Source organism: Streptomyces sp. NBC_01304, from assembly GCF_035975855.1.
Classification (GTDB): domain Bacteria; phylum Actinomycetota; class Actinomycetes; order Streptomycetales; family Streptomycetaceae; genus Streptomyces.
Genome location: NZ_CP109055.1, coordinates 4311673 through 5221043, shown reverse-complemented (window position 1 = coordinate 5221043; position 909371 = coordinate 4311673). Strand labels below are relative to the sequence as shown.

Here is a 909371-nt window from a genome sequence, read left to right as displayed (position 1 = left end):
GCTGCCGCTGATCGCGGCCGTGGCGGGCGTGGTGTGGGCGGTGGTCGCCGGACGGCGGGAGCGGAGGGTTCGCCGGAGGCTCGGAGTGATGTTCGGGGTGCGGCGTGCCGGGCGGCGGAAGCCGGTGTGGCGAGTCGGGGGCGGAGGTTGGGCGCCCGTGGTCGGTGTGGCTTGTGCCGGGTTCGTCCTGGTGGGCGGGGCCCTGGGATGCCTGCTGGGGCTGGCCGCGGGGTGCGGCGTGCGGCGGTGGCTGCGGCTCAGGCCGCGGGACCGTCCGTCGGAGGAAGCCGAAGCGGGGCCGCAACTACCGCTTGCCGCTGATCTGTTGGCGGCCTGCATCGCCGCCGGGGCCGGGCCCGTGGAGGCGGCTCGGGCGGTCGGGGATTCGCTGGACGGGCCGGTCGGCGAGCGACTGGCGCGGGCAGCGGCGGAGCTGCGGCTCGGGGGTGAACCGGAGCGGGCCTGGGGGCGGTTGGGTGCGATACCTGGCGCCGGGCAGCTTGCGACCTGCCTGGAGCGGGCCGGCGCCTCGGGGATTCCGGCGGCGGAGCAGATGGCGCAGCTCGCCACCGAGTGCCGCGCGGAGTGGGCGCGTACGTCCAAGGAGAGGGCGCACCGGGCCGGGGTCTTGATGGCCGCACCGCTCGGGCTGTGCCTGCTGCCGGCCTTCCTCGTGGTCGGGGTGGTGCCGGTGGTGATCGGACTGGCGAGCGGGATCTTGAGCGGCGGGTGAGGGGGACGTCGGCCGCCTGGTGTTCAGGTGTGCCTGTGCAGCGGACTGTGCGGGTGAAGACGTGGCGGCCTCGACAGGGCGCCGTCATCGAAAGAGCCGGAAACGGCAGACCAGTTGGGGGTTGAGATGAGGTTCTTCAGGCGGGTACGCAGCCGGATGCGGGCGGACGACGCGGGGATGACGACGTCCGAGTACGCGTTGGGGACTGTCGCGGCATGCGGGTTCGCAGCGGTGCTCTACCGGGTGGTGACGTCTGACGGGGTGAAGGCGGCGCTGCAGTCGGTCATCGGGAGGGCGCTCGGTGTCCAGTTCTGACCGGGGCGGCGACCGTTCCTGTCGCCGGGGTGACGGTGGCTATGTGACGGCGGAGGCGGCCGTGGTGATACCCGCGCTCGTGCTGCTCGGGGTGGCGCTGCTCTGGGCCCTGATGACGGCGTCCGCGCAGATCCGGTGCGTGGACGCGGCCAGAGCGGGGGCGCGCGCGGCGGCGCGGCAGGAGGAGCCCCGTGCGGTGGTGGCGGCGGCCGAGCAGGCGGCGCCGGGCGGGGCACGGGTCGCGGTGCGCCGGGAGGGCGATCTGGTGCGGGTGTCGGTGTCGGCGGGCTCGCCGGGGCCCGGAGGGCTGTCGCTGGACCTCGGGGCCGAGGCGGTGGCGCTGGCGGAGGACAGCGTGGGGGTGGAGCGTTGAGGGTCGGGAGTTGGGTGGTGCCGCCGGCCGGGGGCGGGTGGTGCGCCGGCCTGCGCTGTTTCGGTAGGCGGTGGGTGGGTGCGAGGCGTGCGGGAGGGCGCGGGGATCGCGGGTCCGCGACGGTGTGGGTGGTGGTGATGGCCGCCGCGTTGGGGGCGGTCTTCGGGGCGGTGCTGCTGCTCGGGCAGGCGGTGCTGGTCCGGCATCGGGCCGGTGGCGCCGCGGACTTGGCCGCGTTGGCCGCGGCGGACCGGGCCCTGCAAGGGCGGGAGGTGGCCTGCGGCACTGCGGCGCGGGTGGCCCGGGAGCAGGGCGCCGAGGTGGTGCGGTGCGTGGTGGAGGGGGAGGTCGCCGATGTGACGGTGCGGGCGCGGGCCGGGGCGTTCGGCTCGACGGTGCGCTCCAGGGCGGGGCCTGCGGCGGGGCTCACGGGGTGGCCGGGGTGAGGTGTTCGCGGCCCTGGGTTGCGTCCGAGTCCGAGTCGGAGCAGGGTCCCTCCGAGTCCGAGTCCGAGTCCGAGTCCGAGTCCGAGTCCGAGCCCGATCCCGATCCCGAGTCCGAGTCGGATCCCGAGCCAGATCCCGGGCCCGAGGCTGAGCCGGAGCCGGAGCCGGAGCCAGATCCCGAGCTAGAGGCTGAGCCCGAGCCGGATCCCGAGCGCGCATCGCTCAGCCCCGCCGCGTCCGGCGCGCGCATCGCCCACGCCTGCCGTCCGGTGTCCGCATCGCTCAACCTGCCGTGTCCGGTGCCCCCTTCAGCAACTCCGTGAGCAGCCGGACCGCCCCCCGTTTGTGCAACGGGTCGTTGCCGTTGCCGCACTTGGGGGACTGGATGCAGGACGGGCAGCCCGCCTCGCACTCGCAGGACGCGATGGCCTGGCGGGTGGCGGTCAGCCAGGAGCGGGCCGTGTGGAAGGCGCGCTCCGCGAAGCCCGCGCCGCCCGGGTGGCCGTCGTACACGAAGACCGTCGGCAGCAATGTGTCCGGGTGGAGCGGGATGGAGACCCCGCCGATGTCCCAGCGGTCGCAGGTGGCGAAGAGCGGCAGCATCCCGATGGAGGCGTGCTCGGCGGCGTGCAGGGCGCCGCCGAGGATCTCCGGGTTGATCCGGGCCGCGTCCAGCTGGTCCTCGGTGACCGTCCACCACACCGCGCGGGTGCGCAGCGTACGAGGAGGGAGGTCGAGCTTGGATTCGCCGAGCACTTCGCCGGTGATGAGGCGGCGGCGCAGGAAGGAGACGACCTGGTTGGTGACTTCGACCGAGCCGTAACACAACCTGCCCTGGCCCCAGGGGACTTCGACGTCCGTCTCCAGGACGGAGATGGCCGTGGTGTCCCGGGCGGTCGTGGAGTACGGCGGGTTGGCCTCCTCGACCAGGGCGACCGAGTCGGCCAGGTCCAGGTCCTTCACCAGGTACGTACGGCCCTGGTGGAGGTGGACGGCGCCGGTGTGCACGGCCGTGTGGGCCGAGCCGGCGTCGACCGTGCCGAGCAGCGTGCCGGTGCCGGACTCGACGACCTGGATCGGGCTGCCGCCCTCGCCCCGGATGTCGGCCAGGTCGGCGGCGCGCTCTCGGCGGGTCCAGTGCCAGGCCTTGGTGCGCCGGCGCAGCAGCTTCGCGGCCTCCAGCTGCGGGAGCAGCTCCTCGGCGGCCGGACCGAAGAGCATCATGTCCTCGTCCGTCAAAGGGAGTTCGGCCGCGGCGGCGCACAGGTGCGGGGCCAGGACGTACGGGTTGTCGGGGTCGAGGACGGTCGATTCGACCGGCTGCTGGAACAGGGCCTCGGGGTGGTGGACGAGGAAGGTGTCCAGCGGGTCGTCCCGGGCCACCAGGATCGCGAGGGCGCCCTGCCCGGACCGTCCGGCCCGGCCCGCCTGCTGCCACAGCGAGGCCCGGGTCCCCGGGTAGCCGGCGATGACGACGGCGTCCAGGCCCGAGATGTCGATGCCGAGTTCGAGGGCGGTGGTGGCGGCGAGGCCGAGGAGCTCGCCGGAGTGCAGGGCGCGTTCCAGGGCGCGGCGTTCGCCGGGGAGGTAGCCGCCCCGGTAGGCGGCGACCCGCTTGACCAGCGAGCGGTCGACCTCGGCGAGCCGTTCCTGGGCGATGACCGAGATCAGTTCGGCGCCGCGGCGGGAACGTACGAAGGCGACCGAGCGCACGCCCTGCACGGTCAGGTCGGTGAGCAGGTCGGCGGTCTCGGCGGTGGCCGTGCGACGGACCGGGGCGCCCTTCTCGCCGTGCAGTTCGGTGAGCGGCGGCTCCCAGAGGGCGAAGACCATCTCGCCGCGCGGCGAGGCGTCGTCGGCGACCTCCTTCACCGGGAGGCCCGTCAGCCGGCCGGCCGCGACGGAGGGGTCGGCCGCCGTGGCGGACGCCAGCAGGAACACCGGATCGGAACCGTAGCGCGCGCAGAGGCGGCGCAGGCGGCGGATGATCTGGGCGACGTGCGAGCCGAAGACGCCGCGGTAGGTGTGGCACTCGTCGATGACGACATAGCGCAGGGCGCGCAGGAAGGAGGACCAGCGGGGGTGGGAGGGCAATATCCCGCGGTGCAGCATGTCGGGATTGGTCAGGACGTAGTTGGCGTACTGGCGTACCCACTCGCGTTCCTCGACCGGGGTGTCCCCGTCGTAGACCGCCGGTCTGATGGCGTTTCCGAGCGGCCCGGCGAGGTGCTTCACGGAGCGGCGCTGGTCGGCGGCCAGGGCCTTGGTGGGGGCCAGGTAGAGGGCGGTGGCGCCGCGGCCGTTCGGCGCCTCGGAGCCGTCGAGGAGCGTGGAGAGCACCGGCATCAGATACGCCAGGGACTTCCCGGAGGCCGTGCCGGTGGCCACGACCACGGACTGTCCGTCCAGGGCGTGCTCGGCCGCGAGTGCCTGATGGGCCCAGGGGTGCTCGATTCCGGCATCCTGGACCGCCGCGATCACTTCCGATCGAATTCGATCAGGCCAGACGGCATGACGGCCCTCCCGCGGGGGCAAGTGCTCCGTATGAGTGATGCGCGAAGCCCGGCTCTCCCCTGCGGAAAGCCGGTCCAGGACCATGCGCGGCGACGGGCGGACAGAAGCGGTCGCCGGGGGTCGATCGGATCGGTGATTCTTGGCCATCAACGCCGAGTGTGTCACTGGCAGGACGGACAATGGTCCCAAGGCGTCGTGCACGCCTGCCGGTAAGTGATTGAATGCCATCGCGGCTGGCGGCCGCCCCAGGCCCGAGCGTCTGAAGCTCGGGTGTCCCGGGGGCGACCGCTCGATAGCAAGGTGCTGGAGGATCCGTGGACCTGTCCCTGTCGACTCGTACCGTCGGCGATCGTACGGTCGTCGAGGTCGGTGGCGAAATTGATGTGTATACCGCGCCCAAGCTGCGCGAACAGCTGGTCGAGCTGGTGAATGACGGCAGTTTCCACCTTGTCGTCGACATGGAGGGCGTGGACTTCCTCGACTCCACCGGGCTCGGCGTGCTGGTCGGCGGTCTCAAGCGTGTGCGCGCCCATGAGGGCTCGCTGCGCCTGGTCTGCAACCAGGAGCGCATTCTGAAGATCTTCCGCATCACCGGCCTCACCAAGGTGTTCCCGATCCACACCTCGGTCGAGGAAGCGGTAGCGGCCACCGACTGAGGGCCGGTGCCCCCGGGTCGCGTTGGCCCGGGGGAGCAGGAGCCAGGGCCCGTCTCCCCGATCTTCGCGGGCCCGCGACGCCTGGCACGCACGCTCGACGCACCGACCGAAAGCCCAAGTACGTCCGGTCCATGGACGGGGCCTTCCGGCCGGCACGCCGATCGCACGCACCAGACGCCGCAGGCTGTTCCGCGAAAATCGGGGAGACGGGCCCTGGGGGTACCGGGTCATCGGCTTCACCGCCGGCCGCCCGGCCCCCTGAAAGCACGCTCACACGTCCGAGGGGGATGTATGGCCACCGTTGAACTCCGCTTCAGTGCGCTGCCCGAGCACGTCAGGACCGCCCGTCTGGTGGCGGCCGCAGTGGCGCGCAGGGCCGGAGTGGACGAGGCCGTGCTCGACGAGGTGCGGCTCGCCGTCGGCGAGGCCTGCACCCGTGCCGTCGGGCTGCATCAGACCAATGGCGTCTCGGCGCCGGTGCGCGTGGTCCTCACCGAGGAGGAGAAGCAGTTCTCCATCGAGGTCGGTGACGAGGCGCCGCACAGCGGCACTTCGGAGGGCGCGGTGCCGGGCGTGCGCGGCAGCGCGGACGTCCTGGACGCCGAGGGCGAGGGCGACGAGGACCAGATGGGCCTCGCCGTCATCGGCGGTCTGGTGGACGACGTGGAGGTCACCGCCGACGAGTCCGGGGGCCTCATTCGGATGAGCTGGCCGAAGGCGCCGGAACCGCTGCTTCCCTGACGTCAACTCCGGGCGTATGCGTCCGGTTGCACGGGGAGCGGAACGCGCCCTCCCGTTTCGATCTTCTTCAAGGCCCTGCTGAGCAGGGCCTTTTTCTTTTTCCCCGAGCATTTCCTAGATCGTTGATCAAGCGTCAATGCCTTTGAGGCATTACCACTTTCGGGGCCAATCGAGGAACGCGATCATTTGCTGATGAGCAACTGAAGGCCAATTCCGTTTGCCGCCCACTGTTTTGATCAGGTGGAGCTCCCTACAATCCGTCCACATCTTGAGCTCAGCCCCAGCGTCAAGGAGGACGAATGACGGGGCTTTCTACCCCTCATCAGTTTGACCACCCCACAACCTTCGCAGCCGCAGTACTCACCTCGGACAACCGCCTGATCGTGGTGGCCATCGGGGTCATCGCCCTTGCGGCGCTTGCCCTGGCCGGGGTCCTGGTCCGCCAGGTGCTCGCGGCGGGCGAAGGCACCGAGAAGATGAAGGAGATCGCGTCAGCGGTCCAGGAAGGCGCAAATGCCTATCTGGCCAGGCAGTTGCGCACCCTCGGCGTATTCGCCGTAGCGGTGTTCTTCCTGCTCATGCTGCTGCCCGCGGACGACTGGAACCAGCGCGCCGGACGATCGGTCTTCTTCCTGATCGGAGCGCTCTTCTCGGCCGCCACCGGCTATATCGGCATGTGGCTCGCCGTCCGCAGCAATGTGCGTGTGGCAGCCGCCGCCCGCGAAGCAACACCGGCAGAAGGCGAGCCGGCCAAGGACCTCACCGAGGTCTCCCACAAGGCCATGAAGATCGCTTTCCGTACGGGCGGCGTAGTCGGCATGTTCACGGTGGGGCTCGGTCTGCTGGGCGCCTCCTGTGTGGTGCTCGTGTACGCCGCCGACGCACCGAAGGTCCTCGAGGGCTTCGGTCTCGGTGCCGCACTGATCGCGATGTTCATGCGTGTCGGCGGCGGCATCTTCACCAAGGCCGCCGACGTCGGCGCCGACCTGGTCGGCAAGGTCGAGCAGGGCATTCCGGAGGACGACCCGCGCAATGCCGCGACCATCGCCGACAACGTGGGCGACAACGTCGGCGACTGCGCCGGCATGGCCGCGGACCTCTTCGAGTCGTACGCCGTCACCCTGGTCGCCGCGCTGATCCTCGGCAAGGCGGCCTTCGGTGACGCGGGTCTCGCCTTCCCGCTGATCGTCCCCGCGATCGGTGTGGTCACGGCGATGATCGGCATCTTCGCGGTGGCGCCCCGGCGCTCCGACCGCAGCGGGATGAGCGCGATCAACCGCGGGTTCTTCATCTCCGCGGTCATCTCGCTCGCCCTGGTGGCGGCGGCCGTCTACACCTATCTGCCCGCCACGTACGCCGAGTTGAAGGGCGCGGGCGAGGGAATCGCCGGCCACAGCGGGGACCCGCGGGTCCTCGCCGTCGTCGCGGTCGCCATCGGTATCGTCCTGGCCGCACTGATCCAGCAGCTGACCGGGTACTTCACCGAGACCACCCGGCGTCCCGTCAGGGACATCGGCAAGACCTCGCTGACCGGTCCCGCGACCGTCGTCCTGGCCGGTATCTCCCTCGGTCTGGAATCCGCCGTCTACACCGCGCTGTTGATCGGCCTCGGTGTGTACGGCGCGTTCCTGCTCGGCGGTGCGTCGATCATGCTGGCGCTGTTCGCGGTGGCCCTGGCCGGTACCGGCCTGCTCACCACGGTCGGCGTCATCGTCGCCATGGACACCTTCGGTCCGGTCTCCGACAACGCCCAGGGCATCGCCGAGATGTCGGGCGACGTCGAGGGCGCGGGCGCCCAGGTCCTCACCGACCTGGACGCGGTGGGCAACACCACCAAGGCCATCACCAAGGGCATCGCCATCGCCACGGCCGTACTGGCCGCGGCGGCACTCTTCGGCTCGTATCGCGATGCCATCGCGACCGCGGTCGGGGACATCGACGAGGAACTCGGGGCCGGTGCCCTGATGAACCTCACGATGGACATCTCGCAGCCCAACAACCTGGTGGGCCTGATCCTCGGTGCCGCGGTCGTCTTCCTCTTCTCGGGGCTGGCGATCAACGCGGTGTCGCGGTCGGCCGGAGCCGTGGTCTACGAGGTGCGGCGGCAGTTCCGCGAGCACCCCGGGATCATGGACTACACCGAGAAGCCCGAGTACGGCCGCGTCGTCGACATCTGCACCAAGGACGCGCTGCGCGAGCTGACCACGCCAGGTCTGCTCGCCGTGCTCACGCCGATCGCGGTCGGCTTCACCTTCGGTGTGGGCGCGCTCGGCTCGTTCCTCGCGGGTGCCATCGGCACCGGCACCCTGATGGCGGTCTTCCTCGCCAACTCCGGTGGTGCGTGGGACAACGCCAAGAAGCTCGTCGAGGACGGCCACCACGGCGGCAAGGGCAGCGAGGCCCATGCCGCGACCGTCATCGGCGACACGGTCGGCGACCCGTTCAAGGACACCGCGGGTCCGGCGATCAACCCCCTGCTGAAGGTGATGAACCTGGTGGCGCTGCTCATCGCGCCGGCGGTCGTCCAGTTCAGCTACGGCGACGACGCGAATGCGCCGCTGCGGGCCGGGATCGCGGTCCTGTCCATCCTGGTCATCGTCGGAGCGGTCTACATCTCCAAGCGGCGGGGAATCGCCGTGGGTGACGAAGGCAACTCCGAGCGGGTGGCCAAGGCCGTGGATCCGGCGACGGTTTCCTGACGGCAGCTCAACAGGCGGGCGGGCGGCGCACTTTGATGCGCCGCCCGCCCCTCTTTTGTTTCATGAACCTTGTCTCCCTTGGTGCAAATGGCTGCAATAGGGTCTCAAGCGGGCGCACGACACGCTGGAGTCGCCCACTTGGCGTGTATGTTCCGGGGCCGAGAGCCATGGAAGGGACCAATCCGGTGAACAAGAAGCTTGCAGCCGCACTGTCCGGCGGTGCGGTACTGGTACTGGCGATGTCGACGACAGGGTGCAGCAGCGACGACGGCAACAAGAAGCTCGACGACTGGGCGAAGTCGTTGTGCGGCCAGATCCAGCCGCAGCTCGAGAAGAGCGTCAAGGCACAGCAGACCATCGTCTCGACGGCCGCGGACGGCAAGCCGGAGGAGATCCAGAAGGCGGACTCGGCGGCGTTCCAGGCCATCGCCGACGCCGACAAGGCCATCGCGGGAGCCCTGGAGAAGGCGGGCCCGCCGCCGGTCGACAACGGCAAGAAGATCCAGCAGGACGCCATCAAGGACCTCAACGAGGCCGCCAAGTCGTACGAGGCCCTGAAGAAGACGGTCGACGACCTGGACGCCAAGGACTCCTCGCCCGAGGGTCTGAAGGAGTTCTCGAAGGGTCTGCAGAAGGTCGCGGACGACCTCGGCAAGATCCAGAAGGACGGGGACGGCGCGCTGAAGTCCCTCCTGAACGGCGAGGTCGGCGACGCGATCTCCAAGCAGGACGACTGCAAGGCGGACGCCTCACCGAAGCCGTCGAAGGCCTAGCAGTACAGGCACCGCGAAGGGCCCGGCACGCGCGCGTGCCGGGCCCTTTGGCGTACGCACGTCCGCGGGGGAGGACAATGGACCGCGTGAGTACGACCAGCCTGCCCACGACCGACCGCGCCGGCCTCGCCGCCCGCCTGCGGGAAGCCTTCCTCGCCGCCGACTTCACGGCCGACGGCCTGCTAGACCTGCTCGGCGCCCCCGCCTACGCGGCGCTCGCCCGCAGCGAGACCGTGCCCGCCCTGCGCGCCACGCGCGGCGACGGCCCGCTGGAGGCGCTCGTACGGCTCTTCCTGCTGCAGCAGCCCGTCGCCCACGCGCGCGTGCCGGCCGTTTTGCCGGTCGACGACCTCCTTGCGGACGGTTGGCTGTCCCAGCAGGGTGACGAGCTGCGGGCGACCGTGGACGTACGTCCCTACGGCGGGCCCGACGGCGAGGACTGGTTCATCGTGTCCGACCTGGGCTGCGCGGTCGGCGGCGCGGGCGGCATCGGCAGCAGCGACGAGGGCGTCGTCCTCGGCGTCGGCGGGGCCTCCACGACGCTCGCCGGCATCACCGTGCGTACGCCCGTCGCGAGCGCCCTCGACCTCGGCACCGGATCCGGCATCCAGGCCCTGCACGCCGCCCAGCACGCCACGCGCGTGACCGCGACGGACCTCAACCCGCGCGCGCTGCACATCACCCGTCTCACGCTCGCCCTGTCCGGCGCGCCCGAGGCCGAGCTGCGCGAGGGCTCGCTCTTCGAGCCGGTCGCGGACGAGACGTACGACCTGATCGTCTCCAACCCGCCCTTCGTCATCTCGCCCGGCGCCAGGCTCACTTACCGCGATGGCGGGATGGGCGGGGACGATCTGTGCCGCACGCTCGTTCAGCAGGCGGGGGCACGGCTGAACGACGGGGGATACGCCCAGTTCCTCGCCAACTGGCAGCACGTGGACGGGGAGGAGTGGCAGGACCGGCTGCGCTCCTGGGTGCCGCGCGGCTGTGACGCCTGGATCGTGCAGCGCGAGGTGCAGGACGTCACCCAGTACGCCGAGCTGTGGCTGCGCGACGCGGGGGACCACCGCACCGATCCCGCCGAGTACGCGGCCCGGTACGAGGCCTGGCTGGACGAGTTCGAGGCCCGCAAGACCAAGGCCGTGGGCTTCGGGTGGATCACGCTGCGGAAGTCGGGCGCGGCGGAGCCCTCGATCACCGTCGAGGAGTGGCCGCATCCGGTGGAGCAGCCGCTCGGTGACGCGGTACGCGCGCACTTCGAGCGGCAGGACCACCTGCGGGCGCACGACGACGCGGCGCTCCTCGAAGGCCACTTCAAGCTCGCCGTAGAGGTGGTCCAGGAGCAGGTCGGGCTGCCCGGCGCCGAGGACCCCGAGCACGTCGTCCTGCGCCAGCACCGCGGGATGCGCCGCGCCACCAAGGTGGACACGGTCGGCGCGGGCTTCGCGGGCGTCTGCGACGGCACGCTGAGTGCCGGGCAGATCCTGGACGCCATCGCCCAACTGGTGGGCGAGGACCCGGTGTTGCTGCGCGACCGCTCGCCCGCGCAGATCCGGCTGCTCGTCGAGCAGGGATTCCTCGAGCCGGTTCTCTGAGAGGGCGTCCTGAGGGGCGGGAGCGGCGCCCGCGTCACCTGGGGTTCCTGTGCCCGGTGTGCCCTTAATTGAGCTGTAAAAGGCCTCCTTGGAACCACCCCCGCGCGGCTACCGTCGTTTAGGGCATGCCGCGCAGTCTCGGGGGAGGCGCCATGGCGGGGGAAACTCCGGAACAGGGCGAGGGCAGGATCATCAGCGGCCGCTACCGGCTGCTGCGCAAGCTCGGCTCCGGCGGAATGGGCCGGGTCTGGCTCGCGTACGACAGCGAACTGGCCTGCGAGGTCTCCATGAAGGAGATCATGCTGCCGGACGTGCCCATGGACGCGAGCGAGCCCGCCCAGCGCATCGCGCGCGCCCGCAGCGAGGCCCGGCACGCGGCGCGGCTGCGCGGGCATCCGCACGTCGCGACCGTGCACGACGTGGTGCTGCACGAGGGACTGCCGTGGATCGTCATGGAGTACGTCGCCGAAGCGACCGATCTCCAGCAAATGGTGCGGCGGTCCGGTCCGCTGCCGCCCACCGAGGTCGGCCGGATCGGCCTCGCCGTCCTGGACGCGCTCACCGCGGGCCATCGCATCGGCATCCTGCACCGGGACGTGAAACCGGCCAACATCCTTCTGGCGCCCGAGGCTTCGGGCAATCCGTACGGCCGCGTCCTGCTCACCGACTACGGCATCGCGCTGCAGCCCGAGTCCAACGAGCCCCGGCTCACCGCGACCGCCGGGATCCTCGGCACGCCCGGCTATCTGGCGCCCGAGCGGGCCCGGGGCGAGCCGCCGACGCCGACCGCGGACCTGTTCTCGCTCGGCGCCACGCTCTACTACGCGGTCGAGGGGCACGGCCCGTTCGACCGCAACGACGACTTCGGCACGCTCACCGCGCTGCTCCAGGAGCCGCCGGCCCAGCCGTTACGCGCGGGCGAGCTCTGGCTCGTACTGCAGGGGCTGCTGAACAAGGACCCGGTGCTGCGCTCCTCGCCGGAGACGGCCAAGCAGGGTCTGACGCGGTGGGGGCAGCAGCCGCCCGCCGGGACCTTCGGGCCGCCGCCCGCGGGGGCGCAGGCGGGCGGCGGCGGTACGCCGCAGACGCCGGGCGGGCCCGCAGCGGGGACTCCGCAGACGCCCGGGACGCCGGGGCTGGTGGGCGGCGGGGGGTATGGGGCGTACGGGTCGTACGGGGCGTACGGGAGCACGCCCAACTCGCCCAGTGCACCCGGCACACCCAACACGCCGGGCACGCCGCACACGCCCGGTGGGCCGCAGACCCCGCATCCCGAGCCGACTCCCTGGTCGGCGCCGATGCCCGGTTCCGGGACGCCTTCCGATGGGCCTCGGGCGACGCCCGAGGGAGGCCGCCAGGGCGGTCAGCAGGGCGGGGGCCAGTACGGGTACCCGGCGGGGGCCCAGCAAGGTGGTGGGTCGCCGTACGGGCAGTCTCCGTACGGACAGTGGAACCCGAACCCGAACCCGAACCCGAACCTCAACCTCAACCCCAACCCCAACCCGTACGGCTCGGGCAGTCAGCCGCAGTACGGCGCCCCGACACCGCCCGGCGGTGACGGACGGGGCCGCAAGATGTCCCGCGGCCTGGTCATCGCGCTCGTGATCGCCGTCGTCGTCGCGCTCGGCGGCGCCGGGTGGGGGGCCTGGGCGACGTTCGGGAAGGACGACGGGAAGCCGAAGACGCTGCCCTCGGCGGGCCCGTCCAAGTCGAAGTCCTCCCAGTCGCCCTCGCCGACCGGACCCGTGCTGCCGTACGGCGAACAGGTCGGGCTCGAGAAGCGGTTGGAGGCGGGTGACTGCGTCAACGTGGTCTGGCCCGGCACCGAGTTCAAGTCGGTGCCCAGCGTCGGCACGGTGGGCTGCGACGAGGGACCGGAGGGCCAGGTCATGGCCCTGGAGTCGGCGCAGGACCACGAGGCGGCCCGCAGGGACGGCCCGGCCCGCTGCGAGCAGCAGCTCAAGTCCATCGCCGAGGCCCTGCCGGACGGCGACATCTACGCCGTCGTCCCCAGCAAGGAAGGGTTCACGGCGGCCGGCGGTGCCACCGCCTGTCTGGTGCTCGGCAGGCACGCGGCCATCGGCGGCGAGGTGGGCCGCTTCCGGGACGCCGGGATCAATCTGACCGTCTCCCAGATGATGGTCGGCGACTGCTGGAACTACCTCGAGGACAAGGACAACAAGGACTACTACTACGCACCGATGACCGACTGCACCAACCAGCACGACTACCAAGTGATCGGGGCGGTCGAGGCGCCGAAGGGCATGAAGTACGAGAAGGGCGTCGCGAACTCGCACAAGATCTGCGGCAACAGGTACGAGAGCAGTTGGGCTCCCGGCGCCGAACGGTGGGTGCTCGGCTGGCCCCCCGGCGAAGCGGACTGGGCGAAGGGCATGAACACCGTGGTCTGCACGGTGTCCCGCTCCGACGGCAGCAAGCTGACCGGCAAGATCGACGAGCCCGGCACCTCCTGATGAACCACCCCACGGGCCGCTTCATCGCCGGCCGCTACCGCCTCCTGCGCCGCCTCGGCTCGGGAGGGATGGGGCGGGTGTGGCTCGCGTACGACGAACAGCTGGCCACCGAGGTCGCGGTCAAGGAGATCGCCGTACCGGCCGGCGTGGCCACCGGCGACCTCGCGGGGAGGGTCGAGCGGGCCCGCAGCGAGGCGCGGAACGCGGCGCGGCTGCGCGGGCATCCCCATGTGGTCACCGTCTACGACGTGTTCGAGCTGGACGGACTCCCGTGGATCGTCATGGAGTACGTGCCCGGCGCGCTCGACCTGGAGGCGGTGGTCCGGGCGGAGGGGCCGTTGCCCTCGACTCAGGTCGCCCGGATCGGCCGGGCGGTACTGGACGCGCTCACGGCCGGGCATGCTGCGGGCATCCTGCACCGGGATGTGAAACCGGCCAACATCCTGCTGGCTCCGGGCAGTTCGGGCGATTCGTACGAGAAGATCCTGCTCACCGACTACGGCATCTCGGTACGGCCCGAGGCGGGCGACCCGCGCGTCACGGCGGTCGGCGGGATCGTCGGCACGCCCGGCTATCTGGCCCCGGAGCGATGCCGTGGCGGGGAACCGACGGCCGCCGCCGATCTGTTCTCGCTGGGCGCCACGCTGTACTTCGCCGCTGAGGGCAAGGGTCCGTTCTCCCGCGCCGATGAGTACGGCACGATGGCCGCGCTGCTTTTCGAGGAGCCGCCCACGATGACCCGGGCGTCCTGGCAACTGGCCGAGGTGGTGTTCGGACTGCTGCGCAAGGAACCGGAGCGCCGGCCCACGGCGGCGTCGGCCTTGGCCGACCTTGCCGCGCTGGCCGATTCGGGCCGGTCGCAGGTCCCGCTGCCGCCCGCACCTGGCACGCCCGCACCTGGCATGCCCCCGCCGGCCGACGCGCCCTCGCGTCGGCTGCGGCGGCCCTTCGTCGCCGCGCTGGTGGCGTTCGCCGTGCTGCTTGTCGGGGGCGGCACGTGGCTCGGCGTATGGGGGCCAGGCGACCGAGACAAGGGCAAGACCGGTTCGGGGAGCTGGAGTTCGTCGCCCGTGCGCGACGTGGACGCCGGTTATGCGTACGGCAGGACCGTGTCGCTGACCAGCGAGTTGATCGCCGGACAGTGCGTCACCGCGAACTGGTCCGGCAAGAAGTTCAAAAGTCTGCCCGAACTGGTCGAGTCGACCTGCGAGGAGGACCACGACGCCCAGGTGATGGCTCTGGTCGAGGCCGACAGCCACGAGGAGGCCCGCGAGGCGGGGGCCGGGAAGTGCGCCGGGAAACTCTCGCGGCTGCGTGCGGGACTCCCCAGGGCCACCGTCTATCCGCTGCTGCCCACTCGGGGCACGGTGGAGGCCAACTCGGGCCGGGCCTCCGTCGCGTGCTTGATGTTCATCGACGTCGGTGTGCTGTCCGGGGACCTCGGCGCGTTCCGCAGGGAGGGGGCGGAGCTCGAACTGGGCACTGCCGGTACCGGCGACTGCTTCGACGTGAAGACGGAGGAGGGCAATCCCGATGAGGCCTGGTTCCTGATCGACTGCGACAAGCCGCACATGCAGCAGACCGTCGGCTGGGTGGCGACGCCGAAGGGCATGTCCTACGAGGGCTGGGAGGGCGAGGTCACCCCTCTGTGCCTCAACAGGTTCGGCTCCGCTTGGGTCCGTGACCAGGCACACGAGATCCAGGCCTGGTACGCCTTGGAGGGCGAATTCGACGACGGAGCCCGTTTCGCGCTGTGCGCCCTGAGCCGCGTGGACCAAAAACAGCTCCCGGCCGGCCCCGCCGAACCCGTGACCGGCACCTGACGCGCGACCTGCCCCGGAACCCGATGCGGAACCCGACCCCGGCGTTCACCCGCCATTCGCTCCGCCGACGCCCGTACGTGGGCCGCGGGTGCCAGCCTCCACCGACCGGCCAGTCGGTGGCCGGGAGGACACGTACGACTTGGTACGAGGGGAGCGGTATGGAGAGCGCACCGGCGATCTTCGCGGGCACGGTGTTCGCCCTGTTCGGGGCCGGGCTGCTGCTGTGGACCGGGGCCCGGGTGCTGCACCGCGCGCCGGTGGCCCACGGTGTGAGCCCCGTCGCATCCGCGGCTTTGGGCTCCCTCGCCGGGGTAGGGGCACTGGTGCTCGGGGTGTGGTGCTTCACGCGGATGTGACGCGTGACCCACGCTGAATGTGGGAGGACAGCCTCCGCATAACGCCGAAAGGCCAGGTAGGCACTCCGGGCGGCAGAAATGGCGGTAGTCGGGTTACCGTTCGAGTGGCCGTTGCGGGCTTTTCCCGTTTGACACGGGGGCGGGATGTACCGTCACACTCCGCAGCGTCACCGTATGAACGCATACGGACCCGTCACTGGGGCCACCGCATGAACCGCATGCGGACCCGTCAGCGGCCACCGTATGAACGCATGCGGACCGCAAGAGCCACCGAGCGTCGACCGGAGAGAAGAGCCACGTTGTCCCCGACCAGCGAGACCGCACACGGCGGCCGCCGACTCGTCATCGTCGAGTCGCCTGCCAAGGCGAAGACGATCAAGGGCTACCTCGGCCCTGGGTACGTCGTCGAAGCGAGCGTCGGGCACATCCGCGACCTCCCGAACGGTGCCGCGGAGGTGCCGGAGAAGTACACCGGCGAGGTGCGCCGCCTGGGCGTGGACGTAGAGAACGACTTCCAGCCGATCTACGTCGTCAACGCCGACAAGAAGGCCCAGGTCAAGAAGCTCAAGGACCTCCTGAAGGATTCCGACGAACTCTTCCTCGCCACCGATGAGGACCGCGAGGGCGAAGCCATCGCGTGGCACCTGCAGGAAGTCCTGAAGCCCAAGGTCCCGGTCCACCGGATGGTCTTCCACGAGATCACCAAGGACGCGATCCGCGAGGCCGTCGCCAACCCGCGCGAGCTGAACACGCTGATGGTCGACGCCCAGGAGACCCGCAGGATCCTGGACCGCCTGTACGGCTACGAGGTCTCGCCGGTCCTGTGGAAGAAGGTCATGCCGAAGCTCTCGGCGGGCCGTGTGCAGTCCGTCGCGACCCGCCTCGTCGTCGAGCGGGAGCGCGAGCGCATCGCCTTCCGCTCCGCCGAGTACTGGGACCTGACCGGCACCTTCGGCACCGGCCGCACGGGCGACGCGTCCGACCCCTCGCAGCTGATCGCCCGCCTGAACTCCGTCGACGGCAAGCGCGTCGCGCAGGGCCGCGACTTCAACTCGGTCGGTCAGCTCAAGTCCGACACCCTGCACCTGGACGAGGCGAACGCCCGCTCGCTGGCCGCGGCTCTGGAGAACGCTTCCTTCGCCGTACGGTCCGTCGAGTCGAAGCCGTACCGCCGCTCGCCGTACGCCCCTTTCCGTACGACGACCCTCCAGCAGGAGGCCTCCCGCAAGCTGGGCTTCGGGGCCAAGGCCACCATGCAGGTCGCGCAGAAGCTGTACGAGAACGGCTTCATCACCTATATGCGTACGGACTCCACCACGCTGTCGGACACGGCGATCGGTGCCGCCCGGGCCCAGGTGACGCAGCTGTACGGCGCCAACTACCTGCCGGACAAGCCGCGCACGTACGCCGGGAAGGTCAAGAACGCGCAGGAGGCGCACGAGGCGATCCGCCCCTCCGGCGACCGCTTCCGCACCCCGGCCGAGACCGGTCTGACCGGCGACCAGTTCAGGTTGTACGAGCTGATCTGGAAGCGGACCGTCGCCTCCCAGATGAAGGACGCGACCGGCAACTCGGTCACGGTCAAGATCGGTGGCCGCGCCTCCGACGGCCGGGACGCCGAGTTCAACGCGTCCGGCAAGACCATCACCTTCCACGGGTTCCTGAAGGCGTACGTAGAGGGCGCCGACGACCCGAACGCCGAGCTGGACGACCGCGAGCGCCGGCTGCCGCAGGTCAGCGAGGGCGACGCGCTGTCGGCCGAGGAGATCACGGTCGACGGGCACGCGACCAAGCCGCCGGCCCGCTACACCGAAGCCTCGCTGGTCAAGGAGCTCGAAGAGCGCGAGATCGGCCGTCCGTCGACGTACGCGTCGATCATCGGGACGATCCTCGACCGCGGCTACGTCTTCAAGAAGGGCACGGCGCTCGTCCCGTCCTTCCTGAGCTTCGCCGTGGTGAACCTCCTGGAGAAGCACTTCGGGCGGCTCGTCGACTACGACTTCACCGCCCGCATGGAGGACGACCTCGACCGCATCGCGCGCGGTGAGGCCCAGGCGGTGCCGTGGCTGAAGCGTTTCTACTTCGGCGAGGGCGACGACACGGGTGCGGCCTCCGCCGCCGGGAACGGCGACGGGGACCACCTCGGCGGCCTCAAGGAACTGGTCACCGACCTGGGCGCGATCGACGCCCGGGAGATCTCCTCCTTCCCCGTCGGCGAGGGCATCCTGCTGCGCGTCGGCCGGTACGGCCCGTACATCGAGCGGGGCGAGAAGGGCGAGGAGAACCACCAGCGGGCCGACGTGCCCGACGACATCGCGCCCGACGAGCTCACGGTCGAGTACGCGGAGGAGCTGCTCGCCAAGCCGAGCGGGGACTTCGCGCTGGGTCAGGACCCGGAGTCGGGGCACGAGATCGTCGCCAAGGACGGCCGTTATGGGCCGTACGTGACGGAGATCCTTCCCGAGGGCACGCCGAAGACCGGCAAGAACGCGGTCAAGCCGCGGACGGCGTCCTTGTTCAAGTCGATGACTCTGGACACGGTGACGCTCGCCGACGCGCTCAAGCTGATGTCGCTCCCGCGCGTGGTGGGCGCCGACGCCGAGGGCGTCGAGATCACCGCGCAGAACGGGCGGTACGGGCCCTACCTGAAGAAGGGCACCGACTCCCGGTCGCTGACCGAGGAGGAGCAGCTCTTCACCATCACGCTGGAGGAGGCGCTCGCGATCTACGCGCAGCCCAAGCAGCGTGGCCGGGCCGCGGCGAAGCCGCCGCTGAAGGAGCTGGGCGAGGACCCGGTCTCCGGGAAGCCGGTCGTCGTCAAGGACGGGCGCTTCGGGGCGTACGTCACCGATGGTGAGACCAATGCGACGCTGCGGGCGGCGGATTCGGTCGAGGACATCACTCCTGAGCGGGGCTATGAGCTGCTCGCGGAGAAGCGGGCGAAGGGGCCGGCCAAGAAGGTCGCGAAGAAGGCTCCCGCCAAGAAGGCCGCGAAGAAGGCTCCGGCCAAGAAGACTGCGGCTGCGGCGAAGAAGACCGCGGCCAAGACGACTGCGTCTGCTGCGAAGAAGACTGCAGCCAAGAAGGCTCCGGCGAAGAAGGCGGCTGCGGCGAAGGTTGTGGCTGAGGACTGATTGGTCCCCAACCCGCCCCTTCCCGAAATCCTCCGGAGGCTGGGGGCTGCGCCCCCAGACCCCCCTTGTCCTCAAACGCCGGACGGGCTGACAAAGTCAGCCCGTCCGGCGTTTGAGGACAGTCTTCTGAAGCCGGCGGCAGCCTTACGGGAAGGGGCGGGGAGGGGAAAAGGCCCGCCGCAGGCGCAACGGACCCGCACTTACCGGGCAGGCCGGGCACATGTTCGGGCACCGGCCCAGGGAGCCCCGCCCTCCGGATAGGCTGGCCGGATGACGCGAGCTGACGACGCCGACGACGCCCTGGTCGCCGATTCCCGGGAGCGCGCCGTTCGCGCACTCCTGCGACACCCCCCGCTGAAGCGCCTGTGGAGCGCCCAACTGGTGGGCAGCATCGGCGATGCCCTCGCACTCCTCGTCCTGGTCGCCCTGTCGCTGCAAGCGGCGGTCCAGGAGGACGCGTTCGGGGGCGGATACCGCGGCGCGGCCTTCGCCGTGGCCGCCGTGTTCGGCGCCCGCATCCTCGCCACGCTCCTCTTCGGCGCGGTCCTGCTCGGCCCGCTGACCACGCTCACCTCGGCCGACGGACCGCTCGACCGGCGCTGGACCATGATCGGGTCGGACGGTGTCAGGGCCCTCGCGCTGATCGTCGCCCCGCTGTGGATCGACTGGACCCCGGACAACGCGCTCGCCGCGCTCCTCGTCACCGGCTTCGTCGTCGGCGTCGCCGAACGCCTGTGGACCGTGTCGCGCGAGAGCGCGGCTCCCGCGCTGCTGCCCGCGCCGCCGCTGGAGGGCGCGACCGTACGGCCGTTGCCGGACCACATGGACGCGCTGCGCCGGCTGTCGCTGCGTACGGGATTCATCGCGTTGCCCGTCGCGGCCCTCGCGCTGATCGCGGTCTCGCTGGTCAGCAATCTGCTCGGGGCCGGGGTCGACTGGTTCGAGCTGCACAAGGCGGCGCTCGCCTCCTACGTCGCGGCCGGTCTCTTCGCCGCGTCGCTCTCGGTCGTCTACTTCCTGGAACTGCCCGATACCCGGACGCCGCGCGCCCGTTCGCCGCTCGAGGGCCTGCGCCGCCCGAAGACCGGCTCCGGTGTCGACAAGGGCCGCACGGGCGCCATCCCGCTCCTGGTGCTCGCCTGCGCGGCGGTCGCCGGGGCCATCGCGGCCGCGGTCGCCGTCGCGGTGCTGCACGCCGTGGACCTGAACGGCGGCCCGGTGCTCTACGGCCTGCTCGTGTTCGGCCTCACCGGCGGCACGGTCGTCGGCATCCGTACGGCGCCGTCGGTGCTGCCCGGCCTGTCCCGTCGCCGGCTCCTCGCGCTGGCCATCGCGCTGACCGGGATCGCACTGCTCGGCGCGGGCCTGGTGCCCGACCCGACGACGGTGCTCCTGATCGTCACGCTCGCCGGCGTCTCCGCCGGAGTCGCCGCGAACACCGGACACGACCTCCTGGACCAAGAGGTCGAGGACTTCCGTCGGACGCGTACGACGGAACATCTGCAAGCAGTAGTACGTGTCTCCATCGCCCTCGGTGCCGTCGTCGCTCCCGTGCTCGCGGCGGCGATCGGGCGGCACCGCATGGAGAGCGGCAAGTTCGTGTTCGACCACGGCGGCGCCGCCTTCACGCTGATGCTCGCCGGGGCGCTGCTCCTGCCGGTCGCCGCGCTGGTCCTGGCGAAGGCGGACGACCGCTCCGGCGTACCGCTGCGCCGCGACCTCACCGACGCCCTGCGCGGCGGCGACCCGGCCCAGGCGCCGGCCGCCACCGGCTTCTTCATCGCCCTCGAAGGCGGCGACGGCGCGGGCAAGTCGACGCAGGCCGAGGCGCTCGCGGAGTGGATCAGGGGCAAGGGCCACGAGGTCGTGGTCACGCGCGAGCCGGGGGCGACGCCGGTCGGCAAGCGGCTCCGCTCGATCCTGCTCGACGTGTCTTCCGCCGGTCTCTCGCACCGCGCGGAGGCGCTCCTGTACGCCGCCGACCGCGCGGAGCACGTGGACACGGTCGTACGTCCTGCCCTCGAGCGGGGCGCGATCGTCATCTCCGACCGCTACATCGACTCGTCCGTCGCCTATCAGGGCGCCGGCCGTGACCTCTCGCCGACCGAGGTCGCGCGCATCAACAGGTGGGCGACCGGCGGACTCGTACCGCATCTGACCTGCCTGCTCGACGTCTCGCCGGAGGCCGCGCGCGAGCGCTTCACGGAGGCGCCCGACCGGCTCGAGTCGGAGCCCGCCGAGTTCCACGCGCGCGTGCGCTCCGGTTTCCTCACCCTCGCCGCGGCCGACCCGGGCCGGTACCTGGTCGTCGACGCGGCCCAGGAGCCGGAGGCGGTCACGACCGTGATCCGGCACCGGCTCGATGTGCTCCTGCCGCTCTCCGACGCCGAGGTGAAGGCGCAGGAGGAGGCCCGCAAGGCCGCCGAGGAAGAGGCCCGTCGCAAGGCCGAGGAAGAGGCCGCGCGCAAGGCCGAGGAGGAGCGCCAGGAGCGCGAGCGCCAGGCTCAGCTCGCCCGGCTCCGTGCCGAGGAGGAAGAGCGCAAGCGCCGCGAGCTGGAGGAGGCGCGCCGCCGCGAGGAGGAGCGCCAGGCCGAGGAGGCGCGCGCCCGGGCCGAGGAGGCGCGCCGTCTCGCCGAGGAGGAGCGCGCCCGGCGCGAGGCCGAGGAGAAGGTGCGGGCCGCCGAGGAGGAGCGCAGGCGCCGGCAGGCCGAGGAGGAGTCGCGGCTGCGGGCCGAGGCGGAGGAGCGGCGGGTCGAGAAGCAGCGGAAGGCCGAGGAGGCGTTGGTCCGGGCCGAGGAGGCCCGGCGGGCTGCGGCTGCGGCTTCTGCCGCGACTTCCGCTGCTACTGCTACTGCTGCCGCTGCGGTGCCGGTGCCGGTGCCGGACAACGAGACGACTGTGCCTACGCCGATCGTTGCTCCCCCTGCCGGGGCGGGCGATGAGACGACTGTGCTGCCTGCTGTGTCCGACCCGGACGGGGAAGAGACGGCTGTGGTGCCTCAGCCGCCTGCGCCTTCGCCTGCTGAAGAGACGGCCGTGCTGCCCCCCGTGCGGGATGCGCGGCCCGCGGATGATCCGGCCGACCGGGTGCCGCAGGGGATCTTCCGGGACGACGTCACGCGGGAGCTGCCGCAGGTCGACGAGGCGGGTGTGCCGCGGCGTCGGCCGCCGTCGGACTGGGCCGAGGAGACGCCCCTCGACGATCTGCCCTCGCTGGCGGATGAATTGCTGGGGTCGCGGGACGAGGATGAGGATGGCGGCGGCGGTAAGGGTAAGCGGCGTCGGGGCTGAGGCTTTTTTGGCCCCTCCCCGCCCCTTCCCGACGGTGACACTATGCGGCTCCGCCGCGTGGCTGCCGCCGGCGAAGTCAGCCCGTCCGGCGTTTGAGGACACCGCCCGCAGGGCGGAAGGCTCCGCAGGATTTCGGGAAGGGGCGGGGTGGGGAAGGGCCCGCCGCAGGCGCATCCGGGCCGGACTGTCAGACCCCTGGCCCACAATGGACCCGGCAGAGCAAAGCGCAGCGAAAGGCGGGGCCATGCCCGTATGGGACGACCTGGTGGGCCAGGAGCGGGTGAGCACGCAGCTCGAAGCCGCCGCCCGCGACGCCGACGCGCTCGTGACCGCCCACGCCACAGGCGCGGCAGCCCCCACCGCCTCGAAGATGACCCACGCCTGGCTCTTCACCGGCCCGCCCGGATCGGGCAGATCCACCACGGCCAGAGCCTTCGCCGCCGCCCTGCAGTGCACCAGCCCGGACCGGGCCCTCGGCGGCACCCCGGGGTGCGGGTTCTGCGACGGCTGCCACACCAGCCTGGTCGGCACCCACGCCGACGTGGAAGTGGTCAGGACCGACCTCCTCAGCATCGGCGTGAAGGAGACCCGCGACCTCGTCCGCAGGGCCCAGCTCTCCCCGGCCGTCGGCCGCTGGCAGGTCATCGTCCTGGAGGACGCCGACCGCCTCACCGAAGGCGCGGGCAATGTGCTCCTGAAGGCGGTCGAGGAGCCCGCACCGCGCACGGTGTGGATGCTCTGCGCGCCCTCCATCGAGGACGTCCTGCCCACGATCCGCTCCCGCTGCCGCCACCTGACGCTCCGCACGCCCCCGGTGGACGCCGTGGCCGACATCCTCATCCGGCGCGACGGCATCGAGCCGGAGGCCGCGCACACCGCGGCCCGTGCCACCCAGGGCCACATCGGCCGCGCCCGACGCCTCGCCACCGACCCGCGGGCCCGTGAGCGCCGCGCCGCCGTGCTCAAACTCCCGCTGCGCATCGACGAGATCGGCGGCTGCCTCAAGGCCGCCCAGGAGCTGATCGACGCGGCCGCCGAGGACGCCAAGCAGGTCGCCGAGGAGGTCGACGTCAAGGAGACCGAGGAGATGAAGGCCGCGCTCGGCGGCGGCCAGGGCGGCCGGATGCCGCGCGGCACGGCCGGTGCCATGAAGGAACTCGAAGACAGGCAGAAGCGCCGCAAGACCCGCACCCAGCGCGACAGCCTCGACCTCGCCCTGATCGACCTCACGGGCTTCTACCGCGATGTGCTCGCCCTGCAGTTCGGCTCCCAAGTGGCCATCGCCAACGTCGAGTTGAGCGATCCGCTGGACCGCATCGCCCGCTCCACCTCCCCGGAGCGGACCCTGCGCCGCATCGAGGCCATCGCCGCGTGCCGCACGGCGCTCGACCGCAATGTGGCCCCGCTCCTGGCGGTCGAGGCGATGGCGGTGTCGCTCCGCTCGGGCTGACGGCGGTGCGACGCCGGCGCGTGGTCGCTGCGAGGTCGGCAACGTAAACCCTCCGGAGAACGAAGGGAGTCACTCGTACGGGCAGCCGTCACCACGGAATGTGCACCAGTGCACACCCGAGAGTTACGCTCGCCCGATGGACCTCAGGCGCCACTTCCTCCGGACCGCCGGCACCGTGCTCACCGCCGGTGCGCTGCTGATCTCCGGTTGCTCGTCCGGCAGTTCGCCCTCCAGCGCCGCGGACAGCGCGCTGCCCACGGCCGTGCCGGGGGCGCTGAAGGCGTACTACGGGCAGCAGTTGAGCTGGCGCGAGTGCGGTGTGCCCGGCTTCGAGTGCGCCTCGATGAAGGCGCCGCTCGACTACGACAAGCCGGCGAGCGGCGACATCAAGCTGGCCGTCGCCCGCAAGAAGGCCACCGGGCCCGGCAAGCGGCTCGGCTCGCTCCTGGTGAATCCGGGCGGTCCTGGCGGTTCGGCGATCCAGTATCTGCAGCAGTACGCGGCGCTCGGGTATCCGGCGCCGGTCCGCGCGCAGTACGACATGGTCGCCGTCGACCCGCGCGGCGTCGCCCGCAGCGAGCCCGTCGAATGCCTCGACGGCAAGCGCATGGACGCGTACACGCAGACGGACGTCACCCCCGACGACCAGCAGGAGACCGATCAACTGGTCGCGGCCTTCAAGGAGTTCGCGCAGGGCTGCGAGAAGAAGTCGGGTCAGGTGCTGCCGCATGTGTCCACGGTCGAGGCGGCGCGTGACATGGACGTCCTGCGGGCCGTGCTCGGTGACGAGAAACTGCAGTACGTGGGCGCCTCGTACGGCACCTTCCTCGGCGCGACGTACGCCGGGCTCTACCCGGCGCGCGCGGGCCGCCTGGTCCTCGACGGTGCGATGGACCCGTCGCTGCCCGCCCGCAGCATGAACCTCGACCAGACCGGCGGCTTCGAGACCGCCTTCCAGTCCTTCGCCAAGGACTGCGTGGCCCGCAAGGACTGCCCGCTCGGCACCGCGAGCCCGGACGACGCGGGCCGCCGCCTGAAGGACTTCTTCCGCACGCTGGACGCCAAGCCCGTCCCGACCGGCGACCCCCGCCCGCTCGGCGAGTCCCTCGCCACGACGGGCGTGATCGCCGCGATGTACGACGAGGGGGCCTGGCCCCAGCTGCGGGACGGCATCGCGTCGGCGATGAACGACAACGACGGCTCGGGCCTGCTCTCGCTCGCCGACGCGTACTACGAGCGCGAGCCGGACGGAAAGTTCGCGAACCTGATGTTCGCCAACGCCGCCGTCAACTGCCTTGACCTGCCTGCCGCGTTCAAGTCCCCGGCCGAGGTGAAGGACGAGCTCCCCGACTTCGAGAAGGCGTCCCCCGTCTTCGGCGAGGGCCTCGCCTGGGCCTCCCTGAACTGCGCGTACTGGCCCGTGAAGGCCACCGGCACCCCCCATCGCATCGCCGCGAAGGGCGCGCCCGACACGGTGGTCGTCGGCACGACCCGCGACCCGGCCACGCCCTACAAGTGGGCCAAGTCCCTGGCCGGCCAGCTGGATTCGGGCAGCCTGCTCACGTACGACGGCGACGGGCACACCGCGTACGGCCGGGGCAGCGACTGCATCGACTCGGCGATCAACCGCTACCTCCTGGAGGGCAAGGCCCCGGCCGACGGCAAGAAATGCTGACCCCGGTGGCTAGTGCCCGGCGGTCGCCTTGAAGCCGCGCGGCACCAGCCACACCACGAGCAGCGTGACGGCCGCCACGATCCCGACCGACACCCATGCGGTGGTGGTCAGGGCACTGTCGAAGGCCTGCCGTGCCGCGTCCATCACCCTGGCGCCCGCGTCGCCGCCGAGCTTTTCGGCGACCTCGTGGGCGCCGCCGACGGAATCCTTGGCGTCCTTCGGCTGACCGGCCATGTGGCTCGCGTACACCGCGCCGTGGATCGATCCGAGCATGGCGACGCCAAGACCCACGCCGAGCTCGTAGTTCGTCTCGGACACGGCACCGGCCTGCCCGGCCCGCTCGGCCGGGACCGCCGACACGAGCGTCGCGGCGGACGCGGTGATCGCGAGCCCGTCGCCGAGTCCGAGCGTCACGAAGACGACGGCCACGTACGCGTACGTCGTCGGCTCCGGCGACAACGCGAGCACGAGGAAGCCCACCACGAGCCCGGACAGCCCGAGCGCCATCACGGCCCGCACCCCGAACTGCTCCATCAGGAACGGCGTCAGCAACGCCCCGACCAGCGCCGCGAGGGCCGCCGGCAGGGTCCGCAGGCCCGCCTCGAAGGGCGAATATCCGTGGACGTACTGCAGCCACAACGACATCAGGAACAGCGCCGCACCGATCGCCAGCATCGCAAGCAGGATCGCGAGGGCGGCGGCCGTGAAGGCGCGGTTCTTGAACAGGCGTACGTCGAGGAGCGGGTCCTCGAGTCGCAGCTGGCGCCGCGCGAACAGGGCCAGGATGGCGATCCCCGCGACCAGAATCGCAATGTCTCCGACGGCCGGGCTGCCCTTGGCGACGTGCTTGATGCCCCAGGCCAGGGCCACGATGCCGACCACGGAGAGGCCCGCGCCAGGCCAGTCGAGCCGGCCGTGCCCGGCGTCCTTGACCTCGGGCAGCAGCCAGAGCGCGGCGATCACGGTGACGATCACCACGGGCACATTGACCCAGAACGCCGCCGACCACCCGGACGACTCGACGAGCGCACCGCCGACGAGCGGCCCGATCGCCGCTCCGGCGCCGGCCACGGCGGCCCAGATGCCGATCGCGAGGGCCCGCTCGCGGGCGTCCTCGAAGATGTTCCGGATCAGCGACAGGGTGCTCGGCATCACCATCGCGCCACCGATGCCGAGCAGCACCCGCCCGGCGATCAGCTGCCCGGAGCTGCCCGCGGTGGCGGCCACTACGGAGGCGACGCCGAACAGCAGAAGGCCGATCACGAACAGTCGCTTGCGCCCGTACCGGTCGCCGATCGCGCCGGTCGTGACGAGCAGTCCGCCGAGCACCAGGCCGTAGATGTCGATGATCCACAGCTGTTGCAGGGCACTGGGGCGCATGTCGTCGATGAGCGACGGCAGCGCGACATTGAGAATGGTGGCGTCCAACGCCACGAGCAGAAGGCTGGCACACAGCACAGCGAGCATCGCCCAACGTCCGGCACCGGAGGTCGAGCGGCGTTCCGCGGTGGGGCCCGTGGGGGTCTCGGCTCTGACCACGGGATATCGCGTCCGTTCAAGGTTGTCCAAAGATGTCTCACATGAGACATCTACGTCTCATTGTGCCCTGTCCGGGGCTGGTCAAGGGCACCCCGAACAACCCTGTAGACTTGGCGCCGCTGCTGATGCGAACCTCGTTCTACGCGGAGACCATTTCTGCAGCTTGCCGCCTTAGCTCAGCTGGCCAGAGCAACGCACTCGTAATGCGTAGGTCTCGGGTTCGAATCCCGAAGGCGGCTCGGAATTACCCCAGGACTCACTCGCCGTGACCTGGGGTTTTTTCATGCCTGAAGCGTTCTGGTGCCGAGTGGTGGCGCTTGTGATCGTGCCGACGATTCAAGGGGAGCGCGAGGGGAGCGCGCGAGTGCAAAGAGAGTGCCGGCGGGTGCGCGGAGCGAAGAGCCGCGACGTGGGCCGAACGGACCTTGGCGGTTTCCCGACGGCTGACGGCCACTTTGGTTTTGTGGAGACGCTCCAATCCGCCCTTCCAGGGGTGAGGGCTGTGGCAGAACCGATGGATGCACTCCCCTTCAGGACTCTGGTGGCCCAGACGAGCGCCGTGCTGCTGACGCACGGTGTCGAGGTCGAGCCCATGTCTGTGCACGCGTGGCGGCGCACTGCGCGTTGAGGTCATGGCCGGGCGGGTGGGCGTAGAGCTCGAGGGTGCCGACGCCGTCCATCTGGTCACGCCTGAGGCTGTGGCCGAGGTTCGCACGCGGTGCGGCCGGTGCGTATCGACGACCGTACGGTTGGCGTCCCGGCCGAGGCTGCGGGGCACCTGGTCATGGCCGCTTCCCAAGCCGGCAAGTACGCAGGGCTCAACGACGAAGGAGCAACGTCAGCGCACTTGCCGGACCTTGCCACCGAGATCGGTGCCACGCCGGTGAAGCGTTTCGTCGATGGTGCTGCCGAGATCCAGGTGGGGGTGCTCGATGAGCTGGCCGAGCTGGTGGAGGTGTCAGGTGCGGCGCTAGCCCGGCACGGTTCGATTACCTCTCCACCAGGCACGCGGATACCTCCTCATCAGGCACGCGGAAATCTATTCTGGCCGGACTAGACATTGCGTGGCGGCGTGGTTATGGTTTCTCTTGTAGTCGAGATCAAGAGGGCCTGGCAGAGACGAACTGCCGGGCAGCGGTACCGCAGTTGCAGTGCGCAGGACGGTGCGGTGGTGGAGTTCCGAAGCCAGGGTTGTCGCAGGACGGCGACGGGGCTGACGACCGGACCGGGTGGCCCGCAGTGATCAGGGGCCGCCGCAAGCAGGGCCGCAGTTCACGCAAGTCGCAAGTGCAGTACCAGCAAGTGCAGTTCGCAGTACCCAGTAGTGAAGTCAGTGAGCAGCACCCTCGGTGAAGGCGTCGGCTTCGGGCGCGCGCACCGGGAAGTTCGGCAGTGGGGTTCCAAGCCAGAGCAGACTCAGGACGGGCGACGGGGCTGGCTGCCGAAGAGTGGCGCTGTCGCAGGCCACGGGCAGTTCGCATCACCAGCAGCACGTAGTAGAGCAGTGCCAGCAGTACGCAGTCCCCCTTCGGTAAGTGTTGATCAAGAGGGAAGAACGGAGGAACCGAGCGCCATCAGGATCGCCCGGGCGGAATCGCTGAGCCCGGGTACCGCAGGACATCGATAGTGAGGTGGTCTCCGGTCAAGCAACCGCGATCCCCGCAACCCCGACGCCTTCCAGGTCGGGTCGGCGGAAACAGAAGGCCGGCGCAGGATCAGGGCCGGCAGATGGTGTAGCAGTTCCTTCGGGGCCCGGGTGCCATAAGGCACCCGGGCCCCTCGACGCATTCCACAGAGAGGCCCCATGACAGCAGACGACTCGTTCAACCGGCTTGATGACGACGATTACCCCGCCTACACCATGGGCCGGGCCGCCGAGATGATCGGCACCACGCAGGGCTTCCTGCGCGCCATCGGAGAAGCCCGCCTGATCACCCCGCTGCGCTCCGAGGGCGGACACCGCCGCTACTCCCGCTACCAGCTGCGCATCGCGGCCCGCGCGCGGGAACTCGTCGACCAGGGCACCCCCATCGAGGCCGCCTGCCGCATCATCATCCTCGAAGACCAGCTCGAAGAAGCCCAGCGCATCAACGCCGAATACCGCCGCACCGCCGAATCCGAAACCCCGGCGACCGCGTCCTGAAGAGACCGGATCCCGCGGGCCTTCCCGGCGGGATCAGCCAGGGAGCCGAGGGCTGGTAAACCTGCATGGATCACCCCAACCGGCGATGGACCTTCCTGACCCACCACGCACGGGTGCTGGTTGCCATGGTTAAGGAACAAGCCGATGGACGACTGTCTCGACGAGGGCGCCAACCCCGATGATGTCGCCATCCCGGCGGTCCGGCTGCGTTGACGACCCGGGTGCGGTCGAGGCACAGGGCTCCCATGGTGTCGCCGTGCCCCAAGCCCCCGACGCCAGCGTGTCCCGGACCGGAAAGTCGCAGGTCCGGGGCATTGTCGGCGCATGCAACGGCAACGACTCGCGGGCCGGACCGGGGACTGGTCGGCCGTCGCGCTCGCCTTCGTGATCAGCCTGCCCACCACCTTGATCCGTCCCTGGGCGGACTGGACGCCGCTGTGGAGCTGGCCGGTCCTGGTGTCGGCGACTGGCTCGCTGTGCCTGCTGATGCGCCGCCGATGGCCCGAAGTTCCACTGACGGCCGGGTACGTGGTCATTGTCCTGACCCATTCCGACAGCCTGATGTCCTTCGCCCTGTACGCGATGGGGCGTTACCGCTCGCTGCGCATCACGCTCTGCTGGGTGGCGGGGTCCTTCCTGGTACGTCAGCTCTTCTTCGACTACCTCCACTCCTGCATCGCGCCGTTCGCCGACTGGGAGACGGGGCTGCTGACGATCCGGGCCTCCCTGGTGGCGGTCGTCGCTCCGGCCGCAGCCGGGATCGTCGTACGCAACTACCGGATCAGCGAACTCGTGGCTTCCTTTCAGGCCCAGCTTCGGTACGACGACGTGCGGCGCGAGACCTTGAAGGAGGCCGAGTCCAAGGCGGAGAAGAAGCGCCGGCGCCTCGCCCGGGACGCTCACGACCACATCGGGCATGAGCTGACCCTGATGGCACTCCAGGCGAATCTCCTCGCGGCCAGGGCGACGGACGAGACCATGCGGAACGCGGGCGACGCCCTGGTGGGCCGCGCTCAGGACGCCATCGAACAGCTGCACGCGATCGTTATTGCGCTCAAGGAACCGGGGGAGCACCGGGGCGACGCGCGGCCCGGCAGGAAGATCGAGGACCTCGTCGAGCGGTCACGAAGCCATGGCGTCGACGTCCGGCTGGTGGAGCGCGGCTACTCGAAGCATCTTCCCCTGCCGCCCGCGGTGGCCGAGCTCTGCTACCGGGTCGTACTGGAAGGCCTGACCAACGCCGTCAAACACGCTCCGGGCAGCGCGGTCACGGTGACAGTGCAGAGGAACGAGGCAAGGGTGTGGGTCGGCGTCCGCAACGAGGCTCCCGGTACCGCACCGGCCGCCTCCACGCTGCCCAGCGGCGGGCACGGTCTGGGCGGGCTCGAAGAACTGGTCTCGTATCTGGGCGGGGAACTGGCCCACGGCCGCACCGCCGACGGGGGGTTCGAGCTCCGGGCAAAGCTGCCCCTGGCGTCTTCCTCCGACGGACGCGGAGGTTTGTCCACGGCAGCGCCTGGCGAGCACGGCGACAGCTAGCTGCGGAACTCCGGTCGTGCCCGGGCAAAGACGCATAACCACCACACCCGCCGAAAGTGCACCCCGGCGGAACCCACAGAACACGCCCCTTCGCCCGGGTCGGCAGGCCATCTGGTGGCGGCTCCACCGAACCCCAGGTCACACACCCCGTGACCTGGGGTTTTCTGTTGCTCGCGCAGTGCGAGGTCCCGCCCTGCCCCCGCCCTCTCCGCGGGGCCCTGAACTTGACACTAAAGTGCATGATCGTGCAACCTTTTGGTCACTCATCCCCTCCTGTCCTGTCCGCCTGACGGGGATGCTGTTGCGTGAGCGATCAAATATCTGGAGGTCTGGGCATGGCTGATCCTGTGAAGATCAAGATCTGGTCCGACTACGTCTGCCCCTTCTGCATGCTGGCCGAAGGACCCCTTGAAGAGGCGGTCAACGATGTCGGTGTCGACGTCGAGATCGAGTGGATGCCCTTCGAGCTGCGTCCCCACCCGCAGCCCACCCTGCGGCCGGAGGACGAGTACCTGCCCGCTATCTGGGAGCGAGCCGTTTACCCCATGGCCCGTCGGCTGGGGGTCGACATCACGCTTCCCGAGGTGTCTCCCCAGCCCTACACCGCCCTCGCCTTCGAGGGCTATCAGTACGCGGCTGAGCGGGACTTGGGGACCGCGTACACCCGGCGGATGTTCCGGGCCTTCTTCCAGGAGAATCAGGATCTGGGGCAGATCGACGTCCTCGCCGCGCTGGCCGGCGAGATCGGTTTGGACGAAGCCGGGTTCCGGGCCGCGCTGGTGGACGGCAGCTATCGCGCCAAGCACCAGGACGCCCTGCGTGAGGCGGCGGCCCATCAGGTGCAGGCGGTTCCCACCATCCTCATCGGGGACACCCGGATCGAAGGCGTTCCGCGTGCCGCCCAGTTGCGCAAGGCGCTCCTCGACGCCCAGGCCCAGCAGGGCGAGGATGCCGTTTACGGCGCCGCCTGCGGGATCGATGGGGGCTGCTGAGATGCCTGTATCGACAGAGGTTGTTGAGGTGGCCGGCGCTCATCCCGCCCTCGCCGCCTGCGAGTTCGCGGGGCTCGAGCTGCGCAACAGATTTGCCCTTGCCCCCATGACCCGGGTCTCCGCGACCGAGGACGGCAGAGCCACCCAGGAGATGGCCGAGTATTACGAGGCCTTCGCCGAAGGCGGGTTCGGGCTCCTGATCACCGAAGGGACGTACACCGACACCGCCTTCAGTCAGGGGTATCTGCATCAGCCCGGCATCACGGACGAGGCGCAGGCCGCCGCCTGGCGGCCCGTCGTCGACCGGGCCCATGCCGCCGGGGCGCGCGTCGTCCTGCAGCTGATGCATGCCGGGGCCGTCGCGCAGGGCAATCGGTTCAGCGACCGGGCCGTGGGCCCCTCGGCGGTACGGCCGCTGGGTGAGCAACTGACCAAGTACCGCGGCAGCGGCCGCTGGCCCGTACCGCTGGAGATGACCCGTCGCCAGATCGCCGAGGCCGTCCACGGCTTCGCGGCCGCCGCGGTCCGCGCCCGCGACGCCGGCTTCGACGGCGTGGAGATCCATGCGGCCAACGGCTATCTGCTCGACCAGTTCCTCACCCCGTACACGAATCTGCGCACCGATGGGTACGGAGGGGACGTCGAGGAGCGCTCCCGGCTCGTACGGGAGGTGACGGCCGAGGTCAGAGGCGCGACCGGGCCCGGCTTCGTGGTCGGTGTCCGCTTCTCCCAGGGGAAGATCAACGATCCCTCGTGGCGATGGCCGGGAGGTGACGCCGAGGCGGGCGTTGTCTTCACGGCGGCCGCCTCGGCCGGGGCCGACTACCTGCATCTCGCGGGAAGCGGACGGGATTGGTTCCCGGGCGAGGCCCCGGACGGGCCGAGCCTTCCCTCGCTCGCCCGGAAGGCCACCGGGCTTCCCGTGATCGCCAATGGCGGGCTGCACAGGGACGCGGTGGCGCGGCGCGTCCTGGACGAGCGGCACGCCGACGTCCTGGCGATCGGGACGGGCGCGCTGGCCAATCCCGACCTGCCGCGCAGAGTGGCCGAAGGCGCGGACCGGGCGCCGTTCGATCCTCGGATGCTCGAGCCGCTGGCGACACTGGGCAACGCCCGTGTCAGTACGCACGCGTGACGTCAATACGCACGCTTGACAGTTGTTACTTGCACATGCAAGGTTAATGCCCAGGGCCAAGATCTTGAAGGCGGCTCTGTGAAGGCATTACCTTGCATGTGCAGGCAAATGTAAGGTCAAAAGGGAACTCGGGAGACGGACTGCTCATGCGCACCCAGGAAAGCGAACTGCTCGACTACGCCCAGGAAGCGATCCGGCTCAGCAGTGAGCATGTCGCGCAGGGCGGCATCCCCTTCTCCGGCGTGATCGTGGGCAGCGGACGGATCCTGGGGACCGGCTTCAACCGGGTCCGCGAGGACAAGGACCCGACCGCGCACGCCGAGGTCGTCGCCCTCCGGGAAGCCACCGCCAAGCACGGGATCCACGCCGTGACCGGAGCCACCCTGATCGCCTCCGGCGAACCCTGCGCCCTGTGCTACATGGCGGCGCTGTACGCCGGCATCGGCCACATCGTGCACGCCGCCGACCGCAGGACGGCTGCCCGGTACGGCTTCGACTACACGGGCTCGTACTCCCTCTTCGCCGAGGACCCGGCGAGCTGGCCCCTCGAGGTCACGGCGCTCCAACTCCCCGAAGCGGAGCAGCCGTTCAAGGACTTCCTCACCCTGAGCCGAGCCCGGCGATAGCCGCGAGCTCGGAGCTGATCAGGACTCTCGCCCCGCCGCATCGTCGTACGACGCGCTTCACCCGGTAACCCCCGTAACTCACCCACGCTCACCGCACGGAAGGACCCACCATGCACTGGCTCTACCTCGCGATCGCTGTCGCCTTCGAGACCACGGTCGCCATCGCCGCCGGAAAGGCCGAGGGCTTCAAGAACCGCAAGTGGACCGCCATCACTTTGCTCAGCGGCGCTGCCGCGACCTTCTTCCTCAGCCGGGCGCTGCTGAAGTTCGACGTCGGCGTCGGCTATGCCCTGTGGACGTCCGTCGCCGGCGTCGGCATCACCGTCCTCGGAGCGCTGTTCTTCGGCCAGCGTCTGAACTGGAACAAGGCGATCGGCATCCTCCTCGTCATCGGTGGCGTCGTCGGCCTGCAGCTGAGCGGTTCCGCCTGAGCCCGGCGCTGATCTCCCGGCCTCGCACTCCGTGCACCCCGTAACCACCTGACGACATCCCCACGAGAGGACTCATCTCCCATGTCCAACTCAGCCCCGAGCTCCGCGAACGCCTGGCTCATGCTCCTGCTCGCCGGCGCCTTCGAGATCGGCTACGCGCTGTCCGTCGGCGGCAGTGAAGGCTTCACCCGACTGACCTGGTCCCTGGTCGCCGTGGTGTTCTTCCTGCTGACGCTCTACGCACTGAGCCTCGCCCTGCGCACCATCGACGTGAGCATCGGCTATGCCGTCTGGGCGGGTATCGGCGCGGTCGGCGCCGCGGTGTTCGGCCCGCTCTTCTTCGACGAGACCCTCACCGTGGCCAAGGGCGTCTGGCTGGGTGTCATCATCGTCGGGGTCATCTGGCTCAAGCTCGCCGACCGTACGAAGTCCCCTGAGGCGGCTGCCGATTCGCAGGAGTCCGGGCGCCTCGTGGAGCGGCCCGAAGCTGTTCAGGTCTGACGTTCGTCGCCTGACAGTGCCGGTCATGCTGGCCATGCCGGTGAGTGCCAGTCAGTACGCCACAGGCGCCGCTGCCCTTGTCGGAAAGGGCAGTAGGCGCCTGTGGCGTACTCCGTCACTTCGCGGTTCTGCCGCCGTCCACCGCGAGGGCGGCTCCGGTGGTGAAGGACGAGGCGTCCGAGCAGAGCCAGGCGGCGGCGCGGGCGATCTCGGTCGGATCGGCGAGGCGCTGCTGGATCCCTTTGGTGCCGAAGCGGGAGCGCACGGCGGGGGCGGCTGCGAGGACGCCGTCCATCATTTCCGTGTCGGTGCTGCCCACCACGAGGGCGTTCACGCGGATGCCCTGCTCGCCGTACTCGGCGGCCGCCGCCCTGGTCAGGCCGATGATCGCGTGCTTCGCGGCCACATAGGGAGCCGAGGCGGCGGTGGCGCGTACGCCCGCGACGCTGGAGGTGTTGACGATCGCGCCGGCGCCGGCCGGCAGCATGGCGGGGATCTGGGCGCGCAGACAGTTCCACACGCCGCGCAGATTGACGTCCATGGTGCGGTCGAAGACGTCGTCGGGGAGTTCGTGCAGTACGGTTCCGGCGCTGGCGTAACCGGCGTTGTTGAACGCGCAGTCGAGCCTGCCGAACCGCTCGACCGCCGTGGCGACGGCGCGTTCCATGTCCGCGGAGCGGGTGACGTCACCCGGTACCGCCAGGGCCCGGCCGCCGTCCTTCCTGATGCGTTCGGCGACCTCCTCGACCCGGTCGGCCCTGCGGGCCACGAGTACGACGGAGGCTCCTTCGGCGGCGAAGTGCCGGGCCGCCGCGGCGCCGATTCCGCTGGAGGCGCCGGTGATCAGCGCCACCTTGTCGGGCAGCAGCGGTCCGGCCGGTGTCACGCGCGGCTCCCCTGGACGGCCGTGGACGGGTCGGGGCTCCAGAACGTGTTCGCGCTCATCTCCTGGTCGATCCGGTGCAGCAGGTCGTCGTCGAGCGCGTCGAGGCCGCTGATCACGTGGCGTACGCCCAACTCCCGCATGAGAGCACGCTGGTGGCTGTGGACGAAGGTGGAGGGGTGGCCGACGAAGGCGGTGCCGAGCTCGCGGGCCGTGTCGGCCACCCGGGCGACGTCGTCGACGAAGAGGGCCTGGTCCGGGCGGAGCCCGAAGACGTCCTCGGTGATCTCTTTGAGGCCGGGGCGGATGTCGTTGGTGCAGACGTAGCCGGGCCCGTCGAACAGGTCGGCGTACTGGCCCAGATGACGGTCGAAGTGCTCCTTGCCCAGGCCGCCGTAGCAGACCGTGCGCAGGCCCGCGCCCCGCAGCCGGAGGAGCAGGTCGCGGGTGCCCGGCGTGATCGTCACCGGGTGGCGGTCGACGTACTCGGCGCGCTCCTCGAAGTAGGCGGCGAGCGCTTCTTCGCCCGTCAGGTCGCCGCCCACGGCATCCGCGAGCAACCGGCCCGCGATGTGCTGCGGCTGGGAAAAGATGGAGCGTTCCAGCTCGGCGGTGTACGTACCGCCTCTGCTGACTATGAAGTGATGGATCACCGGGCTGAAGGTGTCGTTGAGCAGGACACCGTCGATGTTCAGGGCGGCCAGGCGCAGGGCGGGCATGCGGCTCCGTAGGGGATCGTTCAGAACTGGCAGTGTGGGTGGAACTGGCGGTGCGGGCAGGGCAGTCGGCCCGGTCAGGGCATCATCGCGGCGCCGCGGGCGGGGCTCGCCTCGGCGCGGGCGATCACGGACGGGACTGCGAGGCCCGGCAGGAGCAGGTTCCACATCTGCTGGGTGCGCTCGGGAAGGTCCTTGCGGCCGCTGACGACGTTGGAATACATCTGCATTCCGGTACATGCGGCGACCACGAACTCCGCGACCACGATCGGGTCGATGCCCGGCTGCAACTCGCCGTGTTCCTGCGCCTCTTTCAGGTAGGCAGCCATGATCCCGCGGAAGCTCTCGTACGGGCTGGCGTCCGAGGAACCCATGGAGGCCTGTTCGTTCGTCAGCCGCACGCCGGCCCGGAGCAGAGGGTCGCGCTGCAGCTGCCACGCCCACACGAGCGTGAGGTCGATGAGCCGCTGCAGACCGCCGGCCGCAAGCAGCGGGACGATGGTCTCCGGCTGGCTGTTCATCACCGCCCTGGCCAGGCCCTCCTTGGAGCCGAAGTGGAAGTAGAGCGCCCCCGCCGTCACGCCGGCGCGCTTGAGGATGCGGGTGATGCTGGCCCCCGCATAGCCGAACTCGTCAAAGACCTCTGCGGCCGCGTGTAGGAGAGCGCGGCGGGTCTGCTCCGCCCGTTCCTGTTTCAGTTGCGCCATACCTCTCACCTTCCCAAAAAGAACGCTCCTTATGTTATCCGAGTCCGCCACGGTCCGAGTGAGTCTGGTTTGAGCGCCTTGATCCGCAGATGGCATCAGATTCCCCCGTAAGCGATCAAGGCATTGCTTCCCCTTGACTTGGCAAAACAAAAGGATCATTATTTTTTGAGCCGGGCACTAGGAGTGCGCATCTCCCACCTCTGTGTACTCGTCCGTAGTAACTACCGATCTTGGGGGCGGAGTTGTCTGTTTCGGTACTGAGCCTTGAGGCGCAGCCGGTCCACCAGTGGCAGGTGCACAAACTTCGAGGTGAGGAAGTCCTGCTCAAGGCGTGGGCCGAGTCGTCCCCGGGGTGCTACGTGCTCACCGCGCGCTGGCCGCGGGGGCATGACTTCTACCGGCCGTCGCAGGGTGCGTACGACCCGATGCTGCTCGCCGAGAGCGTGCGCCAGACGGTGCCGCTGCTGTCGCATGGCGTGCACGGTGTGCCGCGGGAGTACAAGCAGGCGTGGGAACAGTTCAGTTTCACGGTCGAGCCGCTGGCGTCGCTGGTGACCACCGCCGAGGAGGAGGTGCGCCTCGTGGCGTCCTGCTCGGACGTGGTCCGCCGCGGTGGCAGGTTCGCCGGGATGGCGATGGACATCGAAGTCCACCTGGGGGAGCGGCTGTTGGGCACCGCCCACACCCGCTTCAACAACCAGCCAGCGGCCATATATCGGCGGCTGCGCGGGAGTTACGCGGACACCGACGCCGCGCTCGCGCGCTGCCTTCCGACGGGATCACCCGTGGAGCCGCACCGGGTGGACCGGCGCTCCCCGGACGACGTGGTGCTCTCACCGGCTCCGGGCGGGGGGCCCGGGCGGTGGATGCTCCGGGTGGATCCCACGCATCCGGTGTTGTTCGACCACGCCGTCGATCACGTACCCGGGATGCTCCTTCTCGAGGCCGCCCGGCAGGCCGCGCACTCCGTCGGCGACGGTGCTTCGGCCGTCATCGGGATGCGGACGGACTTCGCCCGGTACGTCGAGCTGGACGCCCCCGCCGTGGTCCTGGCCGGCGAACCCGTGCGTGACGGCACGGGTCGGCGCCGCGTGGACGTGTCGATCGAGCAGCATGGCGTCCGCGTGTTCACCGCTGAGGTGACCGTCGGGCCGGCGATCGGCCTGTAGGCCTCTCTTTGAGGACAACGCAGCGCGGCGGGCGGCCCGTATCCCTTCCGAGGGGGATGCGGGCCGCCCGCCGTCGCGTCAGGCCTGCGCCAACTCCGGTATGGGGTACGGGAGTTCCTCGTGCACGATGACGTCCACGTGCACCGAGGCCGGGACCGCGAAGCTGGCCTCGTACCCGGGTGGTGCGAGCAGCTGCCGCACCCGCCAGCCGAGCGGCTGACCGGTGAGATCGAGCCGGTTCATGATGGCGGCCATGCCCTGTCCCGTCGCCTTGGCCATGGCCTCCTTGCGGGTCCACAGGCGGGCGAAGTCGCGGACGAGTTCGTCGTCCGGGCGACCGCCCAGCCACTGCTGTTCCTTCGGGTGCAGGAACGGCAGGTAGTCGGCGACGGATTCCGGTGTCGGCCAGGACTCGATGTCGATGCCGATGGTGGCCTCGGCGACCCCGATGGCCACGTGGTCGCCGCTGTGCGACATCGAGAACTCCACTGCTTCCCGGCCCGGGTCCGGATCGCGGATGGCCGGCCTTCCGTGTGCCCCGCCGCAGCCGGGACACGGCTGCCGCAGGAAGCCGACGCTCCGAGGTGAGCAGTCGAGCGACGAGCCCAGAACGCTCCGCAGCGCCCAGTGGGCGAAGACGTAGGCCTCCCGGCCGGCCGGCTGCGGTATCCCCGCCAGCCGGTTTCGTTCCTTCTCGTCGAGCCAGTCGGGCGGGGCCTCGCCGGCTGCGAGGCTTCCCCAAGCTCTCGGCTTCGCTCGAGCAGGGGATGCCCCATTCCCGGCCGGGGCCCGGACGATCCAGATGCCGACCGGATCGCGGACCTCCCCCGGGGGTGCGTCGGACCACTTGAGGTCGTGTGTCATGTCGATACGGCTCCTGATGTGGCGAGGACCCGGCCGGTCCCCGCCACGGGTCGGATCAGGCGGTGGCTGCGAGCAGCGGCCACGGGCCGGTCGTGGCGTACTGCTCGAGGTCGTCGGACGCGAGATAGCGCCGGAATCCAGGTACTTGCTCCGCCGGGCGCAGCGCCCCGCGGTACAGCACCAGGCCGCGCACACCGGTGCCGTCGTCGTGCCAGCACACGAGTGGCATGCGGTACTCCGGCGTGTCGCACGTCTCCTGTACGGCGGCTTCGTAGCCGAACGCGGACAGCAGGCTCATCGGGCCGCGCCCGCCAACTCACCGATGGCCGCGCCCTGTTCGGCCTCGGGGCGGACGCCGAACAGGGCGCCGTAATCGGTGATCCGCGCGGCCGCCTCCGCCCCGCCGGCGAGGTGCAGCGCATGCCAGAACAGCACCTGGTTCGCGGTGAGCACGGGGAACCCGAGCCGTTCCTCCAGGCCCGCGATGGTGCCCACGGCACGAATGCCGTTGCCGGCGACGAGGACCGCCTGCGGCCGCTGCGGGGCGACGGCGGACTCGATCCACTGCACCAGCGCCTCCGGCGTGATCAGTTTCTGGTTGCTGGGCAGACCGCAGGGCGCGTGGTGGACGACGTCGAAGCCCCGCTCGCCGAAGTACGAGGCACCCAGGGCGGACAACTCGTCGTCGAACCAGGGCGGGTTGACGAGCGCGATCCGCTCGGCGCCCAGGGCGCTGAAGCCGGCCGCGGCCGCGTGGGTGGTGCCGGTGAGCGGGATGCCACGGGTCCGCTCGGCGAGCCGCTCGAACAGCTTCTGCTCGCCGTCGGCGCCCAGGACGTAGGCGGAGCTGGTGAACCCCAGGGCGATGGAGTCCAGCGGGGAAGCGGCGAGCAGCTCGACGGCGTCGTCGATGAAGGGCGGGTCGATGAAGGCACGCACCGGGTCGTGCGGGATCTTCGGGTCCATCTCCCCACCGGGGCGCATCGCCCCGAAGTGGACGCGTGAGCCGTGGACGTAGACGTCACGCGGCGCCATCGCCTGAAGCTCGGACTCGGGCCCGACGTCCGCGTGCGGAACGACGACACCGACGCGCGCGACCGCGCCCCAACCGTCCTCGCGGGCCTGGAACTGCGTCATGGGGTGCTTCTCCTCTGCTGCTGCTGTTCTTCTGCTGTGTCGTTACGGGTATGTCTGTGTCGCTACGGCTACGGCTACGGCTGCGTCTGTGTCGTCACGGATGTGTCGCCGCGCGGCTCAGGCCGCCTCGTCGGCGAGCGAGCCGCCGCTGACGGTGCCGGTGCCGCCCTCGTCCAGGAACTTCGGGTGCTTGCGGCGCATGTTGCCCATCACGAACTCGTACGGGACGTCGTCGAAGTCGCCGTGGTCGGTGAGGAACTCCATGCTCTGGCGCCCCTGCGCGTCGAAGGGGTGGTAGAGGCTGTCGGAGCGGCCGTCGAACTCCAGCGGGGTCATGCCGTACAGCCGGCACAGGAGCTTGTTGAAGACCGGGGTCACCTTCATCCAGCGGCCGTCGAGATACACGGTGGCCAGGCCGTGGAAGAAGACATCGCCGCCGATGTACGAGGTCAGCCGGTCGGAGGCCAGGTGGTTGCGGACGTCGCTGTAGTGCAGCCGGGCGGGGATGCCGACGGCGCGGCAACAGGCGGCGTAGAGCGCGGACTTGTGCAGGCAGAAGCCCTTGCCGCCGGTGATGATGCTGGACGCCGTCAGGCCCTGCGGCGACAGGTCGGCGCCGTAGACCTCGTAGTGGATGCCGTCGCGCACCGCGTAGTAGAGGGTGACGGCGAGGTCGACCGGGTCGGCGGCCTCGCGGTCGATGTCGCCCAGCGCCTTGTCGACGAAGGCCTTGACGGTCTCGTGCTCGTAGTCGAGGAAGTCGGTCGCCGCCGTGAGGCGGGCGCGGTCGTCGGCGGTCAGCTGCTCGGATGCGATCGCCTGCTCGGACGCGGTCGGCTGCGCGGAAGTGGTGTCGGCCAGGGTGTTGGTCATGCGGGTGCCTCTCGTCACAGGCCCATCAGGGCGGCGATGCAGTTGCGCTGGATTTCGTTGGTGCCGGAGTAGATGGAGCCGGCGGCGGCATTGCGCAGCTCGCGCTCGATGCCCGTGTCGGTCAGATAGCCGCGCGCGCCGAAGATCTGGATCGCGTCCTGGGCGGTGCGCTGGTTGGCCTCGCTGACCACGATCTTGGTGGCGGCCACGTCCGTCGAGGCGTCCTTGCCCTGCTCGACCTTGCGCCCGGTGTCGTACAGCCACTTGCGGGCCGTCTCCACGGCGATCTTCATGTCCGCGATCTTGTGGGAGACCGCCTGGTTCTTGCCGATGGCGCTGCCGAACTGCTGCCGGGTGGTGGCGTGTTCGACCACGCGCTTCAGGCGGTGGGTCATCTCGCCGAGGTTCACGGCGAAGGAGAAGAGGACCTCCCGCTTCATCACGTAATCCATGATCAGGAAGCCGGCGCCCTCGCTGCCGAGGCGGTTGCCGACGGGCAGCCGTACGTCCTTCAGCGTGACCTCGCTGATCGGGGAGGTGCGCAGCCCCATCGTCTCCAGCGGCTCGCCGACCGTCAGGCCCGGCGTGCCGCGCTCGGCGAGGAAGGTGCTCAGCCCGAAGGCGCCCGGCTTGCCGGTGCGGACGTACAGCAGGAAGAGGTCGGCGACCGGGGCGTTGGTGATGAACAGCTTGCCGCCGTTCAGTACGTACTCGTCGCCCTCGCGCACGGCCGTGGTCCGGATGTTCATCACGTCCGAGCCGTGGCCCGGTTCGGTGATCGCGTGCGCGGTGATGGACTGCCCGGAGGTGACCTGCGGCAGGTAGCGCTCGCGCAGGTCGTCGGAGCCGAACGCCTGCAGCGGGATGCCGACGCTGACGATCTGCGTGGACGCCGAGAAGTTCAGGCCGGCGTCCCGGCTGGTGTGGCCGAGGCCCTCGAGCGCCGCCATGGTCTCGGTGAGCGTCCGGCCCACGCCGCCGTACTCCGGGGCGAAGGGGAGCGTGAAGAGCCCGGACTGCTGCAGCGGCTTCCACTTGTCGTGCGGGAACTCGGCGGCGCGGTCCCAGCGGGCGACGTCGTCGTTCAGCTCGTCGCCGTAGGGGGCTGTGACGCCGTAGGTGTCTGCGGCCTTCTCTGCTGCCATGTGTGTTCTGCCTTGCCTTTCGCTGGGCGCTGACCGTTGGGCGAGGGGCGCCGGGTGCGGGGCCGCGGCGGCGCGGCCCCGCACCCGGCGTCGCGGATCAGTAGCGGGAGAAGCCGTCCTCGGAGAGCGAGTGCTTCTCGTCGCCACGCAGCGCCGGGCTGAACACGGAGACGAGGAGGAGGTCCTCGTCGTCGGAGGCGATCAGGTGGTGGGCGTCGTTCTTGTCCAGGGCGTAGATGGTCCCGGTCATGATCTTGTGGTGTTCGCCGTCCTTGGTGACGACCTCGCCCGAGCCGCCTATGCAGTAGCAGGCCTCCAGGTGGCCGAGGTACTGCAGCGCACTGGAGGTGCCCTGGCGGACCAGCGTCTCGCAGACGGTGAAGCCCATGCCGTCGGCCTCGGTCAGCAGGCGGTGGCTGGTGCCGCTGCCCCACTCGACCGCGGGGACGTCGGAAAGGGAACGGACGATCATGACGAGACTCCTGTCATCGCTGTGTTCTGGGCGCTGTGTTCTGGGTGGGTGGTGCTGCCTGGGAGGGGACGGTCCGTCAGGCCGCGGCCGGAGCGGCCTGGCTGACGAAGCCCCGGATGTCCGCGAGCGTGCGGTAGACGGCCGGCTCCAGCGGGATGTCGTCGACGGGGATGCTGTACGTCTCGGAGATCCAGGAGATGAGGCGGACCAGACCGAGGCTGTTCACGACGGTGCTCTCGATGAGGTCGAAGTCGTCGGTCAGGTCCTCGGAGTCCTCACCGGCCAGGAACTCCTGGACGATGTAGTCGCGGATCGGGTCGTTGGCGCCGGTGCTCATCAAGAGGCTCCGTTCAGTTGGGTGTTCTTGATCGAATTACGGTCGGGTTTGCCGGTCGGGGTCTTCGGCAGCGGAGCGCCGCCGAGCCCGACCGAGCTGGGCACGGCGTGCCGCGGCAGGTGCTTCGCCGCGTACGCCCGCAGGCCAAGGGAGCTCAGGGAGGCGCTGTCCCGGCGCACCACTTCGGCGTGCAGCCGGGTGCCGGCCTCGGGACAGGGCAGCGCGACGACCGCGGCCTCGACGACGTCCGGATGTGCCTCGAGGACGGTCTCGACCTCCAGGGTGTTGGTGCGCACGCCGCGCACCTTGACCTGGAAGTCGGTACGTCCCTGGAGGAAGTAGCGGCCGTCGGCGTCGCGGTGGACGAGGTCGCCGGTGCGGTAGAACATGGCGCCGCCGCCGCGCGGGTCCGGCATGAACGCCTGCGCGTTGCGGGCCTGTTCGAGATAGCCGCAGGTCTGGAAGGGCGTGTGCACGACGAGTTCGCCGGTGCCGGGACCCCGCAGGACCTCGGTGCCGCCGGCCCCCTCGATCAGCAGCACCGCGTCGGTGCCGTCGATCGGGGTGCCGATGGGCAGCGGGTGCACGTACGCGCCCGGATCGATGTCGTGGAGGAAGCTGTCGTTGGTCTCCGTGCAGCCGAAGACGTTGTGGAAGCGGGCGGCCGGGTACGCGGCGAAGGCGTCCTGCAGTCCCTGCTCGGAGACTGCCTCCCCGGTGAACACGACCGTACGGACTGCCGGGTAGCCGGCGCCGTCCGCGGCCAGCAGCCGGTGCAGCAGCGGCACCCCCTGGACCAGGGTCACCTCGTTGCTCTGCGCGAGGTCCCGCAGATAGCCGGCGTCCCCGCTGGCCCCGGCGTCGGCCAGCACGACCGTGCCGCCGGCCTCGAGCACCGCCCAGACGTCGAGCAGCGCGAGGTCGAAGTTGAGCGGCGAGAAGCTCAGCGAGCTGGTGCCGCCGTCGAGCCCGAACTTGCCGGTGGCCCAGTCGCCGAAGCGGTCGAAGGCCTCGATGCGGACGGGGACGAGCTTGGGCACGCCGGTTGACCCGGAGGTGGTGAGGGTCAGCAGCGACTCCTCGGGGTCGGGGGCGCTGAAGCCGTCCGACAGCGCGGGGTCGGCCTCCTCCCGCGACAGGGTCACGCCGCCGCCGGGGACCGCGACGGCCGACAGCGGGCCGTGCGCCTGGGCGGTGAGCGTGGACAGGGCGGCGGCGCCCAGACCGGGCGACGGGACCAGGGTGTTGATCCCCTGCCGCCATGCCGCAAGGAGCAGCGCGATGGTTTCCGGCGACTTGTGGGCCGGGACGCACAGGCCGCGTACGGAGCCGAAGTCGGCGCCGTCGAGGTCCGCGGTGGCAGTGCGGATCAGCTGGTCCAGGCCCGCGTAGGTGACCCGCTGGCCGGCGCTGACGAGCGCGGTCCTTTCGGGCTGGTCCCGCACGTGCCGGCTGAGTGCCTGCAACAGGCGAGGCGAAGGCATCGGTCCCCCCTCGTGGATCGGTGATCTTGGCTACGAGAGAGAACCTACGGGGTTTTATATGTATGGTCAAGCAAGTAAATCTCGGGATCGAGTGATCCAGGTCACCGGGCCGCGCATCGGGATAGAAGCCCGAACATGCAAAAGACGGCGGGAGGCCCGGTTACCCCGGGAGCCTCCCGCCGTCTGTCGTGATCGAGCCGGCGATCCAGTCGGTGATCGAGTCAGGCGGCACTGCGCAGCGCTTGCACCGCGCGGGCGAACTGGTCGTCCGCGCTCGCGGTGTTGAGGGCCGAGCTGAGGACGTCGGCGTACGTGGCACGGGCATCCTGGTAGCGCTTGCGGCCTTCTTCGGTGATGACGGCGAAGACGCCGCGCTTGTCGTCGGCGCAGTTGTCCTTGTAGGCGTAACCGGCGCTGTCCAGGCGCCCCACCAGGCGGGTGACCGAGCTCTGGCCCAGACCGATGTGGTCCGCGAGCTCCTGCATGCGCGATTCGCCCTTCTCGGCCTGGGAGAGGACCTCCAGGGCCCGGTACTCGGACAGGCCGACGCCGTGGCGGCGCTGCAGGGTGTGCGCGAGCTGACGCTCCACGAAGGCGTGCAGGCCGAGGACGGCCTCCCACATGGCCTGATCGGAGGCGGCGCGAGGCTGCTGGTGGATCGTCATGGAACGGCTCCCCTTCTTGACTGCTCTTGGCAACAAGATACATGCCCATGCAATCATCTGGGGAGTGCCGGTGCCCGTAAAGCTGGGCTCCACCCGCTATTCACTTGTAGACGCAAGCAATGGATCGGCGTTCGCTGCCGACCAGAGGTCGGCGTGCGACGCCCCCGGAGTTCAGCGTTCCATGCCCTCCAGAGTGCCGCAGGCGTAGGCGGCGGAGACGAGCGTCATGTGCCGGTGCCAGCCGGGGAAGGAGCGGCCCTCGAAGTCGAGGAGGCCGAAGTCCTCGCCCATGCGGTGGATCGCGGCCTGCGCCCCCTGCGGCGAACGGGCCAGTTCGAGGAGTTCGGCCGGGTGGCGGTCGGTGATGTTCGTCAGCCAGATCCGGCCCGGGCGCCCGCTGCTCGCGTCCCACTCGGCAAGGAGCCGGCCCGCCCCGCGACTGGGCTCGCCGTCCGGGTGCAGCCCGCGCAGCGGTGTGTCGTACGAGACGACCTGCCGGCCCGCGCCCGCCGGGTGCCGTACGCCCCGGCGCAGCAGCAGGCCGCGCGCCGACTCCCGTTCGCCGGGCGGCAGTTCCGGCTCGGCGAGGGTGGTCTGGCCCGGGATGGCGAGGACGAAGGGGTGCCCGCTGCCGTGCAGCCGCTGCGCCAACGGCGCGACGTCGCACAGGGCCGTCAGGTCGGCCACCACCGGCGCCGTCCGCCCGTTCGACCATGACGTCATCTCCTGGACCAGGCGCAGGGCCGAGGCCCACAGCGGCTGGGCCCGGGTCGTCGCGGGGATCTTCGCCCGGTCGCGTACCGCATCGTCGTGGGTGAACCGGGGCGGCAGGAAGAGCCGCCAGTCGACCGGGACGTGCGTCTGGCCCGAGTCCAGGAACAGGCCCAGTCCCAGCTGGCAGTTGACGGTGCGCCCGGACTCCGGCAGGAAGCGCTGGTGCACGCCGGCCGAGTAGTTGCCGCGCTTGGGCAGCACCGCCGGCGCCAGCGTCCAGGACCGTACCGGCAGTGACTGGGCGGCCCAGCGGGCCAGTTCGCCGCGCGCCGGGGCCCACTCCCACGGGCTGGCGTTGACGAACTGGTGCAGCGACGCCGACGCCGCCTCCGAGCCGGTCACGACGGCCGCCATGCGGCGCACGGTCTTCTTCCCGTGCGTCCGCAGCAGCCCCTGCAGATAGACGTGCCCCCAACGCTGCTGGTCGGAGCGCTGCAAATGGCCGAACAGGCGCCGGGGCAGGTCGCCCGGCGGCCGGCCCGCCGTCATGTCGGGCGTCTCGTACGTCGTCGTCACTGCAGGTCCCTCCCAGGTGAGCGGTCGTTGCACACTAACAAACATAGAGAACGTTCGTTATATTTTTTGTCGAGGGTACGACTACTTGCCAAAGTCTGAGGAGAAGGCGCATGCAGGAACGGGCGGCCAGAACGCGCCAGGCCTTGTTGGAAGCGGCCGCCGCCGAGTTCGCCGAGCGCGGCTACGAAGGTGCTTCCTTCCAGGGGGTGGTCGGGCGGGCGAAGACCTCGATCGGCTCCCTGACCTTCCACTTCGGGACGAAGACCATCCTGGCCGAGGAGGTGCGCACGGCCGGGCGGGCCCGGTTCGGGCGCTGTCTGGAAGGCCTCGCGGTGGCCGCCGACCCGTTGCGGGAACTGCGCACGCTGATCGGCTGTCTGGCCCGCCTTGCGCGCGAGGACCCCTTCGTACGCGCCGCGCGCCGCCTGGAGGCCGACTGCCCCGGGGGCGAGCCGCCGTTGGCCGAGGCCTGGCTTCCCGTGCTCCGGAGCCTGCTCGACCGGGCCGGCGGTGCGCACCGGCTGCGTCCCGGGGTCTCTCCCGAGGATGCCGTGGCCCTCCTCGCGCAGCTCGCGGAGGGCGCCATGGTCGCTCTCGATGCGACCCGGGACCCGGTCTGGGACTCGGTCTGGGACATCGTCCTGCACGGCCTCGCCGCCGACCGGACGGGCCGGGCGGGCGCGATGTGGTGCGGGTCGGAGCCCACCTGAAGCGGGTCGGAACCCCCGGAAGCAGGTCGGAACCCACCTGGGACGGGTTCCGACCCGCCCGTCGCGGCCGGGACTCAAGCGCCCCGCAGTGCCCTCGCCACCTCGTCCAGGACCCCCGCGCCGGGCCCCGTCGTCAGCCGGCTGCAGACCCAGGCGGCCCCGGCCCTTGCCTGCGGCCAGGCCTGGTAGGAGACGCCGCCGGGGCCCTGGTGGCCGAAGGCGCCGGAGCAGACGGCCGGGTGGAGGCCCTCGTCGAGGAGTTGCAGGCCGCCCTCGCCGTACGCGCTGATCCCGCCGAGCAGCGGATCCAGGCCCTCGACCCAGAAGTTCCGCGCCTGGTCGAGCGTGCGGCGCGACAGCAGCAGCGGCTCCTCGCCCGGGGCCCGTACGGCGTCCGCGGCCAGGATGCCCTGGAGCCGGGCGAGACCACGGGCCGACGCGTACACCCCCAGCGAGGGGATGACCGCCTGGCGCCGCCGGCTCTCGCTCCACACCTCGGGGTCCGCGGGGAACGGTGACGGGTTGTTCCACACCCGCTCGAAGAGGTCCGCCTCGCTGTCGTCCGCGCCGCCGTCCAGCGGGACACGGGCGGAGAAGCCCGGATCGTACGAGATCCGTGCGGCGTGCGGCAGTTGGTCGGGGACGAGGCCGAAGTGGATGTCGAGGCCCAGCGGGCCCGCGATCTCCTCCAGGAAGAACAGGTCGAGAGCGCGGCCGTCGACCCGCCGCACCACCTCGGCGGCGATCCACCCGGCGGTCCACGGCCCGTGCAGCACGCCGCCGGCCCGGGGGTCGTCCTCCGGGCTGTGCAGTTCGAGCAGCGCGGCCATCATGCGCGGGTTCTCGACGTCCCGCTGGTCGAGGCCCGCCGCCATGCCCGGGAGGCGGGCCGTGAACGTCAGCACGTCCCGCAGGGTCACCGCGCCCTTGCCGCGGATCGCGAACTCCGGCCAGTAGTCGGCGACGGGCCGGTCCAGCGCGAGCGCGCCCATGTCGGCGAGCAGCAGGACCGCCGTGGCCAGGATGCCGTGCGAGCCCGTCAGCGCCGGCTGGAGGGTGTCGCCGGTCCACGGCGCCGCGGTGACCGGGTCGGCGGTGCCGTGCCACAGGTCGACGACCAGCTCACCGTCCTGTACGACCGCAAGGGCGGCGCCCTGGGAACCGGGCGGACCCGCGTCCCGGCAGGCCCGTTCGAAGGAGTGGCGCACGGAGACGAAGCCGGGCGCGGTGGTTCCGTAAACGCCGGTCGTCGCCGTAGCCGTAGCCGTAGCCGTAGCCGTCGCTGTCGCGACCGGCGGCCGCTGCCGCGGGAGGACCTGGCGTACCAGAGAGGTCGTCATGGGAAGAACTCCAGAAGTGGTGGGGAGTCAGGGGCAGTGGCGTGAGCCGGGTGCTGCTCATGCCTCGGGGGCACCTGCCGGGTAGGGGAGGAACTCCAGGTCGGTCAGGTCCTGTTCGGTCAGGCGGACCCGGTCGCCGGCGAGGTTCTCCGCGAGGTGGTCCGGCGCCCTCGTGCCGGGCAGCGGCACCACGTGCTCGCCGAGCCGGAGCAGCCATGCCAGGGCGACCTGCGCGGGAGTGACCTCGTGCCGGGCGGCCACGTGCGCGACGGCCTGGGTGAGCGCGAAGTTGTGCCGGATCGCGCGCGGGGCGAAGCGGGGCTGGGTGCGCCGCCAGTCGTCCAGGGGCAGATCGTCGAACCGGGACAGCGCACCGGTCAGCAGACCGCGGCCGAGCGGGGCGCCGGCCAGGAGCGCGATCCGGCGCTCCACGGCGTACGGCACGACGTCGTCGAGACCGCAGCGCGTGAACAGCGACACCTCGGCGGCCATCGCCGCCGCCTCGTGCACGGCCTCGGCGGCGCGGGCCTCCTCCACGGTGACGACGGGCAGCCCCAACATGCGGATCTTGCCCGCCCAGACCTGCTCGGCCAGCGCACCCCAGCTCTCCTCCAGCGGTACGTCGGGATCGACGCGGCGCAGCAGGTAGAGGTCGATGTGGTCGACGTGCAGCCGGCGCAGGCTCTCGTCGACCGCGGCCCGCAGCGCCTGCGGGCCGCCCGCGGGCCGCAGCACGCCGTCCGCGTCGCCGAGCAGGCCGCCGCCGGTGCACAGCACGACCTCGTCCCGGCGTCCGCGGATGGCCTCACCGATCAGCCGCTCGTTGTCCCCGGCCGCGTAGGCGCCGGCCGTCTCGACGAGGTTGACCCCGAGGTCCACCGCCTGCCGGATCAGCGATACGGCCTTGTTCTTGTCTCTCAGGGCCGGGGCGTAGCGGTACGAAAGGCCCATCGCCCCCAGTCCCAGCCGGCCGACGACCGGCCCGTCCCTGCCCAGTGTTGTGGTCCGCATCCTGCGAGAACTCCCTTCTCCACGGAGGAAAGCGACCACTTCATGGCAACAGCCCACGAGGGCGAAAAACAGCAACCCGCGCCTACTTGCCGATCTTGTGCGACTTCGGGAAGTCGGTCCTCAACTCCGCAGCCCTGCTGAGGGGTTCGAATCGGACTTAGTGCGCGATTGGTTCTTGTAGAAGTCTACGAAGACCCGTCTCAGTCAGTGGATCTCTTCATGTCTTCCACCCCTGGCTGGCCCCGCTCGGCCCACTGTCTACTTCCTCAGGCAAGGTGCAACGAAGTAAAGGGGAAAACCTTGACTGAGAACGCCGGTCGCCTTATAGAGATCGCCTGGCCCGACCTGGGCATCACCGTCACCGCGGAACTCGACGGTCGCAACCCCGAGTTGGCCGATGTGCTGTGGGACTCGTTGCCCTACCAGAGTCTGCAGGGGCACGCGCTGGTGGCGGGCGAGCACCTGTATCACCACGTGCCGATCCCCAAGCTGCTGCACACGCACGCGTCCGAGAAGATCGCCGACCGGCGTGACGCGCCCAACGGCACGGTGTTCTGCTCCGCGCTGCAGCATCTGGGCATCAAGTACGGCGAGTTGACCGAGCCGATGCCGGCCGCGCCCGTGGGCCAGATCCGGGACGCGGACATCCCGGCCCTGCTCGAGGCCGGGCAGGCCGTGTGGGACGCGGTCTACTCGACGAAGAAGGAGATCCTGGTCGAGGTCCGCAAGGCAGGCACCCAGGGCGGGCACAGCATTCCCCGGCTGACCGCCACCGACTCCGCGGCGGACCAGCTGATCCAGGACATCTACCGCGAGACCGAGCGGCACTGGCTGACCGCGCCGCCCGAGCTCGCCGACATGCACCAGGGGTGGATCCCCTCCGCGGCCGGTACCCACGACACGGTGCTGCCCACCCTGCTGTTCGTCAACGGCGAGACCCGTCCGCTCGGTTACGCCAGCTACGGCGGCCTGATCCGGGCCGCGGTCGCGGACATGCCGATGGAATCCCTGCACCAGATGACCCGCATCCTGGTCGGCGTACCGGCCGAATTCCTGGGCTACTGCGGCCTGGAGAAGCTCTGGGGCTTCACCCAGCGCTTCCTGGACTGCCTCGACGGCCTCGACCGCGACGACTTCCTGGCCGTGACGAGTCAAATGGCCCTCTACATCAACCTGTTGGGCGCCTGGAACCTGCACCTGTTCCCCTGGGACGCCACCGACGGGCTGCGCCAGCAGCGCACCGCCGCGGCGAGCGCGCAGGCATGAGTGGTCTGCCCGAACACGCACAAGCCGTAGTCATCGGCGGGGGAGTGATCGGCACCTCCGCCGCCCATCACCTCGCCGAAGCCGGCGTGGACACCGTGCTGCTCGAACGCGGGGGCCTCGGCGGCGGGGCGTCCGCGCACACCGCGGGCATGGTCCGCAGCTACTTCCCCGGCAACCCCGACACCGGGCAACGGGCCGTGCGCAGCCTGAACGCGTACCACGAGTTCGCCCGTGACACCGGAGCCTCCCTCGGCCTGAAGCGGCTCGGGTTCATGGCGCTGTTCACCGAGGAACAGCAGATCGCCGACTTCGAGGCAGACCGGCAGGGCCAGCAGGCCGCCGGCGTCGAGGTCGGTCTGATCAGTGCCCGCGAGGCGGTCGAGCTCAACCCGCTGATCGACGAGCGCGCCGTCCTGGCCGCCGCCTGGTCCCCCGAGGCGTACCACGTGGACGGCCTCGACATCGTGCGCGGTTACGCGGCCGGCGCCCGCAATCACGGCGCCCGGCTGTTCACGCACACACCCGTCACGGGCATCGACGACGACAACACCGTGCACACCCCGCAGGGCAGCATCAAGGCGGACAGCGTCGTCTGCACGGCCGGGCCCTGGTCCGGCGAGGTGGCCTCGATGGCGTCGGTCGAACTGCCGCTGACGCCGCACGCGATGGAGATGCTGTTCACCGACGCCCTGCCGTCCCCGCAGCCCGAGCTGCCGATGACGATGCACGCCGCGTCGGGCCTCCGGATCCGCTCGTGGCGGGACCGCATCCTGCTCGCCATGGGCGCGCCCAAGGCCGGTGAGACACGCGAGGCCTGGCTCGGACGCATCTCCGGCCATCTGGGCACCCTGTTCCCCGCCTTGGACGGCATCGGCCTGCATCGCGCGTGGAGCGGCGACTTCGACGCCAGTCCCAGCAACGCCGCGTTCATCGGCGCACACCCCACCCGCCGCTTCCTGTACGCGGCCGGATTCACCGGCGCCGGTCTGTGCCAGGCGCCCGCGGCCGGGGCGCAGCTCCGCGACCTGCTGATCGTCAAGTAGCCCCAGAACAGGAAAGAAAGCCGTGATTGTTCTCGGATGTAATGGTTTCAGTCGGGTGTCGGAGTTCTTCTCCGAACGCCTCGGCGCGACCGGCATCAACAAGCATTACCTCTTGGGCCACGACGCCGCCGCCGCACTCCTGGTGGACGGCCGGCTGGTCGCCGCGGTGGAGGAGGAGCGCCTCAACCGGGAGAAGAAGACCACCGACTTCCCCACGCACGCGATCGACTGGTGCCTGGAGGAAGCCGGGATCACGTTCGACGACGTGGACCTGTTCGCCTTCCCGTGGAACTGGTCGCCGCAGATTCTGGGCGAGATCCAGGACGGCATCCGCATGTCGCCGCTGGCGGAGGACGCGAAGAGTCAACTCATCGACGACATGGCCGACTTGTTCGGTCAGGTCGTCAGCCACGAGGCGATGCTCGCGGACTTCGAGGCCCGCACCGGGTACCGCCCGGACCCGGCCAAGGTCCGCTTCGTCCCGCACCACTTGGCGCACGCCACGACCGGCTACTACCTCGCCGGCATGAAGGACGCGGCCTTCCTCGTCAGCGACGGCCGCGCCGAATTCTTCTCGACCCTGACGGGCGAGATCCGTGACGGCCGGATCACCGTCTTCGATGACACCGCCACCGGCGCCCGGTACTCCATGGGCACCCTGTTCTCCTCCATCACCCGCTTCCTCGGATTCGTCCCCAACAACGACGAGTACAAGGTGATGGGCCTGGCGGGATACGCCGACCCGCCGACGCCGAACCCGTTCCTCGACAACCTTCTGGTGCTGCACGACGACGGTCGCTACACCTTCACCAAGCCGCTGCAGACCGACAACCTGCGCAGCCACGACGCCCTGTTCGAGGAGTACTTCGGGCCCTTCGAGGACACCCTCGAATACACCTCCCGCGTCTCCGCCGCCGCGCAGGAAATGCTGAACGTCGCCACCGCCCACCAGGTCCGGCACCTGGAGAAGCGGACGGACCTCGACCGGCTGCTGTTCGAGGGAGGCGTCGCCCTGAACTGCCTCAACAACACCCCGCTGTTCGAGGGCTCCCGCTTCGAGGACATGCAGGTCAGCTTCGGTGCCTCGGACACCGGCATCACCATCGGGGCCGCGGCCCACGCCTGGCTGGGCGACCCAGGCACCGAGCCCGAGGACATCCGCGCCGCGTCCGCACCCGTCAGCCCCTATCTGGGCCCGGCCTACGACGAGGCCGCGATCGAGGAGGCCCTCGAAGGCTTCACCGGCCGGGTCACCGCCACGCGCCTGGACGACGACGAGGTCGTCGAGCACCTGGCGAAGCTGCTGACGGAGAAGGTCGTCATCGGCTACTTCGAGGGCCGCGTCGAGCACGGGCCGCGTGCGCTCGGACATCGCAGCATCATCGCCAACCCCGGCTTCGACGACATCAAGGACATCATCAACACCCGGGTCAAGCACCGCGAACCCTTCCGCCCGTTCGCTCCCCTCGTCCTGGAGGAGCAGGCGCCGAAGATCTTCGAGATGGGGCGCAAGACCAGCTCCCCGTACATGACGTTCGTCTTCCCCGTGCGCGACGAGTACAAGGACCGCATCCCCGGCGCCGTGCACGTGGACGGCACCTCGCGCATCCAGACCCTGACGGACGAGGGAACGCCCCGACTCACGGCGCTGCTGCGGAAGTTCATCGAACTCACCGACACGCCCTGCCTGATCAACACGTCGTTCAACGTCGCCGGCGAACCCATCGTCTGCAGTCCCACCGACGCCCTGAACTGCTTCCTGGGGACCGAGATCGACTACCTGGTGCTCGGAAACCACCTCGTCACCAAGACCGCCAACTGACCAGAAGAACTACCGGAAAGGGCACCCCGTGCCGACTCAGATCCAGCGCAAGCACACCATGTACCACTCGACCATCCTCGACGCCGACCCGGACACCGTGTGGCCGGTCATCCGCGACGCCATGCAGATCCTGGAGATGGTGTCCCCGGGCGACCTGGACGTCCACCGCGACGTCACGTGGGTGGACGGAGCCTCGGTCGAGACGGTCCCGGCCCGCTACGACTTCAAGCTCACGCTCAGCGGCAAGGTCGTCGCGCAGGAGATCGCCGCGCGCGACGAGATCAACCGGACCCAGTCCTACCGGGCCGTCGCCCCCACCAGCGGGGTCAAGAGCTACGAGGCGACCATCCGGCTGTTCCCCATCACCAACGACCCGGCCCGCAGCTTCTTCGACTGGTCGCGCACCCTGGAGATCGCCGAGGACGCCGACCTGAACGTGGTCGAGGGCATCATCGACATCATGGAGAAGCAGACCGACGCCGTACGGGACCACTTCGCGCAGACCTCGAAGTGAGTGACGTGACGACGCTCGTGCTGCTGCGGCACGGCGAGACCCTGCTCACCCCGGAGCGGCGGCTCTCCGGCAGCGGCGGATCCAACCCGGGACTCTCCCCGGTCGGACGCCGCCAGGCCGAGGCGGCGGCAGCGGCCCTCGCCCACCGCGGCGGCATCGAGGCGGTCGTCACCTCACCGATGCGGCGCTGTCAGGAGACCGCTCAGGCCGTGGCCGCGCGCCTCGGCCTGAGCGTCCAGGCCGACGCGGAACTGCGGGAAGCGGACTTCGGCGCCTGGGAGGGCCTGACCTTCGGCGAAGTCCGCGAACGGTACCCGGACGACCTGAGCGCATGGCGTGCCTCGCCCGAGAGCGCCCCCACGGGCGCGGGCGAGACCATGCAGCAGGTCATCCGCCGGGTCGCCGCCGTACGGGACGGCCTGCTTGCCCGGTACGCGGGCGGCACGGTGCTTGTCGTCTCGCACGTCGTACCGGTCAGGACCCTGCTCCGGCTCGCCCTGCAGGCTCCGCCGCACACCTTGTTCCGCATGGAGGTCGCGGCGGCCTCCCTGTCGACGGTGACGTACGACGCGGACCGCACCGCCACGGTGCAGGCCCTCAACGACATCCATCACCTGAGCTGAACCGCACGCCGCATTCGCACGCCGCATTCGCACGCCGAGGGGCCCGGCACACGTCACGTGTGCCGGGCCCCTCGGCGTGGTCGCTCCCGGTCGCCCCTCGTCGCTCCCGGTGACTGTGACGAAAGGGCTGTGACGAAGGACACTTGTTGGTGGGTGGTGAAGCGGGACGTGGGCGGCGCAGGGCGCCACGAGGCCGTTCGGGCCGTACGAAGGGTCGGCCCCGGCGTTCGCGCCTTGAGCCCGCCGCCGGCCCGCGCCGGAAGTTGCGCACGGAAACCCGCGGGGTTACTGAGCGCCATCTTTCGGACGAATCTACAAGCTGGGCCTGGTGACCAGCCAAGTCCTTCATGGTTTCGGTGACTGACCGGGACCAAGGACCTGCAGGTGTACTGACGCTATTCCGCGTTAACAGGACGTGAACGCGTCGCGGAAGGGACCTCGGTCCTCCGACTTGAAACGAACGACCCGTACGACGACCCGATACGAATGAGAAGAGCCGTCATGGACTTCCTTCGACCCGCCAGCCGGGAGGAGGCGCCGGCCGTCGAGGCCACGCGTCCGACCGCTGTGCCGATCGTGGTCGCCCCGCGCAATGCGACGGGCCTCGATCTGACCCACACCCCGGTCTTGCCACAACACTTCGTCGGCCACTAGCCACCGACATCCCGTGGGTGCCGCCGGCCGAGCCGATCTTGTGCCACCACCCACAGCCACCACCCATTGCCCGCCTCCGAAGGAGTCACCGTGACCGCGCAGACCGAAGAGAAGACCGTCCAGGAGCTCGAGGCGGGCTGGCTGGACGAGGCGATCCAGCGTGCCACCACCAGCGTGCACAACGGCGGCGGCCCGTTCGGCGCCCTGATCGCCAAGGACGGCGTGGTCGTCGCGATCGAGAACAACCACGTAACGGAGAACCTGGACCCGACGGCGCACGCCGAGGTCAGCGCGATCCGTGCCGCCTGCAAGGCGCTGGGCACCTTCTCCCTCGAGGGCTGCGTCCTGGTCACCTCGTGCGAGCCGTGCCCGATGTGTCTGACCTCCGCCCTGTGGGCGCGCGTCGACCGCGTCATCTTCGGCGCCGACCGTGACGACGCCGCGGTGGCCGGGTTCGACGACCGCCGCTTCTACGACCTGCTCGAGAAGAAGTCGCCGGAGCTGTGGCCGATGTCGGTCGAGCGCATCGAGATGGCGAACCGTACGGCGCCGTTCGACGCGTGGCTGGCGAAGACGGACCGCATCGACTACTGAACCGACTGCTGAGAGTCGGCTTCCGCTCCGCGAAAACCCCAGGTCACGTGGTTGGTGACCTGGGGTTTTGGCTGTTCTGGCGTACGTTGCCGACGGGTGCTCAGCGGACCACTACGGTCAGCGTCTTCGTCAGGGAGAACTTCTTGCTCTCGGCGGACGTGGGCTCGCTGTCGTAGCCGCAGCGGTAGCAGCCGAAGAGCTTGACGGTGGTGGTGCCCTTCGCGCGAGCGGTGAAGCCGTACCAGTCCTTGCGGTCGGCCGCCGGGCTGCCACCGACACGTGGGTTCGCGTCGGGATACAGGCCCACGACGGTGTCGTCCGGCTTCTCGGCGATCTTCCAGGTGTAGCCCGGCTGGTTGTCGTAGCTGTTGGCGACGCGGAACTCCTCGCCGCGGCGCACGGTCACCGTGCCGTCGAAGTCCCGGTCGAGCTTGCGGAACTTCAGGGGATCGTCCGCCTCGGGGTAGTACTCCTCGGGGTCCTCCGCCACGGAGGTCCCCCCGATCGACTCCTTCACCTCGATCGGGTACGTCATCGTGCGGTCGCCGTCGACTTCCCTCAGCACCACGCGTGCCGTACCGGTCTTCAGCGCCCGGAACTTGAAGTAGCGCGTGCCCTTGACCGTCTTCACGCCCTTGGCCCGCAGGACGTTCCCCGACTCGCCCGTTTCGGCGAGCTCCCATTCCGCTTTGCCGCCCGGCCGCAGATGGAGGGAGAAGTCATGGTCGACGGGCACCTTGGTCTCCACCGACTGAGAGGCGACGTCGATCTCCCCGTCGGGCCCGCGGGGTACGCCGTACAGGGGTGGGGGCAGCGCGCAGCACACCTCGTCGTCGTCGGCGATCTCGGACTCGTACACCACGAAGCCCCCGCCGCCGAGGACCAGTACGGCGGCGGCACTCACGCCCCAAAGGGCCTTCTTCTCACGCAGCTTCGGCAGCTTCGGCATCAGCGCCTCACTTCGGGAGATGGACGCCGGTGGCGTCGGGAAGCCTGCCGTCGGACGCCTTGTCCATGTGGCCGTCCACGAAGTCGGACTCGCTGACCCAGACCGTGTGCCCCCACGGGTTGTGGACCTGCAGCATGTCGCCCTCCTGCCCGACGATCACGAGGGCGTGCGCCGAGTCCGGTCCGTCCACCCTGATGGGCACGGGCTTGCCCTCCGCGACGGCCTTCTCGATCTCCGGGAGCGCGCCTCTGCGGTCGTCCGGGCTGTCCAGGCTCTGGCGCTCGTAGTCCGCGCCGGTGGGCGAGTTGAGCTCGTTGTCGGCCACTTCGGACCAGCCGTCGTTGTCCATTCCGTCGGGGGCGTCGTTGTCGTCCCAGTCGCCGTCGCCGTCTTCATGGACGCGGTGCTGTTCGTCCACGAGGCGGTCGCGGAAGGCCGACGGCGAGTCCTCCTGGCCGTCCGGCCCGCCGGTCAGTCCCAAGGCGTAGACCGGGTCGACCACGGCCCGGGCGTTGATGGTGGAGGAGGCCACGCAGCTGCCCTCGCTGCCGTCGCCGCCCTGGGCCCACTGCTGGCCGCGGAACGTGTTGTCCCGCTTGGCGGGGTCGACGTTCCCCGCGGCGTCCGCGCCGCTGACCACCGGGGAGAGGTGCCGGCGCAGCCACGCCTCGTCCTTGCCCGCGATCTTCTCGCTGAAGTCGCGCATGCTGTTCATGTCGTGCCCGGCGGCGAGGCCCTTCATCAGGTACGCCCGCTCCTCCGGCGAACCGGCCCCGTCCAACATCTTCTGGAACTCGGCGCGTTCGGCCGGGCTCATCTTGTCGAGCCGGTCGCTGGAGCGCTTCAGGTCGTTCGTGGAGAGGATCTCGTTGTACTCGCGCTCGGCGCTGTCCTCGCCGACGTTCGAGGTGTCGGCCAGCATCATCCGGTCGACGGCGCTCAGCCCCTTGCCGTCCAGATGCCCGGAACGGGCCTCCGCCGCTAGCTTGTTGAGATCGCGGGCCGCCGCGCGAGCGGCGTCGTCGGCACTCTCCGCCGCCTTGTGCCGGGCTTTGACGCCGGCGCGGGCTATTTCGCGGGCCCGCTCCTTCTCCTCCTCCTCGGCGTCCTTCTCCACCCAGGAGTCGAAGAAGCCGTCCTCGCCGCCGAGCATGTCGCGCGCCCGGCGCAGTTCCGTACGGCCGGGACCGTCCTCGCTCTGGGCGGTGCGTACGCCGTCAGCGAGGCGTTCCAGGGCCTTCTGCCCCGCCTCGAACGCCTCGCTCATCTGCTCGGCGGTGCGCGCGGCCGCGGCGACGACCATCTGTGCCGTCACGCTCGCCATGCCCTCCCAGGCCTGCGGGAGGTCCTTCGTCGCGACCTGCTCGACCCGCTCCTCGACCTCGTGCTTGCACTGGCCGGCGGCCTTCTTGTAGGCCTTGGCCGCCGACTCGATGGTGTCCGGGCTACCCATGGGCGCGACGACGGCCAGGGCTCTGTCGATTGCCGAGATGAGGTCGTTCTTCGAGTCCGCGCCGTCGATGTCCGAGGCTGCGGCGGCGAGTTCGGCCCGCCGGGTGGTCGTGTCCTCGCCCGCCATCAGCGCTGCCCCCCGTTGCGGCCGGCCGACAGCTCGCGTACGGCCATGATCTCCGCGACGGCCGACAGCCAGCGCGCCAGCGTCTCGTCGTCCTCGACCGTGCGTCCCACGGCCGCCCCGGACTCCAGCCAGCCGCGGACCGTGCCCGCGGCCCCGCCCGGAACGGGCTCCTCAAGTCCGGCCGCGTACGCGGCGCCGCCGCTGTGCACGATCTTCGCGAGGAAGGCCACGGCGCGCGGATACACCCCCGCCCGGCCCAGGACCACGGCCGCTCCCACGGCGCCGTCGCCGAAGAGGGCCGTACGCATCCGGCTCCCCTCGCCCAGGCCGAACCGCAGCAGCGTCGCGATGTCGAGCTGCGCCAGCTCGTCGTCGCTCTTCACGGCGTTCGCAGCGCTCACGCTCTGTCCCCGTATCCCCGGAAAATCCGGAATGTGCTTGTGTCGTACGTCGGTTGAGGCCGTACGGCGGCTTTGAAGGCGTACGTCAGTTGAAGTCGGACAGGCCCGCGGCCTGGCCGGGCGCGGCCTGGCGCAGGGCGCCCTCGGCGCCGTGCTCCGCCGTCACGTAGTTGTTCGAGGTGGTGTTCAGCTTGCCGGAGATCTCCCGCAACGCGTCCCGCAGGACTGTCGCCTCCCGCTGCCAGGCCCCGGCGAAGGCGTCATAGGCGGGCGTGGCCTCCTCGCCGCCGAACACCTCGGGGACGGTGCACTGCTCCTGCGGAATGGTCGACTTGACCGAATCGAGCTCGTCGGCCGCCTTGTCCAATTTGCCCGCAGAAGTGTCAACCTCTCCGGCACGTACCGCATACCCCGTCGAACTGCTCATGCGCGTCTCCCCCGACATGCGTACATCAATAGGCCAGAAAGGCTACTGGATGACTACGACAGCGAGAACGCGCATTCGGTTCCGTCGGGGGTGCGCCGAGTGGAGGATTCCGGTTCGGCAGGGACCGTGGCGCCAACTGGCAAGTTGGGTACGGTGGTTGACCCTGACGGCGCATGCCGTACTTCCAGCTGAAGGGGTGCCAATGCAGGCAGAGGGGCAATCGGGGGAGACATCGGGCGGTGTCCCCTCCCCGCCGACGAAACCGACGAACATTCCCTTTCAGGGAGATTCCGCTTACCCGTCGAACGCCGCCTACCCGGATGTCGCGCCCCCGCAAGGGCTGATGCGAGGGAGCAGTATCGACTTCAAGGTCAGCAAGCGACTGCTGTGGGTCGGCGAGGCCGCGTACCCGCTGCAGAACATCACGCGGGTCTACACGCTGACGCTCCACCCGCGGCGCAAGGAGGCGACGGCGCTCTTCCTCAAGCGGCTGCTCATCACGGCGGCCGTGGTGGTCGGGCTGCTGCTGGTCGTCGCGCTGCCCGCCGCACTGGCGAGCGGTGAGGACAGCGGGCCGGGCTGGACCGTGTTCATCGTCCTCGGCGGTGTGGCGGCGGTGATCTACTCGATCGTGGAACTGCTCGCCGTGCTGGGGGCGCCGCCCTGCTTCGTGCTGTCCGTCGAGACGAACGGGCCGTCCACCGCGGTGGTGACCAGCGAGAACCCGGATCAGCTGAGGCAGCTCGTCCATCAGCTCGTGTACGCGATCGAGCACCCGGACGCTGAGTTCGCGGTGAAGGTGGAGAGCCTCACGGTCAGCCCCAAGCACTACTACTTCGGCGACAACGTCAACATGTACGGCGGCAACGGCAACGTGGGGATGACGAGCGCATGAGCGGCGGCGGCACGCACAACTACTACGGCGACAACGTCAACATGCACGGCGGCACGGGCAACGTCGGCATGGTCAAGAACCAGTCCGCGCCCGCCCAGGCCGTACCCGACGGCCTGGAGCAGGCGGTCCGTGAACTGGTGCTGCTGATCCAGGAGTTGCGGGGCCAGGTGCCGGAGGCGAGCGCGCAGGCCATCGACGACTCGCTGCCGGCCATCACTGCCGACGGCAGCGCGCAGCCGCAGCAGCGGCACGGCGCGCTGATGGCCGTCGCGGGCATCGCGGCGACCGTCGGTGCGGTCGGCCAGCCGGTGCTCGAGGCGGTCAACAGGGTGCTTGAGCTGCTCGGGGTGAAGTAGGCGCCTCCGCGAGGCCCTGCAGAGGCGGTCAGGCGTGCGGCTTCCAGTCCGTCTGCGTTGCCCAGGGCTCCGCCACCGTGATGATCAGGTCGACCACCGGGTCCTTGATGTCCGCGTACGTTCCCGTGTCGTCGAGGGCCGCCGCCAGTACGCCCTTGAAGCGGGCGTACGCGTCGATCGCCTCCGGGTGGGCGCGGAACCAGTCGCGGAAGAGGAGGGCGAGGCGTTCGTTGGGGGCGTCGAGGGGGCGTACGTGCAGGTTGATGTCCTCGCCGAGGCCGCCGGAGTGGCCGCGTCGGGTCCACAGGCGCTTCAGCCAGAGCGACTGGTCGTCGTCCGACCAGGCCGGCACATGGTCCTCCTGGTACGGCGACCGTACGAACCCCCGCTCGGCCAGCGGCTCTTCGAAGGCGGCCGCCGCCTGAGCCAGGTCGGGCACCGAGACCTGCAGGTCGTAGAGCGGTTTCGCCGCCATGCCGGGGATGGAGGTGGAGCCGATGTGGTCGACGTACGCGGCGTGCGGGGCCAGCGCCGTGTGCAGGTCGGCGGCCAGTTCCAGGCCGCGGGTGTGCCAGGCGGGGGTGTACGGGACGACGACGGGGTGGACGGATTCGGTCATGGGGGCACGGTACGTTTCGGACATGGTCGTCGCCCGGTCCTTGCTTCTTTTCGTCGTCGCCGCGCTCTTCGAGATCGGGGGCGCGTGGCTCGTCTGGCAGGGGATCAGGGAGCACAAGGGGTGGGTGTGGGTCGGCGCGGGCATCCTCGCGCTCGGGCTCTACGGAGTCGTCGCGACCTGGCAGAGCGATGCGCACTTCGGGCGGATCCTGGCCGCGTACGGCGGGATCTTCGTGGCCGGGTCGATCGCCTGGGGCATGGTCGCCGACGGGTACCGGCCCGACCGGTTCGACGTCGTCGGGGCGCTGGTCTGTCTCCTGGGGATGGCCCTCATCATGTACGCGCCGCGCGGCTCCTAGGAGGGCGGGCGCCGGTGGGTCACCACCCGCGTGCCGTGTGCCGGTACGAGGGTGACGTGGCGCAGCCGGGGGAGTTCGGCGGCGGCTTCGGGGGCCGTGAGGTCGAGCCGGGTGAGGATCTCCCGGGTGATCACCCGCATTTCCAGCAGGGCGAGTTGAGCGCCCACGCAGTAGCGGCGGCCCCCGCCGAACGGCATCCAGCCCTTCTGCGCGCGGGCCGCGTCGTCGCCGAGGAAGCGTTCGGGGCGGAAGGCCTCCGGGTCGGGGTAGACCTCCGGGTCGCGGTGGATCAGGGAGATCAAGGGGCCCGCCCGCCAGCCGGCCGGGACCTCGTGGCGGCCGAGCTTGAGCGGTGCGTCGAGCAGGCGGGGGGCGTTGTAGACCACCGGGCGGGAGCGCAGGGCCTCCTTGGTGACGGCCTCCAAGTAGCGCTCGGACGTGCCCTGTTTGAGCTCCTTGCGGAGTGCGGCGAGGACTTCCGGTGTGCGCAGGAGGCGTTCGAAGGCCCAGGCCAGGGCGGTGGCGGTGGTTTCGTGGCCCGCCTCCAGGAGAGTGATCAGCTCGTCCCGCAGCTCCTCGTCGCTCAGCGGGGTGCCGTCCTCGTCCTGGGCTTCGAGGAGCCGGGACAGGACATCCGTGGCGCCCTCCACAGGGTGTGCGCGGTGATGCGATATCTCGGCGTACAGGAGCTGGTCCACGGCTTCCTTGAGGCGCAGGAAGCGGGTGGTCGGCAGGAACGTCAGGCGCTTGGCGAGCGGTGAGCGCTGGGTCCAGGCGCTGATCCGGGGTGGCGTGAGGAGCAGCGCGGGCGAGCCGCCGACCGCGATCAACTCCGGGATGAGGCGTCGGAGTCGGGCGAGGCGGGCGGTGTCCTGGATGCCGAAGACGAGGCGCAGGATGACGTCGAGGGTGATGTTCTGCAGGCCGTCCCGCAGGGCGAAGGGGGTGCCCTGCGGCCAGCGGGCGATCTCGGCCGCGGCTATCTTCGCGATGTCCTCGCCGTAGCGGGCGATGGCCTTGCCGTGCAGTGGCGGGCTGAGCAGCTTGCGGTGCCGCCACCACGGGTCGCCGTCCAGGCTGAGCAGGGAGTGCCGGCCGACGAGCGGTTCCAGGAACTGGCGGCGGACCTCGCCCGCGCGGGCACCTCCGGCGTCGAGGGCGTAGATCTTCTCCGCCAACTCCGCCGTGGTGACCATGACTTCGGGTGGGAAGCCGAGGAACCTCACGGCGAAGGCGGGGCCGTATCGCCTGCGGGCGCGCCGCGAGGCCCTGCCGGGTGCGGCGAGGAAGAGGGCTGTCTGCAACAGGGCGGGCAGGCGCGAGCCTGGGGGTAATGCTGCGCGGGCGGGGCGGGGGGAAGCGGTGGTCATGGAGCACGCTCCTTGTCCGGGGGCGTGGGCCGGGGTCTGCTTGGTTGTACTCCGCACGGGTCGAAGGCGCCAGAGTGCGTGTACTCCGGGGGAGGAGGACCGTGTTCGACCGCGGGTCCGTCGTGGCTGGTCGCGCAGTTCCCCGCGCCCCTTACGGGGCGGGTGCGTGTTCGGGTGCGGGTCCGCTGTGGCTGGTTGCGCAGTTCCCCGCGCCCCTAAAGGGGCGCGACCCATGGGGCGCGACTACTTCTTGCCCGGTGCAATCGGGCGCTCGAAGAACGTCTCCAAGGACACCGTCGCCTGCGTGCCGCTGACTCCCTCGATGGCGTACAGCCTGCGCAGCACCTCCTGGAGCTGTTCCGTCGTCGCCGTGCGGACCTTGACCAGGACCGATGCGCTGCCCGCGATGATGTGGGCCTCCTGGAGTTCGGGGATCGCGGCGAAGGCGGCGGCCGAATCGCCCATCCAGGCCGAGGAGTCGACCATCACGAAGGCGAGCACGCCGCGGCCGAGTGCGGCGGGGTCCACGTCGATGGTGGTGCGCCGGATGACTCCGCGCTCGCGGAGTTTGCGTACCCGCTCATGGGCCGAGCCCGCCGAGAGGCCGACGGCCTTGCCGAGGGCGGCGTACGACCGGGTGGCGTCCTGCTGGAGCAGGGTGAGCAACTCGCGGTCGATGTCGTCCAGTTCGGTGCCTGCCATGTTCGCCGTCCATCCGTCTGGCTGTTCGTTTCGGGGTTGCGTTGACCATATCTCATCTGGCAATACTTAACCCAAGCCGAACAAGCTTCGGTAGACAGTGGACTAGGGGAGACCATGTCATCCAGCACGGACACCGGCATCTACGAGATCCTTGACGAGCGCTTCCGCACCGGACGCTGCGCCAACGGGGACGACAGCCTGGAGAAGCTGTACGGGGGCTGCCGCTGGGCCGAGGGCCCGCTGTACCTGCCGGCCTGGCGCCAGCTGATCTGGAGCGACATCCCCAACGACCGCATGCTGCGCTGGGACGAACAGACCGGCGCCGTCTCGCTGTTCCGCTCCCCGGCGGGCCACGTCAACGGCAACACCCTTGACCGGGAAGGCCGGTTGATCAGCTGTGAGCAGGGCAATCGCCGGGTCACCCGCACCGAGCACGACGGCTCGCTCACCGTCATCGCCGACCGCTGGCAGGGCAAGCGGCTCAACAGCCCCAATGACGCCGTCGTACGGTCCGACGGCTCGATCTGGTTCTCCGACCCGGACTTCGGCATCACCAGCGACTACGAGGGCTTCCGCGCCGAGAGCGAGATCGGGTCCTGCAACGTCTACCGGGTCGACCCGACGAGTGGTGAAGTGCGGCTCGTCGCAGACTGTTTCGGCGCGCCCAACGGGCTCGTCTTCTCCCTGGACGAGCGGCAGTTGTACGTCTCCGACACCCGTGGCGGCAAGCTCTGGGTCTTCGAGGTGAGCGACGACGGTACGCAGCTGTCGGCCGGCAAGGCGTTCGCCGAGGCACCCGCGGGCGGCCAGGCACGGTTCGACAACATCCGCTTCGACGACGGCGGGCGCCTGTGGGCCGCGGCCATCGGCGGCGGCGTGCACTGCTACGACCCGGACGGCACCCTCATCGGCCGGCTCCGGGTCCCCGAGCCCGTCTCCAACATCACCTTCGGCGGACCCAAGAACAACCGCCTGTTCATCACGGCGACCACGGGTCTCTACTCGTTGGTGATGGCGGTGACCGGGGTGCCACGGGTGGTGGGCCGGGCGGCCTGAAAGCGGAGGGGACGGGCCGGGCCTGCCGGCCGCTGAGGCGGCCCGTCTGCCGGGCGGCCGACTTGAACGGAATCTTTGCCTCCGGCCGTGGCTCTTTGCCTGGAAACTCGGCCACTTTGCCTGTTGAGGCCGGACTCTTTGCCTCCTGCCTCACGATCCGGCCCTTTGTTGCACCCGCCTCTCGGGCCGATCTACCGTCCGGTCACAGAAGCTGTCCATGGCGTGCACAAGGGGGAACCATGGTGCTCACGGGGCGCGAGGCATTCTGTGACGAACTGGCCAAAGCCGGCGCGCAGGACGAACGCGTGGTGTGTCTGGAGACTCTGTGGGGAGGGACCGGCCACCCTTTTGAGGCGGCTCATCCGGAGCGGTTCTTCGCCCTGTATGCGGCGGAGGCCGCGATGGTCCAGATGGCCCGTGGTCTCGCCGTCGCCGGATTCAGGCCCTTCGCCACGCTGGTGGCGCCCGAGGCCACGGTGGGCGCGAAGGAGAATCTCCGGCTCACCCTGGACTACCTCGAGGCCGGTGCCAGCGTGCTGGCGCCTTACGGCCGGCCGCCCGAGGACCTGCTCGCCCTGCGCGCGCTGGCCGGGGTGACCGTCGCGGCACCCTACGGCGAGGCCGAGATGCGGGCGGTGGTCCGGGCCGCGGCACGCTCGGGGCGGCCGCACTACATCCAGACGGGCCGGGACACGCGATATGCCTCGCCGGGCTGGCCCGGTCCCGAACTGCCCTTGCTCAACTGGGTGGTGGCGGGCGAGCCGGACGTGCCCTGTCTGCTGTCCGTCGGCGAGCCGGGGGCGGAGCTGGCCTTGCGGGCGGGGGAGGAGGTGCCCGGGACGGCGCATGCGCGCCTGGTCTATGTGGACGACGCACACCTGGCCGCCGCCGCGGCCGAACTCGCCCTGCGGCACCGGGTGTTCGTCGTCGTCGGGGACATGGGCCCCGGAGGTGTGGCGCAGGCGCTCGCCCCGCTGCTCGCCGGGTGCGTGGTCACCGGGGTACGGGTGGAGGAGGGCATGGCCGGCGTCCTTGCGGCGGCCGGCGTCGACCGCGTGGGGGGCTAGCCCAGACCCCGGCTTCGTCGCCGGGGCCTTGCGGGGCAGACGGGGTCAGGCCGGGGAGGCGGGGTCCTCGGGGATGCCGTCGAGGAGGTCCGATTTCGCCAGCAGGTAGGCGAGATGGGCCCTGCTGCGGCCGCCGACGAGGTCGGATGCCTTCTTGATGTGGCTGGACACGGTGCGGGCGCTGATGCCGAGACGGGAGCCGATCGCCGCGTCGGTGTGGCCCTCCACCATCAGGCTCAGCACATTGCGCCGGGTCTCATCGGTCATCAGCGGCGGGCGCTGCTGGTCCTGGCCCAGGGTGACGGGCTCGGCGCGCTGCCAGGCGTGGTTGAAGACCTTGATCAGGTACTGGACGATCGCCGGATGCTCGATCGCGAGGGCGGCGTCGTCCTGTTCGTAGCGTGAGTCGGGGATGAACGCCACCGTGCGGTCGTAGATGATCAGGCGGTCGAAGAGCTCGTTGAGCGTGCGGACTTGGGCCCCGGCGGACGTGATCTGCTCGATGAACGCCAGGGTCGGGCCATGGGTGCGGATCGAGTGCTGATAGAGCGTGCGCCGCTTGACGCCGCGCTTGATCAGCTCGCGTTCGTGGGGCAGCGTCCTGGCGAGCGTCTCCGGGGGCCGGGAGCCGCCCGGCTGGGCGGTCAGCGCCTCCTGCCGGCATTGGGCCCTGCCCTGGTCAAGCGCGGACCTGATGACTTCCACCCCGTGCAGTACGCGCACCGGGAAGGTCGACTCCCGGTGCTCCTTGCGGTAGATCACTTCCGCTTCGGAGATCATCTCGTGCACGGCCGCGATGGTGTGCTGCTGAACCAGTACGGCCCGCTCCATGGGGTGGACGAGTTCGCTTGCCGCGATGTCCGGAGGGACAGCGGCGTACTGCCCGGGGTTTTCAGCCAGCGGGCGCAGCAGGCCCAATTCGAGGAGGCAATCCGGCACTTCATGAGAAATCGGACCAACTGCCAGTGCGGCACGGTACCTTTCGAGCCCCCATTCGCAGGGCCGCACGATGTTAGGTTGCGGGCTAATGTCCGGATTTCTGCACATCTGCCACCCCTTCCGGTTCCTACATTGCGTGATCGCGATGCTACCTAACAACGAATCTCGGACTTGAGTCCGGCATGATTCTCGTGGCGGAAGACGCAAAGGTCTTTCGGCCAACGGAGGGGAAACATGAATTTCACGCGTAGGACTATCAAGGGTTTTGTCGGAGTGCTGGCGCTGGCGCTGGCTCTCGGATTCGGGGGGCATGCGGTGGCGGCATCCGGGACCGGTATTTCCACGGCCGGCCAGGCGCAGGGGGACGACCTGGGCTGGCCGTCCCCGCCGAAGCCGGCGCCCGCACTGCAGTAGTTGAGCGGCGCACTATCTCTGATGACCGGTCAGGGATTGGACGAATTGCAAAATAGCTCAACTCGCAGGGGGGCGTGGTGAGTACGAACCAAGAGCAGGAGACCGTGGGCATCATCCTCGCCGGGGGGCGGGGAGAGCGGGCGAAGCCCATCACTCTCAAGTCCGCGGACTACATCCGCAGCAAGGCGATGATCCCGTTCGTGGGCCGCCGGCTCATCGAGTGGGTGCTCGAGTCCTGTCGAGAGCAGGGCATCCGGCGCTTCTACGTCGTGACGCACGGGCTGGAGAACCGGAACCAGATCAAGCTGCTGCTGGGCCACGGCGAGCGCTTCGGGGTGGACATCACCTACTCCCGCTCTCGGTTCGACCGCTACAACGTCGGTTCGGCGGGCGCCACTTTGCACAATCTGGAGCAGTGGGACCTCATGGGCCGCGCTCTGGTCCTGCCGGTCGACTCGCTCTTCGACTTCGATCTGAAGTCGATGCAGGCCGCCCACGCGGCACGCGATGCCCTGGTCACGGTGGCCGCGGTGCCGCGTACGGCGCAGGAGATCGCCGGCAAGTACGGGGTCATGCGCACCGATGCGCTGGATTACGTCCAGGGCTTCGTGGAGAAGCCCGGGCCCCAGCTGCTCGGCGAACTGTTCCCGCAGACGGTGGGGGACGCGGGGGCGACCCTGCCCACCAATGCGGGGATGTACTTGGTGGACTGTGCCCGGCTGCGGTTGCTCGCCCGCGACCCGGAGCTCTTCAGGCAGTCCCACCAACGGCTCGACTGGGGCGGCGACCTGCTGCCCTGGCTGGTCTCCCGGGGCCACCCGGTGGCGAGTCACGCCATCGGCAGGCTCGGTGACCTGGGCAATGTCCCGGACTACCTGGAGACCGTGCAACTCGTCCTGGATGGCGGGTACCAGCAGATGAACCGCCTGATGGACCCGCCGGACCGGCAGCACCCGAGGTACTGGATCCATGAGTCCAGCCTGCACATGAAGGACGACCTCACCGGCACCACCCTCGCCGACAAGATCGAGGAGGGCTCGGTCGTCATCGGCGCGGGGGTCCGGATAGGCCAGGACGTCGAGATCGGACCCGGGGTGCGCCTCGACCACGCGGACATCGGCGACGGGGCCGAGATCCGCGAGGGGGCCACCCTGGTCCGGTCCGCCTGCGGGGAGTCGGCGGTGATCGGTCCGTACGCCGAGATATCGGACTCGTACGTCGGTCCGATGGCGGAGATCAATTCGGAGCGCGGCCGTCCGCTGCGGCTCGAGGGCCATGCGGCGATCGGCGACGGTGCCGTGCTCTGGCCGGGAACGCGATTTTGCGGGGTCACCGTGTACCCGCGGCTGAGGGTGCCCGCACTGGTGGGGGTGCCCGCTGAAACCGAACTCAGGAGCGCCGACGACATCCTGCGCTGGGTGTGACGGCGAGCCCCGTAGAAGTTCAGGAGGGGAAGACCATGGACAGCCCCGTAGTGGTGATCGGTGGGGCCGGCAGGCTGGGCAGCCTCGTGACCCGCAGGCTGCTCGACGACGGAAGCAAAGTACGGGTGGTGAGCCGCAATGCGCAGCGTGGACGGCTCCCGCTCGGAGTGGAACTGCACCGCGCGGACGTGCGGTACGCGGACACCCTGATCCCCGCGCTCAGCGGCTGTGCGGCCGTGGTCTTCAGCGTGGAACCGGGTACGGCCGAGACCGGCCCCGACGCCCCGGAATCGACGGTCTACGACGGGGTGCGCAATGCTCTTGCCGCAGCCGCCCAGTTCGCCGAGCAGCCGCACTTCGTGCTGGTCAGCCAGATATTCGTGACGCGTCGTGAGCACCCGATGAACGCCTACGGCCGGCTGCTCGACTGGCGGCTGCGGGGTGAGGACGCGGTACGTGAATCGGGCCTGCCCTACACCGTGATACGCCCCAGCTGGCTCACCGACGACCGCACGGCGGGCGACCGGGTGCGGCTCGAACAGGACGACCGGGGCGACGGCTGGGTGTCGCGGTCGGCGGTGGCGGAGGCCGTGGTGCAGTCGCTGCGCGGCCGGGCCGCCGTCGGGCGGACCTTCGAGCTGTACAACGAGCCCGGGCAGCCCCCGGCCGACTGGGGCCAGCTGCTCGGCCGGCTCAAGCCCGACCCGGTGCTCGCGCACTGGGGCTCCTGAGGCGCCCGACTGCGGCGGCTCCGGACGCGGCCGGCGGCGCCTGACGCGTCCGGGCCGCGGAGCACAAGAATCGTCCGGGCTCCCGAGCTCGTAGACCACGGGGTGGGTCAACCGTTCGCCCGCCCCGGCACAGCCCCGCCGGCCATTCCCCCGCGCCGGCGGGCCCGGGGCCGGCGCCGGCCCGGAGGGTGCTCTGCACCTGCCGCCGCCGGCCCCGGATTCATTTCCTGGCGCAGAGGTTGAGGGAAACACAACAGCCGAATTCCGTGGCACCGCGGAACGCCCGGCCGATACCTCCTGCCCTGAAACCCGAACCCGAATCCGGAATTTGACATTCCTGGATTGCTGCGGAGAGGACCGAAGCAATGACCGTGGAGAGTGCGATGAGTGTGCCCACGGAAACAAAGATGCCCGGGGAAGCGGTGTCGGAGTTTCTTTCCGAGACCCTCCGTTCCATTCCGCGCAGCGACCAGCGGCGCTGGGGCGAACTTTATGTACGCGCCCTCATGGAGGCCGAGGGCAAGAAGACCATGCGGGCCCTGGCGAAAGGTGCCGGGCCCGGCGTAGAGCAAAGCCTTTACCAATTCATCAGTAAGTCGCCCTGGGATGCGCTTCCGGTGCGCCGCGAACTCGCCCGGCTCTTCCAGGAGGTGGCCCAGCCGCGCGCCTGGGTGGTCCAGCCCTTGGTGATCACCAAGGTGGGGGAGCACTCGGTCGGGGTGGAGCGGCAGTTCGTGCCCGAGCTCGGCCGCGTCGTCAACTGCCAGCAGGGCATGGGCATCTGGCTGGCCTCCGACCGGATGAGCGCCCCCGTGGACTGGCGGCTGGCGCTCCCCGAGTGCTGGACCGAGGAGCCGGATGCGCGCAAGCGGGCCTCGATCCCCGAGGGCGTGGGCGCCTGCCCGCCCGAGAAGTGTGCGACCGACTCCATCGCCAGGATGGCCGGCGAGTGGGGCCTCAAGGCCAGGCCCGTCGTGATGGATCTGCGCGAGACCGACCCCGCGCCGGTCTGCGCGGCCCTGATGGAACACCAGATCCCGTTCGTGCTGCGCATCGACCCCACCGCCGCACACACCCCGCTCGAACTGCGCCGCCCCCGCACCGACCGGGTGAGCGAGGGCGAGGGCCTGGTCACCGCGCTGAGCCGGCACTGCATGCCGGTGGAGTGGTGCGACCACACCACCGGTGCGGTCCGCGCCACCATCGTGGGCGCCACCCGGGTCCGGCTGCGCCGGGCCCAAGGCCGCCCCGACTTCCAGGAGTTGATGCTCCTCGGTGCCTGGTCCGAGCCCGGCGCCCGCCGCCCTGGCGAGTACTGGCTGTCCAACCTCTCCGGGCCGCGCCTCGGCACCGTCTACCGCACCGCGATGCTCGGCCGCCGCGTCGAGCGAGACCTCGCGCAGGTCAGCGACAAGGTGGGGATACGTGACTTCGAGGGCCGCTCGTTCCGTGGCTGGCACCACCACATGACCATGGTCTCGCTCGCGCATGCGCTGACCGTCATGACCGAGGACGGCGAGGCCGAACCGGTGCCGATCGACCCACGGACGACCCTTGCGGGGCCGCGTACGCAGCAGGTGGATGCCGCATGACGGAGCCCCGCACGGAACTCGATGTCGCCGCCGAACTGCGCCGGCTGTTGCCCGCCTGGCTCGGCACCCGCCGCTGGTTCGCCGACAAGGGCGCGGAGGCGCCCACCGTGGAACCGGTCCTCGTCGAGGTGCTCGCCGAGGGGGATCCGGCGCTGCTGCTCGCCGTGGTGCACACCGGGCACGACGAGTGGTACCAGTTGCTGATCGGCGTACGCTCCCCGGGCAGCCCGCTGCCGGAGGCGCTCGCCGCCGCGCGCATCGGCCGTACGGCGGACGGCGCGATCCTCTACGAGGCCCTTGCCGACCCGGAGTTGGCGGGCCGGCTGCTCGACCGGATCGCCGAGGGGGGCCCGGTGGGCGCCGTGCGATTCCACCGCACACCGGGTGCCGAGATCCCGACGGGGCTGCCCGCCGCGCTGGTCACCGCCGAGCAGTCCAACAGCTCGCTCGCGTACGGCGACCGCATGATGCTGAAGGTGCTCCGCCTCCTGGTGCCGGGCCCCAACCCCGAGCTGGAGATGCTCGCCGCCCTGGAGCGGGCCGGCGACGTGCCGAGCGCCGCGCCGCTCGGGTGGATCCAGACCTCGCCCGACCTGCCGGGTGGCGAGACCACCCTGGGCATCCTCCAGGAGTTCGTGCCCAACCGGGGCGACGGCTGGGCCATCGCCGTGGAGGAGGCACGGGCCTGCATCGTGGGCGAGTGCGAGTCGATCGCGCCGGTCGGCGGGTTCACCGAGGAGGCGTACGCCCTCGGGCGGGCCACCGCACAGGTGCACGCGGCGCTCGCGCGGCAGCTGGACACCCGGACGCTGACCGCCGCGCAGGCGGACGAGCTGGTCGCCACACTCACCGAGCGGCTGGACCACGCGCTGGACGAAGTGCCCGAACTCCTGCCGCACGGCCGGGCGTTGCGGGGTGCCTACCGGGACCTCGGCGAGGTCGTCCGGCGCGGCCATCCCCTGCACGTCCAACGCGTGCACGGGGATCTCCACCTGGGCCAGGTGCTCCGCGGCAAGGAAGGCTGGGTGCTCATCGACTTCGAGGGCGAGCCCGGGCACTCCGTGGCCGAGCGGCGCCGACTGCAGCCCGCGCTGCGCGATGTCGCCGCGATGCTGCGGTCCTTCGACTACGCCGCCCATCATGCGCTCGCCGGAGTGCTCGGCCTGCCGCCGGGCGAGCAGTCCCCCAAGGACCTGCGGGGCACCCGGCTGGCCCGACGGGCATCCGCGTGGGCGGTGCACAACCGCCGTGCCTACTCGGCGGGTTACAGCGAGGCAGGCGGTGCCGACCCGCGGACCGAACCGGTGCTGCTGCGGGCCTTCGAGGCGGACAAGGCGGTGTACGAGGCGCTGTACGAGACCCACAACCGGCCACAGTGGCTGGCGATTCCGCTGGCCGCGGTCCGCAGGCTCGCGGCCGCACGCCGGGTGGCGGGCTGAGCCGGAGGGCTCCGAGACCGGCTTCCCGCCGTGCCCCGTCCAGCTCCGCCCGGCCCCACCACCATCCGACGACGAAGGGTCACCATGACCAACTCGCCCCAGCAGCAGGCCATTTCGGGAGAGCCGGGCACGGGCCCGGTCCCAGCCCCGCACGAAGTGGAGCGCATCCCCGTCGACTTCTGGTTCGACCCGGTCTGTCCCTGGTCGTGGCTGACCTCGCGCTGGCTGCTCGAGGTGGTGAAGGTGCGCCCGGTGGAGCCGCGCTGGCGAGTGATGAGCCTGGCCATCCTGCAGGCCAACGGGCGGCTGCCCCGGGAGTACCGCGCGATGCTGAGCGAGGCGCGCGGGCCCGCCCGGGTCTGCGTCGCGGTCGCGGCCGAGCACGGGGACCGGGCCGTACCTGCCCTCTACACGGCCCTCGGCCGCCGCTTTCACGAGCAGGGCCTGCCGCAGACGCGCGAGGTTGTCGAGGACGCGCTGCACGAGGCCGGGCTGCCGGCCGGGCCGGCCGAGGCACTGCACTCCCGGACGTACGACGCCGCCCTGGAGGCCTCGCACAAGGCTGCGGTGGATCTGGCGGGTGACGACATCGGCACTCCGGTGCTCGGGTTCGGCGGGTTGCGGGAGGGCGGCGGCGGCCGTCGGGCCGGCTTCTTCGGGCCCGTGGTGAACCCGGTTCCGCGCGGCGAGGAAGCGGCACGGCTCTGGGACGGAGTCGCCCTCCTCGCCGCCACCCCCGGCTTCTACGAACTCAAGCGGAGCCGGCCCTGACCGGGTCCACGACCCTTGCGAGAGAGAGCGAGTCATGAGCGGCAACACGACATCCGCCGTGAGGAGAAGGACGGAAGAGGCGGGGGCGGGGACCGTCGACGCCGCAGTCGTCGGCGGCGGCCCGGCCGGGCTGTCCGCCGCCGTCTACCTCGCCAGGTACGGCCGGGAGGTCCTGGTCTTCGACACCGGGCACGGCCGGTCGACCCACCACCAGGTCAACCACAACTACCTCGGCTTTCCCGACGGCATCGCCACGGTCGACCTGCGCAAGCTCGCCACCGAGCAACTGGGCCGCTACCCGGAGGCACGCGTGGTCCACCACCAGATCACCGGGATCGAGGGCAGCGCCGGTGACGGCTTCACCCTGCGCGCCCAGGGGCACAGCTGGCGGGCGCGCACTGTGCTGCTCGCGACCGGGGTCCTGGACCACTTCCCGCACTTCCCGCACTGGGAGTCGTATGTGGGGCGTTCGATGTTCTGGTGCATCACCTGCGACGGGTACGAGAACCGCGGGCGCAGCATCCTGGTGGTGGGGCACACGGATGCTGCGGCGGGCGAGGCGATGCAGCTGCACAGTCTCACCGACCGGGTCCGGCTCCTGACCAACAGCCGGAGCGACGAGATCAGTCCCGAGTTCCGGCGCCGGCTCGACTCCGCGGGCATCGAGGTGGTGCACGACCGCATCCAGGAAGCGCAGGGAGCCGACGGTGTGCTGGAGGCGATCGTCACGCGCGGTGGCCGGCGGCTGGCACTGGATGCGCTGTTCTCGATCCAGGGGGCGACGCCCGAGACCTTGCTGGCCGGCCAACTCGGCGTCCGGCTCGCGGAGTCGGGGTACATCGCGGTGGACTCGGAACAGAAGACCTCGGTGGCGGGGGTGTACGCGGCCGGAGACGTGACCGCTCTGCACTCCCACCAGGTGACCACCGCGGTGCACGAGGGTGCCCAGGCGGCGTCGGCGGCCAACTACTTCCTGTACCCGCCGGAGCTGAAGGCCGACTGAGCACGGCGGCGCAAGGGGAACAAGAGGAAGGGGACCGCCCGCTGGGCGGTCCCCTTCCTCTTGCGCGTGCGAGTCCGGGGCCGGGCCCCTGATCCGCTCAGCGGCGGGTGCCGGAGACCTCCGCCGCGAAGGCGTCGAGCCGCGTCAACTCCTCCTCGGTGAGCCTGACATCGGCTGCCGCGGCGTTCTGCTCCAGGTACGCGATCCGCTTGGTGCCGGGGATCGGGACGACGTCGTCGCCCTGGGCGTGTACCCAGGCGAGGGCGATCTGGCCGGGCAGCACGCCCTTGCCCTCGGCGATCTCCTTGACGACCGTCACGAGCTTGAGGTTGGCGTCGAGGTTCTCCTGCTGGAAGCGCGGCATGTTGCGCCGCATGTCGTTCGAGTCGAACCCGTCGCGGGAGGTCACGGCGCCGGTCAGGAAGCCGCGGCCGAGCGGCGAGAACGGCACCAGGCCGATGCCGAGGCGGCGTGCCGTCGGCAGGACGGCGTCCTCGATGCCGCGGGTCCACAGCGAGTACTCGCTCTGCACGGCGCTGACCGGGTGCACGGCGTGTGCGCGCTCCAGCTCCTCGGCGGAGACCTCGGAGACACCGACGTAACGGATCTTGCCGGCGGCGACGAGCTCGGCCATCGCCCCGATGGACTCCTCGATGGGGGTCTTGGGGTCGACGCGGTGCAGGTAGTACAGGTCGATGTGGTCGACACCCAGCCGGGTCAGGGACTCGTCGCACGAGCGGCGGACGTAGTCCGGGTCGGCCTGCAGCACCATTCCGGTGCCGGGCCTGACGTCCACGATGCCGCACTTGGAGGCGAGGACGGCCTCGTCGCGGCGGTCCTTGAGGGCATGGCCGAGGAGCTTCTCGTTCGCACCGACGCCGTACAGGCCGGTGGCGCCGTACACGTTCGCGGTGTCGATGAGGGTCACGCCGAGGTCCAGGGCGCGGTGGACGGTGGCGATCGACTCGATGTCGTTGCCGACGCCGTAGGACTGGCTCATGCCCATGCAGCCGAGGCCCTGTGCGGAGACTTCGAGGCCCTGGCTGCCCAGAGTGATCTGATGCATTGTCACTTCCCTTGGTGGTGAATCCTGTTGTGGTGGTCACCGGTCCTGTGAAGGCCGTAGTGGTGACGGTCGTGGTCCTTGTGACTGTCGTGATGATGGAACCAGTGCGCGAGGCGGCCCACGGCATGGCCGCCGGTCAGCAGATAGAAGGCGTGTGAGAGGCCGGTGCGCCGGCCGTGCCGCAGCCACAGGAAGTGGTGGTGCCGTTGGCCGCCGTGGGCTCCGGGCAGCAGGGCCACCAGAAGCAGCGAGAGCACGGTCAGGGCGACCATGACCAGGAGTGCGGTCCGGAAGGCGGCCAGATAGCGCGCGGTGTCTGCGCCCGCCCCCGGACTCGCCCCCATGACGGAGAAAATGGTACCGATCCCGGCCACTCCGAGGGCCTGCCCCACCTGGAAGGCGGTGGTCAGCGCGCCGGAGGCCGAGCCCTTGTCGTCGGGCCGGATGCCGGTGAGCACGATGCCGATCAGCGGGGACATGGTGAAGCCCTGACCGGCGCCGACAAGGAGCAGCGGGGCGGCAAGCGCGGCCGCGGTCAGCCCGCTGCCCTGGACCCGCACGGTGTACCAGGTGGCCACCAGGCCGACCGTGAGCAACGCATAGCCGAAGGTCAGGACGGACCGGCCGAGCCGGGGCACCAGCTGGGGCACCACCAGGGAGGCGCCGAAGAAGGCGACGCCGACCGGGGCGAAGGCCAGGCCCGCCCGCAGCGGGTCGAGTCCGAGGCCGGCCTGCAGGGTCAACGAGGCGTAGACGGCGAGGCCGACCGTGCTGATGAAGAAGACCAGGCCGATCGACATGCCCACGGAGAAGGCCCGTTGGCGGAAGAGCTCGGGGCGCAGCAGGGGTGTGCGTGCCGCGCGGACGAGGCGCTGCTCATGGCGCATGAAGAGCGCGAGGACGGGCGGGGCCGCGCCGAGCATGGCCCAGGTCCACCAGGCCCAGCCGGTCCCGGGGCCGATGAGCAGGGGCAGCGTGAGGAAGAGCAGTGCCGTGCCCAGCAGGCCGGTGCCGATGTGGTCGATGTGAGCCGTGCCCGGGGGCCGGTCCGGCGCCATCACCCGCCGGCCGGCGAGCAGCGCCGCGGCCCCGATCGGCACCAGGACCAGGAACGCGGGGCGCCAGCCGAGCCCGGCCAGGTCGAGCTGGATCAGGGCGCCGCCGATGAGCTGGCCCGCGACGAGGGCGACGCCGATGGTCGCCCCGAACAAGCCGAGGGCGAAGTTCCGTTCCCGGCCCTCGAAGGTGTCCTGGATGATCGACAGGATCTGTGGATAGACCAGCGCGGCACCGAAGCCCTGCACGAGCCTGGCCCCGATGAGCACCGGGGCGTTCGGCGCGATCCCGCAGACGGCGACCGCGAGGGTGAACAGGGCGAGCCCGGTCAGCAGGACCCGCTTGCGGCCGAGCACGTCGCCGAGGCGGCCGCCGGTGATGAGGAAGATCGCGTAGACCAGTCCGTACCCGGCGATCACGAACTGTGCGGTTCCGAAGCCGACTTGGAGGCTCCGCTGCAGGGACGGCATCGCCAGATTGACCACGGAGACCCCGCCGATGACGAGGAAGGCGCAGACCAGCCCCACGCCGAGCACGACCCAGCGCCCCTGGCCGGTGGCAGGTGCGGCGGGCGGGCCGACCGTGTCCGGGGCCCGCGCAACGCTGCCCGCCGGACCGGCGGCCGGCGCGGGTCCGATGGCCGGTGCGGGCTCCGCGGTCGCGTCGGCCGCCGCGGAGCCGGCAGCCTGCTCCTCGGTGCGCGGACCCGTGGGGTGCAGGGTCACGCGCCGGCCAGTACGCGGACGACCGCCTCGGCGGTCTGTACCGCCGAGGCCGGGTTCTGCCCGGTGACCAGACGGCCGTCCACCACGGCATGTGCCGTGAAGTTCTCCGCGGCCTCGTGCTTGGCGCCGCGCTGTTCGAGCGTCGTCTGCAGCGGGAACGGCACGATGTCGGTGAGGCCGACCGCGGCCTCCTCGTCATTGGTGAAGGCTGCCAGGCGCTTGCCGTCGACGAGGTGACTGCCGTCGGACAGCACGATGTCGACCAGCCCCGCCGGGCCGTGGCAGAGCGCGGCGACCACACCGCCGGCCTCGTAGACGTCCCGGCCGAGGCCGGCCAGTTGTGTGTTGCCCGCGAAGTCCCACATGCTGCCGTGCCCGCCCGCGTAGAAGATCGCGTCGTACTGTGCCGCGTCGATGTCCTCGGGCCGGGGGGTGTTCCTGAGCTTGGCGCTCATCTCGGGGTCGGCGAGGAACGCCTGCTGGTCCGGGTCGGTGGGGTCGATCCCGGAGACGGGCGGCTCACCGCCCTGTATGGAGACCAGGTCGGTGCGGTGGCCGGCCTCGCTGAACACCTTCCAGGGCAGGGCGACTTCCGGCAGGTAGTAGCCGGTGGGACGGCCGGTGCTGCCGAGCTCGCCATGGCTGGTGAGCACGATGAGGATCCGCTTGGCAGGGGGCATGGTTGCTCTCCAAGAGGCACTGCCCGGCCAAGTCCGGCCGTGGCAGCGCGGGTTGATGTGTCAGGCCACGGGGCGGGCGTTGAGGTTGCGGAACCGCGGGCCGTAGAACACCGGCTGGTCGAGGTCGGTGTAGGTGTGCAGGAAGCCGTACTCGGCCGGGTAGAGGCGCGGCAGGTCGTCGATGAGGTGCCGCGGGATCTCGCGCTGCATGAACGTGAAGCAGGAGAAGACCCGCAGCTTCATCATGTGGTGCACGGCCTCGCCGAAGGTGGGCCACTGGGTGTCGGGGTTGCCGTTCCACATGGTGTCGAGGTTGGCCAGCATCTCCGAGTAGTCCTGGTCGAAGACCAGCATCTCCGCGGAGATCTCGGCCCCGTCCGGATCCTCGGCGAGCAGCTTCTCGTAGCCGTCCGCGGGCACCGCGAGCGTGTTGACCACGGACGGCCAGCTGATCTTCGGGCCCTGGAAGTGCACGGCCTCGGTCTCCGGGGTCAGCTCGATCGCCGGCTCGGGCGCCCGGTAGGTGCGGCCGTACCAGAGCTCGGCGAACTTCCCGTAGTGGGACTCCTCGTGCTGGTAGGCGGCGCCGGCCTGGATGGTGCCGCTGGTCGCGCCCTCGCCCTGCTCGAGGATCTCGTCGATCCCCTCGATGAGCTGGTCGAGCGGGTCGATGCCGGGGGTCGGCACGATGGTCTTGAAGCCGATGTTGTCGCCGACCTGGTTGGCGATCCCGCCGCCGCGCACCGCCACCCGGAGCTCATCGGCGTTCTGCAGGATCGCTTCCTTGATCTCCGCGTACAGCTTGCCGATGGTCGGGAAGTCCTCGTGCGAGTACTGCTCGGGCAGCAGGAAGAGCGGTGACTCCAGGCGCATGAAGTTGTGCAGCTGCGGCTTGGACAGTTTGGCGAGCCCGATGTGCAGATCGGGCTCGACACCGCCGGGCAGGCCGTGCGACGGGAACTTCGGGTCGAGGTCCTTGATGCGCGGGCGGCCGCCGATCGCCGCGAGCATGTTGGCGGCGATGGACATGTGCACCATCTCCTCCATCAGCACGCTGCGGATGGTGTTGTAGCTGGTGTAGTTCTGCGTCTCGAGCGAGAGCATCGCCGCGGTGTAGATCGGGAGCGTGGAGTGCTCCAGCTCGATCGCCGTCTGCAGCGCCTCACGGATCCATCCGACGGAGCGCCGCTCCGGGGCCCGGACGGCCTCCTCCTGTGCGGTGGCCATGGTGGTGTTCCTTTCGTTGGCTTTACGGTCGTACGTCGACGATCTCCGCACGAGGTGTGGAACTGGGCTGTGGCGCCCGTCAGTTGGCGGCGAGGGCCTGGCTGCGGGACCGGCCGAGCAGTACGAGGACCACGAGGAGCGCCCCGGCCGCGAACAGCGCGACGCCGAGGCCGATCTGGTGCATGGAGGCCAAGGTGCCGAGGACCGCGACGCCGAGCGCCGAACCGGCCTGCCGGGAGGCGTTGAGGGCGCCCTGCGCGGTGGCCGCGTACTCGGTGGGGGCGGCCATGGCCATGTCGGCGGTGGAGGCCGGGATCGCAGTGGTCGAGCCGAGCGCCAGCATCAGCTGTGCGGCGACGAGCAGCGCGAAGGGGGTCTCGGTGCCGGAGAACGCCAGGATGACGCCGGACAGCACCCCGCAGGTCAGGCCGAACAGGATCAGCGGCCGGGTGCCGATGCGGGACACCAGCCGGCCGGTGAACAGCGGCAGCACAGCGAGCGGCAGTGTCATCGGCAGGAAGGCGAGCCCGGTCTCCAGGGGCGACATGGAGCGCTCGTTCACCATCCACTGGGTCATCGCGAACAGCAGCCCGTAGAAGACGAACGAGGCCGCGGTGCCGGTGATCATGTCGGCCTGCACCCTGGCCTTGACCAGGAGAGCGGGCGGCAGCACCGGGTGCGGGGACTTCCGCTCGACCAGGCCGAGCGCGATGAACGCGGCGACGGCGGCCACGACTGCGATCACCGGCACCAGGTGGCCCCAGCCGTTGGTGCCGCCCTCGACGAGCCCGAAGGTGAGCGCGCTCAGCCCCACGATGGACAGCACCAGACCGGCCACGTCGACCGGGCGGTGCGGACGGTCCCCGTCGGCGGCGAAACCGCGTGCTGCCAGCCAAGTGACCAGGGCGATGGGCGGGTTGACGAGGAAGACCAGCTCCCAGCCGCCGAGCGAGACCAGCGCGCCGCCGAGCACGGGACCCGACACCAGGCCGAGCGAGCTGACCGCGGCCCAGGCACCGACCGCCCGCGCCTTCTTGGCCGGGTCGGGGTAGAGCCCGCCGAGCAGTGCCAGCGAGGCCGGGACCAGTCCGGCGGCGGCCACGCCGAGCAGGGCGCGGCCCGCGATGAGCAGCCCGGCCGAGGCCGCCAGGGCGCACAGCAGCGACACGGCACCGAACGCGATCAGCGACGTACGGTAGACCCGGCGCGGTCCCCAGCGGTCCGCGAAGGACCCGGACGCCAGCATCAGACCGGCGAAGACGACGGTGTACGCGTCGACGGTCCAGGCCAGGGCGCCGGTCGAGGCGTCCAGGCTGCTCTGCAGATCGGGCAGGGCGACATTCAGGATGGACGCGTCCATCAGGACGAGGAAGTTGCCGACCGCGATACCGAGGAATCGGCCGGCGGTGCGCGGCTTCGCGGCAGGCTGCCCGCCCCCGGCGGGCGCCTCAGAAGTGACGTCGATGCTCTCGGTTGTCATGCCCCGCAGGGTCCTGCACGGGCGAGCGGGCGGCCAAGGCAGCCGTGGAGACTTCATGACCTCAGCGGGCTGGCCAGTGGGCGCTGCGGAGGTCAGGAAGTACGTCTGAGTGATGGGGAGTTGGTATTCGGCGGCTGCTAGCTTCCGGCTACTCGCCGAAATGCGCGCCCTGCCGGGCGCCTTCGGAATCCCGACGCCGGAATCCCCGCAGTGGATTCTCTGGAGGCTTCAGAAATGGCCGAGATCAAAACCGTGGCCGTTCTCGGTTACGAGAGCTGCAGCGAGCAGGACACCATCACCCCGCTCGAAATCTTCAAGGGCACCGCAATGGTGCTCGCCCACCAGATCGCACCGTGGCCGCTCGCGGAGGAGCCGCGCGAACTCGACGTCAAGTTCGTGTCGCTCGACCCGGGCAATGTCGTCATGCAGATGGGCACCCAGGTGGTGCCGGACGCCGTGCTCGAGGAGGGTCAGCTCTTCGACATCCTCTACGTTCCCGGCGGTGTCGGCTCCGGGAAGATGACCCAGGACGGCCGCATTCTCGACGCGATCCGTCACCACCACGTGAACGGGAAGGTCATCGCCGGCAACTGCTCCGGCATCGGCATCCTCTCCCGCTCCGGAATCCTCGGCGACACCCCGGTGACCTGCGTCGCAGCAGTGGCCCGTGGGTTGCGTGCCGAGGGCACCAACGTCCCCTCGCCGCGCCACATGTGGCTGCACGACGAGGCCAAGAAGATCTGGACCACCACCGGTTCGTACGGAGTGAACGGATCCACCGTCGCGCTGGTCGCCAACTACTTCGGCAAGGAGGTCGGCACCGTCGTCTCGATGATGTTCGACACCTTCGGCGGAATCGGTGACCAGATCTTCCAGCAGACCGGTCCGGAGTTCTACCAGCACCCCGAACTCGAGGAGAAGTTCACCGACTTCTTCGAGCCGATGCTCCTTCCGGGCCGCGGTGGTCAGGCATGATCACCGTCACCGCAAAGCAGATCGTCAAGGCGGGAAAGGAGGCCGAGCTGGAAATCCTCATGTCCGCCCTGGCCGCCAAGATCCGCGCCAATGAGCCTGGTTGTGTCGGCTTCGACTATGTGCGCCCGGAGGAGGGCGGTAATACCCGCCTCGTCGTGGAGCGCTACCGGGACTACGCCGCCCTGGAATTCCACAAGTCGACCGACTACCTCCGCGACTTCATTCCGAATCTTCTGGAATGCCTTGAGGAGTTCCCGGAGGTGACCGTCCACCGCGACGTCACACCGGGCCCGCAGCTGCCCGACTCGTTCTTCCACGTGGGCATCGTGGTCCCGGACCTGGAGGCGGCGATCGCCCGCTACTCCGAGGTGTTCGGCATCGAGTTCACCGAGCCCGCCACCTTCAAGGTGCCGCGCCTGGAGGACCCCGAGCCGCACCCCTTCGAGCTGGTCTGCGCGTTCTCCAAGACGGGCGCGCCGTACTACGAGCTGATCCAGGCCGACGGGGACGGGATCGTCTCGGCGAAGAACGCCGGGCAGATCCTGTACTACGGCGTCTGGGAGGACGACATGGCCGGGCGGCTCGAACTCCTCGAGAAGCAGGGCGTGGGCGTCGATGCGGCCTTCCGCAAGGATGCCGACTCCACTCCGTTCGCCGTGATCACTGCGCCCGATCTGATGGGCGCGCGCATCGAGTACGTGGACACCGGCGACCGCGGCCCCATCGACGAGTGGGTGCGCACCGGCGTGTACCCCGGTGGCCTCGAGTCCGAGTAGCCGCCGGGTCCGAGGAGGCGGCTGGTCCGGCCGGGCCGCCTCCTCGGACCAACAGCCACCACTGCCCGGGTCCGTTCCCGGGCGTGACCCATCAGTGAACCCGGAAGGGAACTCTTCCATGCGTTACGACCACATAGTCGTGGGTGCCGGCTCCTCCGGCGCCGTCCTCGCCAGCAGGCTCACCGAGAACTCCGGCGTCAGCGTCCTGCTCCTGGAGGCCGGCCCGGACTGGGCCGACAACTCCGCCATCCCCGCCGACCTCACCAACGCCCGGACCGTGTCCGTCGAGGACCACGACTGGGGCTACACCGCCGAGGCGGTCCCCGGCCGTTCGCTGACGTACGCCCGTGGCAAGGTGGCCGGTGGCTGCTCCGCGGTCAACGGCGCCATCGCGCTGCGCGGCATCCCGGCGGACTACGACGAGTGGGCCCAGCTGGGCAACGACGAGTGGGCGTGGAGCTCACTGCTGCCGTACTTCCGCCGAATCGAGGACGACCAGGACTTCGACGGCCCGTTCCACGGCAAGGGCGGTCCGACCCCGGTCGTCCGCGCCACCCGTGACGAGCTGGTGCCGTTCCAGGCCGCCTATCTGGAGGCCTGCCTCGACCAGGGCTTCGGCTACGTCGAGGACCACAACGACCCCCAGTCCACGGGTGTCGGCCCGATCCCGATGAACCGCAGGGGCGACCTGCGGATCTCGACCGCGATCGCCTACCTCACCGAGGCCCGCAAGCGGAAGAACCTCACCATCAAGGCGGGTGCCACCGTGCACCGGGTGCTCTTCGAGGGCACCAGGGCCGTCGGCGTGGAGGTGGAAACCGGCGGCACGCTGGAGAAGGTCTACGGCGACCAGATCACGCTGTCCGCCGGCGCCCTCAACTCGCCCGCCATCCTGCTGCGTTCGGGCATCGGCCCGAAGGACGAGCTGCGCGAGCTCGGCATCGACGTCGTGCTCGACCAGCCGAACGTCGGCGCCAACCTGATCGAGCACCAGCAGATCACGGTCGGCCTGCTGCCCAAGGAGGGCGTCACCGACCCGAACGACCCGGACGTCCAGGTCCTGGTGCGCTACACCAACCCGGGCTCCGAGCAGTTCAACGACATGCAGCTGTACTTCGTCAGCCGCTATGTACCGGTCACCCACCGCCCCATCAGCGTGATGAGCGTGCTGCAGAAGCCCGAGTGCCGGGGCCGGGTCTCGCTGCGCAGCGCCGACCCGGCGGTGCAGCCCGAGATCGTCCTCAACTCGTACGGCACCGCGGCGGACCAGAAGATCGCCATGGACGGCGTACGACTGTCCTGGGAGATCGCCAACTCCAAGCAGATCCAGGACCTGTCGTCCGGTCTCTCGGACAAGCTCACCCAGCGCCAGGTCGACGACGACGCCCTGCTGCTCGACTACATCCGGGAGAACTCCGCCACCCTGTGGCACCCGGTCGGCACCGCCAAGATGGGCGCGGCCGGCGACCCGACCGCGGTGGTCGACCAGCGGCTGCGGGTGCACGGAGTGCAGAACCTGAATGTGGTCGACGCATCGGTGATGCCGACCCACGTCAGCGCCAACCCCAATCTGACCTGCTACGTCATCGGCGAGCGCGCTGCCGAATGGTTCCTGCAGGACGCCTGATCCCAGCCACTCACTCGCGAAGGAGGGTCCCATGGCCGACGAGGGGACCAAGCTTGTCCACACGTACTACGAGGAGTTCCTGACCGCTCCCGGCGATCTGCAGATTGCCGACAAGATCATGGCGCCCGATGTGGTGTTCAACAACCCGATCTCACCGAACGGCATCCACGGCCTGCCCGCGTACAAGGAGTTCGCGCTGCGCTGGTACGGCGGCTTCCCGGACCGTGTCTTCACCATCGACGACCTCCTGGAACAGGACGACAAGGTCGCCGCCTCGTTCACCATCACCGGCACCCACCGGGGTGTCTTCATGGGCGCGGCCCCGACCGGCGAGCACATCGAGGTGCGGGGGATGAACATCTTCCGGATCGAGGACGGCCTGATCAAGGAGGTCACCGCCTTCTTCGATCCCGGCCAGCTGCTCAAGCCGCTCGGTCTCGGGGCCTGACGCCGTGGCGGAGGCCAAGGGCAGGATCGCCGTCCTCATCGAGGACCACTTCGACCAGACCGAATACCGGGCGTTCAACGCGTACTTCCCGGCCCACGGCTACGAGGTGGAGTACGTCTCCCACCTGTGGGACCAGCCGTCGCTGACCTTCGGCAGCAACCCGGACAACGGGACCGTCGAGGACCACGTCACGGTGACCACCGAGCTCACCGCCATCGACCCCGCCGACTACGTGGGTGTCATCCTGATCGGCGCGTACGCCATGGACCGGCTGCGCTACCAGGTCGAGATCCCCGGTCCGGGCAGCCGCAACAAGGCACCGGCCGTGGAGTTCCTGCGGTCCGCCGCGGCCGTGGACGGGCTGAAGATCGGCACGATCTGCCATTCGCTGTGGCTGCTCTGCGCCGACCGGGAGCTGCTCGCCGGGCGCCGGGTGACCTGCGCGCACAACATCGTCTGCGATGTGGAGAACGCCGGCGCCGAGGTCGTCTACGAGGGCTCGGGCACCGCGGAGCTCGTCGTCGACGGGGACCTGATCACCGCCAAGCACCCCGAGGTGACCGAGCGGTTCATGGACACGTTCGTCCGCGAGATCGAAACAAGCTCTAAGTAAGGGAGTTGGGGAGCAGTCATGCCGACTGAAGCGCAGATACGCGAGGCCGTCGAGGGATACGTCGACAGCTTCAACAAGCAGGACCGGGAGAAGTTCGCCGGCCTGTTCGCCGAGAACGTCGTGCACTACGAGCCGGTGGGCTCGACGCCCAACCGGGGCCGGGACGCGGTCCTCGGCTTCTTCGACGGTCTCTTCGACGTCATCGACCGGGTGGAGTTCGAGCTCAAGGACCTGATCGTCACCGGTGACGAGGCGGCCTTCGTCTTCGGCATCACTGCGTACAAGAAGGACGGCGGCGTGGTCCGCGAGACCGGCATCGACACCTTCAAGGTGGACGACGCCGGCCTGGTCACCGAGGCCAAGGGCTACCACGACGCCGCGCACACCCAGGTCACCGAGGCCTGACGATGGCTGTCCTGGATTCACCGGATGCGGCCGAGGACGACAGTCCCCGGCTGCGGATCGGCGCGCTGCGGCCGCGCCGGGGCCAGCTGAAGTTCCGGATCGACGAGGAGGAGCAGGACCGCCGGGTCAGCCCGCTGGAGCTCCTCTTCGACCTGGTCTTCGTCGTAGCCGTCGCCGGGCTCGTCGAGTTTCTGCGGCACGTACCGTCCTGGTCGGGCGGGCTGCAGTACGTGGCGCTGTTCGCGGCCATCTGGTGGACCTGGGTCACCTACACCTTCTACGGGGACCGGTTCGACAACGACGACCGGCTGCACCGCCTGATGATGCTCGGGGCGATGCTCGCCGTCCTGGTGATGGCGGTGTCGATCTACGAGGCGTTCAGCTCCCGGCAGGGGGCCGTCGGGTTCGCCGTCGGCTATGTGGCCGGGCGGCTCCTGCTGGTGGGGCTCTATGCCCGGGCGCACTACCACATCCCCAAGGCCCGCCCGCTGACCCGCCGCTACATGACGGGCTTCGCGGCCGGCGCCGCCATCTGGACCGCGGCGGTGTTCGTGCCGCAGCCGTACTGCTATCTGCTGTGGGTGACCGGGCTTGCGGCCGAGTTCCTGGTGCCGTTCCTGTCTGCCGGGGTGATCGCGCAGGTCCCGTTCGATCTGGAGCACATCCCGGAGCGGTTCGGGATGTTCACCATCATCGCGCTCGGCGAGGTCATCGCCCTCAACGCGATCGGGCTCGACGAGAGCGACCTGCGGCCCAAGGCCCTCGCGGTGGTGGCCGGGACCTTCTTCCTCGCCGCGGCCCAGTGGTGGCTCGTCTTCGACCATGTGGACTCGGCACAGCTGCGCAGCTGGCGCCTCGGCGGCCAGGGCTATGTGTACGGGCATCTGGCCGTCTGCTGCGGCATCGGGATGACCGGTGTCGGCGGGCTGCTCGCGGCGGACGCCCTCAAGGGCGGGGGACACGGGGCCAATTGGGGTCCGGTGCTGTGCACCGGCGTTGCCGTGTTCCTGCTCGCCATCGGGCTGATCCATCTGCTCAACAGCGGCCACCGCGGGGACCTGCGGGGCTGGACGCGGATCGGCCTGGGCCTGGCCTGCCTGGTCCTCGCGGCCGTCGACCCGGCCCTCGACCCGGTGCTCTACGAGGCCGTCCTGATCGCCGGCCTGAGCGGCCAGATCCTCATCGAGACCCGGACCGCAGGTCCCACCGAACCCGCACCTGGGAGACTGACATGACCAATGAAGTGAACTTCACGTTCTCCGACACCATCGCGGGCCGGGTCACCGGCTTCGACCGCGCCGCCCGCCTCTTCACGGTGGCCGGCGCGGACGGCCGCAGCTTCGAGATATCCCTCGACGGCGGCCCCAGCGCGGAGCTCCTGCACAACCTGGGCGAGCCGTACCAGGACGCCTCCGGCCACATCGACGAACTCCTGACGGAGGGCGCCTTCGTCTTCGCGTACGGGATCTTCTATCCGAAGGGCCCGGCCACGAGGGACCCGGCCGCGGGCGGACTGCGCTTCGAGGCCAAGCGGCTGGTCTTCGTCGGCCGCGACGCCACCGACTTCCGGTTCGAGGAGTCGCTCTGGTGGGTCAAGCAGATCGAGGAGATCGCCGACTTCTACCGCAAGGCCCAGTTCGGCGAAGGACCCATTGACTTCAAGCAGTACCGCACCGAGATCCGGCTCAGCGGTGAGAAGACCGGCAGCCACGTCCAGGAGACGGACACCATCTCGCGGCTCGTCTACGGCATGGCCTCGGCCTTCCAACTCACCGGCAACGACGAGTACTTGGAGGTCGCCGAGCGCGGCACCGAGTATCTGCGCGAGCACATGCGCTTCGTCGACACCGACGAGAACGTCACGTACTGGTACCACGGCCTCAAGGTCGACGGCGACGTCGAGACGAAGCTGTTCACCTCGGAGTTCGACGACGACTACGACGCGCTGCCCGCGTACGAGCAGATCTACGCCCTCGCCGGCCCCGTCCAGACCTTCCGCGTCACCGGCGACCCCCGGATCAAGGCCGACGCCGACGCCACCATCCGGCTCTTCGACCGCTTCTACCTCGACCCCGAGCAGGGCGGCTACTTCTCGCACATCGACCCGATCCTGCTCAGCCCCGAGCACGACTCGCTCGGCCCCAACAAGGCCCGCAAGAACTGGAATTCGGTCGGTGACCACGCACCCGCGTACCTGATCAACCTCTATCTGGCGACCGGCGAGCAGAGTTACGCCGACATGCTGGAGTACACCTTCGACACCATCGTCGAGCGCTTCCCGGACACCAAGAACAGCCCCTTCGTGCAGGAGCGCTTCCACAAGGACTGGTCGGCCGACACCACGCACGGCTGGCAGCAGGACCGGGCGGTCGTCGGGCACAACCTGAAGATCGCCTGGAACCTGATGCGCATGCACTCGCTGCGCGCCAAGGACGCCTACCTCGACACGGCCGCCGCCATCGGCGAGACCATGCCCGAGGTCGGCGGCGACCGGCAGCGCGGTGGCTGGTACGACGTCGTCGAGCGGCTCAAGGTCGACGGCGAGGACCGCTTCCGCTTCACCTGGCACGACCGCAAGGCCTGGTGGCAGCAGGAGCAGGCGATCCTGGCCTACCTGATCCTGCACGGGATCACCGGGCGCGAGGAGTTCCGCACCGAGGCGCGCGACGCCCAGTCGTTCTACAACGCCTTCTTCCTCGACCACGACGAGGGCGCCGTCTACTTCAACGTCCTCGCGAGCGGCCTGCCGTACCTGCTCGGCGTCGAGCGCCACAAGGGCAGCCACTCGATGTCGATGTACCACTCGGCGGAGCTGTGCTTCCTCGCCGCGGTCTACAACAACCTGCTGATCAGCGGGAAGCCGATGGACTTCTGGTTCAAGCCCGACCCCGCCCTGGTCGAGGACCGCACGCTGCGGGTGGCGCCGGATCTGCTGCCGGCCGGTTCGGTGCGCATCGACTCCGTCGAGATCGAGGGCGAGCCGTACGCCGACTTCGACGCGGACGCGCTGACCGTGCGCCTTCCGGAGACCTCGGGCCGCGTGAAGATCAAGGTGCGGCTCGCCCCCAACTCCTCTACTGGCAAGGCAGAGGTGACCGGATGACCGTCAAGGTGACCTCGCGCGCCGAGGGCGACACCTCGGTCGTCGTCCTGGAGGGGGAGATCAACTCCACCACCTCGGGCGGCCTGCAGGCCCAGCTGCTGCCCTTCGTGCGGCCGGGCAGCGCCGTCCTCATCGATCTGACCGGAGTCTCGTACGTCTCCAGCGCAGGCCTGCGCACCCTGCTGATCGTGCACCGCCGCGCCCAGCAGGTGGACGCGGAGATCACCCTGGTCGGCCTGTCGGAGGAGGTCCGGTTCGTGATGAACGCGACCGGGTTCCTGGACTTCTTCCGGATCGGCGAGGACGTCGGCTCCGAGCTGGCGCGGGCAGGCCGATGAGCATCCAGGACCTGAGCGCGGCGGCGCGCGTCGACGAGTTCCCGACCCACCGGATCGGTGACTACCGGGTGCGCGCCGGACGCCCGTACCCGTACGGCGCCCACCCGGTGCCCGGCGGTGTCAGCTTCTCGGTCTACTCGGACCGCGCCACCTCGATGAGCCTCGTGCTCTTCGAGAAGGGCGCGCCCGAGCCGACCGCGGAGCTGGTGTTCCCGCCGGAGTTCCGCACCGGCAGCGTGTACGCGATGACGGTCTTCGGGCTCGACCTGGAGAACCTCGAGTACGGCTTCCGCGCCGACGGTCCCTTCGACCCGGCGGCCGGCGACCGCTTCGACCGCCGCAAGGTGCTCAGCGACCCGTACGCACGTCTGATCGCGGGCCGCGACGTCTGGGGCGTGGAACCGGACTGGGACGACGTCTACCCGTACCGCTCGCAGGTCGTGAACGACGACTTCGACTGGGGCGACGACACCCAACTGGGCATCCCCAGCGAGGATCTCGTGATCTACGAGACCCACGTACGCGGCTTCACCCGGCACCCTTCGTCGAAGACCGAGGCGCCCGGCACCTACGCCGGGCTGCGCGAGAAGATCCCGTACCTCAAGGAGCTCGGCGTCAACGCGGTCGAGCTGCTGCCGATCTTCGAGTTCGACGAGCTGGACAACCCGCGCACCGACCCGGCCACGGGCGAGCGGCTGCACAACTACTGGGGCTACAACACCGTCTCGTTCTTCGCCCCCAAGGCGGGGTACGCGGCGACCGGGCGCTTCGGGATGCAGGCCGACGAATTCAAGTCCCTGGTCAAGGAGTTGCACAAGGCCGGCATCGAGGTGATCCTCGACGTCGTCTTCAACCACACCGCCGAGGGCAACGAGCAGGGCCCGACGATCTCGTTCCGGGGTCTCGACAACGCCACGTACTACATGCTCACGCCGCAGGGGGAGTACTACAACTTCAGCGGCACCGGCAACACGGTCAACTGCAACCACCCGGTCGTCCGCGACTTCGTGCTCTCCTGCCTGCGGTACTGGGTGTCCGAGTACCACATCGACGGCTTCCGCTTCGACCTCGCGTCCATCCTGGACCGGGCCCCGGACGGCAGCCCGCTGCCCAACCCGCCGCTCCTCGAACAGCTCGCGTACGACCCGATCCTGCGCCACACCAAGCTGATCGCCGAGGCCTGGGACGCGGCCGGCCTCTACCAGGTCGGCAACTTCCCCAACTACGGGCGCTGGTCCGAGTGGAACGGCCAATACCGGGACACCGTAAGGAAGTTCATCAAGGGTGAGCCGGGGCTCGTGGGCGAGCTGGCGACCCGCCTGGCCGGGTCCCCGGACCTCTATCAGGGGCGTACGGCGACGGCCTCGGTCAACTTCATCACCGCGCACGACGGATTCACCCTGGCCGACCTGGTCTCGTACAACGACAAGCACAACGAGGCCAACGGCGAGCACAACAACGACGGCGCGAACGACAACCACAGCTGGAACTGCGGCGAGGAGGGCCCCAGCGCCTCCGCGCACATCCGCGAGCTGCGCCTGCGCCAGATGAAGAACCTGCTGGCGCTGCTCCTCACCAGCCAGGGCATCCCGATGCTCCTGTCCGGCGACGAGGTGGGCCGCACCCAGCTCGGCAATAACAACACCTACTGCCAGGACAACGAACTGTCCTGGTTCGACTGGGGACTTGTCGGGGCCGACGACGGGCTTCTGGACTTCACCCGCGCCCTGATCGCCTTCCGGCACGCCCACCCCGTGCTGCGCGGCGTCGAGCACCCGCACGGCACCGACCGCGCAGGCGGCGGCCTGCCCGACGTCAGCTGGCACGGGGTGCGGGCCTGGGAGCCGGACTGGTCCGAGCACAGCCGGGTGCTCGGCATGCTGCGCTCAGGCCCGGACGACGTGGTCTACCTGGCGGTCAACGCCCATTGGGAGGACCACGACCTGGAGCTGCCCGAGCTGCCCGACGACCAGGTCTGGCACCTGTTCGCCGACACGGGCGCGCCCGGAGCGCCGGCCCCGATCGGGGCCGAGCCGCCGCTGGAATGTCCGGGCCGCTACCGGCTCGGGGCGCACAGCGTGGTCGTGCTCGTCGGCCGGCCCGTCCCCGAGACCAAGTAATCAACTCTGCTTCTACGCAAGGGACTCCCATGTCTTTCGACGTACGGCTCAGGATCAACGACAAGGTCGCCAGCATCGAGCTCAAGGGCGAGCTGGACGCCTCCACGGCGGGCCGCTTCCACGACGTGATCGACGAGGCGGCGCAGCTCGGCGCGATCGAGCTGGTGATCAGGGCGGAGAACCTGACCTATCTGGCCTCCGCCGGACTGCGCTCCCTGGTCGTGGCCCGCCAGAAGATGGGCGACGAGGTGCGCATCGCCGTGGTCGGCGCGGCCGAGCCGGTGGCGCGGACCATCAGGCTGGCCGGGTTCGACCACAGCATCGATCTAGTCGACGCCTGAGGGGGACCGGGGAGATGGCTTTCGATTCCGTTTCCGCGTCCGAGGGTGGCGTCCGGGCCGTCTCCGGCCCGGCGGGCCGCGTACGGTCCGAGGCCTGTGTCCGGTACGAGCCCGAGTGGCCCCCGCTCACGGTCGCGACCGCGACCGCGATCACCGTGCCTGCCGAGCTCGCCGAGCTCGACAGGGTGGCCGAGTTCGTGCTGCGGCTCGGCGGGCAGGCCGGGCTCGCCGACAGTGCCCTGTACCGGCTGCGGCTCGCCGCCGACGAGCTGGCGACCAACATCGTCATGCACGGCTACCGGGACATCCCGGGCGGCCGGGTCTCGGTGGCCGGCGGGATCGAGGCAGACCGGGTCTGGGTCCGGTTCGTGGACGACGCCCCCGCCTTCGACCCGCGGCAGGGCATGCGGGCCCCGGACCGGGACATGCCGCTGGAGCAGCGGGAGATCGGGGGGCTCGGCGTCTACCTCGCCTTCACCTCGGTGGACACCTTCGACTACGAGCTGGTGGCGGGCCGCAACGTCAGCACCCTCACCATGCGGCGGTCCTCGGCGGCCGGGGTCCAGGACTCGGCCCCGGCCCAGGAACAGCGGAGACGAACACCATGAAAGTGCTGCTCCTCGACGAACACCGCCATGCGCCCCCGGCGCTGGCCGAGGCCCTTCAGACCGTGGGCGCGGACGTACGGGTCCGCACCCCCGGCGACGTACTGACCATGCCGACCGGCGAACTGCCCGACACCCAGGTGCTCCTCGCGCACGCGGGCCTGTCCCCGCACAGCGTGCGCGCGGTCGCCCGGCGCCTCGACGACGAGGGGCAGCAGCCGACCGTCGTGGCCTTCGCGGAGCACGATCTGCATCTGCTCGGCGGCCATGTGAACGCGGGCTCCGAGTATCTGGTGCCGCCCTTCCACCCCGAGCTGGTGCGGGCCCGGCTGCGCAGCTGCCATGAGCGCCTGGAGATCAGCCGGACCATCGAGGACGTCGCCGCCACCGCCGAACTGCTCGGCTACGAGCGGGAGTTGGAGATCGGCCGGGAGATCCAGCTGGGCTTCCTGCCCGACTCGCTGCCCGAGCCCGACGACTGGGAGATCAGCGTCCGCTTCCGTCCCGCGCGGACCGTCGCCGGGGACTTCTACGACGTGTTCGAGCTGGCCAACCGGCGCCGGCTCGCGCTCGTCGTGGCCGACGTCTGCGACAAGGGCGTCGGGGCCGCGCTGTTCATGGCCCTGATCCGCAGCCTGCTGCGGCACACCGCCGAGCAGTCCGGGCTGCAGAGCCTGATCGCCGCCGATCTGCTCGGCGAGGAGACGGCGGGGGTCTGGCAGGAGCAGAGCCGGGCCATCCCCGTGGTCGGCGCGACCCCGCTGCTCAACGCCGTGGTCGGCACCAACAACTACCTCACCCGCAACCACATCCGGCAGGGCTACTTCGCCACCATGTTCTTCGGCGTACTCGACCCGCTCACCGGCAACCTCGTCTACATCAACGGCGGCCACAACCCGCCGGTCCTGGTCAGCGCCTCCGGCGGCGAACCGGTGCTCCTCGAACCCACCGGACCGGCCGTCGGAGTGATCCCCGACGTCAGCTTCTCCCTCGGGTACGCGCAGGTCAGCCCCGGCGACACGCTGTTCGTCTACACGGACGGCGTGACCGAGGCGCGCTCGCCGTCGGGCCGGTTCTTCGGCGAGGACCAGATGCTCAAGCACCTGACGGCGGCCGCGGTGCGCGGCGAGGAACTGCTCGACCACATGGACGGGGCGCTCGGCGAGTTCGTCGGCCCGGCGGAACAGTCCGACGACATCACCATGCTCGCCGTGCACTGGCGACCCCCTGCCACCGACCCGGCCTCCGACTGACCGGCTCGCCTCTCTCTTCTCTCACTCAGGGACACCATGTCGCAGATCATCACCATGCACTCCTACCGAGGAGGAACGGGCAAATCCAGCACGGCCGCCAACCTCGCGCTGCTGCTCGCCTCGGCGGGCCGCCGGGTCGCCCTGGTGGACACGGACATCCAGACGCCGTGCCTGGACGTGATGTTCGGCCCCGCGGGGGCCCCGGTGCGCCGCTCGCTCACCGACTACCTGATGGGCCGCTGCGAGATCGAGGACGCCGCCGCCCCGGCGCGGGCGGACGCGGGGCACGACGGGCTGTTCCTGGTGCCGGCCCGCAGCCGGGCCGCGGGCGTCAACGAGATCATGGGGCGCGGCTACGACGTGGGCCTGCTGCGCGAGGGCTTCGACCGGCTCATCGACTCGCTCGCCCTGGACGTCCTGATCCTGGACACCCACGCGGGCTTCAACAACGAGACGGTCACCGCGATGGCCAGCGCCGACGCCCTGGTCATCATGACCCGCGCCGACCGCCTCGACCTCGCGGGCGCCCGCGAGACCATGGCGCTCGCCCGCCGCCTCGGCTGTCACCGCCTCAGCGTCACCGTGAACATGGTGCCGGACGGGGGGATCGGCGAGCGGCTGCGCGGCGAGGTCGAGTCCGCCTATGACACCCGCCTCACGGCGGTCCTGCCGTACGCCCCCGAGATGTCGGTGCTCGCGGGGGAGCGGCTGTTCAGCACGGCGTATCCGCAGCATCCGCTGGTGACGGGCTATCGCCGGATCATCTCCGCAGTGAGCAACGGGACTTCAGGGATACGTCGATGAGCGCGCCGGGAACTTCAACAGGAGGCAAGACCATGCAAGGCACGCCCGCCGCCCACCGTTTCGGCGCGACCGTCGGCCGCATCCCCATCGTGGACGTACGCCCCCAGGTGGACGCGGGCCGCCGCCCCGCCCGGGCCGTGCCGGGGGAGACCTTCGAGGTGTCGGCGACCGTGTTCCGCGAGGGGCACGACGCGGTGGGCGCCAATGTCGTGCTCACCGGCCCGGACGGGGTGGCGGTGGACGACTGGACCCCGATGCGGCTCCTCGCCCCCGGCACCGACCGCTATGCCGCGCAGATCCGCGCCGGCCGCGAGGGCGACTGGACGTACCGGGTGGAGGCCTGGACCGACCCCGTCGCCACCTGGCGGCACACCGCCGAGGTGAAGATACCGGCCGGCCTCGACACCGAACTGGTGCTCACCGAAGGTGCGTTGCTCCTGGAGCGCGCCCTGGACGAGGCCGAGACCGCGGGCGCCGTATCGGTCCTGAAGCGCGCCCTCGACCTCATCGGCGACGAACACCTCACCCCCGACGAGCGCCTGGCCGCCGCCCTCACCCCCGTGGTCACCGCCCATCTGGCGGCCCGCCCGCTGCGCGACCTGGTGACGCGCTCGCCCGAACTGCCGCTGCGGGTCGACCGCGAGCGGGCCCTGTACGGCGCCTGGTACGAGTTCTTCCCGCGCTCCGAGGGCGCCCTGCCCGCGACCCGGGACGCCGACGGCGTGCTCGGCGCCCCGCGCTCGGGTACCTTCCGCACGGCCGCCGAACGGCTGCCCGCCGTAGCGGACATGGGCTTCGATGTCGTCTACCTCCCGCCCGTCCACCCGATCGGCACCACCCACCGCAAGGGCGCGGGCAACACCCTCACTCCCGGCCGGCACGACCCGGGCTCGCCCTGGGCGATCGGCTCGGCCGACGGCGGCCACGACGCGATCCACCCCGACCTGGGAACGATCGAGGACTTCGACGCATTCGTCGCCCACGCAGGCGAGTTGGGCCTGGAGATCGCCCTCGACTTCGCCCTGCAGTGCTCGCCCGACCACCCCTGGGTCGAGGCGCACCCCGAGTGGTTCAAGCACCGCGTGGACGGCACCATCGCCTACGCGGAGAACCCGCCGAAGAAGTACCAGGACATCTACCCCATCGACTTCGACACCGACCCGGACGGCCTGCACGACGAATGCCTGCGCGTCCTCCGCCACTGGATGGATCACGGCGTACGCATCTTCCGCGTCGACAACCCCCACACCAAGCCGGTCGCCTTCTGGGAGCGCCTCATCGAGGCCGTGCACACGACCGACCCCGATGTCCTTTTCCTGGCCGAGGCGTTCACCCGCCCCGCGATGATGCACGCCCTCGCCCGGACCGGCTTCCACCAGTCCTATACGTACTTCACCTGGCGGAACTCGAAGGACGAGGTCGAGTCGTACCTGAGCGAACTGGCGGGCCTGGGCGGCGAGGACAGCGCGGCCTATCTGCGACCCAACCTCTTCGTGAACACCCCGGACATCCTCAACGCCTACCTCCAGTACGGGGGCCGTCCCGCCTTCGCGGTCCGGGCTGTGCTCGCCGCCATGGCGGCGCCGACCTGGGGGGTGTACGCGGGCTACGAGCTGTACGAGAACGTGCCGGCCGGGCCCGGCAGCGAGGAGTACCTGGACTCGGAGAAGTTCCAGTACCGGCCCAGGGACTGGGAGTCGGCCGAGGCGGAGGGCCGCTCACTGGCCCCGCTCCTGCGCACCTTGAACGAACTGCGCCGCGCCCACCCGGCCCTGCACCAGCTGCGCAACCTGCGCTTCCACCGGACGGACAACGACGCGGTGGTCGCCTTCTCCAAGCGTTCCGTGACCGAGGACGGCGACGACTGGGTCCTGGTCGTCCTCAGCCTCGACCCGCACAGCGTCCGCGAGGCCACCGTCTCCCTCGACCTGCCGGCCCTCGGCCTCGACCGCGCCGACACCTTCGACGCCCACGACGCACTCACCGGCGAGACGTACCACTGGGCCCGCGACAACTACGTACGCCTCGATCCACAGCAGCAGGTGGCCCACATCTTCACGTCGACCACGGACAGGAACTCCCAGTCGTGACCCTCACCGACCCCTCCGCTCCCCGCGCTGTGGGCAGTCGTTCCGCTACCGCTACCGCTACCGCCACCGCTGTGGGCAATCGTTCCGCAGGGCGGAACGGGTGGGCACAGCACGAAGGCGCCGAGTGCGCTGAACGCATGGCAAGCCCCACCCCGGCGCCGCTCGCCCTGAAAGCCCCGCCGCTGGCCCCCACAGACCTCAAGCGCCTCACCACCGGCGAGGTCAGCGACCCGCACGCCCTGCTGGGCCCCCACCCGGGCCCCACCGGGGTGACCGTCCGCGTCCTACGCCCCCTCGCGGACGCAGTCCAGCTGATGACCCCCGAGGGCGAGCCCTTGGCCGAGCTGACGCACGAGGCCGGAGGCGTCTTCACCGGCCTGCTCCCCACCACCGAGATACCCGACTACCGCGTCGCCGCCCGCTACGGCGAAGACCTCTTCGTCCACGACGACCCCTACCGCTTCCCACCCTCCCTCGGAGAACTGGACCTGCACCTGATCCGAGAGGGCCGCCACGAGCAGCTCTGGCAGGTCCTCGGCGCCAACACCGGGCAAGTGACGGCAGGTTGGGCCCCGGTGACCGGAACGACCTTCGCCGTCTGGGCCCCGAACGCCCGCGCCGTCCGCCTGATCGGCGACTTCAACCACTGGCACGGCGCCGCCCACCCGATGCGCTCCCTCGGCGCGAGCGGCATCTGGGAGCTGTTCGTCCCGGGCGTCGGCGACGGCACCCGCTACAAGTACGAGCTGCTCACCCGCGACGGCGACTGGATCCAGAAGGCCGACCCCCTCGCTCGCGCGGCCGAGTCCGCCCCCGGCACAGCGTCGATCGTGGAGACCTCGCACTACGAGTGGCAGGACGCGGACTGGCTGGCGGCGCGCGGCGCACGTCCGGTCGAGCAGGCGCCGATGAGTGTGTACGAGATGCACCTCGGGTCGTGGCGCCCGGGCCTCGGCTACCGCGATCTCGCCCTCGAACTCCCGGCGTACATCAAGGCGTTGGGCTTCACCCACGTCGAGTTCCTGCCGGTCGCCGAGCACCCCTTCGGCGGCTCCTGGGGCTACCAGGTCACCTCCTACTTCGCCCCCATGGCGGCCCTCGGCAGCCCGGACGACTTCCGCCACCTCGTCGACGCCCTGCACAGGGCCGGCATCGGCGTCATCGTCGACTGGGTGCCCGCGCACTTCCCGCGCGACGACTGGGCCCTGGCCCGCTTCGACGGCACCCCGCTCTACGAACACCCCGACCCGCGCCGCGGCGAACACCCCGACTGGGGAACGTACGTCTTCGACTTCGGCCGCACCGAAGTCCGTAACTTCCTTGTCGCCAACGCCACTTACTGGTGCGAGGAGTTCCACATCGACGGCCTGCGCGTGGACGCCGTCGCCTCCATGCTCTACCTCGACTACTCGCGCGCCGACGGCCAATGGCTGCCGAACGAGTACGGCGGCCGGGAGAACCTGGACGCGGTGGAGTTCCTGCAGGAGATGAACGCCACCGTCTACCGCCGCTCGCCCGGCGCCCTCACCATCGCCGAGGAGTCCACCGCATGGGACGGCGTGACCCGCCGCACCGACCACGGCGGCCTCGGCTTCGGCCTGAAGTGGAACATGGGCTGGATGCACGACTCGCTGTCCTACATGGCCGAGGACCCCGTGCACCGCCAGTTCCACCACCACGCGATGACCTTCCCGATGGTGTACGCGTACGCCGAGAACTACATGTTGCCGATCAGCCACGACGAGGTCGTGCACGGCAAGGGCTCCCTACTGGGGAAGATGCCCGGCGACCGTTGGCAGCAGTTCGCCGGCCTGCGCGCCTATCTGGCCTTCATGTGGTCCTTCCCGGGCAAGCAACTCCTCTTCATGGGCCAGGAGTTCGCGCAGGACAGCGAGTGGTCGCACGAGGCGGGCGTGGACTGGGGCGTCTCCCGGTACGCGCCCCACGAGGCCGTGCGCGACCTCGTGCGCGACCTGAACCGCCGCTATCTGGAGCTGCCCGCCCTGTGGGAGCGGGACGCGAGCCCGGACGGTTTCACGTGGATCGACGCCGACGCCGCTCAGGACAACGTGTACTCGTTCGTCCGGTACGACGCCGCAGGCTGCCCGCTGGTCTGCGTCTTCAACTTCCAGCCGGGCGTACGCCACCACTACCGCGTCGGCCTCCCGGCGGGCGGCGACTGGACCGAGGTGCTGAGCACGGATGCGGTGGCGTACGGCGGCGGCGGGGCCCTCAACTCCGGGCGGATCGCCGCTCAGGACGTGCCGTGGCAGGGGCTCGCGCGGAGTGCGGAGCTGACCCTGCCGCCGCTGGGGGCGGTGTGGCTGCGGCCTGCTTGACCTCCGTTCCGGCGGGCCCGGCGGGTATGTGGCGGTCGAGGAGCCGCAGCCCCGGGCCCGCCATCCCGGTCGTGAGGAGCGCGACCAGGGTGAGGGCGATGAGGAGCGTGCGGTCGATGAGCCCGGCGTCGTAGCCCACCGAGAGCACCACGATCTCGGTGAGGCCGCGCGAGTTCATCAGCACCGCGAGCCGCAGCCACTCCGGCCTCGGCAGTCCGCGCAGGACCCCGGCGACGGCGCAGCTCACGGACTTGACCGCCACGGCGATCAGGAGCAGCACGAGGACCAGGCGCAGGAATCCGCCGCTCCACTCCACCGCGCGCAGGTCCAGCTTCTGCCCGAAGCCCAGGAAGAAGCAGGGCAGCAGCACCTTGGCGCCCAAGGGGGCGATGCGGTCCAGGGGGTCGTCGGCCTGCTCCTGCCCCTGCCCCTTCGCCTGGCCCTGCTCCTGCTCCTGCTCCTGCCTCTGCCCCTGTTCCTGCCCCTTCGCCTGGCCCTGCTTGTGCTGCGGTCGGCCGCGCTGCCACACGTACCCGAAGAGCAGCGCCCCGAGCAGCTGGTGCAGCCCGGCCGCCGAGGAGGCCCCGGCGGCGAGCAGCGCCCCGGCGACCAGGACGGCCAGGTCGAGCGTGCCCGATCCCCGGGTACGGCGGGACCGGTGCCACCGCAGGAGGACCGCCACGAGGACCACCCCCGCCGCGGCCGGCAGCAGCCGCACCGCGGACACCGACCCGGCCACGACCAGCGCCGCGGTCAGCACGCACCAGGCCGCCGCGTCGCCGACGGCCGCCGCGGCCAGGGATATCCGCCCGGCCGGAGTGTGGGTGAGCCCCTCGTCCTGCAGCAGCCGGGCCAGGACGGGCAGCGCGGTGATGCTCAGCGCGCAGCCCAGGAAGAGCGCCCGGCCGAGGGGCGAGTCCACCGGGCCGGGGTGTCCGCCGGTCAGGGCGGGGGCGAGTGCCGCGCCGACGGCGAGCGGCACCAGGAACGAGAAGGCGCTCACGGTCGCGACCGTGGCCCCCGCCCGCGCCACACCCGCCACCGGGGCCACGAGCAGCCGCCCTATCTGCAAGGCGAGCAGTACGAGCCCGAGTTGGGCCAGCCCGTCGAGCAGCGGCAACACCTCAGGCCCGAACAGCAGCTCGTGCGCTCCCGGTGCCAGCTCGCCGAGGAAGGCCGGCCCGAGCAGCACCCCCGCCGCAAGCTCGGCGAGGATCGCGGGCTGCCCGACCCGACGGGCCAGCCGGCCCGCCGCGTGCGTGAGCAGCAGGAGGCAGGCGAGGCCCAGGAGGAAGCGGGTGGTGGCGTCGAGGCCGAGCGAATCGGGGCTCACGGGGCGCCCACCACCTGAGGTGCGCCTAGTGGGGGGAAAGGGGCCCAATCCCGCCCGGTATGTCCGCTATCGCGGCCCGTTTTCCCCCACAAGCCCCACGTCATACCTCGCCCCCCAGCGCCGAGCGGTAGATGGCGTGCGTCTTCTGCGCCGCCCGGTCCCATCCGAAGTGCTCCTCGGCCCGGACCCGGCCCGCCTTGCCCAGCGCCTCGGCGCGGGCGGGCTCGGCAAGCAGGGCGTTCACCGCGGCCGCGAAGTCGGTGGCGAAGCGCTTCTCGTCCAGCGGGGTGCCCGTCCCGTCCTGCTCCTGCTCGACGGGGACGAGCAGCCCCGTCTCCCCGTCGGCCACCACCTCCGGGATGCCGCCCGTGGCCGTGGCCACGACCGCCGTGCCGCAGGCCATCGCCTCCAGGTTGACGATGCCCATGGGCTCGTACAGGGAAGGGCAGACGAACACCGTGGCGTGCGTGAGCAGCTGGCGCAGGGAGACCTGGTCGAGCATGCCGTCGATGCGTACGACACCGCTCCTGACCCGGCTCAGCTCCTCGACCAGGCCCGCCGTTTCGGCCGCGATCTCCGGGGTGTCGGGCTGGCCGCAGCAGAGCACCAGCTGGGCGTCGGCGTCCAGCTCGAAGGCGGCCCGGAGCAGCTGGGGCAGGCCCTTCTGGCGGGTGACGCGGCCGACGAAGAGGACGATCGGCCGGTCCGGGTCGATGCCGTGCCGCTCCAGGGCGGCCGTGCCGTGATCGGGGCGGTGCGCGTCCGTGTCGATGCCGTTGTGCACGACGTGCACGCGGGCCGGGTCGACGTCCGGGTAGACCCGCAGGATGTCGTCCCGCATCCCGCGCGAGACGGCTATGAGCGCGTCGGCGTGCTCAAGGGCGCCGCGTTCCACCAGCGAGGACAGCGCGTACCCGCCGCCCAACTGCTCTGCCTTCCAGGGCCGTAGCGGCTCCAGGCTGTGCGTCGTCACCACGTGCGGAATGCCGTACAACGTCTGCGCGAGCCGGCCCGCCGCGTTCGCGTACCAGGTGTGGCTGTGCACCAGGTCCGCGCCCGCGCAGGCGGCCGCCATCTCCACATTGGCGCCGAGCGTGCGCAGCGCCGGGTTGGCGCCGTCCGCGAGATGCGGTTCGCGGTACGCGAGGACGCCCGGTTCGGGACGCGGTTCGCCGAAGCAGCGCACCCGGAGGTCAACCAGTCCGCGCAACTCCTTTGACAATTCGGCGACATGAACTCCGGCGCCCCCGTAAACCTCGGGGGGAAACTCTTTGGTGAGCAGATCGACGCGTGGTGCATTCGGCGCTGCGGTCATGAGTACTTCCTGAGGTCGAGTTCCTGCGATTCCCTTCACCGGCCCCGCCCTGTGCGGGCTGGCCTGGTGTGATGGGGCCCTCCGCCCGCGTGGCAGCGGGGAATTGAGTGCGGCCGGAGGGCCCTTGGAATTACGTTAGCGAGAAGGCGCGTCGGCGAGATTGCCGAAATGGCTGCAGTGGGCTGAGAGTTGGCCGGACGCCTAGTTCACTTCACTTCGCATCGGCGTAGCACCGCACCACTGCCGTGGTGAAGGGAAAGCGGACCGGTGTGTCCCCGAAGGCGATCCGCCCCGCCAGCTCCGCCGCCTCGCGTATCGCCAGGGCCACGGCGTCCGCCTCCTGTTCGGGGCAGTGCACGATCACCTCGTCGTGCTGGAAGAAGACCAGCTCGGCCGACCGGTCCCAGAGCGACTGCCGCAGCGCGGCGAGCATCAGCAGGGCCCAGTCCGAGGCGCTGCCCTGCACGACGAAGTTCCGCGTGAACCGCCCGCGTGCCCGGCCGGGCGGCGAGGCGTACCCGGGCAGCCACTCCTCCGACTCCCGGTCGACGGACCCTGCCGGATTCGCGGCCTCCTCCTGCGGGATTCCCGCCTCCTCCTGGGCGCCCGCACCCGGCGCCGGCGGGCAGGTGCGGCCGAGCCAGGTCCGCACCAGCCGCCCCTCCTCGCCCGCACGGGCCGCGTCGTCCACGTACGCCACCGCGCGCGGGAAGCGGCGTCGCAGCAGGGCGAGGTTCTTCAGGCCGTCCCCCGACGTCTGCCCGTACACCGCCCCGAGCACCGCGAGCTTGGCCATGTCCCGGTCGCCGGAGAACGCCCGGTCGGAGACCTCCTGATAGAGGTCCGTCGGCCGGCCCGCGACCTCCATCAGGCCCGGATCGCGGGAGATCGCGGCAAGCACCCGCGGCTCCATCTGGTCGGCGTCCGCCACCACGAGCCGCCAGCCCGGGTCGGCGACCACCGCGCGGCGGATCACCTTGGGGATCTGCAGGCCCCCGCCGCCATTGGTCGTCCAGCGACCGGTCACGGTGCCGCCCGCCTGGAACTCGGGCCGGAACCGCCCCTCGCGCACCCAGTCCTGCAGCCACGACCAGCCGTGCGCCACCCAGATCCGGTACAGCTTCTTGTACTCGATCAAGGGCTTCACCGCCGGGTGGTCGATTTCCTCGATCTCCCAGCGCCGGGTCGACTTGATCCTGATCCCGGCCCCCGCGAAGGCCTTGATCACTTCGGCGGGCAGGTCCGGCCGCACCCTGCGTCCGAAGGCGGCCGACACCTCGTCCGCCAGCTCGGCGAGGCGGCGCGGCTCGCCCCCGCCCGAGTTCCGACCCCCGCCCGCGTACCGCTCGCCGAGCAGTTCGCGCAGGAGCTCGCGGTGGACCTCGGCGCTCCACGGCAGTCCCGACCGGTTCATCTCGGCGGCGACCAGCATCCCCGCCGACTCGGCCGCCGTGAGCAGCCGCATCCGGGCCGGGTCGGCCGCCGCGTCGTGCCGCCGCAGCTGGTCCGCGTACACCTCTAGCAGCGCCTCCACGGGCAGCGGCACGGCCTTCGGCTCGAACAGCGAGGACTGCGAGCCGGGCTCGGCCGCGCGCTGCGGGGGATCAGGGGGTACGGCCTGCCGGTGCAGCCGGGCCCAGGCCGCGGCGGCCGAACGGGGTTCGCCGAGCCGTCCCTCGTGGCCGAGAAGCAGCAGCTCCGCGTCCTCGATGTCGTAACACCGCTCGACCCGCACGCCCGCCCGCAGCAGCCGGGGGTACACCTCGGCGGTCGACCGCCACACCCACCGCACCACCTCGGGCCGCGCCCGGACGGCCGCCACGAGATCCGGCTCCTCGACGGCAGCACCGACCGGCTGCCCGGCCCCGTCCACGGGGACGAGCAGCGCTCCGTCGCCCTCCTCCGCGGGGGCCAGCAGCATGCGTCCGCTCACGTTTGCGAGTGTGGCAGGGGGGTCTGACATCGACCCGCTGGCCAGGCGGCGGAAGCATTTCCGATTCGCATGAAACATTTCGGCGCGGTCATCGCGTCAATGAGGTGTAAGCGGTCGTGCGGCGGGTCCGGACGGCCGGTCGGGGGGCGGGGGGGACGGGGACGCATATGAGACAGGCCAGCACGGAGGCCTACCTGGAGTTCGCCGCGGCGCGCTCCGGGCACCTCTTCCGCTCGGCATGCCTGCTCACGGGCGGGGACACACACTTCGCCGAGGATCTCGTGCAGGAGACCCTCGGGCGGATGTATGTCACCTGGACGCGCATCGACCGGATCGACAACCCGGCGGGCTATGCCCAGACCGTTCTCATACGTACGTTCCTGACGCAGCGCCGCAGACACAGCAGCGCCGAGGCCCCGACCGGTGAACTTCCGGATGCCGGACCGGAGTTCGGCGTGTCCGGCGACCCCGCGCTGCGGCTGACCCTGATCGAGGCGCTGCGGCAGCTGTCCCCCAAGGACCGCGCGGTGGTGGTCCTGCGGTACTGGGAGGACCGCTCCATCGAGGCGACCGCGGACGCCCTGCACACGAGCTCGGCCGCCGTGCGCACCCGCTCCACCAGGGCGCTGGCCCAGCTGCGCGCACTGCTCGGCGACAGCATCGGCGAGCTCGCCAGGCCCTGACACCCCGGCTGCCGCCACCGCACGCCCCACTCGACTTCCTGTGCAACGCCCTGCCGGCCCTGCCTGCCCTGACCCCTCAACTCCTCTGCCCGAAACGGTGGTTCAAATGTCCGTGGACGACGACTCCCGCACCCCTCTTGAGCAGCACCTCGCCGAAGCCCTGCGCGAGACCGGCGACACCTTCAGGCCCGACACCCTCGCCCTGACCCAGGCGGGCCATACCCGCGGTCGGCGGCTCAGGTACCGCCGTCGGGCCGCCATCACCGGTGGCGTCGCGGCGATCGCCGCGGTGGGCGTGGGCGGCGCGCTGCTCGTCCCGGGCGCGCTCGACGGCGGCGACCGGAGCCCGGCGGCAGGCCCGGCGGCGAGCTCGCGCTCCGCCGCGACGGCGAAGACGCCCGCGCCCGGCGCCCGCGAGGTGGCCAAGGTCTTCAAGTCCCTGCTTCCGCAAGGGAAGTTCAAGCTGGAGTCGGCCCGTGGCTCCGCGGACGAGCTGGGCCCGATGGCGTCCGGCGTCTTCGACGACGGGCACGGCAAGGCGGCCATGGGCATCAGCTTCAGCCGCATCGACCCGGACAGCGAGCAGGCCCGGGAGATGACCGAGTGCCCGGACAACACGCTGGTGGAGTACGACTTCTGCTCCAGCAAGACGCTGCCCGACGGCTCGCAGCTCATGCTCTTCAAGGGCTATGAGTACCCGGACCGCCGCGTGGACACCAAGAACTGGCGCGCCACGCTGGTCAGGGACGACGGCTATCTGATCGACATGAGCGAGTGGAACGCGGCGGCGGAGAAGGACTCCCCGATCACCCGCCCCAACCCGCCGCTCTCCGTCGCCCAACTGCAGTCCGTGGTCACCGCGAAGGAGTGGCAGCGCACGCTGCAGGCCATACCCAAGGACCCCAAGGGGATGAAGCCGGGCGGCACCCCCGGCCAGACGGAGGCGCCGCCCGCAGCGGACAACGCCAAGATCTCGGCGACCCTCGCGGGCCTGCTCCCCAAGGGCTTCAAGGTCACCGACCGGGGCGGCGACGGCGAGTGGGCGTATCTCGTGGTCGACGACGGCGACGGCAAGAGCTACGTCCAGGTCAATGTGCAGCCCGGCATGGACGACGTGGCGGGCGAGCTCTTCAAGGACGCGGAGACGACCCCGGACGGCACCACGCTGTTCACCACCCGGCAGGGCCCCGGCGACAAGGGCATCGAGGGCGTGCAGATGTGGACCGCCGACACCCTGCGCCAGGACGGCCTGCGGGTGGTGGTGAGCGCGTTCAACGCGGCGGACCAGAAGTCGGCCCCGTCCCGGGAGACCCCGGCGCTCAACCTGAGGGCGCTCGTCGAGATAGCCACCAGCAAGGCATGGCTGAAGGTGGGCGCGTAAGAGCCTGTCTTTGAACCCCCGCTGGCACGCACGCTCGCCGCAAGAGCCGCCCCGCCGGGGCTTGCGTTGAAGTGCACGCGAGCATCCAGACTCCCCTCAAGGCCCGCGGAAACCGGGCCACTTGAGGGGAGTTCGGATGAAATACCGCACCATCGGTGGAGCCGGCACCACCCGCCGCGAGGTCAGCGTCCTGAGCCTCGGCGCCATGCTGTTCGGGACGCTCACCGACGAGGAGACGTCGTACGCGATCCTCGACCGGTACGTCGAAGCCGGCGGCACCTTCATCGACACGTCCGACAACTACGCGTTCTGGATCAACAGCACCCAGGGCGGCGAGAGCGAGAAGCTGCTCGGCCGCTGGCGCCGCAGCCGCGGCATCGGCGACGAGATCTTCATCGCCACCAAGCTGGGAGCACGCCCGCTCGCCCCCGGCACCGGATACATCGACAACCCCGAGGGCCTGTCCGCGAAGGTCATCAGGGAGTCCGCGGAGCGCAGCCGCGAGCAGCTCGGCGTGGAGAAGCTGGACCTGCTCTACGCGCACATCGACGACTACACCACCCCCCAGCAGGAGACCGTCGAAGCCTTCGGCGAGCTCGTGGGGGAGGGCACCGTCGGCCTCCTGGGCGTCAGCAACCAGTGGGCCTGGCGCATCGAGCGGGCCCGCAATCTGGCCGCCGCGGCCGGGGTGCCCGGCTATGAGGTGCTGCAGTACCACCACACCTACCTGCGCCGCCGGATGGATTTGCCCAGCGAGCTGAGCCCCGACGGCGCCCCGGGTGCGACGGGCGGCGACCTGCTCAGCTACGTACGCGAGGAGCCGGGCCTCGCCCTGGTGGCGTACTCGCCGCTGCTCGGGGGCGCGTACGTCCGCACGGACAAGACGCTGGGCCACGAGCTGGAGCACCCCGGCACGCACACCCGTCTCAAGGCCCTCCACATGGTCGCCAAGGAGACGGGCGCGACGGTCAACCAGGTGGTCCTGGCCTGGCTGATCGGCGCCGAGGTCCCGTGCTTCCCGCTGGTCGGCGCCTCTTCGGTGGCCCAGCTGAACGAGAGCCTGGCGGCGGTCGACCTGGAGCTGACGGCGGAGCAGCGCGCCAAGCTGGACGAGGCGGGCTGAGCGAGGGCCGGGAGAGGGTCGGGAGAGGACTGAGCGAGGGCCGGGAGAGGGTCGGGAGAGGACTGAACGAGGGCTGGGACAGGCAGGGGCTGACATACTGGACGAACCCCAGCACATCAGCCTGAACTGCACGAAGGAGAGCCTGGATGCGCGTCGCGCTTGCGCAGACCGACTGTGAACTCGGCGAGGTCGACAAGAACCTCGAAACCGCCAGGGAGCAGATCGAGCAGGCCGTCGCGCAGGGCTCCGACCTGGTGGTCTTCCCGGAGCTGAGCCTGCACGGCTACCACTTGGGCGGTCTGAAGAAGGACACGTCCATCGAGGCCAAGGACCCGCGTCTGCTTGAGCTCTCGACGCTGGGGGCCGACGTCATCGTCGGCCTCCACGAGCACACCAGCCTGCGGGCGTACAACACCTCGGCGTACTACGCGAACGGCGAGCTGCTGCACCCGCACCGCAAGCTCTACCTGCCCAACTACCTGGCCTGGGAGGAGCGCAAGCACGTCAGCCCCGGCCAGGCGATGCGCGCGTACGACCTGCCGGGCGGGCACGGCCGGGCCGCGACCCTGGTGTGCAACGACGCCTGGCAGCCGGTGCTGCCCTGGCTGGCGGTGCAGGACGGCGCCGAGGTCATCATCGTCCCGACGAACAGCGCGGCCAGCCTCGACCCGGAGGCGATGGGCACGGGCCTGTACTGGGACACGCTCCTGTCGTACACGGCCCGGATGCTCCAGTGCTGGGTCGTCTTCGTGAACCGCGTAGGCAATGAGAACGGCGCGTCCTTCTGGGGCGGCTCCCGAGTCGTCGACCCACGCGGCACGGTCGTCGCCCAGGCCCCCAAGTGGGAGCCGGGCCTGGTCACGGTAGACATCGACGTCCACGAGGCCCGCCGCCAGCGTCGCGCGGTCCCGCTGGTGGCGGAGGCCCGCCTGGGCATGGTGGACAGAGAGGTCCGCCGCCTGATCGACGAGGGCGGCGACAGCTGACAAGGGGCGCGGGGAACAGCCGATAAGGGGCGCGGGGAACTGCGCGAACGGGGTCCGGGGCGGGCCCCGAGTCTTTGGTCTTCAAGGGGCGCGGGGAACTGCGCGAACGGGGTCCGGGGCGGAGCCCCGAGTCTTTGACGGAAGCCGACAAGGACGGTCAGCCGACAAGGACGGTCAACCGACCGGGACGGTCAACCGACCGGGACGGTCAACCACCCTGCACATGGGCCCGGTCGGCAGCCGCCACGCCATGCTCCCAACCCGCCAGATCGGAGACCCCCCGAACCCGCGTGCTCCGCGTCTGCGGAAACATCTCCTCGGCCCGCGACGAAACCGCGACCTCCCGCGCCGCAAGCACGGGAAGCCGCTCACCCGCCTCGGCCGCAACGGCCTCCGAGGAGGTCCGGGCAAGCCGATGCCCGATCCGATCCGCATACGCCATCAAGAACGCCTGCCGGAAGGCCTTCGTCCGCTTCCGCCCCCCGGCCCGCTGCCCCGCCTCCGCCTTGGTCATGGCGGCCGTCCCCTGCACAAGCAGCGACGTGTACAGCAGCTCGACCGAGTCCAGATCCGACTCGAACCCGACCACCGTCGAGAACCCGAGCGCCTGATCCCACACCGCACGGCACCGGTTCGCGCCCGCCACCGCGTCGAGCAGGATCGCCTTCGCCGTCTCGTACGGGGCGTCCACCCCGATCCGGCAGGCGGTCGGCACGTCCTTCGCCCCCGCCCGATGCGCGAGCAGCGCCTCGTCGACGCTGTGCCGCGCCATCAGCTCCTGCGCCTTCGCCGACAGCGCCTCCGCCTCCTGAGGGAAGCCGGTCGCCTCGGCCTTGGCGAGCAGCGCCCGGATCCGGGCCAGCATCTTCGGTTCCCCATGAACGGACGCCGGTACGTGGACGGGGGAGCCGGGCACCGGCCCGACCGCCTCGATCGCGGGCAGCCGAAGCAGCAGCCGGTACAGCTCAAGGAGCGCCGTCGCGCGCAGGAACCGGTCGGCCGGCCCCGGCCCGGGCGCGAGGTCGCCGAGCTGACCGGCCCAGCGGGGCGGCAGCTTCTCGCCGTACCGCCCGGTCTCGCGGACGATCAGCATGGCGGCGAGATCGACATGCGTCTCGTCGAGCTCGCGCGCGACCAGACGTACGACATCGGCAGGAGCCCAGCCCCGCTCCCACGCCCGCCGTACGAACTCCTCGCCGCGACGCAGCAGTTCGGCCTCGGTCGCCGGGTCGGCGGCGGCTATCAGCGAGGCACCCGTGTCCAGACCGTCGTCGCCGTCCGCGTAGAGCGCGGCGGCGAAGGCCCGGTCGACGGCATCACTCACGCGGACCCGGCCTTCGCCTCGTCCTGGACCTCGTCGTACGCGCGCCGCGCCTCGGCGATCACCGGACGGTGTTCGATCGACCAGTCCGCGAGGGCCTTCACCAGGTGGGTCATGCTGCGGCCCAGCTCGGTCAGCTCGTACTCGACCTGCGGCGGCACCGTCGGATACACGGTCCGCTTGACCAGCCCGTCGCGCTCCAGCCTGCGCACGGTCAGGGTCAGCATGCGCTGCGAGATGTCCCCGTGGATCCGGCGCTGCAACTCCTTGAAGCGCAGCTTCCCGCTCGACAGCTCGACCACCACGTACACCGACCACTTGTCGCCGAGCCGGTCCAGGACGTCGCGTACGCCGCACTCGTCCTGCGGCGTCTCACAGACGATGACCTCGCCCGTGACCTCGCCCGTGACCTGGGCGGGGGCGGTTACCGCGGTGTGCCCTGCTGACATGGAAGTGCCTCCTTATGCGATCGAGCCGCGCCGTCAAGGATAGGAGCACGCCCCGGACACACCTCGGGCACAACCTGCGGCAACCCTCGGAAGGGGCTTCCATGCTTCTCGTCACCGGCGCCACGGGCGCACTCGGCACCCTCGTTGCCAAGGAGCTGGCCGGCCGCGACGACGTCGTGTTCGGCACCCGCACCCCGCGCTCCGCGGTCGAGCGGCGCGTCGACTTCGACGCCCCGGACTCCCTCGACCTGACCGGCGTGGACACGCTGCTCCTGATCTCGGCGGGGGAGGGCGAGGACGACGTCGTACAGGCCCGGCACGAGGCGGCGATATCGGCGGCCGAGAAGGCGGGCGTACGCCACGTCGTCTACACCAGCCTCAGCGGCGACGGCGACCACCTCACCTACGCCCTCGCCCACCGCTGGACCGAGCGCCGCCTGCGCGAGTCGCCGCTCGCGTGGACGGTGCTGCGCAACGGCCTGTACGCGGAGTTCCTCGCGGTGATCGCCGCCCCCGGCCCCGACGGCACGATCGCGGCCCCGCTCGGCGAGGGCCGGCTCGCGGCGGTGGCCCGCGCGGACCTCGCGGAGGCGGCCGCACGAGTGGCCCTCGACCCGGCCGCGCACGCGGGCCAGGTCTATGAGCTGGTGGGTGAAGTGGCGTTGGGCGGCGCCGAGCTGGCGGCGGCGGTCGACGGTTCGTACGAGCCGTCGACCCTCGCCGAGGCCCGCGCCGCGCTGTCCGCCTCGGGCGCGCTCAAGGACTTCCAGGTCCCGATGATCGTCGGCACCTACTCGGCGATAGCCGCTGGCTTCATGGACGGCACAGCAATCGAGGGCAACGGGATCGAGGACAACGCCCTGCGCACCCTCCTCGGCCGCGAGCCCCGCCCCGCGCTGGACGCCTACCTGGAAGCCGTCCGCTAGCAACTCCGGTTGCCCAACTGGCCGAGCAGCCCGGTCTGTTCGGGCCCGACCTTCGCCGCCCCGAGGGCGACGGTGACCTTCTTGCCGTCGCCGGACGCACTGATCGGCAGATCGTCGTGCACCAGCGTGGTGAGCCCGGTCACCTGCTCGGCCGCCGTGGGCCCGGCGTGCAGCAGCTTCAGTGCAGCCCCTTGGTCACCCCGGTCGCGGCCTCCCCCGCGGCGCTCGCAGTTCCTGATGGAATCACTGCTCCTGTCCGCACTGGGCGGCGCGGCGGGCGCACTCCTCGGCACCGCGGCCACCTTCGCCTTCGCCCGGGCCCAGGCCTGGACCACGGTGATCCCGCCCTGGTCCTTGGCGGCGGCCCTGACGGCCACCCTCACGATCGGCGCGCTGGCGGGCCTGTACCCGGCGATCCGGGCGTCCCGCCTGGACCCGACGGTGGCGCTGAGCACGTGACTGCTCGCGTGGCCCCATCCAGCTCGCGCCGGCCCTCATCCAGCGCGCGCCGGCCCTCATTCAGCCCGCCCGCCTGTCCTTCAGCCCGTCCGGCTGTTCTTCAGCCCGTCCGGCGTTTGAGGACATCTTTGACGGACGGATTCCCACCCACCCCCACCCTCGAAAGCCGGCGGCAGTCTTACGGGAAGGGGCGGGTAGGGGACCCAGCCCGCCGCAGGCGCAACGAACCCGCACCCACCTCACACCCGCACCCACCTCACACCCGCACCCACCTCACACCCGCACCCACCTCACACCCGCACCCACCCCGGCCCGCACCCACCCACCCACACCCCCCAAACCATGACCAACCCCACAACCCACGTAAACTCACACACGTGAGCTGGCGCAACGCACTAAAGGAGACCGCCCGCTCAGGGCTGAAGGTCGAGCGCCGCCGCCTCGAACCCCTCATCGCGATCAGAGCCACCGCAGGCCTCGCCCTGGTCGTAGGCCTGAGCCTCTACTTCTTCGACCCCGCGGTAGCGGCAAGCTCCGCCTTCGGCGCCTTCCAGGCAGCCATCGCCACCTTCCAGCGCAGCTGGCGCCCCCGCCCCGTCCTGGCCCTGGCCTCCGGCGTCAGCCTCGGCATCAGCACCTTCCTCGGCTACCTCACCGGCGCGAACCTGATCCTCTTCCTCGCCCTGCTCGCCCTGTGGACCTTCCTCGCGGGCCTGAGCTGGTCCGTCGGCCCGACGGTCGGCATCATCGCGTCCTCGAACGTCGCGATGATGCTGGTGACCATCACGCTCCCCACCACGATCGCCCAGGCGGCGGGCCACGCCGCGATGATCGCGGTCGGCGGCCTCGTACAGGCGGCACTGATCGTCGCCTTCCCGGTACGCAGATGGGGAGCCCAGCGGGACGCCCTGGCCGACGCCCTGGCCGGCGAGGCCGACTACGCCCGCAGGCTGCGCCACGACCCGGTCGCCGCCTTCGACCCCGCGCCCCTGATGAACGCCCGCAGCGCGGCCGCGGTCACCCCCCGCCAGGCCCGCACCCGCCCCGCCGAACTGCACGGAGCCCGAGGCCTCGCGGAACGCATCCGCCCCGTCCTCGCCTCCCTCGCCGACCCGGCGGTGGGCGTCCCCGAGGAGGGCGTCGAGCGGGACAGGGTGCGCGAGCTCCTGGCCGCGGCAGGCCAGATCCTGGACGCGGCGGCCCGCGCGATCCGCCACGGCGAGGCGGTGAAGCTCCCCCCGGCCGCGATCGCCACCTTCAAGACCCCCGACACGGGCGCGATCCTGAGCGGCCCGGCCCACCGCGCCGCCACCCGCCTCGGCAAACTCCTCCACGACGTGGTGGAAACAGCCGACCCCAAATCCACCGCCCCCGAAGCCCCGCCCCCCGACGGCACCCGGCCACCACAACCAGAACCGGCACCAGAGCCGGCACCCACCCCACCGGACCAGTCCGACACCCGCCCCATCCCCCTGATCCGCCCCACCCTCCCGGCCCTCGCCCCCGTCGCGGCCCGAGCGATGCGCAAGGAACTGACCCACAAGTCCGCGATCCTGCGCCACGCGATCCGCGTCACCGCGGTCGCCGTCACGGGCTACCTCATCGGCCACGCCCTCAACGTCCACCTGGGCTTCGGCCACGGCTACTGGGCCCCCATGGCCTCCGTCATGGTGATGCGCCCCGACTTCTCCCAGACGTACGGCCGCGCGGTGGCCCGCTTCGGCGGCACCCTGATCGGCGTGGCCCTGGCGACCGGCGTCGTCCAACTCGCCCACCCCGGCGCGTACTTCTCGGGCGTTCTCGCGGTGGCCGCCGCCGGCCTGACGTACCTCTTCATGCGCACGGGCTATGTGACGGTCCAGGTGATGGTGTCCGCGTACGTCGTGTTCCTGCTCGGCATGGGCGGCATCGAGTGGAGCCAGACGGTCCGCGAGCGCGTGCTCCTCACCCTGATCGGCGGCCTCCTCGCGATGCTGTCGTACGCCGTCTACCCGGCCTGGGAGACCCCCCGTCTGCGCACCCGCCTCGCCGACTGGCTGGTCGCCGACGGCCGTTATGCGGCGGCGGTCGTACGTCACTACGCCGAGCCCGCCGGCAAGGTCTGCCCGGACGTCCGCGAGGCCCTGCTCGAGGCCCGCAACGCCCGTATCGCCTGGCAGGACGCGGCCGCCCGCGCCCAGAACGAGCCGGTCCGCCACCGAGGCCTCTCCCGCGCCGCGGCCGACGACGCCGAGCACGCGCTCGCCCAGATCGCCCGCGTCGCGATGCTGATGGAGGCCCACCTCCCGGACCGCGGCACCACCCCCGTCCCGGCCGCGGCCCAACTGGCCACCGTCCTGCGGGAGTCCACCGAACAGGCCGCGAAGGCGGTACGCGAACGCCGCGTCCCCACCTGGGAACCGGTCCGCGCCGCCCTGGCCGAGTGGGACGGCGAGGGCGTCCCGGACCGTGTCGTGCGCAGGGGCACGCGCCTGCTCCTGGAGTCCCTGGACGAACTCTCCGAGGCCCTCGGCACGACCCCGCCCCCGATGACCGTGGACGGCAACGGGCCGCGAACCCCCAAGGAGTCCGCGGCCCGCTGAAAGCCGTGCAGTTGTGTCGGCAGGTCCCTGTCGGCAGCTCAGCCCTCGGGGATCTCGAAGTCCGACGGCAGGTCGAGATCCGTGGGGAGGTCGGTGGGCAGCCCGGGCATCTCCTTCCCGTCGGACTTCTTGAACTCGTCCGTGCCCACTCCGTCCCACGCGACCTTCAGCGTCGAGGAGTCCACGGACTCGATCGTGCCCTTCGTGCGCTTGCCGCCGCCCTGGCAGGTCAGCGTGATGGTCTTCGAGGCGGCCGTCCCGGTGCAGGTGGCCCCGGCGTCCCCGCCGAGTTCCACGAGCGAGACCATCTTGCCGCCGTCGGCGACGGTGAGCCCGACGACGGCGGAGCCGTCCGTCTTGACCCAGGTCCCGTCGATGTCACCGGTGGCGCCCGAACCTCCCGTGCCACCGCCGGTCGCCTCCTGCCCGCCCGACGACGAGCCGCCCTTCTTGCCTCCGTCGCCGTCGCTGCTGCATCCGGTCAGGGCGAGCGCGGCCACGACGGTCGCGGCGGCGGCGCAGGTACGTACGTACTTGAACACGGTGAAGTCCCCCAAAGCCAAAGATCGGTCGATCCGAAAAGCGCCGCCAAGCTACCAGGACGACCTCGCGCTTTCAGCCCGTCCGGCGTTTGAGGACAGTCTTCGAGGCCGTCCGCAGGACTTTCGGGAAGGCGCGGGTCCGGAACCGTGCGGGGGATCACGTTCGTTACGACAGACGAACACCAGGCCCAGGACCTGGAGCCGGAAGGGCGCGGCACGCGTCTCTTCCTAGTGAACGAGGGGTTCGATCCGGACGGTCCGGCGCAGGGGGCGGCCCATCGGATCGTGGGCGGAGGCCGGCGTTCCCCCGTCATCGACGCGTGGGAAAACGTACTCGCGGACCTGTAACCGCAGGACAACAGCGCGTGCACGTGCATCTGCGCATGCATCTTCCCATGCACGCCGTCCCTGAACACGGCTATGATCCGGGGCAGTTGACTGTCGTCGATGCGCCGTCCACCACCGAATCACCACCGAATCATCGCTGAACGGCGCATCAGTAACCGCTGGAAGAACGAGTCACGGCACCACCGGGGAGCGACTGTGCACCACGCGTACAACGGCATGGCGGCCACAGATCTTGACGGTGTGGCCTGGCAGAAGAGCCGGCACAGCAACTCGCAGGGCTCCTGTGTGGAGTTCGCGAGGCTGGCGGACGGCAGCGTCGCGGTGCGCAATTCGCGCTTCCCGGACGGCCCCGCGCTCGTCTATACGCGCGCCGAGATAGAGGCGATGCTCCTCGGCATAAAGGACGGGGAGTTCGACCACCTGATAGCGGGCGCCTAGGGCGTGTCCGGGCGCCCCTTCGTTCAAGAAGGTGCCGGTTCGCTCAAGAAGGTTCCGGCTGCAGCCGGAACAGTGCCCATACGACCTTGCCGCTGAGCGCGCCCGCGAGTGGATGCCACCCCCAGCTGTCGCTGAACGAGTCCACCAGGAACAGCCCGCGCCCCGACTCCGCGGAGAAGTCGGCGAGTTCGTCGGTGTCCCGGGTGATGGGGCTCTGCGCACTGGGGTCGCGTACCGCACACACCAGCCGTGAGGTCCAGCGCATCAGATGCAGCCGGACCGGCGGGTCCTCGTCGCGCACCGTGTCGGCCGGCAGGGCATGGCGCAGCGCGTTGGTGACGAGTTCGGAGACGACCAGGGCGATGTCGTCGAAGCGGTCCTCAAGATTCCACTCGCGTAGCGTCCGCTGAGTGAACTTCCGTGCTCCGCGCACCGCTTCATAGCGGGCCGGCAGCGCGCAGGATGCTGCGCTCGACACGGCTGAGGGGTCGATGGGGGGAAGCCCCTGCCGTAACGGCTCGAGCATGGTCGATCCATTCGTCCCCATGCGAGGCACTCCCCGATTTCGCGGCCGGTCAGCCTGTAGCGATGTTGCGGTGGTGCGCGCCGCCCATGGTTCCGAATGCGATGAGCGGATGCAAGGGCAGATGCACGTGCACGCGCCGGAGTTGGACGTTCCCGTACCGGTTCTTGCTCATTTCTTCCTACGTTCGATTTCGTAGCTGTTCTGTGAGGGGACTGTTTCTGTAACCGAATGAGTACGCGGTGGAGCGTTTAATGGCAGACTGCGGGGCCTGAAGTCTGGGGAGGGTCGACCAAGGTGAGTGCAGGAGAGTCGAGCGGATCGGTGGTGCGGCGCATCCTGCTGGGTTCCCAGCTGCGGCGCCTGCGGGAGTCCCGCGGCATCACGCGCGAGCAGGCCGGCTACTCGATCCGTGCTTCCGAGTCGAAGATCAGCCGCATGGAGTTGGGACGGGTGAGCTTCAAGGCGAGGGACGTGGAGGACCTCCTCACGCTGTACGGCGTGACGGACGAGGCCGAGCGAGGCCCCCTGCTCGACCTGGCCAAGGAGGCCAACGTCGCTGGTTGGTGGCACAGTTACTCGGACGTTCTGCCGGGTTGGTTCCAGACGTACGTCGGTCTGGAGGGCGCCGCCTCGCTCATCCGGGTCTATGAAGTCCAGTTCGTGCACGGCCTGTTGCAGACCGAGGCGTACGCGCACGCGGTCGTCACGCGCGGCGCCGGCAAGCTGAGCCGGGCCGAGGTCGAGCGCCGGGTCGCGCTGCGCCTGGAGCGCCAGAAGCTGCTCGTGTCGGAGCGCGGGCCGCGCTTCCACTGCGTACTCGACGAGGCGGCCCTGCGCAGGCCGTACGGCGACCGGGCAGTGATGCGGGGGCAGTTGGAGCATCTCATCGAGATCTCCGAGCGCGCGAACGTCACGCTGCAGGTGATGCCGTTCAGCTTCGGCGGCCACTCCGGCGAGTCCGGATCCTTCGCCCTCCTCCGCTTTCCCGAGTCGGACCTCTCGGACGTCGTCTATCTGGAGCAGCTGACCAGCGCGCTCTATCTGGACAAGCGCGAAGAGGTCACGCAGTACGAGAAGGCCATGGAACGGCTCCAGAAGGACAGCCCGAGCCCGGCCCAGACCCGCGATCTTCTGCGTGGTCTACTCCAACTGTCCTGATGAACCCCTTCAACTGGCTTGAAACACAAGTACGATGACGAGTCATCAGGGTGCAGTACCAGGGAGCAGTAACGGCATCGACGGCGTAGACCACGCCCGCGGAACGGGGTCGCATGTCCTTCTTCACCGACCTGGCCCAGCAGTACATCGACGGCGAGTGGCGGTCCGGCAGCGGCTCGTGGGACATCATCGACTTCAACCCGTACAACGGCGAGAAGCTGGCCTCCCTGACCGTCGCCACGCGCTACGAGGTCGATGAGGCCTATCGCGCGGCCGAGCGCACCCAGAAGGCCTGGGCCAAGGAGAACCCGTACGTCAGACGGGCCGTCATCGAGCGCGCCCTGCGCCTGACGGAGGACCGCGAGGCCGACATCGTCGAGGCCATCATCGACGAACTCGGCGGCACCCGGCTCAAGGCACAGTACGAGGTCCACCTCGCCAAGGAGTTCCTGCGCGAGGCGATCGCCCTCGCGCTGCGCCCCGAGGGCCGGATCTTCCCCTCGCCGATCGACGGCAAGGAGAACCGCGTCTACCGCCTGCCGGTCGGCGTGATCGGTGTGATCAGCCCCTTCAACTTCCCGTTCCTGGTGACGCTCAAGTCGGTGGCCCCCGCGCTCGCCCTCGGCAACGGCGTGGTGATCAAGCCCAACCAGAACACCCCGGTCGTGGGCGGCGGCCTCATAGCCAAGATCTTCGAGGACGCGGGCCTGCCGCCCGGCCTGCTCAACGTCGTCGTCACGGACATAGCCGAGATCGGCGACGCTCTGATCGAGCACCCCGTCCCGAAGGTCATCTCCTTCGCCGGCTCGGACCGCGTGGGCCGCCATGTCGGCGCGGTCACCGCGAGCCACTTCAAGAAGGCCATCCTGGAGCTGAGCGGCAACAGCGCGCTGGTCGTGCTCGAGGACGCGGACGTGGACTACGCGGTGGACGCGGCCGTCTTCAGCCGCTTCGTCTACCAGGGCCAGGTCTGCATGGCCGCCAACCGCATCCTGGTGGACCGCTCGGTGCTCACCGAGTTCACCGACAAGTTCGTGGCCCGCGTACGGTCCCTGAAGACCGGCGACCCGCGTGACCCGGACATCCAGATCGGCCCGGTCATCAACGCCTTCCAGGCCGACGCCCTGACCACCCTGGTCGACCAGGCCCTCGCGGAGGGCGCGACCGCGCTGGTCCGCGGCACCACGGTCGGCAATCTCGTCGAGCCCACCGTCCTCACCGGCCTCCCGGACGACTCCCCGATCCTGCGCCAGGAGATCTTCGGCCCGGTCGCGCTGCTCGTCCCCTTCGACGGCGAGGACCAGGCGGTACGTCTCGTCAACGACTCCCCGTACGGACTGAGCGGCGCCGTCCACACCGCCAACGTGGAGCGCGGTGTGGACTTCGCGCGCCGCATCGAGACCGGGATGATGCACATCAACGACGGCACGGTGCACGACGAGCCGTTCGTCGCCTTCGGCGGCGAGAAGCTCTCGGGGCTCGGGCGGCTCAACGGGGACGCGTCGGTCGACGCGTTCACCACGCAGAAGTGGATCTCGGTGCAGCACGGGCGCAGCGAATTCCCGCTGTAGTCGCGCGGGTTTCCGCCCTTGAGGTCATTGCGGACAGAACCTGACCGCAAGGGTCCGTAACTTAGGTGTTGTCGGCAAGGGCACAGGGCCCCCGGCGCCCCGGAAGGCGGACTTCTCATGGTTGCTCACGTTCCCGCAGAGGCCCACGGCGATGAGATCGGCGCGCTGCTCGGCTTCCTCGACGAGGCCCGCGGCGGCATCCGCCGCTCCCTCCTCGGGCTGACCGACGAGCAGGCCGCCACCAAGCCCAGCGCGAGCGAGCTCTCGCTCTCCGGGTTGGTCAAGCATGTCGCCGAGGTCGAGCAGAGCTGGATCGCCCGCGCCAAGGGCGAGGCTCCGGCGGTGCAGCGGACCGAGGACACCTGGCACGAGTGCTTCGAGCTCGTCCGCGAGGAGACGGTCGCCTCCCAGCTCGCGTACTGGGAGCAAGTCGCCGCGCAGACCGAGGAGTTCATCCGCTCCGCCCCCAGCCTGAACGAGACCTTCGCCCTCCCGGACGAGCCCTGGTTCCCCAAGGAGAACGTGTCGCTGCGCTGGGTGCTGCTCCGCCTGATCAGCGAGATGGACCGGCACGCCGGGCACGCGGACATCGTCCGCGAGTCCCTCGACGGCAAGACCGCCTTCGAGCTCGTCGCCGAGGAGAGCGGCGGCGGGTACTGGGGCTAGGGCGTGTCTGGAGGGACCCGCTACTCTAGTCAAAGTTGAATAGGAAGTAGGGTCCCTCCATGTCCGCCATCCGCCTGCTCGTCCTCGGCGCCGTCCGCCAGCACGGCCGCGCGCACGGTTACCAAGTGCGCAACGACCTGGAGTACTGGGGCGCGCACGAGTGGTCGAACGCGAAGCCCGGCTCGATCTACCACGCGCTCAAGCAGATGGCGAAGCAAGGCCTGCTGGTGGCCCACGAGATCGCGCCGTCCACGGCGGGCGGACCGCCGCGCACGGAGTACGAGATCACCGAGCAGGGCACCGAGGAATTCCTCTCCCTGCTCCGCGAGGCCCTCGTCTCCTACGACCAGAAGATGGACGTCGTCTCGGCCGGCATCGGCTTCATCGTCCACCTGCCGCGCGAGGAGGCGGTGGCGCTCCTGAAGCAGCGGATCGAGGGCATCGAGGCCTGGCGCAAGAGCGTCACCGAGTACTACACGCCCGAGGACGGGCCCGAACAGCTCGGCCACATCGGCGAGATCATGCACCTGTGGGTGCACACGGCCGACGCGGGCGCGGAGTGGACCCGGGGCCTGATCGCGCGCATCGAAGGCGGCGCGTACAGCTTCGAGGGCGAGGGCGAGCCGTTCGTCGGCGTACTCGGCGAGGGCGAGGAGAACCCGTTCGCGTCGGGCGAGACGCACGCGGGGGACCGGGATTAGCTCCCGGCCCCCCTTCTTGCGATGCGCCGGGCGATGCGCCGGCCCGCCTGCTAGCTGGTGAAGATGAAGTACTTCCAGGAGCCGTGGGTCGTGCTGTTCACGTTGTCGCCGGAGCTGCCGTTGACGTACGACGACCGCGCCCGGAGCCGGATGCCGGTCTGCGGCTCACCGGTCAGCGTGACGGCGGACTTCCCGCTGGTGCCCAGCTCGAAGTACTGCGAGTCGGCGTCGCGCCAGCGGCCCTGGTAGTACACCTCGAACTGCAGCCGCTGCTTGCGGCCCTTGTAGTAGCTCATCGTCGTGGTGAAGACCGGGTCGGTCCGCTTGTGGACGTAGTGGTACGTCGTCGAGCCGATCTTGCCCGTCTTGTAGTGCTTGGACACGGCCGTGGACACCTTCACCTTGGCGTACGCCGTGACCTTGGCGGTCTTCGGCGCATTGCGGGCGTCGCCCGCGAACACGGCGGTGACCGTGGTGTCCCGCTTCATGTCGAGGGCGACCCAGAGATTGCCGCTGGAGTTCACCTTGCCCGTCTTCACCAGGGTCTTGGGCTTGTCGGAGCCATAGGGGTCGGCCCAGATCTCGACGGTGCGGTTCTTGTACGTCGACCCGAGGTGCGCGGCGAAGTCGACGTCCTTGCCGTAGCTGTAGACCTTGCCGTTGTTGTTGAGGGTGAGGCTGGTCGCGGTGCGGGAGACGGTGACCGAGGCGGAGGCGGATGCCGCGCTGTGCGTGGCGTCGCCGGCGTACGCCACCTCATAGGTGACCTTGCCGCCGGCCGGCGGGGTGTCCGAGAACGAGAACGCCCCGTTCGCCCCGAGCTCCTTGGTGCCGAGCGACTTGCCGTCCGGCGACTCGAGGTCCGTCCGCGTGACGGTCAGCGGGGTGCCGGCGGGCAGCGGGAGCGCCGTGGTCAGCGTGCCCTTGACGGTGAGCGGCCGGGCGCGGGTGGCGGTGGCCGGGGCGGTGACCTTCAAGTTGCCGACGTACTTGCGGGGTTCGTCCAGGGTGTGGAACTTGGTGCTGTCGTTGGACCCGCTCAGCACGAAGAGCTGTGCGCCGTCGGCCGACCAGTTCATCGAGTGCCCGAACCAGGGCATCCAGGTGTGGGACAGGTTGCGGACGCTGGCGGGCTCGTCGGGGCCGCCGGAGAAGACATAGGTGTCGCCGACGTCCTCGGTGTCGAGGACGGTGGCCGCGACGGTGCCGTCCGGAGCGACACTGACCGTCTCCGGTTCGTCGGGCACGGGGTAGGTGCGTACCTTCTGCAGATCGGAGAGCCGGAACTCCGTGAGCGCCCGGTTTCCGGGCCCGGCCACGACGACCGACCGGCCGTCCGGGGTGAGCGCCGCGTCGTTGCCCGCGACGCCTTCGGCAGAGACGCGGATGACCGGAGTGCCGGAGGTGACGTCGTAGACGACGGCCGGGGCGTTGCTGATGCCCTCGTCGAGGGCGAGCAGCGTGCCCGGGTTGTCGGGGTCGGCGTGCAGCGCGGGCGGGTGCGACCAGTCATGGCCTGCCGCCAGGTCGAGCGTCACGGCCGGCGTCTCCGCGGTCAGATCGACCACGCCGAGCCCGGAGTCCCACTGGTCGCCGTACCCGAACCACAACTTGCCCTCGGTGTACGCGAGCCGTGACGGGATGGTCTTCTCGCCGGTCGGGTACTCGGCGGTCTGCGTCAGTGTCGCGGTGTCAATGGCGACGATCTTGTCGGCGCCCTGGACCGCCGCGTACAGCGTGCCGCCGTCCGGGCTCAGTTCGAGGTCCCGGACCTGGGGCAGCCCGGCCAGGGTGGTGACCACGTTGCCGGTGTTGTCGGTGACGACGATCTCGTTCTGGTACCGGGCGCTGAGATACACCCGCTGGTGGGCGCCGTCGACGACCAAGTCGTCCGCGTCCGAGACCGGGATGGGTCTGGTGGTGTCGCCGTATGCCGGTGCGGCAGCGACCAACGCCACCGAACTGAAGAGAACCGCGAACGCCGTCGCGGTAGAAAGCATGCGCTTGCGCACGATGAGAGATCCCCCCACGGAATCAGATCCGGCCCGCCCTACGGGCACGGAGATCGCAGATTAAGCCATCCCACCGACAGCCGAACCGCGCCCCCGGCGAGAAGTCCCGCACCGGCCACGCTGATCAAGTTTGACTAGCCAGGAATTCTGGCGTACCTTCTGGCGTTCGAGAGTGTAGTCAAGTTTGACTACAAGCGATCTCGTGAGCCCAAAAGGAGGCGCATGACCGACGCGAACGCCATCACCGTCGAAGGCGTAAAGAAGTCGTACGGCGAGAAGAAGGCCCTGGACGGCCTGGACCTGACCGTCGCCCGCGGCACCGTGCACGGCGTGCTCGGCCCGAACGGCGCGGGCAAGACCACCATCGTGCGCATCATGGCGACCCTGCTGCGGCTCGACGAGGGCCGAGTCGTCGTCGCAGGTCACGACGTACGCACCCACGCGGACGAGGTCCGGCGCCGGATCGGCCTGCTCGGCCAGCACGCCGCGGTGGACGAGGACCTCAGCGGCCGGCAGAACCTGGAGATGTTCGGCCGGCTCTACCACCTCGGCGGACGGCGCGCGGGCGCGCGGGCCGACGAGCTCCTGGAGCGGTTCGGGCTCGCGGACACCGGGCGCAAGGCGGTCAAGCAGTTCAGCGGCGGCATGCGGCGCAGGCTGGACCTCGCCGCGTCGCTGATCACCGACCCCGAGGTGCTGTTCCTCGACGAGCCCACGACCGGTCTCGACCCGCGCGGGCGCGCGGAGGTGTGGAGCGCGGTCCGCTCCCTGGTCGGCGCCGGTACGACGGTGCTCCTGACGACGCAGTACCTGGAGGAGGCCGACCAACTGGCCGACCGCATCTCGGTGATCGACACCGGCCGGGTCATCGCCGACGGCACGGCGGACGAGCTGAAGGCCAAGACGGGCGGCGACCGGATCGACGTGGTCCTGCACGACGCGGCCCAACTGGCCCTCGCGGCCGACCTGTTGCCGGGCGAGGTGACGGTGGACGAGGACCGCCGCATGGTCAGCGCGCCGGTCGCGGACCGGATGGCGGCGCTCACCCATGTCGTACGGGCGCTGCAGGACGCCGGGATCGAGGCGGAGGACATCGCGCTGAGGCGGCCGACCCTCGACGAGGTCTTCCTGGACCTGACCGGCAGGCAGCCCACAGCAGAAGCAGTGAAGGCAGTGAAGGCAGTGAAGGCAGCGAAGGAGAACGCGTGAGTACGTCGATGACCTGGGCGGTCGCCGATTCCTGGACCATGACCCGGCGTGAACTCGCCCACTGGGCGCGGCAGCCGGTGCAGGTCGTGGTGGGCCTTGCCTTCCCGGTGATGCTGCTGCTGATGTTCGGCTACCTGATGGGCGGCGGCCTCGGCATCGAGGGCGACTACCGCGAGTACCTGGTGCCGGGCATGTTCGCCCTGACCATGGCCTTCGGCCTGGACGCCACGATGGTGGCGGTCACCCAGGACCTCAACAAGGGCGTGATCGACAGGTTCCGCTCGATGCCGATGATCAACGGCGCGGTCCTGGTGGGCCGTTCGGCGGCAGACATGCTGCAGTCGCTGCTCTCCCTGGTGGTGCTGATGGGAGTCGGGCTCGCGGTGGGCTGGCGCTGGCACGGCTCGTTCGGAGCGGTCCTCGCCGCGATGGGACTGCTGCTGCTCCTGCGCTTCGCGATGCTGTGGATGGGCATCCACCTGGCGATGGTCGCGGGCAAGCCGGAGCTGGTGATGGCGGTGCAGATCCTCGTCTGGCCGGTGAGCTTCTTCTCCAACGCCTTCGCCACGCCCGAGTCCATGCCGGGCTGGCTGGGCGCGACGGTCGAGTGGAACCCGATGTCGGCGACGGCCACGGCGGTGCGCGACCTGTTCGGCAACGAGGGCGGGGTCGAGGCGACTTCGTGGGCCTCGCAGCATGCGGGGCTGCTCGCGGTGGTGTGGCCGGTGGTCCTGGTGGCGGTGTTCTTCCCGCTGGCGGTACGCAGGTTCGCGCGGCTGAGCAAGTGAGGCTCGGCAAGTGAGCTGAGCGCCTGGAGAGTTCGGGGAACCGAACGTGGAAATTCGGGGCGCCGAAAGGGGAACCCGGATCCGGTCCGCGGTGTATCAGAGGCAGTTGCTGTGCACCGCGGACCGGGGGCTCTCATGAAACGACGGACGTACGCGTATGTGTGGTGGGCGCTGCTGAGCGCGGTGGCGCTGCTCCTGGCCGCCTGCTCGGGCGGCGACGGTCCCGGGCGGGCGGGGCAGCGGCCCACCGGAGCCGCGCCCACCGATGCGGGGTCCTCCTCCGCACCCCGCATACCGTCGGGCACCGGCCTGCCCGGCTGGTCCCACTCCGTGGGCTTCGCCGCCGACGGCTCGGGCTTCACGCTGCTCGCGACCTGTCCCGAGGACGACGCCCGGCCGGAAGAGGGCTGCACACAGGACGTCGCCGTCCTGGACAAGGGCGCATCGTCCTGGCGCCTGGCCGCCGAGTCGCCGATACCCGGCACCCGCCCGCCGGACGGAGTCACCGCAGGGCTGATCGTGCTGGGGCCCGGGCGGGCGCTGATCACCGAGGGGCTGCGCTCCGAGGGGGACCGCACCTGGTTCACCCGCGACGGCGGCCGCACCTGGAAGGAGGGCAGGGCCGAGCCGGCCGGCACGATCGCGTCCGTGCCCAAGGGCGCGCCCCTGCTCGACGACTGCGTGCGGATGGACCGGGAGGGGAACGGCTGCGAGCGCAGCCGCCTCGTCACCGTCCTGCCCGACACCGGGCAGTACCGCGCACTGGCCCACCAGCCCGCGCTCAAGGGCTGGCGGCGGCCTGCGGGGGAGCCGGCCGAGAACATGCTGTGTGCCTCGGGCACCGACCCCAAGTCCGGCCTGCCCACCCTCGCGACCAGCGAGGATCGGGGCCGCACCTGGCATGTGGGGCACATGACGGGCCCGGCGAAGGACGGCTGGGGGTTCTCCGTGGTCGCCGGACGCGGGGGCACGTACGCCGTCCAGTCGGGCGGGCTGCCCCTTGCGGAGAAGGTGAAGAACGGTCTGCTCGCCATCCACGCCAGCAGCGACGGCGGGTACACCTGGACCCGGGTCTGGGAGTACCGCAAGGGAGTTGAGCCGCTGTCCGTACTGGGCGCGCCGGTCGCCGCTCTCGACCACAGCCTCACGGTGTACGGCGAGCACGGTGTGTGGCGCAGCACCGACGGGGCCCGTGGCTTCACCCGGGTCGAGGGCACGGAAGGCCCGTCGGGCAGCGTCGAGCCGACCCCGATCGGATACCTGTGGAGCAGCAGCTTCGGCCAGGGCAGCTATCGCATATCGGCGGACGGAACCCACTGGCACGCCTTCGAACTGGGCGGGCCCTCCTGACCTGCCTGACCTGCCTGACCGGGAGCGTCCTGGGGGAGTCACCCTCAGCGAAGAGGTGCGCCGTCCTCCTGAAGCTGCATCTGCGGTCGCCCGGTGACGAGGAGCCAGGCGGGCAACGTGGCCACGCACAACAGCGGAAGCACCCCCGGGTCGGCCACCAGCACGGCCGCGGTGAACAGCGACAGCCAGCCCTGCCGGGTCACCGCGAGCAGCACGCCGAGCACCCCGCACACCACGGCGAGCGTGGGGTGCACCCCCGGCACCAGGGCGTGGGCGCACAGCCCGAGCGCCACTCCGGCGAAGACCGCGGGGAAGATCCGCCCGCCCCGGAAGCCGCACGCCGAGGCGAGGGTCAGCGCGGCGAGCTTCACCACGGTCATCAGCGCCAGCTGCCCGGCCGAGTGCCCGGCGGGGTCGGCGGTCAGCGTCTTCACCTCGTCCAGGCCCTTGAAGAGCGTCAGATATCCGCCGAGCGCACCGAGGAGGCCCAGCAGTAGTCCGCCACAAGTGCCCATCAGGACCGGGTGCTTGAGGCGCCGGAAGGCGGCATGGACGTACGGGAACGCGTACACGGCGGCCATCGCGAGCAACGCACCCACCGAGGAGATGACCAGAGCAGCCAGCACATCGCCCCAGCCCGGCCCCGGATAGGCGGGCAGGGCGATGTCGAAGGTGGGGTGGGCGATCAGCATCGTGGTCAGCGCGCCCGCACCGGCCGCGACCAGCGGCCCGAAGAGCTTGTCCCACAGCCGCCCGGGACCCGGCCGCCCGGTCAGGGTTTCGGAGAGGATCAGCGCGGCCGCGACCGGCGTGCCGAACAGCGCCCCGATGGTGCCCGCCGCCGCGAGCGACAGCCACAGCGCGCCCGGCACCCCGGGCAGCGCCCGGCGCCCGAGCCAGTAGGCGAACGCGATATTGGCGGCAGTGATCGGGTTCTCCGGCCCGAGGCTCACCCCGCCGGCCAGGCCGAGGACCGTGGCGAGCAGCAGTCCCGGCACCACCCCGGCCGGCACCGGCGGATCGACCAGTCCGGTGGTGGCAGGGTCCGGCCCCGCGTGCCCAGGGACCCGCCACACGACAAGGCCTACCGCACACCCGGTGGCGGTCAGCATGGCGATCATCCAGAGCGAGGAGTGCGCCCCGACCCCGAGAGCGTCCGGCAGCGTCTCCCAGAGCACGTCCTGCAACCGCTCGGCCAGCGCACTCACCCCGAGCAGGACCAGGGCGGCGGCCACCCCGACGAGCAGCGAGGGAACGATCAGCGGAAGCAGCGCGCGGGCCGTGACGGCGGGTGGCGCGGCAAGAGCGGGTGAGGCGTCCTGGGGAGCGTCGGTGGCCACGCGCCTCACCATAACGGGATAAACCAGGCGTAACCCTCCGAGCGGCAATCGGGCTTGCACCTCACGTGGCGTGAGGGCTCAGGCTGATCCGCGTACCGAGAAACACCGGTACGCGACACAGAGAAGGGAGCGGCGATGAGCTACTCCGTGGGGCAGGTCGCGAAGTTCGCGGGCGTCACGGTGCGCGCGCTGCACCACTACGACGAGATCGGGCTGCTCTGCCCGAGCGGCCGCAGCCACGCGGGCCACCGGCGTTATGAGGACGCCGACCTGGACCGGCTGCAGCAGATCCTGTTCTACCGGGAGCTCGGCTTCCCGCTCGACGAGGTCGCGGCCCTGCTCGACGACCCGGACGCGGATCCGCAGGCCCACCTGCGCCGCCAGCACGAGCTGCTGACCAGCCGGATCGAGCAACTGCAGAAGATGGCCGAGGCCGTCGAAACCGCCATGGAGGCAAAGAAGATGGGCATCAATCTCACGCCCGAGGAGAAGTTCGAGGTCTTCGGTGACCACGACCCCGACCAGTACGCCGAGGAGGCCGAGGAGCGCTGGGGCAACACCGACGCCTGGGCCGAGTCGCAGCGAAAGACGGCCTCGTACACCAAGGAGGACTGGCTGCGGATCCAGGAGGAGCAGGCGGACTGGAACCGGCGGATGATCGCCGTGATGGAGTCCGGCGCCGAGCCGGAGTCCGAGGCGGCGATGGACCTCGCCGAGGAGCACCGCCGGCAGATCCGCCGCTTCTACTACGACTGCACCTACGAGATCCACACGGGTCTGGCCGAGATGTACATCGCCGACGAGCGCTTCACGCGCAACATCGACAAGGACAAGCCCGGCCTGGCCGTGTATCTGCGTGAGGCGATTCTGGCCAACGCCATCCGCCATGCGTAACCAGCACAGCCGGTAAGGGGCGCCCGCCACTGCGGTCGCCCCTTACCGCGCTGCACAGGCGCCGCACACGCGGCGCTCAGCCCGTGCGGGCGATCACCACCGCCGTGCCGTACGCACACACCTCCGCGGCCCCGTCCAACGCCTCGGTCACATCGAAGCGGAACATGAGGACCGCATTCGCCCCGCGCGCCCGTGCCTGCTCGACAAGCCGCTCCATGGCCTGGTTCCGGGTCTCCACGAGGGTCTTCGTCAGCCCCTTGAGCTCACCGCCGATCATGGACTTCAGCCCCGCACCGATCTGGCTGCCCAGATGCCGCGACCGCACGGTGAGCCCGAAGACCTCGCCGATCACCTGCTGCACCTGGAAGCCGGGCACGTCGTTCGTGGTCACGACCAGTACGTCGGACTGCGGCGCCTGACCGCCGCCGAAATCCTCGATCCCCATGACTTCCACCTTTCTCAGCCTGCTGCGCCTGCCCTGACTGCTCTACCTGCACAGCTTTGTCCTGATATGGACTAGGTGCATTCTGGGGAGGGCGGTGGAACCTGGTCCCGTCTCCTCGCGTTGATAACTTTGAGCGGCCGCACTTCGCCGTTTCCGCTTCACCGACACCCCTCAGGAGCCCGGACCCATGACGACGCTTGCGCTCGGACCAAGCTGGCTGGATCCGGATTACCTCCTGAACCAGTTCGGGCTCTGGGGCCTGCTGCTGATCGTCTTCGCCGAGTCGGGTCTGCTCATCGGCTTCTTCCTGCCGGGCGACTCGCTGCTGTTCACGACCGGTCTGCTGGTCACGACGCACAAGCTGGACTACCCGCTGTGGCTCGTCTGCACCCTGATCTGCATCGCGGCCGTCCTCGGTGACCAGGCGGGCTATCTCTTCGGCCGCAAGGTCGGCCCCTCGCTCTTCAACCGGCCGGACTCCAAGCTGTTCAAGCAGGAGAACGTGGTCAAGGCCCACGAGTTCTTCGAGAAGTACGGCCCGAAGTCCCTGGTCCTGGCCCGCTTCGTGCCGATCGTGCGGACGTTCACGCCGATCATCGCCGGCGTCAGCAAGATGAACTACCGCTCGTTCATCACGTTCAACGTCATCGGCGGCGTCCTCTGGGGCGCCGGGGTCACCCTGCTCGGCGCCGCGCTCGGCAACGTCAAGTTCGTGCACGAGCACATCGAGATGATCCTGATCGCCATCGTGCTGATCTCGGTCGTCCCGATCGCCATCGAGTTCCTGCGGGCCCGCAGCAAGTCCAAGAAGGCCGCCACCACGGGTGTCCCCGAGGCCGGCGCCCCGGCGGCGCCCACCCAGCCCCAGCGCGGCCGCCACGCCAAGCGCTGACGCCCGGCTGCGCACCCGTAACGGCTGACCCGGCGACGTAGGAAGAAGCCGCTAGAACCCGCGTGTCCGCTTGGCCGCGCGGCGTCCGGCGCCTTCCTCCGTGCTCGGCGCCCGGAGGAACAGCCGGGCCATCTCGCCCCCGAGGTTCACCCCGATCGCGATGGCGAGCGCGAGCGTCGCGGCCTTGGACAGGGAGGCGAGCCCCGCGTTCAGGTCCTCCTGCGCGATCTCCAGCAGCCCGAAGTACGTGGCGCTACCCGGAAGCAGCGGCCCGATCGCGGCCGTCACGAAGGGCAGCGCGGACGCGAACCGGTAGCGCGAGAGCAACTGCCCGAAGAGCCCCACGAGCCCCGCCGCGATCGCCGTGGCCGCCACCGGCGACATATGGGCGCTGACCGAGAGCGCCCCGAAGACGACCCAGGCGACCCCGCCGTTGAGCGTCACCCACATCACCGTGTGCCGCTCCTGCTGCAGCAGGACCGCGAAGGCGCCGCTCAGCGCCATCGCGGCCATGGTCTGCACGCCCGGCCTGCTGCTGCTGTGGATCGCGGTCTCCGGGTTGAGACCCGCGTCGATCGTCACTCCGAGATAGAGCACGAAGAGCACGCCGATGACGATGCCCACGATCAGATACGCGACCTCGAGCAGCCGGGCCGCCGCGGTGATGTAGTACCCGGTCAGCCCGTCCTGCACGGCGGCCACCAGCATCCGCCCGGGGATCAGCGCGAACAGCCCACCGGTGATCACCGCCGACGCCCGCACATCGGGCAGGTCGAGCAGCGAGATCGCCACGCCCACCGCGGCCGGCGGCATCGCGGCGGCCACGAACTGGTAGAACTCCGGCAGCCCGCGCCCCGCACACAGCCAGGCGAGCCGGTCACCCAGCATCGCGCCGATGGCGGCGGCGATGAACACCACCACACTGCCGCCGACCAGCGTGGAAGCCGCACCCGCGAGCACCCCGCTGGCGGCCGTGAGCGCCCAGCCGGGGTACGGGTGGCGGTTACGCCGGATCTCAGCGAGGCGCCGGTAGCCCTCCTCCAGGGAGATCTCGATGTCCTCGGAGCTGATGTCGGCGACAAGGCCGTAGACGGCCTGGAGCCGCGTGTAGTCCGTGCCCCGGCGGCGTACCGTACGGGCCGCCGTGACCGGGTCGTCCACCAGGGACGGCTGGTGGGTGATCGACAGCTGGGTGAAGGTGACGTTCGGCTCGCAGCGGTCCAGACCGTAGGAGCGGGTCACGGCGAACATCGCCGCCTCCACGTCCTCGGCGCCCTCACCACCGGCGAGCAGTAGCTCCCCGATACGCAGCGTCATGTCGAGCACGCGCGGGACGGCGGGCCCCACCTCGTCCTCGTGCCGCTGCGTCGCCTCGGGCGCGGGACGGTCGGCCACCGGGGTGCGCAGCATGGTGCGCATCCGGTCCTGCCAGGGCGCGTCCTTGGTGAGCCGCACCTTGGGAAACCCCTCGGCGGGCGTGAAGCCGTTGGCATGGCGCGCGTCGTACGAGGGCGGCGGAGCGAACGCCGATTTCGGTTCCTGGTCCTCGGGCGCGGGCGGAATCCGCAGGCCCTGCGGGATCGTGAACTCCGAAGTCGGCTGGTCGTCCTCGACGGCCACCGACGCCTCCGCACCCCCGACCGGGGAAAAGGCACTACGGGCCTCGTCGGACTGCGGCTTGCGGTCCTCCACATCCGGCTCAGACACCAGACACCAGCGCTCCTCTTACGCACCTCCAGTAAGCCCAGTATGCGTACTGATACGCGAACGGGCCGCGCGACCCCCGTTCAAGGGATCACACGGCCCGTTCGTCGGCGTGCCGGGGGCAGGTCAGTGACCGCCCTGCGCCTCCAGGCGCTTGTACGAGGCCTCGATCTCGAGCTCGGCCTCGGTGCGGCCGACCCAGTTGGCGCCCTCGACGGACTTGCCGGGCTCCAGGTCCTTGTAGACCTCGAAGAAGTGCTGGATCTCCAGGCGGTCGAACTCGGAGACGTGGTGGATGTCCCGCAGGTGCTCCACACGCGGGTCGGAGGCCGGCACGCAGAGCAGCTTGTCGTCGCCGCCCGCCTCGTCGGTCATCCGGAACATGCCGATCGCGCGGCACTTGATGAGGCAGCCCGGGAAGGTCGGCTCGTCCAGGATGACCAGGGCGTCCAGCGGGTCGCCGTCCTCGCCGAGGGTGTTCTCGACGAAGCCGTAGTCGGCCGGGTAGCTGGTCGAGGTGAACAGGCGGCGGTCCAGACGGATACGACCGGTCTCGTGGTCCACCTCGTACTTGTTCCGCGAACCCTTCGGAATCTCGATCGTGACGTCGAACTCCACCGGTGGCTCCTCCATGATCAACACAAACTTTGGGCGATGTTTGCGTCCTCCCGGGCGATGACGCCCCCTGCCTTCTGCTGATTCGATCAGCTCTGGCACCTGGGTTGTCATACTTCGGCATTACGCAGTGATTAAGTGTCCCTCACGCAGGTGTGTGATCGCGAAAGGGGCTGGTCCGAGGTGCCCGAGCTCAAGGTTCGGCAGCAGATCCGGCAGCTTCCCAAACTGAAGCTTCCGAAGCTCCCGAAACCGTCGCGGCTGCCGCGGTCCGTCAGGCTCCACAAGCTCAAGACCTGGCAGTACACGGCCGGCGCGGCCACGGTCGGCCTGGCACTGGCCGTCGGCACGGTGACCGCGGCCGGTCCCTGGGACTCAGGCCAGCGTACGGCGGAGCGGGACCTGGCCGCTTCCCGGGACCGGGACGGTGGCGCAGATCACGGCCGCGCCGGTGCCCCCGCCGACGCGGAACCCGCTCCCGCCCCCAGCGCACCCGGCGTACTCGCCGCCCTCGGGGCGCCCGCGGGCTCCGCGCCCGCCCCCACCGGGCAGGCGCTCGCCGACGTCCTCGACCCACTGCTCCGCGACCCCTCGCTCGGCGCCCGGCGCACGGCGTCCGTCGTGGATGTGGCCACCGGCAAGCAGGTGTACGCGGCCGGGGCGGGCGACGCCGTGACCCCGGCCTCGACCACCAAGATCGCCACCGCCGCGGCGGCGCTCAAGGCGCTCGGGCCCGACCACCGCCTGGTCACCAAGGCCGTGGCGGAGCCGGACTCGAAGGAGGTCGCCCTGGTCGGCGCGGGCGACCCGACCCTGACGGCGCGCAAGGACGCGAACGGCGACGCGAGCCTGCGCGCGCTCGCGGCGGACACGGCCAAGGCGCTGAAGGAGCGGGGCACGGAGGACGGCATCCGCCTCACCTACGACACCTCGCTCTACTCGGGCCCGGACCTGCACCCCATCGGCCGGGACGAGAACCTCGCGCCGGTCAGCGCCCTGATGGCCGACGAGGCCCGCCTGGACGACTCGCGGCACGGCACGGCCTGGCGCAGCACCGACCCGGCGGGGGACGCGGCCCGCAAATTCGCGGACCTGCTCCGCGACCAGGGCGTCAAGATCGAGGGCGAGCCCGGCCCGACCAAGGCGGGCGACCACGCCGACACCCTCGCCAAGACCGAGTCGGCCCCGCTCTCGGCCCTGGTCGAGCGAATGCTGACGCACAGCGACAACGACATCGCCGAGGCCCTGGCCCGCCAGGCCGCACTCGCCTCAGGCGAACCGGCGAGCTTCGACGGGGCGGAGCGGGCCGTCGCCGCCCAGCTCAAGAAGCTCCAACTCCCTTTGAGCGGGACCCGGTTCGCGGACGGCAGCGGCCTGAACCGCGCCGACCGGCTCACCGCGGAACTCCTCACCGCCCTCCTCGCCCGCGCCGCCGACCCCGCGCACCCCGAACTTCGCCCGATCCTGACGGGCCTCCCGATCGCCGGCTTCACGGGCACCCTCCAAAACCGCTACCCCTCGAGCTCCCCCGGCACCGGCCTGGTCCGCGCCAAGACGGGCACCCTGACAGGCGTGAACACCCTGGCCGGCACGGTCGTGGACGCTGACGGCCGCCTGCTGGCTTTCGCCTTCACCGCCATGGACACGACCAACCGCTACACGGCCCAGGCGACGCTGGACCGGATGGCCTCGACGCTGGCGAACTGCGGCTGCAGGGAGACCTGATTCTTCTGCGGGTCAGCCCGTCCGGCGTTTGAGGACATCAGGGACAGCTGTTGAAGCCGGCGGCAGCCTTACGGGAAGGGGCGGGGAGGGGAAAAGATCCGGGGGCCGGGGGCGGGGCGGAGCCCCCAGACCTCAACCCCGGCAGGGCATGCCGGGCCCGGCCCGGAAAACACGGGCCCCGCCCCAACCCTCACCGCCGCCGGACACGACAACGTACGGTTGACCGTATGACGAGCATCGGTGGTGCCGAGATGGTCGACTGGAACCTCGCTGTCGCAACCGCGACCCGGCTCATGCGGCCGGGTCCAGAAGTGAGCCGGGACGAGGCGCGCGCCGTCGTCACGGAGCTGCGCCGACATGCCAAGTCGTCGGAGGCGCACGTCCGTTCCTTCACGCAGATGGGCACGGACGCCCTGCACGACACCCCCGTCCTCGTCGTCGACCGCCCCGGCTGGGTGCGGGCGAACGTCGCGGGATTCCGGGAAATCCTCAAGCCCCTCCTGGAGAAGATGCAGGAGCGCCGCCCCGGCGGCCCCGGCGGCGCCGTGCTCGGCGCGGTCGGCGGCAAGGTCACCGGAGTGGAGCTGGGCATGCTCCTGTCCTTCCTGGCCTCCCGCGTACTGGGCCAGTACGAGACCTTCGCACCCCCGACCCGCGACCTCCCCGCCGGAGCGAACGGCGGCGGACGGCTGCTCCTGGTCGCGCCCAACATCGTCCAGGTGGAGCGCGAACTCGACGTGGACCCGCACGACTTCAGGCTCTGGGTCTGCCTGCACGAGGAGACCCACCGCACCCAGTTCACCGCCGTGCCCTGGCTGCGCGACCACCTCGAGGGCGAAATCCAGTCATTCCTCGGCGAGACCGAGGTCGACCCCATGACCGTCCTTGAGCGCCTGCGCGAGGCCGCCGCCTCGCTCGCCGGCAAGAACCAGGGCGAGGCGGACGCCGAGGCCGAGGGCGGCCGCTCCCTCGTCGAGATCGTCCAGACCCCCGCCCAGCGCGAGATCCTGGGCCGTCTCACCGCCGTGATGTCCCTCCTGGAGGGCCACGCGGACTACGTGATGGACGGCGTCGGCCCGGCCGTCGTGCCGTCCGTCGGCGAGATCCGGGAGAAGTTCAAGGAGCGCCGGGCCAAGGGCGCGTCCCGGCTGGATCTGGCCCTGCGCAAGCTGCTCGGCCTCGACGCCAAGCTGCGCCAGTACCGCGACGGCGAACGTTTCGTACGTGCGGTCGTTGACGAGGTGGGCATGGACGGCTTCAACCGCGTCTGGACGTCGCCCAACACGCTCCCCACCAAGACCGAGATCGCCAAACCGGCGGACTGGGTCGCGAGGGTGCACCGTAAGGGAGAGTGAGCGGCGCCATGCCGCCGTCGGCAGAACGAAGCCTTCGTAATCACCCTTCCGAGGGACCGTGAGCGATGGGTAGGCGTGCAATGCTCGGGGAACGGCTCGTCTCTGTCACCATCTAGGCACTCTGAGTGACTGATCTCGATCCGCAGACGTCCAGCCGACAGATCCCGATCTCAGCTCCAGACGGCACAGCCTCCCGAACTTCACGAAGGGAACCGGGCAATGGGTCCCCACCCCGCGGTCGCAGCGATACGCCTGGCGGTCCGCCGCGCACTTCACCGCGTACTCGATGACGTACTGACCGACTCTGCGGCCCGCGACGCGCGTGATCTCGCGACGCACACCGCACACACAGCCCCCGGCGCGCCCCCCGCACCCCGCGCCAACTCCTCGTACGAACCGGGCCAGTCCCCGGTTCGCCCCCTCGTCCTGGTGGCCTGCTCCGGCGGGGCCGACTCCATGGCGCTCGCCTCGGCCCTCGCCTTCGAAGCCCCCAAGCTGGGCATCCGCGCGGGTGGCATCACCGTCGACCACGGCCTGCAGGAAGGCTCCGCCCTCCGCGCCGCCGAAGTGGTCGCCCGCCTCACCGCCCTGCAGCTCGACCCGGTCGAGGCCATCGCCGTGTCCGTCGGGCGCGAGGGCGGACCGGAAGCCGCCGCCCGCGATGCGCGGTACGCCGCCCTTGACGCCGCCGCCGAGCGGTACGGCGCCGACGCGATCCTGCTCGGCCACACCCGCGACGACCAGGCAGAGACGGTACTGCTCGGCCTCGCCCGCGGCTCCGGCATCCGCTCGCTCTCCGGCATGGCCGAGGTCTCCGGCGGCCCGGGGGCCGCCGGCCGCTATCGCCGTCCCTTCCTGCACCTGGACCGGCAGACCGCCCGCAAGGCCTGCCTGGTCCAGTCGCTGCCCGTCTGGGACGACCCGCACAACGCCGACCCGGCGTACACCCGCTCCCGGCTGCGCCACGAGGGCCTGCCCGCGCTGGAGAAGGCGCTCGGCAAGGGCGTCGTCGAGGCCCTGGCCCGCACGGCCCAGCTCTCCCGGGACGACGCCGACGCACTCGACAGCTGGGCCGCCCAGGCGGATCCGTCCGTACGGGACGAGGCCGGGCAGCTCGAATGCGCCAAGCTCTTCGCTCTGCCGCCCGCCGTACGCCGTCGGATTCTGCGCCGCTCGGCCATCGAGGCGGGCTCGCCCGCGGGCTCCCTCTTCGCCCGGCACATCGAGGAGATCGACCGTTTGATCACGGGTTGGCGCGGTCAGGGGGCCATCAACCTCCCCGGCCGGGTGGAGGCGCAGCGGCAGGGTGGCAGACTTGTCATCCGGCAAGGCTGACTGACGCCGACTCTCTGCACGGAGTCGGATCGGCCGGCGCCTCGGGACGATCGAAAGTGATGCGGGTGGACGCGAAAGACATGGGCACCGACCTTCAGTCGGTGCTCATCACCAAGGAAGAGATCGACGCGAAGCTGGCCGAGCTGGCCGCGAAGATCGACGCGGAGTACGCGGGCAAGGACCTGCTCATCGTCGGTGTGCTCAAGGGCGCCGTGATGGTGATGGCCGACCTGGCGCGTGCGTTGTCCACCCCGGTCACGATGGACTGGATGGCGGTGTCGTCGTACGGCGCCGGGACCCAGTCCTCCGGCGTGGTCCGGATCCTCAAGGACCTCGACACCGACATCAAGGGCAAGCACGTCCTGATCGTCGAGGACATCATCGACTCCGGCCTGACCCTGTCCTGGCTGATCTCCAACCTCGGCTCCCGCGAGCCCGAGTCCCTGAAGATCTGCACCCTCCTGCGCAAGCCCGAGGCGGCCAAGGTCTCCATCGACGTCGAGTGGGTCGGCTTCGACATCCCCAACGAGTTCGTCGTGGGATACGGCCTGGACTTCGCCGAGAAGTACCGGAACCTCCCGTTTGTCGGAACGCTCGCGCCGCACGTCTACGGCGGCTGAGTCCCCCCGACCAGCACAGTCCGGCTCCCGGGAACCCACACCCGATTCCCGCCGTTGGAGCAGGGGAAGACGGGATTGCCCGCCGTCCCCTGCGGCTTCGGGTGACAATGCTGGGGTACCGTCCGAAGAACAGTCTTTTTCAGTAACTCATCAGCCTTATCAAACTCACTGTGGCAGGAGGGACGGGGCGTTCTCGCTCCGTATGGATGGACGTGAAGCGATACTTCCGTGGGCCGGTCATGTGGATCGTGCTGGCCGTCCTCGCCGTGGTCGTGTTGATGCAGGTCGTCGGCTCGTCCGGCGGCTACAAGACGGTGGACACCGGCCAGGTCTACAAGGCGATCACTGACAAGCAGGTGCAGTCCGCCAAGCTGACCACCGGCGACGAGCAGATCATCAAGGTCGATCTGAAGGACGGCGCCGACAAGGACAAGTACGGCGGCAGCACCAAGATCCAGGCCAGCTACATCGGCGATCAGGGTGTCCAGATCGCCGGCAAGCTGCAGGAGAACTACAACAACGGCGACATCAAGGACGGCTACACCGTCTCGCCGACGAAGCAGAACATGTTCGTCGGGGTGCTGCTGTCGCTGCTGCCCTTCGTCCTCATCGTTGTCGTGTTCCTGTTCCTGATGAATCAGATGCAGGGCGGCGGCTCCCGAGTCATGAACTTCGGGAAGTCCAAGGCCAAGCTGATCACCAAGGACACCCCGAAGACGACGTTCGCCGATGTGGCGGGTTCGGACGAGGCGGTCGAGGAACTCCACGAGATCAAGGAGTTCCTGCAGGAGCCGGCGAAGTTCCAGGCAGTCGGCGCCAAGATCCCCAAGGGTGTGCTGCTCTACGGCCCGCCCGGTACCGGTAAGACGCTGCTCGCGCGCGCCGTCGCCGGTGAGGCGGGGGTCCCCTTCTACTCGATCTCCGGTTCCGACTTCGTCGAGATGTTCGTCGGTGTCGGTGCCTCCCGTGTCCGCGACCTCTTCGAGCAGGCCAAGGCGAACGCCCCGGCGATCGTCTTCGTCGACGAGATCGACGCGGTCGGCCGCCACCGCGGCGCCGGCCTCGGCGGTGGTCACGACGAGCGCGAGCAGACGCTGAACCAGCTGCTCGTCGAGATGGACGGCTTCGACGTGAAGGGCGGCGTCATCCTGATCGCCGCCACGAACCGGCCCGACATCCTGGACCCGGCGCTCCTTCGCCCCGGCCGTTTCGACCGGCAGATCGCGGTCGACCGTCCGGACATGCTGGGCCGCCTGGAGATCCTCAAGGTCCACCAGAAGGGCAAGCCCGTTGCCCCGGACGTCGACCTGGGCGCGGTTGCCCGGCGTACGCCCGGCTTCACGGGCGCGGACCTGTCGAACGTGCTGAACGAAGCGGCGCTCCTGACGGCGCGCAGCGACAAGAAGCTGATCGACAATCACTCCCTGGACGAGGCGATCGACCGCGTCGTGGCGGGCCCGCAGAAGCGGACCCGGATCATGTCGGACAAGGAAAAGAAGATCACCGCGTACCACGAGGGCGGCCACGCCCTGGTCGCGGCGGCTTCGCCCAACTCCGACCCGGTCCACAAGATCACGATCCTGTCCCGTGGGCGTGCCCTCGGATACACGATGGTGCTCCCGGACGAGGACAAGTACTCGACCACGCGCAATGAAATGCTCGACCAGCTGGCATACATGCTGGGCGGGCGCGCGGCCGAGGAACTCGTCTTCCACGACCCGACGACGGGCGCGGCGAACGACATCGAGAAGGCCACGGCCACGGCGCGAGCCATGGTCACGCAGTACGGCATGACCGAGCGGCTCGGCGCGATCAAGTTCGGTGGCGACAACACCGAGCCGTTCCTGGGCCGCGAGATGTCGCACCCGCGGGACTACTCGGAAGAGGTCGCGGCGCTGGTCGACGAAGAGGTCAAGAAGCTCATCGAGACCGCGCACAACGAAGCGTGGGAGATTCTCGTCGAGAACCGCGACGTCCTCGACGCCCTGGTTCTCGAGCTCCTCGAGAAGGAGACGCTCAGCAAGGAGCAGATCGCTGAGGTCTTCGCGCCGATCGTGAAGCGTCCGGCCCGTCCGGCGTGGACCGGTTCCTCGCGGCGTACGCCGTCCACCCGTCCGCCGGTGCTCTCCCCCCGGGAGCTGGCACTGACGAACGGCGCGAACGGTGCGACGCCGGCCGTGACGGCCTCCGCCACCGAGCAGGCCGCCGCACCGGAGCTCACCAAGGCCCCGGCGCCGGAGGACAGCCCGGAGAGCTGAGCCACGGCTCAGCGGCCCCACGGGGCCCGGAATGGATGCCGCGCCCCCCAGGTTCTAGCCTGGGGGGCGCGGCACTTTTCGTGCCTGGACGCAGACGAAACAGGAGCGAGGCACTGATGACCGACCCGGTGACGCTTGAGGGCGAGGGCTCGATCGGCGAGTTCGACGAGAAGCGGGCCGAGAACGCCGTGCGCGAGCTCCTGATCGCCGTGGGCGAGGACCCGGACCGGGAGGGCCTGCGGGCCACGCCGGGGCGGGTGGCACGCGCGTACAAGGAGATATTCGCGGGCCTGTGGCAGAAGCCCGAGGACGTCCTGACGACGACCTTCGACCTCGGTCACGACGAGATGGTCCTGGTGAAGGACATCGAGGTCATGAGCTCCTGCGAGCACCACCTGGTGCCGTTCCACGGGGTCGCCCACGTCGGCTACATCCCGTCCACCGACGGCAAGATCACGGGGCTGTCCAAGCTGGCCCGCCTGGTCGACGTGTTCGCCCGCCGCCCGCAGGTGCAGGAGCGGCTGACCACGCAGATCGCGGACTCCCTGATGGAGATCCTGGAGCCGCGCGGCGTGATCGTGGTCGTGGAGTGCGAGCACATGTGCATGACGATGCGGGGCGTGCGTAAGCCTGGCGCGAAGACCATCACGTCGGCCGTGCGGGGGCAGTTGCGGGATCCGGCGACCCGCAATGAGGCCATGAGCCTGATCATGGCTCGCTAGACGATCGGAGCAGGCTCGCGGGCGGCCGGTATCAGGCCGCCGCACCCTCGGTCTCGTCGTCCTCCGGAAGCTTGCACACGCGTTCCAGGAAGATCGCCGCAGCGATCACGGCCGCGCCGGCGAGGACCGAGAAGCCCGCGTAGAACGCCTGGTCCCGGCGGGCCGGCAGGTCGAGCTTGGTGAGCAGGAAGACGCCCGTGCCGCCGTACATCCCGGCGACCAGGGACGCGACCAATGCGCTGGCCTGCCCGAAGACCACCGCGCGGGCCGCCATCAGGGGCTCCACGCCCTTGGCGCCCGGCCGGCGCTCGCGCTGGGCGCGCAGCCGGGACCGCAGGGACAGGGCGGTGGCCACCAGGACCACGGCGATCACCGCGAGGACGATCGGGGCGGCCAGCGGGACGCTCGGCAGATTGCCGAGTGAGTCCCACATCCTGGCGCCCGCCCAGGACAGCACCCCGGCCACGAGGAACAGGCCGATCAGCGTCCTGATGCGCAGCTGCTTCACGATCGGCCTTCCTCGTCGGCGTGACGACCCACTGTCGTACGAACCCGCTAGACCCTAACGACTACTCGGGCAGCCGAAGTTCCAGGTCCACGCGCGGGGCCACGCCCTCGCGGGTGACCTGCGAGAGGAGCTGGGCGACCGGGCCGCGGCCGGGGACGACCGCCTCCGGGTCGACGTCGTGCCAGGGGGCGAGGACGAAGGCGCGCTCGTGGGCGCGCGGGTGCGGCAGGGTCAGCACCGGGTCGTCCGAGACGACGTCCTGGTACGCCACGATGTCGACGTCGATGGTGCGCGGGCCCCAGCGCTCGTCACGTACGCGATGGAACGCTTCTTCCACCGCGTGCGCCCGCTCCAGGAGCGAGGACGGGGGCAGGGTCGTCTTGATGATCACGACCGCGTTGAAGTACGAGGGCTGGGTGCCCGGCTCGACGCCCCACGGCTCCGTCTCGTACACCGGGGACACGGCCTTCACCCGCAGGCCGGGGGTGTCCTCCAGGGCGTCCACGGCGCCCTGCAGCGTCTCCAGGCGGTTGCCCAGATTGCTGCCGAGGGCGACCACGGCGAATTTGGGGTTGCTGAGGGTGGTGTCGGCGGCGTCCACCCGCTCCACGACGGAGGCGGGCACCGGCTGTACGGTCGGGTCGCTCTGACCGGTCGTAGAAAACGCAGTCATACTCGGCTCCGGGTGATGGTGATGGTCACGTCGTCGAACGGCACGGTGATCGGCGCCTCGGGTTTGTGCACGACGACCTCGACCTGCTGGACGGCGTCGTACTTGAGGCACTGCTGAGCGATCCGCTCGGCGAGGGTCTCGATCAGGTCGACGGGTTCGCCCTCGACCACGGCCACGACCTCCTCGGCCACCACGCCGTAGTGAACGGTCTTCGTCAGGTCGTCGCCGGCAGCGGCCGCCCTGGTGTCCAGGCTCAGGACCAGGTCGACGATGAAGGTCTGGCCCTCCTCGCGTTCGTGGGCGAAGACACCGTGGTGCCCACGGGCCTTGAGGCCGCGCAGCGCGACACGATCCACGCGAATCACTCCTGCAATCAGTCGGTTCTTTGGGCTCGTGTCGAGTGCGGTCGGCACACCAGCCCCATTCGAATCTACCTGCGAGCACCGACAGCGCTTGCCCATGGGGGCTATGGACAAGCAGGCCGACGGCTGGTAGCCGCCCATACCCAGGGGCCCGGTTTTCAATCACCAAAGGGGCCCCTACCCACTCAGGCGGGGGACTCTCCGCCTGCGGCGTTGTTGTCGTCGCCGCTGTCGCCGTCCTCTTCGTCGTCTGCATCGGAAAGGACCGGGGAGGCGTGGTGGGACCACATCTTCCAGCCGTCGGGTGTGCGCCTAAACACATTCGTGGCGACGACGAGCTGGCCGACGAGCGGGCCGAGCTCGCCGCCCTCCTCGGCCGGGCCGCCGCTGAGGATGTTCTCGGTGCAGGTGACCAGGGCGGTGTCGCCGCTGACGCCGATGCGCAGGTCGGTGAGGAAGAACTGGATGTACTCGGTGTTCGCCATGATCAGGGCGTACGACCTGAGGACTTCGCCGCGGCCGCTGAGCACGGGCCAGCCGGGGTGGATGCAGGACACCCCGTCGCCCTCGTCGCCGGTCAGCCAGAGGTCGGAGAGCTCCTCGAAGTCGCCGCGCTCCATGGCCTCGTAGAAGGCGGTGTTGGCGTCTTCGACGGCTTCCTCGTCCGTACGTTCCGCGTGCTCCGTCACTGGGCTCCCTCGACCGCGCGGGCGACGCGCACGGCGTCCGCCGTGGCCCGTACCTCGTGCACGCGGACCGCCCAGGCGCCCTCGTGGGCGGCGATCGCGGAGACCGCGGCGGTGGCGGCGTCCCGCTCCCGCGCGGGCGGTGGGGCGGCGTCCGGGCCGGCCGCGAGGACCCGGCCGAGGAACCGCTTGCGGGAGGCGGCGACCAGGATCGGGTGGCCCAGGGTGTGCAGCTGTTGCATGTGGGCGACCAGGGCCAGGTCGTGCTCGGCGTTCTTGGCGAAGCCGAGGCCCGGGTCGACGATGACGCGCTCCGGGGCGATGCCGCCCTCGATGACGGCCTCCACGCGCGCGTGGAGCTCGTCGACGACCTCCTTGACGACATCGGCGTACACCGCGCGGCTGTTCATGTCCTGGCTGAAGCCGCGCCAGTGCATGACGACGAACGGGGCCTCGGCGGCCGCGACGACCGGGATCATCGCGGGGTCGGCGAGGCCGCCGCTGACGTCGTTGACGAGGCGGGCACCGGCGGCGAGTGCCTGCTCGGCGACCGTGGCGCGCATGGTGTCCACGGAGACCGTGACGCCCTCGGAGACCAGGCCCCGCACGACCGGGACGACCCGGCGCAGCTCCTCGCCCTCGTCCACGCGGGAGGCGCCGGGGCGGGTCGACTCACCGCCGACGTCCACCAGGTCGGCACCCTCCGCGACCAGGTCGAGGCCGTGCTTCACGGCGGCCGTGGTGTCGAACCAGCGGCCGCCGTCGGAGAAGGAGTCGGGCGTCACATTGACGACTCCCATGACCGCACAGCGGTCCCACTCGGGCAGGCCCTCGACCCGGCCGCGGCCTTGGCGGCGCAACGTACTCATGTCACCAGCCTAGGCCGCACCGGAGGTCCTTCACGCCGTCTGGACCTCGCGCTCCTGCCGCTCCAGCGGAGCTATGTGCGGGCAGGGGCGCTGGACCTTGCGGGCGGGGCGGATGAAGCGGGGCATCGCCAGGTTCACGAAGCCCTCGGCCTGCATCGCGGCGAAGCCGATGCGGGGCAGGTCGCGGGTGCTGCGGAAGACGACGAAGCGGGGCTCCCAGCGGGGGCGGAACTTCGCGTTGAACTTGTACAGCGACTCGATCTGGAACCAGCGGGACAGGAAGACGAGCAGTCCGCGCCAGAAGCGGAGCACCGGCCCCGCGCCGAGCTTCTCGCCGCGGGCGAGGGCCGAGCGGAACATCGCGAAGTTCAGCGAGACGTGCTTGATGCCCAGCTGCGGGGCGGCCTGCAGAGAGGCCACGATCAGCAGCTCGTTCATGCCCGGGTCGGCCGAGCGGTCACGGCGCATCAGCTCCAGCGAGGCGCCGTCCTTGCCCCACGGCACGAAGTGGATGACGGCCTTCAAGTCGCCGTACGGACCCAGGACTTCGTCCTTCTTGTGCGCGGTGGCGATGAGACAGTCCAGGTCGCCGGGGTCGCCGATGCGGCCGAGCGCCATGGAGAAGCCGCGCTCGGTGTCGGTGCCGCGCCAGTCGGTGGCGGCGCGCTGGACGGCCTCCAGCTCCTGCGGGGTGAGATCACGAACGCGCCGTACGCGGGTTTCGTAGCCATTGCGCTCGATGCGCTTGACCATCTGGCGCACGTTTCGCATCGCGCGCCCGGTGAGGGAGAAATCCGCGACATCCACCACCGCCTCGTCGCCCAGCTCGAGGGCGTCGAGCCCGGTCTCGCGGGTCCAGACCTGGCCGCCGGTCTCGGAGCAGCCCATGACGGCGGGGGTCCAGGAGTGGGCCTTCGCCTCGTCCATGAAGCGCTCGATGGCGCCGGGCCAGGCCTCGACATCGCCGATCGGGTCGCCGCTCGCGAGCATCACGCCGGAGACGACGCGGTAGGTGACGGCGGCCTTGCCGCTGGGCGAGAAGACGACGCCCTTGTCGCGGCGGAGCGCGAAGTGGCCGAGGGAGTCGCGGGCGCCGTGCTTGTCGAGGAGCTCGCGCAGCTGCTTCTCCTCGTCGTCGGTAAGCCGTGCTGCCGGGTGCTCGGGGCGGAAGGCCAGGTAGATCGTGGTGATCGCGGTCAGCAGGCCGAGCGCGCCGAGGGAGTAGCCGACGGTCCAGGACGTACGTCCCGTGTAGTCGATGGGGCCCTCGAAGCCGAACAGGCCGTAGACGACGTGGGTCAGGTAGTCGGCGAGGCTGGGGTCCCCGATGACGTTGTGCGGGTGGGTGCCGACGACGACCGTGCCGAGGCCGAGTGAGAAGGTGCCCATCAGGAAGAAATTGGTGAGCGCCCGCCAGCGGCTGCGGGGATCCGGAAGGGCGTCGAATTCACTCCGATGGCGCAACAGGAGCGCGAGAAGCACGCCCGCGATCACTACGCCGATGATCGAGTGCCGGTACACGAACTGGGCCACGGCCCCCGCGGGCAGCAGCACCACCGCGGCCCGCCAGGCGCGCCGCTTGTGGCGTCGCAGGCCGTGGGCCAGGTACAGCAGCAGGACGCCCGCGCTGAGCGCCAGAGCGGCCGCGAAGGGCCCCAGCGCCCCCGGCAGCACTTCGGCGAGCGTGTGGATCCGGCTGTGCCGGAACCGCGGGAAGACGCCGGCTGCGATGTCCAGCAGGCCTACCAGCGTGCAGGCGGTGGCGACCAGGGCAGGGACGCGCTCCGGGCTGGGGCCCCGCAGTATGCGGCGTACCCGGCTCGGAACCACGCCCGACATTTCCCCATCTATCCTGACAGACATCGCATCCCGTAGTTCTGCGAGAGAGCTGGAGCCCGGCCAAGGATTTACTGCCGGACAAATTGCGCCCTCTAGGACGGCGCGATCGGGAGATGGGTTCACTCTCCGCTCAGGAATTTCGGCATCAACCTCGAAGCCCCGTCGCCGAGTCGGGCAGAAAGCGCAGGCAGGAACACCCCATGGGACTAAAGAGCAACCTGGTCCTTGCGTTGGCCGTACTGCTGGCCGTGCTGCTGTTCATCGGCACGGTCTGGCTCTGGCCGAAGCTCGCAGGGCGCAGCTGGAAGGCCGTGCTCGGCCGCATCGGCCTGCTCGCGGCGACGCAGATCATGGTCTTCAGCTCGGTCGGCCTGGCCGCCAACCGGTCCTTCGAGTTCTACGCCTCCTGGGGCGACCTCTTCGGCCAGGAGCAGGAGCTGGGCGTCGTACAGGACCACGACAAGGCGGGCGGCACCGAGGGCCGGGTCAAGGTCGTCGGCAAGCAGGCAGTGAAGAACGTGCCCGGCGGCGGCAAGCCCAAGGTGGGCGGCCAGATCCAGAAGATCGAGGTGCTCGGCAAGGAGTCCGACATAGCCACCCAGGCCTATGTCTACCTGCCGCCCGAGTACTTCAAGGACAAGGACCGCAAGTTCCCGGTGGCCACGGTGATCACCGGCTACCCCGGCACCGCGGAGAACCTGCTCAACGGACTGCGCTACCCGGCGACCGCCCACAGTGAGGCGGCCAAGGGCAAGATGATGCCGATGGTCCTGGTCATGCTGCGGCCCACGGTGGCGCCCCCGCGGGACACCGAATGCGTGGACATACCCGGCGGTCCCAAGACCGAGACGTTCTTCGGCAAGGACCTTCCCGACGCGATCGCCGATCACTACCGCGTCGGCACCAAGCCCGAGAACTGGGGCGTCATCGGCAACTCCACCGGTGGCTACTGCGCCCTGAAGATCGCGATGAAGCACTCCGAACGCTACGGCGCAGGGGCGGGCCTCTCCGCCAACTACAGGGCGCCCATCGACGACACCACCGGCGACCTCTTCCACGGCGACAAGGACCTGGAGAACCGGGCCGACCTGCTGTGGCTCCAGAAGAACGCGCCCGCGCCGAAGGTCTCGCTCCTGACGACCAGCAGCAAGCAGGGCGAGAGCAACTACGACGACACCATGAAGTTCATCGAGGACTTCAAGCCGCCCACGCGCATGTCGTCGATCATCCTCGACAGCGGCGGCCACAACTTCAACACCTGGCGGCGCGAGATCCCGCCGGCCCTGGTGTGGCTCAGCAGCAGGCTGACCGCGCCCCAGTAGATCGTCCGGATCGGCGGATCAGTGGATCGGCCGGAACGGCCGAGGGGCAACTGAGGGCGGGGAGTGGATAGTTGCGGAGTAAACCTTATGGGGGCTTCGTAACCACAAGGGAACAGATTGCCGAGCGGGGCTCCGCCCCTTGCGTACGCGCGGTAAGTTTCTGGCCATGCCACGTGGACGTCACCGCCATTCGCCACCCCTGCACAGGGTGCTTCCTCCCTCGACGGTCGCCGGCGTCTCCGTGGTGTGCGCCGCCGCGGCCTGGATCGTGGCGGAACCCCTGGTCATCCGCTCGCTGGCCGGCGCCGCCGCGGCCGCGGCGGTCGTGGGTGCGATCGTCATGCGCCGCTGGGACCGGCACGCGGGCAAGCGCGTCGCCGAGCTCACCCGCGCCCGGGCGAGCGACCAGTGGAAGCACGAAGAACACATAGCCGAGCTGGAGTCGGACCTCGACGAGTCCCGCGAGCTGCGCGGCAAGCTCGAGGCCAAGGTCCGCTCCAAGCGCGCCGAACTCGCGGCGCTGCGCACCGAGCACGCGGCCCTGCTGCGCCGGTACGCCACCGCCGAGACCGAGCGGGCCAGCGCGCTCGAAGGCCGCAGGCAGCTCGCGATCGAGGCGGCCGCACCGGCGAAGGCGCTGCCGCCCGCCGGGGGCGAGGCACGGCGTGGGGCGCCGACTCCCGCGCTGTATCTGCGGGCCGACGCGGCCCTGATGAAGCTCGCGCGCAAGGCGGGCGAGGTGCCGGCTCAGCGCGACGTGGACCAGAGCGAGACAGCGCAGAGCAAGGCGGATCAGAGCAAGGCAGATCAGAGCAAGGAAGAGGCGGGCGCCCCGCAGGGGAAGCCCGTGGCGGCCGACGCTCACGCGCACCAGCGTGCGGCCGCCCCCGCGCCGACCTCGCGGCACTACGCGGTGCCGGCCGCCGCAGCCGTGGTGCCGCACGCCCCGGTGCGGCGCAGTGCCGTGGGCGGTTTCGACTTCTTCGGGACGAAGGCGGGGCAGAGCCCGGCCGCGCTCGAAGCGGTGCAGAACGAGGACCTGGCCGACGTGGTCGGTGCGGAGGCCCTCGCGGTCCACAAGGCCGACGCCGAGGCGGGGTTCAAGCCGGCGGGGCCCGCCGAGCGGGCCGTCGGCCAGGTCATCGACCTCACCGCGCACGACGAGACCGAGCAGCTCGATGTGGCGGAGCTTCGCACCGCGATTTCCTGAAGCTCCTTCGTACGACCGTTTCCTGACCGTTCGTACGCCACTGTCCTTGCGGCAGTTTCCTGACCGAGGGCCCGCACCGGCCCCCGGTCCGACTCACTCGGCAGGCGCGGCCATCCACCGGTCAGGCCGGGCCGTCCGCCGCCCCGTGCGCGACCGGTCCGCCTGCGCCTGCAGCAGCTCCGCCGCCTCGCCTGCATCCCGCAGCCGGGCCGCCACCGTCGTGTTGGCGCCCGTCTCCACATGTACGTCGGCGACGCCCCACAGCCGCTCCCACGGCCCCTGCGTCAGCCGTACGCTCTGCACCTTGGCGTGCGGCACCAGCGACAGCGTGCGCGAGACCACGCCCGAACCCGCCGCGAACACCTGGTCCGTGACCGCGAACCCATAACCGCGCCACCACACCGGCACACACCACCACGACCGCTTCGGCGGCCGCACCAGCTCGGCCGCCGCCGGCACCCGCACCCCCGGCAGGATCCGGGCGATCACCGACTCGGCCAACTCCCGCGGCGCCACCGGCACAAGCACGCTGTTGGACGAGCCCGCGACCGCCAGCTCCACCCGCACCCAGCCCCGCCTGCGCCACAGCAGCGGCTCCACGATGCGCACGGTCTGCACCCGCCCCGGCGGCACCGTCTCATGGGCCTTGTCGAGCAGCCCGTGGTCGATGCGCAGCCCGTCCGGCGACTCGCCCACCGTCCAGTCGTACTCCTTCACGAACCGCCCCACCGTGCTCGCCCCGGCCCCGCCGAGCAGCGGGATGCCGGTGCCGAGCAGCAGCCCCCAGCTGTGCGTCGCGAACCAGAGGAGCGGCGGCACCACCAGCGCGGCAAGGAGCAGCGCCCAGGTGGAGGCGGAGAGCACCATCGCCACCGCGAGCCGGCCCGGCGCCACGTGCAGCAGCCCCTCCACCGGCGCCTCGCCCACCTCGTGCGCCGTCTCGGGCGCGAACCCGGCCGCGCGGGCGAGCAGTTCGGCCCGCAGCGCCCGCGCGTCCCGCTCGCCCAGATAGGCCAGCTCGTCCTTGGAGTCCGTCCCGATGACGTCCATCTTCAGCTTGACCACGCCCAAGAAGCGGGCGAACAGCGGCTGGTTGATGTCGACGGCCTGGAGCCGGTCGAGGCGGATGTGCGCGGTGCGCCGGAAGATCAGCCCGGTCCGCACCCGCAGTTCGGTCTCCGTGACGGCGAAGTGCGTGAACCACCAGCTCAGGAAGCCGTAGAGCGCCCCGCACACCAGCAGTCCGAAGGCCCCGAGCAGCAGGTACGCCGGCCCCAGGTCGGAGACCCGCCGCTGCGCCTCGCCCACGTCGTGCACGGCCCACCCGGTGATCACCGCGAAGGGCGCCCAGGCCCGCCGCAGCGGGGTGACGGGGTGCAGTCGCCGCTCCTGCACGTCCTGTGAAGACTGCTTTGTCGTGGGTTCGTCGCCGCTCACAGCCCCGCCGATCGTGCCTCGCCCAGCTCCGTCAGCCGGTCCCGCAGTCGCTCGGCCTCCGCCGGGTCGAGCCCGGGGATCGTCGCGTCGGTCGCCGCGGCCGCCGTGTGCAGCTGCAGGCTCGCGAGCCCGAACTTCCGCTGCAGCGGCCCCGATTCCACCTCGACCAGCTGCATCCGGCCGTACGGCACCACCGTCTCCTCGCGCCACAGCACCCCGCGCTGGATCAGCAGGTCGTCGGCCCGCTCGGCATACCGCCACGACCGCCAGTTGCGTCCCAGCATCGGCCAGCCCCACACCAGAAGCCCGGCCGGAATCAGCGCGAACGCCGCCCACACCGGCCCCGCGGTCAGCCAGAGCAGCAGCGCGAGCCCGACCGCGAGCGGACCGAGCCACACCACGAGCAGCAGCCTGCGCATCGTCAGCATCGCCTGCGGCAGCCCGGTCCACACCGGTTCCAGCGCCTTCGCGGCCTCTGTCCCCGGGGCGGCACCCGGCGGTTCGGCCTTCGGGCCGCCGTCGCCCGTCATCCCCTGCATCCCCGTTTCCATGAACCCACCCTACGTACGAGAGACTGTTCGCCATGAGTACCCAGACGGGTCCCAACACGGTGACCGAGACGGAGCGCGAGACGACGACGGTCGGCATCGGCGGCGCCGCGGAGAGCACCGACATGGTGCTCAACATCGGCCCCCAGCACCCGTCCACGCACGGCGTGCTGCGCCTGCGCATCGTCCTCGACGGCGAGCGCATCCAGCACGCGGAGCCGGTCATCGGCTATATGCACCGCGGCGCCGAGAAGCTCTTCGAGGCGCGCGACTACCGGCAGATCGTCATGCTGGCCAACCGGCACGACTGGCTCTCCGCGTTCTCGAACGAGCTCGGTGTGGTCATGGGCGTGGAGCGGATGCTCGGCATGGAGGTCCCCGAGCGCGCCGTGTGGACGCGCACGCTGCTCGCCGAGCTCAACCGCACGCTCAACCACCTGATGTTCCTGGGTTCGTACCCGCTCGAACTGGGCGGAATCACCCCGGTGTTCCACGCCTTCCGTGAGCGCGAGGAACTCCAGGCCGTCATGGAGGAAGTCTCCGGCGGCCGCATGCACTACATGTTCAACCGCGTCGGCGGCCTCAAGGAGGACCTGCCGCTCGGCTGGACCACGCGCGTGCGCGCCGCGATCGCCTCGGTGCGTTCGCGGATGGACGTGTACGACCGTCTCGTGCTCGGCAACGAGATCTTCCGCGGCCGTACCCGGAACGTCGGCGTGCTGTCCCCGGAGGCGGTGCACGCGTACGGCGTGAGCGGTCCGATCGCCCGTGCCTCGGGCGTCGACTTCGACCTGCGCCGCGACGAGCCGTACCTGGCCTACGGCGAACTGCAGGACACGCTCAAGGTGGTGACCCGCCAGGAGGGCGACTGCCTGGCCCGCTTCGAGGTGCTCCTGGAGCAGACCCACAACGCCCTCGACCTCGCCGACGCCTGCCTCGACCGCATCGCCGACCTGCCGCCGGGCCCGATCAACCAGCGCCTCCCGAAGGTCCTCAAGGCTCCCGAGGGCCATACGTACGCCTGGACCGAGAATCCCCTCGGCATCAACGGCTACTACCTCGTCAGCAAGGGCGAGAAGACCCCGTACCGGCTGAAGCTGCGCTCGGCGTCGTACAACAACATCCAGGCGCTCGCGGTGCTGCTGCCGGGGACGCTGGTCGCGGACATGGTGGCGATTCTCGGGTCACTGTTCTTCGTGGTCGGGGACATCGACAAGTAGGGCGTCATTTTCGCCATCGACGACAAGTAGGTCGTCAAACAGCTCTTCCAGCCGTACGCCGACGGGCTGCAGCAGCCACCCGAAGTCGCCGAGCCCGCCCTTCGCGGTGAGTTCGGCGGCCTCTCCCGCGCCGGCGAGCGCGCGGACGTACGCCGCCGGATCGCCGGCCGCGAGGGCGAGTGGGGGCCTGCCGCCGCTCACGCCGAGGGCGTGCAGGGCCTCCCGCTGGGTGGTCAGGCGGTACGTCCCCCCGGCGGGCCCGGAGTCCGCGGCGGCCTGCGCGCAGGCGTCGAGGGCGACGTGAGCGGTGATGTCGCAGGACCCGTCCGGCGCGGGCCGGCACTCCTTGCCCTCGCGGAAGCCGGTGAGCGTGCCGAACGGAGGGCGGGAATCCTGCCCGTGGGCATAGTCGACGGCCGCGGCGAGGCCGCGCTCCAGGGACCCGACAGCCTTGGCCCAGGCCGCATCGCGAGGCCGGCCGATCTCCGCCCGAAGGCCGGGCCCGGCATCGTCGTCGGCATCGGCGAACGGCCACCACTGCCGCAGCCACGCGGCGTCGGCCTCGCCGGGCTCGGCCCCCAGGGATTCCGCGCCGTCCGCACGGACCAGAACCAGCCGGGCCACCCCGTCCTCGTCCACCTCGACCACATCAAGCGGCACATTGTCGAGCCACTCGTTCGCGAACAGCAGCCCCGTCAGCCCCACCGGCACCTCGGCGGTCCACTCGATCCGGGGATCGTCGAGCCCTTCCGGCCGCGCGGCCAGCTCCACCGCATGGGCACGCGCGCGTGCCGCCACTTCTGCGGGCAGCGCCGCGAGCACGCCCGCCGAGAGCTCCCCGCGCCCCGCCCCGACGTCCACGAAAGCCAGCTCGGGCGGCCGGCCCAGGGCCTCGTCCACGCGTACAAGGAGCCGGGCCACAGCGGCCGCGTACAGCGGTGACGCATGCACTGACGTGCGGAAATGACCGGCCGGGCCCTCGGGGCGCAGATAGAAGCCGCCGGGTCCGTAGAGCGCTTCGGCGGCCGCCTCGCGCCACCCGCGCCACCCGTGTCCCGTGCCCGTCTCGTCCGTCGCGTCGCCGTTCTTCACAGACCGCAGGCTATGGGGACCTCCACCTTGGGGAGTAGGCGCCCGGTCCACGGATCGAACCTGCGGTTGACCCCCGCACGTGTGGCACGTACCTACGCTGGGTTACGTGCAGCGCCTCTACGACTTCCTCCGCAGACACCCGACCGGTGTCGACAGCTTCTGGGCTGTCGTCCTGTTCCTGGTGTCGCTCGTGGGGCTGTTCGCCATGGGGAACGGCCCGCAGGACGTGGACGAGGCCGCCCGGGGCATCCAGCGCTATGCCGACTGGCAGCTCGGCGTCGGGGTGCTGATCGTCGTGACGCAGTGCGTGGTCGTGGCGCTGCGCCGCCGCGCCCCCGAGAAGATGCTGCTGCTCTCGGCCTTCATGGGCGTCGTCCAGGTGATCGTCGACATCGGTGTGATGCCGACCGACTTCGCGATGCTGGTGATCATCTACACCGTGGCCGCGGAGGGCGCCGTGTGGGCCCGCAGGTTCGCGCTGATCGGCGGCGTGCTCGCGGCGCCGATCGCGCAGCTGCGCTGGCCCGACGAGAACACCGGCTCGTGGGGCAACATCCTCTTCGCCGGGTTCTCGATGCTGCCCTTCGTGCTCGCCTGGGTGCTCGGCGACTCGATCCGCACCCGGCGCGCCTACTTCGCCCAGCTCGAGGAGCGCAACACCCGCCTGGAGCAGGAGCGCGAGGCCCAGGCCAAGGTCGCGGTCGCGGCCGAGCGGGCCCGGATCGCCCGCGAGCTGCACGACGTCGTCGCGCACAACGTGTCGGTGATGGTCGTGCAGGCCGACGGCGCCGCGTACGTCATGGACAACGCGCCCGACCAGGCCAAGAAGGCCCTGGAGACCATCTCCGGAACCGGCCGGCAGGCCCTCGCCGAGATGCGCCGGCTGCTCGGCGTGCTGCGCACCGGGGAGCCGCGCGAGGGCGGCGAATACGTCCCGCAGCCCGATGTCGAGCAGATCGACGACCTCATCGAGCAGGTGCGCTCCTCGGGCCTCACCGTCGACTTCAAGATCGAGGGCACCGCGCGCCCGCTGCCCAGCGGCGTCGAGCTCACGGCCTACCGCATCGTGCAGGAGGCCCTCACCAACACCCGTAAGCACGGCGGTGAGAACGCCGGGGCGAGCGTGCGCATCGTCTACTTCGACGACGGGCTCGGCCTGCTCGTCGAGGACGACGGCAAGGGCGCCCCGCACGAGCTGTACGAGGACGGCGGCGCCGACGGCCGCGGCCACGGCCTGATCGGCATGCGCGAGCGCGTCGGTATGGTCGGCGGCACGCTCGACGCGGGGCCCCGGCCCGGCGGCGGGTTCCGCATCAGCGCACTGTTGCCGCTCAAGCCCGCCCACTGACACCTGTCAGTACTTGCCCCGCTTTATGACCTTGGAGGAATGCCGGACATGGCGATCCGCGTAATGCTCGTCGACGACCAGGCGCTCCTGCGTACCGGCTTCCGCATGGTGCTCGCCGCACAGCCGGACATGGAGGTCGTCGCGGAGGCGGGCGACGGGGCCGAGGCCCTGGAGGTCCTCAAGTCCACGCCGGTGGACGTGGTGTTGATGGACGTACGCATGCCGAGGCTGGACGGCGTCGAGGCGACCGGCCGGATCTGCGCGCAGCCCGACCCGCCCAAGGTGCTGATCCTGACCACCTTCGACCTCGACGAGTACGCCTTCTCGGGGCTGAAGGCGGGTGCCTCCGGCTTCATGCTCAAGGACGTGCCGCCGGCCGAACTCCTCGCCGCCATCCGGTCCGTGCACAGCGGTGACGCGGTCGTCGCGCCCACCACCACGCGCCGCCTCCTGGACCGTTTCGCGCCGATGCTGCCCGACAGCGGCAAGGGCAACCAGCACAAGGAGCTGGAGCGCCTCACGGACCGCGAGCGCGAGGTCATGATCCTGGTGGCGCAGGGCCTGTCGAACGGCGAGATCGCGGGCCGCCTCGTCCTGTCCGAGGCCACGGTGAAGACCCACGTGGGCCGCATCCTCACCAAGCTGGGCCTGCGCGACCGCGTCCAGGTCGTGGTCCTCGCCTATGAGACGGGCCTGGTGCGCGCCGGCGGAGGCGCCTGAGCGATGCCGATGCTGCTCTGGATCAACGGCCCCTTCGGCGGGGGCAAGACACAGACCGCGTACGAACTGCACCGACGCCTTCCCGGGAGCGTGGTCTGCGACCCGGAGCGGGTGGGCTTCGGCCTGCACCGCATGATGCCGCCCGCGCTGCGCGGAGACTTCCAGGACCTGCCCGCCTGGCGCCAGGGCGTCTTCGAGGTCCTCGACCTCACCCTGACCAAGCACCCGGGCACGGTGATCGCCCCGATGACCCTGGTGAACACCGACTATTACGCCGAGATCCTCGGCCGGCTGCGCGAACAGGGCCACGACGTCCGCCACTTCGCCCTGCTCGCCGACCGGGAGACGGTCCTGAACCGGCTGCGCGAACGGAACTTCGGACACGTGGTGAAGTACGTCGCCGGCCAGGACGCTCCACTGCGTCGCGAGAGCTTCGCGGTACGCAAGCTGGACCACTGCCTGGAGCAGCTGGCCAAGCCGGAGTTCGCGGAACACCTGCGAACGGACCGCACCCCGGTCCCGGCTGTCGCGGACCGGATCGCCGCTTCAGCGGGCCTTACGCTGCTGCCGAATGCGGACGGCCGGGTGAAGGGGCGGCTCCGGCGGGCCTGGACGGGTGTGAAGCACATCCGCTTCGACTAGCGGCCTCTCTCGTGTGCCTTCGGCTGCCTCCGCTCTTCAGCCCATCCGGCCTCACATCCAGCCCGTCCGGCGTTTGAGGACACCGCCCGAAGGGCGGAAGGCGTCGCAGACTTACGGGAAGGGGCGGGGAGGGGAAAAATCCCGTCCCTACCGCAGCACACCCTCAATGAAGTCACTGCCGAGGCGGGACACCGCACTCAGATCCAGCTGATGCTGCACATAGCGCCCACGGCGCTGAGCCGTGATCAGCCCGGCCTTCTTCAGCACCCCCAGGTGCCGAGATATCTCCGGCGCAGTCATCCCATGCGCATCCGCCAACTCGCTGGTGGTGTACGCGGCCCGCGCAAGATGCCGACACAGCCGCATACGCGCAGGATGCGCAAGCGCGGCCATGCGCCGGGTGAGCTGCTCGACGGAGGTGGGCGCGGCGGGGCCGGGCGCCCTGACCGGGTACATGATCGAGGGCTGCCAGCCGAAGCGGTGCAGCACCAGGATGTGCGGCCAGCCGATGCTGGTGGGGACGAGGGCGAGGCCGCCGTCCCCGGTCCTGGTGCGGCCCACGGACATCTTGTCGACGGTGATCCGCGCGGCCTGCACGTCCAGGGAGGCCGCCGCCGACGCCGCGCTCAGGGCCTCGCCGAGACCCTTGTGGCGAAGGAGCTCCGTCTTGTGCCGGGCGTCCGCGGCGAGCTCAGGGCTGATCCGGGCCCAGAGGTCCGCGAAGAACGCCTTCTCGCAGTCCTCCACGAGCCGCCGGAACCAGGCCCGCACGGCCGGTGGGTCATCGAGCAGCCGCTGGGTGAAGCGCAGTTGGGGCACGCCACGGGTGGCGGCCAGCTCCACGGCCCGCTGTCGGCTCGCGGGGTCGGTCAGGACGTCCGGGCTCTGGATGTCGTACTCCACCTGGCAGGTGAACTCCAGGGCGGCATCGACGAATTGGCGGTCGGTGAGCTTGTCGAGCAGGTCCAGCTCGTCGGCGAGCGTGGCGCCGGGGATGCCGCGGTTGCCCGGGACGGCGGCGAACGGTGCGAAGACGTCCGAGAACGTCGTGCGCCACAGGAAGTCCGCCTCGCACAGCCGGTCGGCGAGGCAGGAGTCGAGCGACGAGCACACGGCGGTGGCCCACCCGTGCAGATGCGGATGGTGGGCGGGCTCGGCCAGCGCGTGCAGCGCGGCACCCAGCTCGGCGAGGGGCGACGGCACGACGGAGATGCGCTCCGGTGCCAGTCCCGCGATGTCGATCGTGACGCTCATGTCCCCATGGTGCACCCCGCCACCGACAGCCCGACCGTCGATTGACGGCTCTGGTCAATCGACGTGACCGGACCCGGACGACAGGCGGAATCTGAATCTCGTCCGGAGCGAACGGCTCGGGACGGACCCTCCCCGGACCAGCGGCTTCGCCATGTCCGGCAACCGAAAGGACAGCTCTGTCATGAGCATCACAGCCCAGTACTCGCTCGACCTCTACCGCGCCGCCCAGCACGGCGACCCGCACCCGCCGGCCCCCGGCCGCCACGACTGGCGCGTCATCGCCGAACTCAGGGACGCCGCCCGGGCATCGGGCGCTCCGGCCGGGCGACGCCCTCGCGGTCTCCTGGCCAGGCTGAGGGGCCGGGCATCCGGTTCGTCCGACTCCTCATCCAGCCATTCATCCAGCCCGTCCGGCGTTTGAGGACACTGCCCGCAGGGCGGAAGGCGTCGCAGACTTACGGGAAGGGGCGGGTCGGGGAAAACATCCCCCGCCCACCTACCCCGGCAACCGCCCCACAAAGTCCCGCACAGCACCCCGCACATCCTCCGCCGACCACTCCAGCCCCGCCGCCCCCACCGACACCTCGGTCTGCGAAACCCCGGGCGGCCCACCCGCAGCCGACCACCACACCCTGAACAGCCCGACCCCCGTCTCCTCCGTCTGCCGCACCGAAGCCTCATCAAGGACCTCCGGCGGATAAGGCAGCCACACCTGGAACTCATGGGTGTGCGGCACCTCCGGATGCACCCGCGCCCACGCGACCCCCGCCTGAGCGAACCCCTCGCGCAGCGCCTCGGCGACCACGCGCGCGTGGGCGACGTACGAGGGAAGCCGGGGCAGCTCCCGATCGAGCCCGATGAGCGCCGAGAGCGCCGTCGGATACTGCTGCCAGACCTGGCCGCCGTACCGGTGCCGCCAGGTCCTCGCCTCGTCCACAAAGCTCTGCGGCCCGGCGATCACCGCCCCGCCGAGCCCGCCGAGCGACTTGTAGAACGACACGTACACGGTGTCCGCGAGGTCCGCGATCTCGTCCAGCGGCCGCCCGAAGTGCGGTGCGCACTCCCACAGCCGGGCCCCGTCGAAGTGCACCACGGCGTCCCGTTCCCGCGCGGCCGCGACGACCGCCGTCAGCTCCTCCCAGGTGGGCAGCACGAAACCGGCGTCCCTGAGCGGCAGTTCGAGCATCAGCGTCCCGAAGGGCTCGTCGAAGTCCCGTATCTCCTCGGCCGTGGGCAGCCGCGGTTCGCTCGTGGGGTGGACCGTGCGCAGGCCGCTGACCGCGCCGAACGCGCCCCGCTCGTGCTGCTCGGGGTGCGCGAGCGGATGCAGCGCGACCGTCGAGTCCCCGGTACGTCCCGCCCAGCAGCGCAGCGCGACCTGCTGGGCCATGGTGCCGGTGGGGAAGAACGCGCCGGCCTCCTTGCCGAGCAGCGCGGCGACGCGTTCCTCCAGGGCGGCCACGATCCCGTCCCCGTAGAAGTCGACCGGCCCGTCCAGGTCGTACGCCTCCGGGGAGGCATCCGTCAGCCGGGCCAGCCCTTCGGCGAGCGTGAACTCCGCCCCGCCCCGGGCCAGGACCCGCTTGGCCGCGCGCCGGGCCGCGAAGCGCCGCTTGCGCGCGTCCGGCGCCACCGCATCGAGGTCGTCCTCGTCCCGCACGCCCTGCTCGTCCCGCACGCCCCGCTGCTCGTCGCTCATCCACAGATCCTCTCGCACACCCATCCGGAAGCGCACAGCCTGTGGATAACTTTCGAAGGGCTTCGGAAGCCTGTGGAGAGACCCGCAAGCCTGTGGACAGTGCCGGGCCCGCCCCGAACACCTCGCGTTAACATGACGAGAAATCGTCCGGTACCCCGAGCGGACTGGAACGGAAGGCCGTCGTCGCGTGAACGTAACCCAGCAGCAGGAGCCGAAGGACCGCCCGGCCCGGCTCACCGTAGGGGTCGTCGGCGCGGGCCGGGTCGGCCCCGCGCTCGCCGCCTCGCTGGAACTCGCGGGGCACCGCCCCGTCGCCGCGTCCGGCGTCTCCGAGGCCTCGGTGCGCCGGGCCGCCGAGCTGCTGCCCGACGTTCCCCTGGTGACGCCGGCCGAAGTCCTCGAGCGGTCCGAACTGGTGCTCCTGACCGTGCCGGACGACGCCCTGCCCGGCCTGGTCCAGGGCCTCGCCGAGACCGGCGCCGTACGCCCCGGCCAACTGGTCGTGCACACCTCTGGGCGGTACGGCGTCAAGGTCCTCGACCCCGTCCTCAGGGCCGGCGGACTGCCGCTCGCGCTGCACCCCGCGATGACGTTCACCGGCTCTCCCGTCGACGTACACCGCCTGGCCGGCTGTTCCTTCGGCGTGACCGCGCCCGAGGAGCTGCGGCTGGCCGCCGAGGCCCTCGTCATCGAGATGGGCGGCGAGCCCGAGTGGGTCGAGGAAGCGGCCCGCCCGCTCTACCACGCGGCCCTCGCGCTCGGCGCGAACCACCTGGTCACGCTGGTCGCCGAGGCGATGGAGCTGCTCCGGCAGGCGGGCGTCGGTGCCCCCGACCGGATGCTCGGCCCGCTGCTCGGCGCCGCCCTGGACAACGCGCTCAGGTCGGGCGACGCCGCGCTCACCGGCCCCGTCGCGCGCGGTGACGCCGGCACGGTCGCCGCCCATGTCGCGGAGTTGCGCAAGCACGCGCCGGGGACCGTCGCCGGCTATCTGGCGATGGCCCGCGCGACCGCCGACCGCGCGCTCGCGCACGGCATGCTCAAGCCCGAACTCGCCGAGGACCTGCTCGGCGTGCTGGCCAACGGGACTCATTCGGGGCCCGGCGCCGAGGGGGGCGCGCGATGACCAAACTGCTGCACACCGCCGACGAACTCCGCGCGCTCCCGCACGAGGGCCCGCGCGCCGTCGTCATGACGATGGGCGCCCTGCACGAGGGCCACGCGACCCTGATCCGCGCCGCACGCGAACTCGCGGGCGAGCGCGGCCAGGTCGTCGTCACGGTCTTCGTCAACCCGCTGCAGTTCGGCGCGGGCGAGGACCTGGACCGCTACCCGCGCACCCTCGACGCCGACCGGCAGATCGCCGAACAGTCCGGTGCGGACGTGGTGTTCGCGCCGTCCGCCGACGAGGTCTACCCGGGCGGCGAACCCCAGGTCCGCATCGCCGCCGGCCCCATGGGGGAGCGCCTCGAAGGCGCCTCGCGCCCCGGCCACTTCGACGGCATGCTCACCGTCGTCGCCAAGCTGCTGCACCTCACGGCGCCCGACGTCGCCCTGTACGGACAGAAGGACGCCCAGCAACTCGCCCTGATCCGCCGCATGGTGCGCGACCTGAACTACAGGGTCGAGATCGTCGGCGTACCGACCGTGCGCGAGGCCGACGGCCTGGCCCTGTCCAGCCGCAACCGCTACCTGTCGGCCGCCGAGCGGCAGACCGCGCTCGCCCTGTCCGGCGCGCTCTTCGCGGGCCGCGACCGCCTCGCCGCCCAAATCGCCCTCCACGCGCGTGCCGAGGCGCTGCCCGCCACGCGTGCGCGCGTCGACGCCCTGACCGCCCTCGGCGAGGCCCGCGCCGCCGCCGACACCCATGCGGTGGCCCAGGCGGCGAGCGGCGGCCCCACCGCGGTCCGCATGGCCGCACGCGCCGTACTGGACGATGCCGCCCGGGCCCAACCCCCGCTCGCGCTGGACTACTTGGCCCTGGTCGACCCGGCCGACTTCACCGAGATCGGCGACGGCTTCACGGGCGAGGCGATCCTCGCGGTCGCCGCGCGCGTGGGCGCCACCCGACTGATCGACAACCTTCCGCTGACCTTCGGAGCAGGAGCAGGAGCCGCCGTATGACCACCGAAGGAACCCCCCTGACAGGCACCGGTACCGGAATACGGCTGCACGCCCCGGCCCCCGGCTGGTCCATCGACGCGGACGTGGTCGTCGTCGGCTCCGGCGTAGCGGGCCTCACGGCGGCCCTGCGCTGCGCGGCCACGGGTCTGCGTACGGTCGTCGTCACCAAGGCCCGCCTGGACGACGGCTCCACCCGCTGGGCCCAGGGCGGCATCGCCGCGGCCCTCGGCGAGGGCGACACCCCCGAACAGCACCTGGACGACACCCTGGTGGCCGGCGCGGGCCTGTGCGACGAGGAAGCGGTCCGCATCCTCGTCACCGAAGGACCCGACGCCGTACGCCGCCTCATCGCGACCGGCGCCCACTTCGACACCTCGGCGGCCGGCGAGATCGAGCTGACCCGCGAGGGCGGCCACCACCGCCGCCGCATCGCGCACGCGGGCGGCGACGCGACCGGCGCGGAGATCTCGCGCGCCCTGGTGGACGCGGTCAAGTACGCCACGGATGCCGAGCCCTCGGCCGGCACCATCCGTACGATCGAGAACGCCCTGGTCCTGGACCTGTTGACGGACGCCGAAGGCCACACCGCGGGCGTCACCCTGCACGTCATGGGCGAGGGCCAGCACGACGGCGTCGGCGCGGTGCACGCGCGCGCCGTGGTGCTCGCGACCGGCGGCATGGGCCAGGTCTTCTCGGCCACCACCAACCCGTCCGTCTCGACCGGCGACGGCGTGGCCCTCGCGCTGCGCGCGGGCGCCGAGGTCAGCGACCTCGAATTCGTCCAGTTCCACCCCACCGTGCTGTTCCTGGGCGCGGGTGCGGAAGGCCAGCAGCCCCTGGTCTCCGAGGCGGTACGCGGCGAGGGAGGACATCTCGTCGACGCGGACGGCACCCGCTTCATGCTCGGCCAGCACGAGCTCGCCGAGCTCGCGCCCCGCGACATCGTCGCCAAGGGCATCACGCGCCGCATGGCCGAACAGGGCGCCGAGCACATGTACTTGGACGCCCGGCACTTCGGCGCCGAGATGTGGGAGAACCGCTTCCCGACCATCCTGGCGGCCTGCCGCGCGCACGGCATCGACCCGGTGACCGAGCCCATCCCGATCGCCCCCGCCGCCCACTACGCCTCCGGCGGCATCCGTACGGACAGCCGCGGCCGCACCACCGTCGCGGGCCTGTACGCCTGCGGCGAGGTCGCCTGCACGGGCGTGCACGGCGCCAACCGCCTGGCCTCCAACTCCCTCCTGGAGGGCCTGGTCTACGCGGAGCGCATCGCCGAGGACATCGCCGCACACACCCCGCCGGCCCGTGAACCCGCCCCGGTCGTGCACCCCGAGACCCCGGCCCACCCGCTCCTGCCGCCCGAGGCCCGGCTCACCATCCAGCGCATCATGTCGGCGGGTGCCGGAGTCCTGCGTTCCGCCGCGTCCCTGGAGCGGGCCGGCACCGAGCTCGGCGCGATCCACGCCGCCGCCCGCGAGACGCTCACCGAGCACGGCAAGACCGCCGAGCCGGGCGTCGACAGCTGGGAGGCGACCAACCTGCTGTGCGTCGCGCGCGTGCTCGTCGCCGCCGCGCAGCGCCGCGAGGAGACCCGCGGCTGCCACTGGCGCGAGGACCACGCGGAGCGCGACGACACCGACTGGCGACGCCACATCGTCGTACGACTGAATCCCGACCGGACCCTCGCCGTGCACACGACAGACACGGCAGACTTCCCCCCGACCCGGCCGACCCAGGCCTCTCTCCAGGAGCAGTGACCGACGTGAGCAGCACCCCTGAGGACCTCCCCCTCGTCCAGAACAGCGGCGGCTGCGGCGACGGCTGCGGCTGCGCGGCGGACGACGGAGGGGACTTCGCCGACGTGATGGAGTGCGGCCTCGACCCGGCCCTCGCCCAGCTCCTCGCCGAAGCGGGCCTCGACCCCGTCCTGGTCGAGGACATCGCGCACATGGCGATCGCCGAGGACCTGGACGGCGGCGTGGACGTCACCACGGTCGCCACGATCCCCGAAGAGGCCGTCGCCACCGCCGACTTCACGGCCCGCGAGGACGGCGTCGTGGCCGGCCTGCGCATCGCCGAGGCGATCCTCTCCGTGGTCTGCACGGACGAGTTCGAGGTCGAGCGGCACGTCGAGGACGGCGACCGCGTGCGGGCCGGCCAGAAGCTGATCTCGGTCACCACCCGCACCCGCGACCTGCTCACCGGCGAGCGCAGCGCGCTGAACATCCTGTGCCGCCTCTCCGGCATCGCGACGGCCACGCGCGCGTGGGCGGACGTCCTTGACGGTACGAAGGCCAAGGTCCGCGACACCCGCAAGACGACGCCGGGCCTCCGCGCGCTGGAGAAGTACGCGGTCCGCTGCGGCGGCGGCGTCAACCACCGCATGTCCCTGTCGGACGCGGCGCTCGTCAAGGACAACCACGTGGTGGCGGCCGGCGGCGTCGCGCAGGCCTTCAAGGCCGTACGCGACGAGTTCCCGGGCCTGGCGATCGAGGTCGAGGTCGACACCCTGGACCAGCTGGCCGAAGTCCTGGACGCGGGCGCCGACTTGATCCTCCTGGACAACTTCACGCCGCAGGAGACCGAGCAAGCGGTGAAGCTCACCGGCGGCCGCGCGCTCCTCGAATCCTCCGGCCGCCTCACCCTCGACACCGCCCGCGCGTACGCCGAGACGGGCGTCGACTACCTCGCGGTCGGCGGCCTGACCCACTCCTCGCCCATCCTCGACATCGGCCTGGACCTGCGCGAGGCGAACGCCTGATGCTGCTCACGATCGACGTAGGAAACACCCACACGGTCCTCGGCCTGTTCGACGGCGAGGAGATCGTCGAGCACTGGCGCATCTCCACCGACGCCCGCCGCACCGCCGACGAGCTGGCCGTCCTGCTCAACGGCCTGATGGGCATGCACCCGCTGCTCGGCGAAGAGCTCGGCGACGGCATCGACGGCATCGCGATCTGCGCCACCGTCCCGTCGGTCCTGCACGAGCTGCGCGAGGTCACCCGCCGCTACTACGGCGACGTACCGGCGGTCCTGGTGGAGCCCGGCATCAAGACCGGCGTCCCGATCCTCACCGACAACCCCAAGGAGGTCGGCGCCGACCGCATCATCAACGCGGTCGCGGCCGTCGAGCTCTACGGCGGCCCGGCGATCGTCGTCGACTTCGGCACGGCCACCACCTTCGACGCGGTCTCCGCGCGCGGCGAGTACACGGGCGGCGCGATCGCCCCCGGCATCGAGATCTCGGTCGACGCGCTCGGCGTCCGCGGCGCCCAGCTCCGCAAGATCGAGCTGACCCGCCCGCGCAGCGTCATCGGCAAGAACACCGTCGAGGCCATGCAGTCCGGCATCCTCTACGGCTTCGCGGGACAGGTCGACGGCCTGGTCAACCGCATGGCCCGCGAACTGGCCGGCCCCGCCGGAGACCCCGACGACGTCACGGTCATCGCGACCGGCGGCCTCGCGCCCATGGTCCTCGGCGAGTCCACGGTGATCGACGAACACGAGCCGTGGCTCACGCTGATCGGGCTCCGCCTGGTCTACGAGCGCAACGTGTCCCGCAGCTGACACGTCCGGCACGTCCAGCACGTCCCTTGGGGGGAACAGCACTTGAGTCTCATACGTCGCGGGGGTGCGCTCGTCGCCCTCCTGCTCGGCGCCCTGCTCGCGTCCATGGCACCGGCCCAAGCTGCCGGCCCGGCCGTCGAGTTGAGCCTCCCGGACACGTCGTACCTCCCCAAGCGCGGGGTGAGCCCCACCGGCGGCATCCGGCTGTGGCTCAACCCGCAGCCGGGGGCGGGCCGCCCGGCGCAGTCCGACGTGACGATGACGGTAGACGCCTCCGACCTGGAGGGCACGGTCCAGCTCCGCACCCGCCGCGAGTGCGGCGACCACGCCTTCGGTGACACCTTCACCGTCACCTGCAAACTGGGCACGCTCACCCGCGGCAAGTTCAACGCCCCGGACGCGGTGTACATCGAGGCGGTGCACGGCGTGCCCCGCGGCAGCCACGGCACGCTCCGCGTCACGTTCAGCGCGCCGGGCGCCGAGGACGTGACATACGAGAGCGACGTATGGGTCGAGGGCCCGGACCTGCGGCCCCGGGTGGAGAAGATCCGCAGGGGCGACACCGCGGGCAAGAGCTTCGGCTTCAAGCCCCAGGTGCGCAACGCGGGCAAGTTCCCCGCCGAGGGCTTCGCCGTGAAGTTCGACAGCGCGCACCTCAATTTCCCCGCGAAATACAGCAATTGCGAGTACGCCCTCGCCCGCTGGGCGACCTGCTGGTTCGACCAGACCCTCGAACCGGGCCAGGCCTACGAGTTCGCCGATCCCATCGACGTCGGCGTACCGACGTCGATGGTGAACGGCAGTTTCACCTACTCCCCGTATCTGCCGGGCCTGACCGGCGACGCGGAGGACGAGACGGGCGAGACCGCCGACGAGGACGGCATGACGCGCGGCACGGGCCCGGAGCTGAGGGTGCGCCCGGTCGAGGGCGAGGCCAAGGACTTCATGCAGAAGTACAGGGCCGGTGAAGTGGAGCTCCGGACCTCGCAGACGTCCGACCTGCAGGCGACCGCGGGCGTCATCCGGGGCAGGACCGGCGAGACCGTCGACGTGACAGTCGGGGTGCAGAACGCGGGCCCCGGCCGCATCTCGAAGACCTCCCTGGAGATCACCCCGCCGGAGGGCACCACCATCGTGGAGCCGACCCCGCCGGACGACCCGGACAACGAGTCGGAGTGGGAGTGGGAGTGCGCCGGCACCAAGGGGAAGCCGTACACCTGTAACCCCGACCGCGCCCTGGAGCCCGACGACATCTGGTCGACGACCCTCCAATTCCGCATCGACAAGCGCGTCCGCGGCGCCAAGGGCCTCCTCGAAATCCGGGAGGCCCCCGAGCGCCCGGCCCGCGACCCACACCGCGCCGACAACGCGGTCCCGATCGAGATCGACGCGACGGGCGGCCCCCTGGTGGACCCCTCCCGCCCCAACCCGGTCCCGGCGGCCGCCGCCGCTGAGGAGAAGCCCACCTCCAAGGGCGGCACGATCGCGGTGGTGGCGATCCTGGGCCTCACGTTTGCGTCTGGTGTGTACGTACGCCGCCGGCGGGCGAAGTCGAGGGCCAAGGAGCTTGCGGCGTCCGAAGAAGCGGCAACATCCAAGACCGAACCCTCCGGCGACTGAGCCAGAATCAGCCCCTCCGGCGTTTGAGGAGCGGGGGCCCGGGGGTAGCGCCCCCGCGACCCCGGCCCGGCGGGGCTCGGCCCTCATGCGGGGCACCACCGCAAGCCCCGCCGGTCCGGCAAGGCCGCCGCGCCGCCGGATTGGCGTTAAACGGATTTTGTCCGATTGGGCCGTATCGTCGCCCCATGCCCACGCCATACGGATCCCGCGGCGGCATGGCGTTCAGCGCAGACGAGCTGCGTGTGCTCCGACGCGCCCTCGCCATCGCCCTCCATCCCAGCCATGTCTCGGACGAGGACGTCCAGGACTGTCTCCGCCTCGCCGACTCCGTCGACGAAGCGGTCGACGAGGGGGCGAGGCTCCGCGCCTTCCTCCTCGCGGACCTCGCCCGCTACCGGCAGGCCCTGCCCGGCACCGCCGCCGGCTACCTGGAGCTCCTCGCCGACGCCCTCGCGGCCGGTTACAGCCCGGGCCCCGACGACCTCGCCGCGCTGCGCGCCCTGCGCGGCAACCCGGTCGCCGGCGCCCTGCTCAACCACTGCCGCGCCCTCACCGAACAGGCCGTACGCGCCAAGCTCGCGGGCCGTACGGTCCCGGCCTCGCGCACCCGCCTGCTGGCCCTGCCCGGCGGCCGCGCCGAGGACGCGCAGCCGGCCTCCGAGCCCAGGAAACCGACCCCCGAGCGCCCGGCCCAGCCCCGTCCGGTGCCCACTCCGGCCGAGGTCTTCCCGCCCAAGCGCCGACCCGCACCCGCCGTTCCCGCGGCCCCGCCGCAGCAGCTCGCCGTCGGATAGCTACGCTGGGGGCATGGACTACGTCTCCGCGCTCGTGCCCCCCGTAGTGATGGCCGTCTTCTTCATCGGTCTGATCGTGACGATCGTGAAGACCCAGGGCGGCGCCAACAAGGCCAAGGAGGACGCGGTCGTGGACGCCGCGATCGCCCGCGCCGAGAGCGTCCGCCAGACCCCGCCCGGCACCCCGAAGACCGGCGGCGCCTGACACCCGCGCCAACCCGCTCCACCCGCGTACGGCTCGTTCGCTTTTCGAGCCGTACGCCCTTTTTGTAATGTCTGGCACGCCATTAGTGACATCTCCCACTATTGTTCAGCTGTGCCTCGCCCATTGGGAGAACTCGAAGACGCGGTCATGACGCGGGTGTGGAAGTGGAACCGCCCGGTGACCGTTCGAGAAGTCCTGGAAGACCTTCAGCAGGAACGGTCCATCGCGTACACGACCGTCATGACCGTATTGGACAATCTCCATCAGAAGGGCTGGGTACGCAGGGAAGCGGAAGGCCGCGCATATCGATATGAGGCGGTCTCCACCCGCGCCGCCTACGCGGCCGCACTGATGAACGAGGCCTGGTCGCAGAGCGACAACCCGGCAGCCGCACTCGTCGCCTTCTTCGGGATGATGTCGCCGGAACAGCGCGAATCCCTCACCGACGCCGTACGCATCGTGCAAGGCCCGGAGAACCCCGGCGTGGCAGCGGGCACCACAGGGCGATAGCGTCCCGGCATGCCCGGAGACACCCCCCCTACGGACCCGTATCCCGATGTTCCCGCGAATGCCCTCACCATCCGCCGGGCGCGGACCTCTGATGTGCGGGCGGTGCGCAACCTCCTGGACGCGTACGTACGCCGGGGCATCCTGCTCGACAAAGCAACGGTCACGCTTTACGAGGACATCCAGGAGTTCTGGGTCGCGGAACGCGACGACAGCGGCGAGGTCGTCGGCTGCGGCGCCCTGCACGTGATGTGGGAAGACCTCGCCGAAGTGCGCACTCTCGCGGTGAACCCCGACGCCAAGGGTTACGGCGTGGGGCATCAACTGCTCGGCAAGTTGCTGCAGACCGCGCGCTGGATCGGTGTGCGCCGGGTTTTCTGCCTCACCTTCGAAGTGGACTTCTTCGCCAAGCACGGCTTCGTGGAGATCGGCGAGGCGCCGGTCGAGTCGGATGTCTACGGCGAGCTGCTGCGTTCCTATGACGAAGGCGTCGCCGAGTTCCTGGGTCTCGAACGAGTGAAACCGAACACCTTGGGCAACAGTCGGATGCTTCTGCACCTGTGATCGCCCGCGCAATTTTCCGGCACTGTCCGGCGAGGCCGCGCTAAGGCGGTGGCTATGTCCGAAACGCGCACGTTTCAAGGCCCCTTGAGGTCTCAGTCTCTACCCAGGGGTTTGTGTTTTTCCAGCAAAAGCGGTTTGCTTTCCGACGTACTCCATATAACCGGGGACGGTGAAACAACGGCGCGCACGCCGTACGGCACCTGGCCCTGAAGTTATCGATGAAAGGAAATCCGGTGGCACAGAAGGTTCAGGTCCTTCTTGTCGATGACCTCGACGGTGGCGAGGCGGACGAGACCGTGACGTTTGCTCTGGACGGCAAGACGTTCGAGATTGACCTCACCACTGCCAACGCGGAGAAGCTCCGTGGGCTGCTCGATCCTTACCTCAAGGGCGGTCGTCGCACCGGAGGCCGCGCTTCTGGTGGTCGCGGCAAGGCTCGCGCCGCCACGGGTGGCAGCGAGAACACCGCGCAGATCCGTGCCTGGGCGAAGGAGAACGGCCACGAGGTCAACGACCGCGGCCGCGTTCCCCAGGCGATTCGTGAGGCCTACGAGAAGGCCAACGGCTGAGCACTGGCTCTCATCAGTCGGAGGCGGTGGCACTGCGTTGCCGCCGCATCGACGAGTCGTACGAGATCGGGAGCCGCGTCGCGGCCGCCTTCGGACACCGTCCGTTGACTCCCGAGTCCGGTGAGGGCCGGCAGCGTCGGCTCCACCTCGCACCCCGGCTCGGGGGGCCGCACCCACACGGCGGCTCCCCGCGGGCCCGACCAGTCGGGCGGCAGCGGCGCCGGAATCCGGCCGCCGGTGCCGACGGCGGTCAGATCGAGCGGCAGCGGACCCCACTGCAGCCAGTCCAGGAGACCGGGCAGTTCGTCCGCGGTGCCGGCGGCCACCAGGAGCCGCATCGTGTCCCCCTCCAGCGCGACCGGACCGGTCCTCAGCGCGTCCCCGAGTCGCCGCAGCACTGCGAAGCCGGCCTGGGCGGGCAGCTGCAGTACGTCGAAGCGCAGTCCCGTCAGCAGCTGCACCGGCGAGCCGGCGCCGTCCCGCACGGCGGCCCAGCCGAGTTCGTCCGCGTACCACCGCAGCACGGGATCGCCCTGGGTGAGCGGTCGACGGGGGAGCGGAACCTGAGCGGTTCCGGAGACTGTGAGAGCCATGCCAGGAGCAACTCCCCAAAGTCCTCGGAGTTACGCAGTGTGCTATGGCGATTGCGTAGGGTGGCTGAAATGGGGGCGTACGGGCGTCTTGGGCGGCGCAAGGGTGTTCGCCCGTAGCGGAGGGAACCGGTGCGCGCCGCATGGAGTGTCAGTCCTTACGGGTAAGACATTCCTAGTGGGGAGGGGCGACACGCAGTCTCGGGCGTTCCACGTTCGCCATCGGCGTACTGGCGAAGGGGGTAACTGCCTGGCCTGCGGGAACATCGTCTCGCACCATCGGGTTGGAGCAGTTGTCGGCGTTCGGGGTCAAGAGTTCCTCTGAGAGGGGGCCCGGTGTCGGCAGTTGGAATGAGCGGTCCCCGCTTGCGGGACTAAGCTGCGGAAGGACAGGGAGGGGACCGACCCCTTACTGCCTGACCGCTCTGAGGAGCGATTAACGATGTTCGAGAGGTTCACCGACCGCGCGCGGCGGGTTGTCGTCCTGGCTCAGGAAGAAGCCCGGATGCTCAACCACAACTACATCGGCACCGAGCACATCCTCCTGGGCTTGATCCACGAGGGCGAGGGTGTCGCCGCTAAGGCCCTGGAGAGCCTCGGGATTTCGCTCGAGGCGGTCCGCCAGCAGGTGGAGGAGATCATCGGGCAGGGGCAGCAGGCCCCGTCCGGGCACATCCCCTTCACTCCTCGTGCCAAGAAGGTCCTGGAGCTTTCGCTCCGCGAGGCCCTTCAGCTGGGCCACAACTACATCGGCACGGAGCACATTCTGCTCGGCCTGATCCGTGAGGGCGAGGGCGTCGCCGCCCAGGTCCTGGTCAAGCTGGGTGCAGACCTCAACCGGGTGCGGCAGCAGGTCATCCAGCTGCTCTCCGGCTACCAGGGCAAGGAGACCGCCACCGCCGGTGGTCCTGCGGAGGGCACGCCTTCCACGTCCCTGGTGCTCGACCAGTTCGGCCGGAACCTCACCCAGGCCGCTCGCGAATCCAAGCTCGACCCGGTCATCGGGCGCGAGAAGGAGATCGAGCGGGTCATGCAGGTGCTGTCCCGCCGTACGAAGAACAACCCGGTCCTGATCGGTGAGCCCGGCGTCGGCAAGACCGCCGTCGTCGAGGGTCTCGCCCAGGCCATCGTCAAGGGCGAGGTGCCCGAGACCCTCAAGGACAAGCACCTCTACACCCTGGACCTCGGCGCCCTGGTCGCCGGCTCCCGCTACCGCGGTGACTTCGAGGAGCGCCTGAAGAAGGTCCTCAAGGAGATCCGCACCCGCGGCGACATCATCCTGTTCATCGACGAGCTCCACACCCTGGTGGGTGCGGGCGCGGCCGAGGGCGCGATCGATGCGGCTTCCATCCTGAAGCCGATGCTGGCCCGCGGTGAGCTCCAGACCATCGGTGCCACCACGCTCGACGAGTACCGCAAGTACCTGGAGAAGGACGCCGCTCTCGAGCGCCGCTTCCAGCCCATCCAGGTCGCGGAGCCGTCGCTGCCGCACACCATCGAGATCCTCAAGGGTCTCCGTGACCGGTACGAGGCCCACCACCGCGTCTCCATCACGGACGAGGCCCTCGTCCAGGCGGCGACCCTGGCCGACCGGTACATCTCGGACCGCTTCCTGCCGGACAAGGCGATCGACCTGATCGACGAGGCCGGCTCCCGGATGCGCATCCGCCGGATGACCGCGCCGCCGGACCTCCGCGAGTTCGACGAGAAGATCGCGGGCGTGCGTCGCGACAAGGAGTCGGCCATCGACTCCCAGGACTTCGAGAAGGCAGCGTCTCTCCGCGACAAGGAGAAGCAGCTGCTGGCGGCGAAGGCCAAGCGCGAGAAGGAGTGGAAGGCCGGCGACATGGACGTCGTCGCGGAGGTCGACGGCGAGCTCATCGCCGAGGTCCTCGCGACCGCGACGGGCATCCCGGTCTTCAAGCTGACCGAGGAGGAGTCCTCGCGTCTGCTGCGCATGGAGGACGAGCTCCACAAGCGCGTCATCGGTCAGACGGACGCCGTCAAGGCGCTCTCGAAGGCGATCCGCCGTACGCGCGCCGGTCTGAAGGACCCGAAGCGTCCCGGTGGTTCGTTCATCTTCGCGGGCCCGTCCGGTGTCGGTAAGACCGAGCTCTCGAAGGCTCTCGCCGAGTTCCTCTTCGGCGACGAGGACGCGATGATCTCCCTCGACATGTCGGAGTTCAGCGAGAAGCACACCGTCTCGCGGCTCTTCGGCTCGCCTCCCGGCTACGTCGGGTACGAAGAGGGCGGTCAGCTGACGGAGAAGGTCCGCCGCAAGCCGTTCTCGGTGGTCCTGTTCGACGAGGTCGAGAAGGCCCACCCGGACATCTTCAACTCGCTGCTCCAGATCCTGGAGGACGGTCGACTGACCGACTCCCAGGGCCGCGTCGTGGACTTCAAGAACACGGTCATCATCATGACGACCAACCTTGGAACCCGTGACATCTCGAAGGGCTTCAACCTGGGCTTCGCGGCCCAGGGCGACTCGAAGACCAACTACGAGCGCATGAAGAACAAGGTCTCGGACGAGCTCAAGCAGCACTTCCGCCCCGAGTTCCTCAACCGTGTGGACGACGTCGTCGTCTTCCCGCAGCTCAGCCGCGAGGACATCCTCAAGATCGTCGACCTGATGATCGAGAAGGTCGACGAGCGCCTCAAGGACCGGGACATGGGCCTCGAGCTCTCCCAGTCCGCGAAGGAGCTCCTCGCCAAGAAGGGTTACGACCCGGTCCTTGGTGCGCGTCCGCTGCGTCGCACGATCCAGCGCGAGGTCGAGGACACCCTGTCGGAGAAGATCCTCTTCGGCGAGCTCCGCCCGGGCCACATCGTGGTCGTCGACACGGAGGGCGAGGGCGAGACCGCGACCTTCACCTTCCGCGGCGAGGAGAAGTCGGCACTGCCGGATGCTCCGCCGGTGGAGTCTGCCGGGTCGGCTGGGCCTGATCTGACGAAGTAAGGCCTTGCGGCCTGGTGCCGCGAGTTTGTGGGGCTGGCCCCGGACCGGGTTTTCGGTTCGGGGCCAGCCCCTTTTTCCGTACGGGGATTCAGTCGCGGACGACCTGGATGGTGGAGGGGAGCTGGTCGAGGCCGGTGAACGTGGTGCTGAGGTTGCCGAGCCTGAGCTCCCGCAGACACGGCAGAGCAGCCAGTGGGGCGAGGTCCACGGGCCTGGTGTAGGTGTCCAACGTCAGGGACTGGAGCGCCGGGCAGAACTCGACCAGCTGACGCAGGTCGGGGACGGCGAAGGAGATGCCCAGCATGACGAGGGAGCTGAGGCCTGGCAGCACCAGCTGCCGGGCCGAGGGCAGGTCCTGGGCCGCGATGGTCAGTTTTCGCAGGTGAGGGAGTGTGGCAACGGCTCGCCAGTCCGCCGCTGAGTACGGCATGTTGTCCACGGCCTCCAGTTCACGCAGTTCCCGGTAGTGCTCGATCGGTTGCAGACCTTCCCGCAGGTCGGCGAACGAGACGAGCAGTGACCGCAGGGGTGTGTCGGCGGACAGGCCGGTCAGGGAGAACGGCCGCGCGCGGTCCAGCGGCGGCAGGATGGTCACTGCTGTGAGCCGGGTCTGGTCGCGCAGGCACGACAGATCCGTGATGTGGGTCGCCCAGCTGAACCTCACATGGGTGAGCTGGGCCGATGCCGTGAATGCGGCCAGCGCCCCGGGTGTGACGTCGTCCCGCACTTCGAGCAGCGGGCGTGGTCCCAAGGTGCCGAGCGTCCTGAGCTCCTGGTCCGTCGTGACCGTGAAGTACAGCCCGTCAGGGCTGAGCCGGGCGATGACCTCTTCGGCGTACGGGACGGTGGGAAGGCGGTGCCACGCCCACATCAGTTGCCGGCGCACGAGCAGGGACTCATGGTCCGCGTATCGGGCCAGGAAGGGGATGGCGCGCTCGTCGCCCACGTGCGAGGCCGCCGTCACCACATGCGCGGCCGCTTCCTCGTCCAGGCCTTCCGGGCCCGGCAGCAGTTCGAGCACGATCGGGCCGGCTCCGGCCAGAGCGCGGGCCGCGTCCGCGTCGCGCGGTGGGACAAGCGACTCGGCACCGGCCGTGACCCGGCGACGTACATCCTCCGAAAGCCCGCCCACAGCCTGTTCCAGCGCCGCCGCGGCCACCAGGTGGATGCGGTCCCGCACCGCCTTGTCGGAGGAACTGTCCGCCTTCCTCAGCAACTCCTCGAAGATCTCAGCCCGTTCGCGGGGCCGCCCGTGCCCCACGGCCATGCGGATGACGTCCTGCCATTGGTCGTCTGCCGCATGTGCGCCGAGCACCCCGAAGTGGCCCTCGCTGACCGCGTACCGGGCACCCAGGTAGTCCTGGAAGGTGCGGTGGATGAAGATCATGGTCTGCGGATCCGGGTCGGTCAGCAGGCCGCTGCGTTCCAGGAAGTGGTCGTAGACGGCCGGGGCCTCGCCGATCGCTTGCCGTAGTTCGGGGACCGAGTCCAGGGTTTTGCCGATGATCGACTCCGCCCGTGAACGATCGAGCTCCGTCCGTCCGTTGAGGATCAGGTGGTACGCCAGCCGCTGCAGCACTTCGACCTGCGACTCCTGCGAGACCTCCGGCACGTGGATGTCCCGCTCCCGGTCCCGCCGGACAAGGAGCATGGCGAGAGCGGCCTCGTACAACTCGCGTCTGCTGTGCGGCAGATAGCCGCGCCGGTCCCGCTGCAGGGCGCAGATGAGTCCGCACATCAGCGGGTTGGTGGCGAGCCTGCCGAGCTCCGGCTTGGCGCGTACGGCCTGCAGGAGCTTTCTCTCGTACGCCGCCAGCTGGCCGTCCGCCTCGGGGTCGTCGGTGTGTGCCGCGCGGTGCCAGTGGCCGATGAACGACGCGGTCTCGGCGGCGCCCATGGGTGTCAGGGCGAGCTCGGCGAAGCCCTCCTCGGCCAGCCAGCCGGTGGGTACGGCCGAATTCCGGGAGGTCACCAGCCATCGGTTGCCCGGATAGAGCTCGACCAGTTCCGCCAGCCACGCTTTCGCCCGCGGTCGCTCCGCCTCCGGCACCTCGTCGATCCCGTCGACCAGGAGTAGCCCGCGGCCGGCCCGCAGCACCCGTGCCGCCCAGCCGGCCGGCTCGTCGTCGCGCACTCCGCAGCCGATGGCCGTGAGGAAGCTGCCGGGGGAGGAGGGGAGGCGTTCACCGTGCCGGGTCAGGGAGCGCAGGGGCAGGACGAAGGGGATGCGGTCGTCCAGGTACGCCATCGGGTCGGCTGGGTCGGCCAGGTCCTGGCGGGCCGCCGAGAGGGCCAGCCACTGCACCAGCGTCGTCTTGCCGGAGCCTGCGACGCCGCGCAGCAGGACCCGGTCGTAGTCGGCCAGGGCCCGGTCGGCGGGGCGTGGGGCAAAGGCGCCGCCATCGGTGTGCGGCAGGAAGACCTGGGTGATGCCTTCGTGGGACCTCCAGCTCAGGAAGAACTTCGGGTCCGGCTCGGCCGCCTGCAGGCTCAAATACGCCGCATCGATCGGCCACTTCCCCGGGGTATCCGCCAGATCGATCCCATAGATCGTCAGCCGACTGTGCTTCGCCTCGATGTACTCGAAATAGCGTGCCTCGAATTCCGCATCCAGCGCCCCCGGAAGCGGCGTCCGGGCGATCAGTTCATCGATCTTCGCGATGCTGTCGCCGAGCAGCCGGATCTCCTCGACATGGCTGCGTGCGACGAATTGAGAGCGCTGAGTGAAGAAGTTGAGGATATGGGCGCAGGCATCCTCGACGAGCCGCTCATAGAGATACGTCGCATCGGCGGACAGGTGCCTTTCCGGTGTGCCTGCCGCCGCCCGGAGTTCCCGGGCAAAAGCCCCCGCCCCCATACGCACCGCGGCGACATCCGTGAGGCCCAGCTCGCCCAGAGCAAACAGAGTCCCCGTCAACGCATCGATGACCGCTTGCCGCTCCTCGTAGGCAATGGGGCGCTCGCGCGTACGCAAGGCCGCATTCACCAGCCGCCCCGCGATCCTGCGTAGATCCTTCTCGCTGAGCGTCCGCTTCTCACCCCGGAACGAAACGAACCCCGATATCCGCATCGGCTTGTCCACCAGCCCCGCCCCGGGCCCGTCCGCGACGAAAAGCTTCTTGATCAGCGGAGCCGCCGCCCGCGAAGCCAACCGTGCCCCGCTCAGAAATGCCGGATCCATCAGCGCCAAGCCCCCCAGTAGGCCGTGCCATCAGCGGAATGCAGCGTAGCGGGGGTCACATTCGCAGGGTGTTGGATCTTGGGGCGCGGTGACATGACGCACAGGGGTTTTGTCCGGTACTAGGCGGAATAGTGGGGACAGCCCCCCAGTGGCCCGGGACCTTCGACGGGCAACCCTCGGGACCTTGGTCCTGGAGGGGGTGAGGCTAAGGGAATCCCGGGCGAGCGGTCGGAACGTACGGCCCCGAACTGGGGCTAAACCGGACCAGCGCTAAGAAACTTGGCATCGGGCGAATTTGGACATAGCGGTCGTCAAGGGTCGGTGAGCCCGAGCCTTGAGTACGAGCCTCGGTAGTAGGTGAGGGGTTTGGGCGGGGGCGGGGGCGCGGGTTACCAAGGTGGGGCATCCCGGTCGTAGGGGTCATTCCGTAAGGGGTTCCGCGGCCGGGTCTGTTCATGTCTCACGTCTTGCACTCTTGTCCGGCCACGGAGGTCATCCGCATGTCGAAGCGCGCCAAGTCCCACAGTCCCAGCCCGTCGATGTTCCGTACGCGGGCCGCCGTCATGGCCGCCGGCATCGGGGTGACGACGGTGCTCGGCAGCGGGATCGCCATGGCCGCCCAGAACGGCGGGGACAACGGTGTGACCACCGTGGCGGCCTCGATCGAGGCGCAGGCCACGGCGCAGGCGAAGGCGGCCGACGTGGCCCAGGCCAAGAAGGCCGCGGTCACCAAGGCGACGCACGGCTGGGAGGACCCGGTCGACAACTACACGCTCTCCGCGGGCTTCGGTCTCGGCGGCAGCCGCTGGGCCCACAAGCACTCCGGCCAGGACTTCGCGGTGCCGATCGGCACCGTGGTCGAGGCCGTCAGCGCCGGCACCGTGGTCAAGGCCGGCCCGAACGGCGCCGGTGACGGGCCCGCGTACGGCAACGCGATAGTGATCAAGCACCCCAACGGCAAGTACTCGCAGTACGCGCACCTGTCGCGGGTCGAGGTCCGGATCGGCCAGACCGTGAAGGAGGGCCAGCGCATAGCCCTCTCCGGCAACACCGGAAACTCCAGCGGTCCGCACCTGCACTTCGAGATCCGTACGACGCCGAACTACGGCTCCGCGATCAACCCGGTCTCCTACCTGCGCTCGCTGGGCGTCACTGTCTGACCCCCCGGCACTCTCAGCTCTTCGGCCCCGTGTGGGCCTGTGTCACCAGATCGAGGGCGACCTCGAGGATGGCCTTGCGCCGCTCCTCGGGGTCGTTTTCGATGTCCTGGAGGGCGAAGTGCCCGGCGTGCATGGTGAACAGCGCGCTGAAGCAGCGGACCTGGTCGGTCAGGGGTGCGTCCTTGTCCCGCATGATGTCCATCAGGGCGATGACGCGGTCCTTGAAGGACAGGCCGACGGTCAGTTCGCGTACGGTCGCCTGGTTCTCCTGCATGAAACGGAAGAGCCGCTCCGCGCCGATCAGCGCCTCGCTGTAGCGGCGTACCACCTCGAGCTTGGTCTCCAGCGTGTGCGGCTGCGCCTTGCCCCACTCGATCAGCTCGTCCATCGGCTTGGTCAGGTCCTCGAAGACGCTGATCAGGATGTCTTCCTTGGTCTTGAAGTGGTAGTACAGCGCCGCCTTCGTGACCTCGAGCTGCTCGGCGATCTCGCGCAGGGACGTCTTCTCGTACCCCTGCTCCGCGAAGAGTTCGAGGGCGATGTCCTGGATGCGCTGTCGCGTATTGCCCCTGCGGGGGCTCCGCGTGCTGCTCTCGCTCGTCATGGCGCTCGCCTTCTCCGTCGATTGCCCTAGGGCCAAGGGCGCAGTCGAACTTACTTGACGCCCGGCTAGTTAGGGGTCTACCTTCCCTCAGTGTAGACAACTAGCCGGGCGGCAAGTAAGTCCCAGGGGTCAGGGAGTGATGGAGATGGCGATAACCGAGCAGGCGACGAAGCCGCAGAAGCCACGAGGCAAGGAACAGCAGCAGGAGGCCAAGCCGCGCAGTGTGCGCGTCGTGCTTCTCGCGCTGATGATCGCGATGCTGCTCGCGATGCTGGACAACATGATCATCGGCACCGCGATGCCGACGATCGTCGGTGAGCTCGGCGGCCTGGAGCACCTGTCCTGGGTGGTCACGGCCTATACGCTCGCCACCGCCGCGTCCACCCCGATCTGGGGCAAGCTCGGCGACATGTACGGGCGGAAGAGCACCTTCCTCACCTCGATCGTGATCTTCCTGATCGGGTCGGCGCTCTCCGGAATGGCCCAGGACATGGGCCAGTTGATCGGCTTCCGTGCCGTCCAGGGTCTGGGCGCCGGCGGTCTGATGGTCGGCGTCATGGCGATCATCGGCGATCTGATTCCGCCGCGTGAGCGCGGCAAGTACCAGGGCATGATGGCCGGCGTCATGGCGCTCGCCATGATCGGCGGCCCGCTGGTCGGCGGCACCATCACCGACAACTGGGGCTGGCGCTGGTCCTTCTACATCAACCTGCCGCTTGGCGTGATCGCCCTCGCCATGGTCACCATCGTGCTGCAGCTGCCGAAGAAGCGGTCCAAGGCGCGCATCGACTTCCTGGGCGCGGCGCTGCTGACGGTCGGCATCACCTCGATCGTCCTCGTCACCACCTGGGGCGGTACGGAGTACGCCTGGGGCTCGGGCATGATCCTCGGGCTGATCGCCCTCGGCGTGGCCTCGCTGGCCGCGTTCCTGTTCTCGCAGACCAGGGTCCCCGAGCCGATCATGCCGCTGCACATCTTCCGCAGCCGCAACTTCACCCTGATGTCGATCATCGGCTTCTTCACCGGCTTCGTGATGTTCGGTGCCGTGCTCTACCTGCCGCTGTACCAGCAGTCCGTGCAGGGCGCCTCGGCCACCAACTCCGGTCTGCTGCTGCTCCCGATGCTGCTCTCGATGATGGCCGTCTCGCTGATCGCGGGCCGGGTCACCACCAACAGCGGCAAGTACAAGGTCTTCCCGATCGTGGGCGGTGCCCTGATGACCGTGGGCCTGTTCCTGCTCGCGCAGATGGACACCGGTACCTCGCAGCTGACCTCGGGGATCTACATGGCGGTGCTCGGCGCCGGAATGGGCTTCCTGATGCAGATCACGATGCTGGTCGCGCAGAACAGCGTCGAGATGAAGGACATGGGCGTCGCGTCCTCCTCGACGACCCTGTTCCGTACGCTCGGCAGCTCGTTCGGCGTCGCGATCATGGGCGCGCTGTTCACCAACCGGGTGACGCACGAGATGGCCGAGCGGCTGCCCGGAGCCAAGCTCCCCAACGCGCAGTTGGACGCCAAGAGCCTGGAGGGGCTGGCGGTCCCGGTCCGTGAGGCCTACCAGTTCGCGGTCTCGTCCGGCACCCACGCGGCCTTCCTGCTCGGCTCCGCGGCGGCGGTCGTCGCCTTCGTCGCGGCGCTGTTCGTCAAGGAGGTTCCGCTGAAGGGTGCCGCCCCGAAGCCGGCCGCGGCTGCTCCGGAGGGTGGGGACGCTCCGCGGGACGCGAGGTGACGGCGGTCGCAGAGTCCGCCTGATCCCGGCCCGAGCCCGGCCGACGAAGCCCCCTGGTGCTTGTGCACCAGGGGGCTTCGTACGTCTGAAGACTTCTGCTTCTCAGGCTGCTTCTCGGGCTACTTCTTGGGCGGGAACAGCATCGGAAAGCTCCCCGTGTTCGTCGGCGCGTGCTCCGGCAGCCACAGCACCGCTACCGCGCCCTCCGCCGGACCCTCGCCCAGCTCGGGCCCCACATTGCGGAACGTCAGCCGTGCGCCGAGCACCCGGGCCTGGCCCGCCGCGATCGTCAGACCGAGGCCGTGGCCGTGGCCCGCGCGGTCGCTGCTGCCCGTGCGGAAACGGCTCGGGCCCTCGGCGAGCAGCTCCTCGGGGAAGCCGGTGCCATGGTCGCGGACCCGGATCACCCGGCCCTCGACCGAGATCTGGATGGGTGCCTTGCCGTGCTTGGCCGCATTGGCCAGGAGGTTGCCGACGACGCGCTCCAGGCGGCGCGGGTCGGTGGTGACCTCCGACTCGTGCACCACCTGCACCTCGACGTCCGGGAAGGCCGAGGCGACCCGCCGGGTGATGAACTCGCCGAGGTTGATGTCCTGCAGCTCGGCCCGCTCGGAGGCACCGTCGAGCCGGGCCACCTCGAGCACGTCCTCGACGAGGGTGCGCATCGCCTGTGCCCGGTCCCTGACCAGCTCGGTCGGCCGGCCGGGCGGCAGCAGCTCGGCCGCGGTGAGCAGCCCCGTCACCGGCGTACGCAGCTCGTGCGCGATGTCCGCGGTGACCCGCCGCTCGGCCTCGTAGCGCTGCTTGAGTGCGTCCGCCATGGCGTCCACGGCGTGCGCGAGATCGTCGGTCTCATCGCGTACGACACCGCCGATGGCGTCGCGTACCCGTACGTTGCTCTCGCCCGCGGCGACCAGATTCGCCGCGCTCGCCGCCTTGCGCAGCCGGCGCGAGAGCTGGCCGCCGACCAGTACGCCGAGGGCGCAGCCGCCGAAGACGACCGCGATCGAGCCGATGACCAGGGCCTGGTCGAGGTCCTTCATCACGGTCGTGCTGCGGTCCGTGAAGCGCGTGTGCAGGGACAGGATGCGGCCGTCCTTCATGGGCATCGCGGCCCAGATGTCCGGCACGCTGTTGCCCTTGACCTGCACATACGTCGCGCGGCGGCCGTTCGAGACCTTGGCCTTCAGCTCCGGGGGCAGATCCGAGTCGTCGATCCTGGCGCCGAGCCTGACCTGTCTGGACGACTCGTAGTAGCGCTGCGCGATCTGCAGCCGCTCGTCCTGCACATCGCGCGCGTTGTCGAGCATGGTGACACGCGCGGCGTTGTGCACGACCAGACTGAGCACCAGCGCGACCAACGCGCTGACCAGCGCGATCGCCGCACTCAGCTTCCAGCGCAGCCCTGTCCTCAGCCCCCTGGGCAGCCCCCCGAACCTCATCCCTTGAGCTTGTATCCGAAGCCGCGAACCGTCTCGATCCGGTCCTGTCCGATCTTGGTCCGCAGTCGCTGCACATGGACGTCGACGACGCGGGTGTCGCCGCCCCAGCCGTAGTCCCAGACGCGCTCGAGGAGCTTGTCGCGGGACAGGACCGTGCCGGGGGAGTGCGAGAACTCCAGGAGCAGGCGCATTTCCGTCGGGGTCAGGGCCACCGGCTCACCGGCGCGGCGCACCTCCATGCCCTCGGTGTCGATCTCCAGGTCGCCGAAGGTCAGGACGCCACTGGACAGCTGCCCCGTGTCCTCGTCGCCCGCCGCACCCGTGCCGCTGCCGGGGCCGCCGGCGTGCCCGAAGCGGCGCAGGACGGCGCGGATCCGGGCGACCAGGACGGCGCCGTCGAAGGGCTTGGTGACGTAGTCGTCGGCGCCGGCCTCCAGGCCGAGCACGACGTCGATCGAGTCGGCCCGCGCCGACAGCATGATCACGGGAACCGTGGACTCGTCCCGGATGCGGCGGCACAGCGAGACCCCGTCCAGGCCCGGCACCATCACATCGAGCAGGGCGATGTCGGGTTGGTCGGCACGGAACGCCTCAAGGCCCGCCAGGCCGTCGGGCATGGCGGTGACCACGAAGCCGTCGCGCTCCAGAGCGAGCTGCGTGGCCTCGCGGATGACGTCGTCGTCCTCGACGAACAGGACGTGTACGCGCGAGTTCTGCTCTGCCATTCCGCTCTCAGTTCTCCTCGGGCGCGATGGCCTCGCCGGCGATGTCGCCGCCGTACTCGGTCAGCGACCAGCCCCCCGGTCGCTCGACGAACGAGTCATCGTGCCAGTAGTACGTCGTCACTTCTTCGGCGGACGCGGCCGCCACCGGATCGTCCTTCTTGTAGATCTGCTTGGTGACCACCAGCTCGCCCCGCTCGATCTCGGAGTACGCCGACGGCTCCTCGGTCATGAAGACATTCTTGTACTTCTTGCCCTCGGGGCGATACACGTAACTGCCGACGCCGACGGCATCGCCGCAGGTCATCACGTTGACCACGACATCCGGCGACGATCCCCCGGTCAGGTTGCCGTAGGTCACGTCCACCGGGTACTCGTCCGCGGCACAGGGCTTGAGGTCGGCCTTGATGTCGGCGCTGACCTTGCTGTCGGCCTTGACCAGGGCGATCGCGTCGGCCCGCTTGAAGTTCCTGGACGACTGCGACTCGGAGGACGACGGCGGCGTGGGTCCCGACGCCCGGTCCGTGGGGGCGGAGCCCTCGTCACGGGTGCCGGTGCCGCCGGTGGTGCAGGCCGCCAGGGATCCGACAAAAAGGACAAGGGCGGCGAGCCCGGCCACCGCCGTGCTCCCCGCCTTCAGGCCCTTCGACCGATTCAGGCCGCGCAACGCTCCCGCTCCTCACGCATGAGCATGCGCCCATCGAGGTCCCGGCTCTCCAGCTCCTGACGGAGCCGGGCCAGGGCCCGGTGCAGCGTGCTCTTGACCGTGCCGGCCGACATTCCGAGGGCGGCGGCGGTCTCTTCGGTGGACATCTGCTCCCAGTGTCGCAGCACCACGACGCTGCGCTGCTTGGGAGCGAGCACCTTCAGTACGTCCATCAGCAGGGCCCGGTCGGCGTGCTGCTCGGTGGAGTCCTCGACGCTGGCGTCCGGCAGCTGCTCGGTGGGGACTTCCTCCAGGCGCCGGGCCCGCCACCACTCCGTACGCGTGTTGATCATCACGCGGCGGAGGTAGGCGTCCGCGAGGCGCTTGTCGGCTATGCCGTCCCAGCGGTGGTAGGTCCGCACCAGCGCCGTCTGCAGCAGGTCCTGGGCATCCACCGGGTCCGGCACGAGGCGGCGGGCGCTGCGGAGCAGGGCGTCCTGCCGGGTACGTACGTACTCTTCGAACTCGAGCACCTCGCCGTGCGCCATTCCCAACCGCCTCCGTCCTCAACACCCGCGTCCGAATTGGATGCATTCGTAGTGGAACCGGATGTCTCTCCGGTACATCTACGAAGTTACGGAGGCGTTGTAACGGGGCTTTGCGGGCTGGACTTCGAGGGGCGCACGGCTACCCCTCGGTTAGGTAACAGAACTAAGGGCAGGCTAAAAACCCGGTGCGTTATGCCTGCTCAAGTCCCTTTTTAGGCGATGTAGGGCAGACGTAATCCGTCACATCCGCCCCACTGAGGCTCTCCGTCAGCTGAGCGGCAGCCGGTAGAGCCCGCCCGCCAGCGGCTCGACGAGGCCGTCGGCCACCAGACCGTCCAGCGCACGGCCCCGCTGAACCGGCTCGTCCCACACCCGGTCGAGCACGGCCTGCGGCACCGGCGCCACGGCCTCGCGCAGCACGGCGAGCAGCTTGCCGCGCACCTGACGGTCGGTCCCCGCATACGTCTGGGCGCGCCGCGGCGGCCCCTCGTGCGCGGGCTTGCCCGCCTGCAGCCAGGCGCACTGCGCGGCGATCGGGCAGCGCGCACAGTCCTCGTTCTTCGCCGTGCACACCAGCGCGCCGAGCTCCATGGAGGCCGCCGCCCAGCGCGCCGCCGTCGACTCCTCCTCGGGCAGCAGCGCCCGGGCCAGCTTCCGCTCGGCCGCCGTGGTCGCGTTCGGCGGGTACTGCACGCCCGTCGCCGCCCGCGCGAAGACCCGGCGCACATTGGTGTCGAGCACCGCATGCCGCTGTCCGTACGCGAAAGAGGCGACGGCCGCCGCCGTGTACTCGCCGATTCCGGGCAGCGCGAGCAGCTGGGAGTGCTTCGCCGGTACGTCGCCGCCGTGGCGTTCCGTTATGGCGACGGCCGCCCCGTGCAGGCGAAGGGCGCGGCGCGGATAGCCGAGCCGGCCCCAGGCGCGCACGGCCTCGCCGGGCGGCTCCTTGGCCAGGTCGGCGGGGCGCGGCCAGCGCGCCAGCCACTGCTCGTACACCGGCAGCACCCGGTTCACCGGGGTCTGCTGGAGCATGAACTCGCTGACCATCACGGCCCATGCGCCCGCGTCGGGGCGGCGCCACGGCAGGTCCCGCGCGTGCTGCTCGAACCACGCGATGACCGGGCTGTGCAGCCGGTCCGGTGCGGCGGACGTCGCGTCCGCGCCGGGGGTCGGGTGGGTGTCGGATCCGTCGGAGCTGAGTGCGATCGCAGTCATGGCAGGGCGATCCTCCCACGAGGGGGGCTCGGGACCTGACGATCGGCAGGGGTGGCGGCGTGGCTTCCGCTTGTACCGTCGGCCGGGTGTCCGCTGCCGTGCCGCCCTCAGTGCCGATTCCCGCCGTACGTTCCCGGCTCGCCGACGCCCTGCTCTGGGCGGGCCTCGCCGTCCCCGCCCTCGCGGCCGACCGCCTAGGTCTGAACGAGCCCCGCGCCGTCTGGCAGGAGCTCGCGGGCCTCGCCGTGCTCGCGGCGGCGGCCGCGGTGTGGCGGGCCCGGCCGCTCTGGTCGGTGCTGCTCGTGGGGGCGCTGGGGCTCGCGGCCTCGCCCTCGCTCTTCACGGTGTCGTACGGCATCGCGCTCGCCGTCTTCTGCCAGCTGCTCGGCGCGCGGGGGCCGGCCCGGACGCGGCCCGTCCTGTACGCCTTCGCCGGGCTTGCCCTGGCCGGGAGCGTCCGGATCGTCGTGCGGGACGTCGATCCGGTGGCCGAGTGGCTGATCCTCATGGCCACGCTGCTCTTCGGCTGCTGCTTTCCCTGGCTGGTCGGCCGCTTCCGGCGTCAGCGCCGCGAACTGGCCGTCGCCGGCTTGGCCCGGGCCGCGCAGCTGGAGCGGGCGCGGATCGCGCAGGACATGCATGACTCGCTCGGGCACGACCTGAGCCTGATCGCGCTGCGGGCGGGCGGGTTGCAGCTCGCGCCGGACCTTCCGGAGGGGCGTCGGGCCGAGGCGGCGTCGCTGCGCTCGGCTGCGGCGGATGCGACGGACCGGCTGCGGTCGATCGTGGGGCTGTTGCGGGAGGAGGGGGAGGGGGCGCCCCTCACCCCGGCCGGTGAATCGGTGGCGGCTCTGGTCGAGCGGGCCGCGTCTTCGGGGCTGGCGGTGTCGCTTCGTGAGTCGGGCTTGCCCGGGGGTGGCGGTGTGGCTGAGCGGACTGTTTACCGGGTGGTGCAGGAAGGGCTGACGAACGCGGCGAAGTATGCGCCGGGGGCGCGGGTTTTGGTTGCGGTGGAGCGGGGCTCGGCCGGTACGACAGTCGTGGTCGAGGACGACGGTGGTTCTGGCGGGAAGCGGTCCGTTGGGGCCGGGGGCACCGGGCTGCTCGGGCTGCGGGAGCGGGTGTTGGGGGCGGGTGGGGTGTTTTCGGCCGGGGCCTGTGGGTCGGGGTTTCGGGTGCGGGTGGAGGTGCCGGCTGATTTCCCCCACCCCGCCCCTTCCCGTGATCCTGCGGAGCTTTTGGGGGTTGAGGGAGGGTGGGTTGGTGCGGGTCGGTGGTGGCGTCGGGGGCTCCGCCCCCGGACCCCCGCTCCTCAAACGCCGGAGGGGCTGGATGAGGCGGAGCTGCTGGGTGAGGGGCAGCTGCCGGGCGGGGCGGGGCTGTCGGGAAGGGCGGAGGGGCAGCAGCGTGCCGGTTATCGGGGCTTCTTTCTCGCCGGAGTGCTCGGGCTGCTGCTCGTTGCGGGGGCCTTCGGGTGGTACGCGTACAGCAAGTCGCACTCTGTCCTGTCGCCCCGTGACTACGCGGACCTTCGAGTCGGGGACAGGCGGGAGCAGATGCGGTTGCCGGAGCGGGAGATCGACGATCCGCCGACCGACCGGGCCCCGGCCGAGCCCGCCGGGGCGAGCTGTGTCTACTACCGGGCCAGTGGTGAACTCTTCGTGTCCGTCGACCACTTCAGGCTCTGCTTCGAGGGCGACCGGCTCGTCGCCAAGGACCGTGTTCCCGCCGTTGGAAAGGCCAAGGACGACCAGTGATCCGCGTACTTCTCGCCGACGACGAGGCCATGATCCGGGCCGGTGTGCGGGCGATTCTCGTTTCGGATCCCGGTATCGAGGTCGTCGTGGAAGCGGCGGACGGGCGGGAGGCCGTCGAGGCGGCCCAGGCGCACCGGCCCGATGTCGCGCTGCTCGACATCCGTATGCCCCGGCTCGACGGGCTCGCCGCCGCCGAGGAGATCGTGCGGACCGTGCCCGGGTGCGGGGTGGCCATGCTGACCACGTTCGACGAGGAGGCGTACGTCGCCCGGGCGCTGTCCGGGGGTGCCACCGGGTTCCTGCTGAAGTCGGGGGATCCGCACGAGCTGCTCGCGGGGGTCCGGGCCGTCGCGTCCGGCGCCGCGTTCCTGTCGCCGAAGGTGGCCCGGCGGGTGATCGACGGGTACGGCGGGGAGCGGCTCGGCAAGGCGGCGGTTGCCCGGGAGCGGACGCGGGCGCTGTCGCCGCGCGAGCGGGAGGTGCTCGGGCTTGTGGGAGCGGGGCTCTCCAACCCGGAGATCGCGGCCCGGCTCCACCTCGTGGAGGGCACCGTCAAGGCGTATGTGAGCGCGGTCCTCGACCGACTTGAAGTCAAGAACCGCGTTCAGGCCGCGATCGTCGCGTACGAGGCCGGACTGGTGGAGTAGCGGGCCGGACCAGGCGGACTAGTGGTGCAGTGAGGGCTCGCGCGGTGCCGCGTGCTGGGCCGGGCCCGGGCCGGCCGCCCAGCGCACCGCCGCCGTGTCCGAGCCGCGCATCGTGTCCACGAGACGCGTCAGGGGGCGGGCTCCGAGACGTACGACCAAGAAGGCGGTCAGCGCGCCGAGCAGGAGTCCGGCCAGCACGTCGTGGGGGTAGTGGACGCCTACGAATACGCGCGAGAACGCCATCAGGACCGCCATCGGCAGCGTCAGCCAGGCGATGCCGCGCCAGGCGAGCGCCAGGCCGACCGCCGCGCCGGCCGCGATCGTGGCGTGGTTGCTGGGGAAGGACCAGTCGCCGACGGCCGGGCACTTCACCAGGGAGGTGGTGGCTCCGGTGACGGCGCGGCAGGGACGCTCCTCGTCGATCAGCGACTTGAGGACCTCGCTCACGACGTACGCGACCGCGGTGCCGAGCGGGGCGAGGACGGCTATCGCGAGCAGCCGCGAGTCCGCGCGCCGGGCCCGCCACCAGGCGGCCACGAAGAGCACCCCGAAGAGCAGCAGGCCGACCTCCGTCCACACCTCGGCCAAGTGCTGCACCCACGAAGGGGTGTCGTGCGCGAAGTCGGTGATGTCGCGGTAGAGGCCGGAGGTGTCGACCGGGGTGTTCGGGGCCAGAGCGTCCAGAGCTTGCATAGCTTCCATGGTTACGCACCGTACGTAAGGATCTTGTCTCGTCACATCCCGCGATCGGCCAGTGACGTACCTGACGATCGACAGGGGTCCAAAGTCCCGTCAGGGGGAGGGAAAGAGGTCCCGGGGCCGCCGGGGCCGGGATGATGATCCGCAAAAGTTGCGGGAAGGGGCGGCGGGTGGGGCGGGAGTTGGGCCCGATCTCTCGTACAGTTTGCGCCGTGGGATCTCTGCGCAATCCGATCGGGCCGCTTCCCTCCTCCATCTACTGGCGACGGAGGGCTGTTCTGCTGTCCTTGGTCGCCGTGTTGGCGCTGCTGATCCTATGGGTCGTCACTTCCGGTGGCGGGGGCGGCAACGGCGGTGACGACGGCGCCAACGGCAAGGGGCCCGCGCCCTCGATCACCCCTGGGCCCTCGGGTTCCGGCCCCGCGATCAGTGAACAGCCGGGCGGGCGCGACGAGTCGGGCGACGACTCCGGCGGTGGTTCCGGCGGCGGCGACGGGTCGGGCGACGGTTCCGGTGACGGTTCGGGTGCGGACGGCGGCAGCGGTTCGGACGGCGGTTCCGGCGGTGGCGAGGACGGGTCCAAGGGCGGGGGCGGCAGCGGTACGCGGCTGCCGGCCGGGTCCAGCCTCCCCGACTGCACCAAGCCGAAGGTGACTTGGGCGGTGAAGAGCGACCCGCGCGAGTACCGGCGTGGTGAGAAGCCGAAGTTGGAGCTGACCGTCGAGAACACCTCGGGTTCCGCCTGCAAGGTCGATCTCGGCGCCAAGCACGCGGTGTTGACCATCACTCAGGGCGGCGAGAGCGATCCGATGTGGTCCTCCGAGGACTGCCCGCGACGCGGCGAGGACAGCGTGCTGCTCCGGGTGCCGGCCGGGCAGGAGATCAAGTACACCGTGGAGTGGGACCTCAGGGCGAGCGAGCCGCACTGCGCGACGCCGTCGGCCGGGACGGCCGGGCCCGACACCTATCTGGTCGAGGTGAAGGCGGACGGGCTGCCGAAGCTGCAGACGTCGTTCGTCATCAAGGAAGACTGAGGCCCCGGGGAAGACCGGGGCCCAAGGGCCTAGACGTACCGCTCCAGGATCGACGACTCCGCGAGCCGCGACAGGCCCTCGCGCACCGACCGGGCCCGGGCCTCGCCCACGCCGTCGACCGTCTGCAGGTCGTCCACGCTCGCGGCGAGCAGCTTCTGCAGGCCGCCGAAGTGCTCGACGAGGCGGTCGATGATCGCGCCGGGCAGCCGCGGCACCTTCGCGAGGAGCCGGTAACCGCGCGGCGAGACCGCCGAGTCCAGCGCCTCGGGGGAGCCGGTGTACCCCAACGCCCTTGCCACTATGGGCAGTTCGAGCAGCTCGGTGTGGGTCAGGGCGTCCAGCTCGGAGAGTGCTTCGTCGACCGTGCGGGAACGCTTGGCGGTCGGCTCCGGCACGTAGTCCCGTACGACGAGCTCGCGCTCCGGCTCGACGCCCGCGATCAACTCGTCCAACTGGAGGGTGAGGAGACGGCCGTCGGTGCCGAGCTCGACGACGTACTCGGCGATCTCGGTGGCGATGCGGCGGACCATTTCGAGGCGCTGGGCGACCGCCGTCACGTCCCGGACCGTCACCAGGTCCTCGATCTCCAGGGCGGAGAGCGTGCCCGCGACCTCGTCGAGGCGGAGCTTGTACCGCTCCAGGGTGGCGAGGGCCTGGTTGGCGCGGGAGAGGATCGCGGCCGAGTCCTCCAGGACGCGGCGCTGGCCGTCGACGTACAGCGCGATCAGCCGCATCGACTGGGACACCGAGACGACCGGGAAGCCCACCTGCTTGGAGACGCGGTCGGCCGTGCGGTGCCGGGTGCCCGTCTCCTCGGTGGGGATGGTCGGGTCGGGCACCAGCTGGACGCCGGCCCGCAGGATCTTGGTGATGTCCTTGTCGACGATGATGCCGCCGTCGAGCTTGCAGAGTTCCCGCAGGCGGGTCGCGGTGAACTCGACGTCCAGGACGAAGCCGCCCGTGCACATCGACTCGACCGTCTTGTCCCAGCCGAGAACGATCAGTCCGCCGGTGTTGCCGCGGAGGATGCGCTCCAGGCCGTCGCGCAGGCCCGTGCCCGGGGCGACCGCGCTCAGGGAGGCGCGCATCAGACCATCGGCGCCGGAGCTCCCGCCCGACTTTCCGGGAGCTGCCGCCCGGTCGTTGGCTGCCACTGCTCTCCTCCGGTCGGTCGCAGACATGCTCTGCACGGCCCGCTGCCCAGGCCCATTTTCAAACGGATGGGCGAGACCGGGGCAAAGTCTACCGGCGCTCATCGGCCTCCCGCGGGGCCTCTCGGCGACGCGATCTCGGCAGTACGCGCAGCGCGTCCCCCATGTCGGCGACTTCGGTGACCTTCATACCGGCCGGGACCTTGCCGGGATCGCGCGGCACGAGGGCGTGCGTGAAGCCGAGACGGTGCGCCTCGGAGAGCCGGCGCTGGACGCCCGTGACCCTTCTGACCTCGCCCGCAAGGCCCACTTCTCCGATCGCGACCAAGTTCTTGGGCAGGGGAGTGTCGCTGGCCGCGCTGGCCAGGGCGAGGGCGATGGCCAGGTCCGCGGCCGGCTCCGTGAGCTTCACGCCGCCGACCGTCGCGCTGTAGATGTCGCGCTTGCCGAGGGCGGTGATCCGGCCGCGCTGCTCCAGGACCGCGAGCATCATCGACACGCGGGAGGTCTCCAGGCCGGAGGTGGTGCGGCGGGGGGACGGGATCTGTGAGTCGACCGTGAGGGCCTGGACCTCGGCGACCAGGGGGCGCTTGCCTTCGAGGGTGACGGTCAGGCAGGTGCCGGGGACCGGCTCGTCGCGGCGGGTGAGGAAGAGGCCGCTCGGGTCGGCGAGGCCCGTGATGCCCTCGTCGTGCAGCTCGAAGCAGCCGACCTCGTCGGTCGCCCCGTACCGGTTCTTGACGCCGCGGACCAGGCGCAGGCGCGCGTGCCGGTCGCCCTCGAAGGAGAGGACGACGTCCACCAGGTGCTCCAGGAGGCGGGGGCCCGCGATCGCGCCGTCCTTGGTCACGTGGCCGACCAGGAGGGTCGACATCGCCCGCTCCTTGGAGGCGCGGATCAGGGCGCCGGCGACCTCGCGGACCTGGGCCATGCCGCCCGGGGCGCCGTCGATCTCGGGGGAGGCGATCGTCTGTACGGAGTCGAGGATCAGGAGGGACGGCTTGACGGCGTCGAGGTGGCCGAGGACCGCGGAGAGGTCCGTCTCGGCCGCGAGGTAGAGGTGGTCGTGCAGGGCGCCGATGCGGTCGGCGCGGAGGCGGACCTGGCTGGCCGATTCCTCGCCGGTGACGTACAGGGTGCGGTGCTCTTCGTCGGCCGCCTTGGCCGCCACGTCCAGGAGGAGCGTCGACTTTCCGACGCCGGGCTCGCCCGCGAGCAGGACGACCGCGCCGGGGACGAGGCCGCCGCCCAGGACGCGGTCCAGCTCGTCGACCCCGGTCGAGCGGGCCGTGGCCGTGCGGCCGTCGACCTGGCCGATGGGGAGGGCGGAGCTCGTGACCCTTCCGGGCGCTGTGGTGCGGACCGCGGGTACGCCGTACTCCTCGACCGTGCCCCAGGCCTGGCACTCGGGGCAGCGGCCCAGCCACTTCGCCGTCTGCCAGCCGCATTCCGTGCAGCGGTAGGCGGGGCGGTCCTTGCTGGATTTTGTGCGGGTGGCCATGGGGGAACCGTAGCCCGTGGCACTGACAGTGCGGCTTGCGGTGACTTCGCCTCGGTCGCGGGCCCGCGGCGAAGCCGCTGATGTCACGGCGCCCCGGGCCCCGGTCCTCGCCGGACGGGCTGATTTTTGCCCCTCCCCGCCCCTTCCCGTAAGGCTGCCGCCGGCTTCCGGGGCGGGGGTGGGTGGGTACCCGTCCGGCGCCTGAGGACACAGCTCCGCAGGATTTCGGGAAGGGGTGGGGTGGGGGAAAATCAAGCCGCGACCCGCACCCGCGCCCGGCTCTCCGCCAGCGTCGGGTAGTCGTTGTAGCCCGTCTCGCCACCTGTGTACATCAGGTACTTGTCCCGTACGAGGTTCAAGGGCGCGGCAGCCTTCAGGCGTTCGACCAGGTCCGGGTTGGCCAGGAAGCCGCGCCCCAGGGCGATCAAGTCGGCCCCGGCCGCGAGGAGTTCCTCGCCCTTCGCCTTGCCGCCGTCAGTGGCGACGTCCTCGCGGGACAGGACCGGGTTGCCGATCAGCGTGCCCGGCCAGATGCGGCGCAGCTCGTGGAAGAGGGGCTGGTCGGGGTCGGCGTGCACGAGGTGGAGGTAGGCCAGGCCGCTGTCCGCGAGGGCGCCGGCGAGGGACGTGTAGATCGTGTCCGTGTCGCCCTCGGCCATGCCGTTGACGGTCTGGGTGGGGGAGATGCGCAGGCCCACCCGGTCCGGGCCGATGGCGTCGGCGACCGCGCGGACGACCTCGACGACGAAACGTATGCGGTCCTTTGCCGAGCCTCCGTAGGCGTCGGTGCGGCGGTTGGTGTTCTCGCCGAGGAACTGGTGCAGGAGCTGGCCGTTGGCGCTGTGCACCTCCACCCCGGCGAAGCCCGCGGCCACGGCTCGGCGGGCCGCTGCCGCGAAATCGGCGACAGTCGTACGGATGTCGTCGATCGTCATCTCGCGCGGGACGGGCGCGGGTTGGGGGCCGGACGGGGTGGCCACGTCCTCTGGGAGCGCGAGGGCGGAAGGGGCGAGGGGGATGAGTCCGCTGGTGTCGGGGTGGCCGTTGCGGCCGCCGTGCTGCAGCTGCAGGAACATCCGGCCGCCCTGCGCGCGCACCGCTTCCGTCACGCGCCGCCAGCCCGCCTCGTGCGCGTCGTTGTGGATCGCCGGGATGTCGGGATAGGTCTGGCCGACCGCGTTCGGCGTGGTGCCCTCGGCGATGATCAGGCCCGCCGAGGCGCGCTGTGCGTAGTGGGTCACCATCAGGTCGGACGGGACGCCGTCGGCCTGTGCGCGGTTGCGGGTCAGCGGGGCCATCACCAGGCGGTTGGGCAGCTTGAGCGGGCCGAGGCGGGTGGCCTCGAAGAGGGGGGAAGTGAGGGGGGCGGGGGCTGATTCTGCTGCTGTGTTCGTCATGCCGGTACCGTAGAAGTTGTCATCGGTGTCAGGTTCAAGTCCATTGGCTGATGGATGGGGTGGGGCATGCGGATTGGTGAACTGGCTCAGCGGGCCGGCGTGAGTGAGCGCTCGCTGCGTTACTACGAGAAGCAGGGATTGCTCGCCTCCGAGCGCACACCCGGCGGCCATCGGCACTACCTGGAGGTCGCCGTGGACCGCGTCGTACTGATCCAGCAGCTGTACGCCGCGGGTCTGCACAGCAAGAAGATCGCCCAACTGCTGCCCTGCATGCGGGACGCGGACGGCCGCCCGAACGAGATCGCCACCCCGCGCCTGGTCACCGAGCTGGCCGAGGAGCGCCGGCGGATCGACGGGATGATCGCCGATCTCGTACGTTCCCGGGGCGTGCTCGACGAAGTGATCGGTGCGGCCTCTGAACAGCTCACGTCCGGAGCGTCGGGTCAACTCGCGTCCTGAGCAGGCGTATCCGGTCTGGTTGCGTCACGTCCAGGCCATGGAATCCGAGGTTCCTGTCCCCTTTTGAGGGATCTGTTCACCCGTAAGGATTAAAGGTGCTCGAGGGGGCGGACCCGTCTGCCGTCCGGCCCCTACGGTCGCACGGGTGACGACCAGCAGCCCGGAGCACCCTACGCACACCACCGGCGCACACCGGGCGCACCGTCGTGCGCCCCGGACCGTGCCGCAGGCGCCGCCCGCGCGCTATGAGCCTTATCTGGACGGCCTGTTCACGTACTGCCTGTCCGTGCTCTGCGACCACGACGCGGCGACGGCCGCGCTCGGCGACGTACTCGCGCTGGCCGAACGCCGTCACTCGCGCGCGCCCGAGGGCACGCAGGACCGTCGGGCCTGGCTCTACGCCCTGGCCCGCTGGTCCTGTCTGCGCGGGCTCGCCGAGGCCAAGCGCAAGCGGCAGGGCACGCACGCGTCCGGCCGGCGCCCCGCCGCGGACGGCGTCCCCGTCTCGGACGAGGCGAGTGAGCGGCACAGGCGCGAACTCGCCCTGCTGGCCTGGCCGGAGGCCGCCGGCACCACCCCCGAGCAGCGCGAGGCGCTGGAGCTCGCGGTCCGGCACAAGCTGGCGCCCCGCGAGGTCGCCGCCGTCCTCGGCATGGAACCGGCCGCGGCCCGCGACCTCCTCGGCGCCGCCGCCTGCGAGGTGGAGCGCACCCGGGCGGCCCTCGCCGTCGTCGAGACCGGCACCTGCCCGATCGTCGCCCGCCTCACCGGTGACAACCAACTGCTGCTCGGCACGGCGCTGCGCCGCGAACTGGTCCGGCACGTCGACGACTGCCCCCGCTGCCGCCGCACCGCCGAGCGCGCGGGCTCCGCCTCCTGGCCGGGCACCGCGGTGACTCCCGCCGAACTCCCGGTCGTCGAGGCGCCCCGTGCCGCGGTCCATGTGGCGATGGCCCATGTGCCCCGGGCGCGCGCCGCAGCTCCTCGCTTCGACCGACGGGGCTTCCCCATGGACCCCAAGGACCGCGCGGCCCGCCGCGACCGGCTCCGCGCGCGTGCCGTGACGACGACGGTCGTGGCCACCGTGGTGGCCGCGCCGGTGCTCGCGCTGTGGGCCGCGTACCGCGGGGCTCCGCTGACCGGCGAGGGCCACGACGGGCGCACGATCACGGCCAGCGAGGCGGACGGCTCCGGCGAGCTCGGCGGGGACCGGGCGCGGAGTTACGAGAACGCGGGCAATGCGCGGGCCGAGCCCGACTCCCGCTTCACCGCGGGCAGTCACTCGCCCGATGTCTCCGTCGAGGTGATCAGCCCCGGCGGCAAGCCGACGAAGCCCGGGGTCGGGCCCGGCCGCCTCACGGTCGCGGCGCAGCCCAGCGGTGACACGACGCTCATCACGCTGACCGCGTCCGGTGGGGAGCCCGTGCACTGGTCGGCCTACGCCGACGCGTCGTGGCTGTCGCTGAGCAGGTCCTCCGGGACGCTGCGGCCCGGGGAGTCGGTCACGATCCGGGTGTACGTCGACCATGCGCGGGAGCCCGTGGGGCATTGGAGTGCGCGGGTGGGGGTTGCGCCGGGGCGGGCGGTGGTGGTGATCGAGGGCTACGGATCGGCTCCGCCGTCGCCTGATCCGACCGATCCTTCGCCTGATCCGACGCCTACGGATCCCTCGCCGGATCCGACTCCGACCGATCCTTCGCCCGACCCGACCGACCCCTCACCGGATCCGACCCCGACCGACCCCTCGCCATCTGAGCCGGACCCGACGCCCACGCCTACGTCCTCGGAGCCGCCGCCGAGCGGGTCGGGGTCGCCGACCGGCTGATTTCTTCCCCTCCCCGCCCCTTCCCGAAATCCTGCGGAGCTGTGTCCTCAAGCGCCGGACGGGCTGACAAAGTCAGCCCGTCCGGCGCTTGAGGACATCAGTGACAGTCTTTGAAGCCGGCGGCAGCCTCACGGGAAGGGGCGGGGAGGGGCAAAAGATCCGGGGGCCCGGGGGCAGCACCCCCGTGACCTCGGCCTTCAGGGCTAGCGGGGATCCGCCGGATGCGGAGCAACCAGCGGCAACTGCGAAGCCAGGCGGGCCTCGCACAGCTCGACCAGCCGGTCGTAGCCCTCCTTGCCCATCAGCTCGATCAGCTCGGGTCGGTACGACACGTACACCGGATCGCCCGCCCCGTGCGCGGACGTCGCCGACGTGCACCACCAGTGGAGGTCATGCCCGCCAGGACCCCAGCCCCGCCGGTCGTACTCGCCGATCGAGACCTGCAGGACACGCGTGTCATCGGGGCGGTCGATCCACTCGTACGTACGACGGACCGGCAGCTGCCAGCAGACGTCCGGCTTGGTCTCCAGCGGCTCGCGCCCCTCGCGCAGCGCCAGGATGTGCAGCGAACAGCCCGCACCGCCCTCGAAGCCGGGACGGTTCTGGAAGATGCAGGAGCCCTTCCAGCGGCGGGTCTGCCGGTCGCCGTCCTCGTCCTCCTCGGTCCAGCCCGAGGCCGAACCCACGTCGTGGTGCTGCCAGATGTCCGGCGTGAGCCGGGCCACATGCCCCGCGACCCGCTTCTCGTCGTCATCGTCGGAGAAGTGCGCACCGAGCGTGCAACAGCCGTCGTCCGCGCGCCCCGCCTGGATGCCCTGGCAGCCGCTGCCGAAGATGCAGGTCCAGCGCGAGGTCAGCCAGGTCAGATCGCAGCGGAAGACCTGCTCGTCGTCGGCCGGGTCGGGGAACTCGACCCAGGCGCGGGCGAAGTCCACGCCCTTCTCGTCGGGGGCCTCCTTCTTCGAGCGCGCCTTGGCGCCCGACTTGGCAGCCGAGGAAGCCTTGGAGGCCTTGGAAGATTTGTCGGTCTTCGCCTTTTTCGTCTTGGGCACGAAGCAAGGGTAAGGGCGACGGAAGGGTCACGTGGACGGCACATGGGCGGTCGGAGGTAGAACGCGCAGTAGCGTTTTACCCATGAGACTCGGTGTCCTGGATGTGGGTTCGAACACGGTGCATCTGCTGGTGGTGGATGCCCACCCCGGCGCGCGCCCGCTGCCCGCCCACTCGCACAAGGCGGAGCTGCGGCTCGCCCAACTCCTCGACGACAGCGGGGCGATCGGCCCGGAAGGCGTCGACCTCCTGATCTCCACGATCAAGAGTGCCCTGGAGGCCGCGGAGGACAAGGGCTGCGAGGACGTACTGCCGTTCGCGACTTCCGCCGTCCGTGAGGCGACCAATGCCGACGAGGTCCTGACCCGCGTCAGGGACGAGACGGGCGTCGACCTCAGGGTGCTCTCCGGCGAGGAGGAGGCCCGGCTCACCTTCCTGGCCGTACGCCGCTGGTTCGGCTGGTCCGCGGGCAAGCTGCTCGTCCTCGACATCGGGGGCGGGTCGCTGGAGATCGCGTACGGGATCGACGAGGAGCCCGACGCGGCCGTCTCGCTGCCGCTCGGCGCGGGGCGGCTGACTGCCGCCTGGCTGCCCGGTGATCCGCCCGACCCGCAGGACGTCAAGGCGCTGCGCCGGCACGCGCGGGCCCAGATCGCCCGTACGGTCGGGGAGTTCAGCCGCTTCGGCAATCCGGACCACGTGGTCGCGACGTCCAAGACGTTCAAGCAGCTCGCCCGTCTCGCCGGCGCCGCGCGGTCGACCGAGGGTCTCTACGTACAGCGGGAACTGAAGCGAAAGTCGCTGGAGGACTGGGTGCCGCGGCTTGCCTCGATGACCGAGGCCGAGCGGTCCGAGCTGCCCGGGGTCTCCGAGGGGCGGGCCGGACAGCTGCTCGCGGGGGCGCTTGTGGCCGAGGGCGCGATGGATCTGTTCGGGATCGAGGCGCTGGAGGTCTGTCCCTGGGCGCTGCGCGAAGGCGTGATCCTGCGCCGGCTCGACCACATGTCGGAGAGCCAGAGCCATGAGCTGCGCACACCGGACGGTGGTGACCGACCGGCTTGAGACCACCTGCCGACCACCCCCGCGCTCCCCGTACGCTGTCCCTCGTGGCAGAACCAGTGGTGCGCATCCCGGATGCGAAGGTCGCCCTGTCGACGGCCTCGGTCTATCCGGAGTCGACCGCGACGGCCTTCGAGATCGCCGCGCGCCTCGGCTACGACGGCGTCGAGGTCATGGTGTGGACCGACCCGGTCAGCCAGGACATCGAGGCACTGCGCAGGCTGAGCGACTACCACCAGATCCCGATCCTGGCCGTGCACGCCCCATGTCTGCTGATCACCCAGCGGGTGTGGTCCACGGACCCGTGGGTCAAGCTGCAGCGGGCCCAGGCCGCCGCCGAGAAGCTGGGCGCCTCGACCGTCGTCGTCCACCCGCCGTTCCGCTGGCAGCGGCAGTACGCACGCGACTTCGTCAGCGGGCTGTGGCGGATGGCGGACGAGACCGATGTGCGGTTCGCCGTGGAGAACATGTACCCGTGGCGCTACCGCGACCGGGAAATGCTCGCGTACGCCCCCGAGTGGGACGTGACCAAGGACGACTACCGGCACTTCACCGTCGACCTCTCGCACACCGCGACCGCCCGCACCGAGGCGATGGAGATGATCGACCGAATGGGCGACCGCCTCGCCCACATCCACCTCGCCGACGGCAACGGCTCCGCCAAGGACGAGCACCTGGTCCCCGGCCGCGGCACCCAGCCCTGCGCGGAGTTGCTGGAGCGTCTGGCGCTGAGCGGCTTCGACGGGCACGTCGTCATCGAGGTCAATACGCGGCGGGCGATGTCCAGCGCCGAACGTGAGGCCGACCTGGCCGAGGCGCTGGCCTTCACCCGGCTGCACCTCGCGTCCGCGCTCCGGGTGGACAAGGCGTGAGTGAGCAGGCCCCTCAGGTCCCGCAGGCGCCGCGGCGCCGCGGACGTCCTTCTCGTACGGAGTCGGAGCAGGGCCCCGCGACCCGGGACCGCATTCTGCAGGCGGCCCGGGACCAGTTCGCCGAGCGGGGCTACGACAAGACGTCGATGCGCGGCATCGCCAAGGCGGCCGGGGTGGACTCGGCCCTGGTGCACCACTACTTCGGCACCAAGGACGACGTCTTCGCCGCGGCCATCGAGGTCACCTTCGAGCCCGCGGTGGGCGTGATCGACGCGGTGGAGGAGGGGCTCGACGGCGCCGGCGAGCGCCTGGCCCGGTTCTTCTTCGCCGTCTGGGAGAACCCGGCGACCCGCACCCCGCTGCTCGCGGTGATCCGCTCGGCGGTGACCCACGAGGCCGCGGCGAAGGTGCTGCGGAGCTTCGTGCTGAAGCGGCTGATCGAGCGGGTCGGCGGGGATCTGGACGTACCGGATCCGAAGTTCCGTGCCGAGCTGGCCGCGTCCCACATGATCGGGATCGCCTTCGCGCGGTACGTGATCAAGGTCGAGCCGATGGCTTCTGCGGACCCCGAAGAGATCATCAAGTTCGTCGCGCCCACGCTGCAGCGGTATCTGACCGAGGAGTGAGCAGCGCATCCCAGAATCCGGAACGCTTGTCCGGATCTTGGATCACCGGCGTACGCTCGACAGCAGTCACATCTGTCTTTGAAGCCTGTCTTTGAAGTGTCATTGAAGGAGCGAGCGGCGATGCCCGAGCTGAGGTCCCGCACTGTCACCCACGGCCGGAACATGGCGGGCGCCCGCGCCCTGATGCGGGCGTCGGGCGTAGCGAGCGAGGACATCGGCAAGCCGATCATCGCCGTGGCCAACTCCTTCACCGAGTTCGTGCCGGGCCACACCCACCTCCAGCCGGTCGGCCGGATCGTCTCCGAGGCGATCAAGGCGGCGGGCGCGGTGCCCCGCGAGTTCAACACCATCGCGGTCGACGACGGCATCGCGATGGGGCATGGGGGGATGCTCTATAGCCTCCCCTCCCGCGACCTGATCGCGGACAGCGTGGAGTACATGGTCGAGGCGCACTGCGCGGACGCCCTGATCTGCATCTCCAACTGCGACAAGATCACGCCCGGCATGCTGAACGCCGCCCTGCGCCTCAACATCCCGACGGTCTTCGTCTCCGGCGGCCCGATGGAGTCCGGCCGCGCGACCCTCGTCGACGGCACGGTCCGCACGCTCGACCTGGTCGACGCGATGTCGGAGGCGGTGAACGACAACGTCTCCGACGCGGACATGCTGCGTATCGAGGAGAACGCCTGCCCGACCTGCGGCTCGTGTTCCGGCATGTTCACCGCCAACTCGATGAACTGCCTGACCGAGGCCATCGGCCTCTCCCTCCCCGGCAACGGCTCGGTGCTCGCCACGCACACCGCCCGCAAGGCGCTGTACGAGAACGCCGGGCGCACGGTCGTCGACATCACCAAGCGCTACTACGAGCAGGGCGACGAGACGGTCCTGCCGCGCAACGTCGCCACCTTCGACGCCTTCGAGAACGCCATGGCGCTCGACATCGCGATGGGCGGCTCGACCAACACGATCCTGCACCTGCTCGCCGCCGCCCAGGAGGCCGAGCTGGACTTCGGCCTCGCGGACATGGACGCCATCTCGCGCCGCGTCCCGTGCCTGGCCAAGGTCGCTCCGAACGTGGCCAAGGACCGCACGTACTACATGGAGGACGTGCACCGGGCAGGCGGCATCCCCGCCATCCTCGGCGAGCTCTACCGCGGCGGCCTCCTGAACGAAGGCGTGCACAGCGTGCACTCCGCGTCCCTCGCTGATTGGCTCAAGACCTGGGACGTGCGCGGCGGTTCGCCGTCCGCCGAGGCCGTCGAGCTGTGGCACGCGGCCCCCGGCTGCGTCCGCTCCGCCACCGCCTTCTCGCAGTCCGAGCGCTGGGACACCCTCGACACGGACGCCGAGGGCGGCTGCATCCGCTCCACCGAGCACGCGTACTCGAAGGACGGCGGCCTCGCCGTCCTCAAGGGCAACCTCGCCGTCGACGGCTGCGTGGTGAAGACCGCCGGCGTCGACGAGTCGATCTGGACCTTCGAGGGCCCGGCCGTCGTCTGCGAATCGCAGGAAGAGGCCGTCGACAAGATCCTGAAGAAGGAGATCACCCACGGCGACGTGGTGGTCATCCGGTACGAGGGCCCCAAGGGCGGCCCCGGCATGCAGGAGATGCTCTACCCGACCTCCTTCCTCAAGGGCCGCGGTCTCGGCAAGACCTGCGCCCTGATCACCGACGGCCGCTTCTCCGGCGGCACTTCGGGCCTGTCCATCGGCCACGCCTCGCCCGAGGCGGCCTCCGGCGGCACGATCGCGCTCGTCGAGGACGGCGACCGCATCCGCATCGACATCCCGAACCGGAGCGTCGAACTCCTGGTCTCCGCCGAGGACTTGGCGACCCGCGAGGCCGCGCTGAACGGCGCGTACGCCCCGAAGAACCGCGAGCGCAAGGTCTCCCAGGCGCTCAAGGCGTACGCGGCCATGGCGACCAGCGCCGACAAGGGCGCGGTGCGGGACGTGTCGAAGCTGGGCTGAGGCCTCGCCTTCGTACAGCCGAGTCCTCAACTCCGTACGTACGTTGTACGTGAAGCGGCCCGCCCCGGAAGTCACCGGGGCGGGCCGCTTTCACGTATGCGGGCCTGCTACAGCTTGGGCGGCTTCGCCCCGTCGAACGAGAACAGGGTGGGCCCGCCGCCCTCCACGAAGAGGATGCGGCCGACCACGTGCACGCGCGGCTCCCGGGAGCCGTCCCCGCCGTCCTCCGCGTGCCGCTTCGTCACCCACAGCTCCTTGCCGGTGCGCCGGTCCATCGCGACGACCTGTCCGATCGGGGTCGCGCCGAGGAGCAGATCGCCGCTCGCGACGGGTGCCGAGAGGCCGTCGTGGTTGACCAGGCGGGACCACTGGCGCTCACCGGTGGCCAGCGAGTAGGCGCTCAACCGCCCGTCCGGCCGGGCGAAGTACAGGGCGCCGCCCGTCGCCGAGACCGAGCTGTTGCTGGGCTGTCGTACGGTGAACTCCACCGCCTTGCCCGTGCGGGCGTCGAGCCGCACGACGGAGGAGTACTCGTCCGCACCGCTCGCGGTCTCGGAGCCGGTGAAGAACACCGGCGAATCGCCGTCGGCGACCAGCAGGTCGAGGTAGTTGGGGCTGTCGTACGTCCAGAGCGTGCCGCCCTTGTCGTCCAGCGCGTACACCCTCGACGGGCCCTCGGGCGAACCCACCGGGGCGCACAACGCGTAGAGCCGGGCGCCGGCGCCGTAGGGCAGACAGTCCGCCTCCTTCTTGCCGAGGTCCCGCTGGAGGGACGAGGGCGGGCGGAACGTCCAGAGCTCGTCCCCGGAGTCCGCGTCGAGGGCCCGGAGCCCGGGCCCGCTCTCGGTCGGTGCGAGCAGCGCGATGCCGCCCGCCTGCGCATCGGCCGTGCCGCTGACGTCGGTCTCCGGGGTGGTCCAGCGCTGCTTGCCGGTCCTGGGGTCCAGGCCGACGACGCGGTGCGTCGACTCGGCGGCGCCCTCCGCGTACTTGGTCCGCACGACCGTCACCGTGCGGTCCGTGACGCCGAGCACCTCCTCCGACGGAGCCGAGATGTTGAAGTCCGCCTTCTCGTCCGGCCACACCGTCTTGCCGTCAGAGAGCCGGATCCGCCGCACGGGGCGGTCGGTGTCGCCGCTGCAGTACATGGAGTCCCGGTGCACCCTGCAGAAGAGGTCGCCGCCGCTGTCCAGGTCCCCCAAGGGCCGCACCCGCCAGGGCTGCCAGCCCACGGGAGCGCCGCCGGCGAGCGTCGTCCGGACCTCGGATGCGCCGCTGCCGCCCTGGTCGGGGGGCGTACCGCCGCCGTCCTGCGCCCGCAGGGCCACCACCACGCCGCCCGTGACGGCCACGAGCGCGAGGGTGGCGAGCGTGGCGACCAGGGCGGTACGCGCGCGTGGCCGCTTCCGCTCTCCCGCGGGCGGCGTCGCGCTCTCTGTCTGTTGTCCGTCGAGGACCGTCCCCCGCCCGTCCAGGACCGTTTCGATGTACGCCGCCTCGGTGCGCCGCACCTCGCCCGGAACGTCGTCGTCCGACAGCTGCCGCAACAGGCCGAGCAGCGCGCCCAGTTCGGTCCGCCGCTCCGGCTCCTTGGCCAGACAGGGTTCGACCGCCGCCCGCAGCCCCGCCGGAACCCCGTCGAGGGAGGGCGCCTCGTGCACCACTTGGTACGCGGTCAGATAGGGGCTGTCCGCGTCGAAGGGCCCGCGCCCCGCCGCCGCGAACACCAGCACCGCCGCCAGCGAGAAGACGTCCGAAGCCGGCCCGACGTCCCGCGGCGACTGCAGCTGCTCCGGCGACATGAAGGGCGGCGTGCCCATCACGCGGCCGGTCATGGTCAGCGTCTGGTTGTCGGCGGCCCGCGAGATCCCGAAGTCGATGACGCGCGGGCCCTCGCCGGACAGCACGATGTTGGCCGGCTTGAGGTCCCGGTGCACGACGCCGGCCCGGTGGATGTCCCGCAGCGCCTCGGCGAGCCCGACCGCGAGCTGCCGCAACTCCCGTCCGCGTACGGCCCCTTGGGCCCGTACCCGCTCGGCGAGGGTCCGCCCCTCGATGAACGCGGTCGCCATCCAGGGCCGCACCGCATCGGGGTCGGCGTCGACCACGGCGGCGGTGAACGCCCCGCTGACCCGGCGGGCCGCCGCGACCTCCTGCCGGAAGCGGATCCGGAACTCCTCGTCCTCGGCGAACTGCTGGTGCACCACCTTGAGCGCGACCTGCCGCCCCGTGGACGACCGGGCCAGATAGACGACGCCCATGCCGCCCGAGCCGAGGCGGTCGACCAGGGCGTAATCGCCTATCGCTGCGGGGTCCTCCGCACTCAGCGGCACAGCCCTGCTCCTCCCCCGTGTCCACAGTTGACGCGTACAGAGTATGTATCCGCTGCGCACGCGGGAACCGCGGGCCACTGGGGTCTCATCTAACGGATGAGGAAGATGCCGAACACGGGGGAGAGCACCATGAGCGAGAACCTGACCGCACCAGAGCCCACCGAGGCCGTGGAGGCCACGACCGCACGCACCTACGCGGTGTGCGCCGACGTCAACGTCCGCTCGGGCCCGGGGACTTCGTACTCCGTCGTCGGCCGGGTCCGGGGCGGCACCATGGTCACGATCTACTGCCAGCGGCCCGGCACGACGGTCACCGGACCGACCGGTACGTCGAACATCTGGGACCGGATAGGTTCCGGGCGCTACATCTCCGACACGTACGTCCGCACGGGCAGCGACGGGTACGTGGCGCCGCGCTGCTGACCGTCAGGTCGACCGGCACCGCACAATGCGGAACATTCGGACTTCGGCGGGCCGCCCGCGTCTCACTCGGGCTTGGGCGGCTTGCCCGCGTCGAAGCCGAACAAGGTGTTCCCGTCCGCGCTCACGATCACGGCGCGGCCGGCCACCGTCACCCGCGCGCTGACGCCGGCGTCGCCGCCGAGCCCGTCCACCCGCGTGTCGGTGGTCCACAGCGGCTTGCCGCCCGGCGCCTCCAGGGCGACGACGCGGCCGCTCGCCGAGGCGAAGTACAGGACGCCGTCGGCGAGGGTGGGCGCCGACAGCCACTCCGCGCCGGTCTGCCGTGACCACTTCTCCTTGCCGCTGGCCGGGTCGACCGCGTTGACCCGGCCGCCGGGCCCGGTGAAGTACAGCGTCCCGTCCGCCACGACCGGCGCCCCGCCCGCCCGCAGCCCCGGCGTCGAGGCGGCCGACGTCCGCAGCGGGTGCGCGGTGACCTTGCCGGTCCGCGGATCGAGGAGCGCGACCTTGTCGTAGTGGTCGAACGCGGCGTCCTTCCACCGCTGTTGTACGAGGACGAGCCTGCCCTGCGCCGCGCCGACGGGCTTCATCCGCCCGTCGAACCGGACGCCCTTGCCGAGCTTTCCGGTCTTGGCGTCGATGGTGTGCACGACGGGGTGCAGCACCTCGGTGCCCTGCACCTCGGCGAGCGGGGCGCAGACGGCGTAGGCGTGCGTCCCGGCGACGTACGGCGCGCACTGGGTGCCCGCGGGGAACGGGGTGCGCCAGACGGTCTTGCCGCTGCGGGCCCGCCGGGACTCGATGTGGGTGTGGGCGGCGTCGACCGAGAGGACGTCGGCGGTGCCGTCCTCGCCCGCCTTGCTCGCCGTGCCCGCCGTGCCCGCCGTGCCTTCCTTGCCGCGCGGCAGCAGGACCGCGTCGAGCGACTGCCCCAGATACAGGATCGAGTCGAGGCCGATCGGTGCGGACCACAGCACCTTGCCGTCCGCGGAGACCGCGACGACTTCGATGGGCGCCCCGCCGGCGCGCTGGCGATAGCCGACGACCACCGGACCGGCACCCTTTGCCGCCCCGGTGAGGCCGGCCAGATGCATGCCCTGCACGGGCACTCCCGGGCTGTCGACCTTCCACACCGTGGAGCCGTCGGACGCCTTGAGCCGGGCCGCGGCCAGACCGCCGCCCCCGCAGTACAGGTCGCCGCCGCTCGCCGCGCAGCGCAGCTCGTCCGTGAGTTCCTGCTTGCCGCGGACCGTGTCCTGCCAGGGGTGGAACCCGCTGGGCAGTCGGCCCTTGCCCGAAGTGGCCACGGTCTGCCGGGAGTTGTCGGTCGGGGCCTGCTCGCCCGGCCCGGCCTGCAGGATCGCGACGCCGCCCCCGATCGCCGCCACCGCCACGGCGGCCGCGAGCACGGACCGCCATCGCCTGCGCAGGCGCCGGCCGACGCCCTGGGTGGGGCTGTCCTTGGCCGCCGTACGCGGGGACAGGGCCCGCGTCTGCGTGTCGAGGGCCGGCCCGCCGGTGGTGGCCGGCTCGGCCCTGCCGAAGTCGTCCGGCAGCTCCATGAGTTGGGTCAGCAGCTGCCCGGCGGAGGGGCGGCTCGCGGGGTCCTTGGTGAGGCAGGGCTCGACCACCGTGCGCAGCACCGCGGGCACCGCGCCGAGCGCCGGGGCCTCGTGCACCACCTGGTACGCGGTCATATAGGGGCTGTCCGCGTCGAACGGGCCCTGCCCCGTGGCCGCGTACACCAGGAGCGTCGCCAGCGAGAAGACGTCCGAGCCGGACCCGACGTCCCGCGGCGCCTGCAGCTGCTCCGGCGACATGAAGGGCGGCGTACCGATGACGCGGCCGGTCATGGTGAGCGTCTGGTTGTCGGCGGCCCGCGAGATCCCGAAGTCGATGACGCGCGGGCCCTCGGGGGAGAGCACGACATTGGACGGCTTGAGGTCCCGGTGCACCACCCCGGCGCGGTGGATGTCCCGCAGTGCCTCCGCGAGCCCGACCGCGAGCATCCGCAACTCGGCGCCGCCCAGCGGCCCTTCGTCGGCGATGCGCTGGGCGAGGGTGGGCCCCTCGATGAAGGTGGTGGCCATCCACGGATGCTCGGCCTCCGGGTCGGCGTCGACCACGGCCGCGGTGAAGGCGCCGCTGACCCGGCGGGCGGCCGAGATCTCCTGCCGGAAACGAGTCCGGAACTCCTCGTCGTCCGCGAAGTGCTGATGGATCAGCTTGATCGCCACGGGCCGCCCCGACGCCGTACGCGCCAGATAGACGGTCCCCATCCCGCCCGCGCCAAGCCGGGCCTCCAGCGGATATCCGCCAATGGCCTCGGGATCGCCCCCACGCAGCCGCACAGCTGCCAACCTCCCCCGTCTCTCCCGGCAACCTCCGGTCACAAACTCCGGTGACGCACAAAACTAGCGCCCTTGTCCGACAGCGTGGCCCCCGCGGGCCCGGTAGCGATGGTTCCGGGCCCGGTAGCAACGGTTCCGGGCCCGGCTGCAGCAATTCCGCCCCCCGCCCGCGCACGGGCGATAATCGGGAGGTGAGCGACGAATCAGACACCCCCACCTCCACCCCCGCCGGCCCGCAGCCCGACCCCATCCCGATGGTCGGCACGACCTGGGTCGACCACGACAACGGCTACGCCCTGCGCCGCGCGGCCCTGGGCCTGTGCGCGCTCCTGGGCGCGGCCGGCGGCGCCTTCCTCCTCAAGCTCGCCTACGAGGGCCTGGACATCGCCCAGGTGGGCAGCTTCATCAGCCTCCTCGTGGTCGTCGTCTTCTCCGCCTGCAGCGCCGTCGCCCTGCGCCGCACCTGGGAGTCGTTCAGCACCCGCCCGGACCCCGACCGACAGGCCCAGCTGCGCACCGTCACGGCGATCGGCTTCATCGGTGCGCTGCTCGCGTATTTCCTCCGCAGCTTCATGGAGGCGCCGGGCGAGAAGCTGCGTCGTACGGAGTACGAGACGGCCCTCGCCCAGTACGAACGCCGCAGCGCCCGCCGCGCGGGCAACCCCGCCTCCCGCAAGAAGAAGGGCAAGGCCTGACGCGCGGCCTTGCCTGACGGTCAGGCGGTGCGGCGGCGCAGGGTCGCGGCGCCGAGGGCCAGGACGAGGGCCGCGCAGCCCGCGACGACGAGGGCGTCACGCACGAAGTTCGCGGTCATGTCCGTGTGCCTGAGGACCTCGTTCATGCCGTCCACGGCGTACGACATGGGCAGCACATTCGAGATCTTCTCCAGGACGGGCTGCATGTTCCCGCGGGCGGTGAACAGTCCGCACAGCAGCAGCTGCGGGAAGATCACGGCCGGCATGAACTGCACCGCCTGGAACTCGGAGGCCGCGAAGGCCGACACGAACAGCCCGAGCGCCGTCCCGAGCAGCGCGTCGAGCAGCGCGACGACAAGCAGCAGCCAGGGCGAGCCGACCACGTCCAGGCCGAGCGCCCACAGGGCGAGGCCGGTGGCGAGGGCGGACTGGATGATCGCGAGCAGCCCGAACGCGAGGGCGTACCCCATGATCAGATCGCCCTTGCCGAGCGGCATGGCGAGCAGCCGCTCCAGGGTGCCCGAGGTGCGCTCCCGCAAGGTCGCGATCGAGGTCACCAGAAACATGGTGATCAGCGGAAAGATCCCGAGCAGCGAGGCCCCGATGTTGTCGAACGTCCGCGGACTCCCGTCGAAGACGTAGCGCAGCAGAAGCAGCATCACGCAGGGCACGAAGACCATGAGCGCGATCGAGCGCGGGTCGTGACGCAGCTGGTGCAGGACACGGCCGGCGGTGGCGAGGGTGCGGGCGGCAGTCATCGGGTCGACTCCTTGGGCGAGTTGACGTGATCGGAGGCGAGCCGGGCACGCTCATTGGCCGCGTCGACCAGCCGGAGGAACGCCTCCTCGACGGTCTCGGTGTCCATACGGCGGCGCAGGGCGTCCGGGGTGTCGTCCGCGAGGATCTTGCCCTCGCGCATGAGGAGCAGCCGGTGACAGCGCTCGGCCTCGTCCATGACGTGCGAGGAGACGAGGATCGTGGTGCCGCGTTCGGCGATGGCGTGGAAGAGGTCCCACAGATCGCGCCGCAGCACCGGGTCGAGCCCGACGGTCGGCTCGTCGAGCACGAGCAGCTCGGGGGTGCCGAGCAGGGCGACCGCGAGCGAGACGCGACTGCGCTGGCCGCCGGAGAGGTTCCCGGCGAGGGAGCCGGCGTGCGAGCCGAGGTCGACCTCGGAGATGACCCGGGTGACATCGGCCCGGCGCTGCTCTGCGGCGGCGCGGCCCGGACTGAGGATCGCCGCGAAGTACTCGAGGTTCTGCCGCACGGTCAGGTCGTCGTACACGGACGGCGCCTGCGTGACATACCCGATCACCGACCGCAGAGCCGCGTCCCCGGCCGCCCGCCCGAGCACTTCCAACGTCCCACTGACCTTGCCCTGCGTTCCGACGACGGCCCGCATCAACGTCGACTTGCCACACCCGGAGGGCCCGAGCAGCCCGGTGATCTGCCCCCGGGGCACCACGAAGCCGAGCCCGCGCAGCACTGTGCGGGGGCCGCGGACAACGGTGAGCCCTTCAGCGCGAATGGCATTATTCATCATGCGATGAATAATGCGCCTGAGGGGACCCCGGGTCAAGACGCCACTGGCATTCAGTCGGTCCGCGTCTCTTCAGCCCGTCCGGCGTTTGAGGACAATCTTTTGAAGCCGGCGGCAGCCTTAAGGGAAGGGGCGGGGAGGGGCCGGTCTTGAGCAGCAACCACCCACCCACGGCTCGCCGAAACGAACGGGCCCGGGGGCGGAGCCCACGCCTCGGACACCCACCCCACCCAGCGGAGCGCGATGCGAGGATGGCCCGGACAGACGAACGGGAAGGCAAGCCATGACACAGAAGGTCGCAGTCCTCGGCACCGGCAAGATCGGCGAGGCCCTGCTCAGCGGAATGATCCGCGCAGGCTGGACACCGGCCGACCTCCTGGTCACCACCCGCCGCCCGGAGCGAGCCGAAGAACTCCGCACCCGCTACGCCGTGGACCCCGTCACCAACGCCGAAGCGGCAAAGCACGCCGAAACCCTGATCCTCGCCTGCAAGCCGCAGGACATGGCCAAGCTCCTCGACGAACTGGCCCCCCACATCACCCCCGACCGCCTGGTCATCAGCGCGGCGGCCGGCATCACCACGGCCTTCATCGAGGAACGCCTCCCCGACAGCACCCCGGTCATCCGCGTCATGCCGAACACCCCGGTCCTGGTCGACGAGGGCATGTCCGTCATCTCCGCCGGCTCGCACGCAGGCGCCGCCGACCTCGCCCACGCAGAGGCGATCTTCGGCGCCGTCGGCAAGACCCTGAACGTGCCCGAGTCCCAGCAGGACGCCTGCACGGCCCTCTCCGGCTCGGGACCGGCGTACTTCTTCTACCTCGTCGAGGCCATGACCGACGCGGGCATCCTCCTCGGCCTGCCCCGCGACAAGGCCCACGACCTGATCGTCCAGTCCGCGATCGGCGCCGCGGTGATGCTCCGCGACAGCGGCGAACACCCGGTCAAGCTCCGCGAGAACGTCACGTCCCCGGCCGGCACCACCATCAACGCGATCCGCGAACTCGAGAACCACGGCGTACGCGCAGCCCTCATCGCCGCCCTCGAAGCCGCCCGCGACCGCAGCCGCGCCCTCGCCTCCGGCAACGGCTGAGCCGACACCGGCGGCTAACTCCCCTCCGCCGCCTCGACGACGAGGTGCAACTGCTCGGCCACCGCACACCCGTGCCGCAACCGAGCCTGCAGTTCCCGCACCTCACGCCCGTGCCCGCCCTGTGCCCGCAGCCGGCCGATCTCGCTCTCCACCCGGTCGTTCAGCCGGTCGAGCACCCGCGACCGCAGCTTGGCGACGTGCTCCCCGCGCTCCGACACATGCACGGCCGCCGGGGCGGGCGCCGCCGAAACCGCCACGCACGCCACGACGGCGACAGACAACACGGCGGTACGTGAACGAAGGCGCGGCACAACAGACAAGGTCGGGCTCCAGCCAGAGACGGGCATACGGCGGCACCCACGCTAGAAAATCCCCGCCGCCCATACGTCGGCCGAACGGCCACACCTCACGGACCAAAAGACCTCAGCCCGCGGCCCGCAGCACGTCCTCGGTCGTCACGACCTTCGCGAACCTTCCCCCGTGCAGCGAGACCGCCGTGGCCCGCGACAGCTCATCGCCGCTCGCCGACCACCCGAAGGGCCCGGCGAGATCGAAGGTGTGCATGGCATCGAGCGGAAACACCACGTCGTACCCGAGGTTCCCGCCCATCCGCGCGGTCGTCTCGTTGCACATGTTCGTCTGGATACCGGCGATGACGATCTGCCCGATCCCCGCCTCCTTCAGCCAGACATCCAGACTCGGCTCCCCGTAGAAGGCCGAGTTCACGGTCTTCGTCACGAGCACCTCCGGGCCCCGGCCCTTCCCCCGCCGCTCCTGCACGAAGTCCTTGAAGTCATTGCCCACGTGCCCGAGCCGCAACGGCGACCGCGACTCCGCCGGCGAGTCATGCCGTACGAACACGACCGGCCGCCCCGACTCCTGCCAGTGGTCGATCAGCGCCGCGATGTTCCCCTCGGCATCCGGATTGTTCCGCTTCCCCCAGAACTCCTCCTCGAAGCCCTTCTGTACGTCGATGACAACAAGCGCTGCGTTCTCCGCGATCTCCATGCCCACCATGCTGTCTCCGGTCCACCGCACACCCCAGAGGAAGAAAAGTCAGCGATCGATGGTTTACTGCCAACCATGCGACCGCAGCGCATCGCCCTGATCACGTTCCCCGGCATCCGGGCCTTCGACGTCTCCGTCATCACCGAGGTCTGGGGCTCCGACCGCCGCCTCCGCGGCGTCCCGCCCTTCGAGCTCCGCCGCGTCGCTGCCGACCCGGACACACCCGTCCCCCTGCGAGGCGGTCTCACCCTCACCCCGGACCGCCCGCTCGGCTGGCTCGCCGAGGCGGACCTCGTCCTGGTCCCGGGCATCGAGGACCCGGACGATGACGCCCCGGCCCCCGTACTCGAAGCCCTCCGCCAAGCGCACGCCGCCCGGACTCCGGTCGCCTCCCTCTGCGCGGGAGCCTTCGTCCTGGCCCGTGCCGGACTCCTCGACGGCCGCCGAGCAGTCACTCACTGGCACCTGGCCGACACCCTCGCCGCCCGATACCCGCAGATCACCGTCGACCCCGGCGCGCTGTTCGTGGAGGACTCCGGCATCTGGACCTCGGCAGGCACAGCAGCAGGCATCGACCTCTGCCTCCACCTGGTGCGTACGACCCACGGAGCCGAGGCGGCAGCCACCATCGCCCGCGCGATGGTCACCGCCCCCTTCCGCTCGGGCACTCAAGCCCAGTTCATCGAGCGCCCCACGCCCCGCGCCGACCGTGACGCGGACACCTTGGCCGAGGTCCGCGCCTACGCCCTGGCCCACCTCGAAGAACCGCACACCGTCGCAGACCTCGCTGCCCGCGCGGGTATGTCCCCGCGCAGCTTCGCCCGGCACTTCCATGCCACCACCGGCACCACCCCGCTGCACTGGCTCATCACGCAGCGCATCACCGCCGCCCAGAAGCTCCTCGAGCGCACCGACCACCCGCTGCCCGAGGTCGCCCGCCGAGCCGGCTTCGGCAGCGAGGTCACCATGCGCCAGCACTTCGCCGCCCACCTCGCGACCAGCCCCAGCGCCTACCGGGCCACCTTCACGAGGCCCGCCCGCCCCGAAGTTGACACTGCCCTTCCGCATACGTAATGTTCTCCGGGTTGTCCGACGTGAGCGCCGACCCCGGTCGGTCCCCGGACAGCCAATCCGCAAGAACCATAAGAACGAACTGCGATCCGTCGCGGGCTCGTTTTCGTGCGCTTTTACGGAATGAGGAATCCGCGTTCGAAAGGGCGCCCCGATTAGGTCGGGAGCCGAGATTCCGCTAAAGTCTCACTCGTCGGAACGGCCCAACAGCCGCAAAGACAAACCCGGTTGACTGGGAGTCAGGCCCGAAAGGATCTGATAGAGTCAACATCGCCGGAAAGGGAAACGCGAAAGCGAAGAACTGGAAAGCACCGAGGAAGTCGGACACGAAAGCGTCTGATAGAGTCGGAAACGCAAGACCGAAGGGAAGCGCCCGGAGGAAAGCCCGAGAGGGTGAGTACAAAGGAAGCGTCCGTTCCTTGAGAACTCAACAGCGTGCCAAAAATCAACGCCAGATATGTTGATACCCCGTCCACGGCCAATCTTGGCTGGGGATGAGGTTCCTTTGAAAAAGTCCTGCCGATCTACACCGGTTGGTAGGCAAACACAGCGAGGACGCTGTGAACGACCGGGACTATTCCTCCTGGTTGTTCCGCTCTCGTGGTGTCGTCCCGATTACGGGAAAACATTCACGGAGAGTTTGATCCTGGCTCAGGACGAACGCTGGCGGCGTGCTTAACACATGCAAGTCGAACGATGAAGCCCTTCGGGGTGGATTAGTGGCGAACGGGTGAGTAACACGTGGGCAATCTGCCCTTCACTCTGGGACAAGCCCTGGAAACGGGGTCTAATACCGGATAACACTCCTTGCCTCCTGGCAGGGAGTTAAAAGCTCCGGCGGTGAAGGATGAGCCCGCGGCCTATCAGCTTGTTGGTGAGGTAATGGCTCACCAAGGCGACGACGGGTAGCCGGCCTGAGAGGGCGACCGGCCACACTGGGACTGAGACACGGCCCAGACTCCTACGGGAGGCAGCAGTGGGGAATATTGCACAATGGGCGAAAGCCTGATGCAGCGACGCCGCGTGAGGGATGACGGCCTTCGGGTTGTAAACCTCTTTCAGCAGGGAAGAAGCGAAAGTGACGGTACCTGCAGAAGAAGCGCCGGCTAACTACGTGCCAGCAGCCGCGGTAATACGTAGGGCGCAAGCGTTGTCCGGAATTATTGGGCGTAAAGAGCTCGTAGGCGGCTTGTCACGTCGGGTGTGAAAGACCGGGGCTTAACCCCGGTTCTGCATTCGATACGGGCTAGCTAGAGTGTGGTAGGGGAGATCGGAATTCCTGGTGTAGCGGTGAAATGCGCAGATATCAGGAGGAACACCGGTGGCGAAGGCGGATCTCTGGGCCATTACTGACGCTGAGGAGCGAAAGCGTGGGGAGCGAACAGGATTAGATACCCTGGTAGTCCACGCCGTAAACGGTGGGAACTAGGTGTTGGCGACATTCCACGTCGTCGGTGCCGCAGCTAACGCATTAAGTTCCCCGCCTGGGGAGTACGGCCGCAAGGCTAAAACTCAAAGGAATTGACGGGGGCCCGCACAAGCAGCGGAGCATGTGGCTTAATTCGACGCAACGCGAAGAACCTTACCAAGGCTTGACATATACCGGAAAGCATTAGAGATAGTGCCCCCCTTGTGGTCGGTATACAGGTGGTGCATGGCTGTCGTCAGCTCGTGTCGTGAGATGTTGGGTTAAGTCCCGCAACGAGCGCAACCCTTGTCCTGTGTTGCCAGCATGCCCTTCGGGGTGATGGGGACTCACAGGAGACCGCCGGGGTCAACTCGGAGGAAGGTGGGGACGACGTCAAGTCATCATGCCCCTTATGTCTTGGGCTGCACACGTGCTACAATGGCCGGTACAATGAGCTGCGAAACCGCAAGGTGGAGCGAATCTCAAAAAGCCGGTCTCAGTTCGGATTGGGGTCTGCAACTCGACCCCATGAAGTCGGAGTTGCTAGTAATCGCAGATCAGCATTGCTGCGGTGAATACGTTCCCGGGCCTTGTACACACCGCCCGTCACGTCACGAAAGTCGGTAACACCCGAAGCCGGTGGCCCAACCCCTTGTGGGAGGGAGCTGTCGAAGGTGGGACTGGCGATTGGGACGAAGTCGTAACAAGGTAGCCGTACCGGAAGGTGCGGCTGGATCACCTCCTTTCTAAGGAGCATCTAGGCCGCCAAGCTTGCTTGGTGGTCCAGGGCCATTACGTCGGCACACGTTCGACGGTGGTTGCTCATGGGTGGAACGTTGATTATTCGGCACAGTTGGCCAACTCGGGCCGCAAGTACTGCTCTTCGGAGCGTGGAAAGCGAAGCGGGTTGGGGACTGGGCCGGGCACGCTGTTGGGTATCTGAAGTAACGGCCGCAAGGTTGTGCTTCGGGATGCCGGCCCCAGTGAACTTGACCGTAAGGGTCAGGGTGATGGGTGGTTGGTCGTTGTTTGAGAACTACACAGTGGACGCGAGCATCTGTGGCCAAGTTTTTAAGGGCGCACGGTGGATGCCTTGGCACCAGGAACCGATGAAGGACGTGGGAGGCCACGATAGTCCCCGGGGAGTCGTCAACCAGACTTTGATCCGGGGGTTTCCGAATGGGGAAACCCGGCAGTCGTCATGGACTGTCACCCATGCCTGAACACATAGGGCATGTGGAGGGAACGAGGGGAAGTGAAACATCTCAGTACCCTCAGGAAGAGAAAACAACCGTGATTCCGGGAGTAGTGGCGAGCGAAACCGGATGAGGCCAAACCGTATGCGTGTGAGACCCGGCAGGGGTTGCGCATGCGGGGTTGTGGGATCTCTCTTTCACAGTCTGCCGGCTGTGAGACGAGTCAGAAACCGTTGATGTAGACGAAGGACATGCGAAAGGTCCGGCGTAGAGGGTAAGACCCCCGTAGTCGAAACGTCAACGGCTCGTTTGAGAGACACCCAAGTAGCACGGGGCCCGAGAAATCCCGTGTGAATCTGGCGGGACCACCCGCTAAGCCTAAATATTCCCTGGTGACCGATAGCGGATAGTACCGTGAGGGAATGGTGAAAAGTACCGCGGGAGCGGAGTGAAATAGTACCTGAAACCGTGTGCCTACAAGCCGTGGGAGCGTCGCGCATTGAGTTTACTTAATGCGTCGTGACTGCGTGCCTTTTGAAGAATGAGCCTGCGAGTTAGCGGTGTGTAGCGAGGTTAACCCGTGTGGGGAAGCCGTAGCGAAAGCGAGTCCGAATAGGGCGATTGAGTTGCACGCTCTAGACCCGAAGCGGAGTGATCTAGCCATGGGCAGGTTGAAGCGGCTGTAAGAGGTCGTGGAGGACCGAACCCACCAGGGTTGAAAACCTGGGGGATGACCTGTGGTTAGGGGTGAAAGGCCAATCAAACTCCGTGATAGCTGGTTCTCCCCGAAATGCATTTAGGTGCAGCGTCACGTGTTTCTTGCCGGAGGTAGAGCACTGGATAGGCGATGGGCCCTACCGGGTTACTGACCTTAGCCAAACTCCGAATGCCGGTAAGTGAGAGCGTGGCAGTGAGACTGTGGGGGATAAGCTCCATGGTCGAGAGGGAAACAGCCCAGAGCATCGACTAAGGCCCCTAAGCGTACGCTAAGTGGGAAAGGATGTGGAGTCGCAGAGACAACCAGGAGGTTGGCTTAGAAGCAGCCACCCTTGAAAGAGTGCGTAATAGCTCACTGGTCTAGTGATTCCGCGCCGACAATGTAGCGGGGCTCAAGCGTACCGCCGAAGTCGTGTCATTCCAGCACATACCCCCAACGGGGGCTGGGATGGGTAGGGGAGCGTCGTGTGCCGGGTGAAGCAGCCGCGGAAGCGAGTTGTGGACGGTTCACGAGTGAGAATGCAGGCATGAGTAGCGATACACACGTGAGAAACGTGTGCGCCGATTGACTAAGGGTTCCTGGGTCAAGCTGATCTGCCCAGGGTAAGTCGGGACCTAAGGCGAGGCCGACAGGCGTAGTCGATGGACAACCGGTTGATATTCCGGTACCCGCTTTGAAACGCCCAATACTGAATCAGGCGATGCTAAGTCCGTGAAGCCGTTCCGGACCCTTCGGGGAAAGGAAAGTGGTGGAGCCGACGAACCAGACTTGTAGTAGGTAAGCGATGGGGTGACGCAGGAAGGTAGTCCAGCCCGGGCGGTGGTAGTCCCGGGGTAAGGGTGTAGCCCGTCATCTAGGCAAATCCGGATGACATATAAGGGTGAGACCTGATGCCGAGCCGATTGTGGTGAAGTGGATGATCCTATGCTGTCGAGAAAAGCCTCTAGCGAGTTTCATGGCGGCCCGTACCCTAAACCGACTCAGGTGGTCAGGTAGAGAATACCGAGGCGTTCGGGTGAACTATGGTTAAGGAACTCGGCAAAATGCCCCCGTAACTTCGGGAGAAGGGGGGCCATCACTGGTGAAGGAACTTGCTTCCTGAGCTGGGGGTGGCCGCAGAGACCAGCGAGAAGCGACTGTTTACTAAAAACACAGGTCCGTGCGAAGCCGTAAGGCGATGTATACGGACTGACGCCTGCCCGGTGCTGGAACGTTAAGGGGACCGGTTAGTGCACTTTCGGGTGTGCGAAGCTGAGAACTTAAGCGCCAGTAAACGGCGGTGGTAACTATAACCATCCTAAGGTAGCGAAATTCCTTGTCGGGTAAGTTCCGACCTGCACGAATGGCGTAACGACTTCTCGACTGTCTCAACCATAGGCCCGGTGAAATTGCACTACGAGTAAAGATGCTCGTTTCGCGCAGCAGGACGGAAAGACCCCGGGACCTTTACTACAGTTTGATATTGGTGTTCGGTTCGGCTTGTGTAGGATAGGTGGGAGACTTTGAACCTTGGACGCCAGTTCAGGGGGAGTCGTCGTTGAAATACCACTCTGGTCGTGCTGGATGTCTAACCTGGGTCCGTGATCCGGATCAGGGACAGTGTCTGATGGGTAGTTTAACTGGGGCGGTTGCCTCCCAAAGAGTAACGGAGGCGCCCAAAGGTTCCCTCAGCCTGGTTGGCAATCAGGTGTTGAGTGTAAGTGCACAAGGGAGCTTGACTGTGAGACCGACGGGTCGAGCAGGGACGAAAGTCGGGACTAGTGATCCGGCGGTGGCTTGTGGAAGCGCCGTCGCTCAACGGATAAAAGGTACCCCGGGGATAACAGGCTGATCTTCCCCAAGAGTCCATATCGACGGGATGGTTTGGCACCTCGATGTCGGCTCGTCGCATCCTGGGGCTGGAGTCGGTCCCAAGGGTTGGGCTGTTCGCCCATTAAAGCGGTACGCGAGCTGGGTTTAGAACGTCGTGAGACAGTTCGGTCCCTATCCGCTGTGCGCGTAGGAATATTGAGAAGGGCTGTCCCTAGTACGAGAGGACCGGGACGGACGAACCTCTGGTGTGCCAGTTGTCCTGCCAAGGGCATGGCTGGTTGGCTACGTTCGGAAAGGATAACCGCTGAAAGCATCTAAGCGGGAAGCCTGCTTCAAGATGAGTATTCCCACCAACTTGATTGGTTAAGGCTCCCAGTAGACGACTGGGTTGATAGGCCAGATGTGGAAGCCCTGTAAGGGGTGGAGCTGACTGGTACTAATAGGCCGAGGGCTTGTCCTCAGTTGCTCGCGTCCACTGTGTTAGTTCTGAAATAACGAACAACACGCCTCCCCCCTAAGGCCATGGGGGTTGAGGCATCGGTTCAAAATTTCAAAGTGTTTCGGTGGTCATAGCGTGAGGGAAACGCCCGGTTACATTCCGAACCCGGAAGCTAAGCCTCACAGCGCCGATGGTACTGCAGGGGGGACCCTGTGGGAGAGTAGGACGCCGCCGAACTAAATTTAGATGAAAGGGAAACCCCCGCACCTATGGTGCGGGGGTTTTCTGCGTTATAGGTCTCTGTAGGAAACCTTTGTGTTTAAGGGACCTTCGGCCTGCGCGCCGAACGGGGCACGGTCACTTAAGGTCGAAGCATGCGCTACGACCTGGTCATCTTCGACAACGACGGCGTCCTTGTGGACAGTGAGCCGATCTCCAACACGATCCTCGCCGGCTACCTCACCGAGCTGGGCCACCCGACCTCGTACGAGGAGTCCGTCCGTGACTACATGGGGGCCGCCGTCCACCGTGTGCACGACCTCGTCGAGGAGCGGACCGGGCAGAAGCTGCCCGAGGATTTCGACGCCACGCTGCACTCCCGCATCCTCACGGGCTTCGAGCGCGAGCTGAAGCCCGTCGTCGGCGTCGCCGATGTGCTCGCCAAGCTCACCGAAGAGGGCACCCCCTACTGCGTCGCCTCCTCCGGCAGCCACGACAGGATCAGGGCCGGACACCACCAGACCGGCATCGACGAGTGGTTCGAGGAGGAGTGGATCTTCAGCTCCGAGGACGTGGGCCAGGGCAAGCCGGCGCCGGACCTCTTCCTGCACGCGGCCGACCGGATGGGCGTACCGCCCGAGAACTGTCTCGTGATCGAGGACAGCCCGCTCGGAGTCCAGGCCGCGCTCGCTGCCGGAATGGCCGTCTACGGGTTCACCGCGATGACGCCGGCCGACCGCCTCGAAGGAGCCACTGCCTATTTCGGGGATATGGGACAGCTTCTCCAAATGCTTGACTGATCCATCTACCGGTCGGTAGCGAACGGCCTTACGCTCTCCGCTCATGACGGATGCGCGGTTGCGGCACGGCAGGGCTTCCCTGGCGGTCAGTTTCTTTGTTCAGGGTGTGACTTTTGCCCTTCTTGTGACGCGAATTCCCGCGATCCAGGACCGGTACGGGATATCCGACGGGCTGCTGCCCGCCTTTCTCGCTGCTGTGCCGATCCTCGCCGGAGTCGGCAGCGTCACCACCGAGCACCTCGTCAAAAGGGTGCGGCCCACCACTGTGCTGCGCTGGTCGCAGCCCGTGGTGCTGCTGGCGCTGCTCGGGGTCGGGGCCGGTAGCGAGATGTGGGAAGCGGGCCTTGCCCTGGGGGCGTTCGGGCTCGCGGTCGGTGCGCTGGACGCGTCCATGAACATGCTGGGCGTCAGCCTGCAGCGCTCCTACGGCCGCAGCATCATGCTCGGCTTCCACGCCGTGTACAGCCTGGGCGGGATCGCCGGAGCGTCGATCGCCTGGGCGGGGGCGCACTGGCATCTGTCGCTCTTCGTCTCGTATCTGCCCGCCGTGGCACTGCTGCTGCCGGGGGCGCTGATCGCCAGTCGCTGGTACGCCGATGCGGACGCGGGCGGCAAGGAGACGGGCGAGGCCGGCGAGGACCGGGCCAAGCCGCTGGTGTTCAAGCTGCTGCTGCCGCTCTGCCTGGTGATGACCTTCGCTTACATCGGTGACTCGACCGTCTCCAACTGGAGTGCCAAGTACCTGGAGGACGTGCTCCACAGTTCGGAGGAGCTGGCGACGGTTCCGTACAACATCTACATGGTCACGACGCTGATCGGGCGGGCCGTCGGGGACCTGGGGGTGCGGCGCTTCGGGGCCGTCGTGGTGGTGCGGACGGGGACCGTGGTCGCGGCCCTCGGGTTCGCGGTGGTGGCCGTGGCGCCCGGGCCCTGGGTGGGGATGCTCGGCTTCACGCTCCTCGGGCTCGGGCTCTGTGTGATCGTGCCGCAGACCTTCGCGGCGGCGGGGCGGCTGTTCCCCGGGAACTCGGACCAGGCGATCGCGCGGCTCAACATCTTCAACTACGTGGGCTTCCTGGTCGGGTCGCCGCTCGTGGGGGCGATCGGGGATGCCTGGAGCTATCGCGGGGCGATGGTCGTGCCCATGCTCCTGGTCCTGGTGACGCTGGTGTATGCCCGCTCCTTCGCGGGGGAGGGGGACCGATACGGTGACGGGCATGAGCGGCCGCGCACAGCTGATGTGGGACGAGGCAGTAACGGGCTATGACTTCGGGCCCGAGCATCCGATGGACCCGGTGCGGCTCGCGCTGACCCGGGGCCTCGTCGGAGCGTTCGGGCTGGACAAGGCGTTGGACGTCGTGTCGGCGAAGGCGGCCGGGGATTCGACGCTCAGGCTCGTGCACCGCGAGGACTATGTGGAGGCGGTCAAGGCCGCTTCCGCCGATCCCGGGTCGGCCGACGGGTCGTACGGCCTCGGCACCGTGGACGATCCGGCCTTCGCCGGGATGCACGAGGTGTCCGCGCTGATCGCCGGGCAGTCCGTGGGGGCGGCCGAGGCGGTGTGGCGGGGCGATGTGGCGCATGCGGTGAACTTCGCCGGTGGGCTGCACCATGCGATGCCGGGGGGTGCCGCCGGGTTCTGCATCTACAACGACGCGGCCCTCGCGATCGCGCGGCTCCTTGAGTTGGGGGCCGAGCGGGTCGCGTACATCGATGTGGACGTGCACCACGGGGACGGCGTACAGGCGGCGTTCTGGGAGGACCCGCGGGTTCTGACGATCTCGCTGCACGAGCATCCGCGGACGCTCTTTCCGCAGACCGGGTGGCCGGAGGAGACCGGTGCGGCGGAGGGCGGCGCGGTGAATGTGGCGCTGCCGGCCGGGACGGGCGATGCCGGGTGGCTGCGCGCCTTTCACGCGGTGGTGCCCGAGTTGCTCGCCGAGTTCCGGCCACAGGTCCTCGTCACCCAGCACGGTGCCGATACGCACTTCGAGGATCCGCTGGCGCACCTGGCGGTGTCGCTGGACGCGCAGCGGGCCGTGCAGGTCGCCTGCCATGACCTGGCACATGAGTACGCGGACGGGCGTTGGGTCGCCCTCGGGGGCGGCGGATACGCGGTGGTGGACGTGGTCCCGCGGTCCTGGACGCATCTCGTCGCGATCGCGGCGGGGCGGCCGATCGCTCCCGAGGCGGAGGTGCCCGAGGAGTGGCGGCATGAAGTGTTCGCCCGGACAAGGCAGTTGGCGCCCTCGAGGATGACCGACGGCAGGGTGCCCGAGTGGCAGGACTGGGAGGACGGGTACGACCCCGCCGACCGCCTCGACCAGGCGATTCTGGCGACCCGGCGGGCTGTGTTCCCGCTGCGGGGGCTGCTGCCGTAGCGGTTCGCTGCCGCTGTCCCAGCAGTCCTCCGCTTACGTTGCGGCGTTGAACCACTACACCGCGTTAGCCCAACTGTGGGGCATATCCGGGGTTTTGGGGACCCCTTCGGGGTGAGTGCGGCAGCATCGGGGCGTGTTGAGCACCGGCGCCCTGCGCGCCCATCTCCTTGCGGCCCGGCTCGCCGGTCCGGTGGCCACCTCGCGGGAGGAGAGCCTGCGCAGCTATCGGCTCTTCGCCGCCCGGGACCCACGCGTACTGCTCGGACTCGATCCCGAATGGTCGTGGCGCGACCGGGATCTGATCGCGCTGATGGCCGACAAGTGCGGGGTCTCGCCCGACCCGCGGCACACCTCGGGGCCCGATGTCATCGACCCCGAACGGACGTTGGCGGCGCTCGACGCGTTCGCCGCGCGGCTGCGGGTGGCGGTGGAACGGCAGGCTCCGGTGCTGTTCGGGACCGGTCATCCGCATCGACTTCTCGGGTTCTACGCCGAGTTGGCAGACGCCCTGTCGGCGGCCGGCTGTCCCGTTCTCACTCCGGCGAAGGGTGGCTCTGTCGACATAACGACCCGGTTCGGACTACGTACGTACAACCTTGACTACGTACGAGGAGTCGCGCTGGTGCGGGAGTCCGGAGCTGGGGGCGCCGGTTGTGCGACCGGCGCACATACCCACTCGCCACTGCCGGTTCGCACCGTCCTGGCGGCCGCTGCGGAGGCCGGCGGGCCGCTGCCGGAGCTCGTCGTCGGGGACCACGGCTGGGTCTGCGGTGCAGGTCAGCTAGGTATTGAGGCGATCGGACTGGCGGATACGGATGATCCCGCGCTGTTCGTCGGAGAGGCCGAGGGGCGGGTGTCCGTCGCCGTTCCGCTTGATGACGCTGTGCGGTCTGATTACTACCGACCGCTTACTCGCTATGTAATCAATCGAGCGTGTCTGTCCCAGTAGGCGGTCGATCGCAGCTCCTCTTCCCCACTCGCACCACAGGCCCCTACTCTGGGAGTGAGCGCACAGCGACGAGGAGTCACCGGAAGGGGAAGCCGGTGCCCGTCATGTGCGGAAGGTTCAGGTGTGTCATGGCTGCTGACCAGAGGCCTCTGAGCGAGGTGCATTTCCTGACCGTGGCGGAAGTCGCCTCGGCGATGCGAGTGTCGAAGATGACCGTGTACCGCCTGGTACACAGCGGTCATCTGCCTGCGATCCGGGTGGGGAGGTCGTTCCGGGTGCCGGAGAACTCTGTGCACGAGTACCTTCGTGACTCGTTCGTGGGGATCGAAACCGGCTGAGAGTGCATGGCCGATGAACCTCGATTACAGCCTCAGCGCTCGGCCGGGTAGGCTAGCCCCTCGTAGGTCGTGTGGGCCCATTCTGCCCCGCACCGAGTGAAGAGAAGTGAGCGAGGGTAGTCGTGGGCTCTGTTATCAAGAAGCGGCGCAAGCGGATGGCTAAGAAGAAGCACCGCAAGCTGCTCAAGCGCACTCGCGTTCAGCGTCGCAACAAGAAGTAAGCGGCCGCTGAAACAGCGCGCACCGAAGCCCCCTGCCGTCATGGTGGGGGGCTTCGGCCGTTCCCAGGACCGCTTCCAGGGCGGGGAGATGGCGTTTCCGTGGTGACAGGAGATGGCTGGGGGTCATCACAGCGCAACATCCACCCGCTACGGTGGCTGCCAGGGCGAGGGTTGGAAGGAAGGCGCTGATCTTGGGGAAGGTCGTGCTCGTGACCGGGGTGGCCCGGCAGCTCGGGGGCCGCTTCGTGCGGCGGATCCAGCGCGATCCCGAGGTGGACCGGGTGATCGCCGTGGATGCGATACCGCCCGAGCACCATCTGGGCGGAGCCGAGTTCCTGCAGGCCGACATCCGCCAGCCCACGATCGCCCGGCTGCTCGCCGAGCACGCCGTGGACACCGTGGTGCACATGGACGTGACCGGCACCGCGCTGGGCAGCGGCAGCCGGACCTCGGTCAAGGAGACCAACGTCATCGGCACCATGCAGCTCCTCGGTGCCTGCCAGAAGTCGCCGACGGTCCGGCGCCTGGTCGTGAAGTCCAGCACCAATGTGTACGGTTCCGCGCCGCGCGACCCCGCCGTCTTCACCGAGACGACGCCGCCCAAGTCGCTGCCCAGCGGCGGCTTCGCGAAGGACGCGGTCGAGGTCGAGGGGTACGTACGCGGCTTCGCGCGGCGCCGGCCCGATGTCGCGGTGTGCGTGCTGCGCTTCGCGAACATCCTTGGGCCGACCGCGGATTCGCCGCTCGCCGAGTACTTCTCGCTGCCGGTCCTGCCGACGGTGTTCGGCTATGACCCGAGGCTGCAGTTCGTGCACGAGGACGATGTGATCGAGGTGCTGCGGATCGCCGCGCACGATCCCCGGCGCGGGACGCTCAACAGCGGGACCTTCAACGTCGCCGGCGACGGGGTGCTGCTGCTCTCGCAGTGCTCGCGGCGCCTGGGCCGGCCCACGGTCCCCGTGCTGCTGCCCGCCGTCACCTGGGCCGGTGCGGCGCTGCGTACCGTCGGCCTGTCCGACTTCTCGCCGGAACAAGTGAGGCTGCTCACGCACGGCAGGGTCGTGGCCACCGGGCAGATGCGCGAGACACTGGGATTCAGGCCGAAGTACACCACCGCGGAGACGTTCGCGGACTTCGCCCGCAGCCGTGGTCCTGGATTGCTGCCGCCCCAGGCCCTGGCGGGGGCGATCGACCGGGTTGCCGCGCTGCCCTTCGCGGGCGGCGGCGGACAGCCCGACGGTTCTACGCAGCCGACGCAGAGCGCCAACCAGAGCGCCGAGTAGAGCGCAAACGAGGAGCGCATCAACAATGGCGGACGCCAAGGTCATTCCGTTCGACGAGGGTGCTGCCGACCGCTCACGCGGCGGTACGCCCCGCTCGGCGCGGCGCCGGACCACCGGGCGCAGGAAGGGCGAGCCCGCGACCGTACGGGAGGTGAAGTCCCTTCCCCGGCAGCGGGAGGCGGAGCCTGAGCCTTCGGCTGCCGAGGCCGGTTCCGAGCAGGCCGTGCCCTCTGCCGGGGGTGGCGGTGGCTGGGAGCGGAAGGTCGCCGGTGGGCTGGCCTTTCTGCGGCGCAGGCTGACGGGGGAGTACGAGGTCGACGAGTTCGGCTATGACCAGGAGCTCACCGATCAGGTCCTGATGTCGATGCTGCGGCCCGTGTACGAGAAGTACTTCCGGGTCGAAGTGAAGGGCATTGAGAACATTCCGAGTGAGGGTGGGGCGCTGATCGTCTCCAACCACTCGGGGACGTTGCCGCTCGACGGGCTGATGCTGCAGGTCGCGGTGCACGACAACCATCCTGCGGAGCGGCATCTGCGGCTGCTCGCGGCCGACCTGGTCTTCATGCTGCCGGTGGTCAATGAGCTCGCGCGGAAGGCCGGGCATACGCTCGCCTGCGCCGAGGATGCTCAGCGGCTGCTTGAGCGGGGTGAGCTGGTGGGTGTGATGCCCGAGGGCTTCAAGGGGATCGGGAAGCCGTTCGGGGAGCGGTACAAGCTGCAGCGCTTCGGGCGGGGCGGGTTTGTGTCCACCGCGCTGCGGGCGGGGACGCCGATCGTTCCTTGCTCGATCGTCGGGGCCGAGGAGATCTACCCGATGATCGGGAACGCGAAGACGCTGGCTCGGGTGCTCGGGTTTCCGTACTTCCCGATCACGCCTACGTTTCCGTGGTTGGGGCCGCTCGGGGCGGTGCCGTTGCCCACGAAGTGGACGATTCAGTTCGGCGAGCCGATAGCCACGGATTCCTATCCGGCTGAGGCTGCTGAGGATCCGATGCTGATGTTCAATCTGACCGATCAGGTGCGGGAGCAGATACAGCACACGCTGTACAAGTTGCTGGTGCAGCGGCGGTCGGTGTTCTTCTGACCGGTTTGTTGCGCTCGGGTTCGTTGCGCCTGCGGCGGGCTGGGTCCCCTACCCGCCCCTTCCCGTAAGGCTGCCGCCGGCTTCAACGACGGTCACAGATGTCCTCAAACGCCGGACGGGCTGGGAAGAAGGCGGCGGGCTGAGGAGAAAGCAGCCGCGGCGGACGGCGAGCTGAGGAGAAGGCGGCCGACGGCGAGCTGAGGGGAAAGCAGCGGACGCGGCCAGTTGAGGGGAAAGCGGCGGACGGCGAGCTGAGGAGAAGGCGGCCGACGGCGAGCTGAGGGGAAAGCAGCGGGCGGCAAGCTGAGGAGAACGCGGAAGCGGGCAGCTGAGGAAAAGGTGGGGGCGGGCTGATGGATCAGCCCGCCCCCACCTTCGGTGGTTACTTCTTGGTGTCCTCGCCGTCGATGCCCAAGCCCGGCAGCAAGCCGGGTAGGACCGGAGGCAGGGTGATGTCCGGCTCCGTGGTCGAGCTCTTGCCCGGGGTGGGGCTCGAGTCGTCCTTGGGTGGGTCGAGGAGGCCGCCGGTGTTCTCGCCGAGGAGGCCCTCGCCTGCGCTGCCGGAGGCAGAGGGGCGGGGCTTACTTTCGGCGCCGGTGGGGCCGCGGGACGTGCCGGCCGTGCTGGGCTTCGCGCTGTCCTCGCTGCCGGCGCCGGTGCCCGTGCGGTCGCTGGTGCCGGGGGTGCGCCCCGGCTGCTGCGGGGTGGTCGGCAGCAGGGACTGCAGCGGGCCGACTTCCTCGTCTATGGCGTCGAAGACCGAGCTGACCTGCTCGCTGACGTCCGTGAGCTGGACGGGCAGTTGGTTGCGCAGGGCGCTCCAACTGGTGCGGTGCGAGCGGGAGAAGCTCGACAGGGCCTGAATGGGGCCGATGGAGCCGTCCCGCTCATAGGCCTGGTGCAGCAGCTTGTGGCCTTCGGTGGCGTCGTGCTGCATGCCGTTCAACGCGCGCCGCACCTCGCCCACCGACTCGTGGTCGAGCTGGCCCGAGCGGCCCCGCTCCATGAGGCGGCGGGCCTCCTGGAGGCGGGTCGAGGCCTGGTCGAGGTAGATCTCGCCGCGGGCGGAGTCGTCGTCGGCCATGCCGAGCTTGAGATCCTCCATGCCACGCTTCAGGCCGTACAGCGAGTCGCCCGGGAGGGCGTCCGAGCTGGCCGCGGCCACTCCGCTGAAGGCGCCTGCGGCGACCCCGACGGTGAGTCCGCCGGCCGCGATGCCCTTGGACAGGCGGGAGCGCGGCTTCAACTTCCGCAGTCCCACCGCCCGGTGGGCACCCTTGCCGCGGGTGCGCTGCTCGGGCACCGAGGCTCCGATGCCGTCACCGCCCGCCGCGGTGCCCTCTTGCAGCATCGCCTCCATGGCGGCCACCAGCTGGGCGCGTTGGACCACCTTCACCTCGGGGTCCAGCTCCGGCTTCGGCAGCTCGCCGAGACCGCCCGCCAGGGCCAACATCCGGCTCTGCGCTGCCTGTTCGGCAGATGCGGAGCTTTCCGGGCCTGCTGACTGCTCGGCCGCCGAGCCCTGGTCGGTTCGATCCTCCAGGGCCTGGGCGAAGGCGTTCGCCCGCCGGTGTGCCGAAACATTTGCGATCACTGGCGGCACCTCCTCTCGTCATGACGTCCGACTCCCCAGGGGGTCCTGAGGGTTGCACGCTCCGAGCCCATCCACACGATCGAGTGAGCGGTGGTGGGAAGGGCAGCGACCACAGGGAGCCTGCATCCCGCTCAACGACCGTCGCGGCACTTGGGTTACGGACGAAAGATGATCGGACTGATGACGGCATAGTCCAGTAACCGCCGGTGATCCGGCGGTTACTCAGTGGTTATTTGATCTACCGGACGTCGTCCGGCAGGAGGCGGGCCAGGGTGCGGACCGCGCGGTACTGCAGGGTCTTGATCGCGCCCTCGTTCTTGCCCATCACGCGCGCGGTCTCGGCGACGGAGAGGCCCTGCAGGAAGCGCAGGGTCACGCACTCCTGCTGCTGCGGGTTGAGGCGGCGCACCGCTTCGAGCAGTGCGGTGTTGGAGAGGGACTCCAGGACGGCGTCCTCGGGGCTGCGCTCGACCTCGTTGGCGTCGAGCATTTCGCCCGTGGTCACTTCCAGGCGGAAGCGGCTGGACTTGAAGTGGTCGGCGACCAGGTTGCGGGCGATCGTCACCAGCCAGGCGCCGAAGTCGCGGCCCTGCCAGGTGAAGGTGCCGATCCGGCGCAGGGCGCGCAGGAAGGTCTCGCTGGTCAGGTCCTCGGCGGTGGCCTTCCCGCCGACGCGGTAATAGATGTAGCGGTACACGGTGTCGCTGTACTGGTCGTAGAGCCGGCCGAAGGCGTCGGCCTCGCCGGCCTGGGCGCGCTCGACCAGATCCATCATGCGGGCGCTGTCGCTGTCCGCTGCGGGACGGCGGGCGGTGGTGGGCGTACTACTGGTGGTGCCTGCGCCGGAGCGCGCTCGTCTGCCGACTGCTGCACTTCCTTCGGCCAGGGCATAACAAGGTCCTGCTGGTGCAGGGACGGCGAAGGCAGGGGCGGCGGCGTACGCGGTGGGGACGAAGCCGCGCAAGCGGTCGAGGACCGATGCGCGCAGCGTAGCCAGGCCCGAGGCGTCAACCCCGACGTGTGGGTACACGGGACTCCCAGAGGCAGAGCTTCCATCACGTGCAGTGCGGGACCGTTCACCCGTCGTAGCGACTGGTGGGGTCCTTAATGCGTCTGAGGAGAATAACGCTTCGTACAGGCAGCGCTACACCCAGTTGCTCAAATCACCGATTACGTCGCTTCTGTAACCGATCTTCGTCGCTTCAAGTACCAGTGAGTGAGCGGTTGTTGATCGGATTAGACCGTGATCTGTCTGAGCGCAGGGCGTGTTGTGGCCGATTTGGCGGGAGTGGCGTCAAGAGGACTGGCGGGAGACGTGCGCGGGTAAGGGCGCAGGAATGCCCGGGTTCCCGCCGTGCGCGAGTGCGGAGCGTCAGCGGCGGCGGCGGTGCAGGGCGATCGCGGCCGCGGTGCCGCCCGCGAGGGCGCCTACTCCGGCCGCCGCGGGGATGCCGACCTTGGCCGCCTTGCGGCCCGTCCGGTAGTCGCGGAGCCGCCATTCCCTTTCGCGTGCGTACTTGCGCAGCTTGCTGTCGGGGTTGATCGCGTACGGGTGCCCGACCAGGGACAGCATGGGGATGTCGTTGTGCGAGTCGCTGTACGCGGCGCAGCGGGCCAGGTCCAGGCCCTCGGCGGCGGCCAGGGCGCGCACCGCCTCGGCCTTCGCGGGGCCGTGCAGGGGTTCGCCGACGAGCTTTCCCGTATAGATGCCGTCCACGGACTCGGCGACCGTGCCGAGGGCGCCGGTCAGGCCGAGGCGGCGGGCGATGATCGTCGCGGTTTCGACGGGAGCCGCCGTGACCAGCCAGACCTTCTGGCCCGCGTCCAGGTGGGCCTGGGCGAGGGCGCGGGTGCCGGGCCAGATGCGCTCGGCCATGTACTCGTCGTAGATCTCCTCGCCGATGCTCATGAGTTCGGCGACACGGTGGCCCTTGACGATGGACAGGGCGGAGTCCCGGGCGTCCTGCATGTGCTCGGGGTCCTCGACGCCCGCAAGGCGGAACCAGGCCTGCTGCCAGGCGAACTTGGTCAGTTCGCGGCGCTGGAAGAACTTCCGCTTGTAGAGGCCGCGGCCGAAGTGGAAGATCGCGGCGCCCTGCATCACGGTGTTGTCGAGGTCGAAGAAGGCGGCGGCCTTGTCGTCGCCGGCGACGGGAAATTCTGGCTCTTCGGGCTCGGCGGCTGCTGCCGCAAGCTCCTCCAACTCCTGCGAGGACTTGCGCGCTGCCTCTGCCGAGGCCTCGCCTGCCAGGACGCTGCGCGCTGTGGCGGAGCGCCTACGGGGGGTGAGCCATCCGAGAGCGGCCATGTCCGTGAGCATAGTCAGTCTGTTCGCAGGCTTTGGAGTCGAGCGGATTCGGAGCCTGTGAACAGTCCGCTACCGCGCCGTTAAGAGGGTGATCGGGGGCGGGTCGGGCAGTGGCGTGTGCGGCGCGTCGCGGCGGCCGGTCGGGGGCGTGCGACCGGCGTACGAGTGGGCCCGGGCGCGCGAGAATGAACGTATGAGCCCCATTTTTCGACGGACGCCGAAGAAGAAGCCCGAGGACCGGACGGTCACCTTGATCGGCAAGCCCGGCTGCCATCTGTGCGATGCGGCACAGGAAGTGATCGAGAAGGTCTGCGCGGAGACGGGAGCGGCCTGGGAGAAGAAGGACATCAACGAGGACCCGGAACTGCACCGTAAGTACTGGGAGCAGATCCCGGTGGTGCTTGTGGATGGTGCCCAGCACGACTTCTGGCGTGTGAACGAAGATCGTCTACGTCGGGCGCTCACCGCGTAGTTCGGAGCTCGGGCCGGACTGCGGAATGGCAGGAAACTGCCTTCCTTGTGGATCTCCGGAAGGTCGTCCGGAGGCCGGAACTGACCGGCTGGTCCTAAAAGTCGTTTACGATCGGGGTCGATTTGGGACTCGGGGGCTAGGAAATCGTGAGGAGTGTGTACGGTTTTGCCCCCTTTGGGTACGCGACGTCGGTGCCTGCCTGACGGTTCCGTGAACGTGCGCAAGTGGCGCGTGACGCCGGTCACTTTGGCCGGACAAAGCGGACACCATCTTTGTGCACGCGTTCACAAAGACATAGCCTGCATTCGACGGGGCGGTCCTGGGACAAGTGGCCGCCTGCAGCCCCGCTCTACCCGCAGGAGCACCGTGGCAACTGGCCGAACTCACCGACCGGCGACCCGCAGCCGAGGGATTCCCGAGGCCACTGTCGCCAGGCTTCCGCTGTACCTTCGCGCGCTGACCGCACTGTCGGAGCGCTCGGTTCCCACGGTCTCCTCCGAGGAGCTCGCGGCCGCCGCGGGGGTCAACTCCGCGAAGCTGCGCAAGGACTTCTCCTACCTCGGGTCCTACGGGACGCGCGGTGTGGGCTACGACGTCGAATACCTCGTCTACCAGATCTCCCGCGAACTGGGTCTGACCCAGGACTGGCCGGTTGTGATCGTCGGTATCGGTAACCTCGGCGCCGCGCTTGCCAATTACGGCGGTTTCGCCTCGCGCGGGTTCCGCGTGGCCGCGCTGATCGACGCCGATCCCGCGATGGCCGGGAAGCCCGTCGCCGGGATGCCCGTGCAGCACACCGACGACCTCGAGAAGATCATCGAGGACAACGGTGTCTCCATCGGCGTCATCGCTACGCCGGCGGGTGCGGCCCAGCAGGTCAGCGAGCGGCTCATCGCTGCCGGGGTCACTTCTATTTTGAACTTCGCGCCGACCGTCCTGCAGGTGCCGGACGGTGTCGACGTACGCAAGGTGGACCTCTCCATCGAGCTGCAGATCCTCGCCTTCCACGAGCAGCGCAAGGCCGGCGAGGAAGCCGCCGCCTCGGCCGAGGCCGCCGCCGTGCCGCCCGCCGCGCGCGGGGCCGCCGCCGACCGCAAGGGACCCGACGGGGACGTACCCGCCGTGATGCCGGCATGAGCCTCCTGGTAGTCGGCCTCAGTCACCGCAGTGCGCCGGTGAGCGTTCTGGAGCGGGCCGCGCTCGACTCCGACGCGCAGATCAAGCTTTTGCACGGCGCGGTGGCCGCGGAGCCGGCCGCGGAGGCGACGGTGCTCGCCACGTGCAACCGGATCGAGCTGTACGCCGACGTGGACAAGTTCCACGCGGGTGTCGCCGAGCTCTCCATGCTGCTCGCGCAGCACAGCGGTGTCGGGCTCGAGGAGCTCACTCCTTATCTGTACGTGCACTACGAGGACCGGGCCGTTCACCACCTGTTCTCGGTGGCCTGCGGTCTCGACTCCATGGTGGTCGGGGAGGGGCAGATCCTCGGGCAGATCAAGGACGCGCTCGCCCTGGGCCAGGAGCTGCACACGGCCGGGCGGCTGCTGAACGATCTGTTCCAGCAGGCGCTGCGGGTCGGTAAGCGGGCGCACTCCGAGACGGGTATCGACCGTGCCGGGCAGTCCCTTGTGACGTTCGGTCTTGAGCAGCTCGCTGCCGGGGACTCCGTCGAGGGCTGGGCCAAGGGGAAGCGGGCGCTGGTCATCGGGGCCGGGTCCATGTCTTCGCTGGCCGCGGCGACGCTGGCTCGCGTGGGCGTGGCCGAAGTGGTCGTGGCCAACCGGACGTTGGACCGGGCGGAGCGCCTGGCCGGCAATCTGGTGGAGTCCGAAGGTGTTGCCGCGCGCGCCGTGGCCATGGAGTTCGTGGCCGATGAGCTGACACGAGTCGACGTAGCGGTGTCCTGTACCGGGGCTACGGGGCTGGTGCTTTCCGCCGACGCGGTTGCGGCTGCGCTGGCTCGGCCGGTTTCCGGTGAGGGTTCGCCCTCGGGGAGCTTGCTGGCGCCGGATGGGAGCCTTGTCGCACGGCTTGCGGCGGCTGCTGCTGCTCAGGATGGTCGGCTTGCCGATGCCGGGTCGGTCGACTTGCAGTCGGGCGCGATTACCGGTGATCCGGCACCTGCGGCTGCGCCCACCCGTGCCGCCCTGCGGCACGACTGCCCGCAGGGTGGGGTGGGGGAAGCCCTGCCTGTGGATGCGCAGGGTCTGGACGGCGGTTCGCAGGGCGGGCAGGACGCCCTGCTTGCGCCTGGGCACGGTGTGGAGCTCGGGCCGGACGCCCTGTATGCGCAAGGCGTGGCCGAGCTGGAGCGGGGGGCCGAGCTTGCCGCCGGGGCCGGTGTTGCGGCTGCGGTGGGCACGCGGGGCACGGTGGGGGCTCACGTGCGGCTCGCGCTGCTCGACCTCGCCATGCCGCGTGACATCGACGCCGCCGTGCATCGCATCGACGGAGTGCGGCTCGTCGACATCGAGTCGCTTGCCGAAGCCTCCGCCGATGCGCCGATGGCCGCCGACGTGGACAAGGTGCGGACCATCGTCGCCGACGAGGTCGCCGCCTTCGGTGCCGCGCAGCGGGCCGCGCACATCACGCCGACCGTCGTGGCGCTGCGCACCATGGCCGCCGATGTCGTCGACGGCGAGATCACGCGCCTTCGCGGGCGCCTCCCCGACCTGGACGACCGGCAGCAGGCCGAGATCACGCAGACCGTGCGCCGCGTCGTCGACAAGCTCCTGCACGCGCCCACCGTGCGGGTCAAGCAGCTGGCCAGCGAGCCCGGCGGCGCCGGGTACGCGGATGCCCTGCGCACACTCTTCGACCTCGACCCGGAGACGGTGGCCGCCGTCTCCCGGGCCGACAGTGACGACCCGAATAGAGGGCGGCCATGACCCAGAAAGCACTACGGCTGGGAACCAGGCGGAGCAAACTCGCCATGTCCCAGTCCGGGCATGTGGCGGACGCCGTCCGTCAGTTGACCGGGCGGGAAGTCGAGCTCGTCGAGATCACGACGTACGGCGACACCTCCAAGGAGCACCTCGCGCAGATCGGCGGCACGGGTGTCTTCGTGACCGCCCTGCGGGACGCGCTGCTTCGCGGTGACGTGGACTTCGCCGTTCATTCGCTCAAGGACCTGCCGACGGCCCAGCCCGACGACCTCGTCGTCGCCGCGATGCCGCCGCGCGAGGACCCGCGCGACGCCCTGGTCGCCCGCGACGGACTGACCTTCGCCGAGCTCCCGGACGGGGCCCGCGTCGGCACCGGTTCGCCGCGACGCATGGCGCAGCTGAACGCGTACGCCCGTTCCCACGGGCTGCGCATCGAGACCGTGCCGATCCGCGGCAACATCGACACCCGGATCGGATATGTGCGGAAGGGAGAGCTGGACGCGGTGGTACTTGCCGCAGCCGGACTCAACCGCATCGGCAGGGCGGATGAAGTGACCGAGCTCGTCCCGGTCGACACCGTGCTGCCCGCCCCCGGCCAGGGGGCACTGGCGATCGAGTGCACTGCGGCAAACGCAGAGCTCGCCGCCCAACTCGCCGAGCTCGACGACCCGTACACCCGGGCCGCCGTGACCGCCGAGCGTTCCCTGCTCGCCGCCCTGGAGGCCGGCTGCTCCGCACCTGTGGGTGCGCTGGCCGACCTGCTGGCCGACGGACAGGTTGTCAAGGAGATGCGCCTGCGCGGCGTCGTCGGCTCGATCGACGGCTCGACGCTGGTGCAGCTGTCCACCACCGGTCCCGTACCCACCACGCAAGCCGAAGCCGAGGCCCTGGGCCACGAGCTCGCCTCGGACATGCTGGCAAAGGGTGCGGCCGGTCTGATGGGGGAGCGAGCACTTTGAGCCCCACCGCCTCGAACCAATCCGCACACGGGCACGTCACCTTCCTCGGTGCCGGACCCGGAGATCCGGGACTGCTCACACTGCGCGCCGTGGAGGCGCTTGCCGGTGCGGACGTGCTGATCGCCGAGCCCGATGTGCTCGACGTCGTACGTGGACACGCACGCGCAGGTGTCGACACACCGCAGCAGGCGGCGGCTGACGAGTCATCAACGCCCGCGGATGCGGCCAATCTTGTCATGGCGGCCGCGCGCGGCGGCAAGCGGGTCGTGCGTGCGGTCAGCGGCGACCCCGGCCTCGACGCCAACGCCGGTGACGAGATGCTCGCCTGCGCCGCCGAAGGCATTCCCTTCGAGGTCGTGCCCGGTGTCGCCGCCGCGGTCGGCGTGCCTGCTTACGCGGGTGTGCCGTTGCGCAACGGCCAGGGCGCGGACGTGCGTTTCGTCGACGCGCGGGATGCCTCGGACCGCTGCTGGGCCGAAGTCGGCGCCAGTGACGGGACGGTTGTCGTCTCGGCGACGCTGGAGACCGTGGCCGCTGCCGCCGGCGAGTTGGTGGCTGCGGGCCGTAAGCCGGACACCCCGATGTCCGTCACCGTCGCCGGTACGACGACGCGTCAGCGCACTTGGAACGCGACCCTGGGTTCCATCGCCCAGGTGTTGAAGCAGGCCAAGGTGCTGCCCTCGCCGGACGGGCACCAGCCCGTCATAGCCGTGGTCGGTGAGCGTTCCGCCGCCGCCCAGCGCGACCAGCTCTCGTGGTTCGAGTCGAAGCCGCTGTTCGGCTGGCGGGTGCTCGTACCGCGTACGAAGGAGCAGGCGGCCTCGCTCTCCGACCAGCTCGTCTCGTACGGCGCGGTGCCGCACGAGGTACCGACGATCGCCGTCGAACCGCCGCGTACGCCGCAGCAGATGGAGCGCGCGGTCAAGGGCCTCGTCACGGGTCGCTATGAGTGGATCGCTTTCACGTCCGTGAATGCGGTCAAGGCCGTGCGGGAGAAGTTCGAGGAGTACGGGCTCGATGCGCGTGCCTTCGCCGGGATCAAGGTCGCCGCGGTGGGGGAGCAGACCGCCAAGGCGCTCATCGCCTTCGGTGTGAAGCCCGACCTGGTGCCCTCCGGTGAGCAGTCCGCGGCCGGGCTTCTCGAGGACTGGCCGCCCTACGACCCGGTCTTCGACCCGATCGACCGTGTTTTCCTGCCTCGCGCCGACATCGCCACCGAGACGCTGGTGGCCGGTCTGATCGACCTGGGCTGGGAAGTCGACGACGTCACGGCCTATCGGACCGTGCGGGCGTCGCCGCCGCCGGCGGATACGCGTGAGGCGATCAAGGGTGGTGGCTTTGATGCCGTGCTCTTCACGTCGTCTTCCACGGTTCGGAATCTTGTCGGCATTGCCGGTAAGCCCCACAACGTGACCGTTATTGCGTGTATCGGTCCGGCCACGGCCAAGACGGCCGAGGAGCATGGCTTGCGGGTCGATGTCATGGCTCCCGAGCCGTCGGTGCATAAGCTTGCGGAGGCTCTGGCCGATTTCGGCGCGGCTCGCCGTGCTGCTGCTCTTGAGGCGGGGGATCCTGTTACTCGGCCCTCGGAACGTCGGCCTGGTGCGCGGCGGCGGCGGGCTACTACTTAGTCCCCTCCCCGCCCCTTCCCGTAATTCTGCGAAGCCTTCCGCCCTTTGGGCGGTGTCCTCAAACGCCGGACGGGCTGATGAAATCAGCCCGTCCGGCGTTTGAGGACAATCCTTGGAGATGGTGATGACGACCTACGGTTCCTTCCCCGGTTCGCGCCCCCGCAGGCTGCGTACAACTCCCGCCATGCGCCGCATGGTTGCCGAGACGAGGGTGCATCCCTCGGATCTGATCCTGCCCGCCTTCGTCCGCGAGGGCATCAGCGAACCCGTGCCGATCTCCGCCATGCCCGGCGTCGTACAGCACACCCGCGACACCCTGCGGAAGGCCGCCGTGGAGGCGGTTGAGGCCGGGGTTGCCGGGATCATGCTGTTCGGGGTGCCGTTGGAGGAGAAGAAGGACGCCGTCGGTACGCCGGGGACCGACCCGGACGGGATTTTGCAGGTCGCGATCCGGGATGTGCGCTCCGAGGTCGGCGACGACCTCATCGTGATGTCTGATGTGTGTCTCGATGAGACGACGGATCACGGGCACTGCGGTGTGCTGGACGCTCAAGGGCGGGTCGACAATGACGCCACCCTCGAGCGTTATGCCGAGATGGCCCAGGTGCAGGCCGACGCGGGCGCGCACGTGCTCGGGCCCAGCGGGATGATGGACGGTCAAGTCGGCGTCATCCGCGATGCGTTGGACCAGACCGGGCACGAGGACGTGGCGATCCTGGCGTACACCGCCAAGTATTCGTCCGCCTTCTACGGGCCCTTCCGGGAGGCCGTGGGGTCGTCGCTGAAGGGGGATCGCAAGACCTATCAGCAGGACCCGGCCAACCTGCGGGAGTCCATGCGGGAGTTGGCGCTCGACCTCGAAGAGGGCGCCGACATGGTGATGGTCAAGCCGGCCGGGCCGTACCTGGACGTGCTCGCGAAGGTCGCTCAGTCCGTCGACGTCCCCGTGGCCGCGTACCAGATCAGTGGTGAGTACGCGATGGTCGAGGCCGCCGCCGAGAAGGGGTGGATCGACCGGGACAAGGCGATCCACGAGACCCTCACCGGGATCAAGCGGGCCGGCGCGAGCATGATCCTCACCTATTGGGCGGTCGAGGCGGCCCGCGCGCTCTGAGTCCTTGAGCGCGTGTCCTTGAGCGCGTGTCCTTGCGGGGGTGGGCGCGTGGTGGAGTGCCGGGCGGCCGGGTGGCCGACCCGGCCGCTCACAGCGCGCTGCGGGCCGAGTCCAGGTCGGTCATGAAGTCACGGCCGTACGCCTGCGCGTCGTCGCTCTGCCAGTACGGGCCGCCGTTGTAGCGGGCCGCCAGCTCCTGGTACTGCGCCGGAGTCATCTGCTCCGCCGGTACGTCGGCGAACTCGCTCTCCGCTTTCAGGCGGGAGAGGTATTCGGAGGCTATGAAGACGTTCTGGGTCGGGTCCTTCACGGCCGATTCGACCTCGTCGCGTTGGGCGCCGGTGAGGTTCGCCGGGTCGTAGCCCAGGACCTCGGCGGCCCGGCGGATCTGGATCTGGAGCGGGCCCATGGAGGTCCGGTCCGCGTCGCCGCCCACGCCCAACTGCCTTACCGTGTCCGTCACATCGTCGATCACCGCCGGATCGCCGTCCACCTCGCGCCAGGCGATGCCCGCGATGACGTCCGGGGGCAGGCCGTTCTCCTTGGCGGCGGCGCGGATGGCCTGGCCGTTGGCCTCGATCCACTCGCTGCGCTGCTCGTCGGAGCTGCCGGGGAGCCAGTAGCTGGTGTCCTTGCCGGGCGGGAGGCCCCCGGCCAGGTCGCGGATGCGCTGGAGGGCGGGGGAGACGGTGACGTCCTTGCCCACGCGCGGGAAGACGTCCGTCTTCGTGCCGCTGCCGGCGAGCTGGGTGAGCGGGTCGTGGCTTGCCTGCTTCTGCTCGGCCTGGAGGTCCCCGACCTTGGCGAGCAGGGCTGCCGCGTCCTTGAAGTCACTGCGGAAGTCCGGGACTTGGGCGCGGGCTGCGTCCAACTCGGCCATTGCGTTGGTGCGTACGGTCTCTTCCGCCGTCTTGGCCCGGTGGAAGGCCTCCGAGGCCTGGGCGTAGTAGTGGTTCGCGTCGTCGCGGATCTTGCCGACGTCCACCGTGAGTTCGGAGAGCCAGTCCAGGGCGCCGGTGGTGTCGCGGAGGTCTTCCCAGCGCTTCATCGGCTCGGCGTTCCGCGCGGCGGGCGTGAGCTTGATGTCCTCGCGGTCCAGGACCGAGGCGAGGCTTTCCTGGGAGTCCTTGCCGGTACGCAGGTGCTTCTTGGCGTCCTCTACGGCGTCGGCGTAGTGGAGCAGCGCCTTCCAGGCCTTCTCGAAGCCGTCCTTCAGGCCGGTGGCCAGCTGCTGTACGTCCTTGAGGCGGGCCTCGTAGTGCTCGCGTGAGTCGCTGACCCAGTGGGTGTCGTTGCTTGCCTTCGTGACGGAGGGCATCGCCTCGGCGAGGAGGTCGTGCAGGCGCTTGTATTCGGCTGCGTTGCGCTCGATCAGGGCGGGGCTGGCGTCTTCCAGGTGCCGAACGTCCGCGTAGTACGTGACCGTCACTGGGCCTTGTCCCCCTGCTGGATGTGCCCCGACTCCAGGAACGCCTTGAACCCGTCCCGGGTGGCCTGGTCCGTGTTGGTGTAGTTGCCGCCCGTTGTCTTCAGGGCCGTGGAGAGGGCCGTGAGGAGGGTGACCAGGTCGCGGTGCTGGTCGGCCGCGTGCGTCGCGAACTCCGCGTTCTTGGCAGCGAGTTCGGCGTGCGCGGTGGGGGTGCGGGTGAGTGTGGCCGTGTCGGCGTCGGGGCGGCCTTCTTGGAGCAGGCCGGCTATCTCGGTGAGGAGGTGCGCGCTGCCGTCTATGGAGGCGGGGTCGGCGGCGTAGCCCTGGCCGGGTCCGGCGCTCATCGGGTGGCGTGGGTGAGGAAGGCGGTCCAGCTGGCCGGGGGCACGGTGAGGGTGTTGCCGACGGGGAGCTTGGAGTCGCGGATGTGGATGGCTTCCGGCTGGGTGGCGACCTCGACGCATTCGCCGCCTTCTTCGCTGCTGTAGCTCGACTTGAACCAGTGCAGTTGCGTGCTCATAGCTCTCCCAGCTTGCGGTCCAACAGGTCCTTGGTTTCCTCGGGGTTGAGGGCCTGCGACCGCAGCATCGCATACTTCTGTCCGAGGGCAGAGACCTCGTCCGGGCTGCCGACGAGCTGGCTGCCACGCTGTGTTTCGGCGTACGCGAGGTGCTGATGGTCCTCGGTCTCCAGCAGGGTGAAGGGGCCCGCGAGCCCAGCGTGCGTCGTGCGGCCGAACGGCAGGATCTGCATGCTGACGCCGGGGAGGTCGGCGGCATCGCGGATGCGGCGCAGCTGCTCGGAGTAGACGTCGTGGCCACCGATCCGGTCCATGAGGACTGCTTCCCACATGATGAAGCTGGCAGTGGTGGGGTTCTCTCGGTGAAGGATCCTCTGGCGCTCGATGCGAGTCGTGACCAGGCCGGCGATCTTGTCTGCTCCGTACGGAGGGAGGCGGGTGGCGAAGACCGCCTGGGCGTAGCCCTCGGTCTGTAGCAGACCGGGGACCGCTGCGTTGGCGTAGAAGCAGAGATCGATGGCTTGCCGCTCCAGGTCCAGGTACTCGTCGACCCAGCGGGGGATCAGGTCGATCTCGGGCATGTGCTCCACGCCGACCGCCAGGACGCCCTTGGTCTCCAGGAAGGCGTCCAGTTCACGGGCCAAGGAGGGCTTGAGGTGGCGGCGGCCCTGCTCGATCGAGGCGATGGTCTCCGGCTCGGCGCCCACATGCTCGCTGAGGGATTCCTGGGTGTGGTCGGCAGCGCGGCGGAGGGTGGCCAGGATGCTGCCGAGCATCTTCATCGCGGAGGCGTTCTTCTGGTAGGGGCGTGGCGTGCGGCTCATGGAACATCAACTCCCGTTGCGCGAGCGGTTGTTCGCTGACGTGAGTCCGTACGGAAAATCTGTACGGACTTACGCACTGCTCCAGTGTGACCACGCAATGTGACGCTCGTCTCATGAACGACAAGTTCTTCCCTCGTCAGCGTCAATCGGTCTTCGCCGCAAGGGAGTTCGCGAGGGAAGCCCTCGCCGCCTGGGGCCTGGCAGAGGTCGGCGACGACGTCCTGCTCTGCGTAAGCGAACTCGCCACGACGCCCTCCTCCACGGCGTCCCGGCAGGGCGAGGCTTCCTGGTCCGGCTCCAGCGCGGCGGCCAGTCGCTCCGTGTCGAGGTCCACGACAGCGGCGACGGGGAGCCTCGTATCCCCGAAGCCCCGGACGAGGGAGGTCGCGGCCTGCTCCTCGTCCAGGCCGTCGCCAACAAGTGGGGAGTGGTGGCGCGCGACCCCGGCAAGGTGGTGTGGTGCGAGTTCTCGCTCGTCGGCCGCAGGTCACCGATCAACTGCTCAACTGCCTGATTGCGTGGCTGGAGTGGGTGGGTGGTTGCGCGGACCTCCGTCTGTTTCGTTGTTGGGTGCGGGTGGTCGGTGGCTGGCTTTCCCCAACTGATGTCAGTACGGGGCCCAGGGGGAGAAGTCCCGGCAACGGAAGAGGTGGGGGCAGGGCAAAGACGAAAGACAAAGACCGCAGCGAGAGAAGGGGATGGAGGGGGTGGGCGGGGGCTCGGAGGGCGGGCGAGGGAAGGGGGCGGGCGAGGGCCCGGAGGGCGAGCGAGGGAAGGGGGTGGGTGAAGGCTCGGAGGGCGGGCGAGGGCCCAGAGGGCGGGCGGGGGAAGGGGGCGGGCGAAGGCTTGGGGGCGGGCGGGGGCTCGGAGAGCGGGCGGGGGGCCTAGTGGGGGGAAACGGGCAACAGAACCAGCACAAAAGGGACGCTCTTGCGCCCCTTTCCCCCCGCTAGGCCTCCAGGCGCCGCCCTCCGCAGCCTCGTGGCGGGAAAGAGGCTCGCCTAACGGGCAAACCGGGCACTCCGACGCCGCTTTCCGCCCGGCTAGCCCCAGCCTCCCGATCCCGGGCTCACGTCTCCCCCTCCCGAGCTCACACCCCCAGCCCCGGGCCAGCACCTCCCCACCGGGCCCGCACTTCCCCGTCCCGAGCCCGCACCTCCCCCGTCGGGCCCGCACTTCCCGGTCCCGGGCTCGCGTCTCTCAGCCCCGGGCCAGCGCTTCCCCACCGGGCCCGCACTTCCCGGTCCCGAGCTCGCGTCCCCCTCCCGAGCTCGCACTCCCCGTCCCGGGCCCGCGCTTCCCCGTCCCGAGCCCGCATCTCCCTCCACCGGGCCCGCACTTTCCCGTCCCGGGCCCGCACTTCCCCGTCCCGGGCCCGCACTTCCCCTGCCGGGCCCGCGCTTCCCCGCCCGGGCCCGCACTTCCCCGTCCCGGGCCCGCGCCTCCCGTCCCGGGCCCGCGCCTCCCGTCCCGGGCCCGCGCTTCCCCGCCCGGGCCCGCACTTCCCCGTCCCGGGCCCGCGCCTCCCGTCCCGGGCCCGCGCCTCCCCGTCCCGGGCCCGCACCTCCCAGTCCCGGGCCCGCACCTCCCCCTGCCGGACCCGCACCTCCCCGTCCCGAGCCCGCCTCCTCCGTCCCCTTCTCTCGCTGCGGTCTTTGTCTTTGCCCTGCCCCCGCCTCTTCCATTACCGGCAGCTGCCTCCGTGGCCCCGTACTGACAGCAATTGGGGAAAGCCAGCCACCGAGCACCCGCACTCCGCGACGAAACAGACGGAGGTCCGCGCAACCACCCACCCCCACCAGCCACGCAATCGAGTCTTTGAGCAGTTGATCGGTTGCCCCTACCTGACCGGGCGGCTGCCCCCCGCCCGACTCGGGGGCCTGCCCCACTGCGCCCGGCGATCTCCCAAGAGAGGCTCAACTCACCGCCAATCGAGCCCATTTGAGGAGACCCGCATGCCCAACCGACGCCTCGCCACCACCCTGGCCTGCGCCGTAATGCTCGTCGGATCCGCAGCCGGGGCGACCGGCGCGATCGCAGCTCCGGCTCAGCTCCCCCTGTCCCACCGGCAGGCCCAGAACGACCGGGGTGCCCTGCTCGACGTAGCGCACCTCTACACCCTGAAGACCCGCGAAGCCGTCACCGCCGAGCTCGCGAAGGCCGGGTTCGACGCCTCGCAGGTGCGGCACGGCGTGGACGCGTACCGGCTGACGTACCGGACCGTCGACCCGCAGGGGCGCCCGACCACGGCCAGTGGGCTGGTCGTTCTGCCGCGTGGACCAAAGGGGCGCCTGCGCGCGGTCTCCTTCGCGCACGGCACCGGCAGTCATCGCAGCGACGCGCCCTCGATGCAGCGGGCTTCCTTCCTGACCGGGCCGCCCGTCGCCTACGCCGCCGCCGGGTTCGCCGCCGTCGCGCCCGACTACCTCGGGATGGGGGAGGGGCCGGGCCTGCACCCCTGGATGCACGTCCCGTCCGAGGCCACGGCTTCGCTCGATCTGCTCCGGGCCGCCCGCGCCTTCCACGCCCTCGACCGCAAGGTCTTCGTCACCGGGTTCTCGCAGGGGGCGTCGGCCGCGCTGGGCCTCGGGCGGGACCTCCAGGCCGGTGAGGACCGGTACTTCCGGCTGGGCGCGCTCGCGCCCGTCAGCGGTGCGTACGACTTCGGGGGAGCGGAGCTTCCGGCGCTGCTCGCAGGCGAGTTGGAGGGCAAGTCGAGCGTGATCTACGCGGCGTACACGCTGGTCGCCTTCAACCGCGTGCACCGGGTCTACGACCGTGCGGAAGACGTCTTCCGGGACCCCGCCGTCGAGACGCTCTTCGACGGCGAGCACACCGGGCGCCAGCTCTTCGAGGGCACGCCGGGGACCTTGGGCGAACTGCTCACGCCGTACGGGCGGGACCTGTTGGCCCACCCGAGGGGAGGCCTCGCCGACGCCCTGCGCGAGACCGACGGCGTGTGTGCGGACTGGACGCCGAAGGCGCCGGTGCGGCTCTACATGGCGAGCGGCGACGAGCAGGCGGCCACCGCCAACACCGCGCAATGCGCTGAGGCCTTGCGGGGTAGGGGAGTTGAGGCGACCGTGGTGGACCTGGGGGCGGTCGATTATCAGGGCTCGCGGCATCTTGGGTCGAATGTCCGGGGCACGGCGGAGGTGCTTCGGTGGTTCGAGGCGTTGTCGTAGCCGTCCGCATCCTGGAAAGACGCTTGTAGACAGCACCTAGATCTCTAGGCTGCGGTGCAACCGATACGAGCCTTGCCATGAAGGAGAGCCGCCGTCGTGACCGTCACCGAACCGCACGCCACCGCCGCCGCGCCCACGCCCCCGCTCGCCGCGCGGGCCACCGCAGTCGGGGGCTCCCCGGTACGGGACATCCTCGCGGTCACCGCTCGCCCCGAGGTCATCAACTTCGCGGGCGGGCTGCCGGCGCCCGAGCTCTTCGACGCCGAGGGCATCGCGGCCGCGTACGCCGCCGTACTCGCCGAACTGCCCGCGCAGGCACTGCAGTACGCGACGACCGAGGGCGAGCCGACGCTGCGTACGGCACTCGCGGAGCGGAACACGGCGCGGGGTCTGGTCACCGATCCCGACGACCTGATCGTCACGACCGGATCGCAGCAAGGCCTGTCGCTGCTCGCGACGGCGCTGATCGAGCCCGGCGACACCGTGCTGGTCGAAGACCCCTGCTATCTGGCGGCACTTCAGGTGTTCGCCTTCGCGGGCGCGCGGGTCGTGCCGGTGCCGTGCGACGACCACGGCATCGACCCGGACGCGCTGGAGCAGCTGGTGGTCGCGGAGCAGCCGAAGCTGCTCTACACCGTGCCGACCTTCCAGAACCCGACGGGTCGTACGCTGCCGGCCGCGCGCCGGGCCGCCGTCGCGGCCGTGGCCGCCCGGCGGGGGGTGTGGATCGTGGAGGACGACCCGTACGGCGAGCTGCGCTTCGAGGGCGAGCGGGTGCCGTGGATCGCGACGTACCCCGGCGCCGAGGACCGGACCGTGCTGCTCAGCACCTTCTCCAAGGTCATGGCCCCGGGGCTGCGCCTCGGCTGGCTGCGCGCACCGGCCGCGCTGCGCCGGGCCTGCGCGGTGGCCAAGCAGGCGGCGGACCTGCACACCCCGACGGTCAACCAGCTTGCCGCGGCACGGTACTTGGCCGACCGGGACCTGGACGCGCACGTCGCCTCGGTGGCCTCCGCGTACCGCTCGCGGCGTGACGCGATGCTGGCGGGGCTGGCCGCCGCGCTCCCGGAAGGCTCGACGTGGAACCGTCCCGAGGGCGGCATGTTCCTCTGGGCCCGGCTGCCGGCCGGCCACGACACGACGGAACTGCTCAAGTCGGTCGTCAAGCATGACGTGGCGTATGTGCCCGGGGCGCCGTTCTACGCGGGGGTGGCGGACCCGAGGACGCTGCGGTTGTGCTTTGTCACGCAGACGCCGGAGGAGATCGGGGAAGGGCTGCGGAGGCTGGGGGCGGCGCTGTCCTGACCTGCGGCATCATCAACACCGAAGGCCCCGCCGGGAGTTCCGGCGGGGCCTTCGGCGTCGACGTAGGAGCGTCAGAGGCGTACGAGCGCCAGAGGCGTACGAGGGTCAGAGGCGCTCGGGCGTCCTGATGCCCAGGAGGGCCATGCCCTGGTGCAGGGTCCGGGCCGTCAGGTCGCACAGGAACAGGCGGTTCTCCACCTGGGCGGGGGTCTCGGCCTTCAGGACCGGGCACTGGTCGTAGAACGTCGTGTAGAGCGACGCCAGCTGGTACAGGTACGAGGCCACCTTGTGCGGTGCGTACTCCGCCGTCGCGTCCGCGAGCTGCTCGCCGAACGAGTCCAGGTGCAGGCCCAACGCCCGCTCCGCCGGAGCCAGTTCGAGCTCGGGGTGGGCGACGGGCGAAGCACCCTCGGCCTTGCGCAGGATCGACTTGATCCGGGCGTACGCGTACTGGAGGTACACGGACGTGTCGCCGTTCAGCGACACCATCTGGTCCAGGTCGAACTTGTAGTCCCGGTTCGCCGACGTCGACAGGTCCGCGTACTTCACGGCGCCGATGCCGACGTACCGGCCGTTCTCGACGATCTCCTCCTCGGTCAGGCCCACCTTCTCGGCCTTCTCGCGGACGACCGCCGTGGCCCGCTCGGCGGCCTCGTCGAGGAGGTCTTCGAGCTTGACCGTCTCGCCGTCACGGGTCTTGAACGGCTTGCCGTCCGCGCCGAGCACCGTGCCGTAGCCCATGTTGTGCGCGGTGACCTCGTCGCTCAGCCAGCCCGCCCGCCGTGCCGTCTCGAAGACCATCTTGAAGTGCAGGGACTGCCGTACGTCGACGACGTAGATCAGCGACGTCGCGTCCAGGTCGCCGACCCGGTTCCGGATCGCGGACAGGTCGGACGCCGCATAGCCGAAGCCGCCGTCCGCCTTCTGCACGATCAGCGGCACCGGCTTGTCGTCCTTGCCCCGGATCTCGTCGAAGAAGACCACGAGCGCGCCCTCGGAGCGCACCGCGACGCCGGACTCCTCCAGGAGCCGCGCCGTCTCCGGCATCAGGTCGTTGTACGCGGACTCGCCGACGATCTCCTCGTCCCGGACCTCCATGTCCAGCTTCTCGAAGACCGAGTAGAAGTAGACCTTCGACTCGTCCACGAACTGCTGCCACAGGGCGAGGGTTTCCTTGTCGCCGGACTGCAGGTCGACGACCCGCTTCCGGGCCCGCTCCTTGAAGTTCTCGTCCGAGTCGAAGACCACCCGGGACGCCTTGTACACCCGGTTCAGGTTCGACATGGCCTGCTCGCCGTCGACCTGGTCGGCCGGGGCCAGCTCGCCCGGGTTCTCGATCAGGTACTGGATGAGCATGCCGAACTGGGTGCCCCAGTCGCCGATGTGGTGCCGGCCGATCGTCTTCTCGCCGGTGAAGTCGAGCATGCCGCGCAGGGCGTCGCCGATGACCGCCGACCGGAGGTGGCCGACGTGCATCTCCTTCGCCACGTTCGGCTGGGCGTAGTCGATGACCGTGACGCCCGGGTTCTCCTTCAGCGGGACGCCGAGCCGGTCGCCGTCCGCGTACCGCGCCGCGAGGGTCTCGGTGATCGTCTTGTCGGAGACGGTGATGTTCAGGAAGCCGGGTCCTGAGACCTCGATCTCCTTGAACACATCGCCCTGCACCTGGTCTACGACCTGCGTCGCCAGCTCCCGGGGGTTGCCCTTCAGCTTCTTGGCGAGGGCCAGGATCCCGTTGGCCTGGAAGTCGGCCCGGTCGCTTCGGCGCAGCAGCGGGTCCGCGGAGCCGGCTTCCGGCAAAGCTGCCGAGAGCGCGTCCGCGAGGAGCCGGTTGACGTTCGAGGCGATCGAGCTGACCGAGGTCATTGGGTGCCGTTCCTATCCGGGGTGACTGGACAGCCCGATTGTCCCATGGGGCCCGGACGGCCTCGCCTGGATTTAACGGCGTCCGGCGCCTTCGCCTGCGCCCACCCGTGCCGCCCTGCGGCACGACTGCCCGCAGGGTGAGGAAAAGGGAACCCCGGACGGGGTCCTTCCGTCTGGGAGAATGGCCTGCGCCAGGCTTTCCAGTACGCCGATGCCAGGCTTTCCAGCATCCCGAGGAAACAAGAGGACGTGCCGATCGTGGCTCAGAGCACAGAGACCGCCGACTGGGTCTCCCGTTACGCGGACGAGGTCATCGCCGAGTCGGAGCGTCGTGCCCCGGGCAAACCGGTCGTCGTGGCCTCCGGTCTCTCCCCGTCCGGGCCGATCCACCTCGGCAACCTCCGCGAGGTCATGACCCCGCACCTGGTCGCCGACGAGGTCCGCCGCCGTGGGTACACCGTGCGGCACCTGATCTCCTGGGACGACTACGACCGGTATCGCAAGGTGCCCAACGGCGTCCCCGGCACGGACAAGACCTGGGCCGACCACATCGGCAAGCCCCTGACCTCCGTGCCCGCCCCGGCCGGATCCGCGTACCCGAACTGGGCCGAGCACTTCAAGGCCGCCATGGTCGAGTCCCTCGGCGCGCTCGGCGTGGAGTTCGACGGGATCAGCCAGACCGAGCAGTACCAGGCGGGCACGTACCGCGAGCAGATCCTGCACGCGATGAAGCACCGCGGCGACATCGACGCGATCCTCGACCAGTACCGCACCAAGAAGGCCCCGCCGAAGAAGGGCCAGAAGCCGGTCGACGAGGCCGAGCTCGAGGCCGCCGAGGGTTCGGGCGCCGCGGGCGAGGACGACGGCTCCGGGTCGGGCGCGGGCTACTTCCCGTACAAGCCCTACTGCGGCGGCTGCGACAAGGACCTCACGACCGTCACCGCCTATGACGACGAGACCACCGAGCTGACGTACGTCTGCAGCGAGTGCGCCTTCACGGAGACCGTCCGGCTGAGCGAGTTCAACCGCGGCAAGCTGGTCTGGAAGGTCGACTGGCCGATGCGCTGGGCGTTCGAAGGCGTCATCTTCGAGCCGTCCGGGGTCGACCACTCCTCGCCGGGTTCGTCGTTCCAGGTCGGCGGGCAGATCGTCGGGATCTTCGGCGGCAAGCAGCCGATCGGCCCGATGTACGCCTTCGTCGGCATCAGCGGCATGGCCAAGATGTCGTCGTCGAAGGGCGGCGTGCCGACCCCGGGCGACGCGCTCGCGATCATGGAGCCGCAGCTCCTTCGCTGGCTGTACGCGCGCCGTCGCCCCAACCAGTCCTTCAAGATCGCCTTCGACCAGGAGATCCAGCGGCTCTACGGCGAGTGGGACAAGCTGGAGGCGAAGGTCGCGGACGGCTCGGTGCTTCCGGCCGACCTGGCCGCGTACCAGCGTGCCGCCGCCACGGCCGCCGGTGAGCTGCCGCGCACGCCGCGTCCGATGCCTTACGGCACCCTGGCCTCCGTCGTCGACATCACCGGCGGAGACGAGGACCAGACCCTGCGGATCCTCTCCGAGCTGGACCCGGCCAATCCGCTGACCTCCCTGGACGAGGTCCGTCCCCGTCTCGACCGGGCCGAGGCCTGGATCAACACCCAGGTTCCGGCGGACCAGCGGACCGTCGTACGGGACGAGCCGGACGCCGAACTGCTCGGCTCGCTCGACGAGCAGGGCCGGGAGTCGCTGCGGCTGCTCCTGGAGGGACTGGATTCCCACTGGTCGCTGGACGGCCTGACGCACCTCGTCTACGGCGTGCCGAAGGTCCAGGCCGGCTACTCGGCGGACGCCGGGCCCAAGGAGCTGCCGCCGGAGATCAAGGGCGCCCAGCGCTCGTTCTTCGCGCTGCTCTACCGGCTCCTGGTCACCCGGGACACCGGCCCGCGCCTGCCCACGCTGCTGCTCGCGGTCGGCGCCGACCGGGTGCGCAAGCTGCTCGGAGCCTGACGGTCAAAGGCATGCGTGAGGGGCCTCCACCCAGTGGGTGGAGGCCCCTCGTGCGTGTGCTGCACCCTTGGGACTACTTCCGTTTCGGCCTGCCGCAGGAGGCATCGCGGCCCCGGCCGGGAGAGCGTGGAGGCATGAACAAAGCCTTGCGGGAAGTCGTCTCCATCGTCGGCTGGATCGTCGGCGTCCAGGGCGCGCTCGGCGCGGTCGGCCGCCTCACCACGGGCAACGACTGGGGTCTGGTGCACAAGTGGTTCGACCCGCCGATCGCGCTCTACGTCGTCATGGCCGTCGCGGGCTTCTGCCTTGCCGCGTACGGGGAGTCCGCACGGCAGAAGGCGAAGGGCTGACCCCTTGCGCGGCTACGCGATGTGCTCCGCGTCGGCGTCCAGCTCCTGCTGGTAGCGGCCGCGGAAGTCCCGGATGTACGGGCGCAGCGTGTTCTCGCTGAGCGGGCCGCCGGACTGGCCCTTCACCGCGTACAGGTCGAGCAGGTAGATGCCGAACTGGCGGGCGTTGGGGTAGTCCCCGCGCTCGCTGACGTACCGGCGGAACGCCCCGTAGTACGCCTCCTCCCGGCTCATGTCCTCGGGCAGCGCGGAGGCCGCCGAGGGAACCTCGGGCGCGGCCTCGGCCGCCGGTTCCTGCACGAGCTCGCTGCGCGGGCCGGGGATGTTCAGGGCGCGGGTGCGGCCGGGACCCGACGGGACGCGGAACGCGTCGTCCTGCAGGAGCTCCTGCTCGTACCGCTGCTCATGCTCGAACTGCTGCGCCTGCTCGAACTGCCGCTGCTCGCGCTCGAACTGCTCCGGGTCGATGTGCTGCGGGTCGTACGCCGGGTCATAGCCGCCGTCGTACGCCGCCGAGTGCGGCTCCGACGCGAACCACGGGCTGTCCTGCAGCGCCTGCAGCTCCGGGTCGGGGCCCACCGGGCCGCCGAAGCCGTGCACCGGGGGCGGGGGGAGCTGCGGCTGCTGCTCCGCCGTCAGGGCCGGCATCTGCTCGGCCTGCTTGGGGGCCGGCGGCAGGACGGCGGGTTCGATGCCCGCGGCCGCCAGGCCCTCCGGGGCGGTGTCCTTGAGCGGGACGCCGTAGCGGGCCAGGCGCAGCGGCATCAGCGACTCGACGGGGGCCTTGCGGCGCCAGGCGCGGCCGTAACGGGAGCGCAGCCGGGCCTGGTAGACCAGGCGCTCCTGTTCGAGCTTGATGACCTCGTCGTACGACCGGAGTTCCCAGAGCTTCATGCGGCGCCAGAGCAGGAAGGTGGGCAGCGGCGAGAGCAGCCAGCGGGTGAGGCGCACGCCCTCCATGTGCTTGTCGGCCGTGATGTCGGCGATCCGGCCGACCGCGTGCCGGGCCGCCTCGACGGCGACCACGAACAGGATCGGGATCACCGCGTGCATGCCCACGCCCAGCGGGTCCGGCCAGGCGGCCGCGCCGTTGAACGCGATGGTCGCCGCCGTCAGCAGCCAGGCCGTCTGGCGCAGCAACGGGAAGGGGATGCGGATCCAGGTCAGGAGTAGATCCAGGGCGAGCAGGACACAGATGCCCGCGTCGATGCCGATCGGGAAGTACGGGGCGAAGCCGCCGAAGCCCTTCTTCTCGGCGAGCTCACGCACGGCCGCGTACGAGCCGGAAAAGCCGATGGCCGCGATGACGACCGCTCCCGCGACCACCACCCCGATCAATATCCGGTGTGTACGCGTCAGGCTCAGTGGCGCAGCCACCCGTGCCCCCTCCCAGTTCGGCGCTGTTGCGCGGAACAGCCTGGCACACACGTACGGGTGCTGGTGGGGCGGTATGGCCAGAGTCATGCGTGAGGGCGACCGAAGGGCCCGGCCACCGAGGTGACCGGGCCCTTCAAATGCCTTGAATGCCTTGAAAAGGCGGCAAGTTGCCGAGCGGCTTGCTACTCGGCCTTCTTGTTGCCCGACTTCTTGCTCGCCTTCGAGCTCGGCTTGTCACTCGCCTTGTCGCCGGCCTCGTCGCTCGGCTTCTCGGACGAGTCGTCCTCGCCGCTCGCGCCCGCCTTGTTGGCGGCGACGACCGAGGCCACCGCCTCCTTCGCCGCGGCCTGCGCGTCCTTCACCATGTCGTCGGCGCCCGGGGTCTTGGCGCCCGCCAGGCCCGCGCCGTTGAAGTCCAGGACCACGACCGCGTTCTCGACCCGGGCGACCACGCGCTGGTTCTTGAAGTCGCCCTCCTTCTTCTTCTGGTCGAAGCGCACCACGACGGCCTCGTCGCCGATGCCGGACACGGCCTCGGACTTGACGTTCTTCGCGCCCTCCGTCGCCTTGGCCTCGTCGACCTTCTTCTGCAGCTGGGCCTTGGCCCGCTTGTCGCCGCTGCCGAGCGTGGCGTCGGAGTCGTAGCGCTGCAGGTTCACATGGAGCCAGCGGTACTGCGAGCCCTTGGTGCCGTCGGTGTCCAGGCCCTTCCAGTAGCACGAGCCGGTGGTGTCCGTGTCGTCCGACGAGCCGGCCTTGCCCGACTTGTCGTCGACCTCGTGCACCAGGTCGTCGATCGTCTTCCCGGACAGCGCCTTGCACGGCTCGGGCAGCTCGTCGAACGCGGCCTTCGCGACGGTGGCGCCCCCGCCGTCCTTGCCGCTCGAAGCGTTCGAGGACGGCGAGCCCGCGTCGCTCTTGCCGCCGTCGTCCTTGCCGGAGTCGGAGGAGCAGGCCGCCGCCGTGAGGATCACCGGTACGGCTGCGCAGGCGGCGAGTATGCGGGTGAATCGTGCTGAACGGTGCATGGTTCCTTCGCTCAATCAGTCGTGCTCATCGGTCGTGCAGTGGCCTTTGGGGGGCTTTGGTGTGCCCGTCCGACCAGCCACCGTACGCGGAAGCGGCAAGTGCTGTGAGGGATACGTAAGGGGCCGAGGCCACCCGTGGGGCCCGCCCCGGCCCGATCCGGGCAGCCCTACTCGCCGAACTTTCCGGTCAGCCTGCCCGCCAGTTCCTGCGCCTTGTCCTGCAGTTCCTTGCTGTCGGGGAGCTCGCCGACGCGCGCCGCCTGCTCGTCGTACTCGATCTTCACGATCACATTCGACGTGCGGAACACCACAGTCACGGTGCGGTGCGCGGACGACGATCCGGCCTGCGTGAGCAGATCGTCGAGGAACGCCTCGTCGCCGAGCCCGTCGAGGGTGCGCGGCTCCAGGCCCTCGGGGGTGGTGGGGGTCTGGGACGGGTTCTGGGAGGGCGTCGACTCGGCGCGCTCCTCGTCCTCCTCGCCCTCTCCGCCCTTGCCGTCCGTGTCGCTCTTGCTGCTCTTACCGCTCTTGCCCTTGCCGGCCTTCGCGGAGTTGACCTGAGCGCTCGAGTCGTCGGAGGGCTCGTCCGACGGTTCGTCCGAGGGGTCCTCGGACTCCTGTGACGGTGAGGGCAGGTCGGCGGCGGTCTCCTTCTTCGCGTAGAGCGCCGCGGCCCGCTCGTCATCGCTCACCGCGTCGTCGTACGACACCACGCGCTCGAAGTCGACCGACAGGTGGTGCGTCGCATCCGGCGACTCGACCTTCCACCGGCAGCCCACCCGGCGGTCGGTGTCGTACGTCACCGCCGCCGTCCCCGCGTACGCCTTCTCCAGCTGCTCCTCGTCCAGCTCCTTCAGACCGGGCAGCATCGCGTCGAGCGAGCCGTGGTCCACCGAGCGGCACGGGTCGGGCAGCACCCGGTACTTGCCCGGCTCCGCGGTCTGCGCCGCAGTGCTGTCCGGGTCCGCGTTCGCGTCGTCCGCCGACTCCCCGGGGCCCGAACCGCCGGAGCATCCCGTCAGCAGCAACGCGGTGCCGAGCAGCATGGCTGCACCTCGGGCAATCCCCCTGTGCTGCACGGTCGCGGCTCCCTTCGGCGGTGCTTTTCGGGCGAGGTTCGAACGGAAAACGGTTGGCGTCCCAAGACGGCCGGTGAACACAATGTGTATCGCACGCGCTGCTGTGATTGCCGGTCCGCTATCCCATTTGGTGACCTGGCTCCGGTTTTTGCGCTATGAGACTTTTCGGGGGATTGAGGTAGTGATGTCGTACGTGGAGATGCCGGGGGCGAGGGTGCCGATCCGGATGTGGACCGACCCTACGACGGTCGAGGAAGGCGCCCTGCAGCAACTGCGCAATGTGGCCACGCTCCCGTGGATCAAGGGCCTCGCGGTCATGCCCGACGTCCATTACGGCAAGGGCGCGACGGTCGGTTCGGTCATCGCCATGCACGGCGCGGTGTGCCCGGCGGCGGTCGGGGTCGACATCGGCTGCGGCATGTCCGCCGTCAAGACGTCGCTGACCGCGAATGACCTTCCGGGTGATCTTTCCCGGCTCCGCTCGAAGATCGAGCAGGCGATTCCGGTGGGGCGGGGGATGCATGACACCGCCGTGGACCCGGGGCGGATGCACGGCTTCCCGACCGCCGGGTGGGACGACTTCTGGGGGCGGTTCGACGGGATCGCGCAAGCGGTCAAGTTCCGTCAGGATCGCGCCACAAAGCAGATGGGTTCGCTCGGATCCGGGAACCACTTCATCGAGTTCTGTCTCGACGAGTCGGGTTCGGTCTGGCTGATGCTGCACTCCGGTTCGCGGAACATCGGCAAGGAGCTCGCCGAGTACCACATCGGCCAGGCGCAGAAGTTGCCCCACAACCAGGGCCTGGTCGACCGTGACCTAGCGGTCTTCGTCGCGGACACCCCGCAGATGGCGGCGTACCGGAACGATCTGTTCTGGGCGCAGGAGTACGCGAAGTACAACCGCGCGATCATGATGGGGCTCTTCCAGGACGTGGTCCGCAAGGAGTTCAAGAAGGCCAGGGTGACCTTCGAGCCGGTCATCTCCTGCCACCACAACTACGTGGCGGAGGAGCGGTACGAGGGTATGGATCTGCTCGTGACCCGCAAGGGCGCGATCCGGGCGGGCTCCGGCGAGTACGGGATCATTCCGGGCTCCATGGGCACGGGCTCGTACATCGTGAAGGGCCTCGGCAACGAGAAGTCCTTCAACTCGGCCTCGCACGGCGCCGGTCGGCGGATGAGCCGCAGTGCGGCGAAGCGGCGCTTCTCGGCGCGGGACCTGGCGGAGCAGACGCGGGGCGTGGAGTGCCGCAAGGACTCCGGCGTCGTGGACGAGATCCCGGGTGCGTACAAGCCGATCGAGCAGGTCATCGACCAGCAGCGCGACCTCGTGCGGGTCGTGGCGAAGCTGAAGCAGGTCGTGTGCGTGAAGGGCTGACCGACGGCCCTTACGCCCCGGTCCACTCCGCCACAGCTGCCCGAACCGCCCCCGCGTCCGCGTCGTCGGCCGCCCATGCCACGTACCCGTCGGGCCGGACCAGCAGCGTCGTGCGGCGTGAGCTTGCCCATTGGGTGTGTATGCAGCCCGTCTCTTCCAGCCCTGCCGACATCGCGTCGGCAGGTGTGATCAGGACGAACTTGCCCGCGCGCAGGGCCTCGTAGAGCCTGCTGCCGTCGGCCAGGGTGATGTCGGGGGCGCGGTGGCCCGTCAGGTTGTGGGCTCCTCGGGGGGACGGGTAGGTGTAGCCGATGCCGGTGATCTGCCCTATGGCCTTCGTGGCGATGGGGCGCACGTGGTTCACGAGGCTCGCGATCAGCCGACGCACGGCGTACTGCGCGGGGTTGTGGGCCATGGCGAGGCGGATGATCGTGCCGCTGCTGCGGACCACGGCGCGGCCCACCGGGTGGCGTTCGGTCTGGTAGGTGTCCAACAGACCTTCCGGTGCACGGCCGTTCAGCACCGCGGCCAGCTTCCAGCCGAGGTTGGCGGCGTCCTGGAGGCCGGTGTTCATGCCCTGGCCGCCGGCGGGGGAGTGGGTGTGCGCGGCGTCGCCGGCGAGGAAGACCCGGCCCGTGCGGTACTGGTCGACCTGGCGCTCGTCGCTGTGGAAACGGGATATCCAGCGCTCGTCGTGCATGCCGAAGTCGGAGCCGAAGGCCCGTCGGGTGATGGCGCGGAGCTCGTCGAGGGAGGCCGGGGTGGAGTCGGGTATGTCGGCCTCCTTGCGGTTCCAGCCGCCGACCCGCCAATAGCCGTCCCCGAAGGGGATGAGGAAGGCGAAGGCGTCGTCCGAGCCGTTCACCGCGACGGTCAGGTCCGGCTCGCTCTCCAGGAGGACGTCCGCCAGGACGATCGAGCTGATCACGGAGTGGCCGGGGAAGTCCTGCCCGACGGCCCGGCGCACGGCGCTGCGGACTCCGTCGGCGCCGACCACGTACGACGCCCGGTGGGTGTCCGGGCTTCCGTCCTCCTTGCGCACCTCGACGTCCACGCCCCGGGCGTCCTGCCGGAGCCCGGTGACCTCGACGCCGTGCAGGAAGGTGACGCCGTGCTCCGTGGCGCGGCGGTGCAGGAGCCGCTCCACCTCGTACTGCGGTGTGGAGAGGAGGTAGGGGAAGCGGGACGGCAGTTCGCTGATGTCGAGGGAGAGGCGGCCGAAGAGTCGGATGTCGGTGATCTTCTGGCCGGTCTTGGTGAGTTCGTCCGCGAGGCCCCGGGCGTCGAGCTGCTCCAGGGTGCGGGCGTGCACGCCGAAGGCGCGGGTGAGGTTGCTGATGCCGGCCGGGCGCTTCTCGAGGACGGTGACCGGGATGCCGGCTGCGGCGAGGTCGCCGGCGAGGAGGAGCCCGGTGGGGCCGGAGCCGACGACGATCACGGAGTCGTCGCCTTCGCGGTTGCTGCCGTTGCTGCGGGTGCTGGGCTTGCCGTTCATTGCGGCCTCCTGGTGCCAACGCTTGTTGGTCAACGCTTGTTGGCAAATGTAGACCCGTCCGCGAGTCGGTGTCAACGGTTGTTGGCCAACGTCTGTTGACTTACGATCGGTGGCATGACCGAGACCCCTGCCACCGACGGAAAGGCCGCACCCGCCAAGGCGCGCCGCTCCGATGTCACCCGCGCCGCGATCCTCGCCGCCGCTCGCGAGCGCTTCGCGGCCGACGGATACGAGCGCGCCACCATCCGCGCGATCGCCCGCGACGCCGGAATCGACCCGTCGATGGTGATGCGCTACTACGGGAACAAGGAGGGCCTCTTCAGTGCGGCCGCCGAATTCGACCTGCAATTCGGTGAGTTGGGCGCGCTGGGAGCGGTCGAGTACCGGCCGGACGGCCGGCACGAAAGCGTCGGTGCCGCCCTCGTCTCACACTTCCTCGACCGCTGGGAGCAGGACGAGGTGCTCACCGCCCTGCTCCGGGTGGGCGTCACCAATGCCGCAGGGGCCGAGCGCATGCAGGAGATCTTCAAGCAGCAGCTGGGGCCCCTCGTCGCGGCCGTCTGCCCGGACCCCGCCGAGGCCCCGCGCCGCGCGGCGCTCGTCGCCTCCCAGGTCCTGGGCATGGCCCTCACCCGGTACGTGCTGCGCTTCCCGCCCGCCGCGCAGATGAGCCGGGAGGAAGTCGTCGCGTGGCTGGCCCCGACCGTGCAGCGCTATCTGACGGCCGAGTCGGCCGAGTCGGCCGAGTCGGCCGAGTCGGTGGAGTCGGCGGAGTCGCCTAAGATGTCTGCGTAACGCAGATAATGGAGGCGTGATGGAGACATCCGGCAAGCGCGGCGTCCTCATGGCCGAGCTCGGCCATGAATCGCGCCGCTACATGGCCTCGTACGCCCTGTTCAACCAGGCCGTCGCCGACCACGTGGGCCTGCACCCCACCGACCTGCAGTGCCTCAACCTGCTCAGCCTGGAGCCGGAACCCGTCACCACCGGCCACATCGCCGAACTCACCGGCCTGACCACCGGCTCCGCCACCCGCCTGGTCGACCGCCTGGAGCGCGCCGGCTATGTGGTCCGCGAGCGCGACACGGCCGACCGGCGCCGGGTTCTGGTGTCCACCGTGCCCGAGCGGATGAAGGAGTTCGGCGCGGTCTGGGAGAAGCTGGGCGGCGGCTGGCTCGCGCACTTCGACGCGTACGACGAGCGCGAACTCGCCCTGCTCATCACCCACATGAAGCGCACCGTCGAGTTCACGGCCGGGCAGATCGAGCGCCTGCGCAGCGGCGACGTCTGAACGTCTGAGGGAGGTACGGGCAGCCGGAGGTTCAGACGACGGTCTCGTCGTAGCGCTCGCGTGCCGCGTTGACCTCGTCGAAGTGGTTCTCCGCCCACGTCTTCATCTGGGTGAGCAGGCAGCTCAAGTTCCCGCCCAGTTCGGTCAGTTCGTAGTCCACGCGCACCGGTACGGACGGTGTGACCGTGCGCGAGACCAGCCCGTCCCGCTCCAGCGAGCGCAGCGTCTGGGTGAGCATCTTCTGGCTCACGCCCGGGATCCTGCGCCCCAGGTCGCTGTAGCGCATCGCCCCCTGCTCGCCCAGCGCGCTGACGATCAGGCTGACCCACTTGTCGCTGATCCGCGCGAGCAGCTGACTGGTCGGGCAGTCCTTGATGAACGCGTCGTAGGCGGTACGCGCCTGGGCACGCTCCTGTGCCGCCGTCATGGTCGCCATGGCTCACCTCCGGGTGCCGTACGCACTCTCAGGTGCGTACTTACTGAGAGAGAGTAACTCTTCCTAGGATCGTTGCAACGGCCGGGAAACCCGCCAACTCCCCTGCAAAACCTAGGAAAAAGGACACCGTCATGCGTGCAGCAGTGATCAATTCCTTCGGCGGTCCCGAGGTCGTCGAGATCATCGAGGCCGAGCTGCCCGAGCCCGGCCCGGGCCAGGTGCGGATCAAGGTGGCGGCCGCCGGGCTCAATCCGATCGACGCGGCCGTGCGCTCCGGCTTCATGGGCGGCGCGGGCAAGCGTCTCGGGCTCGGCTGGGACGTCGCGGGCGAGATCGACGCGGCGGGCGTGGCCACCGGCTGGACGGTCGGCGACCAGGTCGTCGCGCTCGCCTACGGAACGGCCAAGTCCTTCGGCACGCACGCCGATCACGTGGTGGTCGACGCGACCGCCGTCGCCACGGCCCCGGCCACCGCCGACGCCCCGCACGCCGCGACCCTGCCCCTCAACGCCCTGACCGCCGCCCAGGCCCTCGACCTGCTCGCCCTGAAGCCGGGGGAGCACCTGCTGGTCACCGGCGCGGCGGGTGCGGTGGGCGCGTACGCGGTCCAACTCGCCCACCACCAGGGCCTGATCGTGACGGCCGTCGCGGGCGTGGCCGACGAGCAGTCCGTACGCGGCCTCGGCGCGGACCACTTCCTGCCGCGCGGCACGGTGCCCGGCGGCCAGGACGTCGACGGTGTCCTCGACGCGGCGCTGCTCGGCGCCGACGCCCTCGCCTTCGTACGCGACGGGGGTGCGTACGTGGGCGTCCGTCCCGGTGCGCACCCGGAGGGCGTACGCGGCATCCGTACGGATGCCGTCGAAGTGGGCCCGGACGGGGCCCGGCTCGCCGAGCTGGCCGAGCTGGTCGACAAGGGGGTGCTGACCCTGCGGGTGGCGGAGACGTTCCCGCTGGCCGAGGTGGTCGGGGCGCACACCCGGCTCGCGGAGGGCGGGCTCCGCGGCCGGGTGGTCCTGGTGCCTTGAGCGGGAGGACACTGCCTGCCCCGCCCGCTCAGGGCGTGAAGGCGTCGAGCGCCAGGTCGGCCGACTTGAACGCCGCCTCGCCGGCATTGAGGGAGTCGTACACGAAGTGCACCGACGTGTCCTCGATGCCGCAGAACCGGGAGATGCCGGTCCGCAGCGTGTGGGTGACCGTCCGGTCCCAGCCCTGCTCGGTGAACTCCGCCTGTGTGTAGCTGACCAGGCCGAGCCAGAGCATCCGCTTGCCGCGCAGCCGCGGGGTGCTGCGGCCGTACGCGAAGCCGTAGTTCCAGACCCGGTCGATCCAGCCCTTGAGGATGGCCGGCGGCCCGAACCACCACAGCGGGAACACCGCGACGATGACGTCGGCCGCTTCGACGCGCGCCATGTGGGCCTGTACTTCAGGGGAGTACGCCTTGTCGCGGTCCGCCCAGTCCGGCTCGTCCCCGGGTCCCAGGCGGGGGTCGAAGTCCTCGGCGTGCAGGTCGAGCAGGTCGACGGCGTAGCCCTCGCGGACGAGGCGGGCCTCGGTGTGGCGGGCGAGTTGGGCGGTCAGGGAGTCGGGGCGGGGGTGGGCGAGGACGAGCAGGGCGCGCCTGCCCGCAGTGGACTTCCCGCCGGTGGCGGACTTCTCGCCTGCAGGGGACTTCTCGCCTGCAGTGGACTTCTCTGCGGAGCCGGTCATGGTGTTCAGGCCTCCGGTCATGGTGTTCAGGCCTCCAGACGGACGAGCATCTTGCCGGTGTTGGCCCCGCGGAGCACGCCGAGGAACGCGTCGGGCGCCTGGTCGATGCCGTCGACGACGGTCTGTGCGGTGTGCAGGGTGCCGTCGGCGAGCCAGCCCGCGGCCTTCCCGATCCACTCGGGGAACAGGTCGAAGTGGCTGCTGACGAGCATGCCTCGCAGGGTGGCCTCCTTGGCGGCGGCACGGAAGAGGTTGTCCGGGCCCGGCAGCGGCGCGGTGGCGTTGTAGCCGCTGATCGCGCCGACCAGGGCGATCCGGGCGCCCGTGCGCAGGGCACCGATGGCCGCCTGGAGGTGGTCGCCGCCCACGGAGTCCAAGTAGACGTCGATGCCGTCGGGGGCGGCCTGCGCGAGCTGTTCGGCGAGATCGCCCTGGCGGTAGTCGATCGCCGCGTCGAAGCCGAACTCGTCGAGGAGCCGCTTGGTCTTGGCCGGTCCGCCGGCCGAGCCGATCACCTTGGACGCGCCCAGTTTCCGGGCCAGTTGACCGGCGACGCTGCCGACCGCGCCCGCCGCGGCGGAGATGAACACGACGTCGCCCTCGCGCACTTCGGCGGTGCGGGTGAGCGCGGCGTAGGCGGTCAGGCCCGTGGTGCCGAGGGCGCCGAGGTAGGCGTCCGCCGGAGCGAGCGACGTATCGACGACGGTGACCGCGGCCGCGTCGAGGACCGCGTACTCGCGCCAGCCCAGGAAGTGGCTGACCGTCGCCCCGACCGGCACCGACTCGGCGCGGGACGCGACGACTTCGCCGATCGCGCTGCCTTCGAGGGCGGCGCCGAGCTCGAAGGGCGGAATGTAGGAGGGGGCGTCGTCCATGCGGCCGCGCATGTACGGGTCCACGGACATCCAGGTGTTGCGGACGACGATCTGGCCCTCGGCCGGCTCGGGCACGTCGGTGGTGACCCACTCGAAGTTCTGCGCGGTCGGTTCGCCTTCGGGGCGGGCGGCGAGGCGGACTTCGCGAGAGGTGTACGAGGTGCGGGTGGTGGTCACGTCGGTCATGGCGATTTCCCTACGTTGATGAGTTCTCCCTTTCCGGGAGGTGATCGGCTGCGATCACGTGAGCCACAGTGCCGGGGCCCGCGCACGGTCGGCTGACGGTCCACGCACGGCCTCACGCATGGCCGCTGTCGGGACTGTCAGTGCCACGGCTTAGCGTTGCGGCATGCGTTTCGAGGTGCTTGGACCGGTGACCGTGCGGACGGAGGACGGGACCGCCGTCGCCGTGCCCGAGGCGAAGGTCCGGGCATTGCTCGCCGATCTCCTGGTGCATCACGGGCGTCCGGTCCCGGTGGACCGGCTGATCGACGACCTCTGGGGCGAGGATCTGCCGGGCAATCCGGGCAACACCCTGCAGACCAAGGTGTCGCAGTTGCGGCGCACCCTGGAGGGGGCCGAGCCCGGGGCGCGCGGCCTGGTCGCGTACGGGCCGGCCGGGTATGCGCTGCGGGTGGCCGACGAGGCGGTCGACGCGGGGCGGTTCGGGGCGCTGGTGGCGAGGGCGCGGGATGCGGAACAGGCGCGGGACAAGGTGGCGCTGCTCTCGGAGGCGCTGGGGCTGTGGCGCGGGGACGCGTTCGCCGACTTCCGGGACTTCGGCTTCGCGGGGGCCGCGGTGGCGCGGCTGGAGGAGCAGCGGCTGACCGTGCGCGAGGAGCTGGCCGAGCTGCGTCTGGAGCTCGGTGAACACGCGCTGCTAGCCGACGAGTTGAAGGACCTGGTGGCGGAGCATCCGCTGCGGGAGCGGTTGCGGGGTGTGCAGCTGCGGGCCCTCTACCGGGCGGGGCGGCAGAGCGAGGCGCTGGACGCGTATCGCGAGCTGAAGGAGCGGCTTGCCGATGAGCTCGGGATCGACCCGGGCGTCGAACTGGCCGGGCTGTACGAGGCGATCCTGCGGCAGGACCCGGAGCTGGCACCCGCCCCGGTACCGGTACTGGTACCGGGGGCGGCCGGCGGGGTGCGGCCTCGCAGCAATCTGCCCGCGCCGGTCAGCGGTCTGGTCGGGCGCGAGGCCGAGGTCGCCCGCGTGTGCTCCCTCGTCGAGGCGGGCCGCCTGGTCACGCTCACCGGCCCGGGCGGCGTGGGCAAGACCCGGCTCGCGCTGGCCGCGGCGGACCGGCTTGCGCGGTCGGGGTCCGAGGTGTGCGAAGACGGTGTATGGCTGGTCGAACTCGCGGGCCTGACCGGGCGGTTGGGGGACGGGGGTGGCGAGCGGGGCGGCGCCACGAGCGACCTCGCCGGAACGGTCGCCGCCGTGCTCGGCGTACGCGACGACGTGCCTCAGGGGCAGGGGCAGGGGCAGGGGCAGGGTCAGAGCGGCAGCGGCGTCTCGGTCGTCGACCTCCTTGCCGAGGCGCTGAGCACGCGTCGGATGCTGCTCGTCCTCGACAACTGCGAGCACATCGTCGGGCCCGTTGCCGATCTGGTAGAGCAACTTCTGCGCAGGGCGCCGCAGTTGCGGGTGCTCGCCACCAGCCAGGAACCCCTCGCGCTGTCCGGCGAGGTCCTGGACTCCGTCGACCCCCTCGCGCAGACCGAGGCGATGGAGCTCTTCGCCGCCCGCGCGGCGGCCGCCGCGCCCGGGTTCACCCTGGACGCCGACAACGCCGAGGCCGTCGCGCTCATCTGCCGCCGCCTGGACGGCATCCCGCTCGCCCTCGAACTCGCCGCCACGCGGGTACGCGCGCTGGGCGTGCAGGCCCTGGCGGAGCGGCTGCACGACCGGTTCCGGCTGCTCAACCAGGTCCGCAGGGACGCCCCGGCCCGGCAGCGGACGTTGCGGGCGATGATCGACTGGAGCTGGGAACTGCTGCCGCCCGCAGAGCAGTTGGTGCTGCGGCGGCTGGCCGTGTTCTCCGGTGGGTTCACGTTGGAGGCGGGGGAGGCGGTGGGCGCGGGCGGGCCGATACCCGGTGGGGGAGATGGCCGTGGTGCCGCGTACGCCGTCGACGTAGAGGAAGCCGCGTACGAGACCGGCGTACAGGAAGACGCGTACGAAACCGGCGTACAGGAAGACGGCGACGTACTCGACACAGTGACCCGCCTCGTCGACCGCTCCCTCCTCGTCGCCGCCCCGGGCCCCGACGGCGTCCGCTACCGGATGCTGGAATCGATCGCCGCCTACAGCCTGGAACGCCTCGCCGAGGCGGGCGAGGCCGAGGCGGCCCGGCGTCGGCACGCGCTGCACTACGCCGAGCTCGCCGAACGCGCGGAGCCCCACCTGCACGGCCGCGACCAGCAACGCTGGCTGCGGCGCCTCGACGACGAGGCGCTCAACCTGCGCGCCGCCCTCGACCACAGCCTCGCCGACGGCAGTACGGACCTCGCGCTGCGCCTCGTCAACGCGGACGCCTGGTACTGGTATCTGCGAGGCCGCATCGGCGAGGGCGCCCGCTCGCTGCAGCTCGCCATCGAGGGCGCGGAAGCGATGAGGTCCACGCCCGCGTACGCCGCCGCCCGCACCAAGCAGGCCGCGTTCGCCCTGCTCACCGGCGATGCCTCGCGGCTCGGCGTGGACTTCACCGACGCCGACGCACGCAGCCGCTGGCTGCTCGCCCTCGCCCGCTGCGGCTTCGACAACGAGCTGGACCAGGGCGGCCCCGGCGATCCGCTGAACCGGCTCTGCGAGGAGTTCCAGACCCTCGGCGACCGCTGGGGCGAGGCCGCCGCGCTGAGCCTGACCGCGACCCGCGCCCTCTACCGGGGCGACCTCCCGGCGCTGCGGGAGAACGCCGAGCGGAGCGCCGCGCACTTCGCCGAACTCTGCGACCGCTGGGGCCAGTTGCAGGCCGCCGAACAGCTCGGTGTGCTCGCCGAGATCGCCGGTGACTACGAGGAGGCGGCCCGGCTGCACCGCGAGGGCGCACGGGGCGCCGAGGAGCTGCAGCTGTGGACGCACGCCGCGTACTTCCTGGCCAGGCTGGGCCGCATCGCGCTGCTCACCGGCGACGAGGCGCGTGCCACCGAGTTCCACGGGCGGGCCGCGAAGCTCGCCGCCGAGCAGTCGCACCAGCCGGCGCAGCAGTTCGCCGAGACCGGCCTCGCCCTCGGCGCCCGCCGCCGCGGCGACCTCGACGAGGCCGAGCGGCTGCTGCGGCCCTGGCTCGACTGGAACCGCCGCCTCGGGGTCGTCACCGGCGAGGCACTGGTCCTCGCACAACTGGGGTACGTCGCCGAACAGCGCGGCGACGTGACGCGGGCCGAGGCCCTGCACGAGGCGGGCCTCGCCGCCGCCCGCAGGACCGGCGACCCCCGGGCCCTGGCCCTCGCCCTCGAAGGCCTGGCCGGCGCGTACACGGCGGGGGACCGCCCCGCACAAGGTGCCGAACTGCTCGGTCGGGCGGCGGCCCTGCGCGAGACGGTGGGCAGCCCGCTGCCGAAGGGCGAGCGGTGGGACGTGCGGCGGGCCGAGGGGCGGGCCCGCCGGGCGCTTGGCGAGGACGCGTTCGAGGAGGCGCTGGCGAGGGGGCGTACGAGCAGGGATGCATGAGCAGGGACGCATGAGCAGGGACGCATGAGCAGGGACGCATGAGGGGACGTACCCGCGAGCCCGGGAGTTTGCCGGGGCACGCGGTGTCACGGACACTCGACGTGTGATTGTCGAACGTGCGTACGCCCATGGCCTTGACCTGGACGAGGACGACTGGCCCTGGTCCGTGCCGTGCGTGCGGCAGCTCCTTGCCGAGGGGCTGCGCTTCACCGCGCCCGTGACCTTCCTCGTCGGGGAGAACGGCTCGGGGAAATCCACTCTGGTGGAGGCGCTCGCCGAGGCCTTCGGCCTCGACTCCTACGGCGGCTCGCACGACTGGAAGTACGCCTCGCACCGCGAGAAGTCCGCGCTCGGCGAGCGGCTTCGCTTCGACGCGGCCGTCGGGGGCCGCCGGATGGTCCGCAGCTGGTCGGCGCGCAAGGGGTTCTTCCTGCGCGCCGAGACCGCGCTCGACGCCCTCGACCGGGAGGGCTTCGCCCCCGACTCGAAGAGCCACGGCGAGGGGTTCCTCGCGGCCTTCCGCGGCAAGTTCCTCAAGCCCGGCCTGTACGTCATGGACGAGCCGGAGGCCGCGCTCTCCTTCGCCTCCTGCCTGGAGCTGATCGGCCACATCGACCAGCTCGTGCAGCGCGGCGGCCAGATCGTGTGCGCCACCCACTCCCCGCTGCTCACCGCGTTGCCGGGCGCGGACATCGTGGAGGTGGGCGAGCACGGGATGCGGCGGGTGGCGTGGGAGGAGCTGGAGCTGGTGGACCACTGGCGGCGGTACCTGATGGATCCGCAGGCGTATCTGCGGCACATCGTGGGCTGACGGCCCAAGGGATCGGGGGACCAAGGGATCGGGGGATCAGAAGAAGTACGAGTCCCCCGAGTCCAGCGTCGTCACCTTGTGCTGGTTGTTCTTCGGGTTGTCGTCGCTCGCCCCGCCGTTCCACAGGGTGTCGATCTGCACGGTCACCTCCGACGGCTTGCCCTTCAGCTTCAGGTCGAGCTGCAGCTCCTCGCCCCAGCCGCCCGCGCGCAGCTCGCCGGTGCGGCACAGGACGACCCGGCTGCCCGCCCGCAGGCAGCTCTCGGGGAGGTGTCCCTGCACGGTGGCGAGGCCCGTCGAGAAGCGCAGCCGCACGGTGACGTCGGACACGTCGCTCGGGCCGTGGTTCTCCGGCGTCAGCCAGATCCCGAGGTCCCCCTCCCACATCGAGGTGAACCCGTGGAAGGCCACATCGGCCTCCGGGGCGGCTGCTCCGACTGCCCCGACCGCCCCGGCCGGGACCGTGCCGGTCAGCGCCGCCGCCGCGGCCGATGCCGCCACCCATCCCGCTCGCCTTGCCCGCATCGCTCTGCTCCCTGTCGTTCCTGTCGTGCCTGAGATATCCGAACCTGAGATATCGGGATACGCGCGCAAGATACCCAGATACTGCAATTAGCCCTGTTCTGGGGCGAGTTCGGCGCGTCCTGGTGAGGCGGGGCCAGTAGGTTGACCGATTCTGCAGAAGGCCTGTCACAGGGCCCGCTTATCCTGGGCAACTGGAGCAGGAACGTACGTACGCACGAGGAGCACCCCATGACCGCCGCCGCAGCCAGCGCCTCCCGCATCGCCGTCGTCACCGGCGCGAGCAGCGGTATCGGCGCCGCCACCGCCCGTCAGCTGGCGGCCGCCGGTTACCGGGTCGTGCTCACCGCGCGCCGCAAGGACCGCATCGAGGAGCTTGCCGAGGAGATCAACGCGGCGGGCCACCAGGCGGCCGCGTACGCCCTCGACGTCACCGACCGCGCGGCGGTGGACGAGTTCGCCACGGCGTTCAAGGAGATCGCCGTCCTGGTCAACAACGCGGGCGGCGCGCTCGGCGCGGACCCCGTGGCGACCGGCGACCCGGCCGACTGGCGGCAGATGTACGAGGTCAATGTGATCGGCGTCCTGAACGTCACGCAGGCCCTGCTGCCCGCCCTGACCGCGAGCGGCGACGGCACGGTGGTCGTGCTGTCCTCGACCGCGGGCCACTCCACGTACGAGGGCGGCGCGGGCTATGTCGCGGCCAAGAACGGCGCGCGGGTGCTCGCCGAGACGCTCCGCCTGGAGATCCTCGGGCAGCCGGTTCGGGTCATCGAGATCGCGCCGGGCATGGTCAAGACCGACGAGTTCGCCACGACGCGCTTCCGCGGCGACAGCGAGAAGGCCGCCAAGGTGTACGCGGGTGTCGCCGAGCCGCTCACCGCGGACGACGTCGCGGACACCATCACCTGGGCGTGCACCCGGCCGCCGCACGTCAACATCGACCTGCTGGTGGTGCGGCCGCGTGCGCAGGCCTCCAACACGAAGGTGCACCGGGAGCTGTGATCACGAAGGCGTGCGGGGAGCTGTGAGGAAGGACCGGACGCCGCCGCGCGACGACGACGCGGGGTCGTCCCTCGAGCAGCGGCGCCTGGCCCAGGAGAGCAAGAACGAGAAGATGATCTGGTGGTACCTCGGGTACTTCCTGTTCGGCATCCACCTCGTCGCGTTCGTGATGATCTACGCGGTCAGCCACGCCAAGTAGCACGCCCGGCGGCCGTCCTCAGTGATCCTGCGGCTGCGCCTTGCGGGGCAGCAGGCGGACCAGGCCGAGGCAGAGCGCGCCGACGGCGATGACGACGGTCAGGCTGACGACCGTGGCGTGGGCGGTGTCGTGGGCGGCGCCGAGGGTGTGGAAGTAGACCGTGGTGACGGCGGCCGCGCCGATGGCGTTGGCCAGCTGCTGGACGGCGCCGAGCGAGCCGCCGGCGCTGCCGGCCTCGTCGGGGGCGATGTCACCGATGGTGACGTCGTAGACGGTGCCGAAGCAGGTGCCCATGCCGATGCCGACGACGAGGGCGGGCGCGGCCAGGGCCCAACTGCCCAGGTCGGTGCCGGAGTTCAGGACCAGGGCGAGTAGCCAGCCGGTACCGGCCAGGGTGATCAGGAGTCCGGCGACGACGAGCCGGCGGCCGAACCTGCCGATCAGCTGGTAGCAGGCGATGGACGAGATCACGATGCCCGCGGCGACCGGTGCGATGCCGAGGGCGGCGCGCAGCGGCGAGAAGCCGAGGCCGTCCTGCAGGAAGAGCGAGAAGACGTACAGCAGTCCGGAGATGGCGGCGAAGAACGCGATGCCGAGGATCAGTCCGGACGTGAAGCCGCGATTGCGCAGCAGCGACGGCTGGATCAGCGGGTTCGCGGCCGTGCGCTGACGGCGGCAGAAGAGGGCGAAGAAGGCGAGACCGCCCGCGATCAGCAGCAGCGGGATCGTGGTCCAGCCGTGCGCGGAGCCCTCGATGAGGCCGCCGAGCAGGCCGAGCATGGCGCCCGCGAGGAGGCCTGAGCCGATGCCGTCTACGGAGGTGGCGGCGTCGCCCGCGTCCTTCGGGAGCAGCCGGAGTGCGGCGACGAGGGCGGCGCCGCCGATCACGATGTTGATCAGGAACATGGCGCGCCAGCCGAGACCGGCGAGGTTCGCGTCGATGAGGAACCCGGCGAGGATCGGGCCGCCGACGGCGGACAGGCCCATGACGGGGCCGAAGAAGCTGAAGGCCTTGCCGATCTCCTCGCGGGGGAAGACCGCGCCGAGGATGCCGAAGCCCTGCGGGATGAGCAGCGCGCCGAACGCGCCCTGGACGAGGCGGGCGGCGACCAGGAATTCGGGGCCCTGGGCGAGCCCGCAGGCGACGGAGGCGAGGGTGAAGCCGGTGAGGCCGGCGAGGAACAGCCGGCGCCGGCCGTACTTGTCGCCGAGCCGGCCGCCGACGACGAGCAGCACGCCGAGCGCGAGGGCGTAGGAGGCGCCGAGCCACTGGACGAGGCCGGAGCCGCCGCCGAGGTCGCGGGCGATGGTGGGCGCGGCGACGTTGGTGATCGTCGCGTCGACCAGGTCGAGCACGTCGGCGGCGAGGACGACGCCGAGGACGGCCCAGCGGCGGCGCGAGGGCCTTGCGCGGGGCTCGACGGTGGTGGGGGACAGGGTGGGAGCGGACATGGTTCTCCGGGTCCTTCCGGGAGCGGGAGTGGTGAGGGGCGACACTGGCCCCTGCGTGACACATTCTCTGCGTCACGCAGATAAATGTGCGGGAAGGCCCCGGGTGCTGTCAAGCGAAAACCCCCGAGCGACCCCGAGCGACCCCGAGCCCTAGAGCTCGACCCTCCAGTCGTTCGACTTCAGCCAACTCCCCTTCGGATACTCGAAGTCGACCTCCCCGAGCAGCTCGAACCCGGCCTTGCGGCAGATCGTGTTGGAGGCGGGGTGGTCGACCGAGGGGAACGCGTGCACCGCCGGGTGCCGGCCCGCCGCGCGTGCCCGCTCGACGGCCAGGCGGGCCGCCGCGACCGCTATGCCCCGGCCCTGGAACTCGGGCAGCACCCCCCAGCCGGTCTCCCATACCGCGCGGCCGCGCCACTCCCGCTCCCAGTACCCGATCGTCCCCACCGAGGCGCCGCCCTGGGTGATCCGGAACATCCGGCCGCGCTCGTCCAGCGTGAGATAGCGGCGATGGCGGTCGACGAGCTGCTCCTCGCTCTCCGGGCCGCCCAAGTGGTCGGTCATCTCAGGTGCGTTGGTCCGCTCGAGCAGCCAGAAGTCGCCCTCCGACCAAGGGGCCAGCGTCACATCGGTGGAAGAGTCCATGCCCTGCACGGTAGGCCCCACCACTGACAATCGCCCCGGCCTCCTCAGCTCCGCAGTGCGTACGCCGTCGGCGGCACCCCCACCGTCGCCGTGAAGTCCCGCACCAGATGGGCCTGGTCGGCGTAGCCGAGGTCCGCCGCGAGTGCCGCCCAGTTCACCGCGTCCGTCGACTCGGCGCGCTCCAGGGCCTCGTGGAGCCGGTAGCGCAGGATGACCCACTTGGGCCCGACGCCGACGTACAGGTGGAAAAGGCGCTGCAGCGAACGCACCGAAAGCCCCTCGCCGCGCGCGACTTCGGCGACCCGCAGCAGTGTGTGGTCGGCCTGGATCCGCTCCACCACGGCCATTGCCAGGTCGGCCCCCGGATCGGGCCGCGGCCCGATCGACGACAAGAAGGCGTCGATCGCCGCCACGCGCGCGTGCTCGTCGTCCGGGCCGAGGATGCGCGCCGGGGCGCCCGCCACCACGGCCGCGGGGAACACTTCGGCGACGACGAGCCGCCGCCCCGTCCAGTCGGCCACCGCACGCCCCGGCGCGAACGGCCGGAACCCGCCGGGCCGGAACTTCACCCCGCACACTCGCCCGACGCCTTCGAGCCGCTGCGCGAACAGGTCGAGCCCGGTCCCCGCGACCTCCCCGAACTCGGCCTGCCCGTGCAGCCGTTGGAAGACGACATTGACCGCGGGATGCGGGACGACGTGGGAGACGTACGGCTGGGGCAGATCCCAGTCGATGAGCCAGTAGAACTCGACGTACGGCCGCAGCGCCTTTGCGGGCAGGTGGCGCCGGAAGTGGACGCGGGAGAGGAGCTCGGCGGCGTCGAGGATGCCCCTGGTGCCGCCCTCGGGGCCCTGGATTCCCGGAACTGCCTGGTCAGGTGCCATGGCGGGATTCTGTCGCGTTTCTTCAAGCCGCGGCACCCGACGGATTCGTACGGTGGACGCATGACGAAGAAGATCAGCGACCTCCTCGACATCGCGGGCACCAAGGCCGTCGCCGTTCTGGGCGGAATCACGGACGACCGGCTCAAGGACGCGACGCCCTGTGCCGAGTACGACGTACGCGGACTGGTGAACCACCTCTTCCATGTGGTGGTGCACTTCCAGCTGGTGGGGGCCAGGAAGCCGTACGACAAGTTCGACGACTCGGTCGACCACGTGGGCAGGGGCGCGGACTGGCGCGAGCGGTTCGCCGTGGAGACGGGCAAGTTGGTGGAGATCTGGGCCGCGCCCGGCGCGGACGAGGGCACCGCGGGATCCCTGGACATGCCCGCCCGTACGGTCATCCACATGGTCCTCGGCGACCTCACCGTGCACGCCTGGGACCTGGCCACGGCCACCGGGCAGGAGTACGCGGCCGACCCGGCGGTGCTCGAAGAGGTCGGGCCCGCCCTTGCGGAGATGGCTCCGCAGGCCCGTCAGGCAGGGGTCTTCGGCGAGGCCGTCGACGTACCGGAATCGGCCACGGAGCTGGACCGCGTGCTGGCCGCCACCGGCCGCGACCCGCGGTGGACCCGGCCCGCGTAAAGGGCTACAGCCACCCCTTGCGCCGGAAGTTCCGGTGCACCAGGAAACAGGCCATCGCCGTAAGGCCGACGATCAGCGGGTAGCCATAGGTCCACTTGAGCTCCGGCATGTGCTCCGCACACCATCGTCGGCACGGCGATGACCGCGGCCCAGGCCGTGATCTTGCGCATGTCCTCGTTCTGCGCGACGGTCACCTGCGCCAGATGCGCCTGCAGGATCGAGTCGAGCAGCGCGTCGAAGGCCGCGATCTGCTCGGTGGTGGTGGCGAGATGGTCCGCGACGTCCCTGAAGTAGGCCTGTATGTCGGGGTCGATCAGGGTGTCGGGACGGGTCGCGAGATAGCCGAGGGGGCGGCTGAGCGGGGCCACGGCCCGCTTCAGCTCCAGGAGTTCACGCTTGAGCTGGTAGATCCGGCCGGCGTCGGCGCGGCCGTCGGTGGGGGAGAAGACCTCGGTCTCCACGGCCTCGATGTCGTGCTGCACGCAGTCCGTGACGCGCAGATATTCGTCCACCACGTGGTCGGCTATCGCGTGCAGCACCGCTGACGGGCCCTTGGCGAGCTGCTCCGGATCGGCCTCCAGCGCCTCACGGACCGGGCCGAGCGAGCCGTGCCGGCCGTGCCGGACCGTGATCACGAAGTCCCGGCCGGTGAAGACCATGATCTCGCCGGTGTCGACGACCTCGCTGGTCGCGGTCAGCTCGGCGTGATCGACGTAGCAGACCGACTTGAAGACGGCGAAGAGCGTGTCGTCGTACGGCACGACCTTGGGCCGCTGATGCGGGTGCGCGGCGTCCTCGACGGCCAGCGGGTGCAGGCCGAACGGCTCGGCGAGCTCGGCCAGTTCCTCGGCGGACGGCTCGTGCAGCCCGACCCAGACGAAACCGTCGCCCTCCTTACGGACGCGCCGCAGCGCCTCCGCGGCCGAGGAGACGGGACCGGCCCAGCCGTCCGGGCGGCGCGCGCCGTCCTGGTAGACCACGCAGTTGACCACCGCGCTGCCCAGCGGGGACCGGGCCGGGTGGCTGAGGTCCACCCCGCCCTTGTAGGCGCGGCGCGCCATGCGGCGCAGGCTGCGGATCATCGGCACGTACGGGCTCCCTCCCGAGGTTGACCGCCCAGTGTGCCACCGGTGGCTGAAACCGAGCGACGACGGCCGCTCTCCGTGAGCGGAGAGCGGCCGTCGTGGTCCGGGATTCCGGGGTCAGCTGCGACCCAAGGCCGGCAGCAGGCGGATCGCGCGCAACACGCGAATGATCGCAAGAGCGGCCATATCGCTCACAGCCAGGTGTGGAACTTCTTGATGTACCAGGTCTTCACCAGCTGCGTCAGCGCGCAGTAGGCGAGCAGCGTCCCGATCAGCCACGGGAAGTAGCTCATCGGCAGCGGCACGAAGCCGAGCGCCGAGGCCAGCGGCGAGAAGGGCAGGAAGATGCCCGTCGCCATGGCCAGGACCGTCATCACCATCACCGGCCAGGACGCCCGCGACTGGATGAACGGGATCTTCCGGGTGCGGATCATGTGGACGATCAGCGTCTGCGAGAGCAGCCCCTCGATGAACCAGCCGGACTGGAACAGCGAAGCGTCCCCGACGGTGTTGGCCTGGAAGATGTGCCACATCACCAGGAAGGTGGTGATGTCGAAGATCGAGCTGACCGGTCCGATCGTGACCATGAACCGGCCGATGCCCTTGGCGTCCCAGTTCTGCGGCTTGCGCAGGTACTCCTCGTCCATGCGGTCCCAGGGCGTGGCCAGCTGTGCGATGTCGTACACCAGGTTCTGCACGAGCAGCATGATCGCGAGCATCGGCTGGAACGGCAGGAACGCGGAGGCGACGAGCACCGAGAAGACGTTCCCGAAGTTCGAGGAGGCCGTCATCTTGATGTACTTCATGGTGTTGCCGAAGGTCGTACGCCCCTGGATCACGCCCCGCTCCAGGACCGTCAGGTCCTTCTCGAGCAGGATGATGTCCGCGGACTCCTTGGCGATGTCCACGGCCGTGTCGACGGAGATGCCGACGTCGGCGTCGCGCAGCGCGGCGGCGTCGTTGATGCCGTCGCCGAGGAAGCCGACCGTGTGTCCTTCGGCCTGCAGCGCTCGTACGATACGCGCCTTCTGTACGGGGTTGACCTTGGCGAACACCGTGGTGCGGGCGGCGAGTTCACGCAGTTCTGCGTCGCCGAGCGCGTCGATGTCGGCGCCCATGACGACCCGGCCCACGTCGATGCCGACATCGGCGCAGACCCGGGCCGCCACCAGGTCGTTGTCGCCGGTGACGACCTTGACCTTGATGCCCTTGTCGGCGAGACCCTGCAGCGCGGTCTGGGCGTCGGCCTTCGGCGGGTCGAGGAAGGCGAGGAACCCGATGAGGGTGAGCTCGGCCTCGTCGGCCACGGTGTACGTGTCGCGCGGCGTCGGCAGCGTACGGGTGGCGACGGCAAGGACCCGCAGCCCCTGCCGGTTGTTGTCCTCGGCGACCCGCGTGACGTGCCACTTCAGCTGGTCGCTGAGCTCGACGCGCTCGCCGCGGTCCGTCATGTGCGTGCACAGGTCGAGGACTTCCTCGACCGCGCCCTTGGTGACCATGATGTGCTCGGGCCGGCCGACGTCGCCGAGCAGCCCGTTCCGGTTGAGGACGACGGACATCCGGCGGCGGGCGAAGTCGAAGGGGATCTCGTCGACCATCGAGAACCGAGCGTCGACGACAACCTCCTCGGCCTCGTCCATGCGGTCGATGACGGCCTGGTCCAGGAGGTTCTTCAGCCCGGTCTGGAAGTGCGAGTTGAGGTACCCGTACTCCAGGACCTGGGTGTCTTCCTTGCCGTGTACGTCGAGGTAGCGGTCGAGGACGATCCGGTCCTCGGTCAGCGTTCCCGTCTTGTCCGTGCACAGGACGTCCATCGCGCCCAGGTTCTGGATCGCGTTGAGCCGCTTGACGACGACCTTCTGCTTGGACATGGCGACCGCGCCGCGCGCCAGGTTGGCGGAGACGACCATCGGCAGCATCTCGGGGGTGAGGCCGACCGCGACGGCGATGCCGAGCAGGAACGCCGCGTTCCAGTCGCCCTTGGTCATGCCGTTGACGACGAACACGACCGGGACCATGACCAGCATGAAGCGGATCAGCAGGAAGCTGACCTTCCGTACGCCGGTGTCGAAGTTGGTCTGCGGCCGCTCACCGACGAGCGAGCCGGCCATCGAGCCGAAGTAGGTGTCCGAGCCGGTGGCGACCACAACTCCCGTCGCCGTACCGGATGTTACGGACGTCCCCATCAGGCACAGATTGTCGGCCTCGACCGGGTCGCTGGTCGCCAGCTGCCCCTGGTCGTTGGTGCGGGTGTCGGCCTTGGCGACCGGCAGGGACTCGCCGGACAGGGCGGCCTGGCTGACGTTGAGGTCCTTCGAGGTGATCAGGCGCAGGTCGGCGGGGATGAGGTCGCCGGCCGCGAGCTTCACCAGGTCGCCGGGGACGACCTGGTCCATCGGGATCTCGAGGGTGGTCGGCAGGTGCCCGCGGCCGCTGCGACGCTGCACGGCGCACGTGGTGGTGACCAGCTTCTTCAACGCGTCGGCGGCCCGGCCCGACCGGTACTCCTGCCAGAACCGCAGCAGCCCGCTGATGACGACCATCGCGGACAGGATGATCACGCCCGGGTCGGCGGGGTCCTGCCAGTACATGACGGCAGCGAGGAAGACGAGGATGCCGATGAACGGGTTGGCGAAGGCCTTGGCGAGCTGGACGTACCAGGCCGGGGCGCCCTCCTGGGCGACGACGTTGGGGCCGAAGTCCTCCTGGCGGTCCAGGACGTCGGCCTGGTGCAGTCCGCTGCGGTCGGCCTTCAGCTCGGTCAGGACATCGCTCGCGGGCTTGGCGCTGTACGCGGCCAGCTTCTCGCCGACGAGACGGGTACGGGTCTCCAGCTCGGCGGCCTTGCGCTCGCGGCGGGGACGGGTGCCCTGGCCCGGTGGGGCGAGCTTGGGCGGGGTGAGCATGGTCATGGCAGAGAGCTCCTTCTAGGCATTCCTTGGGAGAGGGGAAGGGGGTTTCGGGCATGGCGGGGCCCCGGCACGACCGCGGGTGCGGGCATGCACGACCGCGGGTGCGGACATGGGGGTGCCGTCATGGGGGCGCCGTCAGGTGTGGCGCGGGGGGAATTCAGGGCGCGGGGCTACCCGGAGAGGGTCAGCGGGCCGGCCGGTCGCCGCAGGTGCGGCGAGGACTTCGGTCGGGACTCATTCCCGAACACCTCCTCGCATCGCACGGGCATGATGGACGCGAGCCGCCCAGGTCGGGGGCCTTATTTGCGCCATGACGAAAGTAGCATCTATTTGCGTCCCGGCGAAACTAGCGAGGTCAGGGGCTCGGTGATGCCGGATGCGGGGAACCGCCTTACGGTGACGTCATGAACACTGGCAGCGACAGCAGTGGCATAGCCCCGGGCCGTACCCGGGACCACAAGGGCTCCCGCCGCAGGCGCCTCGCGGCGACGGCCAAGGTCCGCGCCCGCCGCGTGGAGACCGCGCTGGACAAGATGCGGGCCAGGGCGGCCGACGCCCTCGCGCCGGACCCGGACGTGGTGCTCGCCCATCATGAGGCGGTGCGGGACGCCGAGCGGGAAGTGCGCGAACTGGACGCCACGGGGCGGGTGTTCAGCCGCCGCGACACCGGGGCCCAGGTCCGCATGCGCGACACGGGTGCCCTGGCCGGGCGGTCGGACCGTTATGAAGTCGAGTGCCTCACCCACCAGGGTGACCCGCTGTTCTTCGATGACGCGGCGGCGGCGTCGCGGGCGGCGAAGGAGTCCGACGTCTGGTGCGAGGGCTGTCGCCAGCTGGCCATGTCGCCCTATTCAGTGCGGAACAGGATGCGTAAGCGGCTGGCCGGGATCAAGGGCGGGCGGGCTGCCCGGCCTGCGTAGAAGATCGGGGGCTGCGCCCCCGGACCCCCGAATCGGCCTTCGGACTCTGTCCTCAAACGCCGGACGGGCTGAAAACTAAGGCCAGACCAAGCAGTAAGGCTGATGCCCCGCCTCGTGCAACCGATGGCTGAAGTCCTGCCACTCGTGCAGCAGTTGGTACACGTTGAACGCGTCCCGCGGCCCACCCCGGTCCGGGACCGTCGACCAGATGAACGCGGCCGCCCCGACCGCCTCTTCCCCGATCCCCCGCAAGGGGTCGACGACCGTCATCGGAAGCTTGACCACCGCGTAGTCCGGGTGCAGGACGACCAGTTCGAGCGGTGGCACCTTGTGCAGGGGTATGCCCTCGATGCCGGTGAGGACCATCGCGGCCATCGTCTCCGGCTTGATCTTGGTGAACATGCCGCCCATGCCGAGCTCGTCACCGCCGAGCTCCTCCGGGCGCATGGAAATCGGCACCCGGGCCGCGGTGGCCCCGTCGGGAGCGCCGAAGTATTTGTAGGTCACCCCCACTCGGCCACTCCTGCTTTCCGCCGCCGACTGCGCCTGCGTGGGCGCATGCTCCTCAGGAAGGCCCTGCTCGTCTCGCCGGTGCTTCCCCCTGCGGGCACGTCGCGGTCCGAGGGCACCCTGACCGTCGGTCCCCTCGCCCAGTCCGCCACCGCGATGCATATCTCCACCCGACCACTCGCGGCCCCAACCGCGCAACCCGATCATCGTGTCAGTGACCTCCCCCACGGCCGCACGACGAAACGTGCGGTGAAACACCTGTCCGCAGGATGTCCGAAGGCTCTGACACCATGGCATGTGTGAGCTTTCCCTATGACGCCCCAGTTTCGCAGACGCTTTTCGACCGCGCGTCCCTCGTGACGCCCGGCGGCGTGAACTCTCCCGTGCGCGCTTTCCGCGCTGTGGGGGGTACGCCCCGTTTCATGGTGTCAGGTACGGGTCCGTACCTGACCGACGCCGACGGCCGCGAGTACGTCGACCTCGTGTGTTCGTGGGGCCCGATGATCCTCGGCCACGCGCACCCCGAGGTCATCGCCGCCGTCCAGGAGGCGGTCGGCCGTGGCACCTCCTTCGGTACGCCGGGTGAGGGCGAGGTCGCGCTCGCCGAGGAGATCGTGGCCCGGATCGAGCCCGTCGAGCAGGTCCGCCTGGTCTCGTCCGGCACCGAGGCGACGATGTCGGCCATCCGTCTGGCCCGCGGTTTCACCGGCCGCGCCAAGGTCGTGAAGTTCGCCGGCTGCTACCACGGGCACGTGGACGCGCTGCTCGCGGCGGCCGGCTCGGGCGTCGCGACGTTCGGGCTTCCGGACACTCCGGGGGTCACCGGCGCGCAGGCTGGCGACACCATCGTGCTGCCGTACAACGATCTGGACGCGGTGCGGCAGGCCTTCGCCGCGCACCCCGGCGAGATCGCCTGTGTGATCACCGAGGCCTCGCCGGGGAACATGGGCGTGGTGCCGCCGCTGGGCGGCTTCAACCAGGGCCTCAAGGACCTGTGCGCGGCCGATGGCGCGCTGTACATCTCGGACGAGGTGATGACCGGTTTCCGTACGTCGAAGGCCGGTTGGTACGGCGTGGACGGGGTGAAGCCCGACCTGATGACCTTCGGCAAGGTCATGGGCGGCGGCTTCCCGGCCGCGGCCTTCGGCGGCCGCGCGGACGTCATGGGGCACCTCGCCCCGGCCGGCCCGGTCTACCAGGCGGGCACGCTGTCCGGTAACCCGATCGCGACCGCCGCGGGCCTCGCCCAGCTGCGGCTGCTCGACGACGCCGCGTACGCCAAGGTCGACGCCGTGTCGAAGCAGATCCAGTCACTGGTCACCGCGGCGCTCACCAAGGAGGGTGTCGCGCACCGGCTGCAGACCGCGTCCAACATGTTCTCCGTCTTCTTCACGGAGAACGAGGTGCGCAACTTCGACGAGGCCAAGGCGCAGGAGTCGTTCCGCTTCACCGCGTTCTTCCACTCGCTCCTGAGCGACGGGGTGTATCTGCCGCCGTCCGCCTTCGAGTCGTGGTTCGTCTCGACCGCCCATGACGAGCGGGCGATCCAGCACATCGCGGATGCCCTGCCGGCGGCCGCCCGAGCCGCCGCGGAGGCCACCGCATGAGCACGAACGAAGACCTCACGGTCGTCCACGTGATGCGTCACGGCGAGGTGCACAACCCGGAGGGGATCCTGTACGGGCGCCTGCCCGACTACCACCTCTCCGAGCTGGGCCGGCAGATGGCCGACCGCGTCGCCGACCACCTCGCCGGCCGCGACATCACGCATGTCGTCGCCTCCCCGCTGGAGCGCGCCCAGGAGACGGCCACGCCGATCGCCAAGGCGCACGGCCTGGACCTGGCGACGGACGAGCGCCTGATCGAGGCGGGCAACGTCTTCCAGGGCAAGACCTTCGGCGTCGGTGACGGCGCGCTGAAGAAGCCGGAGAACTGGAAGCACCTGGTCAACCCGTTCAAGCCGTCCTGGGGCGAGCCGTACGTCGAGCAGGTCGTCCGCATGATGGGCGCCCTCGACGCGGCGAAGGACGCGGCGCGCGGGCACGAGGCGGTCTGCGTCAGCCACCAGCTGCCGATCTGGATCGTGCGCTCCTTCGTGGAGAAGCGCCGCCTGTGGCACGACCCGCGCAAGCGGCAGTGCACGCTCGCCTCGCTGACCACGTTCACCTACCGCGGCGACAAGATCGTGTCGGTCGGGTACACCGAGCCGGCCCGCGATCTCGTCCCGTCCCATCTGCTGGCCGGCGCCAAGCCGGTGAAGGGCAAGGACAAGGCGTTCGGGGCGTAGCCGCACACCGGGCGGGGCGCAGCCGCACATCGAGCACAGACCGAAGGGGTCGGGCACCTAGCAGGTGTCCGACCCCTTCGCTCGTAAATAACTTAAAATTTGCAGAAGTTCCCGGAACCTCCGTGTTCGTCCCGTCCTCTAACGGGGCGCCCAACTTGTATGGGGCGAAGCGCGGAAAAGGGGACGATATGCGCCAAATCACTCGAAGGGGAGCTCTCGGGCTGGGACTTGGAGTCGCGGCGGCCGGAGTGGCCGGCTGCTCCACGGGTGGGGACAACACCCACGACACCCAGCCGGTCGGCAACCCCGGCGCCCAGAAGGACGGGAAACCGATCGGTGACGGTTCCACCTCGTACACGGGGAAGCAGCCGAAGCAGCCGAAGAAGCCGGTCCCCCTCGAACCCGGCGAGACCCCGCCGCAGTTCGTGATCTTCTCCTGGGACGGCGCGGGCGAGGTCGGCAACGGGCTGTTCCCGCGCTTCCTCAAGCTCGCCGAGGAGCACGACGCGCGCATGACCTTCTTCCTCTCGGGGCTCTACCTGCTGCCCGAGTCGAAGAAGCGCCTCTACCAGCCGCCGAACAACGCAGTGGGCGCGTCCGACATCGGCTACCTCACCGACGACCACATCAAGGAGACCCTGAAGTACGTCCGTCAGGCATGGCTCGAAGGTCATGAGATCGGCACGCACTTCAACGGGCACTTCTGCGCCGGCACCGGCTCGGTCGCCAACTGGACGTCCGCGCAGTGGCGCAGCGAGATCGACCAGGCCAAGTCCTTCGTCAAGAAGTGGCGTACGAACACGGGGTGGACGGACCTTCCCCCGCTCCCCTTCGACTACGACAAGGAGCTGGTCGGCGGCCGCACCCCGTGTCTGCTCGGCCAGAACAACCTGCTGCCCGTCGCCCGCGAGCTCGGCTGGCGCTACGACGCCTCCTCGCCCGGCGGCCGCCAGCGCTGGCCCGAGAAGAAGCTGGGCGTGTGGGATCTGCCGCTGCAGGCCATGCCGTTCCCCGGGCACTCCTTCGAGGTGCTCTCGATGGACTACAACATCCTGGCCAACCAGTCGCAGAACTCCACGAAGGCGCCGCCCGCCAACTACCCGGGCTGGCGCAAGCAGGCGGCCGAGTCGTATCTGGCCGGATTCGAGCGGGCGTACACGACAAATCGGGCGCCCTTCTTCGTCGGCAACCACTTCGAGCAGTGGAACGGCGGCATCTACATGGATGCGGTCGAGGAAGCCATGAAGAAGATCGCGGACAAAAAGGACGTACGCCTGGTGTCCTTCCGGCAGTTCGTGGACTGGCTCGATGTGCAGGACCCCAAGGTCCTGACCGCGCTGCAGTCGCTCGACGTCGGCCAGAAGCCCGCAGGTGGCTGGAAGAACGCGGCCTGAACTGGGCGTTCCGCGCACTTCGGGGGGTGCCCAAGATCCCCCAAACGGACATGCGAAACTTTTCACATGAGCCTTAGTCGTCCTGCCCTCCGACGCACCCTGCTCGCCGCGGGAGCCGCGGTCGCCGCGCTCACTCTCGCTGCCTGCAGCGGCGACGGCGGCACCCAGGGAGGGTCCGGGAACAGCAACTTCGTCTCGGGCAAGGACAGCATCGAGACGGTCGCCAAGGCCGACCGCAAAGAAGCGCCCACCCTCGACGGCGAGATGCTGGACGGCAAGCGGCTCGACACGTCGAGCTCCGCGTACAAGGGCAAGGTCGTCGTCGTCAACGTGTGGGGCTCCTGGTGCCCGCCGTGCCGTGCCGAGGCGAAGTACTACGTCAAGTTGTCCAAGGAGATGAAGGACCAGGGCGTGGAGTTCGTCGGGATCAACACCCGCGACCCCAACAAGGGCCCGGCCATCGAGTTCGAGAAGGAATTCGGCGTCGAGTACCCGAGTTTCTACGACCCGGCGGGCAAGCTGATCCTGCGCTTCAAGGGCAATCTGAGCCTGCAGGGCATCCCCGCGGTCCTCGTCATCGACCGCGACGGCAAGATCGCGGCCCGCGCCCTGGGCGGGGTCAACGACAAGCATCTGCACAAGATGATCGACCCGCTGATCGCGGAGAAGTGACCGGCCGTGCACATCGCACCAGCGGCTGAGACACTCGCCGCCGAGTTCGGACGGAACGAGACCGTGTTCAGCGGGGCGCTCCTCCTTGCCCTGCCGATCGCGCTGTTCGCCGGCCTCATCTCGTTCTTCTCGCCGTGCGTGCTGCCGCTCGTGCCGGGATATCTGTCGTACGTCACCGGGGTCAGCGGCGCCGACCTGGAGGAGGCCAAGCGGGGCCGGATGGCGGGCGGTGCCCTGCTGTTCGTGCTCGGCTTCACCGCGGTCTTCGTCTCGTTCGGCGCGGCCTTCGGCGGCTTCGGGGCGACCCTGTTCGAGCACCGCGAGGTCATCTCCAAGGTGCTCGGCGGGCTGACCATCCTGCTCGGCCTGTTCTTCATGGGCGCGATGCCCTTCTTCACCCAGCGCGAGTTCCGCTTCCACAAACGGCCGGTGACCGGCCTGCTCGGGGCGCCCATGCTGGGCGTCCTGTTCGGCCTCGGCTGGACCCCGTGCATCGGCCCGACCCTCGCCTCGGTCATGGCGCTCTCCTCCAACGAGGCGAGCGCGGGCCGCGGCGCCACCCTCACCGTCGCCTACTGTCTGGGCCTCGGCCTGCCGTTCATACTCGCCGCCGTCGCCTTCCGTCGTGCGCTCGGCGCCTTCGCCTGGGTGAAGCGGCACTATGTCTGGGTCATGCGCATCGGCGGCATCATGCTGATCGCGACCGGCCTGCTGCTCGTCACCGGAGCCTGGGACCGCATCGTCGCCGAGATGCAGGTCTGGACTTCCGAATTCACCCCCGGGATCTGACCCATGAGCCAATCTGAAACCGACGAGCGAGAGCTGGGCGCCGCAGGGTCCCAGCTGTCCACCGCCCCCCAGGAGGACGCGCCCGCCGCGGGCCCCTCCCTCGGCGTCATCGGCTGGGCCCGCTGGTTCTGGCGGCAGCTGACCTCCATGCGGGTCGCGCTGATCCTGCTCTTCCTGCTCTCGCTCGGCTCGATCCCCGGCTCGCTCGTCCCGCAGACCAGCGTGGACGAGATCAAGGTCCGCGACTTCAAGGCGGCCCACGAGACGCTCACTCCGATCTACGAGAAGCTGCAGCTCTTCGACGTCTACAGCTCGGTGTGGTTCTCCGCGATCTACATCCTGCTGTTCGTCTCCCTCATCGGCTGCATCGTGCCGCGCACCTGGCAGTTCGTCGGCCAGCTCCGCAGCCGCCCGCCGCGCGCCCCCGGCCGCCTCACCCGGCTGCCCGCGTACGCGACCTGGCGCACCGAGGCCGAGCCCGAGCAGGTCCGCGAGGCGGCCCTCGCGATGCTCAAGAAGCGCCGCTTCCGGGCGGACGCCACGGGCAATGCGGTCGCCGCCGAGAAGGGCTATCTGCGCGAGGCCGGCAATCTGCTCTTCCACATCGCGCTCATCGTGATCCTGGTGGCCTTCGCCGTCGGCCAGCTCTTCAAGTCCGAGGGCGGCAAGCTGGTCGTGGAGGGTGCCGGCGGCGGCTTCTCCAACACCCTCACGCAGTACGACAACTTCAAGTCGGGCAGCCTCTTCGACATCGACGACCTGGCGCCCTTCAGCTTCGAGCTCGACAAGTTCGTGGCGACGTACGAGCGCAACGGCCCGCAGAAGGGCACCCCGCGCACCTACGAGGCGCACGTCAGGTACGCCGAGGGCGCGGACGGCAAGGACAAGAAGGCCGTCGTCGAGGTCAACAAGCCGCTGATCGTCGACGGCTCGAAGGTCTACCTCATCGGCCACGGCTTCGCCCCGGTCGTCACGGTCAAGGACGGCAAGGGCAAGGTCGTCTTCACCGGCGCCGTGCCGCTGCTGCCGATCGACTCCAACGCCACGTCCACCGGCGCCATCAAGGTGCCCGACGGCTACCGCAACGCCAAGGGCGAGAAGGAGCAGCTCGGCTTCAACGCCTTCTTCGTGCCGACCTTCGCGGGCGACGGCAAGGGCCAGATGTTCTCGCAGTTCCCGGCCGCCGACTACCCGGTGCTCGCGCTCTCCGCGTACCACGGGAGCTTCGGCAGCCTGGGCATGGACTCGGGTCTGCCGCAGAACGTGTACCAGCTGAACACCGACAAGATGAAGGAGTTCAAGGACAAGAACGGGGACCTGCTCAAGAAGCGCATGGTCCCCGGCGAGACCATGGAACTCCCGGACGGCGCGGGCTCGATCACGTACGAGAAGGAGCTCAAGGAGTGGGCGACCTTCCAGGTCTCCCAGCAGCCGGGCAACGACCTCGCGCTGCTCGGCGCGGCCGCCGCGCTCGCCGGTCTGGTCGGCTCGCTGTTCATCCAGCGGCGCCGGATCTGGGTGCGTGCCTCGCGCGGCGCGGACGGGGTGACCGTCGTCGAGATGGCGGGGCTCGGCCGGGCCGAGTCCGCCAAGCTGCCGGAGGAACTGGCCGAGCTGGCAGCCCTGCTCAACGCCGAGGCGCCGACGGCGCCCGAGCCTGAGCCCGAGCCCGAAGAATCAGATGAACCCGATGTCGTTCCTGCCGAAGGGGCTGGGAAGTGAATCTCGCCGCCACCAACGAGAGCATGGCGAACATCAGCAATGTGCTGGTCTATTCGTCGATGGCCGTCTACACCCTGGCCTTCCTCGCCCACATCGCCGAGTGGATCTTCGGTAGCCGCAGCAAGGTCGGCCGCACCGCCGCCGCCCTCACCGGCAAGGCGGCCCCGGCCTCCGCGGTGCAGGTCCAGGTCAAGCAGAAGGGCGGGGGCACCGCCGTCATGGAGCGCCCCAAGGTCGTCACGCGCTCCGCGTCCGGCACCCGGGACGTCCCGGACGGCCCCGGCGCGCACGGCGGTGACGAGCAGGGCGACATGTACGGCCGGATCGCCATCTCCCTCACCGTCCTCGCCTTCCTCGTCGAGGCGGGCGGCGTGGTGGCCCGGGCCGTCTCGGTGCAGCGGGCGCCCTGGGGCAACATGTACGAGTTCTCCCTCACCTTCTCCACGGTGGCGGTCGGCGCGTATCTGGTGCTCCTCGCGCTGAAGAAGAACATCCGCTGGCTCGGCCTGATCCTCGTCACCACGGTCCTGCTCGACCTCGGCATCGCCACCAAGTGGCTCTACCTGGACAGCGCCCCGCTGGTCCCGGCGCTCGACTCGTACTGGCTGTGGATCCACGTGTCGACCGCGATCATCTGCGGCGCGATCTTCTACGTCGGTGCGGTGGGCACGGTCCTCTACCTGTTCCGCGACTCGTACGAGGCCAAGCTGGCCGGCGGCGGCAAGCCCGGCACCTTCGCCACCTCGGTCATGGAGCGGCTGCCGTCCGCGGCCTCGCTCGACAAGTTCTCGTACCGCATCAACGCCGCGGTCTTCCCGCTGTGGACCTTCACGATCATGGCGGGCGCGATCTGGGCGGGCGACGCCTGGGGCCGCTACTGGGGCTGGGACCCCAAGGAGGTCTGGTCGTTCGTCACGTGGGTCGCGTACGCCTGCTACCTGCACGCGCGCGCCACGGCCGGCTGGAAGGGCCGCAAGGCCGCCTATCTGGCGCTGTTCGCCTTCGCCACCTGGCTGTGGAACTACTACGGCGTGAACATCTTCCTCAGCGGCAAGCACAGCTACGCCGATGTGGGCATGGCGCTCAACGTCGTGGGGTTCTGACCCGCCCCGGAGTCTTTTGAAGAAGGCAGTCTGTTGAAGAAGGCCGGTTTCCGCGATCGTTCGCGGGAACCGGCCTTCGTCGTACGGACAGGAAGGTAGTCGTGGACACGAATCTGCGCGCCTCCTTACGGACGGGGGACGCCGACGCCTTCGGGCAGCTCTTCGACGCGTACGCACGCTCCGTCTACAACCACGCGTACCGGCTGACCGGGGACTGGACGACGGCCGACGACATCGTCTCGCTGACCTTCCTGGAGGCCTGGCGCCTGCGCGAGCGGATCGACGAGGACGGCGGCTCGCTGCGGCCCTGGCTGCTCGGCATCGCCACCAACGTCGCCCGCAACACCCGCCGCGCCGCCCGCCGCCACTCGGCCGCGGTCGAGCGGCTGCCGGCGCCCGAGCCGGTGCCGGACTTCGCCGAGGAACTGGCGGGCAGGATCGACGACTTGGCGTACCTGGAGGCGGTCCGGGTCGCCGTGGCCAGGCTGCGCCGCCCGGAGCGCGAGGTGCTCGCGCTGTGCGTCTGGGGCGAGTTGGACTACGCGGCGGCCGCCGAAGCACTCGGCATCCCGGTCGGCACGGTGCGCTCCCGGCTCTCGCGGGCCCGCAAGAAGCTCGCCGCGGAACTCGGGGCGGGGCGCGGACAGGTCAGAGGTGGCCGCGACTCCGTGGCCGGGCCCATTCAGGAGGGGAACTCATGAGCAAGCTTCCGTCCCCCCACGACCGGAACCTCCCGCCGGGCCGCCACCGCGACCTTCGGGAGCATCTGATGAGCGAGATCCGCCAGGAGACCAAGCCCGTACGCAGCCCGTGGCGCCGCCCCGCCTTCGTGGCGCCCGCGATCGCCGCGGCCCTGTCCGTCGCCGTGGTCGTCGGGCTCACCGTGACCCGCGACGGCGGCGACGGCGGCGACAAGCCACGGCCGGAGCCCGCGACCGAGAGCGCGGCCCCGTTCTTCGAGCGGCTGGCCGAGGCCGCGGAGAAGCAGCCCGCCCCCGAGGTCCGCGACGACCAGTTCGTGTACACCAAGCGCGAGGACTACCACTGGAAGATGGACCCCGGGACGAGCTGGCCGGACGACTGCGCCACAACCGACGAGGGCTATCCCCACGGGGTGCAGGAGATCTGGAACTCGGTCGACGGCAAGCGGGAGGGGCTGCGCCATGAGTGGGCCGCGAACGACATGGTGACGGAGTTCAAGATCCCGCCACGCAGGCCCGACACCCTGCCGTACCCCACCTACCGCGAGGGCGAGGAGCTGCCGGACGACCCCGACGCGATGTACCGCCGGCTCTACGACCTGGAGCCCGGCGAGCAGCGGTCGGGCAAGCCGGCCGACGACCGGGCGGCCTTCGCTCAGGTCCGCGAGATCCTGAGCGACTACCTGCTGCCGCCGAAGACCAGCGCCGCGCTCTACCGGGCGGCCGCCCGGATCCCGGGCCTCACCGTCCGGCACGGCGTCAAGGACGTCGCGGACCGGCCGGGCGTGGCCGTCACGACCGGGCCCCATGCGGACAAGGGCATGGGACTGCGTCCCTTCAAGGCCCGCACCGAGCTGATCTTCAGCGAGAAGAACCTCAGCTACCTGGGGCAGACCACGGTCAATCTCACCGTCCCGAGCCGCCACTGCGACGTACTGAAGGCCGGTGCCGCCGTCAGCGGCGAGGCCCTGCTCACCCGAGGCGTCGTCGACAAGGTGAAACAGCTCCCGTAGGGGTGCGGAACTCCGCCCGCCGGGCGAGGCTGGTGCCATGACCGCACAGATCGGACGTGGCACCAGCCAGACGAAGGACGGCACGCAGCTCCTCCACTACGAGCTGCGCCTTCCCCACCCTGTGGAGGAGGTCTGGGCCGCCGTGGCCACCCCCGAGGGACTGCCCGGCTGGCTCGCGGCCGCCGATGTGCTGGAGCCCCGGCTCGGCGGCGCGGTAACGCTGCGCTGGCTGAACAACGAGGCGGACGGCGTGCACTCGGGCCAGGTCACCGCCTGGGACAAGGAACGCGTCGCCGAGTACACCATCGACCTGCACGGCCGCATCCGCTTCCACCTGCAGCCCACGGGCCCGGACGCCACGACGCTCCGCTTCACCAACGAGTTCGCCGGCGACGACGCGCTCCGCCTGGACTGCCTGGCCGGCTGGCACAACCACTTCGAGTTCCTTCTCGACGCCCTGGACGGGCGCCCCAAGGACTGGTCGACGTGGAACCTGGACAGCTGGCAGTGCCTGCGGGACTCGTACGAGAAGGATTGAAGCCGCCTTCACCGGCTATTCGCCGATGTCCTCGTTCCACAGCTCCGGCTTCGCCGCGATGAAGTCCTTCATCATGGCCACGCACTCCGGGTCGTCGAGCATGACGATCTCGACCCCGTGCTCGGCCAGCCAGTCGTGCCCGCCGTGGAAGGTCTCCGCCTCCCCGACGATCACGCGCGAGATCCCGAACTGCCGCACCAGACCGCTGCAGTACCAGCAGGGCGAGAGCGTGGTGACCATGGTCGTCCCACGGTACGTACGCTGCCGTCCCGCATTGCGGAACGCCGAGGTCTCCGCGTGCATCGACGGATCGCCGTCCTGCACCCGCAGGTTGTGGCCACGGCCGAGCAGCGTGCCGTCGGCGCCGTAGAGCGCGGCACCGATCGGGATGCCGCCCTCGGCGAGGCCCTGCTTGGCCTCCTCGACGGCGGTGGCGAGCCAGGCGCGGGCCTGTTCCTGATCCATATCGCTACGTTCCCTTACTTCTTGTTCGTACGTTGCCGCAGCACGGCATAGACGGCGGCGCTGAGGACCAGCCCCACCGGACACGTCAGATCGCCGATCGCGGGCCAGGCGGCCGGCGCCCACCCCACGTACGTCTGCTGGTTGGAGAAGACCGGCACGGACACCGCGATGCCCACGAGCAGCGCGATCACCCCGGCCCGGTCGCGGTACGCGGGGTCGGCGAGCCGCGCCGCGAGCTCCGCGTCGGAGGTGCCGCGCCGCAGCGCCTGCTCGGTGAGGACGACGCCCAGCCAGGGCGCGATCCAGTACGCGATGACGAGCAGGAACGACTCGAAGGCATGCCCCGCGTCCGAGATCGAGGCCGCGGCGGCCGCGGTGCCGGCGGCGCCCGTGAGCACCGCGAGCCCGGCCCGCCCGAGCCACTTGGGCAGTTTTAGCGCGAGGGAGGACAGCGAGACGGCGGCCGAGTAGACGTTCAGCGTGCCCGCGGCCATCGCGCCGAGCACGATCGCAAGGAGGGTGAGGCTGCTCAGCCAGCCGGGCAGCTGGCCGGTGAACGCGTCCGTGGGGGAGACCCCGTCGGGCGCGGCGACCGTGCCGGAGGCCGCGCCGATCAGGGCGACGGCGGAGATGGAGAGGAAGAGCCCGAGCGCGGGATACAGGGCCGTCTTCCACACCGGCGTGCTCGGCGGCAGATAGCGCGAGTAGTCCGAGGCGGAGGGGTTCCAGCCCGCGGTGAAGCCGAAGCAGGCGCTGAAGGCGAGCAGGAATCCGCCGACTCCGCCGCCGTCCGAGGGCGCCGAGAGCGCGGCGCCCTTGAAGATCCAGATCCCGGCGAGGGCGAAGACGACGGCGAGGACCGGGAACGCGTACTGCTCGAAGCGGTGCACCAGGTCGTGGCCGACGTACCCGATCACGATCTCAAGCGTGACCACGATCAGCAGACAGGCGAACGGCGCGAGCCCGGTCAGCGAGCTGAGCGCGAAGGCCCCGCCGAGGCTGTTCACGGCGAACCAGCCGATGCCCGTGACCAGCGCGTTCCCCGCCGCCGGCAGCGCGGCCCCGCGCCGCCCGAAGGCGAGCCGGCCGACCACCATCTGCGGCACCCCGAAGCGCGGCCCGTCCGTGGAGAGCGCGGCGTGCGCGGCCGAGCCGAGGGCGGCGCCGAGCACGAGGGCGGCGGCGGCCTGCCAGAAGCTCAGCCCGAAGGCGGTCACGGACAGGATGCCGATGAAGACGGTGGCGAAGCCGACCTGCGGTGAGGCCCAGGTCCACAGGAGCTGGTGCGGGCTGCCGTGGCGCCGGTCGAGGGGGATGGGCTCGGCGCCCGCGGTCTCGACGACGGAGGCGTCGGACGGCGTGCTGAGGGTGCGGCTGGTGCTGCTGGGCGCGGTCATGGCCTCGGGACTGGTGGGGGCGGTACGTGTAGGTACGTACGCGCGGTACGGAATTCCGCGTTCCAGTCTGAGGCGGCCGAGCCCTCCGTCCAATAGGCGGAAGGCCCTACTTCGAGGGCGGGGTCTCGTCGTTTGGCCCCGCGTCACCGGCGCCGGGGCCCTCGCCCTCACGCCGCTTGATCTCCTCCTCGCGGCGGCGCAGGTCGGCCTCCCAGTCCTTGAGGAGCGACTCGTCCTTCACATCTTTGGAAGACGCAGCGTTCTCGCGCAGGGACTGCAGGAACTCCGGGTTGTCGTCCGGCGCCACGTACTTCGGCTTGTGGTTGCGGTGCCACTCCGAGGGGGTCCGGCCGCCCTCGGGAGGCGTGCGGACCTTGCCCGCGGCGAGCCACACGATCGGCCCGACGATCCAGAAGAGCAGGATGATGAAGACCCAGGCAATCTTCGGGAGGTGCTTGGCCTCGTCTTCCGGCGTGTTCAGGCAGTCGATGAAGGCGTAGATCGTCAGGGCGAGCGGGATGATGAACAACAGGGCCCGGAACATGTTGCGCGATCCCCCAAGAGGCAGCGACGGGGCGTGAAGCGCGCCCCCGGTGACGGGGCCAGGGTAGCCGGTGCCGGATACTGGGACGCATGGCTTACGACGATCTTCGCTCCCTGCTCCGGGCGCTGGAGCGCGAGGGCGATCTCAAGCGCATCAAGGCTGAAGTCGACCCGTATCTGGAGGTCGGTGAGATCGTCGACCGGGTGCAGAAGTCCGGTGGGCCCGCTCTCCTCTTCGAGAACGTGCGCGGCTCCGCGATGCCCCTCGCGATGAATGTGTACGGCACCGACCGCCGCCTGCTGAAGGCGCTCGGCCTGAAGTCGTACGGCGAGATCAGCGAGAAGATCGGCGGCCTGCTCAAGCCCGAGCTCCCGCACGGCTTCGTCGGCGTGCGCGAGGCCTTCGGCAAGCTGGGCTCGATGGTGCACGTACCGCCGAAGAAGGTGAAGTCCGACGCCGCGCCCGTCCAGGAGGTCGTCCTCACCGGCGAAGACGTGGACCTGGAGCAGCTGCCCGCGCTCTTCACCTGGCCGGAGGACGGCGGCTCGTTCTTCAACCTCGGTCTTACGCACACGAAGCATCCGGAGACCGGGGTCCGCAACCTCGGCCTGTACCGGCTGCAGCGCCACGACAAGCGCACCATCGGCATGCACTGGCAGATCCACAAGGACAGCCGCAACCACTACGCGGTCGCCGCACAGCGCGGCGAGCGGCTGCCGGTCGCGATCGCCTTCGGCTGCCCGCCGGCCGTGACGTATGCCTCGACCGCCCCGCTGCCCGGCGACATGGACGAGTACATGCTGGCGGGGTTCATCCAGGGCAAGCGCGTCGAGATGGTCGACTGCAAGACGGTCCCGCTGCAGGTCCCGGCGCATGCCGAGGTCGTCATCGAGGGCTGGCTGGAGCCGGGCGAGATGCTGCCGGAGGGACCGTTCGGCGACCACACGGGCTTCTACACGCCGCAGGAGCCGTTCCCCGCGCTGAAGATCGACTGTGTGACGATGCGGCGGCGGCCGCTGCTGCAGTCCATCGTGGTCGGCCGTCCGCCGACGGAGGACGGCCCGCTGGGGCGTGCCACGGAGCGTTTCTTCTTGCCGTTGTTGAAGATCATCGTGCCGGACATCGTGGACTACCACCTGCCCGAGTCGGGCGGCTTCCACAACTGCGCGATCGTCTCGATCAACAAGAAGTACCCGAAGCACGCGCAGAAGGTCATGCACGCGATCTGGGGCGCGCACATGATGTCGCTGACCAAGCTGATCGTGGTCGTGGACGCCGACTGTGACGTCCACGATCTGCACGAGGTGTCGTGGCGGGCGCTCGGCAACACGGACTACGCCCGTGACCTCACGGTCGTCGAAGGCCCGGTCGACCACCTCGACCACGCCTCGTACCAGCAGTTCTGGGGCGGCAAGGCGGGCATCGACGCCACCAAGAAGCTGCCCGAGGAGGGCTACACCCGGGACGGCGGCTGGCCGAACATGGTCGAGTCCGACCCGGAGACGGCGGCGACGGTCGACCGCCGCTGGAAGGAGTACGGCCTGTGAGCGCGTCCGCCGCCGCAGTACCCGGGCCGGGTCGTACGAAGGCGTTCCTGCGCCTCGTCATGATCGAGCACTCGGTGTTCGCGCTGCCCTTCGCCTATATCGCCGCGCTGACGGCGATGTTCACGTGGGACAAGAACATCCACTGGGGGCGGCTGCTCCTGGTGACCATCGCCATGGTCGGTCTGCGGACGTTCGCGATGGCCTGCAACCGCATCATCGACCGCGAGATCGACGCCCGTAATCCGCGGACGGCCGGGCGGGAACTGGTCACCGGCGCCGTGTCGGTCCGGCACGCCTGGACCGGGGCGCTCGTCGCCGTCGTGGTCTTCCTGGGCGCGGCCGCCGCGCTCAACCCGCTATGCCTCGCGCTCGCGCCCATCGCGGTGATCCCGATGGTGGTCTATCCGTACGGCAAGCGGTTCACCAACTTCCCGCACGCGATCCTCGGCCTCGCCCAGGCGATGGGGCCGGTCGGCGCGTGGATCGCGATCACCGGGACCTGGTCCTGGGACGCGGTGATCCTCGGGCTCGCGGTCGGCATCTGGATCGGCGGGTTCGACCTGATCTTCGGGTGCCAGGACGTCGAGGCGGACCGGGTGGAGGGTGTGAAGTCGGTGCCGGCGCGGTTCGGGATTCCGGCGGCGATCTACGGTGCGCGGGTCTGCCACGTCGTGACGATGGGACTGTTCGCCTGGTACGCGTACGCCACCGGCGCGGGGTTCTTCTTCTGGGTCGGGCTGATCATCGTCGCGGCGGCGTTCGGGTACGAGCACTCGATCGTGACGCCGCGCGATCTGTCGCGGCTGAACCGGGCGTTCTTCACGGTGAACGGCTTCATCGGGATCGCGCTGTTCGTGTGTGCGCTGCTGGATCTGCTGGTGCGGGGTCTGACGGTCTAGGTGGCCGTTGGCTCACGCGTTCGAGTGGGGCGCGATGGAATCCCGGGTGGGTGCTGAGGCCCGTGATTACCGTTATCGCCCTACCATCGAGGGCAGGGAAGGGAGATCGAGGTGACCGTTGTGGAGATCGACCGCCTGCACTCGCAGCTCAGCCGGTACGAGGGCATGTTCCCGGGGTACCGGACCGAGATTGTCGAGGGCAATATCGTGATGAGTCCGCTGAAACCCCACCATGCCGAGATGATCCGGCGGGTTTGGAATGCGCTGGAGGCCCAGGTCGCAGACGAGTGGGGATTCATCAGTGATGTGGCCATCCCCTTCGACGGAGCCAACGAGTTCTGCCCCGATCTCGCGGTGATCCCCGAGGCGGAGGTGGCCAAGAATCTCAGCGCCTACCCGCCCGACCTGATCGAACTCGTCATCGAGGTGGTCTCGCCCAGCAGCGTGCGCAATGACTACCAGATCAAGGAACAGGCGTATGCGCGGCGAGGCCTCCCGCACTACTTGATCTTCGACCCGTACAAGGCGCACTGCGTCACCCTCTGGAACCCCGGCCCGGACGGCTACCTCGGCCGGGACACCATTCCGTACGGCAAGACCGTCGCTGTGGACACCGGCATCGGGCGGCTCGCCATCGACACCGGGAAACTTCCCGTCGACCCCGCCCACACCTGAGCGAACCGCACGTCCGGGCCGCCGGATAGGCTCGGACACGTGCAGCCCCAACCCGAACACACCCCGCAGCGACGCCCCTGGGTAGTCGGCGTCTCCGGCGCCTCCGGTACGCCCTACGCCGCGGCCGTCCTGCGGGCCCTGCTCGCGGCCGGGGAGAGCGTCGATCTGGTGGTGAGCCGGGCCTCCCGGCTGACCCTGCTCGACGAGACCGGCATCTCCTTCCGGGACGCGCACTGGCAGGAGGACCTCGCCGAGTGGCTGGCCCGGGGCGCGGACGGCAAGCCCGGCACCTTCGCGCGGCCGGACATGGACGACGTGCGGTACTGGGCCGCCGGTGACCTCGCGGCGGGCCCGTCGTCGGGTTCGTACGCGACCAAGGGCATGCTGATCGTGCCCGCCTCCACGGCCTGCGTCGCGGGCGTGGCCCTCGGCCTGTCGAAGGACCTGCTGCAGCGGACGGCGAGCGTGACGCTGAAGGAGAGCCGCAAGCTGGTCGTCGCGGTGCGCGAGACGCCGCTGAACGGGCAGACGCTCAAGCACCTGGTGACCCTGGACGAGGCGGGCGTCGTGGTGCTGCCCGCGTCCCCGGCGTTCTACGCGGGGGCGACCCACATCCAGGACCTGGTGGACTTCGTCGCCGGGCGGGTGCTCGACGCGGCGGGGGTGCCGCACCGGCTGTACCGCCGGTGGGAGGGAGAGCTCGGGGCAGGCTCCCGGGACCCGGCGCAGCGCTCTTGATCAGAGCCGGCCGGACGCATCCGAAAGAAGCAGGAAGAAATATTTCGCAGGGTGTTGACCCTGTGCGCCTTGGATTCTATATCTATACTTGCGGTATTGCTGAACAATGGAAGGCTTCAGGCATATGGACGCGGTGGACAGGCAGCTCATCCAGGCTCTGCGGGAGAACGGCAGAGCCTCCTACGCGGAACTGGGTCGTCTCGTCGGCCTCTCCGGCCCCAGCGTCACCGACCGCATCAACCGCCTCGAATCGGCGGGCGTGATCACCGGCTATCGCGCGACGGTCGACTCGGCCTCGCTCGGCCTCGGCGTCACCGCGCTCATCGGCATCTCCCTCTCCGACGCCACCGACCACGAGGACGTGGCGCAGCGGCTCAAGGACCTCGCCGAGATCGAGGACTGCTGGTTCATCGCCGGTGACGACTCGTACATGCTCAAGGTGCGGGTGGGTGACGTGGACGGCCTGGAGAAGACCATTCGCCGCCTCAGCGGGACCAAGGGCGTCTCCCGTACGCGTACCACCATCGTGCTCTCCACGAAGTGGGAGGACCGGGTCGGGGAACTGCCCGACGAGGTGTAGCAGTACCGTTGGGTCGCAGCCCGATTGGTAGACGTATGGGAGTGGCCACAGCATGGACGCCGGACTCAAGCGCGAGCTCGAGCAGAAGGTCCGCGCCGGTGAGCGGCTGACGCGCGAGGACGGAATCGCCCTCTACGCCTCGGACGACCTCGCCTGGCTCGGCGGCCTCGCGCACGAGGTGCGTACGCGCAAGAACGGCGACGTGGTCCACTTCAACGTCAACCGTCACCTCAACATGACGAACGTGTGCACCGCGTCCTGCGCGTACTGCTCGTTCCAGCGCAAGCCGGGCGAGAAGGACGCGTACACGATGCGCATCGAGGAGGCGGTCAAGCTCGCCAAGTCGATGGAGGCCGAGAACCTCACCGAGCTGCACATCGTCAACGGCCTGCACCCGAGCCTGCCGTGGCGCTACTACCCGCGCTCGCTGCGGGAGTTGAAGGCCGCGCTGCCGCACGTCTCGCTGAAGGCCTTCACGGCGACGGAGATCCACCACTTCGAGACGATCTCCGGGCTCTCCGCCTCCGAGATCCTCGACGAGCTCATCGACGCCGGCCTCGAATCGCTCACCGGCGGCGGCGCGGAGATCTTCGACTGGGAGGTCCGGCAGCACATCGTCGACCACAACACCCACTGGGAAGACTGGTCGCGCATCCACCGCCTCGCGCACGAGAAGGGTCTCAAGACCCCGGCCACGATGCTGTACGGCCACATCGAGGAGCCGAAGCACCGGGTCGACCACGTCCTTCGGCTGCGTGAACTGCAGGACGAGACCGGCGGGTTCCAGGTCTTCATCCCGCTGCGCTACCAGCACGACTTCGTCGACATGAAGGACGGCAAGGTCCGCAACCGGCTGCAGGCCCGGACGACCATGGCCACCGGCGCCGAGGCCCTGAAGACCTTCGCCGTCTCGCGTCTGCTCTTCGACAACGTGCCGCACGTCAAGGTCTTCTGGGTGATGCACGGCGTGCAGACCGCCCAACTCGCCCTGCAGCACGGCGCGGACGACATGGACGGCTCGGTCGTCGAGTACAAGATCACGCACGACGCGGACGACTTCGGCACCCCGAACAAGCTGACCCGCGAGGACCTGCTCGACCTCATCCGCGACGCGGGCTTCCGGCCCGTCGAGCGGAACACCCGCTACGAGATCATCCGCGAGTACGAGGGCGCGGACCCGGAGCGCCGTGAGTCGCCGCAGCTCATGCGCTTCTGAGGCAGCGAGGCACGGGGTACGGGGTTCTACGTTCCATGGCTCTCATATTCAAGCTCGATCCGACCGTCGACGCCGGCCTGCGGGACGGGGTCCTCGCCCTGTGGGCCGACGTCTCCAACGCGGGCGGTGCCGTCGGCTTCGTGCCGCCGGTGACGCCCGACGACATCAAGCCCGAGTGGGTCAAGCACCTCGCTGCCATGACGGAGGGGCGTACCCGCCTGCTCGTCGGCTACGACGAGGACGGCGAGGTCGCCGCGACCGTCTTCTTCGCGTACAACACCCACCGCCTGATGCGGCACTGGGTCTGGCTCTACACCGTGATGGTGCACCCGCGCCATCAGGGCAAGGGCTACGGCCGCGACCTGATGGCGGCCGCCGAGGAGTCGGCCCGCGGCTTCGACGGCATCGACGCGATCCGGCTCACCTGCCGGGGCGGCACCGGCGTCGACCGGTTCTACGCCTCGTGCGGCTACCGGGAAGTGGGCCGGGTGCCCGGGATGATCCGGGTCGCGCCCGGCGACGACCGGGACGACATCACGATGCTCCTCCCGCTGAATTGATCAATGGCAGTGCGTGCTTCACTGGACGGGAAGCATCACGAGTAGAGAGAAGAGGGACATCGTGCCTCTGAAGCCGAGCCCGACGATCCGCTACACCGCGCTGCGCATCGGCATCTTCGCCGGCTGCTTCTTCGCCCTCTGGGGCCTGGTCTACCTGGGCCTGCTGCCCAAGGGCCTCGGCGACTCCAACCTCCTGTGGGTGCTGATCCTCTCGATCGTCGTCTCCGCCCCGCTGAGCTTCGTGCTCCTGCGCAAGCAGCGCGACGCGATGTCCGAGACGATCGTGGGCCGCATCGAGAACGCCAAGACCAGGCTCGCGGAGAACCGCAGCATGGAGGACGGGGTGTAAGCCTCGTCACAGATACCCGGGTGCCCCGGGGCCGGAGCGGAAGCTCATGGCCCCGGGGCACCGGTGTTTTCCGGACCTGCGGCCCGGGGCGTGGCCGGATCTGGACCCAAAGAAGCTCTTTGATGTTCTCAAAGTTCAAGTGTTAACGTGTTCGACATGAAGACTGCAGCCGTGCCCCGCGATTCCATGAGCGTTCTGCTCGTGGCGCGCCTGCATGTCGATCTCTGCCGCTGCATGTCCGCGGCCTGTTGCCGCGTCTGAAGACGGTCTGTTCTCCGTCGAGTCAAGCGACACAATGCAGCGGCGCCCGTTGATCTCCGGGGCCGCATGCGTCCCTTCCCCCCCCTGCCCACGCACGCGTCCCTACCCGGAGTGTTCCGTGTCCGCGAATTCCCCGTCCGTCTCCGACCAGCCACCGGTCGGTTCCCCCCGCTCCGGCTTCCGGATACCGAAGGTCCCGTTCTGGGTCCAGATCGTCGCCGGTCTCGTCCTCGGTGGCCTGCTCGGCTGGATCGCCGGCCCCAACGGCCAGGACGTCGGCTGGCTCGTCACCACGCTCGACAAGATCGGCAGCATCTTCATCCAGCTCCTGAAGCTGGCCGTCGCCCCGCTCGTCTTCTTCGCGATCCTGGTGTCGATCACCAACCTGCGGAAGGTCAACAACGCCGCCCGGCTCGCCACCCGCACGCTGCTCTGGTTCATGATCACGTCGCTGATCGCGGTGGTCATCGGTCTGGTCATCGGCCTGCTCACCAACCCGGGTGCCGGCACCGGTCTCACCCCGAAGGACGGCAAGCTGCCCGAGCACAAGGGCAGTTGGATCGACTTCCTGACCGGAATCGTCCCGACCGACATCATCACGCCGTTCACCGAGCTCAACGTCCTGCAGATCGTCTTCATGGCCGCCGTCGCCGGTGTCGCCGTGCTGAAGATCGGTGACGCCGCCCAGCCGATCCTGACGCTGAGCGAGTCGGTCCTCAAGCTTCTGCAGACCGCCCTGTGGTGGGTCATCAAGCTCTCGCCGCTCGGCACCGTCGGCCTCATCGGCTACGCCGTGGCGACGTACGGCTGGAACCTCATCAGCAAGTACGGGACCTTCACCGCGGACATCTACATCGGCTGCGCCCTGGTGATGTTCGGCGTGTACCCGCTGCTGCTCGCGTTCGTGGCCAAGCTCAACCCGGTGCAGTTCTTCAAGGGCGCCTGGCCCGCCATCCAGCTGGCCTTCATCTCGCGCTCCTCGGTCGGCACCATGCCGCTCACCCAGAAGGTCACCGAGCGCCTCGGTGTCCCGAAGGACTACACGTCCTTCGCCGTGCCGTTCGGTGCGACGACCAAGATGGACGGTTGCGCCGCGATCTACCCGTCGATCGCCGCGATCTTCGTCGCGCAGATCTTCGATGTGCAGATGGGCATCAAGGAGTACATCCTCATCGCCTTCGTCTCCGTCGTCGGATCCGCGGCCACGGCCGGGCTCACGGGCGCGACGGTCATGCTGACGCTGACCCTGTCGACCCTGGGGCTGCCCATGGAGGGCGTGGGTCTGCTGCTGGCGATCGACCCGATCCTGGACATGATGCGCACCGCCACGAATGTGGCCGGTCAGGCGCTGATTCCGGTGATCGTTGCGGCTCGGGAGAAGATTCTCGACAAGGAGGCGTACGACTCCGCGTCGGCGTCGCCTGTTGACGATGCTCGGGTTGTGCCTGTCGCCGCGTAGGCGCTGACCGCTCTGGATGTACGACGACGCCCGTGCCCCTCCTGCTGGGGGCGCGGGCGTCGTCGTACGTCGTGTGCTCGGGGCCGTGCGGGGTCGAACTCGGCGTGCTGGGCGACCAATAGCGAGGCAGACATGGAGCCGATGGAAATCATCCGCACGCTACGCGGAGACGAAGACGGAGATTCACCTCAGGAGTTGCTCGCCGAACTGGGGAACATCCCTGATGCCGTGGCGTATGCGCAGCTCTTCTGGCCGGATGTAATCGCACTGCACGGCAGTGCAATTATTGACATTCACGGCTATGGAGTCTCAGAGGTCGAGTCGAGGCTGGAGCGAACCGTGCAACGCCACGGACCCGGGCGCTCCGTGGGTGAATGGCGGGACTGGGTGGACAGTTTCAACTACTTTGAAGTCGCCCATCTCTTCCGCAACTTCGTTGATTTCGGCGAGCGTGAGCACGAGGCTCATCTCGCGTTCGCGCGCCTTCTGGTCCCGCCGTGGCAGGCGCGCCTGGACGCCATGACCTCCGTCACGACACATCCTCAGGTGCGCGTGACGGAGGAAATCGAGGGTGCAGGTATCTGCGTCGCGGTGTCCCAGCAGATCGGTTCGGAGAACTGCCCGCTGGGCTGGTGATTCAGCAGTTGGGTCGCTTGCCGTGGTTCGCGCCCTTCTTCCTGCGGGCCCGGCGCTTGTTTCCTCGCTTGGACATGGCGTTCATCTCCCGGCTCGTGGGGATATGCGGGGTTTGTCCATGACTTCGTCAGTCTAGGTTCGGGCCCCGGAGGCCGCATGTCTGGCCGTACCCTTACTCAGGAGTAAGAGGAGCGGTTCGGCGGATCGGGAGGGCGGCCGGCGTGGGTGCTGTGAAGGGCAAGCGGATGCCGCGGGCCGTGCGGGAGCAGCAGATGATGGATGCCGCGGTCCGGACGTTCGGGCAGCGCGGGTACCGGGCCGCTTCCATGGATGAGATCGCCGAGCTGGCGGGTGTTTCGAAGCCGCTGGTGTATCTGTACTTGAACTCGAAGGAAGAGCTCTTCACGGCCTGCATTCGCCGGGAGGCGGCCGCGCTCGTCGAAGCCGTGCGCGGCGGGATCACCCCGGGGGAACCCGCCGATCAGCAACTCTGGGCGGGGCTGCGGGCGTTCTTCACGCACACCGCCGAGAATCCGGATGCCTGGGCGGTGCTGCACAGTCAGGCGCGTACGCACGGTGAACCCTTCGCGCGTGAAGTCGCCGTCATGCGCGAGGAGATCGTCGCCTTCGTGACGCTGCTGATCGCCGAGGCGGCCCGGGAGGCGCACCGCAATCCTTCGCTCCCCGAGCGCGAGGTGGCCGGCCTCGCCGAGGCGCTCGTCGGCGCCGCCGAGTCGCTGTCCGCATGGGCCAACGTCACGCCCGGGGTCTCCGCGAAGGAGGCGGCGGCCACGCTGATGAACTTCGCCTGGGCGGGGCTCGGCAATCTCATGAAGGGCGAGCACTGGTCAGCTCCCCGGTGAGGACACCTCGCCGGTGAGGTGCAGGCGCCCGCCGTCCTTGCCGCCGCGCAGCTCGAAGGCGCCGCCCTCGGCCGAGTACGTCACTGTGCCGGGCAGCAGGACCGGGGCCTTGAAGTCCGCCCGCACCCGGACGGGCCCCTCGGCGCCCTGTTCGGCGAGGCAGCGGGCGACCGTCCACATGCCGTGCGCGATGGCGCGCGGGAAGCCGAAGGCCTTCGCGGTGAGCGGGTGGAGGTGGATGGGGTTGCGGTCGCCGGATGCGGAGCCGTAGCGGCGGCCGAGATCGCCCGGCAGCCGCCACTCGGCGCGTGCGGGGAGGGGGTTGGGGCGGGTCTCCTCAGGGCGGGGGGTGCTGGTCCGGTGCCGGGCCAGGTAGGTGGAGCGGGATGACCACACCAGGTCGCCCAGGAGGCGGGCCTCGGTGACCAAGGTGGCCTCCGTCCCCCTGTGATGCGGAGCCAACTTCGCCGCGTACACCGTGAGTTCGAGAGTTGCCGACGACGCCTCCAGGGGCTGCCGCTGGTCGATCTCGATCGATGTGTGGACGAGGCCGAGCAGCGGCAGTGGGAAGTCGTGCGCCGCCATCAGGCGCATCGCCAGGGGGAATCCGAGGATGTGTGGATACGTCACCGGGAGCGGGCCCTGCGCCGGGAACTCGCAGATCCGGCGGTAGGCGGCCAACCGCCGCGCGTCGAGGGGCGCGTCCGGCAGCACGAGGCGGGTGTCCGGCGCGGTGGCATCGGGCTTGACCCGCTTGAGCGGCGACAGTGCCGCGCCCCGAAGGAGCAGCGGGGTGAGCCGGGGCGCGGCGGTGAGGCGTACGACGGTCATGGTCAGGCCCCCAGCAGGCTCTGCCCGCACACCCGGACGACCTGGCCGTTCACGCCGCCCGAGGCGGGGCTCGCGAACCAGGCCGTGGTCTCGGCGACGTCCACCGGGAGTCCGCCCTGGGCAAGGGAGTTCATCCGGCGGCCGGCCTCGCGGATGAAGAGCGGGACCGCGGCGGTCATCTTGGTCTCGATGAAGCCGGGGGCGACCGCGTTCACCGTCACGCCGTGTTCGGCGAGCGCGGTCGGGGCGAGCGCGCGGACCAGGCCGATGATGCCCGCCTTGCTCGCCGCGTAGTTGGTCTGGCCCGCGTTGCCCGCGATGCCGCTGATCGAGGCCGTGGCGACGATGCGGCCGCCTCGGTTGATCGCGCCCGCCTTCAGGAGGGCGTCGGTCGTCCGCAGGACGCTCGCCAGGTTCACCTCCAGCACCGAACTCCAGCGGTCTGCCGCCATGTTGGCCAGCTTGCGGTCGCGGGTGATGCCCGCGTTGTGGACGAGGATGTCCAGGCCCCCGGAGGGCAGAGCTGCCGCGATCCGTTCGCCCGCGTCGTCCGCCGTGATGTCGAGCGCGAGCGCGGTGCCGCCGAGGCGCCCGGCGACCGCCGTCAGGTCGGCCTCCGCCGAGGGCACGTCGAGCACGATCACATGGGCCCCGTCCCGGGCCAGCGTCGCCGCCACCGACTCGCCGATTCCGCGTGCCGCGCCGGTCACCAGCGCGATGCGCCCGGCCAGCGGACGGTCCCGGTCAGGTGCTTCAAGTGCCGCCTCCGCCCTCTCGGTGACCTTGGTGACCTTGGTGACCTTGGTGACCTCGGCGATCTCTGCGACCTCTGCGACCTCGATGACCTGGCCGCTGACGTAGGCCGACTTGGGAGAGAGAAGGAAACACAGGGTCGACCCCGCGGCTGCAGCCGAAGGTGTGCGGACCAGCGTCGCGGTCCTGCCCCGGCCGAGCTCCTTGCCGAGGGAACGTACGAAACCCTCCAAGGCCTGCTGGGCGGCGGCCTGATGGTGGTCGTCGGCGGACAGCGGTGCGCCGAGCACGACGACCCGGCCGCTGGTGGCGATGGAGCGGACCACCGGGTGCAGGGCCGTGTGCACCTCGGCGAGCGCGGCGACGTCCGAGACCCCCGTGGCATCGAGCACGACCGCCGCGGGCCGCTCGGCCCCGAGCTTCAACCCGGTCCCGGCCAGCAGCTCGGCAAGGCCGTCCAGCTTCGACGTACCGGCCGTGAGGTGCAGCAACGGGCCCTCCAGCGTGGGGTGTTCGACGGACCAGCGGCGCAGTGCGGCAGGCTGGGGCAGGCCGAGCCTGCGGGCCAGGAGGCGGCCGGGGGCGGTACCGGTGAAGTTCAGATAGCGGTCGGCCATTGTCCAACTCCCAGCTCAGTCGTAAATTTACTTCTGAGTAAGGTTACTCAAGGGTCAGGAGCTGGTCGAGATGAGCACCGTAAGCAATACCGTGCGGAGGGTCGCTGTCATAGGTGGCAGCCGGATCCCGTTCGCGCGCTCCGACGGTCCCTATGCGACCGCGTCCAACCAGGAGATGCTGACGGCCGCGCTCGACGGCCTGGTCGAGCGGTACGGCCTGGCGGGCGAGACGGTCGGCGAGTTCGTCGCGGGCGCGGTGCTCAAGCACAGCCGGGACTTCAACCTCGCCCGGGAGACCGTGCTCGGCTCGAAGCTGGCCGCGCGGACACCCGCGTACGACATCCAGCAGGCGTGCGGCACCGGCCTGCAGGCCGTCATCGCGGCTGCCAACAAGATCGCCCTCGGTCAGCTGGACAGCGCGATCGCGGGCGGCGCCGACACCGCGAGCGATGCCCCGCTCGGGGTGAACGACCAGCTGAGGAAGATCCTTCTGGAGGCGCGGCGGGCCAGGTCGGCGGGGGCCCGGATCAAGGCCTTGAGCAAGGTCAGGCCGAAGCACCTCGTCCCCGACATCCCGCGCAACGCCGAGCCGCGCACCAAGCTCTCGATGGGCGAGCACGCGGCGGTGACCGCGCGGAAGTGGGGTGTGCAGAGGCAGGCGCAGGACGAGCTGGCGGCGGCCAGCCACCAGCGGCTCGCTGCCGCGTACGAGCGGGGCTTCCTGGACGATCTGGTCGTGCCCTTCCGGGGACTGGACCGGGACCAGAATCTGCGGCCCGGCTCGACCGTCGAGAAGCTGGCCACGCTGAAGCCGGTGTTCGGGGTCAAGGGTGACAACCCGACCATGACCGCGGGCAATTCGACCCCTCTGACGGACGGGGCGGCGACCGTGCTGCTCGCGAGCGAGGAGTGGGCGGCGGCGCGCGGCCTGGAACCCCTCGCCTACCTCACGGCGTACGAGACCGCCGCGGTCGACTTCGTCGGCGGGGACGTGGCCGACGGCGAGGACGGGCTGCTGATGGCCCCGGCGTACGCGGTGCCGCGGATGCTGGAGCGGGCCGGGCTCGGGATCGAGGACTTCGACCTGTACGAGATCCATGAGGCGTTCGCCTCCCAGGTCCTGGCCACCCTCGCGGCCTGGGAGAAGCGGGGGCTCGCGCCGGTGGACCGTTCGCGGCTGAATGTCGCGGGGTCGTCGCTGGCCACCGGGCATCCCTTCGCGGCCACCGGGGCCCGGATCGTGGCCACCCTGGGGAAGCTGCTCGCCGAGAAGGAAGGGCCGGCGCGCGGGCTGATCTCGATCTGCGCGGCGGGCGGGCAAGGGGTGACGGCGATTCTCGAGCGGGCCTGACGGGGAGTGACGGCGATTCTCGAGCGGGCCTGACAGGGGGCGCATCCGGCCAGGGTGCGTCCAACTCCCCCCTTACTCTCCCCTCCTTCTCCACACCCGTCCGTGCCGGGGAGATGTACGAACGGGATGTACGTACGGGATGCACGAACGGGATCCATGTACGGGATCCATTTACGGGATCCATGTACGGCACGCACGAACGCAGCCAAGGGAGCAGCCGCCTGTGTCTCGCCAGCCAACCGCCGCGCAACCACCCCTGGTCGAGCCCACCAGGGCCCGTATCGACGGGGTGGTCCGCGAGGTCCACGTACCGCCGCTCGCACCAGCCGTGACCTCCGGCTCCCTCGCCGACATCCCCTTCGCCAACGCCGCCGAGGCCCCGGCCGAGGCCGTCCTCAGCCGGAAGCGGGGCGGGCAGTGGGTGGACGTCACGGCGGCCGACTTCGCGGCCGAGGTGGCGACCCTCGCCAAGGGGCTGATCGCCCATGGGCTCGCCCCGGGTGACCGGCTCGCCATCATGGCCAGGACGACCTACGAGTGGACGCTGCTCGACTTCGCGGCGTGGGCGGCGGGGCTGGTCACCGTGCCGGTGTATCCGACGTCGTCCGCGTTCCAGACCCGGTGGATCCTGCAGGACTCGGGGGCCGTCGCGCTCGCCGTCGAGGGCCAGGAGCAGGCCGCCGCGCTCGGGCCCGAGCGGGACCGGATACCGGATCTGGCGCATGTGTGGACCTTCGGGGAGCTGGCCGATGTCGCCGAGGCGGGGCGTCGACTCCCCGACGGGGACAAGGAGTTGGCGGCCCGGCGTGCCGCCCTCACCCCGGACGACATCGCCACCCTCATCTACACCTCGGGCACCACCGGTCGCCCCAAGGGCTGTGTCCTCACGCACGGCAACTTCTTCGCCGAGGTCGACAACGCCATCGAACTCCTCCACCCCGTCTTCAAGTCGATGAGCAAGGAGCCCGCCTCCACCCTTCTCTTCCTGCCGCTGTCGCACGTCTTCGGGCGCATGGTCGCGGTCGGCTGTCTGCGGGCGCGGGTGCGGCTCGGGCATGCGCCGAGCATTCAGACCGAGGATCTGCTGGGCGATCTGGCGGGGTTCAGACCGACGTTCCTGCTCGCGATTCCGTACGTACTCGAAAAGGTCTTCAACACCGGTCGTGCCACGGCCGAGAAGATGGGCCGCGCCTCGTCCTTCGACCGGGCGGCCCGCATCGCGCGACGCTACGGCGAGGCGCTGGAGGCCGAGCAGCACGGCACGGGTCCCGGCCCCGGTCTCGGGCTCCGCCTGGCCCGCGCGCTCTACGACCCGCTGGTCTACCGGCGCATCCGGGCCGCGCTCGGCGGCAAGGTGCGGTACGCGATCTGCGGGGGCTCGCCGCTCGGGAGCTGGCTCGGGGCGTTCTACGCGGGGGCCGGCATCGACGTCTTCGAGGGGTACGGCCTCACCGAGACCACGGCCGCCGCGACCGTCACGCCACCCCTCAAGCCCCGCCTGGGGACGGTCGGTTGGCCCCTGCCCGGCACCAGGGTGCGCATCGCCGACGACGGGGAGGTGCTGCTCGCCGGGGGTCAGGTCTTCGACGGGTACTGGGATGCCCAGGCGGGGGCCGCCGTGCCCGCGTCCGCCGGCAACGGCGGGGAATGGTTCGCGACCGGTGACATCGGCGCGCTCGACGACGACGGCTATCTCGCGATCACCGGCCGCAAGAAGGACATCCTGATCACGACCGGGGGCAAGAACGTCGCCCCCGCGCCCCTGGAGGACTGGCTGCGCGCGCATCCGCTGGTCGGCCAGTGCATGGTGGTCGGCGACTTCCGGCCGTACATCACCGCGCTGATCACCCTGGAGCCCGACGGCATCGCGCACTGGCGCCGGATGAAGAAGAAGGACGATCTTCCGATCGAGGAGCTGGTGGCCGACCCGGAGCTGCAGGCGACGCTGCAGCGCGCGGTGGACGACGCCAACAAGCTCGTCTCGCGGGCCGAGTCGATCCGGCGGTTCACCGTGCTGCCGATCGACTTCACCGAGGAGGGCGGGCATCTCACGCCCTCGCTGAAGATCAAACGGGCCGCTGTGGAACGGGACTTCGCGAAGGAGATCGACGCGCTGTACGTGAGGTGACCTCACGCGGTACGGGAAGCGATCTCACGCTGCGTACGCGTAAATGCTTGATCGCGTACGTAGCGTGAGGAGGCGGCACCGGGGGAGCGCACCTATCGTGGCCCGAGGGGCACCTTCCTGGAGGGTTGCCAATGCGCACACGCTGTGTGATCACCGGCGCCGCCGCTCTTGCCCTGCTGGGCGCCGGTTCACCCGCGCTCGCTGCAGACAGCGGGCCGGACCTGAACCGCTTCTACCAGCAGAAGGTCACGTGGGGTAAGTGCACGGACCTGCCCGACGAGACCGACGGCATGCAGTGCGCCAAGGTCGAGGTCCCGGTCGACTACGCGGCCCCGGACCAGGGCACCGTCAAGCTGGCCGTCAACCGGATCAAGGCCTCCACGAGCAAGCCCCGCGGTTCGGTGCTGCTGAACTTCGGCGGGCCCGGCGAGAGCACGGTCACGGGGCTCGCGTCGGCCGCCAAGGAATTCGGCGACCTGACCAACGGCTACGACGTGGTGGGCTTCGACCCGCGTGGCGTCGGCTACAGCTCCCCGGTGACCTGCGGCGACGGCAGCGACCTCCCCCAGCTCGTGCCCGACGCGCAGGGCGGCTTCGACCTCGACGAGCTGCTCGCCTTCCTCCAGAAGAGCTACAAGGTGTGCGAGAAGCACTCGCCGCCCGTGCTGCACCACATGGGCACGGTCAATGTCTCGCGGGACATGGACGTCCTGCGTTCCGTCCTCGGCGACAAGAAGCTCAACTACCTCGGCTTCTCGTACGGCACCCGGCTCGGCGCGGTCTACACCGCCCAATTCCCCAAGCGGGTCGGCCGGATGGTGCTCGACGGCGTGGACACCCTGACCGAGCCGCTCACCGAGCAGGCCCTGGTCGGTGCCGAGGGCCAGCAGACGGCGCTCGACAACTTCGTGACCTGGTGCTCGTCGAACGCGGGCTGTGCGCTCGGTGCCAACTCGCGGGACGCCAAGCAGAACATCCGCCGCGTGATCAACCAGCTCTACGAGGCCCCCGTCACCACCGAGGACGGTCAGGTCTTCGCCGGCAGCGACCTGGTCGCCTCGCTCGGCAAGGCCCTGTACAGCAGGAGCATGTGGCCCTATCTCTCGCAGGCCCTGACCTCGCTCATCGCGGACGGCGACCCGAGGTCGCTGATGCGGATCAGCGGCACCCTGATGCCGCCCACCGATCCGACGGACGGGGCGCTGCTGCCTTCGGTCTCTCCGGTCGTCTCCCCGATCTCCGCCGGCCGGGCGGAGGCGGAGCCGATGGAGATCCCGATGGACAACTCCGGGGCCGCCCTGGTGGCGGTGAACTGCGCGGACGACCCCGACCGGCCCACGGCCAAGGACCTGCAGAACGAGGCCAAGATCGAGGAGCTGGAGCGGCAGTTCTACGAGGCCTCGCCGATCTTCGGTCCGGAGAGCCTGCTGCACGTCCTGAGCTGCTACGGCTATCCCAAGGGCACCGACTACATCCGCGAGATCAAGGACGTGAACACGCCGAAGTTCCTGCTCGTCGGCACGCGCGGCGACCCGGCGACCCCGTACCAGTGGACGACCGAGACGGCGGCCGTGCTCGGCGACTCGGCGGTCGTGCTCGACAACAGGGGCGAGGGCCACACGGGTTACTCCTCGTCGAAGTGCGTCCACAACAAGGTGAACGACTTCCTCCTCTACGGCTCGCTCCCCAGGACGGGCTCGTCGTGCGGGTCGGACGGCTCGGACAGCGGCTGACTCGGGCGGCGCTGACTCGGCGGCGGACGGCAGCTGAGAAGAAGGGTAAGTGGGGGAAAAGGGGCGGCGAGCCGGGTGTTTTGTCCCGGTTCGCCTGCCCCCTTTCCCCCACAAGTCAACTCGCGCCTAGCAGTTGCCGCCCGTGGGCTTTCCCGCGAAGCGGTCGGCCAGCCAGTTCTGGACCGCGAACGCCTCCGTGATCACCCCGGAGACGTGCTCGCCGACCACGATGGACCGCCAGTGGACGTTCCCGCCCTTGGCGCACCAGTCGTCCTTGAGGCCCTTGCCGAGTGCGTACGGGATCAGCTCGTCGCCGATCGCGTGGTAGAGGTAGACGGGGTGGTCGGGCTTGTGCCTGCCGAGGTCCGACTCGCTCAGGCGCTGCTTCCACTCCGGGGTTTCCAGCGGGTTCGTCGTCGTCAGGTCGGAGATCTTCTTGAACGAGCCGACCGTGGAGTCGATCGCCACGCAGTTGGTGCGGAAGAAGTCGACCAGCTTCTTGCCCGCGGTGTTCAGATACGAGTCCAGCTTCAGCTCCGGGTAGGCCGCGCTCTGCCCGGACGCCGCCATGAACAGCAGCCCCGAGCCGTACGACCCGTCGTGCACCGGCACGAGCGCGGAGAGCTTGGCCGGTACGCCGCCGGTCGCGGTGCCCTTCACCTTGAGCTCGGGCGCGTACGTGTCGTGCAGCTCGGCCGCCCAACTGGAGGCCTGGCCGCCCTGCGAGTAGCCCATGATGCCTACGGGGCTGTCCTTGCTCAGCCCGGACTGGGCGGCGGCCGGCATCTTCTGGGCGGCGCGGGCCGCGTCCAGCATCGACTGCCCGGCCGAGCGGCCCACCGTGTAGGTGTGGTCGCCGGGCGTGCCGAGACCCTCGTAGTCGGTGACCACGACGGCCCAGCCGCGCCAGGTGAGCTGCTGGATCAGGTTGGCCTCGAGGCCGGTCCCCTTGGGGAAGTTGGCGCTCGGCGCGCAGCCGTCACCGAGGCCGACGGTGCCGACCGCGTACGTGATCAGGGGGCGGGGCCCGGTCCTGCCGTCCTGGGGGACGATCACCGTGCCGGAGACGACGTTCGGCTTCCCGAGCGCGGTGGTGGAGCGGTAATTGACCTTCCAGGCCTTGGTGTTGGTGGGCTGGCCGGGGAGGGGGTGGAAGGAGGAATCGGCGATGCTGACGATGTCGCCGGGGTTGTCGGCGGCCGTGGCAAGGGGGGCCTCGGCGGCCTGTGCGGGGGTGGAGACGGCGGGCAGGGCCGCCGCGAGGGCCACTGCGGCGATCACCCCGCCAAGCCGTCTCGGCATACGGATGTGCATGCGGCTCTCCCAACTGTCCTGTGGGGCAGGGGTAGTTGCCTGGAAGGTAGTGACCGGCGAGTAGGTTCGGCGCTGACCGCGAAGCTCAGCTTTGCTGACTCTGTGTCTCATGCGGCTGCTCGCCGTGGGTCTGGACCCGGTACGCCCCCGGAGTCGTCCCCGTCCACCGCCGGAACGCCCGGTGGAACGCGGTGTCCTCGGAGAACCCGAGCCGCGCCGCGAGGTCCGCGATCGGCTCCCGCCCCTCGGCGAGGCCCGCGATGGCCGCGTCCCGCCGGACCGTGTCCTTGAGCTGCTGGTACGACGTGCTCTCGGCCGCGAGCCGGCGTCGCAGCGTCGCCGGGCTCACCGCGAGCCGAGCTGCGATCTCCCCGAGCGCGGGCAGCCGCGGCGAGTCCCCGAGGGCCCGGACGAGCGCGCGGCGCACCTGCTCCGTGACCGTCGTGCCGTACTCCCGTCGGCTGAGCAGGTCGAAGGGCGCGTTGCGCAGCATCCGGGCCAGGTCGGCCTCGTCCCGGACGAGCGGCGCGTCCAGCCAGTGCGGCTCGAAGGCGGCCCCGGTCCGCTCGGCCCCGAACTGCACGGGGCAGCCGAAGAGTTGCTCGTACTCGTCCTTGTGCGGGGGCGGCGGATAGGCGAAGGCGGCCCAGCGCAGCGGGATGCGGCGGCCGATCAGCCAGCTGGACAGGCGGTGCCAGATGGTGACCAGGCACTCGGTGAGAAAGCGGTCCTCGTCGCGGGCGAGGTCGTTGCGTACCGCGAACACCGCCTCGTCCGGGGCGCGTTCGAGGACCATGTCGGGCCCGTCGGGGAACAGCCCGTAGAAAGTGACGGCCCGCTCGGTGGCCGCGCCCAGATCCCGGCAGCCGAAGGCGGCATGGCACATCATCGCGAAGGTCCCCGGCTTGCTGGGCGCCGGGCCGAGCCCGAGGAACTCGTCCTGCGTCGCCCGGTACAGCGCGCGGAACAGCCGGGCGAACTGCTCGGGCGTGACCCGCGCCCGGTCGTCACCCAGGAGCAGCGGCGGTATCTGCGCGGCCTGCAACAGCGGCACGGTGTCCACGCCGCTCCGCCGCGCACCGCGCAGCACGGCCCGCACGTGGTGCACGGTGATCGTCCGCCTCGCCATAGGACTGACGGTAGCCGCGACATGACCATGGCGACAGGGCCCGTGAGCGCAGAGGTCAGCGGTGGTGACGTTTCCGGTCATCCCCGCTCGTCGTGGGGCGTCCCTAGCGTCATGGCCATGCAGCCGAAGCCGGAAACTCCCGTGCGGCCCGACCAGCCCGCCACGCTCGCCGTGTTCATGGAGTGGGCGGCCGACCGCTTCGCCGCCGAGCAGGCCCTGCGCTTCAAGACGCCGGGCGGCGGCTGGGCGGAGGTCACGTACGACCGACTCCGGGAGAACGTACGCTCCGTCGGCCGCGGCCTGATCGGTCTCGGCGTACGGCCCGACGACCGCGTGGCGATCCTCGCGGAGACCCGTCCGGAGTGGACGTACGCGCACTTCGGGACGTTCACGGCGGGCGCGGTCGTGGTGCCGGTCTATCCGACGGCGGGTGACGAGGAGGTGACCTGGGTCCTCGGCGACTCCGGTGCGTCCGTCGTCATCTGCGAGAACGCCGCCCAGGCCGCGAAGATCGAGCGGCTGCGCGGCGAGCTGCCCGGCGTACGGCACGTGGTCCTGATGAGCGAGGCGGCCCCCGGCAAGGACCTGGCCCTGCTCGACCTGCCCCAACAGACGCCGCTGGACGACCTGTTGGCGGTCGCGGAGTCCCGTACGAACGACGACCTGGCCACCATCATCTACACCTCCGGCACCACCGGCCTGCCCAAGGGCTGCCAGATCACCCACGGCAACATCGGCGCGGTGCGCGACGGCACCCACGACCAGATCCCGGCCGGCCCCGGCGACACCGCGTACCTCTATCTCCCGCTCGCCCACGCCATGGCCCAGCTCTTCGAGTTCAAGATGCTGCTGCTCGGCGCCTCGCTCACCTTTTACGGCGGCCGCATCGAGGACATCGTCGGCGAACTCGCCGAGGCCAAACCCACCCATCTGCCGTCCGTGCCCCGCCTGTTCGAGAAGGTCCACTCGGTGGTGCTCGGGCTCGCCGAGGGGCAGGAGGGCGGCCGCGAACGGTTCGCGGAGGCGGTCCGGGTCGGGGCCGAGGTCGCCGGGCTGCGGGAGCGCGGCGAGGAGCCGACGGGGGAACTCCTGACGGCGTGGCAGGGCGCGGACGAGCGGCTCTTCTCCCTGGTGCGCGCGGCCTTCGGCGGCCGCCTCAAGTGGGCCCTCACCGGCGCGGCGCCGATCGCCCCCGACACCCTCACCTTCCTGCGGGCCTGCGGCATCGCGATCTACGAGGGCTACGGCATGACCGAGTCCGGCGGCGTCATCTCGGTCAACCACCCGGGCGCCCTGCGCTACGGCTCGGTCGGCCGCCCCATCCCCGGCTGCGACGTCCGCGTCGGCGAGGACGGCGAGGTGCTGGCCCGCGGGGCCAACGTCTTCCCCGGCTACCAGGGCAATCCGGGCGCCACCGCCGAGGCCCTGGACGCTGAAGGCTGGCTGCACACCGGGGACTTGGGGCACCTGGACGAGGACGGCTATCTCTTCATCACCGGCCGCAAGAAGGACCTCATCATCACGTCGGGCGGCAAGAACCTCACCCCGTCCCTGGTCGAGTTCGCCATCCAGCAGTCCCGGTACGTCTCCCGCGCGGTCATGGTCGGCGACCGCAGGCCCTACCCGGTCGCGCTGATCACGCTGGACGAGGAGGAGGTACGGGGCTGGGCCGGCCGCGAGAACGTACGGCTGGAGGAGCCCTTGGCCCGTGACCCCCGGGTCCGCGAGCTGGTCGGGCAGGCCGTGGCGGCGGCCAACGAGCAGGTGTCCCGGCCGGCCAGGATCCGCGCCTTCGCGCTCCTGGACGAGGACTTCAGCATCGAGTCGGGCCTCCTCACCCCGAGCCTCAAGGTCCGCCGCAAGGCGGTGGTGGAGCGGTACTCGGGGGAGGTGGACGAGCTGTACGAGACCTGATCCCCGTCGCCCCTAACTGCTCGTGGCCTTCTTGTAGAGGTCGGCCGTGAGCTTGCCGAGCACGATGCTGTACGACACGTCGTCCTCGTCGCCGCCCCCCTGATAGCCGCCCAGGATGCCCACCAGCTTGCCGTCCTTCGCGATCCACGGGCTGCCGCTGGTGCCGGTGGCGAAGTCGGGGCAGTCGATGCGCTGTTGCGTGCCGCTGTGCTTGCCGGCGGTGTTGGTGCAGGTCCGCGGGGCGTCCTCGGAGCTCGGATAGCCGGTGACGGTGACCTTGTCGCCGGTGCGGCCGCTCGCGTCCAGCGTGGTCGCGCCGGTGACGTCCTCGATCTCCTTGCCGTCCTTCGGCGCGAGGGTGGCGAAGGCGACGTCGGCGTCCTCGCTCTCCTGGTCGTCGTCGGTCCACGTGGCGTCCTGGAAGACCTTGTCCAGCTTCCAGGTCCCGTACGGCGCCTCGCCGTCGTGGTAGCCGGGCGCGAAGACCACGCCCTCGCCGTCCCCCAGACAGTGCGCGGCCGTGACGATCAGGTTCCGGCCCTCGCTGTGCACGACGGACGCGGTGCAGAAGTGCCCGCCGTCCAGATCGTTGCTGAACAGGGCGCCCACCTTGGCCGGAGCGTCCGACGCGGGCGCGCCCTCGGCCTCCACGAGGGAGACACCGTCCGTCTGTGTGGTCCCGGCACCCACGTCGAAGGCCACGACACACGACACCAGCGCGCCCACCGCGAGCAGGACGCGCAGTCGTCCGGCCTTGTTCGCCGCCATTGCGCACTCACCTCTCCTCTTCGCGATTGCCTGCCGCGCAGCATGCACGATGAGTCTGAGAGTTATCTGTGACGCCACGCACAAATAGCGACGGGCGTGCAGTGGGGAATCCAACTGCACGCCCGCCGAGTGAAGAGTCGGCAAAGATCCGGGAAACTCAGCCCTTCAACTGATCGGCCACCAGCTTCTTGAACGCGTCCGGCGAGATGGAGTCAATTCCCTTGCCGGAAAGGACATCCAGCTTCTTTCCGTCAAGGCTCACTTCCGGCGTTCCGGTCTTGTTCTGGTTGTAGAACTCCTTGGACACCTTCTCCACCCAGGGCATGTACGTGAGTTCCTTCACAGCCTGGTTGAAGGCGGGGGTCCGCAACCCGTCCACCTGGTCCGCGAGTTCGAGCAGCGTCGCGGTGGAGCCGAACTTGTCGTCGGTCTCCTTTTCCGGGTGGTTGGCGTACAGCACCCCGAGGTAGTCCATGAACTTCTCGGGGCTCTCGTTCACGGCCGCGCCGAGCGCGTTCAGCGCCCGCTTGGACCCCTTGCCCTTCAGGGAGCCGTCCAGGAACGTCGCGAAGTGGTACTCGATCTTGTACGTGCCCGCGTCGGCCTGCTCCTTCATGGTCTTGCCGAGCCCCGTCTCGACTCCCGCGCAGTACGGGCAGCGCGGGTCGAGCCAGATGTCCAGGGTGTGCTTCGCGTCGGCCTTGCCGTAGGTGACGGTGGTGCCGCTCGTGTGCTTCGGCTGGATCAGCGGCTTCTCGGCCGCGGCCGCGTCGGCGTCCGGCCGGGCGACGTACCAGCCGACGCTCCCCGCGACGGCGAGCGCCACGACCACGGCGCCGCCGACGAGCAGCCGCCCGCGCAGCTTCGCCTTGCGGGCCTGGGCCTCCCGCTCGGCGCGCAGCCGCTCACGGGCCGCCCGCTGCTCGTTCTTCCTGCTGGTCTTGGCGTTGGCCATGGTGTGGGGGTCCTTTCGATACACCTCAGGGCCAACGGTAGGAAAGGCCCACCTCTCGGTTCGCCTCCATTGGGCGGCAATCGAAGGTCCAAGGTCCTTCCGTGCCAAGGGCCTTGGACCCGGTCATGCCACGACCCGCGCCTTTACGCTTCCTTTATGGACGCCTCCGCGTCCCCCGTACGAGGAAGGCAGCCCCACCATGCAGGCCCACCAGTCGCCCCGCCGGATCACCCGCAGGGAATGGGGGGTCGGCGGCAGTGAAAGGGCGCTGTGCGCCGTGCTCTTGGGCGTGCTCCTTGTCGGCGATGTGCTGGGTGACACCGGTCCGTTGGAGACGGCGTGCTGGGCGGCCGGGTATCTCGCCGTCCTCGGCCTTGTGTTCCGCAGCCGGGTGGCTGTCACGGAGGACCAGGTCGTCGTGCGGGGACTGCTGCGCTCCCGGGGCCTGCCGCTGCGCGAGCTCACCGAGGTGCGGGCCGGCTGGACCGGTCTCACCGTCCGGGCCGGTGACCGGCGGCTGATCTGTGTCGCGATGGCGAAGACCAATATGGCCAAGTGGCTCGGCCGGGAGCCCCGGGCAGACCGCATCGCCGCCCAGATCCTGGCGGCGGCGCAGCAGGCCAGGACAGCGGATGCGCACTCCCGTAGCGCGGCCCCGGAGTACGCGTAGGGGAGCGGCAAGGTGCGGGTGGGGGAGCGGCAAGGTGCGCGTGGGGAAGCGGCAAGCGAAAAGGCAGAAGCCCCGCTTCCCGCCGAAGCGGGAGCAGGGCTCCTTGGGTGGTGCTATCCGTGCCCGACCCGTGGGGTCAGGCGTTCCGGATCAAGAGCGATGGTCCGAGATCAGACCGGGGTGACGTTCTCGGCCTGCGGGCCCTTGGGGCCCTGCGTGACGTCGAAGCTCACGGCCTGGTTCTCCTCGAGGGAGCGGAAGCCAGACGCGTTGATCGCGGAGTAGTGGACGAAGACATCCGGGCCGCCGCCTTCCTGGGCAATGAAGCCAAAGCCCTTTTCAGCGTTGAACCACTTCACGGTTCCGGTAGCCATAAAGCCCTCCTATGGGCCAAAGGGTGTCCCTGCTCCAGAACCCCACGCGTGTCAAGCACAACCAGGAAAGTCTGAAAACGACGAGAGCCCGCGGTTACATGCTCCGCAGGCTCTGTACTGCAAGGGAAACCAAACTGCAACTTGCGGCGAGCCTAGCACGCAGCCTGCCGGAAAGGATAGGGGGCAAGATCACGTCACCCGGATGTTTGAGCGAGGTCCCCGAAGGGTTGACGGGCCTTGTCGCGACTGGGGTGTGAGGTCTTGACAGGGTCCCCTGGGGCGCTCTTTGAAACGGCCGTCGAACGGGTCCTTCGGGTGCCCCAGAGGCCGCACCGTATCGCTCGGGGGCTAGCCTCGCGATGTGGACAATTCTCCCCGCAGCCGGCCACGCGTCGGACACATCCAGTTTCTGAACTGCCTGCCCCTCTACTGGGGGCTCGCACGGACCGGAACCCTGCTCGACCTGGAGCTTTCGAAGGACACCCCGGAGAAGCTCAGTGAGCAGCTGGTGCGGGGCGAGCTCGACATCGCCCCGATCACCCTCGTGGAATTCCTCAAGCACGCCGACCAGCTGGTCGCGCTGCCCGACATCGCGGTGGGCTGCGACGGCCCGGTGATGTCGTGCGTGATCGTGTCCCAGCTGCCCCTCGACCAGCTGGACAGGGCACGGGTCGCCCTCGGGTCGACCTCGCGGACGTCCGTACGTCTGGCGCAGCTGCTGCTCTCGGAGCACATCGGCGTCGAGCCCGACTACTACACATGTCCGCCCGACCTCGGCCTCATGATGCGCGAGGCGGACGCCGCCGTGCTGATCGGGGACGCGGCGCTGCGGGCCAATCTGCACGACGGGCCGCAGCTCGGGCTCGAGGTGCACGACCTGGGCCAGATGTGGAAGGACTGGACGGGCCTGCCGTTCGTCTTCGCGGTGTGGGCCGCCCGGCGCGACTACCTGGAGCGCGAGCCGCACGTCGTACGGCAGGTGCACGAGGCCTTCCTGGCCTCCCGCGACGTGTCCCTCGAAGAGGTCGCCAAGGTCGCGGAGCAGGCGGCGCGCTGGGAGAGCTTCGACGCAGGTGTCCTGGAGCGGTACTTCACCACGCTCGACTTCCGCTTCGGTCCTGAACAGCTCGCCGGGGTGCGGGAGTTCGCCCGCCGGGTCGGGGCGACGACCGGGTTCGCGCCGGATGTGCGGGTGGATCTGCTGGCGCCTTGAGCGCCCTGAGCGCGTGGGACGTACTGCGGCCCCGAGGGGGTCAGGGTTCCCTCGAGGCCGCAGGTATGGGGTGAGCTACTTGCTCGGGGTCGGCGCCAGCATGTGCTTGCTCAGCCACTCCAACGGGCCGTCGCCCAGGGCCTTGGCGTACAGGCGGCCGCTGTGCGTGCCGTCCTTGATCCAGTGCAACTGCATGTCGATGGGGCCCTTGTTGAGCTTGTCCATGAACTTCTTGATGTTGGCCTGGCCGCTCTCCTTGGTGCCCATCATGATCGACAGGTTCACCTTGGGGCCGCCCTTCTTGATCAGGTCGGCGGCGAGCTTCTCCGGGTTGTTGGCCTGCTTCTCCTTCTCGTGGCCCTTCCACAGCGGGGAGTCGGGGCGGGTGTCGGGGCCGCCCGCGATGGCCGCGCGGAACTTTTCCGGGTGCTGCAGGACCGTCTTCATGCCGACGTAGCCGCCGGAGGAGGAGCCGAAGAAGCCCCAGCCGTCACGGGACTTGAAGGTGCGGAAGTTCTCCCGGACCAGGTCCGGCACGTCGTCCGAGATCCAGGTGCCCATCTTCGGCTGGTTCGGGATGTCGGAGCCGTCGTAGTAGTAGTCCTTGTTCGGGTTGAGCACCGGCATGACCACGATGAACGGCAGGCTCTTGCCGCTGTCCGCCATCTCCTGGATGTTCTCCTGCAGCTTGAGGTCGCCGCCCATCCAGTAGTTGGTGGGGAAGCCGTTGGAGCCGGGCAGCGCCATCAGGACCGGGAACGCGCTGTCCTTGTACTCGTCCTGGAAGTACTGCTTGGGCGCCCACACCCATACGTCGCCGGAGAAGCCGGACTTCTTGCCGTCGAGCCTGGTCTTGCCGATCGTCGTGCCGTTGGCCAGGGTCCGCTGGGTCTCCCAGTTGCGCGGGTTGGACGGCAACTGGACCTGGCTGTCGGACTTCGGGTTCGCCTTGCCCTGCTGGGTCGGTCCGCCGAAGCTCACCGGGTCGCCTTGGTTGGAGCAGCCCGCCATCGCCAGGGCCGAGCCGAGGGCGAGGGCCGCGATCAGGGTCTTGGAGGGGCGTTTCATCGGTGACTCCGGGGAGGGCTGGGGCAGGAATGCCTGGGCAGGGGACGAGCGGTGGGCGGAATGCGAAGTGCGGGCATTCCGGACATGTAGAGGGGAATGGGGTGGGTCCGGGTTCCCGCCCGGACCGTCCGAGGTGAAGTGATCCTGGCCACTTCGCGGCCGCCCTGGGCCGTACGCTTTTGGACAGCGTGCCCGCCGGGTGGAAGCTCGGTGGCCAGGCGCAGCTCTGAGGGGGAGGCGAACGCCGTGCAGCCGTTGCCGGACAAGGCCATGCAGCCGCTGGAGGCCGGTGAGCCCACGGTCATCGGCCCCTACCGGCTGCTCGGGCGGCTGGGCGCGGGCGGGATGGGCCGCGTCTATCTGGGCCGCAACGCGGGCGGGCGCACGGTCGCGATCAAGGTGGTGCATCCGCACTTCGCCCTGGACGAGGAGTTCCGGGCCCGCTTCCGCCGCGAGGTCGAGGCGGCCCGCCGGGTCGGCGGGGCGTGGACGGCGCCGGTGCTCGACGCGGATCCGGAGGCCTCGGTGCCGTGGGTCGCGACCGGGTACGTGGCGGGGCCCTCGCTGTCCCAGGCGGTGGGCGAGCGCGGGTCGCTGCCGTCCCTTCCCGACCATTCGGTACGCGTCCTCGGTGCGGGCCTCGCCGAGTCGCTTGCGGCCGTCCACGCGCTCGGGCTCGTCCACCGCGACGTGAAGCCGTCCAACGTGCTGCTCACCCTGGACGGGCCGCGCCTCATCGACTTCGGTATCGCCCGGGCCACGGACGGCACCGCCTCGCTCACCTCGACCGGCGTCTCCATCGGCTCGCCCGGCTACATGGCGCCCGAGCAGATCCTCGGCAAGGGCGTCACGGGCGCCTCCGACGTCTTCTCGCTGGGCGCGGTCCTGGCGTACGCGGCCACCGGGCATTCGCCGTTCAGCGGGGACTCCTCGGCGGCGCTGCTCTACAAGGTCGTCCACGGGGAGCCCGAAATCACGCTCCCCGAGGGCGACTTGCGCGACGTGGTGAGCGCCTGCCTCACCAAGGACCCGGGCGCGCGGCCGAAGCCCGCCGAGATCGCCCGGCGGCTCGCGCCCCAGGGCGCCGCCTCGCTCGCGGCCGCCGGGTGGCTGCCGGGCCCGCTGGTCGAGCAGGTCAGCCGGAGCGCGGTGCGGCTGCTCGACCTGGACGCGGGGGAGACGGGGGCGGCTGCGGCTCATGGGGGTTCGGGGCCGGTGGCGTTCAGCAGTCCTTCGGTGGGGGCGCCGGCGGGGTCCGGGGGTGCGGTGACGCCGGGGTTCGGGCCGCCGGATCCCTCGTACGGGGCGCCCGTGTCGCCTGCTTCTGCCTCGGGGCCCGCTGCTGCCCCGGGCTCCGTTTCCGCCTCGGGCCCCGCGGAGCCCTCCGACGCGGTGGTCCCCGCGCCCCGCACGTCCGGGCCCGCCGACACCACGCCCGGACCGGGCAAGCTCTCCGTCTCGGTCGCCGCGACCACCTCGCAGACCGAGAACGGCCGGGGGCGGCGCGTCAGTTGCACCGTGGCCCTCGCGGTCGCCGGGGCGCTCGCCGCGGTCACCGTCGGCTCGTATTTCGTACTCGGGCTGATGACGGGCGACGGGGACACCTCGAAGGGCGCCGGGAATCAACCGCCTGCCGATACAGCCCCGAAGGCGATTCCCCAGCGCTATCTGGGCACTTGGGAGGGCGATGTCAAAGCCCTGGGCGGCTCGCTGCCGGGCGGCACGCTCAAGGTCACCATCAAGCAGGCGAAGCCGGGCGAACAGTTCGGCACGATCAACCAGACCGACCTGCTCGGCAACGACCTCTGCGCGGACGTCCTCATCCTGAAGGAGGCCTCCGACAAGCAGATCCTCGCGACGGGACGCCCCAAGGACCCGGACGACGACCGCTGCACCAAGGGCGACCACCCCGTGACGCTCCGCCCGGTCGGCGACGACCTCCAGTACAGCTCGGACAATCCGGAGGGCGGCAATCCGGAGGCGCGGCTCTCCCGCCTCAAGTGACCGGCCTCTCCTGCCTCACCTGACCCGGCGGTTTCGTCCGGCCCCGGGCACCTCTAGGGTGCTGGCCATGAGCGAGCAGGGGCAGGAACCCAACCCGTATCTGCAGCCCGGCTATCAGCAGGCGGGGCAGGCCTCCTGGTCGGCGCCCACCGCGCCGGCCGGCGGGCAGGTGCCCCCGCCCGGCGGTCCGGGCGGTCCCGGGCGACGTAGGAACACGACGGTCATCGCCGTGGTCGCGGCCGCGGCCGTCGTCATCGGCGCGGGCGTCACCGGCTATCTCGTGCTCGGCGGCGACAAGGACAAGAAGGACGACGCCAAGCCCACGCCGACCTCCACCGCGACTTCGGCCAAGCCCTCCGAGGACAACCCGCGCGACGCCGACGACCTCAAGCCGGTGATCGCCGGCTGGCAGGTCGTGGTGAACCCCAAGACGGGCATGGCCTACGACGTGCCCAAGGACTGGAAGCTCAAGGCCCCGACCTGGTCCACCTACGTCGCGGACGCCCGCGACGAGGAGGAGACACCGCTGGTCGGCTTCATGGGCGTGGCCGTCCTCAACGAGGAGTGGTGCACGACCGCCGACGGCTTCACCCCGCTCGGCTCGGTCGGCTCGCGGCGCGAGAAGGGTGCAGTGACCCTCAAGCAGGCGGCCCGTGACAACGCGGAGACCTGGGTCTTCGGCGCGTACGCCCAACCGGACAGGAAGAACATCAGGACCGGCGAGGCCGAGTCGTACGTCACCAAGTCCGGCCTCAACGGCAGCCTCGTCACGGCATCCTCGGACGGCGCGAAGAAGGCCAAGAAGAACGCGAAGTGCGCCACCGACGGCACGGCCACCACGTTCACCTTCGAGAACGCCGACGGCGACTTCGTGTCCTGGACCTACACCGGGGTGAAGGGCGAGAAGGGCGAGGTCCCGGGCGCGACCGTCCGGCAGATCCTCAGCACGGTCCGCCTGGTGGACCTGCCCGAGTCCTGAGCCCTCCCCGTCCGGGGCCGGGTGCCCCGGCGGGCCGCCCGGGGCCCTGGCGTACGCTGAAGACGCCCGCCCACAGCCTGCCGAAAAGGACATCCCGGTGACCGAGAAGGCCGACCTTCAGTCCGTCCTGGACCGCGCCGCCGAGGGTGGCCGGATCACACCGGAAGAGGCGCTCGACCTCTACCGCCACGCCCCGCTGCACGCGCTCGGCGCCGCCGCCGACACCGTCCGCAAGCGCCGGTACGCCGGTACGGAGCACATCGCGACGTACATCATCGAGCGCAACATCAACTACACCAACGTGTGCGTCACGGCCTGCAAGTTCTGTGCCTTCTACGCGGCCCCCAAGGACACCAAGAAGGGCTGGACCCGCGACCTCGACGACATCCTGCGCCGCTGCGCGGAGACCGTCGAGCTGGGCGGCACCCAGGTGATGTTCCAGGGCGGCCACCACCCGGACTTCGGCGTCGAGTACTACGAAGAGCACTTCGCGGCGATCAAGCAGAACTTCCCCCAGCTGGTCATCCACTCCCTCGGCGCGTCCGAGGTCGAGCACATGGCCCGCATCTCGAAGGTCTCCGCCGAGGACGCCATCCAGCGCATCCACGCCGCCGGCCTCGACTCCTTCGCGGGCGCGGGCGCCGAACTGCTGCCCGCCCGTCCCCGCAAGGCGATCGCCCCGCTCAAGGAGTCGGGCGAGCGCTGGCTGGAGATCATGGAGCTGGCGCACGGGCTCGGGGTCGAGTCCACGTCGACCATGCTGATGGGCACGGGCGAGACCAACGCCGAGCGCATCGAGCACCTGCGCATGATCCGCGACGTACAGGACCGGACCGGGGGCTTCCGGGCCTTCATCCCGTACACGTACCAGCCCGAGAACAACCACCTCAAGGGCCGCACCCAGGCGACGATCTTCGAGTACCTGCGCATGATCGCGATCGCCCGCCTCTTCCTCGACAACGTCGCGCACATCCAGGGCTCCTGGCTGACCACCGGCAAGGACGCCGGCCAGCTGACCCTGCACTACGGCGCGGACGACCTCGGCTCGGTGATGCTGGAGGAGAACGTCGTCTCGTCGGCCGGCGCCAAGCACCGCTCGAACCTCCGCGAGATGATCGAAATGATCCGCACGGCGGACCGCGTCCCGGCGCAGCGCGCGACGACGTACGAGCACCTGGTGGTGCACGACGACCCGGCGAACGATCCGGTGGACGACCGCGTCGCCTCGCACATTTCATCCATCGCGATCGAGGGCGGCACGGCCCACCCGGAGCTGAAGCTCCTGGCCTCCAACTGAGCCTGCCTTGCTGACTATTCACGCCACTGACGAGGGCTCGGTCCTCGTCGAAGGCGACACTGTCGCGGCCCTCGGGCCGTACGAGGAGCTGGCCGCCGCACACCCCTCCGCCCGGGTGCGGCGCTGGCCCGGTGTATTGACTCCCGGTCTGCTCAATCCGTACGGACCGGAGATCCTCGAGTCGACGTACCACCCGGACCCGCGCGAGGCCGACGAGTTCGGCAACGTGCCGATCGGCGGGCAGCGGGCGCGGGAGCTCTTCGCCGCCGAACCGGCCCGGCTCGGCCCGAGCGCGCGCCGCGGTGTGCAGCGGCTGCTTGCGCACGGCACGGTCGCGATCGCCGGTGAGCTGCGGTCGAAGGCGGCGCTCGATGCGGCCCGAGGGGTCGGGCTCGCCTTCGCCGGACGGCCGCAGCGGCTGCCCGGCCCGGTGTCGTTCTCCCCGAAGCCACTGGTGCTGCTACCTCAGTTGGCAGTCGGCGGACCCGCCCGGTTCGCCGTGTTCGACGTCGAGGACCGCGCCGATCTGGTCCGACGCGGGGCCTCGACCTGCGTGGCCACGGTGATCGGCGGCCGGCTGGTGCACCGGAGTCGCTGAGCCCGGCGGAGACGCCCGCGGTGCCGATGCCGAGTGGGGTCAGGCGGCGCCGGGGACGAACAGGTCTTCCGCGTTGTCGACCTGGACGGCTCGCTTGGCCCAGGCGTGGAGCTGGTCGAGGTCCGTGCAGGCCAGGACGCGGTCGCGGACGGAGGGCGGTACGGGGATGTCCCGCCAATCGAGGATCTCCAGGATCATCTCGGCTCGGGCCTGTGCCCGGCCTTCCTCGCGGCCTTCCTCGCGCACCTTCAAGGCCATCGGGTGCCGGAAGAAGTAGTTCACGGACGTCATTCGGATGTCCTTTGTGGATACTCCCTGCCTTAACTGGGAGAGGAAACGAAGCTCCCTCATGGCGGGGCAGGGAAAGGCGATTCGCCCTCTGGACGGGCCGATGTCTGCTAGCCGTGGTCTGTGCTGAGGCCTTCGGGTTGGGTGGCGTAGGCGTAGCCGTCTGCGCGTTGGAGCAGGCGGAAGCGTGTGTGCCGGATGCCTTGGACGGTGCCGTGGGCGGTGGTGATATTGAACCTGCCGGTGGAGCGGACGGCGATCCGGCCGGTGTAGGTCCCGGCCTTCTTCCCGATGGGGACGACGGCTCGGGCAAGGTCGCCGGTCTGGTAGCCGAAGAACTGCTTCTGCCTCGGCATCCGCAGCCGGGGGAAGCCGTGCTGGTTCGGCCGGGTGCGGGTATGAGTGCCGCGCCCAGTGCAACCGACGACCAGCACGGTGGTGACGATCTCGGTGATGGTGTCGAGCGTGCCCACGGCGAGGGCATCCAGGGTGTGGGTCTTGGGCAGGTGGGTGCGGGTGCGGTTCCATTTGGTTCGCCCGCCCGAGGCGGTGTGGGTGGGCAGCATGTCGCCGAGGGCCTGCCACAGGACCCACCTGGTGGAGTTGACAGCCGCGGCGTCCCGCAGCGGGGCTTTGGCCCGCTTGAGGATGTCGGCGGCCCGATGCGGCGCGAACTCTTCTACCGGCCGGTTCGCCTTGGTCTCGTTGCAGGGGATGCAGGCCAGGACGAGGTTGGAGACTCGGTCCGAGCCGCCCTTCGACCTCGGGTGGACGTGGTCGATGTTGAGGGGCACGCCGGTGACGCCGCAGTAGATGCAGGCCCGGCCGAACTTGGCCAGCAGGTACTCGCGCACCTCCATGCCGTGCAGGGTGCCGTGCTGGTACTCGGCCCCTTCCAACGGCCCGTCGGCGCTGAGGGCGTGGGTGTCGAACGCGACTCGCTCCACCTGTGCCGCCCGCACCGGGGCCCAGCGGGCCAGGCGCGAGGTCCACGACAGGGTGGTCACCACCCGGTGACGCAGAGACGGAGCGAGCCAACCCTTCGGCCTCGTCCGGTTGGAGAAGCGAGGCGCCCGGTAACGCAGGTTGCGAGTCCGGCGTCCCCGGCGGTAGGCGGCCCGCTGCTCCAGCTTCTTGCGGATCGTCGTGCCCCGGTGGTCGAGCTGGATCGCGTACCGGCCCCGGCGCTCCCCGGCCACGTGGGTGAACACGGCGATCCCGGTGTGCTTCGAGCCGGGGTCGATGCCCAATTCCACCCCGTCCACCTCCGACAGTTCGAGCGTGCGGTCCTTGAGGCGGATCACGAACGGGGTGTGCCGGTGAACCACAGCCCGTCCCTTGTTGAGGAGCTTCCTGGCCCGTGCCGGGCTGGTGGGCTGCAACGGGTGCCCGTTCTTGTCGAGTACGAACACGTAAGGGTGGCACTCACGTGCCTCCTCCCCGGCCACGCAGGGCTCGGGGGTGACGCCCCCGCCGCCGGGTGAAGCGGCAGGGATCTCACCTCGCACATGTTCCGCGCCCGGTACCGCACTGCGGTCTTCGAGCCCCGTTTCGTCCCCGATCCGAGGGGTGTCTGCTGACTCGAATTCGAGAGCGAGCTGCTGGTGAAGCACAGCCCGGTCGGTCTTCTGTCGTACGCGAAACGTAGCCAACTTGGTTCACCTCCCACGTACTTGTTGGCTGGTGCTGGAAACGGCGGCCCTCAGCCAGGAGGCTGAAAGCCCCCTCGTTCAGGAGGGGGATCCCGTTACCAGTTCCCTCCAGATCTTCTGTGCACCGGCGTCAACGAGACCCGACTCGGTGAGCTGGGCGAGCATCGCTGCGGCGCTTGGCCTCGTCCTTCTTGCCCTGGGACGCGATCACCAACATGCGACGAGCTGACCATCGCACCTCCTCTCTGTGCCGGGCTGGTCAACGAGCTGGGCGGCGCCGAGTTCGCTGCGGCCTGGCCTGGCCTGGCCTGGCCGGCGGGCGCGACTGCGGGTCTCGGCGGTGCTGTCGTGTGGGGGTAGGGGCAACTGATCAACTGCCTGATTGCGTGGCTGGTGGGGGTGGGTGGTTGCGCGGACCTCCGTCTGTCTCGTTGCTGGCTGCGGGTGTTCGGTGGCTGGCTTTCCCCAATTGCTGTCAGTACGGGGCCCAGGGAGGTGGCTGCCGGTGATGGAAGAGGTGGGGGAAGGGCAAAGCCGAAAGACAAAGACCGCAGCGAGAGAAAGGGACGGAGGGGGGAGGGGGAGGGGGTTGGAGGGGAAGTGCGGGCCCGACGGGGGGGAGTTGCGGGCCCGGTGGGGGAGGTGCGGGCCCGGGGCTGGGAAGTGCGGGCTCGGCGGGGGAAGCGCTGGTCTGGGGCTGGGAAGTGCGGGCCCGGCGGGGGAAGCGCTGGTCTGGGCTGGGGGTACGAGCTCGGGAGGGGGAGGCGCGAGCCCGGGATCGGGAGGCTGGGGCTAGCCGTGCGGAAAGTGGCGTCGGGGTGCCCGGTTTGCCCGTTAGGTGAGCCCCTTTCCCCCCAGGAGGCGGCGGAGGGCGGGGTCTGGAGGCCTAGTGGGGGGAATGGGGCGCAAGAGCGTCCCTTTTGTGCTGGTTCTGTTGCCCGTTTCCCCCCACTAGGCCCCCAGACCGCCCTCCGAGCTCCCGCCCGCCCTCCGAGCCCTCGCCCACCCCCTTCCCTCGCTCGCCCTCCGAGCCTCCGCCCGCCCCCTCCATCCCCTTCTCTCGCTGCGGTCTTTGTCTTTGCTCTTCGCCCGCCTCTTCCGTTGTCGGGACTTCTCCCCTGTGGCCCCGTACTGACATCAGTTGGGGAAAGCCAGCCCGCAGAGCACCCGCAGGCAGCGACGAAACAGACGGAGGTCCGCGCAACCACCCACCCCCACCAGCCACGCAATCAGGCTTTTCGCTCCTACCTCGCTACGCGGCGCCGAGTTCGCACCACACGTACTTGCCGTGGTCGCCATTCGAAGTCAGGGGATGCCAGCCCCAGGTGCCGGCGCAGGCGCGGACCAGGTTGAGGCCGCGACCCTCCTCCGCGTCATCTGCAGCCAGGCCCAGCGGCGGAGTGGGCGGTGTGCGGTCCGCGTCCCACGCCCCGACCCGCAGGACGCCACCCGCCCAACGCAGCCGCAGCGCCGCCGGGCCCTTGGTGTGGCGCACCGCGTTGCCGATCAGCTCCGACGCGAGGAGCTCCGCGAGGTCGGCCAGGTGAGGCAAACCGTGCAGGGCCAGGATGTGGCGCAGGGTGTGGCGGCAGACCGTCACCGCGCGTGGCGTGTGCGGGATGTACAGGGTGTACTCCCAGGGTTCCCCTGGGTCTTCGTTTTGCGGCATGACGAACTCCGTTGAGTGAGGGAGGAGTTGTTGGCGCGCGGCGGACGGCTGGGCGGTGGCAGTGTCACCTTCGTCATGGCATGACGGGGCGGTGCGCTTCCGGGGTCCCGGTCTCGCAGCGTTTGCGACGCGTCACCGACGGTAGGGCTAAAATTCAATACGGCGCAAGCTGTTCGCGTAATCTGGCACCCGAATGGGGCACCTCTGTAAGGGAGTTGGTGAATGCCCATCAGGCGACACCCGACGGCACGGCAGGTCCGTCTGGGCGCTGAACTACGCAGACTTCGGGATGCCGCAGGCCTGAAGGCGACCGAGGCCGCAGCGTTGCTCGGAGCGAGTTCCGCCCAGATGAGTCAGATCGAGTTCGGCCTCGCAGGTGTCAGTGAGGAGCGAGTACGCCGACTCGCCTCCCACTACACCTGCACGGACGGGGCGCTGATCGATGCGCTCGTGACGATGGCGACGGACCGGACTCGTGGCTGGTGGGAGGAGTACCGAGGGGTGCTGCCCGCACCCTTCCTGGACCTGTCCGAGCTGGAGTGGCATGCGACGTGGCGGCGTGATGTGGATTTCCTCCAGGTGCCAGGGCTGCTCCAGACAGAGGACTACGCTCGCGCGCTCTTCTCGTTCCGGGTCCCCGAACTTCCGGCCAGCGAACTGGAACCTCGCGTCGGCCACCGCATGCGTCGCCGTACCGTCATCGAGGGTGAGAATCCGATCCCGTACGAGACCCTGATCCACGAATCAGCCCTGCGATTCCGAGTCGGCGACCGCACTGCTTACCGCACTCAACTCACCCGCATCCTCGAACTCTCCACGGCGGAGCATGTGACGGTTCGGGTCATCCCCTACGACCTGGACGGTTTCGCCGGTTCCAGCAGTGCCATGGTGCACATGGGCGGCGTGATCCCTCGGCTGGACACCGTCCTGCGAGATGCGCCCCATGGCACGGCGTTCCTTGATTCCGAGGCCCAACTGGCCCGCTTTCGAACACTTTTCCATAGGCTGGAGGAAGTGTCGCTCACCCCCGAGCGGTCACGGGATTTCATCCACCACATGGCCAAGGAACATTGAGGTAAGCGATGAACTGGCAGAAGTCGAGCTTTTCCGGTGGCGGCGACGGCAACGCCTGCCTCGAACTCGCGACCACCCACGCCACCATCCACCTCCGCGAAAGCGACACCCCCAAATCCAGCCTGACCACCACCCCGGAGAGCCTCGCCCAGCTCCTCCGCTCCCTCAAGAAGCCGTGAGCGCCCTCACAGCGTCCCGCCACACCAGGGGGCAACCAGGGGCACCGCCCCATGCCCTGCCAGAATGGCAACCGTGACCCGCGCATCCTTGGACAAGCAGCCCCACGAAGTCGCCGAGATGTTCGACGGCGTCGCCGAGAAGTACGACGTCACCAACGACGTGCTGAGCCTCGGCCAGGCCCGCCTCTGGCGCAAGGAGGTCGCGAGGGCGGTCGACGCGCGCCCGGCGCAGAAGATCCTCGACCTCGCCGCAGGCACCGCGACGTCGAGCCTCCCCTTCGCCCAGGCGGGCGCGTACGTCGTCCCCTGCGACTTCTCGCTCGGCATGCTCCAGGTCGGCAAGAAGCGCAACCCGCACCTCCCGCTCACCGCGGGCGACGCGACGAAGCTGCCCTTCCAGGACAACGTCTTCGACGCGGTCACGATCTCCTTCGGCCTGCGGAACGTACAGGAGACGGACCAGGCCCTGCGCGAGCTGTACCGCGTCACCAAGCCCGGCGGCCGCGTCGTCATCTGCGAGTTCAGCCAGCCCACCTGGACCCCGTTCCGCACGGTCTACACCGAGTACCTGATGCGCGCGCTGCCGCCGGTCGCCCGCGCGGTGTCCTCGAACCCGGACGCGTACGTCTATCTCGCCGAGTCGATCCGCGAGTGGCCCGACCAGCCCGCGCTCGCCAAGCGTCTTCAGGGCGCCGGCTGGGACAAGGTCGCCTGGCGCAACCTCACCGGCGGTGTGGTCGCGCTGCACCGCGGCTTCAAGGCGTAGCCGGGTGAGCCTGGTGCCGGACCTGAACTACCAGGACGTACTGGACCAGATCGCCGAGGAGATCGCCGCGCTCCCCGGCCGCGGCCGCTCCGCCGACTACATCCCGGCCCTCGCCGGCATCGACCCGCACCGCTTCGGCATGGCCATCGCCGACCTCGACGGCAAGGTGTACGGGGTGGGGGAGTGGCAGACCCCGTTCTCCGCGCAGTCCGTCACGAAGGTCTTCACGCTGGCCCTGGTCCTCGCCAGGGACGGTGCCGCGCTCTGGGAGCACGTCGGCCGCGAACCCTCCGGCAACCCCTTCAACTCCCTGGTGCAGTTGGAGTACGAGAACGGGATTCCGCGCAATCCGTTCATCAACGCGGGCGCCCTCGCCGTCACCGACCGTCTGCAGGCCCTGACCGGCGACGCGGCCGGCACGCTCCTGGAGTTCCTGCGCGCCGAGACCGGCAACTGTGAGGTCGGCTTCGACGAGGAAGTGGCCCGCTCCGAGACCGCGAACGGCGACCGCAACGCCGCGCTGGCCCACTTCATGGCGTCGTACGGCCGGATCCGCGGCCCGGTCCCGAGGCTCCTGGACCACTACTTCCGGCAGTGCTCGACCGTGCTGAGCTGCGCCGATCTCGCCCTGGCCACCGGGTTCCTGGCCCGCCACGGCCTGCTGGCCGACGGCAGCAGGCTGCTGACCCGCAGCGAGGCCAAGCAGATCAACGCGGTGATGATGACCTGCGGCACCTACGACGCCGCGGGCGACTTCGCGTACCGCGTCGGCCTGCCCGGCAAGAGCGGCGTCGGCGGCGGCATCATCGCGGTGGTGCCGGGCCGCTGCACCCTGGCCGTGTGGAGCCCGGGCCTCGACGAGCGCGGCAACTCGGTGGCGGGCGTGGCGGCGCTCGACCGCTTCACGACGCTGACCGGCCTCTCGGTCTTCTGACCTCTGGGGGGGGGTACGTCCCCGGATCTCTGGGGGGTACGTCCCCGGATCTCTGGAGGGGTACGTCCCCGGATCAGTGCGCCGGAATGACCCACTCCCCGCTCGCCCCGGGTTCAGGTTCGGGGATCTCCCGCCGCATCCCGCCGCTCGGCGGCTTCGGCGTCCGGGGCTCGCGCACCCCGGCCCCGCCCTCGCCCTCACCCTCGCCGAAGTCGAACCAGACGACGACGGGCGAGCCCCAGGGGACCTCGGCGCCGGGCAGCGGTATCTGACGTACGACGTAATCGGTGATCAGATCGAGGAAGTCGGGGCGGCTCGGCGCCTCGAGCACCAAGCCGTGCAGCGATGCCTCTTCGCGTGCGTCCTCGGCCATCAGGCCGACCAGTTTCGGGACCCGCACCTCGGGTGCCTTGGGTGGTTTCCTGGGCAATGCGTCACCCCCAGCCGTACCGGAAGCGTAGACGGCCCGTGGCGTGCCCGGAAGCGCCCGGTCAGAACTCAACCGGCTTGGGGGACAAGGAGGTTGGGGCCGCTACAGCACCAGCGTGTACCGGTGCCCCTCGAGCCCGCCCGACGTCGTGAAGCGCTCGGCCAGCTCCATGCCGAGCCGCTGGATCACCGCGATCGACCGCTCGTTGCGGGCGTTGACCATCGCGACCACGTTCGACACCCCGGCCGCGCGCACCCGCTCAAGGGTCATCCGGGCCGCCGTCGTGGCGATGCCCCGGCCCCAGGCCGCGCGGGCGAGCCGCCAGCCGATCTCGATCTCGCCGACCGGGCCCGTCTCGTGCGGCCAGGGCTGGGCGCCCACGAAGCCGAGCACCTGGTCGTCCTCGTCCAGGACGGTCCAGAAGCAGAAGCCCAACTCGGCGTCGTGCTTGCGCTGCCGGGCGGTCAGCTCCTCGTAGAAGGAGAGCTCGGCCGCCTTGCCGCCGTGGAATTCCATGACCTCCGGGTCGTTGAAGACCTCGTGCCAGGCGTAGGCGTCCTCTTCGGTGGGGACGCGCAGCCGGATGACAGGAGCCGTCTCATTACGCGGAGGGGTCATGCGGGGCAGCCCTTCAGTTCTGTGATCAGTACGCCCCCATAGACTGCACGTGTCCAGCGCGCTTGACACGCAAAATTCTTACGCCCAGGGGAGAACCCGCCGTGACCGAGCTGCAGCCCCCCGCCACCAACACGGCCCAGACGGCGGACGTGATCGTCGTCGGGGCCGGCCCGGCCGGCTCCACGACCGCGTACTACTTGGCGAAGGCCGGACTCGACGTCCTGCTCCTCGAGAAGACCGCCTTCCCCAGGGAGAAGGTCTGCGGTGACGGGCTCACGCCGAGGGCCACCAAGCAGTTGGTGTCCATGGGCATCGACATCTCCGAAGAGGCCGGCTGGCTCCGGAACAAGGGCCTGCGCATCATCGGTGGTGGCGTCCGGCTCCAGCTCGACTGGCCGGACCTCGCCTCGTTCCCGGACTACGGACTCGTCCGCAAGCGCGACGACTTCGACGAGCAGCTGGCCCGCCAGGCGCAGAAGGCGGGCGCCCGGCTGCACGAGCGCTGCAACGTCGGCGCCCCGATCGTCGACGACCGCACGGGCCGCATCACCGGTGTGCACGCCAAGCTCGGCGAGGAGAAGACCCCGGTCACCTTCCACGCGCCGCTGGTGGTCGCCGCGGACGGCAACTCCACCCGCCTGTCGCTCGCGATGGGTCTGCACCGCCGCGACGACCGCCCCATGGGCGTCGCCGTACGGACGTACTTCAAGTCCCCGCGGCACGACGACGACTACCTGGAGTCCTGGCTGGAGCTGTGGGACCGCCGCGGCGCCCAGGACCGGCTGCTGCCCGGCTACGGCTGGATCTTCGGCATGGGCGACGGCACGTCCAACGTCGGGCTCGGCATCCTCGACTCCTCCGCCGCCTTCAAGGAGCTGGACTGGCGCGAGGTCCTGAAGGCCTGGTGCGCGTCCATGCCCGAGGACTGGGGCTACACCCCGGACAACATGACGATGCCGATCCGCGGCGCGGCCCTGCCGATGGCCTTCAACCGCCAGCCGCACTACACCAAGGGCCTGCTCCTGGTCGGTGACGCGGGCGGCATGGTGAACCCGTTCAACGGCGAGGGCATCGCGTACGCCATGGAATCCGGACAGATCGCCGCAGATGTGATCGTCCAGGCGGCGGCCCGCCAGACGCCCGCCCAGCGGGAGTTGGCGCTGCAGCGCTACCCGAAGGTCCTCAAGGACACGTACGGCGGTTACTACACGCTCGGCCGTGCCTTCGTGAAGGTCATCGGCAACCCGAAGATCATGAAGATCGCGACGCAGCGCGGTCTCACCCACCCGATGCTGATGAAGTTCACGCTGAAGATGCTGGCCAACCTGACGGACCCGACGGGCGGGGACGCGATGGACCGGATCATCAACGGCCTTTCGAAGGTGGCCCCGAAGGCCTGACGTACCGGGTGGGCGTGGTGCCCACGTACCGGGTGAAGTGCCGGTTCAGGTGCGCCTGGTCGTAGAAGCCCACTTCGGTGGCGACTGCGGCCGGGCGCATTCCTGTGAGCAGCAGCCGCCGGGCGAGGTCGATGCGGCGGCCGGTGAGGTAGCTGTGCGGAGGCAGGCCGTACGTCTGCCGGAAGCTGCGGATCAGATGGGTCGGGTCGGCGTGCAGCAGCGTCCCCGCCTCACTCAGGGATATTCCGGCAGATATCCGGGCATCCAGCAACTCCCGCAGGGCGGCCGCCAGTCGGGAGGCCTCCCGGCGCCCCTGCTCGCGCGGTCCGGGCGCCGCCGTGAGATGCCCCAGGAGCCTCTCTCGTACGAGAACGAGCCGTGCCTCGGCCTCGAACTCGTCCCCGGCCGTCGCGAGCGCCGTGTGCAGCCTCCGGATGCGGTGGTGCAGCAGCGGGTCGCCGTGCACGGGGGTGTCGACGGCCGCACCGGTGAGGTGGGCGGGGACCACGCTCGTGTCGAGGTACAGGACGCGCTTGCGGAAGCCGCCGGCGTGCACGGTCCTTCCGTCGTGCGGGACGCCGGGCGGCAGCAGGATCACCGAGCCGGAGGACGAGCCGGTGCTCGCGGCGCCGTGCCGGTGCCGGTCGACGCCGAAGTCCACCGATCCGTCGTCCAGGATCATCAGGTCCCAGGTGTCATGGGTGTGCACCGGGTAGGCGTGGTCGGTGAAGTGGGCGTGGAACACCTCGGCGATGCCCGCGACCCGCGGCTGCCAGGCGCTGACCCGGGTGCTGTTGCTGTCCCGAGCGCTGCCCATGCCAGGAACGTACAAGAAGAAGACCATGCCCGCGCGGCACGCTCACTTCATGAACAACGCCGTGAATGTCGCAGAGCAGCTGGCCCAGGTCACCGAGCACTTCGCCCAGCGCACGATCGCCACCGTGAACGACTACGAGGTCAAAGTCGCCAAGCTCGAGGGCGAGTTCGTCTGGCACCGCCACGAGGACACCGACGAGCTCTTCCTCGTCGTCGCGGGCCGCCTCACCATCCAGCTCCGCGACGGGGACGTGGAGCTGGGCCCCGGTGAGCTGTACGTCGTCCCGAAGGGCGTCGAGCACTGTCCCCTCGCCGAGGAGGAGACCTCGATCCTGCTCCTGGAGCCTGCCGGGACCCTCAACACCGGCGACGCGGGCGGCCCGCTGACCCGGGCGGCCGTGAGCGGGGCCTGAGGAAACGGCATGGGCCGCTGCTCCCCCGAGGGAGCAGCGGCCCATGAGCCGTTGGCGGCGGTGCGTCAGAGAACGCGCACGGCGCCGGAGGCGGGGTAGCCCGACAGGTCCTGGATCACGACGCCCTTGGAGGGGTTCGCGGCGTCCAGGTACTGGCCGTTGCCGACGTAGACACCGACGTGGTACGCGGAGCCCGCGCCACCCCAGTAAAGGATGTCGCCGACCTGGACGTTGGACAGCGAGACCGGGGTGCCGGCGACCGACTGGTCCTGCGAGACGCGCGGAAGGTCCACGCCCGCCTGCTTGAACGCGGCCTGCACCAGGCTGGAGCAGTCCCACGCGTTGGGGCCGGAGGCGCCCATCACGTAGGCGTCGCCGAGCTGCGCCTTGAGGAAGCTGATGACCGTGCCGACGCTGCCGCTGGCCGGGGCGACCGACTGTGCGGAGGCGGAGGCGGAGGAGCCGGAGGCGCTGAGCGTCGTGCGCTCGGCGGAGCGGGCGGCCCGCTCCTCGGCGGCGCGCTTCTTGGCGGCCTTCTCGGCCTTCTCCTTGGCCTCGGCCTTCGCCTTGGCCTTCTTGGCGTCCTTGGCGGCCTGCGCGGCTGCGGCGTCCTGCTCGGCCTGCAGCTGGTAGGTGTCGGCGGCCTGCTGGGTGGCGTCCGCCGTGGCGGCGACCTTCGTCGCCAGCTCCGTGGTGAGCGTGGGCATTTCGATGGTCTCGGTCACCGGCTCGGCCGCGTGGGCAGCTCCGGTGGTGCCGGCCACCGCGAGGGTGCTGAGGACGCCACCGGCAACTCCGGCGCGCAGCTTCGTGGTGCGCTGCGGGCGGGGCTTCCGGTGGCTGGGTATGTGAGCGGTGTGGGACATGGGAACAACTGCTAGCAGGGCATGCGGGTTCCCTTCAAGAAACGTGTGCTGCGCCACAGTTGTCGAGATCCTGTGTGAATCCCGGGCGCGTCGGCCCTTATTGACGCCGTAACGGTCAATACGGACAGCAGCCATCAGCGCCATGATCACGGGTTTTCTGGGATACGTCCGATTTGCCGGTGACCTACCACCGGTTGAGGTCGGTGGCCAAGCCCGTCGAATGAGGCGCCCGAATGGAGTGGCGCAGGTCACGTACAGGTCACGGAATGGAGACCGAGGCAACCGAAATGCGGCGGTCGGTGCGGAAGGAGTGCGGCGGTCGGCGTGGAAGGAGCGTGGCGGCCGGGGCAGCCGAAGTGCTCCACAAGGTCATCCGCTCGTGAACGCGTGCGCACATCTGCCGCCGCCGACCCCTCTTCGGCCACCGCCCGCTCCGGTCCGCGAGTGCCCGACCCCCCTCGTCCCGACGTACGAAAGTCGTCGCCCGCGAGGCCCTCTAGCAGCACCCGCCGAGCGGCGCCAATTTGCTTGCAGCTGCCACTCCTTGATAGTGCCGCACGCCTTCTACCAGGGGTAACTGGCAAAGATGTCACCTTTGGTGACCACCTCGGAGCTTCGCGTATGAAGATCACCGCTCATCCGACTTCATGATCGTTCGTCAGGTGGTGGAGATCACAAAGGCGTTGTCGTACCCCGTGTCGCAGATCACAGACCGGCAGGCATAAGATGCGGGGCAGTTGGGCTTGTGAACTGCCTCACATAAACACGATCTTCGTGGGGCGGGGAATACGCCCGCAGGTCCTTGGTGGCCTGTCCGCCGAAGCAGTCACTGTCGACTGAGAGGAGCGAGGAGCGGTGAACGCGTATGCGCCCATCCTCGTACTGGGGGCCCTGGCGGCCGGCTTTGCGATCTTTTCTGTGATCACAGCCTCGGTCGTCGGCCCAAAGCGGTACAACCGCGCCAAGCTCGAGGCCTATGAGTGCGGTATCGAGCCCACGCCGACTCCGGCCGGTGGTGGGCGATTCCCCATCAAGTACTACCTGACGGCGATGCTCTTCATCGTCTTCGACATCGAGATCGTCTTCCTCTACCCCTGGGCCGTCACCTTCGACGCCCTGGGGGTTTTCGGGCTCGTGGAGATGTTGCTCTTCGTGCTCACCGTCTTCGTGGCCTACGCGTATGTGTGGCGGCGCGGCGGTCTGGAATGGGACTGAGGGGCTGAGGGGCACCAATGGGACTCGAAGAGAAGCTGCCTAGCGGCTTTCTGCTGACCACCGTCGAACAGGCCGCGGGCTGGGTGCGCAAGGCATCCGTCTTCCCTGCCACCTTCGGCCTCGCCTGCTGCGCCATCGAGATGATGACGACCGGCGCCGGGCGCTACGACCTGGCCCGATTCGGCATGGAGGTCTTCCGCGGATCGCCGCGCCAGGCCGACTTGATGATCGTGGCCGGCCGGGTCAGCCAGAAGATGGCGCCCGTTCTGCGGCAGGTCTATGACCAGATGCCGAACCCCAAGTGGGTCATTTCCATGGGTGTTTGTGCGTCTTCCGGCGGAATGTTCAATAACTACGCAATTGTCCAGGGCGTTGACCACATCGTCCCGGTTGATATCTATTTGCCCGGTTGCCCGCCCCGGCCCGAGATGCTGATGGACGCGATTCTCAAGCTCCACCAGAAGATCCAGACCTCCAAGCTCGGCGTGAACGCCGAGGAGGCGGCCCGTGAGGCGGAGGAGGCGGCCCGCAAGTCGCTGCCTCTGATCGAGATGAAGGGGCTGCTTCGGTGAGTGAGTCCACTGGCGGTTCCAACGGGGTGAACCCCGAGAAGGACCTCGGCGCGGCCAATCTGCCCGGCCAGCGCGGTGAGCACGGCGAGGAGATCCGCGTCCAGCGCGGCATGTTCGGCGCCAACAACGGCGGCGACACCTCGGGTTACGGCGGTCTCGTACGTTCCGTACGGCTGCCCGGCGCCTCGTCCCGCCCGTACGGCGGCTGGTTCGACGAGGTGGCGGACGAGCTCGAGGGCGCCCTGGAGGAACAGGGCCTGGTCCCCGAGAACGCCATCGAGAAGACGGTCGTCGACCGCGACGAGCTCACCTTCCACATCGCGCGCGAGCACCTGGTGCGGGTCGCGAAGACCCTGCGCGACGACCCGGCCCTGCGCTTCGAGCTGTGTACCGGCGTCTCCGGTGTCCACTACCTGGAGGACAAGGGCCGCGAGCTGCACGCGGTGTACCACCTGCGCTCGCTCACCCACGGCCGGCTGCTCCGCCTGGAGGTCAGCGCGCCGGACAGCGACCCGCACGTGCCGTCCCTGGTCGCGGTCTATCCGACCAACGACTGGCACGAGCGCGAGACGTACGACTTCTTCGGCCTGATCTTCGACGGCCATCCCGCCCTCACCCGGATCATGATGCCGGACGACTGGCAGGGCTTCCCGCAGCGCAAGGACTACCCGCTCGGCGGCATCGCCGTCGAGTACAAGGGCGCCCAGATCCCGGCTCCGGACCAGCGGAGGTCGTACTCGTGACCACTCCCCACGCACCCCATGCAACGCCGCGCGCCACTACAGAGGGCACCGTATATACGGTCACCGGCGGCGACTGGGACGAGGTCGTCCAGTCCGCGGCCAAGTCCGACGACGAGCGCATCATCGTCAACATGGGGCCGCAGCACCCGTCCACGCACGGCGTGCTCCGGCTGATCCTCGAGATCGACGGCGAGACGGTGACCGAGGCCCGCTGCGGCATCGGCTATCTGCACACCGGCATCGAGAAGAACACCGAGTACCGGACCTGGACGCAGGGCACGACCTTCGTCACGCGCATGGACTACCTGACGCCGTTCTTCAACGAGACGGCGTACTGCCTGGGCGTCGAGAAGCTGCTCGGCATCGAGGACCAGATCCCGGACCGGGCCAGCGTCATCCGCGTCCTGCTGATGGAGCTGAACCGGATCTCCTCGCACCTGGTCTGCATCGCCACCGGGGGCATGGAGCTCGGCGCGACGACGATCATGATCTACGGCTTCCGTGATCGTGAACTCATTCTCGACATCTACGAGTTGATCACCGGCCTGCGCATGAACCACGCGTACATCCGGCCCGGCGGACTCGCCCAGGACCTGCCGCCCGGAGCGCTGGACCAGCTGCGCGAGTTCGTGAAGACCATGAAGAAGAACCTTCCCGAGTACGACAAGCTCGCCACCGGGAACCCCATCTTCAAGGCCCGCATGCAGGACGTCGGTTACCTCGACCTGACCGGCTGCATGGCCCTCGGAGCCACCGGCCCGATCCTGCGCTCGGCCGGCCTGCCGCACGACCTGCGCAAGACCGACCCGTACTGCGGCTACGAGACGTACGACTTCGACATCCCGACCGCCGACACCTGCGACTCGTACGGCCGCTTCCTCATCCGTCTCGAGGAGATGCGCCAGTCGCTGCGGATCATCGAGCAGTGCCTGGACCGCCTCAAGCCCGTCGGCGGCTCCTCCGAGCACGACCCGGTCATGGTCGCCGACAAGAAGATCGCCTGGCCCGCGCAACTCGCGCTCGGCCCGGACGGGTTGGGCAACTCGCTCGACCACATCAAGAACATCATGGGCACCTCGATGGAGGCCCTGATCCACCACTTCAAGCTGGTGACCGAGGGCTTCCGGGTCCCGCCGGGTCAGGCGTACACGGCCGTCGAGTCGCCCAAGGGCGAGCTCGGCGTGCACGTCGTGTCCGACGGGGGCACCCGCCCCTACCGGGTCCACTTCCGTGACCCGTCCTTCACCAATCTGCAGGCCATGGCGGCGATGTGCGAGGGCGGCCAGGTCGCCGACGTCATCGTCGCCGTCGCGTCCATCGACCCCGTGATGGGAGGCGTCGACCGGTGACCACTTCACAAGAGGGCGTCAGCCTGGGGATGCCCCAGCTGCCCGCGCCCGACTACCCGGCCGACGTACGCGCCAGGCTCGAAGCGGATGCGAAGGAGGTGATCGCCCGCTACCCGGACTCCCGCTCGGCGCTGCTGCCGCTGCTGCACCTGGTGCAGTCCGAGGAGGGCCATGTCACCCGCACCGGCCAGCAGTTCTGCGCGGACGTGCTCGGTCTGACCACCGCCGAGGTCAACGCGGTCGCCACCTTCTACACGATGTACCGAAGGAAGCCCTCCGGGGACTACCAAGTCGGCGTCTGCACCAACACGTTGTGCGCCGTCATGGGCGGCGACGCCATCTTCGACGAGCTGAAGTCGCACCTCGGGGTCGGCAACAACGAGACCACCGGGGACGGCAAGGTCACCCTCGAGCACATCGAGTGCAACGCGGCCTGCGACTTCGCGCCCGTGGTGATGGTGAACTGGGAGTTCTTCGACAACCAGACGCCCGACTCCGCGAAGCAGCTCGTCGACGACCTGATCGCCGGGCGGCCCGTCGAGCCCACGCGCGGGGCGCCGATCTGCACCTACAAGGAGACCGCCCGCATCCTGGCCGGCTTCCCGGACGAGCGCGCGGGCGCCGTCGAGGCCTCCGGCGGCGCGGGCCCCGCCTCCCTGATCGGCCTGAAGCTGGCCAAGGGCGAGGCGGCCGTGCCCCGTGTGGTGCACCCGCGCGGGGAGTCCGCCCGGGACGGGCAGCCCGAACCCGGCGCCGAGCACCTCAGCTCGCACGACGCACCGCAGCAGACCTCGGCCTCCGACCCGGCCCACCCCGCCGGACCGACTGCCGAGGAGGGGGAGTGATGACGTTGGCACCCGAGATCAACAACGAGAGCCCCGAGAAGTTGCTGGCACCGGTCCTGTCGGCGTTCTGGGACGAGGACAAGCCCTGGACGCTGGAGACGTACAAGCGGCACGAGGGCTACGAGGGCCTGCGCAAGGCCCTCGCCATGACGCCCGACGACCTCATCGCGTACGTGAAGGACTCCGGTCTGCGCGGACGTGGCGGCGCCGGCTTCCCCACCGGGATGAAGTGGCAGTTCATTCCTCAAGGGGACGGCAAGCCGCACTATCTGGTGGTCAACGCCGACGAGTCGGAGCCCGGGACCTGCAAGGACATCCCGCTCCTCTTCGCGAACCCGCACAGCCTCATCGAGGGCATCGTGATCGCGTGCTACGCGATCCGTTCCTCGCACGCCTTCATCTATCTGCGGGGTGAAGTCGTCCCCGTACTACGGAGGTTGCACGAGGCCGTACGCGAGGCGTACGAGGCGGGCTACCTCGGCAAGAACGTCCTGGGCAGCGGGCTCGACCTCGAACTGACGGTGCACGCGGGCGCGGGCGCGTACATCTGCGGGGAAGAGACCGCACTGCTCGACTCACTGGAGGGACGGCGCGGTCAGCCCCGACTGCGTCCCCCTTTCCCGGCGGTCGCGGGTCTCTACGCGTGCCCCACTGTCGTCAATAACGTCGAGTCCATCGCTTCCGTTCCCGCGATCCTCAATCGCGGCAAGGACTGGTTCAAGTCGATGGGCAGCGAGAAGTCCCCGGGCTTCACGCTGTATTCGCTCAGCGGGCACGTCACCAACCCCGGGCAGTACGAGGCCCCGCTCGGCATCACGCTGCGCCAGCTGCTCGACATGAGCGGCGGGATGCGGGCCGGTCACCGGCTCAAGTTCTGGACGCCGGGCGGGTCTTCGACGCCGATGTTCACCGACGAGCACCTTGATGTGCCGTTGGATTACGAGGGTGTCGGAGCCGCCGGTTCCATGCTCGGCACCAAGGCCCTGCAGTGCTTCGACGAGACGACCTGTGTCGTCCGCGCGGTCACCCGGTGGACCGAGTTCTACGCCCACGAGTCCTGCGGCAAGTGCACGCCCTGCCGCGAAGGGACGTACTGGCTGGTGCAGTTGCTCCGCGACATCGAGGCCGGCAAGGGACAGATGTCCGACCTCGACAAGCTCAACGACATCGCCGACAACATCAACGGCAAGTCCTTCTGCGCCCTCGGCGACGGCGCCGCCTCGCCGATCTTCTCCTCGCTCAAGTACTTCCGCGAGGAGTACGAGCAGCACATCACCGGCAAGGGCTGCCCGTTCGACCCCGCCAAGTCGACTCTCTGGGCGGACAAGCACACGGAGGTGAACGCATGACGGTCACTACTAGCGCTCCCTCCGGGGGCGGGGAGGCGGCGATTCCGCCGGAAGACCTCGTGTCGCTGACGATCGACGGCATCGAGATGAGCGTGCCGAAGGGCACCCTCGTCATCCGCGCCGCCGAACAGCTCGGCATCGAGATCCCGCGGTTCTGCGACCACCCCCTGCTCGACCCGGCCGGCGCCTGCCGCCAGTGCATCGTCGAGGTGGAGGGCCAGCGCAAGCCGATGGCCTCCTGCACCATCACCTGCACCGACGGCATGGTCGTCAAGACGCACCTCACGTCGCAGGTCGCCGAGAAGGCCCAGAAGGGTGTGATGGAGCTCCTGCTCATCAACCACCCGCTGGACTGTCCGGTCTGCGACAAGGGCGGCGAGTGCCCGCTGCAGAACCAGGCGATGTCGCACGGCCAGTCGGACTCCCGCTTCGAGGGCAAGAAGCGGACGTACGAGAAGCCGGTCCCGATCTCCACGCAGGTGCTGCTCGACCGCGAGCGGTGCGTGCTCTGCGCCCGCTGTACCCGGTTCTCCAACCAGGTCGCGGGCGACCCGATGATCGAGCTGATCGAGCGGGGCGCGCTCCAGCAGGTGGGCACCGGGGAGGGCGACCCGTTCGAGTCGTACTTCTCTGGGAACACCATCCAGATCTGCCCCGTCGGGGCGCTCACCTCGGCCGCGTACCGGTTCCGGTCGCGGCCTTTCGACCTTGTGTCGTCGCCGAGCGTGTGCGAGCACTGCTCCAGCGGCTGCGCGACCCGCACCGACCACCGGCGCGGCAAGGTCATGCGGCGGCTCGCCGCCGACGACCCCGAGGTCAACGAGGAGTGGATGTGCGACAAGGGACGCTTCGGCTTCCGCTACGCACAGAAGCCGGACCGGCTCACCACTCCGCTCGTACGCAACGCTGAAGGCGAGCTGGAGCCCGCCTCGTGGCCCGAGGCCCTGGAGGCCGCGGCCGCCGGGCTGAACGGCGCCCGCGGGCGGGCCGGGGTGCTCGTCGGCGGCCGGCTCACCGTCGAGGACTCGTACGCGTACAGCAAGTTCGCGCGCGTGGCCCTCGACACCAACGACGTCGACTTCCGCGCGCGCGTGCACAGCAGCGAGGAGGCCGACTTCCTGGCCTCGCGCATCGGCGGGCGGGGCCGCGATCTCGACGGAAGTGGCGTCACTTATACGTCGCTTGAGAAGGCGCCGGCCGTACTGCTCGCCGGGTTCGAGTCCGAGGAGGAGGCGCCCGGCGTCTTCCTCAAGCTGCGCAAGGCCTGGCGCACGCATAAGCAGCGGACCTTCGCACTCGCCCCGTTCGCCACCCGCGGCCTGGAGAAGGCGGGCGGCACGCTGCTGCCCGCGGCGCCCGGCACCGAGACCGAATGGCTGGACGCGCTGGCGTCCGGGGTCGGGCTCGGCGAGGACGGGGCGAAGGCGGCCGAGGCGCTGCGCGGCGAAGGCGCCGTGATCGTGGTGGGCGAGCGGCTCGCGGCGGTCGCGGGCGGTCTGACGGCCGCAGTACGTGCCGCCTCCGCGACCGGCGCCCAGCTGGTGTGGGTGCCGCGCAGGGCCGGAGAGCGTGGCGCCGTCGAGGTCGGCGCGCTGCCCTCGCTGCTCCCGGGCGGCCGTCCGGCGACCGACCCGCGGGCCCGCGAGGAGGTCGCCGCCGCCTGGGGCGTCGCCGAACTCCCGCACCGCTACGGCCGCGACACCGGTCAGATCGTCGAGGCCGCGGCCACCGGCGAGCTCGGGGCCCTGGTGGTCGCGGGCGTCGAGGTCGCGGACCTGCCCGACCCGCTGCGCGCGCGTGAAGCGCTTCGTGAGGCCTTCGTGGTCTCGCTGGAGCTGCGGCCCGGAGAGGTCACCGCCGTCGCGGATGTCGTCCTCCCTGTCGCCGCCGTCGCCGAGAAGTCGGGCACCTTCCTCAACTGGGAAGGCCGGGCGAGGCCCTTCGAGGCCGCGCTCAAGCCGGAGCAGATGACCCGGACGCTCGCGCCCACCGACGCGCGCGTGCTGCACATGCTGGCCGACGCCATGGATGTGCACCTCGCGCTGCCGGACCAGCGCAGCATCCAGCGCGAGCTGGACCGGCTCGGCGGCTGGGACGGCCCGAGGGCGACCGAACCCCTGGAGACGGGTGCGCAGTTGCCGCGTCCGGCCTCCGGTGAGGCGGTCCTCGCGGGGCACCGGCTGCTGCTCGACCAGGGCCGACTCCAGGAGGGCGACGACGCGCTGGCCGGCACCCGGCACGCCGCGGTCGCCCGGGTCTCGGCGGCCACCGCCGCGGAGGCCGGCGTCAAGGACGGCGACATGCTCTCCGTCGCCGGGTCGCGCGGAGCCGTACAACTCCCGCTCCAGGTCACCGAGATGCCGGACCGGGTGGTCTGGCTCCCGCTGAACTCGACGGGCGGGGGCGTCGCCTCCGACACCGGGGCCCGCCCCGGTGAGCTGGTCAAGATCGGGCCTGCCGCCCTCACTTCGGAAGCAGTGGAGGTCGAAGCATGAGCCCCGCTCAGATGCAGCTGGCTGCGGAAGACCTCTCGCTCTTCGGCACCGACCCCTGGTGGCTCGTCGGCATCAAGGCGGTCTTCTGCTTCGCCTTCCTCATGCTGACCGTGCTGTTCTCCATCGTCTGGGAGCGCAAGGTCGTCGCCTGGATGCAGCTGCGCATCGGCCCCAACCGCCATGGCCCCTGGGGGATGTTGCAGTCCCTCGCGGACGGCGTGAAGCTGATGCTCAAGGAAGACGTGATTGTCAAGCGCGCGGACAAGGTGGTCTACGTCCTCGCGCCGATCATCGCGGCGATCCCGGCCTTCATGGCGATCGCGGTGATCCCCTTCGGGCCGGCCGACAACCAGGTGTCGATCTTCGGACACCGCACCACGATGCAGCTCACCGACCTGCCGATCGCGATGCTCTACATCCTCGCGGTCGCCTCCGTCGGCATCTACGGCATCGTCCTCGCCGGCTGGTCCTCCGGATCGACGTACCCGCTGCTCGGCGGTCTCCGCTCCTGCGCGCAGATGATCTCGTACGAGATCGCGATGGGCGCCGCGTTCGCCTCCGTCTTCCTCTACTCCGGGTCGATGTCGACCTCGGCGATCGTGGAGGCGCAGTCCGACCGCTGGTACATCATGCTGCTGCCGGTCTCCTTCATCATCTACGTGGTGACGATGGTCGGCGAGACCAACCGTGCGCCGTTCGACATGCCGGAGTCCGAGGGCGACCTGGTCGGTGGCTTCAACACCGAGTACTCGTCGATCAAGTTCGCGCTCTTCATGCTCGCCGAGTACGTGAACATGGTGACGGTCTCGGCGGTCGCGACGACCCTGTTCCTGGGCGGCTGGCGGGCCCCGTACCCGATCAGCACCTTCTGGGAGGGAGCCAACGTCGGCTGGTGGCCGATGCTCTGGTTCATCCTCAAGGTCCAGCTGTTGCTGTTCTTCTTCATCTGGCTGCGCGGCACGCTGCCGCGTGTGCGCTACGACCAGCTGATGAAGCTCGGCTGGAAGGTGCTCATCCCGGTCTCGGTCGTCTGGCTGATGCTGGTGGCGACCGTACGCACGCTGCGGAACGAGAACTACGACTTCGCGGACATCGTGATGTACGTCGGCGGGGGCGTACTGGCCCTGCTGATCCTGTCCTTCGTCGTCGACATGTTCCGCGGCAAGGGCGAACAGAAGTCGGCGGAGGCCGAGGCCCAGGACGTGCCCGCCTTCGACCCGATGGCCGGCGGATTCCCCGTACCGCCGCTGCCGGGACAGAGCCTGCCGCCCGTGCCGCGACGACGCTCGCGCCAGGAGCGGGAGTTGATTGTCAGTGGTGCCCCAGATACTGCGAGTGACGGAAAGGAGGCCGACGGTGTCTGATCTCCCCAAGAAGCCTGACAAGTCCGGCAAGTCCATCGAGCCGCGCGGGTCCGGCGGATCCGCGTCCGCCGATGCCAAGGACACGGCGCAGGGCTTCCAGAACCCTGTGGCCGGCTTCGGCGTGACCTTCAAGGCCATGTTCAAGAAGCGGCTGACCGAGCAGTACCCGGAGCAGCCGAAGACCACGGCGCCCCGCTTCCACGGCCGTCACCAGCTCAACCGCCACCCCGACGGCCTCGAGAAGTGCGTGGGCTGCGAGTTGTGCGCCTGGGCCTGTCCCGCCGACGCCATCTATGTCGAAGGCGCGGACAACACCGAGGAAGAGCGCTACTCGCCCGGTGAGCGGTACGGCCGCGTCTACCAGATCAACTACGCCCGCTGCATCCTGTGCGGCCTGTGCATCGAGGCGTGCCCCACGCGCGCGCTGACGATGACCAATGAGTTCGAGCTGGCCGACTCCAGTCGCGCGAACCTCATCTACACCAAGGAGCAGCTGCTCGCCGGGCTCGAAGAGGGCATGGTCGAGAGCCCGCACTCGATCTTCCCGGGGATGGACGAGGGCGACTACTACCGGGGCCTGGTGACCGAGGCGGCGCCCGGCACCGTGCCCCAGGTCGCCGTCTCCAAGGGCGAGAAGCCCGCCGAGGAGCCCGCGGCCGCTTCGGAGACTGAGGAGGTGGGGGCATGAGCGCGCTCGCCGCGTACAGCACCTCCTCCGGTGAGGCCGTCCAGTTCTGGGTCCTCGGCATCGTCGCGGTGATCGGCGCCCTGTGCACCGTCTTCATGAAGAAGGCCGTGCACAGCGCGCTCTGCCTCGCCGGGACCATGATCATTCTCGCGGTCTTCTACCTGGCCAACGGCGCGTACTTCCTGGGTGTCGTGCAGATCGTCGTCTACACCGGCGCGATCATGATGCTCTTCCTCTTCGTGGTCATGCTGGTCGGTGTCACGGCCGCGGACTCCCTGAAGGAGACCATCAAGGGCCAGCGCTGGCTGGCCGTCGGGTGCGGACTCGGCTTCGGCATCCTGATGATCGCCGGGATCGGCAACGCTTCCCTGAAGGAGTTCAACGGCCTGGCGAAGGTCAACTCCGGGGGCAACGTGGAGGGATTGGCCTCCCTCATCTTCACCAAGTACGTCTTCGCCTTCGAGATCACCGGCGCCCTGCTCATCACGGCCACCGTCGGCGCCATGGTGCTCACCCACCGGGAGCGCACCGAGCGGGCCAAGACCCAGCGGGAGATGTCCGAGGAGCGTGTGCGCGGGACCCACCTTCCGCCGCTCCCGGCCCCGGGCGTCTACGCCCGGCACAACGCGGTGGACATCGCGGGCCTGCTCCCGGACGGCACCCCGTCCGAGCTCACGGTCATGAAGACCCTGCGGGACCGCGGTCAGATCCGGGACGTGTCGGCCGAGGCGCTGAACGACCTGAAGGCGCTCGAGCAGCGCTCCGAGGAGCGGCTCGGCCGCCACGAGGCGGAGCCTTTCATCTCGCAGCGTGACGGTGACCGGGAAGAGGAGGCCGCGAAGTGAACCCCGTCAACTACCTCTATCTGGCAGCGCTGTTGTTCGCGATCGGCGCCAGCGGCGTGCTGATCAGGCGGAACGCCATCGTGGTGTTCATGTGCGTCGAGCTGATGCTCAACGCCTGCAACCTCGCGCTCGTCACCTTCTCCCGGATGCACGGCAATCTCGACGGCCAGATCATCGCGTTCTTCACGATGGTCGTCGCCGCCGCGGAGGTCGTGGTCGGGCTCGCGATCATCGTGTCGCTGTTCCGTTCCCGCCACTCGGCCTCGGTCGACGACGCCAGCCTGATGAAGCTGTAAGGGGTCGGAAGAATCGTGGAGAACTTGATTGCGCTGCTTGTCGCGGCGCCTCTGCTCGGAGCGGCCGTACTGCTGTGCGGCGGGCGCCGGCTCGACAAGGCCGGCCATGTGATCGGCACGGTCCTGGCGTTCGCGTCGTTCGGTGTGGCGGTATCGCTGTTCCTCGACATGCTGGGCCGGACCGGCGAGGACCGGGCCATGCACCAGCATCTGTTCAGCTGGATCCCGGTCGGCGGCTTCAAGGCCGATGTGGCCTTCCAGCTCGACCAGTTGTCGATGACGTTCGTGCTCCTCATCACCGGGGTGGGCTCGCTGATCCACATGTACTCGATGGGGTACATGGAGCACGACGAGCGCCGACGCCGCTTCTTCGGCTATCTGAACCTGTTCCTCGCGGCGATGCTGATTCTCGTCATCGCCGACAACTACCTCCTTCTGTACGTCGGCTGGGAGGGCGTCGGCCTCGCCTCGTACCTCCTGATCGGCTTCTGGCAGCACAAGCCCAGTGCGGCCACCGCCGCCAAGAAGGCGTTCCTGGTCAACCGGGTCGGCGACATGGGCCTGTCGATCGCGATCATGCTGATGTTCACCACCTTCGGGGCCTTCACCTTCGAAGCGGTGAACGACTCGGTGGGCGACACCGGCGAGGGCAAGCTCACGGCGATCGGCCTGATGCTGCTGCTCGCCGCGTGCGGCAAGTCCGCGCAGGTGCCGCTGCAGTCGTGGCTCGGGGACGCGATGGAGGGCCCGACCCCGGTCTCGGCCCTCATCCACGCCGCGACCATGGTCACCGCCGGCGTCTACTTGATCGTCCGCTCGGGCGCGATCTTCAACGCGGCGCCGGACGCCCAGCTGCTCGTCACCATCGTGGGTGCGGTCACGCTGCTCTTCGGTGCGATCGTCGGTTGCGCGAAGGACGACATCAAGAAGGCCCTCGCCGGGTCGACGATGTCGCAGATCGGCTACATGATCCTGGCGGCCGGGCTCGGCCCGATCGGCTATGTCTTCGCGATCATGCACCTGGTGACGCACGGCTTCTTCAAGGCCGGGCTGTTCCTCGGGGCCGGGTCGGTCATGCACGGCATGAACGACGAGGTCGACATGCGGAAGTACGGCGGCCTCAGGAAGTACATGCCGGTCACCTTCGTGACCTTCGGTCTCGGCTACCTCGCGATCATCGGCTTCCCGGGTCTGTCCGGCTTCTTCTCCAAGGACAAGATCATCGAGGCGGCCTTCGCCAAGGGCGGTACGGAGGGCTGGATCCTCGGCTCGGTCACGCTTCTGGGCGCGGCGATCACCGCGTACTACATGACGCGCGTGATGCTCCTGACCTTCTTCGGCGAGAAGCGCTGGCAGCCGGATGCGGAGGGCAACGAGCCGCACCCGCACGAGTCGCCCAAGTCGATGACGATCCCGATGATCGTGCTCGCCTTCGGGTCGGTCTTCGCGGGTGGTCTGTTCAGTATCGGCGACCGCTTCCTGAACTGGCTGGAGCCGGTCACCGGTCACAGCCACGGGCACGCGCCGGTCAGCGCGATGACGGTCACCGCGGCCACCATGGTGGTCCTGGTCATCGGTGTGGCCATCGCCTACCTGCAGTACGGGCGCCGTCCGGTCCCGGTCACCGCCCCGCGCGGTTCGCTGCTCACCCGGGCCGCCCGCCGCGACCTCCTCCAGGACGACTTCAACCACGTGGTCCTGGTCCGCGGCGGCGAACACCTCACGCGGTCCCTGGTGTACGTCGACCACTCGCTGGTCGACGGGGTCGTCAACGGCACGGCGGCCGGCTTCGGCGGGCTTTCGGGCCGACTGCGCAAGATGCAGAACGGCTTCGCCCGCTCGTATGCGCTATCGATGTTCGGCGGTACGGCGATCCTCATTGCCGCGACCCTGCTGATGAGGGCGGTCTGATCGATATGTCCTTTCCTCTGCTGACAGCGACGGCCGCGGTGCCGGCCCTCGGGGCGATCGCCACGGCGGCCGTCCCGGCGGCCCGGCGCACCGTCGCCAAGTGGCTGGCCCTGCTCGTCTCGGTGGCCACGCTCGCCCTCGCGGTGATCGTCCTGGTGCGCTTCGAGCCCAAGGGCGAGCGCTACCAGCTCACCGAATCGCACTCCTGGATCAAGGACTTCGGGGTGCGGTACGAGCTCGGTGTGGACGGCATCGGGGTGGCGCTCATCGCGCTCACCGCGCTGCTGATCCCGTTCATCATCGCGGCCGGCTGGAACGACGCCGACCCGCAGGAGACCGGGACCGCATCCGACAGCAGCGTTGCTGCGGGCCGCTGGCGCCCGACCCAGGGCTTCTTCGCCCTGATCCTCATGGTCGAGGCGATGGTGATCCTCTCCTTCGAGGCCACCGACGTCTTCCTCTTCTACATCCTCTTCGAAGCCATGCTCATCCCGATGTACTTCCTCATCGGCGGCTTCGGGGACCGGGCACACGCGGGAAGCGACGAGAACGCCGCGGCCCAACGCTCGTACGCGGCCGTGAAGTTCCTGCTCTACAACCTGGTCGGCGGCCTGATCATGCTGGCCGCGGTCATCGGCCTCTACGTGGTCGCCGGGAACTTCTCGCTGGTCGAGATCGCCGAGGCCCGGGCCAGCGGTGACCTGAACATGGCCACCAACACCGAGCGGCTGCTCTTCCTCGGCTTCTTCTTCGCCTTCGCGGTGAAGGCCCCGCTGTGGCCGCTGCACACCTGGCTGCCGAACGCGATGGGCGAGGCCACGGCCCCGGTCGCCGTGCTGATCACGGCAGTTGTCGACAAGGTCGGCACCTTCGCGATGCTGCGCTTCTGCCTCGGTCTTTTCCCCGAGGCCTCGAAGTGGGCGACACCGGTGATCCTGGTGCTCGCACTGATCAGCATCGTGTACGGCGCACTGCTCGCCGTCGGCCAGCGCGACATCAAGCGCCTGGTGGCGTACGCGTCGATCTCGCACTTCGGGTTCATCATCCTCGGCATCTTCGCGATGACCTCGCAGGGCCAGTCCGGCGCGACGCTCTACATGGTCAACCACGGGATCTCGACCGCGGCCCTGATGCTGGTCGCGGGCTTCCTGATCTCGCGGCGCGGCTCGCGGCTCATCGCTGACTACGGCGGGGTGCAGAAGGTGGCGCCGGTGCTCGCCGGGACCTTCCTGGTGGGCTCCCTGGCCACCCTCTCGCTGCCGGGCCTCGCGCCCTTCGTGAGTGAATTCCTGGTCCTGGTCGGCACGTTCGCGCGCTATCCGGTGGTCGGCATCATCGCCACCATCGGCATCGTGCTCGGCGCGCTCTACAGCCTCGTGCTCTACCAGCGCACGATGACGGGCCCGGTCAAGCAGGAGGTCTCGGCCATGCCGGACCTCAAGGTGCGGGAGCTGGCGGTCGTCGCCCCGCTGATCGCGCTGCTGCTGTTCCTGGGTGTCTACCCGAAGCCGGTCACCGACCTGGTGAACCCGGCGGTCGGGCACACCATGTCCGACGTACAGAAGAAAGACCCCAAGCCCGAGGCGGAGGCGGCCAAGTGAGCGCAACAGCCGTCCACAGCCTGTGGACAACGGCGGCCGGAGAGGTCGACAAGATCCCCGCGCCGCACATCGAGTACAGCCTCCTCTCGCCCACGCTGATCGTGATCGGCGCGGCAGTGGTCGGCATCCTCATCGAGGCATTCGTGCCGCGCAAAGCGCGGTACTACGCCCAGGTGTTCACCGCCGTCGTCGCCCTGATCGCCGCCTTCGCGGCGGTGGTCGGGCTCGCGGCCGGCGGGTACGGCACCACCAAGGCGGGCATCGCCGCCATGGGCGCGATCGCCGTGGACGGGCCCGCGCTGTTCCTGCAGGGCACGATCCTGCTGGCCGGCCTGGTCTCGGTGTTCACCTTCGCCGAGCGCAGGCTCGACCCGGCGACGCACGGCAACCGCGTCGACTCCTTCGCGGCGCAGGCCGCGTCGGTGCCGGGCAGCGAGAGCGAACAGGCCGCGGTGAAGGCCGGGTTCGCCACCACCGAGGTGTTCCCGCTCGCGCTCTTCGCGATCGGCGGCATGCTGGTCTTCCCTGCGGCCAACGACCTCCTGACGCTCTTCATCGCGCTGGAAGTCTTCTCGCTGCCGCTGTACCTGCTCTGCGCCCTGGCCCGCCGCAAGCGGCTCATGTCGCAGGAGGCGGCGGTCAAGTACTTCCTGCTCGGCGCCTTCTCCTCGGCGTTCCTGCTCTTCGGAGTGGCGCTCCTCTACGGGTACGCGGGCACGGTCTCGTACGCCGGCATCGCCGATGTCGTCGACGGCACCGTCCAGAACATCGACCCGGCGCTCGCCGGCACCATGGGGAACGACGCGCTGCTGCTCATCGGCGCCGCGATGATCCTGATGGGGCTGCTCTTCAAGGTCGGAGCGGTCCCGTTCCACATGTGGACCCCGGACGTCTACCAGGGCGCCCCGACCCCGGTCACCGGCTTCATGGCGGCGGCCACCAAGGTCGCGGCGTTCGGTGCGCTGCTCCGGCTCCTTTACGTCGTGCTGCCGGGCCTGCGCTGGGACTGGCGGCCGGTGATGTGGGGCGTCGCGATCGTCACCATGCTGCTCGGTGCGATCGTCGCCATCACGCAGACCGACATCAAGCGGCTCCTCGCGTACTCGTCGATCGCGCACGCCGGCTTCATCCTGGCCGGTGTCATCGCCACGACCCCGGACGGCATCTCCTCGGTCCTCTTCTACCTGGGCGCCTACTCCTTCGTGACGATCGGTGCGTTCGCCGTGGTCACGCTGGTGCGGGACGCGGGCGGCGAGGCCACGCACCTGTCCAAGTGGGCCGGTCTGGGCCGTCGTTCACCGCTGGTGGCGGCCGTCTTCGCGGTCTTCCTGCTCGCCTTCGCCGGCATTCCGCTCACCTCCGGGTTCGCGGGGAAGTTCGCGGTGTTCAAGGCGGCGGCCGAGGGCGGCGCGGGCGCGCTGGTCGTGGTCGGTGTGATCTCTTCGGCGATCGCGGCGTTCTTCTACATCCGCGTCATCGTCCTCATGTTCTTCAGCGAGCCGAAGGCGGACGGCCCGACGGTCGCCGTGCCGTCGCCGCTGACCATGACGGCGATCGGGGTGGGTGTGGCGGTCACGCTCGTGCTGGGTGTGGCGCCGCAGTACTTCCTGGATCTGGCGAATCAGGCTGGTGTGTTCGTGCGCTGAGTCGCGTGATTTGCTTGGTTTGTACGTTGCCGCCCGGCGCCCCGTTCATGGAGCGCCGGGCGGCGGCATTTCACGGCACAGGTGATCGGGCAGCGGCATTAGTCGTACCGGAACCCACAGGCTGTGGATAACTTTCGAGGGCTGTCGGCGCTGAGCCCTAGGGTGGTCTCCGTGGTCAATCGACGACCGACGGGGGCAGGGCGATGAACGGAACCGTAGTGATGGCTGAGATGCCAGAGATGACGAAGACACCGGAGAGCGACGCGCTGCGCACGCTCCACCGGGTCTTCGGGTACGACAGCTTCCGTGGCGAGCAGGAAGCGGTCATCGAGCATGTGGTGGCCGGCGGGGACGCCGTGGTGCTCATGCCGACCGGCGGCGGCAAGTCGCTCTGCTACCAGATTCCGGCCCTGGTCAGACCCGGCACGGGCATCGTGGTCTCGCCCCTGATCGCGCTGATGCAGGACCAGGTGGACGCGCTGCGCGCCCTGGGTGTGCGGGCCGGGTTCATGAACTCCACGCAGGACTTCGACGAGCGGCGCGTGGTCGAGGCCGAGTTCCTCGCGGGCGAGCTCGACCTGCTCTATCTGGCGCCGGAGCGGCTGCGGCTCGACTCCACCCTGGACCTGATCGGCCGGGCCAAGATCTCCGTCTTCGCGATCGACGAGGCGCACTGCGTGGCGCAGTGGGGCCATGACTTCAGGCCCGACTATCTGGCGCTCTCGCTCCTCGGTGAGCGCTGGCCGGAGGTCCCGCGGATCGCGCTGACGGCGACGGCCACCCATGCCACCCACCGCGAGATCACCCAGCGGCTCGGCATGCCGCAGGCACGGCACTTCGAGGCGAGCTTCGACCGGCCGAACATCCAGTACCGGATCGTGCCGAAGGACGACCCCAAGAAGCAGCTGCTGCGCTTCTTGAAGGACGAGCACGCGGGGGACGCGGGCATCATCTACTGCCTGTCGCGCAACTCCGTTGAGAAGACTGCCGAGTTCCTGTGCAAGAACGGCATCGAGGCGGTGCCGTACCACGCGGGCCTGGACGCCGGGACGCGCGCCCGGCACCAGTCGAGGTTCCTGCGCGAGGAGGGCCTGGTCGTCGTGGCGACCATCGCCTTCGGCATGGGCATCGACAAGCCGGACGTCCGCTTCGTCGCCCACCTCGACCTGCCGAAGTCGGTCGAGGGCTACTACCAGGAGACCGGCAGGGCCGGACGCGACGGGCAGCCGTCCACGGCCTGGATGGCGTATGGGCTGAACGACGTCGTCCAGCAGCGCAAGCTGATCCAGATGGGCGAGGGCGACGAGGCCTTCCGGCGCCGGGCCGCCTCGCACCTGGACGCGATGCTGGCGCTGTGCGAGACCGTCGAGTGCCGGCGGGGCCAGCTGCTCGCCTATTTCGGGCAGGAGCCGGGGGCCGAGGGCTGCGGCAACTGCGACACCTGCCTCACCAGGCCCGAGACCTGGGACGGGACGGTGGCCGCGCAGAAGGTCCTCTCCACGGTGGTGCGGCTCGACCGGGAGCGGCGGCAGAAGTTCGGCACGCTGCAGATCGTCGACATCCTCCTGGGCAAGAGGTCCGCGAAGGTGATCCAGTTCGACCACGACCAGCTGTCGGTGTTCGGCATCGGCCAGGAGCTGTCGGAGGCCGAATGGCGGGGCGTGGTGCGGCAGTTGCTGGCCCAGGGGCTGCTCGCGGTGGAGGGGGAGTACGGCACGCTGGTGCTGACCGAGCAGAGCGCGTCGGTGCTCGGGCGGCAGCGTGAGGTGCATCTGCGCAAGGAGCCGAAGAAGGTGGCGTCGGCGCGGGGTTCGGCCGGCAAGGGCTCCGGCTCCGGCAAGTCGAAGGTCGCGGTCGACCTGCCCGAGGAGATGCTGCCGCTGTTCGAGGCGCTGCGGGCCTGGCGTGCGGAGCAGGCGCGGGAGCAGGGCGTCCCGGCCTATGTGATCTTCCATGACGCGACGCTGAAGGAGATCGTGCTGGCGGGGCCGTCATCGGTGGCCGAGCTGGGGGAGATCGGCGGGGTCGGCGAGAAGAAGCTGGCGACCTATGGGGAGGGAGTGCTCGGGGTGCTGGAGGAGTTCGCGGGGGCCGAGGAATGAGCGTGGCCGAGGGCTGGGCCGGGTGCTACTCGGACTCCGGTGTCCGTCGCCGTGGAGTGATCCCGGCGAGGTCGAGGTCGAGGGTGAAGGGGACGGACACCTTCAGGCGGTCGTGGAAGATACCGGTCGGCGTGTAGGTCCCGGTGGCGGGTTCCAGCTCGAAGACGTACACCACGGCCCGTCCCTCGTCGGTCTCCACGCGCCAGTAGTGCCGGATCCCGGCGCGGGCGTATTTGAGGGGCTTGGTCTCGCGGTCTCGGGCCTTGGAGTCGGGCGAGACGACCTCGATGGCCAGCACCACGGACTCGGCGGGGAAGCGGGTCTGGTCGGCTCGTTCGACCACCTCGCCGTGCACCACGACGACGTCCGGCTCGGGGCGGTTCTGCCGGTCGATGTCGATGGTGAACTCACGGACGACTTCCAGGTCCGCTGGGGCGACCGACTCCAGCTGCCACTTGAAGAAGTCCACCGCGCGCGAATGAAAGAGGGTCTGCGGACTCACGAAGACGAGGCTCCCGTCGATCAGCTCCGTGTGCGGAGGCAGATTCGGAAGCCGGTCCAGGTCGTCGGCCGTCCAGCCGCCCAGAGGCGGGACCGGCCAGTGCGGGCCGGTTGCCTCGGGGGTCTCGGGTACGCCGCTCATCAGTACTCCCATGGGCTGGAGTCTCGCCGGTCCGTCCAGCGTATCGGGCGGGAACGGGGGAGGCGCCCCACGCACGTGTGAACGAATGGCGTGCCGTTGACATATGCGCGGGGCCCATCAGGCGAGGCTAGGCGCCGGGTGCGATCCGGCCGGTGACCTCGCCGAGTCCCACCCGGACACCATCCGGGCCGGGCGCCCAGGCGGTGAGCGTCACCTCGTCCCCGTCCTCCAGGAACGTCCGCTTGCCGTCCGGGAGTTCAAGGACGTCGCGCCCGCCCCAGGTGAGTTCGAGCAGCGAGCCGCGCTGGGCGTACTCCGGGCCGGAGACCGTGCCCGAGCCGAAGAGATCGCCGGTGCGCAGGGAGGCGCCGTTGACCGTCATATGGGCGAGCTGCTGGGCGGCCGTCCAGTACATGGTGGAGAAGGGGGGCTCGGAGACCACGTGGCCGTTGATGGCCACCGAGATGTGCAGGTCGTAGCCGGCCGGCTCGTCCTGGTCGGCGTCGTCCAGGTAGGGCAGGAGGGGAACGTCGCGGGCCGGGGGAGCGACGCGGGCCGCGTCCAGGGCCTCCAGCGGGGTGATCCACGCGGACACGGAGGTGGCGAAGGACTTCCCCAGGAACGGGCCGAGGGGCACCATCTCCCAGGCCTGCAGATCGCGGGCGGACCAGTCGTTGAGCAGCGTCAGGCCGAAGACGTGGTCGCGGAAGCCGGACAGGCCCACCGGGCGGCCCAGTTCGGAGGGCGCGCCGACGACGAAGCCGACCTCGGCCTCGATGTCCAGGCGCACCGAGGGGCCGTAGGACGGGACCTCGTCGGTGGGGGCCTTGCGCTGGCCCGCCGGGCGGATCACCTCGGTGCCGGAGACCACGACCGTGCCGGAGCGGCCGTGGTAACCGATCGGCAGGTGCTTCCAGTTGGGGGTCAGGGCGTCCATGTGCGGGCGGAAGATCTCGCCGCAGTTCCTGGCGTGGTTCTCGGAGGCGTAGAAGTCCACGTAGTCGGCGACCTCGAAGGGCAGGTGCAGTGTCACGTCCGACAGCGGGTGGAAGAACCGGGCCACCGTGTCCCGGTGGGCCGGCACGGTCACCCACGCCGTCAGCGCCCGGCGCACATCGCTCCAGGCCTGCCGGCCCGCGGCGAGCAGCGGGTTCAGCGTGGGCTGCGCGAGGAGGGAGGCGTACGGAGAGCCCAGGGCGTGCGCGGCCGCCCCCGCGTCCAGGACGTGCGAGCCGAGGCGGACGCCGACCGTGCGCCGGCCGGTGCCGGGAAGGGAGAACACGCCATAAGGGAGGTTGTGCGGGCCGAAGGGGTCGCCTTCGGGAAGGTCGAGCGGGGTGGGCTCGGGCATGGGACGCTGCCTCACTTTCCGATCTGTGGTTGCCCACACGTTACGTCGGAGATCGCGCCTTCGGCAGTGCCTAAAGAGTTAGCAATGGAGTGCCCAAGAGAGTGCGCATTGTCCGGAAAAGCCTTGCTGGAGTTGGGAATTCCGGCTTAGCGTCATTTTGGTGGATGCTGCGGGGCGGGATGTGTCCACAGGGGGCCGTAGGGGGGCTTGTTCACCTTGAAACGCTCAGCGAGCAGCCGCGCGCCACTCGCGGCGGACCGGACGGTGCCCGGCCTGATAGTGAAGATCGGGGACTATCCGCTGCACCACGGCGGAGTCGGCGCGATCCGTAGCCTGGGGCGGCTCGGCGTGCCCATGTACGCGATCACCGAGGACCGCTACACGCCCGCGGCGCTCTCCCGCTACCTCCACCGCGCCTTCTCCTGGCCGACCACCGGGACCGAAGAGCCGGCGGTGCTGCTCGACGGTCTGCGGCGGATAGGGCGGAGCATCGGCCGGCCCGCCGTGCTCATCCCGACCGACGAAGAAGCGGCCGTACTGATCGCCGAACACCAGGAGGAGCTCGAGGGCCACTTCCTTTTCCCCCGGACCGACCCGGAGTTACCGCGCCGGCTCGCCAGCAAGCAGGGGCTGCACGAGCTGTGTGTCGAGCACGGGGTGCCGTCTCCCGCGGCCGCGTTCCCGCAGTCGTACGAGGACGTCGAGGCCTTCGCCGCCGAGGCGCGCTTCCCCGTCGTGGCGAAGAACCGTGAGGCGTTCGTGCGCCGGAAACGGCCGGCGGTGCACGGCACCACATGCATCAGGACCCCGGACCACCTGCTCGGTCTGGCCCGGGGCTGGGGGGAGCGGCCGGGGGTGATCCTGCAGGAGTATCTGCCGCGCGAGCAGGCCGAGGACTGGATCGTGCACGCCTACTTCGACCAGGACTCGACGCCCCTGACCATGTTCACCGGTGTAAAAGTGCGCTCCTGGCCGCCGCACGCGGGCATGACGGCCCATGCGTATGTGGTCGACAACCCTGATCTCGCGCTGCTCGCCGCCCAGTTCATCAAGCGGATCGGCTTCAGCGGGATCATCGACCTCGATCTGCGCTTCGACCGGCGCGACGGGCAGTACAAGCTGCTCGACTTCAATCCGCGCATGGGCGCGCAGTTCCGGCTGTTCGAGAACGAGGCCGGGGTCGATGTGGTCCGGGCCCAGCATCTGCATCTGACCGGCCGCAAGGTCCCGGAGGCGGAGCAGCGGGCCGGGCACCGCTATGTCGTGGAGAACATCGACCTGCCCGCGCTGCTCGCCTACCGCCACAGCGGCTACACCACGCCGCACGCGCCCGCCCGCGCGAGCGGCACGGAGCTGGCGTGGCTGGCGGCGGACGACCTCAAGCCGTTCTTCACGATGCTGGCCCGCTTCGTACGGCCAGGGGTCAAGCATCTGTACCAGATGTGGCGGGAGCACAGACGTGTGTGACCCGGGTGGGGAAGAGGACCCACAGCGAAGCAGGGACAAGTCACGCCCTGGGGAGGGGACTTAGTGAGGCAACCGGTAGCAGTGATCGGGGCCGGCCCGTTCGGCCTGTCCACCGCGGCCCATCTGCGGGCCAGAGGGATCCCCGTGCGGATCTTCGGCGAGCTGATGGTGAGCTGGCGGGAGCGCATGCCCGGCGGCATGCTCCTCAAGTCGACTCCGGTCGCCTCGAACATCGACGCACCGCAGCGCGGCCACGACCTCGTCGACTACTGCGACGCGGCGGGCATCAAGCGGCTGGTGACGGACGAGGACATCGTTCCGGTCGAGACGTTCGTCGCGTACGGGGAGTGGTTCAAGGAGCGGCTCGTGCCCGACCTGGAGCGGATGCGGGTCGTGTCCGTCGACGGGCGCGCGGGCCGGGGCTTCGAGCTGAAGCTCGACTCGGGGGAGCAGTTCACGGCCCGTGCGGTGGTCGTGGCCAGCGGTCTGACCGGGTTCGCGCATCTGCCCGCCGAGCTGGCCGCGGCCGTGCCCGACGGACCCGCCCCCACCGGGCCAGTGTCGCACAGCTCGCACCACCCCGACCTGTCGCGCTTCGCGGGCCGCGAGCTGATCGTCGTCGGCGCCGGACAGTCGGCCCTGGAGAGCGCGGTGCTCGCGGGGGAGGCCGGGGCGCGGGTGCGGGTGGTGGCCCGGAGCGCGCCCGGCTTCGGCGGGCCGCCGTGGGACCAGCCGAGGCTGCGGCCCGAGTCGCCGTTCGGGCGGGCCTGGTCGCTGTATGCGATCAGCTATTACGCGAACCTGTACCGGGGCCTGCCCGCACCGGCCAGGCACTACCTGGCGAAGAACATCCTGGGCCCGCTCGGCGCCTGGTGGCTGCGCGAGCGGTTCGAGGGCAAGGTCGAGGTCAGCCGGGTCGAGCGGATATCGGGGGCCGCGGTGGACGGTGGGCGCCCCGCGCTCACCGTGCGGACGCGGGGCGGCCGCACGGAGGAGCTGACCGCCGACCACGTGATCGCCGCCACGGGCTACAAGGTCGACATCGGGGCCCTCGGTTTCCTCGGGGACGAGCTGCGCACCGAGCTCGCGGTGAGCCGGGGCACGCCCAGGCTCGGGGCGGGCTATGTCTCGTCGGTGCCGGGGCTCTACTTCACGGGTCTGCCGGCGGCGTCCTCGTACGGCCCGCTGATGCGCTTCGTGTGCGGCACCGAGTATGCCTCGCCGCGCTTGGTGAAGCACTTGGCGGCGGCGCACGGCTGAGCGGCGCAGGGCTGAGCGGCGCACGGCTGAGCGGGGCGGGGTGGCGACGCCCCGGTCCGGCTCGTCCCGGGCGCCCGCTCCCGCCCCGACGACGACGGAGGCCCGCCGAAGCCGGGGAAGTCCGAGAAACCCCTGCGCCACGGATGGACCAAAGTCCTTTTTTATGCACTTTGTTGGGGTCTCCGTATCCTGGACCCATGGCCACCCCACCTGCGTACTCTCTCGTCGCCACCGATCTGGACGGCACCCTCCTGAGGCACGGCGACACCGTCTCCGTACGCTCCCGAGCAGCCCTCGCCAGGGCGACAGCGGCGGGCGCGCAGCACATCGTGGTCACCGGCCGCCCGGTGCCCCAGGCCCGGCACCTGCTCCTCGAGCTCGACTACCGGGGCCTCGCGGTCTGCGGTCAGGGCGCGCAGGTCTACGACGCGGGGGCCAACGAGATGGTGAGTTCGCTCACCATGGACCGGGAGATCGCGGACGTCGCGCTCGGCAAGATCGAGGCCGAGGTCGGCGAGGTGTTCGCGGCGGTCAACCAGGACGGGATAGACGGCCTGATGCTCATCGAGCCGGGCTACGAGATGCCGCACCCCACGCTCCCCGCGGTCCGCGTGGGCAGCCGTGAGGCGCTCTGGTCCGAGCCGATCAACAAGGTCCTGATGCGGCACGCCAGCCTCACCGACGACGAACTGGCGGCCGCCGCCCGAGGCGCCGCCGACGGCCTGGTCACGGTCACGATGGCGGGCCCCGGCACGGTCGAGCTGCAGCCCCTCGGCATCAGCAAGGCGAGCGGCCTCGCCCTGGCCGCCGAGAGCCTGGGCCTCACGGCCGCCGAGACGATCACCTTCGGCGACATGCCGAACGACGTCCCGATGTTCCGGTGGGCGGCCTACGGAGTGGCGATGGCCAACGCCCACCACGAGCTGAAGGCCATCGCGGACGAGATCACCACGTCGAACGACGAGGACGGCGTGGCGGCGGTCCTGGAGCGCCTCTTCCCCGAGGCCTGACGAAGGCGAGCGAGCGGCGGCGGGTTCACCCCGCCGTGCGTGGGATGCGCCGCTCCCAGGTCCGGTGGAAGACCACCTCGTCGCCGTCGCGGCAGATCACTTCGTTCGAGGTGACGAACTCGGTGGCCCCGCAGGTGATTTCCGAGTGCGTCTCGACCCTCGCGTCCCAGCCCAGCTCCGGCCGGTGCAGCCGGATCGACCAGTCGGAGCGGGTGCGGGCGCTCAGTGGATCGGCCTCGTTGATCGTGTACGTCTCCAGGGCGTCCTCGGTGAACTCCAGGCCGTCGGGGTAGACGCGGGTCCCGCCGTAACGGGGGTCGACCTCGAGCCGCCACTCGCCCTTCGCCACATCGCGTACGACGAGACGCTCGGGGCGAGGTTCGTCGAGCGTCGCAGGGAAGACGACCCCCAGCCCCTCGGACTGCTCGGGCTCCTCGAACGAGATCTCCGGCTCATCCCCGGCGGCCCGCACCGGCAGCTCCACCGAACTCCCCGCCGGATCAAGGGAGAAGCCCGCCTGAGACCCGGCCCGGGGCCAGATCCACGGCCAGTACGCCGACGACACCGCGAGTCGGATCCGATGCCCGGCCGGAAAGGCGTGCCCGATCCCGTTGAGCTCGAAGGTCACGTCCTCGGTGGCCCCGGCCGGCCACGCCTCGGCCCGGTCCCGCCCGTTCCGTGCCGACAGATTGAGCACGCCCCGCGTGACCAGCGTCGACGACCCGTCGGGCGCCACGTCGCAGAGCCGCGCGACGGCCTGGCCGTACGGCACGTCCATCGTGAGCCGCAGCGTCACCCGAGGCCGCCCCAGGATCTCCACCCGATCCGGCACCTCGAACTCGAAGCACACCGACTTCGCGTCCTCGTCCCGCTGGTCCGGCGGCAGATCGCCGTCGTTGCCGAAGGGGAAGAAGCGGCCCGCGTCGAGCCCGGTGTGCTGCGGCGAGCGGACGAGTCGTGCGGGTCCCTGGAAGGCGTACGTCACCGGAGTGACCTGCGGTGAGGGCCACTTGGCATCGCCCACCCAGCGGCCTTCGAGGGAGGGGTAGACCGTGGCCGGCGGGTGCGACTCGCTGATCCAGGAGCGCAGCTTGGGGTCGTCCATGACCCCGGTCGGCTCGTCCTTCAGCCAGTGGTCCCACCAGCGCAGCGTCTCCTGCAGGAAGCCGATCGCGGGCCCCGGCGGCAGGCCGCGGTCCGGGTACTGGTGCGACCAGGGCCCGATCAACCCCCGTACCGGACCCGGCAGATGCTCGACGAGCCGCAGCACGGTGTCCCGGTACGGATCGTGCCAGCCGCCCACCGCGAGCACGGCGGCGGAGATCGCGGAGTAGTCCTCGCAGACGCTGCCGTGCCGCCAGTACGCGTCCCGGGTCTGGTGCTCCAGCCAGGTGTGGATGAAGGGGTCCACGGCCTGAAGGCGCTTCACCCACATGTCCCGCCAGTCGGTCCCCGCGAAGAACGGGTCCGGCGGCCGGGACACGAAGGCCAGCATCGTCGCCGCCCAGGCGTGCATGTCCACGGCGAGCACCGAACCGCCCATGTAGTGCACGTCGTTGTCGTAGCGGTCGTCCGTCGAGCAGACCGTCACCACGGCCTTCAGCGGCTCGGGCGCGAGCGCCGCGATCTGGAGGGAGTTGAAGCCGCCCCAGGAGATGCCGAACATGCCGACCTTGCCGCTGCACCAGGGCTGCTCCGCGAGCCAGTTGACGACCGCGACCCCGTCCGCGAGTTCCACCTCGGAGTACTCGTCGCCGGGCATCCCCTCGGAGTTGCCGTGCCCGCGCACGTCCACCCGCACCGAGGCGTAGCCGTGCCCCGCGTACCAGGGATGGCGCTGCCAGTCGCGCGGCGCCGTCCAGTCGGAGAGCCGGTACGGGAGGTATTCGAGCAGGGCGGGGACCGGCTCGTCGGTCAGCGGGCGCCAGATGCGCGCGTACAGCTGTGTCCCGTCGGGGAGCGGAACGCGGACGTCGTCATGCGTCGTCTCGTACGGGAAGTCGGTGCGGATGCGCAGGGGCATGGGGGACCAGCCTTGCTGAGGGGCTCAGTGAACGGGGTGCATGGTGCGGCGCAGCCAGGGCGCCGCCGCGATCACGGCGATGCCGACGGCGACCGCGATGGCGCCGTTGACGCCGAAGTAGGCGGGGTTGGAGACCTTGCCGTAGAGCTTCACGACCTGGGCCTGGATGCCGTTGGCGAGGGCCAGGGAGAGGAACCAGAGGGCCATGGTCTGGCTGGCGAAGGCCTTCGGCGCGAGCTTGGTGGTGGCCGACATTCCGGAGGTCTCCAGGAGGATGTCGCCGAGGCCCAGGAGGAAGTAGGAGCCGACGATCCACCAGGCCGCCATCTTGTACGTGTCCGAGCCGTGCCCCGAGGTCGGCAGGGCCATGAGGATGAAGGAGAGGCCGCCCAGGATCACCCCGAACGCGATCTTGTTGGAGGCGTGCGGCTGGCGCGGGCCCATCCGCGCCCAGACCGTGGCGACCACGGGGGCCAGGGCGACCTCGAAGGCGCCGAGGGCGGAGGCGTACCAGCTGGCCGGGAAGGTGAAGCCGAGGATCTCCGTGCGGGCGTTGGTCGACGCGAGCAGCATCATCGTCGAATACGCCTGGAAGAGGATGAAGTTGAAGGCCACGGAGGCCAGGAAGAGGACGACGTACGGACGCAGCCGTCCGCGTTCCTCGGCCGTCACGCGGGGACTTCTGAACATCACCGCGAAGTAGACGACGGGCGCGATCACCGAGATGAGGGTGAGCAGGTCCACGAAGCGGTCCATGGTCAGCCAGCCCGCGGCCGCCAGGATCCCGGCCACCAGCGCGAAGGCGAGCACCCCGGCCACCAGGTACAGGACGGCCCGGCGCATCGACTCCGGCGGCAGCGCGAACTCGGCTGCGGCCTTGCGCCCGGCGAGGTGGCGGCGCCCGGCGACGTACTGGATGAGACCGAAGGTCATGCCGATCGCGGCCGCCGAGAAGCCCCAGTGCCAGCCCTTGTGGTCGCCCAGCCAGCCGGTGATCAGCGGGCCGAGGAAGGCGCCGATGTTGATGCCCATGTAGTAGAGCGCGAATCCGGCGTCGCGGCGCTCGTCCTCGGTGCGGTAGAGCTTGCCGACCATGTTGGCGACGTTGGGCTTGAGCAGGCCGGTGCCGGCGCTGATCAGGCCGAGGCCGACCCAGGTCATGGCGTTGGTGGGGATCGCCATCGCGTAGTGGCCGCAGGCGATGAGGATGCCGCCCCACAGGACCGCGCGGTACGAGCCGAGGATCCGGTCCGCCAGCCAGCCGCCGGCCACCGAGACGAGATAGACGAGGGTGCCGTACGCCGCCGAGACCGAGGCCGCGGTGCCGGCGTCCATGCCCATGCCGCCATTGGCGACCTTGTCGGCGAAGTAGAGGACCAGGATCGCCTGCATGCCGAGGAACGAGAAGCGCTCCCAGACCTCGAGCCCGGAGAGCGTGACCAGGCCGCGGGGCTGCCCGAAGAAGGCCCGGTCGTCGCCGGGCGGGGGCCCGGTGGGTGTCGCCTGGGGCGTGGTTCGGGACAAAGGTCTGGCTCCGGTCATCAGTGGACGTATCCGTACTTATGCCTGATCACGAACATACCGGCGCTGATCGGAGGCCGCCCGGCCTGGTGCGGCAGGTGCTGGACGTGATCGAAACACGACCGGATACGCTGACTTGAGTGATGGCAGCGACACATCGACAAACCGCGTCATCGAGCTAGCGATGTGCGTGACCGGACTTGTGTTCGTCAGCAGACAGGAGAACTCCTCGTGACCGTCGTCGGGCCGTTCGGGCTGAGCGTGCGGGACCAGGCCCTCGAAGCCGATGTCCAGGCCGGGTTGGCTGCTGTCGAGGAGGGTCTCCTCGATGCCACCAAGAGCGAGGTCCCCTTCATCACCGAAGCCGCGCAGCACCTGGTGCGGGCGGGCGGGAAGCGGTTCAGGCCGTTGCTTGTCATGCTCGCCGCGCAATTCGGTGACCCCCATGCGCCGGGTGTGGTGCCCTCGGCCGTGGTGGTCGAGCTGACCCACCTCGCGACGCTGTACCACGACGACGTGATGGACGAGGCGGACGTACGCCGCGGAGTGCCGAGCGCCAACACCCGCTGGGGCAACTCGGTGGCCGTCCTGACCGGCGACTTCCTCTTCGCCCGCGCCTCGCACATCCTGGCCGACCTCGGCCCGGAGGCCGTCCGCATCCAGGCCGAGTCCTTCGAGCGCCTGGTCACCGGGCAGATCCTGGAGACCGCGGGCCCGCGCGACGGGCGCGACCCGGTCGAGCACTACCTCGACGTGATCGCCGGCAAGACCGGCTCGCTGATCGCCGTCTCGGGGCGGTTCGGCGCGATGATGTCGGGCGCCGACGAGACCGTCGTGGACGTGCTCACGCAGTACGGCGAGCGGCTCGGCACCGCCTTCCAGCTGGCGGACGACGTCCTGGACATCGCCTCCGACTCCCATGAGTCCGGCAAGACCCCGGGCACCGACCTGCGCGAGGGCATCCCCACGCTGCCGGTGCTGCATCTGCGGGCGCAGGCCGCGCAGTACGGGCGCCCGGACGACCTGGCCCTGTGCGACCTGCTCGCGAGCGACCTCACGGACGACGCCCGGCACGCGGAGGCGCTGGCCCGGCTCCGCGTCCACCCGGCCCTCGAGCAGGCCCGACGGGACACCGTGCGGTACGCGGAGGAGGCACGGGCCGTGCTCGCGCCGCTGCCGGAGTGCGACGCGAAGGTGTCCCTGGTGGAGCTGTGCGACGCGGTGGTGCATCGGGCGGGCTGAGCCCCTCCGGACCCTCGGCCGAGAGAGGCCGGGGGTGTGACCCAGGTCACACATTTGGATTGAGTCCAGGCAAGGACCGGGTCCGTACTCATGCCCAGAAGCTGACGCAGGGGGCGTTGGCTGGGATACGGGGAGCCATCCGGTCATGAGTGCATTTATCAACCGCATCAACCGTCGTCGTTCCGTCCTCATCGGTACCGTCGCGGTCGCCGCGGCAGCGGGCATCGCCGTGGCGGTCGTCCCGGCCGGCGCCGACGGCAACCCCGGCGCCGCGAGCAAGGGGACCAGCGGCCACGCGGGCCATGGCGCCGGGGACGGCATCGGCGTACAGAGCGGGCAGGGCACGCTCACGGGCGGCAAGGGTGCGATCTTCGCGGCCAGTCTCAACGGCGCCAACGAGGTGCCGGTGCAGGGCGGTCCGGCCGTCGGCGACAAGGACGGCGCCGCACTGCAGTTCATCAAGGTCAGCGGCGACAAGGTGTCCTTCGCGGTGAAGTGGCGGGGCGTCGCCAAGCCCACCGCGCTCCACATCCACCAGGGCCTCAAGGGCGCCAACGGCGGCATCAAGGTCGACTTCACCAAGCTGCTCGCGGGCGCCAAGGGACACCGCGCCACCGGCACGGTCACCGTCTCCGACGCCGCGCTGCTGCAGCAGCTCAAGGACAACCCGAACAGCTTCTACGCCAACCTCCACACGGCCGAGTTCCCGGGCGGCGCGGTCCGCGGCCAGCTGCACAAGGTCAGCGATCCCTTCGACTTCCGGCGGGCGTTGCAGAACTTCCAGGCCTCGGTGGTCAAGGGCAAGCAGATCTACGAGTGCAAGAAGGGCGACGACGGGAAGTTCTCGTTCCAGCAGCGCGATGTGCGGGCCGTGCTGGCCGGCGACATCGCCCACTCCTTCGTCGCGCCCAACTCCGGTACGCCGCAGTGGATCGTGCCGGACCGCAGCGCCGTCACCGGCAAGCTGATCTCCAAGACCGCGAACGGCGATGCCAACATCGCCGAACTCGACCTGGCGGCAACGCAGTCGGGCAAGAAGCACGGGCTGCTCGCGGGCACGGCCGAGATCCTGCGGCTGAACACGGTGGGCGGCGTGGCCCCGGTCGGCAGCTGCTCGCCCGGCGCGATCGTGGGCGTGCCCTACCAGGCTGACTACGTCTTCATTCAGCGCTGAGCGTCTGCGGGGCCCGGTTCGTCGGGCTTCATGCGGCTCTCCGGCTTCATCCGGTGCTGAGCACCCCTGAGTTCCGGCGCCGAGCACCCCTGAGTTCCGGCGGCGCCTCCCCCTACCCGACGGGGGAGGCGCCGCCTTCTCATGTCATCCCGCGGGAGTACGTGGAGTTGAGCCCGGGGTCTGACGCTTCTGCGTGGCCGATTTGGTCGGATAGAGGCAAGCAGACAACACCACTCCTGACCTATTCGGGTGAGAATGGCGGCGCGGGGTGGACGCATGGAGACAGCCGCCGCCGACCACGGAGGTAGGGCACACATGGCACCGTACGGACCTGACGCACCGATCGAAGAGACCGACGACCTGAGCGACGACCAGCCCGGCCGCCGCAAGGCCGCCCGCTACCTCGTCCCGGTCGCGGTGGCAGGTGTGGCGGCGGCGACCATCGGGCTCGTCCCGGCGCTCGCCAGCAGCGGCGACCCCGATCTGCCGGACATCACCGCACAGCAGCTCATCGAGAAGATCGCCGCGTCGGACGCACAGCAGCTGTCCGGCAACTTCAAGATCAGCACGGATCTGGGCCTGCCCTCGCTCGGCGGGCTCGGCGGCGGCTCGTCCTTCGCGCCGGGCGGCGACGAGGGCAAGGGCAAGGGCGGCGGCGCGGCCGATCCGCAGTCCAAGCTCCTGGAGCTCGCGTCCGGCGACCACAACCTGCGGATCGCGGTAGATGGCCCCGACAAGCAGAAGCTGTCCATCCTGGACAAGGCGTCGGAGTACAGCGTCATTCACAACGGCGCGGATGTGTGGGCGTACGACAGCGCCTCCAACACGGCGTTCCACGCGAAGGACGACCAGGCGGGCAAGGGCAAGGACAAGGGCGACCACGAGGGTGCGGGCAAGGCCCCGGCCACGCCCAAGGAGCTGGCCGACGAGGCGCTCAAGGCGGTCGGCGACTCCACCTCGGTGACGGTCGACGGCACGGCGCGGATCGCGGGCCGGGACGCCTATCAGCTGCTGATCAAGCCCAAGGGCGCCGACGCGGCCAAGTCGACGATCGGGTCCATCCGTATCTCGGCGGACGCGGACAACGGCGTACCGCTGAAGTTCCAGCTCAACGCGAGCAGCGGCGGCAAGGCCGTGATCGACGCCGGGTTCACGAAGGTCGACTTCGGCAAGCCGGCCGCGTCGACCTTCGACTTCAAGCCCGCCAAGGGCATGGAGGTCACGGAGGCGGACGAGCTGGCGAAGCAGGGGCCGGGCGGCGCCGACCTGCCGAAGGACTTCCCGAAGGACCTGCCCAAGGACCTCCAGAAGGAACTCCCGAAGGATCTGCCGAAGGACCTCGGCAAGGACTTCAAGGACTTCGACAAGGACTTCGGCAAGGGTGACCTCGGCAAGGGCGCCGACGGCCTCGACGGTCTGAACGTGATCGGCGAGGGCTGGGGCTCCATCGCCACCTTCGACACGGGCGAGGGCCTGCCCTCCGCCGACTCCGGTGAACTGCCGCCGGAGGCAGGCAAGTTGCTCGACTCGTTCGGGGGCAAGGTGAACGGCAAGTTCGGCTCGGGCCGGGTCTTCTCGACCAAGCTGATCAACGCGCTGATCACGGACGACGGCAAGGTGTACGTCGGCGCGGTCACGAAGGAAGCGCTGGTGGACGCGGCCAACTCGGCCAAGTGAGCCAGTAGTTGGACCAGCTGGACCAGTTCGACCAGCATGACGAGTTCGACAAGCTCCGCCCCGCCGGCCCGAGCCGGCGGGGCGGAGCCGCCGTACGACGACGGGGGACCGTATGGATGGCCCAGTGATCGAAACGCAGCGCCTGACCAAGCGCTTCCGCGGCGGTCAGCTCGCCGTGGACCACCTCGACCTCACCGTCCCCGGCGGCAGCGTCTTCGGCTTCCTGGGCCCCAACGGCTCCGGCAAGACGACCACCATCCGGATGCTGATGGGCCTGATCGAGCCGACTTCCGGCGCGGCCCGCCTCCTGGGGGAGCGCATGCCGCGCGCCGCCCGTACGGTGCTGCCGCAGGTGGGCGCGCTGATCGAGGGGCCCGCGCTGTACGGCTTCCTGAACGGCCGGGACAACCTTCTTCGCTTCGACTCCGCGGACCCGGCGGCCGACCCCCGCACCCGTAAGGCCCGCGTCGCCGAGGCGCTCGACCGGGTCGGCCTGACCGCCGCGGCTGGCAAGAAGGCGAAGGCGTACTCACTGGGCATGAAGCAGCGCCTCGGTCTCGCCGCGGCGCTGCTCCAGCCCCGCCGTCTGCTGGTCCTCGACGAGCCGACCAACGGCCTCGACCCGCAGGGCATGCGGGAAATCCGCACCCTGATCCGGGAGTTGGCGGGCGACGGCACCACGGTCTTCCTCTCCTCGCACCTCCTCGACGAGATCGAGCAGGTCTGCACGCACGCCGCCGTCATGGCCCGTGGCCGGCTGATCACCCAGGGCCCGGTCGCGGACCTCGCGTCGACCGCCCGTGGCCGGCTCGCCGTCACCACACCCGATCCGGCCGACGCGGCCCGCGTACTGAAGGAACACGGCGTGACGGACCTGACGGTCACGGACGACCGGGTGACGGGCGAGCCCCCGGCCGCCGCCGAACTCGCCGACATCAACACGGCGTTGGTCCGCGCCGACATCCGCGTCCGTGGCTTCGGCCTGGAACGGGCCTCGCTTGAGGACGCCTTCGTGGAGCTGACCGGGGAGGGCTTCGATGTCGCGGGCTGAGGCACTGGAGGTCTCGCCCCCGCGGATCTGGGCCCTCGGCCTCTTCCGTTCCGAGCTGACGACGACCTTCCGGCGCTGGCGCACCCTCGCGCTGCTCGGGGTGCTCGCGGCCGTGCCGGTCCTCATCGGCATCGCGGTGAAGATCGAGACGAGCGACGGGGGCAGCGTCGGGGCGGGCGGCGGCGAGGGCGGCCCGGCGTTCATCGCGCAGATCACCAACAACGGCCTCTTCCTGGTCTTCACGGCCCTCGCCGCGACCCTGCCCTTCTTCCTGCCGATGGCCATCGGGGTGATCGCGGGCGACGGCATCGCGGGCGAGGCGAGCGCGGGCACCCTGCGCTATCTCCTCGTCGCGCCCGCCGGCCGCACCCGGCTGCTTCTCGCCAAGTACGCGACCACGCTGGCCTTCTGCCTGGTCGCGACCCTCACCGTCGCGGCCTCGGCGCTCGCGGTCGGGGCCCTGCTCTTTCCGCTCGGCGAGCTCACCACGATCTCCGGGACCCGGATCAGCCTCGCGGACGGGCTGTGGCGGGCCCTGCTGATCGCCCTGGTCGTCGCCGCCTCACTGATCGGGGTCGCGGCGCTCGGCCTCTTCGTCTCGACGCTGACGAACAGCGGGATCGCGGCCATGGCGACGACCGTGGGCCTGCTGATCACCGTGCAGATCCTGGACTCGATCCCGCAGCTCGACGCGCTCCACCCGTACCTCTTCTCGCACCACTGGCTGTCCTTCGCGGACCTGATGCGGGACCCGGTCTACTGGGACGACCTGCTGAAGAACCTGCAGGTGCAGGGGTGGTACGCGGCGCTGTTCGGGGCGGGGGCGTGGGCTCGGTTCGGGGCGAAGGACATCAACGCGTAGACCTGGCCGGTCAGTTCCGCTTGCCCACGCGATAGGCGGTGGCCGCATCCGTGCCCTCGGCGGGGGTGAAGGAGACGGAGAGTTCGGGGGAGTCGACCGTTACTTCCAGGAAGTGCTGCCTGGGGCCCTCGGCACAGTCCAAACGCTCGGAGGCCTTCGACTTGCCGGACGTGACCTTGGCGGTCACCGTGCCCTTGCCCGCGCAGGTGACCTCGATGAGCAGGCGGTCGCCGCGCACGGTCTGGTCGGTCATCGTGTCGCGGTGCGGCACGTCGGCCGGACCCGCGCCCGCGGCGACGAAGTCGCCGTTGCTGTCGTCGTCTTCGTCGCTGAGTGTGGCCTGCGCGGCCTCGATCAGCTTCTTCATCCGAGGCGGCAGGCCGCTCTCGGACGGCTTGGGCTTCGGCTTCGGCGTCGCAGACGTGCCCGAACTCGGCTCCGCCGCCTGCCCGGCACCGCCCGAGTCCGTGCAACCGCCGGCCCCCGCAAGGGCTCCCACGGCGAAGAGTGCCGAAACTGCCGTGGTCATGGCTCTGTTCATGTGCGACCCCCGTTGCCGGACCCTCACCGTACGAAGAACTCCTTCGCCCGGCTCAGCGCCTCCGTGTCCAGCAGTACACCATCCGGCCTGCTCCCGTTCCCGAACAGCACCCCGCCGAACTCCATCCCCATGTACGCGGCCGTGTTCCGCAACGTACCGACCAGCGGATCCGCCACCGTCACGTCCTCCTCCGCGAGCACCGTCACGCCCCACAGCCGCCGGCCGCCCATCCGCTGCTTGAAGTCGGCCTCGCGTACCCGCAGCCAGCCCGACCAGTGGTCCAGATAGCGCTTGGTGGAGGCCGACACGGAGTACCAGTACAGCGGCGAGACCAGCACCACGTCCGTCGCGTCGAGCGTCGCGTCGAGGAGCGTGGCGGCGTCCCCGGTCGGCGGCGCGTGCACGGCGCCGGGGTCGTGCCGCCGGTCCTGGAAGTCGGGCAGGGCGAGCTCTTCGAGGTCGAGCCAGGTCTGGTGGACGTCGGCGGGCAGCTGCTCGGCGGCCCTGCGGGCGAGCAGCTCGGTGTTGCCGCCGCGGCGACTGCTGCCGAGCACGAACAGGAACTTGCGGGACATCGGACCCCCCAGGTCTACGGCATACGTACGTCAGCGTGCGCCCGCACCATGCGGACGCACGCTGACAACAGTCGCCGAACTGCTTCTCTTCCCTGGAATGTTGCTAGAAGGTCAACTTCCAGCTGTTGATGTAGCCGGTGTCCTGCGCCGCCACATCCTGCACGCGCAGCTTCCACGTGCCGTTGCCCGGCTCGCTCGACGCGTTGACGGTGTACGTCGCCACGACGTCGTCCGCCGAGTCGTTGCCGCTGGAGTTCTTCAGGCGGTACGCCGTCCCGTCCGGGGCCAGCAGATCGATGACCAGGTCGCCCCGCCAGGTGTGCTTGATGTCGACGCCGACCTTGAGCGTGGCCGGGGCGTTCCCGGTGCGGCCGGTGACGCTGATGGAGGAGGTCACGGCGGCGCCGTTGTCCGGGATGGTGACGTCGGCGGTGTTCTCGTAGACGTCACCGGGCGGGATGGAGGCCTCGGTGCCGAGGGTCCAGACGGCGTGCGCGATCGCGTCGCTGTTGCGGTCGAGCGCCGTGTCGTTGATGTTCGACGTGTTGTCGCACGACGAGTGGTAGCAGCGGTCGAAGGGCTGCCCGGCCGTGCCGCCCCACTTCTGGGCCTGGGCCGCGGTCTTGGTGTAGTCCGCGCCGGTGAAGAGGCCGCCGACGGGTATCCCGACGTTCTTGAACGGGGCGTGGTCGGAGCGGCCGTCGCCCTCGGTCTCGATCTCGGTCGGGACGTTCAGGCCCGTGAAGTAGTCCTTGAAGGTCTTCTCGATCGTCGGGTCGTCGTCGTAGACGAAGTAGCCCGGGTTGGGCGAGCCGATCATGTCGAAGTTCATGTAGCCGTAGAGCTTCGAACGCTCGGCGGACGGCAGGTTGTTGACGTAGTACTTCGACCCGACCAGACCCAGCTCCTCGGCGCCCCACCAGGCGAACCGCAGATGCTTGGTCGGCTTCAGCTGTGCCCGGGACACGGCGAGCGCGGTCTCCAGGACGCCGGCCGAACCCGAGCCGTTGTCGTTGATGCCGGCGCCCGCGGAGACGCTGTCGAGGTGCGAGCCGGCCATCAGGACGGAGTTCGGGTCGCCGCCCGGCCAGTCGGCTATGAGGTTGTAGCCGGTGGCGCCGCTGGAGGTGAACTGCTGGACGGTGGTGGTGAATCCGGCCGCGTCCAGCTTGCCCTTCACATAGTCGAGCGAGGCCTTGTAGCCGGCCCGGCCGTGCGCGCGGTTGCCGCCGTTGGCGGAGGCGATGGAGCCGAACTGCGTGAGGTGCGCCTTGACGTTGGCGAGCGGGATGTCGGGCGCGGCGAGGACGCCGGGCGCTGCGGCGGGAGCCGGGGCGGCGCCGGCCGAAGGGGCGACGGAGGCAAGCAGCCCGGTCACGGCGACGACGGCACAGGCCGCCAGTCTTCGCGAGGTACGGGCGGGGACGGAGAGCTTCATGTGGGGCTCCGAGTTCGGATTCCGTACAGGACGAGGAACGGAACGTACGAGACGCCCTGCGGTTCAAGTGACCGCAGGGCGCTGGAGCTGTGCTTGCTGTGCCTGATGCGTGCCCGCATGGTGGTGCGGAGTTTGACTACCCGTCAAGAGCAGGAATCGGACAGGAGTGTTCGTATAGCGGAGTCCGGTCCAAGGTCCGCCGAAAATAGAGGAGTTGGGGTCGCGCCCGCGGCGGTTGGGGGTCGCGCCTACTGCACGCAGAACTCGTTCCCCTCGGGGTCGGCCATCGTCACCCACTGCCCCGACGGCTCGTTCACCCGGTACAGCACGGTCGCGCCGAGCCCTTCGAGCCGGCTCACCTCGGCGTCCCGCCGTTCGGGCCCGAAGTGCAGATCCAGGTGGAGCCGGTTCTTGCCCGACTTCTTCTCCGGTACGCGCTGGAACAGCACCCGCCGCCCGAGCCCGGTCCCGCTGTTCTCCTCGTACGGATCCGCCGGGTGCCGCACCGCGATCAGGTCCCGGAAGGCGCGGCGGCCGTGGTGCTCGACGGTGATCTCGGGCGGGATGACGCCGTTGCCCAGGAGCTGCTCGACCAGGGCGCTGTTGTCCTCGACCGCGTAGCCGAGGGCGCCGGCCCAGAAGTCGGCCTGGGTGTGCGGATCGGTGGCGTCCACGACGATCTTCCACTGCACGGGATCCACGGGCGGTACGGGATCTGCGTCTGCGGGCTGCGCGGGATGCTGGGTCATGCTAACCAGTTATAGTGGTTACGTGCTGACGCCTGCAAGAGACGAGCCGGTGGGTCTCGTCCTCACCGCCCGTGAGGGCCGCACCTTCCACTTCGACCCGGGCGCCCTGTGTCTGGAGCTGCTTCCGACGGGCGGTTCGGAGCGCTACCCGGACTTCGAGGTGCTGAGCGAGCCCGCCGACCTGGTGCGCTGGGCGGCCGGAAGCAGACTCGCCCCCGGCCTCGAACCAGCCGTCGACCAGCGCGAGTTGGCGGCCGCACACGCGCTGCGCGCCGCCCTCTGGCCGCTCGCCGTGGACCGCGCCCACGGCCGCGCGCCGAGCCCCGCGGACCTGGACGTGGTCAACGCGACCGCCGCCGAACCCCCGCTCGCGGCCCGTATCGCGGCGGACGGCACCCGCACCTGGGGGCCGGGAGCGACCGGCACCCAGCTCCTGTCGACCGTCGCCCGCGACGCCGTGGACCTGTTCACCGGCCCCTTCGCCCACCGCATCCGCGAATGCGAGGCACACAACTGCGCCCTGGTCTTCGTCGACACCTCGCGCCCGGGCCGCCGCCGCTGGTGCTCGATGGAACGCTGCGGCAACCGCCAGAAGGCGAAGGCCCACCGGGCCCGGCACGCGGAGTCCGAGGACACGCCCTAGGGCTGAAGCCGAGGACACGTCCCGAGGCCGAAACCGAGAGCACGCCCTAGGGGCCGACTCAGGGGATTCCTCAGGGGAGTTCCGGATCAGCCCGCGCCCCGCACCCTCCACCCTGGAAGGGCCCGGCAGGGGATCGGGCCTCGTCCGGAAGGGGTGCGTGATGCGGCGCTGGGGACTGGTGCGAGGGGCGGGCGCGGCCTCGTACCTGTGGATCTTCGCGCTGTCGGGGATCGCCACGGTCCTGGCCACCCGCTTCTTCCTCGCCCAGGCCGGCTACCCCAAGCTCGGCGGTGGCGGCAGCGGCCGTCTGCACATCGCGCACATGCTGTGGGGCGGCCTGCTGATGATGGCGGGGCTCGTCCTGCTGCTCGCGCTGCTCGGCCGGACCGTGCGGCTCGGGGGTGCCGTCGTCGGCGGGGTCGGCTTCGGGCTCTTCATCGACGAGGTGGGCAAGCAGGTCACCGACGAGCCGGGCTACTTCTACCAACCCGCGGCCGGAATCATCTACCTGGCCTTCGCCCTGCTGCTCGTCCTGGCCCACCGCACGCGCCGCGCGCCCCACGTCCTGGCTCCCGAACAGCGCACCGCGCAGGCCGCCGACCTGCTGTTGAGCGGCGTCACCGACGGCCTCACTCCCGGCCAGCGCGCCACCGTACTGCGTCTGGTCGACGGCTCGGACCGGGACCTGGACGCCGCACTCGTACGGCTGCTCAGGGCCGTGCCCGAGCGGGCGGAGCCCGAGCCGTCCGCGCTACGACGTCTTCTCTCGCGCGCCCTGGGCTCGCTGCGGCGGCTGGCGGTGAACCGGTTCGTGCTCGCGCTCGCCGTCCTCTGGCTGATGCTCGAAGTCTTCGTGTACGCCCTCGCGTTGACCATCGACGTCACCGACGGCGAGCTGGCCCGCGATCCGCAGTGGGGCGCGGTCATCGGCGTGATGATCAGCGCCACGGCCTCCGCCGTCTTCGGCCTGCGGGGCCTGGCCCGGCTGCGCCGGGACAAGGTGGCGGGGCTGCGACTGCTGCGTAGGGCACTACTGGTGGACGTGCTGTTCGGCCAGATCTTCAAGTTCACCGTCAACCAGTTCGCGGCCGTGACCGAGCTGGCCTTCGACCTCGTCCTGCTCTGGGTGATCTCGGCGGCGCTGGCTCAGCGGGATCCGGAGCCGGTTGCCCCTTCGGCCACCTGAACGGAACCGGACGCCTCTTCGGCGACGGCCGGGGCCACAGCCACGGCCTCGACGCCGGGCCCGGCTCCGGTCTCGGCCAAGCGCACGGCCGCCAAGCGATTGCGGCGCGCGGAGCGCAGCGCGTCCCAGGTCAGCAGCGCGAGCGCCAGCCACACCAGCCCGAACCCGGCCCACCGCTCGGGCGGCATCGCCTCATGGAAGTAGACGACGCCGAGCCCGAACTGGAACACCGGCGCCAGATACTGCAGCAGCCCGAGCGTGGAGAGCGGCACCCGGATCGCCGCGGCCCCGAAGCAGATCAGCGGCACCGCGGTGACCACTCCGGTCGCCGCGAGCAGCGCCGCATGGCCGACGCCGTGCGCCCCGAAGTCGGACTGGCCGCGCGCCCCGAGCAGCAGCAGATAGCCGAGCGCGGGCACGAAGAGGATCGCGGTCTCGGCGGCGAGCGACTCCAGGCCGCCCATGTTGACCTTCTTCTTGATCAGGCCGTACGTCGCGAAGGAGAAGGCGAGGATCAGCGAGATCCACGGCGGACGGCCGTACCCGATGGCAAGGACCAGGACGGCCGCGAGGCCGATCCCGACCGCCGCCCACTGCGCGGGACGAAGCCGCTCCTTGAGGAGGAGCACGCCCATCGCGATGGTCACCAGGGGATTGATGAAGTAGCCGAGCGAGGCCTCCACGACCTGGCCGGAGTTCACGGCCCAGATGTAGAAGCCCCAGTTGAGGGTGATGACCGTCGCGGCGACGGCGAGCAGCCCCAGCTTCTTCGGCTGGGCGAGCAACTCGCGCACCCATGCCCAGCGCCGCACCACCAGGAGCACGATCCCCACGACGGCGAGCGACCAGGCCATCCGGTGAGCGAGGATCTCGACCGGCCCGGCCGGCTTGAGCAGCGGCCAGAACAGCGGGACGAGGCCCCACATCCCATAGGCGGCGAAACCGCATATGAGCCCGGTGCGCCCCTCACCCGACGACTTCAAGGCTTCCTCCAGCGATCCTCAAGCACAGTCAACTTCTTGAAGGTAGCGCCGAAGGGGCCCGTCTGTCATACCCGTATCGCAGTACGGTCATGACAGGCGGGCCGCGCAGGTAGACCAGAATCAGCCCCTCCGGCGTTTGAGGAGCGGGGGCCCGGGGGCAGCGCCCCCGCGACCTCGACCAGACTCGACCTCAGCTCTTCAGCGCGACAGCCACCGCAGAGGCAAGCGGAGTCGTCGGCCGCCCGATGAGCCGGGCAAGATCCCCGCTGCCTCCGGCCAGGAGCCCGCGCGCGATGCCCGCGTCCACGTCCACCAGAATCTCCGCGAACCCCGCCGGCACCCCGGCCCCGGTCAGCACGGCCAGGTGCTGCTCGGCCGGGACGTTCGCGTAGGAGATCTCCTTGCCGGACTGCGCGGCGATCTCGGCGGCGTACTCCGCGAGGCTCCACGCGACGTCGCCGCTCAGCTCGTACGCCTTGTTCTCGTGGCCCTCGCCGGTCAGCACGGCGACCGCGGCGGCGGCGTAGTCGGCGCGCGAGGCGGAACCGATGCGCCCCTCGCCCGCGTTGGACACCACGGCGCCGTGCGCCAGGACCGGGGCCAGGTTCGCGGTGTAGTTCTCGTGGTACCAGCCGTTGCGCAGGAAGGTGTACGGCAGGCCGGAGTCGAGGATCGCCTGCTCGGTCACCTTGTGCTCGGCGGCGAGCTTGAAGTCGGCCTCGGGGCCGCCCAGGATCCCGGTGTACGCGAGCTGCGCGACCCCCGCCGCCTTCGCCGCGTCGATCACTGCCTGGTGCTGCGGCACCCGGCGGCCCACCTCGCTGCCGGAGATCAGCAGTACCCGGTCACCGGCTGCGAAGGCACCGGCCAGGGTCTCGGGCGCGGAGTAGTCGGCGATCCGCAGCTCGACACCGCGCGCGGCCAGGTCGGCCGCCTTCTCCTTGTTGCGTACGACGGCCGCGACCTGGTCGGCGGGGACCTGGGCGAGCAGTCCGTCGATGACGAGACGGCCGAGCTGTCCGGTGGCTCCGGTGACGACGATCATGGGGTGCTCCTGCTCATTGAGGTGCGGGCTGAGGCTCTTGTCCTCGGGGATGACCCCACCGTAAGCTGGGCACTAACCAATCGGAAGTACCCACTTTGAAGTAAGGTACTGGCATGGAAGTTAGCACCTGGAAGTCGGGCATGAAGATGGACGTCAACGCCCCGATGTGCCCCTCGCGCGGTGTCCTGGAGCACGTCACGAGCCGCTGGGGCGTGCTGATCCTGATCGCGCTCAGGGAGCGCTCGTACCGCTTCAGCGAACTGCGCCGGCACGTCGGCGGGGTGAGCGAGAAGATGCTGGCCCAGACGCTGCAGACCCTGGAGCGCGACGGAATCGTGCACCGCGAGGCCCAGCCGGTGATCCCGCCGCGGGTGGACTACTCGCTGACGGAACTGGGGGAGGAGGCGGCCGACCAGGTCCTGGCCCTGGCCCGCTGGACCGAGAAGCGCACCGAGGCGGTGCTCAAGAACCGCGAGAAGCACGACGAGGCCCGGGCCTGAGGTCTGAGATCTGAGGTCTGAGGTCTGAGCACGACGAAGCCCGGTCCTGAAAGCTTCAGAACCGGGCTGCGTACGAGACGTGGAAGCGGCTAGCCGACAACCGTCCAGGTGTCCCCACCGGCGAGCAGCGCACCGAGGTCACCCTTGCCGTTCTGCTCGATCGCGGCGTCCAGTTGGTCCGACATCTGGGTGTCGTAGACCGGCCGGTCGACGCTGCGCAGGACGCCGATCGGGGTGTGGTGCAGGGTGTCGGGGTCGGCGAGCCGGGACAGCGCGAAGGCCGTGGTCGGGGACGGCGCGTGTGCGTCGTGGACCAGGATCTGCGACTGGTTGTCCTCGGTGACGGCGACGACCTTGAGGTCGCCGGTCAGGGAGTCGCGTACGACGCCCTTGGCGCCGTCCACGCCGAAGCGGATCGGCTGCCCGTGCTCGAGGCGGATCACCGCCTCCTCGGCCTGCTGCTTGTCCTTCAGCACCTCGAAGGCGCCGTCGTTGAAGATGTTGCAGTTCTGGTAGATCTCCACCAGGGCGGTGCCCGGGTGGGCGGCGGCCTGGCGCAGCACGTCGGTGAGGTGCTTGCGGTCGGAGTCGACGGTGCGGGCCACGAAGGAGGCCTCGGCGCCGATCGCGAGGGACACCGGGTTGAAGGGCGCGTCGAGCGAACCCATCGGCGTCGACTTCGTGATCTTGCCGACCTCGGAGGTCGGGCTGTACTGGCCCTTGGTGAGTCCGTAGATCCGGTTGTTGAAGAGCAGGATCTTCAGGTTCACGTTGCGGCGCAGCGCGTGGATCAGGTGGTTGCCGCCGATGGACAGCGCGTCGCCGTCACCGGTGACCACCCAGACGCTCAAGTCCCGCCGGGAGGAGGCCAGTCCGGTGGCGATGGCCGGGGCGCGGCCGTGGATGGAGTGCATCCCGTACGTGTCCATGTAGTACGGGAAGCGGCTGGAGCAGCCGATGCCCGAGACGAAGACGATGTTCTCCTTGGCGAGGCCGAGCTCGGGCATGAAGCCCTGCACGGCGGCCAGGATCGCGTAGTCACCGCAGCCGGGGCACCAGCGCACTTCCTGATCGGACTTGAAGTCCTTCATGGACTGCTTGGCCTCGGCCTTCGGCACGAGGGAAAGCGCCTCGATCGTGCCCGGGCCTTCCGTGGTCGTCTCAGCCATTGTTGGCCTCCTTGAGAGCCGTGGCGAGCTGCTCGGCCTTGAACGGCATGCCATTCACCTGGTTGTAACTCTGGGCGTCTACCAGGTACTTGGCGCGGATGAGGTTGGCGAGCTGGCCCAGGTTCATCTCCGGGACCACCACCTTGTCGTAACGCTTGAGGACCTCACCGAGATTCCTCGGGAACGGGTTGAGGTGGCGCAGATGGGCCTGCGCCACGCTCTCGCCGGCCGTGCGCAGCCGGCGTACCGCCGCGGTGATCGGTCCGTAGGTCGAGCCCCAGCCCAGAACGAGCAGGCGGGCCTCGCCGGTCGGGTCGTCCACCTCGAGGTCGGGTACCCGGATTCCGTCGATCTTGGCCTGGCGCGTACGCACCATGAAGTCGTGGTTGGCCGGGTCGTAGGAGATGTTGCCCGTGCCGTCCTGCTTCTCGATGCCGCCGATGCGGTGCTCGAGGCCGGGCGTGCCGGGGATCGCCCACGGCCGTGCGAGGGTCTGCTCGTCGCGCTTGTAGGGCCAGAACACCTCACTGCCGTCGTCCAGCGTGTGGTTGGGGCCCTGGGCGAACTGCACGCGCAGATCCGGGAGTTCGTCGATCTCGGGGATCCGCCACGGCTCGGAGCCGTTGGCCAGATAGCCGTCGCTCAGCAGGAACACCGGGGTGCGGTAGGTGACCGCGATCCGTGCGGCCTCGATCGCCGCGTCGAAGCAGTCGGCCGGGGTCTGCGGCGCCACGATCGGCACCGGAGCCTCGCCGTTGCGGCCGTACATCGCCTGCAGCAGATCGGCCTGCTCGGTCTTGGTGGGCAGACCGGTCGACGGGCCACCGCGCTGGATGTCGATGATCAGCAGCGGCAGTTCGAGCGACACCGCGAGGCCGATGGTCTCCGACTTGAGCGCCACACCCGGACCCGACGTGGTCGTCACGGCGAGCGAGCCGCCGAAGGCCGCCCCGAGCGCGGCACCGATGCCCGCGATCTCGTCCTCGGCCTGGAAGGTGCGTACGCCGAAGTTCTTGTGCTTGGACAGCTCATGCAGGATGTCCGAGGCCGGCGTGATCGGGTACGAGCCCAGATACAGCGGCAGATCCGCCTGCTTGGCGGCGGCGACCAACCCGTACGACAGCGCGAGGTTCCCGGAAATGTTGCGGTAGGTACCCGTCGGGAACGCCTTCGTCGCCGGCGCCACCTCGTACGACACCGCGAACGACTCGGTCGTCTCCCCGAAGTTCCAACCCGCCCTGAACGCCGCGATGTTGGCCTCGGCGATCGTCGGCTTCTTCGCGAACTTCGTCCGCAGGAACTTCTCCGTGCCCTCCGTGGGGCGGTGATACATCCACGACAGCAGGCCCAGCGCGAACATGTTCTTGCTGCGGCCCGCGTCCTTGCGCGAGAGGTCGAACTCCTTCAGCGCCTCCACCGTCAGGGTGTTCAACGGCACCGGATGCACGTTGTACGCCTCGAGCGAGTCGTCCTCCAGCGGCGAGGAGTCGTAGCCGACCTTCTGCATCGCCCGCTTGGTGAACTCGTCCGTGTTGACGATGATGTCCGCGCCCCGCGGCACATCGGCGATGTTCGCCTTCAAAGCCGCCGGGTTCATCGCCACCAACACGTTCGGGGCGTCGCCCGGCGTGAGGATGTCGTGGTCCGCGAAATGCAGCTGGAAGCTGGACACACCGGGCAGCGTCCCGGCAGGCGCGCGGATCTCGGCGGGGAAGTTGGGCAGCGTCGAGAGGTCGTTGCCGAAGGAGGCCGTCTCCGAAGTGAAGCGGTCACCGGTGAGCTGCATACCGTCACCGGAGTCACCGGCGAACCGGATGATCACCCGGTCGAGGCGACGGACTTCTTTCTCGCCGGACGCTTTGCGCTGCTCACCGACGACGGCTTCGTCGGCATGCTCGGCTGGGCTACTGACCTGACTGGTCACTGAACTGGACCTCCCTCGAGGCGGCGGCACGGGGATGGGCCGTCCGACCGGTCCTCCCAGGGCCACCCTACGTCGGTAAGGGTCCCCTTCCCTGGGGTGCCCGTATCGTGGACCGGAATATGAGACGGTCTTTCGTACCGCTTTGTCATGATTTACCCATCCCCCGGGCTCAGTCAGGAAGACGTCGCCCGCTCAGTCTTTGGTTCTGGGCTCTACTCGACCTATCGCCCCACTAGAGGAACTGACAGGGTGTCAGTTCTTCAGGAGTTCAGGTAGGTCAAGACCGCCAGAACCCGCCGGTGATCCCCATCACTCTGCGAGAGCCCCAATTTCAGGAAGATATTGCTGACGTGCTTCTCGACGGCTCCGTCGCTCACCACGAGCTGCCGGGCGACCGCGGAGTTCGTCCGCCCCTCGGCCATCAGTCCTAGGACTTCACGCTCGCGCGGGGTGAGCCCCGCGAGCACGTCCTGCTTGCGGCTGCGCCCGAGCAACTGGGCCACCACCTCGGGGTCGAGCGCGGTCCCGCCCTCGGCCACCCGGACCACCGCGTCGACGAACTCACGCACCTCGGCGACCCGGTCCTTGAGCAGATAGCCGACACCTCGGCTGGATCCTGCGAGCAGCTCGGTGGCGTACTGCTCCTCGACGTACTGCGAGAGCACCAGTACCCCGAGATCCGGATGCTGCTTGCGCAGATGCACGGCCGCCCGCACGCCTTCGTCCGTGTGCGTCGGCGGCATCCGTACGTCCGCCACCACCACGTCCGGCAGCGCGCCCTGCGCGTCCAGCTCGCCGATCTTCTCGATCAGCGCGACCGCGTCCCCGACGCCCGCGACGACGTCATGCCCACGGTCGGTCAACAACCGGGTCAGGCCCTCCCTGAGCAGCACTGAATCCTCGGCGATGACCACTCGCACCCTGTCCTCCACGATCTTGTCCGACCCCCACAGCCTGTCCCCGCCCCAAACGACATCACCCAGCATCCCAGCATCCGGGCAATAGTGCGGGCACCTTTCGGCCCGGACAGCGCCTCTTGGGCAACTCTTCAGCCGGTACGGCTCTCCTCTTCAGCACCTCCGGCTCTTCATCCAGCCCGTCCGGCACTTCATCCACCTGTCCAGCTCTTCATCCAGCTCGTCCGGCTCTTCACCCAGCCCGTCCGGCGTTTGAGGACAGAGGCCGAAGGCCGATCCGGGGGGCCAGGGGCGAAGCCCCAGTCGTCGAAGACTTACGGGAAGGGGCGGGTAGGGGAAACCAAAAAGCCGGCACCCCCCACCCGGCAGAGGGTGAGGGGCAACCGAACCGGCACCCGAGCGGCAGGCTCACCCGCGCCAGGGCAACTCCGCGGAGACCGAAGTGGGCCCGCCGACAGGCGAGTTGACCACCAAAATCCCATCAACCGCATCGAGCCGCTCCGCAAGCCCCGCCAACCCCGACCCCGACGAGACATCCGCCCCGCCACCCCCGTCGTCCCCGACCTGCAGCATCAGCCGCTCCCCGGCCCGCCACACATCCACCGTCGCCCGCGAGGCCTGCGCATGCTTGCTCACGTTCTGCAGCAGCTCGGACACCGTGAAGTACGCGATCCCCTCGATCGCGGGCGCCGGCCGCGCCGGCAGATCCACCTCGACCTGCACCGGCACGGTGCACCGGGCGGCCAGCGCCGACAAGGCCGCATCAAGCCCACGGTCCGTGAGCACCGCCGGATGAATGCCCCGCGCCAGATCCCGCAGCTCCTGCAGCGCGACCTTCACCTCGCCGTGCGCCTCGTCCACCATGCGGGCAGCCGCCTGCGGGTCCTCCTGCAGCTTCTCCTTGGCGAGCCCCAGATCCATCGCGAGGGCGACCAGGCGGGCCTGGGCCCCGTCGTGCAGATCGCGCTCGATGCGCCGCAGGTCGGCCGCCGCCGTGTCCACGACGACCCCGCGGTCCGACTCGAGCTCGACCACCCGCGTATCCAGCTGCGAGGCCCCGAGGAGCCCGGTGACGAGCGCCCGGTCCACGGTGGTCAGCGCCCGGATGATCCACGGGGTGACCAGCGTGACGAGCAGCCCCACCAGGGCGGTCAGCAGGATCTCGAAGGGCGCGTCCAGCTGGAAGTTGTGCGAGGCGTCCCCGTACAGCTGGATCCCGTCCTGCCCCGTGTACGTCGGGAACACCCACTGCCACAGCGGATACGTCAGCAGCCCCCAGCCGACCACCCAGAAGTTCACCGCCACCACGAACGCGAAGATCGCCCACGGGAAATGCAGGAACGCGTACAGCAGATTCCGCCAGGACGTCCCGCTCTTGAGCACGGCCCCCATCCACGCGAAGGCGCCCGGCTTCTTGGCCCGCAGCGGCGACGGGCTGGCGACGTCGAGCCCGAGGAGCCCGCGCGCCCGCGACCGCTCCATCGCCGCGAACCCACGGCATCCGGCGAGGCCCGCGGCGAGCACCGGAATGCCGAGGAACGTGATGAGCAGCCCGGCCCCGAGGGAGACCATGGTGATCGCGTACGTGAACAGGAAGATGCTCAACGGCAGGCTGAGCAGCAGATACCCGAACTCCCGCCAGGTGCGTCCTTCGAACGGCGCGCGCAGCACGGGCGGCAGGAAGTGACGCCGCTCGGGCCGCTCGTCGGGGTCGTACCCGCGGAATTCCGGCCGGGTCTGGGATCCGTACTCCGTGGCCATCGGTGTCGTCCGTTTCTGCTCAGCGGGTTCCTGGCTGTTCCTGGTGATGCCTCCACCCTGCTCGCTCGCGCCGCCCACCACCATGCGGCCCGTCTCCGTCTTCGACCGGGGGTTTTCCCTACCCTTCGGGTGCGGCCAGGTCCTTGGGAGCCGCTTCGCCGGTACGTTCCCGGCTTCGGTCCCGGCCGTACGCCGATGAGGCCGGCCCCGCTCGGCAGCGGGCCCGGCCTCCTGCTTCGTCCGAGGGCTCAGCCCTCCGTACGGTCCCGCCAAGGCAGCTCCGCCGTGACCACCGTGGGCCCGCCCACCGGCGAATCCACGCCGAAGATCCCGTCCACCGCGTCGAGCCGCTCCGCGAGCCCCGCCATCCCCGTGCCGCCGGACAGGCTGGCACCGCCCTGCCCGTCGTCGCCGACCTGGATGAGCAGCCGGTCGCCCGAGCGCCACACATCGACCGTGGCGTTGCGCGCCCCGCTGTGCTTGCTGATGTTCTGCAGCAGCTCGGAGACCGTGAAGTAGGCGATGCCCTCGATGGCCGCCGCAGGGCGGGCCGGCATCTCCACGGTCACCTTGACCGGCACCGTGCAGCGCGAGGCCACCGACGACAGCGCGGCGTCCAGGCCGCGGTCGGTCAGCACCGCGGGGTGGATGCCGCGGGCCAGGTCACGCAGCTCCTGCAGCGCCAGCTTCACCTCGCCGTGCGCCTCGTCGACCATCGCGGCGACCATGTCGTCGGACTGGCCCTCCAGGAGCTTCTCCTTGGCCAGACCGAGCCCCATCGCGAGGTTCACCAGGCGGGCCTGGGCCCCGTCGTGCAGATCGCGCTCGATGCGGCGCAGGTCGGCCGCCGCGGTGTCGACGACGACGCCACGGTCCGACTCCAGCTCGGCGATGCGCCGCTCCAACTCGTCGGAGGGCGAAAGGAGGCCACGTACCATCGCGCGATCCACGTTGGTCAACCCCCGCGCGATGTACGGCAGTACCGGCCACAGCACGAACAGCGAGGCCAGCGTGACCGTGAACGTCACGATGCCCCAGGGCAGCCGGATGAAGTCGTACAGCAGACCGCGCCAGCCCACCGGGTCCTTCAGGCTCGACCACAGCCGGCCGAAGAAGCCCTCGTCCTTGCCCCGCGGCAGCGGGCTGGGCTCATCGATCCGTATGCCGAGCAGCGCCCGCGCCCTGGCCCGCTCCATCCGGCCGAGCCGGCGCGCGCCGAGCAGCCCGAGGGCGAGCAGCGGCAGGCCGATCACCGTCACGGACAGCGCCCCGCCGGTGCACACCACGGTCACCGCGTAAATGAATCCGAGCACGGCGACCGGCAGATTCAGCAGGAGATGGGCGATCTCCTTCCACGTGTGTTTCCCCAATGCGAAACGCACGGGTGGCGGCCGGTCGGTGCCGCTGTCGGCGGTGATCCCTGTGTTCATGCTGCACAGCCTGCCGGGCCGCGCGGCCCGGCGCCATGAGGTGCGCCGCCAGGATGAACTGGGGAAAACCCCACCCTCTCCATGACGGGCTGCTTACCCCCGCTTTAGCAGGCCCTAGACTCCCGTGCGTACAGATCGTCGAACAGGGCGACCGCGGCGAACACGATCAGGGCGAGATCAGGGAGCGAGGGGCGAAGTGCCGGTCTCGGCGAGCTATTTCCAGAGCTACTCGGTCGTCGGGGTACTCGCCGTTGTCGGCGTGCTCTTCGTCGCCGTGGCATTCGGCGCGAACCGGCTGTTGCGCCCGGTGGTCCCGACTCCCGAGAAAATGCTCACCTACGAGTGCGGAGTCGACCCCGTCGGCGAGGGCTGGGCCCATACCCAGGTCCGCTACTACGTCTACGCGTTCCTGTACGTCATCTTCGCCGTCGACTCCATCTTCCTTTTCCCGTGGGCCACGGTCTTCGCCAACGCGCAATTCGGCGCCGCGACGCTCGTCGAGATGTTCATCTTCCTCGGCTTCCTCGCGATCGGCCTGCTGTACGCATACAAGAAGGGCGTCCTCACATGGACGTGACCCCTGCCCCCGTGGACTCCACCCCGGTGGACCTCCCGGAGCCGAAGCGCCTCGGCCCGCTGGCGCGCCTGGCCCCCGAACCGATGAAGGTGGTCCTCAACTGGGGCCGCCGCTACTCGCTCTGGGTCTTCAACTTCGGACTGGCCTGCTGCGCCATCGAGTTCATCGCCGCGTCCATGGCCCGCCACGACTTCATCCGGCTCGGCGTCATCCCCTTCGCGCCGGGCCCGCGCCAGGCGGACCTGATGGTGGTCTCCGGCACGGTCACGGACAAGATGGCCCCGGCCGTGAAGCGCCTGTACGAGCAGATGCCCGAGCCGAAGTACGTCATCTCCTTCGGCGCCTGCTCCAACTGCGGCGGCCCCTACTGGGATTCGTACTCCGTCACCAAGGGCGTCGACCAGATCATCCCGGTCGACGTCTACGTCCCCGGCTGCCCGCCCCGCCCCGAGGCGCTGCTCCAGGGCATCCTCAAGCTCCAGGAGAAGATCGCTCGGGAGTCGCTGGGGGAGCGGTACGGAGTGTCCGGACGCCCCTCGGCCGCCGCCCTGCAGAGCGACCTGGTCGCCCCGCCGGTCCCGAAGGGGGCCGACCAGTGACCGTGGGCTGGCTCCCCGAGGACGTGACCGCCCTCTTCGGCGCGGAGGCAACGGCCGAGGAGTCCTACGACGTCCTCACGGTCGACGTCCCGCCTGCTGCGTGGACGACTTCGCTGACGACCGCTCGCGACGCGTTGGGCTGCACCTATTTCGACTGGCTGAGCGCGGTCGACGAGCCGGGCACGGGCTTCCGCGTCGCCGCGCATGTGGTCGCCCTTTCTCCCGTACGTCGCCTCCTGGTCCGCACGACCGTCCCGCACGCGGAACCCGTACTGGCTTCTGCCGTGCTCGTCTACGCCGGTGCCGCCTGGCACGAGCGCGAGACGCACGAAATGTTCGGCGTCGACTTCACGGACCACCCCGGCCTCGACCCGCTCCTCCTCCCGGAGGGCTTCGAGGGCCACCCCCTGCGCAAGGACTTCGTCCTCGCGGCCCGCGTCGCCAAGGCCTGGCCCGGCGCCAAGGAGCCGGGCGAGTCCGACCACGGCGGCCCCAAGCGCCGCCAGATGCTGCCCCCGGGCGTCCCGGACCCGAACGACTGGGGCCCCATGAAGGGCCAACTCCCACCGGCCCCGACCCGCCCCGCCCGCGGAGCCCGCGCCGCCGGAGCCGGAGCCGCCGGAGAGCGCCCCGCCCGCAGGACCCGCTCGGTGGGCGAGGGTTCGGCGAGCCAGGCGGAGGGCACGCCTCCGTCCAGCCCGGCCGGCCAGGGCGAGGCACCACCTGCGTCTGCTCCGGTGCGTCGGTCCCGGTCGGTGAGTGAGGGTTCGGCGAGCCAGGCTGGTGCGGCTGAGGGAGCGGCTGCTCCTGTGCGTCGGTCCCGGTCCGCGAGTGAAGGCTCGGCGAGTCAGGCGGAGGCAGCTGCGTCCGCTGAGCCGAGCTCCGGAGACGCGAGCGACGGCGCTGTCCCGGCGGAGACCGCGCCGCCCGCCCGGCGCTCCCGCAGCGCGGCGCAGGGGTCGGCATCCCAGGCCGCGCCCTCGACGCCGCCGGCCGAGGGGGCCGCTCCCGGCGCCGCCCCGGCCCGCAGCACGGACGCACCCTGGCACAACCCCCGCCCGGCCTTCGGCGAGGACGGGGTCAAGGGGGAGCAAGCGCCGGACTCCAAGGCGGAGCCGGAGCAAGCGCCGGATGCCAAGGCTCAGCCGGAGAGCGAGGCCAAGCCGGATCCGGAGGCCAAGCCCAAGCCCGAGGCCGAGCCGGGGCCGGAGGCCGAGCCGGGACCGGAAGCCAAGCCAGAGCCCGACTCGGCAGCCCAGGCCCAGCCGGAATCCGAGCCCAAGGCCGAGCCCAAGGCCGAGCCCAAGGCCCAACCCGATCCGGCAGCCGAGCCCGCACCCGAGCACAAGCAGGAAAGCCACCCCGACCAAGCCGGCCCCGATCAGGACGGCCCAACCCAAGTCGGCCCCGATCAAGACGGCCCGACCCAGGCCGGCCCCGACACCCCCGCCGGAGGCGACCGCGCATGACCGACGTACTGGACGTCGCCCTGCGACTGCTCGTCGTCTTCGTCGTCTTCCTGACCCTCCCGCTGGTCATCGGCCAGACCGAGCACAAGGTGATGGCCCACATGCAGGGCCGCCTCGGCCCGATGTACGCGGGCGGCTTCCACGGCTGGGCCCAACTCGTCGCCGACGGCGTCAAGTTCGCCCAGAAGGAAGACATCGTCCCCACCAACGCGGACCGGAAGATCTTCCAACTCGCGCCCGCCGTCGCCCTCCTGCCCTACCTCCTGGTCCTGGTCGCCATCCCGATCGGCCCGGAAGAGGGCGCGGTCGGCCAGGTCTTGGACGCGGGCATCTTCTTCGTCCTCGCCGTCATGGGCGTCGGCGTACTCGGCTCGCTCATGGCGGGCTGGGCCTCGGCCAACAAGTTCTCCCTCCTCGGCGGCCTGCGCACCGCCGCGCAACTCCTCGCCTACGAACTCCCGATGCTGCTCGCCGCCGCCTCCGTGGCGATGGCGGCCGGCACGGTCTCGCTGCCCGGCATCGTCAACGCCTTCGAGTGGTGGTGGCTGCCCTGGCAGATCGTGGGCGCCCTCGTCTTCTTCGTGGCCGGCCTCGCCGAACTCCAGCGTCCTCCCTTCGACATGCCCGTCGCCGACTCCGAGATCATCTTCGGCGCGTACACGGAGTACACCGGCCTCCGCTTCGCCCTCTTCCTCCTCGCCGAGTACGCCGGGATCGTCGTCCTGTGCGGTCTGACCACCGTCCTCTTCCTCGGCGGCTGGCACGGCCCGTGGGGTGCGGACGGTCTCGGCTGGGTCTGGACCCTGCTGAAGACCGCGGTCCTCGCCTTCGTCGTCATCTGGCTGCGCGTGAGCTACCCCCGCCTGCGCGAGGACCAGCTCCAGAAGCTCGCCTGGACCACCCTCGTCCCGCTCGCCCTCGCGCAGATCGCGCTCACCGGAATCGTGAAGGTGGCGATCAACTAATGGCTCCGTTCCCCGGCTCCGGCCTGGCCAAGGGCCTTGCCGTCACCCTCCGCACGATGACGAAGAAGACCGTCACCGCGCAGTACCCCGACGTTCAGCCCGAACTCCCGCCCCGCTCCCGAGGCGTCATCGGCCTGTTCGAGGAGAACTGCACGGTCTGCATGCTGTGCGCCCGCGAGTGCCCCGACTGGTGCATCTACATCGACTCCCACAAGGAGACGGTCCCGGCGGCAGCCCCCGGCGGCCGCGAGCGCAGCCGCAACGTCCTCGACCGCTTCGCCATCGACTTCTCGCTCTGCATGTACTGCGGTATCTGCATCGAGGTCTGTCCTTTCGACGCGCTGTTCTGGTCACCGGAATTCGAGTACGCGGAGACGGACATCCACGAACTCACCCACGAACGCGACAAGCTCCGCGAGTGGATGTGGACCGTCCCGGCCCCACCCGCCCTGGACCCCGGCGCCGAGGAGCCCAAGGAGATCTCCGCCGCCCGCAAGGCCGCGGAGAAGCTCGCCGCCGAACAGGCCGCCCAGCAGGCCGAGCCGCAGCAGGAGGGTGAGGCATGACCCTCCTCGCAGCCGCCCCGCAGGGCCTCGCAGCCGCCGCCCCGCACGGGCTCGCGGCCACCGCACCGCAGGGCTTCCTCTCGCCGACCGGCGTCGAGATCGCCTTCCTGCTCGTCGGCATCGCCACGTTCGGCGCGGCCGTCGTCAGCGTCACGACCAAGCAGCTGGTGCACGCCGCCCTCTGGCTGGTCGTCGCCCTCGGCGGCATCGCCGTCGAATACCTCCTGCTCACGGCCGAGTTCATCGCCTGGGTCCAAGTCCTGATCTACGTCGGTTCCGTGGTCGTCCTCCTGCTGTTCGGGCTGATGCTCACCAAGGCCCCCATCGGCCGCTCCCCGGACGCCGATTCGGGCAACCGCTGGGCCGCGCTCGCGGTGGCGATCGCCTCGGCCGCCGCCCTGGTGTGGGTGGTCGTCGACGCTTTCCGCACCCAGTGGATCGAGCTGGACACGCCTCAGGGCACCACCGAGGTCACCGGCTCGATCCTGTTCCAGCACTGGGTGCTGCCCTTCGAGGCCCTCTCCGTCCTCCTCCTCGCCGCCCTCGTCGGCGCGATCGTCCTCTCCCGCAAGGGCAAGGCCACCGACGCCACCGGGAACGGCACCCGCCAGGCCGGGAACGGCACCCGCCCGGGCGGCCCCGGCGCCGCCTCGGACACGCTCGGCGCCCACCCGGCCGCCCCCGGCGACAAGGAGCAGCGCTGATGCACCTCGCCTACCCCGCCGTGCTGGCCGCCCTGCTCTTCTGCACCGGCCTCTACGGCGTCCTGGCCCGCCGCAACGCGATCCTGGTCCTGATGTCCGTCGAGCTGATGCTCAACGCCGTCAACCTCAACCTGGTCGCCTTCGACGTGTGGCTCCGCGACAAGCTCCACTCGGGCCAGGCCCTCACCCTCTTCACCATCGCCATCGCCGCCGCCGAGATCGGCATCGGCCTCGCGATCGTGCTGATGGTGTACCGCAACCGCGGCACCTCCGACATCGACCGCCTCCGCGACACCGCCGAGCCCTCCGGCCCCGACGACGGTCCCGATGACGGCTCTGATGACGGTTCCGACGACGGACCGCAAGACGCCCCCGACGCTGCCGGCGCGGCGCAGAAGGCCGAGGCCACCGCGTGACCACCACGACCCTCGCCGTCCTCGTCCCCCTCCTTCCGTTCCTGGGCGCGGCCGCCGGACTGCTCCTCGGCCGCAAGGCGCCCGGCTTCGTCCGTCCTCTCGCCGTACTGCCCGTCCTGACATCGACGGTGCTCGCCGTGCTGATCGCCGTCCGCCAGGGCGGCGGCGCCGGCAACGGCACGAAGCCCCTCGACGCGGCCACCGAGCTCACCCCGACCGGCTCGGTCCCCATCGAACTCGCCCTGCACCTCGACGGCTTCGCGGTCCTGGTCGCCGTCCTGGTCGGTCTGGTCGCGTCGTGTGTGCAGATCTACTCGACGGGCTATCTGCGCGACGACCCGCGCTATCCCTCGTATGCGGCCCTGGTCTCGCTGTTCACCTCCGCGATGCTGCTCGTCGTCTACTCCGGCGACCTGATGGTGCTGCTCGTCGGCTGGGAAATCATGGGCATCTGCTCGTACTTCCTGGTCGGCCACTACTGGGAGACGCCAGAGGCCCGCGCCGCCTCGCTGAAGGCCTTCCTGGTCACCAAGCTCGGCGATGTCCCCTTCCTGATCGGCCTGTTCGCGCTCGCCGCGGATGCCGGGTCCTTCCGCATCACCAAGGTCCTCGACACGGTCGCGGCAGGCGGCCTCGACCATCCGACCCTGATCGCGCTGCTGCTCCTCGCGGGCGTGGCGGGCAAGTCGGCGCAGTTCCCGCTGCACACCTGGCTGCCCGACGCGATGGCGGGTCCCACCCCCGTCTCCGCGCTGATCCACGCCGCGACGATGGTCGCGGCCGGTGTCTACTTCGTGGCCCGGCTCCTTCCGGTCTTCGCCGCCTCCGCCGCGGCGCTCGTCGTCCTTGCCGTGATGGCAGCCGTCACGATGGCGGGCTCCGCCCTCGCCGCCCTCGCCCAGGACGACATCAAGCGGGTCCTCGCGTACTCGACCATCGGCCAACTCGGCTACATGACCGGCGCACTGGCCGTCGGCGACCGCGGGGCCGCCGTCTTCCACCTCCTGTCGCACGGCGCCTTCAAGGCGCTCCTCTTCCTCGCCGCCGGCGTGATCATCCACGCGGCGGGCACCAACTCCCTTGCTGCGATGTCCCGGATGAAGGACCTGCGCAGCCGCATCCCCGACGCCTACTGGACGATGACCGTGGCGCTCCTCGCGCTCGCCGCGATCCCGCCCTTCAGCGGCTTCTTCTCCAAGGAAGCCGTCCTGGGCGCAGCCGAGCACGTGGCCACCGGCCACGCCGAGTCCGTGCCCGGAGCGGCGGGCTGGATCGTCCTCGTCGCCGGCCTGGTCACGGCCCTGCTCACCGCGGCCTACGCCACCCGTCTCTGGCTGCTCGCGTTCCGGGGGAGTGGCGCCGAAGCCCCCGACCACGGCAAGCAGCCCGTCGCCATGAACGCGGTGCTGTGGGTACTGGCCGTCCCCTCCCTCGTCTTCGGTCTGGCCGTCGGCCGGCTGCCCGACTGGTTCGACGGCCACTCGCTCACCCCGACCCTCACCACTTCCGTCCTCGGTACCGGTCTCGCCCTGGTGGGCGGTCTCGTCACCTACGCGGCCTGGCGGCACTCCACCGCCCTGGCCGCCGCCCCCTCACCGGCAGCCGCCCCCGCCCCGGATTCCGCCGACCCCGGCCGCCTCCTCCTCGGCCCGCTGCACCGGCACGCGGCCACCGGATTCCATCTCGACGCGGTCTACGCCGCGTTGTTCGTACGACCTATAGAGTCCATGGCCACCCTGATTCGTTTCCTCGATCGCGAAGTTGTCGAAACGTATGTACGCGGCGCGGGTACCGCTCCCCGCTGGCTGGGCGCAGCCGTGCGCCGTGCCCAGACCGGCAATGTGCAGACCTATCTGGGCGCGCTGCTCGCCGGCTCCGTAGTCCTGGCCGTCGCCGCCGTCCTCGTCGCAGCGGGAGCCTGAGCCGTGATCGATATCAACGACACCGTCATGCAGTTCCTCCTCGCCTTCGTCGTGGCAGCCCCGCTCCTCGGCGCGGCCGCCGCCCTGCTCCCGGCCCCGCCCGGACTCAGGGGCAAGTCACCGGACCAGGCGGTCCTGCGGCACGGCGTCACCGTCACAGGCGCCGTGCTCCTGGCCGCGCTCGCCCTCGCGGCCGGCTTCGATCACGACGAGCCGGCGCGTATGCAGGCCACGACCGACATCAGCTGGATCCCGGCGCTCGACGTGCGCATCCACCTCGGCATCGACGGCATCTCGCTCCCCCTCCTCGTACTGACCGCGCTCCTGACGTTCCTCTGCGCGCTCTACAGCTACTTCAAAATGCCTGCGGGCCCGTCTCCCAAGGCATTTGTGGCGCTGGTGCTCGTCCTCGAGTCCGGCACCCTCGCGACCTTCGCCGTCCTCGATCTGCTGCTGTTCTTCCTGGCGTTCGAGATGGTGCTCATCCCGATGTACTTCCTCATCGTGCGGTGGGGCGGTGCCCAACGCACTCAAGCCGCCTGGAAGTTCATCCTCTTCACCCTGCTCGGCTCCGTCGTGATGCTGCTGGGCCTCCTCCTCATCGGCGTGAAGTCCGGCACATTCGACATGCTGGCACTCGCCACTGACAACGGCCGTGGGCTGACCACATCCGTGCAGGTCATCGCCGTTCTGGCGATCGGGATCGGCCTCGCGGTCAAGACCCCGATGTGGCCGCTGCACAGCTGGCTCCCGGACGCCCACACCGCCGCGCCCACCGTCGGCTCGGTCCTGCTCGCCGGTGTCATGCTCAAGATGGGCACGTACGGGTTCGTCCGCATCCTGCTCCCGATCACCCCTGACGGAATGCGGGAGTTCGCGCCCTACCTCGCTGCCTTCGCCGTGGTCGGCATCATCTACGGATCGCTCGCCTGCCTGTCCCTGGCCCGTCAGGGCGCGAAGGGCGACCTCAAGCGCCTCATCGCGTACTCCTCGGTCGGCCACATGGGCTTCGTGCTCCTCGGCATCGCCACGATGACCCCCACCGGCGTGAACGGCGCGCTGTTCGCCAACATCGCCCACGGCCTCATCACCGGCCTGCTCTTCTTCCTGGTCGGCGCCCTCAAGGACCGTACGGGCTCCACCGACCTGGACGCCCTCGCCGGCCGGACCGGCCACGCCCTGTACGGCAAGGCCCCCCGCTTCGGCGGCCTGCTCGCCTTCGGCGCCGTCGCCTCGCTCGGACTGCCCGGACTCGCCGGATTCTGGGGCGAGATGCTCGCCCTGTTCGGCGCGTTCAAGCCCGCAGAGGGCCTGAGCCGCCCCGCCTTCCTGACCTTCATGGCGATTGCGGCCTTCGGCACGCTGCTCACGGCCGCGTACATGCTCATCGTCGTACGCCGTGTCTGCATGGGCGGGAATCCCCCCGAGGACACAGGGCCGCAACCACAGCAGCTCGACGTCCAGAGCTACGAGTTCGCCGCCTGGACCCCCCTCGTCGCCCTCACCGTCCTCGCCGGACTCTGGCCCGCGCTGCTGCTCGGCCTCACCGACCCGGCCGTGCAGCAGCTCCTCGCAGGAGGCAAGGCATGACCACCGCCGCCGAAAGCCTCGGAAGTCTCGTCCAGTCCGTCGACTGGCTCGCGATCGCGCCGCCCACCATCGCCGCGGTCGTCGCGCTGATCGTCCTGGTGGCCGACCTGTTCGTCCGCGAGGCCAACAAGACGCTGCTCGCCTGGATTTCGGTGGCGGGCCTCGCCGCTGCCTCGCTCGCACTCCTGCCGCTCCTCGACGGCGACCGCGCCACCTTCTGCCTGACCGGTGACAAGGGCGTCTGCAGCTACACCGCCGACCGCTTCACCCTGGTCATCCAGTTCCTGGTCCTCGCGGGAGCGCTGCTCACCGCCCTGCTGTCGATCAGCCCCTTGAAGGACAGCAGGAGCGGCCGGGACAACACCCAACTCCCCGAAGGGGAGTTCTGGTTCCTGCTGCTGTCCTCCGCCGCGGGCGCCGCCCTGCTCCCGGCCTCCCGCGACCTGGCCACCCTCGTCGTCGCCCTGGAGGTCGCCTCCCTGCCGGCCTTCGCACTCGTCGGCCTCAAGCGCGGCGACCGGCGCTCCTCCGAAGCGGCCCTGAAGTTCTTCCTGTCCTCGGTCACCGCGACCGCCGTGACCCTCCTGGGCGTCAGCTTCGTCTACGCGTCGACCGGCAGCCTGCACCTCACCGAGATCGCCCACGCGCCCGTGGACGGCGAACTCACGACTCTCATGCACGCCGGAGTCGCCCTCACCCTCGTCGGCTTCGCCTTCAAGACGGCCGCCGTCCCCTTCCACTTCTGGGTGCCGGACACCTACATCGGCGCGCCCCTGCCGGTCGCCGCCTACCTCTCCGTCGTCGGCAAGGCGGTCGGTTTCACCGGCCTCATCCTGGTGACCGTTGTCGCCTTCCCGTCGTACGCAGATGTCTGGGGCCCCGCGCTCGCCGTACTCGCCGCCCTCACCATGACCGCCGGCAATGTCGCCGCCCTGCGACAGAGCGCCACGCGCGCGTACAGCGCGGTCCGCCTGCTCGCCTGGTCCTCAGTCGGCCAGGCCGGCTACCTCCTGGTGCCGATCGCCTCGGCCGCGTACGCCGACAGCGGTGCCGACGCCGAGAAGGCCATCGGCTCCACGGTCGCGTACGCCCTGATGTACGCGGCGGTGAACCTCGGCGCCTTCGCCGTGGCCGCCCTGGTCGCCCGCAGCCGCCCGCAGAACCGCCTCAGCGACTACCGCGGCCTGTACGCCACCAGCCCCTTCGGGGCCCTCGCCCTGGCCTTCTTCCTGCTCTGCCTGGCCGGCCTGCCGCCGGGCATCATCGGCCTCTTCGCGAAGGTCACGGTCTTCTCGGCGGCTGTCGACGCGGGCCTCGGCTGGCTCGCGGTCGTCATGGCCCTCAACGTCGTGATCGCGCTCTATTACTACCTGCGGTGGACCGCGCTGCTCTTCCGCGGCGCCGAGGACACCCACGAGGCCGCCCCCGAAGGCGCACAGCCCCAGCACGCCGCGCCCGTGCCCCGCCCCCTCACCGCGGCCATCGCCCTGACCGCCGTGCTCGCCATCGCCCTGTCCGGCGCCCCGCAACTGGTGCTGCGCTTCTCCGCCACCGCCCTCTTCTGACGGCCCCGCCCGCTCTCCTCGGTCGGCCCCGCCCGCCCTCCACCGGCACCCCGCTCACCCTGTTCCGACGGCCACGCGCGCGTACGCCCCGCCCGCCTGGCCCTGAACCCGCTCACCCGCACGGCCGAGCCCGGCCCGAGCGCGCACAAGGGAACTAGCTCTCCTCGCCTCGCGTTGACCAGGTAGGGAGGGTCCACTGGAGAGTGGAAACCAGGAGGCAGCTGCTCATAGGGGCTTCCCCGCCGCACCACCAGGAGGGCGTACCGTGCACGGCCGAAACAACGGGTTGAAGACCGCCCTGCTCCTCGGGGGACTGTCCGCGCTCATCCTTGTCATCGGCAGCTTCTTCGGGCGTGGCGGCCTGATCATCGCGCTGCTCGTGGCCCTCGCCACCAACGCGTATGCGTACTGGAACAGCGACAAGCTCGCCCTGAAGGCCATGCGCGCCCGCCCGGTGAGCGAATTCGAGGCTCCCGAGCTCTACCGCATGGTCCGCGAACTCTCCACCCAGGCCCGCCAGCCCATGCCCCGCCTCTACATCTCGCCCACCGAGGCGCCGAACGCCTTCGCCACGGGCCGCAATCCGCGCAACGCCGCGGTCTGCTGCACGGAAGGCATCCTGCGCATCCTGGACGAGCGCGAACTGCGCGGCGTCATCGGCCACGAGCTCAGCCATGTCTACAACCGGGACATCCTGATCTCCTCGGTCGCCGGCGCCCTCGCCTCAGTGATCATGTTCCTGGTCAACTTCGCCTGGCTCATCCCGAGCGGCAACAACAACCGTGAAGGCCCCGGCATCTTCGGCATGCTGCTGATCATGATCCTGGGCCCGATGGCGGCCTCCGTGATCCGCCTCGCGATCAGCCGCTCCAGGGAGTACGAGGCCGACGCGTCCGGCGCCCAGCTCACCGGCGACCCGCTCGCCCTCGCCAGCGCGCTGCGCAAGCTCGACGCGGGCACCAAGCAGTTGCCGCTGCCGCCGGAGCCGAAGATCGAGGCGGCCAGCCACATGATGATCGCGAACCCCTTCCGCCCGGGGCAGGGCATGTCCAAGATGTTCTCGACGCATCCGCCGATGGCGGACCGGATCGCCCGACTCGAGCAGATGGCAGGTCGCCAGCAGTGAAGACAATTCTCAACGTCATATGGCTCGTCCTGAGCGGCTTCTGGCTGTTCCTGGGCTACCTGCTCGCGGGCGTGATCCTCTGCATCACGATCATCGGCATCCCCTTCGGGATAGCGGCGTTCCGCATCGGCGTGTACGCCCTGTGGCCCTTCGGCTATACGACAGTTGAGCGCAGGGACGCCGGCGCACCCTCCTGCGTCGGCAACGTCCTGTGGCTGATCCTCGCGGGCTGGTGGCTCGCGCTCGCCCACATCGTCACGGGTGTCCTGCAGTGCGTCACGATCATCGGCATCCCGCTGGGCATCGCCAACTTCAAGCTGATCCCGGTGTCGTTGATGCCGCTGGGCCGCGAAATCGTGCGTACGGACCAGCCGTTCGCCGCTCGTTAGTCCCTGGAACCGGCAGGGTCGGCACCCCAGTCGGGCGCGAGCACGGACCAGATCTCCGTGTCCTGCCGTACGCCCCGGTAGAGGTCGTTCTCGCGCAGCACACCGTCGCAGCTCATGCCGAGCCGCTTGGCCACCTTGATGCTCGGCGTGTTCTCGGACGCCACATGCCACTCCACGCGGTGCATCCCCCGCTCGCGGATCGCCCAGTCGATGATGACGCGCACCGCGCGCGTGACGAGGCCGCGTCCGGCAGCCGCCGGCTCCAGCCAGCAGCCGGCCTCGCAGGTGCCCGCGGCCGCGTCGAAGACCCGGAAGAGGACGCCGCCGACCAGGGTTCCGTCGAGCCAGATGCCGTACAGCCGACCGGCGTCGGCGGCGGTCTTGTCGGCGTACACCTGAAGCCACTTCCGCGCGGAGTCCAGGTCGGCGGTGACGTCCGGGAGCCCGACGTACTGGCCGATGAACTCGCGACCGCGGTCCATGTGGGCGAGGAACTCCTCGGCCTGCCAGGGCTCCAGCGGCCGCAGCTCGGCTCCGTCACCCAGGGATATCGCGAACATTCTCATCCTCCACAGCGGCCGTACGCGGTCCCAGGATCCTCGCACGACGCTTGAGCACCGCCTATCCCTTATGGCCTCCGGCCCACCGCCGCCCCCAGTAGACCCCCGCGCCCACCACCAGCACTCCTGCCCCGGCGACGACCGACCCGACCGGCAGCGCGCAGGCAAGGACCAGGCACCCCACGAACCCGACCACCGGCACCACCCGTCGCACCCCCGAACCCAGCGTCCACGCCGAGGCGTTGGCGATCGAGTAGTACGCGAGGACGCCGAAGGACGAGAACCCGATGGCCCCGCGCACATCGACCGTCAGGGCGAGCACCGCCACCACCGCACCCACCACGAGCTCGGCCCGGTGCGGCACCCGGGAACGAGGATGCACGGCCGCCAGCGCCCCCGGCAGATGCCGGTCCCGCGCCATGGCCAACGTCGTCCGAGACACCCCGAGAATCAGCGCGAGCAGCGACCCGAGCGCCGCCACCGCGGCCCCCACCCGCACCACCGGCACCAGCGCCGGCACCCCCGCGGCCCGTACCGCGTCCGCCAGTGGAGCCGCGGCATTCGCGAGCCCATCGGCCCCAAGTACCGCAAGGACGGCCACGGTCACGCCCGCGTACACCACCAACGCGATCCCGAGCGCCACCGGAATCGCCCGCGGAATGGTCCGCGCCGGATCCCGTACCTCCTCGCCGAGCGTCGCGATCCGGGCGTACCCCGCGAAGGCGAAGAACAGCAGCCCGGCGGCACCGAGCACCCCGCTCACGCCCCCCGATCCCCCCGCCTGTTCCCCGAGCCCCAACCGCCCGAAGTCCGCGCCCTGCGCCCCCACACAGGCGACTACCACCGCGGCCAGCACCGCGAGCACCACCACGACGATCGCCCGCGTCAGCCAGGCCGCCTTCTGCACCCCGGCAAGGTTCACGGCGGTGAGCGCCACCACGGCCCCGACCGCCACCGCATGCGCCTGCCCCGGCCACGCGTACGCCCCCACGGTGAGCGCCATCGCCGCACACGAGGCCGTCTTCCCGACGACGAACGCCCAGCCGGCCAGATACCCCCAGAACTCCCCGAGCCGCTCCCGCCCATAGACGTACGTGCCGCCCGAGGCCGGATGGATCGCGGCAAGCCGAGCCGAGGACATCGCATTGCAGTACGCCACCACGGCGGCCACCACGAGACCCCCGAGCAGCCACGACCCGGCCGCCCCCGCCGCGGGACCGAGGGCGGCGAAGATCCCCGCACCCACCATCGACCCGAGCCCGATGACGACCGCGTCGAAGACCCCGAGTGTCCGCCGCAACTCCTGCGGCATCCCCGTCCCCTGTGTCATACGCCGCACCCTAACGATCGCCGCAACCGCGTTGTGCCCCGCCGGCGTCTTCCCCCACAAGACCGCAAAACGGGAAATTCGCGAAACAGGAACCCCGGGAAAGAAGGGCAGCATGGGCATCCTCAGCTGGATCATCCTTGGACTTCTCGCCGGAGGGATCGCCAAGTTCCTGCTGCCCGGACGTGACCCGGGCGGCTTCATCGGCACGACCGTCATCGGCATCGCGGGCGCCTTCGTCGGCGGCTGGCTCTCGGCCCGCTTCCTCGACCGCCCGATAGCCAACGACTTCTACGACGGGGCGACCTGGGCCGCCGCGATCGGCGGCTCCCTGGTCCTGCTGATCGCGTACCGGCTGCTCTTCGGCAACTCGCGCTCGCGCTCGCGCTGATCGCTGATCGCAAGCGCAGGAAGGGCCGGCACCCTCGGGTGTCGGCCCTTCCTGCGCTTGCGAGATGTACGGCACGTACGAGACGTACGGCACGACAAGTCAGCCGCGTACGACCAACAGGCGCGCGAACGAACGCGCCGACAAACGCATCCTCACCGGTAGTTCACGAACTGCAGCGCGAAGTCGAAGTCCTGCCCCTTGAGCAGCGCCTGCACGGCCTGCAGGTCGTCCCGGCTTTTCGAGCTGACCCGCAGCTCCTCGCCCTGCACCTGGGCCTTGACGCCCTTGGGGCCCTCATCGCGGATGATCTTCGCGACCTTCTTCGCGTTCTCCTGCGTGATCCCCTCCTTGACCTCGGCGAAGATCTTGTACTCCTTGCCGGAGATCTGCGGCTCGCCCGTCTCCAGCGCCTTCAGCGAGATCCCGCGCTTGACGAGCTTGGACTGGAAGACGTCGAGGATCGCCTTGACGCGCTCCTCGGAGTTCGCCTCCATCAGGATCTTCTCGCCGGACCAGGCGATCGAGGCGCCGACGTTCTTGAAGTCGTAGCGCTGCGAGATCTCCTTGCCGGCCTGGTTGAGGGCGTTGTCGACCTCCTGCCGCTCGACCTTCGAGACGATGTCGAAACTGGAGTCGGCCATGTCCTGTGGCTCCTTGTATCGGGTGGGCATACATCAACGGGATGTGCGACCGGTGCCCCCGGCCGCACCCGCAAAGCCTAGCCACCCAGCACCCGACCGGGTGCTGATCAATCGAGTGGCGAAGCACCCCCGGGCATCAGGTATCGTTTACGTCGTTGCCACGGAGCAGCCCAGAGCGGCTCCAGGCAGCAAACCCGGCGGTGTGCCCGAGCGGCCAAAGGGAGCAGACTGTAAATCTGCCGGCTCAGCCTTCCCAGGTTCGAATCCTGGCGCCGCCACATGAAGGTAAACCCCCTCCGAACTGCGGAAACGTAGATCGGAGGGGGTTTCTTCGTATGCGCACGAGACCTCTCGAAGAGGCGCGGAGCCAGGTGACTTGGCTCGCCGCGCGGGAGATGCGGGAGATGCGGGAGCGGTCAGGACGCAGAGCGGACGACCCTCGTCGGGGCAACGTACGCCTCCTTGATCTCAAGGAAATTCGCCAGTCTGGCGTCACGAGTTAACTGGCTTTGACCTGCAACTTTCTGTGAACTGGACGCCTCGCCCCCTTCCTCGCGATGACTATGGCGCCATGAAGGCTCGCCATGGCGCCACAAATGTGCCATGATGAAGCCACGGAAACGGAGCCGGCCGACCAGCACCGCGAAGGCCGACACCGCGAAGCGAAGACCAGTAACCGAAGCAGATTCAAAGGAGCCTTCAGCCATGTCGATCACCTCGATCACCCTTACCGACCAGGACAAGCTCACCCTCCGTACCGGCGCCTGGGGCGCGGTCTCGCTGATGTCGGCTGCCGGTGCGGCCGGTTCGGCCCACAAGGTGGCCACCCACGGATCCATCGCGCTGACTTCCGCGACCGGCCTGGTCGGGCATGTGCTCACCAAGGCGCCCAAGGGCGTGAAGTGGGGCAAGTCCACGGCCGACCTGGCCGACCAGGTACTGCCGGCCCTGACGGCGGCGATGAGCCTGCTGAAGGCGCAGGATGCGGCCGAGGCGGACAACTTCCGCAGCACGATCACCGTCGCCATCGAGGCATCCGCCCGGAGTGGCAAGGGTCAGCCCAGCCCCACCATGGCCGAGATGGCCCGCAAGATCACCGAGGCCCTCGACGCCGCCAAGTGAGGGGCGCTCGCGACCGATCGAGAGTGGTGACCGGTTCGCGATCGATCAGGAAGCGGCCGGTTCGGGTTCGATCACGAGGTGTTCGATCAGGAGGTGGCGGGCGCGGTCCCTACGCCCCGCCGCCTCCATGCGAACCGGCCGAGAAGCACGGCGTTGACCAGCCCGGACAGTCCCATGCCGACGGCGAGGATCGACGGACTCAGCCAGGCGGGCGAGGAGTACTCCGCAGGTATCGACACCAGGAGCGCGAGGAAGCTGAACGGCGCCGTGGCCGCCAACGGGTAGGCGCCGGAGAGCCCCGGGTCCGGCCCCACGTACCAGGCGCCCAGGAAGAACCCCAGCGACACCGCGACGACCGCGAGATATCCGCGCGAGAGCCAGTTGTCCACCGCGGGCGCCAGCAACTGGCGCAGGTGCGGGAGGCGGCGCGGGCGGGAGGTGTTGGGCATGGGGATTCCTTCGAGTCGGTCCGGAGACGGTCACCGGTTCGGTGATCCCCACAGTGGACCGGCCGGTGCGCCCGGACATGAGTACAGGTACTCACCGGCAGGGCCCGCAGCACCTACGTCGCTGGTCACAGGGCCAGGCGCGCTGCAGACGCGCTACTTGGCCGCGGGGCCTGCCCACCCCTGCCAACTAGGCCACCGACCCCACCCGTACGCTCCTCTCCCGTGCCCTCCCCACCCGCACGCTCCTCTCCCGCGCCATCCGCAGCACCAGAAAAATCAGCAACGCGAACGGCGAAAGCAGGATCGTCAGGACCAGCAGCGGCCCCATGACCAGCGGATGGATGGTGAGCCGCCGCGCCTCGAGGTACATCCACTGCCCCAGCAGCAGATCCCAGGCGATCACCTGCGCCCAGACCGCCCCCGCACCGTCGGCGAGCGCCGTCAGCTCACGGAACCCGTCGAGGTCCGGGCTGCGGACCGCGGCCCACAGCTCGGGCAGAACGGGCGCCGCGAGGGCGAGATAGACGGCGAGTACGGGCACGACGGTCAGCGGCGACGCGGCGACCCGGGCCGTGACCCGCCACCGCGGCGCGAAGATCATGAGCAGCCAGACCGGCGCGGCCAGCCAGAAGGAGAGCTGGAACAGAAAGCCGGTCACGCCACCATCTCCGCCTGGTTGCCGCCTACTTGGCCGGCGCCTTCGGCATCCACCGGGCCGACACCTTCGCCGCCCACCGGGCCCGCGCCTTCGCCGCCCACCGGGCCCGCGCCTTCGCCGCCCACTGCGAAGGCACCTTCATCGCCCACCGGGCCGGCGCCCTCGTGGCCCGCCCGACCAGGGCCAACAAGTCCTGGGTGCCCGGAAGTCGACCTCCGTACCGCCACCCACGCCCCGACGACCGCCCCGACGGCGACCACCCCTGTGACCCCGAGAGTCATGCCGTCGGGCCGCAGCAGCGGCTGACCGCGCAGCGCCTGCCAGGTGAGGAGGGCGAAGGTGGCGGCGTACGTCGCCGAAGCGACCTGCACCAGACGCAACCGGACGCCCCCGTCGCGCAGTCGGGGCAGCCGCGGCGCGAGAGCCGCGAGCACCATGACGGCCAGCGGCAGCAACTGCAGCGCATGCATGCCGAAGAAGTGCGGGATGCGCAGATCGCCGCCGGTCGTCGACCAGCCCGTCAGCGGCATGGCGGGGCCGCCGTCCGGCACGCCCACGCTGTGTGCGCCCACCACCTTGGAACCCTCGCGCTGCTGCCCCGGCGCGGGCTGCGTCATCAGGAAGCCGACGGCCGCCCCGGCCAGGGCGAGCGCGATGCCGGACCGCATCGCCCAGGCGGACGCACGGTCGGTGATCCGGGTGCGCAGCAGCAGAACGGCGATGACAAGAGTGGCCAGCCACAGCGCGACGATGCTGACGGCCATGGTGTTGAACAGCGCGTCGTCCAGGGGGGTTTCGTGGTTGAAGTGACTGCGCCTGCCGCGTATCACCTGCCCCACGATGATCACCATCTCGATGGTGCTGGTCACCGCCACGACGGTGCCCGCCCGTCGGCTCACGCGCTGCCTCCGGCCGGGCGGGAACAGCGACAGCAGCCAGGCGAGCGAGAGTGCGTACGCGACGAGCGACACCGCGAACTTGAAGGGCTTGAACCAGATCGGCGAGCCGACGAGGACCCGGTCGTCCACGACCAGCCCGCCGGCGCTGACCAGGGCCAGCACCACCATCGCCGCGGCACACACGAGCAGCGGGCGATGCCAGTCGCGCCACGGCTGCCACACGCGCGGCCGCAAGGAAGCCGCACCCGTCGAATCCCCGCTCGCTCCCGGGCCCTCCTGCTGCCCTGACTGCCCAGCCCCTTCCGGCTGTTCCGGCCGCCCTGACTGCTCGGGTCGCCCCACCTGCGTTGAAGACATGCCTGGCTCACACCCTCCCCTAGAGATGGATAGCGGATAGATCTGCTATCTGGCAGTGTCACTATCTATGATGGGTGACGCCCTGGCAAGGGCGTGCAGGCGAGATCAAGGAGTGAACAGGCCATGCGCATCGCGGAGTTGAGCCGCAGCACCGGGGTCCCGGTGCCGACGATCAAGTACTACGTCCGCGAGGGCCTGCTGCCGCCCGGCGAGCTCTCCAGCCCCAACCAGGCCCAGTACTCGGAGTCCCACGCACGCAGGCTCCGCCTGATCCGCGCCCTGCTCGACGTCGGCGGCCTCAAGGTGGCCGCCATCGCGGAGGTCCTGCGCGCCGTGGACGACGCGGACCGCCCGCTGCACAAGGTCCTTGGCGAGGCCGCCTCCCGGCTCGCCGCGCAGCACGCCGAGCACGACGACAAGGAGGAGGCCGAGGCGAAGGCCGCTGTCGCGGATCTGCTCGCCCGGCGCGGCTGGCGCACCAACGAGTCCAACCCCGCCGCGCAGGACCTCGCGCGCGCCCTCGCCTCGATGGACCGCCTCGGGCACGGCGGGTTCCGGGAAGTCCTCGACGAGTACGCCGACGCCGCAGAGCGCGTGGCCCACGCCGACCTCGACTATGTGGGCCGCAAGGCGGCGGTCGAGGACCTGGTGGAGAGCGTGGTCATCGGGACGGTGCTGGGGGAGGCCGTCTTCAACGCGATGCGCAGACTGGCCCATGTGGACGCTTCGGCCCGCGTGTTCGGAGCGGGCGGCAACGACGCCGCACAGTGACGAAACCCCCTCCGCGCCGCACAAGCACAAGCAGCCTGGAGGGGGGTTCCCTCACGCCTTACGGGGGCTTCTTCAGGCCGTACGTCGCCCAAGGGGCCCGAGCCTCAGTTCCGAGCCTTGAACCTCAGCGCAGAACCTCGGTCCGGAACCCGCAGAACCTAGGCACGGAACCCGCAGAACCTCGGTCCGGAACCCGCAGAACCTCGGCACGGAGCCTCAGTTCCCCGCCACATCCTTCACAGCCACCGCGACCGGCGTGGACCCGCTGATCAGCTCCAGCGTCAGCCCGGCCGTCCCCGGCGCCTCCACCAGCTCCGCGAGCACCGCCGCCACGTCGTCGCGCGAAATCGGCCCACGGCCCGTGGAGGCCTCCAGACGCACCAGCCCCTCCCCGGCGTCGTCGGTCAGCATGCCGGGCCGCAGAATCGTCCATTCCAGGCCGCTCCGGCCCCGTACGTACTCATCGGCCTCGCCCTTGGCCCGCAGATACGAGTCGAAGATCTCGTCGCCCTTGTGCGCCGGATCGGCGCCCATCGACGAGACCACCACATAGCGCCGCACCCCGGCCCGCTCCGCGGCGTCGGCGAACAGCACCGCCGCACCCCGGTCCACCGTGTCCTTGCGCCCGACGCTGCTGCCCGGCCCCGCACCCGCCGCGAAGACGGCGGCCCCGGCGCCCTGCAGATGGGCCGCGACCTCCTCGACCGAGGCCGACTCCAGGTCGCACAGAACCGGCTCCGCCCCGGCTTTCCGCAGGTCGTCGCCCTGCGCAGGGTTGCGGATCAGGCCCGCGACCTCGTATCCGCGCGCGGCGAGCAGACGCTCCAGCCGCAGCGCGATCTGACCGTGTCCTCCAGCGATGACAATGCGCATCTTTCGACCGTACGCCCGGCCGGCCGCCCGCGCCGTGCAACCCTGTGCCCCTGTCGTGGGTCTCCTGGATGTTCATCTTCACGAGGAGCCTGCTATCACCGCCATACGCAAGACCGCCATACGCACCACCCTGACCGCGAGCTGCTGCGCCGCAGCTCTGCTCGGCACCGTCACCGCCTGCGGCACGGTCGAGAACATCACCGCCGGCAAGAAGGTGGAGCGTGCGGTCGACAAGCTCGCTGAACAGCGCTCACTGTCCTTCGAGTTGAGCCTGGACGCGGACCCGGACGTCCTCGACGAGCTCATGGCCGACAGCGCGGGCGACACCCCGCCGGGGGAGGGCCCGCCGCCCGGCTTCGCGGACTTCCTGAGCGACGCCCGCATCAGCGTCTCGGTCCAGTCGAAGAAGCCCCTCTCCGCATCGTCCGAGAAGGACATCGTCGGTACGTCGATGAGCATTGCCGGTGCCGACGGCGAACTGGTCGAGTACCGCCTGGTCGGCGACACCGCCTACTTCCGCGCGGACACGGCCGCCGTCGGCAAGGCCATGGGCTTCCCGATGCCGACCGCGGACCAGCTTCCCAAGGAGGCCGCGCCGCTGAAGGCCGCGCTCGAGGGCAAGTGGGTCAAGATCGACCAAGCCGCCCTGGAAGAGGCCCAGAAGGACGCGGGCGAGCCGGAGGCGAAGCCGTCCCTCGACGCCAAGACCGAGCGCAAGCTCACGAGGGCCCTCAAGAGCGTCATCGCCCGCGAGGTCACCTTCAAGGACAAGGGCAGCAAGGACGGCGTCGACCACGTCACCGCCAAGGCCAACGCCCGCGACCTGCTGACCGGCATCTTCGACAAGCTCGGCCCGCTGACCGACGAACTGCCGCCCGGCGCCGAACTGCCCACGGCCAAGGACTTCAAGGACGTTCCCGACAAGAAGATCGCCATCGACTTCGCGGTCAAGAACGACGCCCTGGACGCCATCACCTTCGACCTGGCGCAGCTCGCCGGCAAGTCGGACGGCCTGAAGAAGGGCACCAAGCTCCCGCTCTCCGTGAAGTTCGGCGAGGGCAAGAAGGTCACGGCCCCGGCCGGCGCCACCGAGCTCGATCTGGGCCTGCTGATGGGGATGTCCCCGCTGGGGTACTCCGCACTCGAAGGCTGACCCCCGACTCACCGTCAGGCACGCGCGCGTAGCGGCACATCGACCACCACGCGCGCGTGCCGGCACGCGAGTTGAGCCGCGCACCGACCGGACTCAGGACGGCTCGGTCCCCTTGGCGCGCCCCTGCCGCGGCAGATCGAGCGCCACCGCGACGGCCGAGTCGCAGTACTCGCGCACCGCACTGGTCCGCGCCACCACCCGCCCCCGGTGCACCACGATCCGGCTGTACGCGAGCGACAGGGCCCCCGCGAGCCGGTCACCGCGCACGGCGAGCAACTCGGCCGGGAAGCCCGCCTCCACGCGCACCTCCGGCAGCCCCATGGTCTCCCGCGCCCCCGCACTGATCGCCTCGTACGCGTCCGTGGCGTCGAGCCCGTGCTGCGCGGCCAGCAGATACGCGGCCTCCAGCGGATCCCCGCGCCCCACCGGCTTCGCCACGTCCCGCAGCGCCCCGCTGCCCGCCGCGACCCGCACCCCGGCCGCCCGCAGCAGCCGGACCGGCGCCGCGTCGGCCCCGCGCCGCTCGATCCCCCCGCAGTCGCCCTGCGGCAGGCAGACCACCGAGACCCCGGCGGCAGCGAGCCCTTCGGCCGTACGCGCCGCCACCGCACCCGGCACCTTCCCGAGCCCTCCGCACGGCCCCACCGTCACCCCGGGCCGCAGTCCTCCGGCCATGGCCGCGAGCCGCGAGAGCCGGGCCGGGTCGGCGCCGTCCGTGTGCAGGTCCACGGGGCAGCCGTGCTCGGCGGCGATCTCCAGGACCGCCTCGACGTACCCCGTCGGGTCCGGGTCCAGATCGGGACAGCCGCCCACCACGGAGGCGCCCATCTTCACGGCGTCCCGCAGCATCGCGAGCCCGTCGGCGCCCGCTGTCCCGGTGAGCAGCCGCGGCACCGCGACGGCCGTGAGCTCGGCAAGGCCGCGCAGCGACCTCCGGGCCTGCAGCACCGCCTCCATCGCGCCGAGCCCCTGTACATCGCCCACCCTGACGTGCGTACGCAACGACGTGGCCCCGTGCCCGAGTTGCAGCAGGGCGGCCTCGGTGGTGCGGCGCTGGACGTCCTGGGCGTCGTACGAGACCGGCCCCTCGCTGTCCGCGGTCAGCGCCGTGTCGCTGTGCGCGTGCGGTTCGGCGGGAGCGGGGAGCAGCAGATAGCCGGCGAGGTCCACGCGCGCGGCGTGCGCGGTGAGACTGCCCGCCGTGCCGACCGCCTCGATGCGCCCACGGCCGAGGCGGACGTCCACGGTCCTGCCGTCGGTGAGCTTCGCGCCGCAGAGCAGGAGCGAGGCCGTGTCCTCGGCGGCGCCATCGCGGTGCGGCTGCTGCGGCTGGCTGTCGGGCATCGCGCTCCAGGAGGGGGCTCGGGCCAAAGGGCTCGGGGCGGGCAAGATCACGCAGCGTGCACCGAGCCTAGGGCGCCGCTCGGCCTGCTTCGAGGAGGAGCCGAATAGTCGTACCGGTGTGGTGCGCTACGGGGCGTGAGACGGCCGCCGGGACGTGTGAGGTCTGCGCTCCGATAAGGATTTGGGCGATCGGCGAGCGACCGTGTAATGTCTTCCTCGCTCGCCCCAATAGCTCAGTCGGTAGAGCGTCTCCATGGTAAGGAGAAGGTCTGCGGTTCGATTCCGCATTGGGGCTCTGATGTGCGGCAACCTCGCCTTCGGGTGAGGGAGCTCGCATCAAAGCGGTGTAGCTCAGTCGGTAGAGCAAGCGGCTCATAATCGCTGTGTCACCGGTTCAAGTCCGGTCACCGCTACTGACAGTAGCCGATTGTGGGGTCGGTCCTCCGATCGGCTACTCTTTTATGCGTTCATCCGTTTTATCCGTCCATTTGTCCGTCAAGGAGCACTCACGTGGCTGCCACCGACGTCCGCCCGAAGATCACGCTGGCCTGCGTGGAGTGCAAGGAGCGGAACTACATCACCAAGAAGAACCGGCGTAATGACCCGGATCGTCTTGAGCTGAAGAAGCACTGCCCGCGCTGCAAGGCGCACACCGCGCACCGCGAAACGCGCTAAAACAGGCTCGTACACGAGGCCGTCCCCTTCTCGGGGGCGGCCTCGTGTCGTTTTCCGATCTTTGCCGATCCGGTCTTCGCGACCTGATCTTTGCCGATCTGACCTTCGGCGACGTGCTCGCCGAACACCGAATCCGTTTGCAGGAGGTGCCGAGCCCATGGCGCTCGACCAGTCCTTCGTGGGGCGGTCCTACCCGCCCACCGACCCCTATGAGGTCGGCCGGGAAAAGATCCGCGAATTCGCCGAGGCGGTCCGCGACTCCCACCCCGCCTACACCGACCAGGAAGCGGCCAAGGCGCTCGGGCACCCCGATGTGATCGCCCCGCCCACTTTTGTGTTCGCAATCACATTCAAGGCCGCCGGACAGGTCATCGAGGACCCTCAGCTCGGCCTGGACTACAGCCGCGTCGTGCACGGCGACCAGAAGTTCGCGTACAACCGCCCGGTGCGCGCGGGCGACCGGCTCACCGTCACCTCGACCATCGAGGCGATCAAGTCGCTCGCGGGTAACGACATCCTGGACATCCGCGGCGAGGTCCACGACGAGTCGGGCGAGCACGTCGTGACCGCCTGGACGAAGCTCGTGTCCCGCGCGCCAGAGGAGGCCTGACGGATGACTGCGAAGATCCAGTACGCGGACGTCGAGGTCGGCACCGAGCTGCCGGCCCAGACCTTCCCCGTGACTCGCGCCATGCTGGTGCAGTACGCGGGCGCCTCCGGTGACTTCAACCCGATCCACTGGAACGAGAAGTTCGCCAAGGAGGTCGGCCTGCCCGACGTCATCGCCCACGGCATGTTCACCATGGCCGAGGCGATCCGCGTCGTGACCGACTGGGCGGGCGACCCGGGCGCGATCGCCGAATACGGCGTGCGCTTCACCAAGCCGGTCGTCGTCCCGAACGACGACCAGGGCGCGACCATCGAGGTCAGCGGCAAAGTCGCCGTCAAGCTCGACGACGAGGCCCGCACGGTGCGCGTCGACCTCGTGGCGATGAGCGCGGGCCAGAAGGTGCTCGGCATGTCCCGTGCCGTCGTACGTCTGGCCTGAACGCGGCATGTAGTCCTGAACGCAGTAAGGAGCGCCCGCAGTTGCGGGCGCTCCTTACTGCTTGACGTAGGTAGTGATTGGCCACTAACTTACTGCCCATGGCAAGGATGAGTGCAGAGGAGCGGCGCGAGAGCGTCATCCGTGCGGCGATGGTGGAGTTCGCCAAGGGCGGCTACAACGGCACCTCGACCGAGGTGATCGCCAAGCGGGTCGGCGTCTCGCAGCCGTACCTCTTCCGTCTCTTCCCGAGCAAGCGGGCCATCTTCCTTGCCGCGTCCGGACGTTGCTGTGAGCAGATCACCGAGGTCTTCAGGAAGGCATCCGAAGGGCTCGAAGGGGAAGCGGCCCTGCACTCCATGGGGGAGGCCTACCAGGCGCTCATCGCGGACGACCCGGGCATGCTGCTCATGCAGATGCAGATGTACGTCGCCGTGTCCTCCGCGGAGGTCGCGGGGGATCGCGAATTCGGCGAGGCGCTGCGCGCGGGCTGGATGGAGATGTACGACGTGGTGCGCCTTGCGCTGGGAGCGGACGTCTCGGAGACGACCCAGTTCCTTGCGTACGGGATGCTCATCAACGTCCTGGTCTCGATGGGTTTCCGGCCCGACCATCGGGTGTGGACCGGCTTCTACGAGTCGGGGCAGCCCAAGAGTTGAGCGGCCCCGGGTGTCGGCCGTGTGTGGAGCAGGGGTTTGGGGCGGGGTTTCTTGCGCCCGCAGAAGTTAGTGACCAATAACTAATCTCAAGGGGAAGCAATGTCACAGCAGACCGCACGCGGCGGGGGAGCCGGCTGGGCCCTTGCCATCACGAGTGTCGCCGGCTTCATGGCGGCGCTCGACAACCTGGTCGTCACCACCGCCCTGCCGTCCATCGGCAAGGACATAGGCGGCGGCCTGGAAGACCTCGAGTGGACGGTGAACGCCTACACCCTGACCTTCGCCGTCCTGCTGATGTTCGGCGCCGCACTGGGGGACAGGTTCGGCCGGCGCAAGCTCTTCCTCACCGGCCTGACGATCTTCACCGGAGCCTCTGCCGCCGCCGCGCTCGCGCCCGGCATTGATGAACTGATCGCCGCCCGCGCGGTCCAGGGCGTCGGCGCCGCGATCATGATGCCGCTGACCCTCACCCTGCTCACCGCGGCCGTCCCGCCCGCCAAGCGCGGCATGGCACTCGGCATCTTCAGCGCGGTCACCGGGCTCGCCGTGGCCAGTGGCCCGCTCATCGGCGGCAGCCTGACCGAGCACATCGCGTGGGAGTGGATCTTCTGGGTCAACGTCCCGGTCGGCCTGGCCCTGCTGCCCCTCGCCCGCCTGCGCCTCAAGGAGTCGTACGCCCCGGGCGCCCGCCTCGACGTGCGCGGCACGCTCCTCATCAGCGGCGGCCTCTTCGGCATCGTCTACGCCCTGGTCAGCGCCAACGTGCACGGCTGGACAAGTGCCCGGGTCCTCACCGGCCTGATCGTGGGCAGCGCGCTGGTGGGCGGTTTCATCCACCACGGCTTCCGCAGCAAGCAGCCCGTCCTGCCCATGCGCCTCTTCCGCAGCCGTGCCTTCTTCGGGATCAACATCGCGAGCCTGCTGATGTTCCTCGGGATGTTCGGCTCGATCTTCCTGCTCGGTCAGTTCCTGCAGCGCGGGCTCGGCTACTCGCCGACCGAGGCGGGCCTCAGGATGCTCCCGTGGACCGGCATGCCGTTGCTCGTCGCACCCGTCGCCGGATACCTGGCGGACCGGATCGGCGGCCGCCCGGTGGTCATCACGGGCCTCGCGCTCCAGGCCGTGGGCCTCGGCTGGTTCGCACTCGTCCTCTCTCCGGATGTGTCGTACGCGGCCCAGCTGCCGGCCCTCGTCATCGGCGGCGTCGGCATGGCGCTGTACTTCGCCCCGGCCGCACACCTGGTCATGGGCAGCGTCCGGCCCGCCGAGCAGGGGATCGCGTCCGGCGCCAACAGCGCGCTGCGCGAGGTCGGCGGAGCCCTCGGCGTCGCGGTGCTTGCCTCGGTCTTCTCGGCCAACGGCGGCTTCGAGTCGCCGCAGGCCTTCAGCGACGGCACCGTGCCCGCCCTGTGGATAGGCGCGGGAGCCGTCGCCCTGGCCGCCCTGGTGGCCGCGCTGATCCCGCGCCGCAGCAAGGCCACGGAGACCCCCGAACCCTCCGTGACGGCGTCCGCCGAGCCCGCCGGTGACCAGGTGCCCGCGGCCGTCTGAGCCGGGCGCACCCAGGTGTCGTACGCAGGCGGTCCGTGGCCCCTCCGAGCGGGAGGGGCCACGGACCGTACCCTTGAGCGCGTGCAGGAACTCCACGAAGCCCCCCTCGCCCCGCTGACCACCTTCCGGCTCGGCGGCCCCGCCGACCGCCTGATCACCGCGGAGACCGACGCGGAGGTGGTCGCCGCCGTCCGCGAGGCCGACGCCGCGGGCACTCCGCTCCTGGTCATCGGTGGCGGCAGCAACCTGGTCATCGGCGACAAGGGCTTCGCCGGTACGGCCCTGCGCATCGCCACGACCGGTTTCGAACTCGAAGGTACGCGGCTGGAGTTGGCGGCCGGCGAGGTCTGGACCGACGCCGTCGCGCGCACGGTCGAGGCCGGGCTCGCGGGCATCGAGTGCCTGGCCGGCATCCCCGGCTCGGCCGGTGCGACACCGATCCAGAACGTGGGCGCGTACGGCCAGGAAGTCTCCTCGACGATCGCCGAAGTGATCGCGTACGACCGGAAGACCGCCGAGACGGTCACGATTCCGAACGCCGAGTGCGCCTTCTCGTACCGCCACAGCCGCTTCAAGGCCGATCCCGACCGCTATGTGGTCCTGCGCGTCCGCTTCCAACTGGAGGACGCAGGCGGCCTGAGTGCCCCCCTGAAGTACCTGGAGACGGCCCGCGCCCTCGGCGTCGGGGCGGGCGACCGGGTGCCCCTGCAAAAGGCCCGCGAGACCGTGCTGAAGCTGCGCTCCGGCAAGGGGATGGTCCTCGATCCCGAGGACCACGACACCTGGTCGGCCGGGTCGTTCTTCACCAACCCGATGCTCACCGAAGACGAGTTCGCCGCCTTCCACGCGCGCGTGCACGAGCGTCTCGGCCCGGACGTCACCCCGCCCGCCTATCCGGCGGGGGAGGGGCTGACCAAGACCTCCGCGGCCTGGCTGATCGACAAGGCCGGCTTCACCAAGGGGTACGGCGCCGGCCCCGCCCGCATCTCCACCAAGCACACCCTCGCCCTCACCAACCGCGGCGCTGCCACCACCGAGGACCTCCTCGCGCTGGCCCGAGAGGTGGTCGCGGGCGTCCACGAGGCCTTCGGGGTCACGCTGGTCAACGAGCCCGTGACGGTGGGCGTCGAGCTCTAGGCGCCGTCGCCAGGCGGCTGTCAGAGCAGGCGGCTGTCAGCACGTGAGGCTGTCGGCGCACGCGGTCTTCAGTACGCGACGCCGACGGCCTGCTTCACGGTCGCCGGATCGTCGATCATCGCCAGCATCGCGTGCGCCACATCGGCCCGTCCGATCGTCCGCGCGCTGCGCGGATTGCGGCCGATCTCCGTGCGGTACGTGCCCGTGAGCGGCTTGTCCACCAGCTTCGGCGGCCGCACGGAGGTCCAGTCCGTCGCGCTGCGGGCCAGGTCGTCCTCCATCGCCCTCAGGTCGACGTAGACCGGCTTGAGCACCCTGCTGACCACCGCCGTCATCAACCGGTCGACGAGCGGCTCGCGTTGCGCCCCAGGGGCGGCCAGCGGGGCGGCGCTCACCACGAGGAGCCGGCGCACCCCCTCCGCGTCCATCGCCCGCAGCACCGGCAGGGTCAGGCGAGCCGCGATTCCCTCCCGCGCGTCCTGCACCTTGCGCGCCCCGAGCCCCGAGAGCACCGCGTCCTGCCCGGCCACCGCAGGCCGCAGTGCCTCCGGGTCCGACAGATCGGCCCGGAACACCTCGAGCCCCTCGCCCGTGACGGTGAACCGTGCGGGGTCCCGTACCACCGCCGTGACCTGGTGGCCCGCCTGCAGTGCCTGCCGGACGACCTCCTGGCCGATGCCTCCTGTAGCGCCGAAAACTGTGATCCTCATTGCGCACCTCCATGGTGGGTGAGTATTCACTCACCACTAGAGTGAGTAAACGCTCACCCACTCGTCAAGGTTGCTTGGAGCACACATGCAGAAACCGGCCAGGACCCGGATCCTCGACGCAGCCCACCACTTGATGCTGAGCGTCGGCCTGGCCCGCGCCACCACGAAGGTCATCGCCAAGGAGGCAGGCTGCTCGGAGGCGGCGCTCTACAAGCACTTCGTGAGCAAGGAAGAGCTCTTCGTCACCGTCCTGATGGAGCGGCTGCCCAAGCTGACTCCGCTGCTCCAAGGCCTCGCACACGATCCGGACGCCGGTAACCGCACGGTCGAGGAGAACCTCGTCGAGATCGCCCGGGAGGCGGCGCTCTTCTACGAACAGAGCTTCCCGATCGCCGCCTCCTTGTACGCGGAAACCCAGCTCAAGAGCCGCCACGAAGCGGCCATGCGGGAGATGGGTACCGGCCCGCACATGCCGATCCGGGGCCTCGACATCTATCTGCGCATGGAGCGGGACGCCAGCCGCATCAGCCCCGACACCGACACCTTCGCGGCGGCCTCCCTGCTGCTCGGCGCCTGTGCCCAGCGCGCCTTCGCCTATGACGCCGCAGGTCCCTTCCCGCCACCCCCCGTCGACGAGTTCGCGGCGTCCCTGGTCAGGACCCTGCTCGCCGGGATCGCGACACGGAAATGACGTTGCGGGCAGACCCTTGCCCCGCGCACCCTGGACGCCATGACATCACCTGACCGGATGCCCAAATGCAGCTGAAGGCCCACGAGTTCAGGCCGCGCACCGGCCCGCACACGTACCGGATCATCCAGCCCCGCCACCCACTGCGCCACACGACCCTCAACGACCCGCTGCGCTCCTGGTGGGGCTACCTCCAGGGCGACCACGACGGCCTGTCCAGGCTCGCGGCCCTGTTCTCGTTCGCCGCGTTCTCCCGGCACACGATCGTGCACATCCCGCTGCGCGAGGGCCCGCCGAGGGAGTTCTTCCCCGACAGCCCGGTCGACCTTGTCCTCGCCCACCACACCCTGGGCCTGCGCCCCTCCGCCTGGCCCGGCCTGCGCCGCACACTGCGCCAGGGCGCCCCGCTGACCGTCCGTACGAACGAACAGCGCACCGCCGCCCACGCGGCCGCCTGGGAGGCCCGCAGCGCGCGCCAAGACGCCCGGGACTGGCTGCGCCCGGCCACTCACGCGCGCACCCTGTTCCTCTTCGGCAGCCGCGACGTCTTCGCCTCCGCGTCCACACAGTTCGAGTACGCCGCCGGATTCGGCCCTCGTCACAAGCGGGTCGCCGAGGGCCACGACGCGCTGGCGGCCTCACTCAGCCCCCAGCTGGCCCCTGAATACCGGCGGCATCACAACGAACTGGACATCGGCTTCCGGGCCTATCCGCCCTTCCACCACTTCAGGCTTCCGGGCCGCCCAGCCAGTCGTCGACCCCGGACAGCAGCTTCGCCTTGACGTCCTCCGGCGCCGCCGACCCGCGCACCGACTGCCGCGCCAGCTCGGCCAGTTCGGTGTCCGAGAACCCGTGGTACCTGCGCGCGATCTCGTACTGAGCGGCAAGGCGGGACCCGAACAACAGCGGGTCGTCGGCCCCGAGCGCCATCGGCACCCCGGCGTCCCACAAGGTCCGCAGCGGCACGTCCTCGGGCTTCTCGTACACCCCGAGCGCCACGTTGGAGGCAGGGCACACCTCGCAGGTGACGCCCCGCTCGGCCAGCTTCCGCAGCAGCCGCGGATCCTCCGCGGCGCGCACGCCGTGCCCGATCCGTGCCGCGTGCAGATCGTCCATGCAGTCCCGCACCGAGGCCGGCCCGGTCAGCTCCCCGCCGTGCGGCGCCGCGAGCAGCCCGCCCTCGCGCGCGATCGCGAAGGCCCGGTCGAAGTCCCTCGCCAGACCCCGTCGTTCGTCGTTGGAGAGCCCGAAGCCGACGATGCCCCGATCCGCGTACCGCACCGCGAGCCGCGCCAGCGTCCGCGCGTCCAGCGGATGCTTCATCCGGTTCGCGGCGACAAGCACCCGCATTCCCAGCCCGGTCTCCCGCTGAGCGGTGTCCACGGCATCGAGGATGATCTCGAGCGCCGGAATCAGCCCGCCCAGCCTGGGCGCGTACGACGTCGGATCGACCTGGATCTCCAGCCACCCGGACCCGTCCCGCAGATCCTCCTCGGCAGCCTCCCTGACCAGCCGCTGGATGTCCTCGGGCGCCCGCAGGCAGGACCGCGCCATGTCGTACAGCCGCTGGAACCGGAACCACCCGCGCTCATCGGTCGCCCGCAGCTTCGGCGGCTCCCCGCCGGTCAGCGCCTCGGGCAGATGAACGCCGTACTTGTCGGCGAGTTCCAGCAGGGTCGTGGGCCGCATCGACCCGGTGAAGTGCAGATGCAGATGGGCCTTCGGCAGGTCTCGTACGTCCCGTACACGCTCCATCCCAAGATCCTGCCGTACGCATACGTCGTCCCGGAAGCGGCTTTCCTCCAAGGAGTACTTGCCCGAACGAACAAGCGGGCCAACCGGGATGCCTCCCGGATGGCCCGCACACGCGCGTGGAGCGCGATTTCAGTCCTGCTCAGTCCCTGCTCAGGCCTTGGCCTCGGCGAGCAGCTCCTGGATCCGCGTGACCCCTTCGACCAGCGGCTCGTCACCAAGGGCGTACGAAAGACGCAGGTAGCCCGGCGTACCGAAGGCCTCGCCCGGCACCACGGCGACCTCGACCTCGTCCAGGATCAGCGCGGCCAGCTCGACGGAGGTCTGCGGGCGCTTGCCCCGGATCTCCTTGCCGAGCAGGCCCTTCACCGACGGGTACGCGTAGAAGGCGCCCTCGGGAACGGGGCAGACGACGCCCTCGATGGCGTTGAGCATCTTCACGATCGTCTGCCGACGCCGGTCGAAGGCCTCGCGCATCTCGGCGACCGCGGTGAGGTCACCGGAGACGGCGGCGATCGCCGCGGCCTGCGCCACATTGCTGACGTTGGACGTGGCGTGCGACTGCAGGTTGGTCGCGGCCTTGATGACGTCCTTGGGGCCGATGACCCAGCCCACGCGCCAGCCGGTCATCGCGTACGTCTTCGCGACGCCGTTCACGATGATGCACTTGTCGCGCAGCTCGGGCACGACCACCGGCAGCGAGGTGAACTCCGCGTCGCCGTAGACGAGGTGCTCGTAGATCTCGTCGGTGAGGACCCACAGGCCCTTCGCGGCGGCCCAGCGGCCGATCTCCTCGACCTGCTCGCGCGTGTAGACGGCGCCGGTCGGGTTGGAGGGGGAGACGAAGAGCAGCACCTTGGTGTTCTCCGTGAGAGCAGCCTCGAGCTGCTCCACGGACACCCGGTAGCCGGTCGTCTCGTCCGCGGTCACGAAGACCGGGACACCGCCCGCGAGCTGGATGGATTCGGGGTACGTCGTCCAGTACGGGGTCGGCACGATGACCTCGTCGCCCGGATCCAGGATCGTGGCGAAGGCCTCGTAGATCGCCTGCTTGCCACCGTTGGTGACCAGGACGTTGGCGGCCTCGACCTCGTAGCCGGAGTCGCGCAGCGTCTTCGCGGCGATCGCGGCCTTGAGTGCGGGGAGACCGCCGGCCGGCGTGTAGCGGTGGTACGTCGGGTTCTTGCAGGCCTCGATCGCGGCCTCGACGATGTAGTCGGGAGTCGGGAAGTCCGGCTCGCCCGCGCCGAACCCGATCACCGGAGCCCCGGCGGCCTTGAGGGCCTTGGCCTTGGCGTCGACGGCGAGGGTGGCGGACTCGGAGATTGCGCCGATGCGTGCGGAGACCCGGCGTTCGGTAGGTGGAGTAGCAGCGCTCATGCGCTCCATCGTTCCAGACCGGAAACACCCCGGGCACACGGGTTTCCCGGACGGGTGGATCCCATTCTGTTCGACGCCGGGGCGCGGACCACGTACACTCATCCCTCGTTGGCCTTCACCGGCCGCACCTTCCACGCACACTCCGTGCACTTGGGCGGATGCGGTACGTTGGGGGAAAACCAAAGGGTCGTAGCTCAATTGGTAGAGCACTGGTCTCCAAAACCAGCGGTTGGGGGTTCAAGTCCCTCCGGCCCTGCTACACACACCTTTCGCCAGGATGTGTGCGCATGTGTACGTACTGCAATGCAATCGCCGTGCGGCTCAAACCGGGCGCGGCACGGCCACGACCCGGAATCAGGTGAGAACGAGTGACGGACGCCGTGGGCTCGATTGACACGCCTGATGCCCCGGACGAGGCGACCGAGTCGAAGAAGAAGACCCGCAAGGGCGGGAAGCGCGGCAAGAAGGGCCCCCTGGGCCGTCTCGCGCTCTTCTACCGACAGATCGTTGCGGAACTCCGCAAGGTCGTCTGGCCGACTCGCAACCAACTCACCACGTACACCACAGTGGTGATTGTCTTTGTCGTCATCATGATCGCCTTGGTGACCGTGATTGACTATGGCTTCTCGCAGGCCGTCAAGGGCGTATTCGGCTAGACGCCGTGCGCCGAGCGAAGGGCGCCGTCCCCGGCGCCCCTTTCGCGCGTTCTACCCATATGTATCCAGGAAGAAGCAGCCACCGTGTCTGACCCGAACCTGAACGACGCCATCGAGTCGGCGGAGTCCGTGGAGGACCAGCTCGACATCGTCGAGGCGGCGGACGCCGAGGACCCGGACCAGGCCGAGGCTGCCGACGCCGCCGCGGGCGAAGGCGCCGAAGAGGCTGCCATGCACGTCGAGGACGAGGCCGCCGAGGCTGACGACGAGATCGACACCGAGGACACCGAGGTCGCTCTCGAGGCGTCCGAGGACGAGGACAAGGCTGCCGAAGAGGCCGCCGAGCCCGCTGAGCCGGTCGACCCGATCGCCGCCCTGCGCGAAGAGCTCCGCACTCTCCCCGGCGAGTGGTACGTCATCCACACGTACGCCGGTTACGAGAACCGCGTGAAGACCAACCTCGAGCAGCGCGCCGTCTCGCTGAACGTCGAGGACTTCATCTTCCAGGCCGAGGTGCCGCAGGAAGAGGTCGTCCAGATCAAGAACGGCGACCGCAAGACCATCAAGCAGAACAAGCTCCCCGGCTACGTCCTGGTGCGCATGGATCTGACGAACGAGTCCTGGGGCGTCGTCCGTAACACCCCCGGCGTCACCGGCTTCGTGGGCAACGCCTACGACCCGTACCCGCTGACCCTGGACGAGATCGTCAAGATGCTCGCCCCGGAGGCCGAGGAGAAGGCCGCCCGCGAGGCCGCCGAGGCCGAGGGCAAGCCCGTCCCGCAGCGCAAGGTCGAGGTCCAGGTCCTGGACTTCGAGGTCGGCGACTCGGTCACCGTCACCGACGGCCCGTTCGCGACGCTGCAGGCCACGATCAACGAGATCAACGCCGACTCGAAGAAGGTCAAGGGCCTCGTCGAGATCTTCGGCCGCGAGACCCCGGTCGAGCTCAGTTTCGACCAGATCCAGAAGAACTGAGCATCTTCAGAACGCTCTGGAACACAAGCCTCCGACCAGGTCAGAACGGCTCTCGCAGCTGCTCTGACCTGCTCGGTTTTTGGCCGCGCATGGATACCCGTTATCGTTGTGCGGTATGCCTCCATCCGGATGACTGGATGTAGGCGGTTCACTCTCACTAGGACCCGGAGAGAGCAATGCCTCCCAAGAAGAAGAAGGTCACGGGGCTTATCAAGCTCCAGATCAACGCCGGTGCGGCGAACCCGGCTCCGCCGGTCGGCCCCGCGCTCGGCCAGCACGGCGTCAACATCATGGAGTTCTGCAAGGCCTACAACGCCGCGACCGAGTCGCAGCGTGGCTGGGTGATCCCGGTGGAGATCACGGTCTACGAAGACCGTTCCTTCACCTTCATCACCAAGACGCCGCCGGCCGCGAAGATGATCCTCAAGGCCGCGGGTGTCGAGAAGGGCTCCGGCGAGCCCCACAAGACCAAGGTCGCCAAGATCACCGACGCGCAGGTTCGCGAGATCGCCACCACCAAGATGGCCGACCTCAACGCGAACGACCTGGACGCCGCGTCCAAGATCATCGCGGGCACCGCCCGTTCCATGGGCATCACGGTCGAGGGCTGACCGCAACCCCCGTTTGACCTCTGTGGAAGGACCACGCGCTGGTCCGCACCACAACTCCATCCCTGAAACTCCAGGAGTAGCAGTGAAGCGCAGCAAGACTCTCCGCGCTGGCGACGCCAAGATCGACCGGGACAAGCTCTACGCCCCGCTCGAGGCCGTCCGTCTCGCCAAGGAGACCTCCGCGACCAAGTTCGACGGCACCGTCGAGGTCGCCTTCCGCCTGGGTGTTGACCCGCGCAAGGCCGACCAGATGGTCCGTGGCACCGTGAACCTCCCGCACGGCACCGGCAAGACCGCCCGGGTCCTGGTCTTCGCGACCGGTGACCGTGCTGCGGCCGCGGAAGCCGCCGGCGCCGACATCGTCGGCTCCGACGAACTGATCGCCGAGATCGCGGCGGGCAACCGCCTCAACGAGTTCGACGCCGTCGTCGCCACCCCGGACCTCATGGGCAAGGTCGGCCGCCTCGGCCGCGTCCTCGGCCCGCGTGGTCTCATGCCCAACCCGAAGACCGGCACCGTGACGCCCGACGTCGTCAAGGCGGTCAACGAGATCAAGGGCGGCAAGATCGAGTTCCGCGTCGACAAGCACTCGAACCTGCACTTCATCATCGGCAAGGTGTCCTTCGACGACACCAAGCTGGTGGAGAACTACGGTGCGGCGCTCGACGAGATCCTCCGCCTCAAGCCGTCCGCGGCCAAGGGTCGCTACATCAAGAAGGCCTCGCTCACCACCACGATGGGCCCCGGCATTCCGCTCGACTCGAACCGCACCCGCAACCTCCTCGTCGAGGAGGACCCGGCCGCCGTCTGATCCTGACGGCAGTCGCGGTTACGCGATCTGCACACGGGCCCCGCAACCTTTCGAGGTGCGGGGCCCGTCCCTGTTCTTACGACGATCCATGTGGTGTCCGAGCTCCGCGATACGGTGCTTGGCCCATTGGAAATCCTCAAGGGGTGGGACAGATGAGCAGCAGGACCCTGCGACGTGCATGCGCCTCGCTGGCGGCGGTGGCCGCCCTGACCGGCGTCGCGGCCTGTGGTGGCGCCTCCGGTTCCGGCAAGAGCGACGGGGACACCTCCGGCGAGGGCGGCGGTGGCCTGAGCCCGCTCGCGGCCCTGCGGACCATCAACACCAAGACCGACAGCGCGAATTCGGCCAAGATCGAGGGCACGACCTCCATGGGTGCCCAGGGCTCCATGGAGATGAAGGGCAGCCTCGACTGGTCGGACGGGATCACCGGTCCGATGACCGTCACCTTCACCGACGGCGCGCTGGCCGACCAGATGGCGCAGGTGGGCAACACGTCGATCGAGTACCGGTACCTGCCCAACGGCTTCTACGCGAACATGGGCGACAAGTTCGCGCAGCAGTCCGGCGGCAAGCACTGGATCGCGTACGACTACGACAAGCTGGCCGAGACGGGCGGCGCCGCAGGTGGCGTGCTCAAGGACCAGATGCAGAAGACCACCCCGAACCAGTCGGTGAAGATGCTCCTCGCCTCAGGTGACGTGAAGCGCGTCGGCGAGGAGAAGGTCCGCGGAGTCGCCACCACGCACTACTCGGGCACCGTCGACGTGGCGGACATCTCCGCGAAGACCGCGGAGCTGGACGAGGAAGAGGTGGAGGCGCTCCGCAAGCAGCTCAAGCAGGCGGGGATGACCACGGAGAAGATTGACATCTGGGTCGACGGCGACAACCTGCTGGTGAAGAAGATCGAAGAGGCCAAGATGAAGACCGGGGAGTTCTCCCAGACGGTCTACTACAGCGACTACGGCGTCGAGGTCTCCGCGGAGAAGCCGGCGGCCGGCGACACGATCGACTTCAGCGAGCTGCTGAACAAGCAGCCGCAGGCCTGACGAGCCGCAGGTCAGGGCCCGATCAGAGGCGATTTGGTCGATCAGGATCTGTTCACGTACACTTCCACAGAAGCCAAAGACCGCTGGTCGTTGCCGCACGCTCCTCGTGAGAGTGCGGCGGCCGAAGGATCCGCTGAACTGCGGACGACCCGTGCAGGTGACTGTGGAAGTGCTCCCGGATCTGATCCGGTCGAGCTCACGCCCCGTGCACCTGTGCCGGGGCGTTTCGTTTTGTACAGAGTTAACCCTTCTTCATGTGCCTGATTCAGGCGGTCCGGCGAACGCGGCTGATCGGAAGGTCAGTCGAGGATCATCACCCGGAAGGAGGGCTGACGCTCATGGCAACGCCCGACAAGGCTGCAGCGGTGGCCGAGCTCACGGAGCAGTTCCGTAGCTCGAACGCCGCCGTGCTGACCGAGTACCGGGGTCTCACCGTTGCGCAGCTCAAGACGCTGCGTCGTTCTCTCGGTGAGAACGCCCAGTACGCCGTGGTGAAGAACACGCTGACCAAGATCGCGGCCCACGAGGCCGGGATCACCACGCTGGACGACCACTTCAGTGGTCCGACGGCGGTTGCCTTCATCACCGGTGACCCGGTGGTGTCGGCGAAGGGTCTTCGTGACTTCGCCAAGGACAACCCCAACCTCGTCATCAAGGGCGGTGTCCTTGATGGCAAGGCGCTGTCCGCCGACGAGATCAAGAAGCTTGCGGACCTCGAGTCCCGCGAGGTTCTGCTCAGCAAGCTGGCCGGTGCCTTCAAGGGCAAGCAGTCTCAGGCTGCTCAGCTCTTCCAGGCGCTGCCCTCGAAGTTCGTCCGCACCGCGGACGCGCTTCGTGCCAAGAAGGCCGAGCAGGGCGGTGCCGAGTAATTCGGCTCGCGTCATGACCTGCGCCCACTAGGGCAACAGGTCGAAGCGGGCCTGAATGTACGCCCGCCACACATGTAACTCCGGCACCAGCCGAATTAGTGGAAGGACCGCCATCATGGCGAAGCTCAGCCAGGACGACCTGCTCGCCCAGTTCGAAGAGATGACCCTCATCGAGCTCTCCGAGTTCGTGAAGGCCTTCGAGGAGAAGTTCGACGTCACCGCCGCCGCTGCGGTCGCCGTTGCCGGCCCCGCCGCCGCTGGCGCCCCGGCCGAGGCTGCTGCCGAGCAGGACGAGTTCGACGTCATCCTCACCGGCGCCGGCGAGAAGAAGATCCAGGTCATCAAGGTCGTGCGTGAGCTGACCTCCCTGGGTCTGAAGGAGGCCAAGGACCTCGTCGACGGCACCCCGAAGCCGGTCGTCGAGAAGGTCGACAAGGCCGCCGCCGAGAAGGCCGCCGAGGCCCTCAAGGCTGCCGGTGCCTCCGTCGAGGTCAAGTGACCTTGCGAGTCTGCTGACTCTTTCGCGTGGAACGGCTCTCGGGCTGTAACGCGCACACACTGAAGGGCGATCACCCATATGGGTGGTCGCCCTTCGGCGTTCCCGTGACGGCTGCCTTGCGATGTCGGCAGGGCCGAGTATGGTGATCTTCGTTGTGCCTGGGGCCGCCTGGACGGGGCCCTCCGGGGCGTGGCACGGCGGCGATCGCAGCAGTTGGTTTGGGCTGGGGGGCCTTGACGAACCGCACGCAGCGCGCAATTCTCAGGACGCGTCGCCACAACGATCCGAATCCGAGGCATGGATCGGCGACGAAGAGGGCAGTGTGGATATGCGCCCACTCGGCGAGGGGTCTGCCGAGGGGCCACAACAGCAGGATTCCGAGGTGTTCGTGGGTTGCTCGAAAACCCGCTCTGGACATCAGTGGGCCGAGTGGCTACACTGACCCTTTGCGCTGCCTGTTAGCTGCCTCCTGCCCGTCACCAGGGGCATGCCCATGCTTGAGCACCGTTGATTGAACCTCCCTGACCTGGGATTTCGCATCAATGCGCTCAAAATATGGGACCGGTACGCGCGTAGTGAGTCCGAGCCCTCGGAAGGACCCCCTCTTGGCCGCCTCGCGCAACGCCTCGACTGCCAATACGAACAACGGCGCCAGCACCGCCCCGCTGCGCATCTCCTTTGCAAAGATCAAGGAGCCCCTCGAGGTTCCCAACCTGCTCGCGCTGCAGACCGAGAGCTTTGACTGGCTGCTCGGGAACACCGCCTGGCAGAGTCGGGTCGAGGCCGCTCTTGAGTCCGGTCAGGACGTCCCCACCAAGTCAGGTCTGGAGGAGATCTTCGAGGAGATCTCTCCGATCGAGGACTTCTCCGGGTCGATGTCGCTGACTTTCCGCGACCACCGTTTCGAGCCTCCGAAGAACTCCATCGACGAGTGCAAGGAGCGCGACTTCACGTACGCCGCCCCGCTCTTCGTCACCGCCGAGTTCACCAACAACGAGACCGGCGAGATCAAGTCCCAGACGGTCTTCATGGGCGACTTCCCGCTCATGACGAACAAGGGCACCTTCTGCATCAACGGCACCGAGCGTGTCGTTGTTTCGCAGCTGGTCCGCTCGCCGGGTGTCTACTTCGACTCTTCCATCGACAAGACGTCCGACAAGGACATCTTCTCCGCCAAGGTCATCCCGTCCCGGGGTGCCTGGCTGGAGATGGAGATCGACAAGCGCGACATGGTCGGTGTCCGCATCGACCGCAAGCGCAAGCAGTCCGTGACCGTTCTGCTCAAGGCTCTCGGTTGGACGACCGAGCAGATCCTCGAGGAGTTCGGCGAGTACGAGTCGATGCGCGCCACCCTGGAGAAGGACCACACCCAGGGCCAGGACGACGCGCTGCTCGACATCTACCGCAAGCTGCGTCCGGGCGAGCCGCCGACGCGTGAGGCTGCGCAGACGCTGCTCGAGAACCTCTACTTCAACCCGAAGCGCTACGACCTCGCGAAGGTCGGCCGCTACAAGGTGAACAAGAAGCTCGCTGCGGACGCGCCGCTCGACGCCGGCATCCTGACCGTCGAGGACATCATCTCGACGATCAAGTACCTGGTGAAGCTGCACGCCGGTGAGACCGAGACGGTCGGCGACAGCGGTGCCTCGATCGTCGTCGAGACCGACGACATCGACCACTTCGGCAACCGTCGTCTGCGTAACGTCGGCGAGCTCATCCAGAACCAGGTCCGCACGGGTCTGGCTCGTATGGAGCGCGTCGTGCGTGAGCGCATGACCACCCAGGACGTCGAGGCGATCACGCCGCAGACCCTGATCAACATCCGGCCGGTCGTCGCCTCCATCAAGGAGTTCTTCGGCACCAGCCAGCTGTCGCAGTTCATGGACCAGACGAACCCGCTGTCGGGTCTGACCCACAAGCGTCGTCTGTCCGCACTCGGCCCCGGTGGTCTGTCCCGTGAGCGGGCCGGCTTCGAGGTCCGAGACGTGCACCCGTCTCACTACGGCCGTATGTGCCCGATTGAGACGCCTGAAGGCCCGAACATCGGTCTGATCGGTTCGCTGGCTTCGTACGGCCGCGTCAACGCCTTCGGCTTTGTCGAGACCCCGTACCGCAAGGTCATCGAGGGTGTCGTCACCGACGACGTCGACTACCTGACGGCCGACGAAGAGGACCGATTCGTCATCGCGCAGGCCAACGCGCCGCTGACGGAGGACCTGCGCTTCGCCGAGGCCCGTGTCCTCGTCCGCCGTCGTGGCGGCGAGGTCGACTACATCCCCGGTGACGACGTCGACTACATGGACGTCTCGCCGCGCCAGATGGTGTCGGTCGCGACCGCGATGATCCCGTTCCTCGAGCACGACGACGCCAACCGCGCGCTCATGGGCTCGAACATGATGCGCCAGGCCGTGCCGCTGATTAAGGCGGAGGCCCCGCTGGTCGGTACCGGCATGGAGTACCGCTGTGCGGTCGACGCCGGTGACGTCATCAAGGCCGAGAAGGACGGTGTCGTCCAGGAGGTCTCCGCCGACTACGTGACGGTGGCCAACGACGACGGCACGTACACCACGTACCGCGTCGCCAAGTTCTCCCGCTCGAACCAGGGCACGTCCTTCAACCAGAAGGTCGTCGTCGACGAGGGCGCGCGCGTCATCGAGGGCCAGGTCCTCGCCGACGGCCCCTCGACCGACGAGGGCGAGATGGCGCTGGGCAAGAACCTGCTCGTGGCGTTCATGCCGTGGGAGGGTCACAACTACGAGGACGCGATCATCCTGTCGCAGCGCCTCGTGCAGGACGACGTCCTCTCCTCGATTCACATCGAGGAGCACGAGGTCGACGCCCGTGACACCAAGCTCGGCCCGGAGGAGATCACCCGGGACATCCCGAACGTCTCCGAGGAGGTCCTCTCGGACCTCGACGAGCGCGGCATCATCCGTATCGGTGCCGAGGTCGTCGCCGGCGACATCCTGGTCGGCAAGGTCACGCCCAAGGGTGAGACCGAGCTGACCCCGGAGGAGCGTCTGCTCCGCGCGATCTTCGGTGAGAAGGCGCGCGAGGTGCGCGACACCTCGCTGAAGGTGCCGCACGGTGAGATCGGCAAGGTCATCGGCGTACGCGTCTTCGACCGTGAAGAGGGCGACGAGCTGCCGCCGGGCGTGAACCAGCTGGTTCGTGTCTACGTGGCGCAGAAGCGCAAGATCACGGATGGTGACAAGCTCGCCGGCCGTCACGGCAACAAGGGTGTCATCTCCAAGATCAACCCGATCGAGGACATGCCGTTCCTCGAGGACGGCACCCCGGTCGACATCATCCTCAACCCGCTCGGTGTCCCGTCCCGAATGAACCCGGGACAGGTCCTCGAGATCCACCTCGGCTGGCTCGCCAGCCAGGGCTGGAACGTGCAGGGTGCCGAGGAGTGGATGCAGCGTCTGCAGGCCATCGGCGCCGACGAGGTGCCCGCGGGCTCCAACGTCGCGACCCCGGTCTTCGACGGTGCCCGCGAGGACGAGATCTCCGGTCTCTTCGAGCACACCATTCCGAACCGCGACGGCGAGCGCATGGTGCTCCCGTCCGGCAAGGCGCGGATGTTCGACGGTCGCTCGGGTGAGCCGTTCCCGGAGCCGATCTCGGTCGGCTACATGTACATCCTGAAGCTGCACCACCTGGTCGACGACAAGCTGCACGCTCGCTCGACCGGTCCGTACTCGATGATCACCCAGCAGCCGCTGGGTGGTAAGGCGCAGTTCGGTGGCCAGCGCTTCGGTGAGATGGAGGTGTGGGCGCTCGAGGCATACGGCGCCGCCTACGCCCTCCAGGAGCTGCTGACCATCAAGTCCGACGACGTGACCGGCCGCGTGAAGGTCTACGAGGCCATCGTCAAGGGCGAGAACATCCCTGAGCCGGGCATTCCCGAGTCCTTCAAGGTGCTCATCAAGGAAATGCAGTCGCTCTGCCTCAACGTGGAGGTGCTGTCCTCGGACGGCATGTCCATCGAGATGCGCGACACCGACGAGGACGTCTTCCGCGCGGCGGAGGAGCTCGGTATCGACCTGTCCCGGCGCGAGCCGAGCAGCGTCGAAGAGGTCTGACGGGCCTGGCGGGGGGCTCGCTCAAGAGCCCCCCGTCATCCCCGGGACCGTTCAGACCATGATTGAGACTCGACCCCGAAAGAGGGATTGACGCACAGTGCTCGACGTCAACTTCTTCGACGAGCTGCGGATCGGCCTTGCCACCGCGGACGACATCCGAACCTGGTCGCACGGCGAGGTCAAGAAGCCGGAGACCATCAACTACCGCACCCTCAAGCCCGAAAAGGACGGACTCTTCTGCGAGAAGATCTTCGGTCCGACCCGGGACTGGGAGTGCTACTGCGGTAAGTACAAGCGTGTCCGCTTCAAGGGCATCATCTGTGAGCGCTGCGGCGTCGAGGTCACTCGCGCCAAGGTGCGTCGTGAGCGGATGGGCCACATTGAGCTGGCCGCCCCTGTCACGCACATCTGGTACTTCAAGGGCGTGCCTTCGCGCCTCGGTTACCTGCTCGACCTCGCGCCGAAGGACCTGGAAAAGGTCATCTACTTCGCCGCGTACATGATCACCTTCGTGGACGAGGAGCGCCGCACGCGCGACCTGCCCTCGCTGGAGGCTCACGTCTCCGTCGAGCGTCAGCAGGTCGAGCAGCGCCGTGACGCCGACCTCGAGACCCGCGCCAAGAAGCTCGAGACCGACCTGGCCGAGCTCGAGGCCGAGGGCGCCAAGGCCGACGTGCGCCGCAAGGTGCGCGAAGGTGCCGAGCGTGAGATGAAGCAGCTGCGTGACCGTGCGCAGCGCGAGATCGACCGTCTCGACGAGGTCTGGGCGCGCTTCAAGAACCTCAAGGTCCAGGACCTGGAGGGCGACGAGCTGCTCTACCGCGAGCTGCGTGACCGTTTCGGCACGTACTTCGACGGCTGCATGGGTGCTGCCGCTCTGCAGAAGCGCCTGGAGTCCTTCGACCTGGATGAAGAGGCCGAGCGGCTTCGCGAGATCATCCGTACCGGCAAGGGCCAGAAGAAGACCCGTGCGCTCAAGCGCCTCAAGGTCGTCTCCGCGTTCCTGCAGACCAGCAACAAGCCCAAGGGCATGGTGCTCGACTGCGTGCCGGTCATCCCGCCGGACCTGCGTCCGATGGTGCAGCTGGACGGTGGCCGCTTCGCGACCTCCGACCTGAACGACCTGTACCGCCGCGTGATCAACCGCAACAACCGCCTGAAGCGGCTTCTCGACCTCGGTGCTCCCGAGATCATCGTGAACAACGAGAAGCGCATGCTCCAGGAGGCCGTGGACGCCCTCTTCGACAACGGTCGTCGTGGTCGCCCGGTCACCGGTCCCGGTAACCGCCCGCTCAAGTCCCTCAGCGACATGCTGAAGGGCAAGCAGGGTCGTTTCCGTCAGAACCTTCTCGGTAAGCGTGTGGACTACTCCGCGCGTTCCGTGATCGTCGTCGGCCCGCAGCTGAAGCTGCACCAGTGTGGTCTTCCCAAGGCCATGGCGCTGGAGCTCTTCAAGCCGTTCGTGATGAAGCGTCTGGTTGACCTCAACCACGCGCAGAACATCAAGTCGGCCAAGCGCATGGTCGAGCGCGGCCGCACGGTCGTGTACGACGTCCTGGAAGAGGTCATCGCTGAGCACCCGGTTCTGCTGAACCGTGCGCCCACGCTGCACCGCCTCGGCATCCAGGCCTTCGAGCCGCAGCTGGTCGAGGGCAAGGCCATCCAGATCCACCCGCTCGTCTGCACCGCGTTCAACGCGGACTTCGACGGTGACCAGATGGCCGTGCACCTGCCGCTCTCCGCGGAGGCGCAGGCCGAGGCCCGCATCCTGATGCTGTCCTCGAACAACATCCTGAAGCCGGCCGACGGCCGTCCGGTCACCATGCCCACCCAGGACATGGTGCTCGGCCTCTTCTTCCTCACCACCGATGAGGAAGAGATCAAGGTCATCGGTGAGGGCCGGTCCTTCGGCTCCACCGCCGAGGCCGTCATGGCCTTCGACAACCGCGAGCTCTCGATCCAGGCGAAGGTCGACATCCGCTTCCCGGTGGGCACCATCCCGCCCCGCGGTTGGACCCCGCCGGCTCAGGAAGAGGGCGAGCCCGAGTGGCAGCAGGGGGACACGTTCCGTCTGCGTACGACTCTGGGCCGCGCGCTCTTCAACGAGCTGCTGCCCGAGGACTACCCGTTCGTCGACTACTCGGTGGGCAAGAAGCAGCTCTCCGAGATCGTCAACGACCTGGCCGAGCGCTACCCCAAGGTCATCGTGGCGGCGACGCTCGACAACCTGAAGGCGGCCGGCTTCTTCTGGGCCACCCGTTCCGGCGTCACCGTCGCCGTTTCGGACATCGTCGTCCCGGAGGCCAAGAAGGCCATCGTCCAGGGCTACGAGGCCCAGGACGAGAAGGTCCAGAAGCAGTACGAGCGCGGTCTGATCACCAAGGACGAGCGCACGAACGAGCTCATCACCATCTGGACCCGCGCGACCAACGAGGTCGCCGAGGCGATGAACGCGAACTTCCCGAAGACCAACCCCATCTACATGATGGTGAACTCGGGTGCTCGCGGAAACATGATGCAGATGCGTCAGATCGCCGGTATGCGTGGTCTGGTGTCCAACGCCAAGAATGAGACGATTCCTCGTCCGATTAAGGCGTCGTTCCGTGAGGGCCTGTCCGTGCTGGAGTACTTCATCTCCACGCACGGTGCCCGTAAGGGTCTGGCGGACACCGCCCTGCGTACCGCCGACTCGGGTTACCTGACCCGTCGTCTGGTGGACGTCTCGCAGGACGTCATCATCCGCGAAGAGGACTGTGGCACCGACCGCGGCCTCAAGCTGAAGATCGCCGTCAAGGGCGAGGACGGCGTGCTCCGCAAGACGGAGGACGTCGAGACCTCGGTGTACGCCCGCATGCTGGCCGAGGACGTCGTCATCGACGGCAAGGTCATCGCGCCGGCCAACGTCGACCTCGGTGACGTGCTCATCGACGCCCTGGTCGCCAATGGCGTCGAGGAGGTCAAGACCCGCTCGGTCCTGACCTGTGAGTCGGCGGTCGGCACCTGTGCCTTCTGCTACGGCCGCTCGCTGGCCACCGGCAAGCTGGTCGACATCGGTGAGGCGGTCGGCATCATCGCCGCCCAGTCCATCGGTGAGCCCGGTACCCAGCTGACGATGCGTACCTTCCACACCGGTGGTGTGGCCGGTGACGACATCACCCAGGGTCTGCCCCGTGTCGTCGAGCTCTTCGAGGCTCGTACGCCGAAGGGTGTCGCCCCGATCTCCGAGGCTGCGGGCCGTGTCCGCATCGAGGAGACCGAGAAGACCAAGAAGATCGTCATCGTCCCGGACGACGGCAGCGACGAGACTCCGTTCCCGATCTCGAAGCGCGCCCGTGTCCAGGTGGCCGAGGGCGACCACGTCGAGGTGGGCCAGAAGCTCACCGTGGGTGCCACCAACCCGCACGACGTGCTGCGGATCCTCGGTCAGCGTGCGGTCCAGGTCCACCTGGTCGGCGAAGTCCAGAAGGTCTACAACAGCCAGGGCGTGTCGATCCACGACAAGCACATCGAGATCATCATCCGGCAGATGCTGCGCCGCGTGACGATCATCGAGTCCGGCGACGCGGAGCTGCTGCCGGGCGAGCTCGTCGAGCGCTCGAAGTTCGAGACCGAGAACCGTCGTGTGGTCCAGGAAGGCGGCCACCCGGCCTCCGGCCGTCCGCAGCTGATGGGTATCACCAAGGCCTCGCTCGCCACCGAGTCGTGGCTGTCGGCGGCGTCCTTCCAGGAGACGACCAGGGTTCTGACGGACGCGGCGATCAACGCCAAGTCCGACTCCCTGATCGGCCTCAAGGAGAACGTCATCATCGGTAAGCTCATCCCGGCCGGTACGGGCCTGTCCCGCTACCGCAACATCCGGGTGGAGCCGACCGAAGAGGCCAAGGCCGCGATGTACTCGGCCGTCGGCTACGACGACATCGACTACTCGCCGTTCGGCACTGGCTCCGGCCAGGCTGTGCCGCTGGAGGACTACGACTACGGTCCGTACAACCAGTAAGGCGTAGAACGCCCCATTTGGGGGCGTCAGGGTCGCTCACAGGGCGGTCACCCCTCGCGGGGTGGCCGCCCTGTGACATATGTTGCGAGCAGGTGTGTCCTGCGCGTGTGCATTTGTTTTGACCGCAGCCAATACGGTAGGTACGCTCTGACCTTGTGCCTGGGGTGTGCCTGGGCTCCCGTGCGTGCCCATAGTCCGCGCGGTGAGTTCCTCGAAAAGGCCGCACCGCAATCTGCGCCCCTCCTCGCCCTACGGCGGGAGTCTGCAGTATTCGACACACCCGACCGCGTGGGTCGGCGATGTGTTCCAGGTTAGCTTTATACGGCACACAGAAACCGGAGAAGTAGTGCCTACGATCCAGCAGCTGGTCCGGAAGGGCCGGCAGGACAAGGTCGAGAAGACTAAGACCCCGGCCCTCGAGGCTTCGCCTCAGCGTCGCGGCGTCTGCACGCGTGTGTTCACCACCACCCCGAAGAAGCCGAACTCGGCGCTCCGGAAGGTCGCGCGTGTGCGCCTGACCTCCGGCATCGAGGTCACGGCGTACATCCCGGGTGAGGGGCACAACCTGCAGGAGCACTCCATCGTGCTCGTGCGTGGCGGTCGTGTGAAGGACCTGCCGGGTGTTCGCTACAAGATCATCCGTGGTGCGCTCGACACCCAGGCGGTCAAGAACCGCAAGCAGGCCCGCAGCCGCTACGGCGCCAAGAAGGAGAAGTAGAAATGCCTCGTAAGGGCCCCGCCCCGAAGCGCCCGGTCATCATCGACCCGGTCTACGGTTCTCCTCTGGTGACCTCGCTCATCAACAAGGTGCTGCTGAACGGCAAGCGCTCCACCGCCGAGCGCATCGTGTACGGCGCCATGGAGGGCCTGCGCGAGAAGTCCGGCAACGACCCGGTCATCACGCTGAAGCGCGCGCTTGAGAACATCAAGCCGACCCTCGAGGTCAAGTCCCGCCGTGTCGGTGGCGCCACGTACCAGGTGCCGATCGAGGTCAAGCCCGGTCGCGCCAACACCCTCGCGCTGCGCTGGCTCGTCGGTTACTCCCGCGCCCGCCGCGAGAAGACCATGACCGAGCGCCTGACGAACGAGCTGCTCGACGCCTCCAACGGCCTCGGTGCTGCCGTGAAGAAGCGCGAGGACACGCACAAGATGGCCGAGTCCAACAAGGCCTTCGCGCACTACCGCTGGTAGTCGCAACCCACATCGAGACCGAGAGAAGACTGAGCCGATATGGCTACCACTTCGCTTGACCTGGCCAAGGTGCGCAACATCGGCATCATGGCTCACATCGACGCGGGCAAGACGACCACCACCGAGCGGATCCTGTTCTACACCGGCGTTTCGTACAAGATCGGTGAAGTCCACGACGGCGCTGCCACGATGGACTGGATGGAGCAGGAGCAGGAGCGCGGCATCACGATTACGTCCGCCGCGACGACCTGCCACTGGCCGCTCGAGGACGTCGACCACACGATCAACATCATCGACACCCCCGGGCACGTCGACTTCACCGTTGAGGTGGAGCGCTCCCTGCGTGTGCTCGACGGCGCTGTGACGGTGTTCGACGGCGTGGCCGGCGTCGAGCCGCAGTCCGAGACTGTCTGGCGTCAGGCGGACCGCTACGGCGTTCCGCGCATCTGCTTCGTCAACAAGCTCGACCGCACCGGTGCTGAGTTCCACCGCTGCGTCGACATGATCGTGGACCGCCTCGGCGCGACCCCGATCGTGATGCAGCTGCCCATCGGTGCCGAGGCCGACTTCCAGGGTGTCGTCGACCTCGTCACGATGAAGGCGTACGTCTGGTCGGCCGAGGCCGCCAAGGGCGAGGCCTACGACACCGTCGACATCCCCGCCACGCACACCGAGGCTGCCGAGGAGTACCGCGGCAAGCTGCTCGAGGCCGTCGCGGAGAACGACGAAGAGATCATGGAGCTGTACCTTGAGGGCCAGGAGCCCTCGGTGGAGCAGCTGTACGCCGCGATCCGTCGTATCACCATCGCCTCGGGCAAGGGTGGCGAGACCACCGTCACCCCCGTGTTCTGCGGTACCGCGTTCAAGAACAAGGGCGTTCAGCCCCTGCTCGACGCGGTCGTGCGCTACCTGCCGTCTCCCCTGGACGTCGAGGCCATCGAGGGCCACGACGTGAAGGACCCGGAGAAGGTCGTCTCGCGCAAGCCGTCGGAGGACGAGCCGCTGGCCGCCCTCGCGTTCAAGATCGCGAGCGACCCGCACCTGGGCAAGCTCACCTTCATCCGGATCTACTCCGGTCGCCTGGAGGCCGGCACCGCGGTGCTGAACTCCGTCAAGGGCAAGAAGGAGCGCATCGGCAAGATCTACCGCATGCACGCGAACAAGCGTGAGGAGATCGAGTCGGTGGGCGCCGGCGACATCGTCGCCGTCATGGGCCTGAAGCAGACCACCACCGGTGAGACGCTGTGCGACGACAAGAACCCGGTCATCCTGGAGTCCATGGACTTCCCGGCGCCGGTCATTCAGGTCGCGATCGAGCCCAAGTCCAAGGGTGACCAGGAGAAGCTGGGTGTTGCCATCCAGCGTCTCGCGGAGGAGGACCCCTCCTTCCAGGTCCACTCGGACGAGGAGACCGGCCAGACCATCATCGGTGGTATGGGCGAGCTTCACCTCGACGTCCTCGTCGACCGCATGCGTCGCGAGTTCAAGGTCGAGGCCAACGTCGGCAAGCCTCAGGTCGCTTACCGCGAGACGATCCGCAAGGCCGTCGAGCGTCACGACTACACCCACAAGAAGCAGACCGGTGGTACCGGTCAGTTCGCCAAGGTGCAGATCGCGATCGAGCCGATCGAGGGCGGCGACGCCTCGTACGAGTTCGTGAACAAGGTCACCGGTGGCCGTATCCCGCGGGAGTACATCCCGTCGGTGGACGCCGGTGCGCAGGAGGCCATGCAGTTCGGCATCCTGGCCGGCTACGAGATGACGGGCGTCCGCGTCACGCTTCTCGATGGTGGCTACCACGAGGTCGACTCCTCCGAGCTCGCGTTCAAGATCGCCGGTTCGCAGGCCTTCAAGGAGGCCGCGCGCAAGGCAAGCCCCGTTCTGCTCGAGCCGATGATGTCCGTTGAGGTCACCACGCCCGAGGACTACATGGGCGACGTCATCGGCGACATCAACTCCCGCCGTGGCCAGATTCAGGCCATGGAGGAGCGCAGCGGCGCCCGCGTCGTGAAGGGCCTCGTGCCGCTTTCGGAGATGTTCGGCTACGTCGGAGACCTCCGCAGCAAGACCTCGGGTCGCGCAAGCTACTCGATGCAGTTCGACTCCTACGCCGAGGTTCCCCGGAACGTCGCCGAGGAGATCATCGCGAAGGCCAAGGGCGAGTAACTCAACCGAGTTCACGCTTTAGGCTTGTCACCGGAGCCTGCTGGGGCATTCCGTCCGATTCCGTGACGGAGTGCCCCGGGCCCCGGCATCCCAGCAAAGATCACCTGGCGCCGATGAGTAAGGCGTACCAGAACCACTCCACAGGAGGACCCAGTGGCGAAGGCGAAGTTCGAGCGGACTAAGCCGCACGTCAACATCGGCACCATCGGTCACATCGACCACGGTAAGACGACCCTCACGGCCGCCATTACCAAGGTGCTGCATGACGCGTACCCGGACCTGAACGAGGCCTCGGCCTTCGACCAGATCGACAAGGCTCCTGAGGAGCGCCAGCGCGGTATCACGATCTCGATCGCGCACGTCGAGTACCAGACCGAGGCGCGTCACTACGCCCACGTCGACTGCCCCGGTCACGCGGACTACATCAAGAACATGATCACGGGTGCCGCGCAGATGGACGGCGCGATCCTCGTGGTTGCCGCCACCGACGGCCCGATGCCGCAGACCAAGGAGCACGTGCTCCTGGCCCGCCAGGTCGGCGTTCCCTACATCGTTGTCGCCCTGAACAAGGCCGACATGGTGGACGACGAGGAGATCCTGGAGCTCGTCGAGCTCGAGGTTCGTGAGCTTCTCTCCGAGTACGAGTTCCCGGGCGACGACCTTCCGGTCGTCAAGGTCTCGGCGCTCAAGGCCCTTGAGGGCGACAAGGAGTGGGGCCAGACCGTCCTCGACCTGATGAAGGCCGTCGACGAGAACATCCCGCAGCCCGAGCGTGACGTCGACAAGCCGTTCCTGATGCCGATCGAGGACGTCTTCACGATCACCGGTCGTGGCACCGTCGTCACCGGTCGTATCGAGCGTGGTGTCCTCAAGGTCAACGAGACCGTCGACATCATCGGCATCAAGACCGAGAAGACCACCACCACGGTCACCGGCATCGAGATGTTCCGCAAGCTGCTCGACGAGGGCCAGGCCGGTGAGAACGTCGGTCTGCTCCTCCGTGGCATCAAGCGCGAGGACGTCGAGCGCGGCCAGGTCATCATCAAGCCGGGTTCGGTCACCCCGCACACCGAGTTCGAGGCGCAGGCGTACATCCTGTCCAAGGACGAGGGCGGCCGTCACACGCCGTTCTTCAACAACTACCGTCCGCAGTTCTACTTCCGTACGACTGACGTGACCGGTGTTGTGACCCTCCCCGAGGGCACCGAGATGGTCATGCCCGGTGACAACACCGAGATGACCGTCAACCTCATCCAGCCCGTCGCGATGGAAGAGGGCCTGAAGTTCGCCATCCGTGAGGGTGGCCGGACCGTCGGCGCCGGCCAGGTCACCAAGATCAACGCCTGATCTAGGTCCTGACCTGGTAGCTCTGTGAGCTACAGCTCAAACTGAAGCCCCCGTACACCTCGTGTGTGCGGGGGCTTCGGCCTTCGTGGCCTCGTTGCGGGTTTGACAAGGCCCGCCCGAGGGGTACGCTTCCGGGCCCGATTGGCGCCCGACGCAACCCATATGGCACACTGTCCAGGTTGCTCGGTTGAGTGCCGATGCTGCGCGCCTCCCGCCGGGAGGACCGGAAGCGAGTCCCACAGTACTCGTCGCCCCATCTGCCGTAAGGCAGCGCTGGGGCGGACGTACGGGAATCTTCCGGGAAGTGTCAGCGGGGTGCCTCTTCCAGGCACCCGGTGGGTGTTCTTCCCCCCGGACCCGCGGTCATTGCAGGCCGCAGCCCCCTAGCAGGGAAATCCTTCGGGATATTCATGTCGACGGGACTGCGACACGCCCGACCGCGTGGGTCGGAGGAAGAGTCAAGAGAACCCCCGGGTTCCAGAGCGTTTCGAGAGACAGGACTACTAGTAGCCATGGCGGGACAGAAGATCCGCATCCGGCTCAAGGCCTACGACCACGAGGTCATCGATTCCTCGGCGAAGAAGATCGTCGAGACGGTGACGCGTACTGGTGCGTCGGTCGCGGGCCCGGTGCCGCTGCCCACTGAGAAGAACGTGTACTGCGTCATCAAGTCGCCGCACAAGTACAAGGACTCGCGCGAGCACTTCGAGATGCGCACGCACAAGCGCCTGATCGACATCCTCGACCCGACCCCCAAGACCGTTGACTCGCTGATGCGCCTGGACCTTCCGGCCGGCGTTGACATCGAGATCAAGCTCTGAGAGGCGTCGAGAAGATGGCAAAGCAGATCAAGGGCGTCCTGGGCGAGAAGCTCGGCATGACCCAGGTCTGGGACGAGAACAACCGTGTCGTCCCGGTGACCGTTGTCAAGGCCGGGCCCTGCGTCGTTACCCAGGTCCGTACGAACGACATCGACGGCTACGAGTCGGTCCAGATCGCCTTCGGCGAGATCGACCCGCGCAAGGTGAACAAGCCCCTCAAGGGTCACTTCGCCAAGGCCGACGTGACCCCGCGCCGCCACCTGGTGGAGCTCCGTACCTCCGGTGCCAGCGAGTACACGCTGGGCCAGGAGATCACTGCCGAGGTGTTCGAGTCCGGCGTCAAGGTTGACGTCACGGGCAAGAGCAAGGGCAAGGGCTTCGCCGGTGTCATGAAGCGCCACAACTTCAAGGGTGGCAAGGCGTCCCACGGTGCCCACCGTGTGCACCGTATGCCCGGTTCCATCGGTGGCTGTGCCACCCCCGGCCGTGTCTTCAAGGGCATGCGCATGGCGGGTCGCATGGGCAACGAGCGGGTCACCACCCAGAACCTGACCGTTCACGCCGTTGACGCGGAGAAGGGCCTGCTCCTGATCAAGGGCGCAGTTCCCGGTCCGAACGGTGGCCTCGTCCTGGTCCGCACTGCGGCCAAGGGGGTTTGAGGAACCGATGAGCACCATTGACATCCTTTCGCCGGCAGGCGACAAGGCCGGGACGGTCGAGCTCCCCGCGGAGATCTTCGACGTCGAGAAGATCAGCATCCCGCTGATCCACCAGGTCGTTGTCGCCCAGCTGGCCGCTGCCCGACAGGGCACGCACAAGACCAAGACCCGCGGCGAAGTCCGTGGTGGTGGCAAGAAGCCTTACCGCCAGAAGGGCACCGGCCGCGCGCGCCAGGGTTCTACCCGTGCGCCGCAGTTCGCCGGCGGTGGCGTGGTCCACGGCCCTCAGCCGCGTGACTACTCGCAGCGGACCCCGAAGAAGATGAAGGCCGCGGCCCTGCGCCACGCCCTCACCGACCGGGCCCGTCACAACCGCATCCACGTCGTGTCCGGCGTGGTCGAGGGCGACATCTCCACCAAGGCCGCCAAGACCCTCCTGGGCAAGGTCAGCGAGCGCAAGAACCTGCTCCTGGTCATCTCCCGCGAGGACGAGGCGTCGCTGCTGTCCGCTCGCAACCTGCCCCAGGTGCACATCCTGGAGCCGGGCCAGCTGAACACGTACGACGTGCTCGTTTCGGACGACGTGGTCTTCACCAAGGCCGCCTTCGACTCCTTCGTCGCTGGCCCCCAGGCCGCTGAGACCGAAGGGAGCGAGGGCTGATGTCTGAGGCCACCGTTACCAGCAAGACCTTCTCGGACCCGCGCGACATCCTCGTCAAGCCGGTTGTCTCGGAGAAGAGCTACGCGCTGCTCGACGAGAACAAGTACACGTTCATCGTCGCGCCCGGCTCCAACAAGACGCAGATCAAGCAGGCCGTCGAGGCGGTCTTCAAGGTCAAGGTCACCGGGGTCAACACGATCAACCGTCAGGGCAAGCGGAAGCGTACGCGCACCGGTTTCGGCAAGCGTGCCGACACCAAGCGCGCCATCGTGACCCTCGCTGAGGGCGACCGTATCGACATCTTCGGCCAGGCCTCCTAACGGAGCGCCCTGGTCCGAATATCGGACGAGGACTGAGAAATGGGAATCCGCAAGTACAAGCCGACTACGCCGGGCCGTCGTGGCTCCAGCGTCGCCGACTTCGTCGAGATCACGCGGTCCACGCCGGAGAAGTCGCTGGTCCGCCCGCTGCACAGCAAGGGCGGCCGTAACAACACCGGTCGTGTGACCGTCCGCCACCAGGGCGGTGGCCACAAGCGCGCCTACCGAGTGATCGACTTCCGTCGTCACGACAAGGACGGCGTGCCGGCGAAGGTCGCGCACATCGAGTACGACCCCAACCGCACCGCGCGCATCGCGCTGCTGCACTACGCGGACGGCGAGAAGCGTTACATCATCGCCCCCCGCGGACTGTCGCAGGGTGACCGGATTGAGAACGGCCCCACGGCCGACATCAAGCCCGGCAACAACCTGGCGCTGCGCAACATCCCGGTCGGTACGACCATCCACGCCATCGAGCTGCGGCCCGGCGGCGGCGCGAAGTTCGCCCGCTCCGCGGGTGCCTCCGTGCAGCTGCTCGCGAAGGAAGGCGCCATGGCGCACCTTCGTATGCCGTCCGGTGAGATCCGTCTGGTCGACGTCCGCTGCCGCGCCACTGTTGGCGAGGTCGGCAACGCCGAGCAGTCGAACATCAACTGGGGCAAGGCCGGCCGCATGCGCTGGAAGGGCGTCCGCCCGACCGTGCGTGGTGTCGTGATGAACCCGGTCGACCACCCGCACGGTGGTGGTGAAGGCAAGACCTCCGGTGGACGTCACCCGGTCTCGCCGTGGGGCAAGAAGGAGGGTCGTACTCGTGATCGCAACAAGGCGAGCAACAAGTACATCGTCCGCCGCCGCAAGTCGAACAAGAAGCGCTAGGAGCGGGTTTAGATGCCGCGCAGTCTCAAGAAGGGGCCCTTCGTCGACGACCACCTGATCAAGAAGGTGGACGTACAGAACGAAGCAGGCACCAAGAACGTCATCAAGACCTGGTCCCGGCGCTCGATGATCATCCCGGCCATGCTGGGACACACCATCGCGGTGCACAATGGCAAGATCCACATCCCGGTGTTCGTCACCGAGTCGATGGTCGGCCACAAGCTCGGCGAGTTTGCGCCGACCCGCACCTTCCGCGGCCACGTCAAGGACGACCGCAAGTCGAAGCGCCGCTAAGGCGGGGTGCGAAGACTATGAACGACACCGAAGGGACAACCATGGAAGCCAGGGCCCAGGCGCGGTACATCCGCGTCACGCCCATGAAGGCCCGCCGAGTGGTGGACCTCATCCGTGGCATGGATGCCACGGAGGCTCAGGCGGTCCTGCGCTTCGCCCCGCAGGCCGCGAGCGTGCCGGTTGGCAAGGTGCTGGACAGCGCCATCGCCAACGCTGCACACAACTACGACCACCCGGACGCTTCTTCGCTGTTCATCAGTGAGGCGTTTGTGGACGAGGGTCCGACCCTGAAGCGGTTCCGTCCGCGTGCTCAGGGCCGTGCCTACCGGATCCGTAAGCGGACCAGCCACATCACCGTGGTCGTCAGCAGCAAGGAAGGAACCCGGTAATGGGCCAGAAGGTAAACCCGCACGGGTTCCGGCTCGGCATCACCACGGACTTCAAGTCCCGGTGGTACGCCGACAAGCTGTACAAGGACTACGTCAAGGAAGACGTCGCCATCCGTCGGATGATGACGTCCGGCATGGAGCGCGCCGGCATCTCGAAGGTTGAGATCGAGCGCACCCGTGACCGTGTGCGTGTGGACATCCACACCGCGCGTCCCGGCATCGTCATCGGCCGCCGTGGCGCCGAGGCCGACCGCATCCGCGGTGACCTCGAGAAGCTCACGGGCAAGCAGGTCCAGCTGAACATCCTCGAGGTCAAGAACCCCGAGACCGACGCTCAGCTGGTTGCTCAGGCCGTTGCGGAGCAGCTGTCCTCCCGCGTCTCCTTCCGTCGGGCCATGCGTAAGAGCATGCAGTCCGCCATGAAGGCCGGCGCCAAGGGCATCAAGATCCAGTGTGGTGGCCGTCTCGGCGGCGCCGAGATGTCCCGCTCGGAGTTCTACCGCGAGGGCCGTGTGCCCCTGCACACGCTCCGTGCGAACGTCGACTACGGCTTCTTCGAGGCCAAGACGACCTTCGGCCGTATCGGCGTGAAGGTCTGGATCTACAAGGGCGACGTCAAGAACATCGCCGAGGTCCGCGCCGAGAACGCTGCGGCCCGTGCGGGTAACCGCCCGGCCCGTGGTGGCGGCAACGACCGTCCGGCCCGTGGTGGCCGTGGTGGCGAGCGTGGCGGCCGCGGCCGCAAGCCGCAGCAGCAGTCCGCGCCGGCTGCCGAGGCCCCCAAGGCCGAGGCTCCCGCCGCCGCTGCCGCTCCGGCTGAGAGCACCGGAACGGAGGCCTGACCGAAATGCTGATCCCCCGTAGGGTCAAGCACCGCAAGCAGCACCACCCGAAGCGCAGCGGTATGTCCAAGGGTGGCACGCAGGTTGCGTTCGGCGAGTACGGCATTCAGGCCCTCACGCCGGCGTACGTGACGAACCGTCAGATCGAGGCCGCTCGTATCGCCATGACGCGTCACATCAAGCGTGGCGGCAAGGTCTGGATCAACATTTACCCGGACCGCCCCCTCACCAAGAAGCCTGCCGAGACCCGCATGGGTTCCGGTAAGGGTTCCCCGGAGTGGTGGGTCGCCAACGTCAAGCCCGGACGCGTGATGTTCGAGCTGTCGTACCCCAACGAGAAGACCGCGCGTGAGGCGCTGACTCGTGCGGCTCACAAGCTGCCGATGAAGTGCAAGATCGTTAAGCGCGAGGCAGGTGAAGTGTGATGTCGGCCGGTACCAAGGCGTCCGAGCTCCGTGAGCTCGGCAACGAGGAGCTTGTCGCCAAGCTTCGTGAGGCCAAGGAAGAGCTGTTCAACCTCCGCTTCCAGGCGGCGACGGGACAGCTCGAGAACCACGGCCGGCTCAAGGCCGTCCGCAAGGACATCGCCCGGGTCTACACCCTCATGCGTGAGCGTGAGCTCGGCATCGAGACGGTGGAGAACGCCTGATGAGCGAGAAGACTGTGACTGAAGAGACTGCCGCCCGCGGCTTCCGCAAGACCCGTGAGGGTCTCGTCGTCAGCGACAAGATGGACAAGACCGTCGTCGTCGCTGTCGAGGACCGCGTCAAGCACGCGCTGTACGGCAAGGTCATCCGCCGTACGAACAAGCTCAAGGCGCACGACGAGCAGAACGCTGCCGGCGTCGGCGACCGCGTCATCATCATGGAGACGCGTCCGCTGTCCTCGACCAAGCGTTGGCGCATCGTCGAGATCCTCGAGAAGGCCAAGTAATTCCTGCGGGGTATCCCGCAGGACAGTTCCGCCAGGCTCGGCAGGGGCCCCTCGTAAGAGGAAGGCCCCTGCCGGGAACCGGCAGACGATCAGGAGATAGACGTGATCCAGCAGGAGTCGCGGCTCAAGATCGCCGATAACACCGGTGCGAAGGAAATCCTTTGCATCCGTGTTCTCGGTGGCTCGGGTCGCCGCTACGCGGGCATCGGCGACGTCATCGTCGCCACCGTCAAGGACGCGATCCCCGGCGGCAACGTGAAGAAGGGTGACGTCGTCAAGGCGGTCATCGTTCGCACCGTCAAGGAGCGCCGCCGTCCGGACGGCTCGTACATCCGCTTCGACGAGAACGCCGCCGTCATTCTGAAGAACGACGGCGACCCTCGCGGCACCCGTATCTTCGGCCCGGTGGGCCGTGAGCTGCGCGAGAAGAAGTTCATGAAGATCATCTCGCTCGCGCCGGAGGTGCTGTAAGCATGAAGATCAAGAAGGGCGACCTGGTACAGGTCATCACCGGTAAGGACAAGGGCAAGCAGGGCAAGGTCATCGCGGCCTTCCCCCGCGAGGACCGCGTCCTGGTCGAGGGTGTCAACCGGGTCAAGAAGCACACGAAGGCCGGCCCGACCGCCAGCGGTTCGCAGGCTGGTGGCATCGTCACGACCGAGGCGCCCGTCCACGTCTCCAACGTCCAGCTGGTCGTTGAGAAGGACGGCAACAAGGTTGTCACGCGCGTCGGTTACCGCTTCGACGACGAGGGCAACAAGGTTCGCGTTGCCAAGCGGACGGGTGAGGACATCTGATGGCTACCACCACGACTCCGCGTCTCAAGACGAAGTACCGCGAGGAGATCGCGGGCAAGCTGCGTGAGGAGTTCTCGTACGAGAACGTCATGCAGATCCCCGGTCTCGTCAAGATCGTGGTCAACATGGGTGTCGGCGACGCCGCCCGTGACTCGAAGCTCATGGACGGTGCCGTCCGTGACCTGACCACGATCACCGGTCAGAAGCCGGCCATCACCAAGGCCCGCAAGTCCATCGCGCAGTTCAAGCTGCGTGAGGGCCAGCCGATCGGTGCGCACGTCACCCTCCGTGGCGACCGCATGTGGGAGTTCCTGGACCGCACCCTGTCGCTCGCGCTTCCGCGCATCCGCGACTTCCGTGGTCTCTCCCCGAAGCAGTTCGACGGCCGTGGCAACTACACCTTCGGTCTCACCGAGCAGGTCATGTTCCACGAGATCGACCAGGACAAGATCGACCGCGTCCGGGGTATGGACATCACCGTGGTCACCACGGCGACCAACGACGCTGAGGGCCGCGCGCTCCTTCGTCACCTCGGCTTCCCGTTCAAGGAGGCGTAAGCGAGATGGCGAAGAAGGCTCTTATTGCCAAGGCTGCTCGTAAGCCCAAGTTCGGTGTGCGCGCCTACACCCGCTGCCAGCGTTGTGGCCGCCCGCACTCCGTGTACCGCAAGTTCGGCCTTTGCCGCGTGTGCCTTCGTGAGATGGCTCACCGTGGCGAGCTGCCGGGCGTGACCAAGAGCTCCTGGTAATCCCTGTAATTCAGGGCATTACCGGACGCTCTCGGTAAGTATTTGGTTGGCGGGGCCCTCCCTCACATGCCGTAGGCTTGTGGGGTTGGGCGCCCGCCGTCCATACCGACTTACTACGCCGTAGGTCCCCGCACCGCACCCGTCCCGCCACTGAGTGGGGAGAGGGATGGCGCATACAGGAAACCCCGGCGAGAGAGGCCGAAGGCCAATTCATGACCATGACTGATCCGATCGCGGACATGCTGACTCGTCTGCGTAACGCGAACTCGGCGTACCACGACACCGTGGCGATGCCGCACAGCAAGATCAAGTCGCACATCGCGGAGATCCTCCAGCAGGAGGGCTTCATCACCGGCTGGAAGACCGAGGATGCCGAAGTCGGCAAGAACCTCGTTCTCGAGCTGAAGTTCGGACCGAACCGTGAGCGCTCCATTGCGGGCATCAAGCGGATTTCGAAGCCGGGTCTGCGCGTGTACGCGAAGTCCACCAACCTGCCGAAGGTCCTCGGTGGCCTGGGCGTGGCGATCATCTCCACGTCCCACGGTCTCCTGACCGGCCAGCAGGCAGGCAAGAAGGGCGTAGGTGGGGAAGTCCTCGCCTACGTCTGGTAGTCGGGAACGGAGGAATAGCTAATGTCGCGTATTGGCAAGCTCCCCATCACGGTTCCCGCCGGCGTGGACGTCACCATCGACGGCCGTACGGTCTCGGTCAAGGGTCCCAAGGGCACCCTTTCCCACACCGTGGTCGCGCCGATCGAGGTTGGTAAGGACGAGAACGGCGTCGTGAACGTCACCCGTCCCAACGACGAGCGTCAGAACAAGGCCCTGCACGGCCTGTCCCGCACGCTGGTGGCGAACATGATCACCGGCGTGACCGAGGGTTACGTGAAGAAGCTCGAAATCAGCGGTGTCGGTTACCGCGTCCTGGCGAAGGGCTCCAACCTGGAGTTCTCGCTCGGCTACAGCCACCCGATCATGGTCGAGGCGCCCGAGGGCATCTCGTTCAAGGTCGAGTCGCCCACCAAGCTGTCTGTCGAGGGCATCGACAAGCAGAAGGTCGGCGAGGTTGCGGCCAACATCCGCAAGCTGCGCAAGCCCGACCCGTACAAGGCCAAGGGCGTCAAGTACGAAGGCGAAGTCATCCGCCGCAAGGTCGGAAAGGCGGGTAAGTAAGCCATGGCATACGGTGTCAAGATTGCTAAGGGCGACGCTTACAAGCGTGCTGCCATCAAGCGTCGTCACATCCGGATCCGTAAGCACATCTCGGGTACGGCCGAGCGTCCGCGCCTGGTCGTGACGCGCTCCAACCGCAACATCATCGCCCAGGTGATCGACGACGTTAAGGGTCACACCCTGGCGTCGGCGTCCACCCTGGACACGACGATCCGCGGTGGCGAGGGCGACAAGTCCGCGCAGGCCAAGCAGGTCGGTGCCCTGGTCGCCGAGCGTGCCAAGGCTGCCGGCGTCGAGGCTGTCGTATTCGACCGTGGTGGCAACCAGTACGCCGGGCGCATCGCCGCCCTGGCGGACGCCGCCCGCGAAGCCGGACTCAAGTTCTGAGTCGGTTCCGTAGCTAGCGGAAACAGAGAGAGGTAATTCCAATGGCTGGACCCCAGCGCCGCGGAAGCGGTGCCGGTGGCGGCGAGCGGCGGGACCGGAAGGGTCGCGACGGTGGCGCATCTGCCGCCGAGAAGACCGCCTACGTTGAGCGCGTTGTCGCGATCAACCGCGTTGCCAAGGTTGTGAAGGGTGGTCGTCGCTTCAGCTTTACCGCGCTGGTCGTGGTAGGCGATGGTGACGGCACCGTCGGTGTCGGATACGGCAAGGCCAAGGAAGTTCCCGCGGCCATCGCCAAGGGCGTTGAAGAGGCCAAGAAGAACTTCTTCAAGGTCCCGCGTATCCAGGGCACCATTCCGCACCCGATCCAGGGTGAGAAGGCTGCGGGCGTCGTCCTGCTGAAGCCTGCTTCCCCCGGTACCGGCGTTATCGCCGGTGGCCCGGTGCGTGCCGTGCTCGAGTGCGCCGGCGTTCACGACATCCTGTCGAAGTCCCTGGGCTCCGACAACGCGATCAACATCGTGCACGCGACCGTGGCGGCCCTCAAGGGCCTGCAGCGTCCCGAGGAGATCGCGGCTCGCCGTGGTCTGCCCCTCGAGGACGTCGCTCCCGCGGCTCTTCTCCGTGCGCGTGCCGGGGCTGGTGCGTAATGGCACAGCTCAAGATCACGCAGGTGAAGTCGTACATCGGTAGCAAGCAGAACCACCGCGACACCCTGCGTTCCCTTGGTCTCAAGGGAATCAACACGCAGGTCGTCAAGGAGGACCGTCCCGAGTTCCGCGGAATGGTGCACACCGTCCGCCACCTCGTGTCGGTTGAGGAGGTCTGAGATGGCGGAGAACAACCCGCTGAAGGTCCACAACCTCCGTCCTGCCCCGGGCGCCAAGACCGCCAAGACCCGTGTGGGTCGTGGTGAGGCGTCCAAGGGTAAGACTGCTGGTCGTGGTACCAAGGGCACCAAGGCCCGTTACCAGGTTCCGGAGCGCTTCGAGGGCGGGCAGATGCCCCTCCACATGCGTCTCCCGAAGCTCAAGGGCTTCAAGAACCCGTTCAAGACCGAGTTCCAGGTCGTGAACCTCGACAAGCTGGCCGCGCTCTACCCCGAGGGTGGCGAGGTCACGGTCGAGGGTCTGGTCGAGAAGGGTGCTGTTCGCAAGAACAGCCTCGTCAAGGTCCTGGGCCAGGGCGAGATCACCGTGGCGCTGCAGGTTTCGGTTGACGCCGTTTCCGGCTCCGCCAAGGAGAAGATTGCTGCCGCAGGCGGCACCGTCACCGAGCTCATCTGAGCTTGTTGACTTGAACGACCCCACCGGGGATGCCTCACATATGGGGCATCCCCGGTTGGTCGTTCCAAGGGGGGCACGGTCGCCGGTAAGGTGGCGTGCACTTGCTACTTTCCGCGCGGTCTGCCCGTACGGGCCGTCCGCGCGGTTCCTTGCCGTATACGTATTCGTCGATCCTCAAGACCGTCACCCTCTGACGCAGTAGCGCGGGGGTCGCAGGAGGCACCGTGCTCACCGCGTTCGCCCGTGCGTTCAAAACGCCCGACCTGCGCAAGAAGTTGCTCTTCACGCTCGGCATCATCGTGATCTACCGGCTCGGTGCCCATATCCCGGTCCCCGGTATCAGCTACACGAACGTGCAAATCTGCATGAAGGAGGCCAAGACAGAAGGCGGCCTCCTCAGCCTGGTGAACATGTTCAGTGGTGGTGCGCTGCTGCAGATCACGATCTTCGCGCTCGGCATCATGCCGTACATCACGGCGAGCATCATCCTCCAGCTCCTGACCGTGGTCATTCCGCGGCTCGAGGCGCTGAAGAAGGAAGGCCAGTCGGGCCAGACCAAGATCACGCAGTACACGCGTTATCTGACGGTCGCGCTCGCGATTCTGCAGGGCACCGGCCTCGTGGCCACCGCCCGCAGCGGCACCCTATTCAGTGGTTGCGCAGTAGCCGGCGAGATCGTGCCGGATCAATCGATCTTCACCACCGCTGTCATGGTGGTCACGATGACGGCCGGTACGGCCGTCGTCATGTGGCTCGGTGAGCTGGTCACCGACCGCGGCATCGGCAACGGCATGTCGATCATGATGTTCATCTCGATCGCCGCCGGCTTCCCGGGCGCCCTCTGGGCCATCAAGGAGGGCGGCAAGCTCGCGGACGGCTGGATCGAGTTCGGGACCGTCGTCCTCGTCGGCCTCTTCATGGTCGGCCTGGTGGTCTTCGTCGAGCAGGCCCAGCGCCGTATCCCGGTGCAGTACGCGAAGCGCATGATCGGCCGCCGTTCCTACGGCGGTACGTCGACGTACATCCCGCTCAAGGTGAACCAGGCCGGTGTGATCCCGGTCATCTTCGCCTCGTCGCTGCTCTACATCCCAGCGCTCATCGTCCAGTTCTCCGGCTCGCAGTCGGGCTGGGCGCGGTGGGTGAACAGGAACCTGGTGCCGCCGGACGCCGGTGTGCACATCGCTCTGTACTTCCTGTTGATCGTGTTCTTCGCCTTCTTCTACGTGGCTATCTCGTTCAACCCCGAGGAAGTCGCGGACAACATGAAGAAGTATGGTGGCTTCATCCCGGGCATCCGGGCTGGCCGACCGACCGCCGAGTACCTGAGCTACGTACTCAACCGGATCACCTGGCCGGGGTCGCTGTATCTGGGCCTGATCGCTCTTGTGCCGACGATGGCGTTGGCAGGCTTCGGTGCGAACCAGAACTTCCCGTTCGGCGGGACGAGCATCCTGATCATCGTGGGTGTGGGTCTGGAAACCGTGAAGCAGATCGAGAGCCAGCTCCAGCAGCGTAATTACGAAGGGTTCCTCCGCTGATGCGTATCGTCCTTGTCGGGCCGCCCGGTGCGGGCAAGGGAACGCAGGCCGCGTTCCTTGCCAAGAACCTGTCGATTCCGCACATCTCCACGGGCGACCTCTTCCGCGCCAACATCAGCCAGGGCACGCCCCTCGGCGTGCAGGCCAAGTCGTACATGGACGACGGTCAGCTCGTGCCCGACGAGGTCACCATCGGCATGGCCAAGGACCGCATGGAGCAGCCGGACGCCGAAGGCGGATTCCTGCTCGACGGCTTCCCGCGCAATCTGTCGCAGGCCGAGGCACTCGACGAGATCCTCAAGGCCGACGGCCAGCAGCTGGACGCGGTGCTCGACCTGGAGGTCCCCGAGGACGAGGTGGTCAAGCGGATCGCCGGCCGCCGGATCTGCCGCAAGGACGGTTCGCACGTCTTCCACGCGACGTACAGCCCGCCGCAGACCGAGGGTGTCTGCGACACCTGCGGTGGCGAGCTCTACCAGCGTGCCGACGACAGCGAGGAAACGGTTCGCACCCGTCTCGAGGTCTACCACCGCGAGACCGAGCCGATCATCGACCACTACCGGGCCCAGGGCCTGGTGGTCACGATCTCCGCGCTCGGCAGCGTCACCGATGTGACGGGGCGGGCGATGGATGCGCTGAAGAAGCCCGCGCAGGACTGACCTGCGCAGTTTGTACGTGGGGTACGGCCGCGGTGACCGAAAGGTCCCGCGGCCGTACTGTTGAACAGGGACAAAGAGACAGCAGCTGAGCCATGGGCCAGCAGCGGCGGAAGGGTAAGCGGGCGATGGTGGAGATCAAGACTCCCGAGCAGATCGCGAAGATGCGCGAGGCGGGACTGGTCGTCGCCGCCATCCACAAGGCCACACGTGAGGCGGCCGTGCCGGGGGCCACGACCAAGGACCTGGACGACGTGGCCCGCAAGGTGATCGCCGAGCACGGGGCGAAGTCGAACTTCCTCGGGTACGGCGGGTTCCCCGCGACCATCTGCACGTCCGTGAACCAGGTCGTCGTGCATGGCATCCCCGACGACGTGACCGTCCTCAAGGACGGCGACATCATCTCGATCGACGCCGGCGCGATCATCGACGGCTGGCACGGCGATGCCGCGTACACCGCCTTCGTCGGCTCGGGCCACGCTCCGGAACTGGTCGAGCTGTCGCGGGTGACCGAGGAGTCGATGTGGGCCGGGATCGCGGCCATGAAGCTGGGCAACCGGCTGGTCGATGTCTCCAAGGCCATCGAGACGTACATCAGGCGCCAGCCGCGACCGGCCACCGGTGACCACAGCCTCGGCAAGTACGGGATCATCGAGGACTACGGCGGCCACGGCATCGGCACGGCCATGCACATGGACCCGCACCTGCTGAACTACGTCGAGCGCCGGCGCGGCCGCGGCCCCAAGCTGGTCCCCGGCTTCTGTCTGGCCATCGAGCCGATGGTGAGCCTCGGCACACCTCGCACCAAGGTGCTCGAGGATGACTGGACGGTCGAGACGACGGACGGGACCTGGTCCTCGCACTGGGAGCACTCCGTCGCGGTGACCGAGCAGGGGCCGCTGGTGCTTACTGCGCCTGATGGGGGCAAGGCGAAGTTGGCGGAGTACGGGATTGTGGCGGCGCCCGACCCGCTGGCCTGACCGTCCGCCTCCTCCTGCTGGTCGATGGACGGAGTCCGGCGCAGCCGCTCGAAGCCAGGGAGGCGCCCCCGGCGCCGAGCGCCCGCGAGAGGGGCGTCGAGAAATGGTCGACTGGACGGTCGAGACGACGGACGGGACCTGGTCCTCGCACTGGGAGCACTCCGTTGCGGTGACCGAGCAGGGGCCGCTGGTGCTTACTGCGCCTGATGGGGGCAGGGCGAAGTTGGCGGAGTACGGGATTGTGGCGGCGCCCGACCCGCTCGCGTAAGGCCGCTGCTTAATGATCTTCTGCGCGGGGCATTCTTACTGGATTCGTCTTTCCGAGTGCTCTGACGTAGACTGACTCGTCGGCTCTCGTGCACCCGCATGTCTTCATGCCCGTACGAGGCCGATCAAGGTAGTCGATTCGAAGGGCGAAGCGTGGCCAAGAAGCAAGGTGCCATCGAGATCGAAGGCACTGTCGTCGAGTCTCTCCCGAACGCCATGTTCAAGGTGGAGCTCCAGAACGGCCACCAGGTCCTGGCACACATCAGCGGCAAGATGCGTATGCACTACATCCGTATCCTCCCTGACGACCGGGTCGTGGTGGAGCTGTCTCCGTACGACCTGACGCGTGGCCGGATCGTCTACCGCTACAAGTAGATCTGCCTGTACTCCGCATTCGCGGGGTGGTTGGCACTGACCCGGAGAACCTCACCTAATGAAGGTCAAGCCGAGCGTCAAGAAGATCTGCGACAAGTGCAGGGTGATCCGCCGTCACGGTCGGGTCATGGTTATCTGCGACAACCCGCGCCACAAGCAGCGCCAGGGCTGAAGCACTTTTCCTTTCCTCTGCATCCGCAGAACTTCGCGCGACGCAAGCGAAATGTACATACGCAGGACCCGTCCCTCTTCAGCGATGGAGGGCGACACCCCCGGCTCGGAGGCTGGGGACCCAGTCCGTACCACTGCTCCTCGCGGAGCGGTCGGCGGTTGGGAGCGGTACTGCGGAAGACCTCCGAGAATCAACTGGAGCCATTGAATGGCACGCGTTTCCGGTGTCGACATCCCGCGCGAAAAGCGCGTGGAGGTCGCCCTGACCTACGTGTTCGGTATCGGCCGGACCCTTTCTCAGAAGACTCTCGCCGAGACCGGCGTGAACCCGAACACCCGCGTTCGTGACCTGGCCGAAGAGGACCTGGTCAAGATCCGCGAGTACGTGGACGCCAACATCCAGACCGAGGGTGACCTCCGTCGCGAGATCCAGGGCGACATTCGCCGCAAGATCGAGATTGGCTGCTACCAGGGCATCCGCCACCGTCGTGGCCTGCCCGTTCACGGTCAGCGCACCAGCACGAACGCTCGCACCCGCAAGGGCCCGCGTCGCGCCATCGCCGGTAAGAAGAAGCCGGGCAAGAAGTAGTCCTCAGCGGACAACGCTTCATCAGCGGTCTTCGCTGTAGGACCGACCACCTCCCCGTAGGAGTTATAGATGCCCCCCAAGGGTCGTCAGGGCGCTGCCAAGAAGGTGCGCCGCAAGGAAAAGAAGAACGTCGCTCACGGCCACGCGCACATCAAGAGCACGTTCAACAACACGATCGTGTCCATCACGGACCCGACCGGCAACGTGATCTCGTGGGCCTCCGCCGGCCACGTCGGCTTCAAGGGCTCGCGCAAGTCCACGCCGTTCGCCGCGCAGATGGCCGCCGAGTCGGCTGCCCGTCGCGCGCAGGAGCACGGCATGCGCAAGGTCGACGTCTTCGTCAAGGGTCCGGGTTCCGGTCGTGAGACCGCCATCCGTTCGCTGCAGGCGACCGGCCTCGAGGTTGGCTCCATCCAGGACGTCACCCCGACCCCGCACAACGGCTGCCGTCCCCCCAAGCGCCGCCGCGTCTGACGCGACGCCGCTTGCGCGGTTGCTTTGAGGATTCGGGCGGTACGTACCCTTCGGGGGCCGTGCCGCCCGTACCCTTGCACCATCTCAAGGGCATCAAATAGCGGATGCCCATGACTGAAGGATTCCTTCATGCTTATTGCTCAGCGCCCGTCGCTGACCGAAGAGGTCGTCGACGAATTCCGCTCCCGGTTCGTCATTGAGCCGCTGGAGCCGGGCTTCGGCTACACCCTCGGCAACTCCCTGCGTCGGACCCTTCTGTCGTCGATCCCTGGTGCGGCTGTCACCAGCATTCGTATCGACGGTGTCCTGCACGAGTTCACCACCGTGCCGGGCGTCAAGGAAGACGTCACCGACCTCATCCTCAACATCAAGCAGCTGGTCGTCTCCTCGGAGCACGACGAGCCGGTCGTGATGTACCTGCGCAAGCAGGGTCCCGGCCTGGTCACCGCTGCTGACATCGCGCCGCCGGCCGGTGTCGAGGTGCACAACCCGGACCTGGTCCTCGCCACGCTCAACGGCAAGGGCAAGCTCGAGATGGAGCTGACCGTCGAGCGCGGTCGCGGCTACGTCTCCGCCGTCCAGAACAAGCAGGTCGGTCAGGAGATCGGGCGCATCCCGGTCGACTCGATCTACTCGCCGGTTCTCAAGGTCACCTACAAGGTCGAGGCGACCCGAGTCGAGCAGCGCACCGACTTCGACAAGCTCATCGTCGACGTCGAGACCAAGCAGGCCATGCGCCCGCGTGACGCCATGGCGTCCGCCGGCAAGACCCTGGTCGAGCTGTTCGGTCTGGCCCGCGAGCTCAACATCGACGCCGAGGGCATCGACATGGGCCCGTCCCCGACGGACGCCGCTCTTGCCGCTGATCTCGCCCTGCCGATCGAGGAGCTCGAGCTCACCGTTCGGTCGTACAACTGCCTCAAGCGCGAGGGCATCCACTCCGTGGGTGAGCTCGTTGCCCGCTCCGAGGCGGACCTGCTCGACATCCGCAACTTCGGTGCGAAGTCGATCGACGAGGTCAAGGCGAAGCTGGCCGGTATGGGCCTCGCGCTGAAGGACTCGCCTCCCGGCTTCGACCCGACCGCCGCTGCCGACGCCTTCGGCGCCGACGACGACGCGGACGCCGGTTTCGTGGAGACCGAGCAGTACTGAAAACTTTCGTAGGGCAACCGCTCTACGGGAACTGACACCGGTACCTGATACGGCCGGTGCAGCAATGAAGGAGAAATACCATGCCGCAGCCCGCCAAGGGTGCCCGTCTGGGCGGCAGCGCCGCGCACGAGCGTCACCTCCTCGCGAACCTTGCGAAGGCGCTGTTCGAGCACGGCCGCATCACGACGACCGAGGCCAAGGCCCGCCGCCTGCGCCCCGTCGCCGAGCGTCTGATCACCAAGGCGAAGAAGGGCGACATCCACAACCGTCGCCAGGTCCTCGCCACGATCACCGACAAGAGCATCGTGCACACGCTGTTCACGGAGATCGCGCCGCGCTACGAGAACCGCCCCGGTGGTTACACGCGCATCACCAAGATCGGTAACCGTCGTGGCGACAACGCGCCCATGGCTGTCATCGAGCTGGTCGAGGCTCTGACCGTGGCCCAGGTGGCCACCGGTGAGGCCGAGGCCGCCACGAAGCGTGCCGCCAAGGACGCCGAGGCCGTCGAGGCCCCGGCCGACGAGGCCAAGGACGCCTGAGGCTTCGCCTCGCGTTTGTGAGCGGGTCCACCCTCTTGGGGGTGGGCCCGCTTTGCTTTTGGGCCCTGCTTTGTCGGATGCGGGGCCGGGGTGGGCGTAGCCATGCGTTCAGCGCACTCGGCGCCTTCGGGCTGTGCCCACCCGTTCCGCCCTGCGGAACGATTGCCCACAGCGGTGGAGCGAGGAGAGGTAAGGAAGCTTGTGAGTGATGAGGTAGAGCCCGGCTTTGTGCGGGTGCGGCTGGATCTTTCCTATGACGGGAAGGAGTTCTCGGGCTGGGCGAAGCAGCTGCGGCAGGGGAACCGGACCGTGCAGGGGGAGATCGAGGACGCGCTGCGTACGGTGACGCGGTCGGCCGAGACGTACCAGCTGACCGTTGCCGGGCGGACCGATGCCGGGGTGCACGCCCGTGGGCAGGTGGCTCACGTCGATCTGCCCGAGGAGCTGTGGGCCGAGCACCGGGAGAAGCTGCTTCGCCGGCTCGCCGGGCGGTTGCCGCACGATGTGCGGGTGTGGAGCGTGCGGGAAGCGCCCGCCGGTTTCAACGCGCGGTTCTCCGCGATCTGGCGGCGTTATGCCTATCGGGTGACGGACAACCCGGGCGGCGTCGACCCGCTGCTGCGCAGTCATGTGCTGTGGCACGACTGGGAGTTGGACGTCGAGGCCATGAACTCGGCCGCCGAGAAGCTGCTCGGGGAGCATGACTTCGCGGCGTACTGCAAGAAGCGTGAGGGTGCGACGACCATTCGTACGCTGCAGCAGCTGAGTTGGGTGCGGGGGAGCGACGGGATCATCACCGCCACCGTGCGCGCCGACGCCTTCTGCCACAACATGGTGCGGTCACTGGTCGGCGCGCTGCTGTTCGTCGGTGACGGGCATCGTGGGGTCGAGTGGCCCGCGAAGGTGCTTGCCGCGGGTGTGCGGGATTCGGCCGTCCATGTCGTACGGCCCCACGGGCTCACCCTCGAGGAAGTCGGTTACCCCGCCGACGAGTTGCTGGCCGCACGCAATCGTGAGGCCCGCAACAAGCGGACGCTACCCGGCGGCTGCTGCTGACGCCTGGGCCTTGCCCCGTGCGTAGATCTGCTGGAAGGCGAAGCCGGCGATGTCCTTGCCGATGGTGAAGACCTTCTGGTCCTTCTCGGTGACCTTCTTGCCGTTGGTGAAGCCGGCCGTCGTGAAGTAGGCGTAGCGGCCGTAGGAGTTGACGGACGTGTAGCAGACGACGGTGTTGCAGAAGCCGGGGACGCCCTTGCCCGAGAGCGACCGGATGTTTCCGGCTTCTCGGGCCGGGACCTGCTGCTTGGCCTTGCTCGCCTGCTCCTCGGTGTCGAAGACCGCGACGCCGACCGTGACCGCCATGCCGTCCCTGCTGTAGGTGGCGCGGAAGACCTGGTCGCAGCCGTTCTTGTCGAGGATCGTCGCGAGCTTGCCGCGAGCGGCGTCCGAGCACTTCTTGGCGGTGCTGGTCGCGCCCTTCTTGTAGACCGTCGCGCCCTTGGTGAACGTCTTGCCGTAGAAGAGCGTGTCCACGCTGAGCGGCGCCTTGTCCTTCTTGGCGCTGGAGATGAAGTCCTTGGGGTCCGGCGGCGGCGGGGGCTTCGCCGAGGAGAAGGTCGGGCCCGGGGTGTCGCCGTTGCTCGGGATCGACTGGGAGGGGGGCAGCTCGTCCGCGGACTTGTTGCCGCCCTCGTTGTTGCTGTTCGCCGAGACGACGGCGATGGCGACGATGCCGCCGATCGCGGCCGTGGCGAGCGCGCCGCCGCCGATCATCAGCCACTTGCGGCGCTTGTTCCGCGACTCCGAGGCCTCGGCGAGCGCCGCCCAGTCGGGGGTCTCGTTCGTGCCCATCGGGGATCCCTGGTGGTCCCCCGGGCCCCACTGAGGCCCTCCTTGCCCAAAGCTCATGGGGCGCATCTTAGGCCGTAATCGAGCGGGGTTGGCCGCGCGTTATGCAGGGGTTATGCAGGTCACCCGACCTAGCCTGAGCCGTATGAACAAGGGCAGTTGGGGCAATTCGGTCGTACGGGGATCGAGCGTGCAGGGCTGGCTCCGGGGGCCCGCCGGGTGGCAGGCGTGGGGTGTGCTCGGGGTCGTGCTGCTGGCCTCGGTAGTCCGGGTGGGGCTGCGGTCGAGTGACGGCGGGATGGACAACGCGATCGTGGTGCGGGCCGCGCAGGCCTGGCTCGACGGGGGATCGCCCTATGCCGACCGGCACTTTCTGTACTTGCCGAGCGCCGTGGTCGCGGCGGCCCTGGAGGCTCGGATCCCGGTCGGGCTGCTGCGGTATCTGGTGCCGTCGGTGGTGGTGGGCGGGCTGCTCGTGGGGTGGGGGAGTGCGCTGCGGGTGTACGGGGTACCGCTGCGCAGCCGGTACGCGGCGCTCGGGCTCGGCGGGCTCGCGCTGGGGTTCGCGCCCTTCGGGCATCTCATCGCGCTGGGCAACTGGACCGTGGTGGCGGCGGCCGCGCTGCCGCTCGCGCTGCTGTGTGCCTGCCGGGAGCGGTGGGTCCTTGCCGGGGTGGTGATCGGGGTGGCGATCGCGGTGAAGCCGCTGCTCGTGCCGGTGGCTCTGCTCTTTGTCTTCGCGCGGCAGTGGCGCGGGCTCGCGGCCGTGGTCCTGGTGCCGGCGGGGGCCTCGGCGCTGGCGGCGCTGGCGATGCCGGACCCGGCGGGCTTCTTCACGCGGACGCTGCCCTTTCTGCTGCGGGGCGAGGACACCTTCGTACGGCTCTATGAGGCGTCGCCCGCCGCGATCCTGCCCCGGCTCGGGGTGCCGCAGGGTGCCGCCTCGCTGCTCGCCGCGGGGGCTGCGGCGGCCGGGGTCTGGTGTGCCTGGCGGCGGTGGGGGCGGGCCGATGCGGGTGCGGGGCGGGTGGTGGAGTGCGCCGTCATGCTGATGCTCGCGGCCTTCCTCGTCTCCCGGCCGTCGTACGACCACTACCTGCTGGTCGTCGTTCCGCTGCTGCTCGCCGGGGCCGGGCAGGAAGGGGCGGTGGCGCGGTCGCCGTGGTTCTGGGTGGCGCTGGTGCCGCAGGTGCCGGGGTTCAGCTGGCCCTGGCTGGAGCCGGGTACCAGGCGGGCCTACCGGGACTTTCTCACCCTGTGTGTGCTTGCGGTCACGGTCGCCCTGTGCTGCGTCCGCAGGGGGCGGGCTACCCTGGAATGTCCGGACCCGCGTGTGGTGGGGGAGCCGGCGGTGCCGGTCTCCAGGGCCGCGTTTTGACCCATACGGGGCGGCGCGGGTAGTCTCGGGGATTGATACGTATTGGCTTCGTCGTTCTCACGCGAAAGGGCCCTTACGTAGGTTCCCTGGAGCAGTTACCAGTGGCTCGCATACGGGCAGCGTTCCCGGCAGTGTGAGCCCCAGCTGCATGATCGCTTCCTGGGTGCCGTGTGTCTGGACCCCATCCACTGAAGAAGCGAAGGCTACGAAGTGCGTACGTACAGCCCCAAGCCCGGCGATGTCACTCGCCAGTGGCACATCATCGACGCGCAGGACATCGTCCTGGGTCGTCTGGCGACCACGGCAGCGAACCTCCTGCGAGGCAAGCACAAGCCGACCTATGCCCCGCACATGGACATGGGTGACTTCGTCATCATCATCAACGCCGAGAAGGTTCACCTCTCCGGCAACAAGAAGACCCAGAAGATGGCGTACCGCCACTCCGGTTACCCGGGCGGTCTGCGTTCGGTTCGTTACGACGAGCTGCTCGCGAAGAGCCCCGAGAAGGCCGTCGAGAAGGCCATCAAGGGCATGATCCCCAAGAACACCCTGGGCCGTCAGATGATCTCGAAGCTGAAGGTCTACTCGGGCGACCAGCACCCGCACGCTGCTCAGCAGCCGGTGCCGTTCGAGATCACCCAGGTCGCGCAGTAGTTCCGGCCACACCCCTAAGACGTAAAGAAAGATCTGAGGAGCATCGTGGCCGAGACCACCGTTGAGCAGCCGGTCGAAGAGACCGAGATCGTCGACGTAGAGCAGTACACCACCGAGTCGGACGCGCCTGTCGAGGGCGAGTACACCTCGGAGTCCAACCCGGCCCGCTTCGGCGACCCGCAGCCGGCCGCCGGCCTGGGCCGTCGCAAGAACGCCATCGCCCGCGTCCGGATCGTCCCGGGCACCGGCAAGTGGAAGATCAACGGTCGCACCCTTGAGGACTACTTCCCCAACAAGGTGCACCAGCAGGAAGTCAACGAGCCCTTCAAGGTGCTCGAGCTCGACGACCGCTACGACGTCATCGCCCGCATCTCGGGTGGCGGCGTGTCCGGTCAGGCCGGCGCCCTGCGTCTCGGCGTGGCCCGTGCGCTGAACGAGGCGGACGTCGACAACAACCGTGGCGCCCTCAAGAAGGCCGGCTTCCTCAAGCGCGACGACCGTGCGGTCGAGCGCAAGAAGGCCGGTCTCAAGAAGGCCCGTAAGGCCCCGCAGTACAGCAAGCGCTAATCGCTGCCTGCTCTTCTGCAACTCGAACGCCCCGGCGGCACGCTGTGCTGCCGGGGCGTTCGTGTTATCAACAGCCCTGGGCGTATAACGACATAAGGCGCTCAGAGGCTGCATGTTCGGGCATGTTTAGAGCATTTCCGAAAGCTTCAGGAAAGTTCGGAGGACACCAGTGGGACGACTCTTCGGCACGGACGGTGTGCGCGGTGTCGCCAACGCGGATCTGACGGCCGAGCTCGCGCTCGGACTCTCTGTCGCGGCGGCCCATGTACTCGCCGAGGCGGGCACGTTCGAGGGGCATCGCCCGGTGGCGGTGGTCGGGCGTGATCCGAGAGCGTCCGGGGAGTTCCTGGAGGCCGCGGTCGTCGCGGGCCTGGCCAGCGCGGGCGTGGACGTCCTGCGCGTCGGTGTGCTGCCCACCCCGGCGGTGGCGTATCTCACCGGTGCGCTGGGTGCCGACCTCGGCGTGATGCTCTCGGCGAGCCACAACGCGATGCCCGACAACGGCATCAAGTTCTTCGCGCGCGGCGGGCACAAGCTGGCCGACGAGCTCGAGGACAAGATCGAGTCGGTGTACGAGCAGCACCGCACCGGCGCTCCCTGGGAGCGGCCGACCGGTGCGGGTGTCGGCCGGGTGAAGTCGTACGACGAGGGCTTCGACCAGTACGTCGCGCATCTGATCGCCGTGCTGCCGAACCGTCTTGACGGGCTGAAGATCGTCCTCGACGAGGCGCACGGTGCTGCCGCCCGGGTTTCGCCCGAGGCCTTCGCGCGGGCCGGTGCGGAGATCATCACGATCGGTGCCGAGCCTGATGGGCTCAACATCAACGACGGGTGTGGCTCGACCCACCTGGGGCTGTTGAAGGCCGCTGTTGTCGAGCACGGCGCCGATTTCGGTATCGCCCACGATGGCGATGCCGACCGTTGTCTTGCCGTGGACCACACCGGTGCGGAGATCGACGGGGACCAGATTCTGGCTGTGCTCGCGCTCGACATGCGTGAGCGGGGTGCGCTGCGTGGTGACACCGTGGTCGCGACCGTCATGTCGAACCTGGGCTTCAAGCTGGCCATGGAGCGCGAGGGGCTTTCGCTCGTGCAGACCGCGGTCGGGGACCGGTATGTGCTCGAGGCGATGAAGGAGCACGGGTACGCGCTCGGGGGTGAGCAGTCCGGGCATGTGATCGTGCTTGATCACGCGACGACGGGTGATGGCACGCTGACCGGGCTGATGCTGGCGGCGCGGGTGGTGGCGACGGGGCGGTCGCTGGCTGAGCTTGCCGGGGTCATGCGGCGGCTGCCGCAGGTGCTGATCAATGTGCCGGACGTGGACAAGTCGCGGGTTGCCACTTCCGCCGAGCTGGCTTCGGCTGTTTCTGATGCCGAGCGTGAACTGGGCTCCACCGGGCGGGTGTTGCTTCGGTCTTCCGGGACCGAGCCGCTGGTGCGGGTGATGGTTGAGGCTGCGGATATCGACCAGGCGCGGTCTGTGGCTGGGCGGTTGGCTGATGTGGTGAAGTCGGCGCTCGGGTAGTACCGGGGATTTTTTCCCCTACCCGCCCCTTCCCGTAAGGCTGCCGCCGGCTTCCTGGGGTGGGGGTGGGTGGGAATGCGACTGTCAAAGATCGTCCTCAAACGCCGGACGGGCTGAATTGTCAGCCCGTCCGGCGTTTGCGGTGGCGGGACCAGAAGTACTTCTGGGCGTACAGGGTGAGGGTGCCTGCCACGATGATGCCGAGCAGGTTCAGGAGGAGTTGCTCGGTCGAGCCCCAGGTCTGCTTGTGGTCGCCGAAGGCCAGGGCGACCGCGGCGTTGGCGGCGGCGGGGACCGTGGTCACCGAGATCGCGACGCCGACCAGGGCCCCGGACTTGGCCGAGGTGAGCGAGAGCGTGCCGGCGATTCCGGCGAGCACCGCCACGACGAAGGAGAACCAGTCGGGGGCGTAGATGAAGCTCGTGTTCGGCCGGCCCTTGAGGAGCTGGTCCTCGCTGAACAGGTCCACCGCGTCCATGAAGTAGCTGAAGCCCACCGTGACCGCCATGGCGATGGCGAAGCCCGCCAGCAGGGCGATCAGGGAGCGCAGGGCGAGGCGCGGGGCGCGCTGCACCACCGCCGTGCAGAAGCCGGCGAGCGGGCCGAACTCCGGGCCCACCGCCATCGCGCCCACGATCAGGATCGCGTTGTCGAGCACCACACCGCACGCCGCGATCATCGTGGCCAGCGTGATGAAGGCGACGTAGGTGAAGGAGAGCGTCGACTCCTCGTGCGTGGCGTCCGAGAGCTGCTCCCACAGGACCGCGTCCGCGCCCTCGCCCGGTGCCTCGTCCTCTGCCTTGTCGGCGCGCTTGGAGAGTGAGAGGTCGATGTTCTCGACCGCGATCGAGCCCGTGTCGGGGATTCCCAACTCCCGTAGGCCGCCGATCAGTTCGTCGCCCGCCTCGCGCGCCACGTCGCACAGGATCACATCGCCGCGCGGATTGCGGGCGGCGCCGGGCAGGACGGCGAGGTGCGTGGTGCCGACCGTCTTCTCGATCAGCCGTACGACGTCGTCGGTGCGGTCGGACGGAGTGATCAGGCGGAGATGCAGCATGCCCGCAGGGTAGCCGTCAGAGCTTGCGCAGGCTCAGGCGCTGCACCTTGTGGTCGGGGCCCTTGCGGATGACGAGGCTGGCGCGGCCGCGGGTCGGGGCCACGTTCTCCAGGAGGTTGGGCTTGTTGATGGTGCGCCACATGGTGCGGGCGTAGTCGAGCGCCTCCGCCTCGGAGACCTCGGTGTGCCGGTGGAAGTACGAGTCGGGGTTCTGGAACGCCCCGCTGCGGAGCTTCTTGAAGCGGTTGAGGTACCACTGCTCGATGTCCTCGGCCTTGGCGTCGACGTACACGCTGAAGTCGAAGTAGTCGGCGAGGCCCACCCTGGTCCGGCCGTCCTTGCCGGGCAGGGCCGGCTGCAGGACGTTGAGGCCCTCCACGATCAGGATGTCCGGGCGGCGCACGGTGAGGCGCTGGCCGGGGACGATGTCGTAGATGAGGTGGGAGTAGACGGGCGCCGTCACCTCGTCCTTGCCGGCCTTGATGTCCGCGACGAAGCGGGTGAGGGCGCGGCGGTCGTACGACTCCGGGAAGCCCTTGCGCGACATCAGGCCGCGCTCCTTGAGCTCCTTCATGGGGAGCAGGAACCCGTCGGTGGTGACCAGCTCGACGCGCGGGTGCTCGGGCCAGCGGGCGAGCAGCGCCTGCAGGAGACGGGCCACGGTGGACTTGCCGACCGCGACCGAGCCGGCGACCCCTATGACGAAGGGCGTGCCGTGCTGGGTGCCGTGGCCGTTGCCCGCGTCGCCGAGGAAGGTGTTCAGGGCGCCGCGCAGGCCGTCCGTCGCGCCGACGTACAGGTTGAGCAGGCGCGACAGCGGCAGATAGACGTCCCGGACCTCGTCCAGGTCGATCACGTCCCCGAGACCGCGCAGGCGCTCCACCTCGGCGGCGGTGAGGGGGAGCGGGGTTTTGTCGCGCAGGGCGCTCCACTCGTCGCGGGTCAGGTCGACGTAGGGCGTCGACTCCGCGCGGCGGTGTGTGCTTCGGGGCGGCGAAGAGATCACCACTTCATTGTTGCGGGTTCATGAACAGGGCGGGGGGTGGGGTACGTCACGCGGGGGAGTGCGTTTCAGCCCGAGGGGTGGGTTCGGCGCCGGCGCGAGGAGTGGGTTCCGCGTGAGGTCTAGACCTGATCTAGGTACGCGGATAGCGTCCCCGCACCGGGCCGAGCCGCGTGCCCCGGGGCCAAAGGGGGCCGCCATGTCCGTACGCCGTCGTGTCTTCGGACGCCGCAGAGCTGGTGCGGGATCCGGTGGGGGATCCGGTGCGGGCGAGCGGGAATCGGCCGAGTTCGCGCAGCGCGTGTGCAGTGAGCTGGCGCTCGATCTGCCCGACGAGGACGTGGCCGAGGACCTCGACGACTGCCTCGACATGTACGAGATGGGCAGCAAGCCGCGGTGCGAGGAAGTGGAGTACCTGCGGCTGGTATCGGACGCGAGGGACCGGATCGCGCACGGCGGTTGAGGGCAGGCGCGGACCCGAGCCGTAGGCTGCGGCCATGTGTGGAATCGTCGGATACGTCGGCTCGCAGTCCGCGCTCGATGTCGTACTCGCCGGTCTGAAGCGGCTCGAGTACCGGGGCTATGACTCGGCGGGCGTCGCGGTGCCCGCCGACGGTGGACTGGCCACCGCGAAGAAGGCCGGGAAGCTGGTCAACTTGGAGAAGGCCCTCCTGGACCGGCCGCTGCCCGCCGGCTCGACCGGCATCGGGCATACCCGGTGGGCCACGCACGGGGCGCCCACGGACGCCAACGCGCACCCCCACATCGACAACGCGGGCCGCGTCGCCGTCGTACACAACGGGATCATCGAGAACTTCGCCGCCCTGCGCGCCGAGCTGGCGGAACGCGGACACCGGTTCACCTCCGAGACCGACACCGAGGTCGTCGCCCATCTCCTGGCCGAGGAGTTCTCCGGGTGCGCCGACCTCGCCGAGGCCATGCGGCTCGTGTGCCGGCGGCTCGACGGGGCGTTCACGCTGGTCGCGGTGCATGCCGATGCGCCGGACGTCGTCGTGGGCGCGCGCCGGAACTCGCCGCTCGTGGTGGGCGTCGGGGAGGGCGAGGCCTTCCTCGCCTCGGACGTCGCCGCGTTCATCGCGCATACCCGCACCGCCATCGAGCTCGGCCAGGACCAGGTCGTCGAGCTGCGCAGGGACGGGGTGCGCGTGACGGACTTCGCGGGCGCACCCGCCGACGTACGCACGTATCACGTGGACTGGGACGTGTCCGCCGCCGAGAAGGGCGGCTACGACTACTTCATGCTGAAGGAGATCGCCGAGCAGCCGAAGGCCGTCGCAGACACCTTGCTGGGGCGGATCGATGCCGCCGGGTCGCTGACGCTCGACGAGGTGCGGATCCCGGATTCCGTGCTGCGCGAGGTCGACAAGGTCGTGATCGTGGCCTGCGGGACCGCCTTCCACGCCGGGCTCATCGCCAAGTACGCCATCGAGCACTGGACGCGGATGCCGTGCGAGGTCGAGCTGGCCAGTGAATTCCGGTACCGGGACCCGATCCTGGATCCCCGTACGCTCGTCGTCGCGATCTCCCAGTCCGGCGAGACCATGGACACGCTGATGGCGCTGCGGCACGCCCGCGAGCAGGGGTCCAAGGTGCTCGCCATCTGCAACACGAACGGCTCGACGATTCCCCGGGAATCGGATGCGGTGCTGTACACGCACGCCGGACCCGAGGTCGCGGTCGCCTCGACGAAGGCCTTCCTGACGCAGCTCGTCGCCTGCTATCTGGTCGCGCTGTACCTGGGGCAGGTCCGCGGCACCAAGTGGGGCGACGAGATCCACGCGGTCATCCGCGAGCTGTCCGAGATCGCGGGGGAGGTGGAGGAGGTGCTCGCCACCATGGAGCCCGTACGGGAGTTGGCGCGCTCCCTCGCCGACAAGAACACCGTGCTCTTCCTCGGGCGGCACGTGGGCTATCCCGTCGCGCTCGAAGGGGCCCTGAAGCTCAAGGAGTTGGCGTACATGCACGCCGAGGGCTTCGCCGCCGGGGAGCTCAAGCATGGGCCGATCGCGCTCATCGAGCCGGATCTGCCGGTGGTGGTGATCGTGCCGTCGCCGCGCGGGCGGTCCGTGCTGCACGACAAGATCGTGTCCAATATCCAGGAGATCAGGGCGCGCGGGGCGCGGACGATCGTGATCGCGGAGGAGGGGGACGAGACGGTGGTGCCGTACGCGGATCACTTGATTCGGATCCCTGTGACGCCGACCCTGCTGCAGCCGCTGGTCGCGACCGTGCCGCTGCAGGTGTTCGCCTGTGAGCTGGCCACGGCTCGGGGCAATGAAGTGGATCAGCCGCGGAATCTGGCGAAGTCCGTGACTGTGGAGTGAGTTCGTGTACGCGGGTGTGTGCGTGGGTGAGTGTGAGTTCGTGTACGTGAGTGAGTTCGCGGTGAGTTGTGGAGTGAGTACGTGATCATCGGGGTTGGGATCGACGTCGCCGAGGTGGACCGGTTCCGGGCCTCGCTGGAGCGGACGCCGGGGATGGCCAAGCGGCTCTTCGTGGCGCAGGAGTTGCTGCTGCCGAGCGGGGAGCGGCGGGGGATCGCGTCCCTGGCGGCCCGGTTCGCGGCGAAGGAGGCCCTCGCGAAGGCGCTCGGCGCGCCTGCCGGGCTGCTGTGGACGGACGCCGAGGTGTACGTCGAGGAGAGCGGGCAGCCGCGGCTCCGGGTGCAGGGGTCGGTGGCGGAGCGGGCGGCGCAGCTCGGGGTGAAGAGCTGGCATGTGTCGCTCAGCCATGATGCGGGGATCGCGTCCGCCGTGGTGATCGCCGAAGGGTGAGGCCTTCGAGGGGTGACGTCGCCGAGGGATGACGCCGCTGAGTGGTGAGGTCTTCGAGGGGTGGCGTCGCTGAGTGGTGAGGTCGCTGAGCGGTGAGGTGCTGCCCCGGGCGGCCGTTGGCGGCAGACTCGGGGGCATGCGTACTGCTTACAGCGTGGAGACCGTACGGGCCGCCGAGCGGGAACTCATGGCGAGGCTGCCCGACGGGGCCCTGATGCAGCGGGCCGCGGCCGGGCTTGCCGCCGCCTGTGCCGAGTTGCTCGGGAAGGTGTACGGGGCGCGGGTCGTGCTGCTCGTGGGGAGCGGGGACAACGGAGGTGACGCGCTGTACGCCGGTGCCCGGCTCGCCCGGCGCGGGGCCGGGGTGAGCGCCGTGCTGCTCGCGCCTGCGCGGACGCATGCCGGGGGGCTCGCCGCGTTGCGGGCCGCCGGCGGCGCGGTGGTCGACGGGGTGCAGGACGCGGCGTCCGTCGGGGTCGGCGGGGCTGTTGAGCGGGTTCTCGACCGGGCCGATTTCGTGATCGACGGCATCGTCGGGATCGGGGGCAAGGGCGGGCTGCGGCCCGACGCGGCCCAACTCGCCTGCGCCGCAAGGGAGTCCGGGGCCCCGATCGTCGCCGTCGACCTGCCGAGCGGGGTCGAGGCGGACACCGGCGAGGTGCTCGGGGAAGCCGTGCGGGCCGATGCGACCGTGACCTTCGGGGCGTACAAGCAGGGTCTGCTGATCGATCCGGCCAAGGAGTACGCGGGTGCGGTACGGCTCGTCGACATCGGGCTCTCGCTGCCCGAGGTGCCGGAGCTCGAGGCCCTGCAGTACGCGGATGTCGCGGCCCTGTTGCCCGAGCCGGGCCCCGCCAGCGACAAGTACCGGCGCGGTGTCGTCGGGATCGCGGCGGGCTCGGCCCGCTATCCGGGCGCGGCCGTGCTGGCGGTGGCCGGGGCGTTGCGGGGCGGGGCCGGGGCCGTGCGGTACGTGGGACCCGCGGCCGACGCGGTGATCGCGCGATTCCCGGAGGCCCTGGTCTCGGAGGGGCTGCCGTCCAAGGCCGGGCGGGTTCAGGCGTGGGTGGTGGGGCCCGGGATCGGCGAGGACGCCGGGCGGGTCAGGGACGTGCTCGCGGCGGATGTGCCGGTGCTGCTCGACGCGGACGGGCTGCGGCTGGCCGACCCTGCTGCGTTGCGTGGCCGGTCGGCTCCTACCCTGCTGACGCCGCATGCGGGGGAGGCCGCGGCGTTGCTCGGGGTGTCCCGGGAGGAGGTCGAGGGGGCCCGGCTTGCCGCTGTGCGGCGGCTTGCGCGGGAGCTCCGGGCGACCGTGCTGCTCAAGGGGTCGACCACGTTGGTGGCGGGGCCCGACGGGGGGCCTGTGCGGGTCAACCCGACGGGGACCTCGTGGCTCGCCACCGCGGGGAGTGGGGATGTGCTTGCGGGGCTGGCGGGGGCGTTGCTGTCGGCGGGGCTTTCCTCGCTGGACGCGGGGTCCGTGGCGGCGTATCTGCATGGGTTGGCCGGGCGGCGGGCGGCTGACGGGGCGCCGGTCTCCGCGATGGGGGTGGCGGAGGGGGTTTCGGGGGCTTGGCGGGATGTGGCTGTGCGTTGATCGTGGGCGGGTTTGGCTTTGCTTGGGTTTGGCTTTGCTTGGGTGGGGCTCTGCTGTGGGGTGGGGCGGGGGTTGGGTGAGGTCGCGGGGCTTTGCCCCGGGCCCCCGGATCGGCCTTCGGCCTCTGTCCTCAAACGCCGGACGGGCTGATGAGAGCGCGCGGGCTGAAAGGGCGACCTGGCCGCGTGCCTGACACCCGGCCAGGGGCTTGTGGCGCTTTCCTGATCGCATGATCAGCCACACGATCGGCGCCACCGGACGGCGGGCCCTGTCCGTCCTCCTCGTTCTCGCCGCAGCGCTCCCCGTGACCGTCACCGGCACCGCCTCCGCGAACCCCGGGCCACCCGTCCCCGCCCCGCCCCAGCAGCTGGTCCCCGGCATTCCGCTCACGCCGTACCAGCCCTGGCAGTTGGACACCCCCGACCAGGCGCTGCCGCCCCGCGTGTACGAGCCGAGCGCGGTCGAGGACGCCTTCGAACCGCTCGCGCCGCCGGCCGCGCTGGAGGACGGGCTCATCGAGTACGTGCCGCCGAGCGAGGTCGTGCGCAGTGCTGCCGCCGCGGTGACGTGCAGCAAGCGGACCGGGCCGTATCAGCGGCAGGTCGAGCGCTATCTGAAGCTCCGGGTGGACGGACGGCAGTCGGGCCCGGACTGCCGGGCGATCCGGAAGTTCCAGGCCACCCAGCGCATCCGCCCGAGCATCGGCTTCGCCGGACCGGTGACCTGGTCCCGGATGCGCTACCTCGCCGCGACCAGGAACCCCAACGCCGCCGGCAAGTGCTCGACGCGCGGCTACCGGATCGCCTGTGTCGATCTGGCGCGGCAGCTGATGTGGGTGCAGCAGGGCAAGAAGGTGGTGTTCGGGCCGGTGCCGGTGCGTACCGGCAAGCACGAGACGCCCACGCGCGGCGGCTGGCACCGGGTCTACTGGAGGCACAAGAACCACTTCTCGACCCTCTTCAGCACCCCCATGCCGTACAGCCAGTTCTTCAGCGGCGGCCAGGCCTTCCACGCGATCTACGGCAGCGTCTACAACCCGCCGGGCTCCCCGGGCTGCGTCAACATGCGCTTCTCGGACTCCCGTCGGCTGTGGTCGGTGCTGCGCAAGGGCGACCGGGTGTACGTGTGGGGACGCAGGCCGTAGGTGAGGGAGACCGAGCTGTCATAACCCTCTGAGAGACTGGCCGGATGAACGTCGAGCCCCCCCTGCGCGTCCGCGCGGAGATCGATCTGGCCGCGCTGCGCGCCAATGTGCGAGCTCTGCGTGCCCGGGCGCCGAGGTCCGCATTCATGGCCGTGGTCAAGGCCGACGGGTACGGCCACGGGATGGTGCCCTGCGCCAAGGCCGCGATTCAGGCGGGCGCGACCTGGGTGGGCACCGCGACGCCGCAGGAGGCGCTGGCCCTGCGCGCCGCCGGGATCGGCCTCGACGACGCGCGGGTGCTGTGCTGGCTGTGGACGCCGGGCGGGCCCTGGCGGGCCGCGATCGAGGCGGATGTCGATGTCACGGTCAGTGGCATGTGGGCCTTGCGCGAGGTCGTCGCCGCGGCGAAGTCGGCGGGTCGCCGGGCCCGGGTCCAGCTCAAGATCGACACGGGACTCGGGCGGAACGGCGGGCAGCCCGCCGACTGGCCCGAGCTCGTCGAGCACTGCCTCAAGGCCGAGGCCGAGGGCCTGCTCAAGGTCACCGGCATCTGGTCGCACTTCGCCTGCGCGGACGAGCCCGGTCATCCGTCGATCGCCCCTCAGATCAGCGTTTTCGAGCAGGCTCTGTCGTACGCGGACGAGGCGGGCCTCGCTCCCGAGGTGCGCCACCTCGCCAACTCGCCGGCCACGCTCACCCTGCCGGACACGCACTACGACCTCGTCCGTCCCGGCATCGCGATGTACGGCGTCTCGCCGAGCCCCGAGATCGGCACCCCGGCCGACTTCGGGCTGCGGCCCGTGATGACGCTCGCGGCCTCGCTCGCGCTGGTCAAGCGCGTTCCCGGGGGTCATGGCGTCAGTTACGGGCATCACTACGTCACACCCCGCGACACCACCCTCGGGCTCGTGCCCGTCGGGTACGGCGACGGACTGCCGCGGCATGCCTCCGGGAAGGGTCCCGTGCTGGTCGACGGCAAGGTGCGGACGGCCGCCGGGCGGATCGCGATGGACCAGTTCGTCGTCGACCTGGACGGCGACGAGCCGGCCGCGGGCGCCGAGGCCGTGCTGTTCGGCCCGGGCGAGCGGGGCGAGCCGACCGCCGAGGACTGGGCGCAGGCCGCGGACACGATCGCGTACGAGATCGTGACGCGCATCGGTTCGCGCGTTCCCCGCGTCTATGTGAACGAGTGACGTGAACGAGTGACCCTCGGAGAACGAGTGAGCCTCTGAGAACGAGCGACCATCGAGCAGCCGGGCGAACAGGGCAGGAGAACGGCACGTGAGCGAGACCAGCACAGGGGGCGCGGTCACGGCCGCGGCTGCCAACTGGCGCCGGGCCGGCGTCGCCGGAGCCGCGATAGGCGTGGTCGCCGCGGGCGCGGCGGCCGGCGTCGCGATCGAGCGGCTCACCGTCGGCCGCGGCATGCGCAAGAAGGCCCGGCTCGCCCTGGATTCGGCGGGTCCGTACGGATCGCTGCGCGGCATGCCGGGCAAGGCGCAGGCCGAGGACGGCACGGAGCTTTACTACGAGGTCGACGAGGCGGAGCCCTCCAGTGCGGTCGGGCCCAAGCGGCGGCGCCTCTTCGGGCGCAAGGCCCCGGCCCCGGTCACGGTCGTCTTCAGCCACGGCTACTGCCTCAGCCAGGACTCCTGGCACTTCCAGCGGGCCGCCCTGCGCGGCGTCGTGCGCACCGTCTACTGGGACCAGCGCAGCCACGGCCGCTCCGACCGGGGCAGGGCCCAGCTCGCGGACGGCGTGCCGGTCTCCATCGACCAGCTCGGCCGGGACCTCAAGGCCGTCATCGACGCGGCGGCCCCCGAGGGCCCGCTGGTCCTGGTCGGCCACTCCATGGGCGGCATGACGGTGATGGCGCTCGCCGACCAGTTCCCCGAACTGATCCGCGAGCGCGTCGTCGGCGTCGCCCTCGTCGGTACGTCCTCGGGGAAGCTCGGCGAGGTCAACTACGGCCTGCCCGTCGCCGGGATGAACGCCGTGCGGCGCGTACTGCCCGGCGTGCTGAAGGCGCTCGGCTCGCGGGCCGAGCTGGTGGAACGCGGGCGGCGGGCCACGGCCGACCTGTTCGCGGGGATCATCAAGCGCTACTCGTTCGCGTCGAGGGACGTGGACCCGGCGATCGCACGGTTCGCCGAGCGGTTGATCGAGGGCACGCCCATCGACGTGGTCGCGGAGTTCTACCCGGCCTTCGCCGAGCACGACAAGGCCGAGGCGTTGGCGCACTTCGCCGGGCTGCCCGTGCTCGTGCTCGCGGGGGACCAGGACATGGTGACGCCCAGCGACCACAGCGAGGCCATCGCGGACCACTTGCCCGACGCGGAGCTGGTCATCGTCCCGGACGCCGGGCACCTGGTGATGCTGGAGCACCCGGAGGCCGTCATGGACCGCCTCGCGGACCTCCTCGCGCGTGCGGGCGCGGTGCCGGTAGCGGCTAACGTGGGTGCTCATGGAAGCACCGCACAGCCCGGCAACCGCTGACGCCGCTGCCGAAGTCACCGTCCGCCTCACCGTCAACTCCCCCGAGGAGATGCGCGAGTTGGGGCTCTCTCTGGCCAAACTCCTGCGCCCCGGCGACCTGGTGATGCTCACCGGCGAGCTCGGCGCGGGCAAGACGACGCTGACCCGGGGGCTCGGCGCGGGCCTCGGCGTACGCGGCGCCGTCACCTCGCCGACGTTCGTCATCGCCCGGGTCCACCCCTCGCTCGTCGACGGTCCGCCGCTGGTCCACGTGGACGCGTACCGCCTGGGCGGCGGGCTCGACGAGATGGAGGACCTGGACCTCGATGTCTCGCTGCCCGATTCGGTGATCGTCGTGGAGTGGGGCGACGGCAAGGTCGAGGAGCTCTCGGACGACCGGCTGCACGTGCTGATCGAGCGGGCCACCGGGGATACCGATGACGACGTACGTCAGGTGTCGCTGGTCGGGATCGGGGAGCGCTGGGCCGCGGCCGGGCTTGCGGGGCTCGGTTCGTAGCTCGGGTTCGTGGTTCGGGGCTCGGGTCGGCAGGAGTGCGTAGCTCGGGTCGGCTCGGATTCGTGGCTTCGCGTTCGTAGCTTCGCCCCATGTTCCGACAGGGCGTCGGTAAAATATTGCGTGCCCGGTGCCGGGCGTGTTCCCATGGGTACCGGAGCCTGGTTAGGTCTACCTAACTACGCATGTACGCGGAGCCCCCGGGAGGCACCATGTCGGCGCCCGAACGCGACCCCAAGCCCCCTGCCCTGTCCATGAGCGAGCTGCTTGCGTCGTGTTCGGCGGCGAGCGCGGTGTCGACTCCGCCCCGGCCGCCGGAGCGGCTGACGGAACCTCCGGCGGAGGACGAGGACGGGCGACGCGACGCCGCGTAGACGCTGGGGTCGTCCACCGGCCGTGCGGCAACGCTGGGGCCGTCCACCACCGTGCGGCCTACGGAAGGACGACGATCTTCCTGCCGACCGTCGCGAACTCCCACATCGCGTCGCCGTCGGGCCGGCTCGACCGGATGCCGCCCGTCTTGCGGTCCGGGTCGGGCTCCGGCGTGGAGCCGTCCACCGCCGCGCTGAACCCGATCGCGACGCTGTCGACGCTGGTGAAGCGCACCACGTGCTCGATCCGCACCCCGTCGGACCCGACGATCGCCGGACCGGACCGCGAGCCGACCTTGTAGGTGCCCGGCAGCGGATCGACCGTGCTCGGCGTGACCTTGTAGGTGCGCTGCGCCTTGCCGTTCTCGCCGACCAGCCAGACCCGGTCCGAGCTCAGCTCGTAGACGACCCGCTCGCCCTGGCCGGATTTCGCGGGCAGCGCCGTCGGGTCGGCCTTCTCCTTCGGGGAGCGCGGGGTGGTCGCCGTGTCGTCCTTGCCGGGCTTGGCCAGCGAGTCCGGGGCGTGCGCCTGCGCCTGGTAGGCGAGGAAGCAGACACCGGCGAGGGCCGCTGCCGTGAGCCCGGCCACGAATCCCGAGCTGCTGCGTGCCACCGTCTCGCCCTCCGTAGTTCCGCAAGTCTGCGCAAGTCAGTTCGCACATCGGGTCGCAAGACATCGTATGTACGACTGTGTGCCTCTCAGGGCGACGGTAGCAGCAGGTGTACGAGTGGCCTGGGCGCCGTGCGCGGCCCGCCCACGCCGTAGGCTGTTTGCGTGCTCTTGCTCGCTCTTGATACCGCCACCCCCGCCGTCACCGTCGCCCTGCACGACGGCGAGACCGTCGTCGCCGAGTCGAGTCAGGTGGACGCCAGACGCCACGGGGAGCTCCTCCTGCCGACCGTCGACCGGGTGCTCGCCGAGGCGGGCCGGAAGATCGACGCCGTCACCGCGGTCGTGACGGGCGTGGGCCCCGGCCCCTACACCGGTCTGCGCGTCGGTCTGATGACGGCCGAGACCTTCGGCTCCGCGCTCGGCATCCCGGTGTACGGCCTGTGCACGCTCGACGCCCTGGCGTACGCCGCCGACGTCGACGGCCCCTTCGTCGTGGCGACGGACGCCCGGCGCAAGGAGGTCTATTGGGCCCGTTACGACGGGCCGAGATCCCGTTCGAGCGAGCCCGCCGTGGACCGGCCCGCCGAGATCGCCGACGTGGTGGCGGGGCTGCCGGCCGTCGGCGCCGGGGCGCTGCTCTATCCCGATACGTTCCCGGACCCGCGCGGGCCCGAGCACGTGTCGGCCGCCGCCCTCGCCTCGCTCACCGTCGAGAAGCTGGCGGCGGGCGAGGAACTGCCCGCGCCGCGGCCGCTCTATCTGCGCCGCCCGGACGCGCAGGTGCCCAAGAACTACAAGGTGGTCACCCCCAAGTGACCCCTGTACTGCGAGAGATGCGCTGGTGGGACATCGAGCCGGTGCTCGCGCTCGAACGCGAGGTGTTCCCCGAGGACGCCTGGTCCCGGGGCATGTTCTGGTCCGAACTCGCCCACTCCCGGGGCCCGTTGGCGAGCCGCCGCTTCATCGTGGCGCTCGACCCGGAAGCGGGCGACCGCGTGGTGGGCTACGCCGGCCTGGCCGCCGCCGGGGGACTCGGTGACGTACAGACCATCGCCGTGGCCCATGACCACTGGGGCACCGGCCTCGGCTCCGAACTCCTCACCGACCTGCTCAAGCACGCCACCGCCTTCGAGTGTGGCGAGGTCCTGCTCGAGGTCCGCGTGGACAACACCCGTGCCCAGAAGCTCTACGAGCGTTTCGGCTTCGATCCGATCGGTTTCCGGCGCGGCTACTACCAGCCGGGCAACATCGACGCCCTCGTGATGCGACTCGTCCTCGACCCGAGCGTTGTGACGGACTCGGCGGCGGACTCAGGACTCGTACAAGGAAATGACAACTGATGGCTGACGAACCCCTGGTGCTCGGCATCGAGACCTCCTGCGACGAGACCGGTGTCGGCATCGTGCGCGGCACCACCCTGCTCGCGGACGCGATCGCCTCGTCCGTCGACGAGCACGCCCGCTTCGGCGGCGTGGTGCCCGAGGTCGCCTCGCGCGCGCACCTCGAAGCGATGGTGCCGACCATCGAGCGGGCCCTGAAGGAAGCGGGCGTCAGCCCCAAGGACCTGGACGGCATCTCGGTGACCGCCGGGCCCGGCCTCGCGGGCGCGCTGCTCGTCGGCGTCTCCGCCGCGAAGGCGTACGCGTACGCGCTCGGCAAGCCGCTCTACGGCGTGAACCACCTCGCCTCGCACATCTGCGTCGACCAGCTGGAGCACGGGCCGCTGCCCGAGCCGACGATGGCGCTCCTGGTCTCCGGCGGTCACTCGTCGCTGCTGCTCTCGTCCGACATCACTTCCGATGTACGTCCCATGGGCGCGACCATCGACGACGCGGCGGGCGAGGCCTTCGACAAGATCGCTCGGGTGCTCAACCTCGGCTTCCCGGGCGGCCCGGTCATCGACCGGTACGCGAAGGAGGGCGACCCGAACGCGATCAGCTTCCCGCGCGGGCTCACCGGGCCGCGCGACCCCGCGTACGACTTCTCCTTCTCCGGTCTGAAGACGGCGGTCGCCCGCTGGATCGAGGCCAAGCGCAATGCGGGTGAGGACGTTCCGGTACGTGATGTGTCGGCGTCCTTCCAGGAGGCGGTCGTCGACGTGCTCACCCGCAAGGCCGTGCGGGCCTGCAAGGACGAAGGCGTCGACCACCTCATGATCGGCGGTGGCGTCGCGGCCAACTCGCGGCTGAGGGCGCTGGCGGCCGAGCGGTGCGAGAAGGCCGGGATCCAGCTGCGGGTGCCGCGTCCCAAGCTCTGCACGGACAACGGCGCGATGGTCGCGGCCCTCGGCGCGGAGATGGTGGCGCGGAACCGGGCCGCCTCGGACTGGGACCTGTCGGCGGACTCGTCCTTGCCGGTGACCGACCCGCATGTGCCCGGGAGCTCCCACGCCCACGCGCACTCGCACTCGCACGATCATGTGCACGAGGTGGCGAAGGACAACCTGTACTCATGACCGTCGCGCTGATGTGGGAGGCCCGCGCCGTCGAGGGGCGGGGCGCCGAGCTGCTGGCCTGGGCGCGGGGGCGGGAGGTGGGCGGCGAGCCGCTGCGGCGTGAGGTCTTCCGGGCGCCGGGGGACCGGGTCCTCGTGATCACCTGGTGGGACGCCGCCTTCGACGCCGAGCTGCCCGAACTGCCGGAGCCCGCAGGGGAGTTGGTGACCCGGGCGGTGCACCGGTGGCGGTTCGAGTCGCTGGGTGAGGATTGAGGGCTGAGGACCGAGGGGCGCCGAGGTTTTTCCGGCGGGCCCCTACTCCTCGCGGGCCGGCACCAGGACCGCCAGGGCCGCCAGCGCGAGCAGGGTCGTCAGGAACGTGGACAGCACCGACAGCGTGCTGAGCGTCGAGTCGAAGTACAGGTCGAAGCGGTCCTGCGCGAAGTAGCCGTAGCTGGTGCGCGCGTCCACGTACAGCGTGATCGCGGACAGCGCGAGCCCCGCGCCGCGCGCCGCCGGTGCTCCCCTGAACAGGGCGATCCCGATCAGCACGGGGGCCAGCGCGAAGGCCAGCGTGTAGTAGGAGTTCGGGATCGTCGTCGCGTACGAGGCGTCGAACGCGTCCCGGAAGAAGCCCGGTACCCCGGCGTCCGGATGGCCGGGCACGAGATAGCCGTTGTCCTGCGCCAGCGCGTGGACGAGCCAGCCGAGCAGTACCGCGCCGATCGCCAGGAAGCAGCTGCCGGCCACCGCCGAGCGCGGGCGGACCCGCGAGCCCGGCAACCGGGGCGGGCCGAAGCCGGGTGCGCCGGCCGCCCCGAGCGGGACCAGGCTGAGGTGCCGGGGCGCGCTGCGTCGTCCGGCACGGGCCATCTCGACCAGGGCGGCCACGCCCACGACCAGGCCCGCCACCCGGAAGGCGACGAGGAGCCGGCCGTAACCGATGTTCTCCAGGACCTGCCGGTACTCCGGGGAGAGAGCGAGCCCCACCAGCTCGCGCAGCGAGAGCCCGATCAGCAGCACCGCGAGCAGCATCAGCGCCCCGCGTGCCACCTGCCGCCGCGCCAGCGCGAGGCCGCCGAACACGAGCGCGGCCGCGATCAGGGCCCAGTCCGACGCGGTCTGCGCCCAGGGGGTGACCTCGGTGCGCGGGTCGTAGAGCGCCTTGAAGAAGCTGCCGGAGACGGCGCCGGACTCGCTCAGCTCGTACCCGATCCAGCACGCGGCCGAGATCGCGTACAGCACGACGGCCGCGCCGACGCGGAGATATGCGGCGTCGGATCGCGCCCGTGGGCGGGTCGGGACCGCCCTTCCGATGCCCCGATCGCCTTGGTTCAGCATGACCATCCGTGCCCCCGTGTCCGCTGTTTCCTCGTCGTTTGCAGGGACATGCCATGGCCTGATTTCAGTTCCCCGGAAAAAATCTCGAAGAACTTCGGCGGTGGTGTCGATCCGGGCGTCTCCCGTTCGACGCAAGGGTGAGAGGCAGGGGAGAGACCCCCGCCGGGCAGGGCGAAGTCCCCGCCGCCACACCTGAGGAATCTGAGGAGTCACCATGCCGCGCTTTCTGACCATGATCCGGATCAGCGAGAAGGACGCCCCCGCCGAGGGCCCGAGCCCCGAGCTGATCGAGCGCATGGGCACCCTGCTCGAGGAGATCACCAAGGCCGGGGTCATGCTCGACACCGCCGGGCTCAAGCCGACCGCCGAGGGCACCCGGGTGACCTGGTCCGGTGGCGAACTGTCCGTCACCGACGGGCCGTTCACCGAGTCCAAGGAGGTCATCGGCGGTTACTCGCTCACGCAGTGCAAGGACAAGGCCGAGGCGGTCGAGTGGACCAAGCGCTTCCTGCAGACCCACGAGGCGTACTGGAACATCACGGCCGAGGTCCGCGAGATCGAAGAGATGGGCTGAGCCGGCCCGCTCGCGTACGCGTACGTGGATGCGGGTGCTTTGATGGGTGGCCGTGACGGATGAACGTGACGACACCCGCTCGGAGCCGGACGCCCCGGCGTCCGCGAAGGACGCCATCGAGGCGGTCTTCCGGATCGAGGCGCCCCGCATCATCGCCGGCGTCGCCCGCGTGGTCCGCGACGTCGGCATAGCGGAGGAGATCGCGCAGGACGCGCTGGTCGCCGCCCTGGAACAGTGGCCGGAGTCGGGTGTCCCGGACAAGCCGGGCGCCTGGCTCATGGCCACGGCCAAGCACCGTGCGATCGATCTCGTACGTCGCCGGGAGCGCTATGCCGCCAAGCTGGCGGAGGTGGGCCGCACCCTGGAGACCTCCGCGCCGCCGCCCGAGCCCGCGGACCCCGACGACATCGACGACGACCTGCTGCGGCTCGTCTTCACGGCCTGCCACCCGGTGCTCTCCGCCGAGGCCCGGATCGCCCTCACCCTCAAGCTGCTCGGCGGCCTGACCACGCCCGAGATCGCCCGCGCCTTCCTGGCCCCGGAGCCGACGGTCGCCCAGCGCATCGTGCGGGCCAAGCGCGCCCTGGCCAAGGAGGGCGTGGCCTTCGAGGTGCCGTACGGGCCGGAGCGGGGCGCCCGCCTCGGATCGGTCCTCGAAGTCATCTACCTGATCTTCAACGAGGGGTACGCGGCCACCGCGGGCGACGACCTGCTGCGGCCCGCGCTGTGCGAGGACGCGCTGCGCCTCGCCCGGGTGCTCGCCGGGCTGATGCCGGGCGAGCCCGAAGTGCACGGCCTGGCGGCGCTGTTGGAGCTGCAGGCGTCCCGTTCGGTTGCCCGTGTCGGCCCGTCCGGGGAGCCGGTCCTGCTCAAGGACCAGAACCGGACGCGCTGGAACCGGCTCCTGATCCGCCGCGGCTTCGACGCCCTGATGGCCGCCGAGGCCGCGCTGCGCGGGAGCGCCCCGGGGCCGTATCTGCTGCAGGCCGCGATCGCCGGGTGTCATGCGCGGGCGTTCGCGTACGAGGACACCGACTGGCACCGGATCGCGGCCCTCTACGACCTGCTCGCGGCCCGCGCCCCGTCCCCGGTGGTCGAGTTGAACCGGGCGGTCGCGGTCTCGATGGCGTACGGGCCCGAGCCGGCCCTCGCCCTGGTCGACGCGCTGGCCGCCGAACCGGCCCTGAAGGACTACCACTTGCTGCCCAGCGTGCGCGGCGATCTCCTGGCGAGGCTGGGGCGGCCCGACGAGGCGCGGGCGGAGTTCGAGCGGGCGGCGGGGCTTGCGCGCAATGAGCGGGAGCGGGAGTTGCTGTTGGGGCGGGCCCGCGACGGCGAGGGGGCCGGGCGGGGGTGAGGGGGTGGGCGCCCGGGGTGGTTGAGGTCCGACGGCCCGTCCGGATCGGGACGTTCTGCCCGCTAAAGGCCGCATAAGTGGCGGCTAGCCTCGCGAGGAGATACTCCCGGAGAAGGTCAGGCCGTGTCCGTACCCCCGCCGCAGCACCCCTCGTCCCCGCAGCACGCCTCGTCCCAGCAGCCGTTCGCCGACGGGGAGCTGCCGGTTCCCGCCGACGCGGGCCGGTCCCCGGCCGAGGCCCGGCCCCCGGCCGAGGCCCGGTCTCCGGCGGAGCATGCCGCGCCGCCCCAGTTCCCGCCCGGCACCCCCGCCTGGCCCCAGCCTCCCGCCAACTGGCAGGCCCCGCCCGCCGCCTGGCCCCCGCCTGCGGCAGGCATGCCGCAGCAGCGGCCCCCGATGAACGGGCTCGCGATCGCCGCGTTCGTGCTCTCGCTGATCTGCGTCGCGCCGCTCGCCCTGATCCTCGGCATCGTCGCGCTGGTGCAGATATCCAGGCGCGGTGAGCGCGGCAAGGGCCTGGCGGTCGCGGGCGTCACGGTCTCCGGTGCCTCGCTGCTGCTCTCGCTCGTGCTGCTGCTGACCGGGACGTTCGCCCTCTCCACCTTCGGCACGCCGGAGCGCGACAAGGGCTCGGGCCGGGTCACCGAGCCGACCCGTACCTCGATCTACGAGATCAAGACGGGCGACTGCTTCAACCCGGGCGAGGAGCTCACGGCCGAGAATTAGGGCAGCACCCTCGCGGACACCAGCGTCGAGATGACGCCCTGTGAGCAGCCCCACAAGGGCGAGGCCTACGGCAGCTTCAAGCTGACCGGCGACAAGTACCCCGGCCACGCCAAGATCGCCGAACAGGCCCGCCCCCGCTGCGCGAAGCTGCTCCCGGAGTACGCCCTCGACCCCGACGCGGTCGGCGACCTCCAGACGTACTTCTACTACCCCGACCGCTCCTCCTGGCCCACCGGCGAGCGCACGGTCACCTGCTGGGCCGGCCCGTCCGAGGGCAAGCGCGACGCCTCGATCCGTACGGACTCCACCACCCTGGAACCGGACCAGTTCATCTTCCTGGCGGCGACCAAGCCGGCCTACGAGGCCGACCTGACGTATCCGGAGGGCGAGCCCGGCGACGACCTGCCCGCGTCGAAGGCCTGGGCGGGCCGGATGGCGAAGGCCTACCGCCAGACCGCCGCGTCGCTGAAGGCGCTCCCCCTCCCGCCGAAGGCCGCGAAGGAGCTGCCCGCGCTGATCGAGTGGTACGAGAACGCCATCCCCGACTGGCGCGCCGCGGCCGCCGCGAAGGACGTCGACACCTTCTACGGCTACGTGGAGGAGGTCGTGGACAACGAGGCCGGAGACTTCGACGAGCTGAACGCCAAGGTTCGCGCCGCCCTCGAACTGCCCGAGGCCGCGGGGTCCGGCAGCAGCGTCTGACCGGCCGGCCAGGTCTACGCGGGCGCCCCGACCAGCATCGTCGGGGCGTCCATCACCCGGGTCAGGAACACCGTCGCCGAGTTCCGTCCGCTCAGCTTCATCTTGCGCCGCAACTCCTCCGGCTCCACGCCCGAGCCGCGCTTCTTCACCGTGAGGATGCCGACCTCGCGGTCGCGCAGCAGTGCCTTCAACTTCTTTACGTTGAAGGGGAGTTGGTCGGTGATCTCGTACGCCGTCGCAAACGGCGTCTCATGCAGCTCGTCGCTGGTGACGTACGCGATCATCGGGTCGATCAGCCCGCCCGAGACCTGCCGCGCGACCTCGGCCACCAGATGGGCCCGGATCACCGCGCCGTCCGGCTCGTACAGATAGCGCCCCACCGGCCGGGGCTCCGGATCCGGCAGCATCGCCGCCCGCGCGGTCCACAGCGAGGCCCCGGCCGGCAGCAGCGTCGAGCTGAACGAGCCGGGCTGCGTGCCGAACCACAGCACGGCCTCCTTCACGTCGCCGGAGTCCGAGATCCACTCCGCGTGTACGTCGTCGGGGACGGCCTCGTGCGGGATGCCGGGCGCGATCTTCAGCGCGGCCAGCGGCGCCTTGCGGGCGGCCTCGATCGCCCAGGAGAGCGGGGGCGAGTAGGCCTCGGGGTCGAAGATCCTGCCTCGGCCGCCCCGGCGGGCCGGGTCCACGAAGACGGCGTCGTACGGCGAGGTGTCGATCTCGGTCACGTCCGCGCAGCGCACCTCGATGAGCTCGGAGAGGCCCAGCGCCGCCGCGTTCGCCCGCGCCACCGCGCAGGTCACCTCGTCCCGGTCCACCGCGAGCACCGCGATCCCGGCCCGGGCGAGCGCGATCGCGTCGCCGCCGATGCCGCAGCAGAGGTCGGCGAGGGAACGTACGCCCAGGCCCTTGAACTCGTTCGCGCGGTACTCGGCGACCGAAGTGCGCGTGGCCTGCTCGACGCCGTTGGGCGTGAAGTACATCCGCGCGGCGTCCTCGGCGCCGAACTTCGCCACCGCCCGCTGTCGCAGGCGAGCCTGTCCGAGCGCCGCCGAGACCAGCTCGGGCGGGTGCGCGCGCCGCAGCCGGGTGGCGAGGGCGAGCTCCTGGGCGGGGTCGTGGTCGCGGAGCTCGGCAAGGAGGGACCGGCCCTCGTCGGTGAGCAGGCAGGAGAAGGCGGCGAGGTCGTTCACCAAGCCATTGTCGGCCAGTCGGTGGATCGCGCGTGCCTCGTGGTGGTGTCGCCGGGGCCGTGCGCCGCTGTGCTGACAGGATCCGACGCCATGAAACTAGTACGACAAAAGGATAAATTCAGCCGAAATCGGGCCCCGGTCCTGCGTGCGGCCCTCGCCGTCGTCACCGCCACCGCCCTCGCGGCCGGCTGCGCCTCGGGCGAGCCCGCGAAGCCCCCGGTCAAGCCCGCTCCGGGCCCCGCCGAGGTCGCCAAGCAGCGCGCCGCCGTGCACGCCGGGCGGCTCGCCGCGGTCAAGCGCTGGGGCGTCGCCAAGATGCCGCTGGCCGCGCCGAAGCCGCCCAAGAAGAAGGTCACACCGAAGACCCGCAAGGGCTTCGAGGTGGCCGGCCAGAAGAACCTGCCGCCGGTCTTCACCACGATCCCGACCAAGGACAAGGTCGTCTTCCTCACCATCGACGACGGGGCCGAGAAGGACCCGAAGTTCCTCAAGATGATGAGCGAGCTGAAGATCCCGTACACCGCCTTCCTCAGCGACTACCTGGTCAAGGAGGACTACGGCTACTTCAAGCAGATGCAGGACCGCGGGGTCGTGCTCAACAACCACACCCTCAACCACCGCTATCTGCCCGGACTCACCTACGCGCAGCAGAAGCGCGAGATCTGCGGCATGCAGGACGTCATCGAGAAGCGCTACGGCAAGCGCCCCGAGCTCTTCCGCCCGCCGTACGGCAACTACAACCAGAACACCCTGAAGGCCGCCAAGGCCTGCGGCATCAGGGCCGTTCCGCTGTGGAACGCCGAGGTCTTCGTGGACAAGATGGACTACCGCGAGTGGGACCGCGACATCCACCCCGGCGACATCATCCTCACGCACTTCAGGGGCAAGGAGGACTGGAAGGGCACCATGCCCGACATGATCCGCAAGTTCCTCAAGATGGTCACCGACAAGGGGTACGCGGTGGCCAAGCTGGAGGACTACCTGTGAGGGCCGGGCGCGCGCACCGGCTGCTCGCCGGGGTTCTTGCGGCCGGTGCGCTCGCCCTGAGCGTGAGCGGGTGTGCCCAGTCGGTGGACCCGATCGAACGGCTCGGCCGCAAGGCCGCGCACAAGGTGGAGAAGAAGGTCGAGCAGCGCCGCGTCTCCAAGGCCGTGGCCCGCCGCTGGGGGCTGCACGCCCCGCTCAGGCCCGCGCCGAAGCCGCCGCCGCGGGGGGCGGTCAAGGGCGCGGGGCCGGGGCTGCCGCCGGTGGTGGACCGGGTGCCGACCAAGGACAAGGTGGTGTTCCTGACCTTCGACGACGGGGCGGAGCGCGACCCCCGGTTCATCGACATGGTCAGGGACCTGCGGCTTCCGGTCAGCATGTTCCTCACGGACAGCGTGGCCGGGCCGGGCTATTCGCACTTCGGCGAGCTGCGGTCGGTGGGCGCGACCGTGCAGAACCACACCCTCGACCACCCCTATCTGCCGGGCCTTTCGTACGACGGGCAGCGCTGGGAGATCTGCGGGCAGCAGGACAAGCTGAAGCAGCGCTTCGGCGTCCGGCCGCGGCTCTTCCGCCCGCCGTACGGCAACTACAACGCGAACACCCTGCGGGCCGCCGCGGACTGCGGGGTCTCGGCGGTGGTCCTGTGGCGGGCATCGATGCAGATCAACGACCTCCGGTACGCGGCCGGGCACCGCCTGCACCCCGGCGACATCGTCCTCGCGCACTTCCGCGGCCCGGGCGAACTGCAGGGCGCGTCGCTCACCGAGATGACGGCACGGATGCTGCGGCGGATCCAGGCACAGGGGTTCACGGTGGCCCGGCTGGAGGACTACCTCTAGCCGGTACGTGCGCGCTCCGGTTGGTACGTACGCGCCCGGGCTCTAGCCGGTACGTACCAGCTCGGGCTCAGGTGCCGGCTCCGGCTCGGGTTCCGGATCGGGCCCCTGGGCCGAGGCCTCCCGGTTGCGTCCCGCGCTGTCGCTGATCCGGATCAGGAGCGCGATCATCACCCAGTTCGCGACCAGCGAGGAGCCGCCCTTCGCCAGGAACGGCAGCGCCTTCCCGGTCAGCGGGATCAGCCCGAGGACGCCGCCCGCGACCACGAAGACCTGCAGCATCAGCGCGGCCGAGAGCCCCACCGCGAGCAGCTTGCCGAACGGGTCCCGGGCGAGCACCGACGTCCGCAGGCCCCGCTGCACCAGGAGCGCGTACAGGAGCAGCACCGCCATCAGCCCGGCGAGCCCCAGCTCCTCGCCGACCGTGGTCAGGATGAAGTCGCTGCGCCCCGCGAAGCCGATCAGCTCCGGGTGCCCGAGGCCGAGCCCCGACCCGGTGAGCCCGCCGCTGCCGAAGCTGAACAGGGCCTGGGCCAGCTGGTCGGAGGCGCCCTTGGCCTGACCGGCCGGGGTGAAGGTCTCGAAGGGGTTGAGCCAGGCCTCGACCCGGCCGTGCACATGCGGCTCGACCGAGCCGACCACGAACGCCCCGACCGCGGCCAGCGTCACGCCGAACAGGATCCAGCTGGGGCGATGCGTGGCGACGTACAACATCACCACGAAGAGGCCGAAGAAGATCAGTGAGGTGCCCAGGTCCCGCTCGAAGATCAGCACCAGCAGGCTGATCACCCACACCGCGATGATCGGCGCGAACTGCCGCATCGGCGGCATCTGCAGGCCGAGCACCTTGCGGCCGGTCAGCGAGAGGGCGTCGCGGTGGATGACCAGGTATCCGGCGAAGAACACCGCGATCATCATCTTCACGAACTCGCCCGGCTGGAACGACAGCGCCCCGAGCTTGATCCAGCGCTTGGCGCCGTACGCGTCGGCGCCGAAGAGCGCCGGAGCCATCAGCATGACCAGCGCCACGGCCATGGTCACGTAGATGTAGCGCTGCAGCCTGCGGTGGTCGCGCAGCAGCACGAGGATGCCGATGCAGACCGCGACGCCCACCACGGACCAGAGCAGTTGCCCGCTCGCGGTCGGCGTGGAGTTCTTGAACTTGTGCGCGTACGTTTCGTCCAGGCGATGCAGGAGGACGAGTCCGAGCCCGGTCAGCAGCAGGGCGATGGGCAGGATCAGCGGGTCGGCGTACGGGGCGAAGCGGCGTACCGCGAGATGCGCGACCAGCGCCAGCAGCGCCATGCTCGCCGCGAACTGGCCGACGTTCGAGGGCAGCTGGTCGTACATGGCGAGGCCCACGTAGGCGTGTCCGAAGACCGTGAGCACGACGGCGAACGCGAGCAGGATCGCCTCGGTGCGCCGGTGGCCCCGCGAGAGGGGCGAGCTGCCCGTCGTCATCAGTCCACGCACGGGATCCCGCCGCCGTCCATGGCCTTGGTGTCCTGATCGGCGTCCGACTTGCCCTGCTTCTCGTCCCGCTGCTCGGGCGCCTTGCTCGGCGCCTTGTCGGGATCGGTGGCAGACGGGGACGGCGACGGGTCGGCCGACCCGCCCTGCCCGATCTGCTCCGCTATGAGGCGCTTTATCTTCACATCGTCAATGACGTTGATGTCCTCGCCGCGGTTCCGTCCGAACCCCTCGATGGGCAGTGTCGTGAATTCCACATTGCCGCCGGAGAGGTTCTTCGCCTGCTTGACGAAGGACAGCAGGTCCCAGCCCTCGTCGATCACGAGGTCCTTCTTGGCGGTGTCGATCAGCTTGAACAGCTTGCCCGGGTCGGTGAAGGTGCCGGCCGAGTTCAGCTTGTGCGCGGCGGACGCGAGGAAGGCCTGCTGGCGGCGCGTACGGTCCAGATCGCCGTTGGTGAGCCCGTGCCGCTGCCGTACGAAGGCGAGCGACTGCTGGCCGTTCAGCGTCTGCCTGCCCGCCTTGAAGTCGGCGCCCGAGTACTTGTCCTTGACCGCGTGGTTCAGGCACACCGGCACGCCGTCGAGCGCGTCGGCGATGTGGAAGAAGCCCGCCAGATTGACCTCGGCGAAGTGGTCGATCGGCACGCCGAGGAACTTGCGTACGGTCTCGATCTCCTTCTTCCGGCCCGCTTCCCGGCCCTCGTGCTCCAGTCGGCGCTTGTCGGTGACGCCCTGGGCGCTGAGCTTCTCCTCGGTACGCGCCTTCTCCAGGCCGTACGCCTTCTTGATCTTGTCCTTGCCGTGGCCCGGGATGTCCACGAAGTCGTCGCGCGGGATGGAGAAGGCCTTCGCGCGGCCGCCGCCGGCCGGGACGTGCAGCAGCATCAGGGTGTTGGTGTTGTAGCCGCCGATGTCGGAGCTGCCCGCGTGCAGCTTGTCGAGCACGTCGTCGGGCAGGTCCTCGCCGTTCTGGTCCTTACGGCTGTCCAGGCCCATCAGCAGGATGTTGATGTCGCCGCCCTGCGACTTGGGGCCGTTGCCGTCCAGCGCCTTGGAGCTGCCGATGGAGCGGGCCAGGTCGCGGTAGAGGTACCAGCCGCCGATGCCGACGCAGACGGTCAGGGCGAGGGCCGTGATCAGCAGCTTGCGGCCGAGGCGCAGGGGCTTCTTGCGGGCGCGGCGGCGGGCTTTGGGGGAGTTGCGGCGGTGTCGGCTCACGTCCCCCGATGCTGGGGGAGGGCTGCTGAAGGAGTCCTGAGAGTCCTGAAGGCGCCTTCAGGACTCGGCGGGCAGGCCTCAGAACTCGGCCCGTAGGCAGGCCCCGGCCGTCGGGCCGGTCGCCACCACCAGGTCGCCGCCGTGGGCCCGGGCGATCTCGCGGGCGATGGCGAGCCCGAGCCCGGTGCCGCCGCTGCCGCGGTCGCGGGCCGCGTCGAGCCGTACGAACCGGTCGAAGACCCGCTCCCGGTCGGCCTCGGGGATCCCCGGGCCGTCGTCGGTGACTTCGAGCACGGCCCGGCTTCCTGCTGCGAAGGCCCGCACCCGCACTTCCGTCGCCGCGTATCGGAGCGCGTTGTCGACCAGATTGGCGAGCAGCCGCTCCAGGCGGGCCGGATCCCCGCGCACCGGCACCGGCGCCTGCGCCTCCAGGACGAGCCGGGGATCTCGCCGCCGGGCCAGCTCCTCCGCCGCGAGCAGCGCCAGATCGACGGGCTCCGCGATCACCGGGACCTGGGCGTCGAGCCGGGCGAGCAGGAGCAGGTCGGCCGCGATGCGCTGCAGCCGCTCGGTGTCGGCGAGGGCGGAGCGGAGCGGAGCGGTTTCAGTGCGCCGTGCGGCCGGGTCGGGGTCGGCGAGGGCGGTCTCGAGCTGGGCGCGTACGGCCGCGATGGGATTGCGGAGCTCGTGCGAGGCGTCGGCGACGAACTGGCGTTGCCGGCCGACCGACTGCTCCAGGCGGTCGAGGGTGGCGTTGGCGGTACGGGCGAGCAGGGCGACCTCGTCCTCGCCGGGGGGTTCGGGGACGCGGCGGTCGAGCTCCTTCGCCGTGACCGCGTCGAGCTCGGTCCGGATCGCGGCGACCGGGCGCAGGGCGAGGCCGGTCACCGCCCAGGCGATCAGGGCGGCGAGGCCGATCAGCGGGGGCGCGCTGGCGAGCAGGGCCCAGCCGATGGCGCGGGTCGCATGGTCGACGTCGCTGAGCACGGTGACCGCGTACACGAACTGCTCGCTGTCGTCCGGCGCCGTCGCCCGGACGACGACCACATCGCGTCGTTCCCCGTCGTGCCGCACGATCCGCGCGGCCGAGTCCTGCCCCGGGGGCGGGCGCAGGGCGGCCAGTTGGGGCGTGAAGTCGGCATCGTGGTCGGCGGTCTTGATCCGCCCTTGCGCGTCGAGCACCACGACCATGTCGACGCCGCCCTCGGGTGCGGGCAGTTGGTGGGGGGCGGCCCCGGTGTCGACGAGGGATGCGGCCTTGCGGGCGGCGAGCTCGGTGCGGCCCGAGGTGTCGTCGAGGAGGTTGGCGCGCAGCACGGTGTAGAGCCAGCCGCCGCCGACGGCGAGCAGCAGTGCCATGGCGAGTGCGGCGGCCGCGGCGGTGCGGGCCCTGACCGTGCGGGGCAGGGGCAGGCGAAATCTCTTGGGGTTGCGCGTCGTCCTACGCATCGTCGTCGGGGGCCATGCGATACCCGGTGCCGTGCACGGTGCGTATGGAGCGGCGGCCGAAGGGGGCGTCCACCTTCTTGCGCAGCGAGGAGACGTAGACCTCGACGATGTTCGGGTCGATGTCGCCGGGGGAGTCCCAGACCCGGTCCAGGATGTCCTGCTTGGCGACGGCCTGACCCGGCTCGGCCAACAGGCAGGCGAGGACGGCCAGTTCACGGGCGGTCAGCTCGATGTCCTGCCCGCCGCGCCGGCAGCGCCTTCCCCTGACGTCGAGCACCAGGTCGCCGGCCTGGAGGGTCCGGTCGCGGTCGGCCTGCCGGCGGCGGCCGAGCGCCCTGAGCCGGGCGAGCAGCACGACGAACGAGAAGGGCTTGGTGAGGTAGTCGTCGGCGCCGGAATCGAGCCCGTCGGCCTCGTCGTACTCGCCGTCGCGCGCGGTCAGCATGAGCACGGGGGTCTGCTGGTCGTGCGTGCGCAGCCGGGTGCAGACCTCGTGTCCGCCGAGCCCCGGCAGCATCACGTCGAGCACGACGGCGTCGTAATCCCCGGTCAGCGCGAGCTCGAGCCCCCGATGCCCGTCGTACGCGACATCGACCCAGTGCCCCTCGGCGGACAGGCCCCGCCGCAGGGAGTCGGCGAGGCCTTCTTCGTCTTCGACCACGAGGATGCGCACGGGGTCAAGGGTCACATACGGGACAAACTCCCTGCCGAGACGGGCGTGGGCCGGACGGTTCCGGACTCTTGCGTGGCGCCGTAGAGCACCATCCCGCCCAGCGCGAGGGCGACCGCGAACTGCGTCACGGCGATGGCCGGCTGCCCGCCGCGGGCGAAGGCGAGTCCGGCGAGGGCGAACAGCGCGGGAACGGCGAGGAAGCCGAGGGTGAGTCCCCAGTCCATGGCGGACGACCCGCCGGGCTGGTCCGGTACGCCCACGGAGAAACGGCGACGAAGATCAGGAAGGCCGTGGCGGCCAGCGCGACGGCATCGACGACAAGGGCGAACACCGCGACCGCCGTGTCGCCCCTGGGCGAGGAACGCTTCCGGCGGTGGCCCCGGGTGGAGGCGGCGGGGTGGGACTCTTCGGCAGCCATGAACAGCACTGTCGTACGGAACCAGCGCCTCCAGCGGAACGTTCTCCGATCGAGACAGACCTGCACCCGCGCGTTGACGGAGGGCCGAATTGGCACTCGGCTTGACCGAGTGCTAATCGCGGTCATAGTCTCGGCTCTGGCACTCCCCACTGGAGAGTGCCAACACAGCGACGGGCAGGTCCGGCACCCGCGACGACGGATCCACCTGGTCGCCACCCCAGACATTTCATCCCCGAGATCTCCGAAGGGGGAGGCCGGATCGTGACGACCGCCAGCTCCAAGGTTGCCATCAAGCCGCTTGAGGACCGCATTGTGGTCCAGCCGCTCGACGCCGAGCAGACCACGGCCTCTGGCCTGGTCATCCCGGACACCGCGAAGGAGAAGCCCCAGGAGGGCGTCGTCCTCGCGGTGGGCCCGGGTCGCTTCGAGAACGGCGAGCGTCTTCCGCTCGACGTCAGCACCGGCGACATCGTGCTGTACAGCAAGTACGGCGGCACCGAGGTGAAGTACAGCGGCGAGGAATACCTCGTCCTCTCGGCTCGCGACGTGCTCGCGATCATCGAGAAGTAATTCACCCGAAGTTTTTTGATCTGCGCCCCTGGCCCCCGCGATACACAGCCGGGTGGCGAGGGGCGCAGTTCGTTTTTTGAGAGGACTTGAAAAGCTCCATGGCGAAGATCCTGAAGTTCGACGAGGACGCCCGTCGCGCCCTCGAGCGTGGCGTCAACAAGCTTGCCGACACGGTCAAGGTGACGATCGGCCCCAAGGGCCGCAACGTCGTCATCGACAAGAAGTTCGGCGCCCCCACCATCACCAACGACGGCGTGACCATCGCCCGTGAGGTCGAGGTCGAGGACCCGTACGAGAACCTCGGCGCCCAGCTGGTGAAGGAGGTGGCGACCAAGACCAACGACATCGCGGGTGACGGTACGACCACCGCCACCGTGCTGGCCCAGGCGCTCGTCCGCGAGGGCCTGCGCAACGTCGCCGCGGGTGCCTCCCCGGCCGCCCTGAAGAAGGGCATCGACGCCGCGGTCAAGGCCGTCTCCGACGACCTGCTCGCCACCGCGCGTCCCATCGACTCGAAGTCCGACATCGCCGCCGTGGCCGCGCTGTCCGCCCAGGACAAGCAGATCGGCGAGCTCATCGCCGAGGCCATGGACAAGGTCGGCAAGGACGGTGTCATCACCGTCGAGGAGTCCAACACCTTCGGCCTGGAGCTCGACTTCACCGAGGGCATGGCCTTCGACAAGGGCTACCTGTCCCCGTACTTCGTCACCGACCAGGAGCGTATGGAGGCCGTCCTCGACGACCCGTACATCCTGATCCACCAGGGCAAGATCGGTTCGATCCAGGACCTGCTTCCGCTCCTCGAGAAGGTCATCCAGGGCGGTGGCTCCAAGCCGCTCCTGATCATCGCCGAGGACGTCGAGGGCGAGGCCCTGTCGACCCTGGTCGTCAACAAGATCCGCGGCACGTTCAACGCCGTGGCCGTCAAGGCCCCCGGCTTCGGCGACCGCCGCAAGGCGATGCTCGGCGACATGGCCACCCTCACCGGTGCGACCGTCATCGCCGAAGAGGTCGGCCTCAAGCTCGACCAGGCCGGTCTGGACGTGCTCGGCACCGCGCGCCGCGTGACCATCACCAAGGACGACACCGTCATCGTCGACGGTGGCGGCGACTCCGCGGACGTCCAGGGCCGCGTCAACCAGATCAAGGCCGAGATCGAGTCCACGGACTCGGACTGGGACCGCGAGAAGCTGCAGGAGCGCCTGGCGAAGCTCGCCGGCGGTGTCTGCGTGATCAAGGTCGGCGCTGCCACCGAGGTCGAGCTCAAGGAGAAGAAGCACCGTCTGGAGGACGCCATCTCCGCGACCCGCGCCGCGGTCGAGGAGGGCATCGTCTCCGGTGGTGGCTCCGCGCTCGTCCACGCCGTCAAGGTGCTCGAGGGCAACCTCGGCAAGGAGGGCGACGAGGCCACCGGTGTCGCCGTCGTCCGCCGCGCCGCCGTCGAGCCGCTGCGCTGGATCGCCGAGAACGCGGGCCTCGAGGGTTACGTCATCACCTCGAAGGTCGCCGAGCTCGAGAAGGGCCAGGGCTTCAACGCCGCGACCGGCGAGTACGGCGACCTGGTCAAGGCCGGCGTCATCGACCCGGTCAAGGTGACCCGCTCCGCCCTGGAGAACGCGGCGTCCATCGCCTCGCTGCTCCTCACGACCGAGACCCTGGTCGTCGAGAAGCCGGCCGAGGACGAGGGTGACGCCGGGCACGGCCACGGTCACGGCCACTCCCACTGACGTCTCGTAGGGACGTCTTCGTACGCAGCTGAGGCCCGGCTCCCCGCCAAGGGGAGCCGGGCCTCCGTGCTGCAACTCGCCTACTGGGGGCCGTACTTCCGCCCCGTCCGCGACGTGATCCCGCCGAGCAGCGCCCGCGGCGTCACCTTCACCACGCCCATCATCACCTTGTACCGAGGATCCGGCACGGACAGCGACTTCCCCCGTGCCAGGTCCGCGAGCGCCGCCGTCACCAGCTTGTCCGCGTCGAGCCACATCCACTTCGGGATGTTGTCCGTGCCCATCCCGGCCCGCTCATGGAACTCCGTACGGACGAAGCCGGGGCACAGCGCCATCAGCCGCACCCCGCTCCCCGCCAGATCCTTCGCCGCACCCTGCGTGAACTGCACGACCCACGCCTTCGACGCGCCATACGTGCCGCGCGGCACGAACGCCGCCACCGAGGCCACATTGATCACGCCCCCGCGGCCGCGCTCCCGCATGCCCTCGGTCGCCGCCGAGGTCAGCCGGAGCACCGCCTCGCAGTGCACCTTGAGCATGGTCAGCTCGTCGGCCATCGGGACCTCGAGATAGCGGCCCTTGTTGCCGAACCCGGCGTTGTTGACCAGAAGATCGACCGGATTCCTACGGTCGGAGAGCCGGGCCTCGGCCGCCCCGATGCCCTCCTCCGTCGCGAGGTCGGCGGTCAGCACCTCCGCCTCGATGCCATGCCGGTCGTGCAGCTCGGTCGCCTGCTCGTGCAGCCGCTTGGTGTCGCGGGCCACGAGGACCAGGTTGTGTCCCTCGGAGGCGAGGCGCCGGGCGAAGGCGGCGCCGATGCCCGCGGTCGATCCCGTAATCAGAGCCGTAGTCATGGCCCAAGGCTAATGACTGTGGTGACCGGCTCCGTGCCCGGACGGCTTCCCGGCCCGCTGTCCCGGCTCCACGACCACGAACTGCCCCATCATTCCGCCGTCTTCGTGGTACAGCAGGTGGCAGTGGTACATGTACGGGGTGTCCGGATCGGCCGGCCCGTCGAAGCGCATCGCCAGCTTCACCGTCGTACTGCCCGGCACGAACACAGTGTCCTTGGCGCCGCGCAGCTCGGGCGGCGGGGTCTTCCCGTTGACTTCGAGGACCCGGAACTGCACGTCGTGCACATGGAAGTTGTGCGGCATCCCGTCCTCGTTGCGCACGGTCCAGGTCTCCGTGCTGCCCCGGGTGACCGTCTCGTCGATACGGCCCATGTCCATCGGCCGCCCGTTGATCCCGGACATCTCCAGACCGAAGTAGCGCCCTCGCACGGAGTCCTTGGCGTCCGGCACCTCCAACTCACCCATCTTGGCGGGGAGTTCGGGCGACTTCCGCAACTGCTCCTTGGCCCGCAGCTCCAGCACGTCGAAGGAGTCGTCGCCCCCGCTGAACCGCGTCTGCCAGAAGTCCCCGTAGTTGTCCTGCGGGAAGCTGCGCAGGACGGTCTTCTCGCCCGGCTTCATCCGTACGACGACCTCGGCGCGCTCCCCGGGCGACAGCTGCAGCCGGTCCATCCGCGCGGGCGCCTCGAGCAGCCCGCCGTCCGTGCCGACCAGCGCGAACTCCCGGTCGTCGGAGAAGCCGAAGTCGTAGACGCGCGCGGTCGAGGCGTTGAGCAGCCGCAGCCGTACGAGCTCGTCACCGACTTCCTGGTACGGGTTCAGCGTGCCGTTGACCATCGTCCGGTCGCCCAGGAACCCGGTGTTCCGCATGATCCGGTGCCCGTGGTCGAACTTCGCCCCGTCGAACTTCACGTCCTGCACGATCACCGGCACGTCGTCGACGCCGTACTTCTTCGGGAGCGGCAGCTTCGAGGACTTCTCGTCGTCGAGGATGAACATCCCGGCCAGGCCCCGCTGCACGTGCTGCTCGGTCTTGCCGTGCGGGTGCGGGTGGTACCAGAGCGTCGAGGCCGGCTGGTCGACCGTCCACTGCGGCGCCCACTTGCCGCCGGGCTCGACCATCTGGTGCGGGCCGCCGTCCATCTTCGCGGGCAGGTGCATGCCGTGCCAGTGCACGGTGGAGGCCTCGTCCAGGCCGTTGGCTATCCGCACCTTGACCTTCTCACCGCGCTCGGCGCGCAGCGTCGGGCCCAGGTAGCTGCCGTTGAAGCCCCAAGTGGGCGTCTGCTGCCCGTCCTTGAACTCCGTCTCGCCCGCCTGCATCCGCAGGTCGAAGACCCGGGTGCCGTCCTTGTCGATGGTGGACTTCGCGAGCGGCGGCACGGCGAGGCGGTTGCTGAAGGACTCCGCGCCGACCGTGCTCACCTCCGCGCCGGTCCACAGCCAGGCGAAGCCGCCGCCGATCGCGGCCGCCAGCACACCCGCGATCACGCCGAGGGTGATGAGGACCCGCTTGAGCCTGCTGCGCCGAGGTTTGCCGGTGGTGGCACCGTCCGTCTTCGTCATGCCCCAACGGTCGCGGCGGAGGCCGGGGCGCCGAATCAGGAAAGGCCCTGAGCCGACCCCCGGCCGCCCCTTACGGGGTGCCGTACTTGGCGACGTACTCGCGGGCCTTCTCGAGCAGATCCACATGCAGCGTCTCGCCCGCGGCGAGCACCCGCGGCAGCAGCTCCCGCTCGGTGGTGCCGGCCCGGAAGGCAAAGCTCAGGGTCACCTCGTGGTCCGGCCGATGCACGATCTCGATGGGGTCGCCGGCCCTGATCTCGCCCGGTTCGATCACCCTGAGATAGGCACCGGGGACGGCGGCCTGAGTGAACCGCTTGATCCAGCCCTGCTCCCCGAGATGCCCCGCGAACGTACGGCAAGGAATCCGCCCCGACGTCACTTCGAGCACCAGATCCGGGCCGATCCGCCAACGCTCCCCGATCTTCGCCCCGTTCACGTCGAGCCCGCGGGTCGTGAGGTTCTCGCCGAAGACGCCGTCGGCGAGCGGACGGCCCAGCTCGGTCTCCCAGCGGTCCAGGTCCTCGCGCGCGTACGCGTACACGGCTTGGTCGGGACCGCCGTGAAAACGCAGGTCGGCGACCGTGTCCCCGGCGAGGCCGCTCGCGCCCACGCCCTTCGGCCCCGGTGCGGTGACCAGGACCGGGGAGTCGGTCGGCTGCTTGTCGATGCCGGTGCCGCCGGACGGGGCGTCCGTGTGCTCGGAGGGCCGGTGCGCGCCGAGATTCAAGGAGAGAAGCTGCATGCCCTCACGCTAAGCGAGCCATCCCAAAGGCGTCTATGCAATATTCCGCAATGCCCCCAAGATTCGCTTATGCTTACGGGATGATCGAGGCCCGTCATCTCCGAGTGCTCCGCGCCGTCGCCGCCACCGGGTCCTTCTCGGCCGCGGCCCGCGAGCTGGGCTGCACCCAGCCGGCCGTCAGCCAGCAGATGAAGGCCCTCGAACACTCCACGGGCACCCCCCTGCTCATCCGCACCGGCCGCGAAATGCGCCTGACCCAGGCGGGCGAGGCCCTGGTCCGGCACGCCGCCGGAATCCTCGCCGGGCTCACCGCGGCCGAGGAGGAGGTCGCCGCCATCGCGGGCCTGCGGGCGGGCCGGGTCCGCCTGGTCTCCTTCCCCAGCGGCAGCTCGACCCTCGTCCCCACCGCACTCGCCGCCCTGCGCGCGGCCCACCCCGGCACCCGGGTCTCGCTGGTGGAGGCCGAGCCGCCGCGCTCGGTGGAGATGCTCCGCGAGGGCGACTGCGACGTGGCCCTCGCCTTCCGTTACGACGGCACGAACGGCACCGAGGACTGGAGCGACCTGGTCGTACGCCCCCTCCTCGCGGACCGCCTCGTCGCCCTGGTCCCCGAGCGGCACCGGCTCGCCAAGGCGGGCTCCGTCGCCATCGGGGAGCTCGCCGACGAGCCCTGGATCGCGGGCTGCCCGCGCTGCCGCCGCCAGCTGGTGGAGGTCTGCCAGGGCGCCGGCTTCGCGCCGCGCATCGACTTCGCGACCGACGACTATCCGGCGGTGATCGGCCTGGTCGGCGCCGGGCTCGGGGTCGCCGTGCTGCCGGGGCTCACGCTGGAGTCCGTACGCCCCAAGGGCGCGCGGGCCGTGACCCTGGAGCCGGCCGTGCGGCGCGAGATCGTCGCGCTCACGCTGCCCGACCTGGCCCAGGTGCCGGCTGTCGCGGCCACCCTCGACCAGCTGGCCGCGGCCGCGGCGCGCTGATCAGTTACGCACGCCCGACCCGCGTACGTACAAACGAAGAGAAATTCGAAGAAACGTTCCTTCAGGAACTCGACGCGACCGTGGACGACGCGGCCGCCGTCACCGTCGCCGGTACGAGGCGGTTGCGCGCCCGGCCCATGAGCTCCTCGCGCTCGTCCTCGGTCAGACCGCCCCACACGCCATAGGGCTCACGCACCGCGAGCGCGTGCGCGGCGCATTCCGCGCGGACCGGGCAGCGCATGCAGACCTCTTTGGCGGAGTTCTCGCGAGCACTCCGCGCCGCACCGCGCTCGCCCTCCGGGTGGAAGAAGAGCGAGCTGTCGACCCCACGGCAGGCGGCGAGCAGCTGCCAGTCCCACAGGTCGGCGTTCGGTCCGGGAAGGCGGGAGAAATCTGCCATTGCTTTGTCCCCTTGCAACAGTGCTGAGCGGGTTCAGTGCCCATGACCGTACATCTACTGTCGTAGTAGATGAAAATATGACTCATCGCGAATCTAGCCACAGACACCAGCAAAAGGGAAGAAAAGCCGCTAAATGGGGCATAGCTCTTAACGAAGCTCAGGTGACCTGCGGTGCCTGTCCTGTGTCCGTGCCCTCACGTAGAGTGCCGAAGGCAGGGCCGGGACCCGTAACTCTTTCGAGTGACCATCGTTGAGAGTGCGAGGCGGTTGAAAACACAAGCGCTCGGGCAGATGTCCGAGGGCGTCAATCGCACAGGTGACGATTCGTACAAGGCCTGGAGGCTCAAGGTGACGCGCATCAGCTGCGGAGGGCGGCCATGACATCCGTCCTCGTCTGCGACGACTCCCCGCTTGCCCGAGAGGCGCTCCGCCGCGCGGTCGCGACCGTGCCCGGCGTAGAGCGCGTGACCACGGCGGCCAACGGCGAGGAGGTCCTCCGTCGCTGGGGTGCCGACCGCTCGGACCTGATTCTGATGGACGTACGCATGCCCGGTCTGGGCGGCGTGGAGACCGTTCGGCGGCTCCTTTCCGCCGACCCCGGTGCGCGCATCATCATGCTCACCGTGGCTGAGGACCTGGACGGCGTGGCGCTGGCCGTCGCCGCAGGTGCCCGCGGCTATCTGCACAAGGACGCCTCGCGCGCCGAGCTGCGCGCCACGGTCACGCAGGCGCTCGCCGACCCGACCTGGCGGCTCGCTCCGCGCAGACTGCGTTCGGCCGAGATGGGTGCGGCGCCGACGCTCACCGCGCGTGAGATCCAGGTGCTCGAGGGCATGAGCCACGGCCGGTCGAACGCCGAGATCGGGCGCGAGCTGTTCCTCTCCGAGGACACGGTCAAGACCCACGCGCGCAGGCTGTTCAAGAAGCTCGGCGCCTCGGACCGTGCGCACGCCGTCGCGCTCGGTTTCCGCTGGGGCCTGGTCCGCTAGAGGTGCACCGCCGCGGGGCTTCCGTGTCTTTGCCGAGTCCCGTCCGCAGCTGTGCGGACGGGGCGGCGGATGCCCGCTCAGCGGCGTTGCGACAGCGGCGTGCGTCGTTTCCCGCGCTATGCCGCATCCTTGAGGTGTGGAGTTCCTCGGGGACGAGTCGATCGAGCAGGGTCAGCGGGAGGGGAGGGCGCAGGAGATGAGTTCCGGCGCACCTGCTCATAACGCTTCAGTGCACAACTACGGACGCGGCGGCGCAGACCGGCCGGCGTCAAGGCACCATGGACCGATGCGTGAGGACGAGGCTGCCGCCGCCCAAGGGGTGATTGGTGCTCTCGTCCAGCGTGCCGTCGAGGGTGATGAGCAGGCGACGCACGATCTGCTCGCGCGCGTGCACCCCCTCGCCATCCGTTATTGCCGTACCCGGCTGTCCCGACTGCCGGGTGACGCACGGCACTTCGTCGAGGACCTGGCCCAGGAAGTCTGTGTCGCCGTGCTCCTCGCGCTGCCGCGCTACAAGGACACCGGGCGCCCCTTCGAGGCTTTCGTCTTCGCCATCGCCGGGCACAAGGTCGCAGACCTGCAGCGTGCCGCGATGCGGCACCCCGGGTGGACCGCCGTGCCCTCGGACGAGATGCCCGAGCGTCCGGACGACTCCCTCGGGCCCGAGGAGCGGGCGCTGCTCAGCAGTGATGCCGAGTGGGCCAAGAAGCTGCTCGCGAACCTTCCGCAGAATCAGCGCGAGCTGCTGCTCCTGCGCATCGCCGTCGGCCTCACCGCCGAGGAGACCGGGCAGATGCTGGGGATGTCGCCCGGCGCGGTCCGGGTCGCTCAGCACCGTGCGCTGAGCCGGCTGCGGGCGCTCGCCGAGCAGTGAGCGGCCGGCCGTCGCCATGGGGCCGGTCGGCGTAGGGCTTCACGCGGGGTCTGCACCAGGGCGACTTTGCGCCTTTGTCGGAACGTACAACGATTGTGATCCGGTGTGATGCGATCGTGGAATGAAGCACCCCCGCGGGCCGTTAGCATGGTGGTCCGCGCCTGGCAAGAGCATTGGGGAAGGTGTCATGAGTGACAACGTCGACGGAGCACCCGAGAAGTTCGCGATGCTCGGGCTGACATACGACGACGTCCTGCTGCTGCCGGGCGCCTCCGAAGTGCTGCCGAACGGCGTGAGCACCGTTTCCCGCGTCTCGCGGAACGTGACGGTGAACATCCCGCTGCTCTCCGCCGCGATGGACAAGGTCACCGAGTCCCGGATGGCCATCGCGATGGCCCGTCAGGGCGGCGCCGGTGTGCTGCACCGCAACAGCTCCATCGAGGACCAGGCCAACCAGGTCGACCTCGTCAAGCGCTCCGAGTCCGGCATGGTGACCGACCCGATCACGGTCTCGCCGGACGCGACGCTGCGTGAGGCCGACGCGCTCTGTGCCAAGTTCCGCATCAGCGGTGTCCCGGTCACCGACCCGGCGGGCAAGCTGCTCGGCATCGTCACCAACCGCGACATGGCCTTCGAGACGGACCGCTCGCGCCAGGTCCGCGAGGTCATGACGCCGATGCCGCTGGTCACGGGGCGGGTAGGCATCTCCGGCGAGGACGCCATGCAGCTGCTGCGCCGCCACAAGATCGAGAAGCTGCCGCTCGTCGACGAGAACGGCATTCTCAAGGGCCTCATCACGGTCAAGGACTTCGTGAAGGCCGAGAAGTACCCGAACGCCGCCAAGGACTCCGAGGGCCGTCTGGTCGTCGGTGCCGCGGTGGGCGTCGGCGACGAGGCGTACGACCGGGCGCAGGCGCTCGCCGCAGCCGGTGCGGACTTCCTGGTCGTGGACAGCGCGCACGGCCACAGCCGCGGCATCCTCGACATGATCGCCAAGCTCAAGACCAACATCAACATCGACATCGTGGGCGGCAACGTCGCGACGCGCGACGGCGCCCAGGCGCTGATCGACGCCGGTGTCGACGGCGTGAAGGTCGGCGTCGGGCCGGGCTCGATCTGCACCACGCGCGTGGTCGCCGGTATCGGCGTTCCGCAGGTCACCGCGATCTACGAGGCCGCCCGCGCGTGCCACGCGGCCGGCGTCCCGCTCATCGGTGACGGTGGCCTGCAGTACTCCGGCGACATCGCCAAGGCGATCGCCGCCGGTGCGGACACGGTCATGCTCGGCTCGCTGCTTGCCGGCTGCGAGGAGTCGCCGGGCGAGATGGTCTTCATCAACGGCAAGCAGTTCAAGTCCTACCGGGGCATGGGCTCGCTGGGCGCGATGCAGTCGCGCGGGCAGGCCCGCTCGTACTCGAAGGACCGCTATTTCCAGGACAACGTGCTGTCCGAGGACAAGCTGGTCCCCGAGGGCATCGAGGGCCAGGTGCCCTACCGCGGCCCGCTGTCCTCGGTCGCGCACCAGCTCGTCGGCGGTCTGCGGGCGTCCATGGGCTATGTCGGTTCGGCCGACATCCCGGAGCTCAAGGCCAAGGGCCGCTTCGTACGGATCACGTCCGCGGGTCTCAAGGAGAGTCACCCGCACGACATCTCGATGACCGTCGAGGCACCGAACTACAGCCGCCGGTAGGCGGTCGAAAGGCGCCGCTGAGCGCCGGGACGTACGTCTGGAGGCCCGTGGGTACTACGCCCGCGGGCCTTCGCGCGCGCGTCGGGGATACTGGAAGACGCATCCCGTCAAAAGCAGTGCGGAAAGGCCACACAAGGTGACTGAGATCGAGATCGGGCGCGGAAAGCGCGGGCGCAGGGCGTACGCATTTGACGACATCGCCATCGTCCCGAGCCGTCGTACGCGGGACCCGAAGGAGGTCTCGATCGCCTGGCAGATCGACGCCTACCGTTTTGAGCTGCCGTTCCTGGCCGCTCCCATGGACTCGGTGGTCTCGCCGCAGACCGCGATCCGCATCGGTGAGCTGGGCGGCCTCGGCGTGCTCAACCTCGAGGGCCTGTGGACCCGGTACGAAGACCCGCAGCCGCTGCTCGACGAGATCGCCGGCCTGGACTCCGAGGCGGCGACCCGTCGCCTGCAGGAGATCTACGCGGCCCCGATCAAGGAAGAGCTGATCGGGCAGCGCATCAAGGAGGTGCGCGACTCGGGCGTCGTCACCGCCGCCGCGCTCTCGCCGCAGCGTACGGCCCAGTTCTCGAAGGCCGTCGTGGACGCCGGTGTCGACATCTTCGTCATCCGCGGCACGACCGTCTCCGCCGAGCACGTCTCGTCGGCCGCCGAGCCGCTGAATCTCAAGCAGTTCATCTACGAGCTCGATGTGCCGGTGATCGTGGGCGGCTGCGCCACCTACACCGCGGCCCTGCACCTGATGCGGACCGGCGCCGCGGGCGTCCTGGTCGGCTTCGGCGGCGGCGCCGCGCACACCACGCGCAACGTCCTGGGCATCCAGGTCCCGATGGCCACCGCCGTCGCGGATGTCGCGGCCGCGCGCCGTGACTACATGGACGAGTCCGGCGGCCGGTACGTGCACGTCATCGCCGACGGCGGCGTGGGCTGGTCCGGCGACCTGCCCAAGGCGATCGCCTGCGGTGCCGACTCGGTGATGATCGGCTCCCCGCTGGCCCGCGCCACGGACGCGCCCGGCAAGGGCCACCACTGGGGCATGGAGGCCGTGCACGAGGACGTGCCGCGCGGCAAGAAGGTCGACCTGGGCACGGTGGGCACGACGGAGGAGATCCTGGCGGGCCCGTCGCACACCCCCGACGGCTCGATGAACTTCTTCGGTGCGCTGCGTCGTTCGATGGCGACGACCGGGTACAGCGAGCTCAAGGAGTTCCAGCGGGTCGAGGTCACGGTCGCGGACTCGCAGCACCGCCGCTGAGGTTCTTCGGCTGTTTTGCCTGTACGAAGGGCCCGCATCGCCGAGTCGGCGATGCGGGCCCTTCGTCGTGTGCGTACGGCTGCTGTCAGCTGCGGCGTCGGCGGCCCATGGCGACGGCCAGGCCGACGGCGATGCCCGCGGCGAGCAGCAGGCCGAGGACGGCGATGAGGTGGTTGCTGGTCTCCGCGGCGGGACCGCTGCCGCCCCACCAGAGCTCGACCGGGAAGAAGGGCTCGTCCTCGAGGTAGTTACTGCCGCCGGGCTGGTCCAGCATGATGAAGGCGAAGCCGTTGACGGAGCCGAAGAACGCGCCGAGCGCGCCGATGATGCCCCCGCTGACGGGTGCGCCGCCGCTGCGGCCGCCCACGGCGCCGACCACCAGGCCGGTGAGCGCGCCGTTGACCAGTGCGTGCCCGAGGTACATGGCGTGCGCGACGCTGTCCTCGGTCACGTCCTTGTACGTGGCGAACATGATCAGCGCGTAGATCCCCGCGACGACCACGGAGACCAGCAGTCCGAGGAAGAACGCGCCGACCGGGTTGCCCGGCTTGGGTGCGAAGCCGGGCGGATAGGCGTAGTTGGGCTGGCCCGGGAACGGCTGCTGCGGGGCGAACCCCTGCTGCGGGAAGCCCTGCGGTGCCTGCTGAGGCTGGGGTGCCTGCTGCGGGTAGCCGTAACCGGGCTGCTGCGGCGGCATCGGGGGCGGGCCCCCTGCGGGCATGGGTGGCGTCTGGGAGTACGGATTGTCTTGCGAAGGCTGTGGTTGCCAGGGCTGGCTCATGGGGTCCCCCGGGGGCGCGCGGCGATGACTCTGATGGCTCAAGTTATCAACGGGAGCCGACAGTCCACAGGGGCAGGCGTTCACAGACGGTGGGCCGCACCCACCGGAGTCGCCCCGCGCGTGTCCAGGAGGAGCTGCGCCTTGACCGACAGACCTTGCAGTTCGTACGTCCGGTGGGGCTGGAGCAGGATCGTCAGGTCGGCGTCGGCCACCGCCTCGTAGAGGGAGTCCGCGCGGGGGACCGGGCGGCCGAGGACGCGCCAGTTGGGGACGTAGGGGTCGTGGTAGCTGATCGAGGCGCCGAGCTCCATCAGGCGGGTGGCGATCTCTTGGGCGGGGGCGCCCTGCTGGTCGGCGAGGTCGGGCTTGTAGGTGACGCCGAGGAGCAGCACGCGCGCGCCGCGGGCGGATTTGCCGTGCTCGTTGAGGAGGGTGGCCGCGCGCTGGATGACATAGCTCGGCATCCGCTGGTTGATCTCCTGGGCGAGGCCGACCATGCGCAGCGGGTGGCCGGGCGTGCGGCTCGGGTGCGGCAGGTAGTTGGGGTCGAGCGGGGTGCCGTGGCCGCCGACGCCGGGGCCCGGGCGGAAGGCCTGGAAGCCGAAGGGCTTGGTCTCGGCGCAGCGGATGACGTCCCACAGGTCGATGCCGAGGTCGTGGCAGAGCACGGCCATCTCGTTGACCAGGGCGATGTTGACGTGCCGGTAGTTGGTCTCCAGGAGCTGCGCGGTCTCGGCCTCGCGGGGGCCGCGGGCGCGGACGACCTTGTCGGTCAGGCGTCCGTAGAAGGCCGCTGCTGATTCGGTGCAGGCCGGGGTGAGGCCGCCGATGACCTTGGGGATGCCGGCGTAGCCGTGGGTGCGGTTGCCCGGGTCGAGGCGGCCGGGGGAGTAGGCGAGGTGGAAGTCGTGGCCCGCCCGCAGGCCGGATCCCTCCTCGAGGAGGGGGCGCAGGAATCCGTCGGTGGTTCCGGGGTAGGCGGGGGACTCCAGGATGACCGTCGTGTGCGGGCGGAGCCGGGTGGCGAGGGCGCGGGCGGAGTCGGCGATGTGCGACAGGTCGGGCGAGCCGTCGGGGCCGAGGGGGGCGGGTGCGCAGATCACGGCGGTGCGGACGCGGCCGAGCTCGACCGGGTTGGTGGTCGGCCGGAAGCCTCCCGCGAGCATGCGGCGCAGGTCGGCGGCGGTGAGCGTGCCCTCGTCGGCGGGCAGCCGGCCCGCGGCGATCTCGGTGGCCAGCTCAGTGGAGAGTCTCGGGTCGTACGCGACGGTGTCGATGCCGGCCGCTACGGCGGCCTGGGCAAGGGGCAGGCCGAGGTGGCCGAGTCCGATGACGGCGAGATCTGCGGGCATGACGGTGGGCCGTCCTTCCCAGTTTCCGGAGCGCCAATTGCGAGAGCGTCCATTAGCGGGACTGCGGGAGACGCGCAAGCCCTGTGGACAAACCGGACGAGCGCAATGTCAGGTTAGGAGTAAATATGACCGATTTGCGGTATTGCGGAGCGACAGAGTTCGGAGTGTTGTCCACAGGGGGCGGCTGGGTAGTGGCCGATGTCAGTGCGGGCGGACAGAATCGTCGATGTGAGCCGGACCACACGGGGGCGACGGGAGGCATGCGGTGAGGACAGCGACACTGGGACCGGCCGAGCGGGCCGAGGCGCTTGCGGCGATGGCCGAGCGTGAACTGGACGTACTGGTCGTGGGCGCGGGCGTGGTCGGCGCCGGCACGGCGCTCGATGCCGTGACGCGCGGCCTGTCGACGGGCCTGGTCGAGGCGCGGGACTGGGCCTCGGGCACCTCCAGCCGGTCGAGCAAGCTGATCCACGGCGGCCTTCGCTATCTGGAGATGCTCGACTTCATGCTGGTGCGCGAGGCGCTCAAGGAGCGCGGGCTGCTGCTCGAGCGGATCGCGCCGCACCTGGTGAAGCCGGTGCCGTTCCTGTATCCGCTCAAGGGCAAGGGCTGGGAGCGGGTGTACGCGGGGTCGGGCGTCGCCCTGTACGACGCCATGTCGATGTCGAGTGGGCACAGCCGCGGGGTGCCCTCGCACCGGCATCTGTCGCGGCGCCGCGCGCTGCAGATCGCGCCCTGCCTGAAGAAGGACGCGCTGGTCGGGGCGTTGCAGTACTACGACGCGCAGATGGACGACGCGCGCTATGTGGCGACGCTGGTGCGCACGGCGTCGGCGTACGGCGCGAAGGTCGCCAACCGGGCGCGGGTGACCGGGTTCCTGCGCGAGGGCGAGCGGGTCGTCGGGGCGAAGGTGCAGGACGTCGAGGGCGGCGGGGAGTACGAGGTCCGGGCCCGGCAGATCGTCAATGCCACCGGGGTGTGGACCGATGACACCCAGGCGATGGTGGGGGAGCGCGGGCAGTTCCACGTCCGGGCCTCCAAGGGCATCCACCTGGTCGTGCCGAAGGACCGGATCCACTCGACGACCGGGCTGATCCTGCGCACCGAGAAGTCCGTGCTCTTCGTGATCCCCTGGGGCCGGCACTGGATCGTCGGGACGACGGACACCGACTGGGATCTGGACAAGGCGCACCCGGCCGCGTCCAGCGCGGACATCGACTATCTGCTCGAGCATGTGAACTCGGTGCTCGCCGTGCCGCTCACTCGGGACGACGTACAGGGTGTGTACGCGGGGCTGCGGCCGCTGCTCGCCGGGGAGTCGGACGCCACCAGCAAGCTGTCGCGGGAGCACACGGTGGCGCATCCGGTGCCGGGGCTCGTGGTGGTGGCGGGCGGCAAGTACACGACGTACCGGGTGATGGCCAAGGACGCGGTGGACGAGGCGGTGCACGGGCTCGACCAGCGGGTCGCCGAGTGTGTCACCGAGGACATTCCGCTGGTCGGGGCCGAGGGGTACAAGGCGCTGTGGAACGCGCGGGCGCGGATCGCGGCGCGGACCGGGCTCCATGTGGCGCGCGTGGAGCACCTGTTGAACCGGTACGGCTCGCTGACCGAGGAACTGCTCGAACTGATCGCCGCCGATGCTTCGCTCGGTGAGCCGCTTGCCGCGGCCGAGGACTATCTGCGGGCCGAGGTCGTGTACGCGGCCTCGCACGAGGGGGCGCGTCATCTGGACGACGTGCTGACGCGGCGTACGCGCATCTCGATCGAGACCTTCGACCGGGGGACGCGCAGTGCGCGGGAGGCGGCCGAGCTGATGGCGAAGATGCTCGGGTGGGACAAGGACCAGATCGAGCGGGAGGTGGAGCACTACCAGAAGCGGGTTGAGGCTGAGCGGGAGTCTCAGCGGCAGCCGGATGATTTGACGGCGGATGCGGCTCGGCTTGGGGCGCCGGACATCGTTCCGTTGTAGCCCTCGGCGGGTTCACCCTGCGGGTGCGGCGGGGTTCTTCGGGTGCGGTGCGCTGCGGCTGGTTGCGCAGTTCCCCGCGCCCCTGGGGGTGGGTGCGGTTGGCGTTTGGTCTGCGGGTCCGTCGTGGCTGGTCGCACAGTTCCCCGCACCCCTTAAGGGCAGAACTCGGCTTCCAGGAAGGGCCTTTCCAGATCTGGGTTCTCGGCCAGCCAGTCGGCGTTGACCCGGTAGGTCAGGACGTGGCTGCCGTTCTTCGTGCCGAAAGTGTCGACGGCGGAGCCGGTGATGGTGCCGTTGTGGCCCCAGACGATCGTGCAGGAGAGGACCACGGGGAACAGGCCCAGGCCGTACTTGCCCTTGGTGGCGTGGACGTCGCGCATCTGTGTCAGGAGGGTCGGGGGGAGGAGTTCGCCGGAGAGCAGGGCTGTGTAGAAGCGGTTCAGGTCGTTGAGTGTGGTGATCAGTTCGCCGGCGGCGCCTGCGCCTGACGGGTTGAGGTCTGTGCGGTCGCGGGGGGCGTCAGGGGTGCCGGTGTAGCCGCTGCCGTGGGGGGCCGGGAGGTCGCGGCGGGTGCCGGGGTAGGAGGTGCCGGTCAGCTTCAGGGGTTTGAGGATGCGGCGGGTGGCTTCCTCGGCGTAGCCGTGGCCGGTGACCTTCTCGGTGATCATGCCGAGCAGGATGTAGTTGGTGTTGGAGTAGGCGAACTTGCTGCCCGGGGCGAAGTCCGGTGGGTGGGTGAGGGCGAAGCGGACCAGTGAGGCGGGGGTGAGGGTGCGGTCGAGGGGAGTCGCGGGGTTGTCGGGGTCGGCCGTGTAGTTGGGCAACCCGCTGGTGTGGTTGAGGAGCTGACGCAGGGTGATCCTGCGGCCGTTGTTGCCGTGGCCGCGTACGAGACCGGGCAGGTGCTGCTCCACGGTGTCGTCGAGGGAGAGCTTTTTCTCGGCGGCCAGTTGGAGGAGGACCACGGCCGTGAAGGTCTTGGTGATGCTGCCCGCGCGGAAGCGGTCCGCGCGGTGGATGCGGCGGTCGGTGCGGGTGTCGGCCACGCCCGCGGTGGTGAACCGCGTGCTGCCGTCACGCCGGGCGAGGGCGGCGGCGCCCGGGGCCCTGCCCTTGGTGACCAGGGCGGACAAGGCGGGGGACGGGTCGGTTCCGGTGGGCTTGGGGTCCGGATTGTCCGATGTTGCGGGGGAGTTCGTGGAGGAGCCGGCGGAGGTGGGTGCCGTACGGGAAGGGGCAGCGGTGTCGGTGTCCGTGCAGCCGGCGAGTGGCGCGGTCAGCGCCGTGAGCAGGGCTGCCGTGGTGGCCAGGGTGCGGGGGCCTCGGGGTGCGGGGCGGTGGGTCATGTGCGGTCCCCCTCGTTCCCGGTGCGGTGTCGGCCGTTGTGTCCGGGCTGCGGCCCGCCCTGGTGTGTGTTTCGCCATCATCGCCCGGACCCGGGCCTTCCCCCACCCCGAGCATGAGAGACAATGGACGCTCTGCCAGGGCGGGTTGATTGCAGAGGGGACGCATGTCGGAGGCTGAGCAGCCGAAGGAAGCCCGTCGGGACGAGGCTGAGCTGCCGAAGGAGTCCGGTCGGGACGCGGCCGAGGCGCCCGAGGAGTCCGGCGCGGATGCGGCCGAGGAGTCCGGCCGGGGCACGGCAGTCACTCCGAAGGAGCCTGCCGAGGGCAAGGCCGACGTGCCGGAAGACGCTCCCGACGCATCGCTCGACACATCGCCCGACGCATCGCCTGAGGACTCTCACGAGGAATCTTCCGAGGGATCTCGCGACGACGACAAGGCGCCTGTCGAGGACAGGGCCGAGAAGACGTCCGTCGAGGACAGCGCCGACAAGGCCTCCGTCGAGGACAAGGTCGAGGTGCCCAAGAAGCCTGTCCGGGGTGCGGCCTCGCGGCTGCTCGCCGGGCGGTACCGGCTCGGTGAGGTGCTCGGTCGCGGTGGCATGGGCACGGTCTGGCGGGCGGTCGACGAGACGCTCGGGCGTACCGTCGCGGTCAAGGAGCTGCGGTTCCCCTCGGCCATCGACGACGACGAGAAGCGCCGGCTCATCACGCGTACGCTCCGCGAGGCCAAGGCGATTGCCCGGATCCGTAACAACGGCGCGGTCACCGTCTACGACGTCGTGGACGAGGACGACCGCCCGTGGATCGTCATGGAGCTCATCGAGGGCAAGTCGCTCGCCGAGGTCGTGCGCGAGGACGGCTATCTGACGCCGAAGCGCGCCGCCGAGGTCGGGCTCGCCGTCCTCGACGTACTGCGTTCCGCGCACCGCGAGGGCATCCTGCACCGCGATGTGAAGCCGTCCAACGTACTGATCGCCGGTGACGACGGCCGCGTCGTGCTCACCGACTTCGGCATCGCGCAGGTCGAGGGCGACCCGTCCATCACCTCGACCGGCATGCTCGTCGGCGCACCCTCGTACATCTCGCCCGAGCGTGCCCGTGGCCACAAGCCGGGCCCGGCCGCCGACCTGTGGTCGCTGGGCGGCCTGCTGTACGCGGCCGTCGAGGGCGTTCCGCCGTACGACAAGGGATCGGCGATCGCCACGCTCACCGCGGTGATGACCGAGCAGCTGGAGCCCCCGCGGAACGCCGGGCGGCTCGAGAAGGTCATCTACGGCCTGCTGGAGAAGGACCCGGAGCACCGGCTCGACGACGCGAGTGCGCGGGCGCTGCTCAACGATGTGGTCAATGCGCCGGAGCCGTTGGACGCGGAGCCCGGCGTCGTCGCCTCGCCCGAGCAGACCAAGGTGGTCCCGCTGCCGCCCGTCCCCGCGGACTCCGCGCGGCGCGGTGAGGTGGCGGACCGGCTGCGCGGCGCGCTGCGTTCGGTGCGCAATGCCGCCTCGTCGACGGGGCCCGCGGAGGCGACCGCGTCCGAGTCCACGGCTGCGGCCGGGGGTTCGGACTCGGGTGCCGGTTCTGGTTCCGGTGGCGCGGGGCGGCCCGCGCGTGCCTCGCTCAGCGATGTGGTGCCGCGGCGGACCCTGGTGCTCGTGGCGGTCGCCGTCGCGATCGCCGTGCTCGGTGCGGTGCTCGCCGTCGCGTTGAACGGCAACGAGGACCAGCCGGACAGCAAGGGCGGCGGCAAGGACAAGGCCGCCTCCAGCGGGGCGAACACCGGGGACGGCGGCGACCAGGGCAAGGACGAGCCGTCCCAGGGCACGGACCCGACCGGCGACTCCCAGGAGGAGAACGGCGGCCAGGGCTCCGGCGGCGACGAGGGCGATGACGGCGGTTCCGGCGACGGCGACGACGGCGGTCAGGGCTCCGGGGATCAGATCCCCGAGGGCTATGAGCGCGTGGCCGACGGGCAGTTCCGCTTCTCCATGGCCATGCCCAAGGAGTTCCGGCGTACGGGGACGGCCGGGCGGAGCTCCGGCGCGATATTCAGCGAGGACGGCGGATTCCCGCGCGTCCAGGTCGACTTCAACCGCAATCCCAGCGACAGCGCTGCCTCCGCCTGGCGTTCCGCAGTGCCCGCCGTGTCGGGGAGCAGTACGAACTTCAAGATGATCGGCATACGGACGGTCGAGTACAACGGCTATCCGACCGTCGCGGACTGGGAGTTCGAGCGCGACCAGAACGGCGACCGGATAAGAGTCCTCAACCGCGGCTTCAAGGTGGACGAGAACCGCGGCTACGCCATCATGATCAGCTGCAAGGCGAGCGAGTGGGACAGCAAGGAATGTACGACGCTGCGCAAGACGGCGTTCGCCACGTTCCGGCCCGAATAGCCGGACCGCTCCGGGACGGACCGGTCCCGGACGGCCCGAGCGGGTTGGCCCGACCCGGCGGCGGAGCGCGGCGAGGCCACGTATCGTGAGAGCTCGCGGACCGTACGCAGCCGCAATGTGCCGGATATCGACCGGACTTGGCGTATTTGCGGGCGGTGATGCGGGCCGGAATCGAGGTGCGCACGCTGGCGGGGAGGCGACGTGGACGACTACGCGGGGCGGGTGCTCGCCGACCGCTACCGCCTGCCGCTGCCGCCCTCCGACGAGTACGAATTCGCCGAGACCCGCGCCTTCGACACCTACAGCGGACAGGAAGTACTGGTCCGGCAGGTGCCGTTGCCCGAGGTCGTCGAGGCCGAAGTGCTCGACGACTCCGGTGCCCCGGTGCCCCGGCGGGCCTCGCGGACCACGCGGCGGCCCACGGATCCCGCGGTGCGCCGCGCCATCGAGGCCGCGCAGGCCGCCGCGCAGATCCCCGACCACCCACGGCTCGACCAGGTCTTCGACGTGTTCGCCGAGGGCGGCTCGCTGTGGATCGTGAGCGAGGTCGTGGCGGCGTTGCCGCTGGCCGCGCTGATAGCCGAGCGGCCGCTCTCGCCCTATCGGGCCGCGGAGGTCGCCTCTGATGTGCTGACGGCGCTGCGTGCCCTGCATGTGCACGGGTGGGTGCACCGGAACATCACCGTGCGCACGGTCCTCGTCTGCGACGACGGGCGCATCATGCTGACCGGGCTCGCGGCGGGCGCCGCCGAGGAGGCGCTCTGCGGGTACGACCCGGTGCCGGAGCCTCTCGGCGCGGTGGAGGAGGAGCCCCCCGCGCCCCCGCAGGAGCCTCGTCACGAGTCCCGCGGGCATGCCGCGATAGAGGCCGCGCGTGCGGCGGAGGACACCGGCGGCGGTGAAGTCACCGACCGGGGCATGGAGTTGGCCCCGCGGCCCGACGGCGCCGCCGGGACCCGAGAGCCGTTCCCGCCGGGCGATGCGCGGGCCGCACGGGCCGGAGCCATCGCGGCGTACCGCGCCGGAGCGCGTGCCGCGGCCGCCGCCCGGGTGAGCGAGGAGCACCGCGCCGCCCTGCCGGGGCCCCGCCCCGACGAGCCGGGGACGGATGCCGCGCCGCCGGGCCGGATAGCCGATCCGTACGGCGTCGCCGGCCAAGTGCGCGCTCCCGGCGCCGGAGCGGCCTCGGGCAAGGAGCCCGTGGCCCTGTGGCACGGGGCCGTACCGCGCCCCGCCGCGACCCGGCCCACCGGCGAGCAGGGCGAAAGCCAGGCTGCAAGGCCGAACCAGCAGGCACCGCAGACACAGCAGGCACCACAAGCACAGCAGACGTCGGGGCTGCTCCCCACCGGGCCACAAGTGGGCCGAAACGCCCCGGAGTTCGGCCCCGAGGAGCAGCTCGACCCTGCCTTCGCGCCCACCCAGGCCTTCACACCCACTCAAGCCCCCGCGCCCACCCAGGCCCGCAACCCCGCTCAAGCGCCAGCCCCCACCCCGCTGTCCAAGCCCACCGGCCGCTGGGACGAACTCCAGGCCCCCGAGCCGCCCCGCCACAAGGGCCCGCTCACCCCCCTCGACGCCGAACGGGCCCGTCAGGCCCGGATGACCGTCGTAGGAGCGGTCACCGAGCGGTGGTCGCCCGAGCAGGCCGGACCCGTGCACGAGAACTGGCAGCTGGCCGCGCCGGTGGGCCCCGCCACCGACCTCTGGGCGCTCGGCGCGCTGCTCTTCCGGGCCGTGCAGGGCCATGCGCCCTACCCCGAGGACAGTACGTACGAACTCGTCCAGCTCGTCTGCGCCGAGCCGCCCGCCTTCGCCGAGGAGTGCGGCCCGCTGCGCCCCGTCGTGGAGTCGCTGCTCCGCCAGGACCCCACCGAGCGCCCCGACTTCGAGGAGCTGCGCGGCTGGCTGCGCTCCCTCGTCCGGTCGGCCCCCGAGCCGGAGGCCGGCACCCAGGTGGTGCCGACGCCGCCCTTCGAGCCGCGCAAGCTGCCCGTCGTACGCCGCCGGGGCGAGCTCGTCCGTCGCAAGCGCCGGGGCGCCCACAAGGGTGCGCACAAGAAGGGCCGCACGCCCAAGGCCCCCCGTGAGCAGGGCACCAAGCGCGGCCGGCCGGAGCAGTACGAGCAGCGCGAGCAGCACCGACCCCGCACGCCCCGCGCCCCGTACGAGCGGCACGAGCTGCAGGAACAGCGCGCACCCCAGCGCGAACGCCGCCCCCAGCGGGAGCCGAAGCCGCCCCGCGAGCTCAGGCAGCCCCGCGCATCCCGACCGCCCCGACAGCCACGACCCCAGCCCCCGGGCCGCCCGCCGCGCAGGCTGGGCCGGCTGCTGCTCGTCCTGATCCTGCTCGGCCTGGTCGCGGCGGTCGTCTACGCCATGATGTTCATGCCGAAGTCCGACCCGAAGGGCAAGGACGACGGCGGGCGCACCGGGCAGGCGGGGTCGGCCAGTTCGGCGCCCGAGTCGCAGGCGCCCTCGGACAAACCGAGCCCCGACAAGTCCGAGGCGAGCAAGCCCCCGAGCTCCGGCAAGCCCGAGACGCAGTCCGGCGCGCCCGATCTGCCCAAGGGCTTCGTCCTGCGCCGGGACCTGGAGGGCTTCCAGCTCGCCGTGGCGAGCGGCTGGGACCGGCACGCCAAGAACGGCAAGGGCCAGGTCAAGTACTCCGGCGGCAAGTTCGAGCTGACCGTCGTGCCCGGCCGGGACACCGTCGAGGGCACCACCGGCGACCCCCTGGAGTACCAGCGGGAGAACGAGCGCGAGTTGCAGCCCTTCCGCGACTCCTCCTGGGCCAGCTCGTCGGGCATGCGGCAGGTCTCGGTGGGCGATCGCATCAGCGCCGAGGGCCAGTTCACCTGGTTCGAGGGCGACAACGAGGTCTTCGTACGCAACTCCGCGATGCTCATCGACGGCCGCTACCACGTCGTCATGATCAAGGGGCCGGAGTCCGAGCGGGACGAGGTCACCCGTCTCTTCGAGCAGGCTTCGGCGACGTACCGGCCCAAAACCTGAACCCGGCGCACGAAATCCGGAACCCCGCGCACCCATCGGTCTCATCACAGTGCGGTCTCACGCGGCGTCCCGGGTTACGAACGGACTCGCCCGCTCCTTAGTCTGACCTCAAGCAGGGACAGGCGGGGGAACGTGGACCAGACCCAAGGCAAGGCGCAGGGCATGCTGCTGGCGGGCCGTTATCGGATAGGCGAGAGCCTGGGCCGAGGCGGCATGGGCAAGGTGTGGCGCGCGCATGACGAAGTGCTGCATCGCACCGTCGCGCTCAAGGAGCTCACGGCCGCGCTGTACGTCTCCGAGGGCGAGCGCGCCGTGCTGCTCGCGCGCACCCAGAAGGAGGCGCGGGCGGCGGCCCGGATCAACCATTCCGCGGTCGTCACCGTCCATGACGTCTTCGAGTACGACGAGCGGCCATGGATCGTCATGGAGCTCGTCGACGGACGTTCCCTCGCCGACGCCATCAGGGACGAGGAGCGCGTCCATCCGGTCGAGGCCGCCCGGATCGGCCTGTGGGTGCTGCGCGCGCTGCGGGCCGCCCATGGCGCGGGCGTGCTGCACAGGGATGTGAAACCGGCCAATGTGCTGCTCTCGCGCGACGGCCGGGTGCTGCTCACGGACTTCGGGATTGCCGCGATCGAGGGCGATTCGACCATTACGAAGACCGGTGAACTCGTTGGTTCCATCGACTATTTGGCGCCCGAGCGGGTGCGCGGGGCCGATCCGGGACCTGCCGCCGACCTCTGGGCGCTCGGCGCCACGCTGTACGCGGCGGTCGAGGGGTGCTCGCCCTTTCGCCGTACGTCGCCGCTGATGACCATGCAGGCGGTCGTCGAGGACGAGCCCGACGTGATGGAGTACGCGGGGCCGCTCGCGCCCGTCATCACCGCGCTCCTGCGCAAGGATCCGCTCTCCCGGCCGGGCATGGAGGAGACCGAGCAGATGCTCGCGGAGGCCGGTGAGGGGCGGCGTCCGCAGACCGCGCAGGCGTACGTGCCCACCCAGCGGGTGAGCGAGGCGGACCTCGCGACCTTCCGCGGGAACGCGCCGCCGAAGAAGCGGACTTGGCGCTCCGTCCTCGCGCTCGTGGTCGCGGCCGCGCTCGTCGGGGTCGGCGGCACGTTCGGGGTCGTGAAGTACCTGGACTACCGGGACCAGCACGGCGGCGGTGGAAAACCGCAGGCAGACGAGCAGGTGCAGAGCCAGAAGGGCGGCCTTCCGGCCGGCTGGGTGCGCAAGAAGGATCCCGTCGAGGGCTTCGTCGTTCCCGTACCGAAAGACTGGAAGCGGCAGACCGACGGCGGGCAGATCGACTACACGCCCGACAACGGCCGCCATCTGCTGCGGATCGGAGTCAACGAGAGTCCGGACTTCGAGAACCCCTACATCCACGCCCTGGACCTGGAGAAGCAGGTGGGCAAGCGGACCGACTACGACCGGGTCAAGCTGGTCTCCAACGTCTTCCGCGACCAGCCGGGCGCGCTCTGGGAGTTCACCTACACCGAGACCGCGCAGGGCGCCTACAAGGGCGAGCGGCGGGCGATCGACCAGTTCTACTACGCCGAGGACGGCACGGAGTACGCGATCTACATGTCCGGTCCCGTCGAGGACTGGGACAAGACGCGCGAGCGGTTCGAGCACGTGCTGCGCAGCTGGGGGGAGCCCCCGGCAGGCTGAGTGGCTGTAACTCGCGGGACTAGCCCGCACACGTGTGCGGCATGATGAAGACATGGCGAGCTCGTCGGGCGCGGCAGACAGGGCGGAGGACAACGGCCGTCTGATCGCGGGCCGTTACCGGCTGCTCGACCGGATCGGGCGCGGCGGCATGGGCGTCGTCTGGCGGGCCACGGACACGCTGCTCGCCCGGCAGGTCGCCGTGAAGGAACTCCGGCTCGACGCCTCGCTCTCCGAAGAGGAGGCCGCCCAGCTCCGCGAGCGGACGCTGCGGGAGGCGCGCACCATCGCGCAGATCGGGCATCCGCACGTCATCGTCGTGCACGACGTGGTCGTGCAGGACGAACAGCCCTTCATCGTCATCGAGTTGATCGAAGGCGGTTCGCTGGCGGACCGGATCGCCGCCCACGGCCCGCTCGGCCCGGCCGAGGCGGCCCGGCTCTGCAGGGACCTCCTGGGCGCGCTGCGGGCCGCGCACGAGCAGGGCGTGCTGCACCGCGACCTCAAGCCCGGGAACGTACTCCTGGAGACCGGGACGGGCCGGGTCGTGCTCACCGACTTCGGGATCGCACAGGTCGCCGGGTCCACGACGCTCACCGAGTACGGGTCCTTCGTCGGGTCGCCCGAATACACCGCGCCGGAGCGGATGTCGGGGGGCGCGGCCGGGCCCGAGTCCGATCTGTGGTCGCTCGGGGTGCTGCTCTGCGCGGCGGTGAGCGGTGAATCGCCGTTCCGGCGCGACTCGTTGGGCGGGATATTGCACGCGGTGCTGATGGAGGAGGTGCGGCCGCCGGTCGAGGCGGGGCCGCTGCTGCCTCTCGTACGGGGACTCCTGGACCGTGATCCGCTGCGCAGAATCGATGCTGCGGAGGCCGAGCGGCTGCTGCGCGCGTATGCCAGGACAGGGGTGATGCCCGCGGTCCGGCCGGACGCGCGGGTGCGGCGCTGGTTTTCGCCGACGCGGGTGGACGACGGGCCCGAGCGGGTACGCGGCCCGGGCGGCCGGCACGACGCGGGGACGCCCCGCCACCCGAGCGGGAAGCTGGTGGCCGCGGCGACGGCGGCGGCGGTGGCCGCGGCGGGGATCTCCGCGGCGGCGCTGCTCATGCGGAAGGGGGACGACCCGGGGAAGGACGGGCCCTCGCCGTCCGTGTCGACCGTGGCTCCGTCGGCGACTCCCGGGCCCTCGACGGGCGGGCCGACGGAACCGCTTCCCGTACCGGCCGGGTACCGGATGGTCGACGATCCCGCGGGCTTCTCCCTCGCCGTGCCCGACAACTACCGGCGCAAGCTCCTGGCGTCACGGATCTTCTACATGTCGCCGGGGGACGTCATCCGGCTCGGTGTCCGGGAGCAGAAGCCGGTGCGCGGCGGCCCCGCGGCCGAGCAGCGGCGGGCGCACGCCGAGGGGCCGGACGGCAATCCCGGCTATCGCGACGGCAAGGTCACCGAGACCGTGTACCACGGACGGCCCGCCGCGCGGTGGGAGTTCACCTGGGACGGCTCCTCGCCGGCGGAGGGCGCCCGGCACACGGTCGACCTCTGCTGGGAGGAGGGCGGCCGGATGTACGACCTGTGGGTCTCGGCGCCGGTGGGCCGGTTGCGGGAGGCCGAGCGGCAGTTCGCTATGGCCCTCGACACCTTTGTGGCGGGCAAGACGCGCTGAGGATGGCCAAATCGGTGCGAAAGCGGCGAACGCTGGCACGGTGCGTCACGGGTCGGTGACCGCCGTGGGACTGGGCTGGAACTGGGGGCGCCTCACGCGGTAGGGATGGACGCATGAGCAATAACGGGGGAGCCTCCTACGGGCCCGACGAGCACACCAGCTTCGGCCTCCAGCCGCCGCAGCCGCCGCAGGGCGCTGCCGCCGGTGGCGCCTACGGGCCTGGCGCGTACGGGTCTCAGCAGGGCGGCGCGTACGACCCTCAGGCGGGCGGCGGCAACGGGCCCAACCCGTACGCCGCCGAGCAGGAGCCGGCCGTGACCCAGCCGGGCCACGCGGCCCCGGGCCGGCCGCAGGCGCCTCAGCCGCACGCCCCCCAGCCGCCCCCGCAGGCGCACGCCATCCCCACGCAGGTCTCCCCGCAGCAGCCGATGCAGCCCGATCCGGGCGCGGGCCGGCTGATCGCGGGCCGCTACCGGCTGCTGTCCAAGCTCGGTGCCGGCGGCATGGGCACGGTCTGGCGGGCCAAGGACGAGACGGTCGACCGTGAGGTCGCGGTCAAGGAACCGCGGGTCCCCGACCACCTGCCCGAGCGGGAGCGGGCGACCGCCTTCGAGCGCATGCGGCGCGAGGCGCGGGCCGCGGCGCGGCTGGACCACCCCGCGGTCGTCAACGTCCATGACGTGGCGATCGAGGACGGCCAGCCGTGGATCGTCATGGAGTTCGTCCAGGGCCGCTCCCTCGGCGCGGCGCTCCAGGAGGGCACGCTGGGCGCGCGCGAGGCGGCGCGGGTCGGGCTCGAGGTCCTGAATGCTTTGGACGCCGCCCACCAGGCGGGCATCCTGCACCGCGACGTCAAGCCGGACAACGTGATGCTCGGCCGCCACGACCGCGTGGTCCTGACCGACTTCGGCATCGCCCAGATCGAGGGCGAGACCAATCTGACCGACACCGGCGGCTTCGTCGGCTCGCCCGAATTCATCGCGCCCGAGCGGGTGTTGGGGCAGCGGCCGGGTCCGGCGTCCGACCTGTGGTCGCTGGGTGTGGTCCTGTACGCGGCCACGGAGGGCGTGTCGCCGTTCCGGCGGAACAACACTCCGGCGACGCTGCAGTCGGTTTTGAACGCGACGCCGGCCGCTCCCGCTTCGGCGCAGGGTCCGCTGGCCGAGGTGATCAACGGCCTGCTGAACAAGGACGCGGCCCACCGTCCTGACGCCACGCGGGTGCGGCAGTTGCTGACGGAGGCGGCGAAGCCTCCGGTGGCGGCGCCGACTCAGGTGATGGCGTCGGGTGGTGTGGGTGGGCCCGCCGAGGGTGGCATCCGGGTCGGTAAGAAGGCGTTGCTCGGGATCGGGGCCGGTCTCGTGGCGCTGGTGGTGGCCGGGGTGGTCGTGGTCATGGATCCGTTCGCGGGGGACACCCCCGAGGGTTTCCACGCGCAGGAGTTCAAGGGTCTCAACGCCTCGGTGTCGATGCCCGGGCACTACAAGCAGTCTGGTGCGCCCGAGACGTACGCTGCCAAGACCCAGCACTGGCTGTCGTACAGCGACCCCAGCGGTTCGATCACCATCACGCTCGACTTCAAGAAGAAGTCGGAAGACACCTCCAACGAGATCGCCAGCAGCGCGGCCGCCGAGGCGTACCAGGACGTGGCCGAACTCAAGGACGGCACCAGCGACCTCAGCAACGACAACGCCGCCAAGGTCGAGACCGACACCGAGGTCAAGTACAAGGAGAAGAAGGCCGCCGAGAACTCCTTCACCTACGACGACGGAGACGAGAAGTGGTCGTCGCCGCGCGAGGCCAAGGTCTTCTACGTCGCGACCGGCAACGGCGACATGTACAAGCTCGCGATCAGGTACCCCGGCAAGGGCGACTTCACCGAACGTGGGCGCGAGGTCGCCAAGGAAGCCATCGCCGGCCTGAAGCTCGACAACCTCTGACCCGGAGATGCCCGCCCCCGGCGACAGACTCATAGCCAACCGCTACCGCCTCACCGAGCGCATCGGCTCCGGCGGCATGGGCACGGTCTGGCTCGCGGTCGACGAACGCGTAGGCCGCGAATGTGCCGTCAAGGAGCCCCAGTTACCGGGCGACCCGGCCCAGCACCAGCAGGCGTACGAACGCCTCAGACGTGAGGCGCGGGCCGCCGCCCGGGTCGAGCACCCCGCCGCGGTGGCCATCCACGACGTGGTCACCGAGGGCGGACTGCCCTGGATCGTCATGGAGTTGGTCCGCGGCGAGTCCCTGCAGCAGGTGCTCGACCGCGGCCCGCTGCCCCCGGCCGAGGCCGCCCGGATCGGCCTCGCCCTCGTCGGCGCGCTGGCCGCCGCGCACGCCAAGGGCATCCTGCACCGCGACGTGAAGCCCGCGAACGTCCTGATCGGCCCGCACGGTCGCGTCGTCCTCACCGACTTCGGCATCGCGCACATCCAGGGCGAGGAAACCCTCACGGTGACCGGCGAGTTCGTCGGCTCGCTCGACTACATCGCGCCGGAGCGCATGGCGGGCGTGAGCGTGGGGCCCGAGTCCGATCTGTGGTCGCTCGGTGTGCTGCTTTACGCCGCCGTCGAGGGCGTGTCTCCGTTCCGGCGTACGTCACTTGAGTCGACGCTGGCCGCGATCCTGACGGACACCCCGCCGCAGCCCCGGCAGGCGGGCGCCCTCGGCCCACTGATCATGGGGCTCCTGGCGAAGCCGCCGCAGGAGCGGCCTTCGGCTCAGGCGGTGACGCGGTTCCTGGGGGAGGCGGCGGCGGGACGTACGGTCGAAGAGGCCGTCACTGCCGAAGAGCCGGAGGCCGGAACGGAAGCGGCCACCGAGCGGCTCTCCGCACCCGAAGACCCCGCCCCCACCCGCAAGTTCACCCCCTCCCCGGACAGCGACACCAGGCCTTCGGCCGTACGCGACCCGGGTCGCCGGCGCCTGCTCACCGGCCTCGCCGGCGTGGTCGCCGCAGGGGCGCTCGGCACCGGAGGGTGGCTGTACCTCGCCTCGGACGGGGACCCGGAAGACGGCCTGCCCCCGGCGAGCGGCGGTTACCGCACGTTCGAGGAGCTGGGCGCCCGGCTCGCGGTGCCCGAGGCCCACACGGAGATCGAGCGGACCACGACCCGCGTGATGTTCCGTTCCGGGGACGACGACGTCTGGCTGAGCGTGACCCGGCAGTACGGCGGTCCCGGTGAGGTCGGCACCTGGGCGATGAGCGAGAAGGCGAAGATGCAGAACGCGGGCGACACGGCCTACCAGTCGTCGTTGGAACTCCCGGGTGCCGGGGGTCCCGGTGCCGACCCGCTGCCCGCGGCCCTGGTCGACTCGACGTACCAGGACGAGGGCTTTCATCGCCGCGTGACCCTGTACGTCGTGACCGACCGCGGCGTCCACTACGAGCTCTTCGTCGACATGCCCAAGGGCACCGCCGCCGAGAAGCGCGGCATGACCGCGTACAAGCAGCTGCGCGACCGGCTGAAATTCGACTGAGCCCCCCGCCGCGGCCGACAAGCCCCTGATCAGGCCCTTTGCTGCCAGCGATCGCTGGCGCGGTGTGCGGAGCCCGTGAAAGCCGGTGAAGGCGCGTTACCGACGGGTACACAAACCGGTCCCGGCGCCGTACGCTCACGCCATGACGGACTCGCAGGCCCCCGCCCCCACCGCCGCCGGCACGAACCCCCTCGCCCCGGCCCCCCAAGGCGCCCGTACGGCGTCCGACGTCGTCACGCCCGAGCTGGTCGCCCAGCTCACCCGCGGTGTCGTGGGCGGTGGGCGGACGGCCAACCACACCCCGTTCACCGGCGAGAAGCTGGCGGACCTGCCCGAGTCCACGCCCGACGACGTGACCCTCGCCTTCGAGCGGGCCCGCGAGGCCCAGCTCATATGGGCCCAGGTGCCGGTCCGGCAGCGCGCCGCGGTCCTGCTCCGCTTCCACGACCTGGTGCTCGCCCGCCAGGCCGAGGTCCTCGACCTCATCCAGCTGGAGACCGGCAAGGCCCGCCTGCACGCGCACGAGGAAGTCCAGGCGGTGGCCGTCGCGGCCCGCCACTACGGCCGCAAGGCCCCCTCCTACCTGCGCCCCAAGCGCCACACGGGCGCCGTGCCGACCCTCACCAAGGTCACCGAGAACCGCCAACCCCGGGGCGTGGTAGGCCAGATCGCCCCCTGGAACTACCCCTTCGAGCTCTCCGTCGGCGACGCGCTCCCGGCCTTCGTGTCCGGCAACGCGGTCGTGATGAAGCCCGACACCGAGACCTGCCTCACCGCGCTCTGGGCGCGTGACCTCCTCATCGAGGCCGGTCTGCCCGCCGAGGTCTTCCAGGTCGTGCTCGGCGAAGGCCCGGTCATCGGCCCGGAGTTGGTCAAGCACGCCGACTACGTCTCCTTCACCGGCTCGACCCGCACGGGACGCGAGGTCGCGCAGGGCGCCGCCGCCCGCCTCGTCGGCGTATCGCTCGAACTCGGCGGCAAGAACGCCATGTTGGTGCTCCACGACGCGGACGTGGAGAAGGCCGCGGCCGGTGCGGTCCGCGCCTGCTTCTCCTCCGCCGGTCAACTCTGCATCTCCATCGAGCGGTTGTACGTCCACGAGTCGATCGCCGACGCGTTCGTGGAGCGCTTCGCCGCCCGTACCAAGGCGATGCGCCTCGGCAAGTCCCTCGCGTACGGCGCCGACATGGGCTCGCTCGTCGGCGAGCGCCAGATCGAGACGGTCAAGCGGCACGTCGAGGAGGCCGTCGCGAAGGGCGCGACGCTGGTCGCGGGCGGCGTCGCCCGTCCCGACATCGGCCCCTTCTTCTTCGAGCCGACCATCCTGGACGGCGTCGAGGACCCGATGGCGGTGTGCACCGAGGAGACCTTCGGCCCGGTCGTCTCCATCTACCGCTTCAAGGACGAGGACAAGGCGGTCGAGCTCGCCAACGCGACGCCGTACGGCCTCAATTCGTCGGTCTGGACGAAGGACGGGCGCAGGGGCCGGGCGGTCGCTGCCCGGCTGCGTACCGGCACCGTCAACGTCAACGAGGGCTACGCGCCCGCGTACGGCAGCGTCCAGTCCCCGATGGGCGGCATGAAGGAGTCCGGCCTCGGCCGCCGGCACGGCTCCGAGGGCATCCTCAAGTACACCGAGGCGCAGACGGTCGCGCACCAGCGCATCATGCCGATGGCCCCCTCGTTCGGGATGAACGACGAGAAGTACGCGGCGTTCATGAGCCGCAGCCTGAAGGCGATGAAGGTGTTCCGCCTCCGCTGACCCGCCCGTTTCCCCTTCTGCTCGTACGTCGCTGACCTGCAGGTTTCTACGGAGGTATCGGTGTCCCAGGACGAGTCTGTCCAGAATCAACAGGCGTACGACTACGACGTCGTGGTCGTCGGTTCCGGCTTCGGCGGCGCAGTCTCCGCGCTGCGGCTTTCGGAGAAGGGCTACCGCGTCGGCGTCCTTGAGGCGGGCCGCCGCTTCACGCGCGAGACGCTGCCGCGCAACTCCTGGGACCTGAAGAACTACCTCTGGGCCCCGGCGCTCGGCCTGTTCGGCATCCAGCGCATCCATCTGCTCGGCAATGTGATGGTGCTCGCGGGCGCGGGGGTGGGCGGCGGTTCGCTCAACTACGCCAACACGCTCTACGTCCCCCCGGCCGCGTTCTTCAACGACCCGCAGTGGAAGGACATCACCGACTGGCAGGAGGAGTTGAAGCCGTACTACGACCAGGCGCAGCGCATGCTCGGCGTACGGCTCAACCCGACCATGACCCCATCCGACGTCCACCTCAAGGCGACCGCCGAGGCGATGGGGGTCGGGGACTCCTTCCACATGGCGCCGGTCGGGGTCTTCTACGGGGACGGTTCGGATGCCGACGGCTCGGCGAAGGCCAAGCCCGGCGCGGAGGTCCAGGACCCCTACTTCGGCGGCGCGGGCCCGTCCCGCAAGGCGTGCACCGAGTGCGGGGAGTGCATGACGGGCTGCCGGCACGGCGCGAAGAACACCCTCAACGAGAACTATCTGTATCTGGCGGAGAAGGCGGGTGCCGTCATCCACCCGATGACGTCCGTCGTCTCCGTCACGGAGGACTCGCGGGGCGGCTTCGCGGTGGCCACGCTGCCGACGGACAAGAAGAGGAAGGGTCAGGGGCGTACGTTCACGGCTTCGCGGGTCGTGATCGCGGCGGGCACGTACGGCACGCAGACGCTCCTGCACCGCATGAAGGACACCGGCCTGCTGCCCCAACTGTCCTCTCGACTGGGCGACTTGACCCGCACGAACTCCGAGGCCCTGGTCGGCGCCCAGACCGACAACAGGCGGTACAAGAAGCGCCACGGGGCCGCGAAGGTGGACTTCACGCGGGGCGTCGCGATCACGTCCTCCATCCACCCCAACGACAGCACCCACATCGAGCCCGTCCGCTACGGCAAGGGCTCGAACGCCATGGGCGGCATGACGATCCTCCAGGTCCCCTACTCCTCCCGGCGGGTCCTCGGCTGGCTCGGCAACTGTGCCAAGCACCCCTGGCTGATGATGCGTTCGCTCTCCAACCGCCGCTGGTCGGAGCGCACGATCATCGGCCTGGTGATGCAGTCCCTGGACAACTCCCTGACGACGTACCGGAAACCGGGCGGCCTGGGGAAGGGTCTGCTGACGGCCCGGCAGGGCCACGGCGCGCCCAACCCGAACCAGATCCGCGAGGCGACGCAGGCCGCGACCCTGCTGGCCGAGGAGATCAACGGCTTCGCCGGGTCCAACGTGGGCGAGCTGATGGGCACGCCCCTGACCGCCCACTTCCTCGGCGGCTGCCCGATCGGCGACTCGGCCGAGTCCGGGGTGATCGACCCCTACCACCGGCTGTACGGCCACCCGGGCATCTCCGTGGTGGACGGCGCCGCGGTCACGGCGAACCTGGGCGTGAACCCGTCCCTGACGATCACCGCCCAGGCCGAGCGCGCGATGTCGCTGTGGCCCAACAAGGGCGAGGCGGACGCGCGTCCGGCCCAGGGCTCGGAGTATGCGCGGCTCACGGCTGTGACGCCCAAGTCGCCGGTGGTGCCGGCGGATGCGTTCGGCGCGCTGAAGCTGCCGTTCCTGGGGATGCCGGCGGTTCCGCCGAAGAAGTAGCGCGTACGAAGCCGTTGAAGTGAGGCATGCGAAAGGGACCTGCGCCCCCCTCCGAGCGCAGGTCCCTTACGTGTGTGGGGTGTTGCCGTGCCTTACGCGGCGTCGGCGCTCTTGCGGCGCTTCATCGCGAAGACGACTCCGGCACCGGCGACGATGGTGATGCCGCCGATCAGGCCGATGACGGGGAGCTGGGAGCTGGAGCCGGTCGAGGCGAGGTTGCCGTCGATCTCCTCGTGGCCGCCCTGCGGGGCAGGCTTGTTGCCCTTGCCCGGCTTGCCCTTGGCGGGCGGAACCTTGCCCGGCTTGCTGCCCGCGGCGAGGATGTCGAACTCGAACATCATGTCTTCGCTGAACTCGCAGTCGCCGTCCTCGGAGACGTAGACGCCGGAGCTGAACGCGTAGCCGTAGCCGGCCGGGGCCTTGGCGTCGACCTTCACGCGCAGCTCAGCGGTGATGGTCTCGCCCGCGGCGACCTTCTCGGCGGTGCCGAAGTAGCCGGCCGTGTCGGCGATCGACTCCCAGCCGGACTCGCTCTTCCACTCGACCGAGAGGTACTTGGAGATCACCTCGAGGTCTGCCCCGTCGATACCGATGACGTCGACATACGCCTGAATGGCGTGCATCTCCTGGTCGGAGGTGTTCGTCGCCTCGTAGGTGAAGTTGTGCCAGCCCGAGCCGGCGACGATCTTCGAGGGCAGCCCGGTGAGGGTCGTCTCGATGCTCGCGCCGTCCGTCACGGTGGTGCACTCGTCCGGGTCCGGCGACGGGGAGACCGTCTCGCTCTCCGTCGCGGTCGGGGTGGCGCCCGGCGTGGTCTCGGACGCGGTCGGCGTCGGGGTGCCGGTCTCCGGCGTGGTCTCGGAGGCGCTCGGCGTCGGTGTGCCCGTCTCCGGCGTCGTCTCGGGCGCGGTCGGCGTCGGTGTGCCCGTCTCCGGCGTGGTCTCCGAGGCACTCGGCGTCGCGCCGGGCGTCTCCTCCGTCGCGTACGCAGCCGTCGCCGACAGCAGAGCGGCGGGGGCTATGACGGCCGTAACGGCCGCAGCGGCCATGACACGGCGAAGCTTCATGAAGACCTCGGGAGGTGCGGTGTCCACGCGGGCAAGCGCGGCACAGGTCGGGGGCCCTCCCGTATGGAGGTACAGGTGTGGCCGTTGGTTCGCATGTGTGACCTGTGATGGGTGTGAATGGTTGTGCGGGCATTCACAGAATTCTTATGTGGCCTGAGTCACAAGGTGTGCTTGTTGCTTGCGGTGGCTCGCGGGCCGACGTACGCCCCGGAGGGGAGGCCTCCTGGGGGTGCGTGGGGGAAAAGGGGCAGTTGTATCGGGCATATCGGGCCGCCTGGTGGCACTTTCCCCCCACGAAGCCCCTCGCCTCAAGAAGCGCGGCTCCTGAGGGCTCGTATCAGGGCGAGCAGGGAGTCGGGGGACGCGCTCAGGATCACCTCGGGGTCGTCGCTTTCGCGGAGGTGGATCGTTCCGGCGGGGGTGGTGGCGACGTAGACGCAGGAGGACGCCTCCTCGCTGTACGTGGACTTCTGCCAGGTCAGGTTGGTCATGGTGGCCTTTCAGGTGCCCTGGGCGATGCGCTGGATGAGGGTGCGGGACGGGTCCGGCTCCAGGGTGGCCTTCTCCATGCGGTCCAGCACCAGTCGGTACTTGGTCAACTGTGCTGATGCATCGATGAGTTCGCTGCCATGGGCCGCGTCCAGTTGTGCGGTATCGAGTGCCGGTACGGGGCCGTAGGCGTAGTCGAGGCCGTGCCCAACGGTGGGGAACGAGGTGCCGTCGAAGGGGATGACGCGCAGCGAGACGTGAGGTGACTCGCTCGTCTCGACCAGGTGGGCCAACTGGGCGCGAGCCACTTCGCGTCCGCCGAACTGCATGCGCAGGGCGGCCTCGTGGATGATCGCGGTGTACGGCATCGGCTCATCCCGGAACAGGATGGCCTGGCGCTTGATGCGGTGGGAGACGCGGTACTCGATCTCGTGCGGGCGTAGGGCGGGGACTACTTCGCGGAAGAGCGCGCGGGCGTGCTCGGGAGTCTGGAGCAAGCCGGGGATGTTGATGACCTGGGCGACGCGTAGGGCCTTGGCGTGGTGCTCCATCTCGGCCAAGTCCAGCATGCGGGGCGACAAGGTGTCGCGATACTCCTCCCACCAGCCACGTTTCCGATCGGACGCCATGGCGACGAGGGCGTCGACGAGAGGTTCGTCGGTGCAGTCGTAGTTCCGGGCGAGGGTGCGGATGCGCTGTTCGCTGAGGCCGAAGCGCCCCGTTTCGATGTTGCTGATGCGCGCCTGGTTGGCGCCGAGCATCTCGCCCGCCTCGCGAGCGGTCAGTCCGGCTTGCTCTCGCAGCTTGCGCAGCTCAACTCCCAGGCGGAGCTGGCGTGCGGTGGGGGTTGGCCTCGGTGGCATGCTCGTCCGCTTCCTTGTCGTCCGTCACCCACACGGGTGGAACGTCGGATACATCCGCAGATTCCGTAGGAACCATTCTACGGGCGCCGCTACGGTGAGTCCCAAGCCGCCCAACTGGCCTGGCCCGTAAGCCGGAAGCGCTCCGCGTCCCCTCGCGAACGCGACATGCCACCGCCCGGCCGAGCCCGTTGGTGAACCCGATTCCCCCACCGCAGGCGGAGCTCATGGTCACCGTATCCCCGCCCGAACCCTGGTCGTACGCCCTTCACTTGCCCCACGATCCGCGTGCTCCGCGCGTCGCCCGCATGACCCTCCGGGCCGCACTCGCAGGGCATGGCATGCCCGAACTCCTCGATACAGCCGAGCTGTTGACCTCGGAGATGGTCACCAATGCATACCGGCATGCAAAGGGCGCGGCGGCGATGCGGGTGCGTGGGGGTGAGGGCGGACGTCTGAGGGTCGGGGTGTGGGACTCCAACCCGCACATCCCGCCCCCTTTCGACCGTCCGTCGAGGCCACTGCGGACCGCCCCGGCGGCCGACGAGGACGATGGCGGGCGCGGCCTCCTCCTCGTCCGGCTGTGGGCCGATGACTGGGGCGGTTACCCGCTGGGGGACGACCTCTTCGGGCGGGGCGGCAAGCTGCTCTGGTTCGAGCTCGGAGTCGCGGCCGAGGCGGTGGTTGCTGCATGAATCGCGGGGCCCTCACGCAGCGTGCGCGGCATACTGGCGGCGTGGACGGAGACCGGAATCCTCAGGCATTCGCGCGGTGGAGCTACGGCGCCGACCGGCTGCCCGGATCGCTCGACGAGCTGGCCGGGCCGGTGACCGGCACGGTCGAGCTGCCGCTGCACCTGGCCTGGTCCGGGCTGCGCGCCTTCGATCTGGGGAACACCAAGCTGCTGCTCGGGATGTACCGGATCGTCCTCAACAACGGACTGCGGGACGACTTCGTCGCGTACCTCGACGGGGACCTTCTGGTCGCCCATTGGCCCATCCTGCGCAAGATGCTCGGCCGAGGTGTGCGCACCGTCTGGGAGGACACGTTCGCCGAGCTTCGAGAGGCCGGTAGCGCGTGAGGATGCCGGAACTGCATCGCCGACTGCTGGCGGATGCGTTCGAGGTGGGTGGTGTGTTCGGTCTGGCGCTGATGGGCGGGTACGCCGTCCAGGCGCACGGCGTCGTCAGCCGGCCGAGCCAGGACCTCGACTTCGCCACGCAGGACCCGGCGCCGATAGAGGACATCGTCGAGGTCCTGACCGCGGGCCTGGGGAAGCGTGGCTGGCGCATCTCGAACGTCAGCGTGACCCCACGCCTGGCCCGCCTCCTGGCCACCGATCCCGTCACCGAGGCGAGTTGCGAGGTCGACCTGCTCAAGGAGGTGCTCTGGCGGCCCCCGGTCGTCATGGACGTCGGGCCCGTCATCGACATCGCCGATGTCGTGGCCACGAAGATGCGGGCGCTCGGCGACCGTGGCCTTCCCCGGGACGCGATCGACGTGCATGCCATGAGCGCCGACCATCCGATGGCCGAACTGGAGCGGCTCGGCGCCCGGAATGCGGAGGACTTCGACCTCCGCGAGCTGCGCGACCGCCTGGAGGCCCTGGTCTGGGTGAGCGACGAGGAGTTCGCGGCGTACGGCCTGACCGACGAACAGATCGCAGAGATCCGCCACTGGGCCCAGGACTGGGAACGAGACCTGGGCCTCCGCCTCGCCGAGGACTACGACGACTGACCCGGCCACGCGCCCCGGCGGAGCCCACCCCGGCGGAGCGCAGCCGTTGCCGGCCCGTGATGAGGCCCCGTACAACCTTTTCGGCGATCTCCGATCGTTACCGGAATTCCCTGTTCAGGGCCGAGACTTGGGCCTTTCATTACCTCCGGGTACGCCATGGGTGCGTGTGCCCGGAGAACGTGAAAGCAGGGAACGTTGAAGGCAACTCTGTCGCGGGGTGCGGTGTCCGCACTGGTCGTGGCTGCTCTGGGATTTACCGCCGCCGGCTGTGGCGGCAAGGGCGACAGCGCGGAGGGCAAGGAGCGGCCCTCGCCCTCCAAGGCGGCGGCCGCGCAGGCGGACAAGCCGAAGAAGGCCGCCGCGGGCGCGCTCAGTGCCGCGCAGTTGGCGGAAGTCATCGTCGGCAAGGGCGATGTCGCGGGTTACAAGTTCGAGGCCAAGGCCAAGGACGAGATCCTCAACCTGAACATGCCCGCGAAGCCCGAGGCCTGCCAGGCCGTCGCGGACATGTTCTTCTTCGGCACGCAGCCCGAGGCCAAGGCCTCGCTCGGCCGCAACATCACGCCCGCCGGCAAGGACTCCACCGACGCCAACTACACTTCGCTCGTGCTGCTCTCGCACGAGCAGGCCGATGCCGAGAAGGTCATCGGTGATCTGCGTACCTCCGTGGAGAAGTGCGGCGGCAAGTACGAGCACCTCGAGATGAAGTACGACGGCGTCAAGGCTCTGCCCGCGCCGGAGGTGGGGGACGAGGCGGTCTCGTACCGCGTGAGCGGTGACTTCGACGGCGACAAGATGCCGATGTTCGTCACGGTCGTGCGCAGCGGTTCGACCTTGGTCGCCGCGTCCACCTTGAACTACCTGGAGCCGGAGAAGACGGAAGTCCCGGCCGAGGTCATCGAAGCGCAGCTCGCCAAGTTGAAGAAGGGTGCGTGAGCACGTTGAAGTCCACGAGGTCCACCGTTTCCCGAGTACTCCTTGCCGCCTCCGTCGTGGCCGCCCTCGGGTTCACCGCCGCCTGTGGCGGGGGCGACGACAAGGCCGACGACAAGCCGACCAAGCCGTCCAAGGGTGCCTCGGCCGGCACCACCGGCGGAGGCGACGACAAGGCTTCGGACGAGCCCTCCGACAAGCCCTCCGAGGAGCCGAAGGGCGCCGGGCCGCTCACCGAGGCCCAGTTGAAGAAGGCCCTCGTCTCGGGCAGCGACGTGCCGGGCCTCAAGTTCGACGGCGGCCCCGGCGGGGACCTGGAGAAGCCGATCACGGTGGGTGCGGAGTGCCAGGCGCTCGCCGACGCCGCCACCATCAACAGCCACCCGGAGGCCAAGGCCCGCGCCGCGGCCATGGGGATGCCCACGGACTTCTCCTCGATGAACATCGTCGGGCTGCTCGCGCACGAGCAGGCCGATGCGACGAAGATCGTCGCCGATGTGCGCGCCGCCGTGGGCAAGTGCCAGAAGTTCGACGCCGACGGTGGTGGGTTCTCCCAGACCAAGGCGCTGCCCGACCCGAAGGGCGGCGACGAGGGCGTCGCGTACAGCATGATGACGAAGGGCGACGACGGGGACACCCAGGCGGTGACGTTCAACGTCTTCCGCAGTGGCTCGACCGTGGCCGTCTTCTACTCCGGCAACATCGGGAGCAGCACTCCCGGCACGGTTCCGCAGAAGCTGATCGACGCTCAGCTGACCAAGCTGGAGCAGGTCGCCAAGTAGCTTGCCCCGAAAGTTGGTTGGGCACGGCGAAGGGCCCCGCGGAGCGGATCCGCGGGGCCCTTCGCTGCCACACCGACGTCAGGGCAGAGTCGGTGTTGCGGAGCGGCGCCGGGGGGTGCGCCGCTGGATGCGGGAGCTGGTCGGCGACCCGGCGCACGAGGGGCGCGCGGCTGGTCTCGACCTTTGGCAATAGGCTTGTGGAGTACGGCAGTTGGGACTGCGTGCCTCTACGCATCGTGGTGGATGATTCGCGGCCCGCGCAACCGTTTCGGCCAGAAGAACCGTTGGCCGGCCCCGGGCGTCCCCGGAGCCGGCCAATCTTTCTCAATGTGACCGGGCTGCTGTCCCCTGCTGTCCGGTCACGAACTGAAGCGAGGTCCCACGACGTACGACACCGGCACAGCCGATCCGTACGTCTCATCGCTCCAGCGGAGCCACGCGTGGTTTCTACGGGCCCGCCCCTGGCTGGCACGGACACCGGGACCAACGAAGTCCGTCGCTCACCGGTCACGCGCCGTACGGGTGAGAGCGCGCCCGAACTCAGGTCCGGCCCCTCGGACCGGCCCTCAGATCCGGCCCCGGCACAGCTCCAGCAGCGTCATGGCGAGCGCGGTGCCCGGCTTGCCCACGGCGTCGCTGTAGTGGGCGAGGACTTCCATCTCGCGGGAGAGGTTCACGCGGCGGCCGCCCGATGTGATCCGCGCCTCCTGGATCACCGCCGAGACGGCCATCCGTTCCTGTACGAGACCGATGATGCGGTCGTCGAGGGCGTCGATGCGTGTCCGGGCGTTGCCGATGAGGTCGGCGGCCTCGGTCGTGCGGGCGCCGGTCTTCTCGGTCGTGGTGGTGGTCATGGCGGGGCTCCTTGGTGCGTAGGCCCCGAGCGGCGACTCGGCCCGGAAAACACAGCGCGCCCCGGGCCTGTCGGCCCGGGGCGCCTGGGAAGTCGCTTGTCAGTGGATCAAGCAGCTCGACCATGGCAGCCGGCGGGCCGGTTGCCATAGGTAAAGAGGAAGCTGAGGTGCTTGGTCACGGGAACAGTATGACCCCACGGGCGCGGGCCCGGTCAATCCGGGACCGGCCGGGGTTCGGATGGTGAGACGCCATCCGGGGCAGTCCGGGTTCGGATGGTGAGACGAAAAGGCGGTCCCGAGCCCCGTTAGAATCGACGAAACACCAGACACCTGCAGATCCCTGCTCGCAGAACCCTGCTCTGCACGCTGCAGTTCCCTGCTCGATGCCGGAAGGCCGCCGCCGTGCCCCCAGCCTCCCCCTCCGCCGACGCCGGAGCGGCCCCCGCTGCCGCCGCTCCCGACACCGTCCTGGTCGTCGACTTCGGCGCCCAGTACGCCCAGCTCATCGCCCGCCGTGTGCGTGAGGCCCGGGTCTACAGCGAGATCGTGCCCAGCACCATGCCGGTCGCCGAGATGCTCGCCAAGAACCCCGCGGCGATCATCCTGTCCGGCGGCCCCTCGTCGGTGTACGCGCCGGGCGCGCCCCGCCTCGACCGCGAGCTCTTCGAGGCCGGGGTCCCGGTCTTCGGCATGTGCTACGGCTTCCAGCTCATGGCCACGACGCTCGGCGGCACCGTCGACGACAACGGCGCCCGTGAGTACGGACGTACGCCGCTGCACGTGAGCAAGTCCGGCTCGACCCTCTTCGAGGGCACCCCGGACGAGCAGTCCGTGTGGATGTCGCACGGCGACGCCTGCTCCGCCGCCCCCGAGGGCTTCACCGTCTCGGCGTCCACCGACGTCGTACCGGTCGCCGCCTTCGAGAACGACGAGAAGAAGCTGTACGGCGTCCAGTACCACCCGGAGGTCATGCACTCCACGCACGGCCAGCAGGTGCTCGAGCACTTCCTGTACCGGGGCGCGGGGCTCACCCCGAACTGGACCACCGGCAATGTCATCGAGGAGCAGGTCGCCCTCATCCGCGAGCAGGTCGGCGACAAGCGCGCCATCTGCGGCCTGTCCGGCGGCGTGGACTCGGCGGTCGCCGCGGCGCTCGTGCAGAAGGCCATCGGCTCCCAGCTGACGTGCGTGTACGTCGACCACGGGCTGATGCGCAAGGGCGAGACCGAGCAGGTCGAGAAGGACTTCGTGGCCGCGACCGGCGCGAACCTCGTGGTCGTCGACGCCGAGGAGCGCTTCCTGAACGCGCTGGCCGGTGTCTCCGACCCCGAGACCAAGCGAAAGATCATCGGCCGCGAGTTCATCCGGGTCTTCGAGCAGGCGCAGGCCGACATCATCGCCGACGCGGGTCCGGCGGTCGGCTTCCTCGTGCAGGGCACGCTGTACCCGGACGTGGTCGAGTCCGGTGGCGGCACCGGCACCGCCAACATCAAGTCGCACCACAACGTCGGCGGCCTCCCCGACGACATCGAGTTCGAGCTCGTCGAGCCGCTGCGCAAGCTGTTCAAGGACGAGGTCCGCATGGTCGGCCAGGAGCTCGGCCTGCCGGACGAGATCGTCCAGCGCCAGCCCTTCCCGGGCCCCGGCCTCGGCATCCGCATCGTCGGCGAGGTCACCAAGGAGCGCCTGGACCTGCTGCGCGAGGCCGACGCCATCGCCCGCGAGGAGCTCACCGCGGCCGGCCTCGACCGGGACATCTGGCAGTGCCCGGTCGTCCTGCTCGCGGACGTGCGCAGCGTGGGCGTGCAGGGTGACGGCCGGACGTACGGCCACCCGATCGTCCTGCGCCCCGTCTCGTCCGAGGACGCCATGACGGCGGACTGGACGCGGATGCCGTACGAGGTGCTCGCGAAGATCTCGACCCGGATCACCAACGAGGTGGCCGATGTGAACCGCGTGGTGCTCGACGTGACGAGCAAGCCGCCGGGCACCATCGAGTGGGAGTAGTTCCCACCGGCAGTACGTGACCGAAGGCGCCGCCCGCGCGGGATGCGGGCGGCGCCTTCGGCTGCGTACGGCTACGACCTGCGGAACGAACGCACCTGCCGGCCCGGCTTCCAGAGGTCGACGACGATCTCGTTCGCCTCCAGGTACGTCCTGACCACCTCGGTCAGCTCCGTACGGAAGAGGTGGAAGGAGTCCGGGTCGGGCGGATCGACCACGCCCGTGTAGCGCGCCCGGACCTCCGGGTCGGTCACCTCGATCGCGCGGCCCGCGATGCGGGCGTCGCCGTCGGGCATGTCACCGCCGGCGCCCGGGTTGGCCATGATGCTGAAGCGAGGGTCGCGTTGCAGGTCGAGTGCCTTGGCCGAGCCCGGCATCATGCCGAGCCAGAACTCGCCTGCCAGGAAACGGACTTCGAGCCCCGTCAGACGCGGGGTGCCGTCCTTGCGGAGGGTCGCGAGGGTGTGGTGGGTGAAGGCGGTGAAGCGGTCTTCGACGGTCTTCGCGAGGGTCGGTTCGGCTGCGGTGAAGGCTTCCCAGTTGAACGACATGCGTTCAGTGTGGAGCGAATACCAGACACCTCCTGTCTGGATTCTTTCTGGATTCCCGAAGAATTCGGCGCGGTCGGCTCACTCTCTTCACAGCCTGGCTCTGTCCTCCTGTGCTACTCACAGGTACCTTCCGGTCCATGTCGACGCACGCGCCCGGCCAGCCCACGCCGATACCCACCGACCAGCTGCAGTTCTCCCTGCCGCCCGTCCACGAGTCGCTCGCCGACGAGCGGCGCCATCGCAAGGAGCGGCTTGCGGGGGCGCTGCGGCTCTTCGGGCGGTTCGGTTTCGAGGACGGCGTCTCGGGCCACATCACCGCGCGGGACCCGGAGTTCACTGACTGCTACTGGGTGAACCCCTTCGGGATGCCCTTCAAGCACATCACCGTGAGCGATCTGATCCTGGTCAACGGCGAGGGACAGGTCGTCCAGGGCCGCTCCCATGTGAACCAGGCCGCCTTCACGGTGCACGCGCAGGTGCACGCCGCGCGGCCGGACGTGGTCGCGGTGGCTCACTGTCACTCGCTGAAGGGCCGCGCCCTGTCCACGCTCGGCGAGCTGCTCGACCCGATCACCCAGGAGGCCTGCGCCTTCTACGCGGACCACGCGCTCTACAACTCCGTGACGGGCGTGGCCGTGGACGCCGAGGAGGGCCGCCGGATCGCGGACGCGCTCGGCGCCCACAAGGCCCTGATCCTGCGCAACCACGGGCTGCTCACCGTCGGCGACACGGTGGACGCGGCGGCCTGGTGGTTCCTCACCATGGAGCGCTCCTGCCAGGTGCAGCTGGACGCGCGGGCGGCCGGGCGGCCCATCCTGATCGACCACAAGCAGGCGGTCTCGATGCGGGAGCAACTCGGCAGCGATCTGGTCGCCTGGATCAGCTATCAGGCATTGTGGCAGGACATCAGCAGGGGGGAGCCGGACCTGCTGTCCTGAGCGGGAGTGTGCGTGCAATGGGTGGGGTGACGGGGGCGGACGGAACCCGGCCGGGCCGGGCGCGGACGATCGTGTCGGTCGTGGCCGGAGCGGTGTGCCTCATGGTGGCCGCGTTCCTGCTCGCGGTGGTGCAGCCGAGGTCCGAGGCCGAGGTGACGGACTTCCGGGCGGCCCGGGCGTGCCCGGCCGGGGAGCGCGGCGAGGACTGTCTGCGGTCGGGGCAGGCGACCGTCGAGGACAAGCGGGCGGAGCGCCGGAAGAAGTCCACCCGGTACTACCTCACCCTGCGGGAGGGCAGTGCGCCCGAGGCGGACGTCAGGCTGGACGACGACGATCCGGTGTACGGCTCCGTCGGTCCGGGTGACCGGGTGACGGTGGTGCGCTGGCGGGGAGAGATCCGCTACGTCGCCACCGCGGCCGGCGCGAGGCAGCGCACCCACGCCCACCCGGAGATCAACAGCAGTGTGGCCGGGGCCGTCGGGCTCGGCCTGCTGCCGTTCGGATCGGGTCTTCTTGCTCTCGCCTGGGCGACCCCGCGCTGGGCCGCGCGGACGCGGGTACGCCATCCCTGGCAGGCGGGGCTGCTCGGGGCCTGGATGGTGTTGGCGGCCCCGGTGTGGTTCCTGGCCGGGATCATGGTGCCCGAGGTGTTCGGCTCGCGCTGGACCGCCGCGGCCGTCGGGGCGCTCGCGTCCGTGCCGGTGGTGGCGCTCCTGCTGCCGCTCGTGCTGCGGTACCGGGACCGGCCCGAAGGCATCAAGGTCAAGCCCAAGTTCCTGCGGGGCACTGGCACGAAGACCTTCCCGGGGATCGTGCTCGGCGACGTTCCGTACGCGGCTGTCGACGCCCCCTACTCCGGCAACGTCCGGCGTCTGGTGGTCGGTCGGGGAGTCCTCGAGGCGACCTGCGCCCCGCCGGTCGGCGCCGAGACGCGCCAGGAGCTGCCGGGCGACCTGACGGTGCAGCGGGTGCGGCCGCCGTACCGGGACGATCCGCGCCAGGTGGCGGACGCGTACGACGTCGTGGAATGCCGTGACGGCGCCGGGCGGCAGGTGCTGATCGCGGCCGCGCGCAAGCATGTGCCGTTCATCGTAGGGGTGTTGGCTCCGGATGCCGTACGGCGCTGAAGTCAACGTACCGACCGGGCAATCACTCGCTCTGACCTGACGACCTGTATGTGAAGCCGTTGACATACGGCACAATTCCCTGTCTCTGCAAGGAAGTTCACGACTCGGTACACGATCAGGTACACGGCCCGATATGCGGCTGCGTACGGACGAGGGACGGACGGGGTTCGCGCGTGGCAGTGCAAGTGGCGAGACAGAGCGTGCACGGGGGCGGCTGCACCTGCGGCGACTGTCCGCACGGTGCGCGCGAGGGGCACCGGCGGGCCGTTGCCGAATTCAGCGCCAGGCGCGACGAGTTGGCGACCGGCGAGGGGCTGCCCGCCGCGCTCGCGCACTCCGCGGGCGCGTCCCGGCAGTGGGTGTCGGACGAGCTGACCCAGTCCGCGGCAGAAGTCGCGACACGCAGCCGCGCCGAGGGCGAGGCCTGGCTGCACCTCCTCTGGCGGCGCACCCTCCAGGTGCTCACCGGCGCGGTGGGCGCCCTGCTCCTGGTGCAGGCGCTGACCGCGATCGGGGCGGGCTGGACGGCCGCGCGCACCGCGGGGATGCTCGCCGCGCTCCTGGTCGGGGGCGCGCTCGCGGCGGTCGCGCAGCTGCACCGGGCACGGGGCGGGGTGCTCGCGCCGGTGATCGGGGAGGACAACCGTCTCTCCACCTCGCGCGCCGTGGCCGCCGGGTGGGTGCTGCTGGTCGTCTTCGCGGTGCTCGTACTGGCCTGGGAGCTGGCCTTCGCCTCCGGGCCCGGGGAGCGCGACGCGCTCATCGCGGGGCTCGAACTCGCGCGCGGGGCGGGGGTGTTGACCGTACTGGCCGTGGTGTGTGCGGTCGCCGTGCTGGTACGTCGCGTCGTCGCGCTGCGCGTACAGGGCCAGCGCCTGCAGAAGGTGCGCGCCGACCGGCCGCGCGCCGCCGATCTGCTCACCGACGACGCGGGCCGCGGCAACTTCGCCGATGCCCAGTACGCCCTCGTCAGCGCGGTCGCCGTGCTGTTCGCGGGGGTGCGCCTGGCCCGGCGGCCCGAGCAGCTGCCGGATCTGCCGTGGGGGCTCGCGCTCCTGGTCCTTGTCTCGGCGGCGACGTATGTGGCGGGGAAGTACGCCGAGGGCGGGCGGCCGGTGATCCTCTCCGTGGTGCGGGCCCGCGAGGCCGGGGACCTGGACGCGCCCATCCGGACCGGCGACGACATCGAGATCCGCGGGGCCGGCTTCGTACCGCCGGGGGCACAGACGCCCGACCGGCTCGCGCGGATGGTCGTGCGGATCGGGGCGGTGCACGTGCACGTCCCGCTGGTGCCGGTGCCGGGCGGATTCACCAACCCCACGGACGCGGTGCTGACCGTGCCGGTGCCGGTGGACGTGGAGCCCGGCCAGGTGGAGGTGCAGGTGGTGACCGCCGCGGGGGTGGAGAGCAACCGGGTCACGGTCGAGGTGATGGACTGAGCCGCGCGGCGCAGGATCGTGCCGCGTCTGTGGTGAGCAGGGCCGAACCGCTGTACGTATGGTCTGTTGAGGTCTGTTGACGGATCAATCGAAAGGTGGCGGGCACCATGGCGCACGGCATGCGGACCGACCCGTCCCGTACGGGTGCGGATGCGGCGGGCAGCTGGAAGGAGACCGCGTCCCGGTACGCGTTGCTGCCGCTGCGGATCTTCCTCGGGGTCACCTTCGTCTACGCGGGCCTCGACAAACTGACGGACTCCGCCTTCCTGTCCGCCTCGGGCACCGACTCGATCGGCGACATGATGCGCGGCCTGCGCGACTCCGCGGCCATTCCGGGGCTGATCGATCTGGCCCTGAAGAGCCCGGTCGGTTTCGGGTACGCCATCGCCTTCGGTGAACTCGCCGTGGGGATCGGCACGTTGCTCGGCCTCTTCGCCCGGATCGCCGCACTCGGCGGCGCCCTGATCAGCCTCAGCCTCTGGCTGACCTGGAGCTGGGGCGCCGACCCCTACTACTACGGCAACGACCTGCCCTATCTCATGGGTTGGCTGGCGCTGGTGCTCGGCGGGGCGTCCGTGTTCTCCCTCGACTCGTTGCTCCGCGAACGCCGCCGACGTACGCCGTAACCGGCCGCCGCCGCGACCACCGCGAGCGCCAGGCCGCCGGCGATCACCGGGATGCCCACCCACCACGACAGCCGCCAGGCGTCACTCGCGTCGCCCAGGTACAGGGCCGCGGCGGCCAGCAGCGTGACCCCTGTGACCAGCTTTCCGGGCTGGAAGTCATGACGCAGCACGGGTCACCTCCGCCTGTCCGATGCCCACTTCGACGCGCAGCTCGATCGTGCCGCCCGACTTGGTCCCCTCGGGTGGCGGGAAGGTGGCCCGGCGGCCCTGGTCCAGGTTGATGTCCACGTCGTTCTGCTTTCCGTCCGGCAGCCTGATGTCTCCGATGCCGACCTCCACGCGCAGCTTGAGCGTCGCGTTCTTCGGTACGACGACCTTGATGCGGCCCGCGCCCACCTCGGCGCGGATGTCCAGGGGCTTCTTGGGGTCGAGCGCGACCCCGCTCAGGTCCAGGGTGCCGATGCCCGTGCCGAGGTCGTACCGGTGCTGGACCTCGGCGACGGTCTTGGGCTTCCAGTCCGTACGGATCCACTCGGTGCTGATGTTCGCCGGGAGGGCCGCCGCGCAGACCAGGAGGGCCGAGGTGAGCACCGCGAGCACGATCGAGCCGGCGCCCGTGCGGCCCAGGAACGAGCTGATCAGGATGCCCAGGCCGAGCACCGCAAGCGCACAGGCCAGGCCCACCTGGAGGCTGGTGCCGAGCGAGGTGCCGCCCCAGTGGTCGCCCCAGGTCAGGCCGGTGCCCAGGCCGCCGGCGAGCAGCGTGGCCAGGAAGATCCAGCCGCCCAGCCAGCGGGGGCCGCGGGGCTTGTCCGGGGTGGCCTTGCGGGGGGCGGGGCGGGTGTCCTCGAAGGACAGGCCCGCCGCGCTCGGCGGGCCCCAGAGGTAGCCGGTGCCGCCCACGTGCGTGCCGTCCTTGACGATGCGGTCCCGCCACCAGGAGGGGCCGGTCGCGGCGGGCGGGGGCTGGGCCTCGGGGGGCGCGGCCTCCACCGTCTGGGCGGTCACCGGGTCGGGGTCCACCGCGGTGCGCTGCTGCGACCAGTAGCCGGTGCCGGCGAGGAGCAGGGTCAGGACGGTGGCGAAGGTGAGGACGCCGCCGTTGTTCAGCATCGACAGGAGGGCGCCGCAGCCGATCAGGGCGAGCAGGATCGCGGTGAGTGCGGCTCCGGAGACGCGGCCCGTGAGCAGCTTGCGGGCCTCGCTCTCGTCCTCGTCGTCCAGGGGGAGGGCGAGCCAGGCGAAGCCGTAGAAGATCAGGCCCAGGCCGCCGGTGATCGCTAGTACCGCGAGGGTTACGCGGTAGATCACCGGGTCCATGTCGGTGTGCCGGCCCAGGCCGGCGCAGACTCCGCCCAGGGTTTTGTGGCGCCGGTCGCGGCGCAGCTTCCTGGGTGGGGCCTCCGCTTCCGCTTCCGCGGTGGGGGTCTGGTCTGTCATGTGTCCATGGTGACCGTGTTCTGGTGCTCAGGGCAGGTGGGGCGACCCTGGTCGGTCCCTGATATCGCCCCTGACGGGGCGGACTTTTCCCCTCCCCGCCCCTTCCCGTAAGACTGCCGTCGGCTTCAACGACTGTCACTGATGTCCTCAAACGCCGGACGGGCTGATTTATCAGCCCGTCCGGCGTTTGAGGCCCGCGGCGGAGCCGCAAATGTCACTGTCGGGAAGGGGCGGGGCGGGGAGAAGGAAGATCAGGGGCGCCTAGGGGCCAGACCCTGATGTCCCGGGGCCACGCCCGTGTGAGGATCGACGCATGCCAGCCGCAGCCGTCCAACCCGAAGCACCCCAGCCGCTGCGCAAGCTCTACCGAAGCGGCGAAGGACGCCTGCTCGGGGGAGTCGCGCGCGGGCTCGCCGGGCATCTCGGGCTGCCCGTGATCTGGGTGCGGCTCGTCTTCATCGGGCTGTTCATGGCCAACGGCCTGGGCGCACTCCTCTACGCCGCGTTCTGGTTCTTCGTCCCGCTGGGCGTCGGCGGCGTGGGCGCCGAGCGCCCGCACACCGTCACCACGGAGACGGGCGCCGACGGTCGGCGCAAGCTCGTCGTGCGCAAGGTCGACAAGGGCCAGCTCCTCGCGTTCGTCGCGATGGTCTCCGTGGCCATGGTCTTCGTGAGCACGGTCGACATCAGCAACTCCGCCCGCGCGTACCTGTGGCCGACCCTCCTGGTCGGCGCGGGCGTCGCCCTGGTGTGGCGGCAGGCGGACAACGCCCGCAGGGCCCGCTGGATGGCGGTCGGACGGCGACGCAGGACCCTGCAGCTCGCCCGGGCCGCGGCGGGCGTCGTCCTGGTGGGTGCCGGCGTCACCGGCATCTTCGTGCTGCAGGGCTCGGTCCAGGACCTCGGCTCCGTGCTGCAGGCCGCGCTCGCCGTGTTCGTCGGGATCGCGCTGCTCGCGGGCCCCTATCTGGTGCGGATGACCCAGGACCTGTCCGAGGAGCGGCTCATGCGCATCCGCGCCCAGGAACGCGCCGAGGTCGCCGCCCATGTCCATGACTCGGTGCTGCACACCCTGACCCTGATCCAGCGCAACGCGGAGAACGTGAACGAGGTGCGCCGCCTCGCCCGCGCCCAGGAGCGCGACCTGCGCACCTGGCTCTACAAGCCGGAGGGCACCGGCAAGGAAGAGGGCGAGGAGCCGGACACCCTGGCCGACGCGGTGCGCAAGGCGGCGGCCGAGGTCGAGGACAAGCACGGGGTGCCCATCGAGGTCGTGGTGGTCGGCGACTGCCCGCTCGACGAGAAGCTGACCGCACAGATGCAGGCCGCGCGGGAAGCAATGGTGAACGCCGCCAAGTACGGTGGCGAGGGCGGCGCTGTGCAGGTTTTCGCCGAGGTCGAGGGCACCACAGTCTTTGTGTCGGTACGCGACCGGGGTCCGGGCTTCGATCTGGACTCCGTCCCCGCGGACCGGATGGGCGTACGGGAATCGATCATCGGCCGGATGCAGCGTCACGGCGGTACGGCGCGACTGCGTGCGGTGCCCGACGGCGGCACGGAAGTCGAGCTGGAGATGGAGAGGGCGGAGAAGACGTCATGAGTGACGAGACGACTGAGGCGACGGGCGCTGCGGAGTCCGGCGGGGCCGACGGCGGGAGCGGGCGGCGGGTGCGTGTCGTGCTCGTCGACGACCACCGGATGTTCCGCACCGGGGTGCAGGCGGAGATCGGCCGGACCGAGGTCACCGGCGTCGAGGTGGTCGGCGAGGCCGCGGACGTCGACCAGGCGGTCACGGTCATCACGGCCACCCGGCCCGAGGTCGTCCTGCTCGATGTGCACCTCCCGGGCGGCGGCGGCGTCGAGGTGCTGCGCCGCAGCGCCTCGATGATGGGCGACGCCGAAAACCCGGTCCGCTTCCTCGCGTTGTCGGTCTCCGACGCCGCCGAGGACGTCATCGGGGTCATCCGGGGCGGCGCGCGCGGCTATGTCACCAAGACCATCACGGGGACGGACCTCGTCGACTCGATCTTCCGTGTGCAGGACGGGGACGCCGTCTTCTCGCCGCGCCTGGCCGGTTTCGTCCTCGATGCCTTCGCCTCGACGGACGCGCCGCCGGTGGACGAGGACCTGGACCGCCTCACGCAGCGCGAGCGCGAGGTGCTGCGGCTCATCGCCCGCGGCTATGCGTACAAGGAGATCGCCAAGCAGCTGTTCATCTCGGTGAAGACGGTCGAGTCCCATGTGTCGGCCGTACTGCGGAAGTTGCAGCTGTCGAACCGGCATGAGCTGACTCGGTGGGCTACGGCTCGACGGCTGGTCTGACCGTCCGGCAGGCGCATTTGCGATCACACGGATACCCTGTGCGCGACGAGAGGAGGACGGCATGCTGCTGAGCTTTCGCACGGCCAACGTGCGATCCCTGCGCGACGAGCAGGAGCTGTCCTTCACGGTGCCGTCCGACGCGAAGTCCGACAATGCGCGCCCTCTTGAACTGTCCGACGGCAAGACCTTGCAGGTGTATCCCGTCCTGGGGGTGTTCGGCGCCAACGCGTCGGGCAAGTCCAATGTCATCTTCGCTCTGCAGAAGATGAAGGAGGCGGTCGTCAACTCGTACGGCCGCTGGACGTCCTACGAGGGCATCCCCCGTGAGGAGTTCGCGCTCGACTCGAAGATGGCCGCCGAGTCCTCATTCTTCGAAGCTGACTTCGTCCTCGACGACGGTGTGCGGTGGACGTACGGGTTCGAACTCGGTGCCCGACGGGTGGAGTCGGAGTGGCTGCACTGCTACCCCAAGGGACGCCGTCAGGTGTGGCTGGACCGTGACGCCGCGCGCCCGACCGTCTTCGAGTTTCCTGGCGACCGCGTCCAGGATCGCGCGCTGCTCGCCCGCACCACCCGCTCCGACGCACTCCTGCTCAGCCGCGCGGCCAACGACAATCACCCGCAACTCACGCGCATCTACGACTGGTTCAAGAAGAACCTCTACGACGTCACACCGGAGACGGAGCGCCCTCATCGGGAGCGCTACACCGCCAGGTTGCTCCTCGACGAGAAGTCGCGGGACCGGATCGAGGAACTGCTGCGCGTAGCCGACCTGGGTATTCGTGGTGCCACGGTGGAGCAGCGGCCGGGCGAGGCGCCGAAGGTCAGCCTGCTCCACGGCGACGACACCGGGACACCCGTCGCCCTCGACTGGCAGCGTGAGTCCTTCGGTACCCGTTCGTGGTTCGCCTTGATCGGCCCGCTGTTGCTCGCACTGGACACCGGCGGTGTGCTGCTGATCGACGAGTTGGACTCCAGCCTCCATCCGCGGTTCGCCGCCGAGGTCCTACGCCTCTTCCAGGCGCCTTGGGTGAACACGAAGAACGCCCAGCTGGTTTTCACCTCGCACGCCCCTTCCCTCCTGAGCGTTCCCCGAGGCGGCCGTCCGCTGGAGCCGGGCCAGATCTGGCTCACGGAGAAGGACGACTCGGGCGCCACCGAGCTCTATCCGCTCAGCGATGTGGAGCCGGGGCCCGAAGAGGATCTGACGGACTCCTATCTCGCTGGGGCCTTTGGCGGAGTGCCGGACATGACGCAGGGCGAGATCGGACGGAAGCTGCTGGAGACAAGGGCGCGGGAGGCGGGGGGTTCCTGATGGCGAGGACCAGGGGGAAGGACAGTCCGGAACGTTCGAAGGGCCCGCACGGCAAGGTACGCCCTCGCGAGGTGTTCGTCTTCACTGAGGGCAAGGTCACGGAGCCGCAGTTCTTCAGGTACGTGCACAAACACGGCAAGCGTGAACCGGGCCGCGAGGTCACCTACTTCCTGGAAAACGCAACGGCCCCGTCCGCGGACCGCAAGCCGCTGACGCTGGTGGAGGCGGCAATCGCGAAGATCCGCCCTGTCGAGCGCGCGGCGCGCAAGGCCGGCCTGCGCAAGGGCGACGACGACGGCAAGGGCAGGGACTGGAACTGGCCCCAGGTCTGGTGCCTGTTCGACCGGGACAGCCACGAGGACATCCCGAGGGCATTCGCCGACGCCCACAGGGCGGGTGTGCAGGTGGCCTTTTCCCACCCGTGTTTCGAGCTGTGGCGGCTGCTGCACTACCAGAACTACACCGGTAGGTTCGGCGAGGAGCGCTGTGGCGGCGCGGCAGAGCGCCTGCGCGGGCAGCAGGGCTTCGCCCAGACCTACGGCCCCACGATCAAGACCGTCTCGCGCGAGCTCGCGAAGCACGTCATGCCCGGCCAGATCGAGGGACGCTACGAGAGGGCCCGCAGGTTCGCCCAGCGGCTGAACGAGCAGCACTCTCACCCCGACCAGACCCACTGGGACCCGTACACGGACGTATGGCGTTTCATCGAGGACGGCCTGCTCGTCACCTCGTACTGACCGTCGTGAGGTGACTGCTCACCGAGCACGGCGGTCAGGCGGAAGGTCATCCCCAGGGTGTGCGAAGCCGTAGGCTTCCCGGTGCAAACGAACCGGACGAACAGCCACCCCAGGGGAGTGCCGCACGTGGCCAAGCTCACGCTCGCGCAGCTGGAACGCCATCTCTTCGCGGCGGCGGACATCCTGCGCGGCACGATGGACGCCGCCGAGTACCGCGACTTCATCTTCGTGCTGCTCTTCCTGAAGCGGATCAACGACGAGTTTGAGGTCGCCCGGAAGGAGATCATCGCGGAGCGCCTCAAGGCGGGCGACTCCCAGCAGGAGGCCGAGGAGGAAGCGGAGAAGTTCGCGGACTATCGGCGGCGCGGTGTCATCTTCGTCCCGGCCGGCGCCCGCTGGCAGAAGCTGGCCGATGCCAGGGACAACGTGGCCATGGAGGCTCTCCAGCCCGCCCTCGACGCGCTGGAGCAGCAGAAGGGCAACACCGAGCTGCAGGGCCTGTTCAGCCACGTCAACTTCAACCGGATCGGCGGCGGTGGCGCGGGCCGAAAATCCGCTGCCGAAATGGCCGATCAACGGCTGCGCGCGCTGATCGACCACTTCGGGGGCCTCCGGCTGCGCGGCGAGGACTTTGAGTTCCCCGACATGATCGGCGCAGCTTACGAGTACCTGATCAAGGACTTCGCCGACTCGGCAGGCAGCAAAGGTGGCGAGTTCTACACCCCACGTGCGGTCGTCCGCATGATGGTCGAACTCGCCCGCCCGCGCGACGGCATGCGGATCTACGACCCCTGCGTCGGCTCGGGCGGCATGCTCATCCACGCCATGGAGTACGTCGACGAGCACGGCGGGGAATCCAAGGACCTCGGACTCGCCGGGCAGGACGCCAACAGCGGTTCATGGGTCATGGCCACCATGAACATGCTCTTCCACGGCGCCAAGAACTTCTCCCTCATGACCGGCGACACCCTCACCAACCCGCTCCACCCCGAGGCGGACTTCGACCTGGTGCTCAGCAATCCGCCGTTCTCCATGGACTACAAGCAGGGCGAGGTTCCTCACCTGCTGACGCGGATGCCGCACGGTCAGACGTCCGAGCGCGGCAAGGCCGACCTGATGTTCCTCCAGCACATGCTGCACATGGTGAAGCTCAAGCGCGGGCAGGTCTTCACCGTCATGCCGCACGGTGTGCTGTTCCGCGGCGGCGAGGAGCGCACCATCCGCGCGGACCTGCTGAGGCTCGACTTCATCGAGGCCGTCATTGGCCTCGCGCCCAACCTCTTCTACGGCACCGGCATCCCCGCGTGCGTCGTCGTGCTGCGGGATCCGAGCAAGAAGAGCAAGTGGCAGCGCGGAAAGGTCCTGTTCATCAACGCCGACCGCGAGTTCCATGCGGAGCGCGCGCAGAACGTACTCCTCCCCGAACACGTCGAGAAAATCGTCTCCACGTTCCACGCCTTCCGCGACGACGAGGACTTCGAGGGCGTCGACGGTTTCGCGAAGGTGGTCGAGCGCTCCGAACTGGAGGGCAACGACTGCAACTTCAACATTCGCCGGTACGTCGACAACACCCCGCCGCCCGAGCCGCAGGACGTACGGGCTCATCTTGTGGGCGGCGTTCCGGTCGCCGAGATCGAAGCGAAGAAGCCGCTGCTTGACGCGTATGGCATTGAGGTGCCGGATCTGTTCGTGGTGCGCGAGGACGATCCGCAGTACGTGGATTTCCTGCCCGAGGACGTACGGCCGGACGCGGCCCGGATTGCGGAACTCGCGCACGGCCGGGAGTCCGACCTGTGGGCTGCCTTCGAGGAGTGGTGGTCCGACGAGACCGAGAAGATCGCGGCGATCGTCCCGGCGGCGGATGGGGACGACGACCGCACGGAACACGAACGCAAGGCCCAACTAGCCCGACTGCGCGCCGACTTGATCAGTTCCTTCCGTGAGCGTCTACTCGACGTGGGCCTCCTGGACCGGTACGCGCTGGCCGGCGCGGTCGCCGGGTGGTGGCACGACGCGAAGAACGAACTCAAGGCACTCTCCGTGAACGGCTTCAAGGGCGTGGTGGACGGCTGGGTCGAGACGGTCGAGATCCTGCTCGCCGCCGAGCCCGACCCGCGCACGGGTGGTGCGCGTGACCGTACGGCGGCGGAGCGGCGCCAGGCGTATGACCACAAGGTGGTCGCGGCGATCGCTCCCGGGTTCCTGTCGGACTTGGCCGCGGCGGATCGGACGTTCGCCGATCTGGACGCGCAGATCAAGGCAGGGCTTGAGGCGGAGGCGGCGGTGGCTGCGGCGCGGAAGGGGTTGGGGGAGGGCGACGAGGATGCCGAGTCTGAGTCTGCGTCGGACTCCGGGTCTGGCTCCGACGCGAACTCCGGATCGGGCTCGGGTGAGGTGGATCCGGCGCTGATCGAGGCGTTGCTCACCGAGACCCAGATGCGCGACTTGAAGAAGCGGCGCACTGCGGCGAAGAAGAAGATCGAGGAGATCGAGGACGCGTTCTGGCCGGTGCCGGGGGTGCGGCGGCGGGCGGAGGAGGCGGCAGCCCGGGTGGCGAAGAAGACGAAGACGTCCGCGCCTTCGCCTTCGTCTCCCGCCTCGAGCCCTGTCGGTGAGCAGGGTTCTCTGCTGGATCTTCCGGCTCCGGCTGTGCCCGTGGCTGCTGCGGAGCAGGAGGCGGGCCTCAAACGGGTACGCCGGGAACTGGCTGAGCGTTCGGGCGAGCGCGAGGTGGTGCTGGCCATCCTGCGGGCGGACCTCGCGGGCAAGCTGGGTGGGCATGTGGTGCGCTGGCAACGGGAGTTGGCTCAGTCGTACGAGTTGTGGGAGGGAAAGTACCGGGTTTCGCTGCGGGATATCGAGCAGCAACGAGATGCGGCTGCGGGTGTCTTGGGTGGGTTCCTGGAGGAGCTGGGGTATGCGTGAGATGCCTGCTGATTGGACTGTGTCGACAGTTAGCGACTGCTTTGAGATGACCTTGGGGAAGATGCTAAACCAGGGGGCATCGAGCGGTCGAGACCAGCGCCAGTACCTGACCAATCGCAACGTCCAATGGGGTCGTTTCGAGCTCGATGATCTAGAAGTGATGCACTTTTCGGAGGAAGAACGGCGTACGTACTCGCTCAGGCCTGGTGACCTTCTTGTGACTGAAGGCGGTGAGATTGGCCGTACGGCGATGTGGAACGGTGAGCTGGCGGATTGCTACTTTCAGAAGTCACTGCACCGCTTGCGGGCCATCGGCCCGATGATCCCTGGCTACATGGCGAATTACATGGAGTTCTCCGCACGCCGCGGACTATTCAGTCATCTTGCCGGGCAAACGAGTATCGCCCACTTGACCAAAGAGAAATTGGGAAGTTGGACGGTTGTCTACCCGTGCCGTACTGAGGAGCAGCGGGCAATCGTGGCAGTACTCGACGCTGTCGCCGACGAAGAGCGGGCCATCGAGGCGTCGATCGCGAAGCTGCGCACGGTCCGACGGGGCGCCCAGATGTCGCTCATGTCATCTATTCGACACTCTCATGCTCCGCTGCGCACCGTGATTCGAGGAATTGACTCTGGGTGGAGCCCAATTTGCGAGCCACACGCCCCTGGTGCAGCCGAATGGGGCGTTCTGGGCCTTGGAGCGGTCACCTCGGGGCAGTTCCAGGTAGACCAAGCGAAGCGCCTGCCACAAGGACTTTCACCTCGGGCGGATTTGGAGGTGGGGCCAGGAGACGTTTTGATCGCTAGGGCGAACGGATCGAAGCGTTTGGTGGGAGCCGGATGTGTTGTCCCTGTCAATGTCCGGAAGAGGCTGATGTTGTCGGACCTTATCTATCGACTGAATCCCGATCGGTCGTTCCTTGAGCCGAATTTTCTCGGATTGCTCATTACTGCTCCGCCATTTCGGCGACAGGTCGAGTCTGCGATGCGAAGTACCAGCGGACAGTTCAAAATCTCCAAGGGAGACATGCTGGACTTTCAAGTCCCGCTGATCTCGCTGGTGGAGCAACGCGACATCGTCTCAACTATGGCCGCCTTCGACAGCCGGATCGACCAGGAGCGGGCTCAGCTGGCCAAGCTGCGGAGGCTCAAGCAGGGTCTCACCGACGACTTGCTCTCTGGGAAGGTGCGGGTCAAGGATCTCGCGTAGGCCTACGGGGAAAGCCGGAGCTCGAACCACACCGTCTTGCCGACGCCGCACTCCCTGCGCTCCGCGCCCCAGTCGTCCGCCAGCGCGGAGACCAGGGCCAGGCCTCGGCCCGACTCCTCGTCCAGGGACGGATCCCGGGGTACGGGGAGCTCCGAGCTCGCGTCTGTGACCGAGACGCGCAGACGGTCCGGCGAGAGCACCACGCGTGCCCAGATCTCGCGCCCGGGCACCTTCGCGTGCCAGTACGCGTTTGTCATCAGCTCGCTGAGCAGCAGTTCCGCCGCTTCGGTGAGCGGAGTCGGCAGGCCCCACGAACCCGCCTGCTCTCGCAGCAGCGTTCGAGCCCGACCCACACTGCGGGCATGACGAGGAAGGTGCCACTCGATGTCGAGGAGAGCGGATGCGGGAACGCCAGGAAGTACGGGCATGTGCAGGTCCTTGAGGGCTGAGTTTCGTCAACTGCCGAGCTCAGCCTGGCCTCACGCCCGTACGCTTCAGGAGTAACGGTGCGGGTACAAAGGGTGGTTGTACCCGCCGTGTACCCGCCAGGGAGGCCGCCACCATGACCGAGGTGAACGCCCAGCAGCCGCCGATCGCCTGGCGGTACTGCGGTAGTCAGATCAAGCTCTCTCGGACCGAGAAGGGCATCAGCCGGCAGACTCTCGCGGATGAGGCAAGTTACGACTACGAGTACGTCAAGTCGATGGAGAACGGGCGGCGACGGCCCACCCTGAGGCTGCTTCAGGCCGCTGATCAACTGTGTGGCGCCAAAGGCAAGTTGGTCGCCGCACATGAGTACATGAAGCCTGAGCCCTTTCCCGCCCGTTCACAGGAGTACATGGCTGTTGAGGCTGAGGCCATCGCGGTGCATCACTATGCGCTCGGGCTGGTTCCCGGCTTGCTGCAGACCAAGGGCTATGCGGAGGCGCTGATCGGTGACGGCTGTCCGCCCTTGGATGACGAGACGGTGGCAGAGCGGGTGGCGGCGCGTTTGCGTCGACAGGAGGCGCTGACGCGACGGGCAAGCGTGGTGTTCAGCTTTGTCGTCTACGAGGCTGCGCTGCGCTCGATGGTCGGTAACTGTGAGGTCATGCGGCAGCAGTTGGAGCATCTGCTGGCGATGAGCGTGCTCCGGAACGTATCTGTACAAGCCCTACCTGTCGGACGGTGCAGCGGGGTCGCCCTGCTTGGGTCCCTGGTCATGCTGGAGACGGCTGATCACCAGCACTACGGATACGTGGAGGGGCACGAGACGAGCGTGCTCTACTCTGACGCGGCCAAGGTCAGTGCGCTGGCGGCCCGTCATGCGATGATCCGTACGCACGCGCTCAGTGTTGAGGAGTCGACGGCGTTCATCAGGAAGGTGGCCCAGGAGCTATGAGCGACACGCGGCTCGTGTGGTTCAAGTCGAGCTACAGCGACGACCAAGGCGCCGAATGCCTAGAAGTCGCCCTCACCCCCCGAACCACCCACATCCGAGACTCGAAGCTCAACCCCCGAAGCCCGAGCTTCGAAGTCCCCGTCGACGCCTGGTCCGCCTTCGTCGCGTACGCCAGCACCGCACCGCGTACCGACGTCTGAGCCCCGGGCTTCGGGCCCCAAGATCCGAGCCGCGTTTGCAGGGAAGGGGGTTGGTAAATCAACCACCCCTACCAAACCGCCGTGCGCTCAACTCCCGCTCAGCGCACCGCATATGACTTTTCGTGACCGACTTGCCACGCAACGTCGCCACCGTTTAGCGTTCGCAGCAACAAACGACCCCGGCAGGTGCTAGCAACACCAGGCCGGGGTCTCAACCTCAAGATCGAATCGAGCTCGATCTCATGGCATACGAAGACTCTAACGCGCCCCTGCCCGCGCCCGCACACCCCATGGCGAACCCCGGCTACGGAAAGCGTTCCGTCCCCGGTCAAGGATCGGAGCAGGTGGCGGATTTCGGCCAACTTCCCGACCGTGCGGCGTATGTCGCCGCTTTCATCGACGACCTTCCCGAAGGTGCCGCGATGGACGCGAAGACGCTCGCCGAAACCAATCCCCGCTACGGCCAGCAGGCCGTCCGCAGCGCACTCAACGAGCTGTCGCGGGCCGGTTATCTGCGCCGCGTACGGGGATTGAGTAGATCCGCGGACGGCGGGTTCCGGTGGGTCACCCGGACCCTGTGGTCCCGTACCGCACATGACGACGAATGGTGGCTCGAGCGGCTGCAGGGCGACGTCCCGGAGGCGCGCCCCTCCGTCGTGCTGGCTCCCGCTCACGAGCTCAGGACCCGTGCACGGCACCCGACAGGCGCCGCAGCCCCCACCCCCGTACCCCCGAAGCCGGGTCAGTCACGCCTGCCATGGCCAGCGGATGCGCCGCAGCCGACACATCAGGCACACCGCGCGTCCGCCTACGTGGCCCTCGCGCAACTTGCCGGGCACGCGCCGCAGTTGACGCTCTCTGCAGCCGACTGTTCCGCCCTCGCCGACCTGGCCGCCGAATGGCTGGCCCGAGGCGTGACAACCGCCCACCTCACCCGAGCCCTCACCGTCGACCTCCCCGACCCCGTCCGCGCCCCCCGCGCCTTCGTACGCCATCGCCTGCTCGACAAGCTGCCACCCGAGCCTGTGACGCTGGCGGCCAGGTCCGCGACGCACACCATCCGCGCGATCTTGGAGTGCACCGAGTGCGGTGTCCCCGGCAGGCCCGAGGCGCTTCCCGAAGGCCTCTGCCGCGGCTGTCGCGGGACGGTCCCACGCGGTGGCGAGCCCGGCGGGCACTGCGCCCCCGACGTACGTGCCCCTGATCTGCGAGCCCCGGACGTACCTGCCCCCGACGTCCACGCCCACGCCACCCGACTACGCGCCACCCTCGCCATCCGACCCGCCGCACCACAGCCACATCAGGCCTGAACTCCTCTTACCCGTACCACTCCTGTCCTGCACGGCGCAGAATGGAGCAGAGATCGAACAGGCCGCAGGCGCCGAACGAGGGTTGGCCCGGGCCAGGTGGCGAACGGGGAGAGGCGCGGGCGCATGGTGCGGCGTGAGGCGGAGCGGGACGAGGTCGAGCGGCCCTTCATCGAGCAGCTCAAGTCGATGGGATGGCGGCACGTCCACGGCCCCGACCTGGCGGGTCCGCAGGACGAGCGGGCCCCAGGTGACGTGCTGCTCGCCAAGCGCCTCAAGTCGGCGCTCAAAAGGGTCAACCGGGTCCGCGGAACCGGCGAGCAGTGGATGAGCGAGGCGGACGCCGACAGCGCGCTCGACGCGCTGCGTCGCACGGCCCGTAGCGTCGGCTCGCGGCAGCTGAAAGACGTCAACGGCCATGTCACCAGCCTGCTCCTGAGCGGCACACAGATGATCGGCCACGAAGTGCACCACCAGGGCAAGGACGTCCTGGCGCAGTACATCGACTGGGACATGGAAGGGCTCGACGACGCGGAGATCCTGGCCCGCAACGAGTTCCTCGTGGTCGATCAGCTGCGCGTGCGTCCGCCTGGCGGCGGCAAGGACGCGGTGCTTGATCTCGTGCTGTTCGTGAACGGCATTCCGGTCACCGTCGTTGAGTGCAAGAGCCCGGACCTCAAGGATCCGATCGGAGACGGGATCCGGGATCTGCGGGCGTACGCCGGTGTGCCGCTGGACAGCGACGACCGCAGCCCGGACGCACGGCCGGTCGGAGTCCCCGAATTGTTCGCGCCCGTACAGCTGTTGGTGGCGGCGAGCGGGGAGAGCGCCGCACTCGGCACCATCACCTCCGACGAGGACCACTTCGCGCCGTGGCGCAGTGTGACTCCCGACTATGAGGACAGCAAGGAACTGCTGCGTACGCTCCAGGCCACCCGTACGGACGCGGGGAAGCGGCTGCTCGCGGACGGGCAGGAGCTGACCGACCAGCACAAGCTCGTCGCGATCGTGCTCAAGCCTCGAAACCTGCTCAACATCGTGCGCCACTACGTCTTCGAGATGCCCGTGAAGACCAAGGAGGGCGAGCCGGCACGGACCGTGAAGGCGGTCTGCCGGCACCAGCAGTACCGTGCCGTCGAGAAGATCGTGCGCAAGCTTCGCACTGGACGTACGCTGCTCGATCCGGCGGCGGAGCAGGACGAGCGCGGCGGTGTCATCTGGCATACGCAGGGGTCGGGCAAGAGTTTGACCATGGCGTTCCTCGCCCGACGACTGCAGACCAGCCGTGACCCGGAGTTGAACCGCTTCACGATCCTGGTCGTCACTGACCGGAGGCAGTTGGAGAAGCAGCTGTCGGCCGCTCTTCGGTCCAGCGGCAGCACTATCCGTATCGCGAGATCGCAGACCGACGTCGAGGGCATGCTCAGCCGGGCGGGCAAGCCCGGTGGGCGTGCGGTGGTCTTCGCGATGATCCAGAAGTATCTGGGGCGGGTGCCGGGGCTCGTCGGCCAGGGCGCGGACGACGAGCGGGACTTGAGTGACGAGTTCGCCGAGGCCCAGGAGCGGCTTGCGGAGGTGGGCGGCGAGCAGGAAGCCGGGGACCCTGTGCCTGCCGAGGACGTGATCGAGGAGATCAGGCGGCGTTTCACGGAGTGCAGTACGTCGGAGCACGTGTTGGTGCTCGTGGACGAGGCGCATCGCTCGCACAGCTCCGTGCTGCACGCCTGTCTGCGGGACGCGGTGCCGAACGCCGCGCGGATCGGCTTCACCGGCACGCCGATCATGAAGGGACGGCTCAGCGACACCGGGCGGATCTTCGGCCTCGAACCGGACAACAAGTTTCTGGACGCCTACCTCATGGGCGAGGCGGAGCGGGACAAGGTCGTGGTGCCGGTGCGCTATGAGGGCCGAACCGGGCCCGCGGAGATACGTGACAAGGAGGGGGCGGACCGGAAGTTCGACGAGCTGATCGAGGAGGCGGACCGCAAGGCGCAGGAGCGCGCCGAGGACGATGAGACCGCGCAGGAGTCCGACGGTGACCCAGGACCGGATTCCGAGGGCCTGGGCGGGCAGCGGGACAGGCAGTTCGAGGACCTTGTGGCCCGGCTGCGTGCGGAGGGCCGGGCCCGGCTCCGCAGGAGCCTCACTCCGACCGCCCGGGACGTCGCCGAGTCGGCGCCCCTCATCCGGGCCAAGGCCGTGGACATGCTGGAGCACTACGTCACCGGTCCGCTGACCGGTGGCTTCAAGGCGCAGGTCGCCGCGGTCAGCCGGCGCGCGACCGTCACGTACGCGGCGATGCTGAGCGACGCCCGCGCCGAACTGCTCGGCCGAGTGCGCGAGTTCGACCCCGAGACGCTGCGGCACAAGAGTCTCGCGCAGTACTCGCGGGACGAGCTGGTGCTGCTGCGCGCTTGGCAGTACCAGGAGGTGCTGCGTCGGATCGAGTTCGTTCCGGTGATCTCGGCGGGTGAGGAGCAGAAGAGCGGAGCGTGGACGCAGTGGACCGATCCGCGGCGTCAGGAGGAGCACGTGGAGCGCTTCCTTGAGCCTTTGCCCGAGCTGCCGCCGGACAATCCGTGGATCGTGGAGCACACCCCGGAACCCGATCCGCTGCCCGGCGGCATGGTCGGCCTGAACCCGTGGAGTGACGACGAGGCTGACGCCGGCGCGGAGACCGCGGCCGGACGGGAGAAGCCGCCGATCGCCTTCCTCATCGTCAAGTCCATGCTCCTGACCGGATTCGACGCGCCCATCGAGCAGGTCCTCTACCTGGACCGTCCCATCCAGGACGCCGAGCTCCTGCAGGCCATCGCCCGGGTCAACCGGCCCCGCACCGCCAAACGGGAGGGCCTGGTCGTCGACTACTACGGCGTCCTCAACAACCTGGCGGTGACGCTCCCCGCGTACCGGGGCGACGGGCCCGCACTCAGCGCGGTCCGCAGCCTGGAGAGCGAGGTGCCCGAGATGCGGCGGACCGCCGCAGACCTGGAGGAGTACCTGACGGGCCTGGGAATCACAGGCCTCGACACGCCCGGTGGGATCGCGCGCGGCATGCTCGCGCTCGCGAACGACGGCGAGCGCGCCGAATTCGACCGGAAACTCGGCGAGTTCATGTCCGCCGTGGAGCGCGTACTGCCGCACCAGGCCGCACTGAGGCACGTGCCGAACGCCCGGCACTGGGTGGCGCTCCAGCGCCGGGTGCGCAGGCACTACCGGGACGCGCAGGGCGGGGACTTCTCGATGCGCGCGTACGGCCGCAAGGTACGGGCCATGGTCGCCGACCATCTGGACCTGCCGGAGCTCCAGCAGGTCATCGCCCCGGTGTCCCTGCTCGACCCGGACTTCGACGAGGCCGTGGGCCGCATCACCGACGTACGGGAATCGGCGGCCGAACAGGTGCAGGCCCTGCGCTACCACCTCGAGGAACGCCAGGAGCGTGAGCAGCGGCCCGTGTACCGGACGTTGTCGCAGGAGCTGGAACGCATCCTTGAGGAGTGCGAGGACCGCTGGGAGGAGATCAAGGAGCGTGTGGGGCCGCTCATCGACCGGGCGCGCAAGGCCGAGGAGGCCGATCCGGCCGTCGCCGACCTCACCCCGGCCGAGCAGGCCATCTACACCAAGCTCGTCGAGTACATGGAGGAACGGCCGGTCTTTGTGCCTCCGGAAGCCGAGCTGCTGCGGACGCTGACCGTCGAGGTCGCGGCGATCATCGCCCGTCATGTCAACCGGGCGTCGTGGTCCGCGGACGAGTCGAGCTCGGTGGATCTGGGGGTCGACCTCTACGGCTGTCTGCGGGATGGAGGACTGCGCACCACCAGCGGGTATGGACGGCAGTCGATCGAGGACCTCTCCAACGCACTCACCGGGTTCACACGGAGCCACGAAGCGTCGTTCAAGGCTTATGGGCGAGGGCAGTAGGGGAAGACGCGGACGGAGGCCGTAGGCCCGGTCGTCGCGGCCGGGGACAATGGGGCCATGCCACGTTCCATCGGACCCTCAGCCGCCGGCCGTCACCCTCTGGTGGACGGCCGGCGACTGGTCGTGGCTGACCGCACGTACAACGTCAAGGTCAGTGATCGGCGTACGCGCCTCGGTATCACTGTCGAGCGTGATGGATCACTGACGCTCCGCGTACCCGCAGGCTGCGCACCGGACCGGGCGGAGGCCTTCCTGCGTCAGAGCGGCGCATGGATCGATGACAAGCTGAGGCTGCGGGCCGAGCACAGGCCCGCGCATCCGGTCCGTGCTTTCAAGGACGGAGAGACGTTCCGCTACCTGGGCCGCGACTACCGGCTACTACTGGTGGCTTCCAGTGAGAGCAGTACCCCGGTCCGGCTTTTCGCGGGTCGGCTGAGGCTGGATGAAACTCTGGCAGCACGCCCCGAGAAGGCCCGCCGCGCGCTGATCGACTGGTACCGCACCACCGGTCTGGCGTGGTCACGGGGGCGGCTGCAGCCCTGGGCCGCCCGCATGGAGGTCCCGGAACCCGACATCGTCGTCAGGGATGTTGGGGGGCGCTGGGGGACCTACCGCTCCGGGAACGGCGGTGACGGTCGCCAGGGACAGATGGCACTGCACTGGGCGCTGTTCCAACTGCCCGCACATCTCGTGGACTACGTGATCGCTCACGAACTGGCCCACATCAGGATCCCCGGACACGGAGCGGACTACTGGCGGCTGCTCCAGCAGGCAGTGCCCGCGTACGCGGAACACAAGGCCGAGCTGGACGATCTCGGCCGCCGCCTTTGGCTGGGGGAGACGAAGGTCTGAGGGTTGGAGTAGCTGGACACCGGCTGGCCAGGTGGGTCGGTCGAATCGCTCACCCCACCCGCGTAGCCCCCGCAAACGGCATCTGATCCACCGGCGCCAGCCGGACCGGTGCGCTCGGATTCGGGGCGTGGATCATCTGGCCGTTGCCCACGTAGATGCCCACGTGGCTGATGCCCGAGTAGAAGAACACCAGGTCGCCCGGGGCGAGTTCGGAGCGGGAGACGCGCTGTCCCGCGTTGATCTGGGTGTACGTGGTGCGGGGCAGCGCGACGCCCGCCGAGCGGTATGCGGCCTGGGTCAGCCCCGAGCAGTCGAAGGCACTGGGGCCCGAGGCCCCCCAGACATAGGGGCTGCCGAGGGCCCCGTACGCGAACGAAACGGCCTGTGCGGCACGGGCGTTGGGGGCCTTGGCCGCGCCGCGCGGCGTCGAGCGCGAGGCCCGCGCCTCCCCGCCGTCACTCTCCTGCGCGAACCGGTCCTGCTGCTCGGCAGTGAGCCGCTTGAGCAGCAGCTTGGCCTCCGCCAGCTTGCCGGTGACCGACTCCTTGTGCGCCTTCAAGTCGGCCTGCACGTCCCGGAGTTCGGCGTGCCTGTCGTCGGCCGTCGCACGCAGCTGCGCCAGCTCGCGCAACCGCTCCTGCACGCCCTCGATCGCGGTGGCCTGCCGGTGCCCGGCCCGGTCGGCGAGCGAGGCCCGCTCCAGGTACTGGTCGGGGTCGGAGGAGAGGGCGAGCTGCAGTCCGGGGTCGATGATGCCGGCGCGGTACTGGGCCGTGGCCGTCGAACCGAGCTGCCTGCGGGCCGAGTTGAGGTCCTCGGCCTTGCGGGCGGCCTCGTCCTGCAGCTCGCCCACGTCCTCCTTGACCTTCGCCGCCTTCTCCTTGGCGCCGTTGTACTTCTCGGTGGCGATCTCCGCCTCGTGGTAGAGCCGGTCGACCTTGGCCTTCACCTGGGCGGCGGTGAGGCGGGGCTCCGCGTGTCCGGTGCCGTCGAAGGCGGTCGCGCTCGCGGCCGAGGCCAGGGCGAGGGTGGCGGCGGTGCGTGCCGTGTTGCCGGTGAGCGAGCGCGGTTTGGGCTTTCGATGTGCGGCCACGTACGTCTCGTCTCCCTTACGCGTCCGGCGGCGGCCCGCACAGGGGGAGCGGGCCGCCGCCGGACCTCTCGGCGGTGGTGACCGACTGCCGTCCCAGCGGATGCGGACGACGGTGGGGAGCCGGTCACCTCGGGAAGGACGCTAAACCTGGGCGTCACGACTTGGTGACGGATTGTACGTAACTGTCCGAAGAGGGATAGCTGATGACCATTCCTGGCCGCACTCGCGGACGGACCCCACCCCATCGACGTACGACTGTGACCGAAGCGGCGGAAGTGACCGACCTGGTGGAAGAGGGGTGGTATGGACCCGGCTAGGCTCCGGCCTCATGGACGTACTCATCAACGTGTTCGTCGGCCTGCACATCATCGGCATCGCCTCGCTCCTCGGCGGTTTCCTGACTCAGATGAAGGCGATGGGCCAGGGCACGGCACGGTTCACGCCGCCGATGCTGCACGGCGCGCTGACCATGCTGGTCACCGGTGTGGCGCTGGTCGGGCTCAATCAGGCGGACGACCAGACGGTCAACAACCTCAAGATCGGCATCAAGCTGGCCGTGCTGATCGTGATCCTCGGGCTCGTGTATGTGAAGCGGGACGAGGAGAAGGCCGAGAAGGCGATGTTCGGCGCGGTGGGCGCGCTGACCGTCGTGAACATCTTCATCGCCGTGCTCTGGACCTGAGCCCGGCAAGGTTCTGGACCTGAGCCCGGCAAGTTCCAGCGACGGTGAAGCCCCGGTGCCGAGTGGCGCCGGGGCTTCTTCGCGTCGTACGGAACTGCGTCAGGCCGGCCGGACCACGCTGTGGATCGGCATGTAGTAGATCGACTCGGTGCGTACGTTCGCACCCGGCTTCGGCGCGTGGATCATCTGGCCGTCGCCGATGTAGATGCCGACGTGGCTGATGTCGTCGTAGAAGAAGACGAGGTCGCCGGGCTTGGCGTCCGCGACCTTGACGGTCGTGCCGACCTTCACCTGGTCCCAGGTGGTGCGCGGCAGCGTGATCCCGGCGGCGGCCCAGGCGTCCTGGGTCAGGCCCGAGCAGTCGTACGAGTCGGGGCCGGTGGCACCCCAGACGTACGGCTTGCCCATCTGGGCCCGGGCGAAGCTGAGCACCTTCTCGGCCTTCGCGGCGTAACTGCTGTCCGAGGAGCCGGAGTCGCTGCCGGAGCCGGATCCCGAGCCGGAGTCCTGCCCCTCCTCCTTCTCCTTCGCGGCCTCCTCGGCGGCCTTCCGCTTGGCCGCCTCCTCCGCCGCGGCCTGCTTGCGCGCCAGCTCCTCGGCCTTCTTGCGGGCCTCTTCTTCCTTCTTCTTCTCGATCGCCGCGAGCCGCGCCTTCTCCTCGGCGGTCAGCTTCGAAAGCAGCTCACGCGCCTCGGTCAGCTTCGACTGGACGTCCGACTTGCTCGTCCGCAGGTCGTCCTGGGCGTCGGTGAGCGACGCGAGGCTCTTGGTCGCCTCGCCGCGCTTCTCGGTCGCCTCGGCCTGCAGGTCCTTGTACTCGTCGACCGCGGACTGCTGGCTCTTGCTCATGCGGCTCATCAGCTGGCGCTGGTCGAACAGCTGCTGCGGATCGTCGGCGAGCAGCATGTTGGCCGTGGCCGAGGTGGAGCCGTTGCGGTACTGGGCCGCGGCGATCGAACCGAGCTCGCGGCGCGCGTCGTTCAGCTTGTCGGTGCGCTTGGCGACCTGGTCGAGCAGATCGTCGACGTGTCCGCGCTGGCTGTCGGTGCGTTCCTTCGCCGCGTTGTACTTCTGGGTGGCGACGCCGGCCTGCCGGTAGAGGTCGTCGACCTTCTTCTGGACCTCTTCCAGGGACGGCTTGGGCTTGCTGGGCGCGGCGTTCGCGCTCTGCGCCAGGAGCGCCACGGAGGTCAGGGCGGCCGTGGTCATGCCGACGGCCTGAGCTGTACGTATTCGACCGGACCGACTGCGCGGCTTGCGGTGCGACGCCAAGGAGGCGCTCCTTCCAGTGACCGCCTACCGGGTTAGCTGTCGGGTTCGGGCGGGTGGTTCGGAAGGCTGCCCTACGGTCTTGTACGTCTTGCTCGTACGCGACCGATTCACCCCAAGGTCAAGTTGGGTCCCCGGCTCCGGTTTGCCTGTGGGCGCACCGGACTCGGCGCGAGCCGCCCGTTCCCGACGTCTGTCGCCGGTGGGGGTACGGGTTGCTCGCGGAGCACGCTAGCCAACACGTGTGGCTGCTGTGAAGGTTGATGTTCGATATGCCCGATACATTTTCGTGACCTTGATAACTCCGCTGTCCGGTTTGCTGTTCCTTGTCGTCACAACTGGTGTCTTGCTGCGACGCCCGGCCGCAGGTGCGGCCCGGCCCGGGCGCTGCCAGGCGGTCGTGCGCGGGGACGTCACCGACCCCTCCGGTAATCTGGTGCTTTCCCCCACAAGGAGTTGCTTCCGTGGAGTTCCGGCTGCTCGGAGCGGTTTCCGTCGCCACCGAGACCGGCGAACTGCCACTCGGCCCCGCCAAGCGGCGCAGCCTGCTCGCCGCCCTGCTGCTGCGGCCCAACCATCCGGTGCCGGTGGACCAGTTGACCGACGCCCTGTGGGAGCACGAGCCGCCGGCTCGCGCCCGCAGCGTCATCCAGGGTCATGTGTCGCGGCTGCGGGCCCTGTTCGCGGAGGCGGACGCCGAGATGTTCGGGGTCGAACTGGTCACGCAGGGCACGGCGTACGTGCTGCGCATGCCGGAGAGCCTGCTCGACGCCCACCGCTTCGAGGAACTGGTGACGCTGGCCCGCAGCCAGCGCGCGCCGGCCGATGCCGTGGCGATGTACCGGGAGGCCCTCTCGCTGTGGCAGGGCCCGGCCCTGACCGGCGCCTACCCGAGCCCGCCGCTGCAGGCCGCCGCGCACGCGCTCGAGGAACTGCGGCTCGCCTCCGTGGAGTTGCTGGCCGCCGACTACGGGCGCCTCGGCGAGCACGCGCGCGCCGCTGCCTTGTTGCGTGCGGAGGCCGGGGCCCATCCGCTGCGCGAGTCGCTGTCCGCCGCGCTCATGACGGCCCTGCAGCGGGCGGGACGCCGCTCGGAGGCGCTCGACTGGTTCCACCGCACGCGGCGGCTGCTCGCCGACGAGCTGGGCGTGGATCCGGGGCACGAGCTGGCGGACGCGTACGCGGTGGCGTTGCGCGGGGAGGAGCTGCGCGGGCAGGCGGGGCAGAGGACGAGCGCCGACGTGGCGGAACCTTTGTCCCCGACTCGGGCCCCCGCTCCGGCCGCACCGGCCCAGCCGCAGGCCCAGGTCTCAGCTCCGGGGTTGACCGAGGCCCAGGCCCAGGCCCAGGCCCAGGCCCAGGCCCAGGCCCCGGTTCCGGCCCCGGCCCAGGTGGCGGCTCCCGCCCTGGGCCAGGTCCCAGCTCCGGGGTTGGCCGAGGCGCAGGCCCTGGCGCAGGCCCAGGCCCCGGCGCAGGCTCAGGCCCTGGCGCAGGCCCAGGATCCGGCCTCGGCTCGGGTCCAGGCTTCGGCCCATGTCGCAGATCCGGCCTCGGCTCGGGGTCAGGTCCCGGCCCATGTCGCAGATCCGGCCTTGGCGCAGGCGCAGGGTCCGGACTCGGCTCGGGTCGAGGATCCGGCCCAGGTCCCAGCTCCAGTGTTGACCGAAGTCCAGGCTCCCGCCCAGGACGCAGCTCCGGCACTGACGCAGGCCCCGGCCCCGCCCCAGCTCCCAGCTCAGGCCCTGCCCGAGGTCCAGGCTCCGGCCTTGGCGCAGGCCCCGGCCTACCCGCCCGCGCCCCACTCGCCCGCGCCCGCGTCCGCCTCGCCGACGCCCCCACTGCCCGCCACCGTCGACCTCCTGCCCCGCATGCCCCGTGGCTTCCACGGTCGCGCCGCCGAGCTCACCGCCCTGTCCCGCGCCGCCGCCGGCGAGGCCCCGGTGTGTCTGGTCACCGGCCCCGCCGGCGTGGGCAAGACGGCGCTCGTCGTGCACTGGGCGCACCGCAACCGCGCCGCGTTCCCCGGCGGACTGCTCTACGCGGACCTGCGCGGTTTCAGCGACACCGGCGCCCCGCCCCGCGCCGAGGTGCTCCGCGAGTTCCTGCTCGCCCTCGGGGTCCCGCCGCGCCGGATACCCGAGTCGGCCGACGGCGCCTCCGCGCTGTTCCGCTCCCTGGCCGCCGACCGCCAACTCCTCGTCGTACTCGACAACGCACACGGCTCCGAGCAGGTCAGGGAGCTGCTGCCGGGCGGCACCGATTGCGTCACCGTCGTCACCAGCCGCTACCGGCTGCGCGGCCTGATCGCCTCCGACGCCGCCCGGCCCGTGCCCGTCGACGTCCTCGGCCCCGACGACGGCACCGCCCTGCTCGCCGCGGTCCTCGGCAAGGAGCGCGTCCTCGCCGAGGCGGTCGCCGCCCGGCGTCTCGCCGAACTGTGCGGCGGTCTGCCGCTCGCCCTCCGGGTGGCCGCCGCGCGACTCGCGGACCAGCCGGACTGGTCGCTCGGCGAGATGAGCGCCGAACTCTCCGACGCCTCCCGCCGGTTGAGCCTCCTGGACGTGGAGGACACGGGCGTACGCGCCGCACTGCGCCTCACCGTGAGCCGCCTGCCCGAAGCCGCTGCGCACCACTTCGCCCACCTCGGCCGGCACCCCGGCACCCACGTCGACCGCTACACGGCCGCCGCCCTGGCCGGCACCGACCCGGACGCGGCCGAGGCCGCCCTGGACCGCCTCGCCGCCGCCCACCTGGTCATCCGCACCGCACCGGGGCGCTGGACCCTGCACGATCTCGTACGGCTGTACGCGCGCGGCCTCGACGCGGAACCCGACGCCGTCCGGCGCGTCCTCGACCACACGGTGGCCACCGCCCTGGCCGCGGCCGACGCCGCCGAACCCGGCGACGAGCCGTGCTTCGACCTGCCCGTGGACTTCCAACCACCGCGGGCGGTACGGGAGTTCACCGGCCGCGAGCAGGCCATGGCCTGGTACGCGGCCGAACGCGACGACCTCACCCTTGCGGCCGCCGCCGCGCACACCGCCGGGCTGCACGGCCGGACCTGGCGGATCGTCCTGGGCCTGTGGCCACAGATCGTGTGGCGGGTCCGCGACGGCTGGACCCCCTTGCTGCAGCGGGCACTTGAGGCGGCCCGGGCCGACGGCGACGTACGCGCCGAGGGCCGGGTCCTCGCCCTGCTCGGCTGGGTCCTGACCGAGGAGGGCCGCATCCGGGAGGCCCTGATCCACCTTGAGGCGGCCCCGGCGCTCGCCGCCCGCGCCGGCGATCCGCACGGCGAGGCCACCGCCCTGGTCAACCTCTCGCTCGCCCAGGCGGCCCTCGGCGACCCGGAAGAGGCCGCCGAAGGCTGCGTACAGGCGGCGGAACTGGCGCGCGCCACCGGCGACCGGCACATCGAGCGACTCGCCCTGCACCACCTCGCCCGGCACCGGCTGGAGGCCGCGCAGTGGCAGTCGGCCCTCGAAACGGCCACCGCCGCACTCGCCCTCGACGGCTCCCCGGACCCCTCGGGTGCGTCCCGGGTGCTGCTCCTCACGGCGGCCGGGGAGGCCCTGCTCGGGATGGGCGAGGAGGCCGAGGGCGTCCGGCGCCTGCGGGGCGCGGCGGACGAGGCGGAGGCGTCCGGCTACGACGAGGGCGCCGTGCGGGCGCTCGGCGCGCTGCTGAAGGTATCGGCGGACGTGGGGCTGCGAGCGCGCTACGACACGGCTCTCGTACGACTCACATCTCAGTCCTGACCTGCGCTTTCGCCCAAGTGGGGCGAACGTCAGCGGGACGTCAGCGGGGCGTGAGCGAAGCGCCAGCGGGCCCGGCCAAGCTGAGTGCAGACCACAGCGGAGGCGACGCCTCCGCGACCGACCGCTCCACCGCACGGGGGAACTCACATGCGTACCACTCGAATCCGCACCACCGCCCTGGCCGCCGCCGCCACCGCAGTCCTGGCCCTGGGCCTGACCGCCTGCGGCGGCTCGGACAGCGACAGCGGCAGCGGCAAGGGCACCAACGTCGACGTCGGCAAGAGCGCCGGCAAGACCGCGGGTGCGGAGGGCTCGGAGAAGTCGGGCGGCGACGAGTCGACCGACGCCAAGTCGTCCTCCGGCCAGGGCACTTCCGGCGGTGGCTCCGGCTCCGGCGGCTCGGGCGCCGACAAGGCCTCCGCCGACTCCGCCGTCGGCGAGCCGTGCAAGGGCGACGAGCTGTCGATCTCCGTGCTGCACCGCTTCCCGGCCGAGCAGGGCGAGCACCTGCTGATCACGGCGAAGAACGCCGACTCCAAGCCCTGCTGGGTCACGTCGTACCCGTCGGTCATGCTCGGGGACACCTCGAAGGTCCTCAGCCTCTCGTCCAAGGACGACTCCAGCGGCACCACCAAGGTCACGATCACGCCCGGCGGCGAGGTCTACTCCGCGGTGGCCCTCTTCGTCGACGGCGACAAGACCAACACCTCGACCGAGCTCTCCATCGCCCTGCGCGACCAGAGCGGCGACACCGGCCCGGGCCACGAGAACGGGGCCGTCGACAGCAAGGGCGGGGAGTCGGAGTTCACCTGGGACGGCGCGGACGTGACGAACTGGAACACCGAGAAGCCGTACGACTTCTAGGAACTCGGAACTCCGCGTATCCGTGCGACGTCTCGGAACTCCACGTGTCCATACGACTTCTGAGCGTCACCACCCGTCCCGGGTTCGCGAACCCGGGACGGGCTGTCAGTGGAGCCGCCTAGACTCGGTAGGCGATGAGCAGCCTCTTTGACGACAGCTTCCTGGCGGACCTCCAGCCCTCGGCCGAGACGCCCCCGCCGCCCCCCGAGGAGCACGCCCCGGAGGAGATCCCGGACGATCTCTTCGGGGGCCGGTTCGACGCGCCGGTGCAGCGGGAGTCCCACTACCGGGACGGCGCGCCCCGCCCCGTCGTGGACCCGGCGGCGCTGCTCGACGGGCTGAACGAGAACCAGCGGGCCGCCGTGGTGCACTCCGGCGCCCCCCTGCTCATCGTGGCCGGCGCAGGCTCCGGCAAGACCCGCGTGCTGACCCACCGCATCGCGTACCTGCTCGGCGAGCGGAACGTCCACCCGGGCTCGATCCTCGCGATCACCTTCACCAACAAGGCCGCGGGCGAGATGAAGGAGCGCGTCTCCGACCTCGTGGGCCCCCGGGCCAACGCGATGTGGGTGATGACCTTCCACAGCGCGTGCGTGCGCATCCTGCGCCGCGAGTCGAAGAGGCTCGGCTTCACCTCGTCCTTCTCGATCTACGATGCCGCCGATTCCAAGCGCCTGATGGCGCTGGTCTGCCGCGATCTGGACCTGGACCCGAAGAAGTTCCCGCCGAAGTCGTTCAGCGCCAAGATCTCGAACCTGAAGAACGAGCTGATCGACGAAGAGGACTTCGCAGGTCAAGCCGCTGACGGCTTCGAGAAGACCCTCGCCCAGGCGTACGCGATGTACCAGTCACGGCTGCGCGAGGCGAACGCGCTGGACTTCGACGACCTGATCATGACGACGGTCCACCTCCTTCGCGCCTTCCCGGACGTCGCAGAGCACTACCGCCGCCGCTTCCGGCACGTGATGGTCGACGAGTACCAGGACACCAACCACGCGCAGTACGCGCTGGTGCGCGAACTCGTCGGCACGGGCGCCCCGTTGGCCGACGGCGCCCCGGCGATCGAGCCCGCCGAGCTGTGCGTCGTGGGTGACGCCGACCAGTCGATCTACGCGTTCCGCGGCGCCACCATCCGCAACATCCTCCAGTTCGAGGAGAACTACCCGAACGCGACGACGATCCTCCTGGAGCAGAACTACCGCTCCACGCAGACGATCCTGAGTGCGGCCAACGCGGTCATCGAGCGCAACGAGAGCCGCCGCCCCAAGAACCTGTGGACCAACGCGGGCGCGGGCGCGCAGATCACCGGCTATGTCGCCGACACCGAGCACGACGAGGCGCAGTTCGTCGCCGAGGAGATCGACCGGCTCACCGACGCGGGCGACGCGAAGGCGGGCGACGTCGCGGTCTTCTACCGTACGAACGCACAGTCCCGAGTCTTCGAAGAGATCTTCATCCGGGTCGGCCTGCCCTACAAGGTCGTCGGCGGCGTCCGCTTCTACGAGCGCAAGGAAGTCCGGGACGTCCTCGCCTACCTGCGCGTCCTCGCCAACCCGGAGGACGCGGTGCCGCTGCGCCGCATCCTCAATGTCCCCAAGCGCGGCATCGGCGACCGCGCCGAGGCGATGATCGACGCCTTGTCGCAGCGCGAGAAGATCAGCTTCCCGCAGGCTCTGAAGCGCGTCGACGAGGCGTACGGCATGGCGGCCCGCTCCACGAACGCGGTGCGGCGGTTCAACGTACTGATGGAAGAACTGCGCACCATCGTCGAGTCGGGCGCCGGACCGGCCACGGTCCTGGAGGCCGTGCTCGAACGCACCGGATATCTGGCCGAGTTGCAGGCCTCCACCGACCCGCAGGACGAGACCCGCATCGAGAACCTGCAGGAACTCGCCGCCGTGGCGCTGGAGTTCGAGCAGGAGAACGCGAACGCGGCGACTGCTGAAGGGGACGGCGAAGCCGAGGGCGAAGCTCCGGCTGAAGCGGGGACTGAAGCTCAGGCTGCGGCCGACACCGAAGCTCCGGCCGAAGCGGAAGCTCCGGCCGAGGGCGGCGCGACGCCCGGCACCCTCGCCGCCTTCCTGGAGCGGGTCGCCCTGGTCGCCGACTCCGACCAGATCCCGGACGAGGAGGAGGACGGCTCGGGCGTCATCACCCTCATGACGCTGCACACCGCCAAGGGCCTCGAATTCCCCACCGTCTTCCTGACCGGCATGGAGGACGGAGTCTTCCCGCACATGCGATCGCTCGGCCAGGTCAAGGAGTTGGAGGAGGAGCGCCGCCTCGCGTACGTCGGCATCACCCGCGCCCGCGAGCGCCTCTACCTCACGCGCTCGACGATGCGCAGCGCCTGGGGCCAGCCCTCGTACAACCCGCCGTCCCGCTTCCTGGAGGAGATCCCGGACCAGCACCTGGACTGGAGGCGCACGGGCCCCGTGGTCCCGGCGCCGTCGTCCAAGGGATCCAGGGGCTCCGGCAGCGGTGTCACCTCGTCGCTGACGTCGACGCTGTCCTCGCTCTCCTCGTCCCGCTCGCGCGGCGGCCCCTCGGGCTTCGCGACCCGACGGGCGGGCGACAAGCCGGTGGTCTCGCTGGCGGTGGGGGACCGGGTCACGCACGACCAGTTCGGCCTGGGCACGGTCGTCTCGGTGGAGGGCGCGGGCGACAAGGCCCGGGCGACCATCGACTTCGGCGAGCCCAAGCCGAAGGTGCTGCTGCTCAGGTACGCGCCGGTGGAGAAGCTGTAGTTCGTACTTCCCCAAGCTCTCAACTACGTTCGAGCAGGGGAGGCCCCACTCCTGTGCGGGGTTCGGCCTGACTGGCTTACGTCGGGTCGAGCCCGTGGCTGCGCAGCCACGACAGGGGGTCGATCGCCGAGCCGCCGCCCGGGCGGACCTCGAAGTGCAGATGCGGCCCGGTGGAGTTGCCGGAGTTCCCGGAGAACGCGATCTCGTCGCCGGCCTTCACCGACCCGCTGCGGATCTTCGTGCTGGAGAGGTGGCAGTACCAGGTCTCCGTGCCGTCGGCGGCGGTCACTATGGCCATGTTGCCGTAGGCGCTGTTCCACTGCGTACGCACGGTGCCGTCCGTCGCGGCGAGCACCGAAGTGCCGTACGAGACGGGGAAGTCGATGCCCGTGTGCACGGACATCCAGTTGATGCCGGCCTGCCCGTAGTAGGCGCTCAGCCCCTGCTGCTTCACCGGGAGCGCGAACTTGGGCCGCATCGCTTCCTTGCGCGCGGCCTCCTCGGCCTTGCGCTTCTTCTCGGCGGCCTGGCGTTCCTTGAGGTCGATCCGCTCCTGGGTGCGGCTCGCCCGGTCCGCGAAGTCGTCGGCGTCCGCTGAGAGGTTGGCCAGCTGGGTGTCCAGCTTGCTGTTGGCCGCGGCCGGCTTGACCGACGCCGGGTCGGGCGCGGACTGCGTCTTGGTCTCGCCCTGGTCGCTGCCGAGGCCCACCGAGGCGGCGGCCACACCGGCGACACCGAGCGCGCACACCGAAGGCACGGCGACGGTGAGCAGCGCGGACCGCTTGGCGGGCGCCTTCCGCCGGCCCCGCCCGCCGCCCGCGCGGGGCGTGTGGGCCGAGGGGGTGAAGGCCGCGGCGGGCTCGTCGGCCGGGCCGCTGCCGTCGTCGTCGCCGTCATGGCGGTAGTCGTCCTGGCCGTAGGCCTCGTCCGGCTCGGCCTGCCCAGCGAACTCGCTGGGGCTGAACTCGTGCTCCGGCAAAGGCTGTTGGCCGTACGCGTCCTCGGCGGCCGGCTCCTGCGGGAAGGAGTGCTCCTGCGCGAAGGCCTGCTCGGGCTGGAAGGGCTGCTCGGGCTGGAACGCCTGCTCCTGCGCGAAGGGCGACTCGAAGGTCGTGGTCGGCGCGGCCTCGTAGCCGTCGTACGTCGTCGTGGTGTCGCCCGAGTTCCACGCGGTGGCGTCGTACGCGCCCGTGTCATAGGCGGTCGTGCCGTAGCCACCGGTGCCGAACGCGCCGCTGTCGTACGCCTGCGTCTGTGCCTGCCACTGCCCGGTGGCGTCCCACTGCTCGCCGGTGCCCGGGCCGGACTGGGCGGGGATGTCCGCGAGTTGCTGGTAACCGGTGGTCGCCCACATGGCGGTCGTGTCGTAGCTGCCGGTCTCGTACGAGGCGGCGTGCTGTGCCGCGTACGGGTCGGCGGGCGCGGTGGACCACTGGGCACTGTCCCACTGGCCGGTTCCCGCGGACTGCGCGGCGACGTCGTAGGCGGCGGTCTGCGTGGTGGCGTACGAGCCGGTCTGGGCGCCGTCGTACGACGCACCCGGCAGCTCGCCGAACAACGGGTCGGCAGCGAAAGAGGTGGTGTCGAAGGCACCGGTGGTGTAGCCGTCGTAACCGGCGGCATAGCCGTGCTGGTCGTTCACCAACTTCTCTTTCGCCTCGACAACAGGGGCAGAGCAGTGCGGTGACTGTACCCGGCGGTACGCGACGGCGACAATCTTCCGGGGGTTTCACGGCTTCAGGAAACGGGCAATCGGCCGCCTTTCGGCGGACTGTGGGCAGAGCCTTGGCCCTGCGTTCGAATGTTGTTCGGCATTTTGGGGTGCTCGGAGGGGGTCGACCGATCGGTTCCGGTCACCGCGAGTCGTGCGTGTGCCGCACGCGACTGCCCGTTCTGACGCGCCGTCAGGCGACGGAGGTCGAGCCCGCCGTGTGTGCCGGTGCCTCGTCGGAGTCGATGGCCTGGCGGATCCCGGCCGCGACGGCGGGGTGCACCGGCAGGGCGAGATGACCGATGCCGGTCACCCGGACGTTCTGCGCGAGCAGGTCGGGGTGGTCGATACAGGCGGACTCCAGGGGGTCCATCAGCGTGTCGAGGTCGCTCCAGAAGCTGACGAAGCGGGTACGGCAGTCGAGGGCCGGCGCGGTGAGTTCGGCGACGACGTCCGAGTCGGGGCGCATCTGCCGGACGATCGGGTGCGCGCTCATCACGGCGGCCACGCGGGTGCCGCCGTGCGGCGTGCCGAGGGTGACGAGGGTGCGTACGCGTACGTCGCCACCGAGCCGTTGCACGTAATAGCGGGCGATCAGTCCGCCGAGGCTGTGCCCGACGACATCCACCTCGTGGTGTCCGGTGCGCGCGCAGACCTCCTCGACATGTCCGGCGAGCAGCCGGGCGGCCGCCCGGATGTCGCAGGTCAGCGGCGAGTAGTTGAGGGACACGACATGCCGCCTGCCGTCCTTGATGAGGGAGCGGCGGAGCAGGACGAAGACCGAGCGGTTGTCGATGAAGCCGTGCAGCAGCACGACCGGCCTGGCGGCTGCCGGGTTCTTGGCCGGGAGCCGGGACGGCTCGGCCGGGTCCGTGGGCCGGTCCGGGGCGATGCCCGAGGGGTAGAGGAGGAGGTGTCCCGCGAGGACGGCCAGCTCCAGGGCGGTCGCCTTCAGGAGGGCGAGCGAGAGTGGCAGATGTGGCGTGGGGAGGAACTTGCCTGGTCGGCGCAGGCAGGGCGGAAAGAGAAGGGTCAGGGCCTTCGCGACCTGCATGGCCGGACCTCCGAACGGCGCACGGGAGGCGGCTCTGTCCCCCGTATGCCCTCACGGGGTGCCGCAGGAGATCGGAAGTACCACCGCACCACCACGCCGTGCGGCTGACGGCGTGGTGGTGCGGCGATCTCGAAGCGGCTCCCCTTGGCGCCGGTCCCCGTGCGGCCCGTGGGCCGCGTGATGCGGGGGTGGCGCATAGCGAACGTGTCCCACCGTGTGATTTCCCCCTCGCTCTGCACCGTGAAACTGCCGGGTACGGGATGCTGGGGATAACGTTCGTTCACCTTTCCCGAGAGCGCTCGGTGAGGTTTCGACAGAGTCCGGTTCAGGTGCGAGAGGGCTCGGTTCATGGAGGCAGTGATGGGTGTGGCAGCCGGTCCGATCCGCGTGGTGGTCGCCAAGCCGGGTCTCGACGGTCACGATCGCGGGGCCAAGGTCATCGCGCGTGCGCTGCGCGACGCCGGTATGGAGGTCATCTACACCGGCCTTCACCAGACGCCCGAGCAGATCGTGGACACCGCCATCCAGGAGGACGCCGACGCGATCGGCCTCTCCATCCTCTCGGGTGCGCACAACACGCTGTTCGCGAAGGTCATCGAGCTCCTGAAGGAGCGCGACGCGGAGGACATCAAGGTCTTCGGCGGCGGCATCATCCCGGAGGCGGACATCGCGCCGCTCAAGGAGAAGGGCGTCGCGGAGATCTTCACGCCCGGGGCGACGACGGTGTCGATCGTGGAGTGGGTACGGGCGAATGTGCGGCAGCCTGCGGGTGCGTGATTCGGGCTGATTCCCAAGCTCGCCCGCGTCTCTTCAGCCCGTCCGGCGTTTGAGGACAATCTTTTGCTTCTCGAAGCCGGCGGCAGCCTTACGGGAAGGGGCGGGGAGGGGCAGAAGAAGGGGTCCGGGGCGCAGCCCCGCGACGCCCACGGGTCCGACCCCGCCCATCAACCGGGGCCGGCCAGCTCCGCCCTCATCGCGGCCCGCAACCGCAACGTACCCACCAGACGCTGGAACGCCTCCGACCAGTACCCCACCGCCCCCGGCGACCCGTCCTCCGGCTCGTCCGGCAACGTGGCCAGGCTCTCCAGCCGAGTGGCCTGCGCAGGATCCAGACAGCGCTCGGCCAGCCCCATCACCCCACTGAAGCTCCAGGGGTAACTCCCCGCGTCCCGCGCGATGTTGAGCGCATCGACCACGGCCCGCCCGAGCGGCTCCGACCAGGGCACGGCACACCCGCCGAGCAGCTGGAAGGCCTCGGACAGGCCGTGCACGGCGATGAATCCGGCGACCCAGTCGGCCCGCTCGCCGGCCTCCAGCGTCGTGAGCAGCTTGGCGCGCTCGGCGAGCGAGACCGCGCCGGGCCCGCCCGCGTCCGGGGACGCCGGGGTGCCGAGCAGCGCCCGCGCCCAGTCGGCATCCCGCTGCCGCACCGCCGCACGGCACCAGGCCGCGTGCAGCTCGCCCTGCCAGTCGTCGGACACGGGCAGCCCCACGATCTCCTCCGGCCGGCGCCCGCCGAGCCGCCGCGACCAGGTCGCCAGCGGCGCCGACTCCACCAACTGGCCCAGCCACCAAGAGCGTTCGCCCCGCCCGGCCGGCGGGGTCGGGCTGATGCCGTCCCGCTCCATCGCTCCGTCGCACTCGTGCGGCGCCTCCACGGTGATGCCGCTGCGGGCGGGATCCAGGGCGATGCAGGACGCGGCGCGGGCGGCCATGCGGGCGGCGAGGGCCGAGCCGGGAAGCGCGGAGAGCAGCTCCGCCGCGGTGGCCCGGACATTGCGGCTGCGGTCGCTCAGGGCCTGCTCCAGGAACGGCTCGTCCGCGTCCGAAAGGCCGGTGCGCAGCGAATCGAGGAACATCAGGCGGTCCTCGGCGCGCTCCTTGGGCCAGGTGGCGGCGAGCAGCTCCCGCGCGGCCCGGGCGTCGTGCGCCCGCACGGCGGCGAGCAGGGCGACGCGCTCCGCGAACAGCCCCTCGTTCCACAGCTGTTGCACCCCTGCGGTGTCCTCGGGTGAGGGCAGCGCGGAGCCGCCCGGCGCGGTGCGCAGGGCGAACTTCCAGTCCGGGTTGAGCCGGGCCAGCCAGAGCGCGCGGGGGCCCGCGAAGAGCAGTGCCTGCGGGCGCAGATCGGTGCGGCCCCGGGCCGCGTCCAGGAGGGCGGGCAGAAGCTCGGGCGGTGCGGCGTAACCGCGGTCGTTGGCCGCGATCAGCCACTGGGGGAGGAGCTCGGTGAGATCGGGGGCGGTGCCGCGCCGCCCGCCCTGCCCGACCCCCGGCCGGTCGGACAGCAGCATCGCCAGCCGCGCTCTGGCCGCGTCGGGCAGCGGGTCCCGGAGATCGGGCACGGCCCGCTCGGGACGGGAGGCGGCCGGGGCGGGGCGCAGGCCCGCGCGGCGGCGAACGGTGTGCAGCGCCGCGCCGTCGAGGAGCGCGCCGGGAGTCGGAGACGTACGGCCCCGGCGGTCGGTGCCCAACAGGGCGGTGGTGACGAGGTCTTCCCAGGTGGTGGTGCTCATGCCGCGCCTCCTGTTTGCTCTTTCAGCCCTGTTCTTTCGGAGCCCTGTTCTTCAGGCGCCTGCCAGCACCTGCCAGTGCCCTTCGGCGCCTGCCAGCACCTGCCAGTGCCCTTCGGCGCCTGCCAGTGCCTGCCAGTGCCTGCCAGTGCCCTTCGGCGCCTGCCAGTGCCTGAATTCAGCACAACGCCACCGCATCCCCCACGCCCCAAGCCGTGAGCGGCGAGAACCCCTGATGCCCGAACTCCCCGAACACGGACACCGGTTCACCCCCGGACACGGCGGCCAGCTTCCACAGCCCACCCCGCGCACGTGCCGCCGCCGCAACCGGCAGTGCCACGTCGGAGTCCGCATCGACCAGCTGCCACGCCTCACCCCCCGGTGAGGGGATCACCCGCTCCAGCGTGACCGGGCAGGACTCCAGCCATGGATCGTCCCGAAGTGCGGATCCGTACGCCACGGCCGCCGAGCGGACATCGACCCCGACGGGCCGGAACGAGGCAGGCGCCGGCGAGGGCCCCGCGAACCGCTCGCCGAGCGCGGCCCGCGCCCCGGACCCCGGATAGGCCGAGAGTTCCGCGTCCAGGACGAGCCCCACCGGCAGCGCTGTGTCGGGCGCCCGCCCGGCCGCGCCGAACGACAGGACGAGGGCCGTCGACCGGGACCGGGTGCCGTACAGCCAAATCCGGCGTGTGGTGAGCTTGGCCTCGGCCGTGTCGTACTGGGCGAGGACCAGCCACTCGTCGCGCAATGCCGGGCCGTCCGCCGAGGCGGGCAGGCCGACGCGGGAGCGGACCGTGGCCGCCAGCGCCTCCGGCAGGTGCTCGCGCCGCAGCCAGGCCTGGTCGAGGAGATGGGTCAGCGCGCACTCCTCGAGCAGCCGCACCGGCCAGCCGGGGCCCGATCCGGGTATCGCGCCCAACTCCCTTACGCGCGAGGCGAGTCCGGGCGCCTGCGCGTCGACCATGCGGCGGGCGGTCTCCTCCCACAGGCCGTACCCCGCCTGCTCGGCCGAGGCGAGACCGCCGCGCAGCAGGTCGGCGAGGCGCTGCTCCAGCTCCGTGGCCCCCGCGGTGATCCGCTCTGCCCGGCGTTCCGTGCGACGCCTCGCCGCCTCCGGGTCGGCGGCCCCGGGGCCCTCCCCGCTCCCTCGCTCCGACCGCTGCTCCGCCTTCCTGCGACGCTCCGCCAGCCACTGCCCGGCCCACTCGGGCGCCGTCGCCTCCGGCACGGCGGCGACGGTGTTGTCCTCGCCCGCCCAGAGCAGCAGCAGCCCCAGCGCGTGCTTGCACGGGAACTTCCGGCTCGGACAACTGCACTTGTACGCCGGGCCGGTGGTGTCCACGACCGTCTGATAGGGCCTGCTGCCGCTCCCCTTGCACAGTCCCCACACCGCCCCCTCGCTCGAAGAACCCGCCTCGGACCACGGCCCCGCCGCGCCGAGTTTGCTTCCCGCCTTGCGTGAAGCCACGTCAGGAGCCAGGGCAAGAACCTGGTCCGTCGTCCAGCGCACCCCCTGCTGAGTCATGTCGCCGACGTTAGATCCCGGCACTGACAATCGGCCCTGACCTGGGGGTTCTTGCCCGTCCCGGCGACGCCTGAGCCATTTGACTTTACTTCCCCTTTACGTTTGAGTGGCTGTCTGCCATCCGAACCTGGGAGATCTCTCATGAACCGCGCCCTGCGCACGGCCGCCTGTGCCTTCGCCGCCACCGGACTCGCCCTCGGCCTTGCCGCCTGCTCCGAAGTGAAGGACGCGGTCAAGGACGAGGCGAGCAAGCAGGTCAACCAGGAGTACGAGGTGACGTACGAGGTCACCGGCAAGGGCGTGGACAAGATCCAGTTCAGTGGCGGCAAGGGTGACGCCATGAAGCCCGAGCTGGAGACGGTCAGCAAGCCGGAGCTGCCGTGGAAGAAGACGGTCACGCTGAAGGGCGTCATGCCGCCCTCCGTCATGCCGTACGCCTCCGACCTGTCGGGCGGCGACATCAACTGCAAGATCACCTACCAGGGCAAGGTGCTCAAGGAGGCGTCCGGCAAGGACGTCGTCACGGGCTGCATCGCGGTGTCGCCCGTCGCCGGGAAGTGACCCCGCAATTCTGCTAGTTGGCCCCTGACCTGCGGCGACGGCCGATTGTCAGTGGCATGGTGCACGGTGGATCCCACAGCCGGAGAGCAGCCCCGGGGACTCGCGTCCCCGGGCATCTGTCAGGGGGATCCATGCCCGTGTCCACCCAGTCCGCCCACGCCGGGGCGAACGGCTCGGCGCCCGCCGCCGAGGCCCTGCGACCGCACGCCGAGGACGCGTTCGCGTCCGAGCTGGAGGCGCTCGCCGCGGCCGACGACCGTCCGCGCCCGGCCCGTTGGCGCCTGTCGCCGTGGGCGGTGGCGACGTATCTGCTCGGCGGCACCCTGCCCGACGGCACCGTGATCACACCGAAATACGTCGGGCCGCGCCGCCTCGTCGAGGTCGCGATCACCACGCTCGCCACCGACCGCGCGCTGCTCCTGCTCGGCGTGCCGGGCACCGCGAAGACCTGGGTGTCCGAGCACCTGGCCGCGGCCATCAGCGGCGACTCGACCCTCCTGGTGCAGGGCACCGCGGGCACGCCGGAGGAGGCGATCCGGTACGGGTGGAACTACGCCCAGCTGCTCGCCCACGGCCCCAGCCGGGACGCGCTCGTGGCCGGCCCCGTCATGCGCGCCATGTCCGAGGGCATGACCGCGCGCATCGAGGAGCTCACCCGCATCCCTGCCGATGTGCAGGACACGCTCATCACGATCCTGTCGGAAAAGACCCTGCCCATACCGGAGTTGGGGCAGGAGACCCAGGCCGTACGCGGGTTCAACGTGATCGCCACGGCGAACGACCGGGACCGGGGCATCAACGACCTGTCCAGCGCCCTGCGCCGCCGCTTCAACACCGTGGTGCTTCCGCTGCCTTCGAGCGTCGAGGCCGAGGTCGACATCGTCACGCGCCGCGTCGACCAGATCGGCCGCTCCCTCGACCTGCCCGGCGGGCCCGACGGCATCGACGAGATCCGTCGCGTCGTCACGGTCTTCCGCGAACTGCGCGCCGGCGTCACGGGAGACGGCCGTACGAAGGTGAAGTCCCCGAGCGGCACGCTCTCCACGGCCGAGGCGATCTCCGTGGTCACCGGCGGCCTGGCCCTCGCGGCCCACTTCGGCGACGGCGTGCTGCGCCCCGGCGACGTGGCGGCCGGAATCCTGGGCGCGGTGGTCCGCGACCCGGCGGCGGACCGGGTGATCTGGCAGGAGTACCTGGAGGCGGTCGTCCGCGAGCGCGACGGCTGGAAGGACTTCTACCGGGCCTGCCGGGAGGTGAGCGCGTGACCTTCGCAGGGGCGGAGGCGGGGTCGGAGCGGGCGGTGAACGGGGGAGTCGTGGGTGGTGCTTCGGCGGGTGGCTCGGTCGGGGGAGGGCGCGGTGCGGGACCGGGGCCAGGGAGGGTGGCCGGCACGTCGTCGGATGCGGCGGCGTCGGGCATCGTGGGCGAGGGGGGTGTGGGTGGCGCTTCGGTGGTCGCTTCGGGTCCCGTGAGGCCGGCCGGGAGTGGGCCCTGGCTGCTCGGAGTCCGGCATCACGGTCCCGGGTCCGCGCGGGCCGTGCGGGATGCGTTGGAGATGTGTGCGCCGCGGGTCGTGCTGATCGAAGGGCCGCCGGAGGCCGATGCGTTGACCGCGCTCGTGGCCGAAGAGGGGATGCGGCCGCCCGTCGCGCTGCTCGCGCATGTGGTGGACGAGCCCGGGCGTTCGGCGTTCTGGCCGTTCGCCGAGTTCTCGCCGGAGTGGGTGGCGATGAGCTGGGCGGTCGAGCGCGGCGTCGAGGTGCGCTTCATCGACCTCCCGGCGGCGCACTCGCTGGCACTGCGGCCCGAGGACGAGCCGTCCCAGGAGGAACCGTCCGGGGAAGCGCCGGGCGGGGACGGACCGAACGGACAGGGGCCGGGAGGGCGAGAGCCGGAAGGGCAGGGGTTGGAAGGGCGAGCACCGGATGGGGACGGCCTCGCCGCCGGGCTGCGCGTCGATCCGCTCGCCGTGCTCGCCGAGACCGCGGGGTACGACGACCCCGAGCGCTGGTGGGAGGACGCGGTCGAGCACCGCGGCACGGGCGACGGCCCTGCCCGGGACGTGCTCGCGCCGTTCGCCGCCCTCGGTGAGGCGATGGCGGCGCTGCGGGAGGAGTACGGCGACGGCGGGCACGACCGGGACCACGCGCGCGAGGCGTACATGCGTCTCCAAGTGCGAGCGGCGAAGAGGGAGTTCGGGGACTCGATCGCCGTCGTGTGCGGGGCCTGGCACGTGCCCGCGCTCCAGGAGAAGCCCACCGTCGCCGCGGACCGTGCCGTCCTCAAGGGCCTGCCCAAGACCAAGGTCGACATGACCTGGGTGCCCTGGACGCACCGCAGGCTGGCCCGCACCGGCGGGTACGGCGCGGGGATCGAGTCGCCCGGCTGGTACGCGCACCTCTTCGCCGCCGCCGACCGGCCCGTGGAGCGCTGGCTGACCAAGGTCGCCGGGCTGCTGCGGGACGAGGGCCGGCTGGTGTCGTCCGCCCACGTCATCGAGGCCGTCCGGCTCGCCGAGACCCTCGCCGCGATGCGCGGGCGCCCCCTCGCGGGGCTCGCCGAGACGATGGACGCCATCCGGGCCGTGATGTGCGACGGCTCCGATGTGCCGCTCGACCTGGTGCGGGACCGGCTCGTCGTCGGGGACGTGCTCGGCGAGGTGCCCCCGGCGGCGCCCGCCGTACCCCTGCAGCGCGACCTGACCCGGCTGCAGCGCACCCTGCGACTCAAACCGGAGCCTCTGGAAAGGGAGTTGGAGCTCGACCTGCGCAAGGACACCGACGCCGCGCGCAGCCGCCTGCTGCACCGGCTGCGGCTCCTTCGCATCGACTGGGGCGAGCCCGCCCAGTCCCTGCGCGGCTCCACCGGCACCTTCCGCGAGACCTGGCGGCTGCGCTGGGAGCCGGAGCTCGCGGTCCGGGTCGCCGAGGCGGGCATCTGGGGCACCACCGTCCTGGCCGCGGCCACCGCGAAGGCCGGGGCGGACGCCATCGGCGCGAGCGCACTCGCCGAGGTCACGGCCCTGGCCGAGCGCTGTCTGCTCGCCGGACTCCCGGACGCGCTCCCGGTCGTGATGAAGGTCCTGGCCGACCGCGCCGCCCTGGACACGGACGTCGGCCACCTCGCCCAGGCCCTGCCCGCCCTGGTCCGCGCCCTGCGCTACGGCGACGTACGCGGCACGGAAACGGCCGCACTCGCCGATGTCGCGGCGGGCCTCGCCGAGCGCGTCTTCGTCGGCCTTCCCCCGGCCTGCGCCGCCCTGGACGCGGACGCGGCGGTGGAGATGCGAGGCCATGTGGACGCCGTGCACACGGCGGTCGGTCTGCTCGGCGACACCTCGGGGGACGCCCTGCGCACGCGCTGGCACTCCGTCCTGCGGGTCCTCTCCGCGCGCGACACCGTCCCCGGCATCGTCCAGGGCCGGGCCACCCGACTGCTCCTGGACGAAGGGGCGTTGGCGCGGGACGAGGCGGCGCGGCTCATGGGGCTCGCCCTGTCGGTCGGGACACCGCCCGCCGAGGCCGCCGCATGGATCGAGGGGTTCGTCGGCGGCGGCAGCGGCGGCATGCTGCTCGTGCACGACGAGCAGCTGCTCGGGCTCGTCGACGCCTGGCTGACGGGGGTGGGGGCGGACGCGTTCACCGACGTACTCCCGTTGCTGCGGCGGACGTTCTCCGCGTACGAGCCGGGAGTGCGGCGCACCCTCGGCGAGCTGGCCCGGCGCGGCACCACCGCCGCGTCCGCCGCGGCCGGCGGCATACCCGGGTTCGCGGCGGAGCTCGACGAGGAGCGGGCGGACGCCGTACTGCCCGTGCTGCGACTGCTCCTCGGCATCGACGACGACAACCTTGCGGACGACAACAACCTTGCGGGGGCGGGCACATGAACGAGCAGGCCAGCGAGGCCACCGAAGAACGCCTCAGGCGCTGGCGACTCGTCCTCGGGGGCGACGCCGCCGACGGCACCGGCTGCCGACTCACGGGCAGGGACGCCGCGATGGACGGCGCGCTCAGCTCCCTCTACGGCAAGGGCGACAGGCCCGACAAGGCACAGCCGGGCCGGGACCGGTCGGCCGGGCTCGGCGCCTCCGCGCCGTCCGTGGCCCGCTGGCTCGGCGACATCCGGACGTACTTCCCGTCCTCCGTCGTCCAGATCATGCAGCGCGACGCCATCGACCGCCTCGGCCTGTCCACGCTGCTCCTGGAGCCCGAGATGCTGGAAGCGGTCGAGGCCGACGTGCACCTCGTCGGCACCCTCCTCTCCCTCAACAAGGCCATGCCCGAGACCACGAAGGAGACCGCGAGAGCGGTCGTACGCAAGGTCGTCGAGGACCTGGAGAAGCGCCTGGCCACCCGCACCCGTGCCACCCTCACCGGCGCCCTCGACCGCAGCGCCCGGATCAACCGGCCCCGCCACCGCGACATCGACTGGAACCGCACCATCGCGGCCAACCTCAAGAACTACCTGCCGGAATACCGCACGGTCGTCCCCGAGCGGCTCGTCGGATACGGCCGGGCCTCGCAGTCCGTGAAGAAGGAGGTGATCCTCTGCATCGACCAGTCGGGCTCGATGGCCGCGTCCGTCGTGTACGCCTCCGTCTTCGGCGCCGTCCTCGCCTCCATGCGCTCCATCCAGACCCGCCTCGTCGTCTTCGACACGGCCGTCGTCGACCTCACCGACCAACTCGACGACCCGGTGGACGTGTTGTTCGGTACGCAGCTGGGGGGCGGCACGGACATCAACCGCGCGCTCGCCTACTGCCAGTCCCAGATCACCCGCCCCGCCGACACGGTCGTCGTGCTGATCTCCGATCTGTACGAGGGCGGGATACGCAACGAGATGCTGAAGCGGGTCGCCGCGATGAAGGCGTCCGGCGTGCAGTTCGTGACGCTGCTCGCCCTCTCCGACGAAGGCACGCCCGCCTACGACCGGGAGCACGCGGCCGCCCTCGCCGGACTCGGCGCCCCGGCCTTCGCCTGCACCCCCGACCTCTTCCCGGACGTGATGGCGGCGGCGATCGAGAAGCGGCCGCTGCCCATACCGGACAAGGAGACCCATCAGTAACAGGGGACTTGCGGGGGCCGGGGTGGCTCGTGCAAGGATCGGCGCGCGGCTGCCGGAGCGCGATGTTCCGCTCGGGCCACGTATCCGCGTATCCGTGCCTCGATCCCCCCACCGCCTCGCCGGAGGACCCCCGAACCTGTGACTGCCATAGCCACGGCCCCCGTTGCCGCCCTGCGCCTGGTGCGCTCGGCGGCCGGACGGCGTGCGCTGCAGGTGGCGCTGTTCCTGGGCGGTCTGCTTGCGCTCGGCCTGCTCTGCTCGGGGCAGGCGCACGCCGGCGAGTCGGGCCCGGAGGTCCCGGACATCGCGGGCGAGGTCCAGCCTCTCGAAACGACCCCGGCCGACCTGGAGTCGACCACCGCCGAGCCGGTGCGCGGCGCCACCGAGGCGGTGACGGAACCGGTGGTGGAGGGGCTCAAGCCGGTTCGTACGTCGGTACGTTCCACCACTGCCGCAGTCACCGAGGGCGCCACCCGTACCCTCGGCGACCTCTCCGAAGACGCGGAGCGGGCCGCCGCCGCGCTGCCCGAACCCCGGCTGCCGAAGGCCCCGCCGCTCCCGGGCGGCGACCTCTCCGCGCCCGCGCAAGACCCTGCGGCACCGGCACCGGCATCGGCACCGCGCGAGCGGGCCGGGCCGGACCGGGACGTCACGGCCAAGCCGCCGGTGAAGCACCAGGTGGCAGGCTCCAACTCCGCTCATTCGGCCGGGGATTGGCGCACCACCACGTCCGCCGGTCAGAGCGGCCAGGACGGCCATGCCGCCACGCGGGCCGCGCGGCAAGGGAACGCTCCCTCCCCGTCACCGGCCCCGCAGCCCCCGTACGGCCTCGCCGCCCAGTCCGCCACCGACGGCGGCAGCCAGCGCCACGGCGATGCGCATGCCGTCGCGCTGTCCGGCGCCGGAGGCTTCCGTCTCGTGCCGGGCGGCCATGCCCCGGCGACGTACCACCCGGTCCGCGACCGGCACCGCGACATCCTCGAATTCCCCGGCTAGGGCAGGCCCTTCCCCGCCTGACGACCTGCCGCGCGGGGGCGGGACAGGTCTGCCCACGACGTGATGAGCCGCATCGACGGCCGCGTCGCACTCCCGAATTCGAAGGAACTGACGCAAGCATGAGCAAGCACAGCAAGCCCAGCCAGATCAGCCGCACCAGCGCCAACGTGCGCCGTTCCGTGGTGATAGCGGCCGGCGCCACCGGAATGATCGCGATCGGCGCCGGTGCCGCGAGCGCCGCCGTCGAACTGCCCACGGCCGTGCCGCACAGCACCCCGGACCTGGACCTCGACGCGGTCCAGGCCGCGAAGGGGAAGCTGGCGGACACCGCCGACGCGGGCGCCGTCACCGGCAAGGCCAAGGCCGCGGCCGCCAAGGCGAAGGGCGCCGCCGGCGACCTGAACCCGACCGAGGCCAAGGCCGCCGCGGACCAGGCCCGCAAGACCGCCGAGGGCAAGGTTCCCGCGGACCTGCCGGGCACGCCCGCCGTGGGCGACGTGTCCGACGCCAAGGCCGGGGCCGAGCAGCAGATCGACTACCTCTTCGGCCCGCTCTCCGCCTTCGCCCCGGCCGCCGCCGCACAGGCGCAGGGCGCCGCGGCCGACGCCCCGGCCACCGTGCAGGGCGCGCTCGGCGCCGCGGGCCCGGTCGTGCAGGAGACCTCGGCGTCCGTGCTGCCGCCGCTGGCCGCCACCGCGGTCGACTCGGTGCTGCCGGTCGTCGGCCAGCTGACCGGCGACGCCGGAGTCCTGGTCCAGGACGTCACCGCCGATGTGCAGCCCTTCGCGGGCGGCGTCGTGGGCGAGGTGCAGCCGTTCGCCGGTGCGGTCGTCGGCGATGTGCGGCCCGCCGTCGGGAACGTGACGGGCGAGGTCAGGACCCTCGCCCAGGGCGTCGGCACCAGCGCCACCGGCCTCACCGGGAACGTGACCGACGAGGTCAAGCCGTTCGCGCAGGACCTGACCGGCACGGTCACCTCGGACGCAGGCCCGCTCGCGGGCAACGCGGTGTCCGGCGCGCAGCACACCGCCGGGTCCCTCACTCCCGGGTACGTCGCCGGAATCTGAGCCCCGGCTCACGGTGGTACGGCCTGCCCCCTCAGGCCGTACCACCCCCTGCCACCAGCGATCTGTGACCGTAATCACCGCCGCAGTGTGATCTGCGATTTAGGGACCTACGTCCCTCGGCGATAACCTGCGAGACGGACATGCCGCGTCCACGGACACCGTGTACGCACTCCCTCAGTGACAGCGCCGTCACGTTGCCCTTCGCGGCACGCCCACGCAGACGTATGACAACGACCGCGATGAACGCGATCAACGCGATACCACTGAAAAGGGACGGACGCGCGTGGACCTGTTCGAGTACCAGGCGAGGGACCTCTTCGCCAAGCACGGAGTACCGGTGCTGGCCGGTGAAGTCATCGACACGCCTGAGGCCGCGCGCGCCGCGACCGAGCGCCTCGGCGGCAAGTCCGTCGTCAAGGCGCAGGTGAAGGTCGGTGGCCGAGGCAAGGCCGGCGGCGTGAAGCTGGCGGCGGACCCGGACGAGGCCGTCGCTCGCGCGACGGACATCCTCGGGATGGACATCAAGGGCCACACGGTCCACAAGGTGATGATCGCCGAGCTTTCCCCGGAGATCGAGGCGGAGTACTACGTCTCGTACCTCCTGGACCGCACCAACCGCACCTTCCTGGCCATGGCCTCGGTGCAGGGCGGCATGGACATCGAGGAGGTCGCGGAGAAGACCCCCGAGGCTCTCGCGAAGGTCCCGGTCAACGCCGTTGAGGGCGTCGACATCGAGAAGGCCCGCGAGATCGTGGCCCAGGCGAAGTTCCCGGCCGACGTGGCCGAGGGTGTCGCCGAGGCCATGGTGACGCTGTGGGACACCTTCGTCGCCGAGGACGCGCTCCTCGTCGAGGTCAACCCCCTCGTCAAGACCAAGGACGGCCGGATCCTGGCCCTGGACGGCAAGGTCTCGCTCGACGAGAACGCCGACTTCCGCCAGCCCGACCACGAGGCCCTCGAGGACAAGGACGCAGCCAACCCGCTCGAGGCTGCTGCCAAGGCCAAGAACCTCAACTACGTGAAGCTGGACGGCGAGGTCGGCATCATCGGCAACGGCGCCGGCCTGGTCATGTCGACGCTCGACGTGGTCGCGTACGCCGGTGAGAACCACTCCGGCGTCAAGCCCGCCAACTTCCTCGACATCGGCGGCGGCGCCTCCGCCGAGGTCATGGCGAACGGCCTGGAGATCATCCTCGGCGACCCGGACGTCAAGTCCGTGTTCGTCAACGTCTTCGGTGGCATCACCGCCTGTGACGAGGTCGCCAACGGCATCGTCCAGGCCCTGGAGCTCCTCAAGTCCAAGGGCGAAGCGGTCACCAAGCCGCTGGTCGTGCGCCTCGACGGAAACAACGCGGAGCTGGGTCGCAAGATCCTCAGCGACGCCAACCACCCGCTCGTGCAGCGCGTGGACACCATGGATGGCGCGGCCGACAAGGCCGCCGAGCTCGCGGCTGCGAAGTAAGGGACGAGGGCAGACACCACCATGGCTATCTTCCTCAACAAGGACAGCAAGGTCATCGTCCAGGGCATGACCGGCGCCACCGGCATGAAGCACACCAAGCTGATGCTCGGTGACGGCACCAACATCGTCGGCGGCGTGAACCCGCGCAAGGCGGGCACCGAGGTCGACTTCGACGGCACGTCGATCCCCGTCTTCGGCACGGTCGCCGAGGCGATGGAGAAGACGGGCGCCAACGTGTCCGTGCTCTTCGTGCCGCCGGCCTTCTCCAAGGCCGCGGTCGTCGAGGCGATCGACGCGGAGATCCCCCTCGCGGTCGTCATCACCGAGGGCATCGCGGTCCACGACTCCGCCGCCTTCTGGGCGTACGCGAAGTCCAAGGGCAACAAGACCCGCATCATCGGCCCGAACTGCCCTGGCCTGATCACCCCCGGCCAGTCGAACGCGGGCATCATCCCGGGCGACATCACCAAGCCGGGCCGCATCGGCCTGGTCTCGAAGTCCGGCACGCTGACGTACCAGATGATGTACGAGCTCCGTGACATCGGCTTCTCGTCGGCCGTCGGCATCGGTGGCGACCCGGTCATCGGTACGACGCACATCGACGCCCTCGAGGCGTTCGAGGCCGACCCCGACACCGACCTGATCGTCATGATCGGTGAGATCGGCGGCGACGCCGAGGAGCGTGCGGCCGACTACATCAAGGCCAACGTGACGAAGCCGGTCGTCGGCTACGTCGCCGGCTTCACGGCGCCCGAGGGCAAGACCATGGGCCACGCCGGCGCCATCGTCTCCGGCTCCTCCGGCACCGCGCAGGCCAAGAAGGAGGCCCTTGAGGCCGCCGGCGTCAAGGTCGGCAAGACGCCGACCGAGACGGCGAAGCTGGCGCGCGCGATCCTCGCGGGCTGAAGCTTTTCGTAGGTCGCTGAACGTACGCGGGCCCGCACCCCTCCTGCTGGGGGTGCGGGCCCGCGTACGTCTGCGTACTCACTCGGCGTACTCACTCGGCCAGGGGGTGGATCCTCTCGGGACCGCTCGCCGGCTCCTCCCGCAGTTTCTTGCGGAGCTGCTTCTCGTGCGGGCTGAGTTTGCCGGGGCCCATCCTGGGCGGCACCCCGCGCACGGTTTCGCCTGGGGCGGTCTTGGGCTCGTAGTGCGTCTCCGAGGTCGCGAGAGCGAGCGCCGAGGCCCCGATGATCAGGGCTGTGAACGCGATCGCGGCCCGCGTCCAGAACCGGCTGCGGTTCTCGCTCCCGGTACGCACCACCGTGGCCTGCGCCGAGCTCAGCTTCTCGGCCCGCGCCAACTCGTCCAGCCTGCGCTGCAGTTGACCGGGTTCCGCGAGCTCGGGCAGCTGCTCGGCGACGGCCTCGCGCGCGTGCAGCAGCCGGTGGGCGGCGGCCGGGGTGCTCGCCTCCGTCTCGGCGGCGGTCTCCGGCAGGTCGAGCCCCACGCCGTCGTACAGCACGAGCGTCCTCCGGTACGACGCCGGAAGGCTCAGCAACGTATCGAGCAGCTTGCGGTCCTCGGGCTCGGCCGGGGGTGCGTCCGGGTGCCGGTGGCTGCGGCGCAGACGGTGCCAGGGGGAGAGCGCGTACTCGTACGCCGCCGCCCGCACCCAGCCCACCGGGTCCCGGTCCACGGCGACCTCCGGCCACCGCTCCCAGGCCTGGTGAAAGGCCCGCTCCACCGCTTCCTTCGCGAGTGCGCGCCGCCCGGTGAGCAGATACGTCTGCCGTACGAGACCGGGCGCGCTGAACGCGTACAGCGCGTCGAACGCCTGAGCCGGTGTCAGCTCGGACCCGCCGCTGCCCTTCTCCGCCTCCGCCTCGGGCTCGGCCTCCGCCACGGGCGGCTCGGCCGGCCGGCCGCCCCCGCCCGATCCGGCGCCGACGGTCACGGGGCTGTGCTGCTCATGCCGCACTGCCGCGACGGCCGGCGGCTTGGCGGCCCGCTTGGCAGCAGCCTTCGGCCGCGAGGTCCCCGGCTTCCCCGCCCCGTGCCGCGCCCTCGCGGGAGTGCGGGCCGCACGGGCGAGGGGCGGTTCGGGCAGGGCGTCGGGCGCGGTACTGGTCTGGGCGGCGATGGGGGTGGGCTCCGATACGGGTTCGGGGGTTCGGGGGGTGGGCTCGGGGGCCTTGGGCGGGGCGTGGGTCGGACGGTTCGCCTTGCGGGCGGCCACGGACTCCACCTCGGTGACGGCTGGTTGGGGTTTGGGTGTTGGGGCAGCCGAGTCGCGAGCAACGACCGGGTGAGGGCTGGACGTCGAGGCCGGCCGAGCCCCGGAAGCGCCCGCTTCGCGGGCAACGGCTGGTCGGGGCTTCGCCGGTGCGGATTCGCGGGCCGCGACCGGCTGCGCCTGCGACGGCGCTGCGGGGAGAACCTCCGCCGCCACCGAAGGCCGAACCTCCGCAGGCGCGGGCTTGGTTGGCGTCAACGGGCCGGGCTCGAGCGGCTTGGGCTTGCGCACCGGGGGCGTGGCCGAACCTGCGGCGGGGCTCGTCGACGCCGGCTTGGGCGCGGGTGTCGACTCCGGCGTCGGCTTGGTCGCGCGCAGGGGTTGCGGCGTCGGCTTGGGCGCGGGTGTCGACTCCGGCGTCGGCTTGGTCGCGCGCAGGGGTTGCGGCGTCGGCTTGGGCGCGGGTGTCGACTCCGGCGTCGGCTTGGTCGCGCGCAGGAGCTCCAGCGTCGGCTTGGGCGTAGGTGTCGCCTCCGGCCCTGGCTTGGTCGCGCGCAGGGGCTCCGGCGTCGGCTTGGGTGTAGGCGTTGCCTCCAGTCCAGGCTTGGTCGCCGACATGGGCCCGGGCGTCGGCTCGGGCGCAGGCGTCGGCTCCGGTGTCGGCCTGACCGTGGGCATGGACCCGGGCGTCGGTTCGGTCGAAGGCGTCCGCTCCGGCCCGGGGTTGGTCGCGCGCGTGGACTCCGGCACCGACTTGGTCGCGGGCACCGGCCCTGGACCAGGCGCCGGCCCGGTCGCAGGCATGGACCCCGGACTCGGCTTCGCTGTCGGCGTCGGCGTCGGCGTCGGCTCGGGCTTGGTCGCGGGCATCGATCCCGGGCTTGGCGTCGGCTTGGGCTTGGTCGCGGGCATCGATTCCGGGTTCGGCGTCGCCTCCGGCTTGGTCGCCGGCATCGATCCCGGGCTTGGCGTCGCCTCCACCTTGGTCGTCGGCAAGGGCCCTGGGCCAGGCGCAGGCCTGGGCCCCGGACCCGGCGTCGGCGTCGGCTCGTGTGCAGGCGTTGGCCGGCTGCCCGTCGGACCGGGCGGCGGTGACTGCGGCTGTCTCGCCTTCGCTCGCAGTGCGAGCAGCGCCGGGGTGGGGCGGACCGGGGTGGCGAGGTCTGTCAGGAGTTGGGCGTACGCTGCCCGCGTCGCGCCGCGTGGTGTGGTGCGGCCCGATTCCCAGGAGCGCACCGTTTCGCGTGTGACGCCGATCCGCTCGGCGACCTCGGCCTGCGACAGCGACCTGCGCTCGCGCAGACTGCGTCGCTCCGCGGGGGAGGGCAGCTCCGCGGGGCTCTGCGTCATCTCGGACTCCCCACCATCGCGCACAGACCTCCGCCGCACCGTACGAAAAAGTACATAAACGTATATTGGGCGACACTTCGGGCATTCGCCTGTTACGCGGGGGAAGCGCGTGTCGTTGGGACCATGACGTTCGTGCCGCAGACGACAGCCCGTAACCAGCACAGCCTCACCAAGGACCGCCCCGCCGAGCGCAGCTCACCGGGGGCCGCCGCGTCCGCCCTGTTCGCCGCCCTCGCCGCGCGCCGCAGATCGTCCGCCCTGGCCCCCTGCCTCGCGAACGGCGCGATCGCCGCGGGCCTCGGTCTCGGCTCCCTCGCCGTGCTCGTCATGGCCCTCTGGATCAGCTCGCCCTACCCGGACAGCGGCCCCGGCGGCGCCCTGCACATCGCGGCCGGCCTCTGGCTGCTCGCCCACGGCACCGAGCTGATCCGGACCGACACCCTCTCCGGCATCCCGGCCCCGATCGGCCTGACCCCGCTCCTCCTGCTCGCCCTGCCCGGCTTCCTGCTGCACCGCGCCGCCCGCGACGCGGTCTACGCGGCCCAGGCGGAGAAGCCGGCCCGGACCGCACTGTGGGGTGTGGCAGGCGGCTACCTGCTGGTCGGCGCGGCCGTGACCCTGTACTCGCAGGGCGGCACGCTCCAGGCGGACTGGCTGAGTGCCGCGCTGCACCTGCCCGTGGTGGCGGTGGCCGCGGCCGCGACCGGGGTGTGGACGGCGCACGGACGCCCGCACGGCCCGGTGCCGCAGGTCCTTCGGCGACTGCTCGCGGCCGAGGTGGTGCGCAGGCACACCCCACGGTTCCTCCTGCGTCACCACATCGTGGCCGCCGTCCGCGCCGCGACCGCCGCGCTCCTGGTCCTCCTCGGCGGCGGCGCCCTTCTCGTGGCGGTGTCCCTGGTGCTGCACCAAGAGGCCGCGCGGTCGACGTTCCTGCAGCTCACCGGCGTATGGTCGGGCCGCTTCGCGGTGCTCCTGCTCGCCCTCGCGCTGGTGCCCAACGCCGCGCTCTGGGGCGCCTCCTACGGTCTCGGGCCCGGCTTCGCGCTGGGCACGGGCAGCGTCGTATGGCCGCTCGGATCCCCGGCCGATCCGCTGCTCCCGGCGTTCCCGCTGCTCGCGGCGGTGCCGGACGCGGGGCCCGGTTCGCCGCTGACCTGGGCGGCGGGCGCGGTGCCGGTGGTGGCGGGGATCGCGGTGGCCTGGTTCGTCGCACGGGCCGCGACGTCGGGCGGTGTGGGGGAGCGCGGCGCGGGCTGGTCGCGCGGCGCGACGGCCGGGGCGGCGGGCCTCGCCGCGGCCCTGTGCGGGCTCGCCTTCGCCGCGCTCACGGCGTCGGCCGGGGGCCCGATGGGCGGCGCGGGCCTCGCAGACTTCGGCCCGGTGTGGTGGCAGACCGGCGCGGCGGCGCTCGGCTGGACGGCGCTGCTCGGGGTGCCGGGCGCGATCGGCCTGCGGGCCTGGCGGCTGCGCGAGCCGAAGGTGCGGGCCGAGCGGCAGCCGGAGCCCGAGCCCGTTCCCGTACGAGAGACGCCTGTTCCGGTACGGGAGACGGCCGTTGCCGTACGAGAGGCGCATGCTCCGCGCCGGCTCGCCTGGCTGGACCGGCTTCGCCGGCGAGGCGCCGGCAACGGAACGCGTGGCGAAACCGAGGCGGCCACCCCCGGGGCGGAGGAACTGCCCGCCCCCGCCCCGAAGTTCGAGCCCTACGACTTCCTGCCGACGCCGACGCCGACGCCGACACCATCGGAACCGGAAGGTCTCCGACTCCCGGAAGACCTCCGGGCCGCCGAGGACGTCCCCGCCCCGAAAGACGAAGACCCCACCCCCGAAGCGGGGGAGGGGCCTGGCAAGTCCTGAGCGGCCGGGATCAGATCCGGGCGGCGGCCCGGGTCACTCCTCGGTGGTGAGCAGCGGCCGCAGCTTCTGAGGCAGCAGGTCCTCGCAGGACTTCTTCGCCGTGGTGGTGAGCGAGTCGCCGACGCAGGTGTAGTAGTCCCGGTACACGACCTGCGCCGTGAAGGTCGCGGCCACGATGGCCAGGGCGAGCCCCGCCGTCACCAGGCCGCTGACCGCCGCGGTCGTCTGCGGCCGGCCCGATCCGGCGGCGGGCGCCGCCGGCTTCACGGACTCCGTGCCGGCCGTCCCGGTCACGGCGGCCACGGTGGCCTGGGCCGTCGGGTCCGGCGTGCGCGCCTTGGCCCGCAGCGAACTGATCGCCCAGTACACCGAGAGAGCGCCGAGCAGCAGGGCGATGTAGGGCCAGGTGAACAGCGCGAAGAAGAACGCCCACATGCCGCCGAGCAGCGCATAACGGGCCCGCCGCTGCGCCGGATCGGTCGGGTCCCAGCGCAGGCCCGGGCCCTTGCCGTCGCCGGGTCCGCCCGAGCCCTCGGGTCCGTTCTGCCCGGGCCGCTGGCCGAAGCCGCCGGAGGAGCGGCCGGGCTGGCGCGGGCTCCAACGGCTGCCGCCGCCGGCGCTCTGCTGATCGTCCGGGCCGCCCTGTCCCTGCCCCTCGCCGTTCGCCGGGCGCCGCGGCTGCCAGGGCTGGTCGGCGCTCCCCTCGGGCGGCGGCGCGAAGGGATTGTCCGCTTCCTTGACGTCCTCGGGTGAGTCCTGCTGCGAGCCCTGTGGCGACGAGGACGAGGGCGAGGGCATGCGGTCCGGCATCAGGTGTGCGTCTTCCCCTAGTTGAGGTGCGTAGCGCTTGCTGCTGAGGTTCTTCGAGGGTCTGCTCCCCAGACGCTACCTTCCGGCAACGTCCCCGTCCCGTGGGGGCCGCTGTCGCGCGGCGGTATCGTTGCTGACGGTCGGGCGGTTCGTAGAGTTCCCCGTATCGGGGACGGCGAAGCATTCGTACGACTGCACAAAGCACTGGTGATCAGTGATCCGCGATCCGTGATTCCTCACGATCCGCGATCCACGTCTGAAAGGGCCCCGCCCCGTGGCCTCCCCACCCCCGCCCGTGAAGCGGCTCGTCGTGCTCGTCTCGGGCTCCGGCACCAATCTGCAGGCCCTGCTCGACGCGATCGCGGCGGAGGGCTCCGCGGCGTACGGCGCCGAGATCGTCGCGGTCGGCGCCGACCGCGAGGGCATCGCGGGTCTGGAGCGGGCCGAGCGGGCCGGGCTTGCGACCTTCGTCTGCAAGGTGAAGGACCACGACAGCCGGGACGCCTGGGACCGGGCGCTCGCCGAGGCGACGGCCGCGTACGAGCCGGATCTCGTGGTGTCGGCCGGCTTCATGAAGATCGTGGGCAAGGAGTTCCTGGCCCGCTTCGGCGGCCGGTTCGTGAATACGCACCCTGCGCTGCTGCCCAGTTTTCCCGGTGCCCACGGCGTGCGCGACGCACTCGCGTACGGCGCGAAGGTCACCGGCTGCACCGTCCACTTCGTCGACGACGGCGTCGACACCGGGCCGATCATCGCGCAGGGCGTGGTGGAGATCCGGGAAGAGGACGACGAATCCGCGCTCCATGAGCGCATCAAGGAAGTCGAGCGCTCGCTGCTCGTCGAGGTCGTGGGGCGGCTTGCCCGCCGCGGCTACCGCATTGAGGGACGAAAGGTGTCAATCCCGTGACCGCCGAAGGTACACAGACCCGCCCCATCCGTCGGGCTCTCGTCAGCGTCTATGACAAGACCGGCCTGGAAGAGCTGGCCCGTGGGCTGCACGAGGCGGGCGTCTCGCTGGTCTCGACCGGGTCGACCGCCTCGAAGATCGCCGCGGCGGGCGTGCCCGTCACCAAGGTCGAGGAGCTGACCGGATTCCCGGAGTGCCTCGACGGCCGCGTGAAGACGCTGCACCCGAAGGTGCACGCGGGCATCCTCGCCGACCTGCGTCTGGAGGATCACCAGAGGCAGCTCGCCGAGCTGGGCGTGGAGCCCTTCGACCTCGTCGTCGTGAACCTCTACCCCTTCAAGGAGACCGTGCAGTCGGGGGCCACCCCCGACGAGTGCGTCGAGCAGATCGACATCGGCGGCCCGTCGATGGTGCGCGCCGCCGCCAAGAACCACCCGTCGGTGGCGGTCGTCACCAGCCCGAAGCGGTACGCGGACGTCCTCGCGGCGGTCAAGGGCGGCGGCTTCGGCCTCGCGGCCCGCAAGCGCCTGGCGGCGGAGGCCTTCCAGCACACCGCCGCGTACGACACCGCCGTGGCCTCCTGGTTCACCAACGCCTATGCGCCGGAGGACGACTACAACGGTCTCGCCGAGTTCGTCGGCGAGACGCTGGAGCGCAAGTCCACGCTGCGCTACGGCGAGAACCCGCACCAGGCCGCGGCGCTGTACGTGAACGGCCAGCCGGGCGGGCTCGCCAACGCCGAGCAGCTGCACGGCAAGGAGATGTCCTTCAACAACTACGTGGACACCGAGGCCGCGCGCCGCGCCGCCTTCGATCACGACGAGCCCTGTGTGGCGATCATCAAGCACGCCAACCCGTGCGGCATCGCGATCGCCGGGGACGTCGCAGAGGCGCACCGCAAGGCGCACGCCTGCGACCCGCTGTCCGCGTTCGGCGGCGTGATCGCGGTCAACCGCGAGGTCAGCGTGGCCATGGCCGAGCAGGTCGCGGAGATCTTCACGGAGGTCATCGCGGCACCGTCGTACGAGGACGGCGCGGTCGAGATCCTCGCCAAGAAGAAGAACATCCGCGTCCTCAAGGTCGAGGGCTCCCCGACCCAGCCGGGCGACGTGAAGTTCCTCTCCGGCGGCGCGGTCGTCCAGCACACCGACCTCTTCCAGGCCGAGGGCGACGACCCGGCGAACTGGACGCTGGCGACCGGCGAGGCCCTGTCCGCCGAGGAGCTGCGCGAACTCGCCTTCTCCTGGAAGGCCTGCCGCGCGGTCAAGTCCAACGCGATCCTGCTCGCCAAGGACGGCGCCTCGGTCGGCGTCGGCATGGGCCAGGTCAACCGCGTGGACTCCGCGAAGCTCGCGGTCGAGCGGGCGGGCGAGGAGCGGGCCCGGGGTTCGTACGCGTCCTCCGACGCGTTCTTCCCCTTCCCCGACGGCTTCGAGATCCTCGCGAACGCCGGGGTCAAGGCCGTGGTCCAGCCCGGCGGTTCGGTCCGCGACGAGCTGGTGGTCGAGGCGGCGAAGAAGGCGGGCGTGACGATGTACTTCACGGGGACTCGGCACTTCTTCCACTGAGTGGCTGCCGGTACGCAAAGGGGCTGTGCCCCGCTTCTCGGGAAGCGGGGCACAGCCCTTTCCGCGTCAGGTCGAACTGCGCAGCGCCGCCCAGGTGTTGGGGCCGACCTCGCCGTCGACCTCCCTCGCCCGCTCAAGCCCCCGAAGCCGCATCAGGTTCCGAGTCCTCACCTCGTCCGGATACGCGGCCTCCGCCACGTCCTGCCGGTAGCGCCGGACCTTGTCGACGGCGGTCGACAGCGGAGCGCGCCTCCTCGGGCGTCCTGAAAGCGTGGCCCTTCGCGCGCATGCACCGCACCCACTTGATCACGGCGGTCCGGTGCATGGGTTGGTCCCGCATCTCGATGCCCGGGTCGGGCAGGTCCTCCAGGGCTGTGCCGGCCTCGGACCACTTGCGGGAGTCGCCGTAGAGCCGGTCCGCCGCCCCGGCGCGGCAGCCCTTCGTGGAGCGGGCGTACGCGGTCTCCGCGGTACCCGTGCCGGCGGGCCCAGGCCATGTCGTCCACGACGTACGGGAAGTCCCGCTGGTCGTCGGGTGACGGCGCGGGCGCCGGCCAGTACCCGAAGCCGCGCTTCCTCATGCAGGCCTTGACCAGCGTCCCCTCGGCCCGGTCGACCTCGGTGAGCTCGGCGGGGGAGAGGTCGCGGCCGCCCCGGCAGGCCGTGCGGGCGTTGTCGTAGCGGATCAGCGAGTCCCGGGACGTGCCCGACCGGTAGCCGGGCTCAGCTGACAACGGATGGCCGTAACGCTCCATGCAGGACCGGGTGTTCACGGTCTGCCGCTGCGGATCGGTCTGTGTCGTGCGCGCGCTGTGTGCGGGCGTGCACGTGGTCGCGGCGGCTGTGACAGCCGCCGCGACCAGGCACACCGAAGCGATGGATCGCTTCATGCGGGGCGTCCCCCTGTGTTGCTCCCCCCTGTGTGCCGCCTCCCCTGGGCGGCGCGTGCCACTGTGGGGGAGGAGGGGGTGATTCGGTACCTCGGATGTCCGAGGGCGTCGGCGCTGGATCAGCGGCAGTCGCAGGTCAGCACATGTATACCCAGCTGTGCGAGAGGGGCTGATTCGGCTTGCGGAGATTCCTCTTGGCGCCATTCCCGACGCAGGCCAGGCGCTCGCGCAGGTATGCCTTGGCGTAATAGACCACGTCGATGTACTCCTCGCCGGTGCCGGCCCCGGCCCCGTTGTTGAAGACCGACCGGCTCTTCTTCGTATGAGCCCAGCTGCAACTGATCTCGCCATCTGCCCAGTCGATGTCGTCGCCGTTCCAGGCGCATATCTCGCCCTCGCCGTCGGCCTCGGTGAAGAAGCAGACATTTCCTGCGGCACACCGGTCGTAGCCCGTTTTGGTTGCGTCTATGCCGACCGGCCGGGTTCCGGCCGGGTCCTTGCCTCCGGAGCCCTCCGGGTCCCCGCCCAGCGTGAGGGTGAGCGACGTGACGCCCGCGACCAGTGCGGCCGCGGTGGCCCAGAGCCAGCGGTTGTGCAGCAGCGGGCGGGCCGAGCGTAGTTGGGGTGACGGGGTGGTGCCCGCCGCGGAGTCCACCCGCCGAAGCAGCGACTCCGTGTCGTGCGTGGCCCGTTCGGCGTGGTTGGGAGACAGGCAGTCCGTGATGATCTCCCGCCACTCTTCGGGGAGTTGGGGCGACAGCCTCAGCTCCTCCGTGCCGAGCGCGAACTGCACCGCCGCATGCCTGCGGGTGGTGGGTGTCGCGCCGGGCAGCGGGTGGCTGCCGGTCAGCACCAGATGGGCCAGCACCCCGAACGCCCATATGTCCGCCGTCGGCCGGATCTGCATCCCCCGCTCGCCGATCTCGGACCACAGCAGCTCGGGCGGTGTGTAGTCCGGCGTGGCGAATGCGGGTGAATAGGCATGCGTGCCCTCCATCTCCGCCGCCATGTTGAAGTCCGCGAGGCGCGCCGATCCGTCCGCCATCAGCAGTACGTTCGCCGGCTTGAGGTCCCCGTGTACCCACCCCGCGCGGTGGAGTTGTTCCAGGCCCTCGCAGATCTGGGCGAGCAGCACCGGACCGGTCGCGGGGCGTGGCGACTTGGCGAGGAGGGCGTCGAGCGATCCGGTCGCCTCTTCCAGTACGAGGACGGTGGCGCCGTCGAGCTCAGGGCGTTCCACATCGTCGACCGTGAGGGTCTCGTACATTCTGATCAGCCGAGGCGAATGCAGCCGGGACAGCAACTCAACCTCACGCTCGGCCAGTTCGGCCAGGTGCCGCAGCTGGCGCGGAGTGTGAGTGCCGGTCGGCAGGAACTTGAGGGCCGCCCGCTCGGGCTCTCCCTCGCCGGGGGACGGGCCGGTACGCCGCGCCCGGTACACGCTGCCGAAGGCGCCGCTGGCGATCGGGTCGCCCACCTCCCAGCCGCCCACCCGATAGCGCTTGGGGACCGGCACAGCGTGCCCGCTCACTGGTCCGCCCCCATGCCGTCGATGGATTGCATGCCCTTGCAACGCGAAGGGGCCGTCAGCGGACTGACGGCCCCTCGTCGGCTGTCTGCCCTTGATCAGGCGCAGTTGCTGATCTTGTAGATGGGAGTCCAGTTGTACGGCTTCCCGGCCGTGCTGTAGTCGATCGGAGCTTCCTTCACCCGGGTGCCGCTCCCGTTGTAGAAGTACGCGGTCTCACGGCCTTCGGTGTTGATCTGCCAGTTCCAGTAGTACCCGCCGTTCTCCCAGTCTGACAGGCTGTAGGTGTGGCAGGCGTTGAGATGGAATACCTCCCACTTTGCTGCCGAGTAGTCCCATACGGCAGCGCAGAAGTCCCCACTGACGCACTTGAAGCTGCCGCCGGGCTTCACGTGCTCGGACGGGGCCCACGGCGAGACCCCGGGGGAGGCCGCGGCGGCCCCCTGGGTGGACAGGGCCCGTGCGCCTTCCGGTGCAGCCGGCAACGTCATGACCTTGCCGGATGTCCCCTGATCAGCCGGCGCCGCCGCCTGGGCCGAGCCGGTGGCGAAGACGGCCCCCAGCGTGAAGGTCAGGGCGCCGATGGTGCTGAGAAGTGAGCGTTTGCCGCGCATGGTTGTGTCTCTCCCCCTGAGTAAGTCCTACTGTCACTGCGCCGTTCACCTGGCGCCGTACGCCCACCTTGGCCGCGACGTCGGGGCCGCGGTACCTCGTACATCAGAGGGGCGACGGTCCGCGTCGGAGAAGCCCCAGCTCAGGCCGCGCATTCGCCCCGCCACCGCACCGAGTCGATGGTCCGGCCGCCCGACGCGAAGTTCCCCCGGCCCTCGTCCCAACCCCGGTGCAGGCAGGTGCTGCCGCCCTCCTTGAAGGTCACCTGGACGTGGTCGTAGCCCTCCTGGACGTTGCCGTTGTTGAAGAAGGACTTGCGCAGGCCGCAGGCGCTGTTCGGGTCGTCCTCGTCGGTGCGGCATACGCTGCCGGTTCCGTCGGTGCCGGAGTAGAAGCAGACCGAGCCCGCCGGGCAGTCCTTCCAGGCGCCGGAGTCGGAGCAGTTGGCGCTGGTCACGCTCGGCCAGGTGTTGCCGACGCCCGTGTACTCGACGCCGTTGAAGTGGACCGGTTTGCGGTGACGCTCGTCGGTGAAGTCGCCGCTGGCCAAGTACCGCTGTTCGTAGTGGAGATGGGCCCAGTCCGCGCCGTCGCCCGAGGCGCCGATCCGGCCGATCCGGGTCGAGGCCAGGACCTTGTCGCCCTTCTTGACGTACGTGTCGGGGGCGTCCTTGAGGTGGTAGTACGCCGTGAACCAGCCGCCCGCGTGCTTGATCTGGATGGTGTTCCCGGAGCCCTCGTCCACGTAAGTCGCGGAGACCGTGCCCTCGGCGGATGCCTGTACCGGCAGGCCGTCGGACCCGGTGTTGCCCTTCACCACGATGTCGAGGGCGGGGTCGTGTCCGGCGTCGTAGGTGTCGAGCCGCCACTGGGTCTGGCAGGGGAAAGGCATCTGGAACGCGGGCTTGGCCAAGGGCTGGGCGGCCTGGCTGTCCTGGGCCTCGCCGGCGGCGGAGGCCGTGGTGGCTCCCAGCGCCAGGGCGGCCAGGCAGGCGAGCATCGTCGTACGTATGCGGCCAAGGCGGCCAAGGTGCCCAAGGCGCTTGAGGTGCTTCGAGTGGCGCGGCAACGGTTCCCTTTCGCAGGGCCGGGGCGGAGCCCGGCGCGGGTGAGGTCCGCTCACCGTCGCGCAGGGCAGCCGTTGTCACGTACTCGTACGTCAGAGGGCCGACGTCAGAGGGCAAGGTGGAACCGGCAGGTGCCGTTCACTTCTCGTTGAGCCAGCCGCAGACCCAGTAGTCGCCGTCCGCGTCACGTTCGATGATCCACTGGTTGAGGACGTCACCCGCGGGCTTGCCGGTGTTGATGTCCTGCTGGGTGATCCGCGCTTCCACGCTGAGTTCGTCCGCGCCTTCGGGGATGTCGTACGGCAGGAGCTCCCAGTCGTAGACGTAGTAGTCGTTGAGCGCGAACCCGAGCAGTCCCGAGCGGTAGCGGGGGCAGGTTCCGCTGCGCAGGGCCGTCATGTCCTGGTCGGCGAGGCCGTCCATGTAGATCTTGAAGATGCGGTTGATGGCCTTGCGGTCGAGCGGTTCGTGCGTGGGTTCCGGCGCGTCCGTCTCCGTGGGGTCGGAGCCGGCATCGGAACCCGAGGGGGTGGTTTGCGAGGGCGTGGGTTCGGTGGGCGCCTGTGTCGCGGGCGCCGACGTCTTTCCGCCGTCGGCACCGGCGTTGGTGTCCGTCGGGGAATCCCGCCACGGCTGCATCGCGGCGACGGCGACGAGGGCCGTCACGGTGGCCGCGGCCAGGCCCACCAGGAGGTACATGCGCGCCCGGCCGGTCGGTCCGGATGCGGTGCGGGGTGAAACGGTGGGCGCCGGCGGGAGCCCCGCTGCCGGCCACTGGATGCCGTCGCTCGGCACGGTTGCCTGTCGCGTGGGCCGGGCTGCCGGCGAATCTGCCGCCGACAGGGCCATCGTCGGTGGCTCGGCGGGCAGTTGGGGCGGGCCCGACAGGTGCGCCGTGTCGCGGGCGAGTTCGGCGAGGAGAGCATGGGCCGCGTCGGCGGTCAGGCGTTGCGCCGGATCCTTGCGGAGCAGGCCCTGCAGTACGGGGGTGAGCGGACCGGCATGCACGGCGGGTGCCGGGTCCTCGGTGGCTACGGCGACGAAGAGCGCTCCCACGCTGGTGGCGTTGAAGGGCGGTTGGCCTTCCGTGGCGTGGAACAGCGTCGCGCCCAAGGACCACAGGTCGGATTCGGCGGTCGCGGGACGGCCGCGTACCTGCTCGGGAGCCATATAGGCGGGGGTGCCCATGATCGCGCCGGAGCTCGTCAGGGTCACGTCGCCCTCGACGGCGGCTATCCCGAAGTCGGTGAGGACGACGCGGTCACCTTCGAGCAGCACGTTGGAGGGCTTGATGTCGCGGTGCGTGATGCCCAGGCTGTGGGTGGCGCGGAGAGCGGTGAGGATGTGCAGGCCGATACGGGCGGCCGCCTCGGGGGTGAGCGGACCTTCCGCCCTCAGCAGATCGTCCAGGGAACGGCCGTGGACCAGTTCCATCACGATCCACGGGCGGCCGTCGGCGGTGGTTATCCGGTCGTGGACGGTGATGACACCCGGGTGCTTCAGCCGGGCGGCGGCGCGCGCTTCACGGTCCACGCGCGCGATCCAGGACTCCCGCTGGGCGGCGTCGAGTTCGTCGGGGAGGCGGAGTTCCTTGACCGCCACCTCACGGCCGAGCTGCTCGTCGTAGGCGCGCCAGACCGTTCCCATGCCGCCCCGGCCCAACACTCCGGACAGCCGGTACCGTCCGGCGAGCACACGCCCAAGATCCTCAGTCACGCATCGGAACCTACCCAGCGCGGGCGACCCCCGTCTCGTGAAGCCGTTGATCGCTCTCGCGACGACGGCCGTCAACTCTCCGACGTATTCGAGGAGTTGCCGTGGGTTAAGCGGCTGGCTGCGGCCCGCCCCACGCCGGCGGGCCGCAGGGCTCAGCGGGTCAGCACTTCTCGTACCGGCGGGTCAGCACTTCTCGTACCAGCGGTGGGACTTCGGCCGCACCGGCTCGGGGAAGTTCACCTTGGCGCCGACGTCGACGCAGCCCAGGCGCTCGCGCAGTTCCGGCTCGGCGAAGTACGCGACAGCCACGTACTCCTCGCCTCCGCTGGTGTCGATTCCGTTGTTGATGGCCGACCGGACCTCCCTGGTGGTGGTCCAGCTGCAGTTGTTCTCACCCTTGATCCAGTCGATGTCGTCACCTTCCCAGGCGCACATGTCGCCCTTGCCGTCCTTCTCCGTGAAGAAGCAGACGCTGCCCTTGACGCACCGGTCGAAGCCCGACAACTCCGGTTTGTTGCCAGGCGGTTTGTTGCCGGGCGGTTTGTCGTTGACCGGGTTGGCCCCGACCGGGTCCTTGCCCCCGGAGCCCTCCGGACCGCCGCCGCCCAGCGAGAAGGCGAGCGCCGTCACCCCCGCGACCAGCGCCGCGCTGGTGGCCCACACCCACCGGTTGCGTGCGAGCGGTCGCGCCGGCCGCAGCCGGGGAGACGGGGCGGCGCCCGCCGCGGCCTCCACCCGGCGGAGCAGCGATGCCGTGTCGTGCGGCGCGCGCTCGGCGTGGGTGCGGGACAGGCAGTCCGTGACGATCTCCCGCCAGACGCCGGTGAGTTCAGGCGACAGGCGCAGCTCCTCGAGGCCGCGCGCATGGCGCACCGCCGCCTCCCGGCGGGCCGACGGCGTGGCTCCGGGCAGCGGAAGGGAGCCGGTGAGGGTGACATGGGCGAGTACGCCGAAGGCCCAGATGTCGGCGGTGGGCCGGATCTGCTGGCCGCGTTCGCCGATCTCCGACCAGAGGAGTTCGGGTGGGGTGTAGTCGGGCGTGGAGAAGGCGGGGGAGTAGGCGTGGGTGCCCTCCATCTCCGCTGCCATGTTGAAGTCGGCGAGGCGGGCCGAACCGTCCTTCATCAGCAGTACGTTGGCGGGTTTGAGGTCGCCGTGCACCCAGCCGGCGTGGTGCAGCTGGTACAGGCCCTCGCAGATCTGGGCGAGCAGCGCGGGGCCGGCTGCCGGCTTCGGGGACCGGGCGAGGAGCGCGTCGAGGGATTCCTCGGCCTGCTCCAGGACGAGGACGGTGGCGCCGTCGAGTTCGGGGTGTTCCGGGTCGTCGACCGTGAGGGCCTCGTACATCCGGATCAGCCGGGGAGCTTGCAGCCTGCTCAGCAACTCGACCTCGCGCTCGGCGAGTTCCCGCAGGTGGTGCAGCTGGCGCGGGGTGTGGGTGCCGGTCGGCAGGAACTTCAGGGCGACCGGCCCCGGCAGCTCCGCGTCGGCGGGTGCGGCGGCGCCGGCCGTGCGGCGCCGGGCCGCGTACACGCTCCCGAAGGCCCCGGAGGCCAAGGGTTCGCGCACCTCCCAGTCGCCGACGCGATAGCCCTTGGGAACGGGCACGGAGTAGGGCTGGGACCCGTCACCGGGTCGGCGGCGGCTCATCGCGCCGCCACGCAGGCCGTGGTGAGCGCCACCAGGTCGTCCTCGCGCACGAGGTCGAAGCGGAGCGCCAGGGACACCAGGGACTCCTTCTTGCCGTTGAGCCGGGGCCCGGGGTCCAGTGCGTCCGGGGCGGGCTTGAGGCGGAGCTTCACCGCGAGGTAGTCGATGTTCCACTGCACGGCGGCCCGGTTCGCGGCGGGCCAGATCGGGCGCAGCCGCTCGACGACCTGCTCCACCGTGGGCAGCGGTGCGTGCGGGACCCCGCGCAGCCGGGGCTCGCACAGCGCGGCAAGGACCGCGAAGTACCGCTTGGTCGGGTCGAGGGCGAACGCGGGCGCGGTCCGGGTCCCTTCGGGTCCGTGCGCCGCGTCGTCGAGGTAGTCGTGGCGGGGCGCCCACACGTCGAAGCCGAGCAGTTCCCCGGCCGCGGGCAGCACCACCCGGGAGAACTCGAACGGTACGGGCGCGTCGAGCCGGCCCGGCCCGACCTTGATGTGCTCGCCCGCGCCTTCCGGGTTCTCCACGACGTAGGTCTGGGCGCGGCTCAGATTGCTCAGTATCCAGAAGGCGCCCTGCGCGGTGATCTCGCCGGCGGTCCGCGAGACCCCGTGGTGCGCGATGGTGAGGCACGAGCCGCCCTCGGCGGGCTCCCGCCCGAAGCGGAGCTTCTCGCCGGGAGCGAGGCGTAACTGCTGGGTGGGGCAGGTGTGATGCGGTGGCACGACAACGATGCTGTACATACGGATTCCCCCCGATAGGTCCAACGTCGCTCAGGGTAGGGGGAGTTGGCGTTCTGGGGGACTGCTGAAAAGGGCCGTGTCGCCGCTTCTTCAAGAAGCGGGGACACGGCCCTTCACAGGATTCGGACCACAGGATTCGGCCCAGAGGGCTCAGTGAATCCCGGGAGCGTCAGGGCAATTCAGCCGCGGATGACGACCGCGCTGGTCACCTTGTCCGCGAAGCACTGCTTCTTGGCGTCCCAGATCGGCCACAGGTAGCCGAGGTAGCAGGCGATGCTGTCCAGGAAGTGGGCGAGCTTGCGGACGAACGCCATGCCGAAGCCGAGCGGCTGGCCGTCCACCTCGCGCAGCACGCGGATGCCGACGGCCTTCTTGCCGATCGTCTGGCCGGTCGTGCCCTCCTGGTACAGCTGCCAGATCCCGACACCGAGCATGGCCAGGACACCGATCAGGCTGAGCACGACACCGGCGCCGTTGCCCAGGGCGACACCGATGCCGACGAGGATGTACGGGACACAGAGGACGAGCCCGTCGAGCAGCGTCGCACCGACCCGCAGACCCCAGTGCGCGAACTCGGGCATACCGCCGTAGCCGTAACCGCCCTGCTGCGGGTAACCGGGCTGCTGGGGGTAGCCGGGCTGCTGCGGGTACCCCTGCTGCGGCGGCACGCCCCCCGGGGCCTGCTGCGGGTAGCCGTAACCGGGCTGCTGGGGCTGCTGCGGGTAGCCGTAGCCCGGCTGCTGGCCCTGCGGGGGCTGCTGACCGTAGGGGTTGTTCGGGTCGCCGTAGCTCATGGCGGTGTTTCCTCCGATGGATTGCGCGGGGACGGCGCGGTTCGTACGGAGGATTTCGAGCATCGAGCGGTTCGCCCCCCAGCACTGCCCCGCGGCACAGTGCAGCTCATCGTTCTAAACGCCCGGCTTATTTGTCCAGTCGGATCCCGAGTGGGACCCGCATAAGTTGTGCAAGTGCAACATCGGCCAGAAGCATCGTGAGCCAGGCCACGGCACAGCTCATCCACAGGATTGGAGCCGGGACCGGTTCATCCGCGAGGATGGGGGCATGACCGCCCAGATTCTCGATGGCAAGGCCACCGCCGCAGCGATCAAGGCCGACCTCGCGCAGCGTGTGACAGCACTCAAGGCGCTCGGCCACGCGCCCGGTCTCGGCACCGTGCTGGTGGGCGAGGACCCCGGCAGCCAGAAGTACGTCGCGGGCAAGCACCGCGACTGCGCCCAGGTCGGCATCGCCTCCATCCAGCGCGAGCTGCCCGCGACCGCCTCGCAGGAGGAGATCGAGGCGGTGGTGCGCGAGCTGAACGAGGACCCGGAGTGCACCGGGTACATCGTGCAGCTGCCGCTGCCCAAGGGCATCGACGAGAACCGCATCCTGGAGCTGATGGACCCGGACAAGGACGCGGACGGCCTGCACCCGATGAACCTCGGGCGGCTCGTCCTGAACGAACCGGCGCCGCTGCCCTGCACGCCCAACGGCGTCATCACGCTGCTCCGCCAGTACGGCGTCGAGATCAAGGGCGCCGAAGTGGTGGTCGTCGGCCGGGGCATCACCATCGGCCGCCCGATGCCGCTGCTCCTCACCCGTCGCTCCGAGAACGCCACGGTGACCCAGTGCCACACCGGCACCCGCGATCTGGCCGCGCACCTCAAGCGGGCCGACATCATCGTGGCCGCCGCCGGTGTGCCGCACCTGATCAAGCCCGAGGACGTGAAGCCGGGCGTCGCCATCCTGGACGTCGGGGTCAGCCGGGACGAGAACGGCAAGATCGTCGGCGATGTGCACCCGGGCGTCGCCGAGGTCGCCGGCTGGATCTCGCCCAACCCCGGCGGGGTCGGCCCGATGACGCGCGCGCAGTTGCTCGTCAACGTGGTGGAGGCGGCGGAGCGCGCCGCCGCCGCCCACTGATCCGGCGGGGGTGAGCTCATGAGCGTAGATCCCGAGGAGAACGGGCAGCCGGCCGAGCCGGAGGCCAAGGGCGTGGTGAGTGCGCCGACCGCCGAGGGCCCGAAGCGGTCCTCGCGGCGCTTTCCGTCCGTCACCCAGGACACCGCACGCCCTGAGGGCGGCGGCCGGGCCGCGCCCGGTGACGCCCCGGCACCCGCCCGGCAGTGGCCGATGCTGCTCGTGCTCGGCACGGTCGGACTCGGGCTGCTGCTCACGGCGTTCGATCTGTTCCGGGTCGGCACGCTGCTGATCGGGCTCGCGCTCCTCGCCGGCGCCGTGCTGCGTTGGGTGCTGCCGTCGGTGGGGATGCTGGCGGTGCGCTCCCGTTTCACGGACATGGTCACGTACGCGGTCTTCGGGGTGGCGATCTCGCTGCTTGCGATGATGGCGCAGCCGAATCCGTGGATCGAGATCCCGTTCCTGGACGACACCTTGCACTTCACGATCAGCAGTTAGGGATCGCGGTACGCACGTATGGCCACGGCCCGTCCTCTCCCCCTGGGAGGACGGGCCGCGGCCGTGTGCCCGGCGGACCGGACGGTTCAGGTCAGTGGGCGCGTACGCCGGTCGACTTGGTGGTGGTCTGGAAGCGGAACTTGTACTTGGTGCCGTCCGCGACGTCGGTGGCGACGGCCTTCCACTTGTCGGTGTAGGCCTTCTTGTACGAGGACTGGCAGTAGTTGAGGGTGTTGTCGCTGTTGTAGAAGCAGACCTTGACGTAGCGGAACACGGTGCCGCTGTTGCCGTTGTTCTTGATGTTGATGTCGTTGCAGCGGCTGCTGGTGGTCTTCATGCTCGTGTAGTGCGCGCCGGCCGCCTTCGAGTAGGCGACGGCGCCCCCGTAGCAGGAGGCCGCCTGGGCGGTGCCGGTGGAGGCCACCAGGCCGCCGCCCGCGATGGCGCCGACGGCGGCCAGCGAGACCAGGTTCTTGCTGAACTTCATGGGTGTGCTCCCCCGTTGAATGGGTGGTGCGGCGAACGGAACGAGCTTGGCGGCTTGTCGACGTCGATCGCCAGGGCTGCCGGGGCAATGCCGCTGTCTTGCCTCTCCCAAGCCTCTGACCTGCGGTGATATCGCGTCCCATGAGGTCTTGGTGGGACGGTGGGACGGAGCGGGGGGCGTCTCGTGAAGAATCGCCGGACATGGGGTAAGTCGCCGGGGAACAGGGGTAGTTGTGCCAGCCTGCTGGACTGTCCGAACAGGCCTGTGCAGGGGTGGGACGGCACAGGAACGGAGAGCGGGGGGGCTCATGTCGCGCTGGATGGAACTGCCCGGATCACTGGGGGAGCGGTCCGAGGAACTCGTCGTGAGGCTGCGGGACCACAAGGACCGCAGCGATCTCAGCCTGGTCGCTCTGGCCACGCGGACCGGGTACAGCAAGTCCTCCTGGGACCGCTACCTCAACGGTCGGTCCCTGCCCACGTCTGCGGCCCTGGAGGCCTTCGCCGCGGCCTGCGACACGGAGCCCGCGCCCTTGCTCGCGCTGCGTGAACTGGCCGAGGGGGAGGGCCTCTCGAAGGCGGCGGAGCAGCCGGTGGACCCCGAGCCGACAGCGGAGGTGCCCCTCCGGGACCGGAGTCCGTGGCGGGCCGTCGTGGTCTCCAGCGTGCTGTCCAGTGTGCTCACCGCGGGTGCGGTCGTCCTCGCCCTCTACGTCCTGGCCCCCTGGGACGGGGAGGCCCCCGCGGGCGTCGCGGCCACGGCCACCGAACCCACGCCGTACACCGGCGATCCGCACCCGGAGTTCGGCCCGTTCGTGTTCAAGCCGGGCAAGGACTACCCCTGCACGGTGAAGCGCGGGCAGAACGGCAAGCTCGCGGCCGGGTACAGCAGGACGGACAGCGAGCACCTGGAGAAGAACGCCTCCCGGTGGGCGGTCGTCGAGGCCCAGTGCCTGCTGAAGCACCACGGACTCGACCCCGGCGTCGCCGACGGCTCCTTCGGCAACAACACCTTGCGCGCGGTGCAGCGCGTCCAGACCAGGGGAAAGGTCGCGGTGGACGGGATGGTGGGCCCCGACACCTGGAAGGTGCTGCGCTCGTGACCGGTGCGGGGGGCGCCAGGGAACGCGAGCAACTGGCCGCCGTACTGCGCGAGTTGCGGGACGATACCGGCCTGAGCCTGAACGCCCTGGCGGCGAAGACCGCGTACAGCAAGTCCTCCTGGGCGCGCTATCTCGGCGGCCGTTCGCTGCCGCCGCGCCACGCGGTGGAGGCCCTTTGCCTGCTGGCCGGGCGGGAGCCGGGCGGAGTCCTCGCGCTGTACGAACTGGTGCGGGGGGCCAGTCGCGGTGGCGCCGGGGTGCGCAGGGCGAGCGCGCCGGCCGGACCGGTCTCCGTCGGCAGGCGGTCCCGGAGGATCTGGGCGGTGGCCGGTTCGGTCGTGGCCGCCGCGGTCGGGGTGTACGTCTGGTCGCTCCTCGGCACCGGGGCGACCGGCGGGACCGGGACCGGCGGGACCGGAGCCGGGGGGCGCGGCGCCGTCGCCGGCGCCCGCGAGGGGCATGCGCCCGGTTGTCTGGCCGACTCCTGCACCGGACGGGACGCGGAGGCCCTGCGGTGCTCCACGGCCACCCACCAGCCCGTCGTACTCGCCGAACGCCGGTACGCGGACGGGGTGGTGGTGAAGCTGCGGCACTCCGAGCGCTGCGGCACGGTGTGGGCGAGGATCGACCGGGGTGCGGTGGGAGACCGCGTGGAGCTCCACGCGCCCGAGGCGAAGGCCCAACGACGGGAAGTCCAGGACGACTTCGACGCACGGGGGTCGGTCTCCACCCCGATGGCCTTCGTGCGCTCCGCGGATCTGTCGGAGGTGCGGGCCTGCCTGGTCCATGAGCGGCAGCGCAGCTGCTTCGGCTCGGCGGACTGAAACCGCCGGTCGGTGAAAGAGATGACGCCCGTCCTCTCCCCCGAGGGAGGACGGGCGCCATCGGTCTGTTCTGTCCTTGGTGCTGAGCGGACCGACCCCATGCGTGGGGCGGGTCGGCCCCGTGTCTTGCTCGGCCTCCAGAGTCATGCACGCGCCAACGCGGATCAAGGGACGCCTACGCGCTGTGACGCGGAAGTGACCGTTCCGGTACGGAGTATCCGCCCTGCAACGATCGTCCCGGGAACCAAATCGGGCCGTCCATCCGTCAGTTGGACATACCGGATACGCGCTGGGGGGTGAGCGGTGAGCACCTGGCAGCCGCTGCCGGAGGAACTGCCCGCAGAGGTACGGCACTTCGTGGAGCAGCTCAGGCTGCTCAAGGACCGCACCGGACTCAGCCTGGTCGCCCTCGGCCGGGAGACCGCGTACAGCAAGTCCTCCTGGCAGCGCTATCTCAACGGAACCCAGCCGCCGCCCCGCCAGGCGGTGGCCGCCCTGTGCCGGGTCGCGGGCCTGGTGGCGCCGGACGCGGAGCGGTTCGGGGTGCGCCGGGAGCTGGCGGTGAAGGTGTGGCCGAGGGATGCTGCCGCACCGGCGGGGGGAGTGCGTGGCGGGCCGGCGGGGCGAGGTGCGGCGGAAGCCTATGAGGGCGAGCCCACCCTTCCTTGGTGGGACCTGCTGAACCGGGACGGGGGCGAAGGTTCGGCCCCGGCCGCACCCCTGGAGCCCGAGCCCGAGCCCGAGCTGAAGCCCGAGGCGATGCAAATCGCCCCGCCCTGGCGGCTGTTCGCCTACACCGCGGTGGCCGTGATCGCCCTGCTGCTCGCCGGCCTGCTCTGGGCCGTCGCCCAGATGCCGGACGGACCGTCGGGCGGGCCCGCCCCGGGAGTCGGCACCACCCAGAGCCCCGGCTTCGGCGAGCACAGCCGGAACGGGGCCACCACCTCACGGTGAGGGCCCCGCCCCGGCAACGTAACCGCTGCTCAGCTTGACCAGTCGTAAGCGGCCTTCTTCCACTGGCCGTCGATCTTCACGTAGTACTTGCCGTCGAGCCGCTTGAAGGTGACATTCCGGTCGTAACCGCTGTAGTAGACCTTGCCGTTGGCGCCCGGACCGTCGAGGAAGTCGTCCGCGTAGCCGAAGGTCTCCTTGCCGACGATGCCGTCGACGTCCTCCAGCTCCTCCCGGTCCTGCCAGTACTTGGTGGCCGAGTGGGTCTTCCAGCCGAACTGGCCGTCGATGTCCCACTTGGTGAACTTGTGCTTCTTGCCGTCGGAACCCGTCCACTTGGCGCCGTCCGCCCACAGGACGGACTGCCACAGCCGGGTGGCGTTGCTGTTCGCGTGCTCGTGGCGCGACAGGTTCCCCTCGTCGCCCCAGTCGTTGTACGCGGCACCCCGTCCGTCGATCACCCAGGTTCCGGTGGCCGAGGCGGCCGGGGCCAGGCCGCCGAGGCCGAGGCCGGCCGCGGCCGCCACGGACACGGCAGCGGCGGCGAGCCGGCTGCGCTTGCTGTTGAGCATGTGTTCTCCCCCTGCTGTTCTGCCGCTGCCGGGGCGCCGATCTCCCCCCGCGGAGGCGTTGACAACTCCGAGAGTCACCGCTGAACTGCCGTACCAAAAGGGAGAACGCGCACAATCGGGACGCTGCGGGACGTCCCAGGCCAGGACCAGGGGTTCCGTATCGCGGAAGGGGACGTCGATGGGACACTGTGGCTCGAAGCCAGGGGCGTGCGACGGGGCTCGCCCTTGCTTCGAATGCTCCCGTGCGCCCCCGCCCAGGGAACTGACATCCTGGCTCCACGCATCCCATTGGGTAGCCAGAACGAGGATCAGCACCGCATTACGCGCGGGGGACGTCAGGTACGTACACGGGGGGACAAGGGGGAAGTAATGCCTCGTTGGAGGGCGCTGCCGGAGGAACTCGACCCGCAGGTGCGCGAGTTCGCCAGCCAGTTGCGCCGACTGGTGGACCGCAGCGGGCTGAGCATCGCCGCTGTGGCGGACCGCACCGGCTACAGCAAGACGTCGTGGGAGCGCTATCTGAACGGTCGGCTGCTCGCGCCCAAGGGCGCGATCGTGGCCCTTGCCGAGACGACCGGTACCAATCCGATCCACCTCACCACCATGTGGGAGCTCGCGGAGCGTGCCTGGAGCCGTTCCGAGATGCGGCACGACATGACCATGGAGGCGATCCGGATCTCCCAGGCGCGCGCCGCGCTCGGGGAGTTCGGGCCGCCCGGGGCCAAGGGGAAGAACGGCCGGGCGAGCAGCGTCGCCGACCGGCAGGCCCCGGCGCATCCGCCGACCGCGCCGGTCGCCGCGCGCCCCTCGGGGGTGCCCACCGCCCGGAGGGCGGACGACGAGGTGCTCGCGGCACCGATGCCGCCGGGCCCGGCCTTCGTGGCGAGCGGGTCGGGCGGTACGGGCGGCGCGGGCGGGCCTCGCCCGCCGGCCGGTGGTTCGCCCGACGGGCAGCGGCGCCGGCGCAAGCTGACGATGTTCCTCGCGGGCGTCGTCGGCGCGCTCGTGGTGATCGCGGCGGCGGTGTTCCTGACCGACCTGGGCAAGGGCGACAAGGACCCGGAGTCCAAGCCCTCCGCCAACCCGACCACGCAGAACCCGAGCCTGCCGGACGGCGTCAAGTGCGTCGGCAAGGGCTGCACCGGCAAGGATCCGGAGCTCATGGGCTGCGGCGGCGAGTTCGCCAAGACCACCACGAGCGTCGTGGTGGGCACGGCGACGGTCGAGGTCCGCTACAGCAAGACGTGCGGGGCGGCCTGGGCGCGCATCACGACGGCGACGCCCGGGGACAGGGTCCAGATCACGGGTGCGGGTACCGCGGCCAAGCAGAACGGCGAGGTCGACGGGGACCGCGACGCGTACACCCCGATGGTGGCGGTCAAGTCCGCCGCGGACGCGAAGGCCTGCGCGACCCTCAAATCGGGGCAGCAGGACTGCACGAAGTAAGGATGGCGGCCGCTTACCAAGACCTCTGGCGAGCGGCCGCCGGATCCCGTGGGGGTACTGGGGCGTTTGCCCCTTGCCCGGCGATCCATGCGTACCAAAATCAGCCCCCTCCGGCGGACCCCCCTGTGGGCGGGGCCACAGGGGGCCGGGCCGACCGGTGGAGTCAATCGCGATAGCCTGGCCGATGGATCTCTCTTGACGCCAAGAGATCGATCATCCTCTGCCAAAGCTGTCCTACGGAGATCGCCATGACCCGCACTCCCGTGAATGTCACCGTGACCGGCGCGGCCGGCCAGATCGGCTACGCGCTGCTCTTCCGCATCGCCTCCGGCCACCTGCTCGGCCCGGACGTGCCGGTCAAGCTGCGACTTCTGGAGATCACCCCCGCGCTCGGCGCCGCCGAGGGCACCGCCATGGAGCTCGTCGACTGCGCCTTCCCGCTGTTGCAGGGCATCGACATCAGCGACGACCCGAACGTCGCCTTCGACGGTGCGAACGTCGCGCTGCTCGTCGGCGCCCGCCCGCGCACCAAGGGCATGGAGCGCGGTGACCTGCTCTCCGCCAACGGCGGCATCTTCAAGCCGCAGGGCAAGGCCATCAACGACCACGCCGCGGACGACATCAAGGTCCTCGTCGTCGGCAACCCGGCCAACACCAACGCGCTCATCGCCCAGGCCGCCGCGCCGGACGTACCGCGCGAGCGCTTCACCGCGATGACCCGCCTCGACCACAACCGCGCGCTCGGCCAGCTCTCGAAGAAGACCGGCACCCCGGTCTCCGAGATCCGCAAGATGACCATCTGGGGCAACCACTCGGCCACCCAGTACCCGGACGTCTTCCACGCGGAGCTCGCCGGCAAGAACGCCGCCGAGGTCATCAACGACGAGGCCTGGCTCGCCGACGAGTTCATCCCGACCGTCGCCAAGCGCGGCGCCGCGATCATCGAGGCCCGTGGCGCGTCCTCGGCCGCCTCCGCCGCGTCGGCCGCCCTGAACCACGTCAACACCTGGGTGAACGGCACCGCCGAGGGCGACTGGACCTCGATGGGTATCCCGTCGGACGGTTCGTACGGCGTCCCGGAGGGCCTGATCTCCTCGTTCCCCGTCACCACCAAGGACGGCGCGTACGAGATCGTCCAGGGCCTGGAGATCAACGAGTTCTCCCGCGCCCGCATCGACGCCTCCGTCAAGGAGCTCGAGGAAGAGCGCGAGGCGGTCCGCGCGCTCGGCCTCATCTGAGCCCCGAGCACTGGCCCGTACACCGGGCTTGACCTGGACGCCCCCGGCAGCAACCGCTGCCGGGGGCGTTCATTTTGCATGGACCCCGGAGGCACCCGCTCCTCTATGCTGTGACCTGTCGCACATCAACGCATGTGGGGGGCGGTGCGGCAGGCGCTCGTCGAAGTGGGGTACGGGGGCGACGAGTTCGCGCAGAGAACCGTCCGGGGGAGGACACACAGATGACCACGCATGACGACAGAGGCAGCGGCAGAGGCCGCGGTGGCAACAGCGGTGGCGGAGGCAGCGGTGCCACCCAGGCCGTCGCCGCGCTGACGGGCGGCGCCTGACCATGAGCGGCGACGACGAGGCGGTGCGCTGGAATCCGCTGACGCAGACCTGGGACACCGGCACACCGCAGTCCCCGGTGACCGGGCCGCCCGCGTCCCCGCCGGAGGCGCACCCGCCGACCCAGGTGGTGCCGCCCACGCCCTCGTATCCCGCACCGTCGTACCCCCCGCCCACGCCTCCGCCCCCGCCCGGGCAGGCCTGGCCCCAGCAGTCCCAGCAGCCCCAACAGCCCTGGCCCCAGCCCGAGTTGCCGACCCCGCCCCCGCGGCCCTCGGGGTGGCGGCGGGCCGGGCTGGTCCTCACGGTCGTCCTGGTCATGCTGGGGGCCGGGTACGGCACCTGGTTCTTCCTGGACAAGCGCGACCAGGACGCCAAGTCGGATGCCAAGCAGTCCGCGAGCCCGACGCCCGGCCCCTCGAAGGCCGAGCCGAGCCCCGGCCCGAGCACCGAGGGGCCGTCCGCCTCGCCCAGTTCCTCGGGCGTCGAGGTGCCGCCCGGCTACCGCCTGGTCACGGAGCCGGAGTTCGCGCTGGTCGTGCCGCAGGACTGGGAGCGGCGGACGGTGGACGGCGAGAAGGGCGTCACCGTCTACTACTACGAGGAGCCGGACGGCGGTGCCCGTGATCTGAGGATCTTCCCGATCACGGAGGAAAACCCCACGGCGACGGGGGTGTTGGAGACCGCCGACGCGATCTTCGAGAAGCAGTTCAAGAACTACACGCGCAACTCCATCGAGGACGCCGCGGACGAGCAGGGCGGCGCTCTGCTCGACTACTCCTACGACAGCGAGAAGCTGGACACGCGGATGCGTGCCGTCTACCGCGTCTTCGGCTCGGATCCCGACCAGTTGTACGGCCTGGTGGCCGCGGGTCCGGCCGACGACTGGCCGGAACAGCAGAGTCTGGCGCAGACCGGCGTGGAGTCCTTCTGTCTCACGGGGGCCTGCTGACGTTCACGGAGCCGGGTGCTCACGGGTTCGGTATTCACGGGTTCGGTGTTCACGGAGCCGGGCGTTCACGGCGTCGGGTCGAGGGCGTCCAGCTCGGCCACGTCGACCGACTCGTTGGCCGACGGGGTCTGTGGCGGGACCGGCTTGTCGTAGTCGGTCAGGGTTGTCGTCGTGGTCGCGCCGGAGCTGTCCTTCCGTACGACCTTGAGCGGATAGGGCTTGCCCTGCGTGGCGACGTACACCGTGAGGCCGGTGCGGGTGAGAGCGATCGCGGGGAGGCCGCCGACCGTGGTCCTCGCACCCTTCCTGAGGTCTTGGTCCTTGAACGCGTCGGCGGCGATGTCGTCCTGCCACCGCGGCAGGTCGCACACCTTGGAGTGGGCCCGCAGCAGCGACGAGCTGGTGGTGCCGCTGACATAGCGGCCCTGGAGGAGGTCGGCCAGCGCGTCGCCGTTCGGCACCTCGTTCCTCCAGAACTCGTCGCTGAACTTGAACCACACCTTCTCGCCGCGTTTGACGATCCAGGATTTCCCCGTGCCACCGCCGATGAGACTCGACCCGTTGCAGTTGCCGTCCCGGTCGAGGACGAGATCGTGCGCCGTCCGGATGTCGGCGCCCGGCGGGTCCTGCGGCCGCAAAGTGAGATGCAGGGACCTGGCGCGCAGCAGGGAGTCCTCGGCCTTGTCGGCTATCTGCCGTGCGGTGAGTGCGGAAACGCCATTGCCCTGAATGCCCGTTCCCTCCGTATTGCTGCCGTTTGCCCCTATGTCTTCGCTTTCGCGGCCCTCGCCGGACGAGCAAGCGGCGCACCCTCCCAGTAGAGCCGCAGCACACAGAGTGGTGACCCTTGTGCGTAGTGTCCTGGTCATCGCGCCACCTCTCAGGTGGGACAGATCAGTCTTCAGTCCCCTGTTCCGGGGCCTTTCGCCTTCACAAAGAGTGACCCTAAGCACTTTCGGACAGCGGAAGTGCATGCTTTCCGGCCCTAAGGGCAGGGGCACACGGCCTGCCGCAGAGGCAGGCGGAGCACAAATCGGTAACGGAAGGCAATACGCGAAGTGTCGGCACAACAGACCATCCACGTGGACGGAGAGTGGCGTAACGCCACGTCCGGGGCCACGCGCGAGATCCTCGACCCCGCGGATGCCAAGCCGTTCGCCGTCGTGGCCGAGGGCGACGCCGTCGACGCGGACGCCGCGATCGCGGCCGCACGGCAGGCATTCGACCACGGCGACTGGCCGAAAACCGCCGTCGCCGAACGGGCCGCGCTGCTGCGCAGGGTCGCCGACCTCCTGGTCCGCGACCGCGAGGAGATCGGCCTCCTGGAGAGCCGGGACGCGGGCAAGACCGTCGAAGAGGGCCGGATCGACGTGGACTGCGTCGCCGACGCCTTCCGCTACTTCGCCGATCTGGTGATCGGAGAGGGCGCAGGGCGCGTCGTCGACGCGGGCACGGACACGGTCCACAGCGTCGTCGTGCACGAGCCGGTCGGCGTCTGCGCGATGATCACGCCCTGGAACTACCCCCTGCTTCAGGCCAGTTGGAAGATCGCCCCGGCCCTGGCGGCGGGCAACACCTTCGTCATCAAGCCCAGCGAGGTCACCCCGCTCACCACGGTCGCCCTCATCGACCTCCTTGTCGAGGCGGGCCTGCCGGCCGGTGTCGCCAACATCGTGACGGGCCCCGGCCACACGGTCGGCGCACGCTTCGCCGACCACCCCGACGTCGACCTGATCTCCTTCACCGGAGGCCTCGTCAGCGGCACCAAGGTCGCCCAGGCCGCGGCCGTCGGTGTCAAGAAGGTCGCGCTCGAACTCGGCGGCAAGAACCCCAACGTGGTGTTCGCCGACGCCTGCGCCACCGAAGAGGGCTTCGACACCGCCGTCGACCAGGCGCTGAACGCCGCGTTCATCCACAGCGGCCAGGTCTGCTCGGCCGGCGGCCGCCTCATCATTGAGGAGTCGGTCCGCGACCGCTTCGTCACCGAACTCGCCCTGCGCGCAAGCAGGATCAAGCTGGGCCGCGGCACCGAGGACGGTGTGGAGTGCGGCCCGCTCGTCTCCCAGCAGCAGCTGGACAAGACCGAGGGGTACGTCGCCTCCGCGCTGGCGGAAGGCGCGGTCCTGCGCTCGGGCGGCAAGCAGCCCGAACCCAACGCGCAGCGCCCCGCCGCCGGTTACTTCTACGAGCCGACCGTCCTCGACCAGTGCCACCGCGAGATGCGGGTCGTCCGCGAAGAGGTCTTCGGGCCCGTCCTGACCGTGGAGACCTTCACCACGGAGGACGAGGCCGTGGCCCTCGCCAACGACACCGAGTACGGTCTCGCCGGTGCCGTCTGGACCCAGGACGCGGGCCGCGCCCGCCGGGTCGCCGGACGCCTGCGCCACGGCACGGTCTGGATCAACGACTTCCACCCCTACCTTCCGCAGGCGGAGTGGGGCGGCTTCGGCAAGTCCGGGGTCGGCCGGGAGCTGGGCCCGTCGGGCCTCGCCGAGTACCGCGAGTCCAAGCACATCTACCAGAACCTCGACCCGAAGCCGGTGCGCTGGTTCGGGGGCTGACCACCCGCGACGCCACGTGACCGGCCCCGCCGTCCGCGTACACGCATCAACAGCCCATTACGCGAAGCACTTTGCAGAAGCACGAAGTGGAGCAGCACGACATGCCTATACCTGCGCATGAGTACGACTACGTGGTCATCGGAGGCGGCACCGCAGGATCGGTGATCGCCGCCCGGCTGACCGAGAACCCCGACGTCACCGTCGCCGTCATCGAGGGCGGCCCCAGCGACGTGGACCGTGAGGACGTCCTCACGCTGCGCCGCTGGATGGGCCTGCTCGGGGGAGACCTCGACTACGACTACCCGACCACCGAGCAGCCACGCGGCAACTCGCACATCCGGCACAGCCGGGCGAAGGTCCTGGGCGGCTGCTCGTCGCACAACACCCTCATCGCCTTCCAGCCCCTGCCGTCCGACTGGGACGAGTGGGCTTCGGGCGGCGCAGAGGGCTGGGACGCCGCGGCGATGGCACCGTACTTCGGCAAGCTGCAGAACAACATCGTGGCCGTCGACGAGAAGGACCGGAACGCGATCGCCCGCGACTTCGTGGACGCCGCGCAGACCGCGCTCGACGTGCCGCGCGTGGAGGGCTTCAACAAGAAGCCCTTCAAGGACGGCGTCGGCTTCTTCGACCTCGCGTACCACCCCGAGAACAACAAGCGGTCCTCCGCCTCGGTCGCGTATCTGCACCCGATCATGGGCAAGCGCGACAACCTGCACCTGCTCCTTGAGACCTGGGCGTACAAGCTCGAACTCGACGGCACCCGCGCCAAGGGCGTCCACGTGCGCACCAAGGGCGGCGAGGAGATCCTCGTCGAGGCGAAGCGCGAAGTCCTGGTCTGTGCGGGCGCGGTGGACACGCCCCGGCTGCTCATGCACTCCGGGATCGGGCCGCGCAAGGACCTGGAGGCGCTGGGCATCCCGGTCGCCCTCGACCTGCCGGGCGTCGGCGAGAACCTGCTCGACCACCCCGAGTCGGTCATCGTCTGGGAGACCGACGGGCCGATCCCCGAGAACTCCGCGATGGACTCGGACGCCGGTCTGTTCGTGCAGCGGGACCCCGAATTCCAGGGCCCCGACCTGATGTTCCACTTCTACCAAATACCGTTCACCGACAACCCGGAGCGGCTCGGCTACGAACGCCCGCCGCACGGGGTGTCGATGACGCCGAACATCCCCAAGCCGAAGAGCCGCGGCCGCCTGTACCTGACCAGCGCGGACCCCGAGGTCAAGCCGGCCCTCGACTTCCGGTACTTCACGGACGAGGACGACTACGACGGCAAGACCCTCGTCGACGGCATCAAGATCGCCCGTGAGATCGCGAACACCGAGCCGCTCGCCCACTGGCTCAAGCGCGAGGTCTGCCCCGGCCCCGACGTCACCGACGACGAGGAGCTGAGCGCGTACGCACGCCAGGTCGCGCACACGGTGTACCACCCGGCGGGCACCTGCCGAATGGGTGCCTCCGCTGATGAACTTGCCGTAGTGTCCCCGGACTTGAAGATTCGGGGACTCGACGGAATCCGTATCGCCGACGCCTCCGTCTTCCCGACGATGCCCGCCGTGAACCCGATGATCGGGGTCCTGATGGTGGGCGAGAAGTGCGCGGATCTACTGACCGAAGAGCGACTGCGGTACGACGCAGATACTGCCGGGAGTGATGGCCGATGAGCACGACCACCGAGAAAACCGCCGACGCCGTGCCGAATCCCGGCGGGTCCGGCGATCCCACCGCGCCCGTGTTCCAGGTGCGCGACCTGTGGAAGGTGTTCGGCCCCAAGGCCGACAAGATCCCCGGCAACCAGGAGTACGCCGCCCTCTCGACGGCCGAGCTGCGCGAGAAGACCGGCTGCACCGCGGCCGTCCGCGATGTGTCGTTCGACGTCAAGCGCGGCGAGGTCTTCGTCGTCATGGGCCTGTCCGGCTCCGGCAAGTCGACCCTCGTCCGTACGCTGACCCGGCTCATCGAGCCGACCAGCGGCGCGATATCCATCGACGGCGAGGACGTCCTCGCCATGGACAAGACCCGGCTGCGCGCACTGCGCCGCCACCGCGCGGCCATGGTCTTCCAGAACTTCGGCCTCCTTCCGCACCGCAGCGTCCTCGACAACGTCGCGTACGGCCTGGAGATCCAGGGCATGGGCAAGGCCGAGCGCCGCGCCAAGGCCCTGCAAGTCGTCGCGAAGGTCGGCCTCGAAGGCCTGGAGAACCGCCGCCCCACCCAGCTCTCCGGCGGCCAGCAGCAGCGCGTGGGCCTGGCCCGCGCCCTCGCGGTCGACCCCGAAGTCCTGCTCTTCGACGAGCCGTTCAGCGCACTCGACCCGCTGATCCGCCGGGACATGCAGGAAGAGGTCATCCGCCTGCACCGCGAAGAGGGCCGCACGATGGTCTTCATCACGCACGACCTCAGCGAGGCCCTGCGCCTCGGCGACCGCATCATGCTGATGCGCGACGGCGCGATCGTGCAGCTGGGCACGCCCGAGGAGATCGTCGCCAACCCCGCCGACGACTACGTACGCGACTTCGTCCGGGACGTCCCGCGCGAGCAGGTCATCTCCCTGCGCCGCGCCATGCGCCCCGGCGACTGCGGTTCACCGAAGCACTCCTCGGGCCTCACCCCGGACATGGTCGTCGCCGACGCCATCGAGACCGTCGTCCACAACGATGCCGAGATCACCTGCGTGATGGAGAACGGCAAGTGCGTCGGCGTCGTCGACGACGCCGCGCTGCTCGCGGTGGTGGCCGGGCTCGACCCGGACACGGGCGACGCCAAGGGCAAGAAGGTGGCGGCCGTATGAGTGCCGCCCCCGTGCTCGAGAAGGCCGACCAGGTCGGCAAGGCCGACGCCCCGGGTGCCCCGCAGCCTCCCGGCACGCTGGCCGCGCTCGCCGCCCGGCCCAAGGTGGTGCTGCTCGTCGTCGCGCTGCTTGTCGCGGTCGTCAGCGCCGTCGTCAGCGGCAGCGGTGTCTGGCCGGCCGACCTGACGTTCAACCTGAAGCCGCCGTTCGACGACTTCAACACCTGGCTCGTCGACAACCGCGACACCCACTGGATCTTCCTCTACTTCCTGCTGCACATCGCCAACACCGCGGAATCCTCCGTGGACAGCGTGGTCAGCGTCCTGGACAGCCTCGGCGTCATCGGCGTGACCGTCGCCGCCGTGCTCATCGCCTGGTACGCGGGTGGCGCGGGCCTGCACCGCCGCGCCCTGCGCACCGCGGGCACCGCCCTGGCCGCCTTCCTGGCGATCGGGCTCCTCGGGGTGTGGGACGAGGCGATGGACACGCTCGGCCTGATGGTGGTCTGCGTGATCGCCGCCGCGCTCGTGGGCGTGGTGCTCGGCATGATCGCAGGGCTCTCGGAGCGCGGGGAGCGCATCCTGCGCCCCGTCCTCGACACGATGCAGGTCCTGCCGGCCTTCTCGTACCTGCTGCCCTTCGTGCTGATCTTCGGCACCGGCATCCCCTCGGCCTTCGTGGCCACCGTCATCTACGCCGCCCCGCCGATGGCCCGCCTCACGGCGCTCGGCCTGCGCGGCGCGGACGCGGCGGCCCTGGAGGCGTCCCGCTCGCTGGGCGCGACGTACTGGCAGCAACTGGCCACCGCACGGCTGCCGCTGGCCCGCAAGCAGATGCTGCTCGGCCTCAACCAGACGATCATGATGTGTCTTTCGATGGTCGTCCTCGCGTCGATGATCGGTTCCGGCGGTCTCGGCGAACTGATCTACAAGGGGCTGCAGACCCTCGACGTCGGGCAGGCGGCCCTTGCGGGCATCGCGATCGTGCTGATCGCGATCTGGCTGGACCGGACGACCGCGGCGGCGGGTGAGCGCATCGACGACACCTCGCTGGCCCGCGGCCGGGCCCGGACCTGGATCCACTGGGCGGCCATCGCGGCCCTCACCACGGGCGCCACCGTGCTCGGCTCCGCGCTCGGCAAGCAGGAGTGGCCGGACAACTGGGTCGTCGACGCCGGTACGCCGATCAACAACCTGCTCACCTGGATCGAGGACACCTTCGGCTCCGGCATACCGGTCCTGGGCGGCACCCACGCCTGGGCCGACGGCTTCGCCAACCACGTCCTCAACCCGGTGCGCGACGGCCTGCAGACCACCCCCTGGTGGGCGCTCGTCGTGGTCGCCGGAGTCCTCGCCTACCTGGCGGGGCGCTGGACCGCCGCGGTCACCGCCGTGCTGGCGCTCGGCATGATCGGCGGCATGGGCCTGTGGACCCGCGCCACGGACACGCTCGCGCAGGTGCTCGCCGCACTGTTCGTGACGCTGCTGCTCGGCTTCGCCATCGGCATCCTGGCCGCCCGCGTCGACTGGGTGGGGCGCCTGCTCCGCCCGGTGCTCGACACCATGCAGACGCTGCCGCAGTTCGTCTATCTGATCCCGATGGTCGCGCTGTTCTACGGCGGCCGCTCGGCGGGTGTGGCCGCGGCCGTCGTCTACGCGCTGCCCGCGGTCGTACGCATCACCGACCAGGGCATCCGGCAGATCGACCCCTCCGCCCTTGAGGCGTCCCGCTCGCTCGGCGCCTCGACCTGGCAGCAACTGCGCCAGGTCCAGCTGCCGCTGGCCCGCCCGGCGCTGCTGCTCGCCGTCAACCAGGGCGTCGTCCTGGTCCTGTCGATGGTGGTCATCGCCGGAATGATCGGCGCCGGCGCGCTCGGCATCGACGTCGTGAAGGGCCTCGCCAAGGGCGATCTGGCGCTCGGCATGACGGCCGGTATCGCGATCGTCTGCCTCGGCATCGTCCTGGACCGGATCTCGCAGCCGTCCGCGGACGTCAAGGTCCCGACGTCCGGCATCAAGCCCAAGTTCCAGGGCCCGTAGACACCCGGCAGTCGCACCCCGCACTTGCTCCAACTCTCCTGCTACGTAAGGAAAAGAAACTCGTGAAGCACAGCAAGCAGATACGCACCTCCCTCATCGCCGGCGCCGGCGTCCTCGGCATGGTCGCCCTGAGCGCCTGTGGTGCCGCCGAGACCGGCAAGGAGAAGAGCGCCGACGAGGTCACCATCACAGTGCCGTCGTGGGTGGGCGCCCAGGCCAACGCCGAGGTCGCCAAGGTGATCCTCGAGGACAAGCTGAACGTCAAGAAGGTCAACCTCAAGGTGATGGACGAGCCCATCGCCTGGGACGCCCTGAACAACGGCGAGGCCGACGTCATCCTCGAGGACTGGAACGGCCAGCCCGACAAGCAGAAGCAGTACATCGACCGGAAGAAGAGCGTCGTCAAGGCCGGCGACCTCGGAGTGGTCGGCCACATCGGCTGGTTCGTGCCGAAGTACTACGCGGACGCGCACCCGGAGATCCTGGACTACAAGAACCTCAACAAGTTCGCCAAGGACTTCAAGAGCTCCGAGTCCGGCGACAAGGGCGAGTTCATCGGCGCGGCGCCCTCGTACACCACGTACGACGAGTACCTGATCAAGAACCACAAGCTGAACTACCACATCAAGGAAACCGGCAACGAGGCCGCGCAGATCAAGGAGATCCAGCAGAAGTACAAGGCCAAGACGCCGTTCATCACCTACTGGTGGACGCCGCTGTGGGCGAACCAGGACCTGGACATGGTCGAGGTGAAGTTCCCCGAGTGGACCGAGGGCTGCAATGAGCCCAAGGAGTCGACCAAGTGCGGCTACGACAACAACAAGCTGCAGAAGTACCTGAACGCGGACTTCGCGAAGGAAGGCGGCAAGGCGGCCGAGTTCCTGAAGAACTTCAACTGGAAGAACGACCAGCAGGACGAGGTCGCCAAGTGGATCTCGAAGGACGGCATGAAGCCCGACGCCGCCGCGAAGAAGTGGGTCGCGGAGAACAAGGACGTGTGGCAGGCCTGGCTGCCGAAGAAGTAGGCAGTAGGCAGTTGTCGCTGGCCAGCTGAATGCGCCGGGCCGCCCCTGTTGTTGGGGCGGCCCGGCGTTTTAGCAGGGGCCGGGGCCGGGGCCGGGGCCGGGGCCGGGGCAGGGCAGGGGCAGAAGCGAATTGCGTGGCTGGTGTGGGCGGGTGGTGCCGGTGGCCTCCGCTTCTTTCGACGTCGCCTGCCGGTGCTCCGTGGCTGGCTTTCCCCGATTGCGGTCAGTACGGGGCAGCAGGGGGCTCGGAGGGCGAGGTGGGGGAAAAGGGGCAGCCATAACGGACATAAGGGTCCGTCTGGGGCCCCTTATCCCCCACCTAGCCTCACGGGGACCCTCTTCGGCTGCGTACTGACCGGTATCGGGGAAAGTCAGCCCCCGAGCCGCCGCAGACAGCGACGAAAGGTGCGGAGGCCACCCGCACCACCCACCCACACCAGCCACGCAATCCGCTCTTCAGCAGTGACCGGCACCCGGCACCCGGCGACCGGCACCCGGCACCCGGCGACCGGCACCCGGCACCCGGCGACCGGCACCCGGCACCCGGCACCCGGCGACCGGCCCCCAGTAGGGTCGCGTCACCTGCCCAGGGCCGCGATCAGGTTCGGCTCCCGCTCCAACAGCCGGGAAATGCCCGTCTGTTCGGCCAGGGACCGGCGCTGCGGGTCGGCCGCGTCGCGCTCGGCGGCGGACTTCTCCCACTCCGCGGGCTGCACGAAGAAGATCTCGCCGCCGGCCGGCAGGACCAGCACGCCGCCGAACGCCGCGTCACCCGCGAACCAGGCGCCGGCCTCCTCGGCCCCCTTCGGCCAGCGGCGCACCGTGGCGGCGTTGAGGGCCCGCAGGGTGGGAGCGCCCTGCTGCCCGCGCACCGACACCCGCACCGTGTGCACATCGCCGAGGTACTGCCACTGGGATGCCTTCTTCGACACCCGCGTGCGGTACTCCAGGGGATAGGCGCGCAGCACCTTCTTGCACACCCCGAGCCGGGAGCCGTGGCGCAGCCGCAGCACCAGGAAGATCAGCACGAACAGGCCAGCCGGGATGCAGAAGAACGGCAGGGCGGCGTCGTACCCGGCCGCGGTCGCCACGAACGGCACGGCGAGCAGGACCACGGCCAGCGCGAGCCGCGTGGCGATGTGCCGGTACAGCCTGCCCGTGGTGTGCCGGATCAGCTGGTCCACATCGGGAGGTGCGCCGGGCGTGCCCGGGTTGGTGGGGTTGGTCGGGTTGTTCATGGGGGCGGTCGTCCTTTACCCGAAGTCGTCGTGGATCGCCGCCGCGGCGGAGTGGGGCGGAGGGCCGTCGCTGCCCGCGTCCGCGCCCGCGTCCACGGTCGGGTCGGTGAACGACAGCGTATGGGCGACCCCGAGCAGCACATTGCGGTAGTCGTCCGCGAGGGCCACCGCAGGGGTGACCAGCTGCAGCATGACGATGTCCCGGTTGCCGGGCGCGGGCACGGCGATCGTGCCCTGCCAGATCTCCTCGTACCGGGGCCCGTCCGTGCCCTCGGGCGGCGGTCCGGGGGCGATGGTGCGGCGCCGCTCCTCGGCCAAGTAGGCCAGACCAAGAGGGAGTTGGAGGGGGCGCAGACCGGTGTCCGGGGCGTCGGCCGCGGAGCCCGCGAGGCCGGCGACGACCAGCTTGGCGTTGCCGCCGGAGGCCGCCACCGTCGAGACGGTGAGTACGGACGTGGCCAGGCCCCCGGCGTCGTCCGGGTGCATGCCCATGGCGCAGCTCTGCACCTGCTGCGCGTTCAGGGCCTGCACGGTGGCGGCGTAGAAACGCAGCACCTCGTCCACGCGCTCGCGCTCCCCGTCGGGCAGCGCGGCCGCCTCCTGTACGAGCGCGACGAGGCTCTCCAGGGGCGGGTCGAGGTCGATCCGCACATAGCCGTGCGGCAGCCCATACCAGAAGGCGGGTCGACGGTCGTCCGTGGCCGGTCGGCGCTGTGTGGTCTCGCCGGCCATCAGGCCCACCCGAAGAGGCCGGCTATGGAGTGCGCGGTGGCGGCGGCCTTCGTGCTCTCCGCCGCGTTGTGCTCGCCGCCGTCCTTGTCCACCAGGCCCATGCTCTCCGCGGAGGACACCAGGTTCGCCGCTACGTTGACGCCGTTCGCGGTGATGCTGCCCATCAGCTTCGCCGAGCCGCCTGCGGACTCCCCGGCCGCGCGCCAGGCGTCGGAGACGTCGTCGGCGGCGTTCTTGGAGAAGGCCGGGACGACCTCCTTCACGAAGGCGCCCGCCTTCTCGCTCTGGGACACGGCCACGCCCCACCGACCGGCGTCGGCCAGGCCCTCGGTGACCTCCTTGGCGGCGGTGCCGAGCGCCTTGCCGCCGGGGATCATGCCGACGGTGTCACCGGCGAGCGAGGCCCATGCGGCGAAGGTGTCCATGCCGCTGCCGCCGCCCATCAACTGGCTGCGGAATTCCGGGTCGGAGAGATTCTTCGCCATGGAGGTGGCGCTCGCCACGACCGCGATACCGGCGAACAGCGGCGCCAGCGGCGTCGGGAAGAGCGCGAGCAGACCGGCGATGGCGCCGATGGTCCCGGCGTGCTCCTTGAGGAAGTCGCCGACGGACTTCAGGATGTCGCCGACCTTGCTCCAGAAGCCCGGCTCGTCCGGCGCCTTCTTCGTCGCGCCGTCCAGGGCCTTGGCGATGACCTCGGCCTGGTCGGAGTGCTGGGTCTCCAGCTCCTTGATCTTGACGTTCAGCGCCTCGTACGAGGAGTTGGCGTTGTTGACCGCCGTCGACGCCTCGTTCATGCTCCGCTCGGCGGCCCGCAGCCGGGTGGTCGCGGCGTCGGCCGCTTCCTGCGAGTCGAAGGTCTGGCCCGCGAGCTTCAGATCCGGGTGCTTCGAGGCCTGCTCGTAGACGCCCTTGGCCTGCGCGAGCGCCTTCTTCTTCTCGGCCGAGTCGAGGTCGTACTTCTGCGCGAGCTCGCGGTTGGCGCCGAGGTGGCCGTCCCAGTTGTGCAGCTGGGACGAGGCCGTACGCAGCGAGGTCGCGGCCTCCTTGATGTACTTCGGCAGTTCGCCGTCGAGCGACTTGCGGAACTCCTCGGCCGCGTCGCCCTGCCAGTAGCTGCTCTCGCCGAGGAGCTTGGAGAGCTGCTGGTGGCAGGCATCGAGGGCGGTCGCGGCCGCGGAGACCTTCTTCTGCAGCGAGTTGACCTCGGTCGGAATGCCCGGCGCGGGGTTCCAGCCGATGTTGGGGTACGGGTTCGCGGCCACTACTTACCGCCCCCGTTGCCGCCCGAAGTGCTCTGGTCCGCGATCTGCTTGAGGGCCTTCTCCAAGGCGTCCTCGACCTCTTCGTAGCCCTTCTTGTTGGCCTTCACGCCCTCTTTGATCGCGTCGATCATCTTCTTGGTCTGCTCGGACCCGTACTTCCACTCTTCCTGGAACTTGTCACAGGCCTCGTCGAGCCGGGAGGTGCCGATCTGGTCGGCGCGTACGTGCTCGAGTGCGGACCGGGCCTCGTTCAGCTCGTCGACGCACTTCTCCAGATTCGTCAGGAACTGCGAGAGTTCCCCGACGTCTGTCTTGAATTGTTCCCCCATGGCCGTCTGCTCCCCGTTCGGCTGTGGACGCTTCAGCCTCAAGCGGTTCGAACAACCACTTGGGCCTCTTCCGCACCATACAAGCCGTGCCAGGGCGTTCCGTCCCCGCTGTTCGAGGGCTCACAGCTCAGCGGGAAAAGGGCACGAGAGCTCCACGAGATCGTTGCCGCGGCGTGACTCGGCCGCCCGCTCAGCCCTCCCCGCGCAGCGCCTGCGCGATCTCCCGCACCGCTCCCATCGCCCGCACCTGCAGGCCCGGCCCGAAGGTGATCCGGGACGCCCCCAGCTCGCCGAGCCGTTGCGGCGGCGGGAAGTTCGGGTGGGCCACCGCGTTCAGCGGTGCCGCGATCCCGGCGGCCAGGCGGGGCAGGTGGTCCGGCGTCGCCAGGATCGGGTAGACGCAGTCGGCCCCCGCCTCGACGTACCGCTGCCCCCGCGCGATCGTCTGCTCGACCACGTCCGGCGCGTCCTTCACGCACAGGTACGTGTCCACCCGGGCGTTGATGAACAGCGCGTCGCCCGCCGCGGCCCGCACCTCGCCGAGCCAATCGGCCTGCGCTGCCGGGTCGTTGAGGACGTGCGCGGCGGAGTCCTCCAGGTTGATGCCCACCACCCCGGTGTCCAGGACCCGCGCCACCAGGTCCTTCGCCGAGAGTCCGTAGCCCGCCTCGACGTCCGCCGACACCGGGATCCCGAACTCCGCCACCGCCCGCACGATCCGTGCGACCTGCGCGAACATCTCGTCGGCCGGCGTCGCCCCGTCCTGGTACCCGAGCGACGCCGCGATCCCCGCGCTCGGCGTCGCCAGCGCCGGGAAGCCGGCCTCGGCGAACACCCTGGCGCTGGCCGCGTCCCACGGTCCGGGCAGGATCAGGGGGTCGCCGGGGGCGCGGTCTTGGTGCAATGCGCGGAATACGTTCACGTCCATGCGGGGCCTCCGGGCTGGATGCGGCGGCTGACCATCAGGCGGTTCCAGCCGTTGATGACGGTGATCATGGCGATGAGGTGCGCGAGTTCGGCCTCACCGAAGTGGCGTGCGGCCTCGGCGTACACGTCGTCGGGAACGGAGCCGTCCGTCAGGACCGTCACCGCCTCGGTAAGTGCGAGGGCGGCACGCTCGCGCGCCGAGTGCTAACCCTCGGCCTCCGCCCAGGAGTTGAGCAGATCGAGCCGCCCCTCACTCTCGCCGTTCTTACGGGCGAGCTCAAGGTGCATGTCGAGGTGCGGGGTGTTACTTGAGAGCTCCTGGATCGTTTGGGTCGTGCCCCGAAGGGGCGCGGGGGCTGCATCGATGTGCGGCTCCGCCGCGTGGGCGCGACCAGCCCCCACCGGCCTGCAGGTGAAGAACCGGCCTCCTCGCGGAGCGCTCAGTGAGCGTGGGCCTGCGGCGTGTAGTGCCCCGCCACCATCCGCGTGCTCACTCCGAAGCGGTTCCACGCATTGATCGTCGCGATCGCGGCGATCAGCTGCGCGAGCTCCGCCTCCTCGAACTGCTCGGCCGCCCGCGCGTACACCTCGTCCGGCACGAAGCCGTCCGTGAGGACGGTGACCGCCTCGGTCAGCTCCAGCGCCGCGGCCTCCTTCGCCGTGTAGAAGTGCCGCGACTCGTCCCAGGCGGCGAGCTGGACGACCCGCTCGACCGTCTCGCCCGCCGCGAGGGCGTCCTTGGTGTGCATGTCGAGGCAGAAGGCGCACTTGTTGATCTGTGAGGCGCGGATCTTCACCAGCTCGAAGAGCTTGGGGTCCAGGCCCTGCCGGGCGGCCGTGTCCAGCTTGATCATGGCCTTGTAGACCTCGGGGGCGAGCTTGGCCCAGGCGAGGCGCGGGGCGTGCTCGGGGGCGTACCGGGTGCTGTCTTCGTTCGTGGTCATGTTGCGACTCTACGGGCGGAGTAACCCAAGGGTATGGTCCATTCCCATGGCAGATTCCTGGGCCACTTTGGGCGTCGACCTTCACCTGGACGTCGGCTCATCAGGTGTGCGCAAAGGTCTCACGGACGCCCTGCGCGAGGCCGTACGGGGCGGCAGGCTCGCCCCCGGCACCCGCCTGCCCTCGTCCCGCTCGCTCGCCGTCGACCTGGGGCTCGCCCGCAACACCGTGGCCGACGCCTACGCCGACCTCGTCGCCGAGGGCTGGCTCACCGCACGGCAGGGCTCCGGCACCCGCGTCGCCGAACGCGCCGTGTCGCGTCCGGTGCGGCGCCCCACCCCGCCGCGGGCCAGGGGCCCGGTCGCGTACAACCTGAGCCCGGGGACCGGCGACCTGGCCGCGTTCCCGCGCGCCGAGTGGCTCAAGGCCTACCGGCGCGCGCTCACCGCCGCCCCGATCGAGGCCTTCGGCTACGGCGACCCGCGCGGCCGCATCGAGCTGCGCACCGTCCTCGCCGACTACCTCGCCCGCGTCCGCGGCGTCTACGCCGAGCCCGACCGCATCGTCATCTGCTCCGGCACCGTGCACGGCCTGATCCTGCTCGCCCAGGTGCTGCGCGCCCGCCGGGTGCGCAAGGTCGCCGTGGAGTCGTACGGACTCGCCATCCACCGGGACCTGTTCACCGAGCGGGGCCTCGGCCTGCCGCCCCTCGGCTTCGACGAACTCGGCACGCACACCCGGGAGTTGGGCCGGACGCGGCCCGGCGCGGTGCTGCTCACGCCCGCGCACCAGTTCCCGATGGGGCTGCCGCTCTCGCCGCAGCGGCGGGCCGCGGTCGTCGACTGGGCGCGCGGGAGCGGCGGGGTGATCCTGGAGGACGACTACGACGGCGAGTTCCGCTACGACCGCCAGCCGGTCGGCGCCCTGCAGAGCCTGGACCCCGACCACGTGGTCTACATGGGTACCGCCAGCAAGGCCCTCGCACCCGGGCTGCGGCTCGGCTGGCTGGTCCTTCCGGCCGATCTCGCGGCGGAAGTGGCCGCGGCCAAGGGGGTGGAGGACTGGTACTGCAGCTCCCTCGACCAGCTCACGCTCGCGGAGTTCATCGCTTCGGGTGCGTACGACCGTCATGTCCGGGGCACCCGGCTGCGTTACCGCCGCCGCCGTGACCAGCTGGTCGAGGCACTTGCCGCACGCGCCCCCGGCGTCCGCGTCAGCGGCATCGCGGCCGGCCTGCACGCGGTGCTCGAACTCCCGCCGGGCACCGAGCAGTCGGTGGTCCAGGCCGCCGCCTGGCAGGGCCTCTCGGTGACCGGTCTCAGCTATTTCCGCCATCCCGAGGCGTCCGGGGCGGTGCGGGACGCGCTGGTGCTTGGGTACGGGCGGCCGCCGGAGCATGCCTGGGCGGGGGCGTTGGACGCGTTGTGCGGGGTGCTGGAGTAGCCGTCCCGGCGGCGGGCCGGGCTCCGTGCGTTACGCCGCCGAGTCCCGCCGGTAGCGTCCCGGAGAGGTGCCGTACTCGCGCTTGAACGCGTTGGCGAAGGCGAACTCCGAGGTGTAGCCGACCCGTTCGGCCACCAGCGCGATCCGGGTCTCGGACGTGCTCAGCAGGCGGGCCGCCGACGTCATGCGCCACCAGGTCAGATAGGCGAGCGGCGGCCGGCCCACCAACGCGGTGAAGCGGCGCGCGAAGGCCGCCCGGGAACTGCCCGCCTCGGCGCCCAACTTGGCCACTGTCCAAGGCAGTCCGGGATCCCGGTGGATGGCGTGCAGGGCGGCGCTGACGACCGGGTCGCGCAGGGCGGCGGTCCAGCCCTGGCAGCCCGCGCCCTCGGCGCCCTCGTCGCCCGGCCGCTCCTCGAACCACGCCCGCAGCACGTACAGCAGCAGCATGTCGAGCAGTGCCGGCACCACCGCGTCCGCGCCGAGCCTGGGCCGTTCCAGCTCGGCGGCGAGCAGGTCGACGGCGGCCCTGATCTCGGGGTGGCGGCCGAGCCTGGCCGGGAGGTGCACCAGGTCGGGGAGGTCGCCGAGCAGGGGGTGGGCGCGTTCCGGGTCGAGTTGGTAGGCGCCGCAGAGGGTGACGGTGGTGGGCGCCTCAGGGGTGCGCTGTCCGCCGGCGGGGGCCGCGTACCGCTGTTCGTAGCGCTGTCCCGGGTCGTGACCGGGCGGGTCGCAGGACGGCTCGGCGAGCGGGGTGTCGGGGTGGTCGGCGAGCGCGTGGCCCCGGCCGTGCGGCAGGAACACCACGTCCCCGACGCCGAGCGCGACCGGCTCCTCGTCCGGGCGGATCAGCCAGCACGAGCCCTGCAGCACGACCTGGAACCCGGCGCCGGGCCCCGCGGCGAACCGCTGCCCCCAGGGCGCCCGCCACTGGACGAGGGCCGAACGGGGCTCGCCGGTACGCACCGTGGCGATCACATCGCTGAGGACGTCCATGGGGGAACCGTAGCGCCGTCGTATCGGATCGGCGCCAGGTCGAGACGATCGCGTAGAAACGAGAGACAGTGACGCATGGGACGTCTCGCTCCTGGCTCGTACGGTCGTTCTCGACCACTTCGGTTCCTCTTCACCAGGAGATCGCCATGGGTACTGAGACCTCAACCGCCGCTGCCGCCACCGCTGTTGGAGCCGGGACTCCCACTGCCCGGCGCGGGCGCGACCGTGCGCTCGCCGTGGGTTCCGCCGTCGCCGCCACCGCACTGGTGTGGGCGGTCGGCCGGGCGGCCGGGGCCGAACTGGTCGTGCCCCAAGGCGCGGGCAAGGATCCGATGGACGTCGGGATCGGCGCGGTCCTCGCCACCACGCTCGGCATCTCGCTGCTCGGCTGGGGCGCGCTCGCGCTCCTCGAACGCCGGTTGCCGGGGCGGGCCTTGGCGATCTGGACCCGGACCGCCGCGGTCGTCACCCTGCTCTCGCTGCTTCCGGCGCTCGCGTCGCAGGCGGAGGCGGGCACGAAGGTGGTGCTGTCCCTGCTGCACCTCACGGTCGCGGCGGTGCTGGTGCCGTTGGTGCGGCGGACCGCGAAGTCCTAGGGCCTGTCTTCAAACTCCCGTCGTCGCCCGAAGGGCGGCCCCGCGGCGTCTGGTGCGTGCGCTCGGCGTGCCGGGTGGAAGGCTCCGTCGATGGACCGGACGTACTTGGGCTTTCGCCCGGTGCGGCGAGCGTGCGCCCGCTGCGGCAGCAGCTGATGTCACTGCGGCGTCGCGGGGCAGGCGGGAGTTTGAAGACAGGCCCTAGGTGCGGTCCGGGAGATGGGGTTCCTCGACCGGCGCCTCCCCGAACCGCGCGAGCGCCAGCGCGCCCGCCACCGCCACCGCGAAGCCGAGGATCGCCAGCCACGCCAGTCCGTCCCGCGTCCGGTCGCCCAGCCATACGACGCCCACCAGGGCCGGGCCGATCGTCTCGCCGAGCACCAGTCCCGCGGTGGCGGTGGTGACGGAGCCGCGCTGCAGGGCCGAGGTGAGCAGCAGGAAGGCCGCGCCGCCGCCGAGCAGCAGGGCGTACGTCGCCGGGTTGGTCACCAGTGCCTTCGGGGCCATGTCGTCGATGAGGCGTACGGCGACCTCGACCACGCCGAACCCGCAGCCCGCGCCGAGGCCGAGGACCAGGGCGCGCGGCCTGTCCGGCAGCCGGCCGCCGATCGCGCCGACGAGCAGGACGGCCACGGCCGCGCCGAGCATGGCGTATCTGAGCTCGGTCGACCCTGCCTTCTCGCCCTCCGCGCCGGAGGCGAGGCCGAGCAGGGCGAGCCCGGCGACGACCACGCCGACCGCGCCCCATTCGACGCCGCTGAGCCGGACGTTCAGGAGCCGGGCCGCGACCACCGCCGTCACGGCGAGACTCGCGGCGAGGGCCGCCCCGACCGCGTAGATCGGAATCGACTTGAGGGCCACGATCTGCAGCACGAAACCGAGCCCGTCGAACCCGAGTCCGAGCAGATAGCGCCACTGCTTGAGGGCTCGCACCAGCAGTCCGGGGTCGACTCCGGACCCGGTGCCGGGCGCGATGGCACGCGTCGCCATCGCCTGCAGAACGGAGGCCGTACCGAAGCAGACCGAGGCGCCGAGCGCGCAAATCATCCCAAGGAGCACAAAGCGACTGTAGTTGACGGTGGGCGGGGGGATCCGCCTGCGGGCGGGCGTGCGCTCTTCTCTACGCTGTTCGGCGATCGCACACGACACACGTGCGTGGCAGAGGCACACCGCACACGACAGACGTACGCCGAAGTACCACGGGGGAGTGGCCGAAAGATGACGACGACCGCAGCAGGAGCGGGAGCGGGAGCAGGCACAGGAGTAGGCGCAGGCAGCGCGAGCAAGCCCCGGCGGCTGCGCTCCAGCACCGTGATCCTCGGCGGCATGGGCGTGCTTGCCGCGGCCCTCAGCGCCTGCGGCTCCGAGCCGGACAAGCGCTGCGTGGACCCGGTGACGCACAAGAAGCTGCCCAGCTACGAGTGCGACAGCGGGGGCCGCGGCTCCTACTACTACGGCGGCAGCTCCAAGAACGGCCGTGTGGACGGCGGGAGTTTCAACAAGTCCTCCGTGGACCGCGGCGGCTTCGGCTGCTCGTCCTCCAGCGGCGGCTGAGCCGGACCCGGACCGCGTACGCCATGGAACGCCACACCGTCGAACCCCGCCCCGGCTGGCAGCGAGTGGTCGAGGAGCAGGGCCTGATCTACCCCCTGACCCGCCACCCCGACGACTCGCTGCGCCCCTACTGGGACGAGAGCGCCTACTACGAGTTCTCCCTCCCCGAGGTCGAGGCCCTGGAGGAGGTCGTCGAGGAACTGCACGCGATGTGCCTCGCCGCGGCCGGCCACATCGTCGCCGCCGACCGCTTCGCCGACCTCGGCATCACCGACCCGCGGCTGATCACCTTGATCCGCGAGGCCTGGCGCCGGCGTGCCGAACTCCCGTCCGTGTACGGCAGGTTCGACCTTCGCTACGACGGCAGGGGCGGCCCGGCGAAGATGCTCGAGTACAACGCCGATACGCCGACCTCCCTGGTGGAGGCCGCGAGCCCGCAGTGGTTCTGGATGGAGGAGTGCTTCCCGGGCGCCGACCAGTGGAACTCCCTGCACGAGCGCCTGGTCGAGGCCTGGCGGGGGCAGGCCAAGCTGCTGCCGCCGGGCAGCCCGCTCTACTTCGCGCACTCCACCGGCGACGAACTCGGCGAGGACCTCATGACGGTCGCCTATCTGCGCGAGACCGCCGAGCAGGCCGGTCTCGACACCGAGGCCATCGCCGTGGAGGACATCGGCTGGGACGGTCTGACGGGCCGCTTCGTCGACGAGCGGCTCCGGTTCATCCGCAGCTGCTTCAAGCTGTATCCCTGGGAATGGCTGACCACCGACCGCTTCGGCCCGCAGGTCCTCGCCACCCTCGACAACGGCGGCGGCACCGGCTCCACCCTGTGGATCGAGCCCGTCTGGAAGATGCTCCTCTCCAACAAGGCCCTCCTCGCCATCCTTTGGGAGCTCTATCCCGGCCACCCGAACCTGCTCCCGGCCTACCTCGACGGCCCCCGCGAACTCGCCATGACCACCGGCTACGTCGCCAAACCGCTGCTCGGCCGCGAGGGCGCGGGCGTGACCGTGCACGAGCCGGGCCGTTCCTCCGAGGTGCGCGAAGAGCCCTGCTGCTACCAGGAGTTGGCCCCGCTGCCCGCCTTCGACGGCAACCGTGTGGTGCTCGGCGCCTGGGTCGTCGAGGACGAGGCGGCGGGGCTCGGCATCCGTGAGTCGTCGGGCCTGATCACGGACGAGTACGCCCGCTTCCTGCCTCACGTGATCCTCTAGGACACCCCCTGCCCCCTGCCCCTGGGTCGGGGGCGGGGTGGCCCTGGATCAGGGGGCAGGAGGGCTGGGACGTCCCTGGATCAGGGGGTCAGGACGGCCCGGAGCTGATCGAGCCCCCAGTCCAGATCCTCCTTGCTGATCACGAGTGGCGGCGCGATCCGGATCGTCGAGCCATGGGTGTCCTTCACCAACACCCCGCGGTCCATCAGCTTCTCGGAGATCTCCCGCCCGGTGCCGTACGCCGGGTCGATGTCGACGCCCGCCCACAGCCCGCGCCCACGCACGGCGCGCACCGGCCCCGAGTCGTCCGCGACGAGCAGCCCCAGCTCATGGTGCAGATGCTCACCCAACTCCGTTGCCCGCTGCTGGTATTCGCCGGTCTTCAGCATCGCGATGACCTCGAGCGCGACGGCGCACGCGAGGGGATTACCACCGAAGGTCGAGCCGTGCTCCCCGGGCCGGTACACCCCGAGCACCGCCGACGACGAGACCACCGCCGACACCGGCACGACCCCACCGCCGAGCGCCTTGCCGAGCACATACATGTCCGGCACGACGTCCTCGTGCTCGCACGCGAACGTCCTGCCCGTGCGCCCGAGCCCCGACTGGATCTCGTCCGCGATGAACAGCACATTCCGCTCGCGCGTCAGCTCCCGCACGGCGCCGAGATACCCCGGCGGCGGCACGAGCACCCCGGCCTCGCCCTGGATCGGCTCCATCAGCACGGCCACCGTGTTGTCGTCCACCGCCGCCCGCAGCGCGTCCACATCGCCGTACGGCACGATCTCGAACCCCGGTGTGTACGGCCCGAAGTCCGCCCGCGCTTCGGCATCGGTGGAGAAGCTCACGATGGTCGTCGTACGGCCGTGGAAGTTGTCCGCCGCGACCACGATCTTCGCCGCGCCGTCCGGCACTCCCTTGACCCGGTACCCCCACTTCCGGGCCGTCTTGACCGCCGTCTCCACCGCCTCCGCCCCGGTGTTCATCGGCAGCACCATCTCCATGCCGCACAGCTCGGCGAGCTCCGTGCAGAAGTCGGCGAACCGGTCGTGGTGGAACGCCCGCGAGGTCAGCGTCACCCGCTCCAGCTGCGCCTTGGCGGCGTCGATCAACCGCCGGTTGCCGTGGCCGAAGTTGAGCGCCGAGTACCCGGCGAGCATGTCGAGGTAGCGCCGCCCCTCCACATCCGTCATCCACGCACCTTCGGCCGTGGCGACGACGACCGGCAGCGGGTGGTAGTTGTGCGCGCTGTGCGCCTCCGCCGATCGAATCGCACCTTCCGTCGGCGAGGGCTGACCGGCGGGAGATGTTGCAGACGTCATGGTCACGGGATCTCCGTTCATTCTGCGGTGGGGGGCCTTGGTGGGGCCCCTTTCTATCGTCGCTCGGATGCTGGACGAGGAAACCTCGCCCGGCACCACCGAAGGTAAGGTGACGGCAGGGCCGTGACTGGCGCGCTGAGATGGGATCAACCATCGGGGAGCGGCTCGTGAACTGTGTGCCGTGCGCCTGGGCCGAACCGAGAACGACCGTGAACGAATCGTCCGGAGGTCCCTGATGTCCCCTGCGCCCGACCCTGCCACCGCGTCCGCGTCCGCCTCTGCTTCCGGCGCGTCCGCCGAGGCCGTGGCCGCCACCGCGTGCACCGCCTTCCGCAGCGCCCTCGACGTGATCCGCACCGTCGAGCCCCGTGTCGCCGACGCCATCGGCCAGGAGCTCGCCGACCAGCGCGAGATGCTCAAGCTGATCGCCAGCGAGAACTACGCCTCCCCGGCCACCCTGCTCGCCATGGGCAACTGGTTCAGCGACAAGTACGCCGAGGGCACCATCGGCCGCCGCTTCTACGCAGGCTGCCGCAACGTCGACACCGTCGAGTCCCTCGCCGCCGAGCACGCCCGCGAACTCTTCGGCGCCCGGCACGCCTACGCCCAGCCGCACTCCGGCATCGACGCCAACCTCGTCGCCTTCTGGGCCGTGCTCGGCGCCCGGGTGGAGGTCCCGGCCCTGGAGCGCTTCGGCGCCCGCCAGGTCAACGACCTCTCCGACGCCGACTGGGCCGAACTCCGCCAGGCCTTCGGCAACCAGCGCATGCTCGGCATGTCCCTGGACGCCGGCGGCCACCTCACCCACGGCTTCCGCCCGAACATCTCGGGCAAGATGTTCGACCAGCGCAGCTACGGCACCGACCCGACGACCGGGCTCCTCGACTACGAGGCGCTGCGCGCGACCGCCCGCGAGTTCAAGCCCCTGATCATCGTCGCCGGCTACTCCGCCTACCCCCGCCTGGTGAACTTCCGCATCATGCGGGAGATCGCCGACGAGGTGGGCGCGACCCTGATGGTGGACATGGCGCACTTCGCGGGCCTCGTCGCCGGCAAGGTGTTGACCGGCGACTTCGACCCGGTGCCGCACGCCCAGATCGTCACGACCACCACCCACAAGTCGCTGCGCGGCCCGCGGGGCGGCATGGTCCTGTGCGACGACTCCCTCAAGGACCAGGTCGACCGCGGCTGCCCGATGGTGCTCGGCGGCCCCCTTCCGCATGTCATGGCGGCCAAGGCCGTGGCCCTCGCCGAGGCCCGTCAGCCCTCCTTCCAGGACTACGCCCAGCGTGTGGTGGACAACTCCCGCGCCCTCGCCGAGGGCCTGATGCGCCGCGGTGCCACGCTCGTCACCGGCGGCTCGGACAACCACCTCAATCTGATCGACGTCGCCTCCTCCTACGGCCTCACCGGCCGCCAGGCCGAGGCCGCCCTGCTCGACTCGGGCGTCGTCACCAACCGCAACGCCATCCCGGCCGACCCCAACGGCGCCTGGTACACCTCCGGCATCCGCATCGGCACCCCGGCCCTCACCACCCGCGGCCTGGGCGCGGCCGAGATGGATGAGATCGCTGGCCTGATCGACACGGTGCTCTCGGCCACCCAGCCGGGCACGACCAGCAAGGGCGCCCCCTCCAAGGCGCAGCACATCCTCGAGCAGAAGACCTCGGACGAGATCGCCCAGCGGGCCACCGACCTCCTCGCCGGCTTCCCGCTCTACCCGGGTATCGACCTGAGCTGATCCCCGGGCGGCCCACCTGCGGGCCCTCCCGCGGCGGCACCGGCCGGGCTCTCCCGGCCGGCCCGCCGTATCAGCCGGGCCCCGACCGCGCCGATCAGCAGTCCGACGGCGAGGCCGGGCCCGGCCCACCACCAGTTGTCCCCGGCGGAGACCTGCGCGGCCTTGGCCCCGGCCGCCGCGCCGGTCTCCCGCCCGGCCTCCGATGCCGACTGTGCCGACGGGTCGTACAGCCCGTGCCGTTCGAGCAACGGCAGCAGCCCCGGCTTCGCCTTCTGCCAGTCGTCGCCGTCCCTCCGGGCGGCCATGCCGGAACTGACCAGCAGATGCGCCGATGCGCGCACCCAGGCCGAGCCCAGGTAGTCGGGCAGCACGGCATAGGCGCTGACCACGGTGTCACGGTCACCGCGCCACAGCACCGTGATCTGACGGCCGGTGTCCGGCGATATGCCCTTGGCCAGGGTCGGAGCATGGGTGTTCATCGGCCAGGGCGGCAGCAGCTCGTTCAGCCGCTCCAGGTCAGGATCGCTCTCCCGCAGGATCACCGTGGTGTCGGTCGCGGCGGAATCCAGGACCACGCTCGGCAGTATCTTCGCCGAGGCGGTCGGTGCCCCCAGAGCGAGGGCGGCCAGCAGGACCCGGGCGAAGGTGAGATTGCGCAGCAGCCGCCTCATGAGTCGATCAACTCCTGCCGGGGACCGGGTCCATGGCGCTCCCGCCTCATCAACCGGCTCAGGGGCTCGGGCAGTTGCCGAGCGGCAAATGGACGTATCGCCAGTGCCAACGCGGCCCCCGCGACCAGGCCCGGTACGGCCCACCACCAGCCGGTGGAGTCGTCGGACGGCAGGGCCGCCACCGCGGACTTGGGCTCCCCCTGAGCGGGAGCGGCGGGCTCCTCGTCGGCGCCGGCACCCGCCGTCGGATCGGAGGGCCGGATGCCGCTGCCCTTGTCACCGATCTTGCCCATCACCCCGAGGCCCTTCAGCAGAGCCCGCAACTTCGCCGGCTCCTCGGCCTTGTGCCAGATGCCCACACCCGGTTTGTCCGCGTCGGTGGAGGTGTGTATCCACGTGATGCCCTTCTTGGCGCCGACGTCCGGGTACACCTGGTCGTACCGCCAGGGCGAGATGTCGTGCGCCATCCACGTGACGTTGATCTGCCGTCCGCCGTACATCACTTCGTTCAGGTTCGGCGGTGTCGTGGTCCTGCCCCCGGACGGATCACCGAGGAGCTCGCCCAGCTGCCGGTACTCCTTCGCGGTGGAGTAGACGGCCCCGGCCTCGCCGCTCTCCGGTGAGGTCACCAGCACACTGGTCGGCCCACCGGCCACCGCCGTCGAAGCCCCCGCCAGCGTCAGGACGGCCCCCACCACCGACGCACTGACCAGCGCGGCCAGCCTCCGTACCGTACGCATCCCTGCCCCCAGCGAGCCCCCGGCACGGTCCCTCCGTGCCGACTCACTCCTGGTACACCGCTCGAGCCGCCGAGGTTCCCCTTCTGCCGGAACTTTTTTCAACTGCCCTGAGCCGGCACGGACTCCGCGATCTCGACCGCTCGCCGCATCGACTCCTCGCCCTCCAGCCGCCCGGTGATTCCGGGGCTCGGCGACCACAACAGCGTCGGGCCCGCGGTGCGTTCGGCGTGCTCCCAGATCTGGTCGTCCTTGTCCTTCATCCAAAAGGTGAGCAGGTGAGGCTCGCGGAACCACCAGGCGTCCGCGCCGCCCACCACGGTCTGCTGGGGCTCGACCCGGACCATTTTCCCGAAGAAGGTCATGTCGAGGTCCCCGGGGAACTCGTCCAGGCGGACGATCGCCTCGCCCGCTCCACCCGCACCGTCCGCGCGCCAGCAAAGGCTCACCACATGGCGGCCCAGCGGCAGTCCGGTCACCGACACCGCGTCCGGGGCGCCGAGTGCCTTCGGCACCGCGGGTGTGAAGCCCGCCCGCCGGGCGGCCTGAGCCAGGGAGACCGGGTTCTCGCAGCCGGGCACGGGTTCGTCCGTCGGCCGGGGCGACTCGGGGGCGTACTCGACCTCGACCCCACCCCAGTTGAACCACTCGGCCACCGCGGCCCGCACCGGAGGTGTGAGCACCAATATCGTCACGACCCCGCACAGCGCGGCCGTCAGCCGTCGCCAGTGCCGGCGCAGCAGGGCACGCAGCCGCTCGAACCGTCCCGGCGGCTCGGCCACCGGGACCGGCACCGACTCGGCGATGATCTGGGCGATGACCCGCTCGGCCATCGTCTCGCCGGCGACATCCGGCACCCGGATGTGACGGCTCAACTCCCGTAGATCCTCGTGCAGTCGGTCCTCAGGCAGTCGGTCCTCGGACAGTCGTCCCTCAGGCAGTCGCTCCTCGGGATCGCCCTCCCTCTCATTCATGCTCCTCACCTCCTTCCCCGGGTCCTGGCAGCAGCCGTCCCAACTTCTTCAGCGCGCGGTTCAGCCGGGACTTCACCGTGCCGCGCGGCCAGCCGAGGGCCTCGGCCGTCTCCGCCTCGTCCATGTCCAGGAGATAGCGGTACGTGACGACCAGGCGCTGGTCCTCGCCCAGCCGCTCGAGCGCCCCGAGCAGCGCCGAGCGCCGCTCGCCCTCGAGCGCCGCGACCGCCGGGTCGGCCGAGTCCGGTATCAGTGGCTCGGCCCCGATCAGCGTGGCCTCCCGCCCGGTCGCGGCCCGCAGCCGGCCCGCCGAGCGCACTGTGTTCCTCGTCTCATTGGCGACGATCCGCAGCAGCCAGGGCCGGAACGAGGAGCCCTCCCGGAAGCGTCCGAGCGAGCAGTACGCCTTGAAGAAGGCCTGCTGCACCACGTCCTCGGCGTCCGCACCCGCGCCCAGGGCCGCGGCCGCCCGCAGAGCTATCGGTGTGTGGGCGCGCACCAGCTCGGCGTACGCCTCCGCCTCCCCGGCGCGTACACGCTCGATGACCACGCCCTCGTCGACGGCGATGCGGTCCCCCTCCCGCGTCCTCACACCCTTGATACACCGCAGCCCGGAGATCGGTTCCCACTCGGGACGGACCAAGTTCCAAGAGCTTCCAGCCAAGATCGCTCACGGGCTTCGGGGCGAGATCCCGGCCACCGTTCCCGACCTGTCCCAGCCACCGTTCCCGACCCCCGCACCGCACCTGAGAGAATGCTGGGCATGGCCTCTGATCGACCCCGCGCGCTCTCCGGTATCCAGCCCACCGCAGGTTCCTTCCACCTCGGGAACTACCTCGGTGCGATCCGTCAGTACGTCGCCCTGCAGGAGTCCCACGACGCCTTCTACATGGTCGTCGACCTGCACGCGATCACGGTTCCGCAGGACCCGGCCGAGCTGCGTGCCAACACCCGGTTCGCCGCCGCGCAGCTCCTCGCCGCCGGCCTCGACCCGGAGCGCTGCACCCTCTTCGTCCAGAGCCATGTGCCCGAGCACGCCCAGCTGGCCTGGGTCATGAACTGCCTGACCGGCTTCGGCGAGGCCTCCCGCATGACGCAGTTCAAGGACAAGTCCGCCAAGCAGGGCTCGGCGGGCGCCACCGTCGGCCTCTTCACCTACCCGATCCTGCAGGTCGCGGACATCCTCCTGTACCAGGCGGACGCCGTCCCGGTCGGTGAGGACCAGCGCCAGCACGTCGAGCTCACGCGCGACCTCGCGACCCGCTTCAACGGCCGCTTCGGCGAGACGTTCACGGTCCCGGCGCCGCACATCGTCAAGGAGGTCGCGAAGATCTACGACCTCCAGGACCCGACGGCCAAGATGAGCAAGTCCACGGCCAACCCCAAGGGCCTGGTCAACCTGCTCGACGACCCCAAGGTCACCACCAAGAAGATCAAGAGCGCGGTCACCGACACCGAGGCGGAGATCCGCTTCGACGTCGAGGCCAAGCCGGGCGTCAGCAACCTGCTGACCATCTACTCCACGCTTACCGGAACGGGAATTCCGGAACTGGAGCAGAACTACGCCGGCAAGGGCTACGGTGCGCTGAAGACCGACCTCGCCGAGGTGATGGCCGAGTTCGTGACGCCGTTCCGTACACGTACGCAGGAGTACCTGGACGACCCGGAGACGCTCGACTCGGTCCTCGCCAAGGGCGGGGAGAAGGCGCGTGCCGTCGCCGGTGAGACGCTCGCCCAGGCCTACGACAAGGTGGGCTTCCTGCCCGCCAAGCACTGACCGGACAAGCACTGCCTTCGCCGGTCCCGTACCGGCGAAGAAGCGGTACCCGGAGCGACCCCGACACCCGCCTGACCAGGCACGGACCAAGGGCCCTGGCCAGGCGGGCGGTACGCCCGACACACTGGCAGCCCCTGCCGAAAAAGACTGACCAAGGAGAACGACGTGGGGACCGTAACGCTCGGCGTTTCGATCGCGGTCCCGGAGCCACACGGCAGCCTGCTCCAGGAGCGGCGCGCGGGCTTCGGTGACCCCGCGGCACACGGCATCCCCACGCACGTCACGCTGCTCCCGCCGACCGAGGTCGAGGCGGCCGCGCTGCCTGCCATCGAGGCCCACCTCACCGAGGTCGCGACGGCGGGCCGCGCCTTCCCGATGCGGCTGTCCGGCACGGGCACCTTCCGGCCGCTGTCGCCCGTGGTCTTCCTCCAGGTCGTCGAGGGCGCCGAGGCCTGCGGCTGGCTGCAGAAGCAGGTCAGGGACGCGTCCGGACCGATCACCCGCGAGCTGCAGTTCCCGTACCACCCGCACGTCACGGTGGCGCACGGCATCGCCGAGGACGCGATGGACCGGGCGTTCGAGGAACTCGGCGATTACGTCGCCGCATGGTCCTGCACCGGTTTCGCGCTCTACGAGCAGGGCGCCGACGGAGTCTGGCGCAAGCTGCGCGAGTTCGCCTTCGGCAGCTCGACGGTCCCCCAGCAGGCCTCGGCCACGAACACCCGCGGGACGCAGCCGACGCGCTAGCCGCGGGGCTGCGGTACGGCGGGGCTACGTGGGGGGAAACGGGCACTTTCGCGCCCGAATTGCCCCGCTTCTCGTGCCCGTTTTCCCCCACTTAGCTGGTGGTGTCCCCGCTGCCGCTGCCGCTGCCGCTGCCGCTGCCGCCCGCCGCCGCGCTCCCGCCGCCCGCCGCCGCGCTCCCGCCGCGCCCGGCCGCCCCGTCCCCGCCGCCCCCGCCCGCCCCGTCCCCGCCGCCCCCGGCCGCCCCGTCCCCGCCGCGCCCCCCTGCCGGGCGCTCCCGCCCCGCCGCCCCGCCGCCCCGGCTAGACCGGCAGCCGCCGGAACACCGACCGCGGCACGTGCCGCAGCGCCGACATCACGACCCGCAGCGCCCCCGGCACCCACACGGTCTCCGAGCGCCGGCGCAGCCCCGTCTCGATGGCCTCCGCGACGGCCTCCGGCGTCGTGGCGAGGGGTGCTTCCTTCATGCCCGCGGTCATCTTGGAGCGTACGAAGCCGGGGCGGACGACCATGACATGGACACCGGTGCCGTGCAGGGCGTCGCCCAGGCCCTGGGCGAAGGCGTCGAGGCCCGCCTTGCTGGAGCCGTAGATGAAGTTGGCCCGCCGCGCGCGTTCGCCGGCGACGGAGGAGAGCACCACCAGGGAGCCGTGGCCCTGCCGCTTGAGGGCGTTCGCGCAGACGAGGGAGGCGGACAGGGCGCCGGTGTAGTTGGTCTGGGCGACCCGCACCGCCGCCAGGGGTTCGTCCTCGTCGCGCTGCTGGTCGCCGAGGATGCCGAAGGCGAGCAGCACCATGTCGAGGTCGCCCTCGGCGAACACCTTGCCCAGGGTCTCCTCGTGGGACTCGGTGTCCAGGGCGTCGAAGGCGACGGTGCGTACGTCCGCGCCCAGGTCGCGCAGCTGCTCCGCGGCCGTCTCGAGGGCGGGTGAGGGGCGGCCTGCGAGCCACACGGTGCGGGTGCGGCGGGCCACCAGGCGGCGTGCGGTGGCCAGGGCGATCTCGGAGGTGCCGCCGAGGACGAGCAGGGACTGGGGGGTGCCGAAGGCGTCCTTCATGACGCACAACTCCTAGGAACGGGGCGGGAGTACGGGCGGACTGCGGAGCGGGGGTACGGGCGGAGCGGGACTGCGGGGCGAGGTGACTGCAGGGGGGAGGTGACTGCAGGGGGGCGGGGCGACTACAGCGCGAGCCGGCGGGCGAGGTCGGAGGTGAACACGCCCGCGGGGTCCAGTTCCGCGCGCAGGGCGCGGAAGTCGTCGAGGCGCGGGTACATGCCGGCGAGCAGTTCGGGCCGCAGCCGGGAGTCCTTGGCCAGGTAGACGCGCCCGCCGGCCTCGACGACGGCTTCGTCGAGTTCGTCGAGGAAGGGGCCGAGGCCGGGCATGGTGGCGGGAATGTCCAGGGCCAGGGTCCAGCCCGGGACGGGGAAGGACAGCCAGCCCGGATCGCCCTCGCCGAAGCGCTTGAGGACGGCGAGGAAGGACGGGCAGCCGCGCTCCGAGATCCTGTGCACGATCGCGCGCAGGGCGTCCTCCTGGCCGTAGGGGACGGCGAATTGGTACTGCGCGAAGCCGCTGCGGCCGTAGATCCGGTTCCAGTGCGGCACCCCGTCCAGCGGGTGGAAGAACGTGGAGATCTTCTGCAACTGGCCACTACGCGCGCGTGGTGCCTTGCGGAACCACAGCTCGTTGAACGCCCCCACCGTCAGCTTGCCGAGGAGCCCTTCGGGTACGAAGGCGGGCGCGGCCGGCAGCTGACCGGGGCGGAACGTCAACGGGCTGCGTCGCGCGCGCGTCGGCAGCTGCTCCAGCGGGGCGTGGTCGCCGCGGGTGAGCACCGCCCGGCCCATGGACGCCCCGCGGGCGAGCAGGTCGATCCAGGCCACCGAGTAGCGGTAGTGGTGGTCGGTGGCGGTCAGGCGGGACATCAGGTCGTCGAGGTCGGCGGCCCGTTCGGTGTCCACCGACATCAACGAGGTCTGGACCGGCAGCAGTTCGACGGTGGCCGACAGGATCACCCCGGTCAGGCCCATCCCGCCGGCCGTCGCCTCGAACAGCGGCGTACCGCGCTCGACGGTGTGCACCGTGCCGTCCGCGGTGAGCAGGTCGAGGGCTGCCACATGGCGGGAGAAGGCCCCGGAGACGTGGTGGTTCTTGCCGTGGATGTCCGCGCCGATCGCCCCGCCGACCGTCACATAACGGGTGCCCGGGGTGACCGGCACGAACCAGCCCAGCGGCAGCAGCACCTCCATCAACCGGTGCAGGCTCACTCCCGCGTCGCACACCACGGTGCCCGCCTCGGCGTCGATCGACCGGATCCGGTCCAGGCCGGTCATGTCGAGCACCGCACCGCCGGCGTTCTGCGCCGCGTCCCCGTACGCCCGCCCCAGCCCCCGGGCGATCCCGCCCCGCGCCCCGCAGGCCCGCACCGCCGCCCGTGCCTCGTCGTACGTACGGGGCCGGACCAACCGCGCGGTCGTCGGGGCCGTACGCCCCCAACCGGACACGGAGACAGGGGGATCGAGGGAGCGCGTGGCGTCGGCAGACATGACGGCGACGTTATCCCCCTATCTCTGTCGATTTGCGAACTTTGTTACATCCCTCACCGAAATGGGTGATTAAGCGAGTGTCACTCAATATTGCCGCTGTTCCTGCCTCGCCGGCGGTGAGAGTCGGACGCGGAATACGGCCGACAGGGCCTGGGGGCGGGGTCGGCCGGTCGTGAAGCTCCCAGATCCGAAGAAGAGGCCGCATGCACGACTTGGACCACAGGCTGCTGTCGGCCCTGCGCGACTGCGGCACGCACGCGCGCGTGGCCGCCGTCGCCCGCGCGTTGTCCTTCACCGGTGAGCACGGTGCGCTGTGGCTGGCCGCCGGGCTCGCGGGTGCCGCAGTGGATCGCGAGCGGCGCTCCGCCTGGCTGCGCGGCACCGCGCTGACCGCCGCGGCCCATCTGGCCAGCATGGGCGTCAAGCGCGTGGTGCGCCGCCCCCGCCCCGACGTGGCGCCCCTGGTGCGCACCGCCGGCCGGCACTCCTTCCCCAGCTCGCACGCCACCTCGGCCGCAGCGGCCGCCGTCGCCTACGGCGCGCTGCGCCCGGCCGGTGCCCACCTGGTGCCGCCGCTCGCCGCCGCAATGTGTGTGTCCCGCCTGGTCGTCGGCGTGCACTACCCCTCCGACGTCGCCGCCGGCGCGGCACTCGGCGCCCTCACCGCCCGGCTCGGCAGCAACTGGATGACCAAGGGAGGCAGTCGTGTCTGAGCGTTCCACCACTCTCCTCGAAGAGCCCAAGCAGGCAGGCACTCAACTGCCCGCCCGGCCGGGCCCGATCAGCCTCCCGCTCGGCATCCTGCGCACCGCCCGCCCCCGCCAGTGGGTGAAGAACGTCCTCGTCGTCGCCGCCCCCGTGGCCGCGGGCGAGCTCTTCACCCGGCACACGTTCATCCAACTCGCGCTCGTCTTCGCCCTGTTCACGGCCGCCGCGTCGGCCGTCTACCTGATCAACGACGCCAGGGACGCCGACGCCGACCGAGCCCACCCCGAAAAGCGCCACCGCCCGGTCGCCGCGGGCCAGGTCCCCGTGCCCGTCGCCTACGCCGCGGGCGCCCTGCTCGCGGTCCTCGCCCCGGCCGCTGCCGCGATCCTCTGCTCGCCGATGACCTCGGCCGTGCTGACCGCGTACGTCGGCATGCAACTCGCCTACTGCATCAGCCTCAAGCACGTCCTGGTCGTCGACCTCGCCGTCGTCGCCTCCGGCTTCCTGATGCGCGCCATGATCGGCGGCGTGGCCCTCGGCATCCCGCTGTCCCGCTGGTTCCTGATCACCACCGGCTTCGGCGCGCTCTTCATGGTCTCCGCCAAGCGCTACTCCGAGGCCGTCACCATGGCCGCCACGGACGGGAAAACCGGCGCCACGCGCGCGTTGCTGTCCGCGTACACCACCGGCTACCTCCGCTTCGTCTGGCAGCTCGCCGCCGGCGTCGCCACCCTCGCCTACTGCCTGTGGGCCATGGAATCCGCCGGCCTCGGCGACGAAGGGCTGCTCCCGTGGCGGCAACTCTCCATGATCGCCTTCATCCTCGCCATCCTCCGCTACGCCGTCTTCGCCGACCGCGGCACCGCGGGCGCGCCCGAGGACGTCGTCCTGCGCGACAAGGCACTCGCCCTGATCGCCCTTGTGTGGCTCGCGTTGTACGGCCTCGCGATCGCCGACTGGTGAGCCGCCCGCTCGACGGCCGCCGACCGCTCTTCGGCGCCTTCACGACCCGACTGCGCGCCTTCACGACCCGACTGCGCGAACTCGGGCCCGAGCTGCTCGGCTTCGCGACCGCCGGTGTCCTCGCGTACGCCGCCGACCTCGCCCTGTTCGTCTGGCTGCGCGGGCCCGGCGGCTGGGACCCGATCACGGCCAAGGCCGCGGGGTTCGTCGCGGGCTGTTCGGTGGCGTACGCGGGCAACGCCCTGGGGACGTACCGCAAGAAGGCCGGCGATGTCCCGCGGCTGCGCCAGTACGCGGTGTTCTTCGCCGTGAACATCGCAGGAGCCCTGGTCCAGTTGCTGTGCCTCGCCTTCTCGCACTACGGCCTCGGACTCACCTCGCAGCGCGCCGACACCGTCTCCGGCGCGGGCATCGGCATGGCACTGGCGACTGTCCTGCGGTTCTGGGGTACCCGGACCCTGGTCTTCCGTGCCGGACGCGGTCCTCGTACGGAGGACGCGGACCCTCGTACGGAGGGAAGGCAGGAATCATGGACTGGCTGAAGAAGCTGCCCGTCATCGGGCCGCTCGTCACGAAACTGATGACCACGCACGCGTGGCGCTCGTACGAGACGCTCGACCGGGTGCACTGGTCGCGGCTCGCCGCGGCGATGACCTTCACCAGCTTTCTGGCGCTCTTCCCGCTGCTGACCGTGGCGGCCGCGATCGCCGCCGCGACGCTCAGCCGCAAGCAGCAGCACGAGCTGCAGGAGAAGATCAGCGAGCAGGTCCCCGGCATCTCCGACCAGCTCAGGATCACCGACTTGGTGGACAACGCGGGCACGGTCGGCCTGGTCGCCGGTGCGCTGCTGCTGTTCACGGGCATCAGCTGGGTCGGCTCGATAAGGGACTGTCTGCGGGCCGTCTGGGAGAAGGACGACGAGGACGAGAACCCCTTCCTCGGCAAACTCAAGGACGCGCGCGTACTGCTCGGTCTCGGTCTGACCGGCCTGGTCTCGATGGCCGCGTCCACGGTCGGCACCACCGCCCTGATGTGGCTCACCCGGCTGCTGGGCATCGCGGACACGAGCTGGGTCGGATGGGCCCTACTGGTGGCCGTTTTCGCGCTAGCCGTCCTCGCGGACTTCTTGATCCTGCTGTACGTCCTGACGCTGCTGCCCGCAGTGCACCCGCCGCGGCGCCGCCTGGTCGTGGCCGCGCTGATCGGCGCGGTCGGCTTCGAGCTGCTGAAGATCCTGCTCGGCGGCTATATGAAGGGCGTCGCCGCGAAGTCCATGTACGGCGCCTTCGGGGTGCCGGTGGCGCTGCTGATCTGGATCAACCTCACGGCGAAACTGCTGCTGTTCTGCGCCGCCTGGACGGCGACGCACAGCAAGCAACTCCCCGTACCGGAGCGGGACCAGGGCCCCGCTCCGGCATCCGGGGTCAGCGGCGGGGCAGCCGGCGGACCAGGTCGGGCAGCGGCCAGCGGCGCTTGATCAGGAAGACCCCGGCGCCGATCAGCGCCAGCGCACCGCCGGTGACCGCCAGCGCGATGCCGACGCCGCTGGACTCCTCCTTGGAGGCCGCGGCCTTGGTCTTCGGCGTGGCCTCGCTGTTCTTGCCCGGTGCGGGCGCACCCTGCTTGCCGCTGGTGGCGGACTCCGGCTTGACCAGCTTGCCGACCGGTGCGGTCTTGCCCGCGGCCGCGAAGCCCCAGTCGAACAGGCGCGCCGTCTCCTTGTAGACGGCGTTCTGCTCGCCGGAGTCGGGGTTCATGACGGTGACGAGCAGCACCTTGCCGTTGCGCTCGGCGACACCGGTGAACGTGGCACCCGCGTGTGTGGTGTTGCCGTTCTTGACGCCGGCGATGCCCTTGTACGGGTCCATGCCGTAGTCGCCGGTCAGCAGCCGGTTGGTGTTCTGGATCTCGAAGTAGTCGCGCTTCTTGCCCGCACCCTCGCCGGGGAACTTGGCGCTGGCCGTCGAGCAGTACTCGCGGAAGTCCGCCTTCTGCAGCCCGGAGCGCGCGATCAGGCTGAGGTCGTACGCCGACGAGACCTGGTTCTTGGCGTCGTAGCCGTCCGGGCTCACCACGTGCGTGTCGAGCGCCTGCAGCTCTTCCGCGTGCTTCTGCATGTCCTTGACGGTCTTGGGCACGCCGCCGTTCATCTCGGACAGGACGTGCACGGCGTCGTTGCCCGAGCGCAGGAAGACGCCGAGCCACAGGTCGTGGACCTTGTAGGTGTGGTCCTCCTTGACGCCGACCAGGCTGCTGCCCTCACCGACGCTCGCCAGGTCCGAGTCCTTGACCTTGTAGACCTGGTTCTTCGGCAGCTTCGGCAGGACCGTGTCCGCGAAGAGCATCTTCAGGGTGCTCGCGGGCGGCAGCCGCCAGTGGGCGTTGTGCGAGGCGAGCACGTCGCCGGTCTCGGCGTCCGAGACGATCCAGGAGCGGGCCGTCACGTCCTTCGGCAGCACCGGGGCGCCACCCGCCAGGTCGACCTGGGTCCCGCTCTTGCCGAGCCGCTCGCCACCGACGGTCGACATCTGCGCCGGGGGCTTCGGATCGTCCGGCTTGCTGCCCGGTTTGTCGTCCGCGAGCGCGGGCGCAGTGGCAGACATGGTCAGCAATGTGGCGGAAACGACCGTTACCGCGGACTTTTTAAGGGCAGGCACGGTCGAAAAAGTACAGGGGTTCTGGCGAGATCCGGGCGCCGAGGGGGCCTGTGTCTCCCCGGACCCACTAACGGGGCCACCAGTGGAGGGGGTACGCGAGGCGTCGACCGAGCCGTCCTCCCCACCCTGCCGAGGGCGCCGGCCGGGCAGCCGGGATACTGAACGTATGAAGCTCAGCCGTCCCGTCTCCTGGTTCCTGCTCGCCTTCGGCGCGTGGAGCTGGGTCATCTGGATCACTTTCGTCAAGAACCTGTGGAAGGACGGGAGCGGCCTCGCCTTCGACGACGCGGGTGACCCGACCGGGTACTTCTGGGTGCATCTGCTGCTGGCGGTGACGTCCTTTGTCTTGGGGACGGTGGTCGGGGGCATCGGGTTCCGTGGCGTACGGGCTTTGCGCCGTACGTCATAGGCCGAACGGCAAGGCAGGGGGAGCAGCGCAGTGATCTTCGTCTTCGTCCTCGCGGGACTCGCCGCGCTCGCGGTCCTCGCCGGGCTGCACTGGTACGGCTGGCGCCGCCTCGTGCGCGACACCACGGCGCCGGGCGGGGCTTGGCGCCGCGCCGGGACCGTCGTGTTCGTCGCGGGGCCGCTGCTGATGTTCGGGGCGGTGGCGAGCAGCCGGGCCGGGGCGCCGTTCTGGCTGCAGCAGGTCATCGCCTGGCCGGGCTATCTGTGGATGGCGCTGTTCCTCTATCTGACGCTGGCGCTGTTGGTGGGTGAGGTGGTACGTCCCGTCCTGCGCCGTTTCCTCGAGCGGCGGGCCCGGGCCGCCGACACCTCGCCGGTGCCGGCTCCCCCGGTGCGTGCCGCCGAGCCCGCCGTGGTCGGGGGCGGTGAGGGTCCGGCCGGGCCCGAATCCCGCGCCGAGGACGAGCCCGTGGTCGAGCCCGTGGACGAGCCGCTGGTCGAGCCGGCCGGGGCGCGGCCAGCGGGCCCCTCGCGTCGCCTCTTCGTGTCGCGCATCGTCGGCGGGGCGGCGGTCGCCGCCGCGGCCGGCACCGTCGGGTACGGCGCGTACGGCGTGCTGCGCGGGCCCAAGGTCAAGCAGGTCACCGTGCCGCTGGCCAAACTCCCGCGCGCGGCACACGGCTTCCGGATCGCGGTGGTCAGCGACATCCACCTCGGGGCGATCCTGGGGCGCGCCCACACCCAGCGCATCGTCGACACGGTCAACGGCACCCAGCCCGACCTGATCGCCGTGGTCGGCGACCTGGTGGACGGCAGTGTCGAGGATCTCGGGCCGGCCGCGGAGCCCCTCGCGCAGCTCCGGTCGCGGCACGGGAGCTTCTTCGTCACCGGAAACCACGAGTACTTCTCCGGCGCGCAGCAGTGGGTCGACCACGTCCGCGAGCTCGGGCTGCATCCGCTGGAGAACGCGAGGGTGCCGATCGGCGCGTTCGACCTGGCCGGGGTCAACGACGTGGCGGGCGAGAGCGAAGGGCAGGGCCCCGACTTCGCCAAGGCGCTCGGCGACCGGGACCGGGCCAGGGCCTCCGTGTTGCTCGCCCACCAGCCGGTGGTCATCCATGACGCGGTGCGGCACGGCGTCGACCTGCAGCTGTCCGGGCACACTCACGGCGGGCAGATGTGGCCGGGCAACATCGTCGCGGACCTGGCCAATCCGACGCTCGCCGGGCTTGAGCGGTACGGCGACACGCAGTTGTACGTGACGCGGGGCGCGGGGGCCTGGGGGCCGCCCGTGCGCGTGGGGGCGCCGTCCGACATCACCGTGGTCACGCTCGCTTCGAAGCAGGCCTGAGCCCCGTCCTTGCCGCGCGCCTGGCCGGAAAGCGCCGGCGCGGTCCGGCCCGTGTGACAACTCCCGGCCGTGCCACGCAGAAAGTGGTGAAGCTGTGTGCGGAATCGGGGGCGGGGGTGGCGGAGGTGTTGCGGCGCCGTGTGTTCCGCTTGCCCGGGCATCCTGCCTCGGTGCATCTCGCGCGGCTGCGGGTGCGCGACCACATGTCGGCCTGGGGGCACGGCGTGGGGAGCGGTGCGGTGGACGACGCGCTGCTCCTGGTGTCGGAGCTGGCCACGAACGCGGTGCGGCACGGGCTTGTCCTCGACCGGGAGTTCGAGGTGGCGGTGACCGTGCTGGCCGATGGTTCGTGCCTCATCGAGGTCTCGGACGGGAGTCCGGCGGGGCCGGAGCTTCGGGGGGCCGCCGTCGGCGTCGGGTGGGACGCCGAGCACGGGCGAGGGCTGCAGCTTGTGGACGTGCTTGCCCAGGCGTGGGGGGTGTGGCAGCGGGGGCGGTACGGGAAGACGGTGTGGGTGTTGGTGGGCGGGGCCGAGTCGGGCTGAGCCAGGCCGGCCTGCCACAGCGAAGGGCGGAGGCCCGGCGGGGCGGCCGTCGGCAGCGAAAGCCCTCACCCCACCGGCAACCGAAAGTCCTCTCCACCGGCAAGTGAAAGCCCTCACCCCACCGGCAACCGCACCATCACCGCCAGCCCCTCCCCGACCCCCGTCCGCACCTCCACCCGCCCCCCGTGCGCCGCCACCACCCCCTGCACGATGGCCATTCCGAGGCCGCTTCCCGCGCCGCCGCCCGCGCGGAAGAAGCGGTCGAAGATGCGGGACGCGTCCTCCGGGGCCAGGCCCGGGCCCCGGTCGGTCACCGAGAGGTGGACCTCGCAGGGCGAGCGCGTGAGGTCGATCGTCACCGCCGCGTCCACCGGGGTGTGGGTGCGTATGTTGGCCAGCAGGTTGGCCAGGACCTGGCGCAGCCCCGCCTCGTCCGCCCGTACGAGCACGGACCCGTCCGCCGAGACCGCGAGCGGCCGTTCCGGCTCCTGGGCCCGCAGGTCCGCCGCCGCATCCCGCACCAGACGGCTCAAGTCGACGTGCCGCAACTGCAGTTCGGGCTGCTGGTCGAGCCGGGCCAGGGTGAGCAGCTCGTCCACCAGGCGCCCCATCCGGTCGGTCTCCGCGTGCATCCGCGTCCACGCGCGCTTGCGGTCCGCCGGGTCGCGGAGCATCCCCTTGTCGTACAGCTGGAGGTAGCCCCGGATCGCCGCGAGCGGTGTCCGCAGCTCGTGCGAGGCGTCCGCGACGAACCGGCGCAGCTGCGCCGAGCTGCGCTCACGGGTGTCGAAGGCCGACTCCACCTGGTGCAGCATGGAGTTGAGGGCGACCCGCAGCTGCTCGATCTCCAGGACCGGGTCCCGGCCGGGCGGCACCCGCCGCGTCAGATCGCCCTCCGCGATGGCCGACGCCGTCTCCACCATGTCCTCCAGCGGCCGCAGCCGGTGCCCCGCCCCCATCAGCGTCAGCCAGGCGAGCAGCCCCAACAGCGCGCTCCCGACGGCCAGATCGAGCTTCAGCGCCTTCTGCACGCCCGCGTGCACGGCCTCGGTGGAGGTGGCCATCAGGACGGTGGTGCCGTCGCCCAGACGCGCTCCCACGGCCCGGTACGAGTCTCCGTCGACGCTCACGTCATGGGCCTCGTCCGACCCGGCGATCGCCGCCGGATCGTCCACCGCCGCGGCGAACGCCCGCTGCCGTCCGGTCGGCTCGGTCCCGGCGAACGACAGCGGCTCGCCCCGCTCGTCCAGGGCGACGAACACGGTGTTCGGCCGGGGCAGCCCGCCCGTCCCCGACGAACCCGGCGTCAGCTCGTCGCGCAGCGAGCCGATCGCGGCGAACGCCTCGATCTGGCTCCGCGTGAGCCCCGTACGCTCCAACGACTTTGCCGAGCCCAGCAGTTCGGAGTCCACCGAGTCGAGCAGATAGTGCCGCATCCCCATCAGGCTGACCGCCGTCGCCACCACGATGCCGAGCGCGAGCACCGCCACGCTGGTCAGCGTCAGCTTGGCCCGCAGCGAATGGATGCCGTGCCGCCGACGGCCCCCGGCCTTGCGCAGGAGCAGCCTCACGCGAGCCCGTACCCGATGCCGCGCCGGGTGGTGATCACCGGCGGCCCCAGCGGGGCGAGTTTGCGCCGCAGATAGCTGATGTACGTCTCCACCACGGTCGACTCCGCGGTGTGCTCGTACCGCCAGACATGGCGCAGGAGTTGCTCCTTGGGCACGATCCGCCCGCCGTTGCGGACCAGGAAGCGGAGGAGCGCGTACTCGGTCGGGGTGAGCTGTACTTCCTGGCCCGCCCGCCGCACCGCGTACGTCGTCTCGTCCAGTTCGAGGTCCCCGTACCGCAGCGGTGGCCGCGCGGGCAGTACGTCGGCCGGGCGGGTGCGGCGCAGGACCGCGATGATCCGGGCGACGACCTCGTCGATGTTGAAGGGCTTGGTGATGTAGTCGTCGCCGAAGCTCAGCCCGCCCACGATGTCGGCGGGCGCGTCCCGCGCGGTGACGAAGACGAGCGCCATCTCCGGGTGGGCGGCGCGCAGTTCACGCCCGAGAGCCCGCCCGTCGCCGTCCGGGAGCATCACGTCGAGCAGCGCCGCGTCGGGCCGCGTCTCGGCGGCGCGCGCGCGTGCCTGGCGCACGCAGGAGGCGGTCACCACCTGGAAGCGGTGGTAGCGCAGGGCGATGGCGAGTACGTCGGCGATGCTCGGTTCGTCCTCGACGACCAGGACGGTCGCCCCCTGATGAAGGCTCATGTCCTCAGTATCGGGGCGCTCGTTGTACCGGGGACCGGACCGAGCCTTGGAGTTCGTTGAGAGTCATGGCCGCGACGCACCACACCCGTGCCGCGCCGTCGATTCTGTGAACGGACCCGGGGGACCGGCGGATCGACGAAGGGGCAGAGATCGTGGCTGCATTGGCACGGTGGTGCTATCGGCACCGCCTGGTGGTCCTGTTGCTGTGGGTGGGCGCGCTGTTCGGCGTGGGCGCGGCGGGCTCGCAGGCGGGCACCGACTACGCGAACGTCTTCAGCCTTCCGGACACCGACTCCAAGCGCGCGTACGACCTGATGGCCGAGGCCTTCCCGGACAGCGCGGGGGACCAGGACACGGTGGTGTGGCGGGTCGATGAAGGCGAAGGCGACGGTGACGTACGGGATGAGGACGTACGGGATGAGGGCGTACGGGATGAGGACGTACGCGACCGGATCGAGCCCGCGCTGAAGAAGATCGCGGCGATGGACGGCGTCGGAGACGTCTCCTCGCCCTACACGAAGGCGGGCGCCGCCCAGATCAGCGGCGACGAGCAGATCGCATACGCCCAGGTGACCTTCCGCGAGCAAGCCAACGGCGTGCCCAAGGCGCTCGTCGAGGACGTCGTGGACACGGCGCGGGCGGCCGCCCGGGACGGGCTGCAGGTGGAGCTCGGCGGGCAGGCGATCACCCGCACCCAGGAGCCGCCGCAGGGCCTCGCCGAGCTGGTGGGCGTCCTGGCCGCGGCGGTCGTGCTCTTCCTGGCCTTCGGTTCGCTGTTCGCGATGCTGCTGCCCATCCTTGTCGCCGTGTTCGGGGTCGGCATGGGGATGATGGGCACGAGCCTGCTCAGCCACGTCACCGACGTGCCCGAAGTCGCGCCGCTGCTCGGCTCGTTGATCGGTCTGGGCGTCGGCATCGACTACGCGCTGTTCATCGTGACGCGGCACCGCAAGAACATCCTGCGCGGGGTGCCCGCCGAGGAGTCGGCCGTGCAGGCCCTCAACACCTCGGGCCGGGCCGTCCTGTTCGCCGGCGGCACGGTGTGCATCGCGCTCGCCGGAATGCTCGTGATGGACATGCGTTTCCTGGACGGCGTGGTCATCGCGACCTCGCTGACCGTCGTCCTCAGCGTCCTGGCCGCGATCACCCTGCTGCCCGCGATGCTCGGCGTCCTCGGCACGCGCGTCCTCAGCCGCCGCCAGCGCCGCAGGCTGGCGGCGAACGGCCCCGAGTCGAGCGAGGCGAGCGGCGCGGCCGCCCGCTGGTCCGCGTACGTACAGAAGAGGCCGAAGTCGATCGCTCTCGTCGCGGTGATCGTGATGGCGGCCCTCGCCGTCCCGGTGCTCTCGCTCCGGCTCGGCGCCACCGACCAGGGCAATCACCAGGAGTCGCAGACCACGCGCAAGGCGTACGACCTGCTGGCGGAAGGATTCGGCCCCGGCTTCAACGGGCCGCTCCAACTGGTCAGCGAGCAGCGCGACACCGGCGATCTGCTGCAGCGGGTACGGGACACGAAGGGCGTCGACCAGGCGGTCGCCGTGCCCACGCCGCCCGAAGCCGGCCTTTCGATCATCCAGGTCGTGCCCGACACCTCACCGCAGTCCAAGGAGACCGACGAGCTCATCGACCGGCTGCGGGACGAGGTCATTCCGGCCGCCGGGACGAAGACGCACGTCGGTGGAGTGACCGCGATCTTCAAGGACTTCGCGGCGGTCACGGGGGAGCGCCTTCCGCTGTTCGTCGGCGCGATCATCGGCCTCGGCTTCCTGCTCCTGCTGATCGCGTTCCGCTCGCTCGTGGTGCCGCTGACGGCCGCCCTGATGAACCTGATCGCGGCGGCCGCGTCCTTCGGTGTCCTGGTCGCGGTGTTCCAGTGGGGCTGGGGCGCGGAGGCGATCGGGCTCGGCAAGGAGGGGCCGATCACCGCCTTCCTGCCCGTCATCATGCTGTCGCTGCTCTTCGGCCTGTCGATGGACTACCAGGTGTTCCTGGTCAGCCGCATGCACGAGGAATGGGTGCACACGCGGGACAACGCCCGCGCCGTCCGGGTCGGTCTCGCCGAGACCGGCCGGGTCATCAACTGCGCTGCCCTGATCATGATTTGCGTCTTCTCGGCCTTCGTCCTCAGCGGCGACATGGAGGGCGCGATGGCGGGCATCGGGCTCGCGGCGGCGGTCGCCCTGGACGCGTTCATCCTGCGTACGGCGCTGGTCCCGGCGGCGATGCACCTCCTCGGCAACTCCAACTGGTGGCTGCCCGGATGGCTCGACAAGCGGCTGCCGCACCTGGCGGTCGAGCCCAAGGAGGAGGCGTTCTCGACGCCGACCGCCCCCGCCCCTGCCGTCGCCGTGCCCGAGCAGCTGCGCGGCGAGGGATCGGCGTCCGCCGTCTACGGCTTCGTCGTCAGCACGGACGGCCGCCCCCTGGAGGGCGCGATCGTCACGCTCGTCTCCAAGGGCGGCCGCCAACTGGACCGGGTGGACTCCCTGGCCGACGGCTCGTACATGCTGTACGTGCCCGGCGAGGGCGCCTACCTGCTCGCGGTGACGGCCGCGGGCTTCGGCGCCCGGGCCCGGCACATCATGGTCGGCGAGGAGCCACTGGTGTACGACGTCGAGCTCGCGCCGGACGGCGTGGACGCGGTCAACTGACCTTCTCGGCAAGCTGTTCGTCCGCCGCTTCGTCCTGCGTCTGGTCCTGCAGGGTGAAGCGGCGCACCCCCGGCACGGCCGCCGTCCCGGCGCAGGCGACGCCCACCAGACCCGCCGCGATCCACAGCGGCACCGCGGGTCCCCAGGCGTCCGCCGCGAGCGGCGCCAGGACATAGCCGAGCGGCATCGCACCGAGCGAGAGCAGCCAGTCGTACGAGGTGACGCGGGCCAGCGCCGTAGCCGGGATGGCCGACTGAACGGAGGTCTCCCAGATGGGCATCAGGAAGCCCAGGGCGGCTTGCGCGAGGCCGTAGGTGGCAATGATCAGGGCGGCCGGCGCCTGGGCGCCGAGCAGCACGAGCGGTACGGCGTACGTCGCCAGGCCCAGGTTCGCCGTCATGACCGGCCGGCGGGGGCGGGCCCGGCCGGCGAGCAGTGAGCCGAGGACCAGGCCGACTCCGCCGACGATGACCAGCGCGGTCCAGGTTCCCTTGCCGCCCAACTCCCCTACGGCAAGGCCGGGTCCGAGCGTCATCAGGACAGCTGCGGCGCCGTTCCATGCGGAGTGCCCGATCAGGCTGGTCCAGTACCAGTCACGGCTGCGCACCTCCTGCCAGCCTTCGGCCAGATCGGCGCGCAGCGAACGGCGCTGCACGGACACCGGGCGTACCGGGGTCATGCCGAGCAGCAGGGCGCTGACGACGAAGGAGAGGCCGTCCAGGACGAATGCCAGGCCGGGCCCGGCGAGTCCGACCAGGACCGCGGCGACCACGGGTCCGCCGACCCTGGAGGAGGTGGTGACCACGCCGAGGAGGGCGTTGGCCCGGTGCAGCTGCTCCTTCTTCTCGACCGTGCCGGTGATGAGCGACGGCAGGGTCGGCAGCGCGAAGGCCGAGGCGGCGCCACCGATCGCCTCGGCGAGTGCCAGCTGCCACAACTGCGGTTCACCGGAGAGGAGTTCGTAGCCCACGAAGAGCTGACTGGCGGCGCGTATGACATCCGTGGTGAGGGCGACCGTCTTGGCGTTGAACCAGTCGCCCGCCACACCGCCGATCGGCAGGAGCAGCAGCTTGGGCACCATCGCGCTGGCGAGCACGATCGCCATGGCCGAGGCGGATCTGGTGACGGACAGCACGGCGAAGGAGAGCGCGAGGGGGATGGCGGCGTCGCCGACGAGCGACAGGGACCGCCCGAGGAAGAGCAGGCGGAAGGCGGGAGTGCGCAGGGGGTGCGGCATGACGACGAAGATAATTCGGCGCCGAACTATTCGTCAACGAATTATCTGGATCCGAAGCATCTCGGCGTATGCTCGCGGACATGAAGCAAGACCCCACCGGCGAGCGGACTCGAGGCGAGCGGACCTCGGGCGCGGAGCGGGACTGGGCCGACGGCCATGTGGCCCGTTGGCTGCCCGTGCTGCCCGACCTCGACCTGGACATCGAGGGCGCGGTCACCCGCATGCAGAAGCTGACCGTGCATCTGCGCCGGGTGCGCGAACAGTCCCTGGGCGCCCTCGACCTGGAGCGCCAGGAGTTCGACACCCTGCACAAGCTCGCGGGCCGCGGCGGCACGGCGGCCCCGTCCGACCTCGCCGCCGACCTGGACCTGGCGCGCGCCTCGATCACCGGCCGGCTCGACACCCTGGAGCGGCGCGGCTTCGTCCGCCGCACCCCGTCCAGGACGGACCGGCGCCGGGTCGACGTGGAGCTCACCGAGGAGGGCCGCCGCATCTGGCACTCCTCGATGGAGGCGATCGGCCACGAGGAGCACCGGCTGTTCGGCGTCCTGTCCAAGGCGGAGCGGACTCAACTGGCGGACATGATGCGGCAGATCATGCTCCTCGCGGAGCGGGACAACGGGGCGCAGTGGACCGACTGCGGCCCCCGCGGCAGGGCGGCGCCTGAAGCGATCGGCTCAGCGCAGGATCTGTGAAGTGATCGACCGGTCCCTGATCCTCGCGTCGTCGGCCAGCAGGAACGCCTTCGACAGGATCAGCGCGAGCGGCCCGCCGTCCTCCTCGAACGGCAGGAAGAGCCGGTCCTTGCCACCGCCACCGCCACCGCCATCGCCCGCCGACCGCGAACGGTCCGCCACGATGCACAAGTAGGCGTCGTCCGGCTCCATCAGGACGTTCCCGGACCCCAGGTGGATCCGGTACGTCCGCAGCTCGCCACGCACCCGCAGGAACCGCTCCGTCAGCTCGACCCGGTCCGCTATCCGGGTCCTCGGCAGCAGCCGGGCCAGCGCCTGCCGGCGTATCCGCGCGGACTCGGTGAGCTCGCCGAACGACCACTTGCGCCAGTAGTCGTGGTGCCGGTCCGCACCCCCGTCCTGCCACTCGGGATCCGCACCGATCGACGCGACCCCCACGAACAGATCCACGTCCCGCAGTGCCTCGGACAGCAACTGTGCCGGTACGTCGACGAGTTCGGCCCCGATCCACGCCCCGCGTGGGCCCCGGCGGCGCTCGATGCGCACCTGGTCGGTGGCGCACAGCTGGACGTCGTACTCGTCGTGGTCGCCCTCGACCTGCTCGATGTAGAACCTTGCCCGCCAGTACTCGCCCTCGGTGGAGCGGAGTTCACCGGGCCGGGGCAGTTCGCGCACCATCTCCGCCGCGTGGCCGTCCTCGTGGCGCCCGAGGTGGTTGCCGTGCCAGCCGCGAGCCGTCATCAACGCCCTGGCCTGCGGATAGCGCAGGATGTGCGCGGCGAAGCGGTTGGAGTACACGGCCGTCTCGTGCTCCGCCGGGGTGAGCGGGTATATCTCCCGGAACGCCTGCTTGAAGGGCTGGCGAAGCTCCCGGTCGGTCAACTCCTCGCGCCACGCGCGGATGTCGTCGACCGTCGCGTGCAGCGGATGCCAGAGCCGAAGCCGGGTGCCCTCGCGCACCGGCATCGCGAGGCCGTCCACCGTGGCGAGCGCCCAGCCGGCACCCGTGCGCTCGGCCAGTCCCGAAGTCCAGCTCGCCCCGCCGTCGTCGCTGCCCTCCCAAAGGAGGGTGCGGCCGAGCGTGCCGGTCACCGGGTGCTCGACGCAGTACTGCGCCCAGTCCCGCGCGCTCCACCGGGTGCCCGCCATGAGCTGCTCCTCCAGGCGCGAGCGCTCGGTGGTGAGCGTGGCGCGCAGCTCCTTCAACGCGGCCCGGACCGCCTTGAGTTCGGTGGCGTACGTCTCGCGCATCGCCTTGGGCGCGGTCTTCAGGATCTGCCCGTCCGGGCCCCGGAAGGTCAGCGCGGCGCTGCCGGGCGCCTCGACCGCGAGGACGGCGGCGTACTGGCCGAGCTGATCCTCGCGCACCCCGCGCGCGTCGAGCCCGAGCTGCGGCACGGCGCGCTCGCGGAGCATCGCGGGGGTCAGCCCGCTGCGCTCGGCCACCTCCTCGAGCGCCTTGGCGATGCCCTTCTGCACGGTCCGGTTGCGGATCTTCGCCTTGAGCCGGCCGCCGAGCCAGGCCACGGCCTCCTCACCACGCGCACCACCGAAGGTGGCGAGGGCGGCGACGGCGCTGGTGGCGAGCTTGCCGTTGCGGCAGTAGCCGCCGGAACCGCCCATCCCCGTACCGGCGTTGAGGGCGACTTCGGCGGTCACGCGGACGACCCAGTCGGCGTCGATGCCGGCGGCGGTCCACAGGAGGCCGCGCACCAGGAGCTCATTGCCCTCGGCCACGAGGCCGGGCCAGGTGCTGCCGGCCCACCAGGGAGGCGTGACGTGGTGCTCCTCCTGGACGGCGATGCCTTCGAGGAGGGCCCGCACCAGCTGCTCGCCGGACGCGACGGCCGCGTACAGCTCCGCTGTCTGCTTGGTCCACCGCTTGGTGGGGCGGAGCTTGTCGAGCGTGCCGCAGTGGGTGAGGAGGGCGGCGGCACCAGGTGCGGCGAGCAGGTCCTTGTGGACGGCGCGCATGCGGGGGCCGTACTGGTCGTGGTGGTCCAGGACCTTGTCCGAGAGGCCGGTGCCGTCCGAGGGGAGGGGCACGATGAGGGTGTCGAGGCGGGTCAGCATCTCGTCGACCGGCGGGCCTTCGTGCTGCACGTACCGCGTGGCTGCCAGGAACTCGCGGGCCGACCGGAGCAGTTCCTGGTCGCACGTCCCGGCCTGCTCGGCGGCGGCCAGCGGGAGCTGGAGCCGCGCCGCGCTGTGCGGGATCTGCGAGTTGTCCTCCGTCAGGGCCCCGGCGAGGAGGGTGTCCGCCTCGGGCCGGGTCCAGCCGAGCGGCTGCCCCGCGAGCCAGGCGAGGGCTTCCCGGTTCGCGTCGTGGGCGTGCAGCCAAGTGGCCGCCTGCCTCCGCTCCTTGTGCAGCAGAGACTCCAGGAAGCCCCGCAGCACGGCCCCGCCCTCGAGCCGCTGCTGCGCACACACCTGATACAGCCTGGTTTCCAGGCCCACCCCAGCCGTCGTCATGCCCCCGAAGGTACGTCCCCGCACTGACAGCGCCCGCCCGCACCCCTCGCCCGGCCCGCTGTCAGTGCCCCGCCCTACGCTCCGAGGCATGGGAATGGTGACGTTCGTCGACGAGACGACATCGGGGGAGCGCCGTGATGCCTGGGCGCTGGAGATCGCGGAGGAACGCCTGACGCTGCGCGAGGTGATCCGGCGCCGGGTGTTCCAGGAGGTCACGGAGTACAACGCCCGTACGACGGGCGAGTTCCGCGGGCTTGTCCAGCCGACGGAGGCCGAGCGCACGCTCAACGGGTACGCGCTGCGCACCCCGCGCCGGATAGACCCGGAGCGGCAGTTCGAGCTCGCCGTGAAGGCGTTCGGGCGCAACGGGTTCCTGGTCCTGATCGGGGACCGGCAGGTCGAAGAGCTCGATGCGGAGCTCGATCTGAGGCTGGGCACGGAGGTCACGTTCTTGAAGCTTGTCCCGCTGGTGGGTGGCTGATGAGCACCAGGAATCCGGAGCGGTTCGCGGAGGTCGAGCGGCTGGTCGCCGAGGGCAACATGGGTGAGGTCGCGGAGCTGCTGCTCAAGATCACCACGAGGAACAGCAACCGCTGGTGGCGCGACGACGACACCACCTTCGCCGTGGTCCGCGACCTCCCGCAGGAGGCACGGCGGCGCCTGGCGGACGCCCTGAAACGGCTGAGTGAGCCCTACAGAGAGGGCGACCCGACCCGTATCAACGCGCTGACCCTGCTCACCGTCGTGACGAAGGACCTGCCCGGCGACGAACTGGCCGCCGAGCGCCGCAGGCGCCTGGACCACTACGGGCGGCTGCACTCGACGTGGTCCCCCTTGGAACTGACCACCCTCGCCGCGGCCGAACTGGCGTCGGGACGCGAGGTGCCCGGCCCGACGGTCGCCACACTGAGGCGTTCCGCACTGATGCAGTGGAGTCCGGTGCCGGAGCTCACGGAGCTCGTCGCCCTGCTGCCCGATCCCGTGCTGAACCCGGGGGAGGAATGGGCCGACCGAGCCCTCGACGACCTGGAGGGCCGCGGGCACGACTGGCTCGACCTGGTCCGGCACGCGGCCACCGCCAAGACCGCCAAGCCCAACGCCAAGTGGGAGAAGACGGCCCGCGCCTGCCTCGCGCGGCTCGACGCGGACGACGTCCGCACCACGGTCCTGCCCTGGCTCGCCCTGGTCGGCCGCCCCCGCACCCTGCTCCTCGAGGCCGCCCGGCACGGCACGGATGCCAACCATGAGTACGACCCGTACAACGCCGAAGCCCTGCGCGGCCTCGCCTGGACCCTGGGCCTGCTGCCCGGCCACCCGGACACCGCCCGCGCGCTCGGCGCCCTCACCGAGACCTCCTTGCGCAAGGCTCCGGGCCTCGGCCCCCGCAACCCGAAGGTCGCCAACGCCTGCGTGATCGCCCTCTCCCGCAGCGAGGGTGACGCCGCCCTGGCCGAACTGGCCCGGCTGGCAAGCCGCCTGACGTACAAGGGCACCCTGAAGATCCTCGACGCGGCGCTCGACACCCGCGCCAAGGCCATGGGCCTGAGCCGCGAAGAGATCGAAGAGCTGGCCGTTCCCGCGTACGGCCTGACGGAGGTCGGCCGCGCGACCCGCCAACTCGGCGAGACGCGAGCGGAGTTGCTCGTCCAGGGCACGAAGGTGAACCTCCAGTGGCGCAATGCCGCGGGAAAGCAGGTCAAGGCCCCGCCCGCCGCCGTCAAGCGCGACCACCCCGAGGAGCTCAAGGAACTCAAGGTCGCCGTCAAGGACATCGACAAGATGCTCTCGGCCCAAGTGGAGCGTCTGGACCGGCAGTTCGTCGCCCGCCGCAGCTGGCCCTACGCCGCCTGGCGCGAGCGCTACCTGGACCACCCGCTGGTCGGCACGCTCGCCCGTCGTCTGCTGTGGACGGTCGACGGCACCACCGTCGGGTACGCGGACGGCGAGCTGCGCACGCTCACCGGCGAACCGGTGGTGGACGGCGAGCGGGTCGAGCCGTGGCACCCCGTCGGGCACGAGCCGGCCCAGATCGTGGCCTGGCGCGACTGGCTGGAGCGGCACGCCGTCACCCAGCCGTTCAAGCAGGCCCACCGGGAGGTGTATCTGCTCACCGACGCCGAGCGGAACACCGGTACCTACTCCAACCGCTTCGCCGCCCACATCGTGCGCCAGCACCAGTTCCACGCCCTGGCCGCGGTCCGCGGCTGGCGCAACAAGCTGCGGCTGTGCGTCGATGACAGCGCCCCGCCCGCCGTGCGTGAACTGCCGCAGTGGGGGCTGCGCGCCGAGTACTGGATCGAGGGCGTCGGCGACGAGTACGGCGTGGACACCACCGAATCCGGCAGCTACCTGCGGCTGCACACCGACCAGGTTCGCTTCTACCCGATCGACGCCCCGGAGAACTCGGCGTCCTGCTACGGCGGCGGCTACTCGATGTGGCTGCGCGACGGCCGGGAGCCGGTCGATCCGCTGCCCCTCACCGACATCCCGGCCCTGGCGCTGAGCGAAGTCCTGCGTGACGTCGACCTGTTCGTGGGTGTCGCCAGCGTCGGCAACGACCCGGCCTGGTACGACGGCGGGCCCCAGGGCCGCTTCCAGGAGTACTGGACCTCATACAGCTTCGGCGACCTGAACCAGAGCGCCGAGACCCGCCGCGACCTGCTCGCCCGCCTCATACCGAGGCTCGCGATAGCCGACCGCTGCACGATCGAGGGCCGATTCCTGCACGTCCGGGGCGAGTTGCACACGTACAAGATCCACCTCGGTTCGGGGAACATCCTGCGGACCCCGAACGACCGGTACCTGTGCATCGTGGCCGGCTCGCGCAAGGCGGAAGCGAGTACCGGCTACCTGCCCTTCGAGGGCGACGGAGCGCTCTCCGTCATCCTCAGCAAGGCCATGCTGCTCGCCAAGGACAAGGAGATCACCGACCCGACGATCACCAGCCAGCTCTGAGGCGGCCCGGCTCTGCGGCGACCGGCCAGGCGTCAGCCCTTCGGCTGCCTGGCCGGATCGTTGGTCATCCCCGGCAGGAAGTCCGTGAACAGCTCGTGCACCTCGCGCACCAGCGGCCGCAGCACCCGGAAGCGGGCGAGGGCGACCCCGCGCGTGGTGAGCTTGGCGCCGCGCTCGGACAGGCGGTAGCTGCGCTCGCGGTCCGGTGAACGGTCGAAGACCCAGTACAGGACGAGGCCCATCTGGGAGAGCCACATCAACTCCGGGAGGATGTCCTTGAGTTCATCGGGCACCTTCGCCTTCGCGCCGGCCAGGACCTCGCGGTGGACGTCGATGGCGGCCTCGCGCGCGTGCTCCGACTCGGGGGAGAAGGGGCTGAGCGGGGAGTCCGGATCGGCGGCGTTCTTGAAGAACTGCGCCGCGAATTCGTGGTACGGCTGGGCGATGTCCAGCCACGCCCGCAGCACCCCGGCGAGCCGCGCCTCCAGGTCGGTCTCCCGGTCCAGGACGGGCCGGACCGCCTCCTGGTGCTCACGGGCGATCCGGTCGTAGAAGCCCTGGATCAGGTGTTCCTTGCCGGCGAAGTAGTAGTACGCGTTGCCGACCGAGACGCCGGCCTCCTTGGCGATGACCCGCATCGTCGTCTTGTCGTAGCCCCGCTCCTGGAAGAGGCGCATCGCCGTCTCCAGGATGAGCGTGCGGGTCTGCTCACTCTTGGCGGCCCCTGCCCCCGGCTCCTTCTTGACGGCTCCGGAGCCGGACCCGGAGTCGGCGGGCGGCTCGTCGGCGGGGGGCGCGGGGCTCTGCTTCGCTGCTGGCACGATCACGAGCCTAACGACTCGCGCAGCGACCGCTGTCGCAGGCATCCGCGGCAGCGGCTTCGGCCACGGCTCGGTCGAGGGTCCAGCCCCGCTGCGGGTGATAGCTCCACCCGTCCCCGCGGTGGAAGCTGCCGTCGACCCAGCCCTGCGGGCTGCGCGCGGCCGAGCGGTACTTGGCCGCCGCGAGGACCGCACCCCGCGCGAGCCGCGCCCCCGCCGGGGTGGCCATCCGGTGGGCCATCGGCCGGTACTCACGCAGCGCCCACAGGGTGACGACCCAGGCGGCGGGGCCCAGATAGACCTGCCCCCCGTCGCCGATCACGGTGATGTCGTCGAGCGTCGTGCCGTGGTCGAGCCCGGGGAAGCGCCGCCGCGCCTCGTCCGACCCGGCCGGCACCAGATCGAGCGGCACCAGCTGCGCCTGCCGCGCGAGCCATTTGCGTACGACGGTGCAGAGCGAGCACTCGGCGTCGTAGAGGACGGTCAGCCGGCGAACCGGGGCGCTCCCCACGCCCCGGTCCGCTTTCACGGCGCCCATCCCTCAGGCCCCGGTGGGTGCGGCCCACGCACCCTGGTCGCCGCTGAACCCCTGCGGCGGCACCGGCGGAAGCTGCTCCCGCTCCATGAGCCCCCGCCGCCGGATCTTGTTGAGCACCCAGACGTTGCCCAGGTGCATCACGCCGAGCACTAGCAGCACCACACCGAGCTTCACCGACAGTGCCTCGAACAGTCCGCGTGCGTCCTCGACTGCCTCGGCGGCCTTCAGATAGAGGGCGACGAAGCCGAGGTTCACCAGGTAGAAGCCGACGACGAGCAGGTGGTTCACGGCGTCCGCGAGCTTCTCGTTCCCGTGCAGCACATCGGCGAGGAAGATCTTGCCGTTGCGGCTGAGGGTCCGGGCGACCCAGACGGTGAGGCCGATGCTGATGGCCAGGTAGACGACGTATGCGAGGACTGTGAGGTCCATGGTTCCGCCCCTTCGGGATGCGTTCGTCTGCGGCTTTCCCCGCCCATTGAACGCGTTCAAAAGCTGTTGTCATGGACTGTAGACCTGTTTTTGAACACGTTCAAGCCGCTGCCCGTGTGGCCCAGGTCTCGGTAGCCTGATCTCCGGCGGGGGGCGACGGGGGAGGCGGGGCGGGCGATGTCGACGAGTCTTGGGCCGGGCCGATTACTGGACGACGGCCGCTACGAGATCGAGGAGCAGATAGGCCGGGGCGGCATGGCCTCGGTCTACCGGGCGAAGGACACCGAGCTGGAGCGGACCGTCGCCGTGAAGACCATGAGCACCGCGCTCGCCGCGGAGGCGAGCGGCCGCGAACGCTTCCGCCGCGAGGCCCGCGCCGTGGCCAGGCTCAGCCATCCGAACGTGGTCGCCGTGTTCGACGTACGCGAGGAAGCGCTGCCCGCCGGTCCGCTGCCGTATCTCGTCATGGAGTACGTCGACGGCGAGACCCTCGCCGCACGCATGCCGTCCGACCCGAGCAGGGCCGGACTCGACCAGGCGCTCCGCATCACCGCCGAGATCCTTGCGGCGCTCGCCGCGAGCCATGCCCGGGGCATGGTGCACCGCGACATCAAACCGGCGAACGTCATGGTGTGCAGGGACGGCACGGTCAAGGTGATGGACTTCGGCATCGCGCACGCCCTGGAGGCGCCGGGCGCGGCCCTCACCCGGACCGGCACGGCGATCGGGACGCCGCACTACATGTCACCCGAGCAGTTCGAGGGCCGGCGCGGGATCGACGGCCGCTCCGACCTGTACTCGCTCGGCGTCGTCCTCTTCGAACTGCTCACGGGCGCCGTGCCGTTCGACGCCGACTCCGGCTTCCAGGTCGGCTACCAGCATGTGACGAAGCCGCCGCCGACGCTGGGCGAGCGGGGTGCGCAGGTCCCGGCGGAGGTCGAGGCGCTGGTCTCGCGGGCCCTTGCGAAGGAGCCGGCCGACCGGTTCGCGGACGCGGACGAGATGCGCGAGGAGATCGAGCGGCTGCGCGCGGGCGGCACGGGCCCGGCGCCCGCGCCGCGCGCGACCAAGCTCTATACGCAGATGACGCCCGAGCAGGCGGTCCCGGTCCCCGAGATGCCCGCCACGCCGCCACCGACACCGGCCGCCGCGTCCTACCCGACCCCGACCCCCCAACCCTGGCAGCAGCAGCAGCCACCGCCGCAGCAGTGGGCCACGTACCCCACCCCCCAGTACCAGTACCTCCAGCCCCCGCCTCCGGGCGCCGGGCCCGTGCCCGGCCTGGGCAAGTGGAGCCGGCGGCTCGGCCTGGTGTACGGGCTGGTCGTGCTGGGCTACGTGCTCATCTCGCTCTCCGGGGTCCGGAGTGTGGGCGGCTCCGGGATGGTGGTGGGGTCGGTCCTCTGCGCCGCCGCAGGGATCTGGATATCCGCCGGTGTGCTGACCCGTGCGCCGTGGCAGCTGCGCCTGGCCGTGCTGCCCGGGCTGCTCCTGCACAGCTTCTTCCTGCTGAGGGTCGTGGCGCAGCTCGTCGAGAGCGGGAGCTAGGGCCCCTGCCGGGGCACCAGGGGCCGTCCGCTACGAGGGCAGTCCAACGCGAGGGCCGTCCGCTATACGGCGGCAGGCTCCGGTTCCCGTACGTCCACCGGCGTACGCGCCAGCGACGGCCGCTTCAGGTAGTCCGTGAAGCCCACGACATTGCCCCACGGATCCGCCAGCTCCACCGTCCACCCCGTCGACACGGAGATCGGCTCGTCCGGCACCACCCCGGCCGCCGCCAACTCCCGCCCTGCGGCCCGCGCGTCCGGCACCTCCAGCCACACGCGCACCGCCCAGTCGCCGGGCGGCCGGGGCAGCAGCCCCTCCTCCTCGCGCAGCAGTACGCCAGGGGTCTCCTCGCCCACCTTGAGCAGGGCGATGCCCGCCTCGTCGAGGCGGAAGGCGAGCGGGAAGCCCGCGCGCTCGTAGAAGTCCACGGCCGCGCCCAGATCGCCGACGGGCAGCAGAACGTTGTCGAAGCCGAGCAACTGAAGTGACATACCGTCAGATTAGCCCCGAAAAGGCTGATATCCCGGGACCTTGGCCTGCGACTGGCCTGCGGTCGGCCGTCGACCGGCCTCAGACGCTCAGCGATCGCGCGTAGTTGACCTGCCCCATCACCCAGGGGAAGGTCTGGGGCCCCTGCGCCGGGATCATCGTGGAGTGGTGGCGGCCGCCGCTGGTCACCGTCACCTGGATGAAGCCGGTGGTGGTCTTCTCCTTCATCAGGAGGAAGAGCAGACCGAGCAGGCAGAAGATGAAGAAGACGATCGCCAGGACCACCGCGTGGGTGGGGATCTTCTCCTCGGTGCGGGACATGTCCGTGGCCGTCCAGATCGCGCCCTTGAGCGGCAGTTGACCCGCGGGCGTGATGATCGAGTCACCGGTGACGGTGATGTCCCCGATCGACAGCAACGGCGCACCGCCGCCGGGCGCCGGCGTCCCGTAGGCCCCGCCGCCGGGCTGGGCCACGGGCGGCATCGCGGGCGGGCCGTACCCGCCGGCGGGGTAGCCGTAGCCGGGCTGTGCGGGGCCCGGATAGCCGTAGCCCGGCATGGTGGGCTGTTGCGGGTCGGGCCCCCACTTGTAGTCGTCGGCCCCGTTCGGATTCTGCTCGCTCATGTCCCCCGACTCCTTCTTCGCCAAGTGCGTTGCCCGTCGATGCTTTCACAACGCGGAAGGCCCCGCCTCCACAAGGGAGACAGGGCCTTCCGGAACGTGCGGAACCCACGAGGGCAACGTACGTGGAGAACGTACGACCGGGAAGCTCAGAAGCGACGCGTGATCAGCGCCCGCTTCACTTCCTGGATCGCCTTCGTGACCTCGATGCCACGCGGGCACGCGTCCGTGCAGTTGAACGTCGTGCGGCAACGCCACACGCCGTCCTTGTCGTTGAGGATCTCCAGGCGCTGCTCGCCCGCCTCGTCACGCGAGTCGAAGATGAAGCGGTGCGCGTTGACGATCGCGGCCGGGCCGAAGTACTGCCCGTCGTTCCAGAACACCGGGCACGACGACGTGCACGCCGCGCACAGGATGCACTTGGTGGTGTCGTCGAAGCGCTCGCGGTCCTCCGGGGACTGCAGCCGCTCGCGCGTCGGCTCGTTGCCCTCGGTGATGAGGAACGGCATGACGTCGCGGTACGCCTGGAAGAACGGCTCCATGTCGACCACGAGGTCCTTGAGGACCGTGAGGCCCTTGATGGCCTCGACCGTGATCGGCTTCTCCGGGTTGAGGTCCTTGATCAGCGTCTTGCAGGCCAGGCGGTTCTTGCCGTTGATCCGCATGGCGTCCGAGCCGCAGATGCCGTGCGCGCAGGAGCGCCGGAACGTCAGCGTGCCGTCGACGTCCCACTTGATCTTGTGAAGGGCGTCGAGGACACGCTCCTTCGGGTCGATCTCGATCTGGAAGTCTTCCCACACCGATTCGTCGGAGATCTCCGGGTTGAACCGGCGGATGCGGAAAGTGGCCGTGATGTACGGGGAATCGGCGAAGCCTGCCTCGGGCTTGGCGTCTTCCTTGTCGAGGGTCGGGGTAGCCATCAGTACTTACGCTCCATCGGCTGGTAGCGGGTCGTGACGACCGGCTTGTAGTCGAGCCGGATCGAGTCCTTGCCGTCGTCGGCGACCTCGCGGTACGCCATGGTGTGGCGCATGAAGTTGACGTCGTCGCGGTTGGGGAAGTCCTCGCGGTAGTGACCGCCGCGGGACTCCTTGCGGGCCAGCGCGGAGACCGCCATGACCTCGGCCAGGTCGAGCAGGTTGCCCAGCTCGATGGCCTCCAGGAGGTCGGTGTTGAACCGCTTGCCCTTGTCCTGGACGGACACGCGCAGGTAGCGGTCGCGCAGCTCGCCGATCTTCTCGACCGCGGTCTTGATCGTCTGCTCGGTACGGAACACCATGACGTTGGCGTCCATGGTCTCCTGCAGCTCCTTGCGGATGTCGGCCACCCGCTCGTTGCCCGTGGAGTTGCGCAGTCGCTCGACCTGCTCGATGACCTGCTCGGCCGGGTTCTCCGGGAGCTCGACGTAGTCGACCTTGGCCGAGTACTCGGCGGCGGCGATACCGGAGCGCTTGCCGAAGACGTTGATGTCGAGCAGCGAGTTGGTGCCCAGACGGTTGGCGCCGTGCACGGAGACACAGGCAACCTCGCCGGCGGCGTACAGACCGGGCACGACCGTGGTGTTGTCCGCGAGGACCTCACCCTGGACGTTCGTCGGGATGCCGCCCATCGCGTAGTGCGCCGTCGGCTGGATCGGGATCGGGTCCGTGTACGGCTCGATACCGAGGTACGTACGCGCGAACTCGGTGATGTCCGGCAGCTTGGCGTCCAGCTGCTCCGGCGGCAGGTGCGTGAGGTCGAGGTAGACGTGGTCGCCCTCGGGGCCGCAGCCGCGGCCCTCACGGATCTCGGTGTAGATGGAGCGCGAGACGACGTCACGGGACGCGAGGTCCTTCATGACCGGCGCGTACTTCTCCATGAAGCGCTCGCCGTCCTTGTTGCGGAGGATGCCGCCCTCACCGCGGGCGCCTTCCGTAAGGAGGATGCCCATGCGCCAGATGCCGGTCGGGTGGAACTGGAAGAATTCCATGTCCTCGAGCGGCAGTCCGCGCCGGTAGCAGGCCGCCTGGCCGTCGCCGGTGAGGGTGTGCGCGTTGGAGGTCACCTTGAAGAACTTGCCGGTGCCGCCGGACGCGTAGATCACGGCCTTCGCCTGGAAGATGTGGATCTCGCCGGTGGCCAGCTCGTACGCGACGACGCCGGCGCTCTTCTTGACGCCGTCCTCCTCGACGATGAGCTGGTCGAGGACGTAGAACTCGTTGAAGAACTCCACGCCCTCCTTGATGCAGTTCTGGTACAGCGTCTGGAGGATCATGTGGCCGGTGCGGTCGCCCGAGTAGCACGCACGGCGGACCGGGGCCTCGCCGTGATTGCGGGAGTGACCGCCGAAACGCCGCTGGTCGATCTCACCCTTGGGCGTACGGCCGAAGGGCAGGCCCATCTTCTCCAGGTCGAGGACCGCGTCGATGGCCTCCTTCGCGAGGATCTCGGCGGCGTCCTGGTCGACCAGGTAGTCGCCGCCCTTGATCGTGTCGAAGGTGTGCCACTCCCAGTTGTCCTCTTCCACGTTGGCGAGCGCGGCGGCCATGCCGCCCTGCGCCGCACCGGTGTGGGAACGCGTGGGGTAGAGCTTGGTGAGCACCGCGGTGCGGGAGCGCTTCGTCGACTCGATGGCCGCGCGCATGCCCGCGCCACCGGCGCCGACGATGACGGTGTCGTACTTGTGAATCTTCATGAGTGAGTTACCTCGGTCCCTCGGTCCCGTCGGCCTAGCGGATGTTCGGGTCGAAGGTGAAGATCACCAGCGTGCCCAGCAGGACGGTGAACACCGTGGCGGTGTAAAGGAGCATCTTCAGCCAGAAGCGCGTGTTGTCGCGCTCGGCGTAGTCATTGATGATCGTGCGCAGGCCGTTGGCGCCGTGCAGCATCGCCAGCCACAGCATCACCAGGTCCCAGGCCTGCCACCACGGCGAGGCCCAGCGGCCGGCCACGAAGGCGAAGCCGATCTTGGACACGCCGCCGTCGAGCACCAGCTGGATCAGCAGGTGGCCGAGGACCAGGACGACGAGCACGATGCCGGACAGGCGCATGAACAGCCAGCCGTACAGCTCGAAGTTCGTACGCGTCGACTTCGGCGTCTTCTTGGTGCGCTTGCGCGGCGCCTCGATGAGCGGGGCCGGGTTGTCCACGTCGTAGAGGGAGACGTTCTCGGCCTCGACCTCGACGGACCCTGCGGGGGTGGTCTCTGCAGACATCGGCGTCAGCTCCCGAAGACTTCGCGTACGGCGTGGCCGAGCACCGGGTACAGGGCCATGGCCATCATCACGATCCAGATGCCGAGCACGGTCCAGAGCATCTGCTTCTGGTAGCGCGGGCCCTTCGACCAGAAGTCGACGGCGATGATGCGCAGGCCGTTGAGCGCGTGGAACAGGATGGCCGCGACCAGGCCGTATTCCAGCAGTGCCACGATCGGCGTCTTGTAGGTGGCCACGACATCGTCATACGCCTCGGGGGAGACGCGGACGAGAGCGGTGTCGAGGACGTGTACGAACAGGAAGAAGAAGATGAGGACGCCGGTGACTCGATGAGCCACCCAGGACCACATTCCTTCCCGGCCGCGGTACAGCGTTCCAGCCGGCACGGAAGAACCCTCCGGGAGCGGGGATTGGGGCCTGCCGGCTTCTCTGTCGGACGGGCCCGGCCGGGTACGGTCCACCGGCCGTCCGTCATCGTATCGACCAAGTGTCGGTACACCTGCCGGGGGGCCTTAGGTGTGATCAAACAGGCACGTACGGGCTATCGGTGGGGTCGAAATCCCGAAATTCCCCGATCAGTCGGGCGATACGGGCACGTGCGAGCCTGCGCAGCTCCTCGGCGGCGACCGCGCGTTCCTCGTCCGGTTCGTTGCCGAGCCGGGAGCGGAGTCCGGCCAGGGTGTGGTCGAGGTGTTCGGCCGTGGGCAGGCCGACGAGGCTGATCACGAAGGCGTGGCCGAAGGTGCTCTCGTACTTCGCGTGCGCGGCGCCCAGTGCCAGTTGGGCGGCGCGCGGCGTGAGGTCCGGATGCGGGCCGCCCGGCGATTCGCCCGAGAGGGCCTCGTCGAGGTCGGTGATCGCCAGGTCGTAGCTCGCCTCGTCGGCCGCGGCCAGGAGGGAGTCCAGGTCGGGGTAGGGACGGTGGGCGGCGACGCGCTGGGCCCAGCGGTGGCTGGCGCAGCAGGTGCGCAGCGCGGTTTCCGCGATGGCCGCCTCGGCGTGGTTGAAGTGGCCGAGCCCCCGGTGCACGGTGGAGGTGCCCGACTCGCCGGGCGCGCCGGATGCCGCGTGGGCCTGGAGCGGTATGGCGACGCGGTCGGGCAGTCGAGGGGTGGTGGGCAGCTTGCGCTCCTCGGTGCGGCCGGGACGGCAGAAGTGTGATGGGCACTGTGAAGACGACAGAGGTGGCATAGAGGTTGTGCGGAAAGAGTGGGGGGAGTGGCGTCAACGCTATCTACGGATGACGGGAGCTGTCCGACGGATGCACGAATTTCACCCGGAAGGGAGAGTTTCGGAACGCCTGGGTGACCGTGGAACGCGGCGTCGGTCTTGGCGTGGGAGGTTGCTGACGTGATGAATCGCCATGCGGGCGCACGCCGCCCGAGGGGTCTTGTAGCCGCCGGCCTGCTGGCGGGCGGGGGTGCCGTACTGGCCGTCGCCCTATGGCCGACCGGCTCCGGCAACGGCCCAGGACCAGCCGACCACGCCGACGACAGCCCGCCCGCCGTATCGAGCCCCGCCCCCGAGCCGAGCCGGAACTACGCCCTGTCGAAGGCGCCCCGCACCATCCCCGCCGTCCGCGAGCACAAGGCCGCGCGCGGGCCCGGCTGGAAACCGGCGAAGGAAGGCCGCGTCGTCGTCGCCGGGGCCGACGCACCCGAGCTGGGCGACGAGGCCCGGCTGCTCGCGGGCGAGCTGAAGCTGGGCTTCGCCGAGGGCGAGCAGCCGCGCGAGGGCGATGTGGAGCTGGCCCTCGTCTCGGGCGCCGAGAACCCGGAGGCGTACACCCTCAGCGTCAGCGACCGCCGGGTGCGGATCTCCTCGACCGGCCCCTCCGGGGTCTTCTACGGCACGCGTACGTTGAAGCAGATGGCCCGTGGCGAGGGCGCGGCCCCCGAGGGCATCGTGCGCGACGAGCCGGCCAAGGCGCAGCGCGGCTTCATGCTCGACATCGCGCGCAAGCACTTCACGGCGGGCTGGATCGAGGACCGGATCCGCGAGCTGGCCGACCTCAAGTACAACCAGTTGGGCCTGCACTTCTCCGACGACCAGGGCTTCCGCATCGAGTCGTCCTCGCACCCGGAGGTCGTCTCCGCGCAGCGCCTGTCGAAGGCCGAGGTGAAGCGGATCCTGGCCCTCGCGGACAGCCTGCACATCACCGTCATCCCCGAGATCGACTCGCCGGGCCACCTCGGCGCGGTCATGAAGGCGCACCCCGACCTGCAGCTGCGCGACACGCGCGGGGTGCCGTCCCGGGGCGCCGTCGACATCTCCAAGCCGGCCTCGGCCCGCATCGTCGACGACCTGCTCCGCGAGTACGCGAAGCTCTTCCCGGGTGCGTACTGGCACCTCGGCGCAGACGAGTACCGGGCCCTGATGGTCCCGAACCCCGAGGCCTCCTACCCCCAGCTGACCGCGCTCGCCCGGCAGAAGTTCGGCCCGAAGGCCAAGGTCCAGGACCTGGCCACCGGCTGGCTGAACGACCGGGCCGCGGTGCTCCGTCCGTACGAGAAGAAGCTCAAGGTCTGGAACGACGGGCTGTTCCGCGGCGGGATCGTGGCGGCGGCGCGCGACCTGGAGGTCGAGTACTGGACGGGCAAGGAGTACAGCGCGCGCGAGCCGGTCGAGTATCTGAAGGACGGTCGCAAGCTGGTCAATCTCAACGACGAGTACCTGTACTACGTGCTCGGCGAGCCCAACACCTTCAAGTACCCGACCGGGCAGCGCATCTACCAGGAGTGGACCCCGCTCGTGGTGCGTGGCAGCAAGCCGGTGCCGGCGTCGTACGGCGACAAGATCCTGGGCGCGCGGCTGGCGGTCTGGTGCGACTTCTCCGACGCGCAGACGCAGGACCAGGTGGCGGCGGGGGTGCGGATGCCCATCCGGGCGCTGGCTCAGAAGGTGTGGGATGCGAGGCAACCTTCGCTCTCCTGGGGGGAGTTCGGGAAGTTGGCTCAGAAGTTGGGCTGATCCGGGGCTGAGCTCCGCTGATTTTGGAGCTTTTGCGTTGGACGCGGCGTATCAGAATCACATAAGTTCGCGCAGGCGTGCGGGCCGTCCTGGGGAGAGGCGGTCCGCTGCGCATGTCAGCACGCAATGTGATCCAGAACCCGTGGGGGGTTTGTATGTCCCAGATGCCCGTCGCTCCGCCGCCACCGCCCGAGCAGTACCGCATCGCTCCGTCGGCTGCGCTCCGGTCGCCCGTCGGTCTGTCGAAGGCGGTCGTGGCCGTGCTCGGCCTCGTCATCGCCACCGATCTGTTCGCGGTGTGGCAGGGATTCGCCTCGTGGGATCTCTTCGAGCGGATCCTCGGTCACGGCAGTTACACCCTCGAGGAGGCCGACCGGGCGGACACGCTGTACGCGGCGTCCGGCGTCGCGCAGGTCGCGGCACTCATCGCGGCCGCAGTCGTGTTCATCGTCTGGTTCCACCGCGCGCGCGTCAACGCCGAGGTCTTCGCGCCCGAGTACCACGCCAAGAAGCGCGGCTGGGTCATCTGGGGCTGGTTCGTGCCGGTGGTCAACCTCTGGTTCCCGAAGCAGATCGCGAGCGACATCTGGAACGCCAGCACCATCGAGGGCAGCAACCGCTCCAGGGGCCTGCTCAATGCCTGGTGGACCGTGTGGATCGTGAACCTGGTGTACGGCCGCTTCGCCACTCAGCGGTACATGAAGGCCGAGGAGGCGGCGGACATCAAGCAGGCGCTCATGGGCGTCGTGGTCAGCGATCTCATCGACATCGCGGCCGCCGTCCTCGCCATCGTCTTCGTGGCACGCCTCACGCGCATGCAGCACGAGAAGGCCCTGCGCGGGCCGGGTGAACCGCTGCCCATGCCCGGCCGGCACCTCTAGCCGTACGCGAACGGGCCGGGCTCCGCCACCAACTGGTGGCGGAGCCCGGCCCGTTCAGTGCTGCGGCGTAGCTCGCGTCACGCCTGACGGTCGAGGCAGGTCTGGAGTGCCTTCTCCGCGCGGGCGAGGAGCTGCTTCGCCTTCGCGAGTTCCGGGGAGGACTCCGCCGCCTTCAGCGCCGCGCTGGCGGCCCTGTCCTCCTCCTGGGCCTTCTGGTACTTCACGTACGCCTCGTCGCGCTGCTTCATGAGCTCCGCGAGGTCGTCCTCGGTCAGGCCCATCTCCTCGGCGTCCTCGCTGAGGTCGCGGTAGGCGTCGCGCGCCTCGTACCAGACGACGTGCGCGTACTCGACGCGGGAGTCGGTCTCGAACGCCGTGAGTTCCAGCTCCTCGATGTCCACGGTCATCTTGCCGATCGTCGCCTTGTGCCGCTCGACGGTCTTCTCGTACGCGGCGCACGGCGGCTTCGGGGCCGCGTCGAGGGCCTGCGCCGCGGAGGCCGGCAGGGCCAGGGCGAGCAGGGAGAGGCCGGTGACGGCGGCGCGGGCGAGGGTGCTGGGTGCCACGGATGAGCTCCTTCGGCTGAGGATTGACCAGAGGGGTAACCCGCCCATTACGTATGATTTCGACCGGCAACATGAAGCGGCGCACCCAGCGGCTCCGGGCGCTCACCCGAACGGCGCGCGACCCCGCCGAACTGCTCGGACGCGGTCCGTATGTGCGGTATGGGTGGCGAACTCGCTTACAGGTGTGTTGGATTCATGCCAAGCCGCTCACTCGATGGCGAGCGATACATGGGGGCAGGGGGACACAGTCATGGGCTTCTGGGGTTACTACGTCGTCGGCCGCAGCGCGCGTCCGCTCGCGGAGTTGGCCGCGCTCAGCGGCGTACGCGACGGGCTGACGCTGCACGAGCAGCGCGCGGACGGCTGGCAGATCTGGGAGGCCACCGTGCCCGAGGTCGGCTCGATGACCAAGGTCGCCGACGAGACGGGGGCGCCCGCGCTGTTCGGGTTCGTGATGGACAGCGACTGCGTGGCCGTCGAGGCGGCGGGACCCGAGAGCGGGGCGTGGAACGCGTGCCTCGCGCGGGAGGCGATGGCCGGGTATCTGGGCGCGGACGGCAAGGAGCCGGACGACCTGTTCCTGCCGCCGCGCGACGCCGCCGAGCGGGCGGTCGGCTGGGCCGCGGAGGCCGGGCGGGTGGCGGACGTCGAGCAGGTCGAGCAGGTGCTGAACGCGCCGGCCGAACCGTCGGCCGAGCTGCTCTTCTTCCGGTTCCTGGAGCGGCTGGGGATCCCGGGGCAGTGAGGGCCGGGGCCGAGTGACGTTTCCGGGAAGCGGAACGCAGTAAGGGGAAGTAGCGCGTCCGCAACGCCCCCGGAGGTCCCGTGCCCAGCCTGGTGGAACTGATCGCTCAGGCCGACGAGCGAGGCCTCGCCGCGAGCGGCCTCGCCTGTCTCGACCGCTGCCTGCCCCTGCTCGACGCCCCGGACGACGCGCTGCGCCCGCTGTGGGCGAGCCTCGCGGAGGGCGAGTGCTGGAGGGTGCCGCTCGGGTTGGTGCGGGACGCGCTCCCGGGGCCTGCCGCGCCCGGCCACGGCTCCGGCGACGCGGCCGCGCTCGCGCTGCGCATGCTGGCCGCCGTGCCCGCCGAGCGGTCCGGGCCGGGTCTGCGCGAGTGGGCCGACGCCTGCTCGGCGGCGGCGCTGCAGATCCACCGCGGGCTCGACGTGGCGGGGGACGGGCCCCTGGCGGCCGGTGAACTCCAGCGCCAGATAAGGGTGTTGGAGCTGCTCGCGGGCCGCGGGGTGGGCGGCCTTCGGCAGGCGGTCGACGTATCGACGGAAGGACGCCGCATCGTGCGGGCCGTGGTGTCGCGGCGGGCGCGCGGCAGGGTCTGAGAGCCGCAGGTCTGAGGGCGCGGGTCTGAGGGCGCGGGTCTGAGGGGCACAGAGGGGGCCGAGTGTTTCGGGCGGGGCGGGTTTCGTGGCGGTCGTGGGGAGTGCTCGCGGTGCCGGTCGCCGGGCTGTTGGGGCTCCTGCTGTACGTCGACGGGGGCGGCGGAGACGATCCGTCGGGCCCGGCGCCCGTGCGGGCCGGCGCCGACGCGGCGCTGCCCGGCGGCGGGAAGGCGCGCCTCTCGCGATGCGGGAAGGGCGGCATGGTCCGGGAGGAAGCGGGCGGCAGCCTGCGACTCACGGTGCGCAGTTACGGCTATCACAAGCTCAAGGCCAAGGACCGCGGCCGCTTCATCGTCAACGCGACCGTCGCGGCCGAGGACGAGCCCCTGCTGCTCAAGTCCCCCAAGGGATCGGCCGGTCGGATCCCCGAACTGCGCGGCGCCGTCGAGGTGTTCGGGCCGCACGGACAGGGGCGCATCGCGACCGGTGAAGGGCTGCGGGTCACCGCGGTCGGGGACGTCCTGGGCAAGCCCTTGAAGTCCCCCGCGTCCGGAGCCTTCCGGATACACCGGGACCGGGACGTCCTGGTGGAGGTGGAGCTCCCCGCGCGGGCGGTCTGCCCGGGGCTCACCATCGAGGACCTGAACACGTCGAAGCCCTCGCCCTCCAACGACGCCCTCGACCACCCCGTCCTCACGCTGATCCTCTCGGGTCCGGAGATCGGCGCGTACCGGCAGCGGACGGCCGAGGACCGGTACGGTGACCGGCTCGTCGCGGCGCCCAACTCGCCTGCCGACACGCACGTTTGAGCGCGCAGGGCCGGCGGCCCGGAAGCGGCGTGGGGCCTGGATGAGATGGATGAGCTAGATGAGCAGCGTCTTCACGACGACGTCCCCGGCCTCCGCCGCCCGCACATAGAACTCCGTCAACTCACGGTGTGCCTGTGCGAGATCGTCCCGCCAGGCGGCCGCCGCCTCGGGCTCGGGCGCGCCGTGCCAGGCCGTGTGGTCCTCGAGCCGGGCCCGCCACAGCTCCGCGAAGTCCGCGCCGACGAGGAACTCCGTTGCCCGGGCGACCAGTTCGGGCCCGAGCACCACGAAGGGCGGCATCCGCTCGTCCTCGCGCGGGATCACCTGCCCGGCGCCGAGCACCGGCAGGTCCCGGAACTCGCCCGTGCCCGGGCGGCCTCTGGTGCCGGTGTAGAGCTCGTCCACCGATACGTACCTCTTGTCGAGTACCACTTCCCGATGCTCGGCGCAGCGCTCGCGCACCGCGTCCCAGTCATCGGCGAACAGCCCCTCGAACCAAGGGACATCGCCGCGCAGCTCGCCGGGCGGCACTGCTCGCAGATGGAAGTACATGCTCACGCCCCCTACTTCCCCGCCGCCGAGAGCTTCGCCAGCTGCGCGTCCAGTAGGTCCTGCGGCAACTTGGCCCCTGCGGGGTCGGTCCGGTGGATGGTGAGAAACAGCGCCACGGTGTCGCCTTCCCGTACGGCGGTCCAGTTCAGCGGCACCCGCTGCCCCTGCGCCTCACCGGTCATCGTCCAGGCCAGGGCCTCGTCGCCGCCCTCGGGCGCCTTCCCGCTCCGCACGGATACATACGTCAGCGTCGAACCGTCGCTGTTCCCCCTCGTCTTGAACCCCGACCCGCAGGCCCCGATGGCCGTACGCAGATCCGCGACGGTCCGGGCCGCCCCCACACCCTCGTACGACATGAGGACGGTCGTGACGGCGAGCCCCGCCGATGTCGTCGACCCGTACGAACGGCTCGTCCACGCCTTCGCGGCCGGGGTGCGCTCGACGCCGGACGCCGTCGCGTCGGCGAGCGCGCGGCACTCGGGCCTGCCGGCGGTGGGGCGGGCCGCCTTGGCGTCGTTGTCCACGGCCGTGTAGCCCTTGTCCTTCGCCTCCGCTTCGGTGACCAGGGCGGCCTTCAGCCGGGCCTCGCCGAGGACGGCCGTGGCGTCGCCCTTGGCCTTCGCCTCGGCCTTGGTGGAGGTCGGCTCGGGCTGCCGCTGCTGCGAGCCGTGCTGCTTGCCGCCCTTCCCGGAATCCGAGTCCGAGTCCGAGCCCGAGCAGCCCGCGACGAGGGTGAGCGAGGCGAGGGCGGCGAGGCCGGCGACGAGGGGGCGTACGCGCATGTGGTTCACGTTGTTCACGGTGCCTTCGGTCGTACGGGGGTGCAGCCGGACACCTCTACAGCGCGGGGCGTTCCCCGCGCGTCACACCCCGCGCGCCGAGTGACGATCTCCGCCCGGCCTGCGCTCTGCACTTACGTGACCCCACCACACCAGACCCCGCGCCCCACCCCCGCCAAGCCCACCCGCTGGGCCGCCGACACGGTCTCCATGCTCCGTGAGGGCGCCCGGCTGCGCCTCGACTACACCCCGACCAGCCTCTGGAGCCTGGACCGCCTCATCGCCGAAATCCGCCGCGAGAACCCGCCGCACGAGGCGATCGCGACGACGCTGCGCGGCTTCGGGGCGTACGCGGGCGAGGTGCTGGTCCGTCAGGCGGGCGCGGTCTGGGAGGAGGCGTACGGCGGCTGCCGGGTACGCACGGCGGACGGCCGGCTGTGGGATCCGGTGGAGGAGGCGCGGCTGTGTTTCGAGGGGGAGGGGTCGTTACGGCTCTTGTGCTGGGATGCGTTGCGGGGTGTGGGGGAGGGGGATGGGACCCAACTGCATTAGATCCCGCTGCAATTGACTCTCTGAATTGGCCGTCCTGGGGGCTTTCTGCTGAACCTCCGCCGCATCCGGAAGGTATTGCTTTCTGCGCCTATGTCGGAGAAGTCCTCGTGCGGAGGGCCGGCACGGAGTGGGTCGACTTGTTAGGAGGGGGCTAGTGGTGGCGACATTTTCAGAGATACAAGCCTTGTTGGGTGCGCCCCAGTTCAATTCGTCGGACCCGGAGCCGTGGCTGGCGCTTCAGCAGGAACTCGGTGTCGAATTTCCTGTCGAATTCCGTGAGATCGTCGATGCATATGGCTCGATCGAGATCAACGGGCAGTTGTATCTGAAGCACCCGGCCGGTCATCTTCTGCATGATCTGGGGACGATGATCAGGGGGGACCTAGAGCTCTGGAGCGAGGAGGACATGGCGGAATTCCTGCCGAGTCCGGTAGGAGCGAACCCTGGCGAATTGATGCCGGTGGCGACGGCTACGACGGGGGAGGCGGTTTTCCTTCGTGTTCCTGAAAGCCCTGCTTCGCCATGGCGAGTCGTGGTTCAGGAGATGGATAGTCCGGCGTGGACTCTCTACGCGATGACGTTCAGCGAGTGGCTGCTGGCTTATCTCGAAGGTAGGGACGTGACGCTGTGTTCTCGCGACCGTGCGCCTGATGGGACGTTCTGGGAATTCCTGCCCTAGAAACGGCTGTGGTTCTCAGCCTGGATTGACGACAGCGACGGCCCGGGCTCCGGTACTGGAGCTCGGGCCGTGGCCGGGGTGGCCGGGGCCGGCTGGTGACGGCGAGGAGCCGCCGCCAGGGCCACGACGGTTGGCCCGTCCGCTTCCTGGACCACCCCGCAGCCGATCCACCAGTCGTCGTGGGCCCAGGCGCGCATTTCGAGGAGGGACTCTCCGGAGGGATCGAGGCAGAGGTGCCCGGCGGATCGAGGCAGAGGTGCCCGGCGGAATGGCCCGCCCTGGGGCACGTCAGGTGCCGCGCTGAATCGGATGCCAACTCGCCGATCAGCGCCAGGAGTTCCATTTGAGTCATGACAGGAACCGGTGCAGTGATGTCTTCATGCTGCGTACGAACCCGACCTGGGTTTCCTCGGGAACGAGGTCGAGCGACAGGTACGGATTCAGGTCCTCCAACTCCACCAGCAACAGCTCCCCCTCCTGGGTGCGACAGGCGTCGACCCGCTGGATGCCGTGGTCGAGCGTGTTCCAGTCGATGAAGCGCCGCGCGAAGTCGAGGTCCGCCTCCGTGGCCTCGTACGGCTGGAGGTCCCAACGGCGGGCGGGGTCGGGGGCGTTGAGCGCGTACTGGAAGGTGTCGTCGACGTAGTAGAAGGACACCTCGTAGCGGAAGTCGATGCGCGGCTGGACCAGGACGGTGTCGTCGTAGGTGAGGCCGGGCAGTTCCTCGCGCCCCACAAAGGTCAGGCCTATCGAGTCCGCGCCCGCCTTCGGTTTGACCGCGTACGAGTCGACGAGAGGCAGGCGGTCGAGATCCTGGGGGCGGTCGACCGTCGGGATGACCGGGTAGCCGGCCGCGGTCAGGTCGAGGAGGTACTGCTTGCCCGCCATGTCGGCCCGGCCGGACAAGGGGTTGTAGACGCGGGTGCCGCGGCGGAGTGCCTCCGTGCGGAACGTGTCGTACGCCTCCTGGTAGTGCAGGACCGGGCCGCTGTTGCGGACCACCACCGCGTCGTGGGCGTCCATCAGGGCCGTCGCGTCCAGGGGGTGGCACAGGGCGAGGTCGAAGTCCTCGCGGAGGCGGGCAGTGAGGGCGATGTCCTCGTCGCAGTAGCGGCGCCCGCGGGCGGGGTAGGCGAGGTCGGTGACGTAGAGGAGGCGGGGGCGAGCGGCGGGCACAGGGGGTCTCCCAGGATCCGGGGCGGGGCGGGGCGGACGGGCGGTCGTTCATCGTCGCACCGGGTGCCGGTACGCGACGACGGCCGGCCCCTCCGCGAGGAGAGCCCGGCCGTCGTGACGTACGAACGAACAAACAGCTCTTACGGCGCCAAGGTCTGGCCCAGCCGGGCCCCCGCCGGTGTCTTGAGCACCGAGCTCGAGTAATACACCGGGTTCGTGAGCGAGATGCCCGAGCTGGTGCTGTCCAGCTGGAGGATCGTGCCGTTGCCCGCGTCCTCGCCGTCCGCGCCGATCGCCACGTCCGCCCGGCCGTACCCGCTCAGGTCCGACAGCGTGACGGACGAGCCGAAGCGGTCGCCCGCCTCCGTCGAGCCGGGGATGCCGGCCGTGTCCTGGCTGAAGTCGCGGGACGAAGTGCCCGTGATGCCACCGGAGTCGGACTTCAGGAGCCAGGTCGCACCGGCGTCCTTGCGGGACGTGGTGCGGGTGATGTCCTCGCCGGGGCCGCCGACGAGCAGGTCCGCGCGGCCGTCGGCGTTGAAGTCGCCGGCCGAGACCGAGTAGCCGAAGCCGTCGCCCGACTCGGAGGCGCCGGGGACGCCGGCCGTGGACTGGGTGACCGTACGCATGCCGGTGGTCGTGAAGCCGGTCGCCGTGCCCGGGAGCATGACGACCTGGCCGCCAGAGTTGCCGGCGGACTCGGAGGCGTACGGCTGGCCGATGACGATGTCGTCGAAGCCGTTGCCGTTGAAGTCGCCCGCCGTGATCGAGCGGCCGCCCTTCACGCCCGACAGGACGCCCTGCTTGCTCAGGCCCGAGCGCGAGCCCTTGAACCAGGTGACGTAGCCCTTGCCTGCCGGGTCGCGGTAGTTGAGGGCGACGTCCGCGTAGCCGTCCTTGTTGAAGTCGCCCGTCGCCGAGTCGACCGACTGCAGTGCGCCGGACGAGCCGGTCAGGGCGCCGCCCATGCTCGAGGTGTCGCTGGTCCGGACGTCCCAGCTGCCGCCGGTGCCGGGCGCGACCGTGAAGACGTCGGCCTTGCCGTCGGAGTTGAAGTCCGCGACCGCGACGGTCGAGCCGAACTTGCCGCCGGTGGCGTGGAATCCGTCGTCCAGGGTGTAGGACGTGCCGGTGTTCAGGGCCGGGCCGTAGAGGATCGTTACTGCACCGCGGTCCGCGTGGCCGGACGTGTCGTCCTCGCCGGGGACGCCGATCGCGAGGTCCGCGTAGCCGTCGCCGTTGATGTCGCCCCAGGCGTTCGAGGCGCCGAAGTTGTCGCCGGCCTCGTTGGCGCCGGGGACGTCCGGGCTGGACTGGGTGATCGTCTTCTTCGAGCCGGCGACCGGGCCGTTCAGGCCGCCGGGGACGACGGTCAGGGAGCCGGCGCTGCCCGAGGCCTTCGGGGTGCCGGCGACCATGTCGTTGATGCCGTCACGGTTGAAGTCGGCGGTCGCGGCGGCCGCGTTCTTCAGCGGGCTCGCGGTGAGGTCGCGGATCGTGCCCAGCTTCGAGTAGAGGTTCGCGCCGGGGCACTGGGTGGCGTAGCCGTCCTTGTGGCCCGAGATGACGTTGAAGGACTTCAACTCACCGTTGTGCGGGTCGCCGTTGGCGTCCGTCAGGATCTGCTGCAGCGTTACCTTGCCCTTGGGGTCGCCCGCGTACTGGCCGAGCTTCCAGGCCGCGACCCGCGACGCCGACTCCAGGGCGGCCCGGGTGGGCTTGCCCGCCGGGATGTTCTGGGCGGCATCGCCCTCGAAGTCGCCGAGCAGCGCGATGCCCGTCGAGTACGAGTTGTAGCCGACGGTGTGCGCGCCCTTGACCGGCAGGTCGGCGCCGCCGCCTCGGCCCTCGAAGATCTGGCCGCACTTGTCGACCAGGAAGTTGTAGCCGAGGTCGTTCCACTTGTTGACGTTGACGTGGTACTCCATGACGCCGCGCACCAGGGAGGCCGACTCGGCGCAGGAGTAGTTGTTGGCGCCCACCGTGTGGTGGATGAAGACCGCCTGGACCTTGTCGATGTACTCGGCCGGGTCGTCGACGATCGACTCGTCGGCGCCCCACGCGGCCCTGCTGGTGATCGGCGGGCGCTTCACCGTGGACGGGAGCGGGACCGGCTTGGTCGGGGTGGGCGACGGCGAGGCCGTCGGGGTGCCCGAGTCGCTCGGCGCGGGGGAACTGGTCGCCGGGTCGCCCGTCGGCGGGGTCTCCGGGCCGGAGGGCGGCTCTTGTGGGGTGGAGGTGCCCGGGTCCGGGGTCGGAGTCGGGGTCTCCTCTTCGGCGTACGCGACCGGCTCGGCGGGGTAGGCGGCGGGCGTCGTGCCCTCCTTCAGAGCCGGGTTCGCGGCCTCCTTGGCGGTCACGCCCGGGTCGACCAGATTGACCTCAAGCCCCTTGGGCAGTGCGGCACTTGCCGTTCCGTCGGCGGCCACGACCTGTACCTCGACGCCGTCGGACGGTCCGACCCAGAGCGGCTCGGAGGCGGCCCGCAGCCCGGCCGGGGCGACGCCCTCCTCGGGCAGGTGCAGCTCCAGGTCGAGCCCCTGCCAGCCGCTCCACTGTCCGGTCTCCACGGACCGGGTCCGCACCTGAGCGGTGCCGTCCAGCTCCTTCTTGGCCCCGTCCCACGAGACACCGAGCAGCGAGAACAGTTCGGTCCCGGTACGCGGCAGCTCCCGCTCGTCGCTGCCGTCGGCCTTGAGCGCGATGTCGTGCACCTCGGCGGGACGCTTGGTGCGCTCGCCCGCGGCGTCGGTGCTGTCGCTCTGTCCGGCAGTGGCGTACGTGACCGCGCCCGCGCCCCCCAGCACGACGGCCCCGATGGTCAGCCAGGCGCGGCGCTTCAGGCTCAGTGGCTGATACGCGTGCTTGGTCGACCTGTTCCGCTTTGTGCGTTCTGCCCGCGGGCTCACACACCCCACCCCTCACTGAAGTTCACAAATACCTCACCCGTTGTACGGGTGTCGTTCCATTCAGCGGTAGACCTCCGAAGAACGTCACACGTTGTGCGGATGTGGCTCACGTCACTCAGTGGGAGGCGGTCCACCTGGCGGGGGCCGGAACCTGTGACGTTTCTGTGTGCCGTGGCGCAGTAGCCCGTGGGGAGACATGGGCACGGTGACCGGTGCCGCATCCGTACGAAGAGGAACGCGTGGGGCAGGGAGCGGAGCCTCGTCGTCGTGGGAAAGCGTTCGACGAGGAGCTGGGCGCGGCTGTGGCGCGGGCCCAGGAGGGGGACGAGGGGGCCTTCGAGGTCGCGTACCGGCTGGTGCAGCCGGGCATGCTCGGGTACCTGCGCGGACTCGTCGGGGACGAGGCCGAGGACGTCGCGGCCGAGGCCTGGCTGGAGATCGCGCGGGACCTCGGGCGGTTCCGGGGCGACGGGGCCGGATTTCGCGGCTGGACCGCGACCATCGCGCGGCACCGGGCCCTCGATCATCTGCGCCGGCTGAAGGTAAGGCCGCGGGCATCTGGGCTCGAGCAGGATCTGCTCGAACTGCCGGACGGGCGCGACACGTCGGCGGAAGCGCTGGAGTCGATCTCCACCGGTGCGGCGCTCGAACTGATCGCCGGGCTGCCACGGGACCAGGCGGAGGCGGTGCTGCTCCGGGTCGTGGTCGGGCTCGACGGGCCCTCGACCGCCCGGGTCCTCGGCAAGCGTCCGGGGGCCGTGCGGACCGCGGCGTACCGCGGGCTGAAGCGGCTCGCGGAGCAGGTCGGGCCGGGGCGTGTGACGGATGACGGGTCGCGGACGCTGGGTGAGACGAGATGAGTGCCAACGAATTTCGGCCACGCGGAGAAGCGGACGAGCCCGAGGTGCGCCAGGCGTGCCAGGGCGAGCACGTTGAGCGCGTTCTGCCCGGCGAAAGTGAAGGCGACGGCGAAGGCGCGGGCTCAGGCGCAGGTGCCGACGCCGGTGCCGGCGACCACCCGGAGGACCCGCGCCTCGACGCCGTGCTGGCCGAAGTGGCGGACGGGCCCGAAGGGCGGAGCGTACGTGCCGAACGGCCCGCGCTCGGCGAGCTGTTCCAGGCCGTGGCCCGTCCCACCGACCCCGACCCCGACGACCACGCCCTGACCGAGGCGCTCGGTGCCTTCCGGGCCGCCCGTGATTCCGGCGCGCTCGCGGCGCGCCCCCGGCGGCGCGACGACTGGCGGCCGCGCTCGCCCCGGCAGCGGTTCGCGGTGCGGGCCACGGTCGGCGCGTTGCTCGCGGGGCTGACGGTCGGCGGCGTGGCGGTGGCGGGCATCGGCGCGCCCGCGGATGAAGAACAAGAGCCCAAGTCCCTTGCTGAGCCGAAGAGTTCGCCTCCAGTCGCTACGTCCCCCACGGCGCCTTCCAGTGAGCCGACGACCCCCGCGACCTCGCCCCGCCCTTCGGCCTCCAAGGCCCCGGACGCCACCAAGGACCCCCTCCACCCACAGCGCCCGTCACAGGCCGCACCCGCCCAGGACCTGGAAGCGCTGTGCTGGGCCTTCGCCAAGGTCGAGGGCCGAGGGGCCGCGATCGACGCGACGGCTTGGCAGCGCCTGGTCGAGGCGGCGGGAGGGGAGGCCGACGTGCCGGCGTTCTGCGCCGACGAAGTGGGCGCCCCGAAGGGGCGCGGGGAACTGCGCGACCAGCCCCCACCGACCCGCAGGTGACAAGCAACCAGCCGCACCGGCCGGCAGCAGCCAACCCCGCCAACCCGCAGAGCGAACGACCGGGGCCGCCACCCCCCACAGGAGAGGCCCCGGTCGTCGCACGGGCGGACCGGCATGCGGTCCGTACTTACATCAGCGCCATGCATGCGGTTTCTGTCACACCGCGCTGCGTCACCCGATAGTTGCAGGTTGTACAAACATCGATGTGAGGCCGTTCCGACATGGACGGGAGCCCCATTCAGGCCGTAGCGTGCTGGTTCGCGCCGACTGCGACATGGGCGGGATGAGGGACGTGCTGGGGGACGACGCGGAGCTGACCACCGCGGTGCTAGCGGCACAGGATGGGGACGAGACCGCGTTCCGTTCTGTGTACCGCGCAGTGCACCCGCGGTTGTTGGGCTATATACGCACCCTCGTCGGGGATCACGACGCCGAGGACGTGGCCTCGGAGGCCTGGCTGCAGATCGCCCGCGACCTCGACCGGTTCAGCGGCGACGCCGACCGCTTCCGGGGCTGGGCCGCCCGCATCGCCCGAAATCGCGCGCTCGACCACATCCGCATGCGCGGCCGCCGCCCCGCGATCGGCGGCGACGAGGACGAACTCACCGCAAAGCCCGCAGAGTCGGACACCGCGGGCGAGGCGATGGAGGCCCTGGCCACCGGCGACACCCTGGCCCTGATCTCCCAGCTCCCGCAGGACCAGGCCGAGGCCGTCGTGCTGCGCGTGGTCGTCGGGCTCGACGCGAAGAGCGCGGCCCAGACGCTCGGCAAGCGTCCGGGAGCCGTACGCACCGCCGCGCACCGGGGCCTGAAGCGGCTGGCCGAGCTGCTCGGGGAGAACCCGAACGCCGACGGCACGCTGGAGGGCGTACCACCGCAAAGGGCGCATCGCAGGCGCGCGGTGACCTCGGCGGGTGTGACGCATTCGCGGTCGCGGACGCAGAAGGACATGTGATGGCCGACGAGCACTTCAAGTGGCTGAGTGAGGACGCGGCGGAGCGTTTGCTCCGTGGCGAGCCCCTCGACGCCGTCGACGGTCATGAGCGCAAACAGGCGGAGCGGCTGGCCGAACTGCTCGATTCCGTACGCACCGTACGTCGCCCGGCCGCGCCCCACCACCCTCACCACCACCCCCAGCACTCCCAGCACTCCCGGCACTCCCAAGACGAACAGCACCCCGTGCCCGCCGGGGCCCGGCACGACGCGGCCCCCGCCCACGACACCGGCCATCCGTCCGGCGACCTCTCGGCCGGTGAACTCCCGGGCGAGGCCGCCGCGTTGGCCGCGTTCCGCGTCGCGAACGCCGTCCGTGCGGCCGACGCGGCCCGGGCGGAAAGTGCGGCCGAGACCGGCGCCGTCCGGATCGGCCGCGCACCGGCCGCCGCCCCGCGCACCCGCTGGGGCCGGCCCATGCGCTTCGGTCTGGCCGCGGTGGTCGCCGCCTGCACGCTCGGTGGGGTCGCCGTGGCGGCCGGCGCCGGGGTGATCCCGACCCCTTTCGGCGGGCGGGAGGCGCCGCAGCCCGGCGCCACCGTGTCCGCCGAAGCGACGCCCTCCGCGCAGGAGTCCCCGCGGCCGGACATCTCCAAGCCCGGACTCGCGGGCGAGGCCTCCGAGTCGCCGGACGGCAAAGCCTCTTCGCAGGCGCCGGGCGGGCAGGCCACACCGGGTGGCGCACCCTCCTCGGAGGCCGGACGGCAGCCCACCGGAGACGGTAAGGACGAGGGCGACAAGGGCAAATGGGCCGAGCGTGCCATCGCCGCCTGCCGCGCCTACCGCAACGGCACCCTGGACCCCGAGAGCAAGAAACGCCTGGAGCGGGCGGCGGGCGGCGCCGAGCGGGTACGGCGCTTCTGTGACCGGGTGCTCGATGCGGCCGACGACAAGCCCGACAAGGGCAAGGGCGACGACGGGGACGGCACCGACCCGCAGTTCGGCGTCGGGGACGGCCCCGGTGACGGCTACGCCGGCGGCTCCTCCAGCAGCGTGGGCAGCGGCAACCACCACGAGAGCAACGGCTCGGCCGGCGCCCCCGCGGACCCCGACCCGACCTACTCGACCCCGGTCGAGACCCCTGCTGCCACCCCGGCCGCGACGCCCAGGGCCACCACCTCGCAAGGGGTGTGACACTTTTCGGCCTCGCGGCGCAGTATCAAGTGAGCCGACTGGTCATCGGCCCACTGCACAGGAGCCGGGGTTCCCCCCGTACCCCACGGCTCAGTGCACAGGCAGGGGTGGGACACGTTCCCCCGGTCCCACCCCTGCCACTAAAACCAGGGCCACTAAAACCAGGCCCCCGGCCGGGGCTCACCAGTAGATGACGACCTTGTCGCCCTTCTGCACCTGGCCGAAGAGCGCCGCGATCTTCCCCTCGTTCCGCACATTCACGCATCCGTGCGACGCCCCGCCGTACCCCCGCGCCGCGAAGTCCGACGAGTAGTGCACCGCCTGGCCGCCGCTGAAGAACATCGCGTACGGCATGGGGGTGTCGTACAGCGTCGAGACGTGGTGCCGGGACTTCCAGTAGACGCTGAACACGCCCTCGCGCGTGGGCGTGTACTGCGAGCCGAAGCGGACGTCGACCGTCGAGACGACCTTGCCGTCGATCATCCAGCTCAGCGTCCGGCTGCTCTTGCTGATGCACAGCACCCGGCCCGTGAGGCAGCGCTTGTCCGGCTTGGCGGGCGGCTGGTCCCCGCCCGCGTACAGCTCGAAGTAGCCGGGCTTGCTGGTCATGCCGACCAGCTTCTTCATCGTCACCGGGTCCGTGTCGCCGGTCTTGGCCAGGCCCCGCTTCTCCTGGAAGCCCTTGACGGCCTTGACGGTGGCGGCGTCGTACTTCCCGTTCGGGTACTGGAAGTACCAGGCGATCTGCCGCAACCGGGCCTGCAGTTCGCGCACCTGCTTGCCCTCGTCGCCGGGGGAGAGCAGGGCCTCTTGGGCATCGGGCTTGGAGGAGGGGCTCTTGGACGGCTTGCCGTCGGGGGCCGTCGCCGACGGCTTCGCGTCCGGCTGCTGCTTGCCGGCGCCGTTGCCGGTGCCGTCCGACGGCTGGACGGTGCAGCTCGTGGCGGCCGCCGCCACCACCACGGCGGCCGCAACCGCTCTCCGTATGCCCGATATGTGACGCATCTGGTCCCCCCGACGTTGTCCTGTGTCCCTAAGAGATGGTTCCCGCGCATGATTGGTTGCGAACACCCGCCCCGCGGTCCGGTGATCTGCGAGCGATCTGTGAGCAAGCTCCCAGCCGGCGGCTCTCCACCCGGCGCACGCCCGCCGCTACAGTCCGTCGCGAGGGTCGTCATTACCAGCGAGTAACCAACGAGCAAGCAGCGAGCAGCTCTAGTGGGAGGCACAGCAAACATGGCGCGCGAGTCCGAATCGGGACTGCCCATCGAGCCGGTCTACGGGCCGGACGCCCTCCAGGGCTGGGACCCGGCCGACAAGCTCGGCGAACCCGGCAAGTACCCCTTCACCCGGGGCGTGTACCCGTCGATGTACACGGGACGCCCGTGGACGATGCGCCAGTACGCCGGTTTCGGTACGGCCGTCGAGTCCAACGCCCGCTACAAGCAGCTGATCGCCAACGGCACCATGGGCCTGTCCGTCGCCTTCGACCTGCCGACCCAGATGGGCCACGACTCCGACGCCGCGATCGCCTCCGGCGAGGTCGGCAAGGTCGGGGTCGCCATCGACTCGATCGAGGACATGCGGATCCTGTTCGGCGGCATCCCGCTGGACAAGGTCTCGACGTCGATGACCATCAACGCCCCCGGCGCGCTGCTCCTCCTCCTCTACCAACTCGTCGGCGAGGAGCAGGGCGTCCCGGCCGACCAGCTCACCGGCACCATCCAGAACGACGTGCTCAAGGAGTACATCGCGCGCGGGACGTACATCTTCCCGCCGAAGCCCTCGCTGCGTCTGATCGCCGACATCTTCAAGTACTGCAAGGCCGAGATCCCGAAGTGGAACACCATCTCGATCTCCGGCTATCACATGGCCGAGGCGGGTGCCTCGCCCGCGCAGGAGATCGCCTTCACACTCGCGGACGGCATCGAGTACGTACGTACCGCCGTGGCCGCCGGCATGGATGTCGACGACTTCGCCCCCCGGCTGTCCTTCTTCTTCGTCGCGCGCACGACGATCCTGGAGGAGGTCGCCAAGTTCCGCGCCGCGCGCAGGATTTGGGCGCGCGTCATGCGGGACGAGTTCGGCGCCAAGAACCCCAAGTCGCTGATGCTCCGCTTCCACACCCAGACCGCGGGCGTCCAGCTCACCGCCCAGCAGCCCGAGGTGAACCTGGTCCGCGTCGCCGTCCAGGGCCTCGCCGCGGTCCTCGGCGGTACGCAGTCGCTGCACACCAATTCCTTCGACGAGGCCATCGCGCTGCCGACCGACAAGAGCGCCCGCCTCGCCCTGCGTACGCAGCAGGTACTCGCGTACGAGACCGATGTGACGGCGACCGTCGACCCCTTCGCCGGCAGTTACGTCGTCGAGAAGATGACGGACGACGTGGAAGCGGCTGCCCTTCAACTCATGGAGCGCGTCGAGGACTTGGGCGGCGCGGTCAGCGCCATCGAGCACGGCTTCCAGAAGAACGAGATCGAGCGCAGCGCCTATCGCATCGCCCAGGAGACCGACTCCGGCGAGCGCGTCGTCGTCGGCGTCAACCGCTTCCAGCTGGATGCCGAGGAGCCGTACGAGCCGCTTCGCGTCGACCCGGCGATCGAGGCCCAGCAGGCGGAACGTCTCGCCAAGCTGCGTGCCGAGCGCGACCAGGCCGCCGTGGACGCGGCGCTGGTGGCGCTGCAGGACGCGGCGAAGGGCGAGGCGAACGTCCTCTACCCGATGAAGGACGCGCTCAAGGCGAAGGCCACGGTCGGCGAGGTCTGTGATGCGCTGCGGGAGGTGTGGGGGACTTACGTGCCCACGGACGCGTTCTAGTCCAGGGTTGCGGCTGAGTGGGTGCCCGGGCGTCGGGGCCTCGAACGGGTGATCCCGGGCGGAACTCCGGCGCCCCCGGTTACTCTCAAGGAGAGTGTTCCCGAAAGGAGGCTGCTGTGGCCGTGACTGTGCACGAGACGTCGCTTACCGAAGCTGCTGACCGCCTCTGGGAAGAGCTGCCCGGGCACCGGGTGGAGATCCTCAACGGGAGCATCGTTGCGACACCGCCGCCGGACGGTTCGCACCGGAACACACTCTCCTGGGTGACCGTGGAGCTTCACAAGGCGGGAGCCCGCGAGGCAGGCCTTCGCTACCTGCAGGGCATCGGCCTCTGGCTGCCCACCGGACCGGACGACTACGCAGTGCCCGACTTCTCCGTCGTCGACGAGGACTACAGGGACGAGCTGGTGGAGAAGAACTGCTACGCCCCTCATGTGTTCCGCCTGGTCATGGAAGTGACCTCGTCGAACTGGGGCAACGATCTGGTGACGAAGGTCGAGACGTATGCCAGGGCCGGCATCCCCGCATACCTCGTCGTCGACCGCAAGCACGACGAGGTCCTGATGTACTCGGGCCCCCACGGGGATGAGTACGGAACTCGTTCCTGCTACAAGCGAGGTCAGGCCGTCCCCGTCCCCGCATCCGTGGGTGTCACGCTCGACCTCTCCGTGGATACTCTCCTCGACGGCGACTGATTCCGTTCCGGGCGCGGGCCGAGCCGGGCCAGGTAGTCCTCGGCCCCTGCCGGGTCCTGGCCCGCCCAGCCGAGATATCCGTCGGGCCGGACGAGGAAGAGTCCTACGCCGTACGCGTCGTAGGCAGCGATGCGTACGGTACGCGCCAACTCGCCCTCGAATGAGGGGAGTTCGGCCTCGGACCCGGCCCCGACGCCGACCGCGAGCAGCGTGAACCGCGGGCCGCGGAACGCGTCGAAGAGCCGCACCCCGCCGACCACCCCGTCCGGCGCCCGGTCGCCCGTCACCAGGGCCCCCGCCGAGCCCACCGACAGCGACGACCCCCGATAGCCCAGGCCGAGCTGCTGGGTCGCCCGCCCCCGCTTGGTCTCGCCGTGATGGACCCGCGTCGACAGGCCGAGCACGTCCGCCGCGATGGGGCGGCGCTCCTCCTCGTACGTGTCGAGCAGGGCGTCCGGCGCCCCGTGCCGCAGCACGAGGCCCAGCTTCCAGCCCAGGTTGTACGCGTCCTGCACGCTCGTGTTCAGCCCCTGCCCGCCCGCCGGCGAGTGGATGTGCGCCGCGTCCCCCGCGAGGAAGACCCGCCCCGCCCGGAAACGGTCGGCGAGCCCGGTGCGCGGGCGGAAGTCGGAGGCCCAGCGGACCTCGGTGACGTCCTCGGCGGCGAGCGGAGTGCGGGCCGCGACGAGCTTGCGTATGCCGTCGAGCGAGAGGTCCACCTTGAAGTCCGGGGCTGCCTCCGCGAACTGGGCCTGCAACTGGAAGTCCGCGGTCCCCGGCAGCGGGTAGAGCGCGAGGAAGCCTTCCGGGGAGGCCGGGAAGAGCTGCCAGTTGTCCCGGTCGAGCGCGCCGGGCGCGAGGCGCACATCGGCGACCAGGGACGGCGCCGGGTCGACCGCCTCGCCCGCCATGGCGATGCCGAGCCCCGCCCGCACGGTGGACCGCCCGCCGTCGGCCGCCACGGCGTAGCGGGCGCGTACGGCCCTGCCCGTAGACAGCTCGGCCGTGACCCCGTCGGCGTCCTGGGTGAGGGCGTCGACCGCCGTGCCGAACTCGACGTCCCCGCCGAGCTGTCGGAGCCGCGCGAGCAGGATCTCCTGGGTGCGCCACTGGGGCAGCATCCAGGGCCGGCCGGCGTACGGCCGGTCCGGGGTGGCCTCGATCAGGTCGTCCGCGAACACGTCGTGCTCGCCCTGCCGCTCCCCGCCGATCCACGCCATGCCGACCAGGGCGGGCGCGCCGGAGGCGAGGGTCTCGTCGATGACGCCGAGGTCGTGGAAGACCTCCAGGGTGCGCGGCTGCAGTCCCTTGCCGCGCGAGCCGGGGAACAGCCCGGCCGCCTTCTCGACGACGAGCGCACGCACCCCGCGCCGGGCCAGATCGACGGCGAGGGCGAGGCCGGTGGGGCCTGCGCCGACCACCAGAACATCGACCCCTGTTTCCTTAACATCGTTAAGTTCCATGGCTCGAAGCGTGCCCTTAACGCTGTTAAGTTGTCAACCCTTAACGGTGTTAGATTTGGTCGGTGGCCACTGCGAAGATCGACCGGGCGCGCGTCGCCGACACCGCCCTCCGCCTCCTGAACGAGGTCGGCCTCGAAGGGCTCTCCCTGCGCGCCATCGCCAAGGAGCTCGACGTCAAGGCGCCCGCCCTGTACTGGCACTTCAAGGACAAGCAGGCGCTGCTCGACGAGATGGCCACGGAGATGCTGCGGCGGATGACCGCGGATCTGGTCTTCGGCCCCGACACCGACTGGCGCGAGGCGCTCGGCGGCGCGATGCGCGGGCTGCGCGAGCACCTGCTGCGTTACCGCGACGGCGCCAAGGTCTACAGCGGTACGCGCTTCACGGACATGTCGTACGCGGTGCCGATGGAGGCCCATCTGCGGGTGCTGACCGCGTCCGGATTCGCCCCCGCCGCCGCGGCGCGGGCCTGGTTCACGGCGTACAGCTACTCGATCGGTTACGTCATCGAGGAGCAGGCCATGGGTCCCGACCCGGCCGCCGGAGTCGAGGGCTACGACCTCGACGCGCGCGCCGAACGGCTCGCGGAGTTCCCCCTTGCGGCGACCGCCGGGGCCGAGATGTTCCGGGACCACGACGCCGGATTCGAGGCGGGGTTGGCGGCCGTGATCGAGGGGATCGGGCGCACGCTGCTGGGTTGAGCGCGGGCTGTTACAAGGTCGCGGGACAGTTCCTTGATGATCGTTACGTCACTGTCGACGTACCAAAATGTCCACTTCGTAGCTTTACCGGCACAAGGCAACAGCCCCCAGCTACGAGGAGCCCACGATCATGCGCTACGTACCCCGCCGTGCCGTCCGCACCGCCGCGATCGTCACCGGCACCATCGCCCTGGCCATCCCCGCCACCACCGCCTTCGCGTCGTCCGAACCCTCGCCCAGCCCCTCCGCCACGAACGAGCCCTCGGCCAAGCCGAAGTGGGGCGAGGTCTTCGAGGTCACCCTCGGCAACGGGGCCAAGGCCAAAGTCCAGGACCGGGGCGGCAAGTTCGTCGCGATCATCAGCGTGAAGGGCAAGGAGATCGCCACGCTGTCCGCCACGCACCCGACCGTGACGCACGACGGCGTGAAGTACGACCTGAGCCCGGACAACGGCCACATCGGCATCACGTACCTCAACGGCAAGAAGGACGAGAAGAAGGACGAGAAGCGGGATCAGAAGAAGGACCACAAGCAGGATCAGAAGCAGGGCCACAACGGCCAGCAGAAGAACGACAAAGCCGCCCCGAAGGGCGGCGTGAAGGCCGGTGCCGAAGGCGTGGACCAGAGTCAGGGCAACAGCGGCAGCCACCCCGCCCTGCTCGCCGCGGGCGGCGGCATGGCCGCGGCAGGCGCGGGTGGTCTCGGCTTCGCGATGCTCCGCCGCCGTCGGGACGAGGGCAACTGACCGGCCCCTAAGCCGTACGCACCGACTGCAGCCGATGCACGTCCCGGGCCGTCCCCGTCACGCCCGAGAGGAAGCCCTGCGCCCGCGGCGAGGCGTTCTCCGTCAGCCAGGCCGGGTCGATGTCGCAGACCGCGACCTCGACCTCCGTGCCGGCGAGGGCGAGCGGCAGCGTGTGCACGACCGTCGAGGGGAAGCTGAGGATCGTCCGGCCGATCGGGCCTCTGCGGGCGATGAGTTCGAGGGGGAGGTCGGGGCGGACGATCTCCAGGCCGGTCTCGCGGGCGAGCCGGTGCAGCTTGTCCGTGGCCTCCCGGCGATGCGCGAAATAGCGGGTCGCGCCGTGCGTACGGGCCAGCTGTCCGACCGCTTCGAGATAGCGGTCGGTGTCGACCACGCCCGTCTCGACCAGTGAAGTCCCCACCAGGTCGGCGCCCTTGGTGATGCGGGGCGGGCCGAAGGTGGCGCGGGTCCAGGCGAAGGCGTTCTCCACGACGGTGACGCCCTCGGGCGCCTCGACCGGCATGGAGGAGAAGACCTCGACCGTACGTTTCCCGCCGGGGGTCAGCCGGCGGCGGGCCGAGGCCGAGAACGGGGCGAAGACGAGGTCGCGTACGCCGAGGCGGCCGCCGCGCCGGTGCCAGCGCACCAGGCGTTCGCCGCGGGCGAGTTGGGAGATGAACTCCATCGTGGCGGTGCCGTCGTCGACGACGACCAGGTCGCGGGCGCGCGTGATGGTGAGGAGCAGCTGTACGTAGCGCGAGAAGGGGTCGCCGATCACCACGCGCTTGGCACGGCGCAGCTTCGAGGCGAGTCCGCCGATGGTGTGCAGGGGCGCCATGGTCCCGCCGCGCGCCTCCTGCCAGCGCACGGTGTGGCCCTGGTCGCGCGCGAGTTCGGCCACGCGGCGCAGCTGGCCCCGGGACATGGGGTCGAGCGGGGAGAGGACCACGATGGTCAGCGCCGAGACCTCGGGGGAGACCGGCACGTCGCGCCGGATCTGCGGGGGCACGGCGGAGAGCGGCTCGCCGACGCGCAGGGCGTCGGAGTGGGCCCACTCCAGGACGTTGAGGAGCTGGACCGGGCTCTCGACGAAGGCCAGGGTCTCCGCCCCGCGCGCCGACTTGGCGGCGCGCGGGGCGGCGGGCCCGGGTTCGCCCGCTGTGGCGGAGCCCGCCGTGGCGGGCGGGCGCCGGCGGCCCGGGATGCGGGGGCTGGGCACTCCCGCATCCCGGGGGGCGCCGGTGGGCCCGTTCGGAGAGGTCACGTCAGACCGCGACCGGCTCGCGGTCGCCGGCCTGGGCGACGACACCCTCGACGCGGCGCAGCTTCTTCATCGGGCCGAGCTCCGACTCGTACACCTTCTTGACACCGTCGCCGAGGGAGGCCTCGATGGTGCGGATGTCACGGACGAGGCGGGTGAGGCCGCCCGGCTCGACGGACGCGGCCTGGTCGGAACCCCACATGGCGCGGTCGAGGGTGATGTGACGCTCGACGAAGGTGGCGCCGAGGGCGACGGCGGCGAGGGTGGTCTGCAGGCCGGTCTCGTGGCCGGAGTAGCCGATCGGGACGTTGGGGTACTCGCCCTGCAGGGTGTTGATGACGCGCAGGTTGAGCTCCTCGGCCTTGGCCGGGTAGGTCGAAGTGGCGTGGCAGAGAAGGATGTTGTCGCTGCCCAGGACCTCGACCGCGTGGCGGATCTGCTTCGGGGTCGACATGCCGGTGGAGAGGATGATCGTGCGGCCGGTGGCGCGCAGCGAGCGAAGCAGCTCGTCGTCCGTCAGGGAGGCGGAGGCCACCTTGTGGGCCGGCAGGTCGAACTTCTCCAGGAACGCGACGGCCTCGGTGTCCCACGGGGAGGCGAACCAGTCGATGCCGCGCTTCTTGCAGTGCTCGTCGATGGCGCGGTAGTCGGTCTCGTCGAACTCCACGCGGTGGCGGTAGTCGATGTACGTCATCCGGCCCCAGGGGGTGTCGCGCTCGATGTCCCACTGGTCGCGCGGGGTGCAGATCTCTGGGGTGCGCTTCTGGAACTTGACCGCGTCGCAGCCGGCCTCGGCGGCCACGTCGATCAGCTTGAAGGCGTTCTCGAGGTCGCCGTTGTGGTTGATGCCGATCTCGCCGGTGATGTAGACGGGGCGGCCGGGCCCGGCGGTCTTGTTGCCGAGCGTACGGAGACGGGAGGTGGAGGTCATGACAGGTGGTTCCTTACTTGTTGAGGGAGTCGAGAGAGGGGCCGAGGATCCAGCTGGCGATCTCTCGGATCGCGCCTTCGCCACCGGGGACGGTGGTGACGGCGCGTGCGGCGCCGCGCACGACGTCATGGGCGCTCGCGACCGCCACGGGCCAGCCGACGAGGGCGAAGCACGGGAGGTCGTTGACGTCGTTGCCGACGTAGAGCACGCGCTCAGGCGCGATGCCCTGGTCCTCGCACCACTGCTTCAGTGCGAGGTCCTTGCGGTCGATGCCGTGCAGGACCGGAATCTGTAGCTTCCGGGCCCGGGCGGCGACGACCGGGTTCTGTTCCGTGGACAGGATCAGCAGCGGGATGCCCGACTTGCGCAGGGCGGCGATGCCGAGTCCGTCGCCGCGGTGCACGGCGACGATCTCCCGTCCGTCGGAGTCGATCAGCACCTTGTCGTCGGTCTGGGTGCCGTCGAAGTCGATGACGATCGCGTCGATGTCCCCGGGCGTGGGGAGCTCTTCGCGGTCGAGGAGGGGGGCAAGGGCGCGGGCGCGGGCCAGGTCGTGCGGGTCGTCGACCTCCAACACCCTTGCGGGGTCGGTGCGGACGAGTTCCGTACGGCCGAAGAAGCGGTGCTTGTGCTCGCGGAAGCCGTCGGCGGCCATGGCGTAGGCGGCGCCGGTCTCCAGGAGGTCCTGGGGGCGGTCCTGGCGGCGCGGCCGGAACGACTTGTCGTGGTTGACGCCGTACCCGCCGGAGGTCTTGGAGCCGGTGACGACGGTGGCCGTCCCGCCCCCTTCGGTGGCGGTGGTGCGCTGGGCCCCGATGACCGCTCCGTCCGCCGTGCCCACCTCGTCCGCGTCGTCGCGCCACACGAAGCCGTGGAACGGCGCCACGGTCAGCGCGGTGTCGGCCCCCTGCTCGACGACCGCGCCGGCCACCCCGTCCACGTCCTCGCGGGTGAGGAACGGGCTGGTGCACTGCACCAGGAGTACGACGTCCACGCGGTCGCCGTGCAGTCCCTCGTGGGCGTCCATGGCGTGCAGCACGGCCGCCTCGGAGGTGGCGGTGTCGCCCGCGATGGCGGCCGGGCGCAGCACGACCTCCGCGCCCGCCTGCCGGGCCACGGCGGCGATCGCCGGGTCGTCCGTGGAGACCACGACGTCCGTGACGTGGCGTGCCGCACGGCACTCCCGTACGGCACGGGCGACCAGCGGCACCCCGGCCACCGGGGCCAGATTCTTGGCGGGCACGCCCTTCGAGCCGCCACGGGCGGGGATCACGGCGAGGACGCGGCGCACCGGTTGTCCGGCGCCCTGTCCCGCTTCCGGGTGGGTCATGGGGAGGTCTCCTTGGGGGAGTCGAGGGGCCGCACGCGGGGACGTACGGGAAGTCGTGGGGACGTACGGGAAGTAGTGAGGTTTCACAGCTCGCCCATCCGTCGGATCACGGGCGCGACGCGCTGCACGCCGTGCCGGTACGCACCGCGCGCGGCCTGCCGCACGACCTGGCGCACCGGACCGGGCTGCCGGGCCGCCGCGGGGGAGCCGGGCAGCGGCGCGCCGTCGGGGCCCAGGTGGTGCCGGGCGAGGATGCCGGGGAGGTAGCCGGGGGCGGTGGTGGGGCTGTAGTAGGGCCGCAGGGGCGGGAGTTGGGGCTCCGCGCCCAGCTCGGCGACGCGCTTCTTCGCGAGGTCGAAGGCGTTCTCGTACGTCCCGTCGGCGGCCACGCCCTGCCGCGCCAGCCACTCCTCGTCGGGCGCCGGGATGTGGCCGGCGTCCAACTGGTCCCAGGAAGCCAGGCATCCGGAGCCGATGAAGTGGTGGTTGCCGAGCGCCTCGCGCACCCCGTTGTCGGTGAGGACCGCGGTGGGGATGCGGCGGTGCAGCGACTCCAGGGCGGCCGTCGACGAGACCGTGACCAGCAGATCGGTCCGGTCGAGCACCTCGCCCATGTGCCCGTAGACGAGGCGGCAGTTGGCGGGCAGCGGATGCTTCTGCACCAGCTTCTGGAAGGGGAACTCCTCCAGGTGCGTGGTGTGCTCGCCCGGCTTCGACCGCAGCTTGATCAGCACCTCGCGCGCCGGGTGCAGCTTCGCGTGCCGGATCATGCGCTTGAGCAGGTACGTACGGTCCGCGCGGCTCTCCGGGACGGAGGGCTGAGCGGCGAACGTGACCGTGTAGGGGTCGTGCTTCTCGGTGTACGGCGCCCCGCCGAGGAACGGCAGCGCGGCCTCGACCACGCTCGTGGCGTCGGCGCCCACCCCCTCGTACACGGCGCGGAAACGCTCCGCGTCCTGCCGGGAGTTGGCGAGGACGACATCCGCACCGTGCCGGAGCAGCAGCCCGTCCGCGAGCTTCTCGTAGACGACGCCGACGTATCCGGTGACGACCACGGGACGCCTGCCCGCGCCCTGCCAGGCGTGGGCGAGCCCGTGCAGCATGGCCTGGACGGCCCCGCCCACCAGGGCGAGGACGACGATGTCGTACGGGCCGGACTGCTCGCGAGCCGACTCCATCGCCCGCAGGAACTCGACGCCGGTCACTTCGTGCAGCGCGTCGCTGCGCACACCGACCTCGTCGAGCTGCCTGGCGGTGGGGGTGGCCCGCCCGCGGAGCAGATAGCCGTCCAGACGAATGTCCGACGAAATGTCCGATGCGATACGGTTGGCGGTGAGCGCCCCCCATTTCCATCGGGTGTCGGAATCCGCGAGTACGGCAACCCGCTGCGTTCTCTTCGTACTTGGCACGTCGCAGACGCTAGGAAGCCATTTCGCCCAGCGGCCGACTTCAAATGCAACAAAGGGTTAACAGCGCGCCGACGAATGGCCAACTGGCCCCGGGAGCTGCCGGGTTAACTGTTCCTACACTCTTCGTTCATCCGGCATTTCCCCAAGGGCCAAGACGAATGAGGCGCGGCCACCTAACGTCCCCTGCGTGGTTAAGCTCTCCGTCATCGTGCCGTTCTACAACGTGCAGCAATACGCGCCCGACACCCTGAGGAGTCTCAGGGCCAACGCGCGTGCCGACTTCGAATTCGTCCTCGTCGACGACTGTTCCAGAGACGGGACTCCGGAGATCCTCGCGCGCGCCGAGCGCGAGCTCTCCGATGTCGCGCAGATCAGACTTGTCCGGCATGAGCAAAATGGCGGACTCGCCACCGCACGCAACACCGGCCTCGACGCCTCCAGTGGCGAGTACGTCACCTTCCTGGACGGCGACGACTGGCTGGCCCCCGGCTACTACGAGCAACTCCTGGCCTCCATCGAGGACTTGGGCTGCGACTTCGTACGCGTCGACCATGTCCAGTGCACCGCCAGGGCCCGCTCGGTCCACCGCGTCCCGCACGGCCGGCGCGGCGTCGTCATGGACCCGCGCGCGGCGATCCTGCCCGCCGACCGCTCGACCTCCGTCGACTACGCGTACGCCTGGGCCGGCATCTACCACCGCCGCCTCGCCGACAAGGGCCTCCTGCACTTCACGGACGGCCTGCGCACGGCAGAGGACCGGCCCTGGATCTGGAAGCTGCACCGCGAGGCCGAATCCTTCGCCGTGGCCTCGCACCTGGGCGTGTTCTACCGGCGCGGCGTCGCCTCCTCGCTCACCCAGATCGGCGACGTAAGGCAGCTCGATTTCATCCGGGCGTTCGACCAGGTGGTACGGGAAACGGCGCAGGACCGGGACGCCGCGCAATTGCTGCCGAAGGCGGTCCGTACGTACTGCGCAATTATTTCCCACCACTTGGGATCCATTGAAAGGTTCGAACCAGCCGTGGCCAGAAAGCTCCGCTCGATGAGCGCGGCGGCATTGAAGCGAATGCCGCAGGACGTACTCAACGACGCCCTGGACTCCATGGACATTCAGCGCGCCTCGCGCCTTCGCCGCCTGCGCCGGCGCCCGGTGTCCACGGAGGTGGCGGCGTAATGGCCCGCACGAGCCCCAAGACCCCCCGGACCACGCAGATCTTCTTCGCCTCCACCCTCTACGGCACCGCGACCCTCGCCGCCGCCCTCGACTCGGACTGCTTCGGCCCCGCAGACCGGCGCATCCTCCTGGTCAGCAACAACGCGGCGACCCCCGAGACGACGCCCGCCCTCGACGAGATGCCCGGCTTCGAACTGCTGCGGGGGCGGTTCGACGAGGTCCTGTCCTGGAACGAGGCCATCTCGCCCTTCCACCCGGGAGGTTGGGCCCCGCGCCCCGACGACACGGTCCTGTGGGAGCGCTACTTGCGCATGCTCTGGAACCTCGGCGACGACGAGGTGTCCCTGGCCGTCGAGTCCATCCAGGTCAACCCGGCCCTCGCGCTCGCGCAGATCTTCACCGGCGCCCCGCTCGACGTGTACGCGGACGGCCTGATGAGTTACGGCCCCACCCGCAGCAAGATCGACCCGCTGGTCGGCACCCGCATCGACCGCCTGCTCCACCTGGACCTGGTCCCCGGCCTCGAACCCCTGCTCCTCACGGAGTTCGGCGTCGGCCCCGAGATCGTCCCGACGGACGCCTTCGTCAAGGTCCTCGCCGACCTGGCGGACATGGCCCCCGCGCTGCCGGAGATCGAACGGCCCGCGCTCCTGCTCGGCCAGTACCTCTCCGCCCTGGACATCCTCACGGCGGAGGAAGAAGAGAACCTCCACGTCCGCATGCTCAAGGGCGCCCTCGCACTCGGCCACACCGAGATCGTCTTCAAGCCCCACCCTTCCGCACCGGCCCGCTGGTCCCGCCAGCTGGAGGACGAGGCGGCGAAGCTCGGTGCCTCGCTGACCGTCCTCGACGAGCCCGTCCTCGCCGAGGTCCTGTACCAGCGCATGCGCCCGGCCCTGGTGGTCGGCTGCTTCTCGACCGCGCTCCTGACGGCCTCCGCGCTGTACGACCTCCCGGTCGCCCGCATCGGCACCGACGTTCTCCTGGAACGCCTGACCCCGTACCAGAACAGCAACCGCGTCCCCGTCACGATCGTCGACGCCCTGCTGCCCGAACTCACCGACAAGGCAGCGGTCGAGGCCCAGTCCCTAGAGGCGGACCTCACCGGCCTGCTCCAGACGGTCGGCTTCGCCATGCAGGCGCAGATCTACCCGAACCTGCGCCCCGCCGCCGAGACGTACCTCTCGCGGCAGTTGAACACCCGCACCTGGCGCTACTTCAAGCGCCGCCGCCTCACCTCCCTCGCCCTGCCGGGCGGCATCCCGGCACAGCTCGGGTTCATCCCGCGCAATGCGACGGTGAGACGAGTGGCCAAGCGGGCACGGGCGCTGAAACGAGCCGCCCTCGGATGAGCACCACGTACGCCACTCCCCCCACAAGGGCAGCGGGCCCCACTCCCGCTGCCACCCCCACTCCCCACACCACCGGCTCAAAGCCCCGCGCCTCCCGGCTGCGCGCCCTGGACGGCCTGCGCCTGCTGGCCGCGCTGATGGTGGCCGCGTACCACTACGGCGGCCGCGACGGCGAGATCGGCGCGGCCTGGGGCACGTCCCCGAAGGCCCAATTCCCCACCGCCCACGAGTGGTTCGCGTACGGCTGCCTAGGCGTCCAGATCTTCTTCGTGATCAGCGGCTTCGTGATCTGCATGAGCGGCTGGGGCCGCCCGATCCGCTCCTTCTTCGCCTCCCGGGCCTCCCGCCTGCTGCCGTCGTACTGGGCGGCGGTCCTCCTGGTGACGGCGGTCTTCGCGCTCCCACCGGTCGTGTACGAGGCGGTCTCACCCAGCGACATGCTGGTCAACCTGACCATGCTCCAACAGCCGCTCGGCGCCGACCGCGTGCTCGGCGTGTGCTGGACCCTCTGGGCGGAGATCCGCTTCTACGCGCTCTTCGCGCTGTGCATCGTCCTGCCGGGCGCCAACCGGCAGCGGATCATCCTCTTCTGCGCGGTCTGGACCCTGGCGGCGGCGATCACCGAGGGCGCGAACGAGCCCCTCCTGGACCTGGTCCTGATGCCGGAGTACGCCCCGTTCTTCATTGGCGGCATCGGCCTCTACCTGGTGCACCGCGACCGCCGGGACGCAGCGGCCTGGGGCATCGTCGGAGTCAGCTGGCTCCTCGGCCAGCACTTCGCGGTCGACCGCCTCTGGCACGCCCCGAACCCCGACTTCTTCTCCTACCGCCCCTCACTCGTCATCATCGCGATCATCACGGCCGGCTTCGCCGCGGTCGCCGCGATCGCGCTCGGCTGGCTGCACCGCGTCAACTGGGCCTGGCTCACCACGGCGGGCGCGCTGACCTACCCCTTCTACCTGGTGCACGAACACCTGGGCTGGGTCTCGGTCCGCTTCCTGCACCGGGGCTTCGGGGTCCCGGCGTGGGCGACCTTCGGCCTGACGATCGGGCTGATGCTCACGCTCGCGTGGCTGCTGCACCGGTATGTGGAGGGGTGGTTGACACCCCTGCTGCGGCTGCGGCTGACGGACAGGCGGTGACGGTCTTCCAGCCGACGTGATGCCCGCCGACCGTCAGTCCTCGTCGCCGTCCAGGAGGCGGTCCACGGAGAGCTCGAGTGCGACACCCACCGACTCCGGCAGGGGCACGGAGCTGCCGCGCTTGTACGTGACGCAGGTGGCGTACGCGTCTGCCTCGGGGTCGGTGTGCAGCACCACCACATCGTGCTTGCGGTCTACGACGAGGTAGGCCGGAATACCTGCGGCCGCGTACACACCGACCTTGATGATCAGGTCGTTCGACCAGTTGGTGGACGTGATCTCCAGGACCAGCCGGAAGACGTTCGGGGCATAGCAGTTCTTCGCGACCAGCGCGTCCTTGTAGTCGCCGTCAACGATGGACAGATCCGGGATGGCGTAGTCGTCCGGCCCGGTGGGCAGCCACAGCCCGATGCCCGCGAGCGCCTTCAGGCCAGCCTCCCGACCGCCGGCCTGACGGAACGCGAAGTCGATCTCGGAACACGTCTCCTGGTGCGGACCATCCGGTGGTGGCGTCACGACAATGCTCCCATTGAGGATCTCCACTCGGTGCCCGGGAAGCTCGTCCCAAAGGCGTTCGGCAGCATCAGCGATAGACGTCTCGTGCATCATGACGGCCACGGCACCCTCCTTACGGGGATCCACTGTTCACGAGCGTATCCGCCGCCACGGCGTTTCAGCCTGGGATCACCCGTTCGAGGTCAGGAGCCACGCAGGGCCGCACGGGCGACCGCGGCGCCACGGAGGGGCGAGGGGGCCCTCGGCGTAGGGGGCGCGACCGCCTGGTCGAGACGCCGGCGACAGCGGCGACTGCCTCGAAGTGAGCGACTTCAGCGAAGGCCCCCGAAGCGGTCGCCCGACCTCAAGTGGGGGGAAAGGGGCCGTCATTTAGGACATATCGGCCCACCTGGAGCCCCTTTTCCCCCACGTACACCGTCCAGCGCCCCGCGCTCGCCGCCGGCTGCCCGCTCGCCCCGCGCCGAACCCCGGCGCGCACGCACGCCGGGGCTCTCCGTGCGAAGGGTCAACTACGCAGCGCCCGCCACGTGTTCACCCCCACCTGCCCGTCCACCGACAGGCCCCCGTACCAGCCCTGGAACTGCCGCACGGCCCCCTCCGTGTTGGGGCCGAAGTCGCCGTCGACTCCGTCGGGGCCGACGTTGAAGCCCCAGGAGAGCAGCAGGCACTGGACCTCCTTGACCCTCAGGCCCTTGTCGCCGCGGTCGGTGAGGGTGGTGCCGGTGTAGTAGGCGCAGCTGCGGGCGGCCGTGTACGCGGGCCCCTGCGGGCCGGCCGTCGGGGTGGCGGCCGCGGCGGTGCCGGCCGAGAGTCCGGCCACCATGGTGGCGGCGGCGACGGCGGTGAAGATCTTGCGACGGTTGAGCATGAGCGTGTCCCCCCAGCTGGGTATGCGGTCAGCGCCGGTCGAGTGCCGGCGGCGCAATGCCTAGCAGTGGGGTGATCGCCGGTACGAGGGCCCGGTACGGGGGTTGCGTCGCGATCCGGCCAGGCTCGAAGTGAACCGTGCCTCGCGGGTACGTAGTCGACGCCGCAGGGATTTCCGGCGCGCGGGCACCGTACGTACGGTGACTTTTCAGCCGAAGTGCGGGATTCCTACGGCATATTCCGCGCACTGCAGTGGCAGGAAAGCGGGGAGGGTTTTGAGGGGAAGCTCGTCCACCGTCCAGCGAGGCCCGAGTGCTCACCGGTCGGGCTTGCCTTGAGTCGCGCTGGAGAATAAATAGAAGGTCATACCCGGCGTACCAGTAGCCCATGCGCACTACGGCCCACTTTCTTACCCCAATCTGGCTGAACTTTTGTTGATCGAGGGTTAGTTGACCCCTGCATCGCCCTACCCTGCACAGGGTGAACCAACTCAAGTCCCGCGAGTCCGAGGCCTCAGAGACCGAGTCCGCGCCCGACGCAGCCCTGCCCGGCGCGCTCCCCGAGGGGATGCGCGCCGAACTCATCGCGTTCCGGCGTGACTTGCACATGCACCCCGAGCTGGGGAACCAGGAGTTCCGGACCACCGCGGCGCTCAAGGCCCGGCTCGAGCGGGCCGGGCTCGCCCCCCGCGTCCTCGACACCGGCACGGGACTCGTGTGCGACATCGGCACCGAAGGCGCCAACGGCACCGCAGGCCCGGGTTGGGACGGCGTACGCCCCATGCTCGCCCTGCGCGCGGACATCGACGCCCTGCCCATCCCGGACACCAAGGTCGACACGCCGTACCGCTCGACCGTCCCGGACCGCGCCCACGCCTGCGGGCACGACGTCCACACCACGGTCGTCCTCGGGGCGGGCCTCGTCCTCGCGGAGCTCGCGCGCAAGGGGCAGCTGCCGCGTCCGGTCAGGCTGATCTTCCAGCCGGCCGAGGAGGTGCTGCCCGGCGGGGCCACCGATGCCATCGAGTCCAGGGTGCTGGACGGGGTCGGCCGGATCATCGGCGTGCACTGCGACCCGAAGGTCGACGCGGGCCGGATCGGGCTCAGGCACGGGCCCATCACCTCGGCCTGCGACCGCCTTGAGGTCTCCCTGGACGGCCCCGGCGGGCACACCGCGCGGCCGCACCTGACCACCGACCTCGTCACCGCCGCCGCCAAGGTCGTCAGCGAGGTCCCCGCGCTGGTGGCCCGCCGGGTCGACGCCCGCTCCGGTCTGGCCGTGACGTGGGGACGCATCGAGGCCGGCCACGCGTGCAACGTCATCCCGCAACACGCCGAGCTCTCCGGCACGGTGCGCTGCCTCGACCTGGAGGCCTGGCGGGAGGCGCCCGACGTGGTGTGCGCCGCCATCCAGGAGGTCGCCGACATGTACCGGGCCAAGTCGGTCGTCGAGTACGTGCGCGGGGTGCCGCCCGTCGTGAACGATCCCGTCGTCACCGAGCTGCTGCACGACGCGATGGTCATCCGCCGCGGTACGTACGCCGTCGAGGACACCGAACAGAGCCTGGGCGGGGAGGACTTCTCCTGGTACCTGGAGCACGTGCCCGGCGCCATGGCCCGCCTCGGGGTGCGCACGCCGGGGGAACGTACCGTTCGAGATCTTCACCAAGGGGACTTCGACGCGGATGAATCGGCCATCACGGCGGGCGTGGAGCTCTTCACCGCGGCCGCACTGCTCGACGCGGAGCAAAGGGGATGAATCCGGCGCCGGTGTGCCGGGATTCACATGGCCACCAGGCGTCTTGTTTCAGCCAGGAACAAACTCTGAGCTGCAGGTTTACCGGTACGACGCTGTTCGACACCTGTCCGAAACGCTTCGATTGAATAACAGGTGTTGAACCCCTCTTTACGCGACATCTACGCGCGTTAAGCTCCCGGTAAGTCAGCCCCGGTCGGGGCGCTTCCTTAAGTGAAGGGGTACCCACGTGCGCCGGGTGACCAAGATCGCTATCAGTGGCGTGGCGACCGCCGCTCTCGCCCTCTCCGTCTCTGCCTGTGGCAGCGACAAGGGCGGCAGCGGCTCGTCGAAGGAGAAGGGCGTCGGTCTCGCGTACGACGTCGGCGGCCGTGGCGACCAGTCGTTCAACGACGCGGCCGCCGCCGGCTTCGACAAGGCGAAGAAGGAGTTCGGCATCAGCGGCTCCGAGAAGGAGCCCAAGGACGGCGAGTCCGAGGCCGACAAGGTGCAGCGCCTGACCGAGATGGCCCGCCAGGGCTACAACCCGGTCATCGGTGTCGGCTTCGCGTACGCCTCCGCCATCGACACGGTCGCGAAGAAGTACCCGAAGACCAGCTTCGCGGTCGTCGACGACGCGCAGAAGAAGCAGAAGAACGTCGCCAACCTCGTCTTCACCGAGGAGCAGGGCTCCTACCTGATGGGCGTGGTCGCCGCCAAGACGACCAAGACCGACACGGTGGGCTTCATCGGCGGTGTGGACACCCCGCTGATCAAGAAGTTCGAGGCCGGCTTCAAGCAGGGCGTCAAGGACACCTCGGGCGGCAAGGTCAACGTGCTGACCGAGTACATCACCCAGATGCCCGACTTCAAGGGCTTCGCGGACCCGGCCGGCGGCAAGCGCGTCGCGAGCGGCATGCTCTCCAAGAAGGCCGACGTCATCTACCCGGCGGCCGGCGGCTCCGGCGGCGGCGCCTTCGAGGCCATCAAGGGCAAGGGCAACTCCTGGGGCCTGGGCGTCGACTCGGACCAGTACAAGATCCCGGCGCTCAAGGACTTCAAGGAAGTCATCCTCACCTCGATGCTGAAGAACGTCGAGGGCTCGGTGTTCGACTTCATCAAGTCGGTCGAGGACGGCAAGCCGCAGTCCGGCGTCATCTCCTCCGACCTGAAGGCGAACGGCGTCGGCTACTCCAAGTCGAACCCGGAGTTCGCCAAGATGACCGACGTCATCAAGGCGGTCGACGAGGCCAAGGCGAAGATCGCCTCCGGCGAGATCACGGTCGCCACGGAACCCGCCAAGTAGTGACTGCGGCAACCGCCAAGTAGTCGCTCCGATGCGGTAGTTCACGCTTCACGTCGCAAGGCTCGGGGGAGTTGCACCGCGCTCCTCCGGGCCTTGTGTTGATCGTGGCCCTTTTCTTGCAAACTCTACGCGCGTAGCATGTTCATGACAGGATAACTTCCCTTCACCACCCTCCTGTCGCTTCCGGGCACCGCCTTTCGGGCACTGCATTCCGGACACCTCACCGCCTGTCACCTCCTTACCTTCCCGCCCCGAGGGAGTGCGCCATCAAAGCCTCCACCGCCAGCGCCAGCGCGACCGCGGCCGTAGAGCTCCGCGGCATCACCAAGCGATTCCCCGGCGTCGTGGCCAATCACGACATCGACATCACCGTCCGCAAGGGCACCGTCCACGCCCTGGTCGGTGAGAACGGTGCCGGCAAGTCGACGCTGATGAAGATCCTCTACGGCATGCAGAAGCCGGACGAGGGCACCATCACCATCGACGGCGAGCAGGTCACCTTCGCCAGCCCCGGTGATGCCATCGCCCGCGGCATCGGCATGGTGCACCAGCACTTCATGCTCGCCGACAACCTCACCGTCCTGGAGAACGTCGTCCTCGGCGGCGAGAAGCTCTACGGCATCGGCAGCAAGGCCCGGAACAAGATCCTGGAGATCTCCGAGGCGTACGGACTCGGGGTGCGCCCCGACGTACTCGTCGAGAACCTCGGCGTCGCCGACCGCCAGCGCGTGGAGATCCTCAAGGTCCTCTACCGGGGCGCCCGCACCCTCATCCTCGACGAGCCCACCGCGGTCCTCGTCCCGCAAGAGGTCGACGCGCTCTTCGCCAACCTGCGCGAGCTCAAGGCCGAGGGCCTGTCGGTCATCTTCATCTCGCACAAGCTGGGCGAAGTCCTGTCCGTCGCCGACGACATCACCGTCATCCGGCGCGGCACCACGGTCGGCACGGCGATCCCGTCCGAGACGACCTCCCGCCAGCTCGCCGAGCTGATGGTCGGCAGCCAGCTCCCGGTGCCGGAGACCAGCGAGTCGACGGTCACCGACCGCGTCGTCATCGACGTCAAGAACCTGACCCTGGGCGCCGAGGGCCGCAAGCCGATCCTCGACGACCTGACCTTCGCCATCCACGCGGGCGAGGTACTGGGCATCGCGGGCGTCGAGGGCAACGGCCAGTCCGAGCTGATCGAGGCCCTGATCGGCCTCAAGCCCGCCGACTCCGGCAGCATTTGGATGGCCGGCGCGGAGAGCGCCGGTGGGACCTCGCCCAAGAGCGACGCACAGGGCGCGGACATCACCTCCTGGCCCACCCGCAAGCGCCGCGAGCAGGGCATCGGCTACATCCCCGAGGACCGCCACCGGCACGGGCTCCTGCTCGAATCCCCGCTCTGGGAGAACCGCATCCTCGGCCACGTCACCGAGAAGCCCAACTCCAAGGGCATGTGGCTGGACCCGAAGGGCGCGAAGGCCGACACCGAGCGGATCGTCAAGGAGTACGACGTCCGCACACCCGGCATCGAGGTCACCGCGGCCTCGCTCTCCGGCGGCAACCAGCAGAAGCTGATCGTCGGCCGCGAGATGAGCCACGCGCCGCGCTTCCTGATCGCCGCCCACCCCACGCGCGGTGTGGACGTCGGCGCGCAGGCGCAGATCTGGGACGCGATCCGCGAGGCCCGCCGGGCCGGACTCGCCGTGCTGCTGATCTCCGCCGACCTGGACGAGCTGATCGGCCTGTCCGACACCCTCCGGGTCATCTACGACGGCCGCATGGTCGCCGACGCCGACCCCGCCACCATCACCCCGCAGGAGCTCGGCTCGGCCATGACCGGCTCCGCCAGCGGGCACTTGGAGCACGCCGAGGACGCCCCCGAAGGCCCCGAGAACTCCGAGAACTCCGCGCAGACCGGGGGAGAGGACCGATGAAGCAAGAAGCCACCGTCGAAGCCAAGGCGATGAAGCGGGAAATCACCAAGGAGCGGGTGATCCTGGCGCTCGCCGCGCCGGTCCTCGCCCTGGTCGTCGCGGTCGCGCTGACCTCGGTCATCCTGCTCGCCACGGGCAAGAACCCCTTCGAGCCGTACTCCCTGATGGTGAGTTACGTATCGGAGTGGCCCGACGTACAGGTGCTGGTGATCAACCAGGCGGTCACTTACTACCTCGCGGCACTCGCGGTGGCCGTCGGCTTCCGCATGAACCTGTTCAACATCGGTGTCGAGGGCCAGTACCGCCTCGGTGCCTGTGTCGGCGCGATCGTCGGCTTCAACCTGCCGGCCCCCGGCGTCGTGAAGATGATCGCGGTCATCGTCACCGCCGTCGTGGTCGGCGCGCTGTGGGCGGGCGTCGCGGCGCTGCTCAAGGTCACCCGCGGCGTCAGCGAGGTGATCGCCACGATCATGCTGAACTCGGTCGCCGCCGCGATCATCGGCTACCTCATCCAGAAGGACGTCTTCGGCCACCAGCCCAAGGGCGCCAACGGCCTCAACACCGGCGACCTGCCCGAGTCCGCCTGGTTCCCCGGCATTCCGTACGGCGACTTCGAGGTCTTCGGCTTCCTGGTCATCGCCGTCCTGCTCGGCGTCGGCTACTGGGTGATGCTCAACCGCACCCGCTTCGGCTTCGACCTGCGCGCGGCCGGCGCCTCCGAGTCGGCCGCGCTCGCCTCCGGTGTCAGCGGCCGCAAGATGGTCCTCATCGCGATGCTCGCCTCGGGTGCGCTCGCCGGACTGATCGGCATGCCCTCGCTGCTCGGCGAGTCCCACACCTTCATGTCGGACTTCCCGGCCGGTTACGGCTTCACCGGCATCGCCATCGCGCTGCTCGGCCGCAACCACCCCCTTGGCATGGCCTTCGGCGCGTTCCTGTGGGCCTTCCTCGACAAGGCGTCCACCACCCTCGACGACAACGGCTACGAGTCCGAGATCTCCGTGATCATGCAGGGCATCATCGTCCTCGCCGTGGTCATCGCGTACGAGTCCGTGCAGCGCTGGGGCCTCAAGCGCCAGCAGCAGAAGGTCGGCGCAGAGCTCGCGGCCGCTGCGAAGAAGAACTCCGCTGAGAAGGTGACCGCGTAATGGCTGCCACGACCACCGCCCCGGCGGCTCCCAAGGCCGCGCCGCCCGCCCGCACTTCAGGCTTCGACTGGCGCCGTCTGCTCTACTTCGGCCTCGGCGGCCTGGTGCTGTTCTCGCTCGTCCGCTCCCTCACCGGCACCAACGACATCACCTCCGTCGGCCAGGTCGGCGCCGCGATCTCCGTCGCCGTACCGATCCTGCTCGCCGGTCTCGGCGGCCTGTGGTCGGAGCGCGCGGGCGTGGTCAACCTGGGCCTCGAGGGCATGATGATCCTCGGCACCTGGTTCGGCGCCTGGGCCGGCTATCAGTGGGGCCCGTGGACCGGCGTGATCGTCGGCATCATCGGCGGCATGCTCGGCGGTCTGCTGCACGCGATCGCCACCGTCACCTTCGGCGTGAACCACATCGTCTCCGGTGTCGCCATCAACATCCTGGCGCTCGGCGCGACCCGCTTCCTGTCCAAGCTGACCTTCGGCAAGCTCGAGGGCGGCAGCTCGACCCAGTCCCCGCAGGTCGACGAGCTCGGCTCACTGACCGTGCCAGGGCTGTCCGACGCACTGGTCAAACTCAACGAGAAACACTGGTTCCTCGTCTCCGACCTGGCCGGTTTCCTCGGCGGTCTCACCACGGATCTCTCGTGGCTCTCCGTCGCGGCCATCGTGCTGCTCGTCGCCAGCTTCTTCATCCTGTGGCGTACGGCCTTCGGTCTGCGGCTGCGCTCCTGCGGCGAGGCCCCGATCGCGGCCGAGTCGCTCGGTGTGAACGTGTACCTCTACAAGTACGTCGCCGTCATCATCTCCGGCGCGCTCGCGGGCCTCGGCGGTGTCTTCCTCTCCGAGGTGGCCGCCCCGTTCTACCGCGAGGGCCAGACCGTCGGCCTCGGCTACATCGGTCTCGCCGCGATGATCTTCGGCAACTGGCGTCCGGCGGGCATCGCGATGGGCGCGCTGCTCTTCGGCTTCACCGGCTCGCTCAAGGAGCGCGGCGCGGAGAACGTCATGGCGATGTTCCTGCTCCTCGCGATCCTGCTGCTCGGCGTCGCGGTATGGCAGTTCACGAAGAAGAAGTACGTCCAGTCGGGGCTCGCCCTGGTCGCCGGTATCGCCGCCGGGGTGACCTACCTGACCGTGGACGAGGTGCCGAAACAGTTCATCGGGGCCGCGCCGTACATCGCCACGCTGCTGGTCCTCGCGCTCGCCGCGCAGAACCTGCGGATGCCCAAGGCGAACGGCGTTCCCTACCGGAAGGGCCAGGGCAAGTGACGCAGGCCGCGGTCGACTGGGAAGCCCTGCGGGCTTCGGCCCGGGACGCCATGTCCCGGGCGTACGCCCCCTATTCGGGCTTCCCGGTCGGCGTGGCCGCGCTGGTGGACGACGGGCGGGTGGTCGTCGGCTGCAACGTCGAGAACGCGTCGTACGGGCTGTCGCTGTGCGCCGAGTGCGGGCTCGTTTCCGCGTTGCAGGCGGGCGGGGGTGGCCGGCTGACCCACTTCACGTGCGTGGACGGCTCGGGTGCCGTCCTCGTCCCTTGCGGCCGCTGCCGCCAGCTCCTGTACGAATTCGGCGGGGCCGAGCTGTTGTTGGAGACCCCCGACGGGGTTCTCCCGCTCTCCGAGATGCTGCCTCAGGCTTTCGGCCCGGACCATTTGAAGTAATCCCCGCCCCGCCCCTTCCCGAAAGCCTGACGGCGACTCGGGGGCTGCCGCCCCCGGACCCCTGCCTGGATAACGGCCTTCGGCCTCGTCCTCAAACGCCGGACGGGCTGGTTGTACCAGCCCGTCCGGCGTTTGAGGACACCGCCCGAAGGGCGGAAGGCTTCGCAGAATTTCGGGAAGGGGCGGGGTGGGGAATCAAAACGAACGGAAGGATCCACCCCTCATGGACGCCATCACAGTCATCCGCACCAAGCGCGACCGGGGCGAGCTCAGCCCCGAGCAGATCGACTGGGTGATCGACGCTTACACCCGCGGCGAGGTCGCCGATTACCAGATGGCCGCCCTCAACATGGCGATCCTGCTCAACGGCATGACCCGCGATGAAATCGCCCGTTGGACCGCCGCCATGATCAACTCCGGCGTCCGGATGGACTTCAGCACCCTCTCCCGCCCCACCGCCGACAAGCACTCCACCGGCGGCGTCGGCGACAAGATCACCCTCCCCCTCGCCCCGCTGGTCGCGGCGTGCGGCGCGGCGGTACCCCAGCTCAGCGGAAGGGGCCTCGGCCACACCGGCGGCACCCTCGACAAGCTCGAGTCGATCCCCGGCTGGCGCGCCCTGCTCTCCAACGAGGAGATGCTCAGCGTCCTCGACAGCACCGGCGCGGTGATCTGCGCGGCCGGCGACGGCCTCGCCCCCGCCGACAAGAAGCTGTACGCCCTGCGCGACGTCACCGGCACCGTCGAGGCGATCCCGCTGATCGCCTCCTCGATCATGTCGAAGAAGATCGCCGAGGGCACCGGCTCCCTCGTCCTCGACGTGAAGGTCGGCTCCGGCGCCTTCATGAAGACGATCGAGGACGCGCGCGAGCTCGCCTCCACGATGGTCGGCCTCGGCACGGACCACGGCGTCAAGACGGTCGCCCTGCTCACCGACATGGCCACCCCGCTCGGCCTGACCGCGGGCAACGCCCTCGAAGTCCGGGAATCCGTCGAGGTGTTGGCGGGCGGCGGCCCCCAGGACGTCATCGACCTGACCCTCGCCCTGGCCCGCGAGATGCTGGACGCGGCCGGTATCAAGGACGCCGACCCGGCGAAGGCCCTCGCGGACGGTTCGGCGATGGACGTCTGGCGTCGCATGATCGCGGCCCAGGGCGGCGATCCGGACGCCGAGCTCCCGGTGGCCCGCGAGCAGCACGTGGTCAAGGCCCCGGGGTCCGGCGTACTGACCCGCCTGGACGCGTACGACATCGGCGTCGCCGCCTGGCGCCTGGGCGCGGGCCGGGCCCGCAAGGACGACCCGGTGCAGGCGGGCGCGGGCGTCGAACTCCACGCCAAGCCGGGCGAGACGGTGACCGAGGGCCAGCCCCTCATGACCCTGCACACGGATACGCCGGAGCGGTTCGAGTACGCGCTGGAGTCGCTGGGTTCGGCGTACGACGTGGCGGCGCCGGGCACGGCTCACACGTCGACCCCCGTCGTGCTGGAACGTATCGCCTGATCAGGGGGCTTTCTCGATCGGGTGAACGGGACCGGTGGACCTCCACCGGTCCCGTTCGGCATGCTGGACTCGGTGACGCACCGATAGAGGAGACCGCCATGAGCGCACTCACCGTCGACCACGACCCCAACCAGGGTTGGGGCGACCTTGTCCGGTTCTGGGAGGAGTCGGACTGGCCCGAGGGCTGCAAGGTGGAGATCATCGAGGGGATCATCACCGTGTCACCAGCTCCTGCCGCAGCACACAACATCATTGCTTGGAAAACGCAGCGTCAGCTGACATCGGTGATTCCTGAAGATTGGGGCATCTTTCAGACGCTTGCTGTCGCCATCCCTTACCGCCTCGGTCTTTATATTCCCGACCTGGTGGTGGCACCTGAGGGCTACTTGCAGGAGGGGACCTATATCCCGGCTGCTGTGGCTGAGCTCGTTGTCGAGATCACCTCGCAATCCAACGCGCGCCACGATCGAATCAGCAAGCCCGCTGGCTACGCGGCGGCAGGCATTCCGCTCTACCTCCTCATTGACCGTTGGGCTCCCAAAGGCCCCACTGTCACGCTCTACGGCGAACCGAAGGGCGATGTGTACCACGTCCTGCAAGCCGTGAAGTTCGGTGAAGAGATCAACCTTCCCGAACCCTTCAACCTCACCCTCAACACCACGGGCTTTCCCGTCGACTGACGGCTGGCGCCCGGAACCGATGAGTTCCAGGCGCCCCCCAGGTCAACCCTTCATGACCCCACCCACCCCGATCACCCTCACCCTCGCCGCCCGCCCCGCCAAGGCCGACACCCCAGCCCTCTGCGCCCAGCTCAGCGCATGCCTGACCAGCACCGGAGCCACCGACGTCATCTGCGACGTCGGGCGGGTGACGCAGCCGGACCTCGCCGTCGTCGACGCGCTGGCCCGGCTCAAGCTGACCTCGCGCAGAGCCGGCGCCAGGATGCGGATCCGGGATCCCGCACCCCGGCTGCTCCAACTCCTCGGCCTGGTCGGCCTGTTGGACCTAGTCGACGTCGAGGTGGTCGGGGAACCCGAAGAGCGGGAACCAGCGCTCGGTGTCCAGGAAGGCATTGAGGCCGACGATCTTCCCCCCTGAGAGCTCGATGACCTGCAGCGCCCACGGCGTGAGCCGGGATGCGTCCTCGGGGTCCGGCTTGTACTGCGCGAAGGCCGGCATGCCGTTCGCCACCGTCGGCAGCAGTCGCGAGCCCTTGCAGCCGATGCCCTGGTTGATGTGCCAGGCGATGATGTCGTCGTGCCCGGTCAGCCACAGGTCGAACGGCGGCATGGACAGGACGGCGTCCTCGGCCAGCAGTGAGGTCAGCAGATCCATGTCGTACCCCTCGAACGCCGCCACATAGCGGTTGAGGAGCTGCTGCTGGTCCTCGTCCAGGGGGTCCGCCGCGTCCGTCTCGCGGATGCCGTGCGCCTCGATGGTCGCGCGGGCCCGCTGCAGTGCGCTGTTCACCGAGGCGATCGAGGTGTCGAGGAGCTCGGCCACCTCGGCGGCCTTCCAGGCCAGGACCTCGCGCAGGATGAGCACGGCCCGCTGCTTGGCGGGCAGGTGCTGCATGGCGGACATGAAGGCGAGCCGCACCGACTCGCGCGCCATCGTGGTCTCGGCCGGGTCCGCGCTCGACGGCAGGATCCGGCCGTCCGGGACGGGCTCCAGCCAGGTGACCTCCGACCGCTCGTTCAGCACGGCGGTCGCCTGGTGGCCCTGGTCGGTCAGGTCCATCGGCCGGGCCCGCTTGTTCCCCGCGTTCAGCAGGTCCAGGCAGACGTTCGTCGCGATGCGGTACAGCCAGGACCGCAGCGAGGAGCGGCCCTCGAAGCGTTCGTACGCCTTCCACGCGCGGACGAACGTGTCCTGTACCGCGTCCTCCGCGTCGAAGCCCGAACCGAGCATCCGGTAGCAGTACCCGGTCAGCTCGGTCCGGTACTTCTTCATCCCGGCGTCCAGGTCCAGGTCGAGGTCCGGCGCGGACTTCGTGTTCGCCGTGGTCGCCGCTGCTTCTCGCGAATCGTTCATCGGGTCCCGCCCCTGTAGCCCTCGGATGCCTTCGATGCCAACACCCGGGAAGCTACAGGACCCCACTGACAATCGCCTCTGAGCAGCGAAAACCCATGCAGAACACTTGACTTGGACCCTCGGACGGGCTTCTGACTGTTTCCGATCACGTGCCGGGCTTGCGCCCGTACACGTATACGTCGTCACCCTTCTTCAGCAGCGACCAGTACTTCTTCGCGTCGTCCTTGCGCATGTTCACGCACCCGCCCGACCCCGGCGGCGACCACACGCTCTTGTCGACCTGGTGGAAGGCGATCCCGCCGTCGAAGAACTGTGAGTACGGCATCCACACCTTGTAGATCGTCGACCAGTGGTTGATCTTCCGGAGGTAGATCTTCTTCGCACCGGTCCGGGTCTCCGCGCCATTGCGTCCGGTACGCACCGGCACCGGCCCGTACACGAGCCGGGAGCCGTCCTGTACCCAGCTGATCTGCAGCGTCAGGTTCACGCAGGCGATCCGGCCCTTGTTCACCGGGCACTTGCCGGCCTTGTTGGGGTTGTCGCCGACGGCCTTCTGCTTGTTCATCAGGTCCATCACGCCCCAGGTGACGGGTCCCGCGTAGCCGATGTTCGGCTTGATGAGGTGCTTGGTCTGGAACGCGCGGATCGCCTTGCAGTCCGTCGCCGACTGCTTGCCGTCCACCGGCCGGCCGAGGAACTTCTCGACCTGCTTCTGGTACGGGCCCGTGCTGGTCGTGCAGCTCGCGGCCTGCGCCGTCCCGCTGCCGACCACCAGGGTCAGCGGGGTCAGCAGCCCCGCGAGCCCCAGCGTGATGCCGACTCGTCTGCCGGTCGGTGCCTTGCCTGATATCGCTGATATGCCCCTCATGGCGTGCCTTCTTTCCGCCCCGTGGCCGCATGGCCGAATCCCTGCTGGTTGGATGCCCGAGAGGGATGCCGAGTTGTACGGAAAAGAGAGGCAAATCAAGCAAGTTATGTACGAATGAGGGACGTTGCGGGAACCCGCCGCCGAATCTGCGCCACCCGTTCCACTCGTGCCACATGCGACCCGTAGAGCGTCACGGACACCACACCGAGGACCGCGACCAGACCGAGGAGCACCGTCCCCGCCCAGCCCACCGCGTGGAAGGCGATCGCGCCTAGCGTGCCGCCCGCGCTGGAGCCCAGGTAGTACGCCGACTGGTAGAGCGCGGACGCCTGCGCCCGCCCCTCCTTGGCCGTCCGGCTCACCGAGGACGAGGCCACCGCGTGCCCCGCGAAGAACCCGGCCGTGATCAGCACGAGCCCGAGCAGCACGGCGTACAGGGAATCGGAGAGCGAGAGCAGCAGCCCGCCCGCGGTCGTGCCCACGGCCAGATACAGCGCCCCGCGCCGCCCGAGCCGCGCCACCAGCTTGCCGGCCGCCGCCGACGAGACCGTACCGACGAGATAGACCAGGAAGATCGAGCCCACGATGCCCTGCGGAAGGGAGAAGGGGGCCTCGACGAGCCGGTAGCCGATCACCGTGTAGACCGCGCCGAAGACGGTCATGAACAGCGCGCCTATCGCGTACAGCCGGCAGAGCAGCGGATTGGCGAGGTGTGCGCGTACGGTCCGCGCCAGGTCCCGCGGCCGCAGCGAACCGGCCGTGAAGTGCTGAGGCTTGGGAAGCAGTACGCGGAAGACGAGTGCGCAGACCAGGGCCATGAGCCCGACCGCCGCGAGCGCCGCCCGCCAGCCCCACGCCTGGGCGACCCATCCGGTGAGTACGCGGCCGCTCATGCCGCCGATGGAGTTCCCCGCCACGAACAGTCCGATCGCGGCGATCAGCGCCTTCGGCCGTACCTCCTCCGCGAGATACGCCATCGCGGAGGCCGGCAGCCCGGCGAGTGCGGCCCCCTGTACGGCGCGCAGCGCCACCAGCCACTCCAGGTTGGGCGCGAACGGCACGAGCAGTCCCACGCCGACCGCCACCGAGAGCGAGACGGTCATCAGGGTCCGCCGCCCGAACCGTTCGGACAGGGCGCTGAGCGGGAGGACGAAGAGAGCCAGTGCGCCGGTCGCGGCCGAGACCGTCCAACTCGCCGTACCCGCCTCGACGTTGAAGGCCCCGGAGATCGCGGGGAGCAGCGCCTGCGTGGAGTAGAGCAGCGCGAAGGTGGCGAGGCCCGCGGCGAAGAGCGCGAAGCTCATCTTGCGGAAGCCCGGGCCGCCCGGGGCGAGGCGGGAGTCGGCCGACTCGGTGAGCTCGGTGAGTTCTGAGGGCGAGGGATCGGCTGTGCGGGCGCCCGCGTGGGTGGCGGACGCCCTGCTACTGGCAGGAGGCATGCTTCGAAAGTAGGGACGTACGGCTCATGCGTCCAATGCATGAACGAGCCATAATCCATCCCATGGTGCATGAGGGCAGGTCAGAGGCTCGGCTGTCGCAGAGTAGTTACGTTGAAGATCTGCATCGGCAGGCGGGGGCCGGTGCGGGGGCCGACATCACCGCGCTGCTCGCGCCGCGCCTCGCCCACTTCGCCGCCGTGGCCCGCACCGAGCACGTCACGCGGGCCGCCGCCGAACTGGGCATGCCGCAGTCGACCCTCTCCCGCTCCCTCGTACGGCTCGAAGAGGACCTGGGCGTCGACCTGTTCGCGCGCCGGGGCCGGACGGTGTCGCTCACGGCGGCCGGCCGTACCTTCCTCGCCTCCGTCGAGCGGGCGCTCGGGGAGGTGGAGCGGGCGGCGGACGAGGTGCGGGCGGACGCGGATCCCGGGGCCGGGAAGGTGGGGTTCGGGTTTCTGCACACGATGGGCTCGGAGACGGTGCCGGAACTGATCCGCGAGTTCCGGGTCGACCACCCCCGGGTGCGCTTCTCCCTCGTCCAGAACTACGGCGAGTGGATGCTGGAGCGGCTCCGCACCGGTGAGCTCGACCTGTGCCTGACCTCGCCGGTGCCGGACGCTCCGGACCTGGTGGCCCGGCGCCTGGACGAGCAGCGGCTGCGGCTCGTCGTGCCCTCGGACCATCGGCTGGCCTCGCGGCGACGCATCCGCCTGGCGGAGGCCGCGGAGGAAGCGTTCGTCACGCTTGAGCCCGCGTACGGGCTTCGCCGGATCACGGACGACCTGTGTGCGGAGGCCGGGTTCCGGCCTCGGGTGGCCTTCGAGGGGGAGGAGGCGGAGACCTTGCGTGGTCTGGTCGCGGCGGGGTTGGGGGTGGCGCTCCTCCCTCCGCCCGCCTTTGCTCGCCCGGGCGTGGTGGAGCTGACGGTGACTGCTCCTCGCGCTGTCCGCGAGATCGGGGTGGCGTGGCTGGACGGTCATCCGGATACGCCACCGGTGGCCGCGTTCAAGAAGTTCCTGCTGACCCGTCGTGGTCGGTTGCTCGCCTGATTCCCCCCACCCCGCCCCTTCCCGTAAGGCCGCCGCCGGCTTCAAAGATTGTCCTCAAACGCCGGACGGGCTGATTCATCTCTGATGAATCAGCCCGTCCGGCGTTTGAGGACACAGCTCCGCAGGATTTCGGGAAGGGGCGGGGAGGGGGAAGAGTCCCTACCTACGCAACGACCGCCCAAACCCGGAGGCAAGCGGCATGCGCAGCCCAAGCGGCGGCGGAGCCGCGAACGCGTCCGCGACCGGTCGCGAGAAGCCCCGCCCGTAAAGGGCGCCGAGAACGAAGTCCGCCGCCAGCGCGGCGACCTCCGCCCGATGCTGATACAACCCGTGGCCGTCCGAATGAACCTCGAACCGACAGGTCTCCCGGTTCGCCTTCTTCACCCGCTCCGCGAAGCGGAAGGACAACTCGGGATCGGTCCGTTCGTCGTTCGTGCCGTGCACGATCAAGACCCGGCGCCCACCCAACTGCCGCACCGGCTCAGCCGCCCCCGCCCGGTCGTCCTCGGGCAGCCAAGGCGCAATCGCAAGGACGGAGTTCACCGCCGTATGCCCACCCGCGCGCAGCGCGGCCCGCGCCCCCATGTCGACCCCGGCGAGACAGACCGGGACATCGCCGTAGCGACGTACGACCTCGTCCGCCGCCCACGAAGCATCCGCGGCCAGCCGCGCATCGGCCCCGCCCCACCCGCGGAAGCGGTAGTGCACCACGTGCGCGACCAGGCCCTCCTCGCGCCCGGCGCGCACCAGCCTGCGCCCCAGCGCGCGGACGCCGGCCACGGCGAGCGGGGAGGGGCGGCGCGCCGAGTCCTCCTCGCCGCTCGGCAACAGCAGGACCACACCACTGACCGCCTGGGGTTCCGCGCCGAGAAGGCGCCCAAGTCGGGCGTCACGTACCGGCATTGCTTGCTGTGCCATGACAGAACACTCTCAGAAGGCCAGGTGTACGGAACCCGGCCATGGGGTCACTGTTACGTATCGACAGTGGCCTCAATTCGATACCGAAGGGGCGCGATCTACGCGCGTAGGCGCTAGAGTGCGCAGATGACGAGCCAGACCAACAGCAACACCACTCCTGCCGCGAGCCCGGACCAGATCCGCCGGGCGCCCAAGGTGCTCCTGCACGACCACCTCGACGGGGGCCTGCGCCCCGGCACGATCATCGAGCTCGCCCGCGAGGTGGGCTACGAGAACCTTCCCGAGACCGAGGCGGACAAGCTCGGCGTCTGGTTCCGCGAGGCCGCCGACTCCGGGTCGCTGCCCCGCTACCTGGAGACCTTCGCCCACACCTGCGCCGTCATGCAGACCAAGGACGCGCTTCGGAGGGTCGCCGCCGAGTGCGCCGAGGACCTTGCCGAGGACGGCGTCGTGTACGCCGAGATCCGGTACGCGCCCGAGCAGCACCTGGAAGCGGGCCTCACCCTCGAAGAGGTCGTCGAGGCCGTGAACGAGGGGTTCCGGGAGGGCGAGCGCCGCGCGAAGGCGAACGGCCACCGGATCCGCGTGGGGGCTCTCCTGACCGCGATGCGGCACGCCGCCCGCGCCCTGGAGATCGCCGAACTCGCCAACCGCTACCGCGACTTGGGCGTCGTCGGCTTCGACATCGCGGGTGCCGAGGCAGGCTTCCCTCCCACCCGCCACCTCGACGCCTTCGAATACCTGAAGCGCGAGAACAACCACTTCACCATCCACGCCGGCGAGGCCTTCGGCCTGCCGTCCATCTGGCAGGCCCTGCAGTGGTGCGGCGCCGACCGGCTCGGCCACGGCGTGCGCATCATCGACGACATCAAGGTGTCGGACGACGGCTCGGTGCAGCTGGGGCGCCTCGCTTCGTACGTACGCGACAAGCGCATCCCGCTCGAGATGTGCCCGACGTCCAACCTGCAGACGGGCGCGGCCACCTCGTACGCCGACCACCCCATCGGCCTGCTCCGCAAGCTGCACTTCCGGGCCACGGTCAACACCGACAACCGCCTGATGAGCGGCACCAGCATGAGCCGCGAGTTCGAGCACCTGGTCTCGACCTTCGGGTACACGCTCGACGACATGCAGTGGTTCACAGTCAATGCGATGAAATCAGCGTTCATTCCTTTCGATGAACGACTTGCCATGATCAATGACGTGATCAAGCCCGGCTATGCCGAGCTGAAGTCCGAATGGCTGTTCCGGCAGACCGCCTCGACCAGCGGATCTGTGGCCGAACAGGCCTGATCGCAGCGCAGGGAGAAGGGCCGGGACCACAAGGTCCCGGCCCTTTTCGGCTGTTTGCGGGTGTGCCTTGAGCATGGCTAGCTTGCGGGACCGCTCAAGAACGTCGAGTTCCGTGTCGATCCCCAAGTACGCACAAGTACGCCAAGTACCCCGTCGCAAGGACGTATTCACCATGAAGCAGTCTGCCAAGACCCTCGGTGTCGCCGCGCTCGGCGCCGCATTCGCCGTCGCAGGTGCCGGCGTTGCCCAGGCCGTGCCCGCCGTGCCCGCCGTCCCGGACGCCGCGGCGGTGGTCGGCTCGGTGACCGACACGCTGCCGGTCGAGCAGGCCGCGAAGACGCTGCCCGCGGGTGGCGCGGAGTCCCTGTCCGCGGGGCAGAACGCGCTCGCCAGCAGCCTCAGCACCGCCAAGCCCACCATCGACCAGACCGCCCCCGCGGTGCTGCCCGCCGACAGCAACCCCCTCGAGGGCCTGCTCGGCGGCCTGCCGGTCAAGGAGCTCCCGGTCAGCCAGGACCTGGGCGGGCTGCCGGTCAGCGGTGCGGGCGGCGGGCTGCCGGTCGGCCTCAGCTGACTCCCTCGGCTGCCCTTCCGGGCAGGACGCGCAGAGGCCGACCGGGCGGTTGCCGGTCGGCCTCTGCGTACGTATGGGGGTGTGTCTCGGTCCGGCTCCGGGGCCTACCAGGCGGCGGTGGCGTTCTTCTCGGCCGGGAGCAGCGCCCACAGCGCCAGGTAGAGCAGGAACTGGGGGCCGGGCAGCAGGCAGGACACGAGGAAGATCACGCGCATCGTGGTCGCGGAGGTGCCGAAGCGCCTTGCGAGCGCTGCGCAAACTCCGCCGATCATCCGTCCGTTCTGGGGGCGGGCAAGGGCGGTCATGGTGGGCTCCTTCGTGAACCGTGGTGAGGCTGCCTGTGTGCTGCCTTCGATGTTTCAAAGGTACGTTCGCGAAGGGGGTCGAAGCATCGGACTACGGGGCGATACCGACCCTGGGAATCGTCGGGGTCGGCCCCTGAGATCCCTCGTCCCGGGGGAGGGGGGACAGGACTCCGCCCTCCGTACGGCGGCGTAGCCGGCCCCGCACCGCGGGTACGACGGCGAGATGCGCGAGCGCGACCCCCACGGTGTTCAGGAGCAGCGAGTCCACGTCCACGACCTGTCCGGGCACCCCGGTCTGCAGCAGCTCGATGGCGAGGGAGATCATCGCGCCCGCGGCGACCGTACGCGCCAGCGACGCCAGCGGTGACACGAGCAGCCGGCCCCCGGCCAGCGGAAGCAGCACCCCGAGCGGTGCGAGCAGCAGCAGCCCCGAACCGATCCGGCGGAACGCCTCACCGGCCCCGAGCGCCAGATCCGCCTTGATCGCGGCGAGTGGCTGGAGATTGGCCGGGCTGACCCAGGGCACGTCTATGGGCCGCAGCGTGAACCAGCCGACGAGCAGAAGATGCACGGCGAGGATGGCGATTCCCGCCGCGCGGATGCGGATCGCGGTGGCACTGCCGCTCATTGCGGAGGCGCTGCCGCTTGATGCTGGACGCTGCACGTCCCCCAAGACGACAGGACTGGCAGGATCGGTTCCGTGCGTCCCCCTGGGGCTGCCGCCCCAGATTCCGCATGGGGGTACGGAGCACGACATCCGCGGGCCGGTGGGGGCTGGTCGCGCCCACGCGGCGGAGCCGCATATCGATACAGCCCCGCGCCCCTCCTCAGCCCACCGGCTCCGTGGGCGCCGGCGCAGACCCGGGCCGCTGTCGCACCGCCTCCGTGCACGCGTACTGCCGCAGCGGCGCCTCGCCCGGCCCCCCGAGGACCACCTTTCCCTCGCCGGTGCCCGCCACGCTGTTCCCGAGGGTGCAGACGAGCTGGGCCAGGGCGAACGGGGTCAGCTGTTCCGGGGGCACGCTCAGGCGCAGGGCCGTGCGGGGGTCGTCCTTGCCGGGGCCGTCGATCGCCGTGCGGCCCTGTACGTCGGAGGTGAACCCGGCCTTCTGCTCGGCACCGGCCGGCTCCTCGCGCAGCTCGGCCAGGAGTGACTGGGCGACCTTCACGCGGTTCCCGGCCTGGGCCGGCGTCAGCTGCACCGTCCGGTCCACGTGGACCAGCTGGGAGCCGCACACCAGGAAGATCTGGGTGGGAGTGCCGTCACGCCCCGACTGCGCCGCCACGCTCGCCGTGGAGGTGATGCAGGGCACGCGCGAGGGCGCCGCCCCGAAGTCGGTCGGCACCTCGGTCGCCCGGATCCCGCAGGCGCCGAGCGCCGCCAGGCCGAGCCCGAGGGCCAACGCGGCCCTCAGCCCCTTGCGTACGCTCACAGCGTGTCTCCCTCGGCCTGCTCAGACTCCACTGTGTCGTCGTACGCGCGCGGCAGCCGCAGTGTGAACACCGCGCCGCCCTCGGGGGAGTTGGCGGCCGTGATCTCGCCGCCGTGGATGTGCGCGTTCTCCAGCGCGATGGAGAGCCCGAGCCCGCTGCCCTCGGACCGCGGCCGCGAGGCGCTGGCCTTGTAGAAGCGGTCGAAGACGTGCGGCAGGACCTCCTCGGGGATGCCCGGACCGTGGTCGCGTACCGAGATCACCAGGTCCTCGCCCTCCTTGCGCACGGAGACGCGCACCGGTGAGCCGCCGTGCTTCAGCGCGTTCCCGATCAGGTTGGCCAGGATGACGTCCAGGCGGCGCGGATCGACGCGGACCATGATGCCGCGCTCGGCGTCCAGGTCGACGGCGTCCAGCCAGGCGCGGGTGTCGATGCAGGCGGTGATCTGGTCGGCGATGTCGACGTAGTCGAGGACGAGCTTGGCGGTGCCCGCGTCGAAGCGGGTGACTTCCATCAGGTTCTCGACGAGGTCGTTGAGCCGGCGCGTCTCGCTCACCACCAGATTCACGGCGGGCGCGATCATCGGGTCGAGGGTGTCGGCCTCTTCCTCAAGGACCTCGGTGACGGCGGTGATCGCGGTCAGCGGCGTACGCAGCTCGTGGGACATGTCGGCCACGAAGCGACGGCTGGACTCCTCGCGGGCGCTCATGTCCGCGACCTTCTTCTCCAGGGACGCGGCCGTGGAGTTGAACGTCCGTGCCAGCTCGGCCAGTTCGTCCGTGCCGGAGACCCTCAGCCGGGTGTCCAGCTTGCCCTCGCCGAGCCTGCGCGCCGCGACCCCGAGCCGGTGCACCGGCTTGAGCACGGTCGTCGCCGCGGCCTGCGCGAGCAGCGCGGCACCCACCAGGGCGAGCGCGGTCGCGATCCCGAGGGACCAGGCAAGGGAGTTGAGGTCCTTTGCCTCCGGCTCCAGCGACTTGAGCATGTACCCGGTCGGCCCGTTGGCCGACACCTTGGCGCCGCCCACCAGATAGGGCTCGCCCTGCTCGACCTTGCGCTGCCAGAACAGGTGGTACTCGTCGTTCTCGCCGGAGCCGCCGCGCTGCGGCTTGTTCACCGCTTCCTGCAGGGATTTCGGTACGTCGGCGGGCGTGAAGACATCCAGGTCGGAGTTGCCGGACACGGGCTTGCCGTCCGCCTTCTCGCCGATCAGCAGGACGCTGTAGCCCTGACTGGTGTTGGCCATGTCATGGGCGGCCCGCTCCAGCTCGTCCTTGGTCGGGTCGGGCGGCAGGGTGGCGGCGTGGTCCTCCATCGCCTGGCCGAAGTCGTTCAGCGCGGCGTCCTGGGTACGCGTCAGGACGGCCTCGCGGTTCAGCCAGTACGCGATGCCGGAGGCCGAGACGGCGGCCGTCAGGGCGACCAGGCCGAACACGACGACGAGCCGCAGCCGCAGGCTGGTGAAGCGCAGCCCGGCGAGGACGGCCTTGCTCCACACCTTGCGGGACGTACTGGGCGTGGACGTACTCGATGCCGACGTACCCGATCTCGCAGAGGTCACTGAGGCGAGTCCAGCCGGTAGCCCACCCCGCGCACCGTGCGGATCAGCGTCGGCGAGGACGGTACGTCCTCCACCTTCGCCCGCAGCCGCTGCACACACGCGTCCACCAGACGCGAGTCCCCGAGATAGTCGTGCTCCCAGACGAGACGGAGCAACTGCTGGCGGGACAGGGCCTGTCCGGGCCGCCGTGACAGTTCGAGGAGCAACCGCAGCTCGGTCGGCGTGAGTTGCAGGTCCTCCCCGTCCTTGGTCACGGTCATCGCGGACCGGTCGATGACGAGCGACCCGAAGACCGCCGCGTCGTTCGCCTCCCGCTCACCACGGCGGAGCACGGCCCGGATGCGGGCGTCGAGCACCCGCCCCTGCACCGGCTTCACCACGTAGTCGTCCGCGCCCGACTCCAGGCCGACGACCACGTCGATGTCGTCGCTGCGGGCGGTCAGCAGGATGATCGGCAACTGGTCCGTGCGCCGGATTCGCCGGCACACCTCGAACCCGTCGATGCCGGGCAGCATGACGTCGAGGACGATCAGATCGGGCCGCTGCTCGCGCAACAGCTTCAGACCGTCCTCGCCAGTGGCGGCTGTGGACACACGATGCCCCTGGCGCGTCAGCGACAGCTCAAGGGCCGTGCGGATGGCGTCGTCGTCTTCGATCAGCAACAGGGAAGGCACGGTGGTCATTCTGTCCCATGGCACGGGCGGGTTTCGACAGTTGGAGCGCTCCCATACATCTCCCCCTACAACTCCCACATTCAACCTTCGCCTGTTGCAGGGCTGTGACAGTCGGCGGACAGGTCGATGAAAGTCCCCGGGCAAGCTTTTGCTCACACGGAACAACACAGCACGGCCGGACTTCCACGACGGGGGGCGCGAGATGAACACGCTGCACAGCACCAGCTCAAGCGCAGTTGTCACGCGTCTGCACGACGTCGTACGGACCACGGGGAACGGTCACAGTGAGAAGTCCGGTGCCGTGAGCGGGCGGGGGTGCGCTCGCGGCATCGGGCGTCAGCACACCGGTTACATGACGGTGGTTGACGCACACGGGGGCAACAACGGGGGAGCAGCGTACGGGGAGGGCTCGGGGGAGCAGACTTCCTTGTCGGAGGCGGAATTCACCGCTTACGTCCAGGAACGTCGCGCCTCCCTGTACGCAACCGCCTACCACCTGACCGGTGACCGGTTCGAGGCCGAGGACCTGCTGCAGAGCGCACTGTTCTCGACGTACCGGGCCTGGGACCGGATCAGCGACAAGGCCGCGGTCGGCGGATATCTCCGCCGCACCATGACAAACCTGCACATCAGCGCGTGGCGTCGCCGCAAGCTGAACGAATACCCGACCGAGGAGCTGCCGGAGACGGCGGGCGACACGGACGCGATGCGCGGCACCGAGCTGCGCGCGGTTCTCTGGCAGGCCCTGACCCGCCTTCCCGAACTGCAGCGCACGATGCTGGTCCTTCGCTACTACGAAGGCCGCACGGACCCGGAGATCGCGGACATCCTCGACATCAGCGTGGGCACGGTGAAGTCCAGCATCTGGCGCTCTTTGCGCCGGCTGCGCGAGGACGAGGTCCTCAGCTTCGGCCGTGACCAGGAGGAATCCTTCGGCGAGCTGGTCGCCTAGGCACCGGCAAGCAGGGGGTAACGGGGACCCGCCGCTCCGGGGGGATGCGGCGGCAGCACGGGGGAAGTACGGGGGATCACGGGGGATCTTCCGGGGGGAACACGGGGAAAGTACAGCGGGACCGGAAGGCCGGGGGGTCTTTCCGGTCTCGCTGTTTTTATGTCTGCGTTTCTTGCGCTTACGCCTACGCGGCTGAGGTGCGGGCCTTCACGCAGCGCCCCGCCGCAGCCGCGGCAAGCCGCCCCAGCGCCTCTTCCTTGCCGCACGGGTGCGCGCCGAGCGACGTCTGGCGGGCCACGATCGCCCGCTCGGAGCGCATCAGGCGCCAGCCCCGGCGCAACAGGAACGGCACGGACTTGCGGCCTTCCCTGAGGTCCCGGAGCAGCCGCCGGCGGAAGGTCGTCGAGGGCCGCCCGCGCAGGCACAGGGCATCGGCGAGCACACCGAGCTCACGGCAGCGCTCCACGATGTCGGCGGCGAAGATGCCCTCCGCGATGAACAGGGGCGTGCGCTCGATGTCGAGCGCCTCCGCGCCCACCCGTGAGCTGGTGGCGATGTCATAGACCGGTACGCGGGTACGTCCCGTGCGGCACAGCTCGACGACCGCGGCGACGGCGACGTCCGCGTCCCAGGACCGCGAGGAGTCCCAGTCGATGTCCGTACCGCCTGCCACCACGGGCAGCGTCGGATCGTCGGCTTCTTTGTAGAAATCGTCGAGACGCAGCACGGGCAGGCCCGAGAGGGCGGCCAGTCGCGACTTGCCGGCGCCGGAAGGGCCGGTCAGCAGCACGACGCGCGTGGGTATCGGGGGATGGGCGCTCACAGGACACCAGTGTGAGGCATTGCGCCGCCCAGGCGACCCCACGGGGTGGCCTTTGAAACGTGCGTCACACCTCAACTACGCTACGTGCCCGCACGATTACCCTCGCCGGACCGACAGGTGGCGCTCCTCATGGCACGACACGCAGCACCCAAGAACGCATCCACTACAGCCCCTCGCGGGCTGCTCCGCGCGGGCCTGACCGTGACCCTCGCGGGGGCGGCCCTCGGCGGCGCGAGCGGGTTCGCTTCCGCGGCGCCGGTCGGGGTGAGCCAGGCGATCGGCCTGTCCACGCCGCTGGGCGACTTCGACGCGTCGACGCCTGGGGAGGCGCTGACGAAGGCCGTCCAGCACTCCGCCGCGGGTGGGCTCGCGCCGGCGAAGCGGCTCCGGATCGACCCGCTGGCCGGGACGGGGGTCGACCCGCTCGACAACGCGGTGGGCACGCAGGTCGCGGACTTCAAGCCGGTGAGCTCGGCGGCGCTCACGGGTCCGCTGGCCTCGGGGGGCTCCCTGGACGACGTCCCGCTGGTGGGCCCGGCCACGGGGTTGCTGCCGGGCTGATTTCTTCCCCTCCCCGCCCCTTCCCGTAAGGCTGCCGCCGGCTGCAAAGACTGTCCTCAAACGCCGGACGGGCTGACTTTGTCAGCCCGTCCGGCGTTTGAGGCCCGCGGCGGAGCCGCAAATGTCACTGTCGGGAAGGGGCGGGGTGGGGAATCAATCCCTCCCACGCAGCGGCACCTCACGAATCAGCCAAGCCACCGCAAAGGTCACCGCGCACAGCGCAGCCGTACCGAGAGCGACCCCGTGCAACCCGTCGACCACGCCCGACCGAAACGCGGACTGAGCCGCGACCGGCAGGTCATGGAGCTGGGAGGGCGTGAGCTCTCCCGACAGCGCCGGCAGCCGGCTCGCGAAGACGGACCCAAGGACCGCCACCCCCAACGAGCCCCCGACCGTGCGCAGCAGGGTCTGGGTCCCACTGGCGGCACCCATGTCCCGAGGCTCCGCACTGTTCAAGGTGATGAGCATCGTCGGCTGCATCAGACACCCGACCCCCACCCCGAGCACCAGCGTCAGACACGACGCGACCCACGCGGCGGTGGACAGGCCGAGCAGCAGCAGCGCCAACGCCCCCACCGTGGCGAGCGCCCCACCCGCGATGGGGTAGACCCGGTACCCGCCTCCCGCCGCGACCCGCCGCCCGATGGCGAGCTGCGCCCCGATCATGCCGAGCATCAGCGGAATGAGCAGCAGCCCGCTCACCGTCGACGACGTGCCCTGCACGAACTGCATGTACTGCGGCAGATAGCTCGCCCCGGCCATCATCGCCGCGCCCGTGACGAAGCTCAGGACCTGCGCCACCGAGAAGTTCCGGTCCCGGAACAGCCGGGGCGGGATCACCGGCTCGGCGGCCCGCCGCTCGACCCTGACGAACCAGGCGAGCGCACCCGCCGACAGCAGGGCGAGCCCGAGGATCTGCGGTGAGGCCCAGGCGTACCGCGTACCGCCCCAGCTGCCGAGCAGCGTCAGGGCGAGGATCGCCGAGGTGAGCAGCCCCACGCCCGCGAGGTCGACGCGTGCCTTGATCCGCTCGGCGCGCAGCCGCACCCCGACCCCGATGATGGCGAGCGCCACGGCGCCGACCGGGACGTTGACGTAGAACACCCAGCGCCAGTCCAGATGGTCGGTGAGGAAGCCGCCGACCAGCGGGCCGCCGAGGAGCGCGAGGGGCATCATCACGCCGATCAGCGCCTGCGAGCGCCCTGCCTCGGCCGGCGGGAGCAGCGTCCCGATGAGGGAGAGCGCACCCACGAACAGCCCGCCCGCGCCGACCCCCTGCACGGCCCGGAACGCGATCAACTGCCCCATGTCCTGGGCGACTCCGCACAGTACGGATCCGGCGAGGAACAGCACGATCGACGCGAGGTAGCTGCCCTTGCGGCCGTAGAGGTCGCCGAGCTTCCCCCAGATCGGCGTGGACACGGCCGTGGTGAGCAGATAGGCGGTGATCACCCAGGACAGCTGGTCGAGCCCGCCGAGCTCACCGACGATCGTCGGCAGTGCGGTGCCGACGATGGTGCCGTCGAGCGTGGCGAGGATGATGCCGAGCAGCAGCCCGATGATGACGAGCCGCGAGGGCGGGGCATCCGACTGGGGGACCTCGGCTCTGGCAACTTCTTTCACTTCCGTACGCGGGTTCACGGCTTCCCCTCCTGAACGTTCCTGAATGGTGACGGCGACTCAGGCCGCGTACGGGCGAACGGACTTGGCGTCCCGCAGTGCGTGCGCCCACCAGGCCAGCTGGTCGAGCAGTGCCTTCGCCGCGGCGTCGGCGGCGGGCTCGGTGCTGCGGCCGTCCTCGTCGAAGGTGCCCCACGCGTTGTGGAAGCTGACCGTGTTGCGGATGGTCGTGGCGTTCAACTCGGCCATCACGACACGCAGTTGCTCGACCGCGCGCAGCCCGCCCGACAGGCCGCCGTACGAGACGAAGGCGACGGGCTTGCCGTGCCACTGCTCGTTGTGCCAGTCGATCGCGTTCTTCAGGGACGCCGGGAAGCTGTGGTTGTACTCGGGCGTGACGAAGACGAACGCGTCGGCGGCCGCGAGGCGGGGCGAGACCGCGGACAGCAACTCCTCGGTCCCGGGCGGCGGTTGCTGACCGAAGGCGGGGAAGACGGTCGGCAGCGGGGTCTCCGCGAGGTCGACGACATCGGTGCGCATGTCGGCGCGCTGCCCGAGATGGCCGCTGAGCCACTTCGTCACGACGGGCGCGAAGCGGCCCTCGCGGGTGGAGCCGACGAGGACGGCGATGCGGAGCGGTTCGGTGGTGCTGGACATGGCAGGCCCCCGGGTTGTGTACGGCGTATCGGTACGCGTACAACGTACACATCAATGTGTACAGCGTCCACTGGGGATACGCTGTACGCGACGTCGATGCGGAGGAGCGAGCCATGGCGGGCAAGAAGGACGAGAGCGAGAGCAAGATCGTGGAGCCCTCGCTCTGGGAACGGCTGGAGCGCACGGCGCCCGCGCCCCGCACGTCCCTGACGCTGGACCGGATCGCCGCCGCGGCCGTCGAGCTCGCCGACGAGGAGGGCGCGGGGGCCGTCACCATGCGGCGGCTGGCCACGAAGCTGGGCGTCGCGCCGATGGCCGCGTACCGCCATGTCACGGGCAAGGACGACCTCTGGGCCCTCATGATCGACCGGGTCTCGGCGGAGCTGACCGTGTCCGAGGACGTCACCGGCTGGCGCGAGGTGCTGCGCTCCTTCGCCGTGCAGACCCGGGAGTTGATGTTGCGGCACCCGTGGATGGCGCATGTGCCGGCGCCGGTCATCCAGCTCACGCCGAGCCGGATGGCGGTGGCCGAGCGGCAGTTGGCCGCGCTCGTCGACCGGGGCCTGGACGCCGACTCGATGATGGCGGCGTTCCGTTCCGTCAGCTCCTTCGTGCAGGGCGCCGTGCAGTCGGAGATCGCCCTGCGCGAGTACAAGGAGCTGCACGGCTGGAAGAGCGGGGACGAGGCCCGGCAGGCGCTGGCCCCGCAGATGAACTACCTGATGACGACGGGGCGTTACCCCGTCTACCGGCAGTACGCCCTGGCCGCCGCCCGCAAGGACGACCCCACGTGGGAGTTCGAGTTCGGCGTGGACTGCGTACTGGACGGAATCGCCAAGCGCCTCGGCATCTGACACCCGGCCTGCCCGCGCATGCGAGCCCGCGCATGCGAGCCCGCGCATGCGAGCCCGCGCATGCGAGCCCGCGCACGCGAAGAAGCCCCGGCCCTCCTGGACGGAGGAGGGCCGGGGCTTCTGGCTATGGACGTGTCAGTACGAAGACCCGGACGCGCCAAGCGAGCCCGTCGGGTGCCACACCGTCTTGGTCTCCAGGAACGGCGTCAGGCGGGCGGTCCCCGGATCGGCGGCCCAGTCCACAGCCTGTGGACGGAAGACACGCTTCAGGTTGTCCGCGGCGGCGATCTCCAGCTCCTTGGCCAGCTCGTCGTCGGCGCCCGCGAGGTCGATCGCGTTGACGTCCTGGTGCGCGGCGAGCGGCGTCGCGATCTCCGCGGTCTTGCCGGTGAGGATGTTGACCACGCCGCCCGGCAGGTCGGAGGTGGCAAGCACCTCGCCCAGCGAGAGCGCCGGAAGGGGCCGCTCGGCGGAGGCGATGACGACCGCCGTGTTGCCGGTCGCGATCACCGGGGCGATCACCGACACCAGACCCAGGAACGACGACTCCTGCGGGGCGAGCACGGTCACCACACCGGTCGGCTCGGGCGTCGAGAGATTGAAGAACGGGCCCGCGACCGGGTTCCCGCCGCCCACGATCTGCCCGATCTTGTCGGTCCAGCCCGCGTACCAGACCCAGCGGTCGATCGCCGCGTCCACGACGGCGGCGGCCTTCGACTTGCTGAGTCCCTCGGCCTCGCCGACCTCGCGCACGAACTGCTCGCGGCGGCCCTCCAGCATCTCGGCGATGCGGTAGAGGATCTGCCCGCGGTTGTACGCGGTCGCGCCCGCCCAGCCGCCGAAGGCCTTGCGCGCGGCGACCACGGCGTCCCGGGCGTCCTTGCGGGACGCCAGCGGGGCGTTGGCCAGCCACTTGCCCTTCGAGTCGCTCACCTCGTACACCCGGCCGCTCTCGGAGCGGGGGAACTTGCCCCCGACGTACAGCTTGTAGGTCTTGAAGACACTAAGTCGCGTCGTCTCGGACTTCTCAGACATCGAGGTAGGCCTCCAGACCGTGTCGGCCACCCTCGCGGCCGAAGCCCGACTCCTTGTAGCCGCCGAACGGCGAGGTCGGGTCGAACTTGTTGAACGTGTTGGCCCAGACGACCCCGGCCCGGAGCTTGTTCGCGACCGCGAGAATCCGCGACCCCTTCTCGGTCCAGATGCCGGCCGACAGCCCGTACTGCGAGTTGTTGGCCTTGGCGACGGCCTCGTCCGGCGTACGGAACGTCAGCACCGAAAGCACCGGACCGAAGATCTCGTCCCGCGCGATGGTGTGCGCCTGCGTGACGCCGGTGAAGAGGGTCGGCGCGAACCAGTAGCCGGAGCCGGGCAGTTCGCACGGCGCCGACCAGCGCTCGGCGCCCTCCGCCTCGCCCTGCTCGGTGAGCGCGGTGATGCGGGCGAGCTGCTCGGCGGAGTTGATCGCGCCGATGTCGGTGTTCTTGTCGAGCGGGTCGCCCAGGCGCAGGGTGCTCAGGCGGCGCTTCAGCGCGTCCAGTACTTCCTCCTGCACCGACTCCTGTACGAGGAGACGGGAGCCCGCACAGCAGACCTGGCCCTGGTTGAAGAAGATGCCGGTGACGATGCCTTCCACGGCCTGGTCGATCGGGGCGTCGTCGAAGACGATGTTGGCGCCCTTGCCGCCCAGCTCCAGGGTGACCTTCTTGTCGGTGCCCGCCACCGAGCGCGCGATCGCCTTGCCCACGGCGGTCGAGCCGGTGAAGGCGACCTTGTTGACGTCCGGGTGCTCGACCAGGGCCGCGCCCGCGTCGCCGTACCCGGGAAGGATGTTGACGACACCCTTCGGCAGGCCGGCCTGGCGGCAGATGTCGGCGAAGAAGAGCGCGGAGAGCGGGGTCGTCTCGGCGGGCTTCAGGACGACCGTGTTACCGGTCGCGAGCGCCGGGGCGATCTTCCACGCCAGCATGAGCAGCGGGAAGTTCCACGGGATGACCTGCCCGGCCACGCCCAGCGGACGCGGGTTCGCGCCGTACCCCGCGTGGTCGAGCTTGTCGGCCCAGCCCGCGTAGTAGAAGAAGTGCGCGGCGACCAGCGGGAGGTCCGCGTCGCGGGTCTCCTTGATCGGCTTTCCGTTGTCCAGGGTCTCCAGGACGGCCAGCTCGCGGCTGCGCTCCTGGATGATCCGGGCGATCCGGAACAGGTACTTGGCGCGCTCGGCGCCCGGCAGTGCGGACCACTTCGCGAAGGCCTTGCGCGCCGCCTGCACGGCGCGCTCGACGTCCTCGGCGCCCGCTTGGGCGACCTCGGACAGGACCTCCTCGGTGGCGGGGGAGACGGTCTTGAAGACCTTCCCGTCCGCCGCTTCCACGAACTCTCCGTCGATGAACAGGCCGTAGCTCGGCGCGATGTCGACGACGGAACGCGACTCGGGAGCCGGTGCGTACTCAAAGGGGTTAGTGGTCATGATCGTCAGTCCACCGTCACGTAGTCAGGGCCGGAGTAGCGTCCCGTGGTCAGCTTCTGACGCTGCATCAGCAGGTCGTTGAGCAGGCTCGAGGCGCCGAAGCGGAACCAGTGGTTGTCCAGCCAGTCCGCGCCCGCGGTCTCGTTCACGAGCACCAGGAACTTCACGGCGTCCTTGGTGGTACGGATCCCGCCGGCGGGCTTCACACCGATCTGTACCCCGGTCTGGGCGCGGAAGTCGCGGACGGCCTCCAGCATCAAAAGGGTGTTCGCGGGAGTGGCGTTGACGCCGACCTTGCCGGTCGACGTCTTGATGAAGTCGGCACCGGCCATCATGCCCATCCAGCTGGCACGCCGGATGTTGTCGTACGTCGAGAGTTCGCCGGTCTCGAAGATGACCTTGAGCCGAGCGCTGCCGCTCGCCTCCTTCACGGCGCGGATCTCGTCGTACACCTTGAGGTACTTGCCCGCGAGGAACGCCCCGCGGTCGATGACCATGTCGATCTCGTCGGCCCCCGCGGCGACCGCGTCCCGCACGTCGGCGAGCTTCACGTCGAGCGCGGCGCGGCCGGCCGGGAAGGCGGTGGCGACCGAGGCGACCTTCACGCCGGAACCGGCGACGGCCTCCTTGGCGGTCGCCACCATGTCCGGATAGACGCAGACCGCGGCGGTCTTCGGCGTCGTCCGGTCGGTCGGATCGGGATGGACGGCCTTGGCGCCCAGAGCCCGGACCTTGCCCGGGGTGTCCGCGCCTTCCAGCGTCGTCAGGTCGATCATCGAGATGGCCAGGTCGATGGCGTACGCCTTGGCCGTGGTCTTGATCGAACGGGTGCCGAGCGAGGCGGCACGCGCTTCGAGTCCGACCGCGTCGACGCCGGGCAGGCCGTGCAGGAAGCGGCGCAGCGAGCTGTCGGACGCCGTTACGTCGTCGTATGCAGCGTGTGCTGTGGAGGGCATGGTCACGAGGGGAGCATATCTACGCGCGTAGCGGCTGGGCAAGGGTGCGTTATCGGGCCGGAACCTCCTCAGACGGGCTCTCGGGTTCGACCGCTTGTGCGCGTCAGGCAGAATCGGCGTTATGACGAGCAGCGACTCCCAGCCCTCCGGCAGCGCGGAGGACCCGAGCGGGGACCCACAGGACCCCAAGGCGTCCGGCGCCAAGGCCGCGGCCTCCGAGCAGGCCTACGCCGACCATGCCTTCCGGTCGGGTGCCGCCATGACCGGAGGCGTGCTCCTCCTCGCCCTCGCGCTGTGGCTCGGCGGCGACGCGGTGATCCGGGGCGAGGGCCGCACACCGTGGCTGGCGCTCGCGGGGCTGCTGCTCGCGGTGCCGCTGGTGGTGGCGTTCACGCTGCGGCCAGCCGTGTACGCGAATGAGACCCGGCTGCGCGTCCGCAACCCCTTCCGGACCATCACGATGCCGTGGGCGACCGTGGAGTCGCTGACCGCCGCCTACTCCAGCGAGGTCGTGGCCGAGGGGCAGAAGTACCAGATGTGGGCCATTCCGGTGTCGCTGCGCGCCCGCAAGAAGGCGGCGCGTGGGACGGGGCGGCCGTCGCGGCGGGAGGTCTCGGATCCGCACCTGCGGGTGCCGGCCGCCGCGCCGGAGGGGCCCGTGCGGGCGCCTTCGGATCAGGCGCTGGCGGATCTGCGGGAGTTGCAGGAGATGAACGAGAAGCGGCCCGAGGCGCAGGGGTCTGTGGTGGTGCGGTGGACCTATGAGGTCATTGCGCCGTGTGTTGCTGGGGCGGTTCTGTTGGCCGTGCTGTTGGTGGTCGGCTGAGTTTCTTTCCCCACCCCGCCCCTTCCCGAAATCCTCCGGAGGCTGGGGGCTGCGCCCCCGGACCCCACCTTGTCCTCAAACGCCGGACGGGCTGATTCATGGCCGATGAATCAGCCCGTCCGGCGTTTGAGGACACCGGAGAAAATCAAGGCGCGCTGGGCCAAACCAGCACCATGTACGCGCTGCAGTACGCCGAGACCAGCACAGCCCCGCCCAACGCGGCCAGCGCCCGGCGGCGAGTCGCCCGCGCGATGAGCACCGCCACCGGCAGCAGCAGCGGGAAGCCCGGCAGCAGGAACCGGGCCCGCGGGAAGTACACCCCGCCACTGCCCAGCACGATCACCAGCAACAGCCCTGTGAACACCAGCAACGGCAGCGGCTGCCGCGCCCGCACGCACCACACGAACAGCAGGGCCGACCCGATCAGGGTCAGGGACACCATCGCGAGGAACAGCTCCGGGGTGGAGTCGTAGAAGAAGATGCTGCGCATCATGCGCAGCGTCACCACTCCGCCGTCGATCTGGTTGTGCCACAGCTTCTGGACCTCGAAGTACCCGTCCCAGCGGCCCAGCCGCAGCCCCACCCACCCGATGTAGAGCAGCCACCCGAGCGGAGCGAGCAGCGCCCCCGCGAGCGCCCGCCATGAGAAGCCGGAGCGCAGCGAGAGCAGCGCGGCCAGCACGACCGCGGCGGCCAGCGCGATCCCGGTCGGCCGGGTCAGCCCGGAGGCCGCGGCCAGCGAACCCGCCCACAGCCAGCGGCCGGTGAGGACCGCGTACAGGGACCAGGCGGCGACCGCGGTGAACAGGGACTCGGTGTAGCCCATCCACTGCACGAGCCCGACCGGCAGCGCTCCCCAGAGCACGGCGAGGACGACGCCCACGCGGCGCCCGTACAGCCGGTCGCCGACCGCGAAGATCCCCCAGGCGGCGACCAGCGAGCAGACGACGGCGATGACGACGCCGACGCTCGCCCGCGACCCCGGGGTGAAGGCCGCCACGGCCTTGACCAGGACGGGGTAGAGCGGGAAGAAGGCCAGGTTGTTGGTGTCGTACTCGGTGCCCAGCTCATGGGTGTAGCCGCTGTCGGCGATGCCCAGGTACCAGTTGGCGTCCCAGTCGGAGGCGAGGATCGGCCAGACCCCGTGGCCCTGTGCGTGCGCCCACTGGGCGAGCAGGGCGATACCGGTGATGCGTACGGCGAGATAGCCGAGCAGTGCGGGCGCGGCATGGCGCAGCCCGGGCAGCCGGGCGGCCGGGCAGCGGGTGTCCTGGGGTCGCCGCGATGCGGGCACAACCCGGTCGCGGCTGGTGGCCTCGGTGGTCGCGGACACGGGTGGGGCTCCTGGGGGCTCGGGTGCGCTTCCGGTCCACCTTCCGTGGTGGAGGGGGGCGCGCCCCGGTCCCTGGGTCAACTGCCGCCGGTAAATCACCCGTTAGGGGGCTCAACCTCAAACGCCGGACGGGCTGATTCATCAGCCATGAATCAGCCCGTCCGGCGCTTGAGGACAGTCTTTTGAAGCCGGCGGCAGCCTTACGGGAAGGGGCGGGTAGGGGACCGGCCCGCCGCAGGCGCAACGAACCCGCGCGCGCAACGAACCCGCAGGCGCAACGAACCCGCACCAGCCCGCCCGCCCTCAGATCCCCGCAGCCTCCGCCAGATCCCGCTTGATCGCGGCCAGCAGCTCCGTAGCCCTGGCCCGGGCCGCAGGCAGATCACCCTCGACCGGAACCACGACCTCCAGATAGCACTTGAGCTTCGGCTCGGTCCCGCTGGGCCGCACGATCACCCGCGCCCCGTCCAGCGTGTAGCGCAGACCGTCGGTGGGCGGGAGCGCGGCGGAACCCTGCGAAAGGTCCTCCGTCGACGTCACCGCGAGCCCCGCGAGCGAGACCGGGGGAGCGGAGCGCAGCTTGCGCATCGCGTCGGCGATCACCGAAAGGTCCTCGACCCGTACGGACAGCTGATCGGTCGCGTGCAACCCGTGCTCGACCGCCAGGTCGTCGAGGAGGTCGAGGAGCGTACGCCCCGCCTCCTTCAGCTCGGACGCGAGCTCGGCGACCAGCAGCGCCGCCGTGATGCCGTCCTTGTCGCGTACGCCCTCGGGGTCGACGCAGTACCCGAGAGCCTCCTCGTACCCGTACCGCAGACCGTCCACGCGGGCGATCCACTTGAAGCCGGTCAGCGTCTCCTCGTAGCCGAGCCCGGCCGCGGCCGCGATCCGTCCGAGCAACGACGACGACACGATCGACTCGGCGAAGGTGCCGGTGACGCCCCGCTTGACCAGGTGCGCGGCAAGCAGCGAGCCGAGCTGGTCGCCGTGCAGCATGCGCCAGGCCCCGCCGTCGCGCACGGCCACGGCGCAGCGGTCCGCGTCCGGGTCGTTGGCGATGATCAGGTCCGGCTGCTCCCGCTCGGCCGTGGCGAACGCGAGGTCCATCGCGCCCGGCTCCTCCGGGTTGGGGAAGGCGACCGTCGGGAAGTCCGGGTCGGGCTCGGCCTGTTCGGCGACGACCACCGGCGCGGGGAACCCGGCCCGCGCGAAGGCGGCGAGCAGGGTGTCCTTGCCGACGCCGTGCATGGGCGTGTAGACGACCCGGGCGCTGCGCGGCGACCCGGCGGAGAGAACGGCGTCGGTACGCGCCAGATAGGCCCCCAGGACCTCCTCGCCCAGCGTCTCCCAGCCACTCTCCGGACGCGGTACGTCGGCGAGTGCGGCCACCGCGTCGATCTCGGCGGCGATCTCCGCATCCGCGGGCGGCACGATCTGCGAGCCGTCGCCGAGGTACACCTTGTAGCCGTTGTCCCGGGGCGGGTTGTGGCTCGCCGTGACCTCGACACCCGCGACCGCGCCCAGATGCCTTATGGCGAAGGCGAGCACGGGCGTGGGCAGCGGCCGCGGCAGCACGGCGGCACGCAGCCCGGCGCCGGTCATCACGGCCGCGGTGTCCCGGGCGAAGTCGGCGGACTTGTGGCGCGCGTCGTACCCGATGACGACAAGGCCGCCGTCCTGCCCCTGCGCCTTGAGATAGGCGGCGAGCCCCGCTGCGGCCCGGATGACGACCGACCGGTTCATCCGCATCGGCCCGGCCCCGAGCTCCCCGCGCAGCCCGGCGGTCCCGAACTGCAGGGTCCCGCTGAACCGCGCCGCCAGCTCAGCGACGTCCTCGGCGTCGATGAGCTTGGCCAGCTCCTCACGAGTCTCCGCGTCGGGGTCCTCGGCGAGCCAGGTCCGGGCCCGCTCGATCAGTTCGTCGTGCTGCACGTCAAGTCGCCTCTCGTGTACGTCTTTCAGCGGGTACGCACCCACTCGGCGGGTGCCCGCCCCATCAGCCGGTCCGCATCTCTCCAGCCCGTCCGGCGTTTGAGGACGAGGCCGAAGGCCGATGGGGGCCCGGGGCGCAGCCCCGCGACCTCAGCAGGCCCGGCCCCACCCCCAAAGCCAGGCTCAGATCCGCCCCAGCACCTGCTGCAGCAGCGCACCCATACGAGTGGCGGAGTCCCGCCCGGCCTGCAGGACTTCCTCGTGGTTGAGCGGCTCACCGGTCATGCCCGCGGCCAGATTCGTGACGAGCGAGATCCCGAGCACCTCGGCCCCCGCCTCACGCGCGGCGATCGCCTCGAGCACGGTCGACATGCCGACCAGGTCGCCGCCCATGACCCGGATCATGTTGATCTCGGCCGGAGTCTCGTAGTGCGGGCCGGGCAGCTGGACGTACACGCCCTCTTCCAGCGTCTCGTCGACCTCCTTGCACAGCGCACGCAGCCGCGGCGAGTACAGGTCGGTGAGGTCCACGAAGTTCGCCCCGATGATCGGGGAGGTCGCGGTCAGGTTGAGGTGGTCGCTGATCAGCACCGGCTGACCGGGGCGCATGCCCTCGCGCAGACCGCCGCAGCCGTTGGTGAGGACGATGGTCTTGCAGCCGGCGGCGACGGCGGTCCGTACGCCGTGCGCGACGGCGGCGACACCGCGGCCCTCGTAGTAGTGGGTGCGGCCGAGGAAGACCAGGGCGCGCTTCTCACCGATCTTGTACGAGCGGATCTTGCCGCCGTGTCCCTCGACGGCCGGCGGCGGGAAGCCGGGCAGCTCGGTGACGGGGAACTCGGCCTCGGGGGCGCCGAGTGCTTCGGCGGCCGGGGCCCAACCCGAGCCCATCACCAGGGCGACGTCGTGGGTCTCGGCGCCGGTCAGCTCGCGAAGGCGGGCGGCGGCCGCGTCGGCGGCGGCGTGGGGGTCGCTCTCGGCGATGACGGGAGTAATTGCGTTCACGCGCATGAGCGTAGCCGGTTCGGGCCTACGCGCGTAGATGCCGCAGTGGACAGTGTCGGGATCGTTGCCTTGTCGTTTCCGACGAACCCGCAGGCCGGTGCGAACCGGCAATCCGGCCCGCGGCTGGAACCGCTTGGCCGGAGACTGCTCAGCAGGGCCGCTTGCGCAGCTCCATCACATAGTCGTGCGGCGCCCCCGCCGACTCGGCCGCGTCGGCCAGTTCGCCCAGGTAACGGGCCGACGGCAGGCCGCCCTCGTACCCGTTCAGTACGTACACCCACGCGGGCATCTCGCCCTCCAGGGTCTCCACCCGGATCCGCATCCGCCGGTAGATGTCGAGCCCCACGCCCTCCCAGCGGTCCATCGACTCCTCGTCCATGGGCGCGATGTCGTACAGCGCGACGAAGACCTGGGAGCGCGGCGCCTCGACGATGGTCGCAAGCGCACCCTCCCAGCCCATGTGCTCGCCGCCGAACGTCAGCCGCCAGTCGTTGAGCCAACCGGTGGCACGCAACGGCGAGTGCGGGGCGCGGCGGGACATGAGCCGCGGGTCGAGATTGCCGGCGTACGCGGCGTAGAGCGACATGGGATCGAGGGTACGGCAGTGACGCGTCGGGGGAATGTCGTGCTCAGAGGTCGAACAAAGGGGCGACCGGCGACCTCATTCACCTCTTACGGCTCCCCGGGGGCGAGAGTGCTTGAAGCGTGCGGGACAATGGAGTACGTGACTCGGATCGTGATCATCGGTGGCGGACCCGGCGGATATGAAGCGGCCCTGGTGGCCGCCCAACTCGGCGCGGAGGTGACCGTCGTCGACTGCGACGGTCTGGGCGGGGCGTCGGTGCTTACCGACTGCGTCCCGTCGAAGACTCTGATCGCGACGGCCGAGGTGATGACCACCTTCGACTCGTCGTACGAAGAACTCGGCATCATCGTGGAGGACGACACTCCGCACATCGACCAGGCGGCCCGCGTCGTCGGCGTCGACCTCGGCAAGGTCAACCGCCGCGTGAAGCGCCTCGCGCTCGCCCAGTCGCACGACATCACCGCCTCCGTCACCCGCGCCGGCGCCCGCGTCATGCGCGGCCGCGGCCGCCTCGAGGGCATGCAGTCCATGGACGGCTCCCGCAAGGTGATCGTCCGCGCGGCCGACGGCACCGAGGAGACGCTCACCGCGGACGCCGTCCTGATCGCCACCGGCGGCCACCCGCGCGAGATCCCGGACGCGCTGCCGGACGGCGAGCGCATCCTCAACTGGACGCAGGTGTACGACCTCGACGAGCTCCCCGAAGAGCTGATCGTGGTCGGCTCCGGTGTGACGGGCGCCGAGTTCGCCGGCGCGTACCAGGCACTCGGCTCCAAGGTCACCCTCGTCTCGTCCCGCGACCGCGTGCTGCCCGGCGAGGACCCGGACGCCGCGGCCGTCCTGGAGGACGTCTTCCGCCGCCGCGGCATGAACGTCATGGCCCGCTCCCGCGCCGAGTCCGCCAAGCGCATCGGCGACCGCGTCGAGGTCGCCCTCTCCGACGGCCGCGTCATCTCCGGCACGCACTGCCTGATGGCCGTCGGCGCCATCCCCAACTCCGCGGGCATGGGCCTGGAGGAGGCCGGGGTCAAGCTCAAGGACTCGGGCCACATCTGGACCGACAAGGTCTCGCGGACCTCCGCTCCCGGGGTGTACGCGGCCGGAGACGTCACCGGCATCTTCGCCCTGGCCTCGGTCGCCGCGATGCAGGGCCGGATCGCGATGTACCACTTCCTGGGCGACGCGGTGCAGCCGCTGAACCTGAAGACGGTCTCCTCGAACGTCTTCACCGACCCCGAGATCGCGACGGTCGGCTACTCCCAGGCCGACGTCGACGGCGGCAAGATCGACGCCCGCGTCGTCAAGCTCCCGCTCCTGCGCAACCCGCGCGCGAAGATGCAGGGCATCAGGGACGGCTTCGTCAAGATCTTCTGCCGCCCGGGTACGGGGATCGTGGTCGGCGGTGTGGTCGTCGCTCCGCGTGCATCCGAACTGATCCATCCCATCTCGATCGCCGTCGACAACAATCTGACGGTGGAACAGATCGCGAACGCCTTCACGGTCTACCCGTCCCTTTCGGGTTCGATCGCCGAGGTCGCCCGTCAGCTGCACACGCGCAAGTCGGCCGGCGAGGGGTAGTCGAGGGGCAGCCGAGGGGCAGCCGAGGGGCAATACCCCGCAGGTCACAGGGAGTTCGAGACATCGAGGCCCAGCCCGCCGGACCCCCGGCGGGCTGGGCCTCGCGCGTGACCCTGCGTATACCACTTCCCGCTCCGCCGTGCGAACAACTTCTGTTATTCGGCGCAAACTGCTGAAACCAGACGGTCGTTGGGGTTACTGTCAGTTTCGTGTTCGCTGCAGAACGTCGTCAATTGATCCTCGAAATGGTGCGCGCCAACGGAGCCGTTTCGCTCCGTGAGCTCGCCCGCGTCGTCCAGACCTCCGAAGTGACCGTACGGCGGGACGTGCGGGCACTGGAGGCAGAAGGACTCCTCGACCGCCGGCATGGCGGTGCGGTACTGCCGGGCGGCTTCACGCGGGAGTCCGGCTTTCCGCAAAAATCGCATCTCGCGACCGCGGAGAAGACGGCCATCGCCGACGTCGCCGCGGGCCTCGTCGAAGAGGGTGAGGCCATCGTCGTCGGCGCCGGTACGACCACCCAGGAGCTGGCCCGCCGGCTCGCCCGGGTCCCCGGCCTGACCGTCGTCACCAACTCGCTCCTGGTCGCCCAGGCGCTGGCCCACGCGAACCGCGTGGAAGTCGTCATGACCGGCGGCACGTTGCGTGGCTCCAACTACGCCCTCGTGGGCAGCGGTGCCGAGCAGTCCCTCCAGGGCCTGCGCGTCTCCCGCGCCTTCCTCTCGGGCAGCGGTCTGACCGCCGAACGAGGGCTCTCCACGTCCAACATGCTCTCGGCCAGCGTCGACCGCGCTCTGGTCCAGGCCGCGGCCGAAGTCGTCGTCCTCGCCGACCACTCCAAGCTCGGCACGGACACGATGTTCCAGACCGTCCCCACGGACGTGATCACGCGCCTCGTGACGGACGAGCCCGCCGCACACGACGAGCGCGCGGCAACAGAGCTGCAGGCCCTGGCCGACCAGGGCGTGCAGATTACTGTCGCCGGCGCCGCAGCCCGAGGCCCGGGCGGCTCCGCGGGCGCCGAGCGCCAGGCCCGCCGCGACGTCCCCCTGCCGGGGCAGCGGCGGGGCGGGCCGCCCGGCCCGGGCGGCGTCGCACCCCAGCTGCGGAGCGCGGCCGGGCTCGGAGCGCCGGACCCCGGGGAGTCCCGGGCGGCGGCTCGGGTGGCGGATCTTCGGCGGCGGTGAGCTGCTTCGGGGCGCGGGGCTGGGCTGGGCTGGGCCGTTGGGTCGGGTCGGGTCGGGCGGTTGGGCTGGGCGGTTGGGCCGGGCGGTCGGGCCGGGCGGTCGGGGCGCGGGCGGGTGGCTGGGCCGGGCTGTTGGGCCGGGCCGGGCGGTCGGCGGTCGGGCTGGCGGTCGGGAGCGCGGTCGGCGGCTGGGCTGGCGGTCGGCGGGCGGGCCGGGCCGGGCGGCGAGTGGCGTCAGCTAAGTGGGGGGAAAGGGGCGCTATCGTGTCCGGTTTGGGTGGGTTCTGGTGTCCCCTTTCCCCCACTTAGCTGACGTCACTCTGCGTTAGGGGCTGGCGGCGGGTTTTGGCCGTCGCCGGGGGCCGCGCGGTACGGGGCCAGGAGTTGGTCCGCTGCCGGGTGGTAGGGGCGGCGGGACATCCGGGTCACCAGCTGCCACATCTCGCGCTCCTTCGCCAAGTCCTGGGGGAGCACCAGGCCCAGGGCCTCGGCCAGCGGCTTTCGGCCCAGGTTCACCAACGCCCGTACAGCCGCGGCCCATTCGTCCGTCGCCGCGACCGCCGAGCGGTACCAGACCGGGATCAGGGCGAGGAGCGTCAGGGCGGCCGCCCAGAGGACGGCTCCCCGCCGGCCGCCCCCGGGGAGCGCGGCCAGCGCCGTCGCCGCGACCGCCGCGTGGCCGTAGAGCAGGGCCACGAAGAAGTCGACGTTCGTCCGTGAGGTGTCCGTCTGCCGGCGGGCGTGGTCCGGGACCGTCGCGCTCAACTCGTTCCAGAGCACCTGGGTGTCCAGGCGGTAGCGGTCGTGCCCGTACTCCTCGAAGCGGCGGATCGCGTTCGCCAGGCGGGTCGGGCCGACCTGGTCGTCGCTGTGCGGGTAGCGGCTCAACTGTTCGTGAAGTACGCCGAGTTGGATCGGGGAGAGTCCCGGGGCCGGGGTGCGTACCCGGTCGGCAATCCGTTGCTTGCGCGTCCGCTGGATGCGGCAGCCTCGCGCGTAGGCGCGGCGCGGCCACAGGACGTACCCCTCCAGGAAGCGGTAGAGGGGCTGCTGGAGGGCGTTCAGGACCAGGCCCACCAGGACTGCGCTGATCAGGAGCAGGAGCGTCGTGTCCGACTTGGACGTCGGCCAGGCGCGGTCGACGAGCTCGATGCTGCCGCGCAGGCTCGGGGCGACCGCGAAGAAGAAGACGGCCAGGTTGATCGCGGCCGGGAGGACCCAGCCGACGAGCAGCGCCCAGCCGCCGCCGAGTACGCCTTTGGCGATGTCTCCCACGTGAGATCAGACCTGGTCCCAGTCGTCGCCGGGATCCAGAACGGGGCCGGGTGGGGTGACCCCGTCTTTCCCCGGCGGGGTCGGCATGTCGTTGTCCTGAGTGGTGAACACGCCGTCCTTCGGCGGGGTCGGCATGCTGTTGTCCTGAGTGGTGAACTCGATCTTCTTCGGCGGGGCCGGTGTGTGGCCGTCCTGGGTGGTGACCCCGTTGTCCTGCTGGGCAGGCTTCTTCTTCTTTTTCTTCTTGGCTTCCGACATGACGCGCGGCCCTTTCGAGTGGGGCGTCGGCTGGTTGAACTCGCGCTACAGGACGGCCTGTTGATCGCAGTCCCTCACTGCTGGCGCCCAGCATAGGCTCGCGTACGTCGAGGGGCCCCCGGCGATTGCCGGGGGCCCCTCGACGTACGTACGGGAAGGAGTGTCAGTCCTTGATCTCACAGATCGCGGCACCGGAGGTCAGCGAGGCGCCGACCTCCGCCGACAGGCCCTTGATCGTGCCCGCCTTGTGCGCGTTCAGGGGCTGCTCCATCTTCATTGCCTCGAGTACGACGACCAGATCGCCCTCGGCGACCTCCTGGCCCTCCTCGACGGCGACCTTGACGATCGTGCCCTGCATCGGCGAGGCCAGGGTGTCGCCGGAGGCGGCCGGGCCCGACTTCTTCGCGGCGCGGCGCTTCGGCTTGGCGCCGGCGGCGAGGCCGGTGCGGGCCAGGGTCATGCCGAGCGAGGAAGGCAGGGAGACCTCGAGGCGCTTGCCGCCGACCTCGACGACGATCGTCTCGCGACCCGCCTCGTCCTCCGCGTCCACGTCCGGCGTGGTCGAGAAGGGCTTGATCTCGTTGACGAACTCGGTCTCGATCCAACGGGTGTGGACCTTGAAGGGGTTGGAAGTGAAGGCCTCGTCGACCACCACTGCCTGGTGGAACGGGATGGCCGTGGCCATGCCCTCCACCTTGAACTCGCCGAGCGCACGCGCCGCGCGCTGCAGCGCCTGCTCACGGGTCGCGCCGGTGACGATCAGCTTGGCGAGGAGGGAATCCCAGGCCGGGCCGATGACCGAGCCGGACTCGACGCCCGCGTCCAGGCGGACGCCCGGGCCGGACGGCGGGGCGAAGAGGGTGACCGTGCCGGGGGCGGGCAGGAAGTTGCGGCCCGGGTCCTCGCCGTTGATGCGGAACTCGAAGCTGTGGCCGCGGATCTCCGGGTCGCCGTAGCCGAGCTCCTCGCCGTCGGCGATGCGGAACATCTCGCGGACCAGGTCGAGGCCGGTGACCTCTTCGGTGACCGGGTGCTCCACCTGGAGGCGGGTGTTGACCTCGAGGAAGGAGATCGTGCCGTCGGTGCCGACCAGGAACTCGACGGTGCCCGCGCCGACATAGCCGGCTTCCTTCAGGATCGCCTTCGAGGCCGTGTACAGCTGGTTGTTCTGGTCCTCGGTGAGGAACGGGGCCGGAGCCTCCTCGACCAGCTTCTGGTGGCGGCGCTGGAGGGAGCAGTCACGGGTGGAGACCACGACCACGTTGCCGTGGCTGTCGGCCAGGCACTGGGTCTCGACGTGGCGCGGCTTGTCGAGGTAGCGCTCCACGAAGCACTCGCCACGGCCGAAGGCCGCGACGGCCTCGCGTACCGCCGACTCGTAGAGCTCCGGGACCTCTTCGAGGTTGCGGGCGACCTTCAGGCCGCGACCGCCGCCACCGAAGGCGGCCTTGATCGCGATGGGCAGGCCGTGCTCCTCGGCGAAGGCCACGACCTCGTCCGACCCGGAGACCGGGTCGGGGGTGCCCGCGACCAGCGGGGCGCCGGCGCGCTGCGCGATGTGCCGCGCGGCGACCTTGTCACCCAGGTCACGGATGGCCTGCGGGGGCGGGCCGATCCAGGTCAGGCCGGCGTCGAGGACGGCCTGGGCGAACTCGGCGTTCTCCGAGAGGAAGCCGTACCCGGGGTGGATGGCGTCCGCTCCCGAATCCTTCGCCGCGGCAAGCACCTTGGCGATGTCCAGATAGCTGGCCGCCGGGGTGTCACCGCCCAGGGCGAATGCCTCGTCCGCGGCACGCACATGCAGCGCGTCCCGGTCCGGGTCGGCGTAGACGGCTACGCTCGCGATCCCGGCGTCCCGGCAGGCCCGGGCAACGCGGACAGCGATTTCGCCTCGGTTGGCGATGAGCACCTTGCGCACGATGGCTCCCTCCTTGAAAACAAGCTGAGTTTAGGGACAGCCGACACGGCCTTTCGACCCATCCCCAGTGGTGAGCTTGCCCACACGGAGTGTGATGCGAGGCCCGCTCTGATGCTGAAATCCCTTGTCGCACCACGGTACGCGGGCTTCCTGTACGAGACAGTAACCCTCTGGTGTGGCACAGGTCTCTGTTCGTGGAGCCAGCGACCGATCGGGTTTCTTTGTGGAGTCCCTACGAATGGCGGAATCATTCTTTGCCACCCGGCTGGGCTCCGCGCTGACTCCGACCGGACTCCGGCCAGAGTCTTGTCCGGAGGTTTACCCGTTAGTAGCGTTCGGGGTGCTCGCACGTACTGCGGGTAACCGTGTGTGCGGGTGGACTTGGGTGTGGGGAAGAGGGTGGGCGCCGTGGTGCGCAGAACGGTGGCCGTGGTGGCCGCGATCGTGCTCTTCGCGGAGGCGGTCGGCATCGTGCTGATCAACGTGATTCTGGGGAAGGTCGCCGACGCGCAGCAGATGTCCCTGGCAGGGCTCGACCCGGACGCGATGTCCGTGGGTGCGCTGGTCGCCGGTGCGGTCTTCGGCCTCTACCTGGGCTGCTGCGGGCTCGTGCTGCTGCTGATGGCGCTGCGCGACCGCTCCCCGGGTGGCTTCGGGCGCTTCGTCTTGATCAGCGTGGCCGTGGTGCACGGGCTGCTCGGGGCGTTCGTGGTGGGGCCGGTGGGCTGGCCCGCGTTCGCGTTCATGATGGTGGTGCTCGGGCTGATCGTGCTCAGTCTCCTGGCGTACGAGAAGCGCGACGGCCGGGCTGCGGAGGACGAGCCGGCCCCGCCGGCCCCGGCCGCCAACGGCGCCGCCCCCGCTGGGAACGGCGCCGCGTCGGTGTAGTGCGTGGGGCTTGCGTGGGGCCGTGTCAGCTCCCGTAGACCATCGTGCAGAGCAGCGTGTCGCCGTCGTTGACGGTCCAGGCCCAGTACCGCGTCTGATCGCCCTGCGAGCGTCGGCAGAGGCTGGCGTCGGTGCCCTTGGACGTGTTGTAGACGCCGGTGATGTGCATGATCTGGTCGTACGAGGCGGGGATCTTCTTCGCCGTGCACTCCACGAGCGTCATCGTGCCCATGTCCGTGATCTTGTCGCCGGACTGGGTGGCGAGGAAGCAGTAGTTCTTCTGGAAGATCCGCTCCAGGCAGAGCGTGGTGGTCTGGCCGCTGCTCGGTGACGAGTAGGACCAGGTGGCCTCGGTGTCGCCGGAGCAGGAGCCGGAGGTGCTGGTGACCTGGACGGTGGCCTTGCTGTTCTTGCAGTCGATCGGGTCCGGGGGCGTCTCGTGACTCCACTTGATGGTGCTGGTGCCGCCGTAGCCGGTGTCCCAGACGGACAGGCAACTGCCGTTCGTGACCGCCTTGAAGGCGGCCTCGGTCGGGTCGGCGCTGGCCGTGGTGGCGCTGCCGCCGCCCGGGCCGCCTATGCCTCCGTCGGAGCTGGAGTCGACTCCGGAGCCCGTGCTGCTGCCGCTGGGGGCGGCCGAGATGCCGGGGCCTGCGGAGCCGCCGCCCTCGTTGTCACTGCTGTCGGAGCCGAACCAGTCGAAGAAGATGCCGGCCGCGATGAGGGCGACCAGGGCGAGGCCCAGGGTGCCGCAGATGCCTACGATCAGCGCCGTGTTGGCGCCGCCGCGCGGGGGTTGGGGCTGGAACTGGCCGCCGCCCCAGGGGGGCGGGCCGCCGGGCGGTCCCTGCGGTGGTCCCGGCGGTCCCGGGGGTCCCGGTGGGCCGAAGTTGCCGCCGGGCGGCGGGCCGAATGAGTTGCTCATGCTGTCCCCCGGGACTCGCGAGTACGTGGCCTGCGCATGCTATCCGGGGCCTTGGTGGGGCTCTATAGGCGCCTGAATTTGGGGTGTTCGGCGACGGGGCCCAGGTAGCCATGCGTATGGCGTGCGCGGCGCCGGTTCCTAGGTAGCCATGTGTTCAGCGTGTGCGGTGCCGGGGTGGGGCTGGCCATGTGTTCAGCGTGTGCGGTGCCGGGGTGGGGCTGGCCATGCGTTCAGCGCGTCCGGTGTCGGGGTGGGGCTAGCCATGCGTTCAGCGCACTCGGCGCCTTCGCCGCTGTGCCCACCCGTTCCGCCCTGCGGAACGATTGCCCACAGCGGTCAGGCGGAGGGGTGAGGGTGGGCCACGCCCTGCAGAGCTGCTGCTCGCAGCGAGGGGTCAGTTCTGGGTCCACAGGTCGGTGATGCCCACGCCCAGTTCGGCGAGGAGTTTGCGGAGCAAGGGGAGGGAGATGCCGATGACGTTGCCGTGGTCGCCCTCGATGCCCTCGATGAAGGGTGCCGAGCGGCCGTCGAGCGTGAACGCCCCGGCGACGTAAAGGGGTTCACCGCTCGCCACGTACGCCGCGATCTCGGCGTCCGACGGCTCGCCGAAGCGGACCGTGGTCGAGGCGGTGGCGGAGGTCTGCCGGCCGGTCGCCGTGTCGATCACGCAGTGCCCCGTCTGCAGCACGCCGGCCCGCCCGCGCATCGCCTTCCAGCGGGCGGTGGCCTCCTCGGCGTCGGCGGGCTTGCCGAGCGCCTCGCCGTCGAGCTCGAGCACGGAGTCGCAGCCGACGACGAGGGCCCCGGCGGCCGCCGGCCGGGAAGCGACCGAGGCCGCCTTCGCCTCGGCCAGGACCCGGGCCAGCTCGCTCGGCGTGGGCGCGGTGATCGCGTCCTCGTCGACCCCGCTGACGATCACCTCGGGGGCGAGCCCGGCCTGGCGCAGGAGGCCGAGGCGGGCGGGGGACTGGGAGGCCAGGACGAGGCGGCGCTGTGCGGGTGCAGACATGCGGATCAGGGTATCCAGCCGGGGCCACCGCCCGCCCGCGCCCTACTTCTTGAGCACGGCCTCCATGACCTTCTTCGCGATCGGCCCACCGAGCAGGCCGCCCGCGATGTCCTCGCGCGGGATGTCCTGGCCGGGGTCGACGAAGACGGCCACGGCGACGGACTTGCCCTCGGAGTTCTTGCCGTACGAGATGAACCAGGCGTACGGCGGCAGCTTGTTGTCGACGCCGTGCTGGGCGGTGCCCGTCTTGGCGCCGACCGTGATGCCGTCGATCAGGGCGGGCTTGCCGGAGCCCTCCTTGGCGGTCCACTCCATGGCCTCGCGGACCTTCTCGGCGGTGGACTCGGAGATGGGCTGGGACATCTGGCTCGGCTCGGTCTGGGCGATGGTGTCCAGGTCGGGGCTGCGCAGCTTGTCGATGAGGTGCGGCTTCATCAGCTTGCCGTCGTTGGCGATGCCCGACGCGATCATCGCGATCTGCAGCGGGCTCGCGGTGACCGAGCCCTGGCCGATGCCGCTGAGCGCGGTCTGCGGGTCGTCCATCTTGTCGGCCGGGTAGAGCGACTTGCCCGCGCGGATCGGGGTGTCCACCTCGCCGTTGTTGAAGCCGAACTTCTCGGTGATCTCCTGCATCTTGTCCTTGCCCGTCTCGTACGCGAGCTTGCCGAAGACGGTGTTGCAGGAGACCTGCATGGCGACCTTGAGCGAGGCGTTCTTGCAGATGCCGCTCTTGTTCAGGTTCGGCAGCTCGGTCCGGGTCTTGGGCAGGTTCCACGGCTCGGGGGTGCTGGTCGAGGCGTTGATGTCGGAGACCTTGCCGGCCTCGATCGCGGCGGCGGCGGTGAGCACCTTGAAGGTCGAGCCGGGCGGGTACGTCTCCTTCAGCGCCCGGTTGAGCATCGGCTTGTTCTTGTCCGCCTGGAGGTTCTTCCACGCCTCGGCGTCCTTGTCGGACATGCCGGCGAACGCGGACGGGTCGTACGACGGGGTCGAGGCGAGGGCCAGGATGCGGCCGGTGGCGGGGTCGATCGCGGCGACGCCGCCCTTGAGCTTGCCGAGGCCTTCGAAGGCGGCCTTCTGGGCGTCGGGGTCGATCGTCGTGACGACGTCGCCGCCCCTCTGCTTCTCGCCCGTCAGCATGTTCAGGGTGTTCTTCAGGAAGAGCCGGTCGTCGGTGCCGGAGAGCAGTTCGTCGTTGAGCTTCTCGAGCCCGCTGGACTCGAAGGCCTGGGAGGCGTACCCGGTGATGGGGGCGTACATCGCACCGTTCTTGAAGGTGCGCTTGTACTTGTAGTCCTGGCCGTCGACGAGCTTGGAGCCGGTGATGGGCTCGTCGCCCACGATGATGTTGCCGCGCGGCTGGCCGTAGCGCTCGATGGCGACCCGGCGGTTCTTCTCGTGCTTGGCGAGCGGCTCGCTCTGGGCGTACTGCACCCAGTTCGCCCGTATCAGCAGGGCGAGCACGAGCAGGCCGCAGAACACGGCTATGTGCCGCAGTGGCTTGTTCACCGGGTCCGGTCCTCCCAATCAAGTCATTTCGGTTCAGTAGGACGACCGGGGAGGGGAGGCAGTTCCCGGCGTTTCCTATGAGCTCGCTCTCGTGAGCCCTGCCGCCGCGCGGCCCTCAGTGCAGTCCGAGGACGAACATCGCGAGCACCATCGCCAGGGCGAGCACGAAGCCCGCGCGCCGCAACATGGCCTGCGTTTCCCGCAGTTCCTTGGGCGGCTCGTTCTTGGGGTCGGACCACAGCATGCCTTTGATGGTCCGGGAGGGCGGTGGGGCGGCGCCTGAGTACGCGTACTCAACTGGACCCCGCACTTCCTCTCAGCCCTCCAAATGGGATTGGGGTTCCCTTAAGCCGTCTGCCTCTGTTAGCGTCTGCGGTGTCTTAACGGAACCCCAGAACCATTTACTCATCGTGAGGTTGATCCGCCATGAAGAAGCTCGCCCGCCGCGCCCTCGCCCCGCTGACCGCCGCCGCCCTCGGTCTCACCCTCCTCTCCGGTACGCAGGCCGCCGCCGAGCCCGAGGCATGGACCGCGGCCTGGGCCACCTCGCCCCAACTGCCCAGCGAGGGCTTCACGCCCAACTGGTCGCAGGCCGGCTTCTCGCACCAGACCGTGCGCCAGGTCGTCCGGGTGACGCAGGCGGGCGAGCGGGCACGGATCCGGCTCTCGAACGCGTACGGCACCTCACCGCTGCGCATCACCGGGGCGACGATCGCCCGCACGGGGAAGGGGGCCGCGGTCGAGAAGGGCTCGGTCCGGCACCTCACCTTCGACGGGAAGCGGGCCGTGGTGATCCCCGCGCGGGGGCAGGCCGCGAGCGACGCGGCCTCGCTGGAGGTGGGGGAGGAGTCGTCGGTGACCGTCACGCTGTACCTGGCCGGTACGACGGGGCCCGCGACCTTCCACGCCCAGGGGTTCGCCGATACGTACCGGGCCGACGGTGACCACCGCGCCGACGCGTCGGGGCGCGCCTTCGACGAGTCGAGCCAGTCCTGGTACTACCTGTCCGGCGTCGACGTCTCCGGCTCCTCCGCGCCGCCTCGCCGGGACGGGGTCGTGCTCTTCGGGGACTCCATCACGGACGGGTTCGGCTCGACGGCCGGGAAGAACCGGCGATACCCGGACGTGCTGGCCGCGCGGCTCGACCGGCCGGTGCTCAATGCCGGGATCGGCGGGAATCTCGTCCTCAACGACTCCGCGTGGTTCGGGGAGCGGGGGTCGGCGCGCTTTCAGCGGGACGTGCTGGACCAGCCCGGGGTGTCGACGGTCGTCGTCCTTGAAGGGCTGAACGACATTGGGTTCTACGAGGCGCAGAAGGCGGGGTTCGACCGGCCGACCTATTGGCCTGCGCCCAAGGTGTCCGCTTCTGAACTCATCGCCGGATATCGGGAGTTGATCCGTCAGGCGCATGGGCGTGGGGTGCGGATCGTGGGGGCCACGCTGCTGCCGCTCGGTGGGTCGGATCACTATGGGCCGGATGCCGCGCGCGTCTCCGACGAGGTGAATGCGTGGATCCGTACGTCGGGGGAGTTCGACGCGGTGGTCGACCTGGATCGGGTCCTCGCGGACCCCTCCGATGCGGAGCGCCTCGACCCGAAGTACGACTTCGGCGATCACCTGCACCCCAATGACGCGGGGTACGCGCGGCTGGCGTCGGCGGTGGCTGAGGTTCTTTGACTTCCCCTCCCCGCCCCTTCCCGAAAGTCCTGCGGACGGCTTCAAAGACTGTCCTCAAACGCCGGACGGGCTGACTTTGTCAGCCCGTCCGGCGTTTGAGGACTTTCGGGAAGGGGCGGGGTGGGGAAAAAAGCCCTTACCCAGGCCAGAACGTGCGGGCCCACGCACTGGCCCCCGCCGAAGGCAGACGACGCCGGGCGACCCGGGCGGGGTCGGACCATGCCTCGGGCCCCGCAGGGGTGCCCGGCGACGACGCCGCCAGCGACGCCGCCCGCGCTTGAACCACCGCGAGCGCGGCAGCCAACTCCTCCGGGGTCGGATTGCCCCGTACGACCTTGATCATCGAAGCGCCCTCCTACAGGGGGATGTTGCCGTGCTTCTTCGGAGGCAGGGATTCCCGCTTGGTGCGAAGCTGACGCAGCCCGCGTACGACCTGACGCCGGGTCTCCGACGGCATGACCACCGCGTCGACGTACCCGCGCTCGGCAGCCGTGTACGGGTTGAGCAGCGTGTCCTCGTACTCCTGGATGAGCCGGGCCCGTACGGCCTCCTGCTCGTCCCCCTCCGCAGCGGCAGCGATCGTGCGGCGGTGCAGGATGTTGACCGCCCCCTGCGCGCCCATCACCGCGATCTGCGAGGTCGGCCAGGCGAGGTTGAGGTCCGCGCCGAGGTGCTTGGAGCCCATCACGTCGTACGCGCCGCCGAAGGCCTTGCGCGTGATGATCGTGATGAGCGGGACGGTCGCCTCGGCGTACGCGTAGATCAGCTTGGCGCCGCGCCGGATGATGCCGCCGTACTCCTGGTCCACGCCCGGCAGGAAGCCGGGGACGTCGACGAAGGTCAGCACGGGGACGTTGAACGCGTCGCAGGTGCGGACGAAGCGGGCCGCCTTCTCGGAGGCGTTGATGTCCAGGCAACCGGCGAACTGCATCGGCTGGTTGGCCACGATGCCCACCGGGTGCCCCTCGACGCGGCCGAAGCCGGTGAGGATGTTCGGTGCGAACAGGGCCTGCGTCTCGAAGAACTCGGCGTCGTCCAGGACGTGTTCGATGACCGTGCGCATCTCGTACGGCTGGTTCGCGCTGTCCGGGATCAGCGTGTCCAACGCCCGGTCCTCGTCGGACAGTTCGAGGTCCGCCTCCTCGGGGAAGGCCGGCGGCTCGGACAGGTTGTTGGAGGGGAGGTAGGACAGGAGCGACTTGACGTACTCGATCGCGTCCTTCTCGTCCCCGGCCATGTGATGGGCCACGCCGGACGTGGAGTTGTGGGTCCGGGCGCCGCCCAGCTCCTCGAAGCCGACGTCCTCGCCGGTGACCGTCTTGATGACGTCAGGACCGGTGATGAACATGTGCGAGGTCTGGTCGACCATCACCGTGAAGTCGGTGATCGCCGGGGAGTAGACCGCGCCGCCCGCGCACGGGCCCACGACCAGCGAGATCTGCGGGATCACGCCGGACGCATGGGTGTTGCGACGGAAGATCTCGCCGTACATCCCGAGGGCCATGACGCCCTCCTGGATCCGGGCGCCGCCCGAGTCGTTGATGCCGATGACCGGACAGCCCGTCTTCAGGGCGAAGTCCATCACCTTCATGATCTTCTGCCCGTAGACCTCGCCGAGCGCCCCGCCGAAGACCGTGAAGTCCTGGGAGAACACGGCCACCGGGCGGCCGTCGACCGTGCCGTAACCGGTCACCACACCATCGCCGTACGGACGGGTCTGCTCCAGGCCGAAGTCCGTCGAGCGGTGCCGCGCGAACTCGTCCAGCTCGACGAAGGAACCCTCGTCGAGCAGCAGGTCGATCCGCTCACGGGCCGTCAACTTGCCCTTGGCGTGCTGCTTTTCCACCGCGCGTGCGGAGCCGGCGTGCGTCGCCTCTTCGATACGGCGTTGCAGATCCGCGATTTTTCCCGCGGTGGTGTGGATGTCGGGGGTTGTCGGCTCTTCCGGCTCGGACATCGGGATGCGGCTCCCTGCCTGGTCACGGGTCGATGAGGGGATCGGTTCGCTCGGCGAACACTGAGCTGTGCGGGGGACGGTGAACGTCGAGCTACTGATGCGTAGCGTATCGGCGCAGGCCAGGCTCGGCAGTGCGGCGTTTGCCACACCTAGGCTGTCTTGCATGACGCCCAAAGAGTCCCCAGAGTCTTCGTCGCGGTCTTCCTCGCAGTCTTCGGAGCAGGCCTCGTCGTCCGCGCCGAACCGCTGGTCGGACCTGGACCGTCCGCCGCTGCGCGAGAGCGCGCTGCGCAAGGCGCTGATCAGGCCCGGCGGGCTGTGGACCGCCGTCGACGTGGTCCCGGCCACCGGGTCCACCAACTCCGACCTCGCCGAGTGCGCGGCCCAGCCGCAGGGCGCGGTGCTCGTCGCCGAGGAGCAGACCGCGGGGCGCGGCCGCCTGGAGCGCACCTGGACGGCGCCCGCCCGCTCCGGCCTCTTCTTCTCCGTGCTGCTCAAGCCCGGCGACGTACCGGTGGAGCGCTGGGGGTGGCTGCCGTTGCTCGCCGGCGTCGCCACCGCCACCGGGCTCGCCCGCGCGGCCGGCGTGGACACCGCGCTGAAGTGGCCCAACGACCTGCTCGTCACAGTCGGGGACGAGGAGCGCAAGACCGGCGGCATCCTCGCCGAGCGCGCGGGCGACGACGCGGTGGTGCTCGGCATCGGCCTCAACGTCTCGCTCACCGAGGCCGAGCTGCCCGTCCCCACCGCGGGCTCGCTCGCCCTCGCCGGGGCCAAGGTCCTCGACCGCGATCCGCTGCTGCGGGCCGTGCTGCGTTCGCTGGAGGACTGGTACGTGAAGTGGTGCGACGCCGCCGGCGATCCACTGGCGTCCCGGCTGCAGGAGACCTACGCGGCCGGCTGCGCGACCCTCGGCCGTCAGGTCCGCGCGGAGCTGCCCGGAGACCGCTCGCTGGTCGGCGAGGCCGTCGCGGTGGACGGGGACGGGCGGCTGGTGATTGCCACGCCGGACGGAAAGCGGGAGGCGGTGGGCGCGGGAGACATTGTCCATTTGCGCCCGGCCGACTAGACATCGCAGAGCGAGTGGGTTTGCCAAGCCCGAACGGACGTGAGCTGACACACACCTGCCGTATCGTTGGGGGCCAGTCGTTATCGAACCGCGACAGATCGGAAGGCAGCAAGAAGTGACCGTCGACGACACGGGCTCCGGTACGGGTACCCACCCGACCCCCCGCCAAGCCGACGACACCCTTGCCTCCGCTTCGGCCTCCTCTCCTGCCTCCGCTGCTGCCCCCTCCTCGCACACCGGGGACCCCCTCGCCCTCCGCCTCGAACAGCTCATCCTCGGGGCGGAGCGCCGCTACACCGCCTTCCAGGCCGCCCGCACGGCCGGCGTCTCCATGGAGCTGGCGGCCCGCTTCTGGCGTGCCATGGGCTTCCCCGACATCGGCCAGGCCAAGGCCCTGACCGAGGCCGATGTGCTCGCCCTGCGCCGGCTCGCCGGTCTGGTCGAGGCGGGCCTGCTCAGCGAGGCCATGGCGGTGCAGGTCGCACGGTCCACGGGCCAGACGACAGCCCGTCTGGCCGAGTGGCAGATCGACTCTTTCCTGGAGGGCCTGACCGAGCCCCCCGAGCCCGGCATGACCCGCACCGAGGTGACGTACCCCCTCGTCGAGCTGCTGCTGCCCGAGCTCGAGGAGTTCCTCGTCTACGTCTGGCGCCGCCAGCTCGCCGCCGCGACCGGCCGGGTCGTACAGGCCGCGGACGACGAGGAGATGGTCGACCGCCGCCTCGCCGTGGGCTTCGCCGACCTCGTCGGCTTCACGCGACTGACGCGGCGCATGGAGGAAGAGGAACTCGGCGAACTGGTCGAGGCGTTCGAGACCACGGCCGCCGACCTGGTGGCCGCGAACGGCGGCCGGCTCATCAAGACCCTCGGCGACGAAGTCCTCTTCGCGGCGGACGACGCCGCGACCGCCGCGGAGATCGCGCTTCGCCTGATCGACACGATGGCGAACGACGAGACGATGCCCGAGCTGCGCGTCGGCATCGCCTTCGGCACGGTCACGACCCGCATGGGCGACGTCTTCGGCACCACGGTGAACCTCGCCAGCCGGCTCACCTCGATAGCGCCGAAGGACGCGGTTCTGGTCGACAGCGCCTTCGCCGAGGACCTGCAACGCGGGGGTGATGCCCCCGCCTCCGAGGCGGACGCCGCCGCGGAGGCGGAGAAGGCCCTGGCCGCGGGCGAGGAGCCGCCCAGCTACCGCTTCGCGCTGCAGCCGATGTGGCAGCGGCCGGTGCGTGGGCTCGGGGTGGTCGAGCCCTGGCTGTTGACGCGTCGCGACTCGTGACTCGTAGGATCCCTCCCGAAGCTTGTTAACCCGCGTTAACCCGCGTGCGTCTTCTGGGAGGGCCTGGCATGAGTGAGCAGCGGTTCGGGGAGTTCGTCGCCGTACGGCGCGAGGGGTACGTCGCCGAGTTCGTCCTTGACCGGCCGAAAGCCATGAACGCCGTGTCCTCGGAGATGGCCCGCTCGATCGGCGCGGCCTGCGCCGCGCTGGCCGCGGATCCGGAGGCGCGGGTGGTCGTGCTGACCTCCACGCATGAGCGGGCCTTCTGCGTGGGGGCCGACCTCAAGGAGCGCAACTCGTTCTCCGACGCGGAGTTGGTGCGGCAGCGGCCAGTCGCGCGCGCGGCGTACACGGGTGTCCTTGAGCTGCCGATGCCGACGATCGCGGCCGTGCACGGCTTTGCCCTTGGCGGCGGTTTCGAGCTGGCGCTCGCGTGCGATCTGATCGTGGCGGACGCCACTGCCGTGGTGGGGCTGCCGGAGGTTTCGGTCGGGGTCATCCCGGGTGGCGGGGGCACGCAGCTGTTGCCCCGACGGGTCGGGGCGGCCCGGGCGGCGGAGCTGATCTTCTCGGCGCGGCGGGTGGAGGCTTCCGAGGCGCGGGAGTTGGGGCTGGTGGATCAGTTGGTCCCGGCGGGGGCCGATCGCGAGGAGGCCCTCGCGCTGGCCGGTCGGATGGCTGCGAACTCGCCCGTGGGGCTGCGGGCGGCCAAGCGGGCGCTGCGGCTCGGGCACGGCCTGGACCTGCGGGCCGGGCTTGAGGTGGAGGATGCGGCTTGGCGGTCCGTGGCGTTCTCCGGGGACCGGGCGGAGGGTGTGGCCGCCTTCAACGAGAAGCGGGCGCCTCAGTGGCCTGGCGAGTGATTTCTTCCCCGCCCCGCCCCTTCCCGTAATCCTGCGGAGCTGTGTCCTCAAGCGCCGGACGGGCTGACTTTGTCAGCCCGTCCGGCGCTTGAGGACTTTCGGAAAGGGGCGGGGTGGGGAGAACAAAACGGGCGAAACGCTTAGCCTGGAGCGATGGCTCAGGATGATCGACTCAAGGGGATCGTCACCCTTGCCCAGGCGATGGCCGCGGCGCAGACCCCGCGAGAGTCCTGGCGTGCGGCAGCGCACGGTGCAGCCCGCGCCCTGAGCGGCAGCTTCGCCGCGCTGAGCGTCTGGGAGCGTGAGCTCGGCCGCCTCAGGGTCCTCGCCAACGTGGGCGAACGCGTCGAGGGCGAGGACGAGTTCCCGGAGGCCGAGGCCTACCCGGTGCATCAGTTCCCGGAGATCACCGAGTTCCTGCACGAGCAGTGGGCGGGCGGCGGCGAGCCCAACGCCTGGGTCGAGACCGCGCAGGGCCCCAAGGGGGACGCGGCCGGCTACTGCCACCAGCGGGTCTCGGCCCTGCGCCGGCGAGGCAGGGGCTGCTGCGTCGTCGCGCCGATCGTGCTGCACGGGCGGGCCTGGGGCGAGCTCTACGTCGCCCGCCCGGTCGGCGCCCCCGTCTTCGACCGCGACGACGCGGACTTCGCGACCGTCCTCGCCTCGGTCGTCGCGGCCGGGATCGCCCAGACCGAGCGCCTCGAAGAGGCCCGCCGCCTCGCCTTCACCGACGCCCTGACCGGCCTCGCCAACCGCCGGGCGGTCGACGCCCGGCTCGACGCGGCGATCGAGCGGCATCGCAGCGAGGGCGCCGTCGTCTCGCTGATGGTCTGCGACGTGAACGGCCTCAAGCACGTCAACGACACCCTCGGCCACGCGGTCGGCGACCGGCTGCTCGAACGTTTCGGCTCGGTGCTCTCGCTGTGCGGGGCGATGCTCCCGGGCGCGCTCGCGGCGCGGCTGGGAGGGGACGAGTTCTGTCTGCTGTCCGTGGGCCCGTCGGCCGACGAGGTGGTGCGGGTCGCCGATGAACTGTGCGTACGCGCCGCCGAGTTGGAGCTCGGTGACGGCGTGGCCTGCGGGGTCGCCTCGACCGGGGACGCGATCGGCCCGGTCCGCTCGGCCCGTCGCCTCTTCCGCCTCGCGGACGCCGCGCAGTACCGCGCGAAGGCCGCCCGCGCCGCCAAGCCGGTGGTGGCCGGGCGCGAGGGCCCGGACGACCCGGTGGTGCGGCTCGCGGACGAGCCGGGGCGGGAGCGGGTGGGGGAGCGGCGCCGGTTCCGCCGGTAGCGCCCGCCAGGTAGCGGTCTGTAAGGGGCGGTCCCGAAACTCGCCCGTGACACACGTCGATTCAGTCCGTACGCTGCTGAATATGGATATGCACACCGTTGTGTTGGGGACGTCCGGGACCACGCCCGAGGACGTCATCGCCGTGGCCCGTGAGAACGCCCGGGTCGAGCTGTCCCAGGAGGCTGTCGAGGCCCTGGCCGCCGCGCGCGAGATCATCGAGTCCCTCGCGGCCAAGCCGGAGCCCGTCTACGGCGTCTCCACCGGCTTCGGCGCCCTCGCATCGCGGCACATCAGCCCCGATCTCCGCGCCCAGCTGCAGCGCAACATCGTCCGCTCGCACGCCGCCGGCATGGGCCCGCACGTCGAGCGCGAGGTGGTGCGCGCCCTGATGTTCCTGCGCCTGAAGACGGTGTGCTCGGGCCACACCGGGGTGCGCCCCGAGGTCGCGCAGACCATGGCCGACGTGCTCAATGCCGGGATCACGCCGGTCGTCCACGAGTACGGCTCGCTCGGCTGCTCCGGCGACCTCGCCCCGCTCAGCCACTGCGCCCTGACGCTGATGGGCGAGGGCGACGCGGAAGGACCCGACGGCGTCGTACGCCCGGCCGGTGAACTGCTCGCAGAGCACGGCATCAAGCCCGTCGAGCTGCGCGAGAAGGAGGGCCTGGCCCTGCTGAACGGCACGGACGGCATGCTCGGCATGCTGGTCATGGCCCTCGCGGACCTGGAGATGCTCTACAAGAGCGCCGACATCACGGCGGCCCTGTCCCTGGAGGCCCTGCTCGGCACGGACAAGGTGCTCGCCCCCGAACTGCACGCGATCCGCCCCCACCCCGGGCAGGGCGTGGCGGCCGCCAACATGCTGGCGGTGCTTGCCGGTTCGGGCCTCACGGGGCACCACCAGGACGACTCCCCTCGCGTGCAGGACGCGTACTCGGTGCGGTGTGCGCCGCAGGTGGCGGGGGCCGGGCGGGACACGATCGCGTACGCGCGGGTGGTGGCCGAGCGGGAGTTGGCGTCCGCCGTGGACAACCCGGTCGTCCTGCCGGACGGGCGGGTCGAGTCCAACGGGAACTTCCACGGTGCTCCGGTGGCGTACGTCCTGGACTTCCTCGCCATCGCGGCGGCGGACCTGGGGTCGATCGCCGAGCGGCGGACGGACCGGCTGCTCGACAAGAACCGTTCGCACGGTCTGCCGCCGTTCCTGGCCGATGACGCGGGTGTCGACTCCGGGTTGATGATCGCGCAGTACACGCAGGCGGCGCTGGTGAGCGAGCTCAAGCGGCTCGCGGTGCCGGCCTCCGCGGATTCCATCCCCTCCTCCGCGATGCAGGAGGACCATGTGTCGATGGGGTGGTCGGCTGCTCGTAAGTTGCGTACGGCTGTGGGGAATCTGGGGCGGATCGTGGCGGTCGAGCTGTACGCGGCCACGCGGGGGATCGAGCTGCGGTCGGGGCTTGTGGCTGCGCCGGCTTCGCTTGCGGTGATCTCTGCCGTCCGCTCGGCGGGGGTTGCGGGGCCCGGCCCCGACCGGTTCCTGGCGCCCGATCTCGCGGCCGCGGACGAGTTCGTGCGGTCTGGGGCGCTGGTTGCGGCCGTGGAGACTGTGACGGGTCCGCTGGGCTAGGAAATTTCCCCACCCCGCCCCTTCCCGAAATCCTGCGGAGCTGTGTCCTCAAACGCCGGACGGGCTGACTCTGTCAGCCCGTCCGGCGTTTGAGGACTTTCGGGAAGGGGCGGGGTGGGGAAAGTGAAGACCTAAGCCACCGCGGCCCGTTCGCGTCGCACGGCGAATCCCAGGAACCCGGCGCCCGCACCCAAGAAGGCCAACCCGCCCAGCACGTACGGAGTCGTGTCCACGGTCCCGGTGTCCGCGAGGCGGGCCTCGCCCCGGTCGGGGCGGTCCGACGAAGCCTCGGCCGCAGATCTCGCATTTGCGGAAGGAACGAACCACAGCGCACCGAGCAGCGTTCCGGCAGCCGTGGCGGTGAGCAGTGAGCGACGTGCGGGGGACACGGGATCGATCTCCCTTGTGGTGCGGGGGAATTGGCCGTGGGGACCGCCTCCGATGCTAATGAAAGTGCGGGTCGTGGGGAAGTCGGGGCGGCCCTCAGGATTACGCTCCGTCATATGAGCACTCCTGATAGTCCGGATACTCCGGAAGCATCCCGTTTCGTACGCCTGCGTGTGGAGCTCGTCCTCGACGTCACCGACGCCGGGACCCTGGCCGGTGCCGCGCTCGAGCGCATCGGCCGGGACGAGCACATGACGGCCGACGAGCGGACCCACGCCGAGGCCTCCGTCCGCGAGGACGATGCCGAGGCCGTGGCCTACCTCGTGGACCCGTTCGACCTGGTCGGCGAGGTGCCGGGCGTGGAGCTCGCCCAGGCCTCCTGGAGCAGCGAGGCCATCGACTACGACCCGGACGCCGAGGACTGGGACGACGAGGACGAAGACGAAGAGGACGAAGAGGACGAAGGCGAAGAGGACGACGAAGGCGACGAAGGGGAGGGCGGGGACCACCCCGTCGAGCGCGAGGCGTAGCCTCGAACGAGGCAGCCCCCGCACCGCAAGGTCACAGACCCCGGACGGCCCGGCCGCCCGGGGTTCCTTCATTCCGGGAACCCCTGCTAGAACGTCTGCCACGACTGCATCGCAGGACGTGGCCTTCCCCACATCTCACCGAATCGTGGAACCGGACGAACCGGTATGCGTGTTGTAAAGGTTGCAGGCGTGGACCGGCGCGGGGGCCGTCCGCAACGTCTGCGTGTGGGGACGTCCCTTTCGGGGGACCCGGGGATCTTGGGGATTCGGCGACTATGGAGAAGCGTGTGATGACGGACAGCAAGCGGCGCAGGGGCCTGGTGGCCGTGTCCGCACTGCTCGGCGGCGTTCTGGTGCTCTCGGCCTGCAGCAGCGACGGTGGCAACGGCGCCGACGGCGGCAAGAAGGAGCAGCAGAACCAGGCCGACGAGGCGGCGGCCAAGGACGCCTCCGCTGCCCGAATAGCGATCTCGCCGAAGAACGGCTCGGACAACGCCAGCATCAACAACGCCGGCAAGGTGACCGTCAGTGACGGCACCCTGACCGAAGTGAAGATGCAGACCGAGGCCGGCACGGCGGTCGCGGGCACGATCTCCGGGGACAAGAAGAGCTGGAAGCCCGACGCACAGCTCGAGCGTTCCACCAAGTACAAGATCGTCGCTACCGCGAAGGACTCGGACGGCCGCAAGGCGCACGAGAACTGGTCGTTCACGACCGTCTCCCCGACCAACAGCTTCATCGGCAACTTCACGCCGGACGACGGCAAGACCGTCGGTGTGGGCATGCCCGTGTCGATCAACTTCGACAAGGCGATCACCGACAAGAAGGCCGTCCAGTCCGGCATCACGGTCTCGTCCAGCAGCGGCCAGGAAGTCGTCGGCCACTGGTTCGGCACCCAGCGCCTGGACTTCCGCCCCGACGACTACTGGAAGGGCAACTCCACCGTCACGCTGAAGATGAACCTGGACGGTGTCGAGGGCGCCGACGGCGTCTTCGGCGTCCAGCAGAAGACGGTCACCTTCCAGATCGGCCGCAACCAGGTCTCCGTCGTCGACGCCAAGACCAAGACGATGACGATCACGCAGGACGGCAAGACCGTCAAGACGATCCCGATCTCGGCGGGTGCGCCCGACAACCCCACGTACAACGGCAAAATGGTGATCTCCGAGAAGTTCACGGAGACCCGGATGAACGGCGCGACCGTCGGCTTCACCGATGACGACGGCAAGGGCGAGTACGACATCAAGGACGTCCCGCACGCCATGCGCCTGTCCAACTCGGGCACCTTCATCCACGGCAACTACTGGGGCGCCAAGTCCATCTTCGGCTCCGCCAACACCAGCCACGGCTGCGTCGGCCTGTCCGACGCCAAGGGGGCGGGCGACAAGAGCACGCCGGGCGCCTGGTTCTTCAACAACTCGCTGATCGGTGACGTGGTCGAGGTCAAGAACTCGCCCGACAAGACCATCCAGCCGGAGAACGGCCTCAACGGCTGGAACCTCAGCTGGGCGGACTGGAAGGCCGGTTCGGCCGTCTGAGCACGGTGAGCGGTTGCGCCCCTCAGGGGCGTATCGCGACCACCCAGCCCGGCGTGTAACTGCCGGGCACGGAGTAGCGCGGCCAATCTTGGGCCCAGCGCGGTGGATCCCTCTTCAGGAGGACCACCGCGCTGGGCCTTTTCGGTGCCGCGCCCCAGGGCGCGGGGGTGCACCCGGTGACGTACGCGATCGGGATCGTGGACGTCGACGACTTGAGCACGCACGGACGGCCGGTGCCGGTGCCGACTCCGTGCTCGTGCAGGACCTGGGCGATCAACTGCCAGTCGCCGCGCGCCCGTTCCTGGATGCGGGCGTTGGAGTACGCGTGCGTGAAATGCGCGCTCAGGTGGCCGGCCAGGAGTCCGGTGAGGGCGAGTGCGGCCAGGCGTCTGCCGGGGCCCGTACGAGATTCCGTACGAGATTCCCTACGTGATCCCGCGCGCCGGACCCGGTCCACCACGGCCAGCAGACCGAGGGCCGCCGGCAGGGCGAGCAGGGCGTGGGTCGGTTGCAGGAAGCGGGGTGCCGCGTACGGCACGAGGAGCAGGTACGGTGCCGATGCCGCCAGGGCCACCGCGACCGCAAGCCACAGCGGGGCCAGTGCGGCCCCGGCCCGCCGCAGCCCGACACCCGCGAGCACCGGCACCACGACGAACCACTCCACCGCGAGCGGCCCGACCGGCGCCCCCGCGCAGGGCCGGCACAGCAACGGGCCGTCGAACGCGTCGAGATGGGCGAACAGCGAGAACACCGGCCGTAACCCGCCCTGCACCTCGCTTGCCGCACCGAGCCGCGCCCCCACTCCGCCGAACCGCGACTCCGCCTCGACCAGCCAGGGCAGCACCCCCGCAAGCACCCCGCCCAGCACGGCAGGCACCCGCCCGCGCCCCCGCCAGGCCGGCACCACCAGCGCGGCGAACAACAGCGGAAGGGCAAGTGCGGCCCCGTCGTTGGGCCGCATCAAGGTGGCGAGGGCCAGGCCCGCCGCAATCCCCAGGAGCCCCACCCGCCCCGGAGGTTGCCGGACGAAGCAGCCGACCGCCCCGACCGCGCCCATCGCCGTGTAGTGGTTGGGCATCGCGGCGCCCGCGTACAGGAGCACGAACCACAGGCCGCCGTAGAGCCCCGCGGCCACCGCCACCGCCGACGGCCGCCGCGCCAACACCCGCAGCCACGGCCGGAATCCCAGATACAGCGCACCCCCGGCGAGCAACAGGAGCCACACCCTGAGCAGCACCGCCGAGTCGCTCCACGACGCGACGGGGGACAGGAGCAGCGGCACACCCCGGGTGCGCGGGGCGCTGAAGGGCGTCGCCGGGGCGTACGGGTCGAAGCGGCTGGCATAGACGATCTCGTCCCAGCCGAGGGGGAGCGTCACGGGTACGAGGGCGGCGGACACGAGGACGTACGCCGCACAGACGCCGAGCAGCGAGCGGTGCGGCGGCCGGCGTCCGCCGGACCGTGCGGGCGCCCGCTGTGGGGCGGTGTGTAACGGTACGTCCCGGTGCGTCGATGACACGGAGCCCATGTGTGTAAGACGTGCGAACGGGGTCCGGCGTTCGCTTGCGAACCCAACGTTTCAGAAATGTCTGAATCACATGTCCATCAACTCTTTACTGCCGTAACGCTATTGAGCCCGTCTTCATCATTCCCTCATAATGCCTGGACCGGGGGCACGCGCAGTCGATAGGGCCCCGGCCACGGATGAACGAAAAGCTTCATCTCCATCTCCAGGGGGAGACTTGCGCAAACAAGTGAAAAGAGCGTGCGCTTCCACCATCGCAGCGGCCGCGGCAGTGGCCCTCGCGGCCGGCATGACCAGCCCGGCGGCGGCGAAGGCGGAAGCCACAGCGGGGGCAGCGGGGGCTGAGCGCATCACGCCCAACCACCGGATCCAGCTCATCACCGGCGACCGTGTGGTGGTCGACGCCAAGGGCAAGGTCCTGGGCCTCGAGCCCGCCAAGGGCCGTGAGCACATACCGGTGCAGGTGCAGCGGCACGACGGCCACACCAGTGTGGTGCCGTACGACGCGCGCCGCCTGATAGCCGCGGGCAAGCTCGACGCCCGCCTCTTCGACATCACCGAGCTCAACAAGGCGCAGATCCGCAAGGCCCAGAAGAAGGGCCTTCAGCTGATCGTCGGCTACAAGGGGGCGGCCTCCGCCGCCAAGGCCGAGGTGCGCGGTGCCGGTGACACGACGCTCCGCCGGACCCTGAAGTCCCTCAACGCGGACGCGATCCGTACGCCCAAGGACGACGCGGCCAAGGTCTGGGAGGCGCTGACCAACGAGCAGCGCGGCTCCCGCAGCACGGCGTCGGGCGTAGCCAAGGTCTGGCTGGACGGCGTCCGCAAGGCCAGCCTCGACAAGAGCGTCAAGCAGATCGGCGCCGACAAGGCCTGGGCGGCCGGCTTCGACGGCAAGGGCGTGAAGATCGCGGTCCTGGACACGGGTGTCGACAAGACGCACCCCGACCTGAAGGACCAGGTCATCGGCGAGAAGAACTTCTCGACCGCCGCCGACGCCGTGGACCGCTTCGGTCACGGCACCCACGTCGCCTCGATCGCGGCCGGTACGGGCGCCAAGTCCGGCGGCAAGTACAAGGGCGTCGCACCGGGCGCGAAGGTCATCAGCGGCAAGGTCCTCGACGACAACGGCTACGGCGACGACTCCGGCATCCTCGCGGGCCTGGAGTGGGCCGCGGCCGAGGGCGCCGACGTGGTCAACCTCAGCCTGGGCGGCGGGGACACCCCCGAGATCGACCCGCTCGAGGCGGCCGTCAACAAGCTATCCGCGGAGAAGGGCATCCTCTTCGCGATCGCCGCGGGCAACTCCGGCCCCGGCGACAGCACCGTCGGCTCGCCGGGCAGCGCGGAGGCCGCGCTCACCGTCGGCGCCGTCGACAAGAGCGACAAGCTCGCCGACTTCTCCAGCCGCGGCCCGCGCATCGGCGACGGCGCGATCAAGCCCGATGTGACCGGGCCCGGCGTGGACATCACGGCGGCGGCCGCACCCGGCAGCGTCATCGACAAGGAGCCCGGCGTCCCGCACCCGGCCCCCGGCTACTTCACGATTTCCGGTACGTCGATGGCGACCCCGCACGTCGCGGGCGCGGCGGCGATCCTCAAGCAGCAGCACCCGGACTGGAAGTCCGCCGAGCTCAAGGGCGCGCTGACCGCCTCCACCAAGGGCGGCAAGTACACGGCGTTCCAGCAGGGTTCGGGCCGCATCCAGGTCGACCAGGCGATCAAGCAGAACGTGATCGCCGAGCCGGTGTCGGTGTCCTTCGGTGTGGCGCAGTGGCCGCACACGGATGACGCGCCGATCTCCAAGAAGGTCACCTACAAGAACCTCGGCAAGGACCCGGTCACCCTCGACCTGAAGGCGACCGGCCTCGACCCGAAGGGCAACCCGGCCCCGGCCGGCTTCTTCAAGGTCAGCGCCGACAAGGTGACGGTCCCGGCGGGCGGCACCGCCGCCGTCGACGTGACGGCCGACACCAAGCTGGGCGGGAACCTCAACGGCTCCTACTCCGCGTACGTCGTGGCGACCGGCGGCGGCCAGTCGGTGCGCACCGCGGCCGCGGTCGAGCGCGAGGTCGAGTCGTACGACGTCACGCTGAAGAACATCGACCGTGAAGGCAACGACGCCAAGTACTTCGGCAACAACCTGATCGGCGTCTCCGGTTCCGCCGAGGGGCGCGACTTCTACACCGAGGACCAGCCGGGCACGGTCAAGTTCCGTGCGCCCAAGGGTGGTTACATCCTCAACGCCGACATCGTGGTCGACCCGCGGGACTTCACCAAGGGCGCCGACTGGATCGCCCAGCCGAAGCTGACCGTCAACAAGGACACCACGCTGACGCTGGACGCGCGGACCACCAAGCCGGTGGACTTCACCGTGCCCGGTGGCGCCAAGGCCGAGTTCGCCTCGCCCGAGTACACCGTCGAGGCCGGCAACGGCTCGTACGGCTTCGGCTGGTGGCTCGACGGCTACACCAACTTCCGCACCGCGCACCTGGGTCCGGAGGTCACCGACGGCACGCTGTCCCAGACCTGGGACGGGCACTTCATCAAGGACGCGAAGAGCCAGTACTCGGTGGTCTACGGCGGCAAGGTCAAGAAGCTCGCGACGGGCTACACCAAGCACGTCAAGCAGAGCGAGCTGGCCACGCTGAAGGTCGGCCTGGGCGCCTCCAGCGCCGGCAAGAAGGGCAATGTCACGGCCTTCGGGATGCTGCCGGGCTCCAACTCGGCCTCCGCGTTCTCGCCGACGCAGTCCCTGCCGAGCACCCGCACGCTGTACGTCTCCACGTCCAACAAGACCGAGTGGGACGTCTCGTTCGAGCAGCAGGGTCCGCCGGACGAAGAGGGCTTCCCGACCACCGAGGCGTACTACACGCTCGGTGCCGCGCAGATCTACGAGCCCGGCAAGACCTACGAGAAGGTCTTCAACACCGGCGTCTTCGGCCCGCGGGTCAGCAAGAGCTACGGCGTCTTCCGTACGGGCAACCAGCTCTACGGCTACCTGCCGGTCTTCGCCGACGGCAAGGGCCACGCGGGCTCGTCGCTGTACTCGGACGTCAAGACGACCCTGTACCGCAACGGCACCAAGCTCGCCGAGAACGACAACCCGCTCACCGCGTTCCCGGGTGAGGATGGCGCGTTCAAGGTCCCGTCCGGTGACGCCGCGTACAAGCTGACGTCGTCCATCAAGCGGAAGGTGGCGATCGCCGCCGCCGCGACCCGGATCGACGTCAGCTTCTCCTTCCGCTCCAAGAAGGTCACCGACGAGACGGCCCTGCCGGTCTCGACGGCCCGCTTCTCGGCGCCGGTCGACCTCAGCTCGCGCGCCGAGGCCGACAAGAAGGTCGACGTCCCGGTGTCGGTGCAGGGTGCGGCTGCCGGCTCGAACCTCAAGTCGCTGTACACGTACGTCTCGTACGACTACGGCCAGACCTGGAAGCAGGTCAAGGTCAAGAACGGCAAGATCTCCGTGAAGAACCCGGCGAAGGGCAAGGGAATCTCCTTCCACGCCAAGATCACGGACAAGAAGGGCAACAAGTCGACGGTGTCGATCTACAACGCGTACTACGGGAAGTGAGTTTCCCCGCGTAGGCAGTAGCCCTCGGGCGGCCCCCGTCGGAGCTTCGGCTCCGGCGGGGGCCGTCTCCTGTTCAGGCCTCGTCGGTCGTTCGGGCTCCGCCGAAGGGGCTGTCGATCACATACCGCCAGTAGCCGTCGGGACCGCGCCGGGCCACATCCGTGGCGGTCGAGGCGACCTCGCCCCCGATCTCCCAGTCCACGATCAGGAGTGCGATGTCGCCCGCCGCGTGAACGGCCCGCGGCCGTACGGTGATCGGGAGTCCGAGCCCGATGAAGGGTGCGTTCTGTGCGGCGATTCCGGCCGCGCCGTGCACCGGAATTCCGGACTCCGGGACAAAGGCGGCCTGTTCCTCATAGAGCTCCCGCACCGCACGCGCGTCACCGCTGTTGAAACGCGCGGCAAAGGCCGTGGGAACATCTTCCGGGCGGGCGGGGAGAGTTGAGATGTCGTACGTCATGCGGGCGACGGTAGGAGACGCATTCGTGGCTCACCAAACGGTAGGAAACGCGGCCGCGAACAGTGCGGCGATCGCGGCGGCGGACGAATTGATTCCGGGCCTGCCCGCCGATCCCAGGGCCGAGGCGCCCGCCCCCAGCCCCGCCTGCCCCGTCGAGATCACCCTCGCCGCCCTGCGCGGCCGCTGGACCACCCTGGTCGTCCGCGAGCTGCTTCGACGTCCCTCCTATGCCTACAGCGAACTGGCCGCCGCACTGCCCCGCCTCTCGGACAAGGTGCTCAGTGACCGGCTCGCCCAGCTGGTCGCCGCCGGGGTGGTGGAGAGGCACCGCACAAAGGCCTGGCCCCCGACGGTGACGTACCAACTGACCGACCACGGGCGAGAATTGGGGCCAGTCCTGCAGGCGTTGTGGGACTGGGGCACGGACTCGTCATCCGAGAGGCTCAGCCATGACCGTTGAATACATCCGCTACCGCCTGCCCGAAAGGCTGCTGAGCGAGACCTTCCTCGACTCCTACCGCAGGGCCGCGATTCCGCTCGCCGCATCCCCGTACTGCGTCGACTACGAACTCTCCCAATGCGCGGAGGACGACCATGTCCTCATCCTCCGCATCACGTGGACCTCGGCCACCGACCACCTCGAGAAGTTCCGCGGCTCCCCGGAGTTCCAGGCCTTCTTCAAGGAGATCCAGCCGTACGTCAGTCACATAGAGGAAATGCGGCACTACGAACCCACCGGAATCGAGGGCAAGGGCGCGTCCGCGCCCAGCCTCTACGACTGGGCGGGCGGCGCGGAGGCCTTCGGCCGCCTCACCGAGACCTTCTACTCCCTGGTCCTCAAGGACGACCTCCTGGCCCCGCTCTTCGCGGACCTCCCGCACGAGCACGCCCACCACGTCGCGCTCTGGCTCGGCGAGGTCTTCGGCGGACCGGCGGCCTACAGCGAGCAGCACGGCGGTCACGCCCACATGGTCGGCAAGCACCTCGGCAAGGGCATCAGCGAGCCGCAGCGCCGCCGTTGGGTCAACCTGATCCAGGACGCGGCGGACGAGGCCGGGCTGCCCACGGACGCCGAGTTCCGGTCCGCCTTCCTCGCCTACATCGAGTGGGGGACGCGGCTCGCCGTGTACTTCTCCGGGCCGAACGCCACGCGGCCGGCCGAGCAGCCGGTGCCGCACTGGAACTGGGGGGCGATGAAGCCCTACAAGCCCTGACGTTCGCCGGCCGTCGGCTGGGACGCGGCATCCGTGCCCCAGCTGGCGAGCAGCCGCAGCGCCTCCGCGGACGGGGAGTGCGGCTCTGCGTGGTAGGTGGTCAGATACTGCTCCGCGTCGTCCGACAGCTGCAGCGTCTCGAACGACAACGTCAGCTCACCCACCAGCGGATGGCGCAGCAGCTTCGTGCCGTGCCCCTTCTCGCGCACGTCGTGCGCGGCCCACATCCGGCGGAACTCCTCGCTCTTGACGGAGAGTTCACCGACCAGGGTGGAGAGCTGCGGGTCGTCCGGGTGGCAGCCCGCGTCCATCCGCAGATAGCTGACGACGTCACTGGCCTTGCTCTCCCAGTCGAGGAACAGGCCCTGCACCGCCTCGTTGAGGAATATCATCCGAGCCCAGTTGCGGTCCTCGGGCCGCCAGGACGCGAAGTCGCCGAACAGCGCGGCGCAGGCCCGGTTCCACGCGAGGATGTCGGTACGCCGCCCCACCACGTACGCGGGCACCCCGTCCATGGCGTCCATCAGCTGCTGCAGCGCCGGCCGCACCTGCTGGCGGGCGCAGGTGCGGCGGCGCTTCTTGTGCGTCTTGGGCTGGGTCAGATGCAGCAGATGCGCGTGCTCGGCGTCCGTCAGGCGCAGCGCACGGGAGATCGCCTCCAGGATCTCGGTGGACACGTTCGCGCCGTGGCCCTGCTCGAGCCGGGTGTAGTACGCCACCGACACCCCGGCGAGCTGCGCCAGCTCCTCGCGGCGCAGGCCCGGGACCCGGCGCCGGTGCCCGTAGTCCGGCATGCCCACGTCGGCGGGCTTCAGCCGGGCCCGGCGGGTGCGCAGGAACTCGCTGAGCTCCGCACGCCGGTCGAGCGTGGGGTCCGCGGGGCCGGCCGCTCCGGTCGCACCCGGTGCTCGTGCGGCTACTTCGGGTGCCGGCTGTTCCTGTTCTTCCATGAGCCCAGTATCACCGGGGTGCCGCAGCGCAGCCTGACCCCGCCAGTGGTAGGAACGCGGGACCTAGGCACGCCGGACATAGGCACAACAGTGGGCTGGGTAGCCTCGGTGCGCTCCGGCAAGCTCATGGTCACAAGGCACGCAGGATCGATGAAGGACAAGGGGAACCCCCACCATGAGCACCACCGTCGCCGCCTACGCCGCACCCTCCGCGAAGGCCCCTCTGGAGCGCACCACCATCGAGCGCCGCGCGGTCGGCGCCCAGGACATCCTGATCGACATCAAGTTCGCCGGCATCTGCCACTCGGACATCCACCAGGCCCGCGACGGCTGGGGCGAGGGCATCTACCCGATGGTGCCCGGCCACGAGATCGCCGGTGTGGTCACCGAGGTCGGCTCCGGCGTCACCAAGTACCAGGTCGGCGACCGCGTCGGCGTGGGCTGCTTCGTCGACTCCTGCCGCGAGTGCGAGTACTGCCTGCGGGGTGACGAGCAGTACTGCACCAAGGGCATGACCGGCACGTACAACTCCCTCGACAAGAACGGCGAGCCCACCTACGGCGGCTACTCCACGCACCTCGTGGTCGACGAGAACTACGCCGTACGCATCCCCGAGGGCATCGCCCTGGACGTCGCCGCCCCGCTCCTGTGCGCCGGCATCACGCTGTTCTCCCCGCTCAAGCACTGGAACGCCGGCCCCGGCAAGAAGGTCGCCATCCTCGGGCTCGGCGGTCTCGGCCACATGGGCGTGAAGATCGCGGCCGCGCTCGGCGCCGAGGTGACCGTCCTGTCCCAGTCCCTGCGCAAGAAGGACGACAGCCTGCGCTTCGGCGCCGCCCACCACTACGCGACGAGCGACCCCGCCACCTTCGACGCGCTGGCCGGCTCCTTCGACCTGATCGTCTCCACCCTCGCGGTGCCGCTGGACATGGACGCGTACCTGGGGCTGCTCAAGACGGATGGCGCCTTCGTGAACGTCGGGGCCCCCGAGGAGCCGAACTCGCTCAACATGTTCTCCCTGATCGGCGGCCGCAAGACCCTGGCCGGGTCGATGATCGGCGGCATCGCGGAGACCCAGGAGATGCTGGACTTCTGCGGGGAGCACGGGCTCGGCTCGGACATCGAGCTGATCTCGGCGGACCAGATCAATGAGGCGTACGAGCGGGTCCTGGCGAGCGATGTGCGGTACCGGTTCGTGATCGACACGGCGACGATCTGAGTGTCAGTGGGGTGTTGCATGATGTGAGTCATGCATGAACCACGGGGGAATCAGCAGCAGGTGGCGCAGCCGTACGCACAGAATCCGTACCAGCAGTCGTACGGCCGGCAGGCGCATCAACAGCCGTACGTCCAGCCACAATTCGGGCAGCCGATGCCTCCGCCCGCCGCGCCCCAGCGGCGGGCGTCCGGCATCGGTATGGCGGGTGAAGGCCGACGCCATCTGGCGGTGCTCTGCGATGTGCTGGTCACGGTCGTCTTCTGGTACGTGGCCGGCGATGAGCTCCAGGAGCGGTACGAGTGGAACGGCGAGAGCGGTCAGCTGACCCTCATGATGTTCTGCACGCTCCTCGCCGTCTCCTTCGCCAACCACGTCGTCCTTACGCTCCTGACGCGGGCCAGCGTCGGCAAGCTGATCACCGGCATCCGGGTGGTGCGGGCCGCGGACGGTGGTCGGCCGGGGCCGTTCCGCCTCATCTGGCGCTGGCTGGCGGGGCTTTGCTGGCTGCCGTTGCAGCCCTACTACTGGTTGCGGGCCCAGATACGGGCGTACACCGGGCATGAGGCGCCCGGCACGGTGCGCAACAGCGACGGCGGTGAGATCTACGCGCCGGATCTGTGCGGACTGCGGCCGGTGCGGCGCAAAGACCTCTGAGCCATGTGGCTGTCATGACGTCCGGGGCCGTCATTACCTCGCGAGTAATCGACTGGGCACGCGGGACGGGACAGGATCGTTCACATCGAAACGAACGAACGGACGCCCGACCGCGAACTCCGAGGAGATCACCATGACTTACTACGTCGTCGCCCACCTGCGCGAGGTCCGGCCGCACGAGGAGATCCTCGTCTACATCGAGCGCATGCAGTCCACCCTCGACCCCTTCGGCGGCCGCTTCCTCACGCACGGCATGGACGTCGAAGTGATCGAGGGCGACTGGCCCGGTCACCTGGTCATGGTCGGCTTCCCCGACGAGACGAGCGCCAAGGCCTGGTACGCCTCCGACGCGTACCAGGAGATCCTCCCGATGCGTACGAACCACATAGACGGCGACCTCGTGATGATCCAGGGCGTCGACCCGGACTATGACGCGGCGGCCACTGCGGAGGGGATGCGGGCGTCCGGGTTCACCTCGGCGGGTCGGTGAAAGGGCCGGTCAGGTCGCTCAGTTGACGGGCGATGCCCAGGGGGCCGCCGGCGCGGTGCAGCTGGATGCCGAGCCAGTGCGGCCACGGATGTCCGTACGCCACCTCGACGGCGAGCGGCAGCTCGCTCGGGGCGAGCAGCTCCGGGCGGGTGGCCAGTCGTTCGGCGATGTCCTCCGGCTCGGGCGGTGGGGCGCCGGTCCGCCAGACGCGGGCCGGGCCGACGGAGTGCCAGGCGTTGACCACGCCGAGGTCGAGGGCGTGCGGGGGGCCGGTGAAGGCGCCGGGCCACCACCAGCGGCGGACGGCGTCGGCGAGGCGGGCGCAGCTCCCGTCGGCGAGGGAGGCGGTGACGGCGTGCACGAACGCGCCCGCCCGGACGGGGTCTTCGAGCTCGGGCCGACGCATGCCGAGGAAGACCCGCCCGTCGCCCGACTCCCCGCCCGATCCCTTGCCCGATTCCCCGCCCGGCTCGTGGAAGAAGACCTCGACGGCAATGTCGGCCGCACCTTCGGCGGCGTACTCCCGCAGCCAGAGGGAGACTTCGGCGGGGGAGGGGACCGTCCCCGCGGAGATCACCCGAGCCTCCTCCCAGCGGCCTTCGGCAGCCACTTCGACGAGGACGGGGCGGAGGTCACCGAAGCGCGCCAAAGGTCCTTGAGGCGGCGGGAGTTCGTTCATGGTGAACCGGATCCTATGCCTGGGCCGGAAGGCCGAGGGGGTCGGTCCAGGTCCCTACGTCGGATTGCCGATGGTGTGGGCGAAGGTGCCGCAATAGCGTCTTCGCAGGAGGTATCGCCATGACCATCGACCTGAACCACACCATCGTCTCCGCACACGACAAGAAGGCGTCGGCCGCCTTCCTCGCCGATCTTCTCGGCCTCGAAGTGGGCGCTCCGTACGGCCCGTTCATCCCGGTCGAGACGCACAACGGCGTCACGCTCGACTACTTCGAGGGCGGCGACGGGCGGATCGCCTCGCAGCACTACGCCTTCCTCGTTTCGGAGGACGAGTTCACCGCGATCTTCGGCCGCATCGAGGCAGCGGGTGTCGCGTACTACGCCGATCCCATGCATCAGCGCGTGGGCCAGATCAACACGAACGACGGGGGCCGCGGGGCGTATTTCTCGGACCCGAACGGCCACAACATGGAGATCTTCACCCGGCCGTACGGCAGCGGTTCCTGACGTTCGGCCGCCGGACCGGACCGGACCGGACTGACCAGACCGGACTGACCAGACCGGACCGGACTCGGGGACCTTCGGCCCTGTGGACAAGGGCCTTTGCGTGCCGTGTGCCGGGGTGCCCGTCTCGTAGGAATGGAGGGTTCATTCGATTCGTGATCCTCATCCGTACGGGAGTACTGACCCATGAAGTTCCGGTTCCGGTGCCGCCACGTTCTCGTCCCCGGCCTGCTCGCCGCGGGCGCGCTCGCCCTGACCGGGTGCAACGGGGCCGACTTCGAGGGCTCGGACGACTCCAAGCCTTCGGCTCCTGCGAGCACCACCCCGTCGGACTCCGGCACGAAGTCGTCCGAGCCTGCGAACGAGCCTTCGAACGAGCCCTCGAAGTCGGCCGAGGAGCGCGGGCGGGAGCTGGGCCGGGAGGCTGAGAAGAAGGGCCGGGAGGCCGGGGAGAAGTGGCGCGAGTACGGGGAGAGCCACCGGCGCTGAGACTCTGCCCTGCCTGGCCGGGTTCGGCCGGCCGGCCGTGAAAAGTTTTCGTGCGAGGCGGTCACACTCTCCCGCCGGGCTACGTCAGTGCAGTAACGAACCAACGACGCAAGCCCAGCCTCCAGGGAGACCAGCCATGACCACCACCCAGACCGCCCCCACCACTGACGTCCGCACCTCCGCCGTCCGCCCCATCACCCCTCGCATGCAGAACCCCGCCACCCTCCTCCCCGACTCCCTCCCGCCGATCATGGCCCTGGTGAAGTCCACGATGACGACCGACGTACCGGCGACCACGCTCGAACTGATCGGCCTGCGCGTCAGCCAGATCAACGGCTGCGGCTTCTGCGTGGGCGCCCACGTCGACAACGCCAAGAGGCTCGGTGACACCGATCAGCGGCTGCACGCGGTGGCCGCCTGGCGCGAGGCCCCGTACTTCACGGACACCGAGCGCGCCGCCCTCGCCCTCGCCGAGGCGGTCACCCGGCTCAGCGACAAGGCGGACCCGGTGCCGGACGCGGTGTGGGACGAGGCGGCCGACCACTTCACGGAGCAGGAGCTCGCGGCCCTGATCCTGTCGATCGGCATCACGAACCTCTTCAACCGCATCAACGTCACCACCAAGCAGCCCGCGGGCCAGCAGAATTGGTAGTACGCCCGCGTCAGCAGATCTGCTGGTACGTCATCGAGCCCGCCGTCGGTGATCGGCGACGACCTCGTCGATCACATGGCGGGCGATGTGCGCCATCACCGGATTGCTGACCTGGTAGTACGCGAGCTCGATGGCGGCGATCGAAAGGGCCCAGCCCCGCCCCCGCGCCCAGTGCGCGTCGTCGACGCCGAGCGCGTCGCGGAAGGCCTCGCGGGCGTCGGCGGTCAGCATGCTCCAGGCCGGAATCAGGTCGACCGCGGGCTCCCCGAGCCCCGTACACCCCCAGTCGATGACGGCGCTGAGCCGCCCCTCGTGGACCAGCACATTGCCCGGTGAGAGATCGGCGTGCACCCACACTCCGGGCCCGTCCCACCGAGGGGCCCGCAGCGCTTCCTCCCAGGCGTCGCGCACGGCCCCGACATCCACGACACCGTCCAACTTCCCTACTGCGGCGCGCATTTCGGCATCCCGTACGGCCAAATGCTCATGCCGGTACGCCCGCGGCCCTGCCGAGGCATCCACCTGCCGCAGCGCCCCCACGAACGCGGCCAGGTCCTTGGCCAGCAGTTCGGGCTCGGCGATGCGGCCGACGACGGGATTGGTGCCCTCCAGCCAGCTCTGCACCGACCAGGCCCACGGATACCCCTCGGCGGGCCGCCCCTCCCCGAACGGTACGGGGATCGCCACCGGCAGTTGCGGCGCAAGCTTCTTCAGCCAGTGCAGCTCCTGCTCCAGATCCCTGGCCCCGCCCTCGATGCGCGGCAGCCGCACGGCCATGTCGTCCCCGAGCCGGTACACGGCGTTGACGGTCCCGGCCGACTCGACCTGTTCCAGGGCCAGTTCCGCCCACTGCGGGAACTGCCCGCGGATCAGCCGCCGTACGAGCCCCACATCGGTCTCGACCTCGTCGTCATGCATCTTCCCGCCGCCCACCGACACCCACTCCTGCCCCGACTGTCCTGACTCAGACCGGCAGCCACCGCGGCCACCACGCCGGGACATTGTCAGGTGCGCACAGCGGCGCGGGATACCCGTCGGGCACACCCAGCCAGGCCATCAGCGCCCACCCGATCCCGACCGACCCGACGACCCCGACCAGCGTCCCGACCCAGTTACCGGCCCGCCGGCCGACCACGCCCAGGGCCGCACCCCACCACGTGCAGGCGACGGCCACGAGCGGCACGAACACCAGCGCAAGCGCCCCGGAGTCGGCCACGGCATTGACCCCGACGTCACAGTCCCGCCACGCCCGCCCCACCAGCAGACACCCACCGACGGAGACCACCAGCCCCGCGACCGACACGAACGGCCAGATGACAGCGGCCCGTTGACGGACCGCCCCCTGACTCCCCCGACTCACCCGTCGGTCTCCATGGCGATCTGATAGGTGAAGACGGTGAACTCGGCGTATCCGTCGTCGCCGACCGACCGGTGATCAATGCCTATACGGACCTGATCGCCGGTGCCGCCCGGTTCGAGGATTGCCGCGTACAGAAACACGGGGATCGGAAACGTCACTTCCAGCCCCGGCTCCTCGTCGTCGTCCCAGTAGAAGAGGGGTGTCTTGTCGATGACGGAGTGCCGCACGCCTTCGACGTCATCGAAGACGACCTCGCAAACCGGGGGCCAACCGTCCGTGTCGACCCACCGCACCGCCTCGGCGTTCAGCCACCCGCCGGGCGCCGCAGAGCCCTCAGCCATCGGCCGACGCGACACCGATGGGGCAACTGACACCGGTCCCGCCGATGCCGCAATACCCGCCCGGATTCTTGTCCAAGTACTGCTGGTGATATCCCTCGGCCGGGAAGAACGGCTTCCCTTCCGCGGGCAGGATCTCCGTGGTGATCGTTCCGTACCCGGAGCCCGTCAGGACCTTCTGGTACGCCTCCCGCGAGGCCTCCGCCGCGGCTGCCTGCTCGGGGGAGTGGGTGTGGAGGGACGAGCGGTACTGGGTGCCCACGTCGTTGCCCTGGCGGAAGCCCTGGGTCGGGTTGTGGGATTCCCAGAAGAGCTTGAGGAGGTCGGCGTACGAGACGAGCGACGGGTCGAAGACGACCCTGACTCCCTCGGTGTGGCCGGTCAGGCCCGAGCAGACCTCTTCGTACGTCGGGTGGGGCGTGGAGCCGCCCTGGTAGCCGACGAGGGTCGTCCACACCCCGGGGGTCTGCCAGAACTTGCGCTCGGCGCCCCAGAAGCAGCCGAGCGCGAAGTCGGCGACCTCCAGGCCCTGCGGGTAGGGGCCGAGGAGGGCGTGGCCGAGCACGGTGTGCCGCTCGGGCACCGAGTGGGCCGGCTCGGGACGGCCGCGCAGCGCCTCCTCGGGGGTCGGCAGGACGGGCGTACGGCCGAAAAGCATCGGGTCCTCCTAGGAACAGCCGGGTGACAACGTCAACGTACGGCCGCCCCCGGAGATTCCACAGCCCTCCCGCGGCAGCTCCCCGTGCGGCCGCCCCGGAGATTCCAAGGCGCCCTGCGGCAGTTCCCCGTACGGCCGCCCGGAGATTCCACGGCCCCCCCGCGGCAGCTCCCCGTCAGCGCGACAGAGTCGCCGGGCTCCCGCCGTTCGCCTCGTACCCCGCGACCGCCAGCGCCCGGTACACCGCGTACTCGGCGGCCGGATCCGGCGACAGCGTCCACGGCAGGGCGCCCACGTGTCCGTCCACCGCGACCAGCTGGTGCATCGCCTCGCCCCAGCGCTCGCCGCGGACCAGGAACCACACGAGCAGATGCCGTACGTGCGCCAGCATCGGGTCGTCCGGGCGGGCCGAGTGGGCCGCGAACTGGGCGCCCTCGATGGAGTTCCGCACGACCTCGCTCTCCCAGAAGCTGCGTACCAGCGTCACGTCGGGCAGGTGGTCGTACACCGCGAAGAGCGGCAGGGCGGCGAGCAGCGAGCCCTGCGGGGCGCGGGCCGCCGCGGCCTCCGCGAAGGCGTACGCGTCCTCCCGCGAGCCGTGCCACTTCTCCGACGAGTAGTGCAGGGCGGCGAGGTGTGCCCCCATGTGCTGCGGCGCGCGGTCGAGGATCTTCAGCCAGAGCTGGTCGAACTCCTCGCGGGAGTAGCCGAGTCCACGCGCGATCGCGAGCTCGGTGATGTACGGAATCGGGTCGCCCGGCGACAGGAGCGCCGCCTCCGCGCACGCTTCCCTCGCCTCTTCCAGGATGATCCGGTACGAGTCCGTCCCGGGCTGCGCGGTTCGGAAGGCCTGCTGGACCAGGAACTCGGCGTGCACCTGCGCACCGCCCGCGTCCTTCGGCGACTCGGCCCGCCACACCCGCAGCCACTGCCCGCCGGGGGTGTCGCTCACGCCACCCGGCCGCTCCGCGAGCTCCAGGGACGCCGCACCCGCGAAGGCCTGGACGCGCTGCCAGCGCACCTCGCCCTCCTTCTCGGTGCCGGCGAGGAGCTGCGAGGCGTACTTCCAGTCCTGCGCACGCTGCACCACGTCCAGGACGTCGAGCAGGTCCTGGTCCGGGCCCGGCATGCGGATGTCCAGCTCCTCCTGGCGCAGGAAGCCGTAGTTCGCCGGGTCGGCGGCGTCCGGGGCGCCGGGCTGCGTCAGCCGGATTCCGCCACGCCTGCGCATCAGGAGCGGCCCGAGGACCGCGCCCAGCATGACCAGTGCCATCAGGACCCAGAGAGTGCTCATACGCCAAGCGAACCAGACAGCGCTGACAAACGACGAACCGGATGGCCTCTCACAGGCTCTAGGCTCGGTGCGTATGAGCGACGAGCGCACCACAGAAGGCCCCGGCGGCCACAGCGGGCAGAGTTTCGAGACCCTGGCGATCCACGCGGGCAACACCGCGGACCCCCTGACGGGGGCCGTCGTACCGCCGATCTACCAGGTGTCGACGTACAAGCAGGACGGCGTCGGCGGACTGCGCGGCGGCTACGAGTACAGCCGCAGCGCCAACCCGACGCGCACCGCCCTGGAGGAGAACCTCGCGGCCCTCGAAGGCGGCCGGCGCGGCCTCGCCTTCGCGTCCGGGCTCGCGGCCGAGGACTGCCTGCTGCGTACGCTGCTGAGCCCGGGCGACCACGTGATCATCCCGAACGACGCGTACGGCGGCACCTTCCGGCTCTTCGCGAAGGTCGTCTCGCGCTGGGGCGTCGAGTTCTCCGTGGCGGACACCGGCGACGTGGCGGCGGTGCGGGCCGCGCTGACCGAGAAGACGAAGGCGATCTGGGTGGAGACGCCGTCCAACCCGCTGCTCGGCATCACGGACATCGCGGCGCTCGCCACCGTGGCGCAGGGCGCGGGCGCCAAGCTCGTCGTCGACAACACCTTCGCCAGCCCCTACCTGCAGCAGCCCCTCGCGCTCGGCGCGGACGTCGTCGTGCACTCGATGACCAAGTACATGGGCGGCCACTCGGACGTCGTGGGCGGCGCGCTCGTCGTCAACGACCCCGATCTGGCCGAGGAGTTGGCGTACCACCAGAACGCGATGGGCGCGGTCGCCGGCCCCTTCGACGCCTGGCTGGTGCTGCGCGGCATCAAGACCCTTGCCGTTCGGATGGACCGGCACAGCGAGAACGCGACGCGCATCGTCGAGATGCTGAAGAGCCACCCGCGCGTGACGCGAGTCCTCTACCCGGGCCTGCCCGAGCACCCCGGCCACGAGATCGCCGCCAAGCAGATGAAGTCGTTCGGCGGGATGGTCTCCTTCCAGGTCGAGGGCGGCGAGGAGGCGGCCGTCGAGGTCTGCAACCGGGCCCGTCTCTTCACGCTCGGGGAGTCCCTCGGCGGCGTCGAGTCGCTGATCGAGCACCCGGGCCGGATGACGCACGCCTCGGTGGCGGGCTCGGCCCTGGAGGTCCCGGCGGACCTGATCCGCCTCTCGGTCGGCATCGAGTCGGCGGACGACCTCCTGGCGGACCTCCGCCAGGCGCTGGGCTAAGCCCCGAGATCGGTAAGTGGGGGAAAAGGGGCGCGCATTGCGCCCAATTCGGGCGCCCGGGTGCCCCTTTTCCCCCACGTAGCGCCGGCTACCAGCCTTCGAGCGGGGGTGTCGTCGTTGAGGGGGGTTCTACCCAGGGCTGTTCGATCCCGGCCCAGACGGCGAACGCCACCACCGCCGCGAAGAGGAGCAGCCAGAGCAGCCGGACCGCGACCAGGCGCCGCCGCGCGATCCGCGACCCCCAGCGGACCGCCTCCGGACAGACCCCGGGCGGAACGCCGGGCAGCGCGGTGTCCAGCAGCCGCCGGACCTGGGTCTCCTTGCGATCGGGCAGGGTCACGGCGAAGCCACCTCCACCGGGGCGTCCGGAGTCGAGGCCTCCGGAGCCGGGGTCTCCGGAGCAGGAGCCTCCGGCTTCGGGGCCCGCACCTGCTTCGCCGCCGGACCCCCCGCAGGCGCGCTCAGCAGCACGGACATGGCCCGCCGGCAGATCGTGTGCACCCGCTCCACCGAGAGCCCCAGCTGGGCCGCGGTCTGCTCCTCGGCCACGCCTTCGTACAGGCGCATCACCAGGATCAGCCGCTCGCGAGGGCTGAGCCGCGACAGCAGCCCGCCGTGCCCGCGATGGCTGAGCCAGCCCATGTACGCGAAACGGGTCGCGAGCTCCTGGCGGGCCCGGTCGTAGGGGTCGTCGCCGCGCAGCCGGTCCCAGGACGCGAAGGTCCGCGCGAGGGCGGCGGTCAGCAGGCGGCGGGCGCGCGGATTGTCCTCGGGGAGCTCACTGGTGAGCAGCGTCGCGGCATGCAGCAGCCGCCCTGCCGCGCCCGCGACGAATGCCTCGAACTCCCGGGCCCGACGGGCCTGTTGTGCCGACGCCCGCGCTCGCACCTGGCCTCCCGCATACCGGGGACTCAGTTCTCATCTACGGCCAGGTGAGGGCCCCGGGTCAAGAGGCGGGCAGGACCTCTTCGGGAAGCAGGTTCAGGAGGCGGGCGGGATCTCTTCGCTCGCGCCGCCGCCCGCGGCCTGTCGCGCGGAGAGGGCCGCATTGAAGCGCGTGAGGAGCGTGCAGAAGTCCTCGCGCTCCTTGGGGGCCCAGTCCTCAGTCAGCTGCGCCATGAGCTCCCGTCGCGAGGAGCGCACCTCGTCGAGCCGGGCCTGCCCGCGCGGCGACAGCTGGAGCACCACCGCACGGCCGTCCTCCGGGTGCGAGGTCCGCTTGACCAGGCCGGACTCGACCAGCGGTGCGACCTGCCGGGTCACCGTCGACGAGTCGATCCCCATGGACGCGGCGAGCGCCTTGACGCCCATGGGACCTTCCTTGTCCAGGCGGTTGAGCAGCAGGTACGCGGCGCGGTCCATGGAGTTGCGCACCTGGCCGACGCCGCCGAGCCGGGTCTGTTCAGCACGGCGGGCGAAGACCGCGACCTCGTGCTGCAGGTGGTCGAGAAGGCCGGACTTCCCGACGGAGGGGCTGTCGGTCGTCATGTCCGAAGGTGTGGGCATGGCCGGGGGCTCACTTCATGCAGGTGTCGGTGGGTTGGGGGACAGGGTACGCGGCCCGGGCACCGCCCGTACCGGCGCTGCACAAACCGGAGGGCCCTTGCCTCCCTTGGCGTGCGCGGGGGTTCCCCCGGTACGCGCGTGGCACGGGAGGGGTTACTCCCGCGTACCCCTGCTGCACGAGTACCGCTCGAGCCCCCGCAGTCTCGAACTGCGAGACTGACGTCATGACCTACCGCACCGCCGACCCCCTGCCCAGCGTCACCCTCGACGACATCCGCGGCGCCCAGAAGATGCTCTCCGGCGTCGCGCGCGTGACCGCGATGGAGGGCAGCAGGCACCTGTCCCAACTGGTCGGTTCCCCGGTCCATTTCAAGTGCGAGAACCTTCAGCGCACCGGCTCCTTCAAGCTGCGCGGCGCATACGTCCGCATCGCGGGCCTGAGCCCCGAGGAGCGTGCGGCCGGTGTGGTCGCGGCCAGCGCGGGCAACCACGCGCAGGGCGTGGCCCTCGCCTCCTCGCTGCTCGGCGTGCGCTCCACCGTCTTCATGCCGGAGGGCGCACCCCTGCCGAAGATCGCCGCCACCCGCGAGTACGGCGCCGAAGTGCGGCTGCAGGGGCAGGTGGTGGACGAGACCCTGGCCGCCGCGCAGGAGTACGCGAACGAGACGGGCGCCGTCTTCATCCACCCCTTCGACCACCGCGACATCATCGCCGGCCAGGGGACGGTCGGCCTGGAGATCCTCGAGCAGTGCCCCGAGGTCCGCACCATCGTGGTCGGCATCGGCGGCGGCGGTCTCGCGGCCGGTCTCGCGGTCGCCGTGAAGACGCTGCGCCCGGACGTCAAGGTGATCGGCGTCCAGGCGGCGGGCGCCGCGGCCTACCCGCCCTCGCTCGCCGAGGGGCACCCGGTCGCGATCGCCCACCCCACGACGATGGCGGACGGCATCAAGGTCGGCCGCCCCGGCGACGTACCGTTCAAAATCATCAGTGAGTACGTCGACGAAGTGCGCACGGTGTCCGAAGACGCCCTGTCCAGCGCCCTGTTGCTCTGCCTGGAGCGGGCCAAGCTGGTCGTCGAGCCGGCCGGTGCGAGCCCGGTGGCGGCGTTGCTCAGCAGGCCGGAGGCGTTCGAGGGCCCGGTCGTCGCGTTGCTGTCCGGCGGCAATGTGGACCCGCTTTTGATGCAGCGCATTCTTCGGCACGGAATGGCCGCGGCAGGCAGGTATCTGTCCCTTCGGTTGCGTCTTACCGACCGTCCCGGCGCGCTGGCCTCGCTCCTCGCGGAATTGTCAGTGGTGGATGCGAATGTGTTGGACGTGAGCCACGTACGGACCGACCCGCGGCTCGGGCTCACGGAGGCGGAGGTCGAGCTGCATCTGGAGACGAAGGGCCCCGAGCACTGCGCCGAGGTCGGTGCGGCGCTGCGCAGGGCGGGCTACACGGTGATGGACTGAGCCTCGCGAAATTCCCTTGAGGGGACGCGATGTATCGCGTTACGGTGTGGCGCTTTGCTTGGGCCCTTGGGTTTCGCCGGGCGGGACAAGTCCGGCTTACCTAAGATTTATGCAGGAAGTCACCCAAATACCCTGGGAGAACCCTTATGCCAGGCGCCATCTACGCCGAAGGCCTGGTCAAGCACTTCGGCGACGTAAAGGCTCTGGACGGCGTAGACCTCGATGTCCCGGAAGGCACCGTCCTCGGTCTGCTCGGCCCGAACGGCGCCGGCAAGACCACCACCGTCCGTTGCCTGACGACCCTCCTCACGCCGGACAGCGGCAAGGCGATCGTCGCCGGGATCGACGTCCTCAAGCACCCCAACCGGGTGCGTCGCTCGATCGGTCTGTCCGGTCAGTTCGCGGCCGTCGACGAGTACCTGACCGGCCGAGAGAACCTTCAAATGGTCGGCCAGCTCTACCAGATGAGTGCGAAGGACGCGAAGAAGCGAGCCGGTGAACTGCTCGATCAGTTCAACCTCGCGGACGCCGCGGACCGTCCCTCCAAGACGTACTCCGGAGGCATGCGCCGCCGCCTCGACCTCGCGGCCGCCCTCGTCGTCAGGCCGCCGGTGATGTTCATGGACGAGCCGACCACCGGCCTCGACCCGCGCAACCGGCAGCAGCTGTGGGAGGTCATCAAGCAACTGGTCGGCGGCGGCACGACACTGCTCCTGACCACCCAATACCTCGAAGAGGCCGACCACTTGGCGCACGACATCTGCGTCGTGGACCACGGTCGGGTCATCGCCCGCGGCACCTCGGACCAGCTCAAGGCGCAGACCGGCGGCGAGCGCGTCGAGGTCGTCGTGCACGAACGCGACCATGTCGCGACGGCCGCCGGAATCCTGCGCGGCTTCGCCAAGGACGGCTCCGAACCGGCCGTCGAGGACCACACCCGCAAGCTCACCGTCCCGGTCACCGGCGGCGCCAAGCTGCTCGCCGAGGTCATCCGCGACCTCGACGCGCAGGGCATCGAGATCGACGACATCGGCCTGCGCCGCCCGACCCTCGACGACGTCTTCATCTCGCTGACCGGCCACGCGGCCGAGGACGCGAAGGAAGAGGGCGAAGAGCCGGAGGACGCCAAGACCAAGGGTGCCAAGTCCAAGAAGGAGGCGGCCAAGTGAGCGCCGTGAGCGACGCCGTGCCCGGCACGGCCCCCGTGGGATCGGGTGGCATCTCCCAGTCCATCAGGGACTCCCTGGTGGTCGCCAAGCGCAATCTGATCCGCATGAGCCGGATTCCCGAGATGGTGATCTTCGGCCTCATCCAGCCGGTGATGTTCGTGATCCTGTTCACGTACGTCTTCGGCGGCTCGATGAAGATCGGCAACACCACCGACCCCCAGGTCTACAAGAACTTCCTGATGGCCGGCATCTTCGCCCAGACCGTCACCTTCGCCACCGCGGGTGCCGGCGCGGGCATCGCCGACGACATGCACAAGGGCCTCATCGACCGCTTCCGGTCGCTGCCCATGGCCCGCGGCGCCGTCCTCACCGGCCGCACCATCGCCGACCTCGTGCAGACCGCGCTGACCCTGGCCGTGCTCGCCGCGGTCGCGCTCCTGGTCGGCTGGCGGCTCGGCTCGTTCCAGCCGACCAACATCGGCAAGATCCTGGGCGCTTTCGGACTGCTGCTCCTGCTCGGGTACGCGTTCACCTGGGTCGGCGCCCTCATCGGTCTGTCCGTACGCACCCCGGAGGCCGCCACGTCCGGCGGGCTGATCTGGCTGTTCCCGGTCACGTTCATCTCGAACGCGTTCGTGGACTCCAGCCAGATGACCCCCTGGCTGCGGCACATCGCCGACTGGAATCCGTTCAGCGCGACCGTCCAGGCCTGCCGAAAACTCTTCGGCGACCCGGGCGTCTCGATGTCCCAGGCATGGCCGATGCAGCACCCGGTCTGGGCGTCGCTGATCTACTCGATCCTGATCATCGTGATCTTCCGGACCCTGGCGGTACGCAAGTACCGGAACGCGACTGCCTGACAGCGCCTGCCTGACAGCTCCACGGCGGACTGCCCGACAGCCCGACAGCCCACGGAAACACGACGAAGCCCCCGGCGGCCTTCCCCGCCGGGGGCTTCGTGCGGTCTGCGTGGGCTAGCCCTGATAGGGCTTGGCCTCGAGGATCTTCACCGCGGCCTTCTTGCCGTTCGGCAGCTCGTACTCGGCGTCCTCGCCGACCTTCTTGCCGTTGACGCCGCCGCCGAGCGGGGACTGCGGCGAGTACGTCTGGATGTCCTCGGACGCGTACTCGCGCGAGGCGAGCAGGAACGTCATGGTGTCGTCCTCGTCGCCGTCGAAGGCGATGGTCACGACCATGCCGGGAGCGGCCACGCCGGCCTCGGCCTGGGCCTCGCCGACCTTGGCGTGCTCCAGCATCTGCGTGAGCTGGCGCACCCGAAGCTCCTGCTTGCCCTGCTCTTCCTTGGCTGCGTGATACCCGCCGTTCTCCCGCAGGTCGCCCTCCTCGCGGGCCTCCGCGATCTTGGTGGCGATCTCGGTGCGCGCGGGACCAGACAGATACTCCAGCTCCGCCTTGAGCTGGTTGTACGCCTCCTGGGTCAGCCAGGTGACGTTGTCGCTGGTCTGGGTCACAGGTGCTCCTCGTCGGTACTGGGAATACAAAGCATCGCCCTACCCAGAAGGATGTTCCCTCTCGGGTGGGCGAAACCACGAGCCTAACAATTCAGGCGTAAAAGGGGGAGGAGGCGGACGCCCGCCTACGTAGGGGAGTACGCAGGGGAGCCGTCAGCGGGCTTCGCAGCCGATCAGCTCGGCGGCCGTGGCCCGCTCGGTCGTGCGCAGCGTGACGACCTCGTCGATGCGCTCGCCGGGCCGGTCGAAGGTCACGTCCTTGCGGCTGACCTCGGAACCGTTCGTGGCAAGCGCCCGCAACGTACAGACACCGGACGCATCGGCGTCCTTGCGGATCTCCAGATGTACTTCGACCTTGCTGTCGGAGACCACCTTGGACTTGATCAGCTCACCGCTGAACGCGCTCTTGCCGGAGACGTAGTCGTAGCCGATCCAGCCGACGACGGCGAGCAGCAGCACCCCGAGCACCGCGCCGATCTTCTTGAGCTTGCGGTCGGCGAGCTCATCGGCGGAGCGGCCGTAACGGCCTTCCGGCACCTGCTCACGCACCGCGCTCATGATCGTCCTCTCCGACGGGGGGTGGGGGAATTATCCCGCCCCCGTTTCGGTCACTATAGAAGCCGCACATTGCGCCGAATCACCAAGGGTCCGGGGAGCACCACCCGGAACGGGGGCGCCGAGTATTTGAGGATCTTGCCTTGACCGAGCAGCTGCGACTGATGGCCGTTCACGCCCACCCCGACGACGAGTCGTCCAAGGGCGCGGCCACCATGGCCAAGTACGTGTCCGAGGGGGTGGACGTGCACGTCGTGACCTGCACGGGTGGCGAGCGCGGCTCCGTCCTCAACCCGAAGCTCCAGGGCGACAAGTACATCGAGGAGAACATCCACGAGGTCCGCCGCAAGGAGATGGACGAGGCGCGCGAGATCCTCGGCGTCAAGCAGGACTGGCTCGGCTTCGTCGACTCGGGTCTCCCGGAGGGCGACCCGCTTCCGCCCCTCCCCGAGGGCTGCTTCGCACTCGAGGACGTGGACAAGGCGGCCGGAGAGCTGGTCAAGCAGATCCGCTCGTTCCGTCCCCAGGTGATCACGACGTACGACGAGAACGGCGGCTACCCGCACCCCGACCACATCATGACCCACAAGATCTCGATGGTGGCCTTCGAGGGAGCGGCCGACGCCGAGAAGTACCCGGAGTCCGAGTACGGCCCGGTCTTCCAGCCGCAGAAGCTCTACTACAACCAGGGCTTCAACCGGCCGCGCACCGAGGCGCTGCACAACGCGCTCCTGGAGCGCGGCATGGAGTCGCCGTACGGGGACTGGCTGAAGCGCTGGGACGAGTTCGAGCGCGTCGAGCGCACGCTCACCACGCACGTGCCGTGCGCCGACTTCTTCGAGATCCGCGACAAGGCGCTGATCGCGCACGCCACGCAGATCGACCCCGACGGCGGCTGGTTCAAGGTTCCGCTGGACGTCCAGAAGGAGGTCTGGCCGACCGAGGAGTACGAGCTGGCGAAGTCGCTCGTGGATACCTCCCTCCCCGAGTCCGACCTCTTCGCGGGCATCCGCGACAATGCCTGACATGAGCGCTTACCAGGCACTGCCCCAGCTCGTCTCGCTGGCCAAGGAAATCGACGAGGACAAGGTCACCCCCGGCGTCCTCGGCTTCATCGTCTTCGCGGCGCTGGCCGTGGGCGTGTGGCTGCTGATGAAGTCGATGAACAAGCACATGGGGAAGGTCGACTTCGAGGAGGCGCCGGACTCGTCGGCTGAGGCGTCTGCTTCGGCTTCGGGGTCGGGCTCGGCTTCGGCTTCGGCTTCGGGCTCGGCTTCGGGCTCGGGCAAGGGCGGGGCGCAGCAGGCTTAGGGCGGTCGGGGCGGTCGGGGCGGTCGGGGCGCGGTCAGGGCGGCCGGGCCGAGACCGGCGGGCGGGGGGACCGGGCCGGGACGCGGGCCGGGGGGACCGGGCCGGGACGCGGGCCGGGGCCGCGAGGGTCACGTCGCCAAGTGGGGGGAAAGGGCGCCGGAATCGGGGCATTTCGGACCCGAATCTGCCCCTTTCCCCCCACAAGCCGTCATGCCGGGATCGGGACGCCCATGACTTCCCGCGCGTGGCGGTTGGGGACCAGGCCCAGGCGCCAGGCCTGCCAGCCCGACTCCAGGTCAACTCCTCGTTCCAGCATCAGGCCGTACGTCTCCAGGTAGTCGCCCAGCTTGCCGTCCCGGGTCGGGTGCGGCGCGGCTGCCAGCTGGGTCAGCTCTTCCTGGGCTACTGCCGCGCCGATCTCGGAGCCGCCGGGGGAGGCGTACGGGAGCAGGGTGCAGCGCAGGAAGCGGGCCCAGTCCTCGCCCCGTCGGTCGCCGTACGACGCGAAGAGGGCCGCTGCCTCGTCGCAGAGCGCGAGCGCCTGGGCCGAGCGGTTGTTTCCCGCGTCCACGACCGCCAGCTCCAGGCAGGTCCATGCCTCGCCGTGCGGGACCTTGATGCGCTGGAAGTCGGCGCGGGCGTCCGCGAGGAGCTGCCGGGCGAAGCCGGAGTTGCGGAGCGATCCCGTCCGGCCCGCGCTCTGGTCACGCGTCACGCGGCCCGAGTGGTGGCGGGCGCAGGCCAGGCCGTACACGTCGCGCATCCGCGAGAACATCGTGCGGGAGCGTTCGAGCTCGCGGACCGCCTGGTCCAGGTTGCCGGTCTCCTCCAGGGCCTGCCCCAGGTAGTACAGGGTCCACGCCTCGCCCCGCGCGTCCTCGTTTTCGCGGTGCCGGGAGACCGCCTGGCGAAGGCCGTCCACCGCGGATGACGGGTCGCCGTCCACCAGGCGGGCCCGTGCCAGCTCGGTGAGGGCCCAGGCCTCGCCGCGGGGGTCGCGGGTGCGGCCGTACAGGTCGAGCGCCGTACGCAACTCGCCGTCCGCGCGCGGCACATCGCCCATCCGCAGACAGACCTGGCCGAGCTGGAAGTGCGCCCAGGCCTGCCCGTGCAGGGACTCGCTGTCCCGGTGCAGGGCCAGCGCGGAGTGCAGGAGTTCGAGGGCCTCGGCGAGGCGGCCGCGGTCCCGCTCGACCGCCGCCAGCGCGTGCATCGTCCAGCCCCGGTCGCCTGCCTGGGCGGCAGGGGACTGCAGGTCGAGGGCCTCGTTGAGCTTCGCGGCGGCCTCCGTGAGCTGGCCCTGGTGGTGCAGCGTGATCCCGAGCGAGCACAGGGCCAGGGCCGCGCCCGCCTCCTGGTGCGCCTCGAAGTACAGGTCCACGACGGAGGACAGCGTCGTACGCGCCTTGTCGAGCTCGCCCAGCTGGCGGGCCGCGATGCCGGTGCGCCACTGCACGGACCGGCCGAGCAGCCCCTGGTCGACGGCCTGCGTCAGCTCGCTGATCTCGCCCAGGCGGTACAGGTCGCCGCGCAGCAGGCAGTAGTCGCACAGCGCGCCCAGGAGCCCGAGGACCGCCTGCTGGTCGACGCCCTCCGCGTGCCGCAGCGCCGCCGTGATGAAGCTCGACTCGTCGTCCAGCCAGCGCAGCGCGGCGTCGAGGGAAGTGAAGCCGTGCGGCCCGAACTGGTCCGCCCTGGTCGACGTCTTGCCGTCGACCAGGCGGATCACCGAGTCCGCCAACTCGGCGTAGTTCGCGATGAGTCGTTCCTGCGCGGCCGTCCGCTCGGCCGGCTCCTCCTCGTCGAGCAGGCGGGCCTGCGCGAAGGTGCGGACCAGGTCGTGCAGGCGATAGCGGCTGCCGCGCACGTGGTCGATCAGCCCGGCCTTGGCGAGCTCGGTGAGGTGCCGGGTCGCCTCCGGCTCGTCGGCGGCGAGCAGGGCCGCCGCCGCTGCCGCGCCGAGGGAGGCCCGGCCCGCGAGCGCCAGCCTGCGCAGCAGGCGGCGGGCCGCCTCGGTCTGGTCCGAGTAGCGCAGCCAGAGCACTCGCTCGACGGGCTCCACCGGCCCGTACGCCGTGAGATCGAGGGCCAGCTGCCGGGCCGTACGCGGCCCGATGGACGTCCCCGCGACATGCAGGGCCAGCGGCAGCCCGCCGCACAACTCCCCGATCTGGTCCGCCGCTTCGGCGTCGTAGGGCCCGCTCGTGTCCTGCGCCGCCTCCCGAAGCAGCTCCTCCGCACCTGCCGCGTCCAGCGCGCCGACCGGCAGCTGGTGCACCCAGGCCGGCAGGTCGGGCCCCAGATCGAGCGGCTGCCGGGCGGTGACCAGGACCAGGCTCTCCGAGCGCTCGGGGATCAGGGTGCGGATCTGCTCGATGTCGCTCGCGTCGTCGAGCACGATCGTCACCGGCAGCCCCGTGAGGTGCTGGTGGTACAGCTCGCTCAGCCGCTTCAACTGCTGTTCCTGCGGCGACCGTTCACGAAAGAGCAGCTGTTCGCGGGGCGCGCCGAGCCGGTTCAGGAGATGCAGCAGCGCGTCCCGCGTGGGCAGCGGCCGCTCGCTTGCGCTGTCGCCCCGCAGGTCCACCACGCAGGCCCCGCGGAACTGGTCCTTCAAGGCGTGCGCCGCCCGCAGCGCCAGCGTGGTCCGCCCCGCGCCGGGCGGACCGTGCAGCACGACCACCGTCGGCCGGGTCCGGGTCGACGCGCGGGCCGCCTGCACCCACCGCCCGATCTGCCCGAGCTCACCGCGTCGCCCCGCGAACGGCCCGTCCGGCTCCGGAAGTTGACCGAAGGACTTCTCCAGTACGTTCCTTCGTCGCGCCGCCGCGCTCTTGTCCGTACGTCGCACCGTGGGCGGCTTCTTCCCGGCCGAGCTGCCCGCCGTCGCGGCCGCCACGACCCGCTGCTGGTCCAGGAACGGCCGGATGCCCCGCACCTCCAGTGCCGTCAGCCACTGCAGCCTCAACTGCTCGGGCCCGCCGGGCTGATTGCGCGCCCCGGCCCGCTGATGGGCGGCCGGCCAGTGCACGGCGGCGACCTTGCCCACCGTCGCGGCGGCCCCGGCGACGGCGACCACCGCCCCGGCGCCGAGTGCCGTGCCCGCCGACGTGCCCAGGGCCAGATCCGCGACCCCGGCCGCGACCGCGCCGACTCCCGCCGCCAGAAAGGGAGTCGACCCCGTCTTCCCGAGCCGCTCCCGGAAGGACTGCGTACCCGCCTCGGCCTCGTCGAGGGCCCGCACGAACGCGCCGTACTCCTCCGCCGCACTCTCGGCCATCGCGTCGAGGGCCCCGCGCGCCCGGCCGAGCAGCACCTGCCCGTCGGTCCGCCCGCCCGACCGCCGGACCTCCTCCTCCACGGCCCGGGCCAACAGCCCCTCGGCCTCGGCCCGATGGCTGTTCCGCATGGCGGATCCCCCTTACGTCGCACCGGAATTGCAATATCAAGTGTCCTGCGCCCCAGCACACCCATGGAACCCCCGGTGGACCCCAGGTCCTCTTAAAGGGTGAGGGCGGCGCACGCCTCACCCCGCCCCCGGCGCCGACGATGACCCGCCCCCTGCGCCGACGATGACCCGCCCCCTACGCCGACGATGAAGCGACGTCCCCTGGCGGAAACAGCCGGGTCAGGCCCGCGAGAAGCAGTTCGTCGCCTCGTCCGCCGCCGGGTCGAGCAGCTGCGTGACGCGGTGCTGGACCACGTGGTCGTAGGGCATCACGGTGTGTGCGATCGCCGGGATCGAGGCGAGCGACAACGGGCAGCGGTCCTGCACCCACCACTGCGGCACCCCCTGCAGGGCCTGCGTCTCGGGCCGCGTACCGACGTTGTCGGCCCGGCTGGACAGGACGCTGTAGCGCACCCCCGGCTCGGTCTCGTGCCCTTCGTTCAGCTTGGCCAGGAACGCCGAGCCGACCAGCTGGTCCTTGCAGGCCGGGCAGCCCTTCAGGAGGAAGTCCAGCGGATCGTTGCCGAACTTCTTGAGCTCGCTCACCAGCGCGGGCACGCGGGGCAGCAGCTTGCCGATCCCCGGCAGCAGCCCTTCGAGGTCGGGGAGGGCCGAGATCACTCCGGCCACCGGCCCGGTCGCCGTCTGCAGCAGGTTGCTCAACGCGGCCACCGTGATGCCGTGGTTGTCCGGCGCCACGCCGACGAGCCGGTCCACCTTGGCCGCGCCGCCCAGGAACCGGAGGTAGTAGCGCGGCATCAGCCCGCCCTGCGAGTACCCCACGAGGTCGGCCTTCGGGGCCTTCGTGGCCGCCCGGACCCCCTCGACGAACGTGGCGAGCTGTTCGGCCGACTCGGCGACGGGCCCGATGCCGGCCACCCCGGGACGCCCCTCCACCACCCCGTAGTCCAGCGCGTACACACAGAACCCGCGCCTGACCAGGACGGGCGCGAGTTGCGACCAGGCCTGGGCGGACGGTGTGAAGGTGCCGTGCGCGAGGACCACCGGGCGGGGCTTTTGCGGACTGGGCCTGCAGGACCAGTCGTTGACCCCGGCGGGCATGCCGGGCGCGGCGAGCCGCTTGGCGGCGGCGACGGGATCCTCACCGCGCTGCCGCCCGCCGTCGGCGTGCGCGACGCCCCCGGACAGGAGCGTGACGGTCATGGCGAGGACGGCGAGGGCACGGGTGCGGCGCATGCGTTCAGCCAATAGGCGGGGGTGCGGCCGGGCGAGCGGGACTGCTCCATCCGGCTGCCGCTCGGGCCTGTGACGACAGGCCCGGCCACTGACGGACGACCGGCACCCTTGGCGGGAGTCGTGTCGGGCAGGATGGGGGACATGCCGAACCGACTGGCCCATGAGACATCCCCGTACCTGCTCCAGCACGCCGACAACCCGGTCGACTGGTGGCCCTGGTCGGACGAGGCCTTCGCGGAGGCGCGCACGCGTGGGGTGCCGGTGCTGCTGAGCGTCGGGTACTCGTCGTGCCACTGGTGCCATGTGATGGCGCACGAGTCGTTCGAGGACGACGCGACGGCCGCGTACATGAACGAGCACTTCGTCAACGTCAAGGTCGACCGCGAGGAGCGCCCGGACGTCGACGCCGTCTACATGGAGGCCGTCCAGGCCGCGACCGGCCAGGGCGGCTGGCCCATGACGGTCTTCCTCACGGCCGACGCCGAACCCTTCTACTTCGGCACGTACTTCCCGCCCGCGCCCCGCCACGGCATGCCCTCCTTCCAGCAGGTCCTCGAAGGCGTCGGCGCCGCGTGGACCGACCGGCCCGAGGAGGTCGCCGAGGTCGCCGCGAAGATCGTGCGCGATCTGGCAGGGCGGGAGCTGGACTACGGGGACGCCAAGCCGCCGGGTGAGCAGGAGCTGGGGCAGGCGCTGCTCGGTCTTGTGCGGGAGTACGACGCGACGCACGGCGGGTTCGGCGGGGCGCCGAAGTTCCCGCCGTCGATGGTGATCGAGTTCCTGCTGCGGCACCACGCGCGGACCGGCGCCGAGGGTGCGCTGCAGATGGCGCAGGACACCTGTGAGCGGATGGCGCGCGGCGGGATCTACGACCAGCTGGGCGGGGGCTTCGCCCGGTACTCCGTGGACCGGGAGTTCACCGTTCCGCACTTCGAGAAGATGCTGTACGACAACGCGCTCCTGTGCCGCGCCTACGCCCACCTGTGGCGGGCCACCGGCAGCGACCTCGCCAAGCGCGTCGCGCTGGAGACGGCCGACTTCATGGTCCGCGAACTGCGCACGAACGAGGGCGGGTTCGCCTCCGCACTCGACGCCGACAGCGAGGACGCGGAGGGCAGGCACGTCGAGGGCGCGTACTACGTCTGGACCCCGGAGCAGCTGCGCGAGGTCCTCGGCGAGGAGGACGCCCAGCTGGCCGCCGTGCACTACGGGGTGACGGAGGAGGGCACCTTCGAGGAGGGCGCCTCCGTCCTCCAACTCCCGCAGGGCGACGCCCTGGTGGAGTCGGAGAAGTTTGTATCCGTACGTTCCCGCCTGCTGGCTGCCCGCTCGCAGCGGCCCGCCCCCGGCCGGGACGACAAGGTGGTCGCCGCCTGGAACGGCCTCGCGGTGGCGGCGCTCGCGGAGGTGGGCGCGTACTTCGAGCGCCCGGACCTGGTGGACGCGGCGATCGCGGCGGGCGACCTGCTCGTACGCCTCCACATGGACCCGCAGGCACGGCTCTCCCGTACCTCCAAGGACGGCCAGGTCGGCGCCAACGCAGGGGTGTTGGAGGACTACGCGGACGTCGCGGAGGGCTTCCTCGCCCTCGCGTCCGTCACCGGCGAGGGGGTGTGGCTGGAGTTCGCGGGGTTCCTCCTGGACCTCGTCCTGGATCAGTTCATCGGCGAGAACGGCGCCCTGTACGACACCGCCCACGACGCCGAGCAGCTGATCCGCCGCCCCCAGGACCCCACGGACAACGCGACCCCGTCGGGCTGGACCGCCGCGGCCGGCGCGCTGCTCACCTATGCCGCGCACACCGGGGCCGAGCCCCATCGCACGGCCGCCGAGCGGGCGTTGGGCGTGGTCCGGGCCCTCGGCCCGCGCGCGCCCCGCTTCATCGGGCACGGCCTGGCGGTCGCGGAGGCGCTGCTCGACGGGCCCCGCGAGATCGCGGTCGTCGGGCCCGCACAGGACCCGGCCACCCGGGAACTGCACCGTGCGGCGCTCCTCGCCACGGCTCCCGGCGCGGTCGTCGCGATGGGCGAACCCGGCGCGGACGAGCTGCCGTTGCTCGCCGACCGGCCGCTCGTGGGCGATGCTCCGGCTGCGTACGTGTGCCGCAACTTCACCTGCGACGCCCCGACGACGAGCGTGCAGGAGCTGGCCGACAAGCTGAGCCGCCCCTGAGAGCCGGCGGGCGTTAACCGTGGAGTGGGGCGGCCTTAACCGCCCCGTTCCTACGGTTGCCGCATGCAGAGCACTCAGAGCCTCCCAGCCCTCGGGGCCCACCTCGGGCTCGACCTCGCCGCCGTGGCCCTGCTGACCTTCGGGGTCTTCTATCCACGGCACCGCAGGCGCGAGCTGATCCCCGCCTATCTCGCCCTGAACACGGCCCTGTTCGCGGTCGTGGCCGCCCTGGCAAGGGGCGGGACGGGCGGCGGGCTCGCGGTCGGGTTCGGGCTCTTCGGGGTCCTCTCGATCATCCGGCTGCGGTCGGACACCGTGCAGCACCAGGAGGTCGCGTACTACTTCACGACCCTCGTCCTCGGCCTGATCTGCGGCCTGCCGGGCCTCGGCCTCGGCACGGCCGCCGCGCTCTGCGGCGTGCTGCTGCTCGTGGTGTACGTCGCCGACCATCCGTGGCTGTACGCACGTGACCGCCGGACCCTGATCACCCTGGACGTGGTGCACCGCGAGCCGGACGCGCTGCGGGCCGATCTGCGGCGACGGCTCGGGGAACCGCTCGGCTGGACGGTCCAGGAGATCGATTTCGTACGGGATCTGATGGTCCTGGAAGTGCGCTACCGCCAGCCCGCCCCGCGATCCGAGCCCGTGGCGCAGTCGCCGCGTTCCTTCGGGCGCGCGCTGGCCAAGGGAGGCGTGTGAACCCGGCCGTACGCGCGATCGGCCGGGCGGCACTCGCCGCGCACCCGATCACGCTCCAGGAGGTCACCGCGCGGGCCGAACTGCTGGCCCGCTTCGACCACAGCTATCTCGTGCCGCTCGACGTCTTCGAGGAGTTCGCGGCACGGCTGACCGACCCGCACCGCCCGGGCGGGGGCTTTCGCGCGCTGTCCATCGACGGGAAGCGGTGGTTCGCGTACCACTCGGTGTACTTCGACACCTCCGGGCTGCGCACGTTCCACGATCACCGGCAGGGGCGCCGGCTGCGCTTCCGGGTACGGGAGCGGCTGTACCGGGACTCGGGCGAGCGGCAGTTCGAGATCAAGCTGAAGGGGCGGCGCGGCGAGACCGTCAAGCACCGGCGGCTTCTGACGGGCGACGAAAAGGCCCTGGGCGTAGGGCAGTTGGAGTTCCTGTCGGGGGTGCTGCGGGAGGCGTACGGGATCGACGCGCCCGCCCGGCTGACACCCTCCCTGGTGACCGACTACCACCGGGCCACGTTCGTCGCCGAAGGACAGCGGGTGACCTGCGACGCGGGCCTCGTCGTGCGCGAGGCGGCGAGCGGGCGGTCGGTGGTGGCCGACAGCGGGCTCGTGCTCGTGGAGACCAAGACGCGGGGGCATCTGACCGAGGCGGACCGGATGCTGCACCGGCTCGGGGTGCGTGCCGCGGACTTCACGAAGTACGCGGCCGGGTTCGCCGCGCTCCGCCCCGGCCTGGGGATCAACCGCTGGGCGCGGACCGTGTCCGAGGTGTTTCCGGGTGCGCGCTCCGTACCCGCGGGAAGGTGAGGGTCACCACGGTGCCGCCGGCCGGCCCCGGGCCCGCCGCGAAGCCGCCGCCGGACTCCTGAGCCGTACGACGGGCGATGTCCAGGCCTAGCCCGGTGGAACCGGCGCCGCTGGCGCCGCGTTCGGCGACGTACTGAGGGGGGATGCCGGGGCCGTGATCGGTCACGGTGAGACGCGCGGTGCCGTCCCCGGCTTCCCTGTCGTCCGCTGCCCGGGTGACCGACACGCGGAAGGGCACGCCGTGCGGGGTGTGATCGAGGACGTTCCCTATCAACGCGTCCAGCACGGCGGCCAGTTCGTCCTCGGGCGCGGGGACGAGGAGCGGGTCGCCGGGGACGTCGACGTCCACCTCGCGGCCCTGGTCCTCGGCCAGCGGCAGCCAGAACGCGGCGCGTTCGCGGGCGACGGCCGCCAGGTCCCCGGTGGCCGGGGTGTCGGCCAGGGGCCGGCGGGCCTTGCGGATCACCTCGTCCACGCCCAGTTCCAGGGTGGCCACGCCGGCCGCGATCCGCTCGGCCTCCGCCGGGTCGCGCAGGCCCTCGGCGTCGAGGCGCAGGGCCGCGAGGGGGGTGCGCAGGCGGTGCGCGAGGTCGGCGGCGTTCTCCCGCTCGATGGTGAGGAGCTCGTCGATGCGGCCGGCCAGATGGTTCAACTCGGCTGCCACCAGCCGCAGTTCCGGTGGGCCTTCCGGTGCGGCGCGTGCGGTGAGATCGCCGGTGGCCAGCCGCTCGGCGACCCCGGCGAGTCTGCGGGTCGCGCCCACCAGGCGGGTGCCGAGCCGGTCGGCGATGAGCAGGGCGACCAGGAGCAGGCCGATCCCGATGCCGCCGAAGGCGAGCCAGGAGGCGAGCATGCCGTCGTACAGCTGCCCCCGGTCGAGCGCCACCCGTACGACGGCGGTGCCGCTCTCGGTGCCCTGCACCGGCACCAGGACGGTGCGGCCTCCGGTGGGCGGGGCGTGGGTGAAGGCGCGCCCGGTCCGGGCGAGGCGCACCGCGTCGTCGATGCCGTCGCCCTCGGGGCCCAGGATGTCGCCGTCGCCGAGGACCACCGAAGTCGTGGGCTGCGTGGGGCTGTTGACCCCGGCCACGATCGAGGCCGCGGTGTCCCGCCCGCCCGGCGACCCGAGCGCGGCCCCCACTCCGGACGCCACGGACTGGGCCCGCGCGGTGGCCTCGGCGGTGGCCCGGTCGGCGGCGTGACTACGGGCGAGCAGCGCGAGCGGGACGAGCAGGGCGACCAGGACCAGGGCGGTGGTGGCGGCGGTGAGCAGGAGGAGCCGGCGGCGCATGGTCAGGGGCCTTCCGGGGGCTGCGAGTCCCCGAGCTCGGGGACCGGCGCCTGTGGCGCCGTCAGCTTGACCCCCACCGTGCGCACCGTATGCAGATAGCGCGGCGCCTGCGCCGTCTCGCCCAGCTTCCTGCGCAGCCACGACAGATGTACGTCGACCGTCTTGTCCGCCCCGCCGAGCGGCTGCTGCCACACCTCCGCAAGGAGCTCGCGCCGCGACACGACCTGCCCCGGCCGCGCCGCCAGATGGGCCAGCAGGTCGAATTCGCGCGGGGTCAGGTCCAGGACCCGCCCGTCGAGGGCGGCCTCGCGCGCCCCCGGGTCGACGGTGAGCCCGCCGACCCGCAGCGGCTCCTCGGGCTCGGTGGCGCCCGCCCGGCGCAGCACCGCCTTGATCCGGGCGTCCAACTGGGCCGCGCCGAACGGCTTCACGATGTAGTCGTCCGCCCCCGACTCCAGGAGCGCCACCATCTCCGGCTCCTCGTCGCGGGCGGTCGCCACGATCACCGGTACGTCGCTGACCGCGCGCAGCATCCGCAGCACCTGCGCGCCGTCCACGTCCGGCAGACCGAGGTCGAGCACGACGAGGTCGGGCCGGTCGGTCAACGCGGCGTCGAGGCCCGCCATCCCGCCGGCCGCCGTCGCCACCGCATGGCCCTTGTCGCGCAGCGCCCGCACCAGTGCCGCGCGCAGTTGGTGATCGTCTTCCACGACCAGGAGATGGGGCATGACCCCACCGTAATCAGGGAGTTCGGGCCGGACGACGGGCGGGCGCGGTCCTTGTCCGGGCCTTAACCGGACGTTAGGAAACGATGGGGGAGGCTGGGCCCATGCAGAGGAAGTGGCGCAGCGCCGCAGTCACGGCGGTGTGGGCCGCCGGGGCGACGGCCGTCGGCGGGCTCGGCGCGTGGTCGCTCGCGGGGCTCGACGGGGCCGGACGCGGGGGCCGCCCGCTGGACGACACGGCGGTACGGCGCGCCCTGAGCGCGGCACCCTCCGCCTTGGCCGACTCGCCCTCGCCCTCGTCGGGTTCGCAGCCCGCACCCCCTTCGACCCCCTCCACCCACCGTAAGACCATCCGCTTCACGGGCGGCACGGCGACCGTGGAGTGCCGCACCTCGGACCTCGCCTACCTGGTGTCCTGGAGCCCGGACGACGGCTACCACGTGGAGGAGTACGCCCGCGGCCCCGCGGCCGTGGCATCGATAGAGCTGGAGTCCGCGGTCGAGGACGACGCGGCGGACGACGAGGACGACACGACGTACGAGTTCCGCTGCACGGACGGCAGGCCCCGCCTCGACAGTCCACCGGCGGACGACTAGGGGAGACACCCCCTAGGGCCGGTGCGGTGAACTGGCCCTGCAGCGCCTAGGCCTAGACCATCAACTTACGTACGAGACTTGGCCGGAAGACCCCCACAACCGTCATCAGCAGGTGCGTGTCTGACATCAGGGGGCACAGTTGAAACGCTGGATTTATCCGAGGAGAGTCTGAATTTCACCTTCCCCCCTTATTCTCTCCACGTTAAGTGGGGGAGGCGTGACGGACGGGTCACGCCGTGTGGGGGTCTGGGGGGACTTTGCTCACTTCTGTGCTCATTGCTGTCATTTCGCTTGCCCTTTTCTGGATGGCCGCCTTCACGCTGTGGTGGCAGATGCATGCCTGGCGCACACCGGAGACACTCGCGGCGACCCGCTTCCAACCACCAAGGGGCGGCGTGGGGTTGGCATTCAGCCTGCTCCTGCCGGCCCGGCACGAGCAGGCGGTGCTCGACCACACGATCCAGCGCCTCCTGGAGTCGAGCCACGCCGCGTTCGAGATCATCGTGATCGTCGGCCACGACGACCCGGAGACCGCCAAGGTCGCCGTCGAGGCGGCCGGCCGCGACCCGCGCGTGCGCGTCATCACGGACACGCACGAGGTCAAGAACAAGCCCAAGGCCCTCAACACCGCGCTCCCGCACTGCCGCGGCGACGTCGTCGGGGTCTTCGACGCCGAGGACCAGGTCCACCCGGAACTGCTCACCCACGTCGACCACGCCTTCCGGCAGACCGGCGCGGACGTCGTCCAGGGTGGCGTCCAGCTGATCAACTTCCACTCCAGCTGGTACAGCCTGCGCAACTGCCTGGAGTACTTCTTCTGGTTCCGCAGCCGCCTTCACCTGCACGCGCAGAAAGGGTTCATCCCGCTCGGCGGCAACACCGTCTTCGTGAAGACGGACGTCCTCAGGGAGGCCGACGGCTGGGACCAGAACTGCCTCGCCGAGGACTGCGACCTGGGCGTCCGGCTCTCCTCGACGGGCAAGCGCGTCGTGGTCGCGTACGACAGTGACATGGTCACCCGCGAGGAGACCCCGGGCACGCTCGTCTCCCTGCTCAAGCAGCGCACCCGCTGGAACCAGGGCTTCCTGCAGGTCTACCGGAAGAAGGACTGGAAGCAACTCCCGGGCAGGGGACAACGGTTGCTCGCCCGCTACACCCTGATGACCCCGTTCCTGCAGGCCTTCACCGGCGTGATCATCCCGCTCAACGCGGCCGTCGCACTCTTCCTCGACGTCCCGGTCGGCATCGCCTTCATCACCTTCCTGCCGCTGATCACCGCCGCCGTCACCTTCGTCTTCGAAGTGGTCGGCCTGCACGACTTCGGCAAGCAGTACGGGCTCAAGGTCCGCCTTGTGCACTACTTCAAGCTCATCGTCGGCGGCCCCTTCTACCAGGTGCTCCTGGCCGGCGCGGCGATCCGCGCGGTCTGGCGCGAGCACCGGGGCCGTAACGAGTGGGAGCTGACCAGCCATGTCGGCGCACATCTGAACCAGATGTCCCAGACCCGCGAGGAGATCCGGACGTGACCTCCACCCTCCCGGCGCCCGGCCCCCAGACGGAGCCCGCGCCGCGACCGAGCACACCCCAAAACGGCGAGCGGCGGACCGGGCGGCAGACCGAACGACGGGTCAGGCGGCAGTCCAAGCGGGAGATCATCACCCGTCCCGTCATACGTTTCCGCAGCTCACCGCCCGATCTCCTGCTCTGCGCCGTCCTGCTCGCCGCGATCCTCGTCGTACAGGGCTGGAACATCGGCGCCTACCCGGCGCTGAGCGACGACGAGGGCACGTATCTCGCCCAGGCCTGGGCGGTCCAGCAGGGCGACGGCCTCGCGCACTACACCTACTGGTACGACCACCCGCCGCTCGGCTGGATCCAGATCGCCTTCCTGACCTGGCTCCCGGCGCTCTTCACCCCCGAGTCGATGAACGTCGCCTCGATGCGCCTCGCGATGCTGATCGTGAGCGCCGCGAGCGCCGTCCTGCTGTACGTCCTCGCCCGCCGGCTCTGGCTGCCGCGCTGGGCGGCCGGACTGGGCATGCTGCTCTTCGGCCTGTCCCCGCTCTCCGTCGTGCTGCAGCGCGAGATCTTCCTCGACAACATCGCCGTGATGTGGATGCTGCTCGCCTTCTGCCTGGCGGCCTCGCCCAACCGGCATCTGTGGCACCACTTCGGGGCCGGCATCGCGGCGGCGGTCGGCGTGCTCACGAAGGAGACGATGCTGGTCGTCCTGCCCGCACTCCTGGTGACCATGTGGCGGCACAGCCACAAGGACACCCGAAAATTCGCGGTCACGGGCGCGATCACGGGCTGCGTACTGATCGGCCTCGGCTATCCCCTGTACGCCCTCCTCAAGGGCGAGTTGTTCCCGGGCGACGGGCACGTCTCGCTCTGGGACGGCATCACGTACCAGATGAGCCGCCCCGGCTCCGGCTTCATCCTCGACGCGGGCACCGGCTCGCACGGCGTCTACCAGTCGTGGCTCTACTACGACCGCGTCCTGCCCCTCGGCGGCCTCGCGGCGGCGCTGCTCCTGCTGCTCGCCCTGCGCTGGTCGGTCACCGCGCGGGCGATGGCGGGACCCGCGCTCGCCGTCGCGATCCTCGCCCTGGTGGCGATGCGCCCGTCCGGCTACCTCCCCGCGATGTACATCATCCAGGCGCTGCCCTTCCTGGCCCTGGTGCTCGCGGGGGGTGCGGCGAGCGTGGCGCACGGGGTGCTGCGCCGCTTCAAACGCCCGACCGAGGGGCGCCCAATTATCTTGCTGCGCTGGGCAGTTGCGATCTGCCTGGCCGCGCTCGCGGTGAGCTATGTCGCCCCCCGCTGGTACGACGGCGCCCGCACGGCCATGACCAAGGACGCCAACGGCCCCTACCGCGCGGCGGCCGCCTGGATGGCGAGCGAGGTGCCCGACCCGGGCAGGGCCAGGGTCCTGGTCGACGACGCGCTCTGGCTGGACCTCGTGCACTCGGGCTACGAACCCGGGCTCGGCGCGATCTGGTTCTACAAGGCCGACCTGGACCCCGCGGTGGCCAAGAAGATCCCGCGCGGCTGGCGCGACCTCGACTACGTCGTGGCCTCGCCCACGGTGCGCCGGGACGCGGTGGATCTGCCGAACGTCAAGGCGGCCCTCGACCACTCGACGGCGGTCGCGGTGTTCGGCGAGGGGGAGGACCGGATCGAGATCCGGAAGATCGACACGCGTGCCGATGCCGAGTCCGGGGGGAAGCCATGAGTACGTTTCCGAAGCCTGCCGAGGACGAACTCGGGGAACTGGAACCCGACTTGCGGGAGGTGCCCGAGCCCGGCGCCGTCACCGTGATCATCCCGACCTTCAACGAGTCGGCCAATGTCCGCGAACTGCTGCACCGCATCACGGAATCCGTCCCCTCCCGCCTCCCCTGCGAGGTCGTCTTCGTCGACGACTCCACGGACGACACCCCGCAGGTCATCGCGTCGGCCGCGCAGGACTGCCCGTTCCCGGTCTCGGTGATCCACCGGGACCGGCCGGACGGGGGCCTCGGCGGCGCGGTGGTCGAGGGCCTGCGGGCGGCCGGGTCCGACTGGGTCGTGGTCATGGACGCGGACCTGCAGCATCCCCCTTCCCTCGTACCGGAGTTGGTGGCGACCGGCGAGTCGACCGGCGCCGACCTGGTGGTCGCCAGCCGCTACACGCCGGGCGGCAGCCGGGCGGGTCTGGCCGGCGGCTACCGGATCGCGGTGTCGCGGGCCGCGACGTGGCTGACGAAGGGGCTCTTCCCGCGTTCGCTGCGCGGGATCAGCGATCCCATGAGCGGCTTCTTCGCGATGCGCCGCTCGGCGGTGACGGCTTCGGCCCTGCAGCCCCTCGGCTACAAGATCCTCCTCGAACTGGCCGTACGCTGCCGGCCTCGCGTGATCGCGGAGGTGCCCTTCGTCTTCCAGGACCGGTTCGCGGGGGAGTCCAAGTCGACGGCGCGGGAGGGGTGGAGGTTCCTCCGCCACCTGGTCGAGCTGCGCACGGCGGCGCCGGTCGCGCGGCTGCTCGTGTTCGGGCTGATCGGGCTGACGGGGTTCGTGCCGAACCTGCTGGGGCTGTACGCGTTGACGTCGGCCGGGCTGCACTATCTCCCTGCGGAGATCTTGGCCAACCAGTTGGGGGTGGCCTGGAACTTCCTTCTGCTGGAGGTGCTGCTTTTCCGGTCGCGGCGGGGGCATAGGCATTGGCTGGACCGTTCCTTGCGCTTCGCCGCGCTGGCCAATGCGGATCTGGTGCTGCGAATTCCCTTGATCGCGCTGCTGGTCGGGGTCTGGGGGATGGCGGTCCTGCCCGCCACGGCCCTGGCCCTGCTCCTGACGTTCGTCCTGCGCTTCGCGGCGACTGAGGCGCTGGTGTACTCGCGTCGGCGTAGGCGCCGCTGATTTTCCCCCACCCCGCCCCTTCCCGTAATGCTGCGCAGCTTTCCGCCCTGCGGGCGGTGTCCTCAAACGCCGGACGGGCTGATTCATCAGCCATGAATCAGCCCGTCCGGCGTTTGAGGACAGTCTTTTGAAGCCGGCGGCAGCCTTACGGGAAGGGGCGGGGTGGGGGAAACAAAACCGGAACCACACACGAGCCGCACCAAAAGGGGGACAAGCAAGTGAAACCACGCCGCAGATCAGCCCTGATAGGGGTAGGAGCCCTGACTACAGGGCTCCTCCTGGCCACGCCACCGCAGGGGGCAAGCGCAGCCCCCAACCTCATCAAAAACCCAGGCTTCGAAACCGCCGGAGCCCCGGGCACGGACATGCCCGACTGCTGGGAAAAATCCGGCTGGGGCAACAACGACTACACCTTCACCACCACCGGACAAGCGGAAGCGCACTCCGGCACGAAGGCCATGAAGGTAGCGCTCACCAGACGCGTCGACGGCGACCGCAAGGCCCTGATCACGGAGAACGCCACCTGCTCCCCGGCCGCGACGCCGGACAAGCAGTACGACCTCTCCCTCTGGTACAAATCCACCACCCCCGACGCGTCGATGACCCTGTTCCGCCACGACAAGACGGCCGGCTGGCAGTACTGGACGGACCTCAAGACCCTCCCGGTCAGCGGGACTTACGCCAAGGCTGAGGTGCGCACACCCCCCGTCCCGCCGAACACGGACCAGATCTCCTGGGGCGTCTCCGTCTACGGCACGGGCTCCGTCACCACGGACGACTACGTGATGGAAGAGGTCCCGCCCCCGGTGGTCGACCCGGGCTGCACGGGCACCCCCGAGCAGTGCAAGGACGGCAAGTGGGAGGTCCTTGCCACCCCGAACCCGGTCAGGTCCATGCACTCGGTCGTCCTCAACAACGGCAAGATCCTGCTGATCGCGGGCTCGGGCAACGACAAGGCGGCCTTCGAGGCGGGCAAGTTCACCTCGGCCGTCTACGACCCGAAGACGGGGACGTACAAGCAGATCCCCACCCCCAAGGACATGTTCTGCGCCGGCCACGTCCAGCTCCAGGACGGCAAGGTCCTCGTGATGAGCGGCACGAAGGGCTTCCCCACGGCCGACGGCAAGATCGGCTACCAGGGCTACAAGGACTCGTACATCTTCGATCCGGCCACCGAGGCCTACATCAAGACGAACGACATGAACGACGGCCACTGGTACCCGTCCGCCACCGTCCTCGGCAACGGTGACGTCATCTCCTTCGGCGGCCTGAAGGAGGACTCGACCGGCTCGGTCACGGCCGAGAAGTTCTCCGAGGCCCAGCGGAAGTGGCTGCCGCTGAACGAGGTCAACCAGACGTGGTCGTACTGGGGTCTGTACCCGTCGATGATCCTGATGCAGGACGGCCGTCTCTTCTACTCGGGCAGCCACACCTTCGGCAACGGCACACCGGGCACCGGCGCCTCGCTCTACGACTACGGCCAGAACAAGATCACGGACGTGCCGGGCCTGCAGAACAAGGACCAGCGCGACGAGTCCGCGAGCGTGCTGCTGCCGCCCGCCCAGGACCAGAAGGTCATCACGATGGGCGGCGGCAACAACGAGGTCAACCCGGTGGCCAACCGCCTGGTCGACATCATCGACCTGAAGGCCGCCAACCCGGCCTACGTACATGGCCCGTTGATCCCGCAGGGCACCGTCGACCAGGGTGCGGGCAAGCGTCCGCAGACCGGTGACGAGGGCAAGATGTACGTCTCCGCGGTGCTGCTTCCGGACGGCAAGGTCCTGGAGACGGGCGGCGCCCTGCACGACCGTGCCGACCCGGTCTACGAGTCCTCGCTCTACGACCCGGTGACGAACACCTTCGACCCGGTGGCGGCCGACCCGGAGGAGCGCGGCTACCACTCGTCAGCCTTCCTCCTGCCCGACGGCCGCGTGATGACGACGGGCGACAACCCGGGCAACGGAACCTGGAACCACGACGTGTCCATCTACACCCCGCCGTACCTCTTCAAGGGCCCGCGCCCGAAGATCACTTCGGTGATCGACAAGCAGTGGACGTACGGCGACACGCAGCGCATCACGGTCGACCGGCCCATCGCCAAGGCGGAGTTGATCCGCCCGGCGGCGGTCACGCACTCCTCCGACCCGAACCAGCGCTTCGTGGACCTGCCGCTCACGGTCGACGGAAACAACATCGACCTGAACGTCACCGCCAACCCCAACCTGGCCCCGCCCGGCTGGTACATGCTCTTCGCGGTCGACGCGAACGGGGTGCCGTCGGTGGCCGAGTGGGTCCACGTCGGCGGCCCGGCCGCGCTGGCCGAGGACGCCCCCGCGGCGCACGTCCACGACTTCGCGTCCGACCCGTCGGGCAAGGAGAAGAAGGCGGGCAAGAAGCGCGACTCGGCCCCGGTGAGCCCCACGATCGCAGGCTGCGACCGCCACTACGGCTCCGCGAACGTCTGCGTCCCGACGGCATTCCCGCCCGAGGTCGCAGACACCACCAAGGCCCGCTGCACCTGGCTCAAGAACCACAACTACGGCCGTTTGAAGCTCAACGGCAAGGACGATCCCTTGGGCCTGGACCCGGACGGAAACGGTCGGGCCTGCTAATTCAGCCCGTGCGGCGTTCGAGGACAATCCTTTGAAGCCGGCGGCAGCCTTACGGGAAGGGGCGGGGCGGGGACAAAATCCCCACCCCACCCCGCCCCCACCCGCACGCCCCCTACAACGTCAGCCCCTGCGTAAACATGTCCAACGCCCGATTCACCAGCCCCACCACATCCTCCTCGAAGCCCCCTTCACCCCACACGATCGTCACCTCACGCAGCGCACCCAACACAGCGGCAGTAAAGATCCGAACCTCCAGATCATCCGCAGCCCGCCCACCCCGCTCGGCCAGAGCCCCCGCGAGCAACCGCGAAGTGGCCGACATGGTCTCGGTCATATGGGCCCGGATCGCCGGGACCTCGACCATGAGCTTGGTCCGCTGGATCATCTCGGCGCGCTCGTCCGGGACTTCCATCATGGCGTTGAGGGCGATGACCATCACGTACCGGATGGATTCCAGCGGCGGTTCGTCCAGGGGCCGCGACCCCAGCACGGCCAGCATGATCGGGTCGTACTCGTCGGTGAGGACGATGTCTTCCTTGGCGGGGAAGTACCGGAAGACGGTGGACGGCGAGACCTCCGCCCCCGCCGCGATCTGCTCGATGGTGGTCGCGTCCCACCCCTGCTCGGCGATCAACCTGTACGTCGAGCGGCGGATGGCGACCCTGGTCGCGATCTTCTTCCGCTCGCGCAGGCCCATCGCGGGCTGTGCCTCGACGAACTCGCTGAGGATCTGAGCAGGGGACTTCGTGCTGCGGGGACTGGCGGCCATGAGGGCATTCTCAGGCATCGGCACGGGCGGGGGCCACGTCCGGGGCCGGCGCCGCGTCCTTCGCCGGCTCCCTGTCCCGCCCGGGCAGCAGCACCGCCGCGAGCACCGCGGTCACCAGGGCGGCGATCCCGCACACCGCGAGGACGAGGGTCATTCCGTGTACGTAGCTGGAGTTGGCGGCCGCCGCGAGCGGGGCGTCGCCCATCTTCTGCGCGATCATGTGGGCGGCGACCACGGACTCCTTGGCCTGATCGGCGACGGGGCCGGGCAGGCCCCCGGTGTTCAGCCTGTCCGCGAAGGCACTCGCGAGGAGCGACCCGAGCAGCGCGATCCCGATCGCCCCGCCGACCTGCCGTACGGTCATCAGGAGCCCCGACCCACTGCCCGCCCGGTCCCGCGGCAGGGTGTTCAGCGCGGTCGTCATGGCGGGCATCATCGCGAAGCCGAAGCCGATCCCGGTGATCGACAGCCACAGCGCGGTGAACCCGTACCCGCTGTCCACGGTGGTCCGCGTCCCGAGCAGCGCCGCGAAGGCCAGGACCACGAGCCCCGCGCTGATCACGATCCGCGCCCCGATCTTCTCCACGAGGGGAGCGGCGGCCTTGGCGGCGACCACCAGACCGCCCATCATCGGCAGCAGCCGCACCCCGGTGCCGAACGCGTCGTTGCCGAGCACGGCCTGTAGATAGGGGGGAAGGAGGAACAGCAGCCCGGAGAGGATGAACATCACCAGCGTCGCGGCAAGGGTGTTGAGCAGGAACGGCCGGTGGCCGAGCAGCTTCAGGTCCAGCATCGGCCGGACCATCCGGCGTTCGCGGACGACCAGCGCCGCGATCAGCACCACGCTGCCGGCCAGCATCCCGACGACCAGCGGGTCGCCCCAGCCGCGCGTCGGGGCCTCGATGATCCCGTACGTCAGCGCGGCGAGCCCGGACGCGGTGAGCGCGGTGGAGAGCACATCGACCTTGGGCGAGGCCGGGTCGCGGGTCTCCGGCAGCAGGAACGCGCAGGCGGCGACGCCGATGGCGACCATCGGGATGTTGATCAGGAAGACCGAGCCCCACCAGAAGTGGTTCAGCAGCCAGCCCCCGATGATCGGCCCGAGCGGCATCCCGAGCGCGGACGCGGCGGTGATGATGCCCATGGCCTTGCCCCGCTCGTGTGCCGGGAACAGCGAGGGCAGCACGGCCATCGCGAGCGGCATCACCAGAGCGGCGCCGACGCCCATCGCGGCCCGGGCCGCGATGACCGGCTCCACGCTCCCGGCGAGCGCACCGACCACCGATCCGGCCAGGAAGATCGCCAGGCCGGTGATCAGCATCTTGCGGCGCCCGAAGCGGTCGCCGAGGAGCCCCGCGGGGAGCATCAGCGCGGCGAGCATCACGAGGTAGGAGTCGGCCATCCACTGCTGCTGACCGGTGGTGGCGCCCAGCTGCTCGGCCATCGTCGGCAGTGCCACATTGAGGATCGTAGTGTCGAAGCCGAGCACCAGCATGCTCGCGACCATGGCGCCGAGCGCCCACCAGCGACGGGGGTCCAGGTTCTGGACTCCCACGTCTGTCGTCGTGCCTGTCGTCGTGCCCTGTGTCGTCGTCATGAAATGAGAGTAGCTCTCAAGTGAGAGTGACTGTCAAGTTTTTTGGGCGCACGGATTGGACGCACGGATTGGGCGCACGGATTGGACGCACGGATTGGACGCACGGATTGGACGCACGGATTGGACGCACGGATTGGACGCACGGATTGGACGCACGGATTGGACGCACGGATCCGGGCACGCAAAAGGCCGCGACCGGTCGGTCGCGGCCCTGCGTTGCGGGTGTTGCCAGGTCTTGCCAGGTCAGGTGTACTGATACGCCACCAGCGAGATCGCGACGTAGTGCGCGACGAAGGCGGCCAGGGTGAGGGAGTGGAACACCTCGTGGAAGCCGAACCACCGCGGTGACGGGTTCGGCCGCTTGATGCCGTAGATCACGCCGCCCGCGCTGTAGAGCAGCCCGCCGACGATCACCAGGACGAGCACGGCGACACCGCCGCTCCGCATGAAGTCGGGCAGGAAGAAGACCGCCGCCCAGCCCATCGCGATGTAACAGGGGGTGTAGAGCCAGCGCGGGGCGCCGACCCAGAAGACCCGGAAGGCGATGCCCGCCACCGCGGCCGCCCAGATCGCCCACAGCAGCGGGCGTGCGGTGCTGCCCGGGAGGAGCAGCAGGGCGAGCGGCGTGTACGTACCCGCGATGATCAGGAAGATATTGGCGTGGTCGAGCCGGCGCAGGATCGCCTCGCCGCGCGGACCCCAGGTGCCGCGGTGGTAGATCCCGCTTACTCCGAAGAGCAGACAGGCGGTCAGGACGAAGATGCCGCTGGCGACCCGGGCCCGGGTGGAGTCCGTGAAGACCAGCAGGGCCAGGCCCGATACGAGGACCGCGGGGAACATCCCGGCGTGCAGCCAGCCGCGCATGCGGGGCTTCACATACTCCATGTCCGTGATCCGGCTCGCCGCTCCGGCTGCGGAAGTCGGCGCCTCGGCCGAGGGTGAGGTCATGCGCTCGATGGTACCTACGGCACCGTAAGTCCCCGCTCAAAGAGAGGAGACGGGCCCTCAAAGAGAGAGCATGCTCACGTGTGAGGCCCTCTGGACATATGGGCGAAGCCGTCGGATGATCAAATGAGTGCGGTCGGCACCGGATGAGCGGCTGTGTTTCTTCCAAGAGCGCGGTATCCGGGTCGCAGCCCCCACGGGGCCCAACTCCAAAAAATCCCTCATTTAGGAGCGATCGTGGCGCGCGACATCGCGGCTCCCTCTTCTGGCACGGCCCCCACCAACCACCAGGAGCTCATCTCCTGGGTAGACGAGATCGCAGCACTCACGCAGCCGGACAGGGTGGTCTGGTGCGACGGCTCCGAGGCGGAGTACGAGCGCCTCGCCGAGGAACTGGTCGCGAAGGGCACGTTCAAGAAGCTCGACCCGATCAAGCGCCCGAACTCCTACTACGCCGCGTCCGACCCGACCGACGTCGCCCGCGTGGAGGACCGCACCTTCATCTGCTCCGAGCAGGAGGAGGACGCGGGCCCGACCAACCACTGGAAGGCCCCCGCCGAGATGCGGGAGATCTTCCAGGGCAAGGACGGGCGGGAAGGCATCTTCCGCGGCTCGATGCGCGGCCGGACCATGTACGTCGTGCCGTTCTGCATGGGCCCGCTCGGCTCGGAGCTCTCCGCGATCGGCGTGGAGATCACCGACTCCGCGTACGTCGCCGTCTCGATGCGCACGATGACCCGCATGGGCCGGCCGGTCCTGGACGAGCTCGGCACGGACGGCTTCTTCGTGAAGGCCGTGCACACCCTGGGCGCCCCGCTCCAGGAGGGCGAGGCCGACGTCCCGTGGCCCTGCAACACCACGAAGTACATCTCGCACTTCCCCGAGGACCGCGAGATCTGGTCCTACGGCTCCGGCTACGGCGGCAACGCCCTGCTCGGCAAGAAGTGCTACGCCCTGCGCATCGCGTCCGTCATGGCGCGCGACGAGGGCTGGCTCGCCGAGCACATGCTGATCCTCAAGCTCACCCCGCCGCAGGGCGAGTCGAAGTACGTCGCCGCCGCGTTCCCGTCCGCCTGCGGCAAGACGAACCTCGCGATGCTGGAGCCCACGATCTCCGGCTGGACCGTCGAGACGATCGGCGACGACATCGCGTGGATGCGCTTCGGCGAGGACGGCCGCCTGTACGCGATCAACCCCGAGGCCGGCTTCTTCGGCGTCGCGCCCGGCACCGGCGAGCACACCAACGCCAACGCCATGAAGACCCTGTGGGGCAACTCGGTCTTCACCAACGTCGCGCTCACCGACGACAACGACATCTGGTGGGAGGGCATGACGGAGGAGACTCCGGCCCACCTGACGGACTGGAAGGGCAACGACTGGACTCCGGAGTCCGGCACCCCGGCGGCCCACCCCAACGCCCGCTTCACCGTCCCCGCCTCGCAGTGCCCGATCATCGCGCCGGAGTGGGAGGACCCCAAGGGCGTGCCGATCTCGGCGATCCTCTTCGGCGGCCGCCGGGCGAGTGCCGTACCGCTGGTCACCGAGTCCTTCGACTGGAACCACGGCGTCTTCCTCGGCGCGAACGTCGCCTCCGAGAAGACCGCCGCCGCCGAGGGCAAGGTCGGCGAACTGCGCCGCGACCCGTTCGCCATGCTGCCGTTCTGCGGCTACAACATGGGCGACTACATGGGCCACTGGGTCAAGGTCGGCGCGGACAAGGACCAGGCGAAGCTCCCGAAGATCTACTACGTCAACTGGTTCCGGAAGAACGAGGCGGGCAAGTTCGTCTGGCCCGGGTTCGGTGAGAACAGCCGCGTCCTGAAGTGGATCGTCGAGCGCCTCGACGGCAAGGCCGAGGGCGTCGAGACCCCCATCGGCATCCTGCCGACGGTCGACTCCCTCGACACGAACGGCCTCGAACTCCCCGCCGCCGAGCTCGAGTTCCTGCTCACGGTGGACAAGGAGATCTGGCGCGAGGAGGCATCCCTGGTCCCCGAACACCTCAACACCTTCGGCGACCACACCCCGAAGGAGCTGTGGGACGAGTACCGCGCGCTGGTCAAGCGCCTGGGCTGACGCCATGCGCAACACCTGACACACCGTGCCCCCGGCGCCTCAACAGGCCCCGGGGGCGCGGCAGTTGACTATCGCCACGATCCGTGCAGGCTGGGCGCCCAATCTCCGCGTGCCCCCCTCCCGGCCCGGCATTTGCGGGCACACTCTGCCTATGAGGACACCGGTCAGCGACCCCATGCGGGTCGGCTCCTACCGCATCGTGGGCCGCCTCGGCTCGGGCGGAATGGGATGGGTGTATCTCGGCCGCTCCCGAGCCGGTCGCCCGGTGGCCGTCAAGGTCGTCCGCCCCGAACTCGCCGCCGACCAGGTGTTCCGGCGCCGCTTCGCCCGCGAGGTGGAAGCGGCCCGTGCCGTGAGCGGAGCCTTCACGGCAGCCCTTGTCGATGCCGACCCCGGCGCGGAGCCGCCCTGGCTGGCCACGGTCTACGTGCCCGGGCCCTCCCTGACCGAGGCGGTGCGCTCCGGCGGGCCCCTGGACGAGGCGCAGCTACGTCTCCTCGGTGCGGGCCTGGCCGAGGCGCTGCAGGCGATCCACGCCGCCGGCGTGGTGCACCGTGACCTCAAGCCGTCCAATGTCCTGCTCGCCTCGGACGGCCCGCGCGTCATCGACTTCGGCATCTCGCGCCTCGGCACCGCCACCCCGATCACCCAGCTCGGCATCGTGATGGGCACCCCGCCCTTCATGTCACCGGAGCAGGTGTCGGGGGCCCAAGTGGGACCGGCCTGCGATGTGTTCGCGCTCGGCGGGGTGCTGACCTTCGCGGCGACCGGCCGCGCGCCGTTCGGCTCCGGGGACCGGGTGACGTACCGCGTGCGGCAGGAGCCGCCGGACCTCTCCGGAGTGCCGCCACGGCTGCGCCCGCTGCTCGGCCACTGCCTGGCGAAGGACCCGGCCGCCCGCCCTCGGCTCGCCGAGATCCTCGAGGAGGTGGCGCCGGATCAGGACGACCCGAATGCCCCGCGCTGGCCCCCGCCCGCCGTGGCCGCCGACATCCGGGCCCGCGAACGCGACCTCGACACCCGCCAGTGGGCTGCCGACTCGCAGGCGGCCGCGCTGTCGGTGCCGTCCTGTCTGCTGCTGCATGCCCGCGCGCTCCTGGACGCGGGTCTCACGGACGCGATGGTGGCCGGGGCGGTGGGCCATGGACGCGGGGAGCGTTGAGGTGGACCGGGAGCTGGAACTCGGGGCCCGGTGGCGGGAGTTGGTGAGCGGTTGGACCGTGCGCACCAATGTGCCGTCCGCCGCCGACGAGCACTCCGTCAACCTGGAACTCGACCTGCCGTCCGCGGAGCGCGTCGTCACCATGCGGTTCACCACGACCCGGCGGCTCCTTGTCGCCTTCATGACGGACGGTCGCCGGCTGCGCCCCGACCAGCTCGCGATCGCGGCGGCCGCGGCCAACGCATGGAACACCGAGCAGCTGTTCCCGATGCTCTCCGTCTGGGACGTACGCGGCCCGCAGCCCTGTATTGCCGGGGTCTGTCAGGTGCCGCTCGCCTGCCGTATGACGCCCGCCGGCTTCGATGCGATGGCGGGGGACTGGGCCGAGCAGACCCGGCAGATGTTCCTGCGGTGCCATGAGGTGTTCCAGCTGTAGCCGGATGTTCCAGGGGAATCGGGGGTGGAATCCGTGGGGTGCGGAACGCGGTGGGTTCGGCCGGGTGGCATGCTCCTGTGCCTGCTCGGTCTGCTCGGCTGCCTCGGCGCGCTGGTCACTTCGCACGAGGCCGCCGCGGCGGAGCAGCCCTGCGCGGGCCCGCTCTCGCAGCGGCTCGACTGCCTGGCCGTACGCGTTCAGTTGGATGACGCCCCGGAACGGGTGACCCTGGGCAAGCCGCTCCAACTCGACGTAGCCCCCGCGGCGTTGGGGCTGACCGCACGCAAGGAGCTGCTCGACCGGGGCACGCTGCGCGTCGAGGTCCCGGCCGAGGCGGAGACCGGCCAGGGCGGCACGGTCCTGCTCGTCCTGGCCAAGCAGCGCGGGGTGGCCCCCGACAGTGTGATCACCCCGCTGAGCCGGGAAGCCCTGGGCGAGCTCACCGCCGCCGGGGCCTGCGAGGGCCCCGGCAGAGCACTGTGCGCCCTGCTGGACAGGAAGCGCGCCGGCGCCGACCTGATCGAGGCAGAGCTGGCCGACTCACTGGACACCGGGGAGGAGGACTCCTCGCTGTGGGTGCTGTGGGCGGTCCTCGCCGCCCTCCTCGTCCTCGCCGCCCTCCTGGTCCTGGCGATCCGGCGCAGCGGAGTGCGTCATGCGTACGCCCACTCGGGTGCCCCACCCGCCCCGCGCGCCTCGCCCGGGCCCACCCTGACCACGGACGACTTGCGCCCCAGGGCAACAACCCGGGCCCCCGCGCGACCGGTTGAGCGCCCTCGCCCCGTGCGGCCCGCAGCCAAGGCGCCGCCCGGGCCCCGCGGCCGACGAGCCGTCGTCCGCTCCGCCCTGCACCCGCAGGGCTACGTCGAACTCGACGACTGCCTGCACCGCGTCCGCTGGACCGATCCGGACCTGCCGCCGCCCGCCCCCGGCGAGCTCGTCGACGTACACCCGGCACGAGAACCCGAACCGGACGTCCTACTCGCTCTGCCGCCCCGCGGGGGCACGCCCACAGGAGAAGCACATGACCAGTGAACGGCCCCCCACGGTGGCCCCGCAGTACGCCGACCTCGACTTCGACTTCGAGAACAACGCCCAGCGCCTGCCGCTGGTCCTCTGCATCGACACCTCGCGCTCCATGGAGGGCAAGCCCATAGAGGCGCTCAACGGCGCGCTCGCCGAGTGGACCCATGAACTGCACAGCGACGTCAGCCTCAGCTACAGCGTCGAGGTCGCCGTCATCACCTTCGGCGACCAGTCGGTGGCCGCCTGGCACGGTCCGCAGCGGATCCAACCGGGCTCCGGCGTCAGCCCGTTCGTGCCCGCACACGCCTTCCAGGCTCCGCGGTTCGTGGCGAACGGCGTGACCCTGATGACCGAGGGCGTAGAGCTGGCCATGCGGATAGTGGCGGACCGAAAGTCCGAACTGCGCCGGCTGGGACTGCAGTACTACCGCCCGCAGATCTGTCTGGTGACCGACGGCCTGCCGACGGACGGCACCGGCCACTACACCACCGGCTGGCAGCGCATCGTCCCCGTCCTGGAGGCCGAGCAGCGCGCCAGGCGCTTCAGGCTGTACGCGATCGGGGTCGGCGGCATCACCGAGCGCGGGCAGTCCGTGCTGCGGGCCTTCGCGCCGACGTTCAACGCGAATCTGCAGGGCTTCCCGTTCCGTGAGCTGCTGCAGTTGATGTCGGCCAGCGCGGCCGCCGCGCAGAAGGGCGAGGGGGACGAGGTCTTCGAGAAGATCTTCCACCAGTTCCGCACCCAGCGCCCGGCATGGGAAGCCTGAGCCGCGCGCCCATGAGGCGCGGCCTGTTGAGGGGGGAGGTGCTGGACCGGTGGCTGGATGGCGTACGCACGGAGTGAGCGTCGAGGGTTACCGGCACCGCCGGACCGGGGCGCCCTGCCAGGACGCCTGGGACAGTGCCGTGTGGGGCGCGGACGGCGGGCCGGAGGTCACCGTCCTCGCGGTCGCGGACGGCGCGGGCAGCAGGCCCCGCTCCCAGGAGGGCGCCCGGCTCGCGGTACGCCTCGCGGTCGAGCACTTCGGCCGTACGGCGGCTGCGGCGCCCTGCCCGGCGGGCGAGGCGGCACATCAACTGTTGCTCCGAACCTATGAGTTGGTGCGGGACGACTTCGCCTCCCAGGTGGCCGGGGCCGCCCGCCTTGACGACTTCGCCACCACGCTCACCGTCGTCGTGCTCACGCCGGACTGGCTCGGGCATGTCAGCGTCGGCGACGGCTTCGTGATCGTGCGGGCGGGCGCCGACGCCGAGGGCAAGCGGCAGTACCACCTGCTGCCGCAGGCCGAGGCGGCCAGCGAGTACAGCAACGAGACGGTGTTCCTCACCTCACCGCGGGCCGACCGCTGGGTGCGTACGGACTGCGTGCGCGACCCGGGCGTCGACGGTGTGCTGCTCTCCACGGACGGCCTGGTCCAGGCCGCCCTGACCAGCGCGGGCACTCCCAACTCCGCCTTCGTCGCAGCGGTGTTGGGATCCTTGGAACGCCCGGACCTCGACCCCGACGAGGACGGTGAACAGCTGGCCGAGCTGCTCCGCTCCGACCGGCTCTCCGCGCTCAACGCCGACGACAAGACGGTTCTGAGGGCGGTACGCAGATGACGGGGCGGCAGATCATGCTGGGCGGACGCCTGGTGACCCTGGCCGAGCAGCCGCTGAAGGGCGGCGGCGAGGCGGCCGTGTTCCCGGTGCAGGGCGAGCACGGCACGGTCGTCAAGCTGTACCGGGAGCGCCCGAGCGCCGAGCAGGAGCGCCGGTTGACCCGGATGCTGGCGATGTCCCCGCTCGGCGACCGGCCCGTCGACTCCTCCCAGCAGCCGGAGCTGGCCTGGCCGACCGCGCTGGCCCGCTCCCCGCAGGGCACGTTCCTCGGCTATGCGATGCGCCGGTTCGGGGAGCCCCAACACGTGCAACTGGTCGGCCTGTTCACCAGGTCGCAGCGGCTGCGGCTGTTCCCCGACCGGGCGGACTGGCGGTTCCTGCTCGGCGTCGCCTGGAATCTGGCCTTCATGACGGCGCGCATGCACCACGAGGGCCTGGTCGTCGGCGACTTCTCCAGCAGCAACGTGGTCGTGGACCGCAACGGCTTCGTCACCTTCCTCGACTGCGACTCCATCGCCTTCACCGACCCGGTGTCCGGCGAGGCCTTCCCGTGCCTGATGCACACCACCGACTACTCCTCGCCCGAGCGCCAGGCGGGCGGCCCGGCCACCGTGCAGAGCGACGACTTCGCGCTCGCCGTGCTCGTCTACCAGCTGCTCGCCGTCGGCAACCACCCCTTCGGCGGGGTGCCGCACAACAGCTCCGAGGACTCCACGGTCAAGGACAACATCGCGGCGAGCATCTCCTACGTGGTCAGGCCCGAGCAGGTCGTCGTCCCCCGCGGCATCGTCGACCCCTCGGTACTGCCACCGGGCCTGCTCGCCCTGGCCCGCAACGCCTTCGGACCCGGCGTCCTCGAGCCCAAGGCGCGGCCCACCGCACGGGACTGGCTGCGCGCACTCGACCAGGAACGGGGGCGGGTGCAGGTGTGCACGGCTCGGCCCCGCCACACCCATGGGTCACACCTGGCCTCCTGCCCGTGGTGCGCGCGGCTGTCCGCGACGGGGCAGGACGTGTTCAATGCGGCGCCGCCCCGGGGCGTGCCGCTGCCCGCGGACCCGGGCCCTGTGCTGCCGACGCCCGCTGCGGCACCCGGGCTGTCGGCCGGGGCGAAGGTCGCGATCCTGCTGGTGGTCCTCGCCCTGCTGGTGGTCGTGCTGGCGGTGCTGGGCTGACGGCGGGGGAAACGACTTTCCCGGATCGGCCTTCCCTGATGGACCTTCGCGGATCGACCTTCCCGGATCGACCCCGCTCAACTTTAGACGAAATCTAAGCTAGGATGGCTTCACCACAGCTTGGAGGCCGTCCCATGTACGAACCGATCCGCACCAAGTCGGTCCACACGACGGCCGACCAGCACCCCGTCGGGGACTTCCCGCACCGCTCCCGCGCGGAGGAGCTGGAAATCCAGCTGGCCGGCCACCTCGCCGCCCTCCTCGCCGTCACGGACGAGCTCCGCGACCTCACGAGCGACGCCGCGGACCGGGCCGAACTGACCGCGGGCGCCGCGGAGTTGGCCCGGCAGATCACCCGGCTCAGGGGCGGCCTGCCCCCGGTCAGGTCGACCGTCGCGGCCGCGATCCACGAGCCCCACCTGGCCGCCCTGCACCAGCGCGCACACGCCCTCGCGGGCCGGGCCCTGGTCGTCGCGGCATCCCGCGCGGACACGGCGGCGGCGATCCTGGCGGCCGAGCGCATGGACGTACACGCGGCGGCGCCGGCGGCGAAGGACGCACTGGCCGCCGCCCACTGAGCCCGAGGGCTCATTCCCCCCCATACGACCCCGGCCCGCGCTGGACCCGCAGAGAAGTGCGGGCCGGGTGTCATAGACCTTGTCCTGGCCGCTTGGCCGCTTCGCCGCGTTACGGCTGCGAGTACCCGTCGAGGAAGTTCCCGATCCGGGTGATCGCATCGGTGAGGTCCGTCGCCGTGGGCAGGGTCACCACGCGGAAGTGATCCGGGTCGGGCCAGTTGAACCCCGTGCCCTGCACCACCATGATCTTCTCGCGCCGCAGCAGATCGAGGACCATCTGCCGGTCGTCCTTGATCTTGAAGACCTTCGGGTCGAGCCGCGGGAACAGATACAGCGCCCCCTTCGGCTTCACGCACGTCACACCCGGGATCTGCGTGAGCAGGTCGTACGCCGTGTCCCGCTGTTCGAGCAGCCGGCCGCCCGGCAGCACCAGGTCATTGATGGTCTGCCGGCCGGTGAGCGCCGCGACCACCCCGTGCTGGGACGGCATGTTGGCGCACAGCCGCATGTTCGCGAGGATCGTCAGACCCTCCAGGTACGACGAGGCGTGGGCCTTCGGCCCGGAGACCACCATCCAGCCGGAGCGGTAGCCGGCCACCCGGTAGGCCTTGGACATGCCGTTGAAGGTGAGCGTGAGCAGGTCCGGGGCGAGCGCGGCCGTCGGGGTGTGCGTGGCACCGTCGTACAGGATCTTGTCGTAGATCTCGTCGGAGCAGACCAGCAGATTGTGGCGGCGGGCGATGTCCGTCATGGCCCGCACCATCTCGTCGCTGTAGACGGCGCCGGTCGGGTTGTTCGGGTTGATGATCACCATCGCCTTGGTGCGGTCGGTGATCTTCCGCTCCAGGTCGGCGAGGTCCGGCATCCAGTCGGACTGCTCGTCGCACCGGTAGTGCACGGCGGTGCCGCCGGACAGTGCGACGGCGGCCGTCCACAGCGGATAGTCCGGGGCCGGTACGAGGACCTCGTCGCCGTCGTCGAGCAGGCCCTGCATCGCCATCACGATGAGCTCGGAGACGCCGTTGCCCATGAAGACGTGCTCGACGTCGGTCTCCACGCCGAGCGTCTGGTAGTGCATCATCACCGCGCGGCGGGCGGAGAGCAGGCCCTTCGCGTCGCCGTAGCCGTGTGCCGAGCCGACGTTGCGCAGGACGTCCTCGAGGATCTCCGGCGGGCACTCGAAGCCGAAGGCTGCGGGGTTGCCGGTGTTCAGCTTGAGGATGTGGTGCCCTGCTGCTTCGAGCCGCATGGCCTCTTCGAGAACCGGGCCCCGGATCTCGTAACAGACGTTCGCGAGCTTCGTCGACTGGATCAGCTGCATGTAGCAACTTTACGAGCGTGTTTCGTGGTGCCGCTCGCGCTTTTCGGCCGTGCGAGGTCGGGCTTTGTGCCCCTGCGAGGCGGGGCCTTCCATCGCATGGTCCTCGCCTCGGCGGGCAAGCGGAATGCCGGTCCGCGAATGGTTGTGGGCTTGCGAACCGTGGTCCGTGGCGAGGTGGGTGATTTACCCCACCCCGCCCCTTCCCGTAAGGCTGCCGCCGACTTCAAAGCCTGTCCTCAAGCGCCGGACGGGCTGACAAAGTCAGCCCGTCCGGCGCTTGAGGACACAGCTCCGCAGGATTTCGGGAAGGGGCGGGGTGGGGAAAGGAGAACCGGTCAGGCCGCCCGCCGAACCGCCCGCCCGGCCAGGGCATCCGTCCGCTTGCCGTCTCGCATCACGAACTTGCCGTCGATCAGGACATGCGGGATCCCCACCGGCAAGGTGCGGGGAGCTTCGAAGGTCGAACCGGCCGCGACCGTGGAAGGGTCGAAGAGGACCAGGTCGGCGCGGTAGCCCTCCCGTACGAGGCCCCGGTCGGCGAGACGCAGGCGGGCCGCGGGCCGCGAGGTGAGGTGGGCGACCGTCTCCTCCAGGGAGAGGATGCCCAGCTCACGGGCGTACTTCCCGAGGTACTGGGGGAACGTGCCGTACGCCCGCGGGTGCGGCTTGAAGCCCTGCAGGATGCCGTCCGAGCCCCCGGTGTGCACGCGGTGCTTCATGATCGCGCGGACGTTCTCCTCGTGCCCGACGTGCTGCAGGATCGTCGACCCGAGCCGGTCGTTGATCAGCAGGCGGCGGGCCGTGACCCAGGGCGCCTCACCCCGCTGGTCGGCGGACTCCTGGATCGTCTTGCCCACGCAGGAGGCGAGCCCCGGGTCGGAAACCCCCGAGATTTCGATGGTGTCCCACTCGATCGGCACACCGTGGCAGCCGTCGGCCCCGATCTCCTCCATGTGATGGCGGATCTTCTCGGCGGTCTCGTCGTCCCGCAGCCGCGCGAGGATCGCGTCGGGCCCGCCCTCGCTCGCCCAGCTCGGCAGCATCGCGACGAGGGTCGTGCAGCCCGGGGTGTACGGGTACGTGTCGAGCGAGATGTCCGCCCCGGCATCGAGGGCGCCGTCCAGGAGCGCGAGCAGATCCGGGGCCTTGCCCTTGTTCACGCCGAAGTTCATGGTGGCGTGCGCGAGATGCAGGGCGCAGCCCGCCTCCCGCGTCAGGTCCACCATTTCCTCGTACGCCGCCAGGGCGCCGGCGCCGTACGAACGGTGGTGCGGGCAGTAGTAGCCGTCGTACGAGGCGACGACCCGGCACAGTTCGGCGAGCTCGGAGTCCTTGGCGTACATGCCGGGCGTGTAGGTGAGCCCGGACGACATCCCGACCGCGCCCTGCTCCATGCCCTCCGCGACCAACTGCCGCATCCGGTCCAGCTCTTGGGGGGTCGCCTCGCGGTCGTCCCAGCCCATGGCGTACATCCGTACCGTCCCCTGCGGGATCAGGTACGCGGCGTTCACGGCGATGCCGCGGCCGCCGTGCGCACGGTCGAGGCGGTCCAGGTACCCGCCGACCGTGCGCCAGTCGAAGTCGATGTCGTCGCCGTTGCCGTTCCAGCCGGTGATGGCCTGGCGGACGTGGGTCAGGGTCCGGTCGTCCACGGGGGCGTAGGACAGGCCGTCCTGGCCGAGGACTTCCAGGGTGACGCCCTGGGCCGCCTTCGCGCTGTGGTCGGGGTCGCGCAGCAGGGCGAGGTCGCTGTGGGCGTGCATGTCGATGAAGCCCGGGCTCAGGGCGAGCCCGTCGGCCTCGACGGTCTCCGTCCCGGTGGGGCGGGGCCCCTCGCCCTCTTTCCGGATCTCGGCGATCCGGCCTGCTGCTATGCCTACGTCGGCGCGGTAGGCGGTGTCGCCGGTGCCGTCGATGACTTTGGCGTCGCGGATGACCAGGTCCATGGGGGGTGTGCCTCTCTTGGTTTCGTTTTCCCCACCCCGCCCCTTCCCGTAAGGCTGCCGCCGGCACAAATCAGCCCGTCCGGCGTTTGAGGACAAAGGGGGCCAGGGGCGAAGCCCCAGTCGTCGAAGACTTTCGGGAAGGGGCGGGGTGGGGAAGAAAACGGCGGTTCAGAAGTACGTGCGGACGAAATCCACGACCGTGCCGTCCGCCTCGACCAGCGGAATCAGCTGCCACTTGTCGAAGCTGGTGCACGGGTGCGAAAGCCCCATCCCGACCCAGTCCCCGACCGACAGGTCGGCCTCGGGCGAGGTGCGGAGCCACCCGTGCTGGTCCGACAGCCCCGTCACCTCGACCCCCTCGGCCGCCCGCTGCACGCCATCCGCCCCACGGACGACCTGAGCCGCAGGCAGATGCAGGTCATAAGCCGCATCCCGCTTACCCGCATTCGTGAACGCCTGCTCCGGGTTGGGCCGGGAAACCACCTGGGCCCACAGCCGGAACGCAGGCTCCAGAGCCCCTTCCTCCGGCACGCGATTGAAGGGCGTCAGCTCCTTGTAGTGGCCGTCGTCGTGCGAGACGTACGCCCCCGACCGCAGCAACTTCAGTACGGGAACGGACAGTTCGGGGATTTCCGCGAACACCGAGGCCACCGCGTCGAACCACGCGGAGCCCCCCGCACTCACCACGATCTCGGAGAGCCCCGCAAAGCGCCCCGCCTTGTCGAACTCCGCTGCCAGCGAGACCAGCCGCCCCAGATACTCCTCGACCCGCGAAGGCGTGGCGGAGGGCACCTCGCCCTCGTACCCGGCGACCCCCACGAGCCGCAGCGTGGACGCGGCGGCCACCGCATCGGCGACCAGCGCGCACTCGGCCGCGCTGCGCACACCCGTCCGTGCCCCGTCCCCGGCGGCGAGCTCGACCACCACGTCCACGGCCCGCGAAGCCCCGGCCGACCGCAGGGCGGAGTCCATGAGCTCGACCCCGCGCACGGAGTCGACGTAACAGATGAACTCGAAGGACGGATCGCCCGCGAGCTCACCCGCCAGCCAGCGCAGCGCCGCCGCGTCGACCAGCTCGTTCGCGAGGAAGATCCGGCGGGTGCCGAAGGCGCGGGCGACCCGTGCCTGGTGCGGCACGGCGAGCGTGATGCCCCAGGCCCCGTGCTGCTCCTGCCGGGCGAAGAGCGCCGGCGCCATCGAGGTCTTGCCGTGCGGGGCGAAGGCCAGGCCGTGCCGGGTGGAGTACGTCTCCATCAGGGCGAGGTTGTGCTCGACGCGCTCGGCGGAGAGGGCGAGGACGGGGGTGGTGAAGCCGTCGGTGAAGAGGTTGCGGCGCTGGGCGGCGAGCTCGCCGACGGTCAGGCCCTCGGCGTCCGGCGGCAGCCCCTTGAAGCGGAAGTCGACACGCTCGTCGGCGAGTCCTGCGAGGGATGCGAGCGGGGCCGCGCTTTCGGCTGCCATGGGGCCTCCTCCTGGTGCGTTGCATCATCTGCAACGGTCATTGCGTATGTCGCTTATCCATGTTTAACATCCATGCCAACGGCAGGGCAATGGATGCCCCAGCCAAGCCCCAACTCCCCAGGTCCGACAAGGGGACTTGGGCCCCAAGGTCCCCGTCACCACGGGTCTTTGGTCCCTCGATCCACAGAGCAGTCCACCGCACGGCCCACAGAGCAGCCCACCGCACAGCCCACCGAACAGGAGCCCCACTGTGAGCGCCCCCGCCCCCGGAGACGTCACCGACGTCGCCTGCCTCGGCGAGTCCATGGTCACGTTCCGGCCGACCCGGCCGGGGAGGCTCGCGGAGGTGCCGTCGTTCGACCGGGGCATAGGCGGGGCGGAGTCGAATGTGGCCTGCACGTTGGCCCTGGCCGGGCATCGCGCGAGTTGGGTGAGCCGGGTCGGCTCGGACGGGTTCGGCGACTACCTCACCGGAGCGATCGAGGCATGCGGTGTCGATACGTCGCTGGTGGGCCGGGACCCGAACCGCCCGACCGGGATCTACTTCCGCACGGCGGGGGAGCGGGCCACCTCCGTCGACGAGCCCGAGGGCGACGAACCGCTTGCCGAGGTCGCGTACTACCGGCAGGGCTCCGCGGCCTCCGCGATGTCTCCCGAGAACATCGCCCCCATCACCCGCACGGAAGCTCGAATCCTCCACCTCTCCGGCATCACCGCGGCCCTGTCCCCGGACTGCCGCGCTCTGCTCATGGAGCTCACCGAGGAGCGCGAGGGCCGCCCCCTCGTGTCCTTCGACGTGAACTACCGGGTCAACCTCTGGCAGGACGCCGCCCACGCGAGCTCGGTCCTCCGGGAGATCGCCCGCCGCAGCGACCTCGTCTTCGTCGGCGACGACGAGGCCGAAGCGGCCTGGGGAATCACCGGCGGCCCCGAGGCCATCCGCGCCGCGCTCCCCGAGCCGGCGACCCTGATCGTCAAGCAGGGCGCCGAGGGCGCGACGGCCTTCACCCGTGCAGCAGGGGCCGACGAGGCGGCGTACGAAAAGGCACTGAAGGTGGACGTGGTCGCCTCGGTCGGCGCGGGCGACGCCTTCGCCGCCGGCTATCTCTCCGCGACCCTGCGCGACCTGCCCCCGGCAGCCCGCCTGAGGCACGGCCACCTCCTGGCGGCCGCCGCCCTCACCGTCCCCGGCGACCTCGGCACCCCGCCCGCCAGGGCGCACGCGGACCGCCTTGCCGCACTCCCCGCCGCCGAGTGGGAGACACTGCGACTCGGTCCCGGCTGGACGACGGCCGGGGCGTCAGGGGAGGTAGTCACCACATGAGCCAGACCGTCGACCGAGCGCTGAGCATCCTGCCGCTGCTCGCGGAGGGACCCGCCGACCTGGGCCAGGTCGCCGAACGTCTCGACGTGCACAAGTCCACCGCGCTGCGCCTGCTGCGCACGCTGCACGAGCACGGCCTGGTCTACCGCCAGTCCGACCAGCGGTACCGCCTCGGCGCCCGCCTGTTCGCGCTCGCGCAGGAAGCCGTCGAGAACCTCGACGTACGGGAGATCGCCCACCCGCACCTCGTGGAGCTGAACGAGAAGATCGGCCACACCATCCACCTCGCCGTGTACGAGGAGCAGGAAGTCCTCTACATCGACAAGGTGGAGAGCCGCTACCCGGTCCGCATGTACTCGCGCATCGGCAAGCCCGTCGCCATCACGGTCGCGGCGGTGGCCAAGCTGCTGCTCGCCGACCTGTCCGAGCCGGAGCGGCGGGCCATCGCCGAGAAGCTCGACTACCCCATGTACACGCCCCGTTCGACCCCGAACGCCGCCGCCTTCCTCAAGGAGCTGACGGTCGTACGCGAACAGGGCTGGGCCACCGACCTCGGTGGCCACGAGGAATCCATCAACTGCGTCGGCGCCCCCATCCGAGGCGCGGACGGCAGGGTCGTCGCCGCCATGTCGGTCTCCGCGCCGAACGTCGTCGTCACCCGCGAGGAACTCCTCAAACTCCTCCCGCAGGTCCGCCGCACGGCGGAAGCCATCAGCCGGGAGTACTCAGGTCACTCCCCCCACAACACCCCTACCCCCCACAACACCCCTACCAAGGAAGCCTTCTAAGCCATGACTGAGAAGATCGCCCTCATCCCGGCCACCCACACCGCCCCGCCCGCGAAGTTCTCGCACGGCGTGAAGAAGGGCAACATCCTCCAGGTCGCCGGCCAGGTCGGCTTCCTGCCCGCCGAGGAGGGCAAGGCCCCGACCCCGGCCGGACCGACCCTGCGCGAGCAGACCCTGCAGACCTTCGCCAACGTCAAGGCGATCCTCGAAGAGGGCGGCGCGTCCTGGGACGACGTGATGATGATGCGCGTCTACCTCACGGACGTGGACCACTTCGCCGAGATGAACAAGATCTACAACGAGTACTTCGAGGAGCAGGGCCTCAAGGCCCCCGCCTCCGCCCGCACCACGGTCTACGTCGGTCTCCCGGCGGGCCTGCTCATCGAGATCGACGCCCTCGCCGTCCTGGGCTGAGCCCGCTCGTACGAAGCCCGCTCGCAAGTAGCCGGTTCGTAGAAGCCCGTTCGTAGAAGCCCCCTCCCAAGAAGACAGCAATGCCGTTAGCTCCTCCTGCCGCCGGGGCGGCGCCGCAGGGGCCTGCGTCGGAAGTGCCGTCTGCCCCGCGACGCCCGGCACGCCCTCTCGCCGCACCGGCCGAAAGCCCAAGTACGTCCAGTACGAGGGCTTCCGGCCGGCACGCCGAGAGCACGCACCGGACGCCGCAGGGCCCGCCCTTCGGGCGGACGACGCCACTTCCGACGCAGGCCCCAGCAGTGCGCGCGCCGTCCCGTGATCCCCCCTGCCCGCAAGCCCCGTACAGGACAATGGAGTTCCCCACATGTTGCTCGCCGCAGCGGCCCCCGCCGCCCCACCGGAGACCCCCCACACGGGCGGTCTGCTGACCCTGATAGGCGGCACCGGCGGTCTGCTGACCGTCGCCGCCCTCGGTATCGCCCTCCTTCTCTTCCTGATCATCAAGATCAGGCTGCAGCCGTTCGTCGCGCTGCTCGCGGTCTCCATCGCGGTGGGTCTCTCCGCCGGCCTGAGCGTCACCGAACTCTTCGGCACGGTCCAGAAGTCCACGGCCGTCTCGATGCTCGAATCGGGCATGGGCGGCATCCTCGGCCACGTCGCGATCATCATCGGCCTCGGCACGATGCTCGGCGCGATCCTCGAAGTGTCGGGCGGCGCCGAGGTGTTGTCCTCCCGCCTCCTCAACCTCTTCGGTGAGAAGCGCGCCCCGCTCGCGATGGGCCTGACCGGCCTCCTCTTCGGCATCCCGGTCTTCTTCGACGTCGGCATCTTCGTCCTCGCGCCGATCGTGTACGCCGCCGCCAAGCGCTCCGGCAAGTCGATCATCCTGTACGCGATGCCGCTGCTCGCGGGTCTGTCGATGACCCACGCCTTCCTGCCGCCGCACCCGGGCCCGGTCGCCGCCGCCGGACTGTTCCACGTCTCGCTCGGCTGGGTCATCCTCATGGGCCTCGTCTGCGGCATCCCCGCCGTCGTCGCGGCCTGGGCCTATGCGAGCTGGATCGGCAAGCGCATCTTCGTGCCCGTCCCGCAGGACATGCTGGAGGCCGCGGAGGAGGCCAAGGAGGCCGTCGCCGCCGAGCAGCGTGCGGCGGGCGTCGACGCGGACGAGAAGCCGGTGCCGCTGAGCACCGTCTTCACCATCATCGGTACGCCGCTGGTGCTGATCCTCGCGGCCACCTTCTCCTCGATCGCCCTGGACCCCTCGACCCTCCGCTCGGTGATCGAGTTCTTCGGCAACCCGTTCGTCGCGCTGACCATCGCCCTCCTCATGGCGTACTACCTGCTCGGCATCCGCCGCGGCTGGTCCCGCAAGTCCCTGGAGACGGTGTCGACTTCGTCTCTCAAGCCGGTCGGCAACATCCTTCTGGTGGTCGGCGCGGGCGGTATCTTCGGCGCCGTCCTGAAGGGCTCGGGCATCGCGGACGCCCTCGCCGACACCTTCAACGGCCTGGGCCTCCCGATCATCGTCCTGGCCTACCTGATCTCCCTGGTCCTGCGCGTCGCCCAGGGCTCGGCCACGGTCGCGATCGTCGCCACGGCCGGCATCGTCGTCCCCCTCGTCGAGGGCGGCAACCACTCGCAGGCCTTCCTGGCCCTGGTCATCATGGCCATCTCGGCGGGCTCGATCTTCGCCTCGCACGTCAATGACGGCGGGTTCTGGATCGTCGCGAAGTACTTCGGCATCTCGGAGCGCGACACCCTGAAGTCCTGGACGGTCCTGGAATCGGTCCTGTCGGTGGCGGGCTTCACGGTGGCGGCTGCGCTGAGCTTGGTGGTCTAGCCCGAAATTTCCCCCACCCCGCCCCTTCCCGACAGTGACATTTGCGGCTCCGCCGCGGGCCTCAAACGCCGGACGGGCTGATTGATCGAGCTCGGCCTCGATGAATCAGCCCGTCCGGCGTTTGCGGACATTGGTGACCGTCGTGAACGACATCCCGCACCCACTCCGGAAGCCGGCGGCAGCCTTACGGGAAGGGGCGGGGTGGGGGATCAAAGGCCTCAGCCTTGACGCACCTGAACGAACGCACCCACCCTGATCCGGGGGGACGCGATGCCAACAGAGCCACGCGTATTGGACGGCCGGTACCGCCTGGAAGAACCGCTCGGCGCCGGAGGCACGGGCACGGTCTGGCAGGCGTACGACCAACACCTGTCCCGCACGGTCGCGTTGAAGACCTTGCACGCCGCCCCGAGCCCGGCACACCTCGAAGCGGCATCGGCTCTGCAGAGCCCACACATCATCCCGCTGCTCGACTTCGGCACGGCAAAGACCCCCGACGGCAGACAACAGCCCTACCTCGTCATGCCCCTGGTCCAGGGCGAAACCCTGGCCCAACTCCTGACCCGCCAGAGCCCGTTACCCCTCCTCGACGCAACGCGAATAGCCCGCCACGTGTGCCAAGCCCTCACGGACGCCCACGCGGCCCGCGTCGTACACGGAGACATCGGGCCCTCCACCATCATGCTCACCCCTCAGGGCGACGCGATGGTCATGGACTTCGGCATCACCAACTCTCCGGTGGAGCCCGCCGCCGACATCCGCTCCCTCGGCCGCGTCCTGTACGAGATGCTCACCGGTCGCGCGCCCACCCAACACCCGCCCTCGGTCAGGGAGTTACGGCCCGGAGCTGCCCCCGGTTTGGCGCGCCTCACCGAGCACCTCCTGGCCGAGAATCCTGAATCCCGCCCCACCGCCGCGGAGGCGGCCCGAGTCCTCACGGCGTTGTCCGAACACGGCGGCCCACAAACTCCAGCCTTGCCGGCGCCCGCCACCCGCCGCCGCACCACCGCCATCACCGCGGCCGCGATCACCGCCGCCGTGACCGCGCTGGCCCTGGGCCTCTTCTACGGCGTGCCGTTCGACCTGGGCAGCGCCGCCAAGGACCTCACCGAACCCGCGTACACCATCGCGGTCGTCGGCGACTTCGAGGGCGACGGCAAGGCCCGGGCGGCGACCGCGTACGACAGCGTGCGGATGGCCGCCGAGGACGCGAACAGGAAGGACGATCGTCAATTCCTGCTCAAGGTGAGGAAGTTCGACGACCAGGGCTCGGCCGAGGGCGCCGCCCGCGCCGCCGAGAAGGTGGTCGCCGAGGAGCGCATCGCCGCCGTGATCGGCCCGGTCGGGGACGCCCCCGAGACCGTACTCGCGAAGGCCTCACGGATCTACGCGAGGCACGACATCGTCGTGATCAACCCCTGGGCCCGCCAGAGCGGCGACCTCGGCTCGACGACGTACCAGCTCACCGGCGACACGGGAAACGAGGAGCGCGCCATCGCTGCCTTCCTCCACAAGCTGTACGAGGGCGGCGGAAAGAGAACAGACCAGACAGACCAGACGAACCGAACGGGCCGGATGAAGAAGATCCGCTTCTTCTCCGACGGAGAGGACGACGCCACCGCACTCATCGGCCGCCTCACGGTCACACCCACCTACCCCGGCTTCGGCTCCGCCACGGGCCCGCTGGGGGACGACGTCGCCGAAGAGGCGCGCGAGGTGGTGGCCGGCGGCTATGACGCGGTGTTCTACGCGGGCGGCGCGGAAACCTTCGAGAAGCTGGACGCCTACCTGGCCGAGGCCGGGTTCAAGGGGCTCCGGCTCACCCTGGACGCCGCCGTCGACCTCGACTACAGGCGCTCCGCCCGCTGGTTCGCGTTCCGCGGCTACTGCTCCTGGAACGACGAGTTCGACCACGCCTACGAGGCCGAGTACGGCGAGGAGGCGGACCTCGGCGGCGTCGAGTCGTACGACGCCGTGACGGCCCTCGCCGCGGCCTTCGCCGGGGTCGACCGCACCGCCCGCCCCGAGGCCGTGCGCGACGCGGTGGCCAAGAAGATCGCCGAGGTCGCCCCCGCGGGCGGCGGCCTGTGCATCCCGGACCTCCGCTTCGGCCGGGACGGCTTCCTGCTGAAGCCACCCGTGTTCCTGGACCGGTACGAGCTGGGCGAGAATAGGGCGACAGAAGTAGGAGAGCTGACGGGCGGTACCGCCCTGGGCGAGGCACAAGGGGAGCTGCAGTGACGAACCAAGGCGGCACGCCCCCGCAGGGCGGCTTCGGCCCGCCACAGCCCGGCGCTTTTCCGCCTCCGCCGGCCCATGCACCGCCCGTGCCTGCACCGCCCGTGCCTGCTCCGGCGCCCGGATACGCCCCGGCGCCCCAACAGTTCCCGCAGCCGCAACAGCCCGCGGGCCCGGAATTCCTCGCCGTCGACAAGCACAGCGCGGTCGTCGTCGACATCGAAGGCGTCTCCTTCGACCGCCAGGGCCAGACCGCCGACTTCCCCTGGCCGCAGATCGCCCAGGTCCACTACACGGCCCAGGGCACCTGGCTCCTGGTCGGCATCACCCTCACCAACGGCTACTTCTTCGAGTGCCGGGTGAACGCGAAACGCCAGGACCAGCTGCACCAGTGGTTCGCGCAGCTGGCCCCGGTCCTCGGCCACTACAGGCCGCAGTAACTTCTCAGCCGGTGACTACTCACCGGGTGACTGCTCACCCGGTGACCACTCACCCGGTGCAGTACTGCTGCTCCTTCCCGATGGACCGATACATGCAGTCCGCGTTCTCGAGCAGCTGCAGCACGGCGTCCCGGTTCCGGCTGGTCTCCCGGTCGATCACCTCGTCGGGCGGATAGAAGCCGCCGCCACCGGACGACGGATACATCTCGAAGGTGTAGGAGAAGATCTTCTGGTTGCCCCACAGCCAGTCGTCGATCGTGCCGTCCGTGATGTACAGATCGCTCGACTGCTCGGGGGTGTAGCGGTTGCTCGCGGCCATCTTCTTGCCGACGGCGGCGTGCGCGTCACGGTCGTCCTGGGTCAGGCCCGGGCCGGTGTCGTTGTACGTGTACCCGTAGGGCCACAGCACCAGTTCGCTGTACGTGTGGAAGTCGATGCCGGCCTTGATCTGCTGCTTGCCGCCCACGACGCGGCTGCGTACGAAGTCGGACACGACCTTCACCTCGGGCGCGGACTCGGCCGCCTTGCCGCGGTAGGTCTCGGACCCGGTGGACCCCGAAGAGCCGCCGCAGCAGCCCCACTTGTAGTTCCAGTTCCGGTTCAGGTCCGTACCCACATTGCTGGAACCGGTGTTGGGCTGCCGGTTCTTGCGCCAGCTGCGGTAGGAGCCGGAGGCGATGTCGTACTCGCCGCCGTCGGGGTTGAGGTCCGGGACGATCCAGATCTCCCGGGAGTCGACCATCTTCTTGACCCGCGCGTCGGTGGCGTAGTCGGCCCCGAGGGTCTTGAGCAGGTACAGGGCCATCTCGACGGTCAGGTGCTCACGTGCGTGCTGATGATGGGTGAAGAGAACCTCGGGCTCGGCCTCATCGGTCCCGACGTTGTCGCTGATCTTGATCGCGATGAGATCGCGTCCCTGATAGCTCTTGCCGATGACCCGCTTGCTCATCAGGTTGGGATAGGCCGCGATGCGCTGGTCGATCTCCGCGTTCATCTCGGCGTAGTTGTGGTACCTGGAGTCGGCCGGCGGGAAGTCCTTGATCCCTATGTCCTGTCCGCCGGTACGCGCCGGGGGAGCGCCCAGTTCGATCAGGTCGTAGCCCGCCGCCTTCAGCTTGCGGACCACGGAGGGCCCCGCCGAGACGAAGACGGTCTCGCTGTCGAAGCTGTCGATGGACGCGCCGAGGCGGGCGATCGCCGTGCGCTTGGCGGCGTTCGAGACGAGCGGGATCTCGTACTGCTTGACCTCGTTGTCCGAGGCGGAAGCGGCCCGGGGGGCCGGAGTCGCGTCCCCGGGCGAGGCATTGGCGCTGATGGGTGCGGCGATGGCCATGGCGAGCAGGGCCGCGAGGGCTGCCGATCTCTTGCCGCGTATGCGAAGTCGCATGAAGTCTCCTGAGGAGGGTGGGGGTGGCTCAGTGCGACGCGTGCGGTGTGCACCATGCGAGGTGCGCTGTTCGGTGTGCGTTGTTCGATGTGCGCTATCGGTGTGCGTTATTCGGTGAGCGCTGTACGACTGTGCGGGCTCATGGTGGGCCTGTGGCATGGCCCCGTCAATACGCGAATCTCAGCCATCCCCTTGTGCGCCGGGGCGACTTCCCTTCAAGGTGACCGTGATCGCGATCACTCGGGGACGAGCGGGGAGGCAGCCGACATGGCAGAAACCACCGAAGGCGGCACCGGCAAGGACGTGGGGGAGACCATCTCCCAGCCGCGTAAATCCAGTTGGAAATACATCGGCCCGGGCATCGTCGTCGCGGCGACGGGCGTGGGCGCCGGCGACCTGGTCGCCACGCTCATCGCGGGCAGCAACTTCGGCTACACACTGCTCTGGGCGGCGGTGATCGGCTGCGTCGTCAAGATCTCCCTCGCGGAGGCGGCAGGCCGCTGGCACCTCTCCACCGGCCGCACGCTCTTCGACGGCTGGCGCAGCCTGGGCATCTGGACCAGCTGGTTCTTCGTCGCGTACGTAGTCATCTGGGGTTTTGTCTACGGCGCGGCGGCGATGTCGTCGAGCGGCCTGCCCCTCCAAGCCCTCTTCCCCGGCCTCGACATCGACCTCAAGTGGTGGGCCATCCTCACCGGTCTGGTCGGCCTGGTCTTCGTCTGGTTCAACAAGTACGAGGTCTTCGAAAAGGTCATGACGGTCCTGGTGGGCGTCATGTTCGTGGTGACGGTCTACCTGGCGATCCGCGTCACCCCGAACCTGGGCGACGCCTTCGCCGGCCTCCTCCCGGTCCTGCCGGACGAGAAGGACTCGATCCTCAACACGCTCGGCCTGATCGGCGGCGTCGGCGGCACGATCACGCTGGCCGCGTACGGCTACTGGGTCAACGCCAAGGGCTGGACCAACACCGGCTGGATGAAGGTGATGCGTCTCGACAACCGCGTCGCGTACATCACGACGGGCATCTTCGTGGTGGCGATGCTCTTCGTCGGCGCGGAGCTCCTGCACTCCTCCAACGTGGCGATCGCGAGCGGCGACAAGGGCCTGATCCAGCTGAGCGACATCCTGGAGCAGAAGTACGGGGCCGCGACGGCCAAGTTCTTCCTGATCGGCTTCTTCGCGACGTCCTTCACCTCGCTCATCGGCGTGTGGCACGGCGTGAGCCTGATGTTCGCGGACTTCGTGGAGCGCGTACGCAAGTCCAAGGCCGGAGCGGATTCTCTCGCCCTCACGGGCGAGGCGGTGGCGTCGGGCCGCCGCGAGCGCTCGGTCCCGTTCCGCGCCTACCTCCTCTGGCTGACCTTCCCCCCGATCATCCTGCTCTTCCAGGGCCAGCCGTTCCGCTTGATCATCCTGTACGGAGTGCTGGGCGCGGCCTTCCTCCCGTTCCTGGCCGGCACCCTGATCTGGCTCCTCAACTCGTCGCGCACACCGCGGGAATGGCGCAACGGCTGGCTGAGCAACGGGATGCTGGCGGTTGCCGGGGCCCTGTTCCTGGTGCTGGCGATCAAGCAGATCTGGGATGCGGACTGGGGCTCGTTCTTCTAGCGGAGCCGGAGGTGAATCCTTTCCGGACCTCCGCGCCTCTTATGCGTGTACCGGCCGAACGGGCCGGTGGAACCGGGAGGAAACACCGATGTTGGTCGCTGGTCTCGTGGTGGTCGGAGTCCTGCTCGTGGGCGCGTGCAGTTGGCACCTGATGCGGCGCTACAGGAACCGAACCACGAGTGGCGCATGAGCCCACGCCCGCCCTGGCCGGACGAGCGGCTGATCAAGGCTGCTCAGGACGGCGACGTCACCTCGCTCACCACCGTCGTCATGGAATCGCAGCCCCATGTGCGCAAGTTCGCCCTGTCGCTGTGCTCCTCACCGCAGGACGCGGAGGACGCGGCACAGGAAGCGCTGATCATCCTCTACCGGAAGATCGGCACCTTGCGGGCCACCGGAGCGCTCGCCTCATGGATGTTCCGGATCGTGCGCAACGAATGCCTCCGGCAGGTACGCCAGCTCGTCTCGCGGAGCGACGACGCGCTGGATGCCGGGCCGGAGGCGTCCGCGGAACCGTCCGCCGAGGACGCGGTGCTGCACAGGCTGGAGGGGGAGCGGATCGCGGCCGCGGTCTGCGCCCTTCCGCCCGACCAACGACAGGTGCTGATCCTGCGGGATGTCCAGGGCCTGCCGGGCAGGACCGTGGCCCGTTCGCTCGGCCTGAGCAACGCCGCGATGAAGTCGCGACTGCACAGGGCGCGCGCGGTGCTGCGCCACTCGCTGACCGCCCCCGACCGACCAGCCGGAGAAGACCCATGCCCGTGAACACGCTGAAGCCCGCGGCGCCCGAGCGGAACTTCGCCAGCAAGTCCGTCCCGCACCACCTGGCGCGCGGAGCCCTGGGCTTCGCCCTGATCATCGGCTCGATCGCCCTGCTCCCCACCTTCGGCCCGGCCACCCTGCTGGCGGCCCCACTGTCCCTGATCGCCTTCCGCGGCTGCCCCACCTGCTGGATGGTCGGCCTGGCCCAGACGGTTTCCCGGGGCCGCTTGGAGCGCCGGTGCAGGGACGGAGTCTGCACGCTCGCTCCTTCTCGACAGTGACGTCCGGCACCAGTCAGCCCGTCCGGCGTTTGAGGACAGAGGCCGAAGGCCGATCCGGGGTCTAGGGGCGAAGCCCCAGTCGTCGAAGACTTTCGGGAAGGGGCGGGGTGGGGAAGAAAGGGACCCGCAGCGCCACCGGGGGAGCGGCAACGCCACGGGCCCAGCCACAACAACCCGCCAAGGCCTACGGCAACCCGTGGACGTGCGGCCCAACAACGTTGGACCACGCATTACCCGCAGCCGCATCCCAGTTGGTCGACCACGTCATCGCACCCCGGACCCCGGGATACGTACGAGCGGGCTTGAAGGAGCCACAACTCGTCCCCTTGGCAAGGCAGTCCAGAGCAGCGGTCACCACCGAAGGCGCGACATACCCCGACCCGGCCCCCCGCGTGGACGCGGGAAGCCCCAGCCCCACCTGCGAAGGAGAAAGCCCGCCCTCCAGCTGAATGCAGGCCAGCGCGGTCAGGAAGTCCACCGACCCCTGCGAGTAGACCTTGCCGTCACACCCGAGCATCGAACCGCTGTTGTAGTACTGCATGTTGACGACGGTCAGAATGTCCTTCACGTTCAGCGCCGTCTTGAAGTACTCGTTAGAGGTCGACTGCATGTCGATGGTCTGCGGCGCCATCGTGAGCACCATCCCCGAACCGGCCTTGGCGGCAAGCGACTTCAGCGCCTGCGACATATAGGTCGAGTTCAGCCCGTTCTCCAGGTCGATGTCGACCCCGTCGAACCCGTACTCCTGCATCAGCGCGTACACGGAGTTGGCGAAATTCGTGGCCGACGCCGAGTCGTTGACCGACACAGACCCCTTCTCCCCGCCGACCGAGATGATCACGGACTTCCCGGCCGCCTGCTTGGCCTTCACATCGGCCTTGAACTGCGCGACGGTGTACCCGCCGAGCCCGGCCGAGTCCAGGTTGAAGGTGACGGCTCCGGGCGTCCCGGTCGCGTCGGCGAAGGCGACGGCGATGATGTCGTACGCACCCTGCACGTCCGACAGCTTCTGAACGGTCGCCCCGTTGTTGAAGTTCTGCCAGTACCCGGTGACGGCGTGCTTGGGCACAGTGCCCCCGCCACCCCCGCCCGAGGTCGCGGTCCGCCCGGTGACGGTGGACGACTTCCCCGACTCGCCCGCCGAGTTCGTGGCCGTCACCTGGAACGCGTACGACGTGTCCGCCGCGAGCCCCGACACCACTGCCGAGGCCCCGCTCACCGCGAGCACCTTGGACCCGTCCCGGTAGACGTTGTAGCCCGTGGCCCCCGACACCGCGTTCCACGCCAGCGTGACCGACGACGAGGACGTACCGGAGACCGCGAGCCCGCCCGGCGCGGCCGGCACCACCGGGTCGGGGTCACCGCCGCCGCCCCCGTCGGGCCCGAACACCGAGACGTCATCGGCGAAGTAGGGCTGCTGCCCGTACCAGCCATGGGTGTAGACGGTGACGGACGTCGTGCCGGCCCCGGTGGTGAAGGAGGTCTTGAGCTCCTTCCAGGAGGCCGAGTCGGGCGTCCAGGCGGAGACATCGGTCGTGCCGGTCCCGCTCGCGCCCAGGTAGGCGTACCCACCCTGCACCCAGGCGCTCAGCGTGTACGTCGAGTTGGGCTTGACCGCGACGGTCTGCGAGCACTTCGCGTTGTCCTGCCCGGCCGGCGTCGCCTTGAGCGCCGCCGCCCCGCCGTGCGCGGGCGAGCCCACGGTGGCCCCGCTCCCGCCGGAACAGGTCCAGTTGGCGAGCCCCGACTCGAACCCGGCGTTCTTGGCGACGTTGACATCGGCGGCCTGCGCCGACCCCGAGAGTCCGGTGAAGCTGAGGGCCGCGCCGGTGAGCACGGCGGCAAGAGCCCCGGCCCACCTTCTTCTTGGCCTGCGTCCGGGCGTGCCTGAGCGTTCCACTGCTGCCTCCGGGGGTGTGAGGGGGAGGGGGGAGAGGAACGGTGGCCACCGGTCTGGTCCTATGCCGGAGCAATCTGGTCCAGACCAATGAGGTTGTCAAGACCTCTGGAATTCCGAACAGTCCCCAACTCCGTTATGTGAAGGGGATGTTCAAAACTCAGACGCATACGTTCACACTCCGTGGATCAAGAACCCACCAGGAGTTATGCAGATCCAGTGTTGAGGCGGCCATGACGTGGATATGGTGCTGATGCAGGAGGACCTGCGGGGCGTCTCAGCGCCGCCCTGAGGTGGGCGTGGAGCGCGCCCAGCGAAGTGAACGGGGAACACATCGTGCCGACCGCGATAGCAGTCACCAGCCCCGACCTCGTGCTGCCGCCCCCCGACCGCCAGACCCCCGCCGCCGCGGTCCTGAACCCCCCGGGCAAACAGCACTCCCTCGAAGCCTCCCTCGCCGAGACCCACGCCCTGCTCGAACAGCACGGATACGTAGTCGTGTTGTGTCCCGCCTCGCTCCCCGACGCGGTCGCCCACCGCCTGCACACGGTGCGCTCCATCCTCGAGTCCGACCGCATCGCCCTGCTCCGCCTGGACCTGCCCCCGCTCGGCCTCGCGATGCTGGCCCTGCAGCTGCGCCAGCTCTCCATCTGCGACTTCAGCCCCGGCGTCCTCGCCTCGGCGGCCCGCCTGCTCTCGCACTACATCTACGCGGGCGCCCTGCTGAACTCCGTCACCAAGCTGGACCGCGTCCCCGTCAGCCTCAAGTCGCACGCCAAGTCATGGGTCCCGGGCTCCCAGTTCGCGGTCCTTGCCACCCCGCAGGCCCAAGTGGTGAAGGTCGGCAGCGGCGGTCAGGTCGCACAGCTCGAAGGTCCCGGATTCAGTACGCAACTGCTGATCGCCAAAGGCCAGTTGGCGTCCGACTGGGTCACGTCCACGCTCGCGCCGTCCTGGCAGGTGCAGGGCATCGGCGAGGCCCAGCTGCCGGCGGAGTCGGCCCGCTGGTGGGCCACCGGCAAATTGATCGAATTCGCGGCGGCCATCCCCGATATCTCGGTCCTCTATCAGCTGGTGTCCTCCGTGAAGCGCGAGGACTGCCACTGGTGCGGCCTCGAACTCATAGGGGACCGCTGCGGTTTCTGCTCTTCCCCGCTCCTCCCGCGCGAGCAACGGGAGAAGCATGTGAGCCGCCCCCGCACCGCAGGCGCTCTCACGGCAGGAACTTCTGGAACCTCTGGAACTCAAGGAACCCACGGAACTTCTGCAACTTACGGAACTTACGGAACCTCCGACCGCCCGATGAAAGCCATAGGCCCATGAATTCACGCCAGCGCCGCGGTGTCATACTCCTGCTCCTCTCGGTCCTGTGTGCCTTCGGCGCCTTCGCCGGGGTGCTCTCGGTGATCCGCGACGTGAACTCCAAGGTCGGACCAGAGGTTTCGGCGTATCGGCTGAAGGGCGACATCGCCCCGTACAAGGAACTGGACGCGAGCCAGTTCGAGAAGATCAAAATGCCCGAGCGCTGGCTGTCGGACAATGCCGTGACGGACCTGGGCGCAATCCGCGGAAAGATCGCGGTCACCCAACTCCGCAAGGGCTCTCTCCTTCAGTCCGACATGATCGTGAATCGCCCCGAACTCGGCGACGGCGAACAGGAGATCGCCATCATGATCGACGCGGCGACGGGCGTGGCGGGCAAAATCACCCCGGGCTCCACGGTGAACATCTTCGCGACCTTCAAGGCCGAGAAAGAGGGCCAGAAGAACCAGTCGAAGGTGATCGTCCAGAACGCCAAGGTCCTGGACGTCGGCAAGCTCACCCCCCTGGAGCCGGCCGCCGACGACCGCACCGGCCGCCGCCGCGAGGCCGTCCCGATCACCTTCGCCCTGAACACCCTCGACGCCCAACGCGTCGCCTACGCCGAGTCCTTCGCCGCACACGTCCGGCTCGCCCTGATCGCCCAGGGCGGCGAAACCCCGGTGTCGCCCGACGACCGGAGCTACACCCTCGACGAAGACAAGTAGGGGAGGGACCGTGACCATCCGCATCCTCCCGGCAGCGGGCGACGTCGACGCCGCCCGCTCCCTGACCACGCTCCTCAGCCAGCTGCCCGACGCGGACCCCGCACTCCCCGTCACCGACTCCACGGCCCTGCTCGACACGCTCGCCCGCCTCGCCGGCGAGTCCATCGACGAGCTGCCGGAAGTCGTCCTGGTCCACGAGCGCATCGGCCCGGTCCCGGCGTTGGAGCTGATCCGCGAGGTCGCCCTCCGCTTCCCGGCGACCGGCGTCATCCTCATCACCACGGACGCCAGCCCGGTCCTCTACTCCGCCGCCATGGACGCGGGCGCCCGCGGCCTGATCGCACTCCCGCTCGGCTACGAGGAGTTGGCAGCCCGCGTCCAGACGGCGGCGTCCTGGGCAGTGGGCGTACGCCGCCACCTCACGTCCGGCGCGGACGTGTTCACCGGCCCCGGCGGCTCGGTCATCACGGTCAGCGGCTCCAAGGGCGGCGTGGGCACGACCCTGACAGCAGTCCAACTGGCCCTGGCGGCAAAGGCCTCCGGCCGCAGCGTGGCATTGCTGGACCTGGACCTGCAATCCGGCGACGTGGCGTCCTACTTGGACGTCCAATTCCGTCGCTCGATCGTCGACTTGGCGGGAATCAGCGACATCAGCCCACGCGTCCTGCAGGACGCGGTCTTCTCCCACCCCACCGGAATCGGCCTGCTCCTCGCCCCCGCGGAGGGGGAGCGGGGCGAGGAGGTCTCGGACACGGTGGCCCGCCAGGCGGTGAGCGCGTTGCGCAACCGCTACGAGGTCGTGGTGGTCGACTGCGGCACCTCGATGAACGGCGCGAACGCCGCAGCCATCGAAATGGCCGACCAGGCGCTGCTGTTGGTCACCCCCGACGTGGTCTCGGTCCGGGCGGCCAAACGCATGGTCCGCATGTGGGACCGCCTCCAGATCCGCAAGGCGGAGGAGACGATCACGGTCGTCAACCGCCACACCCGCAACACGGAGATCCAGCCCGCGCTGGTCGAGCGCATCACGGGCACCCGGATGGCCCGTACCGCCATCCCCTCCCACTTCAAGGAACTCCAATCAGCGGTCGACGCGGGCCGCATGCAGGACTTGGACAGCCGGAGCACGGTCAAACAAGCACTCTGGGGACTCGCAGGGGAGCTGGGACTGGTGAAGCCACCGGACAACAACAAGACAGGCAAGAAGCCCGCCAAGGGCACGGCCCTGGCCCGCCTCCAGAGCGACCGGGGCTCGACGATCGTGGAATTCGCCGGGATGGCGCCACTGATCTTCCTGGTGATCGCGATCATCTGGCAGGCGGTGTTGTACGGCTATACGTATTCCCTGGCGGGGAACGCGGCGGACGAGGCTGCGCGGGCGCGCGCGGTCCATGGCGTCGCCGAGTGCCAGACCGCAGGCCTGGAACGCCTTCCCGGGCCCTGGCAGGACAGCTTCCGGGTCGACTGCGGCGGCGGGGGCGGCTCGGTCCACCAGGTGAAGGTCTCGGTCGAGGTACCGGTGTTCTTCCCCGGCTTCAACGCAGGTTGGTCGGTCGACGGCTCGGCGGGCGCGGCGAAGGAGGGCGAATGATGATCCCCTCCCCGCCCCTTCCCGTAAGGCTGCCGCCGGCAAATTCAGCCCGTCCGGCGTTTGAGGACAGAGGCCGAAGGCCGATCTGGGGGCTAGGGGCGAAGCCCCAGGCTGTCCGCAGGACTTTCGGGAAGGGGCGGGGTGGGGTGAATGTCCGTAGCGACCGTGGTGCCGCCATCCTCGAATTCACGGGCTTCCTACCCCTACTCCTCTTCATAGCCCTCGCAGTGATCCAACTGGGCCTGGTCGGCTACACCTACGAGCAGGCCGGATCAGCCGCCCGCGCGGCAGCGAGAAGCGCCTCGCAAGGCCACAGCGGGGACGCAAGCGGGAAGGCCGCAATCAGTAGCTGGCTGGCGAGCGACGCCCTGATCACCGGGGATCTCTGCTTCGGGGACATGGACACGGTCACCCAGAAAGCCACCCTGCAGATCCCCACCCTCGTCCCCTTCGTGGACATGCGGTGGGAAGCCGACCGCACAGTCACCATGCCCTGCGACTGAGGAGCAAAAGAGAACCATGAGCCTCAGGTCCCGCATAGCCCCTCCGGAGGAGACCGCCGGCCACGAAGACGACCACATGGTCGCCACGTACCGCACAAAGCTCCTCGAGGAAATCGACCTCGCCGAGATGTCCAGCCTCGCCGCGGCCGAGCGGAGGGCCAGGCTGGAGCGCGTCCTCGGACACATCATCAGCCGCGAGGGCCCCGTCCTCAGCACCTCCCAGCGAGCCCAGCTCATCCGCAGGGTGGTCGACGAGGCCCTCGGCCTGGGCGTCCTGGAACCCCTCCTCGAAGACGCGAGCATCACCGAAATCATGGTGAACGGCCCCGACGCGATCTTCGTCGAGCGAGCCGGCAGGGTGGAGCAGCACCCCGTCCGCTTCGCCTCGAACGACCAGCTCATGCAGACGATCGAGCGCATCGTCTCCACGGTGAACAGAAGGGTCGACGAGTCGAACCCGATGGTCGACGCCCGCCTCCCCAGCGGCGAACGCGTCAACGTGATCATCCCCCCGCTGAGCCTCACCGGCCCCGTCCTCACGATCCGCCGCTTCCCCCGCGCGTACAAACTCAACGAGTTGATCAACCTCGGATCGCTCGACGAGCAGATGCTGATGCTCCTGAGCAGCTTCGTCAGGGCCCGCTTCAACGTGATCGTGAGCGGCGGAACGGGCACGGGCAAGACCACCCTCCTCAACGCCCTCTCCGCCCTGATCCCCGATCAGGAACGCATCATCACGATCGAGGACAGCGCCGAACTCCGCCTCCAGCAGGCGCACGTCATCAGCCTCGAATCCCGTCCCCCCAACGTCGAGGGCAAGGGCCAGATCACCATCCGCGACCTGGTCCGCAACTCGCTGCGCATGCGCCCCGACCGCATCATCGTCGGCGAGGTCCGCGGCGGCGAGACGCTCGACATGCTCCAGGCGATGTCCACCGGCCACGACGGCTCCCTCGCCACCGTCCACGCGAACAACGCCGAGGACGCCCTCATGAGGCTCCAGACACTCGGCTCGATGTCCACCGTGGAAATCCCCTTCGAGGCCCTCAAGGACCAGATCAACTCGGCGGTGGACGTGGTCGTCCAGCTCTCCCGCTTCGCGGACGGCTCCCGCAAGATCACCGAGGTCGCACTCCTCGTCTCGCACGGCCGCGAACGGTTCAAGATCCTTACGGTGTCCCGGTTCCGCGCCGAACCCATCGGCTCGGACCGCGTCGTGCACGGCTGGTACGAGCATCTGCCCCTGCCGCGCACCGTCGCCGAGCGCCTCTACCTCGCCAGCGAGCCGGTGCCCCCGGCGTTCGGCGTGGAGGACGGCCTCAGCGGCACGTTCGAGCTGAACACAAGAGAGGCCGCCGGCTCATGAACAACCCCGCCCTCCTCGCCCTCGGCGGCACGCTCCTGTGCGGCGCCCTCGCCACCGCGGGTCTGCACACGTACGTATCCGGAAAAGCCCAACGCCAGGCGCTGGTGGACCGCCTGTCCGCCACGGAGCACATCCCCCTCGGCCGGCAACGCCGCTTCACCGGAGTCGACCGCCGCCTCAGGGGGACGACCCTCGGCCGCAAGCTCCAGCTGAAGCTGTCGGCGACGGGCCTGGACCTGACCCCCGGCGAATTCTTCGTCTACATGCTGGTGACGGTCGCCGCCCTCTGGCTCATCGCGGCCTCGCTCCTGGCCCCGTTCTTCGGACCGATCGCCGGGATCATCGGAGCCTGGTCGGCGAACACGTTCCTGAACTGGCAGCGTCAGAAACGCATCGAGGCCTTCATTAACCAACTCCCGGATGTGGCCAGGCTGTTGGCGAACGGTACGTCGGCGGGCCTGGCCCTGCGCACCTCCCTCGCGATGGCCGCGGCCGAGCTCGACGCCCCCGCGGGCGAGGAGCTGACCGTGGTGTCCAACCAGCTGGCGGTGGGCCGCTCCATCGACGAGACCCTGGGCGAACTCGCCGAACGCCTCCCGTCCCGCGAACTGGTCGTCCTGGTCACCACCCTCGTCCTGTCCAACAAGGCCGGCGGCACGATCGTCGGCAGCCTCCGCAATCTCACCGAGACGCTGGAGGAGCGCAAGGAGACCCGGCGCGAGGTCCGCACGATGCTCTCCGAGGTCAACGCGACCGCCTTCACGATCCCCTGCCTCGGCATCGGCGCCATGCTCATGCTGAACAGCATGAACGAGGGCGCCCTCGCCAAGGTCACCGGTTCTCCCGTCGGCCAGATCCTGATCCTGGTCTCACTCGGCCTGTACGCGGCCGGATTCATCGTCATCCGCCGCCTGGGCAAGATCGAGGTCTGAGGACTCATGCTGGGACTACTACTCGCCCTCCTCCTCGGGCTCTCCGTCGCCGGAGTCGCCCAGGGCGTCCGCATGTACCGGGCCGACGCCAAGCTCCCCAGCGACCTGGCGCTCGCCCTGGAGGTCGGCTCGTCCCGCGTCTCCGTCGCGGACTCGGCGATCGACCGCCTCGGCATGCGCTTCGCGCCGTCCGTGCTGCGCGCGATGGGCCCCAAGCGCGTCGACGCGAAGCGCCGCAAGATCGACATGGCGGGCAACCCCAACGGCCTCACCATCGACCGTTACGCGGCCCGCCGCGCGGTCTACGGCATCTTCGGCGCGATCTGCGGCCTGTCCCTCTTCATCAACGGCGCCGCGCTCTTCGGCTTCTTCGCCCTGCTCTTCGGCATCGTCGCGGCCGACGCCCTGATCTGGCAGGCGATCCGCGAACGCAAGGAACAGATCGAGCGTACGCTCCCCGACTTCCTCGACGTCCTCGCGGTCGTGGTCTCCGCCGGCCTCGGCTTCCGCCAGGCCCTGGACCGTGTGGCCGAACGCTACGAGGGCCCCTGGTCCGACGAACTCCGCATCACACTGCGCCAGATGGACATGGGAGTCTCCCGCCGCCAGGCCTTCGAGGAACTCCGCCGCCGGAACGCGAGCGAACAGGTCTCCCAGTTCGTCACCGCCCTGCAGCAGGGCGAGGAGCTCGGCGCCCCCATCGCCGACACGCTCATCCAGATAGCCAACGACATGCGCCGCACGGACGCCCAGAACGCCCGCCGCAAGGCGGCCAAGACGATCCCCAAGACCACGATGGTCACCCTGATCTTCATGGTCCCGGCGACGCTGATCCTGATCGTGTGCGGGATGTTCCTGGGCTCGGACACGAACTTCGGCGAGATCCTTGGGGGCCGGTGATGACTTCTTCCCTCCCCGCCCCTTCCCGTAAGTCTGCCGACGGCATGAATCAGCCCGTCCGGCGTTTGAGGACATTGGTGACGGATGGATTCCCACCCACCCCCGCCATACCCACCCACCCCCGCCCCGGGAAGCCGGCGGCAGCCTTTCGGGAAGGGGCGGGGTGGGGAAAATGAATGACGGCGCACTCAGCAACTTCCGCCCAGCCAGAGCCCCAAGGGCAACCCCGCCGATGCAACCGGCGATCACCTACGGCCACACCCCAGAGCCCGTAAACACCTCAGCCCTCGCCGACGACGCGCCCGCACCGAGCCTCCCGATCCAGCTCAACGCACTCCAAGCCCTGTGCCGGCAGGTATTCGGCTTCCGCCTGGCCATGATCGTCATAGGCAGCCCCTTCGCCCTGGCAAGGGCAGACGGCAAGCTGGGCCAAACCCTCGTGGGCGCCGCAGTCGTCTTCAGCCTCATGGGCAGCTACGCCATGCTCAGAGACTGGGAGGTCCTGGGACCCCTGGTCCTGAAACACCGCTGGCTCATGGCCATTGACCTCATCTTCGGCGCGGTACTGCTCCTCACCGCCAGCCCGGACTCCACCCTCGGCTACGCCACGGTCTGCACCCCCCTCCTCGCAGGCCTCCTCTACGGCTGGCGAGGCGCAGGCCTCTACACCGCAGCCCAGATCCTCCTCCTGGCGGCCGCCTACACGGCCTGGCACGAACGCCTCGGCGACCCCGGAGCCATGACCAGCCCCGCCAGCACCATCCTCATCTCCGGCTTCTGCGTCGCCGCAGGCATCATCGGCGTCACCCTGCGCAACCTGATGTTCCGTTTCGGCACCGCCACCCAGGCCCTCTCCGAGGCCACATCCCGCCTGGCCGTCACCGACGCCGTCGAGAGCGAACGGGCCCGTCTGGCAAGGGAGATGCACGACTCGGTCGCCAAGACCCTGCACGGCGTGGCCATGGCCGCAGACGCCCTCTCCGCGAGCGCGGACCGCATGGACCCGCTCACGGTCAAGCACCAGGCGGGCCTGGTCGCCCGCAGCGCCCGCAAGGCCGCCGCCGAGTCCCGCGAACTCCTCTCCGACCTCCGCCGCAAGACCGACTACGCCGACCCCACCACCGGCGCCCCGGCCCCCGGCGTGGACATCGCCGCCGAACTCACCGCCCGCTGCGCCGACTTCGGCCGCCGCACCGGCATCCAGGTCGATACGCACCCCATCGGCACCCCCACCCCCACCGTGCCCCATGCGGTCGCCCGCCAGCTCCTCACGGTCGCCTCCGAGGCCATGGAGAACGCCCACCGCCACGCCGCCGCCACCCAGGTCACCGTCGAACTCGGCGTGGTCGGCGACCTGTTGAAGCTCACGGTCCTGGACAACGGCTCCGGCCTACCCCCCGGAACCAACCTCGAAGAACTCCGCAAGTCCGGCCATTTCGGCCTCGTCGGCATGGTCGAGCGGTCCGCCTCCGTGGGCGCCCGCATCCGCATCGGCCGAGGCCACAGCAGCCGGGGCACCGAGGTCCGCCTCGACCTCCCGCTGGCCGCACTCACCCCGTCTCCGTCCCCGTCCCTGGCCCCATCCCCAACCCCCATCCCCATGACTCCCTGAGAGGAGGCCGCTCATGCCGGACGAGAGCTCCTACCCCACCGGTACGCACGTGTCGCAGCACACCTCGTCGCACACCGCGCCCCGCTCGGAGCACACCCCCGCATCCGTCTCCGTTCCCCCGTCGGCAGCGGCATTCCCGGCCCAGCAGCCCCAACACCCCCAACACCCCCAACACCCCACCCCCGCAGACCCGTTCGCGACCCCACCCGGCACGGAGGTCTCGGCGCTGAGCGTGGTCGTCGCCGACGACAATCCCGTCGTACGCGCCGGACTCACGGTCCTCCTCGACGGTCGCGCCGACATCCAGGTGGTGGGGGAGGCGGGCGACGGCCGCCAGGCGCTCGCCGTCGCCCGGGAGCGCAGGCCCGATGTGGTGCTCCTGGACGTACGCATGCCCGGCGTCGACGGCATCTCCGCCCTCCCGTACCTGGTCCAGATCGCCCCGGTCCTGATGCTGACCTACAGCCGCGAGAGCGCGATCGTGCAGGAGGCGCTGCGGCTCGGCGCGGGCGGATATCTGGTGCACGGCGAGTTCACCGCCGAACAACTCGTCACGGCCGTACGCGACATCAAGGAGGGCCGGGCCCACTTCACGGCGTCGGCCCAGGACGCGCTCCTCGCCCACGTACGCGGCGGCTCCCCGGTCGGCGCTCCACCGCCGCTGCCGTTGCCGTTGCCGGAAGGGCTCGGGCGGGCGTACGACACCGGCCAGACGATGCCGCCGCCGTACGTCATGCCGACGCCGCCCGCTGCGAGTGCACATGGTTCCGGATTCCCCAATTCGGGGCCAGCTGTCTCGAATTCGCATCAGTCACGAGGTCATGCTTCGCATGTGCAACCAGATGTGGGACAGTCTCCATACCCGCAAGTCTCGTATGACCGACAGCGCGACCGCCAGCACGATCGCAAGAGTTACGGACTGAGTTCGAGGGAGGTGGAGGTCATGGATCTCATCGCGTCCGGCATGAGCAACCAGCAAATCGCCGCCACCTGCTTCATCAGCGAGAAGACCGTCAAGAACCACATCAACCGGATATTCGCGAAGCTGCACAGCGCGAGCAGGAGCGAAGCGATCGCCGTGTGGCTCGGTACGGCCCGGGGGATGGGGCCGGGGTCGGGGGTTGGTGGTCATGGCTGAGCGGGGGGCGAAGGCTGCGAAGGCCCGGCTTTGGGCCCGGAGTTGGGCCCACGGGCCCTCCGGGAGGGGGGCGGGTTCGGCGTACGTTTCCGGTGTCGAGTCGGCCGGTGTGCGGTCGGCAGTTGCCGTCGGACCCGGAGGGGAACGTCATGTCGAAGCTCTACGTGAAGTGGCAGAACCGCGTTGTCTCGCGCATGCAGGGCGTCCAGAAGGACGAGGGTGCCGGGTTTGTGGAGTACGCGGGTTTGCTCATTCTGATCGCGGCGATCGTGACGGCCGTGATGGGGCTCGGGCTGGACGACACGATCTCGACCGCGATCGAGGAGGCCGTAACCGAGATCACTGGCGGCTGATGCTTCCGCGCTTGCGCGATGACAAAGGGTCGACCATCCCCCTGTACGTATGGACCGTGGGGATGGTCCTCTTTGTTGCGTTCGTCTTCTTCGTCTTCGCCAAAGGGGCGGTGGCACGCAGTGGCGCTCAGTCCGCTGCGGATGCCGCCGCCCTTGCTGCTGCGCAGGAATTCAGGGATGAGTTAACGGCGGAGTTCATTGCCACCCTCCCGACCGGCGCGTGGGTTCCTCCGCTCGAAGGAAAGATGCCGCCGGGGCCGGGCTACTTCGCCGCCGCGCAGCAGCTCGCGGCCGAGAACGAGTCCACCGTGATCTACGTCCACCCGACTCCCTCGGGTATTGACCTGGCCTTCAAGGCCAAGATCAGGACCAACTACCCGGTGGGCGACTCCCTCGTCCCTCGGACTGAGGACACCTACGCCGAGGCCGATGCCACCGCGGTCGTGGAACCGAAGTGCCACATGGTGCTGAACGTCCCGACCAAGGTTGCGGAGATCGCGTGTAAGGACGGCCGCCAGTGGGTTATCCATGTTGAGGATCTCAACGGCGGCGTTGCCCTGCCATCGGCCAAGGACCTGTTCTCGGTCCACCTGGTGGATTGACGAAGCGAACGACGAGAGAAGGAAGCGGTGCTTAAGGGGATGCGGCACACCATGAAGGTACGAAGGGCACTGACCGCAGTGGCGATCACGGCTGGCTTGGTCCTCACGGTGGCCGGCTGCGGGGGAGACGACAAGGGCGGCGGTGGCTCGGACAATGCGAGTCAGTCCCAGAAGCCCACCAAGGACGATGGTGGGGGCAAGAAGGACGAGGAGACCCAGGAACCGGCAGCGGATCAGGTGCTGGCCGAGGTTACGGGTGGGGAGAACATCACGCTCACCATCACCTCAGCGGTGCGAGACGAGGGTGGCTTCCTCACGGTCGGCGGCAAGGTGAAGAACGGTGGCAGCGGGATCTGGGTCGCCAACAGGTGGCGAGGTGACGAGAAGGAGCTGATGGGGAATGCCGCCTCGATGGCTGGCGCTAACGTCGTCGACAAGGCGGGTAAGAAGCGCTACCTGATCCTCCGTGACACTGAAGGCCGCTGCCTGTGCACGCAATTCAGGGGTGGCTTCAAGAGCAACGAGGAGCAAACCTTCTTCGCCCAGTTCCCGGCCCCGCCGAACAGCGTGGCCAAGGTCGACTTCCAGGTCGGGGACATGCCCCCCGCCACGATCGAAATCTCCGAGGGTGAGTGACCCATGCACCCCACCCACACTCGCCGCCGACCAGTGCACCTAGCCGCAACAACCCTCACGGCAATCGCGCTGCTCGCCACCCTCAGCATTGGCACAGCCCACGCCGAGGACGACCCGACCCAGCCACCAGGCTCAACGACCACCTCCCCACCACCAACAGTCGATCCCGACGCCCCAGGCCTGAAACTCGCCGACGGCGCCACCCTCGCCCCCGCCCGCGTCCTCGACATCAAGTCGGTAGTCGAAGACCTCGGCGGCGAGGAGCGCCGCGAAGAGACGAACTCCGACATGAAGTTCGCGCTCCAGGCGGAAGTCCTCTTCGGCAAGGACAGCTCCAAGCTGAACCCCGACGCACTCGGCCGCATCAAGGCGATCGCCGACGAGATCGAAGCCCAAAAGGCAACCAAGATCCGGGTGTTCGGGTTCACCGACAACCTGGGCTCGTACGGCCACGGCAAGACGCTCTCCAAGAAGCGCGCCGACGCCGTGCACGACGAGCTCGCCAAGGATCTCGGCTCGGAGATCACCTTCGAGGTCCGCGGCTACAGCGAGGACTACCCGATCGCCTCCAACTCCACGGAGGAAGGCCGCAAGAAGAACCGTCGCGTGGAGGTCTCCTTCCCGCGCGGCTCTTAGAGGAGGGCACTCCATGGCCAACCCATCCCGGCCGGGCATCGCGACGGCCGCGGGGGTCTTCGCGATGCTGATCGGCGGGACCATTGCCTGCTACGCGGCGTACATCGGGATCAAGACCTTCGAGTCCGGCTTCGGCCCGATCATCGGCTTGGTCCTCACGCTGTTCGGCCTGTCCATAGCGCGGAACGCGGGGAAGCTCCTGGCGGGCGACGGAAACGGGGCCGAGCGGCTGACCATGCAGCTCGGCATCATCGCCGGTCTGTCCGGCGTGGCGATGGGCGCGATGATCGCCCAGGCCGACTTCGACACCGAGTCGGCGCAGGCCCAGATCATCGGGTTCGTCACCGCGTTCGCCCTCTCGGTGATCGCGATCGTCCTGTGCTCGCGGCCGGGCACGAAGGATTACGTCGACTGACAGGCGACGGGGCCGGGCCGCACCTTCGAGGTGCGGCCCGGCCCCTTTGCGCTACCAGAACCTGGTGTATTCCTTCGCCCCCGCGGCCCGCATCAGCTCTTCCGCCCCCTCGCCCGTGACGAGGGGATGGACGAGCCGTACGAGGGGGCCGTTCAGCCCCGGGGAGTCCTTCAACCTGCCCTTGCGGGTGCGGTCCATGACCCCGAGGGCCTCCGCGAGGTCCGTGAGGTTCATCGTCAGGGCGCCGGAGTCCGTCCTGAGGGACACCCTCGCCACGGAGTGGCGCTCCCGCACATCGATGCCGAAGTCGTACCTCACGCGGTCCGTCCGGTACCTGACCACGGGGAAGAGCACCATCGTGCCGTCGTTCTCGGGCCCCTCCAGGCCCAACTCGGCGGCAACTTCGGCGAAGTCTTCCGCGGTGTCGACGAAGAACCCTTCGGGACCCATGAGCCACTCCTCAGAGCAGGTGGTCGGCCTTCCCTGCCTTGATGTCCAGGATCAGGCTTCGCAACGCGTCCGGGCCGTCTTTGAGGTAACGGTCCTCCTGGCCGGCGACCGCGATGTAGGCGTTGCCGTCGGGGTCTGTGCCGAGCCTGAAGCAGTTCGCGCCTTCCCCGCAGAACGGGTCTTCCCAAGTGATGGTCGGCACGGCTGAGGCCTCCTACAGGTCGTTGGCGAGGGTACGGATGAAGTCGCGCGAGGCGGCGGGCGCTAGGGCGACGGACTCCATCGCGTCGAGCTGGGCCCGATACTTCTGCAACTGCATCTCCGTGTCGATGAATTCCGCGCCATGGGTGCTGTCCAGCTCGACGGTGTCGAGCGGCGGCACGTTCGCCTGGGCGTAGATGACGGACTGCCCGGCGCCAGGGAAGCTCCCCGCCTTGAACGGGATGACGTGCAGCGCAACGCTGTCCCGCTCGCTCAGTTGCAGAAGGCGCTCCAACTGCCGCCGAGCGACGCCCGGTCCACCGAACTGCATCCGCAGCGCGGCCTCGTGGACGATCACGTCGACACTCGGCGGCTCCGCGTTCTCCAGTACCTGCTGACGGTCCATGCGGTGGGCCACACGCACGTCGATGTCGGCGGCGGGCAGGCGGGGGATCACCGCCTCGAAGACGGCGCGGGCGTGCTCCTCGGTCTGCAGTATCCCCGGCATGTGCACGGTCAGGGCGATACGCAGGCTGGTGGCGTGCCACTCCATTTCGGCGATGTCCAGGAAGCTGACAGGGAGTTGGCCCCGGTACGTCTCCCACCAACCCTTGTCGCGCTCGGTGGCCATCGAGGCCAGTGCATCCACGAGGCCCTGGTCCGGGCAGCCGTAATTGCCCGCGAGAGTGCGTACGCGATCGGCGCTGATGCCTGAACGGCCGGACTCCATGTTGGGCACGTTGGTGCGGGGGACGCCCAGCAGTCCGGCGGCGTACTCGGTGGTCATCCCGGCAGCGACCCGCATCTTGCGCAACTCTGCGCCGAGGCGTCGCTGTCGCTCCGTTGGTGTGCTTCTCGGCGGCATGCGGCTCAGTGTATTCCGGCGTTCCGTAGTACACGTACTCCGCCCTGCCCTACAGTGAGTAGCGCAACGGTCACGCAGTACGCGTGGCGGAAGTGCACCTCCGGCATGCCCGGAGACATCGCCACCGCCCGCTCAACCACCCACCAACGCAAGGGAGTTAGGGATGTCCCTCACCATGCCCGCCACCTGCCAGACCGAGCTCGCCACCATCAACCCACCCGCCCCCGACGAGCTGACGTACAGCCTGACCCTCCCAACGGGCCCCGCAACCCCCGCCATCGCCCGCGCGGCAACCCGCCGCATCCTCGCCGAACACGGCCTGCAATCCCTCACGGACGCGGCAGTCCAAACGGTCGGCGAACTGACCGCAACGGCATGCCAGTTCACCCCAACCTCCGAGGTCTACGTATCGCTCCGCTACCGGGAGGGTGCCCTCCGAGTGATCCTCTACGACGGCCATCCCCGCCACGCGAACCCCCGCCTCGCCGCACAATGCGACGCCCGCCGCCGAGCAAGCCTCCGCCTCCTCGCCTGCGTCGTCCGCACCTGCAAGGGCGAATGGGGCTTCGGCGACGCCCGCGAACCCTCCGGCGGTACCCGCATGTGGGCGGTATTGCCGCACGCGTCGACGGCGACGTACGGCCAACTGGCGGTCAGCAGGGCCCCATTGGCGCACGCGGCGGGGTAGCGCGACCGCCGGGCACGAAAGGGCGAGGGGGCGGAGGGCCGCCTATGTCCGGCTGGTGCCGGACGTAGGCTTGCCCGGATCGGCAGGGTGCTCGAACAGGATCACCGTCCACTTCCCCTCATGGGCAAGCTCCAGATTCTCCCGAACCGCCCCGCCGTCCTTGTCCTTGGCCACCAGCTTCGCGTCGGCCAGGAAGATCCCCATGCGGTCGTACGTCAGCGACACGTCCTCCACCGTGAGTCCACGTCCACCCTTGCCCGACAGAACCCGGCCGGCCTGCTTCCGCGACCACGCCTCGTCGGGAGTACCACCCACCGCCAGCAAGGCCTCGACGTCACGCGCGTTGAGCGCCTTCACATACGCCTCAACCGAACTCCGCGCGCCGTCCGGCGGACCGGAACGGTCCTCGCCGCCCTTGCCGCTGCCGCAACCCGCTGCGAAGGCGACCGCCAGCACGACAGCCAACACACGTCGACGTTTCATGTCCTCAACGTACGGCCAACTCGCCTGAGCAGCACGGCAGTTCGTGGGACGATCGGGCCCTCGCGAACCGGGCCGTAGTCGCTGCGGCCCGGTTGTGCTGTGGGAGGGGGAGCCTTGTCGGGTGAGGTGATCGGCAACGTGATGGTGGCGGCGAGTGGCGCTGCCTTGATGTTGGTCCTCCTGCGCGAGCAGTACGAGAAATGGCTGCGAAAGGCCAGGCCTTGGCGAAGCGAGAGGCGGCTCTTCAGGCTCCTTGGCGGTCATCTGTCGCAGAACCTGAAGTCGTACGATCCCGATGCGCTCACCGCGACCGCCGCGCGGTTTGGTCGGCCGTTCACCACTCGGGATGCGGAGCTGGAGAAGAGCCTCCGGCTGGCTGTGGGGTATTACGCAGGCCTCCTCGCCTGGGGCTTTGTCTGGATGGTTGAAAGTGTCGCCTTCCTGGCGGTGACCGTCCTGCTCGAAGCCGGGGCGCCGGACGAACCTTGGTGGGTGGGTGGCGCGCTGACCTATGCCGTACCGCTGTCTCTGGTCATCTGGCTCGTCCGCGACGCATGGTTCTTCTCCATTCGTCGATTGCGGAGCCTTGAAGCCCCCGCACTTCTCCAACTCCAGTGCTGTGACGTCTTGATGGCCTGTAAGGAGGTCGCGGACGGCGAGAGTGACGTACTGGCGCTCGACCGCGAGGTGGAGAGGGTCGTCCGCTCCCTGTCGCGCTTCGCCGAGGCGGGCCACGTGTACGGCAGTCCCAAGCGAAAACGCGAGCTCGCCGAGTACATCGCCCGCGTCCAGCACGCCCTGCGGGCCGCCGTCGCCGATGTCTTCCGGGACGGCACCCCCGCCCTGGACGAGCTCGCCCGGAAGACAGTCACCCTCGCCGAACGGTCAGGAGAGGGCCGCTGGCTGGCCCTCCTCGACGAGGCCGACACGCAGACAGCGCCCCTGCCCGAGCCGCTCCCCAGCCGGGCCAGGCGCGCGGCCGACGCCGCGATCATCCTGCTCATGGTCGCCGCGACGGCCGGCGCGATCTGGGGCCTGGTCGCGCTCAAGATCTCCGCCACGGCGATCTCCGTCATCGCCCCGGCCATCCTCCTCGGCCTCGGCCTGGCCTGGCGCGGCCCCCGCCTGGGCCTGAGCCCGACGAGCGTCTTCGGCTCGGTCACCGGCAACCTGACCCAGCCCCCGACCCCACAGCCGCCCGCGCAGCCGGGCCCCGGGAACCCGTAGCCGGCCACTCCACAGCGAGCCCCCACCGTCGCCCTCGCGACGAGGTGGTGGCAGAACCTCGCGTCCGGAGGCGTTGCGCGCGGTAGGAGCCAGATTGCGTGGCTGATGGGGGCGGCTGGTGCAGGTGGCCTCCGCTCCTTTCGTCGTCGACTGCAGCGGCTCGCCGGCTGACTTTCCCCCATGACTGTCAGTACGGGCATACGAGGGCGATCACCAGCGACGAACAGCCCGAAGCCCCTCCGCCCCGAGGAGAGAAAGACAAGAAAGACAGCAGCAGGGAGGAGGAGGGAGGAGGAGGGAGGAGGGAGGAGGAGGGAGGGGAAGCAGGGAGAGAGGCAGGCGAGCGGGAGCAGCGGCAGCGCGGGCGCGGGGCAGCGGGGAGCGGGGCGGCGGAGGAGGGGGCGCGGGGCGGCGGAGGAGCGGAGCGGTGGAGGAGCGGAGGAGCGGGGCAGCGCGGGGCGGCGGAGGGGCAGGGCGGCGGCGGAGCGGGGTGGCGGAGGGCGGGGCAGCGGCGGAGAGGGGGAGCGGAGGAGCGGGGGAGCGTGGACGCGGGCGGCGGAGGGGCTGGGTGGCGGAGGGGCTGGGCAGCGCGGGAGCGTTGGCGCGGGGTGGCGGAGGGGTGGGGCAGCGGAGGAGCGGAGGAGCGGAGGAGCAGGGGAGCGTGGACGCGGGCGGCGGAGGAGCGGGGCAGCGCGGGAGCGTAGGCGCGGGGCGGCGGAGGGGCAGGGCAGCGGCGGAGCGGGGTGGCGGAGGGCGGGGCAGCGGCGGAGAGGGGGAGCGGGGTGGCGCGGGAGCGGGCAGCGCGGGAGCGCGGGAGCGGAGGGAGGGCAGATTCGACAGGTGGGGGATAGGGGGCAGTTGGTGCCCCTCTTTGTCCCAATTCCTTGGCCCCATTTCCCTCAGTTGGCTCCTGCACCCCCGGCTCCGCCCCCTCCCTCCCCGGCTCCGCCCCCTCCCTCCCCGGCTCCGCCCCCGCCTCGACCTCCCTCCTCGGCTCCGGCCTCCTCCCTCCCCGGCCTCCTCGGCTCCGGCCTCCTCGGCTCCGGCCTCCTCGGCCCCGGCCCGGCCCCGGCCTCCCCGGCCCCGGCCCCGCGCCCCTTCCTCCTCGGCCTCGGCCTCCCCTCCTCGGCCCCGCGCCCCTTCCTCCTCGGCCTCGGCCTCCCCTCCTCGGCCCCGCGCCCCTTCCTCCTCGGCCTCGGCCTCCCCTCCTCGGCCCCGCGCCCCTTCCTCCTCGGCCCCGGCCTCCCCTCCTCGGCCTCGGCCTCCCCTCCTCGGCCCCGGCCTCCCCTCCTCGGCCTCGGCCTCCCCTCCTCGGCCTCGGCCTCCCCTCCCCGGCTCCGCCCCCCGGCCCGGCCTCGGCCTCCCCGGCCCCGCGCCCTTCCCTCCCCGGCCCAGCCCCTCCCTCCCACCCCAGCCCCTCCCTCCCCGCTGCTGCGTCTTTCCCTTCCCAGGCGGTCCTCCTGTCGGCGATGCGCAAATCCAGGGGCCCGTACTGACCGTCATGGGGGAAAGCCAGCCCACGAGCCGCCGCAGCCGACGACGAAAGGAGCGGAGGCCACCTGCACCACCCACCCCCACCAGCCACGCAATCTCGTTCTTGACCAGCCGCCGAAGGGCGACTTCGCGACTCGCCGGCCCGCCCGACCGCCCGCTGGCCCGCCAGCCCGACTTCCCCAAGCCCCGACCTCCGCAAGCTCCGCCCGCCCTCGGCGCAGCCCCCAGCCCCCAACCGCCGCTACCCGGAGGGTTATCCACAGGCCCAGCGGAGATGTGCGCCGCCGGGGATCATGGGCGCATGGTCGGGGTTGGGGGCGTGGTCGGAGTCGGAGTCGGAGTCGGGGGAGCGTCGTCCTTCCTAGGGGTTGCCGCTTGCGGCGGAGTTCTCTTGAGCCGGTGGCTCGTGCGGAGAGGTGAGGTGGAGGGGAAGACCGTCAGGCGGAGCCTGGTCCGGGCGGGCTGGCGGCGCATCCACTACGGCGCCTGGGCCGAGCCCGGCCGCGAGATCGACCTGGGCCTGCGCGTACGGGCGATCCAGCTCGTGGACCCGGAACTGGTCGCCAGCCACCGTGCGGCTGCCGCGCTCTGGGGCATCGAACTGCTCGGCGTACGCGAACTCGACCGCGTACCGCCCGAGTTCACGAACGAACGCTGGGGAAGCGGGACCAGCCGCGACGGGAAGGTCCACCGAGCTGCGCTGCGGCCCGAAGAGGTCACGACCCTCCGCCCGGCGACGGCTCCCGCCCCGCGTCTGACGACGCCGGCCCGGACCCTCGCCGACCTGCTCCGCTCGGAGGGGCGGGACGAGGCGCTCGTAGCCGTCGACTCGGCGCTGACCTGCCGGCAGCGGCGCGCGCCGCTCGTCACGCTCGCCCAGTTGACGGCGGCCGTCGACGCGCTGCCGCCGCGGGGGCGGGCGGAGGTCCGGAGTCGGCTCGCGCTCGCCGACCCGAAGTGCGAGTCCCCGGCGGAGACGGTCGCCCGGCTGCGCTTCCAGGACGCGGGGCTGCACCCCGAGTCGCAGGTCGAGTTGGACGTGGCAGGCGGGCGGCGGGTGCGCGTCGACTTCCTCTTCCGGGCGAAGCGGGTGGTCGTCGAGATCGAGGGGTACGCGTTCCACGGCAGCCGCGCCGCCCACGACCGGGACGTCGCCCGTTTCAACGCGCTGCAAAGCTGCCCGGAGGTGGCGTTGGTTCTGCGGTTCACGGCCGTGGAAGTCTTCGCGGCCCCGGAGTTGGTGATCGCCCGGATCCGCGAGGCCCTGCGGTCAGCCGCGTGAGGCCCCGCTGAACAGCAGCCGCAGCAGCGCGGCCACGCCGCCAGGGCCCGCCATCACGATCATCTGGATCAGGTCGTGCTCGGCCCGCGCACGCGACCAGAAGCCCGAGTCGTTGTAGTTGACGTACTGGAGGATCAGGCCGACCGCAGTCACCGCGACGACCGCCCACAGATAGCGCGCCCGCCGGGAACGGTCCGTGACCCTCCAGCAGGCCGCGATGAGCACCGCGACCCCGACCATCGCCGAGACCGGCTCTATGCCGCCGCCGTCGCCGAAGCCCCCGCCGAAGCCCCCGAAGTCGCCCAGGTCGTCCGGGTCGTCGATGTCGTCGATGTCGTCGATGTCGTCGACGTCGCCGAAGAGCCCGTAGTCCCCGTCCCCGTCCTTGTCCCCGTCCCCCATGTCAGAACCCTCGCCGATTCCGGCATGGCCATCAACTGTCCGTACGTACGAGGGATCGACCGGCCGGTCAGGGAATCCGCCACTGCTGGGACTTGCTCCCGGGCGTGCAGGTGACGACGGTCAGCTGCTTGCCCGCGCCGTTGTCGGTCAGGCAGTTGTTGCCGTTGAAGTCCTGCAGGTAGTACGCGCCCGAGGTGCCGGCCTTCTCCGGGTTCCAGAGGGTGGAGAGGCTGCTCGGCGACCCCGTGAGGATCGTCTGCGGGGTGCTGTCCCAGGAGGCCGCGTGCGACGACAGCTCGGGTTTGCTCAGGTTGCAGGACTTGAAGGAGACGCTGCCCTGCTGGCCGGTCGCCTTCACCCAGCCGTACTCCGTGTGCCCGCCCATGACGACCTTGCCGTTCACCTTCGGGCCGGCGTCGGCCAGGCCGACCTTGACTCCGGAGCCGACGTTGGTGATCGCGCCCCAGTTGTCGCCGCCGCAGCCGGCGGGCGTGCCGCCACCTGAGCCGCCGCCGTCGCCCGAACCGCCGCCCGACGCGCTGCCGCTGTCCGAGCCGCCGCTCGCGCTGCCCCCGCCGTCGCCCGAACTCCCGCCGTCCTGCCCGGAGTCGGCGCCCGGGTCGCCACTTCCCCCGCCGCCGGAGACGGCCGCTCCCGCCGCCCCGCCGTCCCCGTCCTTTTCCTTCTCCTTGTCCTCACCCTTCGGCTTCGCCTTGTCGCTGGGGTTGCCGGACTTGCCGGGCGGCGTTTGTGAATTCTGGCCGCCCCCACCGGAGTCGGCGGCGCCGGGTCCGGCGGCGGGCGGCTTGTTCGCGTCGGTGGAGCGGGGGGTCGGGACCAGGTACAGGACGGTCCCCGCCACGGCCGGTACGAGGACCGCGCCGAGCACGACGAGCGGAGTGCGGCGCCGCTGTCGGCGGGTGGCCTGGGTGGTGGCGGCCGCGGGTGCGGGTGCGGACTCCGCCTTGGGCACGGGCACGGGCACGGGCACGGGCACCGGCACGGGTGCGGGTGCCGGAGCGGGTACGGGTTCCGTCTCCTGCGCCCCGCCCGCCCCGCCCGCTGCGAGGCGCCGCGCCGCGGCCGCCATCGCCGCCGCGTCGGCGAACCGGTCGTCGGGGCTCTTGGCCAGGGCACGCGCGACGAAGGAACGTACCGGCGAGGGGAAGGTGTCGGGCAGCTCGGGCGCGGGTTCCCGGATGTGCTTGAGCACGATCTCCAGGACTGTGTCACCGGTGAACGGGAGCTCCCCGGTGAGCAGTTCGTACGTGACGACGCCGAGCGAGTAGAGGTCCGAGGCCGCACCCGTGCCGGTGCTGGTGCCCTCGGCCTGCTCGGGGGCCATGTAGAGCGCGGTGCCGATCACGGCGTCGGACGCCGTGAGCTTCGTGGACGAGGCGGCGCGGGCGATCCCGAAGTCGGTGACCTTGAGGCGGCCGTCGGGTCGGAGCATGAGATTGGACGGCTTGATGTCGCGGTGCACGACGCCCTGGGTGTGTGAGGCGTGCAGGGCGTCGAGGGCCTGGGCGACGAGTTCCAGGGTGCGCTCGACGGGCAGCGTCCCGCTCTCGGCCCGGACCTCTGCGAGGGACCGGCCCTCGATGAGCTCCATGACGATGTACGCGATCAACTGGTCGTCGTGGCGCCCCTCGCCGTAGTCGTGGACGCCTACGATTCCGGGGTGGTCGAGGCCCGCGAGCAGCCGCGCCTCGCGCCGGAACCGTTCCATGAAGGCCGCGTCGTCGACCAGCGCGGGCAGCAGGATCTTGACCGCCACCTGCCGCCCGAGCACATCGTCCTCGGCCCGCCAGACCTCACCCTGGGCCCCGCCTCCGAGCCGCCCGGCCAGCGTGTATCGCCCGCCGAGGACTACTCCCCGCCCCCACATGTCCTGCTGCCCCCGTGCGCTCTTGAGTTGCTCGTGATCAGTCAAGTGGTCAGTGCAACTGCAGTGTGCCAGAGGGGTATTGAGGCTCCAAGAGTGATCCGGGGGCCGTAGCCTGCAACCGCCGGATCGCGTGTCGCCGTACGTGGCGTACGTGGCGTACATGTCGGCGTACATGGCGTACATACAGAGTGAGCTACGGGGAGGGACCAGTGGCGGAGACCGTGCTGTCCGGGCGCTACCGGCTGACCGAACGGCTCGGCGCGGGTGGGATGGGTGTCGTGTGGCGGGCCGAGGACCTGGTGCTGCACCGGGAGGTCGCGGTCAAGACCGTCGCGGGGCCCGGAGTCACCGAGGAGGCGGCGGCTCGGCTCGAACGCGAGGCGCGGGCTGCGGCGGGGCTCTCCGACAACCAACACGTGGTCACCGTCCATGACTTCGGCCGGGATGGCGACACGCTCTACATCGTCATGGCCCTCGCCCCGGGCCGTGCCCTCGACCGCGTCCTGACCGCCGAGGGCCCGCCCGCCCCGGCGCAGGCCGTGGACTGGGCCCGGCAGATCTGCGTCGCCTTGGAGGCGGCGCACGACGCGGGCATCGTCCACCGCGACATCAAGCCCGCGAACGCCGTCCTCGGCCCCGACGGCACGGTCCGCGTCCTCGACTTCGGCATCGCCTGGTTCCACCGTGACCTCGGCTTGGACCGTCTCAGCCAGGCCGGCGGCGTACTGGGCAGCGCGCCGTGGATGTCGCCGGAGCAGGCGCGCGGGGAGGAGGTGGGGGCGGCATCCGACCTCTACTCGCTGGGTTGCCTGCTCCATCAACTCCTCACCGGGCAGCCGCCGTTCGGCGACCGGGACGCCCTGGCCCAGATCGTGGCCCACGCCTCGGAGGTCCCCGACCCGCCGTCCACGCGTCGGCCGGGGCTGCCTGCGGAGCTGGACCTTCTGGTGGCGGAGTTGCTGGCCAAGTCCCCGGAGAACCGCCCCCCTTCGGCCGCTGAGACCGCGGCGCGGCTCGGGGCGATCGCGCGGGAGATGGGCGCGGGGGAGACGACGGGGCGGCCCGCCGCGCCGCCGATGCACCCTGCGCTTCCGGATGCGGCCCCAGCTCCGGTCTCCGGGCGGCCGGTGTCACGGCGGACCGTGCTGTTCGGGGTGATCGGCCTGGCCGCGGTGTCGACGACCGTGGTGGTCGTACCGAAGGTGCTGGAGGACGACGGAGGGGACAAGGGCGGGGGAGGCGAGGGAGAGGGAGACAAGGGCGGCGCGGGTCAGGTGGGCCAGAACGGGGAGCTGGCACCCCGGTGGAAGCGGGCCGCCAGGGACAGCCCGGTCGAGGCGCTCGGCTCACTCGTCCTGACCCACGAGACAGACGGGGACAATCGCTGGCTCACTCGTGAACTGGCCTCGGGTGAGGAGCGCTGGCGCGCGCACGACCAGGTCGATGCGCCGGTCACGGGGCCCGACGGCTCCCTCTACTTCGCGGTGGACTCCAGCGAGCTGCACGCCATCGACCCCGATGACAGATCCGTCGTCTGGAAGTTCGCGCCCCTCGGCGACGACGACGTCACCTCCGGCATCGATGCCGTCGTGTCCGAGAGCGGCTTCTACGTCGCGGTCGCCCAGTACGTCTGCGCGCTGGACGCCAAGAGCGGGAACGAGCTCTGGCGGCACACCAGCGAGGACGACACGGGGGCGTACACCACGGTCGTCGATGCCGGTTCGCTGGTCCTGGCCCGCCTGGACAGCCGCAGCTGGGACGCTCTTCACAAGGGCGGGGCCTTGCTGTGGAGTTGGACGTTCGCGGACCACTCGGAGTTCGTGACCTCGGTCTTCAAGGGCGCGGTCGACGACCGTCTCTTCTTCGCCAACGACGGGGACGTGGTCGTCGTCGACGCGACCACCGGCGACGTACTCGCCACGTACAAGGACCGCGAGGAACCGGAGGTCCTTCCCGAGGGCAAGCTGCTCGTCGGCACCGGCGAAGCCTGGTCCGCCACCGACGGCAAGAAGCTCTGGTCCGTGCGCGACAGCTTGTACTCCTACCTTGCGGGCGATGTGCTCGTCGTCCAGCAGGAGGTTCCGGACGAGAAGAGGATGCGGACCCTGGGCGTCGACCCCCGCACCGGAGCCGAGCTCTGGAGCCATGACGACCTGGTGCACTACAGCCTGGCCGGGAACAACGGAAGCGGCCCCGACACCCCACTGATCTTCGGCGTCGCCGGCAAGCCCAACCACCTGTCGCGCTTCGACCCCGCGACGGGCGACAGGGGCCCGGTCCGCACCCTGCCGGAGAAGTTCATCCTGTGGGCCGCCTGCATGGGCGACGACGTCTTCGCCGTGTGCGCCGACCGGGCGTGGGGCATCAAGCGCGGGGAATGGCCCAAGGACCGACGCCTGTACGCGATCCCACTGGCCCAGTTCGACAACTGAGGGACAGGCGGCTGATGAATCAGCCCGTCCGGCGATCGAGGACAATCCTTTGAAGCCGGCGGCAGCCTTACGGGAAGGGGCGGGGTGGGGAAAAGGAACGTACGAGACGGGACTTTGGCCCCAAGCCGCACCCCCACCGGTGGGGCAGCATGACCCCATGCAGCTAGCCGGAAAATCCGCCATCGTCACCGGAGCCAAGCGAGGCCTAGGCCACGCAATCGCCGAACGCTTCATCAAAGAGGGCGCCACAGTCGTCATGTCCGACGTCTTGGACGCCACAGACGAGGCAAAGCAACTCGGCGGCCACTTCACGAAGTGTGACGTGAGTGACGAAGCCCAGGTCAAGGCCCTGATCGAGCACACGCTCAAAACGCACGGCGGCCTCGACATCCTCGTCAACAACGCCGGCATCGAATTCGCCAAAACCATCCTCGACACCACCGTCGAGGAATGGGACAGGCTCATGGGCGTCAACATGCGCGGTGTCTTCCTCTGCTCCAAGCACGCCATCCCCGCAATGACCGAAAACGGCGGCGGCACCATCGTGAACATCGCCTCGGAGCTCGGCCTGGTCGGCGACGCGGGCGTGGCGGCGTACTGCGCCTCCAAGGGCGGCGTCATCCAGCTCACCAAGGCCACCGCGATCGACCACGCGAAGGCCGGCATCCGCGTCAACGCACTGTGCCCGGGCCCGATCCAGACCGAGCTCCTGGAGGTCGTCTTCCAGGCCGACCCCGACCCGGAGGGCCTGCGCAAGAAATTCGAGGAGCTCACCCTCCTGGGCCGCCTCGGCCGCCCGGACGAGGTGGCGTCGGCGGCGCTGTTCCTGGCCTCGGACCAGTCGTCCAACATGACGGGCGCGAACCTCGTCCTGGACGGCGGCTGGACGACCCGTTAGATCAAGAAAGCGCCAAATCAAGGGAGTTGGGCAAAGCGCCTGTACTCGACAAGCCCGCCGTGGTTGCGTACAGACATGGCAAAAGCGACGGAACGCCCCGCGATCTTCGACTCGCCCCGCATGGCGCCCCTACTGAGGGCCATCACCCGCGCGCACGTCGCCGTCTACCGCGCGACGGACGGCCGCGTCGGCGGCCGCTACCGCCTGGGCAGCGCCTTCCGGAAGAGCGTGCCGACCTGCCTCCTGACGACGATGGGCCGCAGCTCGGGCCGGCTGCGCACGGTGCCGCTCGTGTATCTGCCGGACGGCGACCGCGTGATCGTCGCCGCTTCGTACGCCGGTACGCCGGTCCATACGCAGTGGTACCGCAACCTGGTGGCCGAGCCCCGGGTCCTCGTCCGCACCGGCCCCTGGCTGCGCGCGATGCGCGCCCGCACGGCGGACAAGGCGGAGCGGGAGGAGCTGTGGCCGCGCCTGGTCGAGATGTACGCCGAGTACGCGGAGTACCAGTCCTGGACCGAGCGGGAAATCCCGGTGGTGGTGTGCGAGCCGTCCCTGACATGATCGATCCATGTCCGATACGCACACGTTTGATGAGCTGGTAGCCGAGGCGGTGGCGGCCCCCGTGGCGGGCTGGGACTTCTCCTGGTTCGAGGGCCGCGCCACCGAGCAACGCCCCTCCTGGGGCTATCAGCGCTCCTTGTCCGGCCGCCTCGCCGGGGCCACGGCGGCCCTGGACGTCCAGACGGGCGGCGGCGAGGTGCTGGCCGGGGCGCTCGCGAGGGCGTCGGCCCGGCCCCGGCTGTGCGTCGCCACGGAGGGCTGGCCGGCGAACGTGGCCAAGGCCACGGCCCTGCTCCACCCGCAGGGTGTGGCGGTGGTCGCGGACGCGGAGGAGCCTCCGCTGCCGTTCGCCTCCGGCGCGTTCGACCTGGTTTCCAGCCGGCATCCGGTAAAGCCGTACTTCTCGGAGATCGCGCGGGTTCTTGCGCCCGGGGGTACGTACTTCGCCCAACACGTCGGGCCTGCGAGTGTCTTCGAGGTGGTCGAGTACTTCCTGGGCCCGCAGCCCGAGGAGACCCGGAACGCGCGTCATCCGGACCTGGAGAGCGCGGAGGCCTCGGCGGCCGGGCTCGAACTCGTGGATGTCCGCCCGGAGAAGCTCCGCATGGAGTTCTACGACATTGGGGCTGTCGTCCACTTCCTGCGCAAGGTGATCTGGATGGTGCCGGGATTCACGGTCGAGGCGTATCGGCCTCAACTCCGCGTGTTGCACGACCAGATCGAAGAGTCGGGCTCCTTCGTGGCCCACAGCACGAGGGTTCTGTTCGAGGCCCGAAAACCGAATTAGTCCCCTCCCCGCCCCTTCCCGAAAGTCTGCGACGCCTTCCGCCCTTCGGGCGGTGTCCTCAAACGCCGGACGGGCTGATTTCATCAGCCCGTCCGGCGTTTGAGGACAAAGGGGGCCAGGGGCGAAGCCCCAGGCTGTCCGCAGGACTTTCGGGAAGGGGCGGGGTGGGGAAAATCAAGCGTGCGCGCCCACGGTCACCGGCCCGAGCACCAACTCGCCCCGCGCCTCCACCACTTCACCGACCCGCGCAACCTGCCCTTCCAACTCCCGCACCTGCGCAGCAGAAAGCCGACCCAAGGCCTCAACAGTCACCACACACCGCCGCCCGGCCCGCTTGAGGTGCCACACCCCACCCACCTCCCCGTCCACCAGGACAACAGGGGAATTCCCGGCCTGCCCCCGAGCCAGCGCACGCGTATACGCCGGCCCCGCGAACAACCGCTCCCGCGGATATCCCGCAATCCCGAACGCATCGAAATAGGGCAGCAACCGCACCCCCCGCGCCAAAACACCCGGAGCACCCGGAGCACCCGGAGTATCCGGAAATTCAACATCCCCCGCCACCACCCACGCCTCGACCCCGTCGAAGTCGACCCGCTCGATCCCGTCCCCGAGCGCCGCGAACGCCTGTGAGGCCCAACCAACCGGTGCAGCAAGCCACTTGGCGAAGGAGGCGGGGGTCGCAGGCCCGTACGCGTACAGATACCGACGTACGAGAGCGGCGACCGCCTCATCCGCAGGCAGAGGCACGACCCCACCCGCCCCGCCCGGCCGGGTGTACGTCGCCTTCCGCCCCCGGTCGGGCCCGAAACACAGCACGCCCCGATGCGCGGCAAGATGCGTCACCGTCCGCCACCGCGGCCAGAACCCCTGGAACGCCGGCATCGTCAGCTCGCCCGCCCACGGCCCGGTCCGCGCCACGACCTCCTCGGTGAGCTCGTCCGCCGTCAGGCAGACGCCCTGCAGCGCCTCCCCGATCGCGGCGACGACGTCCTCGGTCTGCCCGGGCGAGAGCCGCACCCCGTCCGAGTGCTGCTGCCGCCCGGCGGGCAGGGCCGACAACGCGCCGCACCAGAAGGGGAGTTCGGAGGCGGGGAGCAGGTGAACCGTGCCCCGGGGGCCGTACGTCTTGACCAGCGCCCCCGCCTCCCACAGCGCGTCGCGCACCGACTGCCGGGTGCCGTCCGCCACCCGCATGCCCACCGACAGCTCGGCCGCCGAGAGGACCTGGGCATGCGCGCCGAGCATCGCCGAGACGACCTCCGCGAGCTCGGACGGGGACGAACCCTTCGCCGGTTCGTCGGCGAGCCACTGCCGTGCGAGGCGTCGGGAATTTGCCGGGCCCCAAGTGACGCTGAGAGTCATGGACGCAAGTATGGGCACAGCGGTGCTGATCGACAGCAGTGCTGAACGGACGAGGAGTTGGCCGAATCGTGGGCGCAGGCAACATGGGACCGTACAGCTGTGGCCTCGACGCCGCGATCGACGTCGTCGGCGGCAAGTGGAAGCCGATGATCCTGTGGGCGCTGTACGAGCGCGGCACGCTCCGCTTCGGCGAGCTGCGCCGCGAGGTGACCGGAGTCACCGAGAAGATGCTCACCCAGCATCTGCGCGAGATGGAGGCGGACGGCCTGATCCACCGCGAGGTCTACCGGGAGGTGCCCCCGCGCGTCGAGTACTCGATGACCGACCTGGGCGCCCAGCTCAACCAGGCGCTGATCCCGCTGGGCTGTTGGGGCGAGCGGAACATGGACGCGATCGTCTCTGCAAAGCAGGGCGCCGCATAGCGGGGAGCCGCAAAGAGAGGGGGGAGGGAGGCGCGCGGCACCGCGCAGCCCCCTCCACCGCGCGGTACCGCACCCGCGCGACTTTGCCGACGCGAATTAGCCTTGGTCTGAACTTACGTGATCCCTACATGTGGATTCGACCGGTTCCGATAACGATGCGGACTCGAACAGCCGCCCCGCGCCCCCGCCCCATAAGGTCACCCACGTGCAAGCCCTGCTCACGTCCCTGGCCGCCGCGTACGGCGCGTGCGCCGGCCTGCTCATAGCCCGCCCCGCCCACCGTCTCGCGGTCCCGGCCGGCAACCCGTGGGCCGGCGCCTGCCCGGCGGGGCACCCGCTGACCGGACCGGCCGCGGGCTGGCTGGGCACGGCCCGCTGCCGGGGCTGCGCCGACTGGTTCGGCCCCTCCACCCTCCGCCTCGCCCTGATCACGGCAGTGGCCTGCGCCGCACTCGCGGTGGCGACCGGGCCCCGACCCGAACTCGCGGTGTGGCTGATCCTGGCCCCGGCGGGCGTCCTCCTCGCCACCGTCGACCATGCGGTGCACCGCCTGCCCGACGTCCTCACGCTGCCCCTCGCCGCGGCGGCGGTCGTCCTGCTCGGCGCGGCCGCCAATCTGGACGCGGCGGGCGGCTCCTGGCTCGGCTCCGTCCTCGGCGGCCTGGCCCTCGGCGGCGTCTACTTCCTTCTCTTCCTCATCAACCCGAGCGGCATGGGCTTCGGAGACGTCAAGTTGGCGACAGTCCTCGGAGTAACCCTTGGGTGGTACGGCGGGGGAGTCCTGATCGTGGGCTTCATGACGGGCGTCTTCTACGCCGGCGGATACGCCCTCGCCCTTGTCCTGCTTGGCCGAGCGGGCCGCAAGACGGCGATGCCGCTGGGCCCGTGCATGCTCGCCGGAGCGTTCACCGGGCTGTTGCTGGGCGGACTCGGAGCGTAGTTACGCCACGCCGTTGCACACAGCACGACTTACGAAGGGTTATGGTGGAAACCCCCCCTCGGGCCGGTCCGTCTCCCCCCCACGGACCGGCCCGTTTTTTCTGCCCGGATTCAGCCCGGCATCTCTCGACCCGTCCGGCGCTCAGAAATCAGCCCGTCCGGCATCCCTTCAGCCCGTCCGGCGTTTGAGGACACCGCCCGCAGGGCGGAAGGCGGCGCAGCCTTACGGGAAGGGGCGGGGAGGGGAGGGGAAAGAGAATGGGGCCCGGGGCGACACCCGCACCCGAAGCCCCACCCCCACCCCGCCGGCCAGGCCCTAGCTACGCCCGGCCCAGATGTTCGTCCCAGGCGTGGACACCGCAAAGGTGTCGATCTCCGCCAGCTCGGCCTCCGTGAGCTTCGCCCCGCTGAGCGCCGCCACGTTCTCCTCCAGCTGCTTCACGCTGGACGCCCCGATGAGCGCCGAGGTCATCCGCTCGTCCCGCAGCACCCAGTTCAGCGCCAGCTGCGCCAGCGACTGCCCGCGCCGCCCGGCGATGTCATTGAGGCCGTTGAGCCGACGTACGACTTCCTCGGAAAGCAGCCCCGGGTCGAGCGACTTGCCCTGCGTCGCCCGCGAGCCCTCCGGAATGCCCTTGAGGTACTTGCCCGTGAGCAGCCCCTGGGCCAGCGGCACGAAGGAGATGCAGCCCATGCCCTCGGCCTCGAGGGTGTCGAGGAGCGCGTCCTCCTCGGTCCAGCGGTTGATCATCGAGTAGGACGGCTGATGGATGAGGGGACGTACGCCCATCTCCTTCAGGATCCGCGCCGCCTCCGCCGTCTGCTCACTGTTGTACGACGACACCCCTACGTACAGCGCCTTGCCCTGCTGCACCGCGGACGCCAGCGCGCCCATCGTCTCCTCGAGCGGGGTGTCCGGGTCGAAGCGGTGCGAGTAGAAGATGTCGACGTAGTCGACGCCCATCCGCTTGAGGGAAGCGTCGAGCGAGCTCATCAGGTACTTGCGGGAGCCCCACTCACCGTACGGACCGGGGTGCATGAGATAGCCCGCCTTGGTCGAGATGACCAGTTCATCCCGGTAAGGCGCGAAGTCCTGCTGCAGCAGCTTGCCGAAGTTCAGCTCGGCCGAACCGGCGGGCGGACCGTAGTTGTTCGCCAGGTCGAAGTGCGTGACGCCGAGGTCGAATGCGCGACGCAGGATCGCCCGCTGGTTGTCGAGGCCCTTGTCGTCACCGAAGTTGTGCCAGAGGCCCAGCGAGATGGCCGGGAGCTTCAGTCCGGAGCGGCCGGTGCGGCGGTACTCCATCGAGTCGTAGCGGTCCTGTGCCGAAAGGTACACACGCTTGTCGTTCATGGGTACGAAGCTACTTCAGGGGGGATCCCGGGCGGGGGCACAGGGATCCAGCGGTAATGTGTCGGGCTCGGGACGCCGTCTGCACGGAGGGGCTGAAGAGAGTGAACCTGCGCGACCTGGTGTACAGGCTGTACGCACGCCGGGTGGAAGGCCGCCTCGATCACGCCGCGGTGCCCAAGCACATCGGGGTCATCCTCGACGGCAACCGCCGCTGGGCGAAGGCGTCCGGCGGCACCACCGCGGAGGGTCACCAGGCCGGGGCCCAGAACATCTCGGAGTTCCTCGGCTGGTGCGCGGAGACCGACGTCGAGGTCGTCACCCTCTGGCTGCTCTCCACCGACAACCTGGACCGGCCCGCCGACGAGCTGGGCCCGCTCCTCACCATCATCGAGAACACCGTCCGCGACCTCGCGTCCGACGGCCGCTGGCGCGTGCACCACGTCGGCACGATGGACCTGCTGCCCGCCCGCACCCAGTCGGTGCTCAAGGAAGCGGAGCAGTCCACCCACGGCCGCGACGGAATACTGGTCAACGTCGCGGTGGGCTACGGCGGCCGGCAGGAAATCGCCGACGCCGTGCGCTCCATGCTCCTGGACGCCGCCGACAAGGGCACCGGCCTGGAGCAGCTCGCGGACACGGTCGACGTCGACCTGATCTCGAGTCACCTCTACACCAGCGGCCAGCCCGACCCGGACCTGGTCATCCGCACCAGCGGCGAGCAGCGCCTGTCCGGCTTCATGCTGTGGCAGTCGGCCCACTCGGAGTACTACTTCTGCGAAGTCTTCTGGCCGGCCTTCCGGAAAGTCGACTTCCTGCGTGCGCTGCGTGACTACGCGGCACGCCACCGGCGTTACGGGGCATAGCCCACGGGGGCCGGGGAGCCTCCTGTAACTCATGTCACCAGGCGTTCATTAACGCTTCGTCATATGCCATTGCATGGTCGTACCTGTTCGAGGGAATATCCCTTTCAGGTCGGCTTCCCGTCCAGGGAGGTCGAATCCTCAGTGGGCGGCACGGGAGCCGCCCGCCCGGGAGGCTCCTTGCACCAGTTGGACCGTACTCAGTACGGCGACACGGGGGGCCGGTGCTCGGCCCACGCAGGCCCGCCCGGTCCGGCTAAGCCCCGCGACGCCGTCGCTCCCCAACCTCATCCGAGGGGGTACGTCCTTCCGTGGTGACCAGCACTAAGCGCCGCATGCCTGACAGGCGCACCTATGTTCTCGACACCAGCGTTCTGCTGGCCGATCCCAACGCCCTGAACCGCTTCGACGAACACGAAGTCGTGCTCCCGATCGTGGTGGTCACGGAGTTGGAGGCCAAGCGGCACCATCCCGAACTCGGCTACTTCGCCCGGCAGGCCCTGCGCATGCTGGACGACTGCCGGATCAGGCACGGGCGGCTCGACGCCCCGATCCCGATCGGCGACCTGGGCGGGACCCTGCGTGTCGAGCTCAACCACTCGGATCCCGGCGTGCTTCCGGCCGGCTATCGAATGGGGGACAACGACTCCCGGATCCTCGCCGTCGCCCGCAATCTGCAGGCCGAGGGATACGACGTCACCGTCGTGTCGAAGGACCTGCCGCTGCGGATCAAGGCCTCTTCGGTGGGGCTCCTCGCGGAGGAATACCGCGCCGAGCTCGCCATCACCGAATCGGGCTGGACGGGAATGTCCGAACTCGCCCTTTCCGGTGAGCAGATCGACCTGCTCTTCGAGGAGGACACGCTCTACGTTCCCGAGGCGGCGGACCTGCCCGTGCACACGGGCCTCACGCTGTCCTCCGAGCGCGGCAAGGCGCTCGGCCGGGTCACGGCGGACGGCAACGTCCGGCTGGTGCGCGGCGACCGCGAGGCGTTCGGCATCAAGGGCCGCAGCGCCGAGCAGCGCATCGCACTGGATCTGCTGCTCGACCCGGACGTCGGGATCATCTCGATGGGCGGCCGGGCGGGCACCGGCAAGTCCGCGCTCGCACTGTGCGCGGGACTTGAGGCCGTCCTCGAGCGCCAGCAGCACCAGAAGGTGATGGTCTTCAGGCCGCTGTACGCGGTGGGCGGGCAGGAGCTCGGCTATCTGCCCGGCACCGAGGCCGAGAAGATGGGGCCCTGGGCGCAGGCCGTCTTCGACACGCTGGGTTCGGTGGCCGGCAAGGAGGTCATCGAGGAGGTGTCCGCGCGCGGCATGCTCGAAGTGCTGCCGCTCACGCACATCCGGGGCCGCTCGCTGCATGACGCGTTCGTCATCGTGGACGAGGCCCAATCCCTGGAACGGAACGTCCTGTTGACCGTTCTGTCCCGTATCGGCGCGAATTCCCGTGTCGTACTCACCCACGATGTCGCCCAGCGCGACAACCTCAGGGTCGGTCGGTACGACGGAGTGGTCGCCGTCGTCGAGAAGCTCAAGGGGCACCCGCTCTTCGCGCACGTCACGCTGACGCGGTCCGAGCGTTCGCAGATCGCGGCACTCGTGACCGAAATGCTCGAAGACGGCCATATCTGAGGCGTTACACGGTAGTTGGCGCCGCCCGGCGGGCTGAAAAGCCTACCGGGCGGCGCTGCTGTTGCGTGGCGGGTTGCCCAAAACTCGTGGGGTAAACGGGGTGTGAGCTTTCCCACGCAACGCAGAATTGCCTCGCGGCGTCCGGTTCGGGCAGAGTCTGGGTCCTGTCAGGCCCCGCATACGGCACTTCCGTACCCCCAGCGGTACGGCACCTCGAGAACCTCAAGGACCTCGAGGCGCACAGAACTTCATAGCGCTCGCCGTATGCCACCCGAGACACACGAGGTGCTCCCCGCAAGGGGGTTGCCCACCGGGTCCGTGCTTCCCGTGACCGTGTATCAGGGGGAGGCCAGTGCAAGGGGCAAGATTGCGCCCGCCAGGTCACCTCTCGGGCGATGCTGGAAGGAAACCGTGTGAGCCGGATTTCGGTCCGGGGATTCGCAGTGGCTTCGGCCACCGCGGTCACCACAGTCGGCGCCGTCGTCGGTGTTGCCGCAGGCAGCACTGCTCAGCCCTCGAACGACTTCGAGGCGACCGCCGGCGAAGGGACGCTCCTCGCAGAGATACCCGCAGGCCAGCAGGCCGAGGTCCAGACCGCGTCGCTGTCGCAGCAGGCAGACGCGCAGGCCGCCGCCGCTGACACAGCCGCGCAGAAGTCCGCGGAGGAGACGGCCCGCAAGCAGGCCGCCGAGGACGCGATCGCCAAGAAGGAAGCCGCGGAGAAGAAGATCGCGGACGCCAAGGCGAAGGAGAAGCGCGAGGCCGAGGAGAAGGCCAGCCGTGACTCCGCCCGCGCGGACGCCTCCAGCTTCGCCCAGCAGAGCTCCTACACGATCGCGCAGACCAAGGCGATCGCCCAGCAGATGGTCCCGTCGGGCCAGTTCCAGTGCTTCAGCAACATCGTGGACCACGAGTCCGGCTGGAACTACAAGGCGAGCAACCCTTCCTCCGGCGCGTACGGCCTCATGCAGGCCCTGCCCGGCTCGAAGATGTCGTCCGCCGGCGCCGACTGGCAGACCAACCCGGCCACCCAGATCAAGTGGGGCCTGAACTACATGAACGACCGTTACGGCGGCCCGTGTGGCGCCTGGGACTTCTGGCAGGCCAACAACTGGTACTAGGTCGAGCCGTTCGGGACTGATCTCACCTCCGTCCCGCTCAACCTCACGGAGCCCCCCACCGTCCTTCGGTGGGGGGCTTCGCGCGTGTACGGTCATGCCAGTCGGATGCGGGGGCATCGGTGGGGGAGAACTCCCTACGGGGGAAAAGGGAAAAGATCATGTCTAAGGTTCCAGGGTGGCTCGGTCGCATCGGGGCCGGGCTGTCCCAGATGGGCGAGCGGCTGGACGAGCGCAAGGCGGCCGCCGCGGAGGGCGAACCGGAGCCGAAGGCTGAGCCCGTGTCCGCGGCCGCTCCCTCTGCGGGTTCCGGCTCCGCGTCTGCCTCCTCCTCCGCCTCGTCGAGCGTCCCCGCGCCGCCCGACTACGCGCCGGCCATACAGCCGAGGCCCGAACCCTCGGCGGCCGTCCCCTGGGGGCTGCGCGTGGCGGCCGAGGCGGGCTGGCGGCTGCTCGTACTCGCGGGCACCATCTGGGTGTTGGCGAAGGCCATCAGCCAGGTCCAGCTCGTCGTCATGGCTTTCCTCGCCGCGCTGCTCATCACGGCGCTCCTGCAGCCCACGGTGGCCCGCCTGATCAAGTGGGGCCTGCCGCGCGGGCTCGCCACGGCGGTCACCTTCATCTCGGGCTTCATCGTCATGGGCCTGGTGGGCTGGTTCGTGGTCTGGCAGGTCATGGAGAACCTGGACACGCTCTCCAACCGAGTCCAGGAAGGCATCGACGAGCTCCAACAGTGGCTCCTCGACAGCCCGTTCCACGTCACCGAGGACCAGATCAAGGAGATCGCGAACAACCTGCGCGAGACGATCGGGGCCAACACCGAGGAGATCACCTCGACGGGCCTCGAGGGCGTGACGGTGATGCTGGAGATCCTCACCGGCATCCTGCTCGCCATGTTCTCGACGCTCTTCCTTCTCTACGACGGCAAGCGCATCTGGAACTGGACGCTGAAGCTCGTCCCGGCCCAGGCCCGGCCGGGTGTCGCGGGCGCGGGGCCGCGGGCCTGGCGCACGCTCACGGCCTATGTGCGCGGGACGGTGATAGTGGCTCTGATCGACGCCATCTTCATCGGTGTGGGCATCTACTTCCTCGACGTCCCGATGGCCGTGCCGCTCGCCGTCTTCATCTTCCTGTTCGCGTTCATCCCCCTGGTGGGCGCGGTCATTTCGGGCGCACTCGCGGTGGTCGTCGCGCTGGTGACGCAGGGCGTGTTCACCGCCCTGATGGCGCTCATCGTGGTCCTCGCGGTGCAGCAGATCGAGGGCCACATCCTGCAGCCCTTCATCCTGGGCCGCGCGGTGCGGGTGCACCCGCTCGCGGTGGTCCTGTCCGTCGCGGCGGGCGGCATGATCGGGGGGATCGGGGGTGCGGTGATGGCGGTGCCGCTGGTGGCGGTGACCAATACGGTGGTGGGCTACTTGCGCACGTGGTCCAAGGAGAACGCGTTGCGGGCGTCGGCTGCTTCGGCGGAGGCTGAGCCTGCGGACCGTCCGACCGTCGAGTCGGGCTGAGGCTCCCGAAAGTCCTCAAACGCCGGACGGGCTGACTTGGTCAGCCCGTCCGGCGTTTGAGGACAGTCTTTTGAAGCCGGCGGCAGCCTTACGAGAAGGGGCGGGGCCAAATCAGGCCAGCACGGCCTCGGCGTCCAGCGTCGCCCCAACTGCCTGCAGCACGGCCGCGATCTTCACGGCCTCCTGGATCGTCCCCCGGTCCACGCCCGCCTTGCGCAGCACCTGCTCGTGAGAGTCGAGGCACTGGCCACAACCGTTGATGGCCGAAACCGCCAACGACCACAGCTCGAAGTCGACCTTGTCGACACCGGGGTTGCCGATGACGTTCATCCGCAGACCGGCCCGCATCGTCCCGTACTCCGGGTCGGACAGCAGGTGCCGAGTCCGGTAGAACACGTTGTTCATCGCCATGATCGCGGCCGCGGCCTTGGCCGCCTCGTACGCCTCGGGCGACAGCTGGGCCTTGGCCTCCGGCTCCAGCTCGCGCAGCACCTGCGGAGAGCGGGACGCGATGGCGCACGCGAGGACCGTGCCCCACAACTGCTGCTGCGACAGGTTGTCCTCGGTGTTGCCGATCACCGAACCGAGGTTCAGCTTCAGGTCCTTGGCGTACGCCGGTATGGCGGCCTTGAGTTCATCGAGAGCCATGTCGGTGCGACCTCACTCGCCCGAGAGGAGCGCGACCGGGTCCAGGGTGTCGTCGCCCTTGGACCAGTTGCACGGGCAGAGCTCGTCGGTCTGCAGCGCGTCGAGGACTCGCAGCACCTCCTTGGGGTTACGGCCGACGGAGCCGGCGGTCACCATGGAGAACTGGATCTCGTTGTTCTGGTCGACGATGAAGACCGCGCGCTTGGCGAAGCCGTCCTCGCCCTCGATGCCGAGGTCACGCATGAGCTCGTGCTTGGAGTCGGCCATCATCGGGAAAGGCAGGTCACGCAGGTCGGCGTGGTCCTTGCGCCAGGCGTGGTGCACGAACTCGGAGTCGCCGGAGAAGCCGAGGACCTGGGCGTCACGGTCGGCGAACTCGTCGTTCAGCTTGCCGAAGGCCGCGATCTCGGTCGGGCACACGAAGGTGAAGTCCTTGGGCCACGCGAAGACGACCTTCCACTTGCCCTCGTAGGTCTTGTGGTCGATCTGCGCGAACTCCTTGCCGGTCTCGAGGGAGACGCAGGCCGTGAGGTCGAACATCGGGAACTTGTCACCGACAGTGAGCACGAGGCACTCCTTGCAGCGCGGAAAGTCCCTTTTTGGGAGATTTCCAGGGGGTTGGACGGATCTAGATCGTTGCACAGAGAGTATTGATCACGGAAATAGCTAGAATCGGCCCTGTTGATCGGAGGTGCCTATCAGTGGCCCGTAGTAACAGGGACAGCCGCAGGGAGAAGCAGCCCAGCCTCGCCCAGCTGCGCGCCTTCGTCGCCGTGGCCGAGCACCTGCACTTCCGGGACGCGGCCGCCGCGCTCGGCATGAGCCAGCCCGCGCTGTCCGGAGCGGTGTCCGCGCTGGAGGACGTACTCGGGGTGCAACTCCTGGAGCGGACGACGCGCAAGGTGCTGCTCTCGCCGGCCGGGGAGCGGCTCGCGGTGCGGGCGCGGGGGGTGCTGGAGTCCGTGGGCGAGCTGATGGAGGAGGCCGAGGCGGTACGCGCCCCCTTCACCGGGGCGCTGCGGCTCGGGGTGATCCCCACGGTGGCGCCGTATCTGCTGCCGACGGTGCTGCGGCTCGTGCGGTCGAGCTATCCGTCGCTCGATCTGCAGGTGCACGAGGAGCAGACCTCGTCGCTCGTGGAGGGGTTGTTGAGCGGGCGGCTCGATCTGTTGCTGCTCGCGGTGCCGTTGGGGGTGCCGGGAGTGGTCGAACTTCCCCTGTTCGACGAGGACTTCGTGCTCGTTGCGCCGGTGAGCCATCCGCTTGGCGGGCGGGAGGGGATTCCGCGTTCTGCTTTGCGGGACCTGGACTTGCTGCTTCTGGACGAAGGGCACTGCCTTCGGGACCAGGCGCTGGACATCTGCCGGGAGGTGGGGCGGGGGGAGGTGCCGGGGTCCACCACGGCGGCCGGGCTTTCTACTCTGGTGCAGCTTGTGGCGGGTGGGTTGGGGGTGACTTTGTTGCCGCGTACGGCGGTTGGGGTGGAGACGTCGCGCTCCGCGCAGTTGGTCACCGGGTCCTTTGCGGATCCCGCCCCTACGCGGCGGATCGCGCTTGCCCTGCGGGCGGGGGCTGCGCGGGCGGAGGAGTATGCGGAGCTGGCGTCCGCCCTGCGGGAGGCGCTGGGTGGGTTGCCCGTGCGGGTCGTTGGTGGTTGAGGCTTCTTTTTCCCCTCCCCGCCCCTTCCCGAAATCCTGCGGAGCCTTCCGCCCTCCGGGCGGTGTCCTCAAACGCCGGACGGGCTGACAAAGTCAGCCCGTCCGGCGTTTGAGGACTTTCGGGAAGGGGCGGGGAGGGGGGAAAGTTACTCCGTCCTGAGCCCCTCCGGCCGCATGAGCCGAAGCAGCGGCGGCAAGCTGAGCAACGTCACCGCGAGGACGACACCCGCGCCGATCCCGGTCATCGCCGCCACCGACGTCCAGTCGACCGAGATCGTCTGCCCCGTCATCTTGAGGAGGACGGACCCGAGGGCAAGGCCCACAACCCCCGCGAGCACCAGGCCGAGCCCGATCGGCACCGCGGTCTGCCAGAAGACCGACAGGCTCAGCGTCCGGCGCCGCGTACCGAACGCGACCAGGGCCGACAACAGCTTCTTGCGCTCGCGCAGTTGCTCCAGCTGGGACACCAGCAGGCTCGCCCCGATCAGCAGCATCACGCACGCCGCGCCCACGAAGAGCCCGGTCCGCACGGAGGCGAAGCGGCCCTTCACCTCGATGTCCTGCATCGCCTGGGCCTCGGCGAAGGGGTCGACCTTCGACGTCGCGGCGCGTACGTACTCGCGTACGTCCGGCACGGAGCCGTCGATCTGGATGTACACCTGACCGCCCAACTCGGCCTGCGCGGCGGCCGGGAACGCGCTCGGCGTGACCATGATGCCGCCCATCGGGCCGCCCATGGGGGAGGTCCGGGCCGTCCCGTGCTGCACGTCCGCGGGGATCTTCCAGGGGTACGTCTTGCCCCGCTGCTTCACTGCCGAGTCCGCCGGGTTGATGTACAGCTGCTTGCCCGGCTTGGTCATCCCCGGATACGACTGCTCGTACTCGGAGTCGTCCTTCACGACGAAGGCGTCGCCGTCCTTGCAGGAGGGCAGCTTCGCGACGGTCTGCAGCGCCTCACAGGTGCCGACCGTGACGGAGACGTAGTCCTGGGCGTCCTTGGCCTTCTCGCCGGCCGAGGCCGTGGTGAACCCCTGGGCCCCCTTCACCCCTTGCGTCTCGCCGAGGCCCTTGAGGATCGCCTCGGTCTGCCGTCCCGCCTCCGGGCCCGTGCGGACGTTCACGCTCATCTGGGCCCGTGAGAGGTCCTGGCCGGTCTCCTTGGTGTAGTCGCCCTCGACGCCCGCGAAGAGCATCTGCAGCGCGATCGCCCCGGCCACCGCGACCGCGATGCCGTTGACCATGCGGGCGGCCGTGCCGCTGCTCAATTGGAGCCGTCGTACGGCCAGTTGCCAGGACACGCTGCCGCCGCCGAGCCGCGACACCACGAACTCGACCAGCCACGGAAGCAGCGCCGTGATGCCGACGAGCAGCAGCACCACACCACCGGTGACCATGTACTCGTTGAAGCTGCCGTTGTCCCTGCCCTGCCCGATCATCGGGTAGAGCAGCGCGAGCCCGCCGACGGGAAGCAGCAGCCGCCACCACAGCCGGCGCCGCGAGGGCTTCGCGGTGCGTACGACACCCAGCGGCTCGATGACCACGCCGCGCAGCGCGAACAGCGTGACCCCGACCGCCGCGGCCGGCACCGCGACCGCGACCAGGAGGGCGAGCAGCGGCGAGGGATCGAGGTCGTGCGGGAACACGCTGACCCGCTCCAGCTCGACCTTGGCCGCCAACTGCCGCGCCGCCAGGAAGAATCCGGTGCCGAGGACCAGGCCGAACAGCGACCCGGCAAGCGCCTCGCCCGCCGCGATCCGCCGCACCATCCGCCCGTCCGCGCCGATCAGCCGCAGCGCCGCCAGCCTGCGGTCGCGGCGCTCACCACCGAAACGTACGGCCGCGGCGATGAACACACCCACCGGCATGAGCAGCACGATGAAGACAATGAGGGTGAGCAGGACCAGGACCGGGTCCATGGCCTCCTGCATGGGGTTCGGCGTGCCGAACTTGTCGATGCGCTCGACGGGATAGCCGGTCGGCTTCAGGGAGTCGGCGCCCGCGTAGTAGACGAGCTCGCCGGGGGAGACCAGGGCGTCGTCGCCGAGGGTCCCGACGATCTTGGCGTCCACGCGCTCGCGCAGCAGCTTGCCGTCGGCGGAGTCGAGGATCTGCTTCAGCTTGGGCGAGACCAGCGCCTCACCCGGCTTCGGGTAGGCCGAAACGCCGGGCGGCAGCGGGGTCTTGGGGCCCTCGGGCTGGTAGAGCCGGCCGCGGATGGACTCGCCGCGGTACGTGGTGTCCACATGGCCGACGACGAGGGTCGCGTCCGTCTTCGGTATCACCGAGCCGAACGTCATGTCGGTGCGGGCGTCGCTGCGGTGCTCGCGGGCCGCCAGCGCGCTGGGCACGGCGGTCGTCACGATCAGCAGGGCGACACCGAGACCGACGCCGAGCGCGGTGAGGGTCGTACGCATCCAGCCCTCGCGACCGCCGGCGAGCGCGAAACGTACGCCCATCGACAGATCGCGGACCCAGACCCGGAACGTGGAACTCATACGGCGCGCTCCATGTCCCTGGACTTGCCGTCGCGCACGACGATCTCGCGATCCGAGTACGCGGCCACCCGGGCCTCGTGCGTGACGAGGACGACGGCGGCGTTGGTGGAACGGGCGGCCTCGGTGAGGAGCTGCATCACGCGCTCGCCGTTGAGCGAGTCGAGCGCGCCGGTCGGCTCGTCGGCGAAGAGCACGCGCGGGTTGGTGACCAGGGAGCGGGCCACCGCGACGCGCTGGCCCTGACCGCCGGAGACCTCGCCGGGCCGCTTGCCGCCGAGGTCGTCGACCTCCAGGCGCTCCATCCAGTGCAGGGCGGTGCGCTCTGCTTCCTTGCGCTTGGCGCCGTTGAGGCGGAGGGGGAGCGCCACGTTCTCCACACACGTCAGCTCGGGCACGAGCTGGCCGAACTGGAAGACGAAGCCGAAGTCCGAGCGGCGCAGGGCGCTGCGCTCGGCGTCGTTCATGGCCGAGAGCTCCTGGCCGCCGTACATGATCGTGCCCGAGTCGGGCGTGACGATCCCGGCGAGGCAGTGCAGGAGCGTGGACTTGCCGGACCCGGAGGGCCCCATCACGGCGACGACCTCGCCGGGGTGGATGGAGAACTCGGCGCCGTCGAGCGCGTTGGTGGGCCCGTACGCCTTGCGGAGTTTGTCCGCTATGAGCAGGGAGCCGGCCGGGGTCATGCGGATACCGCCTTGGCGAGAGAGTGGAGGCGGGCGGTGGTCAGTTCCAGCCACCGCAGATCGGCCTCCAGATGGAACAGTGCGTGGTCGCAGATCAGCTGGTCGGCGAGGTCGCCCTTGCGCTTGCGGTCGGTGAGGATCCGCATCATCCGCAGGTGCTCCGCGCGCTGGGTGTCGAGGAGGTCGCCGGCGTCGCGCCCGGTGAGCAGCGCGAGGACGACCTTCGTGTAGAGGGTCGAGGTGAGGTAGGGCTCGGGCTTCTCGGGGGTCGCGAGCCACTCGCGTACGTCGGTGATGCCGGCCTCGGTGATCGCGTACCGCTTGCGTTCCGGACCGTCGCCCGCCTCTATGCCGTCGACCTCTACGAGGCCGTTCTTGAGGAGGCGGGACATCGTCGAATAGACCTGCCCGTAGTGCAGGGGCTTGTCGTGACCGAACTTCTCGTCGAAGGCGCGCTTGAGGTCGTAGCCGTGGCGCGGGCCGCTCTCAAGGAGGCCGAGGAGGGTGTGCCCAATGGAACCGGTAGACATGCGGAGGACTGTACACGGTGTGTATACCTGGTGTGTATACCCCCGGTGCATAACGGTTCCGGGCCCGCGCCCCGGCGGTCTTGGCCCGCAGTTGGGCAACCTTTCGGCGGGCCAGAACGTCGGTTCCGGTAAGAGGCGTGCGCATTGTCACGTCCGGAAAAGGCCGGATCGGCCGTCCTTTGTCCGTACGTGCGGTGTTAGCTTCAACAGCTGACCCGGGGGAAGCCGAAGTGACTGGAGCAACGGAGTAATGGGCCGAGCGGAAGCCAGACGAGCGCGGCAGCGCGGCGGCGGTACACGCCGGGCCGCACGCGGATCGTCGACGACCCGTAGCGGCATACGCCGCTTCTTCACCTGGAAGAAGGTGCTCGGCACCTTCTTCGGTCTGATCCTGCTGGGCATGGCCGGATTCCTCGGCCTGTATCTGTACGTGGACGTGCCGCCGGCCAACGCCGCGGCGCAGCTGCAGAGCAACGTCTACAAGTACAAGAACGGCGACCTCCTCGCCCGCACCGGTGACGTCAACCGGGAGATCATCGGCAAGGACCGGCTCGATGAGAAGGTGCGGGACACCTTCGTCGCGGCCGAGAACAAGTCCTTCTACAACGACCCGGGCGTCGACTTCAAAGGCACCGCCCGCGGTCTGCTCAACACCATGCGCGGCCAGGGCAAGCAGGGTGGTTCGACCATCACCCAGCAGTACGTGAAGAACTACTACCTGACCCAGGAGCAGACGGTCACCCGCAAGCTCAAGGAGCTGGTGATCTCCATCAAGGTGGACCGGAAGATGTCGAAGGACGACATCCTCATGGGCTACATCAACACCAGTTACTACGGTCGCAACGCGTACGGCATCCAGGCCGCGGCCCAGGCGTACTACGGCGTGGACGCCGACCGCCTGAATGTCCAGCAGGGCGCGTATCTCGCGGCCCTGCTGCAGGCGCCGAACCAGTACGACTACTCGCAGGCGACGCCCACCAGCAAGAAGCTCGTCGAGGAGCGCTGGAACTACGTACTCGACAACATGGTCGAGATGGACAAGCTCTCGCAGAGCGAGCGGTCCGCCATGAAGTTCGCCAAGCCCCACGACCCCAAGCCCGCGGCAGGCCTCAAGGGGCAGACCGGCTATCTCGTCGACGCGGCCAACGCGGAGCTGGAACGGCAGCTCGTCGCACAGGGCATGACGCCGAAGGAAGCCGCGGCGAAGCGTGAGGCCGGCGGCTTCACGATCACCCTGAACATCGACAAGGGCAAGCAGAAGGACCTGGAGAAGGCCGTCAAGAAGCAGCTGACGGACAAGCTGGATCCGAAGGAGCGCAAGGTCGACGCGGCGGTCCAGGCCGGCGCGGTCTCGGTGGACCCGAAGACCGGCGGCATCGTCGCGCTCTACGGCGGCGAGGACTACGTCAAGCACTACCGGTCCAACGCCACCCGCGACGACTACCAGCCCGGCTCGACCTTCAAGCCGGTGATCCTCGCCTCCGCCCTGGAGAACGGCTCCAAGACGCAGGGCAAAAAGCCGATCACGGCCAACACCATCTACGACGGCACCAGCGGCCGACCGGTGAAGGGCGGCGGCGGCTCGTACGCGCCGCCGAACGAGGGCAAGAAGGACTACGGCGACATCACCGTCCAGGAGGGCATGGACAACTCGGTCAACTCGGTGTTCGCGCAGATGGGCGCCGACGTGGGCATGGACAAGGTCAAGGAGACCGCGTCCGACCTGGGCATGACCGACTTCGCCCCGCACCTGGCGATGACGCTCGGCTCCATGGGCGCGAGCCCGCTGGAGATGTCGGGCGTGTACGCGACCTTCGACAACCACGGCAAGAAGGTCACGCCCTCGATCCTCAAGGAGGTCGAGCACAAGGACGTCTCCGTCGACCTGCCCGACCCGATCGGCGACGAGGTGATCAGCCGGGGGACCGCGGACTCCGTGACCTCGGTGCTGCAGGGCGTGGCCAGTGACGGTACCGGCCGGGTGATCACCCAGGGCAAGTACGCGGGCGCGTACGAGGCCGCGGGCAAGACCGGTACGTCGGACTCGAACGTCTCGGCGCTCTTCGCGGGCTACACCCCCGAACTGGTCACCGTGGTCGGCGTCTACGGCGAGGCACCCGAGGGTGGTGGCGGACTGAAGACGCCGGCCGGCAAGAAGGCCACCAACGGCTCCCACGTCTCGCTGATGGGCGCGGGGGGCTCGGAGAAGGTCCACGGCAGTGGCTTCCCGTCCCAGATCTGGGCCGAGTACACCTACGGAGCCCTGAACGGCGGCTCGGACGCCAAGTTCGACCTCGACACCGACATGGGCGCGGGCGTTGCCCCGCCGCCGACGTCGGCCCCGCCGTCCAGCTCGGCCCCGCCGACCTCGGCCCCGCCGACCTCGGCCCCGCCGTCCAGCTCGGCCCCGCCCACGAGCGCCCCGCCGACGACGGGCGCGCCGGATCCGACCGACGACCCGACGTTCGACCCACCGACGACGCAGCCGCCGATCACGATCGACCCGCCGGAGGAAGACAGCAGCAACAACGGCAGACCCAACCGGGACTGACCCCGGACAAGCAAGGCGCCCGAAGCCATGAAGGCTCCGGGCGCCTTTGCTTCTTTGGGGGCGCGGGGAACTGCGCAGTCTTTTAGGGGCGCGGGGAACTGCGCAATCTTTTGGCCCTAGTTCCGGTTCAGCTCGAACCACACCACCTTGCCGGTCGACAGCCGGGTAGCCCCCCACCGCCGGGCAAGGCGATTGACCAAATACAGCCCCCGCCCACCCTCATCCGTGGCGCGCGCCTGCCGAAGGCGAGGCAACTGCGGCACGTCGTCCCCCACCTCACAGCGCAACACATCCGTACGCAGCAACCGCAACGTCACCGGCCGCGTCGCATAGCGCACCGCATTGGTCACGACCTCGCTCACGAGCAGCTCGACGGAGTCCGTCAGCTCCTCCATGTCCCAGCGCGCGAGCGCCCGCCGGGCAAGGCGCCGGGCCCGCCCGGGAGCCGCGTCCTCGGGCTCCAGATACCAGTACGCCACATCGCTGGGCGCGATCCCGTCGAAGCGGGCGGCGAGCAGCGCGATGTCGTCGTCCCGGTCGCCGGGACCGAGCATGTCGAGCACCTCGTCGCACAGGGCCTCAAGCGGCGGCGAGTGATCCGGACCGGTCAACTGCGCGGTGGCAGCCAGCCGTTCACGCAACTGCTCTATCCCGGTCCATACGTCCCGCAGCCGGGACTCGACCAGGCCGTCGGTGTACAGCAGCAGCGTCGCCCCCGCCGGCGCGTCCAGCTCGACCGCCTCGAAGTCGACGCCGCCGACCCCGATCGGGGCGCCGGACGGAATGCGCAGGACCTCGGCCCGCCCGCCGATGTGCAGCAACACCGGTGGCGGATGGCCCGCGTTGGCGATGGTGATGCGGTGCGAGACCGGGTCGTACACCGCGTACAGACAGGTCGCCATGCGGTCGGAGCCGAGCCGTTGGGCCTGTTCGTCCAGGTGGTGCAGGACCTCCTGGGGCGGCAGGTCGAGCCCGGCCAGGGTCTGCGCGGTGGTCCGCAGCTGGCCCATGATCGCGGCCGAGGTCATGGAGTGGCCCATGACGTCACCGACGACGAGGGCAACTCGGCTGCCCGGCAAGGGAATCGCGTCGTACCAGTCGCCGCCGACCCGGGCGGTCTCGGCGGCCGGCAGGTACCGGCTGGCGAGCCGGACGCCCGTGGGCTGCGGCAGCGTCTCGGGCAGCATGGTGCGCTGGAGCTCGTCGGCGATGTACGCCTCGCGGCCGTACAGGACCGCCTTGTCGATGCCGAGCGCGGTGTGGGTGGCCAGTTGGGCGGCGACCAGGAGGTCGTCGGGGCTGAAGGCGGCACGGTCGGGGCGTCTGAGGAAGACCGCCGCCCCGATCACCCGGCGCCGCCCGCGCAGCGGTGCGAGGATCGCCCGCTGGCCCTGCGGCATCGAACGGCCGTCGCCGAGCAGCTCGGGCAGCGCGGCCTGGGCGGCGGGCGCGTCCGCGAAGACGGGACGTACGCCACGCAGCACCTCGGCGAGCGCACCGCCCGGACGCACCTCGCACAGCTCGGCCGCGGGCGTGAGGTCGGGCTGCACCTGGAACTGCACGCCGGGCAGCAGCGCGGCGCCCTCCGGGCCGAAGCCGCCCGTGTCCTCGGCGCTCTCGGGTATCCGGTCGGTGCGGCGAAGGCGCAGTACGACGGGGCCGACGGGCCGCTCGTCGCCGACCGGCAGCGGATCGCGCAGATAGACCAGGATCGCGTCGGAGAACGTCGGCACGGTGGCCCGGCACAGGCCCATCACGATCTCGTCGAGGTCAAGACCGCGGGCGATCCGCCGGGTCGCGGCGCCCACGAAGCGCAGCCGGTCGCCCTCCCGGTGGTCGTACGCGGGACCGGAGCGGGCGGGCGGGCCCGCGGGGCCGTCGTCGCCGGAGCCTGCCCCGGACGGTCCGGCCGGTACGGGAGTGCCGCGCTCGGAGCCGCTGGGCTGCACCGGGACGCCCTGGGCGGGGCCCTCGGGGCGGGGGCGGTGCGCGTCCGGTTCCAGGCCCTGGGTGGGGCCGGGCTGGGCGTGCTCGGTGTTGTCGTCGTCGGGCAGGCCCTGGGCCGGTAAGGCGGCCGAGGCCTCGCGCGGGCGAGGTGAATTACCCGGTATGTCCTGCTTGTTCGAAATTTTCGGGTTCTCCGGGGAACGCAACAGCGACCCGCGGGGGTCCGCCGGTGCCTGCGGCCGGTCAGTGCTTGTCTGCCGGCCTTCGTGGGAGGTGGGGTGCTCCGTCACGCGTTCTGAATCCGTCCGTCCGGGGCTGCGCGCCGCGTGCGCCAGGTGGCCATGGAATGCAGTGTGGCTCAGGCGCGCCGGCAGTTGAGGAACAACTGGTGCTCGGGTGGTACGTCCGTGCTCGCCGGAGCGTACGCGTACGAGTCCTCCCCGGCGATCTCCAGACCCGCGGCGCTCACGATCAGGCGCAATTCGTCCCGCAGGTATCCCGATACCCGGATTGTGTGTCCCAGGAACGGAATTGCCGCGTCATCCAGGTCGGCCTCGACCATGGACAGCGAGAGCAGGCCACCTGGCCGAAGCAGGGCTCTTAATTGCCGCAGTGCATAAGGGATCTCCTTGCGCGGCAGCATCAGCAGGGTGAAGTGACAGGCGATGCCGTCGAATTGGCCGAGTCCGTCGGGTCCTTCCGTCCGCAGCGACGCGATGTCGCGCTGATGGAACTCGCCGTCCGGCACATGCATCCGGGCCAGGTCCAGCATCCGCGCCGACAGGTCGACGCCGACTACCCGGTGTCCCGCGTCGCTGAGCTGACGGGCCGTGGGGAGGCCGGTGCCACAGCCGACGTCCAGGACGCGGGAGCCGGGCGACAACGTTTCCGCCAGCCAGCGACCCGACCTGACCTGGCCTTCCTTGTGCGGGAAGACGTCGTCGTACCGGGCGCCGATCGCGTCGAAGGCCTCGGCCTGCCCGGTGCGGTCCGGCGCCGCAGCGCCGAACTCGGCGTACCCCTCGTATCCCTCGCTCACGTCCTTGCCGCCCCTCGCCGACGTACGGTCAAGCCCTCCGCGGCTCTGCCTCCATGCTCTCCCGCATGCTTTTGTGCACGGAGGTTGATCCTACGTTTGGACCATGGGGGCGCATCAAGGGTCTCATGTGGACACATGCGCGGGCGTACGGTTCCAGTCCTCCGGAAGCGCCGGCACGCCCCAGGCCGGATCCGGCCGCCAGCGCGGCCAGTTGTCGGCGAACGGAGAACCCCACGTCTCGATGGCCCTGACCGCCCTGTGGCCCGCTTCCCGTACGCCTTCTGCCTGGTGACGGTCCATCAACCCGGCGCGCTGGGCCTGCGCGAACTCGTCCTCGTCGCGCCAGAGCCAAGTCCGGTCGGGGTACACGGAGATGTCCAGAAAGTGATCCTCGGAATCGACACCTCCGGACCAACGTACGAGGGGTTCCTCGAGGTTGACGTACCAGTTCTTGAACTGCCAGCCCGGCTCCCAGAACAGCCACACCGACCAGGGCTCCCCGGGCCGCGCCAGTTTCAGCACACCGGTGCCGTGCCACTGGTCGCGCTGCACGGTGCGCGGCTTGGTGTAGCGGGTGGCGAGCGGCTCGTGGTGGACGGGTGTGCCGTCGCTGAGCACGGGCTTCACGCACTCGGTGCCGGGGGCCATCCAGACGGCGAGGAGCTCGTCGGTGTCCCGTACGACGGTGACGGGGCGCGCGATGTGGAACCCGGTGCCGCCGCCGTTCTCGCGGTAGCGCCACAGGATGTGGGTGCCGGGTGCCCAACGGGGCCTCGTCTGGTCTGTCATGCGCAGATCTTAGGCAACGCGGCCGTGGCCCGCCGTGACCTGCGGCATTTCCCCCGGGAACGGCCGGATCAGGCGCGCAGCCGGGCGGCGAGCAGCGTGATGTCGTCGTCCGGGCAGACCGGCGACAGACCGGCGAGCACCTTGTCCAGGATGTCCTCCAGGGGCGCGCCGGCCCGCAGCCGCAGGGAGGTGAGGCGGCGCAGCGAGTCGTCGATGGCCTCGCCGCGGCGCTCGATCAGGCCGTCGCTGAACATCAGGACGGCCGCGCCCGGCACCAGTTTGCCGAGGTGCTGCCCGTACCCGCCGACACCGGTACCGAGCGGCGGTCCGGTCGACACGGAAAGGAGCTCGGTGCGCCCGTCGGGCAGCAGCCGCAGCGCCGGGAGGTGGCCCGCGCTCGACGAGGTGCAGCTGCCCTCGCGGGGGTCGACGCGGAGCAGCAGACAGGTGGCGGAGCGGTCGAAGCCGAGCCGGGAGACCCGCTGGTCGGCCTCCTGGAGGATCTCGTCCGGGGGCATCCCGGACGCGGCGAGCAGCCGCAGCATCGAGCGGTAGTGGCTCATCGCGACGGCGGCCTGTACGCCGTGGCCCATGACGTCCCCGATGACGAGCAGGCTGCGGCCGCCCGGCAGTGCGATGGCGTCGAACCAGTCGCCGCCGACCACAGCGTTGTCCCCGGCCGGCAGATACCGCGAGGCGACCTCCAGGTCCGGGTGCGCGAACGACGGCTCGGAGAGCAGCGCCCGCTGCAACTCCTGGGCCATGGCGTACTCCTGGGCGTAGCGCTTGGCGTGGTCGAGGTTGGCGGCGGCGCGGGTGGCGAGCTCGCCGGCGATCAGGACGTCCTGCTCGGTGAAGGGCGGCGAGTCACCGGCCCGGATCATGGTGAGCGTGCCGAGGGGATGGCCCGGGCCGGGCAGCGGCAGGACGAGGCCCGAGTGCAGCCGGGCGGCCCGGTAGGCGCTGAGGCGGGCCGGGTCGGGGGTGGGGGCGACGCGCAGGTACGCCTCCTCGGAGATGTCGTTGTCCAGCCAGGGCAGTCCGGTCTCCAGGGCCCGCCGGATCGCGGAGCTCTGCTGGTAGTCGATGGTGTCGCCGGGCACGCCGAACGCGCCCACGAGTCCCTCCAGGTGGGGCACGGCGGTCAGCGCGGCCCGGCGCAGCCGGAGCGTCCCGAGCGGTGGCGGCCGCTGCCCGGTGGGCTGGTCGTCGACGAAGAGCTCGACCGAGGCGGCGTCGGCGAAGGTGGGCACCACGGTGTCGGCGAGCTCGGCGCTGATGACCTTCGGGTCGAGGCTGGACGCGGTCCTGACCGCCGCCCGGTCGTAGAGCGCGAGCCGCTCGTGGGCCTGTTCCAGGCTGCGCAGGTAGGCGCGGGCGGCGCTGTTCTCCAGGCCGACCCCGGCGATGCCGACGGTCTCTCCGTCGAGCTCCAGGCGGTGGTAGGAGACATGCCATTCCCGCATGTCGTAGGGGGTCTTGGCGAGGGTCCGCCCGACCCCGTTCAGCTCCCGCGGCCGGCCGTCGCGCAGGACGCGGCGCAGGACGTCGTCGTTGCGGTGCACGTGGGGCAGGAGTTCCTTGAGGGTGCGGCCCACGTGGTCCTCGGCGGGGATGCCGTTCATCTGGGCCATGCGCCGGTTGACGAACCGGTAGCGCAGCTCGGTGTCCATCACGGAGATCCCGGCCTGGGTGCCGTCCAGGATCTGCCGCAGCAGCCGGTACTCGTCGCCCAGCCGCCCGTCGGGCTCTGCGGCGAAGAGCCGGTAGGGCGGGGCATCGTCGGACACGTTTCAGTGTCGGGTGACGGGTGAGGGCTTGCAACCTGGGCTTTTTCTTTCCCCACCCCGCCCCTTCCCGTAAGGCGGCCGCCGGCTTCAAAGGCTGTCCTCAAACGCCGGACGGGCTGATTTATCAGCCCGTCCGGCGTTTGAGGACACCGCCCGGAGGGCGGAAGGCTCCGCAGGATTTCGGGAAGGGGCGGGGTGGGGAAAGAAACCTACGGACGCGTCATCCGCAGCACATCCAGCGCCTCATCCAGCTGCGACAGCGTGAGCAGGCCCCGCTCGACATACCCCGCGTCGAGGACCACCTCGCGAATGGTCTTCCGCTCGGCCAAGGAGCGCTTGGCGACCTTCGCCGCCTCCTCGTACCCGATGTACTTGTTGAGCGGCGTCACCACAGACGGCGACGACTCCGCGTACTCCCGAGCCCGCTCGACGTTCGCCGTGACCCCGTCCACCACCCGATCCGCCAGCAACCGCGAAACATTGGCCAGAAGCCGCACGGATTCCAAGACGTTCTTGGCGATGACCGGCAACATCACGTTCAGCTCGAAATTGCCCGCGGCCCCCGCAGTCGTGACCGTCAGGTCGTTCCCGATCACCTGCGCGGAAACCATCAGCACCGCCTCCGGAATCACCGGATTCACCTTGCCCGGCATGATCGACGAACCCGGCTGCAGATCCGGCAGGTTGATCTCCGCGAGCCCGGTCCGCGGCCCGGACGCCATCCAGCGCAGATCGTTCGCGATCTTCGTGAGCCCGACCGCGATCACCCGCAACTGCCCCGACGTCTCCACGACGGAGTCCCGCGCGCCCTGCGCCTCGAAGTGGTCCCGCGCCTCGGTCAGCGGCAGCCCGGTCGCCCGCGCCACCTCCGCGATCACGGCGGCCGAGAACCCGGGCGGGGTGTTGATCCCGGTCCCCACGGCCGTTCCGCCGAGCGGCAGTTCGGCGAGGCGGGGCAGCGAGGACTCCAACCGCTCGACGCCGTAACGGACTTGGGCCGCATAGCCGCCGAACTCCTGGCCGAGGGTCACCGGCGTCGCATCCATCAGATGCGTACGCCCGGACTTCACGACATCCGCGAACTCCTCCGCCTTGCGCACCAGCGAAGCCTCCAGATGCGCGAGCGCCGGGATCAGATCCCGGGTCACGGCAGCCGTCGCCGCGATGTGGATCGACGACGGGAAGACATCGTTGGAGGACTGCGACGCATTCACATGGTCATTGGGATGTACGTCCCTGCCGAGGCGTTCCGACGCCAGCGTGGCCAGGACCTCGTTGGTGTTCATGTTGGACGACGTGCCGGACCCCGTCTGGAAGACGTCGACCGGAAAGTGCTCGTCCCAGCGCCCGTCGGCGACCTCCTGGGCCGCCTCCTGGATCGCGCCCGCGATGTCCTTGTCGACGACCCCGAGCTCCGCGTTCACCTTCGCCGCGGCCGCCTTGACCCGGGCCAGTGCCTCGATGTGCGCGCGCTCCAGGCGCTGGCCGGAGATGGGGAAGTTCTCCACGGCCCGCTGCGTCTGCGCCCGCCACTTCGCCTCGGCCGGCACCCGCACCTCGCCCATGGAGTCGTGCTCGATCCGGTACTGGCCGTCGTCCGTCGTCATCAAGATCGCCTCCGCTGTGACATTTCCTAAAAACGTGAGCACTTGTCTTGTTCGGGCTATTCCCAAGTCGCGTACCGGCCAGTAAATACCGTCAGTAACACCGAAACCGGGGAGGGCCCACATGAAACGCACCACGCGTATCAGACCAGGCATCCGCTGTTCGACCGCACTTTTAGCCGCAGGCGCGGCCGCCCTGCTCGGCCTGAGCGCCCCCACGGCTCAGGCCGCACCCGCTCCCGACCCCGCCGGGGCCGCCGCGTCCACGCCGTTGCCCCCGGAGTTGGAGGCGATCCGCGCCGCCGAGGCCACCAGGCTCTACGGCAGTCCCGCCGAACGCCCGCTCGCCGAGCGGAAGTCGGGCCTCATCTCGCTCGGCGACAGCGAGATCTCCGGCGAGGGCGTCGGCAGCTACGAGCCCGGCACGGACGGCCCGAACAACTGGTGCCACCGCTCGCCGGACGCCGCCATCCACAAGACGGGGATCGCCGCCGACGTCACGTACAACGTCTCCTGCTCGGGCGCGTACAGCGGAAACATCCGCATCGGCGGCAGCAAGCAGTACGCCGACGAACTCGTGCAGAGCGACAACCTCGCGATCAAGGCGCGCAACACGAAGATCAAGATGGTGCTGCTCGTCTCGGGCGCCAATGACGACCTGCAGTTCGGGCCGGTCATGACCGACTGCGTGACCCGCTGGTTCCTGCTGCAGGGCACCTGTGAGCCCAAGTACCAGCCGGGCTGGCAGGGCCGCGTCGACGGCCTCACGCCCAAGGTCACCGCCACCCTCGGCGATCTCCGCAAGGTCATGCGGGACGCGGGCTACGCGGACTCCGACTACAAGCTCGTGGTGATGGGCTACCCGAGCCCGATCGGTCCCGACATCTACGACAACCCCAACTACCCGGGCAAGCTCCCCGGCGGCTGCACCGGCTACGACAGTGACGCCTCCTGGGGCCGCAACTACGCCGTGCCCACCTTCGAGAAGGGCATGCGCAAGGCCGCCAAGGACGCGGGCGCGGTCTACCTCGACAACTCCCGCCTGTTCCACGGCCATGAGGTGTGCATGGAGGACACCTGGGCGCGGGGGCTGTACGTCAATGTCTCCAACCCCTTCCCGCCGGACTCCAATTCACTGCGCCAGTCCTTCCACCCCAACGCCCGCGGCCACGCCGCCTTCGCCTCCTGTCTGACCCAGCTCTACAACTCGGGCCTCAAGGAAGCCGGTTGCGCCGACCCGGCGAGCACGGGCAGCCCCAAGCTGTACGCGGGCGGCTGGGACGACGCGTACAAGCCACTGAAGAACGCGGCGACCGGCACCTGCGCGGACGCCAAGGGCGGCAGCACCCGCAACGGCACCGGCGTCATCGGCTGGGACTGCTCCGGCGCCCGCAACCAGGGCTGGTGGCACGACCCGGCCGCCAAGGCCGTCCACGTCGAGTCGACCCACGACCGCTGCCTGGACGTTCCGAACGGCCAGTACACCGCCGGCACGGCCGTCACGCTCTGGAACTGCCACGGCGGCACCAACCAGCAGTTCGTACGCCAATCGGGGACCCTGCGCCCGGCCGCGTCCACCGGCCTCTGTCTGGCGCTGGCCTCGGCTAAGGACGCCGTGAAGCTGCAGAAGTGCGACGGCTCGGCGAGCCAGCAGTTCGCTTAGGCCTTACGTTCGGAAGCATGATCGGAATACTCTCCGTGGTCGCGGCAGCACTGGCCGCGACCACGTTCCCCGCGGAGATCCCGGCAGGGTCCCCCGCAGGGGACACCGCAGCCGACGTACGCGCCTACTGGACGCCCGAGCGCATGCGCGAGGCCGTCGTCGCCACGGACGGCGCCGCCGAACCCCCCGACGGCGTCCCCTGGACCCTCGGCGCCGAGCCCGTCCGCAACGTCGGCCGGCTCTTCCTGACGGTCCCGCCCGCCGAGGAGGGCGGCAAGGAGCGCAAGGCCTACTGCTCCGCCGCCGTCGTCGACTCCGCGAACCGCAGCGTCGTGGTGACCGCCGGACACTGTGTGCACCTCAAGTCGATCCCGGGCGGCTGGGTGAAGAAGCTGCTCTTCGTGCCCGCGTACGACAAGAAGAGTGAGCCGTACGGGAGTTACGTCGCCGAGTCCGTCGGCATCGCCCCCGCCTGGGCCGAACACGAGGACCACAAGGCCGACTTCGCCTTCGTCACCCTCGGCAAGGACGAGCAGGGCCGGTCGGTCCAGGACGTGACCGGCGCCCGCAAGGCCTCCTTCGCGCCGGTCGCGGGGGAGAAGACGGCGCTCGGCTATCCCTTCCTCAAGCCGTACGACGGCGAGACCCTGCAGTACTGCTCGGGCCCCACCACCCCCGTCACCGACAACCGCCTGGTCGGCGGCGAGCAGCTCAAGCCGTGCCGCATGACCAACGGCGCGAGCGGCGGCCCCTGGTACGCCCGCACCCCGCAGGGCGAGGACGTCCAGGTCGGCGTCACCAGCTCGCGCCCGAAGGACGAGGCATTCCAAGACGCGGCCTGGGGTGCGATGTTCGACGCGACGGCCCGGGAGCTGTTCCAGGCCCAGGAGCGCAAGTGACGCGCACTGTCTGACGGTTGGGGTCGCTATTTGGCGAACACGAACACCGTGAACGCGAAGAACAGCCCGATCAGGACCGGCCAGTACAGCAGCGTGGGCAGCAGGTTGTCCCGCCACTCCAGGGCCTTCACCTCGGCCTCGGACCCGATGATGATGGCGTTGGCGAAGATGCCCATGATCACCACGTACTGGGCGATCGCGAAGAACTCCAGATAGGTGAGCGACGTGTCACCGGCGATCTCGCGGATCTGTGTCTGGTCCACGACCACGACGAGCAGCAGCGACACGGCGAACGAGATCGCCGTCCACGTCGAGAACCCGAACCGCGGATTCTTCTTGTCGTCCTTCGTGTACACGAAGAGCGCCAGGAACATGATCGCGGCGATGAAGAACGACTGCAGCAGCTTGCCGGTGAGCGGGCCCGCGTACTTCCGCGCGACGCCGATGTTGAAGTAGAGCTCCGGCACGGTGAGGAAGTTGCTGGCGAACGGCGTGACGCCCATCGTCGCCGTGTACTTGTGCCCGAGATAGCTGTAGCCCGTGTAGTACGGCGACCAGCCCGCGGACACGATGTCCTGGTCGAGCCCCACGTTGTCGTAGCGCCAGGGCGGGTACGACGAGAAGTCCGGCACCAGGACCTCGTTCTCGAAGGCGCTCACGGTCATCATCCGCAGCCAGATGTTCTGCTTGTCCAGGGGGTATCGCTCGTACTCGAACTTCTGCCGCAGCGTCAGATTGAAGTGCCAGCCCTGGACGGTCAGCCCGTCGGTGGTCTTGGCCTTGTAGACCTGCTCCAGGTCGTAGCCGTCGGGCGCCTCGGGGAAGGTCACGCCACGGCTGGTCTCCGGCACGTCGTCCGTGTAGCGCTGCCACACATAGCCGTTGACCTCGACCTCCTCGGGGCTGGAGAACTTGGCGCCCTGGATGAACAGGCCGGTGGGGATCTTCCGGAACTTCGGGTAGGCCTTGCCCAGGGTCTGCTCCAGGTGCTTGTCCGTGGCAGCCAGGCTGTTCACCGGCTTGCCGACCATCGTGGACGTCTCCATGTCATGGGCGACGATCTGCCAGATGGTCACGATGCCGACGGCGAAGATCACGGTGGCGGCCGTGGCCATCAGCGCACACCGCTTCGTGGTCAGCAGGAACGGCCGCAGCAGAGCGGCGGACAGCGACAGCGCGAACAGGACGCCGGAGATCATCAGCGGCGCCCACCCGTCGCGCTGGGTGTGCCCGGTGTCGACCTTGTCGGCGAAGTAGCGGACGGCGAAGAGGACCGTGGCCGCCGCGGTCAGTCCGAGCGCGACCCAGTTGGCCCGCTCGAGCAGGTGCGGCCAGCGGCCCGTGGCGGGCGCCTCGCTCGCCACGGGCTCCGGCTGCCCGGGTGCCGGATCCGTGCCGGGCTCCTCGGGCGGAGGCGGCGGCACGGGCACCTCGGGGTTGGTCACGGCCGGGGCTGCGGGTTCGGGGTGCTGCCGGGCTTCGGTTGTGGCTGGTTCGCGGGCGGCGGCTGAGTGGCCTGCGGGGCGATCTCGGGCATCTTGAAGTCGGGCAGCGGGAACGGGAGGAAGGCCTGGGCGACGTTCATGCCGAGCGCGAAGAAGATGTCCGCGGTCAGGAATCCCAGGTGCATGATCATGAACGCCATGGTGGTCATCCAGCCCGCGATGTCCCCCTTCTTGGCCTGCTCGCCCAGCTGGATGTGGTCCTTCTTGAGCAGATCGACGGTGAACCTGACGTCCCGGCCCGCCGCGCCGGCCCGGTCGGCGAGGGGGCTGTTGGGGGCGCCGCCGGGGGCGAACGCCATCAGGTTGTCGAGCTCCTTGTTGGCGTCCGCGACGGCCTCGTCGATCTTCTTGGGGTCCTTCTCGCCGGCGATGACCGTGCCCGCCAGGTCGGCCGAGCCGCCGGTGGCCCGGCCGGACTTGCCGATCAGCTTGAAGTGCTTGGCAAGGCGCTCGCGCTGACGCTGCGGGTCCTCGTCCATGGTGAGCGTGGGGCCGGTCGGGGTGGCGGAGGGTGAGGTGGACGGCGCGGGCTGGTTGAAGGGCCAGCCCCACGGGGACGGAGTCGCGCTCGGCGTGGCGGCCGGCGGCGAGGTGAGCGACGGCAGCGGGGGCAGCGGCGGGTTCGTGCCGACCGGCATGGGCGCCGGGGTGGGTTCCTTCGGCGCGGCGAACGCCACGGGGACCACGGCCAGAGTTCCGCACAGGGCGACGCTCAGGGAGGCGGTCAGGGCCTTCTTGCGGAGCATGGCGGTGGGGTCCTTCCGTACAGGGCCGCACGGCACGGCACGCGGTGCTCCCACCCTTGGACACGAAAACACCCTCCGCAATCGGACGACTGCGGAGGGTGACCCGTTGGTGTGGCCGATGGGTACGGCCGGTGGTACTAGCCCTGACCGGGGGCGCGCACCGGAATGCTCAGGATGGTCGGCGGCCCGGCCGGCTCCTGGAAGAAGTCATTGCCCTTGTCGTCGACCACGATGAACGCCGGGAAGTCCTCGACCTCGATCTTCCACACGGCCTCCATGCCGAGCTCCTCGTACTCGACGACCTCGACCTTCTTGATGCAGTCCTGCGCGAGCCGGGCCGCCGGTCCGCCGATCGAGCCGAGGTAGAAGCCGCCGTGCGCGTCGCAGGCGTCGGTGACCTGCTTGCTCCGGTTGCCCTTGGCGAGCATGACCTTGGAGCCGCCTGCCGCCTGGAACTGCTCGACGTAGGAGTCCATGCGCCCGGCCGTGGTCGGGCCGAAGGAGCCGGAGGCGTAGCCCTCGGGGGTCTTGGCGGGGCCGGCGTAGTAGACCGGGTGGTCCTTCAGGTACTGCGGCATCTCCTCGCCCGCGTCGAGCCGCTCCTTGATCTTGGCGTGCGCGATGTCGCGCGCGACCACGAGCGGGCCGTTCAGGGAGAGGCGGGTCTTGACCGGGTACTTGCTGAGCTCGGCGAGGATCTCGTCCATCGGCTGGTTGAGGTCGATGGTGACGACGTCGCTCGCCTCGTCCAGGTGCTCGTCCGTGGTCTCCGGCAGGAAGCGCGCCGGGTCCGTCTCCAGCTGCTCCAGGAAGACGCCCTCGGCGGTGATCTTCGCGGTGGCCTGGCGGTCGGCCGAGCAGGACACGGCGATCGCGACGGGCAGCGAGGCGCCGTGCCGGGGGAGGCGCACCACGCGGACGTCGTGGCAGAAGTACTTGCCGCCGAACTGCGCGCCGATGCCGATCTTCTGGGTGAGCTCGAAGACCTTCTCCTCCAGGCCCTTGTCCCGGAAGCCGTGCCCCAACTCGCTTCCCTCGGCGGGGATTTCGTCGAGGTAGTGCGCGGAGGCGTACTTGGCGGTCTTCAGCGCGAACTCGGCGGACGTACCGCCGACGACGATCGCCAGGTGGTACGGCGGGCAGGCCGCGGTCCCCAGCGAACGGATCTTCTCCTCCAGGAACTTCATCATGGAGGCCTCGTTCAGAACGGCCTTCGTCTCCTGGTAGAGGAAGCTCTTGTTCGCCGAACCGCCGCCCTTGGCCATGAACAGGAACTTGTAGGCGCCGCCGTCGGTCGCGTACAGCTCGATCTGCGCGGGCAGGTTGGAGCCGGTGTTCTTCTCGTCCCACATGGTCAGCGGGGCCATCTGCGAGTAGCGCAGATTGAGGTTCTGGTACGCGTCGTAGATGCCGCGCGACAGGGCCTCCTCGTCGCCGCCTTGGGTGAGCACGTTCTGGCCGCGCTTGCCCATGACGATCGCCGTGCCGGTGTCCTGGCACATCGGGAGCACGCCGGCCGCCGCGATGTTGGCGTTCTTCAGCAGGTCCAGGGCCACGAACTTGTCGTTGCCGGACGCCTCGGGGTCGTCGATGATGCGGCGAAGCTGCGCGAGGTGGGCCGGGCGGAGGTAGTGCTGGATGTCGTGGATGGCCTCGGCGGCGAGCTTCTGCAGCGCCTCGGGCTCGACCTTGAGGAACGTACGGCCGTCGGCCTCGAAGGTGGAGACACCCTCGGCGGTCACCAGTCGGTACGGAGTGTTGTCTTCTCCCAGCGGGAGCAGATCGGAGTACGCAAACTCTGGCATTTCGGCCATTCCTCAACTCGGCAGACAGCGGCGCGGCCTCCATTGGCGGCGCGCATCCAGCGTAGAGCTCGGAGGAACGCCCAAGTCTGTGAGGTAAGGCTCAGTTCGTCGCCGTCTCGTCCCCTCGGCGGCTAGTCGCGATCTATCGCGTTTGGGTACGCTGGGCCGGTGGACCTCGAAAAGCGACCCCAGCAGCCCCTGCCGACGGACACGGCGCAGCAGCCCGTCGGCCTGCGCGCCTCGGACGCCGACCGCGATCGCGTCGCGGAGATCCTGCACCAGGCCCTGGCCGAGGGCCGGCTGACCGCGGAGGAGCACTCCGACCGCGTCGACGCGGTCCTGGCCGCCAAGACGCTCGCCGAGCTCGACCCACTGGTCGTGGACCTGCCCGCGGCGGGCGCCGGGCAGCAGTCCGCCGGCGCGCACTCCTACGCGACGATGCCCCCGGGACAGGTCCCGGACATCCCCGACGAGAAGCTCGTCGCGGTCTTCAGCAGCTCGACCCGCAAGGGGCGCTGGAAGATCGGGCGCAGGACGCATGCGTACGCCGTGTTCGGGAATGTGGAGATCGACCTCACCGAGGCGCTCTTCGAGTACCAGCACGTCGTCATCAAGGCGGTCTCCGTCTTCGGCAATGTCGAGGTGCGGGTGCCGGAGAACATTTCGCTGCGGGGTTCCGGCAGCGGGGTCTTCGGGAACTTCGAAGTGGTGACGCTGCAATCGGACGACGACCAGGCCCCGGTGGTGCATGTCGACGGCTTCTCGGTGTTCGGGAACATCGAGGCAAGGCCCAAGCGGGGCAAGCTCGTTCGTGACCTGCACGACCGGATCCAGCGCGAGTTCCGCAAACACCTCGGTCACTGAACGCGAACTTCCGTACATCGGAACTCAGTGCATAGGCGCGCGTACAGCGGGTAGGGAGAGCTGCATCGTCTCTCGCTCGCGAATACGTCGTCAGGAGTAGACCGTGCTGCAATCCCGGCATCAGTCCTTGCAGGTCGCCGCAGTTCCGGCCCAGCGGGTGCCGACGCGAAATCCGGAGGGGCCGCCACGGGACCGGGACGTCCCATGGCACGCGGACGCGGTGTGCCGAAGGGACGAGGCGGGCCTCTTCTTTGCTCCGTCCAAGGAGCCGACGGCCGCGCGCCTGTCGCGCGAGGAGGCCGCGAAGCGGGTCTGCGCCCGCTGTCCCGTGATGGTCGAATGCCGCGAGCACGCCCTGTTGCAGCCCGAGCCGTACGGCGTCTGGGGCGGCCTCACCGCGGCCGAGCGCCGCGTGGTCCTCGCCCGCAGGCGCAGGCGCGACGTGGAACTGCAGAAGGCCGCGCGGACTTCCGGGCCGCATATAGCTGCCGCCGGTTAGGAGTCTTTCGTACGTACGCGAAGAACGCGTTCTCGTACGTACGCGGAAAGGGCGCCCCTCCGCACAAGGGGCGCCCTTTCCGCGTCGACGTACCGCCAACTACGGCTGCGTACCGCTTACTTCACTTACGTCGCCACTTACTTCGCGCGGTCGAAGTCGATCGCGCTGTACGCGCGCAGCTTCGACAGCTTGTGGGTGGAGTCGATCTGGCGGATCGTGCCCGACTTGGAGCGCATCACCAGGGACTCGGTGGTCGCGGTCTCCGCGCCGTAGCGCACGCCGCGCAGCAGCTCGCCGTCGGTGATGCCGGTCGCGACGAAGAAGACGTTGTCGCCCGAGACCAGGTCGTTGGTGTAGAGCACCCGGTCCAGGTCGTGGCCGGCGTCGATGGCGCGCTGGCGCTCGGCGTCGTCCTTGGGCCAGAGCTTGCCCTGGATGGTGCCGCCCAGGCACTTGATGGCGCAGGCGCTGATGATGCCCTCGGGGGTGCCGCCGACGCCCATGAGGAGGTCGACGCCGGTGCCCTCGCGTACCGCCATGATCGAACCGGCGACGTCGCCGTCCGAGATGAACTGGATGCGGGCGCCGGTCTCGCGGATCTCCTTGACGATGCCCTCGTGGCGGGGGCGGTCCAGGATCATCACGGTGACGTCTTCGGGCGCGGACTTCTTGGCCTTGGCGACCCGGCGGATGTTCACCGAGACCGGGGCGTTGATGTCCACGAAGTCGGCGGCCTCGGGGCCGGTGACCAGCTTGTCCATGTAGAACACCGCGGACGGGTCGAACATGGTGCCGCGGTCGGCGGCGGCCAGCACGGCGATCGCGTTGGGCTGGCCCTTGGCGGTCAGCGTGGTGCCGTCGATCGGGTCGACGGCGATGTCGACCTCGGCGCCGGTGCCGTCGCCGATGCGCTCGCCGTTGAAGAGCATCGGGGCCTCGTCCTTCTCGCCCTCCCCGATGACGACGACACCGTTCATGGAAACGGTGTGGACGAGGGTGCGCATGGCGCGCACGGCGGCGCCGTCGGCGCCGTTCTTGTCGCCACGGCCCACCCAGCGGCCGGCCGCCATGGCGGCGGCCTCCGTGACCCGGACGAGCTCCAGGGCGAGGTTGCGGTCAGGAGCCTCCGGAGAGACTTCGAGTTCGGACGGAAGATGATGTTGCTGCTGCTCGGTCATCGGAGCGCACCTTTCTGATACGACGACGGCCGGATGAGGGTGTGCCGTGACTCTATCTCCAGGCCGACAAAATGAGCAGACCACCCCACGCATGAGCGGTGGGGGCCCTGTGGCACCTGGCTGGTATCGCACCTGCGAAGATGTGGGGCGTGGCAGGTATGAAAGGCACCAAGAACGTACGGAACATGCTCCAGTCGCTGGCCGTGGTCGGCGTCGTGGTGGCAGCGATCTACGTTTTCATCCCGCATGACGACACCCGGACCCCGCCGACGGCGGTCGACTACCGGGTCGAGCTCCTGCAGGCCCGGCGTACGGCGCCGTACCCGGTGCTCGCCCCCGAGGGTCTGGCCAAGGGGGACTGGGTACCGACGTCCAGGTGGTACAAGGACGAGAAGGCCAACGCCTGGCATCTGGGCTTCCATACGACGGACGGCAGCCAGTACGTGGCCGTCGAGCAGTCCACCGAGACGCCGCGCAAGTTCATCGACCGGGTCAGCCAGAGCGCCGAGAAGACCTCGAAGACCGAGCAGATCGGCGGCGAGACCTGGACGCGCTACGAGGGCGACACCTACGACGCCCTGGTGCGCGAGGACAAGGGCGCGACGATCGTGGTCACGGGGTCGGCGTCCTTCGCGCGGCTGACCGAGATGGCGAAGGCGCTGAAGGCGTAGCGACTTCCTGATCTTGCTGATCTTGATGATCGGAAAGGCCCCCGGCTGCTGCCGGGGGCCTTTGCGATGTCTGCCGGACCGTACGGCTCCGGAGCGTCTGCGGGATCCTGCTCAGACGGTGGTGACGACCTCGTCGTACGCGAGGCGCGGCAGCCGCGGGAACCAGGCGTCCTCGCCGGGCTTGCCGATGTTGACCACCATCAGCGGGGTGTGGTCGTCGTCCAGGAACTCCTTCTGGACGCCGGCGAAGTCGAAGCCGGTCATCGGGCCCGCGGCGAGGCCGGCGGCGCGCACGCCGACGAGGAAGTACGCGGCCTGCAGGGCGCCGTTGACCAGGGCGGACTGCTCACGCACCGGGCGCTCGGAGAAGTAGAGGTCCTTGACCTGCGGCATGGGCGGGAGCAGCTTGGGGAGCTCCTCGTGGAACTCGTTGTCCGTGGCGAGGATCGCGACGAGCGGGGCGGTGGCGGTCTTCGGCTGGTTGCCCTCGGCCATGTGCTTGACCAGGCGCTCGCGGGCCTCGGGGGAGCGGACCAGGGTGACGCGCAGCGGCGTCTGGTTGAAGGCCGTGGGGCCGAACTTCACCAGGTCGTAGATGGCCTGGATCTGCTCCTCGGTCACCGGCTCGTCGGTGAAGGTGTTGGCGGTGCGGGCCTCACGGAACAGGAGGTCCTGGGCGGTGGCGTCGAGCTCGAGGGACATGTGAGGCAACCTTCTTCTTCGCAAGCGGTGGTGAAACGATCGTGCGGGTCGACCATACGACACAACAGGTTGAAGCTTCAACCAAAACGGGGGCCGAGGTGAGCGCACTCACAGCGAACTCTCTCTCGATGAACGCCCCGGGATCCAAGGGCGAACGTCCCGCGAGGACGGGACCTCAGCCCCGCAACCTGCGGTTATCCCCAGCAGTCAGGGGGGCTGGGATATTCCCGGCCGGTGGCGGTCCGGCTCGAACTCCCCGCACTCCCCGGAGTCGGAACGGACTCGGCTTCCTGCGGTTGCGCACGGACTTCCTGAACTCGCGGGGCCGCGACCTGGCGCTGACTTCGCAGACCCGAACTTCTCGGCCTCGTCCTTGCCCTCGCGGACCTGGGCCCCAGTGGCCACGTCTTCGTGGACCTGGACCTCCGTGGCCACGTCTTCGTGGACCTGGACCTCCGTGGCCCCGTCTTCGCGGACCTAGACCTCCGTGGCCCCGTCTTCGTCCCCTTCCTCGCCCAGCGCCGCGTCGAGCCGGGCCCGGGCGCCCTCCAGCCAGCGGCGGCAGACCTTGGCGAGCTCTTCGCCCCGCTCCCACAGGGCGAGGGACTCCTCGAGGGTCGTGCCGCCCGCTTCGAGGCGGCGGACGACGTCGATCAGCTCGTCACGCGCCTGCTCGTAGCCGAGCGCTTCCTGCGTGCTGGTCATGCTTTCCACCTTAAATCCCGTTTACGACAACGATGTTGCGGCAGTACTTCATGTGCGCGATGCCCTAGTCAGTCCTCGGCCGGGGCGTCGGTGTCGGTCACCTTGACCGTGAACTCGCCCTCGGCGACCCGCGCGCGCAGCTCCTCGTCCGCCGCGAGCTCGCCCGGTGCCCGCACCACCGAGCCGTCCGCCTTCTGCAGCACGGCGTACCCGCGCTGCAGCGTCGCGGCCGGCGAAAGCGCCACCACGCGCGCGTGCGTGTGGGTCAGCTCCGAGTCGGCGCGGTCCAGGAGGTGCCCGAGCGTGCGGCGGCTGCGGTCGAGGAGGGCCGTGAGCTGCTCCTCGCGCTCGTCCACCATCCGGTGCGGATGTGCCATGGACGGCCGGGACATGGCCACGTCCAGGCCCCGCTCCTCCCGGTCGAGGTGTATCCGCACGGACCGCCGGGCCCGCTCCCGCAGGAGCTCCACCCGCTCGATCTCCTCGCCGACGTCCGGCACGACCTTCTTCGCCGCGTCGGTCGGCGTGGACGCCCGCAGGTCCGCCACCAGGTCGAGCAGCGGCGAGTCCGGCTCGTGCCCGATCGCGGACACCACCGGCGTACGGCACGAGGCGACGGCCCGTACCAGCTGCTCGTCCGAGAAAGGCAGCAGGTCCTCCACGCTGCCCCCGCCGCGCGCCACGATGATCACGTCCACGGCGGCCAGCTCGTCGAGCTCCTTGACCGCCTGCACCACCTGCGGCACCGCGTGCACGCCCTGCACCGGCACATTGCGCACTTCGAAGCGGACCGCAGGCCACCGGTGCCGCGCGTTCTCAAGCACGTCCCGCTCGGCCGCCGAGGCCCGCCCGCACACGAGCCCGATGAGCTGCGGCAGGAACGGCAGCGGCTTCTTGCGGTCGGCCGCGAACAGCCCCTCCGCGCCGAGTGCCTTCTTCAACTGCTCCAGCCTGGCGAGCAGTTCGCCCACGCCCACCGGCTTCATCTCCGTCGCCCGCAGCGAGAGGCTGCCGCGGGGCGCGTACCACTCGGGCTTGGCGAGGACGACGACCCGCGAGCCCTCGGTCACCACATCGGCGACCGCGTCGAAGACCTGCCGGAAGCAGGTGACGCTCACCGAGATGTCGTGCGACGGATCGCGCAGGGTCAGGAAGACCACGCCGGCCCCGGGCCGCCGGGACAGCTGGGTGATCTGCCCCTCGACCCACACGGCACCGAGCCGGTCGATCCACCCTCCGATGAGCCGAGAGACTTCGCCGACGGGCAGCGGGGCTTCTGCGGACGTGTTCAGGGCCATGCGGCGAGCGTAGCCGTCCCGGCTGACAGTTCAGCCTGCCCTTTCAGCCCGGTCAGGGCCCAGCCGAGATCCCCGCCGCCTGCCGCCCGCGCTGAGCGAACAACACCCCCAGCCCCACCACGAGCCACACCGCCCCCACCACCTGCGCGGCCCGCGAAGCCTCCACGATGACCGCGACGGCGATCGCCGCACCCACCACCGGCACCAGCACGTGCCGCCACCAACTCACCGCCCCGCCCTCCTTGCGTACCGCGAACCACGACACCACCGACGCGTGCAGCATCGTGAAGGCCACCAGCGCCCCGATGTCCACGACCGAGACCAGGTGGTCCATCCCGTCGTCCCGGCTCGCCGCCCACACCGCGGCGACCATCGTGATCGTCGCCGCGATCCCGAGCGCGACCCGCGGCACCCCGCCATCCGTACGCGACAGCGCCTTCGGCAACCTCCGGTCACGCCCCATCGCGAACAGCAGCCGCCCCGCCGCGGCCTGCCCGGCCAGCGCCGCGAAGGCCGCCCCGATCGCCTTGCTCACGGCGACCAGGTCGTGCAGCCAGCCCCCGACGGACGCGTCCACGGCGTCGTAGAAGGCCGACCCCTGCTTGCCCGGCTCGGCCGCCAGCTGCGCCGACGACACCGGCTCCAGCAAGGCCACCAGATAGGTCTGCGCGATGAACAAGAACCCCGCCAGCGCCAGACAGAACAGCACCGCCCGCGCCACCTTCGCCGACCCGCCCGTCACCTCCTCGGCGAACGAGGCGATCGCGTCGAAGCCCAGATAGGAGAGCACCGCGATCGACACGGCACCGAGCACCGCCGACAGCGAGAAACCCCCGTCCCCGGTCAGCGGCGACAGCCAGTCGCGCTGCGCCCCGTCGCGTAGGAGCACGACCACGGCCGAGACGATGAAGACAAGGAGGACGGCGATTTCCATCGCGAGTACCGCGAACCCGACGCGGGCGGCCGCCCGCACCCCCCACAGGTTCAGTGCGGTGGTGACGAGGACGGCCAGCGCGGTCCACACCCAGCGCGAGACCGAGGGGACCAGGGCGTTCATCGCGATCCCGGAGAAGAGATACGCGACCGCGGGGATCAGCAGATAGTCCAGCATCGCCATCCAGCCCGCGATGAACCCGGGCCCACGACCGAGCGCGGCGCGCGCGTAGGCGAAGACGGAGCCCGCCTGGGGGACGACCCGCACCATCTGTGCGTAGCTGAATGCGGTGAATGCCATGGCGACCGTCGCCACCAGATAGACCAGGGCGACCGCCCCGTGCGACTTGGCGTCGAGCGCGCCGAAGACGCCGACCGGCGCCATCGGGGCGATGAAGAGCAGCCCGTAGACGACCAGGTCGCGGAAGCCGAGGCTCCGCCGCAGCCCGCCGTCGGCCGCCGCGCCGCCTGCTCCGTCGGCCGATCCCGCGCCTTCGGCGCCCGCCACGCGCGCGTGCGCGGCACCGCCGTCGCCTGCTCCGTCGCCTGATCCCGCGCCGTCACCGGACATCGCGCGCCTCCTGGGTCGCATCGCCCCCTGTAGCTCCACGCCCCCTCATCCTCCCCAAGGTGGCGATCTTTGACCCGTTGGAGGCGGCCTTACGATGGGTGCATGACTGCAACGACTGCCGCCCGCCGCGTCCTCCTCGCCGCCCCGCGCGGGTACTGCGCCGGCGTGGACCGTGCCGTGATCGCCGTCGAGAAGGCCCTGGAGCAGTACGGGGCCCCGATCTATGTCCGCCACGAGATCGTCCACAACAAGTACGTCGTGCAGACCCTGGAGCGGAAGGGCGCGATCTTCGTCGAGCAGACGGAGGAGGTGCCCGAGGGCTCCATCGTGATGTTCTCGGCGCACGGCGTGGCCCCGACCGTGCACGCGGAGGCCGCCGAGCGGAAGCTCGCCACGATCGACGCGACCTGCCCGCTGGTGACCAAGGTCCACAAGGAAGCGATCCGGTACGCGAACGAGGACTACGACATCCTCCTGATCGGCCACGAGGGCCACGAGGAAGTCATCGGCACCTCCGGCGAGGCGCCCGAGCACATCACGCTGGTCGACGGCCCCGAGGACGTCGCCAACGTCGAGGTCCGCGACGAGTCGAAGGTCGTCTGGCTCTCCCAGACCACCCTCTCCGTGGACGAGACGATGGAGACGGTCGACGCCCTGAAGGGCAAGTTCCCGAACCTCCTCTCGCCGCCGAGCGACGACATCTGCTACGCGACGCAGAACCGCCAGATCGCGGTCAAGAAGCTCGCCGAGGACGCCCAGCTGGTGATCGTCGTCGGCTCCCGCAACTCCTCGAACTCCAAGCGCATGGTCGAGGTCGCCCTCGGCGCCGGCGCCGACGCCGCCTACCTGGTGGACTTCGCCGACGAGATCGACGAGGCCTGGCTGGAGGGCGTCACCACGGTCGGCCTGACCTCCGGCGCCTCGGTCCCGGACGTCCTGGTCGACGGTGTCCTGGAGTGGCTGGCCGCGCGCGGTTACGCGGACGTGGAGACGGTCAAGACCGCCGACGAGTCGATCACCTTCTCGCTGCCCAAGGAACTGCGCCGCGATCTGCGCGCGGAGGCGGCGGCACTGGGCTCCGCGCCCTCGTCTTCCGGTCCCTCGTCTTCCGACTCCGACAAGTGACTGTCAGTCGTACGTCGTAACGTAGGGTCCATGCAGATCTTCGGCGTGGACATCGGCGGCTCCGGCATCAAGGGCGCCCCGGTCGACCTCGACCGCGGCGACCTGGCCGAGCCGCGGCACAAGGTGCTGACCCCGCAGCCCGCGACGCCCGAGAGCGTGGCCGACTGCGTGAAAGAGGTCGTCGACCACTTCGGCTGGTCGGGCCCGGTGGGCGTCACCTTCCCCGGGGTCGTCACCGGCCACAGCACGATTCGTACGGCTGCCAACGTGTCCAAGGACTGGGTGGACATGGACGCCCGCGCCCTGCTCGGCGAGCGCCTGGGCGGAGCGCCGGTCACGGTGCTCAACGACGCGGACGCGGCGGGCGTCGCCGAAATGCACTTCGGCGTCGGCAAGGGCCGCGAGGGCACGGTCATCCTGCTCACCCTCGGCACCGGCATCGGCAGCGCCCTCTTCATCGACGGCCGCCTCGTGCCCAACACCGAGCTCGGCCATCTCGAACTGCACGGCCACGACGCGGAGAAGCGGGCCTCGACCAAGGCCCGCGACGACGAGCAGCTGAGCTGGGAGCACTGGGCGCACCGGGTGCAGAAGTACCTGGCCCACGTGGAGATGCTGTTCTCGCCCGAGCTGTTCATCATCGGCGGCGGGGTCAGTCGCAAGGCGCAGAAGTTCCTGCCGCTGATCGAGGGGATCAGGGCGGAGATCGTGCCGGCGGAGCTGCTGAACAACGCGGGGATCGTGGGCGCCGCGATGGCCGCGTCGCAGGAGGCGGGCGTACGCGGCTGAGCAAGCGACGGTGAGCCGGTCGTACGCGGCCGGTCAGGCCGCCGGCACCCGGCGGTGCGGCGGCCGGGCCCCGCGAGCGGCGTCCCGGGCAGCCCGCTTGCGAGCCATCAGCTTCACCTTGCGTACGGTCACGATCAGCCCGGCCACCAGCGTCCCGCCGTACAGCCATCCCGCATGGATGGCGAGGGCGGTGACGAGCCCCATCACATGCCCGCCGAACCCGTCCGAGCCCCCGGCGATCGGCAGCAGCCCCACCGCGAAGGCGATCGGCACCCCGACCGGCGCGGTGACCAGGTCGGCGGGCCGCACCCAGAAGGCGGTCAGCGCGCTCACCGGCAGGAAGAGCAGCCCGAACGCCACCATCGACCCGTCCAGGAGCAGCCGGTCCAGGCTCGCGAGCACCAGCATCGCGGCGGCGGCGAAGAGCCCGCTGCCCAGACCGGTCAGGCGCGGATTGGGCATCGCCCGCACGGCCTCGACGGCCCGGCGAGCGGCGAGCAGACCCCGGCGCAGGGTGAGAGCGACCGGCGGCACGGGCCGCCCGCTGCGGGAGGCGGCCCGGTAGACGGTGCCGGAACCGGTCCTGTCGCCGGCCCCGCCGGCCTGCGGCGGAAGGGGCGCGGGTCGTCGCGATCGGGGCTGCGGGGGACGCGTCCTGTGTTGCTCCACCGAACCAACCTAGGTCGGCGGATGCCGGGAGACCGGCCTTGGACACGCGCTTTGGGGCACCTTGCCCTTGCGTTCGATACGTCGTGGGGGCGGGGGTCGGCCGTCGAGGAGTCCCCGGCCCCGCACGCCGTAGACTGGTTGACCGGCCCGGCAGCTCCGCGGTGCCGGCCCTGAAGCTCTGAAGCCCTGACGTATGGGAAGTCGGTAAGAAGCGTGTCGCTCACGATCGGAATCGTCGGTCTGCCCAATGTCGGCAAGTCGACCCTGTTCAACGCCCTGACCAAGAACGACGTGCTGGCGGCCAACTACCCGTTCGCCACCATCGAGCCGAACGTGGGCGTCGTCGGCGTCCCCGACCCCCGCCTCGACAAGCTCGCCGAGATCTTCGGTTCGCAGAAGATCCTCCCGGCGACCGTCGACTTCGTCGACATCGCGGGCATCGTGCGCGGCGCGAGCGAGGGTGAGGGCCTGGGCAACAAGTTCCTGGCGAACATCCGCGAGTCCGACGCGATCTGCCAGGTCATCCGCGCCTTCAAGGACGAGAACGTCGTGCACGTCGACGGCAAGGTCTCGCCGAAGAGCGACATCGAGACGATCAACACCGAGCTGATCCTCGCCGACCTCCAGACCATCGAGAAGGTCCTGCCGCGCCTCCAGAAGGAGTCGCGCATCAAGAAGGACATCGCCCCCAAGGTGGCGGCGGTCGAGGCGGCCAAGGACATCCTGGAGCGCGGCGAGACGCTCTCCTCGCAGGGCATCCTCCAGGGCTCGGACAGCGAGGAGCTCCTGCACGACCTGCACCTCCTCACCACCAAGCCCTTCCTCTACGTCTTCAACGTGGACGAGGAAGAGCTCACCGACGACGCCTTCAAGGCCGAGCAGTCCGCTCTGGTCGCCCCCGCCGAGGCGATCTTCCTCAACGCCAAGCTCGAGGCCGACCTGGCCGAGCTCGACGAGGAGGACGCCCTGGAGCTCCTGCAGTCCGTCGGCGCCGAGGAGCCGGGCCTGGCCACCCTCGCCCGCGTCGGCTTCGACACCCTCGGCCTGCAGACCTACCTGACGGCAGGCCCGAAGGAAACCCGCGCCTGGACCATCAAGAAGGCGGCCACGGCCCCCGAGGCGGCCGGTGTTATCCACACCGACTTCCAGAAGGGCTTCATCAAGGCCGAGATCATCTCCTTCGCCGACCTGGTCGAGACGGGCTCGGTCGCCGAGGCCCGCGCGAAGGGCAAGGCGCGCATGGAGGGCAAGGACTACGTCATGCAGGACGGGGACGTGGTGGAGTTCCGGTTCAACGTGTGACCAGTTCGCTACTGCACGTAAGATTTCGCGTCAAGTGTGCAGGTCGGGAGGGGTCGACGCCTTGCGGTGTCGACCCCTTCGTTGTGCTCGTGCTGGATAGGTGCTGGATGTTCTGACGGTGCATCAGGTCTGGGTCAGGTGTCGTAGACGGTCGAGCGATGCCCGATGTGCACGACCCACACCACCAGTTCCCCGTTGTCGATCGTGTAGACGACTCGGTAATCGCCGACTCGCAGTCGGCGACGGTCCGGCTGCGATACGAGCGCGGTGGTGTTGAAGCCGAGCGGATCACCCTCGAGCTCGGTCAGCTTGGCCAGGATGCGAAGTGCCATGTCGCGCGGAACTTTGCGCAGTTCGGCCTGGGCCTCAGGCCGGAAGACGGTGCGGTACTCACTCACTGCGCGCCAGCGTCTCCCTCATGATGTCCTCGATCGGGATGCCGGTTGCCGGATTCGCCATGCGCTCGTCGATGATCCGGTTGATCTCGCGCTCTTCCCACTCCTGGTACTTGCGTAGTACCTCGATGGAAACGACCGCGGCGACTTGCTTGCCCCGGCGAGTGATCACGGTGGGCACGTCCTCGCGATCGGCGCGCTCTACGACCTCGGCGAGGTGTGCGCGTACGTCTCGGATGGACTCTATGGGCAGAGGCTGCGTCATGCGCTCAAGAGTACCGAGTGCCACAGGTGTACACAACAGTCGAAGGGAAAGCCCCTACATGCGGGTCGGGTCGGCGCAGCGGCGGGCGTGCTGGATGGGTTCCGACCGTGCCGGATCGGTGCCGGATGATCTGACACATCGCCACCTCTTGGATCTCCCGTGTACTCGCGCTTCCTGAGCGGGGTGAGCCCCGAAGGCGTACAGCGATATTCGCTGTGCGGGTGCACTGCACTGTGCTGGGCCGTTCGGCCCAGCCCGCGGCGGGGCAAAGGGGAGCTGCGAGCGGGGCAGGCCAGGCTCGTGAGCCATGAGTACCTGGAAGAACCTCTCAATCTGCACCTTCACGGCTCTGGCCCTGGCCGTGCCCGCTACCGCCTCGGCCCAGACCACCCTGGCCGAGCCGCACCAGGCCCCCGCCGCCGGCAACTGCGATCAGAAGCACCTGGCCTACCTCAAGGCCGAAGACGTCTCGGAGCACCAGACCGTCGTAGTCGCCAACAGGGTAGACGCGGCCACAATTAGTGCGCCGGACCCCGAGACCGATGCCAACCCCGACACAGCCGCTGTGGCAGCCGCCGAGGCAGCTGCCACAGCCGCGTCCAAGGACTTCACCAACGCCATCGCTGAGACCGCTGCTGCTCGCAAGGCGCTGATGGAATGCCTCGCACAGTCCCCGAGCGCCGCCTAGCGCACTGACCGCAACGCCGAACGAGTCGGCCTCCATGCTCCGCTTCGGGCAGACCTGGCGTGCTGGATGTGCTGGATGGGTTCCGACGGTGCTGGATCTGTGCTGGATGGGGCCCTCAGTGGCAACGTTTACGCAGGTGGGAGCTCTGCGTCAGGCGTTCCGCTTCAACGTGTGAGCAGCCCGCGACTGCGGTCCCGCAGTTCGTGAGGCGTACAACAGGCGTACAGATGGCAAGGGGTCGGCTCCTCGGGAGCCGACCCCTTGTTGTTTCCAGGTGGTGCGTCTGTGGCGCGGCCGGGGGCTCGCGCCTCAGGGTGTGGTCAGCCGCCGCAGGTGCGGTACGCCTGACACGAGCCACAGCCGGTCGTGCCGCCGACGATGTGGCACAGCTGCCGGAAGTCGGACCGCTCGCGGCAGTAGCAGTGCCTGTAGAAGGAGGAATCGGCCTGTGCGGTCGCGCTGGGCGCGAGGCGCGCCAGTGCCTTGTCGCCCATCTTCCTCAACATCCCTGTCATGTGATGCATCCCTTCTCCAGCCTCACCGGCGTGGCATACGCCGCATCCGCACCGTATGCGTGAGACATATGCGCACCGGTACAGCGGCTCGTACAGTCACGTACCTCCGGGCGCGAACACCCGTTCGTTGTAAGGGGATTGACATGAGTGACGCGTGTTTCGGATGATCCTGCTGTTCCGCGATCTACGTACCTTGAGCAACAACGGCGGGAGGCAACGGAGATGCGGCTGACCACCGGTGTATCCGTGTTCCTGGCGGCCGCGTTGGCGGCCGCCTTTCACGTTCGCAGGTCGTATGTGGTGGTGACGGTGTCGGGACGCAGCATGTCCCCGACCCTCCACGACGGAGACCGGATCGTCGTACGCCGCAGAACCGCCGACCGGCTCAGCCGGGGCGACGTGGTCGTGCTGAGACCGCCGGACATCACCGGGGACTACGCCCCTGTCGTGGAGGGCGCCTGGAACGTCAAGCGGGTCGCCGCACTGCCCGGTCAGCCGGTGCCCGCGGGCGTGACGCGACGCGACGGGCAGCCCGCGGTGGACGCGGTGCCGGCCGGCTCGCTCGTCGTCCTCGGGGACAACCCCGACGGCATCGACTCCCGGCAGCGGGGCTTCTTCCCCGCCGACCGCCTGCTGGGCGTCATGGTGCGCCGGCTCGGCGGTGAAAGAGCGTGAGCATCGCCGCACTGGGGAGCAGGACCCAGACCCGGACAGGCGCCGTCGACGCCGGCATCCTCGGCGCGCTGGAGCTGCGCGTCGACGGCCGGCCCGTGCTGATCGGCGCGACGAAGCTGCGTACCGCCCTCGCGCTGCTGCTCGTCAGCGAGGGCAGGGCCGTTCCGCTGGCGACGATGATCGAAGAGATCTGGGGGGCCGAGCCACCGAAGTCGGCGGTGGCCAATCTGCGGACGTACGTGATGCAGTTGCGCCGCATGCTGGCCGGGGACGCGGCAACGGGGCCGGACCGGCTGGTCACCTCCCGGTCCGGCTACACGCTGCGGATGGCCGGCATCGAGCTCGAACACCTCCGCTACCGCACGCTGGACGCCGAGGGTCGCCGCGCGGCCGCCCAGGGTGACCTCGCCAGGGCCTGCGAACACTTCGCGCAGGCCCTGGAGTTGTGGCGTGCGGCGCCCTTGGAAGACGTCGTGCAGGGGCCGAAGCTGCGGCTGTTCACGGAGCACCTGACCCATGCGCATCTCGGTACGGCCGAGCGGCTCGCCGACATAGAGATCGGGCTCGAGCGCTACGCCCCGGCCATCGACCGGCTCCGCCAGGCGGTCAAGGTGCACCCCATGCACGAGCAGTTGGTCGGGCGGCTGATGCGGGCGCTTTACCAGAGCGGTGATGTGCCGGGTGCGCTGGAGGTCTTCACCGAAACACGTGAGCTGCTCAGGGACGAGCTCGGCGTGGACCCCGGCGGGGAGCTGCGCCAGCTGCAGCGGGCGATCCTCATGCGCGATCCGGCGCTGTCGCGGGTCGGCGGCGCGACGCGGCCGCCCGCACCCCGGACCGCCCGGCCGGCCGGGCGCAGCGTTCCTTACCAACTGCCCGGGGAGTCCTGCGTCCTGACCGGCAGGAGCCGCGAGATAGCCGCGGTCCGCGCCGCCCTCGGCCCGCCGTCGACCGTCCGCGCGGGGGCTCCCACCGTCGTGCTGTACGGGCGCGGCGGCGTCGGCAAGTCGGCGCTGGCACTGCGCGTCGCGCACGAGCTCGGTGACACGTACGGCGACGGCCGGCTGTACGCGGACCTCCAGGGCGACGGCCCCGGTACGGGTCGGATGGGCGTCGTGGAGGTCCTTGGCCGGTTCCTGCGGGCGCTGGACGTACCGCCGGACCGGGTGCCGGAGGGGCCGGCCGAACTGGCGGCGCTGTACCAGGCGGTCACCGCCGGCCGGCGCCTGCTGATCGTCCTTGACAACGTGGTCGACGGCGCCCAGGTCCTGCCGCTGATCCCGGCGAGCGGCGCCTGTGCCGTGCTGGTGACCAGCCGGGGCGCGCTGCCGGAGGTGGACGCGGTGCGCGTCCGGCTGGGCCTGCTCGCCGAGGAGCATGCGCTGCTGCTCCTTTCGCAGGTTGCCGGCGGGCTGCGGGTGCGCTCGGAGCTGACGGAAACGGCCGAGATCGTCCGGCTCTGCGACCGGCTCCCGCTGGCGCTGCGCATCGCCGGGGCGAGGCTCGGGGCCCGGCCGGACTGGTCGCCCGCGGCACTGCGCGACCGGCTGCGGGATCCGCGGTCCCGGCTGGACGAGCTCCAGGCCGGCGGACTGTCCGTGCGCGCCTGCATCGGGGCTAGCCTGCGCGAACTGCTCGTCCGGGGCGTCGCCGGAGCCCCGGAGGCGTTCGCGCGGCTGAGCCTGCTCGGCGCACAGGAGTTCACGGCGGCCGACGCGGCGGCACTGCTCGGCGTCGACGCGCGGCAGGTGCTGCGCATCCTGGACGCCCTGGTGGAGGGCTGGCTCCTGGACGCGGTGGGCGGGGGCCTGTTCCGGATGCCGGAGCTGATCCGGCTCTACGCGGCCGAACTGCTCTCCGTCGAGCCCTCCTCGGCCGATCCGCCCGCGCTGCTGCCCACCTCCTGATAGCCCTGCGCCTGCACGGTGAACAGCTGCGCGTAGCTGCCCGCACGCGCCATGAGCTCGGCGTGGCTGCCCTGCTCGGTGATGCGTCCCTCTTCGAGGACCACGATGGTGTCGGCTTCCCGTACGGCGCTCAGCCGGTGCGAGACCAGCAGGCTGGTGGTGCCGGCGCGGTGCGCCCGCAGCCGGGCGTGGATCTCGTACTCCGCCCGGGCGTCGAGCCCCGCGCTGGGCTCGTCCAGGATCAGCAGGTCCCGGTCCTGCCGCAGCAGCGTCCTGGCGAGGGCCAGCCGCTGCCACTGCCCGCCGGAAAGCACCACCCCGGGTGTCTCCTCGGCGTCCTCGCCGTCCGCGAAGAAGATGCGGCTCAGCATGGTGTCGTACCCCTGGGGCAGACCGTCTACCAGCTCGTGGGCGCCGGCGAGCCGGGCCGCCTCCGTCACCTTCGCGCGGTCGTCCAGCAGGTCGAGCGCGCCGATGCCGATGTTCTCCGCCGCCGTCAGGTCGTAGTTCATGTAGTCCTGGAACAACACGCCCATCCGCTCGCGCAGTTGAGCGGGCGGCACGTCCCGCAGATCGTCGCCGTCCCAGCTGATCGATCCCCGGTCCGGGTCGTAGAACCGGCACAGCAGCTTGATCAGCGTGCTCTTGCCCGCGCCGTTGAGCCCGACGAGGGCGACCGAACTGCCCGCAGGGATGAAGAGGTTGACGCCCCGCAGCACCCAGGGGTGGCTCTCGTCGTAACGGAACCAGACGTCGCGCAGTTCGATGCCGCGCCGCAGAGCGGGCAGCGGCCCCTCACCGCGTACGCCGCCGTCACGAGGTGCCACGTCGTCCGGCAGCTCGATCACCGAGGTGTGGTACGAGAACATCAGCAGCGCCTGATGGGCCAGCCCGATATTGCCGACCAGGCCGATCAGCGCCGCCTGCACCCCGGCCACCGCGGCGACGAACGCGACGATGTCACCGGGCGTCTGCCGGCCGGCCGCGGCCGCCTGCACGGTCCAGATCAGACCCGCGCCCGCGACCAGCGCGGACAGCGCCGCGAGCCCGCTCTGCACCGCGGCGTCACGCCGGTCGAGGCGGCGTTCCGCGCGCTGGATCGTGTGCAGTTCGCGCAGCATCCGCCCCTTGAGGAAGTCGCCGAGGCCGAACAGCCGCACCTCCTTGGCCGCGGACTCCTCGGTGATCAGGGCGGAGTAGAACAGCTCCTTGCGGATGCCGGCCGAGGTCGCCGCCACCATGTTCACGCGCTTGCGCGAGAGCCACAGTTCGGCGACGAGCACCGGCACCGCGGCGATCAGCACCACGACCGCCATCACGGGGCTCAGCACGAGGAGCGTGGCGAGCAGGCTGAGCAGGGCGATGATGTTGCGCCCCATGTCCGCCATGCTGCCGGTCACGGGCATCAGCGTCTCGCCGGTCGTCTGGGCCGCCATCCGCAGCCGGTCGATGAGCCGGGGATCCTCGAAACGGGACAGGCCCTGGAATCGGCCCACCACGGAGTGCAGCCGGTCGCGCAGGAACCAGTCCATGCGCCGCCGGAGTTCATTGCCCAGGAACTGTGTGAGCTGCGGAAGCACCCCACTCAGCAGGCCCACCACCAGCAGGCCGGTCGCGGCCTGCACCGCGGCCGACTGCCGGCCCTCGGCGAGCGCGTCGACGAGCAGTTTGGTCAGCCAGGCCGTGGCCATGGGGACGAGCCCCGCCGTCACGGCGAGCGGCAGATGCCCGGCCCAGATCCAGGGTGCGGCGGCCCAGCAGCTTCGCCAGGCCAGCCGCAGCTGTCGCAGCAGGCCCCGGGGACCGGTGCGGTCCTTCATCGCGCCGTGACTGCCTCTGGCTCGTGCGCCGTGACGGCCTGGGGCTCATGCTCCGTGACGGCCTCTGGCCCGTGCTCGGTGACTGCCTCTGGTTCGTGCGCCGGGGCGACCGCGTCCGCCGGCTCGAATCCCGCGCGTTCCACGACGCCCGTCGGTCCGACGTACAGGAAGGTGGGAAATGCCTGGATGCCGAGTTCCTTCACCAACTTGTCGCTCTCGGGACCGGTCACGACGGTCCGTACGCCGTCGAGCAGCCCGACGAGTTCGTCGGGCGGGCTGCCCGCGACGATCGCGCAGGCGGCCTGCTGCTCGGGTGCGAGCCGGGTGAACGCGGGTGCCTTGTCGTGGCAGGTGTCGCAGTTCACGTCGAAGAAGCCGACCAGGCCGGCCTCGCCCGACAGGAGCGTGGCGAGCGACGGAGCGGCCCGGCCCTCGAGCTCCGCGTAGTCGTACGGTTCGGGTGCGGAGGCGTGATCGCCCAGCACGGCGAACCGTTCCTCGTGCTCCCGCAGCCGGCGCAACACGGCGAACAGGACGAGCAGTTCGAAGCAGCACAGCGCGGCGAGCAGCACCACGGCGACGACTAGGAAGATCAACGGAAACTCCTGTCAGCGGTCGGTGATCCGGTGCGGGGATCCGCGGTCGGAGCGATCAGGGCCAGCAGATCGTCCAGGCGTACGACGAGAAGTCCGCCCACACCGGCCGCGAGGGCGGCGATGGCCGTGCCTCCGGGGTGCAGGCTGCTCGGCGTCGTACCGGTGAGTACGGCGAGCAAACCGACGGCCGCGAGCGCGGCCAGCAGCAGATTGCGGATGATGTGCGGCTTGCCGAGCACCACGCCCTTCGTGCCGAAGCAACGGCACGCCACGCGGGCGCCCCCGCGCCGCGAGGCCAGGATCCCGGCCCCGAAGGCGGCGAGCACACAGCCGGCGAGCGCGAAGCCCACGCCTGTCACGGCGGGGGCGGCGGGGATCGCGAGGAGGACGACCGAGCCGGCCTCGGCCGCGATCACCGAGACGGCGATCGCGGTGGAAAGACCGGCGGGGAAGAGGCGCAGACCGGCGACCGAGCGCACGAACTCACGGAACGCCGACCGGTGTCTGAGCTTCCCCCAGGTCGCTACGGAGAAGACGCCGATCAGCAGGAGCCTGATGGCGAGGCAGAGGTAGTACACCGCGTCGACGCTATGAGCAGGGCGTACAGCACTCCATACAGCGGGCCTACAGCCTGCGGCGGTCACCGGAGCGGGAGTTGAGCCGCCCCGATGAGCCGCCACGATGAGCCGCCACGATGAGCCGCCATGGCCTGACGCCGCGTCAGTCCATGGCGGACCAGGTCCACAGCGCGAGCACCAGCGGCCCCGGGCAGGCCAGGGCGCCGAGGAGCGCCAGGCGCGCGGCGGCGGACAGCTTGCGGATGCCGGGGGCGAAGGCGAGGGCGGCCAGCAGGACGGCGGCACCCAGGGCGGCGCCGACCGTGTGGAGAACGTAGGGCCCCACCGGCTCGCCCGCGGCGGCCCAGAAGATCAGCACGACGCCCCAGGCGCACGTCAGCAGACCGAGGCTCACGTATGTCACGCCCCAGAGCGCGATCCCGACCCCCAGCAGGGCGCCTTCCCGGCGGCCGGCGGCGGGCCGCGGGGCCTGCCACCCGGCACCCCACCCCGGGAACGGCGGGGCGGTGAAGGCGGCCTGGTGATTCCGGGCGTGGTCCATGAGGGTGCCTCCAGCTGGGGGTGGCCGAGTGATCCGGTGCGACTCCGGTGCGATTCCGGTTCGACCATGCTCGCGGCGGAGGACCGGCGGCGGCATGAGTAGGACTACCCAGGTGCGCCACGGCGCCTACTCAAACCGGACCCTCGGTGGCGGGGCTCCCAGGTCGGCGACCTAGGATCGGCTCTTCATCGTGATCTGGAGAGGCTGATCGGCATGGTTCGAGGAGAACGAATAGGCCTGCGCGCCATGGGCCCGGACGACGCCGAGGCGCTCTGGCGCTGGAACCACGACCCCGAGGTCATGCGGTGGATGCGGGACGGGTACGAGCAGAACCTGGAGAGCGTCGCCAGGTGGCTGGCCGAGCGGCCGCGCAACTCGTACGGCGATGTCATCTACGGCATCGAGGAGTTGGCGGACTCCCAGCTCATCGGCCTGGTCATGCTGCACGACGCGGAGCCGGAGACCGGAGTCGCCGAGATCGACATCTACCTCGGCGAGAAGGACTACTGGGGGCGCGGCCACGCCACCGACGCGATGCGCACCATGTGCCGGTACGGCTTCGACAAGATGCGCCTGCACAAGATCACGCTGACGGTCGTGGCCGATAACGTCTCCGCCCAGCACATCTACAAGAAGGTCGGCTTCGTCGAGGAAGGCCGGCTGCGGAGCTGCTTCCGGCGGGACGGGCAGTGGCACGACATGGTCACCATGGGGCTGCTGGAGGGTGAACTCCGCTAGCCCGACTCGCCGACTCCCAAAGGCCGCAACTCCCCGACTGTACAAGGCAGTTGGGGAGCCGGGCCCCGAGGTCAGCCGCGTACCGCCAGTGCCTCCAGTACCCGGTCCGGATGCAGCGGCAGCTCCCGCAGCCGGACCCCGGTGGCATGGTGCACCGCGTTCGCGATCGCCGCCGCCGTGCCCGTGGTGCCGATCTCGCCGATGCCCTTGGCGCCCAACGGGCCCGTCGCCGGATCGTGTTCGTCGAGCCAGTGGGCTTCCAGCTGCGGGATGTCGGCATGGGACGCGACGTGGTACGCCGCCAGGTCGCGCTCCGTGAAGTCGCCGAACTCCGGGTCGAAGTGGCTGCCCTCGTGCAGCGCCATCGACAGGCCCATCACCATCGCGCCGGTGAACTGGGCGTCCGCCGTACGCGGGTTGAGGATCCGCCCGGCCGCGAACACCCCGAGCAGCCGCCGCACCCGCACCTCCCCGCTGACCGTGTCCACCTGCACCTCGGCGAACTGTGCCCCGAAGGCGTGCCGCGAGTACCGGTCGGCCGCCGCGGCGACCTCCGCCCCGGTGTCCACCCACGCCGAGCTGCCCCCGGACTCCCGCAGGTCCCGGCAGGCCCGGACGACGGCCCAGGTCCAGGACGTCGTGCCGAACGAGCCGCCGGCGGAGGGCGCGGTCGGCAGCGCGGTGGAGCCGATCTCGATCCGCACCCGGTCCAGCGGCACCCGCAACTCGTCGGCGGCGGCCTGCGCGAGGACGGTGCGGGCGCCGGTGCCGATGTCGGTGGCGTTGATCCGCACCACGTAGCCGACCCCGTCCCCGTCCCGGCCCCGGTCGATCTCCGCCTCGGCGGTCGACGGCAGCACCTTCGCCGGATACGTCGACGCCGCGACCCCCGTCCCGATCAGCAGGCCGCCGCTCTCGTGTCGCACCCCGGGCCGTGGATCGCGCGCGTGCCAGCCGAAGCGCCGCGCGCCCTCGCGCAGGCAGGCGGTCAAGTTGCGGCTGCTGAAGGGGAGTCCGGTCTCGGGGTCGGTCTCCGGCTCGTTGCGCAGCCGCAGCTCGACGGGATCGATCCCGGCCGCCTGCGCCAGCTCGTCCATCGCCGATTCGAGCGCGAACATGCCGGGCGTCTCGCCGGGCCCGCGCATCATGCCGGGCGCGGGCACGTCGAGGAGGGCCGCGCGATGGGTGGTGCGGCTGTGGGGATGGGCGTACATCAGACGGCTGACCAGGCCGGGGGACTCCAGGACGGCGCCCACGGGGGACTCCTCGGCGACCGACTCGTGGCTGAGCGAGAGCAGTCGTCCGGCGCGGTCGGCGGCGAGCCGCAGGTGCTGGATCGTGGCGGAACGGTGGCCGACCACGGCGGGCAACTCCCGCCGGGGCAGGGTGAGTTTGACCCGTCGCCCGGTGTGCCGCGCGGCCAGGGCGGCGAGCACGGGCTGCACGCCCGCCAGCTTGGAGCCGAAGCCGCCGCCGATGTGTTCGGCGACGACGGTGACCTGCTCGGCGGCGATCCCGAAGAGCCGGGCGAGGAGGGTGGCGACGGCGTTCGAGGACTGCGTGCTGTCGTGCACGGTGAGCCGGTTCCCGTCCCAGGCCGCCACGGCCGCGTGCGGCTCCAGGGGGTGCTGGTGCATGGCCGGTGTCCGGTAGGTCGCGTCGACCCGTACCGGCGCCTCCTCGTACGCGGCGTCCGCATCGCCCCACAGCACATCCGTGGGCTTCCCGGTGAAGGCCGTCGCGGGCGCGTGCACGGTCGGCCCGTCTGCCCTCAACTCCACGTCGTGCGGCTGCTGTTCGTACGTCACCCGCAGTGCGGCGGCCATCGCGCGGGCGCCCTCCAGGGAGGTGGCGACGGCCAGTGCCACGTACTGCCCGTGATGCGCCACCCGAGGCGTCTGGAGCAGCCACAGACGTGCCGGTACGTCCTCGGAGGCGAGCCGCGCCGCGTTCTCGTGCGTGAGCACGGCGAGCGCACCGGGCAGCGCGAGCGCCTCGGCGGCGTCGAAGCCGGTGACACGGCCCTTGGCGATGGTCGCGGGAACCGGCCAGGCGTAGGCGTCGCAGTCGCGGTCGGCCGTGTAGCGGGCGGCGCCGGTGACCTTGGCGAGGCCTTCGAGGCGGGCGACCGGGGATCCCAGGGAGGGCGCCGAGAGGCTGGTCATCGGGCGCCCTCCGTGAGGTCGGTGAGGAGCTGGACGGTCAGGTTGCGGGCCAGCCCGGCCTTGAAGGCGTTGCCGGGCAGCGGCCGCGCGGCGGCGAGCTCGGCGTCCGCCGCCGCGGCGAAGGACTCGGCGGTCGCGGGCCGCCCGGTCAGGAAGGTCTCGGCGGCGAGGGCCCGCCACGGCCGGGGCGCCAACGACCCGTAAGCCAACCGGACTTCACGTACGACACCGTCCTGTACGTCGATGGCGGCGGCGCACGACGCGAGCGCGAAGGCGTACGAGGCCCGGTCGCGGACCTTGCGGTAGACCGAGCGCGCGGCGACGGGGAGCGGCGGCAGCTCCACGGCGGTGATCAGCTCCCCGTGTGCGAGGACGGTGTCCCGCGCCGGATCGTCGCCCGGCAGCCGGTGGAACCCGGTGAGCTCCACCGTGCGCGTGGCCCCGTCCGGGCCGAGCAGCCGCACCCGCGCGTCGAAGGCGGCGAGCGCGACGGCCATGTCGCCGGGGTACGTCGCCACACAGGACTCGGACGTGCCGAGGATCGCCAGATCCCGGTGGGCTCCCGTACGGGCCGGACAACCGCTGCCCGGGACCCGCTTGTTGCACGGCTTCGAGGTGTCCTGGAAGTAGCCGCAGCGGGTGCGCTGCAGCAGATTCCCGCCCACCGTCGCGGCGTTGCGCACCTGCCCGGAGGCCCCGGCGAGCAAGGCCTGGGACAGTGCGGGCCAGCGTTCGCGGACCAAGGGGTGGGCGGCGAGATCGCTGTTGCGGACGGTCGCGCCGATCCGCAGACCGCCGTCCACGGTCTCCTCGATGCGGTCGAGCGGGAGCCGGCCGATGTCGACGAGCCGGTCGGGGCGCTCCACGCCGAGCTTCATCAGGTCGACGAGGTTGGTGCCGCCCGCGAGGAAGCGGGTGCCGGGCGCGCCGGTGACGGCGGCGACGGCCTCGGTGGGGCTTGCGGCTCGCAGGTAATCGAAGGTCTGCATCAGACGGCACCGTTCTGCGAGGCCGCGTCCTGAATGGCCCGCACGATGTTCCGGTAGGCCCCGCACCGGCAGAGGTTCCCGCTCATCCGCTCCCGTACGTCGGCGTCGGAGAGCTCCGCTCCCTCGCTCTCGGCCAGCATTCCCACGGCCGAGCACAGCTGCCCCGGCGTACAGAACCCGCACTGGAACGCGTCCCGCTCCAGGAACGCCCGCTGTACCGGGTGCAGTTCACCGCCCGAAGCGAGCCCTTCCACCGTGGTCACCTCGGCCCCGTCCAGCGTGACCGCGAGCAGCAGGCACGCGTTCATCCGGCGTCCGTCGACGAGGACGGTGCAGGCGCCGCACTGCCCGTGGTCGCAGCCCTTCTTCGGCCCGGTCACCGCGAGCCGCTCGCGCAGGGCGTCCAGGAGGGTGGTGCGGTTGTCGAGGCGTAGGGTGTGGGGGCTGCCGTTGACGTGGAAGGTCACTTCGGAGGACGGGGCGGACGGGACGGACCCGGTGGTGGGCGTGGTCATCGGAGCACCTTAGACAGACGGCGGCCGGTCAGGAGCGGGCGGGGCGGGCGTTCAGGACAGGGCGAGCGGCCGTTCAGGACAGGGCGAGCGGCCGTTCAGGACAGGGCGAGCGGCCGTTCAGGACAGGGCGAGCGGCCGTTCAGGACAGGGCGAGCGGCCGTTCAGGACAGGGCGAGCGGCCGTTCAAGACGGGACGAGCAGCCGTTCAAGACGGGACGAGCAGCCGTTCAGGACAGGACGAGCAGTGCCGCGATGGCCGGACCGAGCGCGCCGCCCAGCTGATAGGCGAGGACGAACAGGCCGATCGCGGAAGGCCGTTGCGGCGCCGGCGAGGCCTGGCCCGCGTACATGGCGAGGCACGCGTTGCTGCCGGTCGCCGAGAAGATCGCGGCCGTGGTGGCGAGCAGCAGCAGTGGCGCCCAGCTCGCGAACACCGCGACGACGGCCGCCGTGATCCCGACCCCGAGCAGCATCCCGTACACGGAACGCCGCCCCATCCGTGCCGAGGCCGCCGCGAGCAGCCAGGACAGCACCGACCCGGCGAGCATGGCGACGAGCTGCCCCGTGCCGACCGCGCCGACGCTCCAGTCGGTCCGGTCCTTGATCAGCTGCGGCACGGCGAAGAGCAGCGCGAAGTACGAGGTGGAGAGGGTAAGCGCGACGGCGGACGCGGTCAGGAAGGCCCGCGACCGCAGCAGCGCGGCCGGTACGAACCCCTCCGGGCGCTTCTTCAGGTGTACGCCGAGGAACGCGGCGGCGACGAGCGCCGCACCCAGCGCCGGCAGGGGCGCCTTGGGAATCAGTACGAGGGAGGTGGCGAGCGCGACCAGGAGCCCGGCCCCGCGTACGTCGAACGTCGACGGTGCGGGCGGCGCCGACTTCGCGTGCCGCGCCACGACCGGCACGGCGAGCAGCGAGAGCGCGGACACGGCGAGCGAGAGGCGCCAGGACACGGAGGAGCTCAACTGCTGCCCGAGCAGCGGTCCGGATGCCCCGAGAATGCCGAACCCGGAGGTGATGACGCCCATCCGCTTGGCGCTCCCGGCCAGGTTCAGCGCCACGGCGACCAGTCCCGCACCGCCGATCGCCTGCCCCGCCCGCCCGAGGAGGGTGAGCGGCAGCCAGGGCGCGAAGGAGACGAGCGCGGTGCCTGCCACGACGAAGGCGGAGCCGACCTTCAGCGCGGCCGCCACGCCGCGCTGCCGGATCAGCCCCGAGAGCAGCGGCGTGCCGATCGACATGGCCCAGGCGAAGGCGGTGACCAGCCAGGTCACGGTGGCCGTGGAGACACCGAGCGAGCGGCCCATGTCCGGCAGGATCAGCACGGGCGCGTTGGCGCCCGCGGCGATGGGGGTGGCGAGCAACGCCAGCCAGAGGACGGGGACTTGGCGGGGTGGGGCTGCGGCGTCGGCCGGTCGGACGACGGTGCGTGCGGCAGCGATGGACACGAGAACCCCCTGAAGATTGATTTTCTTAACGTTGAGATAAAAGCAGTCGGTGTCGTTCAACGTCAAGTGTCTTAATATTGAGAGATCGAGGGTCGAAGCTGAGTGAGGAGCTGTCATGGGTGATGCGGTGGACGCGATCGTCGGCCAGTGGGTCGAGGAGCGGCCGGAGCTGGCCGAAGACCTCTGGCCGGTACAGGTCCTGGCCCGTATTCAGCGCCTCGCGCGCGTCATCGAGAAGGAGCAGAAGACGTTCTCGTCCCAACACGGCCTGGAACTGGGCGAGTTCGACGTCCTCACCACGCTCCGACGCTCCGGCCCGCCGTACGCACTGACGGCCGGCGCCTTCCTCAAGGCGGCCATGGTCACCTCGGGCGCGATCACCAATCGCATCGACCGCATGGAGGCCAAGGGCCTGGTCGAGCGGGTCCGGGACGGCGGCGACCGCCGGACCGTGCAGATCCGGCTCACGGGGGAGGGTCGGAAGGTGATCGACAAGGTGATGGCGGCCCACCTCGTCAACTACGCCCGGATCGCCGCCGCCCTGGACCGCGAGGAGTGCGACCAGGTCGCGGCCGGCCTGCGCAAGCTCCTTGAGGCCCACGGCGACACGTCGATCACATGACGGTCAACTCGCTTACCTCGGTGGGCTTTTCGCCCGTCTGTGTGATCCGCACGAACCGCCCCCGGATCCCCGGCGCGAGCGCCGCCCAGCGCTTCCCGTCGGCCGACACGGTCGCCCGGTACGCGCGCGTGCCCGTCACCCGCACGTCCTGGATCGCGGTCGTCCGCTGCAGATCCACCGTCAGCGAGGCCCCGGCGGCGCCCGGCCGCCAGAGAGTCGCGGGGCTGCCGTCCACCGCGGCCGCCGCGTACAGCCCCGGCTCCTCCGAGGTGGCTGTCGCGGGCCTGCAGCGCGCCAGATTCCCGCTCGGTACGAGATCGGGCCGCCGCGTCTTGAGAACCAAGGGTGACGAACCGACGGTGAACCGTCCTTGCGGCGTCTCGACCGTGAAGGGCTCGCCCTCCGTCAGCCGCACCGTCGTCTCGCGCGGCCCGATGGCGAGATCGTACGTACGCCCCTGCCAGCGCAGCCCGAACAGCCTTACCCCACCCGGCAGTTGAGGGGGCAGCATCGGATCGAGCCGTACCCGGTCCTCGCGCATCCGCAGCCCCGTCAGGCCGTGCGTGAACACCTGCAGGAACCCGCCCTTCCCGGTCAGGAAGTCCTGTGCGGGCGACCCGGCCAGGGGATCGTCGGCCCCCGCCTTGTCGCCGCGCGCCTCGGAGAAGAGCGCGAAGGGGCCGCGTACGAACGGCCGGATCGCCCGCTGCAGATACGTGTACGCGGCGCACCCGGGCTCCCCGATCGCGGCGGCGTCGACCGCGTGCACCGAGTCCGTCATGGCCGGCCCGTCCGGGTCGGTGATCGCGGCGTAGTGATCGAGGGTCGCGGCGGCCGCGCCCGGCGGCATCGGCCACTCCAGGGGATAGGTGAGCAGCACCGTGTCCGCCTGCTTGATGTTCGGGCGGTCGAAGCCGGCGTACTGCAGGAAGATCTTGCGCTTGGGGTCGTACGGCATCCGCAGGCGGCCGGCGATCAACTCCCAGGCGGGATCGGCGGGTTGGTCGAGGGCTCGGGCCGCGCGGGTGGCGTGGCGCAGGGTGGTGGCGGCCCCCGCGTTGGTGAAGGCGGCGTCGTCCACGCCGTTGCTGTACTCGTCGGGCCCGGCCACCTGCCTGATCGAGTACGTGCCGTCCTTATTGTCGTCGGCCCGGTCGGCCCAGAACTCCGCGAGCCCCTTCAGGAGCGGCCAGCCGCGTTCGAGCAGCCAGGCGCGGTCGCCGGTCGCCTGCCAGTACTGCCAGACGGCGAGCGCGATGTCGCTCTGGAGGTGGTTCTGGGTGACGCAGTGCGGCGGCCGCCAGCTGTGGCACTCGGACCACACCTCGCCCGAACTGCCGCTCGTCCAGGGGTAGAACAGCCCCTTGAAGCCCAGCTTCCGGGCGTTGGCGGCGGCTCCCGCGCGCGTCTCGTACCGGTAGTCGAGGACGGGCCGGGCGAGCTCGGGCCGGGTGACGAGCAGCGCCGGATACATCCAGGTCTCCGCGTCCCAGAAGACCAGGCCCGCGTAGTTGTCGCTGGTCAGCCCGGCCGGGGCGATGCTGCCCCGGGCGCCTCGGCGCAGCGCCGAGTACAGCCCGTACTGCGCCGAGCGCACCCACAGTTGCAGCTCCGGACGCCCCGGCACCTCGATCCGCGACGACCACAGCGCCTGCCAGGCACCGGCGTGCGCGGCGAACAGCGGGGTCCAGCCGCGCCGGGCGGCCTGCAGGGAGGCGGTGCCCGCGGCGGCGCGCGGGGCCTGTGCGGTGAGGGTGGTGTCGACGCCGACGTACTTGGTGGCGACGTAGGCGCGCCCGCTGCGGACGGGGAAGGAGGCGGACTGGGCGACGCTCAAGTCCCGTGCCGGGCGCGCTCGTTCGACCGGTCCCGGAGCTCGCAGCGTCGAGGCGACCGCTCCCACGGTCCCGGTACCCTCCGCCCGGAACGCGACATCCATCGTCTCGCGCCCCTGCGGCCCACCGGCCAGCTGCGCGAGGCGCCGCGCGCCCCGCCCGTCGATCCGGTCGGTGACGGTGGCCCGGCCGTCCCAGTGCGGGGTGAGTCTGAGCCGTACGGCCGCACTGTGCGCGGCGTTGCGGTCCGCGAGGACGTCGTACTGGAGGTCCGTGCGCCGCCCGTCGGCCGCCGTCCAGGTCAGCGACGTACGCACGAATCCGCAGCGCAGGAACAGCGTCTGGCGGTACCGGGAGATCCGGCTCCCGGGCCCGTACGTCTCCCCGCCGGGCCCGCCGGTGGCGATGTCGAGCGCCGACCAGTTCGGGAGTGCGGCGATGGCCTGCCGGCCGGTGTTGCGGGGGCTCGTGGCGTCCACGGCGTACAGGCCCGAGACGAAGGCGCCGTCGTAGCGCGGGGTGAACAGGGGCCAGCCGGTCGGTGCCGTGGACGCGTCGTACCCGGTCCCGCGCGGTGGCACGCGTACGCCGAGATAGCCGTTCCCGACGTAGGCGTGGGCCGCTCCGGTCGCGCCGGGCGAGGTGGCGGCCGGGGTCCAGTCGGGGGAGGGGGCGCACTCGCCGCCCGGGTCGGTGCGATCGGAGGCGGCGGCCGTCACGGTGGTGGCCGGGGCGGCGAGGGCGGCCGTGAGCAGGACGGCGATCAGGCGCTTGGTCACCTGGCCGAGTCTTACAGCCGGTCCGGCATTTATCGGTAAATGCCCCAAGTCGGGCGTGGGCTGTCCCGGCCGGTGGTGAGGGCGGCCGGGACAGCGTCATGGGGTGGTGCGGGAGGAGCCGGGCCCGCTAGGCGGTGCAGCTCGTCGGGTGTTCGGTGCCGGGGCAGGTGTCGTTGCCGTTGCCGCCGTCGGCGGTGTCGTCTCCGGCGCCGCCGTTGATGGTGTCGTTGCCGTTGTTGCCGTTCAGGGCGTCGTCACCGTCACCCCCGTGGAGGGTGTCGTCGCCGTTGTCGCCATTGAGCGTGTCGTTGCCTGCGCCGCCGTAGACGGTGTCGTGGCCGTTGCCGGCGTTGACGGTGTCGTTGCCGCCGAGGGCGCAGATCACGTCGTTGCCGTTGGTGCCGTTGATGGTGTCGTTGCCGCTGGTGCCGGTGATCGTGCAGCCGTTGGCGTTGTTGACGGTGGTCGACTCGGCGTCGCTGTTGTTGCCGGGCGTCGGGTCGTCCTCGGTCGCCGTGGTGGTGGCGGTCGCGGTGACGGTGCCGGTCGCCGACGGTTCAACGGTGATCGTCACGGTGGCGGACGCGCCGTTGGCCAGCGAGCCCAGGGCGCAGTTCACCGTGGAGCCGCTGGGGGTGCAGGTGCCCTGGCTGGGGCTCACCGTGCCCAGCGTGGACGCGGCGCCCGTGTACGCGACGGAGGTCTCGACCGAAGTGGCATTGTCCGGGCCGTTGTTGGTGACGGTCACGGTGTCGGTGAAGGAGCCGCCGAGTGCGACGGGGTCGGGCGAGTCGGTGACGGTGGTGGCCAGGTCGGCTTCATCGGCGCCGCCACCCGCAGTGATCGTGGTGGTGGTGCTGTCGGAGCCGAGGGGCTGCATGCCGATCAGTTCCGTGTCGGCGTCGACTGTTCCCTCAACGGTCGGCAGGACCGTCAAGTTGATGTGGATGGGCGCGGATCCCGGGCTGAACGTCGCATGGCAGGTCGCGTGGGTTCCGGATGCACTGCACACGATGGAGGGGTGGTCGGCGGAGTAGACGCCGGTGAAGGTGGCCGCGGCGCCGCTGAGATCGACGGTGATCTCGCCGAAGCCGCCCTGATACAGCGGGTTGGGGACAGTCACGATGTAGTCGTAGGGCGTGTTGGCCGGGACCGGGTCGGCCGAGTCCGTGATCTGGATGTGGTCGTCCGCGTACGCGGGGACGGCCACGGCGAGCATGCCGTACAGCGCCAGCGCCAGCGCGGAGAACAGGACGGCCAGCCTGCCGCGCAGCCTGCGCGGTAAGGAGGGTAAGGAGGCCGAAGCGGGTGAGCCGCGTAAGGAATGGTTCGGTGTGGTCGAAGACATCAGGAAGTCCACCTTCCGGACCCGCACCCTGACGGCGGGGACGGGGAGCCCCCTGGAGTTCCGCAGTGGTGCGGACGACGGCACCGGGCAGATCCGGCAGGGGCTGGGCGGACCCGGGCACCGTCATCCGGCACCGTGCCAGTGACATAACCGGCGTGGGTATGGGTCAGGTTAAAACAGGCCAAGGTGGACACCGAATGTCACGCGAAGACGAAAAGCGACGAAAACCTGGCGCCCGCCGATCACAACAGCACGCCACCCGGTCCCAAATCGTCGCCAACTAGCCGTCCGGCCCGCTCACTCCACCCCCACCACCTCCGCCATGCCGGTCTTCGCCCCCGCCCCACAGAGCGGCACCACCACGCCCCGCCCCGCCAGCACCGTGGCCAGCGCCCCTCGGTGCACAGCCGCCCAGCAGGCAACACCGGTCGACTCGACATAAAGCCCGCGCCGGGCCAGATCCCGCTGTGCCGCGGCGATCGCCGGATCCGGCACCGTCACGATCGACCCGCCGAACTCCCGTACAGCAGAAAGGATCTGCCGGGCCCGGGGCGGCCGCGGAATCGCGATGCCCTCCGCGTAGGTGGGCTTGACGTCAACAGGCGGGCCCAGCTCGGAGGAACCGGCCGCGAACGCCGCAGCCAACGGCGAGACCGCCGCGGCCTGCACCCCGTAAAGCACCGGCACCCGGTCGATCAGCCCCGCCGTGTGCAACTCCCGCAGAGCGAGCGCCGCCCCGAGCAGCAGCGTCCCGTTCCCGACCGGCACCACCACCGCGTCGGGCAGCCGCCCGCCCAGGTCCTCCCACAGCTCGTGGACGTACGTCTTCGTCCCGTGCAGGAAGTACGGGTTGTGCACATGGGAGGCGTAGAAAACCCCCGGCAGATCAGCGGCAGCCCGAGCCGCGACAGCCGTCGCCTCCCGATCCCCCTCCACCACCTCCACCGAAGCCCCGTGCGCCCGCACCTGCTCCACCTTCTTCGGCGACGTACCGCGCGGGACGTACACCGTGCACTTGAGCCCGGCCCGCGCGCAGTAGGCCGCCACCGCGGTCCCCGCGTTACCGCTGGAGTCCGCGATCACGCGCTCGGGCCCGAGCCGGCGCGCCAGCTCGGCCAGCATCACCGCGCCACGGTCCTTGAAGGACAGGGTCGGCATCAGGAAGTCCAGCTTCGCCGAGACCTGGTCCGTGAGCGGTACCACCGGCGTACGCCCCTCGCCGAGGCTGACCGAGGGGTTCGACAGGGGCAGCGACTCCGCGTACCGCCAGAGCGAATTGACGCGCCCCGCAAGGGACTTGAGAGGCGTCGGGGTCGGATGGAAATCGAGGTCCAGTGGACCCCGGCAGGAGGGGCAGCACCAGGTCAGGGACCCGGCGGGGACGCGCGTTCCGTCAACAGGGCAGACACAATCAGGCAATGCAGTCATGAACACAACCTAAATGCCCCATGTGATGACGATGCGTCATGTCAGGCCCATGGCGGCTCTATTACGACTGTGCAGGACCCTTGTGTGATTCCTATGGATCCGCCAATCTTTCGCTGACGGCCCGGCCTGTCATGGCCCTGCCGCTGTTCTGTGAGCGCACCGGAACCACCCACGCACCATCGCTGATCACCCCCGCAACACCCCCCACCAGCGCACCATCAACGAGGAGGATCCCTCAGATGGCACTGAAGAGTCCTGCACGGCGAAGACTCGCAACCCTCAGCGCGACAGCCGTGGCGGCACTCGCCCTCGGCGTCATGTCCGCCCCACCATCGGGCGCGGCGCAGGCACGTGTGGGCACGATCGAGAACGCGGGCGCCAAGGGCGCCGTCAAGGACAGCTACATCGTGACGCTGAAGGACAGCGCCGCGAAGTCGACGTCCGCGAAGGGCAAGGCCCTCGCCAAGGAGTACGGCGCCGACATCAAGCGCACGTACAAGGAGGCGCTCAACGGCTACTCGGTCAAGGCCACCGAGGCCGAGGCCAAGCGGTTCGCGGCGGACCCGGCGGTCGCGTCGGTCGTCCAGAACCGCGTCTTCAAGGTGGACGGCACCCAGCCCAACCCGCCGTCGTGGGGCCTGGACCGCATCGACCAGAAGACGCTGCCGCTGAACCAGAGTTACACCTACCCGGACAAGGCCGGCGAGGGCGTCACCGTCTACGTCATCGACACCGGCACCCGGATCACGCACAGCGACTTCGGCGGCCGTGCCTCCTACGGCTATGACGCCATCGACAACGACAACACCGCCCAGGACGGCCACGGCCACGGCACGCACGTCGCCGCCACCGTCGCGGGCAACAGCTACGGCGTCGCCAAGAAGGCGAAGATCGTCGCGGTCCGCGTCCTCGACAACTCCGGCTCGGGCACCACAGAGCAGGTCGTCGCGGGCATCGACTGGGTCACCCAGCACGCCGTCAAGCCGGCCGCCGCGAACATGAGCCTCGGCGGCGGCGCCGACACCGCGCTCGACACCGCGGTCCGCAACTCCATAGCCTCCGGCGTCACTTACGCCCTGGCCGCGGGCAACGAGTCGACCGACGCCTCCACCCGCTCGCCCGCCCGCGTGGCCGAGGCCATCACGGTCGGCGCGACCACGAACACGGACGCCAAGGCCAGCTACTCCAACTACGGCACCGTGCTCGACCTGTTCGCCCCGGGTTCGTCGATCACCTCCGCGTGGAACACCAGCGACACCGCCACCAACACCATTTCCGGTACGTCGATGGCCTCGCCGCACACCGCGGGTGCGGCCGCGCTGTACCTCGCGGACAACCCGACGGCGACCCCGGCGCAGGTCCGTGACGGCCTGGTGGCCGCTTCCAGCACGGGCGTGGTGACCAGCCCGGGCACCGGCTCGCCCAACCGTCTGCTGCAGGTCGGCCCCGGCGGGACCACCCCGCCCGGCAAGTCGTTCTCGAACCCGACCGACTACGCGATCGCCGACAACACGACCGTGGAGTCGCCGATCGCCGTCACCGGTGTCGCGGGCAACGCCCCCGCGACGCTGAAGGTTCCGGTCGACATCAAGCACACCTACATCGGCGACCTCCGGGTCCAGCTGATCGCCCCCGACGGGACCGCGTACACCCTGAAGGGCTTCGGTACCGGTGGCAGCAGCGACAACATCAACACCACGTACACCGTGAACGCCTCCTCCGAGGTGGCGAACGGCACCTGGAAGCTGCGGGTGACGGACAACGCGAACATCGACACCGGCAAGATCGACTCCTGGGGCCTGCAGTTCTGAGCTCCCGGTAGCCGCTGACCGTTCCTGACGTCGTACGCCGTCCCCTTCCGGGGGCGGCGTACGATTCGCGCATTCGTTCGCGCGGTGTTGCTGTCGTACGCGCGGCAGAGTCGAGCAGGAGCACCCGCGTGGCCATACCCCCGCCGCCCCAGGACGCCCAGGGGGCGCCCGAGCCGAGCCCGTACGGCCAGAGCCCCTACGGCCAGGTCCCGCCGGCCCCCTACGGCTCCGGCTGGCAGCAGCCCTACCCCTACGGCGGCCCGCCTCCCGCGCAGTCCCCGGTGAACGGCTGGGCCATCGCCTCGCTCGTCGTCGGCATCCTGTGCTGCCTCCCGCTGCTCGGCCTGATCTTCGGCATCGTCGCGCTCGTCCAGATCAAGAAGAGCGGCGACCGGGGCAAGGGCATGGCCGTCGCGGGCCTCACGCTCTCCTCGGTCGGGTCGCTGCTGCTCGCCCTGTTCTTCTTCTCCGGCGCGGCCTCCGACTTCATGGACGGCGTACGGGACGGGCTGCGCGAGGCCCGCGAGAACCAGGTCACCGCGCTCGACAAGGGCGAGTGCTTCAACGTCCCGGGCGGCGACATGGAGGGCGACATGACCGATGTCGACGTCGTGCCCTGCGCCGAGCGGCACCACGGCGAGGTGTTCGGCTCCTTCGACCTGGCCGACCGCGACGGCTACCCGGGCGAGGACCGCATCACCGAGGTCGCCCAGGACAAGTGCTCCAAGCTCGTCGACGATTACGTGGGGGACCGGGGCGCGGCGTCCTCGGGCGCGTACCTGTACTTCTTCGGCCCCACGGATTCCAGCTGGTCGGACGGTGACCGCGAGGTGACCTGTGTGCTCGGCCAGGCGGACGGCAGCAAGACCTCGGGCTCGCTGCGTGACACCGCGCCGGGCTCGGGCGACGACGGTTCCGAGGACTCGGGTGAGGGCGGCCAAGGGTCCGAGGTCTGACCTCACCCCCGGCCCCGCACACACCGTGACCGCGGCCCGTGCCGCCGGACTGCCTCGCTCGTTGGGCTCAAGTCGCGCCTTGCGAAACCCCGCTGGGTAAACCCCCGTTCATCACATCGAGTGGTTCTTTGGCCTAAGGTTGCGGTCAACAACCCACGGTTGCCAGGCTGTTGCTGTCTGTCAACCTGATGGGAGTGGCCAGTGACCTTCGGTGAGCAGCCGGCGTATCTGCGCGTCGCCGACGACCTCCGCAAGCAGATCGTCAGCGGGACACTGCCGCCGCACACCCGCCTCCCCTCGCAGGCCCGCATCCGCGAGGAGTACGGCGTCTCGGACACCGTGGCGCTCGAGGCGCGCAAGGTGCTCATGGCCGAGGGCCTGGTCGAGGGGCGTTCCGGATCCGGCACCTATGTGCGCGAGCGCCCCGTGCCGCGCCGGGTGTCCCGCTCGGGATACCGCTCGTCGAACGGCTCGACGCCCTTCAGGCAGGAGCAGGCCGAGTCCGGCGCGCGCGGCACCTGGGAGTCGCGCAGCGAGCAGATCGAGGCGACCGAGGAGATCGCCGACCGCCTCGCGCTGTCCGTCGGCGACCGCGTGATGCGCACGAAGTACGTCTTCCGGGACGCGGGCGAGACCATGATGCTCTCGACGTCGTACGAACCCCTGGCCGTCACGGGACGCACTCCCGTGATGCTGCCCGAGGAGGGCCCCCTCGGCGGCTGTGGCGTGGTCGAGCGGATGGCCGCGATCGACGTGATCGTGGACAACGTCGCGGAGGAGGTCGGCGCCCGCCCGGGCCTCGCGGAGGAGCTGCTGGCGCTCGGCGGGGTGCCCGGACATGTGGTCGTGGTCATCGAGCGTACGTACTTCGCCTCGGGACGCCCGGTCGAGACGGCCGATGTCGTCGTGCCCGCCGACCGTTTCCGGATTGCCTACCACCTGCCGGTCAAATAGCCCCGGCGTACGCCCCTTCGGGCGGCCGGTGACCGATAGCCGGATGCCTCCGTCCGGCGCCGTGACCGCGAGTTAACGCATGCCCGGGCCACGTAACACCGGGTTAATGGTATACCGCTACGGATCGTCATGTCCGGCTCCTAGCTTCCTCGACCGTACCCGCATCCCGGTCGGCGAGAAGCGAAGAAGGAACCCTCATGACGGACACGGTCACCCGCGACACCACGAGCAACTCCCCACCGCCAAAGAGGAGTTATGCCAAGCTCGCCGCCGACGAGAGCCGCGAGGACTACTCGCTGCGCTATGCGCCGCACTCTTTTCGGACCTGGTCGCCCGGCACGGTGGCGGGTACCGCGCTCGGCGGGATCGCCTATCTCGCGGACTTCGCGATCGGTGCGTCGATCGTCTTCACGTACGGCTTCACCAGTGGCTTCGCGTCGATCCTGACCGCGGCCACGATCATCTTCCTGACCGGCATCCCGATCGCCCGGGCCTGCGCCAAGTACGGCCTGGACATGGACCTGGTGACACGGGGAGCGGGCTTCGGCTACTTCGGCTCGACCCTGACGTCCCTCATCTACGCGTCCTTCACCTTCATCTTCTTCGCGCTCGAGGGCTCGATCATGGCCCAGGCCATGCACCAGGCGGTCGGACTCCCGGTGCAGGTCGGCTACTTGGTCACCACCCTCATCGTGATCCCGATCGTGTTCCGCGGGATGGGCGCGCTCGCCAAGGTGCAGGCCTGGACGCAGCCGATCTGGATCATCGGCATGGTGCTCCCGTTCGTCGTCCTCGCCTTCGAGGCCCCGGACGCCTGGGGCGCGTTCGGCCACTTCGGCGGCACGGAGGGCGCGGGCTCCGGCTTCTCCTGGATCGGCTTCGGGCTCGGCACGGGTGTGGCGCTCTCCCTCATCGCCCAGATCGGCGAGCAGGCGGACTACTTGCGCTTCATGCCCGCCAAGACGGCTTCCAACAAACGGCGTTGGAATCTGGCCGTCCTTGCCGCAGGCCCCGGCTGGGTCATCATCGGCGCGGCCAAGCAGCTCGGCGGCGCCTTCCTGGCCTTCGTCGCCCTGGAAGCGGTCGGCAAGACGCACGCCCTGGAGCCCATAGCCCCGCAGCTGGAGGCCCTGCGCCCCTGGCTCGGCACCTTCGCCCTCCCCGCCGCGGCGATCTTCGTGATCGTCTCCCAGATCAAGATCAACGTCACGAACGCCTACAGCGGTTCGCTCTCCTGGTCCAACTTCTTCTCCCGCATCACGCACAAGCACCCGGGCCGCGTCTGGTACATCTTCCTCAACCTCGCCATCGCGCTGACGCTGATGGAAATGAACATGTTCGCCGCCCTGAACAAACTGCTCGGCTTCTACTCCAACGTGGGCATCGCGTGGATCACGGCCGTGGCGGCGGACCTGGTCATCAACAAGCGGATGGGCTGGAGCCCGAAGTACATCGAGTTCAAGCGCGCCTACCTGTACGCCGTGAACCCGGCCGGCTTCGGCTCGATGGCGATCGCCTCGACGGTCTCGATCCTGGCCTTCTTCGGCCTCTTCGGTACGTACGCCGAGGCCTTCTCGACCTTCATCGCGGCCGGACTCGCCCTGATTCTCTGCCCGTTGATCGCCTGGGCCACGAAGGGCAAGTACTACCTGGCCAGGCCCAACCCGGTGAACGGCCCGGACGTCGAGATCGCCGACATCACGGCCACCCACACCTGCTCGGTCTGCGCCACGGCCTACGAACTCCCCGACGTCGCCGACTGCCCGGTCCAGTCGGGCCCGATCTGCTCGCTGTGCTGCTCCCTCGACGCGGAGTGCGGCGATGCCTGCCGCAAGACGCCGGGCGAGCCGGTGCTGATGCCGCTGCCGACGGTACGTACGGCCGACTGACCTGGCTTCGGGGGCGCATCCGAGGGGTGCGCCCCCATTGGTCTGGGCCGGCGTTGGCTGGTTGATGTCGTCCGCGCTACCTCATTGTGCAAACACATATCCGCTGAGTGAAGGTCGGGCGTAGGCTCGGGCATATGCGGATTGCGGTTTCCTTAGAGATCGGGGCACGGGTCGAACCGGCACTGGGCTTCCCGGGGGGTGGCGCACGATGAACGACGGCAGCGCGATGCTCCCATGGCAGGTCATCAGGCAGGACGACCACAGCAACCGCTATCGCGTCGGCAGATACGCCACCAGGGCCGAGGCCGAGCAGGTCGTGGACAGCCTCGACGACCGCGGCCACGAGCAGCTCTACTTCGTCGAGCGCCTCGGCCGGCAGGCCGCCGAGTCCGGCTGACCGCTTAGGCTCCGGCGTATGACGGATCGCATCCTTGTCGTGGGCGCCGCCCTGTTCGCAGACGGGCGCATGCTCGCGGCCCGGCGCAGCGCTCCCGCTGCGCTGGCCGGCCGGTGGGAGCTCCCGGGCGGGAAGGTGGAGCCCGGCGAATTGCCTTCGCAGGCGCTCGTGCGCGAGCTCCGCGAGGAGCTGGGCGTGGAGGCGGAGCTCCTGGAACGCCTTCCGGGCGAGTGGCCGCTTGGCCGGCCCGGCTACGTCCTCCAGGCCTGGACGGCGAAGCTCATCGCGAGTGACCCGCGGCCCCTGGAGGACCACGACGAGCTGCGCTGGCTGGGCCCGTCCGAGATCTGGACCGTGAACTGGCTGGACGAGGACCGCCCGGCGGTTTCGGAGGCCGCGGCCCGGCTTCAGTGATCTTTTTCCCCTCCCCGCCCCTTCCCGAAATCCTGCGGAGCTGTGTCCTCAAGCGCCGGACGGGCTGACCGAGTCAGCCCGTCCGGCGCTTGAGGACAGTCTTTGACCGGCAGGTGACAACCCACTCCCACCCACCCAGGCGCCGCAGGCTTTCGGGAAGGGGCGGGGAGGGGAAATTGAAAGCCCGTCCGGCCAGGACCGGGGGCCCGGGGGCGGCGCCCCCGTGAGCTCGGGCGGGTGAGGCCGGAGTCGGGAGCAGGGCGTAGAGGGGCGCAATCGGCCCAAGCCCCACGCCCCGCGTAAGCCATACGTGCCACAGTGCGCCCGCGTAGGCGATACGACCCCAGCGATATCGGGTATGGGGTGATTAACCCCATGAAACCGGACAGGGGTCAAAAGGCAGGTCCGCCAGGAAGGTGATCGGCGTGATCGACACCGAGGGCGACTGCGCCGAGTGGACCTTCCCCGCCGATCCAGGAGCCGTACGCACCGCCCGCGCCCGCGTCCGCCACCAACTCGGCGACTGGAACCTCGACGCCGTCGCAGACATGACCGTGCTCCTCGTCAGTGAACTCGTGACCAACTCCCTGCGGCACGCCTCGGGCCCCATCGGCGTACGCCTGGTACGCCCCGCGGCCGCCCCCGCGCCCGCGCACAGGTCCCCCCACCTCCTTGTGGAGGTTTCCGATCCGCTTCCGGATCCGCCGCGCGAACGGGTCGCCGCCCCCGACGACGAAGGCGGCCGTGGCCTGCAGCTGGTGGCCTGTTCCGCGGTGCGCTGGGGCACCCGGCGCGGGAAAACGGGTAAGACGGTGTGGTTCGAGCTGGCTCTGCCTGGTTAGAAGGTGGGGGAGAGCCGATCTCCGCGAGCCCCGGCCTTACGGCCGAAAAGCGTCGGGAAGCGCGGGAGATGTGAACGCAGTGTTGCGTGCGGCCGTAGTGCTGGATACTGCGGGCAAGCCGTCCGAAGACCGCAGGTCTGTGCGGTGGCGGTAGCGGTGAGCTGGAGGGGACGGTCGCGTGAGCGGAATACCAGCCAGGGCGCAGGGGCCTGGTGACAATCCGGGCGATGTGCTGTGGCAGAGCAGCCCGCCTGGCTCGATCTATGACTACATCAGGGTCGCCTCGTTCTCCCTGGGTCCGGACGGCCTGATCGATCAGTGGAGCCTGCGCGCGGAGCAGCTGTTCGGCGTCCGCGCGGCCGACGCCGTCGGAAAGGACCCGATCGAGGCCTTCGTCCCCGCCGACCTGCGTGACCTGGGACATCGCAAGGTCGCCGAGATCCTGGACGGACGGGAGTGGACGGGCGTGGTCCCGTTCCGGATGGCGCCCGACGGATCGATGGACGGCATCGCCGAGGTCTATGTGATGCCGACCGAGACGGAGAGCGGCGACCGCGCGGCGGTCTGCATCGTCGTCGACGTACGGGCGCTTCGCCGCATAGAGACCGATCTCGCTGCCTCTCAGGCCATTTTCGGTCAATCTCCCTTCGGTTTCCTCCTCTTCGGCACGGACCTCCGCGTCCAGCGCGCCAACAAGCGCTTCGCCTCCGTCTTCGGCGGCGACGCCGACGAACACCGCGGCCGCACCGTCCACGACTATCTGCCGCGCCACGAGGCCGACCGTATGCAGGCCGCGCTCAAGCGCGTCCTGGAGACCGGCGAGGCCGTCACGGACATGCAGCTGGTCGGCTCGTCCCCGGGCGGCGGCGACCGCCGCCACTGGTCGGTCAACCTCTACCGCGTGCACAGCGGCGCGGGCCGGCCCATCGGCATCGCGGGCCTCGGCACCGACGTCACCCGCCGGCACGCCGCAGCCCGCGAGGCCGCGCACGCCCGCCGCAATCTGGCCCTGCTCAACGAGGCGGGCGCCCGGATCGGCAACTCCCTGGACCTGGAGACCACGGCCCGCGAGCTGCTCGACGTCTCCGTCCCCGTCTTCTGCGACCTGGCCTCCGTCGACCTCTACCAGGGCCTGCTCGACGGCGACGAGGCCCCGCCCGGCCTCGCCGACGGCAGTGCCGAACTGCGCCGCGTGGCCTTCGCCAGCGCCGTCTCGGACGCCCCGCTCGACGAGTGCAGCGAGGAGGCGCCGACCGTCGGCGCCAAGCACCGCTACTCCTTCAACTCGCCCTGCGCGGACGCCCTGCGCACCGCCCGCCCGCGCACCATCCAGGGCGCCGAGGGCGGCCTCGTCCAGCAGACCCTCGCCGTCCCGATGGTCGCCCACGACACGGTGGTCGGCCTCGCCCGCTTCAGCCGTACGAAGGGCAGCGAGCCCTTCGGCGAACGCGACCGGTCCCTCGCGACCGAGCTCGCCGCCCGCGCCGCGGTCTGCATCGACAACGCCCGCCTGTACCGGAGGGAGCACGAGCGCGCGCTGATCCTGCAGCGCTCCCTGCTCCCGCCCGGCGACCCGGAGGCCTCCGGCCTCGACATCGCCTGCCGCTATCTGCCGGGGAACGCGGCCACCGAGGTCGGCGGCGACTGGTTCGACGTCATCGAACTCCCCGGCCACCGCACCGCCCTCGTCGTCGGCGACGTGATGGGCCGCGGCCTGCGCGCCGCCGTCGCCATGGGTGAACTGCGCACCGCCGTACGGACGTTGGCGCTCCTCGACCTCGAACCTGCCGAGGTCCTCTCCGCCCTCGACGAGATCGCCCGCGGGCTCGGCACCCCGTCCACCATCGGCCCGGCGCACGCCCCGTCCCCGCAGTCGTCCCGCCGCGCCCTGCAGGGCCGCGACGTCGACCCGTCCGAGGTCTACCTCGCCACCTGCATCTACGCCGTCTACGACCCGGTGACCCGCCGATGTACGTTCGCCAACGCGGGCCACCTCCCGCCCGTCCTGGTCGAACCCGGCGAGCCCGCCCTCATGCTCGACGTACCGCCCGGCATGCCGCTCGGCGTCGGCGGCGAGCCCTTCGAGGAGGTCGAGGTCGAACTCCCCGAGGGCGCCCTGCTCGCCCTCTACACGGACGGCCTGGTCGAATCCCGGGACCACCCTCTCGACGAGGGCCTGCGCGCCTTCCGTACGGCCATAACGGATCCGGTACGCCCCCTCGAGGACGTCTGCGACCACGTCCTCAACACCCTCGACACCCACCACGGCGAGGACGACATCGCCCTTCTCATGGCCCGCGTCCAGGGCCTGCCCGAGGACGCCGTCGGCGACTGGACGCTGCCCCGCGAGCCCCGCTCGGTCGGCCGGGCCCGCGAGCTGGCCCGTGCGCAGCTGCAGTCCTGGGACCTGGAACCCCTCATCGACACCACGGAACTCCTGGTCAGCGAGCTGGTCACCAACGCCCTCAGATACGGCGAGGGCGAGATCAGACTCCGCCTGCTCCTGGACCGCACCCTGGTCTGCGAGGTCTGGGACGCCGGCCTGGTCCAGCCCCGGCGCCGCCGCGCCAAGGACACCGACGAGGGCGGCCGCGGGCTCCAGCTGGTCGGCCTGCTCAGCGCCTCCTGGGGCGCCCGCAGGACACCTCGCGGCAAGACGGTGTGGTTCGAGCTGCCGCTGCCGAACGGGGACGCGGCCGACGAGCCGTCGGTGGAGGCGCTGCTCAGCATGTTCTGACCGGCGCCGCGAGCGGTGACAGCGGAGGGCCCCGCCCCGGTCGCGACGCCGCAGAACCGGACATACGCTCCCCAATGTGACGCCATCCCGTTCGCTGCCCCACATAGCCGTCCGGGCGCTCGCCGCCGGGCTCCTCGCCGTCGGCGCTCTGCTGCCGACCGTCGGCACGGCACGGGCCGAGGACCCGGTCACCCTCTCCCGGACCGGCCAGATCACCGACAAGGTGGGCGCGCTCGGGGATCGCAAGGGCGAGGTCACCCAGGCCCTCAACAAGCTGTACGACGACCGGGGGATGCAGCTCTTCGTCACCTACGTACGCGACTTCTCCGGCCGTTCCGCGCAGGACTGGGCCGACGCCACCGCGCGCCGCAACGGGCTCGGCCTGAACGACGTCCTGCTCGCCGTCGCGACCCGCGACCGCAACTACA

The 909371-nt window shown here is 70.0% G+C and carries 843 protein-coding genes, 5 tRNA genes, 3 rRNA genes, 7 pseudogenes and 2 riboswitches (2 of these 860 only partly in view); of the genes and pseudogenes, 532 read left to right on the top strand and 326 right to left on the bottom strand.

The genetic code is table 11. The features are described from left to right. The 4 genes from OG430_RS22990 to OG430_RS22975 form a co-directional block, all read left to right on the top strand. A protein-coding gene (locus OG430_RS22990) for a type II secretion system F family protein (protein ID WP_327354455.1) crosses the window boundary here: on the top strand, positions 1–733 show its 3' portion. 35 nt of this gene lie to the left of the window's left edge; 733 of the gene's 768 nt are visible here — the last part of the coding sequence; its start codon lies off the left edge, out of view; its stop codon occupies positions 731–733. 126 nt (positions 734–859) lie between these two features. Then, a complete protein-coding gene (locus tag OG430_RS22985) occupies positions 860–1048 on the top strand; it encodes a DUF4244 domain-containing protein (protein ID WP_327354454.1) in 189 nt (62 codons plus the stop codon). Then, a complete protein-coding gene (locus OG430_RS22980) occupies positions 1035–1421 on the top strand; it encodes a TadE family type IV pilus minor pilin (protein WP_327354453.1) in 387 nt (128 codons plus the stop codon). Before OG430_RS22985 ends, OG430_RS22980 begins: the two co-directional genes overlap by 14 nt. Positions 1422–1495: 74 nt before the next feature. After that, positions 1496–1867: an Rv3654c family TadE-like protein gene (locus OG430_RS22975; protein WP_327354452.1), complete on the top strand. Its 372-nt coding sequence runs from the start codon at positions 1496–1498 to the stop codon at positions 1865–1867. Positions 1868–2149: 282 nt separating this feature from the next. Here OG430_RS22975 and OG430_RS22970 read toward each other — a convergent pair whose 3' ends face one another. Then, positions 2150–4609, bottom strand: a complete 2460-nt coding sequence (locus OG430_RS22970) for a DEAD/DEAH box helicase (RefSeq protein ID WP_327354451.1) — start codon at positions 4607–4609, stop codon at positions 2150–2152. A gap of 86 nt (positions 4610–4695) precedes the next feature. Here OG430_RS22970 and bldG point away from each other — a divergent pair, with 86 nt between their 5' ends. The 12 genes from bldG to OG430_RS22910 all read left to right on the top strand — a co-directional run bounded on the left by bldG (position 4696) and on the right by OG430_RS22910 (position 25045). Then, positions 4696–5037, top strand: a complete 342-nt coding sequence (bldG, locus tag OG430_RS22965; protein ID WP_003975386.1) for an anti-sigma factor antagonist BldG — start codon at positions 4696–4698, stop codon at positions 5035–5037. A 291-nt stretch (positions 5038–5328) separates the two neighbouring features. After that, a complete protein-coding gene (locus tag OG430_RS22960; RefSeq protein WP_327354450.1) occupies positions 5329–5778 on the top strand; it encodes an ATP-binding protein in 450 nt (149 codons plus the stop codon). Between the two features lie 299 nt (positions 5779–6077). Next, positions 6078–8477: a sodium-translocating pyrophosphatase gene (locus tag OG430_RS22955; RefSeq protein WP_327354449.1), complete on the top strand. Its 2400-nt coding sequence runs from the start codon at positions 6078–6080 to the stop codon at positions 8475–8477. Positions 8478–8662: 185 nt separating this feature from the next. Next, positions 8663–9250 (top strand): small secreted protein, encoded by a 588-nt coding sequence (locus OG430_RS22950; protein WP_327354448.1) that lies wholly within the window; start codon positions 8663–8665, stop codon positions 9248–9250. A 77-nt stretch (positions 9251–9327) separates the two neighbouring features. After that, positions 9328–10842 (top strand): class I SAM-dependent methyltransferase, encoded by a 1515-nt coding sequence (locus tag OG430_RS22945; RefSeq protein WP_327354447.1) that lies wholly within the window; start codon positions 9328–9330, stop codon positions 10840–10842. 152 nt (positions 10843–10994) lie between these two features. Beyond that, positions 10995–13316, top strand: a complete 2322-nt coding sequence (locus OG430_RS22940; protein ID WP_327354446.1) for a serine/threonine-protein kinase — start codon at positions 10995–10997, stop codon at positions 13314–13316. Then, on the top strand, positions 13316–15139 hold the full coding sequence (locus OG430_RS22935; protein ID WP_327354445.1) for a serine/threonine-protein kinase: 1824 nt from the start codon (positions 13316–13318) through the stop codon (positions 15137–15139). The genes OG430_RS22940 and OG430_RS22935 overlap by 1 nt, the downstream gene beginning before the upstream one ends. A 158-nt stretch (positions 15140–15297) precedes the next feature. Next, positions 15298–15495 carry a hypothetical protein gene (locus OG430_RS22930; protein WP_327354444.1) on the top strand — a complete coding sequence of 66 codons (198 nt, stop codon included), beginning with the start codon at positions 15298–15300 and terminating at the stop codon, positions 15493–15495. Between the two features lie 299 nt (positions 15496–15794). After that, positions 15795–18629 carry a type I DNA topoisomerase gene (topA, locus tag OG430_RS22925; protein ID WP_327354442.1) on the top strand — a complete coding sequence of 945 codons (2835 nt, stop codon included), beginning with the start codon at positions 15795–15797 and terminating at the stop codon, positions 18627–18629. 270 nt (positions 18630–18899) lie between these two features. Next, positions 18900–21920 (top strand): dTMP kinase, encoded by a 3021-nt coding sequence (gene tmk, locus OG430_RS22920; protein ID WP_327354441.1) that lies wholly within the window; start codon positions 18900–18902, stop codon positions 21918–21920. A gap of 244 nt (positions 21921–22164) precedes the next feature. Continuing rightward, a complete protein-coding gene (locus OG430_RS22915; RefSeq protein WP_327354440.1) occupies positions 22165–23370 on the top strand; it encodes a DNA polymerase III subunit delta' in 1206 nt (401 codons plus the stop codon). A 136-nt stretch (positions 23371–23506) separates the two neighbouring features. Further along, positions 23507–25045, top strand: a complete 1539-nt coding sequence (locus tag OG430_RS22910) for an alpha/beta hydrolase (RefSeq protein WP_327354439.1) — start codon at positions 23507–23509, stop codon at positions 25043–25045. Between the two features lie 9 nt (positions 25046–25054). Here the strand turns inward: OG430_RS22910 and OG430_RS22905 are convergent, their stop codons facing one another. Further along, the gene (locus OG430_RS22905; RefSeq protein ID WP_327359190.1) at positions 25055–26512 is read right to left on the bottom strand and encodes an MFS transporter; all 1458 of its coding nucleotides are present in this window, start codon (positions 26510–26512) and stop codon (positions 25055–25057) included. 237 nt (positions 26513–26749) lie between these two features. Here OG430_RS22905 and OG430_RS22900 point away from each other — a divergent pair. The 9 genes from OG430_RS22900 to OG430_RS22860 all read left to right on the top strand — a co-directional run bounded on the left by OG430_RS22900 (position 26750) and on the right by OG430_RS22860 (position 33951). Further along, positions 26750–26823: transfer RNA gene (locus OG430_RS22900), tRNA-Thr, on the top strand. Between the two features lie 488 nt (positions 26824–27311). Further along, positions 27312–27641, top strand: coding sequence for a hypothetical protein (locus OG430_RS22895; protein WP_327354438.1), 330 nt, complete (start codon positions 27312–27314; stop codon positions 27639–27641). Positions 27642–28388: 747 nt separating this feature from the next. After that, complete coding sequence (locus OG430_RS22890; RefSeq protein WP_327354437.1) at positions 28389–28727, top strand: MerR family transcriptional regulator; 339 nt, start codon at positions 28389–28391, stop codon at positions 28725–28727. A gap of 324 nt (positions 28728–29051) precedes the next feature. Further along, entirely contained in the window at positions 29052–30266 is a 1215-nt protein-coding gene (locus tag OG430_RS22885) for a sensor histidine kinase (protein ID WP_327354436.1), read from the top strand. A 335-nt stretch (positions 30267–30601) separates the two neighbouring features. Continuing rightward, positions 30602–31258, top strand: a complete 657-nt coding sequence (locus tag OG430_RS22880; RefSeq protein ID WP_327354435.1) for a DsbA family oxidoreductase — start codon at positions 30602–30604, stop codon at positions 31256–31258. 1 nt (position 31259) lies between these two features. Further along, the gene (locus tag OG430_RS22875) at positions 31260–32393 is read left to right on the top strand and encodes an NADH:flavin oxidoreductase (protein ID WP_327354434.1); all 1134 of its coding nucleotides are present in this window, start codon (positions 31260–31262) and stop codon (positions 32391–32393) included. A 146-nt stretch (positions 32394–32539) separates the two neighbouring features. Continuing rightward, complete coding sequence (locus OG430_RS22870; RefSeq protein ID WP_327354433.1) at positions 32540–33019, top strand: nucleoside deaminase; 480 nt, start codon at positions 32540–32542, stop codon at positions 33017–33019. A gap of 110 nt (positions 33020–33129) precedes the next feature. Continuing rightward, positions 33130–33450: a DMT family transporter gene (locus OG430_RS22865; protein WP_164248433.1), complete on the top strand. Its 321-nt coding sequence runs from the start codon at positions 33130–33132 to the stop codon at positions 33448–33450. A gap of 81 nt (positions 33451–33531) precedes the next feature. Next, a complete protein-coding gene (locus OG430_RS22860) occupies positions 33532–33951 on the top strand; it encodes a DMT family transporter (protein WP_327354432.1) in 420 nt (139 codons plus the stop codon). Between the two features lie 115 nt (positions 33952–34066). Here the strand turns inward: OG430_RS22860 and OG430_RS22855 are convergent, their stop codons facing one another. From OG430_RS22855 to OG430_RS22845, 3 genes are all read right to left on the bottom strand, one after another. Continuing rightward, entirely contained in the window at positions 34067–34837 is a 771-nt protein-coding gene (locus tag OG430_RS22855; RefSeq protein ID WP_327354431.1) for an SDR family NAD(P)-dependent oxidoreductase, read from the bottom strand. Next, positions 34834–35553, bottom strand: a complete 720-nt coding sequence (locus OG430_RS22850) for an HAD family phosphatase (protein ID WP_327354430.1) — start codon at positions 35551–35553, stop codon at positions 34834–34836. Before OG430_RS22850 ends, OG430_RS22855 begins: the two co-directional genes overlap by 4 nt. Positions 35554–35627: 74 nt before the next feature. After that, positions 35628–36257, bottom strand: a complete 630-nt coding sequence (locus tag OG430_RS22845; protein ID WP_327354429.1) for a ScbR family autoregulator-binding transcription factor — start codon at positions 36255–36257, stop codon at positions 35628–35630. A gap of 242 nt (positions 36258–36499) precedes the next feature. Here OG430_RS22845 and OG430_RS22840 point away from each other — a divergent pair, with 242 nt between their 5' ends. Next, positions 36500–37426 (top strand): ScbA/BarX family gamma-butyrolactone biosynthesis protein, encoded by a 927-nt coding sequence (locus OG430_RS22840; RefSeq protein ID WP_327354428.1) that lies wholly within the window; start codon positions 36500–36502, stop codon positions 37424–37426. Between the two features lie 78 nt (positions 37427–37504). Here OG430_RS22840 and OG430_RS22835 read toward each other — a convergent pair whose 3' ends face one another. The 10 genes from OG430_RS22835 to OG430_RS22790 form a co-directional block, all read right to left on the bottom strand. Next, complete coding sequence (locus OG430_RS22835) at positions 37505–38290, bottom strand: 4'-phosphopantetheinyl transferase family protein (RefSeq protein ID WP_327354427.1); 786 nt, start codon at positions 38288–38290, stop codon at positions 37505–37507. A 55-nt stretch (positions 38291–38345) separates the two neighbouring features. After that, on the bottom strand, positions 38346–38588 hold the full coding sequence (locus OG430_RS22830; protein WP_327354426.1) for a DUF6253 family protein: 243 nt from the start codon (positions 38586–38588) through the stop codon (positions 38346–38348). Continuing rightward, on the bottom strand, positions 38585–39427 hold the full coding sequence (locus OG430_RS22825; protein WP_327354425.1) for a maleate cis-trans isomerase family protein: 843 nt from the start codon (positions 39425–39427) through the stop codon (positions 38585–38587). The genes OG430_RS22830 and OG430_RS22825 overlap by 4 nt, the downstream gene beginning before the upstream one ends. A 117-nt stretch (positions 39428–39544) precedes the next feature. Then, on the bottom strand, positions 39545–40300 hold the full coding sequence (locus tag OG430_RS22820) for a transglutaminase-like domain-containing protein (RefSeq protein ID WP_327354424.1): 756 nt from the start codon (positions 40298–40300) through the stop codon (positions 39545–39547). Positions 40301–40314: 14 nt separating this feature from the next. After that, positions 40315–41445, bottom strand: a complete 1131-nt coding sequence (locus OG430_RS22815) for an acyl-CoA dehydrogenase family protein (RefSeq protein ID WP_327354423.1) — start codon at positions 41443–41445, stop codon at positions 40315–40317. Positions 41446–41542: 97 nt separating this feature from the next. After that, positions 41543–41917, bottom strand: a complete 375-nt coding sequence (locus tag OG430_RS22810; RefSeq protein ID WP_327354422.1) for an ectoine synthase — start codon at positions 41915–41917, stop codon at positions 41543–41545. A gap of 76 nt (positions 41918–41993) precedes the next feature. Beyond that, positions 41994–42254: an acyl carrier protein gene (locus OG430_RS22805; protein ID WP_327354421.1), complete on the bottom strand. Its 261-nt coding sequence runs from the start codon at positions 42252–42254 to the stop codon at positions 41994–41996. Then, on the bottom strand, positions 42254–43738 hold the full coding sequence (locus OG430_RS22800) for an AMP-binding protein (protein WP_327354420.1): 1485 nt from the start codon (positions 43736–43738) through the stop codon (positions 42254–42256). The genes OG430_RS22805 and OG430_RS22800 overlap by 1 nt, the downstream gene beginning before the upstream one ends. Before the next feature lie 221 nt (positions 43739–43959). Further along, entirely contained in the window at positions 43960–44403 is a 444-nt protein-coding gene (locus OG430_RS22795; protein ID WP_327354419.1) for a MarR family winged helix-turn-helix transcriptional regulator, read from the bottom strand. Positions 44404–44574: 171 nt separating this feature from the next. Then, positions 44575–45693, bottom strand: a complete 1119-nt coding sequence (locus OG430_RS22790) for an IS701 family transposase (RefSeq protein ID WP_327354418.1) — start codon at positions 45691–45693, stop codon at positions 44575–44577. A gap of 110 nt (positions 45694–45803) precedes the next feature. Between OG430_RS22790 and OG430_RS22785 the strand changes: the two genes are divergently transcribed. Further along, a complete protein-coding gene (locus OG430_RS22785) occupies positions 45804–46403 on the top strand; it encodes a TetR/AcrR family transcriptional regulator (RefSeq protein WP_327354417.1) in 600 nt (199 codons plus the stop codon). Between the two features lie 74 nt (positions 46404–46477). Here OG430_RS22785 and OG430_RS22780 read toward each other — a convergent pair whose 3' ends face one another. After that, positions 46478–47743 carry a serine hydrolase domain-containing protein gene (locus tag OG430_RS22780; protein ID WP_327354416.1) on the bottom strand — a complete coding sequence of 422 codons (1266 nt, stop codon included), beginning with the start codon at positions 47741–47743 and terminating at the stop codon, positions 46478–46480. A 57-nt stretch (positions 47744–47800) separates the two neighbouring features. Further along, positions 47801–48754 (bottom strand): aldo/keto reductase, encoded by a 954-nt coding sequence (locus OG430_RS22775; RefSeq protein ID WP_327354415.1) that lies wholly within the window; start codon positions 48752–48754, stop codon positions 47801–47803. Positions 48755–49054: 300 nt separating this feature from the next. Here OG430_RS22775 and OG430_RS22770 point away from each other — a divergent pair, with 300 nt between their 5' ends. The 7 genes from OG430_RS22770 to OG430_RS22740 all read left to right on the top strand — a co-directional run bounded on the left by OG430_RS22770 (position 49055) and on the right by OG430_RS22740 (position 55270). Continuing rightward, positions 49055–50020 carry a hypothetical protein gene (locus OG430_RS22770; RefSeq protein WP_327354414.1) on the top strand — a complete coding sequence of 322 codons (966 nt, stop codon included), beginning with the start codon at positions 49055–49057 and terminating at the stop codon, positions 50018–50020. Beyond that, positions 50017–51063 (top strand): NAD(P)/FAD-dependent oxidoreductase, encoded by a 1047-nt coding sequence (locus OG430_RS22765; protein ID WP_327354412.1) that lies wholly within the window; start codon positions 50017–50019, stop codon positions 51061–51063. The genes OG430_RS22770 and OG430_RS22765 overlap by 4 nt, the downstream gene beginning before the upstream one ends. 22 nt (positions 51064–51085) lie before the next feature. Continuing rightward, positions 51086–52885, top strand: coding sequence for a carbamoyltransferase family protein (locus OG430_RS22760; RefSeq protein WP_442816538.1), 1800 nt, complete (start codon positions 51086–51088; stop codon positions 52883–52885). 28 nt (positions 52886–52913) lie between these two features. Then, complete coding sequence (locus tag OG430_RS22755) at positions 52914–53399, top strand: SRPBCC family protein (protein ID WP_327354410.1); 486 nt, start codon at positions 52914–52916, stop codon at positions 53397–53399. Between the two features lie 5 nt (positions 53400–53404). Then, a complete protein-coding gene (locus tag OG430_RS22750; RefSeq protein ID WP_442816537.1) occupies positions 53405–54022 on the top strand; it encodes a histidine phosphatase family protein in 618 nt (205 codons plus the stop codon). 501 nt (positions 54023–54523) lie between these two features. Further along, the gene (locus tag OG430_RS22745; protein WP_327354409.1) at positions 54524–54676 is read left to right on the top strand and encodes a hypothetical protein; all 153 of its coding nucleotides are present in this window, start codon (positions 54524–54526) and stop codon (positions 54674–54676) included. A gap of 90 nt (positions 54677–54766) precedes the next feature. Beyond that, a complete protein-coding gene (locus OG430_RS22740; protein WP_327354408.1) occupies positions 54767–55270 on the top strand; it encodes a nucleoside deaminase in 504 nt (167 codons plus the stop codon). 100 nt (positions 55271–55370) lie between these two features. On the opposite strand, the gene OG430_RS22735 is transcribed toward OG430_RS22740, so the two are convergent. The 4 genes from OG430_RS22735 to OG430_RS22720 all read right to left on the bottom strand — a co-directional run bounded on the left by OG430_RS22735 (position 55371) and on the right by OG430_RS22720 (position 58626). Continuing rightward, positions 55371–56219 carry a hypothetical protein gene (locus OG430_RS22735; RefSeq protein ID WP_327354407.1) on the bottom strand — a complete coding sequence of 283 codons (849 nt, stop codon included), beginning with the start codon at positions 56217–56219 and terminating at the stop codon, positions 55371–55373. A 7-nt stretch (positions 56220–56226) separates the two neighbouring features. Continuing rightward, positions 56227–57798, bottom strand: a complete 1572-nt coding sequence (locus OG430_RS22730) for a WXG100 family type VII secretion target (protein WP_327354406.1) — start codon at positions 57796–57798, stop codon at positions 56227–56229. Continuing rightward, positions 57798–58199 (bottom strand): hypothetical protein, encoded by a 402-nt coding sequence (locus OG430_RS22725; RefSeq protein WP_327354405.1) that lies wholly within the window; start codon positions 58197–58199, stop codon positions 57798–57800. Before OG430_RS22725 ends, OG430_RS22730 begins: the two co-directional genes overlap by 1 nt. A gap of 85 nt (positions 58200–58284) precedes the next feature. Continuing rightward, positions 58285–58626 (bottom strand): WXG100 family type VII secretion target, encoded by a 342-nt coding sequence (locus OG430_RS22720; protein WP_327354404.1) that lies wholly within the window; start codon positions 58624–58626, stop codon positions 58285–58287. Positions 58627–58969: 343 nt separating this feature from the next. On the opposite strand from OG430_RS22720, the gene OG430_RS22715 reads away from it, so the two are divergent. Then, the gene (locus OG430_RS22715; protein ID WP_327354403.1) at positions 58970–59521 is read left to right on the top strand and encodes a DUF6232 family protein; all 552 of its coding nucleotides are present in this window, start codon (positions 58970–58972) and stop codon (positions 59519–59521) included. Then, on the top strand, positions 59518–59877 hold the full coding sequence (locus OG430_RS22710) for a hypothetical protein (protein ID WP_327354402.1): 360 nt from the start codon (positions 59518–59520) through the stop codon (positions 59875–59877). Before OG430_RS22715 ends, OG430_RS22710 begins: the two co-directional genes overlap by 4 nt. A 28-nt stretch (positions 59878–59905) precedes the next feature. Here the strand turns inward: OG430_RS22710 and OG430_RS22705 are convergent, their stop codons facing one another. Further along, on the bottom strand, positions 59906–60496 hold the full coding sequence (locus OG430_RS22705; RefSeq protein ID WP_327354401.1) for a GrpB family protein: 591 nt from the start codon (positions 60494–60496) through the stop codon (positions 59906–59908). Positions 60497–60518: 22 nt separating this feature from the next. On the opposite strand from OG430_RS22705, the gene OG430_RS22700 reads away from it, so the two are divergent. Beyond that, positions 60519–60854 carry a YnfA family protein gene (locus OG430_RS22700; RefSeq protein WP_327354400.1) on the top strand — a complete coding sequence of 112 codons (336 nt, stop codon included), beginning with the start codon at positions 60519–60521 and terminating at the stop codon, positions 60852–60854. Here OG430_RS22700 and OG430_RS22695 read toward each other — a convergent pair. Both OG430_RS22695 and OG430_RS22690 read right to left on the bottom strand, forming a co-directional pair. Beyond that, positions 60851–62224, bottom strand: coding sequence for a cytochrome P450 (locus tag OG430_RS22695; protein WP_327354399.1), 1374 nt, complete (start codon positions 62222–62224; stop codon positions 60851–60853). The two genes, OG430_RS22700 and OG430_RS22695, sit on opposite strands and share 4 nt — an antisense overlap. 243 nt (positions 62225–62467) lie before the next feature. Then, positions 62468–62911 (bottom strand): Lrp/AsnC family transcriptional regulator, encoded by a 444-nt coding sequence (locus tag OG430_RS22690; protein WP_327359189.1) that lies wholly within the window; start codon positions 62909–62911, stop codon positions 62468–62470. A gap of 129 nt (positions 62912–63040) precedes the next feature. On the opposite strand from OG430_RS22690, the gene OG430_RS22685 reads away from it, so the two are divergent. Beyond that, positions 63041–63982, top strand: coding sequence for an SMP-30/gluconolactonase/LRE family protein (locus OG430_RS22685; protein ID WP_327354398.1), 942 nt, complete (start codon positions 63041–63043; stop codon positions 63980–63982). A 239-nt stretch (positions 63983–64221) separates the two neighbouring features. Next, a complete protein-coding gene (locus OG430_RS22680; protein ID WP_327354397.1) occupies positions 64222–65049 on the top strand; it encodes a transketolase in 828 nt (275 codons plus the stop codon). Positions 65050–65094: 45 nt separating this feature from the next. Here the strand turns inward: OG430_RS22680 and OG430_RS22675 are convergent, their stop codons facing one another. Next, positions 65095–65967 (bottom strand): LuxR C-terminal-related transcriptional regulator, encoded by an 873-nt coding sequence (locus tag OG430_RS22675; RefSeq protein ID WP_327354396.1) that lies wholly within the window; start codon positions 65965–65967, stop codon positions 65095–65097. A 512-nt stretch (positions 65968–66479) separates the two neighbouring features. Here OG430_RS22675 and OG430_RS22670 point away from each other — a divergent pair. The 6 genes from OG430_RS22670 (at position 66480) to OG430_RS22645 (ending at position 73362) form a co-directional block, all read left to right on the top strand. Then, positions 66480–67826, top strand: coding sequence for an NDP-sugar synthase (locus tag OG430_RS22670; protein ID WP_327354395.1), 1347 nt, complete (start codon positions 66480–66482; stop codon positions 67824–67826). Positions 67827–67861: 35 nt separating this feature from the next. Continuing rightward, entirely contained in the window at positions 67862–68557 is a 696-nt protein-coding gene (locus OG430_RS22665) for an SDR family oxidoreductase (RefSeq protein ID WP_327354394.1), read from the top strand. Positions 68558–68940: 383 nt separating this feature from the next. Continuing rightward, a complete protein-coding gene (locus OG430_RS22660) occupies positions 68941–70149 on the top strand; it encodes an IS701 family transposase (RefSeq protein WP_327354393.1) in 1209 nt (402 codons plus the stop codon). Beyond that, entirely contained in the window at positions 70146–71588 is a 1443-nt protein-coding gene (locus OG430_RS22655) for a maltokinase N-terminal cap-like domain-containing protein (RefSeq protein WP_327354392.1), read from the top strand. The genes OG430_RS22660 and OG430_RS22655 overlap by 4 nt, the downstream gene beginning before the upstream one ends. Positions 71589–71672: 84 nt before the next feature. After that, positions 71673–72359 carry a mycothiol-dependent nitroreductase Rv2466c family protein gene (locus OG430_RS22650; RefSeq protein ID WP_327354391.1) on the top strand — a complete coding sequence of 229 codons (687 nt, stop codon included), beginning with the start codon at positions 71673–71675 and terminating at the stop codon, positions 72357–72359. Positions 72360–72393: 34 nt separating this feature from the next. Then, positions 72394–73362: an NAD(P)/FAD-dependent oxidoreductase gene (locus OG430_RS22645; protein WP_327354390.1), complete on the top strand. Its 969-nt coding sequence runs from the start codon at positions 72394–72396 to the stop codon at positions 73360–73362. Between the two features lie 97 nt (positions 73363–73459). Here OG430_RS22645 and OG430_RS22640 read toward each other — a convergent pair whose 3' ends face one another. The 5 genes from OG430_RS22640 to OG430_RS22620 form a co-directional block, all read right to left on the bottom strand. Next, positions 73460–74428, bottom strand: coding sequence for an aldo/keto reductase (locus OG430_RS22640; protein WP_327354389.1), 969 nt, complete (start codon positions 74426–74428; stop codon positions 73460–73462). A gap of 2 nt (positions 74429–74430) precedes the next feature. Then, positions 74431–76209, bottom strand: coding sequence for an MFS transporter (locus OG430_RS22635; RefSeq protein WP_327354388.1), 1779 nt, complete (start codon positions 76207–76209; stop codon positions 74431–74433). Further along, the gene (locus OG430_RS22630; RefSeq protein WP_327354387.1) at positions 76206–76889 is read right to left on the bottom strand and encodes a type 1 glutamine amidotransferase domain-containing protein; all 684 of its coding nucleotides are present in this window, start codon (positions 76887–76889) and stop codon (positions 76206–76208) included. Before OG430_RS22630 ends, OG430_RS22635 begins: the two co-directional genes overlap by 4 nt. A 60-nt stretch (positions 76890–76949) precedes the next feature. Further along, positions 76950–78116 carry a ferritin-like domain-containing protein gene (locus tag OG430_RS22625; protein WP_327354386.1) on the bottom strand — a complete coding sequence of 389 codons (1167 nt, stop codon included), beginning with the start codon at positions 78114–78116 and terminating at the stop codon, positions 76950–76952. Positions 78117–78195: 79 nt separating this feature from the next. Further along, positions 78196–79596, bottom strand: coding sequence for an MFS transporter (locus tag OG430_RS22620; protein WP_327354385.1), 1401 nt, complete (start codon positions 79594–79596; stop codon positions 78196–78198). Positions 79597–79830: 234 nt separating this feature from the next. On the opposite strand from OG430_RS22620, the gene OG430_RS22615 reads away from it, so the two are divergent. From OG430_RS22615 to glgB, 16 genes are all read left to right on the top strand, one after another. Next, positions 79831–80571: a DJ-1/PfpI family protein gene (locus OG430_RS22615; protein WP_327354384.1), complete on the top strand. Its 741-nt coding sequence runs from the start codon at positions 79831–79833 to the stop codon at positions 80569–80571. Beyond that, on the top strand, positions 80568–81347 hold the full coding sequence (locus OG430_RS22610; protein ID WP_327354383.1) for a VOC family protein: 780 nt from the start codon (positions 80568–80570) through the stop codon (positions 81345–81347). The genes OG430_RS22615 and OG430_RS22610 overlap by 4 nt, the downstream gene beginning before the upstream one ends. A 118-nt stretch (positions 81348–81465) precedes the next feature. Further along, complete coding sequence (gene mftG, locus OG430_RS22605) at positions 81466–82974, top strand: mycofactocin dehydrogenase MftG (protein WP_327354382.1); 1509 nt, start codon at positions 81466–81468, stop codon at positions 82972–82974. A gap of 31 nt (positions 82975–83005) precedes the next feature. After that, the gene (locus OG430_RS22600) at positions 83006–83422 is read left to right on the top strand and encodes an ester cyclase (RefSeq protein WP_327354381.1); all 417 of its coding nucleotides are present in this window, start codon (positions 83006–83008) and stop codon (positions 83420–83422) included. Positions 83423–83426: 4 nt separating this feature from the next. Continuing rightward, a complete protein-coding gene (locus OG430_RS22595) occupies positions 83427–84035 on the top strand; it encodes a DJ-1/PfpI family protein (RefSeq protein WP_327354380.1) in 609 nt (202 codons plus the stop codon). A gap of 18 nt (positions 84036–84053) precedes the next feature. Beyond that, on the top strand, positions 84054–84440 hold the full coding sequence (locus tag OG430_RS22590; protein WP_327354379.1) for a nuclear transport factor 2 family protein: 387 nt from the start codon (positions 84054–84056) through the stop codon (positions 84438–84440). A 2-nt stretch (positions 84441–84442) separates the two neighbouring features. Continuing rightward, entirely contained in the window at positions 84443–85675 is a 1233-nt protein-coding gene (locus tag OG430_RS22585; protein ID WP_327354378.1) for a low temperature requirement protein A, read from the top strand. Continuing rightward, the gene (locus tag OG430_RS22580) at positions 85672–87543 is read left to right on the top strand and encodes an AGE family epimerase/isomerase (protein ID WP_327354377.1); all 1872 of its coding nucleotides are present in this window, start codon (positions 85672–85674) and stop codon (positions 87541–87543) included. Before OG430_RS22585 ends, OG430_RS22580 begins: the two co-directional genes overlap by 4 nt. Beyond that, a complete protein-coding gene (locus OG430_RS22575; RefSeq protein WP_327354376.1) occupies positions 87540–87881 on the top strand; it encodes an STAS domain-containing protein in 342 nt (113 codons plus the stop codon). Before OG430_RS22580 ends, OG430_RS22575 begins: the two co-directional genes overlap by 4 nt. Beyond that, a complete protein-coding gene (gene glgX, locus OG430_RS22570; RefSeq protein ID WP_327354375.1) occupies positions 87878–90001 on the top strand; it encodes a glycogen debranching protein GlgX in 2124 nt (707 codons plus the stop codon). Before OG430_RS22575 ends, glgX begins: the two co-directional genes overlap by 4 nt. 29 nt (positions 90002–90030) lie before the next feature. Beyond that, positions 90031–90342, top strand: coding sequence for an anti-sigma factor antagonist (locus tag OG430_RS22565; protein WP_327354374.1), 312 nt, complete (start codon positions 90031–90033; stop codon positions 90340–90342). A gap of 14 nt (positions 90343–90356) precedes the next feature. After that, complete coding sequence (locus OG430_RS22560; protein WP_327354373.1) at positions 90357–90950, top strand: ATP-binding protein; 594 nt, start codon at positions 90357–90359, stop codon at positions 90948–90950. After that, positions 90947–92200: a PP2C family protein-serine/threonine phosphatase gene (locus OG430_RS22555; protein WP_327354372.1), complete on the top strand. Its 1254-nt coding sequence runs from the start codon at positions 90947–90949 to the stop codon at positions 92198–92200. The genes OG430_RS22560 and OG430_RS22555 overlap by 4 nt, the downstream gene beginning before the upstream one ends. A gap of 36 nt (positions 92201–92236) precedes the next feature. After that, positions 92237–93004: a MinD/ParA family ATP-binding protein gene (locus tag OG430_RS22550; protein ID WP_327354371.1), complete on the top strand. Its 768-nt coding sequence runs from the start codon at positions 92237–92239 to the stop codon at positions 93002–93004. Positions 93005–93036: 32 nt separating this feature from the next. Then, entirely contained in the window at positions 93037–95094 is a 2058-nt protein-coding gene (locus OG430_RS22545) for an alpha-1,4-glucan--maltose-1-phosphate maltosyltransferase (protein WP_327354370.1), read from the top strand. Between the two features lie 137 nt (positions 95095–95231). Then, positions 95232–97433, top strand: coding sequence for a 1,4-alpha-glucan branching protein GlgB (gene glgB / locus OG430_RS22540; RefSeq protein ID WP_327354369.1), 2202 nt, complete (start codon positions 95232–95234; stop codon positions 97431–97433). On the opposite strand, the gene OG430_RS22535 is transcribed toward glgB, so the two are convergent. The 3 genes from OG430_RS22535 to OG430_RS22525 all read right to left on the bottom strand — a co-directional run bounded on the left by OG430_RS22535 (position 97327) and on the right by OG430_RS22525 (position 102044). After that, positions 97327–98766: a cation:proton antiporter gene (locus tag OG430_RS22535; protein WP_327354368.1), complete on the bottom strand. Its 1440-nt coding sequence runs from the start codon at positions 98764–98766 to the stop codon at positions 97327–97329. The genes glgB and OG430_RS22535 overlap by 107 nt on opposite strands. Before the next feature lie 100 nt (positions 98767–98866). Beyond that, positions 98867–100081, bottom strand: a complete 1215-nt coding sequence (gene glgA / locus OG430_RS22530; protein WP_327354367.1) for a glycogen synthase — start codon at positions 100079–100081, stop codon at positions 98867–98869. 211 nt (positions 100082–100292) lie between these two features. Next, positions 100293–102044 carry a bifunctional 3'-5' exonuclease/DNA polymerase gene (locus OG430_RS22525; protein ID WP_442816536.1) on the bottom strand — a complete coding sequence of 584 codons (1752 nt, stop codon included), beginning with the start codon at positions 102042–102044 and terminating at the stop codon, positions 100293–100295. 137 nt (positions 102045–102181) lie between these two features. Between OG430_RS22525 and OG430_RS22520 the strand changes: the two genes are divergently transcribed. The 4 genes from OG430_RS22520 to OG430_RS22505 all read left to right on the top strand — a co-directional run bounded on the left by OG430_RS22520 (position 102182) and on the right by OG430_RS22505 (position 106187). Next, positions 102182–102697, top strand: coding sequence for a SigE family RNA polymerase sigma factor (locus OG430_RS22520; RefSeq protein ID WP_327354365.1), 516 nt, complete (start codon positions 102182–102184; stop codon positions 102695–102697). Positions 102698–102803: 106 nt separating this feature from the next. Then, positions 102804–104078: a hypothetical protein gene (locus OG430_RS22515; RefSeq protein ID WP_327354364.1), complete on the top strand. Its 1275-nt coding sequence runs from the start codon at positions 102804–102806 to the stop codon at positions 104076–104078. Between the two features lie 136 nt (positions 104079–104214). Then, positions 104215–105201, top strand: a complete 987-nt coding sequence (locus tag OG430_RS22510) for an aldo/keto reductase (RefSeq protein ID WP_327354363.1) — start codon at positions 104215–104217, stop codon at positions 105199–105201. Positions 105202–105347: 146 nt separating this feature from the next. After that, positions 105348–106187, top strand: a complete 840-nt coding sequence (locus OG430_RS22505) for a nitrilase-related carbon-nitrogen hydrolase (RefSeq protein ID WP_327354362.1) — start codon at positions 105348–105350, stop codon at positions 106185–106187. Between the two features lie 208 nt (positions 106188–106395). Here the strand turns inward: OG430_RS22505 and OG430_RS22500 are convergent, their stop codons facing one another. Further along, positions 106396–107511, bottom strand: a complete 1116-nt coding sequence (locus tag OG430_RS22500) for a DUF2786 domain-containing protein (protein ID WP_327354361.1) — start codon at positions 107509–107511, stop codon at positions 106396–106398. After that, complete coding sequence (locus tag OG430_RS22495; protein ID WP_327354360.1) at positions 107508–107957, bottom strand: winged helix-turn-helix transcriptional regulator; 450 nt, start codon at positions 107955–107957, stop codon at positions 107508–107510. The genes OG430_RS22500 and OG430_RS22495 overlap by 4 nt, the downstream gene beginning before the upstream one ends. A gap of 101 nt (positions 107958–108058) precedes the next feature. On the opposite strand from OG430_RS22495, the gene OG430_RS22490 reads away from it, so the two are divergent. Beyond that, complete coding sequence (locus tag OG430_RS22490; RefSeq protein ID WP_327354359.1) at positions 108059–108883, top strand: NAD(P)H-binding protein; 825 nt, start codon at positions 108059–108061, stop codon at positions 108881–108883. On the opposite strand, the gene OG430_RS22485 is transcribed toward OG430_RS22490, so the two are convergent. Then, positions 108880–109026: a hypothetical protein gene (locus OG430_RS22485; protein ID WP_327354358.1), complete on the bottom strand. Its 147-nt coding sequence runs from the start codon at positions 109024–109026 to the stop codon at positions 108880–108882. The two genes, OG430_RS22490 and OG430_RS22485, sit on opposite strands and share 4 nt — an antisense overlap. 79 nt (positions 109027–109105) lie before the next feature. Here OG430_RS22485 and OG430_RS22480 point away from each other — a divergent pair. After that, positions 109106–109342: pseudogene (locus OG430_RS22480) on the top strand (FtsX-like permease family protein); the annotation flags it as partial. A 377-nt stretch (positions 109343–109719) separates the two neighbouring features. Then, positions 109720–111924: an FUSC family protein gene (locus OG430_RS22475; protein ID WP_327354357.1), complete on the top strand. Its 2205-nt coding sequence runs from the start codon at positions 109720–109722 to the stop codon at positions 111922–111924. A 38-nt stretch (positions 111925–111962) separates the two neighbouring features. Here the strand turns inward: OG430_RS22475 and OG430_RS22470 are convergent, their stop codons facing one another. Continuing rightward, positions 111963–112466 carry a hypothetical protein gene (locus OG430_RS22470; protein ID WP_327354356.1) on the bottom strand — a complete coding sequence of 168 codons (504 nt, stop codon included), beginning with the start codon at positions 112464–112466 and terminating at the stop codon, positions 111963–111965. A 564-nt stretch (positions 112467–113030) separates the two neighbouring features. Between OG430_RS22470 and OG430_RS22460 the strand changes: the two genes are divergently transcribed. Further along, positions 113031–113252, top strand: a complete 222-nt coding sequence (locus tag OG430_RS22460; RefSeq protein ID WP_327359188.1) for a DUF397 domain-containing protein — start codon at positions 113031–113033, stop codon at positions 113250–113252. 43 nt (positions 113253–113295) lie between these two features. On the opposite strand, the gene OG430_RS22455 is transcribed toward OG430_RS22460, so the two are convergent. After that, positions 113296–113799, bottom strand: coding sequence for an ATP-binding protein (locus OG430_RS22455; RefSeq protein WP_327354355.1), 504 nt, complete (start codon positions 113797–113799; stop codon positions 113296–113298). A 273-nt stretch (positions 113800–114072) separates the two neighbouring features. Here OG430_RS22455 and OG430_RS22450 point away from each other — a divergent pair, with 273 nt between their 5' ends. The 4 genes from OG430_RS22450 to OG430_RS22435 all read left to right on the top strand — a co-directional run bounded on the left by OG430_RS22450 (position 114073) and on the right by OG430_RS22435 (position 117874). After that, the gene (locus OG430_RS22450; RefSeq protein ID WP_327354354.1) at positions 114073–114936 is read left to right on the top strand and encodes a helix-turn-helix domain-containing protein; all 864 of its coding nucleotides are present in this window, start codon (positions 114073–114075) and stop codon (positions 114934–114936) included. Positions 114937–115049: 113 nt separating this feature from the next. Beyond that, positions 115050–116507, top strand: a complete 1458-nt coding sequence (locus tag OG430_RS22445) for an aldehyde dehydrogenase family protein (RefSeq protein ID WP_327354353.1) — start codon at positions 115050–115052, stop codon at positions 116505–116507. Between the two features lie 117 nt (positions 116508–116624). Next, positions 116625–117173 (top strand): DinB family protein, encoded by a 549-nt coding sequence (locus OG430_RS22440; protein WP_327354352.1) that lies wholly within the window; start codon positions 116625–116627, stop codon positions 117171–117173. Positions 117174–117232: 59 nt separating this feature from the next. Then, entirely contained in the window at positions 117233–117874 is a 642-nt protein-coding gene (locus OG430_RS22435; RefSeq protein WP_327354351.1) for a PadR family transcriptional regulator, read from the top strand. A gap of 50 nt (positions 117875–117924) precedes the next feature. On the opposite strand, the gene OG430_RS22430 is transcribed toward OG430_RS22435, so the two are convergent. Further along, positions 117925–119886: an Ig-like domain repeat protein gene (locus tag OG430_RS22430; RefSeq protein WP_327354350.1), complete on the bottom strand. Its 1962-nt coding sequence runs from the start codon at positions 119884–119886 to the stop codon at positions 117925–117927. Between the two features lie 222 nt (positions 119887–120108). Between OG430_RS22430 and OG430_RS22425 the strand changes: the two genes are divergently transcribed. The 3 genes from OG430_RS22425 (at position 120109) to OG430_RS22415 (ending at position 123233) form a co-directional block, all read left to right on the top strand. Continuing rightward, positions 120109–121095, top strand: coding sequence for an ATP-binding cassette domain-containing protein (locus tag OG430_RS22425; RefSeq protein WP_327354349.1), 987 nt, complete (start codon positions 120109–120111; stop codon positions 121093–121095). A gap of 8 nt (positions 121096–121103) precedes the next feature. Next, positions 121104–121883, top strand: coding sequence for an ABC transporter permease (locus OG430_RS22420; protein ID WP_327359187.1), 780 nt, complete (start codon positions 121104–121106; stop codon positions 121881–121883). A 135-nt stretch (positions 121884–122018) separates the two neighbouring features. Further along, positions 122019–123233, top strand: coding sequence for an exo-alpha-sialidase (locus OG430_RS22415; RefSeq protein ID WP_327354348.1), 1215 nt, complete (start codon positions 122019–122021; stop codon positions 123231–123233). Between the two features lie 44 nt (positions 123234–123277). Here OG430_RS22415 and OG430_RS22410 read toward each other — a convergent pair whose 3' ends face one another. After that, entirely contained in the window at positions 123278–124585 is a 1308-nt protein-coding gene (locus tag OG430_RS22410) for an ion channel protein (protein ID WP_442816535.1), read from the bottom strand. A 123-nt stretch (positions 124586–124708) separates the two neighbouring features. Here OG430_RS22410 and OG430_RS22405 point away from each other — a divergent pair, with 123 nt between their 5' ends. Beyond that, positions 124709–125467 carry a MerR family transcriptional regulator gene (locus OG430_RS22405; protein WP_327354346.1) on the top strand — a complete coding sequence of 253 codons (759 nt, stop codon included), beginning with the start codon at positions 124709–124711 and terminating at the stop codon, positions 125465–125467. Positions 125468–125543: 76 nt separating this feature from the next. Here OG430_RS22405 and OG430_RS22400 read toward each other — a convergent pair whose 3' ends face one another. Then, complete coding sequence (locus tag OG430_RS22400; RefSeq protein ID WP_327354345.1) at positions 125544–125912, bottom strand: YbjQ family protein; 369 nt, start codon at positions 125910–125912, stop codon at positions 125544–125546. Positions 125913–126099: 187 nt separating this feature from the next. Between OG430_RS22400 and OG430_RS22395 the strand changes: the two genes are divergently transcribed. Further along, on the top strand, positions 126100–126804 hold the full coding sequence (locus OG430_RS22395; RefSeq protein ID WP_327354344.1) for a DedA family protein: 705 nt from the start codon (positions 126100–126102) through the stop codon (positions 126802–126804). A gap of 51 nt (positions 126805–126855) precedes the next feature. Here OG430_RS22395 and OG430_RS22390 read toward each other — a convergent pair whose 3' ends face one another. Continuing rightward, positions 126856–128514 carry a threonine/serine ThrE exporter family protein gene (locus OG430_RS22390; RefSeq protein ID WP_327359186.1) on the bottom strand — a complete coding sequence of 553 codons (1659 nt, stop codon included), beginning with the start codon at positions 128512–128514 and terminating at the stop codon, positions 126856–126858. Positions 128515–128634: 120 nt separating this feature from the next. Next, a complete protein-coding gene (locus tag OG430_RS22385) occupies positions 128635–129126 on the bottom strand; it encodes an inorganic diphosphatase (protein ID WP_327354343.1) in 492 nt (163 codons plus the stop codon). A gap of 180 nt (positions 129127–129306) precedes the next feature. Between OG430_RS22385 and dacB the strand changes: the two genes are divergently transcribed. From dacB to folE, 6 genes are all read left to right on the top strand, one after another. Continuing rightward, a complete protein-coding gene (gene dacB, locus OG430_RS22380) occupies positions 129307–130848 on the top strand; it encodes a D-alanyl-D-alanine carboxypeptidase/D-alanyl-D-alanine endopeptidase (protein ID WP_442816534.1) in 1542 nt (513 codons plus the stop codon). A 227-nt stretch (positions 130849–131075) separates the two neighbouring features. Further along, positions 131076–132203, top strand: a complete 1128-nt coding sequence (locus tag OG430_RS22375; protein ID WP_327354342.1) for a zinc-dependent metalloprotease — start codon at positions 131076–131078, stop codon at positions 132201–132203. Positions 132204–132422: 219 nt separating this feature from the next. Next, complete coding sequence (gene tilS, locus OG430_RS22370) at positions 132423–133538, top strand: tRNA lysidine(34) synthetase TilS (protein WP_327354341.1); 1116 nt, start codon at positions 132423–132425, stop codon at positions 133536–133538. A 59-nt stretch (positions 133539–133597) separates the two neighbouring features. Beyond that, a complete protein-coding gene (gene hpt / locus OG430_RS22365; protein ID WP_327354340.1) occupies positions 133598–134158 on the top strand; it encodes a hypoxanthine phosphoribosyltransferase in 561 nt (186 codons plus the stop codon). Between the two features lie 206 nt (positions 134159–134364). Next, positions 134365–136416 carry an ATP-dependent zinc metalloprotease FtsH gene (ftsH, locus tag OG430_RS22360; protein WP_327354339.1) on the top strand — a complete coding sequence of 684 codons (2052 nt, stop codon included), beginning with the start codon at positions 134365–134367 and terminating at the stop codon, positions 136414–136416. Positions 136417–136532: 116 nt separating this feature from the next. Next, entirely contained in the window at positions 136533–137138 is a 606-nt protein-coding gene (gene folE / locus OG430_RS22355) for a GTP cyclohydrolase I FolE (RefSeq protein WP_327354338.1), read from the top strand. A 31-nt stretch (positions 137139–137169) separates the two neighbouring features. Here folE and OG430_RS22350 read toward each other — a convergent pair whose 3' ends face one another. The 6 genes from OG430_RS22350 to OG430_RS22325 all read right to left on the bottom strand — a co-directional run bounded on the left by OG430_RS22350 (position 137170) and on the right by OG430_RS22325 (position 142099). Further along, complete coding sequence (locus OG430_RS22350; protein WP_327354337.1) at positions 137170–137646, bottom strand: DUF3180 domain-containing protein; 477 nt, start codon at positions 137644–137646, stop codon at positions 137170–137172. A 61-nt stretch (positions 137647–137707) separates the two neighbouring features. Beyond that, positions 137708–138319: a 2-amino-4-hydroxy-6-hydroxymethyldihydropteridine diphosphokinase gene (gene folK / locus OG430_RS22345; protein WP_327354336.1), complete on the bottom strand. Its 612-nt coding sequence runs from the start codon at positions 138317–138319 to the stop codon at positions 137708–137710. Next, positions 138316–138675: a dihydroneopterin aldolase gene (gene folB, locus OG430_RS22340; protein WP_442816533.1), complete on the bottom strand. Its 360-nt coding sequence runs from the start codon at positions 138673–138675 to the stop codon at positions 138316–138318. Before folB ends, folK begins: the two co-directional genes overlap by 4 nt. Positions 138676–138866: 191 nt before the next feature. Further along, positions 138867–139370: a nuclear transport factor 2 family protein gene (locus OG430_RS22335; protein ID WP_327354334.1), complete on the bottom strand. Its 504-nt coding sequence runs from the start codon at positions 139368–139370 to the stop codon at positions 138867–138869. After that, the gene (gene folP, locus OG430_RS22330) at positions 139367–140236 is read right to left on the bottom strand and encodes a dihydropteroate synthase (protein WP_327354333.1); all 870 of its coding nucleotides are present in this window, start codon (positions 140234–140236) and stop codon (positions 139367–139369) included. The genes OG430_RS22335 and folP overlap by 4 nt, the downstream gene beginning before the upstream one ends. 30 nt (positions 140237–140266) lie before the next feature. Beyond that, entirely contained in the window at positions 140267–142099 is a 1833-nt protein-coding gene (locus OG430_RS22325) for a phosphatidylglycerol lysyltransferase domain-containing protein (RefSeq protein ID WP_327354332.1), read from the bottom strand. A 176-nt stretch (positions 142100–142275) separates the two neighbouring features. Here OG430_RS22325 and OG430_RS22320 point away from each other — a divergent pair, with 176 nt between their 5' ends. Together OG430_RS22320 and OG430_RS22315 are read left to right on the top strand one after the other, a co-directional pair. Then, positions 142276–143397 (top strand): alpha/beta hydrolase, encoded by a 1122-nt coding sequence (locus OG430_RS22320; protein ID WP_327354331.1) that lies wholly within the window; start codon positions 142276–142278, stop codon positions 143395–143397. Between the two features lie 166 nt (positions 143398–143563). Beyond that, positions 143564–144607, top strand: coding sequence for a hypothetical protein (locus tag OG430_RS22315; protein WP_327354330.1), 1044 nt, complete (start codon positions 143564–143566; stop codon positions 144605–144607). A gap of 93 nt (positions 144608–144700) precedes the next feature. On the opposite strand, the gene OG430_RS22310 is transcribed toward OG430_RS22315, so the two are convergent. Continuing rightward, positions 144701–146044 (bottom strand): PH domain-containing protein, encoded by a 1344-nt coding sequence (locus tag OG430_RS22310; protein WP_327354329.1) that lies wholly within the window; start codon positions 146042–146044, stop codon positions 144701–144703. Continuing rightward, complete coding sequence (locus OG430_RS22305; RefSeq protein WP_327354328.1) at positions 146041–146595, bottom strand: PH domain-containing protein; 555 nt, start codon at positions 146593–146595, stop codon at positions 146041–146043. The genes OG430_RS22310 and OG430_RS22305 overlap by 4 nt, the downstream gene beginning before the upstream one ends. Positions 146596–146627: 32 nt before the next feature. Here OG430_RS22305 and OG430_RS22300 point away from each other — a divergent pair, with 32 nt between their 5' ends. Continuing rightward, positions 146628–147812, top strand: coding sequence for an NADH-quinone oxidoreductase subunit D (locus OG430_RS22300; RefSeq protein ID WP_327354327.1), 1185 nt, complete (start codon positions 146628–146630; stop codon positions 147810–147812). On the opposite strand, the gene OG430_RS22295 is transcribed toward OG430_RS22300, so the two are convergent. After that, positions 147777–148904 carry an SAM-dependent methyltransferase gene (locus tag OG430_RS22295; RefSeq protein ID WP_327354326.1) on the bottom strand — a complete coding sequence of 376 codons (1128 nt, stop codon included), beginning with the start codon at positions 148902–148904 and terminating at the stop codon, positions 147777–147779. The genes OG430_RS22300 and OG430_RS22295 overlap by 36 nt on opposite strands. A 106-nt stretch (positions 148905–149010) precedes the next feature. Here OG430_RS22295 and OG430_RS22290 point away from each other — a divergent pair, with 106 nt between their 5' ends. The 3 genes from OG430_RS22290 to OG430_RS22280 are packed head-to-tail and all read left to right on the top strand — an operon-like array spanning position 149011 to position 151614. After that, complete coding sequence (locus tag OG430_RS22290) at positions 149011–150252, top strand: sensor histidine kinase (RefSeq protein ID WP_327354325.1); 1242 nt, start codon at positions 149011–149013, stop codon at positions 150250–150252. 48 nt (positions 150253–150300) lie between these two features. After that, positions 150301–150972, top strand: a complete 672-nt coding sequence (locus tag OG430_RS22285; protein ID WP_327354324.1) for a response regulator transcription factor — start codon at positions 150301–150303, stop codon at positions 150970–150972. Positions 150973–150981: 9 nt separating this feature from the next. Continuing rightward, a complete protein-coding gene (locus OG430_RS22280) occupies positions 150982–151614 on the top strand; it encodes an AAA family ATPase (RefSeq protein WP_327359184.1) in 633 nt (210 codons plus the stop codon). Positions 151615–151761: 147 nt separating this feature from the next. Here OG430_RS22280 and OG430_RS22275 read toward each other — a convergent pair whose 3' ends face one another. After that, a complete protein-coding gene (locus OG430_RS22275; protein WP_327354323.1) occupies positions 151762–152868 on the bottom strand; it encodes a DUF5937 family protein in 1107 nt (368 codons plus the stop codon). A gap of 181 nt (positions 152869–153049) precedes the next feature. On the opposite strand from OG430_RS22275, the gene OG430_RS22270 reads away from it, so the two are divergent. Continuing rightward, positions 153050–153289 carry a hypothetical protein gene (locus OG430_RS22270; RefSeq protein ID WP_327354322.1) on the top strand — a complete coding sequence of 80 codons (240 nt, stop codon included), beginning with the start codon at positions 153050–153052 and terminating at the stop codon, positions 153287–153289. A gap of 75 nt (positions 153290–153364) precedes the next feature. Here OG430_RS22270 and OG430_RS22265 read toward each other — a convergent pair whose 3' ends face one another. Next, a complete protein-coding gene (locus OG430_RS22265; protein WP_327354321.1) occupies positions 153365–154567 on the bottom strand; it encodes a threonine aldolase family protein in 1203 nt (400 codons plus the stop codon). Positions 154568–154754: 187 nt separating this feature from the next. Here OG430_RS22265 and OG430_RS22260 point away from each other — a divergent pair, with 187 nt between their 5' ends. The 11 genes from OG430_RS22260 (at position 154755) to OG430_RS22210 (ending at position 164520) form a co-directional block, all read left to right on the top strand. Beyond that, complete coding sequence (locus OG430_RS22260; protein ID WP_327354320.1) at positions 154755–155693, top strand: Rossmann-like and DUF2520 domain-containing protein; 939 nt, start codon at positions 154755–154757, stop codon at positions 155691–155693. Next, positions 155690–156691, top strand: a complete 1002-nt coding sequence (gene panC, locus OG430_RS22255; protein ID WP_327354319.1) for a pantoate--beta-alanine ligase — start codon at positions 155690–155692, stop codon at positions 156689–156691. The genes OG430_RS22260 and panC overlap by 4 nt, the downstream gene beginning before the upstream one ends. After that, positions 156688–158451: an L-aspartate oxidase gene (locus OG430_RS22250; protein WP_327354318.1), complete on the top strand. Its 1764-nt coding sequence runs from the start codon at positions 156688–156690 to the stop codon at positions 158449–158451. The genes panC and OG430_RS22250 overlap by 4 nt, the downstream gene beginning before the upstream one ends. Further along, positions 158448–159455, top strand: a complete 1008-nt coding sequence (nadC, locus tag OG430_RS22245) for a carboxylating nicotinate-nucleotide diphosphorylase (protein WP_327354317.1) — start codon at positions 158448–158450, stop codon at positions 159453–159455. The genes OG430_RS22250 and nadC overlap by 4 nt, the downstream gene beginning before the upstream one ends. After that, positions 159455–160261, top strand: a complete 807-nt coding sequence (locus tag OG430_RS22240; protein WP_327354316.1) for a type III pantothenate kinase — start codon at positions 159455–159457, stop codon at positions 160259–160261. The genes nadC and OG430_RS22240 overlap by 1 nt, the downstream gene beginning before the upstream one ends. A gap of 42 nt (positions 160262–160303) precedes the next feature. Next, on the top strand, positions 160304–161881 hold the full coding sequence (locus OG430_RS22235) for a hypothetical protein (protein WP_327354315.1): 1578 nt from the start codon (positions 160304–160306) through the stop codon (positions 161879–161881). 215 nt (positions 161882–162096) lie between these two features. Next, positions 162097–162675: a hypothetical protein gene (locus tag OG430_RS22230; protein ID WP_327359183.1), complete on the top strand. Its 579-nt coding sequence runs from the start codon at positions 162097–162099 to the stop codon at positions 162673–162675. Between the two features lie 13 nt (positions 162676–162688). Beyond that, positions 162689–162880 (top strand): hypothetical protein, encoded by a 192-nt coding sequence (locus OG430_RS22225; RefSeq protein ID WP_327354314.1) that lies wholly within the window; start codon positions 162689–162691, stop codon positions 162878–162880. Between the two features lie 111 nt (positions 162881–162991). After that, on the top strand, positions 162992–163390 hold the full coding sequence (locus tag OG430_RS22220; RefSeq protein WP_327354313.1) for a BlaI/MecI/CopY family transcriptional regulator: 399 nt from the start codon (positions 162992–162994) through the stop codon (positions 163388–163390). A gap of 9 nt (positions 163391–163399) precedes the next feature. Continuing rightward, on the top strand, positions 163400–163951 hold the full coding sequence (locus OG430_RS22215; protein WP_327354312.1) for an amino-acid N-acetyltransferase: 552 nt from the start codon (positions 163400–163402) through the stop codon (positions 163949–163951). Positions 163952–164184: 233 nt separating this feature from the next. After that, the gene (locus OG430_RS22210) at positions 164185–164520 is read left to right on the top strand and encodes a histone-like nucleoid-structuring protein Lsr2 (RefSeq protein WP_327354311.1); all 336 of its coding nucleotides are present in this window, start codon (positions 164185–164187) and stop codon (positions 164518–164520) included. Here the strand turns inward: OG430_RS22210 and OG430_RS22205 are convergent. Next, positions 164499–165113 carry an SCO3374 family protein gene (locus OG430_RS22205; RefSeq protein WP_327354310.1) on the bottom strand — a complete coding sequence of 205 codons (615 nt, stop codon included), beginning with the start codon at positions 165111–165113 and terminating at the stop codon, positions 164499–164501. The two genes, OG430_RS22210 and OG430_RS22205, sit on opposite strands and share 22 nt — an antisense overlap. A gap of 439 nt (positions 165114–165552) precedes the next feature. On the opposite strand from OG430_RS22205, the gene OG430_RS22200 reads away from it, so the two are divergent. Next, on the top strand, positions 165553–168069 hold the full coding sequence (locus OG430_RS22200) for an ATP-dependent Clp protease ATP-binding subunit (RefSeq protein ID WP_327354309.1): 2517 nt from the start codon (positions 165553–165555) through the stop codon (positions 168067–168069). 88 nt (positions 168070–168157) lie between these two features. Here the strand turns inward: OG430_RS22200 and OG430_RS22195 are convergent, their stop codons facing one another. Further along, positions 168158–171250: an NACHT domain-containing protein gene (locus tag OG430_RS22195; RefSeq protein ID WP_327354308.1), complete on the bottom strand. Its 3093-nt coding sequence runs from the start codon at positions 171248–171250 to the stop codon at positions 168158–168160. Positions 171251–171750: 500 nt separating this feature from the next. On the opposite strand from OG430_RS22195, the gene OG430_RS22190 reads away from it, so the two are divergent. Beyond that, positions 171751–172410 (top strand): M23 family metallopeptidase, encoded by a 660-nt coding sequence (locus OG430_RS22190; protein WP_327354307.1) that lies wholly within the window; start codon positions 171751–171753, stop codon positions 172408–172410. Positions 172411–172423: 13 nt separating this feature from the next. On the opposite strand, the gene OG430_RS22185 is transcribed toward OG430_RS22190, so the two are convergent. Next, the gene (locus OG430_RS22185; protein ID WP_327354306.1) at positions 172424–173014 is read right to left on the bottom strand and encodes a TetR/AcrR family transcriptional regulator; all 591 of its coding nucleotides are present in this window, start codon (positions 173012–173014) and stop codon (positions 172424–172426) included. 145 nt (positions 173015–173159) lie between these two features. Between OG430_RS22185 and OG430_RS22180 the strand changes: the two genes are divergently transcribed. Continuing rightward, positions 173160–174746 (top strand): MDR family MFS transporter, encoded by a 1587-nt coding sequence (locus OG430_RS22180; protein ID WP_327354305.1) that lies wholly within the window; start codon positions 173160–173162, stop codon positions 174744–174746. A 119-nt stretch (positions 174747–174865) separates the two neighbouring features. On the opposite strand, the gene cseC is transcribed toward OG430_RS22180, so the two are convergent. The 5 genes from cseC to OG430_RS22155 all read right to left on the bottom strand — a co-directional run bounded on the left by cseC (position 174866) and on the right by OG430_RS22155 (position 179319). Continuing rightward, complete coding sequence (gene cseC / locus OG430_RS22175) at positions 174866–176188, bottom strand: two-component system sensor histidine kinase CseC (RefSeq protein WP_327354304.1); 1323 nt, start codon at positions 176186–176188, stop codon at positions 174866–174868. Then, positions 176185–176913 (bottom strand): two-component system response regulator CseB, encoded by a 729-nt coding sequence (cseB, locus tag OG430_RS22170; RefSeq protein ID WP_327354303.1) that lies wholly within the window; start codon positions 176911–176913, stop codon positions 176185–176187. Before cseB ends, cseC begins: the two co-directional genes overlap by 4 nt. A 7-nt stretch (positions 176914–176920) precedes the next feature. Continuing rightward, entirely contained in the window at positions 176921–177577 is a 657-nt protein-coding gene (locus tag OG430_RS22165; RefSeq protein ID WP_327354302.1) for a hypothetical protein, read from the bottom strand. Next, positions 177565–178104, bottom strand: coding sequence for a SigE family RNA polymerase sigma factor (locus OG430_RS22160; protein WP_327354301.1), 540 nt, complete (start codon positions 178102–178104; stop codon positions 177565–177567). Before OG430_RS22160 ends, OG430_RS22165 begins: the two co-directional genes overlap by 13 nt. 267 nt (positions 178105–178371) lie before the next feature. Then, positions 178372–179319, bottom strand: coding sequence for an A/G-specific adenine glycosylase (locus tag OG430_RS22155; protein WP_327354300.1), 948 nt, complete (start codon positions 179317–179319; stop codon positions 178372–178374). 86 nt (positions 179320–179405) lie between these two features. Between OG430_RS22155 and OG430_RS22150 the strand changes: the two genes are divergently transcribed. Continuing rightward, positions 179406–181076 (top strand): sensor histidine kinase, encoded by a 1671-nt coding sequence (locus tag OG430_RS22150; RefSeq protein ID WP_327354299.1) that lies wholly within the window; start codon positions 179406–179408, stop codon positions 181074–181076. Then, positions 181073–181723: a response regulator transcription factor gene (locus OG430_RS22145; protein WP_327354298.1), complete on the top strand. Its 651-nt coding sequence runs from the start codon at positions 181073–181075 to the stop codon at positions 181721–181723. Before OG430_RS22150 ends, OG430_RS22145 begins: the two co-directional genes overlap by 4 nt. An 18-nt stretch (positions 181724–181741) precedes the next feature. On the opposite strand, the gene OG430_RS22140 is transcribed toward OG430_RS22145, so the two are convergent. Further along, complete coding sequence (locus OG430_RS22140; protein ID WP_327354297.1) at positions 181742–182425, bottom strand: phosphatase PAP2 family protein; 684 nt, start codon at positions 182423–182425, stop codon at positions 181742–181744. Positions 182426–182634: 209 nt separating this feature from the next. On the opposite strand from OG430_RS22140, the gene OG430_RS22135 reads away from it, so the two are divergent. After that, a complete protein-coding gene (locus OG430_RS22135; protein WP_327354296.1) occupies positions 182635–183456 on the top strand; it encodes a hypothetical protein in 822 nt (273 codons plus the stop codon). A 29-nt stretch (positions 183457–183485) separates the two neighbouring features. Here the strand turns inward: OG430_RS22135 and disA are convergent, their stop codons facing one another. The 3 genes from disA to OG430_RS22120 form a co-directional block, all read right to left on the bottom strand. Then, complete coding sequence (disA, locus tag OG430_RS22130) at positions 183486–184610, bottom strand: DNA integrity scanning diadenylate cyclase DisA (RefSeq protein WP_327354295.1); 1125 nt, start codon at positions 184608–184610, stop codon at positions 183486–183488. Between the two features lie 88 nt (positions 184611–184698). Next, positions 184699–186108, bottom strand: a complete 1410-nt coding sequence (gene radA / locus OG430_RS22125) for a DNA repair protein RadA (protein WP_327354294.1) — start codon at positions 186106–186108, stop codon at positions 184699–184701. A gap of 251 nt (positions 186109–186359) precedes the next feature. After that, positions 186360–187505, bottom strand: a complete 1146-nt coding sequence (locus OG430_RS22120) for an alkene reductase (RefSeq protein WP_327354293.1) — start codon at positions 187503–187505, stop codon at positions 186360–186362. A 66-nt stretch (positions 187506–187571) separates the two neighbouring features. On the opposite strand from OG430_RS22120, the gene OG430_RS22115 reads away from it, so the two are divergent. After that, entirely contained in the window at positions 187572–187964 is a 393-nt protein-coding gene (locus OG430_RS22115; protein ID WP_327354292.1) for a MerR family transcriptional regulator, read from the top strand. 145 nt (positions 187965–188109) lie between these two features. Then, positions 188110–189789 (top strand): BACON domain-containing protein, encoded by a 1680-nt coding sequence (locus tag OG430_RS22110; protein ID WP_327354291.1) that lies wholly within the window; start codon positions 188110–188112, stop codon positions 189787–189789. A 203-nt stretch (positions 189790–189992) separates the two neighbouring features. Here the strand turns inward: OG430_RS22110 and OG430_RS22105 are convergent, their stop codons facing one another. Continuing rightward, on the bottom strand, positions 189993–190841 hold the full coding sequence (locus OG430_RS22105) for a hypothetical protein (RefSeq protein WP_327354290.1): 849 nt from the start codon (positions 190839–190841) through the stop codon (positions 189993–189995). An 82-nt stretch (positions 190842–190923) separates the two neighbouring features. Here OG430_RS22105 and OG430_RS22100 point away from each other — a divergent pair, with 82 nt between their 5' ends. The 4 genes from OG430_RS22100 (at position 190924) to ilvD (ending at position 195367) form a co-directional block, all read left to right on the top strand. Then, positions 190924–191901 carry a Ppx/GppA phosphatase family protein gene (locus OG430_RS22100; protein ID WP_327354289.1) on the top strand — a complete coding sequence of 326 codons (978 nt, stop codon included), beginning with the start codon at positions 190924–190926 and terminating at the stop codon, positions 191899–191901. 44 nt (positions 191902–191945) lie between these two features. Then, complete coding sequence (locus OG430_RS22095; protein WP_327354288.1) at positions 191946–192770, top strand: sugar phosphate isomerase/epimerase family protein; 825 nt, start codon at positions 191946–191948, stop codon at positions 192768–192770. After that, complete coding sequence (locus OG430_RS22090; protein WP_327354287.1) at positions 192767–193396, top strand: TetR/AcrR family transcriptional regulator; 630 nt, start codon at positions 192767–192769, stop codon at positions 193394–193396. Before OG430_RS22095 ends, OG430_RS22090 begins: the two co-directional genes overlap by 4 nt. A gap of 120 nt (positions 193397–193516) precedes the next feature. Beyond that, positions 193517–195367 carry a dihydroxy-acid dehydratase gene (gene ilvD / locus OG430_RS22085; RefSeq protein WP_327354286.1) on the top strand — a complete coding sequence of 617 codons (1851 nt, stop codon included), beginning with the start codon at positions 193517–193519 and terminating at the stop codon, positions 195365–195367. A 107-nt stretch (positions 195368–195474) separates the two neighbouring features. On the opposite strand, the gene OG430_RS22080 is transcribed toward ilvD, so the two are convergent. After that, positions 195475–197700, bottom strand: coding sequence for a serine/threonine-protein kinase (locus OG430_RS22080; RefSeq protein ID WP_327354285.1), 2226 nt, complete (start codon positions 197698–197700; stop codon positions 195475–195477). A gap of 129 nt (positions 197701–197829) precedes the next feature. Here OG430_RS22080 and OG430_RS22075 point away from each other — a divergent pair, with 129 nt between their 5' ends. Further along, positions 197830–198123, top strand: a complete 294-nt coding sequence (locus OG430_RS22075) for an SH3 domain-containing protein (protein WP_327354284.1) — start codon at positions 197830–197832, stop codon at positions 198121–198123. A 62-nt stretch (positions 198124–198185) separates the two neighbouring features. On the opposite strand, the gene OG430_RS22070 is transcribed toward OG430_RS22075, so the two are convergent. Then, positions 198186–200474 carry a serine/threonine-protein kinase gene (locus tag OG430_RS22070; protein ID WP_327354283.1) on the bottom strand — a complete coding sequence of 763 codons (2289 nt, stop codon included), beginning with the start codon at positions 200472–200474 and terminating at the stop codon, positions 198186–198188. A gap of 191 nt (positions 200475–200665) precedes the next feature. Here OG430_RS22070 and OG430_RS22065 point away from each other — a divergent pair, with 191 nt between their 5' ends. Continuing rightward, positions 200666–201169, top strand: a complete 504-nt coding sequence (locus OG430_RS22065) for an EamA/RhaT family transporter (protein ID WP_327354281.1) — start codon at positions 200666–200668, stop codon at positions 201167–201169. 20 nt (positions 201170–201189) lie between these two features. On the opposite strand, the gene OG430_RS22060 is transcribed toward OG430_RS22065, so the two are convergent. Together OG430_RS22060 and OG430_RS22055 are read right to left on the bottom strand one after the other, a co-directional pair. Further along, on the bottom strand, positions 201190–201927 hold the full coding sequence (locus OG430_RS22060; protein WP_327354279.1) for an ABC transporter permease: 738 nt from the start codon (positions 201925–201927) through the stop codon (positions 201190–201192). Beyond that, positions 201924–202712 carry an ABC transporter ATP-binding protein gene (locus tag OG430_RS22055; protein ID WP_327354278.1) on the bottom strand — a complete coding sequence of 263 codons (789 nt, stop codon included), beginning with the start codon at positions 202710–202712 and terminating at the stop codon, positions 201924–201926. Before OG430_RS22055 ends, OG430_RS22060 begins: the two co-directional genes overlap by 4 nt. Positions 202713–202992: 280 nt before the next feature. Here OG430_RS22055 and proC point away from each other — a divergent pair, with 280 nt between their 5' ends. Beyond that, the gene (gene proC / locus OG430_RS22050; RefSeq protein ID WP_327354277.1) at positions 202993–203802 is read left to right on the top strand and encodes a pyrroline-5-carboxylate reductase; all 810 of its coding nucleotides are present in this window, start codon (positions 202993–202995) and stop codon (positions 203800–203802) included. 14 nt (positions 203803–203816) lie between these two features. Here the strand turns inward: proC and OG430_RS22045 are convergent, their stop codons facing one another. After that, entirely contained in the window at positions 203817–204086 is a 270-nt protein-coding gene (locus OG430_RS22045; RefSeq protein ID WP_327354276.1) for a hypothetical protein, read from the bottom strand. A 139-nt stretch (positions 204087–204225) separates the two neighbouring features. Then, positions 204226–204810: a cysteine hydrolase family protein gene (locus OG430_RS22040; protein WP_327354275.1), complete on the bottom strand. Its 585-nt coding sequence runs from the start codon at positions 204808–204810 to the stop codon at positions 204226–204228. A 75-nt stretch (positions 204811–204885) separates the two neighbouring features. Between OG430_RS22040 and OG430_RS22035 the strand changes: the two genes are divergently transcribed. The 12 genes from OG430_RS22035 (at position 204886) to OG430_RS21980 (ending at position 218729) form a co-directional block, all read left to right on the top strand. Beyond that, the gene (locus tag OG430_RS22035; protein WP_327354274.1) at positions 204886–205884 is read left to right on the top strand and encodes a GlxA family transcriptional regulator; all 999 of its coding nucleotides are present in this window, start codon (positions 204886–204888) and stop codon (positions 205882–205884) included. A gap of 625 nt (positions 205885–206509) precedes the next feature. Further along, a 16S ribosomal RNA gene (locus tag OG430_RS22030) occupies positions 206510–208035 on the top strand. Between the two features lie 315 nt (positions 208036–208350). Beyond that, positions 208351–211475: ribosomal RNA gene (locus OG430_RS22025) — 23S ribosomal RNA — on the top strand. A gap of 99 nt (positions 211476–211574) precedes the next feature. Then, positions 211575–211691 (top strand): 5S ribosomal RNA (gene rrf, locus OG430_RS22020). The 16S, 23S and 5S rRNA genes sit together here, the layout of an rRNA operon. Positions 211692–211828: 137 nt before the next feature. Further along, the gene (locus OG430_RS22015) at positions 211829–212473 is read left to right on the top strand and encodes an HAD family hydrolase (protein WP_327354273.1); all 645 of its coding nucleotides are present in this window, start codon (positions 211829–211831) and stop codon (positions 212471–212473) included. A gap of 43 nt (positions 212474–212516) precedes the next feature. Further along, entirely contained in the window at positions 212517–213740 is a 1224-nt protein-coding gene (locus tag OG430_RS22010) for an MFS transporter (protein ID WP_327354272.1), read from the top strand. Beyond that, positions 213691–214854 carry an acetoin utilization protein AcuC gene (locus OG430_RS22005; RefSeq protein WP_327354271.1) on the top strand — a complete coding sequence of 388 codons (1164 nt, stop codon included), beginning with the start codon at positions 213691–213693 and terminating at the stop codon, positions 214852–214854. Before OG430_RS22010 ends, OG430_RS22005 begins: the two co-directional genes overlap by 50 nt. 133 nt (positions 214855–214987) lie before the next feature. Further along, positions 214988–215803 (top strand): phosphatase, encoded by an 816-nt coding sequence (locus tag OG430_RS22000; RefSeq protein ID WP_327354270.1) that lies wholly within the window; start codon positions 214988–214990, stop codon positions 215801–215803. A gap of 128 nt (positions 215804–215931) precedes the next feature. After that, positions 215932–216141 (top strand): helix-turn-helix domain-containing protein, encoded by a 210-nt coding sequence (locus tag OG430_RS21995; protein ID WP_327354269.1) that lies wholly within the window; start codon positions 215932–215934, stop codon positions 216139–216141. 122 nt (positions 216142–216263) lie between these two features. Continuing rightward, positions 216264–216362: a 30S ribosomal protein bS22 gene (locus tag OG430_RS21990; RefSeq protein WP_003948845.1), complete on the top strand. Its 99-nt coding sequence runs from the start codon at positions 216264–216266 to the stop codon at positions 216360–216362. 191 nt (positions 216363–216553) lie between these two features. Continuing rightward, positions 216554–217645, top strand: coding sequence for an NAD-dependent epimerase/dehydratase family protein (locus OG430_RS21985; protein ID WP_327354268.1), 1092 nt, complete (start codon positions 216554–216556; stop codon positions 217643–217645). Positions 217646–217670: 25 nt separating this feature from the next. Then, positions 217671–218729, top strand: coding sequence for a lysophospholipid acyltransferase family protein (locus OG430_RS21980; RefSeq protein WP_327354267.1), 1059 nt, complete (start codon positions 217671–217673; stop codon positions 218727–218729). A gap of 382 nt (positions 218730–219111) precedes the next feature. Here the strand turns inward: OG430_RS21980 and OG430_RS21975 are convergent, their stop codons facing one another. The 3 genes from OG430_RS21975 to OG430_RS21965 form a co-directional block, all read right to left on the bottom strand. After that, positions 219112–220323: a DUF5667 domain-containing protein gene (locus tag OG430_RS21975; protein ID WP_327354266.1), complete on the bottom strand. Its 1212-nt coding sequence runs from the start codon at positions 220321–220323 to the stop codon at positions 219112–219114. Positions 220324–220561: 238 nt separating this feature from the next. Next, a complete protein-coding gene (locus OG430_RS21970) occupies positions 220562–221353 on the bottom strand; it encodes an ECF subfamily RNA polymerase sigma factor, BldN family (protein ID WP_327354265.1) in 792 nt (263 codons plus the stop codon). A gap of 342 nt (positions 221354–221695) precedes the next feature. Further along, complete coding sequence (locus OG430_RS21965) at positions 221696–222631, bottom strand: HAD family hydrolase (protein ID WP_327354264.1); 936 nt, start codon at positions 222629–222631, stop codon at positions 221696–221698. Between the two features lie 193 nt (positions 222632–222824). Between OG430_RS21965 and OG430_RS21960 the strand changes: the two genes are divergently transcribed. From OG430_RS21960 to hemB, 6 genes are all read left to right on the top strand, one after another. Further along, positions 222825–223103, top strand: a complete 279-nt coding sequence (locus OG430_RS21960; RefSeq protein WP_327354263.1) for a glutaredoxin family protein — start codon at positions 222825–222827, stop codon at positions 223101–223103. Between the two features lie 366 nt (positions 223104–223469). Continuing rightward, complete coding sequence (locus OG430_RS21955; protein WP_327354262.1) at positions 223470–224240, top strand: redox-sensing transcriptional repressor Rex; 771 nt, start codon at positions 223470–223472, stop codon at positions 224238–224240. Then, complete coding sequence (locus OG430_RS21950) at positions 224237–225991, top strand: glutamyl-tRNA reductase (protein WP_327354261.1); 1755 nt, start codon at positions 224237–224239, stop codon at positions 225989–225991. Before OG430_RS21955 ends, OG430_RS21950 begins: the two co-directional genes overlap by 4 nt. After that, a complete protein-coding gene (gene hemC / locus OG430_RS21945; RefSeq protein ID WP_327354260.1) occupies positions 225988–226947 on the top strand; it encodes a hydroxymethylbilane synthase in 960 nt (319 codons plus the stop codon). The genes OG430_RS21950 and hemC overlap by 4 nt, the downstream gene beginning before the upstream one ends. After that, entirely contained in the window at positions 226944–228578 is a 1635-nt protein-coding gene (locus OG430_RS21940) for a bifunctional uroporphyrinogen-III C-methyltransferase/uroporphyrinogen-III synthase (RefSeq protein WP_327354259.1), read from the top strand. The genes hemC and OG430_RS21940 overlap by 4 nt, the downstream gene beginning before the upstream one ends. Before the next feature lie 124 nt (positions 228579–228702). Further along, complete coding sequence (gene hemB, locus OG430_RS21935) at positions 228703–229692, top strand: porphobilinogen synthase (protein ID WP_327354258.1); 990 nt, start codon at positions 228703–228705, stop codon at positions 229690–229692. 88 nt (positions 229693–229780) lie between these two features. On the opposite strand, the gene OG430_RS21930 is transcribed toward hemB, so the two are convergent. Genes OG430_RS21930 through OG430_RS21915 form a run of 4 tightly spaced genes read right to left on the bottom strand, consistent with a single transcriptional unit; the run spans position 229781 to position 232465 of the window. After that, positions 229781–231121 carry a hypothetical protein gene (locus OG430_RS21930; protein ID WP_327354257.1) on the bottom strand — a complete coding sequence of 447 codons (1341 nt, stop codon included), beginning with the start codon at positions 231119–231121 and terminating at the stop codon, positions 229781–229783. Then, on the bottom strand, positions 231118–231465 hold the full coding sequence (locus OG430_RS21925) for a hypothetical protein (protein ID WP_327354256.1): 348 nt from the start codon (positions 231463–231465) through the stop codon (positions 231118–231120). The genes OG430_RS21930 and OG430_RS21925 overlap by 4 nt, the downstream gene beginning before the upstream one ends. Next, positions 231462–231641 carry a DUF397 domain-containing protein gene (locus OG430_RS21920; RefSeq protein ID WP_327354255.1) on the bottom strand — a complete coding sequence of 60 codons (180 nt, stop codon included), beginning with the start codon at positions 231639–231641 and terminating at the stop codon, positions 231462–231464. Before OG430_RS21920 ends, OG430_RS21925 begins: the two co-directional genes overlap by 4 nt. Next, positions 231638–232465, bottom strand: coding sequence for a helix-turn-helix domain-containing protein (locus tag OG430_RS21915; RefSeq protein ID WP_327354254.1), 828 nt, complete (start codon positions 232463–232465; stop codon positions 231638–231640). Before OG430_RS21915 ends, OG430_RS21920 begins: the two co-directional genes overlap by 4 nt. A gap of 113 nt (positions 232466–232578) precedes the next feature. Here OG430_RS21915 and OG430_RS21910 point away from each other — a divergent pair. The 3 genes and pseudogenes from OG430_RS21910 (at position 232579) to OG430_RS21900 (ending at position 236955) form a co-directional block, all read left to right on the top strand. Next, positions 232579–232979, top strand: a pseudogene (locus OG430_RS21910) (ATP-binding protein). Between the two features lie 1441 nt (positions 232980–234420). Beyond that, entirely contained in the window at positions 234421–235650 is a 1230-nt protein-coding gene (locus OG430_RS21905) for a lipase (protein WP_327354253.1), read from the top strand. Positions 235651–235746: 96 nt separating this feature from the next. Then, positions 235747–236955, top strand: a complete 1209-nt coding sequence (locus OG430_RS21900; RefSeq protein ID WP_327354252.1) for an aminotransferase-like domain-containing protein — start codon at positions 235747–235749, stop codon at positions 236953–236955. A gap of 105 nt (positions 236956–237060) precedes the next feature. Here the strand turns inward: OG430_RS21900 and argS are convergent, their stop codons facing one another. After that, positions 237061–238821 (bottom strand): arginine--tRNA ligase, encoded by a 1761-nt coding sequence (gene argS, locus OG430_RS21895; protein WP_327354251.1) that lies wholly within the window; start codon positions 238819–238821, stop codon positions 237061–237063. 249 nt (positions 238822–239070) lie between these two features. Between argS and lysS the strand changes: the two genes are divergently transcribed. Both lysS and OG430_RS21885 read left to right on the top strand, forming a co-directional pair. After that, complete coding sequence (gene lysS, locus OG430_RS21890; RefSeq protein WP_327354250.1) at positions 239071–240810, top strand: lysine--tRNA ligase; 1740 nt, start codon at positions 239071–239073, stop codon at positions 240808–240810. 134 nt (positions 240811–240944) lie between these two features. Then, entirely contained in the window at positions 240945–241160 is a 216-nt protein-coding gene (locus OG430_RS21885; RefSeq protein ID WP_327354249.1) for a hypothetical protein, read from the top strand. Positions 241161–241172: 12 nt separating this feature from the next. Here the strand turns inward: OG430_RS21885 and OG430_RS21880 are convergent, their stop codons facing one another. From OG430_RS21880 to OG430_RS21870, 3 genes are all read right to left on the bottom strand, one after another. After that, the gene (locus OG430_RS21880; protein WP_327354248.1) at positions 241173–242537 is read right to left on the bottom strand and encodes a DUF2637 domain-containing protein; all 1365 of its coding nucleotides are present in this window, start codon (positions 242535–242537) and stop codon (positions 241173–241175) included. A gap of 182 nt (positions 242538–242719) precedes the next feature. Further along, the gene (locus OG430_RS21875; protein ID WP_327354247.1) at positions 242720–243565 is read right to left on the bottom strand and encodes a DUF3558 domain-containing protein; all 846 of its coding nucleotides are present in this window, start codon (positions 243563–243565) and stop codon (positions 242720–242722) included. Positions 243566–243732: 167 nt separating this feature from the next. Next, on the bottom strand, positions 243733–244611 hold the full coding sequence (locus tag OG430_RS21870; protein WP_327354246.1) for a DUF3558 domain-containing protein: 879 nt from the start codon (positions 244609–244611) through the stop codon (positions 243733–243735). A gap of 217 nt (positions 244612–244828) precedes the next feature. Between OG430_RS21870 and OG430_RS21865 the strand changes: the two genes are divergently transcribed. Then, the gene (locus OG430_RS21865) at positions 244829–246022 is read left to right on the top strand and encodes an RtcB family protein (protein ID WP_327354245.1); all 1194 of its coding nucleotides are present in this window, start codon (positions 244829–244831) and stop codon (positions 246020–246022) included. 10 nt (positions 246023–246032) lie between these two features. Here the strand turns inward: OG430_RS21865 and OG430_RS21860 are convergent, their stop codons facing one another. Further along, positions 246033–247517 (bottom strand): FAD-dependent oxidoreductase, encoded by a 1485-nt coding sequence (locus tag OG430_RS21860; protein ID WP_327354244.1) that lies wholly within the window; start codon positions 247515–247517, stop codon positions 246033–246035. A gap of 114 nt (positions 247518–247631) precedes the next feature. Here OG430_RS21860 and OG430_RS21855 point away from each other — a divergent pair, with 114 nt between their 5' ends. Both OG430_RS21855 and OG430_RS21850 read left to right on the top strand, forming a co-directional pair. After that, positions 247632–248312: a TetR/AcrR family transcriptional regulator gene (locus OG430_RS21855; protein ID WP_327354243.1), complete on the top strand. Its 681-nt coding sequence runs from the start codon at positions 247632–247634 to the stop codon at positions 248310–248312. Between the two features lie 19 nt (positions 248313–248331). Next, entirely contained in the window at positions 248332–248808 is a 477-nt protein-coding gene (locus OG430_RS21850; protein ID WP_327359182.1) for a MarR family winged helix-turn-helix transcriptional regulator, read from the top strand. A 31-nt stretch (positions 248809–248839) separates the two neighbouring features. Here the strand turns inward: OG430_RS21850 and OG430_RS21845 are convergent, their stop codons facing one another. Beyond that, positions 248840–249244 (bottom strand): winged helix-turn-helix transcriptional regulator, encoded by a 405-nt coding sequence (locus OG430_RS21845; protein ID WP_327354242.1) that lies wholly within the window; start codon positions 249242–249244, stop codon positions 248840–248842. Positions 249245–249375: 131 nt separating this feature from the next. Between OG430_RS21845 and OG430_RS21840 the strand changes: the two genes are divergently transcribed. Beyond that, on the top strand, positions 249376–250272 hold the full coding sequence (locus OG430_RS21840) for a zinc-binding dehydrogenase (RefSeq protein WP_327354241.1): 897 nt from the start codon (positions 249376–249378) through the stop codon (positions 250270–250272). 28 nt (positions 250273–250300) lie between these two features. On the opposite strand, the gene OG430_RS21835 is transcribed toward OG430_RS21840, so the two are convergent. Both OG430_RS21835 and OG430_RS21830 read right to left on the bottom strand, forming a co-directional pair. Beyond that, complete coding sequence (locus OG430_RS21835) at positions 250301–250975, bottom strand: NAD(P)H oxidoreductase (protein WP_327354240.1); 675 nt, start codon at positions 250973–250975, stop codon at positions 250301–250303. A 5-nt stretch (positions 250976–250980) separates the two neighbouring features. After that, positions 250981–252015: an NADP-dependent oxidoreductase gene (locus tag OG430_RS21830; protein ID WP_327354239.1), complete on the bottom strand. Its 1035-nt coding sequence runs from the start codon at positions 252013–252015 to the stop codon at positions 250981–250983. A gap of 163 nt (positions 252016–252178) precedes the next feature. On the opposite strand from OG430_RS21830, the gene OG430_RS21825 reads away from it, so the two are divergent. Together OG430_RS21825 and OG430_RS21820 are read left to right on the top strand one after the other, a co-directional pair. Further along, positions 252179–255502, top strand: coding sequence for a BTAD domain-containing putative transcriptional regulator (locus OG430_RS21825; RefSeq protein ID WP_327354238.1), 3324 nt, complete (start codon positions 252179–252181; stop codon positions 255500–255502). Positions 255503–255605: 103 nt separating this feature from the next. Beyond that, entirely contained in the window at positions 255606–256313 is a 708-nt protein-coding gene (locus tag OG430_RS21820) for an AAA family ATPase (RefSeq protein ID WP_327354237.1), read from the top strand. Positions 256314–256349: 36 nt separating this feature from the next. On the opposite strand, the gene OG430_RS21815 is transcribed toward OG430_RS21820, so the two are convergent. Continuing rightward, complete coding sequence (locus OG430_RS21815; protein WP_327354236.1) at positions 256350–256838, bottom strand: hypothetical protein; 489 nt, start codon at positions 256836–256838, stop codon at positions 256350–256352. Positions 256839–257066: 228 nt separating this feature from the next. Between OG430_RS21815 and OG430_RS21810 the strand changes: the two genes are divergently transcribed. Together OG430_RS21810 and OG430_RS21805 are read left to right on the top strand one after the other, a co-directional pair. After that, complete coding sequence (locus OG430_RS21810) at positions 257067–257840, top strand: SDR family NAD(P)-dependent oxidoreductase (RefSeq protein ID WP_327354235.1); 774 nt, start codon at positions 257067–257069, stop codon at positions 257838–257840. 22 nt (positions 257841–257862) lie between these two features. Next, positions 257863–258039 (top strand): hypothetical protein, encoded by a 177-nt coding sequence (locus tag OG430_RS21805; RefSeq protein ID WP_327354234.1) that lies wholly within the window; start codon positions 257863–257865, stop codon positions 258037–258039. An 18-nt stretch (positions 258040–258057) separates the two neighbouring features. Here the strand turns inward: OG430_RS21805 and OG430_RS21800 are convergent, their stop codons facing one another. The 3 genes from OG430_RS21800 to OG430_RS21790 all read right to left on the bottom strand — a co-directional run bounded on the left by OG430_RS21800 (position 258058) and on the right by OG430_RS21790 (position 261020). After that, entirely contained in the window at positions 258058–259491 is a 1434-nt protein-coding gene (locus OG430_RS21800; protein ID WP_327354233.1) for an MFS transporter, read from the bottom strand. A gap of 150 nt (positions 259492–259641) precedes the next feature. After that, positions 259642–260136, bottom strand: coding sequence for a GNAT family N-acetyltransferase (locus tag OG430_RS21795; protein ID WP_327354232.1), 495 nt, complete (start codon positions 260134–260136; stop codon positions 259642–259644). A 44-nt stretch (positions 260137–260180) separates the two neighbouring features. Continuing rightward, positions 260181–261020: an AraC family transcriptional regulator gene (locus OG430_RS21790; protein WP_327354231.1), complete on the bottom strand. Its 840-nt coding sequence runs from the start codon at positions 261018–261020 to the stop codon at positions 260181–260183. 60 nt (positions 261021–261080) lie between these two features. Between OG430_RS21790 and OG430_RS21785 the strand changes: the two genes are divergently transcribed. Then, the gene (locus OG430_RS21785; protein WP_327354230.1) at positions 261081–261662 is read left to right on the top strand and encodes a TIGR03086 family metal-binding protein; all 582 of its coding nucleotides are present in this window, start codon (positions 261081–261083) and stop codon (positions 261660–261662) included. Positions 261663–261666: 4 nt separating this feature from the next. Here the strand turns inward: OG430_RS21785 and OG430_RS21780 are convergent. Beyond that, positions 261667–262744: pseudogene (locus tag OG430_RS21780) on the bottom strand (magnesium and cobalt transport protein CorA). Positions 262745–262938: 194 nt separating this feature from the next. Next, positions 262939–265659, bottom strand: coding sequence for a magnesium-translocating P-type ATPase (mgtA, locus tag OG430_RS21775; RefSeq protein ID WP_327354229.1), 2721 nt, complete (start codon positions 265657–265659; stop codon positions 262939–262941). A gap of 404 nt (positions 265660–266063) precedes the next feature. On the opposite strand from mgtA, the gene OG430_RS21770 reads away from it, so the two are divergent. After that, positions 266064–266579: a hypothetical protein gene (locus OG430_RS21770; protein WP_327354228.1), complete on the top strand. Its 516-nt coding sequence runs from the start codon at positions 266064–266066 to the stop codon at positions 266577–266579. Positions 266580–266654: 75 nt separating this feature from the next. Here OG430_RS21770 and OG430_RS21765 read toward each other — a convergent pair whose 3' ends face one another. After that, a complete protein-coding gene (locus OG430_RS21765) occupies positions 266655–267251 on the bottom strand; it encodes a hypothetical protein (protein ID WP_327359181.1) in 597 nt (198 codons plus the stop codon). A 128-nt stretch (positions 267252–267379) separates the two neighbouring features. Here OG430_RS21765 and hemL point away from each other — a divergent pair, with 128 nt between their 5' ends. From hemL to OG430_RS21715, 10 genes are all read left to right on the top strand, one after another. Continuing rightward, positions 267380–268696, top strand: a complete 1317-nt coding sequence (hemL, locus tag OG430_RS21760) for a glutamate-1-semialdehyde 2,1-aminomutase (RefSeq protein WP_327354227.1) — start codon at positions 267380–267382, stop codon at positions 268694–268696. Next, a complete protein-coding gene (locus OG430_RS21755) occupies positions 268693–269376 on the top strand; it encodes a histidine phosphatase family protein (RefSeq protein ID WP_327354226.1) in 684 nt (227 codons plus the stop codon). The genes hemL and OG430_RS21755 overlap by 4 nt, the downstream gene beginning before the upstream one ends. A 188-nt stretch (positions 269377–269564) precedes the next feature. After that, a complete protein-coding gene (locus OG430_RS21750; protein ID WP_327354225.1) occupies positions 269565–270770 on the top strand; it encodes a hypothetical protein in 1206 nt (401 codons plus the stop codon). A 66-nt stretch (positions 270771–270836) separates the two neighbouring features. Beyond that, positions 270837–271442, top strand: a complete 606-nt coding sequence (locus OG430_RS21745; protein WP_327354224.1) for a TlpA family protein disulfide reductase — start codon at positions 270837–270839, stop codon at positions 271440–271442. Positions 271443–271448: 6 nt separating this feature from the next. Then, positions 271449–272231: a cytochrome c biogenesis CcdA family protein gene (locus OG430_RS21740; protein ID WP_327354223.1), complete on the top strand. Its 783-nt coding sequence runs from the start codon at positions 271449–271451 to the stop codon at positions 272229–272231. A 3-nt stretch (positions 272232–272234) separates the two neighbouring features. Further along, positions 272235–273953: a cytochrome c biogenesis protein ResB gene (gene resB / locus OG430_RS21735; RefSeq protein ID WP_327354222.1), complete on the top strand. Its 1719-nt coding sequence runs from the start codon at positions 272235–272237 to the stop codon at positions 273951–273953. Next, positions 273950–275056, top strand: coding sequence for a c-type cytochrome biogenesis protein CcsB (gene ccsB / locus OG430_RS21730; protein WP_327354221.1), 1107 nt, complete (start codon positions 273950–273952; stop codon positions 275054–275056). The genes resB and ccsB overlap by 4 nt, the downstream gene beginning before the upstream one ends. Positions 275057–275157: 101 nt before the next feature. Continuing rightward, positions 275158–275757: an RNA polymerase sigma factor gene (locus OG430_RS21725; protein ID WP_327354220.1), complete on the top strand. Its 600-nt coding sequence runs from the start codon at positions 275158–275160 to the stop codon at positions 275755–275757. Further along, complete coding sequence (locus OG430_RS21720; protein ID WP_327354219.1) at positions 275754–276770, top strand: CU044_5270 family protein; 1017 nt, start codon at positions 275754–275756, stop codon at positions 276768–276770. Before OG430_RS21725 ends, OG430_RS21720 begins: the two co-directional genes overlap by 4 nt. Before the next feature lie 37 nt (positions 276771–276807). Further along, on the top strand, positions 276808–277308 hold the full coding sequence (locus OG430_RS21715) for an SRPBCC domain-containing protein (RefSeq protein ID WP_327354218.1): 501 nt from the start codon (positions 276808–276810) through the stop codon (positions 277306–277308). Between the two features lie 15 nt (positions 277309–277323). Here the strand turns inward: OG430_RS21715 and OG430_RS21710 are convergent, their stop codons facing one another. The 3 genes from OG430_RS21710 to OG430_RS21700 all read right to left on the bottom strand — a co-directional run bounded on the left by OG430_RS21710 (position 277324) and on the right by OG430_RS21700 (position 279714). Beyond that, positions 277324–277773 (bottom strand): nucleoside deaminase, encoded by a 450-nt coding sequence (locus OG430_RS21710; RefSeq protein ID WP_327354217.1) that lies wholly within the window; start codon positions 277771–277773, stop codon positions 277324–277326. Between the two features lie 14 nt (positions 277774–277787). Beyond that, the gene (locus OG430_RS21705; RefSeq protein WP_327354216.1) at positions 277788–279170 is read right to left on the bottom strand and encodes a purine-cytosine permease family protein; all 1383 of its coding nucleotides are present in this window, start codon (positions 279168–279170) and stop codon (positions 277788–277790) included. 106 nt (positions 279171–279276) lie between these two features. Continuing rightward, complete coding sequence (locus tag OG430_RS21700) at positions 279277–279714, bottom strand: PLD nuclease N-terminal domain-containing protein (protein ID WP_327354215.1); 438 nt, start codon at positions 279712–279714, stop codon at positions 279277–279279. A gap of 89 nt (positions 279715–279803) precedes the next feature. On the opposite strand from OG430_RS21700, the gene OG430_RS21695 reads away from it, so the two are divergent. The 10 genes from OG430_RS21695 (at position 279804) to OG430_RS21650 (ending at position 288634) form a co-directional block, all read left to right on the top strand. Next, positions 279804–281261 carry a menaquinone biosynthesis decarboxylase gene (locus OG430_RS21695; protein ID WP_327354214.1) on the top strand — a complete coding sequence of 486 codons (1458 nt, stop codon included), beginning with the start codon at positions 279804–279806 and terminating at the stop codon, positions 281259–281261. Further along, positions 281258–282160: a menaquinone biosynthesis prenyltransferase MqnP gene (gene mqnP, locus OG430_RS21690; RefSeq protein ID WP_327354213.1), complete on the top strand. Its 903-nt coding sequence runs from the start codon at positions 281258–281260 to the stop codon at positions 282158–282160. The genes OG430_RS21695 and mqnP overlap by 4 nt, the downstream gene beginning before the upstream one ends. A gap of 111 nt (positions 282161–282271) precedes the next feature. Next, positions 282272–282835: a Uma2 family endonuclease gene (locus OG430_RS21685; protein WP_327354212.1), complete on the top strand. Its 564-nt coding sequence runs from the start codon at positions 282272–282274 to the stop codon at positions 282833–282835. 39 nt (positions 282836–282874) lie between these two features. Continuing rightward, on the top strand, positions 282875–283573 hold the full coding sequence (locus OG430_RS21680) for a UbiX family flavin prenyltransferase (protein ID WP_327354211.1): 699 nt from the start codon (positions 282875–282877) through the stop codon (positions 283571–283573). 124 nt (positions 283574–283697) lie between these two features. Beyond that, complete coding sequence (locus OG430_RS21675) at positions 283698–284153, top strand: Lrp/AsnC family transcriptional regulator (protein WP_327354210.1); 456 nt, start codon at positions 283698–283700, stop codon at positions 284151–284153. Between the two features lie 52 nt (positions 284154–284205). Next, on the top strand, positions 284206–285369 hold the full coding sequence (mqnE, locus tag OG430_RS21670; protein ID WP_327354209.1) for an aminofutalosine synthase MqnE: 1164 nt from the start codon (positions 284206–284208) through the stop codon (positions 285367–285369). 35 nt (positions 285370–285404) lie between these two features. After that, positions 285405–285929: a GNAT family N-acetyltransferase gene (locus tag OG430_RS21665; RefSeq protein ID WP_327354208.1), complete on the top strand. Its 525-nt coding sequence runs from the start codon at positions 285405–285407 to the stop codon at positions 285927–285929. A gap of 61 nt (positions 285930–285990) precedes the next feature. Further along, a complete protein-coding gene (locus tag OG430_RS21660; RefSeq protein ID WP_327354207.1) occupies positions 285991–286278 on the top strand; it encodes a DUF4229 domain-containing protein in 288 nt (95 codons plus the stop codon). Between the two features lie 379 nt (positions 286279–286657). Beyond that, on the top strand, positions 286658–287998 hold the full coding sequence (locus OG430_RS21655) for a dicarboxylate/amino acid:cation symporter (RefSeq protein ID WP_327354206.1): 1341 nt from the start codon (positions 286658–286660) through the stop codon (positions 287996–287998). Positions 287999–288130: 132 nt separating this feature from the next. Continuing rightward, the gene (locus OG430_RS21650) at positions 288131–288634 is read left to right on the top strand and encodes a hypothetical protein (RefSeq protein WP_327354205.1); all 504 of its coding nucleotides are present in this window, start codon (positions 288131–288133) and stop codon (positions 288632–288634) included. Between the two features lies 1 nt (position 288635). Here OG430_RS21650 and OG430_RS49485 read toward each other — a convergent pair whose 3' ends face one another. Next, complete coding sequence (locus OG430_RS49485; protein WP_442816729.1) at positions 288636–288710, bottom strand: 50S ribosomal protein bL37; 75 nt, start codon at positions 288708–288710, stop codon at positions 288636–288638. A gap of 145 nt (positions 288711–288855) precedes the next feature. Between OG430_RS49485 and OG430_RS21645 the strand changes: the two genes are divergently transcribed. After that, the gene (locus OG430_RS21645) at positions 288856–289497 is read left to right on the top strand and encodes a TetR/AcrR family transcriptional regulator (protein WP_327354204.1); all 642 of its coding nucleotides are present in this window, start codon (positions 288856–288858) and stop codon (positions 289495–289497) included. On the opposite strand, the gene OG430_RS21640 is transcribed toward OG430_RS21645, so the two are convergent. Beyond that, on the bottom strand, positions 289483–290328 hold the full coding sequence (locus OG430_RS21640; protein ID WP_327354203.1) for a MaoC family dehydratase: 846 nt from the start codon (positions 290326–290328) through the stop codon (positions 289483–289485). The two genes, OG430_RS21645 and OG430_RS21640, sit on opposite strands and share 15 nt — an antisense overlap. A gap of 2 nt (positions 290329–290330) precedes the next feature. Next, a complete protein-coding gene (locus tag OG430_RS21635; protein WP_327354202.1) occupies positions 290331–291698 on the bottom strand; it encodes a 3-oxoacyl-ACP reductase in 1368 nt (455 codons plus the stop codon). A 70-nt stretch (positions 291699–291768) separates the two neighbouring features. On the opposite strand from OG430_RS21635, the gene OG430_RS21630 reads away from it, so the two are divergent. The 3 genes from OG430_RS21630 (at position 291769) to OG430_RS21620 (ending at position 296910) form a co-directional block, all read left to right on the top strand. Further along, positions 291769–293049 (top strand): acetyl-CoA C-acetyltransferase, encoded by a 1281-nt coding sequence (locus OG430_RS21630; protein WP_327354201.1) that lies wholly within the window; start codon positions 291769–291771, stop codon positions 293047–293049. A 139-nt stretch (positions 293050–293188) separates the two neighbouring features. Then, the gene (locus tag OG430_RS21625; RefSeq protein WP_442816532.1) at positions 293189–295177 is read left to right on the top strand and encodes an AMP-dependent synthetase/ligase; all 1989 of its coding nucleotides are present in this window, start codon (positions 293189–293191) and stop codon (positions 295175–295177) included. A gap of 131 nt (positions 295178–295308) precedes the next feature. Then, complete coding sequence (locus OG430_RS21620) at positions 295309–296910, top strand: alpha/beta hydrolase (RefSeq protein ID WP_327354199.1); 1602 nt, start codon at positions 295309–295311, stop codon at positions 296908–296910. Positions 296911–297036: 126 nt separating this feature from the next. On the opposite strand, the gene OG430_RS21615 is transcribed toward OG430_RS21620, so the two are convergent. Both OG430_RS21615 and OG430_RS21610 read right to left on the bottom strand, forming a co-directional pair. After that, positions 297037–298224, bottom strand: a complete 1188-nt coding sequence (locus OG430_RS21615) for a lipase family protein (RefSeq protein ID WP_327354198.1) — start codon at positions 298222–298224, stop codon at positions 297037–297039. An 85-nt stretch (positions 298225–298309) separates the two neighbouring features. Then, a complete protein-coding gene (locus OG430_RS21610; protein WP_327354197.1) occupies positions 298310–299353 on the bottom strand; it encodes an AraC family transcriptional regulator in 1044 nt (347 codons plus the stop codon). 117 nt (positions 299354–299470) lie between these two features. On the opposite strand from OG430_RS21610, the gene OG430_RS21605 reads away from it, so the two are divergent. Next, a complete protein-coding gene (locus OG430_RS21605) occupies positions 299471–301267 on the top strand; it encodes an AMP-dependent synthetase/ligase (RefSeq protein WP_327354196.1) in 1797 nt (598 codons plus the stop codon). A gap of 12 nt (positions 301268–301279) precedes the next feature. Here the strand turns inward: OG430_RS21605 and OG430_RS21600 are convergent, their stop codons facing one another. Both OG430_RS21600 and OG430_RS21595 read right to left on the bottom strand, forming a co-directional pair. Next, complete coding sequence (locus tag OG430_RS21600) at positions 301280–302035, bottom strand: trypsin-like serine peptidase (RefSeq protein WP_327354195.1); 756 nt, start codon at positions 302033–302035, stop codon at positions 301280–301282. Positions 302036–302192: 157 nt separating this feature from the next. Next, complete coding sequence (locus tag OG430_RS21595; protein WP_327354194.1) at positions 302193–302990, bottom strand: thioredoxin domain-containing protein; 798 nt, start codon at positions 302988–302990, stop codon at positions 302193–302195. A gap of 199 nt (positions 302991–303189) precedes the next feature. On the opposite strand from OG430_RS21595, the gene OG430_RS21590 reads away from it, so the two are divergent. Further along, positions 303190–303660, top strand: coding sequence for a hypothetical protein (locus OG430_RS21590; protein WP_327354193.1), 471 nt, complete (start codon positions 303190–303192; stop codon positions 303658–303660). Positions 303661–303830: 170 nt separating this feature from the next. Here OG430_RS21590 and OG430_RS21585 read toward each other — a convergent pair whose 3' ends face one another. Then, positions 303831–304034, bottom strand: coding sequence for a cold-shock protein (locus OG430_RS21585; RefSeq protein ID WP_003998944.1), 204 nt, complete (start codon positions 304032–304034; stop codon positions 303831–303833). Between the two features lie 361 nt (positions 304035–304395). On the opposite strand from OG430_RS21585, the gene OG430_RS21580 reads away from it, so the two are divergent. Continuing rightward, entirely contained in the window at positions 304396–305247 is an 852-nt protein-coding gene (locus tag OG430_RS21580; protein WP_327354192.1) for a menaquinone biosynthetic enzyme MqnA/MqnD family protein, read from the top strand. A 75-nt stretch (positions 305248–305322) separates the two neighbouring features. Here the strand turns inward: OG430_RS21580 and OG430_RS21575 are convergent, their stop codons facing one another. After that, positions 305323–306315: an alpha/beta hydrolase gene (locus OG430_RS21575; RefSeq protein ID WP_327354191.1), complete on the bottom strand. Its 993-nt coding sequence runs from the start codon at positions 306313–306315 to the stop codon at positions 305323–305325. A gap of 270 nt (positions 306316–306585) precedes the next feature. Here OG430_RS21575 and OG430_RS21570 point away from each other — a divergent pair, with 270 nt between their 5' ends. From OG430_RS21570 to OG430_RS21555, 4 genes are all read left to right on the top strand, one after another. Beyond that, positions 306586–308319: a serine/threonine-protein kinase gene (locus tag OG430_RS21570; RefSeq protein WP_327359180.1), complete on the top strand. Its 1734-nt coding sequence runs from the start codon at positions 306586–306588 to the stop codon at positions 308317–308319. A 67-nt stretch (positions 308320–308386) separates the two neighbouring features. Next, complete coding sequence (locus OG430_RS21565) at positions 308387–309298, top strand: hypothetical protein (protein ID WP_327354190.1); 912 nt, start codon at positions 308387–308389, stop codon at positions 309296–309298. 97 nt (positions 309299–309395) lie between these two features. Further along, positions 309396–310595, top strand: a complete 1200-nt coding sequence (gene mqnC / locus OG430_RS21560) for a cyclic dehypoxanthinyl futalosine synthase (RefSeq protein WP_327354189.1) — start codon at positions 309396–309398, stop codon at positions 310593–310595. Positions 310596–310602: 7 nt separating this feature from the next. Continuing rightward, positions 310603–311193, top strand: a complete 591-nt coding sequence (locus OG430_RS21555) for an imidazolonepropionase-like domain-containing protein (RefSeq protein ID WP_327354188.1) — start codon at positions 310603–310605, stop codon at positions 311191–311193. Between the two features lie 39 nt (positions 311194–311232). Here OG430_RS21555 and OG430_RS21550 read toward each other — a convergent pair whose 3' ends face one another. The 3 genes from OG430_RS21550 to OG430_RS21540 form a co-directional block, all read right to left on the bottom strand. After that, on the bottom strand, positions 311233–311484 hold the full coding sequence (locus OG430_RS21550; RefSeq protein WP_327354187.1) for a hypothetical protein: 252 nt from the start codon (positions 311482–311484) through the stop codon (positions 311233–311235). 107 nt (positions 311485–311591) lie between these two features. Continuing rightward, positions 311592–312893 carry an RNA-guided endonuclease IscB gene (gene iscB, locus OG430_RS21545; RefSeq protein ID WP_327354186.1) on the bottom strand — a complete coding sequence of 434 codons (1302 nt, stop codon included), beginning with the start codon at positions 312891–312893 and terminating at the stop codon, positions 311592–311594. Positions 312894–314385: 1492 nt separating this feature from the next. Next, positions 314386–314802, bottom strand: a complete 417-nt coding sequence (locus OG430_RS21540) for an ATP-binding protein (RefSeq protein ID WP_327354185.1) — start codon at positions 314800–314802, stop codon at positions 314386–314388. 222 nt (positions 314803–315024) lie between these two features. Between OG430_RS21540 and OG430_RS21535 the strand changes: the two genes are divergently transcribed. The 4 genes from OG430_RS21535 (at position 315025) to OG430_RS21520 (ending at position 317755) form a co-directional block, all read left to right on the top strand. Further along, the gene (locus OG430_RS21535; protein ID WP_327354184.1) at positions 315025–315876 is read left to right on the top strand and encodes a helix-turn-helix domain-containing protein; all 852 of its coding nucleotides are present in this window, start codon (positions 315025–315027) and stop codon (positions 315874–315876) included. An 8-nt stretch (positions 315877–315884) separates the two neighbouring features. Further along, positions 315885–316055: a DUF397 domain-containing protein gene (locus OG430_RS21530; protein ID WP_327354183.1), complete on the top strand. Its 171-nt coding sequence runs from the start codon at positions 315885–315887 to the stop codon at positions 316053–316055. 73 nt (positions 316056–316128) lie between these two features. Continuing rightward, entirely contained in the window at positions 316129–316821 is a 693-nt protein-coding gene (locus tag OG430_RS21525; RefSeq protein WP_327354182.1) for a demethylmenaquinone methyltransferase, read from the top strand. 4 nt (positions 316822–316825) lie between these two features. Next, a complete protein-coding gene (locus OG430_RS21520) occupies positions 316826–317755 on the top strand; it encodes a glutaminase (protein WP_327354181.1) in 930 nt (309 codons plus the stop codon). Positions 317756–317828: 73 nt separating this feature from the next. On the opposite strand, the gene OG430_RS21515 is transcribed toward OG430_RS21520, so the two are convergent. Further along, complete coding sequence (locus OG430_RS21515; protein WP_327359179.1) at positions 317829–318128, bottom strand: PASTA domain-containing protein; 300 nt, start codon at positions 318126–318128, stop codon at positions 317829–317831. A 159-nt stretch (positions 318129–318287) separates the two neighbouring features. Further along, on the bottom strand, positions 318288–318803 hold the full coding sequence (locus tag OG430_RS21510; RefSeq protein ID WP_327354180.1) for a GNAT family N-acetyltransferase: 516 nt from the start codon (positions 318801–318803) through the stop codon (positions 318288–318290). 110 nt (positions 318804–318913) lie between these two features. Between OG430_RS21510 and OG430_RS21505 the strand changes: the two genes are divergently transcribed. After that, positions 318914–320203: a geranylgeranyl reductase family protein gene (locus OG430_RS21505; protein ID WP_442816728.1), complete on the top strand. Its 1290-nt coding sequence runs from the start codon at positions 318914–318916 to the stop codon at positions 320201–320203. On the opposite strand, the gene OG430_RS21500 is transcribed toward OG430_RS21505, so the two are convergent. Continuing rightward, positions 320169–321020 carry a helix-turn-helix domain-containing protein gene (locus OG430_RS21500; RefSeq protein ID WP_327354178.1) on the bottom strand — a complete coding sequence of 284 codons (852 nt, stop codon included), beginning with the start codon at positions 321018–321020 and terminating at the stop codon, positions 320169–320171. The genes OG430_RS21505 and OG430_RS21500 overlap by 35 nt on opposite strands. Before the next feature lie 49 nt (positions 321021–321069). Here OG430_RS21500 and OG430_RS21495 point away from each other — a divergent pair, with 49 nt between their 5' ends. After that, positions 321070–321432 carry a cupin domain-containing protein gene (locus OG430_RS21495; RefSeq protein WP_327354177.1) on the top strand — a complete coding sequence of 121 codons (363 nt, stop codon included), beginning with the start codon at positions 321070–321072 and terminating at the stop codon, positions 321430–321432. Between the two features lie 65 nt (positions 321433–321497). On the opposite strand, the gene OG430_RS21490 is transcribed toward OG430_RS21495, so the two are convergent. After that, positions 321498–322298: a C40 family peptidase gene (locus tag OG430_RS21490; RefSeq protein WP_327354176.1), complete on the bottom strand. Its 801-nt coding sequence runs from the start codon at positions 322296–322298 to the stop codon at positions 321498–321500. An 855-nt stretch (positions 322299–323153) separates the two neighbouring features. Between OG430_RS21490 and OG430_RS21485 the strand changes: the two genes are divergently transcribed. From OG430_RS21485 to recQ, 15 genes are all read left to right on the top strand, one after another. After that, the gene (locus OG430_RS21485) at positions 323154–323513 is read left to right on the top strand and encodes an NADH-quinone oxidoreductase subunit A (RefSeq protein ID WP_327354175.1); all 360 of its coding nucleotides are present in this window, start codon (positions 323154–323156) and stop codon (positions 323511–323513) included. 17 nt (positions 323514–323530) lie between these two features. After that, positions 323531–324085 carry a NuoB/complex I 20 kDa subunit family protein gene (locus OG430_RS21480; RefSeq protein ID WP_327354174.1) on the top strand — a complete coding sequence of 185 codons (555 nt, stop codon included), beginning with the start codon at positions 323531–323533 and terminating at the stop codon, positions 324083–324085. Next, entirely contained in the window at positions 324082–324828 is a 747-nt protein-coding gene (locus OG430_RS21475) for an NADH-quinone oxidoreductase subunit C (protein ID WP_327354173.1), read from the top strand. The genes OG430_RS21480 and OG430_RS21475 overlap by 4 nt, the downstream gene beginning before the upstream one ends. After that, positions 324825–326177: an NADH-quinone oxidoreductase subunit D gene (locus OG430_RS21470; protein WP_327354172.1), complete on the top strand. Its 1353-nt coding sequence runs from the start codon at positions 324825–324827 to the stop codon at positions 326175–326177. Before OG430_RS21475 ends, OG430_RS21470 begins: the two co-directional genes overlap by 4 nt. Before the next feature lie 29 nt (positions 326178–326206). Next, a complete protein-coding gene (gene nuoE / locus OG430_RS21465; RefSeq protein ID WP_327359178.1) occupies positions 326207–327022 on the top strand; it encodes an NADH-quinone oxidoreductase subunit NuoE in 816 nt (271 codons plus the stop codon). Next, positions 327022–328371, top strand: coding sequence for an NADH-quinone oxidoreductase subunit NuoF (gene nuoF / locus OG430_RS21460; protein ID WP_327354171.1), 1350 nt, complete (start codon positions 327022–327024; stop codon positions 328369–328371). Before nuoE ends, nuoF begins: the two co-directional genes overlap by 1 nt. Next, positions 328368–330866 (top strand): NADH-quinone oxidoreductase subunit G, encoded by a 2499-nt coding sequence (locus OG430_RS21455; RefSeq protein ID WP_327354170.1) that lies wholly within the window; start codon positions 328368–328370, stop codon positions 330864–330866. The genes nuoF and OG430_RS21455 overlap by 4 nt, the downstream gene beginning before the upstream one ends. Next, on the top strand, positions 330863–332230 hold the full coding sequence (nuoH, locus tag OG430_RS21450; RefSeq protein ID WP_327354169.1) for an NADH-quinone oxidoreductase subunit NuoH: 1368 nt from the start codon (positions 330863–330865) through the stop codon (positions 332228–332230). The genes OG430_RS21455 and nuoH overlap by 4 nt, the downstream gene beginning before the upstream one ends. A gap of 34 nt (positions 332231–332264) precedes the next feature. Further along, positions 332265–332918: an NADH-quinone oxidoreductase subunit NuoI gene (gene nuoI, locus OG430_RS21445; RefSeq protein WP_327359177.1), complete on the top strand. Its 654-nt coding sequence runs from the start codon at positions 332265–332267 to the stop codon at positions 332916–332918. After that, on the top strand, positions 332915–333763 hold the full coding sequence (locus OG430_RS21440) for an NADH-quinone oxidoreductase subunit J (RefSeq protein ID WP_327354168.1): 849 nt from the start codon (positions 332915–332917) through the stop codon (positions 333761–333763). Before nuoI ends, OG430_RS21440 begins: the two co-directional genes overlap by 4 nt. Beyond that, entirely contained in the window at positions 333760–334059 is a 300-nt protein-coding gene (gene nuoK, locus OG430_RS21435) for an NADH-quinone oxidoreductase subunit NuoK (RefSeq protein WP_327354167.1), read from the top strand. The genes OG430_RS21440 and nuoK (OG430_RS21435) overlap by 4 nt, the downstream gene beginning before the upstream one ends. 15 nt (positions 334060–334074) lie before the next feature. Beyond that, complete coding sequence (gene nuoL, locus OG430_RS21430) at positions 334075–335970, top strand: NADH-quinone oxidoreductase subunit L (RefSeq protein WP_327354166.1); 1896 nt, start codon at positions 334075–334077, stop codon at positions 335968–335970. 5 nt (positions 335971–335975) lie between these two features. Continuing rightward, a complete protein-coding gene (locus OG430_RS21425) occupies positions 335976–337571 on the top strand; it encodes an NADH-quinone oxidoreductase subunit M (RefSeq protein WP_327354165.1) in 1596 nt (531 codons plus the stop codon). Next, positions 337568–339217, top strand: coding sequence for an NADH-quinone oxidoreductase subunit NuoN (gene nuoN, locus OG430_RS21420; RefSeq protein WP_327354164.1), 1650 nt, complete (start codon positions 337568–337570; stop codon positions 339215–339217). The genes OG430_RS21425 and nuoN overlap by 4 nt, the downstream gene beginning before the upstream one ends. 203 nt (positions 339218–339420) lie before the next feature. Continuing rightward, positions 339421–341319 (top strand): DNA helicase RecQ, encoded by a 1899-nt coding sequence (recQ, locus tag OG430_RS21415; RefSeq protein WP_327354163.1) that lies wholly within the window; start codon positions 339421–339423, stop codon positions 341317–341319. 25 nt (positions 341320–341344) lie between these two features. Here the strand turns inward: recQ and OG430_RS21410 are convergent, their stop codons facing one another. After that, on the bottom strand, positions 341345–341962 hold the full coding sequence (locus OG430_RS21410) for a Uma2 family endonuclease (RefSeq protein ID WP_327354162.1): 618 nt from the start codon (positions 341960–341962) through the stop codon (positions 341345–341347). 127 nt (positions 341963–342089) lie between these two features. Then, positions 342090–343313 carry a fumarylacetoacetase gene (gene fahA, locus OG430_RS21405; RefSeq protein WP_327354161.1) on the bottom strand — a complete coding sequence of 408 codons (1224 nt, stop codon included), beginning with the start codon at positions 343311–343313 and terminating at the stop codon, positions 342090–342092. A gap of 216 nt (positions 343314–343529) precedes the next feature. Here fahA and OG430_RS21400 point away from each other — a divergent pair, with 216 nt between their 5' ends. The 3 genes from OG430_RS21400 to OG430_RS21390 all read left to right on the top strand — a co-directional run bounded on the left by OG430_RS21400 (position 343530) and on the right by OG430_RS21390 (position 347050). Continuing rightward, the gene (locus OG430_RS21400) at positions 343530–344780 is read left to right on the top strand and encodes a carboxylate--amine ligase (RefSeq protein ID WP_327354160.1); all 1251 of its coding nucleotides are present in this window, start codon (positions 343530–343532) and stop codon (positions 344778–344780) included. Between the two features lie 63 nt (positions 344781–344843). Beyond that, positions 344844–346040: an NAD(P)-binding domain-containing protein gene (locus OG430_RS21395; RefSeq protein ID WP_327354159.1), complete on the top strand. Its 1197-nt coding sequence runs from the start codon at positions 344844–344846 to the stop codon at positions 346038–346040. A 197-nt stretch (positions 346041–346237) separates the two neighbouring features. Then, positions 346238–347050, top strand: coding sequence for an HAD family hydrolase (locus OG430_RS21390; RefSeq protein ID WP_327354158.1), 813 nt, complete (start codon positions 346238–346240; stop codon positions 347048–347050). A 25-nt stretch (positions 347051–347075) separates the two neighbouring features. On the opposite strand, the gene OG430_RS21385 is transcribed toward OG430_RS21390, so the two are convergent. Both OG430_RS21385 and OG430_RS21380 read right to left on the bottom strand, forming a co-directional pair. Continuing rightward, the gene (locus tag OG430_RS21385; protein WP_327359176.1) at positions 347076–349067 is read right to left on the bottom strand and encodes a CocE/NonD family hydrolase; all 1992 of its coding nucleotides are present in this window, start codon (positions 349065–349067) and stop codon (positions 347076–347078) included. 30 nt (positions 349068–349097) lie between these two features. Continuing rightward, on the bottom strand, positions 349098–350615 hold the full coding sequence (locus tag OG430_RS21380; RefSeq protein WP_327354157.1) for a peptide MFS transporter: 1518 nt from the start codon (positions 350613–350615) through the stop codon (positions 349098–349100). A gap of 210 nt (positions 350616–350825) precedes the next feature. On the opposite strand from OG430_RS21380, the gene OG430_RS21375 reads away from it, so the two are divergent. The 5 genes from OG430_RS21375 to OG430_RS21355 all read left to right on the top strand — a co-directional run bounded on the left by OG430_RS21375 (position 350826) and on the right by OG430_RS21355 (position 356600). After that, positions 350826–351836 carry a polyprenyl synthetase family protein gene (locus OG430_RS21375; protein WP_327354156.1) on the top strand — a complete coding sequence of 337 codons (1011 nt, stop codon included), beginning with the start codon at positions 350826–350828 and terminating at the stop codon, positions 351834–351836. A 145-nt stretch (positions 351837–351981) separates the two neighbouring features. Continuing rightward, a complete protein-coding gene (locus OG430_RS21370; protein ID WP_327354155.1) occupies positions 351982–353010 on the top strand; it encodes a CHRD domain-containing protein in 1029 nt (342 codons plus the stop codon). A gap of 315 nt (positions 353011–353325) precedes the next feature. Then, positions 353326–354687 (top strand): LolA family protein, encoded by a 1362-nt coding sequence (locus tag OG430_RS21365; RefSeq protein ID WP_327354154.1) that lies wholly within the window; start codon positions 353326–353328, stop codon positions 354685–354687. Positions 354688–354799: 112 nt separating this feature from the next. Continuing rightward, positions 354800–355738, top strand: a complete 939-nt coding sequence (locus OG430_RS21360; RefSeq protein WP_327354153.1) for an ABC transporter ATP-binding protein — start codon at positions 354800–354802, stop codon at positions 355736–355738. Next, entirely contained in the window at positions 355725–356600 is an 876-nt protein-coding gene (locus tag OG430_RS21355; protein WP_327354152.1) for an ABC transporter permease, read from the top strand. The genes OG430_RS21360 and OG430_RS21355 overlap by 14 nt, the downstream gene beginning before the upstream one ends. Before the next feature lie 10 nt (positions 356601–356610). Here the strand turns inward: OG430_RS21355 and OG430_RS21350 are convergent, their stop codons facing one another. The 4 genes from OG430_RS21350 to OG430_RS21335 all read right to left on the bottom strand — a co-directional run bounded on the left by OG430_RS21350 (position 356611) and on the right by OG430_RS21335 (position 359903). After that, complete coding sequence (locus OG430_RS21350) at positions 356611–357129, bottom strand: hypothetical protein (protein WP_327354151.1); 519 nt, start codon at positions 357127–357129, stop codon at positions 356611–356613. Between the two features lie 35 nt (positions 357130–357164). Then, positions 357165–357716 carry a flavodoxin family protein gene (locus tag OG430_RS21345; protein ID WP_327354150.1) on the bottom strand — a complete coding sequence of 184 codons (552 nt, stop codon included), beginning with the start codon at positions 357714–357716 and terminating at the stop codon, positions 357165–357167. Positions 357717–357819: 103 nt separating this feature from the next. Then, positions 357820–359154, bottom strand: a complete 1335-nt coding sequence (locus tag OG430_RS21340; RefSeq protein WP_327354149.1) for a M28 family metallopeptidase — start codon at positions 359152–359154, stop codon at positions 357820–357822. A gap of 248 nt (positions 359155–359402) precedes the next feature. Beyond that, the gene (locus tag OG430_RS21335; RefSeq protein ID WP_327354148.1) at positions 359403–359903 is read right to left on the bottom strand and encodes a VOC family protein; all 501 of its coding nucleotides are present in this window, start codon (positions 359901–359903) and stop codon (positions 359403–359405) included. Here OG430_RS21335 and OG430_RS21330 point away from each other — a divergent pair. Together OG430_RS21330 and OG430_RS21325 are read left to right on the top strand one after the other, a co-directional pair. After that, the gene (locus OG430_RS21330) at positions 359902–360546 is read left to right on the top strand and encodes a CGNR zinc finger domain-containing protein (RefSeq protein ID WP_442816531.1); all 645 of its coding nucleotides are present in this window, start codon (positions 359902–359904) and stop codon (positions 360544–360546) included. The two genes, OG430_RS21335 and OG430_RS21330, sit on opposite strands and share 2 nt — an antisense overlap. A 160-nt stretch (positions 360547–360706) precedes the next feature. Then, the gene (locus OG430_RS21325) at positions 360707–361732 is read left to right on the top strand and encodes a hypothetical protein (protein WP_327354146.1); all 1026 of its coding nucleotides are present in this window, start codon (positions 360707–360709) and stop codon (positions 361730–361732) included. Here OG430_RS21325 and rarD read toward each other — a convergent pair. Continuing rightward, entirely contained in the window at positions 361693–362715 is a 1023-nt protein-coding gene (gene rarD / locus OG430_RS21320; protein WP_327354145.1) for an EamA family transporter RarD, read from the bottom strand. The genes OG430_RS21325 and rarD overlap by 40 nt on opposite strands. Positions 362716–362905: 190 nt before the next feature. Beyond that, positions 362906–363760 carry an SDR family oxidoreductase gene (locus OG430_RS21315; RefSeq protein ID WP_327354144.1) on the bottom strand — a complete coding sequence of 285 codons (855 nt, stop codon included), beginning with the start codon at positions 363758–363760 and terminating at the stop codon, positions 362906–362908. A 113-nt stretch (positions 363761–363873) separates the two neighbouring features. On the opposite strand from OG430_RS21315, the gene OG430_RS21310 reads away from it, so the two are divergent. Beyond that, positions 363874–364260, top strand: coding sequence for a winged helix-turn-helix transcriptional regulator (locus OG430_RS21310; protein ID WP_327354143.1), 387 nt, complete (start codon positions 363874–363876; stop codon positions 364258–364260). 89 nt (positions 364261–364349) lie between these two features. Here the strand turns inward: OG430_RS21310 and OG430_RS21305 are convergent, their stop codons facing one another. The 5 genes from OG430_RS21305 to OG430_RS21285 all read right to left on the bottom strand — a co-directional run bounded on the left by OG430_RS21305 (position 364350) and on the right by OG430_RS21285 (position 371461). Further along, positions 364350–365429, bottom strand: coding sequence for a 2-oxoacid:ferredoxin oxidoreductase subunit beta (locus OG430_RS21305; protein WP_327354142.1), 1080 nt, complete (start codon positions 365427–365429; stop codon positions 364350–364352). Further along, positions 365422–367353 (bottom strand): 2-oxoacid:acceptor oxidoreductase subunit alpha, encoded by a 1932-nt coding sequence (locus tag OG430_RS21300; RefSeq protein WP_327354141.1) that lies wholly within the window; start codon positions 367351–367353, stop codon positions 365422–365424. Before OG430_RS21300 ends, OG430_RS21305 begins: the two co-directional genes overlap by 8 nt. A gap of 260 nt (positions 367354–367613) precedes the next feature. Further along, positions 367614–368273 (bottom strand): response regulator transcription factor, encoded by a 660-nt coding sequence (locus OG430_RS21295; protein ID WP_327354140.1) that lies wholly within the window; start codon positions 368271–368273, stop codon positions 367614–367616. 405 nt (positions 368274–368678) lie between these two features. Then, positions 368679–370031, bottom strand: a complete 1353-nt coding sequence (locus tag OG430_RS21290; RefSeq protein ID WP_327354139.1) for a sensor histidine kinase — start codon at positions 370029–370031, stop codon at positions 368679–368681. A gap of 248 nt (positions 370032–370279) precedes the next feature. Continuing rightward, entirely contained in the window at positions 370280–371461 is a 1182-nt protein-coding gene (locus OG430_RS21285) for a sensor histidine kinase (RefSeq protein WP_327354138.1), read from the bottom strand. A 196-nt stretch (positions 371462–371657) separates the two neighbouring features. Between OG430_RS21285 and OG430_RS21280 the strand changes: the two genes are divergently transcribed. From OG430_RS21280 to OG430_RS21225, 12 genes are all read left to right on the top strand, one after another. Then, a complete protein-coding gene (locus OG430_RS21280) occupies positions 371658–372038 on the top strand; it encodes an NADH-quinone oxidoreductase subunit A (RefSeq protein WP_327354137.1) in 381 nt (126 codons plus the stop codon). Continuing rightward, the gene (locus OG430_RS21275; protein ID WP_327354136.1) at positions 372029–372637 is read left to right on the top strand and encodes an NADH-quinone oxidoreductase subunit B; all 609 of its coding nucleotides are present in this window, start codon (positions 372029–372031) and stop codon (positions 372635–372637) included. Before OG430_RS21280 ends, OG430_RS21275 begins: the two co-directional genes overlap by 10 nt. Continuing rightward, positions 372634–374106: an NADH-quinone oxidoreductase subunit C gene (locus OG430_RS21270; protein WP_327354135.1), complete on the top strand. Its 1473-nt coding sequence runs from the start codon at positions 372634–372636 to the stop codon at positions 374104–374106. The genes OG430_RS21275 and OG430_RS21270 overlap by 4 nt, the downstream gene beginning before the upstream one ends. Further along, positions 374103–375071, top strand: a complete 969-nt coding sequence (locus OG430_RS21265; RefSeq protein ID WP_327354134.1) for a complex I subunit 1/NuoH family protein — start codon at positions 374103–374105, stop codon at positions 375069–375071. The genes OG430_RS21270 and OG430_RS21265 overlap by 4 nt, the downstream gene beginning before the upstream one ends. Beyond that, complete coding sequence (locus OG430_RS21260; protein ID WP_327354133.1) at positions 375071–375637, top strand: NuoI/complex I 23 kDa subunit family protein; 567 nt, start codon at positions 375071–375073, stop codon at positions 375635–375637. Before OG430_RS21265 ends, OG430_RS21260 begins: the two co-directional genes overlap by 1 nt. After that, positions 375634–376341 carry an NADH-quinone oxidoreductase subunit J family protein gene (locus tag OG430_RS21255; RefSeq protein WP_327354132.1) on the top strand — a complete coding sequence of 236 codons (708 nt, stop codon included), beginning with the start codon at positions 375634–375636 and terminating at the stop codon, positions 376339–376341. The genes OG430_RS21260 and OG430_RS21255 overlap by 4 nt, the downstream gene beginning before the upstream one ends. Beyond that, on the top strand, positions 376341–376757 hold the full coding sequence (gene nuoK / locus OG430_RS21250; RefSeq protein WP_327354131.1) for an NADH-quinone oxidoreductase subunit NuoK: 417 nt from the start codon (positions 376341–376343) through the stop codon (positions 376755–376757). Before OG430_RS21255 ends, nuoK (OG430_RS21250) begins: the two co-directional genes overlap by 1 nt. Beyond that, complete coding sequence (locus OG430_RS21245; RefSeq protein WP_327354130.1) at positions 376754–378679, top strand: NADH-quinone oxidoreductase subunit 5 family protein; 1926 nt, start codon at positions 376754–376756, stop codon at positions 378677–378679. Before nuoK (OG430_RS21250) ends, OG430_RS21245 begins: the two co-directional genes overlap by 4 nt. 3 nt (positions 378680–378682) lie before the next feature. Then, positions 378683–380269, top strand: coding sequence for a complex I subunit 4 family protein (locus tag OG430_RS21240; RefSeq protein ID WP_327354129.1), 1587 nt, complete (start codon positions 378683–378685; stop codon positions 380267–380269). Next, positions 380266–381834 carry an NADH-quinone oxidoreductase subunit N gene (locus OG430_RS21235; protein WP_327354128.1) on the top strand — a complete coding sequence of 523 codons (1569 nt, stop codon included), beginning with the start codon at positions 380266–380268 and terminating at the stop codon, positions 381832–381834. The genes OG430_RS21240 and OG430_RS21235 overlap by 4 nt, the downstream gene beginning before the upstream one ends. Positions 381835–382099: 265 nt before the next feature. Then, positions 382100–382960, top strand: coding sequence for a zinc metalloprotease HtpX (gene htpX, locus OG430_RS21230; RefSeq protein WP_327354127.1), 861 nt, complete (start codon positions 382100–382102; stop codon positions 382958–382960). Then, on the top strand, positions 382957–383349 hold the full coding sequence (locus OG430_RS21225; RefSeq protein WP_327354126.1) for a YccF domain-containing protein: 393 nt from the start codon (positions 382957–382959) through the stop codon (positions 383347–383349). The genes htpX and OG430_RS21225 overlap by 4 nt, the downstream gene beginning before the upstream one ends. Here the strand turns inward: OG430_RS21225 and OG430_RS21220 are convergent. Next, entirely contained in the window at positions 383346–383909 is a 564-nt protein-coding gene (locus OG430_RS21220; protein ID WP_327354125.1) for a GNAT family N-acetyltransferase, read from the bottom strand. The genes OG430_RS21225 and OG430_RS21220 overlap by 4 nt on opposite strands. Positions 383910–383970: 61 nt before the next feature. Continuing rightward, the gene (locus OG430_RS21215; RefSeq protein WP_327354124.1) at positions 383971–385239 is read right to left on the bottom strand and encodes an APC family permease; all 1269 of its coding nucleotides are present in this window, start codon (positions 385237–385239) and stop codon (positions 383971–383973) included. A gap of 112 nt (positions 385240–385351) precedes the next feature. On the opposite strand from OG430_RS21215, the gene OG430_RS21210 reads away from it, so the two are divergent. After that, the gene (locus tag OG430_RS21210) at positions 385352–385627 is read left to right on the top strand and encodes a GlsB/YeaQ/YmgE family stress response membrane protein (RefSeq protein WP_327354123.1); all 276 of its coding nucleotides are present in this window, start codon (positions 385352–385354) and stop codon (positions 385625–385627) included. Positions 385628–385779: 152 nt separating this feature from the next. On the opposite strand, the gene OG430_RS21205 is transcribed toward OG430_RS21210, so the two are convergent. Beyond that, positions 385780–386268 carry a YajQ family cyclic di-GMP-binding protein gene (locus OG430_RS21205; protein WP_327354122.1) on the bottom strand — a complete coding sequence of 163 codons (489 nt, stop codon included), beginning with the start codon at positions 386266–386268 and terminating at the stop codon, positions 385780–385782. Positions 386269–386464: 196 nt separating this feature from the next. Here OG430_RS21205 and OG430_RS21200 point away from each other — a divergent pair. After that, positions 386465–386546, top strand: a tRNA-Tyr gene (locus OG430_RS21200). A 138-nt stretch (positions 386547–386684) separates the two neighbouring features. On the opposite strand, the gene OG430_RS21195 is transcribed toward OG430_RS21200, so the two are convergent. Continuing rightward, a complete protein-coding gene (locus OG430_RS21195; protein ID WP_327354121.1) occupies positions 386685–386984 on the bottom strand; it encodes a hypothetical protein in 300 nt (99 codons plus the stop codon). Here OG430_RS21195 and OG430_RS21190 point away from each other — a divergent pair. Beyond that, positions 386974–387390: a hypothetical protein gene (locus tag OG430_RS21190; RefSeq protein WP_327354120.1), complete on the top strand. Its 417-nt coding sequence runs from the start codon at positions 386974–386976 to the stop codon at positions 387388–387390. The genes OG430_RS21195 and OG430_RS21190 overlap by 11 nt on opposite strands. 86 nt (positions 387391–387476) lie before the next feature. Here the strand turns inward: OG430_RS21190 and OG430_RS21185 are convergent, their stop codons facing one another. The 3 genes from OG430_RS21185 to OG430_RS21175 form a co-directional block, all read right to left on the bottom strand. Further along, a complete protein-coding gene (locus OG430_RS21185) occupies positions 387477–387839 on the bottom strand; it encodes an SCO4225 family membrane protein (RefSeq protein ID WP_327354119.1) in 363 nt (120 codons plus the stop codon). 187 nt (positions 387840–388026) lie between these two features. Next, positions 388027–388497 (bottom strand): ABA4-like family protein, encoded by a 471-nt coding sequence (locus OG430_RS21180; RefSeq protein ID WP_327354118.1) that lies wholly within the window; start codon positions 388495–388497, stop codon positions 388027–388029. Next, positions 388494–389630, bottom strand: coding sequence for a hypothetical protein (locus OG430_RS21175; RefSeq protein ID WP_442816530.1), 1137 nt, complete (start codon positions 389628–389630; stop codon positions 388494–388496). The genes OG430_RS21180 and OG430_RS21175 overlap by 4 nt, the downstream gene beginning before the upstream one ends. Before the next feature lie 246 nt (positions 389631–389876). Here OG430_RS21175 and OG430_RS21170 point away from each other — a divergent pair, with 246 nt between their 5' ends. Beyond that, positions 389877–390524 carry a MerR family transcriptional regulator gene (locus OG430_RS21170; RefSeq protein WP_327354117.1) on the top strand — a complete coding sequence of 216 codons (648 nt, stop codon included), beginning with the start codon at positions 389877–389879 and terminating at the stop codon, positions 390522–390524. 216 nt (positions 390525–390740) lie between these two features. Here OG430_RS21170 and OG430_RS21165 read toward each other — a convergent pair whose 3' ends face one another. Next, entirely contained in the window at positions 390741–391397 is a 657-nt protein-coding gene (locus OG430_RS21165; RefSeq protein ID WP_327354116.1) for an SDR family oxidoreductase, read from the bottom strand. Positions 391398–391452: 55 nt separating this feature from the next. Here OG430_RS21165 and OG430_RS21160 point away from each other — a divergent pair, with 55 nt between their 5' ends. Then, entirely contained in the window at positions 391453–392550 is a 1098-nt protein-coding gene (locus OG430_RS21160) for a hypothetical protein (protein WP_327354115.1), read from the top strand. 93 nt (positions 392551–392643) lie between these two features. Here the strand turns inward: OG430_RS21160 and OG430_RS21155 are convergent, their stop codons facing one another. Further along, positions 392644–393894, bottom strand: a complete 1251-nt coding sequence (locus OG430_RS21155; protein WP_327354114.1) for an amidohydrolase family protein — start codon at positions 393892–393894, stop codon at positions 392644–392646. A 222-nt stretch (positions 393895–394116) separates the two neighbouring features. Between OG430_RS21155 and OG430_RS21150 the strand changes: the two genes are divergently transcribed. The 8 genes from OG430_RS21150 to OG430_RS21115 all read left to right on the top strand — a co-directional run bounded on the left by OG430_RS21150 (position 394117) and on the right by OG430_RS21115 (position 398961). Then, positions 394117–394189 (top strand) — tRNA-Thr (locus tag OG430_RS21150). A gap of 45 nt (positions 394190–394234) precedes the next feature. Further along, positions 394235–394307, top strand: a tRNA-Met gene (locus tag OG430_RS21145). 97 nt (positions 394308–394404) lie between these two features. Next, the gene (gene rpmG, locus OG430_RS21140; RefSeq protein WP_054217192.1) at positions 394405–394569 is read left to right on the top strand and encodes a 50S ribosomal protein L33; all 165 of its coding nucleotides are present in this window, start codon (positions 394405–394407) and stop codon (positions 394567–394569) included. A 157-nt stretch (positions 394570–394726) separates the two neighbouring features. Further along, positions 394727–395179, top strand: a complete 453-nt coding sequence (locus tag OG430_RS21135) for a MaoC family dehydratase N-terminal domain-containing protein (protein ID WP_327354113.1) — start codon at positions 394727–394729, stop codon at positions 395177–395179. 3 nt (positions 395180–395182) lie between these two features. Beyond that, positions 395183–395617 carry a MaoC family dehydratase gene (locus OG430_RS21130; RefSeq protein ID WP_327354112.1) on the top strand — a complete coding sequence of 145 codons (435 nt, stop codon included), beginning with the start codon at positions 395183–395185 and terminating at the stop codon, positions 395615–395617. A 98-nt stretch (positions 395618–395715) separates the two neighbouring features. Next, positions 395716–396273 (top strand): TetR/AcrR family transcriptional regulator, encoded by a 558-nt coding sequence (locus tag OG430_RS21125; RefSeq protein ID WP_327354111.1) that lies wholly within the window; start codon positions 395716–395718, stop codon positions 396271–396273. Positions 396274–396372: 99 nt separating this feature from the next. Further along, positions 396373–397824 (top strand): MFS transporter, encoded by a 1452-nt coding sequence (locus tag OG430_RS21120; protein ID WP_327354110.1) that lies wholly within the window; start codon positions 396373–396375, stop codon positions 397822–397824. Between the two features lie 15 nt (positions 397825–397839). Next, on the top strand, positions 397840–398961 hold the full coding sequence (locus OG430_RS21115; protein ID WP_327354109.1) for a UDP-N-acetylmuramate dehydrogenase: 1122 nt from the start codon (positions 397840–397842) through the stop codon (positions 398959–398961). Positions 398962–399029: 68 nt separating this feature from the next. Here the strand turns inward: OG430_RS21115 and OG430_RS21110 are convergent, their stop codons facing one another. Further along, positions 399030–399671 carry an NAD(P)-dependent oxidoreductase gene (locus OG430_RS21110; RefSeq protein WP_327354108.1) on the bottom strand — a complete coding sequence of 214 codons (642 nt, stop codon included), beginning with the start codon at positions 399669–399671 and terminating at the stop codon, positions 399030–399032. Positions 399672–399756: 85 nt separating this feature from the next. Here OG430_RS21110 and OG430_RS21105 point away from each other — a divergent pair, with 85 nt between their 5' ends. Together OG430_RS21105 and OG430_RS21100 are read left to right on the top strand one after the other, a co-directional pair. Continuing rightward, positions 399757–400362 carry a TetR/AcrR family transcriptional regulator gene (locus OG430_RS21105; protein ID WP_327354107.1) on the top strand — a complete coding sequence of 202 codons (606 nt, stop codon included), beginning with the start codon at positions 399757–399759 and terminating at the stop codon, positions 400360–400362. Positions 400363–400427: 65 nt separating this feature from the next. Then, positions 400428–401141, top strand: coding sequence for a hypothetical protein (locus OG430_RS21100; RefSeq protein WP_327354106.1), 714 nt, complete (start codon positions 400428–400430; stop codon positions 401139–401141). On the opposite strand, the gene OG430_RS21095 is transcribed toward OG430_RS21100, so the two are convergent. Both OG430_RS21095 and OG430_RS21090 read right to left on the bottom strand, forming a co-directional pair. Beyond that, positions 401086–402114, bottom strand: a complete 1029-nt coding sequence (locus tag OG430_RS21095) for an adenosine deaminase (protein WP_327354105.1) — start codon at positions 402112–402114, stop codon at positions 401086–401088. The two genes, OG430_RS21100 and OG430_RS21095, sit on opposite strands and share 56 nt — an antisense overlap. A gap of 150 nt (positions 402115–402264) precedes the next feature. Further along, positions 402265–403491, bottom strand: a complete 1227-nt coding sequence (locus OG430_RS21090) for a pyridoxal phosphate-dependent aminotransferase (protein WP_327354104.1) — start codon at positions 403489–403491, stop codon at positions 402265–402267. A 183-nt stretch (positions 403492–403674) separates the two neighbouring features. Between OG430_RS21090 and OG430_RS21085 the strand changes: the two genes are divergently transcribed. From OG430_RS21085 to truA, 46 genes and pseudogenes are all read left to right on the top strand, one after another. Beyond that, a tRNA-Trp gene (locus OG430_RS21085) sits at positions 403675–403747 on the top strand. Between the two features lie 112 nt (positions 403748–403859). Next, positions 403860–404147, top strand: coding sequence for a preprotein translocase subunit SecE (secE, locus tag OG430_RS21080; RefSeq protein WP_327354103.1), 288 nt, complete (start codon positions 403860–403862; stop codon positions 404145–404147). Between the two features lie 84 nt (positions 404148–404231). Then, positions 404232–405122 (top strand): transcription termination/antitermination protein NusG, encoded by an 891-nt coding sequence (gene nusG, locus OG430_RS21075; RefSeq protein ID WP_327354102.1) that lies wholly within the window; start codon positions 404232–404234, stop codon positions 405120–405122. A 176-nt stretch (positions 405123–405298) separates the two neighbouring features. Beyond that, a complete protein-coding gene (gene rplK / locus OG430_RS21070) occupies positions 405299–405733 on the top strand; it encodes a 50S ribosomal protein L11 (protein WP_327354101.1) in 435 nt (144 codons plus the stop codon). An 82-nt stretch (positions 405734–405815) separates the two neighbouring features. Beyond that, positions 405816–406544, top strand: a complete 729-nt coding sequence (rplA, locus tag OG430_RS21065; RefSeq protein ID WP_327354100.1) for a 50S ribosomal protein L1 — start codon at positions 405816–405818, stop codon at positions 406542–406544. Between the two features lie 152 nt (positions 406545–406696). Next, complete coding sequence (locus OG430_RS21060) at positions 406697–407590, top strand: hypothetical protein (protein WP_327354099.1); 894 nt, start codon at positions 406697–406699, stop codon at positions 407588–407590. 338 nt (positions 407591–407928) lie between these two features. After that, a complete protein-coding gene (gene rplJ, locus OG430_RS21055; RefSeq protein WP_327354098.1) occupies positions 407929–408459 on the top strand; it encodes a 50S ribosomal protein L10 in 531 nt (176 codons plus the stop codon). A gap of 115 nt (positions 408460–408574) precedes the next feature. After that, a complete protein-coding gene (gene rplL / locus OG430_RS21050) occupies positions 408575–408958 on the top strand; it encodes a 50S ribosomal protein L7/L12 (RefSeq protein ID WP_327354097.1) in 384 nt (127 codons plus the stop codon). 605 nt (positions 408959–409563) lie between these two features. Beyond that, positions 409564–413046 (top strand): DNA-directed RNA polymerase subunit beta, encoded by a 3483-nt coding sequence (gene rpoB, locus OG430_RS21045; RefSeq protein WP_327354096.1) that lies wholly within the window; start codon positions 409564–409566, stop codon positions 413044–413046. Between the two features lie 97 nt (positions 413047–413143). Further along, positions 413144–417043 (top strand): DNA-directed RNA polymerase subunit beta', encoded by a 3900-nt coding sequence (locus OG430_RS21040; RefSeq protein WP_327354095.1) that lies wholly within the window; start codon positions 413144–413146, stop codon positions 417041–417043. A 346-nt stretch (positions 417044–417389) separates the two neighbouring features. Further along, complete coding sequence (gene rpsL / locus OG430_RS21035; protein ID WP_007265893.1) at positions 417390–417761, top strand: 30S ribosomal protein S12; 372 nt, start codon at positions 417390–417392, stop codon at positions 417759–417761. Positions 417762–417763: 2 nt separating this feature from the next. Further along, positions 417764–418234, top strand: a complete 471-nt coding sequence (gene rpsG / locus OG430_RS21030; RefSeq protein ID WP_119286186.1) for a 30S ribosomal protein S7 — start codon at positions 417764–417766, stop codon at positions 418232–418234. 39 nt (positions 418235–418273) lie between these two features. Then, positions 418274–420400 carry an elongation factor G gene (fusA, locus tag OG430_RS21025; RefSeq protein ID WP_327354094.1) on the top strand — a complete coding sequence of 709 codons (2127 nt, stop codon included), beginning with the start codon at positions 418274–418276 and terminating at the stop codon, positions 420398–420400. A 153-nt stretch (positions 420401–420553) separates the two neighbouring features. After that, positions 420554–421747: an elongation factor Tu gene (gene tuf, locus OG430_RS21020; protein ID WP_327354093.1), complete on the top strand. Its 1194-nt coding sequence runs from the start codon at positions 420554–420556 to the stop codon at positions 421745–421747. A 512-nt stretch (positions 421748–422259) separates the two neighbouring features. Continuing rightward, entirely contained in the window at positions 422260–422568 is a 309-nt protein-coding gene (rpsJ, locus tag OG430_RS21015; RefSeq protein ID WP_003948644.1) for a 30S ribosomal protein S10, read from the top strand. 14 nt (positions 422569–422582) lie between these two features. Then, positions 422583–423227 (top strand): 50S ribosomal protein L3, encoded by a 645-nt coding sequence (gene rplC / locus OG430_RS21010; RefSeq protein WP_327354092.1) that lies wholly within the window; start codon positions 422583–422585, stop codon positions 423225–423227. A gap of 7 nt (positions 423228–423234) precedes the next feature. Beyond that, a complete protein-coding gene (gene rplD / locus OG430_RS21005; protein ID WP_327354091.1) occupies positions 423235–423888 on the top strand; it encodes a 50S ribosomal protein L4 in 654 nt (217 codons plus the stop codon). After that, positions 423888–424208: a 50S ribosomal protein L23 gene (gene rplW, locus OG430_RS21000; protein ID WP_327354090.1), complete on the top strand. Its 321-nt coding sequence runs from the start codon at positions 423888–423890 to the stop codon at positions 424206–424208. The genes rplD and rplW overlap by 1 nt, the downstream gene beginning before the upstream one ends. Before the next feature lie 39 nt (positions 424209–424247). Next, positions 424248–425084, top strand: coding sequence for a 50S ribosomal protein L2 (gene rplB, locus OG430_RS20995; protein WP_327354089.1), 837 nt, complete (start codon positions 424248–424250; stop codon positions 425082–425084). Positions 425085–425096: 12 nt separating this feature from the next. Next, positions 425097–425378 (top strand): 30S ribosomal protein S19, encoded by a 282-nt coding sequence (gene rpsS, locus OG430_RS20990; protein WP_327354088.1) that lies wholly within the window; start codon positions 425097–425099, stop codon positions 425376–425378. 41 nt (positions 425379–425419) lie between these two features. Further along, entirely contained in the window at positions 425420–425767 is a 348-nt protein-coding gene (rplV, locus tag OG430_RS20985; RefSeq protein ID WP_111663849.1) for a 50S ribosomal protein L22, read from the top strand. Next, positions 425767–426609, top strand: a complete 843-nt coding sequence (gene rpsC / locus OG430_RS20980) for a 30S ribosomal protein S3 (protein WP_327354087.1) — start codon at positions 425767–425769, stop codon at positions 426607–426609. Before rplV ends, rpsC begins: the two co-directional genes overlap by 1 nt. A 5-nt stretch (positions 426610–426614) precedes the next feature. After that, positions 426615–427034, top strand: a complete 420-nt coding sequence (rplP, locus tag OG430_RS20975; RefSeq protein ID WP_327354086.1) for a 50S ribosomal protein L16 — start codon at positions 426615–426617, stop codon at positions 427032–427034. Continuing rightward, the gene (gene rpmC / locus OG430_RS20970) at positions 427034–427258 is read left to right on the top strand and encodes a 50S ribosomal protein L29 (protein WP_161692945.1); all 225 of its coding nucleotides are present in this window, start codon (positions 427034–427036) and stop codon (positions 427256–427258) included. The genes rplP and rpmC overlap by 1 nt, the downstream gene beginning before the upstream one ends. Further along, entirely contained in the window at positions 427258–427542 is a 285-nt protein-coding gene (gene rpsQ, locus OG430_RS20965) for a 30S ribosomal protein S17 (protein ID WP_327354085.1), read from the top strand. The genes rpmC and rpsQ overlap by 1 nt, the downstream gene beginning before the upstream one ends. Before the next feature lie 102 nt (positions 427543–427644). After that, positions 427645–428013 carry a 50S ribosomal protein L14 gene (gene rplN / locus OG430_RS20960; RefSeq protein WP_327354084.1) on the top strand — a complete coding sequence of 123 codons (369 nt, stop codon included), beginning with the start codon at positions 427645–427647 and terminating at the stop codon, positions 428011–428013. A gap of 2 nt (positions 428014–428015) precedes the next feature. Next, positions 428016–428339, top strand: a complete 324-nt coding sequence (gene rplX, locus OG430_RS20955) for a 50S ribosomal protein L24 (RefSeq protein ID WP_100594879.1) — start codon at positions 428016–428018, stop codon at positions 428337–428339. Further along, positions 428339–428896, top strand: a complete 558-nt coding sequence (rplE, locus tag OG430_RS20950) for a 50S ribosomal protein L5 (protein WP_020132628.1) — start codon at positions 428339–428341, stop codon at positions 428894–428896. The genes rplX and rplE overlap by 1 nt, the downstream gene beginning before the upstream one ends. Positions 428897–428901: 5 nt before the next feature. Further along, positions 428902–429087 carry a type Z 30S ribosomal protein S14 gene (locus tag OG430_RS20945; RefSeq protein ID WP_003956452.1) on the top strand — a complete coding sequence of 62 codons (186 nt, stop codon included), beginning with the start codon at positions 428902–428904 and terminating at the stop codon, positions 429085–429087. 212 nt (positions 429088–429299) lie between these two features. Then, positions 429300–429698, top strand: a complete 399-nt coding sequence (gene rpsH / locus OG430_RS20940; protein ID WP_030221010.1) for a 30S ribosomal protein S8 — start codon at positions 429300–429302, stop codon at positions 429696–429698. 21 nt (positions 429699–429719) lie between these two features. Continuing rightward, positions 429720–430259 carry a 50S ribosomal protein L6 gene (gene rplF, locus OG430_RS20935; RefSeq protein ID WP_327354083.1) on the top strand — a complete coding sequence of 180 codons (540 nt, stop codon included), beginning with the start codon at positions 429720–429722 and terminating at the stop codon, positions 430257–430259. 3 nt (positions 430260–430262) lie between these two features. Then, positions 430263–430646, top strand: a complete 384-nt coding sequence (gene rplR, locus OG430_RS20930; RefSeq protein ID WP_327354082.1) for a 50S ribosomal protein L18 — start codon at positions 430263–430265, stop codon at positions 430644–430646. A gap of 41 nt (positions 430647–430687) precedes the next feature. Then, positions 430688–431293 (top strand): 30S ribosomal protein S5, encoded by a 606-nt coding sequence (rpsE, locus tag OG430_RS20925; protein ID WP_096625060.1) that lies wholly within the window; start codon positions 430688–430690, stop codon positions 431291–431293. Then, a complete protein-coding gene (gene rpmD, locus OG430_RS20920; protein ID WP_327354080.1) occupies positions 431293–431472 on the top strand; it encodes a 50S ribosomal protein L30 in 180 nt (59 codons plus the stop codon). The genes rpsE and rpmD overlap by 1 nt, the downstream gene beginning before the upstream one ends. A 1-nt stretch (position 431473) precedes the next feature. Then, on the top strand, positions 431474–431929 hold the full coding sequence (rplO, locus tag OG430_RS20915; RefSeq protein ID WP_327354079.1) for a 50S ribosomal protein L15: 456 nt from the start codon (positions 431474–431476) through the stop codon (positions 431927–431929). 224 nt (positions 431930–432153) lie between these two features. Next, positions 432154–433467: a preprotein translocase subunit SecY gene (secY, locus tag OG430_RS20910; protein WP_327354078.1), complete on the top strand. Its 1314-nt coding sequence runs from the start codon at positions 432154–432156 to the stop codon at positions 433465–433467. Beyond that, complete coding sequence (locus OG430_RS20905) at positions 433467–434126, top strand: adenylate kinase (protein ID WP_327354077.1); 660 nt, start codon at positions 433467–433469, stop codon at positions 434124–434126. The genes secY and OG430_RS20905 overlap by 1 nt, the downstream gene beginning before the upstream one ends. Positions 434127–434251: 125 nt before the next feature. Then, positions 434252–435103, top strand: a complete 852-nt coding sequence (gene map, locus OG430_RS20900; RefSeq protein ID WP_327354076.1) for a type I methionyl aminopeptidase — start codon at positions 434252–434254, stop codon at positions 435101–435103. Positions 435104–435212: 109 nt separating this feature from the next. Then, positions 435213–435371, top strand: a pseudogene (locus OG430_RS20895) (type I methionyl aminopeptidase); the annotation flags it as partial. A 152-nt stretch (positions 435372–435523) separates the two neighbouring features. Continuing rightward, complete coding sequence (gene infA / locus OG430_RS20890; RefSeq protein ID WP_003948620.1) at positions 435524–435745, top strand: translation initiation factor IF-1; 222 nt, start codon at positions 435524–435526, stop codon at positions 435743–435745. Between the two features lie 58 nt (positions 435746–435803). Beyond that, positions 435804–435917 (top strand): 50S ribosomal protein L36, encoded by a 114-nt coding sequence (gene rpmJ, locus OG430_RS20885; RefSeq protein ID WP_003974245.1) that lies wholly within the window; start codon positions 435804–435806, stop codon positions 435915–435917. Between the two features lie 207 nt (positions 435918–436124). Continuing rightward, positions 436125–436505 (top strand): 30S ribosomal protein S13, encoded by a 381-nt coding sequence (gene rpsM / locus OG430_RS20880; protein ID WP_327354075.1) that lies wholly within the window; start codon positions 436125–436127, stop codon positions 436503–436505. A 69-nt stretch (positions 436506–436574) separates the two neighbouring features. Then, entirely contained in the window at positions 436575–436979 is a 405-nt protein-coding gene (gene rpsK / locus OG430_RS20875) for a 30S ribosomal protein S11 (RefSeq protein WP_003948617.1), read from the top strand. Between the two features lie 129 nt (positions 436980–437108). Then, positions 437109–438131 (top strand): DNA-directed RNA polymerase subunit alpha, encoded by a 1023-nt coding sequence (locus tag OG430_RS20870; RefSeq protein ID WP_003966937.1) that lies wholly within the window; start codon positions 437109–437111, stop codon positions 438129–438131. 80 nt (positions 438132–438211) lie between these two features. Continuing rightward, positions 438212–438673, top strand: coding sequence for a 50S ribosomal protein L17 (rplQ, locus tag OG430_RS20865; protein ID WP_327354074.1), 462 nt, complete (start codon positions 438212–438214; stop codon positions 438671–438673). Between the two features lie 201 nt (positions 438674–438874). Then, positions 438875–439729, top strand: coding sequence for a tRNA pseudouridine(38-40) synthase TruA (gene truA, locus OG430_RS20860; RefSeq protein ID WP_327354073.1), 855 nt, complete (start codon positions 438875–438877; stop codon positions 439727–439729). Here truA and OG430_RS20855 read toward each other — a convergent pair. Then, positions 439709–440581 (bottom strand): hypothetical protein, encoded by an 873-nt coding sequence (locus tag OG430_RS20855; RefSeq protein WP_327354072.1) that lies wholly within the window; start codon positions 440579–440581, stop codon positions 439709–439711. The two genes, truA and OG430_RS20855, sit on opposite strands and share 21 nt — an antisense overlap. 85 nt (positions 440582–440666) lie before the next feature. On the opposite strand from OG430_RS20855, the gene OG430_RS20850 reads away from it, so the two are divergent. The 4 genes from OG430_RS20850 to glmM all read left to right on the top strand — a co-directional run bounded on the left by OG430_RS20850 (position 440667) and on the right by glmM (position 444648). Further along, on the top strand, positions 440667–441899 hold the full coding sequence (locus OG430_RS20850; protein ID WP_327354071.1) for a glycosyltransferase family 87 protein: 1233 nt from the start codon (positions 440667–440669) through the stop codon (positions 441897–441899). Between the two features lie 210 nt (positions 441900–442109). Continuing rightward, positions 442110–442553: a 50S ribosomal protein L13 gene (gene rplM / locus OG430_RS20845; RefSeq protein WP_327354070.1), complete on the top strand. Its 444-nt coding sequence runs from the start codon at positions 442110–442112 to the stop codon at positions 442551–442553. 45 nt (positions 442554–442598) lie between these two features. Next, on the top strand, positions 442599–443120 hold the full coding sequence (gene rpsI / locus OG430_RS20840) for a 30S ribosomal protein S9 (protein ID WP_327354069.1): 522 nt from the start codon (positions 442599–442601) through the stop codon (positions 443118–443120). Positions 443121–443289: 169 nt separating this feature from the next. Then, entirely contained in the window at positions 443290–444648 is a 1359-nt protein-coding gene (gene glmM / locus OG430_RS20835; protein ID WP_327354068.1) for a phosphoglucosamine mutase, read from the top strand. A gap of 121 nt (positions 444649–444769) precedes the next feature. On the opposite strand, the gene OG430_RS20830 is transcribed toward glmM, so the two are convergent. Both OG430_RS20830 and coaA read right to left on the bottom strand, forming a co-directional pair. Further along, positions 444770–445705, bottom strand: a complete 936-nt coding sequence (locus OG430_RS20830; RefSeq protein WP_327354067.1) for a DUF389 domain-containing protein — start codon at positions 445703–445705, stop codon at positions 444770–444772. 16 nt (positions 445706–445721) lie between these two features. Continuing rightward, positions 445722–446711, bottom strand: a complete 990-nt coding sequence (gene coaA / locus OG430_RS20825; protein WP_327354066.1) for a type I pantothenate kinase — start codon at positions 446709–446711, stop codon at positions 445722–445724. Between the two features lie 196 nt (positions 446712–446907). Here coaA and OG430_RS20820 point away from each other — a divergent pair, with 196 nt between their 5' ends. The 9 genes from OG430_RS20820 to OG430_RS20780 all read left to right on the top strand — a co-directional run bounded on the left by OG430_RS20820 (position 446908) and on the right by OG430_RS20780 (position 455610). Then, positions 446908–447171 (top strand): hypothetical protein, encoded by a 264-nt coding sequence (locus OG430_RS20820; protein WP_327354065.1) that lies wholly within the window; start codon positions 446908–446910, stop codon positions 447169–447171. A gap of 34 nt (positions 447172–447205) precedes the next feature. Next, positions 447206–449053, top strand: coding sequence for a glutamine--fructose-6-phosphate transaminase (isomerizing) (glmS, locus tag OG430_RS20815; RefSeq protein WP_327354064.1), 1848 nt, complete (start codon positions 447206–447208; stop codon positions 449051–449053). A gap of 81 nt (positions 449054–449134) precedes the next feature. Next, positions 449135–449503: a holo-ACP synthase gene (locus OG430_RS20810; protein ID WP_327354063.1), complete on the top strand. Its 369-nt coding sequence runs from the start codon at positions 449135–449137 to the stop codon at positions 449501–449503. A 136-nt stretch (positions 449504–449639) separates the two neighbouring features. After that, on the top strand, positions 449640–451103 hold the full coding sequence (locus OG430_RS20805; protein ID WP_327354062.1) for an NAD(P)H-hydrate dehydratase: 1464 nt from the start codon (positions 449640–449642) through the stop codon (positions 451101–451103). A 229-nt stretch (positions 451104–451332) separates the two neighbouring features. Further along, a complete protein-coding gene (locus OG430_RS20800) occupies positions 451333–452247 on the top strand; it encodes a L,D-transpeptidase (RefSeq protein WP_327354061.1) in 915 nt (304 codons plus the stop codon). A gap of 44 nt (positions 452248–452291) precedes the next feature. Beyond that, the gene (alr, locus tag OG430_RS20795) at positions 452292–453440 is read left to right on the top strand and encodes an alanine racemase (protein WP_327354060.1); all 1149 of its coding nucleotides are present in this window, start codon (positions 452292–452294) and stop codon (positions 453438–453440) included. 88 nt (positions 453441–453528) lie between these two features. Then, on the top strand, positions 453529–454743 hold the full coding sequence (locus OG430_RS20790; RefSeq protein ID WP_327354059.1) for an alpha/beta fold hydrolase: 1215 nt from the start codon (positions 453529–453531) through the stop codon (positions 454741–454743). Continuing rightward, positions 454712–455239, top strand: a complete 528-nt coding sequence (gene tsaE / locus OG430_RS20785) for a tRNA (adenosine(37)-N6)-threonylcarbamoyltransferase complex ATPase subunit type 1 TsaE (RefSeq protein WP_327354058.1) — start codon at positions 454712–454714, stop codon at positions 455237–455239. The genes OG430_RS20790 and tsaE overlap by 32 nt, the downstream gene beginning before the upstream one ends. A gap of 209 nt (positions 455240–455448) precedes the next feature. After that, positions 455449–455610, top strand: a complete 162-nt coding sequence (locus tag OG430_RS20780; RefSeq protein ID WP_327354057.1) for a hypothetical protein — start codon at positions 455449–455451, stop codon at positions 455608–455610. 58 nt (positions 455611–455668) lie between these two features. On the opposite strand, the gene OG430_RS20775 is transcribed toward OG430_RS20780, so the two are convergent. After that, a complete protein-coding gene (locus tag OG430_RS20775) occupies positions 455669–456220 on the bottom strand; it encodes a hypothetical protein (RefSeq protein ID WP_327354056.1) in 552 nt (183 codons plus the stop codon). A 162-nt stretch (positions 456221–456382) separates the two neighbouring features. On the opposite strand from OG430_RS20775, the gene tsaB reads away from it, so the two are divergent. Genes tsaB through OG430_RS20755 form a run of 4 tightly spaced genes read left to right on the top strand, consistent with a single transcriptional unit; the run spans position 456383 to position 458929 of the window. Continuing rightward, the gene (gene tsaB, locus OG430_RS20770; protein ID WP_327354055.1) at positions 456383–457036 is read left to right on the top strand and encodes a tRNA (adenosine(37)-N6)-threonylcarbamoyltransferase complex dimerization subunit type 1 TsaB; all 654 of its coding nucleotides are present in this window, start codon (positions 456383–456385) and stop codon (positions 457034–457036) included. A 17-nt stretch (positions 457037–457053) separates the two neighbouring features. Then, positions 457054–457560: a ribosomal protein S18-alanine N-acetyltransferase gene (rimI, locus tag OG430_RS20765; RefSeq protein ID WP_327359173.1), complete on the top strand. Its 507-nt coding sequence runs from the start codon at positions 457054–457056 to the stop codon at positions 457558–457560. Continuing rightward, complete coding sequence (tsaD, locus tag OG430_RS20760) at positions 457560–458675, top strand: tRNA (adenosine(37)-N6)-threonylcarbamoyltransferase complex transferase subunit TsaD (RefSeq protein ID WP_327354054.1); 1116 nt, start codon at positions 457560–457562, stop codon at positions 458673–458675. Before rimI ends, tsaD begins: the two co-directional genes overlap by 1 nt. Continuing rightward, positions 458672–458929 (top strand): hypothetical protein, encoded by a 258-nt coding sequence (locus OG430_RS20755; protein ID WP_327354053.1) that lies wholly within the window; start codon positions 458672–458674, stop codon positions 458927–458929. The genes tsaD and OG430_RS20755 overlap by 4 nt, the downstream gene beginning before the upstream one ends. Before the next feature lie 42 nt (positions 458930–458971). Here the strand turns inward: OG430_RS20755 and OG430_RS20750 are convergent, their stop codons facing one another. Next, positions 458972–459997, bottom strand: coding sequence for a hypothetical protein (locus OG430_RS20750; protein WP_327354052.1), 1026 nt, complete (start codon positions 459995–459997; stop codon positions 458972–458974). Between the two features lie 214 nt (positions 459998–460211). Here OG430_RS20750 and OG430_RS20745 point away from each other — a divergent pair, with 214 nt between their 5' ends. The 4 genes from OG430_RS20745 to OG430_RS20730 all read left to right on the top strand — a co-directional run bounded on the left by OG430_RS20745 (position 460212) and on the right by OG430_RS20730 (position 463356). Next, positions 460212–460571 carry a YciI family protein gene (locus OG430_RS20745; RefSeq protein WP_327354051.1) on the top strand — a complete coding sequence of 120 codons (360 nt, stop codon included), beginning with the start codon at positions 460212–460214 and terminating at the stop codon, positions 460569–460571. A gap of 115 nt (positions 460572–460686) precedes the next feature. After that, positions 460687–461928, top strand: a complete 1242-nt coding sequence (locus OG430_RS20740) for an RNA polymerase sigma factor (RefSeq protein WP_442816727.1) — start codon at positions 460687–460689, stop codon at positions 461926–461928. A gap of 123 nt (positions 461929–462051) precedes the next feature. Beyond that, complete coding sequence (locus tag OG430_RS20735; RefSeq protein WP_327354049.1) at positions 462052–462654, top strand: DUF4190 domain-containing protein; 603 nt, start codon at positions 462052–462054, stop codon at positions 462652–462654. A 30-nt stretch (positions 462655–462684) separates the two neighbouring features. Next, positions 462685–463356, top strand: coding sequence for a septum formation family protein (locus tag OG430_RS20730; protein WP_327354048.1), 672 nt, complete (start codon positions 462685–462687; stop codon positions 463354–463356). Between the two features lie 14 nt (positions 463357–463370). Here the strand turns inward: OG430_RS20730 and OG430_RS20725 are convergent, their stop codons facing one another. After that, on the bottom strand, positions 463371–464549 hold the full coding sequence (locus OG430_RS20725; protein WP_442816529.1) for a class I SAM-dependent methyltransferase: 1179 nt from the start codon (positions 464547–464549) through the stop codon (positions 463371–463373). 90 nt (positions 464550–464639) lie between these two features. Here OG430_RS20725 and OG430_RS20720 point away from each other — a divergent pair, with 90 nt between their 5' ends. Then, complete coding sequence (locus OG430_RS20720) at positions 464640–465536, top strand: polysaccharide deacetylase family protein (protein ID WP_327354047.1); 897 nt, start codon at positions 464640–464642, stop codon at positions 465534–465536. Continuing rightward, positions 465533–466375: a polysaccharide deacetylase family protein gene (locus OG430_RS20715; RefSeq protein WP_442816528.1), complete on the top strand. Its 843-nt coding sequence runs from the start codon at positions 465533–465535 to the stop codon at positions 466373–466375. Before OG430_RS20720 ends, OG430_RS20715 begins: the two co-directional genes overlap by 4 nt. 42 nt (positions 466376–466417) lie before the next feature. Here OG430_RS20715 and OG430_RS20710 read toward each other — a convergent pair whose 3' ends face one another. From OG430_RS20710 to OG430_RS20690, 5 genes are all read right to left on the bottom strand, one after another. Beyond that, positions 466418–467833 carry an FtsW/RodA/SpoVE family cell cycle protein gene (locus tag OG430_RS20710; RefSeq protein WP_327354046.1) on the bottom strand — a complete coding sequence of 472 codons (1416 nt, stop codon included), beginning with the start codon at positions 467831–467833 and terminating at the stop codon, positions 466418–466420. Then, positions 467833–469062, bottom strand: a complete 1230-nt coding sequence (locus tag OG430_RS20705) for an LCP family protein (RefSeq protein ID WP_327354045.1) — start codon at positions 469060–469062, stop codon at positions 467833–467835. Before OG430_RS20705 ends, OG430_RS20710 begins: the two co-directional genes overlap by 1 nt. A gap of 78 nt (positions 469063–469140) precedes the next feature. Continuing rightward, positions 469141–470511, bottom strand: a complete 1371-nt coding sequence (locus tag OG430_RS20700; protein ID WP_327354044.1) for a sensor histidine kinase — start codon at positions 470509–470511, stop codon at positions 469141–469143. Continuing rightward, positions 470504–471184: a response regulator transcription factor gene (locus tag OG430_RS20695; protein WP_327359170.1), complete on the bottom strand. Its 681-nt coding sequence runs from the start codon at positions 471182–471184 to the stop codon at positions 470504–470506. Before OG430_RS20695 ends, OG430_RS20700 begins: the two co-directional genes overlap by 8 nt. Before the next feature lie 11 nt (positions 471185–471195). After that, complete coding sequence (locus tag OG430_RS20690; RefSeq protein ID WP_327354043.1) at positions 471196–471444, bottom strand: hypothetical protein; 249 nt, start codon at positions 471442–471444, stop codon at positions 471196–471198. Positions 471445–471863: 419 nt separating this feature from the next. Here OG430_RS20690 and groES point away from each other — a divergent pair, with 419 nt between their 5' ends. Together groES and groL are read left to right on the top strand one after the other, a co-directional pair. Further along, positions 471864–472172: a co-chaperone GroES gene (gene groES, locus OG430_RS20685; protein WP_327354042.1), complete on the top strand. Its 309-nt coding sequence runs from the start codon at positions 471864–471866 to the stop codon at positions 472170–472172. A gap of 98 nt (positions 472173–472270) precedes the next feature. After that, entirely contained in the window at positions 472271–473899 is a 1629-nt protein-coding gene (groL, locus tag OG430_RS20680; RefSeq protein WP_327354041.1) for a chaperonin GroEL, read from the top strand. Between the two features lie 80 nt (positions 473900–473979). Here groL and OG430_RS20675 read toward each other — a convergent pair whose 3' ends face one another. From OG430_RS20675 to OG430_RS20665, 3 genes are all read right to left on the bottom strand, one after another. Next, complete coding sequence (locus OG430_RS20675; RefSeq protein WP_327354040.1) at positions 473980–474753, bottom strand: SDR family NAD(P)-dependent oxidoreductase; 774 nt, start codon at positions 474751–474753, stop codon at positions 473980–473982. Between the two features lie 9 nt (positions 474754–474762). Then, a complete protein-coding gene (locus tag OG430_RS20670) occupies positions 474763–476319 on the bottom strand; it encodes a multicopper oxidase family protein (RefSeq protein WP_327354039.1) in 1557 nt (518 codons plus the stop codon). 70 nt (positions 476320–476389) lie between these two features. After that, complete coding sequence (locus OG430_RS20665; RefSeq protein WP_327354037.1) at positions 476390–477061, bottom strand: MOSC domain-containing protein; 672 nt, start codon at positions 477059–477061, stop codon at positions 476390–476392. Between the two features lie 80 nt (positions 477062–477141). Between OG430_RS20665 and OG430_RS20660 the strand changes: the two genes are divergently transcribed. After that, the gene (locus OG430_RS20660; protein WP_327354036.1) at positions 477142–478038 is read left to right on the top strand and encodes a LysR family transcriptional regulator; all 897 of its coding nucleotides are present in this window, start codon (positions 477142–477144) and stop codon (positions 478036–478038) included. A gap of 61 nt (positions 478039–478099) precedes the next feature. Here OG430_RS20660 and OG430_RS20655 read toward each other — a convergent pair whose 3' ends face one another. Next, a complete protein-coding gene (locus OG430_RS20655; protein WP_327354035.1) occupies positions 478100–478438 on the bottom strand; it encodes a WhiB family transcriptional regulator in 339 nt (112 codons plus the stop codon). 377 nt (positions 478439–478815) lie between these two features. Between OG430_RS20655 and OG430_RS20650 the strand changes: the two genes are divergently transcribed. The 4 genes from OG430_RS20650 to OG430_RS20635 all read left to right on the top strand — a co-directional run bounded on the left by OG430_RS20650 (position 478816) and on the right by OG430_RS20635 (position 483252). Continuing rightward, the gene (locus OG430_RS20650; protein WP_003948568.1) at positions 478816–479427 is read left to right on the top strand and encodes a response regulator transcription factor; all 612 of its coding nucleotides are present in this window, start codon (positions 478816–478818) and stop codon (positions 479425–479427) included. Positions 479428–479713: 286 nt separating this feature from the next. Then, positions 479714–480301, top strand: coding sequence for a sigma-70 family RNA polymerase sigma factor (locus OG430_RS20645; protein WP_327354034.1), 588 nt, complete (start codon positions 479714–479716; stop codon positions 480299–480301). 187 nt (positions 480302–480488) lie between these two features. After that, positions 480489–481991 (top strand): IMP dehydrogenase, encoded by a 1503-nt coding sequence (gene guaB / locus OG430_RS20640; RefSeq protein ID WP_327354033.1) that lies wholly within the window; start codon positions 480489–480491, stop codon positions 481989–481991. A gap of 136 nt (positions 481992–482127) precedes the next feature. Further along, positions 482128–483252 (top strand): GuaB3 family IMP dehydrogenase-related protein, encoded by a 1125-nt coding sequence (locus OG430_RS20635; RefSeq protein WP_327354032.1) that lies wholly within the window; start codon positions 482128–482130, stop codon positions 483250–483252. 85 nt (positions 483253–483337) lie between these two features. Here the strand turns inward: OG430_RS20635 and OG430_RS20630 are convergent, their stop codons facing one another. Together OG430_RS20630 and OG430_RS20625 are read right to left on the bottom strand one after the other, a co-directional pair. Beyond that, entirely contained in the window at positions 483338–483949 is a 612-nt protein-coding gene (locus OG430_RS20630; protein ID WP_327354031.1) for a hypothetical protein, read from the bottom strand. A 164-nt stretch (positions 483950–484113) separates the two neighbouring features. Then, positions 484114–485385, bottom strand: coding sequence for a nucleotide sugar dehydrogenase (locus OG430_RS20625; protein ID WP_327354030.1), 1272 nt, complete (start codon positions 485383–485385; stop codon positions 484114–484116). Between the two features lie 265 nt (positions 485386–485650). Here OG430_RS20625 and OG430_RS20620 point away from each other — a divergent pair, with 265 nt between their 5' ends. Next, the gene (locus OG430_RS20620) at positions 485651–487357 is read left to right on the top strand and encodes a glycerol-3-phosphate dehydrogenase/oxidase (RefSeq protein WP_327354029.1); all 1707 of its coding nucleotides are present in this window, start codon (positions 485651–485653) and stop codon (positions 487355–487357) included. A 152-nt stretch (positions 487358–487509) separates the two neighbouring features. On the opposite strand, the gene OG430_RS20615 is transcribed toward OG430_RS20620, so the two are convergent. Next, positions 487510–488703, bottom strand: a complete 1194-nt coding sequence (locus OG430_RS20615; protein WP_327354028.1) for a serine hydrolase domain-containing protein — start codon at positions 488701–488703, stop codon at positions 487510–487512. 164 nt (positions 488704–488867) lie between these two features. On the opposite strand from OG430_RS20615, the gene OG430_RS20610 reads away from it, so the two are divergent. The 8 genes from OG430_RS20610 (at position 488868) to OG430_RS20575 (ending at position 504541) form a co-directional block, all read left to right on the top strand. Then, positions 488868–491096: a serine/threonine-protein kinase gene (locus OG430_RS20610; protein WP_327354027.1), complete on the top strand. Its 2229-nt coding sequence runs from the start codon at positions 488868–488870 to the stop codon at positions 491094–491096. A gap of 201 nt (positions 491097–491297) precedes the next feature. Beyond that, a complete protein-coding gene (locus OG430_RS20605; protein WP_327354026.1) occupies positions 491298–494111 on the top strand; it encodes a protein kinase in 2814 nt (937 codons plus the stop codon). A 162-nt stretch (positions 494112–494273) separates the two neighbouring features. Next, the gene (locus OG430_RS20600) at positions 494274–495785 is read left to right on the top strand and encodes a serine/threonine-protein kinase (protein ID WP_442816726.1); all 1512 of its coding nucleotides are present in this window, start codon (positions 494274–494276) and stop codon (positions 495783–495785) included. 52 nt (positions 495786–495837) lie between these two features. Beyond that, complete coding sequence (locus tag OG430_RS20595; RefSeq protein ID WP_327354024.1) at positions 495838–497448, top strand: serine/threonine-protein kinase; 1611 nt, start codon at positions 495838–495840, stop codon at positions 497446–497448. A gap of 113 nt (positions 497449–497561) precedes the next feature. Next, positions 497562–499388: a serine/threonine-protein kinase gene (locus tag OG430_RS20590; RefSeq protein WP_327354023.1), complete on the top strand. Its 1827-nt coding sequence runs from the start codon at positions 497562–497564 to the stop codon at positions 499386–499388. 7 nt (positions 499389–499395) lie between these two features. After that, on the top strand, positions 499396–500925 hold the full coding sequence (locus OG430_RS20585; protein ID WP_327354022.1) for a serine/threonine-protein kinase: 1530 nt from the start codon (positions 499396–499398) through the stop codon (positions 500923–500925). Between the two features lie 142 nt (positions 500926–501067). Then, positions 501068–502687: a succinic semialdehyde dehydrogenase gene (locus OG430_RS20580; RefSeq protein ID WP_327354021.1), complete on the top strand. Its 1620-nt coding sequence runs from the start codon at positions 501068–501070 to the stop codon at positions 502685–502687. A 60-nt stretch (positions 502688–502747) separates the two neighbouring features. Beyond that, positions 502748–504541 carry a GMC family oxidoreductase gene (locus tag OG430_RS20575; RefSeq protein WP_327354020.1) on the top strand — a complete coding sequence of 598 codons (1794 nt, stop codon included), beginning with the start codon at positions 502748–502750 and terminating at the stop codon, positions 504539–504541. Positions 504542–504633: 92 nt separating this feature from the next. Here the strand turns inward: OG430_RS20575 and OG430_RS20570 are convergent, their stop codons facing one another. From OG430_RS20570 to OG430_RS20560, 3 genes are all read right to left on the bottom strand, one after another. Further along, entirely contained in the window at positions 504634–505635 is a 1002-nt protein-coding gene (locus OG430_RS20570) for an LPXTG cell wall anchor domain-containing protein (RefSeq protein WP_327354018.1), read from the bottom strand. Positions 505636–505916: 281 nt separating this feature from the next. Then, positions 505917–506099: a DUF397 domain-containing protein gene (locus OG430_RS20565; protein ID WP_327354017.1), complete on the bottom strand. Its 183-nt coding sequence runs from the start codon at positions 506097–506099 to the stop codon at positions 505917–505919. A 9-nt stretch (positions 506100–506108) separates the two neighbouring features. Then, entirely contained in the window at positions 506109–506960 is an 852-nt protein-coding gene (locus tag OG430_RS20560) for a helix-turn-helix domain-containing protein (protein WP_327354016.1), read from the bottom strand. Between the two features lie 224 nt (positions 506961–507184). Here OG430_RS20560 and OG430_RS20555 point away from each other — a divergent pair, with 224 nt between their 5' ends. The 5 genes from OG430_RS20555 to OG430_RS20535 all read left to right on the top strand — a co-directional run bounded on the left by OG430_RS20555 (position 507185) and on the right by OG430_RS20535 (position 510409). Further along, positions 507185–507652: an ATP-binding protein gene (locus OG430_RS20555; RefSeq protein WP_327354015.1), complete on the top strand. Its 468-nt coding sequence runs from the start codon at positions 507185–507187 to the stop codon at positions 507650–507652. Between the two features lie 41 nt (positions 507653–507693). Then, positions 507694–508038: a hypothetical protein gene (locus OG430_RS20550; RefSeq protein WP_327354014.1), complete on the top strand. Its 345-nt coding sequence runs from the start codon at positions 507694–507696 to the stop codon at positions 508036–508038. Next, a complete protein-coding gene (locus tag OG430_RS20545; protein ID WP_327354013.1) occupies positions 508035–508694 on the top strand; it encodes a nucleotidyl transferase AbiEii/AbiGii toxin family protein in 660 nt (219 codons plus the stop codon). The genes OG430_RS20550 and OG430_RS20545 overlap by 4 nt, the downstream gene beginning before the upstream one ends. 195 nt (positions 508695–508889) lie before the next feature. Further along, positions 508890–509630 carry a hypothetical protein gene (locus tag OG430_RS20540; RefSeq protein WP_327354012.1) on the top strand — a complete coding sequence of 247 codons (741 nt, stop codon included), beginning with the start codon at positions 508890–508892 and terminating at the stop codon, positions 509628–509630. Next, complete coding sequence (locus tag OG430_RS20535; RefSeq protein WP_327354011.1) at positions 509627–510409, top strand: hypothetical protein; 783 nt, start codon at positions 509627–509629, stop codon at positions 510407–510409. The genes OG430_RS20540 and OG430_RS20535 overlap by 4 nt, the downstream gene beginning before the upstream one ends. 566 nt (positions 510410–510975) lie before the next feature. Here OG430_RS20535 and OG430_RS20530 read toward each other — a convergent pair. Continuing rightward, entirely contained in the window at positions 510976–511263 is a 288-nt protein-coding gene (locus OG430_RS20530; protein WP_327354010.1) for a chorismate mutase, read from the bottom strand. A 402-nt stretch (positions 511264–511665) separates the two neighbouring features. On the opposite strand from OG430_RS20530, the gene guaA reads away from it, so the two are divergent. Continuing rightward, positions 511666–513270, top strand: coding sequence for a glutamine-hydrolyzing GMP synthase (guaA, locus tag OG430_RS20525; protein ID WP_442816527.1), 1605 nt, complete (start codon positions 511666–511668; stop codon positions 513268–513270). Between the two features lie 71 nt (positions 513271–513341). Here guaA and OG430_RS20520 read toward each other — a convergent pair whose 3' ends face one another. Next, positions 513342–513818: a pyridoxamine 5'-phosphate oxidase family protein gene (locus tag OG430_RS20520; RefSeq protein WP_327354009.1), complete on the bottom strand. Its 477-nt coding sequence runs from the start codon at positions 513816–513818 to the stop codon at positions 513342–513344. Positions 513819–513955: 137 nt separating this feature from the next. On the opposite strand from OG430_RS20520, the gene OG430_RS20515 reads away from it, so the two are divergent. The 4 genes from OG430_RS20515 to OG430_RS20500 all read left to right on the top strand — a co-directional run bounded on the left by OG430_RS20515 (position 513956) and on the right by OG430_RS20500 (position 517948). Then, complete coding sequence (locus OG430_RS20515) at positions 513956–514756, top strand: class II aldolase/adducin family protein (RefSeq protein WP_327354008.1); 801 nt, start codon at positions 513956–513958, stop codon at positions 514754–514756. Between the two features lie 17 nt (positions 514757–514773). Continuing rightward, positions 514774–515883: a hypothetical protein gene (locus OG430_RS20510; RefSeq protein ID WP_327354007.1), complete on the top strand. Its 1110-nt coding sequence runs from the start codon at positions 514774–514776 to the stop codon at positions 515881–515883. A 173-nt stretch (positions 515884–516056) separates the two neighbouring features. Then, complete coding sequence (locus tag OG430_RS20505) at positions 516057–517322, top strand: hypothetical protein (RefSeq protein ID WP_327354006.1); 1266 nt, start codon at positions 516057–516059, stop codon at positions 517320–517322. 107 nt (positions 517323–517429) lie between these two features. Continuing rightward, complete coding sequence (locus OG430_RS20500; protein WP_327354005.1) at positions 517430–517948, top strand: DoxX family protein; 519 nt, start codon at positions 517430–517432, stop codon at positions 517946–517948. 156 nt (positions 517949–518104) lie between these two features. Here the strand turns inward: OG430_RS20500 and OG430_RS20495 are convergent, their stop codons facing one another. Further along, a complete protein-coding gene (locus OG430_RS20495) occupies positions 518105–519334 on the bottom strand; it encodes a PspC domain-containing protein (protein ID WP_442816725.1) in 1230 nt (409 codons plus the stop codon). Between OG430_RS20495 and OG430_RS49480 the strand changes: the two genes are divergently transcribed. The 7 genes from OG430_RS49480 to OG430_RS20465 all read left to right on the top strand — a co-directional run bounded on the left by OG430_RS49480 (position 519273) and on the right by OG430_RS20465 (position 527897). Further along, positions 519273–519401 (top strand): twin-arginine translocation signal domain-containing protein, encoded by a 129-nt coding sequence (locus OG430_RS49480; RefSeq protein WP_442816724.1) that lies wholly within the window; start codon positions 519273–519275, stop codon positions 519399–519401. The genes OG430_RS20495 and OG430_RS49480 overlap by 62 nt on opposite strands. Before the next feature lie 300 nt (positions 519402–519701). After that, positions 519702–520988 (top strand): ATP-binding protein, encoded by a 1287-nt coding sequence (locus OG430_RS20490; protein ID WP_327354003.1) that lies wholly within the window; start codon positions 519702–519704, stop codon positions 520986–520988. Continuing rightward, entirely contained in the window at positions 520985–521710 is a 726-nt protein-coding gene (locus OG430_RS20485) for a response regulator transcription factor (RefSeq protein ID WP_327354002.1), read from the top strand. Before OG430_RS20490 ends, OG430_RS20485 begins: the two co-directional genes overlap by 4 nt. Before the next feature lie 61 nt (positions 521711–521771). After that, a complete protein-coding gene (locus OG430_RS20480; RefSeq protein WP_327354001.1) occupies positions 521772–523025 on the top strand; it encodes an AAA family ATPase in 1254 nt (417 codons plus the stop codon). Continuing rightward, on the top strand, positions 523025–523762 hold the full coding sequence (locus tag OG430_RS20475; RefSeq protein WP_327354000.1) for an RloB family protein: 738 nt from the start codon (positions 523025–523027) through the stop codon (positions 523760–523762). Before OG430_RS20480 ends, OG430_RS20475 begins: the two co-directional genes overlap by 1 nt. A 126-nt stretch (positions 523763–523888) precedes the next feature. Beyond that, entirely contained in the window at positions 523889–526687 is a 2799-nt protein-coding gene (locus OG430_RS20470; protein WP_327353999.1) for a type I restriction-modification system subunit M, read from the top strand. Next, positions 526680–527897, top strand: coding sequence for a restriction endonuclease subunit S (locus OG430_RS20465; protein ID WP_327353998.1), 1218 nt, complete (start codon positions 526680–526682; stop codon positions 527895–527897). The genes OG430_RS20470 and OG430_RS20465 overlap by 8 nt, the downstream gene beginning before the upstream one ends. Before the next feature lie 2 nt (positions 527898–527899). On the opposite strand, the gene OG430_RS20460 is transcribed toward OG430_RS20465, so the two are convergent. After that, entirely contained in the window at positions 527900–528325 is a 426-nt protein-coding gene (locus OG430_RS20460; RefSeq protein WP_327353997.1) for an ATP-binding protein, read from the bottom strand. A 134-nt stretch (positions 528326–528459) separates the two neighbouring features. Here OG430_RS20460 and OG430_RS20455 point away from each other — a divergent pair, with 134 nt between their 5' ends. From OG430_RS20455 to OG430_RS20435, 5 genes are all read left to right on the top strand, one after another. Further along, positions 528460–529278: a helix-turn-helix domain-containing protein gene (locus OG430_RS20455; RefSeq protein ID WP_327353996.1), complete on the top strand. Its 819-nt coding sequence runs from the start codon at positions 528460–528462 to the stop codon at positions 529276–529278. Beyond that, entirely contained in the window at positions 529275–529478 is a 204-nt protein-coding gene (locus OG430_RS20450; RefSeq protein WP_327353995.1) for a DUF397 domain-containing protein, read from the top strand. Before OG430_RS20455 ends, OG430_RS20450 begins: the two co-directional genes overlap by 4 nt. Positions 529479–529822: 344 nt before the next feature. Then, on the top strand, positions 529823–530788 hold the full coding sequence (locus tag OG430_RS20445; RefSeq protein ID WP_327353994.1) for a hypothetical protein: 966 nt from the start codon (positions 529823–529825) through the stop codon (positions 530786–530788). 123 nt (positions 530789–530911) lie between these two features. Further along, complete coding sequence (locus tag OG430_RS20440) at positions 530912–534706, top strand: type I restriction endonuclease subunit R (RefSeq protein WP_327353993.1); 3795 nt, start codon at positions 530912–530914, stop codon at positions 534704–534706. A gap of 57 nt (positions 534707–534763) precedes the next feature. Continuing rightward, positions 534764–535558 (top strand): M48 family metallopeptidase, encoded by a 795-nt coding sequence (locus OG430_RS20435; RefSeq protein ID WP_327353992.1) that lies wholly within the window; start codon positions 534764–534766, stop codon positions 535556–535558. Positions 535559–535607: 49 nt separating this feature from the next. On the opposite strand, the gene OG430_RS20430 is transcribed toward OG430_RS20435, so the two are convergent. After that, positions 535608–536651 carry a C40 family peptidase gene (locus OG430_RS20430; RefSeq protein WP_327353991.1) on the bottom strand — a complete coding sequence of 348 codons (1044 nt, stop codon included), beginning with the start codon at positions 536649–536651 and terminating at the stop codon, positions 535608–535610. Positions 536652–536979: 328 nt separating this feature from the next. Here OG430_RS20430 and OG430_RS20425 point away from each other — a divergent pair, with 328 nt between their 5' ends. Then, on the top strand, positions 536980–537333 hold the full coding sequence (locus tag OG430_RS20425) for a hypothetical protein (protein ID WP_327353990.1): 354 nt from the start codon (positions 536980–536982) through the stop codon (positions 537331–537333). 99 nt (positions 537334–537432) lie between these two features. Here OG430_RS20425 and OG430_RS20420 read toward each other — a convergent pair whose 3' ends face one another. After that, positions 537433–538605, bottom strand: coding sequence for a C40 family peptidase (locus tag OG430_RS20420; RefSeq protein ID WP_327353989.1), 1173 nt, complete (start codon positions 538603–538605; stop codon positions 537433–537435). Positions 538606–538610: 5 nt separating this feature from the next. Then, a riboswitch (cyclic di-AMP (ydaO/yuaA leader) is annotated at positions 538611–538784 on the bottom strand. Between the two features lie 282 nt (positions 538785–539066). On the opposite strand from OG430_RS20420, the gene OG430_RS20415 reads away from it, so the two are divergent. From OG430_RS20415 to OG430_RS20405, 3 genes are all read left to right on the top strand, one after another. Then, positions 539067–542360, top strand: coding sequence for an AfsR/SARP family transcriptional regulator (locus OG430_RS20415; RefSeq protein ID WP_327353988.1), 3294 nt, complete (start codon positions 539067–539069; stop codon positions 542358–542360). A 147-nt stretch (positions 542361–542507) separates the two neighbouring features. Further along, positions 542508–543224, top strand: coding sequence for a DUF4232 domain-containing protein (locus OG430_RS20410; RefSeq protein WP_327353987.1), 717 nt, complete (start codon positions 542508–542510; stop codon positions 543222–543224). Positions 543225–543358: 134 nt separating this feature from the next. Further along, the gene (locus OG430_RS20405) at positions 543359–545971 is read left to right on the top strand and encodes an ATP-dependent DNA helicase (protein ID WP_327353986.1); all 2613 of its coding nucleotides are present in this window, start codon (positions 543359–543361) and stop codon (positions 545969–545971) included. Positions 545972–546047: 76 nt separating this feature from the next. Here the strand turns inward: OG430_RS20405 and OG430_RS20400 are convergent, their stop codons facing one another. Together OG430_RS20400 and OG430_RS20395 are read right to left on the bottom strand one after the other, a co-directional pair. Then, positions 546048–547613 (bottom strand): peptidoglycan DD-metalloendopeptidase family protein, encoded by a 1566-nt coding sequence (locus OG430_RS20400; RefSeq protein WP_327353985.1) that lies wholly within the window; start codon positions 547611–547613, stop codon positions 546048–546050. 262 nt (positions 547614–547875) lie between these two features. Beyond that, positions 547876–548736: an esterase/lipase family protein gene (locus OG430_RS20395; RefSeq protein WP_327353984.1), complete on the bottom strand. Its 861-nt coding sequence runs from the start codon at positions 548734–548736 to the stop codon at positions 547876–547878. 360 nt (positions 548737–549096) lie between these two features. Between OG430_RS20395 and OG430_RS20390 the strand changes: the two genes are divergently transcribed. Continuing rightward, the gene (locus OG430_RS20390; protein WP_327353983.1) at positions 549097–549513 is read left to right on the top strand and encodes a cobalamin B12-binding domain-containing protein; all 417 of its coding nucleotides are present in this window, start codon (positions 549097–549099) and stop codon (positions 549511–549513) included. A gap of 167 nt (positions 549514–549680) precedes the next feature. Here OG430_RS20390 and OG430_RS20385 read toward each other — a convergent pair whose 3' ends face one another. Both OG430_RS20385 and OG430_RS20380 read right to left on the bottom strand, forming a co-directional pair. Beyond that, positions 549681–551252, bottom strand: coding sequence for a DUF5691 domain-containing protein (locus tag OG430_RS20385; protein WP_327353982.1), 1572 nt, complete (start codon positions 551250–551252; stop codon positions 549681–549683). 175 nt (positions 551253–551427) lie between these two features. Next, positions 551428–552777: an SWIM zinc finger family protein gene (locus OG430_RS20380; protein WP_327353981.1), complete on the bottom strand. Its 1350-nt coding sequence runs from the start codon at positions 552775–552777 to the stop codon at positions 551428–551430. A 141-nt stretch (positions 552778–552918) separates the two neighbouring features. Here OG430_RS20380 and OG430_RS20375 point away from each other — a divergent pair, with 141 nt between their 5' ends. The 8 genes from OG430_RS20375 (at position 552919) to sucD (ending at position 562833) form a co-directional block, all read left to right on the top strand. After that, the gene (locus OG430_RS20375) at positions 552919–553338 is read left to right on the top strand and encodes a hypothetical protein (protein ID WP_327353980.1); all 420 of its coding nucleotides are present in this window, start codon (positions 552919–552921) and stop codon (positions 553336–553338) included. A 131-nt stretch (positions 553339–553469) separates the two neighbouring features. Continuing rightward, complete coding sequence (locus tag OG430_RS20370; RefSeq protein ID WP_327353979.1) at positions 553470–554603, top strand: ATP-binding protein; 1134 nt, start codon at positions 553470–553472, stop codon at positions 554601–554603. Positions 554604–554893: 290 nt separating this feature from the next. Next, positions 554894–557224, top strand: a complete 2331-nt coding sequence (locus tag OG430_RS20365; protein WP_442816526.1) for a DUF5682 family protein — start codon at positions 554894–554896, stop codon at positions 557222–557224. Then, entirely contained in the window at positions 557221–558402 is a 1182-nt protein-coding gene (locus OG430_RS20360; protein WP_327353978.1) for a VWA domain-containing protein, read from the top strand. The genes OG430_RS20365 and OG430_RS20360 overlap by 4 nt, the downstream gene beginning before the upstream one ends. A 138-nt stretch (positions 558403–558540) precedes the next feature. Next, on the top strand, positions 558541–559398 hold the full coding sequence (locus tag OG430_RS20355) for a hypothetical protein (RefSeq protein ID WP_327353977.1): 858 nt from the start codon (positions 558541–558543) through the stop codon (positions 559396–559398). A 119-nt stretch (positions 559399–559517) separates the two neighbouring features. Further along, complete coding sequence (locus tag OG430_RS20350; RefSeq protein ID WP_327353976.1) at positions 559518–560465, top strand: hypothetical protein; 948 nt, start codon at positions 559518–559520, stop codon at positions 560463–560465. 283 nt (positions 560466–560748) lie between these two features. After that, positions 560749–561927, top strand: coding sequence for an ADP-forming succinate--CoA ligase subunit beta (gene sucC, locus OG430_RS20345; protein ID WP_327353975.1), 1179 nt, complete (start codon positions 560749–560751; stop codon positions 561925–561927). A 21-nt stretch (positions 561928–561948) separates the two neighbouring features. Beyond that, positions 561949–562833, top strand: coding sequence for a succinate--CoA ligase subunit alpha (sucD, locus tag OG430_RS20340; RefSeq protein ID WP_327353974.1), 885 nt, complete (start codon positions 561949–561951; stop codon positions 562831–562833). Positions 562834–562924: 91 nt separating this feature from the next. Here the strand turns inward: sucD and OG430_RS49475 are convergent, their stop codons facing one another. Both OG430_RS49475 and OG430_RS49470 read right to left on the bottom strand, forming a co-directional pair. Next, a complete protein-coding gene (locus OG430_RS49475; protein WP_442816776.1) occupies positions 562925–564721 on the bottom strand; it encodes a hypothetical protein in 1797 nt (598 codons plus the stop codon). A gap of 609 nt (positions 564722–565330) precedes the next feature. Beyond that, positions 565331–565453: pseudogene (locus OG430_RS49470) on the bottom strand (helix-turn-helix domain-containing protein); the annotation flags it as partial. 219 nt (positions 565454–565672) lie between these two features. On the opposite strand from OG430_RS49470, the gene OG430_RS20325 reads away from it, so the two are divergent. Beyond that, complete coding sequence (locus OG430_RS20325; RefSeq protein ID WP_442816723.1) at positions 565673–567313, top strand: cell division protein PerM; 1641 nt, start codon at positions 565673–565675, stop codon at positions 567311–567313. A gap of 33 nt (positions 567314–567346) precedes the next feature. Here the strand turns inward: OG430_RS20325 and OG430_RS20320 are convergent, their stop codons facing one another. Continuing rightward, positions 567347–568123: a hypothetical protein gene (locus OG430_RS20320; protein WP_327353973.1), complete on the bottom strand. Its 777-nt coding sequence runs from the start codon at positions 568121–568123 to the stop codon at positions 567347–567349. Positions 568124–568397: 274 nt separating this feature from the next. Here OG430_RS20320 and purN point away from each other — a divergent pair, with 274 nt between their 5' ends. Together purN and purH are read left to right on the top strand one after the other, a co-directional pair. Beyond that, positions 568398–569030: a phosphoribosylglycinamide formyltransferase gene (gene purN, locus OG430_RS20315; protein ID WP_327353972.1), complete on the top strand. Its 633-nt coding sequence runs from the start codon at positions 568398–568400 to the stop codon at positions 569028–569030. Next, positions 569027–570598, top strand: a complete 1572-nt coding sequence (gene purH / locus OG430_RS20310; protein ID WP_327353971.1) for a bifunctional phosphoribosylaminoimidazolecarboxamide formyltransferase/IMP cyclohydrolase — start codon at positions 569027–569029, stop codon at positions 570596–570598. The genes purN and purH overlap by 4 nt, the downstream gene beginning before the upstream one ends. Positions 570599–570664: 66 nt before the next feature. Here purH and OG430_RS20305 read toward each other — a convergent pair whose 3' ends face one another. After that, complete coding sequence (locus tag OG430_RS20305; protein ID WP_327353970.1) at positions 570665–570796, bottom strand: hypothetical protein; 132 nt, start codon at positions 570794–570796, stop codon at positions 570665–570667. A 297-nt stretch (positions 570797–571093) separates the two neighbouring features. On the opposite strand from OG430_RS20305, the gene OG430_RS20300 reads away from it, so the two are divergent. Then, positions 571094–571279, top strand: a complete 186-nt coding sequence (locus OG430_RS20300; RefSeq protein ID WP_327353969.1) for a hypothetical protein — start codon at positions 571094–571096, stop codon at positions 571277–571279. Between the two features lie 345 nt (positions 571280–571624). Here the strand turns inward: OG430_RS20300 and OG430_RS20295 are convergent, their stop codons facing one another. The 7 genes from OG430_RS20295 to OG430_RS20265 form a co-directional block, all read right to left on the bottom strand. Then, positions 571625–573019, bottom strand: coding sequence for a serine/threonine-protein kinase (locus OG430_RS20295; RefSeq protein ID WP_327353968.1), 1395 nt, complete (start codon positions 573017–573019; stop codon positions 571625–571627). Between the two features lie 95 nt (positions 573020–573114). Beyond that, positions 573115–573630, bottom strand: a complete 516-nt coding sequence (locus tag OG430_RS20290) for a hypothetical protein (RefSeq protein ID WP_327353967.1) — start codon at positions 573628–573630, stop codon at positions 573115–573117. Positions 573631–573770: 140 nt separating this feature from the next. Next, a complete protein-coding gene (locus OG430_RS20285) occupies positions 573771–574697 on the bottom strand; it encodes a peptidoglycan DD-metalloendopeptidase family protein (RefSeq protein ID WP_327353966.1) in 927 nt (308 codons plus the stop codon). 136 nt (positions 574698–574833) lie between these two features. Continuing rightward, positions 574834–576411, bottom strand: coding sequence for a serine/threonine-protein kinase (locus OG430_RS20280; RefSeq protein ID WP_327353965.1), 1578 nt, complete (start codon positions 576409–576411; stop codon positions 574834–574836). 183 nt (positions 576412–576594) lie between these two features. After that, entirely contained in the window at positions 576595–578061 is a 1467-nt protein-coding gene (locus OG430_RS20275; protein ID WP_327353964.1) for a protein kinase domain-containing protein, read from the bottom strand. Continuing rightward, on the bottom strand, positions 578058–578801 hold the full coding sequence (locus tag OG430_RS20270; protein WP_327353963.1) for an FHA domain-containing protein: 744 nt from the start codon (positions 578799–578801) through the stop codon (positions 578058–578060). The genes OG430_RS20275 and OG430_RS20270 overlap by 4 nt, the downstream gene beginning before the upstream one ends. Positions 578802–578980: 179 nt before the next feature. Further along, the gene (locus OG430_RS20265) at positions 578981–579595 is read right to left on the bottom strand and encodes an RDD family protein (RefSeq protein ID WP_327353962.1); all 615 of its coding nucleotides are present in this window, start codon (positions 579593–579595) and stop codon (positions 578981–578983) included. 268 nt (positions 579596–579863) lie between these two features. Between OG430_RS20265 and OG430_RS20260 the strand changes: the two genes are divergently transcribed. Both OG430_RS20260 and OG430_RS20255 read left to right on the top strand, forming a co-directional pair. Further along, positions 579864–580724: a bifunctional methylenetetrahydrofolate dehydrogenase/methenyltetrahydrofolate cyclohydrolase gene (locus OG430_RS20260; protein WP_327353961.1), complete on the top strand. Its 861-nt coding sequence runs from the start codon at positions 579864–579866 to the stop codon at positions 580722–580724. A gap of 18 nt (positions 580725–580742) precedes the next feature. Next, positions 580743–581219 carry a DUF3017 domain-containing protein gene (locus OG430_RS20255; RefSeq protein ID WP_327353960.1) on the top strand — a complete coding sequence of 159 codons (477 nt, stop codon included), beginning with the start codon at positions 580743–580745 and terminating at the stop codon, positions 581217–581219. Between the two features lie 91 nt (positions 581220–581310). Here OG430_RS20255 and OG430_RS20250 read toward each other — a convergent pair whose 3' ends face one another. Continuing rightward, complete coding sequence (locus OG430_RS20250; RefSeq protein WP_327353959.1) at positions 581311–581706, bottom strand: hypothetical protein; 396 nt, start codon at positions 581704–581706, stop codon at positions 581311–581313. Between the two features lie 307 nt (positions 581707–582013). Here OG430_RS20250 and OG430_RS20245 point away from each other — a divergent pair, with 307 nt between their 5' ends. The 3 genes and pseudogenes from OG430_RS20245 to OG430_RS20235 all read left to right on the top strand — a co-directional run. Further along, the gene (locus OG430_RS20245; RefSeq protein WP_327353958.1) at positions 582014–582808 is read left to right on the top strand and encodes a helix-turn-helix domain-containing protein; all 795 of its coding nucleotides are present in this window, start codon (positions 582014–582016) and stop codon (positions 582806–582808) included. Beyond that, complete coding sequence (locus tag OG430_RS20240) at positions 582805–583632, top strand: helix-turn-helix domain-containing protein (RefSeq protein WP_327353957.1); 828 nt, start codon at positions 582805–582807, stop codon at positions 583630–583632. Before OG430_RS20245 ends, OG430_RS20240 begins: the two co-directional genes overlap by 4 nt. Before the next feature lie 303 nt (positions 583633–583935). After that, positions 583936–584307, top strand: a pseudogene (locus OG430_RS20235) (helix-turn-helix domain-containing protein); the annotation flags it as partial. A gap of 308 nt (positions 584308–584615) precedes the next feature. Here OG430_RS20235 and OG430_RS20230 read toward each other — a convergent pair. Then, positions 584616–585155, bottom strand: coding sequence for a peptidoglycan-binding domain-containing protein (locus OG430_RS20230; protein WP_327353955.1), 540 nt, complete (start codon positions 585153–585155; stop codon positions 584616–584618). Positions 585156–585524: 369 nt separating this feature from the next. Between OG430_RS20230 and OG430_RS20225 the strand changes: the two genes are divergently transcribed. The 3 genes from OG430_RS20225 to OG430_RS20215 all read left to right on the top strand — a co-directional run bounded on the left by OG430_RS20225 (position 585525) and on the right by OG430_RS20215 (position 589118). Beyond that, the gene (locus OG430_RS20225) at positions 585525–586601 is read left to right on the top strand and encodes an XRE family transcriptional regulator (RefSeq protein WP_327353954.1); all 1077 of its coding nucleotides are present in this window, start codon (positions 585525–585527) and stop codon (positions 586599–586601) included. A 248-nt stretch (positions 586602–586849) separates the two neighbouring features. After that, positions 586850–587839, top strand: a complete 990-nt coding sequence (locus OG430_RS20220) for a malate dehydrogenase (RefSeq protein WP_327353953.1) — start codon at positions 586850–586852, stop codon at positions 587837–587839. A gap of 331 nt (positions 587840–588170) precedes the next feature. Further along, positions 588171–589118: a hypothetical protein gene (locus OG430_RS20215; protein ID WP_327353952.1), complete on the top strand. Its 948-nt coding sequence runs from the start codon at positions 588171–588173 to the stop codon at positions 589116–589118. 65 nt (positions 589119–589183) lie between these two features. Here the strand turns inward: OG430_RS20215 and OG430_RS20210 are convergent, their stop codons facing one another. Continuing rightward, positions 589184–589987: a hypothetical protein gene (locus OG430_RS20210; RefSeq protein WP_327353951.1), complete on the bottom strand. Its 804-nt coding sequence runs from the start codon at positions 589985–589987 to the stop codon at positions 589184–589186. Between the two features lie 189 nt (positions 589988–590176). On the opposite strand from OG430_RS20210, the gene OG430_RS20205 reads away from it, so the two are divergent. The 5 genes from OG430_RS20205 to OG430_RS20185 all read left to right on the top strand — a co-directional run bounded on the left by OG430_RS20205 (position 590177) and on the right by OG430_RS20185 (position 597540). Further along, on the top strand, positions 590177–591679 hold the full coding sequence (locus tag OG430_RS20205) for an aldehyde dehydrogenase family protein (protein WP_327353950.1): 1503 nt from the start codon (positions 590177–590179) through the stop codon (positions 591677–591679). 101 nt (positions 591680–591780) lie between these two features. Next, entirely contained in the window at positions 591781–593349 is a 1569-nt protein-coding gene (locus tag OG430_RS20200; protein ID WP_327353949.1) for a GMC family oxidoreductase, read from the top strand. Continuing rightward, positions 593346–594476 (top strand): quaternary amine ABC transporter ATP-binding protein, encoded by a 1131-nt coding sequence (locus OG430_RS20195; protein ID WP_327353948.1) that lies wholly within the window; start codon positions 593346–593348, stop codon positions 594474–594476. The genes OG430_RS20200 and OG430_RS20195 overlap by 4 nt, the downstream gene beginning before the upstream one ends. Continuing rightward, positions 594473–596515, top strand: a complete 2043-nt coding sequence (locus OG430_RS20190; RefSeq protein ID WP_327353947.1) for an ABC transporter permease — start codon at positions 594473–594475, stop codon at positions 596513–596515. The genes OG430_RS20195 and OG430_RS20190 overlap by 4 nt, the downstream gene beginning before the upstream one ends. A 62-nt stretch (positions 596516–596577) precedes the next feature. Beyond that, positions 596578–597540, top strand: a complete 963-nt coding sequence (locus OG430_RS20185) for a glycine betaine ABC transporter substrate-binding protein (protein WP_327353946.1) — start codon at positions 596578–596580, stop codon at positions 597538–597540. Positions 597541–598118: 578 nt separating this feature from the next. Here OG430_RS20185 and OG430_RS20180 read toward each other — a convergent pair. The 7 genes and pseudogenes from OG430_RS20180 to OG430_RS20150 form a co-directional block, all read right to left on the bottom strand. Beyond that, positions 598119–598778: a hypothetical protein gene (locus OG430_RS20180; protein WP_327353945.1), complete on the bottom strand. Its 660-nt coding sequence runs from the start codon at positions 598776–598778 to the stop codon at positions 598119–598121. Positions 598779–598793: 15 nt separating this feature from the next. Further along, the gene (locus OG430_RS20175; protein ID WP_327353944.1) at positions 598794–599510 is read right to left on the bottom strand and encodes a hypothetical protein; all 717 of its coding nucleotides are present in this window, start codon (positions 599508–599510) and stop codon (positions 598794–598796) included. Beyond that, the gene (locus OG430_RS20170) at positions 599510–600775 is read right to left on the bottom strand and encodes a putative T7SS-secreted protein (protein ID WP_327353943.1); all 1266 of its coding nucleotides are present in this window, start codon (positions 600773–600775) and stop codon (positions 599510–599512) included. Before OG430_RS20170 ends, OG430_RS20175 begins: the two co-directional genes overlap by 1 nt. Beyond that, positions 600775–601104, bottom strand: a complete 330-nt coding sequence (locus OG430_RS20165; RefSeq protein WP_327353942.1) for a hypothetical protein — start codon at positions 601102–601104, stop codon at positions 600775–600777. The genes OG430_RS20170 and OG430_RS20165 overlap by 1 nt, the downstream gene beginning before the upstream one ends. A 190-nt stretch (positions 601105–601294) precedes the next feature. After that, positions 601295–602032, bottom strand: coding sequence for an isocitrate lyase/PEP mutase family protein (locus OG430_RS20160; protein ID WP_327353941.1), 738 nt, complete (start codon positions 602030–602032; stop codon positions 601295–601297). Continuing rightward, positions 602023–602325 (bottom strand): annotated as a pseudogene (locus OG430_RS49465) (carboxymuconolactone decarboxylase family protein); the annotation flags it as partial. The pseudogene OG430_RS49465 and the gene OG430_RS20160, both read right to left, overlap by 10 nt. Positions 602326–602471: 146 nt before the next feature. Next, positions 602472–602975, bottom strand: coding sequence for a carboxymuconolactone decarboxylase family protein (locus OG430_RS20150; protein WP_327353940.1), 504 nt, complete (start codon positions 602973–602975; stop codon positions 602472–602474). A gap of 46 nt (positions 602976–603021) precedes the next feature. Between OG430_RS20150 and pdxR the strand changes: the two genes are divergently transcribed. Further along, positions 603022–604416 carry a MocR-like pyridoxine biosynthesis transcription factor PdxR gene (pdxR, locus tag OG430_RS20145; RefSeq protein ID WP_327353939.1) on the top strand — a complete coding sequence of 465 codons (1395 nt, stop codon included), beginning with the start codon at positions 603022–603024 and terminating at the stop codon, positions 604414–604416. 30 nt (positions 604417–604446) lie between these two features. Here the strand turns inward: pdxR and OG430_RS20140 are convergent, their stop codons facing one another. Further along, positions 604447–605412 (bottom strand): AraC family transcriptional regulator, encoded by a 966-nt coding sequence (locus tag OG430_RS20140; protein WP_327353938.1) that lies wholly within the window; start codon positions 605410–605412, stop codon positions 604447–604449. A gap of 146 nt (positions 605413–605558) precedes the next feature. On the opposite strand from OG430_RS20140, the gene OG430_RS20135 reads away from it, so the two are divergent. Next, complete coding sequence (locus OG430_RS20135; RefSeq protein WP_327353937.1) at positions 605559–606008, top strand: DUF6069 family protein; 450 nt, start codon at positions 605559–605561, stop codon at positions 606006–606008. 201 nt (positions 606009–606209) lie between these two features. Here OG430_RS20135 and OG430_RS20130 read toward each other — a convergent pair whose 3' ends face one another. Beyond that, positions 606210–607055 (bottom strand): hypothetical protein, encoded by an 846-nt coding sequence (locus OG430_RS20130; protein WP_327359165.1) that lies wholly within the window; start codon positions 607053–607055, stop codon positions 606210–606212. A gap of 279 nt (positions 607056–607334) precedes the next feature. Between OG430_RS20130 and OG430_RS20125 the strand changes: the two genes are divergently transcribed. Together OG430_RS20125 and OG430_RS20120 are read left to right on the top strand one after the other, a co-directional pair. Further along, on the top strand, positions 607335–607562 hold the full coding sequence (locus OG430_RS20125; RefSeq protein WP_327359164.1) for a hypothetical protein: 228 nt from the start codon (positions 607335–607337) through the stop codon (positions 607560–607562). A gap of 23 nt (positions 607563–607585) precedes the next feature. Next, positions 607586–608773, top strand: coding sequence for a glutathionylspermidine synthase family protein (locus tag OG430_RS20120; RefSeq protein WP_327353936.1), 1188 nt, complete (start codon positions 607586–607588; stop codon positions 608771–608773). Positions 608774–608853: 80 nt separating this feature from the next. On the opposite strand, the gene rocD is transcribed toward OG430_RS20120, so the two are convergent. Beyond that, the gene (gene rocD / locus OG430_RS20115; RefSeq protein WP_442816525.1) at positions 608854–610095 is read right to left on the bottom strand and encodes an ornithine--oxo-acid transaminase; all 1242 of its coding nucleotides are present in this window, start codon (positions 610093–610095) and stop codon (positions 608854–608856) included. Between the two features lie 113 nt (positions 610096–610208). Further along, positions 610209–610295: riboswitch (ZMP/ZTP riboswitch) on the top strand. Positions 610296–610330: 35 nt separating this feature from the next. On the opposite strand from rocD, the gene OG430_RS20110 reads away from it, so the two are divergent. Next, positions 610331–611836: a glycine hydroxymethyltransferase gene (locus OG430_RS20110; protein ID WP_327353934.1), complete on the top strand. Its 1506-nt coding sequence runs from the start codon at positions 610331–610333 to the stop codon at positions 611834–611836. Here the strand turns inward: OG430_RS20110 and OG430_RS20105 are convergent. The 4 genes from OG430_RS20105 to OG430_RS20090 form a co-directional block, all read right to left on the bottom strand. Continuing rightward, positions 611812–612507: a hypothetical protein gene (locus OG430_RS20105; RefSeq protein ID WP_327353933.1), complete on the bottom strand. Its 696-nt coding sequence runs from the start codon at positions 612505–612507 to the stop codon at positions 611812–611814. The two genes, OG430_RS20110 and OG430_RS20105, sit on opposite strands and share 25 nt — an antisense overlap. Beyond that, the gene (locus tag OG430_RS20100; protein ID WP_327353932.1) at positions 612504–613247 is read right to left on the bottom strand and encodes a hypothetical protein; all 744 of its coding nucleotides are present in this window, start codon (positions 613245–613247) and stop codon (positions 612504–612506) included. Before OG430_RS20100 ends, OG430_RS20105 begins: the two co-directional genes overlap by 4 nt. A gap of 98 nt (positions 613248–613345) precedes the next feature. Further along, positions 613346–614218 (bottom strand): hypothetical protein, encoded by an 873-nt coding sequence (locus OG430_RS20095; RefSeq protein WP_327353931.1) that lies wholly within the window; start codon positions 614216–614218, stop codon positions 613346–613348. Then, entirely contained in the window at positions 614211–614810 is a 600-nt protein-coding gene (locus OG430_RS20090) for an RNA polymerase sigma factor (protein WP_327353930.1), read from the bottom strand. Before OG430_RS20090 ends, OG430_RS20095 begins: the two co-directional genes overlap by 8 nt. A 171-nt stretch (positions 614811–614981) precedes the next feature. Here OG430_RS20090 and trpS point away from each other — a divergent pair, with 171 nt between their 5' ends. Both trpS and OG430_RS20080 read left to right on the top strand, forming a co-directional pair. Continuing rightward, on the top strand, positions 614982–615995 hold the full coding sequence (gene trpS / locus OG430_RS20085; RefSeq protein WP_327353929.1) for a tryptophan--tRNA ligase: 1014 nt from the start codon (positions 614982–614984) through the stop codon (positions 615993–615995). A 165-nt stretch (positions 615996–616160) separates the two neighbouring features. Then, the gene (locus tag OG430_RS20080; RefSeq protein ID WP_327353928.1) at positions 616161–616742 is read left to right on the top strand and encodes a 2'-5' RNA ligase family protein; all 582 of its coding nucleotides are present in this window, start codon (positions 616161–616163) and stop codon (positions 616740–616742) included. A 299-nt stretch (positions 616743–617041) separates the two neighbouring features. Here OG430_RS20080 and OG430_RS20075 read toward each other — a convergent pair whose 3' ends face one another. Both OG430_RS20075 and OG430_RS20070 read right to left on the bottom strand, forming a co-directional pair. After that, positions 617042–617797, bottom strand: coding sequence for a decaprenylphospho-beta-D-erythro-pentofuranosid-2-ulose 2-reductase (locus OG430_RS20075; RefSeq protein ID WP_327353927.1), 756 nt, complete (start codon positions 617795–617797; stop codon positions 617042–617044). A 122-nt stretch (positions 617798–617919) separates the two neighbouring features. Further along, the gene (locus OG430_RS20070) at positions 617920–619290 is read right to left on the bottom strand and encodes an FAD-binding oxidoreductase (protein ID WP_327353926.1); all 1371 of its coding nucleotides are present in this window, start codon (positions 619288–619290) and stop codon (positions 617920–617922) included. Between the two features lie 203 nt (positions 619291–619493). Between OG430_RS20070 and OG430_RS20065 the strand changes: the two genes are divergently transcribed. From OG430_RS20065 to OG430_RS20050, 4 genes are read left to right on the top strand one after another with little or no spacing between them, the layout of a single operon-like run. Beyond that, positions 619494–620003 carry a phosphatase PAP2 family protein gene (locus OG430_RS20065; RefSeq protein WP_327353925.1) on the top strand — a complete coding sequence of 170 codons (510 nt, stop codon included), beginning with the start codon at positions 619494–619496 and terminating at the stop codon, positions 620001–620003. After that, positions 619996–620961: a decaprenyl-phosphate phosphoribosyltransferase gene (locus OG430_RS20060; protein ID WP_327353924.1), complete on the top strand. Its 966-nt coding sequence runs from the start codon at positions 619996–619998 to the stop codon at positions 620959–620961. The genes OG430_RS20065 and OG430_RS20060 overlap by 8 nt, the downstream gene beginning before the upstream one ends. A 50-nt stretch (positions 620962–621011) precedes the next feature. Continuing rightward, positions 621012–621503 carry a GtrA family protein gene (locus OG430_RS20055; protein WP_442816722.1) on the top strand — a complete coding sequence of 164 codons (492 nt, stop codon included), beginning with the start codon at positions 621012–621014 and terminating at the stop codon, positions 621501–621503. Next, entirely contained in the window at positions 621491–622438 is a 948-nt protein-coding gene (locus tag OG430_RS20050; RefSeq protein ID WP_327353923.1) for a YihY/virulence factor BrkB family protein, read from the top strand. Before OG430_RS20055 ends, OG430_RS20050 begins: the two co-directional genes overlap by 13 nt. Here the strand turns inward: OG430_RS20050 and OG430_RS20045 are convergent. Continuing rightward, on the bottom strand, positions 622386–623618 hold the full coding sequence (locus OG430_RS20045; RefSeq protein ID WP_327353922.1) for a D-alanyl-D-alanine carboxypeptidase family protein: 1233 nt from the start codon (positions 623616–623618) through the stop codon (positions 622386–622388). The genes OG430_RS20050 and OG430_RS20045 overlap by 53 nt on opposite strands. Positions 623619–623784: 166 nt before the next feature. Between OG430_RS20045 and OG430_RS20040 the strand changes: the two genes are divergently transcribed. The 3 genes from OG430_RS20040 to OG430_RS20030 all read left to right on the top strand — a co-directional run bounded on the left by OG430_RS20040 (position 623785) and on the right by OG430_RS20030 (position 625922). Further along, positions 623785–624027, top strand: coding sequence for an SCO4848 family membrane protein (locus OG430_RS20040; RefSeq protein WP_327353921.1), 243 nt, complete (start codon positions 623785–623787; stop codon positions 624025–624027). Between the two features lie 30 nt (positions 624028–624057). Continuing rightward, positions 624058–625377, top strand: coding sequence for a metallophosphoesterase (locus OG430_RS20035; RefSeq protein WP_327353920.1), 1320 nt, complete (start codon positions 624058–624060; stop codon positions 625375–625377). A gap of 125 nt (positions 625378–625502) precedes the next feature. Next, positions 625503–625922 (top strand): ATP-binding protein, encoded by a 420-nt coding sequence (locus tag OG430_RS20030; protein ID WP_327359162.1) that lies wholly within the window; start codon positions 625503–625505, stop codon positions 625920–625922. Between the two features lie 113 nt (positions 625923–626035). On the opposite strand, the gene OG430_RS20025 is transcribed toward OG430_RS20030, so the two are convergent. Both OG430_RS20025 and OG430_RS20020 read right to left on the bottom strand, forming a co-directional pair. Next, positions 626036–627493, bottom strand: a complete 1458-nt coding sequence (locus tag OG430_RS20025; RefSeq protein ID WP_442816524.1) for a sensor histidine kinase — start codon at positions 627491–627493, stop codon at positions 626036–626038. Beyond that, positions 627490–628179, bottom strand: coding sequence for a response regulator transcription factor (locus OG430_RS20020; protein ID WP_327353919.1), 690 nt, complete (start codon positions 628177–628179; stop codon positions 627490–627492). Before OG430_RS20020 ends, OG430_RS20025 begins: the two co-directional genes overlap by 4 nt. Positions 628180–628340: 161 nt before the next feature. Here OG430_RS20020 and OG430_RS20015 point away from each other — a divergent pair, with 161 nt between their 5' ends. Further along, complete coding sequence (locus OG430_RS20015; RefSeq protein WP_327359160.1) at positions 628341–630830, top strand: MMPL family transporter; 2490 nt, start codon at positions 628341–628343, stop codon at positions 630828–630830. Here OG430_RS20015 and OG430_RS20010 read toward each other — a convergent pair. Then, complete coding sequence (locus tag OG430_RS20010; RefSeq protein WP_327353918.1) at positions 630823–632067, bottom strand: MFS transporter; 1245 nt, start codon at positions 632065–632067, stop codon at positions 630823–630825. The two genes, OG430_RS20015 and OG430_RS20010, sit on opposite strands and share 8 nt — an antisense overlap. An 80-nt stretch (positions 632068–632147) precedes the next feature. On the opposite strand from OG430_RS20010, the gene OG430_RS20005 reads away from it, so the two are divergent. Continuing rightward, complete coding sequence (locus OG430_RS20005; RefSeq protein WP_327353917.1) at positions 632148–632762, top strand: MarR family winged helix-turn-helix transcriptional regulator; 615 nt, start codon at positions 632148–632150, stop codon at positions 632760–632762. Here the strand turns inward: OG430_RS20005 and OG430_RS20000 are convergent. Continuing rightward, positions 632745–635234 (bottom strand): DUF4132 domain-containing protein, encoded by a 2490-nt coding sequence (locus OG430_RS20000; RefSeq protein ID WP_327353915.1) that lies wholly within the window; start codon positions 635232–635234, stop codon positions 632745–632747. The genes OG430_RS20005 and OG430_RS20000 overlap by 18 nt on opposite strands. 88 nt (positions 635235–635322) lie before the next feature. On the opposite strand from OG430_RS20000, the gene OG430_RS19995 reads away from it, so the two are divergent. Both OG430_RS19995 and OG430_RS19990 read left to right on the top strand, forming a co-directional pair. After that, positions 635323–635715 (top strand): hypothetical protein, encoded by a 393-nt coding sequence (locus OG430_RS19995; protein ID WP_327353914.1) that lies wholly within the window; start codon positions 635323–635325, stop codon positions 635713–635715. Beyond that, positions 635715–638189: a DUF4132 domain-containing protein gene (locus OG430_RS19990; protein WP_327353913.1), complete on the top strand. Its 2475-nt coding sequence runs from the start codon at positions 635715–635717 to the stop codon at positions 638187–638189. Before OG430_RS19995 ends, OG430_RS19990 begins: the two co-directional genes overlap by 1 nt. A 32-nt stretch (positions 638190–638221) precedes the next feature. On the opposite strand, the gene OG430_RS19985 is transcribed toward OG430_RS19990, so the two are convergent. Genes OG430_RS19985 through OG430_RS19975 form a run of 3 tightly spaced genes read right to left on the bottom strand, consistent with a single transcriptional unit; the run spans position 638222 to position 639977 of the window. Continuing rightward, the gene (locus OG430_RS19985; RefSeq protein ID WP_327353912.1) at positions 638222–639010 is read right to left on the bottom strand and encodes a TetR family transcriptional regulator; all 789 of its coding nucleotides are present in this window, start codon (positions 639008–639010) and stop codon (positions 638222–638224) included. A gap of 10 nt (positions 639011–639020) precedes the next feature. After that, positions 639021–639548, bottom strand: a complete 528-nt coding sequence (locus tag OG430_RS19980) for a thiol-disulfide oxidoreductase DCC family protein (protein WP_327353911.1) — start codon at positions 639546–639548, stop codon at positions 639021–639023. Between the two features lie 3 nt (positions 639549–639551). Then, the gene (locus OG430_RS19975; RefSeq protein ID WP_327353910.1) at positions 639552–639977 is read right to left on the bottom strand and encodes a hypothetical protein; all 426 of its coding nucleotides are present in this window, start codon (positions 639975–639977) and stop codon (positions 639552–639554) included. Positions 639978–640154: 177 nt separating this feature from the next. Between OG430_RS19975 and OG430_RS19970 the strand changes: the two genes are divergently transcribed. After that, positions 640155–641525: a protein kinase domain-containing protein gene (locus OG430_RS19970; RefSeq protein WP_327353909.1), complete on the top strand. Its 1371-nt coding sequence runs from the start codon at positions 640155–640157 to the stop codon at positions 641523–641525. A gap of 62 nt (positions 641526–641587) precedes the next feature. Here OG430_RS19970 and OG430_RS19965 read toward each other — a convergent pair whose 3' ends face one another. The 7 genes from OG430_RS19965 to OG430_RS19935 all read right to left on the bottom strand — a co-directional run bounded on the left by OG430_RS19965 (position 641588) and on the right by OG430_RS19935 (position 647020). After that, positions 641588–642016, bottom strand: a complete 429-nt coding sequence (locus tag OG430_RS19965) for a VOC family protein (protein WP_327353908.1) — start codon at positions 642014–642016, stop codon at positions 641588–641590. Positions 642017–642095: 79 nt separating this feature from the next. Continuing rightward, positions 642096–642638: a hypothetical protein gene (locus OG430_RS19960; protein WP_327353907.1), complete on the bottom strand. Its 543-nt coding sequence runs from the start codon at positions 642636–642638 to the stop codon at positions 642096–642098. 146 nt (positions 642639–642784) lie between these two features. Further along, positions 642785–643555, bottom strand: a complete 771-nt coding sequence (locus OG430_RS19955; RefSeq protein WP_327353906.1) for a succinate dehydrogenase iron-sulfur subunit — start codon at positions 643553–643555, stop codon at positions 642785–642787. Then, on the bottom strand, positions 643555–645309 hold the full coding sequence (sdhA, locus tag OG430_RS19950; protein ID WP_327353905.1) for a succinate dehydrogenase flavoprotein subunit: 1755 nt from the start codon (positions 645307–645309) through the stop codon (positions 643555–643557). Before sdhA ends, OG430_RS19955 begins: the two co-directional genes overlap by 1 nt. A 34-nt stretch (positions 645310–645343) precedes the next feature. Beyond that, positions 645344–645829, bottom strand: a complete 486-nt coding sequence (locus tag OG430_RS19945) for a succinate dehydrogenase hydrophobic membrane anchor subunit (RefSeq protein ID WP_327353904.1) — start codon at positions 645827–645829, stop codon at positions 645344–645346. 5 nt (positions 645830–645834) lie between these two features. Then, positions 645835–646215, bottom strand: coding sequence for a succinate dehydrogenase, cytochrome b556 subunit (sdhC, locus tag OG430_RS19940; RefSeq protein ID WP_327353903.1), 381 nt, complete (start codon positions 646213–646215; stop codon positions 645835–645837). Between the two features lie 136 nt (positions 646216–646351). Next, entirely contained in the window at positions 646352–647020 is a 669-nt protein-coding gene (locus OG430_RS19935) for a 2-oxo-4-hydroxy-4-carboxy-5-ureidoimidazoline decarboxylase (RefSeq protein WP_327353902.1), read from the bottom strand. A 162-nt stretch (positions 647021–647182) separates the two neighbouring features. Here OG430_RS19935 and OG430_RS19930 point away from each other — a divergent pair, with 162 nt between their 5' ends. Continuing rightward, the gene (locus OG430_RS19930) at positions 647183–648799 is read left to right on the top strand and encodes a beta-N-acetylhexosaminidase (RefSeq protein WP_327359159.1); all 1617 of its coding nucleotides are present in this window, start codon (positions 647183–647185) and stop codon (positions 648797–648799) included. A gap of 155 nt (positions 648800–648954) precedes the next feature. Continuing rightward, entirely contained in the window at positions 648955–649680 is a 726-nt protein-coding gene (locus OG430_RS19925) for a DUF4328 domain-containing protein (RefSeq protein WP_327353901.1), read from the top strand. A gap of 77 nt (positions 649681–649757) precedes the next feature. On the opposite strand, the gene OG430_RS19920 is transcribed toward OG430_RS19925, so the two are convergent. Then, positions 649758–650246 carry a hypothetical protein gene (locus tag OG430_RS19920; protein WP_327353900.1) on the bottom strand — a complete coding sequence of 163 codons (489 nt, stop codon included), beginning with the start codon at positions 650244–650246 and terminating at the stop codon, positions 649758–649760. Positions 650247–650496: 250 nt separating this feature from the next. Here OG430_RS19920 and OG430_RS19915 point away from each other — a divergent pair, with 250 nt between their 5' ends. The 3 genes from OG430_RS19915 to OG430_RS19905 all read left to right on the top strand — a co-directional run bounded on the left by OG430_RS19915 (position 650497) and on the right by OG430_RS19905 (position 652393). Next, the gene (locus OG430_RS19915) at positions 650497–650991 is read left to right on the top strand and encodes a hypothetical protein (RefSeq protein ID WP_327353899.1); all 495 of its coding nucleotides are present in this window, start codon (positions 650497–650499) and stop codon (positions 650989–650991) included. A gap of 80 nt (positions 650992–651071) precedes the next feature. Then, positions 651072–651584 (top strand): hypothetical protein, encoded by a 513-nt coding sequence (locus OG430_RS19910; RefSeq protein WP_327353898.1) that lies wholly within the window; start codon positions 651072–651074, stop codon positions 651582–651584. Positions 651585–651694: 110 nt separating this feature from the next. Beyond that, positions 651695–652393, top strand: coding sequence for a hypothetical protein (locus tag OG430_RS19905; protein ID WP_327353897.1), 699 nt, complete (start codon positions 651695–651697; stop codon positions 652391–652393). Between the two features lie 54 nt (positions 652394–652447). Here the strand turns inward: OG430_RS19905 and OG430_RS19900 are convergent, their stop codons facing one another. After that, on the bottom strand, positions 652448–652945 hold the full coding sequence (locus OG430_RS19900; protein WP_327359158.1) for a DUF1877 family protein: 498 nt from the start codon (positions 652943–652945) through the stop codon (positions 652448–652450). An 11-nt stretch (positions 652946–652956) separates the two neighbouring features. Beyond that, positions 652957–653736: a hypothetical protein gene (locus OG430_RS19895; protein WP_327353896.1), complete on the bottom strand. Its 780-nt coding sequence runs from the start codon at positions 653734–653736 to the stop codon at positions 652957–652959. Positions 653737–653862: 126 nt separating this feature from the next. Here OG430_RS19895 and OG430_RS19890 point away from each other — a divergent pair, with 126 nt between their 5' ends. Together OG430_RS19890 and OG430_RS19885 are read left to right on the top strand one after the other, a co-directional pair. Next, entirely contained in the window at positions 653863–654276 is a 414-nt protein-coding gene (locus OG430_RS19890; protein WP_327353895.1) for a hypothetical protein, read from the top strand. A 154-nt stretch (positions 654277–654430) separates the two neighbouring features. Beyond that, positions 654431–654955 carry an SMI1/KNR4 family protein gene (locus OG430_RS19885; RefSeq protein ID WP_327353894.1) on the top strand — a complete coding sequence of 175 codons (525 nt, stop codon included), beginning with the start codon at positions 654431–654433 and terminating at the stop codon, positions 654953–654955. A 348-nt stretch (positions 654956–655303) separates the two neighbouring features. On the opposite strand, the gene OG430_RS19880 is transcribed toward OG430_RS19885, so the two are convergent. Together OG430_RS19880 and OG430_RS19875 are read right to left on the bottom strand one after the other, a co-directional pair. Further along, the gene (locus OG430_RS19880; protein WP_327353893.1) at positions 655304–656131 is read right to left on the bottom strand and encodes a hypothetical protein; all 828 of its coding nucleotides are present in this window, start codon (positions 656129–656131) and stop codon (positions 655304–655306) included. A 140-nt stretch (positions 656132–656271) separates the two neighbouring features. After that, positions 656272–659040, bottom strand: a complete 2769-nt coding sequence (locus OG430_RS19875; protein WP_327353892.1) for an FG-GAP-like repeat-containing protein — start codon at positions 659038–659040, stop codon at positions 656272–656274. 239 nt (positions 659041–659279) lie between these two features. Here OG430_RS19875 and OG430_RS19870 point away from each other — a divergent pair, with 239 nt between their 5' ends. The 4 genes from OG430_RS19870 to OG430_RS19855 all read left to right on the top strand — a co-directional run bounded on the left by OG430_RS19870 (position 659280) and on the right by OG430_RS19855 (position 662899). Continuing rightward, a complete protein-coding gene (locus OG430_RS19870) occupies positions 659280–659900 on the top strand; it encodes an RNA polymerase sigma factor (protein WP_327353891.1) in 621 nt (206 codons plus the stop codon). After that, positions 659897–660772 carry a hypothetical protein gene (locus OG430_RS19865; protein WP_327353890.1) on the top strand — a complete coding sequence of 292 codons (876 nt, stop codon included), beginning with the start codon at positions 659897–659899 and terminating at the stop codon, positions 660770–660772. The genes OG430_RS19870 and OG430_RS19865 overlap by 4 nt, the downstream gene beginning before the upstream one ends. Positions 660773–661064: 292 nt before the next feature. Further along, on the top strand, positions 661065–661727 hold the full coding sequence (locus OG430_RS19860) for an RNA polymerase sigma factor (protein ID WP_327359157.1): 663 nt from the start codon (positions 661065–661067) through the stop codon (positions 661725–661727). Continuing rightward, positions 661727–662899 carry a hypothetical protein gene (locus OG430_RS19855; protein ID WP_327353889.1) on the top strand — a complete coding sequence of 391 codons (1173 nt, stop codon included), beginning with the start codon at positions 661727–661729 and terminating at the stop codon, positions 662897–662899. The genes OG430_RS19860 and OG430_RS19855 overlap by 1 nt, the downstream gene beginning before the upstream one ends. Before the next feature lie 180 nt (positions 662900–663079). Here OG430_RS19855 and OG430_RS19850 read toward each other — a convergent pair whose 3' ends face one another. Beyond that, positions 663080–663904 carry a L,D-transpeptidase family protein gene (locus OG430_RS19850; protein WP_327353888.1) on the bottom strand — a complete coding sequence of 275 codons (825 nt, stop codon included), beginning with the start codon at positions 663902–663904 and terminating at the stop codon, positions 663080–663082. Positions 663905–664135: 231 nt separating this feature from the next. Here OG430_RS19850 and OG430_RS19845 point away from each other — a divergent pair, with 231 nt between their 5' ends. Together OG430_RS19845 and OG430_RS19840 are read left to right on the top strand one after the other, a co-directional pair. Next, a complete protein-coding gene (locus OG430_RS19845; protein WP_327353887.1) occupies positions 664136–665716 on the top strand; it encodes an acyl-CoA mutase large subunit family protein in 1581 nt (526 codons plus the stop codon). Positions 665717–665832: 116 nt separating this feature from the next. After that, on the top strand, positions 665833–666411 hold the full coding sequence (locus OG430_RS19840; RefSeq protein WP_327353886.1) for a Uma2 family endonuclease: 579 nt from the start codon (positions 665833–665835) through the stop codon (positions 666409–666411). On the opposite strand, the gene OG430_RS19835 is transcribed toward OG430_RS19840, so the two are convergent. After that, entirely contained in the window at positions 666336–667874 is a 1539-nt protein-coding gene (locus OG430_RS19835) for an FAD-dependent monooxygenase (protein WP_327353885.1), read from the bottom strand. The two genes, OG430_RS19840 and OG430_RS19835, sit on opposite strands and share 76 nt — an antisense overlap. A 62-nt stretch (positions 667875–667936) precedes the next feature. Here OG430_RS19835 and OG430_RS19830 point away from each other — a divergent pair, with 62 nt between their 5' ends. Both OG430_RS19830 and OG430_RS19825 read left to right on the top strand, forming a co-directional pair. Beyond that, positions 667937–668575 (top strand): TetR/AcrR family transcriptional regulator C-terminal domain-containing protein, encoded by a 639-nt coding sequence (locus OG430_RS19830; RefSeq protein ID WP_327353884.1) that lies wholly within the window; start codon positions 667937–667939, stop codon positions 668573–668575. A gap of 130 nt (positions 668576–668705) precedes the next feature. Then, a complete protein-coding gene (locus tag OG430_RS19825; RefSeq protein ID WP_327353883.1) occupies positions 668706–669320 on the top strand; it encodes a hypothetical protein in 615 nt (204 codons plus the stop codon). Between the two features lie 7 nt (positions 669321–669327). Here OG430_RS19825 and OG430_RS19820 read toward each other — a convergent pair whose 3' ends face one another. The 4 genes from OG430_RS19820 to OG430_RS19805 form a co-directional block, all read right to left on the bottom strand. Next, positions 669328–670419, bottom strand: a complete 1092-nt coding sequence (locus tag OG430_RS19820) for a hypothetical protein (RefSeq protein ID WP_327359156.1) — start codon at positions 670417–670419, stop codon at positions 669328–669330. Between the two features lie 166 nt (positions 670420–670585). After that, positions 670586–671512 (bottom strand): N-acetylneuraminate synthase family protein, encoded by a 927-nt coding sequence (locus OG430_RS19815; protein ID WP_327353882.1) that lies wholly within the window; start codon positions 671510–671512, stop codon positions 670586–670588. A gap of 13 nt (positions 671513–671525) precedes the next feature. Then, positions 671526–672842, bottom strand: coding sequence for an N-acylneuraminate cytidylyltransferase (locus OG430_RS19810; protein ID WP_327353881.1), 1317 nt, complete (start codon positions 672840–672842; stop codon positions 671526–671528). Positions 672843–672925: 83 nt separating this feature from the next. Next, complete coding sequence (locus OG430_RS19805; protein WP_327353880.1) at positions 672926–674251, bottom strand: DUF6716 putative glycosyltransferase; 1326 nt, start codon at positions 674249–674251, stop codon at positions 672926–672928. A gap of 187 nt (positions 674252–674438) precedes the next feature. Between OG430_RS19805 and OG430_RS19800 the strand changes: the two genes are divergently transcribed. The 3 genes from OG430_RS19800 to OG430_RS19790 are packed head-to-tail and all read left to right on the top strand — an operon-like array spanning position 674439 to position 677919. Continuing rightward, positions 674439–675425 (top strand): glycosyltransferase family 2 protein, encoded by a 987-nt coding sequence (locus OG430_RS19800; protein WP_327353879.1) that lies wholly within the window; start codon positions 674439–674441, stop codon positions 675423–675425. Next, the gene (locus OG430_RS19795; protein WP_327353878.1) at positions 675425–676777 is read left to right on the top strand and encodes an alpha-2,8-polysialyltransferase family protein; all 1353 of its coding nucleotides are present in this window, start codon (positions 675425–675427) and stop codon (positions 676775–676777) included. The genes OG430_RS19800 and OG430_RS19795 overlap by 1 nt, the downstream gene beginning before the upstream one ends. Further along, positions 676774–677919, top strand: a complete 1146-nt coding sequence (locus OG430_RS19790; protein WP_327353877.1) for an acyltransferase family protein — start codon at positions 676774–676776, stop codon at positions 677917–677919. Before OG430_RS19795 ends, OG430_RS19790 begins: the two co-directional genes overlap by 4 nt. A 33-nt stretch (positions 677920–677952) precedes the next feature. On the opposite strand, the gene OG430_RS19785 is transcribed toward OG430_RS19790, so the two are convergent. Further along, entirely contained in the window at positions 677953–678435 is a 483-nt protein-coding gene (locus tag OG430_RS19785; RefSeq protein WP_327353876.1) for a Uma2 family endonuclease, read from the bottom strand. Positions 678436–678940: 505 nt separating this feature from the next. Beyond that, entirely contained in the window at positions 678941–679303 is a 363-nt protein-coding gene (locus OG430_RS19780) for a peptidoglycan-binding domain-containing protein (protein WP_327353875.1), read from the bottom strand. Positions 679304–679782: 479 nt separating this feature from the next. Here OG430_RS19780 and OG430_RS19775 point away from each other — a divergent pair, with 479 nt between their 5' ends. The 9 genes from OG430_RS19775 (at position 679783) to OG430_RS19735 (ending at position 689662) form a co-directional block, all read left to right on the top strand. Next, positions 679783–681060 (top strand): amidohydrolase, encoded by a 1278-nt coding sequence (locus OG430_RS19775; RefSeq protein WP_327353874.1) that lies wholly within the window; start codon positions 679783–679785, stop codon positions 681058–681060. A 226-nt stretch (positions 681061–681286) separates the two neighbouring features. Further along, the gene (locus OG430_RS19770) at positions 681287–682342 is read left to right on the top strand and encodes a BMP family lipoprotein (RefSeq protein ID WP_327353873.1); all 1056 of its coding nucleotides are present in this window, start codon (positions 681287–681289) and stop codon (positions 682340–682342) included. Positions 682343–682608: 266 nt separating this feature from the next. After that, positions 682609–684261, top strand: coding sequence for an ABC transporter ATP-binding protein (locus OG430_RS19765; protein ID WP_327359155.1), 1653 nt, complete (start codon positions 682609–682611; stop codon positions 684259–684261). Continuing rightward, positions 684258–685409 (top strand): ABC transporter permease, encoded by a 1152-nt coding sequence (locus tag OG430_RS19760; protein WP_327353872.1) that lies wholly within the window; start codon positions 684258–684260, stop codon positions 685407–685409. The genes OG430_RS19765 and OG430_RS19760 overlap by 4 nt, the downstream gene beginning before the upstream one ends. Then, the gene (locus OG430_RS19755) at positions 685409–686671 is read left to right on the top strand and encodes an ABC transporter permease (protein ID WP_327353871.1); all 1263 of its coding nucleotides are present in this window, start codon (positions 685409–685411) and stop codon (positions 686669–686671) included. Before OG430_RS19760 ends, OG430_RS19755 begins: the two co-directional genes overlap by 1 nt. Beyond that, the gene (locus OG430_RS19750; RefSeq protein ID WP_327353870.1) at positions 686668–687063 is read left to right on the top strand and encodes a cytidine deaminase; all 396 of its coding nucleotides are present in this window, start codon (positions 686668–686670) and stop codon (positions 687061–687063) included. The genes OG430_RS19755 and OG430_RS19750 overlap by 4 nt, the downstream gene beginning before the upstream one ends. Positions 687064–687286: 223 nt before the next feature. Continuing rightward, positions 687287–688564, top strand: coding sequence for a thymidine phosphorylase (locus OG430_RS19745; protein ID WP_327353869.1), 1278 nt, complete (start codon positions 687287–687289; stop codon positions 688562–688564). Positions 688565–688662: 98 nt separating this feature from the next. Then, positions 688663–689244: a Uma2 family endonuclease gene (locus tag OG430_RS19740; protein WP_327353868.1), complete on the top strand. Its 582-nt coding sequence runs from the start codon at positions 688663–688665 to the stop codon at positions 689242–689244. A 52-nt stretch (positions 689245–689296) separates the two neighbouring features. After that, positions 689297–689662 (top strand): STAS domain-containing protein, encoded by a 366-nt coding sequence (locus OG430_RS19735; protein WP_327353867.1) that lies wholly within the window; start codon positions 689297–689299, stop codon positions 689660–689662. On the opposite strand, the gene OG430_RS19730 is transcribed toward OG430_RS19735, so the two are convergent. The 3 genes from OG430_RS19730 to OG430_RS19720 form a co-directional block, all read right to left on the bottom strand. Continuing rightward, positions 689570–690598 (bottom strand): sigma-70 family RNA polymerase sigma factor, encoded by a 1029-nt coding sequence (locus OG430_RS19730; RefSeq protein ID WP_442816523.1) that lies wholly within the window; start codon positions 690596–690598, stop codon positions 689570–689572. The two genes, OG430_RS19735 and OG430_RS19730, sit on opposite strands and share 93 nt — an antisense overlap. 145 nt (positions 690599–690743) lie before the next feature. Further along, positions 690744–691466: a L,D-transpeptidase family protein gene (locus OG430_RS19725; protein ID WP_327353866.1), complete on the bottom strand. Its 723-nt coding sequence runs from the start codon at positions 691464–691466 to the stop codon at positions 690744–690746. A 104-nt stretch (positions 691467–691570) separates the two neighbouring features. Beyond that, complete coding sequence (locus OG430_RS19720; RefSeq protein WP_327353865.1) at positions 691571–692905, bottom strand: MFS transporter; 1335 nt, start codon at positions 692903–692905, stop codon at positions 691571–691573. Positions 692906–692967: 62 nt separating this feature from the next. On the opposite strand from OG430_RS19720, the gene OG430_RS19715 reads away from it, so the two are divergent. Then, positions 692968–693954: a LysR family transcriptional regulator gene (locus OG430_RS19715; RefSeq protein ID WP_327353864.1), complete on the top strand. Its 987-nt coding sequence runs from the start codon at positions 692968–692970 to the stop codon at positions 693952–693954. A gap of 159 nt (positions 693955–694113) precedes the next feature. Here OG430_RS19715 and OG430_RS19710 read toward each other — a convergent pair whose 3' ends face one another. Further along, the gene (locus OG430_RS19710; protein WP_327353863.1) at positions 694114–694872 is read right to left on the bottom strand and encodes a prolyl oligopeptidase family serine peptidase; all 759 of its coding nucleotides are present in this window, start codon (positions 694870–694872) and stop codon (positions 694114–694116) included. 126 nt (positions 694873–694998) lie between these two features. Between OG430_RS19710 and OG430_RS19705 the strand changes: the two genes are divergently transcribed. Together OG430_RS19705 and OG430_RS19700 are read left to right on the top strand one after the other, a co-directional pair. After that, the gene (locus OG430_RS19705) at positions 694999–696165 is read left to right on the top strand and encodes an adenosine deaminase (RefSeq protein ID WP_327353862.1); all 1167 of its coding nucleotides are present in this window, start codon (positions 694999–695001) and stop codon (positions 696163–696165) included. A 172-nt stretch (positions 696166–696337) separates the two neighbouring features. Then, complete coding sequence (locus OG430_RS19700; protein ID WP_327353861.1) at positions 696338–696739, top strand: ATP-binding protein; 402 nt, start codon at positions 696338–696340, stop codon at positions 696737–696739. A 104-nt stretch (positions 696740–696843) separates the two neighbouring features. Here OG430_RS19700 and OG430_RS19695 read toward each other — a convergent pair whose 3' ends face one another. The 5 genes from OG430_RS19695 to afsQ1 all read right to left on the bottom strand — a co-directional run bounded on the left by OG430_RS19695 (position 696844) and on the right by afsQ1 (position 700713). Further along, positions 696844–697044 carry a PspC domain-containing protein gene (locus tag OG430_RS19695; RefSeq protein WP_327353860.1) on the bottom strand — a complete coding sequence of 67 codons (201 nt, stop codon included), beginning with the start codon at positions 697042–697044 and terminating at the stop codon, positions 696844–696846. A gap of 91 nt (positions 697045–697135) precedes the next feature. After that, complete coding sequence (locus OG430_RS19690; protein ID WP_327353859.1) at positions 697136–697672, bottom strand: VanZ family protein; 537 nt, start codon at positions 697670–697672, stop codon at positions 697136–697138. A 199-nt stretch (positions 697673–697871) separates the two neighbouring features. After that, positions 697872–698477: a hypothetical protein gene (locus tag OG430_RS19685; protein WP_327353858.1), complete on the bottom strand. Its 606-nt coding sequence runs from the start codon at positions 698475–698477 to the stop codon at positions 697872–697874. Beyond that, entirely contained in the window at positions 698474–700138 is a 1665-nt protein-coding gene (locus OG430_RS19680) for an ATP-binding protein (RefSeq protein ID WP_442816522.1), read from the bottom strand. Before OG430_RS19680 ends, OG430_RS19685 begins: the two co-directional genes overlap by 4 nt. Beyond that, entirely contained in the window at positions 700036–700713 is a 678-nt protein-coding gene (gene afsQ1 / locus OG430_RS19675) for a two-component system response regulator AfsQ1 (RefSeq protein WP_327353857.1), read from the bottom strand. Before afsQ1 ends, OG430_RS19680 begins: the two co-directional genes overlap by 103 nt. A gap of 202 nt (positions 700714–700915) precedes the next feature. Between afsQ1 and OG430_RS19670 the strand changes: the two genes are divergently transcribed. Further along, positions 700916–701665: a SigE family RNA polymerase sigma factor gene (locus OG430_RS19670; RefSeq protein ID WP_327353856.1), complete on the top strand. Its 750-nt coding sequence runs from the start codon at positions 700916–700918 to the stop codon at positions 701663–701665. Positions 701666–701849: 184 nt separating this feature from the next. On the opposite strand, the gene OG430_RS19665 is transcribed toward OG430_RS19670, so the two are convergent. After that, on the bottom strand, positions 701850–702563 hold the full coding sequence (locus tag OG430_RS19665) for a uridine kinase (RefSeq protein ID WP_442816521.1): 714 nt from the start codon (positions 702561–702563) through the stop codon (positions 701850–701852). A 54-nt stretch (positions 702564–702617) separates the two neighbouring features. On the opposite strand from OG430_RS19665, the gene OG430_RS19660 reads away from it, so the two are divergent. Further along, positions 702618–703049 carry a hypothetical protein gene (locus OG430_RS19660; protein WP_327353854.1) on the top strand — a complete coding sequence of 144 codons (432 nt, stop codon included), beginning with the start codon at positions 702618–702620 and terminating at the stop codon, positions 703047–703049. A gap of 153 nt (positions 703050–703202) precedes the next feature. On the opposite strand, the gene OG430_RS19655 is transcribed toward OG430_RS19660, so the two are convergent. Both OG430_RS19655 and OG430_RS19650 read right to left on the bottom strand, forming a co-directional pair. Then, positions 703203–704690, bottom strand: coding sequence for an MDR family MFS transporter (locus tag OG430_RS19655; protein WP_327353853.1), 1488 nt, complete (start codon positions 704688–704690; stop codon positions 703203–703205). 39 nt (positions 704691–704729) lie between these two features. Beyond that, positions 704730–705326, bottom strand: coding sequence for an NADPH-dependent FMN reductase (locus OG430_RS19650; RefSeq protein WP_327353852.1), 597 nt, complete (start codon positions 705324–705326; stop codon positions 704730–704732). A 113-nt stretch (positions 705327–705439) separates the two neighbouring features. Between OG430_RS19650 and OG430_RS19645 the strand changes: the two genes are divergently transcribed. Next, complete coding sequence (locus OG430_RS19645) at positions 705440–706180, top strand: TetR/AcrR family transcriptional regulator (protein WP_327353851.1); 741 nt, start codon at positions 705440–705442, stop codon at positions 706178–706180. Between the two features lie 135 nt (positions 706181–706315). Here the strand turns inward: OG430_RS19645 and OG430_RS19640 are convergent, their stop codons facing one another. Genes OG430_RS19640 through deoC form a run of 3 tightly spaced genes read right to left on the bottom strand, consistent with a single transcriptional unit; the run spans position 706316 to position 709603 of the window. Continuing rightward, positions 706316–707215: an aldehyde dehydrogenase family protein gene (locus OG430_RS19640; RefSeq protein ID WP_327353850.1), complete on the bottom strand. Its 900-nt coding sequence runs from the start codon at positions 707213–707215 to the stop codon at positions 706316–706318. Further along, a complete protein-coding gene (locus tag OG430_RS19635) occupies positions 707208–708647 on the bottom strand; it encodes an aldehyde dehydrogenase family protein (RefSeq protein WP_327353849.1) in 1440 nt (479 codons plus the stop codon). The genes OG430_RS19640 and OG430_RS19635 overlap by 8 nt, the downstream gene beginning before the upstream one ends. A gap of 5 nt (positions 708648–708652) precedes the next feature. Continuing rightward, a complete protein-coding gene (gene deoC / locus OG430_RS19630; RefSeq protein WP_327353848.1) occupies positions 708653–709603 on the bottom strand; it encodes a deoxyribose-phosphate aldolase in 951 nt (316 codons plus the stop codon). Between the two features lie 121 nt (positions 709604–709724). Between deoC and OG430_RS19625 the strand changes: the two genes are divergently transcribed. After that, the gene (locus tag OG430_RS19625; RefSeq protein WP_327353847.1) at positions 709725–710429 is read left to right on the top strand and encodes a PH domain-containing protein; all 705 of its coding nucleotides are present in this window, start codon (positions 709725–709727) and stop codon (positions 710427–710429) included. A gap of 145 nt (positions 710430–710574) precedes the next feature. Here OG430_RS19625 and OG430_RS19620 read toward each other — a convergent pair whose 3' ends face one another. From OG430_RS19620 to OG430_RS19605, 4 genes are all read right to left on the bottom strand, one after another. After that, positions 710575–711762 carry a hypothetical protein gene (locus OG430_RS19620; RefSeq protein WP_442816520.1) on the bottom strand — a complete coding sequence of 396 codons (1188 nt, stop codon included), beginning with the start codon at positions 711760–711762 and terminating at the stop codon, positions 710575–710577. A 303-nt stretch (positions 711763–712065) separates the two neighbouring features. After that, positions 712066–713694: a phospho-sugar mutase gene (locus OG430_RS19615; RefSeq protein WP_327353846.1), complete on the bottom strand. Its 1629-nt coding sequence runs from the start codon at positions 713692–713694 to the stop codon at positions 712066–712068. A 183-nt stretch (positions 713695–713877) separates the two neighbouring features. Continuing rightward, the gene (locus tag OG430_RS19610; RefSeq protein ID WP_442816519.1) at positions 713878–714705 is read right to left on the bottom strand and encodes a purine-nucleoside phosphorylase; all 828 of its coding nucleotides are present in this window, start codon (positions 714703–714705) and stop codon (positions 713878–713880) included. 142 nt (positions 714706–714847) lie between these two features. Further along, positions 714848–715285, bottom strand: a complete 438-nt coding sequence (locus OG430_RS19605; RefSeq protein ID WP_327353844.1) for a gamma-glutamylcyclotransferase — start codon at positions 715283–715285, stop codon at positions 714848–714850. Between the two features lie 129 nt (positions 715286–715414). Here OG430_RS19605 and OG430_RS19600 point away from each other — a divergent pair, with 129 nt between their 5' ends. Further along, positions 715415–716863, top strand: coding sequence for an NAD(P)H-quinone dehydrogenase (locus tag OG430_RS19600; protein WP_327353843.1), 1449 nt, complete (start codon positions 715415–715417; stop codon positions 716861–716863). A 245-nt stretch (positions 716864–717108) separates the two neighbouring features. Continuing rightward, positions 717109–718050 carry a DeoR/GlpR family DNA-binding transcription regulator gene (locus OG430_RS19595; RefSeq protein ID WP_442816721.1) on the top strand — a complete coding sequence of 314 codons (942 nt, stop codon included), beginning with the start codon at positions 717109–717111 and terminating at the stop codon, positions 718048–718050. Positions 718051–718364: 314 nt separating this feature from the next. On the opposite strand, the gene OG430_RS19590 is transcribed toward OG430_RS19595, so the two are convergent. The 3 genes from OG430_RS19590 to OG430_RS19580 form a co-directional block, all read right to left on the bottom strand. Further along, on the bottom strand, positions 718365–719324 hold the full coding sequence (locus tag OG430_RS19590; RefSeq protein WP_327353841.1) for a hypothetical protein: 960 nt from the start codon (positions 719322–719324) through the stop codon (positions 718365–718367). Positions 719325–719330: 6 nt separating this feature from the next. Continuing rightward, complete coding sequence (locus OG430_RS19585) at positions 719331–719582, bottom strand: hypothetical protein (protein ID WP_327353840.1); 252 nt, start codon at positions 719580–719582, stop codon at positions 719331–719333. 163 nt (positions 719583–719745) lie between these two features. After that, positions 719746–721500, bottom strand: coding sequence for an acetyl/propionyl/methylcrotonyl-CoA carboxylase subunit alpha (locus OG430_RS19580; protein ID WP_327353839.1), 1755 nt, complete (start codon positions 721498–721500; stop codon positions 719746–719748). 408 nt (positions 721501–721908) lie between these two features. Between OG430_RS19580 and OG430_RS19575 the strand changes: the two genes are divergently transcribed. Continuing rightward, positions 721909–722388 carry a hypothetical protein gene (locus OG430_RS19575; protein ID WP_327353838.1) on the top strand — a complete coding sequence of 160 codons (480 nt, stop codon included), beginning with the start codon at positions 721909–721911 and terminating at the stop codon, positions 722386–722388. A 25-nt stretch (positions 722389–722413) separates the two neighbouring features. On the opposite strand, the gene OG430_RS19570 is transcribed toward OG430_RS19575, so the two are convergent. From OG430_RS19570 to mmpB, 4 genes are all read right to left on the bottom strand, one after another. Continuing rightward, on the bottom strand, positions 722414–723313 hold the full coding sequence (locus tag OG430_RS19570; protein ID WP_327353837.1) for a hypothetical protein: 900 nt from the start codon (positions 723311–723313) through the stop codon (positions 722414–722416). A gap of 394 nt (positions 723314–723707) precedes the next feature. Continuing rightward, entirely contained in the window at positions 723708–724322 is a 615-nt protein-coding gene (locus tag OG430_RS19565) for a Maf family protein (protein WP_327353836.1), read from the bottom strand. Positions 724323–724364: 42 nt separating this feature from the next. Next, positions 724365–725831, bottom strand: a complete 1467-nt coding sequence (locus OG430_RS19560; RefSeq protein ID WP_327353835.1) for a peptidoglycan D,D-transpeptidase FtsI family protein — start codon at positions 725829–725831, stop codon at positions 724365–724367. Between the two features lie 115 nt (positions 725832–725946). Continuing rightward, on the bottom strand, positions 725947–726075 hold the full coding sequence (gene mmpB, locus OG430_RS19555; RefSeq protein WP_327353834.1) for a morphogenic membrane protein MmpB: 129 nt from the start codon (positions 726073–726075) through the stop codon (positions 725947–725949). 182 nt (positions 726076–726257) lie between these two features. On the opposite strand from mmpB, the gene OG430_RS19550 reads away from it, so the two are divergent. Beyond that, positions 726258–727508 (top strand): SGNH/GDSL hydrolase family protein, encoded by a 1251-nt coding sequence (locus tag OG430_RS19550; protein WP_327353833.1) that lies wholly within the window; start codon positions 726258–726260, stop codon positions 727506–727508. A 136-nt stretch (positions 727509–727644) separates the two neighbouring features. On the opposite strand, the gene OG430_RS19545 is transcribed toward OG430_RS19550, so the two are convergent. Both OG430_RS19545 and OG430_RS19540 read right to left on the bottom strand, forming a co-directional pair. Further along, the gene (locus OG430_RS19545; RefSeq protein WP_327353832.1) at positions 727645–727851 is read right to left on the bottom strand and encodes an acyl-CoA carboxylase epsilon subunit; all 207 of its coding nucleotides are present in this window, start codon (positions 727849–727851) and stop codon (positions 727645–727647) included. A 12-nt stretch (positions 727852–727863) separates the two neighbouring features. After that, entirely contained in the window at positions 727864–729465 is a 1602-nt protein-coding gene (locus OG430_RS19540) for an acyl-CoA carboxylase subunit beta (RefSeq protein WP_327353831.1), read from the bottom strand. A gap of 163 nt (positions 729466–729628) precedes the next feature. Here OG430_RS19540 and OG430_RS19535 point away from each other — a divergent pair, with 163 nt between their 5' ends. The 5 genes from OG430_RS19535 to hutH all read left to right on the top strand — a co-directional run bounded on the left by OG430_RS19535 (position 729629) and on the right by hutH (position 735599). Continuing rightward, positions 729629–730534 carry a biotin--[acetyl-CoA-carboxylase] ligase gene (locus OG430_RS19535; RefSeq protein WP_327353830.1) on the top strand — a complete coding sequence of 302 codons (906 nt, stop codon included), beginning with the start codon at positions 729629–729631 and terminating at the stop codon, positions 730532–730534. Positions 730535–730649: 115 nt separating this feature from the next. Continuing rightward, the gene (locus tag OG430_RS19530; protein ID WP_327353829.1) at positions 730650–731819 is read left to right on the top strand and encodes an adenylate/guanylate cyclase domain-containing protein; all 1170 of its coding nucleotides are present in this window, start codon (positions 730650–730652) and stop codon (positions 731817–731819) included. A 68-nt stretch (positions 731820–731887) separates the two neighbouring features. Beyond that, positions 731888–732682, top strand: a complete 795-nt coding sequence (locus tag OG430_RS19525) for an enoyl-CoA hydratase/isomerase family protein (RefSeq protein WP_327353828.1) — start codon at positions 731888–731890, stop codon at positions 732680–732682. Positions 732683–732835: 153 nt separating this feature from the next. Beyond that, positions 732836–733972 carry a GGDEF domain-containing protein gene (locus tag OG430_RS19520; RefSeq protein ID WP_327353827.1) on the top strand — a complete coding sequence of 379 codons (1137 nt, stop codon included), beginning with the start codon at positions 732836–732838 and terminating at the stop codon, positions 733970–733972. Between the two features lie 88 nt (positions 733973–734060). Further along, entirely contained in the window at positions 734061–735599 is a 1539-nt protein-coding gene (hutH, locus tag OG430_RS19515) for a histidine ammonia-lyase (RefSeq protein ID WP_327359151.1), read from the top strand. A gap of 131 nt (positions 735600–735730) precedes the next feature. Here the strand turns inward: hutH and OG430_RS19510 are convergent, their stop codons facing one another. Further along, positions 735731–735988, bottom strand: a complete 258-nt coding sequence (locus OG430_RS19510) for an LPXTG cell wall anchor domain-containing protein (RefSeq protein ID WP_327353826.1) — start codon at positions 735986–735988, stop codon at positions 735731–735733. A gap of 114 nt (positions 735989–736102) precedes the next feature. On the opposite strand from OG430_RS19510, the gene OG430_RS19505 reads away from it, so the two are divergent. After that, positions 736103–736516 carry a hypothetical protein gene (locus tag OG430_RS19505; protein WP_327353825.1) on the top strand — a complete coding sequence of 138 codons (414 nt, stop codon included), beginning with the start codon at positions 736103–736105 and terminating at the stop codon, positions 736514–736516. A 275-nt stretch (positions 736517–736791) separates the two neighbouring features. Then, the gene (locus OG430_RS19500; RefSeq protein WP_327353824.1) at positions 736792–738054 is read left to right on the top strand and encodes a L,D-transpeptidase; all 1263 of its coding nucleotides are present in this window, start codon (positions 736792–736794) and stop codon (positions 738052–738054) included. A 22-nt stretch (positions 738055–738076) separates the two neighbouring features. Here the strand turns inward: OG430_RS19500 and OG430_RS19495 are convergent, their stop codons facing one another. Continuing rightward, positions 738077–739573, bottom strand: coding sequence for a hypothetical protein (locus OG430_RS19495; protein WP_327353823.1), 1497 nt, complete (start codon positions 739571–739573; stop codon positions 738077–738079). Between the two features lie 235 nt (positions 739574–739808). Here OG430_RS19495 and OG430_RS19490 point away from each other — a divergent pair, with 235 nt between their 5' ends. Next, positions 739809–743156: a S8 family peptidase gene (locus OG430_RS19490; protein ID WP_327353822.1), complete on the top strand. Its 3348-nt coding sequence runs from the start codon at positions 739809–739811 to the stop codon at positions 743154–743156. 73 nt (positions 743157–743229) lie between these two features. On the opposite strand, the gene OG430_RS19485 is transcribed toward OG430_RS19490, so the two are convergent. After that, positions 743230–743616 (bottom strand): YybH family protein, encoded by a 387-nt coding sequence (locus OG430_RS19485; RefSeq protein ID WP_327353821.1) that lies wholly within the window; start codon positions 743614–743616, stop codon positions 743230–743232. 25 nt (positions 743617–743641) lie between these two features. On the opposite strand from OG430_RS19485, the gene OG430_RS19480 reads away from it, so the two are divergent. Beyond that, complete coding sequence (locus OG430_RS19480) at positions 743642–744076, top strand: winged helix-turn-helix transcriptional regulator (protein WP_327353820.1); 435 nt, start codon at positions 743642–743644, stop codon at positions 744074–744076. Beyond that, positions 744066–744830, top strand: coding sequence for a group II truncated hemoglobin (locus OG430_RS19475; RefSeq protein WP_327353819.1), 765 nt, complete (start codon positions 744066–744068; stop codon positions 744828–744830). Before OG430_RS19480 ends, OG430_RS19475 begins: the two co-directional genes overlap by 11 nt. Here the strand turns inward: OG430_RS19475 and OG430_RS19470 are convergent. Continuing rightward, positions 744818–745780 carry a helix-turn-helix transcriptional regulator gene (locus OG430_RS19470; RefSeq protein WP_327353818.1) on the bottom strand — a complete coding sequence of 321 codons (963 nt, stop codon included), beginning with the start codon at positions 745778–745780 and terminating at the stop codon, positions 744818–744820. The genes OG430_RS19475 and OG430_RS19470 overlap by 13 nt on opposite strands. Before the next feature lie 175 nt (positions 745781–745955). Here OG430_RS19470 and OG430_RS19465 point away from each other — a divergent pair, with 175 nt between their 5' ends. From OG430_RS19465 to OG430_RS19455, 3 genes are all read left to right on the top strand, one after another. Further along, the gene (locus OG430_RS19465; RefSeq protein ID WP_327353817.1) at positions 745956–746999 is read left to right on the top strand and encodes an NAD(P)-dependent alcohol dehydrogenase; all 1044 of its coding nucleotides are present in this window, start codon (positions 745956–745958) and stop codon (positions 746997–746999) included. Between the two features lie 30 nt (positions 747000–747029). Next, positions 747030–747653, top strand: coding sequence for an RDD family protein (locus tag OG430_RS19460; protein WP_327353816.1), 624 nt, complete (start codon positions 747030–747032; stop codon positions 747651–747653). 133 nt (positions 747654–747786) lie between these two features. Next, the gene (locus tag OG430_RS19455; protein WP_327353815.1) at positions 747787–748143 is read left to right on the top strand and encodes a DUF1330 domain-containing protein; all 357 of its coding nucleotides are present in this window, start codon (positions 747787–747789) and stop codon (positions 748141–748143) included. Here the strand turns inward: OG430_RS19455 and OG430_RS19450 are convergent. Continuing rightward, positions 748124–748822, bottom strand: coding sequence for a hypothetical protein (locus OG430_RS19450; protein WP_327353814.1), 699 nt, complete (start codon positions 748820–748822; stop codon positions 748124–748126). The genes OG430_RS19455 and OG430_RS19450 overlap by 20 nt on opposite strands. A gap of 119 nt (positions 748823–748941) precedes the next feature. On the opposite strand from OG430_RS19450, the gene OG430_RS19445 reads away from it, so the two are divergent. From OG430_RS19445 to OG430_RS19435, 3 genes are all read left to right on the top strand, one after another. Further along, positions 748942–749328 (top strand): VOC family protein, encoded by a 387-nt coding sequence (locus OG430_RS19445; protein WP_327353813.1) that lies wholly within the window; start codon positions 748942–748944, stop codon positions 749326–749328. Between the two features lie 183 nt (positions 749329–749511). Next, positions 749512–749814, top strand: coding sequence for a hypothetical protein (locus tag OG430_RS19440; protein WP_327353812.1), 303 nt, complete (start codon positions 749512–749514; stop codon positions 749812–749814). Positions 749815–750019: 205 nt separating this feature from the next. Next, positions 750020–750466, top strand: coding sequence for a carboxymuconolactone decarboxylase family protein (locus OG430_RS19435; protein ID WP_327359150.1), 447 nt, complete (start codon positions 750020–750022; stop codon positions 750464–750466). Between the two features lie 30 nt (positions 750467–750496). Here the strand turns inward: OG430_RS19435 and OG430_RS19430 are convergent, their stop codons facing one another. The 5 genes from OG430_RS19430 to OG430_RS19410 form a co-directional block, all read right to left on the bottom strand. Then, positions 750497–751384, bottom strand: coding sequence for an aminoglycoside phosphotransferase family protein (locus OG430_RS19430; RefSeq protein ID WP_327353811.1), 888 nt, complete (start codon positions 751382–751384; stop codon positions 750497–750499). A 46-nt stretch (positions 751385–751430) separates the two neighbouring features. Beyond that, positions 751431–751826: a hypothetical protein gene (locus OG430_RS19425; RefSeq protein ID WP_327353810.1), complete on the bottom strand. Its 396-nt coding sequence runs from the start codon at positions 751824–751826 to the stop codon at positions 751431–751433. Then, the gene (locus OG430_RS19420) at positions 751823–752167 is read right to left on the bottom strand and encodes a hypothetical protein (protein ID WP_327353809.1); all 345 of its coding nucleotides are present in this window, start codon (positions 752165–752167) and stop codon (positions 751823–751825) included. The genes OG430_RS19425 and OG430_RS19420 overlap by 4 nt, the downstream gene beginning before the upstream one ends. Further along, positions 752160–752822: a peptide-methionine (S)-S-oxide reductase MsrA gene (gene msrA / locus OG430_RS19415; RefSeq protein WP_327353808.1), complete on the bottom strand. Its 663-nt coding sequence runs from the start codon at positions 752820–752822 to the stop codon at positions 752160–752162. Before msrA ends, OG430_RS19420 begins: the two co-directional genes overlap by 8 nt. 175 nt (positions 752823–752997) lie before the next feature. Then, positions 752998–754116, bottom strand: a complete 1119-nt coding sequence (locus OG430_RS19410; RefSeq protein WP_327353807.1) for a hypothetical protein — start codon at positions 754114–754116, stop codon at positions 752998–753000. Between the two features lie 73 nt (positions 754117–754189). Between OG430_RS19410 and OG430_RS19405 the strand changes: the two genes are divergently transcribed. Then, positions 754190–755368: a cystathionine gamma-synthase gene (locus OG430_RS19405; RefSeq protein ID WP_327353806.1), complete on the top strand. Its 1179-nt coding sequence runs from the start codon at positions 754190–754192 to the stop codon at positions 755366–755368. Positions 755369–755456: 88 nt separating this feature from the next. Here the strand turns inward: OG430_RS19405 and OG430_RS19400 are convergent, their stop codons facing one another. The 3 genes from OG430_RS19400 to OG430_RS19390 all read right to left on the bottom strand — a co-directional run bounded on the left by OG430_RS19400 (position 755457) and on the right by OG430_RS19390 (position 756856). After that, positions 755457–755708, bottom strand: coding sequence for a hypothetical protein (locus OG430_RS19400; RefSeq protein WP_327353805.1), 252 nt, complete (start codon positions 755706–755708; stop codon positions 755457–755459). Further along, on the bottom strand, positions 755705–756256 hold the full coding sequence (locus OG430_RS19395) for a sigma factor-like helix-turn-helix DNA-binding protein (RefSeq protein WP_327353804.1): 552 nt from the start codon (positions 756254–756256) through the stop codon (positions 755705–755707). Before OG430_RS19395 ends, OG430_RS19400 begins: the two co-directional genes overlap by 4 nt. 93 nt (positions 756257–756349) lie before the next feature. Beyond that, positions 756350–756856: a MarR family winged helix-turn-helix transcriptional regulator gene (locus OG430_RS19390; protein ID WP_327353803.1), complete on the bottom strand. Its 507-nt coding sequence runs from the start codon at positions 756854–756856 to the stop codon at positions 756350–756352. Positions 756857–757098: 242 nt separating this feature from the next. On the opposite strand from OG430_RS19390, the gene ilvA reads away from it, so the two are divergent. From ilvA to OG430_RS19375, 3 genes are all read left to right on the top strand, one after another. Beyond that, positions 757099–758328: a threonine ammonia-lyase gene (gene ilvA / locus OG430_RS19385; RefSeq protein WP_327353802.1), complete on the top strand. Its 1230-nt coding sequence runs from the start codon at positions 757099–757101 to the stop codon at positions 758326–758328. Between the two features lie 146 nt (positions 758329–758474). After that, positions 758475–759497, top strand: a complete 1023-nt coding sequence (locus tag OG430_RS19380; protein ID WP_327353801.1) for an ATP-binding cassette domain-containing protein — start codon at positions 758475–758477, stop codon at positions 759495–759497. Continuing rightward, complete coding sequence (locus tag OG430_RS19375; RefSeq protein ID WP_327353800.1) at positions 759494–760357, top strand: ABC transporter permease; 864 nt, start codon at positions 759494–759496, stop codon at positions 760355–760357. Before OG430_RS19380 ends, OG430_RS19375 begins: the two co-directional genes overlap by 4 nt. Positions 760358–760471: 114 nt before the next feature. Here the strand turns inward: OG430_RS19375 and greA are convergent, their stop codons facing one another. Both greA and OG430_RS19365 read right to left on the bottom strand, forming a co-directional pair. After that, positions 760472–760969 (bottom strand): transcription elongation factor GreA, encoded by a 498-nt coding sequence (greA, locus tag OG430_RS19370; protein WP_327353799.1) that lies wholly within the window; start codon positions 760967–760969, stop codon positions 760472–760474. Positions 760970–761122: 153 nt separating this feature from the next. Beyond that, a complete protein-coding gene (locus tag OG430_RS19365; RefSeq protein ID WP_327353798.1) occupies positions 761123–761527 on the bottom strand; it encodes a DUF4307 domain-containing protein in 405 nt (134 codons plus the stop codon). Between the two features lie 140 nt (positions 761528–761667). On the opposite strand from OG430_RS19365, the gene mca reads away from it, so the two are divergent. Further along, positions 761668–762549 (top strand): mycothiol conjugate amidase Mca, encoded by an 882-nt coding sequence (gene mca / locus OG430_RS19360; RefSeq protein ID WP_327353797.1) that lies wholly within the window; start codon positions 761668–761670, stop codon positions 762547–762549. A 1-nt stretch (position 762550) separates the two neighbouring features. Then, entirely contained in the window at positions 762551–762835 is a 285-nt protein-coding gene (locus OG430_RS19355; RefSeq protein WP_442816518.1) for a hypothetical protein, read from the top strand. Positions 762836–763043: 208 nt separating this feature from the next. On the opposite strand, the gene OG430_RS19350 is transcribed toward OG430_RS19355, so the two are convergent. Next, the gene (locus OG430_RS19350) at positions 763044–766244 is read right to left on the bottom strand and encodes a tetratricopeptide repeat protein (RefSeq protein WP_327353795.1); all 3201 of its coding nucleotides are present in this window, start codon (positions 766242–766244) and stop codon (positions 763044–763046) included. 219 nt (positions 766245–766463) lie between these two features. Beyond that, complete coding sequence (locus OG430_RS19345; protein ID WP_327353794.1) at positions 766464–767480, bottom strand: esterase/lipase family protein; 1017 nt, start codon at positions 767478–767480, stop codon at positions 766464–766466. A gap of 141 nt (positions 767481–767621) precedes the next feature. Between OG430_RS19345 and OG430_RS19340 the strand changes: the two genes are divergently transcribed. The 3 genes from OG430_RS19340 to OG430_RS19330 all read left to right on the top strand — a co-directional run bounded on the left by OG430_RS19340 (position 767622) and on the right by OG430_RS19330 (position 771160). Further along, a complete protein-coding gene (locus OG430_RS19340) occupies positions 767622–769652 on the top strand; it encodes a thioredoxin domain-containing protein (RefSeq protein WP_327353793.1) in 2031 nt (676 codons plus the stop codon). A 63-nt stretch (positions 769653–769715) separates the two neighbouring features. Beyond that, positions 769716–770351, top strand: coding sequence for a DUF4956 domain-containing protein (locus OG430_RS19335; protein ID WP_327353792.1), 636 nt, complete (start codon positions 769716–769718; stop codon positions 770349–770351). Then, positions 770348–771160, top strand: a complete 813-nt coding sequence (locus tag OG430_RS19330) for a VTC domain-containing protein (RefSeq protein ID WP_327353791.1) — start codon at positions 770348–770350, stop codon at positions 771158–771160. Before OG430_RS19335 ends, OG430_RS19330 begins: the two co-directional genes overlap by 4 nt. Here OG430_RS19330 and OG430_RS19325 read toward each other — a convergent pair. Together OG430_RS19325 and OG430_RS19320 are read right to left on the bottom strand one after the other, a co-directional pair. Beyond that, positions 771093–772451 carry a sensor histidine kinase gene (locus OG430_RS19325; RefSeq protein WP_327353790.1) on the bottom strand — a complete coding sequence of 453 codons (1359 nt, stop codon included), beginning with the start codon at positions 772449–772451 and terminating at the stop codon, positions 771093–771095. The genes OG430_RS19330 and OG430_RS19325 overlap by 68 nt on opposite strands. Before the next feature lie 2 nt (positions 772452–772453). Beyond that, positions 772454–773179: a response regulator transcription factor gene (locus OG430_RS19320; RefSeq protein ID WP_327353789.1), complete on the bottom strand. Its 726-nt coding sequence runs from the start codon at positions 773177–773179 to the stop codon at positions 772454–772456. A gap of 101 nt (positions 773180–773280) precedes the next feature. Here OG430_RS19320 and OG430_RS19315 point away from each other — a divergent pair, with 101 nt between their 5' ends. The 5 genes from OG430_RS19315 to OG430_RS19295 all read left to right on the top strand — a co-directional run bounded on the left by OG430_RS19315 (position 773281) and on the right by OG430_RS19295 (position 780788). Next, positions 773281–773772 (top strand): hypothetical protein, encoded by a 492-nt coding sequence (locus OG430_RS19315; protein ID WP_327353788.1) that lies wholly within the window; start codon positions 773281–773283, stop codon positions 773770–773772. A 305-nt stretch (positions 773773–774077) separates the two neighbouring features. Beyond that, positions 774078–775298, top strand: coding sequence for a glycosyltransferase (locus tag OG430_RS19310; RefSeq protein WP_327353787.1), 1221 nt, complete (start codon positions 774078–774080; stop codon positions 775296–775298). Continuing rightward, positions 775295–777007 carry an ArnT family glycosyltransferase gene (locus tag OG430_RS19305; protein ID WP_442816517.1) on the top strand — a complete coding sequence of 571 codons (1713 nt, stop codon included), beginning with the start codon at positions 775295–775297 and terminating at the stop codon, positions 777005–777007. The genes OG430_RS19310 and OG430_RS19305 overlap by 4 nt, the downstream gene beginning before the upstream one ends. Further along, complete coding sequence (locus OG430_RS19300) at positions 777004–778173, top strand: glycosyltransferase family 2 protein (RefSeq protein WP_327353786.1); 1170 nt, start codon at positions 777004–777006, stop codon at positions 778171–778173. The genes OG430_RS19305 and OG430_RS19300 overlap by 4 nt, the downstream gene beginning before the upstream one ends. A gap of 365 nt (positions 778174–778538) precedes the next feature. Continuing rightward, on the top strand, positions 778539–780788 hold the full coding sequence (locus OG430_RS19295; RefSeq protein WP_327353785.1) for a galactose oxidase early set domain-containing protein: 2250 nt from the start codon (positions 778539–778541) through the stop codon (positions 780786–780788). Positions 780789–780900: 112 nt separating this feature from the next. On the opposite strand, the gene OG430_RS19290 is transcribed toward OG430_RS19295, so the two are convergent. From OG430_RS19290 to trhA, 3 genes are all read right to left on the bottom strand, one after another. Then, complete coding sequence (locus OG430_RS19290; protein ID WP_442816516.1) at positions 780901–781557, bottom strand: TetR/AcrR family transcriptional regulator; 657 nt, start codon at positions 781555–781557, stop codon at positions 780901–780903. 10 nt (positions 781558–781567) lie between these two features. After that, on the bottom strand, positions 781568–783154 hold the full coding sequence (locus tag OG430_RS19285; RefSeq protein WP_327353784.1) for a DHA2 family efflux MFS transporter permease subunit: 1587 nt from the start codon (positions 783152–783154) through the stop codon (positions 781568–781570). Positions 783155–783397: 243 nt separating this feature from the next. Next, positions 783398–784039: a PAQR family membrane homeostasis protein TrhA gene (gene trhA / locus OG430_RS19280; protein ID WP_327359147.1), complete on the bottom strand. Its 642-nt coding sequence runs from the start codon at positions 784037–784039 to the stop codon at positions 783398–783400. Between the two features lie 297 nt (positions 784040–784336). Here trhA and OG430_RS19275 point away from each other — a divergent pair, with 297 nt between their 5' ends. The 8 genes from OG430_RS19275 to OG430_RS19240 all read left to right on the top strand — a co-directional run bounded on the left by OG430_RS19275 (position 784337) and on the right by OG430_RS19240 (position 792153). Then, positions 784337–786175, top strand: coding sequence for a phosphoenolpyruvate carboxykinase (GTP) (locus tag OG430_RS19275; RefSeq protein WP_327353783.1), 1839 nt, complete (start codon positions 784337–784339; stop codon positions 786173–786175). Between the two features lie 151 nt (positions 786176–786326). Beyond that, positions 786327–787337, top strand: coding sequence for a protein kinase domain-containing protein (locus OG430_RS19270; RefSeq protein WP_327353782.1), 1011 nt, complete (start codon positions 786327–786329; stop codon positions 787335–787337). 1 nt (position 787338) lies between these two features. After that, on the top strand, positions 787339–787773 hold the full coding sequence (locus tag OG430_RS19265; RefSeq protein ID WP_327353781.1) for a hypothetical protein: 435 nt from the start codon (positions 787339–787341) through the stop codon (positions 787771–787773). 69 nt (positions 787774–787842) lie between these two features. Continuing rightward, positions 787843–788808 carry a hypothetical protein gene (locus OG430_RS19260; RefSeq protein ID WP_327353780.1) on the top strand — a complete coding sequence of 322 codons (966 nt, stop codon included), beginning with the start codon at positions 787843–787845 and terminating at the stop codon, positions 788806–788808. Further along, on the top strand, positions 788798–789565 hold the full coding sequence (locus OG430_RS19255) for a vWA domain-containing protein (protein WP_327353779.1): 768 nt from the start codon (positions 788798–788800) through the stop codon (positions 789563–789565). The genes OG430_RS19260 and OG430_RS19255 overlap by 11 nt, the downstream gene beginning before the upstream one ends. 49 nt (positions 789566–789614) lie before the next feature. Beyond that, a complete protein-coding gene (locus OG430_RS19250; RefSeq protein ID WP_327353778.1) occupies positions 789615–790400 on the top strand; it encodes a PP2C family serine/threonine-protein phosphatase in 786 nt (261 codons plus the stop codon). Next, positions 790397–791575, top strand: coding sequence for a hypothetical protein (locus OG430_RS19245; RefSeq protein WP_327353777.1), 1179 nt, complete (start codon positions 790397–790399; stop codon positions 791573–791575). The genes OG430_RS19250 and OG430_RS19245 overlap by 4 nt, the downstream gene beginning before the upstream one ends. A gap of 134 nt (positions 791576–791709) precedes the next feature. Next, complete coding sequence (locus tag OG430_RS19240; RefSeq protein ID WP_327353776.1) at positions 791710–792153, top strand: SCO4983 family protein; 444 nt, start codon at positions 791710–791712, stop codon at positions 792151–792153. Positions 792154–792262: 109 nt separating this feature from the next. On the opposite strand, the gene OG430_RS19235 is transcribed toward OG430_RS19240, so the two are convergent. The 3 genes from OG430_RS19235 to OG430_RS19225 all read right to left on the bottom strand — a co-directional run bounded on the left by OG430_RS19235 (position 792263) and on the right by OG430_RS19225 (position 796881). Continuing rightward, positions 792263–793474: a pyridoxal phosphate-dependent aminotransferase gene (locus OG430_RS19235; protein WP_327353775.1), complete on the bottom strand. Its 1212-nt coding sequence runs from the start codon at positions 793472–793474 to the stop codon at positions 792263–792265. 335 nt (positions 793475–793809) lie between these two features. After that, complete coding sequence (locus OG430_RS19230; RefSeq protein WP_327353774.1) at positions 793810–795420, bottom strand: N-acyl-D-amino-acid deacylase family protein; 1611 nt, start codon at positions 795418–795420, stop codon at positions 793810–793812. A gap of 168 nt (positions 795421–795588) precedes the next feature. Next, positions 795589–796881: an alanine racemase gene (locus OG430_RS19225; protein ID WP_327353773.1), complete on the bottom strand. Its 1293-nt coding sequence runs from the start codon at positions 796879–796881 to the stop codon at positions 795589–795591. Positions 796882–797131: 250 nt separating this feature from the next. Here OG430_RS19225 and OG430_RS19220 point away from each other — a divergent pair, with 250 nt between their 5' ends. The 6 genes from OG430_RS19220 (at position 797132) to OG430_RS19195 (ending at position 803928) form a co-directional block, all read left to right on the top strand. Next, a complete protein-coding gene (locus OG430_RS19220; RefSeq protein ID WP_327353772.1) occupies positions 797132–798205 on the top strand; it encodes a sugar kinase in 1074 nt (357 codons plus the stop codon). Continuing rightward, positions 798202–798993 carry an IclR family transcriptional regulator gene (locus tag OG430_RS19215; RefSeq protein ID WP_327353771.1) on the top strand — a complete coding sequence of 264 codons (792 nt, stop codon included), beginning with the start codon at positions 798202–798204 and terminating at the stop codon, positions 798991–798993. The genes OG430_RS19220 and OG430_RS19215 overlap by 4 nt, the downstream gene beginning before the upstream one ends. Positions 798994–798996: 3 nt before the next feature. After that, complete coding sequence (locus OG430_RS19210) at positions 798997–799407, top strand: RidA family protein (protein ID WP_327353770.1); 411 nt, start codon at positions 798997–798999, stop codon at positions 799405–799407. Between the two features lie 364 nt (positions 799408–799771). Next, positions 799772–801250 (top strand): GntP family permease, encoded by a 1479-nt coding sequence (locus tag OG430_RS19205; protein ID WP_327353769.1) that lies wholly within the window; start codon positions 799772–799774, stop codon positions 801248–801250. A gap of 270 nt (positions 801251–801520) precedes the next feature. Then, positions 801521–803491 (top strand): bifunctional serine/threonine-protein kinase/ABC transporter substrate-binding protein, encoded by a 1971-nt coding sequence (locus OG430_RS19200; RefSeq protein ID WP_327353768.1) that lies wholly within the window; start codon positions 801521–801523, stop codon positions 803489–803491. Between the two features lie 86 nt (positions 803492–803577). Beyond that, positions 803578–803928, top strand: coding sequence for a hypothetical protein (locus OG430_RS19195; RefSeq protein WP_327353767.1), 351 nt, complete (start codon positions 803578–803580; stop codon positions 803926–803928). Positions 803929–803977: 49 nt separating this feature from the next. Here OG430_RS19195 and OG430_RS19190 read toward each other — a convergent pair whose 3' ends face one another. Next, on the bottom strand, positions 803978–805315 hold the full coding sequence (locus tag OG430_RS19190; RefSeq protein ID WP_327353766.1) for a M14 family metallopeptidase: 1338 nt from the start codon (positions 805313–805315) through the stop codon (positions 803978–803980). Positions 805316–805582: 267 nt separating this feature from the next. Here OG430_RS19190 and OG430_RS19185 point away from each other — a divergent pair, with 267 nt between their 5' ends. The 3 genes from OG430_RS19185 (at position 805583) to OG430_RS19175 (ending at position 807966) form a co-directional block, all read left to right on the top strand. Continuing rightward, positions 805583–806923, top strand: a complete 1341-nt coding sequence (locus OG430_RS19185; protein ID WP_327353765.1) for an Nramp family divalent metal transporter — start codon at positions 805583–805585, stop codon at positions 806921–806923. Between the two features lie 186 nt (positions 806924–807109). Continuing rightward, the gene (locus tag OG430_RS19180; protein WP_327353764.1) at positions 807110–807688 is read left to right on the top strand and encodes an RNA polymerase sigma factor; all 579 of its coding nucleotides are present in this window, start codon (positions 807110–807112) and stop codon (positions 807686–807688) included. Further along, positions 807679–807966, top strand: a complete 288-nt coding sequence (locus tag OG430_RS19175) for a hypothetical protein (RefSeq protein WP_327353763.1) — start codon at positions 807679–807681, stop codon at positions 807964–807966. The genes OG430_RS19180 and OG430_RS19175 overlap by 10 nt, the downstream gene beginning before the upstream one ends. Positions 807967–808150: 184 nt before the next feature. Here OG430_RS19175 and OG430_RS19170 read toward each other — a convergent pair whose 3' ends face one another. Then, positions 808151–809866 carry a chitinase gene (locus OG430_RS19170; protein WP_327353762.1) on the bottom strand — a complete coding sequence of 572 codons (1716 nt, stop codon included), beginning with the start codon at positions 809864–809866 and terminating at the stop codon, positions 808151–808153. Positions 809867–810199: 333 nt separating this feature from the next. On the opposite strand from OG430_RS19170, the gene OG430_RS19165 reads away from it, so the two are divergent. The 14 genes from OG430_RS19165 (at position 810200) to OG430_RS19100 (ending at position 822574) form a co-directional block, all read left to right on the top strand. Further along, complete coding sequence (locus OG430_RS19165) at positions 810200–811186, top strand: hypothetical protein (protein WP_327353761.1); 987 nt, start codon at positions 810200–810202, stop codon at positions 811184–811186. Beyond that, positions 811183–811890 (top strand): Flp pilus assembly protein CpaB, encoded by a 708-nt coding sequence (cpaB, locus tag OG430_RS19160; protein ID WP_327353760.1) that lies wholly within the window; start codon positions 811183–811185, stop codon positions 811888–811890. The genes OG430_RS19165 and cpaB overlap by 4 nt, the downstream gene beginning before the upstream one ends. Before the next feature lie 10 nt (positions 811891–811900). Further along, positions 811901–813481, top strand: a complete 1581-nt coding sequence (locus OG430_RS19155; protein WP_327353759.1) for an AAA family ATPase — start codon at positions 811901–811903, stop codon at positions 813479–813481. A 146-nt stretch (positions 813482–813627) separates the two neighbouring features. Continuing rightward, a complete protein-coding gene (locus OG430_RS19150) occupies positions 813628–813984 on the top strand; it encodes a TadE family protein (RefSeq protein WP_327353758.1) in 357 nt (118 codons plus the stop codon). A gap of 16 nt (positions 813985–814000) precedes the next feature. Then, entirely contained in the window at positions 814001–815350 is a 1350-nt protein-coding gene (locus OG430_RS19145; RefSeq protein WP_327353757.1) for a CpaF family protein, read from the top strand. Next, positions 815347–816282 carry a type II secretion system F family protein gene (locus OG430_RS19140; protein WP_327353756.1) on the top strand — a complete coding sequence of 312 codons (936 nt, stop codon included), beginning with the start codon at positions 815347–815349 and terminating at the stop codon, positions 816280–816282. Before OG430_RS19145 ends, OG430_RS19140 begins: the two co-directional genes overlap by 4 nt. 6 nt (positions 816283–816288) lie before the next feature. Next, complete coding sequence (locus OG430_RS19135) at positions 816289–817182, top strand: DUF5936 domain-containing protein (protein ID WP_327353755.1); 894 nt, start codon at positions 816289–816291, stop codon at positions 817180–817182. A 232-nt stretch (positions 817183–817414) separates the two neighbouring features. Then, positions 817415–818794: a sensor histidine kinase gene (locus OG430_RS19130; RefSeq protein ID WP_327353754.1), complete on the top strand. Its 1380-nt coding sequence runs from the start codon at positions 817415–817417 to the stop codon at positions 818792–818794. Positions 818795–818807: 13 nt separating this feature from the next. After that, on the top strand, positions 818808–819932 hold the full coding sequence (locus OG430_RS19125) for a response regulator transcription factor (RefSeq protein ID WP_327353753.1): 1125 nt from the start codon (positions 818808–818810) through the stop codon (positions 819930–819932). A gap of 149 nt (positions 819933–820081) precedes the next feature. Continuing rightward, complete coding sequence (locus OG430_RS19120; protein WP_327353752.1) at positions 820082–820285, top strand: hypothetical protein; 204 nt, start codon at positions 820082–820084, stop codon at positions 820283–820285. An 11-nt stretch (positions 820286–820296) separates the two neighbouring features. Continuing rightward, entirely contained in the window at positions 820297–820887 is a 591-nt protein-coding gene (locus OG430_RS19115) for a pilus assembly protein TadG-related protein (RefSeq protein ID WP_327353751.1), read from the top strand. A gap of 39 nt (positions 820888–820926) precedes the next feature. After that, a complete protein-coding gene (locus tag OG430_RS19110) occupies positions 820927–821523 on the top strand; it encodes a hypothetical protein (RefSeq protein WP_327353750.1) in 597 nt (198 codons plus the stop codon). A 3-nt stretch (positions 821524–821526) separates the two neighbouring features. Continuing rightward, the gene (locus OG430_RS19105; RefSeq protein ID WP_327353749.1) at positions 821527–822159 is read left to right on the top strand and encodes an OmpA family protein; all 633 of its coding nucleotides are present in this window, start codon (positions 821527–821529) and stop codon (positions 822157–822159) included. Between the two features lie 13 nt (positions 822160–822172). Continuing rightward, positions 822173–822574, top strand: a complete 402-nt coding sequence (locus tag OG430_RS19100) for a hypothetical protein (protein ID WP_327353748.1) — start codon at positions 822173–822175, stop codon at positions 822572–822574. Positions 822575–822625: 51 nt separating this feature from the next. Here OG430_RS19100 and OG430_RS19095 read toward each other — a convergent pair whose 3' ends face one another. Genes OG430_RS19095 through OG430_RS19085 form a run of 3 tightly spaced genes read right to left on the bottom strand, consistent with a single transcriptional unit; the run spans position 822626 to position 824090 of the window. Further along, the gene (locus OG430_RS19095) at positions 822626–823024 is read right to left on the bottom strand and encodes a hypothetical protein (protein WP_327353747.1); all 399 of its coding nucleotides are present in this window, start codon (positions 823022–823024) and stop codon (positions 822626–822628) included. Positions 823025–823034: 10 nt separating this feature from the next. Next, positions 823035–823226: a hypothetical protein gene (locus tag OG430_RS19090; protein WP_327353746.1), complete on the bottom strand. Its 192-nt coding sequence runs from the start codon at positions 823224–823226 to the stop codon at positions 823035–823037. 12 nt (positions 823227–823238) lie between these two features. Beyond that, the gene (locus OG430_RS19085) at positions 823239–824090 is read right to left on the bottom strand and encodes a helix-turn-helix domain-containing protein (protein ID WP_327353745.1); all 852 of its coding nucleotides are present in this window, start codon (positions 824088–824090) and stop codon (positions 823239–823241) included. Positions 824091–824253: 163 nt separating this feature from the next. Here OG430_RS19085 and OG430_RS19080 point away from each other — a divergent pair, with 163 nt between their 5' ends. Then, the gene (locus tag OG430_RS19080; protein WP_327353744.1) at positions 824254–824778 is read left to right on the top strand and encodes an ATP-binding protein; all 525 of its coding nucleotides are present in this window, start codon (positions 824254–824256) and stop codon (positions 824776–824778) included. A 42-nt stretch (positions 824779–824820) separates the two neighbouring features. Here the strand turns inward: OG430_RS19080 and OG430_RS19075 are convergent, their stop codons facing one another. After that, positions 824821–825261, bottom strand: a complete 441-nt coding sequence (locus OG430_RS19075; RefSeq protein WP_327353743.1) for a hypothetical protein — start codon at positions 825259–825261, stop codon at positions 824821–824823. Positions 825262–825375: 114 nt separating this feature from the next. Between OG430_RS19075 and OG430_RS19070 the strand changes: the two genes are divergently transcribed. Further along, positions 825376–826488, top strand: coding sequence for a hypothetical protein (locus tag OG430_RS19070; protein ID WP_327353742.1), 1113 nt, complete (start codon positions 825376–825378; stop codon positions 826486–826488). Positions 826489–828403: 1915 nt separating this feature from the next. Continuing rightward, on the top strand, positions 828404–829264 hold the full coding sequence (locus tag OG430_RS19065; protein ID WP_327353741.1) for an endonuclease domain-containing protein: 861 nt from the start codon (positions 828404–828406) through the stop codon (positions 829262–829264). Here OG430_RS19065 and OG430_RS19060 read toward each other — a convergent pair. Further along, on the bottom strand, positions 829253–829666 hold the full coding sequence (locus OG430_RS19060) for a hypothetical protein (protein WP_327353740.1): 414 nt from the start codon (positions 829664–829666) through the stop codon (positions 829253–829255). The two genes, OG430_RS19065 and OG430_RS19060, sit on opposite strands and share 12 nt — an antisense overlap. A 67-nt stretch (positions 829667–829733) precedes the next feature. Continuing rightward, entirely contained in the window at positions 829734–831599 is a 1866-nt protein-coding gene (locus OG430_RS19055; protein WP_327353739.1) for a serine/threonine-protein kinase, read from the bottom strand. 164 nt (positions 831600–831763) lie between these two features. Here OG430_RS19055 and OG430_RS19050 point away from each other — a divergent pair, with 164 nt between their 5' ends. The 4 genes from OG430_RS19050 to OG430_RS19035 all read left to right on the top strand — a co-directional run bounded on the left by OG430_RS19050 (position 831764) and on the right by OG430_RS19035 (position 836235). Then, positions 831764–833986, top strand: coding sequence for a serine/threonine-protein kinase (locus OG430_RS19050; protein WP_327353738.1), 2223 nt, complete (start codon positions 831764–831766; stop codon positions 833984–833986). A gap of 157 nt (positions 833987–834143) precedes the next feature. After that, positions 834144–834884, top strand: a complete 741-nt coding sequence (locus tag OG430_RS19045; protein WP_327353737.1) for an SDR family NAD(P)-dependent oxidoreductase — start codon at positions 834144–834146, stop codon at positions 834882–834884. 75 nt (positions 834885–834959) lie between these two features. Continuing rightward, entirely contained in the window at positions 834960–835448 is a 489-nt protein-coding gene (locus OG430_RS19040; RefSeq protein ID WP_327353736.1) for a nitroreductase family deazaflavin-dependent oxidoreductase, read from the top strand. Positions 835449–835455: 7 nt separating this feature from the next. Then, entirely contained in the window at positions 835456–836235 is a 780-nt protein-coding gene (locus tag OG430_RS19035) for a class I SAM-dependent methyltransferase (protein WP_327353735.1), read from the top strand. A 174-nt stretch (positions 836236–836409) separates the two neighbouring features. Here OG430_RS19035 and OG430_RS19030 read toward each other — a convergent pair whose 3' ends face one another. After that, positions 836410–837600, bottom strand: a complete 1191-nt coding sequence (locus tag OG430_RS19030; RefSeq protein ID WP_327353734.1) for a winged helix DNA-binding domain-containing protein — start codon at positions 837598–837600, stop codon at positions 836410–836412. Between the two features lie 83 nt (positions 837601–837683). On the opposite strand from OG430_RS19030, the gene OG430_RS19025 reads away from it, so the two are divergent. Next, positions 837684–838022, top strand: coding sequence for a winged helix-turn-helix transcriptional regulator (locus tag OG430_RS19025; protein ID WP_327359146.1), 339 nt, complete (start codon positions 837684–837686; stop codon positions 838020–838022). Positions 838023–838227: 205 nt separating this feature from the next. Continuing rightward, positions 838228–838962, top strand: coding sequence for an A24 family peptidase (locus OG430_RS19020; protein ID WP_327353733.1), 735 nt, complete (start codon positions 838228–838230; stop codon positions 838960–838962). A gap of 315 nt (positions 838963–839277) precedes the next feature. Here the strand turns inward: OG430_RS19020 and mgrA are convergent, their stop codons facing one another. Further along, positions 839278–840315: an L-glyceraldehyde 3-phosphate reductase gene (gene mgrA / locus OG430_RS19015; protein ID WP_327353732.1), complete on the bottom strand. Its 1038-nt coding sequence runs from the start codon at positions 840313–840315 to the stop codon at positions 839278–839280. A gap of 101 nt (positions 840316–840416) precedes the next feature. On the opposite strand from mgrA, the gene OG430_RS19010 reads away from it, so the two are divergent. From OG430_RS19010 to OG430_RS18995, 4 genes are all read left to right on the top strand, one after another. Beyond that, the gene (locus OG430_RS19010; RefSeq protein WP_327353731.1) at positions 840417–841178 is read left to right on the top strand and encodes an isoprenyl transferase; all 762 of its coding nucleotides are present in this window, start codon (positions 840417–840419) and stop codon (positions 841176–841178) included. A gap of 308 nt (positions 841179–841486) precedes the next feature. After that, positions 841487–842809, top strand: a complete 1323-nt coding sequence (locus OG430_RS19005; RefSeq protein ID WP_327353730.1) for a PhoH family protein — start codon at positions 841487–841489, stop codon at positions 842807–842809. Between the two features lie 395 nt (positions 842810–843204). Further along, a complete protein-coding gene (locus OG430_RS19000; RefSeq protein ID WP_327353729.1) occupies positions 843205–843930 on the top strand; it encodes a transglycosylase SLT domain-containing protein in 726 nt (241 codons plus the stop codon). Positions 843931–844088: 158 nt separating this feature from the next. Beyond that, entirely contained in the window at positions 844089–845438 is a 1350-nt protein-coding gene (locus tag OG430_RS18995; RefSeq protein ID WP_327353728.1) for an AI-2E family transporter, read from the top strand. A 111-nt stretch (positions 845439–845549) separates the two neighbouring features. Here the strand turns inward: OG430_RS18995 and OG430_RS18990 are convergent, their stop codons facing one another. Both OG430_RS18990 and OG430_RS18985 read right to left on the bottom strand, forming a co-directional pair. Beyond that, complete coding sequence (locus OG430_RS18990; protein ID WP_327353727.1) at positions 845550–846086, bottom strand: alkyl hydroperoxide reductase; 537 nt, start codon at positions 846084–846086, stop codon at positions 845550–845552. Positions 846087–846098: 12 nt separating this feature from the next. Beyond that, entirely contained in the window at positions 846099–846653 is a 555-nt protein-coding gene (locus OG430_RS18985; protein WP_327353726.1) for a peroxiredoxin, read from the bottom strand. A gap of 134 nt (positions 846654–846787) precedes the next feature. Here OG430_RS18985 and OG430_RS18980 point away from each other — a divergent pair, with 134 nt between their 5' ends. After that, the gene (locus OG430_RS18980) at positions 846788–847744 is read left to right on the top strand and encodes a LysR substrate-binding domain-containing protein (RefSeq protein ID WP_327353725.1); all 957 of its coding nucleotides are present in this window, start codon (positions 846788–846790) and stop codon (positions 847742–847744) included. A 146-nt stretch (positions 847745–847890) separates the two neighbouring features. On the opposite strand, the gene OG430_RS18975 is transcribed toward OG430_RS18980, so the two are convergent. From OG430_RS18975 to OG430_RS18965, 3 genes are read right to left on the bottom strand one after another with little or no spacing between them, the layout of a single operon-like run. Next, positions 847891–850239 carry an ABC transporter permease gene (locus tag OG430_RS18975; protein ID WP_327353724.1) on the bottom strand — a complete coding sequence of 783 codons (2349 nt, stop codon included), beginning with the start codon at positions 850237–850239 and terminating at the stop codon, positions 847891–847893. Then, positions 850236–850922 (bottom strand): ABC transporter ATP-binding protein, encoded by a 687-nt coding sequence (locus OG430_RS18970; protein WP_327353723.1) that lies wholly within the window; start codon positions 850920–850922, stop codon positions 850236–850238. The genes OG430_RS18975 and OG430_RS18970 overlap by 4 nt, the downstream gene beginning before the upstream one ends. Continuing rightward, positions 850919–851452 carry a PadR family transcriptional regulator gene (locus OG430_RS18965; RefSeq protein ID WP_327353722.1) on the bottom strand — a complete coding sequence of 178 codons (534 nt, stop codon included), beginning with the start codon at positions 851450–851452 and terminating at the stop codon, positions 850919–850921. Before OG430_RS18965 ends, OG430_RS18970 begins: the two co-directional genes overlap by 4 nt. Positions 851453–851702: 250 nt before the next feature. Here OG430_RS18965 and OG430_RS18960 point away from each other — a divergent pair, with 250 nt between their 5' ends. Then, positions 851703–854003 (top strand): transglycosylase domain-containing protein, encoded by a 2301-nt coding sequence (locus OG430_RS18960; protein ID WP_327353721.1) that lies wholly within the window; start codon positions 851703–851705, stop codon positions 854001–854003. A 116-nt stretch (positions 854004–854119) separates the two neighbouring features. Here the strand turns inward: OG430_RS18960 and OG430_RS18955 are convergent, their stop codons facing one another. The 5 genes from OG430_RS18955 to OG430_RS18935 form a co-directional block, all read right to left on the bottom strand. Continuing rightward, positions 854120–856240, bottom strand: coding sequence for a SpoIIE family protein phosphatase (locus OG430_RS18955; RefSeq protein ID WP_327353720.1), 2121 nt, complete (start codon positions 856238–856240; stop codon positions 854120–854122). Between the two features lie 68 nt (positions 856241–856308). Continuing rightward, complete coding sequence (locus tag OG430_RS18950) at positions 856309–856989, bottom strand: class I SAM-dependent DNA methyltransferase (RefSeq protein WP_327353719.1); 681 nt, start codon at positions 856987–856989, stop codon at positions 856309–856311. A gap of 123 nt (positions 856990–857112) precedes the next feature. Further along, entirely contained in the window at positions 857113–857778 is a 666-nt protein-coding gene (fomD, locus tag OG430_RS18945) for a cytidylyl-2-hydroxypropylphosphonate hydrolase (RefSeq protein WP_327353718.1), read from the bottom strand. Between the two features lie 68 nt (positions 857779–857846). After that, entirely contained in the window at positions 857847–859568 is a 1722-nt protein-coding gene (locus OG430_RS18940) for a SpoIIE family protein phosphatase (RefSeq protein ID WP_327353717.1), read from the bottom strand. A gap of 209 nt (positions 859569–859777) precedes the next feature. Beyond that, on the bottom strand, positions 859778–861175 hold the full coding sequence (locus OG430_RS18935; RefSeq protein ID WP_327353716.1) for a class II fumarate hydratase: 1398 nt from the start codon (positions 861173–861175) through the stop codon (positions 859778–859780). 121 nt (positions 861176–861296) lie between these two features. On the opposite strand from OG430_RS18935, the gene OG430_RS18930 reads away from it, so the two are divergent. Together OG430_RS18930 and OG430_RS18925 are read left to right on the top strand one after the other, a co-directional pair. Further along, positions 861297–862835 (top strand): ricin-type beta-trefoil lectin domain protein, encoded by a 1539-nt coding sequence (locus tag OG430_RS18930; protein ID WP_327353715.1) that lies wholly within the window; start codon positions 861297–861299, stop codon positions 862833–862835. A gap of 17 nt (positions 862836–862852) precedes the next feature. Beyond that, entirely contained in the window at positions 862853–863734 is an 882-nt protein-coding gene (locus OG430_RS18925; protein ID WP_327353714.1) for a trypsin-like serine peptidase, read from the top strand. A 26-nt stretch (positions 863735–863760) separates the two neighbouring features. On the opposite strand, the gene OG430_RS18920 is transcribed toward OG430_RS18925, so the two are convergent. The 3 genes from OG430_RS18920 to OG430_RS18910 all read right to left on the bottom strand — a co-directional run bounded on the left by OG430_RS18920 (position 863761) and on the right by OG430_RS18910 (position 867790). Continuing rightward, positions 863761–865179, bottom strand: coding sequence for a hypothetical protein (locus tag OG430_RS18920; RefSeq protein ID WP_327353713.1), 1419 nt, complete (start codon positions 865177–865179; stop codon positions 863761–863763). Then, a complete protein-coding gene (locus OG430_RS18915; RefSeq protein ID WP_327353712.1) occupies positions 865176–865985 on the bottom strand; it encodes a hypothetical protein in 810 nt (269 codons plus the stop codon). The genes OG430_RS18920 and OG430_RS18915 overlap by 4 nt, the downstream gene beginning before the upstream one ends. Positions 865986–866122: 137 nt before the next feature. Beyond that, positions 866123–867790 carry a fumarate hydratase gene (locus tag OG430_RS18910; RefSeq protein ID WP_327353711.1) on the bottom strand — a complete coding sequence of 556 codons (1668 nt, stop codon included), beginning with the start codon at positions 867788–867790 and terminating at the stop codon, positions 866123–866125. Positions 867791–867958: 168 nt separating this feature from the next. On the opposite strand from OG430_RS18910, the gene OG430_RS18905 reads away from it, so the two are divergent. Both OG430_RS18905 and OG430_RS18900 read left to right on the top strand, forming a co-directional pair. Beyond that, positions 867959–868654, top strand: a complete 696-nt coding sequence (locus OG430_RS18905) for a DUF1707 SHOCT-like domain-containing protein (protein ID WP_327353710.1) — start codon at positions 867959–867961, stop codon at positions 868652–868654. 103 nt (positions 868655–868757) lie between these two features. Continuing rightward, positions 868758–869153, top strand: coding sequence for a WhiB family transcriptional regulator (locus tag OG430_RS18900; RefSeq protein WP_327353709.1), 396 nt, complete (start codon positions 868758–868760; stop codon positions 869151–869153). 137 nt (positions 869154–869290) lie between these two features. Here the strand turns inward: OG430_RS18900 and glpX are convergent, their stop codons facing one another. Beyond that, positions 869291–870331 carry a class II fructose-bisphosphatase gene (glpX, locus tag OG430_RS18895; RefSeq protein ID WP_327353708.1) on the bottom strand — a complete coding sequence of 347 codons (1041 nt, stop codon included), beginning with the start codon at positions 870329–870331 and terminating at the stop codon, positions 869291–869293. A gap of 149 nt (positions 870332–870480) precedes the next feature. Here glpX and OG430_RS18890 point away from each other — a divergent pair, with 149 nt between their 5' ends. Further along, a complete protein-coding gene (locus tag OG430_RS18890) occupies positions 870481–871002 on the top strand; it encodes a DUF4245 domain-containing protein (RefSeq protein WP_327353707.1) in 522 nt (173 codons plus the stop codon). 111 nt (positions 871003–871113) lie between these two features. Here OG430_RS18890 and OG430_RS18885 read toward each other — a convergent pair whose 3' ends face one another. From OG430_RS18885 to OG430_RS18870, 4 genes are all read right to left on the bottom strand, one after another. Continuing rightward, a complete protein-coding gene (locus OG430_RS18885; protein ID WP_327353706.1) occupies positions 871114–871704 on the bottom strand; it encodes a malonic semialdehyde reductase in 591 nt (196 codons plus the stop codon). Between the two features lie 477 nt (positions 871705–872181). Next, on the bottom strand, positions 872182–872409 hold the full coding sequence (locus OG430_RS18880; protein ID WP_327353705.1) for an exodeoxyribonuclease VII small subunit: 228 nt from the start codon (positions 872407–872409) through the stop codon (positions 872182–872184). Positions 872410–872477: 68 nt separating this feature from the next. Further along, positions 872478–873707 (bottom strand): exodeoxyribonuclease VII large subunit, encoded by a 1230-nt coding sequence (xseA, locus tag OG430_RS18875; protein ID WP_327353704.1) that lies wholly within the window; start codon positions 873705–873707, stop codon positions 872478–872480. A 52-nt stretch (positions 873708–873759) separates the two neighbouring features. Next, entirely contained in the window at positions 873760–875211 is a 1452-nt protein-coding gene (locus OG430_RS18870) for an APC family permease (protein WP_327353703.1), read from the bottom strand. 102 nt (positions 875212–875313) lie between these two features. Here OG430_RS18870 and OG430_RS18865 point away from each other — a divergent pair, with 102 nt between their 5' ends. Continuing rightward, a complete protein-coding gene (locus OG430_RS18865) occupies positions 875314–876336 on the top strand; it encodes a 4-hydroxy-3-methylbut-2-enyl diphosphate reductase (RefSeq protein WP_327353702.1) in 1023 nt (340 codons plus the stop codon). A 30-nt stretch (positions 876337–876366) separates the two neighbouring features. Further along, on the top strand, positions 876367–877125 hold the full coding sequence (gene ppgK, locus OG430_RS18860; RefSeq protein WP_327353701.1) for a polyphosphate--glucose phosphotransferase: 759 nt from the start codon (positions 876367–876369) through the stop codon (positions 877123–877125). Positions 877126–877158: 33 nt separating this feature from the next. Here the strand turns inward: ppgK and OG430_RS18855 are convergent, their stop codons facing one another. Beyond that, on the bottom strand, positions 877159–877794 hold the full coding sequence (locus OG430_RS18855) for a DUF6542 domain-containing protein (protein WP_327353700.1): 636 nt from the start codon (positions 877792–877794) through the stop codon (positions 877159–877161). 213 nt (positions 877795–878007) lie between these two features. Between OG430_RS18855 and ychF the strand changes: the two genes are divergently transcribed. Next, positions 878008–879096 (top strand): redox-regulated ATPase YchF, encoded by a 1089-nt coding sequence (gene ychF, locus OG430_RS18850; RefSeq protein WP_327353699.1) that lies wholly within the window; start codon positions 878008–878010, stop codon positions 879094–879096. Positions 879097–879230: 134 nt separating this feature from the next. Here the strand turns inward: ychF and OG430_RS18845 are convergent, their stop codons facing one another. Then, entirely contained in the window at positions 879231–879494 is a 264-nt protein-coding gene (locus tag OG430_RS18845) for a type II toxin-antitoxin system RelE family toxin (protein ID WP_327353698.1), read from the bottom strand. After that, positions 879487–879756 carry a type II toxin-antitoxin system Phd/YefM family antitoxin gene (locus OG430_RS18840; RefSeq protein ID WP_327353697.1) on the bottom strand — a complete coding sequence of 90 codons (270 nt, stop codon included), beginning with the start codon at positions 879754–879756 and terminating at the stop codon, positions 879487–879489. Before OG430_RS18840 ends, OG430_RS18845 begins: the two co-directional genes overlap by 8 nt. Before the next feature lie 307 nt (positions 879757–880063). Here OG430_RS18840 and OG430_RS18835 point away from each other — a divergent pair, with 307 nt between their 5' ends. Next, entirely contained in the window at positions 880064–880444 is a 381-nt protein-coding gene (locus OG430_RS18835) for a hypothetical protein (RefSeq protein WP_327353696.1), read from the top strand. A gap of 320 nt (positions 880445–880764) precedes the next feature. Here the strand turns inward: OG430_RS18835 and OG430_RS18830 are convergent, their stop codons facing one another. Next, entirely contained in the window at positions 880765–880959 is a 195-nt protein-coding gene (locus OG430_RS18830; RefSeq protein ID WP_327353695.1) for a hypothetical protein, read from the bottom strand. 222 nt (positions 880960–881181) lie between these two features. On the opposite strand from OG430_RS18830, the gene lepB reads away from it, so the two are divergent. Together lepB and OG430_RS18820 are read left to right on the top strand one after the other, a co-directional pair. Continuing rightward, positions 881182–881634: a signal peptidase I gene (lepB, locus tag OG430_RS18825; RefSeq protein ID WP_327353694.1), complete on the top strand. Its 453-nt coding sequence runs from the start codon at positions 881182–881184 to the stop codon at positions 881632–881634. Further along, positions 881631–883541 carry an AfsR/SARP family transcriptional regulator gene (locus OG430_RS18820; RefSeq protein ID WP_327353693.1) on the top strand — a complete coding sequence of 637 codons (1911 nt, stop codon included), beginning with the start codon at positions 881631–881633 and terminating at the stop codon, positions 883539–883541. The genes lepB and OG430_RS18820 overlap by 4 nt, the downstream gene beginning before the upstream one ends. Here OG430_RS18820 and OG430_RS18815 read toward each other — a convergent pair. From OG430_RS18815 to OG430_RS18800, 4 genes are all read right to left on the bottom strand, one after another. Beyond that, on the bottom strand, positions 883472–885361 hold the full coding sequence (locus tag OG430_RS18815) for an ABC transporter ATP-binding protein (RefSeq protein WP_327353692.1): 1890 nt from the start codon (positions 885359–885361) through the stop codon (positions 883472–883474). The two genes, OG430_RS18820 and OG430_RS18815, sit on opposite strands and share 70 nt — an antisense overlap. After that, a complete protein-coding gene (locus OG430_RS18810) occupies positions 885358–885957 on the bottom strand; it encodes a hypothetical protein (protein ID WP_327353691.1) in 600 nt (199 codons plus the stop codon). The genes OG430_RS18815 and OG430_RS18810 overlap by 4 nt, the downstream gene beginning before the upstream one ends. Next, positions 885954–886535: a MauE/DoxX family redox-associated membrane protein gene (locus OG430_RS18805; RefSeq protein WP_327353690.1), complete on the bottom strand. Its 582-nt coding sequence runs from the start codon at positions 886533–886535 to the stop codon at positions 885954–885956. The genes OG430_RS18810 and OG430_RS18805 overlap by 4 nt, the downstream gene beginning before the upstream one ends. Before the next feature lie 142 nt (positions 886536–886677). Next, positions 886678–887076, bottom strand: a complete 399-nt coding sequence (locus tag OG430_RS18800) for a hypothetical protein (RefSeq protein ID WP_327353689.1) — start codon at positions 887074–887076, stop codon at positions 886678–886680. 213 nt (positions 887077–887289) lie between these two features. Between OG430_RS18800 and OG430_RS18795 the strand changes: the two genes are divergently transcribed. Then, a complete protein-coding gene (locus tag OG430_RS18795) occupies positions 887290–887814 on the top strand; it encodes a GNAT family N-acetyltransferase (protein ID WP_327353688.1) in 525 nt (174 codons plus the stop codon). A gap of 71 nt (positions 887815–887885) precedes the next feature. On the opposite strand, the gene OG430_RS18790 is transcribed toward OG430_RS18795, so the two are convergent. The 4 genes from OG430_RS18790 to OG430_RS18775 all read right to left on the bottom strand — a co-directional run bounded on the left by OG430_RS18790 (position 887886) and on the right by OG430_RS18775 (position 892931). Continuing rightward, a complete protein-coding gene (locus OG430_RS18790) occupies positions 887886–889979 on the bottom strand; it encodes a xanthine dehydrogenase family protein molybdopterin-binding subunit (RefSeq protein ID WP_327353687.1) in 2094 nt (697 codons plus the stop codon). After that, positions 889976–890968 (bottom strand): FAD binding domain-containing protein, encoded by a 993-nt coding sequence (locus tag OG430_RS18785; protein WP_327353686.1) that lies wholly within the window; start codon positions 890966–890968, stop codon positions 889976–889978. Before OG430_RS18785 ends, OG430_RS18790 begins: the two co-directional genes overlap by 4 nt. Continuing rightward, positions 890968–891483, bottom strand: coding sequence for a (2Fe-2S)-binding protein (locus tag OG430_RS18780; RefSeq protein ID WP_327353685.1), 516 nt, complete (start codon positions 891481–891483; stop codon positions 890968–890970). Before OG430_RS18780 ends, OG430_RS18785 begins: the two co-directional genes overlap by 1 nt. A gap of 227 nt (positions 891484–891710) precedes the next feature. Beyond that, positions 891711–892931: an MFS transporter gene (locus OG430_RS18775; protein WP_327353684.1), complete on the bottom strand. Its 1221-nt coding sequence runs from the start codon at positions 892929–892931 to the stop codon at positions 891711–891713. 115 nt (positions 892932–893046) lie between these two features. Between OG430_RS18775 and OG430_RS18770 the strand changes: the two genes are divergently transcribed. Beyond that, the gene (locus OG430_RS18770) at positions 893047–893553 is read left to right on the top strand and encodes a MarR family winged helix-turn-helix transcriptional regulator (protein ID WP_327353683.1); all 507 of its coding nucleotides are present in this window, start codon (positions 893047–893049) and stop codon (positions 893551–893553) included. Here the strand turns inward: OG430_RS18770 and OG430_RS18765 are convergent. The 3 genes from OG430_RS18765 to OG430_RS18755 form a co-directional block, all read right to left on the bottom strand. Next, positions 893546–896167 (bottom strand): glycosyl hydrolase family 65 protein, encoded by a 2622-nt coding sequence (locus OG430_RS18765; RefSeq protein ID WP_327353682.1) that lies wholly within the window; start codon positions 896165–896167, stop codon positions 893546–893548. The genes OG430_RS18770 and OG430_RS18765 overlap by 8 nt on opposite strands. A 127-nt stretch (positions 896168–896294) precedes the next feature. Then, positions 896295–897515 carry a calcium-binding protein gene (locus tag OG430_RS18760; RefSeq protein WP_327353681.1) on the bottom strand — a complete coding sequence of 407 codons (1221 nt, stop codon included), beginning with the start codon at positions 897513–897515 and terminating at the stop codon, positions 896295–896297. 297 nt (positions 897516–897812) lie between these two features. Then, the gene (locus OG430_RS18755) at positions 897813–898943 is read right to left on the bottom strand and encodes a threonine synthase (RefSeq protein WP_327353680.1); all 1131 of its coding nucleotides are present in this window, start codon (positions 898941–898943) and stop codon (positions 897813–897815) included. A gap of 239 nt (positions 898944–899182) precedes the next feature. On the opposite strand from OG430_RS18755, the gene OG430_RS18750 reads away from it, so the two are divergent. From OG430_RS18750 to OG430_RS18710, 9 genes are all read left to right on the top strand, one after another. Continuing rightward, positions 899183–900754, top strand: coding sequence for a S8 family peptidase (locus OG430_RS18750; RefSeq protein ID WP_327353679.1), 1572 nt, complete (start codon positions 899183–899185; stop codon positions 900752–900754). A 128-nt stretch (positions 900755–900882) separates the two neighbouring features. Beyond that, positions 900883–901710: a DUF4190 domain-containing protein gene (locus OG430_RS18745; protein ID WP_327353678.1), complete on the top strand. Its 828-nt coding sequence runs from the start codon at positions 900883–900885 to the stop codon at positions 901708–901710. Positions 901711–901911: 201 nt separating this feature from the next. Continuing rightward, positions 901912–902664: a GntR family transcriptional regulator gene (locus OG430_RS18740; protein ID WP_327353677.1), complete on the top strand. Its 753-nt coding sequence runs from the start codon at positions 901912–901914 to the stop codon at positions 902662–902664. Between the two features lie 197 nt (positions 902665–902861). After that, positions 902862–904553, top strand: a complete 1692-nt coding sequence (locus tag OG430_RS18735; protein WP_327353676.1) for a purine-cytosine permease family protein — start codon at positions 902862–902864, stop codon at positions 904551–904553. Between the two features lie 208 nt (positions 904554–904761). Next, positions 904762–904950: an SPOR domain-containing protein gene (locus OG430_RS18730; protein ID WP_327353675.1), complete on the top strand. Its 189-nt coding sequence runs from the start codon at positions 904762–904764 to the stop codon at positions 904948–904950. A gap of 18 nt (positions 904951–904968) precedes the next feature. Further along, positions 904969–905364 carry a (deoxy)nucleoside triphosphate pyrophosphohydrolase gene (locus OG430_RS18725; protein ID WP_327353674.1) on the top strand — a complete coding sequence of 132 codons (396 nt, stop codon included), beginning with the start codon at positions 904969–904971 and terminating at the stop codon, positions 905362–905364. A 416-nt stretch (positions 905365–905780) separates the two neighbouring features. After that, a complete protein-coding gene (locus tag OG430_RS18720; RefSeq protein ID WP_327353673.1) occupies positions 905781–906206 on the top strand; it encodes an ATP-binding protein in 426 nt (141 codons plus the stop codon). Positions 906207–906384: 178 nt separating this feature from the next. Beyond that, the gene (locus OG430_RS18715) at positions 906385–908943 is read left to right on the top strand and encodes a SpoIIE family protein phosphatase (RefSeq protein ID WP_327353672.1); all 2559 of its coding nucleotides are present in this window, start codon (positions 906385–906387) and stop codon (positions 908941–908943) included. A gap of 76 nt (positions 908944–909019) precedes the next feature. Beyond that, positions 909020–909371 carry the start of a TPM domain-containing protein gene (locus tag OG430_RS18710; protein ID WP_442816515.1) on the top strand. 1718 nt of this gene lie beyond the right edge of the window, so only the first 352 of its 2070 coding nucleotides appear in the window; its start codon is at positions 909020–909022; its stop codon lies beyond the right edge, outside the window.

Excerpts from the sequence above, each read along its gene's own strand:
- sdhA (WP_327353905.1), bottom strand. The coding sequence starts at position 645,309 with ATGAAGATTCACAAGTACGACACCGTCATCGTCGGCGCCGGTGGCGCG.
- OG430_RS20670 (WP_327354039.1), bottom strand. The coding sequence starts at position 476,319 with ATGACGAAGACGGACGGTGCCACCACCGGCAAACCTCGGCGCAGCAGG.
- OG430_RS20625 (WP_327354030.1), bottom strand. The coding sequence starts at position 485,385 with ATGCCCGCAGATCTCGCCGTCATCGGACTCGGCCACCTCGGCCTGCCC.
- rpsG (WP_119286186.1), top strand. The coding sequence starts at position 417,764 with ATGCCTCGTAAGGGCCCCGCCCCGAAGCGCCCGGTCATCATCGACCCG.
- OG430_RS20805 (WP_327354062.1), top strand. The coding sequence starts at position 449,640 with ATGCGTACTGCTTACAGCGTGGAGACCGTACGGGCCGCCGAGCGGGAA.
- OG430_RS21125 (WP_327354111.1), top strand. The coding sequence starts at position 395,716 with ATGGCAAGGATGAGTGCAGAGGAGCGGCGCGAGAGCGTCATCCGTGCG.
- OG430_RS19475 (WP_327353819.1), top strand. The coding sequence starts at position 744,066 with ATGACCGTTGAATACATCCGCTACCGCCTGCCCGAAAGGCTGCTGAGC.
- OG430_RS19185 (WP_327353765.1), top strand. The coding sequence starts at position 805,583 with ATGGCAGAAACCACCGAAGGCGGCACCGGCAAGGACGTGGGGGAGACC.
- OG430_RS19145 (WP_327353757.1), top strand. The coding sequence starts at position 814,001 with ATGAGCCTCAGGTCCCGCATAGCCCCTCCGGAGGAGACCGCCGGCCAC.
- OG430_RS22915 (WP_327354440.1), top strand. The coding sequence starts at position 22,165 with ATGCCCGTATGGGACGACCTGGTGGGCCAGGAGCGGGTGAGCACGCAG.
- OG430_RS18880 (WP_327353705.1), bottom strand. The coding sequence starts at position 872,409 with ATGACCAGCACGCAGGAAGCGCTCGGCTACGAGCAGGCGCGTGACGAG.
- tilS (WP_327354341.1), top strand. The coding sequence starts at position 132,423 with ATGGGTCCCCACCCCGCGGTCGCAGCGATACGCCTGGCGGTCCGCCGC.
- OG430_RS21865 (WP_327354245.1), top strand. The coding sequence starts at position 244,829 with ATGTCGTACGTGGAGATGCCGGGGGCGAGGGTGCCGATCCGGATGTGG.
- OG430_RS22440 (WP_327354352.1), top strand. The coding sequence starts at position 116,625 with ATGGTTGCTCACGTTCCCGCAGAGGCCCACGGCGATGAGATCGGCGCG.
- OG430_RS21845 (WP_327354242.1), bottom strand. The coding sequence starts at position 249,244 with ATGGCGACCATGACGGCGGCACAGGAGCGTGCCCAGGCGCGTACCGCC.
- OG430_RS22810 (WP_327354422.1), bottom strand. The coding sequence starts at position 41,917 with ATGATCGTCCGTTCCCTTTCCGACGTCCCCGCGGTCGAGTGGGGCAGC.
- cseC (WP_327354304.1), bottom strand. The coding sequence starts at position 176,188 with ATGAGGTTCGGGGGGCTGCCCAGGGGGCTGAGGACAGGGCTGCGCTGG.
- OG430_RS18725 (WP_327353674.1), top strand. The coding sequence starts at position 904,969 with ATGACGGATCGCATCCTTGTCGTGGGCGCCGCCCTGTTCGCAGACGGG.
- OG430_RS21290 (WP_327354139.1), bottom strand. The coding sequence starts at position 370,031 with ATGGCCACGGAGTACGGATCCCAGACCCGGCCGGAATTCCGCGGGTAC.
- OG430_RS20520 (WP_327354009.1), bottom strand. The coding sequence starts at position 513,818 with ATGTCGTTCAACTGGGAAGCCTTCACCGCAGCCGAACCGACCCTCGCG.
- OG430_RS19405 (WP_327353806.1), top strand. The coding sequence starts at position 754,190 with ATGAGCGACGAGCGCACCACAGAAGGCCCCGGCGGCCACAGCGGGCAG.
- nuoK (WP_327354131.1), top strand. The coding sequence starts at position 376,341 with ATGCACCTCGCCTACCCCGCCGTGCTGGCCGCCCTGCTCTTCTGCACC.
- OG430_RS19335 (WP_327353792.1), top strand. The coding sequence starts at position 769,716 with ATGCAGAGCACTCAGAGCCTCCCAGCCCTCGGGGCCCACCTCGGGCTC.
- OG430_RS22655 (WP_327354392.1), top strand. The coding sequence starts at position 70,146 with ATGACGGAGCCCCGCACGGAACTCGATGTCGCCGCCGAACTGCGCCGG.
- OG430_RS21575 (WP_327354191.1), bottom strand. The coding sequence starts at position 306,315 with ATGAAACGCCCCTCCAAGACCCTGATCGCGGCCCTCGCCCTCGGCTCG.
- OG430_RS21755 (WP_327354226.1), top strand. The coding sequence starts at position 268,693 with ATGAGCACGAACGAAGACCTCACGGTCGTCCACGTGATGCGTCACGGC.
- OG430_RS20200 (WP_327353949.1), top strand. The coding sequence starts at position 591,781 with ATGCCTATACCTGCGCATGAGTACGACTACGTGGTCATCGGAGGCGGC.
- OG430_RS19760 (WP_327353872.1), top strand. The coding sequence starts at position 684,258 with ATGAAGCAAGAAGCCACCGTCGAAGCCAAGGCGATGAAGCGGGAAATC.
- OG430_RS19505 (WP_327353825.1), top strand. The coding sequence starts at position 736,103 with ATGAGCACTCCTGATAGTCCGGATACTCCGGAAGCATCCCGTTTCGTA.
- map (WP_327354076.1), top strand. The coding sequence starts at position 434,252 with ATGGTGGAGATCAAGACTCCCGAGCAGATCGCGAAGATGCGCGAGGCG.
- mgrA (WP_327353732.1), bottom strand. The coding sequence starts at position 840,315 with ATGAACGACAAGCGTGTGTACCTTTCGGCACAGGACCGCTACGACTCG.
- OG430_RS21995 (WP_327354269.1), top strand. The coding sequence starts at position 215,932 with ATGGCTGCTGACCAGAGGCCTCTGAGCGAGGTGCATTTCCTGACCGTG.
- OG430_RS22205 (WP_327354310.1), bottom strand. The coding sequence starts at position 165,113 with ATGGCTCTCACAGTCTCCGGAACCGCTCAGGTTCCGCTCCCCCGTCGA.
- OG430_RS21565 (WP_327354190.1), top strand. The coding sequence starts at position 308,387 with ATGAGCGAGCAGGGGCAGGAACCCAACCCGTATCTGCAGCCCGGCTAT.
- OG430_RS20595 (WP_327354024.1), top strand. The coding sequence starts at position 495,838 with ATGGCGAGCTCGTCGGGCGCGGCAGACAGGGCGGAGGACAACGGCCGT.
- OG430_RS21365 (WP_327354154.1), top strand. The coding sequence starts at position 353,326 with ATGGCACCGTACGGACCTGACGCACCGATCGAAGAGACCGACGACCTG.
- OG430_RS19285 (WP_327353784.1), bottom strand. The coding sequence starts at position 783,154 with ATGACGACGACACAGGGCACGACGACAGGCACGACGACAGACGTGGGA.
- OG430_RS20260 (WP_327353961.1), top strand. The coding sequence starts at position 579,864 with ATGACCGCCCAGATTCTCGATGGCAAGGCCACCGCCGCAGCGATCAAG.
- OG430_RS21170 (WP_327354117.1), top strand. The coding sequence starts at position 389,877 with ATGCGCATCGCGGAGTTGAGCCGCAGCACCGGGGTCCCGGTGCCGACG.
- OG430_RS19795 (WP_327353878.1), top strand. The coding sequence starts at position 675,425 with ATGGCCCGCACGAGCCCCAAGACCCCCCGGACCACGCAGATCTTCTTC.
- rplV (WP_111663849.1), top strand. The coding sequence starts at position 425,420 with ATGGAAGCCAGGGCCCAGGCGCGGTACATCCGCGTCACGCCCATGAAG.
- rpsS (WP_327354088.1), top strand. The coding sequence starts at position 425,097 with ATGCCGCGCAGTCTCAAGAAGGGGCCCTTCGTCGACGACCACCTGATC.
- sucD (WP_327353974.1), top strand. The coding sequence starts at position 561,949 with ATGGCTATCTTCCTCAACAAGGACAGCAAGGTCATCGTCCAGGGCATG.
- OG430_RS18800 (WP_327353689.1), bottom strand. The coding sequence starts at position 887,076 with ATGGACCACGCCCGGAATCACCAGGCCGCCTTCACCGCCCCGCCGTTC.
- OG430_RS19755 (WP_327353871.1), top strand. The coding sequence starts at position 685,409 with ATGGCTGCCACGACCACCGCCCCGGCGGCTCCCAAGGCCGCGCCGCCC.
- rplK (WP_327354101.1), top strand. The coding sequence starts at position 405,299 with ATGCCTCCCAAGAAGAAGAAGGTCACGGGGCTTATCAAGCTCCAGATC.
- OG430_RS20095 (WP_327353931.1), bottom strand. The coding sequence starts at position 614,218 with ATGAATGAGAGGGAGGGCGATCCCGAGGAGCGACTGCCTGAGGGACGA.
- OG430_RS20675 (WP_327354040.1), bottom strand. The coding sequence starts at position 474,753 with ATGACTACGGCTCTGATTACGGGATCGACCGCGGGCATCGGCGCCGCC.
- proC (WP_327354277.1), top strand. The coding sequence starts at position 202,993 with ATGACACAGAAGGTCGCAGTCCTCGGCACCGGCAAGATCGGCGAGGCC.
- OG430_RS20600 (WP_442816726.1), top strand. The coding sequence starts at position 494,274 with ATGCTGCTGGCGGGCCGTTATCGGATAGGCGAGAGCCTGGGCCGAGGC.
- OG430_RS22285 (WP_327354324.1), top strand. The coding sequence starts at position 150,301 with ATGGCGATCCGCGTAATGCTCGTCGACGACCAGGCGCTCCTGCGTACC.
- OG430_RS19085 (WP_327353745.1), bottom strand. The coding sequence starts at position 824,090 with ATGCCGCCGAGAAGCACACCAACGGAGCGACAGCGACGCCTCGGCGCA.
- OG430_RS21620 (WP_327354199.1), top strand. The coding sequence starts at position 295,309 with ATGCGCACACGCTGTGTGATCACCGGCGCCGCCGCTCTTGCCCTGCTG.
- OG430_RS22825 (WP_327354425.1), bottom strand. The coding sequence starts at position 39,427 with ATGACGCAGTTCCAGGCCCGCGAGGACGGTTGGGGCGCGGTCGCGCGC.
- OG430_RS21980 (WP_327354267.1), top strand. The coding sequence starts at position 217,671 with ATGGCGGACGCCAAGGTCATTCCGTTCGACGAGGGTGCTGCCGACCGC.
- rpsK (WP_003948617.1), top strand. The coding sequence starts at position 436,575 with ATGCCCCCCAAGGGTCGTCAGGGCGCTGCCAAGAAGGTGCGCCGCAAG.
- OG430_RS20180 (WP_327353945.1), bottom strand. The coding sequence starts at position 598,778 with ATGAACAACCCGACCAACCCCACCAACCCGGGCACGCCCGGCGCACCT.
- OG430_RS19100 (WP_327353748.1), top strand. The coding sequence starts at position 822,173 with ATGGCCAACCCATCCCGGCCGGGCATCGCGACGGCCGCGGGGGTCTTC.
- OG430_RS22190 (WP_327354307.1), top strand. The coding sequence starts at position 171,751 with ATGTCGAAGCGCGCCAAGTCCCACAGTCCCAGCCCGTCGATGTTCCGT.
- OG430_RS22890 (WP_327354437.1), top strand. The coding sequence starts at position 28,389 with ATGACAGCAGACGACTCGTTCAACCGGCTTGATGACGACGATTACCCC.
- OG430_RS21790 (WP_327354231.1), bottom strand. The coding sequence starts at position 261,020 with ATGGCACCTGACCAGGCAGTTCCGGGAATCCAGGGCCCCGAGGGCGGC.
- OG430_RS20500 (WP_327354005.1), top strand. The coding sequence starts at position 517,430 with ATGGCGCACGGCATGCGGACCGACCCGTCCCGTACGGGTGCGGATGCG.
- OG430_RS21875 (WP_327354247.1), bottom strand. The coding sequence starts at position 243,565 with ATGCACCGTTCAGCACGATTCACCCGCATACTCGCCGCCTGCGCAGCC.
- OG430_RS19640 (WP_327353850.1), bottom strand. The coding sequence starts at position 707,215 with ATGTCTGAGAAGTCCGAGACGACGCGACTTAGTGTCTTCAAGACCTAC.
- OG430_RS19600 (WP_327353843.1), top strand. The coding sequence starts at position 715,415 with ATGGAGTACGTGACTCGGATCGTGATCATCGGTGGCGGACCCGGCGGA.
- cseB (WP_327354303.1), bottom strand. The coding sequence starts at position 176,913 with ATGGCAGAGCAGAACTCGCGCGTACACGTCCTGTTCGTCGAGGACGAC.
- OG430_RS22420 (WP_327359187.1), top strand. The coding sequence starts at position 121,104 with ATGACCTGGGCGGTCGCCGATTCCTGGACCATGACCCGGCGTGAACTC.
- OG430_RS21185 (WP_327354119.1), bottom strand. The coding sequence starts at position 387,839 with ATGCCCAACACCTCCCGCCCGCGCCGCCTCCCGCACCTGCGCCAGTTG.
- OG430_RS20360 (WP_327353978.1), top strand. The coding sequence starts at position 557,221 with ATGAACGAGCAGGCCAGCGAGGCCACCGAAGAACGCCTCAGGCGCTGG.
- OG430_RS21830 (WP_327354239.1), bottom strand. The coding sequence starts at position 252,015 with ATGACCGACGTGACCACCACCCGCACCTCGTACACCTCTCGCGAAGTC.
- OG430_RS19930 (WP_327359159.1), top strand. The coding sequence starts at position 647,183 with ATGAATCGCCATGCGGGCGCACGCCGCCCGAGGGGTCTTGTAGCCGCC.
- OG430_RS18970 (WP_327353723.1), bottom strand. The coding sequence starts at position 850,922 with ATGACCCCGGCCGGCTCCCTGCTCATAGCGGACAAACTCCGCAAGGCG.
- OG430_RS19980 (WP_327353911.1), bottom strand. The coding sequence starts at position 639,548 with ATGGGCGCCGTGAAAGCGGACCGGGGCGTGGGGAGCGCCCCGGTTCGC.
- OG430_RS22055 (WP_327354278.1), bottom strand. The coding sequence starts at position 202,712 with ATGATGAATAATGCCATTCGCGCTGAAGGGCTCACCGTTGTCCGCGGC.
- OG430_RS18750 (WP_327353679.1), top strand. The coding sequence starts at position 899,183 with ATGGCACTGAAGAGTCCTGCACGGCGAAGACTCGCAACCCTCAGCGCG.
- OG430_RS21120 (WP_327354110.1), top strand. The coding sequence starts at position 396,373 with ATGTCACAGCAGACCGCACGCGGCGGGGGAGCCGGCTGGGCCCTTGCC.
- rplR (WP_327354082.1), top strand. The coding sequence starts at position 430,263 with ATGGCATACGGTGTCAAGATTGCTAAGGGCGACGCTTACAAGCGTGCT.
- OG430_RS20105 (WP_327353933.1), bottom strand. The coding sequence starts at position 612,507 with ATGAGGCGGCTGCTGCGCAATCTCACCTTCGCCCGGGTCCTGCTGGCC.
- glgX (WP_327354375.1), top strand. The coding sequence starts at position 87,878 with ATGAGCATCCAGGACCTGAGCGCGGCGGCGCGCGTCGACGAGTTCCCG.
- hemL (WP_327354227.1), top strand. The coding sequence starts at position 267,380 with ATGGCATGTGTGAGCTTTCCCTATGACGCCCCAGTTTCGCAGACGCTT.
- mftG (WP_327354382.1), top strand. The coding sequence starts at position 81,466 with ATGCGTTACGACCACATAGTCGTGGGTGCCGGCTCCTCCGGCGCCGTC.
- OG430_RS20270 (WP_327353963.1), bottom strand. The coding sequence starts at position 578,801 with ATGTACAGCATCGTTGTCGTGCCACCGCATCACACCTGCCCCACCCAG.
- OG430_RS21305 (WP_327354142.1), bottom strand. The coding sequence starts at position 365,429 with ATGGCTGAGACGACCACGGAAGGCCCGGGCACGATCGAGGCGCTTTCC.
- OG430_RS20165 (WP_327353942.1), bottom strand. The coding sequence starts at position 601,104 with ATGGGGGAACAATTCAAGACAGACGTCGGGGAACTCTCGCAGTTCCTG.
- OG430_RS19855 (WP_327353889.1), top strand. The coding sequence starts at position 661,727 with ATGGCCGACGAGCACTTCAAGTGGCTGAGTGAGGACGCGGCGGAGCGT.
- OG430_RS21135 (WP_327354113.1), top strand. The coding sequence starts at position 394,727 with ATGGCGCTCGACCAGTCCTTCGTGGGGCGGTCCTACCCGCCCACCGAC.
- rpsM (WP_327354075.1), top strand. The coding sequence starts at position 436,125 with ATGGCACGCGTTTCCGGTGTCGACATCCCGCGCGAAAAGCGCGTGGAG.
- OG430_RS19200 (WP_327353768.1), top strand. The coding sequence starts at position 801,521 with ATGCCAACAGAGCCACGCGTATTGGACGGCCGGTACCGCCTGGAAGAA.
- OG430_RS20475 (WP_327354000.1), top strand. The coding sequence starts at position 523,025 with ATGGCGAGGACCAGGGGGAAGGACAGTCCGGAACGTTCGAAGGGCCCG.
- OG430_RS18830 (WP_327353695.1), bottom strand. The coding sequence starts at position 880,959 with ATGACAGGGATGTTGAGGAAGATGGGCGACAAGGCACTGGCGCGCCTC.
- OG430_RS22520 (WP_327354365.1), top strand. The coding sequence starts at position 102,182 with ATGAGACAGGCCAGCACGGAGGCCTACCTGGAGTTCGCCGCGGCGCGC.
- OG430_RS22490 (WP_327354359.1), top strand. The coding sequence starts at position 108,059 with ATGCTTCTCGTCACCGGCGCCACGGGCGCACTCGGCACCCTCGTTGCC.
- OG430_RS19130 (WP_327353754.1), top strand. The coding sequence starts at position 817,415 with ATGCAACCGGCGATCACCTACGGCCACACCCCAGAGCCCGTAAACACC.
- OG430_RS20150 (WP_327353940.1), bottom strand. The coding sequence starts at position 602,975 with ATGACCACGAACGAAGACAGCACCCGGTACGCCCCCGAGCACGCCCCG.
- OG430_RS19180 (WP_327353764.1), top strand. The coding sequence starts at position 807,110 with ATGAGCCCACGCCCGCCCTGGCCGGACGAGCGGCTGATCAAGGCTGCT.
- OG430_RS22745 (WP_327354409.1), top strand. The coding sequence starts at position 54,524 with ATGGACTTCCTTCGACCCGCCAGCCGGGAGGAGGCGCCGGCCGTCGAG.
- rplB (WP_327354089.1), top strand. The coding sequence starts at position 424,248 with ATGGGAATCCGCAAGTACAAGCCGACTACGCCGGGCCGTCGTGGCTCC.
- OG430_RS20615 (WP_327354028.1), bottom strand. The coding sequence starts at position 488,703 with ATGACCCACCGCCCCGCACCCCGAGGCCCCCGCACCCTGGCCACCACG.
- OG430_RS22575 (WP_327354376.1), top strand. The coding sequence starts at position 87,540 with ATGACCGTCAAGGTGACCTCGCGCGCCGAGGGCGACACCTCGGTCGTC.
- OG430_RS20510 (WP_327354007.1), top strand. The coding sequence starts at position 514,774 with ATGGGTGGGGTGACGGGGGCGGACGGAACCCGGCCGGGCCGGGCGCGG.
- OG430_RS21155 (WP_327354114.1), bottom strand. The coding sequence starts at position 393,894 with ATGCCCGACAGCCAGCCGCAGCAGCCGCACCGCGATGGCGCCGCCGAG.
- OG430_RS21165 (WP_327354116.1), bottom strand. The coding sequence starts at position 391,397 with ATGCGCATTGTCATCGCTGGAGGACACGGTCAGATCGCGCTGCGGCTG.
- OG430_RS18915 (WP_327353712.1), bottom strand. The coding sequence starts at position 865,985 with ATGCTCCGCAAGAAGGCCCTGACCGCCTCCCTGAGCGTCGCCCTGTGC.
- OG430_RS20655 (WP_327354035.1), bottom strand. The coding sequence starts at position 478,438 with ATGGCAGATTTCTCCCGCCTTCCCGGACCGAACGCCGACCTGTGGGAC.
- OG430_RS20120 (WP_327353936.1), top strand. The coding sequence starts at position 607,586 with ATGGAACGCCACACCGTCGAACCCCGCCCCGGCTGGCAGCGAGTGGTC.
- OG430_RS19320 (WP_327353789.1), bottom strand. The coding sequence starts at position 773,179 with ATGCCCCATCTCCTGGTCGTGGAAGACGATCACCAACTGCGCGCGGCA.
- groL (WP_327354041.1), top strand. The coding sequence starts at position 472,271 with ATGGCGAAGATCCTGAAGTTCGACGAGGACGCCCGTCGCGCCCTCGAG.
- OG430_RS22715 (WP_327354403.1), top strand. The coding sequence starts at position 58,970 with ATGCGAGGGAGCAGTATCGACTTCAAGGTCAGCAAGCGACTGCTGTGG.
- trpS (WP_327353929.1), top strand. The coding sequence starts at position 614,982 with ATGGCCTCTGATCGACCCCGCGCGCTCTCCGGTATCCAGCCCACCGCA.
- OG430_RS21840 (WP_327354241.1), top strand. The coding sequence starts at position 249,376 with ATGCGTGCAGCAGTGATCAATTCCTTCGGCGGTCCCGAGGTCGTCGAG.
- OG430_RS20175 (WP_327353944.1), bottom strand. The coding sequence starts at position 599,510 with ATGGCCGGCGAGACCACACAGCGCCGACCGGCCACGGACGACCGTCGA.
- OG430_RS22060 (WP_327354279.1), bottom strand. The coding sequence starts at position 201,927 with ATGACTGCCGCCCGCACCCTCGCCACCGCCGGCCGTGTCCTGCACCAG.
- OG430_RS20405 (WP_327353986.1), top strand. The coding sequence starts at position 543,359 with ATGAGCAGCCTCTTTGACGACAGCTTCCTGGCGGACCTCCAGCCCTCG.
- OG430_RS19460 (WP_327353816.1), top strand. The coding sequence starts at position 747,030 with ATGCATGAACCACGGGGGAATCAGCAGCAGGTGGCGCAGCCGTACGCA.
- rocD (WP_442816525.1), bottom strand. The coding sequence starts at position 610,095 with ATGACGTCTGCAACATCTCCCGCCGGTCAGCCCTCGCCGACGGAAGGT.
- mqnE (WP_327354209.1), top strand. The coding sequence starts at position 284,206 with ATGGACGCCGGACTCAAGCGCGAGCTCGAGCAGAAGGTCCGCGCCGGT.
- OG430_RS20160 (WP_327353941.1), bottom strand. The coding sequence starts at position 602,032 with ATGGACGTGAACGTATTCCGCGCATTGCACCAAGACCGCGCCCCCGGC.
- OG430_RS22700 (WP_327354400.1), top strand. The coding sequence starts at position 60,519 with ATGGTCGTCGCCCGGTCCTTGCTTCTTTTCGTCGTCGCCGCGCTCTTC.
- OG430_RS19545 (WP_327353832.1), bottom strand. The coding sequence starts at position 727,851 with ATGATCAAGGTCGTACGGGGCAATCCGACCCCGGAGGAGTTGGCTGCC.
- OG430_RS22765 (WP_327354412.1), top strand. The coding sequence starts at position 50,017 with ATGAGTGGTCTGCCCGAACACGCACAAGCCGTAGTCATCGGCGGGGGA.
- OG430_RS22375 (WP_327354342.1), top strand. The coding sequence starts at position 131,076 with ATGACGAGCATCGGTGGTGCCGAGATGGTCGACTGGAACCTCGCTGTC.
- OG430_RS22315 (WP_327354330.1), top strand. The coding sequence starts at position 143,564 with ATGCCACGTGGACGTCACCGCCATTCGCCACCCCTGCACAGGGTGCTT.
- OG430_RS18840 (WP_327353697.1), bottom strand. The coding sequence starts at position 879,756 with ATGACGCAGCCTCTGCCCATAGAGTCCATCCGAGACGTACGCGCACAC.
- OG430_RS18780 (WP_327353685.1), bottom strand. The coding sequence starts at position 891,483 with ATGACCACGCCCACCACCGGGTCCGTCCCGTCCGCCCCGTCCTCCGAA.
- OG430_RS19485 (WP_327353821.1), bottom strand. The coding sequence starts at position 743,616 with ATGACGTACGACATCTCAACTCTCCCCGCCCGCCCGGAAGATGTTCCC.
- ppgK (WP_327353701.1), top strand. The coding sequence starts at position 876,367 with ATGCAGATCTTCGGCGTGGACATCGGCGGCTCCGGCATCAAGGGCGCC.
- OG430_RS21915 (WP_327354254.1), bottom strand. The coding sequence starts at position 232,465 with ATGAGCCGCACGCCACGCCCCTACCAGAAGAACGCCTCCGCGATGAAG.
- OG430_RS18755 (WP_327353680.1), bottom strand. The coding sequence starts at position 898,943 with ATGACTGCATTGCCTGATTGTGTCTGCCCTGTTGACGGAACGCGCGTC.
- OG430_RS19420 (WP_327353809.1), bottom strand. The coding sequence starts at position 752,167 with ATGGCTGAGGGCTCTGCGGCGCCCGGCGGGTGGCTGAACGCCGAGGCG.
- OG430_RS22875 (WP_327354434.1), top strand. The coding sequence starts at position 31,260 with ATGCCTGTATCGACAGAGGTTGTTGAGGTGGCCGGCGCTCATCCCGCC.
- OG430_RS20480 (WP_327354001.1), top strand. The coding sequence starts at position 521,772 with ATGCTGCTGAGCTTTCGCACGGCCAACGTGCGATCCCTGCGCGACGAG.
- OG430_RS20730 (WP_327354048.1), top strand. The coding sequence starts at position 462,685 with ATGACGCCCTGTGAGCAGCCCCACAAGGGCGAGGCCTACGGCAGCTTC.
- OG430_RS21100 (WP_327354106.1), top strand. The coding sequence starts at position 400,428 with ATGCAGCTGAAGGCCCACGAGTTCAGGCCGCGCACCGGCCCGCACACG.
- OG430_RS22710 (WP_327354402.1), top strand. The coding sequence starts at position 59,518 with ATGAGCGGCGGCGGCACGCACAACTACTACGGCGACAACGTCAACATG.
- trhA (WP_327359147.1), bottom strand. The coding sequence starts at position 784,039 with ATGGAGTATGTGAAGCCCCGCATGCGCGGCTGGCTGCACGCCGGGATG.
- OG430_RS19035 (WP_327353735.1), top strand. The coding sequence starts at position 835,456 with ATGTCCGATACGCACACGTTTGATGAGCTGGTAGCCGAGGCGGTGGCG.
- OG430_RS19650 (WP_327353852.1), bottom strand. The coding sequence starts at position 705,326 with ATGTCCAGCACCACCGAACCGCTCCGCATCGCCGTCCTCGTCGGCTCC.
- OG430_RS20780 (WP_327354057.1), top strand. The coding sequence starts at position 455,449 with ATGTCGGCGCCCGAACGCGACCCCAAGCCCCCTGCCCTGTCCATGAGC.
- argS (WP_327354251.1), bottom strand. The coding sequence starts at position 238,821 with ATGACCTCGGTCAGCTCGATCGCCTCGAACGTCAACCGGCTCCTCGCG.
- OG430_RS18990 (WP_327353727.1), bottom strand. The coding sequence starts at position 846,086 with ATGGCTCTCGATGAACTCAAGGCCGCCATACCGGCGTACGCCAAGGAC.
- OG430_RS20830 (WP_327354067.1), bottom strand. The coding sequence starts at position 445,705 with ATGCTGCATCTCCGCCTGATCACTCCGTCCGACCGCACCGACGACGTC.
- OG430_RS20395 (WP_327353984.1), bottom strand. The coding sequence starts at position 548,736 with ATGCAGGTCGCGAAGGCCCTGACCCTTCTCTTTCCGCCCTGCCTGCGC.
- OG430_RS20010 (WP_327353918.1), bottom strand. The coding sequence starts at position 632,067 with ATGCCGCACCCCCTGCGCACTCCCGCCTTCCGCCTGCTCTTCCTCGGG.
- hutH (WP_327359151.1), top strand. The coding sequence starts at position 734,061 with ATGCACACCGTTGTGTTGGGGACGTCCGGGACCACGCCCGAGGACGTC.
- OG430_RS20455 (WP_327353996.1), top strand. The coding sequence starts at position 528,460 with ATGACCGAGGTGAACGCCCAGCAGCCGCCGATCGCCTGGCGGTACTGC.
- OG430_RS21340 (WP_327354149.1), bottom strand. The coding sequence starts at position 359,154 with ATGAAGCTCTCCGTCCCCGCCCGTACCTCGCGAAGACTGGCGGCCTGT.
- OG430_RS22955 (WP_327354449.1), top strand. The coding sequence starts at position 6,078 with ATGACGGGGCTTTCTACCCCTCATCAGTTTGACCACCCCACAACCTTC.
- OG430_RS19720 (WP_327353865.1), bottom strand. The coding sequence starts at position 692,905 with ATGCCTCCTGCCAGTAGCAGGGCGTCCGCCACCCACGCGGGCGCCCGC.
- OG430_RS21535 (WP_327354184.1), top strand. The coding sequence starts at position 315,025 with ATGCCCATCAGGCGACACCCGACGGCACGGCAGGTCCGTCTGGGCGCT.
- OG430_RS20140 (WP_327353938.1), bottom strand. The coding sequence starts at position 605,412 with ATGGACGTCCTCAGCGATGTGATCGCCACGGTGCGTACCGGCGAGCCC.
- OG430_RS21455 (WP_327354170.1), top strand. The coding sequence starts at position 328,368 with ATGACGGTCACTACTAGCGCTCCCTCCGGGGGCGGGGAGGCGGCGATT.
- OG430_RS20460 (WP_327353997.1), bottom strand. The coding sequence starts at position 528,325 with ATGCCCGTACTTCCTGGCGTTCCCGCATCCGCTCTCCTCGACATCGAG.
- OG430_RS19175 (WP_327353763.1), top strand. The coding sequence starts at position 807,679 with ATGCCCGTGAACACGCTGAAGCCCGCGGCGCCCGAGCGGAACTTCGCC.
- OG430_RS20745 (WP_327354051.1), top strand. The coding sequence starts at position 460,212 with ATGCCGCGCTTTCTGACCATGATCCGGATCAGCGAGAAGGACGCCCCC.
- OG430_RS19740 (WP_327353868.1), top strand. The coding sequence starts at position 688,663 with ATGAGCGCACTCACCGTCGACCACGACCCCAACCAGGGTTGGGGCGAC.
- radA (WP_327354294.1), bottom strand. The coding sequence starts at position 186,108 with ATGGCCACCCGCACAAAATCCAGCAAGGACCGCCCCGCCTACCGCTGC.
- OG430_RS21960 (WP_327354263.1), top strand. The coding sequence starts at position 222,825 with ATGAGCCCCATTTTTCGACGGACGCCGAAGAAGAAGCCCGAGGACCGG.
- OG430_RS19850 (WP_327353888.1), bottom strand. The coding sequence starts at position 663,904 with ATGCGTCACATATCGGGCATACGGAGAGCGGTTGCGGCCGCCGTGGTG.
- OG430_RS19430 (WP_327353811.1), bottom strand. The coding sequence starts at position 751,384 with ATGCATGACGACGAGGTCGAGACCGATGTGGGGCTCGTACGGCGGCTG.
- OG430_RS19075 (WP_327353743.1), bottom strand. The coding sequence starts at position 825,261 with ATGAAACGTCGACGTGTGTTGGCTGTCGTGCTGGCGGTCGCCTTCGCA.
- OG430_RS18760 (WP_327353681.1), bottom strand. The coding sequence starts at position 897,515 with ATGTCTTCGACCACACCGAACCATTCCTTACGCGGCTCACCCGCTTCG.
- OG430_RS22910 (WP_327354439.1), top strand. The coding sequence starts at position 23,507 with ATGGACCTCAGGCGCCACTTCCTCCGGACCGCCGGCACCGTGCTCACC.
- OG430_RS22565 (WP_327354374.1), top strand. The coding sequence starts at position 90,031 with ATGTCTTTCGACGTACGGCTCAGGATCAACGACAAGGTCGCCAGCATC.
- OG430_RS20215 (WP_327353952.1), top strand. The coding sequence starts at position 588,171 with ATGAGCGGCGACGACGAGGCGGTGCGCTGGAATCCGCTGACGCAGACC.
- OG430_RS20555 (WP_327354015.1), top strand. The coding sequence starts at position 507,185 with ATGGTCACCGTATCCCCGCCCGAACCCTGGTCGTACGCCCTTCACTTG.
- OG430_RS21695 (WP_327354214.1), top strand. The coding sequence starts at position 279,804 with ATGGCTTACGACGATCTTCGCTCCCTGCTCCGGGCGCTGGAGCGCGAG.
- OG430_RS22835 (WP_327354427.1), bottom strand. The coding sequence starts at position 38,290 with ATGACACACGACCTCAAGTGGTCCGACGCACCCCCGGGGGAGGTCCGC.
- OG430_RS21235 (WP_327354128.1), top strand. The coding sequence starts at position 380,266 with ATGACCACCGCCGCCGAAAGCCTCGGAAGTCTCGTCCAGTCCGTCGAC.
- OG430_RS21825 (WP_327354238.1), top strand. The coding sequence starts at position 252,179 with ATGCGTTTCGAGGTGCTTGGACCGGTGACCGTGCGGACGGAGGACGGG.
- OG430_RS18925 (WP_327353714.1), top strand. The coding sequence starts at position 862,853 with ATGATCGGAATACTCTCCGTGGTCGCGGCAGCACTGGCCGCGACCACG.
- OG430_RS21130 (WP_327354112.1), top strand. The coding sequence starts at position 395,183 with ATGACTGCGAAGATCCAGTACGCGGACGTCGAGGTCGGCACCGAGCTG.
- OG430_RS21615 (WP_327354198.1), bottom strand. The coding sequence starts at position 298,224 with ATGCACATCCGTATGCCGAGACGGCTTGGCGGGGTGATCGCCGCAGTG.
- OG430_RS19120 (WP_327353752.1), top strand. The coding sequence starts at position 820,082 with ATGTCGAAGCTCTACGTGAAGTGGCAGAACCGCGTTGTCTCGCGCATG.
- OG430_RS22505 (WP_327354362.1), top strand. The coding sequence starts at position 105,348 with ATGCGCGTCGCGCTTGCGCAGACCGACTGTGAACTCGGCGAGGTCGAC.
- OG430_RS22795 (WP_327354419.1), bottom strand. The coding sequence starts at position 44,403 with ATGACGATCCACCAGCAGCCTCGCGCCGCCTCCGATCAGGCCATGTGG.
- OG430_RS21425 (WP_327354165.1), top strand. The coding sequence starts at position 335,976 with ATGTCCTTTCCTCTGCTGACAGCGACGGCCGCGGTGCCGGCCCTCGGG.
- OG430_RS19735 (WP_327353867.1), top strand. The coding sequence starts at position 689,297 with ATGACCCCACCCACCCCGATCACCCTCACCCTCGCCGCCCGCCCCGCC.
- OG430_RS19520 (WP_327353827.1), top strand. The coding sequence starts at position 732,836 with ATGGCTCAGGATGATCGACTCAAGGGGATCGTCACCCTTGCCCAGGCG.
- OG430_RS20390 (WP_327353983.1), top strand. The coding sequence starts at position 549,097 with ATGGGTGTGGCAGCCGGTCCGATCCGCGTGGTGGTCGCCAAGCCGGGT.
- OG430_RS18815 (WP_327353692.1), bottom strand. The coding sequence starts at position 885,361 with ATGAAGGACCGCACCGGTCCCCGGGGCCTGCTGCGACAGCTGCGGCTG.
- OG430_RS21920 (WP_327354255.1), bottom strand. The coding sequence starts at position 231,641 with ATGAGCACGCAACTGCACTGGTTCAAGTCGAGCTACAGCAGCGAAGAA.
- OG430_RS21310 (WP_327354143.1), top strand. The coding sequence starts at position 363,874 with ATGGAAGTTAGCACCTGGAAGTCGGGCATGAAGATGGACGTCAACGCC.
- OG430_RS19245 (WP_327353777.1), top strand. The coding sequence starts at position 790,397 with ATGACGGGGCGGCAGATCATGCTGGGCGGACGCCTGGTGACCCTGGCC.
- OG430_RS21570 (WP_327359180.1), top strand. The coding sequence starts at position 306,586 with ATGCAGCCGCTGGAGGCCGGTGAGCCCACGGTCATCGGCCCCTACCGG.
- OG430_RS19525 (WP_327353828.1), top strand. The coding sequence starts at position 731,888 with ATGAGTGAGCAGCGGTTCGGGGAGTTCGTCGCCGTACGGCGCGAGGGG.
- OG430_RS21410 (WP_327354162.1), bottom strand. The coding sequence starts at position 341,962 with ATGAGCGGCGTACCCGAGACCCCCGAGGCAACCGGCCCGCACTGGCCG.
- deoC (WP_327353848.1), bottom strand. The coding sequence starts at position 709,603 with ATGCCCTCCACAGCACACGCTGCATACGACGACGTAACGGCGTCCGAC.
- OG430_RS21770 (WP_327354228.1), top strand. The coding sequence starts at position 266,064 with ATGAACACTGGCAGCGACAGCAGTGGCATAGCCCCGGGCCGTACCCGG.
- OG430_RS22555 (WP_327354372.1), top strand. The coding sequence starts at position 90,947 with ATGAAAGTGCTGCTCCTCGACGAACACCGCCATGCGCCCCCGGCGCTG.
- OG430_RS21345 (WP_327354150.1), bottom strand. The coding sequence starts at position 357,716 with ATGTCCCGCAAGTTCCTGTTCGTGCTCGGCAGCAGTCGCCGCGGCGGC.
- OG430_RS19260 (WP_327353780.1), top strand. The coding sequence starts at position 787,843 with ATGCTCCTGTGCCTGCTCGGTCTGCTCGGCTGCCTCGGCGCGCTGGTC.
- OG430_RS19455 (WP_327353815.1), top strand. The coding sequence starts at position 747,787 with ATGACTTACTACGTCGTCGCCCACCTGCGCGAGGTCCGGCCGCACGAG.
- OG430_RS22885 (WP_327354436.1), top strand. The coding sequence starts at position 29,052 with ATGCAACGGCAACGACTCGCGGGCCGGACCGGGGACTGGTCGGCCGTC.
- nuoF (WP_327354171.1), top strand. The coding sequence starts at position 327,022 with ATGACGTTGGCACCCGAGATCAACAACGAGAGCCCCGAGAAGTTGCTG.
- rpsE (WP_096625060.1), top strand. The coding sequence starts at position 430,688 with ATGGCTGGACCCCAGCGCCGCGGAAGCGGTGCCGGTGGCGGCGAGCGG.
- folP (WP_327354333.1), bottom strand. The coding sequence starts at position 140,236 with ATGAGTACGTTGCGCCGCCAAGGCCGCGGCCGGGTCGAGGGCCTGCCC.
- OG430_RS22275 (WP_327354323.1), bottom strand. The coding sequence starts at position 152,868 with ATGAGCGTCACGATCGACATCGCGGGACTGGCACCGGAGCGCATCTCC.
- OG430_RS22785 (WP_327354417.1), top strand. The coding sequence starts at position 45,804 with ATGCAGGAACGGGCGGCCAGAACGCGCCAGGCCTTGTTGGAAGCGGCC.
- OG430_RS22665 (WP_327354394.1), top strand. The coding sequence starts at position 67,862 with ATGGACAGCCCCGTAGTGGTGATCGGTGGGGCCGGCAGGCTGGGCAGC.
- tsaD (WP_327354054.1), top strand. The coding sequence starts at position 457,560 with ATGGCTGACGAACCCCTGGTGCTCGGCATCGAGACCTCCTGCGACGAG.
- OG430_RS19865 (WP_327353890.1), top strand. The coding sequence starts at position 659,897 with ATGAGTGCCAACGAATTTCGGCCACGCGGAGAAGCGGACGAGCCCGAG.
- rplX (WP_100594879.1), top strand. The coding sequence starts at position 428,016 with ATGAAGATCAAGAAGGGCGACCTGGTACAGGTCATCACCGGTAAGGAC.
- mgtA (WP_327354229.1), bottom strand. The coding sequence starts at position 265,659 with ATGACCATGCTCACCCCGCCCAAGCTCGCCCCACCGGGCCAGGGCACC.
- hpt (WP_327354340.1), top strand. The coding sequence starts at position 133,598 with ATGCGGGTGGACGCGAAAGACATGGGCACCGACCTTCAGTCGGTGCTC.
- OG430_RS22815 (WP_327354423.1), bottom strand. The coding sequence starts at position 41,445 with ATGGCAGCAGAGAAGGCCGCAGACACCTACGGCGTCACAGCCCCCTAC.
- OG430_RS19435 (WP_327359150.1), top strand. The coding sequence starts at position 750,020 with ATGCAGAACCCCGCCACCCTCCTCCCCGACTCCCTCCCGCCGATCATG.
- OG430_RS22650 (WP_327354391.1), top strand. The coding sequence starts at position 71,673 with ATGACCAACTCGCCCCAGCAGCAGGCCATTTCGGGAGAGCCGGGCACG.
- OG430_RS21765 (WP_327359181.1), bottom strand. The coding sequence starts at position 267,251 with ATGCATCGCGGTGGCGGACTGGGCGAGGGGACCGACGGTCAGGGTGCC.
- OG430_RS18795 (WP_327353688.1), top strand. The coding sequence starts at position 887,290 with ATGGTTCGAGGAGAACGAATAGGCCTGCGCGCCATGGGCCCGGACGAC.
- OG430_RS22510 (WP_327354363.1), top strand. The coding sequence starts at position 104,215 with ATGAAATACCGCACCATCGGTGGAGCCGGCACCACCCGCCGCGAGGTC.
- OG430_RS22185 (WP_327354306.1), bottom strand. The coding sequence starts at position 173,014 with ATGACGAGCGAGAGCAGCACGCGGAGCCCCCGCAGGGGCAATACGCGA.
- OG430_RS19295 (WP_327353785.1), top strand. The coding sequence starts at position 778,539 with ATGCCCGACTGCTGGGAAAAATCCGGCTGGGGCAACAACGACTACACC.
- OG430_RS21870 (WP_327354246.1), bottom strand. The coding sequence starts at position 244,611 with ATGCTGCTCGGCACCGCGTTGCTGCTGACGGGATGCTCCGGCGGTTCG.
- OG430_RS19470 (WP_327353818.1), bottom strand. The coding sequence starts at position 745,780 with ATGGAAGAACAGGAACAGCCGGCACCCGAAGTAGCCGCACGAGCACCG.
- OG430_RS18930 (WP_327353715.1), top strand. The coding sequence starts at position 861,297 with ATGAAACGCACCACGCGTATCAGACCAGGCATCCGCTGTTCGACCGCA.
- OG430_RS22685 (WP_327354398.1), top strand. The coding sequence starts at position 63,041 with ATGTCATCCAGCACGGACACCGGCATCTACGAGATCCTTGACGAGCGC.
- OG430_RS20220 (WP_327353953.1), top strand. The coding sequence starts at position 586,850 with ATGACCCGCACTCCCGTGAATGTCACCGTGACCGGCGCGGCCGGCCAG.
- OG430_RS22305 (WP_327354328.1), bottom strand. The coding sequence starts at position 146,595 with ATGGAAACGGGGATGCAGGGGATGACGGGCGACGGCGGCCCGAAGGCC.
- OG430_RS20755 (WP_327354053.1), top strand. The coding sequence starts at position 458,672 with ATGACCGTCGCGCTGATGTGGGAGGCCCGCGCCGTCGAGGGGCGGGGC.
- OG430_RS22630 (WP_327354387.1), bottom strand. The coding sequence starts at position 76,889 with ATGCCCCCTGCCAAGCGGATCCTCATCGTGCTCACCAGCCATGGCGAG.
- OG430_RS20855 (WP_327354072.1), bottom strand. The coding sequence starts at position 440,581 with ATGAGCTTTGGGCAAGGAGGGCCTCAGTGGGGCCCGGGGGACCACCAG.
- OG430_RS19815 (WP_327353882.1), bottom strand. The coding sequence starts at position 671,512 with ATGACCTCCACCTCCCGTCTCCGTACGCTCGGCAACAAGACCGCCGGG.
- OG430_RS19080 (WP_327353744.1), top strand. The coding sequence starts at position 824,254 with ATGTCCCTCACCATGCCCGCCACCTGCCAGACCGAGCTCGCCACCATC.
- OG430_RS21605 (WP_327354196.1), top strand. The coding sequence starts at position 299,471 with ATGCAGCCGAAGCCGGAAACTCCCGTGCGGCCCGACCAGCCCGCCACG.
- OG430_RS18865 (WP_327353702.1), top strand. The coding sequence starts at position 875,314 with ATGACTGCAACGACTGCCGCCCGCCGCGTCCTCCTCGCCGCCCCGCGC.
- OG430_RS21515 (WP_327359179.1), bottom strand. The coding sequence starts at position 318,128 with ATGGCCGAGGACGCACGCGAAGAGGCATCGCTGCACGGCTTGGTGCTC.
- OG430_RS21265 (WP_327354134.1), top strand. The coding sequence starts at position 374,103 with ATGACCGACGTACTGGACGTCGCCCTGCGACTGCTCGTCGTCTTCGTC.
- OG430_RS19540 (WP_327353831.1), bottom strand. The coding sequence starts at position 729,465 with ATGTCCGAGCCGGAAGAGCCGACAACCCCCGACATCCACACCACCGCG.
- OG430_RS19725 (WP_327353866.1), bottom strand. The coding sequence starts at position 691,466 with ATGAGGGGCATATCAGCGATATCAGGCAAGGCACCGACCGGCAGACGA.
- OG430_RS21715 (WP_327354218.1), top strand. The coding sequence starts at position 276,808 with ATGACCGCACAGATCGGACGTGGCACCAGCCAGACGAAGGACGGCACG.
- OG430_RS20710 (WP_327354046.1), bottom strand. The coding sequence starts at position 467,833 with ATGACGACGGGCAGCTCGCCCCTCTCGCGGGGCCACCGGCGCACCGAG.
- OG430_RS20245 (WP_327353958.1), top strand. The coding sequence starts at position 582,014 with ATGTCGCGCTGGATGGAACTGCCCGGATCACTGGGGGAGCGGTCCGAG.
- OG430_RS20820 (WP_327354065.1), top strand. The coding sequence starts at position 446,908 with ATGTCCGTACGCCGTCGTGTCTTCGGACGCCGCAGAGCTGGTGCGGGA.
- OG430_RS22660 (WP_327354393.1), top strand. The coding sequence starts at position 68,941 with ATGAGTGTGCCCACGGAAACAAAGATGCCCGGGGAAGCGGTGTCGGAG.
- OG430_RS22620 (WP_327354385.1), bottom strand. The coding sequence starts at position 79,596 with ATGACAACCGAGAGCATCGACGTCACTTCTGAGGCGCCCGCCGGGGGC.
- OG430_RS22410 (WP_442816535.1), bottom strand. The coding sequence starts at position 124,585 with ATGGTGAGGCGCGTGGCCACCGACGCTCCCCAGGACGCCTCACCCGCT.
- OG430_RS21850 (WP_327359182.1), top strand. The coding sequence starts at position 248,332 with ATGGAGACATCCGGCAAGCGCGGCGTCCTCATGGCCGAGCTCGGCCAT.
- fusA (WP_327354094.1), top strand. The coding sequence starts at position 418,274 with ATGGCTACCACTTCGCTTGACCTGGCCAAGGTGCGCAACATCGGCATC.
- OG430_RS21795 (WP_327354232.1), bottom strand. The coding sequence starts at position 260,136 with ATGGACTCTTCCACCGATGTGACGCTGGCCCCTTGGTCGGAGGGCGAC.
- OG430_RS18975 (WP_327353724.1), bottom strand. The coding sequence starts at position 850,239 with ATGAGTTCCACGTTCCGGGTCTGGGTCCGCGATCTGTCGATGGGCGTA.
- OG430_RS19105 (WP_327353749.1), top strand. The coding sequence starts at position 821,527 with ATGCACCCCACCCACACTCGCCGCCGACCAGTGCACCTAGCCGCAACA.
- OG430_RS22325 (WP_327354332.1), bottom strand. The coding sequence starts at position 142,099 with ATGTCTGTCAGGATAGATGGGGAAATGTCGGGCGTGGTTCCGAGCCGG.
- OG430_RS21665 (WP_327354208.1), top strand. The coding sequence starts at position 285,405 with ATGGCTCTCATATTCAAGCTCGATCCGACCGTCGACGCCGGCCTGCGG.
- OG430_RS22695 (WP_327354399.1), bottom strand. The coding sequence starts at position 62,224 with ATGACCACCGCTTCCCCCCGCCCCGCCCGCGCAGCATTACCCCCAGGC.
- OG430_RS21635 (WP_327354202.1), bottom strand. The coding sequence starts at position 291,698 with ATGGCCGACCGCTATCTGAACTTCACCGGTACCGCCCCCGGCCGCCTC.
- recQ (WP_327354163.1), top strand. The coding sequence starts at position 339,421 with ATGAACGGAACCGTAGTGATGGCTGAGATGCCAGAGATGACGAAGACA.
- OG430_RS22625 (WP_327354386.1), bottom strand. The coding sequence starts at position 78,116 with ATGGCCACCGCACAGGAGGAGGCCGTCCGGGCCCCGGAGCGGCGCTCC.
- OG430_RS20135 (WP_327353937.1), top strand. The coding sequence starts at position 605,559 with ATGGGTACTGAGACCTCAACCGCCGCTGCCGCCACCGCTGTTGGAGCC.
- OG430_RS20375 (WP_327353980.1), top strand. The coding sequence starts at position 552,919 with ATGAACCGCGCCCTGCGCACGGCCGCCTGTGCCTTCGCCGCCACCGGA.
- OG430_RS22580 (WP_327354377.1), top strand. The coding sequence starts at position 85,672 with ATGACCAATGAAGTGAACTTCACGTTCTCCGACACCATCGCGGGCCGG.
- panC (WP_327354319.1), top strand. The coding sequence starts at position 155,690 with ATGACCAAACTGCTGCACACCGCCGACGAACTCCGCGCGCTCCCGCAC.
- OG430_RS19965 (WP_327353908.1), bottom strand. The coding sequence starts at position 642,016 with ATGTCACTTCAGTTGCTCGGCTTCGACAACGTTCTGCTGCCCGTCGGC.
- OG430_RS20350 (WP_327353976.1), top strand. The coding sequence starts at position 559,518 with ATGAGCAAGCACAGCAAGCCCAGCCAGATCAGCCGCACCAGCGCCAAC.
- OG430_RS22985 (WP_327354454.1), top strand. The coding sequence starts at position 860 with ATGAGGTTCTTCAGGCGGGTACGCAGCCGGATGCGGGCGGACGACGCG.
- OG430_RS21220 (WP_327354125.1), bottom strand. The coding sequence starts at position 383,909 with ATGTTCGCGATATCCCTGGGTGACGGAGCCGAGCTGCGGCCGCTGGAG.
- OG430_RS21380 (WP_327354157.1), bottom strand. The coding sequence starts at position 350,615 with ATGACCGGAGCCAGACCTTTGTCCCGAACCACGCCCCAGGCGACACCC.
- OG430_RS21625 (WP_442816532.1), top strand. The coding sequence starts at position 293,189 with ATGCACGAACGGGATCCATGTACGGGATCCATTTACGGGATCCATGTA.
- OG430_RS22880 (WP_327354435.1), top strand. The coding sequence starts at position 30,602 with ATGGCTGATCCTGTGAAGATCAAGATCTGGTCCGACTACGTCTGCCCC.
- OG430_RS21815 (WP_327354236.1), bottom strand. The coding sequence starts at position 256,838 with ATGCGGGCAAGGCGAGCGGGATGGGTGGCGGCATCGGCCGCGGCGGCG.
- OG430_RS19110 (WP_327353750.1), top strand. The coding sequence starts at position 820,927 with ATGCGGCACACCATGAAGGTACGAAGGGCACTGACCGCAGTGGCGATC.
- OG430_RS20425 (WP_327353990.1), top strand. The coding sequence starts at position 536,980 with ATGGACGTACTCATCAACGTGTTCGTCGGCCTGCACATCATCGGCATC.
- OG430_RS19095 (WP_327353747.1), bottom strand. The coding sequence starts at position 823,024 with ATGGGTCCCGAAGGGTTCTTCGTCGACACCGCGGAAGACTTCGCCGAA.
- OG430_RS19215 (WP_327353771.1), top strand. The coding sequence starts at position 798,202 with ATGAGCCAGACCGTCGACCGAGCGCTGAGCATCCTGCCGCTGCTCGCG.
- OG430_RS22040 (WP_327354275.1), bottom strand. The coding sequence starts at position 204,810 with ATGGAGATCGCGGAGAACGCAGCGCTTGTTGTCATCGACGTACAGAAG.
- rimI (WP_327359173.1), top strand. The coding sequence starts at position 457,054 with ATGCGCTGGTGGGACATCGAGCCGGTGCTCGCGCTCGAACGCGAGGTG.
- OG430_RS22850 (WP_327354430.1), bottom strand. The coding sequence starts at position 35,553 with ATGCCCGCCCTGCGCCTGGCCGCCCTGAACATCGACGGTGTCCTGCTC.
- OG430_RS20720 (WP_327354047.1), top strand. The coding sequence starts at position 464,640 with ATGAAACTAGTACGACAAAAGGATAAATTCAGCCGAAATCGGGCCCCG.
- OG430_RS22250 (WP_327354318.1), top strand. The coding sequence starts at position 156,688 with ATGACCACCGAAGGAACCCCCCTGACAGGCACCGGTACCGGAATACGG.
- resB (WP_327354222.1), top strand. The coding sequence starts at position 272,235 with ATGAGCCAATCTGAAACCGACGAGCGAGAGCTGGGCGCCGCAGGGTCC.
- OG430_RS19605 (WP_327353844.1), bottom strand. The coding sequence starts at position 715,285 with ATGTCGCTCTACGCCGCGTACGCCGGCAATCTCGACCCGCGGCTCATG.
- OG430_RS19465 (WP_327353817.1), top strand. The coding sequence starts at position 745,956 with ATGAGCACCACCGTCGCCGCCTACGCCGCACCCTCCGCGAAGGCCCCT.
- OG430_RS22780 (WP_327354416.1), bottom strand. The coding sequence starts at position 47,743 with ATGACGACCTCTCTGGTACGCCAGGTCCTCCCGCGGCAGCGGCCGCCG.
- OG430_RS20905 (WP_327354077.1), top strand. The coding sequence starts at position 433,467 with ATGCGTATCGTCCTTGTCGGGCCGCCCGGTGCGGGCAAGGGAACGCAG.
- OG430_RS19970 (WP_327353909.1), top strand. The coding sequence starts at position 640,155 with ATGTCGACGAGTCTTGGGCCGGGCCGATTACTGGACGACGGCCGCTAC.
- OG430_RS21950 (WP_327354261.1), top strand. The coding sequence starts at position 224,237 with ATGAGCCTCCTGGTAGTCGGCCTCAGTCACCGCAGTGCGCCGGTGAGC.
- OG430_RS21350 (WP_327354151.1), bottom strand. The coding sequence starts at position 357,129 with ATGACCACGGCAGTTTCGGCACTCTTCGCCGTGGGAGCCCTTGCGGGG.
- OG430_RS22425 (WP_327354349.1), top strand. The coding sequence starts at position 120,109 with ATGACCGACGCGAACGCCATCACCGTCGAAGGCGTAAAGAAGTCGTAC.
- OG430_RS19440 (WP_327353812.1), top strand. The coding sequence starts at position 749,512 with ATGAAGTTCCGGTTCCGGTGCCGCCACGTTCTCGTCCCCGGCCTGCTC.
- OG430_RS19955 (WP_327353906.1), bottom strand. The coding sequence starts at position 643,555 with ATGGCTACCCCGACCCTCGACAAGGAAGACGCCAAGCCCGAGGCAGGC.
- alr (WP_327354060.1), top strand. The coding sequence starts at position 452,292 with ATGAACGTCGAGCCCCCCCTGCGCGTCCGCGCGGAGATCGATCTGGCC.
- OG430_RS19450 (WP_327353814.1), bottom strand. The coding sequence starts at position 748,822 with ATGAACGAACTCCCGCCGCCTCAAGGACCTTTGGCGCGCTTCGGTGAC.
- OG430_RS22905 (WP_327359190.1), bottom strand. The coding sequence starts at position 26,512 with ATGCTCGCTGTGCTGTGTGCCAGCCTTCTGCTCGTGGCGTTGGACGCC.
- OG430_RS20700 (WP_327354044.1), bottom strand. The coding sequence starts at position 470,511 with ATGCGTAGGACGACGCGCAACCCCAAGAGATTTCGCCTGCCCCTGCCC.
- OG430_RS21095 (WP_327354105.1), bottom strand. The coding sequence starts at position 402,114 with ATGGAGCGTGTACGGGACGTACGAGACCTGCCGAAGGCCCATCTGCAT.
- OG430_RS21630 (WP_327354201.1), top strand. The coding sequence starts at position 291,769 with ATGAGCACCGTAAGCAATACCGTGCGGAGGGTCGCTGTCATAGGTGGC.
- OG430_RS19780 (WP_327353875.1), bottom strand. The coding sequence starts at position 679,303 with ATGCTCAACCGTCGCAAGATCTTCACCGCCGTCGCCGCCGCCACCATG.
- nuoH (WP_327354169.1), top strand. The coding sequence starts at position 330,863 with ATGAGCCCCGCTCAGATGCAGCTGGCTGCGGAAGACCTCTCGCTCTTC.
- OG430_RS19975 (WP_327353910.1), bottom strand. The coding sequence starts at position 639,977 with ATGGACCTCACAGTCCTCGCATACGTCGTCTACCTGGCCATCAGCATC.
- OG430_RS22865 (WP_164248433.1), top strand. The coding sequence starts at position 33,130 with ATGCACTGGCTCTACCTCGCGATCGCTGTCGCCTTCGAGACCACGGTC.
- OG430_RS19040 (WP_327353736.1), top strand. The coding sequence starts at position 834,960 with ATGGCAAAAGCGACGGAACGCCCCGCGATCTTCGACTCGCCCCGCATG.
- OG430_RS22445 (WP_327354353.1), top strand. The coding sequence starts at position 115,050 with ATGTCCTTCTTCACCGACCTGGCCCAGCAGTACATCGACGGCGAGTGG.
- rpsQ (WP_327354085.1), top strand. The coding sequence starts at position 427,258 with ATGAGCGAGAAGACTGTGACTGAAGAGACTGCCGCCCGCGGCTTCCGC.
- OG430_RS19410 (WP_327353807.1), bottom strand. The coding sequence starts at position 754,116 with ATGAGCACTCTCTGGGTCCTGATGGCACTGGTCATGCTGGGCGCGGTC.
- OG430_RS21110 (WP_327354108.1), bottom strand. The coding sequence starts at position 399,671 with ATGAGGATCACAGTTTTCGGCGCTACAGGAGGCATCGGCCAGGAGGTC.
- OG430_RS21105 (WP_327354107.1), top strand. The coding sequence starts at position 399,757 with ATGCAGAAACCGGCCAGGACCCGGATCCTCGACGCAGCCCACCACTTG.
- OG430_RS19585 (WP_327353840.1), bottom strand. The coding sequence starts at position 719,582 with ATGTCGGAAGCCAAGAAGAAAAAGAAGAAGAAGCCTGCCCAGCAGGAC.
- OG430_RS19270 (WP_327353782.1), top strand. The coding sequence starts at position 786,327 with ATGAGGACACCGGTCAGCGACCCCATGCGGGTCGGCTCCTACCGCATC.
- OG430_RS19990 (WP_327353913.1), top strand. The coding sequence starts at position 635,715 with ATGAGCACCAGGAATCCGGAGCGGTTCGCGGAGGTCGAGCGGCTGGTC.
- OG430_RS20250 (WP_327353959.1), bottom strand. The coding sequence starts at position 581,706 with ATGAAGTTCAGCAAGAACCTGGTCTCGCTGGCCGCCGTCGGCGCCATC.
- OG430_RS21885 (WP_327354249.1), top strand. The coding sequence starts at position 240,945 with ATGAACAAAGCCTTGCGGGAAGTCGTCTCCATCGTCGGCTGGATCGTC.
- OG430_RS49475 (WP_442816776.1), bottom strand. The coding sequence starts at position 564,721 with ATGTCGGCGACCAAGCCTGGACTGGAGGCAACGCCTACACCCAAGCCG.
- OG430_RS19565 (WP_327353836.1), bottom strand. The coding sequence starts at position 724,322 with ATGTCTGCACCCGCACAGCGCCGCCTCGTCCTGGCCTCCCAGTCCCCC.
- OG430_RS18935 (WP_327353716.1), bottom strand. The coding sequence starts at position 861,175 with ATGACGACGGACGACGGCCAGTACCGGATCGAGCACGACTCCATGGGC.
- OG430_RS20665 (WP_327354037.1), bottom strand. The coding sequence starts at position 477,061 with ATGCAGCTTCTCTCCTTGAATCTCGGCGCGCACCGGCCCTCCGAGCAC.
- OG430_RS19710 (WP_327353863.1), bottom strand. The coding sequence starts at position 694,872 with ATGGCACAGCAAGCAATGCCGGTACGTGACGCCCGACTTGGGCGCCTT.
- OG430_RS22435 (WP_327354351.1), top strand. The coding sequence starts at position 117,233 with ATGTCCGCCATCCGCCTGCTCGTCCTCGGCGCCGTCCGCCAGCACGGC.
- OG430_RS20000 (WP_327353915.1), bottom strand. The coding sequence starts at position 635,234 with ATGACGACGGCTGGGGTGGGCCTGGAAACCAGGCTGTATCAGGTGTGT.
- glgB (WP_327354369.1), top strand. The coding sequence starts at position 95,232 with ATGGCAAGCCCCACCCCGGCGCCGCTCGCCCTGAAAGCCCCGCCGCTG.
- OG430_RS19340 (WP_327353793.1), top strand. The coding sequence starts at position 767,622 with ATGCCGAACCGACTGGCCCATGAGACATCCCCGTACCTGCTCCAGCAC.
- OG430_RS22680 (WP_327354397.1), top strand. The coding sequence starts at position 64,222 with ATGGTGCTCACGGGGCGCGAGGCATTCTGTGACGAACTGGCCAAAGCC.
- OG430_RS21720 (WP_327354219.1), top strand. The coding sequence starts at position 275,754 with ATGAGCAAGCTTCCGTCCCCCCACGACCGGAACCTCCCGCCGGGCCGC.
- OG430_RS19535 (WP_327353830.1), top strand. The coding sequence starts at position 729,629 with ATGACGCCCAAAGAGTCCCCAGAGTCTTCGTCGCGGTCTTCCTCGCAG.
- hemB (WP_327354258.1), top strand. The coding sequence starts at position 228,703 with ATGACGACCTACGGTTCCTTCCCCGGTTCGCGCCCCCGCAGGCTGCGT.
- OG430_RS19610 (WP_442816519.1), bottom strand. The coding sequence starts at position 714,705 with ATGCGCGTGAACGCAATTACTCCCGTCATCGCCGAGAGCGACCCCCAC.
- OG430_RS19225 (WP_327353773.1), bottom strand. The coding sequence starts at position 796,881 with ATGGCAGCCGAAAGCGCGGCCCCGCTCGCATCCCTCGCAGGACTCGCC.
- rpsH (WP_030221010.1), top strand. The coding sequence starts at position 429,300 with ATGACCATGACTGATCCGATCGCGGACATGCTGACTCGTCTGCGTAAC.
- OG430_RS19060 (WP_327353740.1), bottom strand. The coding sequence starts at position 829,666 with ATGGGGGACGGGGACAAGGACGGGGACGGGGACTACGGGCTCTTCGGC.
- OG430_RS20075 (WP_327353927.1), bottom strand. The coding sequence starts at position 617,797 with ATGAAGGACGCCTTCGGCACCCCCCAGTCCCTGCTCGTCCTCGGCGGC.
- OG430_RS22610 (WP_327354383.1), top strand. The coding sequence starts at position 80,568 with ATGATCACCGTCACCGCAAAGCAGATCGTCAAGGCGGGAAAGGAGGCC.
- OG430_RS21335 (WP_327354148.1), bottom strand. The coding sequence starts at position 359,903 with ATGACCCAGCATCCCGCGCAGCCCGCAGACGCAGATCCCGTACCGCCC.
- OG430_RS19500 (WP_327353824.1), top strand. The coding sequence starts at position 736,792 with ATGGAGAAGCGTGTGATGACGGACAGCAAGCGGCGCAGGGGCCTGGTG.
- OG430_RS22615 (WP_327354384.1), top strand. The coding sequence starts at position 79,831 with ATGGCCGAGATCAAAACCGTGGCCGTTCTCGGTTACGAGAGCTGCAGC.
- OG430_RS20320 (WP_327353973.1), bottom strand. The coding sequence starts at position 568,123 with ATGCCGGACCGCATGCCCTCGCCCTCGTCCTCGTCGCCACAGGGCTCG.
- OG430_RS19705 (WP_327353862.1), top strand. The coding sequence starts at position 694,999 with ATGACGAGCCAGACCAACAGCAACACCACTCCTGCCGCGAGCCCGGAC.
- OG430_RS20660 (WP_327354036.1), top strand. The coding sequence starts at position 477,142 with ATGATCGAGGCCCGTCATCTCCGAGTGCTCCGCGCCGTCGCCGCCACC.
- OG430_RS19715 (WP_327353864.1), top strand. The coding sequence starts at position 692,968 with ATGGTGCATGAGGGCAGGTCAGAGGCTCGGCTGTCGCAGAGTAGTTAC.
- cpaB (WP_327353760.1), top strand. The coding sequence starts at position 811,183 with ATGAATTCACGCCAGCGCCGCGGTGTCATACTCCTGCTCCTCTCGGTC.
- OG430_RS19365 (WP_327353798.1), bottom strand. The coding sequence starts at position 761,527 with ATGAGCGCGGTGCGTGAGCAGGTGCCGGAAGGCCGTTACGGCCGCTCC.
- OG430_RS22155 (WP_327354300.1), bottom strand. The coding sequence starts at position 179,319 with ATGACTGCGATCGCACTCAGCTCCGACGGATCCGACACCCACCCGACC.
- OG430_RS22015 (WP_327354273.1), top strand. The coding sequence starts at position 211,829 with ATGCGCTACGACCTGGTCATCTTCGACAACGACGGCGTCCTTGTGGAC.
- OG430_RS21255 (WP_327354132.1), top strand. The coding sequence starts at position 375,634 with ATGACCCTCCTCGCAGCCGCCCCGCAGGGCCTCGCAGCCGCCGCCCCG.
- OG430_RS22930 (WP_327354444.1), top strand. The coding sequence starts at position 15,298 with ATGGAGAGCGCACCGGCGATCTTCGCGGGCACGGTGTTCGCCCTGTTC.
- OG430_RS22600 (WP_327354381.1), top strand. The coding sequence starts at position 83,006 with ATGGCCGACGAGGGGACCAAGCTTGTCCACACGTACTACGAGGAGTTC.
- OG430_RS22515 (WP_327354364.1), top strand. The coding sequence starts at position 102,804 with ATGTCCGTGGACGACGACTCCCGCACCCCTCTTGAGCAGCACCTCGCC.
- OG430_RS22460 (WP_327359188.1), top strand. The coding sequence starts at position 113,031 with ATGGCGGCCACAGATCTTGACGGTGTGGCCTGGCAGAAGAGCCGGCAC.
- OG430_RS21785 (WP_327354230.1), top strand. The coding sequence starts at position 261,081 with ATGACGAAGAAGATCAGCGACCTCCTCGACATCGCGGGCACCAAGGCC.
- OG430_RS22405 (WP_327354346.1), top strand. The coding sequence starts at position 124,709 with ATGAGCTACTCCGTGGGGCAGGTCGCGAAGTTCGCGGGCGTCACGGTG.
- OG430_RS21315 (WP_327354144.1), bottom strand. The coding sequence starts at position 363,760 with ATGATCGTCGTCACCGGAGCCACCGGACAGCTCGGCCGTCTCGTCATC.
- xseA (WP_327353704.1), bottom strand. The coding sequence starts at position 873,707 with ATGGCCCTGAACACGTCCGCAGAAGCCCCGCTGCCCGTCGGCGAAGTC.
- OG430_RS20290 (WP_327353967.1), bottom strand. The coding sequence starts at position 573,630 with ATGCGCGGCAAACGCTCACTTCTCAGCACCATCGGCGCCCTGACCTTC.
- OG430_RS21090 (WP_327354104.1), bottom strand. The coding sequence starts at position 403,491 with ATGAGCGCTGCTACTCCACCTACCGAACGCCGGGTCTCCGCACGCATC.
- OG430_RS22820 (WP_327354424.1), bottom strand. The coding sequence starts at position 40,300 with ATGACCAACACCCTGGCCGACACCACTTCCGCGCAGCCGACCGCGTCC.
- OG430_RS22265 (WP_327354321.1), bottom strand. The coding sequence starts at position 154,567 with ATGAGCGACGAGCAGCGGGGCGTGCGGGACGAGCAGGGCGTGCGGGAC.
- OG430_RS22215 (WP_327354312.1), top strand. The coding sequence starts at position 163,400 with ATGCCCGGAGACACCCCCCCTACGGACCCGTATCCCGATGTTCCCGCG.
- OG430_RS20370 (WP_327353979.1), top strand. The coding sequence starts at position 553,470 with ATGCCCGTGTCCACCCAGTCCGCCCACGCCGGGGCGAACGGCTCGGCG.
- OG430_RS22805 (WP_327354421.1), bottom strand. The coding sequence starts at position 42,254 with ATGAGCACCGGCGCCAACGACCCGATCCGCGACTACATCGTCCAGGAG.
- OG430_RS19550 (WP_327353833.1), top strand. The coding sequence starts at position 726,258 with ATGAAGAAGCTCGCCCGCCGCGCCCTCGCCCCGCTGACCGCCGCCGCC.
- OG430_RS19845 (WP_327353887.1), top strand. The coding sequence starts at position 664,136 with ATGGCGCGCGAGTCCGAATCGGGACTGCCCATCGAGCCGGTCTACGGG.
- rplD (WP_327354091.1), top strand. The coding sequence starts at position 423,235 with ATGAGCACCATTGACATCCTTTCGCCGGCAGGCGACAAGGCCGGGACG.
- rpmJ (WP_003974245.1), top strand. The coding sequence starts at position 435,804 with ATGAAGGTCAAGCCGAGCGTCAAGAAGATCTGCGACAAGTGCAGGGTG.
- OG430_RS19645 (WP_327353851.1), top strand. The coding sequence starts at position 705,440 with ATGGCGGGCAAGAAGGACGAGAGCGAGAGCAAGATCGTGGAGCCCTCG.
- OG430_RS19900 (WP_327359158.1), bottom strand. The coding sequence starts at position 652,945 with ATGTACTTCCATCTGCGAGCAGTGCCGCCCGGCGAGCTGCGCGGCGAT.
- OG430_RS20565 (WP_327354017.1), bottom strand. The coding sequence starts at position 506,099 with ATGACCAACCTGACCTGGCAGAAGTCCACGTACAGCGAGGAGGCGTCC.
- OG430_RS21610 (WP_327354197.1), bottom strand. The coding sequence starts at position 299,353 with ATGGCGAGGCGGACGATCACCGTGCACCACGTGCGGGCCGTGCTGCGC.
- OG430_RS22075 (WP_327354284.1), top strand. The coding sequence starts at position 197,830 with ATGAGCGAGAACCTGACCGCACCAGAGCCCACCGAGGCCGTGGAGGCC.
- OG430_RS20300 (WP_327353969.1), top strand. The coding sequence starts at position 571,094 with ATGTCGTCCACGACGTACGGGAAGTCCCGCTGGTCGTCGGGTGACGGC.
- folE (WP_327354338.1), top strand. The coding sequence starts at position 136,533 with ATGACCGACCCGGTGACGCTTGAGGGCGAGGGCTCGATCGGCGAGTTC.
- OG430_RS22800 (WP_327354420.1), bottom strand. The coding sequence starts at position 43,738 with ATGCCTTCGCCTCGCCTGTTGCAGGCACTCAGCCGGCACGTGCGGGAC.
- OG430_RS21260 (WP_327354133.1), top strand. The coding sequence starts at position 375,071 with ATGGCTCCGTTCCCCGGCTCCGGCCTGGCCAAGGGCCTTGCCGTCACC.
- mmpB (WP_327353834.1), bottom strand. The coding sequence starts at position 726,075 with ATGCTGTGGTCCGACCCCAAGAACGAGCCGCCCAAGGAACTGCGGGAA.
- OG430_RS20050 (WP_327353923.1), top strand. The coding sequence starts at position 621,491 with ATGGACTGGCTGAAGAAGCTGCCCGTCATCGGGCCGCTCGTCACGAAA.
- OG430_RS19695 (WP_327353860.1), bottom strand. The coding sequence starts at position 697,044 with ATGACCGCCCTTGCCCGCCCCCAGAACGGACGGATGATCGGCGGAGTT.
- OG430_RS19390 (WP_327353803.1), bottom strand. The coding sequence starts at position 756,856 with ATGACGACCGACAGCCCCTCCGTCGGGAAGTCCGGCCTTCTCGACCAC.
- OG430_RS19745 (WP_327353869.1), top strand. The coding sequence starts at position 687,287 with ATGGACGCCATCACAGTCATCCGCACCAAGCGCGACCGGGGCGAGCTC.
- OG430_RS20380 (WP_327353981.1), bottom strand. The coding sequence starts at position 552,777 with ATGACTCAGCAGGGGGTGCGCTGGACGACGGACCAGGTTCTTGCCCTG.
- rplP (WP_327354086.1), top strand. The coding sequence starts at position 426,615 with ATGCTGATCCCCCGTAGGGTCAAGCACCGCAAGCAGCACCACCCGAAG.
- fomD (WP_327353718.1), bottom strand. The coding sequence starts at position 857,778 with ATGACAGACCAGACGAGGCCCCGTTGGGCACCCGGCACCCACATCCTG.
- OG430_RS22195 (WP_327354308.1), bottom strand. The coding sequence starts at position 171,250 with ATGGATCCGGCATTTCTGAGCGGGGCACGGTTGGCTTCGCGGGCGGCG.
- ilvD (WP_327354286.1), top strand. The coding sequence starts at position 193,517 with ATGCCCGAGCTGAGGTCCCGCACTGTCACCCACGGCCGGAACATGGCG.
- OG430_RS22590 (WP_327354379.1), top strand. The coding sequence starts at position 84,054 with ATGCCGACTGAAGCGCAGATACGCGAGGCCGTCGAGGGATACGTCGAC.
- guaB (WP_327354033.1), top strand. The coding sequence starts at position 480,489 with ATGAGTGACAACGTCGACGGAGCACCCGAGAAGTTCGCGATGCTCGGG.
- OG430_RS22100 (WP_327354289.1), top strand. The coding sequence starts at position 190,924 with ATGAGACTCGGTGTCCTGGATGTGGGTTCGAACACGGTGCATCTGCTG.
- OG430_RS22240 (WP_327354316.1), top strand. The coding sequence starts at position 159,455 with ATGCTGCTCACGATCGACGTAGGAAACACCCACACGGTCCTCGGCCTG.
- OG430_RS20450 (WP_327353995.1), top strand. The coding sequence starts at position 529,275 with ATGAGCGACACGCGGCTCGTGTGGTTCAAGTCGAGCTACAGCGACGAC.
- OG430_RS19625 (WP_327353847.1), top strand. The coding sequence starts at position 709,725 with ATGACGAGCAGCGACTCCCAGCCCTCCGGCAGCGCGGAGGACCCGAGC.
- OG430_RS21675 (WP_327354210.1), top strand. The coding sequence starts at position 283,698 with ATGGACGCGGTGGACAGGCAGCTCATCCAGGCTCTGCGGGAGAACGGC.
- OG430_RS19595 (WP_442816721.1), top strand. The coding sequence starts at position 717,109 with ATGGTGCGCGCCAACGGAGCCGTTTCGCTCCGTGAGCTCGCCCGCGTC.
- OG430_RS18790 (WP_327353687.1), bottom strand. The coding sequence starts at position 889,979 with ATGACCAGCCTCTCGGCGCCCTCCCTGGGATCCCCGGTCGCCCGCCTC.
- OG430_RS21540 (WP_327354185.1), bottom strand. The coding sequence starts at position 314,802 with ATGCCGCAAAACGAAGACCCAGGGGAACCCTGGGAGTACACCCTGTAC.
- OG430_RS21640 (WP_327354203.1), bottom strand. The coding sequence starts at position 290,328 with ATGACCGTCGTACGCCTCACCGCCGCGCCCCGGCTCACCCCGCTGCTC.
- OG430_RS20530 (WP_327354010.1), bottom strand. The coding sequence starts at position 511,263 with ATGACCACCACCACGACCGAGAAGACCGGCGCCCGCACGACCGAGGCC.
- OG430_RS21745 (WP_327354224.1), top strand. The coding sequence starts at position 270,837 with ATGAGCCTTAGTCGTCCTGCCCTCCGACGCACCCTGCTCGCCGCGGGA.
- OG430_RS20410 (WP_327353987.1), top strand. The coding sequence starts at position 542,508 with ATGCGTACCACTCGAATCCGCACCACCGCCCTGGCCGCCGCCGCCACC.
- OG430_RS21325 (WP_327354146.1), top strand. The coding sequence starts at position 360,707 with ATGCGGCGCTGGGGACTGGTGCGAGGGGCGGGCGCGGCCTCGTACCTG.
- OG430_RS19350 (WP_327353795.1), bottom strand. The coding sequence starts at position 766,244 with ATGCGGAACAGCCATCGGGCCGAGGCCGAGGGGCTGTTGGCCCGGGCC.
- rplW (WP_327354090.1), top strand. The coding sequence starts at position 423,888 with ATGTCTGAGGCCACCGTTACCAGCAAGACCTTCTCGGACCCGCGCGAC.
- tsaE (WP_327354058.1), top strand. The coding sequence starts at position 454,712 with ATGGAAGCACCGCACAGCCCGGCAACCGCTGACGCCGCTGCCGAAGTC.
- lepB (WP_327353694.1), top strand. The coding sequence starts at position 881,182 with ATGCGGCTGACCACCGGTGTATCCGTGTTCCTGGCGGCCGCGTTGGCG.
- OG430_RS19790 (WP_327353877.1), top strand. The coding sequence starts at position 676,774 with ATGAGCACCACGTACGCCACTCCCCCCACAAGGGCAGCGGGCCCCACT.
- OG430_RS19995 (WP_327353914.1), top strand. The coding sequence starts at position 635,323 with ATGGGAATGGTGACGTTCGTCGACGAGACGACATCGGGGGAGCGCCGT.
- rplC (WP_327354092.1), top strand. The coding sequence starts at position 422,583 with ATGGCAAAGCAGATCAAGGGCGTCCTGGGCGAGAAGCTCGGCATGACC.
- OG430_RS20440 (WP_327353993.1), top strand. The coding sequence starts at position 530,912 with ATGGTGCGGCGTGAGGCGGAGCGGGACGAGGTCGAGCGGCCCTTCATC.
- OG430_RS21860 (WP_327354244.1), bottom strand. The coding sequence starts at position 247,517 with ATGAACGGCAAGCCCAGCACCCGCAGCAACGGCAGCAACCGCGAAGGC.
- OG430_RS19380 (WP_327353801.1), top strand. The coding sequence starts at position 758,475 with ATGCCAGGCGCCATCTACGCCGAAGGCCTGGTCAAGCACTTCGGCGAC.
- OG430_RS22775 (WP_327354415.1), bottom strand. The coding sequence starts at position 48,754 with ATGCGGACCACAACACTGGGCAGGGACGGGCCGGTCGTCGGCCGGCTG.
- OG430_RS21390 (WP_327354158.1), top strand. The coding sequence starts at position 346,238 with ATGGCCACCCCACCTGCGTACTCTCTCGTCGCCACCGATCTGGACGGC.
- OG430_RS19345 (WP_327353794.1), bottom strand. The coding sequence starts at position 767,480 with ATGCGCCGCACCCGTGCCCTCGCCGTCCTCGCCATGACCGTCACGCTC.
- OG430_RS19125 (WP_327353753.1), top strand. The coding sequence starts at position 818,808 with ATGCCGGACGAGAGCTCCTACCCCACCGGTACGCACGTGTCGCAGCAC.
- rplE (WP_020132628.1), top strand. The coding sequence starts at position 428,339 with ATGGCTACCACCACGACTCCGCGTCTCAAGACGAAGTACCGCGAGGAG.
- OG430_RS19810 (WP_327353881.1), bottom strand. The coding sequence starts at position 672,842 with ATGACCCACCCGGAAGCGGGACAGGGCGCCGGACAACCGGTGCGCCGC.
- OG430_RS19000 (WP_327353729.1), top strand. The coding sequence starts at position 843,205 with ATGCTGGAAGGAAACCGTGTGAGCCGGATTTCGGTCCGGGGATTCGCA.
- OG430_RS19045 (WP_327353737.1), top strand. The coding sequence starts at position 834,144 with ATGCAGCTAGCCGGAAAATCCGCCATCGTCACCGGAGCCAAGCGAGGC.
- OG430_RS20585 (WP_327354022.1), top strand. The coding sequence starts at position 499,396 with ATGCCCGCCCCCGGCGACAGACTCATAGCCAACCGCTACCGCCTCACC.
- OG430_RS20800 (WP_327354061.1), top strand. The coding sequence starts at position 451,333 with ATGATCAGCCACACGATCGGCGCCACCGGACGGCGGGCCCTGTCCGTC.
- rplQ (WP_327354074.1), top strand. The coding sequence starts at position 438,212 with ATGCCGCAGCCCGCCAAGGGTGCCCGTCTGGGCGGCAGCGCCGCGCAC.
- OG430_RS21275 (WP_327354136.1), top strand. The coding sequence starts at position 372,029 with ATGGACGTGACCCCTGCCCCCGTGGACTCCACCCCGGTGGACCTCCCG.
- OG430_RS20490 (WP_327354003.1), top strand. The coding sequence starts at position 519,702 with ATGCCAGCCGCAGCCGTCCAACCCGAAGCACCCCAGCCGCTGCGCAAG.
- OG430_RS19290 (WP_442816516.1), bottom strand. The coding sequence starts at position 781,557 with ATGGCCGCCAGTCCCCGCAGCACGAAGTCCCCTGCTCAGATCCTCAGC.
- tmk (WP_327354441.1), top strand. The coding sequence starts at position 18,900 with ATGACGCGAGCTGACGACGCCGACGACGCCCTGGTCGCCGATTCCCGG.
- OG430_RS22320 (WP_327354331.1), top strand. The coding sequence starts at position 142,276 with ATGGGACTAAAGAGCAACCTGGTCCTTGCGTTGGCCGTACTGCTGGCC.
- OG430_RS19355 (WP_442816518.1), top strand. The coding sequence starts at position 762,551 with ATGAGCGCTTACCAGGCACTGCCCCAGCTCGTCTCGCTGGCCAAGGAA.
- OG430_RS18870 (WP_327353703.1), bottom strand. The coding sequence starts at position 875,211 with ATGTCCGGTGACGGCGCGGGATCAGGCGACGGAGCAGGCGACGGCGGT.
- glmS (WP_327354064.1), top strand. The coding sequence starts at position 447,206 with ATGTGTGGAATCGTCGGATACGTCGGCTCGCAGTCCGCGCTCGATGTC.
- OG430_RS21595 (WP_327354194.1), bottom strand. The coding sequence starts at position 302,990 with ATGGCCAACGCCAAGACCAGCAGGAAGAACGAGCAGCGGGCGGCCCGT.
- OG430_RS18960 (WP_327353721.1), top strand. The coding sequence starts at position 851,703 with ATGGGCCGAGCGGAAGCCAGACGAGCGCGGCAGCGCGGCGGCGGTACA.
- OG430_RS20485 (WP_327354002.1), top strand. The coding sequence starts at position 520,985 with ATGAGTGACGAGACGACTGAGGCGACGGGCGCTGCGGAGTCCGGCGGG.
- OG430_RS19925 (WP_327353901.1), top strand. The coding sequence starts at position 648,955 with ATGTCCCAGATGCCCGTCGCTCCGCCGCCACCGCCCGAGCAGTACCGC.
- OG430_RS22180 (WP_327354305.1), top strand. The coding sequence starts at position 173,160 with ATGGCGATAACCGAGCAGGCGACGAAGCCGCAGAAGCCACGAGGCAAG.
- OG430_RS22550 (WP_327354371.1), top strand. The coding sequence starts at position 92,237 with ATGTCGCAGATCATCACCATGCACTCCTACCGAGGAGGAACGGGCAAA.
- OG430_RS19300 (WP_327353786.1), top strand. The coding sequence starts at position 777,004 with ATGAGTACGTTTCCGAAGCCTGCCGAGGACGAACTCGGGGAACTGGAA.
- OG430_RS21855 (WP_327354243.1), top strand. The coding sequence starts at position 247,632 with ATGACCGAGACCCCTGCCACCGACGGAAAGGCCGCACCCGCCAAGGCG.
- OG430_RS21750 (WP_327354225.1), top strand. The coding sequence starts at position 269,565 with ATGCGCCAAATCACTCGAAGGGGAGCTCTCGGGCTGGGACTTGGAGTC.
- OG430_RS22870 (WP_327354433.1), top strand. The coding sequence starts at position 32,540 with ATGCGCACCCAGGAAAGCGAACTGCTCGACTACGCCCAGGAAGCGATC.
- OG430_RS20040 (WP_327353921.1), top strand. The coding sequence starts at position 623,785 with ATGAAGCTCAGCCGTCCCGTCTCCTGGTTCCTGCTCGCCTTCGGCGCG.
- OG430_RS22415 (WP_327354348.1), top strand. The coding sequence starts at position 122,019 with ATGAAACGACGGACGTACGCGTATGTGTGGTGGGCGCTGCTGAGCGCG.
- OG430_RS19030 (WP_327353734.1), bottom strand. The coding sequence starts at position 837,600 with ATGACTCTCAGCGTCACTTGGGGCCCGGCAAATTCCCGACGCCTCGCA.
- OG430_RS20590 (WP_327354023.1), top strand. The coding sequence starts at position 497,562 with ATGAGCAATAACGGGGGAGCCTCCTACGGGCCCGACGAGCACACCAGC.
- OG430_RS19310 (WP_327353787.1), top strand. The coding sequence starts at position 774,078 with ATGGCCGCCTTCACGCTGTGGTGGCAGATGCATGCCTGGCGCACACCG.
- OG430_RS19325 (WP_327353790.1), bottom strand. The coding sequence starts at position 772,451 with ATGCGCCGCCGGCTCCTCCTGCTCACCGCCGCCACCACCGCCCTGGTC.
- OG430_RS21925 (WP_327354256.1), bottom strand. The coding sequence starts at position 231,465 with ATGAGCGCCGGACCCGGCCAGGGCTACGCCGCCGACCCCGCCTCCATA.
- OG430_RS22970 (WP_327354451.1), bottom strand. The coding sequence starts at position 4,609 with ATGGCATTCAATCACTTACCGGCAGGCGTGCACGACGCCTTGGGACCA.
- OG430_RS20750 (WP_327354052.1), bottom strand. The coding sequence starts at position 459,997 with ATGCTGAACCAAGGCGATCGGGGCATCGGAAGGGCGGTCCCGACCCGC.
- OG430_RS22640 (WP_327354389.1), bottom strand. The coding sequence starts at position 74,428 with ATGCATCAGATCACTCTGGGCAGCCAGGGCCTCGAAGTCTCCGCACAG.
- OG430_RS19960 (WP_327353907.1), bottom strand. The coding sequence starts at position 642,638 with ATGAGCGAGCAGAATCCGAACGGGGCCGACGACTACAAGTGGGGGCCC.
- ftsH (WP_327354339.1), top strand. The coding sequence starts at position 134,365 with ATGGACGTGAAGCGATACTTCCGTGGGCCGGTCATGTGGATCGTGCTG.
- rplO (WP_327354079.1), top strand. The coding sequence starts at position 431,474 with ATGGCGGAGAACAACCCGCTGAAGGTCCACAACCTCCGTCCTGCCCCG.
- OG430_RS22960 (WP_327354450.1), top strand. The coding sequence starts at position 5,329 with ATGGCCACCGTTGAACTCCGCTTCAGTGCGCTGCCCGAGCACGTCAGG.
- OG430_RS20465 (WP_327353998.1), top strand. The coding sequence starts at position 526,680 with ATGCGTGAGATGCCTGCTGATTGGACTGTGTCGACAGTTAGCGACTGC.
- OG430_RS21600 (WP_327354195.1), bottom strand. The coding sequence starts at position 302,035 with ATGGCGGCGAACAAGGCCGGACGACTGCGCGTCCTGCTCGCGGTGGGC.
- OG430_RS22035 (WP_327354274.1), top strand. The coding sequence starts at position 204,886 with ATGCGACCGCAGCGCATCGCCCTGATCACGTTCCCCGGCATCCGGGCC.
- OG430_RS21355 (WP_327354152.1), top strand. The coding sequence starts at position 355,725 with ATGTCGCGGGCTGAGGCACTGGAGGTCTCGCCCCCGCGGATCTGGGCC.
- OG430_RS20225 (WP_327353954.1), top strand. The coding sequence starts at position 585,525 with ATGCCTCGTTGGAGGGCGCTGCCGGAGGAACTCGACCCGCAGGTGCGC.
- OG430_RS20945 (WP_003956452.1), top strand. The coding sequence starts at position 428,902 with ATGGCGAAGAAGGCTCTTATTGCCAAGGCTGCTCGTAAGCCCAAGTTC.
- glgA (WP_327354367.1), bottom strand. The coding sequence starts at position 100,081 with ATGACCGCAGCGCCGAATGCACCACGCGTCGATCTGCTCACCAAAGAG.
- OG430_RS21800 (WP_327354233.1), bottom strand. The coding sequence starts at position 259,491 with ATGTCCGCTCCCACCCTGTCCCCCACCACCGTCGAGCCCCGCGCAAGG.
- OG430_RS22120 (WP_327354293.1), bottom strand. The coding sequence starts at position 187,505 with ATGACGAACACAGCAGCAGAATCAGCCCCCGCCCCCCTCACTTCCCCC.
- OG430_RS22560 (WP_327354373.1), top strand. The coding sequence starts at position 90,357 with ATGGCTTTCGATTCCGTTTCCGCGTCCGAGGGTGGCGTCCGGGCCGTC.
- OG430_RS21550 (WP_327354187.1), bottom strand. The coding sequence starts at position 311,484 with ATGACGTCCGTGAACTACTTCTTCCGGCACCCGATGGCCTTGAAGGTG.
- OG430_RS20630 (WP_327354031.1), bottom strand. The coding sequence starts at position 483,949 with ATGCCGCCGCAGCAGCCCGGTTACGGCTACCCGCAGCAGGCACCCCAG.
- OG430_RS21370 (WP_327354155.1), top strand. The coding sequence starts at position 351,982 with ATGAGTGCATTTATCAACCGCATCAACCGTCGTCGTTCCGTCCTCATC.
- OG430_RS21490 (WP_327354176.1), bottom strand. The coding sequence starts at position 322,298 with ATGTCCCACACCGCTCACATACCCAGCCACCGGAAGCCCCGCCCGCAG.
- OG430_RS22300 (WP_327354327.1), top strand. The coding sequence starts at position 146,628 with ATGAGTACCCAGACGGGTCCCAACACGGTGACCGAGACGGAGCGCGAG.
- OG430_RS19255 (WP_327353779.1), top strand. The coding sequence starts at position 788,798 with ATGACCAGTGAACGGCCCCCCACGGTGGCCCCGCAGTACGCCGACCTC.
- OG430_RS18785 (WP_327353686.1), bottom strand. The coding sequence starts at position 890,968 with ATGCAGACCTTCGATTACCTGCGAGCCGCAAGCCCCACCGAGGCCGTC.
- OG430_RS21530 (WP_327354183.1), top strand. The coding sequence starts at position 315,885 with ATGAACTGGCAGAAGTCGAGCTTTTCCGGTGGCGGCGACGGCAACGCC.
- OG430_RS21590 (WP_327354193.1), top strand. The coding sequence starts at position 303,190 with ATGCAGGCCCACCAGTCGCCCCGCCGGATCACCCGCAGGGAATGGGGG.
- OG430_RS19445 (WP_327353813.1), top strand. The coding sequence starts at position 748,942 with ATGACCATCGACCTGAACCACACCATCGTCTCCGCACACGACAAGAAG.
- OG430_RS22160 (WP_327354301.1), bottom strand. The coding sequence starts at position 178,104 with ATGGCGCACGGCGAGGTGCTCGAGTTCGAAGAGTACGTACGTACCCGG.
- OG430_RS18885 (WP_327353706.1), bottom strand. The coding sequence starts at position 871,704 with ATGTCCCTCGAGCTCGACGCCACCGCCCAGGACCTCCTGTTCCGTGAG.
- OG430_RS21965 (WP_327354264.1), bottom strand. The coding sequence starts at position 222,631 with ATGGCCGCTCTCGGATGGCTCACCCCCCGTAGGCGCTCCGCCACAGCG.
- OG430_RS19570 (WP_327353837.1), bottom strand. The coding sequence starts at position 723,313 with ATGAGCAACTCATTCGGCCCGCCGCCCGGCGGCAACTTCGGCCCACCG.
- ilvA (WP_327353802.1), top strand. The coding sequence starts at position 757,099 with ATGACCTACCGCACCGCCGACCCCCTGCCCAGCGTCACCCTCGACGAC.
- OG430_RS20190 (WP_327353947.1), top strand. The coding sequence starts at position 594,473 with ATGAGTGCCGCCCCCGTGCTCGAGAAGGCCGACCAGGTCGGCAAGGCC.
- OG430_RS21190 (WP_327354120.1), top strand. The coding sequence starts at position 386,974 with ATGTCGATCACCTCGATCACCCTTACCGACCAGGACAAGCTCACCCTC.
- OG430_RS22140 (WP_327354297.1), bottom strand. The coding sequence starts at position 182,425 with ATGGAAGCTATGCAAGCTCTGGACGCTCTGGCCCCGAACACCCCGGTC.
- OG430_RS20850 (WP_327354071.1), top strand. The coding sequence starts at position 440,667 with ATGAACAAGGGCAGTTGGGGCAATTCGGTCGTACGGGGATCGAGCGTG.
- OG430_RS21700 (WP_327354215.1), bottom strand. The coding sequence starts at position 279,714 with ATGTTCCGGGCCCTGTTGTTCATCATCCCGCTCGCCCTGACGATCTAC.
- folK (WP_327354336.1), bottom strand. The coding sequence starts at position 138,319 with ATGACTGCGTTTTCTACGACCGGTCAGAGCGACCCGACCGTACAGCCG.
- OG430_RS22115 (WP_327354292.1), top strand. The coding sequence starts at position 187,572 with ATGCGGATTGGTGAACTGGCTCAGCGGGCCGGCGTGAGTGAGCGCTCG.
- OG430_RS22645 (WP_327354390.1), top strand. The coding sequence starts at position 72,394 with ATGAGCGGCAACACGACATCCGCCGTGAGGAGAAGGACGGAAGAGGCG.
- OG430_RS21215 (WP_327354124.1), bottom strand. The coding sequence starts at position 385,239 with ATGACACAGGGGACGGGGATGCCGCAGGAGTTGCGGCGGACACTCGGG.
- OG430_RS21810 (WP_327354235.1), top strand. The coding sequence starts at position 257,067 with ATGACCGCCGCCGCAGCCAGCGCCTCCCGCATCGCCGTCGTCACCGGC.
- OG430_RS22280 (WP_327359184.1), top strand. The coding sequence starts at position 150,982 with ATGCTGCTCTGGATCAACGGCCCCTTCGGCGGGGGCAAGACACAGACC.
- OG430_RS19700 (WP_327353861.1), top strand. The coding sequence starts at position 696,338 with ATGAAGCAGTCTGCCAAGACCCTCGGTGTCGCCGCGCTCGGCGCCGCA.
- OG430_RS19135 (WP_327353755.1), top strand. The coding sequence starts at position 816,289 with ATGCTGGGACTACTACTCGCCCTCCTCCTCGGGCTCTCCGTCGCCGGA.
- OG430_RS21440 (WP_327354168.1), top strand. The coding sequence starts at position 332,915 with ATGAGCGCGCTCGCCGCGTACAGCACCTCCTCCGGTGAGGCCGTCCAG.
- OG430_RS22400 (WP_327354345.1), bottom strand. The coding sequence starts at position 125,912 with ATGGGGATCGAGGATTTCGGCGGCGGTCAGGCGCCGCAGTCCGACGTA.
- OG430_RS20645 (WP_327354034.1), top strand. The coding sequence starts at position 479,714 with ATGCGTGAGGACGAGGCTGCCGCCGCCCAAGGGGTGATTGGTGCTCTC.
- rpmC (WP_161692945.1), top strand. The coding sequence starts at position 427,034 with ATGTCGGCCGGTACCAAGGCGTCCGAGCTCCGTGAGCTCGGCAACGAG.
- OG430_RS18910 (WP_327353711.1), bottom strand. The coding sequence starts at position 867,790 with ATGCCAGAGTTTGCGTACTCCGATCTGCTCCCGCTGGGAGAAGACAAC.
- OG430_RS19210 (WP_327353770.1), top strand. The coding sequence starts at position 798,997 with ATGACTGAGAAGATCGCCCTCATCCCGGCCACCCACACCGCCCCGCCC.
- OG430_RS22455 (WP_327354355.1), bottom strand. The coding sequence starts at position 113,799 with ATGGGGACGAATGGATCGACCATGCTCGAGCCGTTACGGCAGGGGCTT.
- OG430_RS22940 (WP_327354446.1), top strand. The coding sequence starts at position 10,995 with ATGGCGGGGGAAACTCCGGAACAGGGCGAGGGCAGGATCATCAGCGGC.
- OG430_RS19025 (WP_327359146.1), top strand. The coding sequence starts at position 837,684 with ATGGGACCGTACAGCTGTGGCCTCGACGCCGCGATCGACGTCGTCGGC.
- rpsJ (WP_003948644.1), top strand. The coding sequence starts at position 422,260 with ATGGCGGGACAGAAGATCCGCATCCGGCTCAAGGCCTACGACCACGAG.
- OG430_RS20265 (WP_327353962.1), bottom strand. The coding sequence starts at position 579,595 with ATGAGCTACGGCGACCCGAACAACCCCTACGGTCAGCAGCCCCCGCAG.
- OG430_RS19190 (WP_327353766.1), bottom strand. The coding sequence starts at position 805,315 with ATGCGACTTCGCATACGCGGCAAGAGATCGGCAGCCCTCGCGGCCCTG.
- glpX (WP_327353708.1), bottom strand. The coding sequence starts at position 870,331 with ATGACCGAGCAGCAGCAACATCATCTTCCGTCCGAACTCGAAGTCTCT.
- OG430_RS20560 (WP_327354016.1), bottom strand. The coding sequence starts at position 506,960 with ATGCCACCGAGGCCAACCCCCACCGCACGCCAGCTCCGCCTGGGAGTT.
- OG430_RS20870 (WP_003966937.1), top strand. The coding sequence starts at position 437,109 with ATGCTTATTGCTCAGCGCCCGTCGCTGACCGAAGAGGTCGTCGACGAA.
- OG430_RS20610 (WP_327354027.1), top strand. The coding sequence starts at position 488,868 with ATGTCGGAGGCTGAGCAGCCGAAGGAAGCCCGTCGGGACGAGGCTGAG.
- OG430_RS19915 (WP_327353899.1), top strand. The coding sequence starts at position 650,497 with ATGGGCTTCTGGGGTTACTACGTCGTCGGCCGCAGCGCGCGTCCGCTC.
- OG430_RS19240 (WP_327353776.1), top strand. The coding sequence starts at position 791,710 with ATGTACGAACCGATCCGCACCAAGTCGGTCCACACGACGGCCGACCAG.
- OG430_RS21060 (WP_327354099.1), top strand. The coding sequence starts at position 406,697 with ATGAGCAGCAGGACCCTGCGACGTGCATGCGCCTCGCTGGCGGCGGTG.
- OG430_RS18735 (WP_327353676.1), top strand. The coding sequence starts at position 902,862 with ATGACGGACACGGTCACCCGCGACACCACGAGCAACTCCCCACCGCCA.
- OG430_RS22200 (WP_327354309.1), top strand. The coding sequence starts at position 165,553 with ATGTTCGAGAGGTTCACCGACCGCGCGCGGCGGGTTGTCGTCCTGGCT.
- pdxR (WP_327353939.1), top strand. The coding sequence starts at position 603,022 with ATGGCAGATTCCTGGGCCACTTTGGGCGTCGACCTTCACCTGGACGTC.
- OG430_RS22230 (WP_327359183.1), top strand. The coding sequence starts at position 162,097 with ATGGCGTTCAGCGCAGACGAGCTGCGTGTGCTCCGACGCGCCCTCGCC.
- OG430_RS20650 (WP_003948568.1), top strand. The coding sequence starts at position 478,816 with ATGACATCCGTCCTCGTCTGCGACGACTCCCCGCTTGCCCGAGAGGCG.
- OG430_RS20110 (WP_327353934.1), top strand. The coding sequence starts at position 610,331 with ATGTCCCCTGCGCCCGACCCTGCCACCGCGTCCGCGTCCGCCTCTGCT.
- OG430_RS22005 (WP_327354271.1), top strand. The coding sequence starts at position 213,691 with ATGAGCGGCCGCGCACAGCTGATGTGGGACGAGGCAGTAACGGGCTAT.
- OG430_RS20005 (WP_327353917.1), top strand. The coding sequence starts at position 632,148 with ATGAAGCAAGACCCCACCGGCGAGCGGACTCGAGGCGAGCGGACCTCG.
- OG430_RS18770 (WP_327353683.1), top strand. The coding sequence starts at position 893,047 with ATGGGTGATGCGGTGGACGCGATCGTCGGCCAGTGGGTCGAGGAGCGG.
- OG430_RS21210 (WP_327354123.1), top strand. The coding sequence starts at position 385,352 with ATGGGCATCCTCAGCTGGATCATCCTTGGACTTCTCGCCGGAGGGATC.
- OG430_RS22860 (WP_327354432.1), top strand. The coding sequence starts at position 33,532 with ATGTCCAACTCAGCCCCGAGCTCCGCGAACGCCTGGCTCATGCTCCTG.
- OG430_RS20275 (WP_327353964.1), bottom strand. The coding sequence starts at position 578,061 with ATGAGCCGCCGCCGACCCGGTGACGGGTCCCAGCCCTACTCCGTGCCC.
- OG430_RS19835 (WP_327353885.1), bottom strand. The coding sequence starts at position 667,874 with ATGGAACTTAACGATGTTAAGGAAACAGGGGTCGATGTTCTGGTGGTC.
- OG430_RS22845 (WP_327354429.1), bottom strand. The coding sequence starts at position 36,257 with ATGGCGCAACTGAAACAGGAACGGGCGGAGCAGACCCGCCGCGCTCTC.
- OG430_RS20385 (WP_327353982.1), bottom strand. The coding sequence starts at position 551,252 with ATGAGCACCACCACCTGGGAAGACCTCGTCACCACCGCCCTGTTGGGC.
- hemC (WP_327354260.1), top strand. The coding sequence starts at position 225,988 with ATGACCCAGAAAGCACTACGGCTGGGAACCAGGCGGAGCAAACTCGCC.
- OG430_RS22545 (WP_327354370.1), top strand. The coding sequence starts at position 93,037 with ATGCAAGGCACGCCCGCCGCCCACCGTTTCGGCGCGACCGTCGGCCGC.
- OG430_RS20210 (WP_327353951.1), bottom strand. The coding sequence starts at position 589,987 with ATGACCAGGACACTACGCACAAGGGTCACCACTCTGTGTGCTGCGGCT.
- OG430_RS20195 (WP_327353948.1), top strand. The coding sequence starts at position 593,346 with ATGAGCACGACCACCGAGAAAACCGCCGACGCCGTGCCGAATCCCGGC.
- OG430_RS21360 (WP_327354153.1), top strand. The coding sequence starts at position 354,800 with ATGGATGGCCCAGTGATCGAAACGCAGCGCCTGACCAAGCGCTTCCGC.
- OG430_RS19825 (WP_327353883.1), top strand. The coding sequence starts at position 668,706 with ATGCGCTACGTACCCCGCCGTGCCGTCCGCACCGCCGCGATCGTCACC.
- OG430_RS21835 (WP_327354240.1), bottom strand. The coding sequence starts at position 250,975 with ATGACCGGAGGCCTGAACACCATGACCGGCTCCGCAGAGAAGTCCACT.
- OG430_RS21905 (WP_327354253.1), top strand. The coding sequence starts at position 234,421 with ATGCCCAACCGACGCCTCGCCACCACCCTGGCCTGCGCCGTAATGCTC.
- OG430_RS22935 (WP_327354445.1), top strand. The coding sequence starts at position 13,316 with ATGAACCACCCCACGGGCCGCTTCATCGCCGGCCGCTACCGCCTCCTG.
- OG430_RS21480 (WP_327354174.1), top strand. The coding sequence starts at position 323,531 with ATGGGACTCGAAGAGAAGCTGCCTAGCGGCTTTCTGCTGACCACCGTC.
- OG430_RS19205 (WP_327353769.1), top strand. The coding sequence starts at position 799,772 with ATGTTGCTCGCCGCAGCGGCCCCCGCCGCCCCACCGGAGACCCCCCAC.
- OG430_RS19635 (WP_327353849.1), bottom strand. The coding sequence starts at position 708,647 with ATGACCACTAACCCCTTTGAGTACGCACCGGCTCCCGAGTCGCGTTCC.
- fahA (WP_327354161.1), bottom strand. The coding sequence starts at position 343,313 with ATGCCCGAGCCCACCCCGCTCGACCTTCCCGAAGGCGACCCCTTCGGC.
- OG430_RS20020 (WP_327353919.1), bottom strand. The coding sequence starts at position 628,179 with ATGAGCCTTCATCAGGGGGCGACCGTCCTGGTCGTCGAGGACGAACCG.
- OG430_RS20125 (WP_327359164.1), top strand. The coding sequence starts at position 607,335 with ATGGGCGTGCTTGCCGCGGCCCTCAGCGCCTGCGGCTCCGAGCCGGAC.
- OG430_RS20230 (WP_327353955.1), bottom strand. The coding sequence starts at position 585,155 with ATGCTCAACAGCAAGCGCAGCCGGCTCGCCGCCGCTGCCGTGTCCGTG.
- OG430_RS20255 (WP_327353960.1), top strand. The coding sequence starts at position 580,743 with ATGAGCGTAGATCCCGAGGAGAACGGGCAGCCGGCCGAGCCGGAGGCC.
- OG430_RS22495 (WP_327354360.1), bottom strand. The coding sequence starts at position 107,957 with ATGTCAGCAGGGCACACCGCGGTAACCGCCCCCGCCCAGGTCACGGGC.
- OG430_RS21705 (WP_327354216.1), bottom strand. The coding sequence starts at position 279,170 with ATGACCGCGCCCAGCAGCACCAGCCGCACCCTCAGCACGCCGTCCGAC.
- OG430_RS21500 (WP_327354178.1), bottom strand. The coding sequence starts at position 321,020 with ATGGGCAGCGCTCGGGACAGCAACAGCACCCGGGTCAGCGCCTGGCAG.
- rplJ (WP_327354098.1), top strand. The coding sequence starts at position 407,929 with ATGGCAACGCCCGACAAGGCTGCAGCGGTGGCCGAGCTCACGGAGCAG.
- OG430_RS20365 (WP_442816526.1), top strand. The coding sequence starts at position 554,894 with ATGTGTGCGCCGCGGGTCGTGCTGATCGAAGGGCCGCCGGAGGCCGAT.
- OG430_RS18835 (WP_327353696.1), top strand. The coding sequence starts at position 880,064 with ATGAGTACCTGGAAGAACCTCTCAATCTGCACCTTCACGGCTCTGGCC.
- OG430_RS20130 (WP_327359165.1), bottom strand. The coding sequence starts at position 607,055 with ATGATTTGCGCGCTCGGCGCCTCGGTCTGCTTCGGTACGGCCTCCGTT.
- OG430_RS22270 (WP_327354322.1), top strand. The coding sequence starts at position 153,050 with ATGAGCATCACAGCCCAGTACTCGCTCGACCTCTACCGCGCCGCCCAG.
- OG430_RS22525 (WP_442816536.1), bottom strand. The coding sequence starts at position 102,044 with ATGTCAGACCCCCCTGCCACACTCGCAAACGTGAGCGGACGCATGCTG.
- OG430_RS19235 (WP_327353775.1), bottom strand. The coding sequence starts at position 793,474 with ATGCAGCTGATCCAGTCGACGAAGCTCGCGAACGTCTGTTACGAGATC.
- OG430_RS20065 (WP_327353925.1), top strand. The coding sequence starts at position 619,494 with ATGCACGACTTGGACCACAGGCTGCTGTCGGCCCTGCGCGACTGCGGC.
- nuoE (WP_327359178.1), top strand. The coding sequence starts at position 326,207 with ATGCCCCAGCTGCCCGCGCCCGACTACCCGGCCGACGTACGCGCCAGG.
- OG430_RS19670 (WP_327353856.1), top strand. The coding sequence starts at position 700,916 with ATGAACACGCTGCACAGCACCAGCTCAAGCGCAGTTGTCACGCGTCTG.
- OG430_RS22395 (WP_327354344.1), top strand. The coding sequence starts at position 126,100 with ATGACGACGCTTGCGCTCGGACCAAGCTGGCTGGATCCGGATTACCTC.
- rplL (WP_327354097.1), top strand. The coding sequence starts at position 408,575 with ATGGCGAAGCTCAGCCAGGACGACCTGCTCGCCCAGTTCGAAGAGATG.
- OG430_RS19730 (WP_442816523.1), bottom strand. The coding sequence starts at position 690,598 with ATGAACGATTCGCGAGAAGCAGCGGCGACCACGGCGAACACGAAGTCC.
- OG430_RS22225 (WP_327354314.1), top strand. The coding sequence starts at position 162,689 with ATGGACTACGTCTCCGCGCTCGTGCCCCCCGTAGTGATGGCCGTCTTC.
- OG430_RS22585 (WP_327354378.1), top strand. The coding sequence starts at position 84,443 with ATGGCTGTCCTGGATTCACCGGATGCGGCCGAGGACGACAGTCCCCGG.
- OG430_RS19690 (WP_327353859.1), bottom strand. The coding sequence starts at position 697,672 with ATGAGCGGCAGTGCCACCGCGATCCGCATCCGCGCGGCGGGAATCGCC.
- OG430_RS21585 (WP_003998944.1), bottom strand. The coding sequence starts at position 304,034 with ATGGCTACCGGAACCGTGAAGTGGTTCAACGCTGAAAAGGGCTTTGGC.
- OG430_RS21285 (WP_327354138.1), bottom strand. The coding sequence starts at position 371,461 with ATGAACACAGGGATCACCGCCGACAGCGGCACCGACCGGCCGCCACCC.
- OG430_RS19660 (WP_327353854.1), top strand. The coding sequence starts at position 702,618 with ATGGCACGACACGCAGCACCCAAGAACGCATCCACTACAGCCCCTCGC.
- OG430_RS21205 (WP_327354122.1), bottom strand. The coding sequence starts at position 386,268 with ATGGCCGACTCCAGTTTCGACATCGTCTCGAAGGTCGAGCGGCAGGAG.
- OG430_RS22830 (WP_327354426.1), bottom strand. The coding sequence starts at position 38,588 with ATGAGCCTGCTGTCCGCGTTCGGCTACGAAGCCGCCGTACAGGAGACG.
- OG430_RS20580 (WP_327354021.1), top strand. The coding sequence starts at position 501,068 with ATGACGGACTCGCAGGCCCCCGCCCCCACCGCCGCCGGCACGAACCCC.
- OG430_RS18965 (WP_327353722.1), bottom strand. The coding sequence starts at position 851,452 with ATGTCTACCGGTTCCATTGGGCACACCCTCCTCGGCCTCCTTGAGAGC.
- OG430_RS22730 (WP_327354406.1), bottom strand. The coding sequence starts at position 57,798 with ATGGCGGGCGAGGACACGACCACCCGGCGGGCCGAACTCGCCGCCGCA.
- OG430_RS20100 (WP_327353932.1), bottom strand. The coding sequence starts at position 613,247 with ATGCGTACGGTACGGAGGCTGGCCGCGCTGGTCAGTGCGTCGGTGGTG.
- OG430_RS20435 (WP_327353992.1), top strand. The coding sequence starts at position 534,764 with ATGCCACGTTCCATCGGACCCTCAGCCGCCGGCCGTCACCCTCTGGTG.
- OG430_RS19140 (WP_327353756.1), top strand. The coding sequence starts at position 815,347 with ATGAACAACCCCGCCCTCCTCGCCCTCGGCGGCACGCTCCTGTGCGGC.
- OG430_RS19945 (WP_327353904.1), bottom strand. The coding sequence starts at position 645,829 with ATGTCTGCAGAGACCACCCCCGCAGGGTCCGTCGAGGTCGAGGCCGAG.
- OG430_RS21495 (WP_327354177.1), top strand. The coding sequence starts at position 321,070 with ATGAACAACGCCGTGAATGTCGCAGAGCAGCTGGCCCAGGTCACCGAG.
- OG430_RS22705 (WP_327354401.1), bottom strand. The coding sequence starts at position 60,496 with ATGACCGAATCCGTCCACCCCGTCGTCGTCCCGTACACCCCCGCCTGG.
- OG430_RS21650 (WP_327354205.1), top strand. The coding sequence starts at position 288,131 with ATGGAGCCGATGGAAATCATCCGCACGCTACGCGGAGACGAAGACGGA.
- OG430_RS20515 (WP_327354008.1), top strand. The coding sequence starts at position 513,956 with ATGTCGACGCACGCGCCCGGCCAGCCCACGCCGATACCCACCGACCAG.
- rpsC (WP_327354087.1), top strand. The coding sequence starts at position 425,767 with ATGGGCCAGAAGGTAAACCCGCACGGGTTCCGGCTCGGCATCACCACG.
- OG430_RS21710 (WP_327354217.1), bottom strand. The coding sequence starts at position 277,773 with ATGGATCAGGAACAGGCCCGCGCCTGGCTCGCCACCGCCGTCGAGGAG.
- OG430_RS22010 (WP_327354272.1), top strand. The coding sequence starts at position 212,517 with ATGACGGATGCGCGGTTGCGGCACGGCAGGGCTTCCCTGGCGGTCAGT.
- OG430_RS21510 (WP_327354180.1), bottom strand. The coding sequence starts at position 318,803 with ATGACCCCTCCGCGTAATGAGACGGCTCCTGTCATCCGGCTGCGCGTC.
- OG430_RS19315 (WP_327353788.1), top strand. The coding sequence starts at position 773,281 with ATGCAGAGGAAGTGGCGCAGCGCCGCAGTCACGGCGGTGTGGGCCGCC.
- OG430_RS19935 (WP_327353902.1), bottom strand. The coding sequence starts at position 647,020 with ATGCCACCTCTGTCGTCTTCACAGTGCCCATCACACTTCTGCCGTCCC.
- OG430_RS19230 (WP_327353774.1), bottom strand. The coding sequence starts at position 795,420 with ATGGACCTGGTCATCCGCGACGCCAAAGTCATCGACGGCACCGGCGAC.
- rpmD (WP_327354080.1), top strand. The coding sequence starts at position 431,293 with ATGGCACAGCTCAAGATCACGCAGGTGAAGTCGTACATCGGTAGCAAG.
- OG430_RS22720 (WP_327354404.1), bottom strand. The coding sequence starts at position 58,626 with ATGAGCAGTTCGACGGGGTATGCGGTACGTGCCGGAGAGGTTGACACT.
- OG430_RS22735 (WP_327354407.1), bottom strand. The coding sequence starts at position 56,219 with ATGCCGAAGCTGCCGAAGCTGCGTGAGAAGAAGGCCCTTTGGGGCGTG.
- rplF (WP_327354083.1), top strand. The coding sequence starts at position 429,720 with ATGTCGCGTATTGGCAAGCTCCCCATCACGGTTCCCGCCGGCGTGGAC.
- OG430_RS18995 (WP_327353728.1), top strand. The coding sequence starts at position 844,089 with ATGTCTAAGGTTCCAGGGTGGCTCGGTCGCATCGGGGCCGGGCTGTCC.
- OG430_RS22945 (WP_327354447.1), top strand. The coding sequence starts at position 9,328 with ATGGACCGCGTGAGTACGACCAGCCTGCCCACGACCGACCGCGCCGGC.
- OG430_RS20070 (WP_327353926.1), bottom strand. The coding sequence starts at position 619,290 with ATGTCTGCCGACGCCACGCGCTCCCTCGATCCCCCTGTCTCCGTGTCC.
- OG430_RS18730 (WP_327353675.1), top strand. The coding sequence starts at position 904,762 with ATGAACGACGGCAGCGCGATGCTCCCATGGCAGGTCATCAGGCAGGAC.
- OG430_RS21330 (WP_442816531.1), top strand. The coding sequence starts at position 359,902 with ATGCTAACCAGTTATAGTGGTTACGTGCTGACGCCTGCAAGAGACGAG.
- msrA (WP_327353808.1), bottom strand. The coding sequence starts at position 752,822 with ATGCTTTTCGGCCGTACGCCCGTCCTGCCGACCCCCGAGGAGGCGCTG.